This is a genomic window from Myxococcales bacterium (assembly GCA_016699535.1).
In the GTDB taxonomy this organism is placed as follows: domain Bacteria; phylum Myxococcota_A; class Polyangia; order Polyangiales.
Genome location: CP064980.1, coordinates 2,116,150 through 3,038,895 on the forward strand (window position 1 = coordinate 2,116,150; position 922,746 = coordinate 3,038,895).

Annotated in this window: 818 protein-coding genes, 6 tRNA genes, 1 other RNA gene and 46 pseudogenes (2 of these 871 cut by a window edge); 403 read left to right on the plus strand and 468 right to left on the minus strand. The window is 51.4% G+C overall.

From position 1 onward, the window contains the following. On the minus strand, nt 1–216 hold the 5' portion of the coding sequence (locus IPJ88_10055; GenBank protein ID QQR88597.1) for a hypothetical protein. Its footprint begins 717 nt before the window's first position; only the first 216 of its 933 coding nucleotides appear in the window; it begins with the start codon at nt 214–216; its stop codon lies beyond the left edge, outside the window. A 384-nt stretch (nt 217–600) separates the two neighbouring features. Between IPJ88_10055 and IPJ88_10060 the strand changes: the two genes are divergently transcribed. Next, nucleotides 601–1,926, plus strand: coding sequence for an ATP-dependent 6-phosphofructokinase (locus IPJ88_10060; protein ID QQR88598.1), 1,326 nt, complete (start codon nt 601–603; stop codon nt 1,924–1,926). Nucleotides 1,927–2,040: 114 nt separating this feature from the next. Here the strand turns inward: IPJ88_10060 and IPJ88_10065 are convergent, their stop codons facing one another. The 3 genes and pseudogenes from IPJ88_10065 to IPJ88_10075 all read right to left on the minus strand — a co-directional run bounded on the left by IPJ88_10065 (nt 2,041) and on the right by IPJ88_10075 (nt 6,719). Beyond that, entirely contained in the window at nt 2,041–3,048 is a 1,008-nt protein-coding gene (locus IPJ88_10065; GenBank protein ID QQR88599.1) for a glycosidase, read from the minus strand. A 54-nt stretch (nt 3,049–3,102) separates the two neighbouring features. Continuing rightward, a pseudogene (locus IPJ88_10070) lies at nt 3,103–5,460 on the minus strand (glycosyltransferase family 4 protein). Nucleotides 5,461–5,726: 266 nt separating this feature from the next. Beyond that, nucleotides 5,727–6,719 carry a hypothetical protein gene (locus tag IPJ88_10075; protein ID QQR88600.1) on the minus strand — a complete coding sequence of 331 codons (993 nt, stop codon included), beginning with the start codon at nt 6,717–6,719 and terminating at the stop codon, nt 5,727–5,729. Between the two features lie 392 nt (nt 6,720–7,111). Between IPJ88_10075 and IPJ88_10080 the strand changes: the two genes are divergently transcribed. From IPJ88_10080 to IPJ88_10100, 5 genes and pseudogenes are all read left to right on the plus strand, one after another. Continuing rightward, nucleotides 7,112–8,119 carry an HlyD family efflux transporter periplasmic adaptor subunit gene (locus tag IPJ88_10080; GenBank protein QQR88601.1) on the plus strand — a complete coding sequence of 336 codons (1,008 nt, stop codon included), beginning with the start codon at nt 7,112–7,114 and terminating at the stop codon, nt 8,117–8,119. Then, a pseudogene (locus tag IPJ88_10085) lies at nt 8,116–9,067 on the plus strand (ABC transporter ATP-binding protein). The gene IPJ88_10080 and the pseudogene IPJ88_10085 overlap by 4 nt, the downstream one beginning before the upstream one ends. Then, on the plus strand, nt 9,064–10,191 hold the full coding sequence (locus IPJ88_10090; GenBank protein QQR88602.1) for an ABC transporter permease: 1,128 nt from the start codon (nt 9,064–9,066) through the stop codon (nt 10,189–10,191). Before IPJ88_10085 ends, IPJ88_10090 begins: the two are co-directional and overlap by 4 nt. 201 nt (nt 10,192–10,392) lie before the next feature. Then, nucleotides 10,393–12,057, plus strand: a complete 1,665-nt coding sequence (locus tag IPJ88_10095) for a hypothetical protein (GenBank protein QQR92088.1) — start codon at nt 10,393–10,395, stop codon at nt 12,055–12,057. Between the two features lie 192 nt (nt 12,058–12,249). Next, nucleotides 12,250–13,908, plus strand: a complete 1,659-nt coding sequence (locus IPJ88_10100) for a hypothetical protein (GenBank protein QQR88603.1) — start codon at nt 12,250–12,252, stop codon at nt 13,906–13,908. Nucleotides 13,909–13,924: 16 nt separating this feature from the next. Here the strand turns inward: IPJ88_10100 and IPJ88_10105 are convergent, their stop codons facing one another. From IPJ88_10105 to IPJ88_10125, 5 genes are all read right to left on the minus strand, one after another. Next, a complete protein-coding gene (locus IPJ88_10105) occupies nt 13,925–14,251 on the minus strand; it encodes a 4a-hydroxytetrahydrobiopterin dehydratase (GenBank protein ID QQR88604.1) in 327 nt (108 codons plus the stop codon). 47 nt (nt 14,252–14,298) lie between these two features. Continuing rightward, nucleotides 14,299–14,775, minus strand: a complete 477-nt coding sequence (locus IPJ88_10110; protein ID QQR88605.1) for a GNAT family N-acetyltransferase — start codon at nt 14,773–14,775, stop codon at nt 14,299–14,301. Between the two features lie 380 nt (nt 14,776–15,155). Beyond that, the gene (locus IPJ88_10115; GenBank protein QQR88606.1) at nt 15,156–15,401 is read right to left on the minus strand and encodes a hypothetical protein; all 246 of its coding nucleotides are present in this window, start codon (nt 15,399–15,401) and stop codon (nt 15,156–15,158) included. A gap of 13 nt (nt 15,402–15,414) precedes the next feature. After that, nucleotides 15,415–15,837, minus strand: coding sequence for a CBS domain-containing protein (locus IPJ88_10120; GenBank protein ID QQR88607.1), 423 nt, complete (start codon nt 15,835–15,837; stop codon nt 15,415–15,417). 22 nt (nt 15,838–15,859) lie between these two features. Continuing rightward, nucleotides 15,860–16,273, minus strand: a complete 414-nt coding sequence (locus IPJ88_10125) for a CBS domain-containing protein (GenBank protein ID QQR88608.1) — start codon at nt 16,271–16,273, stop codon at nt 15,860–15,862. A gap of 407 nt (nt 16,274–16,680) precedes the next feature. On the opposite strand from IPJ88_10125, the gene IPJ88_10130 reads away from it, so the two are divergent. From IPJ88_10130 to ccoG, 11 genes are all read left to right on the plus strand, one after another. Then, nucleotides 16,681–17,142: an Hsp20/alpha crystallin family protein gene (locus IPJ88_10130; GenBank protein ID QQR88609.1), complete on the plus strand. Its 462-nt coding sequence runs from the start codon at nt 16,681–16,683 to the stop codon at nt 17,140–17,142. Nucleotides 17,143–17,272: 130 nt separating this feature from the next. Continuing rightward, nucleotides 17,273–17,995 (plus strand): sulfite exporter TauE/SafE family protein, encoded by a 723-nt coding sequence (locus IPJ88_10135; GenBank protein ID QQR88610.1) that lies wholly within the window; start codon nt 17,273–17,275, stop codon nt 17,993–17,995. A 24-nt stretch (nt 17,996–18,019) separates the two neighbouring features. Then, nucleotides 18,020–19,027, plus strand: coding sequence for a heavy metal translocating P-type ATPase metal-binding domain-containing protein (locus IPJ88_10140; GenBank protein ID QQR88611.1), 1,008 nt, complete (start codon nt 18,020–18,022; stop codon nt 19,025–19,027). Between the two features lie 22 nt (nt 19,028–19,049). Beyond that, nucleotides 19,050–19,283 carry a hypothetical protein gene (locus IPJ88_10145; protein ID QQR88612.1) on the plus strand — a complete coding sequence of 78 codons (234 nt, stop codon included), beginning with the start codon at nt 19,050–19,052 and terminating at the stop codon, nt 19,281–19,283. An 11-nt stretch (nt 19,284–19,294) separates the two neighbouring features. Next, nucleotides 19,295–19,930, plus strand: coding sequence for a cation-translocating P-type ATPase (locus IPJ88_10150; protein QQR88613.1), 636 nt, complete (start codon nt 19,295–19,297; stop codon nt 19,928–19,930). Next, nucleotides 19,930–20,445 carry an HAD family hydrolase gene (locus tag IPJ88_10155; protein QQR92089.1) on the plus strand — a complete coding sequence of 172 codons (516 nt, stop codon included), beginning with the start codon at nt 19,930–19,932 and terminating at the stop codon, nt 20,443–20,445. Before IPJ88_10150 ends, IPJ88_10155 begins: the two co-directional genes overlap by 1 nt. Further along, entirely contained in the window at nt 20,433–20,624 is a 192-nt protein-coding gene (locus tag IPJ88_10160; protein ID QQR88614.1) for a cytochrome oxidase, read from the plus strand. Before IPJ88_10155 ends, IPJ88_10160 begins: the two co-directional genes overlap by 13 nt. Nucleotides 20,625–20,629: 5 nt before the next feature. Beyond that, nucleotides 20,630–22,909, plus strand: a complete 2,280-nt coding sequence (gene ccoO / locus IPJ88_10165; GenBank protein QQR88615.1) for a cytochrome-c oxidase, cbb3-type subunit II — start codon at nt 20,630–20,632, stop codon at nt 22,907–22,909. Continuing rightward, the gene (locus tag IPJ88_10170) at nt 22,902–23,090 is read left to right on the plus strand and encodes a cbb3-type cytochrome c oxidase subunit 3 (GenBank protein QQR88616.1); all 189 of its coding nucleotides are present in this window, start codon (nt 22,902–22,904) and stop codon (nt 23,088–23,090) included. The genes ccoO and IPJ88_10170 overlap by 8 nt, the downstream gene beginning before the upstream one ends. Continuing rightward, the gene (locus IPJ88_10175) at nt 23,083–23,811 is read left to right on the plus strand and encodes a c-type cytochrome (GenBank protein ID QQR88617.1); all 729 of its coding nucleotides are present in this window, start codon (nt 23,083–23,085) and stop codon (nt 23,809–23,811) included. The genes IPJ88_10170 and IPJ88_10175 overlap by 8 nt, the downstream gene beginning before the upstream one ends. A 105-nt stretch (nt 23,812–23,916) precedes the next feature. After that, nucleotides 23,917–25,287 carry a cytochrome c oxidase accessory protein CcoG gene (gene ccoG / locus IPJ88_10180; GenBank protein QQR88618.1) on the plus strand — a complete coding sequence of 457 codons (1,371 nt, stop codon included), beginning with the start codon at nt 23,917–23,919 and terminating at the stop codon, nt 25,285–25,287. Here ccoG and IPJ88_10185 read toward each other — a convergent pair. Continuing rightward, nucleotides 25,271–26,101, minus strand: a complete 831-nt coding sequence (locus tag IPJ88_10185; protein QQR88619.1) for a CBS domain-containing protein — start codon at nt 26,099–26,101, stop codon at nt 25,271–25,273. The two genes, ccoG and IPJ88_10185, sit on opposite strands and share 17 nt — an antisense overlap. Before the next feature lie 408 nt (nt 26,102–26,509). On the opposite strand from IPJ88_10185, the gene IPJ88_10190 reads away from it, so the two are divergent. Further along, on the plus strand, nt 26,510–27,121 hold the full coding sequence (locus IPJ88_10190; GenBank protein ID QQR88620.1) for an arginine decarboxylase, pyruvoyl-dependent: 612 nt from the start codon (nt 26,510–26,512) through the stop codon (nt 27,119–27,121). Nucleotides 27,122–27,124: 3 nt separating this feature from the next. Here the strand turns inward: IPJ88_10190 and IPJ88_10195 are convergent, their stop codons facing one another. The 5 genes from IPJ88_10195 to IPJ88_10215 form a co-directional block, all read right to left on the minus strand. Next, on the minus strand, nt 27,125–28,087 hold the full coding sequence (locus IPJ88_10195; protein ID QQR88621.1) for a trypsin-like serine protease: 963 nt from the start codon (nt 28,085–28,087) through the stop codon (nt 27,125–27,127). A 186-nt stretch (nt 28,088–28,273) separates the two neighbouring features. Next, nucleotides 28,274–29,785, minus strand: coding sequence for a DUF4105 domain-containing protein (locus IPJ88_10200; protein ID QQR88622.1), 1,512 nt, complete (start codon nt 29,783–29,785; stop codon nt 28,274–28,276). Continuing rightward, entirely contained in the window at nt 29,767–30,300 is a 534-nt protein-coding gene (locus IPJ88_10205) for a hypothetical protein (protein ID QQR88623.1), read from the minus strand. Before IPJ88_10205 ends, IPJ88_10200 begins: the two co-directional genes overlap by 19 nt. A gap of 57 nt (nt 30,301–30,357) precedes the next feature. Continuing rightward, on the minus strand, nt 30,358–30,558 hold the full coding sequence (locus tag IPJ88_10210) for a DUF3015 family protein (GenBank protein ID QQR92017.1): 201 nt from the start codon (nt 30,556–30,558) through the stop codon (nt 30,358–30,360). Then, entirely contained in the window at nt 30,522–30,842 is a 321-nt protein-coding gene (locus IPJ88_10215) for a DUF3015 family protein (protein QQR88624.1), read from the minus strand. Before IPJ88_10215 ends, IPJ88_10210 begins: the two co-directional genes overlap by 37 nt. A gap of 119 nt (nt 30,843–30,961) precedes the next feature. Here IPJ88_10215 and IPJ88_10220 point away from each other — a divergent pair. From IPJ88_10220 to IPJ88_10235, 4 genes and pseudogenes are all read left to right on the plus strand, one after another. Continuing rightward, nucleotides 30,962–36,181: pseudogene (locus tag IPJ88_10220) on the plus strand (excinuclease ABC subunit UvrA). A 199-nt stretch (nt 36,182–36,380) separates the two neighbouring features. Beyond that, nucleotides 36,381–36,704, plus strand: a complete 324-nt coding sequence (locus IPJ88_10225; GenBank protein QQR88625.1) for a hypothetical protein — start codon at nt 36,381–36,383, stop codon at nt 36,702–36,704. 186 nt (nt 36,705–36,890) lie between these two features. Then, nucleotides 36,891–37,262 (plus strand): DUF393 domain-containing protein, encoded by a 372-nt coding sequence (locus IPJ88_10230; protein ID QQR88626.1) that lies wholly within the window; start codon nt 36,891–36,893, stop codon nt 37,260–37,262. After that, nucleotides 37,259–38,149, plus strand: a complete 891-nt coding sequence (locus IPJ88_10235; GenBank protein ID QQR88627.1) for a flap endonuclease — start codon at nt 37,259–37,261, stop codon at nt 38,147–38,149. Before IPJ88_10230 ends, IPJ88_10235 begins: the two co-directional genes overlap by 4 nt. A 106-nt stretch (nt 38,150–38,255) precedes the next feature. Here IPJ88_10235 and IPJ88_10240 read toward each other — a convergent pair whose 3' ends face one another. Beyond that, nucleotides 38,256–38,465 carry a hypothetical protein gene (locus IPJ88_10240; GenBank protein QQR88628.1) on the minus strand — a complete coding sequence of 70 codons (210 nt, stop codon included), beginning with the start codon at nt 38,463–38,465 and terminating at the stop codon, nt 38,256–38,258. A gap of 82 nt (nt 38,466–38,547) precedes the next feature. On the opposite strand from IPJ88_10240, the gene IPJ88_10245 reads away from it, so the two are divergent. The 3 genes from IPJ88_10245 to IPJ88_10255 all read left to right on the plus strand — a co-directional run bounded on the left by IPJ88_10245 (nt 38,548) and on the right by IPJ88_10255 (nt 41,430). Continuing rightward, complete coding sequence (locus IPJ88_10245; GenBank protein QQR88629.1) at nt 38,548–39,030, plus strand: DUF962 domain-containing protein; 483 nt, start codon at nt 38,548–38,550, stop codon at nt 39,028–39,030. Nucleotides 39,031–39,268: 238 nt separating this feature from the next. Beyond that, complete coding sequence (locus IPJ88_10250; GenBank protein ID QQR88630.1) at nt 39,269–40,498, plus strand: hypothetical protein; 1,230 nt, start codon at nt 39,269–39,271, stop codon at nt 40,496–40,498. After that, nucleotides 40,483–41,430 (plus strand): hypothetical protein, encoded by a 948-nt coding sequence (locus tag IPJ88_10255; protein ID QQR88631.1) that lies wholly within the window; start codon nt 40,483–40,485, stop codon nt 41,428–41,430. Before IPJ88_10250 ends, IPJ88_10255 begins: the two co-directional genes overlap by 16 nt. Before the next feature lie 86 nt (nt 41,431–41,516). Here IPJ88_10255 and carA read toward each other — a convergent pair. The 4 genes and pseudogenes from carA to pilB all read right to left on the minus strand — a co-directional run bounded on the left by carA (nt 41,517) and on the right by pilB (nt 46,237). Continuing rightward, nucleotides 41,517–42,658, minus strand: a pseudogene (gene carA / locus IPJ88_10260) (glutamine-hydrolyzing carbamoyl-phosphate synthase small subunit). Then, nucleotides 42,655–43,889: pseudogene (locus IPJ88_10265) on the minus strand (dihydroorotase). Before IPJ88_10265 ends, carA begins: the two co-directional pseudogenes overlap by 4 nt. 184 nt (nt 43,890–44,073) lie before the next feature. After that, complete coding sequence (locus IPJ88_10270; protein QQR88632.1) at nt 44,074–44,304, minus strand: hypothetical protein; 231 nt, start codon at nt 44,302–44,304, stop codon at nt 44,074–44,076. 214 nt (nt 44,305–44,518) lie between these two features. Further along, complete coding sequence (gene pilB / locus IPJ88_10275; protein QQR92018.1) at nt 44,519–46,237, minus strand: type IV-A pilus assembly ATPase PilB; 1,719 nt, start codon at nt 46,235–46,237, stop codon at nt 44,519–44,521. A 262-nt stretch (nt 46,238–46,499) separates the two neighbouring features. On the opposite strand from pilB, the gene IPJ88_10280 reads away from it, so the two are divergent. From IPJ88_10280 to IPJ88_10320, 9 genes and pseudogenes are all read left to right on the plus strand, one after another. Beyond that, nucleotides 46,500–47,321 carry a hypothetical protein gene (locus IPJ88_10280; GenBank protein ID QQR88633.1) on the plus strand — a complete coding sequence of 274 codons (822 nt, stop codon included), beginning with the start codon at nt 46,500–46,502 and terminating at the stop codon, nt 47,319–47,321. 86 nt (nt 47,322–47,407) lie between these two features. After that, nucleotides 47,408–47,878 (plus strand): DUF1624 domain-containing protein, encoded by a 471-nt coding sequence (locus IPJ88_10285; GenBank protein QQR88634.1) that lies wholly within the window; start codon nt 47,408–47,410, stop codon nt 47,876–47,878. 61 nt (nt 47,879–47,939) lie between these two features. After that, nucleotides 47,940–48,458 (plus strand): hypothetical protein, encoded by a 519-nt coding sequence (locus IPJ88_10290; GenBank protein QQR88635.1) that lies wholly within the window; start codon nt 47,940–47,942, stop codon nt 48,456–48,458. 7 nt (nt 48,459–48,465) lie between these two features. Continuing rightward, nucleotides 48,466–49,353, plus strand: coding sequence for a hypothetical protein (locus tag IPJ88_10295; GenBank protein ID QQR88636.1), 888 nt, complete (start codon nt 48,466–48,468; stop codon nt 49,351–49,353). Beyond that, nucleotides 49,353–50,030 (plus strand): peptide chain release factor N(5)-glutamine methyltransferase, encoded by a 678-nt coding sequence (prmC, locus tag IPJ88_10300; protein QQR88637.1) that lies wholly within the window; start codon nt 49,353–49,355, stop codon nt 50,028–50,030. The genes IPJ88_10295 and prmC overlap by 1 nt, the downstream gene beginning before the upstream one ends. Before the next feature lie 233 nt (nt 50,031–50,263). Next, nucleotides 50,264–50,337: transfer RNA gene (locus IPJ88_10305), tRNA-Gln, on the plus strand. Between the two features lie 413 nt (nt 50,338–50,750). After that, a tRNA-Glu gene (locus IPJ88_10310) sits at nt 50,751–50,825 on the plus strand. A 279-nt stretch (nt 50,826–51,104) separates the two neighbouring features. Beyond that, nucleotides 51,105–52,988, plus strand: coding sequence for an ATP-dependent DNA helicase RecQ (locus IPJ88_10315; GenBank protein ID QQR88638.1), 1,884 nt, complete (start codon nt 51,105–51,107; stop codon nt 52,986–52,988). Between the two features lie 16 nt (nt 52,989–53,004). After that, a pseudogene (locus IPJ88_10320) lies at nt 53,005–53,618 on the plus strand (DNA-3-methyladenine glycosylase). Here the strand turns inward: IPJ88_10320 and IPJ88_10325 are convergent. After that, a complete protein-coding gene (locus IPJ88_10325; GenBank protein QQR88639.1) occupies nt 53,587–54,087 on the minus strand; it encodes a hypothetical protein in 501 nt (166 codons plus the stop codon). The pseudogene IPJ88_10320 and the gene IPJ88_10325 sit on opposite strands and share 32 nt — an antisense overlap. 84 nt (nt 54,088–54,171) lie before the next feature. On the opposite strand from IPJ88_10325, the gene IPJ88_10330 reads away from it, so the two are divergent. Continuing rightward, entirely contained in the window at nt 54,172–54,786 is a 615-nt protein-coding gene (locus IPJ88_10330; protein QQR88640.1) for a threonylcarbamoyl-AMP synthase, read from the plus strand. Nucleotides 54,787–54,863: 77 nt separating this feature from the next. Beyond that, nucleotides 54,864–55,916, plus strand: a complete 1,053-nt coding sequence (locus IPJ88_10335) for an L-erythro-3,5-diaminohexanoate dehydrogenase (GenBank protein QQR88641.1) — start codon at nt 54,864–54,866, stop codon at nt 55,914–55,916. 396 nt (nt 55,917–56,312) lie between these two features. Here the strand turns inward: IPJ88_10335 and coaBC are convergent, their stop codons facing one another. Beyond that, the gene (coaBC, locus tag IPJ88_10340) at nt 56,313–57,500 is read right to left on the minus strand and encodes a bifunctional phosphopantothenoylcysteine decarboxylase/phosphopantothenate--cysteine ligase CoaBC (GenBank protein ID QQR88642.1); all 1,188 of its coding nucleotides are present in this window, start codon (nt 57,498–57,500) and stop codon (nt 56,313–56,315) included. Nucleotides 57,501–57,560: 60 nt separating this feature from the next. Between coaBC and IPJ88_10345 the strand changes: the two genes are divergently transcribed. From IPJ88_10345 to IPJ88_10355, 3 genes are all read left to right on the plus strand, one after another. Further along, on the plus strand, nt 57,561–59,072 hold the full coding sequence (locus tag IPJ88_10345; protein QQR88643.1) for an anthranilate synthase component I family protein: 1,512 nt from the start codon (nt 57,561–57,563) through the stop codon (nt 59,070–59,072). A 349-nt stretch (nt 59,073–59,421) separates the two neighbouring features. Next, nucleotides 59,422–59,495 (plus strand) — tRNA-Asp (locus IPJ88_10350). A 590-nt stretch (nt 59,496–60,085) separates the two neighbouring features. Then, nucleotides 60,086–60,772: a hypothetical protein gene (locus IPJ88_10355; GenBank protein ID QQR88644.1), complete on the plus strand. Its 687-nt coding sequence runs from the start codon at nt 60,086–60,088 to the stop codon at nt 60,770–60,772. Nucleotides 60,773–60,828: 56 nt separating this feature from the next. On the opposite strand, the gene IPJ88_10360 is transcribed toward IPJ88_10355, so the two are convergent. Then, nucleotides 60,829–61,362 carry a YceI family protein gene (locus tag IPJ88_10360; GenBank protein QQR88645.1) on the minus strand — a complete coding sequence of 178 codons (534 nt, stop codon included), beginning with the start codon at nt 61,360–61,362 and terminating at the stop codon, nt 60,829–60,831. Nucleotides 61,363–61,611: 249 nt separating this feature from the next. On the opposite strand from IPJ88_10360, the gene IPJ88_10365 reads away from it, so the two are divergent. Continuing rightward, complete coding sequence (locus IPJ88_10365) at nt 61,612–62,727, plus strand: hypothetical protein (protein ID QQR88646.1); 1,116 nt, start codon at nt 61,612–61,614, stop codon at nt 62,725–62,727. A 77-nt stretch (nt 62,728–62,804) separates the two neighbouring features. Here IPJ88_10365 and IPJ88_10370 read toward each other — a convergent pair whose 3' ends face one another. Continuing rightward, nucleotides 62,805–64,097: a hypothetical protein gene (locus tag IPJ88_10370; GenBank protein QQR88647.1), complete on the minus strand. Its 1,293-nt coding sequence runs from the start codon at nt 64,095–64,097 to the stop codon at nt 62,805–62,807. Between the two features lie 277 nt (nt 64,098–64,374). Between IPJ88_10370 and IPJ88_10375 the strand changes: the two genes are divergently transcribed. Next, nucleotides 64,375–65,067, plus strand: a complete 693-nt coding sequence (locus IPJ88_10375; GenBank protein ID QQR88648.1) for a GMP synthase — start codon at nt 64,375–64,377, stop codon at nt 65,065–65,067. A 164-nt stretch (nt 65,068–65,231) separates the two neighbouring features. Here IPJ88_10375 and IPJ88_10380 read toward each other — a convergent pair whose 3' ends face one another. Next, complete coding sequence (locus tag IPJ88_10380; protein ID QQR88649.1) at nt 65,232–66,236, minus strand: hypothetical protein; 1,005 nt, start codon at nt 66,234–66,236, stop codon at nt 65,232–65,234. 246 nt (nt 66,237–66,482) lie between these two features. Between IPJ88_10380 and IPJ88_10385 the strand changes: the two genes are divergently transcribed. The 3 genes from IPJ88_10385 (at nt 66,483) to IPJ88_10395 (ending at nt 69,666) form a co-directional block, all read left to right on the plus strand. Further along, nucleotides 66,483–67,253 (plus strand): zinc-dependent peptidase, encoded by a 771-nt coding sequence (locus IPJ88_10385; GenBank protein ID QQR88650.1) that lies wholly within the window; start codon nt 66,483–66,485, stop codon nt 67,251–67,253. Between the two features lie 263 nt (nt 67,254–67,516). Then, nucleotides 67,517–68,650 carry a hypothetical protein gene (locus tag IPJ88_10390; protein QQR88651.1) on the plus strand — a complete coding sequence of 378 codons (1,134 nt, stop codon included), beginning with the start codon at nt 67,517–67,519 and terminating at the stop codon, nt 68,648–68,650. Nucleotides 68,651–68,712: 62 nt separating this feature from the next. Continuing rightward, nucleotides 68,713–69,666, plus strand: coding sequence for a hydrogen peroxide-inducible genes activator (locus IPJ88_10395; protein ID QQR88652.1), 954 nt, complete (start codon nt 68,713–68,715; stop codon nt 69,664–69,666). A gap of 30 nt (nt 69,667–69,696) precedes the next feature. Here IPJ88_10395 and IPJ88_10400 read toward each other — a convergent pair whose 3' ends face one another. Both IPJ88_10400 and IPJ88_10405 read right to left on the minus strand, forming a co-directional pair. Continuing rightward, on the minus strand, nt 69,697–70,341 hold the full coding sequence (locus IPJ88_10400; GenBank protein ID QQR88653.1) for a hypothetical protein: 645 nt from the start codon (nt 70,339–70,341) through the stop codon (nt 69,697–69,699). Next, a complete protein-coding gene (locus IPJ88_10405) occupies nt 70,235–70,648 on the minus strand; it encodes a hypothetical protein (protein ID QQR88654.1) in 414 nt (137 codons plus the stop codon). Before IPJ88_10405 ends, IPJ88_10400 begins: the two co-directional genes overlap by 107 nt. A gap of 179 nt (nt 70,649–70,827) precedes the next feature. Here IPJ88_10405 and IPJ88_10410 point away from each other — a divergent pair, with 179 nt between their 5' ends. Further along, nucleotides 70,828–71,943, plus strand: coding sequence for a 3-deoxy-7-phosphoheptulonate synthase (locus tag IPJ88_10410; GenBank protein ID QQR88655.1), 1,116 nt, complete (start codon nt 70,828–70,830; stop codon nt 71,941–71,943). Nucleotides 71,944–72,341: 398 nt separating this feature from the next. Here IPJ88_10410 and IPJ88_10415 read toward each other — a convergent pair. The 3 genes and pseudogenes from IPJ88_10415 to IPJ88_10425 all read right to left on the minus strand — a co-directional run bounded on the left by IPJ88_10415 (nt 72,342) and on the right by IPJ88_10425 (nt 77,421). After that, a pseudogene (locus IPJ88_10415) lies at nt 72,342–73,339 on the minus strand (deoxyhypusine synthase family protein). A 21-nt stretch (nt 73,340–73,360) separates the two neighbouring features. Then, a complete protein-coding gene (locus tag IPJ88_10420) occupies nt 73,361–75,355 on the minus strand; it encodes a hypothetical protein (GenBank protein ID QQR88656.1) in 1,995 nt (664 codons plus the stop codon). A 23-nt stretch (nt 75,356–75,378) separates the two neighbouring features. Next, a complete protein-coding gene (locus tag IPJ88_10425; protein QQR88657.1) occupies nt 75,379–77,421 on the minus strand; it encodes an SBBP repeat-containing protein in 2,043 nt (680 codons plus the stop codon). A gap of 220 nt (nt 77,422–77,641) precedes the next feature. Here IPJ88_10425 and IPJ88_10430 point away from each other — a divergent pair, with 220 nt between their 5' ends. Further along, nucleotides 77,642–79,147, plus strand: coding sequence for a Do family serine endopeptidase (locus IPJ88_10430; GenBank protein ID QQR88658.1), 1,506 nt, complete (start codon nt 77,642–77,644; stop codon nt 79,145–79,147). Between the two features lie 9 nt (nt 79,148–79,156). Here IPJ88_10430 and IPJ88_10435 read toward each other — a convergent pair whose 3' ends face one another. Further along, nucleotides 79,157–79,372 carry a DUF4911 domain-containing protein gene (locus IPJ88_10435; GenBank protein QQR88659.1) on the minus strand — a complete coding sequence of 72 codons (216 nt, stop codon included), beginning with the start codon at nt 79,370–79,372 and terminating at the stop codon, nt 79,157–79,159. A gap of 104 nt (nt 79,373–79,476) precedes the next feature. On the opposite strand from IPJ88_10435, the gene ybgF reads away from it, so the two are divergent. Genes ybgF through IPJ88_10450 form a run of 3 tightly spaced genes read left to right on the plus strand, consistent with a single transcriptional unit; the run spans nt 79,477 to nt 81,391 of the window. Next, nucleotides 79,477–80,256, plus strand: coding sequence for a tol-pal system protein YbgF (ybgF, locus tag IPJ88_10440; GenBank protein ID QQR88660.1), 780 nt, complete (start codon nt 79,477–79,479; stop codon nt 80,254–80,256). Then, nucleotides 80,256–81,011, plus strand: a complete 756-nt coding sequence (locus tag IPJ88_10445) for a LysM peptidoglycan-binding domain-containing protein (GenBank protein ID QQR92019.1) — start codon at nt 80,256–80,258, stop codon at nt 81,009–81,011. Before ybgF ends, IPJ88_10445 begins: the two co-directional genes overlap by 1 nt. Further along, complete coding sequence (locus tag IPJ88_10450) at nt 81,008–81,391, plus strand: hypothetical protein (protein ID QQR88661.1); 384 nt, start codon at nt 81,008–81,010, stop codon at nt 81,389–81,391. The genes IPJ88_10445 and IPJ88_10450 overlap by 4 nt, the downstream gene beginning before the upstream one ends. Nucleotides 81,392–81,789: 398 nt before the next feature. Here the strand turns inward: IPJ88_10450 and IPJ88_10455 are convergent, their stop codons facing one another. The 5 genes from IPJ88_10455 to IPJ88_10475 form a co-directional block, all read right to left on the minus strand. Then, nucleotides 81,790–82,302 carry a hypothetical protein gene (locus IPJ88_10455; protein QQR88662.1) on the minus strand — a complete coding sequence of 171 codons (513 nt, stop codon included), beginning with the start codon at nt 82,300–82,302 and terminating at the stop codon, nt 81,790–81,792. A gap of 160 nt (nt 82,303–82,462) precedes the next feature. Beyond that, nucleotides 82,463–83,017 (minus strand): hypothetical protein, encoded by a 555-nt coding sequence (locus tag IPJ88_10460; GenBank protein ID QQR88663.1) that lies wholly within the window; start codon nt 83,015–83,017, stop codon nt 82,463–82,465. A gap of 51 nt (nt 83,018–83,068) precedes the next feature. After that, on the minus strand, nt 83,069–83,431 hold the full coding sequence (locus IPJ88_10465) for a TraR/DksA C4-type zinc finger protein (GenBank protein QQR88664.1): 363 nt from the start codon (nt 83,429–83,431) through the stop codon (nt 83,069–83,071). Nucleotides 83,432–83,528: 97 nt separating this feature from the next. Next, nucleotides 83,529–85,043 (minus strand): transglycosylase SLT domain-containing protein, encoded by a 1,515-nt coding sequence (locus tag IPJ88_10470; GenBank protein QQR88665.1) that lies wholly within the window; start codon nt 85,041–85,043, stop codon nt 83,529–83,531. Between the two features lie 19 nt (nt 85,044–85,062). Further along, on the minus strand, nt 85,063–85,920 hold the full coding sequence (locus IPJ88_10475; protein QQR88666.1) for a GGDEF domain-containing protein: 858 nt from the start codon (nt 85,918–85,920) through the stop codon (nt 85,063–85,065). A 228-nt stretch (nt 85,921–86,148) separates the two neighbouring features. On the opposite strand from IPJ88_10475, the pseudogene IPJ88_10480 reads away from it, so the two are divergent. After that, nucleotides 86,149–87,605, plus strand: a pseudogene (locus IPJ88_10480) (response regulator). Between the two features lie 2 nt (nt 87,606–87,607). Here the strand turns inward: IPJ88_10480 and IPJ88_10485 are convergent. Both IPJ88_10485 and IPJ88_10490 read right to left on the minus strand, forming a co-directional pair. After that, nucleotides 87,608–89,338: an acyl-CoA dehydrogenase family protein gene (locus tag IPJ88_10485; GenBank protein QQR88667.1), complete on the minus strand. Its 1,731-nt coding sequence runs from the start codon at nt 89,336–89,338 to the stop codon at nt 87,608–87,610. Beyond that, nucleotides 89,335–91,074 (minus strand): HDIG domain-containing protein, encoded by a 1,740-nt coding sequence (locus tag IPJ88_10490; GenBank protein QQR88668.1) that lies wholly within the window; start codon nt 91,072–91,074, stop codon nt 89,335–89,337. Before IPJ88_10490 ends, IPJ88_10485 begins: the two co-directional genes overlap by 4 nt. A gap of 93 nt (nt 91,075–91,167) precedes the next feature. Here IPJ88_10490 and IPJ88_10495 point away from each other — a divergent pair, with 93 nt between their 5' ends. The 3 genes from IPJ88_10495 to IPJ88_10505 all read left to right on the plus strand — a co-directional run bounded on the left by IPJ88_10495 (nt 91,168) and on the right by IPJ88_10505 (nt 92,796). Continuing rightward, on the plus strand, nt 91,168–91,737 hold the full coding sequence (locus tag IPJ88_10495; GenBank protein QQR88669.1) for a YqgE/AlgH family protein: 570 nt from the start codon (nt 91,168–91,170) through the stop codon (nt 91,735–91,737). A 106-nt stretch (nt 91,738–91,843) separates the two neighbouring features. Further along, the gene (locus IPJ88_10500) at nt 91,844–92,191 is read left to right on the plus strand and encodes a hypothetical protein (GenBank protein QQR88670.1); all 348 of its coding nucleotides are present in this window, start codon (nt 91,844–91,846) and stop codon (nt 92,189–92,191) included. Next, on the plus strand, nt 92,188–92,796 hold the full coding sequence (locus IPJ88_10505; protein ID QQR88671.1) for a hypothetical protein: 609 nt from the start codon (nt 92,188–92,190) through the stop codon (nt 92,794–92,796). The genes IPJ88_10500 and IPJ88_10505 overlap by 4 nt, the downstream gene beginning before the upstream one ends. 39 nt (nt 92,797–92,835) lie before the next feature. Here the strand turns inward: IPJ88_10505 and IPJ88_10510 are convergent, their stop codons facing one another. Beyond that, complete coding sequence (locus tag IPJ88_10510) at nt 92,836–93,600, minus strand: carbohydrate-binding family 9-like protein (GenBank protein QQR88672.1); 765 nt, start codon at nt 93,598–93,600, stop codon at nt 92,836–92,838. Then, nucleotides 93,597–95,176, minus strand: a pseudogene (ffh, locus tag IPJ88_10515) (signal recognition particle protein). The gene IPJ88_10510 and the pseudogene ffh overlap by 4 nt, the downstream one beginning before the upstream one ends. Before the next feature lie 102 nt (nt 95,177–95,278). On the opposite strand from ffh, the gene polA reads away from it, so the two are divergent. Then, a complete protein-coding gene (gene polA, locus IPJ88_10520; GenBank protein QQR88673.1) occupies nt 95,279–97,390 on the plus strand; it encodes a DNA polymerase I in 2,112 nt (703 codons plus the stop codon). A gap of 3 nt (nt 97,391–97,393) precedes the next feature. Further along, a pseudogene (locus IPJ88_10525) lies at nt 97,394–97,984 on the plus strand (DNA polymerase I). A gap of 26 nt (nt 97,985–98,010) precedes the next feature. Here IPJ88_10525 and lexA read toward each other — a convergent pair. Then, nucleotides 98,011–98,663, minus strand: a pseudogene (lexA, locus tag IPJ88_10530) (transcriptional repressor LexA). 67 nt (nt 98,664–98,730) lie between these two features. Further along, nucleotides 98,731–99,489 carry a hypothetical protein gene (locus IPJ88_10535; protein QQR88674.1) on the minus strand — a complete coding sequence of 253 codons (759 nt, stop codon included), beginning with the start codon at nt 99,487–99,489 and terminating at the stop codon, nt 98,731–98,733. 432 nt (nt 99,490–99,921) lie between these two features. Here IPJ88_10535 and IPJ88_10540 point away from each other — a divergent pair, with 432 nt between their 5' ends. The 3 genes from IPJ88_10540 (at nt 99,922) to IPJ88_10550 (ending at nt 103,514) form a co-directional block, all read left to right on the plus strand. Further along, a complete protein-coding gene (locus tag IPJ88_10540) occupies nt 99,922–100,986 on the plus strand; it encodes a ferritin-like domain-containing protein (GenBank protein ID QQR88675.1) in 1,065 nt (354 codons plus the stop codon). Nucleotides 100,987–101,128: 142 nt separating this feature from the next. Then, nucleotides 101,129–101,827, plus strand: coding sequence for a lantibiotic dehydratase (locus tag IPJ88_10545; GenBank protein QQR88676.1), 699 nt, complete (start codon nt 101,129–101,131; stop codon nt 101,825–101,827). 37 nt (nt 101,828–101,864) lie between these two features. Further along, entirely contained in the window at nt 101,865–103,514 is a 1,650-nt protein-coding gene (locus IPJ88_10550) for a lantibiotic dehydratase (protein ID QQR88677.1), read from the plus strand. Nucleotides 103,515–103,592: 78 nt separating this feature from the next. On the opposite strand, the gene IPJ88_10555 is transcribed toward IPJ88_10550, so the two are convergent. From IPJ88_10555 to IPJ88_10590, 8 genes are all read right to left on the minus strand, one after another. Beyond that, on the minus strand, nt 103,593–103,721 hold the full coding sequence (locus IPJ88_10555; GenBank protein QQR92020.1) for an EAL domain-containing protein: 129 nt from the start codon (nt 103,719–103,721) through the stop codon (nt 103,593–103,595). Further along, on the minus strand, nt 103,670–105,790 hold the full coding sequence (locus IPJ88_10560) for a diguanylate cyclase (protein QQR88678.1): 2,121 nt from the start codon (nt 105,788–105,790) through the stop codon (nt 103,670–103,672). Before IPJ88_10560 ends, IPJ88_10555 begins: the two co-directional genes overlap by 52 nt. A gap of 10 nt (nt 105,791–105,800) precedes the next feature. Next, entirely contained in the window at nt 105,801–106,307 is a 507-nt protein-coding gene (locus tag IPJ88_10565) for a hypothetical protein (GenBank protein QQR88679.1), read from the minus strand. After that, the gene (locus IPJ88_10570; GenBank protein ID QQR88680.1) at nt 106,300–107,133 is read right to left on the minus strand and encodes a hypothetical protein; all 834 of its coding nucleotides are present in this window, start codon (nt 107,131–107,133) and stop codon (nt 106,300–106,302) included. The genes IPJ88_10565 and IPJ88_10570 overlap by 8 nt, the downstream gene beginning before the upstream one ends. 377 nt (nt 107,134–107,510) lie before the next feature. Continuing rightward, entirely contained in the window at nt 107,511–107,906 is a 396-nt protein-coding gene (locus IPJ88_10575; GenBank protein QQR88681.1) for a hypothetical protein, read from the minus strand. 71 nt (nt 107,907–107,977) lie between these two features. After that, nucleotides 107,978–108,871 (minus strand): hypothetical protein, encoded by an 894-nt coding sequence (locus IPJ88_10580; protein ID QQR88682.1) that lies wholly within the window; start codon nt 108,869–108,871, stop codon nt 107,978–107,980. 139 nt (nt 108,872–109,010) lie between these two features. After that, nucleotides 109,011–109,859 carry a hypothetical protein gene (locus tag IPJ88_10585; GenBank protein QQR88683.1) on the minus strand — a complete coding sequence of 283 codons (849 nt, stop codon included), beginning with the start codon at nt 109,857–109,859 and terminating at the stop codon, nt 109,011–109,013. Between the two features lie 414 nt (nt 109,860–110,273). Further along, nucleotides 110,274–110,657, minus strand: a complete 384-nt coding sequence (locus tag IPJ88_10590; GenBank protein ID QQR88684.1) for a hypothetical protein — start codon at nt 110,655–110,657, stop codon at nt 110,274–110,276. 211 nt (nt 110,658–110,868) lie between these two features. On the opposite strand from IPJ88_10590, the gene IPJ88_10595 reads away from it, so the two are divergent. The 9 genes from IPJ88_10595 (at nt 110,869) to IPJ88_10635 (ending at nt 120,761) form a co-directional block, all read left to right on the plus strand. Further along, a complete protein-coding gene (locus IPJ88_10595; GenBank protein ID QQR88685.1) occupies nt 110,869–112,002 on the plus strand; it encodes a cupin-like domain-containing protein in 1,134 nt (377 codons plus the stop codon). Nucleotides 112,003–112,054: 52 nt separating this feature from the next. Continuing rightward, nucleotides 112,055–113,065: a hypothetical protein gene (locus IPJ88_10600; GenBank protein ID QQR88686.1), complete on the plus strand. Its 1,011-nt coding sequence runs from the start codon at nt 112,055–112,057 to the stop codon at nt 113,063–113,065. Further along, nucleotides 113,062–113,478, plus strand: coding sequence for a hypothetical protein (locus tag IPJ88_10605; GenBank protein ID QQR88687.1), 417 nt, complete (start codon nt 113,062–113,064; stop codon nt 113,476–113,478). Before IPJ88_10600 ends, IPJ88_10605 begins: the two co-directional genes overlap by 4 nt. A 7-nt stretch (nt 113,479–113,485) precedes the next feature. After that, nucleotides 113,486–115,285 (plus strand): SpoIIE family protein phosphatase, encoded by a 1,800-nt coding sequence (locus IPJ88_10610; GenBank protein QQR88688.1) that lies wholly within the window; start codon nt 113,486–113,488, stop codon nt 115,283–115,285. Between the two features lie 118 nt (nt 115,286–115,403). Beyond that, nucleotides 115,404–115,916: a hypothetical protein gene (locus IPJ88_10615; GenBank protein ID QQR88689.1), complete on the plus strand. Its 513-nt coding sequence runs from the start codon at nt 115,404–115,406 to the stop codon at nt 115,914–115,916. Between the two features lie 161 nt (nt 115,917–116,077). After that, the gene (locus IPJ88_10620) at nt 116,078–117,073 is read left to right on the plus strand and encodes a hypothetical protein (GenBank protein ID QQR88690.1); all 996 of its coding nucleotides are present in this window, start codon (nt 116,078–116,080) and stop codon (nt 117,071–117,073) included. A gap of 158 nt (nt 117,074–117,231) precedes the next feature. Continuing rightward, entirely contained in the window at nt 117,232–119,607 is a 2,376-nt protein-coding gene (locus IPJ88_10625; protein ID QQR88691.1) for a hypothetical protein, read from the plus strand. Between the two features lie 203 nt (nt 119,608–119,810). After that, complete coding sequence (locus IPJ88_10630) at nt 119,811–120,467, plus strand: matrixin family metalloprotease (protein QQR88692.1); 657 nt, start codon at nt 119,811–119,813, stop codon at nt 120,465–120,467. Between the two features lie 9 nt (nt 120,468–120,476). Beyond that, on the plus strand, nt 120,477–120,761 hold the full coding sequence (locus IPJ88_10635; GenBank protein QQR88693.1) for a hypothetical protein: 285 nt from the start codon (nt 120,477–120,479) through the stop codon (nt 120,759–120,761). A gap of 145 nt (nt 120,762–120,906) precedes the next feature. Here the strand turns inward: IPJ88_10635 and IPJ88_10640 are convergent, their stop codons facing one another. From IPJ88_10640 to IPJ88_10660, 5 genes are all read right to left on the minus strand, one after another. Continuing rightward, on the minus strand, nt 120,907–122,631 hold the full coding sequence (locus IPJ88_10640; GenBank protein QQR88694.1) for a bacteriohemerythrin: 1,725 nt from the start codon (nt 122,629–122,631) through the stop codon (nt 120,907–120,909). 214 nt (nt 122,632–122,845) lie between these two features. Then, nucleotides 122,846–123,337, minus strand: a complete 492-nt coding sequence (locus IPJ88_10645) for a hypothetical protein (GenBank protein ID QQR88695.1) — start codon at nt 123,335–123,337, stop codon at nt 122,846–122,848. Nucleotides 123,338–123,359: 22 nt separating this feature from the next. Further along, the gene (locus IPJ88_10650; protein QQR88696.1) at nt 123,360–124,274 is read right to left on the minus strand and encodes an SDR family oxidoreductase; all 915 of its coding nucleotides are present in this window, start codon (nt 124,272–124,274) and stop codon (nt 123,360–123,362) included. After that, nucleotides 124,267–125,136, minus strand: a complete 870-nt coding sequence (locus IPJ88_10655; protein ID QQR88697.1) for a hypothetical protein — start codon at nt 125,134–125,136, stop codon at nt 124,267–124,269. Before IPJ88_10655 ends, IPJ88_10650 begins: the two co-directional genes overlap by 8 nt. A gap of 104 nt (nt 125,137–125,240) precedes the next feature. Beyond that, the gene (locus IPJ88_10660) at nt 125,241–125,579 is read right to left on the minus strand and encodes a (2Fe-2S) ferredoxin domain-containing protein (GenBank protein QQR88698.1); all 339 of its coding nucleotides are present in this window, start codon (nt 125,577–125,579) and stop codon (nt 125,241–125,243) included. 132 nt (nt 125,580–125,711) lie between these two features. Between IPJ88_10660 and IPJ88_10665 the strand changes: the two genes are divergently transcribed. From IPJ88_10665 to IPJ88_10680, 4 genes are all read left to right on the plus strand, one after another. After that, entirely contained in the window at nt 125,712–126,050 is a 339-nt protein-coding gene (locus IPJ88_10665) for a P-II family nitrogen regulator (GenBank protein QQR88699.1), read from the plus strand. A gap of 58 nt (nt 126,051–126,108) precedes the next feature. Beyond that, nucleotides 126,109–127,536: a type I glutamate--ammonia ligase gene (gene glnA, locus IPJ88_10670; protein QQR88700.1), complete on the plus strand. Its 1,428-nt coding sequence runs from the start codon at nt 126,109–126,111 to the stop codon at nt 127,534–127,536. Nucleotides 127,537–127,634: 98 nt separating this feature from the next. Next, nucleotides 127,635–128,486, plus strand: coding sequence for a phosphatidylserine decarboxylase (gene psd / locus IPJ88_10675; GenBank protein QQR88701.1), 852 nt, complete (start codon nt 127,635–127,637; stop codon nt 128,484–128,486). After that, the gene (locus IPJ88_10680; GenBank protein QQR88702.1) at nt 128,479–129,864 is read left to right on the plus strand and encodes a class I SAM-dependent methyltransferase; all 1,386 of its coding nucleotides are present in this window, start codon (nt 128,479–128,481) and stop codon (nt 129,862–129,864) included. The genes psd and IPJ88_10680 overlap by 8 nt, the downstream gene beginning before the upstream one ends. A gap of 90 nt (nt 129,865–129,954) precedes the next feature. Here the strand turns inward: IPJ88_10680 and lon are convergent. The 7 genes and pseudogenes from lon to IPJ88_10715 all read right to left on the minus strand — a co-directional run bounded on the left by lon (nt 129,955) and on the right by IPJ88_10715 (nt 139,449). Then, nucleotides 129,955–132,446 (minus strand): annotated as a pseudogene (gene lon, locus IPJ88_10685) (endopeptidase La). A gap of 142 nt (nt 132,447–132,588) precedes the next feature. After that, the gene (gene clpX / locus IPJ88_10690) at nt 132,589–133,842 is read right to left on the minus strand and encodes an ATP-dependent Clp protease ATP-binding subunit ClpX (GenBank protein ID QQR88703.1); all 1,254 of its coding nucleotides are present in this window, start codon (nt 133,840–133,842) and stop codon (nt 132,589–132,591) included. A gap of 138 nt (nt 133,843–133,980) precedes the next feature. Then, nucleotides 133,981–134,619 (minus strand): ATP-dependent Clp endopeptidase proteolytic subunit ClpP, encoded by a 639-nt coding sequence (gene clpP / locus IPJ88_10695; protein QQR88704.1) that lies wholly within the window; start codon nt 134,617–134,619, stop codon nt 133,981–133,983. Then, nucleotides 134,612–135,913, minus strand: a complete 1,302-nt coding sequence (gene tig, locus IPJ88_10700) for a trigger factor (GenBank protein QQR88705.1) — start codon at nt 135,911–135,913, stop codon at nt 134,612–134,614. Before tig ends, clpP begins: the two co-directional genes overlap by 8 nt. After that, on the minus strand, nt 135,903–136,367 hold the full coding sequence (locus tag IPJ88_10705) for a dCMP deaminase family protein (GenBank protein ID QQR88706.1): 465 nt from the start codon (nt 136,365–136,367) through the stop codon (nt 135,903–135,905). Before IPJ88_10705 ends, tig begins: the two co-directional genes overlap by 11 nt. Nucleotides 136,368–136,411: 44 nt before the next feature. Beyond that, the gene (locus IPJ88_10710; protein QQR88707.1) at nt 136,412–137,782 is read right to left on the minus strand and encodes a hypothetical protein; all 1,371 of its coding nucleotides are present in this window, start codon (nt 137,780–137,782) and stop codon (nt 136,412–136,414) included. Nucleotides 137,783–137,799: 17 nt separating this feature from the next. Next, nucleotides 137,800–139,449 (minus strand): ribonuclease J, encoded by a 1,650-nt coding sequence (locus tag IPJ88_10715; protein QQR88708.1) that lies wholly within the window; start codon nt 139,447–139,449, stop codon nt 137,800–137,802. Between the two features lie 155 nt (nt 139,450–139,604). Here IPJ88_10715 and IPJ88_10720 point away from each other — a divergent pair, with 155 nt between their 5' ends. The 4 genes from IPJ88_10720 (at nt 139,605) to IPJ88_10735 (ending at nt 151,129) form a co-directional block, all read left to right on the plus strand. Then, the gene (locus IPJ88_10720) at nt 139,605–141,005 is read left to right on the plus strand and encodes an MBL fold metallo-hydrolase (protein ID QQR88709.1); all 1,401 of its coding nucleotides are present in this window, start codon (nt 139,605–139,607) and stop codon (nt 141,003–141,005) included. A 175-nt stretch (nt 141,006–141,180) separates the two neighbouring features. Beyond that, nucleotides 141,181–144,846, plus strand: a complete 3,666-nt coding sequence (locus IPJ88_10725) for a hypothetical protein (protein QQR88710.1) — start codon at nt 141,181–141,183, stop codon at nt 144,844–144,846. A 5-nt stretch (nt 144,847–144,851) separates the two neighbouring features. Then, nucleotides 144,852–150,773, plus strand: a complete 5,922-nt coding sequence (locus IPJ88_10730) for a VCBS repeat-containing protein (GenBank protein QQR88711.1) — start codon at nt 144,852–144,854, stop codon at nt 150,771–150,773. Nucleotides 150,774–150,784: 11 nt separating this feature from the next. Next, a complete protein-coding gene (locus IPJ88_10735) occupies nt 150,785–151,129 on the plus strand; it encodes a hypothetical protein (GenBank protein QQR88712.1) in 345 nt (114 codons plus the stop codon). A 269-nt stretch (nt 151,130–151,398) separates the two neighbouring features. Here IPJ88_10735 and IPJ88_10740 read toward each other — a convergent pair whose 3' ends face one another. The 3 genes from IPJ88_10740 to IPJ88_10750 form a co-directional block, all read right to left on the minus strand. Further along, the gene (locus tag IPJ88_10740) at nt 151,399–152,319 is read right to left on the minus strand and encodes a transposase (protein QQR88713.1); all 921 of its coding nucleotides are present in this window, start codon (nt 152,317–152,319) and stop codon (nt 151,399–151,401) included. Between the two features lie 283 nt (nt 152,320–152,602). Then, nucleotides 152,603–154,360 (minus strand): hypothetical protein, encoded by a 1,758-nt coding sequence (locus IPJ88_10745; protein QQR88714.1) that lies wholly within the window; start codon nt 154,358–154,360, stop codon nt 152,603–152,605. Between the two features lie 129 nt (nt 154,361–154,489). After that, nucleotides 154,490–156,289 carry an integrin gene (locus IPJ88_10750; GenBank protein ID QQR88715.1) on the minus strand — a complete coding sequence of 600 codons (1,800 nt, stop codon included), beginning with the start codon at nt 156,287–156,289 and terminating at the stop codon, nt 154,490–154,492. 625 nt (nt 156,290–156,914) lie between these two features. Here IPJ88_10750 and IPJ88_10755 point away from each other — a divergent pair. From IPJ88_10755 to IPJ88_10765, 3 genes are all read left to right on the plus strand, one after another. Next, nucleotides 156,915–157,145, plus strand: coding sequence for a DUF2132 domain-containing protein (locus tag IPJ88_10755; protein ID QQR88716.1), 231 nt, complete (start codon nt 156,915–156,917; stop codon nt 157,143–157,145). 131 nt (nt 157,146–157,276) lie between these two features. Further along, complete coding sequence (locus IPJ88_10760; GenBank protein ID QQR88717.1) at nt 157,277–157,789, plus strand: hypothetical protein; 513 nt, start codon at nt 157,277–157,279, stop codon at nt 157,787–157,789. Between the two features lie 319 nt (nt 157,790–158,108). Next, complete coding sequence (locus tag IPJ88_10765; protein ID QQR88718.1) at nt 158,109–159,371, plus strand: porin; 1,263 nt, start codon at nt 158,109–158,111, stop codon at nt 159,369–159,371. Nucleotides 159,372–159,487: 116 nt separating this feature from the next. Here IPJ88_10765 and IPJ88_10770 read toward each other — a convergent pair whose 3' ends face one another. Next, nucleotides 159,488–159,931, minus strand: coding sequence for a hypothetical protein (locus tag IPJ88_10770; GenBank protein ID QQR88719.1), 444 nt, complete (start codon nt 159,929–159,931; stop codon nt 159,488–159,490). Beyond that, complete coding sequence (locus IPJ88_10775; protein QQR88720.1) at nt 159,844–161,784, minus strand: hypothetical protein; 1,941 nt, start codon at nt 161,782–161,784, stop codon at nt 159,844–159,846. Before IPJ88_10775 ends, IPJ88_10770 begins: the two co-directional genes overlap by 88 nt. Nucleotides 161,785–162,152: 368 nt before the next feature. Between IPJ88_10775 and IPJ88_10780 the strand changes: the two genes are divergently transcribed. The 3 genes from IPJ88_10780 (at nt 162,153) to IPJ88_10790 (ending at nt 164,404) form a co-directional block, all read left to right on the plus strand. After that, nucleotides 162,153–162,977: a class I SAM-dependent methyltransferase gene (locus tag IPJ88_10780; GenBank protein QQR88721.1), complete on the plus strand. Its 825-nt coding sequence runs from the start codon at nt 162,153–162,155 to the stop codon at nt 162,975–162,977. Between the two features lie 110 nt (nt 162,978–163,087). Next, complete coding sequence (locus IPJ88_10785; protein QQR88722.1) at nt 163,088–163,489, plus strand: DUF393 domain-containing protein; 402 nt, start codon at nt 163,088–163,090, stop codon at nt 163,487–163,489. Nucleotides 163,490–163,501: 12 nt separating this feature from the next. Beyond that, the gene (locus tag IPJ88_10790; protein ID QQR88723.1) at nt 163,502–164,404 is read left to right on the plus strand and encodes a MerR family transcriptional regulator; all 903 of its coding nucleotides are present in this window, start codon (nt 163,502–163,504) and stop codon (nt 164,402–164,404) included. A gap of 2 nt (nt 164,405–164,406) precedes the next feature. Here the strand turns inward: IPJ88_10790 and IPJ88_10795 are convergent, their stop codons facing one another. From IPJ88_10795 to IPJ88_10805, 3 genes are all read right to left on the minus strand, one after another. Then, a complete protein-coding gene (locus IPJ88_10795) occupies nt 164,407–165,087 on the minus strand; it encodes an HAD hydrolase-like protein (GenBank protein ID QQR88724.1) in 681 nt (226 codons plus the stop codon). Between the two features lie 33 nt (nt 165,088–165,120). Next, complete coding sequence (locus tag IPJ88_10800) at nt 165,121–165,726, minus strand: universal stress protein (protein ID QQR88725.1); 606 nt, start codon at nt 165,724–165,726, stop codon at nt 165,121–165,123. An 86-nt stretch (nt 165,727–165,812) separates the two neighbouring features. Further along, nucleotides 165,813–167,516 (minus strand): hypothetical protein, encoded by a 1,704-nt coding sequence (locus IPJ88_10805; GenBank protein ID QQR88726.1) that lies wholly within the window; start codon nt 167,514–167,516, stop codon nt 165,813–165,815. Nucleotides 167,517–167,831: 315 nt separating this feature from the next. Between IPJ88_10805 and IPJ88_10810 the strand changes: the two genes are divergently transcribed. Further along, complete coding sequence (locus tag IPJ88_10810; protein QQR88727.1) at nt 167,832–169,835, plus strand: TIGR04551 family protein; 2,004 nt, start codon at nt 167,832–167,834, stop codon at nt 169,833–169,835. A gap of 4 nt (nt 169,836–169,839) precedes the next feature. Then, entirely contained in the window at nt 169,840–171,231 is a 1,392-nt protein-coding gene (gene radA / locus IPJ88_10815) for a DNA repair protein RadA (protein ID QQR88728.1), read from the plus strand. On the opposite strand, the gene IPJ88_10820 is transcribed toward radA, so the two are convergent. The 11 genes from IPJ88_10820 to bamA all read right to left on the minus strand — a co-directional run bounded on the left by IPJ88_10820 (nt 171,228) and on the right by bamA (nt 182,064). Further along, nucleotides 171,228–172,334, minus strand: coding sequence for a hypothetical protein (locus IPJ88_10820; GenBank protein QQR88729.1), 1,107 nt, complete (start codon nt 172,332–172,334; stop codon nt 171,228–171,230). The two genes, radA and IPJ88_10820, sit on opposite strands and share 4 nt — an antisense overlap. A gap of 194 nt (nt 172,335–172,528) precedes the next feature. Beyond that, the gene (gmk, locus tag IPJ88_10825) at nt 172,529–173,158 is read right to left on the minus strand and encodes a guanylate kinase (protein QQR88730.1); all 630 of its coding nucleotides are present in this window, start codon (nt 173,156–173,158) and stop codon (nt 172,529–172,531) included. Nucleotides 173,159–173,214: 56 nt separating this feature from the next. Continuing rightward, entirely contained in the window at nt 173,215–174,033 is an 819-nt protein-coding gene (locus IPJ88_10830) for a YicC family protein (protein QQR88731.1), read from the minus strand. 17 nt (nt 174,034–174,050) lie between these two features. Further along, nucleotides 174,051–174,563, minus strand: a complete 513-nt coding sequence (locus IPJ88_10835) for a DUF507 family protein (GenBank protein ID QQR88732.1) — start codon at nt 174,561–174,563, stop codon at nt 174,051–174,053. Nucleotides 174,564–174,575: 12 nt separating this feature from the next. After that, the gene (locus IPJ88_10840) at nt 174,576–175,007 is read right to left on the minus strand and encodes a hypothetical protein (GenBank protein QQR88733.1); all 432 of its coding nucleotides are present in this window, start codon (nt 175,005–175,007) and stop codon (nt 174,576–174,578) included. Beyond that, the gene (locus IPJ88_10845) at nt 174,953–175,426 is read right to left on the minus strand and encodes a hypothetical protein (GenBank protein QQR88734.1); all 474 of its coding nucleotides are present in this window, start codon (nt 175,424–175,426) and stop codon (nt 174,953–174,955) included. The genes IPJ88_10840 and IPJ88_10845 overlap by 55 nt, the downstream gene beginning before the upstream one ends. Next, the gene (locus IPJ88_10850; protein ID QQR88735.1) at nt 175,426–176,286 is read right to left on the minus strand and encodes a hypothetical protein; all 861 of its coding nucleotides are present in this window, start codon (nt 176,284–176,286) and stop codon (nt 175,426–175,428) included. The genes IPJ88_10845 and IPJ88_10850 overlap by 1 nt, the downstream gene beginning before the upstream one ends. Before the next feature lie 185 nt (nt 176,287–176,471). After that, entirely contained in the window at nt 176,472–177,083 is a 612-nt protein-coding gene (locus IPJ88_10855; GenBank protein QQR88736.1) for an ABC transporter substrate-binding protein, read from the minus strand. A 140-nt stretch (nt 177,084–177,223) separates the two neighbouring features. Further along, nucleotides 177,224–178,612 carry a TolC family protein gene (locus tag IPJ88_10860; protein QQR88737.1) on the minus strand — a complete coding sequence of 463 codons (1,389 nt, stop codon included), beginning with the start codon at nt 178,610–178,612 and terminating at the stop codon, nt 177,224–177,226. Between the two features lie 86 nt (nt 178,613–178,698). Continuing rightward, nucleotides 178,699–179,268 carry an OmpH family outer membrane protein gene (locus IPJ88_10865; GenBank protein ID QQR88738.1) on the minus strand — a complete coding sequence of 190 codons (570 nt, stop codon included), beginning with the start codon at nt 179,266–179,268 and terminating at the stop codon, nt 178,699–178,701. Between the two features lie 210 nt (nt 179,269–179,478). Continuing rightward, the gene (gene bamA / locus IPJ88_10870) at nt 179,479–182,064 is read right to left on the minus strand and encodes an outer membrane protein assembly factor BamA (protein ID QQR88739.1); all 2,586 of its coding nucleotides are present in this window, start codon (nt 182,062–182,064) and stop codon (nt 179,479–179,481) included. Between the two features lie 578 nt (nt 182,065–182,642). Between bamA and IPJ88_10875 the strand changes: the two genes are divergently transcribed. The 6 genes from IPJ88_10875 to IPJ88_10900 all read left to right on the plus strand — a co-directional run bounded on the left by IPJ88_10875 (nt 182,643) and on the right by IPJ88_10900 (nt 187,942). Next, nucleotides 182,643–184,076, plus strand: a complete 1,434-nt coding sequence (locus IPJ88_10875) for a glycosyltransferase family 4 protein (GenBank protein QQR88740.1) — start codon at nt 182,643–182,645, stop codon at nt 184,074–184,076. A gap of 6 nt (nt 184,077–184,082) precedes the next feature. Then, nucleotides 184,083–185,117, plus strand: coding sequence for an SDR family oxidoreductase (locus IPJ88_10880; GenBank protein QQR88741.1), 1,035 nt, complete (start codon nt 184,083–184,085; stop codon nt 185,115–185,117). A gap of 40 nt (nt 185,118–185,157) precedes the next feature. Then, nucleotides 185,158–185,949 (plus strand): glycosyltransferase family 2 protein, encoded by a 792-nt coding sequence (locus tag IPJ88_10885; protein QQR88742.1) that lies wholly within the window; start codon nt 185,158–185,160, stop codon nt 185,947–185,949. A gap of 226 nt (nt 185,950–186,175) precedes the next feature. Next, complete coding sequence (locus tag IPJ88_10890) at nt 186,176–186,433, plus strand: hypothetical protein (protein ID QQR88743.1); 258 nt, start codon at nt 186,176–186,178, stop codon at nt 186,431–186,433. Nucleotides 186,434–186,435: 2 nt separating this feature from the next. Continuing rightward, on the plus strand, nt 186,436–186,999 hold the full coding sequence (locus IPJ88_10895) for a hypothetical protein (GenBank protein QQR88744.1): 564 nt from the start codon (nt 186,436–186,438) through the stop codon (nt 186,997–186,999). Then, on the plus strand, nt 186,971–187,942 hold the full coding sequence (locus IPJ88_10900) for a radical SAM protein (GenBank protein QQR88745.1): 972 nt from the start codon (nt 186,971–186,973) through the stop codon (nt 187,940–187,942). Before IPJ88_10895 ends, IPJ88_10900 begins: the two co-directional genes overlap by 29 nt. Here the strand turns inward: IPJ88_10900 and IPJ88_10905 are convergent. Beyond that, nucleotides 187,939–189,288, minus strand: a complete 1,350-nt coding sequence (locus IPJ88_10905; protein QQR88746.1) for an MATE family efflux transporter — start codon at nt 189,286–189,288, stop codon at nt 187,939–187,941. The two genes, IPJ88_10900 and IPJ88_10905, sit on opposite strands and share 4 nt — an antisense overlap. A 200-nt stretch (nt 189,289–189,488) precedes the next feature. Between IPJ88_10905 and IPJ88_10910 the strand changes: the two genes are divergently transcribed. Beyond that, complete coding sequence (locus tag IPJ88_10910) at nt 189,489–190,685, plus strand: DUF1624 domain-containing protein (protein ID QQR88747.1); 1,197 nt, start codon at nt 189,489–189,491, stop codon at nt 190,683–190,685. 206 nt (nt 190,686–190,891) lie between these two features. Here the strand turns inward: IPJ88_10910 and IPJ88_10915 are convergent. The 5 genes and pseudogenes from IPJ88_10915 to IPJ88_10935 all read right to left on the minus strand — a co-directional run bounded on the left by IPJ88_10915 (nt 190,892) and on the right by IPJ88_10935 (nt 196,721). Then, nucleotides 190,892–191,598: pseudogene (locus tag IPJ88_10915) on the minus strand (ABC transporter ATP-binding protein). A gap of 13 nt (nt 191,599–191,611) precedes the next feature. After that, on the minus strand, nt 191,612–193,267 hold the full coding sequence (locus IPJ88_10920) for an FtsX-like permease family protein (GenBank protein QQR88748.1): 1,656 nt from the start codon (nt 193,265–193,267) through the stop codon (nt 191,612–191,614). After that, entirely contained in the window at nt 193,264–194,865 is a 1,602-nt protein-coding gene (lysS, locus tag IPJ88_10925; protein ID QQR88749.1) for a lysine--tRNA ligase, read from the minus strand. Before lysS ends, IPJ88_10920 begins: the two co-directional genes overlap by 4 nt. 2 nt (nt 194,866–194,867) lie before the next feature. Then, nucleotides 194,868–196,015 (minus strand): annotated as a pseudogene (gene prfB / locus IPJ88_10930) (peptide chain release factor 2). Between the two features lie 292 nt (nt 196,016–196,307). Continuing rightward, nucleotides 196,308–196,721, minus strand: a complete 414-nt coding sequence (locus IPJ88_10935) for a TIGR02266 family protein (GenBank protein ID QQR88750.1) — start codon at nt 196,719–196,721, stop codon at nt 196,308–196,310. Nucleotides 196,722–196,843: 122 nt separating this feature from the next. Here IPJ88_10935 and IPJ88_10940 point away from each other — a divergent pair, with 122 nt between their 5' ends. After that, nucleotides 196,844–198,976, plus strand: a complete 2,133-nt coding sequence (locus IPJ88_10940; protein ID QQR88751.1) for a S1 RNA-binding domain-containing protein — start codon at nt 196,844–196,846, stop codon at nt 198,974–198,976. A gap of 68 nt (nt 198,977–199,044) precedes the next feature. Then, a tRNA-Val gene (locus tag IPJ88_10945) sits at nt 199,045–199,116 on the plus strand. A 7-nt stretch (nt 199,117–199,123) separates the two neighbouring features. On the opposite strand, the gene IPJ88_10950 is transcribed toward IPJ88_10945, so the two are convergent. After that, nucleotides 199,124–199,915: a YihY/virulence factor BrkB family protein gene (locus tag IPJ88_10950; GenBank protein ID QQR88752.1), complete on the minus strand. Its 792-nt coding sequence runs from the start codon at nt 199,913–199,915 to the stop codon at nt 199,124–199,126. 126 nt (nt 199,916–200,041) lie between these two features. Between IPJ88_10950 and xth (IPJ88_10955) the strand changes: the two genes are divergently transcribed. Then, entirely contained in the window at nt 200,042–200,815 is a 774-nt protein-coding gene (gene xth, locus IPJ88_10955; GenBank protein QQR88753.1) for an exodeoxyribonuclease III, read from the plus strand. Between the two features lie 2 nt (nt 200,816–200,817). On the opposite strand, the gene IPJ88_10960 is transcribed toward xth (IPJ88_10955), so the two are convergent. Next, a complete protein-coding gene (locus IPJ88_10960) occupies nt 200,818–201,354 on the minus strand; it encodes a hypothetical protein (GenBank protein ID QQR88754.1) in 537 nt (178 codons plus the stop codon). A 79-nt stretch (nt 201,355–201,433) separates the two neighbouring features. Between IPJ88_10960 and meaB the strand changes: the two genes are divergently transcribed. The 7 genes and pseudogenes from meaB (at nt 201,434) to IPJ88_10995 (ending at nt 209,005) form a co-directional block, all read left to right on the plus strand. Next, a complete protein-coding gene (gene meaB / locus IPJ88_10965) occupies nt 201,434–202,453 on the plus strand; it encodes a methylmalonyl Co-A mutase-associated GTPase MeaB (GenBank protein ID QQR88755.1) in 1,020 nt (339 codons plus the stop codon). A gap of 3 nt (nt 202,454–202,456) precedes the next feature. After that, entirely contained in the window at nt 202,457–203,635 is a 1,179-nt protein-coding gene (locus IPJ88_10970) for a thiolase family protein (protein ID QQR88756.1), read from the plus strand. Between the two features lie 44 nt (nt 203,636–203,679). Next, nucleotides 203,680–204,537, plus strand: a complete 858-nt coding sequence (locus IPJ88_10975) for a 3-hydroxybutyryl-CoA dehydrogenase (GenBank protein QQR88757.1) — start codon at nt 203,680–203,682, stop codon at nt 204,535–204,537. A 125-nt stretch (nt 204,538–204,662) separates the two neighbouring features. Then, nucleotides 204,663–205,673: an endonuclease/exonuclease/phosphatase family protein gene (locus IPJ88_10980; protein QQR88758.1), complete on the plus strand. Its 1,011-nt coding sequence runs from the start codon at nt 204,663–204,665 to the stop codon at nt 205,671–205,673. Between the two features lie 175 nt (nt 205,674–205,848). Then, nucleotides 205,849–206,634 (plus strand): enoyl-CoA hydratase/isomerase family protein, encoded by a 786-nt coding sequence (locus IPJ88_10985; GenBank protein ID QQR88759.1) that lies wholly within the window; start codon nt 205,849–205,851, stop codon nt 206,632–206,634. 11 nt (nt 206,635–206,645) lie between these two features. After that, complete coding sequence (locus IPJ88_10990; protein ID QQR88760.1) at nt 206,646–207,458, plus strand: ABC transporter ATP-binding protein; 813 nt, start codon at nt 206,646–206,648, stop codon at nt 207,456–207,458. Between the two features lie 3 nt (nt 207,459–207,461). Continuing rightward, a pseudogene (locus tag IPJ88_10995) lies at nt 207,462–209,005 on the plus strand (ABC transporter permease/substrate-binding protein). Between the two features lie 8 nt (nt 209,006–209,013). Here the strand turns inward: IPJ88_10995 and xth (IPJ88_11000) are convergent. Next, on the minus strand, nt 209,014–209,784 hold the full coding sequence (gene xth, locus IPJ88_11000; GenBank protein ID QQR88761.1) for an exodeoxyribonuclease III: 771 nt from the start codon (nt 209,782–209,784) through the stop codon (nt 209,014–209,016). A 31-nt stretch (nt 209,785–209,815) separates the two neighbouring features. On the opposite strand from xth (IPJ88_11000), the gene IPJ88_11005 reads away from it, so the two are divergent. Beyond that, entirely contained in the window at nt 209,816–210,205 is a 390-nt protein-coding gene (locus IPJ88_11005; protein QQR88762.1) for a RidA family protein, read from the plus strand. Then, entirely contained in the window at nt 210,195–210,827 is a 633-nt protein-coding gene (locus tag IPJ88_11010; GenBank protein ID QQR88763.1) for an OmpA family protein, read from the plus strand. Before IPJ88_11005 ends, IPJ88_11010 begins: the two co-directional genes overlap by 11 nt. 18 nt (nt 210,828–210,845) lie before the next feature. Here IPJ88_11010 and IPJ88_11015 read toward each other — a convergent pair whose 3' ends face one another. After that, nucleotides 210,846–211,757, minus strand: a complete 912-nt coding sequence (locus IPJ88_11015) for an SDR family oxidoreductase (protein ID QQR88764.1) — start codon at nt 211,755–211,757, stop codon at nt 210,846–210,848. Between the two features lie 226 nt (nt 211,758–211,983). Between IPJ88_11015 and IPJ88_11020 the strand changes: the two genes are divergently transcribed. Continuing rightward, nucleotides 211,984–214,038: a PAS domain-containing protein gene (locus IPJ88_11020; GenBank protein QQR88765.1), complete on the plus strand. Its 2,055-nt coding sequence runs from the start codon at nt 211,984–211,986 to the stop codon at nt 214,036–214,038. Between the two features lie 4 nt (nt 214,039–214,042). Here IPJ88_11020 and IPJ88_11025 read toward each other — a convergent pair. The 3 genes and pseudogenes from IPJ88_11025 to IPJ88_11035 form a co-directional block, all read right to left on the minus strand. Further along, a pseudogene (locus IPJ88_11025) lies at nt 214,043–215,318 on the minus strand (adenylosuccinate synthase). 54 nt (nt 215,319–215,372) lie between these two features. Then, nucleotides 215,373–216,963: pseudogene (locus IPJ88_11030) on the minus strand (phosphoglycerate dehydrogenase). A gap of 235 nt (nt 216,964–217,198) precedes the next feature. Next, a complete protein-coding gene (locus IPJ88_11035; GenBank protein QQR88766.1) occupies nt 217,199–219,265 on the minus strand; it encodes a protein kinase in 2,067 nt (688 codons plus the stop codon). A 151-nt stretch (nt 219,266–219,416) separates the two neighbouring features. On the opposite strand from IPJ88_11035, the gene IPJ88_11040 reads away from it, so the two are divergent. The 13 genes and pseudogenes from IPJ88_11040 (at nt 219,417) to IPJ88_11100 (ending at nt 232,045) form a co-directional block, all read left to right on the plus strand. Next, nucleotides 219,417–220,046 carry a cytochrome c3 family protein gene (locus IPJ88_11040; GenBank protein ID QQR88767.1) on the plus strand — a complete coding sequence of 210 codons (630 nt, stop codon included), beginning with the start codon at nt 219,417–219,419 and terminating at the stop codon, nt 220,044–220,046. Continuing rightward, the gene (locus IPJ88_11045) at nt 220,043–222,409 is read left to right on the plus strand and encodes a molybdopterin oxidoreductase (protein QQR88768.1); all 2,367 of its coding nucleotides are present in this window, start codon (nt 220,043–220,045) and stop codon (nt 222,407–222,409) included. Before IPJ88_11040 ends, IPJ88_11045 begins: the two co-directional genes overlap by 4 nt. Beyond that, nucleotides 222,378–222,983 carry a 4Fe-4S dicluster domain-containing protein gene (locus IPJ88_11050; protein QQR88769.1) on the plus strand — a complete coding sequence of 202 codons (606 nt, stop codon included), beginning with the start codon at nt 222,378–222,380 and terminating at the stop codon, nt 222,981–222,983. The genes IPJ88_11045 and IPJ88_11050 overlap by 32 nt, the downstream gene beginning before the upstream one ends. A 14-nt stretch (nt 222,984–222,997) precedes the next feature. Beyond that, a complete protein-coding gene (nrfD, locus tag IPJ88_11055) occupies nt 222,998–224,401 on the plus strand; it encodes a polysulfide reductase NrfD (protein QQR92021.1) in 1,404 nt (467 codons plus the stop codon). Further along, entirely contained in the window at nt 224,398–224,952 is a 555-nt protein-coding gene (locus tag IPJ88_11060) for a DUF3341 domain-containing protein (protein QQR88770.1), read from the plus strand. Before nrfD ends, IPJ88_11060 begins: the two co-directional genes overlap by 4 nt. Further along, on the plus strand, nt 224,949–225,596 hold the full coding sequence (locus tag IPJ88_11065) for a cytochrome c (GenBank protein QQR88771.1): 648 nt from the start codon (nt 224,949–224,951) through the stop codon (nt 225,594–225,596). Before IPJ88_11060 ends, IPJ88_11065 begins: the two co-directional genes overlap by 4 nt. Beyond that, nucleotides 225,593–226,906, plus strand: a complete 1,314-nt coding sequence (locus IPJ88_11070) for a quinol:cytochrome C oxidoreductase (GenBank protein QQR88772.1) — start codon at nt 225,593–225,595, stop codon at nt 226,904–226,906. Before IPJ88_11065 ends, IPJ88_11070 begins: the two co-directional genes overlap by 4 nt. A gap of 6 nt (nt 226,907–226,912) precedes the next feature. Continuing rightward, the gene (locus tag IPJ88_11075) at nt 226,913–227,476 is read left to right on the plus strand and encodes a hypothetical protein (protein ID QQR88773.1); all 564 of its coding nucleotides are present in this window, start codon (nt 226,913–226,915) and stop codon (nt 227,474–227,476) included. After that, complete coding sequence (locus IPJ88_11080; GenBank protein QQR88774.1) at nt 227,473–228,324, plus strand: SCO family protein; 852 nt, start codon at nt 227,473–227,475, stop codon at nt 228,322–228,324. Before IPJ88_11075 ends, IPJ88_11080 begins: the two co-directional genes overlap by 4 nt. After that, entirely contained in the window at nt 228,321–229,292 is a 972-nt protein-coding gene (coxB, locus tag IPJ88_11085; GenBank protein ID QQR88775.1) for a cytochrome c oxidase subunit II, read from the plus strand. The genes IPJ88_11080 and coxB overlap by 4 nt, the downstream gene beginning before the upstream one ends. 7 nt (nt 229,293–229,299) lie before the next feature. Next, nucleotides 229,300–230,932: pseudogene (locus tag IPJ88_11090) on the plus strand (cbb3-type cytochrome c oxidase subunit I). 27 nt (nt 230,933–230,959) lie between these two features. Continuing rightward, entirely contained in the window at nt 230,960–231,649 is a 690-nt protein-coding gene (locus IPJ88_11095; protein ID QQR88776.1) for a cytochrome c oxidase subunit 3 family protein, read from the plus strand. A 12-nt stretch (nt 231,650–231,661) separates the two neighbouring features. Beyond that, entirely contained in the window at nt 231,662–232,045 is a 384-nt protein-coding gene (locus IPJ88_11100; GenBank protein QQR88777.1) for a cytochrome C oxidase subunit IV family protein, read from the plus strand. A gap of 231 nt (nt 232,046–232,276) precedes the next feature. Here the strand turns inward: IPJ88_11100 and IPJ88_11105 are convergent, their stop codons facing one another. Continuing rightward, nucleotides 232,277–232,915, minus strand: coding sequence for a hypothetical protein (locus IPJ88_11105; GenBank protein ID QQR88778.1), 639 nt, complete (start codon nt 232,913–232,915; stop codon nt 232,277–232,279). A gap of 220 nt (nt 232,916–233,135) precedes the next feature. Between IPJ88_11105 and IPJ88_11110 the strand changes: the two genes are divergently transcribed. Continuing rightward, complete coding sequence (locus tag IPJ88_11110) at nt 233,136–233,504, plus strand: hypothetical protein (protein ID QQR88779.1); 369 nt, start codon at nt 233,136–233,138, stop codon at nt 233,502–233,504. 132 nt (nt 233,505–233,636) lie between these two features. On the opposite strand, the gene IPJ88_11115 is transcribed toward IPJ88_11110, so the two are convergent. Together IPJ88_11115 and IPJ88_11120 are read right to left on the minus strand one after the other, a co-directional pair. After that, nucleotides 233,637–234,152: an AIM24 family protein gene (locus IPJ88_11115; protein QQR88780.1), complete on the minus strand. Its 516-nt coding sequence runs from the start codon at nt 234,150–234,152 to the stop codon at nt 233,637–233,639. Nucleotides 234,153–234,171: 19 nt separating this feature from the next. Continuing rightward, nucleotides 234,172–234,894, minus strand: a complete 723-nt coding sequence (locus IPJ88_11120; GenBank protein QQR88781.1) for a tetratricopeptide repeat protein — start codon at nt 234,892–234,894, stop codon at nt 234,172–234,174. Nucleotides 234,895–234,951: 57 nt separating this feature from the next. Here IPJ88_11120 and pgsA point away from each other — a divergent pair, with 57 nt between their 5' ends. Then, nucleotides 234,952–235,575, plus strand: coding sequence for a CDP-diacylglycerol--glycerol-3-phosphate 3-phosphatidyltransferase (gene pgsA / locus IPJ88_11125; protein ID QQR92022.1), 624 nt, complete (start codon nt 234,952–234,954; stop codon nt 235,573–235,575). Here pgsA and IPJ88_11130 read toward each other — a convergent pair. Beyond that, the gene (locus IPJ88_11130) at nt 235,572–237,785 is read right to left on the minus strand and encodes a PQQ-like beta-propeller repeat protein (protein QQR88782.1); all 2,214 of its coding nucleotides are present in this window, start codon (nt 237,783–237,785) and stop codon (nt 235,572–235,574) included. The two genes, pgsA and IPJ88_11130, sit on opposite strands and share 4 nt — an antisense overlap. A 129-nt stretch (nt 237,786–237,914) precedes the next feature. Between IPJ88_11130 and IPJ88_11135 the strand changes: the two genes are divergently transcribed. After that, nucleotides 237,915–238,781, plus strand: a complete 867-nt coding sequence (locus IPJ88_11135; GenBank protein ID QQR88783.1) for a DNA-binding protein — start codon at nt 237,915–237,917, stop codon at nt 238,779–238,781. 281 nt (nt 238,782–239,062) lie between these two features. On the opposite strand, the gene IPJ88_11140 is transcribed toward IPJ88_11135, so the two are convergent. The 3 genes from IPJ88_11140 to IPJ88_11150 are packed head-to-tail and all read right to left on the minus strand — an operon-like array spanning nt 239,063 to nt 242,548. Next, nucleotides 239,063–240,001 carry an ABC transporter permease gene (locus IPJ88_11140; protein ID QQR88784.1) on the minus strand — a complete coding sequence of 313 codons (939 nt, stop codon included), beginning with the start codon at nt 239,999–240,001 and terminating at the stop codon, nt 239,063–239,065. 5 nt (nt 240,002–240,006) lie between these two features. Beyond that, the gene (locus IPJ88_11145) at nt 240,007–241,722 is read right to left on the minus strand and encodes an ABC transporter substrate-binding protein (protein QQR88785.1); all 1,716 of its coding nucleotides are present in this window, start codon (nt 241,720–241,722) and stop codon (nt 240,007–240,009) included. Then, a complete protein-coding gene (locus tag IPJ88_11150) occupies nt 241,700–242,548 on the minus strand; it encodes an ABC transporter permease (protein QQR88786.1) in 849 nt (282 codons plus the stop codon). The genes IPJ88_11145 and IPJ88_11150 overlap by 23 nt, the downstream gene beginning before the upstream one ends. Before the next feature lie 235 nt (nt 242,549–242,783). On the opposite strand from IPJ88_11150, the gene IPJ88_11155 reads away from it, so the two are divergent. From IPJ88_11155 to rnpB, 5 genes are all read left to right on the plus strand, one after another. Further along, nucleotides 242,784–243,302, plus strand: a complete 519-nt coding sequence (locus IPJ88_11155; GenBank protein QQR88787.1) for a hypothetical protein — start codon at nt 242,784–242,786, stop codon at nt 243,300–243,302. Nucleotides 243,303–243,423: 121 nt separating this feature from the next. After that, complete coding sequence (locus IPJ88_11160) at nt 243,424–243,915, plus strand: DNA-binding protein (protein ID QQR92023.1); 492 nt, start codon at nt 243,424–243,426, stop codon at nt 243,913–243,915. A 123-nt stretch (nt 243,916–244,038) separates the two neighbouring features. After that, the gene (locus IPJ88_11165; protein ID QQR88788.1) at nt 244,039–244,503 is read left to right on the plus strand and encodes an aldehyde dehydrogenase family protein; all 465 of its coding nucleotides are present in this window, start codon (nt 244,039–244,041) and stop codon (nt 244,501–244,503) included. Further along, the gene (locus tag IPJ88_11170; protein ID QQR88789.1) at nt 244,500–245,552 is read left to right on the plus strand and encodes an aldehyde dehydrogenase family protein; all 1,053 of its coding nucleotides are present in this window, start codon (nt 244,500–244,502) and stop codon (nt 245,550–245,552) included. Before IPJ88_11165 ends, IPJ88_11170 begins: the two co-directional genes overlap by 4 nt. An 81-nt stretch (nt 245,553–245,633) precedes the next feature. After that, an RNA gene (gene rnpB, locus IPJ88_11175) (RNase P RNA component class A) lies at nt 245,634–246,014 on the plus strand. Between the two features lie 105 nt (nt 246,015–246,119). Here rnpB and IPJ88_11180 read toward each other — a convergent pair. After that, a complete protein-coding gene (locus IPJ88_11180) occupies nt 246,120–247,361 on the minus strand; it encodes a hypothetical protein (GenBank protein ID QQR88790.1) in 1,242 nt (413 codons plus the stop codon). 246 nt (nt 247,362–247,607) lie between these two features. Here IPJ88_11180 and IPJ88_11185 point away from each other — a divergent pair, with 246 nt between their 5' ends. Together IPJ88_11185 and IPJ88_11190 are read left to right on the plus strand one after the other, a co-directional pair. Further along, complete coding sequence (locus IPJ88_11185; protein ID QQR88791.1) at nt 247,608–249,095, plus strand: glycosyltransferase family 39 protein; 1,488 nt, start codon at nt 247,608–247,610, stop codon at nt 249,093–249,095. Nucleotides 249,096–249,240: 145 nt separating this feature from the next. Beyond that, the gene (locus tag IPJ88_11190) at nt 249,241–250,065 is read left to right on the plus strand and encodes a glycosyltransferase (GenBank protein ID QQR88792.1); all 825 of its coding nucleotides are present in this window, start codon (nt 249,241–249,243) and stop codon (nt 250,063–250,065) included. A 20-nt stretch (nt 250,066–250,085) separates the two neighbouring features. Here IPJ88_11190 and IPJ88_11195 read toward each other — a convergent pair whose 3' ends face one another. The 5 genes from IPJ88_11195 to IPJ88_11215 all read right to left on the minus strand — a co-directional run bounded on the left by IPJ88_11195 (nt 250,086) and on the right by IPJ88_11215 (nt 255,674). After that, nucleotides 250,086–251,051, minus strand: a complete 966-nt coding sequence (locus tag IPJ88_11195; protein ID QQR88793.1) for a hypothetical protein — start codon at nt 251,049–251,051, stop codon at nt 250,086–250,088. A gap of 86 nt (nt 251,052–251,137) precedes the next feature. After that, a complete protein-coding gene (locus IPJ88_11200; GenBank protein ID QQR88794.1) occupies nt 251,138–251,620 on the minus strand; it encodes a spore coat protein U domain-containing protein in 483 nt (160 codons plus the stop codon). A 20-nt stretch (nt 251,621–251,640) separates the two neighbouring features. Beyond that, nucleotides 251,641–254,184 carry a fimbrial biogenesis outer membrane usher protein gene (locus IPJ88_11205; protein QQR88795.1) on the minus strand — a complete coding sequence of 848 codons (2,544 nt, stop codon included), beginning with the start codon at nt 254,182–254,184 and terminating at the stop codon, nt 251,641–251,643. A 172-nt stretch (nt 254,185–254,356) separates the two neighbouring features. Then, the gene (locus tag IPJ88_11210; GenBank protein ID QQR88796.1) at nt 254,357–255,139 is read right to left on the minus strand and encodes a fimbria/pilus periplasmic chaperone; all 783 of its coding nucleotides are present in this window, start codon (nt 255,137–255,139) and stop codon (nt 254,357–254,359) included. Nucleotides 255,140–255,158: 19 nt separating this feature from the next. Beyond that, nucleotides 255,159–255,674 carry a spore coat protein U domain-containing protein gene (locus IPJ88_11215; protein QQR88797.1) on the minus strand — a complete coding sequence of 172 codons (516 nt, stop codon included), beginning with the start codon at nt 255,672–255,674 and terminating at the stop codon, nt 255,159–255,161. Between the two features lie 285 nt (nt 255,675–255,959). Between IPJ88_11215 and IPJ88_11220 the strand changes: the two genes are divergently transcribed. The 5 genes from IPJ88_11220 to IPJ88_11240 all read left to right on the plus strand — a co-directional run bounded on the left by IPJ88_11220 (nt 255,960) and on the right by IPJ88_11240 (nt 260,731). Continuing rightward, nucleotides 255,960–257,372, plus strand: coding sequence for a hypothetical protein (locus IPJ88_11220; protein ID QQR88798.1), 1,413 nt, complete (start codon nt 255,960–255,962; stop codon nt 257,370–257,372). Next, complete coding sequence (locus tag IPJ88_11225; protein QQR88799.1) at nt 257,369–258,550, plus strand: hypothetical protein; 1,182 nt, start codon at nt 257,369–257,371, stop codon at nt 258,548–258,550. The genes IPJ88_11220 and IPJ88_11225 overlap by 4 nt, the downstream gene beginning before the upstream one ends. Nucleotides 258,551–258,571: 21 nt before the next feature. Further along, complete coding sequence (locus IPJ88_11230) at nt 258,572–258,826, plus strand: hypothetical protein (GenBank protein QQR88800.1); 255 nt, start codon at nt 258,572–258,574, stop codon at nt 258,824–258,826. Continuing rightward, the gene (locus IPJ88_11235) at nt 258,816–259,637 is read left to right on the plus strand and encodes an Ig-like domain-containing protein (GenBank protein ID QQR88801.1); all 822 of its coding nucleotides are present in this window, start codon (nt 258,816–258,818) and stop codon (nt 259,635–259,637) included. Before IPJ88_11230 ends, IPJ88_11235 begins: the two co-directional genes overlap by 11 nt. 263 nt (nt 259,638–259,900) lie before the next feature. After that, the gene (locus IPJ88_11240) at nt 259,901–260,731 is read left to right on the plus strand and encodes a thioredoxin domain-containing protein (protein ID QQR88802.1); all 831 of its coding nucleotides are present in this window, start codon (nt 259,901–259,903) and stop codon (nt 260,729–260,731) included. On the opposite strand, the gene IPJ88_11245 is transcribed toward IPJ88_11240, so the two are convergent. Beyond that, nucleotides 260,718–261,188 carry a GAF domain-containing protein gene (locus IPJ88_11245; GenBank protein QQR88803.1) on the minus strand — a complete coding sequence of 157 codons (471 nt, stop codon included), beginning with the start codon at nt 261,186–261,188 and terminating at the stop codon, nt 260,718–260,720. The two genes, IPJ88_11240 and IPJ88_11245, sit on opposite strands and share 14 nt — an antisense overlap. Then, nucleotides 261,134–262,534: a hypothetical protein gene (locus IPJ88_11250; protein ID QQR88804.1), complete on the minus strand. Its 1,401-nt coding sequence runs from the start codon at nt 262,532–262,534 to the stop codon at nt 261,134–261,136. The genes IPJ88_11245 and IPJ88_11250 overlap by 55 nt, the downstream gene beginning before the upstream one ends. 152 nt (nt 262,535–262,686) lie before the next feature. Between IPJ88_11250 and IPJ88_11255 the strand changes: the two genes are divergently transcribed. Next, nucleotides 262,687–265,392 carry a pyruvate, phosphate dikinase gene (locus IPJ88_11255; GenBank protein QQR92024.1) on the plus strand — a complete coding sequence of 902 codons (2,706 nt, stop codon included), beginning with the start codon at nt 262,687–262,689 and terminating at the stop codon, nt 265,390–265,392. A gap of 461 nt (nt 265,393–265,853) precedes the next feature. On the opposite strand, the gene IPJ88_11260 is transcribed toward IPJ88_11255, so the two are convergent. Beyond that, complete coding sequence (locus IPJ88_11260; GenBank protein ID QQR88805.1) at nt 265,854–266,288, minus strand: hypothetical protein; 435 nt, start codon at nt 266,286–266,288, stop codon at nt 265,854–265,856. A 178-nt stretch (nt 266,289–266,466) separates the two neighbouring features. Here IPJ88_11260 and IPJ88_11265 point away from each other — a divergent pair, with 178 nt between their 5' ends. After that, nucleotides 266,467–267,183 carry a hypothetical protein gene (locus IPJ88_11265; GenBank protein QQR88806.1) on the plus strand — a complete coding sequence of 239 codons (717 nt, stop codon included), beginning with the start codon at nt 266,467–266,469 and terminating at the stop codon, nt 267,181–267,183. Nucleotides 267,184–267,195: 12 nt separating this feature from the next. Here IPJ88_11265 and IPJ88_11270 read toward each other — a convergent pair whose 3' ends face one another. The 9 genes from IPJ88_11270 to IPJ88_11310 all read right to left on the minus strand — a co-directional run bounded on the left by IPJ88_11270 (nt 267,196) and on the right by IPJ88_11310 (nt 277,815). Beyond that, nucleotides 267,196–268,575 (minus strand): hypothetical protein, encoded by a 1,380-nt coding sequence (locus IPJ88_11270; GenBank protein QQR88807.1) that lies wholly within the window; start codon nt 268,573–268,575, stop codon nt 267,196–267,198. A gap of 265 nt (nt 268,576–268,840) precedes the next feature. Beyond that, entirely contained in the window at nt 268,841–270,496 is a 1,656-nt protein-coding gene (locus IPJ88_11275; protein ID QQR88808.1) for a hypothetical protein, read from the minus strand. Nucleotides 270,497–270,671: 175 nt separating this feature from the next. Then, the gene (locus IPJ88_11280; protein ID QQR88809.1) at nt 270,672–271,091 is read right to left on the minus strand and encodes a YjbQ family protein; all 420 of its coding nucleotides are present in this window, start codon (nt 271,089–271,091) and stop codon (nt 270,672–270,674) included. A gap of 229 nt (nt 271,092–271,320) precedes the next feature. Then, nucleotides 271,321–272,373, minus strand: a complete 1,053-nt coding sequence (locus IPJ88_11285; protein ID QQR88810.1) for a radical SAM protein — start codon at nt 272,371–272,373, stop codon at nt 271,321–271,323. After that, nucleotides 272,370–272,678: a PqqD family protein gene (locus IPJ88_11290; protein ID QQR88811.1), complete on the minus strand. Its 309-nt coding sequence runs from the start codon at nt 272,676–272,678 to the stop codon at nt 272,370–272,372. The genes IPJ88_11285 and IPJ88_11290 overlap by 4 nt, the downstream gene beginning before the upstream one ends. Before the next feature lies 1 nt (nt 272,679). After that, nucleotides 272,680–273,591 carry a hypothetical protein gene (locus IPJ88_11295; GenBank protein ID QQR88812.1) on the minus strand — a complete coding sequence of 304 codons (912 nt, stop codon included), beginning with the start codon at nt 273,589–273,591 and terminating at the stop codon, nt 272,680–272,682. Nucleotides 273,592–273,722: 131 nt separating this feature from the next. Next, nucleotides 273,723–276,908, minus strand: a complete 3,186-nt coding sequence (locus IPJ88_11300) for a 4-hydroxythreonine-4-phosphate dehydrogenase PdxA (GenBank protein ID QQR88813.1) — start codon at nt 276,906–276,908, stop codon at nt 273,723–273,725. Continuing rightward, nucleotides 276,854–277,216, minus strand: a complete 363-nt coding sequence (locus IPJ88_11305) for a hypothetical protein (GenBank protein QQR88814.1) — start codon at nt 277,214–277,216, stop codon at nt 276,854–276,856. Before IPJ88_11305 ends, IPJ88_11300 begins: the two co-directional genes overlap by 55 nt. Nucleotides 277,217–277,218: 2 nt before the next feature. Next, nucleotides 277,219–277,815 carry a response regulator transcription factor gene (locus IPJ88_11310; protein ID QQR92025.1) on the minus strand — a complete coding sequence of 199 codons (597 nt, stop codon included), beginning with the start codon at nt 277,813–277,815 and terminating at the stop codon, nt 277,219–277,221. Nucleotides 277,816–278,100: 285 nt separating this feature from the next. On the opposite strand from IPJ88_11310, the gene IPJ88_11315 reads away from it, so the two are divergent. Then, entirely contained in the window at nt 278,101–278,247 is a 147-nt protein-coding gene (locus tag IPJ88_11315; GenBank protein QQR88815.1) for a hypothetical protein, read from the plus strand. Between the two features lie 34 nt (nt 278,248–278,281). On the opposite strand, the gene IPJ88_11320 is transcribed toward IPJ88_11315, so the two are convergent. Continuing rightward, entirely contained in the window at nt 278,282–279,628 is a 1,347-nt protein-coding gene (locus IPJ88_11320; GenBank protein QQR88816.1) for an acetate--CoA ligase family protein, read from the minus strand. 167 nt (nt 279,629–279,795) lie between these two features. Between IPJ88_11320 and IPJ88_11325 the strand changes: the two genes are divergently transcribed. The 3 genes from IPJ88_11325 to IPJ88_11335 are packed head-to-tail and all read left to right on the plus strand — an operon-like array spanning nt 279,796 to nt 282,048. Continuing rightward, entirely contained in the window at nt 279,796–281,295 is a 1,500-nt protein-coding gene (locus IPJ88_11325; GenBank protein QQR88817.1) for a hypothetical protein, read from the plus strand. Between the two features lie 39 nt (nt 281,296–281,334). After that, on the plus strand, nt 281,335–281,589 hold the full coding sequence (locus IPJ88_11330) for a hypothetical protein (protein QQR88818.1): 255 nt from the start codon (nt 281,335–281,337) through the stop codon (nt 281,587–281,589). Between the two features lie 45 nt (nt 281,590–281,634). Beyond that, nucleotides 281,635–282,048, plus strand: a complete 414-nt coding sequence (locus IPJ88_11335) for a hypothetical protein (GenBank protein QQR88819.1) — start codon at nt 281,635–281,637, stop codon at nt 282,046–282,048. 40 nt (nt 282,049–282,088) lie between these two features. Here the strand turns inward: IPJ88_11335 and IPJ88_11340 are convergent, their stop codons facing one another. From IPJ88_11340 to IPJ88_11355, 4 genes are all read right to left on the minus strand, one after another. Next, nucleotides 282,089–282,994 carry a hypothetical protein gene (locus IPJ88_11340; GenBank protein ID QQR88820.1) on the minus strand — a complete coding sequence of 302 codons (906 nt, stop codon included), beginning with the start codon at nt 282,992–282,994 and terminating at the stop codon, nt 282,089–282,091. Between the two features lie 3 nt (nt 282,995–282,997). Further along, entirely contained in the window at nt 282,998–283,867 is an 870-nt protein-coding gene (locus IPJ88_11345; protein QQR92026.1) for an outer membrane beta-barrel domain-containing protein, read from the minus strand. 149 nt (nt 283,868–284,016) lie between these two features. Next, complete coding sequence (gene ftsY / locus IPJ88_11350) at nt 284,017–284,934, minus strand: signal recognition particle-docking protein FtsY (protein ID QQR92027.1); 918 nt, start codon at nt 284,932–284,934, stop codon at nt 284,017–284,019. Beyond that, entirely contained in the window at nt 284,865–285,179 is a 315-nt protein-coding gene (locus IPJ88_11355) for a hypothetical protein (GenBank protein ID QQR88821.1), read from the minus strand. The genes ftsY and IPJ88_11355 overlap by 70 nt, the downstream gene beginning before the upstream one ends. A gap of 235 nt (nt 285,180–285,414) precedes the next feature. Between IPJ88_11355 and IPJ88_11360 the strand changes: the two genes are divergently transcribed. Together IPJ88_11360 and IPJ88_11365 are read left to right on the plus strand one after the other, a co-directional pair. After that, nucleotides 285,415–286,218 (plus strand): HEAT repeat domain-containing protein, encoded by an 804-nt coding sequence (locus tag IPJ88_11360; protein ID QQR88822.1) that lies wholly within the window; start codon nt 285,415–285,417, stop codon nt 286,216–286,218. A gap of 26 nt (nt 286,219–286,244) precedes the next feature. Next, nucleotides 286,245–286,841, plus strand: a complete 597-nt coding sequence (locus tag IPJ88_11365; GenBank protein QQR88823.1) for a hypothetical protein — start codon at nt 286,245–286,247, stop codon at nt 286,839–286,841. Here IPJ88_11365 and IPJ88_11370 read toward each other — a convergent pair. Beyond that, on the minus strand, nt 286,823–287,176 hold the full coding sequence (locus tag IPJ88_11370; protein QQR88824.1) for a YraN family protein: 354 nt from the start codon (nt 287,174–287,176) through the stop codon (nt 286,823–286,825). The two genes, IPJ88_11365 and IPJ88_11370, sit on opposite strands and share 19 nt — an antisense overlap. 4 nt (nt 287,177–287,180) lie before the next feature. Continuing rightward, nucleotides 287,181–287,597, minus strand: coding sequence for a hypothetical protein (locus IPJ88_11375; protein ID QQR88825.1), 417 nt, complete (start codon nt 287,595–287,597; stop codon nt 287,181–287,183). Between the two features lie 415 nt (nt 287,598–288,012). On the opposite strand from IPJ88_11375, the gene IPJ88_11380 reads away from it, so the two are divergent. The 12 genes from IPJ88_11380 (at nt 288,013) to IPJ88_11435 (ending at nt 308,266) form a co-directional block, all read left to right on the plus strand. Continuing rightward, nucleotides 288,013–289,608 (plus strand): hypothetical protein, encoded by a 1,596-nt coding sequence (locus IPJ88_11380; GenBank protein QQR88826.1) that lies wholly within the window; start codon nt 288,013–288,015, stop codon nt 289,606–289,608. Between the two features lie 168 nt (nt 289,609–289,776). After that, the gene (locus tag IPJ88_11385) at nt 289,777–291,915 is read left to right on the plus strand and encodes a tetratricopeptide repeat protein (GenBank protein QQR88827.1); all 2,139 of its coding nucleotides are present in this window, start codon (nt 289,777–289,779) and stop codon (nt 291,913–291,915) included. Then, nucleotides 291,908–293,173 (plus strand): hypothetical protein, encoded by a 1,266-nt coding sequence (locus IPJ88_11390; protein QQR88828.1) that lies wholly within the window; start codon nt 291,908–291,910, stop codon nt 293,171–293,173. The genes IPJ88_11385 and IPJ88_11390 overlap by 8 nt, the downstream gene beginning before the upstream one ends. Beyond that, nucleotides 293,170–294,552, plus strand: a complete 1,383-nt coding sequence (locus tag IPJ88_11395) for a tetratricopeptide repeat protein (protein ID QQR88829.1) — start codon at nt 293,170–293,172, stop codon at nt 294,550–294,552. The genes IPJ88_11390 and IPJ88_11395 overlap by 4 nt, the downstream gene beginning before the upstream one ends. A 94-nt stretch (nt 294,553–294,646) precedes the next feature. Continuing rightward, on the plus strand, nt 294,647–294,928 hold the full coding sequence (locus IPJ88_11400; protein ID QQR88830.1) for a hypothetical protein: 282 nt from the start codon (nt 294,647–294,649) through the stop codon (nt 294,926–294,928). Between the two features lie 158 nt (nt 294,929–295,086). After that, nucleotides 295,087–295,812: an FHA domain-containing protein gene (locus IPJ88_11405; protein QQR88831.1), complete on the plus strand. Its 726-nt coding sequence runs from the start codon at nt 295,087–295,089 to the stop codon at nt 295,810–295,812. Continuing rightward, nucleotides 295,778–296,995 carry an AgmX/PglI C-terminal domain-containing protein gene (locus IPJ88_11410; GenBank protein ID QQR88832.1) on the plus strand — a complete coding sequence of 406 codons (1,218 nt, stop codon included), beginning with the start codon at nt 295,778–295,780 and terminating at the stop codon, nt 296,993–296,995. Before IPJ88_11405 ends, IPJ88_11410 begins: the two co-directional genes overlap by 35 nt. Nucleotides 296,996–297,373: 378 nt before the next feature. Then, complete coding sequence (locus tag IPJ88_11415; protein ID QQR88833.1) at nt 297,374–298,243, plus strand: tetratricopeptide repeat protein; 870 nt, start codon at nt 297,374–297,376, stop codon at nt 298,241–298,243. A 10-nt stretch (nt 298,244–298,253) separates the two neighbouring features. Then, entirely contained in the window at nt 298,254–299,963 is a 1,710-nt protein-coding gene (locus tag IPJ88_11420; protein QQR88834.1) for a hypothetical protein, read from the plus strand. Continuing rightward, complete coding sequence (locus IPJ88_11425; protein ID QQR88835.1) at nt 299,956–303,048, plus strand: hypothetical protein; 3,093 nt, start codon at nt 299,956–299,958, stop codon at nt 303,046–303,048. Before IPJ88_11420 ends, IPJ88_11425 begins: the two co-directional genes overlap by 8 nt. After that, on the plus strand, nt 302,988–305,642 hold the full coding sequence (locus IPJ88_11430) for a tetratricopeptide repeat protein (protein QQR88836.1): 2,655 nt from the start codon (nt 302,988–302,990) through the stop codon (nt 305,640–305,642). Before IPJ88_11425 ends, IPJ88_11430 begins: the two co-directional genes overlap by 61 nt. Continuing rightward, nucleotides 305,567–308,266, plus strand: coding sequence for a tetratricopeptide repeat protein (locus IPJ88_11435; GenBank protein QQR88837.1), 2,700 nt, complete (start codon nt 305,567–305,569; stop codon nt 308,264–308,266). Before IPJ88_11430 ends, IPJ88_11435 begins: the two co-directional genes overlap by 76 nt. Before the next feature lie 24 nt (nt 308,267–308,290). Here IPJ88_11435 and IPJ88_11440 read toward each other — a convergent pair whose 3' ends face one another. The 4 genes from IPJ88_11440 to IPJ88_11455 are packed head-to-tail and all read right to left on the minus strand — an operon-like array spanning nt 308,291 to nt 310,789. Then, nucleotides 308,291–308,992: a hypothetical protein gene (locus IPJ88_11440; GenBank protein ID QQR88838.1), complete on the minus strand. Its 702-nt coding sequence runs from the start codon at nt 308,990–308,992 to the stop codon at nt 308,291–308,293. Continuing rightward, a complete protein-coding gene (locus tag IPJ88_11445; GenBank protein ID QQR88839.1) occupies nt 308,989–310,104 on the minus strand; it encodes a hypothetical protein in 1,116 nt (371 codons plus the stop codon). The genes IPJ88_11440 and IPJ88_11445 overlap by 4 nt, the downstream gene beginning before the upstream one ends. After that, the gene (locus IPJ88_11450) at nt 310,047–310,430 is read right to left on the minus strand and encodes a hypothetical protein (protein QQR88840.1); all 384 of its coding nucleotides are present in this window, start codon (nt 310,428–310,430) and stop codon (nt 310,047–310,049) included. Before IPJ88_11450 ends, IPJ88_11445 begins: the two co-directional genes overlap by 58 nt. Before the next feature lie 50 nt (nt 310,431–310,480). Continuing rightward, nucleotides 310,481–310,789, minus strand: coding sequence for a hypothetical protein (locus IPJ88_11455; protein ID QQR88841.1), 309 nt, complete (start codon nt 310,787–310,789; stop codon nt 310,481–310,483). On the opposite strand from IPJ88_11455, the gene tsaE reads away from it, so the two are divergent. The 10 genes and pseudogenes from tsaE (at nt 310,788) to IPJ88_11505 (ending at nt 322,772) form a co-directional block, all read left to right on the plus strand. Continuing rightward, nucleotides 310,788–311,285, plus strand: coding sequence for a tRNA (adenosine(37)-N6)-threonylcarbamoyltransferase complex ATPase subunit type 1 TsaE (gene tsaE, locus IPJ88_11460; GenBank protein ID QQR88842.1), 498 nt, complete (start codon nt 310,788–310,790; stop codon nt 311,283–311,285). The genes IPJ88_11455 and tsaE overlap by 2 nt on opposite strands. A 62-nt stretch (nt 311,286–311,347) precedes the next feature. Further along, nucleotides 311,348–314,667 (plus strand): annotated as a pseudogene (gene carB, locus IPJ88_11465) (carbamoyl-phosphate synthase large subunit). Between the two features lie 329 nt (nt 314,668–314,996). After that, nucleotides 314,997–315,281: a hypothetical protein gene (locus tag IPJ88_11470; GenBank protein QQR88843.1), complete on the plus strand. Its 285-nt coding sequence runs from the start codon at nt 314,997–314,999 to the stop codon at nt 315,279–315,281. A gap of 203 nt (nt 315,282–315,484) precedes the next feature. After that, nucleotides 315,485–317,086, plus strand: a complete 1,602-nt coding sequence (locus tag IPJ88_11475; GenBank protein QQR88844.1) for a PEGA domain-containing protein — start codon at nt 315,485–315,487, stop codon at nt 317,084–317,086. A gap of 52 nt (nt 317,087–317,138) precedes the next feature. Then, nucleotides 317,139–318,110 (plus strand): hypothetical protein, encoded by a 972-nt coding sequence (locus IPJ88_11480; protein ID QQR88845.1) that lies wholly within the window; start codon nt 317,139–317,141, stop codon nt 318,108–318,110. 65 nt (nt 318,111–318,175) lie between these two features. Then, nucleotides 318,176–318,919: a hypothetical protein gene (locus IPJ88_11485; GenBank protein QQR88846.1), complete on the plus strand. Its 744-nt coding sequence runs from the start codon at nt 318,176–318,178 to the stop codon at nt 318,917–318,919. Then, nucleotides 318,919–319,782, plus strand: a complete 864-nt coding sequence (locus IPJ88_11490; protein ID QQR88847.1) for a hypothetical protein — start codon at nt 318,919–318,921, stop codon at nt 319,780–319,782. Before IPJ88_11485 ends, IPJ88_11490 begins: the two co-directional genes overlap by 1 nt. Nucleotides 319,783–319,948: 166 nt before the next feature. Then, nucleotides 319,949–320,635, plus strand: coding sequence for a hypothetical protein (locus tag IPJ88_11495; protein QQR88848.1), 687 nt, complete (start codon nt 319,949–319,951; stop codon nt 320,633–320,635). Between the two features lie 107 nt (nt 320,636–320,742). Then, a complete protein-coding gene (locus tag IPJ88_11500; protein ID QQR88849.1) occupies nt 320,743–321,777 on the plus strand; it encodes a potassium channel protein in 1,035 nt (344 codons plus the stop codon). An 89-nt stretch (nt 321,778–321,866) separates the two neighbouring features. After that, entirely contained in the window at nt 321,867–322,772 is a 906-nt protein-coding gene (locus IPJ88_11505) for a hypothetical protein (GenBank protein ID QQR88850.1), read from the plus strand. Here the strand turns inward: IPJ88_11505 and IPJ88_11510 are convergent. The 4 genes from IPJ88_11510 to IPJ88_11525 all read right to left on the minus strand — a co-directional run bounded on the left by IPJ88_11510 (nt 322,767) and on the right by IPJ88_11525 (nt 327,487). Beyond that, on the minus strand, nt 322,767–323,636 hold the full coding sequence (locus IPJ88_11510) for a M23 family metallopeptidase (protein ID QQR88851.1): 870 nt from the start codon (nt 323,634–323,636) through the stop codon (nt 322,767–322,769). The genes IPJ88_11505 and IPJ88_11510 overlap by 6 nt on opposite strands. 506 nt (nt 323,637–324,142) lie before the next feature. Continuing rightward, the gene (gene msrB / locus IPJ88_11515; protein ID QQR88852.1) at nt 324,143–324,718 is read right to left on the minus strand and encodes a peptide-methionine (R)-S-oxide reductase MsrB; all 576 of its coding nucleotides are present in this window, start codon (nt 324,716–324,718) and stop codon (nt 324,143–324,145) included. Between the two features lie 81 nt (nt 324,719–324,799). Continuing rightward, complete coding sequence (locus tag IPJ88_11520) at nt 324,800–325,633, minus strand: hypothetical protein (protein QQR88853.1); 834 nt, start codon at nt 325,631–325,633, stop codon at nt 324,800–324,802. A gap of 162 nt (nt 325,634–325,795) precedes the next feature. Then, entirely contained in the window at nt 325,796–327,487 is a 1,692-nt protein-coding gene (locus IPJ88_11525) for a putative metal-binding motif-containing protein (protein QQR88854.1), read from the minus strand. Nucleotides 327,488–327,704: 217 nt separating this feature from the next. On the opposite strand from IPJ88_11525, the gene IPJ88_11530 reads away from it, so the two are divergent. Then, nucleotides 327,705–328,811, plus strand: a complete 1,107-nt coding sequence (locus IPJ88_11530) for a hypothetical protein (protein ID QQR88855.1) — start codon at nt 327,705–327,707, stop codon at nt 328,809–328,811. Between the two features lie 32 nt (nt 328,812–328,843). On the opposite strand, the gene IPJ88_11535 is transcribed toward IPJ88_11530, so the two are convergent. Further along, nucleotides 328,844–329,509, minus strand: a complete 666-nt coding sequence (locus tag IPJ88_11535; protein ID QQR88856.1) for a hypothetical protein — start codon at nt 329,507–329,509, stop codon at nt 328,844–328,846. Next, nucleotides 329,428–330,558, minus strand: a complete 1,131-nt coding sequence (locus tag IPJ88_11540) for a PEGA domain-containing protein (GenBank protein QQR88857.1) — start codon at nt 330,556–330,558, stop codon at nt 329,428–329,430. Before IPJ88_11540 ends, IPJ88_11535 begins: the two co-directional genes overlap by 82 nt. 162 nt (nt 330,559–330,720) lie before the next feature. Between IPJ88_11540 and IPJ88_11545 the strand changes: the two genes are divergently transcribed. The 5 genes from IPJ88_11545 (at nt 330,721) to IPJ88_11565 (ending at nt 336,857) form a co-directional block, all read left to right on the plus strand. Continuing rightward, on the plus strand, nt 330,721–331,677 hold the full coding sequence (locus IPJ88_11545) for a carbohydrate kinase family protein (GenBank protein ID QQR88858.1): 957 nt from the start codon (nt 330,721–330,723) through the stop codon (nt 331,675–331,677). A 63-nt stretch (nt 331,678–331,740) separates the two neighbouring features. Next, complete coding sequence (locus tag IPJ88_11550) at nt 331,741–333,039, plus strand: hypothetical protein (GenBank protein ID QQR88859.1); 1,299 nt, start codon at nt 331,741–331,743, stop codon at nt 333,037–333,039. After that, a complete protein-coding gene (locus IPJ88_11555; protein ID QQR88860.1) occupies nt 333,036–334,385 on the plus strand; it encodes an amino acid permease in 1,350 nt (449 codons plus the stop codon). The genes IPJ88_11550 and IPJ88_11555 overlap by 4 nt, the downstream gene beginning before the upstream one ends. Nucleotides 334,386–334,668: 283 nt before the next feature. Further along, nucleotides 334,669–335,622: a hypothetical protein gene (locus tag IPJ88_11560; protein ID QQR88861.1), complete on the plus strand. Its 954-nt coding sequence runs from the start codon at nt 334,669–334,671 to the stop codon at nt 335,620–335,622. A gap of 287 nt (nt 335,623–335,909) precedes the next feature. After that, nucleotides 335,910–336,857, plus strand: a complete 948-nt coding sequence (locus tag IPJ88_11565) for a hypothetical protein (protein QQR88862.1) — start codon at nt 335,910–335,912, stop codon at nt 336,855–336,857. 60 nt (nt 336,858–336,917) lie between these two features. On the opposite strand, the gene IPJ88_11570 is transcribed toward IPJ88_11565, so the two are convergent. The 4 genes from IPJ88_11570 to IPJ88_11585 all read right to left on the minus strand — a co-directional run bounded on the left by IPJ88_11570 (nt 336,918) and on the right by IPJ88_11585 (nt 340,312). Then, nucleotides 336,918–337,997, minus strand: a complete 1,080-nt coding sequence (locus IPJ88_11570) for a hypothetical protein (GenBank protein ID QQR88863.1) — start codon at nt 337,995–337,997, stop codon at nt 336,918–336,920. Between the two features lie 146 nt (nt 337,998–338,143). Beyond that, a complete protein-coding gene (locus IPJ88_11575) occupies nt 338,144–338,944 on the minus strand; it encodes a bifunctional hydroxymethylpyrimidine kinase/phosphomethylpyrimidine kinase (protein QQR88864.1) in 801 nt (266 codons plus the stop codon). A 16-nt stretch (nt 338,945–338,960) separates the two neighbouring features. Continuing rightward, entirely contained in the window at nt 338,961–339,377 is a 417-nt protein-coding gene (locus IPJ88_11580) for a septal ring lytic transglycosylase RlpA family protein (GenBank protein QQR92028.1), read from the minus strand. Between the two features lie 5 nt (nt 339,378–339,382). Further along, on the minus strand, nt 339,383–340,312 hold the full coding sequence (locus IPJ88_11585) for a mechanosensitive ion channel (GenBank protein QQR88865.1): 930 nt from the start codon (nt 340,310–340,312) through the stop codon (nt 339,383–339,385). On the opposite strand from IPJ88_11585, the gene IPJ88_11590 reads away from it, so the two are divergent. The 4 genes and pseudogenes from IPJ88_11590 to IPJ88_11605 all read left to right on the plus strand — a co-directional run bounded on the left by IPJ88_11590 (nt 340,311) and on the right by IPJ88_11605 (nt 346,158). Further along, nucleotides 340,311–343,844, plus strand: coding sequence for an AAA family ATPase (locus IPJ88_11590; GenBank protein ID QQR88866.1), 3,534 nt, complete (start codon nt 340,311–340,313; stop codon nt 343,842–343,844). The genes IPJ88_11585 and IPJ88_11590 overlap by 2 nt on opposite strands. Continuing rightward, nucleotides 343,841–344,760, plus strand: a pseudogene (locus tag IPJ88_11595) (mechanosensitive ion channel). The gene IPJ88_11590 and the pseudogene IPJ88_11595 overlap by 4 nt, the downstream one beginning before the upstream one ends. A 2-nt stretch (nt 344,761–344,762) precedes the next feature. Continuing rightward, a complete protein-coding gene (locus tag IPJ88_11600; GenBank protein QQR88867.1) occupies nt 344,763–345,557 on the plus strand; it encodes a transporter in 795 nt (264 codons plus the stop codon). A gap of 52 nt (nt 345,558–345,609) precedes the next feature. Then, nucleotides 345,610–346,158, plus strand: a complete 549-nt coding sequence (locus IPJ88_11605; GenBank protein ID QQR88868.1) for a hypothetical protein — start codon at nt 345,610–345,612, stop codon at nt 346,156–346,158. A 101-nt stretch (nt 346,159–346,259) separates the two neighbouring features. On the opposite strand, the gene IPJ88_11610 is transcribed toward IPJ88_11605, so the two are convergent. Next, the gene (locus tag IPJ88_11610; protein QQR88869.1) at nt 346,260–347,738 is read right to left on the minus strand and encodes a hypothetical protein; all 1,479 of its coding nucleotides are present in this window, start codon (nt 347,736–347,738) and stop codon (nt 346,260–346,262) included. Further along, complete coding sequence (gene msrA, locus IPJ88_11615) at nt 347,686–348,156, minus strand: peptide-methionine (S)-S-oxide reductase MsrA (protein QQR88870.1); 471 nt, start codon at nt 348,154–348,156, stop codon at nt 347,686–347,688. The genes IPJ88_11610 and msrA overlap by 53 nt, the downstream gene beginning before the upstream one ends. A 165-nt stretch (nt 348,157–348,321) precedes the next feature. On the opposite strand from msrA, the pseudogene rpsP reads away from it, so the two are divergent. From rpsP to IPJ88_11645, 6 genes and pseudogenes are all read left to right on the plus strand, one after another. Then, a pseudogene (gene rpsP, locus IPJ88_11620) lies at nt 348,322–348,578 on the plus strand (30S ribosomal protein S16). 22 nt (nt 348,579–348,600) lie between these two features. Then, the gene (locus IPJ88_11625; GenBank protein ID QQR92029.1) at nt 348,601–348,831 is read left to right on the plus strand and encodes a KH domain-containing protein; all 231 of its coding nucleotides are present in this window, start codon (nt 348,601–348,603) and stop codon (nt 348,829–348,831) included. Next, on the plus strand, nt 348,824–349,357 hold the full coding sequence (gene rimM / locus IPJ88_11630) for a 16S rRNA processing protein RimM (protein ID QQR88871.1): 534 nt from the start codon (nt 348,824–348,826) through the stop codon (nt 349,355–349,357). The genes IPJ88_11625 and rimM overlap by 8 nt, the downstream gene beginning before the upstream one ends. A gap of 16 nt (nt 349,358–349,373) precedes the next feature. Continuing rightward, nucleotides 349,374–350,081 carry a tRNA (guanosine(37)-N1)-methyltransferase TrmD gene (trmD, locus tag IPJ88_11635; protein QQR88872.1) on the plus strand — a complete coding sequence of 236 codons (708 nt, stop codon included), beginning with the start codon at nt 349,374–349,376 and terminating at the stop codon, nt 350,079–350,081. Then, nucleotides 350,078–350,443 carry a hypothetical protein gene (locus tag IPJ88_11640; protein QQR88873.1) on the plus strand — a complete coding sequence of 122 codons (366 nt, stop codon included), beginning with the start codon at nt 350,078–350,080 and terminating at the stop codon, nt 350,441–350,443. Before trmD ends, IPJ88_11640 begins: the two co-directional genes overlap by 4 nt. Next, on the plus strand, nt 350,404–350,649 hold the full coding sequence (locus tag IPJ88_11645) for a hypothetical protein (GenBank protein ID QQR88874.1): 246 nt from the start codon (nt 350,404–350,406) through the stop codon (nt 350,647–350,649). Before IPJ88_11640 ends, IPJ88_11645 begins: the two co-directional genes overlap by 40 nt. 241 nt (nt 350,650–350,890) lie before the next feature. Here IPJ88_11645 and IPJ88_11650 read toward each other — a convergent pair whose 3' ends face one another. Continuing rightward, complete coding sequence (locus tag IPJ88_11650) at nt 350,891–351,337, minus strand: peroxiredoxin (GenBank protein ID QQR88875.1); 447 nt, start codon at nt 351,335–351,337, stop codon at nt 350,891–350,893. A 304-nt stretch (nt 351,338–351,641) separates the two neighbouring features. Here IPJ88_11650 and rplS point away from each other — a divergent pair, with 304 nt between their 5' ends. From rplS to IPJ88_11670, 4 genes are all read left to right on the plus strand, one after another. After that, nucleotides 351,642–351,998: a 50S ribosomal protein L19 gene (gene rplS, locus IPJ88_11655; protein QQR88876.1), complete on the plus strand. Its 357-nt coding sequence runs from the start codon at nt 351,642–351,644 to the stop codon at nt 351,996–351,998. A 69-nt stretch (nt 351,999–352,067) separates the two neighbouring features. Next, entirely contained in the window at nt 352,068–352,832 is a 765-nt protein-coding gene (locus tag IPJ88_11660) for a prephenate dehydrogenase/arogenate dehydrogenase family protein (protein QQR88877.1), read from the plus strand. Beyond that, nucleotides 352,808–353,395, plus strand: a complete 588-nt coding sequence (locus IPJ88_11665; protein ID QQR88878.1) for a hypothetical protein — start codon at nt 352,808–352,810, stop codon at nt 353,393–353,395. Before IPJ88_11660 ends, IPJ88_11665 begins: the two co-directional genes overlap by 25 nt. Then, nucleotides 353,392–354,231: a hypothetical protein gene (locus tag IPJ88_11670; protein ID QQR88879.1), complete on the plus strand. Its 840-nt coding sequence runs from the start codon at nt 353,392–353,394 to the stop codon at nt 354,229–354,231. The genes IPJ88_11665 and IPJ88_11670 overlap by 4 nt, the downstream gene beginning before the upstream one ends. A gap of 27 nt (nt 354,232–354,258) precedes the next feature. Here the strand turns inward: IPJ88_11670 and IPJ88_11675 are convergent, their stop codons facing one another. Further along, nucleotides 354,259–354,768: a hypothetical protein gene (locus IPJ88_11675; GenBank protein ID QQR88880.1), complete on the minus strand. Its 510-nt coding sequence runs from the start codon at nt 354,766–354,768 to the stop codon at nt 354,259–354,261. A 98-nt stretch (nt 354,769–354,866) separates the two neighbouring features. Here IPJ88_11675 and IPJ88_11680 point away from each other — a divergent pair, with 98 nt between their 5' ends. Both IPJ88_11680 and IPJ88_11685 read left to right on the plus strand, forming a co-directional pair. Beyond that, nucleotides 354,867–356,660 carry a hypothetical protein gene (locus IPJ88_11680; protein QQR88881.1) on the plus strand — a complete coding sequence of 598 codons (1,794 nt, stop codon included), beginning with the start codon at nt 354,867–354,869 and terminating at the stop codon, nt 356,658–356,660. After that, on the plus strand, nt 356,653–357,417 hold the full coding sequence (locus IPJ88_11685; protein QQR88882.1) for a hypothetical protein: 765 nt from the start codon (nt 356,653–356,655) through the stop codon (nt 357,415–357,417). Before IPJ88_11680 ends, IPJ88_11685 begins: the two co-directional genes overlap by 8 nt. A 5-nt stretch (nt 357,418–357,422) precedes the next feature. Here the strand turns inward: IPJ88_11685 and IPJ88_11690 are convergent, their stop codons facing one another. Then, nucleotides 357,423–357,929 carry a DUF2007 domain-containing protein gene (locus IPJ88_11690; protein QQR88883.1) on the minus strand — a complete coding sequence of 169 codons (507 nt, stop codon included), beginning with the start codon at nt 357,927–357,929 and terminating at the stop codon, nt 357,423–357,425. A 286-nt stretch (nt 357,930–358,215) separates the two neighbouring features. Here IPJ88_11690 and IPJ88_11695 point away from each other — a divergent pair, with 286 nt between their 5' ends. From IPJ88_11695 to IPJ88_11705, 3 genes are all read left to right on the plus strand, one after another. Continuing rightward, nucleotides 358,216–359,196: a hypothetical protein gene (locus tag IPJ88_11695; GenBank protein QQR88884.1), complete on the plus strand. Its 981-nt coding sequence runs from the start codon at nt 358,216–358,218 to the stop codon at nt 359,194–359,196. A 104-nt stretch (nt 359,197–359,300) separates the two neighbouring features. After that, complete coding sequence (locus tag IPJ88_11700; GenBank protein ID QQR88885.1) at nt 359,301–359,732, plus strand: hypothetical protein; 432 nt, start codon at nt 359,301–359,303, stop codon at nt 359,730–359,732. Nucleotides 359,733–359,901: 169 nt separating this feature from the next. Next, the gene (locus IPJ88_11705; protein ID QQR88886.1) at nt 359,902–361,077 is read left to right on the plus strand and encodes a hypothetical protein; all 1,176 of its coding nucleotides are present in this window, start codon (nt 359,902–359,904) and stop codon (nt 361,075–361,077) included. 22 nt (nt 361,078–361,099) lie between these two features. Here IPJ88_11705 and IPJ88_11710 read toward each other — a convergent pair whose 3' ends face one another. The 7 genes from IPJ88_11710 to cobA form a co-directional block, all read right to left on the minus strand. Further along, nucleotides 361,100–361,825 (minus strand): leucyl/phenylalanyl-tRNA--protein transferase, encoded by a 726-nt coding sequence (locus tag IPJ88_11710; GenBank protein ID QQR88887.1) that lies wholly within the window; start codon nt 361,823–361,825, stop codon nt 361,100–361,102. A 64-nt stretch (nt 361,826–361,889) separates the two neighbouring features. Then, nucleotides 361,890–364,169, minus strand: coding sequence for an ATP-dependent Clp protease ATP-binding subunit ClpA (clpA, locus tag IPJ88_11715; protein ID QQR88888.1), 2,280 nt, complete (start codon nt 364,167–364,169; stop codon nt 361,890–361,892). Between the two features lie 3 nt (nt 364,170–364,172). After that, nucleotides 364,173–364,502: an ATP-dependent Clp protease adaptor ClpS gene (locus IPJ88_11720; GenBank protein QQR88889.1), complete on the minus strand. Its 330-nt coding sequence runs from the start codon at nt 364,500–364,502 to the stop codon at nt 364,173–364,175. Between the two features lie 134 nt (nt 364,503–364,636). Next, nucleotides 364,637–365,017, minus strand: a complete 381-nt coding sequence (locus IPJ88_11725) for a hypothetical protein (protein QQR88890.1) — start codon at nt 365,015–365,017, stop codon at nt 364,637–364,639. A gap of 78 nt (nt 365,018–365,095) precedes the next feature. Beyond that, nucleotides 365,096–366,124, minus strand: a complete 1,029-nt coding sequence (locus IPJ88_11730) for a 2-hydroxyacid dehydrogenase (GenBank protein QQR88891.1) — start codon at nt 366,122–366,124, stop codon at nt 365,096–365,098. A 20-nt stretch (nt 366,125–366,144) separates the two neighbouring features. Next, entirely contained in the window at nt 366,145–367,116 is a 972-nt protein-coding gene (gene hemB / locus IPJ88_11735; protein QQR88892.1) for a porphobilinogen synthase, read from the minus strand. Nucleotides 367,117–367,143: 27 nt separating this feature from the next. Beyond that, nucleotides 367,144–368,646, minus strand: a complete 1,503-nt coding sequence (cobA, locus tag IPJ88_11740; protein ID QQR88893.1) for a uroporphyrinogen-III C-methyltransferase — start codon at nt 368,644–368,646, stop codon at nt 367,144–367,146. A gap of 494 nt (nt 368,647–369,140) precedes the next feature. Between cobA and IPJ88_11745 the strand changes: the two genes are divergently transcribed. After that, nucleotides 369,141–369,899 (plus strand): peptidylprolyl isomerase, encoded by a 759-nt coding sequence (locus IPJ88_11745; protein ID QQR92030.1) that lies wholly within the window; start codon nt 369,141–369,143, stop codon nt 369,897–369,899. Nucleotides 369,900–369,906: 7 nt separating this feature from the next. Here the strand turns inward: IPJ88_11745 and IPJ88_11750 are convergent, their stop codons facing one another. Continuing rightward, nucleotides 369,907–370,380: a hypothetical protein gene (locus IPJ88_11750; protein ID QQR88894.1), complete on the minus strand. Its 474-nt coding sequence runs from the start codon at nt 370,378–370,380 to the stop codon at nt 369,907–369,909. Between the two features lie 209 nt (nt 370,381–370,589). Between IPJ88_11750 and IPJ88_11755 the strand changes: the two genes are divergently transcribed. The 8 genes and pseudogenes from IPJ88_11755 to IPJ88_11790 all read left to right on the plus strand — a co-directional run bounded on the left by IPJ88_11755 (nt 370,590) and on the right by IPJ88_11790 (nt 377,719). Continuing rightward, nucleotides 370,590–371,279, plus strand: coding sequence for a class I SAM-dependent methyltransferase (locus tag IPJ88_11755; protein QQR88895.1), 690 nt, complete (start codon nt 370,590–370,592; stop codon nt 371,277–371,279). A 51-nt stretch (nt 371,280–371,330) separates the two neighbouring features. Further along, nucleotides 371,331–372,386, plus strand: coding sequence for a tetratricopeptide repeat protein (locus IPJ88_11760; protein QQR88896.1), 1,056 nt, complete (start codon nt 371,331–371,333; stop codon nt 372,384–372,386). Between the two features lie 6 nt (nt 372,387–372,392). Next, complete coding sequence (locus tag IPJ88_11765; protein ID QQR88897.1) at nt 372,393–373,184, plus strand: hypothetical protein; 792 nt, start codon at nt 372,393–372,395, stop codon at nt 373,182–373,184. Further along, the gene (locus tag IPJ88_11770) at nt 373,174–373,656 is read left to right on the plus strand and encodes a hypothetical protein (GenBank protein QQR88898.1); all 483 of its coding nucleotides are present in this window, start codon (nt 373,174–373,176) and stop codon (nt 373,654–373,656) included. The genes IPJ88_11765 and IPJ88_11770 overlap by 11 nt, the downstream gene beginning before the upstream one ends. Then, on the plus strand, nt 373,635–375,044 hold the full coding sequence (locus IPJ88_11775; protein QQR88899.1) for a hypothetical protein: 1,410 nt from the start codon (nt 373,635–373,637) through the stop codon (nt 375,042–375,044). Before IPJ88_11770 ends, IPJ88_11775 begins: the two co-directional genes overlap by 22 nt. A gap of 99 nt (nt 375,045–375,143) precedes the next feature. Further along, nucleotides 375,144–376,177 (plus strand): annotated as a pseudogene (locus IPJ88_11780) (serine/threonine protein kinase). 768 nt (nt 376,178–376,945) lie between these two features. Continuing rightward, nucleotides 376,946–377,143 (plus strand): annotated as a pseudogene (locus IPJ88_11785) (PEGA domain-containing protein). A gap of 165 nt (nt 377,144–377,308) precedes the next feature. Further along, complete coding sequence (locus tag IPJ88_11790) at nt 377,309–377,719, plus strand: PEGA domain-containing protein (protein QQR92031.1); 411 nt, start codon at nt 377,309–377,311, stop codon at nt 377,717–377,719. Nucleotides 377,720–377,737: 18 nt separating this feature from the next. Here the strand turns inward: IPJ88_11790 and IPJ88_11795 are convergent, their stop codons facing one another. From IPJ88_11795 to IPJ88_11820, 6 genes are all read right to left on the minus strand, one after another. Then, complete coding sequence (locus IPJ88_11795; protein QQR88900.1) at nt 377,738–378,250, minus strand: hypothetical protein; 513 nt, start codon at nt 378,248–378,250, stop codon at nt 377,738–377,740. Nucleotides 378,251–378,326: 76 nt separating this feature from the next. Further along, nucleotides 378,327–379,193 (minus strand): hypothetical protein, encoded by an 867-nt coding sequence (locus tag IPJ88_11800; protein QQR88901.1) that lies wholly within the window; start codon nt 379,191–379,193, stop codon nt 378,327–378,329. A 135-nt stretch (nt 379,194–379,328) separates the two neighbouring features. Beyond that, entirely contained in the window at nt 379,329–379,877 is a 549-nt protein-coding gene (locus tag IPJ88_11805) for a prepilin-type N-terminal cleavage/methylation domain-containing protein (GenBank protein QQR88902.1), read from the minus strand. A 309-nt stretch (nt 379,878–380,186) separates the two neighbouring features. Next, nucleotides 380,187–380,669 carry a hypothetical protein gene (locus IPJ88_11810; protein ID QQR92032.1) on the minus strand — a complete coding sequence of 161 codons (483 nt, stop codon included), beginning with the start codon at nt 380,667–380,669 and terminating at the stop codon, nt 380,187–380,189. 107 nt (nt 380,670–380,776) lie between these two features. Continuing rightward, nucleotides 380,777–382,174, minus strand: coding sequence for a sigma-54-dependent Fis family transcriptional regulator (locus IPJ88_11815; GenBank protein ID QQR88903.1), 1,398 nt, complete (start codon nt 382,172–382,174; stop codon nt 380,777–380,779). A gap of 28 nt (nt 382,175–382,202) precedes the next feature. Beyond that, the gene (locus tag IPJ88_11820; protein QQR88904.1) at nt 382,203–382,487 is read right to left on the minus strand and encodes a hypothetical protein; all 285 of its coding nucleotides are present in this window, start codon (nt 382,485–382,487) and stop codon (nt 382,203–382,205) included. Nucleotides 382,488–382,579: 92 nt separating this feature from the next. Here IPJ88_11820 and IPJ88_11825 point away from each other — a divergent pair, with 92 nt between their 5' ends. Together IPJ88_11825 and IPJ88_11830 are read left to right on the plus strand one after the other, a co-directional pair. Continuing rightward, nucleotides 382,580–383,365, plus strand: a complete 786-nt coding sequence (locus IPJ88_11825; GenBank protein ID QQR88905.1) for an enoyl-CoA hydratase/isomerase family protein — start codon at nt 382,580–382,582, stop codon at nt 383,363–383,365. Nucleotides 383,366–383,497: 132 nt separating this feature from the next. Further along, on the plus strand, nt 383,498–384,154 hold the full coding sequence (locus IPJ88_11830) for a hypothetical protein (GenBank protein QQR88906.1): 657 nt from the start codon (nt 383,498–383,500) through the stop codon (nt 384,152–384,154). A 58-nt stretch (nt 384,155–384,212) separates the two neighbouring features. On the opposite strand, the gene IPJ88_11835 is transcribed toward IPJ88_11830, so the two are convergent. From IPJ88_11835 to IPJ88_11845, 3 genes are read right to left on the minus strand one after another with little or no spacing between them, the layout of a single operon-like run. Beyond that, entirely contained in the window at nt 384,213–384,380 is a 168-nt protein-coding gene (locus tag IPJ88_11835) for a hypothetical protein (GenBank protein ID QQR88907.1), read from the minus strand. Further along, nucleotides 384,371–385,384: a PQQ-like beta-propeller repeat protein gene (locus IPJ88_11840; GenBank protein ID QQR88908.1), complete on the minus strand. Its 1,014-nt coding sequence runs from the start codon at nt 385,382–385,384 to the stop codon at nt 384,371–384,373. The genes IPJ88_11835 and IPJ88_11840 overlap by 10 nt, the downstream gene beginning before the upstream one ends. Then, nucleotides 385,384–386,442 carry a hypothetical protein gene (locus IPJ88_11845; GenBank protein ID QQR88909.1) on the minus strand — a complete coding sequence of 353 codons (1,059 nt, stop codon included), beginning with the start codon at nt 386,440–386,442 and terminating at the stop codon, nt 385,384–385,386. Before IPJ88_11845 ends, IPJ88_11840 begins: the two co-directional genes overlap by 1 nt. A gap of 180 nt (nt 386,443–386,622) precedes the next feature. Between IPJ88_11845 and IPJ88_11850 the strand changes: the two genes are divergently transcribed. Beyond that, nucleotides 386,623–387,144, plus strand: a complete 522-nt coding sequence (locus IPJ88_11850) for a hypothetical protein (GenBank protein QQR88910.1) — start codon at nt 386,623–386,625, stop codon at nt 387,142–387,144. Here the strand turns inward: IPJ88_11850 and IPJ88_11855 are convergent. The 4 genes from IPJ88_11855 to IPJ88_11870 form a co-directional block, all read right to left on the minus strand. After that, on the minus strand, nt 387,141–387,371 hold the full coding sequence (locus IPJ88_11855; GenBank protein ID QQR88911.1) for a helix-hairpin-helix domain-containing protein: 231 nt from the start codon (nt 387,369–387,371) through the stop codon (nt 387,141–387,143). The two genes, IPJ88_11850 and IPJ88_11855, sit on opposite strands and share 4 nt — an antisense overlap. A 176-nt stretch (nt 387,372–387,547) precedes the next feature. Further along, nucleotides 387,548–388,780, minus strand: coding sequence for an aspartate kinase (locus tag IPJ88_11860; protein ID QQR88912.1), 1,233 nt, complete (start codon nt 388,778–388,780; stop codon nt 387,548–387,550). A gap of 278 nt (nt 388,781–389,058) precedes the next feature. Continuing rightward, nucleotides 389,059–390,081, minus strand: coding sequence for a hypothetical protein (locus IPJ88_11865; protein QQR88913.1), 1,023 nt, complete (start codon nt 390,079–390,081; stop codon nt 389,059–389,061). Between the two features lie 315 nt (nt 390,082–390,396). Then, nucleotides 390,397–390,564 carry a hypothetical protein gene (locus IPJ88_11870; GenBank protein QQR88914.1) on the minus strand — a complete coding sequence of 56 codons (168 nt, stop codon included), beginning with the start codon at nt 390,562–390,564 and terminating at the stop codon, nt 390,397–390,399. A gap of 115 nt (nt 390,565–390,679) precedes the next feature. Between IPJ88_11870 and IPJ88_11875 the strand changes: the two genes are divergently transcribed. Then, nucleotides 390,680–391,243, plus strand: coding sequence for a hypothetical protein (locus tag IPJ88_11875; GenBank protein QQR88915.1), 564 nt, complete (start codon nt 390,680–390,682; stop codon nt 391,241–391,243). On the opposite strand, the gene IPJ88_11880 is transcribed toward IPJ88_11875, so the two are convergent. The 28 genes and pseudogenes from IPJ88_11880 to IPJ88_12015 all read right to left on the minus strand — a co-directional run bounded on the left by IPJ88_11880 (nt 391,235) and on the right by IPJ88_12015 (nt 417,735). Beyond that, the gene (locus IPJ88_11880) at nt 391,235–391,762 is read right to left on the minus strand and encodes a hypothetical protein (GenBank protein QQR88916.1); all 528 of its coding nucleotides are present in this window, start codon (nt 391,760–391,762) and stop codon (nt 391,235–391,237) included. The genes IPJ88_11875 and IPJ88_11880 overlap by 9 nt on opposite strands. Next, nucleotides 391,759–392,238 carry a hypothetical protein gene (locus tag IPJ88_11885; protein QQR88917.1) on the minus strand — a complete coding sequence of 160 codons (480 nt, stop codon included), beginning with the start codon at nt 392,236–392,238 and terminating at the stop codon, nt 391,759–391,761. Before IPJ88_11885 ends, IPJ88_11880 begins: the two co-directional genes overlap by 4 nt. Nucleotides 392,239–392,488: 250 nt before the next feature. After that, nucleotides 392,489–392,878, minus strand: a complete 390-nt coding sequence (locus tag IPJ88_11890; GenBank protein ID QQR88918.1) for a hypothetical protein — start codon at nt 392,876–392,878, stop codon at nt 392,489–392,491. A 244-nt stretch (nt 392,879–393,122) separates the two neighbouring features. After that, a complete protein-coding gene (locus IPJ88_11895) occupies nt 393,123–394,388 on the minus strand; it encodes a hypothetical protein (GenBank protein ID QQR88919.1) in 1,266 nt (421 codons plus the stop codon). 48 nt (nt 394,389–394,436) lie between these two features. After that, a complete protein-coding gene (locus IPJ88_11900) occupies nt 394,437–394,859 on the minus strand; it encodes a hypothetical protein (GenBank protein QQR88920.1) in 423 nt (140 codons plus the stop codon). Between the two features lie 64 nt (nt 394,860–394,923). After that, nucleotides 394,924–395,805, minus strand: coding sequence for a hypothetical protein (locus IPJ88_11905; GenBank protein ID QQR88921.1), 882 nt, complete (start codon nt 395,803–395,805; stop codon nt 394,924–394,926). Between the two features lie 6 nt (nt 395,806–395,811). Further along, on the minus strand, nt 395,812–396,717 hold the full coding sequence (locus IPJ88_11910) for a hypothetical protein (protein ID QQR88922.1): 906 nt from the start codon (nt 396,715–396,717) through the stop codon (nt 395,812–395,814). Then, nucleotides 396,717–397,592, minus strand: coding sequence for a PEGA domain-containing protein (locus tag IPJ88_11915; protein QQR88923.1), 876 nt, complete (start codon nt 397,590–397,592; stop codon nt 396,717–396,719). Before IPJ88_11915 ends, IPJ88_11910 begins: the two co-directional genes overlap by 1 nt. Nucleotides 397,593–397,635: 43 nt before the next feature. Next, complete coding sequence (locus IPJ88_11920; GenBank protein ID QQR88924.1) at nt 397,636–398,262, minus strand: hypothetical protein; 627 nt, start codon at nt 398,260–398,262, stop codon at nt 397,636–397,638. Between the two features lie 309 nt (nt 398,263–398,571). Next, nucleotides 398,572–399,486 carry a hypothetical protein gene (locus IPJ88_11925; GenBank protein QQR88925.1) on the minus strand — a complete coding sequence of 305 codons (915 nt, stop codon included), beginning with the start codon at nt 399,484–399,486 and terminating at the stop codon, nt 398,572–398,574. Next, on the minus strand, nt 399,486–400,370 hold the full coding sequence (locus IPJ88_11930) for a PEGA domain-containing protein (protein ID QQR88926.1): 885 nt from the start codon (nt 400,368–400,370) through the stop codon (nt 399,486–399,488). Before IPJ88_11930 ends, IPJ88_11925 begins: the two co-directional genes overlap by 1 nt. 35 nt (nt 400,371–400,405) lie before the next feature. Further along, nucleotides 400,406–401,479 (minus strand): hypothetical protein, encoded by a 1,074-nt coding sequence (locus IPJ88_11935; protein ID QQR88927.1) that lies wholly within the window; start codon nt 401,477–401,479, stop codon nt 400,406–400,408. Between the two features lie 183 nt (nt 401,480–401,662). Further along, on the minus strand, nt 401,663–402,562 hold the full coding sequence (locus IPJ88_11940) for a hypothetical protein (protein ID QQR88928.1): 900 nt from the start codon (nt 402,560–402,562) through the stop codon (nt 401,663–401,665). 13 nt (nt 402,563–402,575) lie between these two features. Beyond that, complete coding sequence (locus IPJ88_11945; GenBank protein QQR88929.1) at nt 402,576–403,583, minus strand: PEGA domain-containing protein; 1,008 nt, start codon at nt 403,581–403,583, stop codon at nt 402,576–402,578. Between the two features lie 4 nt (nt 403,584–403,587). Next, nucleotides 403,588–405,279: a hypothetical protein gene (locus tag IPJ88_11950; protein ID QQR88930.1), complete on the minus strand. Its 1,692-nt coding sequence runs from the start codon at nt 405,277–405,279 to the stop codon at nt 403,588–403,590. Nucleotides 405,280–405,323: 44 nt separating this feature from the next. Next, nucleotides 405,324–405,803, minus strand: a complete 480-nt coding sequence (locus tag IPJ88_11955) for a hypothetical protein (GenBank protein ID QQR88931.1) — start codon at nt 405,801–405,803, stop codon at nt 405,324–405,326. Next, nucleotides 405,784–406,944, minus strand: a complete 1,161-nt coding sequence (locus IPJ88_11960) for a hypothetical protein (GenBank protein QQR88932.1) — start codon at nt 406,942–406,944, stop codon at nt 405,784–405,786. Before IPJ88_11960 ends, IPJ88_11955 begins: the two co-directional genes overlap by 20 nt. After that, complete coding sequence (locus IPJ88_11965; protein QQR88933.1) at nt 406,941–408,326, minus strand: hypothetical protein; 1,386 nt, start codon at nt 408,324–408,326, stop codon at nt 406,941–406,943. Before IPJ88_11965 ends, IPJ88_11960 begins: the two co-directional genes overlap by 4 nt. A 66-nt stretch (nt 408,327–408,392) precedes the next feature. Next, nucleotides 408,393–409,553, minus strand: a complete 1,161-nt coding sequence (locus IPJ88_11970; GenBank protein ID QQR88934.1) for an ATP-binding protein — start codon at nt 409,551–409,553, stop codon at nt 408,393–408,395. A gap of 63 nt (nt 409,554–409,616) precedes the next feature. Continuing rightward, nucleotides 409,617–410,063 (minus strand): hypothetical protein, encoded by a 447-nt coding sequence (locus tag IPJ88_11975; GenBank protein QQR88935.1) that lies wholly within the window; start codon nt 410,061–410,063, stop codon nt 409,617–409,619. Nucleotides 410,064–410,288: 225 nt separating this feature from the next. Next, a complete protein-coding gene (locus IPJ88_11980) occupies nt 410,289–411,263 on the minus strand; it encodes a flippase-like domain-containing protein (protein ID QQR88936.1) in 975 nt (324 codons plus the stop codon). Between the two features lie 85 nt (nt 411,264–411,348). Continuing rightward, nucleotides 411,349–411,906, minus strand: a pseudogene (locus IPJ88_11985) (riboflavin synthase). A gap of 2 nt (nt 411,907–411,908) precedes the next feature. Beyond that, entirely contained in the window at nt 411,909–412,994 is a 1,086-nt protein-coding gene (ribD, locus tag IPJ88_11990; protein QQR88937.1) for a bifunctional diaminohydroxyphosphoribosylaminopyrimidine deaminase/5-amino-6-(5-phosphoribosylamino)uracil reductase RibD, read from the minus strand. Further along, nucleotides 412,991–413,461 (minus strand): transcriptional repressor NrdR, encoded by a 471-nt coding sequence (gene nrdR / locus IPJ88_11995; protein QQR88938.1) that lies wholly within the window; start codon nt 413,459–413,461, stop codon nt 412,991–412,993. Before nrdR ends, ribD begins: the two co-directional genes overlap by 4 nt. A 7-nt stretch (nt 413,462–413,468) precedes the next feature. Further along, nucleotides 413,469–414,023, minus strand: coding sequence for a hypothetical protein (locus IPJ88_12000; protein QQR88939.1), 555 nt, complete (start codon nt 414,021–414,023; stop codon nt 413,469–413,471). Continuing rightward, the gene (mnmA, locus tag IPJ88_12005) at nt 414,016–415,080 is read right to left on the minus strand and encodes a tRNA 2-thiouridine(34) synthase MnmA (protein QQR88940.1); all 1,065 of its coding nucleotides are present in this window, start codon (nt 415,078–415,080) and stop codon (nt 414,016–414,018) included. The genes IPJ88_12000 and mnmA overlap by 8 nt, the downstream gene beginning before the upstream one ends. Before the next feature lie 252 nt (nt 415,081–415,332). Next, on the minus strand, nt 415,333–416,463 hold the full coding sequence (locus tag IPJ88_12010; GenBank protein QQR88941.1) for a cysteine desulfurase: 1,131 nt from the start codon (nt 416,461–416,463) through the stop codon (nt 415,333–415,335). 30 nt (nt 416,464–416,493) lie between these two features. After that, complete coding sequence (locus IPJ88_12015; GenBank protein QQR88942.1) at nt 416,494–417,735, minus strand: response regulator; 1,242 nt, start codon at nt 417,733–417,735, stop codon at nt 416,494–416,496. Nucleotides 417,736–417,941: 206 nt separating this feature from the next. Between IPJ88_12015 and IPJ88_12020 the strand changes: the two genes are divergently transcribed. The 8 genes from IPJ88_12020 (at nt 417,942) to IPJ88_12055 (ending at nt 427,006) form a co-directional block, all read left to right on the plus strand. Continuing rightward, a complete protein-coding gene (locus IPJ88_12020) occupies nt 417,942–419,432 on the plus strand; it encodes a hypothetical protein (GenBank protein ID QQR88943.1) in 1,491 nt (496 codons plus the stop codon). Nucleotides 419,433–419,537: 105 nt separating this feature from the next. Further along, nucleotides 419,538–420,194 (plus strand): hypothetical protein, encoded by a 657-nt coding sequence (locus IPJ88_12025; GenBank protein QQR88944.1) that lies wholly within the window; start codon nt 419,538–419,540, stop codon nt 420,192–420,194. A gap of 29 nt (nt 420,195–420,223) precedes the next feature. After that, nucleotides 420,224–421,141: a hypothetical protein gene (locus IPJ88_12030; GenBank protein QQR88945.1), complete on the plus strand. Its 918-nt coding sequence runs from the start codon at nt 420,224–420,226 to the stop codon at nt 421,139–421,141. A gap of 85 nt (nt 421,142–421,226) precedes the next feature. Next, nucleotides 421,227–422,276: a dTDP-glucose 4,6-dehydratase gene (gene rfbB / locus IPJ88_12035; GenBank protein QQR88946.1), complete on the plus strand. Its 1,050-nt coding sequence runs from the start codon at nt 421,227–421,229 to the stop codon at nt 422,274–422,276. Beyond that, nucleotides 422,255–423,211 (plus strand): flippase-like domain-containing protein, encoded by a 957-nt coding sequence (locus tag IPJ88_12040; protein ID QQR88947.1) that lies wholly within the window; start codon nt 422,255–422,257, stop codon nt 423,209–423,211. The genes rfbB and IPJ88_12040 overlap by 22 nt, the downstream gene beginning before the upstream one ends. A gap of 22 nt (nt 423,212–423,233) precedes the next feature. Next, a complete protein-coding gene (locus IPJ88_12045) occupies nt 423,234–424,055 on the plus strand; it encodes a hypothetical protein (protein QQR88948.1) in 822 nt (273 codons plus the stop codon). A 3-nt stretch (nt 424,056–424,058) separates the two neighbouring features. Further along, a complete protein-coding gene (locus IPJ88_12050; protein ID QQR88949.1) occupies nt 424,059–425,003 on the plus strand; it encodes a methyltransferase domain-containing protein in 945 nt (314 codons plus the stop codon). Continuing rightward, nucleotides 425,000–427,006, plus strand: coding sequence for a hypothetical protein (locus IPJ88_12055; GenBank protein ID QQR88950.1), 2,007 nt, complete (start codon nt 425,000–425,002; stop codon nt 427,004–427,006). The genes IPJ88_12050 and IPJ88_12055 overlap by 4 nt, the downstream gene beginning before the upstream one ends. Before the next feature lie 21 nt (nt 427,007–427,027). On the opposite strand, the gene IPJ88_12060 is transcribed toward IPJ88_12055, so the two are convergent. Next, the gene (locus tag IPJ88_12060; GenBank protein QQR88951.1) at nt 427,028–427,306 is read right to left on the minus strand and encodes a hypothetical protein; all 279 of its coding nucleotides are present in this window, start codon (nt 427,304–427,306) and stop codon (nt 427,028–427,030) included. Between the two features lie 353 nt (nt 427,307–427,659). Here IPJ88_12060 and IPJ88_12065 point away from each other — a divergent pair, with 353 nt between their 5' ends. Next, nucleotides 427,660–429,441 (plus strand): hypothetical protein, encoded by a 1,782-nt coding sequence (locus IPJ88_12065; protein QQR88952.1) that lies wholly within the window; start codon nt 427,660–427,662, stop codon nt 429,439–429,441. Continuing rightward, nucleotides 429,441–430,565: a dTDP-4-amino-4,6-dideoxygalactose transaminase gene (gene rffA / locus IPJ88_12070; protein QQR88953.1), complete on the plus strand. Its 1,125-nt coding sequence runs from the start codon at nt 429,441–429,443 to the stop codon at nt 430,563–430,565. The genes IPJ88_12065 and rffA overlap by 1 nt, the downstream gene beginning before the upstream one ends. 9 nt (nt 430,566–430,574) lie before the next feature. On the opposite strand, the pseudogene rfbA reads toward rffA, so the two are convergent. From rfbA to IPJ88_12100, 6 genes and pseudogenes are all read right to left on the minus strand, one after another. After that, a pseudogene (rfbA, locus tag IPJ88_12075) lies at nt 430,575–431,482 on the minus strand (glucose-1-phosphate thymidylyltransferase RfbA). Between the two features lie 33 nt (nt 431,483–431,515). Beyond that, the gene (locus tag IPJ88_12080) at nt 431,516–432,448 is read right to left on the minus strand and encodes a glycosyltransferase family 2 protein (GenBank protein ID QQR88954.1); all 933 of its coding nucleotides are present in this window, start codon (nt 432,446–432,448) and stop codon (nt 431,516–431,518) included. A gap of 33 nt (nt 432,449–432,481) precedes the next feature. Next, nucleotides 432,482–433,129 carry a hypothetical protein gene (locus tag IPJ88_12085; GenBank protein QQR88955.1) on the minus strand — a complete coding sequence of 216 codons (648 nt, stop codon included), beginning with the start codon at nt 433,127–433,129 and terminating at the stop codon, nt 432,482–432,484. A gap of 19 nt (nt 433,130–433,148) precedes the next feature. After that, nucleotides 433,149–433,763, minus strand: a complete 615-nt coding sequence (locus IPJ88_12090; protein ID QQR88956.1) for a hypothetical protein — start codon at nt 433,761–433,763, stop codon at nt 433,149–433,151. 3 nt (nt 433,764–433,766) lie between these two features. Beyond that, nucleotides 433,767–434,516 (minus strand): class I SAM-dependent methyltransferase, encoded by a 750-nt coding sequence (locus IPJ88_12095; protein QQR88957.1) that lies wholly within the window; start codon nt 434,514–434,516, stop codon nt 433,767–433,769. Then, entirely contained in the window at nt 434,516–435,277 is a 762-nt protein-coding gene (locus IPJ88_12100; protein QQR88958.1) for an iron-containing redox enzyme family protein, read from the minus strand. The genes IPJ88_12095 and IPJ88_12100 overlap by 1 nt, the downstream gene beginning before the upstream one ends. A 65-nt stretch (nt 435,278–435,342) precedes the next feature. Between IPJ88_12100 and IPJ88_12105 the strand changes: the two genes are divergently transcribed. Together IPJ88_12105 and IPJ88_12110 are read left to right on the plus strand one after the other, a co-directional pair. Then, nucleotides 435,343–436,371, plus strand: a complete 1,029-nt coding sequence (locus IPJ88_12105) for a Gfo/Idh/MocA family oxidoreductase (protein ID QQR88959.1) — start codon at nt 435,343–435,345, stop codon at nt 436,369–436,371. Nucleotides 436,372–436,717: 346 nt separating this feature from the next. Continuing rightward, the gene (locus tag IPJ88_12110; GenBank protein QQR88960.1) at nt 436,718–438,241 is read left to right on the plus strand and encodes an HAD-IIB family hydrolase; all 1,524 of its coding nucleotides are present in this window, start codon (nt 436,718–436,720) and stop codon (nt 438,239–438,241) included. Here IPJ88_12110 and IPJ88_12115 read toward each other — a convergent pair. Further along, nucleotides 438,238–439,950 carry a restriction endonuclease gene (locus IPJ88_12115; protein ID QQR88961.1) on the minus strand — a complete coding sequence of 571 codons (1,713 nt, stop codon included), beginning with the start codon at nt 439,948–439,950 and terminating at the stop codon, nt 438,238–438,240. The genes IPJ88_12110 and IPJ88_12115 overlap by 4 nt on opposite strands. Nucleotides 439,951–440,229: 279 nt before the next feature. Between IPJ88_12115 and IPJ88_12120 the strand changes: the two genes are divergently transcribed. From IPJ88_12120 to IPJ88_12140, 5 genes and pseudogenes are all read left to right on the plus strand, one after another. After that, nucleotides 440,230–440,505 (plus strand): polyhydroxyalkanoic acid system family protein, encoded by a 276-nt coding sequence (locus IPJ88_12120; protein ID QQR88962.1) that lies wholly within the window; start codon nt 440,230–440,232, stop codon nt 440,503–440,505. Nucleotides 440,506–440,537: 32 nt separating this feature from the next. Further along, nucleotides 440,538–441,521: a D-alanine--D-alanine ligase gene (locus IPJ88_12125; GenBank protein QQR88963.1), complete on the plus strand. Its 984-nt coding sequence runs from the start codon at nt 440,538–440,540 to the stop codon at nt 441,519–441,521. A gap of 70 nt (nt 441,522–441,591) precedes the next feature. After that, nucleotides 441,592–445,262, plus strand: a pseudogene (gene metH / locus IPJ88_12130) (methionine synthase). A gap of 7 nt (nt 445,263–445,269) precedes the next feature. After that, nucleotides 445,270–445,755 (plus strand): UPF0262 family protein, encoded by a 486-nt coding sequence (locus IPJ88_12135; GenBank protein ID QQR88964.1) that lies wholly within the window; start codon nt 445,270–445,272, stop codon nt 445,753–445,755. Nucleotides 445,756–445,788: 33 nt separating this feature from the next. Beyond that, nucleotides 445,789–446,453, plus strand: a pseudogene (locus IPJ88_12140) (DedA family protein). A gap of 149 nt (nt 446,454–446,602) precedes the next feature. Here the strand turns inward: IPJ88_12140 and IPJ88_12145 are convergent. Then, entirely contained in the window at nt 446,603–447,949 is a 1,347-nt protein-coding gene (locus IPJ88_12145; protein QQR88965.1) for a cellulase family glycosylhydrolase, read from the minus strand. 94 nt (nt 447,950–448,043) lie between these two features. Between IPJ88_12145 and IPJ88_12150 the strand changes: the two genes are divergently transcribed. The 11 genes and pseudogenes from IPJ88_12150 to IPJ88_12200 all read left to right on the plus strand — a co-directional run bounded on the left by IPJ88_12150 (nt 448,044) and on the right by IPJ88_12200 (nt 458,229). Then, nucleotides 448,044–448,676 (plus strand): hypothetical protein, encoded by a 633-nt coding sequence (locus tag IPJ88_12150; GenBank protein QQR88966.1) that lies wholly within the window; start codon nt 448,044–448,046, stop codon nt 448,674–448,676. Nucleotides 448,677–448,824: 148 nt separating this feature from the next. Then, nucleotides 448,825–449,274 carry an Rrf2 family transcriptional regulator gene (locus IPJ88_12155; protein QQR88967.1) on the plus strand — a complete coding sequence of 150 codons (450 nt, stop codon included), beginning with the start codon at nt 448,825–448,827 and terminating at the stop codon, nt 449,272–449,274. Beyond that, nucleotides 449,264–450,214 (plus strand): cysteine synthase A, encoded by a 951-nt coding sequence (gene cysK, locus IPJ88_12160; GenBank protein ID QQR88968.1) that lies wholly within the window; start codon nt 449,264–449,266, stop codon nt 450,212–450,214. Before IPJ88_12155 ends, cysK begins: the two co-directional genes overlap by 11 nt. Before the next feature lie 11 nt (nt 450,215–450,225). After that, nucleotides 450,226–450,504 carry a MoaD/ThiS family protein gene (locus IPJ88_12165; protein QQR88969.1) on the plus strand — a complete coding sequence of 93 codons (279 nt, stop codon included), beginning with the start codon at nt 450,226–450,228 and terminating at the stop codon, nt 450,502–450,504. A 31-nt stretch (nt 450,505–450,535) separates the two neighbouring features. Beyond that, nucleotides 450,536–451,479: pseudogene (locus IPJ88_12170) on the plus strand (PLP-dependent cysteine synthase family protein). Further along, the gene (locus IPJ88_12175) at nt 451,469–451,966 is read left to right on the plus strand and encodes a Mov34/MPN/PAD-1 family protein (protein ID QQR88970.1); all 498 of its coding nucleotides are present in this window, start codon (nt 451,469–451,471) and stop codon (nt 451,964–451,966) included. The pseudogene IPJ88_12170 and the gene IPJ88_12175 overlap by 11 nt, the downstream one beginning before the upstream one ends. Next, complete coding sequence (locus tag IPJ88_12180) at nt 451,963–453,714, plus strand: adenylyl-sulfate reductase subunit alpha (protein QQR88971.1); 1,752 nt, start codon at nt 451,963–451,965, stop codon at nt 453,712–453,714. Before IPJ88_12175 ends, IPJ88_12180 begins: the two co-directional genes overlap by 4 nt. Continuing rightward, complete coding sequence (locus IPJ88_12185; GenBank protein ID QQR88972.1) at nt 453,715–454,056, plus strand: 4Fe-4S binding protein; 342 nt, start codon at nt 453,715–453,717, stop codon at nt 454,054–454,056. 84 nt (nt 454,057–454,140) lie between these two features. Further along, complete coding sequence (locus IPJ88_12190) at nt 454,141–454,836, plus strand: metallophosphoesterase (protein ID QQR88973.1); 696 nt, start codon at nt 454,141–454,143, stop codon at nt 454,834–454,836. Nucleotides 454,837–454,850: 14 nt separating this feature from the next. Beyond that, the gene (locus tag IPJ88_12195) at nt 454,851–455,219 is read left to right on the plus strand and encodes a Rieske 2Fe-2S domain-containing protein (GenBank protein QQR88974.1); all 369 of its coding nucleotides are present in this window, start codon (nt 454,851–454,853) and stop codon (nt 455,217–455,219) included. Nucleotides 455,220–455,427: 208 nt separating this feature from the next. Continuing rightward, nucleotides 455,428–458,229, plus strand: coding sequence for a hypothetical protein (locus tag IPJ88_12200; GenBank protein ID QQR88975.1), 2,802 nt, complete (start codon nt 455,428–455,430; stop codon nt 458,227–458,229). A 36-nt stretch (nt 458,230–458,265) separates the two neighbouring features. Here IPJ88_12200 and map read toward each other — a convergent pair whose 3' ends face one another. Together map and IPJ88_12210 are read right to left on the minus strand one after the other, a co-directional pair. After that, nucleotides 458,266–459,096: a type I methionyl aminopeptidase gene (map, locus tag IPJ88_12205; GenBank protein ID QQR92033.1), complete on the minus strand. Its 831-nt coding sequence runs from the start codon at nt 459,094–459,096 to the stop codon at nt 458,266–458,268. A gap of 20 nt (nt 459,097–459,116) precedes the next feature. Next, the gene (locus tag IPJ88_12210; protein QQR88976.1) at nt 459,117–460,592 is read right to left on the minus strand and encodes an MATE family efflux transporter; all 1,476 of its coding nucleotides are present in this window, start codon (nt 460,590–460,592) and stop codon (nt 459,117–459,119) included. Between the two features lie 65 nt (nt 460,593–460,657). Between IPJ88_12210 and IPJ88_12215 the strand changes: the two genes are divergently transcribed. Genes IPJ88_12215 through IPJ88_12225 form a run of 3 tightly spaced genes read left to right on the plus strand, consistent with a single transcriptional unit; the run spans nt 460,658 to nt 461,720 of the window. Then, entirely contained in the window at nt 460,658–460,801 is a 144-nt protein-coding gene (locus tag IPJ88_12215; GenBank protein QQR88977.1) for a hypothetical protein, read from the plus strand. A 6-nt stretch (nt 460,802–460,807) separates the two neighbouring features. After that, complete coding sequence (locus tag IPJ88_12220) at nt 460,808–461,242, plus strand: ACT domain-containing protein (GenBank protein ID QQR88978.1); 435 nt, start codon at nt 460,808–460,810, stop codon at nt 461,240–461,242. Beyond that, nucleotides 461,232–461,720 (plus strand): class I SAM-dependent methyltransferase, encoded by a 489-nt coding sequence (locus IPJ88_12225; GenBank protein ID QQR88979.1) that lies wholly within the window; start codon nt 461,232–461,234, stop codon nt 461,718–461,720. Before IPJ88_12220 ends, IPJ88_12225 begins: the two co-directional genes overlap by 11 nt. 191 nt (nt 461,721–461,911) lie before the next feature. On the opposite strand, the gene IPJ88_12230 is transcribed toward IPJ88_12225, so the two are convergent. Together IPJ88_12230 and IPJ88_12235 are read right to left on the minus strand one after the other, a co-directional pair. Then, entirely contained in the window at nt 461,912–462,217 is a 306-nt protein-coding gene (locus IPJ88_12230) for a hypothetical protein (protein QQR88980.1), read from the minus strand. Between the two features lie 312 nt (nt 462,218–462,529). After that, nucleotides 462,530–462,697 carry a transcriptional regulator gene (locus IPJ88_12235; protein QQR88981.1) on the minus strand — a complete coding sequence of 56 codons (168 nt, stop codon included), beginning with the start codon at nt 462,695–462,697 and terminating at the stop codon, nt 462,530–462,532. Nucleotides 462,698–463,030: 333 nt separating this feature from the next. Here IPJ88_12235 and IPJ88_12240 point away from each other — a divergent pair, with 333 nt between their 5' ends. The 3 genes from IPJ88_12240 (at nt 463,031) to corA (ending at nt 465,799) form a co-directional block, all read left to right on the plus strand. Further along, the gene (locus IPJ88_12240; protein QQR88982.1) at nt 463,031–463,801 is read left to right on the plus strand and encodes a ParA family protein; all 771 of its coding nucleotides are present in this window, start codon (nt 463,031–463,033) and stop codon (nt 463,799–463,801) included. A gap of 9 nt (nt 463,802–463,810) precedes the next feature. Further along, entirely contained in the window at nt 463,811–464,677 is an 867-nt protein-coding gene (locus IPJ88_12245; GenBank protein QQR88983.1) for a ParB/RepB/Spo0J family partition protein, read from the plus strand. Nucleotides 464,678–464,833: 156 nt separating this feature from the next. Beyond that, on the plus strand, nt 464,834–465,799 hold the full coding sequence (gene corA / locus IPJ88_12250) for a magnesium/cobalt transporter CorA (protein QQR88984.1): 966 nt from the start codon (nt 464,834–464,836) through the stop codon (nt 465,797–465,799). 13 nt (nt 465,800–465,812) lie between these two features. Here corA and IPJ88_12255 read toward each other — a convergent pair whose 3' ends face one another. Then, nucleotides 465,813–468,338, minus strand: a complete 2,526-nt coding sequence (locus tag IPJ88_12255) for a hypothetical protein (protein QQR88985.1) — start codon at nt 468,336–468,338, stop codon at nt 465,813–465,815. A gap of 253 nt (nt 468,339–468,591) precedes the next feature. Continuing rightward, the gene (locus IPJ88_12260) at nt 468,592–469,377 is read right to left on the minus strand and encodes a hypothetical protein (protein ID QQR88986.1); all 786 of its coding nucleotides are present in this window, start codon (nt 469,375–469,377) and stop codon (nt 468,592–468,594) included. A 293-nt stretch (nt 469,378–469,670) separates the two neighbouring features. Here IPJ88_12260 and IPJ88_12265 point away from each other — a divergent pair, with 293 nt between their 5' ends. The 3 genes from IPJ88_12265 (at nt 469,671) to IPJ88_12275 (ending at nt 472,635) form a co-directional block, all read left to right on the plus strand. Beyond that, on the plus strand, nt 469,671–471,290 hold the full coding sequence (locus tag IPJ88_12265; GenBank protein QQR88987.1) for a hypothetical protein: 1,620 nt from the start codon (nt 469,671–469,673) through the stop codon (nt 471,288–471,290). Nucleotides 471,291–471,367: 77 nt separating this feature from the next. After that, nucleotides 471,368–472,456 (plus strand): amino acid permease, encoded by a 1,089-nt coding sequence (locus IPJ88_12270; protein ID QQR88988.1) that lies wholly within the window; start codon nt 471,368–471,370, stop codon nt 472,454–472,456. Between the two features lie 11 nt (nt 472,457–472,467). Beyond that, complete coding sequence (locus IPJ88_12275) at nt 472,468–472,635, plus strand: hypothetical protein (GenBank protein ID QQR88989.1); 168 nt, start codon at nt 472,468–472,470, stop codon at nt 472,633–472,635. A 27-nt stretch (nt 472,636–472,662) separates the two neighbouring features. Here IPJ88_12275 and IPJ88_12280 read toward each other — a convergent pair whose 3' ends face one another. The 4 genes from IPJ88_12280 to ileS all read right to left on the minus strand — a co-directional run bounded on the left by IPJ88_12280 (nt 472,663) and on the right by ileS (nt 478,773). Beyond that, nucleotides 472,663–474,297 (minus strand): hypothetical protein, encoded by a 1,635-nt coding sequence (locus tag IPJ88_12280; protein QQR88990.1) that lies wholly within the window; start codon nt 474,295–474,297, stop codon nt 472,663–472,665. A 133-nt stretch (nt 474,298–474,430) separates the two neighbouring features. Beyond that, on the minus strand, nt 474,431–475,291 hold the full coding sequence (gene folD, locus IPJ88_12285; protein ID QQR88991.1) for a bifunctional methylenetetrahydrofolate dehydrogenase/methenyltetrahydrofolate cyclohydrolase FolD: 861 nt from the start codon (nt 475,289–475,291) through the stop codon (nt 474,431–474,433). Between the two features lie 45 nt (nt 475,292–475,336). Beyond that, nucleotides 475,337–475,948 carry a signal peptidase II gene (gene lspA / locus IPJ88_12290; protein QQR88992.1) on the minus strand — a complete coding sequence of 204 codons (612 nt, stop codon included), beginning with the start codon at nt 475,946–475,948 and terminating at the stop codon, nt 475,337–475,339. Then, nucleotides 475,945–478,773: an isoleucine--tRNA ligase gene (ileS, locus tag IPJ88_12295; protein QQR88993.1), complete on the minus strand. Its 2,829-nt coding sequence runs from the start codon at nt 478,771–478,773 to the stop codon at nt 475,945–475,947. The genes lspA and ileS overlap by 4 nt, the downstream gene beginning before the upstream one ends. Here ileS and IPJ88_12300 point away from each other — a divergent pair. Further along, the gene (locus tag IPJ88_12300) at nt 478,727–478,864 is read left to right on the plus strand and encodes a hypothetical protein (GenBank protein ID QQR92090.1); all 138 of its coding nucleotides are present in this window, start codon (nt 478,727–478,729) and stop codon (nt 478,862–478,864) included. The two genes, ileS and IPJ88_12300, sit on opposite strands and share 47 nt — an antisense overlap. Nucleotides 478,865–478,869: 5 nt before the next feature. On the opposite strand, the gene IPJ88_12305 is transcribed toward IPJ88_12300, so the two are convergent. The 7 genes from IPJ88_12305 to IPJ88_12335 all read right to left on the minus strand — a co-directional run bounded on the left by IPJ88_12305 (nt 478,870) and on the right by IPJ88_12335 (nt 484,299). Continuing rightward, complete coding sequence (locus IPJ88_12305; GenBank protein QQR88994.1) at nt 478,870–479,406, minus strand: DUF2062 domain-containing protein; 537 nt, start codon at nt 479,404–479,406, stop codon at nt 478,870–478,872. After that, nucleotides 479,393–479,944, minus strand: coding sequence for a hypothetical protein (locus tag IPJ88_12310; GenBank protein QQR88995.1), 552 nt, complete (start codon nt 479,942–479,944; stop codon nt 479,393–479,395). The genes IPJ88_12305 and IPJ88_12310 overlap by 14 nt, the downstream gene beginning before the upstream one ends. Continuing rightward, on the minus strand, nt 479,941–480,357 hold the full coding sequence (gene nusB / locus IPJ88_12315; protein QQR88996.1) for a transcription antitermination factor NusB: 417 nt from the start codon (nt 480,355–480,357) through the stop codon (nt 479,941–479,943). Before nusB ends, IPJ88_12310 begins: the two co-directional genes overlap by 4 nt. 136 nt (nt 480,358–480,493) lie before the next feature. Continuing rightward, nucleotides 480,494–480,967 (minus strand): 6,7-dimethyl-8-ribityllumazine synthase, encoded by a 474-nt coding sequence (locus IPJ88_12320; GenBank protein ID QQR92034.1) that lies wholly within the window; start codon nt 480,965–480,967, stop codon nt 480,494–480,496. 22 nt (nt 480,968–480,989) lie between these two features. Next, nucleotides 480,990–482,135 (minus strand): 3,4-dihydroxy-2-butanone-4-phosphate synthase, encoded by a 1,146-nt coding sequence (gene ribB / locus IPJ88_12325; protein ID QQR88997.1) that lies wholly within the window; start codon nt 482,133–482,135, stop codon nt 480,990–480,992. A 12-nt stretch (nt 482,136–482,147) separates the two neighbouring features. Further along, nucleotides 482,148–482,873: a protein tyrosine phosphatase gene (locus tag IPJ88_12330; protein ID QQR88998.1), complete on the minus strand. Its 726-nt coding sequence runs from the start codon at nt 482,871–482,873 to the stop codon at nt 482,148–482,150. Continuing rightward, nucleotides 482,860–484,299, minus strand: coding sequence for an HD domain-containing protein (locus IPJ88_12335; protein ID QQR88999.1), 1,440 nt, complete (start codon nt 484,297–484,299; stop codon nt 482,860–482,862). Before IPJ88_12335 ends, IPJ88_12330 begins: the two co-directional genes overlap by 14 nt. Nucleotides 484,300–484,486: 187 nt before the next feature. On the opposite strand from IPJ88_12335, the gene IPJ88_12340 reads away from it, so the two are divergent. The 4 genes from IPJ88_12340 to IPJ88_12355 all read left to right on the plus strand — a co-directional run bounded on the left by IPJ88_12340 (nt 484,487) and on the right by IPJ88_12355 (nt 490,010). Beyond that, nucleotides 484,487–486,742 carry a PDZ domain-containing protein gene (locus IPJ88_12340; protein ID QQR89000.1) on the plus strand — a complete coding sequence of 752 codons (2,256 nt, stop codon included), beginning with the start codon at nt 484,487–484,489 and terminating at the stop codon, nt 486,740–486,742. After that, on the plus strand, nt 486,726–487,445 hold the full coding sequence (locus IPJ88_12345; protein ID QQR89001.1) for a hypothetical protein: 720 nt from the start codon (nt 486,726–486,728) through the stop codon (nt 487,443–487,445). Before IPJ88_12340 ends, IPJ88_12345 begins: the two co-directional genes overlap by 17 nt. Nucleotides 487,446–487,772: 327 nt before the next feature. After that, nucleotides 487,773–489,101 (plus strand): HlyC/CorC family transporter, encoded by a 1,329-nt coding sequence (locus IPJ88_12350; GenBank protein ID QQR89002.1) that lies wholly within the window; start codon nt 487,773–487,775, stop codon nt 489,099–489,101. Between the two features lie 99 nt (nt 489,102–489,200). After that, entirely contained in the window at nt 489,201–490,010 is an 810-nt protein-coding gene (locus tag IPJ88_12355; GenBank protein QQR89003.1) for a DUF1338 domain-containing protein, read from the plus strand. Here IPJ88_12355 and IPJ88_12360 read toward each other — a convergent pair. Next, on the minus strand, nt 489,993–490,811 hold the full coding sequence (locus tag IPJ88_12360) for an APC family permease (GenBank protein ID QQR89004.1): 819 nt from the start codon (nt 490,809–490,811) through the stop codon (nt 489,993–489,995). The two genes, IPJ88_12355 and IPJ88_12360, sit on opposite strands and share 18 nt — an antisense overlap. Then, nucleotides 490,744–491,319, minus strand: coding sequence for an amino acid permease (locus tag IPJ88_12365; GenBank protein QQR89005.1), 576 nt, complete (start codon nt 491,317–491,319; stop codon nt 490,744–490,746). The genes IPJ88_12360 and IPJ88_12365 overlap by 68 nt, the downstream gene beginning before the upstream one ends. A 64-nt stretch (nt 491,320–491,383) precedes the next feature. On the opposite strand from IPJ88_12365, the gene IPJ88_12370 reads away from it, so the two are divergent. Together IPJ88_12370 and IPJ88_12375 are read left to right on the plus strand one after the other, a co-directional pair. Further along, complete coding sequence (locus IPJ88_12370; GenBank protein QQR89006.1) at nt 491,384–491,977, plus strand: GNAT family N-acetyltransferase; 594 nt, start codon at nt 491,384–491,386, stop codon at nt 491,975–491,977. A gap of 40 nt (nt 491,978–492,017) precedes the next feature. Then, the gene (locus tag IPJ88_12375; protein QQR89007.1) at nt 492,018–492,296 is read left to right on the plus strand and encodes a hypothetical protein; all 279 of its coding nucleotides are present in this window, start codon (nt 492,018–492,020) and stop codon (nt 492,294–492,296) included. Between the two features lie 38 nt (nt 492,297–492,334). Here the strand turns inward: IPJ88_12375 and IPJ88_12380 are convergent, their stop codons facing one another. From IPJ88_12380 to IPJ88_12390, 3 genes are read right to left on the minus strand one after another with little or no spacing between them, the layout of a single operon-like run. Then, entirely contained in the window at nt 492,335–493,138 is an 804-nt protein-coding gene (locus IPJ88_12380) for a penicillin-insensitive murein endopeptidase (GenBank protein QQR89008.1), read from the minus strand. An 11-nt stretch (nt 493,139–493,149) separates the two neighbouring features. Next, nucleotides 493,150–493,368, minus strand: coding sequence for a hypothetical protein (locus IPJ88_12385; protein ID QQR89009.1), 219 nt, complete (start codon nt 493,366–493,368; stop codon nt 493,150–493,152). Beyond that, the gene (locus IPJ88_12390) at nt 493,368–493,964 is read right to left on the minus strand and encodes a hypothetical protein (GenBank protein QQR89010.1); all 597 of its coding nucleotides are present in this window, start codon (nt 493,962–493,964) and stop codon (nt 493,368–493,370) included. The genes IPJ88_12385 and IPJ88_12390 overlap by 1 nt, the downstream gene beginning before the upstream one ends. An 84-nt stretch (nt 493,965–494,048) precedes the next feature. Between IPJ88_12390 and IPJ88_12395 the strand changes: the two genes are divergently transcribed. The 7 genes from IPJ88_12395 (at nt 494,049) to secG (ending at nt 500,786) form a co-directional block, all read left to right on the plus strand. Beyond that, nucleotides 494,049–494,711 (plus strand): sigma-70 family RNA polymerase sigma factor, encoded by a 663-nt coding sequence (locus tag IPJ88_12395; protein ID QQR89011.1) that lies wholly within the window; start codon nt 494,049–494,051, stop codon nt 494,709–494,711. After that, nucleotides 494,711–496,387 (plus strand): AarF/ABC1/UbiB kinase family protein, encoded by a 1,677-nt coding sequence (locus IPJ88_12400; GenBank protein QQR89012.1) that lies wholly within the window; start codon nt 494,711–494,713, stop codon nt 496,385–496,387. The genes IPJ88_12395 and IPJ88_12400 overlap by 1 nt, the downstream gene beginning before the upstream one ends. Before the next feature lie 400 nt (nt 496,388–496,787). Beyond that, nucleotides 496,788–497,000: a hypothetical protein gene (locus IPJ88_12405; GenBank protein QQR89013.1), complete on the plus strand. Its 213-nt coding sequence runs from the start codon at nt 496,788–496,790 to the stop codon at nt 496,998–497,000. 262 nt (nt 497,001–497,262) lie between these two features. After that, nucleotides 497,263–498,273, plus strand: coding sequence for a type I glyceraldehyde-3-phosphate dehydrogenase (gap, locus tag IPJ88_12410; GenBank protein ID QQR89014.1), 1,011 nt, complete (start codon nt 497,263–497,265; stop codon nt 498,271–498,273). A 7-nt stretch (nt 498,274–498,280) separates the two neighbouring features. Next, a complete protein-coding gene (locus IPJ88_12415; protein ID QQR89015.1) occupies nt 498,281–499,456 on the plus strand; it encodes a phosphoglycerate kinase in 1,176 nt (391 codons plus the stop codon). Further along, the gene (locus IPJ88_12420; protein ID QQR89016.1) at nt 499,453–500,232 is read left to right on the plus strand and encodes a triose-phosphate isomerase; all 780 of its coding nucleotides are present in this window, start codon (nt 499,453–499,455) and stop codon (nt 500,230–500,232) included. Before IPJ88_12415 ends, IPJ88_12420 begins: the two co-directional genes overlap by 4 nt. Before the next feature lie 125 nt (nt 500,233–500,357). Next, nucleotides 500,358–500,786, plus strand: coding sequence for a preprotein translocase subunit SecG (gene secG, locus IPJ88_12425; protein ID QQR89017.1), 429 nt, complete (start codon nt 500,358–500,360; stop codon nt 500,784–500,786). 112 nt (nt 500,787–500,898) lie between these two features. Here the strand turns inward: secG and IPJ88_12430 are convergent, their stop codons facing one another. Together IPJ88_12430 and IPJ88_12435 are read right to left on the minus strand one after the other, a co-directional pair. Continuing rightward, on the minus strand, nt 500,899–502,686 hold the full coding sequence (locus IPJ88_12430) for an ABC transporter ATP-binding protein (protein QQR89018.1): 1,788 nt from the start codon (nt 502,684–502,686) through the stop codon (nt 500,899–500,901). Next, a complete protein-coding gene (locus tag IPJ88_12435) occupies nt 502,683–504,482 on the minus strand; it encodes an ABC transporter ATP-binding protein (protein ID QQR89019.1) in 1,800 nt (599 codons plus the stop codon). The genes IPJ88_12430 and IPJ88_12435 overlap by 4 nt, the downstream gene beginning before the upstream one ends. 162 nt (nt 504,483–504,644) lie before the next feature. On the opposite strand from IPJ88_12435, the gene IPJ88_12440 reads away from it, so the two are divergent. Continuing rightward, nucleotides 504,645–505,400 carry a serine/threonine-protein phosphatase gene (locus tag IPJ88_12440; protein QQR89020.1) on the plus strand — a complete coding sequence of 252 codons (756 nt, stop codon included), beginning with the start codon at nt 504,645–504,647 and terminating at the stop codon, nt 505,398–505,400. 88 nt (nt 505,401–505,488) lie between these two features. Here IPJ88_12440 and IPJ88_12445 read toward each other — a convergent pair whose 3' ends face one another. The 18 genes and pseudogenes from IPJ88_12445 to IPJ88_12530 form a co-directional block, all read right to left on the minus strand. Further along, entirely contained in the window at nt 505,489–507,231 is a 1,743-nt protein-coding gene (locus tag IPJ88_12445) for a 30S ribosomal protein S1 (protein ID QQR89021.1), read from the minus strand. Between the two features lie 212 nt (nt 507,232–507,443). Continuing rightward, nucleotides 507,444–508,121: a (d)CMP kinase gene (locus IPJ88_12450; protein QQR89022.1), complete on the minus strand. Its 678-nt coding sequence runs from the start codon at nt 508,119–508,121 to the stop codon at nt 507,444–507,446. Then, nucleotides 508,102–509,445, minus strand: coding sequence for a 3-phosphoshikimate 1-carboxyvinyltransferase (gene aroA, locus IPJ88_12455; GenBank protein ID QQR89023.1), 1,344 nt, complete (start codon nt 509,443–509,445; stop codon nt 508,102–508,104). The genes IPJ88_12450 and aroA overlap by 20 nt, the downstream gene beginning before the upstream one ends. 37 nt (nt 509,446–509,482) lie before the next feature. Next, complete coding sequence (locus tag IPJ88_12460) at nt 509,483–510,394, minus strand: hypothetical protein (GenBank protein QQR89024.1); 912 nt, start codon at nt 510,392–510,394, stop codon at nt 509,483–509,485. A 13-nt stretch (nt 510,395–510,407) separates the two neighbouring features. Continuing rightward, nucleotides 510,408–511,886 (minus strand): DNA mismatch repair protein MutS, encoded by a 1,479-nt coding sequence (mutS, locus tag IPJ88_12465; protein QQR92035.1) that lies wholly within the window; start codon nt 511,884–511,886, stop codon nt 510,408–510,410. Further along, nucleotides 511,808–512,980, minus strand: a complete 1,173-nt coding sequence (locus IPJ88_12470; protein QQR89025.1) for a hypothetical protein — start codon at nt 512,978–512,980, stop codon at nt 511,808–511,810. Before IPJ88_12470 ends, mutS begins: the two co-directional genes overlap by 79 nt. Nucleotides 512,981–513,021: 41 nt before the next feature. Further along, nucleotides 513,022–515,388 carry a hypothetical protein gene (locus IPJ88_12475; protein ID QQR89026.1) on the minus strand — a complete coding sequence of 789 codons (2,367 nt, stop codon included), beginning with the start codon at nt 515,386–515,388 and terminating at the stop codon, nt 513,022–513,024. Between the two features lie 86 nt (nt 515,389–515,474). Then, nucleotides 515,475–516,800, minus strand: coding sequence for a hypothetical protein (locus tag IPJ88_12480; GenBank protein QQR89027.1), 1,326 nt, complete (start codon nt 516,798–516,800; stop codon nt 515,475–515,477). A gap of 74 nt (nt 516,801–516,874) precedes the next feature. Then, nucleotides 516,875–517,747, minus strand: a complete 873-nt coding sequence (locus IPJ88_12485) for a protein kinase (GenBank protein ID QQR89028.1) — start codon at nt 517,745–517,747, stop codon at nt 516,875–516,877. Continuing rightward, nucleotides 517,681–518,481: a serine/threonine protein kinase gene (locus IPJ88_12490; protein QQR89029.1), complete on the minus strand. Its 801-nt coding sequence runs from the start codon at nt 518,479–518,481 to the stop codon at nt 517,681–517,683. Before IPJ88_12490 ends, IPJ88_12485 begins: the two co-directional genes overlap by 67 nt. A 67-nt stretch (nt 518,482–518,548) precedes the next feature. Continuing rightward, entirely contained in the window at nt 518,549–520,573 is a 2,025-nt protein-coding gene (locus tag IPJ88_12495) for a glycine--tRNA ligase subunit beta (GenBank protein QQR89030.1), read from the minus strand. Nucleotides 520,574–520,589: 16 nt separating this feature from the next. Then, nucleotides 520,590–522,203: a serine/threonine protein kinase gene (locus tag IPJ88_12500; protein QQR89031.1), complete on the minus strand. Its 1,614-nt coding sequence runs from the start codon at nt 522,201–522,203 to the stop codon at nt 520,590–520,592. Further along, complete coding sequence (locus IPJ88_12505) at nt 522,200–522,874, minus strand: hypothetical protein (GenBank protein QQR89032.1); 675 nt, start codon at nt 522,872–522,874, stop codon at nt 522,200–522,202. The genes IPJ88_12500 and IPJ88_12505 overlap by 4 nt, the downstream gene beginning before the upstream one ends. After that, nucleotides 522,861–523,967, minus strand: a pseudogene (locus tag IPJ88_12510) (glycine--tRNA ligase subunit alpha). The gene IPJ88_12505 and the pseudogene IPJ88_12510 overlap by 14 nt, the downstream one beginning before the upstream one ends. Nucleotides 523,968–524,012: 45 nt before the next feature. Beyond that, nucleotides 524,013–524,792, minus strand: a complete 780-nt coding sequence (gene scpB, locus IPJ88_12515; protein QQR89033.1) for an SMC-Scp complex subunit ScpB — start codon at nt 524,790–524,792, stop codon at nt 524,013–524,015. After that, nucleotides 524,789–525,568 (minus strand): segregation/condensation protein A, encoded by a 780-nt coding sequence (locus tag IPJ88_12520; GenBank protein QQR89034.1) that lies wholly within the window; start codon nt 525,566–525,568, stop codon nt 524,789–524,791. Before IPJ88_12520 ends, scpB begins: the two co-directional genes overlap by 4 nt. Before the next feature lie 33 nt (nt 525,569–525,601). Further along, on the minus strand, nt 525,602–526,222 hold the full coding sequence (locus tag IPJ88_12525) for a site-2 protease family protein (GenBank protein ID QQR89035.1): 621 nt from the start codon (nt 526,220–526,222) through the stop codon (nt 525,602–525,604). A 69-nt stretch (nt 526,223–526,291) separates the two neighbouring features. Further along, nucleotides 526,292–527,875 (minus strand): FMN-binding glutamate synthase family protein, encoded by a 1,584-nt coding sequence (locus IPJ88_12530; protein ID QQR89036.1) that lies wholly within the window; start codon nt 527,873–527,875, stop codon nt 526,292–526,294. Nucleotides 527,876–527,979: 104 nt separating this feature from the next. Between IPJ88_12530 and IPJ88_12535 the strand changes: the two genes are divergently transcribed. After that, nucleotides 527,980–530,004, plus strand: coding sequence for an exodeoxyribonuclease V subunit gamma (locus IPJ88_12535; GenBank protein ID QQR89037.1), 2,025 nt, complete (start codon nt 527,980–527,982; stop codon nt 530,002–530,004). Nucleotides 530,005–530,023: 19 nt separating this feature from the next. Here the strand turns inward: IPJ88_12535 and IPJ88_12540 are convergent, their stop codons facing one another. The 4 genes from IPJ88_12540 to IPJ88_12555 form a co-directional block, all read right to left on the minus strand. Beyond that, nucleotides 530,024–530,596, minus strand: coding sequence for an RNA polymerase sigma factor (locus IPJ88_12540; protein ID QQR89038.1), 573 nt, complete (start codon nt 530,594–530,596; stop codon nt 530,024–530,026). A gap of 170 nt (nt 530,597–530,766) precedes the next feature. After that, nucleotides 530,767–532,275 (minus strand): NAD(P)H-hydrate dehydratase, encoded by a 1,509-nt coding sequence (locus tag IPJ88_12545; protein ID QQR89039.1) that lies wholly within the window; start codon nt 532,273–532,275, stop codon nt 530,767–530,769. A 16-nt stretch (nt 532,276–532,291) separates the two neighbouring features. Next, entirely contained in the window at nt 532,292–533,071 is a 780-nt protein-coding gene (locus tag IPJ88_12550) for a pyridoxine 5'-phosphate synthase (GenBank protein QQR89040.1), read from the minus strand. A 21-nt stretch (nt 533,072–533,092) separates the two neighbouring features. Continuing rightward, complete coding sequence (locus IPJ88_12555; GenBank protein QQR89041.1) at nt 533,093–535,294, minus strand: serine protein kinase PrkA; 2,202 nt, start codon at nt 535,292–535,294, stop codon at nt 533,093–533,095. 183 nt (nt 535,295–535,477) lie between these two features. Here IPJ88_12555 and IPJ88_12560 point away from each other — a divergent pair, with 183 nt between their 5' ends. Both IPJ88_12560 and IPJ88_12565 read left to right on the plus strand, forming a co-directional pair. Then, a complete protein-coding gene (locus IPJ88_12560; protein QQR89042.1) occupies nt 535,478–535,903 on the plus strand; it encodes a protein kinase in 426 nt (141 codons plus the stop codon). Nucleotides 535,904–536,074: 171 nt separating this feature from the next. Next, complete coding sequence (locus tag IPJ88_12565) at nt 536,075–536,749, plus strand: hypothetical protein (GenBank protein QQR89043.1); 675 nt, start codon at nt 536,075–536,077, stop codon at nt 536,747–536,749. 23 nt (nt 536,750–536,772) lie between these two features. Here IPJ88_12565 and IPJ88_12570 read toward each other — a convergent pair whose 3' ends face one another. Together IPJ88_12570 and IPJ88_12575 are read right to left on the minus strand one after the other, a co-directional pair. Then, nucleotides 536,773–537,336 (minus strand): hypothetical protein, encoded by a 564-nt coding sequence (locus IPJ88_12570; protein QQR89044.1) that lies wholly within the window; start codon nt 537,334–537,336, stop codon nt 536,773–536,775. A 2-nt stretch (nt 537,337–537,338) separates the two neighbouring features. Beyond that, the gene (locus IPJ88_12575; protein QQR92036.1) at nt 537,339–537,902 is read right to left on the minus strand and encodes an RluA family pseudouridine synthase; all 564 of its coding nucleotides are present in this window, start codon (nt 537,900–537,902) and stop codon (nt 537,339–537,341) included. Between the two features lie 423 nt (nt 537,903–538,325). On the opposite strand from IPJ88_12575, the gene IPJ88_12580 reads away from it, so the two are divergent. From IPJ88_12580 to IPJ88_12590, 3 genes are all read left to right on the plus strand, one after another. Continuing rightward, nucleotides 538,326–539,165, plus strand: a complete 840-nt coding sequence (locus tag IPJ88_12580) for a carboxypeptidase regulatory-like domain-containing protein (GenBank protein QQR89045.1) — start codon at nt 538,326–538,328, stop codon at nt 539,163–539,165. 369 nt (nt 539,166–539,534) lie between these two features. Then, nucleotides 539,535–539,927: a carboxypeptidase regulatory-like domain-containing protein gene (locus IPJ88_12585; protein QQR89046.1), complete on the plus strand. Its 393-nt coding sequence runs from the start codon at nt 539,535–539,537 to the stop codon at nt 539,925–539,927. Between the two features lie 102 nt (nt 539,928–540,029). Then, complete coding sequence (locus IPJ88_12590) at nt 540,030–540,491, plus strand: carboxypeptidase regulatory-like domain-containing protein (GenBank protein QQR89047.1); 462 nt, start codon at nt 540,030–540,032, stop codon at nt 540,489–540,491. Here IPJ88_12590 and IPJ88_12595 read toward each other — a convergent pair. From IPJ88_12595 to IPJ88_12610, 4 genes are all read right to left on the minus strand, one after another. Then, a complete protein-coding gene (locus tag IPJ88_12595) occupies nt 540,469–541,011 on the minus strand; it encodes a hypothetical protein (GenBank protein QQR89048.1) in 543 nt (180 codons plus the stop codon). The two genes, IPJ88_12590 and IPJ88_12595, sit on opposite strands and share 23 nt — an antisense overlap. Before the next feature lie 215 nt (nt 541,012–541,226). Further along, entirely contained in the window at nt 541,227–541,904 is a 678-nt protein-coding gene (locus tag IPJ88_12600) for a class I SAM-dependent methyltransferase (protein ID QQR89049.1), read from the minus strand. A 5-nt stretch (nt 541,905–541,909) separates the two neighbouring features. Next, nucleotides 541,910–545,083, minus strand: a complete 3,174-nt coding sequence (locus tag IPJ88_12605) for an efflux RND transporter permease subunit (protein ID QQR89050.1) — start codon at nt 545,081–545,083, stop codon at nt 541,910–541,912. Beyond that, nucleotides 545,080–546,009, minus strand: a complete 930-nt coding sequence (locus tag IPJ88_12610; GenBank protein QQR89051.1) for an efflux RND transporter periplasmic adaptor subunit — start codon at nt 546,007–546,009, stop codon at nt 545,080–545,082. Before IPJ88_12610 ends, IPJ88_12605 begins: the two co-directional genes overlap by 4 nt. Nucleotides 546,010–546,264: 255 nt before the next feature. Here IPJ88_12610 and IPJ88_12615 point away from each other — a divergent pair, with 255 nt between their 5' ends. Then, entirely contained in the window at nt 546,265–546,561 is a 297-nt protein-coding gene (locus IPJ88_12615) for a hypothetical protein (protein QQR89052.1), read from the plus strand. Nucleotides 546,562–546,573: 12 nt separating this feature from the next. Here the strand turns inward: IPJ88_12615 and IPJ88_12620 are convergent, their stop codons facing one another. The 6 genes from IPJ88_12620 to IPJ88_12645 form a co-directional block, all read right to left on the minus strand. Continuing rightward, entirely contained in the window at nt 546,574–547,911 is a 1,338-nt protein-coding gene (locus IPJ88_12620; GenBank protein QQR89053.1) for a hypothetical protein, read from the minus strand. After that, nucleotides 547,904–548,206 (minus strand): hypothetical protein, encoded by a 303-nt coding sequence (locus IPJ88_12625; protein QQR89054.1) that lies wholly within the window; start codon nt 548,204–548,206, stop codon nt 547,904–547,906. Before IPJ88_12625 ends, IPJ88_12620 begins: the two co-directional genes overlap by 8 nt. A 76-nt stretch (nt 548,207–548,282) precedes the next feature. Beyond that, complete coding sequence (locus tag IPJ88_12630; protein QQR89055.1) at nt 548,283–549,953, minus strand: hypothetical protein; 1,671 nt, start codon at nt 549,951–549,953, stop codon at nt 548,283–548,285. Further along, complete coding sequence (locus IPJ88_12635; GenBank protein ID QQR89056.1) at nt 549,950–550,864, minus strand: hypothetical protein; 915 nt, start codon at nt 550,862–550,864, stop codon at nt 549,950–549,952. Before IPJ88_12635 ends, IPJ88_12630 begins: the two co-directional genes overlap by 4 nt. Continuing rightward, nucleotides 550,861–552,675 (minus strand): hypothetical protein, encoded by a 1,815-nt coding sequence (locus tag IPJ88_12640; GenBank protein ID QQR89057.1) that lies wholly within the window; start codon nt 552,673–552,675, stop codon nt 550,861–550,863. Before IPJ88_12640 ends, IPJ88_12635 begins: the two co-directional genes overlap by 4 nt. Continuing rightward, on the minus strand, nt 552,675–553,508 hold the full coding sequence (locus tag IPJ88_12645) for a hypothetical protein (GenBank protein QQR89058.1): 834 nt from the start codon (nt 553,506–553,508) through the stop codon (nt 552,675–552,677). Before IPJ88_12645 ends, IPJ88_12640 begins: the two co-directional genes overlap by 1 nt. 134 nt (nt 553,509–553,642) lie before the next feature. Here IPJ88_12645 and IPJ88_12650 point away from each other — a divergent pair, with 134 nt between their 5' ends. Together IPJ88_12650 and IPJ88_12655 are read left to right on the plus strand one after the other, a co-directional pair. After that, nucleotides 553,643–554,044 (plus strand): 4Fe-4S dicluster domain-containing protein, encoded by a 402-nt coding sequence (locus tag IPJ88_12650; GenBank protein QQR89059.1) that lies wholly within the window; start codon nt 553,643–553,645, stop codon nt 554,042–554,044. Then, complete coding sequence (locus IPJ88_12655; protein QQR89060.1) at nt 554,041–554,958, plus strand: NAD(P)-binding domain-containing protein; 918 nt, start codon at nt 554,041–554,043, stop codon at nt 554,956–554,958. The genes IPJ88_12650 and IPJ88_12655 overlap by 4 nt, the downstream gene beginning before the upstream one ends. 34 nt (nt 554,959–554,992) lie before the next feature. On the opposite strand, the gene recG is transcribed toward IPJ88_12655, so the two are convergent. Both recG and greA read right to left on the minus strand, forming a co-directional pair. Further along, a complete protein-coding gene (gene recG / locus IPJ88_12660) occupies nt 554,993–557,134 on the minus strand; it encodes an ATP-dependent DNA helicase RecG (protein QQR89061.1) in 2,142 nt (713 codons plus the stop codon). Beyond that, nucleotides 557,131–557,601 (minus strand): annotated as a pseudogene (greA, locus tag IPJ88_12665) (transcription elongation factor GreA). The gene recG and the pseudogene greA overlap by 4 nt, the downstream one beginning before the upstream one ends. Before the next feature lie 143 nt (nt 557,602–557,744). Here greA and IPJ88_12670 point away from each other — a divergent pair. Together IPJ88_12670 and IPJ88_12675 are read left to right on the plus strand one after the other, a co-directional pair. Next, on the plus strand, nt 557,745–558,050 hold the full coding sequence (locus IPJ88_12670; GenBank protein QQR89062.1) for a TraB/GumN family protein: 306 nt from the start codon (nt 557,745–557,747) through the stop codon (nt 558,048–558,050). Then, the gene (locus IPJ88_12675) at nt 558,038–558,913 is read left to right on the plus strand and encodes a TraB family protein (GenBank protein QQR89063.1); all 876 of its coding nucleotides are present in this window, start codon (nt 558,038–558,040) and stop codon (nt 558,911–558,913) included. Before IPJ88_12670 ends, IPJ88_12675 begins: the two co-directional genes overlap by 13 nt. Here the strand turns inward: IPJ88_12675 and IPJ88_12680 are convergent. Then, nucleotides 558,897–560,093 (minus strand): PD40 domain-containing protein, encoded by a 1,197-nt coding sequence (locus IPJ88_12680; protein ID QQR89064.1) that lies wholly within the window; start codon nt 560,091–560,093, stop codon nt 558,897–558,899. The two genes, IPJ88_12675 and IPJ88_12680, sit on opposite strands and share 17 nt — an antisense overlap. Nucleotides 560,094–560,285: 192 nt before the next feature. Between IPJ88_12680 and IPJ88_12685 the strand changes: the two genes are divergently transcribed. The 7 genes from IPJ88_12685 (at nt 560,286) to IPJ88_12715 (ending at nt 568,024) form a co-directional block, all read left to right on the plus strand. Further along, complete coding sequence (locus IPJ88_12685; GenBank protein ID QQR89065.1) at nt 560,286–561,860, plus strand: serine/threonine protein kinase; 1,575 nt, start codon at nt 560,286–560,288, stop codon at nt 561,858–561,860. After that, nucleotides 561,832–562,815 (plus strand): PEGA domain-containing protein, encoded by a 984-nt coding sequence (locus IPJ88_12690; protein ID QQR89066.1) that lies wholly within the window; start codon nt 561,832–561,834, stop codon nt 562,813–562,815. Before IPJ88_12685 ends, IPJ88_12690 begins: the two co-directional genes overlap by 29 nt. A 174-nt stretch (nt 562,816–562,989) precedes the next feature. Next, nucleotides 562,990–563,721: a tryptophan 7-halogenase gene (locus IPJ88_12695; GenBank protein ID QQR89067.1), complete on the plus strand. Its 732-nt coding sequence runs from the start codon at nt 562,990–562,992 to the stop codon at nt 563,719–563,721. Nucleotides 563,722–563,756: 35 nt separating this feature from the next. After that, on the plus strand, nt 563,757–564,752 hold the full coding sequence (locus IPJ88_12700) for a hypothetical protein (GenBank protein QQR89068.1): 996 nt from the start codon (nt 563,757–563,759) through the stop codon (nt 564,750–564,752). A 5-nt stretch (nt 564,753–564,757) separates the two neighbouring features. Next, nucleotides 564,758–565,426: a hypothetical protein gene (locus tag IPJ88_12705; protein ID QQR89069.1), complete on the plus strand. Its 669-nt coding sequence runs from the start codon at nt 564,758–564,760 to the stop codon at nt 565,424–565,426. Then, complete coding sequence (locus IPJ88_12710; GenBank protein ID QQR89070.1) at nt 565,423–566,241, plus strand: hypothetical protein; 819 nt, start codon at nt 565,423–565,425, stop codon at nt 566,239–566,241. The genes IPJ88_12705 and IPJ88_12710 overlap by 4 nt, the downstream gene beginning before the upstream one ends. 76 nt (nt 566,242–566,317) lie before the next feature. Further along, on the plus strand, nt 566,318–568,024 hold the full coding sequence (locus IPJ88_12715; protein QQR89071.1) for a HAMP domain-containing histidine kinase: 1,707 nt from the start codon (nt 566,318–566,320) through the stop codon (nt 568,022–568,024). A 9-nt stretch (nt 568,025–568,033) separates the two neighbouring features. Here the strand turns inward: IPJ88_12715 and IPJ88_12720 are convergent, their stop codons facing one another. The 7 genes from IPJ88_12720 to IPJ88_12750 form a co-directional block, all read right to left on the minus strand. Further along, entirely contained in the window at nt 568,034–568,348 is a 315-nt protein-coding gene (locus tag IPJ88_12720; GenBank protein QQR89072.1) for a YggU family protein, read from the minus strand. Nucleotides 568,349–568,364: 16 nt separating this feature from the next. Further along, entirely contained in the window at nt 568,365–569,510 is a 1,146-nt protein-coding gene (locus tag IPJ88_12725) for an acyl-CoA dehydrogenase family protein (GenBank protein ID QQR89073.1), read from the minus strand. A gap of 11 nt (nt 569,511–569,521) precedes the next feature. Beyond that, nucleotides 569,522–569,929 (minus strand): cobalamin B12-binding domain-containing protein, encoded by a 408-nt coding sequence (locus tag IPJ88_12730; protein QQR89074.1) that lies wholly within the window; start codon nt 569,927–569,929, stop codon nt 569,522–569,524. A gap of 95 nt (nt 569,930–570,024) precedes the next feature. Continuing rightward, nucleotides 570,025–571,554: an acyl-CoA carboxylase subunit beta gene (locus tag IPJ88_12735; GenBank protein QQR89075.1), complete on the minus strand. Its 1,530-nt coding sequence runs from the start codon at nt 571,552–571,554 to the stop codon at nt 570,025–570,027. A gap of 7 nt (nt 571,555–571,561) precedes the next feature. Further along, entirely contained in the window at nt 571,562–572,839 is a 1,278-nt protein-coding gene (locus IPJ88_12740; protein QQR89076.1) for a hypothetical protein, read from the minus strand. Further along, the gene (locus IPJ88_12745) at nt 572,836–574,596 is read right to left on the minus strand and encodes a HEAT repeat domain-containing protein (protein ID QQR89077.1); all 1,761 of its coding nucleotides are present in this window, start codon (nt 574,594–574,596) and stop codon (nt 572,836–572,838) included. Before IPJ88_12745 ends, IPJ88_12740 begins: the two co-directional genes overlap by 4 nt. A gap of 5 nt (nt 574,597–574,601) precedes the next feature. Then, nucleotides 574,602–575,309: a uracil-DNA glycosylase gene (locus IPJ88_12750; protein QQR89078.1), complete on the minus strand. Its 708-nt coding sequence runs from the start codon at nt 575,307–575,309 to the stop codon at nt 574,602–574,604. A gap of 117 nt (nt 575,310–575,426) precedes the next feature. Between IPJ88_12750 and IPJ88_12755 the strand changes: the two genes are divergently transcribed. Then, a complete protein-coding gene (locus IPJ88_12755) occupies nt 575,427–576,248 on the plus strand; it encodes a Stp1/IreP family PP2C-type Ser/Thr phosphatase (protein ID QQR89079.1) in 822 nt (273 codons plus the stop codon). A 29-nt stretch (nt 576,249–576,277) separates the two neighbouring features. Here IPJ88_12755 and IPJ88_12760 read toward each other — a convergent pair whose 3' ends face one another. Further along, nucleotides 576,278–577,216 carry an NTP transferase domain-containing protein gene (locus IPJ88_12760; protein QQR89080.1) on the minus strand — a complete coding sequence of 313 codons (939 nt, stop codon included), beginning with the start codon at nt 577,214–577,216 and terminating at the stop codon, nt 576,278–576,280. Nucleotides 577,217–577,327: 111 nt separating this feature from the next. Between IPJ88_12760 and IPJ88_12765 the strand changes: the two genes are divergently transcribed. Next, nucleotides 577,328–578,041, plus strand: a complete 714-nt coding sequence (locus tag IPJ88_12765) for a hypothetical protein (GenBank protein QQR89081.1) — start codon at nt 577,328–577,330, stop codon at nt 578,039–578,041. A 26-nt stretch (nt 578,042–578,067) separates the two neighbouring features. On the opposite strand, the gene IPJ88_12770 is transcribed toward IPJ88_12765, so the two are convergent. Together IPJ88_12770 and IPJ88_12775 are read right to left on the minus strand one after the other, a co-directional pair. After that, nucleotides 578,068–579,030 carry an acetyl-CoA carboxylase carboxyltransferase subunit alpha gene (locus IPJ88_12770; GenBank protein ID QQR92037.1) on the minus strand — a complete coding sequence of 321 codons (963 nt, stop codon included), beginning with the start codon at nt 579,028–579,030 and terminating at the stop codon, nt 578,068–578,070. Between the two features lie 88 nt (nt 579,031–579,118). Next, nucleotides 579,119–580,651, minus strand: coding sequence for an FHA domain-containing protein (locus tag IPJ88_12775; protein QQR89082.1), 1,533 nt, complete (start codon nt 580,649–580,651; stop codon nt 579,119–579,121). A 203-nt stretch (nt 580,652–580,854) separates the two neighbouring features. Here IPJ88_12775 and IPJ88_12780 point away from each other — a divergent pair, with 203 nt between their 5' ends. Continuing rightward, nucleotides 580,855–581,100 carry a DNA-directed RNA polymerase subunit omega gene (locus tag IPJ88_12780; protein ID QQR89083.1) on the plus strand — a complete coding sequence of 82 codons (246 nt, stop codon included), beginning with the start codon at nt 580,855–580,857 and terminating at the stop codon, nt 581,098–581,100. A gap of 7 nt (nt 581,101–581,107) precedes the next feature. Here the strand turns inward: IPJ88_12780 and IPJ88_12785 are convergent, their stop codons facing one another. Both IPJ88_12785 and IPJ88_12790 read right to left on the minus strand, forming a co-directional pair. Next, nucleotides 581,108–581,761, minus strand: coding sequence for a hypothetical protein (locus IPJ88_12785; GenBank protein QQR89084.1), 654 nt, complete (start codon nt 581,759–581,761; stop codon nt 581,108–581,110). Further along, a complete protein-coding gene (locus IPJ88_12790; GenBank protein QQR89085.1) occupies nt 581,758–582,354 on the minus strand; it encodes a hypothetical protein in 597 nt (198 codons plus the stop codon). Before IPJ88_12790 ends, IPJ88_12785 begins: the two co-directional genes overlap by 4 nt. 296 nt (nt 582,355–582,650) lie before the next feature. Here IPJ88_12790 and groES point away from each other — a divergent pair, with 296 nt between their 5' ends. Then, nucleotides 582,651–582,941: a co-chaperone GroES gene (gene groES / locus IPJ88_12795; protein ID QQR89086.1), complete on the plus strand. Its 291-nt coding sequence runs from the start codon at nt 582,651–582,653 to the stop codon at nt 582,939–582,941. 21 nt (nt 582,942–582,962) lie between these two features. Continuing rightward, nucleotides 582,963–584,609 (plus strand): chaperonin GroEL, encoded by a 1,647-nt coding sequence (gene groL / locus IPJ88_12800; protein ID QQR89087.1) that lies wholly within the window; start codon nt 582,963–582,965, stop codon nt 584,607–584,609. 108 nt (nt 584,610–584,717) lie between these two features. Here groL and IPJ88_12805 read toward each other — a convergent pair whose 3' ends face one another. From IPJ88_12805 to IPJ88_12815, 3 genes are all read right to left on the minus strand, one after another. After that, nucleotides 584,718–585,251 (minus strand): hypothetical protein, encoded by a 534-nt coding sequence (locus IPJ88_12805; GenBank protein ID QQR89088.1) that lies wholly within the window; start codon nt 585,249–585,251, stop codon nt 584,718–584,720. A 326-nt stretch (nt 585,252–585,577) separates the two neighbouring features. Next, nucleotides 585,578–586,156, minus strand: a complete 579-nt coding sequence (locus tag IPJ88_12810) for a hypothetical protein (GenBank protein ID QQR89089.1) — start codon at nt 586,154–586,156, stop codon at nt 585,578–585,580. Continuing rightward, the gene (locus IPJ88_12815) at nt 586,146–588,437 is read right to left on the minus strand and encodes a nitrite/sulfite reductase (protein QQR89090.1); all 2,292 of its coding nucleotides are present in this window, start codon (nt 588,435–588,437) and stop codon (nt 586,146–586,148) included. The genes IPJ88_12810 and IPJ88_12815 overlap by 11 nt, the downstream gene beginning before the upstream one ends. Nucleotides 588,438–588,643: 206 nt before the next feature. Here IPJ88_12815 and IPJ88_12820 point away from each other — a divergent pair, with 206 nt between their 5' ends. From IPJ88_12820 to IPJ88_12855, 8 genes are all read left to right on the plus strand, one after another. Then, complete coding sequence (locus IPJ88_12820) at nt 588,644–589,651, plus strand: aspartate-semialdehyde dehydrogenase (GenBank protein ID QQR89091.1); 1,008 nt, start codon at nt 588,644–588,646, stop codon at nt 589,649–589,651. 178 nt (nt 589,652–589,829) lie between these two features. Then, nucleotides 589,830–590,417, plus strand: coding sequence for a hypothetical protein (locus tag IPJ88_12825; protein QQR89092.1), 588 nt, complete (start codon nt 589,830–589,832; stop codon nt 590,415–590,417). After that, on the plus strand, nt 590,377–590,850 hold the full coding sequence (locus tag IPJ88_12830) for a hypothetical protein (GenBank protein QQR89093.1): 474 nt from the start codon (nt 590,377–590,379) through the stop codon (nt 590,848–590,850). Before IPJ88_12825 ends, IPJ88_12830 begins: the two co-directional genes overlap by 41 nt. Further along, complete coding sequence (locus IPJ88_12835; GenBank protein QQR89094.1) at nt 590,847–591,542, plus strand: hypothetical protein; 696 nt, start codon at nt 590,847–590,849, stop codon at nt 591,540–591,542. The genes IPJ88_12830 and IPJ88_12835 overlap by 4 nt, the downstream gene beginning before the upstream one ends. 15 nt (nt 591,543–591,557) lie before the next feature. Next, the gene (gene truA / locus IPJ88_12840; protein ID QQR89095.1) at nt 591,558–592,340 is read left to right on the plus strand and encodes a tRNA pseudouridine(38-40) synthase TruA; all 783 of its coding nucleotides are present in this window, start codon (nt 591,558–591,560) and stop codon (nt 592,338–592,340) included. Then, nucleotides 592,337–593,056, plus strand: a complete 720-nt coding sequence (locus tag IPJ88_12845; protein QQR89096.1) for a hypothetical protein — start codon at nt 592,337–592,339, stop codon at nt 593,054–593,056. Before truA ends, IPJ88_12845 begins: the two co-directional genes overlap by 4 nt. A gap of 202 nt (nt 593,057–593,258) precedes the next feature. Next, the gene (locus IPJ88_12850) at nt 593,259–594,191 is read left to right on the plus strand and encodes an alkaline phosphatase family protein (GenBank protein ID QQR89097.1); all 933 of its coding nucleotides are present in this window, start codon (nt 593,259–593,261) and stop codon (nt 594,189–594,191) included. 129 nt (nt 594,192–594,320) lie between these two features. Then, nucleotides 594,321–595,910, plus strand: a complete 1,590-nt coding sequence (locus tag IPJ88_12855; GenBank protein ID QQR89098.1) for a peptide chain release factor 3 — start codon at nt 594,321–594,323, stop codon at nt 595,908–595,910. A gap of 217 nt (nt 595,911–596,127) precedes the next feature. On the opposite strand, the gene IPJ88_12860 is transcribed toward IPJ88_12855, so the two are convergent. The 6 genes and pseudogenes from IPJ88_12860 to IPJ88_12885 form a co-directional block, all read right to left on the minus strand. Continuing rightward, nucleotides 596,128–597,039: an aminotransferase class IV gene (locus IPJ88_12860; GenBank protein QQR89099.1), complete on the minus strand. Its 912-nt coding sequence runs from the start codon at nt 597,037–597,039 to the stop codon at nt 596,128–596,130. Next, nucleotides 597,002–599,098 (minus strand): hypothetical protein, encoded by a 2,097-nt coding sequence (locus IPJ88_12865; protein QQR89100.1) that lies wholly within the window; start codon nt 599,096–599,098, stop codon nt 597,002–597,004. Before IPJ88_12865 ends, IPJ88_12860 begins: the two co-directional genes overlap by 38 nt. Continuing rightward, entirely contained in the window at nt 598,984–600,123 is a 1,140-nt protein-coding gene (locus IPJ88_12870) for a hypothetical protein (protein QQR89101.1), read from the minus strand. The genes IPJ88_12865 and IPJ88_12870 overlap by 115 nt, the downstream gene beginning before the upstream one ends. Beyond that, nucleotides 600,107–607,504, minus strand: a complete 7,398-nt coding sequence (locus IPJ88_12875) for a hypothetical protein (GenBank protein ID QQR89102.1) — start codon at nt 607,502–607,504, stop codon at nt 600,107–600,109. The genes IPJ88_12870 and IPJ88_12875 overlap by 17 nt, the downstream gene beginning before the upstream one ends. Before the next feature lie 62 nt (nt 607,505–607,566). Then, complete coding sequence (locus tag IPJ88_12880) at nt 607,567–608,280, minus strand: hypothetical protein (GenBank protein ID QQR89103.1); 714 nt, start codon at nt 608,278–608,280, stop codon at nt 607,567–607,569. Nucleotides 608,281–608,318: 38 nt separating this feature from the next. Next, nucleotides 608,319–609,231: pseudogene (locus tag IPJ88_12885) on the minus strand (hydroxymethylglutaryl-CoA lyase). A 103-nt stretch (nt 609,232–609,334) separates the two neighbouring features. Between IPJ88_12885 and IPJ88_12890 the strand changes: the two are divergent. The 3 genes and pseudogenes from IPJ88_12890 to IPJ88_12900 all read left to right on the plus strand — a co-directional run bounded on the left by IPJ88_12890 (nt 609,335) and on the right by IPJ88_12900 (nt 613,350). Further along, on the plus strand, nt 609,335–610,651 hold the full coding sequence (locus IPJ88_12890) for a M18 family aminopeptidase (protein QQR89104.1): 1,317 nt from the start codon (nt 609,335–609,337) through the stop codon (nt 610,649–610,651). A gap of 57 nt (nt 610,652–610,708) precedes the next feature. After that, nucleotides 610,709–612,029, plus strand: a pseudogene (locus tag IPJ88_12895) (UDP-glucose/GDP-mannose dehydrogenase family protein). A gap of 10 nt (nt 612,030–612,039) precedes the next feature. Beyond that, the gene (locus IPJ88_12900) at nt 612,040–613,350 is read left to right on the plus strand and encodes a nucleotide sugar dehydrogenase (GenBank protein QQR89105.1); all 1,311 of its coding nucleotides are present in this window, start codon (nt 612,040–612,042) and stop codon (nt 613,348–613,350) included. On the opposite strand, the gene IPJ88_12905 is transcribed toward IPJ88_12900, so the two are convergent. Genes IPJ88_12905 through IPJ88_12920 form a run of 4 tightly spaced genes read right to left on the minus strand, consistent with a single transcriptional unit; the run spans nt 613,347 to nt 617,920 of the window. Beyond that, nucleotides 613,347–614,699, minus strand: a complete 1,353-nt coding sequence (locus tag IPJ88_12905; protein QQR89106.1) for an undecaprenyl/decaprenyl-phosphate alpha-N-acetylglucosaminyl 1-phosphate transferase — start codon at nt 614,697–614,699, stop codon at nt 613,347–613,349. The two genes, IPJ88_12900 and IPJ88_12905, sit on opposite strands and share 4 nt — an antisense overlap. Next, nucleotides 614,692–615,912: a glycosyltransferase family 4 protein gene (locus IPJ88_12910; protein ID QQR89107.1), complete on the minus strand. Its 1,221-nt coding sequence runs from the start codon at nt 615,910–615,912 to the stop codon at nt 614,692–614,694. Before IPJ88_12910 ends, IPJ88_12905 begins: the two co-directional genes overlap by 8 nt. A gap of 39 nt (nt 615,913–615,951) precedes the next feature. Next, complete coding sequence (gmd, locus tag IPJ88_12915; protein ID QQR89108.1) at nt 615,952–616,968, minus strand: GDP-mannose 4,6-dehydratase; 1,017 nt, start codon at nt 616,966–616,968, stop codon at nt 615,952–615,954. A gap of 1 nt (nt 616,969) precedes the next feature. Beyond that, complete coding sequence (locus IPJ88_12920; protein QQR89109.1) at nt 616,970–617,920, minus strand: GDP-L-fucose synthase; 951 nt, start codon at nt 617,918–617,920, stop codon at nt 616,970–616,972. 79 nt (nt 617,921–617,999) lie between these two features. Between IPJ88_12920 and IPJ88_12925 the strand changes: the two genes are divergently transcribed. The 5 genes from IPJ88_12925 to IPJ88_12945 are packed head-to-tail and all read left to right on the plus strand — an operon-like array spanning nt 618,000 to nt 621,375. Next, the gene (locus tag IPJ88_12925) at nt 618,000–618,905 is read left to right on the plus strand and encodes an alpha-1,2-fucosyltransferase (GenBank protein ID QQR89110.1); all 906 of its coding nucleotides are present in this window, start codon (nt 618,000–618,002) and stop codon (nt 618,903–618,905) included. 46 nt (nt 618,906–618,951) lie between these two features. Next, complete coding sequence (locus IPJ88_12930; GenBank protein QQR89111.1) at nt 618,952–619,569, plus strand: hypothetical protein; 618 nt, start codon at nt 618,952–618,954, stop codon at nt 619,567–619,569. Then, on the plus strand, nt 619,553–620,503 hold the full coding sequence (locus tag IPJ88_12935; GenBank protein ID QQR89112.1) for an FkbM family methyltransferase: 951 nt from the start codon (nt 619,553–619,555) through the stop codon (nt 620,501–620,503). The genes IPJ88_12930 and IPJ88_12935 overlap by 17 nt, the downstream gene beginning before the upstream one ends. A gap of 3 nt (nt 620,504–620,506) precedes the next feature. Beyond that, the gene (locus tag IPJ88_12940) at nt 620,507–620,761 is read left to right on the plus strand and encodes a glycosyltransferase (GenBank protein QQR89113.1); all 255 of its coding nucleotides are present in this window, start codon (nt 620,507–620,509) and stop codon (nt 620,759–620,761) included. Next, on the plus strand, nt 620,758–621,375 hold the full coding sequence (locus IPJ88_12945) for a glycosyltransferase (protein ID QQR92038.1): 618 nt from the start codon (nt 620,758–620,760) through the stop codon (nt 621,373–621,375). The genes IPJ88_12940 and IPJ88_12945 overlap by 4 nt, the downstream gene beginning before the upstream one ends. 16 nt (nt 621,376–621,391) lie before the next feature. Here IPJ88_12945 and rfbG read toward each other — a convergent pair whose 3' ends face one another. Then, nucleotides 621,392–622,477, minus strand: coding sequence for a CDP-glucose 4,6-dehydratase (gene rfbG / locus IPJ88_12950; GenBank protein ID QQR89114.1), 1,086 nt, complete (start codon nt 622,475–622,477; stop codon nt 621,392–621,394). Between the two features lie 232 nt (nt 622,478–622,709). Between rfbG and IPJ88_12955 the strand changes: the two genes are divergently transcribed. The 6 genes from IPJ88_12955 (at nt 622,710) to IPJ88_12980 (ending at nt 629,131) form a co-directional block, all read left to right on the plus strand. Further along, nucleotides 622,710–623,423 (plus strand): NTP transferase domain-containing protein, encoded by a 714-nt coding sequence (locus tag IPJ88_12955; protein QQR89115.1) that lies wholly within the window; start codon nt 622,710–622,712, stop codon nt 623,421–623,423. Continuing rightward, the gene (locus IPJ88_12960) at nt 623,416–624,375 is read left to right on the plus strand and encodes an NAD(P)-dependent oxidoreductase (protein ID QQR89116.1); all 960 of its coding nucleotides are present in this window, start codon (nt 623,416–623,418) and stop codon (nt 624,373–624,375) included. The genes IPJ88_12955 and IPJ88_12960 overlap by 8 nt, the downstream gene beginning before the upstream one ends. A 14-nt stretch (nt 624,376–624,389) precedes the next feature. Continuing rightward, nucleotides 624,390–625,517 carry a glycosyltransferase family 4 protein gene (locus IPJ88_12965; protein QQR89117.1) on the plus strand — a complete coding sequence of 376 codons (1,128 nt, stop codon included), beginning with the start codon at nt 624,390–624,392 and terminating at the stop codon, nt 625,515–625,517. A 1,060-nt stretch (nt 625,518–626,577) separates the two neighbouring features. Continuing rightward, complete coding sequence (locus tag IPJ88_12970; protein ID QQR89118.1) at nt 626,578–626,763, plus strand: hypothetical protein; 186 nt, start codon at nt 626,578–626,580, stop codon at nt 626,761–626,763. A 334-nt stretch (nt 626,764–627,097) separates the two neighbouring features. After that, nucleotides 627,098–628,240 carry a glycosyltransferase gene (locus IPJ88_12975; GenBank protein ID QQR89119.1) on the plus strand — a complete coding sequence of 381 codons (1,143 nt, stop codon included), beginning with the start codon at nt 627,098–627,100 and terminating at the stop codon, nt 628,238–628,240. Between the two features lie 75 nt (nt 628,241–628,315). Beyond that, nucleotides 628,316–629,131: an FkbM family methyltransferase gene (locus tag IPJ88_12980; protein ID QQR89120.1), complete on the plus strand. Its 816-nt coding sequence runs from the start codon at nt 628,316–628,318 to the stop codon at nt 629,129–629,131. A 77-nt stretch (nt 629,132–629,208) separates the two neighbouring features. Here IPJ88_12980 and IPJ88_12985 read toward each other — a convergent pair whose 3' ends face one another. Next, entirely contained in the window at nt 629,209–629,850 is a 642-nt protein-coding gene (locus IPJ88_12985; GenBank protein QQR89121.1) for a hypothetical protein, read from the minus strand. Nucleotides 629,851–629,870: 20 nt separating this feature from the next. Continuing rightward, nucleotides 629,871–630,557 carry an oligosaccharide flippase family protein gene (locus IPJ88_12990; protein QQR89122.1) on the minus strand — a complete coding sequence of 229 codons (687 nt, stop codon included), beginning with the start codon at nt 630,555–630,557 and terminating at the stop codon, nt 629,871–629,873. A 141-nt stretch (nt 630,558–630,698) separates the two neighbouring features. On the opposite strand from IPJ88_12990, the gene IPJ88_12995 reads away from it, so the two are divergent. Beyond that, nucleotides 630,699–630,935, plus strand: coding sequence for a hypothetical protein (locus IPJ88_12995; protein ID QQR89123.1), 237 nt, complete (start codon nt 630,699–630,701; stop codon nt 630,933–630,935). 177 nt (nt 630,936–631,112) lie between these two features. Beyond that, nucleotides 631,113–631,463: an FkbM family methyltransferase gene (locus IPJ88_13000; GenBank protein ID QQR89124.1), complete on the plus strand. Its 351-nt coding sequence runs from the start codon at nt 631,113–631,115 to the stop codon at nt 631,461–631,463. 8 nt (nt 631,464–631,471) lie between these two features. Here the strand turns inward: IPJ88_13000 and IPJ88_13005 are convergent. The 3 genes and pseudogenes from IPJ88_13005 to IPJ88_13015 form a co-directional block, all read right to left on the minus strand. Beyond that, nucleotides 631,472–632,442: pseudogene (locus tag IPJ88_13005) on the minus strand (GDP-mannose 4,6-dehydratase). A gap of 4 nt (nt 632,443–632,446) precedes the next feature. Beyond that, the gene (locus IPJ88_13010) at nt 632,447–632,716 is read right to left on the minus strand and encodes a hypothetical protein (GenBank protein QQR89125.1); all 270 of its coding nucleotides are present in this window, start codon (nt 632,714–632,716) and stop codon (nt 632,447–632,449) included. Nucleotides 632,717–632,760: 44 nt separating this feature from the next. Further along, nucleotides 632,761–633,252: a hypothetical protein gene (locus IPJ88_13015; protein QQR89126.1), complete on the minus strand. Its 492-nt coding sequence runs from the start codon at nt 633,250–633,252 to the stop codon at nt 632,761–632,763. Nucleotides 633,253–634,264: 1,012 nt separating this feature from the next. Between IPJ88_13015 and IPJ88_13020 the strand changes: the two genes are divergently transcribed. From IPJ88_13020 to IPJ88_13055, 8 genes are all read left to right on the plus strand, one after another. Then, nucleotides 634,265–635,590: a hypothetical protein gene (locus tag IPJ88_13020; protein ID QQR89127.1), complete on the plus strand. Its 1,326-nt coding sequence runs from the start codon at nt 634,265–634,267 to the stop codon at nt 635,588–635,590. After that, nucleotides 635,571–635,798 (plus strand): hypothetical protein, encoded by a 228-nt coding sequence (locus IPJ88_13025; protein QQR89128.1) that lies wholly within the window; start codon nt 635,571–635,573, stop codon nt 635,796–635,798. Before IPJ88_13020 ends, IPJ88_13025 begins: the two co-directional genes overlap by 20 nt. Nucleotides 635,799–635,900: 102 nt before the next feature. Then, entirely contained in the window at nt 635,901–638,120 is a 2,220-nt protein-coding gene (locus IPJ88_13030; protein ID QQR89129.1) for a polysaccharide biosynthesis tyrosine autokinase, read from the plus strand. Between the two features lie 79 nt (nt 638,121–638,199). After that, the gene (locus tag IPJ88_13035) at nt 638,200–638,724 is read left to right on the plus strand and encodes a polysaccharide export protein (GenBank protein ID QQR89130.1); all 525 of its coding nucleotides are present in this window, start codon (nt 638,200–638,202) and stop codon (nt 638,722–638,724) included. Between the two features lie 17 nt (nt 638,725–638,741). Next, on the plus strand, nt 638,742–639,299 hold the full coding sequence (locus IPJ88_13040) for a putative colanic acid biosynthesis acetyltransferase (GenBank protein QQR89131.1): 558 nt from the start codon (nt 638,742–638,744) through the stop codon (nt 639,297–639,299). Between the two features lie 24 nt (nt 639,300–639,323). After that, the gene (locus IPJ88_13045; protein QQR89132.1) at nt 639,324–639,782 is read left to right on the plus strand and encodes a hypothetical protein; all 459 of its coding nucleotides are present in this window, start codon (nt 639,324–639,326) and stop codon (nt 639,780–639,782) included. A gap of 86 nt (nt 639,783–639,868) precedes the next feature. Then, complete coding sequence (locus tag IPJ88_13050; protein ID QQR92039.1) at nt 639,869–640,342, plus strand: hypothetical protein; 474 nt, start codon at nt 639,869–639,871, stop codon at nt 640,340–640,342. A 152-nt stretch (nt 640,343–640,494) separates the two neighbouring features. Next, a complete protein-coding gene (locus IPJ88_13055) occupies nt 640,495–641,244 on the plus strand; it encodes a hypothetical protein (GenBank protein ID QQR89133.1) in 750 nt (249 codons plus the stop codon). Nucleotides 641,245–641,302: 58 nt separating this feature from the next. On the opposite strand, the gene IPJ88_13060 is transcribed toward IPJ88_13055, so the two are convergent. From IPJ88_13060 to IPJ88_13090, 7 genes are read right to left on the minus strand one after another with little or no spacing between them, the layout of a single operon-like run. Further along, on the minus strand, nt 641,303–641,500 hold the full coding sequence (locus IPJ88_13060) for a hypothetical protein (protein ID QQR89134.1): 198 nt from the start codon (nt 641,498–641,500) through the stop codon (nt 641,303–641,305). A gap of 2 nt (nt 641,501–641,502) precedes the next feature. Continuing rightward, nucleotides 641,503–641,937, minus strand: a complete 435-nt coding sequence (rpiB, locus tag IPJ88_13065; GenBank protein QQR89135.1) for a ribose 5-phosphate isomerase B — start codon at nt 641,935–641,937, stop codon at nt 641,503–641,505. After that, complete coding sequence (fabF, locus tag IPJ88_13070) at nt 641,934–643,181, minus strand: beta-ketoacyl-ACP synthase II (GenBank protein ID QQR89136.1); 1,248 nt, start codon at nt 643,179–643,181, stop codon at nt 641,934–641,936. The genes rpiB and fabF overlap by 4 nt, the downstream gene beginning before the upstream one ends. Nucleotides 643,182–643,202: 21 nt before the next feature. Beyond that, nucleotides 643,203–643,442: an acyl carrier protein gene (locus IPJ88_13075; GenBank protein QQR89137.1), complete on the minus strand. Its 240-nt coding sequence runs from the start codon at nt 643,440–643,442 to the stop codon at nt 643,203–643,205. Nucleotides 643,443–643,502: 60 nt separating this feature from the next. After that, a complete protein-coding gene (locus IPJ88_13080) occupies nt 643,503–644,249 on the minus strand; it encodes a 3-oxoacyl-ACP reductase FabG (GenBank protein QQR89138.1) in 747 nt (248 codons plus the stop codon). A gap of 9 nt (nt 644,250–644,258) precedes the next feature. Further along, the gene (gene rpmF, locus IPJ88_13085; protein ID QQR89139.1) at nt 644,259–644,450 is read right to left on the minus strand and encodes a 50S ribosomal protein L32; all 192 of its coding nucleotides are present in this window, start codon (nt 644,448–644,450) and stop codon (nt 644,259–644,261) included. Between the two features lie 4 nt (nt 644,451–644,454). After that, the gene (locus IPJ88_13090; GenBank protein ID QQR89140.1) at nt 644,455–645,027 is read right to left on the minus strand and encodes a DUF177 domain-containing protein; all 573 of its coding nucleotides are present in this window, start codon (nt 645,025–645,027) and stop codon (nt 644,455–644,457) included. A 391-nt stretch (nt 645,028–645,418) separates the two neighbouring features. Between IPJ88_13090 and IPJ88_13095 the strand changes: the two genes are divergently transcribed. Together IPJ88_13095 and IPJ88_13100 are read left to right on the plus strand one after the other, a co-directional pair. Next, on the plus strand, nt 645,419–646,735 hold the full coding sequence (locus IPJ88_13095; GenBank protein QQR89141.1) for a histidine--tRNA ligase: 1,317 nt from the start codon (nt 645,419–645,421) through the stop codon (nt 646,733–646,735). An 8-nt stretch (nt 646,736–646,743) separates the two neighbouring features. Beyond that, complete coding sequence (locus IPJ88_13100; protein ID QQR89142.1) at nt 646,744–648,309, plus strand: hypothetical protein; 1,566 nt, start codon at nt 646,744–646,746, stop codon at nt 648,307–648,309. A gap of 10 nt (nt 648,310–648,319) precedes the next feature. Here the strand turns inward: IPJ88_13100 and IPJ88_13105 are convergent, their stop codons facing one another. From IPJ88_13105 to IPJ88_13115, 3 genes are all read right to left on the minus strand, one after another. Further along, entirely contained in the window at nt 648,320–650,164 is a 1,845-nt protein-coding gene (locus IPJ88_13105) for a CehA/McbA family metallohydrolase (protein ID QQR89143.1), read from the minus strand. 122 nt (nt 650,165–650,286) lie between these two features. Further along, nucleotides 650,287–652,623: a sulfatase gene (locus IPJ88_13110; GenBank protein QQR89144.1), complete on the minus strand. Its 2,337-nt coding sequence runs from the start codon at nt 652,621–652,623 to the stop codon at nt 650,287–650,289. Nucleotides 652,624–652,689: 66 nt separating this feature from the next. Further along, complete coding sequence (locus IPJ88_13115; GenBank protein ID QQR89145.1) at nt 652,690–656,019, minus strand: response regulator; 3,330 nt, start codon at nt 656,017–656,019, stop codon at nt 652,690–652,692. A 176-nt stretch (nt 656,020–656,195) separates the two neighbouring features. On the opposite strand from IPJ88_13115, the pseudogene obgE reads away from it, so the two are divergent. Further along, a pseudogene (obgE, locus tag IPJ88_13120) lies at nt 656,196–657,219 on the plus strand (GTPase ObgE). Nucleotides 657,220–657,482: 263 nt separating this feature from the next. Here the strand turns inward: obgE and IPJ88_13125 are convergent. From IPJ88_13125 to IPJ88_13140, 4 genes are all read right to left on the minus strand, one after another. Then, a complete protein-coding gene (locus IPJ88_13125; protein QQR89146.1) occupies nt 657,483–657,773 on the minus strand; it encodes an oxidative damage protection protein in 291 nt (96 codons plus the stop codon). Between the two features lie 5 nt (nt 657,774–657,778). Beyond that, complete coding sequence (locus IPJ88_13130) at nt 657,779–658,756, minus strand: fatty acid desaturase (GenBank protein ID QQR89147.1); 978 nt, start codon at nt 658,754–658,756, stop codon at nt 657,779–657,781. Between the two features lie 87 nt (nt 658,757–658,843). Then, nucleotides 658,844–659,926 (minus strand): tRNA epoxyqueuosine(34) reductase QueG, encoded by a 1,083-nt coding sequence (gene queG, locus IPJ88_13135; GenBank protein ID QQR89148.1) that lies wholly within the window; start codon nt 659,924–659,926, stop codon nt 658,844–658,846. Beyond that, complete coding sequence (locus IPJ88_13140) at nt 659,907–661,535, minus strand: TonB C-terminal domain-containing protein (protein ID QQR89149.1); 1,629 nt, start codon at nt 661,533–661,535, stop codon at nt 659,907–659,909. The genes queG and IPJ88_13140 overlap by 20 nt, the downstream gene beginning before the upstream one ends. A gap of 147 nt (nt 661,536–661,682) precedes the next feature. Here IPJ88_13140 and IPJ88_13145 point away from each other — a divergent pair, with 147 nt between their 5' ends. The 3 genes from IPJ88_13145 to IPJ88_13155 all read left to right on the plus strand — a co-directional run bounded on the left by IPJ88_13145 (nt 661,683) and on the right by IPJ88_13155 (nt 663,379). Continuing rightward, complete coding sequence (locus IPJ88_13145) at nt 661,683–662,798, plus strand: UTP--glucose-1-phosphate uridylyltransferase (protein ID QQR89150.1); 1,116 nt, start codon at nt 661,683–661,685, stop codon at nt 662,796–662,798. Nucleotides 662,799–662,827: 29 nt separating this feature from the next. Then, nucleotides 662,828–663,028 carry a hypothetical protein gene (locus tag IPJ88_13150; GenBank protein QQR89151.1) on the plus strand — a complete coding sequence of 67 codons (201 nt, stop codon included), beginning with the start codon at nt 662,828–662,830 and terminating at the stop codon, nt 663,026–663,028. 108 nt (nt 663,029–663,136) lie between these two features. Further along, nucleotides 663,137–663,379, plus strand: a complete 243-nt coding sequence (locus tag IPJ88_13155; GenBank protein ID QQR89152.1) for a hypothetical protein — start codon at nt 663,137–663,139, stop codon at nt 663,377–663,379. Nucleotides 663,380–663,757: 378 nt separating this feature from the next. Here IPJ88_13155 and rlmN read toward each other — a convergent pair whose 3' ends face one another. The 3 genes from rlmN to IPJ88_13170 form a co-directional block, all read right to left on the minus strand. After that, nucleotides 663,758–664,831 carry a 23S rRNA (adenine(2503)-C(2))-methyltransferase RlmN gene (rlmN, locus tag IPJ88_13160; protein QQR92040.1) on the minus strand — a complete coding sequence of 358 codons (1,074 nt, stop codon included), beginning with the start codon at nt 664,829–664,831 and terminating at the stop codon, nt 663,758–663,760. Nucleotides 664,832–664,978: 147 nt separating this feature from the next. Continuing rightward, the gene (locus tag IPJ88_13165; protein QQR89153.1) at nt 664,979–667,156 is read right to left on the minus strand and encodes a fused MFS/spermidine synthase; all 2,178 of its coding nucleotides are present in this window, start codon (nt 667,154–667,156) and stop codon (nt 664,979–664,981) included. A 210-nt stretch (nt 667,157–667,366) separates the two neighbouring features. Further along, nucleotides 667,367–668,569, minus strand: a complete 1,203-nt coding sequence (locus IPJ88_13170) for a hypothetical protein (protein QQR89154.1) — start codon at nt 668,567–668,569, stop codon at nt 667,367–667,369. A 529-nt stretch (nt 668,570–669,098) separates the two neighbouring features. Between IPJ88_13170 and IPJ88_13175 the strand changes: the two genes are divergently transcribed. The 3 genes from IPJ88_13175 to IPJ88_13185 all read left to right on the plus strand — a co-directional run bounded on the left by IPJ88_13175 (nt 669,099) and on the right by IPJ88_13185 (nt 670,508). Beyond that, nucleotides 669,099–669,407: a hypothetical protein gene (locus IPJ88_13175; protein QQR89155.1), complete on the plus strand. Its 309-nt coding sequence runs from the start codon at nt 669,099–669,101 to the stop codon at nt 669,405–669,407. Between the two features lie 78 nt (nt 669,408–669,485). Beyond that, entirely contained in the window at nt 669,486–669,890 is a 405-nt protein-coding gene (locus IPJ88_13180; protein QQR89156.1) for an FG-GAP repeat protein, read from the plus strand. Nucleotides 669,891–669,902: 12 nt separating this feature from the next. Next, nucleotides 669,903–670,508, plus strand: a complete 606-nt coding sequence (locus tag IPJ88_13185) for an FG-GAP repeat protein (GenBank protein ID QQR89157.1) — start codon at nt 669,903–669,905, stop codon at nt 670,506–670,508. 184 nt (nt 670,509–670,692) lie between these two features. Here the strand turns inward: IPJ88_13185 and IPJ88_13190 are convergent, their stop codons facing one another. Further along, nucleotides 670,693–673,350, minus strand: coding sequence for a hypothetical protein (locus tag IPJ88_13190; protein ID QQR89158.1), 2,658 nt, complete (start codon nt 673,348–673,350; stop codon nt 670,693–670,695). Nucleotides 673,351–673,856: 506 nt separating this feature from the next. On the opposite strand from IPJ88_13190, the gene IPJ88_13195 reads away from it, so the two are divergent. Next, a complete protein-coding gene (locus IPJ88_13195) occupies nt 673,857–674,087 on the plus strand; it encodes a type II toxin-antitoxin system Phd/YefM family antitoxin (protein ID QQR89159.1) in 231 nt (76 codons plus the stop codon). Beyond that, a complete protein-coding gene (locus IPJ88_13200) occupies nt 674,084–674,476 on the plus strand; it encodes a PIN domain-containing protein (protein QQR89160.1) in 393 nt (130 codons plus the stop codon). The genes IPJ88_13195 and IPJ88_13200 overlap by 4 nt, the downstream gene beginning before the upstream one ends. 53 nt (nt 674,477–674,529) lie before the next feature. Here the strand turns inward: IPJ88_13200 and dapE are convergent, their stop codons facing one another. Both dapE and IPJ88_13210 read right to left on the minus strand, forming a co-directional pair. Continuing rightward, entirely contained in the window at nt 674,530–675,630 is a 1,101-nt protein-coding gene (dapE, locus tag IPJ88_13205) for a succinyl-diaminopimelate desuccinylase (GenBank protein QQR89161.1), read from the minus strand. 2 nt (nt 675,631–675,632) lie between these two features. Further along, nucleotides 675,633–676,475, minus strand: coding sequence for a 2,3,4,5-tetrahydropyridine-2,6-dicarboxylate N-succinyltransferase (locus tag IPJ88_13210; protein QQR89162.1), 843 nt, complete (start codon nt 676,473–676,475; stop codon nt 675,633–675,635). A gap of 59 nt (nt 676,476–676,534) precedes the next feature. Here IPJ88_13210 and mutM point away from each other — a divergent pair, with 59 nt between their 5' ends. After that, nucleotides 676,535–677,407, plus strand: a complete 873-nt coding sequence (mutM, locus tag IPJ88_13215) for a bifunctional DNA-formamidopyrimidine glycosylase/DNA-(apurinic or apyrimidinic site) lyase (GenBank protein ID QQR89163.1) — start codon at nt 676,535–676,537, stop codon at nt 677,405–677,407. A 5-nt stretch (nt 677,408–677,412) separates the two neighbouring features. Here mutM and IPJ88_13220 read toward each other — a convergent pair whose 3' ends face one another. Then, nucleotides 677,413–677,628, minus strand: coding sequence for a hypothetical protein (locus IPJ88_13220; protein ID QQR89164.1), 216 nt, complete (start codon nt 677,626–677,628; stop codon nt 677,413–677,415). Between the two features lie 6 nt (nt 677,629–677,634). Next, nucleotides 677,635–678,384 carry a hypothetical protein gene (locus IPJ88_13225; GenBank protein QQR89165.1) on the minus strand — a complete coding sequence of 250 codons (750 nt, stop codon included), beginning with the start codon at nt 678,382–678,384 and terminating at the stop codon, nt 677,635–677,637. A gap of 136 nt (nt 678,385–678,520) precedes the next feature. Between IPJ88_13225 and IPJ88_13230 the strand changes: the two genes are divergently transcribed. Continuing rightward, nucleotides 678,521–679,285, plus strand: coding sequence for a hypothetical protein (locus IPJ88_13230; GenBank protein ID QQR89166.1), 765 nt, complete (start codon nt 678,521–678,523; stop codon nt 679,283–679,285). A 39-nt stretch (nt 679,286–679,324) separates the two neighbouring features. Here IPJ88_13230 and IPJ88_13235 read toward each other — a convergent pair whose 3' ends face one another. From IPJ88_13235 to icd, 7 genes are all read right to left on the minus strand, one after another. Next, the gene (locus IPJ88_13235) at nt 679,325–680,734 is read right to left on the minus strand and encodes a hypothetical protein (protein ID QQR89167.1); all 1,410 of its coding nucleotides are present in this window, start codon (nt 680,732–680,734) and stop codon (nt 679,325–679,327) included. A 114-nt stretch (nt 680,735–680,848) separates the two neighbouring features. Further along, nucleotides 680,849–681,832 carry a hypothetical protein gene (locus IPJ88_13240; protein QQR89168.1) on the minus strand — a complete coding sequence of 328 codons (984 nt, stop codon included), beginning with the start codon at nt 681,830–681,832 and terminating at the stop codon, nt 680,849–680,851. 78 nt (nt 681,833–681,910) lie between these two features. Then, nucleotides 681,911–682,327 carry a nucleoside-diphosphate kinase gene (gene ndk / locus IPJ88_13245; GenBank protein ID QQR89169.1) on the minus strand — a complete coding sequence of 139 codons (417 nt, stop codon included), beginning with the start codon at nt 682,325–682,327 and terminating at the stop codon, nt 681,911–681,913. 25 nt (nt 682,328–682,352) lie between these two features. Beyond that, on the minus strand, nt 682,353–683,228 hold the full coding sequence (gene sucD / locus IPJ88_13250) for a succinate--CoA ligase subunit alpha (protein QQR89170.1): 876 nt from the start codon (nt 683,226–683,228) through the stop codon (nt 682,353–682,355). 2 nt (nt 683,229–683,230) lie between these two features. After that, on the minus strand, nt 683,231–684,412 hold the full coding sequence (sucC, locus tag IPJ88_13255) for an ADP-forming succinate--CoA ligase subunit beta (protein ID QQR89171.1): 1,182 nt from the start codon (nt 684,410–684,412) through the stop codon (nt 683,231–683,233). Nucleotides 684,413–684,478: 66 nt separating this feature from the next. Further along, nucleotides 684,479–685,417, minus strand: coding sequence for a malate dehydrogenase (gene mdh / locus IPJ88_13260; protein QQR89172.1), 939 nt, complete (start codon nt 685,415–685,417; stop codon nt 684,479–684,481). Between the two features lie 3 nt (nt 685,418–685,420). Continuing rightward, nucleotides 685,421–686,728, minus strand: coding sequence for an NADP-dependent isocitrate dehydrogenase (gene icd / locus IPJ88_13265; protein QQR89173.1), 1,308 nt, complete (start codon nt 686,726–686,728; stop codon nt 685,421–685,423). A gap of 274 nt (nt 686,729–687,002) precedes the next feature. On the opposite strand from icd, the gene IPJ88_13270 reads away from it, so the two are divergent. The 5 genes from IPJ88_13270 to IPJ88_13290 all read left to right on the plus strand — a co-directional run bounded on the left by IPJ88_13270 (nt 687,003) and on the right by IPJ88_13290 (nt 691,568). Then, nucleotides 687,003–688,346 carry a hypothetical protein gene (locus IPJ88_13270; GenBank protein ID QQR89174.1) on the plus strand — a complete coding sequence of 448 codons (1,344 nt, stop codon included), beginning with the start codon at nt 687,003–687,005 and terminating at the stop codon, nt 688,344–688,346. Next, a complete protein-coding gene (locus IPJ88_13275; GenBank protein QQR89175.1) occupies nt 688,343–689,104 on the plus strand; it encodes a hypothetical protein in 762 nt (253 codons plus the stop codon). Before IPJ88_13270 ends, IPJ88_13275 begins: the two co-directional genes overlap by 4 nt. A 66-nt stretch (nt 689,105–689,170) precedes the next feature. After that, nucleotides 689,171–689,503 (plus strand): hypothetical protein, encoded by a 333-nt coding sequence (locus IPJ88_13280; GenBank protein QQR89176.1) that lies wholly within the window; start codon nt 689,171–689,173, stop codon nt 689,501–689,503. 46 nt (nt 689,504–689,549) lie between these two features. After that, nucleotides 689,550–689,873: a DUF962 domain-containing protein gene (locus tag IPJ88_13285; GenBank protein QQR89177.1), complete on the plus strand. Its 324-nt coding sequence runs from the start codon at nt 689,550–689,552 to the stop codon at nt 689,871–689,873. Between the two features lie 57 nt (nt 689,874–689,930). After that, a complete protein-coding gene (locus tag IPJ88_13290; GenBank protein QQR89178.1) occupies nt 689,931–691,568 on the plus strand; it encodes an FG-GAP repeat protein in 1,638 nt (545 codons plus the stop codon). Between the two features lie 9 nt (nt 691,569–691,577). Here the strand turns inward: IPJ88_13290 and IPJ88_13295 are convergent. The 4 genes and pseudogenes from IPJ88_13295 to IPJ88_13310 form a co-directional block, all read right to left on the minus strand. Next, nucleotides 691,578–692,239, minus strand: a pseudogene (locus IPJ88_13295) (SDR family oxidoreductase). A 74-nt stretch (nt 692,240–692,313) separates the two neighbouring features. Then, nucleotides 692,314–693,224: pseudogene (xerD, locus tag IPJ88_13300) on the minus strand (site-specific tyrosine recombinase XerD). Nucleotides 693,225–693,254: 30 nt separating this feature from the next. After that, complete coding sequence (locus IPJ88_13305; GenBank protein ID QQR89179.1) at nt 693,255–694,139, minus strand: hypothetical protein; 885 nt, start codon at nt 694,137–694,139, stop codon at nt 693,255–693,257. Further along, complete coding sequence (locus IPJ88_13310; protein QQR89180.1) at nt 694,129–695,979, minus strand: hypothetical protein; 1,851 nt, start codon at nt 695,977–695,979, stop codon at nt 694,129–694,131. Before IPJ88_13310 ends, IPJ88_13305 begins: the two co-directional genes overlap by 11 nt. Before the next feature lie 49 nt (nt 695,980–696,028). Here IPJ88_13310 and IPJ88_13315 point away from each other — a divergent pair, with 49 nt between their 5' ends. After that, nucleotides 696,029–696,802 (plus strand): class II glutamine amidotransferase, encoded by a 774-nt coding sequence (locus tag IPJ88_13315; protein ID QQR89181.1) that lies wholly within the window; start codon nt 696,029–696,031, stop codon nt 696,800–696,802. Nucleotides 696,803–696,812: 10 nt separating this feature from the next. Beyond that, nucleotides 696,813–701,198 (plus strand): hypothetical protein, encoded by a 4,386-nt coding sequence (locus IPJ88_13320; GenBank protein ID QQR89182.1) that lies wholly within the window; start codon nt 696,813–696,815, stop codon nt 701,196–701,198. A gap of 47 nt (nt 701,199–701,245) precedes the next feature. Here the strand turns inward: IPJ88_13320 and IPJ88_13325 are convergent, their stop codons facing one another. From IPJ88_13325 to IPJ88_13360, 8 genes and pseudogenes are all read right to left on the minus strand, one after another. Further along, entirely contained in the window at nt 701,246–701,983 is a 738-nt protein-coding gene (locus IPJ88_13325; protein QQR89183.1) for a hypothetical protein, read from the minus strand. A gap of 141 nt (nt 701,984–702,124) precedes the next feature. After that, nucleotides 702,125–703,657 carry a type IV pilus secretin PilQ gene (pilQ, locus tag IPJ88_13330; protein QQR92041.1) on the minus strand — a complete coding sequence of 511 codons (1,533 nt, stop codon included), beginning with the start codon at nt 703,655–703,657 and terminating at the stop codon, nt 702,125–702,127. A 164-nt stretch (nt 703,658–703,821) separates the two neighbouring features. After that, the gene (locus IPJ88_13335; GenBank protein QQR89184.1) at nt 703,822–704,328 is read right to left on the minus strand and encodes a hypothetical protein; all 507 of its coding nucleotides are present in this window, start codon (nt 704,326–704,328) and stop codon (nt 703,822–703,824) included. A 160-nt stretch (nt 704,329–704,488) separates the two neighbouring features. Beyond that, entirely contained in the window at nt 704,489–705,112 is a 624-nt protein-coding gene (locus IPJ88_13340; protein QQR89185.1) for a hypothetical protein, read from the minus strand. Next, nucleotides 705,109–705,726, minus strand: a complete 618-nt coding sequence (pilO, locus tag IPJ88_13345; protein QQR89186.1) for a type 4a pilus biogenesis protein PilO — start codon at nt 705,724–705,726, stop codon at nt 705,109–705,111. The genes IPJ88_13340 and pilO overlap by 4 nt, the downstream gene beginning before the upstream one ends. Continuing rightward, a complete protein-coding gene (locus IPJ88_13350; GenBank protein ID QQR89187.1) occupies nt 705,726–706,373 on the minus strand; it encodes a PilN domain-containing protein in 648 nt (215 codons plus the stop codon). The genes pilO and IPJ88_13350 overlap by 1 nt, the downstream gene beginning before the upstream one ends. Continuing rightward, nucleotides 706,370–707,420, minus strand: a pseudogene (pilM, locus tag IPJ88_13355) (type IV pilus assembly protein PilM). Before pilM ends, IPJ88_13350 begins: the two are co-directional and overlap by 4 nt. 10 nt (nt 707,421–707,430) lie before the next feature. Continuing rightward, the gene (locus IPJ88_13360; protein ID QQR92042.1) at nt 707,431–707,610 is read right to left on the minus strand and encodes a helix-turn-helix transcriptional regulator; all 180 of its coding nucleotides are present in this window, start codon (nt 707,608–707,610) and stop codon (nt 707,431–707,433) included. A gap of 548 nt (nt 707,611–708,158) precedes the next feature. On the opposite strand from IPJ88_13360, the gene IPJ88_13365 reads away from it, so the two are divergent. Then, entirely contained in the window at nt 708,159–709,217 is a 1,059-nt protein-coding gene (locus IPJ88_13365) for a LysM peptidoglycan-binding domain-containing protein (protein ID QQR89188.1), read from the plus strand. Here the strand turns inward: IPJ88_13365 and IPJ88_13370 are convergent. From IPJ88_13370 to IPJ88_13395, 6 genes are all read right to left on the minus strand, one after another. Further along, nucleotides 709,187–709,390 (minus strand): hypothetical protein, encoded by a 204-nt coding sequence (locus IPJ88_13370; protein ID QQR89189.1) that lies wholly within the window; start codon nt 709,388–709,390, stop codon nt 709,187–709,189. The genes IPJ88_13365 and IPJ88_13370 overlap by 31 nt on opposite strands. Before the next feature lie 135 nt (nt 709,391–709,525). Continuing rightward, nucleotides 709,526–710,032 (minus strand): sigma 54-interacting transcriptional regulator, encoded by a 507-nt coding sequence (locus IPJ88_13375; protein QQR89190.1) that lies wholly within the window; start codon nt 710,030–710,032, stop codon nt 709,526–709,528. 45 nt (nt 710,033–710,077) lie between these two features. After that, the gene (locus IPJ88_13380; protein ID QQR89191.1) at nt 710,078–710,377 is read right to left on the minus strand and encodes a sigma-54 factor interaction domain-containing protein; all 300 of its coding nucleotides are present in this window, start codon (nt 710,375–710,377) and stop codon (nt 710,078–710,080) included. Nucleotides 710,378–710,396: 19 nt separating this feature from the next. Further along, a complete protein-coding gene (locus IPJ88_13385; GenBank protein QQR89192.1) occupies nt 710,397–711,650 on the minus strand; it encodes a GAF domain-containing protein in 1,254 nt (417 codons plus the stop codon). Continuing rightward, nucleotides 711,620–714,550, minus strand: coding sequence for a protein kinase (locus IPJ88_13390; GenBank protein ID QQR89193.1), 2,931 nt, complete (start codon nt 714,548–714,550; stop codon nt 711,620–711,622). The genes IPJ88_13385 and IPJ88_13390 overlap by 31 nt, the downstream gene beginning before the upstream one ends. Nucleotides 714,551–714,724: 174 nt before the next feature. Beyond that, nucleotides 714,725–715,921 (minus strand): serine/threonine protein kinase, encoded by a 1,197-nt coding sequence (locus IPJ88_13395; protein ID QQR89194.1) that lies wholly within the window; start codon nt 715,919–715,921, stop codon nt 714,725–714,727. A 155-nt stretch (nt 715,922–716,076) separates the two neighbouring features. Between IPJ88_13395 and IPJ88_13400 the strand changes: the two genes are divergently transcribed. Both IPJ88_13400 and rsmA read left to right on the plus strand, forming a co-directional pair. Further along, a complete protein-coding gene (locus IPJ88_13400; protein QQR89195.1) occupies nt 716,077–716,928 on the plus strand; it encodes an SDR family oxidoreductase in 852 nt (283 codons plus the stop codon). A 337-nt stretch (nt 716,929–717,265) separates the two neighbouring features. Then, entirely contained in the window at nt 717,266–718,129 is an 864-nt protein-coding gene (gene rsmA / locus IPJ88_13405; protein ID QQR89196.1) for a ribosomal RNA small subunit methyltransferase A, read from the plus strand. 71 nt (nt 718,130–718,200) lie between these two features. Here rsmA and IPJ88_13410 read toward each other — a convergent pair whose 3' ends face one another. Next, nucleotides 718,201–718,830 (minus strand): FAD-dependent oxidoreductase, encoded by a 630-nt coding sequence (locus tag IPJ88_13410; GenBank protein QQR89197.1) that lies wholly within the window; start codon nt 718,828–718,830, stop codon nt 718,201–718,203. Between the two features lie 58 nt (nt 718,831–718,888). On the opposite strand from IPJ88_13410, the gene IPJ88_13415 reads away from it, so the two are divergent. Both IPJ88_13415 and IPJ88_13420 read left to right on the plus strand, forming a co-directional pair. Then, nucleotides 718,889–719,992 carry a (Fe-S)-binding protein gene (locus tag IPJ88_13415; protein QQR89198.1) on the plus strand — a complete coding sequence of 368 codons (1,104 nt, stop codon included), beginning with the start codon at nt 718,889–718,891 and terminating at the stop codon, nt 719,990–719,992. A gap of 110 nt (nt 719,993–720,102) precedes the next feature. Continuing rightward, the gene (locus tag IPJ88_13420; GenBank protein QQR89199.1) at nt 720,103–721,836 is read left to right on the plus strand and encodes a penicillin-binding protein activator; all 1,734 of its coding nucleotides are present in this window, start codon (nt 720,103–720,105) and stop codon (nt 721,834–721,836) included. Between the two features lie 168 nt (nt 721,837–722,004). On the opposite strand, the gene IPJ88_13425 is transcribed toward IPJ88_13420, so the two are convergent. From IPJ88_13425 to pyrE, 8 genes are all read right to left on the minus strand, one after another. Continuing rightward, nucleotides 722,005–723,219, minus strand: coding sequence for a serine/threonine protein kinase (locus IPJ88_13425; protein QQR89200.1), 1,215 nt, complete (start codon nt 723,217–723,219; stop codon nt 722,005–722,007). Between the two features lie 66 nt (nt 723,220–723,285). Further along, on the minus strand, nt 723,286–723,960 hold the full coding sequence (locus IPJ88_13430) for a roadblock/LC7 domain-containing protein (GenBank protein ID QQR89201.1): 675 nt from the start codon (nt 723,958–723,960) through the stop codon (nt 723,286–723,288). Nucleotides 723,961–723,964: 4 nt separating this feature from the next. Continuing rightward, nucleotides 723,965–724,183 (minus strand): hypothetical protein, encoded by a 219-nt coding sequence (locus IPJ88_13435; GenBank protein ID QQR89202.1) that lies wholly within the window; start codon nt 724,181–724,183, stop codon nt 723,965–723,967. A gap of 165 nt (nt 724,184–724,348) precedes the next feature. After that, nucleotides 724,349–724,918, minus strand: coding sequence for a hypothetical protein (locus tag IPJ88_13440; protein QQR89203.1), 570 nt, complete (start codon nt 724,916–724,918; stop codon nt 724,349–724,351). Between the two features lie 25 nt (nt 724,919–724,943). After that, a complete protein-coding gene (locus IPJ88_13445; GenBank protein QQR89204.1) occupies nt 724,944–726,113 on the minus strand; it encodes a hypothetical protein in 1,170 nt (389 codons plus the stop codon). A 25-nt stretch (nt 726,114–726,138) separates the two neighbouring features. Further along, nucleotides 726,139–726,654, minus strand: coding sequence for a hypothetical protein (locus tag IPJ88_13450; protein QQR89205.1), 516 nt, complete (start codon nt 726,652–726,654; stop codon nt 726,139–726,141). A 94-nt stretch (nt 726,655–726,748) separates the two neighbouring features. Beyond that, the gene (locus tag IPJ88_13455) at nt 726,749–727,393 is read right to left on the minus strand and encodes a hypothetical protein (GenBank protein QQR89206.1); all 645 of its coding nucleotides are present in this window, start codon (nt 727,391–727,393) and stop codon (nt 726,749–726,751) included. After that, nucleotides 727,390–727,941 (minus strand): orotate phosphoribosyltransferase, encoded by a 552-nt coding sequence (gene pyrE / locus IPJ88_13460; GenBank protein ID QQR92043.1) that lies wholly within the window; start codon nt 727,939–727,941, stop codon nt 727,390–727,392. Before pyrE ends, IPJ88_13455 begins: the two co-directional genes overlap by 4 nt. Nucleotides 727,942–727,983: 42 nt before the next feature. Here pyrE and IPJ88_13465 point away from each other — a divergent pair, with 42 nt between their 5' ends. Next, complete coding sequence (locus IPJ88_13465; protein ID QQR89207.1) at nt 727,984–729,249, plus strand: glutamate--cysteine ligase; 1,266 nt, start codon at nt 727,984–727,986, stop codon at nt 729,247–729,249. 117 nt (nt 729,250–729,366) lie between these two features. Here the strand turns inward: IPJ88_13465 and IPJ88_13470 are convergent, their stop codons facing one another. Both IPJ88_13470 and IPJ88_13475 read right to left on the minus strand, forming a co-directional pair. Next, complete coding sequence (locus IPJ88_13470) at nt 729,367–730,536, minus strand: tyrosine--tRNA ligase (GenBank protein ID QQR89208.1); 1,170 nt, start codon at nt 730,534–730,536, stop codon at nt 729,367–729,369. Between the two features lie 230 nt (nt 730,537–730,766). Continuing rightward, nucleotides 730,767–731,072: an integration host factor subunit beta gene (locus tag IPJ88_13475; GenBank protein ID QQR89209.1), complete on the minus strand. Its 306-nt coding sequence runs from the start codon at nt 731,070–731,072 to the stop codon at nt 730,767–730,769. 253 nt (nt 731,073–731,325) lie between these two features. On the opposite strand from IPJ88_13475, the gene IPJ88_13480 reads away from it, so the two are divergent. The 4 genes from IPJ88_13480 (at nt 731,326) to IPJ88_13495 (ending at nt 735,333) form a co-directional block, all read left to right on the plus strand. Next, a complete protein-coding gene (locus tag IPJ88_13480; protein ID QQR89210.1) occupies nt 731,326–731,646 on the plus strand; it encodes a hypothetical protein in 321 nt (106 codons plus the stop codon). 40 nt (nt 731,647–731,686) lie between these two features. Continuing rightward, on the plus strand, nt 731,687–732,583 hold the full coding sequence (locus IPJ88_13485) for a HEAT repeat domain-containing protein (protein QQR89211.1): 897 nt from the start codon (nt 731,687–731,689) through the stop codon (nt 732,581–732,583). Between the two features lie 39 nt (nt 732,584–732,622). After that, complete coding sequence (locus IPJ88_13490) at nt 732,623–733,696, plus strand: hypothetical protein (GenBank protein QQR89212.1); 1,074 nt, start codon at nt 732,623–732,625, stop codon at nt 733,694–733,696. Between the two features lie 638 nt (nt 733,697–734,334). Next, nucleotides 734,335–735,333 (plus strand): hypothetical protein, encoded by a 999-nt coding sequence (locus IPJ88_13495; protein QQR89213.1) that lies wholly within the window; start codon nt 734,335–734,337, stop codon nt 735,331–735,333. Nucleotides 735,334–735,737: 404 nt separating this feature from the next. Here the strand turns inward: IPJ88_13495 and IPJ88_13500 are convergent, their stop codons facing one another. The 11 genes and pseudogenes from IPJ88_13500 to IPJ88_13550 all read right to left on the minus strand — a co-directional run bounded on the left by IPJ88_13500 (nt 735,738) and on the right by IPJ88_13550 (nt 746,700). Beyond that, nucleotides 735,738–736,922, minus strand: a complete 1,185-nt coding sequence (locus IPJ88_13500) for an aminotransferase class I/II-fold pyridoxal phosphate-dependent enzyme (GenBank protein ID QQR89214.1) — start codon at nt 736,920–736,922, stop codon at nt 735,738–735,740. Nucleotides 736,923–737,012: 90 nt separating this feature from the next. Continuing rightward, nucleotides 737,013–737,762, minus strand: a complete 750-nt coding sequence (locus IPJ88_13505; protein QQR89215.1) for a PIG-L family deacetylase — start codon at nt 737,760–737,762, stop codon at nt 737,013–737,015. Between the two features lie 101 nt (nt 737,763–737,863). After that, entirely contained in the window at nt 737,864–738,445 is a 582-nt protein-coding gene (locus tag IPJ88_13510; GenBank protein QQR89216.1) for an NADH-quinone oxidoreductase subunit I, read from the minus strand. Between the two features lie 3 nt (nt 738,446–738,448). Continuing rightward, nucleotides 738,449–739,631, minus strand: a pseudogene (locus tag IPJ88_13515) (NADH-quinone oxidoreductase subunit H). Then, complete coding sequence (locus IPJ88_13520; protein QQR89217.1) at nt 739,628–741,226, minus strand: (2Fe-2S)-binding protein; 1,599 nt, start codon at nt 741,224–741,226, stop codon at nt 739,628–739,630. Before IPJ88_13520 ends, IPJ88_13515 begins: the two are co-directional and overlap by 4 nt. Before the next feature lie 15 nt (nt 741,227–741,241). Further along, nucleotides 741,242–742,456, minus strand: a complete 1,215-nt coding sequence (locus IPJ88_13525; protein QQR89218.1) for an NADH-quinone oxidoreductase subunit D — start codon at nt 742,454–742,456, stop codon at nt 741,242–741,244. A gap of 2 nt (nt 742,457–742,458) precedes the next feature. After that, entirely contained in the window at nt 742,459–743,136 is a 678-nt protein-coding gene (locus IPJ88_13530) for an NADH-quinone oxidoreductase subunit C (protein ID QQR89219.1), read from the minus strand. Further along, nucleotides 743,129–743,722, minus strand: a complete 594-nt coding sequence (gene nuoB, locus IPJ88_13535; protein ID QQR89220.1) for an NADH-quinone oxidoreductase subunit NuoB — start codon at nt 743,720–743,722, stop codon at nt 743,129–743,131. The genes IPJ88_13530 and nuoB overlap by 8 nt, the downstream gene beginning before the upstream one ends. Beyond that, nucleotides 743,710–744,067, minus strand: a pseudogene (ndhC, locus tag IPJ88_13540) (NADH-quinone oxidoreductase subunit A). Before ndhC ends, nuoB begins: the two are co-directional and overlap by 13 nt. A gap of 320 nt (nt 744,068–744,387) precedes the next feature. Further along, nucleotides 744,388–745,701 (minus strand): aminopeptidase P N-terminal domain-containing protein, encoded by a 1,314-nt coding sequence (locus IPJ88_13545; protein ID QQR89221.1) that lies wholly within the window; start codon nt 745,699–745,701, stop codon nt 744,388–744,390. Between the two features lie 9 nt (nt 745,702–745,710). Further along, nucleotides 745,711–746,700: a hypothetical protein gene (locus tag IPJ88_13550; GenBank protein QQR89222.1), complete on the minus strand. Its 990-nt coding sequence runs from the start codon at nt 746,698–746,700 to the stop codon at nt 745,711–745,713. 27 nt (nt 746,701–746,727) lie between these two features. On the opposite strand from IPJ88_13550, the gene IPJ88_13555 reads away from it, so the two are divergent. Next, complete coding sequence (locus tag IPJ88_13555) at nt 746,728–747,531, plus strand: pyrroline-5-carboxylate reductase (GenBank protein ID QQR89223.1); 804 nt, start codon at nt 746,728–746,730, stop codon at nt 747,529–747,531. A 17-nt stretch (nt 747,532–747,548) separates the two neighbouring features. Here the strand turns inward: IPJ88_13555 and IPJ88_13560 are convergent, their stop codons facing one another. From IPJ88_13560 to IPJ88_13570, 3 genes are read right to left on the minus strand one after another with little or no spacing between them, the layout of a single operon-like run. Next, nucleotides 747,549–748,229 (minus strand): YggS family pyridoxal phosphate-dependent enzyme, encoded by a 681-nt coding sequence (locus tag IPJ88_13560; protein QQR89224.1) that lies wholly within the window; start codon nt 748,227–748,229, stop codon nt 747,549–747,551. Next, a complete protein-coding gene (gene maf, locus IPJ88_13565; protein ID QQR89225.1) occupies nt 748,220–748,810 on the minus strand; it encodes a septum formation protein Maf in 591 nt (196 codons plus the stop codon). Before maf ends, IPJ88_13560 begins: the two co-directional genes overlap by 10 nt. Further along, the gene (locus IPJ88_13570; GenBank protein ID QQR89226.1) at nt 748,811–750,358 is read right to left on the minus strand and encodes a helix-turn-helix domain-containing protein; all 1,548 of its coding nucleotides are present in this window, start codon (nt 750,356–750,358) and stop codon (nt 748,811–748,813) included. Nucleotides 750,359–750,665: 307 nt separating this feature from the next. On the opposite strand from IPJ88_13570, the gene IPJ88_13575 reads away from it, so the two are divergent. Further along, complete coding sequence (locus tag IPJ88_13575; GenBank protein QQR89227.1) at nt 750,666–751,886, plus strand: lamin tail domain-containing protein; 1,221 nt, start codon at nt 750,666–750,668, stop codon at nt 751,884–751,886. A gap of 73 nt (nt 751,887–751,959) precedes the next feature. Further along, the gene (locus tag IPJ88_13580) at nt 751,960–754,134 is read left to right on the plus strand and encodes an ATP-dependent RecD-like DNA helicase (protein ID QQR89228.1); all 2,175 of its coding nucleotides are present in this window, start codon (nt 751,960–751,962) and stop codon (nt 754,132–754,134) included. Here the strand turns inward: IPJ88_13580 and IPJ88_13585 are convergent. Continuing rightward, complete coding sequence (locus IPJ88_13585; protein ID QQR89229.1) at nt 754,131–755,243, minus strand: beta-lactamase family protein; 1,113 nt, start codon at nt 755,241–755,243, stop codon at nt 754,131–754,133. The two genes, IPJ88_13580 and IPJ88_13585, sit on opposite strands and share 4 nt — an antisense overlap. 250 nt (nt 755,244–755,493) lie before the next feature. On the opposite strand from IPJ88_13585, the gene IPJ88_13590 reads away from it, so the two are divergent. From IPJ88_13590 to IPJ88_13600, 3 genes are all read left to right on the plus strand, one after another. Then, on the plus strand, nt 755,494–756,177 hold the full coding sequence (locus IPJ88_13590) for a MotA/TolQ/ExbB proton channel family protein (protein QQR89230.1): 684 nt from the start codon (nt 755,494–755,496) through the stop codon (nt 756,175–756,177). Continuing rightward, nucleotides 756,141–756,560 (plus strand): biopolymer transporter ExbD, encoded by a 420-nt coding sequence (locus IPJ88_13595; protein QQR89231.1) that lies wholly within the window; start codon nt 756,141–756,143, stop codon nt 756,558–756,560. Before IPJ88_13590 ends, IPJ88_13595 begins: the two co-directional genes overlap by 37 nt. Before the next feature lie 129 nt (nt 756,561–756,689). Next, complete coding sequence (locus IPJ88_13600) at nt 756,690–757,355, plus strand: energy transducer TonB (GenBank protein QQR89232.1); 666 nt, start codon at nt 756,690–756,692, stop codon at nt 757,353–757,355. Between the two features lie 9 nt (nt 757,356–757,364). On the opposite strand, the gene IPJ88_13605 is transcribed toward IPJ88_13600, so the two are convergent. After that, nucleotides 757,365–757,961 carry a hypothetical protein gene (locus IPJ88_13605; protein QQR89233.1) on the minus strand — a complete coding sequence of 199 codons (597 nt, stop codon included), beginning with the start codon at nt 757,959–757,961 and terminating at the stop codon, nt 757,365–757,367. 107 nt (nt 757,962–758,068) lie between these two features. On the opposite strand from IPJ88_13605, the gene IPJ88_13610 reads away from it, so the two are divergent. The 3 genes from IPJ88_13610 (at nt 758,069) to IPJ88_13620 (ending at nt 760,828) form a co-directional block, all read left to right on the plus strand. Then, nucleotides 758,069–760,138 (plus strand): acetoacetate--CoA ligase, encoded by a 2,070-nt coding sequence (locus IPJ88_13610; protein ID QQR89234.1) that lies wholly within the window; start codon nt 758,069–758,071, stop codon nt 760,136–760,138. After that, nucleotides 760,065–760,721, plus strand: coding sequence for a hypothetical protein (locus IPJ88_13615; protein ID QQR89235.1), 657 nt, complete (start codon nt 760,065–760,067; stop codon nt 760,719–760,721). Before IPJ88_13610 ends, IPJ88_13615 begins: the two co-directional genes overlap by 74 nt. Before the next feature lie 35 nt (nt 760,722–760,756). After that, nucleotides 760,757–760,828: transfer RNA gene (locus IPJ88_13620), tRNA-Val, on the plus strand. 323 nt (nt 760,829–761,151) lie between these two features. Here IPJ88_13620 and IPJ88_13625 read toward each other — a convergent pair. The 16 genes from IPJ88_13625 to IPJ88_13700 all read right to left on the minus strand — a co-directional run bounded on the left by IPJ88_13625 (nt 761,152) and on the right by IPJ88_13700 (nt 775,064). Continuing rightward, the gene (locus tag IPJ88_13625) at nt 761,152–762,444 is read right to left on the minus strand and encodes a hypothetical protein (protein QQR89236.1); all 1,293 of its coding nucleotides are present in this window, start codon (nt 762,442–762,444) and stop codon (nt 761,152–761,154) included. A gap of 238 nt (nt 762,445–762,682) precedes the next feature. After that, nucleotides 762,683–763,237, minus strand: a complete 555-nt coding sequence (locus IPJ88_13630; GenBank protein QQR89237.1) for a hypothetical protein — start codon at nt 763,235–763,237, stop codon at nt 762,683–762,685. Nucleotides 763,238–763,386: 149 nt separating this feature from the next. Next, the gene (locus IPJ88_13635) at nt 763,387–763,818 is read right to left on the minus strand and encodes an energy transducer TonB (protein QQR89238.1); all 432 of its coding nucleotides are present in this window, start codon (nt 763,816–763,818) and stop codon (nt 763,387–763,389) included. Beyond that, complete coding sequence (locus tag IPJ88_13640; GenBank protein ID QQR89239.1) at nt 763,806–764,858, minus strand: hypothetical protein; 1,053 nt, start codon at nt 764,856–764,858, stop codon at nt 763,806–763,808. The genes IPJ88_13635 and IPJ88_13640 overlap by 13 nt, the downstream gene beginning before the upstream one ends. An 80-nt stretch (nt 764,859–764,938) precedes the next feature. Continuing rightward, nucleotides 764,939–765,118 carry a hypothetical protein gene (locus IPJ88_13645; GenBank protein QQR89240.1) on the minus strand — a complete coding sequence of 60 codons (180 nt, stop codon included), beginning with the start codon at nt 765,116–765,118 and terminating at the stop codon, nt 764,939–764,941. 253 nt (nt 765,119–765,371) lie between these two features. Beyond that, on the minus strand, nt 765,372–765,629 hold the full coding sequence (locus tag IPJ88_13650) for a hypothetical protein (GenBank protein QQR89241.1): 258 nt from the start codon (nt 765,627–765,629) through the stop codon (nt 765,372–765,374). Then, nucleotides 765,619–766,185, minus strand: a complete 567-nt coding sequence (locus IPJ88_13655; GenBank protein QQR89242.1) for a tetratricopeptide repeat protein — start codon at nt 766,183–766,185, stop codon at nt 765,619–765,621. Before IPJ88_13655 ends, IPJ88_13650 begins: the two co-directional genes overlap by 11 nt. After that, nucleotides 766,182–766,973 carry a tetratricopeptide repeat protein gene (locus tag IPJ88_13660; GenBank protein QQR89243.1) on the minus strand — a complete coding sequence of 264 codons (792 nt, stop codon included), beginning with the start codon at nt 766,971–766,973 and terminating at the stop codon, nt 766,182–766,184. The genes IPJ88_13655 and IPJ88_13660 overlap by 4 nt, the downstream gene beginning before the upstream one ends. Next, the gene (locus IPJ88_13665; protein QQR89244.1) at nt 766,970–767,224 is read right to left on the minus strand and encodes a hypothetical protein; all 255 of its coding nucleotides are present in this window, start codon (nt 767,222–767,224) and stop codon (nt 766,970–766,972) included. Before IPJ88_13665 ends, IPJ88_13660 begins: the two co-directional genes overlap by 4 nt. Before the next feature lie 2 nt (nt 767,225–767,226). After that, on the minus strand, nt 767,227–768,051 hold the full coding sequence (locus IPJ88_13670) for a tetratricopeptide repeat protein (protein QQR89245.1): 825 nt from the start codon (nt 768,049–768,051) through the stop codon (nt 767,227–767,229). Between the two features lie 109 nt (nt 768,052–768,160). After that, the gene (locus IPJ88_13675) at nt 768,161–768,829 is read right to left on the minus strand and encodes a hypothetical protein (protein ID QQR89246.1); all 669 of its coding nucleotides are present in this window, start codon (nt 768,827–768,829) and stop codon (nt 768,161–768,163) included. After that, the gene (locus tag IPJ88_13680; protein QQR89247.1) at nt 768,823–770,943 is read right to left on the minus strand and encodes a tetratricopeptide repeat protein; all 2,121 of its coding nucleotides are present in this window, start codon (nt 770,941–770,943) and stop codon (nt 768,823–768,825) included. The genes IPJ88_13675 and IPJ88_13680 overlap by 7 nt, the downstream gene beginning before the upstream one ends. Continuing rightward, nucleotides 770,940–772,637, minus strand: coding sequence for a tetratricopeptide repeat protein (locus tag IPJ88_13685; protein QQR89248.1), 1,698 nt, complete (start codon nt 772,635–772,637; stop codon nt 770,940–770,942). The genes IPJ88_13680 and IPJ88_13685 overlap by 4 nt, the downstream gene beginning before the upstream one ends. Further along, a complete protein-coding gene (locus IPJ88_13690) occupies nt 772,579–773,325 on the minus strand; it encodes a hypothetical protein (GenBank protein QQR89249.1) in 747 nt (248 codons plus the stop codon). The genes IPJ88_13685 and IPJ88_13690 overlap by 59 nt, the downstream gene beginning before the upstream one ends. Further along, nucleotides 773,322–774,149, minus strand: a complete 828-nt coding sequence (locus IPJ88_13695) for a hypothetical protein (GenBank protein ID QQR89250.1) — start codon at nt 774,147–774,149, stop codon at nt 773,322–773,324. Before IPJ88_13695 ends, IPJ88_13690 begins: the two co-directional genes overlap by 4 nt. Before the next feature lie 192 nt (nt 774,150–774,341). Beyond that, complete coding sequence (locus IPJ88_13700; protein QQR89251.1) at nt 774,342–775,064, minus strand: hypothetical protein; 723 nt, start codon at nt 775,062–775,064, stop codon at nt 774,342–774,344. A gap of 43 nt (nt 775,065–775,107) precedes the next feature. Here IPJ88_13700 and IPJ88_13705 point away from each other — a divergent pair. Beyond that, nucleotides 775,108–776,536 (plus strand): annotated as a pseudogene (locus IPJ88_13705) (sigma-54-dependent Fis family transcriptional regulator). Between the two features lies 1 nt (nt 776,537). On the opposite strand, the gene IPJ88_13710 reads toward IPJ88_13705, so the two are convergent. Genes IPJ88_13710 through IPJ88_13720 form a run of 3 tightly spaced genes read right to left on the minus strand, consistent with a single transcriptional unit; the run spans nt 776,538 to nt 779,349 of the window. Beyond that, nucleotides 776,538–777,590: a hypothetical protein gene (locus IPJ88_13710; protein QQR89252.1), complete on the minus strand. Its 1,053-nt coding sequence runs from the start codon at nt 777,588–777,590 to the stop codon at nt 776,538–776,540. A 14-nt stretch (nt 777,591–777,604) separates the two neighbouring features. Continuing rightward, complete coding sequence (locus IPJ88_13715; GenBank protein QQR89253.1) at nt 777,605–778,915, minus strand: HD domain-containing protein; 1,311 nt, start codon at nt 778,913–778,915, stop codon at nt 777,605–777,607. Between the two features lie 47 nt (nt 778,916–778,962). Further along, a complete protein-coding gene (locus IPJ88_13720; GenBank protein QQR89254.1) occupies nt 778,963–779,349 on the minus strand; it encodes an HIT family protein in 387 nt (128 codons plus the stop codon). 211 nt (nt 779,350–779,560) lie between these two features. Between IPJ88_13720 and IPJ88_13725 the strand changes: the two genes are divergently transcribed. Further along, nucleotides 779,561–780,136, plus strand: a complete 576-nt coding sequence (locus IPJ88_13725) for a superoxide dismutase (GenBank protein QQR89255.1) — start codon at nt 779,561–779,563, stop codon at nt 780,134–780,136. Nucleotides 780,137–780,226: 90 nt separating this feature from the next. Here IPJ88_13725 and IPJ88_13730 read toward each other — a convergent pair whose 3' ends face one another. Together IPJ88_13730 and IPJ88_13735 are read right to left on the minus strand one after the other, a co-directional pair. Beyond that, nucleotides 780,227–781,210, minus strand: coding sequence for an ABC transporter substrate-binding protein (locus IPJ88_13730; protein ID QQR89256.1), 984 nt, complete (start codon nt 781,208–781,210; stop codon nt 780,227–780,229). A 24-nt stretch (nt 781,211–781,234) separates the two neighbouring features. Then, the gene (locus IPJ88_13735) at nt 781,235–781,708 is read right to left on the minus strand and encodes a hypothetical protein (protein QQR89257.1); all 474 of its coding nucleotides are present in this window, start codon (nt 781,706–781,708) and stop codon (nt 781,235–781,237) included. 24 nt (nt 781,709–781,732) lie between these two features. Here IPJ88_13735 and IPJ88_13740 point away from each other — a divergent pair, with 24 nt between their 5' ends. Beyond that, nucleotides 781,733–782,701 carry a D-alanyl-D-alanine carboxypeptidase gene (locus IPJ88_13740; protein QQR89258.1) on the plus strand — a complete coding sequence of 323 codons (969 nt, stop codon included), beginning with the start codon at nt 781,733–781,735 and terminating at the stop codon, nt 782,699–782,701. Next, the gene (locus IPJ88_13745) at nt 782,658–783,188 is read left to right on the plus strand and encodes a D-alanyl-D-alanine carboxypeptidase (GenBank protein QQR89259.1); all 531 of its coding nucleotides are present in this window, start codon (nt 782,658–782,660) and stop codon (nt 783,186–783,188) included. Before IPJ88_13740 ends, IPJ88_13745 begins: the two co-directional genes overlap by 44 nt. A gap of 55 nt (nt 783,189–783,243) precedes the next feature. Here IPJ88_13745 and IPJ88_13750 read toward each other — a convergent pair whose 3' ends face one another. Further along, nucleotides 783,244–784,581 (minus strand): sigma-70 family RNA polymerase sigma factor, encoded by a 1,338-nt coding sequence (locus tag IPJ88_13750; GenBank protein QQR89260.1) that lies wholly within the window; start codon nt 784,579–784,581, stop codon nt 783,244–783,246. Between the two features lie 425 nt (nt 784,582–785,006). On the opposite strand from IPJ88_13750, the gene IPJ88_13755 reads away from it, so the two are divergent. From IPJ88_13755 to IPJ88_13785, 7 genes are all read left to right on the plus strand, one after another. Next, entirely contained in the window at nt 785,007–785,684 is a 678-nt protein-coding gene (locus IPJ88_13755; protein ID QQR89261.1) for a hypothetical protein, read from the plus strand. Between the two features lie 64 nt (nt 785,685–785,748). Further along, entirely contained in the window at nt 785,749–786,156 is a 408-nt protein-coding gene (locus tag IPJ88_13760; protein ID QQR89262.1) for an ABC transporter ATP-binding protein, read from the plus strand. Further along, on the plus strand, nt 786,135–786,734 hold the full coding sequence (locus IPJ88_13765) for an ABC transporter ATP-binding protein (GenBank protein QQR89263.1): 600 nt from the start codon (nt 786,135–786,137) through the stop codon (nt 786,732–786,734). Before IPJ88_13760 ends, IPJ88_13765 begins: the two co-directional genes overlap by 22 nt. A gap of 44 nt (nt 786,735–786,778) precedes the next feature. Continuing rightward, the gene (locus IPJ88_13770; protein QQR89264.1) at nt 786,779–788,263 is read left to right on the plus strand and encodes a HEAT repeat domain-containing protein; all 1,485 of its coding nucleotides are present in this window, start codon (nt 786,779–786,781) and stop codon (nt 788,261–788,263) included. 105 nt (nt 788,264–788,368) lie between these two features. Continuing rightward, on the plus strand, nt 788,369–789,004 hold the full coding sequence (locus IPJ88_13775; protein QQR89265.1) for a HEAT repeat domain-containing protein: 636 nt from the start codon (nt 788,369–788,371) through the stop codon (nt 789,002–789,004). Between the two features lie 71 nt (nt 789,005–789,075). Beyond that, complete coding sequence (locus IPJ88_13780; GenBank protein QQR89266.1) at nt 789,076–789,663, plus strand: hypothetical protein; 588 nt, start codon at nt 789,076–789,078, stop codon at nt 789,661–789,663. A gap of 772 nt (nt 789,664–790,435) precedes the next feature. Then, nucleotides 790,436–790,699 (plus strand): hypothetical protein, encoded by a 264-nt coding sequence (locus IPJ88_13785; GenBank protein ID QQR89267.1) that lies wholly within the window; start codon nt 790,436–790,438, stop codon nt 790,697–790,699. Nucleotides 790,700–790,747: 48 nt separating this feature from the next. Here the strand turns inward: IPJ88_13785 and IPJ88_13790 are convergent, their stop codons facing one another. The 6 genes from IPJ88_13790 to IPJ88_13815 all read right to left on the minus strand — a co-directional run bounded on the left by IPJ88_13790 (nt 790,748) and on the right by IPJ88_13815 (nt 794,610). Next, the gene (locus IPJ88_13790) at nt 790,748–791,302 is read right to left on the minus strand and encodes a DUF4340 domain-containing protein (protein QQR89268.1); all 555 of its coding nucleotides are present in this window, start codon (nt 791,300–791,302) and stop codon (nt 790,748–790,750) included. Next, nucleotides 791,299–792,222 carry a Gldg family protein gene (locus IPJ88_13795; protein ID QQR89269.1) on the minus strand — a complete coding sequence of 308 codons (924 nt, stop codon included), beginning with the start codon at nt 792,220–792,222 and terminating at the stop codon, nt 791,299–791,301. The genes IPJ88_13790 and IPJ88_13795 overlap by 4 nt, the downstream gene beginning before the upstream one ends. A 416-nt stretch (nt 792,223–792,638) precedes the next feature. Continuing rightward, nucleotides 792,639–792,869, minus strand: coding sequence for a hypothetical protein (locus IPJ88_13800; protein QQR89270.1), 231 nt, complete (start codon nt 792,867–792,869; stop codon nt 792,639–792,641). Further along, the gene (locus IPJ88_13805; protein QQR89271.1) at nt 792,866–793,615 is read right to left on the minus strand and encodes an ABC transporter permease subunit; all 750 of its coding nucleotides are present in this window, start codon (nt 793,613–793,615) and stop codon (nt 792,866–792,868) included. The genes IPJ88_13800 and IPJ88_13805 overlap by 4 nt, the downstream gene beginning before the upstream one ends. Beyond that, the gene (locus IPJ88_13810) at nt 793,612–793,887 is read right to left on the minus strand and encodes a hypothetical protein (protein ID QQR89272.1); all 276 of its coding nucleotides are present in this window, start codon (nt 793,885–793,887) and stop codon (nt 793,612–793,614) included. The genes IPJ88_13805 and IPJ88_13810 overlap by 4 nt, the downstream gene beginning before the upstream one ends. Before the next feature lie 57 nt (nt 793,888–793,944). Then, nucleotides 793,945–794,610, minus strand: a complete 666-nt coding sequence (locus IPJ88_13815) for an ATP-binding cassette domain-containing protein (GenBank protein QQR89273.1) — start codon at nt 794,608–794,610, stop codon at nt 793,945–793,947. Between the two features lie 116 nt (nt 794,611–794,726). Here IPJ88_13815 and IPJ88_13820 point away from each other — a divergent pair, with 116 nt between their 5' ends. Beyond that, entirely contained in the window at nt 794,727–795,752 is a 1,026-nt protein-coding gene (locus IPJ88_13820; protein QQR89274.1) for a polysaccharide deacetylase family protein, read from the plus strand. A gap of 49 nt (nt 795,753–795,801) precedes the next feature. On the opposite strand, the gene trmB is transcribed toward IPJ88_13820, so the two are convergent. Continuing rightward, complete coding sequence (gene trmB, locus IPJ88_13825) at nt 795,802–796,476, minus strand: tRNA (guanosine(46)-N7)-methyltransferase TrmB (GenBank protein QQR89275.1); 675 nt, start codon at nt 796,474–796,476, stop codon at nt 795,802–795,804. Nucleotides 796,477–796,575: 99 nt separating this feature from the next. On the opposite strand from trmB, the gene IPJ88_13830 reads away from it, so the two are divergent. The 4 genes and pseudogenes from IPJ88_13830 (at nt 796,576) to IPJ88_13845 (ending at nt 801,773) form a co-directional block, all read left to right on the plus strand. Then, nucleotides 796,576–796,917 (plus strand): DUF1015 family protein, encoded by a 342-nt coding sequence (locus IPJ88_13830; protein ID QQR89276.1) that lies wholly within the window; start codon nt 796,576–796,578, stop codon nt 796,915–796,917. 82 nt (nt 796,918–796,999) lie between these two features. Beyond that, nucleotides 797,000–797,872: a DUF1015 domain-containing protein gene (locus IPJ88_13835; protein ID QQR89277.1), complete on the plus strand. Its 873-nt coding sequence runs from the start codon at nt 797,000–797,002 to the stop codon at nt 797,870–797,872. A 130-nt stretch (nt 797,873–798,002) separates the two neighbouring features. Then, nucleotides 798,003–798,872 carry a response regulator gene (locus IPJ88_13840; protein ID QQR89278.1) on the plus strand — a complete coding sequence of 290 codons (870 nt, stop codon included), beginning with the start codon at nt 798,003–798,005 and terminating at the stop codon, nt 798,870–798,872. Nucleotides 798,873–798,992: 120 nt separating this feature from the next. Then, nucleotides 798,993–801,773 (plus strand): annotated as a pseudogene (locus tag IPJ88_13845) (valine--tRNA ligase). On the opposite strand, the gene IPJ88_13850 reads toward IPJ88_13845, so the two are convergent. Then, nucleotides 801,762–802,328 carry a methylated-DNA--[protein]-cysteine S-methyltransferase gene (locus tag IPJ88_13850; GenBank protein ID QQR89279.1) on the minus strand — a complete coding sequence of 189 codons (567 nt, stop codon included), beginning with the start codon at nt 802,326–802,328 and terminating at the stop codon, nt 801,762–801,764. The pseudogene IPJ88_13845 and the gene IPJ88_13850 overlap by 12 nt on opposite strands. 617 nt (nt 802,329–802,945) lie before the next feature. On the opposite strand from IPJ88_13850, the gene IPJ88_13855 reads away from it, so the two are divergent. Next, complete coding sequence (locus tag IPJ88_13855; protein QQR89280.1) at nt 802,946–803,977, plus strand: glycosyltransferase; 1,032 nt, start codon at nt 802,946–802,948, stop codon at nt 803,975–803,977. A gap of 241 nt (nt 803,978–804,218) precedes the next feature. On the opposite strand, the gene IPJ88_13860 is transcribed toward IPJ88_13855, so the two are convergent. Then, the gene (locus IPJ88_13860) at nt 804,219–805,694 is read right to left on the minus strand and encodes a TolC family protein (GenBank protein ID QQR89281.1); all 1,476 of its coding nucleotides are present in this window, start codon (nt 805,692–805,694) and stop codon (nt 804,219–804,221) included. A 107-nt stretch (nt 805,695–805,801) separates the two neighbouring features. Between IPJ88_13860 and IPJ88_13865 the strand changes: the two genes are divergently transcribed. Then, nucleotides 805,802–806,320 carry a hypothetical protein gene (locus IPJ88_13865; protein QQR89282.1) on the plus strand — a complete coding sequence of 173 codons (519 nt, stop codon included), beginning with the start codon at nt 805,802–805,804 and terminating at the stop codon, nt 806,318–806,320. Between the two features lie 56 nt (nt 806,321–806,376). Here IPJ88_13865 and IPJ88_13870 read toward each other — a convergent pair whose 3' ends face one another. Then, a complete protein-coding gene (locus IPJ88_13870; GenBank protein ID QQR89283.1) occupies nt 806,377–807,510 on the minus strand; it encodes a hypothetical protein in 1,134 nt (377 codons plus the stop codon). After that, on the minus strand, nt 807,503–807,901 hold the full coding sequence (locus IPJ88_13875; protein QQR89284.1) for a DUF4234 domain-containing protein: 399 nt from the start codon (nt 807,899–807,901) through the stop codon (nt 807,503–807,505). The genes IPJ88_13870 and IPJ88_13875 overlap by 8 nt, the downstream gene beginning before the upstream one ends. Nucleotides 807,902–807,967: 66 nt before the next feature. Between IPJ88_13875 and IPJ88_13880 the strand changes: the two genes are divergently transcribed. Genes IPJ88_13880 through IPJ88_13900 form a run of 5 tightly spaced genes read left to right on the plus strand, consistent with a single transcriptional unit; the run spans nt 807,968 to nt 812,812 of the window. Beyond that, nucleotides 807,968–808,747 (plus strand): thymidylate synthase, encoded by a 780-nt coding sequence (locus tag IPJ88_13880; protein QQR89285.1) that lies wholly within the window; start codon nt 807,968–807,970, stop codon nt 808,745–808,747. Next, on the plus strand, nt 808,744–809,295 hold the full coding sequence (locus IPJ88_13885) for a dihydrofolate reductase (protein QQR89286.1): 552 nt from the start codon (nt 808,744–808,746) through the stop codon (nt 809,293–809,295). The genes IPJ88_13880 and IPJ88_13885 overlap by 4 nt, the downstream gene beginning before the upstream one ends. Before the next feature lie 59 nt (nt 809,296–809,354). Next, nucleotides 809,355–810,029 carry a TIGR00153 family protein gene (locus tag IPJ88_13890; protein QQR89287.1) on the plus strand — a complete coding sequence of 225 codons (675 nt, stop codon included), beginning with the start codon at nt 809,355–809,357 and terminating at the stop codon, nt 810,027–810,029. 17 nt (nt 810,030–810,046) lie between these two features. Then, complete coding sequence (locus tag IPJ88_13895) at nt 810,047–811,294, plus strand: inorganic phosphate transporter (protein ID QQR89288.1); 1,248 nt, start codon at nt 810,047–810,049, stop codon at nt 811,292–811,294. 18 nt (nt 811,295–811,312) lie between these two features. Continuing rightward, a complete protein-coding gene (locus tag IPJ88_13900) occupies nt 811,313–812,812 on the plus strand; it encodes an aldehyde dehydrogenase family protein (protein ID QQR89289.1) in 1,500 nt (499 codons plus the stop codon). A gap of 19 nt (nt 812,813–812,831) precedes the next feature. Here the strand turns inward: IPJ88_13900 and IPJ88_13905 are convergent, their stop codons facing one another. The 6 genes from IPJ88_13905 to tatA form a co-directional block, all read right to left on the minus strand. Then, nucleotides 812,832–814,655, minus strand: a complete 1,824-nt coding sequence (locus IPJ88_13905; protein ID QQR89290.1) for a response regulator — start codon at nt 814,653–814,655, stop codon at nt 812,832–812,834. Then, nucleotides 814,648–814,830: a hypothetical protein gene (locus IPJ88_13910; GenBank protein QQR89291.1), complete on the minus strand. Its 183-nt coding sequence runs from the start codon at nt 814,828–814,830 to the stop codon at nt 814,648–814,650. The genes IPJ88_13905 and IPJ88_13910 overlap by 8 nt, the downstream gene beginning before the upstream one ends. Before the next feature lie 64 nt (nt 814,831–814,894). Beyond that, nucleotides 814,895–815,665, minus strand: a complete 771-nt coding sequence (locus tag IPJ88_13915; protein ID QQR89292.1) for a zf-HC2 domain-containing protein — start codon at nt 815,663–815,665, stop codon at nt 814,895–814,897. Continuing rightward, nucleotides 815,662–816,309 carry a sigma-70 family RNA polymerase sigma factor gene (locus IPJ88_13920; protein ID QQR89293.1) on the minus strand — a complete coding sequence of 216 codons (648 nt, stop codon included), beginning with the start codon at nt 816,307–816,309 and terminating at the stop codon, nt 815,662–815,664. The genes IPJ88_13915 and IPJ88_13920 overlap by 4 nt, the downstream gene beginning before the upstream one ends. A gap of 95 nt (nt 816,310–816,404) precedes the next feature. Further along, nucleotides 816,405–817,022, minus strand: coding sequence for a polyhydroxyalkanoate synthesis regulator DNA-binding domain-containing protein (locus IPJ88_13925; protein QQR89294.1), 618 nt, complete (start codon nt 817,020–817,022; stop codon nt 816,405–816,407). A 58-nt stretch (nt 817,023–817,080) separates the two neighbouring features. Continuing rightward, nucleotides 817,081–817,374, minus strand: coding sequence for a twin-arginine translocase TatA/TatE family subunit (tatA, locus tag IPJ88_13930; GenBank protein ID QQR89295.1), 294 nt, complete (start codon nt 817,372–817,374; stop codon nt 817,081–817,083). An 82-nt stretch (nt 817,375–817,456) separates the two neighbouring features. Between tatA and IPJ88_13935 the strand changes: the two genes are divergently transcribed. Beyond that, nucleotides 817,457–818,650, plus strand: coding sequence for a class I SAM-dependent rRNA methyltransferase (locus IPJ88_13935; GenBank protein QQR89296.1), 1,194 nt, complete (start codon nt 817,457–817,459; stop codon nt 818,648–818,650). Then, nucleotides 818,647–819,438, plus strand: coding sequence for an HAD family phosphatase (locus IPJ88_13940; GenBank protein QQR89297.1), 792 nt, complete (start codon nt 818,647–818,649; stop codon nt 819,436–819,438). Before IPJ88_13935 ends, IPJ88_13940 begins: the two co-directional genes overlap by 4 nt. Here IPJ88_13940 and IPJ88_13945 read toward each other — a convergent pair. Beyond that, the gene (locus IPJ88_13945; protein QQR89298.1) at nt 819,435–820,838 is read right to left on the minus strand and encodes a KamA family radical SAM protein; all 1,404 of its coding nucleotides are present in this window, start codon (nt 820,836–820,838) and stop codon (nt 819,435–819,437) included. The two genes, IPJ88_13940 and IPJ88_13945, sit on opposite strands and share 4 nt — an antisense overlap. Nucleotides 820,839–820,942: 104 nt before the next feature. After that, a complete protein-coding gene (locus IPJ88_13950) occupies nt 820,943–821,143 on the minus strand; it encodes a hypothetical protein (GenBank protein QQR89299.1) in 201 nt (66 codons plus the stop codon). Between IPJ88_13950 and IPJ88_13955 the strand changes: the two genes are divergently transcribed. Beyond that, nucleotides 821,130–822,155, plus strand: a complete 1,026-nt coding sequence (locus IPJ88_13955) for a sulfotransferase (protein QQR89300.1) — start codon at nt 821,130–821,132, stop codon at nt 822,153–822,155. The two genes, IPJ88_13950 and IPJ88_13955, sit on opposite strands and share 14 nt — an antisense overlap. 143 nt (nt 822,156–822,298) lie before the next feature. On the opposite strand, the gene acnA is transcribed toward IPJ88_13955, so the two are convergent. Continuing rightward, a complete protein-coding gene (gene acnA, locus IPJ88_13960; GenBank protein QQR92044.1) occupies nt 822,299–824,833 on the minus strand; it encodes an aconitate hydratase AcnA in 2,535 nt (844 codons plus the stop codon). Between the two features lie 179 nt (nt 824,834–825,012). Next, entirely contained in the window at nt 825,013–825,867 is an 855-nt protein-coding gene (locus IPJ88_13965; GenBank protein QQR89301.1) for a class I SAM-dependent methyltransferase, read from the minus strand. 150 nt (nt 825,868–826,017) lie between these two features. Here IPJ88_13965 and IPJ88_13970 point away from each other — a divergent pair. Beyond that, nucleotides 826,018–826,092 (plus strand) — tRNA-Cys (locus IPJ88_13970). Between the two features lie 100 nt (nt 826,093–826,192). Continuing rightward, nucleotides 826,193–826,924: an EAL domain-containing protein gene (locus tag IPJ88_13975; protein QQR89302.1), complete on the plus strand. Its 732-nt coding sequence runs from the start codon at nt 826,193–826,195 to the stop codon at nt 826,922–826,924. A gap of 11 nt (nt 826,925–826,935) precedes the next feature. Here IPJ88_13975 and truB read toward each other — a convergent pair whose 3' ends face one another. The 8 genes and pseudogenes from truB to IPJ88_14015 form a co-directional block, all read right to left on the minus strand. Beyond that, nucleotides 826,936–827,820: a tRNA pseudouridine(55) synthase TruB gene (gene truB, locus IPJ88_13980; GenBank protein QQR89303.1), complete on the minus strand. Its 885-nt coding sequence runs from the start codon at nt 827,818–827,820 to the stop codon at nt 826,936–826,938. Nucleotides 827,821–827,857: 37 nt separating this feature from the next. Beyond that, nucleotides 827,858–828,238: a 30S ribosome-binding factor RbfA gene (gene rbfA, locus IPJ88_13985; protein ID QQR89304.1), complete on the minus strand. Its 381-nt coding sequence runs from the start codon at nt 828,236–828,238 to the stop codon at nt 827,858–827,860. Beyond that, nucleotides 828,235–830,738, minus strand: a pseudogene (infB, locus tag IPJ88_13990) (translation initiation factor IF-2). The gene rbfA and the pseudogene infB overlap by 4 nt, the downstream one beginning before the upstream one ends. A gap of 2 nt (nt 830,739–830,740) precedes the next feature. After that, a complete protein-coding gene (locus IPJ88_13995) occupies nt 830,741–831,334 on the minus strand; it encodes a DUF448 domain-containing protein (protein ID QQR89305.1) in 594 nt (197 codons plus the stop codon). After that, nucleotides 831,331–833,102 (minus strand): annotated as a pseudogene (nusA, locus tag IPJ88_14000) (transcription termination/antitermination protein NusA). Before nusA ends, IPJ88_13995 begins: the two are co-directional and overlap by 4 nt. A gap of 26 nt (nt 833,103–833,128) precedes the next feature. Further along, nucleotides 833,129–833,641 carry a ribosome maturation factor RimP gene (locus IPJ88_14005; GenBank protein QQR89306.1) on the minus strand — a complete coding sequence of 171 codons (513 nt, stop codon included), beginning with the start codon at nt 833,639–833,641 and terminating at the stop codon, nt 833,129–833,131. A 253-nt stretch (nt 833,642–833,894) separates the two neighbouring features. Continuing rightward, nucleotides 833,895–835,121 (minus strand): phosphodiester glycosidase family protein, encoded by a 1,227-nt coding sequence (locus tag IPJ88_14010; GenBank protein ID QQR89307.1) that lies wholly within the window; start codon nt 835,119–835,121, stop codon nt 833,895–833,897. 376 nt (nt 835,122–835,497) lie between these two features. Beyond that, nucleotides 835,498–836,274 (minus strand): NTP transferase domain-containing protein, encoded by a 777-nt coding sequence (locus IPJ88_14015; protein QQR89308.1) that lies wholly within the window; start codon nt 836,272–836,274, stop codon nt 835,498–835,500. A gap of 318 nt (nt 836,275–836,592) precedes the next feature. Here IPJ88_14015 and IPJ88_14020 point away from each other — a divergent pair, with 318 nt between their 5' ends. Together IPJ88_14020 and IPJ88_14025 are read left to right on the plus strand one after the other, a co-directional pair. Then, a complete protein-coding gene (locus IPJ88_14020; protein ID QQR89309.1) occupies nt 836,593–837,906 on the plus strand; it encodes an inositol-3-phosphate synthase in 1,314 nt (437 codons plus the stop codon). Nucleotides 837,907–838,102: 196 nt separating this feature from the next. After that, the gene (locus IPJ88_14025; GenBank protein ID QQR89310.1) at nt 838,103–839,449 is read left to right on the plus strand and encodes a cyclic nucleotide-binding domain-containing protein; all 1,347 of its coding nucleotides are present in this window, start codon (nt 838,103–838,105) and stop codon (nt 839,447–839,449) included. Between the two features lie 115 nt (nt 839,450–839,564). Here the strand turns inward: IPJ88_14025 and IPJ88_14030 are convergent, their stop codons facing one another. Further along, nucleotides 839,565–841,037: a L,D-transpeptidase gene (locus IPJ88_14030; protein ID QQR89311.1), complete on the minus strand. Its 1,473-nt coding sequence runs from the start codon at nt 841,035–841,037 to the stop codon at nt 839,565–839,567. 271 nt (nt 841,038–841,308) lie between these two features. Here IPJ88_14030 and IPJ88_14035 point away from each other — a divergent pair, with 271 nt between their 5' ends. Both IPJ88_14035 and IPJ88_14040 read left to right on the plus strand, forming a co-directional pair. Next, nucleotides 841,309–842,526, plus strand: a complete 1,218-nt coding sequence (locus IPJ88_14035; protein QQR89312.1) for a hypothetical protein — start codon at nt 841,309–841,311, stop codon at nt 842,524–842,526. A gap of 91 nt (nt 842,527–842,617) precedes the next feature. After that, entirely contained in the window at nt 842,618–842,791 is a 174-nt protein-coding gene (locus tag IPJ88_14040) for a hypothetical protein (protein ID QQR89313.1), read from the plus strand. Nucleotides 842,792–843,045: 254 nt separating this feature from the next. On the opposite strand, the gene IPJ88_14045 is transcribed toward IPJ88_14040, so the two are convergent. Beyond that, entirely contained in the window at nt 843,046–843,360 is a 315-nt protein-coding gene (locus tag IPJ88_14045; GenBank protein ID QQR89314.1) for an HU family DNA-binding protein, read from the minus strand. Nucleotides 843,361–843,736: 376 nt separating this feature from the next. Further along, the gene (gene ybeY, locus IPJ88_14050) at nt 843,737–844,204 is read right to left on the minus strand and encodes an rRNA maturation RNase YbeY (protein ID QQR89315.1); all 468 of its coding nucleotides are present in this window, start codon (nt 844,202–844,204) and stop codon (nt 843,737–843,739) included. Nucleotides 844,205–844,243: 39 nt separating this feature from the next. Here ybeY and IPJ88_14055 point away from each other — a divergent pair. Continuing rightward, nucleotides 844,244–845,607 (plus strand): annotated as a pseudogene (locus IPJ88_14055) (ATP-grasp domain-containing protein). Between the two features lie 62 nt (nt 845,608–845,669). Then, nucleotides 845,670–847,247 carry a phosphoenolpyruvate carboxykinase (ATP) gene (gene pckA / locus IPJ88_14060; protein ID QQR89316.1) on the plus strand — a complete coding sequence of 526 codons (1,578 nt, stop codon included), beginning with the start codon at nt 845,670–845,672 and terminating at the stop codon, nt 847,245–847,247. A 64-nt stretch (nt 847,248–847,311) separates the two neighbouring features. Here the strand turns inward: pckA and IPJ88_14065 are convergent, their stop codons facing one another. The 5 genes from IPJ88_14065 to IPJ88_14085 all read right to left on the minus strand — a co-directional run bounded on the left by IPJ88_14065 (nt 847,312) and on the right by IPJ88_14085 (nt 853,440). Further along, on the minus strand, nt 847,312–848,262 hold the full coding sequence (locus IPJ88_14065) for a hypothetical protein (protein QQR89317.1): 951 nt from the start codon (nt 848,260–848,262) through the stop codon (nt 847,312–847,314). A gap of 601 nt (nt 848,263–848,863) precedes the next feature. Then, the gene (gene eno, locus IPJ88_14070; protein QQR89318.1) at nt 848,864–850,147 is read right to left on the minus strand and encodes a phosphopyruvate hydratase; all 1,284 of its coding nucleotides are present in this window, start codon (nt 850,145–850,147) and stop codon (nt 848,864–848,866) included. A gap of 65 nt (nt 850,148–850,212) precedes the next feature. Continuing rightward, nucleotides 850,213–850,938, minus strand: coding sequence for an endonuclease III (nth, locus tag IPJ88_14075; GenBank protein QQR89319.1), 726 nt, complete (start codon nt 850,936–850,938; stop codon nt 850,213–850,215). Between the two features lie 55 nt (nt 850,939–850,993). Continuing rightward, the gene (locus IPJ88_14080; GenBank protein ID QQR89320.1) at nt 850,994–851,854 is read right to left on the minus strand and encodes a tetratricopeptide repeat protein; all 861 of its coding nucleotides are present in this window, start codon (nt 851,852–851,854) and stop codon (nt 850,994–850,996) included. 5 nt (nt 851,855–851,859) lie between these two features. Then, nucleotides 851,860–853,440: a metallophosphoesterase family protein gene (locus IPJ88_14085; protein QQR89321.1), complete on the minus strand. Its 1,581-nt coding sequence runs from the start codon at nt 853,438–853,440 to the stop codon at nt 851,860–851,862. Between the two features lie 232 nt (nt 853,441–853,672). On the opposite strand from IPJ88_14085, the gene IPJ88_14090 reads away from it, so the two are divergent. Further along, entirely contained in the window at nt 853,673–854,524 is an 852-nt protein-coding gene (locus tag IPJ88_14090; protein ID QQR89322.1) for a prolipoprotein diacylglyceryl transferase, read from the plus strand. A gap of 26 nt (nt 854,525–854,550) precedes the next feature. Here IPJ88_14090 and IPJ88_14095 read toward each other — a convergent pair whose 3' ends face one another. Further along, on the minus strand, nt 854,551–855,063 hold the full coding sequence (locus IPJ88_14095) for a hypothetical protein (GenBank protein QQR89323.1): 513 nt from the start codon (nt 855,061–855,063) through the stop codon (nt 854,551–854,553). Between the two features lie 114 nt (nt 855,064–855,177). Between IPJ88_14095 and IPJ88_14100 the strand changes: the two genes are divergently transcribed. Next, nucleotides 855,178–855,516: a hypothetical protein gene (locus IPJ88_14100; protein ID QQR89324.1), complete on the plus strand. Its 339-nt coding sequence runs from the start codon at nt 855,178–855,180 to the stop codon at nt 855,514–855,516. A 430-nt stretch (nt 855,517–855,946) separates the two neighbouring features. After that, a complete protein-coding gene (gene rpmB, locus IPJ88_14105; protein QQR89325.1) occupies nt 855,947–856,186 on the plus strand; it encodes a 50S ribosomal protein L28 in 240 nt (79 codons plus the stop codon). Between the two features lie 43 nt (nt 856,187–856,229). On the opposite strand, the gene IPJ88_14110 is transcribed toward rpmB, so the two are convergent. The 3 genes from IPJ88_14110 to IPJ88_14120 form a co-directional block, all read right to left on the minus strand. Then, on the minus strand, nt 856,230–856,805 hold the full coding sequence (locus tag IPJ88_14110) for a hypothetical protein (GenBank protein QQR89326.1): 576 nt from the start codon (nt 856,803–856,805) through the stop codon (nt 856,230–856,232). Nucleotides 856,806–856,826: 21 nt separating this feature from the next. Then, the gene (locus IPJ88_14115) at nt 856,827–857,858 is read right to left on the minus strand and encodes a hypothetical protein (GenBank protein ID QQR89327.1); all 1,032 of its coding nucleotides are present in this window, start codon (nt 857,856–857,858) and stop codon (nt 856,827–856,829) included. Nucleotides 857,859–857,932: 74 nt separating this feature from the next. Continuing rightward, nucleotides 857,933–858,850 carry a hypothetical protein gene (locus IPJ88_14120; protein ID QQR89328.1) on the minus strand — a complete coding sequence of 306 codons (918 nt, stop codon included), beginning with the start codon at nt 858,848–858,850 and terminating at the stop codon, nt 857,933–857,935. Between the two features lie 63 nt (nt 858,851–858,913). On the opposite strand from IPJ88_14120, the gene IPJ88_14125 reads away from it, so the two are divergent. Continuing rightward, the gene (locus IPJ88_14125; protein ID QQR89329.1) at nt 858,914–859,675 is read left to right on the plus strand and encodes a hypothetical protein; all 762 of its coding nucleotides are present in this window, start codon (nt 858,914–858,916) and stop codon (nt 859,673–859,675) included. A gap of 13 nt (nt 859,676–859,688) precedes the next feature. Here the strand turns inward: IPJ88_14125 and IPJ88_14130 are convergent, their stop codons facing one another. Then, the gene (locus IPJ88_14130; protein QQR89330.1) at nt 859,689–860,447 is read right to left on the minus strand and encodes a penicillin-insensitive murein endopeptidase; all 759 of its coding nucleotides are present in this window, start codon (nt 860,445–860,447) and stop codon (nt 859,689–859,691) included. Nucleotides 860,448–860,613: 166 nt separating this feature from the next. Between IPJ88_14130 and IPJ88_14135 the strand changes: the two genes are divergently transcribed. Next, nucleotides 860,614–861,555, plus strand: a complete 942-nt coding sequence (locus IPJ88_14135; GenBank protein QQR89331.1) for a tetratricopeptide repeat protein — start codon at nt 860,614–860,616, stop codon at nt 861,553–861,555. On the opposite strand, the gene IPJ88_14140 is transcribed toward IPJ88_14135, so the two are convergent. Continuing rightward, nucleotides 861,524–862,210 carry an RNA pseudouridine synthase gene (locus tag IPJ88_14140; GenBank protein QQR89332.1) on the minus strand — a complete coding sequence of 229 codons (687 nt, stop codon included), beginning with the start codon at nt 862,208–862,210 and terminating at the stop codon, nt 861,524–861,526. The genes IPJ88_14135 and IPJ88_14140 overlap by 32 nt on opposite strands. Before the next feature lie 248 nt (nt 862,211–862,458). Here IPJ88_14140 and IPJ88_14145 point away from each other — a divergent pair, with 248 nt between their 5' ends. Genes IPJ88_14145 through IPJ88_14155 form a run of 3 tightly spaced genes read left to right on the plus strand, consistent with a single transcriptional unit; the run spans nt 862,459 to nt 864,183 of the window. After that, entirely contained in the window at nt 862,459–862,773 is a 315-nt protein-coding gene (locus tag IPJ88_14145) for a tetratricopeptide repeat protein (GenBank protein ID QQR89333.1), read from the plus strand. Further along, nucleotides 862,766–863,140 (plus strand): hypothetical protein, encoded by a 375-nt coding sequence (locus IPJ88_14150; protein ID QQR89334.1) that lies wholly within the window; start codon nt 862,766–862,768, stop codon nt 863,138–863,140. The genes IPJ88_14145 and IPJ88_14150 overlap by 8 nt, the downstream gene beginning before the upstream one ends. A 2-nt stretch (nt 863,141–863,142) precedes the next feature. Then, on the plus strand, nt 863,143–864,183 hold the full coding sequence (locus IPJ88_14155; protein ID QQR89335.1) for a hypothetical protein: 1,041 nt from the start codon (nt 863,143–863,145) through the stop codon (nt 864,181–864,183). Nucleotides 864,184–864,295: 112 nt separating this feature from the next. Here IPJ88_14155 and IPJ88_14160 read toward each other — a convergent pair whose 3' ends face one another. From IPJ88_14160 to IPJ88_14170, 3 genes are all read right to left on the minus strand, one after another. Further along, nucleotides 864,296–866,080 (minus strand): OmpA family protein, encoded by a 1,785-nt coding sequence (locus IPJ88_14160; GenBank protein QQR89336.1) that lies wholly within the window; start codon nt 866,078–866,080, stop codon nt 864,296–864,298. 167 nt (nt 866,081–866,247) lie between these two features. Continuing rightward, nucleotides 866,248–867,051, minus strand: coding sequence for a PhnD/SsuA/transferrin family substrate-binding protein (locus IPJ88_14165; protein QQR89337.1), 804 nt, complete (start codon nt 867,049–867,051; stop codon nt 866,248–866,250). A 98-nt stretch (nt 867,052–867,149) separates the two neighbouring features. Continuing rightward, on the minus strand, nt 867,150–867,443 hold the full coding sequence (locus IPJ88_14170; GenBank protein ID QQR89338.1) for a 30S ribosomal protein S18: 294 nt from the start codon (nt 867,441–867,443) through the stop codon (nt 867,150–867,152). 90 nt (nt 867,444–867,533) lie between these two features. Here IPJ88_14170 and IPJ88_14175 point away from each other — a divergent pair, with 90 nt between their 5' ends. Together IPJ88_14175 and IPJ88_14180 are read left to right on the plus strand one after the other, a co-directional pair. After that, a complete protein-coding gene (locus tag IPJ88_14175; GenBank protein ID QQR89339.1) occupies nt 867,534–868,451 on the plus strand; it encodes a nucleotidyltransferase family protein in 918 nt (305 codons plus the stop codon). Nucleotides 868,452–868,493: 42 nt separating this feature from the next. Further along, on the plus strand, nt 868,494–869,363 hold the full coding sequence (locus tag IPJ88_14180) for an MBL fold metallo-hydrolase (GenBank protein ID QQR89340.1): 870 nt from the start codon (nt 868,494–868,496) through the stop codon (nt 869,361–869,363). Nucleotides 869,364–869,399: 36 nt separating this feature from the next. Here IPJ88_14180 and IPJ88_14185 read toward each other — a convergent pair whose 3' ends face one another. Continuing rightward, nucleotides 869,400–870,506, minus strand: a complete 1,107-nt coding sequence (locus IPJ88_14185; GenBank protein ID QQR89341.1) for a DUF481 domain-containing protein — start codon at nt 870,504–870,506, stop codon at nt 869,400–869,402. A 155-nt stretch (nt 870,507–870,661) separates the two neighbouring features. Between IPJ88_14185 and IPJ88_14190 the strand changes: the two genes are divergently transcribed. The 3 genes from IPJ88_14190 (at nt 870,662) to IPJ88_14200 (ending at nt 873,084) form a co-directional block, all read left to right on the plus strand. Further along, nucleotides 870,662–871,255: a hypothetical protein gene (locus IPJ88_14190; protein ID QQR89342.1), complete on the plus strand. Its 594-nt coding sequence runs from the start codon at nt 870,662–870,664 to the stop codon at nt 871,253–871,255. Next, on the plus strand, nt 871,255–871,506 hold the full coding sequence (locus IPJ88_14195; protein QQR89343.1) for a hypothetical protein: 252 nt from the start codon (nt 871,255–871,257) through the stop codon (nt 871,504–871,506). Before IPJ88_14190 ends, IPJ88_14195 begins: the two co-directional genes overlap by 1 nt. Nucleotides 871,507–872,268: 762 nt before the next feature. After that, nucleotides 872,269–873,084 (plus strand): hypothetical protein, encoded by an 816-nt coding sequence (locus IPJ88_14200; protein ID QQR92045.1) that lies wholly within the window; start codon nt 872,269–872,271, stop codon nt 873,082–873,084. Nucleotides 873,085–873,113: 29 nt separating this feature from the next. Here IPJ88_14200 and IPJ88_14205 read toward each other — a convergent pair whose 3' ends face one another. Further along, on the minus strand, nt 873,114–874,373 hold the full coding sequence (locus IPJ88_14205) for a VWA domain-containing protein (GenBank protein QQR89344.1): 1,260 nt from the start codon (nt 874,371–874,373) through the stop codon (nt 873,114–873,116). 188 nt (nt 874,374–874,561) lie between these two features. Here IPJ88_14205 and IPJ88_14210 point away from each other — a divergent pair, with 188 nt between their 5' ends. Next, nucleotides 874,562–875,971 carry an amidophosphoribosyltransferase gene (locus IPJ88_14210; GenBank protein QQR89345.1) on the plus strand — a complete coding sequence of 470 codons (1,410 nt, stop codon included), beginning with the start codon at nt 874,562–874,564 and terminating at the stop codon, nt 875,969–875,971. Between the two features lie 27 nt (nt 875,972–875,998). On the opposite strand, the gene IPJ88_14215 is transcribed toward IPJ88_14210, so the two are convergent. The 23 genes and pseudogenes from IPJ88_14215 to IPJ88_14325 all read right to left on the minus strand — a co-directional run bounded on the left by IPJ88_14215 (nt 875,999) and on the right by IPJ88_14325 (nt 903,266). Continuing rightward, entirely contained in the window at nt 875,999–877,663 is a 1,665-nt protein-coding gene (locus tag IPJ88_14215) for a methylmalonyl-CoA mutase family protein (GenBank protein ID QQR92046.1), read from the minus strand. A 71-nt stretch (nt 877,664–877,734) separates the two neighbouring features. Beyond that, entirely contained in the window at nt 877,735–878,247 is a 513-nt protein-coding gene (locus IPJ88_14220) for a tetratricopeptide repeat protein (GenBank protein QQR89346.1), read from the minus strand. Nucleotides 878,248–879,007: 760 nt separating this feature from the next. Beyond that, nucleotides 879,008–880,830, minus strand: a pseudogene (locus IPJ88_14225) (phosphoenolpyruvate carboxykinase (GTP)). 305 nt (nt 880,831–881,135) lie between these two features. Further along, nucleotides 881,136–882,311, minus strand: a complete 1,176-nt coding sequence (locus IPJ88_14230) for an acyl-CoA dehydrogenase family protein (GenBank protein QQR92047.1) — start codon at nt 882,309–882,311, stop codon at nt 881,136–881,138. 27 nt (nt 882,312–882,338) lie between these two features. Continuing rightward, nucleotides 882,339–883,481: an acyl-CoA dehydrogenase gene (locus IPJ88_14235; protein QQR89347.1), complete on the minus strand. Its 1,143-nt coding sequence runs from the start codon at nt 883,479–883,481 to the stop codon at nt 882,339–882,341. Nucleotides 883,482–883,541: 60 nt separating this feature from the next. Continuing rightward, the gene (locus tag IPJ88_14240; protein QQR89348.1) at nt 883,542–884,177 is read right to left on the minus strand and encodes a tetratricopeptide repeat protein; all 636 of its coding nucleotides are present in this window, start codon (nt 884,175–884,177) and stop codon (nt 883,542–883,544) included. 31 nt (nt 884,178–884,208) lie between these two features. Continuing rightward, complete coding sequence (locus IPJ88_14245; GenBank protein ID QQR89349.1) at nt 884,209–887,277, minus strand: hypothetical protein; 3,069 nt, start codon at nt 887,275–887,277, stop codon at nt 884,209–884,211. 226 nt (nt 887,278–887,503) lie between these two features. After that, nucleotides 887,504–888,799: a phosphoribosylamine--glycine ligase gene (purD, locus tag IPJ88_14250; protein QQR89350.1), complete on the minus strand. Its 1,296-nt coding sequence runs from the start codon at nt 888,797–888,799 to the stop codon at nt 887,504–887,506. 12 nt (nt 888,800–888,811) lie between these two features. Further along, a complete protein-coding gene (gene purH, locus IPJ88_14255; GenBank protein QQR89351.1) occupies nt 888,812–890,377 on the minus strand; it encodes a bifunctional phosphoribosylaminoimidazolecarboxamide formyltransferase/IMP cyclohydrolase in 1,566 nt (521 codons plus the stop codon). Between the two features lie 89 nt (nt 890,378–890,466). Continuing rightward, a pseudogene (gene tgt, locus IPJ88_14260) lies at nt 890,467–891,597 on the minus strand (tRNA guanosine(34) transglycosylase Tgt). After that, nucleotides 891,590–892,663: a tRNA preQ1(34) S-adenosylmethionine ribosyltransferase-isomerase QueA gene (queA, locus tag IPJ88_14265; protein QQR89352.1), complete on the minus strand. Its 1,074-nt coding sequence runs from the start codon at nt 892,661–892,663 to the stop codon at nt 891,590–891,592. Before queA ends, tgt begins: the two are co-directional and overlap by 8 nt. A 19-nt stretch (nt 892,664–892,682) precedes the next feature. Next, nucleotides 892,683–893,549 carry a hypothetical protein gene (locus tag IPJ88_14270; protein QQR89353.1) on the minus strand — a complete coding sequence of 289 codons (867 nt, stop codon included), beginning with the start codon at nt 893,547–893,549 and terminating at the stop codon, nt 892,683–892,685. Beyond that, nucleotides 893,521–894,384: a zinc ribbon domain-containing protein gene (locus IPJ88_14275; protein ID QQR89354.1), complete on the minus strand. Its 864-nt coding sequence runs from the start codon at nt 894,382–894,384 to the stop codon at nt 893,521–893,523. Before IPJ88_14275 ends, IPJ88_14270 begins: the two co-directional genes overlap by 29 nt. 14 nt (nt 894,385–894,398) lie before the next feature. Next, entirely contained in the window at nt 894,399–894,614 is a 216-nt protein-coding gene (locus IPJ88_14280; GenBank protein QQR89355.1) for a hypothetical protein, read from the minus strand. Then, nucleotides 894,566–895,225, minus strand: a complete 660-nt coding sequence (dapB, locus tag IPJ88_14285; protein ID QQR89356.1) for a 4-hydroxy-tetrahydrodipicolinate reductase — start codon at nt 895,223–895,225, stop codon at nt 894,566–894,568. Before dapB ends, IPJ88_14280 begins: the two co-directional genes overlap by 49 nt. Further along, nucleotides 895,218–896,099, minus strand: a complete 882-nt coding sequence (locus tag IPJ88_14290) for a 4-hydroxy-tetrahydrodipicolinate synthase (protein QQR92048.1) — start codon at nt 896,097–896,099, stop codon at nt 895,218–895,220. Before IPJ88_14290 ends, dapB begins: the two co-directional genes overlap by 8 nt. A 255-nt stretch (nt 896,100–896,354) precedes the next feature. Beyond that, the gene (locus IPJ88_14295) at nt 896,355–897,218 is read right to left on the minus strand and encodes a peptidyl-prolyl cis-trans isomerase (GenBank protein ID QQR89357.1); all 864 of its coding nucleotides are present in this window, start codon (nt 897,216–897,218) and stop codon (nt 896,355–896,357) included. Between the two features lie 27 nt (nt 897,219–897,245). Further along, nucleotides 897,246–899,306 (minus strand): M3 family metallopeptidase, encoded by a 2,061-nt coding sequence (locus tag IPJ88_14300; GenBank protein QQR89358.1) that lies wholly within the window; start codon nt 899,304–899,306, stop codon nt 897,246–897,248. Nucleotides 899,307–899,559: 253 nt separating this feature from the next. Further along, entirely contained in the window at nt 899,560–899,850 is a 291-nt protein-coding gene (locus IPJ88_14305; GenBank protein QQR89359.1) for a hypothetical protein, read from the minus strand. A gap of 133 nt (nt 899,851–899,983) precedes the next feature. Further along, nucleotides 899,984–900,799 carry a hypothetical protein gene (locus IPJ88_14310; GenBank protein ID QQR89360.1) on the minus strand — a complete coding sequence of 272 codons (816 nt, stop codon included), beginning with the start codon at nt 900,797–900,799 and terminating at the stop codon, nt 899,984–899,986. Between the two features lie 127 nt (nt 900,800–900,926). After that, nucleotides 900,927–901,628 carry a lipoyl(octanoyl) transferase LipB gene (gene lipB / locus IPJ88_14315; protein ID QQR89361.1) on the minus strand — a complete coding sequence of 234 codons (702 nt, stop codon included), beginning with the start codon at nt 901,626–901,628 and terminating at the stop codon, nt 900,927–900,929. After that, nucleotides 901,625–903,037, minus strand: a complete 1,413-nt coding sequence (gene lpdA / locus IPJ88_14320) for a dihydrolipoyl dehydrogenase (GenBank protein ID QQR89362.1) — start codon at nt 903,035–903,037, stop codon at nt 901,625–901,627. Before lpdA ends, lipB begins: the two co-directional genes overlap by 4 nt. Then, a complete protein-coding gene (locus IPJ88_14325) occupies nt 903,027–903,266 on the minus strand; it encodes a hypothetical protein (GenBank protein ID QQR89363.1) in 240 nt (79 codons plus the stop codon). Before IPJ88_14325 ends, lpdA begins: the two co-directional genes overlap by 11 nt. 385 nt (nt 903,267–903,651) lie before the next feature. On the opposite strand from IPJ88_14325, the gene IPJ88_14330 reads away from it, so the two are divergent. Next, on the plus strand, nt 903,652–904,407 hold the full coding sequence (locus IPJ88_14330; protein QQR89364.1) for an SH3 domain-containing protein: 756 nt from the start codon (nt 903,652–903,654) through the stop codon (nt 904,405–904,407). Nucleotides 904,408–904,533: 126 nt separating this feature from the next. On the opposite strand, the gene IPJ88_14335 is transcribed toward IPJ88_14330, so the two are convergent. Next, a complete protein-coding gene (locus IPJ88_14335) occupies nt 904,534–907,905 on the minus strand; it encodes a hypothetical protein (GenBank protein ID QQR89365.1) in 3,372 nt (1,123 codons plus the stop codon). Nucleotides 907,906–908,697: 792 nt separating this feature from the next. Between IPJ88_14335 and IPJ88_14340 the strand changes: the two genes are divergently transcribed. Together IPJ88_14340 and IPJ88_14345 are read left to right on the plus strand one after the other, a co-directional pair. Continuing rightward, nucleotides 908,698–909,153 (plus strand): hypothetical protein, encoded by a 456-nt coding sequence (locus IPJ88_14340; GenBank protein ID QQR89366.1) that lies wholly within the window; start codon nt 908,698–908,700, stop codon nt 909,151–909,153. Beyond that, nucleotides 909,129–910,016 carry a hypothetical protein gene (locus IPJ88_14345; protein QQR89367.1) on the plus strand — a complete coding sequence of 296 codons (888 nt, stop codon included), beginning with the start codon at nt 909,129–909,131 and terminating at the stop codon, nt 910,014–910,016. Before IPJ88_14340 ends, IPJ88_14345 begins: the two co-directional genes overlap by 25 nt. Before the next feature lie 64 nt (nt 910,017–910,080). Here IPJ88_14345 and IPJ88_14350 read toward each other — a convergent pair whose 3' ends face one another. Further along, complete coding sequence (locus tag IPJ88_14350) at nt 910,081–910,893, minus strand: histidinol phosphate phosphatase (GenBank protein QQR89368.1); 813 nt, start codon at nt 910,891–910,893, stop codon at nt 910,081–910,083. Between the two features lie 15 nt (nt 910,894–910,908). Beyond that, the gene (locus IPJ88_14355) at nt 910,909–911,256 is read right to left on the minus strand and encodes a hypothetical protein (GenBank protein QQR89369.1); all 348 of its coding nucleotides are present in this window, start codon (nt 911,254–911,256) and stop codon (nt 910,909–910,911) included. A gap of 222 nt (nt 911,257–911,478) precedes the next feature. Between IPJ88_14355 and rarD the strand changes: the two genes are divergently transcribed. Both rarD and IPJ88_14365 read left to right on the plus strand, forming a co-directional pair. Next, the gene (rarD, locus tag IPJ88_14360; protein QQR89370.1) at nt 911,479–912,162 is read left to right on the plus strand and encodes an EamA family transporter RarD; all 684 of its coding nucleotides are present in this window, start codon (nt 911,479–911,481) and stop codon (nt 912,160–912,162) included. A gap of 20 nt (nt 912,163–912,182) precedes the next feature. Then, the gene (locus tag IPJ88_14365; protein QQR89371.1) at nt 912,183–912,419 is read left to right on the plus strand and encodes a hypothetical protein; all 237 of its coding nucleotides are present in this window, start codon (nt 912,183–912,185) and stop codon (nt 912,417–912,419) included. A 22-nt stretch (nt 912,420–912,441) separates the two neighbouring features. Here the strand turns inward: IPJ88_14365 and IPJ88_14370 are convergent, their stop codons facing one another. Together IPJ88_14370 and IPJ88_14375 are read right to left on the minus strand one after the other, a co-directional pair. Further along, a complete protein-coding gene (locus IPJ88_14370; GenBank protein ID QQR89372.1) occupies nt 912,442–915,111 on the minus strand; it encodes a sulfatase-like hydrolase/transferase in 2,670 nt (889 codons plus the stop codon). 6 nt (nt 915,112–915,117) lie between these two features. Then, complete coding sequence (locus IPJ88_14375) at nt 915,118–915,375, minus strand: hypothetical protein (protein ID QQR89373.1); 258 nt, start codon at nt 915,373–915,375, stop codon at nt 915,118–915,120. A 255-nt stretch (nt 915,376–915,630) separates the two neighbouring features. On the opposite strand from IPJ88_14375, the gene IPJ88_14380 reads away from it, so the two are divergent. The 4 genes from IPJ88_14380 to IPJ88_14395 all read left to right on the plus strand — a co-directional run bounded on the left by IPJ88_14380 (nt 915,631) and on the right by IPJ88_14395 (nt 919,801). Further along, nucleotides 915,631–916,683, plus strand: a complete 1,053-nt coding sequence (locus IPJ88_14380; protein ID QQR89374.1) for a HAMP domain-containing protein — start codon at nt 915,631–915,633, stop codon at nt 916,681–916,683. A 93-nt stretch (nt 916,684–916,776) separates the two neighbouring features. Next, nucleotides 916,777–918,072, plus strand: a complete 1,296-nt coding sequence (locus IPJ88_14385; GenBank protein ID QQR89375.1) for a PrsW family intramembrane metalloprotease — start codon at nt 916,777–916,779, stop codon at nt 918,070–918,072. A gap of 50 nt (nt 918,073–918,122) precedes the next feature. Then, nucleotides 918,123–918,320 carry a hypothetical protein gene (locus tag IPJ88_14390; protein ID QQR89376.1) on the plus strand — a complete coding sequence of 66 codons (198 nt, stop codon included), beginning with the start codon at nt 918,123–918,125 and terminating at the stop codon, nt 918,318–918,320. Then, nucleotides 918,317–919,801 (plus strand): trypsin-like peptidase domain-containing protein, encoded by a 1,485-nt coding sequence (locus IPJ88_14395; protein ID QQR89377.1) that lies wholly within the window; start codon nt 918,317–918,319, stop codon nt 919,799–919,801. The genes IPJ88_14390 and IPJ88_14395 overlap by 4 nt, the downstream gene beginning before the upstream one ends. Nucleotides 919,802–919,816: 15 nt before the next feature. On the opposite strand, the gene IPJ88_14400 is transcribed toward IPJ88_14395, so the two are convergent. Further along, nucleotides 919,817–921,727: a hypothetical protein gene (locus tag IPJ88_14400; GenBank protein QQR89378.1), complete on the minus strand. Its 1,911-nt coding sequence runs from the start codon at nt 921,725–921,727 to the stop codon at nt 919,817–919,819. A gap of 90 nt (nt 921,728–921,817) precedes the next feature. On the opposite strand from IPJ88_14400, the gene IPJ88_14405 reads away from it, so the two are divergent. Then, on the plus strand, nt 921,818–922,746 hold the 5' portion of the coding sequence (locus IPJ88_14405; protein ID QQR89379.1) for a universal stress protein. 85 nt of this gene lie beyond the right edge of the window; only the first 929 of its 1,014 coding nucleotides appear in the window; the start codon lies at nt 921,818–921,820; its stop codon lies beyond the right edge, outside the window.

The following is a 922,746-nucleotide window of genomic DNA, read 5'->3' on the forward strand; positions in this document are numbered from 1 at the left end:
ATAGTCGACGTTGCTTTCACCGAACTCGGCAACCATTGGTCCGGTTCCCATCTCGCCAAGTGAATTCAAAAGGACAAGCTCATGAAAGCTAAAGGGATCGGTAATAAACTCAACCGTATCGGCGTATGCCAGTTGCGGGAGCGTTACCACGGACAAAACGCTGGCTGCGGCGATGGTGATAAGGATATCGCGAAAGTTACAGAGATGTGTTTTCATGATGCTGTTTCCGGAGGACTACCTTGATATTGACACGCGTGGGACAATACACCAATAAAACGTAGATTCTCCGTGGACATCTTTTCGTGCCCATAGGAGTAGGCCACTGGAGTCCAGCGTTATCACGTGGCTATAGCCAGCGCTCCTACATTCTGAAACTTAGATAGAACCGTCCGCGCAGCTTGAAAGCCGTGAGGGGCACGCGGATGGTATCGACGAGCATCGTATCGTTATAACGTGCGAATTAAATAAGCATCGCCTATCTCGCTTAGGTCGACAACAATGGGCCGGATGGCTGCATGTGGGCGACTTTCGGTTTTGCGCACACTTTGCCTACAAAAAGGGCTACGCTCTTGGCCTTTTTGCTAGTATGCTACCGGCACCATGAATGATGGATTCCATATCGAAACCCTTGGTGAGACACGTATCAAATCCCCCATCAAACTGGGGACCCAGCCCGGGGATCTCCTTGCTGATTTTACAGCCGAAGATGCAAGGGTTGTCACCGACACTAATATTAAAGCGATTCAGCGCCATATGGCTGCGGGAACCGAACCTCCTTCGCTGGAATTGGCCGGACCGCGAGAGCACATTTATTTTGAACCATCCAAGCTTCGCGTCGGCATCGTCACCTGTGGAGGTCTTTGCCCCGGCATCAATGATGTGATCCGTGCGCTTGTCATGACCCTTCACCATGGCTATGGCGTCGCATCGATTCACGGCTTCAAATATGGATACGCGGGACTCAATCCGGAATACGAATATCCTGTGGTCGATCTCAGCCCTGCCTCAGTGCGCGATGTCCACGGTACTGGCGGTACCATCTTGGGTACCTCGCGTGGAGGACAGCCCATTGAAGTCATGATTGATACCTTGGAGCAGCTTGATATACGTCTGCTATTTACCATTGGGGGTGACGGCACATTTCGCGCAGCGCATGCTATTCACGAGCAGCTTAAAGCGCGCGGCGTCAAAACCGGGGTGGTCGCGATTCCTAAAACCATCGACAACGACATTCCCATGGTTGAACGTACCTTTGGGTTTGACACAGCGGTTGCATTGGCTTCAAGTGCGATTCAATCCGCCCACTCCGAAGCCATATCGGCTGCAAGCGGTATTGGTCTGGTCAAACTCATGGGAAGGCATGCCGGTTTCATTGCGGCGAATGCAGCGCTCGCCAATCGCAATGTTAACCTGGTGCTTGTCCCGGAAGTCCCTTTTGATCTTGAGGGTGACTCCGGTCTTTATCGTTATTTAGAGAAGCGTTTTTCCAAAGCGAAATCCACGGTCATCGTGGTGGCTGAGGGCGCAGGGCAGCACCATCTTCCTTCGGAAAAAAGCACGGATGCTTCAGGGAACAAAAAACTTGGCGACATTGGAACTTTCTTGAAGCAGCAAATCGAGAAAACCTTTGCGTATCGAAAGAACTTGACGCTCAAATACATTGATCCGAGCTACATGATTCGCTCAGCGCCCCCGACACCTCACGATTCAATTTTCTGTGGCTACGTGGCTCAAGCCGCTGCGCATGCAGGGATGGCAGGAAAAACCGGTATGGCCGTAGGCCGCGCCCACGGTGCCTTTACCCACATTCCTCTGCAAACGTTGGTGCATAAGCAAAAGCGAGTGGATCCAGAAGGTCAGCTCTGGCTTTCGGTCTTGGAGTCCACCGGCCAGCCTTTCACGCTTACATCCTCGAACCGAGGTTAAGCGCAGAGTGCTGCAACGCCATCGTAGCCCGATCGCGTGGCGTGGATGGCTGGTAGTTGAGGTCTTTAGGATGCAGTCTGCGATGACCTAAAGCTACCTGCTGGTCGCTGAACATTATCGCCGTGTAAGAAAAAAAAACTGCACTAAATTAGGAGGCCAGTAGGAGGCATTCATTTTGGAGTCTTGTTCGTCGAGATGATTGAAAAGCTCGTGGATGTTTGCCGTGGCTAGTCCGATGCTCGTATCGGCAGCTCCGTAATAGATTCGGACTTCTTCGCCGTCGAGGACCCACCCACAAGGAAACACGACATCAGCTACATCACCTGTACGCTCGTAGTGTTCACGCGGCCCAAACACCCATTCTTTCGATCGTCGAAGCACATGCGTTGGATTTTCCAAGTCGAGCAGAGCAAGGCCTAGTCTATAAAGGCAGCCTGCTGCAGTGTTGCGCACGCCGTGGTAGAGCAAGAGCCAACCACGATCGGTTTTAAGAGGAGGTGGTGAGAGGCCGATCTTGTTTGCATCCCACCACGCGCCATCGCGTGCATGAAGCAAAATCTGATGATCGCCCCAATGCTTGAGATCCGGTGAAAAGGAAATCCAAATATGTGCGCCCATTCGTATGCCGGCGGTCATGGGTCGATGCAAGAGTGCCCAACGGCCACCAAATCGGACCGGAAACAAGGCTGCGTCTTTGTCATCAGGTGTTGTGACTGGGCCGAGGCGCTCAAAGGTGCAGAAATCTTCGGTTGTGGCCAATGCAACTAAAGGGCCACCGCGAGAAAAAGCAGTATAGGCAACAATCCAGCGTTTCTCTTCTTCGAGATAGGTAATGCGAGGGTCTTCGACTCCCCATATTTCTTCGGGATGGTTTTCCGGATCGGGGCAGAAGGTGGGTTGCTCGTCAATGCGCCAGCCTGTGATGCCATTCTTACTTCGGGCGACCGTGAGATGAGACAGTCCAGAGCGGTCTTCAACACGTAGCAACAAAAGAGTTTCCCCATCCACTATTGCGGCGGCAGGGTTGAAGACACTGTTCGCCGAGTAGGGCATTTGATCGCGCGTGAGAATTGGATTGCCGTCGTGCCTGAGGAACAGTTCTTTGTATTTTTCGTATTCCATAATTTCTCTAACTCCAATTAATTTATTGTGTAATATTTCTGTATGCAGAATAGGCTACAGTGTTTGTGCGCTGACTTGTGCTGACACGTGACCGGCTAAGTTCTGTCGATCACTGGCTTCGGTGTCCCGAGCCCAACCGAGTTCGCCTTCAGCTTGAAGGCGAAGCAACGCGACCAATGACGATAGCCACGATAAAGTCGACTCTGCTCCTTGATTTTCATTGACTTCGGAAGCTGAAAGACCGTCGCTGCATCCACCGGAGACTGAATCATACAAGGGCAAACCAAGGTCGTTGTCTCCCAAAAACCAGCGAAAGGCTCGAAGCGCTTCATCGAGCCAACGGTTTTCCTGAGTTGCGCGATAGGCTGCAATACATGCGGCAATTGTTAACTCAGCTTCAATAGGCTGCTGGTCAAAACGTGCTTTTTCATCCGCTCGGTTAAACCAACCTCGGTTTCCAACGGGAGCAAAGTGGCCGTTTTCAATCTGTTTATCGACGAGCCAGGCTAAAGAGTTGAGCCCGGATTGCAGCATGGATTGCTCATTCATATCGAGGCCGACCTGGATCAGTGCATGAGAAAGCATGGCATTGCCGTAGGTAAGTGCGGCTTCTGGCCAGGGCCATTGCGCATTGCTTTCAGCTTTTTGAAACCTTGATGTAGACGTTGAGCAAGAAGGGTTTGAGTTCTTCGCGCTGCGCTGTCGCCTGAAAAAGATTCCAAATAGTAGTGCAGTCCCAGTAGTGCCGGGCTTATGGCGCGAAGTGCGTGAACTTTCTCAAGTTGAGGAAGGACCGATTGAAGAAGCGAGGCAGCGATTCGTTTTGCGTGAACATCTTCGAGTTTTGCCGAGGCAACACCAAGAGCCCATGCTGCACGCCCTTGGCAGTCCTCGGAACCTGCTTCTTCGGTAAACTTTCGATCGTAGGTCATGAAGTTTCGGAACATGCCAGTTTCGGGACGATAGGCGTGTTGTAGAAATGCCAGATAGCGATCAATCAAAACGTCTAGTGTTGTTGTATCATCCAGTTGAAGGCGCGCACGAGCAGCAAAGATCAGTGCTCGTGCATTGTCATCGGTGCAGTATCCATGGTCGCGATGCGGAGTGATACCAACTGCATGTTGGAGCATGCCCGTATCATCGGTCATGCGTTTTTAAGTGACGAAGGTCGAGATCGGGCAAGCGCGCTTCATGCAAGTGCTCTTTCTGTCCAGAAAAGATAGGGCGAGGTGGGCGTGCACGTTCTTGGATGACGTCGTTGATAAGCTGCATGTATTTCTTAGCAATCTTGGGCCATGTACTCTGTCTTGCATAATCATAGGCTGCTTTGCGCATGGCATGCCTCGCGGTTTCATTACTGAACAATTCGGAAATGATTTGTGCAGTGGCTTCAGAATCTTGAAAGGGTACGAGTTTGCCTCTGCCCTCAGCGAGCGCCTCTTTGGCGTGAAGATAAGGGGTCGAGACCACTGCTTTTCCAGCGCCCATCGCATAGGCAAGCGTGCCCGATGTGATTTGTTCTTCGCTGGGATAGGTTGTGACGTAGATATCCGTCGCTCCTAAAAACTCATAAAGTTGATCGAGTTCGACAAAGCGATCGTAAAACATGACGCGGTCATCGACCTTGAGTTCGCGAGCCAAACGCTCCAGACTATGGCGGTAGGCTTCCCCCTGGAATTTTCGCACATGGGGATGGGTTGCTCCAAGTATAAGATAGACAATCTGCGGGTGTTTCGCTGCGATGTCAGCAAGCGCACGGATCACCTGCTCGATTCCCTTTCCTGGAGAAAGAAGACCAAAGGTGAGTAGAACTTTTTTTCCAGCTACGCCAAATTGGTCTTTGTAGTAGTTTGGATCGACAAAAGGAAGATCGGGGATTCCGTGTGGAATCACTGCAATGCGCTCTTTTGCAATGTTGTAGACGTCTCGGAGCAACTGATATCCCGCATGGGTCATGGTCACAAGTCGATCGGAAAGACGCGCAAGCTCGAGTACAACAGCTCTTTGCGAAGGTGAAGGCTCGCGCAAGATGGTGTGAAGAGTACTGATGACAGGCATGCGAAGCTGTCCAAGCAAGCGAAGGACGTGTCTTCCGTCTTCGCCACCGTAGATGCCGTATTCGTGTTGCAGGCAGACAGCATCAAGTCTCGCGATGTTGAGATAGTCGGCCGCTTGTCGATAGTCTTGAAGTGTTTTTTGGCCAATTTCAAAACGCACTTCGTTTGGGTAGTCGTATCCATGCGAGCTATCGTTCATTGCGACGACAGCGGGATGCGCATATTCATCGGAACTAGAGATGGCATGCGAAAGATCTTGTGTAAAGGTTGCGATACCGCAACGGCGAGGTGGATAGCTTCCGACAAGCGCAATTGACAGTTTACTGTCTTGTGGTTTGCTGAATGACTTAAGCATGATTGACAAAGGTTTGCTCATGACTTCCCTCATTCTTGGATGGTGGCATCTAGGCCGAGTGCTGGTACCGCCGTATTATTTTGCGTGCGCTTCTGCATTGCATGCAGCTAGCCAGCACTACGGTGTAAAGCGATTCTACAGCAAGGCAACATAACTAGCCATGGCTGAAGGGACTTTTAAAACATCAATTATTTCAATGATTTGCTGCCTGGAGTCGGCGTTTGTTTTCAGGTTATTGTAGGGCGTAATTGCGAAGTATCAAGCCCTTATCGAATATGTGCACGGTAACTAACGTTATCAAGCTCGGTGTGTGTTTCATTGTAGATGCGGATGGTGGTTTGGAAGTCCTGGTTGCTGACGCCTGAACCGGCCTCGACCCAATACCATGCGTAGAAATAGGCTTTGCCGCCACTGTAGCCCTTCTGAAACGCGATGGGCTTTGGTACTTCTGCCTGGCATTCGTAGTCGGGCGTAGTGTTTGCGGGTATGGCGCAAGCGTGGGCTTCGGCATATGCGACAGTTCCGATATGCCCGTCAAAACGTGCAAGGACCCAATAGCTCTTATCGTTTGCAGGTAGAGTATAGACAAAGTTGTCAGTCGTGCTGATGCTTTGCTCGTCGAAAGGTGTCCAGATTGGGTAGCCACCGTTCTCGGGGATGACGGCTTGATCGTGGTCGGCTGTCGGCAAACAGTGAAGGGGGCCGTCTGTATAGAAGCCGTCAAGCCATTGGCAGACACCGCTCTCGCTAAGGCTTAAAGTGGTTGGCGCGGCTACCACGCTAAAATCAACACTGGCGTTCGGGATTGGTTGGCCATTGAGCCACAGGGTTGCGGTCCATTCACCCGGAGCAATATACTGGAAGGTGCTGAAATCTCCAGCGCATTCGTCGTAGTTGTCCCAACATCCGCTGCTCGTCATGCCTTCAGCAAGATCAGTGAAGCCGTCAAAAATGTAAGCTGTGCTTGGGCTACCAGCTGGACTCACTTGCACAGACGGATAGAGCCCCGAACGGTTTCCTCCGACATAGTCTCCGAAATGTGATTGTCCGCGCGCTTCGCGTGCGCATCCGGAAAAAATAACAAAATCCGCCGTTGTGTATTGAGAAGGGGATCGATCAAGTGCCAGTCGCGCTTGGCCGACTGCACCACAGTCTTGCCAGGTCACCGCAGCTTGTCCGGATTCGGTGGTGGTATCTGTTGCGACGCTGCAACCGAAGGTTGTGAAACTTATGCACCATGCTAGCCAGTATTTTGCCATGCGAACTTCCTTTATTGCCGATGCCCTATTGATACGCCAGAATTTTGTAAAGCACGAAGGAATTGAGAGCATTGGTCTGCTGTCGAGCGCATGCGCTCGTCGATGCAAAAAATGAGCCAGACAACGGACAACGATAGTTTGGCTTTGTGCCTAGGTAATTGCTTGATTTTTACGACGAGATGCCAAGCGCAACAACGCGTGCTTGGTCTTGCCAGCTCAAAGTTGGGGTACTCATACCCCAGTAGCCGGCAACTCGTGTTGCACATGGTTAGGGTTGACTTACTCGAGGATTCCGCATGGCTTGTTGATGGCAGACATATGAGCCACAGCAATTCAAGGGCTTTGAGTTTCTGCTTTATCTTAGGCTGCATAACGGGTAGTACAGCGCTGGCATGTTACGTCGCTTTGCTCAAAACCTTGTTTTTTGTCGGAGCCTTAGACCTGGTTGGCTGTGTTTGGTATGGCTTGTTTTGGGCTGTAATCGAACGGGCCCTGCTCAAGAACAATTTCAAGGGATTGTGGAGCTAGAGCAGCGCTATCTTGCATTTGAAGTGGGCGGTCGGGTCACGTCGGTACAGGTACGCCGAGGAGACGATGTCGATGCAGGCGCGTTGGTGGCCACCCTTGATCCGGTGGCCGAGCAAGTAGCGCGTCTCGCGCGTTACGAAGAAGCCTCGGCTGCGCGCTCGCAACTTGAATTAATCGAAGCAGGTGCGCGGCCCGAGGAAATTAGCGCACTCGCTTCGCGTCTAAATGCAGCGACTGCTAGCGAAAAACTCTTGGAAAAGAACTTTGCGCGAGAACGATCGCTTCACGACAAAGGAGTGACGCCGCAAGAAAGAGTTGATGAACTCGAGACGCAATACGAGCGAGCTAAAGCGGAGCGGCAAGCTTTGGCAAAACAGCTTGCGATATTGCGCAAAGGTGCACGTAAGCAGGAAGTGCAAAGTGCTTCAGCTCGTGCAGAAGCGGCCAATGCCGCGGTCAAGCTTGAAGATGTTCGTCTTGGTTTGCATGAGTTGCGCGTGCCCAGCGATGGAGGACGAGTGCTTGAGCGGCACGTTGAGCCGGGTGAAGTTGTGATGCCTGGCACTCCGGTGATTACTTTGGGGGATGTTAAGCGCCCTTATGTCGAAGTCTTTGTGCCTCAAAACGATCTTGACGGCATCAAAACGGAAATAGACGCAACCGTGCAAAGCGATTCGCTTCGCCATCCTTTGCATGGCAAAGTAGAGTACATCGCGCAGCGTACGGAGTTCACCCCACGGTTTTTGTTCAGTGAACGTGAGCGACCGAATCTGGTGATTCGCGTAAGGGTGGTGATCGACGATCCGAAGCAAGAGCTGCACGCGGGTGTTCCGGCTTTTGTGCGTTTTGATCGCAGAAGAGGCAAACCGTGAGCACGGCTTCGGATGCTCTTGTTATTGAAACCGAACATTTGGCGCGACGCTTTGGTGAATTTGTCGCCGTCAAAGATGTCTCGCTTTCGGTAAAAACCGGAGAGATTTTTGGTGTGCTCGGTCCGAACGGTGCTGGCAAGTCGACCACCATTCGCATGCTCTGCGGTATTTTGGATCCAAGCGGGGGGCGCGGCACGGTGGTGGGTTACGATATTGCCAAGGATGCAGAACGCATTAAAGAGCGCATTGGCTACATGACTCAGCGTTTTAGTTTGTACGAAGATTTAACCGTGATTGAAAACCTGCGCTTTTATGCTGGCATTTACGGTGTGCCTCCGGAAAAAACGACGTGCTCGCGTTGATGAAGTGCTCGAGCACGCAGGCCTTACCAAGCGCCGCACGCAACTGGCAGGAACTCTTTCTGGAGGCTGGAAGCAGCGCGTGGCTTTGGCCAGTGCGACGATTCATGAGCCTCCACTTTTGTTTCTTGATGAGCCCACGGCAGGTGTCGATCCGGTTTCGCGCAGGGAATTTTGGGAGGAGATTCACCGTCTTTCTGCGTCTGGAACCACTGTGCTTTTAACCACTCATTACATGGATGAAGCGGAGCGTTGTCATCGCCTGGCTTTTATTTTTCGAGGTGAGCTGCTCGATACCGGCACACCGGAGCAAATTGTGGCTCGTCGTCATCTAAGGGCTATTGAAGTTGAAGTTGAGCGCGCTACCGAGGCCAGCGCGTTGCTTCGCGACCATCCCGAAGTGGATGAAGTGAGCCATTGGGGGCATGTGTTACGGGTGGCAACAGTGGGTGGTCGTGATCCCGAAAGTATAGTGCATGAGAGTTTGTCGAAAGCTGGCATTGACCTCGTTTCGGCTCGAGAGAGTCGGGTCAACGTTGAAGATGCTTTTGTGTCGATGGTGCGCCATGATCAGCAGAGGAGCTCATGAACCTTCGGCCCTTGGTTATTGCGCGTAAGGAGCTTTTGCAGCTTCGTCGGGATCGGTTGACCATGGCTATGATGCTGGCGCTTCCGGTGGTGCAGCTCCTGCTGTTTGGTTATGCGATCAATACGGATGTGCGGCACATCCCGATGGTGGTCTTTGATCAGGATGGCAGCGCTGAATCGCGAGATTTAGTTCGCAGCATGGAAGCAACGGAGTTTTACGACGTTGTCGGAGCCGTAAGAGACTACGATGAAGTTGAGCAGGCGCTTCGTTCGGCGACGGCTCGCGTGGCGTTGGTTTTTCCTCCAGCTTATGCATCGGATCTGGCACGAAGGCGCACTGCGCACGTGCAGCTTGTGGTTGATGGATCGGATCCTCAGATTGTAGCTAGCGCCACGAACACCGCCGCATCGCTGGTTGCAGCACGGTCCAATGAGTTGATGGTTGCGCACTTGATTCGCAGTGGCTCAGGCCCAGTGGTGCAGCCCATAAGCATTGAGCCCTCGACGTGGTACAATCCCGAACTTCGCACTGCTGTTTTTGTCGTGCCTGGTTTGGTTGGTGTAATTTTGACGATGACGATGGTCATGCTTACCGCGATGGCCATCGCTCGAGAGCGAGAGCGCGGTACGCTTGAGCAGCTCGTGGTCTCTCCGGTCAAACGTATTGAACTTATCGTGGGGAAAATTCTGCCGTACATTGTAATTGGCTATTTGCAGATGACCTTGGTTCTTGGCGCAGGTCGCATCGTGTTTGATGTCCCCATTCATGGCTCGATTGTTATGCTCTACATCCTGGCTTTCGTGTTTATTGCGGCCAACCTTGCACTTGGTCTTTTTTTCTCCACGCTGGCAACAACGCAGCAGCAAGCCATGCAAATGTCTTTTTTCTTTCTGCTCCCGAATATTTTACTAAGCGGCTTTATGTTTCCTTTTGAGGGCATGCCCGAGCCTGCTCAATGGTTTGCTCAGATTCTTCCGCTTACACATTTTTTACGCATTGTGCGTGGCATCACTCTAAAAGACAGCACGTTTATGGACGTTGCTCCGGAGCTTTTTTGGCTGAGCGTCATTCTGCTGGTGCTTGTGTTTTTAGCTTCAGTGCGTTTCAGTAAAAAGATTGCCTAGGGCTAGAAACTCTGGGAAAGCACGATAAATAGCCCACCACAGGCTTTGACCTTTCGTGTTTGGCTACCGAGGCGTTTCGAACATCTTTCGATGTCTTGAAGTGTATATACGTGTCGCTATTGTAGCTTTTGCAGCCTGTTCGTGGTGTGTTAAGCTGAGAGTTTGTTTGGGCATGAATAAATCTTGTTGGGGGTGGTTGTTATGCGCTTTTGTTCTTGTTTGCTTGGGACAGCTCTGTTTACTGTTTCATTTCTAACCGTTTCTTGTACTGAAAAAGCCTCAACAGGTGTTTCGCTTGATGCCGGGTCTGACCAAAATGATAGCTTGCTTGATAGTGGACAAGCCGATGTGCAGCTCGATGAAGATGTTGTTGTTACGGTTATAGACAATTTGGCCAACGGCTCGACATGTGCAAGTGACGAGCAATGTGTTTCTGGTTTCTGTCATCCCTCTTTTGATAGGTGTCAGACTCCTGACTGTTTTGACGGTTTTCAAAATGGTGATGAAACAGCTCTTGATTGTGGTGGCGGCTGTGTTCAATGCGGAGCAATTGGCGCCCCTTGTGTCCAACATGATGATTGTGATTCGGGTTATTGCTCCTTGACGAATCACTGCTTGGAGCCGAGTTGCTTTGACGGTTTTCAAAATGGCGATGAGACAGGGGTGGACTGTGGTGGTAGTTGTGGTGCTTGCAGTCCTTGTTCCAGTCTCGCTCAGCAAGATCCTGAATACGAGACAGTAGATACTTCGGCCTATGGCTTGGTAGCCGGAAATGCTCAACTCGTGCTCGATCCACATGACGGTAGTGGTCCCTTTCGGTTTAATTTGGTGACTGAGCTAGGTACAGCACTTAGCGTCAATGGAGTGGCTGCTGATAAAATCAGAGTAAGTGGCATGGCGGACGATGGTGGTGTCGTTGGCTGGTATGAAACCAGTTCTGGTAGTGGCATGGAATTTCGAGCTGTGTATTGGGCTGCAGGACAAAATGTGGGCACCGTGTTGTGGACGGACCGCGATGCTAAGGCTATCGCCGTTGACAACAATCCACACGTTGTGTTTTTGGAACGGGTCGGGGGTGCCGTTTCAGCGAAAATAGTTAAACTGAGTTCAAGTGCGGAACACGATTTGCCCATAGCGACATCCTGTGGATATCCGCGGGATCTCAGAGTTTCCCCCGATGAGTTGTCTGATGAGCGGGAGTTGCCGGCTTATGTGACGGGAACGCATGTTTGGGATGATGGTTTTACCGTTGTGTATACCGGTGGTTTTTGGGGCTCTGTGAGTGGTAGCGGATGGGGAACTGATCTTTATACTGGAAACGGCCAAAATTTTGCCACGGCCACGGATACCTACGCCCGTACATACGGACTTCGGCGCTATACCTACGCGACCAATGGTTTATATCTTGTTGCGTCTGTTGTAGGTGCTCTAGGGCCGGACGAAGCTTCGGTTCAAGCTGCAGAATGGACGCTGGATCCTCTCGGCCTTGCGGGCGCCCACTACACCAGGGCGTTCTATGAGTTTGAGGTTCCTGTCGATCGCAGTGTTGCGCTTTCCGTTAACGCTTCGTCGATGGTGGTCGGAGTCGCCACGGTGACGCAGACCGGAACGCAACGCGCGTGGATTGGTAACACAACAGAACACACAGTGCCGGCCAACTACGAGCAGTTTCTTGATACGCAAGTGCCGACTTTGTATGAAAAGATTCCTAAGGTGTACGGGATTGACAATGATGGGAACATTTTGGCTGAAGCTGAACGACAGGAAAATACTCAGGTAGTAACATTCTTTGTTGTACTGAAGCCCTTACCTTCACCCAGCTCAGGTGTGCTTTATGACGTTGTAGAGATTGCAGCAAAGAATTAGATTTGATCCTCTAGCGGGGCGCTCAGCGCTGGGCATTTTCCCTAGCGCTCGATGGACAACTACAGAAAAACAGCGTGTGGAAACTGTTTCGATTTTCTATTGCTGGGATGGTAGCATTCACTGTGCGAGCTTTGGGAAGGTGATACGATGCTTGCTGTGTGATAGCGCTATGAATCTTCAAATGAGGGGTTTATGATGATGCATAGGTTAGTTTTCGGGATTTTAGCCCTGTTGTCGGTAGCGTTGATTGATTGTGGCTCAAGCAAAACGAAAAATCATCTAAGCGATGCAAGTGTTCAGGACGCCTTGCCGGATAGCGCAACAGACGCTTCGGTGGACGGTGGCGATAGTGACGGCGACGGCATCAGTGACATCGACGAAGGGCAACAAAGTAATCGTGATACCGATGGCGATGGCACGCCTGATTACTTGGATCTTGATTCCGACGGAGACTGTCGCTCCGATGAAGATGAAGCACAAACGGCTTCTCCCGTAGATAGCGATAATGATGGCAAGGCGGACTATCTGGACCTTGATAGCGATAACGATGGCCTTAGCGATGGTGATGAAGACAAGGACTGTGATGGCGTTAAGGACGCGGGCGAAACCAGTGCCCGACTTGCCGACACAGATTCAGATGGTGCTAGCGATTTGATTGAAGTAACCGTGAGTACGGATCCTAACGATGCCAGCGACAATCCGAATGCGAATGGCGATTTGGTGTTTGTCATGCAGCCAAGTACAGCGCCGCAGCCTGAAGATGAGACATTGGCATTTGAGCCAAAGCTACAGGCTGTGGATATGTATGTGCTGCTGGATCGCTCAGGCTCGATGGCAACGGAAATCGCTTCGATTCGCGATAACTTGGCTACTGTCGTCAACAATCTAAGCTGTCCGCCTGTAGGTATTGGCGATCCAGCGGACTGTATTCCCGATCTTTGGGCTGGTGCTGGCAGTATTGGATATTCCGGTAGCGGCGGCCTACCTTACGAGAATCACGTAGACTTACAAGTTTCGCCAAGTTTTTCTAGTATCCCAACAACGGAACCAGGAGGCTGTTGTTCTGAGACATTGACCTTTGGGGTTTGGGCCGCTGTGACGGGTTCAGGTTCAGCGCAATCAGTGTGTACTTTGGATAGCGTCGCTGCGCGTGCAAGTTGTGCGGCATCGCCTGCCTCAACCAGTGGTTTCATTGGCTATGGCTATCCGTGTTTTCGTGAAGGTGCGCTTCCCGTTGTTTTGCTTGCGACCGATGAAGCTCCGCTCTCTAGCGCGGATACTTACGAGTGCCCCGCTTGGCCTGTTGTGAGCAATGAGTTGAATAATCGCGGGGCCAAACTGGTTGGCATTGTTGGTTCTGGCGCGTCTGCTGACGTGACGAGTGATCTGCAAACCATGGCTACCGCGACCGGAGCCGTTGATTCTACGCAAAACAATGCGCCTCTTGTTTTCGATGGGGCTTCGAGCAATGCCGCAAATGCTATCGAATCGGGCCTGCGTGCGCTGATAAGCGCCACTCCGTTGAGCCTGAATATTGAATTTTTGGATGATCAAAGTGATGCTGTCGATACGGAGTTTTCTTTTGTAGATCACATTGAAACACTCCAACTCGGAAGTGCAGAATGCTCCGATAATCTGACGGATGTCGATAGCAATGCCGATGGTTTTCAGGACCAATATGTCAACATAGTTCCAGAAACCCCGTTGTGTTGGAAGCTCGTCGTCAAAAACAACACAACTGTGCCCGCAACAAATACTGCACAACTTTTTACCGCGAAGCTTAGTGTCATTGCAGATAGTATTACCGAAGTAAGTACGCGTTCTCTTTATTTTATAGTGCCACCGAACTAAGCGCTAGGGTATGTGTTCAGATAGTGTCTATCTTTGCCGCTAGAATAAAATCGCTTTCGGTGAGTCCGTCGATTTTATGTGTCCAGATCTGAACCTTAACCAGAGCCCATGCTAGGTAGATATCTGGATGGTGTCCTTGCTCTTCTGCAATCTGTCCTACTTGATTTGTGAAGGCGAGGGCTTGTTTGAAGTCGTCAAAAGGAAAACTGCGTTCCAGATGATGGTTGTCGATGACTCTCCAATGTCGGTCAACTTGCGATAAAAGTTCTTGTGCTTTTTCACTTGCAAGAGGTGGAACGCCACCTTTGCAAGGTATGCATGTTTGTGCTGCTAGGTCAGCCATAGTGGGCGACGATAGCATAGCTATGGACTGCGAGCGATAGGGTGATTCTAGAGCCACAATTCCATTTGGATATTGCAGCGCATGTAGGGCGTTTCGGATTGAGGTAGTCGTTTGAAACCTAGCTTTTTGTAAAGTGCCATGGCCGGTGCAAGCGATGTGTTGCTCTCAAGATAAAGGCGCTCGGCACCTAGTTCTTTGGCGCGTTCCATGCATGCGTGTCCCAACAGCTCACCATAACCTCGCCGCTGAGCATGATCTGCCACGGCCATCTTTGCGAGTTCAAAACATGTGTTGTCTTTTTTGACAAGAGCGCTGCAGCCTAAAACGTCGTTTCCTTCAAGTAGAAATAAGATACACCCGCCAGGCTGTATAATTTTTTCTTCTGGATGCTCTAACGCAATCCTGTCGGTTTCTTCTAAGATAAAATAACGACGGATCCAGGCTTCGTTTAGGCTTTTAAAAGCATCTCTTAGCCCTGGACGAAAATCGACGATGGAGAGCTTGGGTGAGTGTGTCACGGGCATGCCTCGGGGTAGCTAAGGCCGAGGTCAATATCAAATTTTCCACTAAGCGTGACTTCATTGCCGCCAAGTTCTCCTGAACAATCCGCTAGCACGTTGTATAGGCTAAATTTGCGACCTTGATTCTCGATGCGGACACTGCATTGCTTTCAAAGACAAAACTTCCGTCATCGAAACTGCAAACACCGCTTAGGCTGCCAGTATTGCTGTACAGCGCGGTGTCTGTGATGGTTGCGCTATCGCTGTTTTCTGGAATAGCGGGAATACTAAGCAGAGGCGTTGTGTCTCGTTGAGGCTATCATCGCAATTGACGTTACTTTAGCTTAACGATTGCCGTCGGGGTACTTGATAGGCAATTCCACTGCGCTTCTATCTTGAATAGTTCAAAAGGTAATGAAAAGCCCTGAGGACGTTACTGAGATTTCATTGGCTGTGCTTTCTGCAGGCACATCGATACATACGGTGGCAGCTTGAGTCGAGGCATCCGATGTCGGAGTGCCGCCGTCCAGCACCGTAGCTGGGCCACCGCCGATGTTTCCGCCGCCGCCGCTACCGCCGACGCCTGGAGCTCTGGTTGCTGTAGAGCAACTTGCGGTAAAAATAACGAGCGTTAAGAAGAGAGTTTTCACAAACAACCCACGATCAGAGTTTGTGAGCTACGGCTTTGAGGATGTCGGATTCAGTCACAACCCCAACGAGTTTCTCGCTATCGTCAAGAACTGGCAGACAGCCGAAATGTCCAGAGACCAAAAGTTTTGCTGCATCACGGACGGAGCTGTTTTTATGCACGGTTTTAATGTCTCGGGTCATGACGGCGCCGACAAACGTTTCTGAGATGCGATGATCCAGTGAATTCGCCACGCTCGAAGGTTCAAGTGCGCTAACTGCCATGCGCAGAACATCGCGATGAGAAATCATCCCAACCACTTTTTCATCATCGACAACCGGCAGGTGGCGCATGCTGTATTTATCCATGTGTTTGCGAATCTTCTCGAGGTTGTCTTCTTCGTAAAGCACATGGACCGTGGTGGTCATGATGTCTGCGACTTTAAGATCTTCGACCATACTGTCCTCGTTTCATTGGAAATTACGGCAAATACTCGCGCACTGCTCGTAGCACATCAACATAACTCAAGATGCCTACCAAATTGTCGGAAATTGGATCAACGACGGGAAGTGCTCCGACACTTTGTTCTAATATAAGGTCAAGAGCTTCGCTGAGTTCGGCTTCGGGTTGAATGAGAACGACATCCGATGCCATGATTTTTGAGACAGGAGCTCTGAACTGTTTTGCTAGGCCCAATAGGGCATGTTCATCGACAGTCGATGAAGCATACACCGAGCGCAAGTCTCGATCGCTTATCATACCGATCAGCTTTTTCCCCTCTAAAACGGGTAGATGTCGGACGTTGCTTTCCTGCATGAGCGCCAATGCTTCAATGATGGGGAGGTCGTGTTGGATGACGATGGGCTCGGCGGTCATGATGTCTTGCACGTTCATGGTAGTACTCCTTCATGGGTTTGGAATGCCAGATGGTTTCCAAGGCGCCATCTTCCTATGTACAGCTCCATTGAACCTTCGCTGGCCAACTTCGTCAAGCTAACGGCTATTTGCTATGTCATAGCGTACCTGCTCTCACCCCGCGAGCAGAGCGAGCCCGCACAGGGGAGGGAGCCAAGGCGCGAAGCGAGCCCCGCAGGGGAGGGAGCCGACGCGCAAAGCGCGCTCGGGAGGGACTCGCGTGAGTCCCTCTTTGGGCGCTGCTGTGCAGCGGTCCAGCTCGGGAGGGGATTGTCGTGAATCCCCTCTTTGGAGCGCCGCTGCGCAGCGGTCCAAACAGTTAAAACCAGCCCCTTTACAGCTTGCAAAGCATGATTAAGCTAAAATTACGAGAAAGGAGGCCAATTATGAGCTTAATTCGAAGAACACAAAGGGCGCAATGGGATCCATTCAGTGAACTTGAGGAAATGAGTTCCCGGCTCTCCAGAGTGCTCGGTCAATGGCCTGGCACCGGAAACGAGGAACGTTTATCTCACACCGATTGGGTCCCCACAGTGAATGTTTCAGAATCTCCTGAACATTACTCTATTGAAGTTGAGTTGCCTGGGGTGACTAAGGAAAACGCTCATGTCGAAGTACACGATCGTGTCCTGACCGTGAGCGGAGAGCGCAAAGTCCAGGAAGAGAAGAAAAAAGCAAAGTATCACCGAATCGAGAGCTTTTATGGAAGCTTCATGAGGTCATTTTCTCTTCCGGAGGACGCGGATCAGGACAATATCAAGGCCAACTTCAAAGAGGGGCTTTTGCAAGTTGATGTTGCACGCAAGGCTCAAACAAGCCCGAAACTGAAGAAAATCGATATCAAATAAAGCATGAATAAGAAGGCGGCCTTACTCTTGTAGGGCCGCCTCTACTTTTGTAATTATATGTTTTGAGATATAGACTAGCTGCGCTTTAACCTGGAACTAAAACAGTTCTCCTCTTGATCAAAAGGTAGCTATGTCCTTTATTGCTTCGCTTGCGCTAGGAGGCGCTGCTGGTTTGGCTGCAGCCCCTCATTGTTTGGGAATGTGTGGTCCTTTGGCAGCCTATGCTTGCGCGCAGCGCCAAGGTCAGTCCTCGGCTTGGCTCTATCAACTTGGGCGCCTTGCAAGTTACGTGGTGCTGGGTGCATTGGCGGGGCACGCGGGGTCTTGGATCACCAACCGTTTTAGTCTTCCGTGGGTTTCGGCGCTGCTTTCCTGGTCGGTAGCGTTCGTGCTTTTGCTGGCGGCGTTCAAGTTTTTGTGGAAACCACGTGACCGGACTCTGGTGCAAACTCAGTCGTTGCAAAAGAAGAAACCCCGCTTTTCATTGTTAGAGTTTGTGCTTCGATTTATTCCGCGCCAGCCTTGGGCTGTGGGCTTAATGACGGGTTTTCTGCCTTGCGGAGCCTTAGCGGCTGCTCTTCTTTTAGCAGCAGGAGCCGAGAATGCTTTAGGCGGAGCACTGCGAATGGTGGGTTTCGCCGCAGCAAGTGCACCAGCTCTGCTTGGTGTCGGTTTACTTTCAGGTGTTTTGCGTCGATTTTCGCAGGGTGCAGGACGCTACGTTTTTGCGACAGCTTTTTTACTAGGTGCGGTGCTTTTTATATGGCGTCCGTTCAAAGCGATGTCTTCAAAAGCAGAGCATGATTGTTGCCATGACAACAGTCACGAAGCAATGAAAGCCAAGGATCAATAAGCATAGCAATGCGGCTACGTTGTCATGTGGCTGGCGGATGACGGACACAAAATAGTGCAATCTCAGCAACATGATATGAACCAATCGGTGGTTTTTAAAGCAGAGGCTTCCAACAAAGAGGCAACGGTATGCAAACATTGTGCATTGCCTCTTGGACCTGGATCCGTCGGCGAGTTTTGTTGCCGGGGCTGTCAGGTTGTCTTTAGTTTGCTTCACGAAGAGAAGCTAGGCCGGTACTATAGTTTGCGCCGAGGGCGCGGGATTCCGGTTGCCGATACAAATTCAAAAGCCGTTGATTTAAAGTGGTTAGAGCAACTGGAAAAGCAAAAGGTGTCCGAGGGAATCCAGCACGTGAGGCTAGATGTGCAAGGTCTGCACTGCACGGGCTGCGTTTGGCTATTTGAAACACTTTTTCGTCGTCAACAAGGTGCTTACCGCATTATTACCAATCCATCCTTGGGGTCGGTGGATCTGTCGGTTGATGAACATTTCCCTTTGAGGGAGTGGGTCTCTCAATTGCAAAGCTTTGGGTATCGTTTTGGGCCTCGCAGCAAAAAACGCGAGAAGCAAAGTGATTCCTTGTTGATACGCATGGGCATTTGTCTAGCGCTTGCTGGGAACGCAATGTTGTTTGCGATTGCGACCTATCTGGGTCTTCATGAAGGCGAACTGTATCGTTTTGTGAATACCGTAAATTTTTTCCTCTCGGTGATTGCCGTCATTGTAGGAGGTAGTGTCTTTTTTCGTTCGGCATGGACGGCGATTCAAAAGCGAGTACTGCATTTTGATGTCCCCATTGCTCTAGGCATTGGCCTTGCATTTTGCGGTTCACTCTTAGCTTTTGTGCGAGGCGTTCAACAAGTTGCTTACCATGACACCCTCACTATTTTTATAGCTTTGATGTTGTTGGGTCGCTTTTTGCAAGAACGAGCGCTTGAGCGCAATCGGCGCCATTTGTTGGCGATGGATGGCAGTGACGGTATTTTAGTTCGGCGTAGGGAAGGGAAGCAGGTTAATCTTTGTTCCCTGTGACACGATTCGTGACGGCGACATCTTGGTGCTGGCTATGGGTGACTTGTTGCCAGTGGATGCGGAGCTCCTTGATGAGCAAAGTCTCTTTTCTTTGGATTGGATCAACGGCGAAAGTGAAGCGAGACCTTACAAACAAGGCATGCGAGTCCCTGCTGGTTCGTTTCATATTGCTGAACATTCGGTCCAACTTAAAGCTGTGCAATCGTTTGACGATTCCGTTCTGGTAAGCTTGCTTCGAAATCCAGCGCTGGACTAAACGCCTTCGAAGTGGTGGCAAAAGTTGCCGGAATCTATGTTGTAGCAGTGCTTGGTATTGCTAGCCTTACTTTGCTGAGTTGGCTAGTACTGGGCGCGAACGTGTATCGCGCTTTGGAGATCACAACTTCGGTGTTGATTGTAAGTTGTCCCTGTGCTTTTGGCATTGCAACGCCATTGGCCTATCAACTGGTCTATGCGGGCTTGCGTCGTGCCGGTATTTTTGTGCGTCGTCTTGATTTCATTGAGCGAGTTCGCGCCGTAAAACACCTGGTATTCGATAAGACAGGAACGCTGACCACAGGACGAGCTAGTCTTCGTCATCCTGAGGCGCTTGGCTCCCTTGACGCTGAGGCCACAAGCGTTTTGTACAACCTAGCAATTGCAGCAACCATCCAAAAGCGATGGCCGTGCTGGATGCCATCGAGTCTAAGCCGGCTTTTATATCGGAGCTTAGTGTTCGCGAAATACCTGGAAAAGGTATGGAAACACGCTATCACGGAAAATTGTACCGTTTTGGTTCACATGCATGGGTCCAAAAAGGCGTTGAAAGTCATTTGCACGACCTTGTTTTTTGTGTTGACAACTTACTATACTTTCCGCTTCAAACAGACGAAACTCTGCGGCCAAACACGCGGAATGAATTGATGAGGCTCAGGGCAATGGGCTACGAGACTTGGATACTTAGCGGGGATGAACAACAAAGAACGCAAGTGTTAGGTCAGGAACTAGGACTATCGGAGTCCCACATTCTTGCTCAACGGCTTCCTGAAGAAAAAGCATCATGGCTCGAACAAGGAATTGGAAGGCATGCACTCATGATGGGCGATGGCGTCAATGATAGTCTTGCGGTAGAGCATGCGCTCTGCTCAGGAACGCCCGCTTTTGATCGACCTTTTATGCCGGCAAAAACTGATTTCTATCTGGTCACGCCAGGCTTAGCTCCACTACGTATTGCGCTTGTTGCGGCCAAGCGACTAGCAAAGGTGTTACTGTTTAACTTGAGTTTTGCTGTGCTCTACAACGTAGGCGCTGTTGCCGTGGCCGCGGCTGGCCTGATGACACCATGGCTTGCAGCCATTTTGATGCCGACGAGTTCCCTTCTACTCATTGTAGCGACAACGGCTGCACTCTCACAGAGGAGCGCTTTGTGGAAGTTTTAACACTGCTAATTTTTCTTAGTTTGACCTTGGTAGCGATGGCGGTCGCTTTTTACGTGTGGACTATCCTTCAGCACACGCACGAACATAGTGAACGCATGGCATTGTTGCCGCTTGAAGATGATGAAAGCCCTGAACGCTTTGCAAACGCAAACGTTAAGCAAGAATATTCAAAGGAGTAAAGTAGATGCAGACGAAGCGCATAACCTACAACGATCAGATATCCAGGCAGTTTGTCGCGGCATCGGTGATATGGGGAATCGTCGGGATGTTGGTGGGAGTGATCATCGCTGTTCAGCTTGCATTCTGGCAGGCCAACATCCCTCCGTTTTTGATTTTTAGCCGTCTACGTCCTTTGCACACCAATGCAGTTATTTTTGCGTTTGTGGGCAATATGATTTTTGCGGGCGTCTACTATTCAACGCAGCGCTTGGTCAAAGCTCGACTGGCTTCGGATTTGCTCGCGAAGATTCATTTTTGGGGCTGGCAGCTCATTATTGTTTCGGCAGCGCTTACCTTGCCTTTTGGTATTTCACAATCGAAAGAATATGCCGAGCTTGAATGGCCCATCGATATAGCCATCGCGCTTATTTGGGTGGTGTTTGCTGTCAACTTCTTTTGGACGCTTGCGAGGCGCAATGAAAAACATCTGTACGTTGCGCTCTGGTTTTATATTGCAACGCTTATTGCGATTGCTGTTTTGCATATCGTAAACAGTTTGGCGATTCCTGTTGGCTTCTTAGAGAGTTATCCCGTGTTTGCTGGGGTTCAAGATGCCCTGGTGCAGTGGTGGTACGGTCACAATGCTGTTGCTTTCTTTTTGACGACTCCCATCTTGGGCATCATGTATTACTTCCTGCCCAAAGCGGCGGATCGCCCCGTCTTCTCTTATCGCCTATCCATCGTTCATTTCTGGTCCTTGGTTTTCATTTATATTTTGCCAAGTTGGGGCGGCATGCTCAATGGTCTACTTACCTTGCGTGGTGCTTGGGATCGTCTACGGGAAGATCCCGTGCTCAAACTTTTTGCAGCGGGCGTGACCTTTTACGGGATGTCGACATTTGAAGGACCCTTGCTTTCGATCAAGAGCGTGAGTGGTTTGGCTCACTATACCGATTGGATTATTGCGCACGTGCACGCGGGCGGCCTTGGTTGGAACGGCTTTATGGCAGCTGGCATGTTCTATTGGATGGTACCCCGCCTATACGGCACAAAACTTCATTCTCGATCCGCAGCCAATGCGCATTTCTATCTCGGCACCTTTGGCATTGTGCTTTATGTCGCTTCGATGTGGATTGCCGGCATTACTCAAGGCTTGATGTGGCGTGCAGAGAACGACGGTGGCGGCCTGATGTATCCAAACTTCTTGGAGACCTTGATTGAGCTTAAACCGCTGTACTGGACGCGTGCCCTTGGCGGAACACTCTATCTTTTGGGCTTCATTTTGATGGCTTGGAACCTTGTGATGACTGCGAAGTCTGGCAAGGCTGTGGACGGAGAAACTGAAGCGGTGATTGAAGATTTTTCTTCTGAAGATGCCGTGCCTTGGCACAAACTAGCGTTTGCAAAACCCATCACGCTCATCTTGGCAGTTACAGTAATGGTAGTTGCCGTCGCATTCCTTAACGCGATAGCGGCCACTGTGATTATGGTGATAGCCATTAGTACAGCCATTGTTGGCGGGTTGGCGCTTGGTCTTGGTAAACAAGAACCCGGTCAAACAGCATGGCACCGCATTTTAGAGGGCAGGGCTGTGCTTTTCACGGTGTTTGTCACTATCTCTGTTATCGCAGGTGGTATTGCGGAGTTGGTACCCACCATCATGGCCGCTCCTGAAGCCATTGCATCGGCTAAGCAGACGCCATATTCAGCACTGGAACTTGAAGGGCGTGATATTTACGTCAATGAAGGTTGTTACGTATGCCATTCGCAAATGATACGGCCCTTCACCTGGGAGACGGCTCGCTACGGAGATGTGTCCACTGCGGACGATTCAGTATTTGATCATCCGTTTCAGTGGGGGTCGCGGCGTATCGGTCCTGACCTTGCGCGTGTTGGAGGCAAGTATTCGAACCTTTGGCACTACAGGCACATGATCGATCCGCGTGAGATTTCGCAACAGTCCAACATGCCGCCGTATCCATTCTTGGAAACGACCTCGGTGGATTTTTCAAAAACGGCAAGCAAATTTAGAGCTATGCGTGCGGTGGGTGTGCCCTATACGCCAGAGCAAATTGCCAATGCTGAAGAGTCAGCACGCATGCAGGCTGCGCAGATTGCTGCGGATTTGAAAAACGAAGGACAGAGTTCGGTTAAAGAAGATAGCAAGCTTGTTGCTTTGATCGCTTATTTGCAACGTTTGGGCTTCAAGGCAACACAAACTAAACAAGAACAACCCCAAGCCGTGCTGAGACCCACAGAGCAGTCTGCCGCGGGCACTACACAGAATGAGGTGGTTCATGATTAGCTGGATGGCCATGGAATTTTTTAGAAAAAGTCCTGTGCTCTATTTGCCCATGATTGCTTTGTTTCTTTTCATGCTGGTTTTTGTAGGAATAATCATTCGAACCTTTTGGAGGCGTGCTGCTGATCTGGATAAACTTGCACGCATGCCACTTGATGAAAAAGAGGGAGTGAGCCATGAGTGAAGTACGCCGCACCGATGAAATCCAAGGCGACATTATACACGAATACGACGGCATTGAAGAAGCCGACAATCGTTTGCCCAACTGGTGGCTCGCCACCTTCTACATCGCCGTTATCTTTGCCATCGGCTATTGGTTTTACTACCAGGTCTATGAATCGGGACTTCAGCCGCTTGCGGCTTACCAAGCCAAGATAGCTGAAAACAGCAACGCGCCCAAAGAAGAAGTGAGCGCCGAAATGCTAAACAGCATGTCAGCGGACGCCGCCGCTGTTGAAGCGGGCAAAGCAGTCTTTGTTGCCAATTGTGTGGCCTGCCATCTCGACAAAGGACAGGGCAATATTGGGCCCAACTTGACAGATGCATATTGGATCCATGGTGGGGCGGCTACCGACATCTATAAAATAGTGGACCAAGGTTTTGCTGCCAAAGGTATGCCTGCCTGGGGGCCAGTGCTTGGTGCAGAAAAGGCCAAGCAAGTGGTCGCTTTTGTGCTAACGTTACGTAATACGAACGTTCCAGGTAAAGCTCCGGAGGGAGAAGAGTGGAAAGAGGGTGGGGCTGAATCAGCTCCCGAAGAGCAAACTGTTGAGGAAACTGATAGCTCGGCTAATGAAGGTGCCAAAGCCCCCGCCGCATCGGATACGGCCAAGTTAGAAAACAAAGATGAAAAGCCTTCGAGCGCAGCGACACCGGATGCGGTGGAGGCGAAAGCAGTCAACTAGTGCTGCGCTTGGAAAGAAAGTGAAGCAAAGTCGCGACTCGAGGAATCCTCTTGCGCGACATGGGCCACTCCTTTCCCCTAAGGGCACTGGTCTCTGAGGTTAATCATGACAATCGCAACCGAGCAGACTACAAGCTCGATACGTCAAGACGGGCAGCGAAACTTTGTCCATCCGGCAGACGTAAAGGGACGCTTTACTTCGCTCCGAGCGCTGCTCTTCGTGGTGCTTATCGCCATATATGTCGCTTTGCCCTTTATTAAAATCGGTGGGCACCCTGCGATGTTTTTAGATTTGCAGCATCGAAGCTTTTACTTGTTTGGTTCGACCTTCAACGCTCAGGATTTCTGGTTGGTCTTTTTCCTAGTGACCGGACTTGCCTACGTCTTGTTCGTGTTGACCTCAATGTGGGGGCGCGTTTGGTGTGGCTACGCGTGTCCGCAGACTGTGTTTTTGGAGGGGGTTTATCGTCGCATTGAGCGCTGGGTTGAAGGTCCGCGGCAGACACGTCTTCGCCGTAACGCTGCTCCGGTGAACTTTGATAAAGTTTGGCGAAAGCTAATTAAGCATCTGCTGTTTATCGCAATCACTCTTGTTTTAGCCCATGTTTTTTTGAGTTATTTTGTGTCCTTGCCATCGATGATCAAGATGGTTCAAGGCTCTCCAGCTGAACATCCTACAGCCTTTGCTTGGGTGATGGCTTTTTCTGCTGTGTTTTATTTTAATTTCAGTTGGTTCCGTGAGCAGTTTTGCGTGATCATGTGTCCCTATGGCCGTATGCAGTCTGTACTTACCGATTCGGATACCATGGTCATCGGCTACGACGAAAAGCGCGGTGAGCCGCGGGGCAAAGTCTCTGATCCAAACAACGGTGATTGCATTAACTGTAACCGTTGCGTCGTGGTTTGCCCGACGGGTATTGATATACGAAACGGTCTTCAGATTGATTGCATTGGTTGCGCGGCATGTATTGATGCCTGCGATGAAATCATGCTCAAGATAGGGCGCCCTAAGGGTCTAGTGCGTTACGATTCATTAAATGGATTGCACGGCGAAGCAAAGAAATTCTTTAGGCCTAGACTTTGGTTCTATATTGCGATGGGCCTTATCGGGCTTACCGTGGCAACCATTGCTTTCCGTAGTCGCAGCGACTACGAAGCTAATTTATTGCGCATGCAAGGCGCTCCCTATCAGCTTCAAGATGGTAAGGTACGCAATTCGCTCGAACTTCATTTGGTAAACAAGCGGGAAAAGACCGCCGTGTTTAGCATTCAAGGTGTGGCCAAGCAGGGACAAGAGTTCATTATCCCTGCAACGACCGTCGAACTTGAATCACTGAAGTCTCGGCGCATACCTGTGTTTGTACTTGTCCCTCGCGGCAAAGCGAGTCAGATTCACAAAGTACAGTTGCGAATTAGAGCCGAAGGTAGTGAGACTGAGCAGATAGTTGAAGTCCCTTTCGTTAGCCCGAAAAACTAACTTGGATGAGGTCGTCTCGTAAAAGCTCAGGGCTAAGACGCGTACTTTCCTCCTTTTTGAGACGGTCGAGCATGTTGTCCACGAACTCAAGCACCGTTTGAGCGGCTTTTATGGAAGGCGCCATCGCAATGGCGCGGCAGTCTTCCAAGGTTTTCCGCTGGGTTGAGATTTCGTCCATAAGTCGGCTGGCACGCGCTTCGCCAAAACCGTCTGCATCACGTAGGGCGGGGGCCAAGAGCTTTTCCTGAAGGTTCAGGTGTTTGCTAAGGACCGAGAAAAGCTCCATGGCATCATCATGCATTTGCTCGAGCTTTGCTTTGGTGGCATTATTTTTGCTATTTTCAGCAGATAAACGAGTCTTATCGAGAAGGCGTCGGATGACGGCGTGCTCGGCAAGGACACGTGCACGCACTTCACCCGGAGTGAGCTCTCCGAGCCCTGTCAACGAACCGGAATCAAGTGTTTCGGCAAGCAATCGAACGGCATCGGTGGTGGTGAAAATCCCAACGGCCTTGGCGCCACTCATGACAACGGTGCAACCGTAGCGGTGAGTCGCCATGTGCCGTAGGACGCTGGCAATGGGTGTGGCAGGACTTACCGCAAAGGGCTCAGGCGTCATGGCCTCTTCTACTTTGGTGGCCTCTAAATCCAATGAACCCATGGCCTGAACCATCACGATATCCCGATCGGAAAGGATTCCAACAAGTTTGCCACCTTTGAGCACCGGTAGATGACGAATGCTGAACTCTCGCATTTTTTCCTGAGCAGCCAGAAGGGTTTGGTCCTGCCCGATGGAATGCGGCGATTTCGTCATAAAAACCTGAATAGGTTGCTGGGTGACAAACATTGGATACCCCCTTTTGAAAAAACCAAAAGCCGTGGGGAGCGCGCAATCAAACCATCCACAGAAGCATCGCGATTTTTGTGCGGCAGCGAAGGTTTCTTGTTCCCGTGGGCTATGAGCCTTTGGAGGAGAACAAAATATTCGTGTCGTGCAAAGCTCGTAAAGCCGCCAGAGATCCTACGTGCGAGAGCCCCTTACTTCACTATGAGCTTTTGTACCATTAACAAACAGGCTTTTTTTAAAAAAAAGACCCTTTTTTCGGATTTATTGGACTCTTGGCTTACCCTAGTCCAAAGAGGATTCTCTTCGTGTGCAAAACGCTTGACGTACGCTCGGTACTGGCCGATAAACTCCCGGAAAATGTAAAAGGGAGTTTCAATGGCCAAAGCTTCGAGTAAAGTTTCCCGTCCTTCTTATACAGACTTTCAGGCTTATCCGTCCGGCAGCTATGTGCCTCGTGGGATATTCTTCACCAAAGGCAAAGGAACTCATCGTAATCACCTGAGCTCATTTGAGCTCGCTCTTCGTGACGCTGGCGTTGAAAAAGCGAACTTGGTTACGGTCTCTTCGATTTTTCCTCCCGAGTGCACTATTCTTCCTCGCTCTCAAGGCGAGAAGCTAATTTTGCCTGGACAAATTGTGCACTGTGTGATGGCGCGACAAGCAACCGATGAGCCCCACCGCCTCATCTGTGCATCCATCGGCCTTGCTCGTCCGGCCGACCGCAGTCATTACGGTTATCTCTCTGAGCACCACTCTTATGGGGAAACAGCAAAAAAGGCGGGTGACTACGCTGAAGATCTCGCTGCAACCATGCTTGCGACCACACTTGGCGTCGAGTTTAATGCCGACACCGCTTACGATGAGCGTAAAGAAGTGTATCGAATGAGTGGAAAAATCGTTAACACGACCTCGATTACTCAAACAGCTCAAGGCCACAAAGACGGACAGTGGACCACCGTTGTGGCGCTTGCCGTATTTGTATTCTAGGGCTTAGTTCGTATTGTAGTGTTTTCGCTGCCTATAAATGAGCGTAGCGATGGCAAAGAGAAACCAAAAACTACCTGCGGGGTTTGATCGCCGCATTTGGATTGAGCAGCCGGTATCATTTGCTTGAGGAACGGATGCGTCCGTTTCGCCTGATCCCTCAGCGCTTGCGGCTACGTCGCTTACCGAGGTGGCTGGCGCCCCATCGGTGTTTAAAATTGTCCCATTGCTACTGATCGCCACTCCTCCGGAAGTGCTATTGGTGGTCTCAGTGCTATTGCCAGTGTTTGCCTTGCTCCCGCTTTGCACAAGTGCTGAGTTGATGAGTGAGACGAAGGCGTCGGTTCGGGTATAAAGGGAGATGCCGTTGCAGTTGGATACGCCTCGAGAAACCACTCCAAAGATACGGCCGTCATCTAGCAGGGCTGGTCCTCCTGAGTCACCAAAACATGTTGTCGGGCCATCAATCAAAAATTCTTTCTCGTTCAGTTGAATGATTTCGCTGGTTGCTTTTTGCTTTGTGCCTGCTTCACTGGTATTGCTGGGACCGACTTCTTGCTGCCCGTAGCCGACCGCGGTAATGGTATCGCCTTTTTTGGGAGGATTATCGGCCACCCAGTCAAAAACCGGAAGTGAGCCTGCTTCATCGAGAATAAGTAAGGCGATGTCTTTATTTTCTAGGTCATCACCCTCCGTTGTTACGACCTCTACTACATCGGCATAAGTGCCGCCGATAAACACACTGCTTCCGATACCAACTTCGATATCTCTGGTGCGCACATCAAGAATACAGTGCTTTGCTGTAAGCACAACCTTTGGTGCAATAAGAGCGCCAGTGCATAGTGCGCCATCAGCTATAATAAAGAGTACGCTTTCATGCCCAGCGTCATCGATGCCATCGATAATGGCATTCGGATGACCAGAAACATCAAGGTCTTCATCCATACCTTCCATGCAAGCGCTTAACATAACTAAGCCGACACCTGCACACATCAGAGCTGAATACCGTTGCCTCACACAGCTTAGCTATGCAAAAGCCATTCCTAGTTAAAATGCTAAAAAACTCGGTTTTTTGTTTACTGTGATGGACAATTTCTGTTCCTTCTGGAACATATTTGCGGAATAGGGAACTGTAGGTGCGCCTAAGTCAAGGCTCTAGAAGTAAAACAAGGTGCCAAGCTTGGCTTCGATTCCGTAGTTTTGAACACTGCCTTGTAGGTCAAGAGCGAACTGCCTAAAGGGTGCGTAGCGTAGGTTACTTACCAAAGAAAAAGCCAAAGGCGTTTGCTGGGTTGGAAACCAGCGGAACTTCCCAAGGGCTGTCCATAATAGATTTTGCGTAAAGCGTAGACGATAGCCAGCGCTTGGCCCGGCTCCGATGCGTACCCCATGTAGATCGCCAAGGCCCATAAGATTGGGTCCTGCAAGGATCTGCGTATCCATGGTTAGAAACAGCACTACCGCATCGCTGAAAAAAGCTTTAGCCGGTCCAGCTCCAACCTCTGCATTGGCAGCCAAGCAAGCCTGCCAGCCTTGTCGATAGACCGTCGTGGCGCCAGCATCCACATTCCATGAGAGTTGAAAATCATATTGCTCGATGGAATGAAGTGAAATAATTCGTACGAAGGATGCATGCTGAAGCTTTAGCTTGTGACCTTCCTGCCAATAGCGGAGTTTTGTCTTCAGAAATTCAATTTGGGCAAGATCCGGATAGCCAGGCGCTGGATCGGCAAGATCATGAAGTGCCAATCGAAAATCAAGCTGGCCGAAAAACTTGCCTTTGGAATGGTATCCGCCGGAGACATCAAAACGCTTTGAATCGTGGCCAAACTCGGGCCGTTTTAGCACGGGGGCTTTAGTCTCTAAGTCTTGGCTTGGTTTGGGGATGCTGGATCGGCGTGCCAATAGTTTCTGCTTTAACAGTGCTGCGCTTGAGTTGCGTTTGAAAATTAATGCCTTCATATAGCGCACGTCCACCAAATCGGCTGCGGCATCGAGTACGAGAATTTTGGTCTCGTCAGTCCAGTGTGATGGCAGCGGTCGGTCGGGGTCTTCCAAAAGCTTTCCGACCCAATCACTTTGTGATGCGTCAAGAGCAGAAAGGCGGGCAGCAAGTTGGTTGCGGGCAGAAGGTCGATGGCTGACCTGTTTGACGAGACTTGGATTGTAAAAAAGAGCTTTGATGGTATCTGCGGGAAGGACCGGAACGTTAACGTGCTTCAGAAGTTCTAGTTCGGGATAGGCGGCTTCAAGGAGCCCGAGGATATGGTAGGAGCAATTCTCGGTCATGTAGTAGTAGTCAAAATACGTACCGCCAAGCTCCCATAGATGCGCGACCAACATAATCAACGCTGGTTGGGGAAAATTGAGCTCGTAGGTCCAAAGGTCTCGGAACTCGTAGTCGTTGTATTTTCGAACTTTGTAATAAAAGGGCAGGCGCTTGAAGGTAGCAGGGAACATGCCGCTTAGGCCCTTGATGGCGTAGAGCACAGGGTTACTGGTATCCACGTCCGCAGAAAAATCAATCCCGTAATCCAAAAGCTCTTGCCGTTTTTCGGTAGTGAGTTCACGTCGTTTGTGGATACGAAGTAGGGTATGACCAAAAGCTGATGCGGGGTTGTTCAAGTAATAGGAGGAAAAGATAATGCTTACTGCGAAAGGATCCATCGCTTGCAAAAACTCCGTAAAGGCAGGGCATTGCTCGACTTTGAAAGCGACGGGTCCGGTTTGAGCTCTTTTAGAATAAAAGCAAAGCGTGCTGGAAAGCGGCAGACAGGATTTTGAAGCGCGGGGTGTTCTGGGGGCAATTCCGTGCTCGGCTCGGTGGTGCCAAACATGAATGCTGCAAGGGTTGCAATGAGCTCAGCTTCGGGATGCTGCTTGCCGTAAGGCGAAAGGAAAAAACCAGCTCCATCGACCTCGCTTTGATAACCTTTGCCTGTTTTGGCTGGGAGCCAATGTCCAAGCCTTAGCCACTGTTTCTTTTGAGCGAGGCCAGCTTGCAGTGCTTGTGCTTTAAGGGCTGCAAAGGCAGCTCCCCTGCTGTCGTTGGGTATGGGCTTGGGTGTGTTGATGGGGCTAAGGGTGACGCTGCCGCAGGCACAAGCAAACAAGCAGCTTAGTGCGATTGCGTAAGTCATTGGGCATCGAAAATTAAAATGGTGCAAAGACATCCTTTTCATAAAAAAGGCCTCGGCGCATAAGCGTCGAGGCCTTCCTTTGGTCATACAACCCTGTCCTTAGCTAAGGCTTTGGCAGGAAAGGCCCTTGTTTTGTTGCAAGGTGCGAACGACGGAGTCGCTGACTTTTTGATCCGAAACTTTCTCGTTAGGGAATATTTGCTTGAAGTTGCTCTGCAATGTGCTTCCAACAGCAGCATCGCTCTTGCAACCTGCAAGGGTGCTTAGGCTGGAGATGGTCTCACCGTGTCCGCGCGCGATGTCTTTGCAAGGGCTTCACGGTTGGTCTGAATGAAAGCTTTTGCACTGTTGATGTTTGGGCTGGTATCTCCGCAGTTACTCGTACCGGAGGTAATACCGAAGGTTTGGTTACCCGAGGTTCCGTTGAGCGTCGCAGCGAATACCTGCACGAAGCCATCACTGTCGATGAGCATCGATCCAAGACCACATCCTGCTGCGCCATAGGCATAAGCAGTCATTTGGAACATGCCCAAGCCTGCAGCAAATACACCGGCTGCCATGAGAACATTAAGTTTTCTTTGCATTCTTCCCCCTTTAAAAGGTTTGTTGTGCCCAGAGACTAAAGGTAAAAAGCAAGCAAAACAAGATATTTTCCTAAAGTGCGCCTTGACGGCGTTGAGGAAGCAGTTTGTAACGCTTGCTTATGCAGTCGACCAAGCTCCGTAAAGCAAAAACCCATAACCTCAAAGAGGTCAATCTCGAGCTTGAGCCAGGATCGCTCGTGGTGTTTGCAGGCCCTTCGGGTGCTGGAAAATCATCGCTTGCGTTTGCAACTCTCTACGCGGAAGGACAGCGTCGTTACGTCGAGAGTTTTAGTGCTTATGCGCGGCAATTCTTGGAGCGCCTGCCGCGGCCACCCGTCGAAAGTCTTGAACCGGTGGCGGCTGGTATCGCAGTCGATCGTCGAGGTTCCGTTAAAACCTCGCGCTCAACGGTGGCCACGATGACCGAGATCGTCGATTACGCCAAAAGCCTTTGGGCCCTCAGCTCGGAGTTGCATTGTGACAAATGTGGCAAGAAAATCGCCAAGGAACCGCCAGAAATGGCAGCAAAAAGGCTAATTCTTGCCAACTCTGGCAAGCGACTGCAAGTAAGCTATCGACTGAGTTTGCACCATATCGAGGACTTTGTGGGGGTGCGCGAACGTCTCTTGGCCGATGGCTACCGGCGAGTGATGGTAAGTGGCGAGACGCTTGATATTGAGACGCTGCGCCCGAGTGAGGGTTTGGGGCAAGAAGAAAAACAAGGCTGCGATCTTGGATGTGGTTACCGATCGTACGGTGGCCAAAGATACTCAAATTCGTCGTCTCACGGAGGCTTTGGAACACGCCTTCGAGCGCGGGCAGGGACACGCCTCGGTACACTTGGAAGATACACATCGCGAGGAACTTTCCGAGAAGCTGTATTGCTCCAATTGTTATCTGTCCTATGCGCCACCTAATGCGGGCTTGTTTTCTTTCAATAGTCCGATTGGGGCATGTGAACTGTGCCGAGGATTTGGCCGTACGATGGAAGTCGATTGGGAAAAAGTTATTCCCGATCCCAGCAAGAGTCTTGCAGAGGGTGTGATCAAAGCATGGACGGGCAAGTCGACAACCTGGGAACGAAAAAAACTCAAAGAGCACTGTGAGCGAGTCGGTCTGCCCTGGGATCGTCCCTACGATAAACTTAGCAAGGCGCAGCAAAGCTGGCTGCTTGATGGTGAGACGGGAGGCAAGCTCAAGTCGTGGAAACAGTGGTTTGGATTGCGCGCTTGGTTTTTGTGGCTTGAAAGCAAGGCTTACAAAGTTCATGTGCGCGTTTTTCTTGCAAGGTCCCGTAAATACGTGCCCTGCGAAGCCTGTGGCGGAAGTCGCTTGAAGCCTGAGGCCTTGCATTTTTATCTGGCTGGAAAAAACATAGCGCAATTTTACGCGATGCCCGTGAGTGAGGCGTTACGCTTTTTAGGCGAGCTTCCCAACAAAGATGCCGCGGTGGATTTGCTGCGTGATGAATGCAAAACCCGTCTGCAAACCTTGGCGGATGTCGGCCTCGAATACCTTGGTTTGGATCGTCCGCTGCGCAGTCTCTCGGGTGGTGAGTCGCAACGCGTGACCCTAAGCAGCGCGCTTTGCGCAGGTCTTAATGGTGCGATGTTCGTGCTCGATGAACCCACGGTGGGTTTGCACCCCTACAATGTGCACCAGTTGCTCAATACAGTTAAGGGACTTGGCAGTGGCGAGAACCTGGCGCTGGTGGTCGAGCATGATCCTCTTTTTGTGATGAGTGCAGACCGCGTGGTTGAACTTGGTCCGGGTGCAGGAGAGCAGGGCGGGCAAGTGTTTTTGACGGTGCGCCAAAGCTTTTGTTTAAAGCAGACACCGCTACCGCACAAAGTCTGCGAGGCCATTCAACCGAAACCCTTAGTAGGCGCAAACCCAAGGGCTGGATCACGTTGAGTGGTGCGAGCGGACACAACCTGCGTGATGTGACGGTTAAGATTCCGTTGGGCAATCTCTGTTGTGTTACCGGTTTGAGCGGGTCAGGAAAAAGCAGTTTGATTTTACAAACACTGGTGCCGGCCATCGAGCGAAGCTTGAAAGTTTCAGCGCCCAAAGCGCTGGCCTTTAAGACGTTGAAGGGGCATGAATCGTTGCTTGGCGTAGTAAGTGTCGATCAGCAGCCGCTTGGGCGCAGTTCGCGTGGCAATCCGGCTACCTATCTTGGCGCATGGGATGTGGTGCGCAAACGTTTTGCTTCGCAAGCTCTAGCCAAAGAGCGTGGCTACAAAGCAGGTTACTTTTCTTTCAACGTCACTGGAGGACGCTGTGAGAGCTGTAAAGGTGAAGGCGCCGAGACCGTCGAGATGCAGTTTTTGGCGGACGTGACTTTTCCCTGTCCAGAATGCAAAGGCAAGCGTTTCATCGGGCCGATTCTTGAAGTGCTCTATCAAGGCAAGAATATCGCGGACGTGCTTGAGATGACTGCCTCCTCCGCGCTGGATCATTTTAGCGATAGCGAGCTTGCGAAGAAACTCTCGTATGCCGTTGATGTCGAACCCCTTATGCGTTCACTGCAAACCTTGATCGACCGAGGCAATACGGTGATCGTTGTTGAGCACGACATGCGTGTGGCCGCGCGGAGTGACTACGTGATTGATCTTGGTCCGGGTGCTGGCGCGGCCGGCGGGCGCGTTGTGGCGGCGGGCGCTCCCAAAGACATTGCCAAAAGCGATTCCTTTACAGCTCCGTTTTTGAAACAAGCCTTGCAGAACCGTATCGTTTTACCGAGCCAGCTAAAGAAGGCTTCGCAGGCAGAACGACAGAGCGCAAGGGCTATGTCGGTTGCGCCACGTTCCGGCTACATCCAAGTGCTGGGTGCTCGCGAACACAACCTCAGAGATATCAGTATTGATTTGCCACGGGAGCAACTCGTGGTGATCACCGGTCCCAGCGGTAGCGGTAAGAGTACTCTGGCTTTTGATGTGGTGTTTGCTGAAGGACAACGACGCTTTTTAGAGACACTCTCGCCGTATGCACGGCAATATCTTCCGCAAATGCCGCGACCCGATGTTGATCGTGTTCGGGGTATACCCCCAAGCGTGGCACTTGAACAGCGCACTACGCGTGGCGGGGTCAATTCAACGGTAGCCACCGTCACGGAAGTGGCGCACTATCTGCGTTTGTTTTTTGCACGCGTTGGAGTTCTTCATTGCCTGGACTGCGATGAGCCTATAGCGCCGCGTCAAGCAGCAGCTATTGTGATGGATCTCAAAAAAGCGGCGGGGCGCGCTGGTAAGCTCAGTTTATATGCACCGGCGGTGCGTGGCCGCAAAGGCATCCATCGTGAACTGCTTGCGAAAGCACGGTCGTTGGGCATTAAGATGGCTCGTGTTGATGGCGAGCTAATAGAAATTACATCAGGCATGAAGCTCGATCGCTACAAGGAGCATGATATTGAGCTCTTGGTTGCAGAGTTAAAATCATCCGATCCCCTTTTTGAACAAGAAGTTCACCGAGCGCTTGCTTTGGGCGATGGTGTGCTCCACGCGCGTGGCGCAAAAAACAAACTGTGGCTGATGTCTTCGAAGTTCGCGTGCCCCAGTTGCGGTAAGGAGTACCCCGAGTTGGACCCACGCTTTTTCTCTTTCAACACACGGCAAGGTGCCTGCTCTGTGTGTGAGGGCAAAGGTGTGATCGAAACCGAAAGCAAACGAGGCAAGACTCGCTATCTTGACCAAAAGATTTGCACAGCGTGCGCAGGAACACGGCTTTCCAAGTTAGCGCGTGCCGTACGAATAGGCGATGCGCCGATTACTAGCTTTTTGGCGAAAAACGTCACGCAGTTGCGTAAGCACATGATGCAATTGGCCTTGAATGAACGTGATGCGCTGATTAGCAAAACCTTGCTCAAAGAACTTGATGCGCGGCTTGCGTTTTTGGAACAAGTTGGCGTGGGTTATCTTGGGCTGGATCGCGCAGCACAAACCCTAAGTGGTGGTGAGACGCAACGTGTTCGTTTGGCGGCACAACTTGGAAGCGGCCTTACGGGTGTGCTCTATGTGCTGGATGAACCCACGATTGGTTTGCATCCTCGTGACACCCATCTACTGATCGACGCACTTAAAGCGCTTGTGGCACGCGGTTGTTCCGTGCTGACAGTCGAGCACGACATGGATACAATTTTGGCGGCGGACTACGTGATTGATGTGGGTCCAAGTGGCGGAACCGGTGGCGGACAGATTGTTGCTCAAGGCACGCCCAAGCAACTCCTTAGAAACAAGGATTCCGTCACGGGCAAAGCGTTGAGCAAAGCCTCTGCACTCCCTCACCTCACAACGAAGACAAAAGCGCGTCATCACTTGAAGCTCACGGGCGCTGCTGAGCATAATTTGAAACAAGTGAATCTAGAGATTCCGCTTGGGCAATTGGTCGTGGTGACGGGGGTGAGTGGTAGCGGGAAAAGCACCCTGATACGTGGCGTGCTCCTTGCAGCGGTAAGAGAAGCATTGGGACTGCAGACTCCGGCACCTGGGACGTTTTCAAAACTTAGTGACCTTGGCCCCATAAAGCGGGCCGTTGAAATTGATCAAAGCCCCATTGGGCGCACGCCTCGTTCCGTGCCAGCGACTTACGTTGGGGTTTGGGATGAGATTCGCAAGCTTCTCGCTCAAGTGCCCGAAGCGCGTGCCCGTGGTTATAGCGCTAGCCGCTTTTCCTTTAATACCCAACCTGGTCGTTGTCCTGTTTGCGAAGGACAGGGTGCCAACGTCATGGAGATGGCCTTTTTGCCGGATGTCTTGGTGCCCTGTGAAGTATGCAAGGGGCAGCGTTTTAATCCTGACACGCTTGAGATTCGTTTGTTTGGGCTGAATGCTGGCGAGATTTTGAACTTGGATATCGCAGATGCGGTCGGTCGGTTCTCAAGTATTCCCAAGGTTCACAAAGCTCTCGCTTTGCTTGATGAATTGGGGCTTGGCTATTTGAAACTGGGTCAACCTTCGAACACTTTGAGCGGTGGCGAAGCACAACGCTTAAAACTCGTGGCAGAACTGAGCATCGGAAAAGGGGGAGATAGCCTTTACATCATGGATGAGCCCACCACGGGCTTGCATCGTAACGATGTAGAGCGACTGATTGCTCTGCTTAGACGTCTTATCGCACGCGGTGATTCCGTTGTGGTCATTGAGCATCAAACGGATGTCATGCTTCAAGCCGACTGGTTGGTTGATCTTGGCCCAGAAGGTGGTGAACACGGTGGTGAAATCGTAGCTCAGGGAACCATTAAACAGCTTTTGAAGAATAAACGTAGCCATACTGCTGCCATTCTCAATCATCTGCTGAAGGAAGAAACGTCGCTCGTCCTCGATGCGCAACGCATGTAGTTGCCAGGTATACCTTGGCGGCGGCAATTGTTGTTTCCACTGACATGGGGCATGCTGGCCTCGTTTGCATACTAAAGAGCCGATAAAACATACAGTGTAAGTCGCGAAACCATTCAGTGTTTTTGTTGGTCGAGTAAAGGATCGATCGCTGCGCTGCGAGCGGCGCTGTTGGCACACTATTCGCATTACCCCGATCGTAATGTCGCAAACTACGCGCAGTGTTAAGATAGGAAGTTTTCCAGGGATCACTCTTTTATTGGCTATTACCTGGTTTGCATTTGCTATCCTTTCCCCCACTGCTACAGCGAAAGACCTTGGTCCTTTTCCGGCCAACACGATTCGTGATGTTGCAAGCAAACACCAAGGTAAAATGACAGCTTGCTTTATGCTCGGATCGAACGGTTATAGAGATGGCATCTATCAAGTTAAAGTTGTTTTTTCGATTGATCAAAAAGGTCGTGTACGAGATGCGAAAGTAAAAAAACCAATGCAAGTCTTCCTGAGGTTGAACGGTGTATCTTGAAAAACATTCAAGCTTGGAGCTTTCCAAAGCCAAACAAAATGCCTTGGTAAAAGTCATCTATCCGATATCCTTTCAAAGCCTATGAACCTTGTGGCGTTTTTTGCTGTTTTTGTATTGAGTTGACAAGCGCCATGCATGATCCAATCTTGCACTAGAATGATGATTTTCTACGATGGAGAGTGTGCCATGTGCCATGGCTTTGTGCGTTTTGTGCTAGCCCGAACGAAAGGTGATCCTGTTTTTCGTTTTGCCCCAATAGGACATGGTGCATGGCAACGTATGTTAAGCGCTGAGCAACGTGATAGCGCCCCGGACAGCGTTGTCCTTTTGACCGACGACGATGAACTTCTTTTCCGCTCGGACGTTATGGTGTTTGTGATGCAACGACTGGGTGGTCTATGGCATGTCCCGGCGATGTTGCTAAAAGTCATTCCCCGTTTGATTCGAGATGTGGTGTATGATTGGGTGGCAAGAGTCCGAAAAACGGTTTTCGGTAGGACACCGCAGATGTGCCCCGTTGTTCCTGACCATCTCAAGAGGTGTTTTGATTTGTCATGAAACTTTTTTTGATCGACGGAACCTATGAACTGTTTCGAACGTACTACGGTGCGCCATCAGCGTTTTCGCCGTCCGGCGTTGAAGTGGGTGCAGTCCGTGGCCTTTTGCGTTCGCTGTTTGCACTCATGCGCGATGAGCGGCCTGATTTTATCGCTGCTGCCTTTGATCATGAAATCGAGTCTTTTCGTAATAAACTTTTTGATGGCTACAAAACAGGGGAGGGCATAGAGCATGCTTTGCTTGCCCAATTTTCTTTGGCGGAGGCAGCCGTAAGTTTGTTGGGTATCACTGTCTGGCCGATGCTGGAATTTGAAGCTGACGATGCTTTGGCAACCGCTGCAGCGCGATTTGCATCGCATCCCTCGATTGAGCAAGTCCTGCTTTGCTCACCCGATAAAGACCTTGCCCAGTGTGTCGAGGGCGACAAAGTTGTGATGTGGGATCGTAAACAAGCGAGGTTTTACAATGAAGCGGGCGTGGTCGAGAAGTTTGGTGTTTCGCCTGCTTCGATTCCCGATTACCTTGCCCTGGTGGGTGATAGCGCGGACGGCATTCCCGGCGTGCCACGTTGGGGTGCCAAATCAAGCGCTGCTGTGCTGGCCAAGTATCAAAGCATCGAGCGCATCCCACGAGAGCTTACGGACTGGCAGCTCAAGGTACGAGGCGCGGAGTCCTTAGTCAAATCGCTCTGTGAACACGAGTCTGAAGTCACGCTTTACAAGCAGCTTGCTACCTTACGCCGCGATGTTCCTTTGCAAGAAGAGCTCGACGATTTGCGGCCCAAGCCCATTGATCTGAAACAGGCAGAAGCTTTCCTTCAGGAAATCGGTGACACTCGCTTTTTATCGCAGCTTACTTCTTTTCTGAGCACTCGACCGTCGCAGTAAAAGTTCGCGCTGGAGAACCGACATGCAATATTTCTTCCTTTTTTTTCGCGCGGTCCAAGAGTGCTATCGGTTCCTTTTGGGTTTAGATGGTTGAAATATGGCATTGCTAGGTGTTGTTGCATTCGTTTTTGAGTTGAACAATGTGCATGTACCCATAGCCACGGTAGCGGACTTCTTTTTCCCAAGAGACGCATTGTTGTGAGGGCGCAGCAGGCTCGCCTTTCTTCTTATCGGCAGTGGCTGTGCTTTGGACAGAAGCGAGGCTAAGGATTGAAAATAGGAGTGATTTTCCAATAAAAGGTAGGGCGTGTTTCATTTTAACGCTCCTTCGTATTATTAAAGTCTAGCATAGATTTTGATGGGACTGTAGTGACACAAAAAGTGAGAAGAATTTCAACATGAAAACCGCAGAGCAATGGTTTGCGGAATACGATGAGAGTCATCGTCATCCGACGAACAAACGGGTGCATTGGGTGTGTGTGCCAGCTATCTTGTTTAGCACCATTGCTTTGTTTTGGTGTGTTCCTATTCCGTTTGTCACAAAGTTTATGCCGGAACCATTTCAGTTGTGGGCCAACATGGCGATTCCTTTGGTGCTGGGGGCATTGATCTTTTATTTTCGTATTTCAACGAGCATTTTCGTCGGTATGTTTTTTGTAGCTTCTTTGGCATTGTTTGCGAGTTTCTTGCTTTCGACTCTGCAAAATCCACCGCTTTGGGCGCTGGCTTTGGGGCTCTTCGTCGTGGCGTGGATAGGGCAGTTTTGGGGCCACAAAGTTGAAGGGAAAAAGCCATCTTTCCTAAAAGACCTGCAGTTTCTTTTTGTGGGTCCCGCGTGGGTCTTGGCGGTTTTGTATCGACGCTGGAATATCCCGATATAGCCGAGTTGTTGCTCGGTGCATGAGTGAGTATAGCGCGGCCGTAGTTTAGAGCTTGCTGTGTAAAATGCATCTGAGACCTTTGAGTCCAGCATATGCTCATGGGTTATAATTCCGCTTTTCATGTCTCGGGCGCCAAGATTTCAGCGACCAAGGGCACTTCCTACTAGATTCGTCTTTTGATTTAAGGGCTTTTTCTGCTTTTGTTGGATTTTTATGGTTTTACGGTTATATTTAAGGGATGTGCCTGACGAGGTTTCGTTCGCTCATTGGCGTAGTGTCTATTGTGGTTCTGTCCATGAGCTGTGGCCGTATTGGCTTTGATCCAATCGTGTTGCAGTCGCTTCAAGTCGATTCGGATAATGATTCGGTTCCAGACTCGGATGAGCTTAACGAAGACAGCGATCAGGACGGTCTATATAATTTCCTTGATGATGACGATGATGGCGACGGTATCCTTACCGAAACCGAAGTGCGCGAAGAGAACCGCCTTGGCGGTGACGTGGATGGCGATGGGATCCCCGCTTATCTTGACACCGAGTCCGATGGCGATGGGCTCGATGATTCACAAGAAGGGGAAGGCGATATCGATGGCGACGGTATTCCCAACTTCTTAGATCGCGATAGCGATGGGGACGGCATCAACGATGAGCTCGACCCCGATACCTTCTGTGGCGATGGACTACAGAACTTTGGCGAAAGCGATATCGATTGTGGCGGCAATTGTGGGTCGTGCTCCGATGGTCAAACTTGTTTTGTAAACGATGATTGCGCATCGGTGATTTGTGGATCAAGTAACATCTGTCTCGCTACGTGGTGCAGTGACGGAATAGTGAGCGGCGACGAGAGTGACGTCGACTGTGGTGGCAGTAGCTGTGATGCATGCGCCTTTGGTTCCGGTTGCACATTGTCGACTGACTGCCTCTCTGGGAATTGCAATGCTGGCACCTGCCAAGGGCTTACCTTTTACCGGGATTTTGATACCGATAGCTACGGTGATCCCGGCGATTCTGTTCTAGCGGATACTGCCCCTCCTGGTTATGTAAGCAATAGTAACGACTGTGATGATACGGATGGGACAATTCACCCTGGTTCATTAGAACTCTGTGATGGCCTTGACAACGACTGCAATGTCTCAAGCTTCGATGGTGCCGATGAATGCACCCCGAGTGAAAGTTGTGATGGCGTCAGTTGCAACCTCGCTGCAAGCGAATGGTTAGTCAGTATTGGAATCCCTGCGAACAACGACTTCGGTGGCGTGACCTCCAGAAGCGATGGAAGCATTGTGGTTGTAGGTACAGCAGGGTTTGGGCCTACGCGCGCTCTTGCTTTCGGTTTAGATGCTGGAGGTAATGAACAGTGGCATTTGAGTTTAATGGCGGAGGGACTAATACCGCTGGCGACGATGTCGCTGCAACTTCCGACGGTGGACTTGCGATTCTTGGGAGTTATAATTTGGATGTTTATCTAGCAAAACTCGATAGCACGCTGACGCCGGTATGGGCCAACTATTACGACTATGGATTTGATGGCGCGCTGGCACTTCTTGCGAGTGCTTCAGGGGCACTGTTTGTGGCCGCTCAAGCTGGAGGTCTGAATTATTTGCTTCGCATTGCTTCGGACGGGAGTCTGGTTTGGGCTCGTCAGTTCAGCGCTGGTGGTGGCACCATTGAGAAAATGGTTGAATTAAATAACGGAAACCTGCTTCTTGTGGGTAGCAATTGGGTGCTCGGTCAAGGGGGGCAAGATCTGTGGCTTGCTTCTATCGCGAGTGACGGTTCGCTTTCATGGGCAACTACCGTGGCGGGTTCAACAGGAGGCTGGGTCGATAAGGGGGCCGGGGCTTCGGCTAGCAATGATGGTGGCTTTTTTGCTGTAGGAGAATTCCGAATTGGAGGAATGTTTGGCGCGCCGGAGCAAGGCTTTTTGAAATTTAATGCTTCAGGCAACTTTCTTTGGGGCAAACGTATCAGTGTGGGAGGAGCTCACGACATCGCTGAGCTTCCCGACGGAACTCTTGCAACGAGTTTGTTTTTGCCGTCGGCGCCTGACAACCTCACTCAAGTTATCCATTATGATTCGACTGGAAACGTACTATGGGGCCGGCAGGCGCCTGTAGGGGGGACTATTTTTCATCCAGGGCGCGTATGGACGACTGCTTCAGGCGACATCGTCTCGTTAGGATTGGCGGGTGCCTATATGGGTGTATGGAAACAACCCTCCACCGGCTCAAGTATTAGTTGTGGCATCACTTCGTTTGCTCCAAGTGTTTCGGACTACACCCCAGCTTTCATTGACGATCAAACCGCGTTTACGACGCTAAGCAATATCACTGTAACAACCACAGCAGCCCCCTTGCCCGTTGGCAGTTCAACGGCATCGGCAACCTTGATCTGTAACTAGTACTCTGCCTGTACACAACTCCTGTTGCATCCGGGTGCGTTGAGAGCAGCAACAGCGCTGCACGAATTGTTCTGCTGTAAGTTGTATTAGAAACCGACGATGCGTTCTTTAAAGCGGTCAAAAAGGTAGCGGGCGTCGTGGGGACCAGCGGCGGCTTCGGGGTGGTACTGTACGCTGAAGGCCCCGGTTTCGAGGTGTTCGATGCCTTCGTTGGTCCCGTCATTGAGCTGGGTGTGAGTCGCTTTACAATTTTTGCTAAGGGATTCTGTGTTGACGCAAAAGCCATGATTTTGCGAGGTGACTTCGACGCGTCCCGTTTTCAAGTCTTTTACGGGTTGATTTAAACCGTGATGACCGAATTTTAGCTTATAGGTGCTTGCGCCAAGAGCCCTGCCTAAGATTTGATGGCCCAAGCAAATGCCAAAGAGTGCTTTTTTTCCAAGTAAGCTTTGAACTGTCTTGACTGCATAGTCGACTGGTTCGGGATCCCCTGGTCCATTGGATAGGAAAATGCCATCGGGATTTAGGGAAAGGATTTCGTCTGCCGTGGTACTGGCAGGAACCACAGTGACTTTGCATCCAACATCGACTAGACAGCGAAGGATGTTGAGTTTGATGCCAAAGTCCATCGCTACAACATGATGTTCTGTTTTGGCAGGTCGAGCGTGCGCTGGCGTGGCGCGAGCGTTATAAGGACGCATGGACCATTGCTTCGTCCCTTCCGTCCATTCGTAAGGGGTTTTGGTGGTGATTTGGCTTACCAGATCACGCCCTTCCATTGGAGCTTCTGCTTTGGCTTTATCGGCAAGCGATGATGCATCTTCGCAGCCAATAGCTGCCATCTGGGCCCCATGGTCGCGAATATGTCGGGTTAGCGCACGGGTATCGAGGTCTGCGATGCCGACGATGTTGAACTTTTGAGATAGTCATCAAGTGAGGAATCGCTGCGCCAGTTGCTGACGGTTTCAGAGTATTCGTGAATCACAAAACCGGCGAGGCGTGGATGGTTTGATTCGCGATCACTGTGATTGACGCCGGTATTCCCTATTTGTGGAGCGGTCATGCAGACGATTTGCGCGCAGTACGACGGATCGGAGATGACTTCTTGATAACCGGTCATGCCGGTGCAAAACACTGCTTCGCCAACCGTGCTTCCTTCGGCACCGAGTGTGCTGCCTTCAAAGCAGGTCCCATCTGCTAAAACCAATCGTGCTCTGCGCTTGCTCATCGTTTAAACACCAAACGTCCTTCTACCATGGTTGCGATGACCGCACCGGTGAGCTTTTTCCAAGAAACGGCGTGTTGCAAGACTTTGATGCAAGCGTCTGTGCGCTGGGCTCCCAAGTGTACTCCGGATCAATGATTGCGATGTCTGCACGCTGTTCTACTTTGAGCGTTCCGCCATCTACCCGAGCTAGTTTGGCAGGTGCGCTGCTCAGGCACTCGATAAGGCGCATGGCAGAAATTTTATCTTCGCGTAGCAAGGCAAATAGACCTGAAAGTGCGGTCTCAAGGCCGATCATGCCAGGTGCTGCCGCAGAAAACTCGCACTCTTTTTCAATGGAACTATGTGGCGCATGGTCGGTGGCAATGCAGTCAATGGTTCCGTCGGCAAGTGCTTCGCGCAGAATGTCTTGGTCCTCGCGGGGTCTTAGTGGAGGATTGACTTTGCATTCGGTTCGATATCCCAGCACATCAGAATCGGTAAACAGCAAATGATGGGGAGTCACTTCGGCTGAGACCGGCAGTCCTCTGGACTTTGCCTCGCGAATCATGGCGACTGCCGCGGCGCTCGAGATGTGAGCAACGTGGTAGCGGGCTTTGCAGTAGTCAACGAGTAAAAGATCTCGAGCAACGATAATGTCTTCGGCAACGCGTGGCCAGCCACGTAGGCCAAGGCGCGTGCTGATCGGTCCTTCGTGCATGTCTGCGCCAGCGGTGAGGTTATGGTCTTCGGCGTGTTGTGAGACGAGTAAGTCAAAGTCTTTGGCATACTCAAGCGCTTTGCGCATGACTTCAGAGTTCATCACGCACTTGCCATCGTCGCTTACGCCAATCGCGCCTGCTTCGCGCAAATCGCCCATCTCGCTTAGGATCTTACCTTCAAGACCTTTCGTGATAGCGGCAAAGGGAAAAAGTCGTGCTCCTGCAAGGCTTGTGGCTCGCGCCAACATGGTCTCGGTGATCGCGCGGGTATCGTTGACTGGGGTAGTGTTGGGCATCGCGCATACTGTGGTGAATCCTCCACGCGCTGCTGCCTTAAGCCCCGAAGCAATGTCTTCTTTGTATTCGTGTCCTGGTTCACGAAAATGGACGTGAAGGTCGATGAATCCAGGGCAGAGCCATTTGCCGCTTAAATCCCAATCATTTTAAGCTTGAGAAGGGATGTTCTTCGCAGCGTTTTTGCCAATTGCTGAGATTCGCCCTTTGTCCACAACAACGTCTCCTTGAAGGTCCATGTTAGCGGACGGATCAAGGATACGAGCGTTACGAAAGACAAACACGAGCTTCGCTTAGCCGAGGGGCCGTTTTGTGTCAACGCCTTACTTTGCATAAAGCAAAAGACCGAGGCAGATTTATTAGATAAAAAGTGCAACGGCCGAGGGCTTGCTCAGTCCTCGGCCGTGTGGTTGTTGGTAGTGGTTAGACCGCTTTGGCGAGCTCGTCTGCGCTGGGGGCGATCGTTCCCGTTTGCGTGGTGGCTGGCGCATTACGCTCCGCCACTTTTGCCTTCATTGCTTTGACCTTGCGGCAAAGAGACGGAAAGTCTTTGTGCCGAGGTGCGGTCGTAGGGCTGCCCCCACGAAGCAAGGATTGGATCACAAAATCCAGTAGCTGGATTTCACCTTCAGAAAAACTATTGCTGATTCGCATAACGGACGATCTAGCATCGCTTAGACATGGCGACAAGCTGTGAAATGCAATGTAAGGTCACATCACGTCACTCGATATTTAAGTTTATCTCGGAAGATCCTGTTTTTACGTAATTAATTTCACTTAACTAAAAACCAGATCTCTAGAAATGAAGGCGATCTCAAAGCGATCGTCCGCTGTCAAAAGGCGATCTGCTGTGGAGTCGTTTGAGTGGCTACCGATGATCGGAGGTGCTGACGCGGGTGACCTCGTCGAGGGTAGTGACCCCTTCGAGAGCTTTGAGAATGCCGGACATACGCAAGCTATTGATGCCTTCACGAATCATTTCTTGTTTGAGCTCGGCGGTCGAGCAACCTTGGAGGACCATTTCTTTGAGCCGTTCGGTAAAGGGCATGACTTCATAAAGTGCGACGCGGCCCTTGTAGCCTGTATTGCCACAAGCGCTGCAGCCAGCACCTTTAAAGATGCGGTCCTGCTGTATTTGCTCATCTGTAAGGCCGACTTCCCTTAGACTCTTTTCGTCCACCGTTACTTTTTCTTTGCATTCGCTGCAGATGCGGCGGGCCAAGCGCTGGGCAAGGATAAGATTCACGGACGAGGTGACCAAGAAGGGCTCGATACCCATGTTGAGCATACGAGAAACGGTGCTCGGTGCATCGTTGGTGTGCAGGGTTGAAAGGACCAAGTGACCGGTGAGCGCCGCTTTGACCGCGATTTCGCCCGTTTCAAAGTCGCGAATCTCACCGACCATGATGATATCGGGGTCCTGGCGCAAAAAGCTGCGCAAAGCCGCTGCGAAGTTTAGGCCGATGTCATCGTGCATTTGGCATTGGTTAATGCCCATCAAGTTGTACTCCACCGGATCTTCGGCGGTGCTAATGTTGGTGTCTATTTTGTTAAGTTCGCTGAGTGCTGAATAAAGAGTGGTCGTTTTTCCTGAACCCGTTGGGCCGGTAACCAAGACCATGCCAAAGGGCTGATTAATGGCGTACATAAAGTCGTCCAAGGCTTTTTGATCAAAACCAAGCTTGGTCATATCGAGCTGCAAGTTGCTCTTATCGAGCAGACGCATGACGATTTTCTCGCCCCACATCGTGGGAAGCACCGAGACACGGAAGTCCATTTCACGACCTTTGCCCATTTTGAGCTTGATGCGGCCGTCTTGCGGCAGACGACGCTCAGCAATATCGAGCGAGGACATGATCTTGAAACGCGATGAAATTGCGTTCTTGAGCTTAAGGGGAGGTTGCATTTCTTCATGCAACACACCGTCGATACGGTAACGAACACGCAGTTTCTTCTCGTAAGGCTCGATATGGATGTCCGATGCACGCTTCTTGATAGCGCTAAGCATGATGGCATTGCACAAGCGGATGACGGGTGCATCTTCGGAGGCTCGTGCTAGGTCGACTCCGCCGCCATCGTCGTCATCGGCGGTGACTTCGATTTCTTCTTCATCGAAGCCTTCCATGATTTCGTCGTACGAAATATCAGGTTCGTCGTGATAGTAACGCTCCAGAGCGGCCATGATCGCGGCTTCAGACGCGACAACAGGCTCGACGTTGTAGTTCGTTAAGAACTTAATATCGTCGATGGCGTGCAAGTTCGATGGATCGGACATTGCTACAATTAAGGACGAGCCAGATCGTGAGATGGGGACGATGCGATGCCTTTCAGCCACATCACGTGGAACAAGGCGTACGACTTCGGGATCGATGTCATATTCGGCTAAATTGACGGACTGAACATGGTATTTGTGACTAAGGAACTGGGTAATCTCGTCATCGGAGATAATGCCCATCTTAGCGAGTGAATAGCCAAGGGTGGTGTTGTTCTTTTGCTGATCGGTTTGAGCATCACGCAACTGCTGCAAACTAATACGCTTTTCACGAACAAGCAGCTCGCCCAGCCGAGTCGCCTGACCCCTTGAAATGCCCCGTTGACAACCGTCCCACCAAACATCAGATCCACTAGAAAACTTTAGCAGAGCCGTACCCGATTGGGCAACTCTGTGCCTCTTAAAAAAGCCTATGGACTATCTTGTTGTTTTAACTGGCAACTTGATGCTCTTGCCGCTACCGTTCCCCGGAGTGTGTGACTTACCATGACGTACATGGAGGACATCGGGAATGGGTCTCGGTGCTTAGCGTTGTGGGAAGTTATCTCATGTCCTTTTCGTTATAAAGGGGGATTCAATGCGATTGTACCGTTCGTTATTCGTTTCATTTCTAACTGTGGCTGCTTTGTTGATCACTAGTTCGGCTTTTGCCGAGCTTGGCAACTCGACACCACAATACACAGCTCGTTCAATGACCTTGGATGCGGGCACCTTGCGCGTTGACGTAGGACCTTCAGACTTTGGTCTTTTGAACTCGGGCGCTATCAACAACCGTCGTGGTCTCACGTTCAATAAAAGCGCTGGCGTTAGTGACTTGGGCGTTGGAGCAGGTATCGGTGCTGCCTATGGTGTGATGGATGGCCTTGAAATCGGCACACTCATTCTACCGTTGGCTATCAGTCCAGATTTCGATTACATGAACCCTGAATTTTATGGCCGTTACCGCTTGATGGATGGAGACACCCAGGTTGGCTTGCAAGTTGGTATGGTGCTGCCTGCACAGTCTGGAACCGACTTCGGTCTTTCAGCAGGCTTGCCTGTGTTGCTACGAATGGACAAAATGCGCATCGATACGGGTGCCGAGTTGGAGTTTATCTTTGCAACGGACCTACAGCTCAATATCGATATCCCATTTGCGCTGAACTACAGCGTGACCGATGCAGTCTTTATTGGTGGTCGCACAGGCTTGTTTTTTCAAGACTTCACCAATGTTGACTTTGATGGTTTGAGCATTCCGCTTGGTGCACAAGGTGGCTACACGCTTGATGGGGGAATTGCGGACCTTACTGCATGGTTTAACTTCCCGAACTTCATAAACACCTTCCCAGGTGGGGATGCGATTTTCTTGAAGAATTGGCAGCTTGGTCTTGGTGCCAACGTTTTTGCTAACTTCATGTAAAGCAGGGAGCTTTTGCTCTATCCATCGCCCGTTTCCTTGTGGAAGCGGGCGATTGTGTTTAAAGGAGAGTTTGAAGCGTATCGGCGATGAAAAAAATTCCGCGCATCATAAGTATCGATTTACTGCGCTTGGTGGCGACCTTCCAGATGGTGCAGGGCCATGCGGTGGATGCTGTTTTAGCTGAGCAGTACCGCTTTGGTGCGGTGCATGCCTTTTGGATTTATTTGCGTGGTTTCACGGCGCCAGCTTTTCTATTTGCGGCGGGCTTTGCTTACTATGTGACAACGCTGTGGGATTTCGAGGGTTACAAGAGCACGAAGAAGCGTCGAAACAAACGGCTTCGGCGCTCACTGCTGATTTTAGCTTTAGGCTATTTGATGCGTTTTCCTATTGGGTTGTTATCAAGTGATCCTGCAGTTCGGGCGCAGGCGCTCGATTCCTTTGCCTTGGTCGACATTTTGCAATGCATTGGTGTTTCGCTATTAATCTTGAAGCTGTTGTTTCCCTCGCAAAACGATCCTGGCAAGTCTGGGCGTTTTCAGCGTTTGCTGCGGTAGTTGCTTTTATGGGTGAAGGGTTTTTGCTGACTCGGATGCTCGTTTTCCCACGACCTTGATCGTGAATTACCTGAGCCATGCGCACGGTTCACTTTTCCCCTTGTTTCCTCACGCTGCGTATTTGTTTTCTGGTGTGTGTGTGGCTGCTTTTTGTGTTTCGCATGCCGAGCGTTCGAGTTTGCTCCGTTTGACGATATTGCTGGTCCTGGCTTTTGTGGTGCACCGCTTGCTCTTGCACTTTGAGCTGACGGCTTTCCGTTTTGAACGCTTGCTTGGTGTACTTGCCTTTACCTTATTGCTGACTTTGCTGTCCTCGCCCATCAAAAGGGTGACTGAACCGTGGCTGACTCTTTGCGCGCAAACCTTGGCGATTTACTACAGTCATGTTTGGTTCCTTTACGGCCATGGCTTTGGGGTGCGTGCTTGGGTCTACCCAGGCTGGGCGCCGCTGCCCTCAGCTGGCTTTGCTTTGGCATGCGTACTTGCTTTTGCTGCGTTTGGTTACTATTGGCCGAATTTAAAAGGGTATCTTGCAGCCTTGAATAGTAGGCCTAGCCGAGGTAAGGGACAGGGGCATTGAGGATAAAATGAGCGAAAAAAGCCAAAAATATAAGTTAAAAGCGCGAGATTCTGCAGATGCGATGGGCGAAGTCGAGCGGCCCACCTTTAAATGGAAAGTGGTGTTGCAGATTGCAGCAGCGTTTTTGATTTTGTGGGTGACTGCTTTTGGCACGGTTCAGTTCATCAGCTACTGGGGCGTAGGCGTAATGGCTGTGCTCACCTTAGTCGCCGTAGGCTTTGGCATCTACGTGTGGCGTCTCACAAAAAAATCTCAAGCGATTGCTGACATTCTCAGTACGGCGACTGATCCTGAAGGTCGGAAAAAAGCAATTGAAAAGCTTGAGGCTGAAAGTGGCAGCGATGCGCTAAAAGCACTGGCTCACGCTCAATTGGTAGCTCAAGAAAAACCGGCAGAGGCGGTGCGCATTCTTGAAGGCATTGATTTGAAAAAAGCTCCTGCGGTGGCTCAAGACGATGTGCGGGCCAATCTGGCGCTGATGTACCTGATGCAAAACCGCGCACGGGATGCAAGAACACTTGCGGATGAAATACGCTTAGACCGCCAACCCAATCCCAAATCCAAGGCACTTTATGCGGCGGTGGTTGCCGAATCCTTTTCACGCACGGGCAAGGCCGATGAAGCCAGCAAGCTTCTTGAGACTTACCGTCATGATGATCCTGCTTATGGTGAAGTCTCCGCGATGTTGTTGCGAGCCCAAGTCTATACGTTCAGCGCTATCAAAAAGCGTGGCCTTGCAAAGAAGGCCATGGAGTCGTTGGCGCAAACGGATCTGAATATGCTTGCGGGCTTTGTGCAAAAAGGCACACACCCCGAAATCATGCAAATGGCGAGGCAGATTTTAGGGGCTGCGGGTATGGCGCCTAAAATGAAAATGCGCGCGAAGATGCGTTAATGCCTTCTGAGACATGGACGATTCGCAAAGTTCTCTCATGGATGGGGGATGACTTTAGCAAACTTGGATTGCCCGACGCTCGGCTTGATGCAGAGCTTTTGGTGGCTCACGCGTTAAAGCTTGATCGCGTGCACCTTTATATGGATTTGGATCGGCCGCTTTTGCCCGCGGAACTTGTTCAGATCAAGCTTCTTTTAAAACGTCGGCGTGGTTTTGAGCCTGTGGCTTATATTCTCGGGCGCCGTGAGTTTTATGGACGTTCGTTTAACGTCAATTCCCATGTCCTTGTGCCGCGACCCGAAACGGAGCTTTTGGTTGAAAAGGCGCTTGCACTTGCGCCGAGCTCCGAGCCAGTCGAAGTCCTTGATTTATGTACCGGAAGCGGTGCGATTGCTGTAAGCATTGCGCTTGAGAAGCCTGACTGGCTTGTTTGCGCAAGCGATATTTCGCGCGATGCTCTAGAGATTGCCCGGAGCAATGTTGTTAAACATGAGGCGCAAGATCGAGTGGAGTTGATAGCCTCGGATCTATTTGCACAGCTTCAAGACCGACGCTTCGATGTGATCGTTTCCAACCCTCCCTATATTACAGAGGGTGAATGGCAGAGTCTTGCGCCGGATGTGACGGCGCATGAACCACGGCTTGCGTTGCTTGCCGGGGAAAAGGATTCGATGTAATTCAGAAGATTTTGAATCAGGCGAGAGCCCACCCTTAAAGACGAGGGACATCTCTTTTTAGAGATAGGTAAGGGGCAGGGAGAAGGGCTCAAAGCCTTACTGGCTCAGCATCCAGAGCTTCGCTTTGTTGCTTTTCATCTCGATTTGGCAGGAATTGAACGGGTCATGGAAGTGAAAGTTGCTTGACATGCGGGCTGCCACCCACTACTAACTGCCCGTTGTGGGACTGTTTTTCGGGGATCGTCTAACGGCAGGACACGAGTTTCTGGTACTCGTTATCTAGGTTCGAATCCTAGTCCCCGAACCAAGACGTCTATGGTTTAGGTCGAATCAGGCCAAAGTACAAAAGCCCCAGGCCGTCCGCTGTTGCGGCCGACCGTTTGACGGTGCTTTTGCGGTTCGAATCCTAGTCCCCGAACCAATTCTATACGAGATAGATCGAGCCCCAAGGGCTTTGGTTTTCTGGGGCTTTCAAGACTTGCAGCTCGGCGCATGAGCTAAGTCGTTCATTTCCAATTTTATCTTCGTGCTCTCTGGGAAGATGCCCCTGAAAACCAAAGCCCTTGGGGCTCTCAAGACTGCCAATCAGTGGTTCGGGGGCCGCGGTGGGGTTAATTATGGTCTGGATAGGTTGTTTTTGTGTTGATTTGCTCAGTAAGGGGTACCGGGCGGAGCAGTTTTGCTATATAAGCGCGGGGCTTGTAAGTGAGAATGAGGGTTGGCCCCATCGTCTAGCGGTTAGGACATCGGCCTCTCACGCCGGTAACACGGGTTCGAGTCCCGTTGGGGTCACCATTTATCTCGATCCAGGATCGCGTTCAAAAAGGGTAACGATTCGATAACGTTACAAACCACACCGCGATTTTTTGATAATGCCTGAAAAATGCCCGCAAATACAGCGAGTTGAGCTAGCGATGGTGCTCCGCGACCTAAACTGAATCTGTTTTGTGCGGTGGACGAGCATTTATCGCGCTGTGGGTTTTAAGTGTTTGAATTCCTTTTCATAATTAGGCGGGATCCTGGATCAGGATAGTGGCTCGCTAAATTGGGTGGCAGTCTTTATAAGGGCTCGGTATGAGTAGTAGGTGGACTTCGCAACTTAAGGCTAATTTTAACCTCGTGCGCTTTCGTCCTTGGCAGCTTGAAGCCATAACGGAGTTGCTCGAAGGAAGCGGCAAAGTGTTAGTGGTTGCTCCGACCGGAGGGGGCAAGTCGCTTTGCTATCAGTTTCCGGCCACGGTGTTTGACGGGACGAGTATTGTTATCTCGCCACTGATTGCGCTTATGGAAGATCAAGTGCGAGCTTTGGAGGCGCGGGGTATTGCTGCAACCTACCTTGCTTCAACATTGAATCCTGCCGAGCGACGTGCCCGAGAAGAGGCGATGAGCCAGGGTAGGTTCAAACTTGTCTATGTTGCTCCGGAGGCTTTGTTATCCGGGTTTCTGTTGAAACGACTAGTTGACCTTAGACCGCCTTTTGTTGCCGTCGATGAGGCACATTGCATTTCGCAATGGGGGCATGACTTTCGTCCTTCGTATCTTGAACTTGGCGCGGTGCTTCGGCAGCTGGGTGCGCCGCGTGTCCTTGCTTGCACTGCAACAGCTACGCCAATGGTGCGTGAAGAAATCCAAGAAAAGCTTGGGTTGCCAACGGCCGATAGTAATCTGGTGCTTCGTGGTTTTTCACGTCCAAATTTGCGCTTGAGTGCCATGGAAATCGATCAGAGCAAGGTTAGGCATTCGCTTTTGCTCGACGCGCTGAAGCAAGCTTTGGACAGTCCATCGAGTCCAAGTGGTGGCGCTATTATTTACACGGCCACTCGAAACAAAGCAGAGAGTCTTGCTTCATCGCTAAAGCGGGAAGGTTGGAATTGCGATGCTTATCATGCGGGTCTCTCAGCCAAGGTTCGTGAGAAAGTGAATAAGCGTTTCGCTCTACACAAGCTTAGCGTGGTCGTCGCCACCAATGCCTTTGGCATGGGTATTGATCGCGCAGATATTCGCTTGGTGGCGCACGTGCAAGCACCCGGTTCGGTTGAAGCCTATTATCAAGAAGTGGGCCGTGCAGGCCGCGACGGTCAACCCGCCGAAGGATTGCTTTTGAGTAGTTCGGGCGATTTTGGTTTGCGCCGCAAACTTATCGGCTACAGTAACGATCGTGAAAGCAATCCTGCTTATCTTGAGCGTCAATGGCAGCTTTTTTTAGACATGATGCGTTACATCGAAGCAGGCAGTTGTCGGCACGATTTTATTTTGCGCTATTTTGGTGACGAAAGAGAAACGCTTGGTGGCTGCGGACACTGCGATGTGTGTGAGAGGCTTGAAGAGAAACAGAGTGCCAAGCAAGACGAGGCTTTCACTACCGACGATGTGCAAATCGTGCGTAAGGCCTTGAGTGGTGTGGCGCGCAATCGTAGACGCGCAGGCCTTAGCGCAGTGGCCGATATGCTGGTTGGCGTAAAATCATCTCGACAGCGTGAGTTGGGGCTCGATCAACTTAGTACCTACGGTTTGCTAAAAGAGCATCCCAAGCCGTGGGTCATGGCTTTGTTGCGTCGTTTGATCACAGCCGGTTTGACCAATCTTAGCGCATCAGAGTTTCCGGTGCCTTACCTTACCGAACGTGGCGTTCGCGTGATGAAGGATCAAGAGCCCCCTAAGCTTTTGCTTCCGCCAGAGGATGCGGGGCAGCGGCGCAAGAATAAAAAAGCGTTGAGCAGTTCGAGCAGTACCGATCTTACCCTTAGCAATGCCGATCATATTTTGTTTGAAAAACTACGTGCGACACGCCTTGAGCTTGCCCGTGCTAAGGGCGTGCCTGCTTACATCATTTGCCACGACCGCACGCTAAAAGACATCGCGACGTTAAGACCAACAACGCTGCAAGAGCTAGCCGACGCTCACGGCATGGGTCCCGCTCGCATTGAAAACTACGGAAAACACCTGTGCAAACCGTAACCGGAGAAATATAACGGTGGACCGCCTTTTGCCTCAGTCTTTTTGTGCACGTGATGCGCTTTTGGTGGCTAGGGATCTCATTGGCATGCGTTTGCGACGAGGCGGCGTGGTGTTGCAGATCACCGAAACCGAGGCGTATCGTTTTCCGGATGACAGCGCGAACCATTGCCGGGCTGGTAAAACCAAACGCAATGCACCGATGTGGGGGCCAGCAGGTCATGCGTATGTCTATTTGTGCTACGGCATGCATCATATGTTGAACATCGTGACCGATGCGCAAGAGCAGGGTGCAGCCGTTCGATCCGTGCAGCAAAACCTATAAAGGGGCTGCCGACGATTCAGAAGCGGCGCGGTCATAAAAAAGGGACGGTGCTCCTTACCGGTCCTGGCAAGATTGGCGAAGCTCTCGGCATTGATACAGCTTTTAGTGGCCATCCTTTGTTCAAATCGGGCGAACTCGAGTTGCTCGAGGGCGATGCGCCGGAGTCTTTGCTCTGTGGTCCTCGGGTGGGTATCGGTTATGCCGACAAAAAGGACATCGAAGCGCCGTGGCGTTTCGCCGAAGCCAACTGTGCCTGGGTCACCGAGCGTAAAGCACTTAGCTGCTTGAACGATCCCAGTTTGCTTTGATGGTCTTGAAGGTGCCGGCTTCTTTTTCATCGAGGGCAAAGGCGCCATGTTTTTCAAGACGGCTTTTGATCTTATCTTTGTCTTGCTCCCAGCCGTGGGGAAGATCGAACTTGACTGAGACTGGCACGCCAGAAAGTAAGCCTTGGGCTTCAAGTGACCAGAGAATCTGTGCGGCAAGATATTGTCCTGCAATGGAACGAAGCGAACTTTTGCTCTTTGATGAGATGGCGAAGATATCGTAAAGCGCCACGGTGTCGTCGTCTAGACGCATGCTTTTGCGCATGGCTTCAAAAGCACTTGGCGCAATAGGCAGCTCTACAAGGTCGATGCCGCCAGTGTGTTGTCCGTCGAGAGCCATGGTGGCTCGCTCATAGGCTTTTGCATGCTGTTGAGTAAGCTCAGCAGCCTTGGCCGTGGCATGGTGAATGGCGGTAAGCAGAATAACGGGACTTGTCTCATGGTTGCTCATAGCTCGCCCCCTATACCCTAAAACCCAACGAGATGGGAGTCGCCTCTTGTCGGTATCTGTCAAAAGGATATACCTGCACGCGCGATGCGTATTCAAATCCACCCAGAGCATCCGGAACCCCATAAAATTCGCCAGGCTGTAGAGGCTTTGCGGCATGGAGGGGTGATTGCCTATCCGACGGATTCTACCTATGGGCTGGGCTGTGATGCCTTTCAAAAGAAAGCCATCGATCAACTCTACCGCATCAAGCAGTTAGCCAAAGATCATCCACTAACTTTGCTGTGCCCAGACCTAAGCCAGATTGCAAAATACGCTGTCGTGGATAACCAATCCTATCGTTTGATGCGAAGGCTGGTGCCGGGTCCTTATGTGTTTGTGCTTAGCGCTACCAAAGAAGTCCCGAAGTTACTTATGCGCAAACGTCGCACGGTTGGTATTCGTGTACCCGACCATCCTGTGGTTCATGCCTTGCTCGCGGAATACGGCGGACCGTTGGTGTCGACTTCAGCGTCCTATCAGGGTGACATTTTGCGTGATCCAGCAGAGATTGCGGCTCGTTTCCCGGCGGTGGCTGAGATCTTGGATGTCGAGCTTGGCGGTATGCATCCTTCCACGATTGTTGATTTAACCAGTGATGTTCCGGCCATTCTTCGCGAAGGGGCCGGCGACATCGAGGCTGTACTCGGCTCGATTCAATAATCCTGCTTGACAGAAGGCGCCGCCTGTAGGGAAGTGCACTCATCGGGCGTTTGTCTTGCCCACGAAGGAGTTTTTACGTGCCCCAACAACACCCTGCAGCGGATCCCTACGGCTCGCACCGCGTACTTTCTCCAACCGGCGCAGCCCCGGGTCAAGCGTGGAAGCTTAATCCCAACGTCGAGGAATTTTATAGCAACGAAATACTGCTCGATGTTGAGGCGCTCAGCATTGATGCGGGTAGTTTCCGTCAAATCGAAGGTAGTTCGGGCGTGGACGATGAAGGCATCATGCGTTTGATCACGCGCACCGTTAAAACCCGAGGCAAACAGCACAATCCAGTGACCGGATCGGGCGGTGTGCTCATGGGTAAAGTTGCAGCGATTGGCTCCGATTTGCAGGGTAAAATTGGGCTTGAGCCGGGCGAGCGCATCGTAAGCCTTGCATCGCTTACCGCCACGCCGTTGCAGCTTGAAAAAGTGCGTAAAGTCAATCGTGAATCCGGGCAAGTCGAGGTGCGCGGCCAAGCTGTGCTTTTTGAGGCTTATCCCTTTGCGAAACTACCTACCGACATGCCGGCCTCCGTTGCGCTCGCTGTGCTCAGTGTCTGCTCTGCGCCAGCGCTTTGCGCCAAACTTGCTGAAGGAAAAAGCAAAGTGCTCATTCTTGGTGCTGCTGGTAAAAGTGGATTGCTGTGTGCTGCAGCATGCCGCAAAGTGATGGGCGATCAAGCAAAGATTGTCGGCATCGACAGCGGTGATGATGCTATTGAACAAGCACGAGAGCTTGGCCTTTACACGGACCTTCTCTTGGGTAATGCAGCCGATCCACTTCTTATTCGTGAGCTATGCGCCGCTAAGGATCAAGCCGGCTTGTTCGACTTGGTGATCTCGTGTGTCAATGCCGGCGAAGTGGAAATGAGCGCGATGCTTGCCGTCAAAGAACTTGGCGCGCTGCTTTTCTTTTCCTCGTCTACCAATTTCAACCGCGCTGCTTACAGCGCACAGCTTTGCAGCAAAGAAGTCGAACTGCGTATTGGCGGCACCTATGTCAAAGGTCAAAGTGATGTTGCGCTTGGCCTAGTGCGTGAGCACGAAGGTCTCAAAGCGCTATTCAAAAAACGCTACGCCTAAAACCCAACCCATTCCAAAATTAGCCAGCAACCACCCCGCTCGCAAAGCGAGCCCGCAGGGGAGGGAGCCGACGCGCGAAGCGCGCTCGGGAGGGGATTGTCGTGAATCCCCTCTTTGGAGCGCTGCTGTGCAGCGGTACAAACAGTCAAAGCAAAAGAGCAAACCAATTTCAAAATTTGCTAGCCAGTCACCCCCGCGAGCAGCGCGAGCCCGCAGGGGAGGGAGCCGACGCGCGAAGCGCGCTCGGGAGGGGATTCGCGTGAATCCCCTCTTTGGAGCGCTGCTGTGCAGCGGTCCAAACAGTCAAGCGAGCCGACGCGCGAAGCGCGCTCGGGAGGGGATTGTCGTGAATCTCCTCTTTGGAGCGCTGCTGCGCAGCAGTACAAACAGTTAAGCCTATTTCACTTTAGCGATGAGCGCGTCCAGTACAGCATTAGCAGCTTGTGTTTTGGACATGGCTCCTAAGGCCTTCGCGTTTTGTTTGTCCACCAGCGTAAGCTCGGTGTGATCGCCCTCAAGGGCTTTGTTGGCCAAGTTGGCCACAATCAAATCGGCGCCCTTGCGCTCAAGTTTTTCTCGAGCTGAATTGACAAGATTGTCAGTTTCCAGACAAAAACCTGCCAAAATTGGCATGTTTTCTGTCTTTTTCTTGCTAATATTGGCAAGGATGTCTGGGTTGGGGGAGAGTTCCAAGCTGCGGGGCTCGCTGCTCTTTTTGATTTTCTGATCGACTTTTTTGGCCGGGCGATAATCTGCGACAGCCGCAGCCATGATCACGACATCGTTTTTCGGGCTGTGCTCGAGCACAACCCGATTCATCTCTTCTGCCGAGCGTACATCGATGCGGCGAATTGAGTTTGAGCAGTCGAGTTTGACCGGACCAGCTACAAGCGTAACTTCTGCGCCGCGTGCCAAGGCTTGCTCGGCCAAGGCAAAGCCCATTTTACCACTGGAGCGGTTTGTCAGGTAGCGCACCGGATCAATGTCTTCATAAGTTGGCCCAGCTGTAACGAGCACGCGTTTGTTTGCGTAGTCTTGCTTAGCAAAAAGTTTAGCCTGGAGCTTTTCGACAATGTGCTGCGGCTCGCTCATGCGACCTAAGCCTTGCTCACCGTTTGCAAGTGCGCCGTGCTCGGGGCCGATGAGCTGCACGCCGCGTTCTTTGAGTATGGCGATGTTGTGCTTGGTGGCTGGATGGCTCCACATGGAGGGATGCATTGCTGGAGCGATAAACACGGGACCTTTGAAGCAAAGTAAAGTCGCAGCGAGGATGTCATCGGCCATGCCATGGCTGATGCGCGCCAATAAATTGGCAGTTGCCGGCGCCACAACCATCGCATCAGCCCAACTTGCAAGTTCGACGTGCTTTTCTTCACCTTGTGGGGAAATCCAAAGATCACTCTCAACGGGGTGTCTGCTTAGAGCCGCAAAGCTCAGAGGGGTTACGAAATGCTTTGCCGATGGGGTCATGGCCACGCGCACGTCAAAACCAGCTCGTCCGAGTTCGCGCAAAAGGTAGACGCTCTTGAAGGCCGCGATACCGCCGCCAACGCCGAGCACGATGTGTTTGGATCGCACTTGCATACGCCATCTGTTTAGCATGAACTGGTCGCTTGCGCGAAAACAAAGTAGGATGCAGCACCCATGCGAATTGAGCCTAGTTTTGATGAGTTTGTTCGACTTTCGAAAGCCAGTACGGTGGTTCCGGTGTGCGCCGAGTGGGTGGCGGATACGCTAACGCCGGTGGCTGCCTTTGCCGCGCTTGGTCAGGGACCAGGCAGTTACTTGCTGGAAAGCGTGGTTGGCGGAGAACGCCTGGCTCGTTATTCTTTCGTGGGCTACGATTCAGATTTTATCATTCGCGCAGGTTGCGATTTTGTTGAGTTTGTCCGTGGCGATCAGATTGAGCGAAAAGAGCATCACGACCCGTGGGAGGCTTTGCGCGATTGCCTAAAGAAATACGAAGCACAGGCTGTGCCATGGTTGCCGCCGTTCTGGGGCGGGGCTGTGGGTTACGTTGCCTACGATGCGGTGCGAAGGTTTGAGCCAGCTGTTGGTGAAGGCAACGCCAAGGGTGGCGATCCCTATATTTACGCTTTTGCTGTGGGCGGCACGACCTTGGTGTTTGACAATGTGCTTCAAACGGTACGGCTTGTGCGCTCGGTGTTGGTTGGTGAGTCCCATGATTTGGTGGCAGCTTACGAGCGGGCCGTCGATAAGCTTCGCGCATGTGAAGAAAGCCTAAGCACTCCAAACCCTCCGTCGCATATTGTCCGGCCGGAGCCTGATGAACTCGCTCCTGAGCTTCCGCCTTCTTCTTTTGAGCGTTCGGCTTTTTGTACAGCTGTGGATCAAGCGCGTGAATACATTCGGGCTGGCGACATATTTCAGGTGGTGCTCTCGCAGTGTTTCAGACTGCCAAGCGATGATGTGGATCCCTTTGACGTGTATCGTGTGATGCGGGCCATCAACCCTTCGCCGTACAACTACTTTTTGCGTTTCCCTGAAGTGCGCATCGCGGGTGCAAGTCCTGAGACCATGGTCAAACTCGATGATCGGATCGCGCAATTACGGCCGATTGCTGGGACACGGCATCGCAGCTGGGACCTTGAAGAAGATTTACGCATCGAAGCCGAGCTGCTTGCGGATCCTAAAGAGTTGGCGGAGCACGTCATGCTTGTCGATCTTGGTCGCAACGATTTGGGCCGCATATGCACGACCGGAACAGTAGCGCTGACTGAGCAAATGGCCGTGGAGCGTTATTCGCACGTGATGCACATCGTTTCAAATGTCGCTGGCGAACTGCAAGGGGATAAAGATGCGATTGACGTCCTTGCCGCTACTTTTCCCGCTGGAACACTTTCAGGCGCCCCCAAGATTCGAGCGATGCAAATAATTGATGAGCTTGAACCGGAGCGTCGCGGCATCTACGGGGGGGCGGTCGGTTACATCAGTTTTGAAGGATCGATGGATATGGCGATCGCCATACGCACTGTGCTTGAAAGCCATGGCGAATTTCGCATCCAGGCAGGTGCTGGTATTGTAGCCGATAGCAAACCCGAATCTGAGTTCGAGGAAACCGTCAACAAAGCCCGCGCCTCCTTGCTAGCCGTAGAACACGCCCGCAGCAGCCACCGCCGAGCCGGCAACACCTAGATTCTGTTAGCTAGCAGTCACCCCGCGAGCAGAGCGAGCCCGCAGGGGAGGGAGCCGGCGCGCAAAGCGCGCTCGGGAGGGGAGACGCGTGTCTCCCCTCTTTGGAGCGCTGCTATGCAGCGGTACAAACAGTTAAAGCGAAAGAGCTCACCAATCCCAAAATTTGCCAGCAAGCACTCCCCGCGAGCAGAGCGAGCCCGCAGGGGAGGGAGCCGGCGCGCAAAGCGCGCTCGGGAGGGGAGACGCGTGTCTCCCCTCTTTGGAGCGCTGCTACGCAGCGCTGCAAACAGTAAAGCACTTAGCCTTTGACAGCGCTCCTAAGAGAGGCTAGAAAGCCGAAATCCCATTTGGGGTGGTAGTTAAGTTGGTTATAACGCCGGCCTGTCACGCCGGAGGCCGCGGGTTCGAGTCCCGTCCACCCCGCTACATCATATCCAGCAGAATTTTAGCATTGAGCACAACATCCCCCGCGGCCTGACGGCCTCACATCGGATAACTGCAGGGCGGCGTAAGGGTTGCAGGTAGTGGTGCTTGCTTCAAGTGGATGTCTCGCCGCTGATGAGGTGTCCGCTACGCGGCCACCGTTTAATGCGCGGCTCAGGTTCGAGTCCCGTCCACCCCGCTACATCATATCCAGCAGAATTTTAGCATTGAGCACAACATCCCCCGCGGCCTGACGGCCTCACATCGGATAACTGCAGGGCGGCGTAAGGGTTGCAGGTAGTGGTGCTTGCTTCAAGTGGATGTCTCGCCGCTGATGAGGTGTCCGCTACGCGGCCACCGTTTAATGCGCGGCTCAGGTTCGAGTCCCGTCCACCCCGCAAATTCCATCAGCTGGGCGTCGAGCTTTGACTGATCCAGCGTCCGATACTGCGTTGCCTGCTCATGCACCTTAAGTGCATTGCGCGGGCTACTCGTATCGTCCTTACCTAAGGCAAAGCTTAAAAGATGAAATGACGATGAAAATAGAACGTGCTACCTCTTTGCATGGTGGCCTTGGAACGGAGTAGCGCATGTCCTCAGACGAACAGCAGATCTTAACTCTCACATCTGAACTCAAGTTGCCTTTGATGACTTTGCCGATCAAGATGAGCTTGGTTCGTGTTGGTGAAAAGGTGGTGATGATTTCACCTTTGCCTGATCTGGAGCGCTTCAAGACTGAGATTGATGCGTTTGGTGTTCCCACGGATATCGTGGCACCGAATCTGTTTCACAGCAGTGGTGTTGAGGCTGCTGCCGAGCTTTATCCAACAGCACGGATCTGGGGTGTAAAGGGATTTGCTCGAAAGAGACCTCAGATAGCTTGGCAGGCTGTTCTTGGTGAGGGTGAATGGCCCTTCAGTCAAGAGCTGAGTATGTTTGAAATTGAAGGCATGCCTAAATTCAATGAAGTGGTGTTTCTTCATCGCCCATCTAAGACGCTTATCGCTACAGACCTTTGTTTTAATCACCTGAACGGCACGGGCTTTGGCTATTGGCTTGTTTTCAATCTTTTTGGAACTTACAGGAGATTTGCAGTGAGCCGTTTGTTCTTGAAGATGGTTAAAAACCGAGAAAGCTTTAATCGTTCTATCTCACAACTTCTCGAATCTGATTTTGAAAACATCATCATGGCGCACGGTTTGAACGTGACCGGTTCTGCTAAAGAAAAGTTGGTGTTGGCCTTGAAGGAAAAGCTTCCGGCTTTTTCCTATCCATAGAAATGCGCTCTAATTAGCTGGTGTGCACGCTCTCTGTTTTGCTCTGTCCTCGCTATTTAGGAAAGTTGCACCGCTTGAACTTCGAGTTCGATATCGATGCGCTCGCCTACCAGTAGGCCGCCTGCTTCGAGGGCCTGATTCCACTTGAGACCAAATTCCCGACGGTCCAAGGAGGTCGATGCGGTAAATGCCGCACGCTGATTGCCCCAGGGATCTTTGGCTTGACCGCCATAACTCATGTCGAGCACGACTTCTTTGCTAACTCCATGCAGGGTCAGTTTGCCATGGAGCTGATAGCGATCATCCTTTACTTTTTCGAGCTTTGTGCTTTTAAAGATGAGCTTGGGAAATTGCTCAACATCTAAAAAATCAGCGGATCGAAGGTGATTGTCGCGGTCCGCAACGCCAGTATCAATGCTCGACGCATCGATTTCAACTTCGACGCTACTCTTATTGAGATCCGTTTCATCCATGTGAATTGTTCCGCTCCAGGAAGCAAAGCGTCCTCGTACATTAGCAAACACCATGTGTTTCACGGAAAAGTTTATGCCTGAATGACTCACATCAATATTCCAGTTTGTATTTTGCATGCCTTGCTCCTTTTGTTTGAACCACACACAACATAGCGTCGTTCCGGTTATGCAACTAGTCATCAATAACTGGACTTATCGTTCCAAAAACGGAACGGAAGACCTTGTGTGGCTAGACAATGGCGGAAGGCCGAGAATTTCGTTTTTGCCTTGAAATGTGTCAGTTTTACAGGGCTTACCGTTTTCGGATACCGTCTTTGGCTCTTAGCTATCGTAGTGGCATGAAACGATTGAGTGCGGGGGTGCATTGTGGATGAGCAACAGAACCATGTGAAGATTGCGAAGCTTTGCTTCGTGGGGGCGCTTAGTGTTGGCGCGCTCAATGTTTTGGTTTGGTGGATGGCGGTCAATTCATCGGGGAGTGGTGGACCGTGGTTGGTTCTGTTTAGTGTCCTTGCTTTGCTGCAACTGATATTGGGTGTTGTGACGATTGTTCAGATGGTGCGTGCCAAAAAAGTTGTGCGCCGCAAAGCGCTATTCATTGCGGGAGGCGTGTTAACCCTTTTACTTGCATCAAGTGGCTGGCTTACGGGCATTTTCCTTGCGGCGCTGGGAGCCGGGGGTGGCTGGGGCAGGCCGCTTCGCGTGCGCGGAAGGCAGATCCATCCCGAGCTACGAGAAGGGAGCGAGTGGGCGATGGGGCCACGGCCGAGCGCCGATGGCTTGGATGCAGCAACGCGCCGTGCCCTTGAGGCCTTGTGGCTACATGATGCTCAAAAAGAACATGCTTCGGTTCCAGCCTTTGCGCGCATTAGTTGGCTGCTTGCTGCAGTGGGTGCGCCGCCGCGACTTCATCGTTGGGCGCAGCAATGTGCGCTGGAGGAGATCGAGCATACCGAGCGTTGCTTTGCGTTGGCCGCAGGTTACGCTGCTCGAAGTCATACGGTTGAGCCCATGCCAGACTTGCTGTTGGAGGGCATTGGGAAAATCGATGATCCCGTTCATTGTCTGGTCTACGAGAGCATTACGGATGGCTGCCAGCTTGAGGGTTTTAATGCAGACGTGGCAGCACGCTGCGCCGAAGTCTGTCAGGAGCCGGTGACTCGTCAGGTTTTAATACAAATCGCGAAAGACGAAGCTTGTCATGCCGAGTTTTCGTTGGCATTGCTGAATTGGGCTCTGGAAAAACATCCCACGCGGGCTCAGGCCGCAATGGAACAGGCCAGCAAAGATTTAGAAAAGTATCCAAGGCCAACAGCCTCGAGCTTCAAAGTGCGGCATCTTGTAAACGCTGCAAATCCGCGTGAGCTTAGACATCACGGCCGACTCGCCGATAGCGAGTGGGCAGAGATATGGCAACAGCGCCTCAACAAAACAACAGACCTGCTCAGCGCATCAAGTCCAGCATGCCGTCTAACAGCCTAAGCCGCAAACTTATTTTCACTTGCTCGAAACTTAGGGCGGCAAAGCGCATTCGTCTGTAGAGCTGCCCTTCGACTTAGCTACTCCTGTCCATTAGTTAATTTATAGGCAAAGTTTGGGCAGCTAAGGTCTTGTATCAACGCTAGAGTTTCTAGAGGCCCTTCTGGGAGCACGCCGATAAGATCAGTGATAAAAACATCGTAAACATCGGTGCCTGGGCTGCCGTTGACGTAATTGCGCAGAGAGTTCAGAAAACGGTCCACAGCCTGGCAGAGCTCGTAGCCTATGTCCGAAAGGGCTTCGGCAAACCAAGAGGGTAAGTTTCCATCGAGCAGTTCTAGAATGGCCCCTATGAAAACTTGAATCTTTGCCAGAAGTATCGAAATCGCTTCGCGCGCCGCTTCAAGGCAAGCCCGGTCGTCTTCGTCACACAATAGGAGCTGTGCGCGCAGGTCTTCAAGGGCTGCTTTGAGATCGACAAGCGTTTTTCCCATGTCTGTTTTCAGGCTTTCGTAGTCCGCATCACTTGGTTCTGGAATGCTTTGAACCGCCTGATAATGGATGTGCCATGCCTGAAACTGCTCTTCCAACGTAACTTCCTGTGCAAACAGCGTGTGACTAAGGTCTTGCAAAAAAGCGAGGAATACTGGTGCCAGTTGAGCGGTTTCGTAAAGCAGTAGTGCAGCGACCGCAATCAGAGCGATTGCTGCGGCCAGGATTAACAAGACGGCTTCTACTGTGAGTGATATCGGATCGACAATCAGGTTTTGCTTTGCAGAAAGTGTTTTCTTTTCCGGGTTACTGTCGGCAGAGGCGCAGTAACGCAGGCTGAAGGAAGGAGTAGTCGATAACAGCCTCCCGATCGCTGTATCCTGTCCCTGACTCAATCCTTGCTGCAGAGCAAACAACAACTGACAAGCACTAGGCGTGTTTGCGTCGATAAGCTCGTCGATGCTTAGCGTTCCATCAGCAAGTTGTTGCTGGTGTTGCTGAACAAAGATGGGTTGATAAACAGGTGAAGCATGCTCAACGACCCAGAGGACGAGATCTTTGCGACCCTCACGTGTAAGGATGTTCGCAATGGAAAAGTTGGGTAAAAAATCCTGTATGTTGTGATCGGCGACGCTTTGCTCATCAGGAAAGGCTTCTAGAGCATCAAACCAACCGGTGCGTCGAAGCGCAAGCGAAATCGCGTGTTTGACTTGCTCTTCACTTTTTTGCCGTGACTTCTGAGAGTTGACTGCGTCTGAAGACCTTTGCGTATCATTCGTGTAAGCACTGCACGCCATGGCGAGCGTACTTAGAACCAGGGCTAGACTTAGAAGTCTGCTTCTAAACATAAACAAGGTTTGTCGACGGTCTAAAAAAAACAATTTGGCCTCTCCCTTTGCCCCTTTGAGCTGGCTCTTATGTATGCAGGATGCGTGCCAGGGCTATGTTTGGACAGTCAGTCTATATTTATTTGGTTTTTTCCAACCACTCTTCTTTTTCTGGCATCGAGAGGGGGACTGTTGACCCTGGCAAAGTTGCTGCAAAAAGAGGCGCTTCGTTGCTAAGTCGTCGGTACGCCTCGTCTTGCTTTTATCATCGTGACTTCAGACTAAGTCTCTGCTTTATTCCAGAGTACCTGTAGTGATCTCGGAGGTGGCTGTGAAGCTTTGTTGTGTGACGCATGTGGATTTTGAAGGTCCGGGCTGTTTGGCGAGTTGGGCTGATGCGCATGGGCATGAGCTCGTGCGTGTGCAGCCTTCGAGTGGTGGGGTTTTGCCGGATACTTCGGGGGTTGATTTGCTCGTTGTGCTTGGAGGGCCGCAAAGTCCACTACGCTTGGATGTGTTTCCCTATTTGTCAGATGAGATTCGCTGGATTGAAACGATCATCGCTCAGAACAAGCCTGTCGTAGGCTTTTGTTTAGGCGCGCAGCTCATCGCGGAAGCTCTCGGGGCTAAGACGGAGCGGAGCCGGGAAAAAGAAGTTGGTGTATTTCCGGTGGATTTTACAAAAGAAGGGCGGATGGATCCTTTGCTTAAGTCTTTTCCTGATCGCTTTGATGTGCTGCACTGGCACTATGATATGCCCGGCCTTCCGAAAGACGCTGTGCTCTTGGCGCAGAGCAATGGCTGCGACAGGCAAGCTTTTCGTTTTGGAAGTAAAGTGTATGGTTTTCAGTTTCATATGGAATTTACGCATGAATCTATTCTTCCGCTGCTTGACCATGCCAAAGAAGACTTAGAGCCAAGCCGCTACACCCAGTCAAGAGAAAGCATCTTGAACGCAGATTTTGAGACCATGAACCAACGACTTGGTTTGTTTCTTGATGGACTTTCTGATGCGCATCGTTGAATGACAGTGTGATCAAGCAAGGTATGGGGCGCGGTGGAGCTTTATGTTCCGGGGCTTTCAAGACCACTGGGACAGCACGTGTGCAAACTTATATTTTCCCGTCATACCCTTCAAGCTCTGTGGGAACATGCCCCTACACACAAAACTCCACCGCGCCCATATGTTTAGCAATCACTCGGCGTAGTTTCTGCGTTCAGGAGTGGTTTAAACCACTGATAGAGGTCGTCAAAATTGAGATGGCGAGGGATGGGATTTTTCTGCACAACACGCGCCATGGCCACGGTATTCCAGATTGACTCGACGCTTCTTCGCGGGAAATGCGCCAGGATTGAATTGTAGAAGTCTGTCGAGGTTTCGTAGTGATGAGAACAAATTAGAGAATCCCAGGTTTTGCGTAACTCGGCTTTTCCCTTGATATCGATGATTTCAATTTCTTCGAATTGACGAGTCTCTGGATTTCCCCATGCCGATTGCATGAGCTTTTTGGCTTCAACGTCCGAGCTGGGGGCGCTGTATCCGAATATGGATAGTACAAACGCATGTTCTAAACTGTGTTTCAATTGATTCCATTGATCCTTGATGAAAGGGTCAGAGCTGTAGTCCTTTTTATTAATTGGATACAAGAGTCGTGAGGGGGCAAAAGGTTGTCCTTTCGACGATATGCGTCCAACGTGGCCGAAGATCTTGTTTTTGTGGTCGACACCTAGTGCTACACAACCATGCAGAAAAGCAGTCTGAGGTGGTTTTGTGAAAGCACAGTTGCGTTCTGTCGCTTGAAAAAGAAAAGGATCCCAATTGAAAGTAGCAATAAGATCTTTTTCTCGTAGTGATATGACGAGGTGATCATAGAGCGTGGGTTGTTCGGGTAATTGGAGTTTTGAAAAGTAACAGCGAATGAGGTCTTCAATTTCGCTAGTGGCCTCATGTTGTTGTTCCAGAAGCGTCGCGTATAGGCGTTCAAAATTCTGGTTTTTTCTGAACGGAATTTCATGCTTCTTAAGCACGGGCCCTAGTCCAACCGTCTCTACAAGATTGGACATGACAGGGAGTTTGCGGCCATTCTTATCTCCATTTGGAAATGCAGCTGCGCTTGCTCCAGCGCCGAGGATAACCACGTGTGGTTTACACTGTTTAGCCTCTCGTATTTGTTCCGCCACTGACCAGTTCATCGGTGTTCACTCCCAAGAAGTGAAGTTTATCGCGCTCAGATTGAAAAACAAAATATAGCTGAGTGTTGCAAGAGGGAGCGCTAAAGGGCTTTGTGTGGCAGGGGCATGTTCCCACAGAGCCCTAAGAACATGGTCGGAAACCATACGTTTGCATAGGTGCCGTCCTAGTAGTCTTGAAGGCCCCAGAATACAAAGGCCTTTAGCGCTCCCTTTGCGTTCTATGTAGGCTAGGCGTAATTGTTATGGATGGTATTTGCTTTTTTTCGAGAGTGGCGGCGTAGGAAGGTTCGGGCGCAGGCTTTTCCAAACGAATGGGAAAAATGGATGCGAGAGCGCGTGCCCTATGTGAATCAGTTGTCGGAGGAGTCGCTGACTGAACTTAGGAAGCACATTCTTGTGTTTGTTGACGAGAAGAACTTTGAAGGAGCGGCTGATTTGCAGATGACGGATGAGATCCGGGTAACCATTGCAGCGCAAGCTTGTATTCTGTTGTTGGGACGCAAGGCGGATTATTTCCCAGGCTTACAAAGCATTGTTGTCTATCCACGCACCTATATAGCAAAGACAATTCAATCGGCAGGCTCGCGCGTGTATACCGAGCAGATGGATGCGCGCTTGGGGGAGAGTTCAAGCCGAGGGGCAGTGGTTTTAGTTTGGGATGCCGTAAAGCGAGGTGCTGCGGATATACACGATGGGCACAATGTGGTGTTTCACGAATTTGCACATCAACTGGATCAACAAAGCGGTGATGCGAACGGTGCGCCGATTTTGGAACAACGTTCTCGCTACATCTCTTGGGCACGTGTGCTTTCGGAAGAGTTTGAGCGTTTGCAAAAAGCGCGGGATGCGGGTGGTGAAACCCTGCTTGATACCTATGGCGCCAAAAATCCTGCGGAGTTTTTTGCGGTCGCAACAGAGCATTTCTTCGAGCAAGGCCGTCAATTAAAGGAGCATCACCCGAAGCTCTACGAAGAGCTTAAGAACTTCTATCATCAGGACCCCGCCTGTCTCAAATAGATTGACGATAGAATTCTCGATGCTAGAGCGTGCCGTTCAAAAAATATTTGGAAAAAACAAGGTGTTAAAAGACCTTAAAAAAGCAGAAGGCATCCCGTCTATGGGGTTTGGTGACCCTGAGTGCGTGGTGGCTTGAGTCAAGTCGCGCATGTTTTTCTTTGGAATTTTAGGAGAATGCTGAGCTCGCAGATTGGAACGAAATTTGCTTGGCTATCGGGGCGACGTAAATGAAAGAAGGTACGAGTCGTTTAATGGAGTACATCATGCCCAAAATTCATCGTTGCGCAAAACGACTAACCGTGGTGACTTTGATCATCACGCTTGTGTTCTCTAGTGCTTCTGGATGTGCGGCACCCAGCAATACCGGTGAGCCGTCATTGGAGACTGATCGCGGCGCGATGGTGGAGCCCATCGAGTGGATTATCGCGGGGGTTCTCGCCGTTGGTGTAGCTGCTTACTACTATGTGATTTATCGTCCAACCTATCGACGGATTAATGGTGAGTATCCCGAGCAAACGCTTTCGGCTTTTGTTGTCGATTCGATTCAAAAACTAATCGCTCAGATAGCTCACGGTAGCGTCGATGCGCAGGAACAGGCCGCTGGTGCGCTAGCGGACATCCTGACGCCAATGCCCGTGACCCTAAACGCTATGGGGTGGCAGGAGCAATCCGAGTCATTGGCTACTATCTACGCCGGCATGGGTGAGATGAGTGTTACAGAGAAAACGTTTTTTACTTGGATTTCGCTCGTGTTGACCGCCTCTGCGCGGAACACCTTTGCAAGCGTTCAGCCGTTTTACGATCCAGGAAGCTGGGAGGATACTTGGCCGTTGTTTCCCGGCGCCCCGACGGTAAACGGTCCGAGTGATACCGGTGGTTTGGAAGACCTTGCAGGATATATTAGGCAAGATCTAACTGCTCGTCTTCTTGAGCGGTTAAACGATGGACGAGCGCGGCCGGATCTTCCTGAACTTGATCGTCTTATCAAAACGCTGAAGGAACGAGCAGAGTTGGATCAAAGTTTCATTGACGATCCCTCTTTGCAAGAAGATAAGACCGCTTATGAGCAGGACCTCGTTCAGTCCGAATTGCTCCGTGAGCTGTTGGAGCGTGTGAAGGAGTCTTACGATTGGGTTCGGATTGGATTAGAACTCCAAAATGCAGAGCACAATGGTCAAGTTGAACCAGGAACTGCTCAGCGATACTATCGTGAGATTTTTCGGAAGCTTACCGACGGCCTATCTGGAGCTGATGCACTGGAGACGATTGATGCCATTCATCGAAAAGCTATTGAGGGCGGAGTAGACGTGAGTTCCGAAGTGCTTCAGGACATGCTTGCCGCGCTGGCCGAGGTCAGTGAGGAAATTATTGCGGGTATGGACGAGTGGGAAGACTAGAATTTCCGGATGCAACTATGATGTGTTGTGATAGCTTTTCGTGTACATGCTAGTGTTTGAGCATGCCGAGTATCAGTCAGCTTGAGTATATGGTGGCCGTGTATCGGACGGGGCATTTTGGTAATGCTGCCGAGCTTTGTCGTGTGGCCCAGCCGACCTTGAGCGCGCAGATTCAACGAGCTGAGGAAGAGCTTGGTTTTGCGGTATTTGATCGGAGTCGCAAGCCGGTCACGCCCACGACGAGGGGCTATGCTATTTTAGAACAGGCTCAGGTGGTGGTTGGTGCACACGAGCGATTGATGAGTCAGGCGCGGCATCATGCAGAGAAATTTTCCGGTGATTTTTCTCTAGCACTTATTCCAACCTTGGCGCCGTATGTACTGCCGTGGTTTTTGAAAAACTTTGCTCAGCATTACCCCGAAGTTTTGTTGCATCTGTCGGAGAAAACAACGGAACAAATTGTCTCGGCGCTTCAAAAAGGTCTGCTTGATGCAGCGATTTTGGCGACTCCCTTGGGCGAGAGCGTTCTCGTTGAGGATGCGCTTTTTTATGATCCTTTCTATTTATATGCGCACAAAGCGGATCCTTTGCTAAAAAAGCGTGAAGTTAGCGTCAAAGATCTTAGAAACAATAAAATTTGGTTACTTGAAGACGGTCATTGTTTTCGCAACCAACTCTTAAACTATTGTCATATTAAAGAAGGTTGTGCGCAGTTTGCAAACGTTAACTTCTCAGCAGGAAGTTTTGAGACGCTTCGTAATCTCATTGATGCTGCGGGGGGCTACACGCTTTTCCCGGAGTCCTATGCGCAGACTTTGCCACGCACCGTGCAGCGTGAACAAATTCGGGCTTTTAGAGATCCGGTACCAACGCGTGAAGTAAGTCTTGTTTATCCTAAGCGATCCTGGAAGCTCGATCTTGTGCACGTACTTCGCAAAACGGTCCTTGCTGGTATTCCGCGAGTTCTTTCGCAATCCCCCCGAGCGAAAGCGCATTCTGAAGATCAGCTAGGTTGAAATCCTCGATCAGAGCAGCAGGAGGTGTCCCTAGTTGTATGGACACTCGCCTTCGCCTTGATAGTGCCCTTGGGTTTTGAGTTGTGATGTTAGATAGTCCCACATGTTACCTAGAGGCGATATTGGTGAACCTCCCAGCTGGAAGCGCTCGTCGATCTCGCTCAAGTCCGAAGGCGCGATGCTCTGGAGCTCGGCTTGGCTCACCCTACCGTCCACGTTGAGATCACAATCAGCAAGCCACTGCGCTAAACGTACAATGCCGCCTTCGCTGCCCTCTGGAAAGCCGTTAAAGAAAAGATGATCTCCGTGAATGGTTATCGCGACGGTCTGGTTGCTGCCAGGTGGTAAGTTGATTCCAGGGATGCCATCAATTTCGCACGGTCCAAAAAGCGTTGCGGCAGCCACCGCAAATTCAAAATGAATACGAGCGTTGCTAAAACAAGGAACACCTTTGGCGTTGCTGCCTTGTTCAGCAGCGTCAGCGACTTCAGCCAATGCGGGTGGTGGACAGGAGACTCCACTTTCCGAATTTAGCTCGCCTCGAATGAGATAGGTCAGTGCCTCTTGGTTAAAACGCTCTGCATCGGCTGCTTGAACGCTTGAGTGCGTTTCCGAACGCTTCGTTTCCGGTCGCGATTCGGTAGTGAAATTCCCATCTTCCGGGATCAAGGTCATTGATTTGCCAGAGTGCTAAGCCTGTGCTTGGGATACTTTTAAGATCAACGAGGTGCAGGTGTGGGTCGCTTTCCTGTTTGCTTTGATCGGTGGATAGCTTGACGGTGATATCTCCGATCAGGGTAAGGTAATTGTCGAATTGAACCTGCCAGCCATCTTGGATGTCTTCGAGATTGGTCCCTGCTTGCAGACCGCTAGTAATAGTGGTTTCCGCTTCAAGGCTAATGTCGAGGGTCCCTCCGCTGCTGCTGTTGCTGCAGTGGCTCACAAAGGAAATAAATAAAATGATTCCGGCTATTTTATGCATGGTACTCCTTAGATTCTCGAACGCTATTCTATTTGCAACACAGTTGCAATACGTGTTTTCGAGAAAATGCTTTTGCAAAAGGCGAAAAGCAAGTAGGTAGCTCGCTTCGAGCTGGATGTGATAAGGAGCGCTGGTAGACAATTTTGTCCGTGGTTAATTGGCAGGAAAAGAGACGGTAGATGATCATTGTCCTTGAAGCAAAAGTTAAAAATCGGCAGCGTATTGTAGATGAGGTCCTCAATTTGGCTTCTCACTATGAAGGTGTTAGCGCAAAGCCCTACGAGTTTTCTGGTACAGGTCATACCTTTACTGAGATTCACTTGATTGGCTCGACAGCGGCTGTGCCTACATCCCCTTTTGAGTCCCTGCCAGGAGTGTTGCGGGTCGTTCGCGTTTCTACCAAGTATCGACTTATTGGACGTCACGATGCGGACGAATTGCAAAACGTTGGCTTCGAATACAACGGGGTTAGGTTCGGGGATGATCATTTGAATATCTTCGCCGGATTATGTGCGGTGGATACCAAAGAGCACGTTGAGATGACGATGGCTGCGCTCAAAGAACAGGGCATTGTCACTACGCGCATGGGCGCTTACAAACCGCGAACCAGTCCTTATGATTTCCAAGGCCTGGGCAAGGCTTGTTTGCCTTATGTTTTTGAGCTCGCTGGCAAATACGGCGTTCGCGTTGTGAGCATGGAAGTTACCGATGCTCGCCACATCGATGAGATTCGCGAGGCGCTTGAGCAAAGCGGCAAGGCAACTGGAGTCATGCTGCAAATCGGAACACGTAATGCACAAAACTTTGAGCTCTTGCGTACGGTGGGTGAGCAAAAAGAATTTCCTGTGCTTTTCAAACGTGGCATGGGGATCACGCTCGAAGAATCACTTAATGCCTGCGAGTACATTGCGAGTGAAGGCAATCCCAACATTGTGTTTTGTTTGCGAGGCGTAAAGAGCTTGATGGCCGCTCCACATCGTAACCTAGTTGATTTTGGTCATGTTCCAGTTGTCCGCAGGCAAACGCGTTTGCCCGTGTGTGTCGATCCCTCACACAGCGTGGGCAAAGCTTCCGTTGCGCCCGATGGCATTATGGATATCTTTCACGTCACAGGGCAGGGCATCATCGCTGGCGCAACGATGGTCTTGGTTGATTTTCATCCACGTAAAGAAGTCGCCCTTTGCGACGGTCCCCAGGCCCTGGACCTAGAGCAACTCGCGCAATTCAACCACTACGCAAAAACCATCCGAAACTGCTACAAATCTCTAGTTCAAGACCTCACTCCCGCAGCTTAGTTATGACAAGACATCTCGGGACCTTAGGGGCAAGAGGGTCCCACTCCTGGGCTTTCAAGATCACTCGGTTGGCGTATTCAGCGGGGCTCTATCTTTCCGATTCTAACTTCGAGCGCTCTGGGCAGATGCCCATCCGTGGGACCCTCTTGCCCCTAAGGTCAACGCCATATGGAGTAACTCACGTAGTCAATTTTGTTTTGTCCCAAGCAAGCTATTTTTGATGGAGGCACGGAAAGCTAAGCAATGGGCTGCGCTAGAGGAGGTCTTGGGTGTAGGGGCATCTGCCCAGAGCGCCGGAAGAGCATAGCTTGATGTAGGGTGTGAGGGTGCATGCTGTCCAGATAGTCTTGAAAGCCCCGGAACCCAAGACCTCCTCTAGCGCGACACCCTTGGCAGTATTAACTTTTTGCGGCTAGCACGTAAGCGAAAATCAGCGGCGCTACGATGGTTGCGTCGGACTCGATCATGTACTTGGGCGTATCGGCTGCAAGTTTGCCCCAAGTGATTTTTTCATTGGGTACAGCGCCGCTGTAGGAGCCGTAGGAAGTCGTACTATCGCTGATCTGACAGAAATAGCCCCATAAAGGCACTTCCCAGAGCAGGTCTTGTCGCATTAAAGGGACTGCGCAGATGGGAAAGTCTCCAGCGATGCCACCACCGATTTGGAAAAAACCAATCGACGATTTGGGTGCTGTTTCTTTGTACCACTCAAGCAAAGCTTTCATGGCGTGCAAACCGGTTTTTACGGTGTTGAGGTTTTAACTTTGCCTTCAATGTGACGTGCTACAAAAATGTTGCCTAAGGTTGAGTCTTCCCAGCCCGGAACAAAGATCGGGAGATTCTTTTCGGCGGCAGCAAGCAGCCATGAATGTTTAGGATCGATTTGGTAGTCTTTTTCTAGAACCTTACTAAGCAGCAGTTCGTAGAAAAACTCATGAGGGAAGCGCGGCTTTTCCTCCTGATCGGCTTTCTGCCAGAGCTTTAATATGGGTTTTTCGATGTGTCTGAAGGCTTCTTCTTCGGGGATACAGGTATCGGTAACGCGATTCAGGCCCTTGGCAGCGAGGTCTGCTTCGTCTTGATCCGAGAGGGTGCGCCAGTTCGGCAAACGCTTGTAGTGCTCGTGAGCTACGAGATTGAAGACATCTTCTTCAAGGTTGGCTCCTGTACAGGTGATGGCGCCAACTTTGCCGGTCCGAATCATTTCCGCCAAGCTGATGCCAAGCTCAGCCGTGCTCATGGCCCCCGCTAAAGTTAGCATCATCTTGCCACCCTGATTCAGGTGCTCAATCCAGCCTTGTGCAGCATCTTTGAGCGAAGCTGCATTGAAGTGTCGGTAGTGTTGATCTATGAAGCGCGCAACGGCTTCGATGTCGTTCTTCGATGTGTCTTTCATGGCCGAAGAGGTATAACTTTCTTAGGGCACAAAATCGATACACGTTTTAATCAGCTCGAGATTTTTGATTTTTGGCAGCACATCGGGGTTATTGCTGCGCAGGGAGAGCTCAATTTGCATGTATTTGCCAGTCGGTTGGGGATCGGCAAAAGCGATCGCCTGGCCAACCTGGGGTACGTCAATTTCATCGCTCCATTCGGCGTCCAAAAGCGCAGCCTCGGTCGAAGCCGTGCGATAGCGAAGGGTTACCGGAGTCTCTGCGGTGATCGTTCCTTCGGATACCACGAAACCTTCCCACTGGGTGGTTTCACTACCACCGGTGCAGCCCATCGCGTTGAAGCGGTACGTGCCACCCTCAGCGATGAAGTTGAGGTTGAAGCCGGTAAAGTCGCTGTAGGTGTAGGGGAGGGTTCCCACCGGTTGGGTGTTCCAAGTGATGCCGTCAAAGTCTGCAAAAGCAGCCCGGCCATTGTTTTCATAACAAACGGTCCAAATTTTATCGTTCGCGGTCACGCCCACACCAACGGGTTGATTACAACCAACTGCGTTGAATTGGTCGGCGAGGGTCAAATCGTAGTTGAACTTCAGAACGCGCTGTGCGCTCCCCCCCCCAAAACCGTAATTTGCGTGACTCACTCCGATCCAAATGTAATCACGGCTAACAGCGATACCTCGACCGGTTCCATAGCTGCCGCTTGCGACCGTTGCAAACTCTTGTGTTTCTGGATTGTATCGAACAAGGATATCACTCCCGCTCTCTGAGGATGCGACGTAGATATTGCCATCACGATCAGCTGTTATTCCATAGCCGACGTCGCCATTGGGAAGGTCTGTCGCAAAAACAAACGCTGAACCATCGGCTTCAACGTAACCGATGCCGCGCTTACCAACACGACTGATCCACCAGATACGCCCTTGCACGTCTGTAACGCCGCCGTAAGGGGAAAACCCAGCCAAGTCTGTGTTCGTAAAGACAATTTCTGAATTGTTAGCACGTTTGGCCTTCTCGCCCGTGTAGGGGTCAAGGGCCACGATACCTCGTTTATTAGCGTCCCATTGGGAGTTGAGACCCACCCATACCCAGCCCGCAGCACCGTCGCGGTTTTTTCCGACCGCGAGTGCACGCGGAATCGAGTCATTCGCCGCTGCATCGGAGGTCCATAGAATACATTCATCCTCTGGGCCAACAAACTCATTTGGGTCATTGATATCAATGGTGCCGTCATCGTTCGCGTCATGACTGGTTTGAATACCGGCTTGCCCATTGCGTTCGTCACAGTGATTCGTTTTCTCTTCTTCGGTACTCCAATCTGCGAGTTTCGTTACGGTAGCGCCAGTATTAAACCCTCGATTCGAAACGTACGCATTGCCTTCTTGATCAATTGCCGTACGTGACGGACAGTTGCCAGTCGTTCCGTGGAAACCGTTGCAATCAACAGCCAGGTTCCAGGTAGAGGCACTGTGGGTGGTCACGCCACTGCCGGTTACTTTGGTTGTAATGCCTTTGGCAATCACAGACGGGTAGCGAGCCAATTCTTTTCCGGTTTCGGCGTCGAGTTTGGAAACAGTTCCTTCGCTCGAATTGGCAACCCAGACATGAAAATATTGCTTGTTGGTTTGGCTAATGGTGAGGGCTCCGTCCTCATCAATAACGATTCCTCCGCCGGAGTTGTTGTCATCGGGCGTATCCCAGCTGCCTGCTCCGCCACTGCCATCGGACGGAGGGTAGCTGTCCGAGCTGCAATTGAGTTTTGGAGCACTTGCGCAGTCGCCGCCACAAAGCATGTCGGCGTTTTCGTCGATGTCGCCATCGCAGTCGTTGTCCTGGCCGTCACAAAGTTCGGGGCTACCATTGTTGGCGTTGGTATCGTCACACACGACAGGCGTAATGCCGTCCATGGATCCATCTGCGCCAGCGTCGCCCTGGTCTGCTCCGTTTTTACTTCCACTGCAGCTCACGGTCATCCATAACGAGCACAAAAACAGGATTGAATAGAAACGAAAGCGAATTGACATAGAAAACTCCAGCGAAAATAAAATCAGAAAACTTGTTCGGTACAGGTCTTAATCAACTGTACATTTTTTACTTTGGGAAGAACATCGGGTTCTGAGGTGCTCATGCTGAGTTCGAGTTGAAGATAAGCGCCTTCGGGCTTGGGCTCGGCAAAGCTAACAACTTGTCCGATTTCTTCGGCATCATAATAGTCCGACCAAGTGGCATCGGAAAGTGCATTTTCGGTGTTTGCACTGCGCACTTTGAGCTTGACCGTTGTAGCGGCGGGAATGGAACCCTCGGAAATCACAAAGCCTTCCCAGCGCGTAGTTTGTCCGGATCCAGCGCAACCTTCGGCAATAAAACGATAACTACCATCTTCTGCAATGAAGTTAAGATTGTAACCGGTAAAGTCGCTGTAAGTGTAGGGTGTTGGTCCAACAGGATGGGTTTTCCAGTTGACTCCGTCGAAAAATGCGGCATCGCCGACTGAAATATTACCATAGTCTGGATGCACAACATCTTTTTGGCAAATCGCCCAAATTAGATTGTTGGCGGTAATACCCACGCCCACGGGTGCTTCGCACTGGATGCTATTGTGTTGTTCCACCAGGCTCAAGTCGCTTAGCTTGAATTGAAGTACGCGTTGCGCCAGCGAAGCGGCTACAGCATTTTGCCCTTCGTTATCCGGGGTGCGGCCGTTGTGGCTTACGCCAACCCAAATATGTTCGCGGTTCACCGTACTACCGCGCCCGTATCCGTAGTACAGGTCTGGATCCGATCCGATCTTGGCGCTCACACCAGTGTACTCTTGGGTGTTCGGGTTGTATCGCAAGAAAATGTCCTCACCGCCCGTCACCGCGACATAAATGTTGCCGTCTCGATCAGCGGTGATGCCATAGCCAAGGTCCTTGTTTGGTAGATTTCCGACGTAATGAAAGGCTTTGGTATCAGTATCGATGTAGGCAAGTCCTAGGTTTCCGCCACGAGACATAAACCAGATTCGGCCTTGCACGTCGGTTACCGCGCCATAGGTTGAAATTTCATTGATGGCCGCATGCCCAAATTTGATTTCACTATCATCTGAGCGCTTAGCGGGCAGCCCGGTGTACGGATCGAGTGCCCAAATGGCCCGAGCGTCAGGATGGTCTGCTCCAAACATGCCGACCCAAACGAAACCTGCCGCCCCGTCGCGGTTTTTACCTACAGCAAGCGCTCGCGGGGTAGCGCCGGTTCCCCCTACGTTTCGGGTCCACAAAATGCATTCGTCTGCGGGTCCAATGAATTCTTCCGGATCGTTGACGTCAATTCGACCGTCGCCGTTTTTGTCGTGGCTGGTTTGAATGCCATCGGTTCCGTTGCGGTCATCGCAGTTCTGTAGTTTTTCGGCGTCGTTTAGGTAGTCGGCGTATTTTGTGATAGTACCTTGCGCGAAAAAAGCGCGATTGGCGACGTAGGCGTTGCCGTCTTGGTCAAGAGACGTTCGTGAGGGGCAATTGCCGGTTACTTGGCTATAGCTGCCGCAAGCAACGTTCCATGCCAAAGCCCCATGGTTCATGGTGCCCACCTTCGTGGTGATGCCGTTAGCAATCACGCTCGGATAGCGCGCGACTTCCTTGCCGGTTTCAGCATCGAGTTTGGAAACGGTGCCTTCGCCGGTGTTGGCTACCCAAACGTGCATGTATTTTTGACTGCTTTGGCTCAGCGTTAGGGCGCCGTCTTCATCAAGGATAATTCCTCCGCCCGAGTTATCCGAATTGGGCTCTCCCCAGCTTCGAGTGCCGTTTGCATCGCTTTGCGGCGGGTAGGTTTGTGCGCTGCAGCTCGGAGCAGGATTGGTTGAACAATTATCGCTGCACAGCATATCGGCGTTTTCATCGATTTGTCCGTCGCAGTCATTGTCTTGGCCATCACAGTATTCGGGGGTGTCGTTGTTTGCGTTGCTCTCGTCGCACACGACCGAAGCATCGGGATTGCCTGTGCCCTTCGGGCTGCGGTCTTTTCCGCCACAGTTGAGTAATAAAACAAAACTAAATAGCCATGCAAAACGATAGTTGCGCGGGGGCAGTAGAATACTACTTCGAATCATGATTTTCCTTACTTTGGTGCACCAAGTCCTACAATGCAGCCAGGTTGCACTAGTATACGATTAACATAAACCTGACGCCAGGCGATACGATTCCTGAATGCTTGGCGCTATAATTTACAACGATTTTACCGCCATAGCAGTGAAAAAAAACATTAAAAGGGAATACTTTCTTCGGATCGTTGGTTATGGTTCAAAAATACTTAAATCCAATGGGGGCAGTATGCGTTTTTCGCTTGGTAAAGGTCGATCGTGGCAGAGCCGAAGTTTGGTAGCTGTGTGGGTTGCGAGCTTGGTTTTCAGTAGTTTTGCATGTTTGCATGGCTCTGAAGCTCAGGCGGTGGATCCTGGTGCAAAAGATAAAGGACCAAAAGCACAATCGGTGAGCGATACGATTTCGTTGCAAGCGAGCCGAGGCCCGGTGGCCGATGCCCAACGTTTAGGTGACGCTGTTTCTGTTGTTGCAGAGCAAGTCTCTCCGGCGGTTGTCAGCATGCGAGTTGAGACAAAGCAAAAAACCCCTGATAATCCATTTCAGTTTTTCTTTGGGCCTTTTGGACAACAGGGTCAGCAACCGGATGAGCGAGTCGTTCGCGGTAGTGGATCAGGCGTCGTTATACGCCCGGATGGCTATATCCTAACCAACAATCACGTGGTCGATAACGCTACGCGTATTGAAGTTATGTTTCATGACAAGCGGAGCTTTGTGGGCAAAGTTGTGGGGACCGATCCGGCAACAGACCTTGCTGTCGTCAAAATCGATGCGAAGGGGCTGCCTTATGCATCCTTTGCGGATACCAATAAAGCACGTGTTGGTCAGTGGGTCGTTGCAATAGGATCACCTTTTGGTTTGGACTATACCGTAACCGCAGGCGTGCTGAGCGCTGTTGGACGCGGCGGCATCGGCGCCAATGAGATAGAAGATTATCTGCAAACGGACGCAAGTATTAATCCTGGCAACTCCGGTGGTCCTCTTGTGAATCTTAAAGGTGAGGTGTTGGGAATCAACACGATGATTGTAGGACGAGGTACGGGTATCGGCTTTGCAGTTCCGGCGAGTCTTGCGCGCAACGTAAGCGATCAAATCATCTCGCACGGAACAGTAAAACGTGCATGGATCGGCGTGGGTTTTCAGGAACTAACGCCGGAGCTTGCAAGTCAGTTTGGTGTGAGCAAAGCCGATGGGGCTTTAGTAAGTAATGTCGAGCCGGGTGGTCCTGCTTCTAAATCAGGCGTCAAAACTGGCGATATTATCGTTTCGGTTGACGGGGCTCCGGTTACAGAAGGACGTGATTTGCTTCGCAATGTGCTTCGCAAAAAAGTAGGTAGTAAGATTGCTTTAGGAGTCGTGCGAAACAAAAAAACACTTAAGCTCTATCTCGTGACTGGAGAGCGACCGAACGAGCAAGGCGCTGCTGTGGGTGTGAAAGCTTCTCCTTCAGGTGCTGCTGCGCCAGGATTTGGTCTGCAGGTTCAGCCTCTTTCGCCACGTCTTGCCGAACAGTTGGGGGTAGCGGTAAAGAATGGCTTGGTTGTTACTGAGGTAGAGAGTGGGTCGCCTGCCGAACGCGCAGGGTTGCGTAAAGGTGATGTGATTAGTGAAGCTGACCACAAGTTAACCTCAACGCTTGCTCATCTGAATCAGGCGCTTAGTGATGGAAAAGCGTTGTTGCGAGTGCTTCGTAAAGACCGGAGCTTCTTTGCGGTATTGTTAAAAGATACAAACTAAAGTTGGTTCTTAGTCGCGGTCCATCAGGGTAATGGGGATATCCATGGCCAGGGCTTCGAGAAAGTCGTCGATTTCCCCACCGCGGCCCTCTGGGAAGGATAGGGAAATCAAGCCATCGTCATGGCTGTGCCAGGTGCTTAGCCCTTCGTAACCTTCCAAAATAAACCGAAAATAGGCGATTTGGCTTTTTTCCAGTCGAATGTATTGGGATTTCATCTGGGACATGGGGCAGCGAAAGCCTTTGGGCGCCTTTTTTGACGTCGATTGGCTTAGCTTCATACCATGTCCCGGAAGCGATGGGTACGAAGCATAGTCTACTAATGATCAGTATGTTGACGGCTTGTAGTGGAGGTCATGAAGATGCCTCGGATACAGCCAATTCCTCTGCAGAAACGACTCAGGGGAGCGAAGTCAGTGAACTACGTCTGGACAACCAAGAACAGCAGGAGCGCATTCGCGAGCTCGAGAGTCGTATTGCATTGATTGAATCCGAAGCTCGGGAACTTCGCACTGTCATGGCTTCTGATACGCCTGCTAAGGGGCAAACCGTGGTCATTTCACGACAGGACCCCCATGAGACGGACTCCGATGTTGCCGCTGAGGAGTGGAACAGTTCAGAAGAGGACGACAGTCTTGATGCGCAAGCGGACGGGCCTCGACCGATGCTGCGTCTTTATGGAGCTCCATCACTCGGCAGCTACGAGGAAGGCACTGCTGCTCCCCAGGCCAACTCGGCAAAGCACCCTAGTATTGAGCACTACCTTGCTGCACTGACGCTTGTTAGCAAACGTCACTATGCACAAGCTTATGAGGGCTTTGCTTCCTTTTTGAAAAAATACCCGAAGCATCCTTATGCAGACAACGCCCTCTATTGGATGGGTGAAGTGCGCTATGCCATGGGACAATACGAATTGGCGATTAAAGAGTTTGAACTTGCACTTCGCTATTTTCCAAAGGGTAATAAAATCTCAGACGTTATCTTGAAAATGGCCTATTCTTATTCGCGTATTGGCAATGCGAAAAAGGCGGGTTATTATTTTCGAAAGTTGACTGAAGAATACCCCGATAGCCGCGCTGCGATGATAGCAGCAGGGCAGGAGGCGTCGTGATACGACACACTAGAACGGAGCTCGTTGCTACTTGCGCGGTGCTGCTATCTTTTTTCTTTGCAGACGCCGCGCTGGCTCAATCGGACTCGGAGGAAATCACGGTTGCCGATCCATTTGGCTACCTTGAAGACAATCAAGGCTATGATGAAGAGGGGAATGCTTCAAAGCTAAGAGCAACACCTCGAGAGCTTCCGGATACCCATGTTGTAAAAACGGGTGATACTCTTTGGGACGTGACTGGTCACTATCTTGGGAATCCTTGGGAATGGCCAAAAATCTGGTCGTACAATCCCGACATTACAAATCCACATTGGATATATCCAGACTATGTCTTGCATCTTAAAGGTGACGGCGCGTCACCGCAGGTGTTGACGCTATCGACAGGACAGAAAGTTAGCATCAAACCTACTCGAAAAGCAGGTGTGGTCTATCTTAGAAACGAAGGATTCATAGAGAAAGACGTGCTCAAACAAGCTGGGACTCTCGTTGGAGCGGATGAAGAGCAGATGCTGCTAAGCGCTTACGATCGAGTTTACGTGACTTTTAAGGAACCGAAATACATCAAGCCTGGTGCAGAATATGTAATTTTTCATACCATGAACAAGCGGGATAGGGTCTCTGGCGAAGAAGGGGTTCTTGTAAGGATATATGGCATCGTGAAGCTTGAGGACTACGACGCAAGAAGCAAGGTCGCTACTGGAAGCATTACTGAGGCGCTTGATCCATTGAGCGTGGTTTCCTGGTTGCTCCGATGACACGTAGTTTTGTCGAAATTGATCCCGTTACGAATCAACAATCCCTTAGCGCCAAAGTCGTTGCGACTCTGAGACCGCGTGAGTTGCTTGGAGATGGTCGGGTTGTGTTTATTAACGTCGGTAAGAAGGATGGCGTTGTGCTGGGCAATCGCTTTTTAGTAATTCGTGAAGGTGATACCTGGCAAAAGGAGCTTTATGGTAAACCTGTAGAGCTGGGTGCTTCAACGCCACTTCCGGAGCAGCCGGAGCATTATCCGAAAGAGACGATAGCTGAGATGCGAGTCGTTGATGTGCAAAAAAATACGGCCGCTTGCATGATCACTTCATCACGGCGTCCTGTAGCTATCGGCGATACCGTAGAAATGCCCCGCGGCTACTGAGTTATATCGAGTGCACGCTGGCGCGGCGCGAGCACTATACTGACTACCGGGTGCATGGAGCAGAAGAGCTGCAACAGAGCCTTCAAGACTACCAACTGCGGGTGTCTTAAGTCTTGTCTATTCGACCGGTGCCTTAATGCGCCACATGCAGACGCTCTGTTGCAGCTCTTCTGCTCCATGCTTACAAGACTATATCCTCGGCCCTGCGTCTGTTTTCGTGATTGACGATGCCAAGCAGCGATAGGCTGCCAAGAAGGGTTCTGATCCGGAGCGTCTGCATGTGGCGTGAGAAAGAAAATATCGGGAGAAAAGAAGTTACAAGGCATCCGCAGTTTATGGTCTTGAGAGGCCCGAACAGAACCCGTCTTGGCGGCCGGCTCCACGCGGCTTGTTTCCAGCTAACTCAGGGCGTTTTGGTGTTCTCTTTTAAGGAGGATGCTGAGCCAGATCCAGAGGGCAAGGCCGGACAGGATCACGTAAGCGCGTTCTTTAGAGTTGGCATCGGCAAGCACAAACAATAAGACAAGAGATGCGCCTCCTTTTGCAAAGCGATAGCCAAACATGTCGATAAAGGCTTTTGCTCGAGTCTTGGCAGCATAGTTTAAGGGTAAATAAAGCAGTTCTTTGCTGGCACGAAACAAAGAATAATCGAGGGTCTTGCTCGTTACCTTTGCGGTCGCGTGTGTCAGAAAGTTGGCGATGAAAGTTGAGGCAGTTACTGGGATTGAAATGAGCAGGGGTATGGCGATCAGAAGGGAGCCCAGTCCGAGGGTTTTCACCACCAAGCCGGTACCGAGCTGGAGAAATAGGGACAAGGTATCAATGAGCGCGTAGATTTTTCCAGACATTCTTGTTCGTTGATCGACATCAACAAACGAGGTTTCAAGCGCGTGATTAAAGGAAAAAATCAATCCAGGTAATCTAATTTGAACGGTAAAATTAGCCCAAGCAGAAGAGCAAGGTAGACTATTGAGTCTTTTTGAAGCAGGTACTCCTCTGGATTTTTCTGTGCCGACGAAAAGGAAGCTTTGACTGGAAGGGATAGCCGGCTAAGCGCTAGGGCTGAGAGCGCTAGAAAAAAGGAACTGCTCCGAGCAAAGCATATTCAGAGCCTATGTACGAAGCAAGTGTTCCAGCAAAAAGATTTCCAAAGACACTGCCAGCCGAGCCACAGGCACAAAAAGCTCCGTAGGCCCACCGTGCTGCCGATAGTTTGAAGATGACACTTGCCCAACTCCATACGTTTTCAAGTAGAACGACGATATAGACGTCTTTCCACACATACAACACAAAGGTTGCTGCGTCAGAACCCTGTTTTTGCAGTAGCGCCAAAACAACTAGCAAGGCCGCGTTGATGAGCGCATTTGTCGCTAATACCGTTGCCAGCGAGTAGTGCTTTGCAAAACGACTGTAAATGGAAACAACAATCCCAGCACAACCGGCAACGCTTATCCACGCATAGGGCAGATAGTCACTTCCGAAACGCTCAAGAAAAATCGATTCTGAAGCTGGGCGTATTAGACCGTATCCAGCCAGAAGCAAAAAAGCGAAACCGCAAATCTGAAGAGTACTGTAGTAAATCTCCGAGCTGCGTGTTTCGCTTTTCTTTGCGTTGCTGTCGTTCAAAAGAGCATCCGGCCTGGCCTTCTGATAGACCGGTGTTGTCCAGAGGATGACTTAAGCGTAATCTTTCTCCATTCGCTCTTGATCTTCTTTGCAACGAATGCAGAGTGTTGTCTCGGGCCGCGCTTCTAGACGCTTAATCGAGATGGGCTCTTCACAGTTTTCACATATGCCAAACGTTTCATCTTCGATTTTCTTAAGCGCAGTATCGATTTTTTCGAGAAAAGTGCGCTCGCGGCCGCGAAGCCTGAAGGTGAACGACTGAATGTATTCACTTGAAGCAAGGTCCATTTCATCTGGAAGATCATTTGCATCGAGTGTCATATCCTCTGCAATCGTCTTTTGTGCGTTCGTGATAAGGTTCGTGCGCTTTTCCTCTAAAATAGTCTTTAGGCGCTTAAGATCGGTTTTTTTCATTTGACACGATTCCTTTCAAGGCAGCCTTTTGCCCTAGGGAGCCAGACAAAATAGGGCGCGTGATACCTGAAGTCAAGTCTTGGGACTTTTGTTTTCCCTAGTTGGGTGTTGATTTATTTCTTCTTTTTGCCGTGTAAACGACAATTTGCTCGCCTGGGTGCAGATCTCGGTAACGACTAAAGCGATTAATTCGGGTGAGTGATCCGACTGAAAGGTCAAAGCGCCGCGCGATCGATTTTAGCGTGTCTCCGTCTTTAACGGAATAAACGAGTCGAACGCGATCTTGCAGATGCTCGTGGTGATCAAAAAACGCAAGGCTACCGAGTATCAGAGCGTCGACATCTTGCCGATGCAGTAGATGTGGTTTTAGCCGTGCGTCTGGCTTATCGAGGTACAATCTAAGGTACATCCCTTGCAGTACAAGAGCGTTCGGGTCGATGTTATTCCAGCGCTGCACATCATCCAAGGAGATGCCAAAGTGCGTGCATAGAGCGTTGAGGCGCAGTGTGTCGGGTACGAGGAAATAGTATTCTTCACGTTCTTTGTCGGCTACACGGAACTCGGGAATGGTTACGACATGGGTCTGTTTGTGGTCTACAATAGGTAAGGAAACCGTAAGTCCTTCATGCTCAGCGTTGTTAAGACGCAAGGAGGTTTTTATGTGTTCTGCGTCGTTTTTTTCCGAACTTGAGGGTGGCGTGTAGGCTAAATCCATGGCACTTGCCTCGGATGATTTCGGAAGCAGCACATTGTATCCTCCGCTCTCGGGTGGCGTGCGGTTTTTTCGTAAGCAAGGATTGAGTTGTTTAAGCAGTTCTAGAGAGACATCGGTTTTCTTTGCGATATACGCAAGTGAGGTGCGAGGTGGCATGAGTATCGAGGTCAAAGCCAGCTCTTCACTCAAGTTGTTGTTGATGCCGAAGACCTTGCGGTTATAGCCCGCAATGCAACAAGCAATGATCCGTGCCACATAGTGGACGGTCTCAAAGGGTAGCCCTGCTTCAATATGGGAGAGTAGGTAGTAGTCGTTGGTATTGTACTTGCGGATGGCGCGACTCAAAGCGCCTGCCCCCATGTTGAAAGCCGCAAAAGCCAGAGGCCAGGTTCCAAAGCGTTCTTTCAGCTCCACAAGGTAGGTCCCGGCAGCCATGGTTGCTTTCTTTAAATCGTATCGCTCATCGATCCAACGGTTGCGTTGCAAGTCGTATTCCTCAGCGGTCACGCGCACGAATTGCCAGGGCCCTCCTGCGCCTGCAAATGATTTAGCCGCCAAATCAAAACCACTTTCGACCATTGCTACATAAAAAAGATCTTCTGGAAATCCATACTGTTGAAGGATCTCTCTGATGTAGTTCTCGAAAATCTCTCCTCGTGCAAACCACGTTTTGATGCGGTTCTGGCCACGCCGATCGTCGTGAAAAAAATGCAGGCACTCCAAGACACGTTCGTCTTGGTAGATGGGCAGGATAGGCATTTGAAGTTTTCCCAACCAGAGATCCGATTGGTTTTGAGACTGCCCTCGTTTGAATATGTTTTGGGTGCGTTGAGCAAAACAAGGCTGAGCAAGTCCGGAAGACAAGACCGCAACTACAGCGTAGATACAGAATCGCATGCTGTTGCTTGCTTGGGTATTAGCTCGCGACGCAGTTGCGGCCAGCAGCCTTGGCTTCGTAGAGCTTCGCATCGGAAGATTTAATAATTTCCTGTGCGCTCCAGTCGCTCTTGAGTTGGGTAGCGCCCACTGAGATAGCGACTCCAGACTGTGGACCGTTTTCGATGCGTTCTTCTTCAAAAATGAAATCATGAGCTTCTACCGCTTTGCGCATGCGCTCGCCGACCTCTTTGGCTCCTTCGATATCAGTCTCCGGGAGGACCACCATGAATTCCTCACCGCCATAGCGGCCGAGAACGTCGTCGGGGCGTAAAATTCCCCGAACGGTGGTGACAAGCTCTTTAAGTACATAATCTCCTGCAAGATGCCCGTAACTATCATTAATTTGTTTAAAATGATCAAGATCGCAGAGTAGCAGGGATAAGGGGCGTGCGTGACGTCGTGCGCGTGATATTTCTTTGTCTAATGTTTCAAGGATATAGCGCTTGTTGTAGGTCGTGGTGAGGGCATCGATGATGGTCATCCGATAGATGGCTTCGTGGTACTGACTTTCGATATCTGAGCCACTTAGGTACTTGAAAATTGTGTCACCAATTTTGATTTGGTCACCCCGCGTAAGATTGTAATCTTTCACTTGCTCATCGTTTACGTAAGTGCCGTTTGTTGAATCGAGATCGGTAATGCGCCACTGGACACCGTTTCTGCTTATACGGCAGTGTCGCCGTGACACGCTGTCGCTTTCAAGCACAAGGTCGTTTTCGCTTCCACGTCCGATGTTAATAGTGTCTTGTACAAAAAGACAACGCCGCCCCAGGTTCTCTGGCTTGGGAGAATAGATGACGACAACACAGTCCTCGCCCGTTCCCTTTCGCAACATTAAGTCGTCTAGAGGGGTAATCCGTGTTTTTATGTCTGATTGAACCACTATGGCCTTGCCTCGACCCTATCTAAAAAGCGCAGTTTATCTCCTGCGCTTTAAGGGTAGGGACCCTACGCGGGGAGGTCAAGCTAGAAAGAAAAAAGAGGGTAGGTAAATGTGTGTTTGTTTTGATGGCAGGGTATAGTTTAAACTGATGTTTGAGGTTCCTTGGCTAATGAGTTTTTAATGAGCGAACAAGCTCGAATTTTGGTTGTAGACGACGAGAAAGTAATTCGTGAGATCCTCGCAGATTTTCTGGAGCTCGAAGGCTTTAACGTCAGTACGGCAGATGATGGGCAAGCGGCGCTGACTGAGTTGTCGCGTTCGTCCTTTGATTTGGTCCTAACTGATCTCAAAATGCCAAACATGGGCGGCATCGAGCTACTTGCTGCTATTCGAGAGCACACGCCCCACGTCGTTACGATCATCATGACAGGTTTTGGAACGGTCGAGACTGCCATCGATGCGATGAAGCGAGGTGCGTACGACTACATTCTAAAACCATTCAAGGTTGAAGAGGTCGTTCACGCTATTCGTCGAGGTTTGGAGAAGAAAAAACTAGAAGCGGAGAACTTGCGACTAAAAGAAACGCTATCGCTTTACAAAGTGAGCGAAGCAATCGCTGCTAGTTTGTCTTTAGAGCAAGTTCTACAGACGATAAAAGATGCAGCGCTCGAGGAAGTTCAAGCCGACGTGGTGTTCGTCGTGTTAAGCGATGGCGAAGGTAACTATTTTGAACGGTTGCAGCAGACACGTGACGGTTTTTCAGAACATGTTGATCCTGGTTGTCTCGACAGTGCCGTTTTGAGCCGCCACTTTGCGGAGCAAAAAATCTTGTTGGCTCAGGATGAAGCAGGCTTGCAGTTTTTCAAAGATCCCCGAAGGGTGCTGGACTGAGTTCGATGATGGCCACAGCTCTTACGGTAAGAAACCACGCTGTTGGTTTTTTGGTTGTGGCGAGTTTAACGCATGGCAAACGTTTCGACGAAGGGCAGCGAAAGCTTCTAAGAATGGTAGCCAGTCGAGCGGCTGCCGCCATTGAAAACGCTAGGCTTTATGAAAATCTTCAATCGACATTCAAGCAGACCATTCGAGGGCTAGCCAGTGCAATCGATAAAATGGATCGCTATACGGCTGGACACTCTGAACGTGTGGCGGCTTACGCGCAGATCTTAGCGATTAAGCTCGGTCTGGGAGAAGCCGAAGTGGAGATTGTGAAGCAGTCGGCTTTGATGCATGACGTTGGGAAAATCGGCTGCGTGATGAATCTTAACAAGCCCGGTAAACTTTCTGAAGAGGAATACTCCGTTTTTCAGCGTCACCCTATTTACGGAAAAGATATACTCGAGCCCATAACGTTTCTGCATCCCTTGATTCCAGGTGTTCATTTGCATCATGAGCGCTGGGATGGCTATGGCTATCCTCTCGGATTAAAGGGTCAAGAAATCCCGCTCTATGCGCGTATTATTTCTGTAGCCGATACCTACGATGCGATGACGAGTGATCGTGCCTATCGTAAGGCTTTGCCACATAAAGTGGCGCTCGGTGAAATTAAACGTTGTTCTGGCAACCAATTCGATAAAAACGTTGCTGAAGAGTTTTTAGAGGCGATAGAGCTTCATCGGCAATCATCCGGCGAATAGCTCTAGATAATATCGTAAGGATAACCGTTATGCTCGTAGGTACTCTTAGCGACTTGTTTTAGGAGTTCGTCATTTTCTGTTTTGGCCTGGCGCAATCGCTCTGAAAGGCGAGCCTCAGCCATAGCGCAAAATGCCTTGCATAAATCAATCTGTCCTGCGCAAGCTTCTTCGCCTTTTTGTTCGATGGCTTGCGTGGTGCGACTCAGGACGGCAACGATACCAAAAAGATCGATGGCGACTTCAGCGATGCGTCGCTGGGCGAATTGTCGGTCGGTGATGTCTTTGCCGTGTTTGAACAAAATACGTTCTGTTTCTCGCGCCAGTGCTGCTGTGCATTCTTCAAACAACACAGCTTCTTTTTTAAGCGATGGGTGAACACGGTTAAGTCGCTCGCGGCCAAGCGCGCTACGTGCACGTTGAATGGCGAAATCGCTCAGTAGTCCAAAACCTTTGATAGGTTCTCGGATGGCTCTGGTCACTTCCTTGAGTTGCTTTCCTGGGCCTTGGATTCCTGAAAGCGCAATAAAGGCACGTAAGATTTCGTTGGTACCCTCGAAAATCATGTTGATTCGGGCGTCTCGAAGGTAGCGCTCGTAGGGATACTCACTCATGTAACCAATACCGGCAGCAATCTGCAGGGTCTCGTTTACGACTCGCCATAGGGTTTCCGACCCAAAGACTTTGCATATGGCGCTTTCAAGCGAATAGTCTTTGGCGCGCTTGCTGTCGATAAGCCCGGTCGTAAGGTAGGTCATCGACTCCAGGGCATAGGTTTCAGCCGCCATGTTAGCGATTTTCTCTTTGATCATGTCGAACTGACCAATAGGGCGACCAAAGGCATGGCGTTCGTTGACGCGTTCGGTTGCCAAGCCAAGCAGCATGCGGCAGCCTCCAACGCAGCCCGCTGCAAGTCCCAATCGCCCATTGTTTAAAACTTCCATGGCGACTTTGAATCCATGACCCGTTTCGCCTATGACGTTTGCTGCAGGCACTTTCACGTCTTCGAAAAATATTTCGGTGGTGGAAGAGCCACGTATGCCTAGCTTATCTTCATTTGGCCCGGAGCTTAGTCCTTCGCCGCGCTCAACGATGAGTGCGGTAATGCGAGGCTTGCTGCTTTCATCGTTTTGATTTGTTCTTGCGAACACCGTGAACACATCTGCGAATCCACCGTTGGTGATCCATATTTTAGAACCGTTTAGAATGTAGTGTTCTCCGTCGCTTGACAGCTCGGCTTTGGTGGTGATGCTTGCTGCATCGCTTCCTGCTCCAGGCTCGGTGAGAGCAAAGGCTGCGATGCATTCGCCGGTTGCCAAGCGAGGCAAATATTTCTTCTTTTGTGCTTCAGTGCCGAAAAGCACAATGGCTTTTAGTCCAATGGACTGATGCGCTCCAAGGGAGACCGCCAAGGATGAATCGATGGTAGCAACTTCTTGCATAACACGAGCGTAGGCCGTGTTGGAAAGACCAATGCCGTCGTATTCCTCAGGAATGCTCAAGCCAAACAAACCCATCTCTTTGAGTCCTTCAAGGACTTGCTTTGGAATGGCATGCTCACGATCAATCGCAGCTGCATCGATGTGAGATTCTGCAAATTTACGAACGTTAGCGAGAATGAGCTGAATGTTATCTTTTTCTTCGGTGTCTAGTTCCGGAAACGGGAAAACGAGGTCTTCGGCGATAACACCGTGAAAAACGCTTTTCATGAAACTGCTTTCGCGAGTTGAACTCATGGCTCCTCTGTTCCTTCAAGTTGTTCTTGTTCTGATTCTGCGGCGGCTTTCATTGCATGAAGATTGGCAGTGTGCTCTTCAATCATGTCTTTTTCGGTAGCCAATCCAGGTACCGGAAGCGGTTGCTCGCCTTTGTCTTTTGCGTCCTGCCAAGGATAGCGAATTCGAGTGTGGTACACATTGCATAGCGTTTCGGTAAGTTGGGTGGAGAGAATACGCAGGTCTTCTGCGGTGAGGCCTGATTCATCCAACTGCCCCTGTTTGAGTTTTACGAAAATAATACGCTGAACCATCTCAGCGAATTTTTCGCGTTCAGGTGGATCGATAGTTCGCGATGCGGCTTCAATGGAGTCGATAAGCATCAGAATCGCAGTCTCTTTGGTGCGAGGACGCATCCCGGGATAACGAAAATAGCTTTCGGGTAGCTCTTTGGGGTTTCCTCTCTCTAGACACTTGTGCCAAAAATATTCGGTAACGCTTGTGCCGTGGTGTGTGTAGGCAAACTCGATAACGGGTTCAGGGATTCCGCCACGGCGAAGAATATTTGTTCCTTCGATTACGTGGTGCATGATGGCATCAGCGCTGACGTCGGGCTCGAGTTTTTCGTGCGGGCTGACTTCACCAGGTTCGAGGTTTTCGATGAAATATTTGCATTGGCAGGTTTTTCCAAGGTCGTGATAGTAAGCCCCGATGCGAGTAAGCAGGGCATCTGCGCCCACAGCAGCGGATGCCTCTTCTGCAAGATTGGCCATCGCGCGTGAATGCTCCCAAGATCCCGGAGCTTCTTTCGCCATTTTTTGCAACAAGGGTTGATCAAGATCCGAGAGATCAAGCAATCGGCTACGCGATACGGCTCCTAGGAGGATAACAGCGGGGCCTTCGAGCACCAATGCGATGGGCCCAGATAAGAGTCCTCCAGCAGCGGCTGCAAGAAACACAGAATGAAAAGGGTCACTAATATCCACCATCAGGTCAAACGACGAGTAAAACAAAAAGCGAGCGGCAATAAGCATGGTTGCGGAGGCGATAGCCGCTCCAAACCCTGCGTTGATGAGGCCAGTCCAGCTTCGACGTTGTCCAAGGACCAAGTTGGCCGTCATGGTTCCTGCAAGGAAGACTGCCAATAGGTCCAAGCTAAAACCGCTAAAGGAAGAAGTCAGAAAACTTAAACCAATACTGACAATGAAGGCCGAGCGTCGATCAAGATAGCGTGCCACCCACAAGGTTGCCGCCGCGACAGGAACACAATACGAAGGTAGGGGGGTAAGTAAATAAAGCAGCTTGGTTGCTATAAGTAGCAAGGTAACCATCATGAGCAGACCGACCTGAGTTCGCAATAGCGCTCCTCGTCCCGGACTAAATCGCCGCAGGTAAGTCGTTAGCATCGTCAGAATCAAAAAATAAATGAGCCACAGGCCAATCAGACGTTCCGGTGTGGGTGGTCGTCTCGTGACTTCATAAGCACGGACCAGGGCTGCTAAAATAGGATCGTCAACTGTTTGTCCACGTTCCACTGTGGGCTGCATGATTTGAACGTGGTTCCTTCCTGTTTCCGGATCAAAGAAAGGAACTGCGGTGACAGGTAAGCGCAGCGTAACAGGTGCTGGTTTTGCTGGATCGACGCGGAGAGGTTCGAAAAAGCTCTCCGCAGTATTCGCCAAGGTAAGGACCGTTGCAGCAACAGAGCTGAGTACAAATCCGGCAGTAAGGCTTGCGATAAGTCGGGTGCGTAACATGGTTTTCCGGTCTACTATAAAACCAATTTCAAGGCTTCAACAAAGCTATTCACAATTACTGTAATCTGCTACCATGCCAAAAGGTGAATTGATATGCTCTCAAGTCTGTCTCCAGGGTTTTTAGTGGCCTCAACGGCAATGAAAGACCCTCACTTTCGTCGCGCCGTGGTGCTTTTGATCGAACATCAGCCGGAGGGCTCTTTCGGGTTTATTATCAATCGTCCGGCCAGTGTGGTGTTTGAGCACGTTATCGAGGAGCTGGGGCTGGATGCTGAGCTAGCAGATCAAAAGCACTTTGCGGTGCTCAATGGGGGGCCGGTTGCGCCACATACCGGCTGGATCGTTTTCGATCCTCAAGGTTCGGATATGCACGATGAGACGGCCGTGACCGTGAGCGAGCATCTTTGCGTTAGTGCGTCGCGTGATTTTTTGCAAACGATTGCGAAAGGTGAAGGCCCGCCTCGTAATGTGCTCGTTCTTGGCTATGCAGGATGGGATGCTGGCCAATTGGACGAAGAGTTAAAACAAGGGTCCTGGATTCCCATCGATCTAGACGAGCGTATTGTTTTTGACACACCGCATGAAGCGCGCTGGAAACACAGTCTTGATAGTCTCGGTATTGATCCCGCACGGCTTGTAAGCCACAGACTCGCCGAGGCTTGATTACGATCAATTTGATGCTTGTGGACCCGTAGCGATGCTCAACATGTTCGGTTGACGGGAATGCCGCCGTTGGATATGACGAGGAGGTTCATGCCAAGGAGCTGCTATGAATCAACTGTTTAAGCTTTTGAGTTTGGTCGTTTTAGTTTTGCCAGCTTGTCTTTATGCCAACGTAACTCAACCCTTGTCGTATCGGGCAAACACGACCGGCGATGCAGGGGAGGCGGCTAAAGCTACAGATAAAGTTGTTAAAGGCGAGTCTTGCAATCACATGATCCTGGGATTGGTTGCGTTTGGTGACGGTGGCTATGATGCGGCGGTAAAAGACGCTCTGAAATCTGCTCCCGGAGCCAAGTCGTTGTACGACGTGAAAACCGATGACAGTTTTTTGAATGCTGTGCTGGGTATATACATCGAGCGCTGCACCTTAGTGGAAGGCCGAGTCTTGCAATGACACGTTGCTTGTCGACCGTACTGCTCGTTGCTTTAAGTGGACTTGGTTGTGCAACGACCAGCAGTCCAAGCCAAAGGGCAGGTGGCAATTATGAACCACGAGCTCGCCATCTTGTTACTGGCATTCCAGTATTTAACATGACGACTGCTCCAGCGGCGTGGAACAGCAATACAGGTGGCGAGACCAGCAAGTATGCTCGCGTGCCTGGTTTGCATGGAGAAGCTTGCCAGTATGGGATTGGCGCTCCAGTACCCCTTGGTTTGCTCGATATTACCGATGGCCATGCCATAATCGTGCTGAGTGCTTCTGCTGGAAACGGCGGTTTTTCCGAAGCGTTGCAGGAGATTAAAAAGGCTCATCCAGAGGTTATTGCATTGGCCGATGTGCGCGCGGACATGAGCACCCTGGCGATACTCAGTGTCTTCTATAAAAGCTGCGTTCATGTGCATGGAACAGGTTTGAAAGTGGCCGTGATGTCCACTGGCGGTGGTGCTTCACCGCAAGCAATAAGTATACCGCAAGAAGCTCCATCCAGCGTGGCACCGGCCGAGGCGGGGATCGCCGATTCGGCTAGCCAAGCATTGCCCCCGTCAACAGCTCCATAGTTCGCAATGGATTGGCCCCAAAAGTGTTTTGGCGGCTGATTATTTGTCGACGAACTTTACAAAGCCATAGCGCGCGGGGGTGTGAAAATCACCAATGTGTAGTGCAGACCAGGCCACCGCGGTTTGCTGCTTGGGGTTTAGCCTGTTCATGACGTAGATATTGGCTCGCCAAGGCATGTTTTTGATATCGTCTTTTGTTATTGGCGCTTTTTCGAGGATACTTTGCCAGGGCAGAGCGAGTTCAACGGTATAGCCGGTGTCTTTGACGTCATCATTGGCTTTGCCGTGCATAACAGCACTGGCCACCACGTTACTGTCCCAGTTTCGAAGTCCAAAGGGCTGAGGATTTCTTGGACTTAAAAACTTCGTATCAAACACATGTCCGTTTGGAGCGACTTGGATTTCAAAATAGTTTTTCCCGGTGCCGCTCGGATCGATCTGAAGCTCAATGGCATCATGCTCCCAAAGGCGAGCATCATGTGTTGTGTGAGGACTTAGGATCTTTGAGTCGGTGACGACAAAAGCGAGATAAAGATAGCTTGTATCCCAAAACCAAAAAGCGCGTGCAGGAAAACTAGGAGGTCCGCCATCTAGGGGGGCGCGAAATGAAGTCTCTTTGGCTTGAAACCATTCCTTGGTATCGATTTTGCCGTCGATTACAGGGGGCGAGCTCGTGTAGGGGACGGAGATGCGAGGAATCAGACTGATCGTTTTAGGTTCTGGCGTCTTTTTGTTATCAGCTTTTTTAGAGCTACAAGCGAGTAATAGTGCAATCAGCTGCAACAAAAAAAAGAGTCTCTTCATTTGCGACTTTTCTTTCTCGATTTTTTTTGCATCTTGCGTTTGTTTTTGCGTTGGCTTTGTTTTTCTTTTGTTCTTTTTGGAACCGCTTGAGCAGGACTTCCTTGCTCCGCTACGGCGGCTTCAAGAAGGGATTCGGCAAGGTTTGCCATCATCGGGTTGTGCTCTAAGCCGCCGAGTCGCACTTTGCTCTTGAGTTGGTTGGCCATCGCAAGCTGAGACATGCCCGGGATTTTCCCGAGTAAACCCGCTTGCTTGCCGATGCCGCCAAACATTTGTTTCATGACCGCAAAGCGCTGAAGGAGTTCGGCGACCTCTTTGTCTTTGCTTCCCGATCCTTTTGCTACGCGTTTGATACGGTTAGGTTGCTTCTTAAAAAGCTCGATGCCTTGGCGTTCTTGCTGGGTCATGGAGCTAACAATGGCTTTGGTTTTGCCGAGCATCCGATCATCGATGTTCATGCCAGAAGGCATGCTCTCAGCGAAAAACGGGACTTTCTCCATAAGGTCCTGCAATGGACCCATTTGTTGAATCATCTGAAGCTGCTCGAGAAAATCGTTCAGCGTAAAGTTTCCCTTTAAGGAGACGTTTGGCGTCCTCTTCGGCTTTTTTCGACATCGCTAACCTTCTCAAAATCTTTCATCAGGCTAACGACGTCGCCAAACCCCAAAATGCGACTTGCCAGACCCTCGGCTCGGAAGACTTCGAGTTTATCGACCCCTTCGCCCATGCCGACAAAGCGAATAGGCACGCCAGTAGCTTCAGTAATAGACAGTGCTGCACCACCGCGGGCATCGCCATCGAGCTTGGTTAGGATGCTGCCGGACAAGCCAAGTCGTTCATGGAAAGTTTTTGCGGTTTGGACGGAGTTTTGACCAATCATGGCATCAATCACCAAGATTGCATGCTTTGGATTGAGATCCGTTTTGATGTGCTCGAGCTCGGCCATCAGCTCTTCATCAATGCTAAGACGGCCAGCGGTATCGTAGATCACCACATCGCGCTTTATCTTCCGCGCGTGATCGCGACCTCTTTTGCAGATTTCAAGTGGATTGCTTTCGGGCAGTGAAAATACGGGTACATCAATGCGCTCGCCCAGTGTCTGCAACTGCTCAATCGCGCCGGGACGTTGGGTGTCTGCTGCGACCAGAAGTACTTTTCTTCCCTGCTCTTGCTCAAGGAAACGAGCAAGTTTAGCTGCGGTGGTGGTTTTACCAGCACCTTGTAGACCGATAAGCATGATGCCGGTGATGGCCGGTGCGGTTTCAAATTCGAGCCCTTCACCATCAAAGCGCATCAAGGCTTCAAGTTCATCGTTGCAGATACGGATAAACTGCTCGGCAGGGCCGACTTTGGTTGCACCTTTTCCTGTTTTTAAAAGAGTGCTTACGGTTTGTCCCAGAGCTTTTTCCTGAACCCTTGCTAAAAAGGTCTCAGCTACGCCTAGCTCAACGTCGGCCTCGAGGAGCGATATGCGCACCTCTCTTAGCGCTTCTTTGAGGTTGGCCTCTGTCAGCTCGGTTTGTGCCGCCAGGCGATTTTTGGCGGCTCGAAATCCTTTACTTAGTGTCTCCAACATAACGTCAGGGGCACTGCTAGCATGGCTCTTTTAGGCAAGGCAAGGTTCCTTAGGGATGGTTGTGGAGCTGACCATGCAAATAGCGTAGCATGCCCGGAGTTTATGCCTGCGATCTCCTCAAAACAAAGCAGCTTGCCCAAAGCTGGTGATGATTCAACGCTCTACGTGCTCGATTTGAGTGGTTACGTCTTTCGGGCCTATCATGCCCTTCCGGAGCTTAGCAACGAGCAAGGTGAACCCACGCATGCGGTGTACGGTACAACCAATATGCTGCGCAAGCTTTTGCAAGACTGCAAGCCAAAGCTTTTCGCGGTGGCCATGGATTCGCGTGGGCCTTCGTTCAGACACGAAATGTTTGCAAAGTACAAGGCCAACCGTCCCCCTCCGCCCCCGGATCTTTCGCAACAAATGGAGCGCGTGCGGCAGATTGTTGAAGCGCACCGCTTTGTAACTATCTCCAAGCCGAGCGTTGAAGCGGACGACATCATCGCCACGCTTGTTCGCGATGCGCGCGGAGCCGGTCTAAAAGTAGTCATTGTCAGCGCCGACAAAGATCTTTTGCAACTTGTAGGTGACGACGTTGTGATGTTCGATAGCATGAGGAACAAAGTCTTCGATGCAAAAGCTACTCAGGATAAAATGGGTGTGCCGCCAGCGCAGGTGCGGGACTTGTTGGCGCTTACTGGTGACAGCTCCGATAACGTGCCGGGTGTGCCGTCTGTCGGACCCAAAACAGCTGCTAAGTTGCTTAGCGAGTTCGGGAGTCTTGAAGCAATTTATGATCACCTAGATAAGGTTTCCGGAAAATCTCTGAAAAGCAAACTTCAAGAGCACAAAGATCAAGCCTTTTTGTCGCAACGACTGGTGACGTTAAAGAATGATGTTTCTTTGGGAGTTGAAGTCGAGCAATGCCGCGTCACCGCGGTCGATGAACCTGCGCTACATGCCCTCTATCAGGAACTGGGCTTCTCAAAACTTGCTGGCGAAATAATAGCTCCACCCGCTGAAAAGCTTGATATCGAGCTTGTGTTGAGCTCAAACGACGCGATCGCTGCTTTTGATTTGCTTCAGTCAGCCAAGCAAATCGTGGCGATTCCATTTGTTGAACGCGCAGGTCGAAGCCCGTTGCTGGCGCTGGGTCTCGCGGCCATTGATTCACAACAGAACAAATTGAGCCGTGCATTTTGCTTTTTACCCAGCGCTGGGCCACTTTCGATCGTGCAGCTTGCGGAGCAGGTCAAAGAACTCATTGACAATGCGCAGCGTGAACTTTGCGTCACGGATGCAAAAATGCTTTGTCTTGCGACAGGCGTTTCACCCTTTGCTTCAGCAAAGCTAACCGATTTGATGTTAGCGAGTTATTTGCTTGAATCGGATCAACGCGGCCACGATCTTGCTGCTCTCGGGCAACGTTACCTAGGTGAGAACGTTCCTGCCGAAGGGGAGCTGCTCAAAGACTTGCATACCACACAGCAAAGTCTTGTCGGACAGAGCGACCATTCCGAACTTGGGAGTTTGGTCGCCAAGCGTTTAATGATGGTAGCGACGCTTGCTCCGATGCTTGAGGCAAAACTAAAAGAGCAGAAACTTTGGGAAGTGTATGCCGAACTGGAACTGCCCTTGGCGAAGGTTTTATCCAAGATGGAGTGGGTGGGAATTCGCCTCGATACCGAGGTTTTGAATCATTTATCCTCTGAGGCCTCGGTGAAAATGATTGAGCTTGAAAAAAAATGCCATGCTTTGGCTGGCAAAAGTTTCAACGTGAACTCTCCAAGACAGCTTGAGACTGTGCTTTTCGATGATTTGGGCCTTGCTGTGATCAAGCGAACTAAAACCGCTCGTTCAACCAATCAGGATGTGCTCGAGCAGCTGTCGCTTGAGCATGACTTGCCTTCGACTATCCTAGAGTACCGTTCGCTAGCAAAGTTGCAGAGCACCTACCTTGATGCGCTGCCAAGGCAGGTCAATCCAAAGACTGGTCGTGTGCACACCCAGTTCAATCAAGCGGTGGCCGCAACCGGCAGGCTTTCTTCCAGCGACCCCAACCTGCAGAATATACCCATCCGCACCGAACTAGGGCGGGCGGTCCGTAAAGCCTTTATTCCGGAAGATGGTTGGCTGATCTTTTCCGCCGACTACTCACAGATCGAGTTGCGAGTGCTTGCACACCTTAGCAAGGACAAAGAATTGTGCGCTGCCTTTATTAACGACTAGGATGTCCATTCTAAAACAGCCCAAGCGCTTTTTGGAGTAGGAGCTGAAGGGGTAACGCGGCAGATGCGTGGTCGGGCGAAGACCGTCAATTTTGCTGTGATCTACGGTCAAACAGAGTTTGCTCTGTCACGAAATCTCGGCATTTCACGTCAAGAAGCTAAGCGCTACATTGAAGCTTTTTTTGAAAAATACTCAGGAGTACGTGCTTTTATGGACGAAACTGTCGAGTCGGCGCGTAAGGAGGGTTTCGTTCGCACCATGCAGGGGCGTATTCGACGCATTGCAGACATCAACAGCAGCAACCGAAATATCCGTATGCATGCCGAACGTATGGCGTGCAATACGCCGATACAAGGCAGTGCCGCTGATTTGCTAAAACTAGCCATGATTCGCATCGATGATTTGCTAAGCGAACAAAACCTTCAGAGTCGTATGTTGCTTACGGTGCACGATGAACTTGTATTTGAAGTGCCTCCGCACGAAAAAGAAACAATGGAAAAACTTGTCCGTGAAGCCATGCAAAAGGTGACATCGTTGGATGTTCCTTTGCTGGTGGATGTCGGGTGGGGCGCCAATTGGGATGAAGCCCACTAAGAGCTATCGTGGATTCAATAGTTTAACTAGCTAAGCTTTCGGTAGACGCCGACGACCACGCCCAAAACGCGCGTTGAGCGCCATTCATTGCGATGGATGAGGATGGGCGCCATTTCACTATTGGCGGGCTCGAGTCGGATATGATCGCGCTCGGGGTAGAAATATTTACAGGTGGCTTCATCGCCTACCAAGGCCACAATGATTTGACCGCGCTGCGCTTCAATTTGCTTGCGGACAAAGACATAATCACCATCGTGGATACCTGCTTCAATCATCGAATCACCGCGGACCTTAAGCCCGAAGACTTCGCGTTCGCCATCGACGAGCATGCGATCGACGCGAACGGTGTCTTCAACATGTTCAATGGCTTCAAGAGGTTGACCGGCTGCGACACGTCCAATAATCGGAATTTCGATGATGTCGGCGTCGTGATGATGTTCCTGCGGCAGCGAGACCTTTGGAAAAGCCTGTGGGGTGAGTTTGAGCGTGCGGGACTTCATATCGGCTCGTGTGATGAAGCCTTTGCGTTCGAGCGCCCTTAAATGGTCGTTGACGCCGTTGGTACTGCGAATTCGAGTTCGTTGCCTATTTCGCGAAGGGTGGGTGGATAACCCTGCTCTTCAATCGAATCGCGAATAAACTCAAGTACTTTGTTTTGGCGTTCAGTCAGTTTTTCCATCAAGTCCCCCGGCTGTACAGATGAGTCGCACTGTGCAGATGGATAGTAATGAGCGTGAAGCCGGAAGTCAATTTCCTGGAGTATTCGCTGCCAGGTTCAAAACACTTGAGAAATGACCCTTGAGGTCGATTTGAACTTCAGTCTTTTCGGCCCGATTCCAGTAGCCGAATCCGCAGATCTGACGTGTATGAAGAGTGAAGGCACTCAACTCGATTTCAATTTTCTGAGCAGTTTCAAGTTGTTGTGTGGGATTGTCCTCGGCATCAAAAAAGCGGAGCAAAAACTGAAACTGGGAGATGGTTGCGGCCGATTGTTCTTCCGCCGAAACTCCACATAGGGAAAAATTTGAAGTTTCACCCTCTGATGTGGGGAAGTCGGAGAATAAATCATTTATGGCTGTGACGATCTCTTGGACATCGACAAAGCCGAGACCTTTGACTGCGTATGCTTCGTTCACGTCATCATACTCAATGTAATCAAAGATTCCCTTGATAGGGCCTTCTGAGATTTCAAGGCTTACTAAGCCCTGATCTTCGTTGGTTTGAACGCTGATTTTTGGCGTAGTCATGGATAGATGTAGGCGCTCGGCGGTTCCGTTACGATGAAGAAGAATACGATCTGGCCGATTGCTATCTCGAATGCTTACTTCAAATTCGCTGGGTTGCTCCTCGGCAGCAAGAAATGACACCTGCCCGGAGGAGATGTTCTCGTCAAATCCGTTGATGTTTTCCGTACATCCGGTGATGAGTAGCAAGCAAGCAGCCACGCTGATGCGAAGACTTTGTTTCGCGAAGTTGTGGTGCTCTGAGCTGGCTAAGGTGGGCATGTCAGCTGTTCAGTGCAATGCACGTGCCAACGCTTATCTTGCTGGAATTATTTACTTAATCCTTCATGTTTTCGCTAGCAAGTGGGGTCAGAGTCTTACCTGTCTCCACCGGCAAGGATTTTCAGTCCCCGAGTGGACTCTTTCAATACCGTTTGGTCTCGCATGTAAGGATGTGCCATCGCGATGTTCCCCCTGTGTAGTGTTGGCCTCGGCATGATTTGCACGTCTTCAAAAACGACCTCACTCCCTTTCGCAAGGGACCGCGTTCTGGGACTCAGGTCGAAACTATCGAACCCTTTTACCGCATCCTACCCGGAAGCATGAGGTAGGTGCTCTATCCAGATCATCTTATGTTTCTGTAATTTTTTACTCTTCATGTGTGTAGAATTACAATTTTATGATAAACTCTATGTATTGATAAAGAGGTGAATCATGGGGTTTAGCGGTATCTACGAGCTTCCCGTAGAACAAAGCAATTGGGTTTTCGACGGCCAGACAAATGTTTCAATGAATTGGCGCTATGGAGATGGACGCGCTGAGATACTCCAGCTTTACGAAAAAGGAAAAGCGAAACAATGGAATGCAACAGAACGCAGCGATTGGTCTATAGAAGTTGACCCCGACAATCCCATGGGTCTAGCAGACCAATCTATACCTATCTATGGAACCCGTGTTTGGGAACGGTTACCGGAGAGCAAACGCCGTGAGGTACGTAAACATGTACAAGCTTTCCAAATTTCCCAGTTTCTGCATGGCGAACAAGGAGCGCTTATTGCAACATCGAAACTAGTCCAGTCCGCTCCCAGCATCGATGAAAAATTCTTTGCTGCAACCCAAGCTATTGATGAAGCTCGGCATGTGGAGGTTTTTTCTCGACTACTACGTGACAAAATAAAAGTAGCTTATCCTATTAGTGAACAACTCAAGAAGCTTCTGGAGAATGGGCTCTCCGATCGTCGTTGGGATATGACCTATCTAACCATGCAGGTGCTCATCGAAGGTTTAGCGCTCGCAGCCTTCCAACGCTATCGCGATTACGGACTCAGCCAGTTACCCTCTAGTATTATGGCATACGTCATGCAAGATGAAGCGAGGCATGTCGCGTTCGGACGGATCGCGTTGCGACAGTATTATCCACAACTTTCCGAAAAGGAACGTGACGAACGCGAGGAATTCGCTGTCGAAGCTTGCCATCTCATGCTTGAACGCTATCAGCCGAAGGGTTTTTGGCAAGATTTGGATCTACCTGAGCAAGAATGTGCAGAAGCGATCACGTCTTCAGGGTTACAGCAGAATTTTCGTGAGAGAATCTTTTCGCGAGTCGTACCCACTATGAAGGATATAGGCCTTTGTGGTAAGCGGATCCGCGGTGCATACGAAGATATGGGGGTATTACACTTTTGCGATGTCGATGCTGGTGAGATTCTGGCCAACGATGAAAAGGTGGCTGAGCAGTTTGATGCGCTTCGCCTTGCCCAAGATTCCAAAGGAATTTAACAAAGAAACATTAAAGCACTTCCGCTGAACAGGTGAGCATTCGATGAATCAAGCGAAGGAAGACTGGAAGTACTGGCCTTGGGTCTGCTTACGCGGAGCTGGATTTCCCGTTAGCTGGGCCGGAAGTTTACGGATGGACTCATTGGTACAAGAGGCAAACTGTCTTTTAGTTCAAGAACAAGCTGTGCAAGAATTAAAGGAAAAAATTGTACTTCAAGCAGAGCGAATCATCGGAGAATATGATGGCGCACAACGACGGCCAATTGCCAAAGCGTTAAAATTGCTCCGGGTCGGAAAAGTTCCCGAGTCCTGTGGGCATCACGAACTAGACAAGGAGTTGCAAAAACTGGATCGAGCAGTACTTGGACTATCCGATCTATCAAAACGCTACGAAGAACACTATGACAATTCAGCTTTAACTCTGCGCAAAACCATACTTGGTATGACAGAGAACAATGCTTTTAGGGAAGCTCTAACTTGGCAAAACCTCGAAGCGTTGCATGGATCGATCGAAGCTTTACAAAAGATGCCTTTGCACAACAACAGCTCCGATTCCAGGCGCAGAGAGGCAGTCGTCGTTAGCTATATACAACGATACTCCACTAAAAACTCTTCAATAGGCTTTTTTGGACCAGTCGGATGGGGGTATTTGCGTGATAAAGAAATGCATCTAGATCTTCATTCTGGCGGTGCTCTCGTAAAAAATACTAGGGTTTACTTCGAGCACTGGGCTATCCAGCTCATAGCGGACAAACTTAGCGAGGATAGTAAGGTAAAAGAGTTTATCCCCCTAAAAAACCCATCCTCGAGTACATATAGTTTCCCACAAAGCTTATTTTGATTCTGAAAAACTTAACCTTACAGACAAGCAGCTCGATGTGTTGTCATGTTGTCTGAAAGGCTTGCCTGTACACAGTGTTTCAACAGAAACAGGCTTAGATAAAGAAGAAGTTTTTGAAATTTTGCGCATGCTTGTCGATAAGAACTTAGTTTCTTGGAAGATAGAAATTCCTTCTCAATCCACCGACCCGGACCAGGATTTAGTGCGCTTTATCCAAAAGCATTCATTAGACCAAAAACAAGTCTGTGATATTGCGAAGGTGCACGAGATACTTGCATGCAAGGATAAAGCAAAGTCATCCTTTGGTGAAATCCATGCGATCGAGAAAGTCTTGAAGGAAACAAACGATTTGTTTGAGAACTACACCGGTCAATCTTCTAAGCGGAAAGGGGGGCAAGCTTACGCCGGAAGAGATATCATGTACATGGATTGTTCGCGGGACGTAGACTTTTTTTTTGGAGAGGAGTTCTTGAAAAAAATTACCCCGCCAATGTCACTGCTATTGAAAAGCGTTCGTTGGTACACTTATGAAATCGCTAAGGTGTACAAAAAGATGGCAAGCGAAACAGTTGATAGCGCAAGCGCAAATAAGCGTGTCTGCTTAGCTGAGGTGCTGGATCGCATTATGCCTGAAATGCAAAGAAACTGGATTGAAAATAAACCAGCACCACAAATCGCGCCTATTGTGTCACTGTTTAGAGACAAATGGAGTAGGCTGTTGGGAGTCGATAGCAGCACGAGCTTGATACATCGGAGTTCACAGGAGCTTGAGTCCGCCGTGGACGAGGAATTCCATGCACCGTATCCTGGATGGCCCAGCGCACGGATCGCATCTCCTCGATTTTGCATCTCAGCCCCTTCATTGCGTGACGTTCAATCTGGGAACTACTTGATTGCTTGTACAGAACTCATGCCATCCATTAATTTTTTCTGTCATCCCGTAATGTATCTGTCCTACTCCAAGCCTTCCGGTTTTATAGAAGAGCTCCGAAAGGATGTCCCAATCGTTACGTGCACCATACCTTTTGAAGAAGGAAATAGAGTAGCTCGCCGTTTTTTTAAATCAGTGCGCAACACGTACAGTTTGTTAGTTGATTTTGCCTCTTCTGACTATCCACAAGAACGGAGACTAAGCGTCAAGGATCTCGTGGTTGAAAAAAACGGCACCGAATTGGTTGTTAGAAATATCAACAACAACGATTTGTATTCTCTCGAATCGGTCTTGGATGACCTTCTCTCAGCGGTAGCTTATCGAGACTGTCTATTAACCTGGGACCAAGACCATAGCCCACGTGTTCAAATAGATGACTTAGTTATTGCAAGAGAATCATGGACGATCCTTCCGAAAGACCTGGAACCCCTTTCAAAAGAACACACAAGCAATCGTTTCTTGGCAGCTCAGAGATGGCTAAAGAGAGCCGGACTTCCACAGCAGTTTTTTGCTTACCTTCCGCCGGAGTCCCCCTTGTATGTTGACTTTCAAAGTCCGATTTCCATCGATATCTTCTTAAAGCAAGTTAAACAAAAACATGGACCCTTTATGATCTCGGAGTTGTTCCCGACCCTTGAGAATACCTTTCTTCCAAACAGACAGGGCGAAACCTATACGAGTGAATTTCACCTCATTTCTGTTGATCCGTTATCTTGGACCTGCGGGTGGTCCGTTTTCGACTCCAGTTTGAAATAGAGAGTCTGACTAAGATAGATACATCATGTAGCCTGAAGCGGAATGGGACCGTGTTTCGTTTCAGTTGGATTCAGGGGACTATAACGTCCGTGTTTCTGTGCTGGGAACCTCACGCCCTATGAAATAGCCTTGTAATAGAACGCAACCGATTTCGGTTAGGATATGAGCTTCTTCTTCACATTCAACACCTTCAGCAATGGCGACAATTTTTCTTCTAGTGCATGCTGAACTATGCGCTCAAGTAATCGTCGACGGCGAGGTTGTTTGTGGATGTCTCGTACAAGGTCCATATCGAGTTTTACAAAATCGGGCTCCAGTATAGTCAGTGCATTGAGGCTTGCATGGCCGGATCCCAAATCATCTATTGCAATTTGGTAGCCGTTCTTTCTCAGCTCTGTGAGTCTTTTTTGAAAGCCAGGGATTTCTGTAATTGGTGTTTTTTCGGTAATCTCAAAAACGATTCGGTGAGCGTATGGAATTAAAGGGGAGTCTTTAGCGTAAAGCTCAGGGTCCTCAATTTCTGCGGGATGAAGATTGATGAACACTTTTACATCGGGAGGAAGATCTCCAATGCCTTCGACCACCCGGGAGCGCACTAAACGACTAAGACTCCAAATTTTGCCAGTCTGAACCGCAGCATGAAATAACTCGCCAACCCCCAGATGGCTTCCCAACTGCGAGCGGCTTAGTGCTTCAAAACCAAAGATTCGATTGTTCTGGATATCTTTTATAGGTTGATAAACTAGAGAAAGCTCTCTGCTTTGCAGCAAAGTATCAAGTTGTTCAGCACGATATGAAAATGCCTTCTTAGCTAGAGCTACTCCACTGGCTATTTGTTCCCTAAGTAAATGGCGTCGTGTTAGTCCATCATCGATGGTACTCTGCAAAGACTCCGCAACGTCTTCCAATAAGATAAACGAGTCAACACGAGCCAGGTTTGAGCCTTTCAGTGCAAAAACCAGATCACGAGATTCTATACATAGAACTCTCAGTGCCTGTGGACATGAGGCCATGGACCCGCCTAAAAGGTCTATGCCTAGAGTCGGTACTAAATTCTGGTCGGCTACAATGACGTCGAATGAAAAATCACGGCATGCCTCGGCAGCCTTTGCGGGCGTCGTAGCGAGTGTAATTTGATAGTCTCCGGTCGATAAACAGCGTTCTAGAAGAGTACGTTTTTCATCATCCGTACAAACGATAAGAACTCGCGGAAGTTTGGCCTTTTTTTGAGCCGTATCTTTTATGGTCAGTTCCGAGTCGTAGACCACGACACGATCACGGCCTGTCTCCTTTGCGATGTACAAGGCTTGATCGGCGTGCGAGATCAATTTATCAATAGAATGCCCATGCATCGGATAGATAGCAACTCCAACACTGATTGTTTGCTGCAGGCTTGCACCATTTATGATCTCTGAAACATTCAACTGTTTCACGGCAGTGGCGCAACGTGTTGCAACTTCACGGACATTTTCTCCGTGTGTTTCTGTTAGCAATACCGAAAACTCTTCTCCTCCCATGCGGGCGACATTATCACTTGTCCGTAATGTACCCGCTATGGCGTTGCTCGAAGCAATTAGTAAAGCGTCGCCTGCCGGATGACCAAAAGTATCATTTACAAGTTTGAATCGATCAAGATCACACATCATGATTGCAAGCGACCGATTGTGTCGGTGAGCAAGGTCAAGTGCTTTGTTCGCATATTTAACGAAAGCGCGACGATTCAACAAACCAGTCAATGGATCAGTTAAAGACAACCGAGTTACCTCTTCCAAAGCGGCTGAAAGTTCTCTAGTGCGCTGCTCGACCAGGCTCTCTAGGTCTGCGGCTCTGGCATGAGTAAGGCGTAGAAGGTCTTTGTAGTGCCCATGAAGCCGAGCGTCATCGCTTACGTCTCGAATAATCTGAACAAGTCCGATGATGTCTTTTTTCTCATTTTCAATGGGTATGAAAGAAAGATCAACAATATGGCTTTTTCCAGTTGCATCGCGTACTTCGACTTCAGCCAACCGCGTTGGGTCACGGCTCTCAATACATCGTTGCACCGTGTCTTTGTCTTGTCGTTCAGTTCGACCTAGAAGCGAATATGCTTGCTCCCCGTTTCTTAGAACTTTATTTAGTTCACGATGACGAAGACCTGTCATCGAAGCATAGAGGTTGTTGAAATGCAGTGGTTTTCCGCTGGGGTCTATAATAACCGCAGCATCTTGAATGCCGTTGACTACGGTACAGGCTAAACGCAATGCGATGTCTCTTTCGTTTACGTTTTTCCTGTCCATTCAAGTACTCCTAATCAATTTGTCGTTGGAAAAACGCGAAATAAGAATCTATCAAATCATCAAATTCAGAATTCTGACCACATGATTGACAAGTGGTGATTTCTACAACCTTCGTGATGGAGAAATCAGACATATCTTGGACGTTGTTTTGTTCGTTTCCGCATGAGCCGCAGTAATAGGGAACCAACACCGACGCTACAGATGCCTTGCCCTTCATGTTCGAAATCATGTTGAGCTGTCTTACGACTGGCGCTGAGCATTCTTCAAGAATTACTCGACGGTTTCCTTCACAGAGTTTGTCAATGAAGCGTATCCATTCGCGTACTCCAATCGAATTTATAGATTCAATACCGCTAAGGTTGAGCACTACAGGACCATCGATCTTTTCAAGCACGGAAGCGAAATCGCTCTGTTCCGTGATAGCACCCGAGAGTATAATCCGGGAATAATCATTTTTCGTGCCGCCATTTTTCCATTCTAAACTGCGATACATTTCGTCCTTCTCCTCATTAACCATAGCCATTGTTTCGGCGTTGGTTTTCCACAAAAATGTTAAAAGACTTGCCTCGCTTGATAAAATCTCGATACGAACCACGGACATCGACGATTCCAATAATTTCCGTCCGCTTATTACAACTTAGGTTGATTACGAAATGGGAAAGGGCATTGTAGGCCTGATAAAGGCCAAGTCCGGCTCCGCCAGTGTCCCAAGAAACTTGCTGCTCGCCGTTGCGAAAGCATTTTGCTAAATAATTTGTAACCTTATTTGCACGCAATGACCCAAATGAGTCTGCGACACTGATGCCTAAGCGATGCCCATCATAACATAGGACTGCTTCTATTTTTTCATCGACATCTAAAACGACCTCTTGGGATCTTGCCATGTCAGCATAACGCGGTTCGCTTTTCTTATCAGTGGGAGCATTATATACGGCATTCATCACGAGTTCGTCAGCCACGATGACATAGCTTTCAGCTAGTCGACTAGGTATGCCTACTTCTTTGGCGAACTGTTTGGCCTCCTCTATAAATTCTCGAGCATCGTGAGTAGAAAGGATTTCATAGTTTTTTTGCTTTGATGCCCATGAAAAATATTTTTTGATTCCAAAGATGTCATTCTGGATGATTTTCTGAATGGTGACCAGGAACTCGTCCGAGTCTTGATTGATGTTGTGAGCTAATAAGTTGGTTAGGCCATAGACCCCGAAGAGAACACCAAGATCTTCATGCGGGATATTTTGTGAATAAATCAGCAAGCGTCCATTCTTGCATTGCTCTGTTAGCGATTTCAGTAGAGTATCGCGGTCTTCAGGGAGAAAGGCGTCATAGTTAACGACGATCAATGCGTAGTCGTCTATTTTGTTAGCAGACGAGATTGTTTAATGGACTTCTATATTTCCAGCGGCAACCCGAACTATGTTGGAGATGCTCCTTTTTTGCTTTAAGCTAACTCCATCGAGCAGTAAGACTTTGCCAATTGGTTTTGCGGAAATCTGATCGTTTAAACAATGGTTAATCAAAGTCGCCTCTTGTTATCAAGTTTAGATGTAACCGTACTCGTTTTCAAGATAGTGCTTCTGTTAGGCCAGTGTTCACCATACATTATCCTACTCGGCAGTTTAGTTGAACGGCAGTGATGGTGTGCAGCTGCACTCGGGATATGGCAAAAGCTCTTGAACCAAAGCCAGCATTTTGATTCCTTGAAGCGCTTTGTTAAACACTAAATCTTGTTTTTAGAACGGAGTTGTAGTTCAAGTTCGTGAAGCGTTTTTTGAGTGCTTTCGGTTGTGTTAACCACCAAGACTTCTGAAAAATGTTTTTTTACTTCTGCAGCATTGTGAGCATCAGCTAGTACCACTGTTCTTCCATGTTCATTTTTTAGCTGTCTGATGTTCTCAACCACGACAACAGTGTGCCCTGCTTGTTCCAAAGCTCTGCTGAGGCTTTTGCTTTGACTGTTTCTGAAAATATGAACTTGCGTAGGTATGGCTGAACGTAATGGAACACGGTTAGCTTTCGCGTTGAGTTTTAATCCACACGCCTGTGCTATACCGACCGCAGGTCCGGTAACGCTCAGCATAACCAAACAACAAAATAACGCTAAAACCCGGATCATTGGACACCCCTTTTCACAAGCACATGCTTCTGTTCAGTATGACCTCAGCGAGTCAACATTCAAGTTTTTTTTCAGATACCTAACTGCCAGCTGATTCCGTTTCCGATGATTCGTGCTTCCCTTGTGTTATTGCCTTCTACTTGTAAGCGAAAGTACACATCATAATACAACGAATCAGAAAGCGCATAGGACATCCCACCTCCCAGTAATATTGAACGTTCATGGAGAATCGGGTCATGATAGTCCCGAATAATTTTGGGAAGGGTAGACCAGCGTTCCAGATTGCTACCGTAGTCACCGAAATTCAGACCACCATGCTGTAAGTAAAGGTCGGAAGCAATATAAGCTTGGAAATCGTAGGAGAAGAAATAACCAATTTGTAGACTGGCAGAACTCCTGTTTTGCGAGAATGATGCTGTTTCCGGAGCAATGTCAAAACGCTCGACCAATGAAAACTCGTATATGCCATGCAAATACAGTTCGGGTAGCCATGGTGCAAGCGTCATACCCAGGCTGATACCAAAGTGCATTTGTTTCAAACCTCGGCCTGCCGCGGCAAAGCCTTGAACTTCATAGTGACTCATTGGAAGTGACACTCCGAGCAAAGGAGTGATTGCGATCGGAGCATCAATAATCATGTAGCGAGCGTCGAGTCGGAAATCTTGGGGCACAAAATGAACGGAGCCGTCGTCATAGTCGCCATGTGGACCGAGAAATCCTCCGCTCCCGCCGTAGTACGGCAAGACAAACGGTATGGCCGCTCGGATTGCTAAGTTGTCAATCGGTACGTACTCCGCTTCAAGCGTTATTTGTTGGTTTATGACGGTTCCACCGGGGACTCGTATGCCATCCGCTACGATAGAGTCTGACCAATTCAGGCTGTGACTGAGTGAAGTGCTTAGGGTATGTGCTGGATTGACCCACGCTTGCGCTTGTGTTTTTAGCGGGAATACAAATATAGACAATACAATTGCTAAAACAGTGCTTGGAAAAAGGTGATTTTCAGTTTTAGCAAACAGCCTAGATTTACAAAGACCACAACGAATACAGTTATGTGATTTATAACCGTGTTCGTTGTGTATCCCTGCGTCCAGAAAGTGCCGTCTACTGTGTCGCACTCTTTTGATAGAAGCCGACTTTGCAGTTGGCAGCAATTAGATCAACGTTTCGTCCCTCGACGGTTTCAAAAGTATGTTGAAACAATCCGAAAAGGAAAGCGCCGGTATCCGGAATCAGATCGATGTATTCTTTCGGAACTGTCTTGCTGCCCTGATCGTATGGCATCGAACAGATTACGTGGTTACCTACGTTTTCTTCGAAAAACAGCAAGAAAGCGCCGACGCTTGGTTCATCAGTGGTGTCAAGCACCTCCCAAGTCATCGTGAAATCGCTTGCGGGATCTACCTCGAACAAACCTGGAATGACTGGGTCAGTGGTGAAGTCACCAGGCAAAAACAGGTCCCAGTCCTTGGCTGCAAATTCAGCACTGCCAGGGATCGTCACGTTGTAAGTCGTGTTAACGGGGTAGTCAGCAAAATTCTGCCAAAAGAAACCACGATCATGGTTGCTATACATACCGTCAACAATATCTGTACTGGAGTCAATCTGGTCTGTCTGACCACCACCCGTTAGGGTCATGGTGTCGCCAGGGTCGAGGTATTGTACGCCGTCTGGTAGAAATTGTGGCCACATTTGATCTCTTCGAATCGCATAACAGTCGCCTACACCGATTCGTTCAGGTTTCACCCCAGTATAGTCCCCAATAAAAAACGAGGTCATCTGCATGATTATGTTTCCGTACTCGTAGGTTCCATCCGGGAATACCATGCGCTCAAAACGAACTTCTCCTCCCTCAGGAAGATTATTTCCGTGAGATATTTGCTTGTCTTCAGCACAGGACATTAAGACGGTAATCCACAATGCCAAACCACTAAGCGACAACAGTCGTGTCATACTTGCCACCTTTCTTTTTTGAAGGATAACAGGCCTTGAACCTGGGATCGAGAAATCGTTTGATTTACAACTGCAGAGCACTGGCTCACAAAGGGAGTCGGTATGAAACGCAAAAGATACATGAAAGAGCTAAATTATAGGATTCCTGATGCAGGCGGAGGTCAGGGGAGCGGTGGTGAGCGAGCGATGGGTGCGTAAGCTGTATCGTGAACTGGGCCTATCCGTGATGATTCGCCGCAGGACAAAGCTAAACGAAAACTCCTGGGGCTCAAAGCAGCTATTTCGCTGTGCGCATACAACGTCGTTCGCTTGCTTGATAAGGCCACTCAAAAGCACGGTTTCCCCAAACCCATCCGTTGTGGCCACGGCCCAGAGTTTTGAAGCCGTATCTTCGATCAGTGAGCCACAGCGCACTTATCCTTTTTCTGGTATCGCTATTTCTGAAACGGCATAAACCTTCCATTTTTGTTCATATTTATGAAGTATGTAGATCACGTAGTACTGCTCAAATATCGTACCGTTTTTATGGTAACGACATCCATTGATACTGACGTGAGCCTTTGTTCCACAAATGCCTTCAACTGATACCCGTCTGGTGGTGGAATGAGTCCATGTTGTCGTTTTCGAAAAAAGTTCATTGCTTAGGGGGTAGCTGTCCAGCGATACGATTCCATCCATAGAAATAACGAGTAACGGATAATGAATATGCTCGTCTACGGCGTCCTTATCACCTCTTTCCCACGCGTCCCGAAGTGCACGAATGGTTGCTACAATATCATTTTCATTGCGTTCGTTCATACGAGAACCAAGTCCTTTATTGAAGCAACTGCTGTGAGTTTGATCAAATACTCTACTAGGCACGCTACACCTACACGCTACCCTGTACGCCTACAAAAAAACGACGTCTGTGTTTGTGGAAAAATTTTACGTGGACGTTTGTAAATTTTTATCTATAATAAATTATGGTGCGTCGATCTAGTAGATTACAACCGTAACTGGGAGGAAGAGTATGGTAAAACTCCAGGAAATTAGCGAATTGGAAGCAAAATTGAGGAGTTATAGCCCCCAGGAAGAGACCGAGCGGAAACTCAATATATCTTTCCTAGCTAACCATCTACTTCGCTATCCCGACTTTCTGACGAAGCGTCGCGATGAACTCGTGCGCGAAGGGCTGAAACGTCTGAAAGACACAGCGATAGCGCCGGAGGAAGAGGTTCCCCGCGTCCACTACAGTGAGATTGATCCAGAAGAATTCGAGCGATTAATGTGGGAGTCACCACATCCCATCATAGTTGAAGGGCTGCTGGAACGATTTGCTGCCATAAAAAAATGGTCACCAGATTTTTTTGATAAGCATTATGGAGACATTGCTGTTCCCGCAAACCCACCAGGAGGTGCGGCCTATCCGGGATATTCCATACCGATGAAACGCTTGGTTGAGGAAATGAAAACGGGAAGTCATAAAGAGACAAACTATCACTATGTGAGTAACTGGGCGGATGTATTCAATGATAACCCTGAGCTGAAATCGGATCTTCCGCTAGAGGAACTCAGCGAATTTGTTGGCGTAGAGAATCTAGGTGCGCAGCTTTTTATGGGAGCAGGGTCTCGCGGCACAAATTTTCATTGTGCCAACGTCATTAATTTTTTCTGTCAAATCTGGGGAGAAAAGACATGGTGGTTTGTTCATCCCAAGCACAGTAGCTACATGGAGCCTCTGAAATCGCATCCTGACATGCTCTACGTTTCGAGTATGATTGGTTTTCAGTCGACACCGCTTAGAACATTAGATACTGGTGAGATGGCATTGGCGAATTATGTCCCACGCCTCAAAGCTCATATTAAGCCGGGTGAAATATTGTTCATTCCAGCTTGGTGGTGGCATGCCGTGCAAAATACATCGGACAGCTCCTGCGGAGTAGCAACACGGTATGCCCCCTTCCGGTTGCGTTACACCCGGAAGACCAATCCACTATTTAATCTTCTGACATGGACCAGTTCCTATCAATATCGAAGCATTTATCAATGGAATGTCAAACGACAACTCAGAGACAGAGATGTCCATCAGCGTTTTCATTTGATTGGTAGGGCTTTTCGTGACGCCCATGCTCAGCTCGATCCCGGCGATAAGTCAGGCACTTAGTACGCAGAAATTGATTTGCTGAATGTTGAGGTCTACCCTGGACAACACAAACATGAGTGGTTGTCGCGATAGACAGTATCGAGGGGGAGGGCATTCAATAGGGTTAGTCATCCTTTATTTTATTGGATGGTTTCTTTATCAACCCATTGTCGTTTTTGCTGATGATTTGCCAACAGAGCTCTTTTGGCCAGACCGTTATGTTTTTCATCGAGCAGAGCGTGAGCAAGGTTTGCCTTCGCAAAATGTTACGTCTGTCACACAGGATCGTTTGGGGTTTATGTGGTTTGGAACCTACGATGGTCTTGCTAGGTATGATGGACAGCGTACGGTTGTTTATCGTAGTTCAAAAAATGATCTAAACACCGTTTCCGGAAACACAATTACCGATTTAACGATGACACCCGATGGGCTGCTTTGGATTGGGACTTTGGAAAATGGAGTAAGCAGTTTTGATTTCCGCAGCGCGAAGTTTACCCGTTATCTAGACTCCCGCTCTAAGAAGAGCGGTTACCAAAAAACGGGCGTGCTTTTTTTACACACGAGCCTCGATGGAACGCTTTGGGTTGGTACACGAGACGGCAAGCTTTTGCGTTTGCACATACCAGAAAATAAGTTCGAAGAGGAACATTTTTCAATGTTGGGTCAAAACTATGTAGTAAGTGCCGTGGCTGACGGTCCCAAAGGGAAAATTTGGATTGGTACTTTGTCAGGTGATCTGTTCTTATATGACCCGCATACAAAGCATGCAAAGAGCTACTATATAGGCGACTATATTTCTGCTCTGATGTACGAGCCACAAGCAAATGTGCTGTATATAGGCACTGACTGGAATGGCATGGTGGTTATGAATTTAACTACCATGGACCAAACACGGTACACCCATGAACACCATCAGTATGACAGTTTGCCCGGAAATGAAATAAGCGACTTTTTGTTTGATCCAGGTGGTCAGCTTTGGATAGCCACTTCGGGTGGGTTGGCCCGGTTTAACCAACATGCAAAAACGTTTTTGACTTATCATCCGGAGAGACAATTAGCTGGTCAATTAGTAGCTTCCTTGTGAATAAGCTTTTCATCGATCGTGATGATCAACTTTGGATAGCCATGGACGGTGGTGTTTCTCGAAAAGATCCCATTCGTGAGCTGTTTCAATGGCAACCTGATTTAGTCACTGCAATTTGCGAGAACGACGAGGGAGTGTGGTGGACGGCATCGTGGAAAGGAATGACTCGTTTTGATCCGAAAAACATGACTAAGAAGACGCTCAGTATAGATCAACTTGGCATCAGCTATAACAACAATGCTCCGATTACGTCATGCTACTACGACAAGAACCAGCTTTGGTTTTCGGTCCACAGTTTAGGTTTAGTTCGCTATGACGAAGATAGCGGAAAATTTGAAATCTTTACGAGCTCAAAGGGGCCCAGAGCTGTCGTTGCTAAGCACTGTAACTCAAATAGTCCCTTATTCAGATAACGGACTATTGCTTGGTACGCTAGGGTTTGGCTTAGCAACTTTTGATATGCAGACCAAGAAAGTTGAGCTTGTACTTGGTAGTGCCGGTTCGCAAGACTCAGACTACATATACAAAGTTTACAAAAGTCCTTTTACGAAAAACCGCTTCTGGATCGGGACTTTGAATGCTGGTCTGCTTGTGTGGAATACGGTTACCAACAATGTGTCTCATTTTCTCCATGATGAAGACGACGATTCTTCGCTTTCGAATAACACCGTGACTTCTGTTGTCGAGAGTGGTGGGAATGAAGTGTGGATCGGTACAGACGGCGGCGGTCTGAATAAGTTTGATCCTCAAACGGAAAAATTCGAACGTGTAGGTCTCGAAGCTGGACTTGAAGCACGAGTTATCAATGAAATCGCGATCGACGATACAAATACTCTTTGGCTAGCAACAAGTAGCCAGGGTTTGGTTAGATACAATCCCGAAAATCGAAGCCTCATGACTTTTGATTCCAAGGACGGGGCTCTTGATGAGTACAATCAAGGAGCAGGTTTCATGGGAAAATCAGGTCGGATCTTCTTTGGAGGTATCGATGGATTCATACGTTTTGACCCTCATGAAATTCATATCGACACTTCCGTCCCAACTCCGATCATAACCTCGTTCCTTATCAGGAATAAAATTGCCCAAACGGAGAAGCCGATTTGGGAGACTTCTCATATCGAAATGTCATATCGTGATGCCTATTTTGAGGCACACCTTGCAGCACTGTCTTTTGGGAACCCGCAACGCAATGTGTTTTCACATAGGCTTGTGGGGCTTCATGACGAGTGGGTTAAATCGAAGTCGAGCATCGTATCGTATTCCAGATTGGAACCGGGCCGCTACACACTCGAAATTAGAGCTTCAAATCGACATGGTGTCTGGAGCAAAAAGATGGCCAGATTATCCGTTGTCGTTGCCCCACCGCCATGGAAGAGTTGGTGGGCCTATCTCACATACGGGATTGTCATCTTGTTAATTTTATTTGAAATTACGCGCCGGCAGCGTGAAAAGTTTGAAGAAGCAAGGCGCTATGCTCGCCTTCAAGATGCCGAGCGCGAACTTGAGCTAACTGCTGTGGTTCAAAGCGGTTTGTTGCCCGAGAAAGATTTTATTGAGAACATCAATCTTTCTATTCAAGGTTTTTATCGACCCGCCGAAAAGTGCAGTGGCGACTGGTGGTGGTATGAACAACATGGCCGCAACATAACTAAGGTTGCAGTTGGTGATGTCTCAGGACATGGTGCAGGTCCAGCTATGGTGACAGCGGCTGTGGCCGCGGCGTTTCGCGTCACAGAGAATGAACCGAGTTTACCGATTAGGCTGAACAAAATCGACGAAGAAATCTACAAAGTGGGGCGACTCAAGTATCATATGACGCTAACGGTTCTGGATTTTTTGAACGAGAATAACAAAGTCTGCCTTTACAGTGCCGGAGGACTTCCTGCATTGCTCTTACCGTATGGACAGAGAAAAACCCGAGCGATCTCTGTGCCGAGTAATCCGTTGGGTTATTTGAAATGCGATATAGGTATCCATTCCTTTGAGTTTAATCCGGGAGACAGACTGCTCCTCTTCACGGATGGTATTGTAGAGACGAAAGGCGAAAAGGGGCGCGAGTATGGTATCCGTGGAATTTCGAAATTGCTCGAAGAATATTGCGAGTTGCCAATACAGCAGAGTGCGGCACAACTGGTAGCTCGATTGGATAGTTATCGAGCTGAGCGGCCACAGCAGGACGATTGGACCTTCGTTATTGCAGAAAGACCACTCGTGGGCTGAATACCATATCTTGTTCCGGGCACAGGCCTAAAACTGGTAAACAATCATGTTTTGGATATATCTTGCCTAGAGCAGTGTGATTTTTAAACAGACGAACGATTCTCTGGAGAAAAGCGCTATGACTGAGGAAAAACCGCAACCTAACCCTTATGATCGCTATAAAGTCAAAACAACGCTTAGCGGTAAACCTTTAGAAAAAATTATTTCGCCTTTCTGGGTTAGTGGTTTTAAGGAAGAGAATCCGGTTATTGATGAAATAACCGTCGATGGAAAGATAGCTATTTCGAAATGTCATGTCGAAACCCAGCATGTTTCACCTTTTGACGGTAAATATCATTTGAGTGTTTCGGGTGCCTTGGCATTGATCTTCCAGACGGCGATTGTTCATGGACACGTGCTATCTGCTCGTGATGAGAAGACAACCGAAATACTTTTGACTGATTTTAATATCACTCTCACTAAAATGATCATGCAGACTTCAGACATTACCGTTAAGCTTGAGCTTTATGCTCATTCAATTATTGAACCTACTGGGCGAAGGCAAAACCCCCGATCTTTTTTCTCGTCACGTTTCAGCATTTGTGATGACGCGTGGTGGGGCAAAATACAGGGCAGTGCTCCTTTTAGATGAGAGTGTGTTGATTGGGCACATTGGAGGAGAGACTCCGGATAAGAACAGCCATTGATATCACCGTAAAAATTTGCATTGGAAGAAATTGTCGTCGGTGTACTCAAGTAGCCTTCTTAGACACACAACTTAACGACCAGCTCGAATTCAATTAGCATCAGGATATGTCTAATGCTTTAGTGATCCAGATGCCTTGTTTGCAATCCTTTCATCAAAAACCAAACTCATTTAAACAGACTATCTACCGTTACTACGTTGTCGCTTTGCTAGTCATTGTGTCCGGTTGTGCGGCAGAAGTAGATGATCCGCTAGCTCAAGTCGATTCCGAGCAAGTCGCCAATGCATACGAGCTGGAAATGCAGATCGGGACGCAGAAGCTGACTTTCCCATTGAGTGCAAGTTTTATTGAGGAATGGAAGGGGCAAATTGCAAGGCTTGATGGCGATCCACAGCGACTTTCACAGTGGCTTAAGGACTCCGGTTCATTACCAGAGCTACAAGCTGCCCTTGCTAATAATCCAGATGCCACTTTAAAGCTTTCGTCCAAGACAACTAGTCCAGCTGCTTCGCCGCCGGCAGGACCCGAAACCCCATTTCCTCAACCCAATGTTAAGGTTGAGAATCCTGGTCAAATGCAGTCGTGTTCTGCAGCTGTGCATTTGAGCCCAACGTACGCGATTGGTTTTTTCGGCTACTATGAGATCCAGGGCATCGGAAAGTTTGTCGACTCACTTTATCGCGTTGCTCCAGATGAAGCGCTTGCGGGGATATGGATCGAAAAACGTTTGTGGGATCCTAAGCAGCGTTCTGGAATGAATTGGGTGTGTTTAGGGTTTTTTCCGTATGAAGGACTTAATCCCGGACTTGAGGATATTCTTCCTATGTTGCAAGACGACATCATTTTCGAGCCTGATTCTGTTGCAAAGCTTCAAACGGCTCTTAGTTCGATTCCGCAAGATCCCAGTTACCCTGATGATTTAACTCTTGAGCAAATGGAATGGGTGCGGGAAGACTTCGCTTCGTTTTTTCCAGAAAAAACCAATGGCGGGAGCTGGAGTTGGAACGGGCTTCCACAGCTCGATTTACCTAACCTTAATCCGGTTGTGGCTTTCGGCATAACGGTTGTTTTTTGGCTACTGGTGTTTGCGTTGGCCCTGTAGTGCGGCTCATCTAAAAGCATACATTGAGTGTAGGTAAAAAAATGGTTACTTGACTTTCACGCTGCTGGAATTTTGGAAAATACGACAGATTGTAGCACTTTGAGTACGTAGAGATTATACTTTTAGAGTGCGATTTCACAACGAAGAAGGGTGGTACCGTGGCCGCTAATTCTGGTTGCTTTGCAAGGACTACAGCTTGTCTGTGGTTTGTTGTCTGTATTGCCTGCAGTGATACTACTCAAACTCAAGGTGATCACGGTCCTGTCGCTGAGAACATTAGTGCTGCACTCGGTGAGATCATCCCTAGCGCCACCAACGAGGAACGAGAAGCTTTTGAGCGAGGAAAACAAGTGGCATTGCGTCGCTTTAAACGAAGCGATGGGCTCGGCCCAGCATTCAACGTAACATTCTGCGCATCATGCCATGAAAAACCAACCCTTGGAGGTGGTAGCGGGCTTTATCGTAATTTTATTTTGGCTGGCACATTTGATGAACAGAATGGGTTTAGTCCTGCGCAATCGGCTGGACCCGCTGGAGGAGTGATTCGAAAGTTTTACTATGGTAGCGACGAAAATGCTCAGCCAAGTGTGCCACAGGGACTAAATGTTCTGGCTGTGCGTAATGCAATTCCTTTTTTTGGGATTGGCTTGTTATCTGAAGTCGATGACACAGAAATACTTTCACGAGAAGATCCCAATGATCTTGATGGCGATGGAATCAGTGGAAAAGCGAATTACCAACTCGGCGTTGTCGGCCGTTTCGGTCGTAAGGCACAGACTAATTCCATCGAAGGATTCGTGAGAGGGCCACTTTTTAATCATCTTGGAATTACAACGGAGGCGCTTAGTTTTACGGATCGTGCACTCCTTCCGTTTGCAAATGCAGCTGACCTGGAAACCATGCGTTTTGTAGGAGACCTAGGTAAACTCCTAGAGCCTTTTGCTCAAGCTGCCATCAATACACCGTCTCTGGAAGACGACGACGGTGTAGACGATCCAGAACTTTCGAATTCGGAGCTTTTTGATCTTGTGTCATTTGCTCTGCTGCTGGCTGCTCCGCAAATCGAAGAGTTGGATGAAAGTGGAAGAAAAGGAAGAGAAATCTTCGATAGTCTTCAGTGCGGAAAATGCCATACGCCGCGATTGAAAAGCGCTCGGGGACCACTTCCTGTCTATTCAGATCTTCTCGTGCATGATATGGGATCGGCACTGGCTGATGGTTTTCCTATGCTTCGAGCCACGGGCAGTGAGTTTCGCACGCAGCCCCTTTGGGGCATTGCTGCGGTCGGGCCTTACCTCCACGATGGTCGTGCCGGAACCATTGAGGAGGCTATCGAGGCACACGGTGGTGAAGCACAGCGTGCGCGTGACGAGTACATGGATCTAACTGAAGATCAGAAAGCGGAGCTCAAGACCTTTCTGCTTTTACTTGGAGGTCGAGCTCAAAGTAGTCCTGGTCTTTTGCCTCAAGATGCGGCTGTTCCCGACGTTGGTGAGTATGGGGGACCCTATCGAGCTCTGGACGATTCTGAGCAAGCTTCGTTCCTTTCTGGTCGTCGAGTTTTCGACAAGGAGTTTTATTTTTCGGATGGAGTAGGAAACCCAGGTTTTAATGGAGATTCCTGTCGCGCTTGTCACTTTGATCCTGTTATCGGTGGAAGTGGTCCACGTGGAGTCAATGCAATGCGAACTGGATCAACCGATAGTGGTGGAAATTTCATTGCTCCTTCAGGAGGAACATTGCTACCGCGTCTTGGACGTTTGCTGGATCCTTTAGTGAAGCCTGAAGCACAAGTGAGTATTTTCGAGCATCGGCAAACGCCATCATTGTTTGGATTAGGGCTCATCGAAACGATCTCCGATGATGAGATTAAAGGGCACGCCGATCCAAACGATGATGATAGTGATGGGATTAGTGGCCGTGTCTCGATGCTTGCGGGGGATGTAATCGGTCGTTTTGGATGGAAAGCACAGATTCCAAGTTTGGAAGAGTTTACACGCGATGCAATTGGCGCTGAACTTGGTATGTCTATGGCCGAGAAAACGAATCTTTCTTTTGGAATAACTGAGGATAACGATGGCATCCCTGACCCGGAATTCTCAGACAGTGAAGCGGAAGCGTTGCTATTCTTTCTTAAGATGCTTGCTCCGCCCCCCCGGCAGGATTTCAGCAACGATGCCCAAGTCATGCATGGTGAAAGTGTATTTGAGACGATAGGTTGCGCGTCCTGCCACATACCCATTCTTCAGGGTGAAGATGGTCCGGTTGTGCTATATTCTGACTTGCTCCTTCACGAAGTACTGCCAATTACATCCGTGGGCATTGAGGATGGACCAGCAAGTATGGTCGAATTTCGTACAGCACCGTTATGGGGTATCAGTCAAACTGATCCCTATATGCATTCCGGTGAAGCCGATACACTGGCTGAAGCGATTGAACTTCATGACGGTGAAGCGGGGGCAGTTCGAGATGCATATTTGGCTTTGAGTGATGGGGATCGCCAAGCACTTATGGCGTTTTTAAATAGTTTGTAGAAAGCATCGACGTGCGTAAGGTCCTGCCTATTATTGTCCTGTCGTGCCTGGTTGTTTTATCTTGTTCAAAGAAGGGAGAGCATCAACTGAAGCCTTCCCCAGAATACGGTGAAGGCGCGCCACTTTGTAACAAACGGACTTCGGAGGGCCATACGATTCCAATCCAAGTGTTGCAAGACAATCGACTTGATGAAGTACAAACGATGTCTGCGATAGATATCGCTCGTGATTTTTTTTCATCCTACGGAATCGCTTTCTGTATGCTCGATCCACCCAGAGGCATCGGTAGACTGGACATTTTTCACGCAAAAACAACGCAAGGCGATGAATACAGAGAGAAACCCGTTGATAGGAAGAATGCGTCCGATAGATTTTTGATTCCGCTTCGAGAGTTTATCCGAACTTATGCAAGTCCGGCGCAAAGGGCTATAAACGTTGTTTTTGTGCCAACACTGCTTGACGAGCGCCACCCACTATCGAGTCATTTTGCTGAGCTTGAAGGGTTTGCAATCCTTCCGAGAAATCTTACGACAGTCCAAAATTTCCAAAAGCATCAACTTGTCGACCAAATTGGCATCGATCAGTTTACCCCTTCGGTTATTATCGATTTGCCAGCTGAGACATCAGATTTTTATCCCATTGGCATGACGCTCGCTCATGAGGTTGGCCATGTCTTAGGCTTGGCTCATGTCGATGACACGTCCAATCTCATGTCCGCATCAAAAGACAACAAAGCCCTACGCGGGCTTAATCCTGCACAAGTCAGGGCATTAAAGAATGCGTTGTTTTTTTCAGTTTTCCAGAAATCAAAAGCAAAAACTGGTTTGAATCGAAGCCGTGGCCCTTCTGAAATAGAGTGAGCTCAGCTAATGAATTTACCCCAAGACCTTCAAGAAATTTATGATGGCTTTGTTCTGGTTCCACCCGAGCTTGGAAGCCTTATTCAGAACTATGGTGCTGAAGGTGGTCCATCTTTTATGCAAGTTAAAAGAAAACTACCACCAAGACTTGGCAAACTTCTAAAGAAGAAAAAGGGTGTAAACTTCTTTAGGAGCGTTGCCGGGTTGTCTTGGTGGTGGTTTGTGGTGTGGGCATGTCTTTATGTATTTCTAAGAGAATGCAAATCGCATGCCAGAAGCATTCTAACGGAATGATTAGTTTTTTTCTGTATGCACTCGGCCGACCTTGGGGGCTTTTCTCACCCCTATGGGCTTTTGTCCCCACCTGAACGGAATAGATGTCCCCGGCACTCATCAACGAGATAAATTTCGTTGGCCTTTTATCCTTCTTTTTGCACGGTCACGGCAGCTTCTCGACCACGCCAAGCCGGTTTAGATAGTTACCCATATGTTTATCAATAGTAGTGGTGTGATTGATTAACCAGTCCACAAGGAACAGATTGATCTTGAAGAGGAGAAACTGCTTGTCGTGTTTCTTTGAGACAATTTCATCTCGAAGGATTTGATAGTATTCGATAAAGCGAATGTGCTCCTTGAGATGTTCCTTAAACAGAGGGTAGTGATGTTTATGCATCAGCAATTCCTCAGTGTGGAAATGCTCTTGAGTGTATCGAGCCAAGGAGTCCAGCACTTCATTGAGGTCGCCTTCTCCGTCTCCGTGCACCAACATTGAGACGCGATTTATGATGTCAAGCAAGTGTTTGTGCTGTTCATCTACCTCAGGAATGTTGATGCTATAGTCATCGCTCCAGCGAACCTGCAGCTCCATTTCGCCGGTGCCTTCGTGGACTCCCGTCTGCTTGAACGCGATGCATCTATTGAGATACAGGTCGGTGATGGTGTCGTTGGGAAGCTGTATTTGGCACTGCTTCAGCATGAGCTCTGCATTGTCGATGTCGCGCATGTGATAGCAGGCAAGGGCGTGTTCATGGTGTTCACGCAGTCGCTCTTTTGCGTGTCGAACTCGGTCTGGATCGTGGTTGAAGACCTCGAATATCGATTGGGGACGGGATTTGCCCCGCACTCGAATGCGATCAATGAAGCGAATCTGAAATTGCGAGGGATTCACCAGCGCGTTGTGGGTTGATTCAGAGATAATCAGAGGGCTTCGGTAGACCTTTGTAAGGGTTTCGATCCGAGAAGCGCTGTTGACGGTATCGCCAATCACTGTTCGCTGCATGCGTTCAGCGCTGCCCACCGTTCCCAACATCACGATGCCAGTATTGAGTCCGATACCGACGCGAAGTTCATCAGAGTCCCAAGCTGTTTTATCTGGATCCGATTTCAATGCTTTTAATATATCGAGGGATGCCGCTACAGCGTTGTCAGCGGGTCCATCAAAGAAGGCCAAGACTGCATCGCCCATGAACTTGTCTATGGCCCCCCCATGGCTAAGGATGATGGGCACAACCTGCTCAAGGAAGGCATTAATGAAGGTGAACACTTCTTGGGGCGTTTTTTGTTCGGACAGTGTCGTGAAATCCCGTATGTCAGCAAACAGAACAGTGAGTTTTTTTTCCATGCACTCGCCCAAATGCACCGAATCCATATCATCGCTTCCTAGTAAGATGCGGCATTTGTGTTGCAACTCGAGGTTTCTATTCCATCCCACGCAGGCGTTACGTGCCAGCTGAAAAAATTCGTCCCGATTAATTGGCTTTCGCACCAGCAACACGTCGTGTTTGATGCTTTCCTGGATTGTGTCGACGCTGTCATCACTGCCGTCGGTGGTAATAACGATGTAGATGCGATCATCGAGTGCGCGAATACGTCTTGCCGTTTCCAATCCATCGATGCCTGCACGGAGATGACTATCAACAAAAGCAACGGAGTAGGGCTGCGCACTGCCTAAAGCTTCGTGCACATACTTTAGCGCATGCTCTCCTTGGGAGACTGTCGTTAAATCATAAAAAATCGACTTCGAGCTGTCTGAGTCCTTTGCCTTATCGGTCGAAACGTCAGCAGAGATGGGATGTTTATCTGTTGGGGCAAAAACTTCATGGCAAAGCTCTAGAAGATGTTGATCTTCGTCCACAACCAAAATGCGGTTGTACATAGAGTCCATTTTTGCTCCTTCCTCAACATTACAGTACCTTCGTTTCAGGGAAAAAGTCTAAAGACTTGAGGTTCTGTACAAGCGAGAATCGAATCAATTGTATAGGAAAATTGTCCTAAGTTCTCGAAACATCGACAGGATGTTTTTTGCTAAACAAAAACGGCAATCGACCGACAGCGCAATGTACTCAAATTAGCGATAGCAGTTCGTCTCAACGCACCGGCTATTCACAGGGTGTAAACACTCGAATGGGTTCAGCTACCGTTCCCTTCGGTACGGTGAAAAAGGATTGCTTCGGACATTCGTTTAACTGAGCGCAAAAGATAAATTTTGATCCAGGCAAAAGCACCATGTCGTTAAAACGATTTTTATCGATCCATTTGTCAAAGGCGGTCTTGCCATCGGGACCGACGGCAACAACATGATAGCCAAAGGTACAATGGGATTCTAGGCGCACCATCTTCCCACCTTGCCTCCGGAGCTTTTTCATTAGCGATGCTTCTTGGTGTTGTTGGGCTTCTTGTCGCTTGGGTTGTTCTGCTGCGATGCTGGCGAGGCGTTCATTTTCCTGCACGCCGAACATTTCGCTGCCGTAGCTATGTTCCGGGGCAAGTTGTGTCGATTCCTCGGATGGGGAGCTTTTGCCGCATGCGAGCATTAATCCAAAAAAGCATAGGCTTAGGGTACGAATGTCTTTCTTCATTAAGATTTTCACGTTCTTCCGCTAGACGAGCTAGTCACGGAACTTTAACCAAAATTTTCCGGATTGCATCTGTGGCATGAGCAACAGGCTCCGCTTTGCTGATATCATTTATGTTTTCCCACTGTTCTTTCACGGATTCCAATGAAATGTCGCTGGGATCGAGTAATACGCCGGCGTTTTCGACGACTTCTGCTCGCGCAATACGATGAGCTCCGACTGTAAAGACACGACCAGTCTCGTCACATGCCTTGCTGCACAAAAAGCTTACCAGAGCACTCACAATGCTTGGGTCAAGTCGCTCCAACGCATCCGGTGGTAATATCGTTTCAGTCATTCTCGAGCGTGCTATGGGCGCAACGGCGTTGCAGCGGATGCTGTATTTCGCACCTTCGTGCGCGAGCGTCTTGCATAAACCAACGAGCGCCATTTTTGCTGCGCTGTAGTTGCTTTGTCCGAAGTTTCCATAAAGACCAGCTGCACTGCTTGTGAAAATGATCCGGCCGTAACTATGTTGCTTCATATGCGGCCACGCAGCGTGACTTAGCCACATGCTGCCGTTCAAATGAACATCAATCACACTCTGCCATTGTTCTTCTGTGATTTTTGAAAACGAGCTGTCGCGCAGGATACCAGCGTTGTTGATCACAATATCTATACGGCCGAAGGTATCGATGGCCTGCTGGACTATCCCAGCCGCTTGTCCAGCATCGCTTACGCTGTCGTAGTTTGCTGTAGCCTCGCCCCCTGCGGCTTGTATCTCGGCTACAACTGCATCGGCGTGCTTGTGGTTTTCTCCCCGTCCATCAAGACTTCTGCCTATGTCGTTGACAAGTACTTTGGCTCCGCGTGCCGCTAGCATCAGGGCATGGCTTCTGCCCAGACCACCGCCGGCGCCGCTGACGATAGCGACTTGACCTTCAAACGATAGCGTGGCGTCGTTTTCAGTCACAAGTCTTTTTTACGCTAATCGTGCGTGTAGTGTCGTTGAACATTCCTTCGACTTGCTTGTCGTCTTTGTCGAGCAACAGCAATTGAATTTGGTGCTCTCCTTCAGCGAGGTTTTCAATAAAATGAGGGACCCAACTGGTGATCATTCCGTTTGTAGTTCCATCAATCGTGTACTTAACTTTCATCCCATCGGCCGCCAGCGTTGCAACGTTAGTCAGGTAAAAGTCGAGCAAAATAGGCTCGCCGGCAGGGTAGCAACCCTTTGGCCTAGAATACGTGAGTAGAGGGGCTTTTTCATCAAACGCAAAAGCTTTGCTTTTGTTTTTGTAATGAAACACCGTCATCGCAAAAGGTGTGCCGACTTTAACTGATTCGTGGGTGGCGCGGCTTGGGAAGGTGCGAATCACATGACTGCCTTCAGACAAGGGATGGCCAAGATTATCGTGGACCACTGCGACCAGGTCGAGAGGCTTCGAGACGTCACGTAAAGCAATGTAAGGCTCGTTATCGACAATCAGATGCACGTGGTTGCCTTTTGCAGATAGTTCCCAATGATTTAACTTGTAGCTCACTGTAACAGGTCCTTTTTTTATAAGGCTGCCATTTTTCGGCGCGGTGAGCGCAATCTGGGGTGTTTGTCCCTCAATCGGCGTACGTTGCCCTCTGCTTACGGATACAAGCACCGGCTTCGGGCTTTTGGCGGGTGTCGCCTTTTTGTGATGTTTACTTTTACACGCGCTTGCATGCGCTTGATGCATCGGGGGGTATTCCGGAGGTGGAGCGCTCTTGTCGGCGCAATTTGCCGACAACACGATTGAGCACGCGATAAGTAAGGGGAAGTGTTTGGCGTATTGTATTGTCATGGCGTTTCCTTGGCTTGCTTTGTTTTTCGCGATCGCTTGCAGATAATAGTTTGCCTTCATTCGTCCTAAACAAAAGGGCGGCAGCTTGCAACCGGTGCAATCGGTTAATCCTCTTTTGCTTCATCAAAATCGCTGTCATTTAGCAAAAGACGCTGCAAAAGCTGGCCTTTTTCAAGCGCATTCAAAATATCCGGGACGTCGTTTTCGGTGACCCTTCCATAAAACGCGTGATCAGGCATGACCGCGATGACTGGCCCCACCCAGCACAAGTCCAAACAACTTGAGCCACAAATGCGAACTTGGCCATGAAGTCCGCGTGCTGCGATTCCTTTTTTTAGAAGGTCGCGTATTTTTTCGCTTTGACACGAAGAGCAACATCCTTTGGGATGTCCTTCGGGGCGTGTATTTTCGCAAACCCATAAATACTGTTTTCGTTTTGGCATCCTGTGTGAACCTTAGGTGAGTTGGTGAGAGCGCCTCTGGAACCTTAAAGTTAGCTTAGCGCTAGCGCCGAGTGAACATGTTTGGTACATCGAGTTCGACCGCACCAGTGCACGCAGTGGTATGGAGGAATCATGAAAAAAGTAGAAGCGATCATAAAACCTTTCAAGCTTGATGAGGTTAAAGAAGCTCTTTCTGAGGTGGGCGTCGAAGGCATGACAGTCACCGAAGTTAAGGGTTTCGGGCGGACAGGCGGTAAAAAAGAAGTCTACCGCGGCTCAGCCTATGTTGTAGATTTTGTCCCGAAAATAAAACTTGAAATCGTGGTAGCCGACTCCATGGTGCCGCAAGTCCTCGAAACCATTGAGCGTGCCGCCAAAACCGGCCGTGTTGGGGACGGTAAAGTATTTGTCTCGCCCGTTGAGGAGGCTGTTCGCATCCGTACTGGTGAGCGGGGCGAAGAAGCTATTTAAACAATATTGTTACTTTGGCGAAACATTCCTGAAACATTTCTGATCTATAAGTCGGCGCATGTCCAAAGAGATCCTAAGCCCTAAACAAGTTATCGAATTTGCCCGCAAACACGGGGCTGTCATGGCCGACCTGCGTTTCGTCGATTTGCCCGGTGTCTGGCAGCATACTTCAGTGCCCATCGAACGCATTGATGAAGATTGTTTTGAAGACGGTTTCGGTTTTGATGGCTCGTCCATCCGCGGATACCAGCCAATCAATGCCTCAGACATGCTCATCGTGCCAGATGCAGCAACCGCTCAAATGGATCCTTTTACAGCGCATCCCACCCTTGTGCTTACTTGCGACATTCATCATCCGGTGACCAAAGAGCCTTATGCACGAGACCCGCGCTTTATTGCCCGCAAAGCCGAGGCCTATCTCAAGCAAACTGGGATTGCAGACACTATCAACGTTGGTCCCGAAGCTGAGTTCTTTATTTTTGACGATGTGCGGTATGGTCAAACATCGAACGGCGCGTTCTACAGTGTGGATTCCGATGAAGCTGTTTGGAACACGGGTCGCGACGAAAAGCCTAACCTTGGTTATAAAATTAGACATAAAGGCGGTTACTTCCCGGTTGCCCCTACCGATAGTTTGATGGATTTGCGTACTGAGATTGTTCAGATTCTCAAATCAGTAGGCATGATCGTCGAAGTAAGTCATCACGAGGTAGCCACTGCCGGGCAGTGTGAAATCGACGTGCAGTATGAGCCACTTACAAAGATGGCCGACTCGCTCATGTGGTTTAAGTACATCGTCAAAAACACTGCTCGCCGTGCCGGCAAGACCGTAACCTTCATGCCAAAACCGTTGTTTGAGGACAATGGCAGCGGTATGCATTGCCATCAATCCTTGTGGAAGAATGGAAAACCGCTTTTTGCCGGCGAAGGTTATGCTGGGCTAAGTGAAACAGCACTACACTACATCGGTGGTATCCTTGCTCATGCACCTGCTCTTTGTGCACTGACCAATCCTACGACCAACAGCTACAAGCGCTTGGTGCCAGGTTTTGAAGCGCCTGTGAACTTGGCCTATAGCTCAGCCAATCGATCGGCGGCTATACGTATTCCAACCTATTCAACCTCGCCCAAGGCAAAGCGTATCGAAGCTCGCTTCCCGGATCCTTCAGGCAACCCCTATTTGAGTTTTGCAGCGATGATGCTTGCGGGCTTGGATGGTGTTCAGCGCAAGCTTGATCCAGGCGCCCCGCTCGACAAAGACATTTACTCGCTGAAGCCAGAGGAGCTCAAGGACGTTGCGCAGGTCCCTGGATCGCTTGATGGGGCCTTGGATGCCCTCGAAAAGGATCACGAGTTCTTGCTCAAGGGCGATGTCTTTACCTCGGAGGTTCTGACCGAGTGGGTGAGCTACAAGCGCCACAATGAGGTCGATCCAGTGCGTCTTAGGCCCACTCCTTACGAGTTTAGCTTGTACTACGATATCTGACACGGCCCCCTATCTGCGCTCGTGTGGCGCAGACAAGGGAAAATTGCTTGGACGTCTGTTTGACGTGCCGGTGTTGCGTCGGCTACCCTTAATACTAGATGAATTCGGGCAATATCACAGCGAGGCTCCTTAGACAGTTTCCCCAGGGAGCTTTTAGTCAGCTGATCGGACGCGCATCAGAACTTCGCGTGCCGTCACTACTGCTACGTCCTGTCATTGCAAGCTTTGCAAAGGTTTACGACGTTGATGTGCACGAAGCAGAAATTCCTGCTCAAGGCTTTGAATCATTTGATGATTTTTTTACGCGACGGCTCCGTTCCGATGCGCGCCCGCTTGCTTCTGGGGAAACAATCATGGCCGCGCCTTCGGATGGTAAAGTCATTGATGTCGGTCCGATAAGTGGCGGTGGCGAGCTTTTTATTAAGGGCCAACAGTACACTTTCGAGGAGCTACTTGGCGGCGAACAAGACAAGCGTCTGCAGGGCGGTAGTTTTGCAGTGCTTTACCTTTCTCCACGAGACTATCATCGCGTGCATTGTCCGCTTGATGCACGCGTATGCCGATGGTGGCGAATTACAGGGACGAGACATCCCGTTAACGCACTCGGCATGCGCTTCGTTCCCAAGCTTTTCGCAAGCAACGAGCGCGTTGTGGTACATTTGTACAGTGAGCATGTTGGAGATTTTTATCTCGTTATGGTTGCAGCTGCGGGTGTGGGCAATATCGAACTTTCCTTTGATCCCGAGTGTCGGAACGGCGAGGCATCTCGAAAGCAGTATTCCGAGACGGATTGGCCACACTTAGAAAAGGGTGAAGAGTTAGGCGTTTTTCATTTGGGCTCAACAGTGGTGTTGTTAACAACAAAAGAAAGTAACATCATAGCAAGTGTTGCATCAGGAGAGATGCTTCGCATGGGGCAAGCACTCGGACACAAGGCGTCTGATGAGTAGTGATGATCACAATGTCGACACGCTCGTCGATGGAGAAGCTTTGGACTCAGCTCAAGTCGATGGTGAAAACGGACAACAGGTACTTGCTGCGGCATCAAGTGACGCCTCTCTTATCGAAGCAAGGCCGACCGATCCTCCGGAAGCCAAGCTTGTTTTAGAGCTTGAGTCCGCGGAATTTCCGTCGCATGAGGAATTGGGGCTTGAACCTGATTTTGATGGCCTTTACCAGCCGTTTTCGAAGGAAGAAGTTACCGACGAAATTGACATGAGTTTGCGTGATGCCGAGCTTCGTGTTCTGGAAAATGAACCAACGCGGCGCAGGAAATCGCCAGCTGACGAGACCATCTCTCTTGAGGAGCCGGATGAAGTTCTCGACGATGGTGTTGCTGCAAAAGCTCTTCAGTCTAAAAAATCGTCGTCATCGAGGCCAGTTCCACCTCCACCGCCTGCGGGGTCCAACCAGCAGATCAAGCAAGTTTCGCTCGGACCGATGTCGAGCACCAAGCGATGGTGGGAGCAGTTTTTCAACGATGACTACCTTCGTTCCGTCAAGGCTCCGAGCCGCAAACAAGTTGCTCGCCAATGTGATTTTATTGAAGGTCGACTTGCGCTTGAATCCGGGGCAAGCATTCTTGATGTGGGTTGTGGTCTGGGGCTTCACGCCGTTGAGTTAGCTTCTCGTGGTTATGCCGTTGTGGGTCTTGATATTTCTTTGCCCATGCTTTCACGTGCATCGGAAGAAGCCCAGGAGCGTTCACAACGTTTGAATTTTTTGCACGCCGATATGCGTGAGCTTAGTTTTGAGCGCGCCTTCGATGCTGTTATTTGCTGGGGAACAACCTTTGGTTATTTCGACGATGAAAGCAATCGTCAGGTGATTGAACGGCTATACCGAACCTTGAAGCCAAAAGGTCGCATGCTGTTAGGTGTCTCGAATCGCGATTTTGTTGTTCGCACTCAACCCAATGTGGTTTGGTTTGAGGGAGATGCGTGTTTGTGCATGGAAGAGACCGCTTTCGATTACATCGCATCCCGTCTTGATGTGAAGCGTACCTTGTTGCTCGAGGGCGGCCGGCAGCGTGAGAGCAACTACTCCTTGCGTATGTACAACTTGCACGAAGTAGGTCACTTGCTTCACAATCAAGGTTTTCGTGTTGCCGAAGTGAGTGGAAGCACGGCAACACCGGGCGTTTTCTTCGGAGCAGATTCCCCGGAAATGCTTATCCTTGCTGAACGTCGGCCGTCGGCTCCTTTTTCGACGGTTGAAGTTCCGGATCCTGGATGGGACGATGAGACGGCCCGCCCGACACTTGTTGAAGAGCCTGGCTTTGACGAGGACACCCGTGTTCAAGACAGTGAGCCCGCCAAAGAAGAGTAGGTGTTCCCTTCCTTAACGAGGACATAAGCCGAAGCCAAACAAAGCTCGCGAAAAGCCCTGCCAACCAAGATGCCCTGAAAGAGTACGAGGCTATTGCCGGGCGCCGGGAGCTGGGGTGTTGGGCGGGATAATGGCTTCGGGGTCGAGCTCGACGTCGAGATCCTCGCCGAGAATTTTTCCGTTTTCCATGCGCAATGGGGTTGGGCGCTTTCCAAACATGGCGTCTGGATCGCTGATGCATAAAGCTTCTCGAAGCACTTCGTCCATATGTTCGACAAAGATAATCGTAATATTGTTGATCACCCGCTTAGGGATCTCTCGGAGGTCTTTTCTGTTGTCTCGTGGAACAATAATGCTTGAGATCCCAGCGCGATGTGCAGCAAGAATCTTTTCCTTGAGGCCTCCAATGGGCATGATTTTTCCACGCAGGGTGATTTCGCCAGTCATGGCAATGGCTCTGCGGACAGGAATCTTTGTGAAGGCACTCGCTATACTGGTTGCCATCGTAATGCCAGCACTGGGCCCATCCTTGGGCACAAACTCAGGAAAATGAATATGAATATCGACGTTCTGGTAAAAATCTTCTGCAAGCCCCAACATCTTATGACGTGAGCGAATGTAGCTGAGTGCCGCTTGAGCGGACTCTTGCATGCCTTTTTCCAGTAGTCCGGTGATCACAAGTTTGCCTTTGCCAGCGATCACTGCAACTTCACATTCCAAAATAGCTCCGCCATAGTTGGTGTAAGCAAGTCCGTTGGTCATGCCGATTTCATCGTGCTCACCGGCCTTGTCCGTGCGGTATTTTGGAGGTCCGAGGTATTTTGCAACGCTTTTTGCGCCGATGCGATAGGGCTTTGTCTCTTCAGTGGCGGTAACTACTTCACGTGCAATCTTGCGGAACAAGCTGCCGATTTCGCGTTCGAGGTTACGAACGCCGGCCTCTTTTGTGTACTGATGGACCAAAGAACGAAGTGCGTTTTCGGTTATCTCAATGGAGTGTCCGGCAAGGCCGGCCTCTTTTTGTTGTCTCGGCACCAAGTAGCGCTGAGCGATATTCATCTTTTCATACTCAGTGTAGCTAGTGAGCTGAATGATCTCCATGCGGTCCTGCAAAGGCAATGGAATCCCATGCAACGAGTTTGCAGTCGTGATGAACATGACATCTGAAAGGTCATAGTCGAGATCAAGGTAATGATCGGAAAAGTTTTTGTTTTGTTCGGGGTCTAAGACTTCGAGTAAAGCAGCTGCTGGATCCCCTCGGAAATCCGCAGACATCTTATCAACTTCATCAAGCAAAAATACCGGATTATCCGTGTCGGCTTTTCGCAGGGACTGAACAATGCGCCCTGGCATTGCACCGATGTAAGTGCGTCGATGCCCTCGTATTTCTGCTTCGTCGCGCACGCCGCCAAGCGAGAGTCTCACGAAGTTTCGTCCTGTGGCTCGTGCAATCGAGCGGGCAAGCGATGTCTTTCCGACACCTGGAGGACCAACAAGGCAAAGCACTGGGCCTCTTATCTGTTTGACAAGCGAGCGTACCGCCAGGTGCTCGAGGATGCGCTCTTTGACTTTCTGAAGCCCGTAATGATCCTCATCAAGAATCGCCTCGGCTTTGCTCAAATCGTAGTTTTCTTCGGCGCGTTCTCCCCACGGCAGGGCAATCACCCAGTCGACGTAGTTGCGGATCACGGTGGCTTCGGCACTCATGGGTTGCATGAGTTTGAGTTTGCGTAGCTCACGTTCGAGCTTTGATTCAGCTTCTTTGGACAGCGCTTTGTTCTGAATTTTCTCTTGCAGTTCTTCGAGTTCATTGCGGAATTCATCGCGCTCGCCGAGCTCTTTTTGAATCGCCTGCATCTGGTCGTTGAGGTAGTACTCTTTTTGAGTCCGTTCCATTTGACGTTTGACGCGGGAACGAATTTTTTTCTCAACCTGAAGAATCTCAATTTCGGAAGTCAAAAGCTCGTAGACGCGCTCTAGACGTTTGTCGACTTCTTCGGTTTGTAGCAAGTTCTGGCGATCATCCAGTTTGACATTGCTGAGATGGACAATAATGGAGTCAGCTAGCTTGTTGGCTTCTTCGATGGCCTCTAAAGTGCCCAGTGCCTCGGAGGGAATGCGTTTGTTGAGGCGCATGTACGACTCGAAGGTGGAGCGAACCGTACGCATGAGCGCTTGTGTCTCGACGGTGTCACTGCGCTTTTCTTCGATTTCGGAAGCTTCGCAAAGAAAGAAGCTTTCGTTTTGAACGAAACGTGAGATTTTAACTCGACACTTGCCTTCAACCAAGACTTTGACGGTGCCATCAGGCAGCCGAAGGAGTTGTACAATGTTTGCAAGCGTGCCTACGGTATAGATTTCATCGGCGGCGGGGTCGTTGATTTTGGCTTTTTCTGCGCAGCAAGGACGATTTTCTTGCTGTCGTTCATGGCGTGCTCGAGCGCATGAATTGATTTTTCGCGGCCGACAAATAGCGGCACCACCATGTGCGGAAACACAATGATGTCGCGTAAAGGCAATAAGGGAAGAGGCGAGGGCGCTTGTCCCTCTTCTGCGCCGTTCTCATTTCGGTTGAAAAACATCTCTAAATCCTTCGGCAAGTGTGTATCGTAACGCTTGCTTTGTCCATGGACAAAATGTCCGTCGGAACAATCACAAAACAAAGAAAAATCATACGCTTACGATTTTGCTTCCAGAGTGACCTCAGCAGGCTGCGCTTGGTCTTTACGCCATTTCAGCTTCTTTTTCGTAGACAATGAGTGGCTTATCGCCCTTGGTAATCACGTCGGAGTTGACGACTACTTCTTTGATTCCAGTTTCAGACGGCACATCAAACATAATCTCTAATAAGGCGCCTTCCAAAATTGCGCGCAGGCCGCGTGCTCCAGCATTTCGCTTGAGGGACTCACGGGCTACTGCACGCAAAGCGCCTTTGGCGAACTTGAGTTTGACCCCGTCCATCTCGAAGAGCTTGCCAAACTGTTTGACGAGTGCATTTTTCGGCGTGGTGAGGATATCAATCAACGCATCTTCATCGAGTTCATGGAGGGTGGCTACGACGGGTAGGCGACCAATAAACTCGGGGATAAGTCCAATGCGGAGCAAGTCCTCGGGTTGAACTTTTTCAAGAAGTTCGCCCACCGCGCGCTCTGTTTTGGAGGGTATATCGGCACCAAAGCCAAGTGTTTTTTCGCCCATACGTCGCTCGATAATTTTATCCAGGCCAACGAATGCTCCGCCGCAAATAAACAAAATGTTGCTGGTGTCGATCTGCAAAAACTCTTGCTGAGGGTGTTTGCGGCCACCTTTGGGGGGAACATTCGCAATAGTTCCTTCGATAATTTTCAAGAGGGCTTGCTGAACGCCTTCACCGCTTACATCGCGGGTGATGGAGGGATTATCGCCTTTGCGTGCGACTTTATCGATTTCATCGATGTAGACAATGCCTCGTTGGGCGCGTTCGACATCGTGATCCGCGTTTTGAAGCAACTGAACGATGATGTTTTCAACGTCTTCACCCACATAGCCAGCTTCAGTAAGAGTCGTAGCATCGGCTATAGCAAAGGGAACGTTGAGAACTTTAGCAAGCGTTTGAGCAAGGAGTGTTTTACCGGAACCGGTAGGTCCGAGCAGGAGAATATTGGATTTCTGTAGTTCAACGTCGTCGGTGCCTACTTTGCTTTCGATGCGTTTGTAGTGATTGTGAACGGCAACCGAGAGGATTTTCTTAGCTCGGTCCTGGCCTACGACATATTCATCAAGAACTGCTTTGATCTCAGCAGGCTTTGGAAGGGGGGCATTGGTACTGAGATTGTCTTCACGACCGACCTCTTCTGCAATGATGTCGTTGCACAGACCAATACATTCATCACAGATATATACAGTTGGACCAGCAATTAACTTTTTGACCTCTTTTTGGGATTTTCCACAAAAAGAGCATTGTAAATTACCATGACCATCTTCACGCCGTCGATCCACGAAAACTCCTTACTTCCTGTATCCTTGTAGTTTAACTCTCGAAATGCGCCACGGCAAGTAGTTGTCATGGCTTTGCACTTGGCAAAATCATGCCAACCCTGGCCCAGGAAGCCAAAGTGAGACATTCGCTGGAAACTACTACTTTTTATTGTCTTTTTTAATGACTTTTCGATGCTCAATCACATCGTCAATGATGCCATACACTTTGCCTTCTTCGGCGGAAAGGTAGCGATCGCGCTCGGTGTCTTCTTTGATTTTCTTTGCAGCCTGGCCGGTGTGTTGAGCCATGATGTCATTCATTTTGGCTCGAAGCGCCAAAATCTCGTTGGCGTGGATTTCGATATCCGAAGCTTGACCACGGAAGCCGCCGAGGGGCTGGTGGATCATGATACGGCTGTTGGGCAGGGCCTTGCGGCGGCCTCTATCTCCGGCTGCAAGAATCCATGCGGCCATCGATGCTGCTTGTCCTAAGCACACAGTGGCCACCGGGCAACGTACGTATTGCATGGTGTCGTAAATGGCCAATCCCGCCGTGATTACGCCACCGGGGCTGTTAATGTAGAGCAGAATCTCTTTGTCAGGATCTTCGCTTTCCAAAAAGAGCATCTGAGCAATGACAATGTTTGCGACATCGTCGTTGATTTCAGTGCCAAGAAAAATAATGCGGTCCTTTAACAGACGACTGTAAATGTCCCAGCTTCGTTCACCGCGGTGGGTGGTCTCAACGACTTGTGGGTAAGGAATAAAGGCACTGCTGGGACTAGAAAGGTCACTCATCGACGTTCTCCTGCGACTTAGTCGCTTTACTTTCGGTGATGGTAGCCTTCTCCTTCAAGAACTCAAGTAACTTGTCTTCAAAGAGCTGCGATCGCAGTGATTCAAGCTTCTCAGCGCCCAATTCTGCCTTGACTTTAGCGATATGCTTTGCAGATCGTTCTGCTATCTCGGCCAGCTTATTTTCGAGTTCCTTGTCGCTGACTTCGATTTTCTCCTGTTTGAGCAGAGCGCGGAACAATAAGGCTGTGCGAACTTTTCGTTCGGCTTTGGGCTGCATGTCTTTGACGATTTCTTCGCTCAGTGGAGCGTTTGCGCCGATGGATTGATAAAACCCGATAAAGTCTCGGAGCATGGCCTGATGTTGTTGGTTCACCAAGGATGGCGGTACATCGATTGGGTTTTTGGCGATGAGGGCGTCAATAAGGCTTTCTTGGAGCTCCGATTCAGCTTTGTGTTCTGCGCGATGTTCAAGTTGCTTCTTGATGTCGTCTTTAAGCGCTTTGAGTGTTTCAAACTCGCCGCAGTCTTTGGCAAATTCGTCATCGAGTTCAGGAAGCTGTTTTTGTTGGATTTGTTTAATGGTCACCGAGCAGGTGGCTTTTTTGCCTCGTAGCTCTTCATCCCCGTGATCGTCGGCAAAACTTAGTTCAATGTCCTTGCTTTCATTGATGCGCATGCCTTCAATGCCAGTTTCGATTTCGGGCAATAGGCCTGCTCCGCCGAGCTCAACTGCGCGGTTTTGAGTGCTCAGATCCTGACGAGGCACGCCTTCAAGCGCGACAGCGTAGTCCAAGGTCACGATGTCGCCCGATTTAGCTTTGTGCTTTTCATCTGTTGCAACCAAGTCGGCTTGACGCGCCCGAAGCTGCTCCAGCTCATCGTTGACCTGCTTTGCGCTGATCTTTACCGAAGGCTTGTTTGCTTTAAGCCCCGAGATGTCGACTTTTTCGATTTCTGGCTGCACTTCGAGCTTGGCGGTGAACTTCAATGCCTTGCCATGCTCTATGGTGGGTGGCTCAACCGAGGCCGGAGCTACAGGAGCCAAGTTGTGCTCGCTTACGGCACTTAGAATACCAGCTTCGACCATGTTGGCTGAGACCTGCTCCATGACTTTTTTGCCGTAGACCTGTTTTAAGACATGCTTGGGTGCCTTGCCGGGCCGAAAGCCCTTTATTTTTGAGGTACGGGCAAGTTCTTGATAGGTGCGGTCAAGATCTTTACTGATGTCGTCCCAGCTGACTTCCACATTGATTTCAACTTCGACTGAGCTTAGGTGATTGATTTTAGAGGGCATCTTTATCCTTAATCGTGGTTTGAACAGTCTCGCTTAGACTGATGAGTTCGATGTTTAGTTGTTGGGCCACGTCGAAAATGCGTTGATCCCGATAAAACTCGCCATAGACAATGCGGCGAATTCCAGCGTTGGCAATGCTCTTGAAGCAGGGCCAACAGGGCGATGCAGTGACATAGATATCGGAATTGTCAATAGAACTACCGTATCTGGCCGCTTGGATAATGGCGTTGATTTCTGCGTGGAGGGTGCGAACGCAGTGGCCATCTTCCATCATGTGACCGGCATCGTCGCAGTGATCCAAGCCTCGCACTGAGCCGTTGTAGCCGGTTGAAAGGATAGTTTTATCGCGTACGATGACCGCGCCGACGTGCTTGCGATCACAGGTGGAGCGGGTAGCAACCTCAAGCGCAATATTCATGAAATAGTGGTCCCAGGAAACACGAGCTTCTGCCATAGCCCGGCGAGGTAGCATGGCCGGCAGACTGAAACAACTGCCCGCTAAAGAACCTGCCTTGCAGGAGGGGGAAGAGCGCGGGTAATCAGTAGCCGCCGGCCTTTTAAAGAGGTGAAAAAACAGGCCCGGCAGCTTTTGGGGCGCGAGAGGCCATGCGCACTTTGGGCGGCTTCGTGGGCTTCTTTAGCGTCGGTTTCGCTAAGCCAATCGGAAAACCAGACCGCGGCGTAACGCCCTTTTGGATTTCGGTAGATCCCAAGTTTGTCTTGAAGCCAGCCTTCGGCTGCCTGGATAGCGGTTTGTCTTGGGTTGTTTTGAGCGAGATAACTCCGCCACACGAGTTCGCCTAGACTGTCTTCGATGATGAGTGTGTAGCCTAGAGGCAATTGTTTTGGCAGTGACATCGTTGGGAGTTTCGAGCGGAGCTTGCGAGTAAAATCAGCCGCTTCGGGGTGAAGCACTTCAGACATGGTCGTGGGTGGCGATGCATAGGCTTCGTTGACGGCTTTCCATCCGCCTTGGCTGTGAAGATGAGCGACAAAGCGCAAGCCATCGAGGTAGGGCGAGAGCAACATGGCTTGCAGAATGGGAGGTGCGTTGCGTAACTTTTCCGCAGGAAGCGCGCCAAAGCCATCGGTGGGCATGACTTGATCGAGCATATTTAGATTGCTGGTGAGCTTCGAGAGAGGAATCCCGAGCGCCGATGCAAAATCGGCAATCATCGCCAAGGTTGCGTCCCCTTCGACGAGCGCTTGAAAGGCAGCATCGGCGTCGGTCTTTCGTTTTTGACCATGAAGTTTGTGCAGGTTCAAATGCTGGCCTTGCAGAGCATGAACGAGTTCATGCACTAACACTGCGTGAGCTTCACCAAAGGTTTGCGTGTCTTTTTGAGCAAGGCCTGACACGACATCATTGCGCACCGCAAGGTATTCTTCTTTTGGATTGTAGTAACCAATCACTTGTTCCCCGAGCACATCGAGCAGCAAGGTGCCAAGGTCAGCGTCTGCATCGAGCAAGCCGAGCACGCCGAAGGTTATGTACGCTTCGTTGAGTTCCTCGGCGTCAATTTCGGATTCCAGGTATGCACGAATGAAATCATCGTCTTGAATGCGAATAGGCACGGGTGTCTTGAACTTAAGGTCCCTCACCTGTTCGGCGGTTTTGAGCAAGGGCCCCAGCGCTCGACTTTCCAGCGCGTTTGGAGCGCGGTCAATCGCTCCGTCCAGTTGTCCGTGAAATGCTTTGTTCGATGGTGTGGGTGAAAAACCGCACTGCTCGTAGAGCGCATCGCGATTGAGCCCGGGCGTTTGGATACGGACAGGGCTTGCTGGCCTTTCATGTTCCGGAGCCGAAGCACACCCGGTCCAAGCGTGGAGTGCAAAAGTAAGGAAAAGAGGAAAAAACGATTGTTTCATAGGGTGCTCGGGCTGGCCTAACCAGCTTCGAGTACCATGGCATAGCACAACGGGCGCTGTCCTGTTTTTTTGCGCAAAAAACTACGCAAAGCTTGCTTGGCAAGCTCACTGAGTCGTTCGGTGTCGGTATTTTTGTTTTTTGCCAACGCTGTTTCAACGGCTTTGCGAACATGGTCCTCTGCATCATCAATCAGCGATTCGTTATCGTCGGTATTGACGATGCCGCGCAAGAACACTTGCACCTCGCCCAACCAAGCTTCCTCGAAATCGACAACAAAAGAGACCACGGCAACGCCTAGGCGACCAAGCAATACACGGTCCTTCAGGGCCAAAGGGGAGAGCGGCCGGTTGGCTTGGATGTAGACTCGGCCCGTATGGTTTTGCTCCACAATCTCCATGCCCTCGGCGCTTAGCTCGACCACATCACCGTTTTCAATGACCAAGGTGTCACGAATTCCCAAATCGGTGGCCAAGGCAGCGTGGCGATTGAGATGATGAAAGGTGCCATGCACCGGGATGAAGCTCTGGGGGCGAGTAAACTGAATCATGCGTCGTTGTTCCTGCTGGCATGCATGACCACTGACATGGATTTCGGGATCATCTTTGCGACTCAGCACACGGACACCTCGACGCTCCAACGCATCAAGCATGCTGAACACTGATTTTTCACGCCCCGGAATGATTCGGGATGACATAAGCAACAAGTCGCCTGGGCCAAGAGTCGCTTGAGCGTGCTCGTCATATGCGATGCGATTGAGTGCTGAGCCTGTTTCGCCTTGGGTGCCTGTGGCGACCATGAGCAGTTGTTTGCGCGGGACATCTTGAGAGCTTTTTTCATCAACGAGCACGTCATCGAGATGCTGTATGAGTCCTAAGCTTCGCGCGATGGATAAGTGATTTTGTACGGAACGACCCAGTGGATACAGTTTTCGTCCGCTGCGTTTGGCGATGTCCACGAGCGAGCTAAGGCGGTAGGTGTTTGATGCGAAGATAGCCACGGCGACAGCGCCTTCGGCTTTGCGAATGTGACGCTCAAGCGCCTTGCGCACCGTTAGTTCGGAGCCTGCCACGCCGCTAGTATCGATGTTGGTTGAATCGCTGAGCAGCAGACGCACGCCTTCATCGCCTAGCTTTTTTAAACTCTCGGCATCAAAATGCACACCGTCGGTCGGCGTTGGATCGATCTTGAAATCACCGGAATGAATCACCGTGCCGACAGCTGTTTCAATCGCAAGTGCGGTCGCGCCGTTGATTGAGTGAGTCACGGGAAGGTGGGTGAAGCGAAAGGGTCCGAGCTCGTATTCGTCATGGGGTTTGATGCGACGAAGGTCGGGTGCTTTGGAAAAGCGATGTTCAGACAATCGCTTTTCAATAAGTTCAGCAGCGTAAGCAGGCGCCATGATCGGTACATGAAATTTTTTGAGCAGGTAAGGCAGGGCGCCAATGTGATCTTCGTGTCCGTGCGTAATCACCACGCCAACCAATGTGCTATCGGTTGATTCAAGATAAGAGAAGTCGGGATGAATGACGTCCACACCATTGTCGTCGTCATAAAAGGTGATGCCGCAATCGATGAGCACTATTTGCCCATCGTGCTCAATCATCAGGCAGTTCATGCCCACTTCACCCAGGCCGCCAAGCGGCATCAATCGAATTGCTTCATCCACAGCGCACAGCTAGTCCATAGCCTGCACAAAGGTCAAGGCTTAGTTGCTTGTTTCAAAAAGATCAGAGCACTAGTGAAGAAAATGGCTCACACGAAAGCAACGAAGATCGCATCAATACGTTGACGATGCTGCCCGGATGAGCGCACAACATGGGCATGGAACTTGAGTTTTATGGGGCTGCCGATGAAGTCACAGGATCATTGCACAGGCTTCGCTGCGCAGGGGCAGAAATATTACTGGATTGCGGACTATTCCAAGGACACCGTGAACAAAGCAATCGCCTGAACCGAGAGTTGCCATCTTGGGCCAGCAAGGCGAATGCGCTTGTGCTGAGTCATGCCCATCTTGATCACAGTGGCGGTATTCCAACCCTGGTTAAACGTGGTTTTGACGGCAACATCTATTGCACGCCACCGACACGTGACTTGTGCAGCGTGATGTTGCGTGATGCTGCGATGATTCAAGAGCAAGATGCGCGCTATCTCAATAAGCGCTATGCCAAAACAAAAGAGCACGAAGCTATTGAGCCTTTGTATCGTGTTGAAGATGCCCACCGAGCCATTGGACAGATGGTTTCGATTCCCTTTCATCGGCCACTTCCGATCGCGCCAGGCGTCACGCTTTGTTTTTATAATTCAGGACATGTGCTTGGCTCAGCCTTGGTGTGCTTAGACTTAGAAGAGGGCAATACGAAAAGACGCTTGCTTTTCACAGGCGACCTTGGTCGCGACGAACTTCCATTGCTCAAACCCCCAGAGATTGTGCCAGATGTCGACGTTCTCATTTGTGAAAGCACTTACGGTGATCGTCTTCATCCTGATATAGCGCGAATGGACGAGGAGCTTGCGAGCATTGTCACTAAGACCATTGGGCGTGGCGGCAGAGTATTGATTCCTACCTTTGCGCTTGAACGTGCTCAAGAAGTGTTGTTTGCGCTTGAGCGCCTGTCAGAAAAAGGCCGCGTGCCAGAGGTTCCTATCTATATTGACAGTCCGCTGGCGATTGCCATTACCGAGGTTTACAAGTTGCACGCCGAAAGCCTGGCTCCCGACGTTGCGCAGCGCATGCTTGAACGCAACGACCCTTTCTCCCCGCCTGGATTGCGTTATGTGTCTGAAATTGAAGATTCCAAAGTCCTTCAAAAAAGCAAAGAGCCGAGCATTGTGATCGCCGGCTCTGGCATGTGCGAAGCAGGGCGTATTTTGCACCATTTTCGCGATGGTCTTGGCCAGTCAAAAAATAGCGTCGTGATTGTAGGCTTCATGGCGCAGCACACTTTAGGCAGACGTCTCGTTGAAGGGCGTCATAAAGTTAAAGTCTTTGGCATCGAGCGGGATGTGTTAGCCGACGTGCACGTCCTAGGCGGACTTTCAGCCCACGCCGATCAAAACGACTTGAAAAACTTTGTCGCGCAAACCAACAACCATGGCCCACTCAAACAAATCGCACTAGCGCACGGGGAAGCCCCCGCCAAACGCGCCCTAAAAAACCTACTCGCATCCCAAATCAACGCCGATATCATCCTCGCCGAAAAGGGCAAAACGATGCCGTTATAGTTGAGCGTCCATCAGCAACCGAACCATCTTTCTAACTATTTGAAATTAGAGTTGCTCTTAGCGGCATGCCGCTATTAATCTATTTTTTTACGCAACATCGTTGCACGATGGCCGATAACCGGGGCATACCTAGGCAAATAGTTATCAAGGCGCGCAGATAGGTAGCGGGGGGTAGATGACCATTAGTAAGAAGCAATTGCTATTCGTGTTGGTTTTTCTTGGCATGATGATTGGGTGCGGTGGTGGCCCAGATCCAGTCAATTTTGGCCTCTCCGATGCTCCCGCTTGTGAGCTTTCAGCCGATTGCCCCGAGGGCTCGTATTGCGAGCTTGGCATTTGCTATCAGGAGTGCAGCACGAAAGATAGCTGTTCTGGTGGTGATTCGTGTTCCGAGCGCGGACGTTGTTCTGCCTCGGGAGATTCCGATGATCCTCCGGTTCAAACTCAGCGCTCTGCTACACTTTCCGTTGAGCAAGCGTTGCTTGATTTTGGCACCAATCGCGACACCGTCACGCTCACGCTGATCTCTAGCGATCCGGACATTCCTGTGCGCTACCGTCTTTCAGACGATGTCCCGTGGCTGCAGATTCCCGATGCGGACAGGCTTTCGGAGTTCACCGATCAAAAAGAAATTGAGCTGACTGTAGACCGCGCTCAAATCGGCGAGGGCGCAGCCCAGGGCTTTCTTTCCATCTATTCCTACGCAGGCGATGTGCTTGTGCCCGTGACCGTGCAAAACAGCATCGAAGGCATGTATCGGGGTGTGTACGCTTATGAAGATCCAGGTCTAGGTCAGCTGCCTATTCGCATGGCGGTTCGCAAACAAGAAGACGGCAGTTTTGATGTCTTGATCGATCCCGAATACTCGCTTGGTTTTTTGGAGCAGGAGGATGGCGCGTGGCCTGGCACCTCGATGCAAATGGACGATGACGGCGTGCTCAGTGGTAGCGTTGCGCAAGCCATCGACCCTGCTGAGCTAGTGACCGATCAGGACAAACTCTTTGTAGATGACAGGACCATGGCACGCAGTATGGCTTTTTCTTTGAGTACGGATTCGGCTGGCCTGCTTCAAGGACAGGTCACCGAACGCTGGTACGGGCTTTTGCCGCAACCGTTTAACACAAGTGCGCAGCTTTTGCTCGTGCGCGAATCAAGCACGGACCTTTCTGAGATTGTTGCTGCACCGGAAGTGCTGATCGATGAAGCCGAGTACAGTTATGACATTGAGACCATCAACATTAGACCGGAATGTCGAGATTATGCTGAAAGTCTCGTTTCAGCAGATTGCAGTACGGCAGGCACTTCCTCGGAAATGAACGTTTGCGGAACAGCTGTCATCAACAATACAGAGTCGCCAGAAAATCGATTCGTTGCAGCATTGCCCGCACAAAACAATGCAATTGAGCCAGTTTTTACTGATTTGGCCGAAAAATGCTTGACCGAAATACCGGAGAGTCTTCCGATGTCGACGGTTGCTAAGTGCATACACAACGCCAAGGCTTACTGCGCCCAGCAATTTGGAAGTCAAGCCTATGCAAAAGGGAACAAAACTGCAGGGGCTTATCTCATGGCAGCGGGAAGTGATGCCCGCGTTCAAGCGGCGATTGTTTTCCTTCAAGAACGCATCCTGCAAGCGTATCGCGCTGAATACCAGAGCACGGGGTCTGCCGCGCGGACTCAGGCAAACGCACTGTTGACGGAAGGTAGAAGCTTTCTTTCCAATGCGTTGATCCCATGGACACGTGAATGGAGACTTCCCCTTATCTATGAAGTCACAGCCACGACCGCTGAGGGCAATGACTACAAATTCATCCGAAACTTAGCTTTATTGCTTAGCAAAGATTGGAACGCAGCGGACTATCAACTCAACCTTGCTCTGCAAACCCGTTGGAACCAGGTGGACCCACAAGCCTATATCGATGGGCTTCGCAGTGGGTTAGATATAGAAGCGCTACACCGCCTTCCGATTGCTGTTGCCCTGGCGCATATGGCTAAGGCACAGGGCTCGGATGATTTGCCGCATCTCTTTGAGCTTGGCGAAGCTTTTAGCGCCATGGGCAGAAAATCGATCCAGATGTTGGAACACCCCGATAGCGTTTTTGGCAAAGACGCCAACTACGTTCCTTTCATTTACGACGCAAGACAGGTTGCCGATCGTGGAGCAACCAACCTAGCGCAACTCCTAAGCCGCGCCGCAGACCGCGTCGCGGATGCCATCGCCAAAGACCAAGAAGCACGTGATTTTGTATATCAAGTGGCAGGTCAGACCTACACTATGGATGAAAGACTTCTTGATGCTCAAGGGAGTTTTGAAGGCGAGCTGATTGACTTGTGTGGCGGCTCTGCATCCGCTCCGGATATTGAAAACTGCGGCAGTTCTGGCGGAGCGCTGGCAGGTGCAAATCTTGCTGCTAAGCAAAGTGCAACCGGAATCGTTTTGGCCGAGCAGCGTGTTAGAGCTCAAAGGCAGCGCATCTTGGCTCAAACTTCAAGGTTGCAACAAGTCAACGGCATCAGAAAAGATGCATTGCAGTTTGTGAGCGAGAGCAACAACGAGATAATTGATATTACCGAACGCCAAAATTCGACGAGTTTTTTTGGTAATTTGTTTGGGACAGGATTGGCCGTTGCCTCCGGGATTGCGCGTGCAGTGGCAGGCGATCCGTCGGGGCTCCCTGGTGCTCTAACTTCCGTTGCCGATACCTATGTTCAAAACGAAGTGCGCGACCTGGAAGCACAAAAAGAACAACTTCGTTCGGCAAAGGAACTCAAACTCATCGATGCGGATCGACAAGTCGAATACATCAACGGCATGACACAGATAAAAGAGCTCCGCATTGGTGCAGCGGAGCTTCGCATCGAGCAAACACAGGCTGCTATGGATCATTCAGCTCAGCTTTTAAATCAGCAGAATTTGTCCACGAAAGCACAGTTCACGGCGCAGCAATACAACCGCGTCATAGCTCATCGTAGCGGCGAGCGCTTTGGAGGCCTCAACGATCCTACTCTGCGAATGCTGCGTGATGAAGCGGTGATCCGGGCCATGGAATACCGTGAACGTGCGCGCGAAGCGGTGTTTGATGCAGCCAAGGCCTTTGAGTACGAAATCAACGCAACCTTGCCTGGCATCTACACCGACTTAATTCCGGCGTTTGATGTCAACTCAATCGAAGACTTTTTCAATTGTTTGAAAGACCAAGTGGATGAATCGCTTTTGGCCTATGGCGCGCCCCAAGCTAAAACCATGGAGCTTAGTCTAAAAGAAGACATTTTAAAGATCCGCGGCTCGATCATCGATCCTCAGACAGAGCACGAGATTTCGGCGCAAGAGCAATTTCAGCGTTTGCTTTTCAAACCAGGTCGGGCCGATGAACAAGGCGAGGTAAGCATGCCGTTCGAGACAAGTTTGTCACTGAACAACGGCGCCTTTAGCACAGGGCTTTGCAATGACTTTGTTACGGGCATCCGTGTGAAACTTATTGGCGATGGCCTCGGTGACGATCAGGCCACCGTGCGCCTTGTGCAACGGGGCGTGAGTTTTGTGCGAAGCTGTGAGTCGCCCGACAGTGTTGTTGAAGACATCGTTAACTCCTTTGAGCTTGCGCCGCGTGAGGCTGAAATCGATGCGGGCGTCAACACCTATCGCGACAACGTCGATACCCAGTTTTTCGGACGCTCGGTGGCTTCGTCAGCTTGGGAAATTGTCTTCCCCTCGGCCGACAAAGCCCCGGAAAATGAAGACCTAGACCTCTCGCGGCTTGAAGATATTGTTTTTGAACTTCAGCGCGAAGCTGTGACCCTATCGGAATACACCGGCTCCTTTGCTCCGAGCTGCAACTAAGGCGCATGATGCGTAATCTTTTTGCGAGCACCTTGGTTTTTGCTTGCACGCTCTGCCTGAGCGCAAGTGCGCAAGACCGCTCTGGCGTGCGCCCGGCTGTGATGAGCGTCCCATCGGGTCCGGGCTCCATCGAAGGCTTGGGGGAAGCCTTTGAGCCGCAACTGCAAGCAGGGTCAAGCACTTACGGGATCGATATTGATGTCCCGCCCGGTGTGGCAGGTTTCGAGCCTGAGGTGACCTTGCAATACAGCTCGGGCACGGGCTACGACGTGCTTGGCCTTGGCTGGTCGCTTTCTATGCCGGCGGTCGAGCGCAGCACCGATCGGCGCCTGCCGACGTACACCGTAGAGGACCGTTGGGTGCTTAGCGGCATGGGCGGCAAGGGCTCTGAAGAGCTAGTGCAGATGAGTGACGGCAGTTATCGTTTCGAAATCGAAGGCGCCTTTGCGCGCGGCCGGCGCTCGGGCGATGGTTTCATCTTTACCAACACTTCGGGCGTCATCTTTGAGTTCGATGGCTCAGCCAGCAGCGTGGTGCGGGATGGCAGCAAAGACTTTTCCTACGCTTTGACTGCACAAGAAGACACTTTTGGGCATCGCATCGAATACATCTACGATAAACCCGCAGGCGAGCGGCGTTATCTTACTTCGATTCGTTACAATCTTCACGCCGAAGGCAGCGTGAACGAAGTGCGCTTCTCTTACGAAGAGCGCCCCGATGCGCTCACTAGTTATCTGTCGGCTTTTGCTGTGCGCACCACAAAGCGCCTGAGCAAAATCGAAGTGCTCCATGCGGGTGAGCCCGTGCGCCAATATGACTTGAGCTACGAGCTTGGTACCGGCCTTTCACGCTTGGTCAAAGTTGAGCTCACCGGCAAAGATGGCGAGACCACGCTGCCAGCGCTTAGCTTGACGTATGCTGAGTTTGATGCCGCCATCGCGCCAAAGCAGATGCTCAATGGCCCCACGCGCGAACTTGGCGCAAGCGTCGAGATTGCCGATGTCAATGGCGATGCTTTGCCCGATGTGGTGCAGATGGACGCTTCGCTTGATGGCGGAGCATATCGTTTGCGGCCCAATCTTGATGGCACGCAGTTTGGTGAGTGGCAAAACATCGATTCGGCCTCCACTTGGCTCGATAATCCCGACACACAACTTGCCGATGTCAACGGCGATGGCGCCCCGGATGTGCTCGCGCGCCTCTCAAGCAGCAGCGATGGGCTGCGTTATTATCCGGGTGGGAGCACTGGTTTCGGCGCTGCGGTGGTGCTCAGTCCCAATCTCAGCCCCGCACCCAGCGATCCAAACGTAAAGTTCGTTGATCTCAATCATGACCGGCGCGTTGACTGGCTTCACATCGAAGCAAGCTCTGGCGATGTGCGCGTGGCCATCAATCAAGGCGACGGCACCTTTTCCGCCGTGCAAAACCTCGGGCAGCTTGCATCCGGTCAAGTGCTCACTTTCGATGGGGATGGTTTACGCCTGGCGGACATGAACGGCGATGGCTTGCAAGACATCGCGCAGCTGCGCTCGGGTTCTTTGCGGTATTTCCCGGCAAAAGGCTCAGGTCATTTCGGCAGCGTGGTGTCTATCTCAGGGGCGCCCACGCTCTCGAGCAGCGAACTTGAGCGCTCAAACCTGAGCGACATCGACGGCAACGGTCTTGCCGACTTAGTCGTTGTCAATGCCGCGCACGTACTGCTTTACTTGAACCTTGCAAGCTCAGCGCTCAGTGATGTGGTGCGCATCGAAAACACGCCTGGCTCGAGCAGTTCTATCCAAGTGCGTTTGTTCGACATCAACGCCAACGGCAGCACCGATGTGGTGTGGTTGGATCGGAGCCTGGGGGTCGATGAAGCATGGACCTATGTTGATGTGCTTGAGCAGGGCAAGCCGGGCTTACTAACGGCCATCGACAACTGCTTGGGCCAAGTTATTCGCATGGGCTACGCGGGCATCGGTGAGATGCGCGCCTGGGCCAATGAACACAGCCTCGATTGGAGCAAACGCTCGCCTCTTGGGCAAATGCTTCTCTCCCAGATGTGGATCGACGATAGTCTTGGCTCAGTTCAGCATTCGCGTTTTTACTATGCCGATGGCTATTTTGATCCTTACGAGCGTGAGTTTCGCGGTTTTGCCTACGCGCAGCGCATCGATGTCGGTGATGCAAGTCAGCCCACGCTTCATACTATCAGCACCTTTGATGTCGGCGAGACTGAAAAAGCCTTCAAAGGCTTGCCGCTTAGCACCATCAGACAAAATGCCGAGGGTGGCACCTTTGATCGCACGCAAAACAGCTATGAGCTGCGACTGTTTGATTCCGCGGATGCCGAGCGGCCTTTGCGTTTTGCCTATCTAAAGCAAAGCGACAGCGAAGTGTTTGAGCTTGGCGATACGCCTATCAAAACTCGAAAAACCTTCGAGTACGACGACTTTGGAAATGTCACCAAACAAGCAGAGTGGGGCATCATCGAAGGCGAGAACTTGCTTGCCGGGGGTGACGAGCGCATCACCACGCGCAGCTATGCGCAAAACACCGAGCGATGGATCTTGGGCGCGCTTGCTTCAGAGAAGATTAGCGATGCATCAGGTACGCGTATTACTGAAACACGCACCTATTATGACGGCTCCGCTTTTGAGGGATTGCCCTTGGGGCAAATCGAGCGCGGGGCTGTGAGCCGAAAAACAAGCTGGCGCTCGGGTGATGAGTTTGTCGATGCCGAGCGCAATGAACACGATGCGCACGGAAATATCTTGGCGCAAATCGATGGCCGCGATGGGCGCAGCGATTACGCTTACGATGAAAGCGGCACTTTTGTCACCGAAGAGATGCTCACGGTCGATGAATCACACGCGCTTACTTTCCGGGCGACCTACGATCCTGCTTTTGGCACCATGCTTTCATTTTTAGACCCCAATGAGCAAACGACGACTTTCGAGCACGATGCTCTCGGGCGCTTGATGACCATTATCGAGCCGGGCGATGGCAAAGAGCGACCCACCAAAAGCTATGAGTACACCCTTGGTACGCCCACCTCGGTGATTCGCGAGAGACTGATCAAAGACAGCGATTCGGACGACGTCGAAACCTCGATTACGCACGTCGATGGGCTTGGCCGTAAACGCGCTATCTTTGAAGATGCAGGAGACGGTTCATGGGCTGCAAGCGAGATTAAAAGCTACGGTCCTCGTGGTCTTGTAAGCTTTGCGCAGCGCCCGCTCTTTGCCAGCAACGCCGATTACCGCGAAGCGGACCGCGACCAAAGCGGCATTGAGCTCAGTTACGATGCCCTGGGCCGCCCGCTCAGCGAAGTCGAACCGGACGGCGCGATGCGAGCCTTTAGCTATGCGCCACTGCGCAGCTCGCGTTTTGATGAAAATAACAGGCGCCGAACAGACATCGTCGATGGCCTAGGGCGTCTTATCCAGCACGCTCAGCAAGGCGATGAAGACGATGCGGTTACAACGTACAGCTACAACGCGGCAGACAAATTAACAGAGCTTAGCGATGCACGCGGCAGCGTGCGGCGCTACACCTACAACGGCCTTTTGCAGCGCACCAAAGTCCAGGACCCCAATGCAGGCACATGGGAGTTTAGCTACGATGTGCCTGGTGGGCTCTTAAGCCGCACTGACCCAGAGGGGAATCAATTGCGCTATGTCTATGATGCTCGCGGCAGAGCGCTTGAAGAATGGCATCGGGCAAAAGATGGCGAAGAGCGCTTGTCCGTGCGCTATCATTACGATGAACGCTCAGAGCGTTTTTCGTGGATGCGCCACACCCAAGGTCAGCTTTCATGGGTCGAGGACGAAGTCGGCGAAGTGCACTTTGGTTACGATGCACGCGGTCGGGCCACGGATGAAGTGCGCCGCTGGAGCGACGGCACGGAGCATGCAAACTGGTCGGAATACGATTCGCAAGACCGCCTCAAACGCCGCGGCTACCCAAACAAGACCTATTTTGAAACTTCGTATGATGCGCGCGGACTCACCCAGAGCATCACTGGCTTGATCAGCAATGTGAGCTGGAGCGCATGGGGCAGCTTGCAAGAAGCCAGCTACGGCAACGGCGTAAAGAGCCAACGCGAGTATGATTCGCGGCAGCGCCTGCGGCACATGTTCTCTGGGGCCGGTAGCGCAACGCTACTTGATTTGCGGTTTGAGCTTGATCCGAGTTCACGTGTCATCGAGGAAACCGATGCCCGCGAGCTTAGCGCTGCGCTCAATCTCAGCGCTAGTTATAGCTACGATGCGCGTTATCGCTTGGCATCAGAGCAAAACCGGCTCGGAACCACCACCTTTAGCTACGATGTGATGTCCAATCTGCTTTCGGTGACTTCGGATCGCGCTGATCTTCCCGCACAAGTTGACTATGAATACACGGATTCAAACGGCCCTGATCGCGTCACTAAGTTTGCCGATGAGTCTTTGAAGTATGATGCCGCAGGCCGCTTGCTTGAAGATGGCGCGCGTGTTTTGGAATGGGACGCCAAAGGCCGCATTGCCAAAGTCGTCCGCGAAGATGAAAACGGCGCGCAAATCACCGAGAGCTACCAGTATGGCTACGATGATCGCCGAGTTATCAAACGCACCATAAGCAGTGATGGCGAAACAGAAGTGCGCTATCCCTCGCCGGATGTCGAAGTGCGCGAAGGAAAGATCATTCGCTACGTCGAGCTTGATAACAAACGCGCGATACGCCTTGATGCCGTGTCAGACTCGCATTCCGCGCAAGCATCGGCTGCAGCTGTATCAACTTTCGTTCAGTTTCCTAAACCGTCGTCACCGTGGCTGCTGTTGTTCGGACTTCTGGCTTTGCTTGCTTCGGTCATCTTCAGTTTTCTCAAACGCCGAAGCGTTGCGCTCGGTGCGCTTTCGCTCGCCAGTGTTCTGCTCAGCTGCGGTGGCGATGACTATGATCCGCATGCGGGCGTGCTCATCAGCGAGTGGCCTGCTGATGCCGAGCTGTACTTGCATGATTTGCACGGCAGCCCTGTGGTGCGCGCTGGCTCCGAAGGAGAAGTGCTCGCCCGCTACGCTTACAACGCGTATGGCAGTGTGCGGGGCCTGGAAGAGAGTAGCGCTGACCCATTTCGCTTTGCCGGCAACGAGTTCGACAAAGGCGCAGCCCTAGCTGATTTCAAAGCCAGACCCTACCGGCCCGAACTAAGCAGCTTCATCAAAGCATACCCTGTGGCCGTCTTCGATCCCGAAAGCATCATGCAGGAGCCCGAGCGGCTCAGCCCCTACAGTTATGCCCTCGGCGAACCCATCGGCATGACCGACCCGGATGGCATGCACCCTGGTCCTACGCCTGGTGGGTATAGACCACCCACGCTGTTTGACAAATTCAAAGACTTCGCAGGTGATTTCTACACGGACACAGTCGAAGGAATTATCAACAGTCCACCTGGTCCCGGTATGGTTTTCGGAGGCCTAAAGGGCGTCGGCAAAGCAAGCGCGTCCGGCATCGGCAAAGTCGCGAGCCGCTACGCTCCGAAAGCCACCAAGTTCATCGGCAAACAAGCCAGCCGCCTAAGCAAATGGGCCGGCCAAAAACTTTCTTCTGCCACGAAAGCTGTTGGTAATCGCATCTTGGGTGGCAGCGGTTCCCGAGCGGCCAAAAAGCTACACAGAGTGGGCTCGGAAAAGCGATATCCCAGGGGCATGCGTTCGGTAAACACGTCATCAAAGGTGGTGAATTTTTCGGAGCTTGGCATCAAGTCGCCCGAGGCGTTTGCGAAACATATCAACAAAGTAGTCGCGGGAGCGAAGGGCGCTAATGTACGACAGCTTGCGGGAGGACGAACTGCATATTGGGATGACCTGACTGGAACCGTCGTTATTCAGAACCCGAAAGCAGTCGATATGGGTACAGCATTTCGGCCGACCCTTGGTAAACAGTATTTCACAGATATCTTAAAATGAGGGAGAAAGCCGTGGCATTTGCATATTTGTCCGAGAAAGACATCGAAATCATAGGACAGTGCTTGGTCGCTTCGGTAAATGGTCCATTCTTTCCTGATTGGGAGTTCGCTACATTGTTTGGCTTAGAGCGAGAGGAAGTGGGAACTGTTATGCGCACTTGGCCGAATGTATTGGACGACGACAATAGTGCGTTGTTGGCAGTGAAAAATGCACTCGGGAACCTGGTGGGCTATCCGCATGGTGAGGAGTTGAGTCAGTTTGTTTCGGCGACCCCTGAGCAACTTCTCGAAATACTCAAAAGATATCTAATCGGAACATGTGAGCAAACAAGTTATCTGAAGGCAGTTCGCGATTGATAGTTTTGAGCACTAGGGCGTTCTAAAAAGGTGCTAAAAAGGTGCCAGCCTGAGGTATCCCTAAAAAGGTAAAAAGGTGCCAACGACTTTTAGTGGGAAGGCGCGGTAACATTCCTTTGGCTTTTGAGAGCTTGAAAACGGTGGTTGAATTTACTCGGCTCTGACCTTCGTTGCTTTGATGCGGGCCCTTGCGCAGGGTTGTTTTTCTTTTGAATTGGGTTTTGAGCGCAGCTATCCCTTGGACCAACCTTTTTGTCTAAGCGTGTTTGTTAGAAACAGAGTGTGGCGGTAATGCTTTCACAACCATCGAAACGCACAGGATAGCGTGTGGGCGGGAAACTTCCCGGAGGGAAAACGGCATCTAGCCAATTGCCTTGAGCGACGCACATCGCTCCTTCTCGGAAGGTTTGAACGAAGCGATGCCATACCTCATCAAACGCTGCTCTTAGCTTGGGCTCGGTGCTATGACAGCGCGGTTGCGGACTGCGCTTTGAGCTTTTTGGTCGGTCGGTGGTTTTGATGCGCTTGGCTTTTGCGCTTCTAAGCAAGGCTTTGCCTGATGCTTGGCGCTCCTGCTTCAAACGCAAGGCATCGCTTTTTAGTTCTTGCTCAAGCATCATGCGCCAAGGCTTTGCCAGAGGCGTAATGCGCAAAGGAACCCTTTTTTCAAAAGCCTTGCTCTTTTTAGGGCATCCCGCCTGCCACCACCGGCTTCGGTCCATCCAGCAAAAGCTTCTGCTTTTGTTCTGGAAGGTTTCAGGGAAACTGCTCAGTCCGGTATGCTGCCCTGCTTGGTTTACCAAACCCGCTTTGACAGGATTGTTTAGGGTGTAGACCATGCGTTCGATAAACGCGCCTTCATCAAGGATGGGGATGGCGCTGTAGCGACGCTGAAACATGGGGCCATTTCGGCCAAGGTGGCGGTTGATGTCCCGGGCTAGCATGCTTTGAAAACAGGCCATGAAATCGCTGAGGTTGCCAAGTGGCGCGCGAAGCACGAAGTGAAAATGGTTGGCCATAAAGACGAAGGCGAAGAGCTGTATTTCGTAAGTGGCGATGGCTTTGGCGAGACATCTGCCGATGATTTCGTTGACCTTATTGCTTGGTTTGAAAAAGAAACGCTGCTCAAAGGTGCGGTTGGTCACAAAATAGGCTTCTTCGGGCAAAAGACGACGTAGTGGGCGCGGCATGTTTACTTATCGACCGAGCCATCCTTCGGTTTCCTCATTTTCGTAAAAATGTGCTTGGCACCTTTGCGGCACCTTTGCGCCTTTGCGGCCTGGCCTCCTATGGCAACTGAAACAGAGCAGCCCGAGACCGCTTTGAATAACGATAGACCGGAGCGTGCTTGATCTTCGGGCGTGATCTGGAGTTCTGGGGACACCTTACTTATCTCTAAAAAGGTTCAGTAGGGTGCCCTTAGAACTAGAGTTTACGGTAAACGTAACAATGCATTTTCGGCCAAGTAGGGCTTTAGTATATGTACAAGCTGCCGCCTGAAGATGCGGTATCGCCTAGGGCAGCTGTGGCTCCGATAAACAGACTGTGACCACTGTCATCGAAGCAGAGGGAGCTTCCGAAATATTCTGCGAGTGTATTGTTTTTCGATTTGATGTAAGCGCTCTGCTCCCAGCTATCTTCGGTAGCACGAAAGACGTAAACGGCTCCTGCGTTATTGAGGTCGTCGTTGGACTGATCGCCGCCCACGCCAGTGGCGTTGCTTGCTTCAGAGTTGGCGCCTACGGCAAGCATGCTTCCATCCGAGCTCAAAGCGACACTGTGACCGAAATAGTCTCGTGGGTCTGTGTTGGAGGCCTTAACATAGGCAATTTGGCTAAAGCCAGCGGCACTTTGCCGTTTGTACAAGTAAACCGCTCCGGCGCTTTCCATGTGGTTGCTTGTTTGATCTCCATCGATTCCCTGAGCACTGCTGTCTTCTTGCGGCGCACCCACAGCAAGAAGGCTGCCATCGGCACTGAGCGAGACTGCTGAGGCAAAATTGTCATCCGATTCAATTTCAGTGTTGGAGGCTTTTAGATAGGCTTGTTCAGTCCAGGAGCTACCACCACTCATTTCAAAAACATAGGCGGCGCCAGCGCCACTTTCGTTAGGGGCTCCTACTACAAGGATGTTGCCCTCCGAACTTAGAGCAATAGCGCTGCCAAAGTTATCTTGCTTGTCGGTGTTTGAGGCCTTGATGTAAACTTGCTGAGCCCATGTGTCATCGCTCCGAGTAAAGAGATAGGCTGCTCCGGAATCGTTTTCTGCGTTGTCCTCCTGGTCACCATCGATTCCAGTGGCCGAGCTGTCTTCCCCTGTGGCTCCTACCGCCAGGGTGTTTCCATCGGCGCTTAGCGCAACAGCCATGCCAAAATTATCGAGCATTTCAGCGTTTGAAGCTTTGAGATAGGCTTGCTCAGACCACGAACCATCAGACGATTTCGTAAAAACATATACAGCTCCGGACTCCATCGGGTTATCTTTTCCGTTCATGCCCGGTTCCGCGCTGCCCTCGCTGGGGGCCCCCACCGCAAGCGTGCTTCCATCAGCGCTAAGCGCTAAGTCTGTCCCAAAGGTATCGTAGTCTTTGCCATTCGAGGCTTTGATGTAAGCTTGCTGAGACCATTCACCATGATCGTCAACGGTAAAAAGATAAACGGCGCCCGAGCCGGGGCTATCGTTATTGCTTCCATCGCCATCGATGCCCGTTGCTGAGCTCCCCTCGTAGCGAGCGCTGATAGCGACGGTGGTTCCATCAGCGCTTGAGGCGACAGCAAAGCCAAAGTAATCTCCTGGCTCAGCGTTGGTGGAATTAAGAACGCCGATGGTGTCGAGCATGTATTCGGCTGTGCTGATTGTTCTAGACTCCGCGCAGCCAAGGGCGTTGCATGCTTGCAACTTGTAGCGCGCGCTCTGCCATGGATAGTCATAGACGGCAATGCGATGTGCAAAGTCCGTGGTCTCAGGACTCAAATCTTCGCCAAGCGGTGTGTACGCTTCGCTGCCTTCGCTATCGAATAGGAGTTGGTAGCTTTCAATGCCTTCGATAGCTTCCCAATGAAAGGTTAAGGTTTTAACCGAAGGCTGAACTTCGAGTTTAGGTGTCGGGGTGCCTGTAACGGCCAAACATTGTCCATCAACTTCGTGCTGCTCCTCGGGACATTGTGTATCTGAGCATGCTCCGCTCAAGAAGAACAACAACAAGAGAGCCAAATTCGCAAAACATTTCATACAACAACAACCTCAATCTGCACGCTACAATAATCCCCATGAGATAGCCAGCGAGCATGCGCGTGAGCCCCGAGACAAACTACTTAACTGTGTAAGATTCCCGTCGGCAAAAAGCGCGAAACCGGACGATCAATAGAGGTAAACTGTCCCGGTGGAGATGTCTGCACCCTCGACGCCGGGAGCGCCTGCAAACAAACTGTCACCGTGCTCATCGAGGCTGAGGGAAATTCCAAAGAACTCCGCGAACTCAGTGGAGATTGGCGTGTTGTCCTTCAATTTGACGTAAGCGATTTGTGACCAGTTGGTTTTTGAATGGCGAAATACATAGATAGCGCCGGCATATTCAAAATCATTGTTGGATTGATCACCATTGATGCCTACGGCGTTGCTTGCCTCCCAGACGGCACCCACAGCTAAAGTGCTCCCGTCGGCACTCAAGGCCAAGCTAAAGCCAAAACCATCACCTGTATCGGTATTGGATGCTTTGATGTAGGTCGTTTGGCTCCAACTGCTGTTTTCTGCGCGCTCGAAAAGGTAAACAGCTCCTGCTTCTGGCATGTGGTTGCTTAGCTGATCGCCATCAATGCCTCGCGCGCTGCTAGCTTCGTTGAAGGTGCTAACACCCAATAGATTTCCATCTGCGCTCAGTGCCACTGCACTTCCAAAATTATCGTCTGCATCAGTGTTGGATGCTTTTAGGTAGGCCTGCTGAAACCAATCGTTGTCGCTACCGCGTACGAAAACGTAGGTGGCGCCGGCTTCGCTAGCGGAATCGTCGTTTGGATCGGTGTTTGCACTATCTTCGTAGATTGCTCCCACCGCAAGGGTGGTACCATCACCACTCAGTGCGACTGCGGCTCCAAAGTAATCGCCCGCACCAGTGTTGGATGCTTTTATATAGGCCTGCTGAGACCATGTTTCATTGCTTCGAGTAAACACGTACACAGCTCCTGAACTTTGCGCTTGGTTATCCGCTTGATCCCCGTTAATGCCGGTAGCTGAGCTTTTTTCGCCTCTTGCCCCCACAGCCAGGGTGTCGCCATCTGCACTGAGAGCAACAGTTGTTCCAAAAAAATCCCCGACCTCGGTATTTGAGGCTTTGATGTAAGCCTGCTGGGACCACACCCCCTCTGCTGATCGCGTAAACGCGTAGACGGCTCCAGAGGCTGGAGCATCATTATTATCTTCTCCATCGATACCAGTGCTGCTGCTACCTTCTCTCCAAGCCCCCACAACCAGAGTGCTTCCGTCGGCACTCAGAGCTAAACTGGAGCCAAAGTGATCGCCAGCGTCGGTATTCGATGCTTTGATGTACGCTTGCTGAAGCCATCCGGAGTCACCGTCGTTGACAAAAACATACACGGCTCCCGAGCCGCTGCTGCCGTTATCGCTTTCGTTACCATTGATACCGGTAGCCGAACTACTTTCTCCTGGAGCACTGATGGCAAGGGTGTTTCCATCCGCGCTTGTTGCAACAATACTACCAAACGAATCATTGAGATCCGCATTGCTAGCTTCAAGAACACCTATAGTGTCAAGCATGAGTTCGGTCGTGCCGATGGCGTCCGACTCAACGCAGCCAAGCGCGTTGCAGGCTTGCACTTTGTATTGCGCAGTGTCCCAGGGGTAAAGATAGACTGAGAGCTGATGTGCATAACTTAGAGTCTCAGCGCTCAAGTCCTCGCCAAGCTGTGTGTATTCTTCCGTGCCATCACTGTCCTGCAGTAGCTTGTAGTTGTCGGCCCCCTCGATAGCGTTCCAACTGAAGTTTAGCGTTTTGACCGAAGGCTGCACTGTGAGCTCGGGTGTTTGAGTGATCACAAACACACATTGCCCGTCGACTAGGTCATTGCCCTCAGGGCACTGTTCATCAGAGCAAGCGCACATCAGAACTACAAGAATCAACCCGATTTCCCTAAGATTTTTCATCTGCCATTAACCTCTTGTTGTCTAACTACATCGAAGCAGAGAGAGCTAACAAGGTTTTTTGCAGGATCCAGGATCCCATCAAAAAACAGCGCAAAATCAACTGCATAGAAACCACACCGCGATAGTTTAAATTTCAAATTATCGCGGCGTGGTTTCTAAGGCGTTGATATCATGAGCGGAAAAAGAAGGGATCCTGGATCTGTCGGGAGCCTTCAAGTATAGCGACTGCAGGCGATCGGATTTATTGGACGGAAGAGGATGCCATCCGATCGGCGACTCTGAATGGAGAAGACATCCAAATTGCAGCATCAGAGATTCCATCTCCCAACGAACTCTCTGTGATAGCAGTTCAGGATTAGTAAGAGGTGTCACGTGGCATAAGCTCCTCATAATGTGCCTGGCACTTTTGAGGGAACGCTACAGGAGTCGCTGCGCAGGGGTTAAATCGGGGGACACGAGATTTGTTTGGACACCTTGCCACAAAAAATGTGCCTGGCACGTTTTAGGCACGTTTTAGGGAAGACTGCGGGGGCCGTCGTTTAGTTTCTGAAATTTGAGAACAATTGCTGAGTTTATGGGTTGCTGAAAGTTGGGCGGTTTTGTGCTATTCTTGTAGGCGTAGACGATGGGCAAGGTTCAACCCAATAATCCGCTTCATGGCCTTACTTTAAAAAGTATTGTTGAAGATTTGGTGCAGAGGCGTGGCTTTGCGGATTTGGCGCGGGAGATTCCTATTCGCTGTTTTGAGTTTGATCCCAGCATAAAATCTGCTCTTACCTTTCTTCGCAAGACCGAATGGGCTCGGAAAAAAGTGGAAAAACTCTACTTAGCGGATCATTTTGAACGAGATTTCTAGGCCTGGGCCATTGGGGGCATCGCTAGATGCCGCACCATCTACGAACAAAAAAAACAGGGCAAAAACGCGAGCACTATGCTACGAAAAAGGCATCGTGTTCCTGGATTCTGAGAGTTTTATAAATGGCTGTTATGTTAAAGATTATGTTTTCGGTTTGGAGCGCTGCGCTAGTGCTTGGTGCGTGCATGGCTCATACCTCCGATGGAGCGCAGGATGCGGCTACAGAAGGCTTGCTCGCTCAGGGCCAGCATAGCCAAAGGCTTGATGGTTCAGAAACCGTTAGTACAAGGTTTCAGCTTTTTGCCGATGGACAGTTAGTGGCTCAAAGCTCGTTCCGCCGCCGCTTTGCCTCGACTAGGCAAAGTTGTGCTCAAAGTAGTTTCGTTCTTCTGAACGCAAAGCGAGAAATAATGTACGAACGAAGCTCAGCCAAGCTTTGTCTTTTTTTTAGTGGTTCTGAATCAAAACGAAAATACAGCAAAGTAAAAGAACAATCGCTGTCTGTAGCCATTCCTGTTGCACTTCTCGATGCTGCGAAGTACCTCGCTGTGCTTCATCATCGTCCGGAGCAAACGCCTAGCGCACTGCTCACTCGGCGCCTGACGGGCCAAGGAATATTCAAGATTCCGGCCAAAAATCCATAGTGGTGCGCAGGTTGTCCTGATCCAAGAATTTGCTTTGTTGAAATACGCCGGAAACATTTGTTCGTTATAGTTTCCCACTATCAAAGGGAGGCAACTATGGCGGGGATGAATCCGGCGAACCTGAGTTGGATGCTTATATCGACTTGCTTGCGAGCACTTTGCAGCCTGTGTGCTTTTGAAGCCCAGTGTTGATTAAGACGACGCTCTTGATACTTTTGGCGCAGCAAGGCCGTTCAGTACTTGTGCCCACTGCGGAGTGGGACTTGGTGAAAAAGTAGTGAAAAGGCGCTCGCTTTTCCCATGCCTTCACGTAGCCGGCATGGCAAGTCTGTTCATTGGTTCAACAGTTCTTGCTCAAGATACATCTTCATCTGCGCTGCTCGAAGAAGAAACACTACAAACCGAGACTCCAAGTCCCACTGAAGAAAAAGAAACAACGTCGATACCAACCCCGACAGCAACCTCCGAATCTGCGGGTGAGCCACCCATCGGACACAAGCCACAGTCCGTATCTGTTGTTCACGATAGTGAAGAAGCCTCCGATGAAACAAGTCATTGGTATGACGCAATCGACTTTCAAGCCTTTGTCGATGCCTATGCCAGACTGGATTGGAACTTTCCAAAGCCGCAAACAGAAACTGGCATGAACCGCGGTTATGATTTTTCAAATGGTTTTTCGTTTGCGTGGGTCGGGCTAGATTTGTCGTATGATAGTGGGCCTGTCGGGGGGAGCATTCAGTTGCGCTTTGGACCTTCGGTGCCACGTCTGCTTGGCGGCGATGCTGTGAGCTTTTCTTTCGATAACGTCAAACAAGCCTTTGTTTCATGGCGTCCTTTTGAAAGTCTACAGCTTGATTTTGGCCAGTTCGATACTGTGTATGGCATTGAAGTGGCCGATAGCCAATACAACATGAACTACACAAGAGGCACACTTTACTTTGTGGGCCAGCCCTTCTATCACAGCGGTTTGCGCGCACGCTTGAGTCTTTCGGAGATGTTTTCCCTCACCGGTCTTGTCGTCAATGGATGGAACAACACCATTGATAACAACATAGGAAAAACCTATGGCATCCAACTAAACTTTGATCTGCAAGACACTTTGCATGCAGCATTGGGATACCTCGGTGGCCCTGAGCAAGCGGATACCGACGATGCCGGAGCAAAGATACCTAACGCCAATGAACAATGGCGCCATTTTGTGGATGTGCTCGCAAGTATTCATGCAAGCGAAAAGCTTTCTTTGGACGTGAATGCAGATCTTGGCGCTGAAGACATTGGAAGCAGTTACGCTTTTTGGTGGGGCGTCATGGTCGGGGCCCGTTACTCGTTTGTAGACAGTTTTGCTTTGGCGCTCCGAGGTGAATATTTTTCGGACAAGGATGCCTTTCTGTTGGGTGTCGCCGATTTAGATTTGATCACCGGCACACTAACCTTGGATTATCAGCCTTCAAAACACCTGATCATTCGCCTCGATAACCGTGTGGATATGGCTTCCAACAACATTTATCCGCGCGGCACCAACCAACTCGAACAGCTTTCTGTCTCATCTGTCCTAGGGCTCGTCGCTATGGTGGGAAACTGAAAAAGGCGTTAGCCTCCGCCCTTGATTTAACTTCATTTGTATACGCCTTTTTGGAACTTGGATCGGTCGGGGTGGGGCAATAACGGGGCTCAGCACAGGTCGATAATGGCGTTAGGTCAATGTCCGATGCTCTGATTGTAGTCTTGTCCAGCTTGACCTAGTTGAACCAAATCTTCGGCAAGGCTTATGAGTTGTGAGCCTCTGCTGAAGCGACGTGCTTGTCCGAGTTTCAGAACCCACAACAGTTTTCCTAATGAGTTTAGCTTGCCGGCACGCAACTCGCCGAGGGTTTCAAAAACGGTTGCCGCTTTTTCGAGTCCTTTAGCCATCTTGACAAGGTCGCCGTCGGCTAAACTCTCAACGGCTTCGATTTGCTTACGCAACTCGTTAAGTGCTTCGGGTTTTACGCCGAGCTCTTCGAGGGCCTCCAGGGTGTCTCGCGCTGCGCCGGTGAACTTAAGAATGCCTTTTCTTACATCCTCGAGTGATTCGCCAATTTTAAGTGACTCTGTTGCTGCACGTGCGAAAACTTCACTAGCTCCAGCGAGTGAGCGTTCCATATGCGCAGTGAGTTCACCCAGAAAACTTGCGACGCTAGCGACGGTTTTGTTTCCGCGTACCAAGCTTCCATTGGGGCGCGTGCGCCTACTATGGAGGCGATCAGTAAGGCGTGGTTTATGCGATGCTGGCGGTAAGCCGCGTTAAGTTCGCCTTGTGAGGCAAGTGCGAGCGCTATGCCAATGTAGCGAAAGGCGTGTGTGAGCTCGACAAGGTGTCGGGACTGCTCCCATGCAGCGTACATCAACACGACATCGGTCACACATATACCAGCCCCGATCACTGCACCGACGCCCGTCCAGCCGAATTTTACAATAAGCCCGGCGCCGACCACGCAACCAACACCTGCAACGCCACCTGCGCCAGCAAAGGTAGCTTCATCAATTAGCTGTTCGCGGGCAATCTGCTGTTGCACACAGGCAAATTCAGGATGCTGATGCAAGAACTGATCAGTTAGGGTGCCGATTTGCACGATTTCCGGCAAGTCGCGTAAATTCCATTTTCGTTTGATAAGGTCGTCCTGCAATCCCATGGCATCCTCGGCGCCTTCACGTACTTCTTTGGCAAACCTACGGAATAGATCCGGAAGGTCATTGGGGTTGTTGGCGGAGGCTTGATTGATATCGATTACGGTTTGGGAGATCTGACGATCGGTGAAAATCCCGTTTTCATCGTGATCGAGAATGGGATAACCGGCTTCTTCGGCTTTAGCAGAAGTGTAAAGAAGAAATACGGTTTGAGCGATTGCTTTTGGAAGCTCTCGCATGCGAATATAGGGAGAGGGGCCCAGATTGTCCCCTAAATCGAGGTAAGGATCGCCTTCAACCTTAAGGGGGCCATCGTTTCCATCGGGCCACATGCCTTGCTTTAGAGATTCAAGGTCAGTACGTAGACCATCGATGTAAAACATATCGTTGCCTTCAGGAACGACTTCAGCAAGACCTTGAAGCAGAGCATCGTAAACAGCCATGCATTGCAGCACACTGAGGTCGTCTTGTGGATCGACATGGTAGTCGGCCGGGTTTTGTTGGTTCAGCGTGCCAACAGCAAAGGCCTGTTCCATCGTGGCGACGCAATTGCTGAGGACAGTTACGCCGCTGTCTTCAATCACTTTGATAATTGAACGAAGTTGTGATTCGTAAATAACACGCTCAAGGTATTCCGTGTAAAGCGCATGCAATTTAGCTACGTAGGCAGGGGAGGCTGCCGTCGTTTGAAAACCACTTAGGCCGCTTTGAACTTCTGGAAAATCGTAGTCTTCAGCTTCTGCTGGGACCAGATCCAATAGACTAATGGCTTCACGACGTTCAAACAAAAGAATTTGGTCGACCAGGCTGAGGTGTTGAAGCTGTTCTTCATCTTCGACAATTGCATCCAGCACGTCGAGGCCCACGCTTTGTCCTTGAATGAAAATGCCGTCTCCTGCGTAGAGCGCGGGTGTCTTGGCTGTGACATAATCCAAGTAGTCTTGCTTTTGTGCCTCGTACTCATCGCCGCTTAGTGTAGGACAAGCCTCGCTTTGATAGCCATCAAGGTCGGGCTCCTCTAACGCGCCGGTTTTTTCAGGCAGAGGAACCTCTACTCCCTCGGAGATTAAAGCAGGCTGGCAGCTGCCAAGCCAGGAACTGTTTTGCTGATCGAGCAGCCACGTGGCTGTTCCTGGAGAATGCACACACACTTCACCCGGGTTGGGGCATTGATGGCTCCAAACACATAAATTATCGAGATCGTTTTCTGTAAATGCAGATTGTGAGTTCGCCAGAGAGGTGTCGGTTGCCGGAGCGCAAGCCCAGAGCAGCGCCAAGCTAGTAAGCCCTACGTGTAAGGAGATTCGGGGCATAATAGGTGACTTCATGATGTTTTTCCTGGTCACCATGGAGCCTTGCAATAAGTGAGCCAGAGCTCACCAAAGGAGTTGGTCGTTTTTGGGCTGTTTTTGGCGTTCGTAAGTCGGTCTTTCGGGTCTTCTGTTCTTAATGGAGACAGAATTACCCATTGAAGGTTTGAAGGTAGGGGTCTTGCGTCCTGGTATGCCGCTGACTTCATAGGCTTAGAGAGCAAGTTGGGCTGAATCGAAGGTGATCGAGCCTAGAGTTTTTTCCAATACAATTGATTGGAAAATGCTCTAATGAGGGCTGTTTATCTTTTTATGAATTTGGTCCAACTTGCCTTGCAAGTGATTGGATGCACGGGCGCTTTGAGAGGCAGGAACGGTCTCCTAAAATGATTGCGTTTTTATTGAAGTGTTACTTGTGGTTGGACGGTTTGGTTGAGCGTTTTGCGAATCGTGTGCGCGATGCTGTGGGCGGGTTTTTGGAAGTGTGGCTTAGTGCGGAGCAGCAGAGCGAGTTGGTGCACATGTTTTACGATGGCCGGGTGCGTGATGGCGAGGAGCTTCACTCGTGGGAGGAGCCTTGGTTTTTGGCGGAGCTTCCGAAAGCTCCAGCGACGATTTTAGTGGGGGCTGCCGGACGTGGTCGAGAGGCGCAGTGGCTGGCGGCTAAAGGCTACGTGGTCGATGCTTTTGATCCACGACGTGATTCACAAGATGAGCTTCGCTTGTGCGCTCGTCGCAGTGCGCGCACGTCCTACGCCGAGTTTTGCGATGCTGTTTTGGATGGACGAAATAGTGCAGCAAGCATCTTTGCCAACGAGCACTACGATGCCGTGGTGTTAGGATGGTCGAGTTTTTCTCATATCATTGATCCAGAACACCATGCACGCCTGCTCGAAGCGTGCGTGCGCGTGACGGGCGATGGTCCGATTTTGTTTAGCTATAAGCAAAGCACGACGGTGCCTAAGATAGGACGAGCGCGTCGCGTCGGGCGCACCATGGCTCAGGCCTTAACCTACGGTAGCCCCACAGAGAAAAATCAGCGCTATTCCTACGCAGGTCGAGCGGGGTTTATGTACGCTTTTAGCGACGATGAGCTGATTGCTTTGGCAAAATCAATGACGCCACCCCGAACGGTGCATTGGGGAAGCCGATTGAGCTATCCGCATGCTGCGTTTGTCTTGGAAAAAGAAGCGCAAGCGATGCATTCATAACGACGTCTGAGTCAAGCTTTTGTGCTTGATCCGATCGCGGGCTGTCGCACAAGCCAGAAAGGGTGTGATTTGCAATTTTCATAAAGCAGCGCATGCTGTCTATATAATATATGGACAAACTAACGCAAAACGAGTCCTGGAAATTGCAATTGTTTTTCGACGGGGAGTGTCCGTTGTGCGCTCGGGAAGTGAATTGGGCGAAGCGGAGAAATACTCATGGGCAAGTGAAATTTACCGATATTGCAGCGCCGGATTTCAATGCTGAATCCTACGGTTTATCTCAGAGCGAATTGATGGACAAAATTCACGCTCGACTGCCCAGCGGTGAAATCCTGGTTGGCGTTGAGGTCTTTCGGCAGATGTACACGCTGCTTGGTTTTCCGCGTCTCGTGGCGCTAAGTCGTCTGGCTGGTGTAGAAACAGCACTGAATTGGTCCTATGGTAAATTTGCGAAAAATCGCCTTAAATGGACCGGACGCTGCACCAGGGAAAACTGTGCAGTGGGCAAATAGGAGCCGCTGAGCATGCTAGATGAAAATGAAGGTCTTTATCCAATGCGCGTGGTTGCTCGTCTGACCGGACTGAGTGCCGATACGGTTCGCGTGTGGGAGCGGCGCTATCAAGCGGTGACGCCTGAGCGAACGGATGGCGGCGCGCGGCGTTACTCTGCAAGCGAAGTTCGGCGACTGATACTTATGCGTGAAGCTACTGAGCAAGGGCATCCCATTCGTAAGATTGCTCGTTTAGGGGAGACTGAGCTGAAACAACTTCAGGAGCAGGCTCTTGGACCTGAGCCTGCGCATGAAGCCCAATACTCTGTCATTTATGATTATCTTAACGCTGTGCGACGTTTTGAAGGCGTTGAAGCAATGAAGCTTCTGGGACGGTCTGCGGCTTTTTTCTCGGCGCGCGATACGGTTTTTTCAGTGGTAATTCCCTTGCTTCACCGCGTAGGAAAAGAGTGGAGTGAGGGCCGCTTTTCGATTGCCCAAGAGCATCTTGTTTCCCAACAACTTGGCAGTGTACTTTGCACGATGCTTCGGCAGTTTTCTCCGCATCCAGGGGCGCCAAAGATTATTTTTGCAGGGCCGGAAAAACACTTTCATACTTTTGGGGCTTTGATTGGTGCCTTCATCGCTGCGTCACGCGGGATCGAGCCCGTGTTTTTGGGTGCAGATGTCCCGTTCTCGGAGCTTGAAGATGTGGTGAAAAAGAGTGGTGCTGAGGTGGTTGTGCTTAGCATGTTGCGAATGCTTCCGGATGAAGAACGCGACCGAACTCTTAATGCGCTCAATGCCTTAAGCAAACACTGCAAAGTATGGCTCGGCGTGCCAGAGGGTTATTGCCTCTCTAAGCTTTATACCGCAGGCACTGTGTTTCATCGTTTTGAGGACTTAGAAACGGCTCTTACCAACGAAATGATCTAAGTTTAGATTAATAGTTCGATGGCAAGTTCATCGAGCGTTTCAAACGCGTGTGTGGGCGCATAGCTAGCGAGTGTGCTCAAATCATAGCCTCCGCTTGCAACCGCAATGACCTCGGCTCCGAGCTCTTTGGCGGCAATCACATCCCGCGGTGTGTCGCCGATGACGATGGTTCGGCACTCAGCTGCGCTTCGTTGGAGTTTTTTTGCGCCGCGAGTTCTGCCAATGTCCAAGAGCAGCGTGCGGTCCTCTGCATCGGATCCAAAGCCGCCAAAGCTAAAAAAACCATCGAGCTTGGCCGGGGCGAGTTTAAGTTTTGCGCCTTTTTCCACGTTGCCGGTGCCAAGGCCGAGTGCAAGATGGCTATGCGTGCTGAGCGCATCCAGTAAGGGCCGAACGCCTTGAAGCACTTGATAGTCAGAGGCGTGCTGAAGCCGCTCTTCTAAAAAACCAAGGTAGACATCCAAGGTGCTTTGTATTCGCTCAGGACTTGGCTCTTGCTCGATGGCTTCAAGTGCTTGGCGCATGATGGCAAAATCAGTGCATCCTGCAAACTCGATGCTATCGCACGCGTCGTCTCGACCATAGCAATGCGCAAGGCTTTGTTTGAATGCTTTTCGGCCGACGCCACCTGTGTTTACAAGAGTGCCGTCGAGATCAAAGAGAAGAATCGTGGGTTGCATCAAGAATGGAAGATGTGCGGTTGCTCAAAAGAACAGTTAAACAAGACCGCTGATGTGTTGAGGACGGCTTCCAAGGCGTAGTTTTAAACGAACGCTGTTTGTGAGATGCAACTGGCTGCTGCTGCCAGGTCGTGCGGCCTGCACCGTGGGTGTGCGGTCAATGCCCTTGAGTTCCTTCGGATGCGCAATCAGCACTGGAAGATGGGCAATGCGTGCCAGTTCTTCGGCGACCGATCCGAGAATGAGTTTGCTTATTCCGGTGCGGCTGTGTGAGCCCACGACAAGATAATCGGCATCGATGTCCACGGCCACTTGATGAAGCTGTTTTGCGGCATCACCAATGCGCACGTGAATCACAGTGTCTTGCTCCCAATCGCTGGTTGGGAAAAACTCGTTGCTCTTATCAAGAACAAGGGCTTGAAGTTGTTTCGTGGCGGCTTCGATGTGGGCCAACATGGCATCGCTTTGTTTTGCCTCAGCGCTGCCTGTGGGCACGGCTAACACGTGGGTGACGTGCAGCTCGCCATGCTCGTAGCGTTTGGCCAGACGAATCGCTTCAACCAAAGCGTTCTCGCTCGTTTGGGTGAAATCGACACCAACCACAAAACGGGTCGGAAGTGCGGGCGGAGTAGACGTGGACATAGGGCCTCCCGTGAGTGCTCTACACGGTGAACCAATATTTGTGCCTTGTCCAGCGCGATTCGACGAGCGAAGGATGTCCTCGGGTCCTAAGGCGAGGTATGCGAAGAATTGTGCAGTAATTGCAGGTTTTTATGGTTGATGGGGTTTTGCGGATTGAGCCGCAGGGCAGTTTTGAAAGCTTGTTTGGCAACAGCAAAGTTTCTGTTTTCCAGCGCGACGATGCCAAGGCTTCGTTGATTGTGTTCAATGAGCGGGCGAGTACGTATGGCTTGCTTGGCCCAATGCCGCGCTTTTTCTTTTTCGCCAGCTCCGAGGAGCATAAGGGCATAGTTTGCTTGTGCCTTGTCGTTGTTTTTGTCCTGCGCTGCCTGATGCATGAGCTTTAGGGCCATGGCGAGGTCGCCTTTGCTGCGAGCGATGAGTGCTTTGTGAAGATAAGCGCGGCTTTTGCTTTGAGGTAATTGTTCTGCTTTATCGAGCCAGGTCCATGCTTGATCGATTGCGCCACGCTTTTCGAGTTCGTTGGCCACAGCGATCATGGCGGTGCCGTTTTTGGGATCGACAATGAGGGCTTGGCGGTAGAGTGCTTCGCTGCTCTTCCAGGCGGGGAGTTGCAGCAAGCTAAGCAGGCATTGGATCAGTACTAAGGCAACAGCGAGGAGCGAGCCGAGTCGCGTCCGCTGCAGAAAAGGAGCGATGCTGCACAGTGCAATAACCCAGGCCAGGCTTGGCAGAAGCATGTAGCGGTCCTGGGCAAGGTTTTGCAGAGGCGTGAGCAGATGGCTGACCGGGGCAAAGAAGATGCACCAAAGCCAAGCGGCGGCACGTAGCAATGGGGGGCAGCGTTTGCAAAGCATGACGGCGGCGAGGGCAGCCATAAAACAGAAACCAGCGATGAGCATGACGGCATCGGGATGGTTTGGATCAAGAGGATAACGGATACCGTAAGGTCCAAGGAGCGCCAGGCGTGAAAGGTAGTGTCCGTGCAAAAGAGCAAGGGTGCTTAGTTTTTGCAGCCAGCTTGGGTGCTCTTGCACCATGCCCACCATTTGACCCACCCACCACACAGGAACAAAGGCTGCCGTGCTACTTAGACAAAGGATGATCCAAGCAAAGGCATTTCGTTTTTTAAACAGCGCGGCGCTCGGAAGCTCGAGCCACACCAAAACCGCAAGCAAGGCTGGCGTGGTGATTCCTATGGCTTTGCTCCAAACCGACAAAATGCAACACAGGGCGGCGAGCGTAAGCGTCCACCAACGTGGGCTGCGCAAATGCTTTAAGAAAAGCAGTGCTGCGCAAAGCATGAACACGGCGCAAAGCAGGCCCTTGCGTTCCGAGAGCCAGGCAACGGCTTCGACATGCACGGGGTGGGTTAGGAAAACCAAACTGCCAAACCAGGCAAACTTTCGTTTTTCAAACAAACGCGCAAGCAGCAGAAACACCAGGGCACACAACACGCCGTAGAGCAGGGTGTTCGTAAAGTGAAAGCCTCCGTAGTGTTGGCCAAAGAGAGCAAAGTCGGCGGCAATGGACAGATCGCGAATCGGCAGATACTCGCTGCCCAACTGCAGGCGAAAGGGCACTGTAAGATCTGAAAAAAGCCGGAGGCTCAGGCCAAAGTCTAAGTTTTGAAGGCTGCGGTTGTTCTCAATAAGCCAAGGGTCATCGAGGGAAACCGTCGGGTAACTCCAGCTAAGGGCGTAGAGCACCATGCCGAGCCCCATGATAAAAAAGGCTCCCCAGCGCTCCAAGTGCCCCTCAAGAGCCTTTAGACGAGACGTGTCCATCACCAAGGCCATCCTATCGCAGCCATCCCATCCCCCCGAATTAACCGCCTCCCACGCCAAGGAACCAGGAAGTTCTGCCAACCCGCGTACCCCAAATAACGCCCGAATTCCCTCCCAAACATAGCTTTTCGCGAGCTTTTCCTAGGCGCGAGCGCGCCTGAAGGAAGGAGGAGGAGGGTACTTATGTACCGGACGACGAGTTCCGAAGCCGTAAGCCGCGGATGGGAAAAGCTCGCGAAAAGTCCCTGCTGCGAAGCGTAACGTGGCCTCTTTGCTGTTTGACCGTTTGTTTGCGGGCGTGTTACTCGACGGCCTACTATGGCAAAGTTACGGCTATTCTTTATTGGTTTCACGGCGTTGGTTCTTTTCCCTGCATTTGCAGAGGCACAACAGGCTAAGCAAAAAAAGCCTGTCGAGAAAAAAGAACAGGTGCGTGAAACGGACGATGCGCGGAGTTCTGAAGAGGACGCCGAGTCCGATACCGAAGCAACTGAAGGCAGTGACGAAGAAGCAGGTGATGCGGCAGCCGACGACGAGGACACGCCAACGCTTCGCGCACCTTCGATGGACATGCCGGATGTTAATTCGCTGAGCCCCATCGGAGAAGAAACCGAAGAGGAAGAAGACGACAGTTTCCTTTCTCCTGGAGAGGCTGCTGATCGTCTGGCTCGTGAAGGCGGCTTTGCTGCCGACAGCGATCCTGCGGCGCAAACCACGCCATGGACTTCGCCACAACCAGTGTTCGGCTTGCATGGTTATTTCCGCGTACGCGGTGAGCATCAAGATGGCTTTTGGTTGGGACGCACCCCGCCGCCGGGGCAAACAGCTGATCCCCCCTTTGATCGTTTCAGGCCCATTGAAAACCGCGATGGCGTTGATGTTAAAGGTGGATGCAGTGATGGCGCATTTGGAAACAGTCGCTGCGACACCGGCACGCTTTCCTATGCCAACATGCGTCTTCGTTTGATTCCAGAACTTAATCTCAGCGATGATGTTCGGGTAAAAGCTTGGATTGATGTGTTTGACAACATGGTCCTTGGCTCAACACCTTCGAACATCTCCGGTGATTTGCAGGCCATCAACTCGACGCAGGTTCCACTTAGCGCCGGTGTAAACTCGCTTGAAGACAGTATCATCGCCCGACGTGCGTGGGCAGAGGTCCGCAACCGGGCGCTTGGTGAATTGCGCTTTGGTCGCATGGGTTTCGATTGGGGCCTTGGCATGGTCTACAACGGTGGCGCCGGCATCGACGATGACTTTTCTACGGACGTGGACCGAATCATGGGCATCACGAATATCGCAGGCCTATACCTCATGGCAGTGTATGATTTTGCGGGTGAGGGGCTGATCAATCAAACCCAGCCGACTAACTTGCAGGGCCTTCCGTTTGATGCGGGACAAAAAGATGACGTCGACCAGTTTATGTTTGCTGTATCGCGGCGCGAGGATCCTGTGGAACAGAAAGAAAAGTTAGCGCGCGGCGAAGCTGTTTTGAATGCCGGTGCGCTTTTTGCTTACCGTAAACAGTTTATTTCCTCCGAAGCGAGCGGCAGTGGGCTTGGTGCAGTCGAGCCAGTGGACACAACCACGCTGAATCTGGTGCGACGAAACTACGAAAATTTCAATCCCGATGTCTGGGCCCAATTTCTCGTGGGCACGCTTCGCCTTGAAATCGAAGCATCACTCAACTTCGGAAGTGTCGAGAACACCGACCTGACTGCCTTTAACAAACAAGACTACAACATTTTGCAGTTTGGCTTCGCCTTTGAGAGCGAATACCGTTTGCTGGATGAAAAACTCGGTCTGTATTTTAACGCCGGTTTTGCCTCGGGTGACTCAGACGTTGAAGGCTTGGCGCTGGGCGATGATAGCTTTACGCAGCAACAAACCTTGGGATCGGTGGACAACACCATCTCGTCCATGAGTTTTCATCGTAACTATCGCATCGATTTGATTCTATGGCGCAACATCATGCAACGGATTTCCGGCGCGTATTATTTCAAGCCGGGCATCAGCTATGATTTTGTTCGCGGCGCTTTTGGGCAGCTGTTGGGCGCACGTCTTGATTTGATTTGGTCACGTGCTTCATCGCCCTTGCAAACATGGGGCAACGATCCAGACCTTGGCATTGAGATCAACGCTTCGCTTTATTATCGTAGCGAGGATGGTCCCGACCTTACTGACGGCTTTTTTGCGCTTGTGCAGTATGGTTTGCTCTTTCCTTTTTCTGGACTCGGCTATCTCGCGAACGAATTTCCTGCAGGAGAGCCTAGCCTTAATAACGCCTTTACACTTCGCACTGTCTTAGGCGTGCAGTTTTAGGCCTGTGGCAGCTAAGGCAAAGCAGCAAAAATCTGTTTTCGTATGCCGTGAGTGTGGCGCTTCTTCGCCGAAGTGGCTTGGTCGCTGCCCCTCATGCGGCGAATGGAGCTCTCTTGTTGAGGAGCGGATATCGCGCACGCAACTAAAATCGGGGCCATCTCGTGGTCTGGGAGCACCGAGGACCGGTCCACGAAAGCTTAGCGATATCGATGGGGACACTTCGCCGCGACTCGCGTCGGGACTTGGTGAACTGGATCGGGTTCTTGGTGGAGGATTGGTCCCAGGTGCGGTGATGCTGCTTGGTGGTGACCCCGGTATTGGTAAATCGACCTTGCTTATGCAGGTGGTGGCGTCTTTGGCGCAACGCAAAACAAAAGTGCTTTATCTCAGCGGAGAAGAGTCGGAGACGCAAATCGCATTGCGAGCAAAACGCATTTGCGGCGATGCTTCCGATCAAGTGTGGGTGTTTGCCAGCAATTCGCTCAACGAATTTGAAGCGCTTCCTGAGGAGCAAGTGCCGGAGGTGATGGTGGTCGATTCGGTGCAGACCTTGCGCGCCGAAGAGCTCGAATCCGCCGCTGGGAGCGTTAGCCAGCTTCGCGAGGTGACGGCGCGCTTGGTCGACTACGCAAAGAGCCGAAACGTCGCGCTTTTTCTAGTTGGGCATGTGACGAAAGATGGCATGCTGGCAGGGCCCAAGGTGCTTGAGCATCTGGTCGATACAGTGCTGTCGTTTGAGGGCGATAAAAACCACAACTATCGCATCTTACGCTCCGTGAAAAACCGTTTCGGTCCGGCCAATGAGCTTGCCATCTATAATATGAGCGCTGAGGGCCTTGCTGAAGTCCCCGATCCCAGTGCGCTGTTTTTAGCTGAACGAAACAGTGACAACGTGGGCTCGGTGGTGTTTGCCAGTGCGGAAGGCTCGCGGCCCTTGCTTGTGGAGATTCAAGCCTTGCTTGCCCCGGCGGTGTTTGGTGGGGCACGGAGGGTGGCCGATGGTCTCGATACCAATCGTCTTTCGATTTTGCTTGCTGTGCTGGAGCGCAAAGCTGGTTTGAGTGTGCTCGATCGCGATGTCTTTGTGAGCGTCGCTGGAGGCCTGAAGGTTGATGAGCCTGCCATGGATTTAGCGTTGTGTACGGCGATTGTTTCGAGTCTGCGGGATGTTCCGGTTCCGCGCGATACCGTGGTGCTTGGCGAGCTGGGCTTAACCGGTGAAGTGCGTTCGATTCCTCGTGCGCCATTGCGGCTTGCCGAAGCCGCAAAGCTGGGCTTTCGAAGGGCAATCGTCCCTGCCTCGACGTTGAAAAGTTTGAAGCAAACAAAAGAACTTAGCTCACTTCATATTCAAGCTGCGAGCACGCTTCAAGAGGCTTTGGAGCTCATCTTCTAGTTGTACAAGCACTGCGATCCAACGCAGCTTTGGCCTTTGAGGCTTTGGCCAAAGAGAGGAATCTTGTTGCAAGCGTTGCTGACACTATCAAAGCCGTGGTTCTGAATACGCATGGCATTCGGTCCTAGCGGATCGGTGAGTCGGTTCATCGCGTTTAGCATGGCAGTTTGTTTGCTCGGACCGTAGCCCACGCCGTACGGACCTCGCGTTCCTGTAAACGTTGCTAAGCTAAAATCCTGGCACTTGGCAACACCGACCCATAGATCTGGAATGCTTCTGTCAAAATGTTTTGTGAGCTCTTTGATTCGTGCTGCGAGCCAAGTGTTTTCCATATAGTCTTCAGCGAGATGATCGGTTCCGGTGCCATCGTGCTGACCGTTGTAACCTGGAGGTAAACCGAGCTCTCGGTTTTCTTTGTGCAGATCCAGGGCAGAGGATGCCATCCAATAGTTTTGGAACCACTCCTCGGCAAAGCTTGCATCGAGCAGCAAATCAGGGAAGTGTGCTTGAGCGATCAAGGAATATTCGCGATAGTAAGTTACGGCCTCTGTTAGCTCAGCAGCGACGCCACTTAGTTCATAGTGTGATAGCTCCTCAATGGCATTATCCACGTTTGCGACCAGTTCGGGCTGTGTAACCAGCTGAGCAAACGCGGAAGCTAAGGGAGCAACGTCGCTGCTGTTGGTTTCAGCTTGTTCAAGCTCGAGTCTCAGTTCTTGTAAGCTTGCCTGATACCAAGTCACAAAGGTCGTTTTGGCCAAGTCAGTCACTTGCCGCCAAGCGCCGACCATGTACCAGAGTTGCTTCACCGTTGTGAGGTTTTCTTCAAAAAGGCCGGAATTGACGTAGAGATAGGTCGGTATGAATAAGATGACTGCAACGAGGGCGAGTTCTACGGCCAAAGCTGCGCCGCCGGCTATTGCGGCAATCGCTTCCAGAATCGCACTGATTTCCACAAACTCGGGGCCAAGGCCAAGGGCAGAAGCTTCGTTGTCGTTGTCGATCCATTCCTGATCGTCGTGTTCGGCTAAAGGTGCACCACAGCCTGTGGTGGCAAAAAGCAAAGACGAAATCAGAATGCATGTTGTGAGTCTGTAAAGCATAGACTCCTCCCGTACCAATTAGGAATGCGAATTTCGTGCCAATTGTCTCCTGGAAAAAGATGTTAGATCTTCATGGGTTACAATAGGGGGGCATGTAGGTGTTTCGCCCTATGGATGGGGTCTTAATACGCCAAGTGGAGTTGATTCTTCCCACGGCAAGCCACGATGGTTTTGGCTGATGGCTATAAGTAGGCTCAGCTTTTGGGTTCAAGGCGCCCGTAGCGTAGCAAGTCTTCGGCGTGTGTTGCCATGCGCTTGCGCGTCGAAAGTTCGGAGTAAATCACACTACGTAGGCGTGCACCGGCTTGCTCTAAATCGTCGTTGACAACAAGGTAGTCGAACAATCCGTAGTGCTCAATTTCAAGGCGTGCTTTTTTAAAGCGCTTTTCGATGCTTTGCTCATCTTCGGAGGCCCGGCCACGCAAGCGACGCTCCAGTTCTTCCATGCTTGGCGGTAAGATGAAAACACCACAGGCTTGGGGCATTACGGCTTTGATTTGCCGTGCCCCTTGATAGTCGATGTCGAAAAAGATGCCACGTTTGCCCTGTTTGCGGGCTCGATCGAGTTCAGAACGTCCGGTGCCATAGAAGTTGCCGTGCACTTCAGCCCATTCTAAAAACGCATCTTGATCCACTTGTTTTTGGAAGTCATCGCGACTGACAAAGTGATAGTCCTTGCCGTCTACCTCGGTTTGTCTTGCTTTTCGAGTGGTATGCGAAACCGAGAAGGTGAAATCCGGGAAAGTGCGAAGCAACTCGCGAGTCAGGGTGGTCTTACCCGCACCCGAAGGCGAAGAGATGATCAGGAGCAGCAAGTCTTCCATGGGGACTAACTATACTACGTTCTGCGCTTGTTCGCGTAGTCTTTCCAAGGTGGTTTTTAATCCACCACTTTTTGGGCCATCAGGGCGTCTTGTGACTTGGAGCCGATGGTGTTGACCTCGCGGCCCATTTCTTGAAGCAGAAAATCGAGCTTTTTACCTTTGCTTGCTGTGCTGTCCTCAAGCAGAGCCCGACCTTGGACGACATGGGAGCTCAGCCGGGAAAGTTCTTCGGCAATGTCGCCGCGTTGAACGAGGATAGCAATTTCCTGCTCAAGCCGGCCTTCATCGAGCTTGTGCTTTGTTTCGGAAATAAGCTCGTTAATACGCGTTAAATATCGCTCGCGAAGTTGGGGTACTAAGCTGTTACGTCGGTCCGAGATGTCTTTAGCAAGTGTTTGAATAAGGTCGAAGTAAGAGAGTAATTCTTCTTGAAGTTTTGCTCCCTCTTTGTTTCGCATGGCTTCCAATTCAGCACAGGCGTCTTTGGTGGCTTGCTCAATCGATGCAACGATGGCTTTTTCTTCCCATTGCTCTTCGTGGTTGAATAAATCGGGTACCAATCGAAGCAGTTCAAAAGAAAGAGTTGCGTTTGGATCGAGCTCATCACGAAGCTCTCGCATCTGCTCCCAAAAATCACGGACAGCGTCTTTGTTGAGCGCAGGCGATGCACTGCCTGTACTGTCAATGCTTACGGTGGCCTCGATGTGACCACGGACGAGCCTTTGTTTTAGAAGATCTTCGATACTCGTCTGTGCCACACTCAAAGCGCGAGGTAAACGAACACGTAAATCTAAAAAGCGGTGATTGACCGCGCGCAGATTCACTTGGATACGGCTTTTTCCAAGCGGGGCCAACGCCTGGCCAAAACCGGTCATACTACGAAGCATTCCTTCTAAACCAGGCCGCGTTTGCGCTTAATTTCTTCCATGACCTTTTGATATTCGATTTCAAAGGTCGAGGTGCCTTCTTCAAGGTTTTTGATTTTGTCGCGCACTTCTCGCTCAACGTCGGCTTCCACATCCATGTGCTTGCGCATCACGGGAGTAATAGCCTTTCGTAAGACCGTATCGTCTACAAAGACTTCTGCAACGTTGTTGCTATGAAATAGCATTTCCAAAATCTGCTGGACCAAGTAGGGAAGAGCGTCGTCCGCTGAAGGTAGGCTCTTTTCTTTGGCCACTTGGCTCTTGATGCGGCCCAGGTTGCTGTAGCCCATGCCAGCTGCTTCCATGCGGTTCTTAGCTTCTTCGACAAGGCTGCGCTCCATGCGCAGGTATTCTTTCATGACCGATTCAAAGTCGAGCTGCACTTCTTCTTTGCTTTCGACCTCGATGTCGCCACTCTTGCAGAGCGTATCGACGAGCTCGGCGGCAATGGTTGGGATTTTTCCTGTATAAAGTCGCATTCCAATCGTTTCCTATGTTTGCAGGTTGACCCTGGGGTAGTGGGGGCGCCACATGGTGTGCTTGATTCGTTCTTTTAACGTCTTCTCATCGGTCTCGGCAGCGACACCTTCGCTCACCGCACATTTGCCAACTTCTAAAGCGATAGCTTCGCAGATGGTATTAAGTTCACTCAGGGGCGGGTATAGCAGTCCCTGTTCGAGATCGGAAGGTCGAACGCTGTGTGCAAGAGCTAGCGCGGCGGCCTTAAGCATGCCGTCCGTGATGCGTTTGGCTCCCGAAATGATGGCTCCAAGGCCGACTCCAGGGAAGACGTAGACGTTGTTGCCCTGCGATATTTTTATAAAACGCCCCCCATAGTTGACCGGTTCAAAGGGGCTTCCGGTTGCTATCAGAGCTTTGCCTTCGGTCCAGCGGATGATGTCCTCCGGGTTTCCTTCGGACATACTGGTGGGGTTGGAGAAAGGGAAATGGCGGGACGCTGCACAAAGCTCGCCATGGCTTTGACGACTTCTTCGTTAAAAATACACGACTGTCCCGATGTACCGATGAGGACCGTTGGCTTGATGGCTTTGATGCATGCAAGCAAGTCGTTTTTGTCCGTCGCGCTTAAGCCTTTTGCTTCTAGCAAGTCGATGGACCAGGCAAACTCCTTTTTGTAGCTATCATCGATTTCGCGGCCCTGGTGAATTAGTCCGCCGCTGTCGGTCACTGCGACTGAGGTCTCAAGAGCTTGTCCGTCAAGGCCCTCCATGGCCAAGCTTTCACGAAGCTGTCTTGCGATGCCGATTCCGGCAGCGCCACCGCCCACAATCAAGATGCGCTGGTCTTTGAGTGCAATCCCGCTGATGCGAGATGCGGCCATCACACCGGCAAGCGCGACCCCCGCGGTGCCTTGAATGTCGTCATTGAAGGAGCAAAGGCGATCGCGATAACGGTCAAGCAACCGAAAGGCGTTGGCTTTGCGAAAATCTTCCCACTGCAACACGGCGTTAGGAAAGCGTTTGGCAACGGCTTCAACGATCTTTCGACAAGCTCGTCGTATTCGTTGCCAGTAAGTCGTCGATGCCGCCAGCCCATGTAAAGCACATCGTTGAGCAACTCTTCGTTGTCGGTGCCAACGTCAAGACTAATGGGAAGGGTTTGTGTGGGATGGATGCCTGCGCCCACGGTGTAAAGGGCGAGCTTTCCGACCGAGATGCCCATGCCGCCCGCGCCCTGATCGCCAAGGCCAAGGATGCTTTGATTATCGGTGACCACGATGAGTCGGACATCGTCCCACGGGGCATTGCCTAATACATCGTAGATGTGACCTTTATCCGTGGGGGTGATCCAGATGCCGCGTCCGCGCCTGAAGATGTGGCTGAAGGTTTGGCAGGCCTGGCCCACCGTCGGTGTATAAACGACGGGCATGAACTCTTCGAGATGCTCCCAAAGGAGTCGATAAAACAAGACCGCGTTGCGTGCTTCGAGTTCTTGCAGTGCTACGAAACGCTCCAAGGCATCATGATGTCGGCAGATATAGCCATAAGCGCGCTGCAGTTGCTCTTCGATGCTGGTTTTGTGTTCAGGAAGCAAGCCCTGCAAGCCCAGGACCTTGCGCTCAGTGTTGGAAAAGGCGCTGCCGCGGTTGTACATGTTGTGCGAAAGCAAGGCGCGCCCACGAAGTGGGATTGTAATTTCGTCTTCGCCGTCGGCGCTGCGTTTTAGAGGGTAGTGTTCCATGAACCTGCTGTAGAGATAGGCTGGCTAAAATGGCATAAAAAGCCGCTCTCATGCAAGCGCCGAGTGGGGTAATTAGTGCATGGTTTCGGAATCTTTGCCGAAAAAGGTAAGTCTAATTCGAGATCTACGGACCTTGGTCCTATGGCTCCGTCAGCTCGGATCCCGATGCTATCGCGGCGATGTTCCTAGATTTCAGAACCGTCCTGGAGCCGTTTTTTCATACGACTAATGAGGTCATCCCAGCCTTCTTTCCGAATGATTCGGCCGAATTGGCTACGGTAATTGCGCACGAGACTCACTCCGTCCGTGGTGACATCGTAGACTTTCCAAGCGTCTCCTTCAGGGTGAAGCGAATACTCAATGGTAAGCTCAGGGGCGCGTTTTTTTACCTTCGACTTGGCTGTGGTGCGCACGATAACGCCGTCTTTCTCTTTGCGGCTTTCGTGGTACTTGATTTTGTATTCTTGAGTTGAGCTGAGATTTTGCTCGTAGTTGCGCTGAACAAGTTGGCGAAGTAAGTCGACGAACTGTTTGCGCTCCGACGCTGAGCGCTCGTTCCAATGCCGTGCCAAGGATCGCTTCGAGAGCTCTTCATAGTCGAGTAAGTTATTGAGGGCCTGCTTTAGCTTGTCAGAAAGCTCTGGGTTGTTCGCTTTGCTTTTCGGCAGAAGTTTTTCGACTTCGGCGTGTTTTTTCTTGAGAAAATCCACGGCGTCTTGTCCCTTAGCGAGAGCGCCGCTGGTAGGGAGCCATAGCAATAAGATGGCTAAAAGCAGTTGAATCGCGCGAATTTTCATAGTTATTCTCCAATAATCTAGCTGGCCTATCCTATAAAGACGTAAGAATTCTGGTTTCTATTCAACGCTTTTTCTGGGTGTCGCTGAGGCGCCAAACCGAAAAAGCGAAAATTCTAAGGCTGCAGCTGGCAAGCAGGTAGCTATTCGCAAGCTTTTTCCCAACGGTCAAGCGGAATGAGTTCGGTTCCGATGACGCGTTCGAGCTTGGAGGCGGCGGTGTTGAAGCTGCGAATGGATTCCGTGTGGCTAAAGCGTGCTGTGAAGTAGGCCTTGATGGCGTCGACCAGGTCTCGGGCTTCGGCAGTGCCGACCTGATAGCCCTGCGCAGCGGAGATAAACCATGCGCGGGTCGCAGAATGCCCCTTCTCCCATGAGCTTTCGCTTTTCCTTGCGTTTTCAAGTTCGTAGTACACCGAACTTACTTCGAGTTCGATGCCGCGTAAGGCTTCGTCTTTTTGAGCTAAGGTTTGCTCGAACAAGGCGTTGCTGCGCTTGGCGCGGTAGCTGTTTCCCCAAAGGTCCAATGACCATTTTGCCACGAGTCCCGCTGTAAGTGAGCGGGTATTGGCCCGGTCGATCACAAAGGCGTTGTCTTGGTCGTCGATGCCGGGTGCATAGCCATATAAGGCTGAGACCGCTAAGCCCAAGTCTGGAAAGTAGCCCGCTGTGGCAAGGTCGCTTTGTGCGCGCCGTGCAGCCAGGGCAGCCCCGAGCATTTGGACTTCCGGACGATGAATGTGCGCTGCACGTTGATACCAATCGAGTGGTTTTTCTTGAAAATCCGCAGGCTCCGATGGGCAATCGAGCTCATGGACCTCCTTGAGGCCCGTAAGTGTCCGCAACGCTGCGCGAGAAGTGTTTTCAAGTTGATTGGCTTCGGCACTTCGTGCCTGCACTTCGGCTAAGGTAGAGCTAAGCCGCCATCGGTCTGATTCTTTGATATCGGGATCGTCTTGCTCCAAGCGTTCTTCGACCGATTTAATAGCGGCATCGAGTTTGCCTTCGCCTTCGGAAATCATCTGCATGACGTCGAGCGAGAGTTGCAGGGCAAAATAAGCCCGCCTTACATCGAAGCGTAGGGTTGAAAGCATTTGGCGTTTCTCTTCCTTGGCCGCCTTGATGCCGGCTCGGGCAGCATCCTGGGCTGCGCCAATTTTCCCAAAAGTCCATAGCGGTATCGCGCCCTCAACACCTAGTTTTGCGATGGGTGCCCAGCTGCTGCCAAGGGGAAGCTCGGAGTTGGGACTGAAGATAGGTGTGCCGCGTGATTCAGGCGCAAGTCCGAAAGCGCCGATGACCTGAAACTGGAAGAAGGGCGATACCTTTGCTTCGGAAAGCTGTGCCTCAGCCGCAACGATCTTTTTGCGTGCAGCCAACAAACCAGGATAGTTACGTTCGGCCGCACGTATCATGTACGCAAGGCCAACATTCGAAGGCAGGCCGGTTAGCTTTGCCTGTGCCGCAAGACTAAACAAGGTCGTGCAAAGCACCAGCAAAAGCAAAACAAGGCGAATTCCTTTACCCATCATGCCCATCGTTCGCCGTTTTTACTCGACTATCCTTTAGGAAGCCATGCCCAAAAAGCGCTAAAAGCTTACTTTTTCGAGACAGCGTTCTATTTTTTCTTAGAAGTTGAAGCTTTTGAGCTGCTAGCTTCCCGGCCTTCGCCTTTGTTGTAGCGGCTGATCAACTCGTCCGTGAGGTCCAAATCGTTAGGCACCCATACCACGCCGCCTTCGCCGCGCTCGACAATCATGGTGTAGCCGCGTGTTTTGCCGACATTCTTTAAAATGCGTTCCATGCGCTCTACGATTTTTTTCGTAAGTTCGCCTTCTTGTGCGGCAAGCTCTTTTTGGTAGTCCACATACTTGGATTGCAGTGAAACGAAGCGCTTTTGGTAGTCTTCGAGTTTGACCTGCAACGCATCGCGCGAGAGCACGTCTTTTTTCTTCTCAAGCTCATCTTTCATGCTCTTGAGCTGCTTTTGGGATGAATCGAGGCTGTCTTGGCGCTTTTTGAATAGCTTTTTTAGGCGAGCTTTGGCCTGGCGACCATCTTCGGTCTCGTTGATGGCACGTTGCAAATCAACGACTGCAATCTTGTTGTTTTCAGCGGATGCTGTTGAAACAAAAAAAGCGGCGCCCAATAAAATGTTTAGCACTATTAGGGTTCTGCGAAAAATCATGGCCAATCCTCTTCCTTTTCCTAGGACGCCGGCTGTACACGCTCAAGCTAAGAGCGTCAAGGCGACCGAATTGTCTTACGCAATCAGGGCGTTTTGTACGCGCCCTCGAGTTGCCCAAAACGACAAATTCCTTATGCAAAGTTATGTGTATTTACTGATTCTCTGAATTTGAGACGTGCCTGACCCAGAACTATTCAAGGCGAGCGCGATTTAAAAGGAGTTGCCGAAGCTGAAGTTGAACACCACGCTGCGCTCGTAGCTGCGTCTGGAAAAGGGGATACCCCATTCAAAGCGCAAAGGAGGCAGGACCTGGGAGATCCAGCGGAAACCAAAGCCCCATGAGGTGCGCAATCGCCAAAAATCGTTACTGCAGGCATCGGTGCTCGGATCGCCGACCGAAGGTTGCGGCGCTTGGCACAAGGCGTCTTCAAGGTTCCAGGTATTGCCGCCATCGGTGAACACCACACCGCGAATACCGATTGGTTTAACAATCGGGAACTCAAGTTCCAGGTTGTAGAAGGCTTGCAGATTGCCACCGACAACGACGCCTTGGGCTGGTGCGATGCCGTTGGGATCGGTGGAGCGCGGCAGACCAATGCGCGGGCCGAGCGTTCGCAGGTAGTAGCCACGCACATCAAGCATGCCCCCGAGATAGAAGCGTTCAAAGATGGGCACTCCTCGTGGATTACGGGAGGTGATCAGCCCGAGTTCAGTGTTGAGCTTGAGTACAACGTTTTTGTTAAATAAGGGGTAGTAGTAGCGGCCAAAGAGACGATGGCGAATGAATGTATTGTTTGAGCCTAGAACTTCATCGGCTACTTCACTTGAGAGAGACGCGTACACACCTTCGGCGGGGAAGAGGCGGTTGTCGCGCGAATCCCAGGTCAGTGTGGCCGTCGCTGAGCTGGTTATGCCAGCTCGAAAGAGGTTGGCTAAAGGCAAGCGCTGGAAAATATTGAAGCCTTGAGCGGAGGATGTTCCAAAAAAGCCACTGGTTCGGGAACTGATGTCCACGTACTCCAGGGTGTACTGTCCAAACAGTTGAAGGTTTTCATGGAAAATGGGGTGACCAAAAGCAAGGCGTCCACCGGCACGGTCTTGGTTGAAGGCTGAAAACTGACGACTGGTTTTATAGGCATCGATAGCCATGGTCCATTCGGTATCGAGAAAATACGGTTCAACGAAGCGCAATTGCGCTAACTGGCGAATCCCTGATAGCTGAAGCTGCAAGGAAAGGGATTGGCCGCGACCGAAAATATTCTGCTGCTGCACTTGCGCGGTGAGGATAAAGCTTTCAATGGACGAGAAGCCTGCACCTATCTGAAAAGTTCCTGTGGAGCGCTCGGCGACTTCCACGTTGACCGTGAGACGGTCATCCGCGGTGCCAGCGCTTTCAGAAAAATCCACGCGCTCAAAATAACCGAGTTGCATGATGCGCTCTTTGGAGCGATCAAGTTTGCTTTGATTGTAGAGCTCTCCTTCTAAAAGTCGCATTTCACGGCGAATGACTTCATCGGCAGTGCGTGTGTTCCCTCGGATGTTGATGCGTTCGACGTAAACCTTTGGTCCTCGCGCAATGCTTACGTTGATATCAACGATACGCTTGCCATGGTCGAGTTTTGTTTCCGGTCGTACGACGGCCTTGGCATAGCCCTCGTCGCGGTACATGCGCGTGATTTCTAGCAGGTCTTTTTGAATCGTCGTGCTGCTAAACCAGTCGTCTCGCTCTAGATCGATCATGTTGCGCAGTTTGCGTTTGCCGCCAAGTGGCTGGATTTCTCGGCCGGCGCTGTCGAGTTCCGTCACAACAATCTCGCCGACTTTGAAACGAGGTCCTTCTTCAATATCGATACCGATATCGATGTGCTTGCGATCGGCGGTAATCTCAACACGTGGCTCACCGATTTGAGCGTTTAGGTAGCCCTGGTCATAGTAATAGGCTTGCAAGCGATTGACGTCTTCTTCGAAGACACTCTTTTGAAAGGTATCGCTTGAGGAAAGAAAGGAGAAAAAACCAGTTTCGCTGGTTTGCATGATGCCGCGAAGTTTCTCATCGTCAAGATGATAGTTTCCTGAAAAACGCATGCGTCGTACGGTCACTTCGTCGCCTTCGCGGATCATAAATACCACGGCGACTTCGTTGTTCGGCATCTTCGTAAGCTTGTAGTCGATGCGGGCCAGGTAGTGACCTTCTTCGGCGTACTTGTCACGCAACTTAACCACGTGTTTTCTAACTTCAGGTACCGAGAGAATTTCCCCCTCGGTCAGATCAACCACTTCTTCTAAGTCCTCGTCGTCAAGCTCGTCGTTGCCTTCGTAGCGGATGGCGCCAATGGCGGGTCGCTCGCGCACTTCGAGGCTAAGCACTACACCGGATCCGCGTTCTTTTGCATCGAAGATGATGTCATCGAAGTAACCCATTTTCCAGAGAGCATGCGCAGCGCGAGCAACATCCTCATCGCGGCAGACCGAACCGCGCTTAAGGCCCGTGGTCGCCTGGATGTCACGACTGCTTACCCGACGGTTGCCTCGAAGGACCAATCGCACAATGTCATTGCCGTCGCAGACGGTTTTCGGAACTTGGCTTGGGGTCTCGTTGGGCTCGTAGCTCTCTTCGCTGATTTCCTCATCGGCGGAGGAATCGTCGCCGCTGGCTGCGGATGTCGGGGGGGCCGTTGGGGTGGGTGCATCGGGGCTCAATAAAGGCGGATCGGCGCCTGGGTCCTGCGCCCAAGCCACGGGCGCGACCCCGAAGCTTAAAACAAGCCCAATCCAAGCCGCAGTCGAAAAACGCATAAGAAACAGTTTTGCGGGCTATACCTGCGTGAAGCGGCCTGGGTCAAGCAACACTTGCCTTATTATAGATTCGAGCCGGGGCTGCTCAGCGGGTTGTAAACTGAGCTGTTCCGATAAGCAGCCACTTCGTAGCGGGAAATGGATCTCAGTAATAACGGGATATGACTGTTGTGGCAGTTTTGTGCGCAAAAACATGACATTTTTGGCGTGTTTTCTTGGAAATTGTGACAATTTTCACGAAGGTCGTTCGCTCGCCGTAGCTTAGCTGCAAAAGCGAGGTCCATGATTGGCAAAACGATATGCAATGCGTCTTCCTGGTTGCAGAAGACAGAATTTGGATCATTTCAGACGGTTGGCGTGGCTCTGGAGGTTAGCGCTGAGTCGAAGTGATGGAGGATTCAGGGAGGTGACGGTGCGTCATTGACGCGTGCTTTCTTCAATAAACACGTAAAATCAACTTGATAGAAAACTTTTTTTATCGAATGGAAATCAGTTCTTGCAGCTTATGAAATAGGCGCTATCTATATCCGGTAACTTTTTGGAAATGTTTTCGAAACATTTTTCTAGGCGAAGCAGTTATGCCTGAAACAAAACAATCAGTACTTGGTATTTCCTTTGATGGGGTTGCGATGTCCGGACTCATCGCTGAGTTCCTGAAAGTCGCCCACTTCTTTCACGCGGAAGGTTACGAGACTTATCTCAATCTTGGTTACGATATCAAAGCTGACAAAGGTAACTTTTTTCGAAAAACGGCGAATGAGAAAAATCTGTTGCCCGCCTGGGTTGAACTCTGTGATTTTGAACTCGATGTGCTCAAAGGTCGATACAACGAGGAATTCGTTTCGTCCATTTTGGATGCCTATGTGACACGAGACTTGGATATTCCCATTGACGTAAATGCGCAGATCGAAGAGCTATCCGACGCTATTGCTGATGCGTTGGTCAACAAGTTTAACGAACTCAACGTAGCTTATCTGATCGTTGAAAATGGCACCTTGCCTGAAAATATTATTTTCACCAGTGCGTTGTACAAAGCGATTGAGCGATACGGTGTGGCATCGAAGCTAGGGAAGTACGTATTTTGGCGTGATCATGATCTCATGCAAACCAGTGAGCCGCTGGGTGCAAAATATGGTGCGTTTCCATATAAAAATGTGCCAAAACCAAAACGATCGAATTTTATTCAGTACATTGTTCAACATGACTTCAACAGGCGCCATCTCGTTAGCTGGGCAAATGTATCGAATATATCGGTGATCCCGAACTGTTTTTCGATGGAACGGAAAATGCCGACTTTGAAAAACTCGTCATCCCGGTCTGCTTTCGGAATTCCTGAGAATGCTTTTCTTATCGCTCATTGTACACGCATCATCCCCCAAAAGCGGATCGATAGAGAACTCTATCTATTGTCGGAGTTAATGAAACGCTTGCCTCAGAAGGACATCTATCTTTTTGTGACAGGTGACCCAGCCGAGAATCCCGCAGAAAGCGAGAAACTCATTGCGTATGCAAATCAACTCGGCATTTCGAAGCAAGTTGTGTTTGGCGGATGTTTTCCAACCTTTGACAGCGATTTCTTGAACGGCACAAAATCAGAGGGTTTTACGGTCTGGGATATTCTCGCGAACGCTGATCTAAGTTCGTTTTTGACCTCATATGACTATGAAAGTTACGGAAATCCAATTGGTGAAGCTATCGCAGCTGGTGTGCCATACCTTACTTCAACTTATTCGTTGTACGATGACGTGTACGGTAGGTCCGGCTTCCAGGGCATTTTAATGAAGACCTCCAAGGACCATGACGGGATGCCTGAGCCAGAGTTTGTTAATGAAGTCGCTGAGGCTATCGCAAACCCGCGTCAGCTAAAACAAATCGCGGAAAAAAACTTCGAGCTCGGCAAACAGCTTCTGTCGATGGAGTTTTTAAACGGAAAGATTAGAGCGTTTCTTAAAACGAGCAGGAGCAATCGTTCAAAGAAGACTGTCGTTCAACGTTACTCGGCAAGTGTGTAAGACGTTATGAAAACAAAAAAGATCACCATATCCGGTGCGAGTGGACTGTTGGGGGCTGAGCTAACCAAGGCTTTCTGCCAAGATCCTCACTATACCACCTGTGGTGTCTATCATGACCATCGTCCGCAAATCGCACATGCAAACTTGATCAAAGCGGATCTCACGCAAGAGCAGCAGGTTGAAAAAGTTGTTGAACTAGGTAATCCCGACGTCATTATCCACTGCGCAGGCATGGTTAGCCTTTTGGGATGCGAACAGCACAAGGAGCGAGCACGATCCATTAACGTAGAGATTACGAGGTATCTGGCACAATTTGCTCAAAAAAAGAACGCGAAGTTTATCTTTATTTCATCGGATTTTGTCTTTGATGGCAAAGTTGGGACTTATACGGAAAGCAGTGAGCCTCGCCCATTGAACTATTACGGAGAAACAAAGGTAGAGGGTGAAACGCTTGCCAGAGCAGTTGCTAATCACCTGGTTATTCGTACGACTTTTTTTGGAACAACTTACGTAAAAAAAGCAAAACAGAGTTACAACGAATGGATTGAAAGTTCGTTGAACGAGACCGGTAAAGCGTTTTGCTACATTAATCGGTATTTCTCGCCAGTGTCGACGATTACGCTTTCTTCGATAATCAAGAAGATGGTCGAAAAAGACGTCACAGGAGTCTATAATGTTAGTAGTGATAGACGCATATCTCGTTTCGAATTTGCGCAGTACTATGCTCAGGTTTGCGGACTTGATGTTGGCGATATTAAAGAAGCGGTTGATCCGGTAGCGATTCGTCCTTTTGATCTAAGCCTTGACAATACGAAGGTTAAAAAGCTGTTGGGTTTAGAAAGTATCAATGTACTTGATGAGATTGCTCTCCTAAGATCAAAGCAAAGGGATTCGCTTAACAAATCGCCGAAAACAAGGCCTGGCAGGGGGCCTTCTATCCTGCTTCCAGCGGAGTTGTCAGAGCCTCGTCGTGCTGGACGTGAGGAGCCACGAAAAAGAAGAAAGCCCAAATCCACAGTTCATCGTCATTCGGGAGCTTAGTGGGGGTTTCTTTATTTATTGTTGAGAAAACGCATACGATATGACGAAGAGCGAAGTCAAATATAGCATTACAATTCCAGTCTACAATGAAGCATCCAGGGTGGAAGATACGCTAAAATCTCTTTACGACCAGGTAGATAAGGATGGACTGCCGATTGCAAAAGAACACTATGAGGTTGTAATCGCCTATTCGCCATCGCAAGACGGAACGAAGGAAGTTGTGCTTTCCTTTAAGGAAAGGTATCCCGAGTTTAACCTAGATATTGTCGATGTGAAACCAAAAGGTTTAGTGCCAGCGCTTATCACCGGCATGAAGCATGCGATTGCTAAACATTTCGACCCTTTTGCAATGGGTAGGGGCTTGATTCTCTTGCTGACGCATGCCGATTGCGTTCACCAAAATGACTGGCTTTACTACCTTGTGACTACGCTCGAGTCTTCAGATGCAGCGATTTCGGTTTCGAGTTGTTACTACGATCGTCGTCAGTTTCTCTCTCGACCCAGGCTGTGGAGTCTGATTAGCCGCACCATGAATGCACGAGATAAGATCAATGAGATAACAGGCGGACTTCCGGAAGGCCGGGGCTATGCCGTGTATGCCAAAGACTATGTTGAAGCTGGAGGTATTAAAGAATTTTACCAGCTTAGCAATGGTAAGTTTATTGATCACTGCAGTGATGACATGGATTTTGGCGCTGAAATACGGGAAATGGGCAAGTCCATTGTATTTGCCAAGAACTCAAAAGTAAGAGCTGACTCGCGGCGAGTTGATCAAGATATCGCTTTGATGATCAAAGGGCTTACCTATGGTAAGGACGGGATCTTGAGCTAACGAATATTCGCAAAGAACACAAACGAGATAGCCTGAAAGATCTCGACGAAGCAGAACTCAAGTCTTTGCAAGACTATACGAATAAAGATTTCGTGCTTAAGTACATCATTCTGCCTTTGTTTCTTTCTCCTCAACTCTTTGAGAAAAGCGACGTTGAATCGTTTCTTGGGAAGATTTAGCGAATGCGCTTGAGAAGAGAATCCAGGAGATAAAGCTCCAAGAGGGCATGCCAAATTACAGGATGATGCATTCGTACCGCACCGCGTGTTATCGCTTGTACTTTGAGTTTGCTCCGGCGTTGTTTGAGCGGTGTCGACTTGAAATTGATGCTGATTTTGGAGACCTTCCTGAGTATCCTCAAGCAATTCGAAATGTTTCTGAGTTGATGAGCGAACTGGATATCCGGGATTTTTATTATTTTTATTCTGAAGATCGAGAGTCTGGAGAAGTCCACAACTATTTTGGCAACGGGGGAGTGTTTTAGAGATGACTGATTTGGAGACACGAGAATCGCTGACACGTTTCGATCCAGCGTATGCAAAACCCAGCGTTGTTGATTTGTTGCTGAACGATGACCTTCGGCGTTTGCGGGATTTCATTTCTGCTGATCCCTTCGGTTCACACGTTTTTCCTGGTGTTTTGGAAAACTATTCCGAGGAAAAGTACCTTGAAGATATGCATCGATCGTTGGCCAGTGCCCCTGAGTTTCATCTTTGGGGGACTATACCGCTTTGCAATTATCGCTGTAAGTTTTGCCAATTCGCGGTCATTGTTCGTCACCACAACGAAGAGAAAGGTTTGGCCCAATCATCCGATTGGGTTGAAATGAATAAGAAAGAAGCCAAACTTTTAATTGAAAAAGTCCCGCAAATTGCCAAAACTCCTGTTGGTGAATTTAACCTGTTCGGAGGTACTCCGACACAGCTACCCGACAGCGCTTTGTCTGATCTTATTGGGTTTTATTTAGACACTTTTAACTTCCTTCCAAGTTCATCGGTGCGCGTGGAAGGCTCCCGAGAGCATGACAACGAAGAAACTGCGACTGCTTAAGTCGATAGGCGTTAACAAGCTTTCCTATGGCATACAATCCTTTGACAATGAACAGCTAAGGATTTCAGGCAGGAATCACACTGGAGATGAAGCTGTTCGAGTGTATGAAGATGCCAGAAAACTGGGCTTTGACCGTATTTCAGGCGATTTGATTTATGGTCTTCCTGGTCAGTCGGTCGCTTCGTTCCTCAATGATGTTAAGCGATGTGTCGATCTTGGATTGGATACTATCGTTGTGACAAAACTTCATCTTCTTTCATTCAAGGAGACGAATACCGCGATAGCCGGGATTGCTCCGTCGGCATGGGAATCTGCTGCTCGTCGAAAGAAAGTGGAAGAAGATGGGCACCGATGGCCGAGCCTTGGTGAGGTTTACCAAATGCGCGAAGAGGCCGTTAAGATTCTCAATGATGCTGGCTACGATGAGCATCCGACGATGTACTTTCAGAAAAAGGAAACGGGGCCGGAACGCTGGAAGGCGATCATGGTTGATCAAGATAAGCAGTTTCCAGATATTGGTATTGGTCTTGGAGCAAGTCAGCAGAACGACCACTCAACGGCATCGGTTGAGACACACCCCAAGACCTACAGCGAGTTAATTGAACAGGGGCGAATCCCTTTTGGAAGTATTCGGGGCTTTGATGAAGAGGCGGAAAAAGGCAGATTCCTGCAAATGGCTCTTAGCGCCTGTGAGCCTGTATCAGCCGAGGCTTTCGAAGCGAAATTTTCTGAGCCGCTTTTTTCGCTTCCTATGGTGAACGATCTTAAAAAGCTTGAAAAGCATGGATTGTTGACGGTCGATACGAATAGAAAAATCATTACTCTCACGGAAACCGGAAAGACCTTGGTGGAAGCTATTATTCACATCGATTTATCGGATCTTAGTGGCAGCAAAGGGCGCGGAAAACGAAGTCTAGGCTTACTGCAAGCCAATGCAAGCTAAGTGTTTCCAGTAAGCGAAATTTGACGCCACGCTCCGCTATGAAAGCGCCACGCCAGTATCGCAGCAAGCGCGACGAGACAGCAAAGTAAACTTACCATTGCAGCGAGATATCCCCCATTGAATATAATGGCCGAGAAATAGGCAAGCGGTACAAAGAAAAGCCAAGAAAGTAAGATGCGCGCAAGCATGCACCAGAATGTATCGCCCGCTGCACGCAGTGTTTCCCCGTAGCTCATGCTGACCGCATCAAAAACCTGCCAAGTTGCACTTACTACTAGCATTGACGCTCCAATTCGGATCATTTCATTCGAGTCTTGGTCGAACGCAAACCAAAGCATGAGTTGTTCTGGTATGCACAAATAGAAAAAGCCTACAGTAACTTCCCACGCGATTGCTATTAATATAGTGGTTTTTAAAGTAGGCCACACTCGCGATGATTGTTTAGATCCTATGTGTTGTCCCGCAATAATAGCTCCTGCAGAGCTAACGCCAAACGCAGGCATATAGGAGGCGGTATTGATATTAAAGACGACCATTGCAGCGGCCAAAACGGTGGTTCCCAGTTGAGCAACGACGACGCTGATAAACACTGTAAACGCCGCAAATTCCAAGAATAAATTTGTTCCGTGGGGGAGCCCAAACCATAGTACACGCAAAAACTCCGAGCCTTTCATTGTGCGCAATGCCGCAAGATTATATTTACGCTGGTCGAATAGAAAAAAAACAAGCAAAGCGAGAAAGGCGATAATGCTTGCGATGGAACTCGCTATGCCAGCTCCTTTTGCGCCTAAGGCAGGTGCGCCCCAGTGACCTTCAATTAGAAGGAAGTTCAGAAAAACATTGCAAATCATACCGATGAGACCCGCGTTCATGTGCAATCGCGTTTTTCCTAGCCCTGCGTACCAATTACCAATAGCTTCTAGGCCTATCACTGCAAAAGCACCGATAAATCGGTAATACATATAATCTGCTATTTGGAGGCGAACAGACGTTTGATACGCAAAAAGATGCAAAAACCAAGGTAGGGCTGGCAGCAGTGCTATCACTATTAGTCCGGCCTGCGCGCTGAATATCAATCCGTACCAGGCATATCGTGTATTCGTTTGCTTATCATTCCGTCCCGCGAACTGAGCCGAAAAACTTTGCAGAATGAAAGCTGTGCCACAAGGCAGGGTTAGAATTGAAAAAGTATTTACCGATCCCGTGGTTACCGCCGCAAGACCTGCCTCGCCTAACGGGGCACTCATCAATGCATCGGAGAGACCCACTATAGCTTGAGTCGAACGTGCGATGATCATGGGCCAAGCAAGTTTGAGGATCGTGAATAGTAGTGGTGACCGAGTCATAGACGGGATAGGTTCTGTACCGTACAAGCAAAGCCGAGAAAAGGTAAATGGTTTTGCTTTGCAACATGTCTTAGTCGTTGCGTTTTTTAGGCAATTGGTCGCGAATGCCGTGACACGAAATAAAAAAAAGCTATATTGCTAGATATCTGTATTTCAATATTTGAACGCAAATTGCTTTTGCGTTGGTAGTCGTCCAAGCAATGTACGAAGCTTTCTCCTACACCAAATCTACACGTCTGGTTTTTATTGACGTTCTCCGAGGTCTAGCCATTGTATTAATGGCTCTCGACCATACTAGGGAATATTTCGGAGCATTTCCTTTTGATGCCCTTGATCTAACAAAAACCAATTCCGCACTATTTTTTACTCGTTTCATTAGTCATTTATGTGCACCGATTTTTGTTTTTTTATCAGGTGTTAGCGTTTGGCTTTATCGAAAAAAAAGGAAGTTGAATGCAAGGCAGCTTTCTGCGTTTCTATCCAAACGAGGTGCTTGGCTTATCGTTATTGAAGTTACAGTGGTCAATTTTTCCTGGTTCTTTGCGTATCCTCTCCTAGTGCTACAGGTGATATGGGTCATTGGTGTGTCGATGTTGATACTGTCTTTGCTTGTTTTTTGTCCCAGATGGGTTGTTGCAAGTTTTGCGGTACTCTCAATAGCGCTTCATAATTTAGCTGATGGAATCAGTCCTTCAAGTTTAGGTGCCTTCGATTGGCTCTGGATCATACTTCACGTACACGGATCAATTCCCACGCCAGGACTTCCTTTTGCACAAATCGATGTGATTTATCCATTGATTCCGTGGGTAGGTGTTATGGTTGCAGGTTATGTTTTAGCTCCGTTGTTGGTATTCGACGATGGTCGAAAAAATTGGAATTCGTGGTATATGGCAAGCTTCTGCTTAGTTGCTTTTATCCTCCTTCGTGGTTTTCACGGGTACGGTGAACCGGGTTTTTTTCCATCGCATAACGGGAAGTTTTTGGTGGCACGCGGTCCGCTTTACACAACCATGGCGTTTTTGAATACGACTAAATATCCACCTTCCCTTCAATTCCTATTGCTAACACTAGGATTGTTTTTTCTTGCTATCCCTTTGGCTAAGCGCGCACATGGTACTATCGCTGGTACGCTCAGCACGTTGGGTCGTGTGCCTTTCTTTTTCTATGTGCTTCACCTTCCTCTTATTCATTTTTGTTCGATGTTGTGGGTTTATACATCATTCGGACAATGGGACGGACCGCTCTTTACTCATTCCAATTGGCCTGCGGACATCCATGCCAGTCTGTTAAGGGTGTACATTGTGTGGATTGGTATCGTGGTATCGTTGCTCCCACTGTGTACGTGGTACGCACGATTTAAACGTTCCCATAGGTATTGGTGGCTTAGTTATTTGTAGCTGAGACTGGTCCCTTTTAGGTCTCGTTTCGAGTAGAGAGTATGGTTCGGTGGCTGGAAGGCCGTTGCGTTGGTGATGGCTAGACCAAGGAAGGACTACTCGTTCAGGTGAATCGACAATGTGTCTGCCGACATGTATAGGCCTTAGCATAACCAAGCCGAATAGGTCCGGAGAGTGAGTGCTCAGCGGCTCACTGGCCTTTGAGATCAAAGTGCTGAGGTTTTGCGTTCGTCTTTTTCGATGCGGCCGTCGCGCATGTGGACGACGCGAGGCATGCTTGCTGCGAGCTCGCGGTTGTGGGTGACGATGAGGAAGGTGGTGCCGTGCTTTTGTTAAGATCAAAAAAGAGCTTATGCACGGTGTCGCTTGTGGCGGTGTCCAGATTACCCGTGGGCTCATCGGCAAGCACGATATGGGGCTGCATGGTGAGGGCGCGGGCTAGGGCGACGCGCTGTTGCTCGCCACCTGAAAGCTCCGAAGGTCTGTGATTCAAGCGATGGGACATGCCCACGTCGTCTAGCAGGTCCGTTGCGCGCTTTTTTAGCGGGCCTCGAGGGCGTCCAGCAATCAAACCTGGCATCATGACATTTTCTAGGGCATTGAACTCGGGTAGCAGGTGATGAAACTGAAAGACAAAACCGATGCTCCTGTTACGAAACTCCGCTAGCTTTGCGCTCGAGTAGCGCGTGACATCCGTGCCTTGATAAAAGATCTGTCCGGAGCTTGGCAAATCAAGCGTGCCTAAAATATGGAGTAAGGTGCTTTTGCCGGCACCTGAAGGTCCGACCACGGACAGCATCTCGCCTGCATCAACGGAAAGATCCAGGTCTTTGAGAATTTCAAGCTTGAGACCGTCATGCATGAAATGCTTGCTGAGGTGTTCGATGTGTAGCTGTGGGGCGTTTTCGTTCATGGTGAGTTCAAAGTTAGTGTTCGCGAAGCGCATCGACAGGGCGGATGCGACTGGCTAAAATTGCAGGGTAGATGGTGACGAGGATGCATACCACAACCGATGCGATACCGACCAAGAGAAACTCAATGGGGTCGATGTTTACCGGAAGTTTATCGAGATAATACACCTCTGAAAGGTCAACTTGCATGAGTCCGAAGGCACTTAGGGCGGGCAATACAAAATGCTCTGCGAGGAAGCAGATCAAGTAGCCCAGGGACAAACCCATGGCAGCTCCGAATACGCCGATGAATGCACCGGCTAGGATGAATACGTAGACAATGCTTCTATCATCTCCACCCATGGCTTTAAGAATAGCCACCCCGCGTCTTTTTTCTTGCACCATCAAGCTGAGTAAACTGATGACGCAAAAGCTGGCTACCAAAATCGCAATGCCAAGGGTGACGAACATCGCTAGCTTTTCTAAAGCAAGCGCTCCAAAGAGATTGCTGTTTAGCTGTCGCCAATCCTTGATGGACAATGAACGATGCAGCGGAGCAAGCGCTGCTCTGATTTTAGTTGCAATGCTAGGTGCTTTCTCAATGGCGTTAACTTTGCTTTCAATTCCAGAGATGCTGTCGCCTACGCCTAAAAACTTTTGAGCAGAATCCAGCGTCATGTAGATGTGCTTCATGTCGTATTCGTACATGCCGCTATAAAAAATGCCTGCGATACGAAAAGGACGCGTTTTAGGCATCGGTCCGCTCGGTCCCAAATCGCCTCGTGGTGAGACAACGTTGACATCATCACCCACGAAAAGCCTTAGGGCGCGTGCAAGCTCTTGGCCGATAATAAGGCCAGGGAGCACTTCACGAGGGGCAAGCAGGGGCTCCGGAATCATCATGGTATCAAGAATGTCGTCGGTACTAGGAATGTCTGTTTGCTTAGCCAGGTGTTTTTCTTTTTTGAGTGCGCCTTCTTTTTTCTTTTTAGAAGATGAATTGCTGTTTTCGTCACGCTCTTCGTCTTCAAGGTTGAGCAGCTTTTCTGGATGATCGAGGTACTCTAGCTTTCCTGAACGCAATTGGCTGGGAAGGTTGGTGACTTTGCTAAGGGCATCGGTGGACATGCCGCGCAAAAGGGCGCCGCTAAGATTGGTGGCGCTTGAGACCATGACTTCGGCACTAAGGAAGGGTGCAGTTGTTTTGATTCCTTTAACCGAGTCAACACGGTCGATGATAGGCTGCCAGCCCTCAAGTTTTCCGCTCTGGGGGCTGATCACGATATGCGCGGTATTGCCAAGTATTTTTCGTTTTAGGTCGGTACGAAAACCGCCCATCACCGAAAGCGTTGTGGTGAGTGCGCAAGACGATACGGTGACTGCCAACAGAGCCAGGGCGGTGATGGCGCCTAAAAAACCGCTCTTTTTTGCGCGCAAAAAACGTGATGCTACAAAGACGCGAACGTTGATTCGTTCGGCTGCGTTCAGCATAAGCGGGATACTTCGGCGCGCTAGACGGAACAGGACAAGCAAGGTGATGACGAGTCTTGCTAGTGCGGTATAAACCGCCTCGGCTTTGTCGTTGGGTGGCTGAATTGGCCATGTAAGACTTGCGGCAACAAATGCAGCGAGGGCGATGGCATCAAAGGTCCACCAAAGGAAGTACCCTGCTTTTTTTGCGCTAGTGTTCATGCGCGCTCATCAGTCTCGGGCTTGAGCAGGGGAAACAACAAGACATCACGAATGGAGTGCTGTGAGCAAAGGGTCATGACCAGACGGTCAACGCCGAGTCCAAAACCTCCCGCGTTGGGCATGCCGTGCTGAAGTGCGCGAATGTAATCGGCATCGAAATCCATAGCTTCCTCGTCCCCAGCACTGCGGTTTTGCAATTGAGCTTTGAAACGTTCCGCTTGAATGTCTGGGTCGTTCAGTTCGCTAAAGGCGTTGGCAAGTTCTCGTCCTTCAACAAAAAGCTCGAAACGGTCCACCCAACGGGGATCGCTATCATTGGGCCTTGCAAGAGGAGAGACTTCAATCGGGTATTCTGTGATGAACACCGGAAGCGATTTATCCCCTGCTTGGTTACGATAGAGTTGCGTGAGTCGACCTTCGACAAGGTGCTCAAAGAGGAAAAAGACATTTTGACCGTAGCTCTTGCATTTACTAAGCTCGATTTGGGCGCGTTTTTCGAGTGATGCCGTGTTTTTCAAAAGCGCGTTGTTAACAGTGCTTTCATCGAACACGCCTTGCGCACCCAACGCTTCTCTCCAGGGGCCGAGTTCTTGTTCATCGAGTTTTGTTAGGCAGTCCGCGATGCTTTGACGGATGCTTACTTTAGCCCAGTTTTCTGAGAAATCGACGCTGCGCTCGGCGCTGAACTGAGGGAACTTGTCCAGCAGATGCGCATCGACATGCTTAATCATAGCCTCACACAAAGCGATCAAGTCATCGCAATCAGCATAAGCCATGTAGAACTCGAGCATAGTGAACTCGGGGTTGTGACGCGTGCTGATCCCTTCATTGCGAAAGGAGCGACCGATTTCATACACGCGTTCGAGGCCGCCTACGAGCAAACGCTTGAGGTAAAGCTCTGGTGCGATGCGCAGATAGAGCTTGGAGTCGAGGGCGTTGTGGTGTGTTTGAAAGGGTTTCGCTGTGGCTCCCCCACGCAAAGGATGCAAAAGCGGTGTTTCAACTTCAAGGAACTCGCGTTCATTTAGAAATTCACGGAGGGCAGAAACAATTAGGCTTCGTGCTCGAAATACTGTGGCGACGTCTGGGTTGGCAAAGAGGTCGACATAGCGTTCACGGTATCGCTTTTCAATGTCGGTCAGGCCATGCCACTTGGCCGGTGGTGGCAGCTGGGCTTTGCCGATGTGCTGGTAATGCTTCGCTTTGATGGCTGCATCGCCAGTGCGCGTTCGCATCAAGGGCCCCTTCACCAGGGCGTGGTCTGCCAGGTCGAGAGCGGCAAACTGCGAGGCCTCGTTTTCGCTAAGCTCGTCTTTGCGTACCAAGCTTTGCATGTCGCCAAGTGGCGTGCGGAAAACCACAAAAGGGCCGCGTTTGGCGATGATGCGACCGAAAAGCACGAACTGCTCAGCGTCGTCCTTTAGGTCGTGCTCGGTGGGAAGTTTGGCGCGTTCCGCTTCGCTTGTGATTAATGAAAACGCTTTTTTTCGGCTTTCGTTGTCTGCATGAAAGCCGTTGGGGTAAGGAAGGCTTCCTGCCTGCTTTAACGTTTCAGCCTTCTCTTTTCGCGTGGCAATGAGCTCGTCTTCGGTCGCCATGGTTAGTGTGTGCTTTCTTTTTTTCGTGCTTCGTCGCGGTCTGTAACCGCCATTAAATAGGCTTCAATAAAATCGTCTAAATCGCCGTCGAGTACGGCATCGACATTGCCAGATTTGTGTTCGGTGCGTTCATCTTTCACGAGGCGATAGGGAGCCATGGTGTAACTTCGAACCTGGGAGCCAAAGCCGATTTCCATCTTATTGCTGCCGTAGTTTTTTTCAAACGCCGCTTCGCGCTCTTGCCTGGCTTTTTTCGTAAAGGCGTCCTCGCAGCATTTTCATCGCAGTCGAGCGGTTTTTGTGTTGGGAGCGCTCAGCTTGGCATTGCACGACGATATTGGTGGGAAGGTGCGTAATGCGAATGGCTGACTCGGTACGGTTGACGTGCTGACCGCCCGCGCCGCTAGCGCGATAAGTATCAACGCGCAGGTCTTCCGGTTTGATTTCAATGTCGCCGACGTCTTCTTCAAGGTCAGGAACAACATAGACGGCTGCAAAGGATGTGTGCCGCCTGGCGCTGGCATCGTAAGGGCTGATACGAATCAAGCGGTGTACGCCGTTTTCAGCACGCAAATAGCCGTAGGCATAGGGTCCAGAGACTTGAAAAGAAACGCTCTTGATACCCGCTTCATCGCCGGGTTGATGATCGACAATCTCGGTTTTAAACCCGCGGCGCTCACACCACCGTAAATACATACGCATTAGCATTTCAGCCCAGTCTTGCGCTTCGGTGCCACCGGCTCCAGGATGAATGGTGACAATGGCATCAGAAGAATCTTCTGAGCCACTCAGCATGCGAGACAGTTCCATGCTGCGAAGCGATTTGCTCAGCTCGGGAAGGGTGGCTTGAAGTTCATTTAAAACTTCGGGATCCTCTTCGTCGCTGATCATGCTTAGCCACTCTGCAGCATCGGCAATGTTGCTCTGCAGTTTTTCGTAGTTGGCCAAGGTGGCTTCTAGGCCAGCGCGTTTGCGTAAAACGACTTGGGCGCCGTCTTGGTCATCCCAGAAACCTTCAACGCTTGTCTGGGCGTTGAGATGATCGATTTCCGAGCGTAGGCCCTCGAGGTCAAAGATACCTCCCCAGCGCATTCATTCGCTGTTTTAGGTCATCTAGAAGTTGCCGCATCTCACCCGGAGTGGTTGCCATGATAAGCAGGGACCTAGCGCGGGCTCTCCTCCGTGTCAACGCGTCGACACCTATCCAGTGAATGTTACCGAGTGTGCACCGAGACAGAGGGTCCTCATGCTCAAACAGTCCTCGCTTCGCTGCGGAACTGCGCGTGGGGCCCCTCTGTCTCGGTGCTTCACGACCTCTCACCAAAATATGCTTCGTACAGAGCGAACTGTTTTGCATTTCAAGTAGTGTTGCAAGCAGGCAGGAACGAATAGGCGAGGAGAAGGCTTTAGTCTCGCGAGCGCCGTGATAGCTAAATAGTGGTTTATTCCTCGGGAGGCCTGAGGTGGGAGGCGACGAGTTTGTCATACAGTAATGGGCCGAGACTATTCGTCATGAGCGTTTCGACGAGCGCGATGGTGCGTTGTCTTTGAACTTCGTCATCGTAGACAAAACCGATTCCCATGCCAGGCTCTTGTCCGTCTTTGCAGTCTTTTGGTTTTAGTCTCCAATGCACTCGACCCTTGAGGCGAAGTGGCTCCTCAACATTAGGAATAGTAAGTATAAAATGAAAGAGAGTCCCAATCGGCAAAGGACGTTCGGTGCGTATGAAGGTACCGCCACGACTGATGTTGTGCGTGTAGTCTGAAAAAAAAGTATTCAGACTTTGGTATTCCATCTTGAGTTCAATGGGACCGCGTTTGGACCGTCGTCGCTCGTTGGTTGAGTTTTTGGACAAGCTTAAGGGTAGTTTGACCCCACACGGAGGTCAAAGGTTTCAACAGCTCGACACCGAGAGCTTTACGCTGTGACGCTGTTTTTCTTCAATAGTCCTCGATGTTTTCATGAGTGTAAGGCCATGTGCTCTTGAAAACCCGGGCTGAACTGGTATACGCCCACAACCGGGTCAATGAGCGTGCGCATGAGGCATGTCTTCGTCCCGGGAATTTTAGCGATTGGATGGGCACCATGGATAACCCCGAAGTAGTGACAGATGATAACCCCGCCGAGTCAAAACAAGAGGCTCAAGATATAAGCGTTCCTGAGACTCCAGCTACCGAGCTTTCTGCAAATGAGCACTCTGAGCAGTCAAGCGATCAGCCATTGGATGCAAATGTAGCTGATGCGGGCGAATCTCACCTCGAGGCTCAGTCTTCAGACGTCGACTTAGCGATGGACACTGAAGTCAAGCCGCACGCAGAAGATGCTTCCGCGCAGCAGGCGGAAGGCACTACGCAGCAGGCCAAAGCACAAGGCAAGGCCACCAAAGCTAAAAAGAAGCGCAAGAAGAAGAAAGCTGGAGATGGACCCGCAAAAGTTGATGTTCAATCGACGGCTCCTTTTTGGCCGTTGATTCGATCGAAAAAAAGCCGTCATGCTTTTAGTGCAGGAGAAATCGTAGCTGGCAAGGTGACCGAGATTCGAGACGGCGCACTTGTTGTTGATTTGTTTGGCAAAGCGACCGCCTTTGCGTCTCAAGATGAAGCAAAAACCCCGGCCGAGTTGCCCCCGGCCGCGCAATCTGAGCCCCCCGCGATTGAAGCAACTGAACCGGCAACGCCCGAAACAGTTCCAAGCGAAGAGCCCCTAGAGGCGATAGCGCAGCAAGATCACACGAGCGTACCTGGCGCTGCTAGTGATGCTGCCAGCGACACTGTGCAAGAGCTAGAGACTGTGGTTGATCCTGTCCCTCCTGAAGGGTTGCCGCCACACGAGCAAGCGAAAGTTGGTGAGATTTTCAGAGGCCGAGTATCGGTTGTCTCCGAAAGCGGCCACGTTGCCCTTTACAATCGTGTGGTCGATCAAGCTGTTTCCAAAGCTCTTGTAACGCGTGCGCAAACTGGGCACACGACCGTTCCGGGTTTGGTGTTTGGTTATAACCGTGGTGGTTTCGATGTGCTTGTCTACGGCTTACGAGCCTTTTGCCCGGCAAGAGGCATGGCTCTGAAACCGATTGAAAAACCCGAAGAGTTTTTGGGTTTCGTTTTTGATTTTCGAGTTGCTGCAGCCAAAGAAAAGCACAACGACATCGTTGTCAGTCGCCGGCACATCCTGGAAAAAGAAGCCAAAGAGCGTGCCAAGCATGTGATTGAAACTCTGCATGTGGGACAAAGCGTCACCGGGAAAGTCGCGGAGATCCGTGATTTCGGCTTGTTCGTTGATCTAGGAGGCCTTGAAGGATTGCTGCATGCAAGTGAGCTTTCCTACGATCGAAGTGTCACTCCTAAGAACGTGGCAAAGATCGGTGACGATATCACCGTAAAAGTTCTCAAAGTGCTTGAGCCGCAACATAAGAAGGAACGCTACGAGCGAGTTTCACTTTCGCTAAAAGCTCTCGAGCCGGATCCTTGGGATGCTCACAAGGACATCCTAAAAGCAGGAAGTATTCAAAAAGGCAAAGCCACGAAGCTCATGGAGTTCGGTGCTTTTATTGAGCTTGCCGAGCATGTTGAGGGCTTGCTGCATATCACTGAGCTTGGAGATAAACTCGTCCATGCTGATCAAGCGTTAAAGGTTGGCGACGAAGTGGACGTGGTTGTCGAGCGGGTGGACCGCAAACAACGCCGCATTTCCTTATCAAAGCTTACACCCGACGAAGCAAAAGCGATGCTAGAGGCTCAGGCGCAAGGCGAAACCTTGCTTCCACTATCCAAACTTAAGGTTGGCGCACATGTTCCTGTACGCGTCACCAAAAGTGGCCGCCAAGGGCTCGATATTCATGTTGTCGGAGTCGCAGGCAAAAAAGGCCGCGGGTTCATTTCATCCAAAGATATGGGCGGCGCGAGCGCACAGGAGAAAAAAGATCTCTTTGCTGTCGGCGCCGAGCTCGAGGTGAAGATTATTCGCATCGAGCGAAACGGCTTGCTCAAGTGTTCACACCGTGGCTATTTGAACGACGAAGAAAAGCGTGCGGTCAAAGACTATCGTAAAGAATCCTCGAAGCAGAGCTTGGGTACGTTGGGTGATATTTTAAAGGCAAAGCTCTCGAGTTAAAGCTTTTTTTTGGAAATCTGCATCTTGCAGCTTTGCTGCGGCGCTGCTATCTAGTAGCCCATCTCATCGGGCGATTAACTCAGGGGTAGAGTGCCATCTTCACACGGTGGAAGTCGCTGGTTCAAATCCAGCATCGCCCACTAACTTTTACTCTTCCAGGCGCGCTTCGCCGCGTTCTTCGGCCCAGTGATAGGCGAAGGCTGCGCCAAACACAAAGACTTGGGCTGAATAATAAGCCCACAAAAACACCATCGCGATGGTACCCGCCCCACCGTAGGCCGAAAACAAAGCGAGTTTCTGCAGATACAGTCCAGCACCAAAAGAGCCGAGGACAAAAAGGGCAGAAGTCACAGTGGCACCCATGGCTACATTGCGCCATGAGAGACTCTTATCCGGCAGCCATTTGAAAACTAGCAAAAACATAAGGGCAAGCAAAACAAAAGCTGCAACAAGATCCACGCTGGTCTCGGAGTTGAACTGATTGAGCGGTGAGGGCAACCAACTTGAAAAATAGAGCACGAATGTTTTCCATAGCATAACCAGCATCATGACCAGGGCACAAAGACCAACGAGCACAAGGGCAATGACCCTTCGTTTGAGGGCTCGAGTTGTTAACTGATACCAGTGAAGTTCGGTGGAGCGCTTTACCTTCCAAATTTGGTTTAGGGCTACTCGTATTGAAGAAAACAAACGGCTACTCGCAAACAAAAGCACAAGCAGACCGAGTCCGGTGGCCAGGTTTCGACCTTCTGGATGTTGAGCTCGGCGCAGCAATTCCTGCAAATGCGTCGCTGCATCGGTACCAATGTAGAATCGTAGTTGTGAAAACATTTCGGCTTGTACGGCTTGTTCGCCTAAGAAAGTGCCGGCAAAAAGTACAACCGCGATGGCCAAAGGAGAAGCCGAGAGCAGCGCGTAAAAGGCAATCGCTGCGCTCACTAGCGACCCGTGCTGATCATGAAAGCTATGAAAGCTCTTTTTTATCACGCGACAAAAGACCATGTCACCGCAGCTATACCACGACCAATTGATTCTAGCGTAGCTCTGCTGCACAATGCCTCGGTTATGCTTATATATTCATGGAACGTTAATGGTATTCGAGCGGCCTGCAAAAAGGGTTTCCTCGATTGGTTTCAGCACTGCGGCGCAGATATTGTGGGTCTACAAGAGGTGCGCGCGAACGAAGAGCAGATCCCAGAAGAGTTGCGTGCTCCAGCGGGTTGGTATCGTCATTCGGTCAGTGCCGAACGCAAAGGTTATAGCGGCGTGACCTTGTATTCTCGTCAGGAACCCGACGAAGTTCATATCTCGCTTAGTGCGAAGGAATTTGACTGTGAGGGACGCTTGCAAGTGGCGCGGTTCGGTAAACTCTGGGTTGTAAACTGCTACTTTCCCAATGGAAATGGAAAGGACCGTGACAACAGTCGAGTGCTTTTCAAGCTGGCTTTCTATCAGCGCTTGTTTGACTATCTCGAGCCGGCCGTGAAAAAAAACGAGCGCTTGGTCGTTATGGGGGACTTCAATACGGCTCATACGGAAATTGATATTGCACGGCCCAAAGCGAACGAAAAGACAAGCGGCTTTTTGCCCGAAGAACGCGAGGAGTTTTCTCGTTGGCTCGGGCACGGCTACACCGACACCTTTCGGATGTTTACTTCTGATCCGCATCACTACAGTTGGTGGTCACAGCGTGCCGGAGCGCGTGCGCGTAACGTCGGCTGGAGGATTGACTACGTGCTTAGTTCAGATGCTCTGAAAAAGGAAATCACAGGAGCTCGTATTCATCCTGAAATCATGGGCTCCGATCATTGTCCGATTAGTGTCACTATCGCTTCTTAGTTTCAGGAGCAGGTTGAGTTTGAACAGAGTGCGCCGAGGCATCTAAGCGAAAGCATCCCGTCCAACTTCCTCGCGTGTTTGCAAAAGAGCTGCATGAAGCCATCTTCGTCGTGATTAAGTTCGTAGTAGATGGTGTAATATAGGGGCCGGCCTTCCTGCTCCTGCCAGAAAGCAAGCTCGGGGCTGAGCACGTCTTGCCACAGCATGCCTGGCGTCGCGCTGCTTCGAATCTGAATGCTGGGCAACAGGCCTTCGGTCTCGCTTTGAGCGTCATCGAACTCGAACCAGATTACAACAAGATCGTTGTCTTGATTTTGGTACGAGGTCGAGCGCACCCCTCGAAGTATAATTCCAAGACTGTCTCTAAGCTCAATGCTTTGCTGACAACTGAACCCTTCGGGAATAGGGGTATCCTGAGTTAAGGGCCCTATGGCTTGCGCAAGAAGTTGTCCATCAACGTTTTCATCCTCTTTTTCGGGTGAAACGGCTGTGCATGCGCTCAGTACAAGAAGCCCAAGAATGGAATGAAGCGATTTCATGGGCCACCAAGTTAGCACAGCGTTCTGATTCGTCGAGCGAATCCGGGCGGAGCTCTACTAGTCTGTGATAGAATAAGGCATGACGGATCGGATGGTGGCCTTAGCAGAGGAGGTTGTTTCGGGTTCGACACGCGCTGCGGCGCGGGCGATACGGCTGGTTGATGATCGAAGCGAGGGTTACGAGCGCCTGCTCGCTACGCTCTATCCTTACACGGGCAAGGCCATGGTGCTTGGCATTACGGGGACACCTGGCGCAGGTAAAAGTACTTTGGTTGCCGAGCTTGTGACATCGTTTCGCAAGGCCCAAAAAAAAGTTGGTGTGCTTGCGGTCGATCCCAGTAGTCCTTTTTCAGGCGGAGCAATTCTCGGTGACAGGATTCGCATGCAGGATCATTTTTTGGATCCGGGGGTATTCATCCGTTCCATTGCTACGCGAGGTGCGCTGGGTGGACTTTCCTTTTCCGCTTTGGACTTGTCCCGTGTGCTTGATGCTTTTGGTTGCGAGGTGGTGATCGTGGAGACCGTGGGCGTCGGACAAGACGAGCTGGATATTGCGCGCTTGGCTGATACAACGGTTGTGGTGAGTGCGCCTGGCCTTGGCGATGACATCCAAGCCGTTAAGGCTGGTATTTTGGAAATCGCCGACGTGTTTGTAGTGAACAAGAGTGACAAGCCTGGTGCAGATGCTGCAGTTGCCGATCTTGAACACATGGTAGCGCTTGGTTATGAAGTAGACGATGCTTTTAAAGCGCATCATCACGGCACAGCGCCCTTGGAGCCAAACAAAGCCAGATGCAACAACACGAACTGGGAACCTGTCATTATCAAGACCGTTGCAGCCACAGGGCAGGGCGTAGACGAACTAATGAATGCCGTTGGGGCTCATCAGCGGTTTTTGTTTGATACAGAGCCTGGAAAGCAAAAACGGCGGGAAAAACTAAAGGAACAGATGGGCTGGTTACTGGAACAGTCTGTTTTAACTCGAGTGCGTTCTTTATTGCAGACTGAACTTGACGAAGAAGTTGAACGAGTCTTGCAGATGAACGAGGATCCCTACACGGTAGTCCGTGAAATCACCGATAAGTTTTTGAGGAGGTGAAGCGTGAGTAAGCAGGTTTACATCGTTGGCAGTGCAAGAACACCGATAGCTTCTTTTTTGGGTAGCTTATCTTCTCTTACGGCGCCACAACTAGGAGCTACGGCGATAAGGGCAGCGCTTGAGCATGCAGGTCTCTCTGCAGATGCCATCGACGAATGTTATATGGGTAATGTGCTAAGTGCCGGAGTTGGCCAAGCCCCCGCACGTCAAGCTGCAAAAGGGGCGGGACTGCCGAACAACGTGCCTGCGACGACTATCAACAAGGTGTGCGGATCGGGGTTGCAATCAATCATCATGGGCCAAAAAGCGATTTTGCTGGATGATGCTGAGTTAGTGGTTGCTGGGGGCATGGAATCGATGAGCAACGCGCCTTATATTTTGCCCAAAGCACGCTCCGGCTATCGCATGGGTAACGGCGAGGTGATCGATACCATGGTGCACGATGGTCTTTGGGATCCCTACGGCAACATGCACATGGGTCATGCCGGTGAACTTTGTGCTAGAGAATGTAACTTTAGTCGGCAAGTGCAAGACGACTTTACAAAACAGTCTTACGAGCGTGCACTTCACGCGCAAACACAAGGCTGGTTTAAAGAAGAAATCGTGCCAGTCACCGTGACGGATCGCAAAGGCGATACGCTGGTATCCGAAGATGAAGAGCCAGGGCGAGCGCGACTGGATAAGCTTTCATCACTAAGGCCTGTGTTTGATAAAGATGGCACCATCACGGCAGCAAACGCTTCGTCTGTGAACGATGGCGCTGCCGCGGTTGTTTTGGCCAGCGAAGAGGCTGTCAAGCGGTACAAGTTACAGCCCCTCGCGCGTCTTGTTGCATATGCAGGTCATGCTCAGGCTCCAGAGTGGTTTACCACGGCACCGGTTGGCGCCACCGAGAAGGTATTGGCGCGCGCTCAGATGAAGGTTGACGATATTGATTTGTTTGAAATCAACGAAGCCTTTGCCGTCGTAGCGCTTGCTTGCATGCAGAAATCAGGCATTGATCCTGAAAAGACCAACGTGTTTGGCGGAGCTGTAGCGCTTGGTCATCCGATTGGAGCCACCGGGACGCGCTTGGTGGTGACCTTGCTTTCTGCGCTCGGGCAGCGGGGCAAAAAGCGAGGCCTTGCGACCTTGTGCATTGGCGGCGGTGAAGCCTTGGCGCTCATAGTCGAGCGTGTGTAACGAAAAAGAGATAACGCAACAACATAGCTAATCTGGAGGCGGAAGTGGATATCAAAGTGGTAGGCGTTTTAGGCGCAGGACAAATGGGTCGAGGCATTGCTCAAGTGACAGCGCAGGCTGGCTGCAACGTGTTGCTGCTTGATGTGGATCTTGCGCATGCCAAGCAAGGGCATGAACGAATTGGCAAAGACCTGTTGCGGCTTGTGGATAAAGGTAAAATGCAATCGGCTGAGCGTCAGACGATTTTGCAGCGCATAACGCCTAATCAGGATCTCAAGGTGCTTAGCGAGGCCGACCTTGTCATCGAAGCTGCTACGGAGCAGCAAGTCATCAAAGAAAAGCTTCTTAGCGATGCGGACAAAGTGATGAAGCCCGAGGCTCTTTTAGCCAGTAACACTTCTTCGATTTCGCTGACCAAACTGGCGGCTGTCACGTCGCGTCCGGACAAAGTCATTGGTATGCATTTTATGAATCCGGTGCCCGTGATGAAGCTTGTTGAAATCATCCCTGCGATTCAAAGTTCCGAAGAATGTGTTCAGACGATTAAGCAATTCGCGGCACGCTTGGGCAAAATGGTCGTAACCTCGAAAGATTCGCCCGGCTTTTTGGTCAATCGCATGTTGATGCCGTTTATTAACGAGGCGTGTTTTGCTCTGCAAGAAGGCCTGAGTAGTCCAGAGGAAATCGATGAGGGCGTGCGTTTGGGCCTCAATCATCCGATGGGACCTCTCGAGCTGGCTGACTTTGTGGGCCTCGACACGGTGCTCTACATTGCCGAGGTGCTTCATCGCGAGCTTGGTGACGATAAGTACAGACCCGCAACGATTCTGAGGAATTACGTGGCTGCAGGCTGGCTTGGCCGTAAAGCGGGACGTGGGTTTTACAACTACACTGAAAAGTAAAATAAATATCACCTTTCAATTGTGAATTAATATGCTAATTTCATATATTGGGGGATCTTTCTACGTTTGGCCTACTGAACAGGACTTCACTGCGCTTTGCGCTTAGCACCTGGCTTGGTGCATGGATGGCTACGTCCGGGCCTAATTTGCAACTCTTTGATTCGGGTGCTGCTGTCGCAGTGGCTCCCGGTGCTGACCTTTTGGCTACTCAAGAAGCTGGCGAGAGCTACGAGCTCAAGTTGCTCAGTTACAATATCTTCCTGCGGCCTGAAGTTGTCGATTGGATCCTCGGTTCGCGGGACCGGGCCGATTGTCGAGCGGCACCGCTCGCGGATGTTATCAAGCAAGGCGATTTCGATATTGTGGCGCTTCAGGAAACACAGCATCAGCCTGCTTGGGATAAGTTGGATCACCGTTTGGGATCCAGCTTACCGTTTCGCTTAACTGGGCAGCCTTCAGCTTTTGCCTGGGCGGATACACGTCCGGTTAATGGCGGAAATTCTCTGCTGAGTCGCTATCCAATTGAGCGCTTTTATACAGAATCGTATCGCAACTGCACCGCATCGGATTGCTTGGCGCGTAAGGGTTTTGTGCACGTCCTTATCAAAGTCGCACCCGACTTTAAGGTGAATGTGGTTGGCACGCACCTTAATAGCGGAAGTTCCATGCTTGCATGGCGCGCGCGTCGCAAGCAGCTCATTCAACTCGGTAGCTACTTGAACCACGAAGCACTTATCAAGGCATGGCCCACGGTGTTGCTTGGAGACCTTAACGTTGATGCGGGTCAGGGAGCAGATGTCGAACGGCACAAAGAAGCGATGGCTCAGCTGGTGATTGATGGTCTTGGTCCACCCCGTGACCCCTTTGGTGTGGCGTATGAAGATGACGCTGCACTCGAGCTTGCCAACAGTCGAAACTGCACGGGAAGTCGTGTTATTCCGTGTAAGAGCCCGAACGACCAACGCTTTTCGGATGAAAGGCGGCGTTTAGACTACGTACTCGTTTGGGATTCCGGCGATTACGAAGTTGAGGTCATGCAAAAGGATATCTTTAGCTACAAAGATACGGAGTGTGGAACACGCTATTTGAGTGACCACCAAGCGCCCTTTACGCAGCTTCGTTTCCAGAAGCGATAAAAATGGCATGTTTTCAGCGTTCTGTGCTCTACGAGCTCTTCAGCTTAGAACTACTCAAGGGCTGAAAATTTAGGTATTGTTCGCCCACGGGACTGCGTTAGACGAGTTTCACTAGCCAGTGTAGCGGCAGTTCTTGATGGCTACGCCTGTCCCAGAACAAGTAAAAGGATACCTTATGACTTCAGCGAAGTTTATTCAAAAAGAGCAACATAATGCGGTAACAGTTGTTACAATTTCTAGACCAGAAAAACTTAATGCGTTGAACCGTCAGGTTGTAACGGAACTGTATGAGATGGTTCAGGAAATATCCGGGAACAACGAAACGCGTTGCATGATTCTTACCGGAGCAGGGGATCGCGCTTTTATCTCCGGTGCTGACATCGCCGAGATGCAGGCGCTCAATCCCGGTCAGGCCACGGCCTTTGCCCAAATCGGACACAACTTGGTAGCCGCCCTTGAAAGGCTTTCTTTTCCAGTCATTGCTGCTGTCAATGGTTTTGCGCTTGGTGGGGGATGTGAGCTGGCTTTAGCCTGCGACTTTATTTACGCCTCGGATCGAGCGCAGTTGGGACAACCGGAAGTGAATCTCGGAGTGATTCCTGGCTTTGGAGGTATTCCGCGGCTTGCAAGGCGGGTGGGTATCGCAAGGGCGCGCGAACTGGTCTACACCGGCCGCTCCGTTGCTGCTGATGAAGCTCTACGCATTGGTCTCGTGAATGCCGTGTTCCCCTCTGCTGAGCTTATGGAAAAAACCATGAAAGTAGCGCAATCGATTGCGTCCATGGGGCCTTTGGCCATTCGCGCGGCTAAGCAGGTCTTGCGTGATGGTGAGGATAGGCTATTAGGAGATGCCGATGCGCTTGAAATACGGGCGTTTGCAGAGTGTTTTTCGACCGAGGATCAGCGTGAGGGCATGGCTGCCTTTATTGAAAAGCGCAAACCGAAGTACCGAGGAGAATAAGGCCACCATTCATGATTGTCTTGGAAAAGCTCAGTTGCCGCTTCACCGAGCGGAGACTGACCTCGCGCACGCCTGCTAATGAAGTTTTAGCGGTCGATAATGTCTCCCTAACGGTCGAAGAAGGTGAGATGTTGGTGCTCTTGGGAGGGTCGGGTTCTGGGAAAACCACGACGCTCAAAATGGTTAATCGCCTTATTGAACCAAGCTCCGGACGCGTGTTGCTTGATGGGCAAGATGTCTCGGAGTTTGAGCCGCACCTTTTGCGGCGCCGCATCGGTTACTGTTTTCAGCAGATCGGATTGTTTCCGCATATGACTGTAGCCGAAAACATCGGCATCACACCAAAGCTTCTGGGTTGGAGTCCTGAGCAAATCGGTTCGCGCATTAATGAAATGCTCGACATGGTTGAATTGGTACCTGATGAGTTTCGAGACCGGATGCCCGAACAACTCTCTGGCGGACAGAAGCAACGCGTGGGCGTAGCGCGTGCGATGGCTGCTAAACCACGTGTTATTTTATTTGACGAGCCTTTCGGCGCACTTGACCCACTTACCCGCGACAAATTGCAGCAATCGATACAACGGATCCGAAAAAAGCAAAACCTAACCTCATTTGTAACCCACGATATGGTCGAGGCTTTGATCCTTGCCGATCGTATTGCCGTTATGAATGAAGGCAAGCTTGTTCAAATAGGGACCCCACAAGAGCTTCTGAGCCGGCCGGCTGATGACTATGTGGCACAGCTTATGGCCACACCAACGCAGCAAGCCGACGCCATTGAGGATCTGCTCGAACAAGCGCGGCGCATGGAGTCTGGTTCATAAATCGTGGCTGATTTATTCCGAGACTTGCCCCGCAATCTAACTGGGCATTTACAGCTTTCGATATTGGCTTTGTGCCTGGGAACGGCTCTAAGCGTGCCTTTAGGGGTTTGGATAGCGCAACACAAAAAGTGGCAAAGTGTTTTTCTGGGCGGAGCCAGCGTGATCCAAACGATACCGACCTTGGCCTTGCTCGCCGTGATGGTCCCGACCTTAACCTTGCTTGGTACCTTTACGAGTCGCGTGTTTGGTTTTGCATTACCGAGTTTTGGTTTTGTTCCAGCGCTTATCGCGCTCACGCTTTACAGTATTTTGCCAATTCTCCAGAACACGGTGACCGGCCTTTCAGGCGTACTTGCCGCGTTGGTGCAAGCCGCTAAAGGCGTGGGCATGACTCCGGCGCAGCGACTCACGCAGGTTGAACTCCCGTTGGCGATGCCTGTGGTGGTTGCAGGCATTCGTACCGCTACCGTTTGGGTCGTCGGCATGGCAACGATTGCTACGCCGATTGGTGCTCCAAGTTTAGGAAATTACATTTTCAGTGGCCTTCAAACGCGAAACACACCAGCAATTTTGTTTGGCTGTGTTAGTGCTGCACTCTTGGCTCTGCTTTTGGACGGAATTATTAGTTCGCTTCAAAAGGGCATTCGACTCGGACAACGCCTTCGGGTGATCGTGGCCCTTGCGGTGTTGCTAGTGCTTGGCGCTTATGCGCTCGGTGCGGCTCTCTTTTCCGGTGCGAGTGCCCAAACAAGACCTATACGTGTTGGTGCAAAGACTTTTACAGAACAGTACATATTGAGTGAATTGTGAGCGAGCAAATTCGCAGAAGCACGGACAAGCCCGCGCGCGATTCGGTCATTGGGCTCAACAGTGGTGTTTGACGCACAAAGTCAGGAGACATCGATGTCTATGTCGAGTATTCAGGAACTTTGTGGACCACCGCGCTTGGGCACAGCGAAGCGCCCCCCAAAAGTGAATGGCTTCCCCGTATCGAAAAGGAACTAGCCAAAGATCACGGCATCGTCGTCTTGGGCGAGCTTGGTTTTGAAAACGCCTATGCCTTTGCCATGAACGAAAAGCGGGCGAATGAGGAGGGGATTCAGAGCCTTTCTGATTTGGCACGAATTGCTCCTCGCCTTCGTGTTGGTGGGGACTACGAGTTTTTTTCTCGCGAAGAGTGGAGAGCAGTGCGGCGAGAGTACGGCATGCAATTTCAAGACCTAAGAAGCATGGATCCTGCGCTGATGTATCAAGCCATCCAAAGCGATCATCTCGATGTGATCGCTGCTTACACCACCGATGGCCGAATCGCCGAGATGAAACTAAAGCTTCTTGAAGATGACAAGCATGCTATCCCACCTTACGAAGCGTTGCTCTTAGCCAATGCAGCTTTTGCGAGAAACAACCCTGATGCGGTGGATGCTTTAAAATTACTCATTGGAGCATTCAGTACCGAAATGATGCAACGCTTAAACTTCTTGGTGGATGGAAAAAAACAAAACATCGGACAAGTCGCTCGTTTATTTTGTGATAGCCTGAAGCAATAGATAAGGCTTCAATAGTCAAACTCAGCAATGACAGGCGCATGATCAGATGGCGATTTCCCTTTGCGTTCATTGCGGTCAATGCTGCTTGCGGTGCACACGTCCATCAGAATGGAGGTTGCAAAGACAAAATCGATGCGGACCCCATTGCCTTTGGGGAAAGCAAGTTCTCGATAGTCCCACCAGGAATAAAATCCGCCTTCCGGATGATGTTTGCGAAAAGTATCTTTTAGTCCCCAGTTCTGAATTTTTTCTAAAAGCATGCGCGCTTTTGGGTCGCACAAAACACTCTGCTCCCATTTTTCCGGGTGAGCGACATCGAGTGACGACGGCGCGATGTTAAAATCACCGCACACAAGCAAAGGCTTGCTGGGGTCGCAATGCTTTTGAAGATAGTTCGCGAAACGTTCCAACCACTGTAGCTTGTACGCGTGTTTATCCGATCCGACTTCGCTGCCATTCGGAACGTAGACACTGATGGCATCGAAGTTTGCAAAGCCTACGTGGATAAGGCGAGCCTGCGGATCGTCTGTGCCGTCATCCATCCCTCGCTTTTTGATGGTTCCTTGCTCACGGCTTAGGATGGCGACGCCATTGTAGGTAGGCTGCCCGTAGAGGGCAGCGTGGTAGCCCAGCTCGGCGACTTCTGAACTGGGAAAGACCTTCTCGATGCCCTTGAGTTCTTGCAGGCATAGAAGATCTGGGCCTTGGTTTTCAAGCCAGTTGAGCAGACGCTCTTTTCTGGCCCGCACTGAGTTCAGGTTCCACGAAGCTACTTTCATCTTTTGTGTTTTCCGAGTAAAACAACCGGCTATGCAACGCAAGGTTATTCAAACAGATAAGGCACCTGCTGCCATTGGCCCTTACTCGCAAGCTGTCCGCACGGGGAAGCTGCTTTTTGTTTCCGGACAAATCCCGCTTCGAGTGGGTGCTTCGGAGTTAGTCGATCCGACGGATGTCGGGCTTCAAACCCGTGTTGTTATGGAAAATATTGGAGAAATCTTGAAAGCTGCAGGCCTGACTTTCGAGCACGTCGTCAAGTCGACGATTTTTCTCACGGATCTTGCTAATTTTTCTGAAGTCAATGAGATTTATGGAAGCCATTTTAGTACCTACAAACCTGCTCGGGCGACTGTTCAGGTTGCTGCTCTTCCGAAGGGCGCAAAAGTAGAAATAGAGGTAGTTGCGAGTGATGATGACTAAAATGATTTTTTCTCTTTGCTTTGGCTTACTTTTCTTTTGCGTCGCTTGTGGAGGTGCCCCGAGTGCTCCTTCCGATATCGATAAAGATGGCATTCCTGACAAAATGGACAAATGCCCCAAAGACGCCGAAGACGATGACGGTTTTCAAGACGATGATGGTTGTCCCGACCCTGACAACGACCAAGATGGCATAGCGGATGCGAAGGATGAATGTCCTATTGCACCGGGTTCACCGGAAAATGACGGCTGCCCTGAATACATTCGCATCGAAGAGGGTGCCTTGGTTACTCTTCAAGGCATTCGTTTCAAAACAGGCGAGGCCGAGCTTCTTCCGGAAAGTGAAAAGGTACTAAGCGAAGTCGTTGCCGTTCTTAAAGTCAACCCGCAGTTAGGCCGACTTCGCATTGAAGGCCATGCCGATGATCGAGGCGAGGTGCCCTTTAATCTTGAGCTATCTGAAAAGCGTGCCAAGAGTGTACAAGATTGGTTAGTCGGGCGCGGCGTGGAAACCGAAAGGCTTGATGTGCGCGGATACGGTGAAAGCCAACCTATTCAAGACAACACAACACCTGAAGGCCGTTTTGCAAACCGTCGTGTTGAGTTTCGTATTCTATCGCGTTGAACTAACACTAGTTTTCGTTTAAGAAAGTCCTGAGCCATTCGGCTTGTTCTTTGCCCTGCTACCTGCGTTGCCATTCCTTGAATTATCAAGGGATAGTCCTGCGTCATGGCGCCTTGGCATTAGAGCAAAGCTCGGCGCCTCGGTGGCTCCAGACTTTCTTAAGCGAACACTAGTTTCAGGGGCTGCATTACGCATTAGGGTTGCTTGCATACGAAAGCTCAAAAAACGAGCCAAGGTCACGATGAGCTTGTTTTTGGCGCCAGTGACGACTACGGGCTTTTTTTGTTTGCCAAGGGCACTCAGCGCCTCTTTTACGACTTGTCCGGGACTTTGCGTAATGCTTTTGGGTGGAAGTTTGTTTGGGTCGCCGCCTGCACGATCAAAAAACTCGGTGGCGGTCGAGCCAGGGCACAGCGCCATAACATAAACCCCTCGTTTGCGTTGCTCCTCCCAGAGCGCTTGGCTAAGTGATACGACAAAGGATTTGCTTGCGCCGTAAAGAGCTCCCCCAAAAGGAAAGGGTAAAAATCCAAGCACAGATGCCAAGTTAATGAGCGCATCTCCCCGCTTGCTCTGCTTTAAAAAAGCATGTGAAAGTTTTAGCAAGGCATCACAGTTAACTCGATACATGAACTCAAGTTCGTCCCATGCCGTGTCACTAAAGGCGCCGTACACGCCAAGCCCTGCATTGTTTACGAGAAGATCATAAGACTGACCTGTAAGTTCTTGGCATACTTTTTCTATACCAGCTGCGTTAGAAAGGTCGGCTACCAGTATTCGATGACCTTTCCCTGGTAGAGTGTTTTTTAACTCGTTAAGTCTGTGTTGGTTTCGGGCCACCAAAGTTAGTTCGTAGCCTTGCGTAGCAAGCTGTTCGGAGAAGCTCTTACCAATACCGCTCGAAGCACCTGTAACTAATGCTCTTTTCATCAACACTGATTACCTGAAGCACCTTTTAAGTACAACGGGGTGGTTTCGGGCCGGAAAATCGCTTGGCTTGTGAAATCCGATGAAGTGGCGTCGAAAAAATAGCAAATAGAGTTAAAGTTTTTTGTTCCAATGTCGACACCTCCGCGCTCGCGAGTCATGCTTTAAATACCTTCGTGGAATGACCAAGAATTTTCGGCGAATCTTTCAAAGTGCGCTAAGATAGTAGTTGAAGAGGTGGAATAAGTTCGGTTTATTTAACGATAGCCACCGAGAAACAGACGGCGAAAAGCAATACGGAGATCCCATGTCTCAGGACGTGCACTACCTAAAAAAAGAGCTTTACGAACAGCTAGAACGTAGCCCTGAACTATTTGATTTTATTCAAGCGGGTTCCTTGGACGGTATTTGGTATTCGAACGTGGAAGATCCAAACGAGGAGTGGATGAGCGACGAGTTTAAGGCTTTGCTTGGCTACGAAGAGGATGAAATACCCAACGCGACATCATGGCGAACGCAGAACATTCATCCAGAAGACTTTAACGCTGAACTAAAGGCGTATCGATTGCATTGTGCCAATTCATCCTTTCCCTATGACCTTGTGCTTCGCTATAGGCATAAAACCGGTTCCACCGTGTGGGTGCGTAGCCGTGGGATGGCTATTCGTGATGAAGCAGGCAAAGCGATTCGTTTTTTGGGAGTCCATACCAATCTTACTGCGCTAAAAAATGCGGAAGAGCACGTGGTTTCTGTTCTGGAAGACTTAACGCTTGCCAGAGATGGCGCAAAAGAGCGCTATGCAAAACTGATCACGGTGATCGACAAGGCTCCTGTTGGAGTTCTTTTGACCACGGAGGATTTGCGTATTGAGCTCATGAGCGCGAGGGCTGCGCAAATTTACCAAATTGAGGATGCGCCGTCGGCTGCTGGCCAGAGTGTGTTCGAAGTATCCCCCTTCATAAAAGCCCAAAGAAGTTTTTATGAAAAAGCCCTTGAGGGTGAAGATGTTCAGCTGCTGAATGTAAAACAACAAATCAATTTCGAAGACAACTACGTTAACTTTCACTTTAGCCCTGTGCGAAGCCAGGACAAAACTGTGGGTGTACTGGTTGTGATGGAGAACGTTACCGAAGGTAAGCGGCATCAATCGCTTTTGGCACGCTCGGAACGGATGGTTTCCGTCGGTACGATGGCAGCGGGAGTATGTCATGAAATCAACAACTCGCTGGCGGTTGTTGTTGCCAATCTTGATTATTTAGCAAAGGAAGTTCGTGACCTTTCTGGAAAAATTTCGGTTGCACGTTCTCAGGAACTGAATGAAGCACTTGTAGAGGCGCAGGACTCTTCAGAGCGGATTCAATGTATCGTGCGAGACCTACGCACCTTTTCCAAAGCAGATGGATCAAAACCGGTTGTGGTTGATGTACACCACTCGATTGAAACTGCAATCAATATGAGCCTTGGAGAAATTCGCCGTACAGCAAAATTGGTGAAAGATTTTGGAACGCCACCGGAGGTCATGGCGGACGAGACCCATCTCGTGCAGATTTTAGTGAACCTTCTCGTCAATGCCGCACAATCAATTAAGAGTGGTGCGGACAACGCGATACGCATCGTGACAAAGAAAAGCAGCAGTGGCTCTGCGATCATCGAAATTCACGACACCGGTGTTGGTATTTCCAATGATGTTCGAAAACGTATTTTTGACCCGTTCTTTACCACCAAAAGCGATACCCAGGGGACGGGCTTGGGCTTGTCTGTTTCCCGTGGCTTGGTCGAAAACATGGGAGGAACCCTTCACTGCAAGAGTCAGCCGGGCAAGGGCAGCACTTTCTTTGTTGAATTACCCGCAGCGAATAAAAAGCTGGTTAGTGCACAGCCTACGCAACGTCCTGCTCCACAACAACAAGCTGACAGGGGCAGGGTCTTGGTCATTGATGATGATAAGACCGTGGCGTCTGCGATGTCACGTGTGCTTCGTGCGGAACATGATGTCGATGTTGTGAACGCGGCAAACGATGCCCTCATGAAGATACGATCCGGTGAGCAATACGATGTCGTGCTGTGTGACCTTGTCATGCCAAAAATGACCGGTATGGAATTTTTTGATATTCTTACCCATGAGTCCGAGGAATGTGCCAAAAAAGTCGTTTTCATTACCGGTGGCGCTTCTTCTCGTGAAGCACATGCTTTTCTCGATCGAGTAAGCAATCAGCGTTTCTACAAACCTTTTAATCCAAGGCAGCTTCGAGATTCGGTAAGAGCAATGGTTCCGCACACCTAAGGTGTCACGCGAAGGCTGACTGGAGCACGATGGACTGTCGTCGCGCAGGGCCAACACTAATTAAGCCATAGTCTCGTCCAACAAGCGCTGAGATGCGGTCAAGATATGCTCGTGCAGCGCTGGGCAGTTGCTCCAGTTTGGTGCATCCAGAGATGTCTTGTTGCCAGCCTTCAATCGTCTCGTAAATGGGTGTGACACTACCAAGAGACTCGCAGGGAAGGTGCTCGATACGCTCTCCGTCTAAATCATAGGCAACACAAAGTTGCAGTTCATCAAGTCCTGAGAGCACATCGAGTTTGGTTAGCGCAAGCTCGGTGATTCCGTTGACCTGCACAGCATAGCGTAGTGCTGGAATGTCGAGCCATCCACAGCGTCGTGCTCGACCGGTGGTGGCTCCAAACTCATCGCCTTTTTCTCGTAGGGCTTGGTTTTTTTCATCAGGGAGCTCCGTGGGGAAGGGGCCCTCTCCCACACGTGTGGTGTAGGCTTTTGTGATGCCAATAACTTTCTCGATGAAAGTTGGGCCAATGCCTGCTCCAGTGCAGGCTCCTCCGGCAGTGGTCGATGAACTGGTCACGTACGGGTAGGTGCCGTGATCGATATCAAGGAGTGTGCCTTGGGCGCCTTCAAATAGAATTTTTTTCTTTTCGGCGACGGCGTCAAATAGGACTTTTGAGGTATCGGTAATGAGCGGTGCGAGTGTTTTGCCATAGGCGCTAAGCTCGCTTAGCAGTTCGGTGAGATCTGGAAGCTTCGCGTTGTGTTTTTCAAGGAGCGGCTGCCAGTTGCTAAGGTTTTGCTCCAGAAGCTCTTTGAGCCGAGTGGGTTTAAGCAAGTCGCGCATACGCACCCCGCGTCGAGCTACTTTGTCCTCGTATGCTGGTCCAATGCCTCGCTTGGTGGTTCCAATTGCGCTTGGTCCGGAATCACGGAGGGCATCGATCGTTTTGTGATGCGGAAGCACGATGTGTGCACGATCCGAAATAAGAATACGAGCCCGGTTGAAGTTGGTTGATTCTTCGAGAAGCTCAATTTCGTGCAGTAAAACCTCAAGGTCGATGACCGTGCCCTGAGACAACATAATGTAGGGGCTGAGGATGAAGGGCTCCTGAGGGAACGAGATGAAAGACGTGCTTTGTGCTGCCTACGACAAGGGTATGTCCCGCGTTAGCGCCACCTGCGTAGCGCACCACCATGTCGGCGTCTTTGGATATAAAATCAACGATTTTCCCTTTTCCCTCGTCACCCCATTGAGCGCCAACGACGATTGTAACTGACATGGCAATCCTTTAGAGCTGGTGCTCCCGCCAAAATGTAAACTGTTTTTCGCGTGCTTATAGCCGAACCGCTAGCACGGAACGTACGTTGCTGAGCTTGCGCAACTCACTGAGTGTAGATTCTGTGACATCGCTGTCGACATTCCACACGGAAAGGGCAAGCCCTCCCTTTGACTCAAGACCAAGCTGCATCCGAGATATGTTTGTTTTTGCTTTTCCAAGCACGCTACCCACGGCACCAATTACGCCGGGCTGATCCTCGTTTAGCATGACAAGGGCTGAGCCTTCGAGCGCTGCATCGAGCTCGTAGCCATCTAAGGATACTAGGCGAGAATCACCTTTGACGCCCAGTACGCCGGTTGCGCGATGCTCTCCTTTGTTCCCGCTGACCAAGACTTCAACAGCATTAGCAAAGCTGCTGTGAGCTTGTTCTTCATAGACTTCCGAGACGCGAATGCCGCGCTCTTTGGCCTGGTAGGGTGCGCCCATTGAGTTGATAGGTTCATCCAAAAAGCCCTGCAAGTAACCTGCGATTGCCGTATGAGCAATGGGCCGAAGTCCAAGCTTTCCAGGCTCACCCCAACAGGTGATTTGTATTTTGTCGATTTCAATGGGTTCCAGTTGCCCAAGCAAAAGACCCATGCGCCTTGCTAAATTAATGTAAGGATTTAAGGTCTCAGCGATTTCTTTATTGATAGCAGGAACGTTGATTGAGTTGAGCACAGCGCCATTACGGAGATAGTCAATGGCCTGCTCGGCAACCTGAACGGCAACGCGCTCCTGAGCCTCCGAGGTCGAAGCCCCGAGATGCGGGGTGCAAACAACGTTGTCGAGCTTTAGCAAAGGATGGTCGGCCGAAGGAGGCTCCTGCTCAAACACATCGATGCCGGCGGAAGCAACTTTGCCCGATTCGATGGCGCGCCAAAGCGGCTTCGTCGATGATGCCGCCACGCGCAGCGTTTATGATAATAACGCCGTCTTTCATTTTCTTGAAGACATCGTCGTTGATAATGCCCTTGGTTTCAGGCGTTTTTGGCGTGTGAATCGTGATGAAGTCGGCGCGTTCATAGAGAGCCGGTAAATCCACGCGCTCAACACCAAGACTCGCAGCTTTTTCATTGCTGATCATTGGATCGTAAGCGATGACTTTCATGTGAAGGCCTTGTGCACGATCGGCTACGATGCGACCGATGTTGCCCAGGCCAATGACACCCAAGATCTTGCCCGCAACTTCGCGTCCTTGGAATTTATTTTTTTCCCATTTGCCTGCACGCATGGATGCGGTGGCTTGAGGAATCTTTCGGGCTGCTGAGAGCATCAAGCTAATGGCATGCTCAGCGGTGGTCACCGTGTTTCCCGTGGGCGTATTCATCACCACAACCCCGCGCATGCTGGCTGCAGGAACATCCACGTTGTCGACCCCGATACCGGCACGGCCTACTACTTTGAGACGGGTAGCCTTAGCCAGTACCTCTGCATTGACGTTGGTTGCAGAACGAATCAGCAAACCATCGTAATCAGCGATTTTGGCGCAGAGTTCATCGTGCGAAAGGCCTGGTAGGTAGTCGAACTCAACCCCTTCGGCTTGTTTGAGGACTTGGAGCCCAACTTCACTAAATTTGTCGGAAACTAGTATGCGTATGGTCATATTCACCCGGGCTCGAGCTACACCCAGCTGAGCCTAGCGTCAAGACTAAGAGGCCTGAAGTGCCTCATGCAGAATAACTCCCGTCGTCAGTTTGGGATATTGTTCCGTCAACAAACGCGCTCGCACGGTGTTGCCCACCCGCTCGACTACGTCTGTTTTTTCACAAGAGGTTACCGACTCTTGTTGCAAAAACTTCCTTGTCCTCGGAAAAATCTCGCTTCACTGACTCGGTCCGCTATCCTGCATCAGGCCCTTGAAGGCTGATACCGCCAAGGTGAATGAGCAAAATGAGTGGTGCGCGAGGATCGACTGGGCTCTCCCCACTGTACCGGCCGACGAGACGCGTTAGTTCGCTAAGCGGGCGAGATCGGTCCAAGGCGTGAAGTACCAGTTGCAATTGGTGCGGAAACTGACTTTGCGCGAGTTTCTGCAGTACCTCAGGATGCGGAACGACAAGTGCTGAGCCACGCGTATCTTCTAAAGTCGTATCAAGCTTTTGCTCGAGACGTCTTGCGATCCCTTCAAGCAAAACGCCCCAAGCATCGAGACCGAGAGGGAAACCACTCGGTGGCGCCTCAACATCACTATAATAGGAGCAGGTTCCAGACTCCCAGGAGAAAAGATCGATGAGCTTTTCTCTTACTTGTTCTGCGATATGTTGGAAGAGTTGCACCGGTTCCACCAAACCAAGCGCTGCAAGGGTTTCGCCTAAGCGACCTTCAAAACGCGGCATCACTGCCAGGGCCATATCAAGCTCTCCGCGGGAAATGACCTGTTTGCCAACGAGGTATTCCCCTAAGAGTTCTCCCGCTAAGTTTGAGCTGACGTATTCGGGAATACCATCGCGCAAATAAATTTCTTTGCGTACGCTCCCGAGCTCGCACAGTAAAAGTCCGCTCTGCTTGTCTAACGCAGCATGGCCTAAGATCGGAATGATTCCTCCGCCGGCCAAGGAATAATTGGCATCTGGCTTGGCCGTGGTGGTGAGGCGTTTCGTGATGGGTGTTTTACTGTCTTCACCGCCGGGTAAATGACGAGCGATATGCCTGGCAAGATCCGGCACCATTTCAATAGGGCGATAGGTCCCGCGGCCCACATCCACTTCATCGGATGCAGAAATCCGACCAGTTGCGATCGCTTCCACCATTTCGGCGTAAGTCCATGGGCCAAAATCGATGCCGTCCTCGGTCCGAACGCGATAGCGCAAGATAGGTACATCATGGGTCTGCACCCCTGATTCAAGCTCGAAGGTCATGGGGGTTGTGTCTGCATACGATGGTGCGTCGGCAGAATGAGGCGCAGGAGGCGTTGGCAAATCCAAGGTGACGCGCGACTCTCGTGAGGCACGTGCATCCCCTGTGATGTCCGACAAACGATCGCGAAGAAGGTCGGCAGGACTTTTGATCCCAGCCAGAAGTGCTTGTCGGAAATCTTTGGCATGCTGGTAGCGTGCTCTGGGATCTTTGTGCAGCCCTTGGATAATCGGTTGGGTGAGTTCTTCAGGTATTTTTGTCGCAAATTCCAAAAAAGGATGGATTTGCGCGTCGCGAATGGCGAGCAGTACACCAAGTTCAGTGCCTGCTGAAAAAAGAGAGCGTCCCATTAATAGTTCTGCTGCAATCGTAGCTGCTGCAAAAAGATCGCAACGACGATCGGCTATTTCACCGCGGACCTGCTCCGGGGCAAGATAACCCAGTTTGCCGCGTGCGCTCTCGTTGAGCGGCGCCTGAGGGAACTCTTTTCGTAGTTTGGTCCGAGCGATGCCGAAGTCACCGAGTTTCACGTCGCCGTGCACTGAAAGAAGGATATTCGACGGGCTTATGTCGTAATGGACGATATCAAGTGCTTTGCCGGTCTCATCGCTTGCGCTGTGAACAGCCTGCAGTCCCCGCAACAATTCGGAGACGATATAGATCGCGATCTCGGGTTCCAATTGAATGCTGTGGGTTTTTGTGTAGTGCTGAAGTTGTGAGAGGTTGACGCCGCGGACATACTCCATCACGAGGTAAGGGCGACCGTCTTCTTCGCCTTCAGAAAACATCTCCACGACGTTTTTATCGTGGATTCGCGATGCAAGGCGTGCTTCTTCCTTAAACATCGCGCGCGCCATTCCATCCTCGGCCAGAGTCGGAAGCATGCGTTTTACGACAACGATTCGCGCTTCACCTGCGGTACGAGGCTCTTCTGCCCTAAAGACTTCGGCCATACCGCCGACGGCAATGCGTTCCAGCAGTGTGTAGTGCCCAAAACGTGTCCGCTTTGGAGGTGGCGGGGGTGGCGATGGCGGTCGAGTTGTACGCACGTCTTAGAGTGTACATTGTCTTTATAGTGTTTGTCAGATGAAAGAAGCATCGGGGGCCTTGACGTGTGGGATGTTAAATCGGATATAAGCGCGCAGAAACTATCGAGAATCGTAGATTCCTTTGCAGCGCTAGAGGGTCACGGCACTTCTTATGCAAATTTTCCCACGAAAACTGAACCTTCTTCCCGTGATCGCTGGTATTGTCACTGTGGGGGCTTTGGTCGGTATCACCTTGGGTGTGTGGTACTACTTTTCGCCAAAAAACCTACAAGTCGGCTACGCACCTGAACAGCCGGTCCCCTATAGCCATCGGGTGCATGCCGGGCAACTCGGTATCGATTGCCGGTATTGTCACAGCAGCGTGGAAGTGTCCCAAGAGGCGGCGATCCCTCCGACTCAAACCTGCATGGGCTGTCATGCCATTGTTAAAGCCGATTCAGCTCGCCTCCGCAAGCTCGTGGCAAGTTGGAAAAGTGGCGATCCGATGGAATGGGTGCGCGTTCATAAACTGCCGGAACATAGTTACTTTGATCACAGCGTCCATTTGGCGGCAGGGGTGGGTTGCGCAAGTTGCCATGGCCGGATCGATAAAATGGAAGTCGTCGAGATCACGCAGCCTATAAGTATGAGCTGGTGCCTTGATTGTCACCGCAACCCAGGGCCGCATCTCCGTCCTTTGGATCAAATTACTAATATGGAGTGGGAGCCCAAGCCCGATCAAGCGAATGCTAACGTGGCTTCAGTGGCTCCACCAAAACACTGTTCGGGGTGTCATCGATGAGCGATCACAAGAAAACTTCAGGCAAGGGCAACGATGCGTTGATCGATCCTGCGAAACTGCTTGGGCGACGTGATTTTGTGGCCTTTGCAGGCCTAAGTGCTGCCATTGCAAGCCTTGAAGGCTGTATCCGCAGACCCGAAGAAAAGATTCTTCCTTACACGCATGCTCCTGAATACATGATTCCAGGGGTGCCTTTGCATTACGCCTCCGTGCTTGCGCATCGCGGTGATGCAGTGGGAGTGCTTGTCAAAAGTCATGAAGGTCGTCCCACTAAAATCGAGGGCAATCCTGAGCACCACTCAAGCCTGGGTTCAACCGATGCTGTGCTTCAAGCCGAGCTGCTCAACCTCTACGATGCGGAGCGTTCGCGATCCGTTATTAAAAGCGATGGCCAAGCGAAAAGTTCATGGCAGTCTTTTAGCGATGCTTTGAATGCCGAGCTTAAAACACGTGCAGAAGAACAAGGGCAGGGGCTGCGCTTTTTGTCCTTGCCGAGCGTCTCACCGACCGAGCAGCGCCTTAGAGAAGCCGTCTTGGCGCGCTTTCCCAAAGCAGCCTTCCATGTTTACAGCGCAATCGATCGCAGTGCGACGCACAAAGGAAGCAGCATTGCCTTTGGCAAACCGCTCCATGCCCAGGTTGATTTTGCCATTGCCCGTACCATTCTAGCGCTTGATTCGAACTTTCTGTCGACCGAAGTCGGCAGCATTCGTGCGGCCCGCGAATTTGCCCGGGCACGTCGTGTGTATTCCGAGCACGATGGCATGCTTCGTCTCTACGTTGTCGAAAGTGCACATTCGCTTACCGGCGCCAATGCCGATCACCGTTTAGCTTTGGCTTCAAGTCAAATAGCCAATTATCTCAAAGCCTTGTGTGCTGAACTTAGCACAAGCTATGGGCTTGATTTTGGTCCGCTGACGGCATCTGTTGCCGGTGCAAAAGCCAGCGATGTTCCAGAAAAATGGATCAAAGCTGTTGCCAAGGAACTCTACAATCATCGCGGTCTTGCTCCTGTGCTTGTGGGCCAGGGTCAGCCAGCGGCCGTTCATGCCCTTGCTCACGCGCTTAACAGTGCGCTTGGAAACGTGGGCATGAGCCTAAGCCTTTGTCCGGTAGTAGAGGACATTGTTGAAGAAAAGCAAAACGACCTTGCCACGCTTGTGGCCGACATGCAGTCGGGTCAGGTCAGTACGTTGATCGTGCTCGGCGGCAACCCTGTGTACAACGCGCCAGGGGATCTTGCATTTGCAGATGCTCTTTCCAAAGTGAAGTTTAGCGCACACCTTTCAACTCATTTCGACGAGAGCTCGGAGAAATGCACATGGCATCTGCCGCTTGCTCATGGCCTTGAGAGCTGGGGTGATTTGCGCGGGCTCGATGGTACGCTTGCGATTCAGCAACCTTTGATTGCTCCGCTCTTTGGTGGCCGCAGCGTGATCGAGTTGCTCGCCATGGTTGCAGGCGAAAAAGACTATCGGGGTTATGGCCAAGTCAGGCAGAGCTTTGCGACTTTGGTAGGCTCATCGGAAAGCAACTGGCGCAAAGCGTTGCATCAGGGTGTCGTTGAAGAGAGCGCCTTTGAAAAAGTGAGTGCGACTGCCGATTTTGCAGCAGTGAACGAGGCGCTTGCAGCACACAAAAATACAGCCGCGCCAAAGGCCGATGCGCTTGAGCTTGCGTTCGGGGTCGACCCCCGGATGGAAGATGGCCGCAACGCCAACAACGCGTGGTTGCTTGAGCTTCCGGACTCCATGACCAGCATTTGTTGGGACAATGCGGCGCTCTTTGCCCCTAAAACAGCCAAAGCTTTAGGCTTGGTGCGTGGCGATATGGTGCAACTAAGCGGCGGAGCCAAACATGACACTTCTGTCAGTTTTCCGGTGTTTTTATTGCCAGGAATGGCAGAAAACACGGCTTTTGTTGCCACAGGCTGGGGTCGTGCAAAGGGCGGTAAGCACGCCAAAGGTGCAGGGTTTAATGCTTCGGCGCTTCGTCAGAGCACGGCCATGTACTTGCGCTCGGGGATGCAAGTAAGTCGCACAGCGAAGCATTACACGCTTGTGCAGGTGCAAGAGCATGCTGAAATGGAAGGGCGGCCTTTGGCGCTGTCCGGAACACTTGACGAGTACCGTGCTCAACCTGACTTTGCACAGTACGAGTCGGTGGAGCCACCTGTGGGCCCGCTCTGGAAAGAGCAAGTGTACGACGGTCACAAATGGGGCATGAGCATTGATCTCAATGCCTGCACAGGTTGCAACGCGTACGATTGCGTGTCAGTCGGAAAACAACATTGCGACCGTCGGCAAAGAGCAAGTGCAAAAAGGTCGCGAGATGCACTGGATTCGCATCGATCGTTACTTTGAACAAAAGGGTGAAGAGGTCGAGACGGCATTTCAGCCGGTGGCGTGTCAGCAATGCGAAGAAGCGCCGTGCGAGAACGTATGTCCGGTCAACGCGACAACACACAGCCCGGAAGGCCTTAACGACATGGCCTACAATCGCTGCATTGGCACGCGCTACTGCATGAACAACTGCCCGTACAAAGTGCGTCGTTTCAACTTCCTAAACTATCACGGTGAGGAAGAGTTCATGGGCGAACCGGATGACGTAAAGCAGATGCAGTTCAACCCGAACGTCACAGTGCGCATGCGCGGTGTAATGGAGAAGTGCTCGTATTGTGTGCAGCGCATCCAGAGCGCAAAAATCACAAGCAAAGTTAATAAAACAGCTCTCAAAGATGGTGACATCCCGCCAGCTTGCGGCCAAGCTTGTCCGTCGCAAGCGATTGTCTTTGGTGATTTGAACGATAAAAACAGTATGGTCGCTAAACTTGCACAGCAACAACGTGGGTATCATCTGCTTGCGGATGTCGGCACTCAACCACGCACACGTTACCTTGCTAAACTTCGCAACCAAAACCCGGAGATGAAGGCATGAGCTATCATCGTCCCATGACAGAAATCGGCGAACGCGGCTTGCTTGACGAAGGCATGGACTTTCATCAGGTCACCGAAGCGGTAAGTCGTGTGACTGAACAAAAGGCCCCGCGCGGTTGGTGGATCTGCTTTTTGATTTCGCTAAGCGCAACTGGACTTTTGCTTGTCACCCTTACCTATGTGATTTGCATGGGTGTTGGTGTCTGGGGCAACAACAGCCCAGTTGCTTGGGGCTGGCCCATCACCAACTTTGTGTGGTGGATTGGTATCGGCCATGCAGGAACGCTGATTTCGGCGATTTTGTTTTTGTTCAGGCAGGGGTGGCGTACGTCGATCAACCGCTTTGCTGAAGCGATGACCATTTTTGCGGTGATGTGTGCCGGTATTTTCCCGGGCATCCACGTGGGCCGTATTTGGTTTGCGTATTACATGTTCCCGATTCCTAACCAGATGAGCATTTGGCCCAACTTTAAAAGCCCGCTGATTTGGGATGTGTTTGCGGTAAGTACCTATTTCACGATTTCCTTGCTCTTTTGGTACACTGGTTTGATTCCGGATCTGGCTACCTTGCGCGACCGCGCTAAAAGCAAAGTACGCAAGATGGTCTATGGCGCTTTCGCGCTCGGTTGGCGTGGCTCACATCGTCACTGGCAGCACTACGAGCGCGCTTATTTGATTCTGGCTGGCATCTCAACGCCGTTGGTGCTCTCGGTTCACTCTGTGGTTAGTTTTGACTTTGCAACCTCGGTGGTGCCCGGTTGGCACACCACGATTTTCCCGCCGTACTTTGTTGCGGGCGCGGTGTTTTCTGGTTTTGCGATGGTGCTCACCTTGCTTGTTATTGCTCGAGTTGTCTTTGGCATGACGGATTTGGTGCGCATGAAGCATCTGGAGCTCATGAACAAGTTCATGCTCGCGACCGGTAGCATGGTGGGTTACGCCTATGCGATGGAGTTTTTCATTGCCTGGTATTCGGGCAATGAGTACGAACGCTACGTCTTCATTAACCGTGCGTTAGGGCCTTATGCCTGGGCTTACTGGACGATGGTAAGCTGCAACGTGATTGTGCCTCAGTTTTTTTGGATAAAGCGCTTTCGTACCAGCATTCCTTTCATGTTTGCTGCTTCCATCTTGATTAATATTGGCATGTGGTTTGAACGCTTTGTGATTATTGCGACCTCGCTGCACCGGGACTATCTGCCTTCGGCGTGGGGTTACTTTAAGCCGACTTGGATTGATATTGCGCTCTACATTGGCTCGTTTGGTTTGTTCTTTACGCTCTTTTTGCTCTTCTTGCGTTGGTTGCCAATGATTGCCATGGCAGAAATCAAAGGCGTGCTTGCCAAAGCCGATCCGCATTTTGAGCATGAAGCAAGTCCGGCTCCAGCAGCGCTAAGCGCTCCGGAGGTTTCAGTATGACTCAAGGTAATACAAAAGCCCCTGCACTTGTTTTGGCTGAGTTTGAAACGCCCAAGGCCCTCATCCATGCGACCGAGGCCTTGCGCGATGCAGGTTACAAAAACTTCGATGCGCATACGCCGTATCCTGTACACGGCATGGACAAAGCCATGGGGCTTCGTGACACGCCGCTGGGCTGGCTTTCCTTGGGTGGAGGGATCACAGGCCTTCTGTCTGCTTTTGCCATGATGTATTGGATGAACGGGGTGGATTATCCGCTTGTGATTGGCGGAAAACCACCGGCTGCGATCCCATCCATGATTCCGGTGATGTTTGAGCTCACTATTTTGCTTACGGGCTTTGGCACCTTTTTTGGATTGCTTCATTTGATGAAGCTGCCGCGCCATCACCATCCAGTGTTTTACTCCGATCGTTTCGAGCGTTTTTCGGATGACCGTTTCTACCTTTCCGTAGCAGCCGAGGATCCCAAGTTCGATGCTTCAAAGACACAAGAGTTCCTGCAGACCTTAGCACCGAGTTATCTGGAGTTAGTGCACGAGGAAGAATCATGAAAACTTCATTTTTCATTTTAGTCTTGGCACTTGGGCTCGCCGCAGGTTGTCGTGGGCAGCGCTCCAAAGAAGCGCCGATTGTTCCTATTCGCAACATGTATCATCAGCCTCGTTACAACCCGCAGGCTGAGAGTCCATTCTTTCAGGACCGCCGCACCATGCGACCCGCTGTCGAAGGAACCGTCGCTCGAGAAATGGAAATTGAGCCGGAAGTGTCGCTCGGGCGTTTCTCAGATGATTCGGGTTATGTCCTTGAGATTCCGGATAGTGTTTCGGCAGGTTTTGCCGGTTGGTCCAACATGATGGACCGAGGACAGAAGCGCTACGCGATTTATTGCGCGCCTTGCCATGGCGCATCAGGCAACGGCGAAGGCATTGTTGTCAAACGCGGCATGCTTCCGCCACCGAGTTTTCATGACCCACGTTTGCGGCATATTCCTGATGGCCAACTCTATGCGACGATTCGCAATGGTCTGGGTAACATGCCGTCCTATCGTCATATGATTCCGGTGCAGGACCGTTGGGCCATCGTCGCGTATGTTCGTGCCTTGCAGCTTAGTCAAGCACCAAGCTCCGAGCTTGCTGTGGTTGAGCAGCCCAGCGATTCGGATTCAGAAGAAGTTAAAAAGGAGAGCTCGCCATGAGCGTAGCAAAGCAGAGCATTTCGTCTTCGGACTATCGAATTCCCAAAGGTGACGTCTTTGCGAGTCTTTGGAAGGCAGCTTTTGCTGTTTGTCTCGTGGGTGCTTTGGGTTGCTTTGTCGCTTACGGATCCAATCCCGAGCGTTTTGCTTTTTCCTATCTCTTTGCTTTTCTTTCCGTGCTTTTTCTCGCTCTTGGCTCGTTGTTCTTTATCTTGATTCAACATCTGACCAGTGCGAGCTGGGGAGTGACGACGCGACGAACGGCTGAGTTTTTTGCGGCTGGCATTCCTATTCTGGCGCTTTTGTTTCTGCCGGTTGCAGCTTCGATATCCACCCTGTACCCCTGGCACGCAAAAGATACGGAGCATCACGTCGCCCAGGCCCATTCGCAGGCTGCCGATCAGGGCGAGCACGGTCATGCAGAGGTGCATGGCAGTCGTCCTCATAATGAAAAAGCTTCACACCTTGCTCACGAAGGCATCGTGGCGAAAAAGACACCGTTTTTAAACGAGTCTTTTTTCCTATTGCGAGCGGGGCTTTATTTCTTAATCTGGATCTTCTTGGCACTTCGAGTGTTTCGTCTTTCAACGCAACAGGACGAGGACCGAGACCTGCGCAAAACCGTCAAGCTTCAAAACATGGCGGCGCCAAGTATTATCCTTTTTGGGCTTTCGCTGACCTTTGCTGCCTTTGACTGGATCATGTCCTTGGAGCCCGCTTGGTTTTCCACGATTTTTGGCGTTTATCTTTTTGCGACATCGGCGGTGGCTATTTTCGCTACGGTGATCGTTGTAACCTTGAGCTTCCGTTCACGCGGTTTTCTAAAAAATGCGGTCAATGTTGAGCACTACCACGACCTTGGTAAGCTGATGTTCGGCTTCGTTATCTTTTGGGCCTACATTGGTTTCTCTCAATTGCTCTTGATTTGTTATGCAGGAATCCCCGAAGAGGCGACCTTCTACCATTTGCGCTGGGATGGTGGAGCATGGCAGCAATTTAGTCTTTTCTTACTAGTCGGCCATTTTTTCTTTCCGTTTGCACTAATTCTTTCCCGCAATGTGAAGCGCACAACCGGTGTGCTCGGTTTTGCCGCAAGTTGGCTGTTGATCATGCACGTCATGGAGCTGTATTGGTTTGTGATGCCTAATGCTCCAACGGGGGGCTTCAGTCCGCATTGGATGGATGTCACATGCTTGTTATTTGTGGGCGGGTTGTATGGTAGCGTCGTGCTTTGGCAAATGACTCGGCACCCGCTTATTCCGATTGGCGATCCTCGCTTGGAACGTTCGCTTCATTTTGAAAACGCGTAGGTACTTATGGCAACGAATCAAAGCCCTCCCAAAACACAGTTGATTTTTTTGTATGTTGTACTTTCTGTGCTCGTGCTTGTGGCGCTTAAGCCTGTGCTTGACTCCTATTATTCATCCATGACAACTGCCGAGTTAACCGAGAAGGTGAGTAACCGGCCGGCTGTTGAACTTAAAGCGGTGAAAACGGCGCAGGCGCAGGTGATTGCAAAGGCCACTATGCCAGTTTCACGCGCGAAGCGTTTGCTGTTGCGGGATGGTCGAAACATCCCCGCGATTATGCCCAATGAGTCAAGTGATAGCCGTGCGATGGTGGGTTGGTTGCAATTCGGAGGCCATGTTCCTAACCCGGTGATGGAACCTGCCGCAAGCGAAGTGCTTGCCGAAAAAAATCCGCCTGTCATCGAAGAAGCCAGCTCTCAAGATCCGCTTCCTGTGCCTGAACAAAAGCAAAGCGTCACAAAGCCTCAGCCTGCTCTGCCGAAAGCGGCGCCGAAGGCGGTGCCGAAAGCCGATACTGCAGCGAATCCTGCTGCCGATACAGCCAGTCCTGCTCCGGAGAGTGTCCAATGATGTTGCATGCTCGACTGGCGTGTGTTTTAGCTTTTTTGTCGCTTCCAGTCGTGGTGCAAGCGCAGACAGATAACGTTAACGACAGGATGCCGGGCGTTGACGTCAAGGAAAAGCTGGGCGCCTCCGTGCCGCTTGAGCTTAGCTTCACCGACCATGAAGGCAAACAACGAAAACTTTCGGAGTTGTTCAATGGCCAAAAGCCCGTTCTGTTGAATCTGGCTTATCATTCATGTCCCGTGCTTTGTAGCATGGTGGTTCACGCTACGGTTGAAGGACTGCGCAACACGGACTGGAGCGTTGGAGAGCAGTTTGATGTACTTACGCTAAGCATCGATCCCAAAGACACTCCAGCCGATGCTGCTGAAAAGCGGGAAGAGATTCTAGAGCGCTACGGCCGTAAAAGCGCTGCTACTGGCTGGCATTTTTGGGTGGGTGACCAACAAAGCATTAGCAAGCTTACCAAAGCAGTCGGTTTCCAATACCGTTACGATGCAGAGCAAAAACAGTACGCACATCCTGCGGTAATTATACTGCTTAGTCCTGATGCACAGGTCATGCGTTATCTTTACGGGTTGAACTTTCCAGCGAATGATCTTCGTTTAGGGTTGCTCGAGGCATCCAAAGGTCATGCCATCACGACAACAGAAAAGATCATTCTCTTTTGTTATCATTACGAGCCAGGCGAGGGTTACGTTTTGTTTGCAACTCGGTTGATGCAAATTGGCGGCTTTTTAACTGTATTGCTACTGGGTGGTTTTTTGCTTTTGAGCTGGCGTCGTGAACGACGAAATAAGACGGGGGGCACTTCCATGCATCTGCCCGGTAAAACGATTAAGGGAACCTCATGAGACTAGCTAAGGTGGATACTTTTTCTCAATTGCCTGAAGCAGCTTCGACTTTGGCGAAGGGGCACGATGTCCTTTATTATTCTATCTACTGGCTAAGTGTTGTGCTTTTCGTCGCCATCATGGCTACGATGCTTTATTTCGTTGTACGGTTCCGACGCAAAAGTGACCGTGAACGAACTGGGCACACCATAGAGAACACCAAGCTTGAGATTGCTTGGACGATTCTTCCGCTCATTCCCATGTTCTTCATGTTTCATTACGGCTTTAAAGCATACATGGATGGTGCTGTAGCTCCTGTCGATGCGATGGAAGTTCGTGTGCTTGCGCGGCAATGGTCATGGGAGTTTGTCTATCCGGATGGCACAGCGTCACCGGGCGTGCTTGCGGTGCCGGTCAACAAGCCGGTCAAGTTGGTGCTTTCTTCTGAAGACGTGATTCATAGCTTTTACGTGCCTGAGTTTCGCGTGAAGCGCGATGTGGTGCCAGGCATGTATTCGACCCTTTGGTTTGAAGCGACCAAAGAGGGCGAGTACACCGCGTTTTGCACAGAATATTGTGGCGCTCCTCCCAATCAAAGCGAAAGTGGCCATTTTGGCATGCTTGCAACGGTTAAAGTCATGCCCGAAGCAGCTTTTACAAAGTGGCTTGAAGAAGCGGGTGGCCCGCCGGCAGGACAGAGTCCCGAGCAATGGGGTGAGTCGCTTTACACGCAGTACGCCTGTGTGACTTGCCACTCAAACAAGGCGGACGAAATGAAACAGGCACCCAATTTCTGGGGCGTCTGGGGGCGAAAAGAAAAGCTTGAGGATGGTTCGAGCATTGTGGTTGATGAAAACTACGTGCGGGAGTCTATCCTCGAGCCGAACGCAAAACGTGTTGCAGGATTTGGTGGCATTGTAATGCCGCCTTATGCGCTCAACGATGCCCAGATCGATGCGATTGTTGCATATTTGAAGAGTTTGAAGTGAGGAATCTATGACCAGCGCCGCTGCACCACCTGAACGAGAGAATTATATTAACTGTGCCCGAGGGTTAAAGTCTTGGCTCATTACCCTTGATCATAAGCGCATTGGCGTGCTGTATCTTATTTCGGTTCTGGTCGCATTTTTGGCAGGTGGCGTGTTCGCGTTGCTTATTCGAACCGAGTTGCTTACCCCCGGCAAAACCATTGTCGATGCGCACACCTACAATCAGATGTTTACGCTTCATGGCGCGATCATGGTGTTTGCCTTCATCATTCCGTCGATTCCTGCTGCTCTGGGTAACTTTGTCTTGCCTATTATGTTGGGCGCGAAGGATGTTGCTTTCCCGCGTTTGAACTTGGCGAGTTATTACATCTACGTCATCGGGACGGTGTTTTTGCTTGTGGCTTTGGTTAGTGGCTCACTTGATACCGGATGGACCTTCTACACTCCGTACAGCGTTCAAGAATCGGCGCCTGTCATACTCACCACAGCCGGTATATTTATTATGGGCTTTTCTTCGATTCTTACCGGCGTGAATTTTATCGCCACGGTACATAAAATGAGGGCACCAGGACTCACTTGGAAAAAGCTCAATCTATTTATTTGGGGCACCTACGCGACAAGCGTTATCCAGGTTCTTGCCACTCCGGTCTTGGCGATTACGTTGCTGCTTTTGCTCATGGAAAACGTCCTTCGTTTGGGCATCTTTGATCCGAAGCTTGGTGGCGATCCGATTTTGTTTCAGCACTTCTTCTGGTTCTATTCTCATCCTGCGGTCTACATCATGATTCTGCCTGGCATGGCGATTATCAGTGAACTGATCGCAACTTTTTCAAGGCATCAAATCTTTGGTTACTTTTTTGTCGCCATGAGTTCCGTTGCCTTGGCGATTTTGGGATTTTTGGTGTGGGGACACCATCTCTTTGTTTCTGGCATGTCGGAATATGCAACGATGGTGTTTTCAGCGCTTACCTTCCTGGTGGCTATTCCTTCGGCCGTCAAAGTATTTAACTGGACGGCTACCTTGTATAAAGGTTCCATTTCGCTTCAGTCTCCAATGCTATATGCGCTCTCGTTTATTGCGCTGTTTTCGATTGGCGGATTTACCGGTTTGTTTTTAGGCACCCTGGCTACCGATATCCATTTGCATGACACTTATTTCGTTGTTGCTCATTTCCATTATGTCATGGTGGGTGGAACCGTCTTTGCGTTTCTTGGGGGGGAAGGTGTGGCAAAAAGTAGCTTGGGCGCTCGTGTTTATTGGTTTCAATCTTACCTTTATGACCCAGTTTGTGCTTGGTTCACGCGGCATGCCTAGGCGCTACTACGATTACCTCGACCAGTATCAAGCCTTGCACGGCTTTTCTTCGGTTGGCGCTTATATTCTAGGTGTGGGTTTTGTGGTGATGTTGGGTATGTTTTTGAAATCACTTATCAGTGGTAAAACGTCATCGCGCAATCCATGGATGAGCGCCAGCTTCGAGTGGCAGACACCGACCCCACCTCCTTTTCATAACTTTGATGAAACACCCAACATGGTGGGTGGACCTTATGACTATGACTTAGCTGCCGATGAGGAGCTGTTTGATGAAGGAAAGAACCTTCCCGTCACCATCACAGCAAACCGCGTGCCAGCGGAATAGTAGAATAGGGGAGCAGGAAAAAAAAGTATGGCAAATACAACAACAGGCTCGCATTCCGACGAACATCACGAGCACCCTAGTTTTTTGCAGCATCATTTTGATACGCCTGCGCAGCAGTTTGATGCAGCCAAGCTCGGCATGTGGTTGTTTTTGGCTCAGGAAGTATTGTTTTTTAGTGGATTGTTTGTTGCCTACTTTGTTTTCCGCGCCTGGTATCCGGATGCTTTTGCCGCGGGTTCAAGGCAGCTTGACACTTTTTGGGGTACGGCAAATACTGGAGTGCTACTCTTTAGCAGCCTGACTGCTGCACTGGCGGTTCGCTCAGCGCAGCTTGGGCAGAAAAATCGCACCAGTGTCTTTTTGATCATAACGGTGCTTTGCGCATGCACCTTTATGGTGGTTAAGTATTTTGAGTATGCGCATAAGTTCCATCTTGGCTTATTGCCCGGCAAATACTTTAACCCGCAGCACTTGCATGATGGCGTAGTTCTTCCCGCGGAGACCGGTATTTTCTTTGGTTTGTACTTTATCATGACCGGTGTGCACGGTTTGCACGTGCTTATCGGTATTGGCGTCATCATTTGGATTTTGATCCGAAACATACGCGGCGAGTTTAGCGAGCGCTACTTCACGCCAGTGGATATTACGGCGCTCTATTGGCATCTTGTTGACCTTGTATGGATTTATTTGTTTCCGCTTTTGTATCTGATGGAGTAAACGGGAGAGGCTATGTCGGAATTTGACACGAACAGTCGCGAAGGCGAAGTCCACGCTCATATTGCCTCATGGCAGTTTTATGTGGGAATTCTTGGGGCGCTGCTCGTCCTTACGGCGCTTACCGTGGCAGTCTCCTTCGTTAAGCTCGGTCCACTGAATTTGGTTGTGGCGGTGGTTATTGCGACCATCAAGGCAAGCCTGGTGGTGACGTTTTTTATGCATCTCAAATATGACAACCGCTTCAACGCGCTGATCTTTTTGAGCTCACTTTTGTTTGTTGGTATCTTCTTGGCTTACACCTTCAACGATACTGCACATCGAGCGGAACTTGATTCGTACAATGGTGCTACCGTTTCCCCTGTGACAGGGGAAGTGGCGCCTGGCAGGCGCAAGTAGCTGTTATTTCCTACACGTGCAGGGCCTTTTGATTGCTAGGGCTTTTCGCGAGCTTTTCCTATCCGCGGCTTACCTCCTCGCTCCTCGTCGACAAGTACCGATGTACGTGTCTCCTCGTCGCTGTGGGGGCGCTCGCGCCTAGAAAAAGCTCGCGAAAAGTTGTGTTTGCACGCGGAGCTACCGCGCTTGATCTATTGGGTCACTTTGTCTCGCCCTGAAGGAGTAGGTTTTCTACTCTTCGTTTGGGTAGTAATTGAGTAGGGGTAAACGTTCAGCTCTGCCCTGACAGAACTGTCTCCAGTTTTTCATTTTGCCCTCTAGACCCCGTGCGTTTAGCATACAGGCGCGATAGGCACGCCGAGCGTGCTGCAAGTAAGGTCGCGCTTGGGCTTCAATAGTTTCTTTATAAATCTTTGCAATATCAGGTTCTGAATCAAGCTCGGCTGGCATCGGAATCGAAAGCAAAGTTTGCGCGATGTCTTCATGCATCAAAGCGACAATGCCACCAGCCATAATGCGCTGGCGGTGTTGTTCTTCTGCAGCTATCGATAGATCCTGCCTTGCAAGGTCAGCTGAGTGAGCTTTTTCTTTGAGCCAAGGCTGCAATGTTTCCTCAGACCACTGATTTAGTTCGTCGGCTGTTCGGCCGATGGGAAAGGGTGGCGGCGCAATGCTGAGACAGGCTTCGGCGAGTTCGACGCCTCGTTGCATGGTTTTGCTTAGTTTCGCGTTGGGGACGTCGGCCTCAGGAAGCGCTCTTATCGAAGGAGGGCCTTCTGGGTCTCCGGGGCGTGCTGAAGTTACAGCGTTAGGCTGGCTTCCCCCGCAGCCAAGCAAAAAACAGAGGATCCATAGTGGCGATCGTATCATCCAGCAATTGTAACACTAGTGCTGTGATGGGGAAAAGAATGGACCAAGCTCAGTGGGGAGCTGACGGTGGCCTGAGGAGAGAAAACGTAGGAATATCAGCGGTACTTTGAGCTTCTATGCGCAACACGAGGCGCGCTACTCCGAGCTCAGATGGCTTATTCTTTTCCCGATCGCTGCTCTGAATCTTGACGGATAGAAAAAGCGATGCATGTTGTAGGGCGTGAAGGAAAAGACAAAAATTGCGGTTCCAAAGGTGGGCAAAGGCATAAGCTTGAGCAAAGAGCGTGTGGATCAACTTCTAATTCACGGTAGGACTGAGGATGGCCAAGGGCTCAAAGTTCTACGGCGGCGGGATGACATCGTTGAAGCGGGTGTAGCTCATCCGCTTCGAGAGGGGCAATCCATCCAAGGTGAGGTGGTCCGATTGAAGCCTCACCCGGACTTTCCGTTGTTATGCGATGTTGAGGTTGAACTGGCGGATCCGAAATCCATGCGCAAAGGCCCATCGAAAGCGAGCACTCCTAGGTTCCGTGCCAACTGGAATACCATTTGGGGTAAAAGTAAAAAAACGCCTTCACCCTTAAACTAGGACGAGTTTTAAATTACTTGTTGAAAGTATTTGGTTTTTTTGGTTTTTTGGTTTTTCGAAGCAAGGTGAGGGCGGCTATGGCAGCAAGAATCGCTCCGCCTAACGCAAAAAACCAATCGGGAATTGTCTGTGTCACATTGCTGTGGTTAGCAGACTTCCTTCGCCTCGCAAGCACAACTTTAGGCCTGGATTATCCAGCTTTTCGGATTGAATCGTTGTATCAAGCACAGGAAGTAAGGTGCCGGTCCAGCCAATGACAGCGCGTGGGCTAAGATAAATTCCTTGGTCACTTGGGACGGGAAAGGCTTTAGGCTTTCCTGAGAGCGCTAGGATCACTTTTCCTTTTCCCTGCAGGTGAATCATCTGGTTGTCGTCCTCGGCAGGTAAACGACTGTTGCGGTAGTTTAAAGATGCACTAAAGGCGACAAGAGCGCTTTCTTTGATGCACAGTTTTTCCATTGCTAGATCGATACAGTAATAGCTTTGCGTTCTTGGCTTTTCCAATACGATAAAGGCTTTTTCGTGAATTTTAACAAGAGGCTTGCTTCCGCCCACAGCTTCGGGCGATGGATGACCGTGCATGATTCGCATCAGCGGTGTTGCGTCGAAATACCAATAGCCATACGGCTGCGATTTAATCGCAGGCACACGCCTTGCTTACAGGGAATCAAAGTTGTCCGTCGTCATCAATCGTGATGTCTTGAATCTGATCTGGATCAACTTTCCATTGTTCCAGTGAATGCTGAGGAGTCGCTTGAGCTACGATGCTTCGAATACCGGAGCGAGAAGGCATATCGCGATCATCGCTAAGGCTGGGAGGATAACTCTTTTCACGAATTGTTGGTGGTTCACTGCGTATATCAAGGCGTGCGAGCACCGTCTCGCTACCACCCGCTAAGGTTGCATGGGGCAGGCTTTGTGGTGGATGAGGGCTAAGTTGAGCCATCCATTCTTTGCGACCTGCTTGTTCAAATAGGTGGGTTGCTTCTTCCGGTCGACCCAGATTCCAATACGCAAGACCTAGCAAACAAAGCGCACGTTCGTGCTTGGGATGATGCGTTAGGAAATGGTGCAAATGAGGCAGGGCCAGAGCGGGCTGCTTACTGCGTAAAAAAGAAAGCGATAGATTCAAACGTAAGTTGAGCTCCTTGGGATAACGTTTGAGGAGGTTTTCAAAGATTTCGACCGCCAAAGGATACATTCCCATGCGGTAATAGGTGCGAGCTAGAAGGTCTTGGCTCCTGGCATCGGTTGGAGCATGCACCAAAGCCAGTTCGATTTCTTCCTTTGCTTCGATGGTTTGGTTTTGTTTGAGAAGGTCTATTGCCCGGTAAAGATGGAAGAGAAAGTCTTCCTGCTCCCTAACTGCGGGTGTGCGATATTGGGCCATTCAGCCATGCTAAAGGAGAGACTCCCTTTTAGGCCAATTTGTGATAAAGATTGAGCCATCAACTACCCAGGTGGTCCGGTGTCTGCACGTGGTCTGCGAAACAGCGTTCTGAATTTACCAAATCTTTTGACGATCTTACGCATCGTGGTGATTCCTTTTGTGCTGTGGCTGCTTTATAGCGGTACGCCTAAAATGTGCTTTTGGGCGGCCTTCGTTTATACCCTTGCCGTTATCACCGATGCGCTGGATGGCTGGTTAGCGCGTAAGTACGGCATAATTAGCATTCTCGGAAAGTTTCTGGATCCACTTGCCGGCAAGCTTATTGTGATGGCTATGTTGGTGGTGCTTGTGGATATGCAACGTGCCCCGGCTTGGCTTGTGGTGGTTATTGTGGCACGGGAACTAGCGATCAACGCCTTACGAAGCATCGCAGCAGGCGAGGGCATTGTCATGGCGGCTGGACGCGGGGGCAAAGACAAAACTGCTCTTCAAATGGTTGGTCTGCTCTTGCTTATCCTTCACTATCCCTATGATTTGTATTTTGGATTTACAACCGTAAGTGTTGATTTGCATCAAGTGGGTCTTGTCATTATGTACGTGAGCGTTGTGTTTGCTGTGATGAGCGCAGCAGAATACATGACAGCGTTCAGTCGAGCGGTGCGCACCCAAAGCGAGACCTAAGGGTGATCGACGATATCAAGTACCGTGGTCCAGGCGAAGGGATCGGTGCCAGTACTACCAATAGTTCCACTGCCGAAATCAATGCTACTCGCGCTACTCCCGCCGAGATAAGCTTTGCCACTATCGCTAACAAAGAGAGTTGCTCCGATATCATCCTGAGAGCTGCCGAGGTTTTCTGCCCATCCGATTGTTCCGTCTATGATATCAAAGCGTAGCAGTACGATGTCGGTGTCTGTTCCAGCTTGAAAGGTTTTTCCACTAAAAGTCAGATCTCCTGAGTAGCTTACCAGCGCATAGAGATAGCGGGATAAATCAGTATGCAGTTGAGCAAGAATGTCTGTATTTCCTGTGCTCTTTAGGTGATAAACCCATACGGGCGACCCTGAGGTGCTTGAAAGACAGCTTACGATGCCGCTGCCTAGGCTAGTGGTATCAAAGGAAGTCTGTCCAATCGTTACCTCGTCTCCAAACGTGGCATAGAAGCAAACGCGGTATGGGTCGGCTACGCGAATTGATAGGGGCGAATCTCCAGCTGTACTTCCCCAGTTTTTTGCCCAGCGCAACGTTCCGCTTGAAGTATAACTTGCCACGAAGACATCGGAGCTGCCTTCGTTTGCTAGAACACCATTTCCCAAATCGAAAGCATCGCTTGAAAACCATCCGGTAATATAAAAATTGTTGTTGCTGTCGATATCAATGGCAGTCACTTGGGTAGCCGATGAAGCTACGCCTATTGACATGGCGGAGGTCTCCGCGCCATTTGGATCGATTTTCAGGATTAGACCGTCGATTACGCCTTTTGCGACTACCGGATTTCCACTGAAAGTGAAGCTTCCTTCGAAAGAACCAGCGAGATAGGTGTTTCCGTTGATGTCGGTAACCATCCCATTTGCTTGATCGTTGCCTGTACCACCAAAGCGTTTTGCCCAACGCAGGGTTCCGTTGCTCAAAAAACTCGCTAGAAAAATATCGTAAGTGTTAGTATTTACACTTTGCAGGACTGTGCCGTCGAAATCGAGATTGATGGGGAAATGCCCTGCGATATAAAGGTTGTTGTTCGTAGAAACATTAGCTCCACTGACTTGCATCGTGTGAAAATCATTGCCGCCCGTAAACGGTGTGTGTTTTTTCCATGCCTGACTGCCAGAGCTTGATGATTTCTCGATAAACAGACGTGTGCTTGAACTTGCTGGCAGGCTCTCGAATTCGCCTTGCGTTCCAACGGAATACACGTTGCCGCTCGAATCAACGGCGATACCCTTTGTTAGTGCGAAGATAGTAGCTGGTAGACGGTCTCGTTCGGTATGCTGAACGGCCCACTCTGTTTGCCAGCAATCTGGACATCCACTGCCACCGCAGTCGATGCCAAGCTCTTGGGCGTTCCTTAGATTGTCCGAGCAACTTGCCTCGACACAGGTTTCAGAAGAGCAGATCTGCGATAGACAGTCGCTTGAGCGAAAACACGATAAGCCAGAACCGCATGCAGGGCATAGTGGGCCACCGCAATCGACATCGCTTTCATTTTCATTGTGAAGACCATCAGCGCAGAAATCCACACAACCTTGTTCAGGAATACACCACTGAATGTCTTGTACGCAGCTTTTTGCAAGGGATGTGTAAAGACACGCTCCATCGAGGCAGTTGGCTTCAGAGCAAGCATTTTGATCTGCGCAATCGGTGTTTTGCAAACATTGTAAATCAGGGCAATAACTTGGGTTGCCGGGATGGCATCGTGTATCGACGCAGTTTCCGGCCAAGCAGGCGGTTGCGTTTGGATCGCCATTCGTCTGCGGGCATTGCACGTTCAGGCAGCTGCGTGTGATGACAACAGTTAGGCCAAGTCTTCCCAATAGAATCACTTTGGTGGGTCTGGAAACAATAGTGTTTCCGTCGAAATCGAGCAACTCGACGGTAATAGTCATATCGCCAGTTTGCAGTTGTCTAAATTCGGCAATGCGTGCGGCAGCAATATAGTCATCTGTTTTGAGCGCTTCCGTTTCTGCGCCCAAAATGCCGGCATCGGTTTGTAGTGTTGTGCGAACGCCCACAAACTCAATGCCCGGGACGAGATCGGTGCGCAGCTCAACGATGAGCTCACGCTCAATGCTATCGGAACCGCAAGCAACGAGCGAAGCGCAAAACCATAGCCATGCTACTGCCTTAGCAAGTGAAATGGGGCGCCAACAGAAACAGAAGCGGCTCGAAAGCATTTCGTCGAGTATAGCAACCTTTGGCGGTTCATGGATGATTCTCGGCGCGATGGAGCGCAGAAAGTGTGTACAGTACGGAGAGGTAGGCGGTGTCGACTCCTCGCGAAGCTCATGGTATCTAACGGCTCTATGCTAGCGACCGAAGCAAGACAGGTGCGGCGCATTGTTGGCCGTATGGAGCGGGGCGAAGATGTTATAGAGGCATTTTTAAGCCTGGCGAAAGAACGACAAATTCGGTGCGGATGGATACGTGCTCTTGGGGCTTTCGAGTTTGTTGAACTGGCTGAATACGATCAGCAAGAGCAACGCTACCGTGCAGCGCGGGCCTTTGAGACTCAATCGGAAATTCTAGAGTTAAATGGCAACATCTCGCTCAAAGACGGCGAATGTTTTGTGCATTTGCATGCTACAATTTCGCGCGACACGGACAATGGTATCGAAGTTCTGGGCGGGCACTTGTTACGCGGTACGGCCTTTGCTTGCGAGTTTCTTGTGGAAAGTTTCGACGATGTGACCTTGCAACGGCGATACGATCCCGCAACTGGACTAGAGCTCTGGTCGCCTGACTTGGACTCCGTTTCAGTTTCTGGCAAACCAGCACCTGCCCCAGCGCCGGCGCGTAGCTCATCAGGCTTTCCGCGGCGTATGCCAAGCTCGTCTGGAACATTGAAAGCGGTGAGCGAGCGCCAAGGCGAGCGGCCCTCGTTCGTCGATATGCCGCGCATTACACAACCCACTCCGCCACCTGAACGCGCGCCTCGAGTGAGCGATGCTGGCCCATGGGAATCGCAATTTCCAGTGCAGGGCGATTGGGTGGAACATCCTCAGTATGGACTGTGCCAAATTCAAGCAATTATTGATAACAACGAACTCGTCGTTCGCCTAACAAGTGGTGCGCCTAAGACCATCCGCTTGGACTTTCTTGAACTGAGTGCGCCGATCATGCAGGGCAAACAACGCATCTATCGCATCCAACCGAAGCACACTCGATCATAGGGGTAAGTGGACAGGTAGTCCTACGCAGAGCGGACTTTTCCCGAGGTTTTGCAAACGAGCTCGCGCGGCCCAAGGGCTCGCTCAACATCTCCGGCTTACCGCGTCGCTCCTCGTCGGAAAGTACTGATGTACGTTCCTCCTCGTCGCTCCGGGGCGCTCGGATCTACGAAAACCTCGGAAAAAGAGTGTTCGATTGCCTTGGTTCTTGCTTGCAAAGTTCACCATTGCACCACGTGGTTTCGTGGTGACTGTTGACCCTAACTGTCCACTTACCAATAGGGTTAGGAATGCCCCAGCCTTACACGCGGATCCAGGCCGGCAACCGCAATGTCAGCAAGCGTATTACCAATTAGAACTGCGGCACATGAAATGGTCGTTACGCTGAGAATCATCATGTCATCCCAAGTGTTGAGTGATTCCCAGGCCAGTCGACCAATTCCAGGATAAGCAAAGATGGCTTCTGTGATGATGGCGCCTGAGACCAGCGTACGAAGCTGAAGACCCATGAGCGTCACGACAGGTAGCAGTGCATTGCGCACGCCGTGTGCTAAAATGACACGCACCGGGGAAAGGCCTTTGGCGCGAGCGGTGCGAACATAGTCACTAAACAGTTTCTCGATGAGCTCGCTGCGTATAAGGAGCGCATAGGTTGCGGCGCCAAAAATAGCCAAGGTAAATGCTGGCAAAATCGTGTGATAGATGCTGCTCCAAAGACCTAAGCCGTATCCACCCACCGGAAACCAGCCCAATCGAAAAGCCCACCAGTTTAAGAACAATAAACCCGTTAAAAAAGTAGGCGCGCTTATGCCAACAAAGCTAAGCGCCATAAGACTTGTGTCCAGATAACTGTTTCGAAAGCTGGCGGCGATGATGCCGACACTAAGACCGATAAGAAGTTCGAAAAACATGGCCATCGCACCCAAAAGCAAGGTTCGCGGCAATCGGGCTCCAATCACATCAACCACGGGTTGATCGTTTTGACGGGCACGGCCAAAATCGCCCTGCACGACGCCACCGATATAGCTAAGATACTGCTCAACAATCGGGCGATCCAAACCATGTTGTTTACGGTAGGCATCTAAAACACTTTGTTGCGCTTGCGGTCCGAAGCGAGCACGTGCTGGATCTCCGATGCCACGCACAGCGAAAAACACGCCGCTGATCACAACAAAGACGACGAATAAAGCCCAAAAAACGCGTTTGAGAATGAAGCGAAGCATGTCCATCAATTGTTACCTTTATGAAGAGGGCCAAGCAGAGCAAAGAAGCTTTCCTTGAAACGGCGTGCTGCTTGCGCGATGCGTCTGCGGGGCAAGTCAAGCCACACGTCGCGATACATTTCAGACCAAACTGGATGTGGGGTATAGCCTTTGACATAGGGCTGCCATGCTTCGGTTTTTAAATCGTTCCACATAAACGCCCATGGGGCATCCTGAGCAAGTATTTCCGATGCCCGAAGGTAAAGGACGCGACGTTTTTCCTTGTCCTGCTCGATACGCCCTTTGTCCAAAAGCGCATCAAGTTTGGGATTTCGATAAAAAGAACGGTTCTCTGAATCATGCTCATGAATCGCGCGACTGTGAAAAAGAATATCGAGAAAGTCAGCAGGATCAGGAAAGTCTTGCGACCAACCCGACATCATCATCGGTACTCGGTTGGGCTTGCCGGTTTCTTCCAGGTAGAGTGCAAAGGCAACAGGTTTTAGCCGTATTTTAATACCGATTTTTGCTAGGTCTTGTTGGGTAAGCTCACCGTAAAAGCGACCCGTGTTGCCATGTCCAATCCACATATCAACTTCTTCGGGTAGGCCTTCCGGATAGCCGGCTAGTCGCATTTCTTCCTTGGCCTTGGCGATATCGTACGTTTGTCGGCCCTTAAGTTCCGGATCGTAACCAAGCAGAGGTGGCGGGATAGGTTGATCGGTGACCCGTAAGCGATTATTGCGCGCTTTTTTCCACCCTTCGCGGTCAAGAGCGAACGATACTGCTCGGCGCAGGTGCACATTGTTAAAAGGCGGCATGCCGCAGTTCATCACCACGCCCCAAAGGTTAATATCCGCATACTCGGCGCGATAAGGAGCCCATTTGGATGAGTTTTTTAAAAAGAGGTAATCCGCTGGAGCAAAGCGATGAGCATGATCCAACTCGCCGTTGCGAAAACGCATCATGGCGGCATCTCGTGTTAAGTTTTCAAGGTAGACCATGGTGTCGGGATAAGGACGAGGTTTATCCCAGTAGTCTTTGTTGCGCCCAAAAACAAGTTTGACTCCCGATTCCCACTCTTGCAGTTTGAATGCACCCGTTCCGAAGATATGTTGCGAGACCGCCATTGGATATTTTTCATAGACCTCTTTTGGCACAGGATAAGCAAAGGTCATGGCCATGGCATTCAGGAAGGTTTGGTCAGGCTCGGTTAACTGAAACTCGATGGTGTAGTTATCTTTTACTGTAATGCCTGAAATGTGCTTGGTTTTCTTTTCTCGGTAGGCATCAACTCCTTGCAGCTGTGTGTAGAAAGTGAAGCCCGGAGAGCCTACATCGGGGTCTAGCATATGCTCCATCGACCAGCGTACATCGTGTGCGGTCAATGCTCTGCCGTTATGAAAGCGAATTCCTTTGCGCAGTTCAAAGATAAACGTTTTTCCGTCATCGGATATGCTTGGTAGGCTTTTTGCCAACATGGGAACCATGTTGGTCTCATTGTCATAGTCGAGCAGTCCATCAAACATCAGCTTAATCGCCATGTTTGATAACTCATCAAAGGCCATGTGCGGATCGAGGCTCTTTACGGTCGATTCGTGATGAAAAACAAAAGTTCCGCCGTGCTGTGCTTCGTTGTGTCCGGCACCCATAAATCGCGGACCGTCCGGAGGCTTTGGGCAGCCTAAAAGCAAAACAAGGGCTAGCGTTGAAGCCCACTTAGCTGTTTGGGTCCAATGCATCGCGGAGCCCCTCTCCCAGAAGATTAAAACCAAAGACCGTTGCTAAAATAAGCAGACCAGGTTGAACGGCGAGGCGCGGAAAGTGAGCCAGCATTTCCTGGGCATCGTGCAGCATTGAACCCCAGCTTGCTTGTGGTGGTTCAACACCTAGCCCAAGAAACGACATCGCGGACTCGACGATGATCATCTGGGCCACCATCGTGGTTGCAATCACAATGGTAGGGCCCAAAACGTTTGGCAGAACATGGCGCACTAAAATACGAGCGTGCGACATGCCGAGAGCGTGCGTGGCCAAGATGAATTCTTGTTCTCGAATCTGAATGGTTTTGGCTCTCACTATGCGAGCAAGGGTGGTCCATGAAAGAAAACCCAACAGCAAGTACAATGTCCATAAGTCCGGCCGAGCAATCACTCGCTTTATGGCAATGGCGATAATAAGGAAGGGCAGCGATAGGAGTAAGTCGACGCCGCGCATACTTAGACTGTCAATCATCCCTCCAAAATAGCCTGCTGTAATCCCTATGAAGAGGCCAATCGCTGTTGCAAGTAGCGTTGCAAAAAAGGCCACTTGTAGCGAGATGCGACCACCATGCAAGAGTCTTGAGAGTTGATCTCGACCGATGGGGTCGGCTCCCAATAAGAACATTCGATTGGGAGCGACAGGTGCTCCTTGCTCATCGAGTCCTTCATCCCTGAACTGTTGGTTGGGATCAAAGGGGGCGATATAGGGGCCGATAAACGCCAAGCCGGTGATGATGCCCACCAAGATGGCGCCAACAAGGGCTCCTTTGTTTTTTCGAAAACGTCGCCACGCTCGTTTATCCATAGTGCGGTTTTACACGGAGTCGAATGAGATCTGAAAAATCTCACCAAGATCTGTCTTTGTCGTTTTCTTGACACGATCTCTCTCGAGAAACTACATGTAGGATATATCCTTACTTTCTTCTTTTCGTCGCATAGATAAGCGTTTAATAAGTTGTTTAATAAATTAATAAAAAGTGATTGACATGTTTCTATTCATTAGAATACATTCATGTGCATTCAATAAATAGAATCTATTAATGGGAACATCCTGGACACAAAAAGACTTTGAGCGACTTGAGCGGATGCACCCGCGGGGCATGACGGTTCAGCAAATTGTCGAGGTTTTTACTGGACAGGGTGACAAGCTAACGGAAGCGACCTTTCGAAAGTACGTTCAGCTTGGTTTGCTGCCACGAAGCGTTCGCGTCGGGCGAAAAGGCAAACACAAAGGCTCTCAGGGCCTCTATCCGGCTACCGCAGTTCGGCAAATCGACTGGATCCGGCAGCTGATGGCGCAGGGTTTCACGATGGATGAAATCCAGCGCGAGTTTCTGTTCGTTCGCGGCGAGCTCGATGTACTGAGCCGACAGCTCGAGCGTGTGCTCATGCATATCAGCGAAGCCGCAGGTGTCAGCGTCGCTGAGGGTGCGGTTGATCCAATCAATGCACGGGCCATCAGCGAAGCCACCACCATTGCGCAAGATTTGATCAACAAACTGCGATCCATTGAACAGCGGCTTTCGATGCAAGCGCGCATGGCGAGGGCGGCGGTTTGAAAATTTTTAGCTGTATAGGGCGCGACTGTTACGCGGGCAAGCAACACTAAGGAGGGGAAGAATGGAAAAAGACAACGAGGCGATAAGCGAAAACAGCAGTCCCGAACCACAAACCGTTGAGATGCCAAGTAGCCATGGATCTCTTGCGTTAGCTGTTGAGCCTAACTCTAGTCCAGAAGAGCCAGAACGCCGCGGTCGTCGTAAACGTCGAGCAAGAACACGTGCGCGCACCATTTCCATTCGTCGCCTTAGTAAGACGGAGTTGAATCAAGGTCGTCTGCTCTATCCTGAAGCGGACTATTGGCGGCCCGTATCAAGAGAGCAATGTGCTGATATGGAGAGGCCATGTCCCTTTGTTTCGTGCAAATACCACCTTTATCTCGACATCCATCCGGTACGCGGTTCGATTAAAGTTAACTTTCCGGACCTTGAAGTGTGGGAGATGTCCGAGACCTGTGCTTTGGACATCGCTGACCGAGGCGGTATCACGCTTGAAGAGGTGGGAGAAATTATGAACCTAACACGTGAGCGTGTGCGTCAAGTTGAAACCCAAGGTCTATCCAGGCTTCAAGGGGACACCCATGTGGATCGACTCAAAGACTACGTGAGTTAAAAAATTTCATTTCAAGCTGCAGTAGCTTTTTTCTACGCGGGAGGATACGAGCCCCTCCCGCGTATTTTATATGGACCGTCGGGTTCGTTGGACTTTGGCGCCGATTAATCGCACACTGGGTGGATGGAAGCCACGCTGTCTTCATCGAGGTCGGCTAAGAGTGCGTCCTCTTCTAGCCTGACGATTATAGAACCTGCTACCGGAAAGAAACTTGGTGAAGTCCCCTTGATGGGAACCGCCGAGGTGCAAGTCGCGGTGAGTCGCGCCCGGGCGGCGCAAGCACGGTGGGCATCTCTTTCACCTCGTGAGCGTGCGCTTAGCATGCAGAGGTTTCGTGATGAAGTCGTTAAACGCGCCGATGAACTGGTTGATACACTGGTCAAAGAGTGCGGTAAGCCGAAAATGGAAGCCTTGGTGCAAGAAGTGATGGTCACCGCTGATTTGATGACCTTCTACATAAAACGCGGCCCAGCATGGCTTGCGCCCCGGAGACTTAAGTTACATCTCATGAAGCATCGTCGCAGCGAGCTTCACTACTTTCCGCGAGGGGTGGTTGGGATCATTTCCCTTGGAACTTTCCTCTCGTGATTCCGGCAGGGGATGTGGTGGCAGGGCTGCTGGCGGGTAACGCAGTCGTTCTAAAGCCAAGTGAAGTAACGCCCTTTATCGCACTAAAGTTAAAAGAGCTCTTTGATGCTTCGGGAATGGATCCTGAGCTCTTTCAGTTGATCACCGGGGATGGGCGTACAGGTGCGGCGCTGGTTGATGCTGGAATTGATAAGCTGGTATTTACTGGCGCAGTTCGCACAGGACGCAAGGTTGCAGCAGCTTGTGCTGAGCGTTTGATGCCTTGCACTGTTGAGTTGGGCGGAAAAGCCGCGGCGATTGTCTGCCAGGATGCAGATTTGGAACGTACTGCCCAAGCCTTGGTGTACGGTGGTTTTGTTAACAGTGGTCAAGTGTGCATCAGTGTTGAGAGGGTGTATGCGCATGAAAAGATTCACGACGCTTTGCTTGACCGTGTCGTTGCGCTTGTGAGTAAACTTCGGCAAGGGGATCCAGCAAGTTTAGATATCGATGTTGGGGCCATTATTTTTCCGCCTCAAGTTGATGTTGCCCAACGGCTCCTTGCCGATGCCAAGGAAAAGGGTGCATCCGTTCTGACGGGCGGAAAGCTTCGCGAGGGCGAAGGATTGTTTTTTGAGCCGACGGTTTTAAGTGCTTGCTCGCAGGACATGGCGGTGATGCGCGAGGAGATTTTTGGCCCGATTCTTCCTTTTATGAAAGTCAAAGATGAAAACGAGGCACTGGACCTTGCAAATGATTCCGAGCTTGGCTTGGCAGGCTACGTCTTTAGTCAAGATCCGATCAAAGCGCGTGATTTGGCCAAGCGGCTGCGTGCCGGCATGGTCATGGTCAATGACGTGCTAAGCGGCTATGGTATTGCCGAAGCGCCTTTTGGCGGATTGAAAAACAGTGGCATCGGACGGGTGCATGGCGAAGAAGGTCTGCTTGCGATGTGCGAGCAGCGGCATTTGTGTTTTGATCGCTTGACGATGAAACGTGACCCTTTCTGGTTTCCATATTCAGAAAAAACCTACCGGTGGCTGCGTAAAGCTTTGAATTGGCTATTCTGAGTGTTGCGGAGTTATCTGCCGTTAGACATCGAGCGTTTTGTATGATTGCATGCTAGCCAATTGAGAGTTAGCTTGGGGGAGTTGAAGCGGCCCAGAAGGTCGCCTGCTTCTTTGCGAAACAGGAGGAAAGTCCGAGCTCCATCGGGCGCGGTGCCAGTTAACGGCTGGCGGGAGTGATTCCGGGAAAGTGCCACAGAAAGTAAACCGCCACATCGCTTTTGGCCATGTGGTAAGGGTGAAAGGGTGAGGTAAGAGCTCACCGGAGTCTTGGTAACAAGGCTCGCATGGTAAACCCCACCAGGAGCAAGACGAAATAGGGAAGCGTTTGAGGATGGCCCATCCAAGTTTCCGGGTGACGTTGCTTGAGCCCTTTGGTGACAAAGGGCCTAGATGAATGACCTTCACTCAAGCCAAGGTAACAAGGCTTGAGGACAGGACTCGGCTTATCGGCCCTTCAACCGCAAAACGCCATGCTTCGGCATGGCGTTTTGCGTTTCTGCCGGTACAGATGCATGTCTGATGCTTAAAGTGCGATCAAGTGATCTTTGCTCGTCATAATTAAGCCGTTCAAGGCAACGTAAATTCGAAAGTCTCGCCGCAGTTCCATTGACCGTTGCCCGCGCCGGATCCCAGGCATGGATCACCGTTGCCACCGTATTGAACAATGACATTACGCAAAGCATCGTAAGCAATGCCGCCACTGTCTCTGGCGTCTGGAAAAAGTGCATTGCTAATGGAAAACCCGATTGGATATTCGTATTCCCAGGTTCCAGCTATTTCATAGCCGTCCCAACCGTTGCTCAGAACAATTCGACCTGTGGCAGGATCGTAAACAAAGTGGGCAAAGCCGCGCGGGGTTCCGGTGCAGTTGGTACATATCTGCATCCAGCTACTACCATTCCACGCCCACATGTCATCCAAGGCTTCGCCGGGGCCCGGCACGTAGCTTAAGGAGAAGGTGCCGCCGTAGACGACCATCTTGTTGCGTAAGTCGGGATTGGGCATGGCTATGGGCATAAAAACCATGGAGTTGCTATCATCCCAACGTGCACTCGGCCGCGTGGCGGGTGTGAAGGGCCCGTACCAAGCACTACCATCGTATTCAAAGACCTCGTCATAAAGTGTATCGAAGCCATTCCAGCCACCAAACACCACGGTACGTTGACGGATAGGATCATAGGCCATGTACACCGAGGCTCGAAAGCTCGGAGCGTTTCCATTGGGTGTAGCAAGTTGCCAGCTATTGCCATCCCATTCCCAAATACGTCCGGTGCCCCCATCGTTTATAAACACTTCAAGGACATCACGGGTCCTATCATAAGTCATGGTTGCATCGGTATAGGTGCCCACCCCACAGGGATCGCAAAGATTGGTCCAACTGTTTCCATCGTACTCCCACAACGCATCGCGAATGTTGTCGTTTTGATCAACTCCGCCATAGACCATGATCGTTTGACGTGTTTCGTGATAGACCGTTTTCGGGACTGCTAGGCGCAAAGGATGCGTTGCGCTTGAGGTCTGCCAGCTCCGGGTTAAGTTATTGTCAGGACAAGGCGCACAATCGCCATCGCAGTCTACTCCTCCTTCGTTGCCATTTTGCACTTGATCAAAGCAAGTAGCGGCCACACAAAGATTGTTTTCGCAGACAAGAGAGTCACACTCGCTGGGATCACCACATGGATCACCTACTTTACCGGGTCCAATACTGCCGCCGTCGTTTCCAGCATCGGAATCGGATGACCCGGTATCTGGCGTTGCTGCATCGTTTGTTCCAAGCGGATCAAGCGCAACCTTCCACAAGCTATGCACAGCACAAGCCCTATGATAAAGCCCTTAGCTCGAGGATTCATTTCTAGGCTACTTATAACACGGTGGGATAAAACTCTCAAAAAGCCTATCTATCCTCAAGAGTGTTATTGCTCTATTGCGAGCTTACCGTTCACCAAGCGCATCGGGCCATGGTCCATGGCGTTTTTGCGTTCTTATCGAGGGTGCTGAGCTAGGCCTGGCAAGGCTTGCCGATAGCTTGTGCTTTGTACTAGAAGTGTGGGTCTTGTGGCTGCTTTTCGATCCGAAACAGAACTTGAAAACAAGGTCTGGCTTTTCCGAGTTTTTTTTCTTGCGATAGCGTTGTTCTTCGCGTTGCTGTGTTTGTACGGTATTGGCAACTACTGGCAGTGGGGGCACGACGGCTACATGGGTGCGTCGATGAGTCAAGCGGCTCGCAACTCATTGCGTTTTGGCGTCGTCGGTCAAGCGTGGCAGTATTTTGGCTTTGAGCCGCCGAAGCCCGCTGATTTTTATACCAACCATCCTTTGTTGTTGAACTTTCATCTTATTGTGGCGCATACGCTTTTTGGTTTTTCCGAGTGGGCCGCACGGCTTGTGCCACTCAGTTATACCTTGGCGTTGTTCGTGCTCCTATGGTTTGTTGTCAGGCATTTTTATGGTCAGCTGACTGCTCTGTTTGCGGTGAGCATTTATGCACTCATTCCTCAGGATGTGATTTTTGCGCATCTGGTCTCGCACGAGCAAGGCGGCATGTTTTGGTGTTTGGCTGCGTTGGGCGTGCATCTGTATTGGCATGAACGGCAAAGGGCAACGCGCCGGGCCATGCTCAGTTTCGCCTGCCTTTGCATGGCCATGCAGTACGACTGGCCTGGTTACTACCTTGCGTTTTTCATTTGGCTCCATCAGCTCGGTCTAGGATTTGCGCTGTGGAAAAAGCATAGGCAGTGGCCGTTTGCTTGGAGTCTAGCTTTAGTTCTAGCGGTGCTCGTCTGGATTAACGCTTTTGTGTTTTTTGGTTGGATCTATCATCTTAAAGGTGGCCTCGGTGAAATGATTGCTTCGTTTCGTATGCGCAGCCAGCCCCTCGATTGGAAGCACTATCTTGAGAGCCAATGGCAGTGGAGCAAGGATTTGCGTGGATGGCTTCCCCATGTCCTGCTTACTTCATGGCTACTGTTCCGTTTGCTGCGTTTAGCCAAAGGTTTTGTCTCGCGAGACATGATCCCTTTTAGCTTTTTGCTAATTCAATTGGTTCAATCGACTTTGTTCAAACAGGCAGGTTCACTGCATGCGTACTGGACACTGTATCTCAATATCGCAATTGCGGTTGGCGGTGCTGAGCTTTTGTATGCATTGAGCCTCGCGGCTCAGCGCTGGTTTCGTTTTCCTGGTGAGCGGAGCGTTTTGTTGCTTGTCGTGGGCCTGTTTGTGTTTCAAGCTCCTTTTACGGTAAGGCAGCTTCGCTGGGCCGTTTCCACGGGGCATGCAAGTTATGTTGAGCCTTACCCGGAACAGTTTGATAAGGCCATGTGGTTTAAGGAGCTCGGCAAGCGCTACGGTCGACATACACACTATTTCATTGATCGTTCGCTCGGTGATGTGCGTATTGAGCTGCGTTACTATTTGGATGCTCCTAACGAAGATGTTCATCGTTTCATACTCCCTGTCGCGAAAAAGCAAAGCCCGGGGAAAAATGTACTGCTTATTGATAAACAAGCGGTGCGGAATAAAAAAGTGCTTGATAGCTTTTAAAACAACATCACCATGAGATTTGGCAGGACAGGTATATTGCGGTAACCCAAGGTCCAAACGAATTTGTAAAGCGATGGAGTCTTAAGTCCTTGGTTAAACCATGGTGGTGGGATTGGTTTGTGAATGAACGGCGAGCTCCGGTGGCATGGCAGCAGATTTAGTCGGTAAACAAGTGCAAGTAAACGATACCAAGGCAAGGGTTATGCTTTCAGTCATCGTCCCGATGTACAACGCGGAGTCCTTTGTTCAAGAGCGTATGACTGCGCTCGTGCAGTTTCTGAAAAGCGAGCCACTCGCTTTTGAAGTTATCGTGGTTGACGATGCGAGCACGGATAAAAGCGTCGCCTGCATTGAATCTTTACCGTTTGCCGAGATAGGGATCCGGAGAAATGAGCAGAACCAGGGTAAGTTTGCCAGCATTGCTAGGGGGATGGCTGCGGCGAGCGGCGAGCTTCGCATGTTTACGGATGCGGACTGCTCTTGTGATTTTTCCAATCTCAAGACCATGTTGGAACTGCTTAAGACAAGCGGTGCGGACATAGTCGTCGGGGATCGGCATTGGCCGTCTAGCAACTACATTACTCGAATGCCATTGTTCAGACGCCTCGTTTCAAAATGTTTCGCTAAAGTCGTTGATCTTGTACTAGGGATGGAGCTTGGTGATACGCAATGCGGACTAAAAGCAATGCGTGCAGAAACAAGCGATGCCATCTTTCCCTTGATGCACGAAAACCGTTTCGAAGGAGACGTTGAGCTTTTGCTCTTGGCTCGTTGTTTAGGTTTTCAGCTGCAGAGAATGCCGGTTGATTTGGCATTTCAAGGTCCAAGCACCGTTCGTTTGTTTCGTGATGGCTTGTCCATGTTCCGTGGGGTTTTTCGCATCCGCAGGCGATGGCTTAGGCATTTGCGGCCCTTGTTGAAAACCGAATGCCCGCCTGGTTTAGGTTTTGATCATCCTAGCATATCGTGAAAGGTTTTATGCTCGCGACATTAGGGATACGCGGGTATGCATGCGAGATTGTTGGGAGGGCCAAGCGAGGAGACTGGATCGGCAATGATCTCAAAGACAGCGATACCGCGTCCTTCGCAGTTTTCTCCTTCGGCGTGGAGTTCAATTTCAACGCGTTTGGTGCAGGCTCGTTCTGTCTCATCGCCATCTGGCCATTCACATCCGCAAGTCACTGTGCTCTGTCCAGACGATACGAGTTGGCATGTGTTCGCATTGGCGTCTGGATAGGGATAAAGACCGGTTTGCTGATCGAGGAGTGACGGATCCATGGTGTTGGGATCAATAAGTGAGTAGTCGGCTGGCACAATGTAATCTCCACCTCTAAAAACACGTAGAACGGGCACGGTCCATTGCGACGCATTGTCTAGAAGATAGGGTTGTCCGCCATATACCTCGCGACTTTGAACCCCCTCTAAGGATGCGTCGTTGGGTATAGCACAATGAGCTAAGGAGAGGTTTGTGGATGAGCCGGGACATTGGAAATCTTCGGAGCTGTGATGCATAGCGAGACTTTGTACATAGCTACGTTCGTATGCGCTGAGAGAATCGTCGGCTGCCGCTTTGACGACGAAAGGGTCTGGTCCCGGAGGACTTCCTTCAGGGGCTGGTGATCCAAAATACTCGATCCTTGGTGCTACGATTTCCACATCAATCGAGGTGGGCGCACCCAAAATATTTCCGAAAGTTTGGCATGACCAAGAGTCAAAACATGGGGGCTCATCAAACAACACGTGCAGCAGGCGCACTATGGCGTGGGAGTCGGGTTCGCATGCAAGCGCTTCTAAACAATTTCGTTTGTTTGCTGCGTCGGCGTAAGCTGCAAAGCCCTCTTGAGCGCTTTGATCCTTTCCCTCGATTCCTTGTCCATTGGGTTCACACCCGTTGACTAGGCATAGGCCAAGGGCACTCCATACGACTCGCAGGCGGAAGGTCATTGCCTTAACCATAAAGCAAGAAGCATTCCAGGCCAGCTTTTGTCGAAATCATTTGGTTTTTTTTCAACTATGACGGGATCAACGGCTGACTTTGGGGCCTAGTAAGTCATGGTAACGATGATGGTGTCCGTGTAAGTCCCCACATAGGCGTCTTGGCCCGCGGGGATGCGACCGTAGCTGTTAACCGTGGTTGCTGCTCCATCTGCTGGGATCAAGGGACCGTAAGTCGAGCTGCCTCCGCTACCATCACCCCAAACCACTGTACGGGAAGCATCCAGATAGATGTTGTAGTTTAAGCGATGGACGCCGCTTTGCATTTGGCGAGGAAAGTAGCTTGGCGCTCCGCCAATGCTTAGATCGATGCGAACGACATCGCCGGGCAGCACTCCGCTGCAACTGTAGCTAATGCTGCCTGCCGTATCGGCGTTGGGACCAAACACATCATAACTTCCAAAACTAAGTCCCGCGATGGCCGTAAAACCACAGCTAGCGGCTTGAGCTGGCAGACTCATCAACGAAAGTGCCATCACCACACAGGCTGCAAGACAAAGCTTTAGGCAGTTGCGCATCTTACTTGGCATTTTTACCTCGCGATACCTTATCATTTTTTTATTTCGGCTTTGGGCGTTGGCTGTTTGCTCTTTTTGCTTTTCTTAGACTTTGATTTCTTCTCGCTATCGTCTGTAGTCGAATCTTCGTTTTGCGTGTCTGGCGTCGCTTTGTCGTCTTTCGCACTTGGTTGTTTGAGAATACAACGGAGCGTACCCACTTTGCGAATCGATTCGTTTGTCGTAGCGCCACTTAGGTTAATGGCGAAATCACACGTTGCTGCTTCATGTTCGATGTGTGCCTTGTAGTGACCACCAGCAGGGAAATCTTCCAAATAGAATTCGCCGGCTGTGCCAAGCGGAGAGCTTAGGGCCTCTTCTACTGCCTGTACGCTCAGTTCACCGAAGGCTGGAACGATTGTTTTATCTCCGTCGATGATAACAACACGGCCATAAATGGCTTGTACTTTCTTGATATCAAAGCGAGCAACTACGCCACCGCGGTAGGGCGGCGCGATGAGTTTCGAGCTGCTATCCAGTTCCAGATCAAGGTCCAGGTCTTGATCATTGATACTTAGACGGTTGCCATAATAGTCAAGCATGTTGGGCACCAATAGATTGCCTGAGCTGTTGGTCGTGCCGACTTGTTGGTTGTTGAGATAACCGCGTACATCCTTTGCATCGGGCACTTGAATGAGTGCAAAACTGTTCATGACGGGGCGTGTCGGAAACAAACTTCCATCGATAAACACAAAGCCACCTGCGGCGGTCAGTACGGCGTTATTTTGGCCATTGACCCGCTCGAAGCTTGCTTCGTAACGCCCAAACGATGTTTGATACTGCCCGAGGACTGATGCCGCATCTGTCTCACCGACTGCTAAGTTTGCCCGGTAGCCGTAACCTTCACCCCAGCCAAGAGGCCGCTGCACCTGCAGGGATTCGGTAATTTTTTTATCAAACTGAGTGTGCGCTACGGATGCCGTGGTGTTGTCGCCGAAGAAGTGCGTAAGGGATACGAAACTCTCAAAATGATCTTGGCTGTTGATGTTTTGATAGGCGGTGGTTGCAACAAGGTTCGTTCGCGCCGTGATGCGCACACGACCAAGCAACGCCACCCGATCACGCTGCTGCTCGTCGCGATAACGGGCTGTGGTATATTGCAGGGTAACACTGGCTCTGGATCCAATCGGCAAAGCGCCATAGACATTGCCTTCGATGCGGGTGCGGTTGGTCTCAGGATGCAGGCTCACAATGGCATAGGCATTGCTTTGCGCCCGAAAAAGAGCTCCTGCGCTGAAGAGCTTTGAGAAATACGAATAGCTTAGCGAGCCAGCAACGCCGTTTTGGCCAGACTCGTGACTGCCTGCAACCCCTGCTTGGAACTGACCAAAGAGAAAACGAAAAGTAGCCGTCGGTCCACCGCTTACCATTGATTCGCCAGCTTCGGCGCGCAGCCCCGCACTGAGCCAATCGGTGAGACCTAAACGATGGTAGCCCTGAAACGCAGGGTCTCCATAGCTAAAGCTTTCTGTGCCGAAGTTTTCGCGCCGCACGCCAAGGGCGTAGCTGTAGTCGTGCAAGCCCGGTTTCAGAACACCCGTCGAATAGTAGTAAGGCGAAGAAAGTGTTTGCTGGCCACCAAAGGCATCACGAACCACTACGCGAGCGTTTCCTGCTCCAGTGACGAGCGGTACATTGTCCAGTTCGTAGGTGCCGGGATCGATTTGCTTACTCTGCACGAGTTGCCCATCGACATAGACATCCACGGTCGAAGGAGTTTGCACTGCGCCGCTCATACCAAAGGATGGAAAGCGCACAAAATAAGGATCGAGATCAAATTGCTTGGTAATTTTGACGCCGCCCATAAACAGACTGCCGCCCAATATTCCGTTGTTGCTAAAGCTGTCGCCAGCAATCAAACGGCGCATGTCTTTCGGGCTGTTAAGCGTGATGTTGCTTAGGCCGCGCACGAAACTTCCATCGTTTCGAACCGAAAAATTGTTGTACAGAAGATGCCCTTTGAAACTAAGCCCTGCTTCACTAAAAGCATCTGCTCGTTCAAAATCGAGCAAACGCAGTGAGTAGTTCATAAAGGCGCTCGTGTCGGTTCGGTATTCAATGTCATCGGGTTTGCGCTGTTTTGAAAAATCAAGCACGGTGTTGTTGGCTAGTACTTGATCCGTTGAAATGTCGAGGTGAAGCGTTTGTTCGTTCACCTTGTAGGTGACATGGGGTACGAGCGATGCCAAAGACAGGTGCTTGATGTCATCAATCGTTTTCTCTTCGCCATCGCTTGTGTCTATACCGCTTTGTGTGAGCTCCTCGGCGGGCATCCAAACATCGCCATCGTTAAGCAGCACCTGCACTTCGCCTTGCTCTGAATGATTGACGGACCAGGTCAAAATAGCCTTTTGTCCTACGTCCTCCTCTGCTTTGTCTTCGGGCTCCTCTTGCGCTTGAGTTGGCGGTTTGGCTGCTTCTTCGGTCTTTTTCTTTTTTCGTTTCTTTTGTGGCGCTTTGTTTTCGAGTGTCGCTTTATCGACAGCTTTATCCTGTGCCGAGGCGAGGGTGTTCGGTGAAGTGAGGTAAAACAGCACTACAAAACATAGGCTTCGTAGCAATAACTGAGATGTAAGCTTGCAGACGTTAAGGTGGGGAGTTTGCACACCTATGCTGAACCCTTGTATCTCTCTGGCTTTGCGCCTGTGCTGTTGTCCGCGTGGGTTCATCGTAATAAATGGGCGTCATGACCTGGGTTTGGGGCCTAAACTATTTTTGCGCATGGCATGCCTCAGGCGGAAGTGAATAGCTCAATGCGAGAGGCGATCGTTCTGCCGAACTGAGGACTTCGAGACTTTTAGTCTTTGAGCAAAGCGCTTTAGGCAACTCAACTTCGTAGCGACGCTTGTCTTTGGCAAGGACGTACCAGCCAGGTAATGTTTTTGAAAACAGTTCTTGCTTCGATGGGCCAAGACCCTTGACCAACACTTCACCCATCATGGTATGAACGTTTCCTTCGTTTTTAACGTCAAAAGAAAAACAACCTTCCTTTGCGGTCGCTTTGCCGAGGCTTACTTTTGTGATGGGGGTTTTCGGTGCAACGAAAATAGGAATGCTCATCCTTGTGAGTATTTGGATTTGCTGAGCATCTTGTTTCGTTTTTCGCGAAGGAAGTTCTTGAACGATGATGCGGTACGTTTTTTCACGACTTAACGCGCCATTGTCGGCTTGTTTGTTTTTTCGCGAAGCTTTGTTCAGCCCAACGCGAATGTTTCGTGCCTTGCCAGCATCGATACTGAGAATGCGGGGAAAGAAAATCACATCTTGAGTGGGTTTGAGTTCGACTTTGCCATCCAAGCTTTGCTTCCATTCAAAAGCCTCTATTTGGAAACGTAAATCGTCATTGGAGGTGTTGCGCAGCGCCAGCATGGCACTCGATTTGACGCTCTTGAGATCAAGGCGAGTCGGGTTGACGTTAAAGGTACTTGCGTGCGCAGCTCCACCGATCGATGCAGCAGCGCACGCAAGTAAAGTAAGCAAAGTTTGGCGCATGGCCACGGAAGACCTCGCCCTAGAACGAGACCGTTGCGGTCACAGTGTCGGTGTAGGTTCCGGTATCAGCATCTTGGCCGCCTGGGATGCGTCCGTAGATGTTGATGGTCGTTGGTGTGGTGGAAGTAGAGTTGTATGTGACCACCGATGGTGTGCCAACGTCTCCCCAAACCGTGGTGCGCGCTGCGTCTTGGTAGAGCGCATAGCTAAGTTGAGCTGTGCCGCTGTCCATTTGTCTGGCGGGTGCAGCTGCTGTGGATGTGCCTGTCGGGAAGCTACCTTGGTCCATACCAACAGTGGTGGAAGCTCCAGCGGTACATGCTACGGTTACTGTGCCGTTTGAATCCAATGGATTGGTTGCGTTAGCAACGACTGGATCGTAGCTGCCAAAGGTAATGCCTACCGTCGAGATCGTGCAATTCGATGAAACCGTGGCGGTCACCGTGAAACTCGAGGTTGCTGTTTGTGCCTGCGCTTGCACAGCAAAGAGCGCAAAGAACGCTGCCGCGATACTGATTTTTAGCCAAGACTTCATACTCATCTCCTCTTTCTCTTCGTGGTAGCCACAGAAATTGCGCGTACCGAAGTTCCAGTTTAGTCGTTTGGAGCATCAGGTAGCGAGTTTTTGGGGCTAAAAATCTGTCTTTTTGTAGGATAAACGCGTCCTTTGTCGCATGCATGCACCATGTTGATCGCGGCTTTGATGCCGAAGCGGTGGCCAATGCACCAAGCTTTAAGCGATAAGAAAGGCACTAAAACTGTGCTGATACGATCAAGACAGGGTTGTCATGAAAATCCTTTCATATATGCCAAATATGGCATGTTTGTTGTTTTTTATGCCAATCGGCATGCGGAGTTTGCCGAAGCCTCGGATGTGCAACTGGATTCCGATACCAGCTTTCATGCTTACGAGGTGCGTGGTCCGCGCGGCGGGGCCTATTTCACGCGCAGCAGGCTTACCCAAAACGTTGCCATGCGCTGGACTGGTTTTTTCGCCGATGAGCCCGATGGCGAGCGCGCGCTCGGGCGGCGCGAGCACTACGAGCAGCGCGTCAAGGTCTCTACGGTGTTGCAACTGCGCTTGGATCACGACTTTGGACAAAGTTGTTTGGTCGGCGATGTGTTTTGCGGTCTGGATGGTGACGGCAGCCAGCCGGGATTTTATCAGCCCTTCTATCGTCCGACGATGCTGGATGCACCGAACGCGTATCTTGAAGTATCGAACCTTCCTGGCGGGGTGTCCTTCCGAGCGGGCCGCATGCTTTGGTGGAATACGCTTGGTATTCGCAGGCTGGATGGCGCACGTTTTGGCTTTGCCCCGGCATCGTTTTTTGAAAGCTCTTTTTATTTGGGATCGGTCGTTCGCGCAAACAGCGTGCTTGGCAGCGAGACTTTTTCACCGCAAGGTCCAGCGCGTCTGGATGTGCAAGGTTTGGATGAGGCAAGGGCCCCTTACCTTGAGCCCAATCTCATCACTTGGATTGCGGGCAGCGATGTGCATTTGAATGCGGGGCAAGACCTGCGTTTGTCTGCTAGCGTAAGGCAGCTTTGGGAAGGCAGCGGCATTGCAGCCAAACGGGCCGGGCTTAGCGTGGATGCACATCCTGCGGCCTGGCTTAACTGTTCGGCTGCGGCTTCCTTTGACCTCGTTGATGGCGAGCTCTATCATGGCTTTGCACGAGCTGATGCTGATTTTGAAGACTGGGGGCTAAATGTCGCCTTTGATCGACGATTGCCGCGCTTTGATTGGGGGAGTATTTGGGCTTGGTTTCAGACGGCACCGATTTCGGAGTTGAGTGCAGGCGGACGCATTAAGCTTTCCGCGGATGCTGTGGTGAGTTCCAACATTATTGGACGCTACGCCGAGTTAGAAGACTCGAACGATATTGATGTGGGCACTGAAATCAAAGCAAGCTTTCGGACAGCGGCGCTTCGATGGCATGTATCTGGCTTTGCTTTTTCGGGCAATCTTGGGCCAGTCTCAGGCCTGCTTGCCTCGACGAGCTTTCCTTTTCATGCACGGATGCTGCTGCGTGCGCGCGCATCCCTTTGGCAATTTGATGATCCGTTTCAAGATGTTTTGGAAGGTGTTTCGGTTTCAGAAAGCTTGGGTATGGAATATCGCTTAAGCGCCCAAAGCACGGTTTTAGCTGAGCTCAATCACGCCGCTAACCGAGTGGTGTCACAACGTCTTAGAGCTTTGCTGGTCTTGAAAGTCGAGGCTTGGCGATGAAGCAAAAAGCAATAGCTCTGGTGGCATTGTGCGTTTCGCTGTTTGGCATCGCAGCCCTCGTGCTCGCGAAGGATACTGAGAAGGCATCCGTATCCGTTCTTATTTATCCGCCAAGCCATCGCGGCATCAAAGTCAATCACGATCATCGTGAACACAAAAAGCTTCGTTGCATGCGTTGTCATGAAGCGTCCAAGTCGAGAATACAAGCTTACGATGCACCTTTGGCCAAGGCGGAAAATTGCCTGCCTTGTCATAAAGAGCAGCTCACCTCCGCTCACGCGAAGCTTCGTGAAAAGCCATCGCCTATAGTGAGCGGCGAGCAGCAAGCGACGTGCGGCTATTGCCACAGGCTCCAAAGTGTTTCAGCTGGCAAATCGGTCGCGTCGGGAGCCCCTGCGCGTGCGCGTTTAAAGTTTTCACATAAGGTTCACGCGAAAAATAAAGCAAGTTGTCTTAGCTGCCATCGATCAATCGGCCCGAAGCAAAGCATGCCGTCGATGCGAAGCTGTTTTGCTTGCCATGGCAAGAGCAATTCAGCCGCCAAAGCGACTTGCACCACCTGTCACCTTTCACTTTCCGATGGTCGAATGAAAAGCCGCTTCAAGGAAGGTTGGCTCAATCCTCCACGCTGGCTTGGTGGTATGCATCATGACCTTGATTTTATGGTGTCACACCGCTGGATAGCTGCGGACAATGCGTCGCGTTGCGGCAACTGCCATAAAGAAAAAGATTGTGTGGACTGCCACGATGGCAAAGTAAGGCCTTGGCGTATTCATCCGAACGATTTTCTAAGCACCCATGGCCAACTTGCGCGCAGAAAAAGCGACCGGTGCACGAGCTGCCATGCGAGCCAAAGCTTTTGTATGGCCTGCCATGCACGTCTCGGGATTGCCAGTACTTCAGCTCCAAATACTAGAGCGCCAGGTCGGTTTCATCCTCCAGCTGCGGTCTGGGTTCGGGGACCTTCTCGTCATGCGATCGAGGCCCAGCGTTCATTAAGCAGTTGTATAAGCTGCCATTCGGAGCAGGATTGCGTGAGCTGCCATGGCGGCTTGGGCCTGGGTGCAGGGATTTCACCGCATCCGCCAGGGTTTTCGGCCAATTGCCAAAAATTCCTCGGGACGAATGATCGTGCTTGCAGACGTTGTCATATGGACCTTTCGGGCTTGTGTATGTAATAGTGCCGCCACGGAGGTACCGTGAACGAGTTAGTTCAATATTTGCTTCAGCATGCTTACATCGATTTTGAAGGCGACATCACCATGGACAAGGTGCGTCAATTTCTGCGCGAAGACGACAGCCGGGAGTCCCGGGCGTTGCTCTCAAAGCTTATCGAGGACAAAGGTCTGGATGAGTTTTTGGTGACCATTGCCGATTGTTTGAAAGAATACATCGGCAAAGGCGTGACCCCTGAGGTCGTCAAAGATCAGCTCAACATCTATAGTGAGTCGTAATCGTTGGTTTTTATTTGCTTTTTTCCTATGTGGCTGTGACCTCGCGGAGCGCTCTGTAAGTTCAGATCAGGGCGGTCCCGAGCTGCTTGTTTTTAGTCCGGAGGCCGGCGCTCAGAACGTTGTTCGCAATCCAATTTTGGTAGCCGACTTTAACCAGCGCTTGCATCCGAGCAGCATTCAATCTGCTAACTTGCGGCTCATCTCAGGTACGCGTCCGGTGCCGCTTGCGTTGCGCTGGGACATGGTCGAATCGCGGGTGATAGCGTCTCCGGAGAGTGCCGCCGGGCTTAAGGCTGGCGTCATTTATCGCTGGGTGCTTCAAAACCTGCAAAATTTACGAGGAGAGCCTCAGTCGGAGCAATTTGTTCTGCAGTTTCGTACCGGATCCGAATATGACGAAGAGCTAGCGGCATCAGAGCCTGTCGGTTTCGCTGCGGTTATGCCGATATTTGAGCAAAAGTGTGCCATAAAAGCCTGTCATGATTCCGCCGAGAGGTCTGTTTTGGGCCTTGATTTATCCTCCGCCGAAGGCATTCGCACTACAGCGATTGGTATGCCGTCGAAGCAATTCTTTCGCAGTACTGCGGGCTTAGGAGGCAGTGCGGGCGCTAGGACCCTAAGTGATCTTGCTATTTTGGATGTGCTTGCTGCTCAAGGGCGAGCTGCGCGTAGCTATCTCATGTACAAAGTATTAGCGGATCCGGTTATTTTGGGCGAACCCATGCCTCCGCCCGAGTTGGGCCTCGAGCTTGATCGCGAAGAGCTTCAGATGTTGCAGTCATGGATCACCCAAGGCGCCCCTACTGAATAACCGTGCTGCACTCCTTCAGGGCGGGACAAAGTGAGCTATCAGAACAAGCGCGGTAGCTCCGCTTGCAAACACAACTTTTCGCGAAAAGCCCTGGCAAACAAGATGCCCCGAACGGTTAAACTGTGCTTGCCAAGATATGAGGCATATGTTCTAGAACGCCTATGTTCAGATTGGCAGTTACCTTTGGTTGTTTCTTTTTGATTGCTTGCGGTGGCGCTTCTTCGCAGCTTCCTTCTAAGGAAACGAATACAAAAAAAAATGAAGTGGCGAAAACGGATGCTTCAAGTGATGCGCCAGCAGGCTTGTTGCAAGAAGAACAAGATCAATGGCGCAAGCTTGTGAGCTCGCTTCAAGCTCCTTGTGCTACAAAACAAAGCATTTTGCAGTGCAAAGGGCCAGCACCCAAAGATGCTTCGTGCTCGCCAACCTGTGAGTTAGCAAGCGAGTACATTGCGCGACTTGTTTCCAATAACTATCCAACTGACAGCATCGGAGATCTCTACCGCTTGCGTTTTGATTCGCGGGCTAAAGTTGCTTTCGATTACGATTCGATTGCGTTTCGCGGCAATCAGGACGCCGAAGTAACGATTCTTGCTTTTAGTGATTTTGAATGTCCCTTTTGTGCACTTACGGCTTCGCTGCTGGAACAGTTGCTTGAAGAATACGATGGTAAGATACGCATTGGGTTAAAACATTTTCCGTTACCTCAACATGAGATGGCCATCCCTGCAGCGAAGGCGGCCATTGCGGCGCAAGCTCAAGATAAGTTTTGGCCGATGCACGACGCGTTGTTTCAGAATCAGCGTGAGCTATCCGAGAAAAGCATTTTGGCTTCTGCAAAGAAAATAGGGCTAGATTTAAAGCGTTTTAAGAAAGATTGGAAATCCGAGCAAACCCAAGCTTTGCTCGATGCCGATTTGGAGCAGGCTCAAGGGTTGGGTCTTCGCGGCACACCCACATTGTTTATTAACGGAAGACTTTTCGCTGAGCCCTTTGAAGCATTGAAGCCTTATTTAGAAGAAGAGTTTTCCGTGGCTGCTTTAGAGACAACTGCTGCCAATGAGTCGGCCGCTAAAAATACTACGAAGCCATAATACGCAAACGTGCTTGGTGAACGAAATCGGCCAGCTGATTGCCGACGTAGTCTACGATATGAAAATCTTCTTCGTTGAAGGCCTCTTCGCCAATGCGATTGCAAAGCTGAAGTATGCCGAGCAATCGTCCTTCGTGATGCAAAGCGATGAGTAGCATGTTCTTAGGATCGGCAAGCAAGTGCCCATCAATGGCGGGATCAAAACGTGGATCGGACTTCGCATCAGGAACGTTAAAGGCTTCTTCAATGAGTTCGCTTGCGGCGTGAAGCAGGCCTCCGTTAGACGAGACAGCTTCACCTGTGTGCTGCTCTGATTGTTCACCTTCAGCGGAGACCAGGCGGAATTTATGGGCATTGATGTCGTAAAGATAAGCCCCAATAGCTTCGCACTTAATGTGTTGTTTTAGAAGCTGAGTCGTAAAATGCAGTCCTTCGGCAGGCGTGCTAAGTAGGTGCATGTCTTGAACTTCTTCAAACACGATCGCCAAACGGACTTCATGTTCACTCGTGAAGGTGCTGTGATGTCGCAATGGACTAATGGAGCGACCCGTCTGTACTGGTGCAATCGGTAAGAAATCCTCGTCTTGTGCGGCTGGCGCGGAGGATAGCGGCGCTTGGCTTTGAGCCTGTGGCGCAGCCGAAGCAGAAGATGCGGGCGCCTGGCTTTGTGCATGAGGAGCGGCGGAAGATGCGGGCGCCTGGCTTTGAGCAGCTGGCGCGGAAGATAGCGGCGCTTGGCTTTGAGCCTGTGGCGCAGCCGAAGCAGAAGATGCGGGCGCCTGGCTTTGTGCATGAGGAGCGGCGGAAGATGCGGGCGCCTGGCTTTGAGCAGTTGGCGCGGAAGATAGCGGCGCTTGGCTTTGAGCCTGTGGCGCAGCCGAAGCAGAAGATGCGGGCGCCTGGCTTTGTGCATGAGGTGCGGCGGAAGGTGCGGGCGTATGGCTTTGAGCAGTTGGCGCGGAAGATAGCGGCGCTTGGCTTTGTGCTTGTGGCGCAGCCGAAGTAAAAGGCGTGGGAGCCTCTCTTTGCGTTTGCGGGGCTGGTTCAGTGCTTTCGCTTGCAGTGGTGACGTATGGATCCCTCGCCAGTCTTTCCATTCTAAGGTGATGAGTGGTGCGGACAAAGGAGCTTCGCTCCAGGCGTGATCAAACACTGCCATGCTGATGTATTTGCCACGCGCTTTCATAGCGATGCCAGCGCGAAGCATTTCAAAAGCTCCTCGTAAGAGTCGCTCTGCAACATCGAGAGCTGTTCCTGGGTTTACGGTGTAGGCACGTTCTTTATAAAGGAGTGGTGCATCATCGGTCGGGTCGATATCGCGCTGGGTTAAAAGTGTCCAGCCACTTTCGCCGCTGTTTTTATGGGGAGCTTCACTTTGCTGCGCGGCTTGGGCAGCAGCGATTGCGTTGATGTCGATAGCTTGTCCGTAGGCCATGGTCTTTTTTACAGGGCGACTTTTCTTCAGAGGCGGGTTGCTTGCAGACGCAGCAGCGTTTGATGGTCGTGCTGAAAGGTTGGCGCCACTTAAGCCTTGTGGGTACTGCGAAGCAGAGGGAGGGGGGCTTGATGGCGGCTGATCTGGGGTGAGCACGTAGCTTCTTTGGCCCTTGGTATCAAGGATGGTGACTTTGCCGTCTTTTTGCACATCGCAGTTCGCGCCGCTTGGCAAGCCACCGTCTTCGCCGATTTCTTCTTTTCCGAGGCGTAATGCTGTGATCCAGTTGTCCGCGGCCACTTCCGTTTCTTGCAGAACCCGCGAACCTCCCAATGAGGTGACAACCAAACGCCAGCGCTTGTTACTCATAAGCAATATCCTAACATGTACATTGTAGAATTATGTAATTATTCCCGCAACCAATAAGCGGACGCAAGTTGATAAAATACAAACAAAAGGCTTTTTACTATTTGCTTGGCGTAGTATGTAAGCATCATCATGACCAAGACCTACGTGTTTGAATTGGAACATCCGAGAGCAAACCGGGGGATCCGAGCTTGCTCGGCGGAAAAGGAGCAGGCCTTAGTGAAATGGCATCGCTAGGCCTTCCCGTCCCTCCCGGTTTTACATTGAGTACCGCGCTTTGCACGGAATATTATGCCAATGATAAACGTTATCCCGAAAGTTTGCGTGAGCAAGTTGGAAAAGCGCTTTCGGCTGTAGAAAAGGTAGTTAAGCGACGCTTTGGTGACCCCGGAAATCCGATGCTGGTTTCGGTGCGTTCCGGTGCGCGTGTTTCGATGCCCGGTATGATGGATACCGTGCTCAACGTTGGCCTTAATGACGAGACCGTTGAAGGCTTGGGACGCAAACACGGTGACATGCGTTTTGCGCTCGATGCTTACCGGCGTCTACTGATGATGTACGGCGACGTTGTCCTTGGCGCCGAACGGCGAGCGTTTGAAAACGAGCTCGTCAATGTCAAAACCAAATTTGGCGATGCGCGCATGCCTGATCCTAAAGTTCCTGAGGAAGCTCTGCGTGAATTGATAGTGAGTTTCAAAAGCATTATTAGAGAGCAGTGTGGGGTTCCTTTTCCTCAAGATCCACAACAGCAGCTGTGGGGAGCTATTTCGGCGGTTTTTGATTCGTGGATGAATCCTCGCGCGAAGAGCTACCGGCGCATGTATAACTTCCCAGAGCATTGGGGTACTGCAGTCAACGTTCAGACTATGGTGTTTGGAAACCTCGGCAATGACAGTGGTTCCGGGGTGGTCTTTAGCCGCAATCCGTCCAATGGTGACAAGCATATTTTTGGTGAGTATTTGCAAAACGCGCAAGGCGAAGATGTCGTGGCCGGTACGCGCACGCCATCGACCATTCGCACACGCGATGGAAGCGGAGAATCCAACAAAAGCTCGATGGAAATGCTTGCTCCTCAAGGTTTCTCCGAGCTTTTGACTTTGATAGAGAAGCTTGAAAAACATCGCCGTGACATGCAGGACATTGAGTTTACGCTGGAGCAAGGCAAGCTGTGGATCTTGCAGACACGAAGCGGTAAGCGTACCGGCGAAGCTGCGGTGCGTATTGCAACGGACCTTGTCGCAGAAGGCTTGATATCCAAAGACGAGGCGGTGCTGCGTGTTGAGCCGGCTGCTTTGGATCAATTGATGCACCCTGTGCTTCCAGGTCCCAAGGAGCTTAGCAAAAAGGGCATTGAAGCTATGGCCAAAGGCCTTCCGGCAAGTCCGGGAGCGGCTTGCGGGCAAATTGTCCTGACTCCTGAAGAAGCTGAATCACGTGCCGCTAAAGGAATGTCTGTGGTGCTCGTGCGCAACGAGACAAGTCCGGATGATATTCGCGGTATGAAGGCTGCGGTTGGAATCCTGACGGCCACGGGCGGGATGACCTCGCATGCTGCGGTCGTGGCGCGCGGCATGGGCAAACCATGCGTTGTAGGAGCCAATGCGGTTAGCATCGATGAAGAAAAGCAAATCGTGCGTTTTAATCTTGCTGATGGTTCACGCAAGGAGCTTCAAGCAGGAGACATCATTAGTCTAGACGGTAGTCGTGGCTACATCTACGGCCAGGGCATTGAAGTGGCGCCTCTTTCTGGATCCAATGAGCGGCTTGATCTGTTGCTGAGTTGGGCAGACGAGTACCGCCGCATGGTGGTGCGTGCCAATGCTGATGCGCCAGCAGATGCCGCGTTGGCGCGGCGTTTTGGAGCGAAGGGCATTGGCTTGTGTCGTACCGAGCACATGTTCTTTGAAGAAGAGCGATTGCTTGCGGTGCGCTGTGTGCTGCTTGCCGACTCACCTTCCAAACGTGGTGATTGGTTAGCCAAGCTCAAAGAAGTGCAACGCAAAGACTTCTACGGCCTGTTCACCGAAATGGAGGGCCTGCCTGTGACCGTGCGACTTCTGGACTGGCCAATGCACGAGTTTATGCCACGTCTTGAAAAAGACATTAGTGCTGTGGCTAAGGCTTTGGGTGAACCATTGTCGGTGATTTCACGGCGCTCGTCATCCCTTCGGGAAAACAACCCGATGTTAGGACACCGTGGTGTGCGCTTAGGTTTAACGCATCCAGAAATCTATGCCATGCAAACGCATGCGATCATGGAAGCCGCTGCCGACTGTCATGAACAAGGTCATAGCTTGCATCCGGAAATCATGATCCCGCTTGTCTGTACGGCCAAAGAGATGAGTCTTGCTAAAGAGCTGGTTAAGAAATCAGCGCATGAGGTACTGGATCGTCGTAAAATCAGCATGGAGTTTTCCGTCGGGACTATGCTCGAGACCCCTCGTGCATGCCTTGTGGCGGATAAAATTGCTGAGCATGCCGAGTTCTGCTCCTTTGGAACCAATGACTTGACGCAAACAGTATACGGTATCAGTCGCGATGATGCGGGCAAGTTCTTCCCTCAGTACATGGGTGATGAGCTTTCGGTTCTTACGGTGGATCCCTTTTCATCGCTTGATCCAAAAGGCGTGGCTGAGTTGCTCAAAATAGCCGTTGAAAAAGCTCGTCGAACGCGCTCTGGGATTAAGATGGGCATTTGTGGTGAGCATGGCGGAGACCCTGAATCAATTGAAATCTGTGAAAGGGTAGGTTTGGACTATGTATCGTGCTCTCCCTTCCGTGTTCCGATTGCGCGCCTCGCTGCAGCCCAAGCTACGCTGAAGGAAAAAGAGTCAGCGTCAAATTCGACGATGGCTTTGTAAGAGCTGTATCGGGTTATACAGTACACGGAACTTAGAAGGATGACGGCTGCGTAGAGACGAAGCGCTGCTCCGGGGCTTTCAAGACCACGAACTGCGGAAGGCTTGTAACTTCCGTTTTCCCGATGTTTAATTGTGTGCGCCACATGCAGACGCCCCGGAGCAGCGCTTCGTCTCTACGCTCACAAGACCACTTGGGTTTCTGAAACAGGCTGAGCTATTCGCATGTGGCAGTTCTTAGCAGACATGGGCTAGCGCGGAGGGTGCTGATCCTGGCCCTTCAAGACTACTAACTGCGGATGGGTTGCAGCTACTTTTGTCCCAATATTTTCTTTTGTGCGCCACATGCAGCCGTCCAGGATCAGCACCCTTTGCGCTGGCCTGCCTTTGCTTTTCAATTGTAGCTTTCGCGGATCTGAAAGAGAATATACAGGCCAAGGATGGATAGGATCATGTTGGTGATGTTAAAGGCCAATAGCCATGCTTAGAACGTTGAAGAGTTCAGAGTAAAGAAGCCACGTCCATCCACTACGTGTTTTTTTGAACAATCCAGAAATAGCGCGAATGCTGCAATAGACTGCGCAAGCGCTTAGAGCCATGTGAGCGATGTACATGGCTGCTGAAGTAAAGCCAGAGAGGAAAGTTAGTGGTGCGAACAGGGTTCTTACAAGGGAGGCCACAAGGTAGATAGGGAAAAATATGGCAAGACCAATGGCGTTGATCCAGGCCATGTAAGTGGGTAATTTTTCTTTGAGCTCTGGAAAAGGAAAAGAAGGAGCTTTTTCTACGAGATAAGTGAAAAGCCAGCGTTCCAGATCAGCATATCGGCTATAGGGCTCGAAACTTGGCTGTTTTGGTTGCGGTGCTGCAAGTGGGCCTCGTTGATTGACATGTTCCATTGTGATTTTCCTCAAGTTGGGTGCCTAAGCACTTGTTTTTAGGTAGGTTGTGATTCAAAAGGACTGCAGCGAGACGGTGCATTCCTTTTGAATCACAACCTCGTATCGGCCAACCCTCCTTTGAGTTGCTTTTTAGGTTGGCGCCTGCTGAAAAATCGAGCTAAAGAGGCGCTATCTTATGCGTTATGCTTGTATTTCAGCACTGCTTTATGTCTACTTTTGGCTTGCTTTGGTTCCAGAAGCCGAAGCGCAGTTGGTGAATACCGAAGCACGGGCCTTTCGTTTGAATACAGGCGTCTTGGGCACTCCAAGCGATGAGGACGAAAATGGTAAGCGTCATACGGAGTATTACGCTCTTCTTTCAGGGACCTATCGTTTTGGTGATCATCTAGACCTTGGTCTTGGCTTGCCTGCGTTGTTGTTTGCGCCCGAAGTTGATTTAGCCAACCCCTACGTGTTTGGAACCTATGCTTTCATACACAAACCGGTTTGGTTGGCACTTGGTGTTCGTGCTGAGCCACCTCTGTTTTATGATACTGATTTTCGAACCTCGATTTGGTTTGGCGCAAATTTTTTTCTTGGGGACCTCTTTGAATTCGTGAGTTTTCCTTGGATACGGGTGCCCTTTTTGAATACCTCTGATCTACTGTATGGTTTAGATGTTGCTTTTGTATGGAACGTAGTTGACATTTTTGCCATGGGTCCGGTTGCCGGCATTCGCTACGACATTGATGGCTACGATACCTACAGCACCGGCTGGCGTGCTCGTTTCGTCTGGAACGAAGGCTCCAAAACGATAGCGTCTTTTTTCATCACCGCAGCTTTCAACGAGTTCCAGTTCACAAGCGACCAACTCTACCTCTTCGCCACCAGCACCTGGTTTGTGGAGTACTGAGAAACTCCTTTGCTAGCATCCTCCTAAACGGTCTACCAGGATGTTCAATATAGTATAGGTGCTGTTCAAGGTTGAAGGAACTGATCCGTAGACGTGTTGTATTTCGTTCTGTGTCTGCGGATCCGTCTCGTTTGCTAAGGCCGTAGCGAGGTCTGCTTTCAATTCGTTTTCGATCGATTTAAGTACAGGAAGTAAAAGGCATGCAACGTCCTTTGCTAATTCATTTCCACCCTTAACCAGGTCCCTTAGGCTTTTAAGGATTTGTGCAACCACGCCGTTGAGCTTTTGAATAAGCTCGTTCACTTCTCCTAGCTCGACGCCGCTAATTTCTCCACTTGCGACCTTGGCAGCCAGTTGTCTGATCTTCTCGTTGACAGCACGAATGATACCTTCGATGATTCCAGCAATAGTTTCGGCGTCGGCTCCTTCCGGAATCGTGATGGTTGTATCGCCTTCATTGCCGATTCCAGGAATGGTGATGGACTCCCCATCCATGATGGCATGGACGGTTTGATCAACCGTAAGAGCGCTGAACTCGGTGGTGATTTCAATGGCGTAGGTGTTACCCTCATAGGTTACCGTATTGGTTTCAATGGCATTCGCGTTGCTTTTGGTGGTGGCGCTGGTGGTACGGCCGAAGTTGAAGCTGGGAGCTGTGATGGAGGGCATGTGCTGGCTGGTATGCCATGCGGCATAAACGAGTAGAGCTAACACGAAAACTAAAACGATTGCATATTCGATAGTTCCTTGTGCATGAGCTGTGTTGACTCCGAGTAGTTCCGAGAATGCCTTGGCCAAAAGGGTTTGTCCTTCAAGCTGCTTAGGAGCGTTTGCACTGGCAAGTTTAAGTGATGGAAAGTAACTGGCAGCGCGCTGAGTTAGCAGTGTCGCAATCACGTTCTCTGCACCAGTAAGATGTCTGAAAACAGCAAAACTATCAGAAGCAGCCACTATCACAGGTTCAAGTGCTGATGTGGGGTCAGCTAAAAAGCTTTGGAGGTCTGAGGCGGGAACGCCAAAAACTTCGCTATAGTTATTGATGACTTTTTCAAGAGGACTGAGCTGAGCATCCGATAAAACAGTCGTGTCGAATAGTGTATCTGCCGCGTGTTGAATTAGCTCTTGTTCCGGTAAGCCATTTGGGTTGGGTAAGGTGACACCTGAGTACATAAGCTCGAGCATCAGAGAGGTCTTAAACGTTTCTTTATCCAAATTGTTAATCGTGGCGAAGAAGTCAAAAATAGCTGCGTCTTCGGAGACGGCGACATCCGTTGAATCCGAAGCAGGGGAGCAGCCGATTAGGCCGGGTCCGGTGAAGCTTAGGAGGGTGAAGAGTATGGCGGCGATGCTGCGTGTGAAGATGGGTGTTTTTTTCATGACAGAAGCTTTCATGTGGGCGGCTTTGTCTAATTAATTGAGCAAAAACTATGCCGATAGTGTTCAAGCCAGGCACAAAAAAGCGAGTATGAAATTGCTGAACATTTGTGTCGCTGGCGCGGGGTTGGTGCTGAGCTGAGGTTTGTGCACCTGGGGCTGGGGAGCACAATCACGTTTTAAGTTCCCAGTAGTGTCTGGACGATGACGTGGCGAGGATGTGTTTCTTGCGGCACCCGGGCACGGGAAACTTGTGTGGTATTCGACATTTCCCTTCAGCGGCCTACTCGCCGAATGAAACGCCCACATCAGCGCAATAGTAGCCAAGATTGGTTATCCAGTTTTCAACAGAGGTTACCCCTTCGTGGTCAACAACAAAGAGCTCTTCATAGATGCCCGTTTCTATCTCTGGATGATCTGCAAGTAAGCCCTGTAATATTTCTTGAAAATCAGCGATCGGCTCACCTCTGTCGAGTGCCTGCTTAAGGCGGAAGTAGGCTACTCCGTAGTCCTCAAGCCATGACGGCATCGTGCTTCGCCAAAGAGCAAACATCGCTTGGAGTGTTGCGATCATTTCCTGGACTATCGTACAGAAAGCTTCCATTGCAGCCGCATCAGGCGATATGACGCTAAGGACATGAACAATTATCTGGGCGATTGCTTTGCGAAGGAGAGCGAGGGATTCAGCAATCCTAGAGAGTTGTTCTGTATCTTGGGTAGCCATGGCCATTTCAAGAAGTCTTTGAAGGGCCTCGAGAATTTCCTTTAGTATTCTGGCCAGAACTTCTGGTGCCACGTCTCCGAGGTTTCCGATAAGCTCCTCGATGGCTTCACGTTCGTCGGGCGATATTTGGCCATCACTTCCAACCATTTCTAAAATAGTGCTTTCGGTTTCTGAAGTGATTAGCCGAAAATTCCCGAGGCTAACTTCAAGGTCCGCGATGTCGGTTTGAGAGATTTCGCCCTGAGCGTTGATATTCATCGGAGCAAACGATGCTTTGACGCCGGTTTCGGTTAGCGTGAGGTTTGTGTCGATGGCACGGTTAATGTCGCGCTGAGTTACTGTTGCTGCGCGACCAATCTGAAAGTTGGAAGCTAGGTTTCGAGCCGCAAGGTTTCCAGGCCCGTTGGGTCCGTACCAGTAAATGAGGAATACGATCGCAATAAGTGCAAGTATGACTAAAGGAATGGCAATCGCCTGCGCTTTGGCAGTGCTTGGTCCCAAAAGCTCATGGAAAGCCTTTGCGAAAAACTGCGTCGCTTTGTTTTTGTTGCTCGTCGTTCCTGCATCCAATGACGCGAGCTCTAGTTCCGGCAGGATATTTGCAATACGATTTTTGATCCATGGCGCCACAATGGTTGTGGCTATGGCTGCTTTATCGGTGTTGAAAACAGATTTTGATAGGTTCTGGGCAAGCTTAGTGATGGGTTCTGCAAAGAGCTCTTCGGCGCGTCCCGTTAATTCACCAACCACAGTCGAACGAATGATCTCTCCGCACGCTGTGTGAAAATCTCCGTTTGGAGAATACGATAAGAAATCCCTTGTGCACGCATCCGCCTCGGGCCACTGAGGTGTGTTAAAGTTGAGCACGAGTGTTTCGATGGTTTTCTGGAGGCGATTGTCTTGTCCTGAAAGAGCTTCAGCCTGAGCGCTCAGGCGCTCGACGGTTCTTTGGAATGCAAGGCGAGGCGTGTCATTGGAAGTCCTTCGTATTGTGGCTCCCGTGTACAAAAACTCCAACACCATGGCCTCGCCGAAAGTTCCGTTTTGAAGGTTTGCAAAGAAGCTGCCCAACCCTGCAAGAGCCTCATCCTGTGAAATTTGAACATCCGTTGAATCCGAAGCGGGCGAGCAGCCGAGTAGGCCGGGTCCGGTGAAGCTTAGGAGGGTGAAGAGTATGGCGGCGATGCTGCGCGTGAAGAGAGGTGTTTTTTTCATGACAGAAGCTTTCATGTGAGTGCCTTTGTTTATTTAACGAAGCAAAATCCATGCCGATAGCGTTCGCGTCTGGCACAAAAAGAAGCGTGTGAAATTACTGAACATTTGCGCGTAGGCTTGGTCCTGGCTCTGAGCTGAGGTTTACGCAGCTGGGGCTGAGGAGCACAAAAGCATTTTAAGTTCCCAGTAGGGTCACTACAGAGCTGCGGCGGTGGGGATAAGTCCGGTGCTCCCAGAGATAAAGGCCTTGCCAGGTGCCGAGGGCAAGGTTGTGATTTTGGATGGGGATGGAGAGCGAGTTTTGAGTGAGTACGCTGCGAATGTGGGCAGGCATGTCATCGGGGCCTTCGGCGCTGTGCACGTAGGATGGGTGGCCGTCTGGTACGAGTTTGCTCATGAACTGGTCTAAGTCATGACGGACATCGGGATCGGCATGTTCACAAAGAAGGAGCGATGCGCTGGTATGTTGCACAAACATATGCATCAAGCCTGTTTCGATGGTCGCGCCGGCTACGATGCCGCGGAGCTTGTCAGTGAGCTCGTAAAAGCCGCGGCCTTGTGTTTGGATGACTAACGATGTTTGAAAAGTCGCCATCGCGATGGCCGGTCATTTAGGAGTTAACTGGGCCTGATGGGCAAGCCAAAACGTTTTGTTTTCCGCCGCTTGAGATGCAATCAACGGCTACTGCTTCGAGTTGCTCGCGATAACTCACTTGTGGCTTTTGGTAAGGCCTGCGCTGATTTGCTGTTTTCGGATGGCTCGGTTCTATGTTGTTTTGCTTTTTCACGAAGTTCGCTCCCATGACTATGTAAGAAATCCTTTGCTACGTGACAAGAGCCAAGCGTCTTTTGCCCACCGGTAGCTCGCTCTGATCTTGTTTAAGTATATAATCGCCAAGAGGGTCTCCGGTGTACTGGGAGGCTAGTCCTGGACAGAAGGTTGGAGGTTTTCGATCACTAGGTAACGCGAGCATTTTCGCTCGAACCGCTTGGTTTTGTTCGCGGATCTTATCCAGTCTGGGTGAATGGTGCCAAAATTCAGAGACCAGTTGTTCGTGTAAGTTGGCGACTTTTTGACGCCATTGGACACAGGGAAAGACATCGCCAAAAGGATTGACAGTGAGGGTGGACGATCCGGTGCCGCAGTGTTTGCTTTTGTTTACGATGGGGACAGCCGAGTCGGTTTCGGGGGTGTTTGATATGCGCGATGAACGGCTCATATAGATAGTGTTGAGCTTTTCATTGGCTTTTGCGCTCGCCACGATGGCTAAAGGAGATCGATCGCCGTTGTCTCGGGGCTTAACTTCGCGATCGATTTGAAGTAGGACACCGAAGCGATCGCACAGTGCAAAAATCTCATCGAGCTCATGTTCGTTCCAGCGCGTAAGAACAGTGTTGACTTTGACTCGCAGACCTATCTCGAGCATGTCCGCGACATTGCGTTTCCAGCGATCGAAACTTCCTGCCACTTTGGTTTGTTTGTCGTGCGTTTCTGAGCTTGCGCCGTGCAAGCTCGTCTCGATAATGAAAGGAGATATCTCCCTTTGAATGCGCTTGGCGATGTTGTGAGTTAGTGCATGAGCATTGCTTTTGATGCGCACTACAAAGCCAAGGTGTTTGGCGGCTGCTCCAATGGTAAAGAAATCTTTGTGGGCAAGAGGCTCTCCTCCGCTAAGCACTACGGTGAGTACTTGCATTTCTGCAAGATCGTTAAGGATTTCGATGTACCGCTGTGTGCTAAGGGGCTGGCCCTCCAAGTCAAGGTCGTTGTAGCAAAATGCGCAATCAAGGTTACAGGCGTAGGTCAGCTCAAACAGTACCAATCGAAGCTGATTTTCTTCCCAAGCCTGCTGAGCTGAGCGTATGAAGTGCTTCATGTCCTTGTAGTGCTTGCGCCGCCCGAGCGCGCGCTCGACGTTTCGACAAGAACTCCAAGCTCGAGCATTTCTTGGGTAAAGGATGCTGCATCCTGCTGAGCTTCTTCAAGAGTCGTTTCAAACGCAGATACCATGCTTTGCGTCGTTTGCTCCAAGTCCAGTCCTTCTTGAAACTTGCCGAGCATCCATGCTCCGGTATCGTTCACGGAGATGACTTCTGCTGTGTCCTGGCGAATGATTAGGCCTTCGTTTCCAAGATGGCGAAAGCGGGCTTGGTCGTTCAAACGATACTTAGATAGGGTCATGTTAAAGAAGACGCTGCCAAAAACTTGGATTTAAAGCAAATCCAAGTCGCTTCACGGGCTTGTGGGTGGTTAAATCATTGAGATTCTCAATTAAGCGATCGAGAATCGTTTGGTCGTGATTGACGTAAGGTGATGCTGCAACAAGGGTGGCCAGGGCTTGCCCCCTTGGCATGGCCGACAGAAAGCCGTCGGGATCTTGAATAATTCGGTAGATTCCCTTGAGAGGCCGCGCACGATCTTCTGCGATGGTGCGCCCAAAGTCTCCTGCAAAAGGCAGCGGGCAGACGGTCCAACCATCGCGGCTTGGCAGTAGAGCGTTAAGTTCATCACTAAGAATGTTATATCCTTGCTTCTCGGAGATGCCGCACAAGGTGCTCTTGCCTGCGCCCGATGGGCCGAAGAAGATATATGCTTGGCCATCGTTTTCGACTCCGGCGCTATGCAGCACAACGCCTCCTTGCTTGCAGAACTGGTAGCAACAAAGAATGCGGAAGATGTTGTCGATGGGGTCTAGGAAAAATCGGTCGTGGCGTCTACTGGTCCACACGGTGGATCGCAGACCGTGGTTTTTTTCAATTTTGGCCATCCATTGCCAGCCCATGCACCACACGGTGTCTTGCGTCTGCTGAAGCTCGATTGCGTACTGCCAGCCGCTAGGCTCGATGGTGGTAAACAACGAAGCGTCCATTAACCGAAGCGTGATGTCTATCGGAGGAGTTGCCGTATCTTTATGTTTCGACAGGTCGCCGTAGCGCTGTTCAATCAACGCGGCTTCTTCATGGCCAAGTGCATTAAAACGATAGCGTGTTCTGGCCCAATCTACGGATACGGATGCCGTTCCCAAAGGAAGATAGTCTTGGGTCTGAGGAAACCCGCGTGGCAGCGTAGCGCCTATGCCTGTTTCGCCGAGCATGCGTGTAGTTTAGTCGTTTTTGATACAAAGAAAACTGCTTTATAAGCAATCAACGCATAGAGCCGGTTGATTGTCCAAAAGAGCCTGAGATCGCGCCAGCTCTGCATTCCATAAGCAGATCGATTGGAGCACTAGGCAAGCGCTTCGCGCAAGATAGCTGCGGTAGGAGAGTTCGGCTCTTGGATAAAACGATCACGCTCGCCTTGGGCAATAACCGTCCCACCTTCTGGGCCCGCGCCAGGTCCTAGCTCGATAATGTAGTCAGCCTCCGAGATGACTTGGGCTTGGTGATCAACGAGAACAACGGTATGCCCTTGTTCGACCAAGGATTGAAGCGCGCTTAGCACTATTTTGATGTCCGTGGGATGAAGGCCAGCGCTTGGTTCATCCAGCAAATAAAGGGTGTGGTTTTTCTGTGCGCGGCCAAGTTCTTTTGCGAGTTTCAGGCGCTGAGCTTCCCCTCCAGACAGAGTCGTTGCTGACTGGCCAAGTGGAACATAGCCCATGCCGACTTTACACATGGCTTCTAGAAGCCGAGCAGCTTTAGGAAAGGCGGAAAAAAGCTCGAGTGCTTCTTCTGCTGATAAGTCGAGTACGTCGCTTGCGCTATGGCCACGATAGCGAATGCTCAAGGTCTCTTCGTTGAAACGCGCGGCGGAGCACACGGGACAAGGATGTTGCGCGCTTAGGGCTACATCGAAATCAATTCCGACGATGCCTTGCCCTTGGCAATGCTCGCAGCGTCCACCTTTTGTGTTGAAACTAAATCGACTGGCTGAAAATCCTCGTGCCCTGGCTTCCGGAAGAGAGGCGAGAAGTTCACGAATCACGTCCCACAGGCCTGAGAAGGTCGCTGGAGTTGAACGAGCATTGCGTCCGATGGCTTTTTGATCCACCAGGATGCATTTATCAATGTGCTCGAGGCCTTTGATTCTTGGGGTTGCTGCTTTAAAGAAGGCTTGGGCTAAAGTTTGTGTGAGGAGTGCGCTTTTGCCAGAGCCGCTCGGACCCACTACGCAACTGAATCGCTTGAGGGGGATGGAGACGTCAATGTCTTTTAAATTAAAAGCCTTGGCGTGTTGGATCCTTAAGGTGGATTTGCTGTCTTGCTTTTGTCGTTGCGGCGGTGGTGTCAGGCGGCTAAACAAAAAAGGGCCCGTGACGGATTGTGCATCCTCTGCAAGTTCTTTTGGACTTCCCACGGCAACAATCTTTCCGCCGCGTTTCCCTGCGCCCGGACCAAAATCGATGATGAGATCGGATGCTTTCAGGGTTAGTGGATTGTGATCGATGACAATAACATTGTTGCCACGCTTCTGAAGAGCGTCGATGGCTTGCATGAGGTATCGATGGTCGAGTGGATGCAGTCCTTTTGAGGGCTCATCAAGAATATAGAGAATCCCGCTTGTCTCGCTACCGATATGTTTAAGAAAGTTTAAGCGTTGCGCCTCGCCGGCCGAAAGCTTCGGGGTAGGGCGTGCCAGTTCGAGATGGGTGAGTTTTAATGTTTCTGCCAAACTTAGTTGCTGCTCGATTACTCTGGGCAAGATGTTTAGAGCGGTTGGCAACTCGATAGAAAACGCCTGTTTGTGCAGCCATGCTCGAAGTGATCGAAGTGGCATCGTTCTAAGTTGAGTGTAACGGCGGCCCATGAGTTCGGTGAGCAATGCTTGCGGCCTAAGTCGTTCGCCTTTGCATTGTTTGCACGGCGCTGCGCCGGCGTTGCTTACACCTTTTACTTTACTTAGGCCGCTGCCAAAGCACTTTGGACAGGCGCCTTGTTGTGTCGAAAAGGAAAATAACGCGGCAGTGATGGGAGCCAACGTTAAATCACAGCTTTCACAATAGGGTCGTTGACTTAGGAAAAGCTCTTTCGAGTTTTCGGTTAGTACGCGCACTGTGTTACCGCTTTGGCGCACAGCCAGCGCAAGAGCTTCAGCAAGTCGTGCCTTTTTAGCCGTGTCGACTTTGAGGCGATCAATGTGAAGATCAAGGTTGTAGCTGACCGTGGGTTTTGCATCGAAGGACTCACTGAGTTCATGAACTTTTCCATCGACTGAAACACGAACAAAGCCGGCTGAACGCAAAGACTCGAGCTCGCTTTGAAGGCTACTTCCGGATTTTTTTCCCAAAGGCGCCAGTACGGCAATGCGAAGATTAGGCTCAAGCGCCAAAATTCGCGTCACCATGCTGCTTAAATCGTCACGGCTAAGAACTCTATCGCAGTTGGGGCAATGCGGTATGCCAAGATGGGAAGTTAGTGTCCCAAGGTGCTTTTCAATGTGGCTTTCACTCCCAACAGTGCAGTTGTTTGATTCGAGGTAGTCCGCGGCTCGAAGCGCGATAGTGACCGGAAGCCCTTGTACATAGTCAACTTTGGGTCCGTAGTTTCCGGAAAGCAGGGCAGATGCTTTGGGTCCCAGAGCTTGCAAATAACGGTGTTGCGCTTCTAGGAAAATGGTGTCGATAGCCAAGGAGCTTTTCCCTGAACCACTTGGTCCACTAAAAGCCACGAGTTTTCCCGTGGGAATCTCAATGGTTATGTTTTTTAGATTATGCTCGCGTGCGCCTTGAACAAGGATTGGCATCGGCTCAACCTTTGCTAAGCATGATGGCCATGGTTGCTGCGGCAAGCATGCCATCGGAATCGAACACTCCGTTTGCTGCAGCATCGTAAGCCACGCCGTGATCCACGCTGGTTCGGACAAAAGGCAGTCCCCAAGTGACATTGACCGAACTTGACCAGTCGAGGAGTTTGCAGGGGATAGTGGCTTGGTCGTGAAGCATGGTGACCACCCCGCTGTTGTAATCGTGTGCAGCCAAGCGCAATGCGGTTTCCGCTCCAAGGGGCCCGAGCAACTCGATGCTCTTGTTTTTGACAGCGGGAAGCTGTTTTGCTTCCTCGATGGCTGGATGAATGCGGTAATTTCTTCAGTGCCGAACATGCCGGCTTCACCCGCATGGGGATTGAGTCCGGTTACATAGAGCTTGCAAGGCGGTTTTAACTTTCCCGCATTGCAAAGGCTTGTGAGTGCTTCGCTGAGATGTTTGATAGTACGGTAAACTCGCCCAGTGGTGATTGCTTTTGGCGCATTGGCGATGGCTAAATGCGTACTTACGGTGCCGATGCGCAGGTTCGGGCCGAGAAAAAGCATACTTACTTCGTCACGCTCCAAGCCACAGGCTTGTGCGAGGTGCTCGGTATGGCCCGAAAAAGACGTGCCACTTAGTGCTACCGCTTCTTTACTCATCGGCGCGGTCACTAGTGCTCGGGCGTGTTGGTTGCGCAGGGCATCAATGGCTGCTTCGAGAAACAAAAGTTGTTTTCGCCGCCTTCAGCACTTGCCTTTCGTTGCTCAATGCATTCTTCAGAAACGCGAGCAAGGTCTACGATATGGATGCATGTCGAATCGCTTGTGCTTAAATCAGACAAGCTTGCCTTGGTGCGGTGAGGCACTTTCATGGCTTGTGCTAGCTTATGCAGTTGCTGCCCGTCCCCAAACAAAACACAAGACTGTTTTGTGAGCAGTTGTTTTGCCGCATGTAGTGAAATCATCGGGCCGATGCCTGCTGGATCGCCACAGCTTATGGCGAGGGGCTTTTTGTTCTGCGTGTTCTGCGGCACTGTTAATCCTGATCCGTTGGGCCTTTGATCTTGTAGCCCACCCCACGCACGGTTTCGAGCATCGCGGCACTCTCATCGAGTTTCATGCGCAAGCGTCGGATATGAATATCAACCGTACGACTTGTTCCATAATAGTCGACGCCCCAAACTCGCTCAAGGAGCTGATCACGGCGAAAAACCCTTCCGCGGTTTTCAATAAGAAATTTTAGCAAGGCAAACTCTTGTTGGGTCAGCTCGACGGGGCGGCCTTGAACCGTCACTTCATGGCCTGCGAGGTCGACGTTTAATGCGCCTAGCTTCAAGATTTCTTGGCTCGCAAAATCGCTGTGCTTCCATTCGCCACGACGAACGCGCATGTAGAGTTCTGCAGGAAGATAAGGGACCAAGACAAAATCATCAAAGCCATCGTGGGCTTGGAGACGTTGTATTGCGCCTACGGTGACTCCGATGAGGGCGGGCACGTTGCGTAAGGTTGGAATGGCCCTCAACCGGGAGAGGGCCGCTCGGCCAGCATCGACCTGATCGAGCGCTTCAATGAGAATGGCAGCAGGGGGGGGTTGTCCCTTGAGGACTAAATCGGCCTCGTCCCATAAATCCATGGTCCGGACACGACAGCCAAGCTGTTTTAGCACGGCAAGTCCACCTTCGGGCCGATTTATAGTGGCCGTATTTCCAACGACAAGTACCCACATTGCGGGAGTCGAGCTTCCTTTCTGGTCTTTTGGGCACTGTTGCACAATGACCTGTCATAGTCACCTGTCCTAGTCACCTCAGGACGGCCCGTGACCGTTACATGGGCTCTAACTGAAAGCTTTCGTTGACTCAAGACCGCAAAATGAGCGAATCTCGTGAACCTAGTGCACTAGCAGCCAGAAGGGGGAGCCATGTCATTTTGGTCCAATCTAAGTCCTGTCACCAAGACCTTGGTCGTATTTCTGGTTTTGGCGTTACTCTATTTCTTGCTGGCTTCCGTGGCCGGATTGCCGCCTTTTGTTGAAGTTGTCCAAGCTACGCAGCAAAGAGGAATTTGACCCCGGTATCAGGATGGCGGAGCGGCTTTTTGATCTAAATGTCGTCCATGGCTTTGATGAAGGAGTCATTGACTGTGATGCACAGCTCTCGTGCTTCGATGCTAGCGTCAAGCAATAACGCCACCGGATTGATTTCAACGGATTGCAAGTGCTCCCTCCAATCGTTAACAAAGCATGCGCTTTGCTCAAGCAGATTAAGGATGTTTTGCAGTCCGGGATCGGAAGGATCGGCAGGGTCGGATAGCAAACTGCGACCGCGTAAACGTTGCAATGCTTTGAGCGCTCGATCTTTTTTTGCCGGCAGGAAGGTGACCGTAAGGTCTTCGGAAGCCATGCCATGTGGATCGGCAAAGGAAATCTGAACGAATACAAATTTGTCTGCTAGCGGTGACATGCGTACGCGTAGCAGAGCACGTTCATGATGGCTTGCGCTTACCGTTACGCCAAGCAAACGCGCTTCGGGTGCGCGGTCTTGTGCTTGGGCCAGTATCTGTTGATACATTTCCTTTGCCCGAGAGGCGTTATCGACTGCGTTAGCTACGAGATCCGGATGATCCCAAGCCCGTAGGTCCGGTGAGGCCAGTGCGATGCGCACTGGAAAGCCGATGCGCGTCGCTTCTGAAGCCACACGAGATGCGCTTGTGTACATTTCTTCATCTCCGTAGGGAAGCCCGTAGGGGCGAAGCGCTGCCTTGCTTGCCGGATCCGAAAGCGCGCGAGGCGGTCCGAATAGAACATCCCGAATAGCTTGCTTATCGATGTCAGTAGCTTGGTAGGAAGCCGCAAAAATATCTTTTTCAAAGGGATCGGCCTGCTTAAAAGCATCCATCGCGACCGCGCACTCGTGACGCCTTCCTAAGATAACTTTATTGGTTTTCGAAGCGTTCTGCCATTCTACTAGAAAATCCTGCTCCGAATGCAGTTGCGGTCCCCCTCGTTTGGGTGAATGCATGATTGGTTTCAGGTGTTCGGCATCGAGAATATTTAAATGACGAATGTCTGCGCGCCACGGTGCAGGATCTTCCGTTCGAAATAATTGAATCGCGCATAGCAGCGCTCTCGTTGTTGGTACGGCTACCAAAGCAAGATCCAAAGCGAGCTCACGAATGGCCTTGCTCGAGCTGCCTTGGACGAGCAGGGCAAAAGCTGAAAAGGACTGTTTGTCGTGACTTTGTTTGGCGAGTGAGAGTAGCGCTTCAAGAGAAGGTAGGCTGTGGGTCGCAACCGATACTGGGCGATTGTTAGCAAGGAGATCGATGGCTTGCTTTAGCGGATCGCTTGTGAGTTCAACTTCAACTTTGATGCCTAGGCTGTCGGCATCGCTACGGATTTCCGCGGCTAGCTCCGGAGCATCACATAAGATTTTCCAAGATTTAGGCACTGGGTAGCAAGTGTAGATCCGAATTACCCAGGGGTAAAAAGACGGTCCTATCCCTGGAGGGACTCCCTAGCAAAAAGTCGATTTCCGAGGCTAGGAACCATGAGAAAAAATACTGGGATATCAAGAGCTTGACCGAACTTTGCTGCAAATGGTAAACAGGCTAAATCATGCGCGTAAAAATTATTCTGGGCAATCTTGTTGCGGTACTCCTTCTCGGACTTGGTTCATATGTGTTTGTCCGGCATGAGCTCGGCAAGAGAATATTAGGCGAGCTTGATGGCTCCATAACCAACAGCCAGGCGCTTTTTGAACGCTCTTGGCGGCTTTCTTCAACGGAATTTGTCAACTCCGTTCGCAGTCGCGCTGAGAGCCAACAAGTGCTGAGCGTATTTACTGCGCTTGATGAAACTGGACGGCGAACGCGTGCGTATGAAGCGTCTGAAGGGTTGATGCGTTGGTTCGAAGATCCTGCTCGGGGTATGGGAACCGCACCTGATATTGTGGTTATTACCGATGAGACCGGAAAGGTAATGGCTCGTAACGGTGATCGAAATCGCATGTATGGCGAATCGCTTGATCGCCAATTCAACGCGCTTCGTGACGTTTTGCAGGACGGTCAAGCTCGGGTGGATATATGGCCCATCGAAAAAGAAGGAAAACTACTGCGTACTGCGGTCGCTCCCGTTGTAGAGCGTGAGACCGGAGGCACCATTGGTACCGTGGTCGTAGGTTATGATCTTTCGGACGGTTTTGCCCAACGTGAAGCTTCCCTTCTTGGGCGCGAAGTCGCTTTCTTGGTTGATGGCCGAGGTGTGTATAGCTCTTCGCTACCAGGTAACGGCGTAGGCGACCTCAAGGCCTTTCTTTTTGGTCCCGCCAAGGACAAAACAGCTGCAGCATTAAGTGGTCAAGGCACATCGTTTGACCATTGGGTCGCATCGCTTGGGGGCGATGAGTTCATCGGTGTTACCGCTCCGCTACCCCTCGTGAAATCAGTTCCAATGGCTTTCGCTGTGATGGGCAACCGAAGTAAAGCATTGGGCAAGCTTGATGCAACAAATATCATTTTACTTCTAACCATCCTCTGTATCTTTGTGGTCTTTGGCTATGGTTTCGCGATTGGCACTCAGATTCTTAGACCCATCGAAGCCATCGAAGAGGGCGTTTTGGGCGTCATCAATGGCAATACCGATCTCAGGCTCGATATCGATAGTGCTGAACTGGGTGGCCTTGCCTTTCGCATCAATCAGCTATTGAACGTATTTACAGGTGTGTCCGAGGCAGACGATGGCCCTGGAGGCTCCGGGGCGCTTTCTCGCCCTCCAGAACCCATGGCCTGGAAAGGGGACGCTTTTGCGGCATCGGCGCAAGCTGCGGGCGCAGCTCCCCTTGGGAGCAGTTCCGATGGCTCAGTGGACGACGCGAATATAGCCCAAAAGCTCGCATCGGAGGACGAGGGGGCGTACTACGGACGTATCCATCAAGAATACGTAGCCGCAAAAAAAGCGGTAGGCGAAGATGTTTCGAATATTCCTAAGGAGCGATTTGTCGAACGGCTAAAAGCCAACGAAGCATCGCTTGCAAAGAAACATAGCTGTCGTATGGTGCGTTTCCAAGTACAAAACGCAAATGGCCAGGTCACGCTTCAACCCGTTCTAATCCGCTAGAACAAGCGCAGCCCGGCGGGCAGATGTGGGTAAACAGCCATGGCTTTTCTAGGTCTTTTTAAAGAAAACAAAGACAAAACGCTTCGAAAACACGCAGAGCGAATAGCAAATAAGCGTGCACAATCACCTGATCGGTGGGAATCCATTAAGGTTCTTTCGGCCATGAACACTCCCGAGGCTATTTCAGCCATGTTGGGTCGATTCACTTTCGTTTCCGATCCGAGTATTACCGATCAGGAAGAAAAAGATGCCGTCTTTGAGTCCGTTGTAAGTGCCAAAGAGATGGCTGTGTGACCGGTACGGAGCTTTTTAGCGCGTGCCGAGTCATTGGGCTGGCCCTTGAAGTTAATGGAGCATTTGCTCGATCAAGACGGCGTTGTTGCTGAGCTCCTAGCTTTGCTAGAAAACATGGATACGGAGTATGAACGTGATCCTCAAAGGAAAATACAAGTTTTAGCGGCCCTGGAGGAGCGCGAAGATTCCAGGATCAGTCAGACGATTGTGCGTTTTTTGGACGATGTTAATGAAACGGTTCGTTTCCATGCCGTTGGGGCTTTGTTCAACCAAGCCGAGGTTGAGGGCTGCAAGGACGCGCTTGAAAATCAGTTGATGGTTGATGAGAGCATGCGAGTGCGGGCTCGTATTCTGGATGGCTATGCAGCGCATGCCTGGCCGCTTCCTGCCGAAAAACGAAAGATCGACCTACCCACGGGTTACCGCCTGGACGCAAAGGGTATTCCTGTTCTTTCATGAGCGGCTGCTGGGATTTTCGATAAGCTAGCGTTGCTTTGGACTATTCGGAACGTGCGGCTTCAACTGGCAAGAAGAAGATCAAGCCGGCGGTGAACATGTGATTGAAATGGAAGATACGATCCTCCGAGTCAATTCGTCCGTCGGGAAAATCCCCACCGCCAAGATTACCATTTTCGTCTCGTCCGCCTTCGTCCGTTCCGGAGGTATTCCAGGAAAAGGGCAGAGCGCGCCAGCCGAGAGTGAGTCCCATAAACTCTGAAGCGTACATCGTAAGCTGAACACCAAAGGTGGGTGCAACGGCCGTTCGGCTCGCTCGTTGTCGTTGAGACTGCCTGCAAGGATCGTTTTCGTCTAATTCGACAGCTCCGCTAGCTAGACATACCGTTCCGCCGTTTTCATTGACGTTGGCTCGTTCGGTAATGCCGACAAGCGCAACACCAGCGAAGACCGAGAAATCAGTATCGAGAAAGAGCTTTTGAAACAGCGCCAGTTTGCCTCGAAGTGGAATGAAGTTTACTTCCAGTCCCGCTGCCCAGTTGATTTCACCAATTTGCTTTTTGAAGTCACCCGCATTGGGTAGAGAAAGCCTATTCCGGGAGGTGGACTGTCCACGTTTGCTTACCTGGTCCGTGAGCGCTGTGTCGATATGTACTGGCGCGAAAGCTCCCCAGAGGCCAAGGCCAATCCAGTCGGTGAACGCAAAGCCTAGCTTGCCTCCGAACATAATTGTGCGCGAGAACTCATCCTGAAGCGTAAAGCCAGCAAAAGGTTCAATCGATAAACGCGATTCCCTGAATATGCGGCAGCCCTTGCAAGCAGGCGCTCCAGCGAGTGGACCGGTAACCTGTACTTCCTGGGCAGAGGCGAAACTCGCACCTATCCCGCTAAGTAGGGTTATCAGTATAAAATTTTTAATCCAACGTGTTGTCACCCTCAACCTCTGCATGGCTTATTTGGGTAAGCGATAGTCAAAAGAAAATGGGAAAAATAAAGTAATACCTAAATGAACAGAGACATTGTTTGTCAATGTCGAGCCATCAGCCAACCACGTCCCAGGATCTCGGCGGGCCTCAGAGCTTAGCGGAACCTCTAAGTTCTCAAATTTTTCAAGATAAGCATAGTCACGTAGTTCACTAAATACTGCAAGATAGCGCGTCAAAAAGACTCGAAGGCCAATACCGACGTTGAAGGCTAGACGAAAGTTGAAATCAAAGTTTCGAAACTCCGGATCGACCACCGGAACGGGCCGCGTTCGCAAAAAGCCCAACCCGCCGACGACATAAGCGTCCCACTGGAAAATGTGATTATTGAACATCGCAAACTTTCCGTACAGCGGTACATAGGTAAAGTTGAGATGGGCTCCCAGCTGATATTCAGTGATTGGCACGCCCAAACGTGTTGAGCGTCTCACGTGGAAGTTTAGATCGGACTCGTTTTCAAGGCCTTGGTACCACATGAAGCTTGCACCTATCGCAAGCACGTTGGTCCACCAGTAGTTGAAGGCCAAAGCAAGGGCGGGATGGCTAACGTAGGGGTCATTGACGGTAAACGCTAGCGATGGAGAAAGCTCAAACCGGTTGAGACGCAAAGCATAGATCTGTTGAACGGCGTAAATTTCCTCGTCGGCTTCTTTCTTTTTTTTGCCTTTTTCACGCTCAGAATCGACGGATGAGTCTTCTGCTGCAAGCTCCCCGATGACGTCTAGTTCACCCTCGGCGCTTACGCTGGCTTCCTCGTCCGCGGAAACTTCCGTCTTAGCCTTGGCCTTAGTTTTCGCCTTAGGCGCTTCTTCTTCGACCTCATTAATGTCGAATGACATGTCTTGCCCCAATGCGGAGGCACTTGTGCCGAGCACTACAAAAAGAGCACCCAGTATGCAAAGTCTATTGGCAAGACGCCGATGTAAATCGCCCATGTAACCTAAACCGTCCGGATGTGACCCTTTTGACCGAGAGATAACCACGTATATCATGCTGACTCACTCAAATTCAACTTATTCAGCTCACTAGTGTTTGGAGTATCGTTGCTTTCAAACAAGGCGTCCACAAAAGTTGATGCTTCAAACGCTTGAAAGTCGTTGAGACCTTCGCCGATGCCTATGTAACGTATGGGAAGCTTCAGTTGATCGGCAATTGCTAAGGTAATCCCGCCTTTCGCGGTGCCATCAAGCTTGCTTAGTACAACCCCGGTTATGGGAAGTATGTCACTGAACAAACGCGCCTGTTGTAAAGCGTTTTGCCCGTTGGTGGCATCCACGACAAGCAAGATCTCCGCGAGGGGGTGCCCTGCGGCTTTTTCCGCGGACTTGGCGATCTTTCTTAGTTCTTCCATTAGATTTGCTTTGGTATGAAGCCGTCCAGCGGTATCAATGATGGCGATGTCGGTTGGCGTCGTTTTCGCGTGTTTCACTGTATCAAATGCAACTGAACCAGGGTCGGATTGCTCGCTTCCAGAGATCACCGTGCAGTTTGTGCGTTCTGCCCAGGCTTTTAATTGACCAACGGCTGCTGCGCGAAAGGTATCGGCCGCCCCGAGAACAACCGTTTTTCCCTTTTGCTTAAGATCATTTGCAATCTTAGCCACGGTAGTCGTTTTTCCGACGCCGTTTACCCCAACAATCAACCATACTTCGGGTTGCGAAGGTGATGTCCCCGGCCGCGGCGAGTGACGGGACGACTCAAAAAGCTCAATGGCAGCATGTTTCAAATACTCCAAAGGTTTTCTGGTCTTAGTGTCGTTTTCGCTGCTGTTCTCGAGCTTTTCCTTCAGTTTCGAAATGAGTTTTTCGGCGGTTGCGACGCCGACGTCTGCTCCAATTAGCGCCGTCTCCAACGAGGAGAAACTTTCTTCATCGAATCGGGATTTCTGATCAAAGAGCTTAGCGATTTTTGCAAAAAACCATCCCTACTTTTTGATAGGCCACCGCGTAGCGCAGATCGTTCTAGGTTTTCTTTTGCATGACCTAAGGTCGTCGGTTCAGAGGCTGGCGGATGTGGCGTTTTGTTCTCAGCAAGTTCTTCTTGCTTCTCGCTTTTTGGCTTGCTTGGAAGTTTAGACGTCCTAAGTTTCCAAAGCAGTGCTGCAAAGATGGTTGCAGCAAGAGCAGTGGCAGTAATGATTATCCACACCATAACGCCTGACACATACACCAACGCCGCAAGCTAGACTACCTTTGCATACGAGAGCTGGTTTAACGCATTGCCTTCCTGAGCGTTTTCTGGTCAACTTCAAAAGGAACTGTTGAAAAATGGCTCAGCGTGCCGTTCTACAGCCGTTCCTAAAACCAGGCTTTGAATGTTTTCCCTTTCCTTGCGTCTTATTAGATGTCCCGATTTCCTAAGTGGGCTATGGAAAGGAAGGTCGCTGGTGCGCGCTTGGTTATGCTTGTTACTTCTGCTTTCAGCCTGTTTTGTAGTCTGGCCAAGTGTGACGCAAGCTCAAAGTGCGCGTGCTAATTTTCTTATCAAGCGCCTAAAAACCTCGGACCATTTTCGCGTACGGGTTCAGGCTGCGCTCTCTTTGGGTGATATTCCAGCAAGCACACAGGTGCACCAAGCATTGGTCTCATCCCTTGACGATGACCATCCTGCTGTTCGGATGGCTGCCGTTGCTGCACTGGAAATGCAAAAGGATACCGATGCGCTTTCGGCTATCAGTAAACGGCTCCGTGATCGGGACCCAAAGGTTCGTAGTGCTGCAGCTCGTGCGATCTCGGTGATTGAAAAAGTACAAGAAGCGCGATCTGCGCAGAAATATTATGTCGGGGTAGGGCTGCCAGGCTCCAACGTTACCGGGCTTGCTCGCAAAGTTTTGGCAGAGATCCGAGAATTTCTCCGGGCCCGGGTGGCGGGCATGCCCGGCGTTCGTATGGTTCCTGATGATGAGAGTAAAAAGGAAGCTGCCCGAGTTTTGGCGGATGGGAGCTTAACCGGATTTTACGTCGATAGCTCCGTGGTAAAGCTCGAAGAAACCGCAGATGGACTGCGGGCCGAAGTATCGGTAATTATCAGTACGTATCCTGGCCATGATATTCGTGCCATGTTGAATGGAGCAGCTCGGGTCTCTGGTGGAGATCCAACATTAATGAGACGCAGAGCTATTGAAGGAGCCTTTTCAGGAGCGCTGAGACGATTACCCCAGGCAATGAAGACAGCAGGCGGAGGAAGGTAGATTTGTCCATGCAAAGTCGACCGACAATGAATACCAAACGGCAGTGGCGGAACTATCTGCTAGACAGCCGTTTTCAGTTTAAACACATCGGAATGGTGATGGCCGCAGTGCTTGTTGTTGCTGCAGTGCTAGGTTTTTTTGCATATGACTACTCTCAGGGGCAAACCGAAGCGCTTACCATACAGATGGCCATGCATCCGGATTTGAATCCGCAGGTCGCTTCCTCGCTTGAGCAGTGGGCAGCCGATCAAGATCGCCGTGTGCTTTTTGCCATCCTTCTCGGAGTGTTTTTGCTGGTGGTGGCCATGCTTGCTACCGGGCTTGTCGTGACACATCGTTTAGTGGGTCCGGCCTACAAACTTACTCGTCTGATTCGTGAAGTTGAGCTTGGCAATCTGAATATCAATGTTCGTTTTCGTAAAGGAGACGAACTGCAGGAGCTTGGCGATGCCTTTGCAGGGCTAGTCGCAAGTCTGCGTAGCAGGCAAGCCGACCAACGTGAGCTTGTTGAAAAAGTGTTGATTGAAGCCCGAGTAAAAGGTGTCTCACCGGATCTTGTTGCAGCGCTGGAAACGTGGGCCGAGGACCTGAGACGGAGCGTTTCTCAGAACGCTGAGTCGTAATAACACAGCTTGTATTGCTGCCCTTCCATACTAACCGCGGCCACGTCAAAACGAATGGAACGAAAGGGTGGTTTTTGCCTTTGCAACCACAACGAAGCGGCTTGTCGTAGGTTGGCTATCTTTTTTTCGGTGATCGATTCGGCGGGATCCATAAAACTAAGGGTGGATCGTGCTCGGACTTCGCAAAACACCAGAAGGGATGCTTTGCGAGCAACGATATCAAGCTCCAAGCGTCCCACACGTGCATTTCTCGCGAGGATTTCATAGCCCTCTGCCTCCAGATGCGCGGCAACAAAGTCTTCTGCTGCCTTGCCGAGTTTATGGGCGTGGTTCACGACACTATTTGCGTGGTATGCTGCTTTTTACGCAGTAGCTTCCTGCAATACCAGGGCTCGTCTCTTCACCAAAAATCTCTTCACAGCGAAAACCGTCTGGGCAATCGCAATTGGAGTTCTCGCCACCGCATTTACAGGTGCAATAGACACGATCAGCGACCTCATCGGTGGTGAGGCACCCATCTGTTCCTGAAAGAACGCCGTCTGCACAAACATTGGTTGGATCGCCCTGCAATTGATAAACAAGGCAGAACCGTGTGCGGCATTGTACGGAACTTGGTTCAATGTAGAACTCTTTTTCGTCAAAACCACCGCTTTGAATGGCCTCTGGAACACAGGGATCGCCAACACCCTCAACCTCGCATCCAAACGATGCCAAAGAAGCTAATATGAGCAGGGTAGTAACCAGTCTTGATATCACGGCTGCAGCCTTCCTTTTTTTGCTTACGAGGCATTTTCCCCGTCTAGACATGTGCTCGGATGGCGCCTTGCCCGCCTAGTCATATCTTCACGTGGCCTTCTGCCTGCTCGACAAAACACTAACCGACGGAAAGCTACGGCGCTCAGAACAAAGCTGTCAAGATGATGTGTGATAAAGGAACTATCGCCAAATCGCTTCCTTTGTCAGTTTGCGAGATTTTCGCTTGGCCTCCATCCGCTTTTTGCAAGGAGTTAGCCGCTCCTGCTGTAAAAACTTCCTTGTCCCCGGAAAAAACTCAATTCACCAATTCGCACCGCCATGTTCCAATAGTCGGGAGCGGTGGGCGTTTCTCTTGACTTAAAAGGCAAGCGCTTCCTATCATCAAATGCAAAATCCTAGGTAAAAAGAGGCCTTTATGTTTTCAAAACGCGCGCTGATGCGACTTTCGGTCGTAGTGTTGCTGAGTCTGGTTGTTTCTCCTGCATTGGCTAAGAAAATTTCTGCATCATCTTCTGCGATAGAACTCTTTGATGCTGGAAAGTTTGAAGATGCTGCCATTGCGCTTCGCGACGTGGTTGATGGGAAGGTGCGTGCTAATAAGAAGGATACCCAGAAGGCCGAATTCTATTTGGGGATGGCACTTTTCAATCTTAAGTTTTATCAATCTTCGTTGACGCTCTTCGATCAGATCGTTGCAACTGGCGATGGGCATCCCTATTTTGATGAAACCCTCGTGTGGCTCGCAAAGCTAGCCTCGGCACTGCCCGAATCGGCTGGCATTATCGAAAAAGTTGGCCAATACGATGTAGCGAAGCTCGATAAGCTTAAGGATGCCAAAGAAAAGGGCTTGTATGGACACGTGGTTTATCTCATGGGTCGCTTCAAGTATCAGCAAGAGGAGTTTGACGAAGCACTTTCTCTTTTTGGCAAGGTGCAGAAAAAGGACAAGTTTTACGCCCAGGCAAAACTTTTCGAAGGAATTACCCACGTTCGTCTAAGGCATGCACGTCCTGCGATTGCGAGCTTTCGAGCAGTTATTGACGCTGAGGATAGTGGTGATCTTGATGCTGGAAACGATGAGGAAAGGCTTGTCGATCTCGCATGGCTTTCTTTGGCCCGCGTCTACTACAAAGCATCCAATAAGGTTGACGAGGCTACCGGCGAATTTAGGGTAGACGGTCGTGTCTTAGGAAATGCCGTTGAAGCTTGGAATAAGATTGAACCCGGCAGTGAATATTGGCTTGATGCGATGTTCGAAGGTTCGTGGGCCTTTTTTCTAGCTGACGAATACTCGCGTGCGCTTGGAAACATCCATACCTTGCTGTCGCCGTATTTTGACAAAAATCATTACCCCGAGGCTTACGTCCTGAAAGCCGTGGTGTTTTTCTATAACTGCCAAATGGAAAACGCTTCAGCGATGGTCGAGAGGTTTCATGAGCTCTATGATCCGGTTCAAAATGAACTTGAAGGTGTTTTGGCTCAAAACACAGACAACTTGAAGTTCTATGATTTTCTTAAGGCAGTGCGCGCCGGGGAAGCAAACCTGTCTCCACGAATTCAAAGTATCGTGTACTCGGCCTTATCCGATCGACAGATCTTGAGGCATCTTGAGTACATTCGCTTGCTTGATGAAGAAGAAGGGCGCTTGAAGAGCAGTTCAAAGGTTTTTCAATCTTCTGCTGTTGGACAACAGATCTTACAGGACGTTGCGTTGGGCAAATCCTTCGCGGTGGATCAGGCTGGAGACCTAGCCCGTGCACGTTATGACCGCGTTCTTGCCGAACTCCAAGATTTAATGAATCAGGTCGATACGGTCGATGTCGAAGTTCTAAGTTACACCCGCGGTCAGTTATCGCAGGATATGCAGAATCAACAACTCGAAGCTTCACGATCGGGACGTGGTGACGTGGAAGTCGACGAAGAACATCAAGTGTGGCCCTTTGATGGCGAATACTGGCGTGACGAACTTGGGTTTTATAGGCAACAAGTGACATCACGTTGCGGAAGGTAAGAGAGAGAATGCTTAGACGACATTGGATTTCATTTGCGAGCATCGCATTGTTGGTTTTGCTGCCTCAGCGGTGCATGCTGCTCCGAAGAAGCCAAAAAAAGTAACTGCGGCACCCACGTCTGTTTCAAATATTTGTATTTCTCCAGATATCGCGCCGCAGCTTGATCAATGTCCTGCTTCTGGCCCGGATGTGAAGAAGATGTCAGGCCAGAGTGCTCCGCGTGCCGTTTTTCGGGCGCTTCGGTTCGAAAGAAGCAAAGCAAGGATCAAGATTATAAACCGGGTTTTGAAATCGATGCAGCCACGCGTCGTAACCGTGAACAAGTTGAGCGTAAACAGCGTGAACTGTTGCTAAGGGAAGCAAAGATCCTTGAACGTTTGATAGGAAATACGCCTGCAAGCAGTAAACGCCGACCGGAGATCCTTCTTCGTGCGGCTGAGACCTATTTCGAGCTTCAGCAAGACACAACTGGGCGTGTCCGTAGCTTCGATGAGCCGATTTTTAGCGCACGCCAGAAAAAACAGTCCGCTCAAGTTAAAAAACTTACAGCGCAGCAACGAAACTTGGAAAAAGAAGTGGATCGTTGGCGGCAGGAGGCTCTTCGTAAATATGCGATTCTAGTCAAAGAGCATCCCGATTTTCCGCGCATGGACGAAGTGCTTTTTTCTTTAGGCTTTGGTCTTGAGGAAATGAAACAGTTCGACCGCGCGCGTGAAGTTTACCACCGTTTGATCAAAAACTTTCCGAAGAGCCGGTTTATACCCAACGCCTATTTGTCTTTCGCTGAATATTACTTCGGTGAGAGCGACATGAGTGCAGCCTTAAAGTTTTATAAAAAGGTTAATGAAACGCCTCCAGAGCGCAATGCTGTTTATGGTTATGCTCTGTATAAGCAAGCTTGGGCCTACTACAATATCGAAGATTTCCGGAATGCGTTGAACAAATTCGTTGAGGTTGTGAAATTCGCAACTGGACATCCGGAGGCAAAGGACGGAAAGAACCTTGCTCGCCAGGCGCGTCGAGAGCTTGTTCTTCCTTACTCACAAGTGGGCAATCCTTCCAAGGCGTTGTCTTTTTTTCAAGAAGTGGCAACGGATCGCGACCAAGCGTTCGAGATGTTAGAAAATCTTGCTGAGCTCTACTTTGATACCGGTCAATGGGACAATACCATCGCAACTTATGAGACGCTTATCGAGCAGCGTCCTGGAAGCGATAAGAGTTGTTACTGGCAGGGTCGTATTACGGACGCGGTGATTTCGTCGCAACCCAAGCGTGAGCAGGTTGAAGAGCTAAAGAAAATGCTCTTCGTCTACAAAGCATTCGATAACAAGAAGCATCCGGCAAGCGCAAAAGAAGAGTGTAAGCAGGCCGCTGCAGGCTCGATGTTTCAGCTTGCGACGGCGTGGCATCGTGAAGCCGCTGGAACGGGAAAGACGCCAGGCACTAAAGATAAGAACACCATGCGTTTGGCCTCGCAGATCTATCAAAAGCTCGTTGAGGAATTTCCTGATATTCAGCAAATTAAATTCCCAAACATCGCACGTCGGGACTGGCCTACGCCGTATCGGATAGCGTATTTCCGCGCAGAGCTTTTGTGGAAAATGGAGAACTGGCAGGAATGTGGTCCGGCGTTTGACCAAGTGGTCGAAATGAACCCCAAGGGAGAATACACCTCGGATGCCGCTTATGCTGCTGTGCTTTGTTACAACAATTCCTATCAAAGCATCTACAAAACGCGAGAACGTGTGGTACGCGGGGGCGGCAAGGACAAGGAAGAAGACAAAGAGGTACTTGGGCCTAAACCTCTAGGTCCACTTGAAAAGGGTATGTTGGACGCTTTTCAACGTTACGTTTGTTACGTTCCAGATGGAGACAAGCTTCCTACGATTAAATACCGTCGTGCTCGTATTCTTTATGAAGCAAATCATTTTGAAGAAGCAGCAGTGCTTTTTAAAGAAATTGCTTGGAAGCATAAGGAAAGTGAGCTCGCCGAGTTTGCTGCAAACCTTTACCTCGATTCTCTCATCCTTATGGCAGAACAGGGACAGCCAAAGAGGCCTGCTTGTTACGCTACGATCGAGGAATCGTTGGATCCTTTGGAAAAATGGTTTTGTAGTTCCGAATCTGATCAGGAAGAGCATGAAGTGCTCTGCGATCGAACACGGGAGCTGCGCTGCAATACGCTCCGTAAAAAAGCCGAAACCTTGCAAGCTGCTAAGGACTACAAAAGGGGCGGCGGGTGCTTACGTTGGTATCTATCGTCGTTTCTACCAACATCCAGACCAATGCGGTGGTCGCATGGATGAGGTACTTTGGAATGCTGCACTCAACTTTGAGGCTGCACGGCTTTTGGGACGTGCAATTCGGGTACGCACAGCGTTGATTGAACGTTTCCCTGAAACCTCACTTGCTAAGCGAGCCATTTATCTTGTGGGAGCAAACTATCATGCACTCGCATTTTACGAGCGTGCTGCTGAGTATTATGAAACCTTTGCAAAGAAATATCCTGGTGAAGATGAGGGCTCTTGCGATGCCGACGATAAGAAAAACGGTACATGTGCCATAGCGCACGAAGCCCTCAAGAATGCCGTGTTTTTCCGTATTGGTCTCGGGCAAGATGATAAGGCCATTGACGACGCGAATATGTTTCAACGTAACTATGGTCCCAATGCCTCTCGAAAAGACCGACGCGTGCGGGACGCCGCACAGGTTATGTTCTCTTTAGGTCAAATCCACGAGAACAAGAAGGATTGGTCAAGTGTTGTGGAGCACTACCGTTCATGGCTACGACGCTATGCACAAACTGCAGATCCGCATCAGATCATTCAAGCTTACGTGTTTGTGGGTAATGCTTACCGCAATGCTCGGGATACCGTTAAAGCAGAGGCCTCTTATCGTTCTGCGATAAAAGCCTGGGACAAGGGGGGGCAGCGTAAGATTAGTCGACTGACCGAAGCGAGCGACGATGAAAAAGCTCGCTATATGATGATGGCCAAGGATGCTGTTTCTGAAGCGAAATTCTATGCGGCTGAAGGGCTGTTTCGAGTTTTTAGTCGCATTAAGTTTCCCGAGTATCAAGGTGGCAGACGCTTAGAGGAAGTTAACCGTTGGGCTCAGCGTGACTTTAAAAAGTGGCTTGAAAAGAAACGTGAAGCCATGGTCGATGCAGAAAAAGCATACAACGAAATTGCTGGGCTTGAAGTGCCTCGTTGGCAAATTGCTGCGGCTTCACGTGTAGGAGAGATGTACGCTAGTTTTATCGATGCGTTCCGTGAAGCTCCCGTACCTAAGGAGATTGAAAACGACGATGAACTCTACGGCGTCTATGTTGACGCTTTGGAAGCCCAGGCGACTAGCTTTGAGAAACCGGCAGTCGAGAAATTTGAGTTTTGCATTATCACCGCAACAAAAGTTCGGTGGTTCAATGAATTCTCAAAAACTTGCGAGTCAGAGTTGAATCGCCTTAATCCACGAGAATATCCATTGGCTTCTGAGTTGCGAGGCGGCGTTGATTTCGCCTACAACTCCGTGTCCGTTCCTGATCCCGTGGTGTTGAGTAAATGAAAACGGAGCAAAGTAAAATGAAGCAAGGTTTATTTCTCGCAGTGTTCGGATCTGAGAAAAGGTCGTTTGCTGCTTTGTTTGCAAGAACTGCGGTCGTGACGCTATGTTTGGTCACGGTAGCGTGCGGTGGTTCGGATAAAAAAGAGAGCGCAAAAAAAGACAGTATCTGGGGTTCGGGCGACGAGAGTACCGACACAGCCCTTAGTGATTTGAGTGCAGAGACTCAACGCAAGTGGAAGCATGCAAAGGAGCTTTTCATTCAATACGAAAAAGAGGGATGGAGCGACAGTGCCTGCAGCAGCACCAGCTCGGCCTTTGAGGATGCCTCAAGCAGTAGGAAAGGCGGTTTCGCCGAAGCTTTGTTTATGGCGGGCTTGTCGAAGGAGCGCTGCGGAGATAGTGATGACGCGAAAGATTTCTATGAAAAGACCCTTAGTCTGAACCCTAAATTTTGCAAAGCACGCGTTGGTATCGGTGTGATGCAGATGAGAGAAGGAAAGCGTTCGGATGCTCTGGTCACATTTAGCAATGCGATTAAGGATGATGCGCGCTGCACCGAGGGTTATGTTAACCTTGCTACGCTTCAGCGTGATTCGGCACGAACTTCAGAGCAGTACAAAGAGGCGTTAGATAATCTTCGTCGTGGACTTGCTATAGATGCCAACTACTTGCCAGCTTTTAATCAGATGGCGTTGCTGTATTTAGATTTGGCCAAAAAAGATAAAAAACTTTTGGATCTTGCCGAGGTTGTTTGCCGGCAGGCTCAGCAAATCAACGATAAATATGCGCCGATTTACAATACGTGGGGCCAGATAAATCTTGCTCAAGACAAGATCATTGAAGCCGCTGCTAAATTTCGTTATGCGACAGAACTCGACCCGAAGTTCTTCGAAGCTTATATGAACTTTGGCGAGATTACCTTGTCTTATCGAGGCTACGACGATGCAAAGGCAGCTTTCGAAAAAGCAGCATTGCTTCGTTCTAATAGCTACGATGCTCATCTAGGATTAGGCGCTGCATTACGCGGACTTAAGCAATTTGACGCTGCTGAAAAAAGTTACAAACAAGCTCAGGAACTGGATTCACGTAGGCCTGAATCCTACTTTAACCTAGGTGTGCTCTATCAGAACTACAAAGGTGGTTCGATCGATGACTTCTCCAAAGCCAAGGACTACTTTGAGGAGTTTTTGGATAAAGCGAAGTCTGGTGGTCAATTTGCCGAAAGCGTCGATGAAGTTCGCAGGCGTTGCCAGACCAGCAGCAGCCGACGCAAACGCAAGGGTGGAAAAAGTGAGTGCCAACCCGGACGGTTGCAAAATATCGAGCAAGCTTTGGCAGGATTGCGCGAAGCTGCCAAGATGCAGTCTGGCGGTAACTGAGATTCATGCCGACTAGGCAGGGCTCTGGCATGCGAGCCTTTGTAATTAAGTACAAGAATTGACCCCCAAATCGGCAGGGGCTACACTGAGGCCAATGAAGAAAAATTTGATATTGGTGGCCTTTGTTTGGTTGTCCTTAGGACTTTTCTCCGTAGCCTATGCGCAAGAAGAGGGTGGCGAGGTGCCGGCGGATAGCGGGAGTGAGGCGCCATCAGGACCAACGAATTATAATTTTGATGACGATTTGGTAACCGGTGATCTGGTTCGACCAGACGGCGAGCTGCTTAATGTCCGTCGTCGCGGGCGTCGTTCTTCGCTTATTCGAATTCGGGAAGACTTTACCCCAGAGATGTTGAAGTCAGTCGAAACCCTATAACCTTAGGAAGCTCACCCAGTGGCGAATACAAAAGCTTTGATTTTTGAAATTTACGAGGGCGACGAACTCGTCCGTACCGAAACTCTTCAGGGCGATGTCATCAAGCTCGGTAATTACCATCGAGCCATTTGCGCATTGAAGACGACTCTGTTTCTCGAATGCATGCCGTCATTGAGACAAACAGCGACGGCGAAGTTCATATTGTGGACCTTGGTTCGGCTGCCGGGACTGTCGTTAATGGCAAAAAGGTTAACAAAGCTCGGTTGGACGAGGGCGATGAGATCCGGTTGGGAAATACCCGCATCGTCGTACATTTTGCTCATGCTGGCGATGATGTGATCGACGCAGATGAGGCAACCATTGTTTCGGATGGTGGTACTTCAGGAATTCCGCCTTTGGCCTTTGCGGATGACGACAGAACAGCCGTAGGGCAAAGTCCTGCCAATTCGCCCATAGCGCGACCTTCAGGTCGACCGGCTGTCCCCTCCGCTCGTCCGCGAATTCCAACGCCTCAGGCGGCTTTTATGGCGCCGAGTCTTGGATCGGACCTTGAGGAAGAAGATCCTGAAAAGGTCCGATACGGTTTGCTTGCAAGTGGCCCACCGGTGGATCCTCATGATGTTGAAACGAGCGATCCTGCTGTCGAAGTTGTGGTGATGTGGGGAGACAACAGCGTTTTACACGTTGCGCATCTTTCGCCCCCGCGTGCATTTTACGTTGGAGAAGGATCGCTAAAGCCTAAAAAAGGCGAACTCGGCGTTGATTTCGTCATAGGTCGTGAAGCGATCGGCGTCGATCGTTTGCCCGTGGTGGTTGATGCCGGAGGAGGGGTTGCGGTCGTGATCCCGGATGGCGCTACTGGAGAAAATTTCTGTCGGAGATGATCACTGGGATCTGCAGGGGCTAGTTGTTGCAGGTAAAACCCAGCCATGCGCTGAGCTTGCTGGCGCTCAACAATATCGGTTACCTCCAGGAGCTGCTGCGACTGTTGCTTTCCGCGATTTCACTTTTGTGGTGCGTCCTGTGCAGGCTGGTAAGCCTATTATTGCGGGACCTGCTTTCGATTACCGTTCCCATCTTTGGACTGGTGTTTCAATTTTGGCGCATATCGCATTGCTATTGCTTATGTATTTCATGCCGCCATCACCGTCGTCACTTTCTTTAGAGCTGCTGAATCCTGATTCGCGGCTGGTGAAGTATTTGAGTGAGCCTCCCGAGACAATCGAGGAAGAGACTCCTGAATGGTTAAAAGGGCCGTCTGAATCCGAGGGCGGTAAAGGCAAACGTCATGATGGGGACGAAGGCCAAATGGGCAAGGAAGATTCCAAAAAGACTAAGAACCGGTACGGAATCGAAGGTCCTGAGGATAACCCCGATCCGCACATGGCGCGTGAGGAAGCTCTTCAAGAAGCTAAAACCGCAGGTATTCTTGGTGTGCTTGCTGCATCAACGGGTGCCTGGAATTCGCCGACCTCTCCTTACGGTAGGGACACCGCGTTGGGTAACGACCCGATGAGTGCACTGGGCGCGATGATGGGCGATCAAATCGGTGAAAACTTTGGTTTTCGAGGTTTAGGATTGCGAGGCACAGGTCGAGGGGGCGGCGGTACAGGCCAAGGCACCATCGGTTTGGGCAATCTTAACACGATTGGCCATGGTGGCGGCGGTGGCAGCGGCCAAGGTTATGGTCGAGGCGCAGGTGGTTTTGGTGGACGTACTGCACGGGTGCCCCAGATTTCGCAAGGTACAGCCGATGTTCGCGGTTCGCTTTCAAAGGAAGTCATCCGCCGTGTTATTCGACGCCACTTGAACGAAGTTCGTTTCTGTTACGAGCAGGAATTGCGGCAGCGACCCGACCTTGAGGGGCGTGTTTCCGTGAAATTTATTATTTCCCCGTCAGGCGCAGTGCAGTCCTCTGTCGTTGATGCCGGTAGTTCGACCTTGGGTGATAATTCTGTTCGAAGTTGCGTAGCCAATGCAGTGCGCCGATGGACTTTCCCTGCACCCGAAGGCGGCGGCGTTGTTATCGTCACCTATCCCTTTATGCTGACCTCCTCAGGCGGTTAAGCTTGTTTTTTGCCTAACTAGCAACGAAGCGTAGGGTTCCCATGCTCAAACAGTCCTCGCTGCGCTGCGGAACTGCGCGTGTAGGCTTGGCTCCTCCTTGCAAGCCCGGCTTGGATCTCTACCCTTTCGAGGATGAATTAAGGGCGACCGGGTCCAATTGGGTGAAAAGCTCGGGAAAAGTTTTGTTTGCTTATAAAGTTACCGCCTTGCAGGTATTGCTTGGCTTTGTTTGGACGCACATTGGAGGAGTGTTTGGGACAATGTGGTTGTTTTTATAGAATATTTTATACCTAAAGTCGTGCAATCATTTGAATCTAATACCTAAAGTCTCGTATTATTGCTGGAGTCGCATTTATAGCGACGGAATAAGGAGGCCTCATGCAGCATCGTAAGCTGCTCATTGGTGTTTTTCTACTCGTGCCCTTTGTTACGGGCGGCAATTGCTCACGCGCGCGTGTTGAGTCGATGAACAAAATGAACGAAGGCGTGATTAGCGCACAACAAAAACAATTGGCTTTGGCAGTTGAACAGCTAGAGCAAGCGACGGTGATTGATCCGACAAACGATCAAGCCTTTTGGAACCTAGGTATTGTGCACATCGAAATGCAAAAATACGAGCGTGCAAAAGATGATCTAAAACGTGCGCTTGCGGCCAAACCGGACTCCGCAAAATATCAAGAAAAACTTGGCAGTGTGTTAATCGAACTTAAGGATTGGGAATCTGCAAAAGAAGCTTTGGAAAAAGCTTTGGAGCTAGACCCATCATTGTTCAAGGCGCATTACAAATTGGCACAGGTTCAAGAAGAACTTGATGACCTACAGCATGCTTTGGAAAACTATACGGACGCTATCAAGAAAGCTCCGCGCTTCGTTGAAGCATATAGTGCGCTAGGCAGGCTTTATGCCGATCTGGGTTATCTCGATGAGTCACGTCAGGTGTTGGAAGAAGGGCTCAAAGTTGTGCAACCGAAGAGCGATGAAGAAGCGAATGTTAGGCAGCTCTTAGGAACAGTGTATCAACAGAAAAAAGAGTTTGAAAAAGCAGTGACTCAGTTTCAGGCTGCACTTGAAATCAAACCAGGACTTAGTGATGCATTGTTTTCGCTGGGTTGGACCTATTCGCTTTTGCAAAATCGCGAAGAAGCACGTCGTTATTTGAAAAAATTTGTAGAATCTGGAGCTGGTGCTCCCGATCATTATTTGAAAGCCGCTCGGGACAGACTAACCGAGATTGAAGAAGGCTACTAAGGAGGCTTCGTTGGCCGAAAAAGCTAAGTCAATTAAAGAACTCGACAAACAGATAGCCAAGTTTGAATCGCAAAAGCGCTGGTCGGATATGATTCGATCCATCGTGGCTAAGGCGGAGCTTGTAGAGGACGAAGCTGAAAAAGTTCAACTCTACAGTCGCGCGGCCTCGATGTATCTTGAGAAATCATCGAACCAGTCTGAAGCGATCAAATGTTATGAAGCCGTTTTAGAGTTCGATTCGAATAACGAAGAAGCCATCGTGCAGCTTAAGCAGATGTACGAGAAGCGTCGCGATTGGGAAAAGCTTATCGGCGTGATGCGGCGTGAGGCCGAAAGTCTCGATGACGATGCTCATTTTTCGGCCGTGCTCGAGATGGCGGAACTTGCAACGGAGCGTCTTCGTAAGCCGCAGATCTGTATTGAGCTTTGGCAGAGTGTTCTTGAGAAAGAACCAGAACACCCAGAGGCCTTGGCTAACCTAGCCAAACTCTACGAGCGGGGTAGAGATTGGGAGCCTTTAGCCAAGGTACTAGAAGTTCAAACGCAGCAGCTTACTGATCCAGCCGAGTTGATTAGTGCCCTTCAAACGCTGGGGGTTATCTATGCCGACAAGCTGAATGACAACCGTGGAGCTGTTCAAGTTTTTGAGCGAATCCTAGAAGTTGAGCCCACCGATAGGCGCGCGCAGGAGCAGCTCAAGAAACGCTACATTGAGTTAAAGGAATGGGACCAGCTCGAAATTTTTTTTGAAGAGACCGAGCGATGGGATGAGTTGATTCGTGTCCTTGAACGCGAGGCCGAGTCTCCTGACATATCTACCAAGGAGAAAGCCGACTTGCTGTTTCGCTCAGCTCGTCTGTGGGATACGCGAAAACAGAAGGCCGATCGCGCCGCACGCGCGTATGAAAAAATTCTAAGTATCGATCCAGGCAATCTTGATGCTGCCACCGCCCTTAGTCCGATTTATGAAAGTGCTGGTGATTCGAAAAAACTCGCCAAAGTTTATGAAGTCCGTCTAGAGCATGCAAAGGATGCTGACGAGAAAATATTTCTATTGCGCGAACTGGGTCTCATCTATGAGCAAAAGATTAAGGATCCGCAGACGGCTTTTGAGCGTTATCTCGCCGCGTTTAGTGTCGATCCGCAACGCGAATTGTTGCGTGAAGATGTCGAACGGCTCGTCTCGCAGGTCGACGGTTGGCAGGCGCTGTTGACGGCTTACGGCGACGCGATTGAAGCAGTAATTGATCCTGAAGCATCGGCAGAACTCCGTATTGGCTACGGTCGGGTACTTGGATCGGTGGGGCGTACAGATGACGCCATCGAGCAATATCGCCATGTGTACGAAGCTCAGCCTGAGAATACTTTGGCGATGGCTGCACTTGAACGCCTCTATAAAGAAAAGGGCGAGTACGATGCGCTTATTGAGATACAAGAACGCCGGGCCGAGCTTGAAACCGATCCCGATGCAAGAAAGAAACTCGACTACGACAGGGCTTCATTGCTTGCAAACGAGCTGAAGAAGACAAAGGCAGCCATAGCTGCTTACCAAAACATTATCGACACCTATGGTCCGGACGAAAAAGAAGCCTTCGATGCGCTTGGAGCGCTTTTTGCTGAGAAGGAACAATGGGAAGATCTTGCAGATTTGCTTGAGCAGCGCATCCAAACGGAGATTGATGAAGAAGGGCTTGCAAATCTAAAAAACACGCTTGGCTGATGTGTTTGATAAGCATTTACGGGATGGCAAACGAGCCGTCGATATTTACCGTGAAGTGCTGATCCTCATGCCGAGTCACGAAGCCGCTCGCGCAGCTCTCGAAGGTATGATGCGTCAGGAGCGTCATGCTGTTGATGCAGCGCGGGTGCTCGAGCCGGTGTACGAATCGCTGGGGGATTGGTCCTCGCTTGTTGATGCACTAAAAGCTCAGGTTCTTGATGTTGCGGATCCTTCGGAACGCTTGGATCTCCTTAACCGCATTGCGGAGATTTATTCCGTGCGTTTGAGCGATGCCCACAAGGCATTTGATGTCTATGCTGAAGCTTTCCGAGAAGTTCCCAATGAAGAAAGCATTTTGTCGCGCCTCGAGATGTTAGCTTCCGAGCAAGATCGCTATCAAGACCTCGTGAGGGTCCTGTCGTCTGTGGCTTCCAGTAGCAGTGATGCTGTCCAAGCGCGTAGCTGCTTGATGAAAGCCGCTGAAATAGAAGACATGCAGCGGGGAGACGTGGATGCGGCCATTGCTCTTTACTCCAGGGTGCTTGAGCAAAATCCAGGCGATCATGAGGCCTTGCAAGCTTTGGAAATTCTGCATCGAAGGGCTAGTCGCTGGGGTGATCTACTTCAGGTTCTTGAGAAACGAGTGGAGCTTAGCAACGATCTCGAGGAGAAAACTTCCTTTTTGATGGAGATGGCTCAAATTCAGGACGAACAACTTGGACAAGTTGATGAATCAATCCGTTGTTTTCAAGAGTTGTTGGGCCTCGATCCGACGAGTCTAAAAGCTTTGTCTGCCTTGGATGAACTTTTCGCACGTAAAGAAGATTGGCCGGAGTTGGCGGAGAATATTGAAAAACGTATTGCCCTTGAAGACGACATCGACCAGCAAAACAGCCTGATGTTACGGCTAGCTCAGCTTCGACTTCAGCATCTGGACTCTGTTGATAGTGCACTCGATGTCTATCGAGAAATACTTGAACGGGATCCGCAAAACCAAACAGCGCTTCAGGCTCTTGAAAACCTTGCGCAGATTAAGCCCAAGTACCAGGTCCAGGTCTCCGAGATTCTCGAGCCGGTATACCGTAGTTCGGGTGACGTAACGAAACTCATTGATGTTCATGAGATGCAAGTACAAAACAGCGACAGCGTTGGCCGAAGTGTTGAGCTTCTGCATCGCATCGCGCAGCTCAAGGAAGAGGCCTTGGGTGACTATCACGGAGCATTCAAGGACTATGCCCGAGCGCTGGCTGTTGACCCTTCGGATCCGCTTACGCAAGAAAATTTGGAGCGCTTGGCGAGCGCATCGGGCGCGTGGCAGGAGCTTGCGCAGGTGTATGAAAGTCAATTGGCCGAAGCAGAAGAGGACTCTCTTAGGGTTGCCCTACTAAATCAGTTGGCCGAAGTGCAGGAAAACTATCTTCAAGATTTTGATGGGGCAATCGCAAGCTACAAACAAGTGTTTGCGCTCGATGCGCGTCAGGTTGAGGCGGCCACGGCACTTCAGCGTCTTCATCAAAGTGTAGAAAACTACGAGGCCTTAGCCCAGGTTACTATCAAAAAGGCAGCTGCTCTTTCCTCCCCGGAAGAGCAAAAAGAGGAATTGCTTAAAGCCGCTTTGGTCTATGAGGAGATGCTTCATGCTCCGGAGCTTGCAGCCGACGTGTACAGTCAGGTGCTCGAGATTGATGAGTTTGAAGTTAGGGCACTCGATCGTCTTGTAAGCGTTTACCTGCAACTTGAAAAATGGACAGAGTTGCTTCGTGTATACAACCGGAAGATTGACGCAATTCTCGATCCAGAAGAAAAGAAGCGACTGCTTGTTGAAGTCGGAGCCGTGTATGAGCGCGAGCTTCAGCAACCCGAAAAGGCGATTGACACTTACCAGCGCATTCTCGAGATTGATCCCGAGGATCGTGTTGCAATTGCACGCTTGGACGTCTTGCATCAGGCTTCTGCAAATTGGACCGAATTGCTTTCGGTGCTTGAGCGCCAAGTTGATCTCGCCGAAGATCCAAGAGAAGCGTTAGCGCACCGTTTTCGTATTGCTGAGTTGTGGGATCAGAAGCTTGACGATGCGGCTCGAGCACTCGATGGCTATCGTGAGATTCTTCAATTTGAGCCGGAACATGCGGGTGTCCTTGAGGCACTCGAGCGGATGATTGCTGACGGGCGTTCGGCTTTGGTTGCGGCTGAGCTTCTCGAGCCGGTTTATCGTGTTCAGCCCAACCCCGCGAAGCTTGCTCAAGTGATCGAAGTTCAAGTCGCTCATTGTTCGGATGAGTTTAGGTCCGCAGAGCTATTGCAGCAGCTTGCGGAGCTTTATGAAGTTCAGTTGGGAGATGCCCGCCGCGCCTTTGACGCTTATGCGCGTGCGGTTGATGCGGATCCCGGAAGCGAGCAAATGCTTGCTTCCGTTGAGCGAATGGCGGATCAGCTTGGTGCTTGGGATGAACTGGCAAAGCTTTATGATGCGCAGATTGAGAAACTCGGCGAAGAGGCCCGCGTGGATTTGCTTGTCAGCATTGCTTTGCGCCATGCACAAATCCGGGAGATTCATGCTGCAGATGCTGAAGGCGCAATCACACGGTATAAGATCGCAATCTCGGCTGACCCTGGACAAATCGAAGCGCTTGCTGCCTTGGATCGATTGTATGCGTCGACCGGGCAATGGAATGAGCTTGCTGAGATCATTGCAAAGGAATTGCAGGTCGTTACCGACCCAAACGATATGCTGGCGCTGCAGATGCGGGAAGCTGAGCTTTATCGTGATGTTCTCTCTTCTCCGGATCGTGCGCTGGACCGTTATCGAGAGGTCCTTGCGGTGGAGCCTGAGTTTCCAGAAGCTGTTGCTGCGCTTGAAGAGATGTTGATTCGCGGTGTCCGTGTCGAGCCCGTTGGAGAGTTGCTTGGACCGATTTATCGAGATCGCCAGGATTGGGGACGGCTTATCGAGCTCAATCAGCATTTGTTGGCGATGCAGAGTGATGTTGCCGAACGCATTTCGCTTGAACATCAATTGCAGAAGTGTTTTCTGAACAAATCGGAGATGTGGAGCAAGCTTTTGACTGGTATCAGCGTGCGTTGATTGAGAATCCGACGCATGAATCCACTGTGCAAGAAACCGAGCGACTGGCTGCGGCTCTGGATGGATGGTCAACCTTGGCTAATACCTACGCACGTGCGCTAGAGCAGCAGAGTGATGGCGAGCGTTTGGCCATGGCGGGGTTTCGGCTCGCGCAACTCTATGAGCAAGAGTTGGGTGATATTGAACGAGCCGAGCAGACTTATCGTTTCGTCGTTGGCAAAAATAAAAAGGCAGTTGCATCGTTAGAGGCGCTTGATCGAATATACACGGAGCATGGTGCTTTTTCTGCGTTGCGTGACGTGCTTGAACTTCGGATTGCAGCGGTTAACGGCAGCCCTGAAGCATCGGATCTCAACTATCGGCTAGGTCAGTTGTTTCAACGTGAGTTGCATGCTCCTGCAGACGCGATTCGGGTCTATCAGCATATTATCAACGACTTGGATTCACAAAACATAGAAGCTCTTCATGCACTTCAACTTGCTTACTATGAAGGTGAGCAGTGGACTGCCTTGTTGGATGCTTACGAAAAAGAACTTGATATTGTCCTCGGCGATGATGCGCAAGCTGAAGTGCTAGGCAAGATGGCTCGTTTGGCTGCACAGCGATTGCAAGACACCGACAAAGGAATCAGCCTTTGGAAACGGGTCCTTGATATTCGGGGTGAAGACCGTGAAGCGCTTAGTGCTCTTGGTGAGATTTACGCGAAAACAGAAAACTGGCGAGACCTTGTCGATGTCCTGGAGCGTGAGGTTGCTGTAGCTGATGATGACAAAAACCGTGTGGCCATTTATACGGATCTTGCGCGTGTGTGGAATGACAAACTTCAGCGCGAAGGTAATGCTCTTGAAAACTGGGAACGCGTGCTTGATATTGATCCAGGCAATGCAGATGCCTTACTGGCGATGGCTCAGATTCATGAGAATGAAGGGGCTTACCAAGAGCTTGTTGAGACTTTGCACCGTATTGTTGATGCGGGCGCGGCAACTCTCGATGACGAGGCGCTCCAAAAGGTGCAGCTTAAAATGGGTTCAGTTTACAACGATAAGCTCGAGCAGCCCATGGAAGCCGTTGAAGCGTACCGGCAGGTATTGGAAATCAATCCGCGTAATTTCTCGGCGATTGAAGCTCTTGAAAAGATTCATGCTGAGCAGGGTCAATGGGATGCTTACATTGACGTGCTTGAAAGACGCATGGAAGCGACTGACGAGCCCGACGATAAGATCCAAGTGCTACTATCGATTGGGGAGGCTTGGGAGAGTAAAGCCGAAAATCCAGACGGAGGGGTTTCAGCTTTTGAGCGTGTGCTTGAACATGCGCCCATGCACGATGTCGCTTTTGAAAAACTTGAGGCCTTGCATCGAAGTGCCGAGCGTTGGGAGCCGCTTGTTGAGCTGTATTTGTCTCGTCTTGAATACACGGGGGAGCCCGATGCTCGTCGTGCACTGTTTTTCCGTGTGGCTTCTGTCTATGAAAAAGAGCTTCATGACAACGAACGAGCTTTTGATGCCTTACTGGTTGCGTGGACGGAGGATCTCAGTAACGAAGCAGTTTCTGCCGAACTAGAGCGACTTGCTGCGCTAACACAACGTTGGAACGAGCTTCTTAGTCAGGCAAACGAAGCGTTGCAGGAGGAAGAAGATCCCGAGTTGCGACTGACCCTTTGTTTGCGTTGTGCACGTTGGTACGGCACCGAGCTTGGGCATCTAGAGTATGCCATTCCTTACTATGAGGAAATCAGGCAACTTGATCCGGTCAACGTTCCAGCGATGCGCCAGCTTACTGAGCTTTATCGTAAAACAGAGCAGTGGCAGCTTCTTGCACAAGTTCTCGTGCAACTTGCTGACATGACCGACCAAGCTGGAGAGAAGATGCTTCGTTTGGTCGAGCTTGGTGAGCTTTGTGAAAACGAGCTGGGGGTTGCTGACCAGGCCATGCCTTACTACAAGCAAGCTCTGGACGTTGATAGCGCGAACGTTGAAGCCCTCGGGAAGCTGGAGCATGTTTATCGCAAAAGGGAGCTTTTCGATGAGCTTAAACGTACGTTGCAGCGAACGGTGGATACCCTCGGAGATGATCCTGCGAGCGTTGCCGCGCGTCTTGAGCTGGCGAAAGTTTACGAAGAGCACTTCAAGCAAGACCAGCAAGCCACTGATGTACTAAGTAAAGTGCTTGAAATTGAGCCGGGCAATCCAGGCGCGCTTAAAGCGTTGCAAGGCTTGTACACTCGACATGAAAACTGGCAGGAGCTCCGAAGCGTATTCGAATCTCAGCTTGATGCTGTGGAAACCGAGCGTCAGCGAATCGATGTGCACATGCAACTCGCAATGCTTTGGGAAGAGCAATTTGTTAAGCCGGAAAAAGCTGCTGAACATCTCGAGGAGGTGGTCGCGCTCGATCCAACGCATCATGACGCTTATCTTGGTCTTGCAAGAGTCTACCGACGTTTGCAGTCATGGGAATCTCTCATCGAGACTTACAATAGACATGCGACATCTGCTCCGGATCGCGATTTAAGATTATGCTCTTTAAGCGTATGGGTGAGGTCTATGCACATGAGCTTGAGCAACCAGAGCGTGCTATTGATGCCTATCTGAACGCACTTGATCTCGAGGACAACGATGTCGATGCACTTGATGCGCTTTCCGAACTGTATGCAAAAAAGGGCGATTACAGTGAGGCGATCCAGATCATGTCTAAACTCTCATCGTTGCTTGATGAGCCAGAGAAACAAGTTGCTTTGCGCTATCGAACGGGCCAAGTCACTTTGGAGCACATTGGTGATCTCAATGAAGCATTGACACATTTTGAAAGTGCTTTGGATATCGATGCGCATCATTTGCCTTCGCTTCGAGCGATGCGAAAGATTTACATTGATATGAGTGACTGGCATTCGGCCATTCGCATGTTAGAGCGCGAGATTGCGGCGCAGGATAACCCAAGGCAGATCTCAAAGGCTTATGTGGAACTGGGCAGGCTTTATGATGAGAAGCTTGAAGAGCATGAAAGAGCTGTTGAAGCCTACGGTAAAGCGCTTGAGCACGACAATTACAACGAAGATGCAGGTTTGCCGCTTGCCAAAGAGTTTCGCAAGCAAGGTGACTACAGCAAAGCAATGCCTTTGCTGCAGATGCTGATCAACACTGTAGATAAGCGGCCCAAAGAAGAGCAGTTTGAGCTTTGGGGCTTGCTTGGTGAGACTGCTGCTCGAGTCTCAGATAATACGCTTGCTGTTGAGGCCTATGAGCATGCGCACGCTCTTGATCCAAAGGAGCTCTCGTCATTGCTTGGTTTAGCGGAGGCTTACTATCGGAATCAAGCCTGGGATAAGGCGTTTAAGTCTTATCAGATGGCTTTGGTGCACCATCGCGATGCTCTCGAAAAAGAGGCAAGCACGGATATTTTCTTCCGTTTGGGCAATATCAAGCGTGAGCAAGGTGAAACGCGCAAGGCCTTGAATATGTTTGATAAGGCACTCGATGAAATCCCTACTCACCGTCCTTCGCTCGAAGCGATTATTTCGCTTCATGAAGAGCAAAAGGATTGGGAAAGGGTAGTGCATTTTAAAAAGCGCATGCTTGATGCTGTGGATGGGCAAGGTCAAATCCAGCTTTTGGACGAAATTGGTAGCATCTGGAGCGACCAACTTAAGAATCCGCAAAAAGCTATCGAGAGCTTTAACCGTGCAATTGAACTGAACCCAGATGACCATCGTATATTGCACAAAATGTTGGCCTTGTATCAAAAGACAAAGCAGTGGCCTAAAGCCGTTGAACTCATCGATCGTATCAGCGACTTGGATGAGCGGCCTTTAGCCAAAGCCAAGTATGCCTACACCTCAGGCGTTATTTATCGCGATGAGCTCAAGAATCCTGCGCTTGCGCTTGATAAATTTAGTGAGTGCTTGGATGCTGATCCAGACCAACTCAAAGCTTTCGAAGCGATTAATAAGTTGCTTACTCAAAAGAAGGATTGGAAGGGCTTGGAGCGTGCGTTTCGTAAGATGCTCCATCGCATTGTTGGTAAGGGGAACATCGAGCTCGAGTTTAATCTTTGGCACAACCTTGGCGTGATTTATCGCGATCGCATGCAGAATCATGAAAACGCTTCAGAGGCGTTTAAGATGGCAAGTGCTCTGAAACCTGAGGATATCACCGAGCATCAAATCCTTGCCGAGCTCTACCGAATTATGCCGGGTAAGAGCGCGGAGGCCATTAAGGAGCATCAATCGTTGCTTGACTGTGATGCATTTCGCGTTGACTCCTATAAAGAACTTTATAAGCTTTATTTTGAAGAGAGAGACTACGATAAGGCATGGTGTCTTTCATCGGCTCTAGTCTTTTTGCAAAAAGCACAAGAAGAGCACAAACAGTTCTACGCACAGTACAAGCCTAAGGGGCTCGTGAAGCCAAAACGTCGCTTAGATAACGATAACTGGGCGAGGGTAGTGCGACATCCTAATGAAGATCCTTTGCTTAGCGCGATGTTTCGCTCGATTTTGCCTGCCTTGTTAGGTATCAAAGCCGTTTCGGATAAGAACCTTGGTCTAAACAAAAAGCATTTGCATGACCCAGCAACGTCGACCGTTACTTTCGCAAAGACTTTTCATTTTGTGACGCAGATTCTCAATGTTGAGATAGTGCCACGCTTGTTCTTGCGGCCCGATGCTCCGGGCGGAGTTTTGCACGCAGTGACTCAACCACCGGCGATGGTAGCGGGCTCTTCAGTGTTGCAGGGCTTTAACCCACAGGACTTGACCTTCGTGGTGGCAAAGCATCTTTCCTATTACCGGCCGGAGTATTATATCCGCAAAGTTCTGCCTTCGCGCGATGAGCTTAAAGCAGCGCTTTTAGCTTCTGTACGAATCTGCGGTTTGGGCGTGCAAGATCCCAACATCGATCAGTGGGCTTCAGAGATCAGCGCGAATATGCAACCGGTTTACCTGGAACAGCTCAGGCGCGTATGTAAACAATTTGTCGAGGCAGGCGCTGTGACAAACGTTAAGCGATGGATTCGAGCCGTGGAGCTTACCGTGTGTCGCGTGGGCTTTTTGGTCAATGGTGAGCTGGAGACAGCTGCCCGGATGATTCAAGCTGAACCACAAGCTGGGCCCGATGATTTGCCTGCTAAAGACAAGATTTCCGAAATCGTACGTTACAGTGTTTCGGAAGACTATTTCGAAGCCCGCAAACTCCTTGGTGTACAAATCGACATCGGTTAATCCATGGAAAACTAGGGGCTCTCCCTAGCGGATGAACAAAGTTAGCTGACGGGCTCGGGAGATGCTTTTGCTAAGAGCGCTGAGTTGTTGGAGGCCGAATGCGGCGATGGGTAGCGGCAGGGCACTGTCGGCAATCATGCCGATGAGGACTAGGCATAGCATGAGCACAGAGATACCGGTGTATCTGAGAAACAATTGAGAGCAGCTGGCCGATGGGTTAGGGGTTAGTAGTCGTGTACGTTTCGTGTCGAGCCAGAAGCCAACAACGAACATCCATACGACAGCTAAGACCACAAGAGCGAGCACTGTCAAATCGTGGATACGCGGGTCGGGAAGAGTGAAAAGCTTTTTGTGAAGGCCATAGCCAAGCGCAGCTAAGCAGCCATGTCCTACAGCAACGGCACCAAGTGCGACAAAGCTTAACTGAAGTGCTTCTGGATAAAAGCTTAGTGAGCGTTCAAGCTGCCTTCGCAGTAGATGCTCGCCCTGGGCAGCACTTAGCATGGCCATGGAGAACAGCGGAGCGAGGAAAAATACGGCTAGTATTGGCGCAGCGCAATACGCCAGGGCGCCTAATGTAAACAGCGAAGCTGCGTGCTCAGCGATAAACAGTGCGTCTTTTTCCCGAAAGAGTAGGTCTAGGGGCGTGGCGAGAGTCCATGCGCACAAACACAAAGTGGCGTGCCACAGTAGAGTTACGGGAAGAATCGCCATGAGTGCTTTCATGGCCCCACCATGCCTAACAGCAATTGTCCTGCGTATAGCAGCTTTGAAAACCATTGTGTTTTTTCAACCGTTGATTTTGGCCACTGTTGATTACCTGGATTGGCATCCACAACGATGGATCGCTCCGAATCAAGCACTACGCGACGAATAGGACTTGTGCTTTGGTGGCTGAGGTGAATGGCTCCGGATTCAAAACGCAGCGCAAGACGGCTTGTTTTTCCGTTTTCATGAAGGATAGAAAGCCATAGGGGCAAAGGAATCGGGCTGTTGGTGCTGAGGTAAATTTCACTATGCCACTGCTGGCCGATTCGCGTGGAGTGAACATGACGCAGCCGGAAGTCGATGGCTGTTTGGCTTCTAAGGAGTGGGCGAAAAATTGTCTTGGAAAACCCCGGCCAATAGTGCTCATCAAACATGGCGTACAGGGCATCTGGCGTTGGATGCATAAAGCGAAAGTTACGGGCGTAGTGACCGAGGGTTTTAATCAGATGCTCAGAGCCCCAAATGCGCTTAATGGTTTCAAGCGTGGCTGCTGTTTTTGAGTAGACGGATGCCGCATAGTCGCTTTGGCAATATTCGCTTACAGGTAGAGTTGCATCAAGGGCGTGCGACAATAAGGAAGTCAGGTGGTCGAAAGGGTCGATGTGATGCAGGCTGCTTGGAAGCAAGGGCGAAGATGTTTTGCTGAGCATCTGCAAAAAATTCAGGCTACTCCACTCACTAAGACCCTCATCCAAAAAGGCATACTCAACTTCGTTGCTTGCAACGATGCCGTAAAACCATTGATGGGCAAGCTCATGCACTGTGACTAATGCTGGATAGGCGGCAAAGATCCCTTTCACAAACCACGGTCCAGAACTTACAAAGAGGGCGGGATATTCCATGGCCGCCACGCCATCGCCACTTCTCGGCGGAATAATTACTTTGAGCGTAGCGTAAGGATACGCACCATAGCTTTTTTCGAAAAAGGGCAGTGCTTTTTTTAGTAAGGCAAGTTGCAGTCTGACAGTGTCGCCATAACCAGGTGGTGCGCTGAGTATCACCTTGATTCGACCTATTTTTGTCTCGGTGCTGCGAAAAAATGGCGCAGCAGCCCAGACGATATCGTGCATACGGCGCGCGCTAAAGCGATAGTTGTTCCATCCTTTGCGCAAGCTTTTTCGCGCTGTTGCCCGTTGCAAACTACCTTGTATGCGGCCGGTACCTCGAGCTCTAAATCGTAGCTGCCAAAGTCGGAGTAAAATTCGCCGTAGCCGTGATACGGGAAAGTGCTGAAGCTGCCATCCGGATTATGCTTGGCTAACTTGGGAAACCATTGTGCTGCCATGAAAAAGTCATCTGCGTAGCCCATCCGTGCGACGATGTGAGGAAGTGTTGTTCGAAAATGAATCTGCAGGGTGATGGTATGACCCACGGGCAGTGCTTCTTTTAGAGTCACTCGAAGCTGGCTTTGATCGGCAAAGGCTAAGTTCGTTTCTGTGGATGCCCTTAGATTCTCGCCCTTGGCAGTCTGGATGGATAGGATTTGCAGATGCCCGGCGTGCTTCGGATCAAAATCGGCAAGGGATTCGGCCGATTCTCGAAAAACACTGTGCCTTTATGCGAAAAAGCATTGGGGTAGAGGTGAAAATCAAGGTGCTCGATAGGAAAGTCACTGCGGTTGGTAAACACAAGACGAAGCTTTGCTTCGATGCGGTGTGTTTCAGGAACGAGCTTTGCCGTAATAGTGTAGTGCGGCATCGTGCTTGGAAGGCGTTGCGCAAGAGCCGGACTGTCGGCTAAAAACAAAAGAGCCATGCCCACCATCCATAGCCATAGTTTTGTGCTTGAATCGCCTGAGCATTCGGCAGCGCTTGCTTGTTGGTTGGCCAAGCAGCTTAGCGGACAAGATCTTGTGTTGCTCGAAGGTGAACTCGGAGCTGGAAAAAGCTTTTTTGCTTCGGCGCTTGTGCATGCTTTAGGGGTTGCTGAATCAGTTCCGGTCACCAGTCCTACCTTTGCTCTCATGAACGAGTATCACGGCCGCATTCCGATCGTCCATGCCGACGTCTATCGTCTCGCTGACCCTGATGAGCTCTTTGAGCTAGGTTTGCTTGAAAAGCTCGAGGCTGGAGCTGTCGCCATTGTCGAGTGGGGCAACCTTATTCGTTCATCGTGCGAGCATTCCTATCTCAATGTTTTCCTGGAAATTCTCGGGCCTGATCGCCGCAGAGCGATCTTAGCTGCCGAAGGAAGCCGTCCGGAGGCTATTGTAGAGGCCGCGAAAGCCATGGATATCGTCGAGTTGCGCTAAAGCGGGCAGGCGAGCTTCAAAACGGGTTGCCGAGGGACGCGGGCTCTGGTAATCCCGCCCAAATGCCTCGGCGTGACGATGTCAAAAAGATTCTGTTGCTTGGTTCTGGGGCCCATTGTAATTGGCCAAGCATGTGAGTTTGACTATTCCGGCACCCAAGGCGCAAAAGCGCTGCGCCAAGAAGGCTATCAAGTTGTTCTGGTCAATTCCAATCCAGCGACGGTGATGACCGACCCCGAGTTTGCCGACCACACTTATGTGGAGCCTCTTGTGCCCGAAGTCGTCGAGGCGATTATCGAGCGTGAACGACCCGATGCCTTGCTTGCGACCTTAGGAGGGCAGACTGCCCTGAATCTAGCATTGGCGTTATCGGAACGTGGGGTGCTCGAGAAGTACGGGGTCAAGCTGCTTGGCGTGAGTCTCGATGCGATTCGTAAAGCCGAAGACCGTGAGTTGTTTAAGGCTGCTATGGAAAGCATCGGCCTGAAATGCGCCAAGGCAAAAGTCGCCAAAACGCTCGAGCAGGCTCAAGCAGCAGTCGATGAGATTGGTTTTCCCATTATTCTAAGACCTTCTTTCACGATGGGCGGTTCGGGTGGCGGCATTGCTCAGAATCAAGCCGAGTTTGATGAGGCGATTCGTTGGGCATTTTCACAGAGCCCAACCCATGAATGTTTAGTCGAACAAAGCGTGCTCGGGTGGAAAGAGTTTGAGCTCGAAGTAATTCGCGACAATGCGGATAACTTTGCGGTCATTTGCACGATTGAAAACTTCGATCCGATGGGCGTGCATACCGGTGATTCGATCACCATTGCTCCAGCGATGACGCTTACGGATCGTGAATACCAACGTATGCGCGATGCCGGCCGAGCGATCATCAGTGAAATCGGTGTTGAGACCGGCGGCTCAAACATTCAGTTCGCCATCAATCCTGCCGACGGCGAGCTTTTGGTAATCGAGATGAATCCCCGCGTTTCGCGCTCGAGTGCGCTGGCTTCCAAGGCCACAGGGTATCCCATTGCTAAAATCGCAGCCAAGCTTGCCGTGGGCTATCGCCTTGATGAGCTGCGCAACGACATCACGAACACCAATTCGGCCTTCGAGCCAAGCATTGATTACGTGGTTGCCAAGGTTCCGCGTTTCGCTTTTGAAAAGTTTCCCGGCGCCGACGTAAAGCTCAGTACGCAAATGAAATCAGTTGGCGAGGCCATGGCCATAGGACGCACCTTTAAAGAAGCTCTGCATAAAGCTGCGCGCTCGCTAGAAATCGGTCGCGAGGGACTGGTGTCGTTGATTGATCGTATCGATTACGTGGCCTTGGCCAAGCATATCGAAAGCCTAGAAGTCTCTCAAAGTTTGCGTTTGGCCGAATCGATACCGCCCGGCAAAGAAGCTGTAAAAGGGCAGGCGCTGGTTGATGCGCTAAAGAAAATCATCGCAGTGCCGATGTCCGATAGGCTTTGGTATCTTTGCGATGCATTGCGCGTGGGCATCAGTGAAGACGAAGTGCATGCGATTACAAAGATTGACCCTTGGTTCCTTCGGCAGTTAGGGCAGATCGTTCATCAGGAGAATATTCTTCGCAACGATTCGAGTCCACAGGCCCTATCAGAAGCTAAGCGTATGGGCTTTTCTGATGCGCAAATCGCCGGTTTACAAGGACAGAGTAGGGCAGCCGTACGAGAAAAGCGTCTTGAGCATGGCATCGTGCCCGGCTACTCGCGTGTCGATAGTTGCGCTGCGGAATTTCCGGCGCTTACGCCGTACATGTATTCAAGTTTTTCGGCGGACAATGAGGCTAAGCCCACCGACAAGAAGAAAATTATGATTCTTGGCGGAGGCCCTAACCGTATCGGTCAAGGTATCGAGTTTGACTACTGTTGTGTGCATGCTGCTTTTGCTCTGCGTGACATGGGTTTTGAGACCATCATGGTCAACTGCAATCCCGAGACGGTTTCAACGGACTACGACACTTCGGATCGCTTGTATTTCGAGCCGCTTACTTTTTGAGGATGTGATGTCTATCGTGGACATCGAAAAACCAGACGGCATCATTGTGCAGTTCGGTGGGCAAACGCCGCTCAAGCTGGCCGTGCCTTTAGAGCGCGCAGGCGCTACGATTCTTGGGACCTCTGCCGATGCGATTGATCGCGCTGAGGACCGCGAAAAATTTGAAGCTCTGCTCCAGAAGCTTGGTCTAGCCCGTCCTCGCGGTGGTATTGCGCGCGGTGTGAGCGAAGCGTTCCAGATTGCAGATGAGATTGGCTATCCAGTGCTTGTGCGACCGAGTTACGTGCTGGGTGGCCGCGCCATGGAGATAGTGCACAATCAAGAGCATCTCGCGCATTACATGACGCGTGCCGTCGAGGCGCTCGAAGATGGTGAGACCCGCACAATTTTGGTCGACAAGTTTCTTAAAGATGCGGTGGAAGTCGATGTCGACTGTATTTGCGATGGTCGCGATGTCGTGATTGGCGGCATCATGCAGCATGTGGAAGAAGCGGGCGTTCATTCGGGCGACTCGACAAGCGTCTTACCCGCGCATACGCTATCAAAGAAAGTTTTGGACGAAATCCGCGAAGCAACCAAAGACTTAGCGCTCGAGCTTGGTGTGCTTGGTTTGATGAACGTGCAATATGCTGTGCATCAACAAAAGGTTTATGTGATTGAGGTAAACCCGCGTGCATCACGCACCGTGCCCTTTGTGAGCAAAGTGATTGGCAGGCCTCTGGCTAAACTTGCCGCGCAGGTCCTTGCTGGCCGAAGTCTAAAAGAACTCGGGTTTACCGAAGAGATCGTGCCTAAGCATTATGGCGTTAAAGAATCGGTCTTTCCTTTTGCAAAGTTTGCCGGCGTTGACACTATTCTTGGCCCTGAAATGCGTTCAACGGGTGAGGTCATGGGCATTGCTGAGAGCTTCCCTGAAGCCTTTTCAAAAGCGGTCCTTGCAGGAGGAATGCGTTTGCCGGAAAAGGGCACGGTCTTCATCAGTGTACGCGATGCTGATAAAGCCTTAGCCGTCGAGCTCGCAGGAAGGCTTCACAAACTAGGCTTTAGGATTGCGGCCACGCGCGGCACAGCCAGCGCTATGCAAGATGCTGGAGTCCTCGCACAAAGCGTGCATAAAGTCATCGAAGGCGGACGACCCAACGTCGTCGACGTCATCGCCTCTGGCGATATCCACCTCGTGTTCAACACCACCGAGGGTGAAAAAGCCATCAAAGACAGCTACACCTTGCGCCGCCAAGCCCTGGTTTCGGGCGTACCCTATTTCACCACCATGCCGGCTGCCTGCGCCGTCACCGACGCCATCGAAGCTCCCCGCAAAGCCATCACCGTAAAATCCCTCCAAGAGTACAACCCGATCCAGGATCTCGCCTAAAAACACTAATGTTTACGGCGAGTTAAGGCCTGTGCCGCGATTTCTTGTCTGGTATCTAAAAATAGGAGCTTAGCGGCAGCGCTATGCTCTATCTTGATTGCAAAAAACAGCGCTTTTTTGGTTGGAATTCCAATTATCGCGCTGTGGCAGCTGTCTACTGGAATTTATTGTTGTAATCAAGCGGGATCCTGGATCCAAGTGGCGCAGGAGCTGTTCGTATACTGTTTGGCATAGTGGTTTTTGCCATAATTTTGGCGGTTTTTGGCTGGCATGAGCTTTGCATCTTCGTTTGATGTCTTGTTTTTATGTTTCTACAATGGAGGCCCAGCGTGATTGAAAAATGGTTAGCTTTTTTAAGTTCGGCAAATAAGGATCCGCAGGAGCGGGCCACTCGGCCGTCGTTCCCTCATTCCGATACATGGCATCGGTACAAAAACCAGGATCTCGAAGCAAAGCGCAGTGTGGGGCCCTCTGAGGCACCGGGCGATGAGGAAAGTCAGGAGCGGCATACGATCCCGGTTGAGCCGTTGATTGCAATTTGGCGTCGGCGTAAACTTGGCTTCAGTAACACACAATATCAGCTAGCTCCTGAGGAAAACGAAAGTAAGGGTTAACATCGGTTCGTCAAAGCTTCGGATTTTTGAAGGGCGAGCTGTCCGATACGATGAGATAGCGTGAGCAGGTTGTGTTGTCTTCGCTGTGATCCCAGCAATCAGGTTGATTCAGCCGCAATTTAGCTTGATTTCTTTAGCTTTTGCCATGGTTTAACCTTGCCTTTGGCAATTACTTAGGTGATGGTTAGCGGGACTTTTTCACCATGCGTTCCCGCTCCCACCTCAGCGCTTCTATTTTTTCATGCGGTAAGACTTCGCGTATTCCCGTGGCGGCTCTCGTTGTTTTAATCGGGTTTACCGCAGCCTCGTCGGTGGCAGCTGCGCAGGAACGTAGCTGGTTGGTTCTGCCCACGATGGATGCCTCGGCTGATCACGACATGGTCTTTCAAGCAGCTGTTCAGTTTTCAAAGGAGCTTAGCAGCCTTGGCATGCCTGTCTTTTATGAAGAAGAAGCCGCCATGCGTTATCAGCGCCTTGGCTCGGTGCCCTATGGCATGCTGGATGAAAAGGCTGTCAAAGCTCTTAACCACTGGGCCGAAAAAGCCCTCTATCATGCTTCCGGTGATGAGCATCGGCAGACGCACGAAGCTGTCACCCATTGCCTTGCGCCGGTCAAAAAACATCCGGAACTTTACAACCGCGATGCGGTGCTTGCTGAGTCAGTATTCAACGTGTGTCTGTACGAAGTGCGTTCGCTGATTGCGCAAAGCAAAAACGCGGAGGCCTATGCTCAGGCTCTCGATTGCCGCAGGCTTGTGTTGGACATCAAGCCATCCGTGCGCATGCATCCGCCTGAAGTGCGTGAACTGATGGCGCGTGTTGATAATGATCTTGCCTCTCATCCGGAACAAGCCTTGGACGTGCAAAGTGAGCCTTCGGGCTGTAATGTGTTCATCAATGGCCGTCGAATCGGCACCACTCCCTATCAACGCAAAGGCATTCCCAAGGGCGAGTATCATGTGCAAATTGACTGCCGTGGTGGGGATCTCAATCGCGTGCATCGCGTCAAAGTCGGCGGCGAGCCTACCGTAGTCAATATTGACAGCACCTTTGATGAAGCGCTTGTGACCGGTGATCAATTGGGATTGATGTACACATCCGTGTCCCAAGAAAATAGGCATCGTGTGCAAGATGCTTTGCGCGTTGCTCGAATCGTTCAGGCGCGCGAGGTGTTTTTGGTCACACCGACGCCTGAAGCTCAGGTCTTGCGTGTGGACCGGTTGCCACTGGCTCAGGGACAGGTGGTCGCTTCGCTGCTCGTGAAATGGACCGGTTCGCGTTTTGAAGGCGAGGCGCTTAGTGAAGGGGTGCCGGCCATGCTTGCGGGACAGTCGCTTGACTTGCGTGGTGTGGGCTCGAGGCCCACGGAAGCTTGGCAGCCAGCACCTGATGAGCATTCTGCTGGAGCGGCGCATGCAACTTGGCCGGGCTGGCTACTGGGAAGCCTGGGCTTGCTCAGCTACGGCATCGCGTGGGTAGGCGCAGCCGACTATGACAGTCAAGGGCCGCTCTTAGCCGACGTTGCCTTTTACGAATCCTTTGCTGCTGCTGGCGCGGTGCTCATGAGCTCTTCGTTGCTATGGCTTTTGCCTCCCGAAGATGGCGTGCCGTGGTGGTCCTGGCTTGCTGGCGCGGCGGGTGTCGGGCTTGGCGTTCTTGGCGCGGTGGATGTGCTGGGCACAGGCAATGTGCAGAGCCCCTACAGTGACATGCTGCTTTGGGGTAGTGTGCCCCTTGTCGGGATGCCTATAACTTATATCTTGAGGACGATTTTTGGTGTCGAGGATAATGCTTCTGAAGATTAAAGAGCGTATGCAAAACGCAACACAATAAAGGTATTTTAGGCAAGACATTGGCATGAAACGAGCAACAAAAACATTTGTTTTAGCGATTGCGACCTTGGCGCTGTGGTGCGTTGCGCTTTCGGCTTTGGCTCAAAGCGCGGTGATGCTTCCGATAGCGGGTCATCATGGCATCTCTCCAGCCGATCAACGCAACGCCATGCAGACGACGATCGAAGCGTTGAAGGAAAATGGTTATACGGTGATTACGCATCAAGAGGTGCTCGAGCGTCTCGATGAAGAGCACGCGTCACTGCAGAACTGTGTTGAGGGCAGTTGCATCCCTGCATTGCTTGATGCCTTCCACGCTGATGTCGCTGTTGGGCTTGCGCTCTGGGCTATGCGGAGCGGTTCGGGTCTAATGCGTGTTTACGATGTGGTGGTGAGTTTTCACGATGCTTTTGGGAATGTCGTTGAGGCACGTGCTGAAGTGATTAGGCAAGAGATTGCGGGCGCTTGCCGTAAGGCCTATGCCGAAGCTTCTGAGAAGGGCAAAACGCGGGGCATTGGGCATCCGAGCGATACTCGATCCGATGGCGCTATTGAGCAGCCGAAGGAGCGCGCTTCTGCTTGGAACTACGTGATTGCGGGCGGGTTTGGAGCGGCTGCCGTTGGGCTTTTGGTGCCGGCCATCTGGACTTTGGCCACGCTTGATGAATGCGCTAGTGGCGTGAATGCGACGGGTGGTTGCGATGAAGTGGTGACCTTCAATGCTTGGACGGCGCTTTTGCTTGCCGGTGGGGCGGCGGCCTTTGGTGGGGGGCTTTATATGCTGCTGGCGCAACCGATTACGGTGAGCGCGGATCCTGAACGACGTGCGGCGATGCTTTCTTGGCGGGGGAGTTTTAACATGGATGTTATAACACCTGTGGCGTTGAGGCGGCGAGGGGCCGCAGTGGATCAAGCTTGTCGCTCGCGCAGGCGCTCGCTTGGTACCTTCCCAAAAACCGCACTGTCGTTTGTTTTGGGCCCCTCCCAAATCGCTTGATCCACTGCGCCCCCTCGCCGCGGCATCAAAGCTTTTTGTTACACTTGGCTTTGTTTGCGCTGCTCATGTTGTCTGCGTGTCGTACGACTAAAAGTGACCCTGATTATTGTCCGGAGTGTGTTGAGGATGCCGGGCCTGATGTTTCTGGATGCGTTAGCAATGCGGTGTGCTTGGATGCGGGGGCGTCGTTTTGTGAGGTGGATGCGGGGATATGCACCGGTTGTATGAGGGATACAGATTGCACGCATATTAGCGGCAAGAATATGTGCAGCGCCGGGGCCTGCGTGCAGTGCACGCCTGAGGATGAAAGTGCGTGTGACGGCAAGAGTTGTGACCCTGAGAACAACAGCTGCACCGAAACCACGGTAGCAAGCATCGATACCTGCGAGCCTTGTGTAAGTGATACCGAGTGTGTGGCCGACCATAAGTGTGTGCCTTTAGATTACGACGGAAGCTTTCATGGAAACTATTGCATGAAGGTTTTGAGCGCGACGTGTGAGCGACCTTACCTGGTGGTGCTGAATAAAAAGAGCGTGCTGGCTGGTGAGGACGAAGCAGCAGAGCAGTTTTGCGGTATCAATGAAAGCCTAAGCAGCTGCGAAGCTGTGCTCGCGTTTATTAGCCCCTGCACCACCGACGGAAGCTGCCAAGTTGGAGGCAATGAAACGCCCATCTCCGGAGCTTTGTGCCGCACCGTCAACGGCTCCCCCTCCAAATGCACCTATAAGTGTAGTGCTCCTGCTCAGTGTCAAGATACTTTTGGCTGCACCAATTCCGGCAACGGCGTGGACTATTGCGGAGGGACTTGATGGCCATCTTGTCTGTGGTGCACGCGAAGAAAGGTCGCTTGGCAGAATTGGCGGAAATTCGTCCATTAACTGACAGAAACGGCGTGAAATTGGCATTAAATATGACAGTTTTGGCATGTCTTGTTTTTTCGCTGAGCTGCCGGGATAGGCATCCGCGGTTTTTGGATGAGTTTGATGTGGATTCAGGAGCAGACGCGCAAGTGGATAGTGGGCCTGAATGCGTAGGTAATGCCGGGTGCATGAACGCGGAGGCTTCGCGTTGTGAGTTGGATGGTGGGGTGTGCACTGAATGTATCAATGACTTGGACTGCGTGCACCTGAGCGCTTTGCCGTATTGCGAATCAGGTCAGTGTGTTGAATGCCGTATTGCGACAGAAGCTAGCGATTGCGGCGGAACTTTTTGCAGTGAAGAGGATTTTAGCTGCACGCAAGTGAGTACGGGGAGCAAAGACGTTTGCGAGAGCTGCACGGCCGATAATCAATGCAGTGCAGGCAGACGCTGCGTAAGTTTTACTTTTGACAGCACGCCCGTAGGAAGCTTTTGTTTTTTGCATGCTTCGTTGGGTTGCGGCGATACGGTGACCGCTCATCGGCCTTATCGGAGCAAAGTATCCGCGACAAGTGTCGATGGTGAAATCGGGGACTATTGTTTTCCGCCGACATCAACGACCTGCAAGGGCATTTCTGACACCCAAAGCCTTTCCTGCGCAAGCAACACTAGCTGCGGCGAGAGTCTTTTGGATGATGGTTACTGTCCCAGCGCCGGCAGCGGGGCGGGGTTTTGCTCGTATGAGTGCGGTGGTAATTTGGACTGCGCTCCAACGCTAAATTGCGCTGGAACCCCGTTGCACTGTCGACCGTAGGGAAAGAAGAGTGCATGCTTGGATTGAGGTGAATGGTGTACGCTAGATGTTTTGCTTATTGCCTGTGGTTGTGTCTATGGAGCTTGCTCGCTTTGAGCTGCTCGTCGGATTCTAAAAAGAATACGGATGCTGGCGCTTTAATATGCGATGATGCTTCGTTGTGTGATTGGCAGATGCTTCGCGTTGCGACTTCAACAGCGGCGGTTGCGTTGCGTGTGTCACGCAGAGTGATTGTGCGCATTTGGAAGCGACGCCAGCGTGCGATGATGGTCAATGCGTTGAGTGCAGCGCCGAAAACAATATGGCTTGTGCCGAAGGAGCCAATGCCTGTGACAACGTAAGCAAACAATGCACCGATACGCCGCTTCATTCAAAGAGTACTTGCCAAAGCTGCGTTTCAGATGCGGAGTGTGCAGAAGGGCATCTTTGTGTTCAAGAGCGTTACAAGGGGGATTCAAGTGGCCTTGGTTTTGTTTGTTTGAAGCTTCAATCGGAATATGGAGGGACTTGCAATACCGCAATAGGTCAGCCTTATGCGCAACTTTATCCAGGAGCCATCAGTATCGACGGGCAGACCGGTGATGTTTGTGAGTTGCGTGTCTCGACCTGCGCGGCGCATGCCGGTTTCGATACGACGCCTTGTGAGGGTGAAAGCGATACCGGGCATGATCAATGCGATGGCGATCATCCGCGCTCCGGCTATTGCTATCGTATCAGCGCAGGCGCCACTGAATACCGCTGTACGGTGCCTTGCATCACACCGCAAGATTGCCGGCTTAGCCCATCTGGCGTGACCGGCTGCACTGATGTATCGTTTATCACCAACATTCCTAACAACATTTGTGATTTCTAGCTGAGCTCTTTGCTTCACGGCGACTTTGTGGCTGTATATAGCGGCTTTGTGATACGATAGTGACTGGAACGCCTGTGTTATTCCGCCTAAGTTACCAGTCTGATCCCATGAGCGCGCGGCACGATAAGTTGCTTCGGCATTTGTACGTGGCAGCCGTGTTTTTGCTAGTCATGTTTGCCATCGGTAGCATGGGCTACTTTGTCTTGGGCGCGGGACGTTGGCGTTTTGATGAATGCCTTTACATGACGATTATCACAGTCTCGACGGTGGGCTACGCCGAGACCCTGCCCGGCCTTGGGCAAGTCGATTACGCGCGTCTTTGGACGAGCCTGTTGATCCTGCTTGGCAGCGGAACGCTGCTTTATTTTGCATCGACTTTTACGGCTTACATCGTTGAAGGCGACTTGCGTAACGTGTTTCGGAGAAAGCGAATGAACAAGCAAATCGAAGAACTCTCAAATCATATCGTCGTGTGCGGTGTCGGAACTACCGGCATGCACGTGGTGCATGAACTCATCGCAACCAAGCATCCCTTTGTGGTGATTGATAACAACGAGGGACGACTTACTGGTATTGCTGCCGCTGCCGAACGAGAATTTCCTTTCGTGCTTGGCGATGCAACCGACGATGCTTGCTTGCATGATGCTGGTATTGAACGCGCTTCGGGCATTGTGGTTGGGCTACATGATGATAAAGACAACTTGTTCGTGACGATTTCAGCCCGTGCGCTTAATCCAAAGCTGCGCATCATTGCCAAAGCCGTGGAACTCAGCGCAGGACCCAAATTGCTTCGCGCTGGTGCAGACACGGTGGTTTCTCCCAACTATATCGGCGGGGTTCGCATGGTCAGCGAAATGATTCGGCCCAAGGCTGTGCAGTTTTTGGATATCATGCTGCGCGACAAGGACCATACCTTACGTGTTGAAGAAGTGACGATTCCTGAAAACTCATCGCTTATTGGTTCGACCCTTCGACAATCGGAAATCCGGACCCAAGCGAATGTCCTTGTGATTGCAGTGCGCGAGCCGAACGGAAGCTACCGCTACAATCCTTCGGCTGAACTTGAGCTGCAGGCCGGTATGGTTCTTATCGTTTTGGTGCACACCGATGACATGCCCAAGCTCGAGCAAGCCGTGGCATAGAACCGGGCTCAAGCTGTTCATGGCGGAAAAGTAAATAATTTCGAGAACGTAGCTAGCGCTCCGATCCTTTGCTATGGTCACTACGTTTTATGAATGCTTTTTCTATCCCTTCGATGCGGCGCGCCAGCGTGGCTATCGTGCTGTGCTCAAGTCTTTTTTGTGCATGCGCTGTAAGTCCAGCGGCCGACCTCGAGGCCAATAGTGATCGGGTTGTGATTGCTGCTGCGGGGGTGGTGTTGATAGGCGCCGTAGGGGTGTTGGTGTTTGCTGCCGCCGTTTTGCTCGTGGTTGACTCTCTGCATCGCGCAGGTTTGCTTTCCTTTGATGTCCAGGCTTTCCTTACTGAGCTTGGCTGGCATATCCAGCAAGCGTTGCAGAGCTCCCCTGATCGAGAGCAAGGCCGGACCCAAGCGTACGCAAACGTGCTCCTGGATGAAACGAGACTGTTTTTTATGACAGCCGAAGCAAGTCAAGTTTCATCATTGCTTTTGGATGCATTCGCCTCGCTTGTTGCCCGCGATTCAACGGATCGAAATCTTGCTGAGCAGTGGCAGTTAGTTAGCGAAAGTTTTCGCGACGTTCATTCTTTACTGGAAGATCCCGAACAGGTTCAGCTTCGGGCTCAAAGTTTGGAGGCTGCTGGTTTTGGAGTGCTTTTCCTAGGACGCGACACTGAAGCCGTTTTGCGCGACACCGAGCTTTTTTTGAGGAGCATTTACTTCTTTGAGGCTGGATCTAACGGGGTTTCTGCTGATTCAAAGTTAGGCGATCCTTTGGAGACATTGCGAAGGCTAGTGCGGCTTAAAGATAGTCTCGAACGAGAGAAAAAAAAGATACTGGCAGAAGGTGAGTCTGCTGATCAAGCGTATGAGAGACATCGCCAAGAGACCTTGGCACTTATTGAATCCCAGCTTGCCGAGATCAACAATCTAATTGATGCGGTACGTGCGAAGATGGCGAATGATCTGCTCGCTCCGGAAGAGGACGAGTCATAAACACTCCTCATTAGCCTCAGCCTCTGCGGTAGAATCCTGATCGACGATGGGTGCAGGCTTCGGAGGCGCTGGCAGGCATAGACCCGCATCGGGGTTATCTGCACAGGGGTCGGGCGCGATGCAGTCTTCGCGTGCGCAGTCCACCGCTTCAGTCTGAGAAAATAGCGTATCCCAGCGCTCGAGGTCTTCGGCTTTATCGAGTGGCTCAGGAAGGACGGCCAGCCCGGCATAGGAGCTGCCGGTTCCGGTGCCGCCGATATTGCTGTCTTGGTGAATGGAGAAATGCAGATGCGGCCAATCAAAGGAGCTGCAGGCGTCTTGGTTTTGACAGCTTTGACCAAGTTCGCCCAATAACTGCCCTTTCTTGACGGTAGCGCCTACGGTGATTTTATCGTCGATGCTTTTTAGATGCGCGTAAAGGCTGTGGTAGTAATGGCCATCTTCAAGATTGTGACGCAACACAACACGTCTTCCAAAGTTGGACCAGCCGCCGGTGGCCCAACCGGATAGTGCAACGATACCATCGAGTGGTGCTATTACCGGTTTGCCAAGGCCGCCGTTGCTTTCGTTTGCATACTGCAAATCGAGTGCGTAGTAGTCATTGCCTTTGTAGGTCAAATCAATTCCGGTGTGCAGTTGAGATCCTGCATTGGGACCGTAGCCGGAACGAATCTGAATTTTGTATCCAGTCGGAAAGGGTAGTCCGAGGGGCTCAATGTTAGACGGAAACAAAACAGCGCCAGGTTCAAGTGCGGTAAGTTTTGCACGTGAGCCACAAACGCTCTGTTTGGAGACTTGCCCCTGACAAGCGAAACAAAGTCCCAACCAAGGCAACAGGGCAAGCCAAATGCCAACAACTTTCACTTGCCTATTTTAGCATACTGGGGCAGGTGGGAAGGTAATTTCGGAATTGGGTAAGTATTGAGCTTTAACAGTTTGTACCGCTGCGTAGCAGCGCTCCAAAGAGGGGATTCACGCGAATCCCCTCCCGAGCGCGCTATGCGCGTCGGCTCCCTCCCAGCGGGCTCGCTTTGCTCGCGGGGTGTTGGGTGAGGTAATTTTGTAGTTGGTTAAGTATTGAGCTTTAACAGTTTGTACCGCTGCGTAGCAGCGCTCCAAAGAGGGGATTCACGCGAATCCCCTCCCGAGCGCGCTATGCGCGTCGGCTCCCTCCCCAGCGGGCTCGCTTTGCTCGCGGGGTGTTGGGTGAGGTAATTTTGTAGTTGGTTAAGTGTTGAGCTTTAACAGTTTGTACCGCTGCGTGGCAGCGCTCCAAATAGGGGAGACACGCGTCTCCCCTCCCGAACGCGCTATGCGCGTCGGCTCCCTCCCCAGCGGGCTCGCTTTGCTCGCGGGGGCGGTGGGTGAGGTTATTTGGCTTTGTCTGTGGCTTTGGAAAAGCCTAGGGAGACGGAATTGATGCAGTAGCGCTGGCCTGTGGGTTTTGGACCATCGTCAAAGACGTGACCGAGGTGAGAGCCGCAATTGCCGCAGATGACTTCGGTGCGCACCATGCCGTGTGATGCGTCGCGCTCGAAGCGCACCGCATCTTCGCTTACCGGCTTAAAGAAACTTGGCCAGCCACTGCCCGAGTCGTATTTTGTATCGGAACTAAAAAGCGGTTCGCCACAGGCCGCGCAATGGTAGATGCCGCTTTCTTTGTGTTTGTAGTACTTGCCAGAAAAAGCGCGCTCGGTGCCTTTGTCGCGAAGTACGGCATATTCCTCTGGGCTGAGCTTTTCTTTCCACTCTTCATCGGTGAGGGCACAGCTTGGGGCTTTTGCTGGTGTTTTCACAGTCGCCTCTTCCTTTTGGGTTTCGTTTTGATCTTCGGCCGAGTTTGTTTTCTGTGACGTGGCTTTGGTTACCGATTCGCCGTGCTTTGCGGTGCTTGTGCTGCAACTTGAAGCACATAATACAAGTACGATCAAAATCCATCGGCCCATGAATCTAGCATGCGCACTCGGTCTTCTTTGTGCAAGCAGTTCATCCAAAAACAGAGTTTGTCCACGAAATTTGGCGTAATTTTAGATTTCAGCGCCGATGTTTAGGGAAAAGCCGCCGAAAGCGTTTTCATACAAACCGCCAAACTGAGGGTAGCCGAGCGGTACATAGTATTGAAGTTGGGCAAACCTTTCTGGAATGAAATGATAGTTCACACCGATAAAGGGCACGACGCCGTGTCGTGTAAAAGTCAGTGTAGAGCCGTCTTGGGGCGCGTTGCCAAAGCCAATGTTGCTGGCTGAGTTTTGCAGTGAAAGTCCACCAAACATCGCAAAGGCTTCGGAAAAATCATAGTTCATGCTGATCGATAGTCGATAGAGCAACAATCCATCGTGGCCACTGTCATTCAAGCTGTAGGTAGCTGGTGTTGTGGTGTCATCTTGAAGCTGCCAGACTGCCCAAGGCGCAATCACGATTGTTCCGGCAAGCGCAGTGCCAAAAGTCCAACCAGACTGCGCGATAGGAATCTGAAGCGCCGCGTTTAGACCCGCGCCCCAGACATTGTCATCTGGGACATCAAGCGTGCCTACTGTTGTTTTTTGAGAAAAAGCACGGTTCGACCAAAAAGCCTGAGCGCCGATGTTAAAGTATTTACTGATAGCGCGCCGTGCGATGCCATGAAACATAAGTTGGGCGGCGTGCATGGCGGGATCGCCGTCGGTGCCTACCTCGTCAGTGAGCGTGTCGGTGACGCTGATGCCGCCTGAAAATTGCCAATCCTTCTTCATCGGGGAAGCCAAGGGCTCCCCAATGGGTGTTGGCACCACCGCACTGCGCCGGTACGCTGTGTTTTGAGCACAGCCGCTGCCGAGGCTTAGTCCTAGGATAACAAGTAAATGGCTATAAACTTTTCGCATGATCTACCGGATCAGCAAAAATGATGCCAACAGTGCTTTCCCAGATAAACCACGTAATTTCACTTCCAACACAGCACGTTCAAGTGCGAGATGTGCCATTTTTGCCATAGTTGTGATTCAGGGGCACATATGAACGCCATATCACCCGTGTGTTGCAAGTCGTTAGGGAGCGACGCAAGACAAACGAGCCGAAACAAAATTTCCTTGGCCTGCGTCTTCGGCATAACTGAAAACGCCCCAACCATCTTCGAGAATCTTGATCATCATGCCTTGATTCATCGCTCCAATGTTGTAGGTGCTACGGTCGGCGTTACTGCCTTTGTAAAGTTCATAGCGGTTGCTGCCAACCATTTCGGCCGAAGTATTGACACGAATCGTGATGAGGTAGTTACTATCGCTGCTTTCAACTTCATCCCAGCCTAGAATCCAGCCCAGTGTTTCAGAGTGCCATGCCACGGCCGGTCTGCGTTGTGGTAGTGTGGCGTTGGGGCTGTTTTCGGCTTCGTAGAGGCCGGTTTGCACAAGACTGTCGCTTTGGGTATCAAGTTCTAACAACTCCATCACGACTATAGCGTTGGTATCATCGCCATAGCGATAGGCGAGGGCAAGCGTGTGCACGTTGCCCGAAACGGGTCCTTGCACCAACGCGACATCGCTAATCACTGCGTTTTGTTTGGCGGAACTAAACAGCCAAGTCGAAGAAGGCACAAGCTCTTGATTGCTCTCATCCCAAGTGACTTTGTAAATCACGATCCGTTGCTCATCTTTGTCAGCAAAGGCAAGCAACCAACCAAAGCCATCGACACCAAGCACAGCAGGGCCTCTGTCGTCGGTTGTTTTGCGCGGAGTGCCAGCGTCGCCCAGCAATACCGGCGTGACATCATGGGGAGTGAGGTATTCGGCGTTGTTGTTCTGCGACGCGGTATAAAGTCCTACAGCTTCGTGTTCCGGTGCAGTGCAATCGGCGGTGCAGTGTGCTTCAGATAATATTGTAGCGATAAGGAAGCGATTTGAAAGCGCACCCAGGCTAAGTTGAGCGACGGATAATGACGTGTCTAACGAAAAACCGTTAAGGAACAGATCATTGTCGAAAACGACAGTTTGACAAGGGGAGGCATAACATTCGGTACCACTTGAGATGGCGTTGGCCAGTCCTGCAATAGCGACATCGTGGACATTGCCCACGCTTGCTTTATTTGAGGCTAAGGCAAATTGGTTGCCGTATTCCGCTAACGCTAGTTCTGTTGCGTTTTCCAAAGTTGTTTCTGCATTGGTGTTGTTTGCCCGATCTGGATTGATAGGATTGAGCGTAAGTGGCGATTCGGCCCCAAAGTTTTCCAGGACCATGGCAAAGGCCACCGAAGGCGATGCGTTTGTCGATCCAAAAAAAAGCGATACAATATTTCCTGAATCGGCGATGTCAGCATAGCGTATCCCTGTGGCTTGTGTATCCGCGATAGCATAAGTATTCGCTGTGATGATGCGCTCGGCGTCTTCGTCGATGATCGTGTCGCAGTCGTTATCAATCGAATCACAGAGCTCTTCTGCGCCAGGGAAAATGCTATTGTCTTCGGGTCTACAATCGGCGACTTGACCATCACTTTCACAACCCGGATCCGGAGCCCCGTCGCTGTCGCTATCGACAGTAACAGGTTGACACGTTTTTTTACCTAGACTCGGATTGTCTTTGCACGCCCAAACGAGACAGGCATCACCCGTGGGCTCGGTGCTATTGAGTTCATCGCACACACTTTCTTGCCCTTCGCAGCTCTGTTGGGTGAAGTGAGCTCCATAGCCTGCGATGCCGCATGCGCCTGAAAAAAGAGCTAGCCATACAAATAAAATGCGCTTCATAAGCAAAGACAATGCCTTGCACTAGCTTAGCAAAAGCTCGGCCTAGCGCACATAAAGCTGCAAATCTATCTTGTTGAAATCATGTGTGTTATTTTATGTAGTCTGCGTAAAGGCATGATTTTGTAGGGAAAGTCCTTGAAATGTGCGAGCTGTGCTCTCATACTATGCAAGGCGGGAATCGCCTTCTAAGTTGTTGATATATCGGAGCATAATAGCCATGAAGAAGATACTAAGTTTGCTGGGCGCATTAAGTTGTGTGTGGAGCTGCGTAGCGGATGGAGCGAGCGAGCTTGGTGAACTAGGCAACGCTGAAAACGCAATGGGGACGCATAAAGCATTGCTCACCCCCAATCGCTTTTCCTTTAGACGAAACAGTGACCCATTGGGGTTTAGCATACGTGCCGCTTGGGAAGCAGCCAATCCTGATCCAATTGTGCGCATCGAGGGCAAAATCGTGGATGATGCCAATCCAAGCTATATTTTAGGTCAGACAACGATGGACGATCCCTATGATAAGTGTTCCAGTTTTGATCCCATTCCAAGTAACAATACCAAAGCCCATTTTAGTTGCGACTTTAATCCCAATACGATTGCAAAAGATGCGAACAACAAGCGAGAAATAATTTTCATTTTTGCCCTTGGCAATGTTGATGCTAGTGTCAAGGACGTTAGAGCTCAGTTCGACTATTATAACAGCGCGAATGAAATCGTTGACTCCGATAGCGTGATCTTGGGCGTTGATACTGCGATACGGGCTATGCGCTTTGATACTACTTACTATCCAACGATGGATGTTTATGTTCCGCTCGAATCGGTACACCAAGATCCAGCCAATCAACCGACTAGTTTTCTGATTTATGCGGATTGGGTGTCAATCTATGGGGAGTTTTTCAACTACATTCGCCTTACGCTGGACGGGATCGATCCAACCAGTATTGTCTTTGTTAGCAATGGCCCTACTGGCATCGGTCCGACTGCGATTACAAGTCCGATTTGCAGTGTCATAGGCACGACGCAATTGATAGAAACCGCCCCCGGCTCGGGCATTATGAAACCTCGCGTGACCTATGTTTGCACTACCTCGACTGGGTCGAGTTGGTTTGAGGCGCCCCTTCGTATTCAGGCGACCACCGCGAATCCTGCCAATTACAACGCAACGCCGACTATCTCACATTACAGCAACCTTCGATTACAAGGTCTGTTTGGGAAAATAGATTATGACCCCAATGGCCCAGGCTACGTGCCCATACTGGATGATTCGATCGAAAGCATCAGTGTCACCGTTCCCATGAGCTACATTTATCTTCCACTCGCCATCAAATAGACAGAGACAAGCAAGCATTCTAAGATCCTGGGTCATTGGTAATCGCAGCTATCGCCGAAGACGCAGCATACTTTTTCGCTGGAGGGTCGGTCTTTTTGATGGAAGCAATCACCTGAGCCACCGCACTCGCTGTTTTGGCTGCATCGGTAGGTGCAGAACTTAAAATCCAAATCGGCTGCATACATAGCAAGGCACAGCCCATCCGATAAACCTTCAGAAGCGCATTCGCTTTGGCTTTGATAGTTTTGGAATGCGGTGGATAGTGCATAACAGGTGGTGAGTTCTTCGTTGTGCATGCAAAAGGTGTGGGTTTGTCCGTCAATCGAAGTTTTCTCAACGCGCACGACATAAGGCGGTGTGCAATCTTCCGTGCTTTCGACTTTTTTCATGCACACATGGCCTTGGTCGCTACCATTGTAGTTGACGGGTACGCATAGAACCGGGCGGTTAGGGTCTCTTCCATTGCACTCCGTATCGGTCTCGCAGACGTCGCAAAAGCCGAGTCCATTCTCAGCCACCTTGTTTTCAGTGCAGCTTTTCGTTGAAAAGCGGCAGGAAAACTCCCCGCAGTCCTGCGCTTCAGTTTCAGGCGTGCATTCGATGCACACTTGATTGTTTAGGTCGCAACGCAGCTTGCCATCGTCTCGACCGGCGCAGTGTTCGTTGCGGCCATCACCCTCGGGTTTGGAGGCAAGCATGCCGTACAGTAGCCAGCCAACAGCAAGTCCTGCCACGCCGGCTCCAGACAACATCCAGCCTGCAAGTTCCGGCGGATCAAAGGGTCCTGAGCTTGAAAACGAATGCGCAGGGCGCCAGGCTTGATAGGGCTCGGGGCGCAAGGTGCGATAATCACGCGACTCGCCCCGCTGCATTTCAATGAGTGCGAGGTTGAGGGGATCGTGTTTGAGGCGCTTTTTGGATCGGCATACGACAAGAACAAACCATGTTCATCACTCCGAAGGGCCCCGTCAAACTGAGTGTCGATGAGATATTCGACATCGCGCGCACCAAGTTCGATACGGTGTTCACGGCCTTGGGCGTTGGTATCGCATACGGCTTGCACCCAATAGCTGCCCTGCGGCAGCCCACCTAAGGTTAATGGGGATGTGCCCATTTTTCGGCCATTGATCAGTACAAGACAGTTGTCAGGCGTACTGCGAATGCTTAGCGCGTGGCTGCTTTTTGCTAGTGCGCTGTCGACGGCGCGTACCTGCGTTACGACATCGGGCGGATGCTGAATGGTGTCAACTTTGATATTTGGGACAAGGGCTCGGCAGCGCCTTATTTGCACCTCGGCTTTGTTGGTCTGATTTGTTTCGACAAAGACGCGAGCCAGATACAAACACGCGTTGTACAGATGGAAGGCCCCCATGGGATCTGCGCTAATTGCGCTTGGTTTGTCAGTGGCGTTTTTTAGGCAGGGCTCAAGGATGGCCGTTGCGCGTTTGTACGAAGCGCCTGCGAGTTCATTGAGTGCTTCGTTGCCGGATGTTTCAATCTGTTTGATGGCCTTGGTGTCGACCGTGGGCGTAGGGTGCGAGGCTCGGTTTTCGAAAAGAGAAGCAAGTGAGCCGAGCTCCATGGCTGGATGACCGTTGGCGATCATCTCTTGGATAAGGGCTTGGGCAATCACTGGAACCGGGCTTTGGGCTTCGCTTTGATGCACTATCGGTATCAGCATCCATGCCCCATCATCTTGCGCGAAAGCCGAGGCGCTGCTGAGCACAGCGGCCAACAAACATAGCACAAGGGAGAAACTGAAAAATCGAGACTTGAAACAATGCACCACGGTCCCTAACTATAAGAGTATCGGCCGATTAACAACACGGTTGCGTAAAAACAAAAGTTTACAACGGTCCCGGATCTTGCCTGAAAACAATTGCAATAACAGATACTTAGAACCTATGCCGTGATTTTTGACGCGACACAGCTTTGGGGTGTGTTCTGTGTTATTGAAACGGCTAAGGAAAAAGCGGGGGATCCTGGATCGACTATGCTTGTGGCTGGTGAGGGTTTTGAGGACTGGATTTTTTTGGGGTTGCCTTCTTGGCCGGGACCGGGGCAGGAGTTTAAGACCGATGCGTTAGTGCGAGTGCCTGGCGGAGGCGCTGTCATTACTTCTGCTTGGCTTGCTCATTTAGGACGGCCGCCACGCCTTATTAGCGCACTTAGTCCAGATAGCGCATCCGTGATGAAGGAGCTTGGTGTGGAGCTTACAAATCTTCGTATGGCGGATGAAAAGAGCGCCGTAACGGTGGTGCTCTCAACCGCAGAAGACCGAAGTTTTCTAACCTACAATGGGGTGAACGCCCATTTGGAAGAACGACTTTTGTATGCCTTGCGCGAAGCAAGCGTTCAAGAGGTATTGGGCAGCTACCTGCATTTGGCGCTCGAGCCTCATGAGATCGGTAGCTGGATTGCTCTACTTAAGGAGTTGCGCGGCAAGGCATGCAGGGTGTCTTGGGATGCGGGCTACTCGGAAAGCTTGGCAAAGCATCCTGAGTTATTAGCACTAATGCGTGAAGTTGATGTGTTGTTCATAAACCACGATGAAGCGTTGCTTTATTCAAAACAGAATACGATCGAGCAAGCGCAAGCCTTTTGGCAAACACTCGGCTGCGAAGTTGTTATCAAACAAGGCAAAAACGGTGCGCTTTATCTTAGCGCTCAAGTGAGCGTGCATGCCCCTGCTCCCGCTATTGAGGCTAAGGATACGACCGGCGCTGGCGATGCTTTTAATGCTGGCTTTCTTTTTGCCCGACAGAACGGTAAATCGCCGCAAGAATGTCTTGCCCTTGGCAATGAGCTGGGCGCTCGGGCGGCGAGCCGAATCGGCGGTATGCCGCCTTTGCCTTCAGATTCCTGAGAAGCGCTGTTGTTTGCTGCGGGGGCCCTGTGCTAGACAGGTCTTTTTGTTTTTTGGTTGCTTATGAAAATTGCTGTAATCGGTGCAGCTGGGCTGCGATTTCCATTGCTTGCTTCAGGCTTTGCGCGTTCACACTTGCCCATTGAAGTAGTGCGCTGCTTTGATAGCGACCAGGAAAAACTACAGTATACTGTTGCCATCGCAAGTGCGCTTGCACCGAACTTGCGCTTCGAGGCGCATGGGGATCCTGCTGTCTGCGTTGAAGATGCTGATTTTATCTTTACCTCGATTCGAGTCGGAGGCATGGCTGGCCGAGCACGCGATGAGCAGATATGTTTTGAGCACGGTGTGCTTGGGCAAGAAACCATTGGCCCGGTCGGTTTTGCGATGGCGCTGCGAAGCATTGCGCCGATGCTAGAGTACGCGGAGCTAATCGCACGTTATGCGCCGAAGGCTTGGGTTATCAATTTCACCAATCCGGTTAGCATCATCACTCAGGCCTTGTTTAGCTCAAGGCATCAACGCATGGTGGGCATTTGCGATTCACCGACGGAGCTTTTCTGTGATGTGGCCAATGCGCTAGAGCTTGTGCCACGAGAGTGCCGCTTTGATTACATCGGTCTGAACCACCTTGGTTTCCTTCAAGAACTTTATTTCAACGGTGAGCCCCAGCTCCAGCGTTTATGGGAGAACAAGGGCGCTGCGGCAAAGGTTTATCGGCACGCTTTGTTTGAATCTGACGAGCTTGAGGCCCTTGCGATGCTACCAAGCGAGTATCTCTATTTTTACTTTCATGCCGAAAAGGCGCTGAAGAACATCGCCGCTTCAGGAAGCAGCCGTGGGCAGATGTTGCATGAGCAAAACGAAGCCTTTTGGGCCTCGATCACCTCCAAGCCAAATGACATGCTCGCGATTTACGAAAGCTATTTAAACAAACGCGATAGCTCCTATATGCAGATTGAAAGCGATGGTCAAAGCACAAAGCCGAAAGGCAAAGACTACGGGCTGACGGGCTACGATAAGATTGCGCTCAAAGTGGTTGAGGGAATTTACTTTAACAGCAAAGAAGTTTTGCCACTTAACGTTTTGAATCACGGTAACATCCCTGACTTGCTTGATGATGACGTTATCGAAGTACCTTGTTTGCTATCGAACCATGGTCCGCTTCCGCTTCATGCGGGTCCGCTTCCGGAGGCCTGCAAAGGCCTTGTGATGCAAGTCAAACACTACGAGCGCTTAACGACGCAGGCCGCGCTTGAGCAATCCGAGAGCAAGGCGGTTGAAGCTTTGGCGCACAACCCGCTTATCAAGGACCGCGCACAGGCCAAGACACTTTGCGATGCCTTGGGACCTTTTTGGTGAGCAGCACGCTCCTAAAACTTGATCGCGACATTGGTTTGTTTCAGGCCACGGGCACCAATATTCTAAGCATGGTTGGCGTGGGTCCCTTTTTGACCATCCCGGTCATGCTAAGCGCGATGGGAGGGCCACACATTTTATACGCATGGCTGCTTGGCGCGCTGATCGCGCTTTGCGATGGCCTTGTCTATGCTCAGCTTGGCGCTGCTTTACCTGGCAGTGGTGGCCCTTATGTGTATTTACGCGAAGCGTACAAGTCTTTTGGTTTTGGAAAGCTTCTTTCCTTTGTGTTTATTTTCCAGATTATCCTGACGGCGCCGCTTTCCATCGCCGGAGGAGCGGTGGGCTTTGCCGACTATCTCGGCTTTTACTGGCAGGACATGCCGCCGTGGCAGCACCATGGCATCGCAGCTTCGGTATGCATAGCGATGACGGCGCTGGTGTATCGCCCGATCAAGAGCATTGGCCGCATTTCGATGATCATGCTTGCGGTGGTTATGCTCACCTTGGGCTGGGTGATTGTGGCCGGTGGAATCAAAGCCGACTGGCATGCGGCCTTTGATTGGCCTGCTTCGGCGTTTCGCTTCGATGGTGACTTTTTTGCCAAGATAGGCACGGTCTCGCTCTTGGCCATGTACAACTACGGTGGTTACAACACCATTTGCAATATCGGCGAAGAGGTCAAAGAGCCCCATAAAACCATTCCGCGCGCCATTGTGCTTTCGATTGTCATTGTCGTGACGCTTTACGTGCTCATCAGTTCGTCCATGCTTGGCTTGGTGCCCTTTGATGAACTCGTTCATACAAAAACAGTGGCATCGGTATTCATCAGGCATGCTTTTTCAAATGCGCAAACAGGCGAGCTCGCTGCTCGGATCATGACTGCGCTCATCTTGTTTGTAACGGCCACCTCACTCTACGCGCTTATCCTTGGCTACTCGCGTATTCCCTTTGCAGCCGCGCGCGATGGCCAGTTTTTCAAAGTCTTCGGCAAGCTGCACGAAAAACACCACTTTCCGCATGTCTCGTTGCTCGTCATCGGCGCCGTGTCCTTGCCGTTTTGCTTTTTCTCACTTGGCAAACTCGTCGCCTGGCTCATGCAAATCCAAATCTTGGTGCAGTTCATCTGGCAATGCGCCGGTGTCATGCTCCTGCACCGCTACCGCAAAGACATCCCACAGCCTTTCACCATGTGGCTCTATCCCATTCCGGCACTTTTTGCCCTCAGCATGTGGAGCTACGTCTTTGTGACATCCCCACTCGAAGGCATCTTGTTTGCGGTTGGGTTTTTTGTAGTCGCTGTTTTTGCGTATGGCTTGTTTCGCAAGCTGCCACACGCGGAGCCCTGAACTAGGCTTTGAAGTGCTTTCGTATGAGTTCATGTACCACTGACACCGTTTGCAAGAAAAGGAGACGAATGTCTCCAGTGAGTGATTCTTCTCGGCTCTGTTCCCTTACAGAAACTTACCGTGTGTGACAACGAATCAGTTCGTTTGTTTTTTTTTATGATATCAAATCGTTAGATACGCATTCCTTCGGCTTTCTTTTCTTCACACTTTTTGGCCCAGTTTTTGCTTTATGTTCTGGAACAGGATTTTTAATCTCGTGTGCTGGAAGAAAGATGGTCGTACAATGAAAAGGTGTTTTGTTGTTTTTTTTGTTTCGATAGTTTCTTTGTTAGTGGGTTGTGGAGCAAGTGTTTCAAAAGAGGAAGGGGTACTTGCCGATTCAGAAGCCTCCATTGCTGAGGAACTGCGACAGCAGGAAGCGGCTGACTTTTTCCGAAATGATCCCGTTGTGCAAATTCTTCTAAATTCTTATACGCGCGACTTTGAATGCGATTTTAACCTAAAAGTCCCGGAATCTGTGTTGACGCAAATCGTAGAAGAAAATGGAGAGCGGTCCATTGCGGTTATGACTATAGGGTTGTGTAATCGCACCGACGGGCCAAAGCAAGTCGCTATGGTTCAAGCTCAAGTGTTGAATTCGTTCAAATCGTTCGGAACTCGTAAATTGCATTTCGGTAGTTTGCAAGGATACAGAGGCTCGTTCGATCTGAATACGATTTACTTTCGGGAATATTCTTTCACGGAAAATAGATTGTTTGCGGAACTACCGCTGTCCGGTGAAGAAGCAGACCTGTTTGGAGAGTTGGCCGCCCCGGTTGCAAACGCTAAAAATTCAGGAAGCTGTGTCCAAGATTTGCAGAGTTTTTTGTCAGAAGAAGGTGAGGGCTGGCAGAACGCAGAGAGGATTTCTCCTCCGTTGTCTTTGTCGTCCGAGTCTTGGGTTGCTGTGGCTTTGGGAAGCATGGCTGCTTGGCTTTCAACTAACTCTTTTCTCTATGTGGACTTGAACAAAGAACTCTGGATAGAGAGTTTGCCCATGCAAGTGAAAGACTTCATTTACCAGGCTGGAATGCTGAGTCTTTTGGCAGTAAAATACCCTCTTTTGGGTGGTGCGTTCATGCTCTATTTCGCGTCAGCGGCTCTAGTGATTGATATTTTGTGGACTTACGGAGGGGAAGCATTGGAAAATAAAACCGAGCAGATCCAGGAGTTCGCGCAGCTTTGGTGTCATTCGTAGAAGGAACAAAAAGACGACCTATAGCGGGGCCATTGGTGAATTCATCCGTCTAGCGCAACCCGGCTGTAAAGGTACTGCCGAAGCAGGTCTTTGGTATTTTCGTTGCTACCGAACGACACGTGGTCTGTGTGGGTCACAGAAGCATCTGTGGTTTGGCAAGCCAAAAATACCGTGTAATCTCGCTTCCTTGGTCCCACTTCAGTATGCGTCCGTAGGCCGAGGTAGCAGAAAACACACATAACGCAATTTTGTGAACATGCTACAATTGGCCAGTGTGCTCAAACTTCATGAAACTGAGCTTGTTTGCATGGTTGCTAACTGTCTCAGCGTGTTCAGGTGTGGTGGATTCAGCAAACGAGCGCGTAAGTCTTGATACCGACAGCTGTCAGAACCAAGACGATGGGCTTTATTGTTTGGCTCAGCACTTGATGGGGTGCCAGCAAGGTAAGGTTGTTTCCCACGATCACTGCGCTCGAGGTTGCGTGCTGAGCGAGGGGATGCCGCAATGCGTGCCTGAGCCGGTGGTGATGAATCCTGTGCAGTGTCCCGAGCTACCTACGATGCAAGGTGGTGTTCCGGAAGTCTCTGAGTGCAACCACATGGACTGGAAGCGCAGCGACGATGGCTTTTATATGGTGTCACGTTTTGGAAGTGATCACGATAGCTCGACCTATGGCCATGTGACGACCTGCGGCTATTTGCAAAGGCACTACGATTATCACGAATGCGTTTACGATAATGTGACCGGTGATTGCATTCAAGTCGAGTATACGATTCCCTGGGTTCAGGGACATGTGGACTATTCCCGAGACGATATGTTGGCCGCTGTCGAACAGAACCTTGACGACGATGTTCCTTTTCCCGAGTATTTCTATATTGCAGGGGCACAACGCTTTGGTTGTGGAACACGCTTACGTTTGAGTGACCTTTCTACGGGGCGATGTGTGGTGGTCTACAGCGAAGATGGTGGACCTGGCGCCGCGTATGAGATGCCGGATAAAGGCGCACGTCGTATTGTTGATGCTTCGCCTGCGGTGGTGGCTTATCTAAAGCTTGAGCATTGGGGTTGGGCGAACTCAACCTTGCTCTATGCCGAAGAAGCCTTGCCAGAAGATGTCCCGGGTCAGCGTTGCACTCCTTGTCAATCCACGGCCATGACGGAGCAAAACACTGCCGCCCCGAGCGTATTTCGAGTGAATCACATGATGCCAACGAGCAAGCAGTGCGAGCTGTAACTGGCATCGAGGGTATTTTGCGGTAAGCGTGAGGCTTGAGGTTGGTCTGGGATCGGAATGTCAGTTGACATTGAACTCAAGTCGATAGGATTCGACAAAGGGCGAGTCATTGGTGATGCATAGCTGACCGTTGCCGTTTTCTGCTCCTCCGCAAACGAAGTCGCCAACATCGATACGCGTCCTAAAAGGACTCAGGGAAATGTTGTCTTGCCCGCACACCACCGAGCCAGGTTCAGCTCCATCGGTGGAACTCTGAAGGTCGCCATAGTGACATTCTGGAAAACCGCTGAATACGCCAAGCGTATCGCACGCAAAACTTAACCTCGCCCGATAGACTCCTTGCTTGGTAACATTAATTATCGAAGCGGTCATGCTTGGGTTGTCTATCATGGACTGATTGACCGCTCGGTATGCAAAGCAAATCTCGGTTCCAGGGGGCAAGTCAAAGGTACGGCAAGCGTTGTGATTGTTTCCGGTGTCTTGGAGTATTCCCAGGTCGGTTGATGCAACAGCACTGCCATCCAAGGAGCAATCGGATGTTAGCGTGCTGTGTACGTGAAGCGGAATAGTGGTGCTCTGCTCGGAACAACCCATCCCTGAAGGAAGCTCTGCCGAGGGGTCTCCAGCGATTTGATACACAAAACTATCATGCGAAGCTGCGATAGCATCCCTAAAGCCATGAAGGTTTTGGAGCTCAACTTCGATAAAGGTATCGGAGGGAAGCGGCTGTGTTGTGCATTGACCCTCAACGAAAACACCCGGCAGTTTGAATGCAATCACTAGCCCTTGTCCATGCTCGTTTTGGAACTGAAAAGATTGCTGATACATGCAAGCAGGGTTTGCTCTATCGGTGGCGAGAGGAGTAAGTTCCATGTTCTGCAGGGAATTGAGATTAATCACCTCGCCTTCTGTCGAAGTATAGCTGAAGGCTGGAACGCTTAAGCTTGGCCGACTGCCTTGAGTCAGTCTGAAGGATTCGGCGCTAAGGCTCAATTCGCCCAGACCGCAACTTGCTCGAAGTTGAGCGCTTTCAAAGAACGAGCCTGATTCAGTGGAGTCCTCGAGTGGCGCCGCGCATGCCGCTGAGCCGATGATAATTGCAATGAGAAAAAAATAACGTGTTTGTTGCCAAGTAAGCATCGCTACCTCCTAACGCTTCGGTTTGGCCTGTGAATGGACTAGAGCAAGAAGTCGGTGAAGTCAAATGCAATCCAAGATAGATTTAAGGTGGGGACTGCTCGACGCGATTGAAAAAACCAACAATTTCGTTGCTGGGTATCGCAGAGCTAGTCCACTGCTTTACTTAATGCGCTGGCGCCTTTTTGGGTGACGCATCGCGCTGCAAGTTGACTGGCTTCGTTGGCGCTTTGCGTGGCTGTTTTGCCTTGGGCGAGGGCGCAGGCCAGCGCTGCGGCGTAGACATCGCCTGCGCCGGTTGGGTCGTGCTCGACTGCCGGATGCGCTGCGATGTGTTTGCTTCTGCCGTGCTCGTATAGGGTCGACCCTTTTGCGCCGTGCGTGAGTACCACGATGGGAACGTGCTCGCAGATGGGCTTAATCGCGGCTACAGGGTCCATGGGAAAATCGGTTTCGCTGACAACAACGGCGTTAAATTCGCCTAAACATGCCACTTCTGTCATGTTTTTTGGATAAATTTTGCCATCTCTGTCTGCTTGCCGCAGCCAGCCTTGCAGGCCTGCGACCGCTACTTTTCGGTCTTTGGGCAAGGACTGAGCGATGTGTTGCGGACTAAATTCGTTCATGACCGGACCCACAAAAACAATGTCGGCAGCAGGAAGATCTAGTTCGGGAGCCTCGGCGGTGGCGCGCACATACTGGTCGCGAAGGCCATCGAAATAATGATTCTCAAAGGTGGTGGTCGCGCTACTTGTTTTAAGCCTTGCATTGATACCTTGTCTTTTTAGCAGGGCGTGACTTAGGTAGTCGTTGCCCACCGAGGAGATCAAGGTGGTGCGTAAACCGAGATACGAAGCCGCCATGGATGCAAAAAAAGCAGGCCCTTCCGGCAGCAAACTTTTATCTCTTTGCACATCGTGCGTAAGCAATCCAACGGCCAAAAACTTCATCGTGGTGTCGTTCCTATCAAGGGACCTTCAAAAACTCCAGTCGAACATCAACCACACCGGCGCGAATCATGTCGAGCTCTTCGGCAGCGGCGCGAGAAAGATCAATGATGCGGCGCTCTGGGTCAGCAAAAGGGCCGCGGTCGTTGATGCGCACTACGACCGAGCGGCCGTTGTCTTTGCGTGTGACACGAACGAGGGTGCCAAAGGGCAGGGTGCGCGAAGCCGCGGTGAGTTTGTTCTTATCGTAGATGTCACCGTTGGCGGTGGTGTTACCATGAAGGGAGTCGTGATAGTAGCTGGCTCTGCCTTCGGTGCGCCAGGGATTGTCTTCATCGCTTGGCGTACGTGTTTGCGGATAGCAGCAGCTGCTAGCAAGGAGCACGAAGCTTAGTATTGAGCAGCGCGCAAGGCTTGTTTTTCTTGGATTCTTCATAGGCATCATGTTGGGGGATGATTTGCTGCCTTCATTTCGGTTTGTTGAACGCTGATGTTCATGGCTGAGGAAGCAACGCATGCTTTGCCCTTTGTTGCGTGGAGCTTCTCAAGGATGCGTGAAAAAAGTTTATGCTTAACAACGCGCCGCTGATCGAAACGAACGGTGTAACGAAGCGTGTAGGTGATCCAGTTGTGATCAAAACCCATGGTGATGAGCGGCTTTGTAGTCGCTGACTCAAGCGGATAGCGTTTTTGCATTGCCTTCCAAGTCATGGATGATTCGTTTTCGTAGTGACCGCAAACTTCATCGACTGTGTGCTCAAGAATTTGCTGAACGAGTGATCGATCGCTACCAAAGCGTATTGGTACCGTGATTTCATCCCAAAGAAATGGAAAATCCCCAGAGTAGTTCACCACCGGTGCTTTGAAGACAAAACTATTGGCCACTCGGACAAATCGTCCGTTGTACAAATCACCATCAACCCATTGGCCGATTTCTGAGAGCGTGGTGCGCAAAAGACCGATGTCGATGACATCCCCTTTAATGCCGCCAAGCTGAACTCGATCTCCTGTTTTGTAAAACCCTCCAAGGGAGACAGCGGTCCATCCAGCGATACTCATAATGACTTCTTGAAGCGCAAAGGCAATGCCGGCGCCAGCCACGCCCAGCATGACGGTCAGTTGGCTTAGTTTGTCACTAAAGATGGAGGCGATGCCCAAGGCGCCGAGCAAATAGCCAACGACAGCGACAAGTTTTCGTATACGATAGCGGTTGTCTTTATCCTCGATGTAGCGCGTGGCAAAGCGCTGGATGATGCGAACTGCAGCGAAAGTAGCTACCAGCAGGATAAGCGCGGTTAGCAGACGCCCGGTGTTCGGGTTCAGCACCCAATTCGATACGCTGTTTTTCCATGCATCAAATGAGGAGGTCATGGTGAGCTATCTAACATACAAAGTGCTAAGACGCTTTGCCGAGTCATTTCCTTTTCTCCTTGATACTTTAGCGATTTGCATGGATGGTAACCGAGAATCCATGACTTTTCGATGCTCCCAGACAAAGGCTCTTTATCGAGGCATCTTCCTAGCCCATGCTTTCGCCTTCGTTTGTGTTTTTTGTTCACCGGCCGTCGCTCAGGTTCCGGCGGCAAATGAAGCGAAGGCTCAAGCCAAGCAAGGAGACGAGAAGGGCCCTCGCATCGCCGAGCTGCAACAGCTTGCCGATCACCTTGAATCGTTGTTGGCAGGAAAGCTTGCCGCTGATGTGGATCCAAGGGCCTTGTTGGCTCTTGAGCCCGATCCGGAGCTTCAGGAACCCGCTGCGGTGTTTGCTTACGTGACGGGTGCCCGAAAAGAGCTGCCCGAAGAACTTCGTGATCCAAACAATCCCTTGCTGGCGGCTAAGGCCCGGGTATGGACCTTGAAGCGGCGTTTTGTGCAACTTGCAAAGCATCGCCAAGCGAAGCTGATTAGCGATCACGCGCGACGCAGAGAATTGGCTGCAGAGCAGGCCTCCAAACAAGCCGTTGATCAAAAAAAGCTCCTTTCATTGAAGAAGCGGATTAAGTCGATTCGAGAGTTTATGGCTGCTCAGATGGATCCATCGCTCGAGCCAATGGATGTGTTGCGCGTAGACCTGAGTGATTTGCGTAAGCTCGAAGGCGTTTCAAGCAAGACAAAGCGCCCCCTTCCACCGTTGTCCGATCAGACGCCAAAAACGGCAAGCGATACAGCTCTGCCTCAAGGCGCTGCATTGCCGTCAAGTTTGGCTGCAGCAGAGCAGCAGTTGGACCAGCTTCTTTTTACCTTTTTCCAACTTCCCGCGGAGGAGCAACGACGGTTGTTTGAGCTACACAAGCAGCAGCAACTCGCTCGTCAAAATGAGTTGGCGTCACATAAACAGCTCGACAAAGCTAAGCAAGAAGCTGAACGCGCCGCCCAAGAACGCCATAAAATCTTGCAAGCGCTCAAGCATGCAAGAAGTGAGCAAGCTAGGCGTGCGGCCGAGCTCGAAGCAAGTTTGCTTCACATCAAAGAACAGCAGGCCTTGTTTCGGAGTGGCTTGTTGAGGAAGCAGCAGGAGCTTGATAAGACAAAAGAACTGGCCCTGGGCTGGGAGCGGCAAGTTAAGGAGCTGATGCAAGGCGCTCTTTGGCAACGCAGTCATCAGGAAAAGGCCGATGTCCTTTACGATGAACTTGTATCCCAACTTGAAACAATTCGTAAAGAGTTTGCGGTTCAGTTGCGGGCGTTGTCCCGTTCGGATGTCACCGTTCCTGTGCCAAAACCTCTTGAAGAAAGTGAGCTTCTTCAAGAGACAGCAAAGTCTGTTCGAAAAACACACAAAGCCTTGATGGTTCAAGCGGCAAAACTACAAGATTACTACGACAAGACCTTGTGGAAAACGGCAACAACGCAACGCGACGCGCTTGTGAGCATGAACCAAGCTCGGCTTGATTTGTTGCAGTTGCTTACACCAAATAGGCGCCATCGGCTCCAAAGCTTTGGCCCGGAGGGATTGGCCCAGGCTCAACGTGAGCTTTTTCAGATGAGTCTTGAGTTGCGCTATCATGTACTGGCTGCGCCGATTCTTATAAAAAAAATCATGCTCAGCCTGCGCAACAACGCGCTGTCCTTTAGTTTTTCCGTTGCTAAACTTCTTTTGCTGATACTTGCATTCCGTTGGTGGCGGCGTCACGGAGGACGTTATCTCGTGAAGCTACGCGACCATTGGACTTCTGTGCGGCCAGTGACGAGCGTAAGCCAGGTAGGTGCCATCGTGGTGTGGTACATCGAACATGTTCGAAGGCCTCTGGAGTGGCTGTTGCTGTTTGGTCTGATCTTTAACTGGTCTGGCGTCTTTTCGGGTGTGCCCGAGTTTTACTATCTTTGGCTTGTTGCCAAGTGGGGGCTGATTGGCGCTTTGACCATACGCCTGCTTGATGCTTTGGTCGTGCGTCAGGGCGATGGCCGCAGCAAAAAGGACACATCAGGGTTACGTATTCGTTCGTTGCGATTGATAGGTGCCGTTGTCGTCTTGATAGGGCTGATACTTTCGTTCACAGCTCAAAGTGTTGGTAAGGGCGCTATCTATCACTGGGTGCTTTGGAGTTGTTGGTTTTCGATTGTTCCCTTCGGAGTGCTGCTGGTGCGGTGGTGGCGCTCGATCATTGTCACGAGGCTCGAAGCGTTGGGACCGTCTCATCGCTTGGCCGATTGGGCGATGCAACACCACAACAGTGTGGTTGGTTTTGTCGTTGTCACAATAGGAGGCTTTTACCTGCTTGTTCACGGTATTTACCGTTTTGTCTTAAGCCATCTAAGCCAACTGGAAGTTATTCAACGCGCGCTGGCTTATCTTTTTCGCAGACAAGTGGCAAAGCGCAATCAATCCATTGCTGCTCCATCGTACAAAGCGCCGCTGCCTGAAGAGCTTTATGCTGCGCTGGATCCTTTGGCACCCGCAAAGCATTTTTGCTCGGGTGTTATGGAAGATAGACTCGGTGTCGTGCGGAAATTGGCGCGCGATAAAAACAACACCATTGCGGCGGTGATTGGTGAGCGTGGCTTAGGCAAGAGTACGTTTTTGCGGCAGGTGGTCGAAGGGCTACCAGCTTCAGAGTTATGCTTTGTGCGTTGCACGCCCGGTGGATTCGACGTCTTTTGTGAGCAGGTGGCAAAAGAGCTTGGCTTTTCAAAACATCCAAACGAAGATGAGCTGGTTTTGGCGATGCGCGAAAAAGGGCCAAGACTTGTGTGCATTGATGATGCTCACCGCTTGGTGCGTCCAGTGATTGGTGGTTTGGCTGACTTGGATCGGTTGAATGAATTTGCACGGAAAGTTGGATCCAGCACGTCTTGGATTATCGCGCTGTCTTCGCCAGCTTGGCAATATGTTGAACGTGCACGCAGCGACCGTGCTCTTTTTGATGAAGTTGTTTATTTGCGTCCATGGAGTGAGAGTCAGATTGCCGAGCTTATCGCTACGCGAAGTGATGGGGTGATTCCTGAACTTGATTTTCGAGATTTGGTTGTCCCTCGGCATTTTGATCCGGCGAGTTATCAGAGTGAATCGGAACGCACAAAAACCGATTACATTCGTATGCTTTGGGACTATGCGGATGGAAATCCTGCCGTAGCGCTTTACTATTGGAGAGAGTCATTGCACCTCAGTTCCGCTGGGAAGACCCGTGTAAATCTATTTGATCCACCCGAGGTTCGTGGCGCTACAACACTGCCCATGTCCTTGTACTTTGTTCTTCGTGCGATTGTGCAGCTGGAACTGGCTCTTGAGTCGGACATTGTTGAGTGTACGGCTTTAAGGCCGGCGGATGTTGCCGATGCGCTCCGCTTTGCCCGGACCCGGTCTTACATCGAGACCGTGGGGCAACGCATTCAGATCGCATTACCCTGGTATCGGGCCATCACTGTGCTGCTGCAGCGCCAACATCTTTTGGTGACCCAATGACCGAAAAACTCGTTGGGCGAATAAGACAGATTACCGGCTTTGTTACGGTCAGCGCTCTGGGCTTGTGCAGTACTACGGCATGGGCAGTCGACTCGCAGGTCAACCCCGATTTGAGCCAGCTCACGCGATTGGTGCGCTGGAGTGGTGTGCTGAGTTCAATCGTCGTGATTTTTGGCGCATGGTTAGCCCTAAGGTTCAGTCATGATTTGACAGATCATCTAAGCAAACGTTTCACCAGTCATCGCATGGTGTTTCATAAACTTGCGACCTTTTTTCAGTTTTTTGTTTATATCAACACGGGTATCGTCGTTGTGCTGCTTAGCGTCCGAATCGACGACAAGGTGTTGGCCCTGTTAGGAGGAACGGCTGCTGTTTCCATTGGTTTTGCCATAAAAGATCTAGTCGCATCGTTTATCGCCGGAATCATGATCATGATCGACCGACCTTTTCAAGTTGGTGATCGCGTCACGTTTGGTGGTGAGTACGGCGACATCACCAAAATCGGTTTAAGGTCGGTGCGTTTGCAAACGCTAAACGACAATACGGTGACCATCCCCAATAACAAGTTTCTTAATGATATGACCTCCTGCGGAAATTATGGCGCACTCGACATGCAGGTTGTGATGGATTTTTTGTGGGGGTTGATCAAGACGTTGCTCTCGCGCGAGATGTCGTGGTTGAAGCTGCGCTGACAAGTCGCTACGTCTTTTTGCCCAAGAGTGTGGTCGTGTTGGTGAATCAAGTCATCCACGATAATTATGTAGCGGTTCGTTTGCGGCTTAAGGCTTACGTGCTCGACACGCGTCATGAAAAAGCTTTCGAAACGGATGTGAACTTGCGGGTGATGCAAGCGTTCCGCGAGCGATATATCGAGCCACCCGCGGTGCTGCACCGCCAAGTGGACCGAAAGTCTTGAGTGTGGCGCTGATTATGAATGCCTGTTCAAGGCGTGTTCTGACGCTGGCCGTGCTGTTCTGTTTTCTTTTGCAGACCCAAAATGCCCACGCTGATGCTTTGGTGACGGATCGGCCGGGAAATGGCAACGCAGCGCGTGTCGTGGACTCGAAGCGTGTTCAAGTTGAAACAAGCGCGCTTTATGCGTTGGAGCAGGGCGCCGCGACCGATGTTCATCGGATGAGTTTTCCAACTTGGCTGCGTTGGGGCGTTTTGGATGGAGCCGAGTTGCGATTGGCAAGCTCTCTTGTAGGCTGGCAAATGAAGCCAAGGAAAGATGTGCTTACTCCGGACCGTTGGCTCGGAAGCAAGTTGCAGCTACTGCGCGCATCTAGCAGTCCCTGCGATTTGGCATTTGTGTTTGATGTTGAACTGCCAACAGGGACTGGTTCGGTTGGGAACAATCTTGTGTTGCCGGAGTTCCGTTTACTTAGCAGTTGGTCTCTGCGATCGGGCTTTGCTTTGTTGCTCAATCTCGGTGCGGATTTGCCCGAACTTGGCTCCAGGCGCGTGCTTCGAATGATTCATGTGATTAATCTTAGCTATGCCTTACCGTGGTGGAATCAGGCAGTGAGTGTCTTTGTCGAGTATTACGGCAGACTGCCTCTTTCTTTTAATGATAGCGCCATCGCACAAATCGATGCGGGCTTGACCTGGCGCATCACAAGCGATGTGCAAGTTGATTTTTACACTCAGCATGCTCTGAGCAATGCTTCGCCTGATGTGCAACTAAGTCTTGGCTTCAGCGCACGAATGTAGCGCTCGTTTGCATTCTTTTCATAGATGACATCTTTGTCTAGTATGCGTGCCAATGAACGATGTTTCCGCAAGGCCCAAAGGGACTGAAGCTTTTTTTGTTTCGGTGTTTGCCTTCGTCGTGTTTTCTGGAAGGCTTGGGGGAGAACTTGCTTGTTTTGCGCAAGGCGTGGTTATTGAAAAGTCCCTAGGCGTAGATCCTTGGCTGGTGTTGACGGTGCTTTATACCTCTGTGCTTTCGCTTCTTATGGCTTTGATCGTACTTGCCGCATCGCTCTGGAACTTCAAGAAGCAAGGTCTTTTTCCCTACTCGGTGTTGTCCAGAAAAAACATTCGTGGCGTGAGCGTTAGCTTGATGGTTTACGGAATGTTGGGCAGTTTGCTGCCATGGGTGCTTGGCCGTTATTTTGAGGCCAAGGATATTGTTTTCGTCGTTTTGGGATTTTTGCTTTTTATTGTGCTGTGGGTGCCTTTGCGCTTAGCGGACCATGCGATGTCCGATTCATCGAATGTTGTGCAGGGGCCGGGCCGGATCAATTTTTATCTTGTTGTTGTGTTTGTTGTTTTTGGAGTACAGGGCTTCTTTGACGCTTATTTGCTTTGATGCGATGAAAAAGGGTCAGGCTCTAAACGAAATCGATGCAGGATGCGGGTTGCGCAGTATCCAAATTGGTTTGAAAGCGAAAGAGCAAGGTTGTCAACCCGCTAACGCTGTGGTTTTTGAAGGTAGACGAGATAGTGGTAGCCCTTGCGGTACCTTAGGTGTTTGGCGAAACGATAGTGATGTCTGAACCACGGATGTCTGGCGAGATTGCTTTCTATGGCGCTCAGAAAAACTGAAGGAGGTGGTTGTTGTGTTTGCCACGACTTGTGCCAGGCACGTGTGCGCAGCACGATAGCCTGAGGCGCTTTGCGATCCAAATGGGCGATGGGCAGCCTTTTTCCTAAATACGCCCCAGGTTGCATTGCGATGACGGGATCCGTAAGACCTGCAAGGTCAACAATGAACAAGTCATGTTGGTAGCCGACAAGACCGATGTCTACTAAGGCGGCGCTTTTTACGTTCTGCGATAGATAGCGCCCAAGCAAAGAAGCACGCTCGCTTTGAAGATGTGCCGCTGCGGCAATACGGGGAAGTTGAACCGTGCTGTCAACGATAGGAAGCAAAAACACCATCCCCAGGCAAGGGCAGCCAGCAAGCCCGTCTCTTCGCTGATAAAGCTCTATGACGGCAATACTAAGAAAAGCACAGAAAGCTGGAAGGATGGGTACAAATAAACGAAAGCCGGGCATCCAGTCGCCGCCGACCGCGAGTACAGCGATGCAATGTGTGGCAAGAAGAATGAGCCCAAGCAACAATATTTTGCGTTGTTTTGCGAGTATAGCGATGAGCATCATGCCCAGTCCAAGGCCGAGTACGCCAAGCGCAAGTGTGCTGTAGCGCAAACCATTTAACAACGAAAAGGGTTTGGCTTGAATACTGAGGGGCAGGGCCTGTCCAAACATGAAGACGCGAAACCCGGCAACGCTGAGTACTCCGATCCCGCTTAGGCCCAATGCGGCTATCCGGTGTTTGCGTGCTGAGCTTAGCAAGATAAGCAGGGCGACAAAACCACAAAGCAAGCATTCCGGACGTAGCCATGCCAGGCATAGATTAGCTAAGCCCAGACATAGTCCTGCGTAAGGTGTTGAGCGGAGAGCTGAGAAAATCACGACGCTCAGCGTAAGGGTAGCTAAGCCGGTTTCAAGACCCGATGAAGACCAAACCCAAAGGTTGATTTCGCAAGCGCATCCCAACACAACCAGTATGGCAGCGACTGTTTTGTGACTATCGGCTACGCTATAGGCTGCAAAATGAGCAGCCATGGCAACGGCCAGCGCGGATGAAGTAATTGAGGCGATCTTGGCGAAGTTGATAGGGTCCAATCCAAGCACTTCGGCAGTGATCATTGGAACAATCCAGAGGGGGCCAGTCACGCCGTCTGAGCGCAGATGGGGATTAAAGGCATAGCCTGCGCCGATGACGATGTTTTTCGCATAGCGCGCGACAATCCAAGCATCGTCAATCGTGAAGGCCCAGCAAACGCTTGCCAGCGTGATGCACAGCGCCGCGCATAGAGCCAAAAACCATTTAGAGCTGAGCGCTTCGTTTGGCCAAATACTTTTGATGGTATTCCTCTGCACGGTGAAAGGCTCCGGCTTTTGCGATTTCAGTGACGATGGGCTCGTTGAAGCGTGCTTGTTTCTCACACTGCGCTTTGCTTTGCTGAGCTAGCTCGCGCTGCTCTTCATTGTGGTAGAAAATGGCGGAGCGGTACTGACTGCCAATGTCCGGGCCCTGACGGTGGTATTGGGTGGGGTCGTGCATTGTCCAAAAGGCATCCAGTAGTCCTTCGTAGCTGATGCGATCGGGATCGAAACTCAGGGTGACGGCCTCGGCGTGCCCGGTTTGGCCGCTGCATACCTGCTCATAGCTTGCGGAGTCGGTATGCCCGCCGGTATAGCCCACTTCGCTTCTCAAAACGCCGTCCAAAGCAGCAAATTTAGCTTCGATCCCCCAAAAACAGCCTGCGGCAAAAGTGGCCTGCTCGAGCTTGCTCATCGTGTGTATTTCCTTTGAATAGATGACCTTTTTGACCCATTTGCCCGAAAGCAGCAAGGGCGGCCAGGGTGTTTATCCTGGCGGAAGAGAAGGCTTGCGCTTGACGCTGGGCATAAGTGCGGGTATTTTCCCTCGATTCTGATACCCCCCCAACAGGACTTAGACATGGTTACGATTCGACTTGCCCGCTTTGGGTGTAAAAACGACCTTTTTATCACATTGTTGTTCAAGACAAGCAGTTTAGCCGTGATGGCCGCTTTCTCGAGCAAGTGGGCACTTACAACCCAACTCAGCCGATGGAGCAAGCTCGCATCCAGCATGACCGCGTTGATTACTGGAAAGAAAACGGCGCGCAGGTAAGTGAGACCTTGCAAAAAGTGCTTCGTGTACACCGCAAAGCACTTAGTGCTGCGACAGCTTAAGTTTAAAAACACAATGGACCAAATGAAAGACCTTATAGAGTACATTGCTCGCTCTCTGGTGGACAATCCGGAAGGCGTCAATGTGCAAGCTGTTGAAGGCGAGCAGACGTTAATTCTCGAGCTCACCGTAGATGGCGATGATTTGGGCAAAGTCATTGGTAAAGATGGGCGAACAGCCCGCGCCATGCGCACATTGCTGGCTGCGACCTCTGCGCGCTCCGGCAAGCGTGCGGTTCTAGAAATCCTTGAGTAGCCGAGCCCAGGATCTTGAGTTAGTTGCTCTGGGACGGGTTGCACGCGCTCACGGGATTGTGGGTGAGTTGCGGATTCATTTGTACAATCCTGATTCAGCTGTTCTGCGCGAGCAAAAAGAGATTATCCTGCTTCACAATGGGCAGCGGAGCACGCTGCGCATTCACAAAGCACGTGAGGTCCCTAAAGCGCTTCTTCTTAGCATTGACGGGATCCGCACGCGCACACAAGCTGAAGCTTGGCAGGGGGCAGAGGTCTGTGTACCGAGCGATGCCTTACCTGCGCTTGACGATCAGGAATATTACATCAAAGACCTTGTGGGTATGCAGGTTTATGACGCCGACGAGCAAGCGCTCGGACAAGTCATCGACGTGCTTAGTTATCCATCGGTGGATTGTTTGGTGGTAAACAGCGCCGATGGGCGACGCGAGGTTCCTATGATTGACGACTTTGTGTTGCACGTGGATACTTCAAAAGGCCTCGTCATCGTTCAGCGCTGGGACGAGTTTGAAATCCAACCCGATTAGGGCGGTGAGTGCTGCGATGGACATTGCGATTGTTACCCTTTTTCCTGAGTTGTTTGACTCCTATTTGAGAGCCGCGCTGCTTGGTAAAGCGCTCGAGCAGCAGCGTTTTTCGCTGCAATGCATCAATCCACGCTCATTCACACAGGATAAACATCAAAGCGTGGACGATCTGCCCTACGGCGGCGGAAGCGGCATGGTAATGAAAGCGGAGCCTTTGGTGAAGGCCATGGAGTCTTTCGAAAGCGATGGCAAACGAAGCCATCGGATTATGCTCAGTGCGAGTGGCAAAGTCTTTAAACAAGGCGATGCACAACGACTAAGCGAAAAGGAAAGACTTACTTTTCTATGTGGTCGTTACGAAGGCATCGATGATCGTGTGAGTCATTTTGTCGATGAAGAACTTTCCTTGGGTGATTTCGTGTTAATGGGAGGTGAAGCAGCCGCCATGGCGATGATCGAAAGCACGGTACGCTTGTTGCCCGGTGTGATCGGCAATCCGGAATCGTTGCTTCACGAATCGCATGCGCAATCGCAACTTGAATACCCTCAATACACACGTCCCCCTGAGTTTCGAGGGTATCCAGTGCCCGAGGTCTTGCTAAGTGGCGATCATGGTGCCATTGAGCGTTACCGTCAGGAACAATCCCTTATTCGTACGCGCAGTAGACGGCCTGAGCTCATTGAACAGCAGGGACAATCGACCGTAGACAAGAAGAAGCCATGAACAGCAAAAACATTTTTATCGGTCTGGTTCACTATCCGATACGTGATCGAGCAGGCGGCACCGTGAGCACGGCGGTAACAAATCTCGACATTCACGACCTTGCCAGGCTGGCCCGCAGCTACGGTCTTGGGGGCTACTATTTAATCACGCCAATTAGTGCACAGCGTGAACTTTCTGCGAGGGTGCTGAAGCATTGGCTCGATGGTCCGGGAAAGAGCCGCGTGCCTGAGCGCAGTGAGGCGCTTAAAACCGTGCGCGTGGTTTCAAACGTCGAGCAAGCGTGCGAGTCCATCCGCGGGGAAACCACGAGTGATCCCTTCCTTTGGGTTACCGCGGCTCGAAAAACAAAAGCAAAGCTTTAGAGAGTTATGCGCAAGCCAGCGCACAACTTGAGCAAGACCAGGCGCCTGTTTTGCTTCTTTTCGGAACGGGGCATGGCCTTGCCGATGAGCTGATTGAGCAAGCCGATGCGCTTCTTCCTCCGATACGGGCTTATTCGGATTACAATCACCTGTCAGTGCGTACGGCGGCTGCGATTACCCTGGACCGATTGATTGGCGAGAAGTGATGATAACTGGTCAGCCCGTGGTGCCCGCAGGCACTTTTTCCGAGGTTTTCGTAGCTTCGGCTTACGTCCGCGGACCTCGTCGTCAGGTACCGATGTACCATCCTCCTCAGTCCTGTTGGCGCGCTCGAATCTACGAAAACCTCGAAAAAAGAATTGTCTTCTAGCTTTGTCCTCGTGTTCGTATACTTTTTTGTTAACTGGCCAGCGCGTTTGTCTAGAAAATATATGGACAAAATAAGTTTTATGGCAAATTTAGGGCTTTTTTGACCCTTTTTACGTGTTTTTCGGCGGAAAACTCGTTGTGTAGGGCTTCGCGAATGCGGCCGTCTTGGCCAATCACGTAGGTCACGCGTTTTGGCAACATACCAAAGTACATCGCCTTGTAATCATTCGCGATAGTTCGGTTTGGATCGCTTAAAAGCGGGTAGTTAAGCCGATTGGCTTGGGCAAAGCTTGTATGGGAGTCGGAGGAATCTGCGCTCACCCCAACGATTTGCCCCGAAAACCCAGCTAGCTCGCTTGAAAGATCGCGAAAAGCACACACCTCTTTGCTGCAGACCGGCGTGAAGTCTTTGGGATAGAAGAACAGTACAACCGGCCCCTTCTTTAGTGTGTCGCTGAGGGTGAAGTGCTCACCGGCATGGGTTTGTCCTTGAATTTCGGGAGCTTTTTCGCCTATCTTTAGCATGCGGCCTAGGCTTTCAAACCCTGAGGATTTTGGCAATGCTTCTGTGAACGAAGGCTCGCTTTTCGCCTGATAAATCAGTCGTAGTTGACTGACTTTAGGCGGCATGCTAGCAAACGCGCTCTGTAGGGACTGCCTCAAAATAGCTCCCGTCGCCAGCTCGCAAGATTGTTTCCGATGACGGCGTCAGTTTTTTCGCAAGAAGTAACCACTCTTGCTGCAAAAACGTTCTTGTCATCGAAAAAATCTTGCTTCGCTTGCTCGGTCCGCTCTTCTGAAACAGTCCCATGAAAGAGAGTGCTTTTCCATGAGCCAGCCTGTCCCACAAATCCAAGCCCTAGAAAATGCTCAACGCCGCGAGCTTCCAAAGTTCCGTGTTGGCGACACTGTTAACGTTCATTATCTGATTCGTGAAGGCGAAAAAGAGCGTGTTCAGGTCTTTAAAGGCACGGTGATTCGCAAATCAGGCGGAGGACTCGGAGCCACCTTCTGTGTGCGTAAAGTCTCCTACAACGTTGGTGTAGAGCGTATCTTCCCTCTGCATTCGCCACGTATTCAGCTGGTTGAAGTGCTAAGCCAAGGCAAAGTGCGCCAATCCAAGCTCTTTTATTTGCGCGAGCTTCGCGGCAAAAAGGCGCGCATCAAAGACCGAAACCAGAATTAGGGCTGGCGCTATTTTGGCCAGGCTACGGCAGGATGCCATAGTGACGTGCGGAGGTTAGCCTAAGGCACGATGGATATTGGCATCATAGGTTATGGTCGTTTTGCCCAGGTGCTTGCTTCGATTCTAAGTCCGGAGCATCGGCTCTTTATCTACGAGCCCAAGGGCAGCTCTGTATTGCCCCCGGCAGGCTCTTCGTTTGTCAGTGAAGAGCAAGCGCTGGCACAAGCCGTTATTTTCTACGCGGTGCCCATCAATGCCCTTGAGGGCGTTTTGGCCAAGCATGCTCCGGTGTTCCGCAAAGACGGAAAAAGCAGACTCGTGCTTGATGTGCTGTCGGTCAAGCTTCACGCCAAACAGGTCTTTGAGCGCCACTTACCGAGTAGTGTAAAGGCTATCTTATTGCATCCGATGTTTGGCCCTGACAGCGTGCGTGAGCAGGGCTTCAACGATTTGCCCATGGTCATGGACCGCTTTTGCGCAAGCGAGCAGCAAGTGAACTATTGGACCGGCTTTTTTCAAGGCAAGGGTTTGCATGTCATAGCAATGAGCGCCGAGGAGCACGATCGCAAAGCGGCCTGGTCTCAGGGTGTGACTCATTTTATTGGTCGCGTGCTCGATGAGATGAAGCTTGCAGCGACCGACATCGATACCTTGGGCGCAAAACGGCTTTTGGAGATTCGCGATCAAGTTTGCAATGACAGCTGGGAGCTGTTTACCGACTTGCAAACAAAGAATCCGTACACGATTGATATGCGTGTGGCCCTCGGTAAAGCGGTTGATCGCATTTACAACAGTCTTTGCCTAATCGCGTGTTTCAAGAACGCTGGGCGGTAGGCATTCAAGGCGGTCAGGGCAGTTTTAACGAAGAAGCAGCGCAGTACTACATCCAGCGCAATGACCTTAATCCTTTTGACATTCATTATTTGTACACTACGGAGCAGGTGCTGAAGGCTTTGCATGAAGGCCGCATTGATCGCGGTCAGTTTGCGGTGCACAACTCAACAGGTGGCATGGTTGGGGAAAGCGTCGATGCCATGGCGAACTACAAGTTTCGTATCGTTGAGCAGTTTTCGATTAAAATCTCACATGCATTGATGATCCGTCCTGATACACGGCTTGAGCAAGTGGATTCGGTGATGGCGCACCCTCAGGTCTTTAAGCAGTGCAAAGAAAATCTTGCTCAAAAATATGAAAGACTTAAACAAGTGAGCGGCACAGGAGAGCTGATTGACTCGGCCAACGCCGCCAAGCAATTGGCTGCAGGTGATTTAAGTTCAAATCATGCAGTGATGGGCAGTAAGATTCTGGCTGAGTTGTTTGATCTTAGACTGGTAGAAGACAATTTGCAGGATTTGAAAGATAACTACACGAGTTTTCTTTGGGTGGAGCGACCATGAAACAATGGCTTTGTATGGGGTTGTGTGCGCTGTTTTTACTTAGCGCATGCGAGAAAAAAGACAGCAAGCCTGAGCAACGGCTCATCCTGAGTAAACATCGCCCTGAAGCCCAGGCCTGGATCAAGCGCATTATTGAGCGGCACGAAAAGGGCACAAAGCTTGCGGCTGAACATCTTGCGCCGGGCTTTACTGTACAAGACGACGAGCGAGCTGAGCAAATGCGAGTTGCTTTGCGTCTTATGAGTCAGCCGCCTAAAGGAATCTCCGAGCTTATTGCCTCCCCGAAGAGCTTCGTGGCTGCGGTTGACCTTGAAGGCAAGGTGATTGCCCGTGATGTAAAAAAGCAAGACGACAAAATGCAGGGCCTGAGTTTTTCTGATTATGCTCCCATCAAAAGTGCGCTCGCAGGCAAAGCGGATCATGGTCTTGTGAAATTTAAAGATGACAAAGGCGGGCCCGCTGCGGTGAGTTTGCTCTTCGCTCATCCTGCCAGTAGCGATGATGGTGTGGTGGGTGTGGTTGCGGTGGGCATTCCTCTTTGGCGGCTTGCCCAGGCGGTGAGCCAACAACTAAGAATCGAGTACGCCAGCGAGGCGAATCTTATTCTTTGGGCCTACCTCTTTTACGATGGACAGTTTCATCATTTTTCAACGCCACCTGAAGTCGATGACGCCCTGCCGTCCGTTGCTCAAATGTCGGCGAGGCTTCGAAAATCCCCCAACGGCTTTAGCGATGAGATGCAGGTTATGGGCAGAGCCTTTGGCCTCGGTGTTTTTGAAGCACCACGCATCGCCGACAAAGTTTACGTTGTTATCGTGCGTTCCGATTCGAAGTGAGGGAGGGAATCGCTCAGCCCTAGCTTTTTATTTCGCTTCACCTTGAAGCAATGATTGAAGCTTTTGTTTGCTTGGATCGTCGAGATTGTCTTGTTCTTTGCGACACTCGGCTTGGTGACTCAAAGCGTAGGGTAGGACTAAACACTGCTGAGCTCCCGGCGGAAGACTTTCGCAGTGCTCCATGAAGACTTCGTATTTTGGCATGGACTTGGGAATGCCCTCGGGGCTGTTTGCACGGAGCTTTTCCATAGCCGCCGAAAGGCCACGGTAGGCTTGATCGCAATCGTTGGGGCCTTCTTTTTCTTTTTCAGCGGCTGCAACAGCTTCCTGAATTGGTTTAGGTAGTGTTTCGGTTTTTACTGGCGCTTGTTCCGGCAGCTTTGTCTCTTGTTGCTCAACACGCGCCTGCGTGGGTATTCGAGCGCTGCTCTCAGGCTGCACTTGAACCTGCGAAGACTGCGTCTGTTTGTGCTCGCTGCAGTGTGTACTCAGGACTGAACTAACACAGAGCGTGATGGCGACGATGGGCTTAGGCATGGAGCGGAATCTAGCACCGTATTGCACCGCGTGCGAGGATGGAGTCGATTTACGCACGTGTGGCGGAGGAGCTAAGTTAGTGCTATCTACTAGCGGTTATGCATCTAAAAAGTAGTTTGTTGATGAGTCTTTTGGTTGTACTTCACGCTTGCTCCAGTGGTTCTGGGCCTTCGATCCCGAATCTTGCACTTGGCGAGGGCCATCCTGACCCTCTTGCTGTTGGTGAGGGAGAGGCGCGAGCAGGGACTTTGGAAGCAAGCGAGATTCCAGTGGACCCTACAGGTCTATCCACCATGAAAGCTGGACATTTCGTTCTGGCCAATAGCCGTATTGCTGTGGTCATCGAAGCAAAGCGTGATTCCGATTACTACGACCCGTGGGGCGGAAAAATCGGTGGTTTCGCGGTGATGAAAGACGGCGCGATGGTGCAATCTGCTGATTACAGCGAAGCGCTTGTGCTTATCGGTCGCTATACTGTGGAGCCTGAGCAAGTCGGCGTGCTTAATGACGGCTCGAACGGTGAAGCCGCAGTGGTTCGCGCCATCGGCCCGATGAAAGCCGTCCCGGCTCTCAACGAAATTGGAAAAACCTTTCTTCCGGATGACTACGATCAATTGCGAGTGGCCTACGATTACATTCTTGAGCCAGATGCTGATTACGTTGACGTTCGGCTTACCGTTGAGGTGACTTCGGGCGGGAATGTTTCCATCAACCATATCTTGAGTGCCTTTTATCAGGCTGAGCGTATGCCTCCCTTTATCGAAACGGCAGGTTTTGATGTTGGCGAAGTTGGCAACGATGAGAAGTTTCCATACATTGCTTTTATTGAAGAGTCTGCAAGTAGCTATGCTGCAACAAGTAGTTTGGGATCGCTTCAGGTTTATATTCCTTTGGTTTCTGGCTTTTCGACCTATTCAATGCCGCTTGAGACCAACCCCTTACCGGCGAAGGAACTCAGCGTGATTAATGCTGCCAGGTTCGTGGTCGGCAGCAAAGGGCTGGATGGCCTCAAGCAAGCCTATGCGCGTATGCAAGGTGATGCGCTCCGTGAAGTCATCGGCAGCGTCAAACAGGCTGACGATGCGCCTGCTGTAGGCTCCCGTGTCTATGCGCTTGATGAAAGCGGTGCGTTGTTGAGTAGGACCTTGGTGGATGCCGATGGAAATTTTGCTCTACATGTGCCTTCCGTGCCCGTCACACTCAAAGCGTGGCGGCTCGGCAATAACTTCAGCAATGAGCAGAGCTTGGCAAGCGATGAGAATACCGCCGCTTTGTCTTTTAGCGGCCAAGGCACGTTAAACGTTACGGTTCATGACGCCGACAACAACGACCTTGCCTTGCCCTCGCGGGTTCAGGTGCTTCCGGCGGCTAGCACGGTGATGCAGCTTCCTCCAGCAAGCTACGGCGAAAAGCCTCCGCACGACGGTCGTTTGCATCTGGCCTTCCCTTCCAAAGGGCAGGTCAGCTTGCCTGTTGCTGCGGGCGAGTATGATGTGCGGGTTTCTCGGGGCTATGAATATGATTTGTGGCAAAATCCGAGCCCGATTGAGGTGCAAGCGAACGAGACCGTGGATGTTGAGGCGAGTTTGAATCGCGTCGTTGAAACGCCTGGAGTCATGTGCGCCGATTATCATATCCATACCTATCAATCGGTTGACTCTCCAGATGATCCTGAAGTCAAAGTTAAGGGCGCAGTGGCCGATGGTCTGGAAATCTTAGTGCGTTCGGATCATGAATGGGTCTCGGACTTTGCGCCGGTGATTGCTGCGCTTGATGAAAGCGAAGGGAGCCATTTAGCTGATTTTGCTTTTGGTGTGCCATCGGAAGAACTCACTACCTTTGAGTGGGGGCATTTTGGTGTGCTGCCCTTACAACCCAATCCTGATGGTTAACGCGGGGGCTATTCGTTGGGTGGGCAAAACACCAAAAGAAGTATTCGATGAATTTAATCCTGAAACTGCAACGCCTGGATTACCCGAGCTTTGGGATGAAGATTTTAATGTGGTCGAGGTATTCAACAACAGTAGCTTTGAGAGCAATCGCGATGGCAATGTCAAAGATTGGTTTTCTTTGCTCAACAGTGGACGGCGCATCGTAGCGGTGGGCTCTTCGGACAGTCACAAAGTGGCAAGCTCTCCGGTCGGCTATCCGCGAACGTGTTTATCCTTAGGCACCGATGATCCAGCTGCGCTCACTGCCAATCAAGTTCGCGATGTGACGCGTTCGGGGGCTGCGTTTATCAGTGGCGGCATCTACCTTAATGTTAAAGAAAAAAGCAGTGGCAAAGGCCCGGGTGAGCAAGTGGATGGGGTTGGCGAAACAGCTACGCTATCGGTGTGTGCGCAGGCGCCAGACTGGATCGATGTGTACAGCTTTGAAGTGATCGTTGATGGCCAGAGCGTGAGCAGCTTTGAAGATGACGATGCGCGTAGTTTTTTCAGCATTGGTGGTAGCGGCGCTGCTCTGCCAGGGAATTGCCCTGATGGAAGCAGTGCAATTCGTTGGGCGGATGACATTGGCGTGAATGTCGCATCGGGCCAAATGGGTAGCTGGGTGGTGGTTGTCGTCCACGGTCAAAACTCCATGTCCGAAGTGCACCCCGGAAAAATCCCCTTTGCGGTGAGCAACCCAATCTATCTGACGCGCTAAGTGTTTCAGGACAAAGCCAGCCACAGCAGGCGCACCACTAAAGCCAGCACAAAGAGGCTAATGCCGACGGCGAGCCAAAAATGAGTGCGTGAACTGAAGGGCTCGGCGCGTCGCACAATGCGTCCACATAAAAAGAGAGCATAAAGATGTGCAACGACCGGCAGAATGAGCAACCCAAACACTGCACTGCGAAAAGCACGCTGAGCATCGTCATCGGAAGCCGACCTTGTCGGAGTCTCCTCAGCGCTCGTCGTTTCTAACGAGCTTTCGCTTTGCGAAGAGGCTCCTGCTTGATAGCTTTGCATCAAAGCTTTGGCTTGATCCAAGTCTTCGGTGTGCACCATCACGCGGCAGCCACCTAGCGCCGTTGAGAACAACCACAGATTGCTTGTGGTGTACTGGTCTGGCAAATAGCTTTGCACATCGTGTGCGCGCAGAAAGCTTGCTAAGAGCTCAGCCTGCTCCAAATCCGATAACTTAGCGAGCAAAACCCATGTACTTGATATTGGCATCAGACACGCCCCTACCACACCTTGGCGGCTTGTCCTACATATGCGGCTTTTCACGTCAAAAAGGGGTCTTTTCCCCCTCGCTTTGGGGTGACTAGACCGTGGTGACTTCCTACCTATCACAGAAACTGCGTGTTTTCTCGATTAGAGGCAGTGGCATGCCGGTTGCATAACTGAGGAACAACGAGGAATAAAAATGAAGGGTTTATCGATTTGTAGTGTTCTGTTTTGTATGCTCGTGAGTTTTTGCTCGATGCAGCAGGATTCTTTGGGGTCAAACAATGGTGCAATGCTTGATCCTGGAATTGAGGGTTCAAGCTTTTCGCTTTGGTTAGCCACATGTCAAGTTGTGAGGGAACGCGTTTGTGAGGTATTTAGCGACGGCGTGCCAGATACTGAAATCGAAGCAAGCTGTATGGCATCGGCTGATTCCTCTTTGTATTGTGCATCACCCGAGTTAGGCGCAACTGCTTATCAGAAGCTCCAACAAGGAGACGTGAATGGACTTAGCCTTCCGGAGGAATTGCTCTTAACGACCTCTCTAGAAGTGTGGGGTCTTGATCCGTACTTGTTTGGTCTATCAGGCGTGCATTGGAATCTAAGCTCAGAAATCCTTTCTCTTCGTGCTCAGTTAGTTGCTGAGGTGTCAAAAGTGTATGACGAGGAAGAAGACGTTGACAATGACAAGCTTCAGATGTCCGGTATTTATACGCGCGGCAAGTCTGGTCGGGGCTACAATCATCAAGGCTGCTATGAGTGGTGTATAGACTATTGCCGGAAGAAACATCGGGTGGATTTCTCTTGTGTTACGTATTGTATGGAAAACCGTTGTACCTATCGTCCCAGTGAGCCGGCGGAAAACTGGTTAAGCGATAAGTATGGGTCCCAATGGAAGGAAAGGGTTGAAGGGGATTTGTCTAAGCTTGTGCAAGCGATTGCATTCGATGCTGAGACACAGGAATTTTATACTGTTCTGGTATCGCCAAGCGATGAAAGTCTCGATGCTGAGTTGATTATGATTGGTCAGGATTTTCATGGAAGCTATCAGAACCTGTTTTTTACGCCTGAAGCGATTGAAGCGATATCGGATGGGTTACGCAGTGGCGGGTTGCTAGCTCTCGTGTTTGGCGGAGCGCTGCTCTACGGGCTCGGTTCTTCAGCGGCTGTTGTGTATTTCTTCTTGCTTAGTCTCAAGGACTACTTCGAGCCCCCAGCAGACGAGCCCATGTTCGCAGAAGCCATGACAGAACAACTGAATGCGATCTTTTAGTTGAAAATTTGTTTTTCACATCCTTAGGAAGAAGATCGTATGAATTTATTGTGTTTTTTTTAAATAATTGCATCTCTTATGTAATAGTATGGTATTATTATAACGTGGGCTATAGAGGCTACCTTGTATTTGCTTTGCTGCTATTTGGCGGCTGTGGGCGTTTGGGCTTTGAGTCGCAAGAACAAGCTTTGGAGTCGCCGGATGGTGAAACGGTCTGCTCGCAGTGTGCTGCAGATGAAAGTTGCCTCGTTGTGGGTGACTGTGACCCAGGCATGTGTACCGCCAATGGATGCCAGGCGCCAAATTGTTCGGACGGAGTAATCAACCAGGATGAGACAGATACCGATTGCGGGGGAAGCCATTGCGGAAGTTGCAACGATGGAGCGGGATGTCTAAACGATGCAGATTGCAGTTCATCGGTGTGTGCGGGTAACCTTTGCCAAGTCCCGAGCTGTACGGACGGCATGCAGAACCAAGACGAAACGGATATCGACTGTGGTGGCGAGCTGCGGGGCTTGTCCTTGCGCTGGCTGTGACATTGATGGAATTTGCTACGCAAACAACGATATAAATCCAAGCAATGAATGCGCTGTCTGTAACACGTCCACTTCGACAAGCACATGGTCGAATCAATCGAACGGTACGGTCTGTGCAAGCAGCGGAAGCTGTTCGAGTGGTTTATGCAACTCGTCAGGCTCAAACACTTTGAATAATTTACTCTTAGACGACTATAATGAATTGGGCGTAAGTATAGATGTGGATGGCGATCGCATGGTGATTGGAGCAGCGCATCAACAATGGGTTGATGTGCCCGGTAAAGCTTTCATTTACGAACGGGTTGCAAACAGCTGGCAGATGGTGGATGCCGATCCCAATACCCCCGGGGTTCAATATTTGCAGGCCTCGGATGGTGTCGATTTTGATGCTTTTGGGGATGATGTTGCACTTTCCGGTGACTATTTGGCGGTAAGTGCCGTTGGAGCCGACACAAGTGTTGGCGTTAATCGCGGCGCTGTCTATGTGTATGAACGCCAAAGCGATGGGACCTGGCTGCAAGTTGTGAAACTTGATTCGCCGTTTAATGACGAGATTGCTGGTTCTCCTCCTGGTCAGTTTGATCTCTATGGCTGGGCTGTTGCGATAGAAGGGACGATGCTGGCGGTGAGCGAGACGTGGCCTGGCGGTGGATGGATCCATACCTACGAGCGGATAGGCAGTGTTTGGACCTATCAAGAATCTCTTCAACCAGCGATTGTTGGCAACAACGATTTGTTTGGCGGAGCGCTTGCAATCGATGGAACACGAATGGCGGCCACAGCGCTTGGTTATCCAAGTGGTGCAGATCACGGAGCTGTGTTTGTCTACAATTACAACGCCGGGAGCTGGGGAAGCGAAACCTTCGTGGACACTGGCGGTGGAAATGACCACTACTTCGGAACGAGCGTTGCGCTAGAGGGTGACCGATTGATCGTTGGTGCACCGCAAGTCGATGATGACGATACAAATGGCGTTGGAGCCGGCTATGCGCGCGTGTATGACTTTTCTGGGAGTTGGACCCTCACCGCAACACTCAGCGAAGCAGCCAATCCACAAAACAAAGATGGGTTCGGTCGTTCGGTGGTCATTGAAAACGGCGTTATCGCCGTAGGAGCGTTCTTGATCGTTCCGCTGGACCGACAACTCTGGAGCCATCTATGTATTTCAGTCAAATGGCCTAGGTGCTTTGTTCAGACGCATTTATTCACCGCAAGCGATGCTCAAACTGATGATAGTCTGGGCCGTGCCTGTGCCATGCATAGTTCGCAAGAAATTATGGCTGGAGCCTATCTTGCGAACGGCACAAGTACAGAACAAGGCGAAGTTTATTTGTTTACTTATTAAACCCTGTCCCATGGCAGCAGTGCTAAGTTGAGCAGGTTTCTATCCGATTGAGGCATTGCTCTGGACTAAGCTCGAGCGTCCAAGGGCCGATATGGCCCGGTTCGGATACGGCGTTGCGCAGATAAGCTAAGAAACGATCACGTGGCCAGGGCTTTGCGCCAAAGCGTTCGAGATGCTCGGTGTAGCTTTGACAATCCACCAAGGTGTAGTCCCAGTCGATCAAATGGCCGAGCAAAGTGATGAAAGCGATTTTTGAAGCGTCGTTCTCGATGGCGAACATGGTTTCACCAAAAAACATACTGCCAAGTGCAACGCCGTAAAGACCGCCAACGAGCCTATCGCCTTGCCAGGCCTCGATGCTGTGTGCAAAACCGCGTTCGTGCAAAGCTTCGTAGCCTTCACGCATCTCATCGGTGATCCAGGTGCCTTGCTGTCCGGGACGTGGCACAGCAGCGCAAGCACTGATCACTTGCGAAAATGCAGTATCGAATCGAATCTCAAAAGGTTGTTTTCGAATGCGTCGTTTTAACGAACGGGAAAGATGGACTTGGCCTGGCTCAAGCACGTAACGCGGATCGGGACTAAACCAGAGCAGGGGCAAACCATGATGGGGCCATGGAAAAATGCCTTGGCTGTAGGCGAGTATCAGTCGTTCGACCGATAAATCGCCGCCGATGGCAACCAAGCCTTCAGGCCCTGCGCTCTCCGGAGGCGGAAAGATCAGAGCGGAGCCTAAAAGAGGCACCATGACAGAAGTGGCTTGTTGTTTTGAAAATTATGCCAAAAATGGCATGTTTTTAGCTGAAAACATGTCATTTTTTGGAATGGCTGTTTTCGAGTTGAAGGTCAATGTCGTTGTTTTTAACCTTGATATGCAACTTGGATGCGTTGGTGGTGTTCTCAAAGAGCAGGGTTTCGGCAAGGGGGCGTTTGAGCTTTTCTTCCACCAGCCGCGCCATCGGACGTGCGCCCATGGCTTGATCGTAGCCGTGTTCGGCAAACCACTGTCGCGCTTCGTCGCTGATGCTCAAGGTTAAGCCTTTTTCTTTAAGCATGGCCGAAAGCAAGGCAACTTCTTTATCAACAATGCGAAGCACGGTGTCTTTGCCAAGGGCATCAAAACGTACCCACGCGTCCAAGCGATTGCGAAACTCGGGGCTAAAAGTGCGCTCGATGGCGTTTTTCGCGCGATCGACATTCACGCCATCGGCCGCGCTGCCAAAACCAATATCGCGTGTACTCATTTCAAACGCACCTGCGTTGGTGGTCATGATGAGCACGACGTTGCGAAAATCAGCTTGTCGGCCCGTGTTGTCGGTGAGGGTGGCGTGGTCCATGATTTGCAAAAGCACATTGTATAAATCGGGGTGCGCTTTTTCGATTTCATCCAAGACGACCACGCAGGATGGGTTTTGCCGGACACCATCGGTAAGCATGCCGCCTTGCTCAAAGCCGACGTAGCCGGGAGGTGCGCCAATCAAGCGTGAGACGGTGTGTTTTTCCGAGTACTCGCTCATGTCAAAACGTAAAAACTCAACGCCCATGGCCTTGGCCAGTTGTTTGGCTAGTTCGGTTTTGCCGACGCCGGTAGGGCCCGAGAACAAAAAGGAGCCCACTGGTTTGTCTGGATCGCGCAGGCCAGCGCGGGATAGTTTAATGGCCGAGACGATGCGCTCAACCGCTTCGTTCTGGCCGAAGATGACTTCGCGAAGCTTATCGCCAAGGTGCTTAAGATGATCACGGTCTGAAACAGAGACGCTTTGTGCTGGCACCCCCGCCATGCGCGAAACCACCGCTTCGATGTCTTTGACGGTCACCTTGGGTGTCGATTTACGTCCGACTTTAAGCTGGCCAATGACACCTGCTTCGTCCATCACGTCGATGGCTTTATCGGGCAGACGCAAATCGCGTAGGAATTTTTGTGAAAGTTTGGCGGCCGCTTCAAGGGCGCGGTTTTCATAGCGCACGTGGTGATGGCTCTCGTAGCGCGCTTTGAGGCCCTTGAGGATTTGCACGGTTTCATCCACGCTGGGTTCTTTGACATCGATGCGTTGGAAGCGGCGGGACAAAGCGCGATCGTGATCAAAGGAGGCCTTAAAATCGCTGTGGGTGGTTGAGCCAATGCAGCGAAGTTTGCCTGAAGCAAGGGCTGGTTTCTGGATGTTCGAGGCATCCATCGAGCCACAGCTGGTCATGCCGGCTCCAACAATGGTGTGGATTTCATCGATAAAGACAATGGCGTTTTGCTGCTCTTGCAGAGCCTTGATCACCCCTTTGAGGCGTTCTTCAAATTGGCCGCGAAACTTGGTGCCTGCAAGTAAAGCTCCCATGTCGAGCGAGTAAATGATTGCGGAGCGCAAATGTTGAGGCACTTTGCCTTCGTAGATGCGTAACGCCAGGCCTTCGGCCAGGGCGGTTTTGCCCACGCCAGGATCACCCACAAAAAGCGGATTGTTTTTGCGGCGCCGAGCCAAGATGTAGATAGCGCGTTCGACTTCTTTGTCGCGGCCAATCAACGGATCGATGCGGCCGGCGGCGGCTTCTTCGACAAGATTGGTTGTAAATTCTGCAAGCGGGTCGTGGTCTTGCGCCGGTTCGTCATCATCGAGGCCGGGCTCGTCTTGTTTGCTGTGCTTGGAGGAAAGGGCGTGTGAAGGTGCAAGGTGCGAGACGTATTCTTTCAACGATAGGGCAGTGATGCCAGCCTGCTTTAATACATACACCGCATAGGACTCGACTTCATCAAACACTTCAATAAGTACACGTGCGCCATCTATCATGGGCGATTCGGAGTTCAGGGCATGAATAGCAGCGCGATGCAGCACCCGTTCAACGGCCAAGGTCTGTTGGGGGTTGGCTTGCGTCTCGTCGTTGATTTGTTCGATTTGCTCACTAAGAAAGGTGAGCAGTGTGTCTTTGAGTTTGTCGGGCGAGGATTTAAAGGAATCAAGCGCACCACGCACGGTGGTATCATCCATCAAACTTGCCACAAGATGCTCGACCGTCACGTAGGGGTGATGCAGCTTGGCTGCGAGTTCAAAGGCGGCTTTAATGCTCTTTTGCAGCTCTTTTGCAATGATCGGTGAAGCCATAGGCTAAGTGCCCTCCGGTTCCAAGCTAAGTTTCAAGGGGAATTCGTTTTCTTTTGCTAGGGTATCAACTGTGTGGATTTTCGTTTCAGCGATTTCGTGGGTGTATATGCCGGCGACCCCGCTGCCAGAGGTATGGACCTGCAGCATGATCTGGATGGCGACTGTTTCCGCGTGTCCGAATACATGGCAGAGGATGTCCACGACAAAGTCACGCGTGGTGTAATCGTCGTTATGCAAGATAACCTTGTACATGCGCGGCGGTCGAAGCGAGCTTTTCGGCCGGCTTAGGGTCTGAACACCCAGTTCATCATCTGATTTCGAATTTTGTGCCATAAGTCGCTGTAATCACCATCTAAATGCCAAAATACCACACCTCTTAATAATTTAGCTTAAGCATTGCTTTGAGCCAAACAAGCGAAATTGCCAAAAAATCAGCGAATTGAGGGTTTTATCCTAAATGCTTCGCTTTAGTAGAGGACCACGCGTGCGTAAAAATCGCTGTTTGTTTGATTGCTTATTTCTACAAACTGTTCGTCCGCCGAAATAATATGGGCCATGTCGCCAGCCGAAAGTGCTGCGGAGCGCCCATCGGAAGAAAAGGAAAGATAGACAAGAATCGCGCTCGGAACCCGGCCCAGACGGTGCTCGAGGCGTAAGAGCACTCGGCCGTTGTATTGGATCCAAGGCTCAGCATCGCTACCTGTCCAGGCACCGCTCTGCCAAACGCCGCTGGCACTTAGGCTCTCGGTTGGCAAGTCACTCAGCATGACCGTTTTTGTTTCCGCGGCTTTGGCTGTGCAGCCTGCCAAAAAGCACAGCAAGGCGATTCGAAAAAAATACAAGCTCATGGGCGCGTTGTAGCCTCTGGCTAGCAGGGCAACAAGGGCCGCTGGGAGGCTGCCTATAGCTTTTGTAATTTCAATCCCTTAGCGGTTGAGCCGAGGTGCGGGTTGGACCTGATCGATGTGCACTTCGTTGAGCAGGGGCTTAGCGTTCTCAAAGTCGCTGATGTTTTGCAAGGTGGTTTGGGCGATGTTTTGCAGGGCTTCTTGGGTTAAAAAGGCTTGATGCGAGGTGACGATGACGTTTGGGAAGGTCAGCAGTCTGGCAAGAACGTCGTCTTGTAAGACACGGTTGGATAAGTCTTGGAAAAAGACGCCTTCTTCTTCTTCGTACACATCAAGGCCGGCTGCGCCGAGCTGACCCGTTTTTAGAACTTCTATCAGTGCCGGGCTGTCAATGAGCGCGCCACGACTGGTGTTGATCAAAATGGCTCCTTTTTTCATCGCAGAGAGAGCCTCCGCATTGATTAGATGATGTGTTTCCGGTGTGAGCGGGACGTAGAGGCAAAGGATGTCGGATGTGCTGTAGAGTGTTTGGAGCGGCAAATACTCGACGCCGAGCTCGAAGACGAGTTCTTGGTCAGGCTTAACGTCGTGCGCGATGATGTGGCAGCCAAAGCCGCGGAAAATGCGGGCTGCGACCTTGCCAATGCGTCCTGTTCCGATGATGCCAACGGTTTTGCCGTGCAGATCAAAGCCCACGAGGCCATCGAGCGAAAAATTCCAATCGCGCACACGATTGTAGGCACGGAAAATTTTTCGGTTGAGTGCCAGCAGCAAGGCCACTGAGTGCTCGGCTACTGCAAAAGGTGAATATTCAGGTACGCGAACAATTTTAATGCCCAGCTCGGCGGCTGCTTTTAGATCAACGTGATTGTAGCCGGCAGAGCGAAGCGCTACGAGCTTTACGCTGCACTCTTTGAGTATCTGAAGAGTCTCTTTATCCACGGTGTCGTTAACAAAGGAGCAGACGGCTGTGTGCCCCTTGGCAAGCATGGCGGTGTTGTGAGTCAGCCTTGGTTCCAGGAAGGTGATATCGTGCTGGATTGTTTGGTTTTGTGCTTCAAACGATTTGCGATCATAATGGTGAGCATCAAAAAACGCGATTTTCATAACCCTCGTTTGGCTTAGCGTTAAAAATAATTAGCGAAGTAAGTGATGATAAGGTCAGCGCCGGCACGTTTGATGGCGGTGAGTGATTCACGCATGGCGGCTTCTTCATCGAGGGCACCGGCAGCAGCTGCGTGTTTGATCATCGCGTACTCGCCGCTGACTTGATAGGCCACCACTGGCACATCCACCGCATCGCGCACGTCGCTTACAATATCAAGGTAGGGCAGAGCCGGCTTGACCATGACCATGTCGGCACCTTGTTCGATATCGAGCATAAGCTCACGCATGGCTTCACGGCGGTTGGCCGGATCCATTTGGTAGCCACGTCGGTCTCCTTCAGAAGGCGCACTTTGCGCTGCATCGCGAAAGGGTCCGTAAAAAGCGCTGGCGTATTTGATGGCGTAACTGAGGATAGCAACTTGATCAAACCCTTTGTTATCGAGGGTGGCACGAATGCTGCCGATGCGGCCGTCCATCATGTCGCTGGGTGCTACAATGTCGGCTCCTGCTTCGGCATGGCAAAGCGCCTCTTTTTGCAAAAGCGTGAGCGTTGCATCGTTGTTTACTTGAAGCTCTCCGTTGCGGTCTTTTTCAAGCACGCCGCAATGGCCGTGATTGGTGTACTCGCACATGCACACGTCGGTGATCACAACCAAGTGTGGAACTGCTTTTTTGATGGCGACGATACTTTGGGCGACTGGGCCTTTGGGATCCCAAGCGGAGCTGCCTTCGGCATCTTTGCGCTCGGGTATACCAAACAGGATAATCCCGCCGAGTCCCTTGTCCGCCGCTTGTTTCGCGGCATCAACTGCTCGGTCTGCGCTTAGGTGAAATACGCCAGGCAGCGAAGCAATTTCTTTTTTGATACCGGAGCCCGGCACCACAAAGAGCGGTAAAATAAGCTGGGAAGCTTTAACTTCGGTTTCTCGCACTAAAGCGCGGATGCTTTCATTGCGGCGCAAGCGCCTTGGCCTAAAGACGAGATCACTCATGACTGTAGTATGCCTCCAGGGCTTCGATCAGCCCAGTAGTCGTGTAACTTTTGCTTGCACGTCGACTTTAAGGCCCATGTTTTTAGCGGTCTGTGCCGTGATGGGGCCGATACAAGCGATGACTAATTGACTTAGCAGATCTTTAGCTTCGTTTCCAAGTAACTGTACAGCGTGCTCGACGGTGGATGATGATGTGAAGGTGACCGCATCCACTTGGCGGTTCACGATGGATTGCTTGAGTTCTTGAATCGCTTCTTCGGTGGGCTGTTTTGTGCGGTAGACCGCGAGCACATCGACTGTTGCTCCGGCTTCCTTCAGCGTCTTTGGCAGGACGTCGCGCGCGCTTTGTGCACGGGCTATCAATACCTTTGCGCCTTTTAGGCCTTTGCTATCGCTTGCTAAAAGTGCTTCGGTCAGGCTTTCGGCGACATATTCTTGCGGTGTGATGTCGGCCCGCAGACCATAGTGCTTCAAGGCCATGGCCGTGGCAGGGCCGATGGTGGCGATTTTCCCATGGCCAAAAGCGCGCGCATCGAGGCCTTCGTTTTGTAGCGCTTCGAAAAAGCAGTGTACGCCGTTGGCGCTGGTGAATAGGACCCAGCGGTAGTCTTCGAGTGTTTTAATTGCGGCGCGTACTTGAGCCGATTGCGCTAGCGACTCTAAGACGATGGTTGCGGCTTCAAGGGGCATGGCGCCAGCATCACGCAACAAGGCAGAAAAGTCGGAGGCTTGATGGCTCATGCGTGTTACCCAGATGCGTTTGCCAAACAAGGCTTTTCGATCGTACCAGCGCAAGCGATGACGCAGCGAAACCACGTCGCCGACTATGGTAAGTGCTGGCATGCCGATGTTCGCGTCTTGGGCCAGCTTGGCGATGGTGCTGACTTGGCCGATGATGGTGCGCTGTGAAGGAAGCGAAGCCGACTGCACGACTGCTGCGGGGGTGTCTGCTGCTCTGCCGTGTTCCATCAGTAGCTGCATCAATACATCAAGCTTGCGCATGCCCATAAACAAGACCAGCGTTTGAGTAGCGGTGGCGAGTTTTGCCCAATCGTGTGCGCTGCGATCTTTTTCAGGAGATTCAGTGGCGGTGACATAGGCGACGCTGCTTGAAAGCTCACGGTGGGTCAGGGAGATGCCGGCATAGGCGGTAGCGGCCATCGGGGAGGGCACGCCTGGGACGACTTCAAAAGGAATCCCTGCCGCACCGAGCGCTTCAGCTTCTTCAGAGCCTCGACCAAAGAGGAAGGGGTCGCCTCCTTTGAGCCGTACCACTGTATGGCCGGCTCGCGCTTCGTCAATGAGCGCTTCGTTGATGCTACTTTGGCGGTTTTTGGGGTCGCCGCCGCGTTTGCCAACAAAGCGTACTTGCGCACCTGTTTTGCAATGCCGGAGTAGCTCGGGATGAATCAAAGCATCGTGGAGCACCACGTCGGCTTCTTCAAGGAGACGCAGAGCTTTGCAGGTAATAAGGCCAGGATCGCCCGGCCCAGCCCCAAGTAAATAAACCTTTCCAACTTGCTTTGACATGGCCCTCAGCATCGCACGTTCCGTGCGGTTTTTGGAGTGCGAATCAACGAGGCTCCAAAGAGGCTGTGTTTTGATGCCGAAAGCTGTGCTACGTCCGGAGCATGGCGAACAAATTACTTCTTATCGTCCTTTTTGCGATGGCGTCGTGCAACAAGAACGCTCCGTCTGCCCAAAAGGAAAACAGCTCAACACAACAGCAAGCCGAGGACGATGCTCCCGCAAGCAAAGCGAGCCTGGCTTCGGTGACCTTGAGTCCGCCGGGTCAAGCAGCTGTAACGGTGCAAGTTGAGCTTGCGCAGACAGAGGCCGAGCGGAGCCGTGGCCTTATGTTTCGAAAAGAACTTCCAGAAACGCAAGGTATGCTGTTTTTGTTTGAACGACCCACGCGCTTGAGATTTTGGATGAAGAATACCTATTTGCCGCTCGATATGATCTTTATTACCGATGAGTACCGAGTTCTTGGCAGTGTGCAATACGCAGAGCCGCTCACCACAATACCTCGACGTGTCGAAGGGCTTTCGCAATATGTGCTCGAGGTGAACGCCGGTTTTGTTCAGAAGCAGGGCATCGTCGATGGAACGCAGGTTCGATTTAATAATGTTCCAGGTCAGCCTATCTCAAAAGCAGCGTCCAGCGATTTGTCTGATTCGTCCGCATTGCAATTGGAGCCAAGCTCACCCGATCCTCTGGATGGCAAATTTTCCTTGTCGCAAGCCACGGCGGGCCTTCGGAATAAGAAGAACGTTCAGGCAAAGATAGTGACTTCCTTGGGTACGCTTAGCTGTAAGCTTTTTGCTGGCAAGACACCAAACACAGTTGCCAACTTTGTTGGACTTGCCCGGGGCTTACGTCCGTTTTGGGATCCGAAGCTGGGCAGTTGGCAGAAAGGTCCTTATTTTGATGGCACGACTTTCCATCGAGTGATTCCAGGTTTCATGATTCAAGGAGGCGACATCGTGGGTGATGGTCGAGGCACGCCCGGCTATGCGATCAAAGATGAGATGGTGGAAGGTTTAAAGCACGACAAAGCTGGTCTGCTTTGTATGGCCAATCGGGGCCCTCACACAAACGGCGCCCAATTTTTTATTACGGATGGAGCAGCCCCTCATTTGGACCAAATGAACAGCTTCACCATTTTCGGCGAATGTGAACCGCTCTCGCTCGTGGCTAAGATTGCGCGTGTGCCTCAAAGCGGTCCGCCGAGTAACACACCGAAGCAGGCCGTGACTATCGAGCATCTTAGTATTGAATAAGAGTCCGCTATTCTTTTGTCTTTTGCGAGCTTGTGGAGGATGTGCTTTTAACCTGGGGCTCAAGGCGCTCGCCGTCTTTGCTCTTTTTGAAGCGTATTTCCGTGTGCAGGTCGACTGTGAGGTTTTGCAGGGCTTTTTCTAGTTCGCTTACAATGTCTGTGGCGTGCAGGACGTCGCGGACTTCGCGTGCTACGATTTTCAAAATAGCTTTCTTGGTGTCATCGACCTGCGCAAAGACATAGTTGGCCATTTCCTTGGGGAGTCTTGCGTCGCCTACCACTCCGCGCAAAGCACCATCGGTGCGGTTTAAGGTGTTTAATCCTGCTTCGATGCCTTTCTCGAAGCCTTTGCGTAGTAGTTCGGGCAAAATCCGCTCGAAGCTTGATGGCCGTCGTTCGTATTCGAATTCGTCGTCTGGATCGTCACTGAATGCGTGCGTTTCAGCGTGCTCTTTGTCTCGATCGGTATCTTGGCCGTTCATTTTGCATTATGGCAGAGAATCTCAGAAACGCCAAACTCCCAACCGGTCTTTGTGGTTTTTGAGAGCAACAAAAAAACCGATTTTTTTGCAGCGAACGCTTGCACCGTGAGCAATTGATTGTAGACCTATAGAAGGCATGGTTAAGAGGGGCCACCGTAGGCTGTCTCTTGTGCATCAAGTGTGGCATAGAGGGGTGGGGATTTTACTGAATGCGTACCCAATACAACGAGGTGGACTTTAAACGTGAAGGCGAGGCGTTGCCGTACTTTGCAATGACAGTCGATCGTTTGCGCTTTCAGAGTATCCAAGAGCTTGCGCGACACCGAAAGATCCTCGTCCTGGGCAGTGGGCGCGTTGACGTGCTCAATGCTTTGCAAGGCCTTAGTCGTGAAGTTGAAGTGGTGGTGGAGAAAAAGTCAGCCGATTTGAACGATTCATCGATTGCTCTGCATGAAGCTTCGGTAACAAAACTTCCTTTTGAAGATCATTCCTTCGATGTGGTCTGTTGTTTCGATGGCTTTGCAAGTCAGTTCGATACGCCAGTTGTGCTTCGCGAGATGGTGCGAGTGGCTCGGCCTGGTGGGTACGTCGTGGCGGAGTTTAATAACGTGTTGAGTTTGAACTTTGTTACTCGAAAATTAAGCTTGGCGGTTGGTCGAGGGGCAAACCTGCTAGCAGAGACCTGGATAAGCCCTTGGGTGGTGCGAAAGATTGTCCCTGCTGGAGCACGTTTGCTGGAGTGTCGTGGCCTTGGTCTTGCTGAGCAGCTCCCCACGCTCTCTTTTGTGCCTTTTGCGAGGCGCGTGCAGGAGCGGGCCAAGAAAGCTGCGCTCGCTTCCCCTTTACGCGTGTTGGCGGATTCCTTCATTGCCATCCTTCAAAAAGAGCAGCCAGAGTAAAATGAATCTCGCTCTTGCCACGCTTTGGACGCCACGCTATAGGTCGAAACGATGAAAGGCGAAGCACATCAACCGAATTTAATGGAGCTGCGCAAACGTGCCGAAGGCATGCTTGCAAAATCCTGTGAACGCTCGAAGGTTGAACCTGTCTTGCAACGCATCGCCGAGCACGCCAACGAAGGCAGCGACCTAAGTTTGTTTGCTTATCGTAATCTTGCCGAGTTGTGGCTCGAGGAAAATCCTTGGAAAGCTGCTCTTTATTTACGACGGGTTCTTAAGACAACTTCCAACGACGATGTTGCGCATGCGCTGCTTGGTTTGTGCCAAACGCTTTTGGGTAACTACGGTGCGGCTGTTGCAGCTTACCGTCGTGCGCTTCAAGTGGCCCCGAAGAATCCATGGTATCATCACAACTTGGGTCATCTGCTTGATGTGGCTTTGGGCGCTTCATTTGAAGCCGTCTCTCATTTGCGAAAGGCGCATGAACATGCGCCAACAGAACATGAAATCACTGCGTCGCTTGCGCACTGTCTCGCGGGCTTAGGCGAGCTTGATGAAGCACAGGCATTGGCGCAACTTGCCCTGGATGCAGCTCCAAGTAATAGAGGTCATCGAGAGCTTGCTCTTTGGATTGATGAAGGAGCCCCACAGCCGCAGGGTCCACACGAACTTTTTGACAGTGCGCCAGCGTTTAGTGCGAGTAGACGCGGAGCTGGTTTTTCAGAATTGCCATCGCCTATACGTGAAGACGATGGAGAGGAAAAAGCGACTTATGGCCAATCCAAATATACTCGGTCAAGTCAAGTGCTTGATGTCTTAGCGCAAGAGATGGAACAAGCTGGCCTGCCACAGGATATGTTTCATTCAGCGGTGGCGCTTTGGAACGACTACAAAGAGAGCAAGAGCGTTCGGGTTAACAAGCCCGAGGCTTATGCGGCTGCAGTAGAGTACGCCATTGTATTGGTTAACAAGATCGATGGAGTTACCCGCTCTTCGGTAGCAAAGCGTTACGGCGTTAACGCCAATACGGTAAGTACGCGTTACAACGATATTCGTGATCAGCTTGCATTGCAGCCTGGCGACCCACGATACGCACGCTGTGTGTAGTTTATCGTGCTTGCCATTGTTCAAGACTATTTCCTAAAACGACGCTGGCTCCTCGCTGCGTGTGTCGTGCTTGGGGTTGTTTGGGCTCTGCAAGGCAGTCAAGCTAGGAATGAGCATTTGGGCAAAGCGCTTTCGGAGCTGCTTGAGCCAGAGGGCATCGTTGTGAAGCAAGACTCGGTGTTGCGTATGGACCCCCCAAAGAAAGTTGTGCTTCAAAGTCCGATATTGTTTTTGGGTAAAACAAACAACGAGGCCTATGATCTGTACTATGCAACTGTTCGCGAGGGCGGCTCTGGGCAACTATGGGATCTTAGTCATCTTAGAAACCTGACGCGCACAAGTAGCGCGGATGAGAGCATGCTCAGGTTGTTTGGCCATTTTGCTGCGTATGCTTCACGCGTAGGTGACGGATTCGATGCGGTCACTGTTCTTGATTTGCGGGGAGAAGGCGCAAAAGAGACGGCTTGGCCGTGGTTTGCGCGTTTGCAAAATGCCATTTCAAATTATCAGGAGTTTGGACGCTTTGAGGGCTTTGGGAAAACCAGGTTTCAGTTGAGCCAAGCCAGTAAAACGCTGCGACTGTATGCACGTAAGAATCATTTGCTCGTTGCAAACAACGACCAGTTGCTTGAGCTAGGTGAAGGCGATTTGCAAAGGGATCTAAGCGTGCACGGACTTGTGCGCAGACCGACGGAAAAAGCGCAACCTGGATTGATTACCTGGTTGGTCGATACGGTTCGTAAAGTTTCCTGGATCGGGCCTGCCCCTATCGAGTGGTTGGAGCACCGTGTGTTTTAGCCTTGAAGATTTTGTTCACCGTGTATCGTTCCGGGTTTTTGGAAGCGATAGTGCGAGTGAAGCGGCCGAGGACCTGGGGCTGAAAGCCGGAAAGTATTTGCTTGAAGCAACGGATCCTGAGATGGGCTGGCCACCCCAGGCGCTTCGGCCTGCTCTAAGTCCTCCGATTGCCGGTGAGGGCAAATGGCTGGTGATCAAAAACGATCCTTATGTGAGAAGTTATCCTGGCAGTCCCGCGGCTTTCGTGCAGACCTTTATTCGTACGGACGAAGAACGTCGATTTACGCGTGTTTACATTACCATGTGGGATCCTCGTCAAGTGCAGCTTCATATTGCGATGGGAACCAAAGAGCCTGAAAGCGCGACCGGAGAGACAGGGACAGGAAGGATCCTCGCGATGACTTTTACGATGAGGCATCTCGTTGGCGCTTTAACGGTGGGTTTCAGGCCTTGCATGGTGAGTTTGGAATGATGGCCGATGGACGGGTGTACTTACCGCCCAAGCCTTGGGCTGCAACGGTTGCTGTTTACGATGATGGTCATGTCGGGATGGGATCATGGCCGCCGCCTCCGGGAGGTTCGGGTGGTTACGATGAAGCTGCTGCAACGCGGCAGATTCCAGAAGACATGGTTGCGATGCGACAAAATCTCACGAGCGTGGTTGAAGATGGCGTGTACAATCCCTGGAAACGATGGTGGTGGGGAGCCGCTCCACAACATGCTGGGGAGCAAACCTATATCGATCGTTCGGGGCTGTGTGTCACAGAAGAGGGCTTTTTGGCTTTTTTCTGGGGGAAATCCATGGGAGCTGATGCCTTGGGTGCGGCGATGCTTGCGGCGCGATGCTTGCGAGGTCTTCATCTTGATATGAACAGCAAGCACACTGGTTTTGAGTTTTATAACGTTTTGCCCAGGCCCGATGACTTTGTGAACACGGAGCCTGATGAAGACGATTTTCAAGCCACGATGGCTGTACCCGATACCAATCGTTACATCGCACGTTCCCGCAAGGCTGTGCGCACCATGGCGATGATGCGCTTTCCACGTTACATTCGCCGTGATCCCCGTGACTTTTTCTATTTGACGTTGCGACCTGTTCTTCCGGGCCCCAAACTTAATGTTGCAAATCAAAACATCGAGTTTTCAACCAAAGGACTGCCACACCGTGGTTGGCCGCATGCTTTTGCACGCGCTTGCCTGAAGAGCCATGATGGGAATTGCACGTGGCTGCTTCGTGTGGATCCGAACCGAGTCCTACCGCAGAACAGTGAGACTTCCGAAGGCAAGGATGTCCTTGCTTTTCTTACGGCGCCTAAGCGCGAGAAACATAGGCGCCTGGCGTTGTATGTCCAGAAAAGTAAATTAGGCTTCGGATTTCAGTTTGGCGTAGGGAAGCTGCCAGATCAGGCCGAGGCCTTAGCCTATGGCGATCGCTTGCAGTCAAAGGATAACTCTACGAGCGTCGCAGTCGGGGTGGACCAGGATGGCTTTCTTGTTTACGCAGAGCGTCATTCTCAAGACAAACGGCCCTTGGCGGCCTTGTTTGCAGCCATGGGTATCCGCGAAGCGATAAGCCTAAATGACGAGCAGCGCTTTGTTTTTTCGACGAAACTCGGCCTGGCTGGCCTTGATGGTCATGCAAGCGCGATTGACGAAAATACCGAGAAAAAAGCCTTCGTAGCGCTCGAAACAGGCTTGGCTGAAGTGATTTTTCCTGACAACACGCCGTTGCCCTATCATCGGTGGGCTTATGCGCAGGGCAAACGGGTACGTTACTTTCCCGAAGAACATAAACCTCGCTTTCGGGCGCCTGGAATGGAAGAGAAAGCAGAAGATGCACCCAAGCAAGCAGATCCCTGAGCTCGCGTTGCCTTGTACATGGTGCAAAGTCACAGTGAAAGCAGAAATAGTTGCATTCGAACGTTTTTGCTTCAATTTGAACACAGAAAGTCTTGACCCATGTACCTTTCATCCCGGAAACTGCCGGCCTCTCCGAAACTCGCCGCTATTGGAACAACTGACGATGCAAAGGCTTACGACGTGACAAAGCCTATACCCTTTGGCAACTACTTATTACTCGACAGAATCAACGTGGGCGGCATGGCTGAAGTTTACAAAGCCATGGCGCTTGGTGAAAAAGGCTTCGAGCGTTTTGTTGCCGTCAAACGGATTCTTCCGAGTATCGCGGCCGATGAATCCTTTATTACAATGTTTGTCGATGAAGCCGAATTGCTGCTCAGCTTCATCATCCCAACATCGCCCGCGTCTTTGATTTAGGCAAAGTTGAGGACAGCTATTACATTGCGCTTGAGTATATCCGAGGAAAAGACCTTCGCGTGCTTTTTGACCGGGCGCGCAAACAAGGCAGCCCTCTGTCCATACCCTTTGCCTGTTCTATCATGATGAAAGTGTGCGAAGGCTTGGATTTCGCTCACAACAAGCGCACTTCGGATGGTGAACCGTTGAATCTTGTGCACCGAGACGTATCACAGCAAAATATCCTTGTTTCCTATGACGGTGAAGTAAAAATCATTGATTTTGGCGTGGCTAAGGCAGCAGGCAAAGTAAGTAAGACAGAGGCCGGCATCCTCAAGGGCAAGTTTAGCTATATGTCGCCCGAGCAGGTGAGGGGACTGCCTTTGGATCAGCGCAGTGATGTTTTTGCTTTGGGGATTTGTCTGTACGAGCTTTTAACCAACGAACGCTTGTTCGTCGGTGAAAGTGATTTCTCTACACTTGAGAAAGTGCGCAATGTGGAGATCATGCCGCCGAGCACTTACAACCGTCGTATTCCTGAAGAACTTGAACATATCGTGCTTCGCTCACTTTCAAAGGATGCAGCTGATCGTCAATCAAGTGCACTTCAAATCCGAGATGACCTTGAAAGCTTTTTATACGCCAGTGGTCAGTCGTTTTCGCCAAAGGAACTTAAAGCGTATATGAAAGAGCAGTTTAAAGAAGAAATCGAAGCAGAGAATAAAAAGGAAGCGGAGCAAATTAAACTTTATGCTCACGAGTTTCAGTCCGTGGCTAAAACGATAGAGCAAGCCAAAGTAGCCGAACCGGCTCTGGAATCTTCGACCTCAAAAAAAGAAAAGGATTCTACGAGCAATGCGCCAGAAACACAATCCTTTGTTCCGAGTGCGCCTCCACCGCCTGGTTTCTTAAATCAAAACGCAAAACGTGTTTCTATACCGCCGCCTTTGCGGGAAGCTGCGACTGGTACGGCAGCGAAGAGCGCTGCGATGAATGTGTCCAGTTCTGAAGTCACTTGGGTAGATGATGAGCCCGACACACGTCTTTACGACGAGACGGACGACGAGCCTACTAAGGCTGCTGAAAAACCATTTTCGCGTGCTCCACGTTCCGCGGTTTCAGGCGGACGACCCTTTATTCCCTGGTCTTCTACGATTTCCAGAGCTCTTTCTCCTCAGGGCTTGGATCGAAGGAAGCTGATCCCGGGGCTTGGCGTCGTGGTAGTTGCGGTGGTGCTGGCGGTTTACTTTTGGCCGAGCAAGGGTGCGATCCTGCAGCTTTCGACCGAACCGACGGATCCCGTTGTGCTATTAGACAACCGTCCGGTCTCCTCACTTTCAAGCCCGTTTGTGGTGACTGATGTTGAGCCGGGCAAAGAGCATAATCTTGAAGTCCGTAAAACAGGATATGAGCCCTGGGCTACCACACTAAAGGTTAATCCTGGGCAAGTGTTGGAGCTTCCAACGGTTCGCTTGAGACCAATTGGTTCAAGTACATCGCCCGGAATGCAAGCTACGACGAACAGTGGCTTCCTTTTGGAGACTGTTCCTGCCGGGGCTCAGGTCTATATTGACGGTGAACTGTTTAGTGACCCAAGTCCTGTTCGCGTTGCGGACCTCGAGCCGGGCACTTATGAAATTCGAGTTACACACAATGGTGATTACTTACCCTGGACCAAGCAGATTCATTTAACTTCAGGTCATTTTATGACCTTGCCCACAATTAAGCTTCAAAGCAGCAAGGCCGCTTTGCACGTTAGTAGTGACCCGATTGGTGCGCAGGTGACTTTGTCGCGCGGCCAGGACAAAAATGCTCAAGGCAGCACTCCTGTTGAGACGAGCGTGGACTTTAAGGACGGGCCATGGGTCTTGAGGGTAGACAAAGAGGGCTATGAGCCTTTTGAGCAGACCCTTGTTGTTCCGAGCGGCAAGAGCTCGATTGATATCCAAGCAACTTTGCGGAAACAAAACGCGGCAATCGCTAGCAAAACAGTTTCTGTAACAGAAAAAGCAGAGCGAGCTCCTAGGCCGCGCGCTAAGGCTGAAAGTTCGACGAGTTCGAAGGCAGGTACCGGTACCTTGCAAATCAACTCACGGCCTTGGTCTCAGGTATACGTTGATGGCAAAGCTATGGGCGTGACCCCGCAGATGAGCCTTAAGCTTTCCGCTGGTTCGCATAAAATCCGATTGCATAATCCAGATTTTAATCTAGAAAAAACAATCAACGTTTCGATTAAAGCCGGACAAACGACAAAACAAATCATCTCGCTGCAGCCTTAAGGAGCGATGCGTGAGACCCTATTCTAAGGGGTCACGGACGATGAGTGGACCAAATGGAACGAGTTTTCCTTTGCGGTTCATTTGCGCCTTACGCTCGTAGAGCGAATAGTTCCCGTCGCCGTCTAAGTCACCCTCGGCGCGTACGATAAACACCGGTGTTCGTGGCGGAAAAGACAAGTTGCAGCCGCTTTTCGTTGGCAGAAAGGAATAGCGGTAGCGCAGCTTTTGGTCGTTTTTGATGCCGAGAATTTTCCAATTAGCGCGTGCTTTTTTCTTGAGTTTAGCGATGCGCAACCACTTGCGCTTTGCCGAGGGGCGCTTCGGGGTAGGGCCTGCTTTCTCAGGCAAACATTGCTGAAGTCGTCCGTGATTATGGACCTGTTCAAAATAGGAGGCGGCATGGTTGTGTATCTGTTCAAGGATTTGAACTGCTTCGTCCGTTTTGTCGCTTCGAAAGTTTTTAAAAAAAGTCGGGATGCCAATGGCTAGAACGCTGCCGACGACAGCAACGATAAGCGAAGTTTCAAGCAAGGAGAGTCCCTGCAGGGATCGGGGTCTAAATCGTGGCGATGGCAATCGTTACTCCAGTTCAGCGTGGTAAAGCCTTCTATAAACGGCTCTTTCGATACCACTCTAAATCAATTGTTTCAAAGTCGATGCGTTCACCGACGAGGAGGTAGAGGGTGGGGCTTAGGTAGGGGTATTGCTCCTGTCGCTCTCGGGAAAACTCCGCAAAAGCAGCTTGCAAGGCTTCTGCATAGGCCTGGTCGCTTAAGCTCGAGATTTGCGCCTTGATGTTTTCCTTTGTGTCGGGATCCTGGATCGTTGCGTAGATTTCAACCAAGTGACGCAGCGCTTGTTCGGTTTGTCCCAAACGCTTGAGTTCAGAAGCGTTGCTCAAAGCCAGCCACGAAGGTCCTGCTCCCAGACGTGCCGCCGTTTCAAGATAGGGGATCCCATCTGCTTTAGCGCGGTTTTTCTCCTCGTCGTTATCAAGTAGCGGAGGCAATTCATAGGTAAGTGTTGCGCCCAAATCCCAAGCAAGCTCGCCATCATCTGGGAAAAGAGCGACGCCCTTCTTGAGGTAGTCTGCGGCTTTGTAAGCATCTTTTGAGGTGATCTTACCCGTACGGTACAGCGCTACATTGCCGACCCAGAGATAGGCCTGCCTAAAATAAGGATCCAAGCGGAGCATGGCATCGACGTAGTTGAAGAGATACTTTACCTCGCCCTTGTGTTGTATTTCTTCACCAAAGTAGACTAGTGCTCGCAGCCAAAGCAAATCGCAGAGTGCCATTTTGTGTCCAAGCGAAAAGGTGGCAAGCCACTGTTTCGGGGGCACGTAGTAGACGTCCTCATAGCGTTGGTGCGCCATGTAATAGTTTAACGCGGGCAGGCGGAAACTTCGCATGCCGATGCCCAATGTGCAAAGCAGTCCTAGGACAAGGGCCGTCTTTTTGTAGTCACGCGACATGCCGGGATTGTACAATTTTTTTCGAGGGCCTGCTGCAAAATGGCTCCTGAGCTTTCCGCGTAAAATCGACAGAAAAACAAAACCCCCGCAAGTCAAAGACTTGCGGGGGTTTTTCTCCATCAATACTAGCTAGACTTATTCGGTCTCGTTCTGGATGAAGAAGCCACGAGAATGGTAGAGCTCGTTGTTTGCATCCGAGCCAATAGCAAGCTCGAAGGTGCTGTTTGTATCATCACCATCAAGGTCACCATGTGCAGCGAAGGTGTAGATCGTGGTATCCGATGCAGTGTTCGTGCAGCTAGCGCCTGCAGAAGTCACCTGATAACCAAAATATACAAAGTCAGCAACGGCGAAGCCAAGGGCTGCCCAACCTGCGTTTGACGTGATGAAGTTAGTCTGTTGCTTATCCGCACCTGGATCGGCAGGAGTTAAGGCGATACTAGCCACCGTGCAGTTACCAGCAGCGGTTGCAGTGAGCCCTTGCGTGCTACGCTCTTGGTTGTAGTAGCTCGCTGCGCCTTTGAAAAGAGCGTTGAGGTTACCTGTTGCCTCTGAAGTCTTGGAACGACGAACATAACCAACGAATGCTGGAATGGCGACCGCGGCCAAGATACCCAAAATTGCAACCACAATCATTAACTCGATGAGTGTGAAACCTTCTTTTTTCCGTAATAGTTTTGACATGCCTTAAATCCTCCTTGAGTGTTTTCTTCTCAGCCCCAGAATCTCACAGCTACCGAAGCCTGGTCGAGTTCTTTGCAAAGCGCGTACCAAGTTCTGGGCTCTGGGATTATGCCGGGTTTCTAAGTTCTTTACCAAATATTAGCTTTTCAAGCTGACGTAAAATGTCATTGTTGAGCGCTTGCGCTGACAAAATCCGTCAACCGCGGAGCTGTCGATGCAGGTACATCGACCTACAAGGTAATGAAGCAGCCTTGCGGCGCGATCTCATAGCTTCTGCTAGGTGCACATAGGCTTTGTTTTTGCGCCTGCTTAGTCCCAGCCCTTGTCTTGATCGATGTAAATGCTGCTACTTGCGGAATAGGATTCAAATAAGACGGTGGTTCCATCTTCATCGAGATCGGCCACTGCTTGAGAGACAAACCAAAAGTCGCCGCCATCGTAACCTAGGCTGCTTCCGAAACCGGAGCCCGATGGATCGGTCCCAGGAAATCCAGCAACGGTCGAATAACGGAATCGGACAGCCGAATCAGGAGATGCTCCGAGTTGCGACCAGTTGGTCGGCGGGCTTCCCCAATCCACACTGTCGTAGGCGAGGGCGGCAGTGGGCCAGCGTGTGGTAGGGGCACCAGATACATTGCAATACTGGCCGAATTCAGCGCGATAGGATTCTTGACGTTGTTTGATCTCGGCCAGAAACGTGACCGCCTCGGTGGTTTTTGATTTGTAGACGTAGGCGGTAAAGGTCGGAACTGCGATAGCTGATAAAATGCCGATGATGGCTACCGTGACCATGAGTTCGATGAGCGTATAGCCCTGCTTGGGAGGACGAATGTAGTCGTTTGTGTGCACGCATGAATCCCACGTTCTTAACTATAACACGGCTACAATGTGAAGCCACGTTAGTTTTCGTTTTGCTCATGCTCATCTCCTTCGTCCATGTCGTATTTTGCAAGTCGGTAACGAAATGAACGGAAGCTAAGGCCTAAGAGCTTAGCTGCCTGGGTACGTACGCCGCCTGCGCGCTCGAGTGATGTGCGCAACAGGGCACGTTCGATAGTCCCAAGATAGGCGTCCAAATCAAAACTTCCGTCGGTCGGCAAATCAGCAACAATCTCGGGTGAACCGCCAAGGGACTCCTCTGGCAAGTCTGTGGCGTGAATAAGGTCGCCACTGGCTAAGGTCACCGCGTGCTCGACAATGTTTTCCAGTTCTCGAACATTGCCGGGATAAGGCAGGCCAAGAAGGATTTTTAGTGCTTCTGGTGAAAACTTAATTTTTTTACCTTGAAGGGCCGTATGCTTAGCGAGCAAGTGTTCCGCTAGCAAAGGAATGTCTTCCCGGCGCTCGCGCAGAGCGGGAAGTCTCAAACGAATAACGTTCAGCCGATAGAATAAATCTTGCCTAAATAGATTCGCTGCAACATCGGCTTCAAGATCACGGTTGGTCGCAGCGACCACGCGGACATCAACACTCTGTTCCTCATCGGAGCCCACGGCGCGCACTTTGCGTTCTTGCAGTACGCGCAGAATTTTTACTTGCAGTGGCATGGGCAACTCACCGATTTCATCAAGAAACAATGTTCCACCATCGGCTGCGCGAATGAGGCCTTCTTTGCTCGATGTTGCGCCCGTGAACGAGCCTTTTTCGTGTCCAAAAAGCTCGCTTTCCATGAGGTTTTCTGGCAAAGCGCCGCAGTTAACCACGACGAAAGGCGCTGCGGCGCGATCGCCAATCTTGTGCAGCGAGCGGGCAACGATTTCTTTTCCGGTGCCGCTTTCGCCGGTAATAAGCACGCTGCTTGGTGCGGAGGCTACTTTTTCGACCATGGTCATCACGCGCAACATGACAGCGCTTTTGCCGATGATCTCTCCAGTACGCTGTCCTTCATGAACGCGTACACGCAAGGACTGGTTTTCTTTGACGATGGCTTGTTTTTCTAAAGCCTTTTCTACCGTTGCTAGCAGTTCGTGGTTTTTGAAAGGTTTTTGAACATAGTCGTAGGCGCCAAGACGCATCGCTTCAACGGCCTGTTCGGTCGTGGCGTATGCTGTAATCAAAATGATTTGACTGGATGGGTCGCGCTGTCGCGCAGCTTTAAGAACGTCCATGCCGGAGCCATCGGGCATGGATAGATCGGTTATGACAATATCAAAAGGAGCGCTTGTTTTGATTTTCTTGGCGGCTTCGAGCGCGCCACTGACGGTGCTCACTTTGTACTGTTCGCGCGATAGCAGAACGTCCAACATGTTGCGCATGCTGGGTTCATCATCACATACAAGTACCCGCTGTCCGTTCATGAGCTCTGTGTGACCTTCGTTACAAGCGTTACAGCGAAAAGCCGGTACGCGAAGCTTTTTTGAAATCGGTTGATTTCACCACAACGGCACAGACTTGACTGTCTTCCGCAAAAACACGGCCTGCGTCCGCGGATTCGATGTCCAAAGCCGTATCACTAAAGGCAATGCTTTTGACCCGCGCAACTTCGAGCCCTTGACCGAGCTCTCCAAGATGCACGACAATATCCATATTTTCGGAAAATTCATAGCGGCCCTTGGTCTCGCTGACGCCATCCAGGCTTAGAAGTAGCTTCTTTAGGGTTTCTTTATCCATAGCGCCTCATCCTTTCTCTGCTTGCTCTCTAGGTCAAGTGTTTGGTGCATCTGCTCTTGTCCCTTTGATCGGCTTTAAGCTAGAGCAGATGCATGGCTGAATCAGACATTCTTGTGGCAGAGGACGGCGAGTGCATGGTTTGGACCTTAAACAGGCCCGCACAAAGTAACGCTCTATCGCAAGCCATGCTGAATCAAATGCATGATCTTGCGCTCGAGCTAGGCAGCAAGCATGCGCCCCGCGCCCTTATTATCACAGGGGCGGGCGGTAGGGCGTTTTGCGCAGGGGCCGATCTCAAAGAGCGTTTGTCGATGTCTGAGAGCGATGTTTCTGATTTTTTGAGCCTGCTTCGTGAGACCTTCACGCTGATTGATCGCGCGCCAGTGCCTACGGTTGCCGCGATAAACGGCGCAGCGCTCGGCGGCGGTCTAGAGCTTGCACTAGCTTGCGATTTTCGCGTGGCCATCGATGGTATCAAGCTGGGCCTTCCAGAAACCCGTTTAGCGATTATTCCGGGTGCTGGCGGCACGCAGCGATTGAGTCGTGTGGTGGGTTTGCAAATGGCCAAACGGATGATTCTGAGCGCTGAGCCCGTCGAGAGCGCTGAGGCCAAGCGCCGAGGTCTCGTTGATGAATTGGCGCTTGCAGATCTTAACGTGGTGGATGCCGCTAGAGCCTGGCTTGCGCCGATATTGCAAAATGGGCCCATCGCCATCGCGGCGGCGCTTGAAGCTGTGGACTCCAGCTATGATGTGGATCTTGAGCAAGGCCTTGATATCGAAGCGGCTTGCTATAAACGCACCTTATCAAGCCAGGACCGCTTAGAGGCACTTCGTGCCTTTGCCGAAAAGCGCAAAGCGCAGTTCAAAGGGCAGTAGTAGCCAGACCTTTGCGATAACCCCCGCAAAATCAGTTTGTTCATTATTTAACATAATATATCTTCTGCGAACAGGTGTTGTGAAGCTGGGGGCTTGGGTTTGGCGTCTACTGGCGTTAGAACTGTGGCCGTTATGTACAAATCTCTGTGCTGCTTGTTTGTTGTTTCGTTGCTGGCTGGTTGCGATGAGAACGTGCTCAGCGAGTTTCCTGTTGGGCTTGAACCGCTTGAGGAAAATCTGGCGGGTGTGCCCGCGGAGCTTGATGGCGATCCTTTTCCAGAGACGCTCAATATGATTTCGGGTTCCAAGGATGGCTACGACTGGGTTCACGCGCGTGGCTTTGTTCATGCACCGGTTGCCGAGGTTTATGCGGCGCTCAGCACGCCACTAGCTTCGGTGGACCGGCGCGAAGTCGATCGATGGGAAATTGTGGAGGAACAGCCTGAATCCGAGCTCTACGACTTTGTTTATACGGTAAAAAACACCAAAAACGCCCTTATTACGGTTCATTACGACGTGCAATGGCGGCACGGTGTGGTTGAGCGAACGGACGACGGTGAACCGGACATAACCGCAACGCGGTATCAGAAGATCTGGGGAACGAGTTATATCGATTTACTTGAAGGCTCTGTGCTTGCCTACGGTCGCGATGAGACTTTAACCGAGCTGGAATTTGTGCATCATCTGGATGCAACCCGCGCTGGGGTCTCGCAAATTAAGTCCTTTATCGGCGATTACTATGCGGACGTGCTTGCTATCGTTCGCGATACACCCATGCCCGAATTTTAGTGTTGTTTAGGCCAAAATAGTTCAAATTTGATAACAAATTCCGCTGGAATTGACTAAATTACAGCTGCAGAGAAAACAAGCGTCCGCCGTTGGACATGACGTAGGCCCGGCCGCTTGCCACGGAAATCGATGCTGAAAAGCCGTATCCAGCCTCGATCCGAGACAGCTCGCTGCCATCGTGTGAGGCGATGGCCAAAAGCGCGCCGGAGCTTTCCCCTACCAGCACCCTGTCGCCCAAAATCGCAGCTCGGCTTGGCGCTCCGCGCTCGATTTCTTTTTCCATACCAGCCGTTTTGTGAGCAAGTCGACCATGATTAAACCGTGATCCGATGAGCTCACGAGCAGATGATCGCCGTGTTTGACGATTTCAGTGATGCCGGTCCATTCATTTTGATGCCACCGCACGCCACCGCCGGACAGTTCAATCGCAAAGACGCCACCTGAAAACGATGCGACGTATACGACATCGTCAACTTGCACAGGCGTGGTGTCGATATCGACGAAACGCTCGGGACTACCCATGGGTTGCTCGACTTCAACCGAGGTGTCCCGCTCCCAGAGCACGTTGCCAGAAACAGGATCAAGGGCTACGACCATTCCGTCGGTAAAGCCTGTGATAATTTTGCCGTCGGCCTCTAGTAAGCCAGCGCGACCTGCAATCGCAAAGCCGTCAGGTGCTTCGCGCCGGTAGCTCCAAATCTCTTTGCCGTCGTTGCGTGATAAGGCAATCACCTGATCGGAGTCGGTTACGACGAAAAGACGGTCAGCGGCCAAGACGGGGGTTTGATGCACGGGTCCTTTGACCTTGGCGCGCCAACGCAGCATGCCGCTGCTTGCGTTCAGCGCATGTATCACAGCATCTTCAGTGCCGAAGTACAGTTCATCGCGATCCGGATCAAAAGCGGGTTTGCTTTGAATCGCAGCGCTCGCGTTGTAGTGATAGACTTTGCTTCCGCCGCCGGAGAGTGCCCAAAAACGCCCTTCGGATGTGCCGATGTAGACGCGGTCGTGCTCTGGGTCGAGCGCTGCAGCGCTGAGCTCAACGGGCGCATACGGTCCTCCGCCGCTGAGCTTTGAGACCAGTGTTTTGGCCCATCGAAAAACAAAAGCGTTGGTTCCGGCTGCGGTGCGCTCAGAGCGCCGGTCGTTGGGCCAGCCGTAACTGTCTTTAACTCCGCCGCAGTAGGCCAACAACAAGCAAAAGGCCAAAGCCGCCCTATTCTTTTTCATCACTCGCCTGGCTCGCCGGGAGCTTGCTGATTTTTCAGTTGCTCAAGCAATTTTTGAATTTGTTCGGGTGACATGCCGCCAGCACCATCGCCGCCAGCTCCTCCACCGAGTCCACCCATGCCACCTAAGCCGCCAAGCGAACCAAAGGGATTCGCTGAGGCAGCCGATTGGCTCGCGCTTAGCTTGCCGTCCGGCAGTAAAGATGCATCGATCTCAAGCAGAAAAAGCTCTGCTTCTGAAAGCAAATACGCTGGAGCTTCGCTTTTCTCATCGCGAAGCCGCACGACAAGGTTGGCCAGGGTTTTGCCCGCTTTGTCTTTGTTGCCCGTTGCCACAAGCAATCGTGCTTCGTGATAGTCGGCGATATCGCCCAACACCGCTTGATGTTTTGTGCGCATGCTCTGTATTTCTTTCAGCGCTTCGTCGTAGTTCTTTTCGCTTTCAAAGCTGTAGAGATAACCCTCGAAGGCTTCAATCAGCTGCATGGTGTTGTCGGCGCCGGAGAGCGCTTCTTTATATAACGCTTTGGCTTCGGCGACCTTGCCAGCCTTTAGTACAATGGCGCCTTTGCCCAGGCGCGCCCATTTGGCCGCTTTGGTACTCGGATAAGCTGATATGACTTTCGAGAAGCGTTCCTCGGCTTTTTTCGATCGCGCTTCAGCGTTTTTGAAGCTTTCCACTACTTTAATTGAATCGTCTTGCTCAGCACTAACTTCGCTGCTCAGTGGTGCGCTTACCGTGGCAATGGCCTTGCTCAAGGAATCCGCTGCGGCGGCGGAGCGTCGTGAGGCATGCCATAAACCGGCGGTGAGGCCAACAACGATAAGCACGCTAAGAATCCCTGCAAAAGCCACTTTTTGGCGGTGAGCTGCGACCCAATCGCCAAGGTGTGAAGCTCGTCTTAAAACCTCTTCTTCCATGACCGGCCGCCCTTTTTTAGCGGCCTTCTTTGCGGCTTTCGCTGCTTTTTGAGCGGCAAGACGTTGTCCTGCGGTTTGACGCTCTTTGGAATCGTCGTGCTTTGGGGTTTTCGATTGCTCTGCGCTTGAGTCTGTCACTTTGATATTGCCTTTTTTTTAGGCCACCTTTTGATGGTCCAAGCTTGACTGCCGAGCTGATGTCTATAATACGCCAGTAGACCTAGTCAATGATCAGTCCTTTTTTGTGCCATACAAGAGCGCCTTCGGTGCAGCGGTTTTTCGCGAACTTTCCGGAGCTTCGGCTTTCTGGCTCGCTCTATGTGCGCAAACCCTGTAGCGCTTGCTGCCATGCTTTTCGTGCTTGTTGCGCTACCGAGGTCGGTTTGGGCTTATGATGGCAGTCTGGGGCTCGGCGTGCATCTTGGCTATGGCGCTTCCTTTGACTCAGAGCTCGAAAGTGCGCACGGCTTGGGTTTAGGGATCGATGCCAATTTGGGCTTGAATGACACCTGGTCGCTTTTAGGGCATGCGAGTTTCATGTTGCACCCGGCGAATCAGCAAGTCGGGCGAATGCTTGGTGGAGCCGAACTGGTCTACATGCTTGATGTGTTGAGCTGGGTGCCCTTTTTCGGAGCAGGTGCTTTTGCTCAACTGGATATGGCCAGCGGACAAAGCGATAGCAACGTAGGCGTCAATGGAATTGTCGGGCTCGATTACTTCGTGTCTCGCGAATTGCTTATGGGCCTCGATATCCGGCCGTTTTTAAATCTTTCCAATTTCAATACCGATCCTGCATACCTGACGGTTAATCTACGATTGACCTGGCTGCTTGAGCTTTAACGAGTTTTTGCGAACTCTGCGGGATTGATACATAGATAGGGCTCGAGGCGTTCGAGCGTTTTTTTTCCGATGCCACTTACTTCGTCAAGCTCGCGTATCGATGCAAAGGAGCCGTGTTGAGCGCGAAACGTGTAAATAGCTTGAGCGCGTTTTGGACCAAGGCCCGGTAGCAGCGCGAGCTGCTCGGCGCTTGCAGCGTTTGGATCCAAGCAGCCTTGGCTCGCCATTGTCTCAGTGTTTTGCTGCCCTTTGGCGCAAACATGCTTGCTTGCTCGTGTTGGGATGCTTGGGCATGGTTGATGCGCCAGGCGCTGCCCCAAGCCAAAAGCAATAAGACGCTCAGACAGAAAAACTCGGCGAGATGACCGATGTGTTGCTCTTTCATACGAGCGTTATCGGCCGGTTATGCGGGTGGTTGCGTCGAATTCTTTCCCAGGCCAAAGCCTTGATGAAGCGCGTGCACGGCAAGTTCGGCGTACTTGGAATGAATCAGCACCGAGACTTTGATTTCGCTTGTGCTAATCGCAATGATGTTGATGCTCTCGTCGGCCAAGATGCGAAAAGTTTTCGCTGCGACGCCTGCATGCGAGCGCATGCCCGCGCCTACGATGGAGACTTTAACGACTGCTTCATCCACAACGATTTCGCCGCCGCCGACTGCCCTGGAAACACTCTCGGCAATTTCCTTGGCGCGTTTCACATCGCTCTTGGTGCAGGTGAAAGTTAAGTCGGTGCTGCCTTGAGCCGAGACGTTTTGAATGATCATGTCGACTGAAATGTTTGCCTCGGAAAGAGGTTCAAACACCGAGGCCACAATGCCGGGATGATCGGGCACTGCACGGATGGTGAGTTTGGTTTCGTTTTTATCGTAGGTCACCCCAGCAACAACCACGGCTTCGAGATTGTCTTCGGGAACGACCCAGGTTCCTGGTCTATCGGAAAAGCTTGAGCGCACATGCACTGGTACCGCATATTTCATGGCAATTTCAACTGATCTAATTTGCAGAACTTTCGCACCCAGCGACGCCAGTTCCAGCATTTCTTCGTAGCTAATTTGTTCGATTTTCTGGGCGTTTTTGCAGATATTGGGGTCGGTGGTGTAAACGCCATCGACGTCTGTATAAATCTCACAACATTCAGCCCCGGTGGCTGCGGCAATGGCTACGGCCGTGGTATCGGAGCCTCCACGGCCAAGGGTGGTGATGTTGCCATCCTTGTCCATGCCCTGAAAACCGGGAATTACAGCGACCCTGCCCTGCTCTAAGGTCTCGTTGAGCTTGGCACTTTCGATGGTGCGAATGCGCGCTTTGGTAAAGGCATTGTCGGTTAAAATACGAACTTGATGACCGAGAAGCGATCGTGCGGGCACACCCATGTTGTTCAGCACGATCGAAAGCAAGGCTGCTGTGACCTGCTCGCCGGTGGATACCAGCGCATCGACTTCGCGTGCTTCAGGGCTCACTGCGAGCTGCTGACTCATCGCAAGCAAACGATTGGTTTCGCCTGACATGGCGCTAACCACCACAGCGACGTCTTTGCCCGAGGCGCGAGTCTTCGCCACACGCTCGGCTACTTTTTGAATGCGCTCGAGAGTGCCGACGCTCGTGCCGCCGTATTTTTGAACCACCAAGGCCATAGCGGCGCATACTAGATTGCTTCTGCCTGGAGTCAATGCAAAGATGAGACGATTCCTTCCGTCTTTGCTACGCGTCTGGCCTCAGAAACAACTTTGCTTAAAATATGAGACAGGGTCTGGGCTTGATTTTTATCTATTTGTATTTATTTGTAAATTTTACTTACACTGCCTTGGTTCGTGCCAAGGTTTGCGTGATGTTAGCTGCTTCGTTACACGTAGAGTGTTTGTCCCAAGTCTATCGTTCCATGGCCAGGGTAACTTCTGCTCACGCTATTCGCTCAGTTTGCCATCCAGAGCCTGTAGGCCGTGCTACCAGGGCCTCGACCGTCTTCGCATCGAAATGGACCAAGTGGGATGTCCACGTAACCACTTGCCGGATGTGAGAATTGTTTTGGATCCATGCTCGGACGATAATTTCGTATGAGCTTTTGGGGAATATATTCACTTGAAAAATTTCCAACGACACGTATGAATTGAAAGCCCATTTCAATTGCACACTGTGCAAGATAATACAAAACTCTACAAATCAATCCGCTTTCCATCGCATCGAATGCGTAAAATCTTTGAATGTCAATCGTCAGGTAGGAACTGTTGTCGAGCAATCCCAAGATCAATTCGTCGACAGCAATGAGACCGAGTGTCGATGGATCGTCTATGATTGATTGCCCCAAATTATCAAGTTCATCTTTTAGATTTTTGCACATGTTCGAATCGGGATCGCCGTTGGGATCATCGGGCGGTGGCCCAAACTGGCTTGGGGAAAGTTCTTGAAGCACTTTGGCCCATTGTCGCCAACTTTCTGCAGCCGCAGCCCAGCTTTCTTCGTCGTACTCGCGCTCAAGGTCTTCAGGAGGCGTCAGCACTTCGCCGTTTGCACCGAGCACGATGCCATATGTTTTGTAGCCTTGCTCCGCTTCGTAGAGCTGAGCTTCGAGTTGCTGTGCTGAGATACTGTGTTGTTCTATCGCGGCGTATGCTTTGCCAACTAGATCGGCAATGGCACGACCACCCTGAGCAGGGATGCTTTCATCGCCTCGAATGATAAGATCGAAGGTGCCAAGCACCGCCCCGATTGCCGCCGTGATCATGGCGGCCGTAGCCACGATGCCGTAAGTGGCCACAAGGTAGGCTACCGCACCCGTGATAACAAGAAGCAGTTCGTCCTCGCTCTGCTGGAGTTCCGTGTCGTCATGTGATTCAACGGCGCAGTTGACACTACCTAGGAACAGCGATGAGGCCAGTGCCAAACAAATTAGTCGTTGGTATCGGAAGCTTTTTGGTCGTGATGTGTAGGTTTCCATGCGCGGCCTCTCTCTTAAAACACTCTACCGACTCTGGCATGCAATTGGCGCGCCAACACGAATGACGTTTAGGTTAAAAAGGAGTGATCCCAAAATAACCCGCCGATTTAGCTGGTTCTCCAGAAACACTAGAGAAACTCTCAGCTTACGATCACGCACTCTGTCCTACCCAGTTTGATGGTAATCTTATCCCCAGCCTGGGACCTTTGCAGGCCGCTTATAAGGCTTGCCGCTGTGACGTTATCGCCGATACGATGATGGCTCGATTGAATTTCATTTGATCTTTTTGGCGCCCGAAATCGCAAAGTCAAACTCCTAATCTGCCAAGTACCGCCCTTCGGTATTGAGCGTTTTTTTAGGCAGGTCATAGGCAATGGTTTTTGCCTTGTTCCTATCGCTACCCGTCACCGCGCAGCCCAAAACAGTGCTCAAACATAGCGCGCCCACGCTCATCCATCGAAACGGCCAATTTTTGCAATCCATGTTCTCGCTCCTTGCCGAATCGGCCCGAGCAAACAGGAGTTGCGTATCAAGGAGAACTATTGCATGTCCTGCAATATCCCATTTCGTCATCGATCTTAGATATCGGAGGGAAAGTATGCAAATCAGATGCGATTGCGGAATATTTAGAGCTGAGCTAGCGGCTTTTCCGCGCAACCCGCCAGGACGCTTGGTGTGCTACTGCGATGATTGCCAAAGCTATCTTGAAAAACTTGGGCGGCAGGATTTGCTTGATCCTTACGACGGCACGGAAATCGTGCCGGTCTACCCTTCTGAATTTAACATTGTGTCAGGACAGCAAGCCTTGCGATGCAATCGTCTCAGTGAGCAGGGTCTTAACCGTTGGTCAACGACCTGTTGCAACTCACCCATCGCAAACACGCGTGCGCGATTCCCTTGGGTCGGGCTTATCCATTCAACCTTTACGGTAGATGATCCAACGTACTTAGAAAAAACATTCGGCGCGGTTCGTAGTCGCATTTACGGCCGCTACGCCAAAGAAGGTCATCCATTCCCTATCGCAGAGAAAATGGGCCTCAAGGACATGCTTGCTGTTCTACCCTTTCTATTAAAGGGATTTATGTTGAAAAAACATCGGCACTCACAGTTTTTCAAAGACGATGGCACCTCCCCCATCGCTGAGCCCAGCATCTTATCGTAGTTGGCTTAGTGCTAAACCGAGGGAATAGCGAAGCGTGTCGGTGTCGCTTTTGGCTCCAATGGCGCTCTTCAGTGCATGTAGTTTTTCTAAATCGCTTTGAGAGAAGCGAAAGCTTTTGAGTACGGATGGCATTTTGCCGCGATGCCCTACTCTTGTGATCCATTGCATGTAGTCTTCGGCAGCGACGCCACGAAAGCTAGGCGCTGTCTTCCCTGCCCGAATGGCTTTGCAAACCGCTTCAAGGTCCTTTGCAAGAGTGAGCGTGCCGTAAAAGATACCAGGCTTTTTCATTACAAGCGCAGGCAAGAGTTCCAAGATACGCATTTCGTATTGGCCAGCCCACAAAGCATCGTCCAGTTTGATTTTGCCTCGGTAAGTTCCTATGTGGAGCATGGTTGTGTCCAACAAACCAAGGTCGATCAATTTACCCACAACGCGCACAAAACGTCGATCACGATATATCGTATCGAGTTCTACTGCTTTTTTCGTTGCTCTGCACTGAAGCGTATGCCGTGTCATTTCACAAACCCTTCCAAATCGACATTGTATTTCTTCGCCAGCTCAACAAACATATCGCTTGCACCACGAGCGAGATAAGCCGCAATCAGTTGGTGATTTTTCTGAGGAGCTTTAATGGCTTTGGCTAACAACACGTAATCGGCCAGAGCGATTTGTCCTTGGATATGAGTTCCTTGGTAGACCGTTTGGTATTGTGTTTCTTTTGGCATCCACCCTTCATGACCCACCGGGTCCAATACTTTACCATGTTGCTTAAGTAGTTTCTCAAACTGCATCTGAACAGCATGCTCATAGTCGGCGTATACATCGACGTCATTGGTTGCAATGAGCGGCAAATCAATCTTGCTTTCAAGAAGCGCAGTTTGACCGAATACGCGAATCTTACAGGGACGATAGAGCGGTAGCCCGTCCCGTCGAAAGCTCTGATTCTCTCTTTCGACCCAATCGTTCAACGCTGCAAAGACCTCGACAAGCATAATGTTAGTATAGCGCTTTTATATGTACATACAAATTATAAATAAGCAAAACCATTCGCTTCTTCGCTTTCTCCATGGGTTTAGGATCGGCATAGTCAACTCATTGATATAAATGACGTTTTCAGGCAAAGCGCAGCGACTGCACTCAGCAAACACCCGCGCCTTGTCTAAAAAGCTAAGTCATATCATAGGTTTGTGTCTATCGATCCCGGACCCAATACCTGTAATCGGACGTTATCGCGAAGCAATCTCAGTCGATGGGTGGTCCGATGCAATCCGTTGGGCATTTGGTAGCTGAGCTGCAGTAACGTTTGCCTGGATTGCAGAAATCCACACAACATGTGGGTTGTGCAGACGGGCAATCGCAGCTGATCGGGCCGCCGTCAACTTGTTGAAAACCGCCATCCAAGGGGCAAATCGGCGTGATTTGATCGCAGACGTTACCCGAGTCACCTTGCTCGTAACAACCGCTACAGGTTGAATCGCCGCAACACACCTGCGTGCTGCTGCAAGTGGTGCCAAAACAATCGGTGCCTCCGTCACTGGACACATCCTCAACGCTACTGTCATTCGCATCGCTAACCGAAGCGTCGCCGTTATTGCCACTATCGTCGCAGCCCACGCTCAGCGATAGCATCAAAGCAAACAGCCAAATAGGGGTCAGGTCGTGAAATGACTACTAACGGCATGCTACGACGCAGAGAACGGTCTGGTATAATGGTTGGGTTTCAGGTCCTCTTACTTTGAAAGAAATTTCAGGGTGTTCTCCGTTCGTCCAAGCGGATTCGAAGCGTGTCTATCCATCGGTGTCTTTGTCCACCATGTAGCAAAAACACGACCTGACCCCTATTTTGACTTTGCTAGAGTTGTGCGTCACCGGGGTGTCAACCCTTCCATTTCGGAAAATACCGTTCTTTTATGCCGTCCATAAGTTCTTGTTGTTGCCGCTGACCAATAGGGCTTAGTTCTAAAGTTATGCCTTCAAGGAAATCGGGATATCCGAATCGAAGATTTCGAAATTGGATTCGTTCCCACCACTGGGTTATACGTTCAAAATACTCAAGGCAAGAGCTTTGGTGAGCAAAATGCTCGAGTTCCGCAACGCTGGCTAATCGTATGCCTTTCAATCCTGTGCCTTGAAGCCAATTGAAATGTTTTGCGATTTGTTCGAAGCCAAGGAAAGAAACAAATTCGTCCAGTGTTATAACAACACCTACCCATTCCTGCACGGCCTCAAGCTCAGGTATTTCCGGGAAAAGTTGTTTGCGCCAGGCGTTGTTGGGGGCCATTTGGCGCTTGGATGTTTCTTCGAGACACAACGAGCAATTCAAAAAAGTTGTAAAGTCGCTCATTTCAATGTCTGCTCCAACACCTATTCTTGATTTACACTCGATAACTATGCCTTTTTGGCCCTGTATCCACACAAAATCTGGAGCCGCGGGTCTTGGCTGCTTTTCCAGCAAAAAATCGTCGACGCGGTAGATGGCCTCGTTTTCTGAGTTGCAAGCGTTTGATAGACTTTCCCAGATCACCTGTTCGAAACAACGTCCGCGCACGCCGCCCAGAGTCTTCTTAGATTGCTGGCAAAATTCTCCGTGGTTTGCAAGGAAAGCTTCAAACCTTTGAATTAGTCGAACTGATGCAATCCACTGCAGCAGCTTTGGCGCAACCAGAAGGTACGCGTGGTCGTCTTCTTGCTTGCGTTTCAGAATCGGTTTGTCGAACAATTGATGTCCAATATTCTTGGCGAGAAGATCTGCGACATATTTGCCTATTTCTTTTTGTGACGTTTGTTGCTCAGGCAGCTCGACAGTTAGGCGATCCCAGACTGCTACCATCGATTTCCTTAGCTCATTGTTGTTGCTCTGGTTGAGTGGCAAATTTAGACAACCCGCAAGATTTTTAGCCCTCCCGTCTGTTTCAACAAAGTGTTCGAAACACAATACGAATACTACAAAATCTTCGGCGCTCGCGCCTAAGTATTGTTGACTGTTGTCTACACCATCACTAACTTCCTCGACAAACGCGTTGTGGATACGAAGAGAAGCCAGCAGATTACTCATCTGCCAATGTCGTCCAAAAACTTGGTAAGCCATTTTTCGAGCGACACCCCAACCTTTGACCACTTCTTGCACTTGAGATTGGTTCATTGTGGTCAACACCGAACTCCATTTCTTCTTTCTCTCCCAAAGTTCCTTTCATTTGCCCATAATCCAATCGTTCGCTTCTTTGGTAGCAATGGTTTTGGTATTCTCGTCCCAATTGCCTTCCGTGGCGGCGTAGATTTCTTGAACCAAATGGGTCAAAACGCGCTCGTTTGGATCATTGTCACCATCGACGGGACAAACATCTAAAGCGAACGAAATTATCCGCGGTAGGTAAACCTCGAAGAGAGCGGCAATAAGCGGACGACTTTGTACCGGTGCATCGCGCGGTTCGTTCTCGGGATCCGTATAAGTAAGCCAACGAATTCTCGCCGTAATCTCCGCCAAACCGATTAAGCCAAAACGCTGAAGCCTTTCTAGGACTTCGACTTCGCGTGGTGGCCAACGGCGAGGCTCTTCGAGCAAATCGCTTGCCAGATAAGGGATAAGTCTCCCCTCGAATTCCTGAACCTGCACAGCGGAAGACTAGCTTTTACGAAAGAATCCAACAACCATTGTTTTTGTCATTTATGCGCTTACGTTAGATATTACAGTACAGGTCGCTTCCCGCGTTGGGGTCTTCGCAGACACGTGTCGGGTTGCAATCTGCGCTGTCCCCGCACGGATAGGTGCAGCGATTGTCGGAGCCTCCTACTTTGCGGCAAATCGCGCCAAGAGTATCGGTTTCCACGTCGTCAATGGTGCATTTGCCATCTTCGGTGCAGGGTTTGTTCCAGGCCAGTATTGCTTCGCATGTGGCAAGCTCTTGGTTAATGCCGCAGAAAGTCCCTGGTGCTGAGCCGTCTGCCGATGAGACGCTTACTAAATCTAACACGGTCTGAAAAGGTTCCACACAATCACCGTTTGCAATCTTTAAACAGTAGTTCCCATGAAACTCGGGTGGGTCGCCATATTGCATAGGGACGCATTTGTGGTTTGCTTTGCACTGTGCATCGGCCACGCACGCTTGGCAGTTTTCTGCATCATCCGGGTCAAACTCACTGCAAGTGACTTGCGTGACATCGCAGACTTTGCCGCCGCAAGCGGCATCAAGGTCTTCGCTGCAGGCTGTTTTACATACTCCTGCGCTGACATCGCATGCTGTTTTCCCCGTGATGCCTGCGCAATCGCTTGATTCCTGGCAAGCCACGCAGCTTAGGGTTGCTGCATCACAGCGCGCCGTTGCTTCGTTCGTGCAATCGGCACTGCTTGTGCACTCACCGCACTGGCCGCTACTCTCGTCACACAGTGGTTTGCTTTCATCGCTGCAATCGTTTGCGTCACGGCATTGCACGCATTCTTTTTTGTCTAAATCGCATATCGGTGTCTCCGCTGGGCATTGCTGGCCGCAAGGACCTAAGTCGTCGCTGCTGCTGGTGCAGCTTAGGAGGATGAGGCTGGTGACAACTAAGAAGTAGCGCATAATGGGTTAGTCAATGTTGCAGTACAAATCAATCCCTGCTTCGGGGTCTTCACAAACACGCGTCAGATTGCACTCTACACTGTCGATGCACGGATAGGTGCAGCGGTTCCCGAGGCCCGTAAGTGGCCTGCAAATCGCAGCTGGTACATCCACTTCCACATCATCAATGGTGCATTTGCCATCGGATGTGCAGGGTTTGCTCCAGGCGAGTACTGCTTCACAGGTGGTTAAGCTTGGATTCACCCCACAAAAACCTTCCGGATCAGCATTATCTGCAGAAGAAACGCTTACCTCGGATATCACCGCAGTAAACGGCTCTACGCAATCATTGTTCTCAATCTTTAAACAGTAGTTCCCATGAAACTCGGGTGGGTCGCCGTATTGCATGGGGACGCATTTGTGATTCGCTTTGCATTGCGCATCGGCCACACATGCTTGACAGTTATCAGCGCTTGTGGGGTCAAACTCACTGCAAGTGCCTTGCGTGACATCGCAGACTTTGCCGCCGCAAGCGGCATCAAGGTCTTCGTTGCAGGCTGTTTTGCATACTCCTGCGCTGACATCGCATGCTGTTTTCCCCGTGATGCCTGCGCAATCGCTTGATTCTTGGCACGCGATGCAGCTGAGGGTTGCTGCATCACAGCGCGCAGCTGCTTCGTCTGTGCAATCAGCACTGCTTGCGCACTCACCGCAGCGACCAGTGGTCTCTTCACACAGCGGCTTAGCTTCATCACTGCAATCGTTTGCGTCACGGCATTGCACGCATTCTTTTTTGTCTAAATCGCATATGGGCGTCTCCGCGGGGCATTGCTGGCCGCAGGCGCTGTTTTTTGGATCGCCATTACTGGTGAATTCGCAAGCAGCAGCCAACAGTAAAAATGAGGCCGTCCAGAGTGTGTAAAATGCGCGCATTAGAAGTCTCCTCTTATTTGTATGCCGGTTTGGGTTTTACCGTCGGTTTGCAATTGCACACGGATGGGTTGAAAGATGGCGAAGAAGCCTGCGCCGAGTAGCGATGCAATGCCGACGCCAAGCGAGAGATATCCCCATGGGCTGAGTGTCACTTCGTCATCGCACACGTCCGAGAGGTTGCGGCTGCCTCTGCACTCGCCGTTGTTGATGGCGGTGCGAGCGAAGGTGGCTACTCCGAACACACCAACTGCGCCAAGGACTCCAGCGATGGGCCAGTTCCAGACGGAGGCTTTGTCGGTGGGCAGATTGGGGTCGACTTTGAGATCAACGCGAAGGCGTTGTTGAGGCTCTTCGGATGGGATGTGGATTTGTTTTTCGTAGGGCAGATGGCCGTCAAGGGTGATGCGGAGTTGGTAGGTGCCGGGTTTGAGGCTTCCGTGGTAAGGAAGGACGCCGACGTCGGTGCCATCGAGTTTGACAAGAGCGCCTTTGGGGCCGCCGTCGATGATGAGGGTGCGTTCTTGTCCCATCTTGAGATTGGCAAGAGCTTTGTAAAAGGCGCTTGCGGTGGCTTTTTCAAGGGCGCCCTGCTCTTCGTTGGTCTCGGCGCTGCTGGAGTGATGGCCTCTGCCAGGCTCTTCAAGACTTACGGCAACTTGCAGCATTTGTTTTTCTTTTTGTTGCCACAGCGCCACGCCGACGATGAGTTCGGCGCCAGTGGCTTTGGCTAAGGGCTCGATGCAGGCGGCGGTCTTGCATTGCTGAAGGGAGGCATCGGAGAGTGGTTTTTCTTGCAAGTCGCGGATGCGGTAGCCTTCTTGGCGAAGGAGGGTTTTGACTTTGGCGCGGACGGAATAGAACGCATTCAGAGCCATATATTTCACGTGGTTAAATTTCTCTCCTAAAACTAGCTTCAAGTTAACGGGCACGCACGACTCCGGATGAGGGCACCTCTAGAGATTTCTTGTAGGCAGAAACCTCGGCTATGATTTTAGGATCTATAGTTTTAGGGAGTTCTTTCAATGAGCGAAGCGCTCGTCTGGATCCGGCCAAATTCGTAATCTTTTCGCATTTCTTGTCTTTTGTTTTTCCTGAGACACACCGGTCTCGAGCCTTGGCAAGAGAAACCTCATCTTCACTCACCCTGGAGTAGATGGAAGTGTAGACTCGCATTGCTTCGGTAGTTTTGTTCGCAGGTTGATCTGTTAGGCGAGAAAAAGCATACGAAATGTATTCAGGAATGTTATCGACCGGGATATCCCTGAGAACCAATAAATCACGTAGTTCATCTCGGTTTTCTGGTTGGTTGTTAGCTACGTAGTTAATCCATGAAAAAGCCGCTAGGAGCTCTCTAACAATCCGGTCAGTACAAGTAGGTTTCTTAGCCGTTTCTATGGTCTGTTTTATGGTTTCGACGACCTTCATGACTAAATCTGGATCAATAATCACTTGCAAAACGGAGAGAATCTGCTTCCAAGGGAGATTGCAAAGGCCTGAAGCCACATAACAGCTGGGGTGTGATTCAAAAGCGCGTTCTTCCATCACTTTGCAACTTATTGATCTTGAGACTGCTTTTTGAAGACATAGTCTGGTTCTTTCTGACCATTTTTTTAGTGAAGAAGGCCACGCACTCTCTGCCTTGCTAAATTTTCCGCAATATTTATAGCCGTAGGAAAATAAGTAGTCAGAGGGTTCTGTTTTCTGCAGCCAGCATCTCGTTTGGTTCTCGAGTTCTGGATAAAATTCGCAGTTTTGGGAGGACTGCGCTGGGGTTGCAAAAGCAATTTGGGGACAAATGAAAAAAAATAAAACGACTAACTCTTTTCGATAAATACACATGCCATTTTGGGAATTTTAGGTCGCATCGCAATACTTGGGGCTACCATCGCCCGGGTCTTTACAAACACGTGTGGAATTGCACTCCACGTCATCTTCGCATGGATAGGCGCAGCTGTTGTCAGCGCCAGCCACTTTTCTGCAAAAACTTCCAAGGGCTTCTTCACCGTTAACCACGCAAATGCTCTCCATCGTACATGGATCCCCCCAAGCGAGTACGGCTTCACACGTAGTGAGAGATTCATTGACACCACAATAGCTATTTGGTTCAGAGTCTTCCGCAGACGAAACGCTAACTTTATCAACTACTGTTCGAAACGGATTCGAACAATCACCGTTTTCAATTTGCAGGCAATAGTTGCCGTATGCACTGCCGTCGTAATCCATAGGCACACATTTGTGGTTTGTTTTGCATTCGGAGTCGGCTTGGCAGGCCATGCAGTTTTCGACGGATTCTGTTTCAGTTTGAGTGCAGGTGTTGGTGGCGGGGTTGCAGGAGTAGACTTTGTCGCCGTCTGTGCAATGTTCGTCGTCTTGGCCAACGAAACATTGGACGCAGGTGCCGGAGCTTACTAAGCACAACGGGGATTGAGGGTCAGTGCAGTCGTCGTTGGAGTCGCAGGCGATGCAGGTGTTTGTGGTGGTATCGCAAACGCCTTTGTTTTCGATATGCGCGCAGTCGGTATCTTGCGTGCAACCAGTGCAGCTTCCTGCATCAGAGCAGAAGCTTGCTTCAGCGGCTAGGCAGTGTTCTGTGCTGCTGAGGCAGGAGACGCATTGTTTGAGGTCAGTGTTGCAGTAAGGTTGTGGGTCTTCGCAGAACTTTCCGCAGGGGCTATTTTCGGGGTCGCCCTTGCCTGTGATTTCGCAGGCAGTGAGGCTGCCGAGTAGTACGAGTAGCGTTACGGCTTTTCTTTGGTTCAAAAAACGCATTAGAACTCCCCTTGTAGTTGGATTGCGGCATGTGTTTGGCCATCGCTTTGCAGTTGTACTCGGATGGGCTGAAAGATGGCGAAGAAGCCGGCGCCAAGTAGCGAGGCGATCCCGACACCCAATGAGATATAGCCCCACGGGCTTAGTTTGACTTCGTCATCGCAAAAACCAGTAAGGTCACGACTGCTTCGGCATTCGCCGTTGTTGATGGCGGTGCGTGCGAAGGTGGCTACTCCGAACACACCAACTGCGCCAAGGACTCCAGCGATGGGCCAGTTCCAGATGGAGGCTTTGTCGGTGGGGACATCGGGGTCGGGTTGTAGCGTGACCTTGAGATGCTGCTCGGGGGCGTCGCTTGTGATGTGAATCTGGTTTGTGTAGGGCAAGTGGTCTTTAAGGGTGACTGTTAGGGTGTAGGTTCCGGGTTTGATTTGGCCTTGGTATGGGAGGACGCCGACGTCGGTGCCATCGAGTTTGACAAGAGCGCCTTTGGGGCCGCCGTCGATGATGAGGGTGCGCTCTTCGCCTAGGCTAAGGGTGGCGAGGGTTTTGCGGAAGGCTTTTTCGGTGGCGCTTTGAAGTGCGCCCTCTTCTTCTGTGGCATCGACGCTGGAGGAATGATGGGCTCCGCCAGGCTCTTCGAAGCTTACGGCGACTTGCAGCATTTGTTTTTCTTTTTGCAGCCACAGCGCCACACCGACGATGAGCTCGGCGCCAGTGGCTTTGGCTAAGGGCTCGATGCAGGCTGCGCTTTTGCACGCTTGAAGGGAGGCATCGGAGAGTGGTTTTTCTTGCAAGTCGCGGATGCGGTAGCCTTCAGAGCGCGCGGTGGTGGATGTGCTTTGATTATACCTTGTTTTTTGTATCGTCACTAAAGTATTCATATTTCGATCCCGAACTCCGTTAGTGACACCATCTATCAATAATCCATATTCGTATGGCGGTCGACCTCGTCTGCGACACGATCAATATATTTCGAAAATTCTTCTTTTGTTTTCATGGCTGCGCGGTACTCGTTCATTGCCTCTTGGTCAAAGCGAACATTCAACCCAGACGAAACCCATTCATGAGCGAACGCGAAATGTCCTTGGGTCAAAAAACGATCAAACTCATCAAAAATTGAAAACACTTCATGGATTTCAGGACCTTCAAAAAGAAATCCTCGAGCATGCGCCTTTGGGTAACGTGATAAACCAGCTGGGCATGCACCCAGCTCGGGAACATGAAAGGCGATTGCCCTCGACTCTATCCCTATTCCACCGTGTGTTATTGGGTTCCTCCACACATCCCGAATTCGGATGAGTTGGTCATATAGGCCCTTCGCGTGATCATCGTCCAAATCGAGCAACTGTTTTGCTTTGCCACCCCAATGTAACCGCAGGAATCCCTCGACGTCCTCCGGCAATTTCTCCGCAAACGCCACAGCAAGAACAAAAAAATGCTCTGTTTTACTAAAATACGCGTCAATTGCCGCTGCCGCGCAGGCACTTCCATGTTCGGTTTTTTTATCAAACGGAAACGGAAATCGTGCTTTATCGAGAAAGACCTTGGCTTGCTCCCGTAGGAAACAGTAACGTGCATCAAAACGACGGTATAAGTTTTGAACGGTAAAGTTCCGGTTTTTTAGCTGCTTCGGGAAAAGATCTTGGGAAAAATATTCTTCGACTATTGAACAAAGTCTATTGCAACGGCGCAAGAGGTCTTCTGCCAAGGGCTTTGAACAACCTATCCCAGTACGACAGTCTAACCCAAATTTCCGAAGCTCAAACGCAAACGGCATATTTCGGAAGCCGAACCAAACCACCCAACGGGTTTTTTCAAAGGGGCCATCCGCTACCAGAGGCAGAAGCTTTGTAAGACCAAACAAGAGTAATTCCGGTACGGCCAGAAACCTAAGCGTTGTGGCGCTCCCAAGTTGACCACCGTCAGGTTCAAGTATTTTCCTGATTGATGTCATCTCCGAGTCAGGCGCATCTTTTGTAGCATCACCCAAAACCCTTTTGGCTTTTTCTTTCGCTTCCTGAAATTTTGGAGAGTCGCAATAGCTCACTATTACAGGTTACCTCAGGAAGGTACGTCCGCACAGAGTGCAGGTCGTGCGTTGCCGCAGTTGCTGTCGGTGCAGCTCAAGAGCGTGAAACAAATGAGAACGGTAAGGAATGAACGCATGAAAATATCAGTTAGGTGGGGCTGCATCACAGTAGTCAGGGTTGCTGCCTCCGGCGTCGAAGCAAATGCGTGAGGGGTTGCATTCTAAGTAGTCATTGCACGGATAGGTACAACTATTGGCTGAGCTGGCAACGGTTCGACATAGGCTTCCCAAAGCCTCCTCTCCGTTAAAAAGGCATTTGCTGTCTACTGAGCAGGGTTGTCCCCAAGCGAGGACGGCCTCGCAGGTGGTAAGGTTTTCAACGATGCCGCAAAAAACTTCCGGCTCGGAATCCCCAGGGGAAGAGACGCTCACTTTGTTGAGCGATGATCGGAATGGTTCAACACAATCTGCGTTGTTTATTTTTAAACAATAGTTCCCATGAAAGCTTGTGTCGTAATCCATGGGGACACATTTGTGGTTGGCGATGCATTCAGAATCGGCGACGCAGCTTTGGCAGTTGGTTTTGGAAGCTTTTTCGACGGTGGTCGAGCACACGACGCCGTCTGGTTCGCAGATGTAATCACCGCAGGCTTCTTCTTTGCCGGCAGTGCAGACTTCGCACGTTCCGCTGACGCAGATGGAAAGGCCGCTGACTGAATCGCAATCGGCATCTTCGGTGCAGGCCACGCATGCCCCGGCTGTGGTGTCGCAGTGCGCTAAGGCGGAGCTGGTGCATTCACTGCTATCAAGGCATTCAGGGCCGCATTGCCCTTCTCTGCATGTGGGGCCATCGGCATGGCCTTCGCAGTGGGTGTTTTCTAGGCAGGTGACGCATTTGCCGGGCTCGGTGTCACAGTAAGGTGTGGGGGCGTTGCAACTGGTATCAAGGGCGCATTCGACGCCGAATTTTTCGCAGCTGTAAACAGTCACGGCGCTAAGAAGTAGTGCAAAAGAGACAAGGAATATTTTTAACGTGAAGTTCATGTTTCTTTTTCTCCTAAAACGCTTGGTTCCATTGCAGCCCGGCTTGGGTTGGGCCGAGGTTGAGGTTGAAGGCTTGAGTTTGTTTGCGGGTTTCGTTTGGTTTTGTATCGTCTGCGCCGAGCAGATACCAAAGCAGAGCTCCGATGATGGCGCCAGCGCCCACGGCAACAGCGCTGCCCATTAAGATACGATTGGGTCTTTCACCGCCGATGCAGGATCCAGAAGCATTTTTGGCTTGGCAGTCTTCGGCGAGTAGGCCGATGATGCCTCCAGTGAGTACAAGCGCGCCTGCTCCACCGACTATCAGTGGTCCCACAACGGGACGATCGGAACTCCATTCTTTTTCAAGTTTAACTTTGATGTGATGCTGGGGGGCGTCGCTTGTGATGTGAATCTGGTTTGTGTAGGGCAAGTGGTCTTTAAGGGTGACTGTTAGGGTGTAGGTTCCGGGTTTGATTTGGCCTTGGTATGGGAGGACGCCGACGTCGGTGCCATCGAGTTTGACAAGAGCGCCTTTGGGGCCGCCGCCGATGATGAGGGTGCGTTCTTGTCCGAGGCTAAGCGTGGCGAGGGTTTTGCGAAAGGCTTTTTCGGTGGCCGCTTCAAGGGCGCCCTGCTCTTCGTTGGCCTCGGTGCTGCTGGAGTGATGGCCTCTGCCAGGCTCTTCAAGACTTACGGCAACTTGCAGCATTTGTTTTTCTTTTTGTTGCCACAGCGCCACGCCGACGATGAGTTCGGCGCCAGTGGCTTTGGCTAAGGGCTCGATGCAGGCTGCGCTTTTGCACGCTTGAAGGGAGGCATCGGAGAGTGGTTTTTCTTGCAAGTCGCGGATGCGGTAGCCTTCAGAGCGCAATAGGCTTTTGATTTTGGCGCGCACGGTGGCTTGGACGCCTTGGGGGAGCTCTTCGGTGGGGCTTCCGCCGGGCAGTAAGAGCGTGGCGTTTTTGTGTTGGGCTTGGGCGCTTAGGGAGGCCAAGCTTATGAGTAAAAGGGATGCAGCGAAAGTAAGTTTATGATTCATCGGTTCACCAGTTGACGGTCCATTGGATGCGGGCTTGGGTGCTATCGGCGCTCAGCTTTAGGTCTTGGGTTTTATTGTCAGTCAGGCTGCGCAAAAGGTATATCACAGGAATGCTGAGCAGGGGCAGCGCGTGCATGGCGAGCGTGCTGCCAAGGGCGAGCATGTCGTTGCGGCCGGCGCAAACCTTTTGCTCGCAGCTGCCGGCGAAAAGCGCGATGGCGCTGCCAGCTCCTGCAAGGGCAACGCCGGCGCCACCGGCAAGCCAAGCGAGCGTGGGCACGCCCCGTGCATCTGGCAGCCAAAAAGGCAGCGCGGCGGTGATAAGGCTTGCGCCCACAGCGCTGCTGAGCATGGGAAAGAGCATGGCGTCGTTGGCAGCTTGTTGACGATCCAAGTAGTCGGGGTCAGTGGACTCGGCGGCGCGCACGAGTTTGGCCTTGGCAAAGACGTTGGGAAGGAGCGCGGCGCCGGTGATGCTTGCGGCGATGCCGGTGAGGCCCAGCGCGAAACCAACAATGCCGGGGCCTGAGCCCTGCGTTGATGTGTCTTCTGAGCCTGGTGGGCCGAGCGTTTCGGGTTTGAACTCGCCTGAGCTGTTCCAGGGCTCGATGGTGCTAGCCGTCGCGGTGCTGAGATCAAGCGATTGTTCCCGAATCAAGGTTTCGGCTATTTTGCTTGCTTGAGGAAGCAGTTCGTAGGCTTGGTTGCTTTGAGGAATAAAAACAACGGAGGCTAAGACTTCGGCATCGTCGCTGCGAATACGATCGGCGCGAAGGCGTTGCGAGTCAACCGGTGTGATCAGCCAAACTTCGTTTGCGCTGAGTACTTCGGCGACGAGGTGTGCATGGCTGAGTCGTTCGTTTTGCTCACGCTCTACGTTGTCATAGCTTAGGTGCAAGTCCGGATCGGTGCGCACGATTTCATCGAAGCGAGTGTCGATGTGGAGCTCTGTAGCTTGGGCTCCAACCACGATGCGGTGCACGCGGACGGTTTTGCGCATGGGGCATTCGACCTTGATGCGATATTCGCGCGGGATGAGCGGATAGTCTTTCAGAGGAGTTTGCCCTACCCGATTGCCGCTGATCCAGATGGGGCACTGGTTGGCATCGGCCGTGATGCTGAGGCTGCCTTTGGGAGCAGCAGCAATTTCAGCGTCGACCGAGGAGACCATGTCGATGACTTCGGGGGGATGATCGTAGCTATCGGGCGAGATATGGGGCACGAGTTGTCGACAACGTCTGGCAGCATCAAGGGCTTCGCGGTCATGGCCCTCTTCGATGTCGGAGCGCACCAGATAAAGGCAAGCATTGAGCAAAGCGCGCGCGCTACTCTCATCGGAGCTGACGGATTCAAGGACGCGCTGGGCTTGTTTAAGTAGATGCTCGACGGTTTGCCGGGCGCGGCCGTAGTTGCCATCAACAACCTGCGATAAGGCTTTTTCAGTATCACGCTTGAGCTCTTTAAGATCAGCTTCCTGAATGGGATTGGATTCACTCGATGCGCGCGCTTCGAACAAAGTACGGGCGCCATCAAGGCTCATCGCGGGCTGACGAAGCTCAAGCAGTGCTTGCGCTAAAGCTTCAGCGGCTGCATGCGAACGCCCTTCTGGACCGCCGGGCAATGAGCGCATTACGAGCCATTTGTTTTGATCCTGGGCAACGGTTGACGAAGTGCAGAACAAATAAAATAGCCCCATGGCGAGGAAATGCTTTGAAGTTTTGGTCAGTTTGTTCATTTCAATTATTGATGGATTTGAAAAGCAAAAGGGGTGAAGTCTATGTCATCCGTCGATCCAATTGTTAAGTCGCTACTAATGGTTACTTTGCCTTTGTGAAACCCCAGCGCATTTACGTTTTTTGAAGTAGGAACTGTTGCGACTCTGATCAAAATCGAGGTTTCGGTACTGGGTACGGTTTGAGTCCAACGAACTCTGCCGTCATTGACGCCCAGTCGAGATACAAAACCAACCCAGTCGTCGGTAGCAGGGCTATGCCATGTGGCTGGCTCAAAACCAAAACTTTGTTTGAAGGCTCCGGTCACATAAACATTGCCCTTGCCGTCGACTGAAATGTCTTGTCCGGAGGAAATCCCACCATGCGAGAAGCGTTCCCATATTTTTGCTCCAGTCCCAGTATCGATAGTAAATAGATATGCTCGGTCTGAGCGCGCGCCGGTAACCACGAGTTTTTCATTTGTGCTATCAAGTGCCGCTTTCCACATCGTCGGTATTTAAGGAGTCTGTGTATACCCATTCGCTATCTCCGGTCTGAGCATTTAGCGCGAGTACGGTGGCGCTTGGTTCTTTGACGGTCTCGCCGACACCAAAGTTTGCGTTGTTGTCAGAAAAACCGATGGCATAAACGCGGTTTTCATCACTCACGATGTCCTGTAGGTTATCGAATGGTAAGGCTCTGGCCCAAAGTGGTGTGGCATTATTGTCCAACCCCATTACAAAGATTGGTCCATTGCTCGAGTCGAGACCTATGTCGGTTGAGACATCCCAAGTTTCAGAAAATGATCCAGCAAGATAAATATTGCCTTGCCCATCCTCACTGATGGCTACTGCGCGCGTATAGACACTGTTGCCAATAGCCCAGGCTTGGTTTACTTCTGCTGTTGATACGTTGAATTGAACAAGGAATGCGTTTGTTGCAAAGTCGTTGGCTCCAGAAGCTGGGCTGCTGAGTGTTTGACCAGCAAAGTTGACGTCTTCACCCTTGAACCCTCCAGTTATCCACAGATTTCCGTCGCCATCTACAACCGTGTCGGATGGGGTGATTGAAAAAGTTGTATCGTAAATTTCCTTGATCCAATCCAACGAATGATCGGTTTTAAATTTGTATAACACAACGCCGTCTATTGAGTCGGTTTTTCCCATCCATTGGATCAACGTGTTGCCATCGGGATCTTCGTGAATTGTCCCCAACAACAAGGTTTGCGAAAGGGGTTGAGTAGTATTTTGTCCAGCTATATCGAGTTCTGAAAAACTGAGGTTAGCGCAACGTGATTCTTGTCCATTTACAGTGCAATATTGTTCTTCTCCACAGCTTGTATCGCAGCCTCCACAACTTTGTTGACTGAGCAAATCACTTTCGCATCCGTTTGAGAGCCCGTCCTGAAGGTCCCCATCGCAATCGTCGAAACCCTCAGCGCATGTATAACTGCAGATATAATTGGCATTGCATTCGACATCGCCATGCACACGAAGGGGACATTGTTCCGTGTTTTGACATTCTAGACTGTCCAGGGAGACGCAACGTGAATCGATTTGGGCTGTACCTTCGGCACAGTCCGGGTCGCTATTGCATTGGGGTAAACTCGACAAGGTCAATGCAAGTATTAAAAGACTTATTCTTTTCATGGCGCCACCTTTACAAAGGCTTTCTGAGCTGCATTGCCGCTACCCAAAGACCCGGTGCCAAAGTCGAACGGTCCGTTGAACTCAACAAGACTGTAAAGAGCTCCTGCCTCGGTTAAAATCATGTCAAAAAGCATTTCGTTGTCCTGTGCGCTCCAGAGCTTTGACCACGTGATTTGCTTTGCACTTGGACGGTAACGCAAGATGAAAATGTCTCGGTTTTGTGAATTGCCCGGAAGCGTATAGGGCTTCCAACTACCCTCGCTGCTACCGCCAATATACAAGTCCCCGAAAGCGTCGATCTCGATGGACGCTATCTCTCCCGCGATGACATCCCATGTTTTGTGGGAATTGAGACTGCCGTCCTCCAGAGAAAGGCTGGCTATCATAGGTCGTTGCGCTTCATGTCCGCCAACCCATACGGTTTGTTCGCCGATGCTTAGAGTATTGCAACCGTCATTACCCGGGCCTCCAAAGGTCTGCACCCAACGCAAAGCTCCATTGCTTGCATTGAATGCCATGATGAAGATGTCAGTTCCTCCAATGGTCTCCCGTGTCACTCCATCGCCGAAGTTGTCTGTTGCGTTATCTGTGCCACCAAAATTGCCACATAGAATGACATGGTCTGCTTTGGCTTCAAGTGTGCCAAGCGGTGGCATTCCTGGGATGAGCGTGTTTGGCATGCTAAACGACAGTCCGGTGATCCACTGAACGTCCATGTTTTGCGTATCGAGTTTGGTGATGAACATATTGTTTGGTGGTTGAACTAGACTTTCGCCAACAACCACGTTTATGTTGTCGTTCATTGTACCCGCTACGAAAACCGAATCAGACGCAATGTCGAATAGTGGTCCTTCGATTTGGTTGCCTGCGAAAACAAAGTCCTTTGCGCTAAGCATGGATCCATCGCTTGGATCGATGGCGAGGATACTCATGTGAGTGGCGCCGTCGGTGATGTCTTCAAACACTGGCGACGCATTGTACGACGGTGCTTTAGCGGAAGGTGACAGCATTCCAAGAAACAAACGATCGCCTCCCATCTCTAGACGTTCAGAGTCCGCTTCAAAGTCGACATCCCACAACGAACTGCCATTGCCGTCATAACTTGAAAGCGTTTCAGTATCGGCGGTATGGGTTATGAGAAAAAATTGATCACTACTGCCTACGGCCAAGTGCTGTGTTTCGTCAGGCACCACTTGCGCCCACTCGACATGCAGGGTGCTTGGATCAGATTGGTCTTGGGCTTGCGGGTCGATGCATTGGCCGTCTTGCTTTTGTTTAGTGCTTGGGCAGCGGACTTCGGCGCAGGCGTTTAGTGTGGCTAGGGAGATGGCCAGATAGAATAAGGTGCGATGGCTTGGTTTGAGGTGCGTTTGATGGGGCATGCGAAATAACGCACAACCTAGCACACCGCTGTGGTGTTCGGCTAGCTATGGTATACTAAAAAGCAGTTATAAGAGGCTGTTTGTTTGCCAGAGCCATGTTAAAAAATCTCGCCACGGCAGGATTTCAATGCCTTCACTGGTTTTACGTGGACGGGTGTCGAGCGAGACTAGCATGAGCCTTGCTTTGGGATATTCCTCGGCAAAGGCTTTGAGCCCTTTTAGATGGTTGGCATTGACGTGTTGGGTTGACTTGATTTCGATAGCGATATCCGCGTCGCCTAAAATGAAATCGACTTCAAATCCTGAGGCGGTACGCCAATAACACAGAGGATAGCGCTGCTGTCCATAGGCTAAGCGAGCTACAAGTTCCATGTAGATGAAGTGCTCAAAGGCTTGACCAAACAGTTCGGAGCCTGCTTCAACTTTGCCGCGTCGCGTGAGCTCAGCAACTACTCCGAGATCAAAAAAATAAAATTTCGGTGTTTCAATAGTTCGACGTTTGACGCGTTTGCGGAATGCGGGGAGGAAATTCCCAACCAGTGTGTCCGCTAGAATTTGATAGTATGATTTGACAGTTTGTGGACTGACGCCGCAGTCTCGTCCTACGGTAGTGTAACTTAGTATCTCGGCGTTGCTTAACGCGGCGACTTGTAGAAATCGCGAAAAGATATCAAGGCGTCGTACCAGAGCCTCTGCTTGAATTTCTTCTTTTAGATACTCCCCAACGTAGGCATCGCGGAGCGCATCGTAATGCTTGCTGTCGTAGTGCCTGGGCAACAGTCCACGATTTAATGCTTTGCTCAATGAGAAGTCTTCGATTTCTGTGGATACCAATGGTTTAAGTTCATAGCGAAGCGCACGTCCCCCAAGGAGATTGGCATGGGAACTTTTGAGTTTGCGTGCACTGGAGCCACACAGCACAAAGCGAAGCCCGCGATTCTCAATGAGCCAGTGCACCTCGTCGAGAAGTTCAGGAAGCTTTTGGACTTCGTCTATAATTATCGGTTCATGCTGGTTTTTGCCATTGAGCCCTTTTGCTTCGCAGTCTTCACGAAGTAGCCCAGGATCGGAGAGCAAGCGACGATAGTCTCGGCTTAGGAGCAAATCGTAGCGAATGGCTTGTGGGAACAGCGAGCTCAGCAAAGTGCTTTTCCCGGTCTGTCGGGGACCCCATAAAAAACAGCTTTCTTTTGATGATAGTGCGAGGGTTTGCCTGCGTTTATACATGATAATGATAACCCTTACTTAGGATTATCATGGCTTCTGGGCGCTGGCAAGGGAGACCTAACTTTAGCTGGTCTGCTTTTTCTTGGCTGGCTTTTCTTTTTTTTCTTCGGGAGCTTTGGGCTCTTTTTTCTTTTCGGGTTCGGGGGCTTTGCTGGGCGGGCCGTAGTCGGCGAGCAGCTTTTTGCGTAGCTGGCTTAGCAGCATGCTTTCAACGTAGCTGGGCATGCCGGGGATTTGCACAACGGTTTTGATGATGCCCTTTTTATCTTTGTCTTTGATGAGCTCGATGCTGGCAGGGAACTCTTTGTTGTTTTCTTGGTAGCGAAAGAGCAAAAATCCCATTTTCTCGTCGCGTTCATCGACCGGATAGCGCATGTCCACAAGCACGAGGCGCACCGCTGTGCTCCAAAGCTGGGTGTAGCTGTACTCAAAGTCTTCTTCGCTTCTAGCGTGAGCCGGCTTGGGTGAAGCCAGAGCGAAAACCGACAGGAATAGAAACCATCGCAGCATGCCTACATGCTAAGCAAAGCAGCACACGAAGCGCCATTTTTCTGCAATGAAGCGATTTAACGATGCAGGATGTGCCAAGCCACGGCGGACCAAGCCCCAAAGGTGGCGAGATAAACGGTGGTATCGAGGATCATGACGGTCATACGCTCTACTTTTTGTCGCATCGCAACAAAGTGAAGGCATGATCATGCAGGCAGATGCCTCTTTGTGGCAAGTTTTGCGGAATTACCCAGGACTGCTTGGTCGCGTTAGCAAATCTTTCATGTGAAGTTTCATGGTGTAGACGGGAATCAGGCCTACGAGCGCTACGAAGCTGGCTTGGATGGTGTAGAGCAAAAAGATAAAGACGGAGCCGGGGCCGGCCACGATACTTTCGGCCAAGTAGAGTTTGAGGCCAACGGAGACTGCCAGTTGGAAGTTGCCAAACAAGCCTGGGCCTGCGGGCAAAAGGACGCCTAAGGCTAAGATACCAACCAAGCCGACTGCGTGATCAAGTCCGATGGGCAGGCCACAGCCGCGTGCCAAAAACCACATGCCAAGCGCGTTGATGCCCCAGTAAAGCAAGGTTTCAACCACGAAGGGCACGAACAGTGCGGGACGGCTGAGTACGCCTAGGCCATTGGCCAGGCTGTCGAGTTTTTCGCTGACCAGATGCGAGAGTCGGTCTGAAAACAAACCAATGGTTTTGCGCACAAGCTTCAGGGCGAACTTACGCTGGTATAAAAACAAACCGAGCATGATGAAGGCTGCGGCGAAAACAATCAGCATGGTGTAGCCGTAGTACGGCAAGGACTTGACCAAAGTATCGTCGCTTGGAACTCGGTCGATAAAGAACAAGGCCCAGACGACAAAGAGCGTGGTGACCAGGCCGTCGAGCACGCGCTCAATGGCGACGGTGCCGATGCCGGCTGACATAGGAATGCCGAGGCGCAATTTGCCAAGCACAGGCCTGACGAACTCGCCTAAACGCAAAGGCAAAGCGAAGATGGCAAAGAAGCTGATCCAGCAGATGCGGACGCATTCGGGGATGCGAATCGGATAGATTTGGGCGATGAGGTAGCGCCAGCGTGTGGCGCGAAACCAATGGTTGGCGACCAAAAGCACGATGTAGCCGGGGATGGCCCACCATTTGACCACGGAAAAGGCTGAAGGCGATGGCAATAAAGGCACGCCGCATTTGGAGACTAACCATGCAAACAACGCGCCGAGCGCGATGGAGGTGATAAGCTTTGGTAAGAGGTGTTTGAGCATTCGATAACTTTGTGGCTTCGATGAAGCGCGCTGCATACCTTGCGAGGATATCGACTTCGACATTGACGACCCCGCCCTGGGCGAGCTTTTTAAAGCATGTGTGCTCCAGCGTATAGGGCACTAGCATCACTTCGAAACGATTTTGCCTCACTTCGTTGACGGTGAGGCTTACGCCATCAAGTGCGATGGAGCCCTTTTTCGCGACAAAGGGGGCAAGCTCGTTCGGGATTTCAAACTCGAGCTGAGCATTTTGACCCACCGGGGTTGCGCTTATCAAATGTGCTTTTCCATCGATGTGGCCGGTGACAATGTGGCCGCCTAGGCGGTCGCTGGCGCGAAGGGCTCGTTCAAGATGAAGCTGCGTGCCGACTTGAACGCTTTCTAGGGTCGTCAAACGAAGCGTTTCGTTGGATGCTTCGGCGCTGAAGTGCATGCCATCGATGGCGGATACGGTAAGGCAGGTGCCATTGACCGCGATGGATTCACCCAGCACAAGCGCATCGAAGCTGCTTTTGATCGTGATTTGCAAGCCCTCCGGGATAGTTTTGCACGAATGCAGCTCGCCAAGGCTTTCGATGATGCCGGTGAACATGGCTACAAGGCTCCTTCGAGCAAGATATCCTCGCCGATTTGCGTGACGCGGCTGTGTTTGAGGCGCAAGACATCGTCCATGGTGCGGGTGTCTTGCACATCAAGCAAGGGCATGGCGTTTTTGTCGGCAAACAAGATGGGGGCGATAAAAAGCATCACGCGGTCGATTAGCTTTTGCTTCATAAAGGCGCTGTGCACACGGCTGCCACCTTCGATAAGAACATGCATGTAATCGCGACGACCCAGTTCTTCGAGCACCTCAGCAAGTTTTAATCCGCCCTCCTCGTCTTCTGCGATTTGAAATAGCTCGGCGCCGGCTTCAAGCAAAGCGCGCTCATTCTCGATGCTTGCTTTTGGGCCATGAAAAATCAGGCAAGGCTTGGGCGAAGAGCTAAGAATTTTGGCTTGTGGTGGCGTTTTTAGAGTGGGATCGAGCACTGCGCGCAAAGGCTGCGGCGCATCGCTGTCTCGTACGTTGAGTTCGGGATCATCGGCAAGCACAGTCTGCACGCCGACGATGACGCATCCTGTCTCTGCGCGTTTGTCTCGTGCAAGTTTTCGCGCTGCTTCGCCCGTGATCCATTTCGATTGGCCGTTTGCGGTAGCGATGCGACCATCCAGACTGAGCGCGGCTTTGAGGGTGACCAGCGGGATGCCGGTGGTGTAGTGCTTCTTAAAGTCAGCCACGAGCTCTTCGGCTTCGGATTGGCATACACCGAGCTCGACTTCGAGGCCGGCTTGTTTCAAACGTTCATAACCGGAGGGCAGTCGATTGGCTGGATCAAGGCAGCCGATGACGATGCGCGCGATGCTTGCTTCGATGATAGCATCGGTGCAGGGTTGCGTACGGCCGTGGTGGTTGCAGGGCTCGAGCGTCACGTAAAGCGTAGCGCCTTTTGCGGCCTCCAACGAGCCTTCGAGCGCAGCGACTTCGGCATGGGCAAGGCCCACTTGTTTATGAAAGCCTGTGCTCAGCACCTTCCCGTCTTTGACCAGCACGGCTCCCACATGAGGGTTGGGACTGGTAAATCCACGCTTGGCTTCGCGAAGGGCAAGCTGCATCATCTCTTCATCAAAGGAAGCGCTCACTGTGAACCCTCCGGTGGATCGTCGAGCAAATGCGATAATGCGCCCATGAACTCGTGGATGTCTTTGAAACTGCGGTACACGCTTGCAAAGCGAACGTAGGCGACTTGATCAATGTCGCGGAGTTTTTCCATGAGTTTTTCACCGATGAGCGATGAGTGCACTTCTTTTTCGCCGAGTTCAACAAGCTCGCGCTCAACTTGGCTTACCAATTGATCCAACGCTTCGCTTGAAACGGGGCGTTTCTCGCAAGCACGCCGCAGTCCTGATAAGACTTTCAAACGATCAAAGGGCTCACGACGGTCATCTTTTTTGATCACCAGAGGCAGGACTTGCTCGACGCGCTCGTAGGTGGTGTAGCGTCTTGTGCAGCCTTCGCATTCACGCCGGCGCCGCGTGACTTCGCCGCCTTGCGATAGTCGCGAGTCCATGACTCTGTTTTCAAGCACACCGCAAAAAGGACATTTCATAAATACCTTAAGGAAAACGTTGGGCGGGTTTGCCGCGGTTGTAGATGAAACGGAAGTAGCCGGAAAGATCCGCGTAGTTGTCGTCTGGAGTTTCGGAATTCTCAAAATGCAGGGCATCCAGCACGGCATCAATGCTGACTGCGTCTTTGTCTTCTTCAGGAGCGTAGATAGCGTTGAAGGTGATGGTACCCGAGGTGGCATAGAGTGAGACGGGTGTTTTCCTGCGTTCGACGGGGCAAGTTTCGTTGAGAAAAAGAACCGCTTCCCAAAGCCCGTCGTCTACGGTCAGGGGTTGTTCGAGCATGTCGTTTTGAAGAGCGCTCGCATCGTCAATGTAAATAAACATGCCATCGCTGCGGATTTGCAAATCGCTGCCGTGCTGAAGCAGGATATCCAGCCGCTCCTCGCGGGGCTCGGCCGAGAAAAAATTGGGATCGAGATGGTATGTTCCCTGTTTGTTGCAATCTTTGAGCGCGATTTGCCCGTCGATTTCGCCTTCGCCCTCGCCCACTGCGCATCCTAAACCAACGAAAAGCAAAACCAAAAGGCAGCTTTTAGGCAATGTAGCCTCCTGCAAGTACCGCATCGTCTTTATAAATCACCGCGGCTTGCCCTGGCGTAATCGCAAATTGTTGCTCGTCAAACTCGGCGATAAAGCCATCGCTGGTGGGCTGCACGCGTGCATCACTTGGCTCGTGCCGATAGCGAATGCGAACTTTGGCGCGAAAGGCGTGTTCGGGTTTAGGAACAAGCCAACTGACTCCTTCGGCGCGAACTTCTTTTGCGCCCAAGCTGGAGCGCTCGCCGACAACCACTTTGTCTTCTTCGGGCAAGATACGTAGCACGTAGCGCGGCTTACCGCCTCCGAGACCCAGGCCTTTGCGTTGTCCGACGGTGAAGCGATGAACGCCGTCGTGCTCTGCAAGGGCTTGGTTGTTTTCATCGACAATGGTGCCGCTCTTTGAAAGAGAACGCTGGCGGTCGACAAAGCCGCCGATGTCGCCGTCGGGCACAAAGCATAGCGATTGGGACTCAGGTTTCGTTGCGTTGGGTAAGTTGTACTTTAGGGCAAGCTTTCGCACTTCGTCTTTGGTGAGCTCTCCAAGCGGAAAAAGCATGCGCTCAAACACAAAGCTTGGCACCCCGAACAAAAAGTAGCTTTGGTCTTTGTTGTAGTCGCGGCCACGCAGGATGGTGTTAACTTTGTCGCCGTCATGTTGCAGTCTGACGTAGTGTCCGGTAGCGACATGACTTGCGCCAAAGGCATCGGCCACTTCAAGTAAACGGGTCAGTTTGACGTGTTGATTGCACGAGACGCAGGGAATGGGCGTGCGGCCTTTGATGTAAGTATCCAAGAAAGGATCAACCACGGTGTTTCGGAAAGCTTTGCGTTCATCGAGCACGTAATGTGGAATGCCCAAATGATCACAACTGCGCCGAGCATCGTCGCGGTCTTCCGGTGCGCAGCATTTGCCAACTTGCTCGCCTTTACCAGCATCCCACAAGTGCAAGGTGACACCGACCAAGTCGTAACCCTGCTCTTTAAGCACGGCAGCGGCCAGCGAAGAATCCACTCCGCCGCTCATTGCGACCAAGACGCGTTTGATTGCTGTGCCCATCTACACGCTAACTGCGATGTTTAGTAGCGAAGATCAAGCCTTTTTCGTTCGAGGCGCGCTTGAGTTTGTTGTTTTCGCGTGGCATCGGCTCGGGAAAACCGGAACTGCCCAAAATTACAGTATACCACAAACTCGAATTCTTTTGAATAGAAAGCCGGAATCTCAAAGGATCACGGCGAAATCTGCATAGTTTTCCATGGCTTATTGGGCAAAGTTGCGTCTGCTGGCACGCTTGCCGCTTAAAGCTGAAATTTATTTGAGTTTCTTCTGCTGCATGCGCTCGATCACTTGGCTGAGTAAAGCTTTGGCGCTTTGGACTTCGTCTCTGCTGGTTATGGGCGCAAGGCTCATGCGCAGCGCGTTCTCCGAGCGCCAGGCTTCCTCGGGGTACATGGCACGCAAGATGGCCGAGCCAGTGGAAAGGCCCGATGTGCAAGCCGATCCGCCAGAAACGCACAATCCTTCGATGTCGAGCGCAGCAACCAAGAGCTCGCCTTTAAGGTCCGGGAAGCTTGCATTGCAAACGGTGGGGACGCGTTTGCTTTGCTCGGCGTTGATGTGTGCGCCAAGGGATTTGACATGGGCTTCAAGATCATCGCGCAGCACCCTAACCTCTTGCATGGCAGCGAGGCGGTTTTCAATATCGTTCATGGCTGCTCCAAATCCCACGGCGGCAATGACATCGTGACTGCCTGGGCGGCGGCCGCGTTCTTGTGAGCCGCCCTCGAGGAGCGATGTGAATGGTGCATCCCGTCTGATGTAAAGCGCACCGGCGCCACAGGGGCCGCCGATTTTATGCGAAGCGCAAGCAAGCGCGCTTATTGGAAGCTTTTCGATCGAGACAGGGATTTTGCCGACGGCCTGAGTGGCATCAACAAAAAACGGAAGCTTTTTTTCTTTGCATACCTCAGCGTAGTCGGCGATGGGAAAGATGCTGCCGCATTCATGGTTGACCCATTGGATAGCAACAAGTTCGGTTTCTGCTGTGATGAGTGCGGCTAGCTGCTCGGCCGAAGGGGGGATGCCTTGAGGGACAGGCAAACGTGTTACCTTGCTGCCTTGTTCGTGCCAGCGTGTGGCGGTGGCGCTGACAGCGGGATGCTCGATGGCGCTTACGATCACGTGTTTGGGACTAAAACCTGCTAGACCGATAAGTCCCAAGTTGCATGCTTCGGTGCCGCCTGCGGTGAGGACGATGTCGGCGGATGCAGCGCCAAGCGCTGTTGCGATTTGAGAGCGAGCTTTTTCAAGAAGAGCTCGCGCACGCTGGCCGGCTTGATGCACGCTCGACGGATTCGCCCAACCAAGTTTCTCTGCCTCGTGCATGGCTTGTAGAGCAAGATGGCTTGGAGGCGTGGCTGCATGGTGGTCAAAATAAATCACGGCACATGCTTATAGTAAAAAAAGCTAGCCTTAGACAGGTGCCGAGGCGGGGTTTTTTCGCGTATCCATGGGTGGGGCCTCCGGTGAGACCCATAAACGCACGCAAGTCCCCTTTAAGCGCAGTCCAGCGACGGCTTTGTCAGGAGGACTTTGGATGTCGATGTTCCCTCCAAGGCCTTGGGTGACACGTTGGGCAAAGGCCAGGCCGAGTCCGACACCGCCGTGACTGCGTGTTGGAGAGCCATCGGCTTGGTAGAAAGGCTCGAGGATTTTTTTGATGCGTTCCGGATCGACGCCTGGGCCAGCATCGGCTACTTCAAGGACATACTGTCGGCCTTGTTTGCTGTGATCTTCGAAGACTTGCAGCGCTATTTTCCCTCCAGGAGGCGTGAATTTTACGGCGTTGTCGAGCACGTGGATGATGGCGCGAAAGAGTTTGTCGGAATCGCCTCTGGCGGGCAAATCGACCGATGGCAGTTCGCTGATGATACGCACGTCGCCGTCTTCTGCGCGGGAAAGCGTCTCTTCGATGGCGCGTTTGACGAGCTCGCTAAAGTTGTATTTGCGGTCGTAAAAATGCATGCGTCCCGTTTCAAGGTGACTCATGTCGAGCAAGGTATCGATCAGAAAACGCAGCCTCTCAGTGGAAGCGCTCATGGCGTTTAGGCTCTTGAGTTGCAAGGGGGTGAGTTTACCGAGTTGCCCTTCGATGAACAAACGAAGGTAGCCCATGATGGGCGTAAGCGGAGTGGCTAGCTCGTGGGTGATGTTGCGCAAAAACTCGCGCCTAAGGCGTGCAAGTTCTTCGAGGCGTCGGTTGGCTTCCGAAAGCTCAATGACTTTTTCTTCCAAGTGTCGAACGATTTTTTGAGAGCGCAAGCGCAATGTTTCGGTGCCGCGATGCTCTTTGTAGACCGAGATGTTGAGCATGGCTTCGATGGTGCTCGCTAAGGTCTTGGCATCAAGCGGTTTCTTTAGATTGCCATCGGCGCCGACGGCCAGGCTGGCACGTTCGTCGATTTCGGTGGCCGCGGCAATGACGGGCACGCCATCAAGCTCGGCGATTCCCCGTAAGCGCAAAGTGACCTCGTAGCCGTCGAGATCAGGCAGGTCCATGTCGAGCAGCACTAAATCCGGGCGCTTTTCTTGAGCGAGGGAGATGCCTTCGAGCCCCGTTTTCGCAGCTTTGACTTCGTGACCGGCTGTTTGCAGGCTTTTGGCAACGAGGTCTCGATCCTCAGAAGCGGCATCTATATGTAAAATTAAGGCCATTGCAGGAAGATTACATTCCTTTGTTAAAAATGTCGCAAAAGTAGAAGAACAAAGCTTGGGGCCATGTTTTTGCCGGCTTGTATGGTAGTTTTTTTGCGGGATTCGCGAGCGGGGGGGGCCATCCCATCCCTCCCGGTCTTTGCTGGATCGGCCAAGTGCGATTGAAATGCTTGAAGCTCTGCTCAAGGGACTGTAATCCTTCTGCCATGCGCCAGGATTTGGGCAATCGACTGCTACGGGCAGGTCTCATTACGCGGGAGCAGCTCTCCTCGGCGCTGGCACAAGCTCAGCTTGAAGGCGGAGGCCTTGCTATAAAACTGGTGCAAGGCGGGTTGAACGAGGAGACCTTGGCTGGGGTGTTTTTGGCCGATGGCTACGGCCCGCTGGTTGGAATCGAGGAGCTCGCGACTGCAGACGGTAACGCGGTAAAGCGTATTCCCATCGACATGGCCCAGGAGTTTTTGGTGCTGCCGTTTGCGGTTGTTGCTGGTCGTTTGAAAGTTGCGATGGCCGATCCATCCAATTTCCATATGGTTTCCGAAATTGCGTTGGCTGCCAGCATGGAGGTGATCGCTCAGGTTGCCTATGTTTCGGATTTGCGTGTGGCGATTGAACACGTGCACCAAAATGCCGACACCTTTCAAAGCAGTTCTCCAGGAGCTTCAACGTCGCCGCCGGTGCAAAATCCATCGTGGCTGCAAGGACACGTTAACGCCCCTTCTTTTCCGTGGGTTGCGCCTCAGTCTGCAAGTGCGCATGCCGAGCGCGGTATCGATTCTATGGTAGGCGCGGCGCACCGGCCTGCTCAGCGGCCGCATGCATCCCCATCCGTACGACCGAGTGGTTTTAGCGATGAGCATCTGTTTATTCCACTCGCGGCAAGTCAGCATGGCAGTTATGCGCCCCCATCCAGGGAAAGTGTTTCGCGTTTTCCTGGGCCGCCACCGAGCGTTTTTGGTCCTGAAGAGACCGTTTCATACAATCCTCCGCCGGCCCCGGTGATGCCTAAAAAAGTAGTGGCCAAAGCTCCGCCCCCGCCTGCTGGTTCGTCTTGGTCCGACGTGGTGCCGCAGCAAAATCAGGCGCCTCAGCCCTCAAGCGAATCTGTTGCGCCAGCGATCGAGCATGCGGAAGATGACAGAGCGGTTGTGCCTCGGCGACGAAGGCATAGCAGTCTAATCGGTCAGCGCTTAAAGTCGCTACGGCCGACTCCGACACCTGTGCCCCCTGATGCAGGGCCAACCTTGGCTAGCATTCGCGCGAGTCGTGACAGCGATCAGGTCCTAAGGTTTGCCTGTTATGGCGCAGCAGCGGTAGCAAATGCAGCAGTTGCGATGGTGCTCCGCAAGGGAATGCTTGAAGGGCGCGAAGCAGCAGGCCTCGGTGTGCCTAAAGAAGCGATTCGTAAGATTTGGATTCCCACAGAAAGCCCGTCGGTGTTTCACGAAGTGCTTAGCAGTGGAGAGAGCTACCATGGACCTCATGGCCAGAGCGCTGCGGATATTTTGTTTCGCACTGCGACAGGCAGCACTGGACAGGAGCTTCTGGTTGAGCCGATGTTCTTGCACGGACGCATCGTTGCGCTTTTGTGCGTGGATGGCGTGCGTTTCGAAGGTCTCGGTAAAGAACGCGTGCGTACCTTGAGCTACGCTGTGTCTGAGGCGCTTGCTCGGATACTCATGACTCAGAAGCCATGACTCAGTCAAAAACAATTTTGAGGCTGCCCTACCTTTATCTTGGTTTAGGCGTGCTGCTCCTTGCGGCTTTTTTTTCATTGTCGCAAACCGCCAATGGGATCGAGATTGGTTTTTTTTCCAAGTTGGACACGTAGCACTGCCGGTGAAGTCCAGGCCTGGTTGGGCTATGTGTTTTTCCTGCTTCCCGCTGGAGCGTGTTTTGCCTTAGGGATCAGCCCCTTTATTGAAAAGACGGTGCTTCGCGCTTTGAAGGGTCTCGATGGCTTTTGTTCTCGAAGGGCCCTTGTCCTTGCACTTGGCATGAGTGTGATGCTTGCCGTGGTAGCAAGACTAATAAACATCTACGTCTTTCGAGAGTTTCCTTTTACCGACGATGAATGGGGGATTCGCTTTGGTGGACAGGTTTTGGCTAGCGGACGATTCATGGTGCCGATTCCGCATAGCATTGAAGCGCTGCCCTCCCGCTTTTTGTTTGGCAAAGATGGTTTTTATACTTCCTTTGATTGGCCCGGTGCGCTTGGTGTACCTGCGCTGGGAATTGTCTCAGGGCTGGGCAATGCTGTTTATGCGCTTGTTGCCGGCCTTGTTTGTTTTTTGATGCTGCTTTGCGCAGCCCAGCTATTGAACCGACGTTATGCGGCGCTTGCTGCGTTTTTTTTGCTGAGCTCGCCGATGATGATCTTGATTTCCGGCAGTACGCACGCTCAGAACGCATCGCGTCTGTGGATAGCTTTGTGTCTTTGTAGCTATGCGTTTTTCTAAAACACCCCGCTCGCTTGTGGCCGGTAGCAGTGCTTGGACTGTCGTATGGATGTGCGCTTGGCTTTCGTCCTGTCGAAAGCACGGCCTTGCTTTGGCCCCTGTTGGCGCATGTTATCTATTCAAGATTTCGTGATTACAAGCAGCTTGGTGTTTTTGCATGCAGTGTATTTGTCCCTGTTTTTGTTTGGGCGTGTTATTACAACCAAGTCACCGGGGCGTGGTGGTTGCCGAGCCGTTACGGCGCGAATCAACTTCCAAACATCCCTTCTCCGCATAGCCGCGGAGTGACTGCTGCGCTCGAGAGCACAGGCATTTTTTGGCACCGTTTTGGCGCTAATCTCTCCTACAACCTTCTGATGATTGCCATCTACCTACTCACTCCTCTTGGCATGGTGCTCGTGGGCTTGGGTGCGTTGTGTAATCGCACGACGAAGTTGTTGAGTTTGGGTGTGCTTACAGCTTTTGGTAGCACGATGCTGCATGATGATTCGGGCATTCATGCGGTTGGACCCATCCATTTTTCTGAAGCGGCACTGTTGCTGTTGTTGATCGCATTGTTTGGTCTTCGTTCCTTTGTGGGTTTTGTTTCGCAGCGACGTTGGCCCGTCTTTGCTGTGCTAAGTGCAACGATAGGGAGCATTGTAATCGCTGGCGCCGTGTTTGGGGCTTGGCAAGGACGCGCTCTACGTAAGCAAGCGGGCGTTCATGCTCAGGTTTATGGGTATTTTAGCCAGCCTATGTTTGCGAATGCTGTGGTGATGGTTCCGCCTTACTATGAGGTGAAGGATAAGACTGCCTTGGGCAAACACTACGGTGGCTTCGTGTTTGAATGGCGAAAGCTAAGTCCTGCTCGAAACGAGCGCACAGTTTTTGTTCACGATGAGCCTGATATTCTTCCCTTGCTAAAAAGGATTTTCCGGAACGAAAAATTATTCGCTGTGCTTTAGATCGACGCTTTCTGTCCTGCAAGCGCAGCCAAACGCTATCGAAGTGGACAGAATGAAGCGCTAGTGCTCTGATCGGAACCAAGGTATGACTTTTTTAGTAACAGGTGCGGCTGGCTTTATTGGATCGAATCTCGTGCATGCCTTGCGCACGCAGTATCCAGGCAGCAAAATCGTGAGTCTCGATAAGCTTAGCTATTGCGGCAATCTTGAAAACCTTGCCGATTTAAAAGCAGACCCGCATCACGCTTTTGAGCATGTGGACATTGCGGATCGGGCAGCGCTTGATCAGGTGTTCAAACGACATCAGCCGACGGTCGTGTTTCACTTGGCAGCCGAAACACATGTGGACCGCTCGATCCTTGGGCCGGAAGCCTTTATCGAAAACAATGTGCAAGGAACACTCGTGCTGTTGCAGGCCGCGCATGCACTTTGGGCTGGTGATAGCAGCGCGCGTTTTGTTCATGTCTCAACAGACGAGGTGTTTGGCTCACTTGGCAGTACGGGCTACTTCAACGAAAGCACGCCCTACGATCCTCAGAGCCCCTACTCGGCTTCAAAAGCGGCCAGTGATCATTTGGCGCGTGCTTGGCGCAACACTTATGGCTTGCCTACGATCATTACCAACTGCTCCAACAACTACGGACCCTATCAATTCCCGGAAAAACTTATTCCCGTTGTGATTAGCCGCGCCATCGAAAAGAAGCCGGTCCCGGTGTATGGCCAAGGCCAGAACATAAGAGATTGGCTTTTCGTGGGAGATCATTGCGATGCGCTCATCCTTGCTGCTCAAAAAGGCCAAGTGGGCGAGACTTATTGTATCGGCGGAGATAACGAACAGAAAAACATCGATCTAGTTGGCTTGCTTTTAGACACGGTTGATGAACTCCAAGGCCATGCAGCAGGCAGCAGTCGAGGGCTAATAACGTTCGTGCAGGATCGACCTGGCCATGACCTGCGTTACGCTATTGATGCTTCCAAGATTCAAAAGGAACTTGGCTGGGCGCCACGTACTGAGTTTAAGGTAGGGCTCAAAAAAACCGTTCAATGGTATTTAGATCATCAAGCGTGGTGGATGCGAGCAAAGAGCAAAGAGCACCGAGCTTTTGAAAACGAATGGTACAAAAACCGAGCATAAAAAAAGCGCTAACTTTAGTGTTTCGCTTTGCGATCACGCTGGTGTTTTTGTACTTTGTTTTGAGGTATCTTGACCTCGATTCCCTTCAGAAGACCTTTGGACGAACTCGTTTTTGGATTTTGTCGCTAAGCGTTCTGTGTTTGGGCCTCTCGGTGCTTTTGATGGCCATGCGATGGAAGCGGCTGTTGCAAATCGATGCGATATCGCCAGGCCTTGGCGAGCTCGTTCGCTATTATTTCGAATCGGGTTTTGTGGGGCTTTTTATTCCCACCATCGTCGGGGGCGATGTTTACCGCATCGTTCGGATTACACGCCGCTTTCCGAATGCGGTGCATTCATCGGTCAATGTGAGCATTGAGCGGATTATCGGCTTGTTTTGTTTGCTTGGACTCGGCGTTGCAGGGTTTGCTGCTTTTTCGGTATATGACCTTAGGCCCACGCTTCGCTATGGAATCGTTGCGGGAGGGGCTGGGCTGATTCTGTTAGTGACTTTTCTTCCTTCCCCGATATTGTCTCGGCTCGCAAAACACATCAGCCGTGAAAATAGATTTTACGCGGTTATTTTGCAGCTGAAAAATTATGCATCCAATCCGCGGCTTGTTGTTGCCCTCGTCCTTTTGTCGGTGCTTAGCCATCTTGCAAGCATGGCTTCAACCTACTTTGCTGCAGTTTCCTTGGGCATCGCGCTGAATCCTTTATTTTACATGACGGTGCTGCCGGCGGTTTGGTTGCTCGGCATGGTCCCCTCCTTTGGAGGAGTCGGTCCTCGCGAAGGAGGCCTGGTTTTTGTGTTAGCTCATGCTGGGGTTTCTGCACAAACTGCTGCCGCTGTTGCAGTGCTTACACTCTTTGTGCGCGTGCTTTGGGCTGGTGTGGGTGCGGTGCTACTGGTGACAGGAAACTATTCCTTCCGACCGAAAATGGACAAGGTATAGGGCCTGGGATACGGTTTCGGCCATGGGCCTATCACTACAAGAGCTGTTGAAGGCTACGACCTTTGAAGCCAAGGATCCAAGCGAGCTTGATAGTAAAGCCATGCTCCAGACCATGGAGCGTTATGCGTTTTTGCGCGTGCGTGGCGTGGTTGCCCCTGAAGCTGTGATCAAAGCAAAAGAGGCTTTCAAGAAACGGTTTTCAGCAAAAGATGATCATCCAAGTGTGGGCGAAGATCCGTCTGCTCTTCACGATAACTATCAGAAACTCTCGATTGGTGGTGCGCAGGGTTACGGTGTTTACCGGCCGCGGTGTTTGCGGACTATTTACAACCCCATTTGGGCAGAGGACATCTACGGCATGCGCGAGAACTTTCGCAAGCTTGCCCAAGTTCGCAACGTGCTCTATGGCCTTCCTCTCAACTTTGCGGTTGATAAGATCGATGATGGGATGTGGACGGCTGCGCGCATTCATCACTATCCGGCGGGTGGCGGATTCCTTATTTCCCATAAGGACAATGTCGTGCCGCGTATGCAGGAAGAAAAAGGATATCCTTCTTTTTATCAACTGATAATGGTGATGACTAAAAAGGGGGTTGATTTCCAAGAAGGTGGCGGTTTTGCCGTGATTGATGGCGAGCGCTATTTCTATGAAAGCGAAGTCGAATATGGCGATATCGTTGTTTACGATGGGCGAACAGAACATGGCGTTGGTGATATCGACCCATCAGAAACCTTTGATCAGAATTCCCCCGCAGGCCGCTTGGTTGCCTTTGCGACTTTGTACAAAACCATGTCCAAAGGCGAGAAGGTTTGGCAAGGTGGTTTACTGAATCCTCGAGAATAGAAGATGGATTCGCTGCATGTGGATGAATCTGAGCTTGGCCCGCTTCTAGGGGCGTGCCCGGTTTGTGGTTTTTCTGCAGAGCGAAAGCCCTACGTGCAGTTGCAGAGCCGTCCGGAGGTTACCCTGCTGCGGTGCGATTCGTGTGGAGGAAAAAGTGCATCTCGTTTTCCAAACGAAAGTTTTTTGGCAAGTTTGTACGATCCACAACACTATCATTCGGATTTGATTGAAAGCCCTAGAGCGCTTGCGCGTCTAGCCAGTCATATCGTCAAACACCTTCCAGTTCATCTTCGCAAAAAAGAACTTCGAATCGTTGATTTTGGCGGCTCAGATGGCTCGTTATCCAAGATGGTGTTGGAAAAACTTGCTGCTCAAGGCGGCAGTGGTAAAAGTACGGCTACAGTCGTTGACCTTTATACCAAAGAGAGTTCGGCACAGCTTCGTTTTATTGATGTTGAACGTTTTTGGCAAAGCACGGATCGTTATGATGTGGTGCTTGCTAGCGCGGTGATTGAACACCTGAGCAATCTACCTCAAGTGCTTTCTCAGCTGTTTGAGGTCTGCAGCCCAGGCGGATTGTTCTTTGCGCGCAGTCCGTGTGATGCTCCGCTGCAACGGTTTTTTCCGAACTATCGAGTGAAGTGGCCACGGCACCTTCACGATTTAGGCCCTGAGTTTTGGTCCAAATTTCCAAAGACCTTTGGGATCTCGGGCAAAGTGTTGCGTTCGGCTCCATCGATAGTCGAATCGGACTTTTCCATGCAACCTGTTCGCACCCTCCTTGCAACCGCGTTGAAATTTCCGGCGCATGTTGAGAATGCATTCATCAAGCCACTATTGCGTTATCAAATCAACCAGTGGGATTTAGTGGGCGGCTGGGAGTACTTTTTCCAAGTCGAACGTACGCTGGCTCGGCGCGAGCACCACAAAGACGAGCAATCTTCATGAGGGCGCGCAGCATTTACTTTGCTACAGCGCTCGGTGGCATGGCGATGTTCTTGGCAGCGTTGTTTCCGCTTTCCAACTCGGATGCTTACGGTCATTTAGCGCAAGGTAGACAAATTTGGGAATTGGGCTACGTGCCGTTGCTTGATTTTTTCTCCTATTGGAAGGCTGAACCGCAGGCTTGGCACAATTATGAATGGGGCAGCGATATCGTGCTTTGGAGCCTCTACCATTGGGGTGGCGCCAATGCGGTGGTAGTCGCTAAGCTTTTTCTGTTGTTGGGCTTTGTTTGGCTGCTCTTTCGTTTAGCGAGCTACCGATCTGAGAATCCCGCGGCTACGGCGTGGCTCACTGCTATCCTTCTCATTATTGCGTTGCCTGCTGCGCGAGTACGCCTAAGCGAGCGTCCTCACCTATTTGGTTATTTCTTTGCTGCTGCCCTGCTTTGCTTGTTAAGCATGCTGCTAAACGATAAAGCGAGCAAAAAGCAAGTAGGTCTTGGCTATGCTGCTATCACCGTGTTGCATCTTGTGTGGGTAAACCTCCATGGCTCGCACTTGCTTGGTCCTCTATTGGCTGGCGCTCACTTGTTAGCCGGCGTGAATAGAGCGTGGGTGTGGAAACGGATCTTGCCCGTGTTGGGCCTGCAAGTGCTTGCCTCTTGTGTTTCGCCGTATGGGCCTAAGATATTGCTTGATGCAATCGAGCACGTGCTTAGGCCAGAATACCGCGAGCTCGTCAGTGAGTGGGCGAAAGACTCGGTGGGCTATTCGCGTTGGCATCAGAACAGCGTCTACGGTTTTATGGCCCTAGCTGCTGTGCTGAGCCCTGCCATGTGGCGTGGCTCGCTTCTGTCGCGTGCACGTCTGATATCGGTGAGTATCCTTGCGGTGATGGCATTTCGTTCGCTCCGCTTTCATGCGCCCTTTGTCTTGCTCAGCGCTGGCTTGCTTGCTCCTACGCTTGCATCATGGATAAAGAAAACCTTTCCCTCCTACCACCGACCGGTCTACCTGTCTGCCGCACTCGCGAGCGCTGTGTTTGCAACGCTCGTGATTGTAAACGTCCCGCCTAATTTGGGTTTTGGTTTGGGTCGTCGTGAAAACCTATTACCAGCTGCTACCGGCCGCTATCTTTCGAGGAGGCTAAAGCACGCTCAAGTCTTAGCAGGTATCGACGATGCTTGGTACCTGATGTTCGCCATGCCAACGGCGAAGTTTTTGGTGGATGGGCGAGTGCCTTTTTACGGAGCGGCTTTTGTCTCGGAAGTCGCTGCCTCTTTTGCAACCCCCGCTGCTTTGGAGCAGCTGCTGTATCGCTACCCGAGCACCAATACCATTGTCACGGAGTTCGCCGCAGATGCGCAGGTTGCAGCAACTCAGGCATTGCTTCAGCATCCGGACTGGCAGTTGGTTAATATCGAAAACCACCACGCGGCTTTTGTTCGCAAAAGTCTGAGCACTGGTTTGAGGGATTTGACCAGGCTTCAGCCTCTCTATGATGCGGCGTGGGTGCTGGATTCTCAAACAAGCACCGGCGCTATCCGCCGCGAACTCGATGCGCTCGGTCATGACCCCAATAATCGTTTGTACAAATCCTGGGTTTCGGCGTTGTTGTTGCTGAGACCGCTTGCTCGTGAGGGTGCCCGAGCGGGATTTCGAGCTCCAGTGAACCAAACAGAGCGAGATGCCGCACACAAAGCGATGGCCTTACTCGGTAAAGTCTCCGATGCCATGTATTATTTTCCGATTGTTCATCTTCATCGTGCGATGGCATCGCTTGCTGCATGCGAACTCGAGCAAGTGCCTGCTGCATTGAAGCGGGCACGTCTTGAAGGTGACAACCGAGAAGCTCTGCTTACCGAAATGGAATGGATGTTGCGCGCTGGACAAACAGAAGAGGTCCGAGCTCGTATTAAGCAGGCGATGAACATGCCAGGTTTAAAAAGCGATCCATGGCTTTTGGCACTGTCGAGTCAGATTGATCTGCCTTCCCCTTGTAAGTAAGCTAAAAACTAAGCGTGCTTATTACTCGTAAGTGCAGGTGCGCGTCACCGGATCGCAGGATATGCGCTTTGCAGGAGTTGTATCGTCAATGTCATTTTGGACACTAGGCGGAAAGTCCTCTTCGATTTCAACGATGAAAACCATGCTGCATTGTCCACAGCTTGCGGTTGCAAGACATTCACCAAACTGTAAATCGCAACGGAAACAAAAATTTAGCCCATCGTGTCCACACTCAGGACATGTTGTGGCCATCAAATCGGCTTCCACATCCTGTACCCATTCGCTTTTGTCCTTACTCATAACCCCTCTTTTTTTAAGCCATCTGCTGGCGTCGAAAGAGAAGTTTGCAAAGGTCATGCCGTTTCTTGTTGATTGAATTGATTGAGGAAACCTCCTTGCTGGAACTTGGTTGGCTCTTGAAAGGAGCGCGTTAGAGTCCAGCGCCGCCGCAATGGCTCCATCAGGGCGTTCGTTCAGGGACTCTTGGATGCAAGGACTTTCCGCGAGCTTTTGCGATGCACGCGCACGCGTAGTGCGATCCACCTATCGAAAAACCGATCTCTGCTTTCTTGGGCGCGAATGGTTAACGGAAAAATGCCTGCTTTTTCGTAAAACGCACTGTTTCGCTGTAGTGTCGTGTCGGAGAGCAGCTGGTGGCAGATACATCGCACAAACGAAGTCGCGGCCGTGTCGCGGGTGAAAAATATTTTATTCTCGTATTGGGTTTCGTTTTAATCTTGGCGTTTTTTGCTCTTCGAAAAACCGCGGTGGGCTACAAAATTGTTTTTCTGACGCCTTTTACCGCTGCAAGCGCGGGTGAACTCTATTTTCTATTGTCGTATGCAGTGGTCCTTTGGCCTGGTGTTTTTCTGTTTGGGTTGGGTTTCGTAAGTCTGTTTTCGAACTGGACTGAACAGCTAACAAAACGGTGCGCCTTGCTGCTCAACAAACATGCGCGGGTTTATCTGCTTATCCTGTTCGTTTCGTCGTTGGCCTTTTATGCCGCGTTGCAACACTATGCTTCCCTGGGGTTTGACCTGTTGGATGACATTGCTCCTGCGCGATTTGGCGGAGAGATTTTGGCTTCCGGCCGCTGGCATCTGCCCTTTGTTGCTTGTTCTAAAGCGTTGCCGACTTTGTATTTGCAGGCTCACGATGGTTTTATATCGAGTTTTGACTATCTTGGTGGCCAACTGCTTTGGGCGCTATCTGTGCTGAGTCGGACTGGGTCGCTCATCTTTTTGCTTTTGTCTGCGCTAACCCCGTGCGTTGTAGCGATAGTACTTTATCGCGAAGCGGGAGTGCGCTGGGCTGTGGTTGGTGGAATGCTGCTCGTGCTATCACCGATGGGTAGTTTTGTGTCGGTAAGCAATCATCCGCACATTGGATCCCGTTTTCTCTTTGCGGTCAGTCTGCTTTTCTTCCAAAAAGCTATCAGGCAAGCGCAAACGAGGCAAAGTTTTTACTTCTTCTTTGTGCTGGGTTCTGCCATGCTGTTTCGCCCCTTTGAAATTGCCTTTCTTGCTTTACCTCTCGCCTTGTCGCTGCTTAGTGCGCTGCCAACGCACAAGCATCGTGTGCTCGCTCTATCGGGACTGCTTTTGCCGTGTCTGGTTTTTGCAGTTCATAATCGCATCCTCAGCGGTTCATTTTTCGTTCCAGGTCGTTTTGCTGTAAACGAGCTAACGGGATCTTTGAATCGACGCTCACTTTTGCCCCATGAGTTAGCTGAGAATTTCTCACTCCTTTGGACGCGGTTTGGAGCCAATCTAAATTATAATCTCATCAATCTGATCCTTTGGGGGCTTGGCCCGCTGCTTCTGCCATTTTTCTTTTTCGGCGCTATGCGCAATCGATTCGCACGACTTCTTTCGTATGGACTGGCTCTGGAGTTGTTTTTGGCATTGCTCCACGACGATCATGGATTGCACCATCTTGGCCCGATCCACTACGCGGATGCTTTGGTTCCTATGGTTATCGCGACAGCCTTGGGTCTGCGAGAAGCCGCGGAGCTGGCTATTCGCCACCGGATCCCCCGTCACTATGCCGCAATACTGCCCAGCGCAGCTCTGTTTTGCTTTGCGTGTTTTATCGGGCTTTATTCTGGTGTGCTACGTGAGCAAGCTTTGATGCAGCGTTCGGTTGCTATGTTTCTCGATGATCCGCGATTGGATCACAGTGTATTGCTTACGCCGGACTACGAGGAGGTATGGTCTCACTTGCTGCCGCCGCCCGAGTTTTCTGGCTCTCAAGTCAGGCACTGGCCGCCTTCTCATCCGGAACTAGCGGGACGTATCGTATTTGCCGACGATCGGGACGATATGCTCGCTGAGTTGCGTCATTGCTTTTCCGACCGTGACTTCTATCGTCTTCACCTTAATGCAAGCGGACAAAAATTGTCCATTGTGGCAATTTCAGAAGATAATACGAAGTGATGATTCCCTACAATGACCATTTTCTGGCTCCGAAGGAGCTTCAGTATGCAAGTGAATCGCTACGAAGCGGTCACATTGGCGCTGATGGACCTTTTACGACACGGGCCACAAATCAGCTCAAGAAAATCCTTGGTGCAGAATCGGTGATGTTGACGACATCCTGCACGCATGCCCTTGAGCTTAGTGCATTGCTACATGAACTGGGCCCTGACGATGAAGTCGTCATGCCATCTTTTACCTTTGCTTCGACCGCCAATGCGGTGACCCTGCGTGGCGCAACGATTCGCTTTGCAGATGTCTCTAAAGAAACTTTTTCGATGGAACTGCCCGAGCTGCAAGGTGCACTGACCGAAAAAACCACGGCCGTGATCGCTGTGCATTACGGAGGTGTATCCCGTGATATTGCAGAAACAGCTGCGTTTTGTAAGAAAAGCGGTTATAAATTTATCGAAGACAATGCACACGGCTTATTTGCTACGCACCGTGATAAAGCCTTGGGCTGCTTTGCTCCCTTGGCTGCGCTGAGCTTTCATGTGACCAAAAATATCAGTGTCGGCGTTGCCGGCGCGCTCGTGATCAATGATGCTTCATACCTTGCTCGGGCTGAAGTTCTTCGTGACAAAGGCACAAATCGTGCGGCCTTTATGCGCGGGGAAGTCGATCACTACACCTGGCAAGGTATGGGTTCTGCCTATGCGCCAGCGGATTATGTGGCTGCGGTTTTGTTGGCCCAATTGGAGCATGCTGATTTTATCCAAGCGCGCCGCAACAGCATCGTCGATATCTACCGTGAGCATTTGAGTCCCTATGCCCAGGAATTAGGCTTTGCTCTGCAAACGGTTCCAGAGCACACAAAATCTTCAGCGCATCTTTTTCCGGTGTACCTCCAAACGACGAGCATGCGTGATCCTGTTTTAAAACAGATGAAGCTGGCTGGTGTTCATTGCACATCGCACTATGAACCTTTGCACCTTGCTTATAAAGGCAAAGCTCAGCAGAGCCTTCCATTTACAGAGACGCTTAGTGCGGGCCTTATTCGCTTGCCTCTTCATCCTGCTCTTAGCGATGAGCAAGCCAACGAGGTTGCTCTTGCTTTTATAAGCACGTTGAAAAGCATCCGCTGACTTTGGTTTTTACTGCTCGAGTAAAGCGGAGGGATACTCGCTTGGGAAACGATGTAAATCATCGACGATTCCTTGCAGGTAGTCCCGATAAGGTGAGACCGGAAGCTGTCCAATACCTTGTTTGAACTGATCAAGTGAGCAAAAACCCGATCGTAGGGCTGCTTCTTCTGGAGAGCCGACGACCAGCCCTTGCCTGGTTTCAATGGCTTGAACAAAATTTCCAGCCGCGATCAAGCTGTCGGGTGTTCCTGTATCAAACCAAGCGAGTCCTCGCCCCATTTTAACTGCACGTAATCGCTTCTCACTTAGGTACATCTTGTTGAGGTCCGTGATTTCCAATTCCCCACGGTGCGATGCTTCCAAAAAACGCACGCGTTCGGAAACACCAGGCCCGTAAATATACATACCCGGGACTGCCCAATGCGATTTGGGCTGCTGAGGCTTTTCTTCAAGGCTTAGTGCTTTGCCATCGATGTCAAACTCAACCACACCGTAATCGGATGGGTTGCGCACTGGATAAGCAAATACCGTGGCGTCTTTTCCATTGCTCTTGATGGCTTTGCGTAGAAAATCCAAGCGCCCGTAAATTAGATTGTCTCCTAGCATGAGCATGACTGAGTCGTTGCCAATGAAATCTTGGCCAATGACGAGTGCCTCGGCAATACCGCGTGGCTGGTCCTGTTCAGCATAGCTCAGCCGAATCCCCCACTTTTTCCGTCCCCAAAAAGCTTCCCAAAGTTTGGCAAATCTTCGGGGGTTGAAATGATGAGTATCTCTTGGATCCCAGCTACTAACAGCGTGGTGAGCGAGTAGTAAACCATCGGCTTGTTGTACACTGGTTGTAGCTGTTTGCTTAAAACGGAGGTCATCGGGTAGAGGCGAGTCCCTCGTCCGCCAGCCAATAAGATCCCTTTGATGTGTTTCATCCTACACGTTCCCTTTTGGGCGATTTATCGCTCGCGCCTCACAATATACATTTCCATTTGATTTGATGCCCGCAGTATACGAATAAGATAGCTTCCGATAATGCCCAAAGTCATCAAGATGACGCCGGAAAAAAACAGCAAAAGAAGTACTTGGGTCATGAAACCTGAGACCCCGATACGGTTTAGTAGATACAACCGGAGATAGTTTAGTGCCAACCCTATGCTTGAAATCCACGACAGGAATCCCACCCAACCCACAAAGCGCAAGGGTAAGTCGGAGTAGTCGATGACCATGCATAGAAAGTAGTCGATGAGCCCCTTTAAACTGTAGGAGGACTTTCCATTCCGACGGGGGTCGTGGCTTACCGTGATATTGCTTATGCGGTGCGTGATGTGAAACAACAAAAAGCCCACTATCGGGTTAGTGCTCCGTAGTTTTACGACTTCATCGACTATTTGCCGGCGGATGATGCGAAAACTCGTTAGTTCAAGTTCTTTGGGAATACCAATGGTAAGTTGAGCGACCCTTTTAACGAGCCAGGTTCCCAGCGCTCGGATTGGACCATGCTTCTTTTTCTCATAGCGACCTACCACGACATCCGCATCGCTGTGCTTGATGGCTTCGTAGAGCAAAGCTATCTCACTTGGACGTTGTTGCAGGTCATCATCCAAGGTGACAACGAAACGGCCACGGGAGTAGCGAAGTCCGCAGAGAACCGCTCGCTGTTGCCCGAAGTTTTTTGTAAGTTGCACGAGCCGTATGTGCGAGTCTTTATCGGCGAGAGCGACAAGCTCTTCCCAGCTCCCGTCCGATGAGTTGTCGTCGACAAAGACGATTTCGTAAGACAGTCCAAGCTTTTCAAGCGCAAGGCTAAGTCGCTCATGCAGCTCTGCGAGCATCGTTTTGGAGCGATAGACTGGGATGACCACAGAAATCTCAAGATCTTGAGACGTCATGGCTCGATCCTAACATGTTGGCCGACAAAAGCCTTAATAACTAGCACAGTGCTCAAGAACAAGTTCTCCGATGGCTTCGGGTTTCAGTCCCCAGCGTTTGCCAAGCTCTTCCCACTCGAGCTGAGCGGGTCCTTCGTCTTGGCCTTCGTAAAAATTTTTACTCAGTGAGCCTGTGATGGTTTGCAGCCATGTACGCAAGGTTTCGATATCGGCAGGATTCCCGTCAAATGCTCTTTTCATCGCGTAGCCCAAATCCACATGCACGTATCCTGGCTCAAGCGAGAAACTGCGCGGGGTTTGAATCGCGTCCGGTTCTGGAAGGCCTCCGTTTAGGTCCTTGACGAGCAGATGTGCAAAGTCCAGGCCTGCTCTTCTGAAAAAATCAAAGAAGAGCCATGGCCGGCCATTGATCTCGATCACTTTCCACTGCCCGTCTTTTTGATCTCGAATGAACTCAATCATGAGAATGCCATGCCAGTTTAGCGCTGAAGCAACGGCCTGAGCCTGTTGAATAAGAATCCGCGGACTATGCAATCGAAGCACGGTCGCCGTGCCAAAAGGCGGCGGGTCAATCTCTTCTTTGATAGCTGCTGCGGCCATGCGAAGTTTGGCGTTTTCGTCTGCATAGACGTACATTGGGATTTCTTCCGCTGCGCTTTCAAAGACAACCGCTTCTTGCACAACGAGTTCAAAGCCGGCATCAATTTCGGTCTGAAGCTTCTTTTTCTAACTCGTCTTTGTTCTCGCAGCGAATGGCTTTTCGTCCCTGGTGCGCGCGATAAAAACTTTGTCCGTAGTCTTTGCGAGTGGGCTTGTAGACACAGGGATAAGGAACATTCTCTGCGGCTATCGTGATGTCGTGTTTGTTTTTGCAAGCGAAGGTTTTAGGCGCTGCAATACCTTTTGATTCAAGTAGCGCAGCACAACGATCTTTTTCGAGCACATCAAGCCGAGCTTGGTCAAAATGACGATTTCCCATCATGTAAAAATAGGGGCTGAAACGATCATAGTGATCCAGCATGAACATTAAGTTGGTATCACTGCTGGGCAATACCATAAGCGGCTGTCCGTATTTTGCGCGAAGCTTTTCTCCAAGCGCGATCATGTCTTCGACGGCTTGCTCGGCGTTCGTAAAAGGATTGGCGATTTGAATTGCGTTTCTGAAATGACAGGATGCTTCTGAATACCATGGTCCAGCCCCTGGCCAGGTGAAGATTACGGGGATTGGTATCGCTCCTGCTGCGGCCACCGAGCGCAGCAGTCCGGTAAACAAAATATCGTTACTGCGTAGAACAACGATGGGCGGTGCTGACACGGTCTATTTCTCTAAACGAAATGCCATGTGAAGAGGAATGTCTTTGACTGGCGAAAAAAATGCCGGATCGAGTTCGAGGTGTTTATCAAGCACGCGTAGCTCCTTAACTACTGGCATAGACCTAAATCCCACAGCTTCAAAAGCATCAAAGTAGTCTTGCAAGGTTTTATGCACGGCTTGGACACGAAGTTCTGTGCCATCCCGGCAAAAAATCTTGCCCTGGTTTTGACAGTCCACGCCTGAAAAATAGCCGCGCCCTTCCATGTCAAAGTAAAAAGGAGCGCTTTTTTCTTGGCGCATGAAGGCGAAACATGGATGGGGGACTGAAAACACAAACTGCCCTCCACCTTTGAGCACACGATGCATTTCTTTCATCGCGACTTGCATGTCGCGTGTGCTAATGTAGTTAAAAACAAAGACAGCAAGTACGAGATCAAAGCTTTCCGATGGAAGATCAAGCTTGCGTACATCCCCTTGCTGATACTCGATACCTAAAGACTGTTCTTGCTCTTGGGCCTTGGCGAGGTCCACCATCTTTTCGGAAAGCTCGATACCGAGCACGCGCGAAGCGCCCCGTATCCTCATTTCTCGTGAGCAGTAACCTTCGCCGCAACCGGCATCCAAAACTGAACGCCCTGTGACATCTCCGCATAAATCGAAAACGGCTGGCCTTCCAGTAAAATCGGATAAACTATTCGGCTCTTTTCGCTTCCAACGGCTTGCATCTGTATTGTAGAGTTTGCGTGTTTCCACTACAAAGCCTGCTCATCTTTTGCGGTGATGGCCCGCGCCAACATCACATCCCAGACAGCGGCTCGCAGGTTCAGAGCCGAGATAGCTCCGAAGCGAATGGCTTCGCGTTTGTTGCTCCGATCCGCTGCAAGGTCTTTGGCGATTTGAATCAAATGATCGGCGTGCTCTTCGTCGCATTTAGCGTGCAGCTCAAAAAAGAAACGATCATCGTCGCTAAGCGAGCTGTGCAGCTTTAGCCCTTCGTTGATATAACCGTAGATGGTTGGCACGACGAACTCGGTACCAATCCCCATGCCGCCAAGTGCTACGCCGGGTTGCCTTGACTGACATTTTTGCAAAAACAAATCCCGCCAGACCAAGACCGTGGGCGCCGGGCGGTGCTCTTTGTCGAAAGCCTCATTCACACCCGCTGCTTCTCGAAACATTTGGAACAAGCGCGTGTGTGGGATTTTAGCGAGCTCATTGCTGTTAGGATCGCCTTTTTCTTCTTCAAGATTATGATAAATGAGTTCTCGATGCGCGTCTTTTTCCAAACTACCAATGACGCCTTCAAGATAACTTATAAACTCTCGCCCATAAAAACCATATTGATAGGCGTAGTCGCGAACGGCCCAGGCCATGTCGGGTAAATCACCGGAAGCCAGTCGTTGCAAATAGGGATGATGAACTGCTCTGTGTTCAAGCGCTTCTCGGCATAGCGCATCGATAAACTCATCGGCTGATCCGCTGTATAGAAGTTGCCATGATGCGTGGCGTGACATGCTCCGCATTTTAGCTCAGAAGATTGAAAATGGACACAAAGCGTCAATGGTAGGAACATGCCCACATGGACTCGATACAGGGAAGTAAAAAGACTCGACGGGAGTTCTTAGAGCTCAGTGGCCAAGCTGCCTTTGTGGCAGCAGCTGGCAGCGTCATGCTTAGCGGCGTGGCTTGTGGGGATTCAAGCAAAAAACTTCGCATTGGGGTGGTCGGCGGTAACTTTGGTCTTGAATTTCCTTTTCATTTACATCCCAACGCTCAAGTCACGGCGGTAAGTGATTTGCGCGAGGAGCGGTTAAAGAGACTGCAAGGTCTTCATACGAAAGCTACGCCCTACCCATCGCTTGAGGAACTGCTTAAAAAGGAAAAGAACATCGATGCAGTAGCCTTGTTCACGGAAGGCCCACAACACGCGAAGCATGTGCTTGCCTGCTTTGATCGTGGTCTTCACGTATTGTGCGCTGTGCCAGCGTGTTTTTCGTTGGACGAAGCCCAAGCGTTGACTGACAAGCAAAAGAAAACAGGTCTCACCTACATGATGGCGGAGACGAGTTACTATCGTGCGGGCTGCATTTTTGCGCGTGAAATGTATCAGCGTAAAACGTTTGGCGAGCTTTTCTACACCGAGGCCGAATACTATCATGACCGCGGAAGCCTTACCGAGCTCGTTACGAACAAACAAACGCGCTTTTGGGATCCGGATGGCAAGCCCAGCTGGCGACAAGGTATTCCGCCCATGTTCTATCCAACACACGCGATTGGCTTTTTGGTTGGCGTCACCAAAGAGCGCATCAGTAAAGTCTCAGCGCTTGGTTGGGGAAACAAACATCCCTTTTTAGAAGGGAACCGTTACAACAATCACTATTGGAACGAAACAGCGCTCATGCAAACCGACAAAGGCCATGCGTTGCGTTGCAATATCTTCTGGCTTTGCGGAGCGGGCGGTGAACGAGCGCAATGGTTTGGTGAAAACGGCACACTGCTTATGGCCAACGAGGGGTGTCATGGCCCCATCAATCATCCACGGGGCGGACGTGCGCAACGCATCACCATGCCGGATTATTGGAATTCCGATATGTTGCCCAAGCCATGACGCGTCCATTCGGCTCATGGCAACGCTCACCCTTTCATCATCCACGAGTTCGTAAGCGCCACCCTAAGCCACCGAACGGCAGCGATTCCCCTAGCGGATGCACTCGCGATGACGGTACCAGGGCTCATCGCCCATCAAAGCGCCCTCAAAGGCGGCGAGCAACTCGATGTGCCTAGTTTTGGATAGGTCTTATGGCCACAACAGTAGCCATCGGGGGGTGTGCATCTGGGGTAATTTGTCCTTAGTAATAAATTACATAAGTGATTTCAGTTGTTCGAGACCTGGCGCAGAACTTGCATGTGTTGCACCTGTTAACCTTTGGAGTCCGGCGCCTATGAGACCTGTATTGTCCCTCCTGTTAATCTTACTGCTACTGCTCAGTGTGAGCTGTGCGCCTTCCAAAAGCAGTGACATTGGAAGTGGTGGCTGGGCCCAAAGCGCCGATACGGCGGGATGTTTCTTCTCATTTAATAGTGAAAAATCGTATTTGCTAAGCGGCATTTTTCGTCGTCCTCTTAGGGAAACCGTAGACATGACGGTAAACTGGTTCAAGGGACTGTTCCAGCCGCAAGATTCTTTCCAGATCAGTTTTAGTTTTCACCACACTGACGATGGTGCTGCTCAAGGAACGGAAACAACCCTGAACGTAAACAACGGCGAACAATGCATTCTTGATCTGCGTCGCGTTGTGCAAAGGTATATTGAATCTAAGATGAATCCGTGTGAGCTTGCTGACTTAGGAGCAAGTGGCGTTGTCTCATCACGCGACTTTACGCAAACCGTGCTCAATCTGTTGCTTCGCATGCTCATTGAAGAGCAAGTTGGCGATGGGGCGCTGGCAGAAGACATTGCAGCCGACATTGAAACAGCGCAGGCAGTTTTGGCAGAACAAAGTTGTTCCGGTGCGCCACTGGATCGTCCAGGTCTTCAAACCTTAGCTTCCAACATGCAGAGCTATGCCGGCGATAGCGGTAAGCAAATCATTTTCTTGCTTGATTACGATGGAACGCTTGCTCCGATCGTAGCTTTGCCGCAACTCGCAGCGCCTGACGAAGAGTTGCTTGCCTTGTTGCCGCAGGTGGCCGATCGTTCAAGCGAAACACATGTTGTTAGTGGTCGTGGTCAAGCTGACCTTCAGGACTGGCTCGGATCACTTCCCATTGGTCTTCATGCTGAACACGGCTTGCTTTCAAGTAACATCCCGACGAGTGGTCAAGCACGTCAGTGGGTGGTTGACCCTCGTTTGCCCGAAGAACGCATCGAGGAAATTAAACAAGAGCGTGATCGCGTGATCCGTCCTATCCTCGAAAGCGCCATCAATGATCCTGCTCTTTACGTCGATGGAGCATCTCCGTTATGGACCGATCCAGCCACGGGCAAGCAATACCCAGCCTTGCTTATCGAGGAAAAATACATTTCTCTCGTCTTGCATTTCCGAGCAGCCGAGGAGGTTCTTGGTCGTGATCTTGAAGCATGGGCCGATGGCTGGCGAGAACAACTCGAAACAGCTATTGCTGCCAACAATCTTCCGCTTGTAGTCACGGGTCAGCCCGCCGACAAAAACCGCGAAGTTCAAATCGATAAGGACGCGATTGGAATTGCCGATGTGCAAATTCACAAAGGTAAAATTGCGAATGGGGTAACGGAGCATTTTGATTTGAGCAAACCCACCTTGATTATCGCAGCGGGCGACTCCGGAACCGATGAAGACCTTTTCGAAGCGATTCACTCAATCGAGGAAGCAAACGAAGCTGTTGAATCGTACACCATCCACGTTGGTGCACTTAAGGAAGGCGTAAGCACGGCCGCTCGATTCATCGTCGATAGTCCGGCCGAGATTCGCTACCTTCTTCAACAGTTTGTGAACTAAGCTACCGTTTGGGCTTCCGCTTCGCTATTGTTTTCGCTCTCGGTTGCCTTCTCGGACTTGGATTCGATATCTTTTGCGCTGCCGTTATCGTCTGCAGAAGCGCTTTGCTTAGCAGACTCTGAGCTATCCGAAGACTCATCGTTATCTTGTGAAGCGTCTGTTTCGTTTTCACTTGATGTTGACGCGTTGCCATCACGGTTTCGGTCACGACCTCTTCTGCGACGACGACTTCGTCCCATGCGGTTTCGATTGTCGCCTCCGCCTTGTTCTCGGTCTTTTGGACCGCCGTCTTGGATGTCCAGCGTATCGCTGCCAGCGAGAGCTGCGAGCAAATCAAACTGCGGCAAGCTCAAGATAACGCTGCTCTTTTCAAGGCCGATAGAGACAGCCTCTAGCGCATCTGTCCAGTCATAACCATCAAACATGAGACATGGCGCTGTACCAGCAATGTTCGATTCAGCGCGAGCGTCTTGGCTCACTCGACCCAAGGTCACGAACCAAGCAGCGCTGGCATTGCCGTAGTGGTGGAGTCCGCCGCGGGTTTGCTCAACAAGACCCTTATCGATGTCTGAGCCGTCTCGGCGCACAACGATGGCAAGATGGGTTTCGTTGCGTCCAATGCGCTGAACACCGGCAAAATGCAATTCCCTGGCTGAACTGCCAGGTCTGCGTACAGCGCGAACTGCGTGCACGCCTTCGGCGTTGAGCCAAGAAGCAACGAGTTCAGCAAAGCCAGCCACGGGAAGTGCCGCGACCTGTTTGAGAAAGAGCTTATGAATCTCTTGTCGCTGTTCTCGCGCGAGGCGTCGTATGTTTTCCTCAACCCGCACGGCCTCTGCGCTGATTAGCCAATCGGTGAGCCACAAACGCTCACCGGCTAAGCGAAAGCGCGCTCGTTTGCCTTCGGCGCGGCGTCCAGCATTATCGGCACGCAACGCAGCAGCCACGGTCGGCACCAAGGCTCGGGCTTGACCTTGCAGGCGTCCTTTGCGCACTAAGCGATCGGCAACCCATTCAAGATCGCGCATGCCTCGTTCTTCGGCATCGAGCACGGCTAGTACAGCATCGGCGAGGCCTTTTGCGGTGAGTTCGTCATCTTCGGGCTCGCGATCCCAATTGCCAGCGAGTTTGAAGCTTGGTTCAGAGCGCTGGCTTCGAGCTTGATGCGGTTGTTGGGGGCGTCGTTGCTCATCGGATCGCGACTCGTTTGCGCCCTCGGGGCCACGATTTCGGCGTCGTTTCCGACGTTTTGAGCTGCGATCGGAGGAGCCCTTGCTTTCATCGAGTCCGGCTAAAATTGGCTCATCGTCGTCGTCTTCCTCGGGAAAGAGCCCTGCACCTGAAGAGGCTTCTTCATGATTCTCGTCTTCATCCTCTTCTCCCTGCGAAACGGAAACGCTGTTGAGCACTTCTTCTGGGATCTCAATATCCTCAGCACGAATGTCGTCGTCGCCATCGCTATCGGCTGCGGCCAGGACTTCTTCGCTAAATTCCTTGAGTCCAAAAACACCGGGTTTTACTTTCACGATGGATTGATCTCCTTCAAGTTTTTTCGCGATCATGGCCAATCGAGCGCTCATGGTCACTTCGGGCGATTTGCCAACGTGCGAGAGTAAATGTTTATCGATAGCCAGTTCGGTGATTTTTTTGTAATGCAATGGTCGGCCTACCTGGCGTAGGACCACAATTGCGGCTTCCGTAAAAGTCATTTGAAATTCCTATAGTTGGGGGAAAATCTAGAAAAGATTCGATGTTATGCGTACTCAGCCATTCCCAAGTTCCCCTGCTGATTGAGTCGGCTTTGTCGAGGACAGAAACCTCGCACGCGATGAGTGACGCCATGAGCCGAGTTCATATCACTGCTCGGCGTTCTGTGCAACGAAAGTTGAAATTGCATGTTTTTTTGGAAATTTCTGCCATAAATGGCATGTTTTTGGTTAAAAACATGCCAACATTGACATCTTTTGCGCTTTGGCTATGGTCCTGCCATGTCTGCAATCGATATTCGTAAAACTCATACTCTTGGTAAAGACAAAGCGCGAGAAGCCGCCGAGTCCCTCAGTGGCATGCTTAAGGACAAGTTCCAGGTTCAGACCCAATGGGACGGCGATGTTCTCAAGTTCGAGCGCAGTGGCGCCAAAGGCAGCATCGCCATCAGCGACACTGACGTGCATGTCAAAGTCGAACTCGGCCTCATGCTCAAAGCCTTTAAGGGCCAAGTCGAGGGTCAAGTTACAAAATACCTCGAAAAGTATCTAAAATAGATTTTTAGCATCCGGCTTGCTAAAGCTAGCTCATGAGTAGTCTAAAAGATAAACATATTGGCGTTTTGATGGGTGGTATAAGCGAGGAGCGCGAGATTTCCTTGCGCACCGGTGAAGCTATTTACGCGGCGCTCAAGAAGCAAGGATATCTTGTCTCCAAGATCATTGTGGACCGAGACGTGGACGTCACTCTGCGTAAAACCACCATCGACATGGCCTTTATCGCTTTGCATGGCACCTACGGCGAAGATGGCTGCATTCAAGGCCTGCTTGAGTTGCGCGGTATTCCTTATACGGGCTCCGGCGTCCTTGCGAGCGCCCTTTGCATGAACAAAGCCAAGAGCAAAGAGCTTTTCAGGCTGCACAATATTCCTACGGCGCCCTACTATCTTGTGCGTCGCGATCAGCTTGCTTCGTATAAGAAACTACACGAAGACTTTGCTTTTCCTGTCTTTGTAAAACCCAATAATCAAGGTTCGAGCGTAGGCGGCTCTCGTGCCCAAACGCTTGAAGAGCTTAAAGAAAGCCTCGAGCTTGCTGCCAAGTTCGATCACGAAATCCTTGTTGAACGCTTTGTTCCTGGTCGTGAAGTCACCATTGGCGTTTTGCATGGCAAAGCTCTTGGGGCGATTGAAATCGAGCCTAAACGCGAGTTTTACGATTACAAAGCGAAGTACGAAGCGGGTCAAAGCGAGTATCATTTCCCAGCGCGGCTATCCCAAGAGCACTACGATAGTGTGCTTGCGCTTGCTGAAAAGGCCAACGCTTGTTTGGGCGTAACCGGCGTAAGCCGTGTGGATACCTTGGTCACCGAAGGCGGCAACACCTACGTGCTTGAAGTCAATACGATGCCGGGCATGACCTCCGAGTCAAGTTTGGTTCCCAAAATTGCAGCCGGGCTTGGCTTCAGTTTCGAAGAGCTATGCGTTGCCATCCTTGAAGGCATTCCGCTTGCCAAAGCCCAGCAAAGCAAGGCGCAAACCAAGGTTTCGCCGGCTGCTGTGGCCACGTTGTGAGCTAAACCGGCTTGTTTTCTCTGGTTATCGGGTGGCTTTTCGGTTCAATGCACCGTAAAGTGCCGCCGCAATGCAGACAGAGAAACACTTAAAATCAATATTGGCGCAGCGCATCATGGTTCTCGATGGTGCGATGGGCACGATGATCCAAAAACACAAACTAAGCGAAGCCGACTACCGCGGCGCCTTGTTTGAAGAGCACGCTCATCCTCTTCAGGGCAACAACGACCTTTTGTGTCTCACACAGCCCAAGATTGTGCGCGGGGTGCATGAGGCCTTCCTCAAAGCAGGCTCCGACATCATTGAGACCAACACCTTCAATGCGACATCGATCGTGCAAACGGACTATCAGTTGCAAACGAAGGCTATCGAGATCAACCTGGCGGCGGCCAAAATAGCTCGCGAAGCCGCTGATAGCTTCAGCAAGCAGACGCCCGATAAACCACGTTTTGTGGCTGGCGCGATGGGTCCTTTGAACAAAACGCTAAGTTTGTCGCCGGATGTTAACGATCCTGGTTTTCGGGCTGTGACTTTTGATGAAGTGCGCCTGGCCTATCTTGAGCAGGTGCGTGCTTTGATGGATGGCGGCGTTGATTTGCTTTTGGTTGAGACGATTTTTGATACGCTAAATGCCAAAGCTGCGCTTTTTGCCATTCAAGAATGTTTTGAAGAAAAAGGCCGAAGGCTGCCGATTATGATCTCGGTCACTATCACAGACCGAAGCGGCCGAACCCTTTCCGGACAAACCATTGAAGCCTTCTGGGCCTCGATTGAACATGCCAAGCCCTTCTCTGTGGGTGTGAACTGCGCACTGGGCGCCAAAGATATGCGCCCCTACATTGCCGAGCTTAGCGAACTGGCCCATTGCTACATCAGCTGTTATCCAAACGCTGGACTTCCCAATGCCTTTGGCGAATACGATGAGCACCCAGAACAAACGGCTGCTCAACTTCAAGAATTTGCAAAGGACGGTTTGATCAACATCGTGGGTGGCTGCTGTGGCACCACGCCAGAGCACATCGCTGCCGTTGCCAAGACGCTGAGCGGCATCAGCCCGCGTTCGCTGCCTGAGACCAAGCCGCAATTTTGTCGTCTGAGTGGTCTTGAGCCCTACCGTTTGTCGGCCGACTCGAACTTTTCGATGATTGGTGAGCGCACCAACGTAACAGGCTCCAAGCGTTTTGAGCGCCTTATCAAAGAAGAAAAGCATCAGGAAGCGCTTGATGTGGCGCTGGAGCAAGTGCGCGGCGGGGCGAACATCCTTGATGTGAACATGGATGAGGGCATGCTTGATTCAGAAGGCGAAATGACGCGCTTTTTGAATCTCATCGCCTCGGAGCCAGAAATTTCGCGCATTCCTATTATGGTGGACAGCTCGAAATGGAGCGTGATTGAGGCTGGCCTCAAATGCTTGCAAGGCAAAGGCGTCGTTAACTCAATCTCGCTCAAGGAAGGACAAGAGGACTTCCTTAAAAAAGCAGCATTGATACAGCGCTACGGAGCTGCTGTGGTGGTTATGGCCTTTGATGAGCAAGGTCAGGCTGAAACGGCCGAACGAAAGCTTTCAATTTGCAAACGCGCCTATCAGCTTTTACGTGAGGAGCTTGATTTTAACGCGGAGGATATCTTCTTTGACCCCAACATCCTTGCGGTTGCTACGGGCATTGAGGAGCACAATGCTTTTGCTAAAAACTTTATTGAGGCCGTTCCGAAAATCAAAGAAGCTTGTCCGGGAGCTAAGATAAGCGGCGGAGTGAGCAATCTGTCCTTTTCCTTTCGGGGCAATGACATCGTGCGTGAAGCGATGCATGCGAGCTTTTTGTATCACGCGATTGCTGCGGGCATGGACATGGGCATTGTCAATGCCGGTCAGCTTGTGGTGTATGAAGATATTCCCAAAGACTTGCTTGAGCATATTGAAGATGTGCTTTTTTGCCGGCGTGAGGATGCGACCGAGCGACTTGTCGAATTTGCCGATACGGTTAAAGGAAGCGGTAAGAAGCGTGAGCGAGACTTAAGTTGGCGACAAGGCGATGTTCGAGAGCGCCTAAGCCATGCGTTGGTTCACGGTATCGTTGATTACATCGAAGCGGACACCGAGGAAGCCAGAAAAGAAGCTTCCAAACCACTTCATGTCATTGAAGGTCCGCTCATGGACGGGATGAAAGTGGTGGGTCAGCTTTTTGGTGCGGGTAAGATGTTTTTGCCTCAGGTCGTGAAAAGCGCGCGCGTGATGAAAAAAGCGGTAGCTTATTTGCAGCCCTACATGGAAAAGGAAAAGCAGACTGGAAACGCGCAAGGCAAAATCGTCATGGCCACCGTCAAGGGTGATGTGCATGATATTGGCAAAAACATTGTTGGCGTTGTTTTGGGTTGCAACAACTACGAGGTCATTGACCTTGGCGTGATGGTTCCAGCCGAGCGGATTTTGCAAACCGCTAAGGAACAAAATGCAGATGCCATTGGGCTAAGTGGTTTGATTACCCCGTCACTCGATGAAATGGTTCATGTTGCTAAAGAAATGCAGCGGCAAGGTTTTCACGTTCCACTGCTCATTGGCGGCGCGACGACAAGCAGGCAGCACACTGCTGTTAAGATTGCTCCGCAATACAAGGAAACGACTGCTCACGTCCTGGATGCATCGCTTGTGACGAGCGTGCTTTCTGATCTTCTGTCCGAGGAGCGCAAAGCTGCTTTTGACGAAAAAAACAAAATCGAGCAAGCACGCATGCAGCGTTTGTATGAGCAAAAACGCAGCAAGCCTGTTCTGCCTTTTATAACCACTGTCGAGAATGCGGCGAGACTCGAGTTTAATGCGAAGAGCGTTAGAAAGCCGGCTTTTTTGGGCACCCGAAGCTTTGATGATGTCAGTGTGGAGACGTTAATCCCGTACATCGACTGGTCGTTTTTCTTTACGGCGTGGCAGCTCAAAGGGAAATATCCCAAAATCCTTACTCATCCTGAGTACGGACAAGCTGCTCGGGAACTGTTCGATCACGGACGGCAAATGCTCGATACGATTGTCAAAGATCAAAGTTTGCATCTGGGCGGTGTGTACGGCTTTTTTCCGGCGAACCGCGATGGGCAGGACATCGTGCTCTATGAGGACGAAACGCGTGTTAAAGAGCGGTTGCGTTTTTGCATGCTTAGGCAGCAGCAAAGCAAGCCTGGCGATGATGTTTATTTTTCTTTGGCGGATTTTGTGGCGCCCAAGCAAGACGGCATACCCGATTACATAGGCGCGTTCGCTGTGACAGCCGGCCTCGGAGCCGATGAGCTTGCGGCCCGCTATCAAAAGGATCACGATGACTACAAAGCTATCATGGTCAAGTCGTTGGCCGATCGTTTGGCCGAGGCCTTTGCGGAGTACGCACACGAGCGCGCTCGTAAAGATTGGTATAGCCCCGAAGAGAACTTCGAGCCGCAAGCATTGCTTGATGAGAAGTTCTACGGCATTCGACCAGCCTTTGGCTATCCGGCCTGTCCCGACCACAGCGAAAAGCAAAAACTCTTTTCACTGCTCGAAGCAGAGAAATACAATATTGAGCTCACCGAACATTTTGCCATGCTGCCTGCAGCTAGCGTTAGCGGTGTCTATTTTGGCCATCCGAAGGCGCATTATTTTGCGGTTGGAAGCATTGACCGCGATCAAGTAGCGGATTATGCAACGCGCAAAGGATGCCTGTCAAAGAGGTAGAGCGTTGGCTCTTGCCCAACCTTGCTTACGATCCAGAGGCTTGATTTAGTCATGCACTTAGTGAAAATCGACGATGAGCTTCTTGCTGATGCTTCTGAAATAAGACGCGCAGAATGGCAAACGTTGATGAGCCTGTTTCTTGAAAGTCAGAACGAGCAAGCTCCAGTTCAAGACGCGCATTGTCTGCACTTGCGATTGTGTGATGAGACCATCTGTCTAAGTCTTCAAACGGAATCAGGGCAAAGCCTGAGCGATCATGCTATTTCTCGCGCAAGCATCTCTGAGCTTACTTATGAATACATTAACATCGTCTCACAACTCATGCAGGTTGAAGAGCAATGGAATTCGCATCGTTTGCAAGCGCTGGATATGGCCAAAAAATCGGTGCATGACGCTGCGGCACGAGAGCTGCAGGAACGGTGTCCCCAATTGGGGCTAAGCCAGAAAAGCGCGCGTTATTTGTTTTCGCTTATGGTTTCGCTTCTCATCGACACCACCAAGCTCTTGGGCGTGCACTCCCACCCGAGCTTTCGTTGACCGCTTCAAAAAGCAGTGCTACAGCCGGCGGCCATGAACCATGCAGCTGCCATACCCTGGTACCGTCAACCTTTTGCTTGGCTAAAACGCCTCTATGCTTGGACCCTAAGCTGGGCCGATAGCAAGTACGGTACCCCCGCTTTGGGTGTGTTGGCTTTTTTCTGAAGCGAGCTTTTTCCGATTCCGCCCGATGTGCTTTTGATGGCGCTCTCTCTTTCAAGGCCAAAAAAGCGTTGTGGTACGCCTTAGTCTGCACCGTGGGCTCTGTTCTTGGCGCGATGATGGGTTGGGTAATCGGTACGATGCTCTGGGCAGCGCTTGGGACCTTTTCAGCCTGCCCTGATTACGCTGGTGGTGCTTTTTTGTTTGAACACATTCCATCATTCAGTTGCGCGAACTTTGGCAAAGTACGTGACTTCTACGATGCGCACAGCTGGACGGCGCTTATCCTTGCTGCCTTTACCCCATTGCCTTTTAAAGTGTTCACCGTGGCCGCAGGTGTGTTCCATGTGAACTTTGCGGTTTTAGTCGCAGCCAGTGCTGTGGGCCGTGCCGGCCGTTTCTTTTTAGTCGGCGGCTTGATTCGCTTCTTTGGTCCACCAATTCGTGATTTCATCGATAAGTATTTCGAGCTGATGGTCGTACTGTTTTCAGCGCTTCTGATCGGTGGCTTTGCTGTCCTAAAATATATCCATTGAAGTCGTGTTGGACTTGCAACGACGGCTGTTTGTCTGAACGGTAATCGTTGTAAGCTTGTTCGTAGGATCAATACGACAGTGGCTCGATTAAGCGTCGAAAGGCGTGGGTTTGTGTAGACAAACTCATGCCTTTCGAGCGCCACAGCACTCTAATAGGATTTCAATCGCGTCATGCGCTCGGCATAGTTTTTTAGCACATCAAGGGTTTGCTTTTCGTGACTGAATACACTGTACCAGCCCTGGGGTTCATGAGGTGGATCGGCGCTCAAGTTTTGTTCTGGCTGCCATGGCTCACCGTAGTTGTTTTCGAGGGAGATTTGGCCGCCCCAAGCCCAAAAATTTGAGCCGCCCACATGAGGATGACGAAACGCTGCTTTGTAAATCGCATCAAGCACGGTACTGTAATAAGCACTGCGCAAGAGCGCTGGCGATTGCGGATCAAAGCTGCCAAAGTCTCGAGCGATGCCAAACTCTTCGAGCACGATAGGTTTGCCAAGTTTTTTCGCTCCGTCGATGTGTTGCGTGATGTAGCGAAGAGCCTGCTTTTTGGCAGAGTTGAAACTCTTTTGCTGCTTTTTTGGATCGAACCAGCCCCAGTTCTCGACCCATAGATGCATGGTGGCGTAGTCGATGCAGCTGCTCTTATGGTCGTTTATAAAATCAAGGCCGTGTGCTTTAGGTGCGGCTGAGTCTCCTTCGGAGCCCGTCGTGACCAAATGCCTTGGGTCGAGCGATTTAATGAAGCACGCGCTTTGATCGACCCAGCGTTGCATCGCCATGGCTTGGTTCATGCCACGCGCTTCGTTGCATAGTTCCCACGCCATGATTGCTGGATCATCTCGGTAGTAAAGATGACTGAGGGTATTACGACGATTAATGATGAAGGCGATATGGTCGCGTAAGCTTTGCTGTGCTTGTGCATGCTCGAAAAAGCGCGAAGTGTAATTTGAGAAACTTTGCCAATCCTGGCCTTCGTTAAAAGGATAAGGAATGCTCGAGCCTTCGTGCCAGGCGAGGTATTGAGCAAGCCCACCCGACCAAAACCAGTAGTTGGTGAGAAATAAAACAGCGTGCATGCCGCGCTTGGCAAGTGCCTGAAGGACAAAATCAAGGCCTTCGAGCAGCGCTTGGTTGTACTGACCCGGTGATTCCTGCATGGCTGGCGCAATGCGCCACGGGGCATCCGATGGCCCTTCACTTCCTGCCAAGATACGCAAATTGCGAATGCCAAGTGATTGTAGTTGATCAAGGTCCTGCTCCACACGCTTGCGACCCTCAACGCCCTGCGCGGCAAGATGAGGTCCATACCAATAGTTTGCCCCGACAAAGGCGTAGCGCTCTTGCCCTAAAACAAAGTGCTCATTGCGAACAGTGACAAAATCCTGTTCAGCTGGGGTATGGTCAGGTTGCATGGAGGATGACGGAATGCATGCCACCATGACATGGCTTAATCCTAAATAAAACAGCAAACTTTTCTTTGCAGACATGGCAGTCATGATAAAGCCTTGGCAGGCTAAGAGACGTCGAACAATGAGACAACACTGTTTTTTAATTGCGCTGACATTTTTCCTTTGGCTATGTTTTTCGAGTATGGTGTTGGCTGAACACCTTACGGTTGTGCCAGTCGCTGTGGCCGTCGCTCAAGAGGGGGGCAAAGCGGTTGCGGATAAGCCATGGCTTGAGCAGCGCATTGCCGTGGCCAATGCCTTGTTTAGCGCTCATGGTCTAAAGTTTAAACTCATTTCTATCAAAACCTTGCCTGCTCGGCATAGTCGTTTGCTATCGCGCGATGACCGTGATGCGCTTGGCGTATATGTAAAAAAAGGCGTACTCAATCTGTTTGTTGTGGCCTATTCAAAAGATGTGGATGACCCTTCTCAAAAGCGCCGCGGAGTGCATTGGCATCAACGTTCAGCAACGAATAAGCACTTTGTGATCCTGGCCAACTACAGTAGCCCGACGGTTCTGGCCCACGAACTTGGCCACTTTTTCGGCAACCCAAAACATAGCGACGTGCCCGATAACCTCATGAGCTACACCCGCCGCGGCGGAAAATTGTTCCTCGATCAAGAACAGAGTAGACGCATTAGGGAAAGCCTGAAGCGTTATCTTAGCACCGCAGAGCTTGTTCTTTCAGAGCAAAGCAGCCAGGAGTACCGCTGCATCAATCCTGTGCCCAAAACGTCCCAGTCCAACTGCTCTGTGCCCGAACAAATCCCATAATGCCAGAAATGGCATCAAAGATACGTTAAACATGCCAACTATGGCGTTAAAGCGTGTAGTTTTATGACAGTTTTTTTAGTCGTGTATTCTCGAGTTAATCGATAGAGATACTTGACAATTGGCGGTTTTGGCTTCAGTCTGCCGAGGTATGAAGCTTTCGAATAAGGGACGCTATGGGATTGAGGCAGTGCTCGACATGGCTTTTCATGGCGAAGGCAGTGCTTTGCAAATCAAGGATATTGCCGAGCGGCAGGCGATACCTCCCCGATTTTTGGAACAGATTTTTCAGGATCTAAAGCGTGTGGGCTTGGTTTCATCCAAACGTGGCCCCAAAGGCGGCTACCGCCTTGCGCAAAACCCCGCTCAGATCAAGTTGGGCGATATTATCCGCGCGGTCGAAGGCCCGATTAATCTGGGTTGTGAAGGACAGAAAGTTGGCTCGAGTCCGTTACGTCCGGTGATTGAAGAGGCGCTTGTTGATCTATCCAAACGCATCGATACCTGTCTTGATGGCATTAGCATTGCTCAACTTTGTGAGCGCGGTAAGCAACTTGGTTTGCATCGCACTTCGCCAAAGAGGCTGACCTATGTCATCTGATGCGCTTCATGTGAAAGCTCCGGTGGTTCAAAGCGTGCTTGAGCTTATTGGCAACTCACCGCTTATGCATATTAGGCATGTGCAGAGCCCTGAAGCAGGAGCGGTTTGGGCAAAGACGGAGTATTTCAATCCTGGAGGTTCGGTTAAAGACCGGATATGCCTTGCGATGCTCGAGCAAGCAGAGCGTGATGGTATCATCAAAAAAGGCTCCACGATAGTTGAGCCAACAAGTGGCAACACGGGTATTGGCCTCGCCGTGGTTTGTGCGGTCAAAGGCTACAAGCTTGTGCTGACCATGCCTGAGAGCATGTCGCTTGAGCGTCGCGCGCTGCTTGAAGCCTACGGTGCGGAGATTGTGCTCACCCAAGCTGAACGGGTGATGCAGGGCGCAATTGAAGCTGCGCACGATATTGTCAAAACACGCGGCGCTTTTATGCCGATGCAGTTTGACAACGAAGCGAATCCTGAGAGCCATGCAAAGAGTACGGCGCAGGAGATTATCAGTGCCATGGAAGACCAGAGCATCGATGCCTTTGTTTCCGCGGTGGGGACTGGCGGCACAATCAGCGGCGTTGGGCGCGTGTTCAAGAAACTCTACCCTTCATGCAAGATTATCGCGGTTGAACCTGAAAGCAGCCCCGTCTTGTCGGGCGGTGAGGCTGGTCCGACTAAGATTCAAGGCATTGGCGCCGGATTTATTCCGGAGAACTTTGATAGCGATGTCGTGGACGACGTGCGTTTGGTTTCCGACCGCCTTGCTTACGAGACCAAGAAAAAGCTTGCGCTCGAAGAGGGCTTGCTTGTGGGCATCAGTGCGGGCGCTAATGTGGCGATTGCTGCCGAAGTAGCGCGCGAGCTTGGCCCTGGCAAAAACGTGATCACAGTGCTTTGCGATACCGGTGAGCGGTATTTTAGTTTGGATAACTACTTTGCATCCTAAAGGAGAATGATATGGCTAACGTTACTGTAAGAATCCCAACCCCTTTGCGAAATCTGACCCAAGAAAAAGACGAAGTCAGTGCGTCGGGTAGTACCGTTCAAGATGTGATTGAGAACCTTGAGCAAAATTACCCTGGTATCAAAGACCGACTTTGCGATGAAAAAGGTGTGCGTCGTTTCGTGAACATTTACGCGAACGAAGAAGATATTCGTTTCCTCGATAACCTTGGTACTGAACTTAAAGACGGCGATTCACTGAGTATTGTTCCGGCGATTGCGGGAGGTCAGTAGTCCGCACCGTCAGTGCGGCTATGCCACCACGATGTCTGCGTCCATTAATCCATTTCGTTCCCGTCGCATGAACGACATCACCGAAGCCGTCGGCCGTACGCCTTTGGTGCGCCTTGGGCATATCGATGCCGAAGTGCCGGGTGTTGAGATTTATCTCAAGCTTGAATACCGCAATCCCGGTGGTTCGGTTAAAGACCGCCCTGCTCTGCGGATGATGCGTGATGCGATTGCGGACGGGCGGCTTAGCAAAGACAGAACACTCATCGATGCAACGAGCGGAAATACCGGAGTGGCCTATTCGATTTTTGGCGCTGCCCTTGGTTATAAAGTTGCGCTCGTGATGCCAGAAAATGTCTCGCAGGCTCGCAAGGATATCGCCAAGGCTTTTGGGACCGAGCTTATCTTTTCCGATCCCATGGAAGGCTCCGATGGCGCGATTGTGCATTGCAAACGACTGGTCGAGCAAAACCCCGAGGCCTATTTCTACCCCGATCAATATTCCAACCCCTCCAATCCCAAAGCGCACTATCTTGGTACCGGCCTGGAGCTCACTGAGCAGCTCGGAGCCAAGCTCACGCACTTCATTACTGGCCTTGGCACGACTGGCACCTTTATGGGGGTGAGCAAACGACTGCGTGAATACAACAAGGCGATTCGCTGCATTGCCATACAACCTTCAGAAGCTTTGCATGGTCTTGAAGGTCTAAAGCACATGGAATCATCCATGGTGCCGGCGATTTATGATGACAGCGCGCCAGATGAAACGATGCGAGTGAGTACCGAAGACGGCTGGGATATGGCGGACCGCATTGCTGCCGAAGAAGGCCTGCATGTGGGCCATTCCGCGGAGCCAATGTGTTTGGTGCTTTAGAGCTCGCTAAAGAGATTAAGCAAGGATGCATTGTAACAATCGCCTGTGATCGTGGTGACCGTTACTTTGCGCCGATGCGTTGGGAGAAGCATTATGAGTGGTGAAGCAGCCTGGATTAAGGGCAATCTTCGTATTGACAAAAAAGTACTCGATGAAATCGAAGCGCATGCGCTCGAGTGTTATCCAAGCGAGAGTTGCGGTTTTCTAGTGGGGCCAGTCGATGAGCCTCTACTTATCGACGCGTCGGTGCGTGAAGAAAACGAAGCAGACAAATATCACAAGCTTGATCCGGTAACTTTTCCGCGAACTTCGAAGATGTATTTTAAAATTAATGAGCTCAGAGCCACGCGTGCTTTTGAGCAAGGGGAAAAGAGCGGCCGGCCGATCAAAGCGATTTATCATTCGCATTGCGACGCCGGTGCTTACTTTTCAGAGGAAGACGCCGCCACCTTTGCTTCTGATAATCAGCTAATGTGGCCGTGTGCTTTCGTTGTGGTGAGTGTGCAAGCTGGAAAAATCGCTGATCGAAAGCTTTGGGTTCATCAAGAAGGTAGTAACGACTTTGTGGAGTCTTCGCTGAAGGTTCAATGACTCAAAGCGAGCACATAGACTGCGACTTGTTGATCCTTGGAGGCGGGGCCGCCGGTTGCGTGGCTGCCGTGGAGGCTGCGGAGCGTGCTCCGGATCTAAAAGTTGTGGTGCTTGAAAAGGCACACATCTACCGCAGTGGCTGCCTCGCTGCGGGCATTAGCGCGCTCAATGCTTATTTGAACCCGGGGGAGACCCCCGAGTCGTTCTTGCGCTACACGCAGCGCGATACGCATGGCGTGGTACGTGATGATTTGGTGCTCAGCATGGCCAAGGAGCTCAACGAACAGGTGCATCGCGTAGAGCAATGGGGACTTCCGATTGTGCGCGATGAGCTTGGTCGGCCCTTAAGGCGAGGCCGTGCTTCAATTAAGATTTTCGGTGAGCGCATCAAACCCATTATTGCCAAGCGCGCGGAAGCGTCGGGTGCGCGGATTATCAATCGCGTGAACGTTACGGGTTTAGCCGTGCATGAAGGCCGCGTGACGGGGGCCTATGGTTTTCATGTGCGTACGGGGCAGTTTTTTTCCGTCGCAGCAAAAGCCGTCCTGCTTTGCACGGGTGGCGCCGCTGGCCTCTACCGCCCTGCTAATCCGGGAAAGGCGGCGCATCGCATGTGGTATTCGCCCTACAATACTGGCGCGGGGCTCGCGATGGGCATTCGCAGTGGCGCGGAGATGACTTCTTTTGAGTTTCGCTTTATTCCCTTGCGGATCAAAGACGCGATTGCGCCGACCGGCGAGATTGCACAGTGGCTTGGCGCAAAGCAAATCAACGCACGCGGTGAAGCTTATCTTGATAAGTACTATCAAGAACTCGGCGGCTCGAAGATGCCGACTCAGGACCGTCTTTATGCAACGATAAAAGAACGTCAAGCTGGGCGCGGCCCTTGTTATCTTGATTTACGCGGAGTGGAGCCGAAGCGTCTGGAGTGGACAATCGCTTCCTATCTTTCGATGGCGCCTGCCGCGGCCATGATCATGTCGGATGAAGCTTATTACGCCAAACAGGGCGGCGAGATGGCGCCGGTGGAGATCACCGGAGGCGAGCCTCACGTTGTCGGAGGTCATGGGCTAAGCGGTTTTTGGGTGGACGATCAGCGCAAAACAACGTTGAAAGGTCTTTGGGCTGCGGGTGATGTAACCGGTGGATGCCCTAAAAAATACGCTCCTGGGGCTTGGGCCGAAGCCGTTATCGCAGTGCGAGATATGATTGAGCATGCACGCCATACACCAGCTGCTGCTTTGAATGCAAGCGAAGCAAAGAGCGAGCAGGCGCGCGTGATGGAGCCTCGCAACAACGCTGGCGGCATTGAGCCTTTTGAGCTTGAAGAACGGCTTCAGAAAATCATGGACGAGTATGCAGGGGGCATCAGTCGGGATTACGGTTATTCGGAAGGTGAGTTAAAGCTTGCGCGCTTGCACCTTAGGCGTTTGGAGGATGAGCTTGCCGTGCTCTATGCCAAGGATACGCACGAGCTTCTTCACGCGCACGAAGTGATCGATCGCGTCACCGTTGCGCAAAACTTGGTTGAACACATGCTTTATCGCACAGAGACTCGCTGGCATTGCTATCAAGAGCGTCTTGACTATCCAGAACGTGACGATGCGCGCTGGATGATCTTCGTTAACAGCCTGCGGGATGCGCAGGGGCAGACCACAATTGTGGAACGCCCCGTCGTTCGAGCTCCGATTACGATTCATTTGCCGGCTCTAGACGATGGCGCAGTCATTCGAAAGCACGGAAACTAGATGGGTATCTTTATCGACGAGACGATTTGCAATGGTTGCGGCACGGCCGAAGAAGCGATGTGCGTACGCGATTGCCCAGGTGATCTCATGATCATGAAAGACAATCATAAAGCCATGATTCGCGACAACCGTGAGTGTTGGGATTGTGCAGCGTGTGTTAAAGTATGCCCTACCCAAGCCATTCACATGCAGCTTCCTACGGCAGTCGTGGTACGAGGCGTTACGTTGCGAGGTCGAGCTATCAAGCCCAAAACGATTTGGCGCATTCGACAGCGCGATGGTTCCGAGCAGAGCTACGAGACACCAGCCAAAGGCAGTCCGCCCTTCAACCCCAATTTGTAAATGACAAAAGCGCATTCCATGCCTATGTTTTTTCCTATTGTTTGGTGATCTTTTCGCAACATTGTATATCTATTGGAGAAATAGATGTCCGGGCGAACTATCATTGTTGGAGATGTACACGGCTGCAGTGCTGAACTAGAAGCATTGTTGAAGCAGTGCGCTTTTGAGCAAGGGAGCGATGAAGTTATTTTTGTCGGGGACCTTGTTGGGAAAGGCCCGGATCCAGTGGGTGTCGTGGCACTAGCCCGAGATATCAAGGCAAAGATGGTCTTGGGGAATCACGATTGGCACGTGTTGCGTGTGCGGGATGCGCTCGATCACGGCAAACCTTCCTTGCATGCAAGTCATTCGCAACACCTTGCAGCAAGGAATCTAAGTGTCGAGGCGATTGCTTGGCTTAAAACACAACCGTTGTTTTTAAAGCTCCCCGAACATAACGCGATTGTCGTACATGCAGGATTAAGACAAGGCTTGCCGCTTGAAAAACAAGATCGGATTGAAATGATTACCATGCGAAGCGTGTTAAGCGAGGGACGTATCAGTAAGAAGATCACCAACGATTGTGAACCGTGGGCTAAGCTGTGGTCGGGGCCTGAGCACGTGGTCTTTGGGCACGACGCAATTCGCGGACTTCAGCAATATCCCTTTGCTACTGGTCTTGATACGGGATGTGTCTATGGCGGCAAACTAACTGCGCTGCTCTTTCCTGAACGAAAACTTATTTCCGTTGATGCGCAGGAAATCTATTTGCAGCGGGGCAAAAGAGAAGCGAAGTATTAGGGTTACAGTAGTCGATGAGCATTGAAGAAGATAAGGTGTTTGTATGCTTACTGCATGAAATCAAAGCAGGCGAAGCCCGTTCTGTACCGCTGCCTCGAAAACCCACCCATCTTGTTCCGTACACGGCCATCGTGTTGCGCACAAAAAGCGGAGAGCTGCGAGCTTATTTGAACGAATGCAAACACTTGCCCATCCCGCTTGATGCCGGCTCCGGTCAGTTCTGGGATTCCACGGGCAATCGGCTATTGTGCTCAACCCATGGCGCCCAATTTCAAGCCGAAGATGGCCGGTGCGTTCTAGGCCCCTGCCACGGCGCCAGCCTTGAGTGTTTGCCCTTGTGTGTTGAAGGCGACAAGGTTTTTGTTGGCAATTTTGCAACATAAAGCTGTCAAATCTGGTTTCGAGGCCTCTTTATCGCTGCCGCTTGAAGATGGGGTCTGATCCCCTCACGTGATGGTCGTGGCGTCTAATTTGGTTAATGTTTTCTACGAAATAGAGGCGGTACGTTTTTTGCAGTGATGCCTATGGCGTATGATCGTGTTGCTACATAGTCCTATCTGGAGATATCTGACACTGTGTTTGTGTGTCGGTGTGATTCCGGGATGTATTCCCGTGTTTGGAGCTGCTTTAGGGGGCGATGGCTCGGGACAAGGCTATGGAGCATGCCCTCTTGGGCTACAAGCCGAGTGTGATGGCGTTCAGTCTGCAACGACGGAGGGTGTGTTGATATGCGACCAACGTACGCATCAGTGCGTTAGCGCTGATACGGAAAACATCCAATATGCGGCCAACACTCAATACCACATTGGTTTAGCAGAGGCGTTGCATCCGGTGGCCGATGAGCAGTTGTCCGTTGCGCCACAACACAATTTCTTAGCGGACATCGAAACCATCAATGCGGGCCGCGCGACGGGTGAAAATCAATGGAAGACAAGAGCGGCGCTTAGTTACAAGCGTTTGCTTTCTGAGCGTTTTGCGATGCCCCTTCTTAAAAAGGAACAAGAGGCGATCACTAAGCTTGAGCAAGATATCGGCTATGCTGGCCTAACGAACAGTCGAGGATATTTTCAAAACCTGGCTCACTCGATGGCAGAGCAATATCAACGGTTGATGGAACACGATGCTTTTATCGAGCCCCTTGCGCGCACGATCGAAAAAGAAGCTCAAACGGCAGCAAAGCTTGATGAATGCCCTGCTGTCTTTCAATCAGAGTCCGGCAAGATTGATTTGAGCAACGCTTTGCTTCAACGCTGCACTGAGCTTTACACCGCGTTAATCCCGAAGTTAAGAGACATCAACGCCAAGCGCCAAAAGATAGACATGGCGATACTGGACAATTTGTATGAAACAGCATGGTGGCTCAGAGAGCTTTCTTCAAGCTTGTCCGATGAGATTCAAATTGATCAAACGATCGGGGGCGAATACGCCCATGCAAGAGAGCTCGCTGCATCGATGCTCTCGGTCTATCACACCTTGGTGGATGATGAGCTTGAGGCTCAAGCCATGTACAGTCATTTGCGTATACAGCTTGGTCTCGAAGTTCCTGTGGCAAGTTTTGGCGGTATGGAAACGCAAGAGGTGGTACTTCCCTTGGGACGTTGGGCCCAGATTGCGACAGGACAAGGGGAATACCTAGACCAATCTGTGGATGCCCGACTTGGATGGTTTACGAGTGCTCTAGTGCAAGCGCTTGACGTGCTCAAAATAAACAATGCACAGGCGCAAAGCATCGTGGCTCCCGGCAGCATCGTGATGTCGGAGGCCTGGGAGTACGCCTTGGTGATGGAGCAAAGTGGTCTGATGAGCCTATATGGAGGCTATAACGAGGTAGGGGCTCCTAAGGGCTATCAAGCCATCCACGACATCTTGCTTACCGAAGCCAAGGCGCAAGAGTTTGCGAAACCCGGCCTTGCAATCGCTTCAGCCGTGGCTTGCGTTGGAGTGACCTTAGCTTTGGGGCCCACAAGTTTGCCAGCGGTCGGAGTATGCCTCATCGCTACAGGTATCGGTATCTATCAATATTTCAAACTCGCACACTTGTCCGAGGTAGCCCAGACCTTTGCTTATGTAGGGTTAGAATACAGTTTGGTGCCGCCGAAAGAAGCGGTTCGTTTGCAGAAGAGTAGTCGAATCACAGGACTTGCTACCGTTGTGGATGTTATCTTTGCCACGGCAGATGTCGCTCACTCAATTCCCGGGCTCCTGCGCTTTGCACAACGTATCGGCGTTGTGGATGAAAGCATCACCCTAGAGCGTATCCAAGAAGCGATTCAAGCACGTTTTCAGAGCTTCTTTGATTTCTATCGTGCCGAGACTGTTTATGCGATGGGCTTTGAAGGCGTTAGGGAGCGCTTTATCTCTCTTGGAGCAGATGCTTCGGACATCGACAAGTTGGTTGAACGGCTGCTGTCTTTGCGCGAGCATGGCCTTTCTCAACTAGAACTTTCCGGCATTGATCTCGAAGATGCGCAAAGAATACTTTCAGGGCTTCATGATTATTCCAACAATGATCCTGCTGAAGTTAAGGCAGTGCTAGAGATTCTCGCGTCTCACATGAGGTTCGTTGACGTGGATGAGTATGTCTTTCATTTATCAGAGGCCATGTCTGCGTTTGCGTCAAGTGTACGAGAAGACGACGTGATCGTGTTTTTGAAAGAAATCAAAACCAACACGCAAGGTTCCGTCGTTACACGTGGGGAAGCGAAGAGCTCGGACTTCGTGGTTGATCTGTTTCGTGATTGGTTTGGGGACGGTAATCGGAATTTAAGTTATGCATTTGATACCAGTCGGCCCAATGTTTACTTTACTGGGCAGCTTGGCTCAGATGCTACCTTAGGTCCAGAAGCAATACTGGACTTGCTCGATGAGCTTCAACCAGAGCAGCGACTGCGTTTTGTTTACATGGACGACTGGTCGCTTGGTGGCCAACAAGCCGCTAAAAATTTTGAAGCAGCGTTGTACTCAATTTTTGATGGTACGCTTCATGATTCGCGAGTGGAATTCGACCTTGTTTTTGGTCTACGGCAAGACGACTCCCTCAAATTCGCCGAAACGTCGACCGAGATCCTTTCAAGACTTAATGTTTATGAAGGGCAGAGTCCTTTGCACATCGTTGATAGTTTGGAAAATCTACTTAGCCCACCGGAGCTGGAGCTTGTCTCAAAGGTGCTGCAAATACCTATCTACGATGACGCGATGGGTATAGGCCAGATGATGTTAACGCGTATCCCTTATCACATGGGTGACATAATTAACCATCCAAGTGTTTGGCGGAATATCGAAAATCCAACGGCTGTGTATTTTGGAGTCTTCCCCCCATCTCCTATGAATCAATGGGAGAAAACATTAATTATGAAACTGTTTAATGTTCCTATTCTGGATAAACCGTACTGAAAAAGGTATCGAAATACCTGCGGCTACAATGGTTAGCTAGCTGATTCTAGCGTTTTTGGATGCTGGAACCGATCTAGGTCCCAAGTCTGCCCAGGGCTTATCTTCGCTGTTTGGAATTAGTGCATCGCGTGCTGTTAGCACTTCGCAGCCGTCTTTGGTGATGGCGAGGGTATGTTCAAATTGAGCGGAAAGTGATCCGTCTGTGGTTACGGCGGTCCAGCCGTCGGAGAGAATCTCGCATTCATAGCCACCCAAGTTAATCATTGGCTCGATGGTAAAGACCATCCCAGCCTTGAGACGTTTGCCGGTGCCTGCTTTTCCGTGGTGAGGGATTTGCGGGGGCATGTGAAACTGACGACCGATGCCATGTCCGACAAAGTCACGCACAACCGAGCAGCCTTGTGCTTCGGCATAGTTTTGAATAGCCGCCCCGATATCACCAATGCGGGCAGAGGGTTTGGCTTGCTCGATGCCGAGTTCCAAGCAGCGGCGCGCAACTTCAACCACTTTTTTTGCACCATCGCTTGGCTCGCCGACGTAGTACATCGCGCTGGTATCCCCGTGAAAGCCGTGCTCCGTCGGAAAATACGAAGTGACATCGACGTTGATGATGTCGCCGTCTTTAAGTTTGTAGCCGCTGGGAATGCCATGGCAGACGACTTCGTTGACGCTGGTGCAAACGCTTTTTGGATAGCCTTTGTAGTTCAAGGGCGAAGGCCGAGCACCGTGCTCGATGGTAAAGTCATGACCCAAGGTGTTAATGTCGCCGGTGCTTATGCCAGGACGGATGTGCTCACCCACCATCACAAGTGTGCGTGCAGCCAGTTTGCACGCTTCTCTCAGTTGCTGGAGCATGGATTCGCTCATGATTTCAACTGCGCCCACGATTAAACCTTCTTTTCTAAGAATGCGCCTCGGGCATACCACAAAGTATAGGCCACGGCAGCTGCCAGGTTACCCATCGCAATCGTTGTCCACAACGCAACAGGTGGTAATCTTAAATATTCCGTGACGATAATCGATGCGGGTACGACCAAAAACAGCAAAAAAGCGCCGTCTATGACAAGGCTTGAGAGCGTCGCCCCGGCGCCTGTCATGGCTTGTGAAAGCACGAGAGCTACGCCGAGCACGCAGTAGCTCAAACCCACAATACGTAAATACTCTCGCCCTGCCTGAATGACTTTGGGCGAATGATCGAAAAAGCCGATAATCGGTTCGGCAAAATGCATGTAGGTTGCAACCAAGCCGATCATCAGGAAGAAATTAAAGGATGCGGCAATCCAGCCTGCTTGTTGTGCGCGTTTGCGCTGACCAGCGCCTAAGTTGGCTCCAACAAAAGTAGATGCGGCCGCGCCCCAGCCCATGCCGATAAAGAGCGCCATCGTTTCAAGTCGCAGACAAATGCTAAACGCTGTCAGCGAGCTTTGATCTCCGACGGTGGTGTAGTTGGAGCTGACGAGTGAAATGAAAGCAAGGACAGCTCCGACGCGTACAATGAGCTGGGCGCTCGACGGCCAGCCGATTCGCCACAGTGTTGCAAGCTCGCTTTTGATGGGCCTAAGATAGATGCGGTGGAAGCGCGGGCCGCCCTTGCGATGAACAAGCAGGAAAATCCCAAACAGGACTGGGACTGTGCGACCGAGAAGCGTGGCCCAGGCTGCTCCAACGACGCCCATGCGTGGGATAGCAAGTGCCTGTGCAAGCGGATCTGCCCACGCAAAAACCTCAGGACGCGGACCCGTTCCGTAGATAAACAGGATGTTGAGTAAAATATTCAAAAGGTTGCCGCCGACAAGCAGCGCTGCTGCCGATTTAGCGCTACCGAGTGCACGGAGAACGGCGGTGATTTGCAGCAAGAAGAAAATCGAAAAACAACCGCCTAAAATAATGCGCAAGTAAGGCACAGCTAAGTCAGCAGCAAGTCCTTTGACTTGCATAATGTCGCGAATCAAAACGTCGCTTCCGAAAAGTCCGAGCAGGCCAAAGGCGACGGAAAAAGCGCCGACCATCCACAGAGACAGCCAGGTCGCGCGACGAATCCCGCGCGTATCTTTTTCACCAAGCCGTCTTGAGATGACCGCAACGGCTGCCGTGGATGCGCCGTTAGAGACGATAGTAGCGAGGGCTGCGATCATGTCGCACACACCGAGTGCTGCGAGGCCTTCTGTTCCCTCTTGCAATCGGCCAATCATGAACATGTCGATGAGGTTGAACAGCGTGTGCAGGCCCATGCCGATGACCAAAGGCAGCCCGAAGCGCAATACCCCAAGGCTAAGATGGCCTTCGGTTAGGCGCTTAAAATTGCGTTCCTGTTTCTTTTCTTTGTTGGCGAAGAAGCCCGTTTTTACAGCACGACTCGACATAGCTTCGGATTGGTAGCACGCCTGCATTGACGGGGCCAAGCAAACATGGCACCAAGCTCGCTACTATGGACAAATACGAACAGCGATTTTCTCGTCAGAGCCAATTTTGGACCGGCCCTAAGTTGATTGCGCTTGCGGTGCTCGTGCTGGGTGCCGCACTTTCGGTCATTGTATATGCAGCCACCGTGATCCCGCAGATAGCTGGCTGAGTCCCGATGACTGACACCACAAACGACGATAAGCCAGTCCTAGAGTTGAGCATTTTGCCGATGCGTCTTGCGATTGCAAAGCGTAAACCCGATGCCACCATCCCAGCGTGGGCTCTAGGCTCTCCTTTTTTTTCCATTACCCGGACCGATGAAGAATTGTCGGTAGTGTGCGAAGAAGAGAAGATTCCGAAAGATCAAAACCCCGACAAGGGCTGGCGTTGCCTAAAAGTTCATGGGCCGATGCCGCTTGATGCTGTGGGCATTTTGGCCAGCCTTTCCACGGTGCTTGCCGCAGCAGAAATCAGTGTGTTTGCCATCGCTTCCTATGATACCGATTACATTCTCGTCAAAGCAGAGAAGCTCGAGCAAGCCATTCAAGCGCTCGACGGAAGTGGTTTTGTGATTCACACCCACGACGACGAGGCTCCGGATGAAGCGTGAAACTAGCCTGCGCAATTTTCTCTGCACACTCTTTTGTTTTTCTTTTGTTTCCAGCCCCTGTTTTGCGGATGGCCACAAACATCGTTCCAAACGTGGCATGGTGGAACGTTTTACCGATCCGGAAAATTGGGCGAAAAAGTTCGACGATCCTGAGCGCTATAACTGGCAGAAACCCGATGAAGTGATCAGCGCGCTTGGCCTTAGAGATGGACAGTCCATCGTCGATTTGGGGGCTGGCACAGGCTATTTTGCCGTGCGTTTAGCGAAGAAGTACCCCAAGAGTACGGTGCTTGGCATCGATCGGGAGCCTGAAATGGTTGACTATCTCAACCGTCGTGCGCTGCAAGAAAAACTGCTCAATCTAAGGGCTTTGCTTGCGAGTTCAAAGGATGCACGCATTCCGGGCAAAGTCGATTTGGTTTTTATTTGCAACACCTACCATCATTTCCAAGACCGTAAGACATACCTGAAGACTTGAAGAAGAGCTTAAGCCAACACGGGGCGATTGCAATTGTTGATTTCAAAATGGGTGAGATGCCCGTTGACCAAGCGAGAGCCATCGTCTCTGCCAGTTACAGCCTGATGAGGAAATGAAAAGCGCAGGACTGAAGCGTCGTTCGCTAAACGAGAGCCTCTTATCTTACCAGTACATTGCCATCTACGAGAACGCTACGAGCAACTAAGCACTATCTCGTGGGTGTGCCCGTTACCAACCGTATCTTGTTCGGTGGACATCAAAGTCACGGTTTGTCCCGTCAGCAAGGCTTCGAACTCGGCACTGCTTACAGTGACTTCGTGCCCATGACCGGTGTTGCCACCTTGGATATCGTAAGTTTTCTCGACTCCATCGATTGCGTCTTGATAACTTATAACGAGTTCATGCTGGCCGCTCGGGTGATTGTCTTTGATAACAACATCGACTCCCGTGAGGCAGTATGCACCTGAATCGGCATCGAGCGTTGCATCCGAAACCAAAGCATCGGATCCCGCATCGATCCGTTGACTTTCATCGTCACAGCAACAAGTACGGTCGCTACCATAAACACAACAGCATACCAGCGTATCATGACAGCCTCCTTTCTTTATCAGTGCGATCAGAATTGCATCGCGTTAGAAGCTGTTATCGGGTTTGCAATCGTTTAGCTACGCCCGTTGATCGTGTTAATCAAATAAAAAAAAGGCTCGACGGGGAGTGTCGAGCCTTTTACCATTCGCACAGGGCGAAGCGGCGAATGGCACATCCCGGGAGGGGGATGTAATCTAAGACTGTTTGGGCTTGCTTTCCGATCAGGAATCGAAATCCAATTCCTTGGGATCCTCTTTTGAAAATTCCTGCTCGGTGTTGAAAGTGGCCTCTTGGTACAGATCGTCCAAGGTGAACCCGATCTTTTGCGTGGGACGGATTTCCTCACGTTCAAATTCTTCGATACTTCGATAATGTTTGGGTCCCCGCATGATGGTTGGCCTCCTAAGCCGTTTTCGAGCAGAACAAATAGTTTGTTTGTAACTACTTTATCCTACATCTGACGACACAGTACCACCCACCTCTCAGAAGGCAAAAAAATGGAGAACATATTGGGGTAAGTATTGAAAGTGAAAAGCATATTTGACTATTTCAGCTGCTTCGTTGCCTAGTTAGCGCAGCACGCAGATGGAGCAGTCTCACACGGCTTCCCTCCCACCCCGGTGGGCCTTCCCTGCCTTGTAGGGCGAGGAAAAATTGGCGGAAAATAGGTGTTGAGTTGAGATGACATTGAAAGCTTTGAGGCGGACTGGTAATAGCTGTCTATGACTCAAGTTGTTGCTGTGGCGAACCAAAAAGGCGGGGTCGGAAAGACCACGACGGCGGTGAATTTAGCGGCCAGTTTCGCTGTCGCCGAGCAGCGGGTGCTGCTTGTTGATATCGATCCGCAGGGCAATGCTTCAAGCGGCGTAGGGCTTGATACCGCACAGCTCGAGGTGGGCACCTATCACGTTCTGCACCGTGATGCAGCAGCTATTTCTGCTATCAATGAGACCGACCTGCCAAATCTGAAGCTTATGCCTGCTTCGCCTGATTTGGCTGCGGTAGAGCTTGAGTTTGTCTCCTTCGAGGACCGAGCCTTGCGTCTCAAAGAAGCGCTTGAGCCGCTCAAGAGTGAATACGACTACATCGTGATTGATTGTCCGCCCTCACTTGGCATCTTGACCATTAACGCTTTGGCGGCGGCTGATTCGATTTTGGTGCCGATGCAGTGTGAGTACTATGCGCTTGAAGGACTTAGCCAGCTCATGAACACAGTAGAGCGTATCCGTAGCGGACTTAATCCGGAGCTCAAAATGGACGGCGTGCTGCTTTGTATGTTCGATGCACGAAGCAATCTCTCATCGCAAGTTGCAAGCGAGCTAAGAAAACATTTTCCCGTGTTCAACACTGTGATTCCGCGCAACATTCGTTTAGCTGAGGCTCCCTCGCACGGTAAACCCATTATCCTTTACGATTCTGCATCACGCGGTTCGGCCGGTTATCTCAATCTTGCGCGTGAGATTCTTAGCGGCCCCACTCCGCAAGCTGCCTAGTGGTTCATTATGGATTCTTCACGAACACCCAAACGCCGACCGTTAGGACGTGGTCTTGATGCGCTGCTTCCTTCCTCGGCACCTCAAAGCACGCAGTACAAAACCTTGCACGTAGCCGTCGAGGATTTAAGGCCCAACAGCGAGCAGCCTCGCAAGCGTTTTGATGAAGAGGCCCTTGAGGAACTGGCAAGTTCAATCAAAGAGCTTGGTGTGCTCGAGCCCTTGCTCGTGCGTAAACGTAACGACGGCACCTACGACATTGTTGCAGGTGAGCGTCGCTGGCGCGCAGCACAACGCGCCGGTGTGCTCAAAGTGCCAGTGTTTGTGCGCGAGCTCACCGAAAAGCAATCGTTTGAAGCCGCGCTCGTTGAAAACTTGCAACGTGAAGACCTCAACGCTGTTGAAACAGCTCGCGCATTTCAAAAGCTCATTGCCGATCACGGTCATACCCAAGAAAGCGTTGCGAAACGTCTAGGCAAAAGTCGTTCGGCTGTAGCCAACTCCGTTCGTTTGCTTTCATTGCCCGATGGTGTACTTGCGCGCATCGAAGCCGATGAACTCAGTGAAGGACACGGCCGTGCTCTGCTCGGCTTAGCTTCAGCGCAAGAGATGTCGTCGCTCGCCAAAGAAATTGTCGCACACAACCTTAGCGTGCGCGACACTGAAAAACGCGTCAAAGAGGCCTTAAAGCCCACAACGGCCAAGCCTGCAAGCAAGACCACCGATTCGGCCAACGTGCGTGATCTTGAAAAACGCCTCAGTAACGCTCTAGGCGCTACGGTCAAAGTCACCGACAAAAAGGGCAAAGGGCAGATTAGCATCCGTTACCACAGTTACGATGAACTCGATGGCCTTTTAGAGCGTCTGGTTCGCTAAACCATGCCTAGAAAGATTCGACATAAGCCGCGCTTTTGGGGTCGATTGCCAAGCCATAAGCGCCGCCATGTTCCGGGTCGTCCACCTGGATCGATCCCGCTCTCCAGCCGAAGCGCATAGGACCCATTTACATGCACTGTTTATGGGCCGGAAGCTTTGGAAGAGAAAGAGCATTGCGAGCTTGAGGATCTGAAAAAACTGCAGGCAACGTATCAAGTGGTTTGGCTCAATATTGTTGGCCTGCAAAACGTTGAGCTTATCCAACATTTGGGCAAGCTATTTAATCTTCATCCATTAGCGTTGGAAGATGTTGTATCGCTCGGTCAACGTCCCAAGCTCGATCAATACGAAGGTTCAGCCTTTATGGTGATGCATGCGCCCGAGCCGAGCGGCGAGCTCGAGTTTGAGCAGTACAGTATGTTTGTGGGCGAGAACTTTGTCATCACCATCCAAGAGCGGCCTGGCGATTGTCTCGAGCCTGTGCGTGACCGGCTGAGGCGAAGCGGTGGCCACATTCGCAAACGTCCGTCGGACTATCTGGCCTATGCCATTTTTGATACCATCGTGGATCACTATTTCCCGATGGTCGAAGGTTATCTCGAGAAAGTCGACAAGCTTGAAAACGATGTAATTGCCAACGATGCAGTCATCAACATCGAAGAGCTGCATCGCATCAGACACCTTCTGTTAAACCTACGCTTGATCCTCTGGCCAACCCGTGATGTAGCTGGCAGCGTGGCCGGCAAAGAGCAGCCCATTTTTTCTGCCGAAACCCGATTGTTCTTCCGCGATACGCATGATCACACCTTGCAACTTGGTGACATGGTCGATGCTTGTCGTAGTTCGGCCTCCGAGCTTATGGATTTGTACTTATCCAAGGTTAATGCGCGCATGGGCGAAGTGATGAAGGTGCTCACCCTAATCGCCACCATCTTCATGCCGCTTAGCTTTATCGCTGGCCTTTACGGCATGAACTTTGACAGACAATACCCTGGCAATATGCCGGAACTTGGTTTCCGCTACGGCTATTTTGCCGTGCTCACGCTCATGGGCACCATCGCCTTTGCCTTCGTCTTCTACTTCTGGAAAAAAGGCTGGATTGGTCGGAATACGTTAAAATAATTCCCGTGCGGTTTTAGTCGGTCGAAAAGGTCTGATCGACGGATCGCGCATAGAGTCCGCCGCCGGATTGGAGCACGGGGACAACGCATTCAATGAAGTCGTCGATGTCGTTGGTATTTAAATCTGTGTTGTTGGTGTAGTCGGCAAAGTCACATTCAAGAACGACCATGCCCCATGTCCAGTCGGTAGCGCTGCTCAGATCGCTAGGGTTGGACGCTGCTGCTGGAGATGCGCCAGTACAGCTCGCATCGCCTGGACCTGTGCCACTATCGTACACGCCGCCTCCTTCAATGCAGCTTGCAACAAATTGCAAATCAACTGCTGCTGTCGCCGCAGGTGGACTTGCGAAATCAAACGAAGTTGCTGTGCTCGGCAAGGCCCATAGAATATCAGGTATGCCATCCGAGCCATTCGCAGCATCGACAAAGAAACCATAGGCCCAGGCGCCGGTGGGTGCACTTGAGCTGTTAGCATAACTCTGCCAACTGAAAGCAGGCGTATCCCCTACGGCAGTGGCTCCCTCTGCCGGGGCTGTTAGAAGCACCGGTTCGTTGAATACCAAGTTTTGCGTGATATTTGCGCTTCCGTCGAGTCCGTCGAAATCAATACGGTAGGGCGAGTTGGCCAAAGTATCTGGATCGCCGGTCCCATCGGCGTCCAAAAAGGCAGACACCTGAGTGGAATCCGAAGACAAACTGGTCAAATTGACGAGACTGTAAGCTGTGCTTGCAGCATCAAGATACACGCTGCTCTCCGAGTCTTCATCGCGCACGCGAATGGCGATGGGAGCCGTCACCGAGGTGTTGTTGGTGATCGATCCGCTGATGGTGATGCTGCTGTCACTGCCGGAGTCCGTAACAAAATAGCTCTCCATGCCTTGTACACGCGCATCGTAGTCATCTCCTGCAATCGTATCCATATCGACAGCTTGGATGGTAACTCTGTACGAGGTATCATCGATAAGAGTGGTTGCTGTGCCGCTGGTACTGAGCGTTGGTCCGATGTCGGAAGAATAGCTGTTGCCCCAGATGGATGCATAATAAGTTACTGCGCCCGCTACTGTGTTCCAAGTATAGCTAGGGTCGAGTCCCGAGGCGCTTGCTCCGGTCGGTGAAGTTAGAGCAACCGTTCGGTCCAGCTTGGTGACGGTCTCGATGTTGTCAACTTCAACATGGATAAAATCAAGCAATGTATCGCGAAACGAAAACACGTAGTCTCCCGCGTCGTCTTGGGTCGGGTCAGCCCATCCGTAGCTATAACGCTGGTCGTCTAAGTGCTCATCGTAACTTGATCCGGTGTTGTCTGCGACTTGGTAATCGCAAGCCCCATCGTCCTTTAGAACGACCAGGTCTCCACTGGGATGCTTTACGGTGGGCGCGCTTAACTGGGCTTCATCGGCTGAGTTACTAATGAGCGCTGTTGCAAACATGTAAAACCCGCGGCATTGGCCAGAGCCGGGTACAAAGTTTCCGCTGTTCGCGGGGCTTTCAAGTTCCGGCGTGCGTGCTTCACCACTCTCGTGATAAGCGTAAACATTGAATGAGTAGTAGTATTTCGCGCTGCTTGCATCAACGATGCTGAGATTTGTGCCGGACATATCAGTGTCAGCGATGATCACCGCGCTGCTGGCGACCGATTGCGGATCCCCTGGAAGCGTGGGTTGTTCATCGGGTCCGACGATGTCACGAAAAGCGCGAACGAAGTACGTTCCGCGGCCTACATCAAAACTGTAGGGTGTGGAAGGAAGCAAAATACCGCTGGTTGCATCGATGGTGACGCTTTGCAATGCTTCGGTGCTTTGAGCACTTGGATAAAGGCGAACGTATACTTTGTCGCCAAGATTACTTCCGCTTGTTTGCTCAACTGTGCCGGACAAAGTTCGGGAAAATTGAGTAACGCTTACACTTGTTGGAGCCGAATCGCCCAAAGCATTGCTTTGATAGGCCCGGATGCTCAGTTCTGTTCCCGGAGCAACATCGGTATAACTAAGATCCACGCTAAAGTTTCCATCCGTGCCCACGGTGGCTTCTGCCATTGCAAGTGAGGTGGATTGCTCGAGCAATTCAACCGTAAGGCTAAGACCAGCTTCACCACTGCCAGTGACCGTGACAGGCGAATCGATTTCGTCGTTGGCTTCAGGCGAACTAATGCTCGGAGCATCTGGCACTAGACCTTGAGTTACGCTGACCGTCACGGCCTCGGATCTGCCATCGCTTGTGCTTTGCGTTACACTAATCACCAATTCGGTACCGTTGTCTTGCTCCGTAAAGTCGACCGTGACACTAAAGTTTCCGTTGCCGTCCACTGCAGATGTCCCTGTGCCAATTTGAGAATCCGCTGCCGAAACCGTTACGTCAATCGTAGCGCCTGCGAGGCCTGTTCCGGTGACTAGTACGGGACTTCCCACCACTGCGTCTTCAATTGGAGCTGTAATCGTCGGGGCCGCAACCGGAGTTGGCGTATCGTTGCTATCGCTACCGCAGGCAGAAAACACAACAAGTGCAAGCAAAATTGAAAAAAGAATCATTGAACGCTGCATAGTTTCTCCTAAGGTAGCGCCCAACAACTTGACGCAAGTTCGCTAGTCACAGATGCATGGCAGTGTTCCGCACCGCTTCTAAACTGTCAATTTACAAGTCTTTGCTCATTGAACACCCGAAGCAATGGGCGCTAAACAGCTGTGGCCACTTCTCATGCATTGGCCGGAATCGCGTCCGGACGTTTGGATTCCTACTTATACAAACACCCTGCTCGCTTGTTTATTCCGAGCTTAAGATTGCTTGTTTGAAAAGTTACTTGATGTAGGCTGCAAGTCCCACGGGATAGCTTTCTTGTGGGCATTCATTGTACAGCAGAACAAAGTAGCTATCGACAAAAGCGTTTTGAGGAAAGCTTAAATTCTTTGCTGCGGTGATTGCACTTTCACAAGGCGAAGGATGGTCACAGCCCCGTGCAGCAATCCATGGCGTGCCCGATGGTCCGATGCCTTGTGCCGCAGCATAGCAATGCGGTGTGCTTTTTCGAATGCTGTACCACGTCAATAAGGCATCCTGAAGGCTAGCAATCATCTTGCCGTAGCCCGGCAGTTGCCGAGCGAGTTCTTCAAAGTCACCCGCGCTAAGTTCACTTGAAGCCGTGGTAGCCAAGTTTAAGGCTTCCTTGCTTTCATACCAAGTCCTTGCCTCTTCAATTAAATCCACAAGGCGAATGTCCTCAGTTTTTCCCCACGCCAAAACCGCTGCTTGGACAGCAAGGCTAATGATGTCCGAGAACATGGCGGTGTTTTGTTGTGCTGCATAAAGCAAATCTTGAGCTATCTCGCCAAGCGCTTCGCCAGCAGGTTCATTAATCTCTCGAAGCAACGCCGCCAGCCACACAATCGCAATGGCGCAAATCAAAGCCGCTTCCCACGCCGCCAAGGTGATGGTCATCGCCCCAATCGTAATGCTTATCGGATCAGCAATCGCATCGTTGCTTTGATCAATTGATTCATCATCCATGGATGCAGAACAAGACGAACTTAGCAGTAGCGAAGCTATCAATATCAATCCTAAACGCTTCCGAGCAAATGCCGCCATGGGGAACTCCTACCCACTTAGTATGCAAAATCCATACCGCCCCAAACGCGCTACTCACTTGAACACACCCCAGAAAATCATTCAAGATTAATTCAACACACAACCCCACTGCACCCAAACCGAAGCCTCCAGACCCCGCCCGCGAGGCTCCTCCTCTCACGCGCTAAGCAGACGCAGTTCAGTTGCATTATTACAGATACGTGGTAATGTTGATCTAATCAAGGACAAGCCTAGTTGTGAGACTCTGGGGGAATAGCAAGTCGAAGATCCGCGGTCGCGGCGTACTCCGAGCGATGATTATTGCGACGATGATCATGGCGTGCGGACGCATTGGTTTTGATCACTTGCCTAATCCAAGCGATCCTGGAAACTCGTTGAACGATTCTGCCAGTAGCAGTTCGAACGGAAATGGGACGGGCGCTCCTGCCCGCGTGTGTACAAGTTCAGATTGCTGGTGGGATGATGACTATCCCGACCGTGTCGAACTTTTCGTGAGCGGTGGTGACACCTCCAGCGCAGACGGGCAACCTGTTTGGATCACCTCGGACGATCTTCCATCCGATGCGGCAGTGGACGAAGATTCTTTACGTGTCCTTTGTTGGGACACCAACGCCGGAGCCTACGTCGAAGTTGCTCATGCTGTCTACGACTGGGTAAATGACGACTACGATTCCTTAGGAGATACCAATGAAGTCTTCGATGGAAACGACGAATTAATTTTTCTAATGGTACCTAACAGCGACGGCACGACCGAATGCCATATCTACTACGGTTCCAATGACACCCCTGCCGCTTACCCCGTTGTCGAGCTGCAAACCGAAGGCTCGGGCTTTGACGATGTGATCGTCGATGGAATGCCTGGGTCCGCTTCGTCGATTTCCCGTATCGACAATGGCACCACGGTCTACCAGATCATGCTTAGCGACTCGCTTCCCTTTTGGAACGATGCGGCCAACTACACCTACCCCAGTAGTTCTGTGGGTCCGCGAATCAACAATCTAACTCTGCCCGACGGAACAGAGGTATACCCAACCGTAGTGGATGCGGCCGCGGGACCCGATCCTCTGATTCATACCATTCGCCTGGGCCCCAACCGTCATGACGGCACTTTCAATGTCGGTCCGGGCGCAAGCAACCGCTTTTTCCAACCCCATCTTGTTAACGGAGATGCCCATAGCCAGGTGCGCATCTTTAGCAGTCCCGTTGCAAGCGTCGTTGTCATTGACTCGGAGTTTTATTGCGCACAAGGAACGGGATGCGATCCTGTTGACCGCGGCGATGTGCGATTGATAGGCTACTTGTTTGATCGTGGCGATAGCAACGAGGTGCTTATGCGCTGGCGAATACGCGCATCAACCTCCACAACGATTGATCCTCACGACCAACTCGACGGCTACGCTTCGTTTTCCTACCTCGCCTACCTCATCGAGGACTACACCGAAAACATTCACGCCGTCGATATTGACACGGTGCGCTTCGGAGACTCGGGCGGTCCAGTCAACAGCCGCACGATGATTGGCCAAGCAGGATCAGACAGCCGTGTTTGCACTTCGGATGCTCGTTGGGGTCTCATGACAGACACCGACGGAGGCCCTTTTTCCGGAACGCTTTCCGTATTGCTCGAGGACTCACCCCAGCTTGTTCAAGGCGGGATGAGTCAATCACCCAGCTGGAACGGCTGTTGGTTCGACGATGGGACATTTATCTTCGAGCCCAACGGCTATCAGAGTGAATGGCATTTTACCTCCGATGAGTTCCGAACCTGGGGCGCAGCCGGTGATACCGTTGCGTACAACTACTGGATCTACGCGTACCCACACCCAGGCGCTGGAAACGATTACGACCCTGCTAACACAGCAGCCCTTTGGGTCGCTTCCTTCACCACAACCAGTCAACATCAATCAAAACCTTAGGATTAATTCAAGTGATGTACAGGGTATGGTGGCTCGGGACTCGCAAAATTTGTTTTGACTGTTAGAGTGCGTGGCGCGTGAGTGATTCGAAGCAACATAAGCTTGGTTTTAATCAAACTTGGTCGATGGCCGTGGGGGGCATGATTGGTGGCGGCATCTTTTCGACCTTGGGGGTTGTGGTCAGTATCGCTGGCGCTTGGGCATGGCTCAGTTTTGTGGCTGCGGGGCTGGTTGCTTTGGCGGCGGGTTATAGCTACGTCAAACTGGCGGCGAAGTACGGCGAAGGTGGCGGCGCGTTTACTTTTCTTCGAAAGATTAATGCCTTCGAGTTTGCCGGCAGTCTCTCGTGGGTGTTGATCGTCGGCTATGTGCTGACCAATGCCGTCTACGCCTTTACGTTTGGGGAGTACCTGGGTCACGTGGTCGGCTTGGGTCCATGGTTTGTGCGCGTGACCGGCGTTGCGATTATGGCGCTGTTCATCGGTGTGAACCTACGTGGTGTTGGCGATGCGGGGAATGTCGAAGTTATCCTCGTGTGGATTAAGCTTGTGGTACTTGTGGCGCTGGCCGGCTTTGGTCTTGCGCAATGGAATCCGCCGATGCTTTCCAAGGGCGTGCCGGATTCCGGAATTGGCGCGGCCTTGTTTGGTGCGGCTTCCATCTTTATGGCCTACGAAGGTTTTCAGCTGCTCACTTACGATTACGATGACATTGCCGATCCGAAAAAGACCCTGCCGCGTGCGGTCCTATCAGCCATCGCGCTGGTCGCAATCGTTTACGTAATCGTTGCTTTAGGCACAGCCATGCTCATCGGTGCCGATCAGGTCGTCGAGCACAAAGAAGTGGCCTTAGCAATTGCCGGACGAAAAGTCCTTGGCACGGCGGGGCTTATCGGTGTTACTGTGGCTGCTGCTTTTTCCACGGGCTCGGCTATTAATGCGACGCTTTTTGCGACAGCGCGACTGGCTTACACTGTTGCCGAAGACGGCGAGTTGCCAGCGTTTGTGGATCACAAAAACAAAAACGGCATCCCCGACCGCGCGGTGATAGCGTTTGGCGGTTTGGCGGCGCTCTTGGTGACCTTCGGTACCTTGACCACTCTCGTTGAAGCAGCAAGTTTGGCTTTTTTGTTCACCTTCACCGTTGTCGCGGCTCTGGCTTTTTAGAGCGAGCAGGCATGCGCTGGGTGACAGCCTTTGGAGCGTTAGCCGGAGCTTTGGCCAGTGCAGCGCTCATTGTTCGCCTGATACGCACCGATCCAATCGCCCTTGTGTTTCTCGTTGTCCTTGTACTAATCGCGGTGTTTGGCCGCCCTGTGTTGCTGCGCTACCTGAACAAGCGCTAGGTGGGGCGGCAAGAGTAAAAGGTGAACTCAATTTTTTTTCTGTTTTTTAGACGGCATGCTCACGGGGATTTCCAACATGCCGCTACCGTTGTGGCTTGATATTAAAAGTACATTCGTAGCGGGCGTATCGTCTGTATGCTCAATCGCAAGAGTGCACTCGGTGTTGGGCGGAAGCGTGAATGGTTGTTGCAGTGCGCAGGGATTGTTTCCTTGCTGTTTGAGCCCAAGCGAGACTTGAGGGAGATTCCACGCGAAGCCATCAACAAGCACTTCTTCATTGGAGATGTTTTTTAGAACCAACCGGTTCCGTTTTGGTTCAAGGGTGCTTTGAAACGCGTCGAGCACCGGGGCATACGGTCTTTGTGCTTCATCGATGGTGTGACGAAATCCTGGAAGCAGTCGTTCAAAAAGAGCTTGCAGTTCATCCGCTGGTTCAAAAAATGATGTGCCAATTTCCATGGCAATCGATGGAGTGCCCGTCATTCCATACAACCAATCATTCGCATCTCCGAATGCCGGGTAAGGGAGCGAGACAAGATCATACCCCACTAACCCTGCAACACTCTCAGCAATCCTTACTTGGTTGGGTTCGTTGGGTGCAGGGTCAGTTTCTCCTATCCAGGGCGCCATCACCCACTCGGAAAAGGCGTGAAGGTTCATGAATATTCCCGACAATCCAGGGTTGGCGGAAGAACTCATATCCTGAGGCCTGTTGGATGGAAACAACGAACTCAACAGCTTCTGCAGGGCGTCCACTTCGGGTTCCGAAGCCGGAGATTTTCCGGAATAATCCGAAGCGCAAACTGAGTCGGAGTCGTTTCTCCATCTCCAAGCAAAATTTCGGTTTAGATCGACTCCGTCTGTTTTACCAGTTTCATCTAAAGCGCAAGGTTGATCCTGGCTATGCGTGTTCTTTTTCCAAAGGGGGAAACCATTTTCCACTTTCATGCGTCCATCCGGGTTGTGCACTGGAATGAGCCAAATCTCCCGATGCTGCAAAACCCACTGCGACCAAGCGTCTTGTTGCCCGAGCAGATAGTTCGCCAGACGTACTACCATTTCCGGTGTGCTAATTTCCCGAGCGTGAGACGAGGCCAAAAACACAGCTTTGGGTTTAGCCTCGTTCAAATCGGCGGTGATTCTGTATGCCAGGAGCGGCCGCCCTTCCCAGCTCTCTCCGTATTTGTGAGCTTCAACACGATTCGGGTATCTCGTTTGAAGTTGGTCGAAAAATGTTTCAATCGCAGCAAGTGATAAATAAACACCATTCCCTAGTTCCTCGGGTGACGTGCCAAAGGGTATGCCATCTTCAAGCACCGAAAGCAGATCGGTTGTTCGGTCTTGATTGTAAGTAAGTCCAGCGCCTTGTGGAAAGGTAAATGTCCCATCGCGCAACGCTTCCATTTGAGAGCGAGTCAATATGACTTGCTGACGAGATGGTCCTGATCCCACGACATCAAAATACTGTTCGACCTTGGCAAAATCATCCGGTGAAGCAAGGTTAAGATCGAATACCGCCATAGCTTTGCCCGAGGCCACCACGGCAGAAAGCTCCGAGGATAGCGATGATTCGGAGGTCATTGGCGCACAGCCGCCGTTGGCCAGCAGCATAAAACCACCGGCAAGAACAAAAGCCAATCCTTGTGGGAAACATCGAATCATTGCAAAGATACATTCTTTAGGAGCAAGTAGTGTGCCACCCAAAAACAGGAAAAAAGCAATGGTTTCTACATGAAGAGCTGGAGACTATCGTCTCCTGTAACGGAAAAGATGGCTCGGATTGGCACAGATCGGCTTAGCGTGCCTGCATGCGGCGTTCGGCGGCTAGCAGGGTGTTTTCGAGGAGCATGGCGATGGTCATGGGGCCTACGCCGCCGGGAACTGGTGTGATGAATGCGGCGCGCTCGGCTGCGCTTTCAAACTCGACGTCACCAACGAGGCTGCCGTCTTCGAGGCGGTTGATGCCGACATCAAGGACGGTAGCGCCTTGTTTTACCAAGGAGCCTTTGACGAACTCAGGCTGTCCTACGGCGGCAACCAAGATGTCGGCTTCTTGAATGAGCTTATCAAGGTTGCTGGTGCGTGAGTGCGCGATGGTTACTGTGGCGTGTTTTTCAAGCAGCATCATGGCGATGGGTTTGCCCACCAAGTTGCTGCGGCCGATGACTAGAGCGCGTTTGCCTTTGGGATCGACTTTGTATTCTTCGAGCAGACGCATGCAGCCTGATGGGGTGCAGGGTCTTAAACCTGGCTCGCCCAAGGCAAGCAGGCCGGCATTGTAAGGATGAAGTCCGTCGACATCTTTGCGCGGATCGATGGCCAATAAGGCAGGTGTGGCAAGGAGGGTTTTGGGTAAAGGCAGCTGCAGCAAGATACCGTCGACTTCTTTATCGCTATTGAGCGTGCGAATCATTGCGAGCAGTTCGTCTTGATTGCTGTCTTTGCTCAAACGGTGCACGTTGCCGTGAATCCCGGCTTTGGCGGACGCGCGTTCTTTGTTGCGGACATAAATTTTTGATGCAGGATCTTCGCCAACAAGAATCACGTCGAGGCGTGCTTGGCGATCATACCGTTCTAAAAAAATCTTCGCTCGTTTGGCGACTTCGTCGCGAACCTTTTGGCCAATGGCTTTGCCGTCAATAAACTGTGCTGTCATGTTTTTGGCCCTTTTAATGCCAATTTTGGCATGTGTTTGCTGTTTTTATGCCGGTTCTGTCTGCTTGGCTGTTTCGCTTTTAGGATGGGGTTTGCGAAAACCATCGATGAGAAGGAGCACGACGCCCACGGTGATGGTGGCATCGGCGACGTTGAAAGTCGGCCACTCCCAGCCGTTTTGCAAGTGAAATCGGAAAAAATCGACGACGTAGCCACGCAACAGTCTATCGATAAGGTTGCCCAATGCGCCTGATGCGATGAAAGGCACGGCTGCTGCAAAGTAAGGTCCGCCATGACCTTTGTAGAGCATCCAAAACAGCATGATCACAGCGATGATGGCCGCGGAAGAAAAGAGCACCCGTCTAAAAAGCAAAGGCGTATTGTGCAGCATACTAAAAGCAGCGGCGCAGTTTTCGGCGTAGCGCAACTCAAAGTAGTCCTCGACCCAAACCACGGCGGGTTTGCGCAAACGTTGCATGAGTACCCTGCCCTGTGCGTCTTCTTCGCATGCGGGCGGTGCTTCAACCGTGCGCTCGGCTGATAAGTTTTCAAGGGCCCATTCTTTGCTGCCAAGATCAATGGCCGTCCAGAGGATGGTGGCTGCTAAGCAGCCCAGCATAACCTTCATGCTACGTGGTGTGAGAACTTGCTCGCTCATGCTTTAATAACCTCCTTGCAACGCGTGCAAAGTTCGGGGTGGACTTTTCCTACTTCGGGTCGGTGCCGCCAGCAACGCTCGCAGCGCTTGTCGTCTGTTTTGCTCACGCTGGCTTGCATCTGCTCGCCCACAGATAGTTCGACCGAGGCCACGGCAAGGGTTTCGGCGAGCTCGGCGCTGACCATCTTGATGGCTTTTGCTTCGGCTTCAGATACGCTTGCTTTGACAGCGGCTTCGCGACGATGCGCAAGGCTTTTGTCCTTGATGAGTGGTTCCATGGCGGCGTTAACAGCTAGCCGCAGCTTGTTCAGTACTTTGGCTGCATCAAGCAAGGCAGCATCGCCCGCTTGAGCTTCAATAGTTTCGAGCTTGCCTTCCAAAAAGACCGAGCTGTTTTGATCTTTGCCTGGCAAATAACGAAAAGCTTCATCGGCGGTGAAACACAGAATCGGCGCCAGCACGGCTAAGGTGCCCTCTGTAATGAAGGCCAAGGTGGCAAGCGTGGATTTGCGCCTGGGTGAGTCTTCGGCATCGCAGTAGAGGCGGTCTTTGATTACGTCGAGATAGTACGCGGACCAATCGCCGGCACAAAGCTCAACGGTGCTTTGAAAGACTTTGCGAAAATCATATTCGGCGTAGGCTTTGGTCATTTCAATCAAGTACTGACGCATGCGCGCCCTAGCCCAGGCATCGAGCGGATCAAGTTCGATACTTTGGGTGCTTGGCAGATAGCCGTCCAAGTTGCCGAGCAAAAAGCGCAAGGTGTTACGGATGCGGAAGTAGCTCTCGGAGACTTGCTCCAGGTGCTCTTCGGAGTAGCGCGGATCGGAGCGATAGTCTTGCGAAGAGGCCCAAGCGCGCAACATTTCAGCGCCGCGTTGTTTGATGATTTTTTCAGGTTCGATGTACTCGATTTTCTCACCGGCCTCGGCGCGGCGGCGAATCTCGCTTTTGGAATAAGGTCGGCCTTTGTCGTCACAGACAAAGCCATGGGTGAGCACGGTTTTGTAAGGCGCTTTGCCGTTCATGATAGCGCCGAGCAAAAGCGCGCTGTGAAACCAACCGCGGTGCTGATCGGAGCCTTCAAGGTACATGTCGGCGGGGACAGATAGCCCTTCGCCATAGTTGCCTGAGGCGAGCACGGCATGAAAAGAGGAGCCTGATTCAAACCAGACGTCCAGGATGCTTTGATCTTTTTGCCAATCGCTTGCGCCGCATGACGGACACTTTAGTCCCGGAGGCAAAAGCTCTTCGACTTCTTTTTCATACCAAATGTCGACGCCGTGTTTTTCGACGATGCCAATCATGTGTTTCATGACGGTATCGCTTAGCTCAGCGTGCTCGCAGGCCTTGCAATGAAAGGCGGGGATCGGTACGCCCCAACTGCGTTGCCGGGAAATGCACCAGTCCGGCCGATCTGCGAGCATGCCGTGGATGCGGTCGTAGCCCCACTTGGGCACCCAGTTCACTTCTTTGATGCTGCTTAGCGCAAGTTCACGCAGGCTTTTTTTGCTGCTCTTTAGTGGCTTGTCCATCAAGATGAACCATTGGGTTGTGGCGCGGAAAATCACCGGCTTTTTACAACGCCAGCAATGCGGGTAGCTGTGGGCGAGCGTTTGTCCGTTGGGATTGAGCAAATGGCCCTGCTCGCTTAGAAAATCAACAATGAGCGGATTGGCTTCGTGCACCTGCATGCCGCGCCACGCTTCAGGCGCTTCGTCAGTAAAGCGCGCTTCTTGGTTGACGGGTGCATAGGGCTCAAGGCCGTGTTTGCTGCCAAGGATGTAGTCGTCGGCGCCATGGCCAGGAGCAGTGTGCACAAGGCCAGTGCCGGCTTCGAGCGTGACGTAATCCGCCAGCAGAAAGGGTGATCCGCGATCGATAAAGGGGTGTCGCGGGATCAATCCTTCAAGTTCGCGGCCCTTGAGGGTGTTTGCAATGCCCTGGCCTTCTTTTTTGCTGGCTTTGAGCACCGCATGGCTCAGTTCTGAAGCCAAAAGCACGAGCTCATCACCAAGATCATAAAGTTGGTATTGAAAGTCGGGATGAAGCGCGATGGCCAAGTTTGCCGGCAAGGTCCAAGGCGTGGTGGTCCAGATCACCGCCGAGATGCGTTTGTGTGCTGGGGTGTCGTTTAGTTTAAATTTCTTAAGCAGCACGTTGCGCTCGCTGCCTTCAAAGGGGAAACGCACGTAGATGCTTGGCGATTCGTGATCGTCGTATTCGACTTCAGCTTCCGCAAGCGCGGTTTGGCAGGAGCCACACCAGTACACTGGCTTTTTTCCGCGTTCGATGGCGCCTTCGTTTACGCAAGCGCGGAGCACTTGCATGATGCCTTTTTCATAACGTGGCTGCATGGTGAGATAGGGCTCATCCCACTGGGCAAACACGCCGAGGCGCTCAAACTCGTTGCGCTGCACTTTAATCCATTTTTCCGCTTCCTTGCGGCAGGCTTTGCGCAAGCTGGCCTTGGGCACTTCGCGGGCTTTGTCCTTGCCCATGGCCCGCTCGACGTTGAGTTCAATCGGCAAGCCGTGGCAGTCCCATCCAGGTACAAAGTTAACGAAGTTGCCTGAAATAAGCTGTTGCTTGATCACGATGTCTTTTAGGATTTTATTGAAAACGGTGCCGTAGTGCAGATGGCCGTTGGCATAGGGCGGGCCGTCATGAAAGCAAAAGGCCGCTTTGCTTCCGCGTGCTTTTAGTATTTCGGAATAGAGCGAACGCTTCTGCCATGCTTTAAGTAGCTCCGGCTCTTTTTGCGCCAAGTTGGCACGCATGGGGAATGCTGTTTTTGGGAGTTTGATGGTTTTTTTGTATTCCATGGAGGGCTCGGGTCGCGCTAGCGCGCTCGATGATGGCAAAATCGTTGCGCTGCTTGCCTATCACGCTGGCCGCAAGCAAACAACGCTCTAGGAAGCTTAGGTATCGTGCTCGGTTTCGTGCGGATGGTGGTGATGTCGGCGGGCACGGTAAGCCAGGACCATTTTGTAGGAAAAGACATAGGCAATGGCGCCAGTGACTACGCCGATCAGCAAAGAGCCTACCCAGATTTCAGCGCCAACGTCCATGGCTTTGTCCCATAGGTTGATCCAAAAACCAGAGTCAAAGAGCTGATCGAGCCAGTGGCTCAAGCTTGGGCTATGACGGGCTACCTCCGATGCGACTTTTTTCTGGGGCCATCTGCCGTGCATGGTGAAGCTGCCGAGCTTCCAGGACAAGTAATAAAGAGGCACGGCCGTCAGAGGGTTGGTGACAAGGACGATGGGAATACCCGAAAGCTTGTTGGCTCGAAGGGCGGTGGCCATGGTCAGGTAGATGGCAATCTGAAGGCCCATGGTGGGTGTGCAGCCCACCAAGCAGCCGAGAAACACGCCGAATGCAATGCGATGGGGGGTGTCATTGACGCCCAGGACATGTTTTTTTAAAAGCGCCTTGACGCTATCACGCCATCCCATGTTGCAATTCCTTAAGACGACGTTTTTCGCGACGGCGTTTGTCGTAATGTTTTTTTAGTGTGGCTACTGATTGTGGCAGATCGATGATGATAAGGCGATCGAAGTCCCAATCGTTTGATAGGTTGCTGAGCACGCTTTCAATCGCTTGGGTTTCATCCAGAACTTCGATGCTTCTTCCGGGAATCAACATCGCAAAATTGCGAAGCTGCGCTTGTTTCATCATGGCAAACAATTGCTTTACACTGCTATCTGCAAGATTGGGATTGAAATCGGCTCGGAGGCCAAGTCCAAGCACGAAAATGCTCGGGAAGCGAAAGCGTTTTTGCGTTGGAAGCAAACATTGCTCGCCCGCTTTTCCGCTAAAATGGCCCTCTTTGATCAGTTGAGAGATTTGTGTGCAAAGGCGCCAATCGATGACGGCATTGACGCTGCGTAGCGGGCGCTCGTCTTCAAAAAGGGTAAGGCACAAGGCATCGACTTCCAAGGTGTCGATGTGTTCGAGGTCCGTGGCTTCGAAAAAAAGGCTTGTTTGCGTCATGATCGTTCAAGCTCGCGTGCGATTTTGTCCAACACTCCATTAACGAACGACGGGCTGTTCTCGGCACCAAAAAGTTTTGCAAGTTCGACTGCCTCGTTTAGTACAACGCGCACCGGAACATCCTTTTTTTCCCAAAGCTCGTAGACCGCTAACCTTAGCAAGTTGCGATCCACCAAAGGCATGCGTTCCAGACGCCAATGCTCACTTGCGCCTTGTAAAAACGCGTCGAGCTTCTCTATGGAGGCGCTGACACCTCGGCTCATTTCGTTTGCAAACTCCGGATCCGAACCATAGCTTTCAAAACACGCCCAATAGCGATTTATTCCCGTTTCGATATCCAGTTTCGCCAAATCGACAAAACAAAGAATTTGTAGCGCTGTGGCGCGGCTTAGTCTGCGTTTGCTTCGAGGCATGGGGGTTAGGTATCCATGGGGTGAATTGGCTGGATATTAAGTAAATAAACAAAACCTGGAAAGTTAGAGCCTGTCTTGTTTTTGGTCTGTAAATTGTTGTTTTTGGTTGAAAAAAACACTTCGCCAAGGCCTTTGTTCATGGCTCGGTGACTCCACGAAGCACGGAGCTCATTTCTAGCAGGCTCATGGCTGCATCGTAGCCTTTATTGCCGTGTTCTCCGCCGGCGCGGGCCATGGCTTCTTCGGTGGTGTTGGTGGTGAGTACTCCGGAACTGATTGGAACCTGCGTTTCGAGCATCACCTGCATAAGGCCAGCACAAAGACCGTCGAGCACGAACTCAAAATGAGGGGTGCCGCCGCGAATGATTGCGCCTAAAGTGACAATGCCAGCTGTCGTGTTCGTTTTTGCCAACTGTTGCGCCGCTAAGGGGATTTCCCATGCGCCGGGGACACGAATGATGCGAAGCGCTTCTTGCTTGATGCCTTGCTCCGCGAAGGCTTGAAGTGAGCCTGCGATTAAGTGCGCAACCACTGATTCATTGAATCGCGAGGCGATAACAGCAAAACGTTGATCGCTCTGCAGCGCGAGTTCGGTTGATTTCCACGTGATGTGTTTTCCAGTCGGCACGGGCTTAGACCTTGGAGGGGGCGTTAATGGACACTTGCTCAACGACTTTTAGCCCAAAAGCTTCCAGTCCTGCCATCTTTCGTGGACGATTGCTGAGCAGTCGAATCTGTTGCAGACCAAGTTTGGCCAGGATTTGTGCGCCAAGGCCGTATTCATGAAGCACCGCTGCGCTTTGCGTGGGCAATGATTCTTGTGTGCGTTCGCTTTGGTAGAGTCGGAGGTCTTCGGCCAGTTTCATGCGGGTTGGCAGAAACAAAAAGACACCGCAACCCTCTTGCTCGATGCGCCCCACGGCATCTTGGGCAGGCAGCCTGCCTTGGCACAGCGCGCCAAAAATATCGGTCAGTGCACTGCCCGTGTGCACGCGAACAAGCGTTGGCTCTGCGCTTAGCTTGCCCAAGGTCAGCGCCAAAAATTGCCTGCTCTCCGAGGGGCTTTGAAAGACGTGAGCTTGCCATTGCTGACCGCTCTTGGTTTTGATGTCGGCCGTTTCGATTTTTTCGACCAAGGATTCATGGGCCAGTCGATAGCGTACAAGATCCGCTACTGAGAGCATGCGCAATCCGTGAGTCTCTGAAAAACGAAGCAAATCTTGATGCCGAGCCATCGTCCCATCTTCGTTCATGATCTCGCAAATCACGGCAGAAGGTGCCCGTCCTGCAAGTTTGGCTAAGTCAACCGAGCCTTCCGTTTGTCCGGTTCGTTGCAGTACGCCTCCAGGCCTTGCACAGAGAGGAAAAATATGTCCGGGACTTATAAGGTCGTCTGCCTTCGCTTGCGGATTGACCGCGGTTTTAATGGTGAGGGCGCGGTCTGCTGCGCTGATCCCGGTGCTGACGCCGCGTGCCGCTTCGATGGATACGGTAAAGGCCGTTCCCATGGGCGAACGGTTGTTCAGTACCATCATGGGAAGTTGCAATCGTCTCACTTGGCTTTCTTCAAGGGCTAGGCAGATAAGGCCGCGTCCATGTAGCGCCATGAAGTTGACGGATTCAGGGTTGATTTGATCGGCAGCCATGCATAAATCGCCTTCGTTTTCGCGGTCCTCATCGTCGACAAGAATCACCATCTTACCGTCGCGGATGTCGGCGAGGGCTTGTTTTACGCGCTCGATGGCCTCGAGCTGGTCCGCGTGAATGGCTTTGTCCATGCGAAAGACCCTCTAACCCGCTTCGCCAGCATCGTCCAGCACTCTTTTGGGCCCTTCGCTGAGCAATTTAAAAGCTGGTTTTTCGCCAACTTGGCTGATCAAATGCTCGATGGCCTCTTTGACGAACGGCACGTGTTCAGGTCGGTGGCAGTCGCTGCAAGCAATCGTGTATAGCCCTCCATCAAGGAGCTTTTTTGCAGCGTGTTTGGCGTGTCGGCCGTATTTGCCAACCAAGGACATCAAATCAAGCTGCAGCAGCACTCCGAGTTCAGTATAGCGCTCAAGCCAGCCAAGATCGTGTTGGCTTTGCTCATAGCGTTCAGGATGCGCAAGCACCGGACTAAGCCCGTGCACTTTCATTTTGAAGAACTGGTTTTCGACGTTTAACGGCGGGCGGGCCGGATTGAATTCAACAAGTGCTGCTTTATCGCCGGGATAGCGTAAAAGCTTATCTTCGAGAAACATCTCCCAAAACACATCGTCGTAGTAATGCTCGGCCGCTAAACCAAGCTCGGGCAAACCGTCAACCAGCTCCGTTTCGGCGACAAAACGCTCAAAGGCAGCGCGCAAGGTGGTGGGGTTGTTATCAAACATGCCGGTGCGTATGTGAGGCGTGCAGACGACTTTTTTATAGCCGATGCTCTTAAGTGCCTTGAGTAGCTTGATGCTTTCTTCAAGCGAGCGCACGCCATCATCGACTGCGGGTAAATAGTGGCAATGCAGGTCAATGAAATCCATGTTCAAGCAGCTCTTTAGCACGCTTGATTAGATGATCATAATCATTGCGGGCTGGGTCCTCGAGCACCTCTTCGAGCAAAGCTTCGATCAGCAGACCGAGTTGTTTACTGGGCGCCAGATTGAGCTCTTTCATAAGGTCGCTTCCGTTGACGCGAAGGTCTTTGGCTGAGATGGCGTGGTTTTGTTCTTGAATGGATGCAATTCGTGCTTGCAATTCGTCAAGCAAGGCAAGCTCTTCATCCACGGCTCGACCCTTTGCCAAAGCATCGGCGCGGGCAAGCGCGACTAAGTCATCGAGCAAGTCTGTCCCGACGCGCTTGATAAATCGGCGCACGGCTGCATCGGTCCAATCGGCGCTGTAGCACACGAGGTGATGCTCAATGAGCCGAACGATAAAGCTGGTCTGTGCATTGGAAAAGCGGTGCTCTTTAAGCCATTTTTCGGCCATCCGAGCGCCAATCTTTTCGTGGTTGTAGAAGGTGAAGTCATTGGTTTTTAAAGAGTGTTCACGCGTGGCGGGTTTTCCGATGTCGTGCAACAGGGCCGCCATGCGCAACCCAATATCCTTGGAGTGATCGCGCCCCACTAGCGCGTGCTCGGCGTAATGCTCGGGTCGCGTTAGCGCGCGCTCGACCGGACATGCATCAAGACAAGCCATGGTGTGATGCCAAACATCAAACGCATGCCATTTGTTTTGCTCACACCCAAACTGATCCGACAATTTTGGGCAAACATAATCAAGCATTCCCGTGCGCCTCATCACCTCAAAGGCAAGCGAGGGCTGCTTTGCTTTCATGGTTTTGATGATTTCATCGCGAATGCGTTCTTTTGATACCTTTGAAAAGATTTCGAGCGCGCCAGGGATGGCTGCTTCAGTGGCGGGATCCAAATCAAACTCAAGAGTCGCTACAAAGCGCGCTGCTCTTAAGACCCTTAGACCATCTTCGCCAAAACGAGCTTCGGCTTGACCCACTGTGCGAATGGTTTTTCGTTTCAGATCATCCAGGCCACCGTAAGGATCGACCAATTGCTGCTCCCCTGGATCAAAAGCCATGGCGTTGATGGTGAAGTCGCGCCTGGCCAGGTCTTCTTCGATGGTGTCGACGAAGTGAACTTCGTCCGGGCGCCTACCATCGCTGTAACCCCGTTCAGTTCTTAAGGTGGTGAGCTCGTAGCTTTGCCCGCGGAAACGTACAGTGACGGTGCCGTGGGCAAGGCCTGTTGGGATCACTCGGGCAAACGCCTTGATGACCTGCTCTGGACGAGCGTTGGTGGCCAGATCCCAGTCGCTTACCTCTCGGCCGAGGAGCCGATCGCGCAATGAGCCGCCGACAACCCAGGCTTTAAAGCCCCTTTTTTCGAGCTGGATGAGCAGATCCCGTAGGTCCTTGGGCACTTCAATCATGGTGGTTAGTCTATCAGGCATTGTTCGTTCAGGCTGTCCCTAAGCGGCGATAGCCGTGGTGTCTGCTCTAAAGCAATTCAGCTAAAAACACGACCGTGGCTTGGCAATTCATGATAACGTCGCCAAAATAGCTTTTTTTCGCACATGGGCTAGTTTTGCTCCTGTCATAAAATGCTAAACGCTCGTTAATATCGAGTTTGGATAGACTGTGGATCACAACAAAATACGACCTAAACGACCCCTTTTCTTCTTCTTGCGAAGCCTTCTTGTCATTGCGGTGATTGGTTTGGCTTGCGGCGTTACCTTTGTCTGGCCAAAACGCAATGGCCTGGGTATTGCTATTGATACCTCACCGCGCGCTCAGGCGGCTCAAAAACGACTGCCCTACGATTTATCGCGACTGCAAGTGCTAAACCGTGTGATTCATCACGTGAACAAGCACTATGTGGCTCCAGAACGTGTGAGCCACAAGGACATGCTGCTGGCGGGTCTAAACGCCATTCAACGCAGCGTCCCGCCGGTGCTTATCCGCCACGAAAAATCGAGCAAGACCTTTACGGTGCTGGTCGATAACGAAGAGCGGACCTTTTCCGTTGAAGGCGTCAACAGTCCGTGGTCCCTTGCAAAACGTTTTCGTGACATTTTTAATTTTTTGCAAAAGTACATTGATGATGAAGACATCCAACTGCGTGACGTTGAATACGCCGCCGTCAATGGAGCGCTTCACACCCTTGATCCGCACTCGATATTGTTAACGCCGGAGTTTTATACTGAAATGCGCATGAGTACGCGCGGTGAGTTCGGCGGACTTGGCATCGTTATATCCATCCGTGATGGACTGCTTACCGTGATTAAGCCCATGCCTGATACACCCGCCACCAAGGGCGGACTGAAGCCTTATGATCGCATCGTCAAGATCAACGATGAGTCGACCCTTAACATGCCTTTGCAAGAAGCTGTCAATCGGCTGCGCGGTGCTCCAGGGTCCAGCGTTGATGTGTGGATTGTACGGCAGGCCAACAAAGGTTGGATCAAGCCTAAAAAAGTTAGACTTGAGCGCGCCGTGATTCATATTGAGTCGGTCGAAAGTAAGATGCTTGGCGATGGCGTCGGATACGTTCGGCTCAAGAGCTTTCAGGGCAACAGTACGGCCGATTTGAGTGCAGCGCTTGAGAAGCTACACAAAAAGGGACTGAAGTCTCTGGTTTTGGACCTTCGTGACAACCCCGGAGGCTTGCTTGAGCAAGCGGTTCGCGTCACAGACCTTTTCCTTGAGAGAGGCAGCATCGTTAGCACCCGTTCGAATGATGAGTCTCAGCGCGATGAAAAGTTTGCTACGCGTGAAGGAACGGAACCGAACTATCCAATGGTCGTGTTGGTCAACGGTGGCAGCGCATCCGCAAGCGAAATCGTGGCCGGCGCGCTCAAGAACCACAATCGCGCGCTTATCGTAGGTCAACGCACCTTTGGTAAGGGCTCGGTGCAGGTGTTGTACGACTACAACGACGGCTCAGCGCTTAAGCTTACGATCGCGCAGTACCTTACCCCGGGTGATGTATCCATTCAAGGCGTTGGCATCGTGCCTGATATCGCGATTGATCCGATTACGGTCGATAAAGAAGACATGGATCTAAGCGTTAATCACAAACGCATCCGTGAGGAAGACCTATCGCGTCACTTGACCAGCCAAAGCACGCGCAATGCAACAAAGCCTGCTGTTGTGATGGAATATTATCTTCCTAAAGAGGCGCGTAAAAAACTTCGCGAAAACGAAGAGGAAAACAATGACGAAAACGAACGCGAAGCGGAGTTTTTGATCGATTTTTCACATCAGATTTTGAAACACGCAAGCAATTCGGATCGTCGACGTTTGCTGAGTGGCTCAAGCGCTATCATTGCGCAGAGTCGACAGAACGAACTCAAACGCGCAGAAAAGGATTTACGTGCGATTGGTATCGATTGGTCTGTGGGACCTGACAAGGGCCCAAGTGACCTTGCTGTTGAAGTGAGCACCAATTCCAAGGATAACCATGCGACCGCAGGGCAGCCCTTTGAACTTAAGATCAAAGTGACGAACAACGGTAAAGTGCCTGTGTATCAGCTGCGCGGCATCACCAAGAGCGACTATCCGCTTTTTGATGATCGCGAACTTGTCTTTGGCAAGATTGCTCCCGGCAAAAGCAAACAGTGGTCCACGACCTTGGGCGTTTGTGAATCGCGACCGCTTGAGCTTCAAACGGCAAAACCAAAGGCAAACCAAGATCCTTGGGATGCCTTGCTAAAGCGCATCGGTAGAGACCAAGGTTCGCAAGTCTGTGTCGTGCCTTATTCGGCATTGGATCGTGCTGATGCTATCAAGATAGACTTCCAAGAGGCTCACGGTCACGCTCCAGGGCGAGAGCAAATCGCACGACCATTAGCGCGTTGCCCCGACCGCATTTGCTTACTTGCTTCAGCTTGCTGACGATGTGCAGGGCAATGGCGACGGAGAGGTTCAGCGCGGTGAGACTGCGACCTTGTATTTGCATGTCAAAAACGTTGGGCAGGGCAAGACCTATACAACACAGGCCAATCTGCAGAATCAAAGCGGCCGCGGCGTCCTTCTTAGAGGTGGTCGTTTTCGGGTGGACAGTATCGAGCCTGGCGAAGAACGCATCATCCCTTTTACCTTTAAGGTGCTTGAAGATTTTGAACAGCCCAAAGCTAAATTTGAAGTTTCATTAATCGACACTGACCTTCGCGTGTCATTCAATGAAAAGTTTGATGTTGTCGTAAACAAAGACGCTCAAATGCCGCAGGCCGATATAAGAACAGTGACAGTCATCAAGGGGGCGATTATTCACGAAAAGCCCAATGCGCGTTCTAGAAAGCTTGGAAACATTGAAAAAGACGGCAAGCAGTTTTCTGCTGAAGCTGCTCTCAATGGCTTTCTTCGAATCGATCTTGGTGAAGGACGACCCGGTTGGGTTGCTGCCAATAAAGTGTCTCCGAGCGCGCAACCTGGCGCAACAGGCGTGTTGCATGAGTATCTCTACCACCAACTTCCTGTGATCGCTTTGGATGTTGGAAACGATTTGGTCACGCGTCAGTCCAAGCTTCATGTCGAAGGCAGTGCTGCGGACAACAGCCGGGTGCGCGATGTCTATATTTTTGTGGGTTCAAAATAGGTGTTTTATCAATCAAACCGCAGAGCTTCGAATCCGAAAAAAGCTGATTTTTAAAACGGATTTGCCTCTTAATCCTGGCATAAACTACATCACAGTCTTTGCGCGAAAGAGCAACGACATGATAGCAAGAAAGACTTTGGTAGTACGGCGCGATGGTAAAGATGGCCAGTTGTTGGCGACACCCAAGAACATAGATGATTTGCTAGACGATGATTTGCTTGAAGCTGAATAAGAAACTGACTTGCAAATAAACAACATGTTCGAGACTCAGCGATTGCATGATAGTAGGAAGCGTTCCCTGCATACGTTTGCCGAGGTGTTGCGGTCATGATTGCGTTAGCTTTGGCACTGGTCTGCGTTGTCGCAAACGCTTTTTTTGTCGCAGCCGAGTTTGCGCTGGCCAAAGCGCGCCCTACTGCCTTAGAAGCTTTAGCTAAAGAAGGCGATAAACAAGCCGAGCGCGCTTGGCAGATGATGCTGCGGCTTGATGCTTACCTTACGGCAACTCAGCTCGGCATTACTTTTGCGTCTCTTGGTTTGGGCTGGTTGGGTGAGCCGGCGGTTGCAGATTTCATTCAACCTGCGCTTCGAAGCTTCGAGCTGCCGGAAGGGCTCGTTCATGGCATTGCTTTCAGTCTATCCTTCGCGGTTATAACTTTTCTTCACATTGTCCTTGGAGAGCTTGTTCCTAAATCGCTTGCGATTCAGCGGCCCGAAACTATCAGTCGGATGACTGCCGCTCCCATGCAGTTCTTTTATTATCTTACCTATCCTTTACAGATTATTTTCAATTCGATTACCAACGGCTTGCTAAAGCTGCTCGGCCTTGCCACTGCGGGTTCGGTAAGCTCGGTGCTCTCTGCCTCTGAAATTAAACTGATCATAAAGTCTTCCTTTGGCGACGATGGCGCGGAATCTACGAAGCGCGATTTGCTTGATCGTGTTCTTACTGGCATCGATCGTCCAGTCCGAACAGTGATGGTTCCTCGTGTTGATATGGTAACGCTCAATCTTAACGTGTCGTTTTCGGAATGCATTCGCGAGGTGCGTCGTCACGGTTACAGCCGCTACCCATTAATCGACGATGGCGATCCGGACAACGTTCGTGGTTACATATACGTCAAAGATTTGTTGATCGCTGAGCAAAGAGCGCGACAGGATATCCGCGAACTTCGCCGCGACATTCTGTTTATCCCAGAAACCCGCACAGTGGGCGATGCGCTTGGAGACTTTCAACGTCAGAAAATCCCTATTGCGATTGTGGTTGATGAGTACGGTGGAACGAGCGGTCTTGTTACCGCAGAGGATATCGTTGAAGAAATCGTAGGCGATATTCAAGACGAGACCGATGCTGAAGCTCCTAAAATCAGAGAACGGGGTCAAGACACCTGGGTCGTGAGCGGTTCGATCCCCATTCAGGATTTGGAACTCGAAGAGCTTAATATGGATATTTCGGAAGAGGGCGATACTCTAGGCGGTTATATTGTCGCGCACCTTGAGCGCTTGGCTTATCCAGGGGATGCAATCTATTCGGGAAAATACAAGCTGACCGTGGAAGATGTGAGGCGAAGACGCATTGAGCGTGTCGCCATTCGCCGTCTTAGCGATGAGGAGTTTGCGTCCAGTCGAGACAGCAAAGAAGAGCTTGAACGCTAAACACAACGCCCCTTTTGATTCGTAGTAATTGATGTGTTCCGGTTTTCTTGAGTTCGCGATTGCTTCTGTGTTCAGCTCTGTTAAGTTTAGCATAAAACTATGGAACCGAACGCAGCTCAATCGTTTTTTTCTCGTCTTTGGGATGACTATTCGCGAATCACGCCACAGGCAAACGCGATAAAACAGCTCTTGCATGAGTGCGGAGAGCGTTTTCGCAATGATCACGTAGCTATTCGTACTTTTGGGATGCCGGGGATTGATATCGAGCATCTTGAATCGTTTTTTACCGAGCTGGGCTATGTTGGTACCGGTGAATATCAGTTTGAGACAAAGAAACTTTTTGCCAAGAGCTACAGCCATCCTTCTAATGAGCTTCCTCGTGTATTTATCTCAGAGCTTATAATGAACAAGTGCTCAACTAAGCTGAATGCTTGCGTGAGAACTTTGATTGAAAGACTACCCTTGCCTCTTGATGCTCAGTCCTTACTGACCCAACAGGCGCTTTGGCCGACTGTAGAGTACGACGTATATCAAACGCTTCTGAAAGAATCCGAATATGCTGCTTGGGTAGCGGCCTTTGGAATTCGCGCCAATCATTTCACTGTTAACGCTGATGATTTGCAAGGATTCAAAGATTTGACCGAGTTGAATAATTTTCTTGTTGAACATGGATTTGCACTCAATCATCCGGAGTCGCCAGTTCATGGAAGTCCTGAGGAGCTTTTGGAGCAGTCTTCAACGCGTGCCGATGAGATTTTGTGGTCATTTGAAAATGGAGAGAAGCGCCGTATCCGTAGTTGCTACTATGAGTTCTGTAAACGGTACACCGATCCGAAAAGCGGAAAGCTGTACGATGGCTTTATCCCCGAAAGTGCGGATAAGATTTTTGAGTCAACGAATGTCAGATAATGTAGCTTTCGCCCGTTTATGCCTGCGCATCGTTAGGAAAAACGGTATTCCCAGCCCAGCGGCCAAGGCTACCTTGCCCCATTCTGACCATTCTGCTTGAGCGACCAAGCAAAGCGAGCAAAGCAAAGCGAGGCTTGGCAGGACAAATTGCGCGATTGCCTTAGCTTTCGAGTCATCGTTTTGTAGTCGTTGTTTTCGCATGAGGATGACGGAGATAGCGGTGGTTAGATATTGGGTCAGACGAGCAAGAACGCTTAGCACAGCGAGTCCTTCAAAACTTCCGGTGAAAGCAAAGAGCAAAGTGATGAGCCCGCTCAAAACGATTGCGATGGCCGGCGTGCGGTAGATAGGATGGACATATCCAACGATGCGGGGCATTTCATCGTGTTGAGCCATTGCATAAAGACAGCGAGGGATCACCAATGCATGCGCGGAGGCCATGCCAAATATGGATATAAGAATGCCGATCGAAATAAGCTGAGCTCCAGCTTCTCCAAAAACAACTCGGCTGGCATCAAGCACAGGGTTTTGCCGGCCCGCTACGTGATCGAGGTTGCCAAATACCATGGTGGTTACCCACAGATAGATTACTGTGGTTCCGATGATAATTGTGCCGAGCGCAGGTGCCATACGCTTTTTGGGTTGTTTCATTTCGCCTGCGGGGACGACTACCGATTCGAAACCCAAAAAGGCCCAAAACACCACTAAAACGGCCTTCCCTAAGTGCGACGTTTCAAAGTGCCCCATGCCCGAGAATCGCTGAGGAGAAAAAGTAAAAAGAGCTGCTGTGGCGAAAACCACGATGGGTAGAAGCTTTGCAAGGCTGAACACATTCGATACGCGCACCGAAGACGACGCCTCGGTAATTAAGGATGCTAAGACCCGTAACTAATGCGAGCAGTGTTGCTGCGTACGCAAATGTCGAAGGATGGTTGTCGTTTAGTGTCATCGCAAATCCGTGCGCGATTGCAGCCCAGGACAGCATGCGTGAGCACCAGTTGAGCCACCCTATTTCAAAGCCAACGAAGGCTCCTAAGTAATCACGTGCATACAAATAGGGGCCGCCGGTATCGGCGTAGTGCTTGGCAATGTCGGCAAAGCACCAGGCATTCAGTAAGGCAATAAGTCCGGCGATCAATACGGCAAACACGGCGCTTGGGCCGAGATCAACTGCGATCACCCCTGGTAAAAGAAATATACCCGCACCGATCATGCCGTTGACGCCAAGCGCGACTACGTCCCAAAAGCCCAACGAACGTTTAAGTCCATCCGATGTCGTATGGTTTGCAGATGAGTCGGCGCAAGACATGAACCCTGAGACTATGTCTCGTTGATCGTATGAAAATCAAGCGTGTTCATGGCAAAGAGCGCTTATGATTAAGGGGATTGGGCTCATCGATTCGCTAGCCTGTACCCTCTTTTGCTGTTTTTTGATACTGACAGGGTTGATTGCTATGTCGATTCTCGTCCGTTCCTTTTTGCCTGATGACTATGAAGCGTTTCGCGAGCTGAGGCTCCACGCGCTTCGCCATCAGTCGGGTGCTTTTGCTTCCAGTCTCAAGGAAGAGGAAATTCTATCCCGTAAGCAATGGATTGAAAAACTAAGTGGTGCTGAGGCTACTTCTTTTCTAGCGTGGGATGAATCCGTGTTGGTGGGGATGTGTGGCGTGTATTCACTTGCGCGCATGCGCATTAGGCACAAAGCTTATGTGTGGGGCATGTATATCGACCCTAAGCAGAGGGGCAAAGGTGTCGGTGAAAAGTTACTTGAGCAGTGTAAGCAATGGGCCATCGAGAACAATAAACGCACCTTGCTGCTTGCCGTGATGCAGAACAACACGAGCGCGATTCGCCTCTACGAACGCTTTGGTTTTGTGCGCTACGGCCTTGAGCCAGCTTCGATTGCTATCGATGGCGTCTATTATGACGATATCCTATTTGCCTTATCGCTTGAATCCAAAGAATAGTGATTTTCCTCCCACTAGCTGCTAGTGTTATCCAACCAGTATGGGTGAGAAACTTAGCGATGAAAAATTAGCGAGACGTGCTTTGCTAAGGAGCAGTGCCTATTGTGCGCCGGTGATTTTAGCTTCGCTCGTGTTTTCCGATCAAGCTGCTGCGCAGACGCAGTCCTGCACTCCAACCACCTGTGGCCCAGCCGGATGCCCTCCCAACGTTTGTGGTCCCGATAGCTGCACGCCCAACCCGTGCAATCCCAACACCTGTGGTCCGACCCGTTGTGTTCCTGATGGATGCAATCCAGATAATTGCAGGCCTCGCGCTTAGCCCTTGGCTCTAAAATTTTAGTCGAATGAACCTTGACCTTAGCGACACCAGCGTCTGCCGGGGTGAGGATTGCTCGACCAGCTAAGCTGTTGCTCCAAAAACGCTTCAACTTTTGCGTGCATGGGTCCCGCTTTTGCGTGCGCTTCTTTTGCACTAATGGTTTTGCTTTTTTTGCGATGCCTGGTTGCGATAACAGGTTTTGTTTTAAAAGAGCGAAGATGAGCCAAATGCCATGGGTAAATCGGAAAACCATCCCGACAGCCTTGCTTGATGTCGTTGGCATCACAAAACACTCGGATGTGCAGATGGTCGTCATGTGCCACGGAGGGCTGACACATGGCCGCTTCGGCAATGTCGACGATGTGTTTCGGTGCAGCGACACGTTTTGCTTCTTCAAGCAGCAAGCTTCGCAAATGCTCCACGATGAACAAGCGTTGCACATAGCTGCCAGCGCTTTCGATGAAAGCTTGGATAAAGGCCCAGGTTCGCTCGGTATCAAACTTCACGAAGACGTCATCCTTCGGGTCCAATAGATCTTGGAAATCCCAGCCTTCGCCTTTGGGATCGAGTGGAATGCCTTTGGGTTCACGGGGATTGCCGTCTTTGTCGAGCAAGAAAAAAAGCACATCCACATCGCGGCCCGCTTGGTGAGAGCCATGATGCACGATGGGACCGCCGTGCTCTAGCCCGATGTCGTTGATGTATAAGGGCTGGCCTGCTTTGGCGTGCTGCATGCGTTGAGCAGCCTCGGAGAGATAAGATAAAAGCTCGTAAGTTCCAAAGCGCGCTTCAGGATTGGGCCGTTTCGAATTGTGAATGAAGCCAATGCCTGAAGCGGGCATGCGTGCTGCGTTTACGATGGAGCCGTTCGATGGGCTGCCAGTGAGACCGAATCGATTTTGACAAGCTTCTCTATCGAAGGAGGGGTGTCTTCGCTGACAACGGTTTTGGGCGTTGTTGGTTCTTTTTCTTGAGCCAAAGCCTTGTTCGTGTGGCTCGCTCCATCATGCTGAGAGCAACTGCATGCTAGGATCGTGTAAACACTTGCAAACAAGGTGGGTACGTAACGCATCAGCAAATTAATCGCTCCGCGAGACCTTCAAGTCCTTCAGGCATGGTGCCCGTTTCACGTTTGTGGGCCCAAAGGACATCGCATACTTGATCGAGGCCCCATTGCAGTCCTACCGCGGAAGGTTTTTGTTCGATCGCAGCGGCGCAAAGCTGAGTTATGATATGTTCAAACTCATTGGCAACACCCAGAGCCTTTTGGTAGGTCCAGTTGACCTGTTTATTTCGCCAGCTTAATGCAAACCATTCAACGAAAGGTTCGGCCAAGCGAAAGGCGACGACAGCAGCTCCTGACTTTTTATCACCACAGAGCCACACCCGGTCATCGTCAAAAAGCTGCTCGCAGGAAGGCTGGTCTTTCAGTGCAATAAGTAGAGTCTGAGCGACCGCAGGATCCGTCTCCAAGGCTAAAAACCGTGCTAGAAGCGGCCAGCATACTATTTCTCCGGCCAAGGCATCATTGACGATGGCCCGAATCAGATTGATGCGGTCGGTAGGATTTAGCTCGCTATAAGCGGCGGCTAGGCCCTCTGCGACCTCCGGTTGTTGCTGCGCTTTGTCCAAAAGAAGCGCAAAAGGATGATGGACGCTCCGATTCACAAGGTACACCTTTGACTTATCATGGTATCACAGTTCTTGACGGCTGGTTAGATCGGTATGCTAAGCAAGTAAGAACGGAAGGCCATGGACGCAGACGATCAGTTTATCCAAGAGCATGAAGCTCTTGTCAAAGGCATTGCTCATAAAATTAAGGCCCAACTTGATCTGAGTTGCGAACTTGATGATTTAATTGCCTATGGTTTTCACGGCCTGCTTGAAGCGAAAAACCGTTTCGATGCAGAGCGCGGCATCCAATTCAATACCTTTGCCTACTATCGTGTGCGCGGAGCGATTATAGACGGCGTCCGTAAAATGGCATTTCTCCCGCGGCGGGCGCATGCGCGTCTCAAAGCAGCCGAATCCGCTGATTTGATCGCCGAAGAAGCGGCCGATGATCGAGCGCAGAATCCCGAGGCCCGCAAAGACGCACAAAAAACTGCCGAGGCCTTGCACGGTGTTTTAGGTCGCATGACCGCTGCTTATGTGGCTGGCGCACTCGGGCAGCACGAACAAGAAGAAAAAAGCGCGCCGGATTTTCGTCTTCAATCCGAAGAGCAGGCTGCTCAAGTTCGCGGAGCCCTGGAACACCTACCGGAGCGCGAAAAGGCGCTAATTGAGGGGTTTTATTTTCAAAACCGCAATTTTGACGAGGTGGCTCGTGAACTCGGTATTTCCAAGTCCTGGGCATCGCGTTTGCACAACAAAGCCCTTGATTTGCTGCGCCAGGCGCTCAGGGACCTTGCGTGATGCCTCGTTCGAGTTACCCGACTAGTCTGCGTTTTGTTAAGGCGTACTGGGTCACCTTTCAGGTTATTTTAAGCTACGTGCGGCTTCGGTTTCGTACTTACTTTGCCGGGCCGGACTACTATCAAAGCAATGTTGGCGCCATCCATCGGCGCAACGCGGAGCGTATAGAACAGACAATTTTGCAGCTCAAAGGCTTGTTTATCAAAGTCGGTCAATTGATTTCGATCATGACCAACTTTCTCCCTGAAGAGTTTCGAAAGCCTCTGCAGCGATTGCAAGACCAAGTCCCCGCCAGGCCGATTGAGGAGATTCGCAAACGCATTGAAGAGGAGTTGCACGGTAGCCCCGATACACTCTTTGCTTATTTTTGCGAGCAGCCCCTTGCAAGCGCATCCCTTGGACAGGTCCACCGCGCCAGGCTCAAAGACGGCACCGAAGTAGTTGTCAAAGTTCAACACCACGATATCGACCGAATCGTCCAGGCCGACTTGAAAACCATTTGGCGTATTTTGAGAGTCGTGCGCTGGTTTGTTCCGGTGCAGGGCATGGAGCTGATGTACCGACAAATCAAGGAGATGGTGTTTGCCGAGCTTGATTTTGAGCTTGAAGTGCTCTTTATGAGGCAAATAGCGGCAAACCTGGCGGACCTGCCCGACGTGGGCGTTCCGGCGCCGCTAGCCGAGTTTTGCACAAAAAAAGTCATGACCACCACCTTCGTGGATGGAAGCAAACTCACGGATCACGAAAAGCTCGAAATCTGGAAACTCAACCGCAAAGTTCTTGCTGAGCGCTTGGTACGGGCCTATTGCAAAATGATTTTTGTGGATGGCCTGTATCACGCGGATCCACATCCCGGAAATCTGATGATTACGCCCCATGGCGAGATTGTTTTGATTGATTTTGGAGCGGTGGCCGAGCTCTCGCCGTCCATGAAGCGCGGTATTCCTGATTTTCTTGAGGCTGTCATCAAGCGTGATACCCCTGGTATTTTCCGAGCCTTGCGTACGATGGGCTTCATCGCGCACGGCAATGAAGCAGAGCGCGCTTCAGAGCGCATTATCGAGTATTTTCATCGCAAATTTCAGGACGAGGTCAAGCTCGATAGCTTCAATCTAAAAGATATCAAAGTGGATCCGCAGCGCAGCCTCGAAAACTTGGTCGACCTAAAACGCCAGGAAATAGGCCTTCGAGAGCTGACGGGAGCCTTCCAGGTGCCCAAAGACTGGGTATTGCTGGAACGGACGATTTTGCTTTTAGCAGGCGTGTGCACGGACCTTGATCCCGACATGAATCCAATGGTCGTGATACGTCCCTATCTTGAAGAGTTCGTTTTAGGTGAGCATCGGGATTTCACCACACTTATATTAAACGCGACCAAAGAGACTGCTCTGAGCGCTCTAAGCGTTCCGGATGATCTGAGGCGCTATTTATCGAAAGCAAGTCGCGGCGAACTTGAGATTCGCGTTCGAAATTTTCCTGAGGCAGGGCAACTCATCTACACGGCAGCCCATCAATTGATTTATGCGCTCTTTTCGATGTTCTTTGGAACGGCTGCCATTTTTTTTCACCTTCAAGCCTGGTTCACCCTTAGCCGCTGGGCGAGCGGTTTCGCTGCAGCCTTTTTTGTCACGATGTTTTTCTCGTTCATGCGTACCCGTCGCCTATCCCGTCGCTAGACGACGTTGCCGGTGGCTAAGCTGCATCTGGCCGTTGATGTTAGGTGCTTTGTAAGTGGACAGGTAGTCCTGCGCAGAGCGGACTTTTCCCGGGCTTTCCGTATCTCCGGCTTACCGCGTCGCTCCTCGTGGGAAAGTACCAATGTACGTTCGTCCGCTGACCCTAACTGTCCACTTACGGTACTTTGGGTCTTGAGCATGTGGGTCTATGTGCGAAAAACATTGCGCACTGATACGAAGTTTTCGCAGTGAATGCTTCGCAGCCGCGGTTTTTTTGGCCAATTGACCGGTTTTTCATGCAATTTATTCCAGTAATTTCAGTTACTTACTGCGCTTTCGGCGATCGCCTTTGTTTGGCACGTTTTCTGCATATATCGACCCGTGAATAGGGAGGCATGCCATGGATGTAGCTACACAAACCGTTAAAGAGAGCGCCCAACGGGTCCTTTGTAACGGTTCAGAGCAAAAGACTTTGCGTATTTTAGCCAAGTCGACCTTAAAAGAGCTCAAAGAGGGTGGCCTTTCCTCGAAAGAGTTGGTTTGTTTCACCACAGAGCTCCTGGACTTGGTAGGCGACGACTTCGCCGAAGCCGCCGACGGAAAACTTTCGTAATAAACGGAAAAAAGGGTTGAAAATAAGCGTTAAAGCAAGCGTTTTCTCTTGATTGTTGGCGAGAACGCCGCTAATATTCGCTTCGAATAGACATTGGGACTGCTGCATTATGATATCCGGCGTCACCTGGTGCTCTTTGTTCGACTGAGTTGTTTTTACGAGAAATCGCCCTTGCTTGCTCGAGAGATTTCCCAGTGGTCGGAAAAGTCACTTCGTTGATCCGCTTCGCAAAACTGCATGGCCCCGCATTTGGAGAAGCAACATGGCAACACGAATTGGTATTAATGGTTTTGGACGAATCGGCCGCTGTGTCGTTCGCAGTCTTATTAGCTCTGGGAAAAAAGACATTGAAATCGCGGTCATCAACGACTTAGTCGATGCCCCTACTCTCGCCCATCTTTTGAAGTTTGATTCAGTACACCGTCAGTTTGAGCTGCCCGTGCGGGCTGAGGGCTCACAGCTTATCGTGGGTGATCACCGCATCGAAGTGGTTGCAGAGCGCGACCCTGCAAAACTGCCTTGGGCCAAGAACAAGGTCGACATCGTCATGGAGTGCACCGGTTTGTTCCGCAGCCAAGAAACAGCGGGCAAACATCTTAGCGCGGGTGCTAAGTACGTTATCGTCAGTGCGCCTGGCCAGGATTTGGCTGCTACCTTTTGCGTAGGCATTAACAGCGATTCCTTCGATGCGTCCAAACACAAGATTGTTTCCAACGCATCGTGCACCACCAACTGCTTGGCGCCGATTGCAAAGGTTTTGCAAGACAGTTTTGGCATCATTGCTGGCCATATGGTAACCGTGCATTCGTACACCAATGACCAACGCATTTTGGATTTGCCGCACAGTGATTTGCGTCGATCACGCGCAGCGGCTTTGTCGATGATTCCGACCAGCACGGGTGCTGCGAAAGCCATTGGCTTGGTGCTTCCTGAGCTCAAGGGCAAGTTGGACGGAACCGATATCCGTGTTCCGACCGCCGATGTATCTATTACCTGCCTTACTGCGCATGTCAGCAAAAAGACCACCGCTGAGGAGGTCAACAAGGCTTTGAAAGCCGCTTCAGAAGGTCCGCTTAAGGGCATTCTTGGTTTTGAAGAGCGTCCGCTTGTATCAAGTGACTTTATTGGTGATGCTCGGTCTTCTATCGTAGATGCTGCGCAAACTCAGGTGGTTGGCGGTGACATCGTTGAAGTACAGAGCTGGTATGACAACGAATGGGGCTTTTCAAATCGCATGATCGATTTGGCTCGTCACATTGCAAGTGCAAGCTAAGGCTATTATGATCAACAGTCTAAGTGATCTTGCCTTTGATGGCCGACGTGTTTTTTTGCGCTCGGATCTTAACGTGCCGCTCAAAGACGGAAAAGTCGCAGACGACTCTCGTATTCAAGCAAGCCTTCCAACATTGAAGGCTTTGCTTGATGGCGGAGCTCACGTGGTGCTCGCATCGCATTTGGGCAGGCCCAAGGGTGAAGTGAACCCCAAGTATTCGTTGGAACCTGTCGGCGCCTATCTTGCTGAGATGCTCGATATTGAGGTTAAGCTAACCGACAAGCCTGTTGGTGATGCTGCTCGCCAGGTGGTTTCTGAGCTTAAAAGCGGCGAGATAGCGCTACTTGAAAACTTGCGTTTTAATCGCGGTGAGGAAGCTAACGATGAAGGCTTTGCTAAAGATCTCGCTAAGCTGTGTGACGTGTATGTGAATGATGCCTTTGGCGCTGCCCATCGCAAGCACGCGTCGGTGTACGCGCTTGCGCAACTCATTCCTGAGCGTGCAGCTGGGCTGTTGCTTGAAAAAGAGCTTGAGGCATTGAGTAAACTGCGCAGCAATCCAGAAAAACCCTACGTCGCCGTACTCGGTGGTGCGAAAGTTTCGGATAAGATTAAAGTCATTGAGGCTTTGTTAGACAAAGTGGATGCTTTGATTATTGGCGGAGCCATGGCCAACACCTTCTTGGCAGCCCAAGGCAAACCGATGGGCAAGAGCCTGATGGAAACCGAAAAGCTTGCTATGGCGCGCAGCGTGCTATCGCGAGCCGAGGAAAAAGGCGTGAAGCTCATGTTGCCGGTCGATTTGGTTATCGCCGACAGCATCGAAGCAAGCGACGCTCGAGTGGTGCCGGTTGATGCGGTACCAAACGATGCCATGGCACTTGATGTGGGTCCTCAAAGCATGAGGAATTTTAGTCCTGTATTGCTTGCGGCAAAAACAGTGTTTTGGAACGGACCCATGGGTCTTTTTGAAAAGCCAGCCTTTTCTCAAGGCACCATGTCGATGGCCAAAGCGATTGCTGATTGCAAAGGACTTACCGTGGTCGGTGGTGGCGACAGTCTTGCTGCGGCTAAGCAATCTGGGCTATCGGAGCATTTCTCTCACTTATCAACCGGTGGAGGCGCATCCCTTGAGTTTCTTGAAGGATGCACTCTTCCTGGCGTGCAGGCGCTTGAACTATGACAGAGATACAACGCAGGCCGTTTATCGCGGGCAACTGGAAACTCAATAAAACGCAAGCTGAGGCATTTGCATTTTGTGAAGCTCTAAAACACAAAGCCGGTGAGTTCGACTACTGTGATTTGCTTGTTGCACCGACCTTTACTTCCCTTGCGATTGCTCGGGAAGCTCTGAAGAAAAGTGCTGTCGCTCTTGCTGCGCAAAACTGTTACGCCAAAGACGACGGCGCTTATACTGGTGAAGTCAGTGCGGCGTTGCTGCTCGATGCAGGATGCAGCCATGTGATTGTTGGCCATTCCGAGCGAAGGCAGCTTTTCTTTGAACGTGACGAAGATGTGCGGACGAAGTTCTGGGCAGCGCGACGACATCGACTGGTGCCTATCCTCTGTGTGGGAGAAACGCTTCAGGAACGCGAGGCAGGCGATGCCAGCAAAGTTGTGCTGCGCCAGCTGGCTGCAGTGCTTTCGGAATGTCCAGAGTCGCTGGAAGTCAATGATGTCGTGATTGCGTATGAGCCCGTTTGGGCCATTGGCACCGGTAAAACAGCGAGCCCTGAAGATGCCGAGCAGATGCACGCGGAAATACGTACAGCTCTTGAGAAGCACTTAGGCAAAACGCTTTGTTTTGGGATTCGCGTGCTTTACGGCGGAAGTGTCAAGCCTGATAACGCCACTCAACTGCTTTCAAAACCCAATATTGACGGTGCACTGATCGGTGGAGCGTCGCTTGACTTGGATAGTTTCTTGGCCATTGCGCGCGCTAGCGCTCCTTGTTCGTAGGCTAAATTTGCGGATCGGGCTATTTCGTGGGATGTCTGCCTGTCCTTGGCTGGTCCAATGTGCCCGATGCGCGTTGACATGCTCCGCGAGTATGCGAAAGTCGCCCGCTAGAGAAGGAAGATAAGATGTTTACGACCCTTGCTGTGATCTACGTGTTTATCTGCTTGTTTTTGATACTTGTGGTGCTTCTACAAGCCGGTAGAGGTGGCGGCATGGGAGCGGCTTTTGGTGGCAGTACTCAAACCGTGTTTGGTGGAGCTGGTGCTGGAAACTTTCTTACCAAGCTGACCGTTGCTTGCGCAGCCTTGTTCATGGTCTTATCGGCTACCCTCTCCTATCTTTCCTCCGGTCACGGCAAAAACGCTTTGGAAGAAGCCGCTCAGAAAACACAAGCCACCATCGACGCCAAAAAGAAGGCTGAAGAAAAGAAAAAAGCAGCGGCTGTAAAGCAAGCTGCAGAAGAAGCTGCCGGCCCCATGAGCAGTCCAGAGACCGCCGCGGATGAAGCTGCCCCTCTCGATGAGCCGGCCCCTGAAGCCCCAAAAACAGAATAGCCGCTTCCCCGATCCAGGATCCCGCTCAATTACCGCAAGGAATTCAAAAACTTGAGACCTACAGCGCGAAAGTTTGGGCATCCGGAAAAATCGCGGTGTGGGTCGTAAGTGTTTATAACTGTTCTGTTTTTTTGATGGGATCCTGGATCCGGTAGAGGTGGCTGTAGAGGCCGCCGGTGGCTAGGAGCTCCGTGTGGCTGCCTTGTTCGATGAGTTTTCCGTTGTTGAGGACGAGGATGTTGTCGGCTTCTCGGATGGTGGATAGGCGGTGCGCGACGACAATGGCCGTGCGGTGTTTCATGGTTTCTTTGATGGCGCGCTGCAAGATGACTTCGCTTTGGCTGTCGATGCTGGCCGTGGCTTCGTCAAGTACCAAGATGGACGAGTCGCGATAAAGCGCTCGTGCAAGTGCGATTAGCTGGCGTTGGCCCAAGCTGAGGTTGGCGCCACGTTCATCGATGATAAAATCCAAGGGTGGAATTTCTCCCGTGCTGTAGCTTTGTCCGAAGCCCACTCGTTCAAGTGCGGTGATGGCTTTGCTCTCGTCCGGCTTTGAGTCACCGACCGCGACGTTCTGCAAGAGACTTCCTGAAAAGAGCACGACGTCTTGAAGTACGCAGGAAAAACTTCTGCGCAGCTCACGAATGTCCCAGTCTTCAAGGAGCTTGCCATGTAGCAAAATGTGGCCTTTGTTGGCTTGGTATAGGCCTAGCAGCAGCGAGAGAATGGTGGTTTTTCCTGATCCGGTGGCACCCACAATAGCAAAGCTTTGTCCCTTTTTGATGTGAAATGATAGATCCTGAAGGACTGGGTTGTCATCACGGTAGCTAAAGCTTACGTGCTCAAAAAGTACCGCGATATTCGGATCAGTGGACAAGGAGGGCGCGTCCTGCTCTGACCTTTTGTTGAAGACACCGTCGCGTTCGTGAACTTGAAGCAATCCAAAAACGCGTTCGGCTGCTGCCATGGATTGTTGAATTACTGTGTATTTCGTTGACAAATCCCGTACTGGAACAAAAAAACGCTGCAGGTATTCGTAAAAAGCAGCGACCGTGCCGATGTACGCCGCTGCTTTGCTTTGCTCATCAAATAAGCCTGCCTGCACGCTAGCAAACCAAAGCACGACAGCAACGCAGACAAAAGCAGCCGACTCCACCATTGAATAAAGCAAGGCATCGTAGCGAATGCTTTGATAAGTCGCGTCACGATAGTCGCTATTGATGCTTCGGTATTCGGCTTGGCATTTTTTTTCTTGTCCGTAGGCTTGCACAGTCGCTACGCCGTTAACCTGTTCGGCCAAAAACGTATTCAATTCCGAAACTTTCTCCCTAACTATTCGAAAAAACTTACGCAATCGCCTTCGGCACCACTCGACAACAAGGGCCATGGGAGGAAGGGCAGCAAAAGCAAACAAGGACAATTTCCAGTCCAGTGCAAGCATGGCCACGACGATGCCAAGTAGCATTAAGATGTCTGCAAAAGCGGTCACGGCGCCAGATGCAAAGAACTCGCTGAGTGCGTCAATGTCGTTGGTTACGCGTGTGACGAGTTTTCCGATGGGTGTTTGATCGAAAACGCGTTGGTGAAGTCCCTGGATGTGTCTAAAGGTTTTGCTGCGCAAACTGGCCATGGCGCGCTGTCCTGAGAGCTGAACCCAGTAGATTTGGAAAAATCGTGCAAAAGCTTCGATTCCGATGGCTGCAAGGTAGCTGAGTGCAACTAGCCCAAGAGCGTGGACTCCTTTTCGAAATACGAAAACGTCGATGGCTTGTTTGATGAGATAGGGCTGCCACAACGCGGCGACGGCACTGATGGGCATCATGACGAGCGCAAGTGCCATCACTTTGGAATAGGGTTTGACTTCATGCCACAACGCTTTGAGTAATTGGCTGTCTTTCATGACAAGTCTTCCGTTGGCTGCGTTTGTTGCAAGGCATGAAGCTCGGCATACAGGCCACCCTGGCTGATTAAGTCATGATGGTTGCCTGATTCAATGATTTTTCCTTTGTCCATGACGTAAATCGTGTCGGCAATGCTTGCTGCAGCGATGCGGTTGGTAATCAGGAGCAGGCTTCGGTCGCTCACTGCGCCACGAAGGTTTTCAAGAATGTGAGCTTCGGTTTGTGCATCGACGGCGCTCAACGGATCATCGAGTACCATGACGGGGGTTTTGAGAAGCAGTGCACGCGCAAGTGCTACGCGCTGTTTTTGTCCACCGGAAAGCTGTACGCCCCGCTCTCCGACGACGGTCTCCAGGCCGTCGGCAAAGCTCTCGATGTCTTTGCTGAGACCGGCTGCAGAAGCGGCCTGCGCAATGGCCTGTTTTGATTCGGTGCTTTCGACATCGTCCAAAGCAAAGCCGATGTTTTTTGCGATGGTAGAAGAAAACAGAAAAGCTTCCTGTTGAGTGTAGCCGATGCACTGCCGTACTTGTCTCAGAGGAAGGTCGGTTACGTCGTGTCCATCGATAAACACCTGCCTTGCTTCGAGCGGGAGCAAACGCGCAAGCAGGGCTGCTACAGTGCTTTTCCCGCTACCTGTTCGCCCTACAATCGCTATCATTTGTCCACGATGCAGGTCGAAATCGATACCGCAGACAGCCTGGAGTTTATCGTAGGCGTGCCGCAGACCGCGTACTTTTAGCTCTCCGGTGATGGGCTTAACCTGTTGTGTTTGGCCGCCGTAGACCTCCGGTTTACTTGCCAGTACTTGCTGGACGCGCTCATACGACGCTTGGCCGCGCTGCCAGACACTAAGTACATAACCAAACGCCAAGGTGGGCCATACCAGCTGTCCAAGGTAAGCGTTGAAGGCTACAAACTCACCGATGCTGAGTTCTTTCGCAATAACCATTTGCCCACCGACCCAAAGCGAAATCAGCACGCCAAGCGAGCTGACGGCCATCAGCACTGGCCACATCAGCGCTCGCAACGTGACCAGAGCCATGTTGGCCTCAAGCGCTTGTTGATTGATGCGCTCAAAGCGCTTTAGCTCAGCTTCTTCGTTCGCAAAGGCCCGAACGACACGAATGGCTGAAAAACTTTCCTGTGCAATGTCGGAGAGCTGCCCTAGCCGTTGTTGATAGACTGTGCTGCGCAGGTAAATGTGTTTTGAAAAACTTCGCGCAAAGAATACGAAGAAAGGGTAAGGGATAAGCGACAGCAGACTCAGTTTGGGCGAAATGGTCAACATCAAGCCCATTGCTCCACCATAGGCAAACAAGGCATTTATGACGTGAAGCAGACCAAACCCACTCATGAAACGAACTTGCCCAATGTCGCTTGTGGCACGGCTCATGATTTGCCCTGTGCCCAAGCCACGAAAAAAAGTTGATCCGAGTTGATGCAAATGTATCAAAAAGCGATTACGCAAATCCCATTCGATATCGCGCCCCACGTTGAATAACCGCACTCGCGATAAAACACGCACTACCCCCATCAAGATGGCGCATATGACGACCCCAAGTGCGTAGCTTTTAACTTTCGCAAACGAGCCAACGCGAAAAGCGTCAATGGCGTAGCGAAGTAGCCACGGCACAGATTTTTCAAGCGCGTTGGTTGCAAGCAGCAAAACGGCACCACCTGCCAGGGTTGCTCTGTAGGGCCTTAGCTCCGGCAGAAAATGTTGGATGCCTCTGGGCAGAAGGCGGCTCAGGCTAGCTCCCAATGGGCCTCCTTGGGACAAGAGCTGCTGCATCGATGAAGCACGTAGTCATGGCCCTGCTTTTCGCCTAGTATAAGCCGTGCTGCAAGCTGTTTTCTAAAAAGGGCCATTACCTTGCCTGATTCAGGCGGGCGGCCTAAACTAGGCTGTCGAGCGCGCGCTAGCGCGGCGCGAGCATTGCATCGAGTGTAATTCATGAGGCGTTACGGATACGGTTTAACAGATGTTGGTCGAAAAAGGGTCTCCAATGAAGATTCTTTTTTGCTAGACGACGAGCTTGGCCTTTATGTTGTCGCAGACGGCATGGGTGGCCACAACGCTGGCGAGGTCGCCAGTCAAGAAGCCGTTGATGCGGTGCTGGGCATGGTCAGGCGGGAGAAGCACTTGCTCGAGAAGCTCGACGAGCCCGACGTCGATCACGAAAGCCTTCGCAAAGCGCTCCGCGTGATGGAGAGCGCGGTGCAAGGCGCAACCTACATGGTGTTCGGCATTGCTCAAGGGGATCCGGAGCAGGAAGGCATGGGCACAACGGTCTCGGCGCTGCTTTTGCGTGGTGAGTACGGCATCATGGCTCAGGTCGGTGATAGCCGCATTTATCTTGTGCGCGGCGGCAAAGCTTATCAGCTTACCGAGGACCACACGCTAATTGCATGGCAGCTGAAACAAGGCGTGATTACAAAAGAGGAGGCGGAACGCTCCCCGCATAAGAACATTATCACCCGCGCTGTCGGAAGCCGCGAGTACGTGCAGGTCGATACGCACGCATTTCTCGTTGAAAAACGTGATGGCTTTCTGCTTTGCTCGGACGGCTTACATGGCTACCTTAGCGACGAAGAGATCGGTCCCGTGATGCAACTCGGCCCAAAGCGTGCGACCAAGCATTTTATCGAAATTGCCAATGAGCGAGGCGGTAAAGACAATATCACTGCTGTGGCCGTCGAGCTTGAATAAGCAGTTATTAACGACAAAGGGATTCCCAGCCTGATGCTGACAATCCCTTTTTCGACCTAGAGCACCTTGCAGTGCAATGGCAGTGTCGTTACTTGCTTAGGTCCCCAAGTTTGCCTTTGAGAACATCGCCAAGTGTGGCGCCCTTTGAGCCACTGCTGCTAAGAGCAGTTGCGGTCTGAGTGCGTGCTTGGTTGTCTTCATACTTCAGAGCCTTGTCCACATCGACATCCCGCAAGGAAAGCTCAACACGGCGGTGCTCGGATTCAACTTCAGTGATGCGGGCTTTGATGATCTGCCCTTCTTTGACCACAGTGCTGGCATCAGTAACAGGTTCGTTGCTTAGCTCTGCGAGGCTGATGAAACCCTCAACTCCGCGCTGAAGCTCGACATAGGCGCCGGTATCAACGGTGGAAAGCACGCGCACTTCCAGTGAAGTACCGCTTGGATAGTCGTCCGCGACGCTGTGCCAAGGATCCTCGTAAAGTTGCTTGATACCCAAGGAAACTTTGCGCTCGTCGTGGTTGACCGCCAAGATGATGGCTTCAACTTCATCGCCCTTGTGATATATTTCAGCCGGATTTTCGATGCGCTGTGTCCAGCTCAGGTCACTCTTGTGAACCATGCCATCAACACCATCTTCGATGCCCACAAACACGCCGTACTCGGTGATCGAAACGATCTGCCCACGCACGATGTCGCCGGGATTATAACGTTTGGTGAAATCTTCCCAGGGGTCCGGAGCAAGCTGCTTGAGTCCAAGACTGATGCGCTTGTTGTCGGCGTCGACTTCAAGGACTTGGCATTCGACATCCTGGCCAACTTCAAGAAGCTTGGATGGGTGTTTGGCCTTACCCCAGCTCATTTCGCTGACGTGAATCAAACCTTCGATGCCGCTTTCGATCTGAACGAAAGCGCCGTAATCGGTGATTGATACAACCTTGCCAGCAATTTTCTTGCCCAGTGGGTAAGACTCCATGACATGAAGCCACGGATCTTCGGTCTTTTGCTTGAGACCAAGGGAGACGCGCTCGTTTTCTGGGTTGTACTTGAGCACGATGACTTCGATTTCATCGCCCACGTTGAATACTTCAGAAGGATGATTGATGCGCCCCCAGCTCATGTCGGTGATGTGCAGCAACCCATCGATGCCGCCCAGGTCCACAAAGGCGCCGTACTCGGTGATGTTCTTGATGATACCAGTGACCACCATGCCTTCTTCGAGTTGCTCAAGGGTCTGTGTTTTAAGCGCATCGCGTTCACGCTCAAGCAGTGCACGACGTGAAAGCACGATGTTGCCGCGCTTTTTATTGAACTTAATGACTTTAAAGCTGAAGGTTTCCCCAATGAGCTTGTCGAGATTGCGAATGGGTCGTAGATCGACCTGAGAGCCGGGCAAAAAGGCTTTGACTCCGCCACGAATGGTTACCGAAAGACCGCCCTTGACGCGTGCGGTGATGGTGCCATCAATGAGCTCTTCGGCTTCGCAAGCCGCGCTGATTTCGTCCCAAACTTTGAGCTTGTCAGCCCGCTCCTTGGAAAGAAGCACGAGACCATCGTCGCCTTCGGTGGCTTCAACAAACACATCAACTTTGTCGCCAGGCTGGACTTTGATACTGCCGGAAGGCTCGGTGAATTCACCTATTGGAATTACGCCTTCGGACTTGTAGCCGATATCAACAACAACGTTGTCCTTGCTGATTTGGACAACCCGGCCTTCAACGATTTCCCCATCCTTGAGAGCTTCTGATGCTGCGTTGGTTTGCTCGAATAACTCTGCAAAACCTCCGCCGCTCTGGGCGCTATTCTGCAGCTGTTCTGTGGTTGGTGTCATCGTCTCGGTAGGTCCTTTCGGCATTGTATTTTGAGGGCGAAAGCTAGCAGTGACAGGCAATGCTGTCAATCAGAGCAGCCATTCAAAAACACAGGGTAAATTTTGATGGCCGTTAAAAGCCCCGGGTTTTGCAAGATGTCCATTAACTGCCGGTTTTATTGCCAGGTTTGGCGAGAAAGCGCCTCTTTTAATGACAGTTTTGTCATCTCCCGTTATGCGCCCTTTTGGACGAGTTCAGCCAAGTGCTCAATGACTTGCTCCAGACTCATCTGGGTGCTGTCGATAATAATGGCGTCTTCTGCCGCTTTGAGCGGAGCTACCGCACGTCCAGAATCTTGAGCATCGCGCTCTTGGATTTGTGCTCTAACCTCTTCGAGCTTGCCTTCAATGCCGCGTCTTTTTAATTCAAGGAGACGTCGTTTAGCCCGCGCATCGACATCGGCGGTGAGAAAAAATTTGAACTCGGCATCCGGAAAAACGACGGTTGCGATGTCTCGACCTTCAAGCACCACGTTATCTTGTGAGCCAAGTTGCCGCTGAATATCCAAAAGGGCTTGCCGCACTTCGGGATGGCGAGACACATCGCTTGCTCCGCGCGAGATGTCGGGGCGCCGAATATCGTCCGATACGTCGACTTGATTCATCCACAGCCGAGGCTCTCCCTGGGCGTTGGAGCGAAATTCGAAATGAAGCTTTGCGCTGAGCGCGCCAAGTGCTTGGGCGTCGTTTACATCAATACCAGCTTGCTTTGCGGCAAGAGCAACGCCACGATAGAGGGCACCCGTGTCGACCAAGACAAAGCCAAGTCGTTTGGCCAAACCATGCGCAGCTGTGCTTTTTCCAGCACCGGCTGGACCATCGATGGCGACTTTAACTTTGGGTTTCGACAATGTCTGCTCCTAGTTCTTGCATCAATGAAACAAAGCCGGGAAAGCTTGTCTCGATGCATTCGGTATCCTCGATGATGCTTTGTCCATCAAGGGTCATGGCTAAAATAGCCGCGCTCATCGCAATACGGTGATCGCCCTCGGAGCAAACCTTGGCTGGATGAAGTTTAGCTCCACCGCTGATGCGCATGCCATCCTCAAACTCTTCGCAGGGTACGCCGAATGCTTTGAGTGTTTTTGCCATCACGCTAATGCGATCACTTTCTTTGACGCGAAGCTCGGCTGCATCGTTCAAAGACGATTCCCCGCGTGCAAGTGCTGCGAGGACACAAAAAATGGGCGCTTCATCGATCATGCGTGTGAGTAGTTCGCCGCCCAATGCCAGAGGGGCAATGTTGCCAGAGCTCATGTGAAGTTCTGCGACGGGCTCACCTCCGGCCGCTTCGCCTTTGGGCAGAATCTGTGGGGATGCACCCATCAAGCGCAAGGCATCCAAAAAGCCCGTGCGCGTTGGGTTGATCCCTACATCGCTTAGGCGAACGTCGCTGCCCGGGATGAGCCGCGCTGCGGCAAGCACAAAAGCTGCGCTTGATAAATCGGAAGGCACTTGCCAATGGAAAGCGTCCCAGCGAGCCGTCCATCCTCGCGGATCAAGATTCACCATAGACGCCATGCTCTGGATGGGTACCCCTAAGGAAAGCAGCATGCGTTCGGTGTGATCGCGCGACAAAACCGGCTCGCGCAATACTGTTGGGCCCTTGGCATACAAGCCACTTAGCAACAATGCACTTTTGACTTGAGCGCTTGAGACCGGCATGTCGTATTCGATGCCCAAGAGTGTTTCGCCCTCAATGAGTGGCGCAATCGACAAGGGTGGATAGACATTGTCGGCTTTTGCGCCCGATACACCTGCGATATGCGCTCCGCGTGCGCGCAGCGGCTCAACAATACGTTTCATGGGGCGTTTGCTAAGCGAGCTGTCGCCGATCAAACGAGCGCCGAACTTTTGAGCAGAAAGTAAGCCTGCAAGGAGGCGCATGCTGGTGCCGGAGTTGCCACAATCAAGCTCGGCTTTCGGCATACTAAGACCGTGAAGGCCCACTCCCCCTACCTTAGCTTTGTCGGCCTCTTGGTGAATGTCGACGCCCATTGCACCCAGAATGGTCGCTGTGGCGACATTGTCAGCACCGCCAGACAGTCCCTCGATAAGGCATTCGCCGCTGGAAAGCGCTGCGAAAAGCAGTGAGCGATGGCCGATTGATTTGTCCCCGGGTACACGAAGACTTCCGCGCAGCGCTTTGCCGCCGTGGATCGTGTAAGAACGCATGATTCAGCCGGTCCCGCCTTGCATTGGCACTAAGTTTTCAAAGCGTCCTAGAATATTCCAACAATGTGCCTTCGTTGAACTTGGCACGGACCAGCATCCGACCTGTTTCGGTGCTGACATTGAGACCGGACAAGATTGCATCGAGGCCCAATGCTCGTGCTAGCAGGTTGTTTTGGTAACGTCCGATCAAAGACTGCAAATACGATGCAGCGGACTCGAGTTTGGCTTGCTCCTTGGCATGGACGCCAAGCTCGGCCAGCGTTTCAGCGCCGAGCTGCACCGATAGGCCCATGTACTCGAAATCATCCACCAGACCCGTGATTGCACCAGAAGAAAGCACGCGTCCGCCCTGTGCGTTCAGTCGCTTGGAGGCCATGGATGTGGTTTGTGGACTGCTGCGCACCAAGATCGCAGCGCTACTCTGCTCAAAGCGATAATGCGTTGAGGGCTTCTCCCACCACGGCGATACTTTGCTCGGCGATGAGAGCTGTGCAAGCATGCGCTTCATTTCAGCTTGCGGTGCAATAAGCCATAGATCTTTTTGAAGTCGTTTTGTTTCGGCCCTGTCATCAATCTCTTTGGCAAGAGCCGAGACTTCCTCCTGGCTAAGAGAGGCTCGTACAACGGCCACGCCTGTATTTCCTTGCTCCGAGAGGAGTTTGCCCATGACAAGCTCTTGGCCTTTTTCAAGCAACACGTCTGCGGATTCTCGATCGGGTTCAATCGAGTTCATCATCTTGTTTTTGAGCTTGGGCGGGCTTTCTGAAAAAAGTTTTGATGCACGAAGTTGTGCAAAATCGATTCGCACTACGATGTCGGCTTCAGATGGCAGCATGGCACTTAGTTTGGTAGGAAGAATGAAGGCTTTGGCCTGAGCACTGGGTTTTGCCGAGCTGCCGCAAGCAGCCAAGAAAAGGAAAAGAGCGCTAACTATAAAAAGTCGTTTCATAGAAGCCTACTTACTATGTTCCTTTGAGATTGTCTTGTAGCTCTTGGAGCCTTAAAAGGGCGTCTATCGGCCTAAGAGTGTTTAGATCCATGGCTAAAATCGTCTCTTCGCAATCGCTCATTTTTGCATCGCTTTGTGTTTCAAAAAGCTCGCGTTGGGTTGGGATTGCTGAATCGTCCTGATGAAAACGCGGCTCTTCTGGAAGCTCTTGCAACAAGACTGCAGCGCGATCCAAAAGCTCTGGTGGTAAGCCTGCAAGTTTCGCCACAGCCACGCCATAGCTTTTACTTGCGACGCCTTCACTGAGTCGGTGAAAAAATACAACCTCGCCTTGCTGTTCCTTAGCAGTCACGTTGCAATTGAAGACGTGCTCACGGCGGTCGGCCAGTGCGCATAGGCCATGATAGTGAGTTGCGAATAGACATCGACACTTAACCGTGTCGGCAAAGTGCTCTGCAACGGCCCAAGCGATGGCCATGCCATCGAGACTGCTTGTCCCACGGCCCACTTCATCGAGCAGTACCAAGGAACGCTGCGTTGCGCCGCGGAGCATGGCGGCGGTCTCCTGCATCTCGACCATGAAGGTGCTTTGCCCTGCTGCAAGATTGTCGCTCGCGCCGATACGCGTGTAGATACGATCGACCATTCCGATACGTGCCTGCTCCGCTGGAACGAAACCACCTGATTGGGCCATGATCACAATAAGCGCGCATTGACGCATGACTGTCGATTTACCGGCCATGTTCGGCCCGGTAATAATCATCAGGCGTTTGGATCGTGCATCAAGTTTAATGGTGTTCGGCACAAAGCTGCCACGTTCAGCAAGCTGCTCAACAACGGGATGCCGGCTTTCTTTTAGCTCAAGGACGCAGCTTTCATCGACGATGGGCTTTGTATAATCAAAACAGGCAGCATTGTGTGCCCACGCTAGACTTACGTCCAGCCGTGCAAGTGCCACTGCAAGTTGCCTTACCTTAAGTGAGTCTTTGGCGATTTCTTCGCGCAACGCTTCAAAGCGTTTGCTTTGTATCGCTAACAGTTGTTGCTCGGCACTAAGAATCTTGCCTTGCAGCGCGTTCAGCTCCTCCGTCACAAAGCGCTCGGCATTGGTAAGCGTTTGCTTGCGGTGGTAGTGCGTGGGGACTTGCGAGAGGCGCGCCTTGGAGACCTCGATGTAATATCCAAAGGCGCGCGTGTAACGTATTTTTAGATTGCTTATGCCAGTTGTTTGGCGCTCTTGTGCTTCAAGCTCGAGCACATAGTCTTTGCTTGATTCGGCTAGTTTACGCAGCTCGTCCATGTCCTTGTCGATACCGGGACGAAACACTCTTCCGGCGGACAATGATAATGGAAGTTCATCGTGGAGCTCCTCCTGCAAGCGTTGTTTAATGCCTGAGCAGAGCTCTTTGGGGATCAGGCGCACGATTGCTCCCTTTGGATCAGGCGATGTTGTCTCGCTGAGCTGCGTAAACAGCCTCTCTGCGGCGATGATACCGTCGCGAAGAGCTCCGAGTTCGCGCGGTCCCCTACCCCTGTTTCGATCCGTGTCATTACGCGTTCAAGATCACTGATGGCCTTGAGTTCACGACGCAAGCGCTCGCGCAATGGAGCCAGGTCAATAAAAACTTCGACTTCATTGTGGCGCTTTTCGATTTCTGAAAGCTCACTCAAGGGATTGACAAGCCGGCGGCGAAAAAGGCGCGCGCCCATGGCAGTTTGCGTTTGGTCTAACAGGTGCAGCAGTGAACCTCTTCGTTCGCCTTCAAGGGTGCACACAAGCTCAAGGTTGCGCACCGCTGTTGGATCAAGCTGCATGTAGCGGCCGTTATCGCGCCTTTCAAAGGTGTAGCGAGTGAGTTGCTGTTTTGGCTGGTGTTTCCTTGCGTGATTGAGCGCGGCGTATACGGCCAGCTGAACGGTGCTGTCGAGTTCGGCGATTTGACGCTTGGTGTCTTGCTCGGCAAAACAAGATAAGTCTTCTGTTAGCTCGCCGCTAAGGGAAGTCATTGCATCGAGCGTTCGAAGCACGGCGTTCGGAAAGCTTCTCTTGATGGTGTTTGCGAAGTTTGCCGTTGCTTCAAAGAGCAAAATTTCGCTTGGGCTTAGACGTGCAAGCTCAACGAGCGCTTGAGCGCTATCAAGTAGCTGTGTTGCAACCAGGCGAGCTGTTGAGGCTTCAAGCGCACACAGGCCCCAATGCTCCGAGCCTTCGATTAAGGCAACGAGGAAGTTTTCAGCTTTGGCATCGAGGGCATCTTCTTCCAGGATGAGGCCCGGCGTAATCACTCGCACGACTTCCCTAGGAACCACACCCTTTATCGAGGTGGGGTCGGCCATTTGCTCGCAAAGCGCTACCGATTCGCCCATCTGTAAAAGCTTTGCAATGTACGATGATGCTGCATGGTGGGGCACGCCCGCCATGGGAATGGTTTGCCCTTGTTTGTCCTTGCCGCGTGAAGTTAGCGTGATGTCCAAAAGCTTTGAAACGCGTTCAGCATCATCACAAAACATTTCGTAGAAATCGCCGAGCCGGAAAAACAAAACAGCGTCAGGGTATTCGGCCTTGCAACGGAAATACTGCTGCATGACTGGAGTGTGGCGGCTGTGTTCGTTGTTTGAAACAGCCATCAATCAAAAAAGCTTTCAGCAAGCAAGGGGCTAAGGTCGTATTGAACGACGCCCGCGCTTGCTGAATCGACGGTGTACAATTTTCTATTTAAGGAATTATAGCGCATGGAGCTTGGTAAGGTGCCGTCGCCAACAAAGCTTCGTTGGGTGTTTGAAAGGCCAAAGTCTCCTGCAACTCTGCTGTAGAGCCGTTGCATTCTAAAGAAAATGCTGACTTGCTCGTTTTCCTGGAAGCCTTGAGCGCCTTGCGCGATTTGAAAGTTTAGCGCGGAACTCAGGTAAGGTCTTCCTACTAAGGCGCGTGTTTGCAAGGTGGGGCTTTGGTTTTTGTCGACGGTGCATAGTCCGTCGGATCTCGCAATGACGCGATGAAACACGCCGCTTTCGGTGCCGCTAACGAGGTAGGCGTCACGGGTGTGCACTTCGTAGTTAACCAGTTCGCCAAAGCATTCAGCGACTCGCGAAAAATTTGTTTGAATGCTACCGATGCTCTGATCGCTTAGGATTAAATGCTCATCAAAAGCGCGTTCGATTGCGAAGACGATGGGCAAATCGTCGCCAACGAGGTCCGTTTGAACCAGCTCTTCGCAGCCCTCTGGTGCCGAGGGAGGGAGCTCTGAGATAATCCAAAGCGAATCGCCTCCGTAGCCTGCTTCTGGATCACTTTGTGTATCAAGAGCGGAGTCCGCGACATTGCCGAAGCCAAGTACGCCCGCTGAGCAAAAGCCGCTGCTTGAGAGCATGCTGTGTGTTGCTGAATCGAGACTGCCTCCTCCGCCGCTTGCTAAAGCGATATTGCCGTTCCAGGTGGCTGTCCACGTTTCAAGAATTCGATCCCAGGGGTCCGCTTGAGCGCAGACAACAAGGGTCTCGCTTTGACTTGTGAGCGGATAGGCCCGCGCCTGTCCGGTAGAACAGCTTTCCAAAGGCGTCAGGTCGGGCAGCAGTTCAGCTTCGGTAAAGCCCTCTGCGTTTACGGTAGCGCTGCTTGAACGGGTGCTGATTTGAGGTGCCTCGATAAGTGAAATCTCGGAGGTGCTTAGTGCAACCAGTCGTGGCCTGTGGCGTTTGATGTAGACTTTGCTGTCCAAGTCATCGCTTGCTTTGGTGCAGCTCTGCCCTCCGCGACAGGGGGCATCTAAATCCCAAACGTCGATAAAGTTTAATACTCCGCTCGAGAGCGCTACAGCGACAAATACGCCGCGGAATTCACGTGCCGAAGCATCTTCTGCAAAAGCATTATCATCTGCACATAGCAAGGGAGTGTCGTAACTCGGCAGAACGACACTGAGAGCCCGAGCAGAAGCGTCCAAAGCAATGCGATCTACTCGTTGTTTTGCAGCGGTCGTGCTCACAAGCAGGTTGCCGGAATCGTAGTCGAGCACGGCCACGCTTCCGTCGACGGCGTCCAGGGCGTAGAGATAACGTACGCATTGTTGTGCATCAGGATTGTTGATGTCGCAGTCGCTCGAAAAATCACGCGGCACCACAGGGGTTAGTGCCATTGCGCGAACAGGGGAGCCCACGACAATTGGGTCCAGTTCAGCAGGGCTGCTTTGCGACAGCAGAGCATCGAGATCAATGACATGAACCACTGGTAATGCGGTATCTGAGACGAGCAAGTGATTGGAGTCTTTATCGAGCTCAAAAGTCCAAGGCTGAGGCGCTGCATCGTCGCAGTTCGGGTTGCAGCGTGTTGGCTCGGCATCCCTTAGGCTGAACTCGCCAACCGGGGCATCGGCTGGACACACTTTTTGATAGGAAGTCTCTTCAAGGGCAAGCGTTGGTTCGAGATTCGTTGGGAGACTCAGTGCAACGATTGTGGGCTCTGATAAACTGCCATCCTCAGCGATTGCAACCAAAGCGAGTGAGCCGAGTTCGGGTAAGGCAAGAATCAAGGTCTGCTCATCAGGCGAGAGAATCATATCCGTAGGTGAAGCTGGCAGCGGCAATGGCGGCAGCGTCTCGCTGTTTAACGGTAGGGTCGTGCGGCGGAAGATCTCGGTGGGCAGTACGGAAATGTCGCGTGAACCGAAGTTGGCGATGTAACTGTACTGCGGTCGTGTGGGGGGAACGACAACCGCTGAAGGGCCCTCGCCTACTGCCGGATAGGTATAACCGGGAACTCGGACGTCGTTATCAACGCGTTTGCTTTTTGTTGGTGCATCGTCACGTATTTCAATGGCAGCAATCTCACCGCGTGATTGCTGCGTCACCAGCACGTGAAGACGCAAATTGGTTGGCAGATAGGTGTCTGCTTCGGAAGGTGAGCGGCATTCTTCCAAAGGGCGTACCGTGTTGGTGTCAATGTCAAAGCAAACCCATTCGATGCGTCCGGACTGACCAAAGCTTGGTGGATCAATCACGATTGGGTTGGAACCGCAAAAGCAAAGCGTCGCGCACAAGCAGGCAAATGCCCAAGAAGACCATGTAAAAGAGCGCAGAATATGCATCACAACAACTCCTTGACCGTACGTGCTTCGCCAAGAACACCCAGCAGCTTAGGACTCTGCCCGTCGGCCAAGGGTGAAAGATCGACCACGCGGATTACCGAACTTGTGAAGTCCGTGACGTACAGAAGTTCGCGGGCTTCATCGACAGCAATGTCAAAAGGTCCGCTTAGGCCTGAGACAATCGTGCGTAGGCGCTCAAGTTCTGCATCGATCACGTATAACGCCGAAGCGTCAAAGCAGCTCACGAAAACATAAGCTGCGCTTTCGGGTCCAACATGAGCGATTCGAACCCGCGAAGGTCCGTTACCCACACCGATGACGTTGCTTAGCGCAAGTTTTCCGGCGGACACGGTGCTTCGCTCAAGGTCTGCGATTAGCAGTGCTTTGGGACGGCGCGCGACGATGTATGCCTTTTTACTTGGTGCATCGATCCAGATGTCACGGTTGTCGGCCCCGTCATCAAGATCTTCGATGGACAAGGAGCCTGAGCCATAGGCAAAGGAGCGCTCTGCGCTATTGGCGTCCCATGCGATGCCTATTTTTTGAACCTGAGCTAGGAGTCGATTCGTGGCCAGAACGGTGCGGTTGTAGGCGTCGTATCGCAATGAGCTAAGACCGTTGCCAAAGCCGCTGACGACATCGACCAGCGTTGGGACAAGCAGTCCGTCTTGTTGCGTTTGATCCAAAAACAAACTGACTTCGCCATTTCCGTGTCCAACCAGCACGTAGCTGCCGGCCGCGGGAGGCGCATCGAAGGCTTCCGTAAGGTCACCGGAAAGCACGGCCACGGGATTGCGAGGCATCACTTCGCCTCGAGGGTTATCGGAACTCGAGCGGCCTCGAGAAAATTCGGAGCTGCAATAATGTGGAAGCCCTCGTCCGCCACAGTCAAGGCTGCCGTCGGATGCTACCCGAATGTAGTTCAGGGACGAGTCGCTACTGAGCGGAACGAAAAGACGCTCTCCCTCTGGGCTTTGTGCGATTCCTGCCGCAAAGGAGCCTAAAAAAACCTCATGGCCATCGGGAAGAAAATTTTCATAGTCTTCATAGACGCAAGGTGGTGCATCACAGCTTTGCAAGCGCTCGGCCAAAAGGGTTAAGTCGATGCTTTGGACGCTGCCGTGATTATAACGGAGATCAAAGTTGGAGTTGGCTACAAATAGCCAACATGGTCCCTCGCCGCACTGCTGAGAGGATAAGGCAACAGCCGTGGGAAAGTTCAGTTTCTTTTGGGGCGGGTTGATGCCGTTATTGCTTAGATCACAGGCAAGCCCTGAGCATATAAGTAGGCAAAACCCGGCAAGATTAAGATATGTTTGCCTCATTTTCATTCGTTTTGGGGTTGTAAGCGTCTTTGTCCGCCTGAGCAAGCACTGTGTGCATGGGCTGGCAGGCTTTCTTACTCTTCCCAAGGATTGCGTATTTTGTCGGGTATTCCAGTATTTGAGGGGCTTGCAGGGCTCTTGCTTTTTTCTTTGATTCGGGTGCCTCCCCGAGGTTCGCGCTCAAGGCGTATGCGCAGCGAGCGTGGGGATTCGGCGTTGACGATGACTCGTTTGGGCAAGTAGCCGGGCTTTCGGAGCTCGATTTCGCGATCGCTTGCTGCTTCGGGGCGCGGAATCTCAAGCGGGGTAACCCCCAAAAGCAGCCCAGACTCCAGGACTTGCGCCGATATAGGTTCACTACTCAGTCGTACGGTTTCCGAGCTCGCCTCTTTTGAACCATCCTTTGCGGATGAAAGCGCGGTGTCTGGCTGGGAGCTTTCTTTTGCTGAGCCTGGAGTAGAACCCTCGTTTTGTTTGCTCCCCATCACACCGAGGCCGACACCGATGGCGACGAGGCCAAGTGCTAGAATCGCACCAGCCAGGATCGGTCGATAGTATTGCCAGAAACTGCTGCTTTTGCCTGAGGGCTTCCCCTTTTTAGCATTGCGCAATTGTTTCAGATTCAAGCCAAGATCTTTTGAACGTGTTGCGCCACTTTGAACCTGCACAAGGTCAGACAGCAAATCGCCCATGCTTTGGTAGCGATGGTCGGGGCTTTTGGCCATGCATTTTAGGATCAATGCTTCAAGAGCTTCGGGAACATTCTCAGCAAGCGGCTGCTCGGAAAGGCGTTGAGGCTGTTCGTACAGGTGCTTCGATAGGATGCCCATCCAGTTGTCGGCATCAAAAGGCACACTGCCACAAAGCATCTCGTAGATAATCACACCAATGGCGTAAATGTCGGTGCGTGAGTCAACCGGAGCGCCTGCGCATTGCTCGGGCGACATGTAATGAGGTGTTCCAAACACCTGCCCTGCACGAGTAAGCGTGCTTGCGCCTCCACTAACTTTGGCATCCTAAAATCTAAAATCTTTACAAAATCTTCGTCTTCCGCACGTGTGACGAGGTAGATGTTGTCTGGCTTAAGATCGCGATGCACAACGTCATTGCGGTGGGCTTGTTGAAGAGCTACGCACAGTTGCTTTGCGATGTGGATGGCGCGTTGCACCGAAAAGGGCTCACGGCTCAAGTTCATTGCTGCTTTGAGAGTGACCCCGTCAAGATATTCCATGACAAAGTAAGTGGCGCCGTCGGGCAAGTTCCCGAAGTCCATCACGTTGACGATGTTTTCATGGCCGATTGCACTAGCCGATTGTGCTTCTTGTTTAAAGCGCCGCGTCGAAAGGGCATCAAGGTTTTCACCACGCAGTACTTTGACAGCAAGTATTTTGCCCAAGGTGGTATGGCGAGCTTGGTAGACGATACCCATGCCCCCTTCGCCAATCATCCGCTGAATTTCATAACGACCATCGAGCACTTTGCCGACGAGAGGAGCCGGCGGCAAGGTCGTTACCGAATCTTGTTTGTCTTTGAGCATACGCGAGGACAAACGGGATTCGCGTGTATCGGGCCAGGTGTCTTGAGCTGCTCCGTGGGAGGTTTTATGGGCGTCATCGGGCCAGGTATCGACCGAGCCTGCATCGAAAGTTGGTCGTGAATTCTGATCGGAGTCGCCCGCCATGGTTAAGTACTTATCACCTTAAAGTCAGCGAGTCTGTTCATTTTTTCAACGATAGAAGCCAATAGTTTCAGTCGGTTTTCCTTGATGGCCACATCATCGACCATGACAAAACCTCTTCAAAGAAGCGATCGATGGGTTTGCGAAGCTCGCTTGCTGCCATGCTGAGAGCCTCGGCGTAGTTGCGTTTCTCTAGTGCGCTCTGCATCCGCGGCAAGAACTTATTGAGTACTTCATACAGCTCGCGCTCAGCACCGTCTTGAAGTAACTCGACATTGACCTTGCCTGCTTTGATGTCTTTGGTGATGTTGGCTGCTCTTTTAAAGGCCACGGCCAACGATTCAAACTCGGGCATGGTGCGAAACTCGGCAAGTGCCTGCATGCGTGCTTTGACATCGCGCAGCGAACCACCGTCCCAGGCCGATAGGCAGGCCTCGATTAGGTCACCGGGATATTTTTCTGCAAAGAGTGAACGTAAGCGTGAACAGAAAAAGTTGTGCACCGAGTTCAGGCAAATACCGCTGTCTTTCAGCGCTCCATCGGCGTACAGCTCATAGCTTGTCCGCAGGGCATCTGCCAAATGCAAATCCATAGGGCCGTCGAAGGCCATGCGAATCACGCCAAGGGCTGCGCGCCGCAGGGCAAAAGGATCCGCTGAGCCACTTGGTGTAATCCCGATACCAAAACAGCCGACTAAGGTGTCCAGGCGGTCTGCATACGCGATGGCGGCGCTCAACACATCATCAGGGACGCTGTCTTTTGCACCCTTCGGCAAATAGTGATCTTGGATCGCTTTGGCGACTTTGGGATCGTAGCCTTCTTTTAGAGCGTAGTGTCTGCCCATGATGCCTTGAAGCTCAGGGAACTCTCCGACCATCAAAGAGAGTAAGTCAGCTTTGCATAAGCTGGCGGCAGAGGCGCATAGCTCGCTCATCTCCCGTTCGTTAGTAAGGTCTTTACTGTTCTGCTTTAACAGCTCGACGCTTAAGGCGCGCAGACGCCGTGCTTTTTCGCCAAGGGATCCGAGTTTGGATTGAAACACAACGCCGTCGAGCTGTGCGCTGCGTTCCTTAAGATTGTGTTTCTGATCTTCGTTCACAAAGAAAAACGCATCTTGCAATCGAGCGCGAATGACGCGTCCGTTGCCCTTGCTAACGCTTTCTTTATCCTCTGCCGTGTTGGCGACCGTTAGAAAGTGCTGGCTGAGCTTTTTTGTCTTTGGGTTGCGTAGAGCGAAGTAGCGCTGATGGCCACGCATCACGGCAATGATGACTTCTTCGGGCAACCCCAAGAAGACTTCTTCAAAGGAGCCCACTACAACCTGAGGTTGTTCGACTAAATCCGCGCATTCGCCGATCAACGTTGGATCATAGAGGAGCTCTTCGCCGAGCGTCTTGGCCGCTTCTTTTAGTTGCTGCTCAATCAGCGCGCGGCGCTCTTCGGTATCGGCAATCACTTTGGCCGTACGCAAGGTTTCAAGATAGGCGGCGGCTTCCTTTACTTCGATTTCTTTCGGATAGAGAAAGCGATGTCCACGGCTTTTACGACCGGTACTGGTCTTCGCAAAATTAAAATCCAAGACCTGCTCATCAAGCAATGCGACGAGCCAATGGATGGGCCGGCCGAAGGCAATATCGCCTTGGCCCCAACGCATGGTTTTGGGAAAAGGGATTCGACTTGCTAGGCGAGGTAAAAGCTCGCTCAGAACGACTTTGGCGTCTTTGCCCCGCTCTTTGCGCTTTGCAACGACGTAGCTGCCTTTTTCGGTATCAATCGTGCCCAGTTGCTCAGCGGATACGCCGAGTTTTTCGGCAAATTTCTGGCCGGCTTTGCTTAGCTTGCCGTTGTCATCAAAGGCGATACGACTCGGTGGCCCTTGCACTTCTTCGTCAAGGTCGCGCTGCTTTTGGGCCACATCATCGATGAGCAGAGCCAGTAGCCGCGGGGTTCCGTAAGCCTTGATGTCTTTGTGCTCAAGACGGGCCTCGTTTAACATGTCCGTAGCTAGCCCTGGAAGTGCTGCAAGGGCTCCTTCAAGAAAAGATGCGGGGAGCTCTTCGACTCCAATTTCAAATAACAAGGAATGACTACTCATGCCGGCACTAACTTTCTTATCCTTTGGATGCGTCGTGTAGACTCACCACTACCCGAGTAACACGGTCTGCTCCGACCGTCACCGGGCGCATGATTTTGGGAGTTTTTCCAAAAGCCCGCAACTCAAGCACATGCGTTCCGGTACCCAAGCAAATTTGCTTTGTGGTGCGTCCTAAGAAGCGTTTTCCTTCGTAAATGTCGGCCCAGCCTCCGGGGGTAACGATGTTGACATAACCCATGATGATTTTGCTTTCGGAACGTCGCGGCACATTGCTCTTTTCATCATTCTTTAGGGTGCTCTGTTTTGGGAGATCCAGGCCGAAGGCCTCAACGGAATCAAGGGGAACCGGCGCAACCGCCCGAAGTCCAATGTCGAGCTCGGTCGTGCGTTGGTGTGTTTGCGCCGCGAAGGTGCGGCCAAGCGCTAAACCAAGCAGCACCAAGCCCAGGCCCGTGGCAAGGACTAAGCCGCTCAGTCCGCGGTTCTTCTTAGAAAACAGCCCACGAAAGCCTGCTCCGGAACTCGGCGGTGACGATTGCTCGAGTTTAGTTTCGCGCTCGTGGACGGTGGGGCCAGGCGAGCGGGCATGCGCCTCCATGACGGTTTCGACCCTGTGAAGTTTTTCGGCACGTTGTTCGCGGAACAGCTGCCGAAGCCAATCCGAAAGCTCGGCAGGTCCAGCGCTCTGGCCGATTTCGTTCACCACTTCAAGCAGGTCGCGTCCGAAATCGCGTGCGGTATCGTATCGTGATTCAGGATCGCGTTTGAGCGCGGAAAGCACTACGCGATCAAGACGTTTGGGAATGTTGGGTCGATGCGCGGATGGCGCTTCAACATCCAGGCTACCCACGGCCAGTATGGTGTCGACTTCCGAGTCTCGGCGAAAAAGCCGATGGGCGGTGAGCATCTCCCACAAGCATACGCCTAAGGCCCAGATGTCCGCGCGACGGTCAAAATCACGGGTCTTGATTTGCTCGGGCGCCATGTATGCATACTTGCCTTTGACGGTGCCCGTGGTGCTTTGGTGAAGCCGTTCTGTTGCAAAAGCCACCCCAAAATCGAGCACCCGAACGCTGCCATCGTAGTTCACAAAGAGATTGTGCGGCGAGACGTCGCGATGGACGACTCCAAGTGCTTTGCCGTTTTCATCCACAAGCTCATGCGCTGCATGCAGGCCCTCTGCTGCATCTGCAATCATTCGGCAAGCGAGCGCGTGCCATTTGGGTTCATCGAAACGCTCTGGCTCTTTAACCATGGCGTTCATGACCCCGGCAAGCGATTCGCCTACCAAGTATTCCATTGCCATGTAATAGGTTCCGGACACTTTGCCAAAATCGAAAATGCGGCAGACATTGGGGTGAGAAACGCGCGAAATAATACGCGCTTCGTCTAAAAACATGTCGACAAACTTACGGCGTTTGGCCAAATGAGGATGGATGCGCTTGAGCGCCACGGGCCGAACAAAACCCGCGGGTCCGAAGTCTCGGGCCAGATAGACTGTGCCCATACCGCCAGAGGCGATTTGGTAGCGAAGCTGATACTCGCCGAAGTTGCGCTCGGAGCCGGAAACGACCTCGGGCGCTTGTTCTTCGTTTTCTAAATCAAAAGAGAGTTCGTTGCTTTTGCTCACGGCGTCCCAAGCGCTGGAATCGAGGGTTGAGTGTTATCGCTCGAACGGCTTAGGTAGAGGATAAGCGCAATACTGCCGGCAATCAATGCGGCGGCTCCGGCGCCCAAGCCAAACCACAACAACTCGGAGTCTTGTTCTTTGTTTTGGGTGGGTTGCAACGAAGCTGATGTGACTTCGCCAATTTTAAAACGTTTCGGAAACTCGGGCGTTCCGAGACTGACTAAATCAACTCCGCCGGGGCCCTTGGCGATCGCGTAAAATTCTACATCTTCGCCACGCGGCGCAAGCACGCGCATGGTTTCGTTGCCTTCCTGCCAGTTGCTGCGGCCCCTTTTTCGGATATAGAGCTTTAGGTTGCGCACGAGTTGTCCGACGTCGTTTTTGACGACGCCTCGCAACAGCTCGCCGCCAAAAATAGTCTCGCGCTGGACCTGGACGCTAAGACGGCCCGGGCTGTGGGACAGGACCTCGTCAAAGGCTGCATTGACTTCAGGCGGCACACTTTTCTCAAAGGCATGATTGCGATGAACGGAAGCAAGCTGCACCAACATTCGCTTGAAGTTTTCTTCATCGTCCGTGGCAAAATACACAAGAGCTTTGCCTTCGAGCAAAGCTATCAAATCGGTGCGATTTAGATTCTCTGATTCTTCAGCTTTTTCAAACGAGGCCAAGGCTTGCGCAAACTGGGCTTGCTCGTAATAGTGCCGGCCCCGCGCAACGGCCCGTTGCCTGCCTTGTGCCTGACCGCCCCAGCCCGCAATTGTGGCATAAAAAAAGCGAAAACATGCCAATCTTGACGTATTTTCGGATTTTTATTAATCCCTGCATTGTGTTTAGCCGTCCTGACAAAGGGGGGAAATTGAGCGCCTGCCTTTGTGCAAAGTACGACTCGGCGCACGCTCGGGCTGCGTGCCTGACGCGGGTGATGTAGCGTTGACGTTCCGTGACACTGATGGCGCCACGTGCATCGAGCACGTTGAAATGATGGCTGCACTTAATCACGCAGTCATAAGCCGGCAAAACAAGGCGGCTTAGCGGATCTTCTTTATCAAAGATCAGTATCCCGCCCTTGCCTTTTTGCTCGCTCAGACCGAGTAGCATACGGCTCTGCGTCTCGTATTGATCAAAAAGTTCGCGATGCAAATCCACGCTCGCCGCCTCAAAATTATAGGTGCTCCACTCCCATTCGGCGCGTTTGCAAATCTGCCCGTAGCTAACACCCTTGGTCCATTGGAGATCATAGACGTTGTCGATGCCCTGCAGATACATCGCAATGCGTTCAAGTCCGTAGGTCAGCTCGCCTGCGATGGGCGTGCATTCGAGGCCGCCTACTTGTTGGAAATAGGTGAACTGAGTGATTTCCAGGCCGTCGAGCCAGACTTCCCATCCCAGGCCCCATGCGCCTAGCGTGGGTGATTCCCAATCGTCTTCAACAAAACGAATGTCGTGTTTGAGCGGATCGGTGCCAATGGCGCGCAACGAATCGAGGTAGAGTTCCTGAATCTCCAGGGGCGAAGGTTAAGGGATGACTTGGAACTGGTAGTACTGTTGCAAGCGGTTGGGATTGTCGCCGTAGCGGCCATCGGTAGGACGACGGGAAGGCTCAACATAGGCGACTTTCCAAGGCTCAGGCCCAATCGCTCGCAAGAAGGTTTGGGGGTTGAAGGTTCCTGCGCCGACTTCAGAGTTGTAGGGCTGAGCCAGCAAGCATCCTTGAGCTGCCCAAAAGTTTTGCAGGGTTACTATGAGGTCCTGAAAATACATGGCTATTTAGTGCTCGCGCTGCGCCAGCGCGTGCTCGACGCCATCTCAGTCGTCATCATCGTCATCCTCGTCGTCATCCTCGTCGTCATCCTCGTCGTCATCCTCGTTGTCATCCTCGTTGTCATCGTGGTCGTCGGTTACTTCTTCGTGCTCTTCTGCATCGGCGGCGGCCTCTGCAGCCAAGGCGATGCTTTCGGCGGCTTCTGCAACTTCGCGGTCGAGCTCTTCTTTGACTTCTTCAAAGGATGAGCCTGCTTTCTTTTCAAAAAGAATGCGGCTTTCCTCGCTCAGCTCGCTGAACTCACGCAAGGTTGGCAAGTCTTTGAGGGCTGCGAGTCCAAAGAACTCAAGGAAATACGAGGAGGTTCCGTACATCAACGGTCTGCCGGGCTCTTCTTTGCGTCCGATGATGCGAATGAGACCGCGATCAAGAGCGACTTTGAGGGCTGAGCCAGAATCAACGCCGCGAATCTCTTCGACCTCCGGACGGGTAATGGGCTGCCGATAAGCGACAATGGCGAGCACTTCAAGTTGTGCTTTGCTAAGGCGTATGGGCCTTTGGGCCAGAAATTGTTGCACTGCAGGTGCGCTTTGAGGTGAGGAGCGAAATTGGTAGCCGCCTGAGACTTCCACGAGTTCTACCCCGCGGTTTTGGTAATCGCCCATGAGTTCAGCGAGGGCTTCGCCAACCGCATCGCCGCCAGCCCCGGCGATTTTGGCGAGTTGCTGCTTGGTCACTGGTTTTTCAGCGACAAACACCAAGCTTTCGATGACTGTTTTTAGTTCGGTTTTTACGACCTTGTTCATTACTTCCTGCGTTGTCATTGGGGCGTTTCTGCCTCAGGCTCCTGCACAAAGGCAAGCTCCAGCTGAATGGGTGAGACCGGTTCGGCCTGCGCCAGACGCAAAAGCCTCATTTTTGCCATCTCCAGGACGGCCAAGAAGGTGACCACGAGATCGTATACCGGGACGTTGTCTCGGAAAAGCTCCGCGAAGTTGCAGATGCCTCGTTCGCGCAGCATATCGGTGAGCTCAGCGATGCGGTGCTGGACGCTGATGCGTTCAGGCTCGATTTCCCGAGTTAAATCGGCTTTGGCGCGTTGCAGCACCCCAGCGAAAGCATCGAGCAGCTTGAATAAGCCGATTTCGGCCAGTGGTGCGGGTCCGTCGGGCCTCGGAGCTTCGCTGCCCCGTGGAAAGACATCGCGGCCAGCGACTGGTTTTTCACCAAGCCGCTCGGAGACTTCCTTGTACTTTTGATATTCGAGCAAACGTTGGATGAGCTCGGTGCGCGGATCGCCCTGCTCGCCATCTTCGCTTTCCTCCTCGAGATCCTCGTGTGTGGGCACCAGGGTGCGCGATTTGAGGTGTGCTAAGGTGGCAGCCATTACGAGGTACTCGCTCGCCAAGTCCAAGTTCAGTTGCTTCATCAACTCAAGATAGGCAAGGTACTTCTCGGTGATAAAGGCAATCGGTAATTCTGAAATCTCGAGCTCGTGTTTGCGAATCAAATGCAGAAGTAAATCGAGTGGTCCTTCAAATTGCGGCAGCTGGATTTGAAATGCGCCTGCTTTTATTTCACTTCCAATGACTTCGTTCATAAGAACACGCTCACAAGCTGCAGCAGGCCTGTTTCAAGCCACATGCGGACGGGTTAATGATGCGAAAACCGATGAATTGCCAAGCGGTACGAAGAAGACCAAAATAAAAAGCATCATGGAGTAGCGATTAAGAAAGACTTTGAGTTTGGTGTAGCGATCCGGAATAAGATAGCCTCCGTCGAGCGGCGGAAGCGGAAAAAGATTGAACACGAACAATAGCACGTTAAGTGTAAACATCACGCCGCAAAATTGAAAAAGGATGTGTTCCGGAGGCAAGCCAAGGACAAGCGCTGCGCGCAAGCCGATGGCGGCTAGGAATGCCAGAAGCAGATTTGAGAAAGGTCCTGCAAGTGCGGTAAGTGCGGAGCCCTGCCACATGCTCACTCTGCGCGTAAAGTTAACCGGTTTAAATTGCACAGGCTTTGCGTAGCCAAAGAACCATCCCGTGCCACTGAGCATCAACATGGCGGGAAAAATCAAAGAGCCAAACAAATCCATGTGAGGAAGGGGCGAGAGCGTGAGACGGCCTTGGCGTTGGGGCGTATCGTCACCTAGACGCGTGGCGCTCCAGGCATGGGCAAACTCGTGTACCGAAAGCGAGAGAATCAGGGCTGGCATGCCAATGACCAGTGTTTCGAGGACCTTGGGGTTCATCCAGGCTCTCTTAGCTTAAATTGCCATCATCTGTACCTGAATTCGCGCTGGGGCCCGGAAATATTGGGATTACCAGTGAGCGACTTCAAAATCACGCAGCCAATCGCTTGGGGCTGAGCCGTTTAGCAGGGATCCTTCGCTCAGATAGGGGTACAGATCCTCAAAAGTGCTGGTTTCGTTATGGGCGGTGCGGCGGCAGATGTGCGAGGGCCTGATTCGCGCTGGATGATCCAGGCCGGCTGAAGCAACGAGATCCAAAAAGGCTTCGATGGTGTCATGATGATAACGCGCAACACGGCGTGCTTTGTCTTGGACGTTCAAGCCATAACCAAGGCTTGGATCGGTGGTGGCAACGCCCACGGGGCAGTCGTTGTTGTTGCAGCGCCGGGCCTGGATACAGCCGAGTGCGAACATCATGCTTCGAGCGCCGTTACACAAATCAGCACCGAGCGCCATGGCGCGCAAGATATGAAAACCAGTCACGACTTTACCGCTTGCAATGAGCCGGATTTTGTCACGTAGTCCGCAGCCCACCAAGGCGTTATGGACGGTTAGAAGTCCTTCGCGCAGAGGCGTGCCCACCGAGTTGGCAAACTCAAGGGGCGCTGCACCTGTACCGCCCTCTGCCCCGTCGATGACGATAAAATCAGGTAGTACCTCGGTTGCAGTCATGGCTTTGCAAATAGCTAAGAACTGCGAGCGATAGCCCATGCAGAGTTTGAAGCCAACAGGTTTGCCGCCGGATAGTTCACGAAGGTCCGCGACAAAATCCAAAAGGCCGGCCGGGGATGAAAAGGTAGAATGCGCAGGTGGTGAAATCACGTCGCGTCCCTCCGGCACGCCGCGAATCGTAGCAATCTCGTGGCTGACTTTTTTACCAGGCAGGATGCCGCCATGTGCGGGCTTTGCGCCCTGCGAGAGTTTGATCTCGATCATTTTGACGGATGGGTTTTGGCTTGTGTCTCTAAAACGCTCGGCTGAAAAACGACCCTGTTCATCACGGCAGCCGAAATAGCCCGTGCCGATTTGCCAACAAAGGTCACCGCCATCTTCCAAGTGATAGGGGCTTAGACCGCCTTCGCCAGTGTTGTGATAAAATCCACCAAGCTTAGCGCCAAGATTGAGCGCTCGAATCGCGTTGACTCCGAGGGAGCCGTAGCTCATGGCAGAGATGTTCAAATGAGAGGCTTCGTAAGGCTGTTTGCATTCGTCGCCACCGATTCGAACACGCGGTTCGACCTTAAGTGGCGTGAGTGGAGCGAGCGAATGATTCATCCACTCATGACCCACCCAGTAGACATCGCGTTGGGTGCCGAAAGGATGCGTTTGCAGCTCCCCTTTGGCGCGTTGATAGACGATGGAACGTAGTTCTCGATTGTAAGGTCGCCCTTGCCAGTTGGTTTCAACAAAGTATTGCTGAATTTCTGGGCGAAACGATTCGAGCCAATAACGAAAATGGCCAACAACAGGATAGTTGCGCAAAAGCGATCGTTTTTTTTGGACAACGTCGTAGATCCCTACCAGTGCAATGGGAAGTAAAAAGACCAGCATCCATCGTGCACCCTCAAACAGTGTTGCCAGTAACAGCAAAGGGAGCAGCAGAAATCCTACCAGTACCCAAAACAATCGTCGGGCTACAAAAGGTTTGCTCATGGCAATGAAGCTCTCATATTTATTTTTGGCAAAGCAAGATAAAAGTTCTGAAGCCAAACGCTGAAGCTGTGGTATGCACCCGCCTTACAAAAATGGCAGAGCGGTTGAACGAAGCACAGAGCGAAGCTGTACACCATCGGGGAGGTCCGTTGTTGGTGTTGGCGGGTGCTGGCAGTGGAAAGACGCGAGTGATTACCGAACGAATCGCCAGTCTTGTGCAGAGTGGCATTCCGCCCAAAGCGATTTTGGCGGTGAGTTTTACCAACAAAGCTGCCGGTGAAATGGCAGAGCGTCTTTGCGCTCTTATGCCGCCAAAACGTGCATCCGAGGTGTGGCTTTCGACCTTTCACAGTTTTGGCGTGCGTTTTATTCGCGAAGAAGCCGCCGAGTTTGGTTTTGCCGGCCGCTTTGTGATTTTGGATCAAGGCGACGCTCAGGGTCTTTTGCGAGAAATTGCCCATGGCATTCATCATCGTAAACTCGATATTTCGGCCATTATGGCGCGAATCTCGACGTGGAAGAATCACTTTTATGCGCCAGACGATGTGGTCGAGGGAAACACCGAATACGATACGGTGGCTAAAGAAGTGTATGGCGAATATGCCAGGACATTAAGGCGCATGCATGCGGTTGATTTCGATGATTTAGTGGTTGGTCCTGCGATGCTGTTGCGAAATAAGCCTGAGGTGCGAAAGCGTTGGGCGAAACGCTTTGCGCATATCTTGGTGGACGAGTTTCAGGACACAAACCGTGCGCAGCTCGAACTCGCAAAGCTTTTGTGTTCAACGCCCGCTAATATTTGTGCAGTGGGTGATGACGATCAGTCCATTTACGCGTGGCGAGGCGCGGATATCGAAAATATTTTGGATTTTGAGCAGCATTTTCCAGGAACAACCGTTGTAAAGCTAGAAAACAACTACCGAAGCACCGCTCCTATTTTGGATGTCGCCAATGCGGTGATTGCTGCTGCAAAACGTAAACGACACCCAAAGCAACTGAAGGCAACGAAGCGCGCTGGCAGGCCTGTTCGCTCAACCGTGCTTGAAGACAATGCCAAAGAAGCGGCGTTTGTTCGTATGGAGATAAGGCGGCTGAGGAAAAACGGAACTCAGCCTCGCGACATTGCCGTGCTCTACCGATCCAACCTTCAAGCACGTTTGATTGAAGAAGAGCTTCGCAGTGACGGGCAACCGTATCGCATGTTGGGTGGAACTCAGTTTTTTGAGCGCAAGGAGGTTAAAGACGCCATAGCGTATTTGCGCGCGGCATTGAATCCTTTTGATGAATTAGCCTTTCGTCGGATTTTAAACTACCCGCCACGCGGCATCGGGGACAGTTCCCTTGGCAAACTTGAGTATCTGGCACAGCAAGCTTCTGTTCCTTTGCGCAAAGCGCTTGGGCCTTTTTCGGAGCTCAAGGACTTGCCGCACGCGGCCAGGCAAGGTGCGGCTCATTTGCACCAGCAATTAACTCACGCCGCCAAATACTTGCGTGCAAATCAAAATCTAGCAGAGCAAACCCGTTCTTTTCTCGAGCAAGTGGGCTTAAGTCGTAAGTTCTTGGATGGTCAGGACGCGGCACAAGACAAGCGTGGACGCTACGCCAATATCGATTCTTTTTTGGAGTCGCTTGCCCGTCACGAGAAACGTGGCGAACAGAGCAAAAGCTCGCTTGATGATTTGCTTCAACGCCTTACTTTGCGCGATACCGACACCGAAGAAGATAAAGGAAACAAGGTGACGCTCTCGACGCTTCATGCGGCCAAAGGGCTTGAGTTCCCTTGCGTTTTTCTGATTGGTTGCAATGAAGGCACCTTGCCGCATAGCCGGACCTTGGATCCGAAGGTTACGGACATGGCTGGAGCGGATATCGAAGAGGAGCGCAGGCTTTTTTATGTGGGCATTACACGAGCTGAACGGGATCTGTATTTAACACGCATCAAGCAACGCAGCATGCGCGGGCGCACGCAGCTTTTGGCGCCTTCTCGTTTTATGCATGATATTCCTGAAAAGCTTCTCGAGAACTATGAGGCTCCGGAAACACAAGTGCCCGACTACGACGAAGTGCAAGACATGATTGCGGATATTCTCAAGCAGGTCTCGGGCGCAACACCAAGTGAACTAAGCTGAAAGCTCGTTTTCAGATCGACTATGCCGCAACCTGCAAGTAGCCTTCTTGAATGGCGTAGCTTTTAAGCTCATCGCGCAATTGATGTTTGGCCCGGTGCAAACGAGACATGACGGTACCAATCGGAACCTTAAGATCCTGGGAAGTTTCTTGGTAGCTGCTCTCATTAACGAGGATTTTAAGTACAATCGTTGAGCTCTCGGGCGATAGCTTATCAAGAGCGGATTCGACTTTATCAGACCACGTTGTGGCAAGCTCCGAGCTCAGGGATAGTTCCTCGGATTCGATGTCTGCTTGCTGGCTCAGTCGCTGGATGCCCTGCGCTTCTCGCTTTGTTTTGCGGCATTGGTCGATGAAAACGTTCTTCAAGATGCGGTGCATCCAAGCTCGGCTGTTTCCCTGTTGATGATCAAACTGAGGCCAGCTTTGCATGGCGCGCAATGCGGTTTCCTGAACAAGGTCGTCGGCATCGGCGTCGCTCCCAGACAGACGCCGTCCAGCACGTAAGAGCTCCTCTTGGTAGAGCGTAAAGACCGATTCAAAGCAGACGGTATGCTGCTTTGATGTAGGTGCGGTGTTTACGACAGGCGTCATTGCTTAATATCAATGCAAGAAGTGCTCCAGCCCGGCTTCTGTTAGAAGATCAATAATTCCAACATCTACAGGGAAAGGGATGGAGCGCAAAGTGACAAAAATGTCACTCAATGCAATTAAAGCTTGCACTTGTTGCGGAGTCATGTCTAGGGAAAGGTGTTTTGTTGAGACTACACGGTGGTTGAAAGTGAGCGTTCGATGACCCTGGGAACGGCTTCAGCAATCTGGCTGGCTAGCAGTCCCCTATCGCCCGTGCCGGCGAGTTTGGCCCCAAGCAAATGCAATAAAACACCGGCGCTGGCTGCATCAAACGGGTCGGTGTTATCGTTGAGTTGTGCAGCGATAATGCCGCTTAGCACATCGCCGCTTCCCGCGGTGGCCATGGCTGGGAAGCTGCCATCCACGATGCGAACGCGGCCATCGGTGGCTGCAATTACCGTGCATGCTCCTTTAAGTACTACGGTGCTGCCGCAACGTTCGCTCAGTGTTTTCGCTGCCGCGATGCGATTGCTTTGCACGCGTTCGGTATGCGTTCTTAGCAAGCGTGCAGCTTCTGCAGGATGCGGCGTAAGAATTCGCACAGCTTTGGCTTCGCTTAGTCGTTCGGCGCCACTTTGCCAGAAATTGAGAGCGTCAGCATCGAGCACAGTGGGCAAGGGAATGCTAAGATAGATGTCTTGGCCTAAGGCTTTTGCCTGCTCAAGACCCATGCCAGGCCCAATCACCAAAGCGTCCTTGTTTTGGCATAGTGTTGTCAATTGATCGGTCAGTGAATGTTCCGAAAAGACGAGCGCTTCAGACATGAACTCAGGGTAGCGGCCGTCAATGACCGTCTGTGTGTGAGCGTCGGTGGCAATGGTGACGAGCCCTGCTCCGCTATGCATTGCACCTTTTGCAGCCAATAGTGCGGCGCCACTTTTGCCTTTGCTTCCTCCGATAATCAAGAGATGGCCGGCCGTGCCTTTATGCGAGTTCAGCGCTCTTGGATGAAGCCAGCGTGGTAGATCCGTGGCCTCGATAAGCTTGTTGTCTGATGCGACTGGCGCTGGCACACCAATCGACTCGCAGCGGATATCGCCAGCATAGCCGCGCCCCGGAAACTGGTACAGACCCAACTTGCGTACACCAAAAGTCACCGTCAGCGCAGCTTGGATGGCAGCGCCAAGGATTTGTCCCGTGTTGGAATCGATGCCGCTCGGAACATCCATGGAAACGACCGGCAGCCCACGTTGATTGATAAGTTCTACGGCTTTACGGAAATCGCCAGCGAGCTCACGGCTAAGGCCAGTGCCAAATAACGCATCAACGACAAGTGTTGAAGTCGGAAGGCTGTCACGTAGTTCATCAAGACCGAGTGAAAGGGATCCAGCGCTGCGTTCCCAAGCTTCGGCATTGAGCTTTGCATCGCCGGTAAGTGAGCTTTTTTCGCCAATCAGTATTGCGTTTACGGAGATACCGAGCGCGTCGAGCTGCCTTGCGACGACAAAACCGTCTCCACCGTTTTGACCCGGGCCACACACGACCAGAACCGAAGAAAGTTTGTCGGCAAAGCTCTCCAAAATGCAGTTCGCTGCTCTTACGCCAGCGTTTTCCATCAAAAGTATACCGGGGATACCCAGCCCATGCACAGCGTGACGGTCAATAGCGCGGGCTTGTTCAGCAGTGAAAAGAGGAATCATGCGTCGTGCTCCAGGGTCAACCTCGTGTTCTGCGGATGTCTGCTGCGACTTTCGAACGCGCCTTAACTCCCGCCTGAATAACTCGGCGATAGGCGCCCACACATTGTTCAAGGCCGCAAAAAAGTGATTCGCTGATCAATGCGTGACCGATATTGAGCTCCGATAATTCAGGAACTTCACGGACGAGATCCTGAACGTTATCCAGTGTGAGGCCGTGTCCGGCTGCAACACTAAGCTTTTCATTCTGGTTGCTTGCGTGTGCTGCAGCAATTTGAAGCCGCATCATCTGCTGTTTTAGGCTTACCGCTTCGCGGGCGTGAGCAAGCTCACCGGTATGTAGCTCGATTGCAGAAGCGCCGACTTCAATCGAAGCTTCGACCTGCTCGATGTCCGGGCCGATAAATAGACTGACAGCTATGTTTGATTCCTGAAGTGTTGTGCAAAAACGGCGTATCAGCTCTGGATTTGCCACAACATCAAGTCCGCCTTCGGTGGTGCGTTCTTGTCGCTTTTCGGGCACCAAGGTAACGCAATCGGGCTTGTTTTGTAGAGCGATGCTCAGCATTTCGTCGGTGGCGGCCATTTCTAGATTCAAGCGGGTTTGTATGCCCTTTCGAATGTGCCTAAGATCATGGTCCTGAATGTGTCGCCGGTCTTCCCGCAAATGGATGGTGATTCCGTCGGCCCCAGCACGTTCGCAAAGGATAGCGGCACGTAAGGGGTCTGGATAAAGTTCGCCTCGGGCCTGACGGAGAGTGGCCACGTGATCGACGTTTACTTGCAGTCGGACAGTCACGGCCCCAATATATACTGACGGCTACTGGGATACCAGTTCAGCGAGAGCCACTCGCAAAGAGCTGTCCGTATAGAGAAAGCGGGTCTTTAGAGCCTCAATGGCATTTTGAGCGAGAAGGCGTCGATCCTGATCGATGGCGGAGTCCTGTGAGGATAGCAGAGCCAATATGTCCTGGGCGATCTCACGCATTTGCACTTGGCGTTGCGTGAAAAACGCTTGTCGGAGTTTTTTGATGTGCTCTGGGAAAAGACGTGCGTAGTCGACTTGCGCTCCAGGGTTATCGAGTGCATGGGCGCCTACCGAGCTAATGAGTGCTTTGCGAAACTTAGTTTTATCGTCGCTCACATCGAGTGTCTTTTCGACCTCGTTCATAAGTGCTTCGTCGGGCTCTTCATAACTGCCGGTACGCTTGTTAAATACGCGCTCGTTTTTTAGCGAATAGGATACATGTGTGATGTAGCGATCAAACATCTCCGCGTATTGTTTCTCTTCAACCAAGCCCGAACAGCTTCGCATCTCATCTTCAACGTATTCGAGCCATCGCTTTTTCACCTGGCTGATAAAGCCTCGGTGGTCTTGATAGCCGTTTTCCGCCGTTTCTTTCAAAAAGACATGGTCACCACGGATGCAGAGACGCTCGATTTGATCGAGTACAGCAAGGGGCGATAGATGATCGTAGCGAGCATCCTGCGCCGCATCGAGCAAAAGTGTGCGCAGTTCTCTTGGCGAGGCGCCTGACAAGCCTTCGTAAGGCACCAACGAGCTCGATTCTGCTCGTATATCCGCCAGGCCAGATTTCAGCGTGCCGCTTTCAGCTTGAGATAAACGCTCAGGGATGTGTCCCTTTGCATAAAGATCAGCTTTTTCCATGGGACTAAGTGTTGCAGCCACCTTGCCGAGCTTTGGATCAGCGTAGCGGGATTCTTGCGCTCGGCGCAGGCGGGTAAGCACGGACCAAATGGCTGCGAGCCGCACGGCGTGCGGCGCAACGTTGCAACTAAGATGCGGCAATATTTGCGATTCATAAATACGTTCTTCCAGCGTGTAGTCGAGCAGATATGGCATACGAATCGGTTCAAGACGGACGCGGAAGGAATTGTATTCGGGATGCTCGCGGAAAGCTGCCAGGTGAAGTTCGTTTGAGCTCGCGACAAACACACTGTTAATTGTAAGATTGGACATCGACAGAGGCACTTCGCCTTCCTCGATGGCGAGCAGCAGATACTTCCATGCTTCGAGTGGTCGTTTTAGTAAGTCGCTGTATTCGAGTAATCCGCCTGAAGCATCGACAAGGTCGCCGAAAGTCTCAAAAAGATTTGTAGCGCTAAGGGAAGCTGGGAGCGATGCAACGCTTTGGTCCGCAGTGATTTGTCGCTCGCGTGCATCGACAGACATTTGTGGCCCGATGGTTACCGCCCCAATCCGATAACGCCGTGATATTTGATAACGCTCGACACGAACGTGTGCAAGAACGCGTCCTAAATCACCCTGGTAGCTCGTCAACAAGGCCTGATAGACTTGTTGGTTTTTGTGACTTAACTCGCCATCGCGGATCCATTGAGGTGCATTGTCTTCGATGTCGTGCTCTTTATAAACTTGATTGATGAGCTTTTGACGTTCGTTTTTAGGCAACAACAAAAGCGGGCTTTCTCGGAGCTCGCTGCGCAGCTTAACTGCTATCGCGTCATCCTCAAGGTGGGCAAAGGTCTGCGCGTTTTGTGCAAGCGCGTCTTTGGATCCAAAACCAATGGTCTTGCCGTCTTGTCCACGTGGGAAGATCCAAGAAAAAGTATACAGAGCTCCAGCGTCCTCCCGTGAATACTTTTCCAGTCCTTGCATTACGCAATCGGCAAATGTGCTTTTGGCACTGCCGTTGGGACCGTGAAACAGGAGTAAACGATTTGCGCATCCTTCTCGAGAGAAGTTGCAAAGGACACGGTAAAAAGCGTTCTGCGCGTCTTCGTTGCCCACAAGGCGAGCCCGACGATCCGGTTTTTCAGCAGGATCGTTCAAGTCGTCAAAAAGAGCGAAACGTTGCACGGTGCCCCAGGGTTGCTTTACAGGATACTGGCCAAAGTACTCGAAACAGTCCTTAAGGTAGCGCGATGCATCACGGCTGTACGCCCAGGGGTCGCTTTGAAACAAGCCCAAAAAGTCGTCGAAGGACAGGACCCGTCGTTCAGCCGAATACTGCTCGCGAATTCTATCCGCTATCTGGGACATGCGGTCTCGCATTCCTAGAGTCTAGCACTTAGAAAAATAGGCAGGCAAACTAGCGCGATGCACTCGCGCTGCGGGGGCGATAAGGCCCTACATCGTGACCCCCTCGAAGAAGCTCCGTGAATGCTTCTGAAAAGCTAGATTTTGCTATACCTTCGCAAGCTTTCCAGCTAAACTTAAGGAGCTATGCAGCGCACGCAACAGCTTGGCCGTTACCAAGTGATGAATCGCATCGCGTTCGGGGGAATGGCCGAGATTTTTCGTGCCTTTACCTACGATGACGAGGGCTTTCGTCGTGACGTCGCTATTAAAAAGGTGCTGCCCCATTACCTCGAAGACCCTCAGTTTCTTGACATGCTTACCGACGAATTTAAGCTGGTAAGCTTTTTGAGACATCCCAACATTGCCGAGGTCTTCGAGTTGGCTGACGTTGAAGGAAGTTTGCTGATTGCCATGGAGTATGTGGACGGCAAAGACCTACGCTCGACCATTGACCGTCTGCACGATCAGCAAGCGATTCTTGATTTTGATAATGCGGTTTACATCATTGCTCGGTCGTTGGACGGTTTGCATCACGCGCACACTGCTCGTGACCTCACGGCGAGCCCCTAGCCATAGTGCATCGCGATTTCAGTCCCTCGAACATTTTGATTTCCTATGATGGTCGAGATACATTTGACTTCGGTATCGCAAAGGCGCGCAACAGTCGCATTCGCACCAAGACAGGCGTGATTAAGGGCAAAGTTCGTTACATGTCACCGGAGCAAACCTTTTGGGCAAGCTTTGGATGCGCGGAGCGATATTTTTAGCGCGGGCAGCGTGCTTTATGAACTTGTGTGTGGAAAGCCAGCTTTTCAGGCAGACAATGAAATGGATTTGATTTACGCAGTTCGAGAAGCGGCTCCTGTGCTTTGCCAGGCGATCAATCCGAAGATTCCGTTAAAATTAGCAAGGATCGTAGAGAAATCCATGTTTCGCTCACGTTCCGGACGTTATCAAACGGCGATTGAATTTCGTGATGCACTTTTGGATTTTCTTCGGAACTATAATCCGCACTACACGCGAACTAAGTTGGCCGATGCGCAGCGTAAGCTTTGGGCGAAAGAGATAAATCTCGAACTGCGCGCCATGGAAGAGTTTGCGGTAGGTGAGTCGGATGATGGTGGTTTCGGCACAAACCTCATTGCCGATGCGCTAGGCCCCAACGCTCCTTTTTCTAGCTTTAATCCTTCGCCTACGCATTCTTCATCCCGTGCTGACAAAACCAATCCGAATGTGGGACTGCATCAAGTTAATACCGCAATCGTAAGTTCGGATCATCCGGACAGACCAAGTGCTGTGCCGACTGCGCGAGAGCTTGCCGCGCCAAAACGGGATGAGATCGATGAGACGGCCGAGCACGATTTGCCTGGAGAACCAACCGAGGTTTCCGAGCAACGTGACGAAGATACCCAGTAGCAGCTGCTGAATCGTCTCTTCGTTTAAAATAAACGCGTGGGTTGGTTTCGCTCGTCGTTTGTTTTGCTGGTTATTTCTTCGACGGTAGCGAGCAGTTTTGCACTGCTTTGAGAAAGATGAAATCGGGCCACGGTCCGGTTGTCTGAGTTTTGCCATTTAACAAAAGCAATGAATTCCTTTTTTAGGACATTGTCTTTTCCGGAACGAATCGAGTTGTAGCCGCGCAGTGTTGGATCCGATGAAAAATAAAGGTCCCCATTCGACCATTGGCCTTTGTAGGTTGTTGATGGGCTTGCGTAGAGGTGAAAGGGTTGGTTGCCGTCAAGATCAGTGTCGGAGCGAATGACGCGAATGGTAACCTTTACAATGAGATCGGCAGCGCTTACGCGCTCTTTGAGTTCTTTGTACCACTGCTCATACCATTCTCCTTCGAGCAGTGTTGGGTCTGCAACCCAATCCACTCCGCCGTCAAAGGACAGAGCGTCTTGCTCTGAAAACACAGAGCTTGCTCTTATCTCGGGACCGCTTGCGCAGAATCCGAGCAAGACAGCGTACAATAATAATGCCGAGACGTTGCGGACAAACACAGTTACCTTTCCCACAAGGATAACAGATCTTGGGGCATTGGAGCGACAAACTCGACATTTTGTCCAGTGCCGGGATGCTCGATCCACAAACGGTGAGCGTGCAATGCATGGCGTTCGTGTCCTAGCCTCTCTCTAAGCGTATCCGTCATGCCCTCGTCAATGTAGTCGAAAAAAGGGCTGATGCCCTCCGGTCCATAGAGCTTGTCGCCGATAATCGGATGTCCTTTAGCGGAAAGATGAACGCGCAGTTGATGTTGTCTGCCTGTGTGAGGACGCAGACGAAGTAAACTTTTGTCTTTTTTTCGTTCGAGGACATCAAAGTGAGTTTCGGCCTGTGCCCCCTGCCCTTCGTTGCAAGTTTCCATAAGCAAGTGAAGACCTTGCTCGGCATGTCGCATGGGCAGTGAGATAGTTCCTTGATCTTCAAAGACACATCCGCGGACGATGGCGAGGTACTCTTTTTGCACACGCCGTCCCTCGAACTGAGCTTTGAGCGCTCTTTCTGTTGGCAAGTCGCGTGCACACACCAGCACGCCACTTGTTTCACGATCAAGACGGTGGGAGATACGCGGAACCCCATGTTCATAGTCTCGTTTTGAAGAAAGCTCAGGGTATTGCGATGGTACGTTGCCGTGGGGTGGACCGGTAAGCCGGCTGGTTTATTAACGACGCTCAACACATCGTCTTCATAGATGATCTGGTAATTGGTTGGGGTTTCAGGTTCTCGGAAACGCGTGCGTACAAGAAGGACCGTTTCTCCCCCAACGACCAAGTCGCCGGGCCGGCGCTTGCGGCCATCGGAACGGTAAGCGCAGGCGCGAACAATCGCGTTGGCGCGTGTTCGGGACAAGCGCGGGATCCTAAGTTGAATGAAACGATCTAAGCGTAAGCCAGCAAATTCATGTGCGACAGGGAATTGAAGTACGATTGAGTCCTCCGGACAGCCGGGTGGGGGTTTCAACAAGGGCAAAGCTCGCTACCATCCCTTCATGGCGCCTTTTTCAAAACGCCTTTTGGTTATCGCGTTCCTAGCATTATTGCTGGGTCCTGCAAATTCACTGCCGCCGCGGGTTGCTGATAGCAATGAAAACGAAGCATCGCACGATATGGACGATGGCGCAGAGGAAGAACTTCCACCGCTGAAGGGTGATTCGGTGATTGAAGGAAGCACGCTGTTTGATGATGGTCGAGCGTTTGAGGGCGTGTCTGTGAGCATCGCAGGCAGTGGCGTGTGGCCACCGAGAAGCGTAACTAGCAATGTTGAGGGGCGCTTTTCTTTTTCCGGTGTTCCGGCTGGCGTGTATGAACTCAACGCGACGGTGGGCCATTGGGTTTCAGAGCCCATTCAGGGCATCGTCGTTGAAGCAAAGGATAGAAAGACGGTGTCTTTCAAAATGGAGCAAGGGTTGCAGCTTGCAGGTGTTGTGATTGATGCACAAACAAGATGCCCGATTGAAGGCGCAGAACTGCTGCTCAGTGAGTATGGCGTCAGCCTCTTGCCGAAAGTATCGCAAAGTGATGGTAAGGGAGCTTTCTTGTTTCTTGCTTTGCGTCCTGTTGATCAACGCGTTTCCGTAAGAGCACAGGGTTACATTCCTGCGCTGGGTATTTCCCATCATCCAGGCAAAGGGCAAATCACCATTGAGCTAACGCGGGCGGCGACTCTTTCAGGAAAGGTAGTGGACGAAGAAGGTCGTCCCATCGATGGCGTGCAATTGGAAGTTCATGGCGACGGGCAAGACGAGGTGCCCATTTTCATGTCCGAAGAAACAGAACAGTTCCGTCTTTCTTTGTTTAATCAGCAGCAACAGGCCCCGCCCCGGTGCTAGCTGCAGGAGACCTTGGCGTGACTTATGGCAGTGTGCCTCGTATTCCGAAGCTTCCAATCCTTAACTCAAACAGTGCTCCAAAGCACAACACAGTTGCCAAAAGCACTTCTTTTTCAAGCGATAAGAACGGGGCGTTTTCGCTGATTGGTGTCCCGCCGGGCCATGTGACGATTGTTGGCCGTCATGCTGACTACGCTCTCGGCATTAGCGAGAGTCTGGAGGTAGTTGCAGGCGTCGATAAAAAAAACATTCTGCTTCACATGCCCAAGGGCGGTGAGCTTGCGGGCAAAGTACTGGATGCTGCATCGCAGGGCGTTTTTAGGCTGCGCATCCGTGATTGCGGAACGGGAGCTTTTCTCCAGGCACATCATGACAAATCGGAACGAGAGTTTAAGGCCGTTGCGTTTGTTAGGCAATGTGCTGGTCAAGGTGTTTTCTGGGACCGATTTGCTCGCCGAACAAGATGTTGTTGTGCAGTCCGGGCAGGTCCAGGAGCTGTTGTTTACGCTGGCAGATTCTTCAAACAGTTTGCGAGGACGTGTCATGGAGCGGGGCCTGTATGGCGTATCCGGTGCGCAAGTTACCGTTAAGGGTCGCAGCGGATCAGAACGAAAAACGGTGAGCGAGACCGATGGTCGTTTTGAATTGCGAGGTCTGGGTGATCCACCCTTTTTTGTTAGGGTTGATCATTCGGAGTTTGCACAAGTCGCCCTGTCTGGCGTCAGGCCAGGTGATGGAGAGTTGGTCATTGACCTTCGTTAAGGGGGAACGGCCTACGGAAAGCTGAGCAACTACTATACCGGGCAAGCAATAAATAACGCGACGGTGGTTGCTAAAGCTATCGCCAGCGCCAATGAGAGTCGTGTGCGTAGTCAAAAAAATGGAAGTTTCGCCTTGCCGCGTCTCGCTGAAGGGGAATACGACATTCGTATATCTGCGCCTGGCTATGTTACTGAACATCGCATGCTTGACATGAAAGTTCGCAGGCATGCTCCGAGCGAAATCGATTTAGGTGATATTACTCTTAAGTCTGCTGGCAGCGTGAGCGGGCAAGTCAGCGACCGTTATGGTCGGCCAGTTCCCGGGGCCCTTATTGCCTATCTCGATGGTGCCGTCGCCAAGACGACGGATGTACACAGTGATTCGAGCGGAGTTTTCAGTGTCCAAGGGCTACGTCCGGGGCGATATCTTTTCTATGCAACGCATCCGGTTTTGGGTGATGGACAGAGTAGGCGCCCTCACCGGATTTTCGAAGGAGAAAATACCCCAGACATCTTGATTCGTTTTGATAAAGCGATGCCGGTTACAGAAAATAATAGCCGATAAACACACTCAATACTGGCAGTTTGAAATAGCGTGAATAAAAATCACCAAGATAACTATCCAAGGCGGTGCTGGCTGCATCAATCACGGCCTGATCTCGTGCATCAGGCGCTGAAAGATCAATGCTTGATGTCGAAGCGAAGGACTGCAAATAGGCCAAGGCGATTTGCAAAGAAAAGTCGCCGATGCGCTGACGATATCCTAAGCCCACATGGAAGCTGTGCAAATCCGAGCGAAGCGCGACGTCTTGGTTTTGGTATTGCGCAGGAAGGTTCTGGCCGGTGGCTTCGCTAATCAAGGAGCCCGCAACGGCGTTTCCGCCAAATGCAGTAAGTGTATAGCCGCCGAAAAACTCCAACCCGATAGGATCGAAGGGGCGCCACCCAAAAGTAGCTCGCCAGGTAAAAGCATCGGTGAGCGCTGCTGAAATCAGCGTTGCAGTGGCTTGCCCATAAGCGTTCAGTTGTTGCGCGATGTCGTTTGCAAGCACGGCATATGTCTTAGGAAGCCATCCCGCTTCCATCTCCGCAAAAAGAAACCAATGGGCAGATGCAACGTACCCTTGACGCCAACTAGAAAAGGCGCGCTAGTGCCGATTGCGCCTTCAACGGCGATAGGACTTCCTTCTATGAATTGCGCATCTGCTAGCGCGGAGGTTGAGCATACGGCTATTAGCAAAACGAGCTGCCAGACGCGACGAAGACCCATGACATAAGGATATCATAGCCGGAACTGTTTCTAAACTTTGTCCGTATCAGCTCGCTTGTAGATACATAGGTTGTGGTACATCCAGCTCCAAGGCAGTTGCTTTCGATGGCCCAGAAAATAGCGCTCCAACTGGCCAGTGCTTTTTCGATCGTATTGCCAACCCATACCTTTCATACGATCCACCCAGTAGCGCCGAGGCTGTTCGTTGACGTGAAAATGACCGCCCTGCCCTGGTGGAGCACAGGATAAGATGCAGGTTTTAGCTCCGCGTGTGATGGTATTAAGTGCAACCTGCGCGTGCTCTTCTTCGATGTGCTCAAGAACGTCCACACACAAGGCGAGATCGAATTCCGTGAAGGGGCTGGTCAGGGAAAAGGGCAATCGTAGGTCGGCTAAAAGAAAGGGAAGATTGCCCGGCTGATGACTGATGCAAGCCGGCGCGACATCGATCCCTAAGACTTCGACTTTGCTTTCCATGAATGGTTCAAGGTGTAAGCCTGCTCCGCAACCAAAGTCCACGACCTTGCGAGGCTTTAAAAGGTCTAGAAGAGTCTTTGCGATAACGAGACAAGCCTGACGATACTCCGGGTTGCTTTTTCCGTATTGTGAGAAAAATGCATCGTCGTAAACCTCGTTTGCTTTGTAACCCACGACCGGTTGCGGCGCACTCAATGCTGAGGCATGGTCATTGTCGGAATCGTCGGGCATCTAGACTACGTGGTCTTGCCTTGTAAACTACGGTTTTTAAAAAGCTTTGCCGCCCATTTGATTCGAAAAGCCCTAAAATCCTCGAAGAGGCAGTACAAAGTGGGCACCATGACCAAGGTGAGTATGGTGGCAAAAGCTAAGCCAAAGATGACGGCAACGGCCATGGGTCCCCACCACTGTGAGGTGCTCGAGCCCACAATCAAACGAAAAGCCCGGAAATCGAACGAAATGCCTAGCGCCATCGGAACCAGACCGAGGATGGTCGTTGCTGCAGTTAGCATGACGGGTCGAAAACGAATCAAGCCAGCTTCGAGCAACGACTCTTTGACCTCCATGCCTTCATCTTGAAGCTGCTGAACGTATTCCAGTAATACGATTGCGTTGTTTACGACAACACCGGCTAAGGAAATAACGCCCAGCCCGGTCATGATTACGCCAAAAGGTGTTCCGGTAAGAAGCAGGCCCCAAAGCACGCCGATGAGCGAGAGGACCACTGTAAAGAGAATAATCAACGGTAAGTCAAAACGATTAAACTGACTCACCAATACGAGTAAGATTAAAAATAGGGCTACCAAAAAGGCCGTTGCAAGGAACTCCTGAGACTCGCGTTGCTCGTCGTCAGCGCCGCCAAGACGTAGACTGAGCTTCGATGGTGTCTTGGCTTTGTTCATGGCGTTTTGGACCGCCGCGCGAACTGCGTTTTCGTTGTAACCTTCAGCAACATCGGCCGAGATGGTAACGACACGTTTTTGGTCAACGTGCCGTATTGCGCCGCTTCCTCCTGCTAAGGTGTAGGATGCGACGGCCGAGAGCGGTACGGGGAAGGTTTCAGGGCTCTTGTCTTCACGCCCGGGGATGCGTAGTCCCAAAACGCTCTGTAAATCTCGTCGGTGCTCTGGTGTTACTTCAACCATGATGTCGTATTCATCTTCGCCGTCTCGAAAGACGCTGGCTTTTGTTCCGGCAACGGCTGTGCGGACGGTCGAAGCGATGGCGTTGGTGCTTGCGCCAACTTCTTTGGCAGCACCACGATCAATGCGGAGCCGCATTTCGGGTCGGCCCACTCGATAGTCGTCGGTAATGTCAGTGACTCCCGGAATGTTTTGCATGGTCCGGCGGAATTTTGCGGCAAACTCTCCGAGCTCGTGAAAATCCTCACCACTTACTTCTACAACGACAGGTTTACCAACCGGCGGCCCTTCCCGCTCTTTTTCAATTTTAATTTCAGCGCCTGTGATCATCGAAATCTTATTTCGAAGTCGTTCGATGGTTAGCCCTGTGTTTTCGACTCGGATATGTTGACCTTTGCGAGCCGTGGTGGCGTCAGGTAAGAAATCCAGCGTGATTTTCGCCTCGTATGGCACAGCCTGAGCTCCTGCCAGCGGGTCACCGCCGCCGCTCACTCCTGTTTCGGCGACAAAGATCTCAACGTTCTCTTCTTCAGCCAGTATTTCTTCGACTTGCCGCACGAGCCGGTCGGTTGCCTCGACGTCGGTACCGTCTGGAGCACGGATGGATATGGTTGCGCGGTTTGGTTCGGTTTCGGGAAAAAACTCGGTCCCGTGATTGAATATGCCGTAAATAACAAAGGTCACTATCAGAAGAGCAGTGCCGCACAGCGTAGAGAGCCATCGATGCTCGATCGACCAGAGCAACGCGTTTTTGTATAGCTGCAATGTACGGCTGGGTTTCTTGTTTTCAACGCTTTTCTCACTGCTTGTTCGACGCATGTACCGAGCAGCCACTACCGGCAGAACACCAATTGCAACGGCAAGCGAGCTGATTAGGACGATGATGACCGTTTTGGGTAAAAAGCCCATAAACTGTCCCATGATTCCCTGCCAAAACACGAGTGGGAAAAAGGCCGCTACGGTGGTTGCCGTAGAGGCAGCGACCGCAACAGCGACTTCTTGCGTGCCAATAACAGCTGCATCAAAGCGACTTTTGCCAAGCTCAAGATGACGGTAAATGTTTTCAACTAAAACAATGGCGTTATCAACCAACATGCCAAGCACTAGAATGAGCGAAAACAGAACGACCATGTTTAAGGTCATGCCAAAAGCCCAAATCAAAAGAATGCCCATTAGCATGGATAGCGGAATCGCTAGCGCCACGAGAAAACTGTTGCGCACTCCCATGAAGAAGAACAACACGAGTACGACGAGAAGCAATGCGGTGATGATGCCGTTTTCTAAGTCGGCGACCATGTCTTCAATGTTACGTGACTGATCTGCCAGTGCACGGTAAGAGACTCCTTTGGGCCAGCGTTTTGAATGCTTCTTGGCGAGCACTTTAATTTTATTAACAAGCTCCAAAATGTTGGCACCAGAACGCTTTGTGATTCCAATCGAAACGGCGGTTTGGCCGTTCATGCGTGCGTAGCTCTCGCGATCCTCGAAATCATCAAGAACGCGACCAACGTCGCGCACAAAGACAGCGCGGTCTCCGACTCGTTTAATGGCAACGTCTTCGAGTTCGGATGGGTCTTCAACATCACCCGGCACGCGCAGAAGAACACTCGAGTCGCCCGCGGTAACGTTTCCTCCCGGAATATTGACGTTTTCATCCGAGATCGCTCCGATGACATCGTTTAGTGAAAGTCCGTAGTGAGCCAAGCGAACGGGGTCAATCTGGACGCGTATCTCGCGTTCGCGTCCTCCACTCAGCGTTGCATCAAGTACGCCAGAGATGCGTTTCGCATCGTCTTGAAAATCTTCGGCGATGTTTTTGAGTTGAACTTCATCGACATCGCCAGCAATGGTGATAATCACGATGGGCCAGTCGCTAAAAGAGACTTCGCGAATCTCCGGATCTTCGATATCTTCGGGGAGTTTTGGCTTGGCGCGATCAACACGATCACGGACCCGTTGCAGGGCATCTTCAATGATGACTTCAGGCTCGAATTCGAGACTGATAATGCTTGCCCCTTCGGCCGATGTGGATGAAAGCTTTTTAAGGTCTTTTAGGCCCGCAATTTCATTTTCAATAGGTTGAGTAACTAGTGTTTCGATGTCTTCAGGTGAAACGCCGATGTAGGCTGTTGTTACCATCACGAACGGGATTTCGACATCCGGAGCAGCTTCGCGAGGCAGTGAGACGTAAGCCTTCCATCCAAAAACGGCCACGCATATGACGACAAGAAGAACTGTGGCCCTGCGCTTGATCAGTCCTGCTATCACTTGCTTTCCTCAAAGAAAATTCGTCCAGCTTGGCAACACTTCCCTTTGCGTGCGATGACAATTCGTCGCCCTCTTACCAAATTGCGCTGTCCGGTGGTTGCGATGACCTCGCCTTCTTTTAAGCCCTCGTCTACGACGATTTGATCCCCGATCACGCGGCCTAGCTTAAGAGTGCGCCAATGTGCTTTTCGCCCTTCGATAACAAAAACGCCGTTTTCTTTGAGCCGGGTAACGACAATCCCTTGAGGCAATACAATGCCTTGCTGCGTAACAGAGTCTTTGACAAGAACGTTGGCAATCATACCTGGCAGCAAGTGACGTTCCTTGTTCGCTACGCTTACATCGACTTCAAAGGCGCGGGTTTTGGGGTCCGCTGCCGGACTAATGTGTGCGATTTGTCCTTGAAATACTTGTCCGCTTGCACCGCTTGTGACTTCCACGGCAAGGCCTTGCTTAAGCGCAACCACGTCACGGTCAGGCACAGAAAGCGTCACCTTAACTGGGTCAAGCTGAACAAGACGTACAAGCGGCGCGCCAGGAGAAGCCACCTCGCCTCGTTCAACGTCGATATCGGCGATTGTCCCGGAAAACGGAGCGCGAAGTACCGATCGAGTCGCACGAATTTGTGCGCTCTTGAGACTTGCTTCGACGGCGAGATAACGCGTCTCGGCAGCTTCAAGCTCGGCTCTCGGAATCGTGTCCTTTAGTTGCTTTGAGCGTGTTAAATCGGCTTCGGCTTGATTGTGTTCAGCTTGCACGCGGGCAAGGTCAGCGTAGTAGGTTGAGCTATCGACGCGAACTAAAGGCGTCCCCTGCTTTACTTTGTCCCCTTTGTGGCAGTTGACGGCTTCAATAAACCCTCCAAGGGGTGCCGCTAAAAGTGCTTCGCGGGCCCCCTCCACTTCGCCAGGTAAACGCAGTTCCAAAGAGGTTGCTGAGCTACGTATCTCATTTTTTTGTTTTGTCTTTTTCGTTGGCTGAGTTGCATGCACAGAGCGCAAGGCACAGGCAAATGAGACGCAGGAGGGTGTTCATGCTCGGCTGGATACTCCTAGGAAAAGCAAAAAGCTAGTTTTGCCAAAAGGGTCATGTTTATATACATGAAACATGATACAATTAAGATTTAAGTGTTTTTTAATACTTTTTTTCTTTAACCAAGGCAAGCTCGGAGCCGGAAGATCATGCGCCCTATTTTCGACGCTTTTTACATACGCATCATCCTAGCGATTGGCTTGGCCCAGGATGTCGCGGCTTGTGCTTCGAGCGTTAATAAAAACGATAGCTTTAGACAGATTCAAGAACAAGAAGCGATTGTAGCTGAAGCTCGCAATCGATGTGATAGCGAAAAGGCGTGTCGAGCTGCCAATGCGCTATGTGACATTGCTTCTTCCGTTGATGACGACGATGCTACCACGCGTTGCTCGCAAGCTAAACGAAGCTGTGTTGTGCTGAGACAGCGTAAGACGCATTGTCGTTAAGGTTGAGGCTACTCAGGGCTGTTCGATGGCTTTTCGGACAAAAGCTAAAGGTGCGTTGTCATCAAATTCCATTGCTTTGCCCTTGCGATTGATGCCCATCAACCGAAACCACGAGTTTACCTCTGGAAAATCAACGGAATCAAGGTAGCGAGCGGTCATCCTTCCCCAAAAGGACTGGCCGAAAACATGATCCATACGGGATGCCATTTGCTCCGCAGACCATGCACGTTTGCTTGTGCCGCAACACTTGTAGAGTTCCTGAAGCGCAGAATCGAGGCTTTTGTGATTGTCGCTCGACATCCGTGACATGATGTCAACAGTCATTGCCATTGCTGCTCCTGCCCAATAGACCCGTCGGTATGCGCGTGTGCGGCGTGTCTCTTTGGATTCTTCTCGCAACGTTCTGCCTGTTCCCCCATTTTGACCCGCACGCATGCCGAGATACAGGTTTGACCACGCTTGCTCAGGGCTTTGTAAGCCAGCGCGTAGCCGTAGAACTTCTTGATAATATGTCGCGATGCCTTCGCTGATCCACATGTCGGAGCGCTTAACATAGGGTGTTACAAAGTGACTGAGTTCGTGTGTTGCAACCCAGTCTTTCCTAAGCGCGTCCGGTGTCGCATTTTTCGCAAGGAAAAAGAGCACGGAAGCATTTCCTCCGCGCCCTGCTAGGCCCAACTGAACCGTGTCTCTTGACCAGCCCGAAGACACCAAAAGGACTTGGACGTGTTTTCGGGGAAACTCACCGAACAACGATGCCACGGCGCGTGCACTTGACGTCAACCATGCTTCAATGTTTTGCCAGTCGATTTTCTCCAAGCCGTGTAAGCGTGCAATGCTAAAAGTTGCATCGTTGCTGCTGAAGGTTTTTTTCTCGAATTCACCAAACAGCGCGTAGCTTTCAAAGAGAAAGGCATCCTTCTGCACCATGTAGCCCCGTGAGCCTTTAGGCCAGGGCACTGAAATCTGAGTATTTTTTGGAAGGACAAAGTGAAGCTCAGCGAGGTCGATGTTTTTGCTTGCCGGTGCTTTTAGCCAAAGCGAGGTGGGCAGTAAAAGACTTCGCTTCTGGAAATTCTCAAAAAAAGGGAAATCAAAGCCATGTGAATTAAGCGCCACTTGGTAAGACAGTCGAGCAGTAGGTATCGCGACGTTGTGGGCGTTGACCTCTATGGTTTTAAAGTCGTCGGTGAGTGTGATTTGGTAAATCCAGTGCCGTGGGCTTGCTTTTTTTTGTTGAAACTGCGGGCTTGACGCGCAACTGAGCAACGCGAATAAGCCAAGGCAGCATAGGACGCGCTTGGTCCTATGCGCATCAAGCGGTCGCCATGGAAAGCGAATGCTAATCATTGCTTTTGGATTTACGGGAGCGCGACAAGCTACTGTGGCCGCTTCCGATAAAACCAAGATCCAAAAGCAAAGCGATAGCAACTAGCAGCCAACCAAAGGATTGACCGAGCCTGCAGCGCCGACCGAATTGTTTGCATAGGCAAAAGTGATCGTTGTAAGCGGAAGGAATAAAAAGCCCAGCACAATCCATAGGCCGCTTTGAAGGGCTCGGATTAGGTAGTTGCCCCAAAAACCAAAGAATAAACAAGGCCACTCGAGGAGCCGCCAGGGCGATGCACCCAATAAAACATGGCATGGTTTAAAACATAAGGCATAAAGCCTAGCTAAAGGCAAGGCATTTTAACGAGGCGGTGATGCTTCTAAAGCTTGGTTTAGAGCTGAGGCCGCCAGACCGCTGCGCTTTGGACGTACAACACGTCGACGTAACGGCCGAAAATAGCGTCAGCCCCGAGCTGCACTCGAAGCGTCGGCTCAATATCCCAGCTTAGCGCTCCACCGAAGCCCTGTTCTATCCACGAATCAAAATCGGCGTGGTATTGCGAAAGCGCAGGTCGGTAGTACGCCGATATATCCATGTCGCCTTGCAATGCAGTGCTTCCCAGGCCAACGCGCAGTGCATAGCTATCGAAAACATCGCTTGTGTTTGCGGTCAATGAGAGATCCGCGCGTCCTGTCTGAAAAAGCGAGAGTGCACGCAAGGCGAAAAATCCGCCCAAGTAGCCACTGTCTGTGTATTGCGTGGGGGCGATGTAACTGCCTCCTGCGTCAATGGCCCATTTATCAAAAAGAAGACCTGTGTCTGCGCCTACGGTGTAGCGCGCATCGGAGTTGCTGAGGCAGTCGATGGTGGTGGTTGTGTTTTGTGGATTGTCGGTGCAAAGCCAATTGTCCGGCAGAAAAGAAGCGAGCCAGCGTGATCGTTCTGGGCGGCGCATGTCAAAGCGAGCACCGCCATGCCATGGGCCGATGCGCGTTGCAATGTCCATCCCTCCAGCGGAGATTTGAAACTGAGAGGCATTCCAAGGATTGTCTTTGTCAAAGACGGACAGCTCCAGATTGCTACTGATTCGAGTTGATCCGGGATAAATAGCCGCAAAGGTACTAAGCCTTCGTTCATCCATGGAGCCATCGTAGATGGAGCCGTGGCCAACAATGTCCAGCGTGGGTCGCAAGTCGCTTTCATCGTCGCGATAAGAGCCCTGGACGCCAAAACGAGAGGCTGCAAAAGCAGGCGTTCCGTCGATGGGATCGGGAACAAATCCGCCAAAGGCTCCCACGTTGAAGCCTTTTGTCGCAGCGGCTTGCACGCGTACACCATCGAGCATGCCCAGCGTAGAGGCTGCATAACGCAAGCGTCCTAGTGAGGCGTAGGTTGCGGATGGGTTGCCATAAGCCATCTCGAGTTGCCGTACCCGAAGCAAGGGTCGTGATCCGGATGTGTTGCCGAGATTTCTGCCGTACCAAATTTGCAGGGCCGCATCGGTGTCAATGCTCATTGGGCTGGAGGATAGCGGCTCAGCGTGCAGTTTTCCTCGGATTTCACTCCTGCCGTAAGCACCTGTGCCGCCCGACAGCGGAACGATTCCACCTGTGGACGTCGATAGCTGTAGTTTCATTCGGCTGTTTTCTTCAAGACCTTGATCAATCGGAACGTAGCGTGGGCTTTGAGTTGTTGCGGGACGGACAGGCGCTGGCCACTGACCGCGATAGTTTGCGAGTTTTTGCGTGGCGCGCAAAGGACCTTCCGTTTTTTCGTTCACTGTTCGGACACGAACGCGTCCCTTAGCGCCTAAAGAGAGAGAATCTTTTTCAAGGGCCAATGTAGCGCTTGATGACGTTACTGCTGTGACGCGATAGGTTGCGTTGCGAAATCGTACCCGGTTTCCTACGCGTAGACCCGCTTCTCTGCCTGGCGTTATATAAGCGGTTTGCCCCGAGATATCGATCACCTCCACCCGAACCCATGCTCTGCGGGCATGCGCCAAGGATGGTGACGCTAGGGCAAGCGTTAAGGCCAAAGCACTGAGGCTAAGTGGCTTCACCTGGCAATACCTCCGGGATGGCAGTGCAGGCAGTTGGCCGCCTGAGGCGAGGGCAGCTTGCCTTGATGTTGTTGCTTCAAACGCAGAGTGTTGTGTGCATGACAACTGGTGCAACTTACAAGTCTCCGGTTATTTTCTGAGAGGTGGCAGCTTTCACAAGGACTCCCTTGGTGAGCTCCGTACGAGATGGCAAAGCGTATGTCATGACCCTGGGTAGATAATAACATGGCTGCGTTACCAGAAAAGATTGTGGGATCGACCGTGGCCGGGCTCCAGGCGATGGAGCGGTGACAAAGGGAGCAGTTGCGCGGGAACGCTTGTTGCGTGCTTGTTCCAGAGTGCAGCGGGTGGGTGTCAGGGCTGCGATATTCTGTCGCATGGCAAGAAAAACAATCGCTTGGGACAGTGCTAAACTCACGCCCGGTTGTCCGGGTATGGCATTGTGTGCAATCGAGCAGTGCGTGCATGCCGGTTAGCGGCAGCCTTGTGCGTCGATGTACCTCGATAGCGCGAACCTGACTGAAACTAACGGCTGAATGGCAGGAATCGCAGAAGCGGCCCAGTCGGCCTTCATGGTTATCGTGATGACAGCTGTTGCAATCACGTTTGATGTGCTTTCCTGGTTGATGACAGCCTAAGCATGGAACGACTTTATGACGCCCGGTTAAAGGAAAGCCGGTTTTTGCGTGATCGAAGCCGCTTTGCCCGGACGCAACGCCCTTCATGCGCCAACCTGAGGTGCTATGGCATGTGTCGCAGGCAACGGATTCAGTAAAACTTGCTGAACTCTTTTTGTCTTTCTTTTTTGAGGGTGTTGGCTCAGCGCTACCCTTCCCTTGAATCACTCCCAAACCAAGCACCAAGCCCAGCGCGAATACCGTCATGCTGTATGTCATCTTAGAGAGGGTCATTCGTGGGCCTTGTGGGGGTTGGCGTGACAGTCGCCGCATTTGGCATAGCCAAGGCGATACCAAATGACTTCTTCACCGTTGCGTAGCTTGTTTTCGGTATGACAAGCGTCGCATTTGAGAGCCTTGTGTTTGCCGGTAATAGCGTACCTTGTCTTTTTGTTGTGATCGAAATTCTTCATCACGAAATCCTGAGTATCGTGACAGAAAGCACACTCTCTTAGCGGCTCGGAGAGTCTAAACTGGCCTGCATGAATATCCTCGTGGCATCCAGTGCAATCGCGCGGAACACCTCGGTAGCTTGCTCCTTTTCCAGATTTTTGATCCGCTTTGGTGGGGGAATGGCATAGGACGCAAGCTGTCTGAGCATGGGCCCCCGTAAGCGGCCAAATGCTGTGGTCAATTTTTGGCTGATGCCAGCCTTGTGTTGAGTGGCAGTGAGCGCAGCCGCCGTCCGCCATCTCTTTTTCGAATTGGTCCCCATGGGGGTTTTCGTGGCACTCCATGCATTGCTGTTTGGCCAGAACAAAACTGTACCTTGGCCGTTTGCTTTCATGGCAATTGCTGCATGGCACCGCCACGTGCATGCCATCAAGCGCGAAATCTGCCTTTTTGTGTAGTCCAGCATCAAAGTTGCTTGGAGCAAAACCGTTTTCGGTGTGACAGCTTTCGCACAGGCCTTTGTCCCATCGGTAGAAAGCCTTTTTGTGGGGGTCGTCGTGACAATTGTTGCAGTGCTTGTAGCTTAATTTACGGTAACGTTTTTCTGTCGGCAACCGAGGGTTGTGACAGTTCTTGCACGACACAGAACGGTGCTCACCAACCAGCGGGAATACTGTAAGGCCGTGAGCGTCGAGGCCAGTTTTCTCAGGCAGCCCAAGCCATTCAATGGAGGCATGGCACTTTTTGCAATTTCGTCCAAACTTGGCTTCGTGCACCGGCGAATGGCATGACACGCAAGCGCTGCCTTTGCTTGGTTCACGGTCACTTCCTCGGTCGTGGCACTCGGCGCATTTTACGGAAGCGTGTCCGTTTCTGATACTAACACCGGGATGGTTTGCTCGCACCCGATGCAAGTCAGACCAAGCTTGTTCGGTGTGGCATGAAGTGCAACTTTGCCGAAAACGTCCTTTGTGGGGGTCGCTGTGGCAGTCGTTGCAGGCTGAAAACTTAAGCCCTTGATATTTTGCCGGCTGTCCGTGGCATTCCTTGCATTCGACGTCTTGATGTTTTCCGCGTAACGAAAAGCGAGTACGACTGTGATCGAAGTTTTCGACTTTGACGGATGACCACTTTTGTTCATTATGGCAACTTGTGCAGTCCGAGCCAAAGCGGCTCTTGTGAGGATCCTCATGGCAGCTCGTGCAGGTTGTATTCAAACCAAGATAAGTTGTGCTGCCTGCTTTCGTCTTTTTCTTATGGCACTTGCTGCAGTCGAGATCCGCATGGGCTCCGCGAAGTTTCCATCCGGCGTCGTTGTGCTGAAAACGCTTTCTGTTGCCGCCAGGCCACTGAATAAGTTTGGTGGAGCGTCCTAAGTGCTCGACGTGACAACTGCCACAGTCTTTTCCGCGGTATTTTCGACCATGGAGACCCGCGCTCTTGGCGATGCGTTGCCCAAGCTGCACGTGGCAGTCAAGACAAGCGCGCGATGATATACGTTTGCCCGAAGCGTGGCATTGATTGCATTGAGAGTCGCCGTCGAGTTCGTTGTGGTACTTTGAAAGTTTTCCGGGATTGAAAAACTGAGCCTGGGCCACGCTCGGAAGAGCAATAAGCGCAACGAGGGCGACTCGAAAAAAGAGATGAGCCATTAGGACAGAATCCACCTGTAGCCATAGTACCAAGCTACTGCGATATGAATAGCGACGGACAGAATCATCAAGATGGCAAAGAAGCGATGCAGCCCGCGCCAGCCACGCAATACAGCGGTGCCTGCTTCAGAGCGAAGGTCTCCGTTGATCGTATAGGCAAAGCGGCGACATAGTTTTCGCAGATTCTTTCTTTCGGGTTTTGATACCAAATGAGCGGTTCGACCTGGTATTTTTTTTACAATACGTTTTCGGCGTGCTCCCTCCGTAATTAATGCGGGCATATGCAGTAGTGCGCGAACCAAACCGGCGTTTGCGGGTAAGGGGTTTGTGCGTCTGTCGCCAATCGCGCGTTGCACTTCTTCGCTGAGCCCTGGAACATAGCTATCAAGCGTTGCCCAATAGACCGAAATGCGTCGATGGTCGGGTTTGGGAGCGATAGAATAAAGATACCGTCCGATGATGCCTGTTAACACGAGCAGGACAAGGCTTACTGAGGTAATGGTCGCTATGGGGTTGCGTGATTGAAAAGCCGAATGAAAGAGGACAAGTAAGGCTCCCGTAAGACCCGTGACCACGTGAATATTAAGCCACGTCTTAAGTGGCCCTAGCTGCAATCCCGCAAATTTTCGACGTACTAAGTAGAGCAAATTGGTTAGCATGAGGGCGAAGCCGGCGATGCCGTAGCCATGACCAACTAAGCCACCTGGGGAAAGCGAACGGAAATTTGGATGAGATGCACGTTCTTGAACAGGAAGCGAGTAGAAACTCCAGCCGTAATAGTAGAGAGCCGCGGCCAAACAGCCTAGTGCAATCGCGAAGAGTCCTGCGGTCATAGAGCGTCGCCTGGTAATGACGCGGGAGTAGCTGGCGGGCATGTCGTGCTGCATGTGCCCGAAACTATAGCCTTCTAAGTGTTCTTACAAAACGTTTTTCGCCATTTTTTTTCGCTGCGACTACAATGCGTTTTATGGAATCGATACAGATCTATGCGGGCTTGATCCTGGTTGCGGGACTTCTCTATGTGGTGTGGCGTGTTTTCGAGGGTCTTCATGAGCAGAAATCCAGCAAGGCTCTTGCTGCTGCCCATGAGCTGGGAGAGGTCCTTCCACCGAGTATTCATCCGAAAATCAACCCCGATCTGTGTATTGGTTCGGGTGCGTGTATCAAGGCTTGCCCGGAAAAAGGCGTGATTGGCATGGTGGGTGGTCGGGCTAATTTGGTCGGACCTTTGGCCTGCATTGGACATGGCGCTTGCGCTGCGGCCTGCCCTGTTCACGCGATCGAGCTAGTTTTTGGTACTGAAAAAGAGGCCTTGAGCTGCCCAAGGTCGATCCGCACTTCCAAACCAGTCAAGCAGGTGTTTACGTGATTGGTGAACTCGGCGGTATGGGGCTAATTCGAAACGCCATCAGTCAGGGTTCTCAAGCGGCGGATCATATTTTGAAAGGAAATCGCAGAGCATCAAAGCCCGGCGTATACGACGCGATAGTTGTGGGTGCCGGACCAGCAGGAATAAGCGCCACACTCAAGCTTATTGAAGGCGGCGCGAATGTTGTTTTGCTTGAAAAAGAAGCCTATGGCGGGACCATTGCACATTACCCACGCGCCAAAGTTGTTATGGCCGGGGTCTTGGATATTCCTATGTTCGGGAAAGTAAAGCGACGCAAGATGTCCAAAGAGCAGCTTCTTTCGCTTTGGGACGACATCCGGCAGCGTACGAATCTACCGGTTCAGACCGGTGAGCTTGTCGAGGGCCTGGAGCGGCGCTCGGATGGAACGTGGCTTGTAAAAAGCTCGACGCAGGCCTGGCCAGCAGCAAATGTGCTGCTGGCTTTGGGTAGACGCGGTTCACCGCGAAAGCTAGGCGTTGCAGGCGAAGAGCAGCACAAGGTTCACTACCGGTTGCTTGAGCCCAAAGAGTTTAAGCAAAAACATGTGCTGATCGTGGGTGGGGGAAACAGTGCCGTTGAGTCGGCTATTTCGTTAGCCGATGAAGGCAAATGCAAGTCCGTTACCATTAGCTACCGTCGGAGTACCTTTGGACGATGCCGTGCTGAAAATAAAAAGTTGATTACCGAAGCCATCGCCAAAGGCAAAGTTGTGGCCCTGATGCCTAGTAACGTAACGAAGATTGATGAAACAACGGTTACGCTTGATTGTGGTGACAAAGGCAACATTCGCATTGAGAATGACGCCATGATTATCCAGATCGGAGGAACCGCTCCGGCCAGCCTGCTTTCCACTTTCGGCATCGATTTGATTACCAAATATGGTGAGGCATGAAAGCTATCCAAAGCTGTTGTTGTGCTTTGTGTTTTTAACCGGCTTCTTCTTTTACCAGCAGTCCGGATGCACGCTTAAGTCGTTTCAGGGCAAGCAAGGTTGCGCGATGGGCTTGTTGCTCGAGCGTGGGGTCTGATTCGAGTATTTTCCTAGCCGCTGCGCGCGCTCGCTCGAGGAGTTCGGCATCGCGTTTCAGGTTGCCAAAGCGGAAGCCCACGACGCCAGACTGGCGTTGTCCAAAGAGCTCTCCTGGCCCGCGCAGTTGCAAGTCCTTTTCAGCAATCTCGAATCCATCTGAGCTTTCACACATAACCTCTAGTCTTGATTCAGCTTCTTCGCTTTGAGCCTCGTGGAGCAAGAGGCAGGCACTTGGCTGCCCTCCACGTCCGATGCGGCCTCTCAACTGATGAAGCTGCGCTAGCCCAAAGCGTTCAGCGTGCTCGATCACCATCAGGTTTGCGCGCGGGATATCCACGCCAACTTCGATCACGGTTGTGCTGACCAGGATTTGCGTTTTCCCTTCGACAAAATCAGCCATCACCTGTTGCCGAGAGGCATAGTCCAGTCGGCCATGCATAAGGCCCACGCCTTCTTTATGAAAAAGACGACTGAGTTCAGCGTAGCTCTCTTCTGCTGCACGGAGTGGCATGGCTTCGGAAACCTCGATGGATGGACAGACCACAAAAACCTGACCGCCTTTATTGAGTGCACGCTTAATAATATCGATGGCACGGTGGCGCTCGGCTACGGGGATCATCTTTGTAACAGGCGCTAGCCGTCCGGGCGGCATTTCGTCGACAACGCTTGTTTGAAGGTCCCCATAAAGAGCCAGTGCGAGCGAGCGCGGTATGGGCGTGGCCGTCATAACCAACAGGTGCGGAGCGAGTCTGCCTTCGGGGCTTGCTTTTTTAACGAGGCTAAGACGCTGCGATACGCCAAAACGATGTTGTTCATCCACTACCACGAAGCGCAGTCGCTTAAAGACGAAATCTTCGTTCATTAGCGCGTGTGTTCCCACGGCGACATGGATTTGGCCGGATGCGAGCGACTGTTTTAGCTCTTCTTTATGCTTGGATCGCATGCCGCCTAACACCAGCTCGACCCTTACATCCAAAGGCTCTAGCAGCTCTTTTAGCGAGCGGTAGTGTTGTTCAGCCAAGACCTCGGTAGGCGCCATGATAGCGACTTGGGTTTTGGCGGAAACCGCGTAAACCGAAGCGAGCGCTGCGACTGCTGTTTTTCCGCAACCGACATCGCCTTGGAGCAGGCGTCTCATGGGCGCATCTCTTTGCAGGTCTGTGATGATTTCCTTTAGCACTCTGCTTTGCGCTGATGTGAGTTTGAAAGGCAGGCTGCTTTTCAGACGCTTCACTTTTGCAGGCTCACCTTTGAGAGCTTCCGCTTCGTAGTCCCCTTGAGCTGCTCTTCGTTCATGAAGCGCAAGTTCCAGCAAGAAAAACTCTTCGTAGGCCAAGCGTTGATGATAGATGCTGGAAAAAGAATTGAGCGCATCGACTTCATCCAAACTTAGTTCATTCGAGGGAAAATGCAGCGCTACGAGCGCATCGTAAAGAGGCATGAGACCCTCTTCGTCTCGCATGGACTGTGGTATTGCATCTAAGATGTCATCCTTGCAGCGGTTGACGGAAGCTTGAATGGCTTTGTGCAAAGCCTTGCTCGGCACCCCTTGCATATCTGGATAACGGGTAATGACGGCGGCGTCCGCTTGCTCACTGTCGGTGAGCACTGCGGTGTCGGGGTGAGCTGCTGAGAGCACTCCCCGGTAGCGTTCAATACGGCCACTGACTCGAACAACAGCGCCATGCCGGTACTTTTTCAGATGATTGGGGAAAGCCGAAAACCATACAAGTCTTAAGACGGCATGGGGGCCATGCGGATCACTGGGCAATGGCGCTAGGCTTACCTCTGCCATGCGCCGGCCACGTGCATAGATCATTCGAGAGCCCAAAACAACGCCCATACTAACCTGTCGCTTTCCTTCTTCAAGCTGACTTAAGGGGGTGATCTGTCGCTCATCGACATAGTTCCGCGGTAGGATGAGAGGCAAATCACCGACCTGACATAGGCCCCGTTCGCGCAGTACGGCTCCCACGACCTTACCGATGCCAGGTAGTGTTTCGATTGCTGCTTCTGAGGGGATTGTTTTTCGATTCACTTCCAACGCACGGAGACAATTTCGTAGTTGCGAGTGCCGCCTGGTGCTTTGACTTGGGCTTCGTCGCCCTCATGTTTGCCAATGAGTGCTCGCGCCATGGGGGAAGTGACCGAAATCGTGCCGTTGGCAATATCCGATTCATCCGCGCCGACAATGCGGTATTCCACTACTTTGCCCGAATCGATATCTTCGAGTTTAACATAGGCTCCGAAACGGATTTTATCGCCGCCCAGGGTTGATGTGTCGATCACTTCGGCGCGCGCGAGTCTGTCTTCGATCTCCACGACGCGCTTCAACCATGCCTTGTTTTTCTTTAGCAGCATGGTACTCGGCATTCTCTTTAAATCGCCGTGTTCGCGCGCAATACCAATCTCTTGTGAGATTTTGGGCCGTTCGATTTCCGTAAGCAACTTAAGTTCTTTTTTCAGAGCAGCATGCCCCTCAAGTGTCATCGGTACCTTGTCCATAGCGTCCCGTACCTACCTTAGTCTCCTTTGTCAACGCTCAAAACACCTGTTTGCTAGCGCAAGAACAGCAAGAAATAGGGCTCGAAAGGCTGCCGTTTGCTCTTGGGTTCGGGGGCGAGCAAGGCTATAGTCCAGCGGCTATTATGACCGAGCAGCAGTTTTCTCAAAATGTGCGCCATCTGGAATATCAGGGCAAACATATTTATCTTGTAGGCACCGCCCACATTTCTCAAAAAAGTGTCGAAGAGGTGAACTACGTTATCGACACCCTTAAGCCCGATACGGTTTGTGTGGAGTTGGATCAGCTTCGTTACGAAACCCTCGTTGATGATCAACGATTTCGAAAGCTTGATTTGTTTCAAATCATTCGAGAAAAGAAAGTGCTGTTTGTGATGGCCAATTGGTGCTCTCGGCCTATCAGCGGAGGCTCGGTGCTTTGCTTGGTGTAAAGCCTGGCGCGGAGTTACTCGCCGCTACCGAAAAAGCAAAAGAGCATGGCGCAAAGCTCGTGTTAGCGGATCGGGACATTCAGGCTACGCTCAAGCGTACCTGGCGTAACCTTTCTTTTCTAAACAAGTTCCGACTGGTTTCGGTGATGTTTGGTGCGTTTTTCACAGCCAACGAAATTACCGAAGACACCATTGAAGAGCTCAAGGACCGAGACAGCTTGAGCGATGCGATGAAAGAGTTCGCTAAGGCCATGCCTCAAGTGCAAATTCCCCTTATTGACGAGCGTGATCGTTACTTGATGAGTTCGGTTCAAGAAGCCGAGGGGCAGACCATCGTCGCTGTGGTGGGCGCAGGTCACGTCGAAGGCATGGTTAGCTACCTGGGCCACACCATTAATAGACGGGAACTAACCGTTATTCCTCCACCTTCGCGATGGACGGCTTTGCTCAAGTGGATCATCCCCGCCATCGTACTTGCGGCGTTTGTCGTAGGTTACCAAAAACATGCGGGTGAGACACTAAGCGCCATGATCTACGCTTGGGTGTTGCCCAATGCCGTCGCTGCGGCGGCACTTAGCCTTTTGGCAGGCGCTAAACTATGGACAGTGCTTACTGCGTTTATTTCATCGCCCATTACCTCGCTTAATCCCACGATTGGCACGGGCATGGTTGCCGGTTTTGTTGAAGCCAAGCTTCGGCGTCCCACCGTGGAAGATGCGGAAGGTATTCAAGATGCCATGATGAGTGTTCGCGGCATTTATGCAAATCGCTTTACGCGCGTTCTGCTTGTTGCCGTGATGTCTTCCCTAGGCTCATCGCTTGGGGCATGGATAGGCGCAACCTGGGTCATATCGTTGCTCTAGTGCTCTGTCTAAAAGCGATTGACCGCTCCACCTTAGTTCGAAGTGGCCTGCAGGCACTCTCGAGTCGCGCGCCAAATATCGGCTCCCCCCGTCCTCCTGCGCGATTGCTTGCAAAATAGAGGTTGAGGCCATCTGCGCTTAGCGATGGTGTTGCCTCATTTCCACTGCTGTTGATATTGGCAACAAGTGAAGGCGTGCCGAAAGCGCTACTAAGCGTGCTGCGTGTTGCGGTCCAGATGTCGTTTTGCCCAACACCACCAGCGCGATCACTGGTGAAGAAAATCACTAGACCGTCACGCGAAAGTGAGCTGAAGCCGTCATCTGAACTGCTTGCCAATTCCGCTACCCGTGTTGGCGCAGAGAAAGGCACGGCGTCTGATGTTCGTGTGGATTGCCATATGTCAAAGCCGCCGGAACCTTGTGGCTGGTTTGAACTAAACATTAGCAACAGACCATTGTCGATCAACGATGGATCCAGCTGTGCCGAGTCTCCGCGATTAATATTAACAAAAATATCGTTTGTTGCGACAGTGAAACTGCTCTGCAGGCTTGTGCGAGTGGCATACAAAAGATTTCCATCGACCCCGAAGTCTATCCAAGAGTCGTAGGCTAGGTTGAGGTCTCCGTTCCACAGCGAAGGGCTATCGTTTGCTTTGCTGTCGTTTACGGCCGAAAGGCTAATGGGTGAGGAAAAAGCATCGTTTGTGCTAGCGCGACTGGCAACGTAGATATCCGCATCGCCCTGCCCTCCGCTTTTCCAGGATGCAAAATACAAGCTAAGATGATCTGCGCTTGGCGCTGGGTCCCATTCATCCGATGAAGAGTTGACGCCGCTCCCGAGGTTCGTCGGCGTTGAAAAAGGCCCATAGTAACACGTGCAACTACCGTTCTGACAGACATTGCTTTGGCAATCGGTTGTTGCGTTGCACTGCTTTCCCAGGTCGCATGGTGGACAGCTTCCGCCGCAGTCCACATCGCTTTCATCCGTGTTTCGGATTGCATCGTTGCAGCTTCCGATACTGATACCGCTGTCGTTCAATGTGCTCCCTGCATCAACATCGATGTCTGAGTCAGCAACTTGCGCATCGTTTCCAGCGTCGTGTTCCTGCAATGGTGCATCAAAAGCGTTGCACGCTCCGATTAGGCTCGCTGAAGCCCAAAAAATGAAAACCTTAAGCACTAACTTAGTATAGCCCCTAAATGTCTTTCAGCTAACAAACACGCATCCGATACCGAGGTGTGTGTGAAACGCGTGAACACCATACATGTGATCCCAAGACGCTGATCAACGCAGTAAAATGAGCTGGCTTTTGTGCATGAAGGGAGTAAACTCTGCTAAACTTAGGGCACGGTGCAAATACCACCCACCAGAATGCAGCTGGATTCTGTGCCGGAACCGATTCCGGACCGCACAGGTCTAGTGCTTCAAGACCGATACAAAATCGTTCGCAAACTCGGCGAAGGCGGTATGGGTGAGGTGTATGAGGCGGAGCATCTTCTGATAGGTAAACGCGTCGCAATTAAGTGTCTGCATCCACAGTTCGCGCGTGACCCTCGTGCGTTGGAACGTTTTAAACGTGAAGCGCGCACTGCTTCGATGGCAGGCAATGAGCATATCGTTGATGTTAATGATCTTGGCGTGCTACCAGACGGTTGTCCGTACATGGTGATGGAGTTTCTCGCAGGCCGTGAGCTTGCTGAGTTGATCGAAGATGAAGGACCCTTTTCCGTCGGTAGGTTGGTACGGATTGTTGAACAGGTGTGTGAGGCGCTTAGCGTCGTGCATGCGCAAGGCATCGTGCACCGTGACCTAAAGCCGCAGAATATCTTGATTGTTAAACGCAAGGGCAATCGCGACTTCGTGAAGATACTTGACTTTGGTGTCTCGAAAGTTCGCGAAGGCACCGATTCGATTCACAGCAGCTTAACGCGTACGGGCGCGCTGATTGGAACGCCACACTACATGGCGCCGGAACAGAGCAAGGGCTCAAAAAACACAGATCATCGTGCTGACATCTACGCTTTGGGCGTAATTATGTACCTGGGGCTAATCGGTAAGGTGCCTTTCGACGGCGAGACTCTTCCTGATCTCATTATGAACATAATGACAGAGGAAGCTGTGCCGCCGTCTCACATCCGTTCGGATCTTCCCACAGAGTTTAGCGAAATAGTCATGCGTGCTTTCGCAAAAAATCCGGATGACCGCTTTGCGACAGCGGCTGAGCTTGCAGAAGCTCTCGCGCCGTTTCGGGATATCGACTACATCCCAACCGTGAGTGACTTCGGCCGTGCCGATACAGACCCTCCAGTTCGCGCCATCGTACCGCGTACATCCGAACGTCCCGGCCCCATGCCCGGCGCTCGGATACAAACAATTTCCCATGTACGGCCAACACCTAGTCGCACTCCAATCCCAGCGCTAGGCGATAGCGCAAAAGCTTTCGTTGCGGGGTTCTTGCTGCTTGGAAGTATCGCTGGAGGCCTGATGTATTGGCGAGCGTCTACGGACGGCAACGCTTCGGAGAGCGAGCAGGCTTTGATTATGCAGCCAGGTGCACCTGCTGAGATAAAAAGCCCTGAGCCACCTCCGCCGCAAGACCGCGTGGCCATGCCCAGTGAAAAAGTTCGTATTCAGATTTCTGCCTCGCCGAGTGATGCCAGAATATATATCAACGGTGACTGGTTTCCGAATCCGCTTGATACCGAGCGGCCTCGTAGCCCTGATCCGGTGACAATTGAAGTGAAAAAGGAAGGCTATCAAAGCATGCGGCAAGCGGCCTTGTTTGATAACGATTTGGAGCTAAAGGTTGATTTAAAGCCCATTGCTAAGACTCATGTGCGACCTAAACCTACCCCCAATATCCCTAATGTAGCAGAAAGCTCGACGCGAACACCTCAAATACGGCAAACTGAGAGTCGTGAACGTAAAGTCCGCAAGAGTTTTTAAGCTTAGTTTAGCGTGTTTTCTTTGGATTAGCCTTGGCGCTTCTTTGGGAGTGGTGCATGCAAAGGATCACCCTAAGCAAAGGAAAGGTCGAAACCCGGCGGCGGCAAACCTTATCGAAGCGAAGCAACGGTTTAGCGAAGGCGTGCAGCTTGTAGAAGACGGCAATCACGAAGCCGCGATTGTTGAGTTTGAAGCATCCAACCGTTTGGTTCCGCGTCCCAATACCTTATACAATTTAGGCTTGAGTTACGAAGCTATTTTTCGTTACGAAAAAGCGCTTGAATACTATAAAGCGTATCTTCGTCAAGCTGAACGCGATGATCCGGACCGCCCTTCAGTCGTGAAAATTATCAAGCGTCTAAAAAACCGTTTGGGCGCACTTAATATTGAAACGACCCCAGCCGCCGAGGTTTGGCTTGGCGATCGGAAACTCGGCCTGGCACCTGGTAAGTTTTTGGTTCCGTCTGGGCGGCACGTGCTTGAAATTCGAAGCGAAGACTTTATTCCGGTAAGAAAACAAATCGACGTACTTGCCCGAAGCACGCAAAATATAGCGTTCAAACTCAAACCTGCCCAAATCACAGTGAAAGAGACTACCGGAATCTCGCCGGTGTGGTTTTGGACGGGCGTCGGGCTTACCGTCGTTAGCGCTGCGATTGGCAGCTACTTTGTCTTGCGTACGGTGAGTCTCAACGACGATGTTAAAAACGCAAACCCTCTGCTTCCTCTTGGCGAACAAATCGAAGAAGACCGCGATGAAGCAGCCCTCTATGCTGATATCTTTTTAATTTCTGCCGGTGCTCTTGCCATAGGCACATTGTTTACTGCTTTCTTTACACGCTGGACTGACGACGATAGCAAGCCTGGCAAAGACCGCGAACATGCTCGCCGTCCCACAATCACTCCATGGATGAGTTTTCAAAGCGCCGGCCTGGAACTAAAAGGTGAGCTCTAATTTTTTCTAAAGTTAATGACGTTTCAACCGTCGCTTGAATCTTTGTTTTCCGCTGGCCTGGAAACGAAAAAAATTGTTAACGTCCCAGCGGGCGTCGCTGTCTAGCGTCCATCCTTTGTGCAACGAAGCTTTCGGTGCCTTAACGAATAACGCAGTTCCATTGGAGGGTCGCTCATGGTTAACTCAGGTAAAAACCCGTTTTACGATGTTGTCATTATGGGCGGCGGTCCTGCGGGCGCAACATTAGCTGCGCTCTTGCGAAATCAAACAAAACTGAGCGTTTTGCTTTGCGAAAAAGAAAAATTCCCAAGAGAACATATCGGAGAGTCCTTCGCTAATCGCGTCATCCCGGGACTTGCGCTTAGCGGCGCGCTTGAAAAGGTTTTGGCCAGTGACTGCTATGTAAAGAAATATGGCGGCTACTATCTTTGGGAAAAAGATAAGCCAAGTACAACATTTTTTGAGCATACCGCTTGGAAAAAGGACGGTGTTCGGCGGTGGACTATTCACTGCAACCGGGCCGAGTTTGACGCGATTTTGCTCGAGCATGCCGAAAGCTGTGGGGTTGAAATATGGCAAGGTGCCGAAGTCACCCGCTACGAGAAACAAGGAGAGCTTAATAAAATTTCGGTTGCAAACCGGGGTGATGTTTATTGTCGTGTCTTTGTTGAAGCGGCAGGTAGCGACGCAGAAGCCATCTCTCTGAGTATCAAAACATTGCTATTTGGAACCATGTCCTTGGCGGCAAGCCAGCTCAAAGCCTTGACTACGATTGGAACATTTTTCGCAAAGACAATCTCTCGTCCATTGCCAATTTTGCCTTTGAGGATGGATGGTTCTGGTACATACCGGTTCCAAAAGTCATCAACGGAAAGCGGCAGCTTACACACTCGTTGGGACTTGTAACTGACCCGGCTGTGCTCAAGCGAGGTAAGCCCTATATGGATTTCAATGAAATCATTAAAGCAGCGCAGAGCGTGCCAGTGTTTAATGAACTGATTTCCGACGTTGTTCCGGTAGGCGACAAAGTAAGTACAGCTACAAACTACTCGATGATTAGCGAAAGACTTTGCGACTATGAAAATGGATGGATGTTGGTTGGAGATTCCGCCTATTTTGTGGATCCGCTGTTCTCATCTGGCGTCACTTTTGCGATTGGACATGCTCTAAGTGCCACGCTTGCGATTCGTTGCTTCTTCGATGAAAATTACTCGCGGGATGAGAAACGAGATATTTGGACTAGCTACAGTCGAGGTTGGAAACATATTGGCTCGAGTTTTGCGACGGTGATCGATCAATGGTATCATGCGATAGCCAACAATAGCCCAGGCAGCATGTTTTGGCGCGATCGAGCTTCGAAACTAAGTCCTCAGCTGCGAGACCAAACCTTTCAGGCCATCGTCGATACCGCGGTGAGCCCTGATTTGTTACATGTTCTTACCCGTGGTTCTGGCAATCTCGAAGACCTTGGTACCGAAACGTCAGCTTCTCAGCAGACCCTGATTGGTGAACATGCCCACTCGACTGATGTGTTGACGCTTGAAAGCGGAACCCAGGTTAAGAAAACTTATTCGGCGGGAGTAAATTACAACGTCGGAAATACGGATGGATCAGCGAGCCCCCACGTACGGGAGAGAATCGCTAGCTTCTGGAGAGACCCTGTTAAAAACGTATCCAGTCTCCCTCCTCTTTTTGGCAAGCCCGTTCCCTGTGCTACCATCTTTTCTCCCGACCACGAGTCGATGGCGGTTGAGTATATGGAGGACGTGGAAGAGGGGTTCGAAGTATGCCGTCTTTTGCAGGAAGAGCGTTATTCCTATGCCCAGCTTAGCAGTCGGCTTAGTTCGGCTCAAATGGGATTGGTGGGTCAACTGATCGTTGCGGGACTTGCGAAAAGCAAACAATCCGATGGGATTAGCCCCACGCGAACGGTCTAAGGGCGATGAGCAATCAGCAAAGACCTAGACCGGGAAAGCTATCGGAACGTGTCGTAGAACAAGGGTTTCCTCAGCATGTTTTTGGTTATGCTTTGGAAGATGATCTCGTGTTGTACTACGGCTTTACGGAAATAGTTTTTTTGTATCTCACCGGTGAGTTGCCAACATCCGAAAAAGCTAAGGCTTTCGATACTGCGATGATGTTGCAGTCGCCGATTTCAGTTCGCGAGGCACCTGCTCATGCTGCCATGCTGGCTCGACTCATGGGATCCCATTTGGCCAATGTGACAGGCATAGGAAGCGTAGCTTTGACGGAATGGGCTCGCTCTGTGACCGAGCAGCATCAGGAATTTTTAGAATGGTTGAATAAGCCGAACAAGGTATTGCCGGCGTGTGCTTATAGCGATTCAAGTGATAGTCGACAGTATAGAGAGATGTTAGTCGCACGTCTGGCTAAGGAAAATATTTCTATTGCCACTTTGGAACGCTCACTAAGTGCTGAGGCTGCACGCTTGGCTGTGTTTCACTGGGCTGGCTTGGTTCTTCCAGATCAAATGCTAGCGGCACTAGTGGTCGCGCGATTGCCGTGCGCTATAGCACAAGCGCTATCCCATTTGCCGAGTGAACTCATGAACTATCCGGCGAACATGCCAGAATTTCAGTATGAACGATGACTAAGCCTGTCACGATAAAAACCAAAGTCGGATTCTCTGATCTAGAAAAAGGTGAGAACTGGTATTTCGGATATCCGGTTTTGGCGGAACTGGCGGGGAGAACGAGCCTTACGGGGTTGAGCGTTCTTGCGTCACATGGGAAACAACTTTCGCTAAGCGAGCTTCGTGTGATTGACGATATCGCCACCGTAAACACAACTCCCGACCCACGCATTTGGCCTCTGAAGCTAGTGCGCCTTGTTGCGTCGTATGGTCACACCTTACCAGCCTTTGCCTGCATAAGCCTTGGGCTTGAGTCCGTCGCGATAGGTCCTTGGGAATATGGCACTGCAGCTGAGTTTTTGCTTGTCGTGGACAGAGCATTGGGCGATAGCGAGCCGTCCGATAGTGCAATAAAGCAAATTGCGCAAGCACATATGCTAAAACACGGACGATTGCCTGGGTTTGGGGTTCCTATGCGCCCTGTGGATGAACGCGTTCCAGTACTGCGCAAATGTCTCCTGGACAATTCGATGCGACATGAAAAGCGATACTGGAAACTATTTGAACGTCTGTCTCTTGTCGTACGCGAGTCTTTTCGTATTCAGGCACATATTTCAGGGGCTAGTGCTGCGGCCATGTTGGACATCGGATTGAGTCCCCGGACGATTTCCCTAGCTTCCGTCCTTAGCTATCAACACGTATTTATGGCGCATGCAGATGAGGGCGCGCAACAGTCTCTTTCTTCGCTATGTGTGATAGAATTGGATAAACTAGAGTTTAATTGTCCTGAACACCGAGTAAGTGATCGAAAAAAGAAATGGCTCGGTGCCTAGGCAAAATTAGATACACTTTTGCTGTTCATTGATTGGTGTGGCAATCTAGCCGCCGTGGGAAGAGGGTCGATAGAGCATGCAAGCGAAGGTTGAACAAGCAGCTCCTTCCAATACCGCGGATGAAAATGATCCGGCGGAAATTACCATCAAGGTTTTGTGGTGCCCTGCTCAGTACGTGGCCGATATGCATGGCGATGAAGCTTTGGATGAACTTGCTGCTCGAGCTAAGCTGTCCCGAAGTGATTTAGAAGGACAATCTTCTTGGATAAGCTTTCGGCAGGTAGGGGAATTCCTAAAAGGCGTTAGAGAGCTTACCGGCAGCGATGAATCCTATATGAATGCGTGTATTTATCGAATTCGCGATTCCTATGGTCCTTTGCGCTTTATCATATGGGCCGCTAGTCCTGACACGATACTGCGACTTGCTGCAAGAACGCTTCGTCTGTTTTCTTCCGTGAGCAAATACGAAGTGTTGTCTGAAGGCCGTAACTCGATACGATTAAAATATACCACGAGTGTGAAGGAGCATCGTTTGGTGTGCTTGTCTCGCCAGGCACAAACTGCGGCTCTGCCTACTTTGTGGGGGCTGCCTTCTGCTCAAATCAATGAGACGAAGTGTGTTGCTTGGGGCGATCCCTGCTGTGACTTTGAGTTGCGATGGTTTCGTAGAACTCGCCGCTTTACCGTGGCACTCGGTGGTTTGCTGGGTTTAGGATTATCCGCGCTAGCAGTGGCATGGCAGCCCTCTTTGTTGCCGGTGGTTGCCACGGTAGCTCTTAGTGCTTTTGGAATTGCTGCGGCTCTAGCTTGGGAGTTTCGCTCAACCTATCAAGCAAACCTTGGCGTAGGCAACGAAACACAGACCGCTTTGGAGCAGGTGGCGCAAGATGAAGCCGAAGCTCGCCAAGAAGTGATGGAGTTCAACCGTCGCCAACGGCAATGGACGCAAATGCTCGAAGAGCAAATACAGGAGCGCACCCAAGCGATGCAGGATGTTGTTGGGAAAATCCAGCGTATGCGCGAGGAGCGCGTAACAAGCTTGAGGGGATTTTCCCATGATCTTAGAAACCCGCTATCGGTAATGCGATCCAATATTGAGTATTTACGAGACTATGCAGAGAAGGTTCCCGACGGAAACGACGTACTTGATGATATTGATAACGCTACTCAAAAAATGGAGTTGATGCTCAATGAGTTGATGAATGTTGCTTCCGCAGAAACAGGTATGGTCAACTTCGTTCCTGAACGAATTGATATCGCGCCATTGACCGATCGATTGCGCCGACGTATGCGGGCTTTAGTTCATGGACGCGATATCCGTGTCAGCGTGCTTGCAAGCCGAGAAGCTCCGGCGTTTATCACGAGCGATCCACTTATCATCGATCGGGTGCTGGACAATCTAATGACAAACGCGGCCAAGTACACGGAGAGCGGAAGCGTCGTTATCGAGGTCGGTGGTTCCCCAGAAGTGTTTACGGTAAAAATTTCTGACACGGGCCGTGGAATTCCTAATGATAAAATTAGTAAGATTTTTCAGCCTGGCGGATCCGATAAGAGCTCCAGAGCGCGCAATAGTTTTGGTGTCGGGATGTCTGTTGTGGTGAAACTTTTGTCTCAGATTGGTGGGCGGCTTGAAGTGATGTCTCGCGCGGGTCAGGGTACAACCTTTTGGGCTCATTTCCCGCATGAATTGCGTGAGCGAAGCATTAGCAGTGCACCGGAAGGCAAAGATTATGATGAGTTGCTCCCAGTAGTGGTAAAAATTCACCCACCCTCCCCTTAGCGCTCTTCATTATTTGCTTGCTAGCTGCCATGAATCGATAACCTTGTGGATGTGTTCTGTTGATACCTCAGCAATGCGCAGTACTTTGTTCCGATGTCGTTGTCCCGAAATTAGTGCAATGGTTTTTTTGCTAACCCCGAGCTGCTTCGATAGAAAAGCAATTAACTCCTTGTTTGCCGCGCCATCAACTGGTGGTGCATTGAGCGCAACTTTCAGATAGTCGCCTTCAACACTCAACGCCCTTGTATTGGAAGCTCGTGGATTAACTCGAATACGCAAATGTATTGCATTCTCTTTCTGGTAAACAAAGGGCAGTTCGTCCATGGCTAATCCGACGGCATTATTTACGCAGTATGTTCTTGGCAATCACCATGCGCTGAACTTCGCTGGTGCCCTCACCTATTTCGCAAAGCTTTGCATCTCTTAGATGACGTTCCACAACGTATTCGCGCGTGTAGCCGTATCCGCCGTGAATCTGTATGGCGTGATTGCATGCTTCAGTAGCGGCTTCGGAGGCGTAAAGCTTTGCCATTGCTGCTTCGTTTGTATAAGGCTTGCCTTGATCTGCTAAGGATGCAGCTTTCCAGGTCAAAAGCCGAGCGGCATCAAGTTTTGTTCGACTGTTTGCGATCATCCATTGGATGGCTTGGAAGTTCGCAATGGTTTTGCCGAACTGTTCGCGTTCTTTTGCGTAGCTGATTGCTCGCTGCAACGCTCCTTCGCCGAGGCCCAATGCAAGCGAGGCGATGCTGATGCGTCCTGTGTCGAGTATTTTTAGCGTGTCGATAAAACCAGAATTGAGTTCACCAACACGTTGCGAGTCATCAAGCGCGACATTTTCAAGACTTAATTCAACGGTCTCACATGCACGCATGCCAAGTTTTTTTAGATGCTGGCTCACGGTAAATCCGGGCGTGCCTTTTTCCACCGCGAAGGCTGTGATTCCTTTTTGTTTTTTCGACGGGTCGGTTACAGCCATCACCACGCAAACTCCCGCACTTGCGCCGTGTGTGATAAACTGTTTGCTGCCATTTAGGAGCCATTGTTTATCTTGCTTTATCGCGCGTGTTTGCATGCTGCCGGCAGCATCGGAGCCTGAGCTGGGTTCGGTAAGCGCCCACGCACCGAGATATTCACCTGATGCAAGTTTGGGTAAGTACTTCTTTTTTAATTCCTCGCTGCCAAAGGTTGCAATGTGTGAAGAGCCAAGGCCATTGTGTGCAGCTACGCTCAATCCAAGCGAGCCATCTTCGCGACCAATTTCTTCGACAACAATTGAGTACGCAAGCGTATCAAGTCCAGCACCTCCGTATTCTTCCGGTAAGCGAATGCCCCAAAAGCCCATGTCGCCAACTTTTTTAACAATCTGAGTAGACATTTCTTCAGCCTGATCCCAGCACACCGCTTGCGGTCTCACTTCTTTTTGAGCGAATTCCCGTGCGTTCTGTTGAATCGAAGCGTGTAGATCATCAAGTTCAAAGCGCATGAGACACTGTATTAAGCTGCTTTAGGAATTACGTGGCTTCGCACCCACTGGATGATTTCCTCCAGGGGTGTGCCGGGAGTAAATAGTTCGTGAACGCCCTGGTTCTTGAGTACTTGGATGTCGTCTTCAGGAATGATTCCTCCGCCAAACACAAGGATGTCATCGGCGCCTTGTGCTTTGAGCGCTTGAATGACTGCTGGAAACGAGGTGGTGTGTGCTGCGGACATAATAGAAAGGCCGACGGCATCCACGTCTTCCTGCAGCGCTGCAGACGCAATCATTTCTGGCGTTTGATGAAGACCCGTATAGATCACCTCAAAGCCAGCATCACGCAGCGCGCGTGCAACAATTTTCGCACCGCGGTCGTGCCCGTCCAGCCCTGGCTTGGCCACTAAGATTCGAATGCGTCCAACGTTCATGCCTTATGGAATTATTGCAATCGCACCGAACATTAGCAAGTGAAAGAAAACTTAAAGTAATCAGATGTGGTTAGTTGCCCACCTTGCGGCTTCTCTTACATGGGATAGACAGCATGTTTTTTACGTTTTGAGCCGTGTATCTTTTGTCGGTACAAGTCGAAACGTGCGATGAGTTCAGAACGAAGTGTGTCACTTGGAATGACAGCGTCCACGACAAGCTCGCTTGCCAACTTTAAGAGATCGACATCTTGCCTGTACCGGTCCTGCTCCGTGTTTACGAAGCTTTCACGCTCTTTGCCATCCGGTAACTCCTGTATTTTTTTGTAGAAAACCGCGTTGACTGCTGCGCGAGGTCCCATGACGGCGATAGAGGCTGAAGTAAGAGCAAGGCAGCAGTCCGGCTCAAAAGCTGGCCCGCACATCGCATAAAGACCAGCTCCGTAGGCCTTGCGAACAATTACGCTAATGCAAGGAACCGTAGCTTCGCTTACCGCGCAGACCATTTTAGCTCCGGCGCGGATGATGCCTTGCTGCTCCACAGCCGAGCCAATCATAAAACCAGGCACATCGGCGAGATAGAGCAAGGGGACGTTAAAGGCATCGCATAGCTGAATGAAACGTGCGGCCTTGTTTGCGCTGTTTGGGAAAAGAACTCCGCCAAGATGTTTGGGCTGGTTGGCAACTACACCGATTGCATGACCATCAAGTCGCGCAAAACCGGTGACAATTTCTTGAGCATAAAGTTCTTTTATTTCAAAAAAACTATGCTCGTCGATGATAGCTTCGATCACTTGCATCATGTCGAAAGCTTTGTTTTCATCTTTCGGAATAACGGACTCGAGGGAGCCGACGCGTGTCGCTTTTTTGCTAGAGACCCTCGGCGGAAGTGTTTCGCAGTTTTGAGGCATATACCCAAGGTAGCGTTTGGCCATTTTGAGAGCCTGCTCTTCGTCTTGCACCAAAATGTCACCGCAGCCTGAGGTGCTGCAATGCATGCGCGCCCCGCCCATTTGCTCGAGGCTTACTTTTTCCCCGATAACCATCTCAGCCATGCGTGGGGAGCCTAGATACATCGAGGCGTTGCCTTCAACCATGAACACCACATCGCAAAATGCAGGAATGTAGGCCCCCCCTGCAGCGCTCGGTCCAAACAATAGGCAGATTTGAGGCATCACGCCGCTGAACTGAACTTGGTTGTAAAAGATGTGTCCGGCTCCGCGTCGTCCGGGAAACATGTGCAGCTGATCGGTGATTCGAGCGCCTGCAGAATCGACAAGATAGAATACGGGGCATCGAAGCGTCGCTGCGCCTTGTTGAAGTCTTAATTTTTTTTCAACTGTGCGCTTCCCCCACGATCCAGCTTTGACCGTGGAGTCGTTGGCAACGATGGCAACTGTGCGTGCATCGATTTTCGCAAAGCCTGTCACAACGCCGTCTGCGGGCAAGTCTTTCTCAACATGGTTTGCAAGTGTAGCGTCTTCGATGAACGAATTTTCGTCGACCAGCATCTCGATACGTTTGCGGGCAAAGAGTTTTCCCTTTTGCTTGTTTTGCTCGTGGTATTTATCTTTACCGCCCACCTGAACGGTCTTGATAAGTTGCTTTAGCTTTGAGTCGGTAGTCATGGCTTTATTATATGCGTGTGTGTTTGAGTTCCTTGCCATCCAGGCGCATGATGCTTCGCACCCGTAGCATCAGAGTGCCATGCGAGTCTATCAAGCGACCTGCCAGCCACTGCAAGTTGCCGGATTGCATTTCTTTGAATAGTAAGTCTATTTCGGATGGCGCATCGGCACTAGCGAGCGGAAGAGGCATGCCTGCTTCATCAAGCGCGTAGGCGCCCGCGGCAGTCTGTTCAAGCCGGACAGGCTTGATCCAGACAAACGGCTCCGCAAGTCCTGCAAAACTATTGATCGCGTTTCGGTAAAACGGCAAAAGTTCTTCAAATTGCGTATTGGCCATCGATTCGATGCGCGACCAGTCTGCAAACGGTACTTTGCCCGACACGACATATTGCAACAAGCGAATGCGCCGTGGGACACCGGGATAAACTTGGGCAAGCCCGACGTGAACGATTCGCGGACACGGGCCCGATGAGGCCCCATCGCCTCCCTGCAAACGCTCTTCACGAAACACCTCGCCCGATAGAGTGTCTACAAAGTATCTACGTTCTAGGGATGCTCGTCTTGTGCCAGAAAGCCATTCTCGCGCAATCTCGATCAAGACTCGGTCTTGCATGCGTTCGCTGATGGACGAGTCAAATCCTCGTGTTCCAAACCATGCAGCCAGTCGCGCCCGCCCTTCTTGTTTATGATCGTTCAAGTCTCGTGAAATCTGTGCGCCGGCAAAGAGTTGCGATGCCAGTTGATCTGCGTCGTGTTGCGAGATGGCGCGTTTGACTCGACCAAGCCAGCGTTCAAACCCAAGTGGATGGGGTTTGGGTGCAACGTGGACCAGTCCCGTGAAGTTGTCTTCTACCGATGGAGAATCCACCGCATCGACTCCGGCACGCACGGCGGAAGTCGCAAGCTCGTTGAGTCGCGCTGCAAAGGAGGTCGTGTCTTCTATGGGTGGTCGATCAAGGCTCGGTATGGTCCGATACACGCCAGTAAGGCCGGATTTTTCCCGCGTAATTTCGCCTTCCAGAGAAGCGGTTTTTGCTTGCGCTTGTTCTTCCTGTCCTAAAACCCACTGCATCGTTAAGAGCACGTGCTCACACTCCGCTCTACCGCAGGTGCAACTGTGAGCAACGCTCTCGGAGCGGTATTGGAGCGCGACAATTTCCGTCTGGCCCTTGTATCGCATGCTCAGGGTAATGCCATCAACAAAGGCCGAAGGCAGAGAGGTCGGATGCAACTGTTTGTAATGACCGAGCGATTTTTCGAGCAGAGCTTTCAGCGACTGACTCATGACGCATCTCCAAGCTGGAAGCTGTCACGTCGTCGCCGTAGTTCAAAGAGAATCGATGGCGGCGCAAAACGGAGGTCCAGAGCCAGCACTTCATCGATGATGCTTCTAGCGACATCGCTTCGGCCTTCTTGCTCGATTTGTTCTGCGCGGCGCAAAAAGCATAGCGCTAAGGTTCGTGCAACGAGTGGATTACGCTCAACATGGAACTTGTCTGCTTCGATGGACCGGCGAAAGGCAGAAAGTGCTTGCGCATAGCGTTCCTTGCGAGAGTGAATCATAGCAATCGATAAAAGAGGATGAACCCAGCCCGGCCGTCGGGAGGCTGCCCCTTCAAAGCGTGCGATAGCACGACGGGAAAAACCCAAAAGCATCCAAAACCAGCCACGGATATAGTCCCAGTAGCTTCGGATCCGAACGCTGGCAGGATCACGTTTGGCGGAAAGCTGTGCCTTTGAGACCGCCTGAAGTGCAAAGACAACGGTTTCGCTTTCCGGAATTTCTTCGCCACGTAAAAATAAGCGCTCGCGTACATCGTATAGAGCATCTTCGACTTCTGCACGAATGCTCGAAGCGCGCGGTGTTTGCAACATGTCTCTGAGCGGAATCAACGCGCGCAAATCGCCGATGCGTCCGAGGGTTCGCGTGGCTGCTAAGTTTAGCGGAAGGTCGTCTTCCTCCAAAAGTAAGGCAACGGTTTCAACATCTTCGCTGCTCCCAAGGGTCTCGAGTCCTTCGAGTACAAGCAAGAGCTGTGTTTTGTCGCGGTCGGTGAGATGTCCTTTCAGAAACTCCCTGCCCCGGACATCGCCTTGTAGGCCCAATGCCGCCGCTAAAATCAAGCGTTCGCGCACTGAAACGCTTCGTTCGAATGCGGAGGCTAACGCGGGATGAACCCTTGGATCGTCAATGCGGGCAAGACAGCGAGCGGCCTCGGAACTGGTGTGAAAATCATTGCTTTCCAGAAGCACACATAACGAAGGGACGATGCGTGAATCGCCGCAGTAGCGGAGTGAGACAAGCAACGCAAGTTGGTCTTCTGCATCTGCGATACCATCGCTGCCCTCTAAAACGGATGATAGATAGCAGAGTGTGGCATTGGAAAGATCTTTTGTGCGCAGTCCAAGCTGGGCACGTTGATCCACTGGCATCATGGCAAGGGGATTGGTGTGCACGCTGCCCTGCCAAAAGCCTTCCACATCTTTTTCCGTCTCCTCGGCAATGCGTTTCCATCGTGCTTGTTCGGCGCGCGCTTTGCGACCCACGGCGCCTGGGAGCATGCGCGAGACAAGGCCCAGTTCATAAGCGATATCGAGGTCTCGATTGTTTTGAATTGCATCAGCCAGTAACTTGAGCGCCTCATTGGGAACATCGTGCCGGATAATAGTCTCGATGCGTTGTGCCGCTGCACGTCGCAAGCGAAGCGATCCGGCATGCAGGATCGCAACGAGCGTGCGAATGTCGGAGATGTCCTCAAGTGCGCTCGTGCCTTGGTTGATGCTGTTGGTCAGCCGATCCAGCAGCGACTTGCCTTCGGCACTGTGCATCACCTTGCTTTCATCGACGGGCGGTCTGGGGTCCTGTTTTTTCTCGGGGCTGATGGAAAGCTGTTTTAGATTTTCGGCGGTGATGCCTCGCAACAGTTCATAAGCGACATGATTGTCTTCGGCGCTCTCATCTAGCCCTAGAAGATCTCGGGCTAGACCTGGGCTCTTGCCCACTCCCTTCTGAAAAGTTTTTTTTAGTTCCAACAAGTCCATGCGCGTTATTTTCCAAGTCGAGTCATGACTTGTTGAAGGTCTTGCCAGACAATGCGTTTGTGTTCGGGGTTGCGAAGCAAATAGGCTGGATGATACGTGGCTATCATATCAATACCCTGCCACTGACTCCAGCGTCCACGCCAACCGCTGCCTGACTCAGGTACCGCACCAAGAGCTTGTGCCGCACACCTGCCAAGTGCCACGATGGCTTTGGGTTGAACCGCTCTAATCTGTGCTTCGAGGAAGTGTAAACAGGCGGCGCTTTCGTCAGGAAGCGGTGTTCGGTTTTCAGGGGGCCTGCATTTTACCACGTTGCATATGTAGACTTGTTTGGGTTCATAGCGCATTGCGTTAATCATGCGATCAAGGAGCTGCCCTGCTTTTCCTACAAAAGGAAGGCCCTGCTGGTCCTCATAGTAGCCGGGGCCTTCGCCCACGAACAAAAGATCGGCTTTATCGTCACCGCGGGCGAATACGCTTTTCGTGCGACCTTTATGCAGAGGACAAGCCCTGCACTCTGCGGCCAGTTTAGCGAGCTCTTCAAGACTCTGGCTCATGCCTTGCTGCTCTTGGGTTTTGGCGGGTTGCGTAGGTAAAAGCTCGACAAAAGAGAGCATGGGCAGTCGGTGCTTGCTCATTTCCCACTGTAGGTGTGCGTGCGCTTGTTCAGCAAGGCTGCCTGCCGCTGGCTTTGTCTTGATGGATTGTGTCATTGCATCCCAGCTGAGGAATTAGCGAAAAACAAAGGCCGTGTGAACCGGGAAAGGCGCGAATTAATTCCGGCAAAAGCAATAAAGATAAGGAAAATCCAGCTTTTGATTTGGATCAGCATGAATAATCCGTATATAATCAGTAAAAGGGAGGCTTCCTACGTGAAATCGCATGCCAGGGTGCTTGTGACGGGTGATACCAACGTTGGCATCAAACGAAACCACAACGAAGACAATTACGCGATTCTCGAAGAGGACAACCTCTACATCGTTGCAGATGGTATGGGAGGTCATGCCTGTGGCGAGGTCGCGAGCAAACTTGCTATCGCAACATTGCGGGATTTTTTTAAGGCAACCAGTGCCGATCCAGAAGCGACTTGGCCTTACAAGATGGATCGCAGTCGCGGCTACGAGGAAAACCGACTCATCACTGGCATCAAGTTAGCGAATTTGCGAATTTTTGAATCCCAGCAAAAGGATTCCAAGCTTCGCGGTATGGGCACGACGCTTGTGGCCATTTCGGTAGGAGAATCCGGCGTGTATGTGGGTCACGTTGGTGATTCGCGTGTTTATCGCTTGCGTGATGGATACCTTGAGCAGCTCACCGAAGATCATTCGCTTTTGAACGATTACATAAAAATGCGTAAACTTTCAGAAGAAGAGATAAAGAATTTTCCGCACAAAAACGTCATCGTACGCGCGCTTGGCATGAAAGAGAACGTGCGCGTTGATACCATTCTGGATCAGCCACGCGCAGGTGATTTGTACATCCTGTGTAGCGATGGCTTGAGTGGGCCGGTCACGGACGAAGAAATTAAAGATATCGCAATCAACAACCCGGACCTAAAGAAACTTACCCAAGCATTGATCGACCGCGCCAACGAACACGGAGGCCCGGACAACGTTACCGTTGTAGCTGCACGTTGGTTGGGATCCGGCTAGCATTGCTCGTTCCGCGATCGGGCGGGACTCTATTCTCGGTCCATAGTGAGCCTGTGTTTTGGCGTGATAATGCTGTTGGTTACGCTTTGCCTGATCTGGCTTCGTGGCCAAACAATGCAGCGCGATAGTTTAATGCCTTCTGTGAGGCTTACATTCTTTCCGATGATGCAGCGGTCGAGTTCAATGTCTCGCGAAAGTGGCATGGTTTGTTTGTCGATGATGTTGCTGCCGGATAGCTGAATACTTGGCCATGCTGCGGAATCTTCGAGCAGCGACATGTTCGCTTCAAAATAGCTCGTCGGGGTGCTCACTTCATGCCATGGGTTGCTATCGAGCATGCCAACAATCGTTTCTCCGCGCTCGAGCCATGGCACATAGCCCTGGCGAATCACGCATCCGGCGTCGGGCAGCTGCTCTATCGCTTGCTTTGAGAGAATGTGAACGCCGGTAAACATGCAACGTTTTAGCGCTGGATCGACTGGCTCTTCGTTTCTAAGAATGCCGCATACCTTGCCATCGCTTCGCAGGTCGATAGCGCCGTAGTGGCTACCCTCGGCGCGAGCCTGAAGCAGCATCGTAGCGATAGCGCCGCTTTGTTTATGCAGCGCGATGGCTGAGCTCAAATCCGGCTGATAGACGAGTTTTCCATTGAATACGACGATTGCATCGTCTGGGTCTGTGCTGTCCAGCAAAAAAGCCCTGGCATTCTTCAGTCCGCCGGCAGTGCCAAGGATCTTCTGTTCGTGAAAAAAGGCCAGATTCACATCGGGCGGGACAAAGCCTTGCATGTGCTCGCGTAGCTCATCCGAGAGATAATGGCTGTTGACCGCAATGTCGCGTATGCCGTGCATGCTTAGGGTTTCTAAGGCAAAAGATATGACCGGTCGCCCCGCCACCGGGACGACGGGTTTGGGCAATAGTTCGCTAAGAGGCCTAAGACGCGTTCCAAATCCTGCAGCTAAAACCATGGCTCGCATTCGCTGAAGCTACCTAGCTTAAGCGTCTGTTGCAAAAAATCCCGCCGGAATGCCGGTGTTGGGGCTATTTTGCGCTTGCCGCGTTTTATGAGACAACAGTGCATGATTAAGCAAACTCAAAACTGGGCCGGTCTTACGACGCACGTCTTATGCGACTCTGCTGATGAGCCGGCAAAAAGAGTCTACGTGCTGTTTCATGGCTTTGGCGCGCCTGGCACGGATTTAGTCGATTTGCATCAGGTGCTCTACGCTCCTGCTGGCACAGCCTTTGCCTTTCCAGAGGCGCCGCATAGCCTCGGGCGCATTTTCGGACCGGTGGAATCCAGAGCGTGGTGGCACATTGATCTTGAACGTTTTGCTAACGCTACAAGCCCAAAAGCAATTGAAGCATTGTGCAACGAGTTGCCTGAAGGGGTGAAAGAGCTACGCGAACAGATGGTTGCGTTTTTCCAAACGATGCAAGCTCGTTTTAAAGTCAGCATGGAGCAAACTATTTTGGGTGGTTTTTCCCAAGGTTCAATGGTGGCACTCGATTCGGCCTTAGCGCTCGATTCGCGCGTGGGCGGCTTAGCCTTGCTATCTTCCAGTATTATTGATGGCAAAGGATGGGATGCGCACGTTGCCAAGTTGGACGGTGTGCCTGTGTATCAAAGTCATGGCACTCGGGATCCGATTCTTCCAATCGGGGTGGCTGAGACCTTAAGGGACAGGCTCAGCAAAGCCGGAGCGAAGCTAAGTTGGCATGCCTTCGAAGGCGAGCACGGCATTCCGCTCGAAGTCATCCAGGATCTGAATCGTTTTCTGGCCACTGTTTGAGGCGCAAAGCCGAGCGTACGCTTTGTTTACGCTTTGTTTTCGAACTGACCCATGGCGCGGAATTTTTGGTAGCGCTGCTCGCGTAGAGCGTTGGCGTCGAGCTTCTTTAGCTCGGATAGGTGTTGAGCAAGCGAGTGTTTGAGACTTGTTGCGGTTGCACGTAAGTCTCGGTGAGCTCCTCCAGCGGGCTCCGTGATCACTTCATCAACCAAACCAAGACCTTGTACTTCCGGTGCTCGCAGTTTGAGCTGCTCGGCGGCATCTGGTGCGCGTGCCCCATCGCGCCACAAAATCGACGCACATCCTTCTGGAGTAATCACGCTATAGGTTGCGAATTCGAGCATCAGAATGCGGTTAGCAACACCAAGTGCTAAAGCGCCGCCAGAGCCCCCTTCTCCAATTACAGTCGCAATAATCGGAACCTCAAGGCTGGCCATGACTATAAGCGAGTGACCGATGGCTTCGCTTTGGCCGCGCTCTTCGGCTCCGATGCCTGGATAGGCTCCGGGTGTATCAATAAAAGTAAAAATAGGTCGACTGAAACGATTTGCCAGCTCCATAATACGGCAGGCCTTACGGTAGCCTTCCGGGTGGGCCATTCCGAAGTTACGGTAGACTTTTTGTTTCGTGCTGCGACCTTTTTGTTGCCCGATAATGGCAACATGCTGATCATTGAAACGTCCGAATCCTGCGATGATCGCGGGATCATCGCTAAAACGTCGATCGCCGTGCAATTCTTGAAAGTCGGTGAATATGCGGTCGAGATAGTCACGGAAATAGGGTCGGTCCGGATGTCGACTCAACTGCACTTTTTGCCAAACATTAAGGTCGGCATAAATGCGCTTCTGCAGTTTTTGCGCTTTTTGCTCTAGCTTCTCAAGGTCAGCACCAACGTCAGCATGCGACGCTGCCACTTTCTTGAGCTTATGGATGCGCTCTTCAAGTTCGTATAAAGGTTTTTCAAAATCTAAAAAAGCCACAGCTAAAATTCCACTTTAGCCGTTCGCTCGACCTCAAACGGTTCGTTGTTGGTTTCGCAAACGACTTGATAGATTTTCAAGGCCTGCGACTTACCTTTTACCTGAGTGGGTGGCAAGGGCTTTGTTTTAACGTGGTCTTTACGGCCTTGTAGACCGATTCGCTGATAATAATCTCACCCTCTTTAGCCACGGAGCAAAGCCTTGCGCCTACATTAACCACGTCGCCGATCACGGTGTATTCCAGGGCCTGGCTACTTCCAAGATACCCGGCCACCACCTCGCCCGTGTTAATGCCAATGCCCATGCGCACCGTGCGCTGTCCTTTGATGATGCGTTGTGCATTGTATTTATCAAGCACGCCCTGCATTTCAATTGCGGTGCGCACTGCACGTACCGGATCGTCATCGTGCATTACCGGCGCACCGAAGAGCGCCATAATGGCATCACCCACAAATTTATCCAGAGTTCCTTCGTGCTTAAAGATGACTTCCACCATGAGCTCAAAATATTCATTGAGCATGGTGACCGTTTCTTGAGCGCTTTGGTTTTCAGCAATATTGGTAAAGCCACGAATGTCTGTAAAGAGTACCGTCGTCTCACGGAGTTGGCCGCCCTTCTCGAGCTTGACCGCGCCGCTCATAACTTCTTCAACGATGGCAGGCGACAGTAGCCTCTCGAATTGACCACGCATGACCGCGTCTTTTTCGATTTTATTTGCGTAGAAACTGTTTTGGATGGCAATAGCTGCTTGATTGGCCACGTTCTGAAAGAGCTGCAAATCTTTCTCTCGAAACGAATTCGTTGCAACTTTCGAGTCGAGCAAAATCACACCAAAGGTATGATCGGCATGCACCAAAGGAACGGCCATCGACGAGCGTATCCCCTGCATAATAACAGAACGCGCGCCGTGAAACCGTGCATCCATCGTCGCATCGCTTGAGAGCACGGCCGTTGAGTCACGAAGCACTTCGTTTGTGATCGTGCTTGATATGGTAAGCTGCTCATCCTCTGCTTTTTCATCGCGCATGTGAACGCAACGTGGCAGAAGATCGCCACTTTCATCGTCTACGAGCAGCACCACGCCTCGGTCGGCTGGAAACATTTCCATGAGTCGCGCCAATACTTTTTCAAGTAATTTATCGACATCCAATTCAAGGCCGATGGCTTTGGTTAGCTCGTAACCCAAACGAAGTTTTTCGTAGTCGCGACGTAAATCTTTTTCGTTCGCAATAAGTTTTTCCGATACAAAGCGTTGCTCACTGATCGGAGCCAGTCGCGTATGGATATGACTGTCAATGGATCCTGGTGTGATGGTGACTTGCGGAACGCGTTTCTTAGCTTTGAACTGGACCTTGTGAGAAAACACGATACGGGTTGTGCCCACCATGATTTCATCACCATCTTTGAGCTCCACGGAAGATGCCCGTTTACCATTGACCAATGTACCGTTGAGCGAATCAAGGTCTTTGAGATGATAACCTTCCTTGACCTTCCATATGCGGCAGTGGTTCTTTGAAGCGATGCGATCGAGGACCTGGATGTCGTTGTCCGGGTGTCGCCCAAGGGTGATGTTTTCCCCCAAGTTGTGCCGTTGTGGACCTTCAGGTCCGTAAATAGTCAGGTCCGCCATCGCAGGCCCCATGGTATGCGACCAAGCACTCCCCCGTAAAGTATGTCGAGCGGGCGCTTGCGCCGCGCGAGCTCGTTTGGGGTTGCCGGGCGCTTGCGCCGCGCGAGCTCGTTTGGGATGCCTTGCTCTTCAAGCGTTGAATTGCTTGCATCGCTTGTTAAAGCTTGCTAGTTTCCGTCTCCCGCTAAGTTTTAGGATGGCATATGGCACGTGTAACCGTTGAAGATTGTTTGAAACATGATGAAAATCGCTTTGCTTTGGTGGTTCTGGCCGCCCGGCGAGCTCGCCAGCTCATCAAAGGTGCACCTGCCCTTGTGCAAAGTAAAAACCGAGCGGCGGTTACAGCACTTCGCGAAATTGCGGGCAAGCGTGTCTATTTTACCCGTTCGGTTAAAGAAGTGACCAAAGAGTATATCGCGGAACAAAAAGCCGCCGATCCAATGCTCTAGGACGCTCTTACTCAACTGAGTTTTTACGACAGCTCTCGAGTTTGCCTTGGGTGTTTTTGCGATAAAAACGTCTAAGAAAGGTCGCCAGTTCGCCAAGGGCGCCCCGATGCACGAAGTGCTCTTCAATGTACTTTGCAAGCCTTGCAGCATGCCTTGATGCGGTGCGATAGCGCTCCCCGGCTTCGGAATGCTCGTGGTCAATAAAGCTTGTTTTTTCGAATAGATGGCGACGCAAGTGCCTGCTTCGCTCCATGATCACGCCTGCGCCTTGTCCCTGCAGAAGCGCCAAAGCGTACTTATCGATTTCAGCCTGAAGTTCCAGCTCGAGCAGCGAGACTTTATGTCCCCGACTTCCTCGATGATGAAGGTAAGCCACGTGGCTGACGCCCTCTGCAGCAAGGCAGAAGGCCTGGAAATGCGACTGATTGGCGAGTTGCCACGTCTCCGTGGTGGCGAGCAGGTCCAGCGCTTCCTTTTCAACATAAAGCCCAATGGCAATCTCATCGTCGTGTTCCCGAAACCAAACGACTTCACCGCGTTCGATATCATCACCTACGGCGGCTCGAGCGGTGTGTTCATCACAGGAAAAAGCTTCGATAGGCAAGCTTCGATCGAGGTCGTAGAGCTTGGCTAAGTTCTGATGGATATGCTTGAGTATCAATGCAGCTGCTTCTTTTTTGAGGCCTGAGGAAAGAGTCCGTGCTCACGGAGTCGTTCGGCCGCTATCGGCGAGCGCGTTAATCGCCAGCGCTCGTAGAGCTTTACGATGTCCTGCGGACTGCGCAGCGCGGTGCTTTCGCGAATGTCGTCGAGCACCCGCACAAAGGCTCCAAAACGTTTGGCCAGCTCGCCGTAAGTCTCCGCAAATTCAGCTTCGCGAGGCGTTTTGACGCGATGCGCAATTTGCCTTGCGGCTGAATAAGCTCTCTCTCCCATGGTCATGACGTAATCGCGGGTAATGCCCCGTCCGGTCAGGTTCTCCGCGAAAAATCCCGTACGGTACAAGGCGCGATCCCCCATGGACTTAAAGCGACGAAGGCGCTCTGGGCCCTCGGCTTCCATGGCCTTAGCGAATAGTTCAACCAAAGTATGGCGATGCTCTTCGATATCATCGTGGACCGCGAACTCCGCTAAAAGATTAACGAGGTAAAATTCCGTGCGTTCGTGTGTTTTTATGCCTTGGCGCCTCAAAGCAGCTAGCACACGGTCGCGAAAATATGCACGCATGTTCACGTGGCCTTCGATTGAACTCAAACTTGGACCTCCTTGAAAAGCGTCACCTCTATCAAGTATAGCTCAATTTTATGTTGCGAGCGAAATCGCCACGTGAAAAAAATGCCTACATGTAGGTCACGCGATCGTATCTTCGGTGATAACCTCATCCCGTGTTTTTTAATTCAAATAAAAACAACAGTTTATTAGTAAAGGGTGCCCTTCTCTTGACTCCCTCCCTCAGGTGGTTATGTTGCCCACGCTCTAGCAGTCTGGCAGACAGACTGCTAAAAAAATGCCGTCCATTGGCGACGGAAAGACCTTAGGAGGTTTGCGTTATGAAAATCAGGCCCCTTCAAGACCGTGTAATCATAAAACGGCTAGAAGAAGAAACTAAAACCAAAGGCGGAATCATTATTCCTGATTCTGCAAAAGAGAAACCCATTGAAGGCAAAGTGGTTGCAGTAGGCAACGGCAAAGTGCTCGAGGATGGCTCTGTTCGTAAGCTTGACCTCAAAAATGGTGATCGTGTGCTTTTTGGTAAGTACAGCGGCACCGAGGTGAAGATTGCTGGAGAAGAGCATCTCATTCTTCGTGAGGATGACATTTTAGGCGTAATCGAGAAATAATTTTAGGAGGAGAACTATATCATGGCAGCTAAAGAAATTTTATACGACACCGCAGCACGCGATCGTATTTTGGCAGGATTAAACACCCTTGCAAACGCCGTCAAAGTAACTTTGGGACCGAAGGGTCGCAACGTGGTCATCGAAAAGAGCTTTGGAGCTCCAACGGTCACCAAAGATGGCGTTACTGTTGCAAAGGAAATTGAAATCGAAAACCGTTTCGAGAACATGGGCGCACAAATGGTACGCGAAGTGGCCTCGAAAACTTCCGACGTGGCTGGTGACGGAACCACCACAGCGACTGTGCTTGCACAGGCTCTTTATCGCGAAGGCTCAAAGCTTGTGGCCGCTGGACACAATCCCATGGAGCTTAAGCGCGGCATTGATGCAGCCGTTCAGACTGTGATTGAGAAGCTGCAAAAACTCTCGAAGCCAACCAAAGATCCAAAAGAGATTGCTCAAGTTGGTTCGATCTCAGCCAACGGCGACGCAACCATCGGCAAGATTATTGCTGAGGCTATGGAGCGTGTTGGTAAAGAAGGCGTGATCACCGTTGAAGAAGCTAAAGGACTTGAGACCACGCTCGATGTGGTTGAAGGCATGCAGTTCGATCGCGGTTATCTTTCCCCTTACTTCATCTCGGATCCCGAGCGCATGGAAGTTGTTCTTGAAGACGCTTATGTGCTTATTTCTGAGAAGAAGATCTCAAACATGAAGGACCTTCTTCCTGTGCTTGAGGCCATTGCCCGTCAGCAGAAGCCCTTGCTTGTGCTTGCTGAAGATGTCGAAGGTGAAGCCCTTGCAACGCTTGTTGTGAACAAGCTTCGAGGAACTTTCCATGCTGCCGCTGTCAAAGCTCCTGGCTTTGGTGATCGTCGCAAGGAAATGCTCAAGGACATTGCTATCCTTACCGGTGGTCAGGTAGTGAGCGAAGAGCTTGGCATCAAGCTTGAAAGCGTCACCATCAACGACCTTGGTAAAGCAAAGCGCATTACTATCGACAAAGAGAACACCACGATTGTGGATGGCGCTGGTAAAAAGGCGGAGATCAAAGGCCGTATCGAAGCCATTCGTCGTCAAGTTGAAGAGACCAGTAGCGACTACGATCGCGAGAAACTCCAAGAACGCCTTGCGAAGTTGGTTGGTGGTGTAGCCGTTGTCAAAGTTGGCGCTGCAACTGAATTTGAGATGAAAGAAAAGAAGGCTCGTGTTGAAGATGCTTTGAACGCAACCCGTGCTGCTGTTGAAGAAGGTATCGTGCCTGGCGGTGGTACAGCGCTTTTGCGTTGCCAAGCATCGCTCGACAAGATTGACCTTAGTGAAGAGCAACGTTTTGGTGCCATGATTGTACGTCGTGCCATCGAAGAGCCTCTTCGTCAGATTGCTACAAACGCTGGCCTTGAAGGCTCGATTGTGGTTGACCGTGTGCGTAATGCTAAAGAAGCAACACATGGTTTCAACGCTGCCATCGAGAAGTACGAAGACCTTCTTAAAGCAGGCGTGATCGATCCAACCAAGGTTGTTCGCACGGCGCTTCAAAACGCTGCTTCAGTGGCAGGGCTTATGCTCACCACGGAGGCATTGATAGCGGAACGCCCAAAAGATGAAAAGGCTGCAGCTCCTCATGCACACGGTGGCGCACCAGGTGGCATGGGCGGCATGGATTTCTAATCCAGCAGCTCTGTTCTGCTCAAAAACGCCAAACTTTCTTCGGAAAGTTTGGCGTTTTTTCTTTAAAGCAAACGCTGGCTTTTAGTAAGGCTGCGGTCTGCTCAACGGTTAGTTTTCGTATGCTTGACGAATCGCTTCGAGCTCTTCGGATAGCTCGACGACCTGCTCCTGCAAAGTAAGCAATGATTCTTCAAGGGTACGTATCTCAATCGAATCGCGAAGAGCTTCGGGACTGGCGACGCTTGCTTCAAGGGCACGTATGCGTTGGTCGCGAATTTCCAGCTGAGCTGCCATGGATTTCATGATGATTTCGCGGTTGTTCGCTTGCCGTTGTTCTGCATCGACTTGCTCTTTAAGGGCGTCAAGTTCGGCTTTGAGATCATGTTCGGTATGCTTGGATTCATCCAGCGCCAAACGCAAGGCTTTGATGCCAATTTCACTTAAGTCAGCACCTTCCTGGATGGGTGGTTCTGAAAGTGGATTGCGCAGTCTAAGCGATTCGGGCAAAGGTTGCTTTGCAAGTTCATCGAGCTCTGTGAATGCGCTTTTAGCAATATGGATGCACTCTTGAAGCAGCGCTTGTTGTTTGGAAGATGAGACGGCTTGGCTGATTTCGGCAAGTCTTGATCGCAGGCCGGCCACTTCCCCGTGCAAGAAGCTTATTTCGCGTTTCCAGCTTGTTTTTGCCGCGCCAAGATCAAAAAAGGCCTGAGCGTTGAGTGTCGAGTTTGGTCGGGCACGCAGCTGTAAGAATCTTTGAGCAACTTTTGATAACGTTTAAGTTCCTCGTGCAACCATCGGTTTTCCTTTGATTGTTCGTAAAAGCGTGCTTCCAGTGCTGAAAGAGATTGACCGCTGGCTCGCTTTTGCCGAGGGCTAGGTGCTTTTGCCGAGGGTTTCGTGGACATTACACCAGAGATGTACCCATTCCTAACGCGGGAATCAACTTCATCCTGGATATGGGGTTTTTATGGGCTCAGGTGTTCTAGGAGCTTTTTGACGCTATCGGTGGATGGCGCGTTTGAAGCGGTAAAAGCAAGGGGGCCTTTTTCCTGCCTGGTCCGATCAAGTGTCCAGTCCAGCGCGGGAAAAACATCCTTAAGCGCTTCGTTAAGCTGGTCCTGGGCTTTTTCGGTTTCTGTCCCGATTTGCAGGCGATTGTGCACGCGCAGCAAAAACGAATCGCTTTGAAATTTTAGCTGTCCGTTGAAGCACGATTCGGTCTCAAGTTGCTCAGCGGCTTTGAGGGTGTAAGCGAAGGCTCTGTGTAACTGCTCGGACAGGCTCCCCGCAACGTCACGCTTGGCATGATAAAGGAGTCCCGTTTTGCCATCCTGCTGGTCGAGGCCGAGGTTGGCATAGTGGGCAATGAGCATCACGCCTGGGCCATGATGCACGTGACGGTAATCGGCTACGTCGATGAGCACGTCATCAAGGCTTCCTTGCTTGATCCATTCGTGAAAGACGCGAATGAAGTTCTCATGGTCCAGTGAGTCGTCGTTCTCGATAAAGAACTTGAGGTTAATCATGTAAGAGTCAGTTGCCACGGTATTGTCCTGCTTGGTTTTGGCTGATGCGGTCGTAGCAAGCATGAGCTGCTTCAATGAAGAGCTGCGCTTCTTCGACGGACTGATGTGCGAGTTCTTGATTGGCGGAAGTCTTGTGTCGCTTTTCGGCGGCAAAAAGGTAGTTTGCGAACTTAGCGCCCGCGTAAGGATCGTTAAAGAGCCCGGTGTCATGAAAGCGCGTGCGGAATTCGCTCAGAATATGTTCTGGCTCGTCCGTAATGTCGATGTTTTCGATTTGAACTAATGCTTTAGCGGCATCGAGCATCGCTCGAAAGGATTTTTCAAGCGAAAGTTGATGGTTGCCTTTGTCGAGTTCGACTTGAGCTTCAAATACCTGACGTTCACTTGCTGCAAGACCAAACATGGCCAAGGGGACGATTTCACCAGCGCACTCCCCTACTCCAATGTCACCAATTGTATATTCCCTCGGGTCACCCCAGTCGGTATAGTAGCTTCGGTCGTGGTCGTACTCGGGAACAATCATAAGCTCTTTTAAGAGCCCGCGTATTTCGGTTTTGCCTTTTCGACTGATCCAGGCTTGAAAGTTTTCATCGCCCTCTCGCTCGGCAAGATAAGTGTCGGTAAGTAGGTCCACTGTTTTGGGAATGCTTTTGGCCGGGACGGCGCCAATAGCAAGACCATAAGATCCACCGTTATTGGCCCATTGTCCGCCGAGCACAACTTGAAAATGCGGGACGCGGCGACCCTTAACATTGCGGGATACTCCCAAAAAGCCCAAATCGGCGATGTGGTGCTGTCCGCAAGAGTTAAAACAGCCACTACATTTAATACGCAGATCTTTGACCGGGTCTTTGAGCTCGGCGCGAGCGATTCTGTCGTTGATGTGTTTGCTCAGAGCTGCGGCAAGGCCACGCGATGCTGAAATACCAAGCTTGCAGGTATCGGTGCCAGGGCACGAGGTGACGTCTTCGATGCTGCTTGCTCCTGCGGCATCAAGGCCAACTTTCTGCAGCGCTTCAAAAAACTCTGGCAAATCAGCTTCTGGCAGCCAACGCAACGCTAAGTTCTGCTCAACGGTGGTGCACCAGGTATCGCCTGTATGGCGGCGTGCCAAATCAGCAAGTACGCGTGCTTGATCCGAGGTGAAATCGCCAAGCGGCAGACGAACGGTAGCTACGACATAACCGTCTTGCGCCTGTTTTCGAATGTTTGTTGCGCGCCAGCGTTTGAAAGCGTCAGAGAAGTTGCCGTCTACAAGAACCTTGCCTGGACGCAAAGGCTTTTCCTCGTACAGGCCAACACCATCAAGAGTGTGTTTGTCCTCCAGCAACGCATGCCAGCGGGGATCGGCCGGAATTGTTTTTCGCTCCTCGAGGACCAGCTTGCGAAACTCGTCGATGCCGAGCTTTGATATGAGAAACTTAATTCGTGCGCGCGCACGGTTGTTTTTCTCACCAAGCCGAGCAAATACACGACACACCGCCTGCGTCATCGGCAGTAGCTCTTTTTCAGGCAAAAACTCATCAAAGAGTTTGGCGTGCTGAGGCACAGACCCTAGGCCTCCGCCAACGTAAAACTCAAAGCCGCGCTCTTCGTTGCCATTGACGATGCGTTTTTTCGCCACCACACCAAGGTCGTGAATGTTGACCAAGCCACAAGCGTGATCTTTGCAACCGGAAAAAGCGATTTTAAACTTGCGTCCGAAATCTTGGACATCAGGATGTCCGAGCAAAAAGCGGGTGAGCGCGTTGGCATAGCTGCGTACGTCAAAGCTTTCGGTATTGCATACGCCCGCGTAAGGACAAGCGGTGATATTGCGCACACTGTTGCCGCAAGCTTCGCGCGTGGTGATGCCCACAACGGCAAGGCGCCGCATCATGTCGGGTGTATCTTCAATGTGCACGAAATGAAGCTGAATGTCTTGTCTTGTCGTGACGTGCAAAATAGCGTCGGAATACTCTTCGGCCACTTCAGCAAGCACATCAAGTTGATCGTTGGTAAGTCTGCCGTAAGGAATCTTAATGCGTTCCATCCCGGGAGCGTCCCAGACGGTGTCAGGGCCCTTCGTTAGCTCGCCGCATGGAAAATTAATTGCCTGAGAACTTTCACCATTGTGCCGCTTGCCATTATCGTAGCGCTGTCCGTAGACACCTCGGCGCAAACGCGCTTCGGCAAAAAGCTTTTCTTCGATTTTTCCTTGCTTACGAAGCTCAATCTGCGTTTCAAAAACGTCGATTTCCTCTGCCATGTCTTTGGGAATGCTTGCGGCAAGCCTGCTTTTCCAACTAAGTTCCGTCATAAAACCTTGCTTAATATTGATGGTGTGGTTCCCAGGGTTATGAAGGACTATTCCCGGGTTGTCAACTCAGGTATAGGCGAAGTCCTGTAAAACGTGGCAATAACAACGGGTTATGGTTTTCCTGTTCTTGACTGAAATAGTGAGAATTTGTTGCGCCGCGTTGCTTGTTTGACTTTGGAGAGCTTGGAAATTAAGGAGCTGTGAATATGGATAAGAGTTTTACAGTCGCTGTGGTGGGAGCAACCGGCCTAGTCGGCCAGACCATGCTCTCGATTTTGCATGAACGTAAGTTTCCGATTAAGCGCCTCGTTGCCGTCGCATCGAAGCGCAGTGCCGGCAAACGTGTGCAATTTGGCGATGGTGAAGTTGAGGTTAAGGCGATTGCTCCGCAAGTTTTTGAAGGCGTTGATATCGCAATTTTTTCAGCAGGCGGTGCGGTCTCGCGTGAGTGGGCGCCGATTGCTGCAAGCAAGGGTGCTGTGGTGATTGATAACTCCTCGGCTTGGCGCATGGATCCAGAAGTGCCTTTATGTGTCGCAGAGGTGAATATCGAGGCGGCAAAGCACCATCCAAAGGGCATCATTGCCAATCCGAACTGCTCAACCATGCAAATGCTTGTGGCGTTAAAACCGATTCACGATGTCTTTGGTATCGAGCGTATTGTAGTAGCGACCTACCAAGCTGCCAGTGGTGCAGGCGTTAATGCCGTTCAGGATCTTTACAAACAAACAGCAGCTTGGTCACAAGGCAAGACGCCCGAGCCGGGCAGCATTGGTGATATTCTGGCGGGCAACTTGCTGATGAAATGGAAATACGATCTTGAAACGGGCTATCACGAAGAAGAAACCAAGCTTGTTAATGAGACTAAAAAGATTCTCGGGGACCAGAGCATTCAAGTCTCTCCGACCGCAGTGCGGGTGCCGGTGGAAACGGGACATAGCGAAGCTGTCACGTTGATGACCCGCAGTCCTACAAGCGCCAAAGAGGTTCGGGCTTTGCTCGAAGCTGCACCTGGAGTCGAAGTGATCGATGATATAGCCAAGGGGCTCTACCCTGCTCCGCGGGATGTGGCCGGAAAAGATCCCGTTCTTGTGGGCAGAATTCGAGATGATATCGGGAATCCTGGCGGGGTGCAGCTGTGGATCGTAGGCGATAACATCCGAAAAGGAGCCGCGCTCAATGCTGTTCAGATTGCTGAAGGATTGTTTCTTTAGCAGCTAGGATTGTCAAACGTGCCTGACCGGCTACATGGGCTTTGGTTGACGCTTTGTCTTGCTTTTGTGGGGAAAGCGCCTGAGTTTTGACAAATTGTCGAATGTGGATGGGTTGGATCGTTGATTACAGGCTTTTTTTGACGGTGAATTTTGGCCCAATCTTTGCTACTAGCGACGCATGACTTTTATTTCTCGAATGGGCCGAGCATCGTTCCTCGGGTTACTCGCCGTTGTGGCCTTTCCTGCGCTTGGCATGGCGCAGATGACAGTGAAGGTGACCGCTATTGAAGGGCGCACGGGCGGCACGACCACGCTTGACCCCCTGAATAATCCGATAAGCCTTGCTGAGTGCACAAGCGGTACGAATCTGACGTTTGTGGTTCGAAACATACCCACTGACAAAAACAGTTTATCGGTATGGACAGGTAGCTCAGGCATTCCGTGTAACGATGTAGAAAATCGAAATTCCAACACGACGCAACCCAAATGCCACCTCGTTGAAGGGCTGTCGGACTTGAGCATCAACGGTTCGTCCACGAAAGAGGACTTTATTATTCCGGCTGATGCTTTGCGCGGCGCGTGTGACAACACGGAAGGTGTCCTCTATATCCTAGCCATTGACACCAATGAGTACGATGCAGTGGATGCCAATTCGTATGCTACCTTAAACTTTAGAATCGACGTTGATCCTCCTGGTAACCCAAGTAGTTTACAGGACGCAAGCGGTGATACCGCGGTGGGTCTCAATTGGGAGCAACTCGGATAAAAGTGATCTTCGTGGACATTTCATTTACGTCGATTACGCCGATGGACAAAGTTGCACGAGCGAGCGCTTGATTGAGGGTGAAGCTCCTCCAAGCGCGGAAGCTACCGGCTTGTATATTCGCGATCAAACGAGCAATACAGCGACAAGCTATTCTTTAGATGTTTCCGAGATGATTCCTGAATTTGGACAGAAAGCAGCCATCGCAGTGGCAGCGTACGATTTTGCGGGCAACGTAAGTACGCTATCAAACGTGGCCTGTGTGACGCGGCAGGAGTCGGTTGGTATTTATGAAAGCTTGTGCGAAGGACAAGGGCAAGACCCGGCCGACTGTAAGCTTGAAAGCTGTTCATTTCAGCGGGGACTGTCGTCATCGTCGGTAGCGCTTCTGTCGGTGCTTGGAGCCCTTCTTTTTTTCCGTAGGAGGCGTTCATGAAAAGCATCTGCTTGGGGGCGTTGATCTTCTTTGTGGCAGCCGGTGCTCATGCACAAAGCTGGGAGCCTGAGCTAAATCCAAACAAAAAGTTCGAAAGCGCGGAGCGCTTTGGGCTTGAGCTAAAGGGAGGTTCGTACAATCCGGCTGTTGGCGGGTCGGTTTGGGACAACAACATCAGTGATAGCGGACCACTCTTAGGTCTGGAGTTCGATGTCTATCCTATGCGAATTCCCTACTTTGGTTTGTTGGGTCTTGGATTTGGCCTTGGCTATGCGAACTTTGCAGGCTCAAGCCTCAATCCAGCGGGAGTGGCCATCAGCGAAAAGACGTCTCTGAACGTGGTTCCGCTTAGCGTCATGGCAGTGCTTCGCGTGGATGTGCTTTGGCGCGAACTTAATGTGCCCTTTGTGTTTGTCGGCAAGCTTGGTGGAGAACTGGCGTTTTGGGACATGAACACTGGCAACAACAATGTCGCCAATGGTTATTCCGGAGGCTTTCGCTGGGCTTTGCAAGCGGATCTTTATCTCGATTTTTTGGAGCCGAGTTCTGCACGCTCTTTGGATGAAGAATGGGGCATCAATCACACCTTTCTGTTTTTTGAACTCTTCGGCACAACGACTGGAAAAAAACCGAATTCCAACGTGGACCTTTCCGATACGTCCTGGGCTATTGGCCTTGGCGCTACTTTCTAGGGCGGAGATTCTGCTTTGATGAGGGAACGTGGTTGGCTGCTTACCCTGGCTTACGACGGCCTTAAGTACAGCGGCTGGCAGAAGCAACAGGGCTTAGCCACGGTCCAAGGCGTGCTCGAAGAGGCTATCGTTAAGATGGCAGGACATGAGGTCGCAACTTTTGCCGCTTCACGTACCGATGCCGGCGTACACGCTTTAGGACAACGCGTAAGCTTTGCAACAAGGAAAGAAATCTCCGAAGACGGTTGGTTTCGCGGCCTAAACACCTCACTGCCTCGCGATATATCAGTAAGGCATATCCAGCCGTGCGCGCCAGACTACAACCCGCGTTTTGATAGCGTCGAGAAGCGTTATCGTTACGTGATTGATACCGATCCGGGGCGTAACCCGCTTTTTCGCTTGCTGGCTTGGCACCGGCCATGGACCGAGGGACTGGATCTTGATGCCATGCAAAGAGCCGCGGAGTCGTTTTTAGGCGAACACGATTTTAAAGCATTTCGCTCTTCGGCCGATCCCCGAGAAAAAACGGTGCGAATCATTCGGGATATTACGGTGCAAACCGGTTTCGGGGCTGATTCAGGGCTGATTTGCGTCGAGATTTGCGGCAATGCTTTTTTGCACAACATGGTGCGCATCATGGTCGGCACTCTCGTCGAAATCGGCACGGGGCGTTACAATGAACACATCGTGCCCACCCTTCTCAGTAACTCGGCCGAACGAGCGCTTGCAGGACAAACAGCTCCTGCTCATGGGCTTTGCCTGATTGACGTTAAGCTTGGCAGGCAAAGAAAGGGATGAAAGCTTTTTTCGACAGTCTACCGTCTCTACTCGTTGTGTTTGCTACTCTAGTGGGCATCAATCACTCAAGAGCTCAAGCGCAGGCCGTTGCGCGAACAGCGATTGTGGTGTCCGGAGACTCCGATCAATGGTTGGTCGAGCAAGCAGAACGAATCGAAGAGCTTTTGAGGAACCAACCTGAACTTGTTTTGCCTGCTGATTCCGGGCTTAACTCGGTGCTGGCAGGCGTCTTTCCGGCAAACGTCACCTCTGCAAGTCAACGCGCGAGCAAGCTTCGCCGCAAACTTGGAGCAGGCGAAACTCGAGATGTTGCAGTCCTAAGGCGCCTGGGACAACAAATCGAATGCACATCGCTTGTGGTTGTCCGGCGGCAGAGCCACCGCATGTTTCTGTTTATGTTTGATGTAAAGCAAGCAGCATTTTTTACGAGGTCCTTGGATCTGGCTTCGATTTCGGATGTCTCGCTTCGTCGATACGTCACAATACGTGCTTTGGCAGCACAAAACGGCATGCCGCCACCTCCTAAGCCCCTACCCGTCGTGAATCACGGCGCGGTTCAGGCCGTACAACCCGTGGATCAGAAAGAAAACTGGTTTGAGGCCAATTGGCATATTTTGGTCTCGGTGGCTGTGGTTGGTGTGCTTGCAGGCGCGTACTTCGTTGCCCGAAATGCCGGTGACAGTCCCCAAAGCGTGATAGAATTTTCACTGGAATAGCTGCTGTATGAATTCGTCATCCCATACGCTAACTCAGAGGCTCAAATACTGCTTTGTCATCACGTGTATATTGGCGTGGCCCTGGCTTACGCCTTTCGGGTGCGCTGCGCCACAACCGCAACTGTATTCGAGCTCTGCTATTAGTCATCAAGCTAAGCCATCGCTATCGGAGCTTTGCCTTCCCAACCCGACGCCTGGAAGCTTGACTTCTGAGGCGGAGGTTTGTGGTCTTGGTGAAGAGATCAACGAAGAGCTCTTGCATTCTCTCTCACAGCCCCCTCCCCTTGAGGGCATCGACATTGAGACACCGGCGGCATCCCCCTTTGATTTTGTCGTTCTGCTTTCAATTGATGGCCTACGTAAAGATGCCGTGGGCACGGCAACGCCTGTGATGAAGAGCTTGATGAACCGGGGTGTATGGGCTGAGGATGCACGGACCATTGGGCATTCGCATACGCTTCCCTCTCATGCGTCCATGGTCAGTGGCGTCGATATCGGGGTGCATGGCATCAACTTTAATGCTTTCCGTCGTGGCTTTGGACGCATTCGTTTTCCAACTATTTTTAAAATAGCGAGCCTTGCGAATTTAGAGGTGGGGATGTTTGTCGCTAAACGCAAACTTGAGCTTTTGGACGATACTGGCGGAGCACTTGATTTTCAGGTGGGTGGGATGTTTTGCTCAAAGGTTGTGCGATCGGCTTCGAATTTTATTCGCAGCAAGAAAAGAGGGATCGCGTTTGTTCATTTCTCCGAACCCGATGCGGCAGGTCATTTGTACGGATGGATGTCGTGGCGTTACCGAAAAGCGGTCACGACGGCCGATCAGTGCGTTGGCGATTTGCTGTCTTTGATCGAACAGCGTGTCGATCAAAAGCGCACCCTGTTTATTGTGACTTCGGATCACGGAGGCTTCGGCAAAACACATGGGGCCCATCGCGATGAGAATAAAAGGATACCGTGGATCGCCTATAGCCCCGCCCTTGGTGCCAGCGTTATCGCAAGGCCTATATCCACGATGGACACCGCTGCAACGGTACTACAGGCCCTGGGGTTGCCCCAAGCGCGCCGGAGCGAGGGGCATGCTGTCATGGAGCTTATGGGGCCCAAGCCTAGCGCCCTAAGTGTGGCGAATTAGAAGCTCCAATTAGTGTTTTGGGTGTTTTCAGGAGTTTTAGGTGCTTTTCCGCTAACTTCGCTCCTTTTGCCAACGATCCTGATGGCAGGACCTTGCCTTGCTGAACATTAGCGTTGTAAAGGCCCGGTCGTGAGTTTAAAAAAGCAAATCGAGCGACGACGTACTTTCGCGATTATCTCCCATCCTGACGCTGGAAAAACGACCCTTACAGAGAAGCTACTTCTTTATGGTGGCGCGATTCATACTGCAGGAGCTGTCAAAGCCAGACGCTCCGCCCTGGCTTCGCGTAGTGACTGGATGGAGCTTGAACGCAAACGCGGCATTTCGGTCAGCAGTAGCGTTATGCAGTTTGATTTCGAAGACATCCGTTACAACCTACTTGATACCCCAGGCCACCAGGACTTTAGTGAAGATACCTATCGCACTTTAATGGCCGCCGATTGCGCGATCATGCTGATTGATGCGGCTAAGGGCGTTGAAGATCAAACACGTCGTTTGTTCAAGGTGTGTCGGATGCGAGGCATTCCAGTGGTCACCGTGGTTAATAAACTGGATTTGCCTGCGCGAGACCCTTTCGAGTTAATGGCTGAAGTGGAAGAGGTTTTGGAGCTGCCGACGGTTCCCTTTACCTGGCCCATAGGCAGTGGCCAACTCTTTCAAGGTGTATACAACTTGCGGCAAAAGAACGTGCTCAAGTTTATGCGAACTGCCGGAAACGCAAAACCGGTACCGGTGAAAACTGCTGGCATTGACGATCCGAAACTTTCGGAACTTCTCGGCGAAGATGCGGCAGAAGAGCTCAAGGGCAGCGTTGAGCTCCTCGAAGGCGCAGGAGAAGACTACGATAACGAGGCTTTCCTTCGTGGCGAAATTAGCCCTGTGTTTTTTCTAAGCGCGTTAAGTAATTTTGGTGTTGAGCCTTTCTTAGAGGCTTTTGCTAAGCTCTGCCCGGCTCCCGGGCGCACAAAAGCAGCCGACGGTAGCGATGTGCAGGCTGAAGACGAAGCCTTTTCCGCCTTTATCTTTAAGGTTCAAGCCAATATGGATCCGGCACATCGCGATCGCATTGCTTTTGCCCGCATATGTTCTGGGAAGTTTTCGGGTGGCTTACGTGTCCATCACGCTCGATTAAAGAAGGAAGTAAGGCTTGCGCACGCCCAGCAATTCATGGCGCAAGACCGGCAGATTGTCGAAGAGGCTTACGCCGGAGATATCGTTGGGTTGTTTGATCCCGGTTTGTTCAAAATTGGCGATACGCTAAGCAGCAATCCCGCATTGCTCTTTGATTCCGTGCCTCGTTTCTCGCCGGAACACTTTGCGCGTATTGAGCTTGATGATCCAATGAAGCGAAAACAGTTTCAAAAAGGGACTTCCCAGTTGTCCGAAGAAGGCACTGTGCAGTTGTTTTTTCAAGAAGGCCGCGAAAAAGACCCGATTGTTGGCGTTGTGGGCCAATTGCAGTTTGACGTGTTGGTTTATCGACTGGAGCACGAATACGGCGCGAAAGTCCGCATTAACAGCCTGCCATACCGCTATGCGCGTTGGGTCACCGGACCAAAAGACATCAAAGACATGCAACTTGCACGCGTTGCCATGCCGGTTTTGGATCAAGACAAGTACTTTGTAGCGTTGCTTCGCGACGATTGGGAGCTACGAAGTATTCAGGAAAACAACAAAAGCTGGCAATTCCACGAAACCGCTCCTCTGCACTTAGGCTAAGCGTTGCGAGGATACTTGGCGACTATTCTTTGGAAGCTTCTTTTTCCGGATGAATGGCGAACTTCGGGGAGTTTTCTGCGAGACGTTGCTTTTTGTTGGCTTTGCCTAAGCGAGCTCGTTTACGCCTGCGGATGCATTTCGTTTTCTTCGATAAGGACGACATAGTGGGGCGTTTTTAGCCTAGCTTGGCTTTTTGGTCAAATGCTTTGTTTTTCGGCTATTTACGAAGCTTTTGTCGGTAGCGAGCGTGGAGTCTCCTTGTAAACGGTCCGGGTTTGCCTTGGGCTATGCCAAGACCGTCGACAGCAACAACTGGAAAAACTTCACGGACAGAGCTTGTGATAAAGGCTTCATCTGCGGTGTAGATGTCTTGGGGATACAACGGCTGCTCGGATACGGGAACACCAAGGTCTCTTGCCGCCTCGATCAGCATGGTGCGCGTAATGCCGGGAAGAATCCCTGTGCTCAACGGTGGGGTACGGAGCACTCCATTTTTAATAATAAAAACGTTACTGCTTGAGCCTTCAAGCAACATACCTTCTTCAGAGAGAAAAACAGCCTCGTGATGTCCGTTCTCCTTAACTTCAGTGGCCGCAAGAAGATTACCGAGGTAGTTCGAGCTCTTTACTCCGGCGATGGAAGTGGCGGCGCCGTAGCGCCTGGCCGACACCAAAGCGACTGAAATACCTTTTTCATACGCGGCCTCATCTGGAACCTTAACCGGCGCTCGCAGGATAATTCGGCTGTAGGCGAAATCGGTGTCTAGGGAAAGCGATAGCGGTCCCGGGCCTCGCGTAATGACGACTCGCAGGTAGACGTCGCCGTCTTCCCGATTTGCTTGGATGAGCGCAAGAACCTCCGTTCGCAAAACCTGGATGTTAAAGGGCAAATTCATATGCACCCGCGATGCGGAACGAAATAACCGCTCGAGGTGCTGCTCGAGGAAGTGAGGCGCTCCATCGTAGGTGCGCAACACTTCAAACACGCTGTCTCCGTAAAGAAAACCACGATCCAACGCCGAGACTTGCGCGTGATCCGCGGGCATGATCTGCCCATCAATCGAAACTAAACCCTCGGGGATAAGTTTTGGCTTAGGTGAATTCGGTAAGTTTTTCTTTAGCGCGTTCATGGCCTGGAGACTCCGCTAAGGCGCGTTTTAGCATGTTTTTCGCCTGAAGGGAGTCGCCTTGCTTTGAGGCGATATCGCCTAAGTAAAAGTAAACATCGGCTTTAGTGATGCCGCTCTTTTCATCGAGCCGTTGCAGTAGAAGAGCACGGAACTTTTTCTGAGCTAAATCCCATTGCTCAAGCTTGTAACAAAGCATGCCATATTCGCGCAGCACATCGATGTTGCTTAGATCCATTTTGAATGCAAGATCGAAGTGCTCCAACGCTCTTTCGTTGTCGTTTACAGAAAGATAGGCGCTCGCGAGTTGTTGATGGATTACGGCAGCTTCTTTGTTGCGTGTCCTGCCATAACTCGTGACCAGCTGCTCTAGGATCTTAATCCGTTTTTCGGCATCTCCGTTTGCTTCGTACGCTTTGGCCAACAAAAGCAGGACTTCCTTGTCTTCTGTAAGGAAGCTAGCGGCTTGTTCGAACTGCGAGAGGGCCAAAGAGGGCTGCGTCAGCTGATCCTGGTACAAATGCCCCGCCTCTAAGTAAAGCGCCCCTTTGCGTTTTGTTTCAGCAACTTGCGACGCTTCAAACACCACGTGTTCTGCAAAAGTGCTGTAGCTTTCGGTTTGATTTGCTTGCTTGCGAATGAGTTCCCATAGCTCTTGGTTTGAAGGATCGGCGCTTCTGCATTCTAGCAATATCGACAACGCCTGCTCATGTTGTTCAAGCTTGTCAAACAAAAGTGTCGAAAGCTCGACACCGAAGCTTAGCTTGTTTGCGCCCGAAGACAGCTCGTAGAGCTCTTGCATCGTGTGTGCTGCATGCTCCCAGTTTTGCTCTTCAAGATACAACTTCTGCATTGCTTGCAGAATGTCTTCATGTTTTGAAAAAAGTGAATTGGCTTGTTCCAACGCCGTGAGGCTTAGCGCTGTATCCTTCATTTCGTGTAGAGCAAGATCCGCGGCTTTTTTGAAGTTAACTAGTGCTTGCTCTTCATTGCCTTTTTCGGCAAAGAACAAGGCTATTTGCCGATGGTATTCGTACAGATCAGAAGCCTCACTCAGCTCGCTTATCAAGGCAACTATTGCCGCGGCCTCTTCCGGGAGTTTTGAACGTTCCAACGACCAGTTCAGTGCACGGCGTCCAAGCTTGAGCTTCGTTTTGTCTTTTATACCCTTGTCCCTTAGGACGGGTTCAGCCAACGTGATCAAGCTGGACCAGCTTCCAGTCGCCTCGGCATATCGTTCTATTGCTGCAATGTATGCCGGATGGGTCGGGTCGAGCTGAAACAAAGCTTTATTCCATTGGAATGCTTGTTCTGGCTTCTCGAGTTGATCCTCCAAGAGCGTTGCGAGGCGCTGCATCAATTTCTCTGGAGGCGTTTCGTGGCAGGGTTCGCTAAGATGATGCTCAATTAAGGTTGCGAGTCTTTCATGCTCTTCGTTTGCAGAAAAAAGTTCCTCGAGCAAACGGTAGCGCTCTGCCTGCCAATCGCTACTTATCGCCGCTCTTTCAAGTGCTTCGACGGCATGAGTGGTATCTGTGCTCGAAGCGAAGATTTTAGAGAAGAGTGCTAACGCTTCTTCTTCGTTATGTAGCTTTTGAAGCTGAAGCATGGCCTGAGCAAGTTGCAGCTTGGTCTGTTTTTGAGGATCGACGATGCTCTCTAAGAGCTGCTTGATGGTCTCTATCGCTTCGGCCCAAAGTTCCTGCTCTTGTTGCAAAACAAGAAGTTCTTCAAGCACTTTTTCCGGTTCGTTGCTGCAGGTGGCGAGTTCAGTCAATGCCCAAATGGCTAGTTCTGGGTGCTGAATCTTGTGTAAAGCGTACTCGCTAAGTCGAGTGAGCAAATCGCTTTTGTCTACAAGAGGTAACTCTTGTTCAAGTTTTTTCTGGAGCGTTTTAGCTAGTTGAGCCCAAAGGCCTTCTTGTTCGGCAAGTCTCTCGAGCTCGCTTAGTTGATCAATGGCATGATTGGCATCCAATAAGAATGCGACCGATCGGGTATGAAATGCTGTCTCAGCCTTTTGGAGCTCCTGCTCTTGTATAGTGGCCAGCCTTTCAAGCAAAGACAGCTCTTCTTCGGGATCCGTATGGCGTTCGATCTGGCTTTCGAGGACCGAACATAGCCCTTCCCAGTCCCTTTGCTTACAAAAACCGGCTCGATGATTTCTCGAACTTGTTTTTCAAGCCCAGGCGTATGTATCAGTGATAGTAAACCCTCAGCAGCGCTGTCGTTTTCAGCGTGCTGCTGCAACACCAGCTTGTAGTGCTCGAATGCCTCGAGTTTTTTATCGAGCCGGTCTTTGGCAAGGTTTCCCGCTTGAACCAGTAAGGTGACGCGGTGCTCCGGGTCTTCTTCAAGTTCGACGATTTCTAGTACTTGCTCGTAGAGCTCAGGCCAAAGTTTTAGCTCGGCTAAAATGTCGTTTAGCTTGTAATTAAGAGACAAGCTTTGTGGGAGCTGATCAATGGCAAGTATCAGATGTTGCCGCGCTTCATCAAGCTCGCCGAGTTGTTGCCACTCTATCTGAGCCATGCGTTCATACAGCGTGGCGCGCTCGTTCGCGTCCATGGAGAGCTCTGCACGCTTTTGCAAAATAGAGAGAAGTGTTCGACCTTCTTGAGGCCGCGTTTGTACACAAAGCCGATCGAGTTTTTCCCAAGACTCTGCGTCCGCAGGGTCGTTTCTCGCGGCTTCGCTTAACATAGAATAGGCGCTAACTGCATCGTTTAAGCGGTTTTCGTAGAGTTCCGCGAGACGTTTGTACAGAACGGCTGCTTCGCCGCCTTCGCTCTTAGCTGCCAGCTTTTTGAGTGTTCTGGCAAGGGGTGAGTGCGCTTGCTGTTTTTCATAAAGTGCCGCTAGCCGCTCTAGAACTTGGATGTGTGCGCTTCCCGTTTTTATCTCAGCCAAGAGCTCAAGCGTGTGGGTTGCCATGTTGGTGTTCTCGAGGTGTGTCTCGTGAATCTCCGCGAGCTCATCTAAAAGTTCACTTCGGAGTTCTGCATTATTCGTTGTCTCTTTGGCGACCTGCTCAAGTACCGTCGCATAAGGTTGCCAAAGGTTGAATCCTTCAGCTAAGCGACGCATTTCGTCTCTGAATCTGTTTTTGGTCGGGCTCAAGCATGAAGGCTCGGCTCCACGCGTCCAGAGCCCAAGCGTGGTGTTTATTGCGGTCTTCCTGTAGGGCAGCAATTTCTCGTAACAACGCGAGCTTTTGTTCAGTCGTGTTGATAATGTCCAAGCGCGCTTCGTTGACAGCAATAAGCTTTTTCCACTGATCGAAGCTACGATACAACTCTTGCAAAATTAGAGTAACAGGATCATGCAGCGCTGGCTTTTGCACGAGTTCCTCGAGCTTGTTCAAGTACTCGCCGCGTTGCGGAAAAGAGTGTGCCGCTTGCTCGAGAATGCGAAGCGCCGAGTTTGCGTCGGATAAGTGTTCAATGAGCACTCGGACATGCTCCATGCGCACGGAATGCTCCTCGTTTTTTCCTGCCAAGCGGTCACTTTGGCTTTCAAGGAGTTTCGAATAAGCTTGCCAGTCGTTTTCGCTTTGAAAAAGCTCGCAAAGAGCAGAAAAGGCGTCTTGCTGTTCCGGTTCGTCTTCAAGTACCAACAAATAGCTTTCAATTGCGCGTGCGTTGTCGGCTAAGGTTTCCCTAAGGAGATTGGCGCGTTTCAAGAGAAACTCAACACGCTCTATTGGATCGGCGGCGTGAAGGGCAAGGTTTTCGTACAAACTCGCTAGTTTTTCATAGGAAGCGCTTCGCCACAAACTCGACTGCAATAGCGCTAGGGCTTTTTCATTGGTAGGGTCCCAGTCGATTACACGCTCTAGCACCGAAGCAGTAGGGCCCGCATCAAGCATGCGTTCTTCGCGAATTGAAGCCGAAGTCATCCCAATTTCAATCGCTAAGGTTGTGTCGGTGATATCTTCAAAAACGTCTTCAAAGACCGAAGCGCATTCTTCCCATTTCTCAAGCACCCGCGCTAAACGCAGGCTCGAGTCACGAGCTTCCTTTTCGAAAGGATCCAAACGGAACACGCGGACATAGGTGCTGAACGCTCCGTCAAGGTCTTCGAGGTGGTCTTCGAAGATTTCGGCCAAACGATAAAGTAACTCTTTTTTGTCGCTCGGATTCGTTACGAGTTCGATGTGATTCTGCATGACTGCAACGAGCCGCTTCCAGTCCATGGTTTGCAAGAGCACAGGCTCGAGCAACTGGGCAGCAACGATGGCTTTATCGATTGCGTCTTCATCAAAAACAAGCTTCTCTAGATATTCTCTTGCAGGGGCGAACTCGGGCTGCAGTTCCAAGGCTTGTTCAAAATGCCTCGAGCCTTCATCGCTGTCGTCTCGATGCTCAAAAAGCACGATTCCCAGGCGTGTGTGAATCTGTGCAGTATCCCCCTGCTCTTCTTCCAAGGCTTTCTCGTACAAAAATACCAAATCAACCCAGCGTTCGGTTTTTTCATAGAGACGTTCAAGCGCATCAAAAGCCTCTCCGCGCCTACTTTCTTGCATGACCTGTTCATAGGCTTCGATAGCGGCCGAAGAATCGCTCAGGTCGTGCTCGGCAATGTCCCCTTGCCTGAGCAATAAATGAACCCGGGCGACAGGATTGTCGAGCAGCGCTGTCTTTCTCTGAAGCACTTCCAATAAGCCCTGATGATTTCCTTGCGCAGCGTTGATTTCTTCAAGCGCATCGAGTGCGGCAGCATCATCTGCGCGTCGCTCAAGGACGAGTTCGTAGTACTTTTCAGCAAGTTTATGATCCTGCAGCTTTAGACGAGCGATGTCAGCGACAGAACCTAAGGTAGTAACGTGAAGATCCTCATCAAGAATGTTAGGCCCAATCTCTTTATAGATCTCAACGAGCTGTGGCCATTTACCGGCTTTTGCGGCTATCTCGTTGAGCTCAGGCAGTAACTGGGCGAGATCCGTTTCGCTTGGACAGCAAAGCGCTGCCTTGGCCATGAGCGCGAAGGCGCGCTCACTGTCTTCCAATTTCTCAAGAGCAAGCCGTGCGGCTCGCACGAAGCTACTGTATGCTTCGGAATGGTTATCGGATTCGGCAACAATCTCCAAAGCGTCGACAAGCTGATCGTGTTGTTCGTTTTGCGTTGAAACTGTACTAAGGACCCGCGCAGCAGCAACCCGTGTGGCTAAGGTGTCGTCCGACAAATACCCTTGAAGCATAAGCACGGCATCGCCGTGCAGAGAGTCTACCGCCAAAATTGATGCCAATGACTCAATGGCACGTTCCGTTTCATGCATATGCCGTGAAAAAACCTCGGCAACATGAAAGTTGAGTGCATTTCGCTCTTCAACATCTGGACTTCGATCACGAAGTTTCCAAAGAGTCTCGACCAAGTTCTCCCAGCGCGCAGCTTTCTCGTACAGACGAGCCAACATCTGGAGCGTGTCGTTGTCGGCACCAAACTCTGCTTCGGCATCTTCCAGTACCGAAATAGCCTCCTCGTTTTGTTGCAGTGCGTTTTCTAAAACCTCTGCAACTCTCTTTAGAGCAGCCTTTTTCTCGGTTTCTGCTTCCGCGATCTCGTAGTGGGCGCGAAGGACCTGCACAAGCTCTTCGCCATGCGATTCGGGTTGCAAAAGTTCTTCAAGGCCTAAAATTGCATCGCGATCGCGCGAGTCGAGATCAAGCCTTTTCTGATAGGCCGCAATCGCTGCTGGGAAGTTTTCCAGTTTGTAATGCAATAGCTGGCTCTGTTCGATAAGAGCATGGTGTTGCCTTTCGGCATCGTACTCATACTCGGCAAGATAGCCGAGCGTTTGAACCAACCCCGTAGTGTCGTTGAGTTGCCGTTGAATCTCCGCGAGCTTGCGCGATGCATCGACTGTCGAATCGAGGTCATCGACATCGATTTCGACAAGTCGCTGATAACTTTCCTTGGCTTTTTCTAGATTGTGTTCTTTGTCACCCCACAGCATGCCGAGGTCTCGGAGCAAGTCTTTCGCTAACGGCACATCGTCAGTTAAGCTCTTTGTTTTTTCTTCGAGCAGTTGCGCGAAAGACGGCAAACAGTCGGTGGCCTCAGCCAAACGCAGCAGCTCTTCCCTCACGAGCATGTCCGAGGGATCTTCGGAAAAGGCAACAGAAAGGGTGTCGAATGCTGCGCGTGGGTCCCTCAATCGCTGTTCTTGAAGCTCAGCGATACGATGATAAGTTGCTGTTCGCGTGCTCTGATCTTCGATGTCTTCAAGTTGCACGCGGAGCACGCGGGCTAACTCGGCATAGGCACCTTGGCTTTCAAACAGAGGCTCCAAGATTGCCGCTACGCGTGAACGGTGGTCTTTGTTTTCAAGGAGCCCTTCTAGTCCTTCTTGTGCACGGAGATGGGTGGGCTGTTCAACAAGGATGTACGAGTATTGATCAATGGCTCCGGTCAGGTCGTTGAGATATTTTTCGTAGACCTCGCCGAGTTGAAAGGCCGCGTCGATTTGCTCCTGCCCGGTGGTTTGATCAATGGCCTCGCGAAGCAATACGGCAAGGTTTTCCCAGTCTTTTGTGCGAACAAACAACCGTTCCAAGGCGCGACGTGACCGTAGGTGCTCAGGGTTAATGTCGAGCACTTGCCGGTACGCTTTTGCGGCGGAAACGGGATTGTCGGTTATTTCTTCATACAAAAAACAGAGCAGGAGCAAGGTTTTTGTCTTTTCTTCATAGTCGATGGAGGCGTCGATGTGGTCTTGGTAAAGCGTTTCCAGGGCTTCCCATTTTTCGTCGTTCAGATAACTGCTCCGAAGCGTTTCATAGGCATCGCTATCAAGGGGCTCGATGCTCAAAATACGCTTAAGACTCCATTCAAGTCCTGATGCGTTGCGCAGACTCGTTTCGTAGAGTTGCGCGAGCTTACGGGAAAGATCAACGTCGTCGCTCTCGGAAAGCTGGCCTTTTTCAAGTGTCTTACGAAACAGTTTGCATAGTTTCTTTTCGACCGAGGCTTTTTTCCCGGCTTCGATGATTTTCTCCCACAACTCCCGCTGCCAGGGTTCTGCTTTGAAAGCCGCCTCTAGGGCACTGTATTGCCCCTGGGCATCATCCTGCTCACCGCGCAGACTAGCAATTCGTAAACGTATTGCTTGTTTGTCCTCGGAGTATGCGAGGCTTCGTTCCAGCACCTCTAAGACGTGGGCTACATCACCGGCGCTTTCATAGCTATCAAGCAGATAAGGATCAATTTGAGCAGCGAGGGCATGGCTCTTTTGAGCAGTCAGATTCAGCTCATGGAGTAGCTCCGGATGACTGCCCTTGTCGCGGGCCGCTTGAAAAAACATCTCAATGGCTCGTTCGTCCTGCTCAAGCTTGTCACGCAACAACTTTCCGCATTCTAGATGCAGCAAAAAACGTTCTTCGTCGGTGCTCGTCCAGTCAAGCTTTCTTTCCAGCAAAAGCTCACGTTCGTCCCACTGACTGTGCTCAAGTGCGATACGAAGCAATTGGTCAAGCGTCTCGACATCCGATGGCTCGATATCCAACGCTTGCGTGTAGTGGTGCTTCGCGATGTCCAAATCGTGCAGCCCTTCTTCTGCGATACGTGCCAAGCTTAGATGAAGTTGACGTGCCGCCATCGGTGCCGTTTCTTGTTCGATGCGGCGCAGGTAGAGTTTCTTTAACTCCTTCCAGGCTTTGGTGTTTAGATAGGCTTTTTCCAGTTCATGAAAAGCCACTGTGTCTCCGGGTGACTGATCAAACACCGCCTTAAAATACGGCAGCGCACGCTCTTCATCTTCTAAGTCGTTCGCATAGCTTACTGCGAGCTGAAACTGGATACGTGCGCGATGCTCCGTGTTGGAGATTTGCTGAAGACTAAGTTCAAGTGCCTCGACAAAGTCAGCGTGCCGAGCAGTTTGTTTTGCAGCGTTTTGCAAGATTTCAAAAGCCTCTTGATCATCCGGATCGATTGCTAACGCCGCTTTGCTGTGCTCAAAAGCCAGCTCAGGATCCCTTAGCTTCTCGATAGAAAGCCGAGCTAAACGCTTAAGCAGGTGCAGCGTTGTTTCGCCGTCGTCGCTTGCTTGCCTAAGAAGTATTTGCAAAACACCTACCAGGCGATTCCATTTTTCCTCGCGCTCGTAGATAGGAACCAGCGCGTTTGCTGCGCGCACATGACCGGGGTCGACGGATAAAATACGCTCATAACTTCGAAACGCTCGAGCGGGCGCATCCAGTTTTTCTTCAAAGACGCGGGCAACGCGCAAGCTCAGTTCTATCTTTTGTGCAGGATCGCTGATCCGGTCCGCTGCACTGCTTAAAACATCGATAAGGGCTTCCCACTCTCCGGTTTTCTCGTAGATTGCCTCGATTCCGTCCCAGTCGTGATTCGAAAGGAGCGAAGTGCGCAATGAACGTATCGCTTTGACGTTTTGCGGTTCGTATTTGAGAAGCAGGCGCCAGAACTTGTTAGCCGTTTTAGCTTGCTTAAGTTGATCGGTGTAGATGCCGGCAATGCGTTCAATGGTGCGATTCCGCTGTTCAGCAGAAAGTGTCTCGAGCTGAGATTCAAGGTTTTTGACCAAGGTTTCCCATTGGCCGGTTTTGGACGCCAACCTGGTTATCGAATCATCGCTCTCGGGATCCTTTTCGTCGAGTTCGCTAATTTTCCTCCACAGCTCAAGCGCCTTGTCGTCGTTGCCGAGCTGATTCTCTGCAAGAGTTGCCAGCTCCTTAAGCGTCGAGATTTTTTGAGAAGCGGTGCTTTGGGCAGAAAGCTCTGATTCAAGCAAAGCGTAGAGCTCGGCCCATGCCCTTCGTTTGGTATAGATGTCTTTAAGCTCTTGCAGCGGGCTTTGGTCTTCGGGAAAGAGCCGGCGTATCTCTTGCAGACATCGAGCAGCTTCTGCGTGGTTTCCAAGTCTATCGAGCCAAATCTTCGCTATCGTTCGGTAGCTTTCTGCTCTTTCAGAGGAATCCTCGGCAAGCGCGGCTCGCTGCTCAATGTAAGTGATCGCATCGTTCCAACGTTCCATTTTTTGATAACGTTGAATCAGACCATCCAAGGCTTTTCGATCCTCCGAGTCAATCTCAAGTATCGATAGGTAGGTGTTGGCCACCATGACATCGGAATGGAGTTCGCTGTCGTAGACCGCAAGAAGTTCATAAAGCAGGTCAGTTTTCGCGACCGTGGCCGTCGCTGGAAGCTTTTCGACCTCATCCTTTAATAACTCGGCTAGAGCGTTCCATTTTTCGAAATTTCGATAAAGCGTTTTTAGGGCAGCAAAGGTGTCTGGATGATCGGGGTCAATCTTTTGCACTTGACGCCACGCATCGATCGCGCGTTCCGCTGTGACACTGTTTTCAGAAGCAACTTTTGCGATTTTAACAGCGAGGTCAAGCCGCGTATTGTCGTCGTTTGCAGCACGTTGAGCTTCCGTAAGAATGGCTAGTAGTCTCGGCTGATCTGCGACTTGCCGAAGTGTGTTTTGAAAAAAATCAAGAACGACTGGATGAGCTGGAGAGTGTTTTCGCAAACGAGCAAAATAGGGCTCAGCATCCGTGGGGGATTGCCGTTTTTTCCAATGAATCATTGCGACTTGCAGCAAAGCGCCTTCTTCGTCTTGGATATGCCTGTCGCTCCTTAAGGCACCTTCATACAACGCGACTAAATCATCCCAACGCTCCTGCGACGTGAACCACTCAGCGAGATAGGCCAAGGCTTCTTTGTGCGCCGGATGAAAAGAAACTATGCGTTCATAACAAGCAACTGCGCGTTCGGGCTGCTTTAAACGGTCACGTAAAACGCGCGCCGCTTGTTCAAAAAATAAAATTTTATCGTCGCTACCTCGCGCGGACTCAGCGGACTGCAAAAGAACTTCGACGAGTTCATTCCACTGGCCTTGTGCACCCAGAAGCCCGGCGTAAAGAAGCACGGTTTGTCGATCTCGAGGATTAAGTTGAAAGGATTCTCCAAAACTTCGCGCGGCTTCGTCAAAATCGCCTGCAAAGCTTTGGCGAATACTGGCAATTTCTCGCAATAGCCTGGCTTTTTCGGTTGGGTCAGCAATCTTTTCCAACTGTTTACTCTTCTTGCCAACGAGTACTTTCCAGTCGCTACCCAAACGCGAAAGTTTGTCTTGCTCCTCTACAATACGCGGGTCAGAAGGATCGAGCTGCCGGGCCTTTTCGAAAGCCTCCAGAGCCCCTTTGGGGTCAAAAAGACGTTCGGCTCGAAGCTCTCCAAGCAAGGCCCACAGCTCTGCTTTTTCTTCGTCTCTTTTTTTTGTCGAAAACTCCAAGAGCAGTTCAAGCAACGCCGCCGCAGCCGCCCACTCACCGCGTTGTACATGAAGTTCGCTAGCTGTCTTTAATAGTTCGAGTTCACTGCGTTCGGGTTGATGTTGTTTGAATATCGTTCGCAACGAATCGGCGGCGCTGATGTTATACGGATCGCCTTGCAGCGTTCCCAGGCAATTGGAAACCGAGGATGTGTGTGATTCAGTCAACCATTGAATTGTACAGACCGAAACGCCGTGCTGGCAAGCGATCTACATGGATTTGTTCGAGTTTAGAGCATAAGCAGCGCGGCCCATGACAGCGCACCCAGTGTAATTAAACCAGTGGTCAGATGTACGGTACTAATCGCTTGAAGCGTTCCGTAGTCATTTGCGCGATCCAAACCGAGAAGTTCGCCATTTGCTGAGACAATGCCCAAAACGGCTTGGACCGCCATGCCCCCAAAATGGATCCAACGTAGCCATTTGTGGGTGCGGATGTTCTTTGCGAACTCGCTTTGCCCTGCGGAAGCATCGTCCGGGTCGGGCATGAGCAGCGACAAGGTAAAGGTAGTGTAGTACAGCCCCGCGGTGAGCCCTGCGCTTACGGCGTGTAAAGCAGGGGTGCCCGAACATTGGGATTGGCCAAAAACAGCGTTGCCTTCAACGCAAGGATTGGACCCCTGCCCTGCGAAAACACCATAAAGATTGTAGTACTGAATCGCTCCGAACACGGTCGTAAGCGCCATCGAACCCCAGGTGGCGATCCCTAAAATGCGATGCCACTTGGCGAGTTCAGCTCGGTTATCTAGCGCTTTGAAATAGGCTTCTTCCTCTTCATTCTTCACATCCTCGCCGCTTTGATCCCCTTCGCCATCAGCACTAGCCTGCACTGCAAAGAGCGACGAAGGCGTAGCTGCTCCGAGTTCGGGCAAGCCCGGGTTCACAAAGGAAAGAGAAAAACCGAACACGGAGGTCACTAGACCGGTGTAAGCCGCAGCAAACATGTATTTTTCCTAACGGGACTGACTACTAGGCACTCCCTTTATTGACTTAGCGAGCGAAGACCGGCGCGGTGTACTTTGCCAGGAAGCTCCCGCCCAACAATCGCTTCGGCAACTTGCCCTGCTTGCCACAGTTTTTCAAGGTCCACGCCACTGTTGATGCCCATCCCATCGCACATGAACACAAAATCTTCGGTGGCCAGGTTTCCTGCAGCGCCCGGTGCGTATGGACACCCACCAAGCCCTGCTACCGAAGTGTCGTAGTCCGACACACCGTATTGCAGTCCCATGAGAGCGTTTGCCAGGGCAGTGCCTCGCGTATCGTGCAGGTGCAGCGCCACCTGTTTTTGCTCGATTTCTTTCGGACAAAGCTTGAGCGCTTGCTCGATATCGGCGGGCGTTGCAACGCCAATCGTATCGCCAAGAGAAACCTGGTAGCAGCCCATGGCCAACAAAGCTCGCATGACGGAAAGACTGTGCTCGGGCGCTATTTTTCCTTCATAAGGACAGCCCCAAAAGGTCGATACGTAACCACGAACACGTATGCCCTCGGCAAACGCCCTTGGGATGAGCTCACGGTACGCGCTAAGTGTCTCCTCGGTACTGCGATTGATGTTCTTCAGGTTGTGGGTTTCTGATGCGCTAACGACAACCGCCAGCTCTTTGATGCCGGCAGCCAAAGCCCGGTCAAGCCCCTTAAGATTAGGCATAGCGCTGAAAAACAACGTTCTCGGTCGGAGCTAGCGATCGTGTGACCTGCTCGGCGTCGGCAAGCTGCGGCACCCACTTGGGCGAAACAAAGCTCGTTACTTCGATGCGCCGCAACCCGGCTTCGACGAGCGCTTCAATAAGACGCACTTTGCGAGTCGTCGGCACCGTCACGGCCTCGTTTTGTAAGCCGTCACGAGGTGACACTTCATAAATAGAAACCTGCGAGGGCCAAGAAAGGCTCATCTTGGAAGTGTACCACGAATAGGCGAGAAAAAACTGCTTAGAAGCAAAGCGGAGCGCTTGCGAGTTACTCGCTTTTTTGCCGCTTTCACGCAATCTTCGCCTTATGTCATCTGAGGATTTACTTAATTTTATCGATCACAGCCCAACGCCCTTTCATGCGGTCGCTTCGCTCGAACAACGCCTGAGCTTGAAAGGCTTCCGTGAACTTAAACCAGATAGCGATTGGCGCATTGCATCTGGCGATAAAGTGTATGTCATCCAAGGTGGTAGCAGCATTATCGTGGCTGATTTTGGCAAAGGCGCTCTCTCGGAGCACGGGTTTCGGATCGTCACCTCCCATACGGACTCGCCAAACCTTCGACTCCGACCGAACCCGGATCTAAGCAGCAACGGCTACTACCAGCTGCGAACCGAAGTGTATGGTGGGGTGTTGCTGAGCACTTGGCTGGATCGGGATTTATCCATCGCTGGACGTGTTTTCTTCACGCACGAAGGATTAACGCAGAGCGTGTTGGTGCAATTCCCCAAGCCTTTGTTTCGGATACCGAATCTCGCCATTCATCTAAACCGAGCCGTGAACACCGACGGACTTAAGATCAACCCGCAGCTTCATTTGATGCCCATTGGAAAAACAACTGCTCAAGGAGCGAATGGTGGTCTACGGGAACTCTTATGTGAACATCTCAAAACAAAATTTCCTGCGCTGACTAGAGAAGATATCCTGAGTTGGGATTTGTCCTTGTACGATACGCAAAGCTCAGCCGTTGGGGGACTCGATTGTGAGTTCGTGTTCGCTCCGAGGATGGATAACCTTTGGTCGTGTTTTTCAGCCACGCAGGCCCTTGAGAAGTCGTCTGGCCAGCATGCCAGTACGGCCGTGTTGGCTTTTTTCGATCACGAAGAGTGCGGTTCACAAAGTGCTCAGGGGCTCATTCTGTGTTTTTTAAGGCATACGTTGAAACGCTTTATCTCTGCCTTGGGCGAAACAAACCAAGCCTGGGAAAAAACCCTTTCACGAAGTATTGCTATCTCGGCGGACATGGCTCACGCAGTGCACCCCAACTACAGCGATCGGCACGAGCCGGGACATCTGCCTCTTTTGGGAGGAGGCCCCGTGCTCAAAACCCATCACAACCAGTCCTACGCGACTGATGGCAGAGGCGCTGCATTGTTTGCTGAGCTTTGCAAAGCGGCAGGATGCTCAGCGCAACATTTTGTGAGTCGGGGCGACATGCCTTGTGGAAGCACGGTGGGGCCAATTACGGCCGCTCAGCTTGGCGTGATGACCCTTGACGTTGGCAGTCCTTTGCTCGCGATGCATTCCATCCGAGAAATGGCTTGTATCCATGATTTAGCGAGCTCCACGGCTTTGTTTCAGGCGTTTTTTAGCTATGAGTTGCTTGCGCAAGCTGCAGGATAAAGGTAATCCAGCGCGCATAGACTACTCGGGCCCACGGGTCCCTTTGGGAGAATAATTGTGCGTATCACAGTCGTTGGAACAGGTTATGTCGGATTGGTGACCGGCGCGGGTTTCTCGGAAATGGGCAACCACGTGTGCTGCGTCGATATCGATGAAAACAAAATTGCTGGCTTGCGAAAAGGCATCATGCCGATCTCTGAGCCAGGACTGCCGGAACTTGTGGCTCGAAACACGGAGCAGGGACGCCTGAGTTTTTCCTCAGACCTCGAAGCGGGTTTAGCGGGATCCGAAGCCGTGTTTGTTGCGGTAGGCACCCCGCCCCGCACCGACGGCGCAGCCAATCTCTCAGCGGTCGACAACGTGGTGGAATCCATCGCCAAGCTTGCAAAACACGAATTGGTGATTGTCTTAAAGAGCACCGTGCCGGTGGGCAGCAACGCTCGGGTGAAACGAATTGCGGAAAAAGTCAGCAAGCTACCAGTCCATATTGCTTCCAATCCAGAGTTCCTCAAAGAGGGGGATGCAGTTCGCGACTTTTTAAGGCCCGATCGCATTATCGTCGGTCTCGACGAGAGCGATTCCTTTGCCAAGAAGGTGATGGAGCGACTCTATCGTCCTTTGAGCCGGCAAAAAGAGCGGCTCTTGTGGATGGAACCTGCAAGTGCGGAGTTGAGCAAGTATGTCTCAAATACCATGTTAGCGTTGCGCATCTCGCTTATGAATGAGCTGTCCCATCTATGCGAGAAGGTGGGCGCCGACATCCATCAGGTTCGGGTGGGCATTGGCAGCGACAAGCGTATTGGAAATGAGTTTCTCTATGCAGGACCTGGCTATGGCGGCTCCTGCTTTCCGAAGGATGTTTCGGCCCTTGTGCACATGGGGCAAGAGCATGGGGTGGAAATGGAAATCACTTCCGCTATCAATCGGGTTAATCAGCGTCAAAAAGGCGTGCTTTTGCGTAAACTAAAGGCGGCTTACTATGGCGATTTGCGCGGCAAAAGCATCGCTCTATGGGGCATCGCTTTTTAAGCCCAAGACAGACGACATTCGAGAGTCTCCGGCACTTACGTTAATAGAAGGCTTGCTGTACGAGGGCGCGCGAGTGGTTGCGCACGACCCACAAGCGCTCGATGCGGCACGCGCGCATTTCAAAGACGCCCCCATGTCTATCGATTTTTGTTCGGATGCCTACGAGGCGATTCAAGGAGCCGATGCGCTTGTCCTTGTGACCGAGTGGCGCGAATATCAGAGCCCAGATTTTGAGCGCATACGAAAGTCACTCAAGCGACCGGTTCTCGTCGATGGCAGAAACATATGGTCAGCTTATGGGCTGAATAAACAGGGGTTTGAATACGCCGGTATTGGAACCAAGGCATAAAAGAGGGCAAATGAGCATTCAAGAATTGATTAAAAAACGCGAAGCTACTGTTGGTATCGTTGGCTTAGGCTACGTGGGATTGCCGCTTGCAAGAACGTTTTTTCGAGCAGGCCTCAAGGTGATGGGCTTCGATGTGGACGAACAAAAAATTGTTCAACTCGCCGAAGGCAAGAACTACCTTAAGCATTTGGGTGCCGATTTCACAAAAGAGATGGCCGCATCGGAGCGTTTTTCTGCGACCGGTGATTTTTCCAAACTCAAGCAGTGCGACGCTATTATTTTGTGTGTTCCAACCCCGCTGAACCGAACACTTAATCCGGATTTAAGTTTTGTTGAAGACACCACCGAGATCATTTCCAAGCATCTTCGGGCGGGACAGTTGGTGGTGCTTGAATCGACTACCTACCCTGGCACCACACGGGAGGTGATGCTGCCTATTTTGGAGAAAAGCGGCCTCAAGGTAAACAAGGATTTTTACCTGGCCTATTCTCCGGAACGCGAAGATCCGGGACGCGTGGATGCCAACACAAAAACGATTCCCAAGCTCGTGGGAGGACTTGATTCAACAAGTGGCGAGCTGGCGCGTGCGCTTTATGCAACGGCTATTGATACGGTGGTGCTCACCTCCTCCGCTGAAATCGCCGAATCCGCAAAACTGCTTGAAAACATCTACCGTTCAGTAAACATTGCGTTGGTCAACGAGATGAAAGTGATTCTCGGGGCTTTGGGCATCGATGTCTGGGAAGTCATTGATGCGGCCGCAACGAAGCCTTTTGGCTTTCAAGCCTTCTATCCTGGCCCCGGCCTCGGTGGTCACTGCATCCCCATTGATCCTTTTTATCTCTCGTACAAGGCTCGTGAGGCAGGCCAAATCACGCGTTTTATTGAGCTGGCTGGGGAAATAAACCGCGCGATGCCGAAGTATGTTGTGGACAAGCTCGTCCTTGCTCTGAACGACAAAGGCAAAGCCGTATCGCGCTCACGCGTGCTTGTTCTCGGGCTTGCTTACAAGCCCAATGTCGATGATGCACGTGAAAGTCCTAGTTTTGAGCTTGTTGAGCATATTGAAGAGCTTGGGGCAGAAGTTGACTACCACGATCCTCATATCCCTGTGCCTCCCAAAACTCGCGAGCATACTTTTAGCAAGCCGAGTATTGAATTGAGCGAGGCGACCTTGGGCAGCTACGATGCTGTGGTGATTGCGACGCATCATGACGCATACGATTGGAATTGGATTGCCAAGCACGCGCAATTGATTGTGGATACCCGAGGCGTGATGCGGTCTATCAAATCAACCGGAGCGGACTTGGTTTCTGCTTAATGGGTTGTTCCCAGCGTTTTGCGCTGTTTGGTGCCTGAAACATCAAGCGCCTGCAGTCGTTTCGCGCTTAGCGCATCAAGAAGAGCCAAGGCGAAGGTGCGTTCTGGCGATTGAACCGGGATGACGCTCGTGCGCGCTGCTGTCTTGCGCAGATTATCCAAGCTAAGCTGTTCTTTTGCATGGTGTAGGACTCTGTGAATCTCCTCAGAGCTCGAGGCGTGCATGAGTTCTTCCACATAGTCTAGTACAGCTTGGGGCAAGGAATGACCGCTTTGCTCGTTAAACTTCGGGACACCCAACAAGCGAGAAAAGTCGAGGTTTCCCGCAAGCCGAATTAGGCCCACAAAGACAATGCTGAGCACAATGATGGCGCCGCCAACTTGCCAGTTGCGACCCAGCGCAAGCGTAATAGCTCCAACGGTAAAGACGACCGAAAAGCCGTAGAGAATCAAAACAGCCCTGCGATGTGTAAGACCAAGCTCTAGCAATCGATGGTGAATGTGCCCACGGTCCGGAGAGAAGATGGGGCGTCGTTCCAAAAAACGCCTGGCCATGGCGAGGAGCGTATCCATGATCGGTACGCCGAGAGCAACCAGCGGCACGAGAATCGCGACCGTGGTGGAACTTTTGATGGCGCTGCCAAGCAAGGACATGGTGGCAAGCACGTAGCCCAAAAACATGCTGCCCGAATCACCCATGAAAATACTGGCCGGATTAAAATTGTAGACCAAAAAACCAAGCACTGCTCCGCCGAGGCTTGCAGCGAGCAGCATCACAAGATCGTTGTGGCCAATCACTGCCACAACGAAATTGGTTACGCATGCGAAAAAAGCAATCCCCGCAGCAAGTCCATCGAGCCCGTCGATCAAGTTCAAGGCGTTGATAATCGCGACAATCCAAAGGACGGTCACTGGTGCGGCAAAGATACCCATCTGCAGGATGCCCATGCCCGGTAAGTTCACCGCGTCGATGCGATAACCACAATAAAAGGCCACCAGAGCAGCAGCGATTTGTACGGCCAGTTTATGCCATGCGCGCACGCCTCGAAGGTCATCGAGGGCCCCTAAGCCGCAAACCAATAGGCCTCCAAAAACCAGACCGGCTGCATGGGATGGTTCTGCGAAAAACACGCGTGCTACGCCGGTGTCGAGCAAAAAAAGCGCAATAAAGGGTACGAAAAACGCTGCGGCTACGGCAAGCCCGCCCATGCGCGGGATGGCTCGTTCGTTGACTCGCCGTCCGCCTGGCGTATCGACCGCGCCAACACGGTGAGCGAAGATGCGCACCAAAGGGGTAAATAACGCGGCGCAAAGGACAGAAATAAGAAAGGCTGTGAGCGAACTAAGCATGTTTGTTGGCGACCTGGCCGATGAGCCGTTCGTACTGTTTGGTGCATACCGAGCGACTAAAATACTCTACGGCGGCCTGCCGCGCATTATGCCCTAAAAGACGCTGTTTGTCTTGGTCCTGCCATGTTTGTCGAATAATTTTAGCCAATTTTATGGGGTTTTCAGGCTCTGTTACGAGGCCGCACGCGTGGTTCTCGATGACTTTAGCAACCTCACTGTGCGTTTCGACACAAGCAAGGACGGGTCTGCCCGCTGCCATGATCCCATAGAGCTTGGAAGGAACGAGATCGCTGCTCACGCCGTTGCGCATTGGGACAAGGCCTATGTCACCAATTGCCAAGAGTTCAGCGAGCCGGTCCCGTGGCTGAGGGGGAACAAAGCGAAGATTTGTTAGCTGCAGCCCTTCGGCTTTAGCGATAAGACCTTCGGTAGCATTGCCCGCGCCAGCCAGGATAAATTGTACTGGAAGGTCTGCAAGCAAGGCTGCAGCTTCGAGCACAAGGTCTAAGCCTTGTGAAAGGCCAAGGTTGCCAGCGTAGAGCAAACAAAAGCGATCATCGATTTGCAGTTCTCTTCGAAGCGGCGTGTTTCGTTCGAGTGGAACAACTTGATCGGTATCGGCCCAGTTGGCAATGACTTTAATTCGGTCGCGCTCAATTCCTTTGGTCTCAAGCCGCTTCGCCATTCCCTCGGACAAAGTAACCAAACAATCTGCTTGTTTATAAAGCGCGGTGGAAACCGTATTGATGGCTCGGTAGGCAAAGCCGTCGGACAGCACTCCGAGATCCTTCGCAATGTCTGGATAGATGTCCTGAACCGAGTAAACAAAAGGCACGCCTTTGAGCGCTTTGAGCAGGGTTCCAGATACCCCAAGCAAGAGTGGGGGCGTTGAGAGCACGAGCACGACATCAGGTTGTCTGTCGAGCAAAGCATCAAGCAGCGAGCTCCCGAAGAAAGTTCCGTAGTTCAACAAACGCTGCGGAATGCTGCGGCGATTTGGCGTGTAAGACCATGTTCGATGAATGTGAACGCCATTACGACACTCGTAATTTTCAAGTGCGGGTTGCTTTTGCCCGGTATGATAGGAAGGTTGCGCGCTCAGGACGTCGACTTCGATGCCAGAACGAAATAAGTCTTCACACAGATCGGTGAGCAACTGCGCTGTTGCAGCCGTTTCTGGCCAATAATGCTGATGTAACACGAGTAAGCGCATGCTTTGAAAGAAAACCCGCTTTGTGTTATACTGTTAATTTTAACCCAAAGCTCGTTTTTCTCGGCGAGCAAGCTCGATGTCAGACTCAATCATCATGCGCACGAGCTCTTCGAAGCCTACTTTAGGTTGCCATCCGAGCTTTTGCCGTGCTTTTGAAGCGTCCCCAAGAAGCAAATCAACTTCCGCCGGCCTAAAATATTTCGGATCGATTTCCACTTTCTCTTTCAGATCAACTTCCGCGATCGATGCCGCAAGTTCCAAGAACTCTTTGACGCTGTGGGTCTCGCCCGTAGCGACTACGTAGTCGTCGGGCTCATCGACTTGAAGCATTCGCCACATGGCCTCAACATAGTCTCCAGCGAAACCCCAGTCGCGCTTAGCATCGAGGTTGCCTAGGAAAAGCTTTTTTTGCAAACCCACTTTGATGCGTCCCAATGCCCGGGTGATTTTACGTGTGACAAAGGTCTCGCCGCGTCGCGGGCTTTCGTGGTTGAACAGGATGCCGTTGACGGCAAACAAGTCGTAGGACTCTCGGTAGTTTTGAGTGATATAAAACGAATAGGCTTTGGCCGCGGCATAAGGGCTGCGCGGATGAAAAGGCGTAGTCTCTTTTTGAGGTGTCTCAACAACCTTGCCGTAGAGCTCAGACGATGAAGCTTGATAAAACTTGGGGCGAAGGCCGAGTTCACGGATGGTTTCAAGCAAGCGCACCGTGCCGAGGCCTGTGACCTCCCCTGTGTATTCTGGGACATCAAAACTGACCCGAACATGGCTTTGAGCGCCCAGGTTATAGACCTCATGCGGGTCCACTTCGCGAAGCACGCGGCTTAGCGCCGAGCCGTCGGCTAAGTCGCCATAGTGCAAAAACAGACGCGCTTCTGGGCTGTGGGGATCACGATAGAGATGGTCGATGCGTTCAGTGTTAAAGCTTGAAGATCGCCGTATAATACCGTGAACTTCATAGCCTTTTTCCAGCAAGAGTTCGGCAAGATAGCTGCCGTCTTGGCCCGTGATACCCGTTACAAGTGCGCGTTTTTTTGATGATGGATCCGTCATGTCACAGTGCTTTCTTGTTGTCTTGATACCACGTGATCGTTTTTCGCAAACCCTCTTTTAGAGAGGTTTGGGCCTTAAAATCAAAAAGTTCATGAGCCTTCGTGGTGTCCAACATGCGCCTAGGCTGTCCATTTGGCCGAGAACTATCCCAGTGGAGCTTGCCTTTAAAACCCGTGAGATCGGCGATGAGTTCAACAAGATCTTTCATTTTGATTTCAAATCCAGCCCCAAGATTTACCGGATCCGGCGAATCGTACAAGGCAGCGGCTCGCAACAGCCCCTCCACACAATCCTCGACGTAAAGGAACTCTCGGGTCGGGCTACCGTCACCCCACAACACTACTTCGTCCGCTCCGGAACCAACAGCGTCGATGCATTTGCGAATCATGGCGGGAATGACGTGGCTCGATTCCAGATCAAAGTTGTCGCGTGGCCCATACAAGTTAACCGGCATTAGTGAAATGATGGTGGTTCCGTATTGCTGCTTGTATGCAGAGGCCATCGTCATCAAAGCCTTTTTAGCAACACCGTACGGAGCATTGGTTTCCTCCGGATAACCGTTCCACAAGTCGGCTTCCTTGAAGGGTATCGGTGCAAACTTAGGGTAAGAGCAAATCGTTCCAACGAACACCGTTTTTTGAACGCCATACTTACGCGCTGCTTCAAACACGTTCATGCCCATCTGCATGTTCTCATAAAAATACTTGCCCGGGTTCTTTTGATTTGCCCCAATGCCGCCTACCCGCGCCGCAAGGTGGAAAATGAGGTCGGGTTTCTCTCTGTTCAGGAAAGCCTCCGTGGCGTTTGAATCCACCAAATCCACGTCCTGGCTGCTCGGTGCGCTAATTTGTGAGGCCCCTGCCCTTTTTAGCGCGTCGCAAACAAAGGAGCCCAAAAAGCCCTTGCCGCCTGTTACTGTGATTCGCTTGTTTTTGAAAAAGTTTTCCTGCATGGATCGATTCGACGAAAGGTTAGTCTGCTGTTTTACGCTTCTAACATGGCTTGTAACCGGATACGCTGAAAAGCAAAAGATGAAAAAAAGAACTTACGCTTACGCTCAATTTAGCCCTTTGGATTTCGCTTTCTTCAGGATCCAGGGTTCAGGGTTAGGCAATCTGCTGCTCCCTTGGGCCAGGTATGTTTTATACACTAAACAGCCAGGAATTCAGGGCATCGCACCAACGTGGGCTCAGTTTAAGCCGGGCCCCTACCTGCGGAACGAAAAAGATAAGCGTGGCTATGTTGGGCTATTTCGAGCTCGCAAGAACGAGCTCACTGGACTTCGAAAAGCGTTGGTGCTGCTAAGTAAAAAGCGACGCAACGAAAATTATTTATCAGAGCTCACGGTTCGTTCTGATGAGCTCGTCGTCTTTTCGGGACTCGGAAGGTACTTTCAGCCTTTGCATGAGCACCATGCTTTTATTCGGTCAAGTCTTTTAGAGATAGTCAAAGCGAAACCTCAGCACCCCGATTGGTTGACTCAAGCCATCGCTGTTCATGTACGACTCGGCGATTTTCAACAAGCCGGAACTTCGGCGTTCAATACGCGTTTGCCCCTGGCCTGGTACATTGAGAATGTACGGAAGCTTCGCGAGCTTTTAGGACAAGATACTCCTCTTGCAATTTTTTCTGACGGATCGGACGCGGAGCTAAAAGACCTGCTGTCGCTTCGGCATGCTGAACGTATGGATTTTGGATCCGCGATGGCTGATTTGCTTGCGCTCAGTCAAGCACGCGTATTAGTTGCATCAAACTCGACATTTAGCGCGTGGGCTTCTTTTCTGGGTCGAATGCCCTCACTGTGGCATGGAACGGGTTATATCAAAGACGTTTATCCGCAAGGAACCGGTAGCGAGCTATGCATCGAAGCGGGCTCGGCAATTGAGCTCGATTCCCTTGAGCGCCTTGTGCTCGGCGCAGATTCCTGCGGCTCTTGAAGATCAGTTTACCTGCTCTGGAATTTCGGCTAGTTTCCATCCATTCATGAACACCCCTGGTATACTTCCAAAAGGCTTTGTTGGGCACCTAGTCGATTTGTATCGCATTGGTTCTTTCAACTTTAACAATCCGCATAGTTATTCCAAGTTTCGCAACATCAACGCTGTGCGTCGACGAAGTGGCGCAAAAGTTCTAGTTGAAACGGGGACCTTTCGTGGTGTCACAACCAAACGTTGCGCTCCTCACTTTGAGAAAATCTTTACCATTGAACTCGATCCGACATTGGCAGCCGAATCGCGGCGCTACCTTTCTGTTTTTGATCATGTGAAGGTGATTGAGGGTGATGCGAACGAAGAAGTCACCAAGCTATTGCATGAAAGACAAATTGAATCGCCTGCGGTATTTTTTCTCGACGGACATTTTTCGGGAGGACAGACTGCGCACGGCGATTTGGCAGAGCCGGCTTTGGTGGTGCTTGAAGAGTTAGCAAAACATTTGGATTGTGTCGCGGGAATCATTATCGACGATTTCCGTGAGTTCGGTGTTGCTCCGGGTTGGCCAGAAAAATGGAAACTAATCCGTCTATGTGAAGAAAAGTTTGCGTCCGAGGGCTTTAAGCTAAGCGTGCACCTGGATCAGGTTATTGTTGAGCGACAGTCATGACCTAAACGACCTTGCCATGTATAGCTTCGCACATACCATTCTTGAAAAGCTCAGCAAGAGCAAACAAACTAGCATTGGTGTTTTCCGGTACATTTGGGAAAACCCGTCAAACAAGGGACAACGGCTATATCGGCTTTTTTTGGCCATGGGCTGGCAGATGTACAAGCGCACTATTGCTCGCCCTTTTGTTGTTCGGTTGGATAACGGGCAAAAATTCGTGGTCGATCCACAGTCCGCAAATTCGACAGGGGTGATTTACACACGCATTTATGAACCTCAGTACATCATGTTCTTGCGTGAACAACTTAATCAGCTCTCCGCGGGTACCATCATCGACGTTGGCGCTCATGTCGGTCTGTTTTCCTTGTTGCTTGCCCACCTATGTAGAGACGGTATTGCTTTTGAACCGGCGAGCGATAACTTCCGTTTCCTGGAAAGAAACTTGGAACTCAACCGCCTGAGTTCATTTCATGCGGTTGAGGCTGCCGTTTCGGATGAAGGGGGAGAAAAGGTATTTGAGATTACAGGCAGCTTTAGCGGCACCAATAGAATGAAGGACCAGGCTTTTTCACGTGATCATGCCGTTCACAACACAGTTACCGTAAAATCACTTACCCTGGATGACTATGTTTCGACTACGCCGCTTAGCTCACCTCTTCGTTTTGTCAAAATCGACACCGAGGGGCACGAAATCCAGGTGCTAAAAGGCGCAGTTGAGCTGCTTCGTTCGAGCCCCGAGGCCATTGCGCTGGTAGAAAACTCGGACTTTGCTGGGATTAACAGCTTTTTTACGGAATTGGATTGGCGGATTTGCACTGTGGATAAGCAAGGGAATCTAGTAACGGCAAAAGAAGGTGTGAGCCAAGCATACAATCTGATTGCTTGCGGACCAAAGCATCCGTTGTGGACACGTTTGAATAGTTATACCAACTGAGACATGCCTCGCTATACCAGACCCATACAACGTCCATTGATTCGCAAGACATCGGTTCATGCTGAGCCGCACAGCGCGGAGGAGCCTAGGATTTCTATCGTTGTCCCTAGCTATCAGCAAGGAAAGTTTCTTGAGCGAACGCTGCTTAGTGTTATTCAACAGGACTACCCAAACAAAGAGCTCATCGTAATGGATGGTGGCTCTACGGATGAGAGTGTTGATATTATCAAGCGCTATGAGAGAGAGATTTTTTACTGAAAAGCGAAAAAGACAGCGGTCAATCGAACGCTATCAATACAGGGTTCACACACGCCACCGGTGAGGTGTTCGCTTATCTAAACAGCGATGATCTACTTATAGCTCCAGATACCCTGACGCGAGTAGCTAGTTTTTTTCGATCGTACCCCGATGTTGGCGTCTTGCAGGGACACACTTTTGTGATCGACGCACAAGACCGCATTACCGGCATGGCCGCAGCAATCCCTTTTAGTATGAGAGACCGAGTGATCGGTATTTTCGGCATTCCGCAACAAGCTACCTTTTGGCGGCGTGATGTCTATGAGGCGGTGGGCGGCTTTAACGAGGCTAACCCGACGTGCATGGATGGCGAGTTCTATGTGCGTGCTGCATTAGCGAAAAAAAGTTTTGCTTGTGTCGATGAGGTTTTGGCGGCGTTCCGAGTGCATTCAGAGTCGATTTCAGGTTCGCAGCGACTTGGGAAAGTATACCGGGAGCATCTGGGACGCGTTGCCAATATGACGGGCGAGAAAAACATCGGGCGATTTGAACGTATGGCAAGAAATATTCGGGCAAAACTAATTCGCGCGTACGCAATGGCGCGCCACCACCCAGCCTTCGTTTTGCGCCGCTAGAGCCACAGTGTTTCAATCACCTCTCTGCCTCAGCGATTTGAGTGCAGGTTAGATCCCATAGCTCTTTTGATGACGGCTGTTTATCTGCCGCTTTGTACCAATCGGCGGTCATAAGGACGCACTGCGCAAGCTGAACAGCAGGGAACCAATTGAGACGGGAGGAAGCCTTGCTGTGGTCGAGTTTCAAGAAGTTCGCCTCAGGCATCGTTACGCCAGAGATGCTAGCTTCATCGTCAATGGTTGCCGCATCGCCCCATGCCTGAGCAAACAAGCCTGCGAGTGTTTTAACGGAGACTGCATCAGCAGCTTCGGGACCAAAGTTCCACGCTTCGGAATAGTCGGTTGCACAGTGATAGAGTTTTTCTGCCAGCCGTAGATAGCCACGCAGAGGATCAATAACGTGCTGCCAAGGACGGGTCGATGCCGGGTTGCGAATGACGACGGCCTCGTTTTTTAGAAAGGCGCGAACCATGTCTGGTACAATGCGATCAGCGCTCCAGTCACCGCCCCCAAGAACGTTGCCAGCTCGGGCGGACGCTAAGCCTAGCTTGTAGCCATCTACTTTCGCATACGACTCGCGGTACGCGTGGGTGATGAGTTCAGCGCAAGCTTTGCTGGAACTGTAGGGATCTTTACCTCCCAGGCGATCGTTTTCGCGATAACCCCAAAGCCATTCTTCGTTTGTGTAAACCTTGTCGGTGGTGACGATAAGCGCTGCTTTCACGGACTTGGTCTTTACGATCGCATCAAGTACATGGGCTGTCCCCATCACGTTTGTAGCGTAGGTCCCTAGTGGATCACGGTAAGATTGCCGAACGATGGGCTGTGCAGCCAGATGGAAAACGACTTCTGGCTCGAAGTTAGCTAGGCTGATGCGAACCACGTGGGCATCACGGATGTCACCTATTTCATGAAGGTCTAAGGAGGCCGGAAGATCGACTAGGTTAAACATGTCTTGTTTTTGTTGCGGAGCAAGTGCGAGACCCGCAACTTGAGCGCCCATGCTCTTTAGCCAGACACTCAACCACGTTCCTTTAAACCCGGTATGCCCGGTAACGAGCACCCGTCGGTTGTTCCAAAAGCCTTTGTCGATCAATCCCATTTCCGATGAATGCTACAGCCTTTTAATGGCGAAAGCCAAGCTTTGATTGATTCTGGTATGGTGTCTTGATAGTAGAAGCCATCTCATAAATACTGACCAAGGAATTCGTAGAGCAAGTGATTTGGCTGAAGCGCCCAGGAAGCGAGCAAATGCAGGGGCGTTTAAGAGCGCGAAGCGATCGCTTCTGGTGCATTGAACAAAAACGTAGGAATTTGCGGAGGGACAACCATACATGGATTCGGATGTCATGTTGCTTGCTGGAGGGCGGGGCCTGCGGCTCTCCGAGCTTACTGCTTCACAGCCTAAGTGCCTAGCACGCATCGGAGAGCGACCCATTCTTGAGCTCATCATGCAGCATTTTGCCAATCATGGCATGAAGCGCTTTGTGCTCTGTCTCGGTTATCGAGCAGATATGGTCGTTGACTATTTCCGAGTTCGGGCGCCGCAACTCGGATGGGAAGTCGTGTTTTCTGATGCGGGAGAAGATGCCTCAAAAGCGGAGCGTATTGCGGAAGCCCTAAGCTCTGTGCAGACGCCGCGCTTTATGCTTAGCTACGGCGATGACCTAAGTGATGTTGATCTATCGCAAGTTGTCAGCATGGCGCTAAAAGCGAACTCCATCGTTACGCTTACGGCGATACAGCCCTTCTCTCCCTTTGGCACGCTCCAAACGAACGCGGAGGGAATTGTTTCATGCTTCGAAGAAAAAAGCCGGATGGACTCGGGGATAAATGGGGGCTACATGAGCGTGTCGACCGAAATTGCTCCGCTGTTGACGCTGGGCGAACTGGAAGAAGAAGTATTTGCGGAGCTTGTCAAGCAAAAGAAAATTAGCGCTTACAAACATACTGGTTTTTGGAAATCCATGAACACTCACAAGGAGTTTTGCGAGATGAACACGATGCAACAAACGGGGCAGCTACGCTGGCTCAGCAAGCGTGGCTAGAGAGATTTTGGAGGATTCGCTGAACAACCCGACACAAAGAGTACTCGTTACTGGGGCAACTGGTTTTTTAGGGCGTCATCTATGTGTTTCTTTAAAAAAGCTAGGTTTTGTGGTTTTAGCTACCGCACGCAAACGAGACCTTGAGCTGGTTCATGTTGATGAATGGGTTGAATGCGACCTTTTAGAGCCTGTCGCCTTGGAGCAATTTTTATCGTCAAAGCCCATAGCGTACTGCTTTCACCTAGCCGCTTTATCCGATGGCCAAGACGTGGCGAACAGAGCCTCCTCGATACTGCGCCAAAACACCTTGGCTACCCTGAACTTGCTGAGCATTTTAGAAGCCCAAACGTCCAAGCCAAGTGTGCTTTTGCTTTCTTCTGCTCTCGCTGAGTCCGGTTGCCCGAAGAAGCTCAAAGCCGATCGAAGAAAAAGCAGTTGGTATGCGTATAGCAAACGCGTCTCGGAACTTGTTTTCGCTGCCTACAATAACAACGCAAGCTTATCGTCGGTGGCGGTTCGGGTGCCCAATGTCTACGGACCAGGCGATCAGAGCACGAGCCGGATTATCCCGAGCTTGTTTCGATCCTTGCTTGAGCAGAGCCGCTTTAATCTGCGAAGCTCTTCCGATACGCAAATCGAACTCGTCTACGTAGGTGATGTCGTTGCCGGACTATGCAAAATCCAGCGAGAACATGCTGCCATCGCAGGACATTACGGAGCAATGGCTCGCATCTATGGACGTCAAGGGCTGAGTCTTGAGCAAATCGTTCGGAAAGCACAGAGCCTTTTCCACTCGGACAGTAATGATGCTCAACTTGCAGGAAACGTTTCCCTGGATAAGCGAAGCTCTGAGGGCGAACTTTACGCTCTGCACGGAAGCACCCCGCTCGACGAAGGATTCCGTGCAACTCTTAACTGGTATCGCAATCAGAAAGATTCGCTAGCGCAATGAGAGGTAGCGCTAATATGGCATCAAAAAAAATCCGCATATTGAATTTGTCTTCGATGTTTGCTCCTTTTCAAATCGAACTTGCAAAAGCGCTACGGGCCAAAGGGGCCGACTACCACATTGCATTTTCTTCCTTTAGCGGAGAAGGACGAGGTAAGCATTGGACTCAAGAGTCTGCCCAAGGGCTAGACTACGTGCACTGTTACTCCGGTTGGTCCACGCGAAGAGAGCTCGGAGGGCATTTTGAGCAACTTGCGACAGAACTTAATCCTGATGTAATTATTGTTGGTGGCCTCGGTCGCACAGCGGTCTATCGTGCTAGCAAGAATCTATTGCGCAGCTTCAAAGGAATAGTAACGTTTTGGGCCGAAGCGCCTAACCGTACACGCTCATTTGCCGTCCGGATCGGCACGGCTGTTTTGCATCACCACCAATTGCAAAGAGCTCATTTCGTGATGGCCATCGGAAAAAGTGCACAGGCCTATTATTCACGACGGGCTCCTCAAAAAACGGTGCACCTGGTGCCCTATGGGCAGGATCTGTCTCATCATTTTGCGGTAAAACGGATCAGTCAGCCATCAAGGCCAGTGACCTTTCTGTTTTCTGGACAGCTTGTGGAGAGGAACAATATCAGAAATCTATGCGGAGCCATCGAGAAACTCAGCGTGACACACTCCAAGCAATGGAAATTTGTTTTTGGAGCTAAGGGGCCTCTACGGAGCGAAATCGATGCCCTGCTGAAAAGCAAAACAGAGATTTCGGAGTCCATCAGTTTTGACACTGAATACGCAACTTGGCTTGACCGTATTCGTCCGTTTGCGGATTCCGACCTTCTTGTATGCCCTTCAACCCATGCCGGATGGGGTCTTGTTGTGCCCGAAGCCATGGCAGCCGGAATGCCCGTAATCGCCACGAAATATGTTAATGCGGCTGATTTTCTCATAGAAAATGAGAAAAACGGGTTGTTGATCATGCCCGATGCGGAATCCATTCATACCGCGATGGCTTTTTTTATTGATAACCCTGGATGCGTTTCGATATTTGGTGAAGCGGCTAAAATAGCTGCAAAGTCGTGCGATGCCGATCAAGTAGCAGCGTTGATGCTTAGTTTGTTTAAAAGATATTGGCTGAAGTTGCGATCCTAACTTTCCTGGCTTGGCGCTGGGTTGCTCCGACGCTTGCTGCTCTTTGACCAATCGAAAAACAGTATCCATAGCGAACGCAAGAACTCCAAACACAAGCATCATTTGCTGCGTCACGTAACCGCGTGCCAAATAACAAGGAAGAACAACGCAGGTGGCCAGGAATGCGCAGCCCATCCAAAAACGTAAATGATCACGAAGCTGTTGATCAAAAAGATCTTTGCTTTGACGAATTGCATAACGGGCCCGTCTGAATAAGGAATACATAGCAAAAAAGAAAAACAAGACGCCAACAATCCCGGTTTCTGACAATATTTTCAGCAACGTTGTTTTGGCAACCAAAACACGGCCCGCCATAAAATAGGCGTATCGTTCAGGAATGTATCGCGCTGTGTAAAAATGCACCGCGCCTAAGCCAATTCCGGCAAATAGGTATTCAGGTTCGGCGGATAGGAAATTGAGTACAACCTGATCGTAGTCCTCGACGACATCACGATCAACGGTTCGCGCGGCCAATAGATCGGTTGCCTGTTCGCTGTCCTTAAATACCCCTGAAACCGCAAACGCGGAGAGCACCACGAAGGCGGCTAGTAGAGTTCGGATGCCGGCGAATGCTTGCTGCCTGCTTGTTTCCGTAGGGTTTGAAAATACCATCACGGACAAATGGGAGACTGTACCGAGCATCCATATATAGAATGCCGAGGTCGACATGGTAAGCACCATCATGCCAAACAAAAACCACCAGGTACGTGAAGCGGAGCGACTTTTTCTTTGTCGCAAGCTTTGGTAAATTTGTATAATCAGCAAGGCGACCACGATGGCCTGGCCAAGCCCCTTTGGCTCGCCTCCAAAGGAGGCTGGACGCAAAACGAAAGTTCCTCCAACACGTACCATACCGCTGCGAGGATCAAACTTGATGCCCTCTTGCTGAACGCTAAAAAACTGATCCAAAAAACCAATCGGTATGGGATCGGTACCCGTACCCAGAAAGTATGCGAACTGGAAATAGCCAATCACTGACAAGACGACACAGGAAAGAACATAGATCTTCGCGAGCCCTGCGATGTCTTTTGAGCTTCGTGCAAAACGTGGCACGATGAACACCGGCGCAATGGTCATAACAAACATAACGCACTGCGATATCAAACGACCTGTGCCGCCGCGCAAAGAACCGCCGGCGTACACAGTGTTTGGCACAAAAGGGATTTGGATGATTGTCCAGACGATACTAAATGCAGCGAAAACATAAAATCCACGAAGAGCAGAACGCGTCATCGGCTGTAGCTTTTTGCCTGGGTATACAACCCAAACGAAAAGCAGCATGACAACTACCGCACGATACGCTGTCAGCCTTAAGCCAACATCGAAACCAAGACCCTCCCAAGGGGCAAGAAAAAAAGCCAAATAGACTGCTTTCCTCGGCCTAAGAAAAACATATACGAAACAGATAGCAACTGCGATGAGTAAGAGAAGTTTCATGGAACTTTAGACGGTCAAGCGTTCGGCAATTTTCTCACATTGATCAAGCTTTGTATGCTTTATGGCTGGGTCTATTTGTGGCAACATAAGCGCCCGCGTCGAACATGCCTCAAATCCTTCATATTATTCCCTCGTTTTACCCTTCAGAATATTATGGTGGTCCGGCCGAATCCGCATATCATCTCTGCACGGCCTTAGCAAAACAGGGCTATAAAATTCACGTACTAACCACAAACGCGGATGGCCCAGAACGAATTGTTTCGGCTAGCGACGCTTCTGCCGACAGAGGGCTAGATGCAATTTCAGTGCACTATTGCAAACGAATTGGTCGGGGCGATTTTTCCATTGAGCAGTTGATACGTCTGCCCGCTGCCATACTACACGCCGATTTGGTCCATGTGCATGCTGTTTTCACGCCCGTTGTTCTCGTCGCGTTATTTTTTTCGCGATGTTTTGGCAAGCCGGTTGTCTGGACCCCTAGAGGGGCCCTTATGGCATGGGGGCGTAAAAAAAAGCGCATTCTAAAACAGCTGTGGATCGCCGTCGTGTTTGCGCTGGTTCAAGCCAAACGCAGCGTAGTCCATGCGACTTCGGACGATGAAGGATCGATGCTTTTGCAGGAACACAAGGGTGTGCAAGTGAGTGTTGTTCCCAACGGTGTCGACTTGCCGTCTTTACGGATGCGTTGGGATTCAAGGTCCAAAAAACGAATAGCTTTTTTAGGTCGGTTGGATCCCATCAAAGGTCTTGAGAATTTGCTCGAAGCGTGCCATTTGCTGCTGGAAAGCTCGTCCGCAAAGACTTGGCAGCTTGATATTTATGGAGGCGGTCCCGAGGCCTACCAGCTCAAGCTAGCAAGCCAATTGGGACAGCTTGGATTGAGCAATGCCGTGACTCTTAGAGGCCCAGTTGCGCGATCCGAGAAGAGTGCGGTGTTTTCTGAAATGGACTTATTTGTACTTCCTTCGGTCAGCGAGAATGTCGGATTGGTTGTGGTTGAGGCGTTGGCGCATGGTGTGCCTGTCATTGCCAGCAAGGGTAGCCCTTGGAAAATCTTGGAAGAAAAACGCTGCGGTTGGTGGACCGACAACACCCCTGCGTCCTTAGCGAATGCCATCGCGGCTGCACTCAATGAAGACTTGCCGGAATGGGGCGATCGAGGCCGAACGCTCGTCGAGCAGGACTTTAGCTGGGACAGCGTAGCTACCAAGTTAGCAGAGATTTACCAGCGTTTGCTTGCTAACTAGCCATTTCTTTGTCGGATTTTGGGCTTTCCTGAGCGGAATGGTTGCGATACGGTGCAGCACCCATAGACGACTTCCGTGACTCCTATGAATGAAACCTACCTTCAGAATCTCGAAGAACGAGAAAACTTTTTTGCACGTACTCCCTTTCGCAAGCTGATTGGCTCTCCTGGTAAAATGGCCAAAAGCCTGCTTATTGAACGCGTGCTTCAAGCAACGAGCCGAACGCATCCTTTTACAGCCGAAACCTTTTGGGGTGACCAAATGACGGTACTGCTTCCGGAAGCCGTTTCCGTCTCGATTCATCGCTATGGTTTTTTCGAATCAGATCTATCGAGGATGGTTGTTGGCTACCTCAAACCTGGCATGGTGTTCTTTGATGTGGGTGCCCATTTTGGTTATTACACCCTCTTAGCATCGCGTTTGGTTGGACCGCAGGGTCAAGTACATGCTTTTGAGCCTACTCCAAGCACTCGGTCCGTCTTGAAGAGAAATGCGGACGACAAAGCGAATGTTAGCTTATGTGCAGAGGCCGCCTGGGACAAAGAGGGAGTTCTTCAGTTACAAGACTATGGCACGCGCTATTTGGCGTTTAACACGCTTGGAGCCTCACGCTTACCCAATAACATACGAAGGAAAATTGACGTTAAAGAGATAAGCGTAAGCACGGTAACCCTTGACAATTATGCGAAGACATCCGGAGTTGTGCCCGACCTTGTTAAAATAGACGCCGAAAACTCAGAGCTTCAGGTGCTTGCGGGAATGAAAGCGTTGTTGGAAACGCGAAAGACAGCTATCGCTGTTGAAATGGGTGATTTCAACGATTCAGCCGATGCTTCAAGCCGTAAATTGTCAATCTTCTTACGGAAGCCGGCTATCAGCCATACGAGATGAAAAGCCATAACCTATCACCTCACGAAGCAAAAGAACGTTATCCCTTTTTGAATCTTCTTTTCTTGCCAAAATAAGCGCTAACGCAGAAGAGCCCTTGGGTGACGCAGAATTCTTAGCGCAATGCGCGGACTAAAGGATGCGCTAATACCGTATGCTTTGAGAACAAAAAAGGCCAAGAGATACCGTTGTACAGCACGCGAAAGCGTCACAGCTATCGCAATACCAACACCTTGCCAAAGGCTAGAAAACAATAAACCAAGCGCGACGAGAATAGCGGTCGCGAGCAGCGAGGTATTAAGTAAAAGCCGTTGTTTGTTGGTAAGCAATAGGAGCTGATCCGCGGCTCCTGTCCAAATACTCGCCGCATGGCCAATCGCCAAAATGATAAGAATCGAAGCCCCGGCACTGTAATACTCTCCCGCTAGAAGGGTTAGAAACCACGGAGCGCCTATACAGAGCAGGCCCAAAATTGCAAACGAGGGCAAACCAGCAATTGTTGCGCCTTTACGAAGCATGGCCTCACATTCTTTTGGTTTTTCATCAGGATGATAGTCGGCAAAAAATGGCCCTACGATAATTCCAAAAACCATGAGGGGCATCGTTGCCAAGGACGCTACCCTCGATGCAGCCCCGTAAAGGGCAACCTCTGATTCGCTTGCCATAAAACCAAGCACCCATAGGTCAATTTGGCTAATCGCCGTCACGGTAAAACTATTCATCAAGACCGGCCACGAATCGACTACGCCGCGTTTACACAACGCATAGAAAGGCAGATCGAGTGCACTCCTCCAGGAAGGCGCACCTGCATATCAACAAAGGAAAAAACAACTCCCAGCGCGGTGCTCCACAACAGCGTATCTGTCACAAACTTCAACTCATACTTCACTCCCATCGCGGCAGCGACCGCAAGTACGCCAACAAACAAGACACGCGAGAGCTGCGTGTAGAGCGCCATCCGTCCAAACTCTTTGTACCCTCGAAAGATACCCGGAGTAAGCATCTCTAACGCCATCGCAAGCATTAAAGCGATGATAGTCGGCGCTTGATCGTGGAGAAACTCAACGCCTGTCTTATCTGCCAAAAAACCGTTGACCGTGAGGAACACCATGCCTACAAGAAAACACATGGCAACCACTGTTACCGTGGTGCTGCGAATAACACGCTTGGCGTCTCCGTGTTCGCCACGGGCCACGTGTTCCGAAATATACCGCACAATCATCTGATTGATGCCAAAGGAGCCGAAAGCTGCTCCAAGCGAAGCAGTACTTCGAACGATGAAGAAAGCACCCAGTTCAGCAGGCGGAAGCAAGCGACCGAGAAGCGCAATCTGAGCGAAGCCAAACGCGACGCCTGAAACCGTGTTCAGCGAAACGAAAGCGCCGCCTCGGAAGAAGCGTGAGTTCAAAATTTTCCCAAACAGTTTCATGGTCAAAAACTACTTCAAAACGTCTAGGCAGTAGCATTTTGCGGACAAAGGTTTAACTAATTAGTGTATTTCTTTAGCCTATATGATGTACCCCCCTATCTCGACCACCACACTTTTAGGCTAAAAAGGAAGCTCTTAGACATGAACTTTTCGACGCCAATTTTACGTTTGGGCAAAAACACCGTAAGGAAGCTCGTTGAAAAGACGGGCTATCGATTGTCCCCTCTGCGCACGGATCCTGAGCGATATTTTCTTGGCTTTAGCAAACTTGATATCGCTCACGTTATCGATGTTGGAGCGAATAGAGGACAGTTTGTTCAGCTTGCAAAGCGTTGGTTTCCGCAAGCACACTTTATGTGTTTCGGAGCCTTTGCCTGAACTTTACAAGCAGCTAAAAACGTTTTGCGACCTAAATTATCCTGGCAGCGTCGAGTGCCATAACCTTGCTGTTGGACAAAACAACGAAGAGCTACAGATGCAACAACATACTGTTTTTTCCCGTCCTCGTCGCTTTTAAAAACCACTTCGCTCACCCATGAATTATGGCCCCAAACCATGAAGCAAAAGACCATCACCGTCTCATGCGTAACTTTGGATAGTTTCTTTGAAGGCAAGCAACTCGCGAAGCCATATATGGTTAAATTTGATGTCCAAGGATATGAACTCATGGCCATCAAGGGTGGCTCGGAGCTTTTGTCTGGGGCTGAACTCTGTCTTGTTGAAGTTAGTGTTGCCCCACTCTACGAGGGCCAAGCCACCTTCAGCGAAATCGTCATCGAACTTGAACGCGTTGGACTTCTCTATTCCGGCAATGTTTCTCAGCAGTTTACTCCAGATGGACGAATCGCCTACTTTGATGCTCTCTTTGCACGGAACTACCCCACGCGTTCACAAAGCATTGATTAAGCAACTGACTAATTTTGGTTCTGCTTTTCGTAAGCCACAACGTCGTCTACGATCTGCCGAATTGAACGAGTTGACTTCCAGTTGACCGCCGCATTGATCTTGGCGATGTCTGGGACACGCCGCCGCATGTCTTCAAAGCCTGGTGCGTAAGCCTGATCGTAGGGAACACGAACAATGCCCGCTTTGCTACCTGTGGCTTCTAAAACAACCGCAGCAAGCTGATTGATCGTAATTTCGTGGTTGCTACCAACGTTAAAAATTTCTCCTGATGTTTTTTCCGGAGCCTCGAGAATACGCATCAACGCGTCTACCGTATCGTAAACATGGCAAAAACAACGGCTTTGCTCGCCATCCCCATAAACTGTTATGTCCGAGCCCTGCAGGGCCTGCCTAACGAAACGCGGAACAACCATGCCGTAGGTCCCAATTTGTCCGGGGCCCACGGTGTTGAAAAGACGCAACACCGTGACAGGTAGTTGATGCTCGTTGTACGCAGCTAGTCCCAAAATTCGTCTAGAAGCTTACTCGCCGCATACGACCATCGACTACGCGACGAAGAACCAAGTAAAAGGTCGTCGTCCTCACTAAAAGGAACTTTGACGCCCTTTCCATACACTTCACTTGTGCTTGCGATCAGCGTGCGAGCTCGATAACGTCTTGCTGCATCGAGAACCAAATGCGTTCCAAGCACGTTGGTCTCAATGGTCTCGGTGGGCTTTTCCACGACAAGCTTCACGCCAACAGCCGCGGCAAGATGAACGATGGCGTCACTTTCGGCGGCTAGACGATCGAGCACCAAGGTGTTGGTCAAATCGTCAATAGCGAAACGAAAATTTGGCTTTCCAACGAACTCTTCTATGTTTTTAAACGCACCGGTGCTCATGTTGTCGAGCACACTTACTTGGTGTCCTTTATCGAGAAGCGCCCGAGTAAGGTGCCTGCCAATGAATCCAGCTCCACCAGTCACTAATACACGCATGCTTCTATATCCTTCTTTTTTTCCATTCGTCTATAAATTCCCAGTCAGCTATCAGTCCTTTTCGAATAAGCAACGTGAGCAACGTACCAAACATGCGCTCCCATTTTGCATCCTCAAGTACCGCACTGACATCGGCCCCTTGCGCCTGCGCAAGTAACGCATCGACCAAATCGGTTGCTGTAAGTGAGTGTTTGCTAACCGTGCCCTCGTTCTGCGTACCTTTTGCAGCCGGTAGTTTGAGCGTGGTTCCGTCCAGCAATGTTAAGGTTACCATGTTTGGAACTGATGCTCCGGTTTTACTGGTTTTTTGAGCCGGTTTTACCGCAGATAGCTCTGGTTTCGATTGGCGGGGAGGAATGGTCCAACCGCGCGAGAGCACGACCTCAGTCTTTGCTGGTGGCGGCACGCTCTCGGTGACCACGGCACGCTCCGGCTCAGGGCTTCGGCCAAAATAGTACACGGAAATGCGCGTCGAATTTCGGAGCGTGGTGCTACCATCAACCGAAATTCGCCGCTGTGCTCTGATCGTAAGGCCGACAGCGCTTCCTCGTCGGTTGGATCTTGCATGGCCACATACAAAACCTGCCTGCCATCACGCGCCGTGCGATCGTATACCGGAATAAGCGTGTATCTCTCGGCGGTTTCAGCTTTGACGTGATTGAGCAGCTCGCGTGTGAATTCGACGTGGTACAAAGAAACCCACGGAACGCTGAAAAGCTTGGATATCGTCTGGGCAAACTGCAACTCCGTAATAAGACCTTTATCGACGCAAATCCGCGAGACTAAGGTTGCGTGCTTCCGCTTCCTCAAGAATCGCTTTCAGGTCGCGTTTGTTAATAAGGCCTGCCTTTTGAAGTGCATCCCCTATGCTTTTTTGATCAATCACGTTACCCAGCCAAGTGAGGCTCTAACCTATGAAGCTCTCGGCAAAGCGTCAAGGACTTGGATGGTTCTTCAACCGAATGGATAATTACTGGGGTTTCCAAAACGCCTCAGAGCACGCACTTGCGTTTTGTATAGCCTTGGGCCCCCTGCTTTTCGCCGGAGCATTTCTCAAAAGCAGCATGGCCATCGCTGCAATAGTGGTTCTCGGGCTCTCACTTTTTCATATCCACAACAAACTGCCGGCCCGGTACTCGGTGTCGGCCAAGATACTTGCGCTCTCAATGGGGCTTGCTGTTTTGGCGACCGGACTGCAGATTCTTCCGCTACCATGCAATTGGTGGCTACCTTGGGGTGAGGCAAGCGTTCACGCTCAACGGTTCGCTTCCGAGATCAGCACGAAGAGCTCACCGCGCTTTTGCGTCTGGAATCTGAGTCCAGGCAACGGCAAAATTGAATTTATAAAGATAGTTATACTTTTTTGTGTATTCGTAAGTTACGCTTTTTTTTCAACAAGGGAGCAGCAACGCAAGCTTTACACGATCGTCGCTCTAAGTGTAACGGCGATGAGCATCATTGCGCTAGGGCACGCTCTGTTCGGTATCACGAGAGTCTTCGGGCTCTACCAGCCCCAGTTTGCACTACCGCGCCTGCCTGCTCCACTGCTTAACGACAACCATCTCGGGGGTACATGGCACTCGGCGCCCCTTTCATGCTCGCGCTCGCGGGCAAATCAAAAGGCAGCGGAATGCGGCGGGCATTCTGGTTCGGATGTTATGCGCTGTGTGCAATAACGGCGTTGTTAACCTTGTCGAGGGGAGGCGTTACCGCTTTCGTTTTTGGATCACTAATCTTTTTGCTGCTCCGACTACTCAACAATTCAAAACAAAGTAATCGAACGCGCGCTATCCGGCTTTTTTCCGGACTATCATTGAGCTTAGTGTTGGTTTGGCTTGGGGTATTTCAGTGGCTACCTGCGCGTTTTGTTGGTGATACCACAGCAAAACTCAAACTCTCATGGCAGGGCATGGCCGTTACTTGGGAGCACCCTTTTTTCGGGGCGGGACGCGGAGCTTTTTCCGACGCCTTCGTTAGACATTTCGGTGTATATAAGCGCTTTTCCTATCCAGAGTCCCTACCGATTCAGTGGGCAAGTGAGTGGGGGCTGCCGCTTGCAACCCTATTGCTGGTGTCTGTTTCTTTCGTACTTCTCTCGGTTCTAATTCAAAGCCGGTCATCCACACGGCAAGCAGCAACCGCGGGCCTGCTAAGTCTCGGCATTCACAACATTGTGGACTTCAGTTTCGAGTTACTTGGAATTTCGTTGGTCGTCGTGGCGCTGCTAGGCAACCTCGCGACCAACCCTCACCATCAAAGAGTGCAGAATTTTTCCATAAACACCACCAAGCGCCTTGGTTTTTTACTAAGCACCGTTGGGCTAGTTGCTGCTCTCGCCTTACTTGTTTATGGGAAACGCTGGGATCGACAGAATCTTCAGGACCAGTTGCTCAATGCATATGACGCGCCGCTGACTGATTTTGAGGACAAACTAGGACCCGTACTTTTGCAGTACCCTGCAGAGCCTGCCTTCTACGTAATCGCGGGAGCCAAAGACCTTCGCGACAACGGCCCAGATGCTTTTCGCCTCCTGAATCGCGCGATGGTACTGGCGCCAGGTTGGCCCATCCCGCATTTGCTAGTGGCCCAGTGGCTTTACGAGCATCACTTTGTCCATCAAGCGTTATTGGAGATCCGAGAAACGGCCAGTCGTCATCCGTCCATGACCTATTCTTTGATTTGTCGGATCGCGAAGGAAACTGCCGATGTGAACGCCATCTTGAAAGCAAGCCCTCAGACAGCGTTTCGGGTTGATTTTTTGGACCAGGCAGCGGGCTGTTTGCCGCCAACTGAACAAGCGCTGCTCGATGAAAAGATTCTTGAGCGCTACCCGGAACATCCGGCTGCCCTTCTTCGAAAGGCGCACCGGCTCGTTTACGCTGTGAACCAGGATGTACCCGCTGCAGTTCGCATTTTAGACAAGCTCAACCAAACGAACCCCAGTTATGAACCCGCTTGGATCGCGCATGTTGAGCTACTTAATCATGTGAAACAGCCGAAACAGGCCTTGGCGGTTGCCGAGAAGGCGAAATACCGCATCATCGATCGAGCTAGACTGCTGCGGGCTAAGGCGAACTCGTATGGCGAATTAGGTGATTTTGAAGCGATGCGCTCTGTTTTTTTCGATCTTGCGAGGTATCTCGCTTGATGCAACGGAAAAACTTGCGGATAATTGGTATTTTGAGGGCCAACTCGAGGAAAAGCTTGGCAATTTCGGGCATGCGCTGGCTGCTTTTGAGAAAGCGCAACGAATTTCGCCTCAAAGGCACTACTTAGAGAGCATCGCGCGGATTTCAAAGACCCTCGGGGATCACCGTCGAGCCTACCGAGCAGAACACGATTTGCAGCATCCATAGCTCGTCTAAATATGCCTTCTGATTTGCCTTAATCGCTACAATGGCGTAGGCACCTAGCCTCCCAACCGAGTGGAGCTTTGGGTTGTTTGTGTAGGTATAAAAATGGATTCTTTTGAGTCAACCATGCGGTTTAAGGATGATGAAGCGATCGATGCTTGGAAACTATTTCAACGTCTGTTCGCTCAGAAGTGGACCATTATCGGAGTCGCGCTCGCTGTAAGCACCGCTGTAACGCTATGGACGCTAAAACAGCCAAAAATATACCAAGGCACATGCGTCATCGAGTACGATCCGAACCCGCCGCGCCCCTTGGGTAGCGAAATCGAGGATGTGGCAAATCCCGCCGTGAGTTTTTGGCAAACCCAGGAATGGTACTCCACCCAGAACAAAATTATCGAGAGCCGTGCCATCTCCGAGAACGTTGTTAAAGAGCTGGGGCTCGATAAAAACGCAAAGTTTAACAATGTGCCTCAACCTAAACGCTCAAGCTTTAAGGGCGTTAGCGTAGATGAGGCCGCACAGAAACTACAAACTCGACTTGAAGTCGAACAGGTAGCCGAAACCAGGCTTGTTGAGGTGAGAGTTGAGGACCAGGATCCCAAGCGCGCAGCATTGCTCGCTAACACGGTAGCGAATGCCTACATTGATAAAACAATGCAGGACCGCATGGGTTCGACCATCAGTGCGCTTGAGTGGTTGAGTAAACAGCTTGATAAGCAAAAGCAGGAACTTGAAGAGGCCGAAAACGCTCTGCACGATTTTAAGCGCACAAACGACGTGCTTTCTCTATCGCTTGAAGACCGGCAAAACATCGTCGCGAATGACATCGAAAAATTCAGCGAAGCCCTCGCCGAAACACGCACCAAACGGATCGAACTTGCGGCACACCTTTCTCAACTCAAGGCTGCTTATAACGAAGACCCTCTAGAGGTAGATATCGCAAGCTTCACCGAGCACCCGGTCATTTCTGAGCTTCGCAACTCGTATCGTGAGAAACAAAGCGAGAAAGACTCGCTTGCTGTACGCTACGGTATATCTCACCCTAAAATGAAAAGCCTTGATGAGGAATTGTTGAGCATACGCAAGCAAATGCAGCATGAAATCAAGGGGCTTATTCGTAGCGTTGAGTCTCAGCTGCGCGAGGTCCAACAAACGGAAACAGGGCTGAGGGTTGCTGCAAAAGAGACTCACGAGGCCGGCCTTCAACTCAACAAACAGGGCATCCAGTACAACGCGCTAAAAAGGCAAGAGGAAAACCAAAGCAAGCTTTACAGCATCTTACTGGAACGAACGACGCAGACCGATTTAACGCGCATGCTGCATGTTACGCATGTACGGGTGGTGGACCGAGCGCTGCCGCCCAAATCGGCAGTCAAGCCACGGCTACTTCTCAACATCGCCATAGGGGTGTTGCTTGGTCTTTTGCTCGGGTTTGGTGCGGCCTTGCTATTGGTACGCTTGGACAGCACTCTACGTAGCCCAGAGGATGTTGAAAACCTCGGAGCAACCTTGCTTGGTGTTTTGCCGAAAATAAACGAAGGCAAAGACAAGGCGCCCAATGTATCGGACGGGAAACTCAGAGAAGCAGGCCCCGATTCGCCAAATCGGGATATCATTGTGCATGCTGACCCGATGAGTGCTGCTGCCGAATGCGTGCGCACTATTCGCACAAACCTAACTTTTATGGCCACCGATAACCCTTTCCATACCCTGGCTGTAACCAGCTCCGGACCATTGGAAGGTAAAACCACCGTCGCGACAAACCTTGCTATTGCCCTGGCGCAAACCGGTAAAAAGGTGCTGCTTGTTGACACCGACCTGAGGCGTCCTCGCATTCACAAGTCTTTCAAAGTGACCGCCGAGCTCGGCGTGACATCCGTGCTTGTGCGTGAAGTTCCATTGAAAGCGGCCATCCAATCAACCCAAATTCCAAATCTTGAGCTACTGCCGTGTGGGCCCATCCCCCCCAACCCTTCGGAGTTGTTGGGAGCAGGCGAGTTTGCGCATCTGCTTGCTGAATTGCGCAGCGAATACGACCGCGTTATTTTTGATAGTCCGCCTTTGGGAGCAGTCACTGACGCTGCGGTGATCGCGCCGCAGGTTGATGGAACCATCGTTGTTGTCCGCTCCAACAAAACCGGTCGAGAAGGGGCACGCGCTGCATTGCGTCGCCTGCGAGATGTTGAAGCCAAGGTGATAGGTGTTGTACTTAACGCCGTGGATTTGAATAACAAGAGCCATGGTTATGGCGGCTACTACTACTACAACTATGAATACCGAACCTCTCATGCGCCAGCGTCAAAAAATAGCAATGCGGCTTAATCGACCGCTTATCTTATGTGTTCTCTCGGTTCTCGCGAGCGTAGGATGCGAAGACTCCTCAAAGCGCTCAGGGACTACCGTGGCAGACAGGTCTGTGGGTGTCGGCTCACAGGATGCATTGTTAAGTTCTGGTGATATTTTTGAAGTACGCGTTTACGGCGAAAAAGAACTATCGGGCGAGTACCGCGTTGGACCGGATGGAACAATTGATTTCCCTTTTGTCGGTCATATTCAGGTTGCTGGATTTGCGCCATCGCAAATATCTGAAAGCATTGCCGCTAAACTGCGCGAAGGCGACTACTTGAAATCTCCTCAAGTTTCGGTCTTCGTTAAAGAATACACATCCAAACGTATAAGCGTCATGGGCGCGGTGAATAAAGATGGGACATTCCCCATCACCTCGGGCACAACCGTTGTTCAAGCCATCAGCTTAGCGGGCGGGTTTACTCCTTTGGCAAGCCGAAACGACGTCGTAGTAACGCGGCAAAGTGGCGGTGTACTTAAACGCTATAAAGTCGAAGTCGAATCCATCACCGAAGGCACTGAAGAAGATTTTCCGCTGCAAGCAGGTGATATCATTTACGTGCCCGAACGTGTTTTCTAAGAACAAGGAGCCATGCGTTGTCTTTTGAAGTGCGCAGCGACCAACCTAGCCCTCACTCCTTGGCGCACCGCCTTGCGCGCTTGTGCTGGTCCATTATTAACCAAACGGCATTTCGTCTTATTCCTAAGCCGTTTCATGGCTTGCGTCGAGCATTGCTTTGTTTATTCGGAGCAAAAATTGCCAAAGGAGCGTACGTTCACAGTAGCGTGATCGTGTGGGCTCCATGGAATCTGCACATGGCCAAAGGCAGCTGTTTGGGGCCTCGGGTCAATTGCTACAACGTTGACACGATCATACTCGATGAGTACGTGACCGTCTCACAAGGCGCTCATCTTTGCGCGGCTAGTCACGATTTCACGATACCCGAGTTTCCTCTCATCACGGCGCCTATTCATTTATGCAAGGGGGTTTGGATTGCAACAGAAGCCTTCATTGCCATGGGGATCACTGTTGGCGAAAATGCGGTAATAGGTGCACGTTCGGTGGTGATTCACGACATGCCACCAGGCATGGTCTGCGCTGGGCATCCATGCAAGCCTATTAAAGAACGACTGGCAAAGCTGAAGGCACGGTAGCACTATGCTATTGTTGAGCAACGCATGACTCATGGTTTTCGCAAAGCAAAAGTCGCCATCGTCTCTTCGGTTGGAGGGCATCTCACCGACGTGTTAAGTGTACTTCCCGCCTTTTCGGACGTGGAGCGCCTATGGATACTTCAAGACGAGTCACCCCTGCTTCCAGATAGCGAACGTGCTTTTGTCGTGGCCCATGCAGAACGAGATTTACGTGTTTTGTATAATTTTTTTGAATTCTTAGTCCTCTTTTCTCGGGAAAAACCGGACGTGGTTGTTTCACCAGGAGCGGGAATTGCGGTTCCAGCCGCTGTCATTGCAAGGCTGTTCGGAATTCCAGTTATCTATTTGGAGTGTTCGTGCTCGGTAGTGCAACTCAGCCTCACCGGAAGAATTATGCGATTTTTGACCTCGCGTTTTTTTGTGCAATGGCGCGGATTGGCTAGCAAGACCAAAGGGGCGCGGTACATTGGGGGCGTGTTTTGATTGTCGTCGTAACCGGTACGGGGCCTGCTTTTGATCGTCTTGCCGATGAGATAGCGCGGCTTAGCGCTTCGGATGAAAGCTTTTGGATGCAATTTGGGCAGGCAGAGCCTCGAGTGGGCGTAAACGGCGCAAAGTTTTTAGCCCGCGAGGAGCTCTTGATAAAAATGAAGCAAGCAGACGCGGTCATCAGTCATGGTGGCTGCGGATCCCTGCTTGATGCGATTTCGGCAGGGCACTGCCCTATTGTCGTGCCTCGCTTGGCTCGTTTTGGAGAAATCGTCAACGACCATCAGCTCGAGCTTGCTGAGCAACTCGTCGCAGAAGAAAAAGCATTGCTTGCCCGTGATATCGCTGAAGTCGAAAAACTCATCCCCATCGCGAAGAATAGAAAACTTAGCGACGAGCATATCTCCGAAGAAAAAGCGCTTGTGGCGGCACTGCGTAGCGAGATTCGCGAGGCCGCCAACCGCAGCTTTGCCAAGAAAAACCCTTTATTGTATCTTATGGGGTTTTTGCTTGCTTGGCTGCCGGTGCGTAGACACAAGGGATTGGGCAAATAGCCACACCGCTCTGGGGCCAGCCTAGCAACATAGCCCCAAAAACTGCCGACCTTCGCGTCAAAGAGAAAATGCTTGCGCAAAATTTGGCCAACACTGGCTTTAACTCTCTATACTTCACGTCCTTTTACCAACCCTGAAAGAAGGATACCCCTATGATTCGATCGTTTTTGCTGTCCATGTCGTGCTCGGCCTTCGCTCTACCTACTTTTTCATGCAGTAGCGACGATAGCAGCTCGAGCGGCGGCGAACTAATCGACAATCCTGCTGCCGCACAATCCGCGACTCAAGCAGTTGAGGATCTCAACGCCTTTCAAGCACTCAGCACCAACGAGCAAGATTCGGCGGCAATCGGTCAGGTTTACGGCTTGTTCGGGAACTATCAAAGTATGCTCAACGCAAAACTTGCGACGCAGAACAGTGCAGCGGCTCTTAGCACATCCGCCATTGACCTTTCAGAAATCGAAGCATTTTTTGCCAAAGGCGATTTTCCAGATTGCGTCACCAATGCATCTGGAACGGTAACCTACAATGACTGTTCCGTGAACGGCATCTACACCATCGATGGCACCCTCGAAGTCAGTGCGACAGGCTTTACAAGTAACCTTACCATCAGCTCAGACCTTGGCGGCTCAAGCACCTCAATCACAATGACCGGGTCGCTGACGTTGTCTGATACGGAAATCAGTGGTTCGGTAAATCAGACCGTAGCTATTAACGCGGGCGGCAATACCCTTGATTACACCATAAACGCTGATTACGACATCACGCTAAGCGATGGATGTGCAACGGCTGGTACCCTAAAGGTTGATGGAAATTGGTCTACGGGCACCTCCGGAGGTGACTATGACCTCAACATTACAGCAACCTTTGGTCCAACCTGCGGCGACGTAGTACTAAGCTAGGTCTTATTTACGAATCACCTAAACCTGAAGAGGCCTCCGCTTCGGCGGGGGCTTTTTTTTAGCGCAGCTCAAAATCTTTGCAGAACACAATCTTCACTTCACTGCTCTGGTAGTATTCAGCAAGGTGTTCTTGCACCGGATAGTCGTGAGCGCATCGCCCCTTGCCCTCATCAAAATGAAGGCAATCTTCGCAAGTGAAGCGTAGACTAAATTGGCGTCTTTCGGGCTGAAAACTGCCATTTTGGTCAATTTTCACTGCTATTCAATGCCAAACTTGTCAATTCGGCGTTGGTGCCGACCACCCTCAAAAGGCTGCTCGATAAAGCGATCAAAGATAGCTTCGGCAAGACCTTGGCCGATGACACGTTCTCCCAAACAAAGCACGTTTGCGTTGTTGTGGGCACGCGCCATCTGTGCGGCATAGCTGTTATAGCAAAGGGCAGCACGGATCTTTGAATGTCGATTTGCAACCATCGACATGCCAATACCCGTGCCGCAAACAAGGACGCCGAGGGCACCTTCCTGCGTCGCTACTTGCTCGCAAAGCAGGTGGGCAAAGTCGGGGTAATCGACCGAAGCAGTGCTTTGGGGACCGAGATCTATTAACTCGAGTGCGCTGTTTTCCTTTGCATACTCAAGCAAGCTTTGCTTAAGCGCAAAGCCAGCGTGATCGGATGCAATGAAAACCTTCATGATTGGTATTGTTTGAGTACCAGGGTTGCGTTCGTTCCACCAAAACCAAAGGAGTTGGTCAGGGCAATCTTGACCTCTCGTTTACGGGCTTCATGCGGAACAAAATCAACACCGGCGCATTCTGGCTCAATCGCATCGAGATTAATGGTTGGCGGAACTGCACCGTCGCGAATACTTAGTGCACTGATGACTGTTTCAAGGCCACCAGCCGCTCCCAACAGATGCCCTGTCATGGACTTGGTGCTTGAGACCCACAGGCCATTGCTTACGTGATCGCCAAAGACAGCTTTGATCGCTTTGGTCTCGTTCACATCGCCTACGCCGGTCGATGTTCCGTGCGCGTTGATATAGTCAACGTCCGTGGGGTTGAGCTTGGCATCGGCAATCGCTTCACGCATGGAACGTTGAGCGCCCTCGCCTTCTGGGGCGGGTTGAGTCAGATGATAGGCGTCTGCAGTCGCGCCGTAGCCAATGACTTCGGCAATGATGTTGGCGCCACGTTTTTTTGCGTACTCGAGTTCTTCTAAAATCACGATGCCGGCCCCTTCGGCAATGACAAAGCCGTCGCGATCCTTGTCAAAGGGACGACTGGCTTTTTCCGGGGCATCGTTTCGTGTCGAGAGTGCTTTCATCGCCGTAAAGCCAGCAACGCCCAGCGCAGTGGCGCTTGCTTCGGCCCCGCCAGCTACAGCGGCTAGCATGTGTCCACGCTGAATCCAGCGAAGCGCTTCGCCGATGGCGTGGGCACCCGAGGAGCAGGCGCTCGTGGTGGTGTAACTCGGGCCTTTGAAACCAAAGCGCATCGAGACCTGCCCGGGGGCCAGGTTTGTAATGCTTGAAGGAATAAAGTAAGGGGAAACCTTCTTGGGTCCTCGATCAAAGAGCGTCTTGCAAGACGCTTCGATCAACTCTAGGCCACACATTCCAACACCGATAAGGGTGCCGACATGTTCTTTTTCTGCATCGCTCGGATCAAAGCCTGCGGCCTTAACAGCCATGTCGCTTGCAGCGACGGCCATGTGAATAAAGCGAGCCATCTCCCGCAGGCGGCGTTTTTCAATCCAGTTTTCCGGATTAAAATCGCTGCATTCGCCTGCTATTTTCGACGGATGTTCGCTGGCATCAAAAAGGGTAATCGGGCCGATACCACTTTTGCCAGCAAGCAAAGCTTGCCAGGTGGCTTCTGCATCGCTAGCGCATGGGCTAACGGCACCTACTCCAGTGATAACGACCCTTTTAGTCACAATAACTTACCCTTGATAGATCTAGTTTTTTACGTGTCCGGTGATGTAACTGACAGCATCGCCAACGGTGCGAATTTTCTCGGTGTCTTCATCGGGGATATCAATTTCAAATTGCTCTTCAAACGCGAGCACGAGCTCGACGATGGCAAGCGAATCTGCGCCCAAATCATCGATGAACGATGCTTCATCCTTAATTTGCGCACCATCGACATCCAATTGCTGAGAAATAATCTCTTTTACCTTTTCTGCAACTTCACTCATTTGGCTTCCTCCATGCTGTTGCCCTATCTACAGACTCACGCGACGTAATCGCCGGCAGGCCTACACGTACATCCCTCCATTGACACGAAGCACTTGCCCCGTCACATAGCCAGCTTCTTCGCTCGCTAAATACACCACCGCTGCTGCAACTTCTTGCGCACTGCCTACGCGCCCGACGGGCGTTTGAGCAATGGCCGCTGTAAGCGCAGCTTCTGGGAGTGTGGAAGTCATGTCGGTGTCAATGAACCCTGGAGCAACAGCATTGACCGTTACCCCGCGCGATGCGTACTCCCTGGCCAGTGTTTTCGTCAAGCCAATAAGCGCAGCTTTTGATGCACTGTAGACGGCCTGTCCTGGATTTCCCGACTCGCCGACCACGCTTGAGATATTAATGATGCGGCCGTATTTCTTGCGCATCATCACGCGCATGGCGGATTTTGAACACAGAATGGCACCTGCAACGTTGGTTTCAAAGGTGCGCGCGATTTCTTCGGCTTTGACGCGCAGCAGCAAATTATCAAGCGCGATACCTGCGTTGTTAACCAAGATATCCAGACGGCCGTGCTTTTTAACGAGCTCGGAAATTGCGGCATCGCTTGCATCCGCGTCTGCAACATCAAAGCGAACGATCGTGGCACTCCCACCAACAGCTTCGATGGCCTCAGCGCTTTTACGAGCAGCCTCCTCGTTGCTTTGATAATTGATGACAACCGTGGCTCCGGACTGGGCAAGCGCAACACAAACGGCGCGACCAATCCCACGGGAGCCCCCCGTGACGAGCGCAACGCGTTCTTTGAGATCAAACATCAGGGCGACCTATGCTTGTTCACTGGGTACGGCTACAATTTCGCGACCCTTGTAGTGCCCACATGAGCCACATGCACGATGTGGTAACGTGACGTCACCGCAATTGGGGCATGGAATCAAGTTGGGAGCACTGACACGATCATGATTTGCGCGCCGTGAATCTCGTTTTGCACGTGTTGTACGTCTCTTTGGAACTGCCACCGTCTTACTCCTTCGAAGGCTCTGCCTTCGCGCTGAACTCTAATAAGGGCGCTAGCCGTGGGTCAATGCCCTGCTTTTGCCTGTTTTCGTCGTTAAAATCGGCTGGGGGCCGAATATGTTCGGGAATCGCTATGCCCTGGCAATCTTCCTTACAGAGGGGTTGTAGTGGGGCTTCTAACAGAATTTGGTCCCGAATGTAATCATCTAACTCAATCTCATCGCCAGAAAAGAACTCCCGCTCCAGTTCTTCAGGGGTAAGGTCCTTTTCGCCCGAATCTGGCCGAAATTCAGGGCCTTTTGCCGTGTAGAGCGCACTAAACTCGGTATCGAGCAAGATATGCGCATCCTCTAGACAGCGAAAACACTCCGCCACCAACGGAACTTGGATATTTCCGCGAAGATACACGTCTTTTCCGGTAAGTTGCGCTGAACAGCGCACCTCGCCCTCGGCAGTCTCTGGATCCGGACGCAGAATCTCATCATCGAGATTGGCACTAAGCCAGGCCCGAGAGAGCGGAAAAACGTAATCTTTCCCGTGCTCTTCGAGATGCTTCACATTGATGCGCATAGCAGCCATAACGGGCAGCGGTTTGACCGCAAAAGCGCCTAAAGTCAAGTGGGGGTGGCTGGGCAGGTAATGTGGCTGGCTAATTTTGGGATTGGTTAAGTCTTTAGCTTTAACTGTTTGGACCGCTGCGTAGCAGCGCTCCAAAGAGGGGATTCACGCGAATCCCCTCCCGAGCGCGCTATGCGCGTCGGCTCCCTCCCCAGCGGGCTCGCGCTGCTCGCGGGGTGACTGGGGAGGTAATTTTGGAATTGCTTAAGTTTTTGGCTTTGACTGTTTGGACCGCTGCGTAGCAGCGCTCCAAAGAGGGGATTCACGCGAATCCCCTCCCGAGCGCGCTATGCGCCTTGGCTCCCTCCCCAGCGGGGCTCGCTTTGCTCGCGGGGTGGTGGGTGAGGTTGTTTTGAAATTGGTGGCTTGCGAAGCGGTAGCGCAGCGGTTAGAAGGCGGCAGGATGAGCACGCTTCAGGCTGTAAAGGGAATGAATGACATTCTTCCCAGCGAAATCGCTAAATGGCAGCGTTTCGAGACGACGTTTCGAGACATTGCAGCGCGCTATGCGTTTTCCGAGATTCGGACGCCCATCGTTGAACCGACCGAGCTTTTTGCTCGGTCCATCGGCCAGGGCACCGATATTGTGCAAAAAGAAATGTACACCTTCGTGGACAAGGGCGAAAAATCCCTGACTTTGAGGCCTGAAGGTACAGCATCCACGGCTCGAGCCTTCATGCAACATCGTCTGGGGGCGCAAAGTCCTGTTAACAAACTTTTTTATCTCGGGCCAATGTATCGCCGCGAGCGGCCAGCCAAAGGTCGTTATCGGCAGTTCTTTCAAGCCGGCGCAGAATGGATTGGCGATGATTCGGCTTATGCCGACGCCGAAACCGTCGCCTTTGCACACAGCCTGCTTGATGCGCTCGGAATCAAAGAACATCGCATTTTAATTAACTCGATTGGCAGCAATGAAACCCGAGCCAACTATCGCAAAGCGCTTTATGACTTTCTCGAGCCAAAGACCGCTCAACTTTCCGTCGACAGTCAGAGGCGTTTGGAACTCAACCCGCTGCGCATTCTTGATTCCAAGGATCCAAAAGACAAAGCGTTGATAGGCGATGCTCCATCAATCCTTGATTTTCTCGGCGCCGATGACCGCGAGCATTTCCAGCAAGTGCAAGAAGCATTAACGCAACTTGGCATTGCTTTTGAAATCGAGACGCGGCTGGTGCGTGGTCTTGATTACTACAACCGCAGCCTGTTTGAGATACATGCCACCGCTGCGGACTTGGGTTCGCAAAGCGCTGTTTTGGGCGGCGGACGCTACGATGGCCTGCTTGAGACCTTGGGCGGCAAGGCTGCTCCAGCCACTGGCTTTGCAACCGGTATCGAACGCATGCTTTTAGCCATGCCCAACGCTGAGACCGCGCCGCAAATTGATGTAGCAGTGCTCGTTGCCGAAGCCTCATTGCGCGGGGATGCGCTTTTACTTACGGAACGACTCAGGCGCGCGGGCATGCGTGTTGATGCGGACTGGCGTGGGCTATCGCTCAAAAGCCAGTTGCGGCGAAGCGACAAACTCGGCGCTCCTTTTGCGGTCATTTTGGGTCAACGCGAGAAAGAAAACGGCGTTGTGCAGCTAAAGAGTCTCAAGAAGCATGAGCAAAAAGATGTAGGCATCGAGGGGCTCATTCCCTATCTGCAAAGCGAGCTGGAGTCACTATGAAATTAGCCATGACTCCTTTGTTTGTCCTTGCGCTCGCCGCGTTTCCTTCACAACTTTTCGCCCAAGACAGCGAGCCAAGCCAAGGCACCCAGGAGGAAAACTCCGATGAGCAGTTGCTGCCAGCATCCAAAGCGGTTTCCTGGCGGCCTTCTGAAGAAAAGAAGACCGAACAGGATTCCAGCTTCACGCTTCCCCCCGTTGAGTTAGCCAAGCGCAACAAAACCCGAACGCTGAGCGTGTTCCCTTTTTACTTTTCCAAACGCGGCCCCGGCTACTCCGAGTTGCTTGCCGGACCCTATTATAATCGTCGCAGCAAAGATCTAAACGCTGACGTTGCCTTTCCGTTCTACTGGTCCTTTCGCGGCAAAAAGAACAGCACGCTTGTCATTCCGCCCTTTCATTACCGCGGAGGCACTGGCTTTGATGTTGGGCTAAGCCCCCTGTTTTACCATGGCCAAGAAAAAGACAGGCACTACACCGTAATTCCGCCTTTGCTTAGTTTTGCATGGCGTGATCAAGACGACGCGTATACCTTTTCGACTCTTTTTTGGCGCGTTCGCCATCGCGACGACATCGACTGGGGCATCTTTCCTCTGCTTTGGATTAACAGTAACCCGCTATCGGAACGGATTTTACTGCCGCCGCTTTTCTTCCGCTTCGTCGACCGCGAGGAGCGCGATGCGCTCACAGTCGTCCCACCTTTTTATCATCATGTTTCACTCACAGGTGCCAAGTGGGGGCTTGCACCCCTTTTGTTTCATAGCCACGACAACAAGCACCAGAGCCTAACCCTTGCGCCGCTATTCCATTATTACCGCGGGAAGCAAAACTTTCGTCTGCTGACTCCCGTGGCCGGATACCTGGAGGATAAGGACAGCAGCTCGCTCTATGCCCTGCTCTATTTCAGGCATCGCGGGCGCACCGAATTGGATGCCTTTGCCCCATTCGTTTGGTCTTGGCGTAACCCTAGGCTCTACGAATCAGCCTTCGTCTTAGCACCGTTTTTGTGGCAGTTTAGCGACCCGTCTTCCTCAAGCTTTGTTCTAGCGCCCTTCTTTGGACGCTGGAAAACTCGCAACGTTTCAAGCACTTGGGTTACGCCGCTTGCTGCACACTGGGGCTCGGAGCGAAAAGACGCCGCCTTTACTTGGATTGCTCCTACTCTTCAATTTTCGCACGATCCCAACAGCAGAACCTTCAACCTTCATCCGATTATCTACTCCACCGAAGCTCGAACGCATCGACATCTGGTGGTCGCACCGCTGTATTGGGATTTCGAAGATTACGAAGAAGATTATCGAACATCGATTCTCTTTCCCCTCTTTTGGCGCTTTCGTAATCGCTCGACGGTGCACCAAGTGGCAGGACTCACTTACTACAACGAAGGACGCAAACACGGGAAGCGTTACTACCAGTTTCATCTGATCCCCTTTTTCGCCTATGGCTCACCTCGTCCAGGCGATCATTGGTGGACCGTGCTCTACGGTCTGGCAGGCTACGAGCGACAGGGCCGCTACGCACGCGCCCAAGCGCTATGGCTCATGAATTTTCAAACCGACTCGCCTGAAAATTAAAAGAGATTGCTTAGCGCTCGAAGAAAACGGGCGAAAGCCACGCCATTTCACCGTCGTTTTGCTCAATCCGTGCATACAAAAAGCGGCTGTGTTGATCGTTAAATTCCCACTCGACATGAAGCTCCGATTCTGCGGGCTCCTCGTACGGAATGCGATGAATCTCGCCTTGATCCGCCATAAACACAATGTTCTGGACAGGGGCTGTGGCTCGAATATCGAGCGTGACCATCATGGCTTTGTTGTGCTTGATGACACTTCCCATGGGCGCGCCGTCAACGCGAAAGTCCACAATGATTTTATCGCCGCTCGTGGCATAGCAACGACGTTCTTTGATGGCTGAAAGGATAGCTTCTCTGCTTTTCTCCCTGGCTTGCACAACTGTAAGCCCTGTTCGGAAAGGATCACGTTTTCGCGCCATACCGTGATGCCATAAAAGACCATGACTGTCTGAGCACGCAATGAAACCAAAACGAAGCCCTTGCTGCAAAGCGTTCAGTACCATTTGTTCTTTGTGCTCGCCGCGTTGACCAAGGGGATGATCCGCATACTCGTAGCAGCCGTGGCAGGAGCAAATCTCCCATACGGGCTGCTTGCGTTCGTCGTGCGCCTCCAAGTCTGCGCCCGTCCAGCCCACGTGATGCGGCACCGCAAAACCACCTGCGCTATAAACAGCATCAAGCAACTCTTTCCCGGTAGAAATCACGTCGCGGGATACAATCTCGCCGCCTTCCGACGAAAGATAAACGACTTTGTGTCCGGGACCAGGATAGGCTTTTGCTGTCCACTCGTAAGCATACAGCGTCACAAACTCACCGTCTTGATGATGACTCTCGGTGGTCTTGCACAGATAACGCCATTCGCCTGGCCCAATTCGCTTACCAAGGAAGGACTCGTGATCAGTGAGTGCACAGAAATCATCGCCATACTGGTAGCGCGCTCGCAAATAAGGCTCATCGGCGCCGCCAACGCCATCGGAATGAGCGCTGTGCTGATGAATGTCGCCAAACAGCGTCATCCGTTTTTCCTTGCTCAGACGCTCGGAGATGCTCTTTGCATGACGATGAATGGGCGATGGTGCCGTCAGCTCTTTTTCAGCAACGCAAGGCATAAGGAACTTTTGAGCATTGCCCAAAACCGGAAAGTCGTGTTTCGCAATTTCAATTCCCGCTCGCTCACGTCGTGCACTCAGAATGTGCGTTCCGGAGGCAACGGCAGCCACGCGACGACCGCGGCAGCCCCAGGTTGATTCAGCCCCCATCGGCACGCGGCGCGTCCAGCCTTGTTCACCAAGGCTCTGCCACCAAAAACAGTGCGAGCCGCGCCCAAACAGAGCCAAGCTGCCTTGCTCGCCGAGCACGAGACTTGGAAACTCAAAGCCCTGCTCTTCACCCTCGGCATCGCGATTAAGATCAGGCATGGGCGCTTTGGGCTCAAAGACCTGCCCTTGAAGGTTTACGAAGCGAAGCTCGATCCACTTGCTCACATCGACGCATTGCCGATCGCTTCGCCAGTTGTGATGAAAAGCAATCCAAGCGCCATCTTCGACCGCATACACCGCCGGAGCCAGCGCGATTGCTGGCTTTGACCAAAGCACGGCCTTTCCCTCCCCGCCGTATTGAGCCCATACGGTTGAAATCCCATCGCGGTGCTCCGTATGAACAGACCAGTTTTTATGCCGGGCAAGGCGTTCTTCTAAAGGGCTTTGTGCGATTTTGATAGCTGAAGCCGATGCATCCCAGCCCAAAATCGCATCCTGCTCTAGCACCAACTCTTCGTTACCTAAAAGCTCGCCTTGCTCGTTTGCTTCAAAGCGAAGCAGCGACTCATGCTTAGGTGTCCAAGCTATCGCGTACAACCAAAGCCGCCCCTCCGACCGATGCCATCTAGGATTGCGCAAATACCGGTCCGATTGTTGGGCAAGCAAAGTCATAAGCTGTGCTCAGAGCTTTTTCCTTTTAAGTTCATTAAGCAAACGCTCTATTCATCGTCACAATTGCCGTAGCCAAGCGCGCAAAGCTGTTTTCGGGTTTCATCGTCGATTTGAGTCGATTCTTGTTTAAGCTCTTTGCTGCCGCCTTGCTTAGCCGAAATCCAAGCTTGTCTGTCCCGGGCTCCCAGGAACTGTCCTAAAAGCGTACGACAATAGCGCCAGGCAATCGGTCGTTGTTTGCTTGAGAGCTCATGCTGCTCTGCCGGGTCAGTTTTCAAATCAAAGAGAGAGGCATCGCCGCGACCGCCTCGCTGAATAAGTTTCCAGCGTCCGGCAGTGATCACACGGCGATTATCAAGGAAGTCACTAAAGGCAACCGAAGGCCTCGCTGGCTCGAGCTGATTCATATAAGGCCACAAACTATGCCCTTCCATGGTGGGCGGTTCCTTGATGCCGCTTAGCTCAAGGAGCGTCGGTCCGATATCCAAGGTGCTTACAGTATGAGGAACCGCTATTTTCTTAGGCACAACACCAGGAAAGCGGAAACTAAGCGGCACATGAAGGAGCTCTTCATAAACCGAATGACCATGCCCGTATTTGCCATGATCGCCGAACTCTTCACCGTGATCCGCGGTAATTACAAACACCGTATCGTCGTACACGCCCCAAGCTTTGAGTTTTTCGATAAACTCTCCCAAATGATGGTCGTGATAACTTATTTCAGCATCATAGAGTGCTGCGAGTCTCGCTTTGTCACGTGACGAAAGCTCTATCTTTCCGCGTGAAGCGTCAACTTGGTTTTGTGAGGTATTCCTTGGGCTAATCGGGCCAGAGTAATCCTGTTTGTCGTAGAGCTGTAGAAACTCTCCGGGCGGATCATATGGCACGTGAGGATCAATGGTTTGAATGAAGGCGAAAAACTGATTGTCTTTGTTCTTTTCAATCCATTTTGATGCTTCAGTAAAAACATGCTCCGCATCCGAAATCTTCTTTTCACGAATATAGTTGGTGTAGTAGTCCCAACCCTGCTTGAAACCAAAACGGTCGGAGACATGGCCGTTTGCAATAAAGCTTCCGGTTCGATATCCGGCTTTGCGGTAAATCTCGCTAATGAGCAAGGCGCTCTCTGAAAGCTTGGACTCCATCTGCTTGGTGCGATGGCTCTCCGGATAAAGGGAGGTTAAAATCGATGCCACAGAAGGCTTGGTCCAGTTTTCAGGCGAATGGGCCTGCGTAAAAACAGCGCCTTGATCGCTCACCGTGTCAAGCACAGGAGTTTGGACGCGGCTGTTTTTATTGTAGGGCTTGAGCTTGTCGGCTCTCAAGGTATCAATAATCAACAACACGACGTTCTTCGCCGGCTTGATTTCCGGAAGGGCATCCTTTTGACTGACGAAAACAGCAGGGCTTGCCACGGCAATCTGACCGGCGCCCTTGTTCTTCATGTCGATACGCACGGTTTGACCCACGTATTCGTCCAAGGAAATCAAATGCTCGGTCCAATAGTCTTTCGTCTCGCCCGAAAACAGTGTTTTACTATTAAGGCCGTCGGCTTTTATAGTGACGCTCATTTGCGGCTTCTTTGATTCACTAAGCGCGCTCAATGCAAAACCAAGCTTGCCCTGCTCCGGAACCGTCACGTACCAAGTAAACTGGCTTGGTCCATCCAAGACCAAAGCATCTCGACGCTCTTTTTTGCGTTCAATTTTTTCAAAGAACGAGGTGAAACTTGGCACCTTCTGGGGCGTGGTCTCACTCTTTGGAAAGATCGCGAGGTAATCTACTGCAATCGAAACTTCTTCCCCGCCAACGTTCTTTGTGCCCCCAAGCCGCCACAACAAACTGTTTTCTCCAGGCTGAACATAAGCAGCATCAACGTCTATCGTGTATTCCGAAAACGCGTTGGCCTCTTTTAGTTGCAACGTCGAAAGGGCATGGCCGTTGATGTAGAGAGTAAGGTTGCGAGACCCTATGGCTTTGACGCGAAGCTTAAGAGACAGCGGTCCAACATGGTCCACCTGGAAAAAGCTGCGAGCCGTTGTCGATATAAGGTTTGTGTAGGTCGTCTGATTTTGGCTGAGGTCACGGCCCCAGCCGCTTCGCCAGTTGCCACCGGTGTATTTGGGGCGATTGGGCGTACCAAAATCAATGATCAACCCATCGCGATAGTGGATGTCAGCCAGATGAGCGTGCCCAAGCAAATCGTTTTGTTTCCGAAGGTCGCTAAATCGTGGGGTATCGCCAAGCTCTCCGAGAGCGGAAGCGGATCCCTCCGCTAGCTTGCTCCCTTTATTGCAGCCATAGGCAATTCCAAGGGCCATGACAAATACGATTGTGGCGATGCGGCGCCACTGGAATAAGTTAAAGAACAACTCTTTTTTCATAAATCCCGCCTTACCACGCGTCAGATCCAACGGTCAACGAAAGGTTCTTACACAAAAACCGAATGATTAGTCCCCCATTAAAGGAACTCTTATAAACTGAGTATAGCCAGGCTGGATTGCTACAAAACGGTAACTGGTTTCGTGATCCTTTCGGAAAGCCAGTTCATGCTGTCCAGCCGGAAGCGGCAACTCCGCGCGACTGTCCTTAGGCCGAAGGGATACTCGACGCCCGTTGATCCAGATCGCTGAGTTTTCGTCGCTACCAAGATCTTCAAGCACAAGCAAACCTTGGCCTTCTTTGACCACCGTTCCCAAAGCGTTGACGATTCCTTCTTGAACACGGCCGTAAAACTTTTCAGTTGCACTCTGATCTTCAACCCCTTGGTTTTCGGGCAGTGCGGAAGTTTCGGGAGTTTTCTTCGCGTTGCTTCCCTGTAGCGACGTGTTTTGTCTGGCAGCAGTGGCGGCTAGCACGGTCTCGTCATGCTGAACCATTTGCCAAACACGAAAACCGATAAAGCCCAAAGACACAAGAAACACCAAGCTCATGCCCCAAAGCCAATGATTGCTTCGGTTTTCTTTGGTGTCATCGTCGCTCAGCTTGGTGATATCAATAGCATCATCCTGGGCGTGACTACGCGGGGCGTGTGGCGACACGACCGGAGCCGTTGCTCTTGACGGGGAGTCTGGCCGCAAAGCCGCATCAAAATCGATGTGCAGCGAAGAGTCATACGAGGACGCAAATCCATCGGGAAGCTGGGGCAAATCGCCTTCTTCTGTGGTGGGCTGGGGGTGAAATTCATTCACCGGCGCAGCCACCCTTGGTTTTTCATTAACTGTTTTAGCCGGAAGGACATCCCGACGGCTTCGCTCATCTTCAAAAACAACATGCCCGGGCACTGACGAGCTATGGGCGGGAGGATAAGAAGAAATGCTTCTTTGGGTCTCTTCGACTAAAGACTGAAGGTCATCTTTGGTGCCTTGATCAGGCAATTGTTGAGCAGGCACGCCTTGTTCGATGAGCCAGTTTTGTTCCGAGGGACTTCGCGAATAGGATTGAGAGCTTGCTTCCATGTAGCTTGCGCCTGAAAGGCTATCGCTTATGATGCCACTCAAACTTCCGCCTATGGCTTCCGGCAACGATTCCCGTTGCTTGAGCGCCATCGCTACACGGTCTTCGCCCTCGGTACCGTAGGCACCTCGCAAGGCACCACGTCTGGCCATATCAACCAAAACAGCCTCTAGGGTCTGCGGCGCAACAGCTCCATTCAAGATGAGCTCGCGAGGTCCGCGGCCGGCGTAAAGTTCATTGACCACCCAACGCACGCGTTCTGGCGAAGTTCGTATAAAAGCGGACACGACTTCTTCGTTGAAACCAAGACTTGCAACGTGCATAAGCCCCGTTCCAGAAACGGCATCAATCAAAGCACCCAGAAAACGGGTTCCTCGGCGAAGTGAGTCCTCAAGGGCTTCGTCGAACACATGCCGAACAGGATCATCGGCTTCGGTAATAGTGAACCTGCCAGAAGTTGCACCGAGCAACTGTGGGAGCGCAGCTTCGCCTCGTGAAAACGAACCGTCTGTTGCCGTGCGAGTGAGGCTTGCAAAGCTTCCTTGGCGAATATCAACTTCAAATAAGTTCCAAGCATCGCGAAGAATAAGCCGTGCATTCGGGCGCACTGCGGCAATCGTTCTAAGCACTGGTACGATACCAATCCCTTCGAGTCTTCCCCGAACTTCGCCCCCGGCGTTAAGGCGCTCTTCAAGCCGTGCTCGTGGTTTGAGGACCTCGCGTACTTTTGCCAGAATCTGAGATGTTTTTGCTTCTTTTCGCAGATAAGCACTTGCGCCAGAGTTGAGTTCGCGCATGCGCTGCAAAAAATCATCTTTCCACGACAGCAGTATCACCGGAACGTCGGCCAAGCCAGGGTCGCGTTTGAGCTCACGACACAGCGCAAAGCCATCCATGACTGGCATTAAAATATCGCTTATCACCACATCCGGACGTTGCTCGCGGGCCAAGCGCAAAGCATCGAAACCATCACTTGCTTCCACAACTTTTGCGTTCTCTTCACGCAACAATCCTGCAAAAAACCAACGCACCGAAGGGTCGTCATCAACAATCAAGATACGACGGTTAGCAAGCGCAACATGGGAAGCCGCTTGCTCATCGGATGGATGCTGATCTTCCATGACGGCCACCATGGCTGGACCACCGCGCTCTGGCGCATCGCGAAAACGAATCTTGCCCTCGCTAGCCTTTACGACAGCTTCGCGCACCCGCGAAATGGCCGACCACGTTGCAGCGAGCACCTCGGAGCCATCGCCCAAATCGACCGCGCCATGTTTACCGTCTTGTTGCGAGTCCAATAAGCCTTTGCGAATCTCGCGAATCATGCGCTCGGCGATTTCGTCGGTGGTTACCGTTCCAAGCACATCAGTGCTTGCATGACCTTCGTCTGTGTCAGTAAGTTTTCGCAGCGCAGAAATTAAGTCTTTGGCCGGCACTGATTTAGCGAGTACAAGGTCAGCGCCCATTCGCGTAAAATACTCTTGTACCTCGCTATTTAACTGCTCTACGAAGACAAGCACTGGCACAAAGTCCGTCAGTGGATCACTGCGCAGCCTGCTGATAAGTGATTTGTCGTAGCCTTCCAGCATCTGAGCGCCGACGACCACAATATCTGGCGCAGTAGAACGGGCAAGGCGCAACGCTTCCTCATTATCTTGCGCGTGCAAAAGCTCGAAAGACTCCGCGGGCAGATTATCTTGAAGCTGATCTGCTGAGTTGTGGTTATCGACAAGCAGCACACTCAACACACCAAGAGATAGACGGGGATGCGATGATTTTTGTGCTGCACGCGGGCTCGATTTAGGCACGGGTACTGCTGTAAAGCTACCGCTCGCACGTTTCGGAGGCGACGTTGTTAGCAAACCACGAGAACGCTCAGTGTTTTTTTTATGCGTTGGCTCTTCTCTGCTTCCGCTATCATTTGCAAAACCAACCACAGTGGCAGGCGCTTGCTCTTGAGGTTGGGAAACCGATACGGAGTCGGGCGCCTGACTTTGCGAGCCCAAAGTTGGCAATGCAATAGCCAAGGTTTTCAAGACCTCAAGATCATCGCCGTTTACAGTTCGTTCGCTGCGAAGTACGCCCTCCACACGGTCCATCCCGACTTTCAACGCATCGACAAGGGTATCGTGTTGAAAGACTTGAGCGGATGCGTGCAACGCATGCAAGCGTCTTTTAAACTGCTCAAGTTCGTCGTGGCTGGCGCTCTGACTGCCCAGCTTAGCGATGCTTTGCCGCAACTCTTGCGACTTTCGAGGCAACGATGAGATGAAGCGACGTCGCGCAGCAGCTATCGGGCTATTTTGTCCAGACCAACTTGTCATGAGAATACACGGCACAAGTTATATCTTTTTTACAACCCACACCGATATCGGTTGTTTTTCGATACAACTTAGCTTGCTTATCTGCCATGAATGAGCCAAGAGTGCCAGCATATCTGCTATTTTGATATCGTTTTAGAGCGAAAAACTCTGAATGAACAACAGTTGGAAGCTCTGGCATGCGATTTATTGATGAAGTGGAAATTGAGGTACTCGGTGGGCACGGCGGAAATGGCTCAGCAGCCATGCGCCGGGAGAAGTACGTACCATTGGGGGGACCTGCGGGCGGCGACGGAGGAGCCGGCGGCGACGTTATTCTGCGCGCAGAAAGTCGCTTAAAAACCCTCTTAGACTTGCGTTTTCGGCGAATTTTCAAAGCAAAATCCGGTGGGCACGGCAAGGGCAAGGACATGCATGGTCGCGGCGGCGGAGATCTCTTTGTTGCTGTGCCTATCGGAACCCAAGTTTTCGACAAAGATTCTGGAAGGTTATTAATCGATCTTGATGAAGAAAATCAGACTTTTGTTGCTGCACACGGTGGCCGGGGTGGTCGCGGTAACCGGCACTTTGTCACTCCGACCGACCGAGCACCGCAAAGGTCCGAAGATGGCGAAGCTGGTGAGCACCGCTTTTTACGTCTCGAGCTCAAGCTTCTTGCGGATGTAGGCGTTGTTGGCTTTCCAAACGTAGGAAAAAGCACCTTTATTTCGGTTGTCTCTAGAGCCAAGGTCAAGATTGCGGACTACCCCTTTACGACTCTCGTGCCGAACCTCGGCGTGGTGAGCCTCGGGGAAGATCGCGAGTTCGTGCTTGCGGATATTCCCGGAATCATAGAGGGCGCCTCTGAGGGTGCCGGACTAGGGTTTCGCTTCTTGCGCCACGTCGAGCGTACGCGTGTCCTTATTCATATGTTATCGGTGGATCCCGGCGAAAACCGAGATCCTATCCGAGACTTTTCAATCTTGCTTAATGAGCTTGAAAAATTTTCAAAAAGAACTCGCACAGCGTCCGACCGTCGTAGTGCTCAATAAAATCGAGCTACCTGAAGTCGCTGCTAAACTCGAGGAAGTAAGGCAAGCTATCGAAAAAATGAACTATCCATTTTTCGCGATCTCGGCAGCTACCGGACAAGGGGTTGATGCGCTTCTCGACTACACCGAGAAATTGCAACGGGAAGAGCGAATGGACGCTCTTTCTGAATAGGCCTGCAGGCAGACCTATTCAGAAAGACGTTTAAATAAACTGCCATCGAATTGCAACGACGCAAAACATGCCAGAAGTGGCATGCTTTGCTATACTTAAGCGCCAAACCTGGCATGTTTTTGGTAAATTTACGCCAAAAAGACAGGTGGCGATATCAGCCTTGTCTGGAGACCCAATACGACTGCAGCTAAGTTAAGCGTCGATCGGAGTCGCTCTGTTTAAGCAGAGCGACTCCGATCGAGCGCCCCAGCAAATGGATTATGTTATTGCTTCTCCGGCGTCCAAGCTGTCTCAGCCAGATCACCTTCTTCAAAGCCGAACCAGATCTTCATTTGTTTGAGCAAAAACGCTGTGCCCTCTTTGGTGGCTAAATCAATGCGATAGGTGTTGATGTAGCGCACACTTTCTTGCAGCCACAGGTCCCACGCTTCTTTGGAAATTTTTTCGTAGAGTAACTGTCCAAACTCGGTTGGGAATGGCGGCTCTTTCAAAGCCGGCAGTTCTTTGCCAAGTTTGAGACACATTACGGTGCGATTTGGGTCAGCGTCTGGCATAAATCTTAGGCCTCACCGTAACCGACCATGCGCTGTTTTTCAGGGTCCCAGAGTTTGAGCGAAAAACACTTTGCCATGTCTTTAATGGCAAACGATGTGGTCTTTGGATGTTGAAGCTCTGGCATTGCAGCCATCACCTCAGGCAAACGGTAAAAGGGAATCGTCGGATTTAGATGATGAACGTGGTGATATCCAATGTTAGCTGTAAACCAGCGCATAATCGGGCCCGACTTTAGATAACTGGAGGAATGAAGCGCAGCATCCGTATAGTTCCATTCATGACGGGGCTGCACATGAACACCTTCGAAGTTGTGCTGTGCATAGAACAGATACCCGCCGGCAGCGAATGCAACCACAAGCGGCAAAAGGAGCGTAAAAAACCAAAGCGCCCAGCCACCGTAATAGATGATGGCTGCAGAAAGCATGCCGTGAAGCACGAGCGCCAGCAAAGAATCCCAGTTTTTACGAGGGTTACGCACGAAGGACGAAACACACATCCCGAACAGAAAAATAGTGATGTAGCCAAAGGCAATGTTTAGAGGATGCCTTGCAATACGGTACATAACACGCTGTCCGAGGGTCATTTGTTTCCACATCTCAGTTGTAACCATCGGATAAGAACCGACGTGCGAACCAACAATTTTAGCCGTATGCGCGTGATGGTAATTGTGCGTTTGCTTCCAGACGTTGGGAGGGGTGAGCACGTAGAGCCCGAAAGGATACATAACAAGCCACTTGGCGATCGCGGAGCGTTTCAAAATCGCATTGTGCAAGAAGTCATGATACAAGCAAAACATTCGCACGACCGTCAGTCCAAAGAGAACTGAAAACAGCGCGCGCACCGGCCACCAAAGAGGGACTGCGGTAACGGCCACGCACATCGCAAGCACAAGCAAAGTTATCCCAACATGCAACCAGCTTTGAAGGCGGTTTTCTTGCGCAAAGGACTTACTAGCTTGAATTAATTCGTTTCCTGTTCGCATAGGCACACCTGTTTCTATCTCCGGCGGCTTTATAGCACACCTCGTGCGAATTGGCAGGGCCTTCAGCAGCTTCTCGGACGCGAGGCTTCAGGCGGATTTAGAGCCGAATCGAGAGACAAGCTGCTTCAAAGCCCATTTTGCATGGTTTCGTAGAATTTCGGAGGGATGAGTACGAAGGATGTGTTTTAGCAATTTTATGTGCTTTTGCTCGCCGCGGTTTCCAAGCACGACCAAAACATTGCGTGCCATGCCGATCTGGGTCGGGCGTTTGAAGGGCGTGCCTGCCGTAAGGGCCTCAAACTGGGATGAGTCCATACTAAGCCAGTCCTCGAGCGCTACTTCGCGCATTCGATTTTTGATCTGACGATCTTGAGGCGTACTGTAGTCCACGGTTTTGTGTTTACCTCGATTATAGGGACAGATATCTTGGCACGCATCACATCCGAAGAGCCAACTGCCCACGCCTTTTCGCAATGGCTCTGGGATCGTTCCTCGGTTTTCGATGGTAAGATAGGCAATGCAGCGCCTGGCATCCAGCTTCCCCGGAGCTTCAAATGCTCGCGTCGGACAATGCTCCAAGCACAAACGGCATTCACCGCATCCTTGAGCGCAGGGCGCATCGGGGGGCAAAGGCGCTTCGCTAACAAGAGCTGCTAGAAAAACGTGTGAGCCAACGCCAGGTACGATCAAACAACAATTCTTACCCACAAAGCCAACCCCAGCACGTTCGGCCCATGCTCGTTCAAAGACCGGCATCGTGTCGAGGGCGATTCGTGTCTTGTATCCGGCTTGCTCGAGACAACTCGCCAACTGACGCAAAGGGGCACGCAGCGCGTTGTGATAGTCCCTGCCTTGGGCATATTGAGCCACCTTCGCCGGCCCGAAAGCAAAACTTGCATCGGCGTTTTTCCGATACGGCCTAGCTAAAACGACAATGCTTTTTGCCGTAGGCAGCATCCCCTGATGCAAAGGGTTTTCGCGCACGTCCGAGGTGCGTTTCATATAGTCCATGTCCGCCGCATAGCCGTCGGCCAACCATTGCCGCAGGCGCTCGGCCTCTACGCCAAGCGCTTGCGCCCGAGCGACGCCCATTGCAACAAAACCAAGCGCAAGGGCTTGTTCGCTGAGTTGCTCTTTTAGAGCGTTCAGTTCATCCGTATGCGGAGCCATCGTGATTTCTGTACTGCTTAGGCTCTTGTTGTCCCTTTGACGGCAGCGCTTTAGGACTCTTTTCCTTTACAGGTTCTTCGTGTCCATTTTTTTCTTCACGTTTCAAAGGAGCAGTGCCCGAAGGCACAACACCACCCCACTCCGGAGCGTCACGAAGCTTCATCGGCGCATGAGGCGCCATTCCCGGTGGGTTTGGCAAAATATAAGGCTCCGCATTAAATGTGCCGCATTGTCTTTCGTTTCGATAAAAAGCCCAATGCAAATACACTCGTCCATCGCCCGATAAAATTGACTGAGGTGCAGATGGATAAGGCTGCCCACGCATGACCGCGTTAAATGCGCCGTAATCAAAAGGCAAAAACCCACTTGTCTCAACCACGCCCACCCTATCGATCGTGCCATCTTGGGTAATAATAATCTCGAGTTTCGTTCGCAGGTTCGGATCGTTGAACAAGGGCTCTGAAGTGGGCAGTGACGCTAAAAAGCGGTCCGCAAACTCCCGATGCAATCTCCGATGCACCGCCGCTAAATAGCTTGCAAAGGGCGAGGCCGCAGCATTGAGCGCTGTCTGATTACCCGGTGTCACGTTGGGCACAAAGTTTTCAATGGCGGAACGAAACTCTTTCCAACGCTTTTGCCGCTGCCCGCTGCCTTTGTGTTTTGAGCGGTGCTGGCGAATATACTGCTCGCTATCAGCGCGCAGTTGATCTTGTCCCATTGTTTGCTCGAAGCTTTGCCAGCTAAGTTTGAGCCCATCAACGCCTCTAGCTGTCGGCGCAGAACGAAAAGCACTCGCATTGGCAGCTTTAGCGTTTTTCGAAATCACAATGCTCGATTCAGGATCCGTTAACTCGGCATCCTGCGAACTCGCACCTTTGGACGTAGCCACGGTCTGCGCCCTATTAACGCTCACGGGTTGCTTCGTGCTCTTTTCGGCCTCGGCCTCAGCTTGGGTTGCCGCACGCGACTCATCACCCTTTTGCTCCTTCAAATCGGCAACATCTTGCTCGTCGGAGTTGCCGTCTTCTTCGCTATCAATTGCCTTATCTTCGGGAAGCTCGGTGACTTGATCGTCACGCTGATAATTGGTCACCTTCGCAACCGTTTCCTTTTCGACGCGGCGATTTTGCTCAGCGACAAACTGACTGTCTTCGGGAGGAGCCACATCAGGGTTGTCACTACGCTGCTCAATCGACTGTTTATTCAGCACCTCGACCTTGGGCTCCTGCTGCTTTTGCTCCGCCGGCACGGGTTGTGCCACTTTCAGATTAAGTTGTTTTCTCTCTTGCTCAGGCTGAGCTTCGGCCGGCTTGGGTAATGGCTTATCCGCCTCGGGCTCCTGCCCGTCAGCTTGCTCAACAAAATCCACCTCGACCACTTCCGAGCGATCCGAGCGTTCATGGTTTGCCAATGACAAACGCTCATTGAGATAGCCAAGTACTGTGTACACAGGAAGGTGGATACCCACGGAAACAAGCAACGCAAGAGCGAAGGCAAAAGCTGCTGGTTTTCGATGCCGCGCAAGCATTGGCGCCGCGCGAGCTTGCTTGTGTCGAGCGGGCGTTGGCGCCGCGCGAGCTTTTCTGTGTGGCTTACGCTCACGGTTCATCTGCACAGTGTAGCCCTTCTATCGTAAAACGAAACCAAAGCGCTATCGCAAAGCGTTTTCAACTAGCCCTTGCTTGGCCCTTTTTATTGCAATTTCAGGAAAATTATCGCAAATTTCGCCAGTCCTCAGCAGAAAGGTACGTTTCTCATGCAATGGACAAATTCAGTGCAAAAGCTACTCGAACAGTATTGTTTTGATGAGGCCTCGTTTGCGTCTTTACGAGAGAAATTTCGTGCAGGTACGCTAAGCCCTTCAAGCGCTTATATCGAGGCGATTCCGAAACCACCCTTGCCCGATGATCTTAGCACTCTGCCGGATGCAGGCACCATGGAGTATTTGCGTCTCATAAAGATTGGCATGCAAAGCATCGCTCGAGGCGAAGTAGCGTCGTTAATTTTGGCAGGTGGTATGGCTACCCGTTTTGGGGGCAAAGTAAAAGCGTTGGTTCCGGTGCGCGGCGGTAAGACTTTTGCTGAGGTCAAAATGCAGGCCTTGTCGAAAATTGCTCATGATCTTGACCGACCGTTACCCGTCTGGTGGATGAGTAGCTTTGCCACCCATGAAACCCTGCAAACCTGGCTGGATAAACACCCCTTCGCTGGACTTAATGTCTCTCTTTTCTCCCAAGGGATAGCGCCGCGAATTTTCGAGAACGGGAGTTACTTCGACAACGGAACTAACGCTAGACAAAGCTGTTATGCGCCCGGGCATGGGGATACCCTGCGCTCGTTGAAGCGAAGTAAACTTTTGAAAAGCTTCCTTGCGCAGGGCGGCCGTTACCTGTTTATTTCGAATGTCGATAATTTATGCGCAACGCTCGATCCGTTGATTGTTGGGAAACACATCGATTCGGGCCACGCTCTTAGTTGCGAGGTTGCACAAAAGCATCCTGGCGACCAAGGTGGGGCTCCCGCATGGGTCAGGAATCGTTTGCAAGTCGTCGAGGGCTTTCGTTTTCCCCCGAGCTTCAATCAAGATAGCATTCCTGTATTCAGCACCAACACCTTCATCGCCAATGCTGAAGCGCTAAATATGGAGTACCCATTAAATTGGTATGCCGTGCGCAAAAACGTCGACGATCATGCCGTCATCCAGTTTGAGCAGTTGTTGGGGGATCTCACTTCTTTTATCGACACGCAGTTTTTATTGGTTAGCCGCGAAGGAACAGACAGTCGTTTTGAGCCCATGAAAACGCCCGCAGAGCTCGAACAACGTGCTCCCATTGTCTTTGATGCACTAAAGCATCGCGGCATCGAGCTTTGATCGTCGGAAACCACCGCTATTTTTTCGCCTTGCGCCTGCCCTTAAATTCGCCCACTTTTCAGCATTGGCTAGCAACTGTTTTTTATCGTCTTATTCTTGTCCAATCGACAGCGCTTCTTACAATGGTTTTTGCGTGCGGCGGCGACATCGGGTCGGGCGCGGCACACAACGACGCTGGCATTGACGGCGCGTTAGATATCCCCATTCCCGACTACGATTATTTCGTGTGAGCCGATCTCAAGCCGAAACAGTGGAGCTTGTACCGATTTACGGCGAGCACATCACGCTCTATAGACTTAGCAATGAGCCATGGGTCAAATTGCTGGGATGCTTTGCGGATGCCTGTTGGACTACGGAGCAATACAAGTCGGTTGCCTTGGCTTACGCAACGGCTACCAAAAGAGCAACCCCGACGCTCGCATCTTCCTGATTTCATTTCCCCTAACACACTTACCAGCAGTCCACTTGGCAAGGACTGGGCCGCCATGCTGCGTTCCTTGTTCACAGACAATCCAACCTTCTTACCGCTGCAAGATTCCATCAACGTTCAGCACGCCGAATATCGACATCCCCGGAATTGAACAATCCGAAGGCCTTTTTCACTCGCGCATTCCCGTTGCAAACGATGTCCCTATCCTCAGCGCATTGGTCACAAAAAAACTCGTTCGGCGATTCGGTTACCATATATCTCATCAATCGTTCTGAGCAAGACAAGCTTGATGTGGACATTGTGCTCGATAACTTTGTCCCTACCAGAACGGCACAACTCTGGCATCTAGAAGGTGAGGCGTTGAACTCAAAAAAAACTAAACACCAATGTGCATTTCACAGAAACCAGCCTCGAGAATCTCGAACGCTACTTTTCAGTAGAGCTGCCTGCCCATTCGGATACTGTTTTAGTCCTTCAAGAAGAACAACAGGCTGCCTTGAGCGACGAGGCCGCTCAAGGCAGCCCTGAATTACTCAACGCTCTGTCGCCAGGGCTCGAGTGCTTTTCGGACCTTGCCTTCGAAAGCGAGTTGCCCGCAGGCAGCGCCAATGTCATCGCCACGTTGTTTGCGCATGAAGACCGACAGGTGTCGCTCTCGTAGCCTTTCCTGAAACGCTTCGACGGTGTCCCAATCCGGGGCCTTGAGTATCGAGCCCTGAATGGGATTCATGGGGATGAGATTAATTTTCACGGGAAGCCCGCGCAGGGTACGCACGAGCGCATCGGCGTCTTTGAGGCTGTCGTTGTAACCCGCCATCAAGGTGTACTCGATGGTGTAACGCGCTCGCTTTGCAAGCGGATACTCACGCAGGCTTTTAAGCAGCTGCTCAATACGATGCTTTCGGTTGATGGGCATAAGCTTCGAGCGCACAGCGTTGTCTGTACTGTGCAAGGAAATCGCCAGTTGAATCTGCCCACCAAAATCCTTGCCGAGCTGATCAATTTGCGGCGCAAGCCCGCTTGTGGAAACGGTAATCCGCCGCGCTGAAAAATTCATGCCCTCGGGGTGCATAAGCACCACCAAAGCCCGGCAAAGCGCATCGTAGTTGTGCAAAGGCTCGCCCATGCCCATAAACACAAGGCGTTTTAATTTTTGTCCAGGCTTAAGCACGCTTCGGCCGATCAGTACCTGATCGATGATTTCAGAAGCGCTAAGTTGTCGTTTCAGCCCTGCTACTCCAGAGGCGCAAAAAACACAGCCCATAGCGCACCCGGCTTGGCTCGAAATACACTGGGTCACAATCTCTTCGACGGCATCCGCTGGCTTGTTGTGCGACGGGATGAGCACCGACTCAATCTTTTGCTTATCGTGCAGCTCGAGCACGAGCTTCTCGGTGTTATCCGAAGACTCATGATGTCGCTCGACGCTGAGCGCTTGCATGAGCTCGGTTTCATGAAGCTTGGAGCGCAACGACTTGGGAAGATTCGTCATGCCCTCGGGATCACGCACGCCGTGTTTGTGAATCCATTCAAATACCTGTTTGGCGCGATATTTGGGCTCGCCCCAACGCAGCAACACAGCCTCCACCTCTTCAGGCAGCATCTCTAAAAGCCCCTGTGGCGGAGCGAGCGTAGGACGTACAGTCATCGCGGGAGCTTAGCACAAAAAAACAAGACAGCTGCCTCGAAGCTGCGTTCCATGCTCAGGCGCTAAAAATCACTAAAATACAACCACTTAGCCTATGGAGGCTTACTTGTACCGACGAAGCAAGGCGTGGTTCTTTTGCACCAGCGTCATGAACCAGCGTTTTTGATTGCCTTTATTTCTAGCAAGACGATCAAACCCAAAAGACAGTAGTTGGTTATCGTCAGTAATCAACTGGGCTCTTTTGGAAACCCGCATCAAGCCTTGACGGTTAAGCTCAAATCGCTTTGCGATAGCGGCGGAGTCCAAAGGAAGGTCCGCTTGACTCTCTTTGAGCTGCCACGGTTTCAGTCCGCCGACAAGGATACCCGTGCCTTCCGGATCAATCCAAAGACGCGAATAGGGAAAGACTTTGACAAAGGTCGCGATGATGGAACGCATGTGCGCCGAACTAATCAGGTGAAAAGGAACCCACTGCGCAGCCATACCTCCTTCGCTTAGATTTGCGCGAACGAGCTGATAGAACTCAAGGGAATAAAGATGATTGCTTCCGGCAAAATTAGGCGGCATAGGCTCAAGGGTCACCACATCGTACGAAGCCTTGCTTCGTCTAAGAAACGCCCGACCATCCATAACGATGTAATTTACACCAGGTTTGTGCAGCACTCCTTCATTGCTTTGAAAAAACGGCGCCGCACGAAACACAGCCGGGTTCACGTCCGCAATATCAAGGATAGTCGGTCGGTGTTTCTTCAGCGCGTTGGCGGTCTGCCCCGTCCCAAAGCAAATCACAAGCGCACGCTCGAGACGACGGGCAGCAAGCGCGGGCAGATGACTCATCCAGGCCATATAGCGAGTGCCAGCGCCTTCTCCTGATGCCGTAAAACCGTCAATCACAAGGGCTTTATTTCCGCGGCGCTCTTTGCTCACCCACACCGTGCTATCAGGTCCCTCAGAAAGAAAGAGCACTTGCCCGTAGTCCTCGGAGCGAAAGCCTTGCACATGTGCGCTAGCTGAATGCTTGGATCCTGCGCTCCACGCAAAGATAAGCGCAGCCGCTGCCGCGCACACACTCAAGACACGATAGCGCCAGTTCTGCGCCACATACAGAGCCACGGGCAAAAGCAAAAGCGAGGCAAGCCAACTTGTCCGGGTTGCCCCAATGTTTGGCAACAACACGAAGCCGGCACACAACGAACCGGCAATCGCCCCCAGGGTATTGATCGCGTAAAGACGTCCCGAGCCGCTCGTGCTGTCGTGGATCTCAAGTAGCCATGGAAAAATAATGCCAAGCAACGCGATTGGAAGAACAACGACGAGCAATACCCGCACAAAGCGCAGAGCTGTAATCTGCAAGGATGCCGCATCGGTGGTGGTATAGCGGTCCATTTGATCAACAAAAGGCGTAGCCACCAGAATGCCAAGAATACATAAAGGAAGAACAAAAACTAAAAACTCTGGCCAGCGCTTTTTAATCCAACTGGCAAGCACTCCACCAAAAGAAAGCGCAAGCAAAAAGGCAGCAAGAATCGCGGCAAAGGCTTCCGTCGTTGACTGCATGGCAGCTCGTAACGACCGAAACCACGACACTTCCAAACAGAAAGTCGTAAAGCCGCTTACGAAGGCAAGCAGCAGATGCTCTGCTGGAATAGGGCTTGAAATAACAGCAACGCTTGAAGCATCAACCCTTTCGTTACCCTTAGAGAAGGCCCAAGTGGCAATGCTAAAGTTCATTCCTGCAGCAACATAGGCCGTCGCCCTAACCCCAAACAAAGGCAAGACAAGAAAAGTTGCCAGCAACACACCAAGTACAGCGCCCAAAACGTTCAGTGCATAGATCCCGCCAATGTTTAGTTCGCGTTTCTTTGCAAGCGGAATGAGCAAAGGCAAGGTAAGGCCCATCGCCGAGGCCGGAACGATCAAAAGCACGGCAGTCGCAATCACCTGAGTTAGCATCGCCAAAAGGGGCGACTGAGCATAGAGCCAGCTGTCCACCGCAGTAAGACCACGCAAACCAACTGGAACGAACAAACCACCTACGCCAATCGCTGCCTCAGCAAAACCGTAGAACAAAAACGAATTCGTAATCCGCCCGGATACTTCCCAGCGGTGTGCCAAGTAGCCACCCAGACCAAGCCCCGCCATCAGACACGCGAGAGTGACCGCCGTGCCGTAAGCCGAAACCCCAAACGCCAAAGCCGTATGATGTTGCCAAAGCACTTCCCAACCGAGCGCGCTCGCGCCCGATAAAAACACCACAACCCGAAAAATCAGCCGATGCATAGGATTCCTATGCTACAGGCAAACAAGCCAACAAGCCTGTTTTTCAGCAAAGCCTGTGTATGCATACGCGCGATGAGCGGTTGATAACCAGTGCCAACAGGACAATATCCTGGCCGTGGTGCCACGAAGAGAGCGTCCGTCTAAAAGCAAGCACGGCGGGGGATAACTAGACCGATTCGCTGTTCGATGCGAATGAAAATACGAGGCGAACTAATTTCCACTTTCGTAGTCATTCAGTTCTTGGTCAAAACAAAAAGCGATGCTTGCATCCACATCAAAATCAATTTTCAGATCATTGATGACACAAATAATGTAGGTCAGAACGGCCGCTAGACTGTCTTGGCCTGCAAGTAACAAAGCGGCATTTAGTTCCTGCAGCACCACTATAAGCTTTGCGGCGTACTCCAACAACAACTCCTGACCACCAGTGATTCGCGACAAGGCTATAAAGAAGTCCTCGAATAGCGCTCGAATAGCGCTGATGGCTTCTCGCAACTGCTCGAAGCAAGCCGTTTGTTCCTCGCCTTGGAGTTCACTGCATATCTGAACTTGCGCAACAGCAGCGCGCAGAAGAGCTTCAAGAGAATCCACCTGTTCTGGCTCGTCATCCCATTCCGTACTGATACGAACAATCCCCAGTTGGTTCACTGTTACTTCCCATTGAACTAGATACGCTTGCCATTCTGCGCTTTGGTACAAAGTGGCATAGTCAATCTGTGGCGATTGGGGCGGAAACAGCTGCGAACTCAAAGTCTGCCAAAATCGAGCTATGGCCGGACCAACGGTCGAGACAAGAAACTCAACTGCAAGACGAATAATAAGGTAGGCAACGATAACAATCGCTACCAACAATAAAACCATCACAGCGATACTCCCTGAAGCCGGCTCGAATACCATGTTTGGATTCGCCAGGCTTGGATCTTTGTCTGGAATAGCTGTTGCAGAGGAACAAAACGGAAGATTCAATTCAAAATCGCTTAAAAAAGTTCCAACAGCTGTTCCTTGTGCAGCTTCGAGTGTTTTTTCGATGCCCATCACGACCTCACAGCCACCCATCGGGTTTTGCGCGATCAGATCATCGATGTTCACTTGACCCTCAAAGAATTCCCCGTACTTTTCTTGAACGAAGGGCGGCTGGTAACTAACGTCAGCATGGCTTATGTACCAACGATCCAAATCACTTCGAGCGTTACTGCTAAAAATCAATTTTTTTAAATCGATATCTGGCAGAAAATCTTGATAGTTGTTTTCAACGGCTGCTTGCTCATCCGCATAAGCATTAAGATCGCGAAACCAGCCCGCTTGGGTAAACGCTAAAGTAATCGCGCGCTTCATTTGCTCTTCGCTGATCTTTTTAAAATCGTTCAAAGTAATAGCATCTGCAGAGCTTTGCTGCAGATCCTCAGTATGCATATCGCAAGCCATCAAAAGAGTACTGACCATAAGCACAAGACTGAGCGTTTTGCTGGTGAAAGAAGATAAGGATAATTTAAGATTAACACTTTGAAACGACATAAAACTCGAAACATGCACGAATCGTGCCAACTGCCAACAGCTCGCAAGAACACCAAAAACAGATAAATAAAAACAAACAAATAGACTCCAAATCTAATACTTCGATGATTGAACGTGCCCACCTGAACACACAGACAAAGAACGAATCGATCGGGGTCAACAACCTGATAGTCATCCCTAAAACGTGCCAGACACATTTTCCGTTGCAATAGCGTAAGTCCCGACCGATCCAGGATCCTCTCTTTGTCCGCCAAGCCTATCAACACGTTAAACCACACGCCGCGATAATTTAAATTTTGAACTATCGCGGTGTGGTCTTTATGCAATTGATTTTACGATGCTTTTTTCGCGGGATCCTGGATCCAACAAAAAACCTTGTTAGCTCTCTCTGCTTCGATGTAGTTAGACAACAAGAGGTTAATGGCCGATGAAATTTATCAGGGAAATAGGGTTGATTCTTGTAGTTCTGATGGGCGCTTGCTCCGATGAACGGTGCCCTGAGGGCAACGAGCTTGTGGACGGGCAATGCGTGTTTGTGATGACTCAGACACCCGAGCTCACCGTGCAGCCTTCGGTCAAAACGCTGAATTTCAGTTGGAACGCTATCGAGGGAGCCGACAACTACAAGCTACTGCAGGACAGTGATGGCACGGAAGAATACACGCAGCTTGGCGAGGATCTGAATGCCGATACCCTGAGCTATGCGCATCGTATCGCAGTATACCTTCATTCGTAGGATACTGCGCAATACAAAGTGCAGGCCTGCAACACGCTTGGCTGCGTGGAGTCGAACGCCATCGGCACGGCTGAACTCATGCTTGACACCATAGGTGCTCTTGAAGCTAGCAATGCGGATCTCAATGATTCGTTTGGTAGTATTGTTGCAACAAGCGCGGATGGAAGCACCCTAGCTATCAGCGCTCCTAGCGAAAGCAGTGCAGCTACCGGTATCAATGGTGACGAAGACGACAACAGCAGCAGCGACTCGGGGGCTGTGTATGTTTTTGTCAGGGATAGTGACTCCGGATGGCTTCAGCAAGCGTACATCAAAGCATCGAATACCGACGCTGGCGATCACTTTGGCTCCAGTTTAGCTCTGAGTGCCGATGGAGACACTTTGGTTGTAGGAGCTCGGGGAGAAAACAGCAGTAGCACGGGTATCGATGGAGAAGAAAACGATGCTGCTCCAGCCTCTGGAGCGGTCTACGCGTTTACGTGATCAGCAGAGGGGGTGTGGTCCCAACAGGCTTACATCAAAGCTTCAAATACCGGGCCCGGGGACTTTTTTGGAACAGCTGTTGCCCTCAGTGCAGATAGCAACACCCTGGCTGTGGGGGCAAGAAGCGAAGGCAGCTCAGCGACCGGCATCAACGGCGATCAAGAGGACAACCAAGCGCAAGGTTCTGGAGCCGTGTACGTGTTTACTCGCAGCGATGAAACCTGGTCTCAGCAAGCCTATCTCAAAGCGTCCAACGCTAGTGCATACGATAACTTTGGAACCACGGTGGCACTGAGCACTGATGGGAGCACCCTTGCGGTGGGAGCAACCACCGAAGATAGTGCAAACACCGATCCAAACGACGATTCCGCTAGCGGAGCCGGCGCTACCTACCTTTTCGTACGCGATAGCAGCAACAATTGGTTTCAGCAAGCCTACCTAAAAGCGTCCAACGCTGATGACGACGATAATTTTGGCTTCGCGGTAACACTGAGCAGTGATAGTGATCTATTGGCCGTAAGTGCATGGCAAGAAAGTAGCAGTGCTCAAGACATTGATGGCGATCAGGTAAGCAACCACAAGCCGGGAGCAGGAGCTGTTTACCTTCGAAAGTGTTAATGGTTGCATCCCTCAAGACCCAAATGGGTCCACGCTACGCCTTTTTATATTGCTGGGATTATTGTGAGTCTCAGACAAAACACGCAAGTTGCAAAAACATAAAGTGCGCGGTTACCTGCAGAACATTAATCAAATCAATATACTAGAGCACCCTAGCCTGGACCCTTCCCACACACATTTCACATTAGGGCAACTGATAAAACGCTCGTGCGCCCAGGTCCTGCCACAATGCGGGTGGTAATAGCTTATACAGCGCATCGGGATCGGAAAGCAACGTACGTAGCACATCAAGATGATCCATCTCGAAGCTTGCGTCTAGCCACAGGTCATTCGCTTCATGCCAGTTAAGGTGTTCTATAAGCCAGTCGTCGGCCACCACCAACATATCTTCGTCGATTCCTGTGTACCCGAAGTACTCCTGCCAGCGATCGGCGCGAACCTCAGTGGTAAAGTGAATGGCATCGGCATACAGTTCATCGAAGGGCACATTGTGTGCGACCGCTAATTCTTGCAAGACCGCTATTTGATCAGGGCTACTCACAATCGGTAGTTTCCGGGCAGTTTGACTCCCCTGCAGCAACAAATCGCCATGGCCACCGCTCACCAAAAAATCTAGGTAATGAAGCTGTTCCTCACTGAATACCATGCTAGAAACGTTGAGCCATTTCTCCGGGGTCATTGCACCGTCTGCTAACAGAGCTTGCGGGAAGTCACCAATAAATACAGCACCATTATTGGTTCGAGCAGCCGTAGGGATGCCCCCGACGAGATCATAAGCTGACGCGCTGTCGGGGAAATAATAAGCACCCTCAAATTTCCATGCTTCGCCCGCGGCCCCTTCAATCCTCTTGAAGCCCCAATGTGGCATTCCGTGCCGTTCCATAGCTTCGATAAAAAGTTTACCGGGTTCTCCTGCCTCATCGATGTGTGCAAGCACATCCCCGCGTGTGAACCCGAACACCGAATCAGGATGAAGCTGGAGTACTTCATCTCCGAAGCTACGGGAAAAAATCTGGGCATCGTATCGGCGAACCAAGTCAATAATATCGTGATAGACGTCGACCAGGTCGGCTCCCATACCCTGTCCGAGACGAAGCGTAGTCTCTGCTACATCGTCTTGTACTGCGGTGAGATCGACACCTTCATCAACGTAGCCTGCCGCTTTAGCGGCACCCAAAATATCCGAAGCCGCGGCTACGTCCAAACCGAAAAACAACACATCGAGTGCTACCAAGGCATTGGCCCAGTTAGAAGCCGTGCGCACCCTTTGCGACTCCGCAGATGGCACCAGACTATGCTCCAGTCCCACATAACTCAAGGTCTCAGCCGTGTTGGCCAAGGTATACAAAGGATACGCTTGATAGCCTCCCACGACGGTAGCTGCAGCGCACAAGCCAAGCGAGAGCGGGTTAGGCCCCGTTGCCACACCCAACCCTAAGCAAGCCAAACTACTCCCAATGACCAACCCCGGCGCCCAGTTTTCTTGGGCCTTGATTTCCGCCATGAGCTCGTCGTGAAAAGCCTGAAAGCCTAGCGGTTGACCACTTTCATCGTATCCGCCGTACAGCTGCATCAAGCCGCTGTATTCCATCGCCAAGCCCAGCGCATGCTCCTCGGTAATAGTTGCATCCGTGAGCATCGTCACATTATCTTGGTTGTTTTCTTTGAGCACGGTTACCGCTTGAATTAGAGCCAAACGAAACCATTCAATGCGTTCGGTCTCGGACCTGTCTTCGTACTCTAGCCCTTGCACCGCTATCTGCGCCCACTCGCCTAGAGGCTTTTCTTTATTGACAAGATTGTTCCAGAACTCACCCTCTATCTCCACATGCAAAGGCATGCGCAAATGCGCATAAGTGCTTTGCGCCGCCAGCTCAGGATCTACAATCCGGCGATATACGCCAAGCATCGCGATCGGCAAGTCGCGCAAATACACAAAGCGGTAGGGATCCTTAGCTCGCTCCACCACAATTTGTGCGTCAAAGCCTCCTTCGGCACGTTGACGAATCCATTGCGCTGCATGTTCGATGTGCTGAAACACTGTATCATGGACAAATTCACGATCATTGAGCAGACGTAATTTGTCGATCAGACCTTGATACAAAACCGCACAGCCATCGACCTTCGAGTTAATGACCAAAAAGTCTTCGCTCACACGAAACTCATCCACGCAACTTTCCAGTTCACGAACGTGGTAGTCGTTGTCTTTGAACCAACTAAACAGCGGCTCAAGCCGGGCGTCTTGCGCTAGCAAACGCTCGTATTTGTCGACCATTTGTTGTGCTACCGATTGAAAGTAACTCTGCGAGTTGTAGTACGAGGCTTGCCCTATTTTCCCCTCTAACGCATCGAGCGCTTGCATCTCTTGCGTGAGTAAGGGCAAGGCGTGCTCTTCACGCAACAACAACCGGTAGTACGCCAGCATATTGGAGTGCCACTGGCTGCTACCTGGATCCATTGTTTCATTTATTTCCGCAGCTCTATCGAGGTAGCCACTTTTAGCGTGCAACGCTTCTACAGGCGTCATCTCATCTTGTCCGTCGAGCAAATGGCGCTGCTTCGCCACCGTATGCAATGCGTAACCCATCATTCCTGGCCGTTTAGGCGCTACTACGATGGACAGCGCATCTTCCGCACTAACAAGCTGGCATTCATGCGCGGTGTTGCAGATCAATCCACTATCCCAATCACCACACTCGATGTGTTGACCAGTGGGACAAAGTCCATAACCTTGGCCTGCGCTATCTTGTCCCACGTCTGAACCAGACAAGGGCGCACACGCGCTCAATACGCCACAACACATCGTAAGATAAAGTAAGGATTTGTACGAAAACTGCTTCATAACACCTAAAGATAGAGCAAGAAGCATGCCGCCGATAAAACTGGCCTAGTGCTTTGAAATCCATGTACTAAAGAATTTCAGTGTTTTGATGTGTCACGCCTTGGTAGCGTTCACTGAGGACATCAAACCCCTCTAGCGCACGCCACACGGGTCAAATTTCGTAAAGTCACGTTGGTAAGTGTGTGGGAGGTTTGGGTCGTTTTGGTATTCTTCGCGTGAATCCATTGGGGGTGCTTGCATCGGGCCATCTGCCAGGTGAGATTGCCAAAACTGGCCAAAATTTCCGTCAACGCATTATTGTGGATGGCCCGCGATAAGAATGATCCGTTGAAATTGTTATCAAAAATGAAATCTCGCGGGTCTCTTTAAAAACGCGTTGGTCGCCTTGGTGGGTGGATGGAATTTATTGAATAATTTAGAGTTGTCAGCAACTGTGACATCCGAAATTATACACGTACGTACTAATTGTCATATCGCACGTACGCTTGGTGTGCTATCATTAAAGCATGAAGACCTCGGAACTTAGAGCCAACATCTATCGCGTCTTTGACGAAATTCTGCGTACGGGCAAGGCCGTTGTAATCGAACGCAATGGACGACGTCTGCGCATCGTGCCTGACGAGAGTGCTTCGATCATTGAACGGTTGCAAGACCGACCGGAGATATGGGCTTGTGATCCAGACAGTGTGGTTGAGCTCGATTGGGAATCAGAGTGGAGCGAATCGGATAAGGCATGAGCGAACAAGCTGCACTGCATCTCGATACACACATCGCCTTGTGGCTTTACGCCGGGGAGCGAGAACGTTTGCGCGTTTACGAAGCGCAGCTAAATAGCCACAAGTTATTTTGCTCCTCGCTTGTTAAACTCGAACTACAATATCTTTATGAGACAAGCCGTATCAAAGTTAAGGGTAAACAAATCGCAGATACTCTTTTCGGTGAACTTGGAATCTTGTTTACACAAAGCTCTCTTGGACAACTCACTGAAAAAGCGCTGCAACTTTCCTGGACTCGCGACCCTTTCGATCGTCTCATTTGTGCCGATGCCCTGGTTCACGACGCCAAACTACTGACGCGCGATCGAAGAATCATCCAAAACTTCGAAGCAGCATTGGCAGCACCTTAACCTATAGGGGCTTAAGTATCGACTGCGTCGCGCGCGATGTTATCCGCGTATACCTAACGGCGCGCGTCGTCGGGGCGCACCGAGAGCAAGAAGCGTTCGATAATACGATATCCCTCGGCTAACAATGGCAACTCGGTGTACTCGTTGCGCTGATGGGCTTGGGCTTGGGTGCCGGGGCCGAAGTTGACGGCTTTGACGCCAACGGCATCGAAACGTGCAACGTCAGTCCAAGCTTGTTTGGGCTCGACCGCTCGCACACCGCTGTCGGCTAGCTTTTTCACCAACGGGTCTGTGCCGTGTGGATGACCTGCAGGCGATAGATCCACCGGGACGACTTTCGCCCTACCCGCCACGATGCTCTCGAGTTCTTTGACCACATCCGTTGGGGTACGTCCGGGCGCAAAACGGAAGTTTACATTGACCTCAAAGATGTCGGGAACGATGTTGCGACTGCGACCGCCTTTGGCCATCGTCGGGCTGAGCACATCACGGTAGAGCAATCCGTCGATGATTTTTTCGACCGGCTCTCGCGCGCCCAACTCAGCCAAAACAGGCGCCGCTTTTACAATCGCATTGTCACCTTGCCAGGGCCGCGCGCTGTGTGCCGTGCGGCCTTCAAAAACAAGCGTAGCGTGCACCGAGCCTGTGCAGCCCAGCTGAAGCTTGTTGTCGCTCGGCTCAAGACAAATCGCTAAATCAAGCGAGCGCAGCACTTCAAACTCATCAATCATCGGCCCCAGGATATTCTCGTCAAACGGACCTTCTTCACGCTCGTAAAACACCAAATAAAGTTCAGCTGGTAAGTTTGAAAGATCCAAACGCTCAGCAAGTTCAATCATCACAGCCAAGCCCGACTTCATGTCGGCAGAGCCAGCTCCGTAAAGGCGTTCGCCTTCAATGCGCGCCGGACCATCATGCTGCGTGCGCACCGTATCGAGATGACCCACCAAGGCAATCTTCGGTAGTGACGGTCGATCATTTAGTTTAACCAGCAAGCTGTCGTGAAAACGAAAAACCGTGGCCTTCGGGACCGAGCGCCGCAAGCGTGCTTCGACATGATCACAAAGTGCTTTTTCCTCGCCGATGGGGCTATCAATCGCGGTGATTTCTAGCAAGGTTTTGGTGAGCGCATCGCTTAGAGCTGCATCATTCATGGCTAGACCGAAACCTGAAACTCACGAAGAGCGTCGTTGAGCGAGACTTTCTTATCGGTCGACTCGCTGCGTCTGCCGATAATCAGGGCGCAGGGAATTTGATACTCTCCTGCTGGAAACTCTTTTGCGCGGGTGCCGGGAATCACCACCGAACGCGGCGGAATATGCCCCTTCATGTGCACCGGCTCTTTAGCCGTGACGTCAATGATTTGCGTTGAAGACGTCAGTACCACGTTGGCTCCAAGCACAGCTTCAGCGCCCACATGCACGCCCTCGACTAAAATCGCACGAGAACCAATGAACGCACCATCCTCGATAATCACGGGCTTAGCCCCGGGCGGTTCAAGCACACCGCCGATACCGACGCCACCGGATAGATGCACATTCTTGCCAACTTGGGCGCAAGATCCCACGGTGGCCCACGTATCGACCATCGTGCCGCTTCCGACATAAGCGCCAATGTTGACGTAACCTGGCATCACCACACAGCCTGGTTCAAGAAAGGATCCGTAACGCACTGTGCCCGGGGGCACCACGCGCACCCTGGCTTGCTCCAAATTCTTCTTCAAGGGAATCTTGTCGTAAAACTCAAAAGGCGCACACTCCCAACGCTCCATGTTTTGCACGCCAAAATAAAGAAGGATGGCTTCTTTGAGCCAAGTGTTAACTTCCCACTCGCCGCTTTTTGGATTTTTTTCAGCGACGCGCACTTGGCCCTTATCCAAAAGCTCAATGGTCTCGAGGACCGCCTGCTGATAATGGTCGTCTTTGAGCTTATCGCGGTCTTGGTAAGCTTCTTCAATGGATTGTTTGAGTTTTTCAATAGACATTGTGGCGCGGACCATACGAAAAAAGCCAAAGCTTGATAAGCCCCCAGAAAAGACGCTAACTAAAGGCTGAATTTATGCCCGAATTGCCTGAAGTCGAAATCACCAAGCGCCAACTTGGCCCGCACCTCGTCGGTCATCGCATCGAAAAATCGCGATTTACCAAAGCAAGTTATTTCTTCTTAACTCCTCCAAGCACCCTACAACGCAAACTTCAAGACAGGGTTGTGACCAGGCTTGAGCGTCTGGGCAAATACCTGCTGCTCAGCTTCGAGACGGACGAACAGCTTCTACTTCACCTGGGCATGAGCGGGCAGCTCTTTTTCCCGGGACAATCAAGCGCGCTGCTGGATTCCTCCAAAAAAGGTCGCACGCTCAACTCAGAGGAGCAATGTCGCTTCAGCGCGGATGAGCACACGCACGCGCAGTTTATCCTCTCGAATAACAAACACTTGGTGTTTCGCGACGTGCGCAAGTTTGGAAAGATTCAGTGGCTTGCTCCAGGACAAAGCTCCGATCGGCTTAAAAAGCTCGGTCCCGATGCACTGAGTATCAGCGCAAAGCAACTGTGGACGGCTGCACAGCATCGCCGCATCGCTCTAAAAAGTTTTCTTTTGGATCAAAACGTCGTGGCTGGCATCGGCAATATCTACGCCGACGAGGCTTTGTTTTTGGCGAAACTGCATCCCGCCATGCCCGCCCACTCGCTCAGCAAAGAGCAAGCGAAGCTTCTGTGTACCAAGATAAAGCGTATTCTTAACGAAGCCATCGAAGCTGGCGGCTCCAGCTTAAAGGATTTCATTCAACCGGATGGCAAGCGGGGAAACTATCAAACTCAGCGCCTTGTCTATGGCCGCAAGGCAGAGCCCTGCCCTCGTTGCAATGCGCCCATCTCACACATCGTGCTGGGCGCACGCAGCAGCCATTTTTGCCCACGCTGCCAAGCTTAGAGCCTTCACGTCTTGCTCCGATTCAGCGAAGAAAGTGGAATAACGTTGTTTTGCAGGACGGCCACGGTTTGAGGAGCCGCAGACTGCGCCACAATGGCTCGTATCTGCTCGAAGTGTTCACGTTGCAGCGCACAAATACGTTCATAGTCCGCGTTCGAGCAGGCAAAGACATTGTAGTTCACCACGCCCGTGCGATTCTTTTGGACAGACGAATGCACCACCGACTGCTAATGCGCTAGCAACGTCCAAAACACGGCCGAGTTGTGATGCGTATCGACCGCTAACGCCTGACTAAGCACATGATGGCGACCATCCCATGCGATGACCTGCGCTTGCTCGAGCAACTTGAGCGTTTCTGCCACTACTTGCAACTCGAGACCGAGATAGTTTGCAATGAAGACATCGGAAGGCTCTGAGCGCTTTTGATAGGCTTGCGTCTCCAGTACGCGTGCGATGGCTTCAGCCCAAGGCACCGTCCAGGCAAGTTCTTGCAAAATGCGGCGCGCACGTTGCTCCTCACGCAATGAGGGAATCTGCTCAATACCCACAAGTTCATCCAGAAAGTCACCGACACGATGCGTGCATGCTTGGATCAAAGCCAAAAACTCCGGCAGCCTTGGCTCGCTTTTCGCTGAGAACCAACGACCCACCGAGTAGCGCGAATGACCCATGGCCTGTGCAACCGAGACCACGCTTTGCTTGCCTTTAAGCGCCGAGAGCCATAACGCAAGACCGAACTTGTCCAATGAAGCACAAAGCGCCACCGCATCCGCGCTCGACATAAACCGATTCATCGCAAGAGGCACATCCAAGCCCATCCGAAGGCAGGCCTTAAGCATGAGCAATCCGGTTGGAAACCGTCGCCCCGCCTCCCAATCGGCCGCGGTGTTGCTGCGATAATCAAGACGGCGCGAAAAGGCCATCTGTGAGCGATTGCCGCGAATGGTTCGCATAAGCTCTCGTGCTGCTAGTTTCACTACCCCAGAAAAGCACATTGCGTAGCGTATGCGGAGCCAACAAAGTGCAGAAATGCGAACGTTTCCTTGTTTTGGCTGTGCTCGCAATCATATTAGAATGATGGACCACGCATCATTCAAAGGGACGAGAGAACTTATGGCGATTTATCACTTACTTCAGGCTAGGGCCGCCCTAGCCATCGCATGCCTGGCGCTTTGCCTTGGGCTAGCGGCCTGCGCAAACTCCGAGGGGGGCCAATCCGGAGGAGGCACCAACACTGAAAATCCCCTATGCACCGAACTTTCACGACAAAGCATCGAGCGCGATACCATCGCTGAAGGATTTAGCGTCTCACTTGCCGACGAACTTGCTTTGTATACACAGGAGTTTTCTGGCGAACTTCTAGATGACAACGATGAGCTCGTCGGCCCCTTCTTCTTACAACTTACTGAAGCCGAAAACACGAAGCTCGAAGTCGTAAGACAAGAAGTTAATTCGGAATATGGTTCGATAGAGCCAGCGATTTTTCCCGTCAATGCGGGCGACAGCTGTGATGCCTTTTATGAGGCCAAGCTCGATTATCTCTTCCGAGTCGGCCCGGAAGATGCGCCCCTTGTGCAAATTGCCGGAACATATAATTTTCAATGGAGTAGCGCTCGGAAGCTAAACGCCTTTATCCAAAGCCCCATCGAGCAGGTGACGGGCTCCTATAAACCAAGCTTGGTCGCTGAGGCCTATCAAAACATTAACATGCATCTTTCCGTGTACAGCACACCATCGGAAACGATGCCACCAGAACCCAACGCCCTTGGCGGACAACTCGGTTGGCAGGGCGAGAAAATCAACGGGGATCCCGCCGAGCCCGACTCTACCGCCGAAGCTAAAAACGAAATCACAGGCACGTTCAGCCGCGAACTCTAAGTTTGTTCGGAGCTTTGAATGAAACTGCAGATGGTTTCTCTACTTTTTTGTAAAATGCACTTTAGCGTGCAAGTATTTATAATCCGAAAGATAGCCATCCGGGTTCAACACCGTGCTGTCAAACGGAACCAGCGACTCAAATGCGCAAGCACTGTCTTTGAGGACAGCGGTTTGGGCGCTTAGTGGCGTCGCCTTCCAGGCACCTGTTCCTGATTCCGCGGCAGGAAGCATGACCCAAACATGATCGATGCGGCGTCCGGGTTCCGGCGGAGCTTTGCACTCTGTAAGCGTACTGTCATGACAAGCTGAGCTTCCGTGTTCAGGATCGTTTTTCTGCCAGTCGCCGTGCACTTCGTTGTACACGTCGATGACACTGTCAACACAGCTTACTTGCGCGAACAACGCTCGAGTGCTCCAATATTCCTGGTTAAAATCTTCCGCTTCGATTGCGTTTTGGCATTCGCTGTCTTCTTCAGCGCACTGTGTCCCTTGGTAGACCACGTTGAGGTCGCCAAGCAACACCGTGGGCCAGTTTTTCCGTTCTGGATGCTGACATATTCGTTTTTCGATGAAGGAGACCATGGTTTGCAGTTGGCGCTCTCGCACCTGTACTTTATCCGATCCGCTGGCCTGCAGATGCGTGGTTAACACGTTAAGATCAATCCCATCGTCCAATGCACTGTTTTGTGAAGCGGGGACATGAATGGGCGCATACACCAAACCCTTGTCGGATAGACAATCCTCGCCTGCGCAGTCGCAATAGGCCCAGGCGGTGCTACCTAGCTCAAGGCTCCGTGCATCACTCGAATCAAAGAGGCCATCGTAGTCTTTATCCACGGCCTTGCCGACAAATCCGTGCTCGCTTAGCAAACTAAGACCACCGTTCGTGACTGAACGCGGATAGGAACCCAACTTGCCAGAAAACTCGACGCCATCATCGATGTAGCCGTTCTGCCCGTGGATATTGAAACACAAGCGCTCTAACCATGACGGCTGTTCAAAGGGGTTCCAATCTAGTTGAGTCCCCGCAGGAAGCGAAGTGAGCTCAGTGCTGTACAGTTGCACATCTTGACTGGAGCCATCCATGGCGAAATTGCTTTGTTGGACCAGGTTGTGTGTGTCGCCTACACGAAAGCTCTCTTGTAGGGCAACAACGTCAAAATGAAAGTCGCTGTCTTGTCCTTCCGGAGCTCGCAGCCAGTCTCCGATTTTCTCTGCTCTGCAGCTAGGATTGCTTCGAGGAAGCGGTCCAAGTCCAAGCTCTGGCGTACGCAAAAACACATTGAAAGTTAAGAAATCAACTTCAATGCCGCCACGCTGCTGACTACCAGACGAACCTTCAACAGCAGGCGCAGCACTGCATCCACTTATTACAGTCGTCACGCCCACTAATAGCAAACCACGGTATAGCAAAGGTACCTTCATGGTGCGATAAGTCGTTTTACTCATAGCACGCTATAGCCATGCAAATGTCAGGCCAGACAAAAGCCAAAAAAACATCAGTATTTTTCAGGAGTGAAAGTCCAAGCCTTCTAGGTATGGACCGTTGTGCCCAGTTAGGGATTATTTTGTCCCCAGCCGCACAAAGGGAATGGGGGGACCCTGGGCGACACCAAAGAAGCTTAGGTGATTGTAAACATCCCCTTCGATTACAGCGGACCAGGAGACGGTGTCCAAGCCTTCGACCAGCATTTCAGCTCCTGAAGACTCGCCAAACTGACCATCCCTCAGTTTAGAGCCTATTATCATTCTTGGAATGTTCTTCAGTATTCCGAACAACGATGGTGAGCCGACAATTATCGAAAGTTTTTGCGGCGAATCCGGATAAAAGAACAAACGAAAAAGCTTGAGGTTGATGGGAATAGACGCCACGCCAATCAGGTTAAACGAGCTTTGCGGCAAGGTTCGGCCATCGACGCTCACGGTCAACGACAAAGGTTCGATAACGCTTTTTCCTGCGCTGCCTGAAAAAGGCATCGTCACCAACAAACGCGCAATTAACAAACACGCCGTACTCACACCGGGCCTGGACGAGGCATAATAGTGTTTAAAAAACCGCGGCCCTACACCCGCCGGTGAACATGCAAAGGCAAGCAACCGTCTTTCGTCGCCGTCTTGATCGCGAACAGTGATATCCAGACTCGGTACCATTTCGATGGGAAGCTCGAAGCCTGAAACCAATCGTCCATTGAGTTGGCGCAAAAGTTCGACGCAATCGACACGATGCCCAAGATGGCTTGCTACAAAGTTAATCGTGCCAGAAGGCGTAATCAGCACGGCCGGCATCGCATGCGATTCCCACACCCTCGGAAAGGTATTCACAAACTCCCGCAGATAACAATGCAAGGTGCCATCCCCGCCATCAATCACCACGTACCGCGGCATCGCCGATGCCCAACTTGCAAGCAAAGCACGCAACTGCTCCATGCTCTGTGGTGCATGCACCTCAGCCAAATCGCCGGCCACAGCCTGCAACTGTCGCACGCGATTGGGACGATTGCGATTCTTACGGCTCTTTGGATTCGTTAGGACAACTACCGGCTTCATGCAATGAGCATGCTAACGAGATTAAGCGCAATGGGGAAGGCTTCCCTTCCCCATCAATGAGCAAATCGAGAAGCGTCCTCAGCTACCCAAACCCGGGAAGAAAAAGTTAACTTCGGCTTTGGCTGTCTCCGGACTATCGGAGCCATGACAGGCATTTTCCCCCACATCGGTACCGTAAGCTTTACGAATGGTGCCTGTATCTGCCTTGGCAGGATCAGTTGCACCCATCAGGTCGCGGTAGCGCGCAATAGCATTGTCCGCCTCAAGCGCACTAACCACCACTGGACCGCGAGTCATGAACTCGACAAGCTCGCCATAAAAAGGGCGCTCCTTGTGAACCGCGTAAAACTCCTCGGCTTGAGGTCGACTAAGATGAATCATGCGCAAGCCCTTGATGTTTAGGCCCGCTTTTTCAATCATCGCTAAGATGTTGCCGATGTTCTGTTTTTCAACTGCATCCGGTTTAATGATGCTTAAGGTTTTTTCTACTGCCATTGTTTTCTCCGTCTAAGTAAGCACGCTAGTTCAAAAGCGTCTTTAGTGTGGAACCCATATCTGATGGCGTTGCTGCCATTTTGACGCCTGCCGCTTGCAGAGCGTTAATCTTGTCTTTTGCAGTACCTTTGCCGCCCGAAATGATGGCGCCAGCATGTCCCATGCGTTTTCCAGGAGGCGCTGTGGTGCCTGCTATAAAGCCCACAACAGGCTTTTTGAAATTCGCTTTGATGTACTCGGCGGCTTTTTCCTCGGCGCTACCGCCAATCTCGCCAATCATGATCACCGCATCGGTATCCGGATCCGCCTGAAACGCGCTAAGCACATCAACAAAGTCGGTACCATTGATGGGATCTCCACCGATGCCGACACAACTGCTTTGACCAATACCCAATGCACTAAGCTGGCCAACCGCCTCGTAGGTCAGGGTCCCGCTGCGCGAAACCACACCAACCCGACCTTCTTGGTGAATGTGTCCTGGCATGATGCCGATTTTGCATGCACCTGGAGTGATAACTCCCGGGCAGTTCGGACCGATCAAGCGAGTCTTGCTTTGGCCATCGAGCACACGACGAACCTTGAGCATGTCCATCGCTGGAATGCCCTCGGTGATCGCCACAACAAGTTCGATGCCCGCATCGATTGCCTCTAAAATCGCATCGGCAGCAAATGGTGGTGGCACAAAAATGCACGCAGCATTTGCGCCGCTTTGCTCAACTGCCTTTGCCACGGTGTTGTACACCGGCACTTTTCCTTCAAAAGTCTCGCCTTCTTTGCCTGGCGTTACGCCTGCGACAAGCTGCGTGCCGTACTCAAGCATCTGTTGCGAATGAAAGGCGCCAGCGCTACCAGTAATCCCCTGAACCAAGAGACGGGTTTCTTTGTTTACAAATATAGCCATCGTTATTTGCTCTCGTTCACTAGTTTGACGATTTTCTCAGCGCCATCGGCCATGGTTGTGGCTGGCGTAATCGCCAAACCGGAATGCTCAAGCAGCTCGCGTCCTTTTTCAACGTTGGTGCCTTCGAGACGAACCACGAGAGGAACGCTAAGGCCAATCTCTTTGCTTGCGGCAATCACGCCTTCGGCAATAATGTCGCACTTCATGATGCCGCCAAAGATGTTGACGAAAATACCTTTGACATCTTCCGAACTCAAAATCATCTTAAACGCTTTTGTAACAGCTTCTTGCGTTGCGCCACCGCCCACGTCCAAGAAGTTTGCAGGCTCACCGCCAAAGTTCTTGATAATATCCATGGTAGCCATCGCGAGACCTGCACCATTAACCAAGCAACCAATGTTACCACTAAGCTGCACATAGCTCAGGCCAGCCGCTTTAGCTTCGAGTTCAACTGGATTCTCTTCGGTCAAATCACGTAGCTCATCCCACTGTTTGTGCCGAAAGGCAGCGCTGTCATCAAGATTGAGCTTGGCATCGAGTGCCAAAACATCGCCATCATTGGTTACGACCAAAGGATTGATTTCGGCAAGCGAGCAGTCCTCTTTAACAAACAGTTCGCTCAAACCCGAAAGGATCTTTGAAAACTGCTTCATGGCCGAATTGTCGAAGCACAGGGCATAGGCAAGCTGACGCATTTGATAAGGCATCAGACCCACGGCAGGATCCACAAAGACTTTGATAATTTTCTCCGGCGTCTTCTCGGCCACCTCTTCGATGTCCATGCCGCCTTCAGTTGATACCATGATCGCAACACGTTGTGTTTCGCGATCAAGTACCAAAGCAAGATAGAGCTCACGTGCAACAGCTAGCCCTTGCTCAACCAAAAGACGGCCTACCTTCTTGCCCTCCGGGCCGGTCTGATGAGTGACAAGTACTTTACCAAGTAGCTCGGAGGCAGCAGCGCATGCTGCAGCTGCCCCTTTTACTACTTTGACTCCACCGGCTTTGCCGCGCCCGCCAGCATGGATTTGAGCTTTGATGACCACCGTCTCGTTACCGGTTTGCTGGATCAAAGTCTTGGCGTGCGCTTCGGCTTCCTTCGCGTCAAACGCTGCCATGCCTTTGGGCACTGCAATGCCGTATTGCCTGAAGAGTTCTTTACCTTGGTACTCGTGTAAGTTCATCCATCCATCCGTGTCATGCTCGCGCCGCGCCAGCGTGCGCTCGACTAAAACTAAGAGCGTGGCGCTTTATAGCTTTTTTGCCGCGTCTAGCAACTCTGTAACCGCTTCCGCGCTCTTTTTTAGCATGCCTTTTTCATCGGCACTGAGCTCGACTTCAACGATTTTCTCGATACCGCCAGCGCCAATGACCACTGGAACGCCCAAATACAGGTCTTTTAGACCGTATTCACCGCTCAAATAGGCTGCACACGGCAGCATACGCTTTTGATCCTTCAGATAGCTTTCGGCCATCGCGATCGCGCCCGCAGCCGGTGCAAAATAAGCACTTGTGCCCATGAGCTTCACGATTTCGCCGCCACCAAAGCGTGTACGCTCAACGATGGCGTTAATGACGTCTTCTTTAATGAGCTGTCGAGCTGGCACACCGTTGATCGTGCAATAACTCAGACAAGGCACCATGGTATCGCCATGACCGCCGAGCACCATCGTCTTAACTTCCTTGACGCTCACACCAGCCGCCTCAGCCAAAAAGCATTGAAAGCGTGCGCCATCAAGTGCGCCGGCCATACCCACCACGCGCTTGGCATCAAAGCCGGTGACATTCTTCATCTCGTTAACCATCGCATCAAGTGGATTTGAGATCACGATCACAAAAGCCTTCGGAGCGTTCTTCTTGATGCCTTCGGCTACGGCGCGAATGATCTTCAGGTTAATCGAGAGCAAATCATCACGGCTCATGCCAGGTTTGCGAGGCACACCCGCGGTGACTATCACCACATCCGCACCCGCTATATCGGCATAGTTTGACGTGCCGATGATATTTGCATCGAAGCCATCAAGTGCACCGGCCTGCATCAGATCAAGCGCTTTGCCTTTGGCCACACCCTCTTTGTCCGGAATGTCGACTAACACGACATCGCCAAGCTCGCGCCGCGCTGCCAGCGCTGCAAGTTCCCCACCAATATTACCCGCGCCAATCAGCGCAATCTTTTTTCGTCCAGTCATGGTTCAATCTCCCATATGGCGAATCACTGCATCGCCAAATTCTGAGCATTTTATTTTTGTGGCTCCATCCATGAGCCGCGCAAAATCGTAAGTTACCGTCTTGGCGCCAATCGCACCGTTCATGCCTTTAACCACAAGCTCGGCAGCTTCCTTCCAGCCTAGATGCCTAAGCATCATCTCGCCGCTTAGAATCACCGAACCTGGATTCACCACGTCTTTATCGGCGTATTTCGGAGCCGTTCCGTGCGTGGCTTCAAAAATCGCATGCCCGCTCTCGTAGTTAATATTGCCGCCCGGCGCAATGCCGATGCCGCCCACTTGCGCAGCCAAAGCATCACTCAAATAATCGCCGTTGAGATTCAAGGTTGCAATCACCTCAAACTCGCCCGGCCGGGTAAGCACTTGTTGAAGCGCAATATCGGCTATCGCATCTTTGACAATAATCTTTCCGGCCTTTTGTGCAGCCGCTTGCTCTTTATTTGCGGCCTCTTCGCCTTGCTCAGCTTTGGTACGTTCCCACTCCGTCCAGGTGTAGCACTGATCTTTGAACTCACTTTCAGCAAGCTCATAACCCCATTTACGGAAAGCTCCCTCGGTGTACTTCATGATGTTGCCTTTGTGCACTAAGGCCACACTCGTACGTTTGTTCTCAATGGCATAGTTAATCGCCGCTCGGACTAAACGCTCCGTGCCCTCTTTCGAGACCGGTTTGATACCGATGCCAGAGCTTTGCGGGAAACGAATCTTACCATAACGCGCAGGGAAGCTTTCTTTGATAAAAGCCAGCACCTTTTGCACATCGGCACTACCCGCTTCAAACTCGATTCCAGCGTAGATATCCTCGGTATTCTCCCGAAATATCACCATATCGACAAGACCAGGCTGCTTGACGGGCGAAGGAGCACCTTCATACCAGCGCACCGGCCGCAAACAGGTATACAAGTCCAACAATTGCCGAAGCGCCACGTTCAGCGAGCTAAACCCACCGCCAATCGGTGTGGTCAAAGGCCCTTTGATCCCAACAAGATACTCGCGAAAACCTGCAACCGTTTGATCGGGAAGCCAGTTATTGAAGAGCTTAAAGGCTTTTTCGCCGGCATAAACTTCCCACCAGGCGATTTTCTTCTTGCCTCGATAGGCTTTTTCGACCGCCGCATCGAGCACGCGTTTTGAAGCCCGCCAAATATCAGGCCCGGTCCCATCTCCCTCAATAAAGGGCACAATGGGGTTGTCTGGCACATGGAGCTCACCAACCTTCGCTAAAGTAATGGGTTTTCCGCTCGCTGGCGGCGCAAAGCTCTGTTCTGCCATCGCACACCTCCATAATAGGGCGGCGCTTTGATACCACAATTAAGCTGCTTTGGGGCAGAAAGTGCGCATGGTAACCTACAAAGAGTTAATCGTTGTCGTATCCGATTGCTGGCGATGCGCCAACTGGAATCTTTGCAGTCGATAGTGAGCATTTTTTGCCCTACCTGAGGTCAACGAACCCCCTCCTAACCGATATTACCGTAGCAAATTCCGGTGATATTTCAGAGAAAATCTATGGCATCCTTTTTGCTTATACAGAAAGAGGGAGCTTGCGATGAGACATCTACGATTTTGGAAATACCACGTTATCCGTATTATCAGTGTAGCAAGCCTCCCGACCGTTCTGCTCAGCTGCACTCCACATGGTGGAGAATCTTTAAGTTCTGGCGGCAGTGCTCAATACCAAGAGAGCTGCAATCCCAATCAGTATTTGCGCTGGTTTCAAAAATCCAACGGGGATTTTTTGTCTCTAAGAGAAGGTCTCGGTTTGCGTGAATCCCCGATTCAATTTACCTACGGTGACGATATGGTCGACTCTTCTTCTGGAAGAATCATCCGGTATCCGAGCTGTCCGGTTGCAGCACCCGCTACACAACCCCTTCTTTTTCCAGTTTTCCTTGTCGACTTTGACGACTTTGAACCCACCACACGAAATGCAAACTATAGAAAAACCACCCCTGAAGATTTTGAGTCGTACCTAAACGACACCGTTTCCGAATACTATCGAGAAGCGTCCGGTCAACAACTTAACATCGAGTTCGAAGTGATTGGTTGGATAAAATCCAACGCCACCACAAATTCGGCGTTACGCTCGCGCGAAAGTTACCTCCAGTTGCGGTCTGACGGCAACGAAGATCGCTGTCTGAGTCGTAGCATCGTCAAAGATGCGCTCATCGATGCCGTGCGAGTACATGGAATTGATTTGCAACGATTTGATTCTGACAAAAACTTCGTCCTGGATGGCTTTGCCGTGGTCAATGAAGGGACGGTGAGTGTATGCAACTCTCCTCCCAACGAAATCGGATCAGGCGGGACACGCTCCTATTCATTCATGGTTTCAACCTGGGATGATTATGCCTACGACGATGAGAAAGCAGAAGAGCGTGTTCATTATCAAAACCTCCGAGATCTGTTGCCAGAGCTAAGCGAAGACTTGCTCATCTCCTACGGTTTTCATACGGCCGAGTACACTTCGAATGAGATTTCCCTAGCAGGGAGCACATCGACATGGATACATGAACTTGGCCACGTATTGCTAGGATATCAAGATTTCTATGGCTACTTTGAAGACAACCACAAACCTTACGAATTTGGCTCCTGGATGATGAGTAGCACTGGCGCAGAACGCCATCCCGCGGCGCTTGAAAAATGGCTCTTCGCGAAATGGCTCGAGCCCACAACGATATTTTCAAACGACCAGCCTCAAACCTTCACGGTTAAAACCAATGAGATTCCTGCAGGCAGCATTTACGAAGATTCCGCGTATCTCTACATTCTTCCGTTTCCAAACCACCCCGAACGATTTATCGCATTGAGAACCGTTGGTTTGCCGAGGACGGCAACGCTCAATCAAAATGGGCAAGCAAAGGAAACTACCATATGGAGAGCGGCCTCATGATCACCGAAGTCGATCTCGGTCGCAGCCATGGCAGCCACAAAGGTCCTCAACTGCATCGCGTGGTGCCTACGCGCGGTGATGTTACTACCGACACCGGACTGTTAGCTCTTGGCAGGGCATTCCTTAAGGATGAGGAGTTCAAGCATTGCTACGAAATCGAAGGGCAAATCGAACCTTTTTGTGTTTCGATCAGGAACTTGAGTTCACCGGAACCAAGTGCACAGTTTCAGGTGGGATTTTCGATTGGCGACTGTGGCTCCTACGGCGGGACGGTTTGTTACAATAATTTAACAGATGCTAATGAAGATGGCTGCGATGATAACTGGCCAATTCAGGACTCGGATCGCGCAGAAGTATGTCGCACTTACCGTGCTGCCAATCGAACTTCTCCCAGCATCGAATGGCAACTCCTTGGCGACCGCAACGGGCGCACTGACGACTGCCAACTTTGTATGGCGTATCGGCCCGGAAGGTCCGTCGGTAGCTGCGGAGAGCTTGGAGGCACCCATTGTTTCAATGTCCTCGACGACATAGATCCAGTGGATGGTTGCGATGACAACTGGTCAGCCGCTAACCAGTGCGATACCAATTCGTCCCAAAGCTGTGACTTGCAGGGACGTTATTTCCAAAATTTGGTATGCAGTGCTTACAACGATCTTTTCCGCAGGAGCAGAAATAATCAATGGCGCATCGCTGATGGCAGCGTATTAGGACAGACTGACGACTGCCAGATGTGTTTACGTTACCCAGCATACTAGTGCGCGACGTAGGCACTCTTTGATGCGCCAACGCTTCCAACAGGAACAAGCTCGCCTTGTCTTAGTTTGTTTAAGCCGGTTGAATTTCAGAGCAGCTTTCTCAACAGTGCTAATTTTCGTGCCACCGAAAAAGCAAATCAAAGCTTGTGGTGGAAGCATGAACGTTATCATCGACGGATGCTCGCCAATTGCTACGAGCAGACCGCCGCTCAGCTCAAAGATCAGAAACACCTTCAACATGAATTCTTTAAAAAGCGTGCTTCTGAAAAGCCAGCAGATACTTGGCAAGCTCATTTCGAGCATCTGGGTGCTTGGACTCGCAATCTTAGCAGCAGAGACACCTGCCCAAGCCTTTTTTCGCTGTATTGGGCATGGCAGCAACGTTATGCGCGGCTCTAAAACAAAGAGGCTTGCATCCAGCCACCGCTCGCCCTACCTTTAGCCAGTGAAGCCATCACCCAAAAGCTACGAAGAGTTTTGGCCCTACTATTTAGCTCAGCACCGGCATCCGGTCTCACGCACGTTGCATGTTTTAGGAACAACACTTGCTCTGTTTTGTCTCGCGCTATCTGTTTTCATCGATCTGCGTTGGATAATTGTTGCCCCCATAGTTGGCTACGGTCTTGCATGGACAGGCCATGTCGTTTTTGAGAAGAACAAACCCGCGACCTTTGGCCACCCTTTGTGGTCTTTGCGAGCTGACTTTCGCATGTGGCGATTAATACTCACAGGTCGGAAAATGCAAGCAAGCGAGCAAAACCGCCCGTAGCCAGCGGCCATGTTTGAGGTAAGTTGATATAGCACTGCGCTACTGTATCATTAGCCTGTGAACTTTCGCCAAACAAGCTTGCTTTGTATTCTTGTATTCGGGTTGGCCTGCGGGCGTATTGGTTTTGATTCACTCACCAACGCCGATACCGTTGACAGCAATGGCAATTGCACTGACGGCATTTTAAATGGAAACGAAAGCGCCATCGACTGCGGTGGCGCTTGCGCTGCATGTCCGCAAGATCAGACTTGCAACAATGGTAGCGATTGCGTTTCAGGCGTTTGTGCCAACAACCAATGCGCAGCAGTTGCTCATTGCTTGGATGCCGTCCTCAACAACGACGAAAGCGATATCGACTGTGGAGGAACAGACTGTTTACCCTGCGGTGACGGGCAAAACTGCCTAAACACATCGGATTGTGAATCAATGGTATGCGCAGTGGGGGTATGCCAAGTTCCATCTTGCAGTGACGGTGTGCAAAATGGCAATGAAGGCGGTGTGGATTGTGGCGGCTCGGCTTGCGACTTCTGTAGTGGCAGCACGGTGCTTACACCAACGTGGTCTCAGTCGAGTCGTGACTACTTTGGCTGGGACATCGACACCGATGGCAACTATTCCATCATTGGCTCTCCGGAAGATGACGAGCAAGGTTCTGCTGCTGGCGCGGTATATCTTGCTGAACGAAGCGGCCAGAGCTGGAGTATTGTTGAACGTATTACAGCTTCGGATCCAAACGCAGGCTACGAGTTTGGGATTTCGGTGGCGATTCATGGAAACTATGCCTTGGCGGGCGTTTACTTTGATCACACGATCGAAAACGATTCAGGAGCATTTTACGTCCTTGAACGCGCCAGTGATGGCAGCTGGAGTGAGTGCGCCAAAGTCAAAGCAGCCATACCTGTTGTATGGGAAAAAATGGGGTGGTCAGGACTAGTTTACGATGGACGCTATGCTTTTGTACCAGCTCCTTTTTATGGAGACAGCGAATCAGCGCAGGGCCAAGTTCATGTCTTTGAACGCAGCAGTGGTTGCAACTTCGTCGAACTGCAAGGCGCTGGCTTTCCTATACAAAACCCAAGCCCCACGCCTGATGCAAACTTTGGCATCGGCGTCGAGTTGGATGGCAGCTATCTAGCGATTAGCGCACCAGGTGACAGCAACGCCGGCAGTAATGTTGGTGCTGTTTATCTATTCACATTGCAAGGTTCTGAATGGTTTTTTTCACAAAGCATCGTTCCTCAAACACCGGTGAGCGGCGGTAGTTTTGGCGACGCAATAAGCCTAGTAGGTACACAATTGCTCATTGGTGCTTCGGGCTCTAACTCGACAAATGGAAACGCTTACATTTCAGAGCTTGTCAACGGAAGCTGGTCAAGCCCTCAGCTGACTTTGTCTGCTTCTCAGACTGTCGGGGAATACTACGGCGCAGGTGTTGGCATCGCAGGACAGACACTGTTGGTCGGCGCACCTCAAGGCAACAATATTTACTCGAATTTTGCAGGACGTATTGCGTCCTTCAGCAAAGATCAAAACGGCGACTGGAGCGAAGGCCCCGAAATCGCAGCCAACATCAATGGAAGCGAAGATGCGTTTTTCGGTGGTTTTTTTGGCAGCCCCATCGTTACCAAAAACGGCTGGACCTTGGTTAGCAGCATGCTCGATCCAAACGGACGCGTTTATTTCTATCCGTACTGAGGGTGGGTGCTACCAAGGCAAGACTTCGCCATTGGAATGCCAGAAACCGCCACTGTTTTTAGGTTAAGCTCTTCAAAACGCGCCATCATGCCTTTGACCGATTCAGGTGGATCGATATGGCCCGTGTTGGAGGTCATGTCGGTGCGTACATAACCCGGATGCACGATTCCCACGGCGATGCCGCGATCTTTGAGGTCATGCGCAAGCGAGACGCCTGCCATGTTTAATGCTGCTTTTGACATACGATAGCCGTAGCTGCCGCCAGAGGTGTTGTCCGCAATCGAACCCATACGAGATGTGACGATCAAGATTTTTGCGCCTTTGTTTAGATTCTCGAGCGTCGCGCGCACAACGCGCAGCGGACCTAAAGCATTGACTTCGAACTGCTCCCGGATGCTTTTAAAATCAAGTCGATCAAGACCTGTGCTTTGTAAGATACCCGCGTTTAAGACCAGAGCATCGAGTTTCGTGTCACCCAAGCGTTGCGGTACATCCAGCATGAGCTCGTCGGTACTCAAATCCATGCCCTGCTCGATTTGCACACCGAGCGCAGCCAGTGGCTCGCTGCTATGTCGACAAAACGCAAGCACCTCCCAGCCCTCTGATTTGAACTGCTTACAAAACTCCAAGCCAAGACCGCGATTGGCTCCTGTCACAATAACCTTTGGCATAGCACTCCCCTTTTTCGTTGCTCAAACGCTCGATAAACGGTTCAGCAAACCGAACGCCAAGGGCGGAGTATAGCTCAAGATGCCTTTTTTGTGGACCCCTCTGCGCGTGGATGGAAACGCGCGTGCACTTTTTGCAAGGTTTTTCCGCTCACATGCGTGTATATCTGTGTGGTTGAAATATCGGCATGACCAAGCATGGTTTGAAGCGCGCGTAAATCCGCCCCGCCTTCAAGCATATGCGTTGCGAATGAGTGCCTCAGTTTATGTGGCGAGATGTTTTTTGAGATACCAGCTTCGCGTGCGTAGTGCTTAATCCGATACCACAAGGCTTCTCGACTGAGCGCTTTGCCGCGAGCGCTCACAAACAACTCGCTGCACTGAGGCTTGGCCCATTTCGGGCGCAGCTTTTCGAGATAACGTTCGATGGCCTCTCTTGCCGGTTTGCCCAGAGGGACAAGCCGCTGCTTGCTGCCTTTTCCTGTAGCTCTAAGAAAACCAGATTCCAGTTGAATGTCCGCTAGCCGCAGCGAGCAAAGCTCAGAGACTCGCAAGCCTGCGGCATACATCGTGTGAAGCATCGCACGGTCACGCAAACCAAGGTCGGTGCCAGAATCCGGCGCATCAAGTAAGCGGACAATCTCGTCTTGACTTAGAACGACCGGCAGCCGTTGACCAAGTTTAGGTCCATCGATTAAATCGGTGGGGTCGGTTTTGATGATGCGCTCTTGCAACAAAAACCGCATCCAACCTTTTAGCGCAGAGAGATAACGCGCTTGGGAACGTGCGCTGATATTGCGTTTAGAAAGCTCGAGCAAAAACGCCGCCACGTCTTGAACGCCCAAAGCGTCAATTTGTCCAGATTTTTCTCGACAAAACCGCAAAAACGATTCAAATCCTTCGCATAAGCCTGCAAAGTGGCGCGTGAAAGCCCCCTTTCAACTTTCAAATGGTCCAAATAGGCATCAAGCCAGACATCGGCAGGCATGAAGATCCTGTAACACAAAGACCGGTAAAGCTAGAAAAACTGGTCAAATGATAGATAAAAACCAACCGGCTGCCGCTGCCGTACGATATCGCCGTTGTTGTAGACATACGGATGTTGACGGTAAAGTGGAAAGGCGAGGTCTAAACTCAGAACGCCAGGCTGCAGACCGCCGTATTCGAACTGAAAGCGTACGCCAAGCCCAGCCTCAGCTGCGCTACTTAGGCTTCCCGTGCGCACGTCGTTAAAGACCAAGCCTCCTCCAGCAAACGCTGCGACCTGAAGCTCGCGAATCCAAGCAAGGTGCAATGCATTCCACGCTTGGTCCGTCAGTAAGGTATAGCGGTGTTCAGCAACGGCGTAAGCTCGACCATCACCGAGCAGCTCATCGGGCTCAAACGCACGCAGCAAAAAGCGACCACCCAGAGCTTGCCGGTCAGCATCGAGCACCGGATGCACCGACACACCCACGCCGCCCACCAGCACAAGCACGTTGCGTAGACCCATTGGAATGGTCAAATTGCCTCTGCTCCCAGCGCTAAAGGTCGCTCCGAAACCGCCCGAATCTTTTTCCACCCCCGAAAGAGACAAACCAAGACCCAGGGAATGCCCCGTTCGCGGATCAACAAGATAACGGATGGAATTGAGGTTTGCGCCGACATTAAGTGAGCCGCTCCAACCGCCTTGGCCGCCATCGCCAAAACCACTGTGCAAACGTGAAAAACCCATCCCCACGTAGGCAGAGCCGATGCGGCGGTTGGTATGGACTTTGGGTCCGAAGCCTTGCACATAGCGTACTGAACCTCCGCTCGATGCGAAGGAAGTGCTCAAGCCAAAGGCCACTGCTTCATCAATGTTGTAGCGCTTGCGAATCGCAAAATCGACAAAACCTGTCACGCGAAATTGGTTAAAAAACATTGAGACCGAAGGCTTGCAAGAGCGGCGGTCTGAACGCATGGTTCGATGCATCGTCGGCTCGCGGGTGCCCGTCTGCTACCGCAGCGCTTTGCACCAGACGCATGTCTGGATCAATTTCAACTTCATCAAGTGGCGCATCGCTATGCAATATCACCACACCACGCTTTTTTCGCTCGTCCCAAGTGCCGCGCAGAACTTTTCCGTCTTCATCGACGGCTTGCACCGTAACGACTTCGCGAAACAGAGCTCCGTCTCGAAACACTTCAATCTCATGGACATATCCTTTTCCCTTGCCAAGCGACCGTGAACGCCATTTGCCAAGACGGTAGTTGACGGGCCTGTTTGGACCATCAAACCAATCTGGAAGATAGCCTAAAGCAACCGGTTTTATCTCGCGAAGCGCTTGCCGAATGCTGTGATGGCCGTCAAGCATCGCCCTATTAAACCGCTCTTGTTCTTGCACGGATAACACATCCCGAAGATGCTCAAGAATACGCCGTCCTTGGGCGATGTTGCGATAGGCGCGTGTCGGTTTATCACGAAAATGATCCGTGGTGTTTTGCCAAAAAAAGACGTCGTCGAAGGCAACTTGCGGCGCGTAGAGCAATTGATCGACGGCGGGATGAAAGGCCGCAAAGCCAACCAAATCCCGAGGACTACGTTTTTTTTGATGCTCACGTGCTTCGTTGAGATCACTAAGAATGCCTGCAAGCAACTCCTGATTGACCGCCAAATCGCAAGCCGGCACAAATTCCTTGAGCCAGAGATTCGCAGCATATTCAAACATCGCGCCGCGCAAGGCTCGCTCGTGAAACGCACGCATCGCTTGAATCGGAAAAATCTGAAACAAGCGATCCGAAATAATCACACCACCAGGCACCGTTGCCGCAAGTTCGGTCCGCGAATGACCCACGGTCATTGGAAAGGTTTCGGGCACAGGCAAGCCAAAAGCCGCGAGCGTAAGGCGCACTTGTCTTAGGTTCTTTTGGAGCAATTCCAGGCTTTTAACCGCGACAAGATCGTCTAAACCGAACTCGTTACGGCGATCCGCGGAGGGGGACTCATACACGCAGTCCCTCGAGTGAAGTGCAATCTGCGTTGCTCCGCTCCGTGTGTGCTGCAAGCACTGCTCATCGCTTAGTTGCAAAGGAATGTAGGGGCCACCGGTTTCGAGCGAAAGCCGCTGTGCACTACTCTTTTTCGGGCTCCATATCCAACCCTGCTCTTTTAACTGCACATCGACACGGTGAATCGATGCGCTATCGAAGGGCGAGCCTTGCTGAACAAGCAAGGGATACCAAGGCCCAAGCAAACTTAGTGAATCGCGCGCCATACCCAGACGACCAAAACGCTCTGGCAGCCTGAGCTTATACTTTATATCAATCCGATGTGTGCCTGTGCGAAGGCCTTCTGGAAAACGAACAAGCGCCTCAGAGCCGTGCACATCGAGAGCTTGGGCTGACTTTGGATTCGTCCTTTCAATGCTTACGCGGCGCTTTTGCCCGTCAATACGGACTTCGGTGATCTGAATTCCGCCTAAAGACTCCTCACCTGGGTAGATCCAGCGTGCGCTTATTTCGTCCATCGCCTGAGGCGATTTTTTCAAGCGATCCGCATAAAGCCAAAAACGAAGCTCGCTTTGTGTTTCATTGAGTTGCGCGATGATGCTCGTCGTCGCAAAAAGCGTACGCTCGCCTAAGGAAACATTTGCAACAGTATGATATTGCGTGTTTTTTTCGGCAAAAACCGTTTGCGGCACCACTCCCCAGCATAGGATGGCGAAAAGCACTGCACAACACGAGGCAGTCCAGCGTTTTATGAAGTTTATTGCCTTTGTCATGCACCAACTTCTCGTAACATTGCACGCTTAGTATTATATTTCTTAGACGATGGGTCGAATACTTGGTTTTATGGGTAAAGGTGCGCAAACGTGGGCACAAGTGCTTAGCGCGGAGTGCGACACTATTACGCGCATTGAGATGAACTCCCAAAAGGCAGCATGGGGCATTGCCTTTTATCAAGGCGATGAAATCCTCCATAAAAAGCGCCCTGAAGCAAGCACCGAAGACCTTGATTGGCGTGATCTTGCCGCAGACGTTAAAAGCGAATGCTTGCTTGCACAAGTTCGCGTGCCCTACTCCGAAAACTTTCGAATTGAAAACACCCAGCCTTTTCGTTTTAGGCGTTGGTCCTTTGCACACGTTGGCAATGTTAGGCGTCTTGATGCGGTGCACGATCAGCTGCAAGAAACCTTACCGGATTTTATTAAGCGAAACCTGCGGGGAGATACCGACAGCGAGCTTTTCTTTCACCTGCTCTTGGCTTCGATGCACGGACACAATCTATTGGATCGCTTTGATGTGGATGCTTTTGATGTTCTCACATCCATCCGGCAAACTTTGGAAGGAATGACCGAGGTATTAAATCAGGACACCCAAAGTCTTAGTTTCGTTTTGACGAATGGCAGACAGATGTTTGCTCTTAGCCATGGTGATATGCTTGCTTATCGGGCGTTGGTCCAACCAGACAATGACCGCAAGCCATCCGGTCATGTGCTAATCAGTGGACCACTTACGCAAATCCCGCCAGGATATACCAAGCTCCTTGAGAACACCGTGCTTTCAGTCAAACGCGACTTGTCCACCGAAATCCACCCGCTCTGAGAGTTATTCCTTGACGCAAACGATAGACACTACTGTTGGTACTCTCCTTGACCTTGCCGCGCGCAAGGCAACAGGAAGTATTGTCGTAGGCGGACGCCGCATTGTGCTTAGGCAAGGCGAAGTCTCCAATGTCGAGGGCAGCTCAAACGACATCGATTTTGAGCGTTTTCTCTTTGAGACCTCCCGTTTATCACCGCAGCGCATTGAACGCATTCGTGAGCAAGCCAAACAATATGCGCTCTCCTTTGCAGAAGCGATCAGCCAACACCATGACCTCGAATCGACCATCAAAGACACCTGGCGAGCGTTGTGGCTGCATCGCCTACGCCTGGGTCTTTCAGAAGCTGATGACGAAAGTTCCTTTACGCCCTATGCCCCGCCTTCGCCCACAGAGTGCAAAACGAAGCTTATCTATCTGCTACTTGATGCACTGAAGAACGACGCACAAGATGAACTTGCCGACGAGATAGGACGTAGCGCAAACAGTCTTTGGAAATGGACCGACAACCCTCTTACTGAGCAAGCTCGAAAATGGGCAACCTTAGAGGAACCCGATCCCGCTTCGACCGTCATGGATGCGTTGCAACGAAACCCAGCGGCAACACCACGCTTTGCAGCGTTACTTAAAGCGAAGCTCATCGAAATCAGTTACACCAAGCGTTCCAATCCCTCGAACGCGAGCAAAAAGAGCGACCCACGAGCCCGAACTCGAACACATACCTACCAGCCAGCCAGCAAGCTATCCGAAGGTATCACTCAGGAAATCGATCTCCTTACCTTTGATCCCCGAATCACTCCCAAGGAAGACGCTCCGGAGCAAACGAAAGCAACGAGCTCTGAGAAGGGCGAAGAAACGCAACCCTTTTCATTGGGCGAACAACGCGTTCCTCCTCCTTTGCCTAAAGAGCCAAACCTCGCAAGCTCTCGAGCGGAAGAGCCGCGCAAAGATACCTTGCGTCCTTTTGGCGCCGCACCCCGCAAAGGGCCTGTTCGCCAAGCCCCGCCTTCGCCGGGTGAAGGCGCTCAAACGTCGATCTATCTTCGTGAATTCCCGGAACCTAGCATTCGACTGGACGACCCCCTCGAAGAGATTGAAAGCAAACTTAGCGGTAAATCCACATCTCGGCTGCAAGCTCACGAAATCTCAGAGTTGTGGCAACGCATCGGACACATCTGGATACACACCCTTAAAAGCCCTACCGAAGCTCTTCGAGCTTACCGCGAAGCCGTCGCCGCTGATCCTTCAAACATCGAGGCAAGTGAGTCTGCTATCAACATTGCCCAGTCGCTGGCAGAGCGCGAGCTCTCGTTGGCCTATGCAAAGGCAGCTGTCGGGCACGCCAAAGCGGAACAACGTGTCGCCGCGCTTCACTTGCTAAGTTTTGCAGCATTACGCGTTTCCAATTCCGAATTGGCTTTGGAAGCCTTGCGCGAACTGGCACAGAGCTGCCCTTCCGATCCGGAAATATACGAACTGCAAGCACGAGCCTTGGCTCTTAGCGGCACGGTTGACGATGTCGAATCCTTCTCACTCGCTACATGCAAAGCGGCTGTTTTATGGGCCTCTTCGCACAGTGAACGAGCCTTAGCCTTGCTTTGTTGGGGTCTGCAAGTCTGCCCTACGAGTGAACGGATTCTTCAAAGCTATGTTGCGCTACTCAACAGCCTAGACAAAAAAGACGCCGCTGAGATCATCTCGCAGTGGTTTTGGCTACAACACACACCAGACGACAAAAACAGCTCAGTCTCTCGTCTTTCTATCGTTATTGCCGAAATTTTTTCGGGCAAAGACATTCGCAGCAGTGACGATCACAAACAGCTTGAGCGATTTTTGGAAGTAAGACATGTCTTTGGTGACGCCCCGCCTATTTTGGCCGCCATCGCTGAAGTCGCAAACCGAGTATCGGATCATGCGGTCATGCGTGAAGTGGCAGACACCTGGTTTCACATCACACCGCTTGATCCGGGTGCAGCGCTCGTTCGTTTGCTTGCACGATGTGAAACTCGAAACACCGGACCGATTTGCCAAGCAGCATTTGATGTACTCGACTCCGTATTCCTCCATCCAGCAACGCTCGACGCTCTCCGCCTCACCTTACAGCGCCTTTTGCGCATCGGGTCGGTCGGCGCAGCTTTGCGTGTGGCCGAACAAGCCTTCCATGTCGTAGGACACCTGTTTAATACCGACGATAAAGGCTTGGGCAACACGCTCGAAGACCTTCGTCGCGCGCCTGGAGCGGATGACTTTAGTCTGACCACGCTCGAGCATGGCCTCAATGACATGCAAGGAGAAGACCGTGCCGAAGCCCTGCTTCGAATCGCAGATTTTCACCGTCAGAAGAAACGCTTTGTTGGCGAGATGCGAGCGCTCTTAAGAGTTTTAGCGCTCGAGCCAACCAACAAAATCGCTTTTAACCGTCTTGAAGAGTTGCTAGTCAATTCCGGCCGCTACTCAAGACTAAAAGCCTTGTATGCGCTCCGCATGAATCACGCTTCCCGTCCGGAAGAAAAGTGGGAATGCTTGCTTGATTTAATCGCTATCGCATACCGGGTAGAACACGACACTCAAGAGGCCGAACAGTTCCTTTCTGAAATCATAGCCGATCGAGAACGTTTTCCTGCAGCGCTATTCATAGCAGCGGGCACGCTTGTCACGATGAAGCGCGCCAATGATGCCATCAAGCTTCTTCTTGATGCAGGCAAAGATGATCGCGATCTCTTTATTCGCTGTTCTTTACAGGCTGCTAAAATAGCCGAAGAGGACTTGCAAGATGGGGCTCAAGCTCTACGCTTTGTTGCAGACGCCTTGCTCGACAGTGGACAAAGCGTGCTTTTGCCTACTTTTGAGCGATTGGCCTTAAAAACGGACGCTGTCGCGCAAGCCCAAAAAGTGTTCGATGCTTTTGCTCGTCAAGCTTTAGGGCGCCACGGTCGACGCGCTATCTACTACCGCGCGGGACGTTGGTTTGAGCTTGCTGGTGCGTTAGCCCTTGCGCTCAACGCCTACCGGACCGCTTTCGAGGAAAAGCCGGCCCCCGGCATCATCTTCTTTTCACTATGTCGCACCGCCGAAAGCACAGGAAACTTCGAGCTGTCGGTGAAGAGCAACATAACTCTGGCCGAGTCGCCTTTACCGGATGCCGAACGGGCCCAGTGCTATCGTCATGCGGCTCAGCTTTCGTTTGATCACCTCAATTCCCCTCAAACGGCCACTGAATTTGCGGCAAAAGCATGGGAGCTTGAACGCTCTGACACATGCAAAGCCACAATGATGCGCTACGCCAAAGCATGCTTGAGTCCCGACGGACGCCCCCCTGAATGGCTCGAAGCCTTAATGAATAGTCTGCAACTGGATCTACCGTTGCCAAAAAAGGATCGTCCCGATACAAAGGCGAGCAGCCAGCCCGCTTCTGAAAACCTAAGCTCTGATGCCTTGGAGTTGTTACAAACGTCTCCTTGGCAAACTAGCGCGCTGCCCGCCTTGCTACAGCAGACTAACCGCCCTCATTTCCGCTTTTATGCGAGCATGGCGGAGCACATGCGCTCTTTTTACTCCAATGAGACGCAAGCGCCCAGCGCCATCTCGTCGGAGTGGCTAAGCAAAGATTTTGATTCGTTTGAACTACTGACCTCCGCAGAGTTCCAGCGCCATGCCCCGATTTTCGAGCGTTTGTGGCTTGCTGCAAATCCAGTATTTCGTAAACCCTTGGCGCTCTATCAATTAAAAGAAAGCGACCGCCTTTCTCCTCTGGATGCACCCATCACCCTGGGTCGAGCATACATGACGGGCAATCGCGTACTTCGAACGGAGCAACCAGCGCTGTACCGAAAACACCCAGGGGCCGATGAACTTAAGGTCATTGCTACCGCTAAACCCGCGATCATGTTTGGACCGCATTTGGACCTCTCCGAGCAGAGGCTTGTTTTTCGCATGGCATACAACCTGCAGCTCACGTCACCAGCATTGGTTTTGTTTGCTACACTCGATAGCCATGAGGGCGATGCGCTTATTGAAGCTCTGCATGCAGCCTTCGGTGATACCCGCACACGAGCCCCATCTAAAAATGCGGCCAAACTTGGAGCAGAGCTGTGGGAAACCATGCCGAAAAAAGACCAAGATTGGATGCGCAAAACCATGGCTCAAACTCCAGAGCTCCCCAACTTTTCTAGCTTTAGGCAAGCCGCGTTTGATTCCGCGCTACGTGCAGGCCTACTCGTAAGCGGCTCATTGCGCGTCGCTATCGAAGCTCTCGCCAGTTTTGATTCAAGCTTCAGCCCATTAAGCCTCGCAACCGAGGAAGGCTTTCAATCGATTTGCAAACAAAACAGTTCCATGCAAACCCTCATCCGCTTTGCGTTTTCACCCGAGCTTGCAGAACTGTTCACTATACCGTGAACAAACCAGACCCTTGATGTAGCCATCATTGAACTGCTTTGATGATTTCAGTCGCCACAGCTGCCGTCACGGCAGCAAGAGCGCACCGCAGCATTCGGCGAATCGCGGCAGTACCGACAGTCTGCAACATCGTCCATGCCCAAGGGCTTACAAAGCAAGAACTCGGGAGAGTCCGTGCTATCGCAGGGACCAGGAAACTCGGTATCATCCGCTCCAAGAAAAGAGACACTTGCCCCGCTTAAACGGACGACTGAAATCGGCCAATTCCACGCGTTCATATCAATGTCTTTGCCACCCGTTGTCTCGCCGAAAGCCTTTACAATTGCGGTGAGTGTGAAGGAACCAATTTGCTGCACCAGCGTATCCAAATCTTCAACGTAGGAAGCCGGAATAATCTCCATCGATCCAGACTGCTGAACGCCTGCGCCATCAGAACTTGACGGAATAAAGGTGGGCTCTGTCGTGGTAATTGTATAAGGGTTTGGCGCACCGGATGGCATCAATAACGGGCTACCATCGGGTGCCAGCAGTTCAATTTCCGCTCCTTGCACAATAAAGCCATTCGGATCTGGCTTTAACGGGGTCTGTGATGCCCGTGCGAGCAACTGGCTTTGGAATACCGGGTAAATGCTGTAAGCGCTTGTTTCGCCTGGATAGGCCTGGGCTAGCCCCGTATCGATTCGTCCGCTGTACAGCCGCAACCCACCAATCGCCACGGTGCAATCATCAGCGGGTTTGATATTTGAAGTAATAAAGACCGCTGGAGTTTGGTCGGCGCAACTCACTACCAAACTGGCTAGGCACAACGCACACAAGACTCCCACATTTTTGTCATGTTATCCACCTATACGAAGTTTAACGGCTGTTTTGGAGTTACGCCAGTTCTAAACCGTCTGGACAATTGTCCCTTCCCGAAAACTAGCAGTTTATAGGCGCAAAGCTTCACTACGGTTCACAATTCTTGGGGTAAGGAAAATTAGCAATTCGTTTCGTTCATCACGCACCCGACGCCGCTGAAAGAGCAAGCCAAGTATGGGAATGTCCCCAAAAAAAGGCACCTGATCCACGTTACGACCGGTGTTTCGCGTGAAAATACCACCGATTACCGCTGTGTGACCATCGTCGAGTAAAAGATCCGTTTCGGCCTCACGCTTCAAAATAGAGGGATCACCACGAGCACCAGTCCGGGTGAAATCCGGCTCATCACGGGTCAATTTAACATGCATGGCCACCGAGCCATCACTTGTTACATGCGGGCGCACTTCAAGCTGCAACTTGGCTTCTTGGAAAGCCGTCTGCACGCCCTGAGCACTGGTCTGTGAATAGGGAATGAGCGTTCCTTGTGCGATGTGCGCCAGATGATTGTCCAAAGTAAGTATCTTCGGGGAGCTAACGATCCGAACAACACCGCTTGCTTCAGCAGCGCTCAGGCGAATATTAATATTGAAGTTTCCATCAAGGCTGCCAAAGGCCAGACCAAGCGCACCACCTTGGCCGTCACCGACCGCATCAGGTAAATTGACCGCATAGTTTGGGGTAGCAACCCGTGAAGAAAAAGGTGAAAGACCTTGTGTCTGCGACTGCCCTGGCGAGTAGTTACCGCCTGCAGCGGTAAGATCCGACGGAAAAACCAAACCGGTTGGGTTTCCTGTCGCCGATGACATGGAAACGTCACCACCCCATTGAATACCTACGTCTTTTGAGTACTGACTGGTTGCCTCGACAATGCGCGCCTCAACTAAAACCTGCGGTGTCTGAGTATCGAGACTTCGCACAAGCGCTTCGACCTCTTGCAGGTTTTCAACGAGGTCGCGCACCACGAGTACGTTTGTTCGCTCGTCCACAGACGCGCTACCGCGCTCACTCAAAAGCTCTTTGACTCGCGCCTGCAAATCGCTAGCCGTGGCATAGCTTACCGGAACCAAACGTGTCTCCAAGGGAGCAAGTTGCTCGCGCTGTTTGCTGCGTGCCAGCGCAAGCTCAGCTTCTTTCTCAAGCGTCGACAGCGGAGCTACACGAATGATGTTGCCACGGCGCACCATGCCCAAACTTTTGGATTGCAAAATCAATTCAAGCGCTTGATCCCACGGAACGTTTCTCATTCGAATGGTGACTGTTCCCGTCACATCGTCACTTGTAATCACGTTGACGCTGCCAACCTCCGCGAGCAAACGAAGGATATTGTGAATGTCAGCGTCCTTAAAATCGAGATCGATTTTGCGACCCGCGTACTGTTTGCGCTTGTTTGCGCTGATCTGCATCGGGACCGGCGTCGAAAAACCAGCAGCTTGGTCGCTATCGACACTTTCCGCTTTACGATCCTCGCTTGTTTTGCCGATAACGCGTGATCGTCGTTGCGGGGCTTCGTTCGCGTAAGGAGGAGCGAAAAGCCAGACGATTCGATTGCCTTCACGAATAGCGGTCGTACTTGCCAAGCCATTACGCTGCACTTCCACCATCGTTATCCCCGGCTTACTACGCACTTCAACTGTTTGAATGACAAAATCGCGCGGCCCTTCCACTTTCTTGGGAGCATGCGCATAAAGCAAAACGCCAGGCAGTTCCAAACGAGCTTTTCCATTTACGTCAGGCGCTACCCGAAACTCGGCTTCCCCCGAGAGTTCTAAGACCAACCGTTCGCGGCCATCTCGTCGCTCGATTTGCACTGATTCAAGTTTGAGCGGACCATTGCGCTTCGTTGCTTTGGAGAGTGGCTGTTTATTGGCCAGTCCTTTTCCCTAAGTACGACTTCGATTTTTCCGCGATGACTTGTCGCATGGTAGGTTACGGGAACCGCAGTATCGATCGAGACTTGCACACCGTTCGCAGCAGTACTGCTTGTCGTACTAACAATAAGACTGTGATCACCTGTAACAGCGAGACCGTTTTCAGAGAGCTGCGCGCCAATGACTTCAACCACAACATGTTTTGCACCATTGGACGCTCGAATGTTGTAGTTCGGCACATTGAACTGGCCACGGATGCTCAACGTTGCTTGCGTTTGCTCTCCAGCAGCTTCAACATCGACAGAAGCTTTTCTTTTTAAAGATGACTTGCTTGCTTCGGTGTATGCAATCGAAGACAAAGTTAAAACAAAGAACACAAGGTAGGTAACGCGCCGTAGCCGCATGAAGCCCCTTTCAACTGGTTAGTTGCATGTTCCGATCCTAAAGCAAATGAAGCAAAAAACCGGCGACTCAACAACCATTCGATACACTGGAGCTGCTTATTTTCAATACAGTTAGATCCGTGCCAAGAAGAACTATCTCGCTATTCAAGCAAAACATGACTTAATCATTTTCATCGGAAGCAAGCGCTAAAATCCGAGAAAGCGGCGGCTGATTCGGTGCCATAGGATTTTCACGTGTAAGCACCACCTGTCCAACTTGACCTGTTTTGGGATCGGCGCCGCGAACGCGACTCACACGCCAATTGAGTACAAGTGGGGGACTATCTGAATCAACTTGCAATACTTCGGGTCGGCCCAAAAAGTCTCCACGCTGCACAATGTATCCAACGCCTGTCGGTGCAACAATCAGAGCACGAGGACTTGGTACACCACTGATGATCGCTGTCAAACGCATCTGATCAAGGCTTACGTTTGACATCATGACCTCTCGTTGAGGCTGATCCATCACCTTGGTCTGAAAGATATCGAAAAAGGTCCGGAACGGATCGCGGTTCTCTTCAGTTTCGACGAACATATCATCGGAAAACTCAATCACCGCCTTTTGCTTTCCGGCGTTCTCTCCGTCTAAATCGCTACTTTTGCCTTCGTCGGCACCCCCGCCAAGACCTTGCCGATCCACGGTATCTTCGCCACCACAGGACAACCCAAAGGAAATGGACAATGCGATAAAAGCCACTCGATAGCTATGAATACCGGCGTTCCGTGTGCTCCAACCCAAAGTCATTTACCCCCCTGCGCAGCGGCAGCTTCAGCTGGCGCCGCCGCCTCCGGAGGAGGAAGCCTACGGAAGGTCGTAGCAAGAGCATCTGCGCGCAAAATCATTTCGTCGTTTTTCGCGGAAGGCTCCTTGAGACTAATGTTCTCCATGTTGATGGCTCGCTCCAAACGGCCAATATGATAGAAAAACTTGGCCAACTGGTGGTAGCGCCCCTGAAGCTGAATGCCTATGGGAACTCGAATATAATGCTCAGAGTCCTCTTCTGGGCGTGGTTCAACCAAAAGGATTTTCAGCCCGCTTAACTCAGCCACTCGGTTCAGATCCTGCAAGAACGCCGGGATTTCTGATTTTTCCGGCAGAATGCGTAAGTTTCGCCGATCGACGGCCTCACGCTCCGTCACCTTCTCACGGAGCGCGATGTATTCTTTTCGCTGCTCTTCAGCCACGCGCAGGTCTTTTTGAAGCGATTGATACTTCTGCTCTGCGTCACCAATGTCACTGGAGACGCTCATGTAAAGCGAAAAGTAAAACGCCAAACTAAGCAAAGCGATGATAATGCCGAGCACGCCGACTTTTCCGGCGAAGGGCAACTTCGCAAAACTTTTTGCATCAATCGCCATCAGTATTTCACCCTACACGTTACAGTAAAGCCTATCATGTCCACGTCATTCTTTGAATTTGACGAACGATCCATTTGACTCTTTTGCAAAGTGACTTCTTCAAAAAACTCGGAAATTGCTAAACGACGCAAGAACTCCGCGATGTCTTCATTTGTCTTGCCTAAACCACGAAGCGTACATTCTCGATCCTCTTCAGAAAAACCAGTAAGCCAAAGACGTCGCCCGTCCCATTTGGGAGAATACCCAGCTAGAGGATTTTCCTCGCGCATTTTCTCGAGCACTTCTTTGTCGACTGTAGGGCCTCCGCCATGGCTCAAAATGCGGGATAACTCCAACATTATATTTGTTGGTCCCAGCCGAGCACGTTGCAAGCCATCGACGACTTCCTCAAGCTCTTGGCTCTTTGCAAGCTTTTCTTTGAGCGTCTCAAGGTCAGCGCTTTGTTGCTTGAGCGTATCGATTTTTTGAGACAAATCGTTGTTGCGTGTCTCAAGCTCTTCGAGTTCGTTATTGCCAATAAGGTAGACGACCAGCAGAACGATGCACCAAACAGCCGCAACTGCACCATAGACCACCGCCCACGCTTGGCCACTTGCTCCCGCAGAAGTTGCTCGTACTGCTTGCGGCAGCAGATTGATGCGGATCATGACGACTTCTCCTTGTCCTTACGCAAGGAAAGCCCCACCGCAACAGGTATTTGGCTTACACGGACTTGCAGCTCTTGCAGATCGACAGACTTCGGATCCGGACTTGCCACGCGAAGAGGATCCAGAAGTTCGACAGGAACACGACTCCCTGCTGCAATAGCTTCAAGCAAAGGCCGCACGCGAGAGGTGCCACCCGAAGCATAGATTTTATCGATATGCCGCTCTCCGCTGGTTGCCAGAAAGAAATCGATCGAACGCTGAACTTCGCCAGCGAGCCCCTGAGCGCTAGCCCGCACAATATCCGCCACTTGCGGAGGGATACCGCCCTCGACATTCCCACATTTAAAATCCTCAGCTTCTTCGAAACCACATCCAAGCTGACGTTGGATCTCAGAAGTAATCGTATTCCCCCCTGAGGTGATATCACGCGTAAAGGTTGTGATGCCGTTTGAAACCACGTTGAGTGTGGCTATCGATGCTCCAATGTGCAAGAGCACAATCGTCTGACCAGCGGGCAATTCTCCAAAGGAGGCCTCAAAACAATTTTGAACGGTGAACGCATCAAGGTCGACAACTTTCGGCTTCAAGCGCGCCTCATAAGCCAGTTGGTTAAATCGCCAATCTCCTCGCGCTTCGCCGCAACCAAAAGCACGTCCATCTGACCGCTTTCCTGTTGCTCTTGAAGAACCTGATAGTCTATCTGTACGTCCGCTAAATCAAAAGGAATGTACTGCTCCGCTTCCCATTGATTTGTTCAGAAAGCTCATCAGCTGTCATGTAGGGCATGCTGATCTTTTTGATAATTACACTGTGCCCACTGATGCGTAGGGCGATATCGCGTCGCCGAGATTTGTAAAAAAGCTTTTCAAGGCCTTCGACAATTGCGCCAGCGTTCATGACGTGGCCATCAACGATAGTCTGCGGAGGCAACGGATGATAACCAAAGCGGACAAGACTTAGGCTTCCGCCACGACCCTCCTTCAGTTCGCACACTTTGATTGAACTCGATCCGATGTCGACACCAACTAGGTTTTTTCCCTCAGACATCGGTGCGTTATTACTCCTCTTCGCCAAACACGTGCTTGGCGTCTGCAAGGGATAGGCCCAAAGCTTCCAGAATTTTCCGTTTAGTGTCCATCCTACATCCGTAACCCTTTTCTACACGGTCGATGGTCAGGACGGAAAGATTTGCGCGACGAGCAAGCTCCGCTTTTGAAACCATTCGCTCAATACGCATCTTTCTCACGTTGTTCTTCTTCTTGGGGGCACCACGCTTTTGGAGATTAATTTAGCGGCTTCCGTAGGCTCTGATGCAGGCTCAGATGTATCGGACGCACCGTGGCCGACAGTGTTATCATCCGTATCGTTTTCGCTACCCACCATGCGATGCCCCAACCTTATCCACCAGACTACTCGTTTGAATCGGACTTAGGCCCGACAGGCCCTGAGGTCAAGAATTAATTGGATTATCGTTTAATCGAAACATAACTATACCATAACGTACATAATATTAGCGAGAATTTACATGCCTGCTGTTATTTTCTCTCGAAAACACAACTTTGGCCTTTTTTGCGTGAGATGTTGACGAATTCCCGTTGCAATCCATACTAGCGCTCTGATCGGAAAGGATTGATCCGTCTCGCCACAGTGAAGGGGCGAGCTGCTGCGTCAGAAAGCCTTGAAATATTCGCGATATTACTGCAGTTTTCTTCCTTACATCTCACACCTTCACTTTACGATCTCGGCTCAATACTTTCCAACCCGAGCACTAGCGGCAGAATTTCCATGAAAACCTTTCGACCCACAAGAATTTGTTGCTTGATCGCTGTTTTGCTTTTTGGGGCGACTTCGCTGATTGGCGGAAATGCACACGCTGAACGTGAGCATCTTGTTCGTTCGGGGCAAACCTTAAGCAGCATAGCAAGAAAATATCGCATCAGCGTCGGTGCACTTGCTGGCGCCAACAACATCGATCAAGACCACGCCCTGCGTCAAGGCGCAGTCCTTCGCGTTCCGCAACCGGGCATCATTTACGTGCAGCCTGGGCAAAGCCTGAGCGTGATTGCAAAAAACCACGATGTATCGGTTGAAAAGCTCGCAAAAGCAAACCGTATCAAAGCCAACTCAACGATCAAGGTCGGACAGCGTCTTGTTTTACCGGGTCACAAAGCGATTGCACGCGCTGTCTCAAAGTGGGGGCTCCCCAAAAATGCTGGACGCATCACCTTGTATCGCGTGGCCACAAAAAAGCGATTGCGCTTACGCCCCCTGAACCAAGGAGGAAGTGTCCGTCCCGTAGCCCGACGATTGCTGGCCAACCTGCTTCAAGAGCGTGGCTCGAAAAAGAAACACCTCCCCCACCCCCGTCTCGTGCGACTTCTCACTCAAGTTTCCGACCACTTTGGCGGTCGCACCATCATCGTCGTCAGTGGTTATCGAAGGCCGGGCGGCTACACATCGGATGAAAGCCGTCACACTAAAGGTCGGGCGATTGATTTCAAGGTCCAGGGCGTGTCCAACCAAGCCGTGCGTGACTACCTCCGTAGCTTGTCTTCGGTAGGTGTCGGTTACTATCCCCGTAGTTCATTCGTGCACTTGGATGTTCGAAAAAAGAACGCCTATTGGGTGGATTGGTCGGGCCCAGGTCAGGCGCCCAAGATCCAGCGTTCAGGCTACCCACCACCGGTGCTTGCTGGTAGCAACAGCGAGCACGACGGGCACTCCGAGCCACAAAGCAACGAGTCGGCAGAAGTAAACGACGATGACGCTAGTGACGATGAAAAGGTAGCGCCAACACAACCCAACAGCAGCGCTCAAGAAGCGTCAGCGCCGGCATCAACATAGCCGCCATCTAGCCCTGGGGTTTGGGTTCCACTATCCGAACTCGAATCAGTCACCGAAGCATCAGAGCCCGGAGCCCCAGGTGGCTGTGGTTGAGGCACGCCGGTGCACCCAAAGACGGGAAGGAGAACGATTAGGCACGCGAGCTTAAAAGCGATTAGGATTCGACGCTTCATGGTGTCATACAGTAGTGCATAAAACATGCCACCTAGCAATGGACGGAAACGTTTGTACTTTTCAGTAGCCCCGATTGGGCTTGGCACAGCTTGACACACCGCTGAGGTCAGTGGATGTCGTATTCTTTTAGGCGTCTATAGAACGTGCGTCGCGGCATGCCCAGATCGCGCGCGGCAGCGGCCCGATTCCAACCGCAATCTTTTAGAGCTGCTAGAATTTTTGTCTTTCTCGCTCTGTCTAAACTCATTTTCAGAGGCTTCCGGCGATAGCATTTGTGCTTTGCCCGAATCGTGACCTTCGCTCGGTTGCCCGGGTCCGCGCAGATCAAAATCGTCAGCTTTTAAAACGCTGCTATCGCCCAGAACAAGCGCGGTAAGCACGGCGTTTTGCAACTGCCGAACGTTACCTGGCGAATCGTAGTTCAAAAGTTTATCCATGGCCTTGCTTTCGACCTGAATCCCATCGATTCCTTTGTCGTTACGGTGCTCGCTAATAAAGCGATCGACGATAAGAGGAATGTCGCTCTTGCGCTCACGTAAGGCAGGGATCTCTAGCGTCACGACATTCAAACGATAAAAAAGATCCTCGCGAAACGCTCCCTCTCGCACTAGATTAGCCAACGAACGATTGGACGCCGCCACGATTCGGGTATTGCAACGACGAAGCTCTTCCGAGCCAATGGCAAACTAAGTACCCTCCTGCAGAACACGCAACAACGCAGCCTGCATTCTGGGAGGCATGTCGCCAACTTCGTCCAAAAACAAGGTTCCTTCGCTTGCGATGCTCAGAAGGCCCACGCGATCATGGCTGGCTCCCGTAAAGGCCCCGTTCGCGTGACCAAAGAGTTCGGCCTCTAGGAGCTGCTCGGGGAGCGCCGCACAATTGATGGCTACAAAAGGCTGATGACTGCGCGGACTCATCGCATGAATCGCTCGTGCAACGAGCTCCTTGCCGGTACCGCTCTCGCCGTGAATCACCACAGACACGTTTGTTTTCGCTACCCGTTCAATCTGCTCGAAAAAGCATACGCATCGGTGCGGTCTGACCGACAATCCCACAAAATTCGTTCTCATCATGCAGACGTTTTGATGCTGCCTTAAGCTCCTTGCGAATGAGCCCGAGCTCCTCCTCGCGCGCGTGCAAAAGTTTCTCCTTCTCTTCCGCCGCCCTGCTCAGCGCATCATTCAGCCGCTGCAATTCTTTGCCACGCTCTCGCATCGCCTGCGCCCACTGCGCTTTTTCGATAGCCAGCGCAGCTTGATCTGCAAAAGCAAGGAGAAGCGCGAGGTCGGTTTCAGCAAAGCGTCCTTGCGCAGAACGATGCTCGAGATACAGCACGCCAATCGTCTCCTTCTGTCCGCGAATGGGAAGACAGGCTACCGATTTCAACATAAGGCGATGGACCGAACGATAGGACGTCAAACGCGTATCATTTCGAGCATCCAAGGTCACAATGGCTTCGTTGTCAATCAGGACGGCTTCGGCGATAGAGCGGCTAAATTCGGTATCCGACGGAGCTGAAACCTGGGAAACGATTTTGGGCTCCAGCTCGCCTGCCTGGTTCAACAACAGAATCATACCGCGTTCGGCCTCAAAGAAATTCAAAGCTCCTTCGACCACTCTTTCAAGCAAGCGCGCGAGGTCATCTTCCGCGATGATTCGTCGCACGATTTCAAACAAAAAACTGACACGACGTTTTTCAATCATATCTTCAACCCCTTCCGATTTGTCTAAGTTGGAGTGCTCGCGCATGGTGGACTGCGCAGCTTTCTGTCCGCCCACCCTGAGCCAGAGTTGATGCCTGAATTTTTCTTGCAAAAAACCGTCTTGCATCTCGTGCGGGAGGTTTTCACGCATTTGAGCCAAGACACGATACGCTGCGGAAAAAGCAGCTTCGGCGGCTTGTGGGTTGCCGCCTTTGTCTAAAAACTCGCCTCGCAGCCATTCCAAACGCCACACGTATTCCAAATCACCCTTCGCGCGCGCTGCTACCACCGCGACCTCCATCGCCGTCAAAAGCTTTTGCTCTGGCGCCATGTCCCGCGTTCGGTAAGTTTTCAGCCAGAGCAAGCGCGGAAGCAGGTCGTCCAAGGTATCGGTCTGCGCAATAGCCTCAGCCTCATCGAGCAGAGCTTGTTGGTCCCATGTACCGAACACGCTTTGCATGCGCAGCTCGCACTCCACGATATCGAGTAAGGTTTCGACGTACTCTCGGCGATGTTCTAGTTTCAGATACAAAGCAAGCGCCTCAGAAAACACTCTGCTGCCTGCTCTTTTTGATCTTGTCTGGCAAACACTTCAGCAAGCAAAGCAAGGGCCTGTCCTCGAACGCGCCACAACTCGTAGCGCTCTGAGCGCTTTGCTTGCTCTAACAAAAGCTGTTTGGCCTGCTCAAGCATTCCTGCGAACAACAAAAAGTGCCCAAGATTCACGCTAGCCATGATGTCGGTTGAGATTTTTCCCGCGCGCCGGGCATTTAGGATGGCATCTCGATAACTTAGATCAGCAGCCTGATAACGCGTCGTCAGAAACTCCACGACACCGACATTTAGCAGAAACACCGCTCTCAGTCCGAAATCATTGCTAGCCTTGATCGCCGAAAGACTTCGATGAAACAAGTTTCGCGCCGCATCAAAATCTCCCTGTCGTTGCTTGGTGATCGCAATATAGTTTAGGAGTTTCGCTTTAAGGGAATCATCGCTCAGCTTTTCGGCAGCATCGAGAGCGCTTTGGTAACAGCGAAGCGCTGAAGACTTGTCACCCGTGTAATCGTAAGCCATTCCTTGCAAAGCGAGAATTTCGGAAAACAACTTCCCAGCGGGGGGATTGCTCTCAATCGTTTCTTCTGCAAAGCGAATCAGTCGACGGTACTCGCCGGTGTTGAGATAGATCTGAGATCGCAACACGGCAAGCTCGGCTGCCGCAGTGTCAGAAAGTTTGGGGATGGAATCGATGAGCTTCAATGCATCGTCAAACTTGCCTTGGTTGACGTACACCTTACAAAGCAACAACTCGCCTTCGTCCTTCCGCTCTGCCGATGTATTGAGATAGTTTTCAAGACACTTTTCGGCTTTTCCGTACTCTCCCAACTCGATGAGCAGAGCACTGTAGACCATCGCTCGCTCAGTACCTTCGTCGGCGAGCACAGCAAGAGCTTTTCCCATGAGTTCGGCGGCAATCAGTTTTGCGTTGTCTTCTTGTGCTTTGAGGAAGCCTTTGTCCAAATAAATCTCGATCTGTCGAAGGTCGCAGCTATGCACAGCTAAACTAGCTTTTTGAAACTCGTGTCCGCTTTGTTGGGCAAAGATTTCAAGGAGCGCTAAGGCAGCCTTTTTCGTTTCGTCTAAAGGCGCGTACCTTAAGACAAGCCTTGCCCAGTGCGCATCGTTTAGCTGAAGCGCACCGCCTTGGATTTTCAAAATGCCGTGATGGCCAAGCTCGCTTTCAAGCCGGCTCCGAAGAGTCTCCTCGCTTGCTACCCTAAGATACGCGCACATGACTGCCGTTGGGATTTTCGATCCCGTTAGCGCTAGAGCCAAAACAGCTTTCCTTCCGAGCTCACTAACCTGCAAAAACTTCTTCTGGATGCGCTCTTTATCCTGCTCACCCAACTCAAGACCATAAACATCGCGTGCGGCGATATCTGGGTTTTTGTAAATCTGCTCTAGAACACCAACCACCATGCCGGGCACACCGTTGGTGCGAGCAGCTACGGCTTCTGACAACGCTTCATCCTCGCGATCGAAGCATCGATTCAGTAGCGCCTGAATCTGCACGACGCTAAGAGACTCAAGTTCTATTTCACGATCAAAAACAAAAGAGTTTTGAAGGCGCTCAGTGCGAGCCGAAGTCGCAACCAAAAAGCCCTTCGACAGAGCTGGCCCGTAGAAAAAAGACCGCAACATTTCCAGAACAAAAGGTTCCAGAGCCAGCACATCATCGATCAGAACGACCACGCTTTGTTGCGCTACCAAGCGCTCCAAAACATCAACAAGTTCGGCTCCCAATGCAGGGCTTGCCCCACCGCTCCCCGGGGCTCCGCTGTTTCTTTCAGCTTCATTTAGAAAACCTCGAGCCTGAAGCAGCAGCGATTCAAGCGAACTAAGGCCACGTTCTTTACCGGCAGAGATCATAAGAACGGTATGAGCGCTCAATTGCAAACGCCACTTCAGTTCAGAAAGGAAAGCCGTCTTGCCGCCACCCTTCTCGGCCACGTAAAGGAAACGACGCTGCGCATTGTGACGTGTGCCGCTTTCGTTCGCGAGACAGTCGAGAAGCTCCTGCACGTCATTATCACGGCCGACATTTTTGGGCGGCAAAAAATCCGTCTTAGCCGATTGGCTCAATCCATGGACCGCCATGCTGTTTTCAAGCCCTTTTCCGAGTTCTTTGGGGCTGGGGAAACGCCCATCCGAATCGCTTTGAACGCCTCGGAATGCACACTTCAAAAGTTTTCGTTGAGTCTCGGTGTTGCACAGCGAAAGCAGCTTCTGCTGCGTTAGCTGCCTTTTTTGATCCAGAATATCTCTCAGCGTCTCAGCCCGAAACAATTGTTTACCAATGACCAGCTCAACAAGCATGAGACTTAAGGCATAGACATCGGAGTTTTTGTTTAGCCCCGCCTGCCCCTCAATGACTTCGGGAGGTAGATAGGGAATCGTGCCACTGATGCCTTCAGTTGGAGTTGTGTGCTCAAAGCGCGAGAGGCCAAAGTCGATCAACCAAGGATGACCTGCATCGTCGATGATAATATTCTCGGGCTTTAGATCGCCGTGAATGATTCCTGCTTGATGAAGCTCTTGCAGTGGCTTGCAAAGCGCGTGAATCCACGTGCAGGCATCTTCCATGGACACCCTCCTCTCGGCCAAGGTACTCAGAGGCGTGCCTTTCACGAACTCCCGCGTAAAAAACACCTTTGCGTTTTTCTGACGCTCATCGCGCAGGAAGCCAAAATCAAAGACCCTGCCTACCCCAGAAATAGACAGATGAGAGAGCAATGAAAACTCCGAGGCGATTGCCGCTACCTGCTCATGATTCAGCTGTGGACAGGTTTTCAGCGCAACATTGTGTCCGAGCACTTTGTCATAGGCCACGCAGACCAGGCCGCCGGAACCTTCTCCGAGTTCATTGCGAAAACTGTAGCGTGGCGGCAAATCCATTACTTGGATCCTAGCACAACAACGGCACAGCGTGGCACGACACGGCGACTAAGTGGCACATGATGGCAAAACATGTGCCATGTTGCCCAAAATTTGGAAAGAAACACTGCCAAAACGCGCCATATTTCATGGCTCACTTAATTTTGTCCATGTAATTTCCGGACAATGTTCTTCCTAGCTCTCTGGATCACGGTCTTTATCGCCCCTCGCTTCGCCGAGATCCACCGATAAGGCGTCGTAAGGGAATCGATTGGACCGCTCGGTACGCTCTTTAACTGCGAGCGGACGCGACGAGGCCGAACCTAAGGGAGACGATAGCAACTTGATGTCTTCCAAAAGCGACTCATCATCAAAACTCTGTATCGATTCGCTCCCACTACCAGATCCCGTGCCATCGCCAAAACCATCAAGGATCTGTCCAGGAGCAAGCTTCTCGAAGCGAGTATCGTCGTCAGGAAGCCATTCAGAGACGCTTTTTAAAAAGCGCGACACTCTCACCGGCGTTACAACGTAACCCTTCTTAGCCGCGAATTCCTCGAGCTGGTCTGCGAGCAGGCGTGCGTGCTGCGTGCGCTTCATCCGCTCGCGCTCTAAGGAAGCCATCAAAATCGCCTCAAGGTCAGGGTCGAAATTAGCCACACGTTCACTGGGCCGCGGAGCATCCTGTTCGACTACGGCGGTCATGACTTCCAAATCAGTACCAGGAAACAAACGCGTATGCGTCGCAAGCTCAAATAAAACGACGCCTAAAGCAAACACATCGGCTCGCCTGTCAAGGCGCCGGCCTTGAATTTGCTCAGGAGGCATATAGGCATAGGTACCCGTTACGACGCCAGACTGAGTACCGGTGCCCTCGCTTGTTTGGGCCACTCCAAAATCAAGAACCTTGAGATGACCATGTCGCCCCAACATTAAATTTTGAGGCGTGACGTCGCGATGAACGATGCCACTTGCCCCTCCCAAAACACTGCCATTTTCGTGAGCAAAATGCAGCGCATCCGCTGCCTGAATCACGACAGAAAGCGCCGATTCCAAAGGCAGAGCCTTTTGTTGCTGATGTAAGACATCTACAAGCTCGGCCACGCTAAAACCCCGGACACGTTCCATCACCATGTACCACTGGCCATCTGCGATTCCGAAATCGTAGACCTGAGGGATGCCTGGGTGGTCCAACGAAGCTAGAAGTTGTGCTTCGTTTTTGAAAAGTTGGAGCACACGTTTGTCGTCGGCAAGGTGGCGAAAAAGTCGCTTTACGATGACCTCTTTCTTAAAGCCCGAACGACCGCGCTGCAGGGCAATGAAAATTTCGGCCATCCCCCCCATGGCAACTTTGCGTAGCAACTCGTAACGGCCAAAATGCTTCACTTGCATAACTACAGGGTACTTGCCCCCGCACTGTTTTGACAAGCTCTACGCAGTATCACCACCACACTACAGCGCACATGATCCAGGCCGCCAACCCAGCCATCACCACGCTTGTCCCTTCAGCACTTTGCAATCACAACGCGAGCGCGTAGCATTGCGAGGTGTCTGGTTTTTTGAACAAAAGCTTTATCATTACGGGCGCTGCCGGCGGAATCGGCTCGCAACTAAGCCTGGAGCTTGCAAAACAAGGCGCTTGCTTGACGCTCATCGACTTAGGGACAGATCGTTATGGTGATCGCCCCAACCCCAGTGCAGTGCAGGCGCTTGCTCGCCAAATCAACAAAACAGGTGGCAGAGCCGTTGCTCATGCTTACGATGTTTGCGATGAGCGTTTGCGCCACGAGGCGTTTTCACAGAATCAAGCGCATTTCGGAACAACAGACGGCGTCATCTTTTGTGCGGGGATCGCACAGGAGCGTAACGTAGCCCATCTTCAAAGCAGCCATCTAGACGCGATGCTTCGAGTAAACCTTAGAGCGCCAATCGATTGGACCTTGGCGTATTTGGAGCATTGCAAAAGCCATGAACAGCAAGGTAAAGTCGTGCTTCTTACGTCTAGCGTTTTTTGGCGAGGGCCAACGAATGAAAGTCACGGTTGCGCAGCTGCCGCTGGCTTGAACGCTTTTGTCCGGAGCGCAGCGCCTGGACTCGCTCGTCACGGTGTTCTGTTGAACGCAATTGCGCCAACAGCGTACACACCGGCTATGGCTGAGCACCCAAACCCTGCCTTGCGCCCGAGCCAAAATCTAAGCACAGCTTCCGTAGCGCGTGCTATTTTGTTTTTTCTCAGCGACGCTGCTGCTGAAATAAACGGTGAGATTCTTGGCGTCACGGGCAACCGATTGTACGGCTTCCGCATGCTTCAAAACAAAGGAGTGCTTTGCCGCGAAGAAGGACTCGCTGACGAGCAATATTCAGCAAAGGTGTTTGATGCGCTCAACTCAAGCGCCTAGATCAATAATGACAACTCCTCGGTCACTATCGTCTTTAGGCTTTTCGCGCTCACGAGGCATAGGCAACGGCAACTCCAAAACCCTTTCCAGGGGTTTTGACCGTTCTTTTTCTTCGCGTTGTCTGATTTGGTCGATAATAAATGGGGGAAGCATTTTCTAGCCTCGTATTTCTAAGTATATCGTCTGGGCCTATTCTTCGCCAAAATCTTTCTCACCTATTATTAAGTATAATGCAGCTTTCGCAGTTGCCAAGGCGTAGGATGCTCTCCTACAAGCAGTCTATCGGAATTATTGATCTTAAGCATACTATGTTCAGTGAGACTGGAAAGGCTTTTACATGTTGCGCTGGAGAGATCCACGAAAAGTCCTTCGCGAATTCAATTTAGAACCCAGCAAGCGTTTGTCGCAAAATTTCTTAGTCTCTCCGCATATCGTCGAAGGGATCGCGGCGCTCGTCGCCAAAGAGCCCAACATGAACGTGGTCGAATTTGGCCCTGGCTTAGGAACACTGACGCGAGCCTTGCTTAATCGCAAATGTTGCGTGCTCGCGATTGAAGCTGACCCCAACATGCTCAATGTACTGAGTAAAGAGTTCGAGGGAGAAGAGCAACTTGAAGTTCAAAGAGGCGACGCAACCGCTGTCGATTATCCAGCCCTTCAGGCACGCTTTGGCGCAGCGCTTCATCTTGCTGGCAACTTGCCATACGCAGTGACGGGACAGATTTTTCGTCATTTATGCGAGCACTATACAACGATCTCGCATGCCGTCTTTATGGTGCAAAAAGAAGTGGCCATGCGCCTCAATGCACCAGTCGGAACCAAAAGCTATGGAGCACTCACGGTCTTCGTCAATAACCTCTTTCACGTTGAATACGCGTTCACAGTTAAGCCAGGCTCCTTTCATCCGCCTCCCAAAGTAACGAGTGCGGTAATCGAGCTGTGGCCAAGAGACAATGAAGTGGCCAAGGAACACACGATGTTTCGGGCGGTGGTACGCGCCTCGTTCGATGCGCGGCGCAAGACCCTTCGAACAGCGCTTCGAGGCAAGTTTCCTCAGTCGGTATCCGCTATCGATGCGGCTCTGGAAGCGTGTCAAATCGACCCTCGCCGACGGGGGGAAACGCTGAGCGTCGATGAGTTTGCAAAGCTCAGCAGAGCGTTGCAAACCTTTCAAGACAAACCCATTGCAGAATCGTCATAAACCACCCTGAGTCCAGCCCTCAAAGCGAAGCGACTTCGCATCAAGACCGTGCTCTAAAACCAAAAGCGATCTCAGCTCATCAACCATATCAAGTGCCCGCATATATAGATTTTAGACCAGCGGCGTGCTTCAAGCATCTTCGGTAGATGTTTTTGAATACGCCCTTCTAATCCGTTCCAGCTCTTCGCTTCAGAGCTCAGTGTCGGACAGTATTGAAACCCTCCATGCTTCGACTCGAGCGCTAAAAAATCACTGGCCCAGAGCATGTCGTCCTGGCGTCGGTGTCCGACGAGCAATACGGACTGTCCACCGCAACCGGTGTCGGAATAGCGATACATGATCATCGAACGCAATGCTGCGACGCCAGTTCCAGTACCCACGAACAAGACCGGGCCGATTTCATCTTCATAAATGAAATCGCCTTCAGGGCCCAAAACCTCAAGCGTGCTGGCCCTTGGCATCTGCCGTAGTAGATCCTGCGCTGGCCCTTTTTTTACCGCGATATCAAAGGCGCCACGATCTTTTTCGCCAGGCGCTGTAGCAAGAGAAAACGCGCTGGCCTTGTCAGCAAGGACCGGAGCGATCCACTGACCGGCGCGGTACTCAAAGCTTTCGGGCTGCGAATCCAAAAAACTGAATAAATCAACGGTTGCGCTAAGGGCTTGCGTAGAGGACAAGGATACTTTTCGGAGCTTTTTCATCAGTCTTTCTTGGTCTATGCTGCGCAAACCACGCACAGTGTTATGTGCGGAGTATACCATGCTCGCTAAATTTGCCCGCGATTTCACATACTGCAACTACTGTCCAAAGCTTTGTTCGTATAGTTGCCCAGTCTCTACCGTCGAGGGAAACGAAAGTTTGAGCCCCTGGGCCTTGATGCGTAGTGCTGGCCGCGCACTCGAATCGGAAACGCTTCCTTCAGAAGAGACCCAAGCAGCCTGGTATGCATGCACAGGATGCATGCGTTGCACAGAGCATTGCCGACACGGCAACGCTGTTCCAGCAGCTCTGTACACCGCACGAGAACAATCATTGAAAAGCAAAGGAGCTCCCAAGCGCATCCTTGCCCTCGTTGATTCCTTCGAAGAGCGGCAACAACAACTCAAAGCACAAGAACAGAAAAACTTCGGACCTTATACCACAGAGAAAAGTTCCGTGGCCTTTGTCCCTGGGTGTGCATCCGTTCGAAGCAATGTTCAAAATGCTCGCGACAATGCTGAACTCGTAGCTTCGCTTTGTGAGCAGCCGCCGCAGATCCTATCCGCTCGATGTTGTGGCTTGCCATTGCTTGAAAGTGGCGACATTGACGGGTTCCGCAAACAGGCCACTCTTTTCCTCGAGCCTCTCAACAACTTTGGGGTGAGTTATTTCCAAGACCCAAGCTGTCTGCACGCGCTGCTCAAATTGGCGCCCCAGTTCGGTATCACGCACCAAAGCAGCTTGCATCACGTAAGCGAACTGTGTTTTGCCAAACTCAACCTCTTCACTTCGCTTGGCACTTCGGCATCGGTGCACTACCATGATGCATGCCGACTTAGCCGAGGGCTCGGGATTTTCAACGAGCCGCGTGCGGTCTTATCTAAAATACTGGACCGTCCCGTCAATGAATCGAAACCTATCGGAGACTCTCACCTTTGCGCTGGGAGTTGTGGCCAATTTCCCGCGAGCCATCCTGATATCCACCAAAAACTAAACAAAGAGCTAATATCCGAACTTGGATTGCAATCCGGTGAGCAACTCGTTCACTGCTGCCCGAGCACGGTCGCCTCGCTCAACCAGCAAGCTGGCACTACAGTCGCAAGTGACTTTGGCAGCTTTGTGGCCAAGTCCCTTCGTTACCGAAAAGAACTTGATTTTAGCTAAGAAGACAACAATGTTTGATCCCCTGCGCTCGAGCGAGGGATACCAGTGCAGAAAACACGACGCAGCTTGCTTTTTTAGCTATTTTTGCGTCATAAACCATGCCGACATCAATGATTAGCCTTTCCTCGAACCATGAATCTTTCCTGTTTTTTTCGAAGCTGTGCTGGCTCTGCTGTGGACTGGTTCTCTGCCTTGGCCTGATTGCCGGCTGCCCACCCTCTCGAAGCACCATTCGGAACGTACCCGCAGCGAGCAGCGAAAACCCTGACGCCCAACGTCTCTATGATCTCGCATTACGCAAGGAAAACGAAAACGCTTTCCAAGACGCGTTGCTGCACTATGAGCGCTTCAGCCGCGACTACCCAGCCGATCCACTGACTGATCTCGTGGCCCTCGGCACCGGGCGCAGTCTTCTTGCGCTGGGAAACTACGAAAGTGCAAATCAGAAATTTCAATCAATCAGCGAGGGCACGGCGCCTTCCATGCAAGAAGTCGCCAATGTTTATTTAGTGATTTCTTCGCTCTATATCTCTTACGATTCTGCTGTTTTGGAGAAATTGCGCAGCTATCTTGGCCGCATTGCCGATGCGCGTTTAGCCAACACCCTTGAAAAAGCATTGATTGACGGCTCTGAGCGCGAAAAAGATCTTTCGCTGCGCATGAAAGTACTTTCAGAGCTCGCCGAGCAGGGCCGCAGCATGCAGCGCTCGGTTGCACGAAGCCTCATTACGGAAACGGCGAGCAGCCTTAGCGAGGCTCAACTCGCAGAACTTGAAAACGAACTTGAAGTTGGTAGCCTCGCGTGGGTCGCAGTTTCAGCTCAAAAGTTAAAGCATGAACAAGACTCCGGCGAGCATGATGCGGCAAAGCAAACCGCCAAAGCGCTCGAGCCTTACCAGGCCTTGCTTTCTGAAAGCGAAACCGCGCTAGTCCGTAGCCTAATCATCCCTCAGCCTGTCGAAGCTTTTCGTATTGGGGCATTGCTACCACTCAGCGGACGCATGAAGCTTGTTGGACAAAGCGCTTTGCGTGGACTGAACATTGCCCTAGAAGGACACCACACTGAGCTAATCGTACGGGACACGGAAGCAAACCCTACGAAAACCGTGGATTTGCTCGAGAAGCTTGTCTATGATGACAAAGTCATTGCCGTGATTGGGCCCATGACGACACAAAGCGCGCTAGCCGCTGCGAAAAAGGCTGAGCAACTAGGCGTTCCCTTAATGAGCCTGGTTCCAACGACTGACATCGCAGAAAAGAATCGAACAACCTTGCGTATTATGCCCAGCCCAGAGGGCGAAATTGCTTCTTTGTTAGCCTATGCGCGCTACCAGGGAGATGCGCGCTTTGCAATCTTGTACCCTGATACTCGCTATGGACAGGCGATGCACCACCAATTTGCTCAGAGCCTGGATGTCCATGGCGGCACACTGGTCGCTGCGATTCCGTATCCTGACTCGGAAACCAACTTCCGCGACTATGTCGAGGCTATCAAGAAGAAACGAGTTGACGCTCTTTTTATCCCCGACGCATCGAAACGCATCGCTCTCATCGCGCCTACACTCGCCGCAGCCGGGCTGTGGACCTCAACGGACAACGCAACTTCTGCCATTACTTTGCTCATCCCACATATTGGCTATGCGCCATCTTTATCCCAGCTCGTCGGGCGGTACTTACAAGGCGCAATTTTTTCGATTCCCTTTGCAGTTGCAGACCAACATCCATCTGCCTTGCAATATGATTTTGTCCAAAACTTCTCGGAGCGCTACGGAAGTGTTCCTGATTTGTTTTCAGCTTATGCTTTTGATGCGCTACGGCTTATTCACACAGCAGTATCGCGATGAGCAACCAGCCACCAAGCCCTTTTGGAAAGCTTAGAAGGCAAACTTGAGATACCAACAATTTGCGCCTCGCCTGGCTTCGACACCCATCGAAACCCTTTGCGCGAAACACGGTTGTTTACACTAAAAGACAGCGAACTTAATGCGATTACCTCGTTTAACGAGCCAGCACTACAGCAACAACGATCGCAGCAACAAGTGCAATAGCCCCACACTCAAGGCAAGCATCGGGAAGCGATTCTTGGGCAGGTAGTCTGCCATAAAAGTATCGTCCAGCTCAGGATGCGTCGAAAGCTTTGGCAATGGCTCATGTTGAAGCAAGGGTTGCGATGCAGGCTGAGCCAATTGCATTCTGTCCCTTTCTCCATTTTGTTGCGTAGCTTGAAGCAGGGCGTGTGTAAGCTCTGCTTGGCTCACGCTGTACCAATGCTCCACATCGGACCCTAAACCAAAACTCGAACAAAGCGCGGCGGCGGTCTGAAGCGCCCCTGGATAACGCGCGGTTTTGTCTTTAGCCAACGCCGTTGCGATCACCCCGTCCACCGCAGCAGGCAAATCGAGTCTGCTGCGGCTCACAGGAGCTGGTTGTTGTTGTAAGATTTTCATCAGCACTTCACCGACGGTACTAGCGCCAAACGCTACTTCGCCAGTAAACATTTCATGCAAGATTGCGCCAAGCGCAAACACATCCGAGCGCTGATCCACGTCTTGTTTGCCCATAGCCTGTTCTGGAGACATGTAAAAAGGAGAACCCAGTGTGGTTCCAATCGCGGTTAGCTTGGGGCCCATCTGGACTTGCATTTTGACAGAACCAAAATCCAGAAGTTTAACGACATCCCCCTGCTCGGAGCTGCAAAGAAAGATATTATCGGGCTTCAAGTCTCGATGGACATAGCCGTATGAATGCGCGTAATCGAGAGCAATCGCGATTTGACAAACGATGCGTATCACTCGCTCAACGCTCAGACGCTCCGAGCGCCTAAAGACTTCGCCGAGTTCTTCACCGTCCAAAAACTCCATTGTCATAAAATGGGAGCCATCTGCAGTTTGCCCCGAGTCGATGACCTTAACAATATTGCTATGGCTCATCGACATGCCAGCCTCTGCTTCACGCCTGAATCGCTCTACAGCGACATGATCTTTTGAAACGTCATCATGAAGCACTTTGACCGCAACTTTTTCTCGCGTATTGGCGTTGCGTCCTTCATAAACACGCCCCGTGGCACCGTCCGCGATAGGCGCTGCAAGCACATAATCACCAAGCCTCTGACCTAAACGAGAGTCGTGCTGCTCAGCGGGCATCACGGCAACTAGCACGCTGCCATCGTTGCCACAAAAGGCCATCGAACCGGCAAATTCAGTTCCGCATTTTAAACATCGACGCATGACACCCTGATCCTAAAGTAGCTAAGCACAAGTCGCAATGGTATACACAGCCTTTTGATTTTCCGGCTACAATAATCGGCGCTCATAACGGATCCACTGCTTCGTGCTTCGCCAAAACTCGAGGGTCAGTTCCCGGCCATCGTCGCTTCGCACTCGAAACAAATCACGAGCTTCGCTCTCCTCCGGCCCCTGTTCCTGCCAATACCCCAATACCGCCAAAACCCGACGTTGAATACCGCCCTCCTCAAAAAGCTCCGGAGCAAAAGGCCAGCCCTTAGCTGCGCGTGTTTGTACCTGCACAGAGCATTCGATACTCGGCGTCTCCCAAAGAGGAACCTCAATTCTCGCCTCGTGTCGAATCGCGACGACGGTGTTTTCAATCACGCGCTTTAGCGTATGCTCTTGTATATCCGGACCCACGACGAGCACAAGCAGATACTCAACACTTACCCGCCTTGCAATAAACTGCCTGCGGTCCGTGCGCACGGTCAACGCTTTGACTGTTCCCAGCCCGGCACTCGTGCTCGCCGCCGCAAAATCAAACACCAGCGGTAAAAACAAAGCACCAAGAACTTTCGTTTCGTATGGATCGAGTTCGCTGGAATAGTCCACACACTCGCCCTCGGCATCGACAAAGACGGCGGCTATAACTTGCGGATGACTCAATCGCATCGACTCTAAGATACCGGTAAACGCCGTGGGCAGAAAATCGCGTTTACCTTCACCTCTGTTCGCTTCCAACGATTTACCCTTCTTCGTCCTCAGCAAAACTTTGGCTAAGGAAAACACTTCGAATCTTATCAGGGAAACGTTGTACTTTTTTGGAACTCTCCAGTTGGTCTAGAAGTTTTTGCACAGCGTCCTGGCGCTGCGTTTCTGCCTTTTCTTTTCGCAAGGCTTCCTCGACTTCCGCAAACGGAACTTTTTCGGAGGCGTTATCTCTTTTACAAAAATAGCGTGCCATCCAAAACGCGTTTTCACTGGCCTAGGGTACACGCCTGGATATTTCATCGAAAGAACGGCATTAAGAAAGGGCTTAACCAAAGGCGATTCGTTATGCACAGGGGGGAGAAATTCCGCGACACAATGATCCATTCCGGGATTTTGCTGTTCATCAAGGACAACTTGCTCAGGCGCCTGACTTGCCTTTAAGTCGAGCAATTATTCGCACGATGTATTCCTTGGCTGAACGATCAAAAGCAGGCGAAGCATTCGACTCTGTTTTGACCAAAACGTGAGCAACCGTATAGAGCTTGGGCCGGTCGTATTGATCTGCACGTTCACGGTATAGCGCTTCAACCAATTCCAGCGGGACTCTCTCAGCCCTAAACTTCTCTTCAACTTGCTTACTTAAAAGATGTTGTACGAGTGCTTGCTTTTGAGCATGCAACACCGATTTATTTTTCACGGCTTTTGTATTTGAAGCATGTTGTCCGAGCAACAGTTCATCTTCCAACAAACGAAGACTCTGCCGTGGATCTCCTTCAGTTTGGGATAGGATGTCTTTGAGTTCTTTCAGATAGATTGGCGTACCGTTAACCTCGGACACCACTTTGTCTTCCTTCGAATAGCTTTTCGAGCTCGAAGTTGCGCGGATCGTGCTGCCGAGACTCTCCGAATTGCAATCGGCACAACCACAGGCAAAAAGTAGCACACAGTACGCTATGCTCTTAAGAGTTTCCGACCATTGCCTCGACATGCCAAACACCCTCAGCTCTTCGATCCTATTTTCGCGAGGCTAGGCGTACCTGAGTAAGCTCAGCCAAAGAACGTATTTGGTTCCAGCTCGCACGCCCCTGCTCGGCTTCTTTGAGCTGCATAATTGCATTCACGGCTTCGGGGCTCCCGTTTACGGCAACGGTGTCAACCATATAAAGAATATCGGCCCGCACTTCCGTGTTTGGATGCTTGATTTTTGCAACAAGTGCTTTTAGCGCTTTGGTATGCCCCTTGGCGTAGCGACCCAACATGTATGCAGCTTTACTTATAACGTGTGGCTCCTTTGCCTCGAGCTTCGAAATCCAGCACTGAAGCTTGTCGTCACACTCCGAAGCTGCGGCAAGCGCTTCGCTGTTCTGCTGCTCGAAACTCTTCTGAAAGCCGCCGTCTTTGGAGCCCGGCTCACTGGCAATGAGCTGCTTTGCTGCTTGGGCCTCCAATTTGTTGGCTAGCAAACTGTATGCACCCAAAGCGACAGAGCGTATTTGAGGCATTTCATTTTCATCGGCCTGAGCTTGATTAAGCAAAAAGGGCAAAAGCCCAGGAAACACCATGTGCTGCATGGCGGCGAGCAACTGAAGTCGCGTGGGCTTGTCGGCGCGCTCATACGCTTCCTGAAGCGCCTTGGCCACAGCAACATTGTCTGTTTCATTGCGGTTGAGTCGAACCATCGCAGTCACCGCTGCAATACGCCGTCCTTCTTCTGAACTGGAGGCTTCTTTCATCAACGCTGAAATAGCTTTCCGATCACCTAGCTCGCCCAATGCGTAAGAAGCCTCTGCAGCCATAATTCCCATCGCAGTCAATTCGTCTGCGATTCCCGGATCCCGAGCTTTGATTGCTGCAATGTACTCTTGCACGATCTTTTTTGCCTCTTTGTGCTCACCCGACAGCACACTTAGCAAGGGCTTATAGGCCGCATCTCCTGCAGCAACTAGCGCCTCCGCTGCGACATCGTTCATGCGCATGCGTGGGTTGTTCTTGTCAAAAAAGAACAGGGCCTTAATCAGGGAAGGCACGGCAGCATCGTCCACCGTTTTCGAAAGTTGCTGGGTTGCTAAACGATTGAAGAGAAAATTCTGAGCGTCGTCCTCAGCCAGAGCAACACTAAGCAAGGTTGGATTTGCTCTGGGATCTTCTAGGCTTCCTAGTGCTTCTATAAAAGCCTTACGCATGCGGTTGTCCACGGGCCTAAGCTGATTAATCGCAAGAGCGCTTTTGCTGATCGCATCGATGAGCTTGCCCTTTTTCGCTGTCCGGAATATCAAGAGCATAGATGGTCCGAGCCGCACGAATCGCATGCTCTTCGTTCACTTCCGGGCGCCAATCAAGAGCTTTTTCCAACGCCGGTACAGACCGCAAATCTCTCATCTCAAAAAGCAAATCCAGTATTAGCCGACCGTTGCGGTTGTCTTCGGGGTGCTCGACATAGGTCTGCACCAGTGGACCAACAATAACGTCCGCCACCGCTTTGACCTTGCTTGCTTCTCGATTGCCTTTTGCGTCGCTGAGGCTTTTCGAGTAGATGCGCGTAAGATTTGCAATGGCATTCTCCCGACGCACTGGGTCTGCCAACTCCTTGGCCTGTCCTGCTGGATCATCAGCATCGGCATGGCAGCCAGCAAGTATCGATAACACGACCACGCCAACAAGCCATATAGTGCTCACGCCGCGCCAGCGCGCGCTCGACACATTCCGCATGCTCTTACCCTTCATGACACCCTCCCTTTTCGACTTCTTGCTGAACATCGAGTCGGCTGCGAGTCTAACTCACTCAAGCGATATTTTCCTTAATTTACCCAAAACGTACTCAACCCTGCAATTCCCAGGTTAAATCGACCTTGCCAACGGCCCCAGTAAACCTCAACACGACGTATTTGCTGTGCCTTGAGATCACCATTTCCCCATTGTCAAAGCGTACAGGAAACACCACGCGAAATGCCTGACGGTGAGGCGACATGCTTGGAAAATAGACACGTTCCGGAACCCTAGGTCGGCCAATTTTTTCAATTCCGACAGGAGCCAGAGCCTGACCTTTTTCGTTGATGAGCAACACACGCCAGGCGCTGTCTTTATCGGAAATATCGCTTTCTCGGAAACGCCCACCCGCTAAAGTTACAAAAAAACTGTGGTGTCGAACCGAATCTTTGAGGTTTGTATCCAAGATATTTTGACGCTCGGCGGGCGGCAGAGAATAGTCTTTGGCATAGCGAACAGTGTAGGCCCAACGAAAGTCCCAAGACTCAAAGGTTGCCGTAACAGCCAAGACATCCCGCAACTCACCAAATTCAAAAGCATCGTGGGCGCGCGTCCATTTCTTGTAGACCTGTTCATAATCGCCAGCGGTGTAAGCACGCGAGCCCTGCCGGAGTGAGACCGATCCGCTGCCACAGCTTCCCAAAACAAGCAGCGAAAGGACGCCCAGCACCGAGCATGCCATCTTCCGCACTTTCATTTCGATGGTCCCATAAAGTCTTCTTGAGTATAGATTGCTGAAAACTTGAGACCCGAATCACGAATTGCTTCGGCGCCACCTTCCTGTCGGTCAACCAATGCGATAACCTGCTCAACTTTGAGTCCAGCTTCTTTCAATATGCCAATTGCCGCCATCGTTGATCCGCCCGTTGTGACCACATCCTCCAATACCACAACTTTTGCGCCACTGGGCAAACGATCATGCCCTTCGATCAAGCGCTGGCTTCCGTGGTCTTTGGCTGCCTTGCGCACATACAACGCATCCACAGGACGCTCCTGCATAGCCGAATACGTGGCTACGGCCGAAGCAAGCGAGCAGCCCCCAAGCGCCACCCCGGCAATCGCATCCGGAAAGCTTTCTTGTTCTGAAAGTTTGCCCCAAAAGGCTTTGGCCACGAGCAAGTGCCCTTCAGCGCTTAGAACACTTTGCTTACAATCGATAAAAAAGTTACTCCGAAGGCCGGAGGCTAAGATCACTTCACGGCGAGAAAAACTTCGTTCTTTAAGTAGACGCAGTAGACTGTCCATAACAGCAAGCAAGGCTGCGCCGAGTTCTTGCAAAAGGCAAGCATGACTTTAAATCCAATCAAAAGCACCGACGATTTACTCTCTCTTTTCTACGACGCATGTAAAGCAAAAACACAATTTCGCCTTGGCATGGAGTCCGAGAAATTTGGCGTCCACTCGGAGACCGGAGCCTCACTTCCCTATGAAGGGCCCGCTGGGATCGAAGCCCTGTTTAACGAACTCGTTCTGGAGCACGGCTGGGAGGCCGAGCGTGACAGCCAAAGCAAAAAAATGATCGCCCTGCGCCAACACGGCGCTTCAATCACCCTTGAGCCAGGCGGCCAGCTTGAGCTATCCGGCTCGCCGCAGCCTTGTGTACACAGCGTTGATCACGAACTACGGCAGCACCTTGAAGAGATTCGCCCGATCTCCGAGCGCTTCAAAATCACCTGGCTTGGCCTTGGTTTTACACCCTTTGCGCGTCGTGAAGACATCCATTGGGTACCCAAAAGCCGCTACGGGATCATGCGTGGCTATCTGCCTACGCGTGGCAGCAAAGCTTTAGACATGATGCTCCGCACCTGCACCGTCCAGGTAAACCTTGACTTCCTCGATGAAGCCGACGCCATGCGAAAATTACGCATCGCTCTAAAAGCACAGCCCATCACCACGGCCATGTTTGCAAACAGTCCTTTTTATGAAGGACGAATCTCCTCAAACAAAAGCGAACGCGCTCGGGTCTGGCTTGACGTGGATCCGGATCGTTGTGGTTTGCTGCCCTTTGCCTGGACCGAGAAGGCCCGTTTCGCCGACTACATGAATTGGGCTCTCACGGTTCCCATGTTCTTTTTTTCAAGGAACGGACAAGTCATCGCGAACACTGGCCAGACCTTTGCGGATTTTCTTAGCCAGGGATACGAAGGTCACCACGCAACCTACCCCGATTGGGAACTTCACCTCTCAACGCTCTTTCCTGAAGTTCGGCTAAAGAACACACTTGAGATGAGGGGAGCCGACGCGCAAAATGTTGATTTAGCGCGCGGCGTCACTGCGCTATGGAAGGGGTTGCTCTATTCAGACAAAGCCATGGATCGCGCCGAAGCACTTCTTGAAAGCCTTGAATGCGAACAGGTGCAAGCTGCTCGTCCGCAAATCGCCGCCAAAGCTTTGCAAGCCACGTTGGCCGGTAAAAAGCTCGCAACCTGGGCAGCGGAACTTCTTGATATTGCCCAAATTGGTCTTCATGAATTTGGCGTTTGTGATGAGCGCGGCATCGACGAGAGTAAATACCTACAGAACGTTGAGACACTCACGGCGCAAGGTCTGTAGCCAGCGGACATTTTGCTTCGCAACATAAGCCCCGACAGAGCGCGCTGCTCCCGCAGATTCTCAGACATGGTGGAGCGTCTGTCCCTCCAGAAACGATCTAAGCCCGAATTGCACGCTCTACTTGATAGTCACTGCTGCCCAACTACGTTTGCCGGCCTTGATGATATAGCGTTGGCCCTTGACTAACACGGCTTTGGGGTCTGTCACACGTGCACCATCAACCTCGACACCACCCTGCTCCAAACGCCTGCGTCCATCGCTTGAACTCTTAGCGAGCCCCGCTAAAACCAAAACCTTCGGAACCCAAAGCGGTTCACCCTCGGAATCGACCTGAACTTCCGGCATATCGGTCGGTAACTGTTTTTGGGAAAACTGCGCCATCCAATTCGCCACTGCCACTTCAGCCTCGCTTGCGCTGTGAAAGCAAGTCACAATCTCTTTGCCCAGTTCGATTTTGCAATCTCTGGGATTACGCTCGCCCGATTCGGCTTCCTTTTTGAGCTTGGCAAGCTCGGGACTTGGCCGCTCGGAGAGCAACTCGTAGTAACGCCACATCAAGGCATCAGAAAGACTCATGACTTTCCCAAACTGCTCGAATGGCGCCTCGGTCAGACCGATATAGTTATCGAGCGATTTACTCATTTTTTGGCCCACAATCTTGCCATCAACCACCTGGGCATTGATGCCCTCAAGAATAGGCGTGGTCATGACAATTTGCGGCTTGAGATTAAACTCACGCATCAAATCGCGCCCGACAAGCAAGTTAAACAGCTGATCGGTACCACCAAGCTCAACGTCGCATTCCAGATGGACGGAATCGTAAGCCTGGGCCAAAGGATAGAGAAGCTCGTGGATGGAGATACTGGTATGTTCAGCCCAGCGATTTTTAAAATCATCTCGCTCCATCATGCGCGCCAGAGTGTATTTGCCGGCAAGCCGAATCACATCCGCAAAGTTCATCTTCCCAAGCCAATTGTTGTTATAAACAAGTTTTGTTTTACTTGGATCTAAAATCTTACTGGCTTGCGCGGCGTAGGATTCGGCACCCGCTTTAATCTCTTCGGGGCTCACGACTGGACGTGTTGCACTGCGACCCGAAGGATCGCCTATTTGCGCCGTAAAGTCGCCGACAACGAAAATAACTTCATGCCCAAACTCCTGAAACTGCCTCATCTTTCGCAACAAAACAGCATGGCCCAAATGCAAATCGGGACGGGTCGGATCAAAACCTGCTTTTATCTTTAACGCTTTGGAGGATCGAAGACGGGCTTCAAGATCACTTTGCATTACAAATCCACCACGCCGCGTTTCAGCTGCGTTAGCTGCTCATTGATAGAAATGACTTGTTCTCCTTGTGGTTTGCCTCAGAATGACGGACTGAGCCGGCAAAGCACGATTTTTCTAATGACAAGGAAGTTTTTGCAACAAGCGTTGGGAACTTCTTGCGAAAAAACTAACACGGTCAGCAGGAAAATATTGCAAGCCAGCGAGGAGCGTCATATTGCGACAACTCGATGTTACTTTTTCTGCTCGTTTCGACGCTGAGAGCCTCGGTTTACAAGTTCTTTGAGTTCTTTTCCAACTTTAAAAAAAGGCAAGCGTTTTTCCGGAACGGAAACCGTCTGCCCGCTTCGTGGATTACGACCAGCATACGACTTATATTCACGTACCGTAAAACTGCCAAAGCCACGAATCTCTATACCTTCACCGCGATCAAGCGCAGCACTCATCGAGTCAAAAACACAATTGACAACTTGCTCAGCTCGGTTTTTGGTGATGTTCGCCTTACGAGCGATCGTCTCTATTAACTCAGACTTGGTCATTGGCAGCCGTCCTTTACATTAACCACTATACCGAGTGAAAAGCCAAAGTCAATATAGATTTCAAACACTTGTGATACATCGCCCCACGCCACCTACGCCACTGTACGTTTTTGCTCCTAGGCCTACACTCGCTGCTTTAGCGCTGGGATTGCGCTGCACAATCGTTTACTATCCAGCACAAATGTTGGCCTTTTGCCCAGCTTAGTCTCAATTCGGCGACGCTGCCAATTTGAGCTTATCAAGGGAGAAAAACATGACTGAACCTGGCGCGAGCTTCGATAGCCCACCTGAAACCCCACACCGGTCTGGCCCGCCGCCATTGAAGCATACGCCAAGACCGCCTGCTTTTTCCTTTGGAGTAGGCGATGAAGAAGCCTTGAAAAAGATTCGTAAGCACACCACGCCCGCTGGCCGCATTGTAGCGGTCTCGGTGGTGCTTGGCGCGATTGCGCTTGGCTTCATGTACTATCAGCAGCACAAAGCGCTCGAGCAAGCCAAAGCTGCTTACTACAAGGCTCACGAAGCGCCCACTACCGAAGCGTTCTTAAGCGAAATTCGCCGTATTTTTACCTGAGACCTCTTACGATGAACTGCAAGTCGAGATCATCGATAAGATGGGTCAGTACCGTGACGCCAAAGCCGTCCCCTTACTTATTGAACAGCTTAATGAAGGAGGTGTAGTGCGCCGCGCCGCTGCATTGGCGCTATCGGCCATTGGTTCACCGGGAGCCGACTCTGCAAAAGCCAAACTTTTAGATGTGTTGCCTAAATGCGATGAGCGCGATCAGTCGCAAGTTGTCTGGGCGCTTGCAGTGCTTGGCGAAAGGGCTGCTGCCGACGCCATCGTCGAAGCATTCAGCGAAGGACGTTTGCAATCGCAGCCAGGCTTTGACCCTAAAGTGATCGTTGATGCGGTCGGTGTAACAAAACTCGCCAACGACAAGCTGCTCAAACACGACCAAGAGGCCGTGCGGCTTTTGGTGGCTCAAGCCCTTGCTGAAGAAGCCAGCCCTGCCGTGGTCGGCCCGCTAAAAACCCTGCTGGATCAAGAGCTTGCACGAGAACCCGCGGATCAGTCTCAAGAAGTTTTGCGCGCAGCCGTAGCGGGTCTTGGCCGCACTGGCGATCCGAGTGCCGCGGCACGTTTATTTGCGTTGTTCGAACAAAAGCCAGGTATGAAAGCCAGCGTCATGGAGTCCTTGCGCAAATCGACCGCAGCCCCCGGCCTCATCACGTTGTTCAAACTCGCCAAGGATCTCGACAGCAAACAACAGCTTGTTCGTTTTATCCGACTTAGTCATGACCCTCGAGCCAAGGAGTTTCTCGTAGGCTTGCTTAAGGACGAAGACGATAGCATTCAAAAGCACGCAGCTTTTGGCCTAGCAGAGATGGGTGACAGCAGCGCGAACGCGTTGCTGCTTGGCTACGCTGCAGGCGACGATGACCCTCTTGCTATCGAGGCTTTACAAGCCTTGCGCAACGTCGCTCAAGAGCCGGATGTAAGCGCTTAGCGCTTTGTTCAGGACCGGCCTGGGCGCAAAGCAGCGGCGATGCGTGCACTTGCCGCCACGGGATCAGCGCGAGCTGGCAGCATTTTGCTCTCTGAACTCAAGGGAGATGACATCGAGTCTGCCGCTATCGCACTCGGCGAACTGCGCTATGAGCCAGCCTATGGCAAGTTGTTGAGCATGCTCAAACGTCCGAGCAACATCGATTTCTCTCAGCCTTCTCGAAAGAGCGAAGAAGCTTATCGAAACCGATTGTTGGCCGTTCAAGCGCTGGCTTATTTTGACAAACCGGAAACCGCAAAGAGCTTTGCTGCTATCGTAGAAGATACCGCAGATGACGCGCGTTTGCGCGCAAATGCAGGCTCCGCCCTCGGCATGGTGGCCAATGATGAAACCATGAGCGAAGTAACCCGCAAAGTTGGCGACAGTAGTATCGAAGAGCGCACTCGCGTCTTTTATGCGCAAGCCCTTTGGCAGAAACCACAACCTACACTTGCACAGGCCTTTATGGACCTGGTGAGCTCAGCAAATGCTTGGGAAGTTCAGCGCGCAGCAGCCGTAGCTTTAGGCTATTCGGCTGACACCTCATTGGCCGCAAAATTTCCAGCACTCCTGGAAAGCGAAAAAACCCGTCGCGCAGCAGCGCTGTCACTTACCCTGGGCGCTGATGAAAACGGGGCACGTAAACTTCTTGATGCCCTTTTGCAATACAGTGACGTGCGTGACATCTTGGAAGAAACCGTGCTGCGAGAAGACACGGATTGGTTCAACGTGCTCAATGAAGCCATGTTCAAGTCTGGGCAAATCTTTAGACGCATAAAGGTTGCAAAGGTTCTGCAAGAAGGCAAAGCCGAGCAAAGTTTTAGTTTTGCTTGGGCCCATCTCATGGGTCGCATGAAAGCTGGCTGGGATAGGCCCACAGGGATCACAGCGATTAAGCTCCGCAACTTGCTCTACGCGACACTCACTGGCGAAGACGAGACCTACCGCGAACTTGCTGCCGATGCACTCGATACCATTGGTGAGCGAGGTCTTTTGCTTGCAGTAAGAGACAGCAAAGGCCCAGGCACCGAAGCGGCTCGACGCGCGCTGTATCGTCCTGTTGTGGGGGAGTAGCAACACATGTTTTTTTCATCACCTGGAGAGAGCCACAAGCGGGGTAGGCTTGCTGGAGCTTTCAAGACCACACGGTCGGCGCATAAACTAAGTCGTTTAGACCAGCGATAACTTCAGGCTCTCTAGGAAGATGCTCCTGCAAGCCCACCCCGCTTGCGGCTCTAAGCGCCTAGGTTGAAGCATTGATCTACCAAAGAACTAGTCAGTCTTCTAGCCAGTGAAGCTGATGACTTGAGACACCGGTTTCAATGAACCAAGGCTCTTCCGGGAATTTAGTGGGTAAGTTGAGTGGAGGGAAAGCATAGAGTTTTGTGCACACTAATGGCCATGCGGGTCCACTTGCCAGTGACCAACAAGCCATTGCGGGAGGCGCAAATGTTACCCATAATTCTTGATTTTACATGGGGCCAACATCGCCAACTGGGGCCCCATGTGACCAGCGTTGGAGGGAAGTCCGCGATTCTGGCATCATTCTGCTCGCGCAGTTATCCCGGTTTTCTATTCCAAGCCCTTGAAAGTAAAAAAAAATTCAATGTACGACTATTAGCTACAAGTAAGGTGTTCTCCTTGGCACCTAAATTGCAAAGGTTACCTTGGAGTAGATTGAACAAAAAATGAGATACTAATAGGGAGTTGTCATGAGTTTTAAAATTAGTAACGTTTGTAGTCTAATTGGTGCAATCCAGATTTGCTGTGTAATTTCCAGTGCATGTAGTGTTTCCAGCGGCAATTCGATTGCTTCCTCAGATGACGCTCAAGAAAACCAACCGGAAACGTTTTGCATCTTGGGCACGGATGAAGGTTTAAAAGCAGCGGTTCTGACCGAGGTCGACAATTGGAACGAGAATAACCTTCCTAGTAACCATGGCCCGAATAGTTATGAGGACCTAGCGAATGCTCTCAGAGACTATATTAAAGTCGCACCAATGGGAGATAGTTATGCCGTTGGAAGGACCGCTGACTTTCTCAATACTGAGAATCCTTTCTTACAAGTGTCATCGATTTCCGGGATTGAATTTTCCTTTGTTTTTGACAAAACCCGTGAGATAGTATCGTACACCGCTTCTGGTATTGAGATTGAAAACGAACCTTTAGAAGCAGCGGTTCTGGCCGAGGTCAACACTTGGGACGAGAATAACCTTCCTAGTAACCATGGCCCGAATAGTTATGAGGACCTAGCGAATGCTCTCAGTGAGTATGGCATTGAAGTCGCACCACAGGGAGATGGTTATGCCATTGGAAGGAACGCCAATTTTCTCACATCGCCTTATTCATCACTGAGAGTGACCACAACAACCGAAGAGAACGAAGTGGCCTATGTGCTAGGTTTTGTTAAAGAAGGCAACGAATTTAGTGATGTTCAAATCTCTAAATCCACAATCGATCCACGTTTCATTGATGACACTGGTATTTGCCGAGACGAAGCTTTGAATGCTTTGAGTACGACTTGCGGAGAGTTATCAAAACAATATTATCAAAACCATGGCGACCCACAAGGGCGAGCTGACGATAGTGCTGATGAACAAAAAGAGTATCTGCATTGCGTAATGGGTACCGATAGTATTGAGACGACGGGAAACTCGATCAGTCTTGGAAAAACCCAGGAGTGTGAAGCCTGTATTCTTGTTTTTCCCTAGACATAGGATGCAGAGTTGCACAACGGTTTGCAGTAAACCTACATCGGTCTGATGGACTGGCCGAAATTAAACGATACACCCAAACACTCGTTTGGGTGTATCGTTTTTTCGACTGTGAACAAGCATGTAGGGCCTGTCGCAAAAGGAATCGAAAAAGAGGGGTAAGTTTAATAGAGTAGCTGGATGAGCGTAAATGAGGGCACAACACGAGACACATGGACTCCGGCTTTGCCAAAGTTTGAGCTCCTCGATGACTTGCCCGGTCACCTCGCTGACGAGCTCTTTGCTGACCCCCACACCATTGACCTCTTCAAGTTGCGTGCGAATATTTTCTTGACTTGTCCTTTTGATCCGCCGCCTAGAAGGTGGACCGTTTTTCGGGGAGCAGGTCAACGCAAAGGCAGTTATTTCAAAGCTTGTTCTAAGTCGGCGATGAGGTCTTCTGTATCTTCGAGTCCGACAGAGAAGCGAACGAGGTTGTCGGGAATCCCGAGAATGTTGCGTTGCTCTTCGCTTTGATCGAAGTAGCTCATAAGGGCCGGTTGCTCGATGAGCGACTCAACGCCCCCTAAGCTTGGAGCGATTTTAGGGATGCGCATCGCATCAATGAAGTGCGAGCAGTTTGCACCATCGCCTTTCACGGTAAAGGTTACCACGCCACCACCACCGCTCATGTACCTCTGATACAATGCATGGTCGGGATGAGAAGGCAAAGCAGGATACCAAACACGGTCAATCTTAGGATGCTTTTCGAGAAACTCTGCGACGGCAAGAGCGCTAGTGTTTTGCCACTGCACGCGAAGCGGTAAGGTTTTGATGCCACGATGCACGAGATAGGCTGCATGTGGATCGCAAACGCTACCAAGCACGTCACGCACATCCCGGTTGAGTGAAATCAAACCGCTTTGGCCACAGACAACGCCCGCAAGCACATCGTTGTGACCCGCAAGGTATTTGCTTGCACTATGGATCACTAAATCCACGCCGGATTCAAGGGGTCGCAAATTGACCGGCGTAGCAAAGGTTGCGTCAATGGCCGTTTTTACTTTCACTGATTTGCAAACCGCAACCATCTCTTCAAGATCGATCAACGCAAGATACGGGTTGGTGGGCATCTCACTCAGCACAAGTTTGGTCTCGGGTCGCAGCGCAGCTTTTAGGGCGGCGATATCACCGGGCGGCACAAGCGTATGCTCGACACCAAAGCGCTGCAGAAACTCGCGCATGAACTGCTTGGTACGTCTGTAACAATCTGCAAAGAGGACCACGTGGGACCCTGATTTGCACAACGCAAAAAGTACCGAGGTCACAGCCGCCATGCCGCTTGAAAACAACAACGCACTTTGTGCGCCTTCAAGATTGGCGAGTTTTTCTTCAACCCAGGCCACTGACGGATTACCGTAGCGGCCATACTCCTGACGCTCTTTCTCGCCGCGCATGTAAGCCACAAGCTCGGCGGTGTTTTCAAAAGCATAGGTTGCCGTTTGTACAATCGGAGGGGTTACAGCGTCGTGCGCGAAGATTTTCGCTTCACCAGCATGCACCGCACGTGTGTTTAGACCCAAAGTGTTTTTGCCATCGTTTGCCATGGTAGGGGCACCTTATACACTACAACCGCGCATGTCAGAAATGGCGTAAAATTTAGCAAAAGATGACATCTTTGGCTGTTTTAAAGCGTTTTAATTGCCACAATTGTCTTGTTTAGCTTTTTCTAGCACTGCCACAAACAGGCTCTTTTGGGCTTGGTAACTGCCTGGATAGAGCCACACGAAGGCTTCGGTAGGACGGTGGCCAGGCCCATCCAAGGCCTGGTCTGAAAACTGGGAATGGTGCGCTTTGAGCAACCGCAGCCTCTGCTCAACGCAGACCTCTAGCTCGAAATCGCCGTGCGCTCGGCTTGGCGCAAAGGCCCAATACTCCCCCACGCCCAAGCCCTGCTCTTTTTGCGCAAGGCTCTTTACCAAGGCCCCTACAGCTCGATGATGGCCATGTCGTGTGCCGGTCGGATCATCTTTAACGTGCATCGTTACCACTACCTGCGGCGCAAGCTTCCGTATCATCTGCCTGAGACGCGAGCGCATCTCTTTTACCCCACCTGGCACTTGCTTATTCCAACACTGCAAACTTTGTTCAGGATCTTGGTTGAACTCTGCATCAACATTCGCTGAACTTGGATAAAGATAAAAAAGCTTGGCGCCCGCAATCGTTGCAGCATTTCTCATTTCGCCATCACGAAGCTGCGCGACATAGCTGCGCGGATAGTCGCGTCGCTCGTGCATGATGCCATCGGAGGTTTTTTCAAGCACACGTCCGCCTTCGCCGTGGCTAAATACCAGCAAACAGGTTGAGACGCCAGCATCTCGAAGTTTAGCTAAGGTGCCACCGACGTACATGGCCTCATCGTCTGGATGAGCCGTAATGAACAACACCTGGCATGCACTTTTAGCTCGTCGCTTAGGCGCCGGGCCCGAAGCACATGACGCAAGCAATGTGCAGGCTATAAGTACGTCCAGGGCCCGCACAATGAAGATCAGTGTTTTTCACGGTCGATGCCGGGATGGTCTGCTTCGCCGGGTTCATGCCGTGGGTTTTTGGTTTCGAAACTTCCGTCCTGAGAGGGGATCGAAAGCAAGGTTTCTTTGTTGAACATAAAATGCTTGCGGTCGGCCGAAGCGGGAACATGCATACCCGTATCCATGCGAATAGCATCACAAGGGCACGCCTCCACACAATAACCACAGAAGATGCAACGCAGCTCATCAATCACGAAGACTTTAGGGAAGCGTTCATAACCATGGCGAGGGTCACCTTCTTCGTACTCACCAGCCTCGATATGAATGCATTGCGCAGGGCATGCCGTGCTGCAACAAAGACACGCCACACAACGTGGGGATCCATCAAGACGCTGAGTGAGGCGATGCACACCACGAAAGCGTTCGGGATAAACACGTGTTTCTTCTGGATAGTGAATGGTGTCGATGTCGCCCTTTTCTCGACTTGAAAAGGTGTTCTTAAAGAAGCGTTTCATCGTGAAAGCAAGGCCTTTGGCTATTTCAGGCACGTAGCTCTGTTCCGATATGCTTCGCTTCGGCTTGTAAATCAGCTTGGCCATCGCCTAGGCCCCTCCCAGCAGCAAAATAAAAAGTGCGGTGGCAAAGATATTCACTAGCGCCAAAGGGAGTAAACCCTTCCAGCATAGCTTCATGATTTGATCATAACGAAAACGCGGCAAGGTCCAGCGCACCATCAGCTGAACCCATATCAGCACGACCACTTTAACCAAAAACACCCCGACACCCAACAAGACCACCGCAAGATGTGGTAACGCGAACTGAAAGCCAAAAGCATCAATGCCGCCCACGCCGAGTCCTGGCAGATGATGGCCACCGAGAAAGATGGCTACCAATAGCGCTGATAGAAGCACCACCTCGATGGAATTCGCTCATGAAGAACATCCCGAACTTCATGCCCGAATACTCGGTCAGATAACCGCCAACGATTTCACTCTCGCCTTCTGGCACATCGAAAGGTACGCGCTTGGTTTCGGCAATCGAGGCCGCAAAAAACAAAATAAAGGCAAAGGGCTGCACGACAATGCCCCATAGGGGAAGCGCGCCCCAATGGTGGCTCATTTGCCATTGCACCATATCTTCAAGACGAAGACTGCCGTAAACCATGAAACAGCCGACAAGGGTAAGTCCCAAAACGACCTCATAGCTCACGAGCTGTCCGGCAGCGCGAAGTCCACCCAGCAACGAATATTTGTTGTTGCTTGAATAACCAGCAACGGCCGCGCCAACAATTCCGGTGCCCGCGATCGCGAAAATAAACAAAACACCAACATTGATTGAGGCTACTTGCATAGGAATGGCCGGGCCGTCCGGAAGCAGCGAGTTCGGAGCAAAGCCAAACGAATCCATCAAATGCTCTGGGTAGAGTGTGCCACCAAAGGGAACCACCGCAAAAGCAAAGATCGCCGGAACCAGAGCAATCATCGGGGCGATAGCGTGAAGCAGTTTGTCACCATCGGGCGGAACAAAATCTTCTTTAAAAATCATCTTCATGGCATCGGCCAAAGGATGCAAAAGGCCAGCCAATGTGATGTTGAAACTGACTTGCTTACCGAAAAAGTTAAAGCGCACTGGGATACCCGCGCGCACGGGCCCGATGTGGTCTTGGATCATTGTGCTTTAACGTCACTCAGCCCAAACAAGCATCGAAGCAAAAGCCCCAACGACTACGCCAAGAATAAAAATCATTTTAGCCAAGGTCCAAACGACCAGTGCCGTAATACTCATACGTTACTCTCCTGGCTTAGTTGTTGTGGACTGCGCGCTTCAATGAAGGCCTCGTTCAAGTCTTGAAACTTTGCATAGTCAAGTGAGATGCCCATCTTCTGGGCAAGGCTGACAAGCGCGAGCCAAGCGGGCTCAACATCCTGAGGCGGTTTCACCGCAGGGGCAAAATGCTGCAACATGCCCTTGGCGTTGACAAAGCTTCCGTGCATTTCGGTATGCGTTGCGACCGGAATCATGACCGTGGAATAAGCCGCAAAGGCACCAGGATGCGTGCTGAGATTGATCAACGTCTTGAGTTTAGCAAGGGGTGCAAGCTCGTCCCCTTGCTGCTCAATGCTGGAGCCGAGCACGATTAACGTTTCGATACGACCGGCCTCGATATCGCTTAGCAACGCGCTGCTGCTCTTAAGTTCACCGGAAACACATTGCGCAGCTCCTGCGCGGTTTGGGTTGTGGTCGGTGTGACGCAAAATCGAATCGCCCTTCCAGTCCGGATTTGCAGCCAGATAAAGCGAGGCTGCCGCAAAGTTTTTGCTCGCCAAGGTGGCTAACACAAAGTTGTCTTCGGTCGGATGAGTCGCGCTCAGTACCACGCCAAGCTTTTCAGGCATCGCTTCTTTGAGCACTTGCGCAGCATGCTCAAGAGCTTGCTCCATGCTCAACTGCTCAAAGGTCTCGCCCTTGCGAATCTGAGCCTTGAGCAATCGTGCCTGTTGCATGTCTTTGTAACTCAACATGCCATCGTCGCACATCCAATATTGATTAACCTCAGCATTGTCCCTCGGTCGAAGCCGTTTGATGGTGTTGTCTCGAGGATCAAAATCGACATGCATATTGCAGCCTGTCGCACAACCCGAACACACGCTCGATGCGGTACGCAAAAACCACACCCGCGCCTTGAAACGAAAGTCTTTACTGGTCAACGCGCCCACAGGACAAACGTGCTCGGTCATCAGGGTGTAGTCGTTGTCGAGCTCACGGCCAGGAGATACAACAATCTCGTTTTGATTGCCTCGCTCACGCATATCAAGCACGTGATCTTTGGCGACCTCGTCACAAAAACGAATGCAGCGCGTGCACATCACGCAGCGCTCTGCATCATAGACGATGGTTGGGCCAAAAGGCACAGCCTTGGGTTTGTGCACAGGTTCAGTAAGCTTGCGCTTAAGTTCGCCCTGATGCTCGAACCAGTAGTCTTGCAACTTGCATTCGCCAGCTTGATCGCAAATCGGGCAGTCCACCGGATGGTTGAGCAACAAAAACTCGTGTGTTGATTTTTGAGCTTTTTGCGCAACCTCACTGCTCTCGCAGAGCACTTCCATGCCTTCAGCAGCAGCTTGCTGACAGGCCGGCGCGAGTTTGGGTTTGGTGTCTGGCACAAAAGCTTTTTTGTCGCCATCCCATTTAAGGATGGGCATGTTCATCGGTCGTTCGGCTTTAATTTCGACCAAGCACATACGGCAGTTGGCAGCGACCGAAAGACCTGGATGCCAACAATAATGCGGGATGTCGATGCCTTGGCGTGCAGCGGCCCGAATAATGGTATCCCCTTGTTCAAAAGGGATGTCTTTTCCGTCGAGTTTAAAGGTGGGCATAATCAAAACCTAAGCTTAGCGGTCACACTCTCCGCCAATCATGTTGATGGAGCCAAAAGACGGGACGATGTCTGCTAACATCCCTCCGCGAAGCATATCGGCACAGGCCGCGAGATTGAAAAAGCATGGTGGCCTGCAACGCACACGGTACGGCGTGCCACTGCCATCAGAGACAAGATAAAAGCCAAGCTCACCGTTGCCAGCTTCGGTGTAGCCGTAGGCCTCTCCTTTCGGGATTTTTAAGCCTTCCATGACGATTTTAAAGTGAGCAATGGTCGCTTCGATGGTGCTATACACTTTGTCTTTTGGCGGAAGCACGAGCTTGGGGCTGTCGATGCTTACTGGACCATCATCCGGCATTTGCTCAATCGCTTGAAGCAGGATGCGACAAGACTGACGAACTTCCTCAAAGCGCACCATGAAGCGGTCGTAGTTATCGCCATCGTGCCCCACAGGAATCTCAAAATCAAAACGGTCATAGACCATGTATGGATGCGCTTTTCGTACATCGTAGTCGATGCCAGTGGAGCGAAGCACTGGACCAGTCACGCCATAAGAAAGGGCATCTTCTTTGCTCAGCACACCGACGCCTTGCGTGCGATCCAGGAAAATACGGTTTTTGAGTAGCAAATATTCGGTTTCTTTTAGCACCCGCTCAATCTCGGGCAGAAGCTCACGCACGTCCTGCTTAAGCGTTTCGGTGGGCTCTTTGGCCATGCCACCGACGCGGCCAAAGCTATGGGTCATGCGTGCACCGGTCTCGCGCTCAAGGATGTCCCAAATCCATTCGCGCACTTTAAGGCACCACAGAAAAGGCGTAAAAGCGCCAAGCTCCATTGCTGAAGCGCCGTTGCAGGTGAGGTGGTCAGTGATACGCGCAAGCTCACCTAAGATAACGCGATAGTATTGGCCTCGCTCCGGCACTTCGATGCCAGCCAGCTTTTCTGCAGCCAAGGCAAAACCCACGTTGTTGAGCATGGGTGAGACATAATTAAGCCTATCGGTGTATGGAAAAACCTGGTTCCAGTTTCCGCGCTCGCAGGATTTTTCAAAACCGCGATGCAGGTAGCCCGGCTGGACGTCGAGGTCCAAAATAATCTCACCATCAAGCTGAAGCTCCATGCGAATGGTACCGTGCATCGCAGGATGCGATGGTCCCATGCTGAGCTGCATGGGCTCGCTTGGAAGCTCAAGCGCTACATCGGTATCAAGTTCGACTACTGGTTCCATCGTTAAGCTTCGCCTCGTGTTGCGTCTTTAGGTTTACTGATCGCCGTGCTGCTTAGCGAGCTGCGTTGCCCTTGCTGCACTCCAATGGCGGGAGAAACTTGCTTATCACCACCCTTGAGACGATTGAGCCAGTCGATGCGGTTCCAAGGCTGCCCCTCTTCTTTGCCGAAAGGTGCAAGCTTTTCGATACCATCGACTTCACGATAAGGAATCAAAGGCTGGGCGGCTTCGATGGGATAATCCTTGCGCAACGGAAAGCCTTCAAACTCGTCGTAGAGCAGGATACGGCGCATATCGGGATGTCCTTCAAAGACAATGCCAAACATGTCGTAGATTTCACGCTCTCCCCAGTTACAGCCCTTCCATATCGAACTAAGCGTGCTCAGCTGATCGCCGTCAGAGATCCGTGTCTTAATACGAATGCGGAATCCACTTTTGAGGGAACGAAGCAGCAGTAGCACGTCAAAACGAGGCAGTTGCGGCTCGCGCTCCGGGTAGTCCACGGCAGTGATATCGATAAAATGCTGCATGGCGCATTGAGGATCGTCGCGCAAATAAGTGGCTACGGTAACCCAATCGGCAGGTGCGACAACGACTTCATCGTCACCGTGCTCATCGTGACTTGATAAAATCTTTTCGGCAAACTCTGCCTTGAGTCGATCAACAACGCTTTTACTCATGCTTCGCCTTTTCTTTGCTTTGGTCTTGTTGAGGTGCGGCGCCGCCTTCTTTGCTCAGACGTAACTTGTTGAGGTGCTCAGGGATGCGTGCCGGAGGAACCACGAGTTTGTCTGTGCGCCCGCCTTGGCTGATCTTCTCTTGAAGCAGCATAAGGGCATCAAGCACAGCTTCGGGCCGTGGAGGACAGCCAGGAATATAAACATCGACGGGAATGATCTTATCGATGCCGGGTACCGTGGTGTAGTTGTCGTAAAAACCGCCGCATGAAGCGCAGGTTCCAAAGGCAATCACCCATTTAGGCTCGGCCATTTGATCGTAGATGCGTTTCAAAATAGGCGCTTGTCGCTGACTAATGGTGCCTACCACCCACAGCAGGTCAGCCTGTCTGGGGCTGAAACGCGGGGCTTCTGCTCCAAAGCGCGCGATGTCATAGCGCGGTCCAGCCGCAGCCATAAACTCCATCCCGCAACATGCCGTTGCAAAAGGATATTGAAACAAGGAGTACTTGCGCGCCCAGGCGAGCAAGGCATCAAAACGTGTCAGTGCGTAGCCCGTCTCACCACCTTGAAGACTTAAGCTTCCCATTCAAGCGCCCCTTTCTTCCAGGCATAGACCAAAGTCAGCGCTAAGATCCCAAGGAAAACCACCATCTCCATAAAACCAAACCAGCCAAGCTGTCTGAAAAGCACAGCCCACGGGTAGAGAAAAACGGCTTCGATATCAAAAACAACGAATAAAATCGCTGTGAGGAAGAACTTAACCGAGAGCTTTACATGCTTGGCGCCGCTCGAAACCCAGCCGCTTTCATAGGGCATGGCTTTTCGGGCGTCATGTTCTTGGCCCTAAAAGCGAAGTCGCCACGAACACGCCGCCTGCAACAAGCAGCGAGAGTCCCAACATCATAAAAATGGGCAAATAGATAAGAAACATCAAGCGGCTTTGTAGTGCTGTGGCCCCAAACTGTCAATGAAGACAAGCTTTCATGCACGTTTAGGGCCTCATGTTCGCTAGGACTTTCCGCGAGCTTTTCCTATCCGCGGCTTACGGCTTCGGGCTTCGTCGTCAGGTATCAAGATACCATCCTCCTCAGCCCTGTAGGCGCGCTCGCACCTAGAAAAAGCTCGCAAAAAGTTATGTTTGCAAGCGGAGCTACCGCGCTAAATCTACTGGCTCATTTTATCCTGCCCTGACGGAGTACCAGTTTGCTCTTTCGCTGCGGCGAGACGGTTCACTCTTTTTAGATCGCGGATCTAGCGACGGCTTTTTAGGATTTGTTCTAGAGCATTGGGCTCTTTTGGAGCATCTTCGCTGAGGACTTCGCAAGCTTCGGGCGTAACGAGCACGTCATCTTCGATCCGAATGCCGATGCCACGCCATTTTTCCGCTACCTTTGCGTCTGCTGAGACGTAAAGACCCGGCTCGACGGTTAAAACAAAACCCGGCTCTAAGGGGATCGGTCCTTTTTCCGTCTCATAGACGCCAACGTCATGGACATCAAGGCCGAGCCAGTGGGAAGTGCGATGCATGTAAAAAGTTTTATATGCGCCACTTTCGATGACTTCGGCAGGATCGCCTTGGCACAAGCCGAGCCTACACAGGCCTTCAGAAATCACCTGAACCGCGGCATTGTGGACATCAAGCGAATTGCCCGGTCGCACTTTTTCGATGGCAGCTTTTTGCGCAGCAAGCACGATGTCGTAAAGTTCGCGTTGCTCGACGGTAAACTCCCCATTAACGGGAAAGGTTCGCGTGATGTCGGAGGCGTAAAAGTCCCATTCACACCCCGCGTCAACCAAGAGTAAATCACCGGATTGAAGGCGGCTGTTATTGCCGCGGTAGTGCAAGATGGTTGCGTTTACGCCCGCTCCAACGATGCTGCCGTAGGCCGTGCGCTCGGCGCCATTGGCCCGAAAACTTCGCAAAAGCTCAGCTTCGACTTCGTATTCAAAGCTGCCCGGTCGCGCTACCCGCATGGCGTTTTGATGGGCCTCGGCGCTAATGGTAGCCGCTTTTTTCATACGCGCGATTTCGGCAGGGCTTTTTTTCATACGCATCGGATGCAAGGTCTTTGCGCTATCAACAATCGCCACAGGGAAGCTGGTTCCTCGCCAAGATTTCGCGCGCAAATCGCTGAAAATAGACGTTATTTTGGAATCGTATTCAGCGTGAACACCTAGCCTTGTGTGAATGCTTTCTGCGCCTTTCAGGTATTCGGGAAGCTTGTTTGAAAGCTCTGAAATTGGAAAAGCCGCATCAACCTCAAAGTGTTCGACCGCTGCATCAGGTCCAAGCCGTGGGCCATCCCAACGCTCCTTTTCAGGATCGTTCTGTCGTAAAAACAGGACCGATCGGTGCTGATCGTGAACGTTGCTAAGCAATAAAAGCGACTCCGGCTCGGTAAAACCCGTCAAATAAACAAAATCGCTGTCTTGGCGGTACTCATGCGGCACGTCATTGTTGCGCATGTACACTGGCGCCGCTGGGAATAGGCCAACGCCTTTATCGATCGATGAAAGAAACGCTTCGCGTCGTGCCTTAAATTCTGCCTGATCCGGCTTATCCATAGTTCTTCTCTAACGTGAGAGCTCCGTTAACCACAAGATCCCAGTATCCGCTTTAACGTCCTGCTCTTGCATGAATTGCTCAATGCTCAAACAGCCTCCTCGCAAGGCGCTCGAAGCAAACCACTCCCCTAGCCTTGGATTATTAAACCAATCCTCATCAAAGCTTTCACGGAGCTTCTGAGCAAAGCAGAGTGCGGCGTGCTGTGCGCGAAACACCGCCCCCCGCCCAGCGGCGTAGCTTTGCATCGTTTTCACTTCCTCGACGCTGACGTCCATTCTCAGCAAACGATTGACTCGCTCTTGCAAGTAGGCCTCGGGCCTATCGTCCATATCCTCGGTCAGCATGGCGCACTGCCTTAGCACGTAAAGACCGTAGGCAAGCTGCAAAAAAGCGAGATTTTCGCTGTCTTGTTTTGATAGAGCAAAGGCCTTCTTAAGGAAGAGTCGATTCCACCACAACCCCTGCCAAAGCGCTCCTACAAAACGCGGCATGCTTTGAGCGGCAGAAACACGCTGATCTTTAGGTACCGCGGGGCTGACTAGCGCACAACACAACGCACGCCCCGCAGCTTCGTAGGCATAGGCGTCTGACAACGCAAATTTTTCTTGGGAGCCTGGCGCCATCTCGACGGCATCGTCTCGCTCCCTTAAACGAACGATTGCATCCAAAAAAGGTTCCTCGTGCGCCGCATTGCGATGAACCTGCTGTCTTAGAACTTCGCCTAGCCTCCAATGACTCGCCTGCTGATAGACGCGCTGCCAACGAGAGTTGGGATGCAACAGTTCCGATTCCTTGCCTTGCGCGCAGCGCTCTTCAAAGGCCGCGAGCTTAGGAATGGTTTTGCCACGCAGCACGCGCTGGAGACACTCTTGATACAGATCATCCGTCGCGCTTAGAAAAGCAGAACCGCTGTCCGCTAAATCGGCAGGCGCTTCGTCGAGCGAGCTAGCATCGACTGGAGCAAGGTCTTCATGGTAGTTAGGGAAAATCACAGACATTGATGATACTCAATTATGCCATCACCCATGCTTAAATCCATCGCTTTTATTGGCGCCGGCAACATGGCCGAAGCCCTGATTACAGGACTTTTACAAGCAAAGCTCGTTGATGCCGACCGAATTACCGCCATCGACCTTCGAGAAGAACGTCTAAACGAGCTAAGCGCACAGTACGGCCTTAAGACCAGCCCGTCTCTTGATAGGCTAAGCACGAACGATGTTGTCGTGTTGTCCGTGAAACCACAGAGCTTCGAGGGCCTGTTGGAAGCGCTTAGCGGTAAGATAAACCGAGAGTCCGTGATTATTTCCATTGCAGCCGGGATCACGCTCAGCACCATCGAAGCGAAGCTTCCTCAAAACAAAGTTATTCGCGCCATGCCAAACACGCCGGCTCTAGTCGGCATGGGCGCAACGGCTATTGCTCAAGGCAAGCTCGCCGATGACAGAGACATGGAAAGTGCCAAAGCTATCTTTTCGAGCGTCGGCCTTTGCCTGAGCGTCAACGAAAAAGACATGGATGCAGTGACCGCACTTAGCGGCTCTGGCCCCGCCTATGCCTTTCGCTTCATCGAACTGTTGGCAGAGCACGGTAAAGACTTGGGACTTGCCGAAGATATCGCAAATGCCCTTGCCGTACAAACCGTGCTTGGAGCGGCAACCTTAGTCGATGAGACGAAACAACCCCCTCAAGCGTTGCGACAAAAAGTAAGTAGTCCGGGAGGAACCACCGTCGCTGGCCTTGCTGCCCTCGAACAAGCTGGATTTTCAAAAGCCATCGAAAGCTGCCTAAACGCTGCCCATGCCCGCAGCAAGGAACTCTCCAAGGGATAAGCTGAGAGCTGCGCGTGTTATTTGTGTTGCCTTGGGCCAAACAAAGCGGTTCCAATGCGCACTAAGGTCGCGCCTTCTTCGATGGCGACTTCGAAATCATCACTCATACCCATCGAACAATCTTCAAGTCCATAGTGATCGGCTAAACGACGCAGCTGACGAAAGAGCAAGCGGTTTTTCTCGGCCTCACCGAAAGGCGGTACCATCATCAAACCAAGAAGTCTTATGCTCTTATGCTTTTTTGCCTCGTCAACCAAAGCTTCAAGTTCGTTTGGGTCACACCCAGACTTTTGACTTTCGCCAGCTAGGTTTACTTGAATAAAGATATCCAGCGGCGTGGCAGCTTCGTGTTGTCCAGCAAGCCGCTGCAATAAGCCGAGCGAATCAACGCTCTGCACCACTGAACTGCAAGCAAGAGCTTGCTTCGTCTTATTCCGTTGCAAATGGCCGATGAGATGAAAACGGAGCTCGGGCAAATCAGCAAACTCTTCTGCTTTACCTTGCAACTCCTGAACGTAGTTTTCTCCGAATTCGCGAAGGCCCAAAGCGTAGGCTTCTCGTATGGCCGCGCTCGACTGTTTTTTGCTAACGGCCAACAGTTTCGGCTTAGGCCAGCTTGCCTTGCGTCTTAAACAGGCTTCATCCATTCGCCCTTGTATCGTTTGCAACCGCTGCTCAATCCTGGTGCCTATGGCCATTGCTCCAACACTCCCGCGGCTAACAATAGCGCAATGCTCTGAGCGGCGGGAAGGCCCACGACATTCGAATACGAACCCTGAATTCCTTTGATTAATCCCGCGCCGAGGCCTTGAGCAGCGTAGCTGCCAGCTTTATCGCGCCCTTCCCCGCTTGCTACGTAGTTCCTGATCGTCTGTGAACTCATCGAGACCATGCGAACTTTGGTCTGAACGCAGTCTTCATACCACTTGCCCTGGTGCAGTAAAACGACGCCAGTAAAAACATCATGCCAGCGACCTTGCAGTGACTCCAGCATGGCTTCTGCGTTGCTGTCATCGCTGGGCTTACCGAGAATCACACCGTCTAAAACCACGACCGTGTCAGCACCAAGCACACTCGCGCCCGACTGCGCTACGCGTGTTGAAACATCCTGTACTTTTGCCTTCGCAGCACGCAGCACATAGTGATTGGGTTTTTCACTAGCAAGTGGAGGAGGTTCATCGTCTGAGCCCACCACACGGTACTCAATACCAAGAAGACTTAGCAACTCTGAGCGCCTCGGCGAGCGCGAAGCAAGGATAAGCGGTGTGTTCAACAGCATTTATGAACTACTTGGCCTTGCTTGCTCAAACGCTCTCAAATAGGTACGCGAAACTTGTTTTGGGTCCAGATGGAATATCTTAGCAAGCTCCGCCAGATAGCCACGCACGTAAACACGTTCCGGTAGCGACTCAAAAGCATCCTCTTCGATGGCAGAAAGGTAGTTTTGTCCAATCTTTGTGCGATTGCTCAGATACTTGAGATCCACACCATGCGCTTCGCGAATTGCTTTTAGCAAGGCACCGTTGAATTGCGTTTCTGGACCAAGTTCAGGAAATGCCGCCAAGGCCTCGGCTTTGGGAACGACCTGCGTCGCGACCTTTTCTTCTTCCAGCGACACTTCAGGAAAAAGCGTGCGATCATAAACACGTCGACGGTTGGGGTCCAACAGCACTTCGTGCGCTTCATCAAGCCGCGCAAGGAGTGCTTCGCGTTGCTCCGGCAAGAACAGACCATAAGACGCGAGGCCTTCAGGGCCGTAAACCAGTTTCATGCGTTTGTAAGCTCTGCGAATTTCTTCTTCCGCCGCGCCGCGCCCGAGCTCCAAAATGCCATAGTGGCTGTCAAAAGAAACAGGCAAAGCCGGCTCTTCCAAGCGAGAAAGTCTATCTGGCATGAGCAGCACCCGCCTTACAACACGTTCGATGCCCCGCGAAGCCTTGCTTCCAGGACTGTCGATCATAAGAGGGCGACGTTTACGCAAACACATACTGATTGCTTCATCTTGACCGAGGTATCCAAGGTATTTGAGGTTCACCCCAAGGCGCCGGCGTGTCGCAATCACAATTTCTTCGCCAAGCTCGGTGTCCTGCCGTACACGTGCTTGGTTCAGCATTAGATAGAAGCTAAAATTCCGAAGAACTTCCCTCACGACCGCCACCATGGGATCGCCTTCAGCTTCCAGCCGCTGTAACAAGTCCACTGGCGAAGGAATCGAGTACATTGTCCTAAGTCGTGCACGCCAAGCATCTCTGGAGCCACGCACCGGCTCAAGTTCGGATAGCTTTCGAAAGAAACTCGCCCGCACAAAGCGCTGAATGTTTTCAATGGCCGCTGGATCGGGCGTCACCAAAAACAAAGGAAAATCCGACTGAAAAAACAGATCAATCAGCTGGCCATCATGACCATCGCCCAAGTCCACAACCACATGAACCGCATCAAGGTCTTCGATTTGCTGCTTCAGGCGACTGAAGCGGCGAAGCGACCGTAGTCCCATGCAAGCTTCGTCCACCCCAGAATAAGCTAGCCAAAGATTTGGATATGGCGTTTGAAGGATTTGCAAATCGTTATCGACAGACGAACCTGCACGAAGTGCTCCCGGAGTGCTTTCACGACTAAAGGGCCTTTGCATGCCAAGCGCGGTATGCGCGTTGGCACCCAAACGGTCGGCGTCAACGAGCACCACTTTGCGACCTAGGTTGGCCAAACAAAGCGCAACGTTGGCCGCGAAGGTCGTTTTTCCGACGCCACCTTTAGCACCACTGACAGCAATATAGCGCGGACCACGTCTGCCCCGCTCACCGTTCGATTCATTGGCCTTATCAGTCATCTCAGCCCCGCTGCATAGCACGCCTTTTTTGGACTTGCATACCTAGGAGAGGGTTGAGCCGAGATCGAATAGTGAAAGTGTGCGTTGCACAGAAGAAAAGCGCAGAAATATCGTGAATATCTTAAAGTTTTCTGACGCCGCAGCTCGTACCTTCACTGCAGCGAGACGGACCAATCCTTTGCAATCAGAGCACTAAGCAACGGTGAGAAGCGTAAAGGTCTAAATTCGCTTCAATTTTCATTTTCCAAGCAACTCAAAGCCGCAGGGGCCGATATTGACAGACAAGGAGCCTTGTCTTTTGCGAGCCATGAAACAGTTGTGTCCAATACTATGCCTATGTGCCGCCACGAATGGCTGCGTCTCGACGGATGGTTTTGGAGATACAGATTCCGGAAAATCCGAGACAGCACAACCCACGATACAAAGCTGGCCAGCGGCAGCCGCTACCAACGTCGCTCCGAACTTATCCCTTCTCGCTGTCCAAGCCGTCGACTATGCCGAACTCGAAAGCAGTTTTGCTCTTGCCCTTATCGACCGTGAGACAAAGGAGCAATGGCCACTGCTAGCACGCAAAACTTCCTGCCAAGCCATAGGCTGGCAAACGGGCTATTGCATCGCGGCAAAACCAGCTGAGCCACTAAAAAAAGAACACGCTTACGAAATCCAGCTCATACCAAAGACACTTGCTAAGGTAAGTGGATCAAGTCTGTGGACCAGCGCCTTCACCACCGGATCACAAAACGACGCCACCGCACCCACGCTACAGCAGCCGGATTGCATGTTGGATGAAGCAGCTCTTTTGGGAGCATGTCTTCTAAGACAGGATACTCGACTGAGCCTAAGAACAAAAAGCAGTGAAGCTACGCGTTTGTGGCTCAAAACCGGAGAAGTGACGCAAACGGCTATTGCTAACAACGACGCAGCCACACTTGTTCTTGAAAAACTGGAGCCGAACACGGCGATCATGGCCACCCTGTTTGCCGCGGACGCTGCGGACAACCTCAGCTTCCAAAGGTTGGAACTACGCACCTCAGAGCGCCTTGCTTCCGTCACGATCAGTCGTGTCATGGCCAACCCAAGCACCGCTGAACCGACGCAGGAATTCGTGGAGCTTTACAACTTTGGCAATGAAAGCATCGATATCGCAGGCTTTTCGCTCACCGACGACCCCTATGAGGCCGGGGATACTCTTTCTGAAGGCCCAATGCTCAGCCCAGGCGCACGCGTGCTTATCACACCCCGAAGCTTTCAGAGCTCCGCCGCTGCAATACCGATACCAACCGGCATACCGCTTTTTCGAGTCGATGAAAGCGTCGCTCGGGGCGGCCTAAAAAACAGTGGCGAGACGCTCTACTTACGCGATAGGCAAGGCCAGCGTTTGTCCGCCACACCTGCCGTCGAGCATCCCAAGCAAGACGGCTGCTTGGTAAGAAGTACCGCGGATACGCGCAGCGAAGCTACTCAGTATTTTTATCCGAGGCCTGAATTTCCATGTCGGCCAGGCAAGGCGCCCGACAACTCTCAATAGTTAGGCGTGTCTGCGCTCTTGGCTAATATTTCCCCGCAAAAAACGCTAGAGTCCTCGTACTGTGTCCGACGCCTTGCCATTTGAAAAAGATAACACTGCGCGTGATCATTTGCGCGGAGTGGTCGAACAACAGCTCTTCCAAAGCAAGGACTCAAATTTTGTCGTGTTAAAAATACGTACCGAAGCAAAAGGCGAACTTGTGTCCGTAACCGGTCCCTTGGAAGCCTTGTCGGTTGGCGAAACGGTTGAACTCCACGGCTCATGGCACGAGCATCCACGTTTCGGGCGAGGTTTTACCGCCAAGCACTATCGCCCCATTCCTCCTACGACCGAAGAAGGGATCATTCGATTTCTTGGCTCAGGTCTTATTCCGGGGCTGGGACCTTCGCTGGCAGCCCGTATTGTTAAAAAGTTTGGCAAAGAAACACTCCATATCATTGCCACACAATCACCTCGTTTGCGCGACGTCTCGGGCATCGGCAAAAAACGAGCACAGCAAATTGCGGAGGCCGTACGAGACAGACAACAGCAAGCCGAGACTTTGTCATTTTTGCACAGCGTGGGGATTGGGCCTTTGACAGCTCGAAAAATCCTTAAACGCTACGGCGAAGAAACAAGCGAACAGCTGCAGAAGAATCCCTACGAGCTCGCGCGCACCGTCGCAGGCATAGGGTTTCGAACCGCAGATAGGATTGGCCTTAGTGTCGGCATCGAAAAAGATGACCTACGTCGCATTGAAGCGGCCGTAGTACACCTTTTGAGAGAAGCTACATCGGATGGCCACGTCTTTCTTGAAAAAGATGTGTTGGGCCGGATGATAGTCAGCTTAGACATCGATGCTGGCTTACTGGAGGAAGGTCTGAAGCGAGGCACCCAAAGCGGCAGCTTGTGGGTTGAGCAAACACGAGTCTACCTTCAAACGCTTTATCGCGCTGAAGAGCGACTCGCCAAAAACCTTGCAGCGTTCAACGTTGACCGAGTTCTTTCCGAAGAAGAACGCGTTGCACTGAAAAGGATAGAAAGCGACTATCCCGAACTCACTGAAGAGCAGAAACAAGCAAGCCGAGACAGTTTCACGCGCCAACTTATCATTCTTACAGGAGGCCCCGGTACCGGAAAGACCACGGCCGTGCGCGCCCTAGTCGAAGTGCATCAAAAGGCGAAGCATCGCGTGCTTTTATGTGCTCCCACTGGGCGAGCAGCCAAGCGACTCACGCAAAGCACTGCCTTTGAGGCGAGCACCGTTCATCGATTGCTCGAGTGGAACCCCTCTGCAGCAAGTTTTACTCGCACCGAAAACAACCCGGTTGAGTGTGACCTGTTGCTGGTTGATGAGACATCCATGCTTGATTTGTTGCTTGCCGATCAGCTTCTTGCCGCAGTACCGAAGCACGCAACGGTTGTATTTGTTGGTGACATCAATCAGCTTCCTCCTGTAGGAGCCGGCGACGTTCTGGCTTCGATCATGGCTACGGAAACCGTAAAAACTATTTGTTTGCAGCGAATTTTTAGGCAAGCTGAAAAAAGCGCGATTGTGCGAGCTGCACACGCCATTCTTTCAAACAGGCTTCCTCAAAACACACCAGAAAACACGAAAGGTCCGGCGGATTTTTTCCATATCGATACCGAAGGTGCCGATAGCAGCAAAGCCTTATTGCCCAAGGTGCTGCAACGCATGGAGGAGAGTTACGGGCTGGACCTAAAAACCGACGTGCAGGTGCTTACCGCTGTGCACAAAGGAAAACTGGGAACAGAGCAACTCAACGCGATGCTGCAGCCCTTAATCAACCCTTCTGCGAAACCTTACAAACCTGCGCGCATTCAAACTCACGACAAGATCTTGCAGCTTCGTAATGACTACGAGCACAATATATTCAACGGAGACATCGGCAAAGTTCTAAGTGTTAAACCGGATAGCTATGAGCTACGCTTCGATCAAGGCGACCTTTCATTGCCACGTCGCAATAGTGACGACCTCGCGCTTGCTTACGCCTGCACAATTCACAAAGCCCAAGGAAGCGAATTTCCTGGGGTATTAATCATGATCGATCCCAGTTTTCACATCATGTTGAACCGAGCTCTAATTTACACGGCCATTACCCGCGCAACTCGGCTATGTGTGATTGTCGGACCGCAGATAGCCCTCAAGCGCGCCATCGCGAATCACAAACATCAGCAACGTAACTCATGGCTAGCAGAACGCTTTGTTTGCGCCCGGCAACAGGATAGCGACAAAACGAAGCGCTAGCTCTTGTTCAGAACGGCCAGCATGCCATCGTGAAAAGCGGGCCTAAAGCCTTTTATCTTTTCGTTGGCGCGAGACGGATGCACTCGGTTGCTCAATAAAGCAACAACCACGTCGTTATTCGGGTCGCACCACAAGGAGGTTCCCGTGAAACCAAGATGCCCAAAGCTTTGAGCAGACATACGTTTGCCTGCGGAGCTGCCTTGCGCGGACTTCATTTCCCAACCAAAACGGTAGGTGTTACCATCACCACGATCGGCTAGGGAGCCCTCAATGGATTCTTTCGACAAGAAATCGCCACGACCGGCTAGCGATTCAAGGATAGCTCGACCAAAACGCGCAACCCCACGAGCTGTGCCAAATAAACCAGCATGACCGGCTACGCCACCAAAAGCAGCGCTGTTTTCATCATGCACTTCACCGCGAATCATGCGGCCTCGCCACTCACACCATTCGGTGGGCGCTGAATTGCTTACGATTTGGGCACGTTTATCCGGTGTAAGTGCTGCTGGAAAAAACACATCTGAGCTAATGCCGATCGGATCGGTAATCTCTTCTTTGACCACGATATCCAAGCTTTTCCCAACATGTCGGGCAACGGCTTCACCACCGATGAGATAGCCAAGGTCGCTGTACACAACAGTTTCCGGCCCTTCATGGCGTCTTCGTGACGCTTCGCTCAATATCCAGCGTCGCGCTGCAGGGCTTCCAACATCGTGAGGAACGTCTAAGAAAAGCCCGCCCCAACTGGACAACTTGGCTCGATGACTAAGTAGTTGCTCCAGCGTCGCCTCGCCACCTACCCCGCCACGTACATCTGGAAGCATGCGATCGGCGCGCGTTTCGAGCGAAATCTTGTTGGCCTCAACCAGCCGAAGCACGGCCATGGCCACAAAAGGTTTGGTCAGAGATGCAAGGTCGTAAAAAGCCGAAGTCGACACTGCCCCCAGCTCAGAAGAGAGCTTTCCCGCCGATGCCTCGGCAAAAACCAGCTCGTCACCCTCGCGCCACCCAATGCTGGCAACCGCTCCTGGGAACGCATTTCCGGTGACGCCAGCCTGCAACAGCCGGCTTGCTTCGGATTTTATGCGATCTTGAAAACTTGACGCCATCCCCCCGTCTGTACCCAACCCACGAGCCAAGGTCCAGAAAAACCTTCACTTTCGATACGACTTCTCTTGATTCTCCGGGGAAGGTCGGGCTGAATACGCCCGCCAAGGGATAAAAAAGCTGAAAATAACGGATTAAATCAAATCTTTTGAAAAAAGACGGGTTCCGCCTTTTTTGTAGCTTGCACTAAAGACGAAGCTGAGCCAAACAGCTCGGGGCGATGGCGCCACGATCGGGAGCGGAGAGGAAAACATGAATATTCAAGAACGAATGACTGCTTTTGCCATGCTCGGCGCAGGTTGGGTGATGTGGTTTTTGGTCGGACTTTCCGTCATCTGCGTCGCCATTGTGATCGAACGAGCGTTCTTTTTTTGGGGCAGTCGAGAGAATCTTTCTTCTCTCAAGCAAGACCTGTTCCGTTTTCTTAAGGAACGCGACCTGCAAGGAGCGCGAGCACGGCTGGAGGCATCACGCTCTTTTGAAGCGCGCATTGTAACGGCAGGACTGAACTCTTCAGAGGATGGCGCAGATTCCGCCGAAGAACGCATGGCCGGCGAATCATCCTTTGCCAAACTACAGATGGAACGCTACTTGGCCTTTTTGGGTACAGTAGGTAACAACGCTCCATTTGTTGGGCTTTTGGGAACTGTGATTGGTGTTATTCGAGCGTTCCAGTCGCTTGAGCAAACCGCAGGACAAGTCTCTGAAGGCCTTATGTCCGAGATTGGTGAAGCACTTGTTGCAACAGCTATTGGTATCTTAGTGGCCCTGCCTGCGGTCGCATTTTTCAACCTTTTCCAACGTGTTGTTAAAAGCCGCCTTGCTCAGGCCGACTCCCTGGGACGCGAAGTCCTTGCCTACTTGCGGTCAAAAACCCGCCTCATCCCGCGGAGTAAGATATGGGCGCAGCAAACAACAACAATGATGATGAGCTAATCACAGCAATCAACGTCACGCCTTTGGTCGACATTGTGCTTGTCTTGCTCATCATCCTTATGGTCACCGCCAGTTATATCGTTTCACAAACAATTCCCATGGAATTGCCCGCGGCCAAAACCGGCGAAGCCGTCATGGACAACCAGCTTGCTCTTTCGATCGACGCTGGCGGAAAATACTATGTGGATGGCAAAGAAGTCGATGAAGCAGGCTTACGTGCAGCAGCTCGCACTCTTGTGGCAAGCACGAAACAACCACGCGCAATCATCGCAGCAGCTGGGAGCACGACGCACGCACGAGTGGTTTCAGCCATCGACATTCTTAGGCAAGAAAAAGTCTCTAAATTTGCCATCAATGTTCGCCCGGAAGATCTCTCGGACTGATGCATGATTTCTGCGTTAAAAAGTACGGTTAAAAGTACTTACTTTGCCTCTTTAGCGTTTAGCTTATTGTTCCATGCTGTGGTCATGCTGTCCCTTGGCCTGATTTCCTCACGTATAAATGCAAAGGCGATGGAGGAACACCATTCTGTGGTGCCCATTGAATTCGAGGCCATGCCTCTGGGCGACAGTGATATTGACGATCCCGGCGGACCGGAAGAAGAAAAAGACGAGATAGAACCGGAGCCACAGCCTTCACCTGCAGCGCGCAGCGTCCCTGAGACACTTGCGGCCGCTGAAACACAGACGCTTACTGCAGCTGAGGGCAGCGATTCAACAGAGATCATCGACCTTGAATCCGTCGTGCTGAGCAATGCCGAAAGCAGTGATCCGAAGGCCATACCCAGCGTCGGGTCGGGCAAGCCCAAAACCCGCACTGGCAGCGGCGAAGGCTCAGGCAGCGGACAAACTTTCGGTAGCCCCGACGGTATCGTTTCGGTTTCCAACTTGGCACGAAAACCTGCTCCGCCAAGTGATATACAAAACACACTTGAGCGAAACTATCCGAAACAGGCTCAGCGCCTTGGTATTGAGGGCACGGCACGTCTAAAACTTCGCATCAACCCTGATGGCCGACCTTCTAACTTCAAAGTTCTTTCGCAAACCGGCAGCCATGGTTTTGCAGAGGCATGCAGCAAGACATTGTCCGAAGGACGATGGCAGCCTCCGCTCGATAAAAACGGCAAAGCCGTTGCCACCGAAATAAGCTTCACCTGCGTCTTTGAAATACGTTATTGAGTAGAAACTCTACTTTTTTGTAGTAGCCGAAGGGGCATCGTTCGATTTCGATTCAAACTTTGGAAAATCAAGATAAAGATAGTAGTAGCCTTCTTTGTTAAGTTCCGTACTTAACTTTGGCATTACCTTTTCACGTTCAATCACTTTGAGATAAAGGTCGTTCTTCTTTTTCACCAACCGGGCTTCGACCATAGGGGTGTCAAAAAAACGCGTATCCAGCTTGCGTCGGGTGTTCTTCCCTTGAATCTTGGCGGATTTTATATGCACATCAAACCCTGCGTTTGTTTGAAGCAAGTTGGTGTCGGTCGGTCCAGTAAGTTGCAAAAACAAGCGTGAGCTTCCATCTTTGCGCATTTGAAAACCCGGCCACGTTGCCTTAACCGGCCTGCCCGGCTTTGCAACGTGCGCCGGCACTTCCGATACACCCGGAACTACCCCTTTGTATTGTCCCTGTGGGACGGAGCCTTCCTTTTTTTCTTTGCTGTTTTCTGCACTCACACCGCTAACAACAGTGACACTCAACAAGCCCACGAAAAAACAACGCTTCATCTGACCGAGCAAGACCATGCAGGCATTGTAAAACACTCTTTGGAAGTGACCAAACATTTCGCTTTTACTAGTATTTTCGAGAAAATGTGCCTCGTTAGCCGTAGCCCAAGCCATCTTTTTAGGGAAACGCTTTTTCATCAAAGCCAAAAAAGATACACTCCACTATGCCTTTATGGTCACCGACAGAGGCGCAAATAGCACAGGCAAAGATTACTCAGTTTGCATCGTTTGCGGGAAAACGTTTTTCGCGCCATTTCGATGACTACGAATCCTTGCATCGCTGGTCTACGGAATATCCGGAAGAGTTTTGGGCCGCGGTCTATGACTATTGCGGAATCATCGATCATAAACGAGGCTCGAGTACTGTATCGAACGCAAACGCAATGCCAGGAGCACGCTGGTTTGAAGGAACTCAGCTCAACTTCGCCGAAAACCTACTACGTCGCAAAGACGATGATACCGCAATTATCTTCGTAAGCGAACAGGACTGGGAAGAGCTCTGGTCGTATCGAAAATTGTATGACGAGGTTTCCCGTATTGAACAGGCCATGGCTCACATGGGTCTCGCTGCAGGAGACGTAGTGGTGGGTTGGCTTCCTAACTTACCCCAAACGCTTGCCCTTGCGCTTGCAGCAAGTGCAAGAGGTATCGTATGGGCTTCGTGTTCTACTGATTTTGGTGTCAATGCCGTACTTGATCGCTTCTCTCAGCTGGAGCCTAAACTGTTGTTCGTCGCCGACCACTACAGTTATCAAGGGAAGCGCTTTTCTTGCGAGCAACAAAGCGTGGCCATCAGCGAAGCAATTCCGAGTTTGCTGAAAACAATCATCGTTCCCTATCCGTCGAACAACCAGCCGTCGCCAACCAGGATTCCAGAGGCGCTGGACTACGACCAATGGACGCAAGCCTTTGCACCAAGAACAATTGATTTCCAAACCCTGCCCTTTGACCATCCACTCTATGTGCTTTTCTCTTCCGGCACGACCGGCAAACCCAAAGGGATCATCCATGGAGCCGGAGGAACGCTTATACAGCACCTAAAAGAACATCAGTTTCATACGAACATTACGCGAGATACACGTGTTTTTTATTTCACGACATGCGGTTGGATGATGTGGAATTGGCTGATTTCGGCCTTAGCCAGTGAGGCTTGCATCATCCTTTATGATGGCTCTCCAGTATACCCTCGCACTTCAAGACTCTTTGATCTCATCGACCGACACCGCATTAATGTCTTTGGTGTATCCGCCAAGTATCTAGACATGTTGAAGAAACAGGACCTATCACCAAGACAAAGCCATACGCTAAGCAGTCTTGAAACCGTGCTTTCGACTGGGTCTCCCTTAAGTGCGGAAGGGTTTGACTTCGTTTATTCTCAGGTAAAAGAATCCGTGCAACTCTCTTCCATCTCTGGCGGAACAGACATCGTATCGTGCTTCGTCCTTGGAAACCCTGCGCTGCCAGTCTATCGAGGCGAAATACAATGCAAAGGTCTTGGTATGGATGTTGCTGTGTTTTCCGAGAGTGGTGAGGCTGTTGTTGCAGAGACAGGCGAGCTGGTATGCCGAAAAGCGTTTCCATCGATGCCTTTGGGCTTCTGGAACGATCCAGAGCAAACGCGTTATAAAGAAGCTTATTTTTCGAAGTTCGAAGGGATCTGGCATCACGGCGATTTTGCAGAAATCAGTGAACATCAAGGAATCATCATTCATGGCCGCTCCGATACGACTTTAAATCCAGGCGGCGTACGCATCGGAACGGCTGAAATCTACCGACAAGTCGAGCAGTTGGATGAAATCTCCGAAGCAGTTGTGATCGGGCACAAACACGCTGGAGACGAGCGTATCGTATTGTTCGTTCGGCTTCGTCCGGGACTTCAGCTCGACAGAGCCCTTTGTGAGAATATCAAATCCATCGTCCGCAACGGTGCTAGCCCTCGACACGTTCCGCAATTCATCCTGCAAGTCACCGATATTCCCAGAACAAAGAGCGGCAAAATCAGCGAAATGGCCGTTCGGGCTGCTGCGCATGGACAAAGCTTGAAAAACCTCCATGCCCTAGCCAATCCCGAAGCACTTGAGCATCCAAGAACCGGGCTGAACTTAAATCCTAGAGCCCGAGAAAGCTTGAACTTTGGGCGATTGACCGCATTCGTCGTCCTTGAATATACTTGCTCCTGTCCTGCACCCACCGCACTTCGCTCGAGTCGTTGCGCAGCGCCTCTATGCAATTAAAAGGAAACCGCTCTATGCTCCGAAGCTTTTTTTTTTCGCCCTAACCGTCTTTGCGGTCTCATGCACAAAAAGCGATGGCCCAGGCGAGAGCTTAGGCGACTATAAAGTCTCGGCCACACTCAACGAAAACACCTGCGGAAGCACCGCTTTTGCCTTTCAAGAGGCTTTCTCTTTTGCATTGGAGCTGCGAGTCGAAAAACCAACCCTCTACTGGGTGCAATCGAATTTCCCGGCGGTAGCTGGGAGTATCGATAACGATGGAAACTTTCGCGTTCAGCTCGTGAGTAGCTGGGCCCTTTCACCAGATGACCCGGAAGCTGAGGTTGCAGGATGTACCTTGGAGCAGAAAGATACGGTTACTGGCATATTCGAACTTTCTGCAAGCCCAGATGCCGGTCTTAGCGAAAATACTGAACCACTTATACAGGGCCCTGATCAATGGGAAGCTGAACAAAGCATCCTCTATTCCCCGGTGTCGGGTTCCGATTGCAGCCTACTACTGACCCAAAACGGAGGCAGTTTCGCCGAAATTCCTTGCCGGCTTGACTACGATTTGTTAGGCACTCGTCTTACGAGCGATTGACTTGGTGCTCTGATCTAAAAATAAATAGCCCTTAGGGGCGGGTAGCTCAGTGGTAGAGCGTCGGCCTTACAAGCCGAATGTCGTGGGTTCAATCCCCACCCCGCCCACCGATAGTAAACAGTCAGTCGGTGATAAAAGCCTGCAGTTAGCAAAAAAGTCTACGAACACGCGGGCGAAGCTAGAAGACAGTTCTTTTTTCGAGGTTTTCGTAGATTCTCCGCAGGTCTAGGGCCCCCGGAGTTCGCTTCGCTGGAACTCCGCCCCAGACACTCTCACAGGACTGAGGAGGATGGTACATCGATACCTGACGAGCGGGCGCTAGCGCCGCGTGAGCCCGTTTGTTAGACGAAGTCCGAGGACGTAAGCCGAATATACGAAAACCTCGGGAAAAGTGCTCGAAGGCATTAGGGACTGGCCAGATACATCGATGCTAGAAAAAGACGCGCGTACCTAGCCAAGCCTCAAACTTACTAAACCTGGCTGGGTCGAGAAAGGTCCCTGTGGTGCCTTGATCGACGACGTAACGGAAATCAGTGAAGGTCCCGAGGTAAGCAAGCGACCCGCTAAAAGCCCACCAGTCTTTGACGCGATACTCGGCAAAGAGCTTACCCGATGCACGGACATCCTTACGGTCAGGAGAGTCACCCACGAAGGAGCCATCAGGAGCCAGGGCCTGGCCATAGTCCAAGTAGGCCAGATCGGCCTGAAGGCCAAGCATCAGACGACCTGCAACAATCGTATTGACGTTGAAATAGCCGCGATCGCTTCGATAGAAGTTGCCCAGGAACGAACTGTAATACTCGCGGTCGTAACCGAGAGTCAGTTTAACGTTTTCAAAAAGCTTGTAGCGCAACTCAGCTTGAGCAATCAGCGAATTGAACTCCTCAGCAACTTCATAAAAACCTACAGAATAACCGCCAAAAATTGAAAATGACAGGCGTTGCGTGAGCGCGCCATTCAAGCCCAACCGCGTTCTAAAGCGCTGGTTATCGCTTAGCAGAGTCGTGGCCGCCCCCGAATTTGCGTCCGTGTAGTCCTGAATGTCCAACGAAGCCTCGTACACGATAGAAGTGTGCGGCAAAAAGCTCCAACTCATACTTCCATGGATATCGTGACGAAGATTGGTGCCGAAACGAAAGAGTTGCTCTTCAAAATAATCAAAACCGAAATCGTAACCCAAACGCCCCGTGAGCACGCCACCTCTGCTACTTAGGATTGCATCAACACCAACGTTGTTGCGATCTCGAGCAAAGTTGTATGGGCTGGCGCTGTTAATGGCTTGGGTGAATGGACGAATACTGCGCAAAAAGCGCTCATGGAAATCGACCGAGAAAATTCGCCCGGGATTGAGGGTAAGATCCATGGTCGCGCCGGCCGACATATTGTCGCGCGTGTTATTTTCGAAATAATGATAAAATGCGCCGTTGACCCCGCCCTTGAATATAATCGAGGGCAACTCTTTGTTTCCTGATTCCTCTAGTCGGTCCGCGCCGATTGTCGAGACCAGTAGATGTGGCGAGACACGCAAAAGCGCACTGTCTACCGGAGAGCTCTCTGAGAAATAAATGTTGGAGTCCCAACCGCCTTCCACACCGAGCCCAGGATGAAGCTCTAAATCACCTGCCCGAAAACCACGACCCTCACTGCGTTCACGATCATCGAGCCAGCCGGGAGTTTCATTCCACGAACCTAACCAGTCCTGCGCCACTGCCTCGAGTGGCATGGTAACAAAACCCAGTAACAAGCTAGCTAAGAAAAAAAGTCGATGTGTTCCGTTAAACATAACCCTCGGCGTCCTCCACTACGAGGCCGAACTACCCATTTTCCCTTTATTATCAAATCTCAGGTTAGAAATCGATATTAATGTAGAATTTTCCGTCACTTCGCCAAACTTGTCGCCATTTTGCCACTGCGTTTCGAGCGCTTCGAGGGACAAATGTAGCTTCCCATCACCGTAAAACCTAGTTTGTAGGGCTGCTTGGAGGTGGAACGGCCGGAACAACGGGCATTGAAGGAGGAGGTGCAATAGACGAATTTTCCTGAGGTGTATTCGGATCGATTGTCGTTACAACCTTCGTTTCGCCAGTCTCAAACAAGTCTTGGCCAAGACACTGGGCAGCTTCTTGGTCTAACACGCCCAATTTGCTTGAAAGCACACTCAATACGGTGAGTTCGTGTTTTTGACGTTCATTATCCTGGGTACTTACGGCCTCCTGAAGGGCCGAGAGCCGTTGTTCAGCATTGCGCGTGTTGACATTCGCCTGCGTCAACTTGTCATCTAGACAAGTCGCGCGAATCACATCGCCCTCTCGCCGAGCTTCGTCCAACATGTTAGCTATCCGGCGCGCTAAGCTCTGGCCCTGAGATACAACCTGGTTTCCTTGGTTAATCGCAGAGTTGTCCGTTGCAGCTGGTGCTGGCGCCGGGGTCTGCTGCGTCGTATCTTCCTGTGCTTGGGCAAAACCCAAAAACGCAATCACGCTGATAACTACTAACGATCCCGAAAGCTTAATCATAATAACCCTATACTGTTCGCTACGGCGGCCCGTTGTCAAACTTACTTAATTAATATAGCTCAAATTCCTACAGGACGAAAGCTTTCCAACTATACTAAGCTATTTTACAGCCCTACCAAAACCCAACTCAGATTTAGGGACGGGAGCACTCAGTTCTGTGGCTCGAAAACGAAAGGATAACGGAAGGTTACACTTCCACCTTCGGGCCCTGGGTTAAAGCGAAACCGTTGTACGGCACTGACCACACAACCGGCTACAGCTGCATCTCCGGTCGAGTTTTCCACGGATTTCGCTCCGGAAACACTACCGCTCTGCTGAATCGTAAATTCAACAGTCACTTTTCCACTTAAGGACGGATTGCGTTTCAGCTCACGCTCGTAGCAGGCTTTAATGGCTCCAAGTCGCTGTCGAATCATTTTCACGACCAGGGAAGAATCGAAATCTCCGCTACCGCCAACATCGCCACCGCCGCCGACATTTGCGCTGCCTTTAATTTTTCGCTCGACGATCGCACCGCCCTCGCCCTGCTGCTTAGTCGCATCAGCGCCGCCGGCCTTGGCAAGCGATCCTAAGCCGCCCACGCCACTGCCTTTGCCGCCGCCAGCGCGCGTTCGCAGTGTTCCGCCGGCCCCGCCTTGTGCAACGTCAACACCCGCTGCTTGAGCCATGATGTCTTCAGCGTTGCCCACCGGCCACCACCTCGCAACACATCCGCAAGCGCACCGCCACCGTCGGCTGAACTAAGCGCTCCGAGCAAAAGTTGCTCCGCAGCCTGTGCAGTCTCTTCAACGATTCTGGCTTGAGCTTCAGCGGCAGCTTCCGCTGATTCTGACTTACCGCCACCGCCTTCATCAGCAGCTTTAGGACCCTGCTTAGGCCTTTGCTCAGCTTGCTGCTCTTCGGCCTCGCCCGTATCACCTGTCTCTTCAGGCTTTTCTTCTTCGGGCTCAGGAGGGGTTTCGAAAATCATTCGAGCCGCCAACGAATTTGGATCGTATTCCATACCCGTATCGATCGGCCAGTCCGCACTTTCGAGGTAAACGACAAAACCAAAATGACTCATGAAGGAAAACAAGACAAAGGCGGTAAAGACCCAGTCGATCCCTTTAACCATACCGCCACGAGCTGCTGCCGGAAGTTGTGGCCGCGGCTGTACCGGAGGCGGACTAACGAACTGAAACAGCAAGGTGGTATCACCAATTACTACTTTGCCGCGCGAGCTATCCGTTAGCTTAACTTGCCAATAGTCGCCTGCACTTCGTGCCGCACCCGTGCTGCGCAGTTCTGCAAGCTCTTTGACTCCGGCAGGTAACCCCACACGACCACGCATGTCCGCTGTAAAATTCAAGATATAATCGTTACCCACGAGTTGGAAGAGATCAAACTTCGGAGGCAGTGAAGGTGACTGAAGCACGAAAGTCGCACGCTCTGAACTGCCGACTGAAACAGTCTCCCTTTTTCGAAGCACACGTTCTTCAATGATCTTGCCACCCTGAATCACACCAATACGAAGAACCTTGGGTCCACTTGGTTTGATTTGAGCGGCAGCCATGGCCATGGTCATGGCACCGGGCATGTTTCGTTCACGGCCTAAACGCTGTTGATTTTCAGGTGTGTTCATACGTTAATTTCGTCCCCAGATTTTCGCACCAACACTATCACAGGTCGGGCAGGGTCTGCTAACTCTTCTTCAATTTGTAGCTAAATGTGGGCCTCTGTACGCTTCACTTCGATCTGCAAGCGACGACGCATCCACGACGCAAAAAAAGCCGTGCTAAGGGCAAGTCCGATATGCCAGCCAAGCACGACCAACATCTTACGTTGAAACAGACCAGCTTGCAGGCGGACAAGCCCGCCGCCTTCCGGGTTTAGCGTATGCACGATACCCAGGACGACAGCCAAAAACCGATAGACAATGCCATGCTGCCGAGCACCCTAAGACTGTAAAGCAACTCTTTGCTCTGAAACTGAAAGTCATGCAGCGGCGCCCCAACACTGCTGCTCTCTGTCGCTCTATGTGTATACCTTACGATCTGTTTGGCCCGGCGGGACACCCAGGTTACGTAAACTAGCAACGCTATTTGCACGACAAACACCAGCACAACCAGCGGGGAATCAAACGACGGGGTCACTGCTAAAAGGGCTGCTTGTCAACGCTACGAACCACTTCACGAACGAAACTGGTTTTTAGGTCGAGCACTTCGTATCCGATGTTGGAACGGTTCAAAATGTAAAAGGCGTTTGGTTTCTGAACGCGGCCTTCAATCTTGATCTCCTCCAGCTGGATCACACGTGGCTTTGAACGGCCCTTTTGCGCAAAGGCCAAAGGAGCTCCCACAAAACAAAACAGGAGCAGCCAAACCGTGAACATCTTCTTTGCACTATTGCGCATCGCTACCCTCTTTTGCAGGCTCTGCAGCTGGCTGAGCTTTGTTTCGCGCTTCACGCTCTATGCGTCGCTTGGCTCTTTCGATTTGACGATTTAGATCTTCGAGATAGGCAGTCGACGGATCATCGCGGCGTAGTTGCCCGCCCTTCATTGACCGATAACTACCAAATTCTTTAACGGCTTTTTCCAAGACTTGAAGTTCGTTCATGTTCGGAAGCTCCGTGCCAACACTCATGTAAAGCAATCCTAAATTATAATGCGCTTCTTCAAGCTCGCTGTCGAGCTGAAGCGCTCGGCCAAGGAAATCAATAGCCTTTTGCCACTGTTTGTTCGCTCGATAGGCATCGCCCAGATTGAGGTAAATCTCAGCACGAGGTGGACTTAAAGCGTTCGCTTGCTCCAAATGCGTCAAAGCTTCAGCGTAGTTTCCACCCGCCAGAAGCCGAACCCCTAGTTCGATGTGTGCTTGAATATAATCAGGTCGCTGCTCAATAGCCTTGCGATAGTGCTGCATTGCATCGGCGAGACGTTCCTGCGAGCTGTAAAGTTCGGCTCTCAAAATAGCGCTTCGGCATTGTTCGGCGCGATCGACAAGGCTTGATCGAGAATCGATTCGGCAAGCTCAGTGCGTCCCCGGTTGATGCTTGAGCGAACGAGCACAAGCATCGCCGGAACGTAGCGCTCATCTTTACGTAACGCTTCCCGCGCAACCACTTCGGCTTCATCGAGGCGATTTGCATACACGAGACCATTGCCGTAGACCGCTTGCAGACGCAGGTTGCGCTTGTATTTCGTAGCCAGGGGCTGGGCAAAAGCAATGGCTGCCGAATTATCGCCCCGACGCAGATAAATAGCCATGACGCCCTGAGCCGCAAGTTCATAGTCCGGTTGAATGCGTAAGGCTTGCATGTAATAGCTCATGGCCCGATTGCTATCGCCGTTCCGGTCCGAACGCACACCAAGCAAATAGGCTGCTTGGTAGGCCCCTGAATCTTTTTCGAGCGCACTCGAAAAAGATGCCGCAGCAGCGCTATCGTTGCCGTTTTGCATCTCACCAAGGCCACGAGTAAAAGCCGAGGCAGCTCCTGAGTTCATGGCCTTGCGTTCAGGAAGGGCCTCACCCATTTCCGATACGCTTTCGGTACCGTCCACGGTACCTGAACGCCAAGGAGCACCGCTCTCGTCGTTAGTAATGAGACCGCTGCCTCCGCCGTCTGGGTTTTCACCACCTGACGTTGAGGTATCGCCATTGGTATTTGCAGAAGCCGAAGCGTTTGCAGCAGAACCGCCGCATGCCGAATAAAGCAAACTCAAAGCGAGCAATAACAGAGAACTAAGTTTCATCATGGAGTCACCTCCGTCATGACAGGGGGTGGTGAGACACCTTTCTTAAGTGAAAGGTTTTGCCCTCTTGGTGAACGAGTAAACTCCCCTGGCTGGTAAGCTCCAAAGGTAGAATCCTGAGCAGCAGCTTGCGCTACGCACTCCGATATTCGTTCATCACCGTAAGCTTGCAGACGATCGATTGCAGATTGCGTGTATTCAGAATCCATGCTTCCGGCACGAGCCGCACGAGCCGCAAGCGCATAACGTGCCACCGCTAAACATTCGATAGGTCTGACTTGCTGGTCAAGCACCTGCCGAATGCGGTCTTCAACTTGAATGCGAATTTCCTCTCGCTGGTATTCATCGACTTTTTGAGTTGCTTTTTCAAATCCGCGGGCATCGCAAAAGGCGTATTGAGCACCGCTCGTGCCAGTACCTCATAGACACGACCCTGTCGGACAAAGGCTGCGATAGACCATTTCGGCCTTCCGTAAGCGGGGATGGGATTGTAGCCCTCTGCAGCCGCCTTTGCTTCGACCGAACCCTTGTTGATTTGGTCCATTACCGTTTTGACATAAGCGTCGAGGGTCTTGGGGATACCAGGTTTGATGGCAAAGTCCTCAAACTGACCGCTTTCGGCATCAACCAAAATAAACTTACTCTCAGCTGCGTATTCGGCTGCCAAAGATCCTTTGCTCTGACCAGAGCGAGCATAAGCCGCAACCACGTCTTGCAGCGCAGCATGGTAATCGCGCTGCGGCACCTTGAGCTTCGCGCGTGCCTGAGCGATTCGCCAATAGGCCTGCACAATCACCTCGCCCGCCGCAGGATCGCTTTGATAGCGTTTGATAAAGCTCTTCATTTCGGCAATGGCTTTAGGCCACAACTCACGCTTAAAGGCCATTTCTGCAACGCGATAGTAAGCGGCGCGTCTATCCTCTTCGTTGCTCGTTGTTTCTGCTGCGCGCGCGTAATACTGCGCTGCTTTTGCGTAGTCTTGCTGATATTCCAAGATATGCGCAGCGTTGATCAAGGCGTTTTCACGCCGCTCCGGCATTCCCGGATCACTGGATTCCGCAAAGCGTTTCGAGTCTGCCAACGCTCGGTAACTTTCAACAGCTCGGTCGTAATCGAAGAAGCGGTTGGCATTGAAAGCCAATCGGAAATAAGCGTTGGCAAGAATCGCGTCAAGCCGCTCTTGCTCTTCGTCATCTTTGCTTCGCGAGGTCCGACCTCATCGATAATGCGAGCATACAAGCGCGCAGCTGACTCAAAACGGCTGGTTCGCTCAAGTGCGACGGCTTTTCCAAAGCAAGTGGGGCTTGCGGATGTTCCGGCTCGTCATTGACCGCTTCGACCAACAAGGCTGCAGCTTTTTCAAACAGCTTACGTTGTTCATCACCGGAACTCTTTTCGGCGTCATCAAAGATTTGCACAGCTTTTTGGTAGCGAATATTGCTAAGCTGAACGGTCGCAACACACTGCGGCTCGTCTTTGTTCTCTTCTTTGCTACAGTCGATGGGCGCTCCTGCCACCGCTCCACTTGCAAAGGTGCATTGGCGTTCCTGAAGATTGCGAGACAAACGCTCAACTTCTTCTGTTTCGTTCATTGCAACAGCCATGTTGTTCAAGTTAAACCAAGCCACACGCCCGGTTTCATTTGCTTCGACGCCGGCGCAATGCTGCTCAAATATCCGCGCAAAGCGACTCTTTGCTTGAGGCCAATAGCCGTAGAGATAAAGAAGCAACGCGTTGTTGTAATCGTAGGATTCACGCACATTTTCAGTGTCATGGCTTTCATCCACGCGGCTTAGATAGACTTCGCGGGCCTGAGCCAACCGCTCCAAAGCAGTCGGCATACGAATCGGCTTTACCACAGGAGGCACACCTTCCGGTGCAGGAGCCTCGCTCCGAACTTCAAGGCACCATCTTCTTGCTGCAGGTCCGCAATGCGTTTGAACGACTCGACGACGCGCCTTGCCGATTCGGACAAATGCTTGTCATCCAGGTTTGAGTCGCGCACGGCCGCGTAAGCCACAGCAGCTTCTTCATATTGCTCAGACCAGTACAGTGCTTCTGCGAGATTGTACTGCAACTCATATGCCTGTGGACTGTTTGGATTCTTTTCGATGTAAAGTTTGTAGGCACTCGCTGCGTTGCTATATTCCAGCTGCGCTTCACGGCAGAGTTCTGGCATGCGATCTTGGACACAACGACGCCTTAGGCTCTGTGCTTGCTGGTGGTGCTGCACCGCAGCTCCAATGAGCGCATCTTGGGCAAGCTCCTCGGCTAGCCTTTGCTCTCGAGGATACTCCATGTTTGCATTCCACCAATCGGAACCCTCTTGGTATTTCTCTCCAATCACCGCCTTGGCATCGAGCGCCTTGCCCATCTCATTGTGCTGGCTGTATGCAAGTGAGATTTGGTTTTGAATCTCAGGTGCACGATGATGATTTGGAAAGCGCTCTAGCGCGATCTGCCATGCTTCAATTGCTTGTGGATACTTCGCTTCATCGAAATAGACAAAACCTAGCTGAAAATAGACCTCCGGCGTCCATTCTCTGTCCTGGGGAAGTAGCGATGGGTCCTGTATCCTCTGCAATCCAGTGCTTTGGCCTTCGCTTGGATCCGGAATTTGGTTTTCGTTCCAATCGTCGTACGCAAAAGCGATACCAAGGTATTGAATGGCTTCAGACCGAAGTTCGGTACCTGCTCGTCCGGTACGCTTTTTCTCGTCATCGGACCACTGAACTAGCATTGCAAAATGCCTAATCGACTCTGGATAACGGCTCGCTCGGTAATACGACCATGCGAGCTTGTAGAGTGCCAAGTTGTAAACACGGTCTTGAGGGAAAGCGAGGATTTTCCGATACGCGCTAATAGCTCGGCTTAGAGCATGCTCTTTATAATCATAGTCGAAATGGTATTCGCCAATACGCAGCCATGTTTCTGTGTAAAACTCTGATTCCTCAACGACAGGCACACAGCTACCGTAGGGATCCTCAAAAACGGTGGCTAAGGGATCAGGCTCGTCCAGCGCAAGAGCTGGGTGCTTTTCTTCTTCTGTCTTTTTCGTGTCATCAACGCTTAGGTCAGGAACCGGTAGATCGCGATGGTAGTCATAGTGGTTGTGACAAACGAGACTAAGCCAAGCAAGTCGGGCTTCGTCCACTTTGCCCTCTTCGTTTAGGCAATAGCCAACGAGGTAATAGACACCGGCGATTCGTTTGTACTCCGGAAAACGTTGAATGAGTTTCTGATAGAGGCGAATCGTGTCCGTGAAATCTTTTTCCGGATCAAGGATGTCATCAGTAGGCTGATTTTCAGCGAGACGCTTTTCACGTTCCTCGGTAGCGGCATCAAGCGCAGCTTGAAAACGAATAGCGCTTCGTTCGTAGTACAATTCGCCCAAACGAAACATGGCATCCGCCGTGTAACGTGAGTCGTTAGGAAATTTGGCAATGAACTTTTCGAACAACACAATCGCGTTGTCGCGCGCCTTGTCCTCCCGAAGCTCTTCTTCCTTTATTCTATGGGCATAAGCTTCATCGCGATCCCGACGCTGACGTAAATAGTCCCGCCGAAGCACTTCACCTACGCTCTGCTGGTACCCAGTTCCTGTTTTGGAAAAGCGCTCAACTTCAGCTTCCATTTCGAGCAACGCTTTGACCTGAGCTGCTGTGGGCTCAGGGCGCTCGTCTTTGATTCTGACATCTTGTATCTTTAAAAACGAAGGCGCTTCACTATCCGTTCTTAAGAAATCCGGAATGTCGCCGGCGTCCTCTGTGGGTGTCGATGCAGCAGGCTCTTTGCCTGAGTCATTTTCGGACTCAGCATTGGCAGTGTCTTTTGCCCCTGCTCCCTCAGCACCGTCTGTTGCAGTTTGCTCTTCTGCATCCGTACCTTGCGTGGGTTGCGCAAAGCTCTGATCGCTCAGCAACGAAAAGAACATCCAGAAAATGATGGATTTTGCAAGCCAAGAGCGTGTCACTGATCCCCCTCGGCTTCTGCAAAGCTCTTTTCGTCCATAACTTCCTGAAACTCATCATCAAGCGCCTGCAGCTCGCGTGCGCGGTCCTTTGAAAGCGCTTCGATACGGGTGCGGTGCTCTTCACGTCTTGCCCAAGCCACATCGACGCGACCGACCTCAGCTTTGACGGCCAGCTGGTAGTAACGCGTACGCAAGCGTTCAAAGTCCGCGATTGCTACATCGGCAATCACATCTTCGCTTTCAAGCGCAAGGACATCGACCTGCTGTTTATATCCCGCAAGTTTCGTAAGCTCTTCATCCAACTCGCGAAGCATCGTTACGGCACGCTCAGAAGCCGAGTCTTCAAGAAGCTGCTGGCTATCTTTGAGTGTTTTTTCAACATTTTCCGCTTGGGACAGCATATTAATTACACGTGGATCGTAGTTTCTAGCAATGGATGCCAGTAGCTGACTTTCGCGTCGCACAAGCTCCGAGTAACGTTCTCGCAACTCCTGGTCGCGACGGTAGAGTTCATCACCCACACCGATACGCAGTTTGGCTTGTTCGGTAACTAATCGCAGCTGCTCAATTTCTTGTCGATAGCGCTGCGCAGCATCTTTTTGCCGATTGACTTCTGCAATAAGCGCATTTTGCTGTCCAGAATCCGAACTCGCACTAAGCTCGGGATGGTCTTTTGAAAACTTCTCAAGAGCAACAATGCGAGCATCCACGCCAAGCAATTCAACTTCCAACGTTTTCATTTCCCGGAACAGCGCATTGTAGCGTTCCTGCACACGAGAATCTCGAGCAGCAATCTCTTCACTTGATTTAGGTAAATCACGAAGGAGCGCATCAAGTTTTTTGCGTTCTGACCGTATTTGCAGGAGTTCGGCATTTCCCGACCCCTTCCCCTCTTGAGACGAGATCAGACGGTCTCGCGCTACGGCCAAACGATTTTGCAGCAACGTTGCTTGTTCACTCCTCAAACGTAAATCAGTAAAAAGGTTAACTCGATTTTGAGCCTGCAATGCTTGTTGCACGCGTGCCGCAAGTTGATCCAGTTCGCGTAACGCTTTTCGCGTCTCGCCCATGTCCTCGGTAAGAGCCATCGCGTGGGTCATGTTTTCCGCTGGCTCCGCCCATTGTAATGCCTCTTGGGGGACAAAGGCATAGAGGTCGAACAGCTCATCACTGTTTTGCACTAATCCTTTAAAGTAAGTGTGCATGTCCTCATGGTTTTTGACGACCTCCGCTAAACGCGTGTTGATAGGAGCCATCAAATTAGCCACGTTTTCAAAACCTTCGGTAGCCTGATCGAATTGACCGTTGCGCAACAGAAGGTTGGCTCTCAACACTTTCGCATCCGGTATAAACCGACTTTCAGGCGATGCCATGGCCAGCACTTCCAATGAACGTTCCGCACGAATTGAGTCGCCAAGACTAATGTGCACCCATGCAATTTCATACAAAGCGGAATCAAAATGCAACGAATTGCGATCCACACTTTGATAAGCCTTTATGGCTTGCTGGTAAGATTGCTTCTCATAGTAAAGACGGCCGAGTCCCAAAAACGCTAAAGCGCGAATTTCTTCCTGTTTTGAATCCCGTGCTTTGCTTTTGACAACTTTAGCAAAAGCCGCAATCGCTTTATCGAATTCACCGCGCAGGGGTATGGATGACCCCCAAAAAATACGATGCGGCAAGCCAGTATTCACTGTCGGATTTCACGGCAGAAAACGCTTGCTCTGCAATCGCTAGTTCGTCTTTGTTTTCGAGCAGAACTTCTCTGTCAAAATCTTCTGCAGAAGAGGAAAGATCACGGTTGATGGCCCGATGATAAAAATACTTTGCTTTTGCGTATGCTGTTGCGGCCTGAAGAGAAGCGGATGGAATTTGCTGCAAGCGCTCAAGGTAAGGCTCTACACCTGAGAAATCGCGTGTTCGCAAAGCAACTTCGATAAGCCTTGAAAGTGCGCGCTGAGTATACGAGCGAAAAGCTGGCTCCTGGCCGCGATCAAGCAAGGCTCGAAATTGTGCTCGGGCACCGTATAAATCGCCAGACATGTAGAGCGACTCACCCAAAAGCATCAAGGCATCTGGATACGCAGCATGGTTGGGATAGTGATCTACAATATCGGCAAAAATTATGCTCGAGCGACTGTAGTCTTTTAGACGGTAGAACAGTTCTCCGTCGGCTAAGCGCTCTTCGACATAGGTGGGTCCTTGCGGAGGTTTGGCACGATTCACCCCTTGGGAAATAGTACGTGCTCGCCCCTCAATATCAATGAGCTCCCGTTGAACGGCATCGAGATCCTCGGCTTTGACTTCAGTCGTCTTGGCAGCCAAGAGCAAACCGAGCAAAGCAACGAGCAGCCAACGATGGGGCTGCCGGATTGGCATCATTCGCCTCCTTTGGCTCCGGTCGTGCCGTCGGTTCCTAATCGCGCCGAAGCGATGCGTTCTACAAAGCGTATGGCTGGCCTATCCTCAAGTGGTGCTGTGGGGCCCCCTTTCTCGTAAGCCACGATACGAACCGTCACCGCTTTGCCCTCAGGCGCTGTGAACGTATGAGTGGATCGCACTTTAAAGCGATAACCTTTTAGGTACGAAAAGATACCAAAACCATGCCCGCGGTACTCGAGATTTACGGTAAGCGTATGCTCCCCAGGAACAATGCTTCCGTGATAGATTTCGAACTTTTCTTTATCGCCAAGGCCGCCTTCTTCGTCGGCTTTGTTGAAAATAGGGGCGCCATCCAGCGAATACACTGCTTTAACAAGCTGATAAGACGATGACATGCGATTTTCGTGCACGATGACGGACTGCGAGCCCGCAACAACACCCTGAAGCACTGTTTCGGCAAGTAGCGAAAGTCGAGCTTTTGAACGAAAGATTTGCTCCTTAAGCTCATTGATGCGCTGTTCGAGGTCGCGAAGCCTTACAGCATAGGTGCCAGCGCTCATTTTATTGGGTTCTTCAGGAGCATCTGCGCTTTGCACGGCAGGCTCACTTGGGACGCCTCCCTGCGTCGATGCTGGGGTGGATTCACTTGAAGCATCTGACTTTCCGCTATCTTCGGCACCCTGCTCTTCAGCGGCGCTTTTTTCTGGGAGATCGTTTTGCCCAGTTTTAGCTGGATTCGCTTCATCTTGCGTTTGTGCTAGCGCCACGGTGTGGACGCCAGCTATCAGTGCAAAGCCTAAAAAGAAGGCCGCTTTTTTACACATAGTTTTTCCCCTAGGCCTGCGATTTTCCATATCTACTCATTCCCCGCATCGGCAGGGGGAGCTTATACCAATGCGATCCAAGGGGTCAACGCGTTCGTCACCGGACAATGGTGGCTAAGCGCTTCAAAAGCCTGGAAAATATTGTGCCCCCTCCGTGCCTAGAGGCAGCTTGCGCAGCATACGCCAAAGCGTCTAAAACGCCATAGCGTACTTCGATAAATCCATTAGTCCGGCCTCTTGTGCGGCGCTCTTCCAACCCTGGGACACGCCACAAAATACACAAGGGATCCCCAAAACCCGAGCGGTTGCATCCACACTGAACGCTTCAGCAGCACGGTAGCGGTTTGGATCCTCGAGCTGCTTCAGGTCAACTACGATTTTACGGGTATCGTTGCGCAGCAGCCGGTGCCCTAGATCTTCGACAACATCACTAATTGCCTCAGGCTCAAGGTGTCCGGACAAAAACAACACGACGACACCGTCGGCTAGTTCTCGAATTATCTGGGCACGTTTCCAAACATCGCTTTGCTGCTCTTGCCAACGTTCCTCGTGCCCCCGGGAAAATCCCTCCCAAAACAAAGCGCGTATTAACGAACACGCTTTGCTGCTCATCTGGGATAGGGGCAAAAGCTCGACAAAAACGTCAAGGAGTGTCCCAGCCTTGGTTTCGGAAAGCCCAGACCGAGCAAGGCTCCGCCCTACACCGTGCACCGCACTCCTAAAATCACCCGACTGCAATTCCATTGCGGTGATCTGTCGGCCATCGCGACTCCACTCATGCAAAAGGCCAACCGCTCCACGGAAGTGGTACGCTTCATCGACCAAAGCAGGAAGCTCCAGCCATTGCCCAGCCAAGTGGGCAATTTTTGAAAGATCTTCGTTCACCTCGATTGTAGCGGCGTTTTCCGGCAACATAGAGATCTCATGGTATAGTCAACTCCACGAACAAGATAGCTCAATGCCCTCCCATATCTTAATCATCGACGACGAAAAAAACATCCGGCGGACACTTTCCATGGTGCTCGAAGGGGAAGGCTTCGAGACGACCGAAGCAGCTTCAGCTGAAGATGGTCTCGGCCTTTTAAAAAAAGAAGCAATCGATGTCGTAATTCTCGATATTCGGCTTCCTGGCATGAACGGGTTACAAATGCTCGAGCAGATTCGAGCGCAACCTGCCTACAAGAAGCTACCGGTATTGATGATCTCCGGGCATGCGGGTCTTGAGGAAGCGGTTGAAGCCGTCAAGCTCGGGGCCACTGATTTCTTTGAAAAACCACTTGATCGCGATCGCGTTATTATCAGTGTACGCAATGCGTTAAAGACACTGGAACTCGAACGCGAAGTTGAGCGTTTGAAGCAGAGCCGCATTAAACGCGAAGAAATGGTGGGGCAAAGCAGCGTCGTACAAACGCTTTTCTCTCATATTGAAAAAGTAGCGCCTACCAATGGACGCGTCCTCATCACGGGCGAAAGCGGAACGGGCAAAGAACTCATCGCACGAGCCATCCATCGTTTGAGTCAACGAAGCTCCGCTCCGTTTATTAAGGTTAACTGCGCTGCCATTCCTTCGGAACTCATTGAAAGTGAGTTGTTTGGTTATGCCAAAGGCGCCTTCACCGGAGCGCAACAAAGCCGTCGAGGTCTTTTTGAATCGGCACATAAAGGAACTATTTTCCTAGATGAAATAGGCGATATGAGCCTCGATGCGCAAGCCAAGGTACTACGTGTATTGCAGAGTGGCGAAATCACGCGGGTTGGAACGGATAAACCAATCATCGTTGATGTGAGAGTGATTGCTGCAACGCACCGCGACCTTCAACACGCCGTTGCAACAGGAAAGTTTCGAGAGGACCTCTACTTTCGGCTAAATGTTGTGCCCTTGCACAGTCCACCCTTGCGAGAACGACCGGAGGATATCCCTCTGCTTGTTGCCAGTTTTCTCTCCGAGTTTGCAACGGAAAGCGGGCTAAAGGAAAACCTATTGCCCCCGAGGTTCTCTTGCGTTTGCAGCAAGGGGTTGGCCGGGAAACGTTCGCGAACTCAAAAACGTCGTAGAGCGCATGGCGATTATGAGTGGCGAAACCATAACCTTAGATGATTTGCCGCCGCTTGAGATGTCCAAGCACACAGCAAACGCCGTCAATCCTTCCACAAGCCCAAACACCATCATGCCGCATATGGGAACCGGCATCGTCCAGCCAAGTTTGAGGGAGTTTCGTCAAAGCGCTGAGCGACGCTATATCTTTGCCACTCTTGAAGCGTACGATTGGAATATTTCCAAAGCAGCTTCTGCGCTTGGTGTAGAGCGGACAAATTTACATAAAAAGATGCGAAGCTACGACATTCAGCGACAGGGCATCGCCGCCCCGAGCGACAACGAAAATTAGATCACTCCGAATCTTCTTTAGAAGCTTCGTTTTGAGAGTCAGCTTCGTTCAATAGTTGCTCAACATATTCACCGTCGCCTCGACGAATGCGAAACACCGCGGCAGGTCCTTGAAAACTCCCATTAAATGTTTTCAGTCCAAAGGACTCGCCTTCGTACGGTAAATCCAGCATCGGACTAACTTCGTAGATTCCTGCTTGATTAAAAAGTTCAGGGCACATTTGCGAGACATCCAAAGACTTTGCAATCCGCCTGCGGCCTCCGAGTTTCTGAAAAAAGTCTCGGATCGGATTTGCGATGGTCTGATAGAGACCGCAAAGCGTTGTTTGCTCTCCACGCTTAACCGAGAATCGATACAAATCCGGTCGCAAATACACGTAAGCGCTGCTTTCGGGAGAAAAAACCGCTACCTGGAAAGAGAGCCCCCTTTTGTCCCGCCGATCACTGCTACGCAAACTCAGCTTTACCGCGCCTGAACTCTCTTGCTCAGGCTCTTTCCCAAGCGTTACGCTTTCAGATTCCAGCGCGATAATTTTGATCTCGGGATCCACCGTCGAGCGGGCAATCCACTTTGATTTGTTTTTTTTCTTCCACCCATACACTGCTTGAACCGTTGCGCCGCCCTGCAATGCTTTTAGAGCGCGACCATTGCAATACATTCGCAAATCAACCCATTCACGCCATGCTGGAGCATGGCCTTCTGCTGATGCAGTTTTGATGCGTTCAGCATCCGGCATACCGCGAGGAGCTTCGGGGTGAACGCAACGAAGCGAACGTTTCTTAGCTTCAGGGGTAATTAGCAAAGACAGCAAGCGTCGATCAGCAACCACTTCAGCAGCAGGCCATCCCGAGAGCTCAACTTGAGCGACAAAACGATAATGCTGCTCCGTTTTACTCAGCGTTTCGTCTTTGGGCGCCGGCACAAAAGAAAACCGAACACCAAGCACCTCATCATCGGTTGTTGGGCTCACTGTTTCACTCTCTGCAAAAGCTAAAGATTCACCGACAAACGATGTGATGAGCAACAACAACAACGTGTTCAACAGGCATTTCATAACGACTGAGTTCCTTATAAAAAGTCTTTTATGGCGGCAAGCACTTGGGGGCGCAAGTTTTCAGGAAAAATTAGTCGAGGACAATAGATTACTTTGTTTCGAAGTTGCCCAAGCAAAAACGAGATGTCGCCTAAACGTTTCATCTCGCCACCACGTAGCGAAACCCACACGCCATCGGGGCTATCACCCACAGGCTCGGCGTAGGGAGCGTTTTGCGCAACATCAAGCCAGACATGCAAATCCGCACGAAAACCTGCTTTGTCGACCACCGCTTTGGCGCGCTGATAAGCCTGCTCCCAAAGCGCCTCGTTCAAACCATCCCCCACTAACTCAGCTGTTTTTGGAAGCTTTCTCGAAAGGAAATTGGCACACAACTCTGCAAGAGTTTTATCCGGACCGTGCTGCCATCGAGCAAAGCACGCCAAGAGCACCGAATCGTCCAACTCGAGATAGTCACCCAACGCGATGGTCTTCCCACCGGCCCCTGTTCTTAGCGCAGCTGGCAGAGCGGGAAGCTTTTCCGGCTCCACAAGCAACTCACCAACTCGCACAAAGATTGCGCGAATGAGCGCTTCGGCAGCACGCGTCGCTTTGTGATGATAGACCTGCTGGTACATGAAGTGCCTGGCAACAAAAAAACCTTCAATTGATGGCAAGCCCTTGCGCCCTTCAATCGCCAGCACCCATGGTTTTTCTCCAAACTCGACTTGTGCAAAGCACAGCGCCTGGAATAGCCAATCAAGATCATACAATCCATAACGTACACCTGTTGTATGATTGTCTCGGAGTAGATAGTCGCACCGGTCAACATCCAAGGTGCCGCTAATGGCATGGGATAAATACGGCAACCGATGCTGACCCTTTAATAGGGCAACAACGCGTTCGGGCATACCGCTATCCCAGTTTCTTAGCACGCCACAAACGTCCGTTTGATCGTCTAGAATGATGCGGCTCGTCCATGTCTCATGGCAACCCACCTGCGGCAGCACCTCTTCAAACAAATGGGAAAAAGGGCCATGTCCTAGGTCATGAAGAAAACTCGCTGCAAGCGCATCCAGCTTGTCTTCTCGCGTCATCCGCATGGAGGACTCGAGTTGGGGCTCTAGTTTAACCAAGCGCTTTTGAAGCTTAAGCATCACGTGCGCTGCGCCGAGGGCATGCGAAAACCGCGAATGCTCCGCTCCGGGAAAAACGAGCGAAGCTAATCCAAGCTGCCTTACGCGACGCAATCGCTGAACCTCGCGAGTTCTGAGCAACTTCTCAATCAACGCCTCAGCTTCGCCTTCAAGCGCCACCAGACCATGCACGGCATCACGCAGAATCACTATCTAGCTCGCTTCATTTTCGCTCAGATCGTCAACAAGAGCTTGTTTCAATTTCTCAGCATCCGCTGAATCAGTCTTTGAGCAGGCCAACGAATACCCAACCCCTTCTCGTCGCTGGGTTTCGGTATCAAATGAAAATGCACATGCATCACCGCTTGATGTGCCAAGCTACCGTTGTTTTGAAGCACGTTGTAATTTGAGATACCCGTCACCCGTTCTAGCGCACGGCATAAACGAGGAAGGACCCGGCCGATCGCAGCGCCGGCCGCGTCTGAGAGCGCTCCCAAGCTGGCAACCTCTTCCTTTGGAATCACAAGCGTGTGTCCATAACTCACGGGTGAAACATCAAGAAAAGCTAGAACGTGTTCATCCTCGTAAACTTTGTGACAGGGCAGTTCGCCGCGAATAATTTTTCCAAACACCGTATCGGCCATGCTTGGACTATAAACCAAGCATAACCCAAGGCACAGAGGGGCAACGCATGCAAAACACAAGTGTTTTTGGACTTCCAAAGAAAAACAGAATCTGTTAGGCCATAAACTCGGGCGTATATGGCTGCGACCTAAAAGCATAAAAAAGATCGCGGTTCATCATGCTTTGACCTTAGCGATAACACGCGATATGCCCAGACCAAAGGAGAATGCAATGAGTTTTGAACTTCCCCAACTTCCCTACGAGAAAAACGCGCTAGAGCCCTACATGAGCGCTGAGACTTTTGAGTTTCACTACGGCAAACATCATGCCGCTTACGTTTCAAAATTAAACGACGGCATCAAAGGCACTTCTTTTGCCGATCAGTCACTGGAAGACATTATCAAAAAAGCCGAAGGCGGCGTCTTCAATAACGCAGCTCAACACTGGAACCATAGCTTCTTTTGGAAGTGTCTCAGCCCCAACGGCGGAGGGAGTCCTTCTGGCGCCTTGCTCGATGCCATCAATCGAGACTTTGGCTCTTTTGATGCCTTCAAGAAAAAGTTCAGTGAGTTGCAGCGGCTGTTGGTTCCGGGTTGGGCTTGGCTTGTTTCCGACAAAGGTGCACTAAAAATCACCAGTACCGCCAACGCCGACCTTCCAATGAAACATGGCCAGACGGCATTGTTTACTGTCGATGTATGGGAGCACGCCTACTACATTGACTACCGCAATGCTCGACCTAAATTTGTCGAGACTATCCTTGATAAACTCGCCAACTGGGATTTCGCGTCTAAAAACCTGAAGTAGTTTTTACGGCGCTTGCTAAGAGCTAAACCGAAGATAGGAAAAGCTCAAAAAAAGTCCTCGCTGCGATGAACTAGCCAAACAAGTACGTGTTTACCAGGGATAAAACAGTGATGAAAAACGGCCGTCGCGAGGTACCTTGTACTTCACGCCGGCTTTTTTTCGGATCACGGCTACGTTATCTTCATGCCACAACGGCACAACAGGTAAATCCTGAGCCAATAACTTCTGAATGTGGACATATATCGCTCGACGCTCCTCAAGGTCTGGGGTTTCTACGCCTTGCCTAAACAGAGAATCCACCATCGAGTTTCGGTATCGCCAACGGTTTGCGCCACTGTTACCCGTCTCGGGAATACGCGACGAATCGAAGAACCAGCTTAGCACGTGCGGTTCAAACACTTCGGGAATACTTAAGATGCAAAGATCAAAACGTCCTTTGCCAAGATCGTCAAACAAGGTTGGGGCTTCGCTGGGCCAGACCTCAACGGAAAAACCCACACGCTCCAACATCGCTGCAACAGCGCGCGCGATGGACAAGCGAAAGCGATCGGTACTGGTACGCAACCGTAAAAAGCGTTGCTCTTTTTGATCCGGCAGCGCCTCCGCGAGCAAATGCCTAGCTAAACCAGGGTCGAAATCGTAGTCGGGCAAGCTATCGCTGTGGGCCCAGTGTCCCGCCGGAATTAAACTTTTTGCCAGAGATGCGCGCCCCCCAAATTTTGTCTCGATGAGGAGTGCACGATCGATTCCGTATGCGATTGCTTGCCGAACGCGATGATCATTGAAGATTTTTCTTTGCAGATTCAGGCCTAAATAGGTCGTGCTCACACTGCTATTACTCTTGACCTCAAAGCGCTTATCCTTCGAAAACAAGGGCACGAGAAGCGGAGGTATCGTATTGAGCGCTAAATCCGCAACGCCGGCCTGCAATCGCAAGGCGCGCGTATTGTCATCACGCACTACAACAAACTCAAGGCTCTGCGGAAGGCTTTGCGACAGATTCCAAAATTCCTTTCGGCATAGGTAGATTCGCTGTCGTTGATTGTGACAAATTCGATAGGGCCCCGAAGCCACGATTGTACGAAAAATCAGCCAGGTTCATTTTCTTTCACGGTAGCGGCTTGAAAGAACCGGTAGCTCAAGATCCGTCAGAAAAGGCGCATGAGCCTCTTTAAGTTCAAAAATCACCGCATGCGAATCGACAACTGCGATTCTTTGTATATTCTGATAACTTTGCGCGTACCTGCTTTGCAACCGAGGGTCGGCAATGCTTTCAAAGGTAGCCACGACATCATGCGCATCTAACGCTGAGCCATCACTAAAACGCAGTCCTTTTTTCAAACGGACTAAATAGCGAACAGGGCTTAGCACTTGCACGCTTTGCGCAAGTTGATTTGTGACTTCAAGAGAAAAAGGATCGATGCTTACAAGCGAGGCAAAAACGAGGCGAGAGATTTTCAAGCTATAGGCATCCGCCACAAAACGCGGATCGATTTCCTGCAGCTCTGTGGGAATAAGCATGCGAAAAGCTGGCGCATCTTGTGTTCGATGCGATGAATCTTTACAACTCATGCAACACAAGAAAAGCGCAAAAAGATGAATCAAACGCATCGACGACACCAATTTCACTTCCACCTTATCATTAGCCTGTGGCTGTGCGTTGCCATGCACAGCGAAGCCGCGGCAAACGACGCCGACCTCGCAGCAACGCTACGAAACACTATCCGAGAATCTCGCCTCGCAGCAAGCACAGGAGTCAGTCTCGTGGAAGCCGCCAGCGGACGTAGCTTGTTTGCCTATCGTGACCAAGAACTCTTCAGTCCTGCCTCGAACGTCAAAATCCTTACCGCGCATGCGCTTTTGAAGGCATTGGGCCCTGGTTTTAGAATACGAAGCTCTGCCCATGGCCATGTGCACAAGCAGCGCATCGAGGGCGGATTGTTTTTCGCAAGCGAGGGAGACCCAAGCCTAGATACTGAGGATTTTCTTAGTTTAGGCTCTACACTAAGACAATTAGGGATCACGGACATCGATCGTCTTATCCTTGATCAGTCGTACTTTGACTCGGAGACCTTGCCTCCGGCCTTTGATCAACAACCTAACGAGGATGCTGCTTTTCGCGCACCGGTTGGCGCTGTTTCGGTCAATGCCAATGCTTATGGCATCCGAATCACTCCTTCGTCGACCTTGGAGCAACAACCAAAAGTTCAAGTTTCGATTCCCGGCTACCTTCGCATCAGCAACCAACTTGTCTCAAGCCCTGGCAAAAGCGCTAACATTACAAGCAAGCAACACGCGTGCGGCAACTATCTTTGCCTCCAGCTCACTGGAAAAGTTGGCACGCATGCATCGGAGCAGATTCTTCGACGCCGCATCAACCATCCCGGTCTCGCTGCAGGCTGGACACTCATCGAAAGCCTCCGGCAGCTTGGCATTTGCGTAAAGCATCCCATACCCTTGTTTGGAACACGCCCCTCAGACCCCCACTCTTTGGGAGAAAAGCTCGGCGCCGCTCTCGATTTTGCTTTATCCGCTTGGCAAAGACAGCAGCAATTTCACTGCTGAAATGTTGCTCAAAGTACTCGGCGCGCAAGTTGGTGGATTGCCAGGAACAAGCGAAAAAGGTCTAGCCGTGGTGCGCTCCTTACTGGGTTCGCCAGAAAAAGAAACACTCATCAATGGCTCAGGGCTTTTTAGCGGCAATCTTCTCAGCCCGCGTACACTTAGCCAGACACTTGAACGGACGCTAGCTCAACCGAACTTCTCGCCAGAATTCATCTCGCAACTTTCCCGAGCTGGCGAAGATGGCACGCTCTATCGAAGACTGAAAAACCTACCGACGAAAGTTAGTCTTCGCGCAAAAACAGGCACCTTGTTTGATGCGGTCGCACTAAGCGGAGTGATCTTTCTTGAGGACAACCATTCATCCTGGGTATTTAGTATTCTGATCAACGACGTGAAGGGACGTTATGCAGCAGCTCGCTCGCTTAGCGATCGACTCGTTAGGCACATGGCGGCCTTCGCAGCAAAACAGCAGCTCGGCGCTCCCTAGAGCGGGCTGTTCAGTTTCACTCCGAAATCTTCGGCCTGGGTTTACGAGCTAGTTTCTAGTCTCGAATCTGTTTTCGTATTTTGCCAAGCGCTTGCTCTTGGAGCTGCCTGATGCGTTCCCGAGACAAATTATATTTATCGCCGATTTCTTTTAGGGTAAGCTCTTCGCCTTCATCCAAACCAAAGCGCCATCGTAAAATGCGTGCTTCCATTGGAGTGAGTGTTTCGAGCAAACGACGCACTTCTTCGCTCCAACTCTGGTTCACCACACTATCGTAGGGAGATACAGCATCTTCATCTTCAAGAAAATCGATAAACTTTCGGCCATCTTCATCGTTGACGGAGCGGTCAAGGGAATAAGGAGCTTCACTCCAATAGCTTTTGATCTTATCAAGCTTGTCCGTGGTAAGACCTGTTTCCTCTGCCAGTTCTATTCTGGATGGTTCACGACCGGTGCGCGAGGAAATCTGCTGCTTCGCTCGAGCAACGCGATTGTAGGTATCGAGCATGTGAACAGGAATGCGCACAGCACGGCCTTTGTCAGCAAGGGCCCGGCTAATAGCATGCCGAATCCACCAAGAAGCATAGGTACTGAAACGATAGCCCCGTGTATGGTCGAAGCGCTCGACGGCCTTCATCAAACCAATATTACCTTCTTGGATCAAGTCGATAAGCGGAAGACGCCCCTTGTTGTAGCGTCGTGCAATCGAAACCACTAAGCGCAGATTCGCTGCCACAAAGTTGTTTTTGGAGACTTTTTGCGCCCGGCGCGCTGTGGCCACACCTGCAAGGTAGTGACGGAAGGCTTGGGTAATGCGAACCTCATCGCCCACCAAATCAAGCTCCATTGCGTTGTATCCAGCCAAGCGATGCACTGCAAAATCAGCTTCGACGATAACATTACGATCGGAATCAAGGATACGTAATTTGCGCGCAAGCTCCAAGACTAAGGTATTCCAACGCTTTTGAGATTTGGTAGCGACCCTACCAGTTTTGCTAGACTTTAGGATTTTGCGAAGGCCCTCAATTTCACTTGGAAACGCCTCGCATTCGGCAAGCGCTTTTTCAAGCACAAGCGCAACCGTTTCATAAGCGGCTGGATAAGCGAGCAGTGCTTGCCAATATTCAATCTCGAGACGCTCGACTTCTTTTGCGGCTGTGACCTCTTCCTCTGGCGTAAGCACCCGGTGCAGGGACATGTCTCGAAAATAGCGCGAGAGCATCGTGCTGCGACCGCCGTAGCGCTCCATGTCGCGCATGGCAGTGCGCGCTTCTGCTCCAGCGTCATTGAGCTCGGCTTCACTGGGACCATCAGGGGAATAACTGAGCGTCTTCTTATTTTTAGGAAGATCACTTTCCTTTCTTTGTCTAGCAGCTTGGGCACGTCGGGGCATTTTGACCTCGGATAGTTCTGCGATACAGTTCGCGTTATTGGTACAACGATCCAGCTCGCTCTATTTATTCCCCTCGATGGAAACTTTTTTCTGGAACGTTGCGAACTTCAAAACCATGTGCAATTTCCATACCGTACATGCATTGACAAAACCTTCTCCTGCGTAAAGCGTGTAAGTTCAACACCTTACACTTCATACCGGGACCTGCATCCAAGACAGGATCCCCGCGCAGTGATACACTTTGTCCCCACACCTGGGGACAACTAGCCCCAATTGCAGTAGATGTAGGGGACTCTGGTACCTAACCATCAACCCATCACGCTCATTGTTGCGCTACAATGCAAGTTTACCCTAGGCATAGCTCTACTCAGCCCTTGAATTCATGGCGACTTATCGCAAGCCTGCTGAGACCCCACCTCCGGCTGATGCTCTACAGTACTGCTGCTATGTTGGTTGCTGCGGGGTGCACAACCGCTTATGCCTGGCTTGCTGGACCTGCACTGGCGTGGTTCGCAGGGAAACAAGGCCTAACAGCTTTGCCCGATATTTTCTCCCTCCTTAACAACTGGATCGAGCCGGTGGTGGCGCTTGCGCTATTGCTCACTTTGCTCGCCCTTTTGCGCTCTTTTGCGCAATACTGCCAACAGATCAGCACAGCACAACTCGCGGAACGCGCCACCTGTGACCTGCGACATCGTCTCTTTGATCACTTGCTTCGTCTTCATCCCGCCGCCCTGCGAAGCGAGCGTGCAGGAAGTTTAGCAAGCCGGCTCGGGATCGACGTTGTACAAACACAAAGCCTCATTGGCGTGAGCCTGGTCAATCTGCTGCGCGATTTTATCACCGCGCTTAGTCTTTCTGGCTTGCTTTTTTATCTGCAGCCTTTTTTGGCACTGGCCCTCCTTATTGTCGTTCCGGCAGTTGCAGCTCTGGTGGCGCGCATCGCCCTTAGTTTGCGAAAACGCCATGTCAAAGCGGGGCAAAGCCGTTCTGACTTCCTCGCGCTGAGCAGCGAGTTAGCTCGGAACGTCTTATTGCTTCGTAGCTTTCAGTCGGAGACTTTTTCAAGGAACGTTTCTCTAAACGTGCGTATCGACTCCTGAAGATGAACTGAAAATCGCTCGACTCGGCTCCCTTACGGGGCCGCTAATCGAAACCCTTAGCGCCATGTGCGTTGCAACCGCTTTGCTGCTTTCGAGCAGTGGCCTTCAAAGCTTGGCCATTGCCGAATCCGATTTCATCTCTTTTTTCGCTGCAGCCTTTTTTCTCTATCGCCCACTGACGCGTTTCAGCCTTATGGTCCAAGCGAGTGCCGCTGGCTTTGCTGCCCTGGATCGCATTCAAGAGTTGCTGTCTAAGCCAAGCCACGCAGAAGGACACGAAGCGAAAGAAGCTCGAGAACTTTCTGAAAAGGCCGCCCTCCGTGTTGAGAATCTCAATGCCGGATATCACGACAAAGCTGTCTTAAAAAACATAAGCTTCAAGGTCGAGCAAGGACAGACTCTTGCTATAGTCGGCAGCAGTGGCGCAGGGAAAGTTCACTATTTGCAGCGTTGCTTGGCCATCTCACGCTGACCATGGAACCATTGGCTACGCAAACCATGAACTCGACGCGGAACAAGATCAACAATGGCGTGGTTACTTTTCCGGCTTCCTCAAACCCGCAAGTCATTAGTGGCACGGTCCATGAAAATATCACCATGGGAGCCGTTGAACAAAGCGAAAAGCGCGCCCAAGAGATTCTTATGCGTTGTGGGGGCAGGAGTCTTATGGGCAGTCTTGGAGCGGGCCTTGATACCCGTATTGGCGAAGAAGGGCATGTGCTTTCCTACGGGGAAAGCCAGCGCATCTGTATCGCCCGCACGCTGTTTCGCGAAGCTTGCATTTACCTCTTTGATGAGCCTACAGCTCCTCTCGATGGACCGACGGAACACGAATTCGCCATAGCGCTGAGCGAGCTCAAACAAGAACGCCCTCAGGCCATCGCGCTACTCGCTTCACACCGTCTTAGCACTGTTCTCCTTGCCGACTGGGTGCTCGTTCTAGAACAAGGCCAGTTGGCCGAGCAAGGCAGCCCAAAGGAGCTTTGGGCAAAAGGCGCTGCGTTTTATGATCTCTTTGCTGAACAAATCCCTAAAGGCTTTACATCGTGAACAACCCATATTTTAGTCGAATTTTATTCCCTATCATCGTTGCCATGTCAGCTGTGATCGCCACACCGGTGTTTGCACAAGCGAGCTTTGAAAAACGGGTCTCGCTTGCCCGCGACATAACACACAGCCTTCGCTTCGTTGAAACAAAAAGTGGTATTCAAATCGTGTCGGGTTCTGTATCGCGCGACGTACCGGTTCCAATCGAAACGCCTGTCACCCTCCAAAGCAGGCCTGTTGATGCTCGCTCCTTTGCCATCACGCTCGATTTTCACTCAACCGCATCCTCCTATGGTGTAATCCTTTTACTAATAAACAACACATCGAAGTGGTTGTGGTCCGGTTCGCTGGATTATACTGGGCCGGAACACGCGAGGTGGCGATGGCGGATGGACTGGCTCGACACCAAGCCTTTCCCGACACTTCGCGTCGCAAAACAGTACAGCAACGCTGCATCCTGCGGCGCTATTGCCGCGCTCAGCGAAGCGCGTTTGCTAAGCAAAAACAGCCACACACTGGAAAAAGCCAAGCCATCCGCGCAAGGTCTACCTTTGCTGGACGAAGTTCAAACTCTGAGAAGCATACCGAATCCAGGCTTTGCAAAGGTCGCCGAAGGACCAGCGCTATGGTCAATGGCATCGGATGAGCACAGCGATTCAAATCTGTTGATTTTCGATTGGCGGTCCGAGCATTGGCCTATACCGGCCTTTTTACTGGAAGCCAAGGTCCAGCATCCCGCAGGACACCTGTTGTTCGTAGACCAAAGTGGCCGGGGCTACCAATATGACATGGATACTTCGAGCCCCTTTCCGCTTTGGCTAGAAGCGCAGACGGCCCTATCAACCCGATGCATCGCTTTGTTTTGGCAAGGCGCAGGCAGCTTTCCTTATTCCCTTCGCGCCCTGTCACAGCTTCATGCAAGCGGTGGACTGCAGCTGCTTATCGAGGCGCTTGATGCACCCGGTAGCCGAGGAAGTGAAGCCGCTCGTATCTTAGACAGCTGGGATGACGCATTGATACCGAGTCTCAAGAAACACTGGCCACAACTCTCAACGAGAGCACGACGACGCCTTATTCCGGTGCTTGCGCGTCGCGCAACACAGCAAGCTGAAGCATTGGATCTGTTGGCTGAACTTGCCGAAGCATCGGACTTATCGCTTGCGCATCGCGCCTTTGCAGCCATTGAAGCTCTTCCACCCGAAAACACGCTCGAAGCTCTACTGTTGCTGATCAAACACGATGCACCAACCCAAGAGCAAGCCCTCCGCAGCATCGCGAGGCATCCTTCAAAAAAGGCTTTGCCTTTCTTAGTGAAGTATTTATTTTCTGCTGACAACTATGCGAAACCAACGGTGCGTAAGGCCATCCGATCAAGCTGTGCACAAGACATAAGTTTTTGCGCCCAAAGCATTGAAGAGTCCGTGGCCCGAGACAAAGCAAGCCCTCCTGCAAGGGCAGTTTCTAACCTTGGCACTCGCGCCTTTGGTCACGATGCACGATACACTCCCTGCCGTTGTTTGGCCTCGAGCTAAGCTCGGCTGATTTCGCAAGCTATTACTACAGAATTAAGGCTGCATTTTAAAGGCAGTCCGGCACTGAAAACTGGCTGGCCAAACAGCAAGTTCCGATAAACACGGATGCTGCGTAACGAAGCGCTGCAAAGCCTCGCCCAGCTCAACTTCCAGCGCTTGAAACACGAAGCGCTTCATGCGCTAAACGATTCCTATCCACGCACGCGCGTGCTTGCGATTCAGTTGCTGCGAAATGAAAAAGACGCTGTGCTTCCCATTGCAAAGCTTGCGCGTCACGATCCATGGCCCATGGTCCGTGCCTCGGCGATGAACGCCCTTGCTGAACACAAGGCTGCTTTACCATTGCTGCAAAAAGGGCTTAGCGATCCCTATACAGAAGTCCGCCTCGAAGCAGTCCACGCATTACGCAAAAGCAAAGCGATGGTTGCATGGCCCAAGATACGCGAACGCTTACTATCGGACGATGAAGATCTCTCGGTACGTTTGGCCTGCGTGGATTTTGTTTTCGGCCTTTGCATCACGCAAGCATCCGATCTGCTCATTGACTTAACGAAGCAAGGCATGCGCCCATCGGCGAGCGAACACGCCAAAACACTGTCATGGGCTGCGCTTCAAGCTGCCTGGCATCTGGGAAGCATCAGCCCCGAAACCGCCGCGAAGCTGGATCTCACAAAGCATGCCCTGCAGTTGCTACGCGCCAGCACCCCCACTGGCTGCTCGCAAGCCAAAGGCGAAAATTAGCTATTTTTTAGAGAAAGCAAAGTCTTTACCTGCAAACTTTTAAGCCGCAGCAGGGGTATGAGAATTGCCCTATGAAAACACTTTCTATCGGACTTGTCGGTCTTCTATTAACCTTGCTCGCTGCTTGCGATAAGGGCAGCGGCGCTGAAGTTGAAAAACTGGCAGACATCCAACCTAACCTGCCTCAAGTACCCACGCTCCCGCCCCCGCCTTTCCCAGTTCAGTATTCGGATCAAAGCTACAGCGTTTACGGCTTACGTAAAAAGCTTCGCAACGTCATTGATACCGACGTCGAAGTCACTGGCTACATTGTTAATATTTATGAGCCAGACCCCTGTCCCAAAGGAGAGACCTGCCCTCCACCACGTGCACCTCACATTTGGCTAGCAGACAAAGCTGATGAGCAGGACAAAGAACAATGGATCCGTGTTGGCGGTTACGCTGAAAACCACGAGGAGATAGAAAAAGCGATTCGTGGGCCGAAGCAAAAAATCGATCCTGAATCCGGTATGATTCCCATCCCCACCGATTTTGCGGTCGGGGCTAAAATCAAAGTCAAAGCTAACTTCACGCACGTTTCAGGAACGGGTTTCAATGATGCTGCAGGATTGCTCGACTACCGCGGCCATGAAACCTTATCGGGAGGCCGTACGGGCTGAAAGGTACGCAGCGCAACACGTTGCTTTTTGGACCCCCTAAGCACACAACGTTGAAGCCTACTTGGCGCATTGCGATATAATCTGCAGTATTGTTATGTTTTTTGAATGCGTTTTGCATATACATCGAGGATGCAACGAAAACATTCCTTTGTCGGACTTTGCTTTTTCTCAGTACAAGCTGCGCTCTTCAAAGCGATAACGAACTCGATACGTCGCAATCGAGTGGTTTTCCCTTTCAGAGAACGAACACAACAAGGAGACCCTCTACGCTACGATTTATGCCGAACATGGCAAGTTCGCCCCAGAGAACATAGAGGCTTCGCCAACACTGCGGGAAGAAGACGCTGAACACATCGGTGCTCACGTTTTGTTCCTTCCCCTTACGAACGAACTAAGAGCTGTACTGCAGCTACCAACTAAGCACGAATGCTGACAGTAGCGAAACACAACTTTGGCTGAACTATGCATACATCGCGGGACAAAGCGGACCGTACTACAGCTGTGACCTTTCAAGCCTTGAAAGTGAACGTGAACCAAACGACGCCATCGATCACGCTATCGTACTGAGCCCCGATGCTCTTTACGATGACACAAACAAATATTTTGAAATCTACGGCTATTTTTCTGACACCGACGAGACCGACGTCTATCGCATTGATGTTTCCGACTACGCAGACAGCATCAACTCGACAGGCAATCCAACCCTTTTCGCTCGAGCCGTTTGGGGCGAAGATTTCACAACAACCGTTGCCAACACAACCGTCACCGCCGCTTGCGAAGACAGCGATGCAACAAAACACTTCGCTGCTCTACGACAGGTAAGCTGTACACGCCTTTGCGCCAAGAACAATGTGATCTGGTGGGTGATGCAAAGGTCTATGCCATGCTTGATTGCGCATGGCGCGCTTTTGATAACGGAAGTTTTTTCATCACGGCTCCCAAACCCGAAGGCATCGATACAAGCACCCCTTACCGCCTTAGTGTGACCGTCGATGATTCATTTTTCATCGATAATCCAAACAGTGACAAACCATAGAGAACTGCTGGACGTTGAGAACAGAATGCAAACCCACGGGTAAAGTGATCACGGGATGGCTTGGTCTTCAAAATATGCGCTGCCTGGCTTTTTCAGCGTTGAGAGGAAATCGCTAGGCGCAACAAAAACAGTCTCGCTATCGTCGACGTTAACATAAACACCCTGAGCACGCACATCGTCGTTACCGATGCGTACCGTTCGCCAGCTTTTACCAACGCGGTAGCGCACGGTGAGTCTTGGGGCATCAAAACCCAACGCATGGCGATCGGCGGCATCGACATCTTCTAATCGCCGAAGAGCTTCCGTCCACTCCAATGTCGCCAACAGCGAATCTATCGCATCGCGATTTGGTTTTTTTATCTTCGGCCGCTTTAGTGACCAAGTAGGTTGCGCTGTATTGCTTTGATGCTGCTCGAACAAAAGTCGCTCGCCATCGTACGTGAGATCAATCTCGCTCACGTGCTTGAGAACAAAGTCAGGAAGCAGAGTTGTTTCTCGACCCTCGAGCTCACTGTCGCTAAGCGTATGACGTTCGAACATGACAATGTAGGCAATAATTGCGGCAAAAAATGCCAACAGTGGCAAGTTTAGCCGCCAATTCATGCCCTGCGTCTCCACCACACCAAAAGGCCAAGCAGCAAGGAAAACGAAGGCAATAGCACGACTACACGCCACCAAAGCACGTCCAAATCCGCCACACTCAAATCAAGCTGTGCACGGTTTATTTTTTTCGGCGGAATCGAAATCAAACTCTCGCGTTGCGACAACCATCCGGTAAGTGCACTTGCAATATAGAAGTTCGTTAGCTCTGGCGCATCAAGATAGCTTGAGGAAAGGAAATCGCTGTCGCCCACAACTGCCACTCGGCCCTTAGCCACGCCCTTGGTCCCATTATTCTCACCATGGGCAGCATTAACGTAAACGGTAGTAGCTGCAGCCAAGGAAACGCTTCGTGCTGCTTTTGTGGTCGCTTTCCCCTCGAGAAGCGTGTTGAGCGCCTGAAGGTCAGATAGTGTTGAAGCTTTAGTGCTCGTCTGGAGGATAGATATCGCACCACTGCCCTCTTCAGCGTTGATTTCGCGTGCTTGATGCATGACAAGCGGCGCATTCGATCCAATGAGTTCCTGAGTCGCGGGATGCGTTCCGTAGTGTGTGACAAAGAAGCGCTCCAAAGGACTCTTTTGAGGCAATAGACTTTCATCATGCTCAACGACGATATTGTCCGCGACATCAATACCAAAGCCTTTGAGCATTTCTTCAAGCCCGGTTGGCATCACACGTTGCCTTAAGATAACAGGATCGAGGGCGAAAAGGAGATTTCCGCCGTCGCGCAGATACTCTGCAAAAGCCTCGGCTTCGCTTTTGGAAAAAGCACGGGTGGGTCCAATGACAAATACCGCATCGCATTGCTCAAGGAGGTTTTGGCTCAGCCCAAAGGGAACGCTTTCCATGTGTACGTTGTCCCGTTCGAGATCATCGCGTAAGGCTAGCAAGGAGCGGCTCTGTCGCGATCCAAATCCCACTCGCCGTGACCACTGCTAAGGCATACTTCGGTGGCCTGACCATTGCTAACTTGGCACGATGGCGCTGGTAAGAGCACGTTCGGCGCGAACTTCAATCACATCACTTTCAGCTTCGTCATCACTTTCGATATCACCAAACCAATGAGGTCTCTCTGCAATGGCCCACTTGTTCGTAGCGTTCGATACATCATTGCTGCCGTATCCGCCCTAAGTTCATCACTACCCATCAACTGGCCCGCCATCACGCCAAAGCGCTGGCAAGTAGTTCAAACTCAGCGGGGCGTTTGGTCCGGGTCGACCAGATGCACGGCGACCTCATCAGAAACCTCAGTATACTGGGTTTTCCAAGCAATGTTTTGATTTCCGGGAAAACTAGGGCTCGCCTCTCGGAAAGAAAAACATAGATATTTATTGGGCTATTCAGCCCTTAAGCACTTTTTTTCGCTTCGTGAAGACAAGCTGTAGAGTTGCTCTTTTGTCCAATCCCAACGTGTGTAGTGCCTAAAGGACAGATAGTTCAGCGCTACTACGATAGCGAGAACAAGCAGACTGCTTAACGCAAAACTGAGTTCCTGGGTGATGCGCACTTTTCGAGCTTGGCTCACGGCGCTATGCGTTTGCGACTGTTGCGAATCAGAAACACTCATGAGATGTACTTCCTCAGCTCAAGTCGTCTTACCGCTAAGAACAAGGCCAACACGGCTGCGGATAGATCAAAAACAAGATAGCGACTGTCCACAATGCCCTTGGAAAATGTTTCCATATGGCCCCAAGCGCTTACATAAGCGCAAAGCTCACGGTGCAGTTCATCATCAAAGAGAAACTCACCAAGACCAAGCACGAACAGTAGCCCAAGCACCATGAAGGTCAGGAGCGCTGCAGCAATTTGATGACGCGCACCAGCACTCATCATCAAACCAATGGCCATGTAGTACATGCCGATACCTAGGATTCCCAGATAACTTGCTGCGATTTCTCCCACATCGACATGACCAAAGCCTGTGGCGAGCACGACATACACAAAGGTCGGCAGCCACAGCACTATCCAAACAGTCATCACGGCAAAGTATTTACCTAAGATCAGCGCCCACTCCGTCACGGGTGCGGTGAGCACCGTCTCAAGCGTACCGGTCTGACGCTCTTCAGCCACCAGCCGCATGGTAAGCACCGGAACAAACACTAAAAGCGGCATAAAAAACAACGTGGTTCCACCAAAAAAGGTGGTTAGTGGATTGGCGCTGGGAGTCTCAAAAGCAAACTGCGAAAAATGCACGGAAAGCACATAAAAATGAATGCCGCACCAGAGCAGCCACACCGTGAACACCACATAAGCCATGGGCGATACGAAGAAAGCTCGCAGCTCTCGCCACGCAATGACGACAGCACTACTCATGATTTCTCCTTTTGCTCGCGCACAGTCTTGAGTGCCTGAGCCTCGGCTTCACTCATGACTTCGGTAGTGGTCAACTCCGCAAAAACGTCTTCTAAGCTTGCCGACTCGGCACGCAGCTCACGTAACACGACGCCAGCTTCAGAGGCTGCTTCAAAAATACGTTCGGCAACTTGCGGATCAGAATCTACCTCAACGCGCGCACGAACCAAGTTGTTGTAACTTAGGTCGACGATTTCAGATACACGCTGCACGCCTTGTACCGACCAAAGCATCGGCTCAATCTGCGCTCGCTTAGCACGCGCTTCAATGACAAGGCTCTTTGCGTCGTTTCACTTTTTACGCAACACATCAGGGCGACCTTCAGCAACCAGTTGCCCCCGACGCAAAATAAACACACGCTCGCAAATGGCTTCGACCTCGGGCAAAATATGGGTCGAAAGTAAAATGGTCTTTTTCCCTCCGAGCCGGCGAATTAGCGCTCGAACATGGCGAATTTGATTGGGATCAAGCCCTGCGGTGGGCTCGTCCAAAATGAGCAGCGGAGGATCGGCCACAAGCGCATCGGCCAAGCCTACGCGTTGCTTATAGCCACGCGAGAGTTGTCCAATGATTTGCCGTGAGACTTCCTCAATATCCGCAAGGCGCATGGCTTCGAGCACATGCTCTTTTCGTTCGAGACGCCTAACGCCTTTTAGAGCAGCGCGAAACCATAGGTACTCGCCAACCCGCATGTCCTTGTACAAAGGAACGCCCTCGGGCATGTAACCAATGCGTTTGCGAGCTTGAACCGAATCGCGCAACACATCAATGCCATCAATCTCGATGCTGCCCTCATCCGGCGCCACAAACCCTGTCAGCATGCGCAAGGTTGTGGTTTTACCTGCGCCGTTGGGCCCGAGAAAACCAACAACTTCGCCCGTAGCCACCTCGAAGCTTAAACCATCGACAGCGCGGCGCTTCTTGAAACGCTTGCTGAGTTTATCGACCCTTAACACAGCCGGGGGTATAAAAGCGACCGTAGCTAGAAGGCAAGCGAATCCTGCGATTATATAAACGCTTAATAAATTGAGCTTTTTAGACCTACACTTTCGTTCAGTGTAGTCTTAGCTCTATGCAATTTATAAAACGGGCAGCAAGTACGCTCTTAGCGGTGAGTTTAGGCGCACTTCTCGCTCATCTGAGCCAAGATTTGCCTTGGGTGGGCACCCACAGCTTCGCCTCACTGTCCTCAGCGCGTGCGGCATCGCGAATCGAACAGCGCCCAGAGCTCAATGACACACAGCGCTCCGTTTCAAAAACAAAAGCAGTCAGCCTCAATCCCATCGATCTATCGATTGCCCTTGGAAAGCCTTTTGCCAGGGGAAAAATCATGACAGGTGCAACACCGCATCGGCTGATTCTCTTTACCTTTGATGATGGCCCGGATTTACGGCATACGCCCGCACTACTTGATGCGCTCGATGCCCGAGGAATCAAAGCAGTGTTCTTTCTGTCTGCATGGCGGATTCGCGGACAGAGCGAGGCGCAACGTGCGCAAGCTGAAATTGCAATTGAGACCGTACGCCGAGGACATATGGTAGCCAGCCATGGTCTTGATCATTTACAGCTTCCACTTCTAAACAATGAAGAAGCTCTTGAGCAAATCGTAGGCGCACAGGCGATTTTTGAAAAAGTGTTCGGACAACGCCCCTGGCTGTTTAGACCACCCGGTGGCGCTTATTCCGACCGTACGACTGCCCTTCTTGCGGATCATGGCTACACCACGGTGATGTGGAATCTTGGCACCGGTGACGTGCAAGTGGATACCCCTGAAAATGTATTGCAAACTTGGCAACGCGTACTCGACCGCCGCGAACGAGAGGGAAACCAAAACGGCGGGATTATTCTTTTGCATGACACCCACACCTGGAGCGTGATCGGTTTTGAAATGATCCACGATGAGCTAATGCGTCGTAACTGCAAAATCCTCAAGCGGGGTGAAGAACTCTACGACATCGTTGATGATCCCCGTTTCTTTTTCAGCCCTCTCGGCAAGGCTGCGCCTACGAGCAAAGCAGCACCAGCTATGCCTGAGCTCGCTCTCCTTGAAGCAAGGCAGGAGCGCCTTCGCAAACTGACGGAAAAGCGCTGCGAATAGGCCCGCTAGGACGCTTTCCCAGACAATTGATCGATGTTTGGAAAATGCTCTAAAGCGCTTTCGCAATAAAGCGATACACCGGCAGACCGTCTAGCTCCGCGCGCCGCTCTCGGTTCGATGGCGCCGCAAAAGGATTGCTAGTCAACCACTCACTGCCGTCGACTTCTAGCAGCGCATAGTTTGGATGAGCCCGGAAGGTTGCCGCATAAAGCTCTGCGCGTTCTTGGACATCGGTCTGAACAAAAAAATCACCGCCCTTTTTCAGAACACGGTGCGCATCGTTCAATAGCTCTGCATCGATAACACGACGCTTTGAGTGACGTTTTTTCCACCAAGGATCAGGAAAATGAACAAAGACCCTGCTCAGGCATGCATCCGGGCCTGCGAGCTTGAGAAACTTTCGAGCATCGCCACAAAATACACTGATATTGTGCAACTTTTCGCTGCAAGCTCGCTCGTGAACTTTGTATACCCACTTGCTTTTGACTTCGACTCCAAACAAGGCAATTGATCGATTGTTTCGCGCACGCTCAAGCAAGGACGCGCCGCGGCCAAAGCCGATTTCCAGTTCAAACTCGTTGCAATCGGGGACTAATTCGCGCAGATCAAATGCTTTTTCACTGAATCGAGGGGCAAGCTTTTGATAGCGCCTCGGATCGAGCTGCTCAGCCGGGCCGCACGGGCTCGGTTTAGCGTTTTTAACAGCAGGCAACTGGATGGACATAATGTCCGGGCTAGTAGGTGCTCTTTGAAGGACAGTCAAGCTGCCGCTAGCAAAAGAAGGGCCTGTTGGTGCGCCTCCCAGTATGCTAACGATACGGGCATGGCAAAACTTGAAGCATTGAATGCTGTTGTTTTTGCAAATGCGCAAAACGGAACCGAAATTAGCGGCCAAATCTGCCCTCCTTACGATGTACTCGACGAAGGGCCTAAAGCTAAACTGCTTGCCGCCGATCCGCACAACATTGTCGCCGTCGACTTACCAGTCACGCCACCTAAGACCTTAGGGCCAGACTCCGCCTATGACAACGCAGCGCAACTTTACCGTCAATGGATTGAGGAAAAGTCCTTGTCCACGATAACGACACCGCTCTTTTTATCTATGAACAACGATTTACGGTCGCAGGCCGAAGTTATGAGCGCCGCGGACTTATCTGCGCATTAAAGACTGAAGAGTTCAATAAGCCTCACGGCATTTTCCGCCATGAAAAACCATTCAGGGCGGCACCGACGACCGACTGAAACTTATGCAAGCTACCCATGCCCAACTCTCTCCCGTCTTTGCAGAAGTTGATGATGCCGAGCAACGTATCTCAACGTTGCTAAAGACACAGTGCGAGGGACAAGAACCTGATTTTGTAGGAAGCACGGCAAATGACGATGTGCTGCATCGCTGCTGGCGCGTGCAGGACCAGTGTGTTTTTGAAACGGTAGAGCACGCACTACAAAACAAAGAAGTTTTCATCGCCGATGGGCATCATCGTTATACAACAGCGCTAAACTACTCCAAAGAACACACCGATAACGCGCTAGCCCAACGCTGCATGTTTGTGCTTGTGCCGATGCAGGATCAGGGTCTGCTGGTGCTGCCAACCCATCGCGTTTTGAAGAATTTGTCTGGTTTTAGTCTCGATGCACTACGCGCGGCGCTAAAAGATGTGCCTGAGCTCGATCTGTCCGAAACCGGGTCAGCGGCTTCACTCGAAGAAATAGCCCTCAGCCTACCAACGCATGGAGCGCATGCCATGGCCCTTTATGATGGGCGTTCAAGGCAAAGTTATATCCTTCGCGCAAACACGGAGGACCCGCTCCTTCGATTTTGTCCCGATCGTCCCAAGGTGTGGCGGACTCTCGACGTCGCAGTGTTGCACGAGCTCTTCGTGGACCGTGTCGTGCGCTGTCATTTTGGTGGGCAAAATGTTCAATACAATTACCCGCACGACTTGCAGACGCTTAAAGAGCAGTGCGAAGGAGAAAATGACCGTATTGGGGTGATTTTACAGGCAACTTCCCTGCAGCAAGTCTGCGATGTCGCTCGCGCTGGCGACGTCATGCCTCCCAAAAGCACATTCTTTTTTCCCAAGCTCGCTACCGGCCTGGTTATCAATGCTCTGAAATAGCTGCCAGGGCACTCTCGGTATCTGGCGCGAAACTTTTCGAACTTATGGGATAAACTACCAGTATTTCTTGACCAATTGGTCTACGGTAGCGTACAGATGATATAAATTATCGCGTGGTGGAGCCAAAACGATGACCCTTACCATCCTCGCTGTCGATGACAGTGCAACGATGCGCAGTATTTTGGAAATGACCTTTGCAGGAGAGGATGCAAATGTGGTGTCGGTGCAAAGCGCAGATGCTGCACGAGGGCAAGTCGACTCGCTGCAACCTGATGTTGCCATTGTTGATAACTCTCTACCTTCGACAAGCAGCTATGACCTTTGCCGCACGCTAAAGCAGTCTCAACCCAGCCTCAGGGTGTTGGTCCTGGCAAGCGAGCAGCATCCCTACGATGAGGGTAAAGGCCGTAGCGCAGGCGTCGATGGGCATGCTACAAAGCCTTTTGAGACCCAAGTTCTCATCGAAAAAGTTCAAAACATGCTGGGCAGAGCAAGCAATCGGCCCTCCGCTCCACAGGGAGGGATTTCGCCCGCACAAAATATTCCGCAAGGAACTGTCCCCATGGCGCCACCGATAAGTGCTGGCGGGCAGCCCGGAGCACCACGGTTTAGACAAAAGACCGTGATGGGCACCGGAGCAGCGCTGCCACCGCTTCCTGGCATGGGTGCGCCGCTCGCGGGATCGGCTCCGCAGGCCCCTTCACCCAATCGCATGAGCATTGGAACCGCAGCGACGCAGGAGCGCCCAGCATCGACGCCGCCAGCTCGTGCGGCCACCCCAAGTCCAGTCGCAGCCCCACCGGTCGTAGCAGCTGCTCCTCTAAGTGCTGCTTCGATTAGCTTAGAGCAAAAGCTATCGGGTCTTGGTCTCGACAAGACTCAAATGGAGGCTGTTTTGACCCTGTCTCGGGAAGTTATTGAGCAAGTGGTTTGGGAAGTCGTGCCCGATCTTGCTGAAACACTTATTCGAGAAGAGATCCGGCGCCTTACCGAGGACTAACTCCGCAAAGGCGGCTTGCTTGAGTCTTGTTGACGCTACGAGGAATATCGGCCAGATATCTCCTCCGAGCAGAGCCGTAGCCAAAACGCTTTAGACGAGAGGGCGAGTAGAGTGACAGACATGCTAAAGGACGAAGTTTTTCCAAAAACTTACGACCCTGAACAAACTGAAACCCGTTGGTACCGTTTTTGGGAAGACAGCAAGCTGTTTTCGGCAACAAACGATCCCTGCGACACCCGCCCAACCTATACCATCGCCATTCCGCCCCCGAATGTCACAGGCTACCTGCATATGGGGCATGCTTGCCGCGCGACCTTTGAAGACGTGTTGATTCGCTACCATCGCATGCGGGGCTTTAACACCCTTTGGATTCCAGGAACGGACCACGCAGGCATCGCAACGCAAGTCGTCGTAGAGCGCCAGTTAAAAACGAAGGCATATCGCGCCATGATCTTGGGCGAGATAAATTTATTGAGCGCGTTTGGCAGTGGCGCTCGCAATCCGGAGACCGGATTTTCGAGCAACAGCGCGTGCTTGGCGCTTCCTGCGATTGGTCACGAGCTCGTTTCACTATGGATCCGGCGTTGTCCCGCGCAGTCACCGAAGCCTTTGTCAGGCTCTTTGAAGAAGGACTCATTTATCGCGGCACGCGTTTGGTGAACTGGGATGTTGAAACGCAAACCGTTTTATCTGACTTGGAAGTCGACACCCAAGAAAACGTCGAAGGCGAACTTTATGATTTTGCTTACCCTGTCGCAAAAGAGGATGGCGGCGGCGAAGTTATCGTCTCAACCACCCGACCCGAGACGATGCTCGGAGACACAGCTCTTGCCGTACACCCTGACGATGAACGCTACAAGCATCTGCATGGGAAGTTTGCACTTCATCCTTTTGTGGATCGGAAAATCCCCATCATCGCCGATGCCGAACTTGTCGATCCAGAGTTTGGTAGTGGTGTCGTAAAGGTCACCCCGGCACACGATCCAAACGATTTTGCCACGGGCAAGCGACATGGCCTTGAAGCGATCAATATTCTTGAAAAGAACGGCACCATCAATGAAAACGGCGGTACGTTTAAAGGTCTTGAGCGCTTTGCGGCGCGAAAAGCTGTTAAGCAAGCGCTCAAAGACAAAGGCCTAGAGCGCGGCAGCAAAAAACACATCATGACATTGCCGCGTTCACAACGCTCAGGCACCGTGGTTGAGCCGATGGTTTCCACCCAATGGTTTGTTAAAATGGATGGCTTAGCAAAACCCGCTATCGCCGCTGTCAAAGAAGGTCGCACCCAAATCATCCCGGAAGATTGGACAAAAACCTATTTTCATTGGCTTGATAACATTCAAGACTGGTGCATTTCGCGGCAACTGTGGTGGGGCCATCAGATTCCCGCTTACTACTGCGAAGCATGCGAGCAACTTCAGGTAAGCCGCACTGCACCCGAAAAGTGCAATGCTTGTTCGCACCCTTCCCTTCGTCAGGATCCCGACGTGCTGGACACCTGGTTCAGTTCCGCGCTCTGGCCTTTTTCAACATTGGGGTGGCCCGAACAGAGCGCTGACCTTGCAAAATCTATCCAACCGACGATTTAGAAACCGGCTACGATATTCTTTCTTTTGGGTCGCACGCATGATGATGATGGGCATTCATTTCATGGGTGAAGTTCCTTTCCGACGCATCTTGCTGGCAGGCATGGTTACCGACGAGCAAGGCAACAAGATGTCGAAAGTCAAAGGTAATGTCATCGATCCTTTGCATGTCATTCATGGTATCAGTTTTGAGGATCTCGCCGCGCAGGCCAAAGAGCTCGGTTCAACCGAACAAGGCATCCGCTATCTACAAAAACACTATCCGGATGGCTTCAAGCCCTGCGGCACCGATGCGCTTCGCTACACCCTGCTTAGTTACTCGCCGCAAACGCGCAAAATCCCCCTTTCGCTCAAACGCATTGAGGGTTACCGAAACTTCTGCAACAAGCTTTGGAATGCCGCCCGCTACACCTTGATGAGTCTGTCCGAATCCGAGACACTCTGCCCAGATTCGGCCCCCCAGCCAACCACCTTAGCGAACCGCTGGATCCTATCTCGTTTGCATCGAACCATCGAGCAGGCTGGGAACGGACTCGACAGCTACCGGCTCGATGAAGCAAGCAGCAGCTTGTATCATTTCGCTTGGGACGAGTTTTGCGATTGGTACCTCGAGCTGTCCAAACCGTTGCTTAGTCAAGGCGAAGCTGCAGTCAAATTGGAAACCGAAACTACCTTGCTCTACGTCTTAGAAGTACTACTTCGACTTTTACACCCCATGATGCCTTTTATCACGGAGGACATCTGGCAGCGTATCCCTAAAAAAGACTCGGCGACCCTAAGCATTATGGTCGCACCCTATCCTAAAGCAAGACACTGTGAACGAGAGGACAAAGACGCCGAAGAGAAGATGGCTATTTTGCAGCCTGTCATCTCCGCCGCACGCACCATTCGAGCTGAGCATGAACTGCCATGGTCAAAAAAGCTCCCACTTACTTTGCTTAGCGACGACAAAGACATCGTTACGCTGCTCAAGGCCGAGCAAAACGCCATCGCGACGCTTTGCAATGCAGAGCTCACCATCAAGAACGCAAGTGCTCCCAATGCCACAGACAACGCAGCCGTCTCTATTGTTGAAAGAGTCACCGTGCTCGTACCACTTGAAGGGCTGGTCGATCCTCAAAAAGAAAAAGACCGTTTAGAACGCGAAATCAAAAAGACCCGAAAAGACATCGACCAATTGGAAAAGAAACTAGCTAACGCGAATTTCTTGCAACGTGCGCCAACTGACCTTGTTGAACGGGAACAACAACGTTTTGCTGAACTCAAACAGGTCGAGCAAAAGCTTGATGCAACTCTGAAAAAATTAGTTGTATGATTCTTGAAGGCTGAGTTGTCCCGGAAAAACATGCTCATCCTGCACAGCAATGCCTTCGAGGCTCAGTAGCTTTCGCTTCAACTCTAGACCGGCAGAAAAGCCACCTAGCCCCAAGTCTTCTCTCACCACACGGTGGCAAGGCACCGCAACAAGAATGGGATTGGCGCCAACGGCCCGACCAACCGCCCGCATAGCGCGAGGACTGCCCAGATCCCGTGCAATGCCCGCATAAGAACGCACGCCACCGCGGCGAATTGCACCAAGGGCCTGCCATACTCTAACTTGAAAAGGGGTCCCTTCTAAATCGACTGCCAAGAGTGCCGGGTCAATCGGCTCTCCGTTAAAATAGTCAGTCAACGGCCTGGCATAGTAGTCAGGTACCGTGACTATCGTTGAGGCTGAACTTTCGTTTTCGCTATTATTGAAACGCATTTCACGCAGACCCTTTTTGGACCAACGAAGAAATAAAGTTCCAAAGTTTGGCACATTCAACAAGCCAGACGATACTTCTGTGTTTGGGCTATGCTCCACAATAGTGTTAGCCTGCGTCAACATGATTCCCTCGATGAGAGTTTGCGTGTTTCTACTGCTGATTGCAAGCTGCGGCCCAAGTCCACGACTCGTTCACCAAAACGATCTGGCTTTTGAACGTTGTTATTCTCGAGAAAACAGCCTAGCGTATCAAAAAAGCAAAAAAGAACACTGCTGGAAACACTGGCTTCGGCGCCACACCCTGGGCCAGAACTCAAACAAAATCGCTTATGCGGAAGACTGTCTTCAAGATGGCCCTAGCTGCAGAGCACACAGTTTATACAACAGCCCTCAGCTAACGGTTGAAGAAAGCAAGCTTCGCCGCAATTCACGAACCTTGCCAGTCACTTATTGTGCAATGCGCTGCAGCAAAAAGCGCGACACCTGCAGGGCGCGCTGCTCCGAGATGACCAAAGCCTGTCAAAACGCTTGCCAAAATGAGTTTCGTGTCTGTCAAATAGGCTGTCATTAGAGCACTTTTCTATTCACTATTTCGAGATACCGCGCAGGAGGAAAGGCGCACCCGCTTTATCCTGGCCATTGAGAACGAAATACAGGAATCAGTATAAAGTCATTTTTTACAAAACTTTACACCTTTGTCCTTTGCTGAGGGGGGGGGATCGATGCCATAAACACTGAGCATGGTGCTTTACCAAATTTTGGGCGCCCTCAGTCTGTGTGCACTCGCAGTTTACGGCTTCGGGGTCTTTACAACTTGGCGGTTTTTCAAACATCCGCCTCCACCGCCACTTGAAATCGCTCCGGCGGTCTCCGTCCTAAAGCCAATCAAAGGGCTTGAAGAGGAACTTAAGGAAAACCTTCAGAGCTTCTTCGATCAAGTTTACCCTGGTCCCTGGGAGATCGTTTTTTCCTCGAATGATCCCGATGACCCTGGAATCATCGTAGCGAAACAAGTCGCCCGGGACTATCCCGAAATACCATGCAGGTTTATTCAATCCGATACCAGTTTTGGACGCAACCCTAAAGTATGTGACTTAGCTGGCGCATATTTTGCTGCCCACCATGATCTCGTCTTGCAGACCGACGCAAACGTACGTGTCCCCAAGACCTTCTTATCCAAAGTCGTCAGCGAATTCGAATCCCAAGGAATATCCTTACTTAGTTGTCCCGTGGTGGGTGCAGAAGAGCAAGCATGGGGAGCTGCCGTTGAAAACACGCATCTTTGTACATTTATCACCCCCAGTGTTTGTTTTACCAAGCTCATGACGGGAATCACCTGCGTCATCGGCAAGGCCATGCTGTTGCGGCGAAGTGAACTGGAAGAGTTAGGTGGTCTTGCAATGTTTAAGGACAAGCTTTGTGAAGACTATTTGCTTGGCGACTGTTACCGAAAAAACGGCCGAGTCGTTGAACTGTCGCGCCAACCCATCACAAACATCAACATTCAACTGCCTTTGAAGCATTTTTTTTCACGCCATTCACGTTGGCTAAAGATGCAAGCCGTTATTCATCCACCTAGCTTTGTTCTTGCTCTCCTGTGGGGCAATCCAGGAGCACTGGCTTTCGCGGCATGGATCCTGTCCTGCGCAAGCGTCTCGATGACAGTGCTGCTTTTAGGCGTCATCGCAGCAAAAGCTGCCGGAGACATCCTTCTGTTTTCATTGCTCGCCACAAACCGCCTCGCTTGGCTTATCTTTGGGTCTTACCCATGACCGATCTGTTTTTCGCTATGATGTGGCCTTATGCAGCCGTCTCGCGCAAAGTAAAATGGCGAGGAGTGGAACTGCGCATGGGGCGCAACAGTGAGATTGACGCTAACCCGCGCGGAACCCTATCGCGATGGCTCCGCCGGATTTTTCACTCTTCGAGTGTGTTCTTGTAGGCAAGAGCTCTAATCGGAAATGCGACGCGGGGTTTTGCTAACATTTAGGGTAGATGCGCTCCGATGAGGATCTATAACTTCATTGTCCCAGTGGCATATTGCAATCGGAACCATGCAATACGTAGGTCGATATGGGCATTCAACAAATCCAAATAGGCCTGGCTAAGTTCAGTGTCCGCATCCAAAACGTCCGATAAGACGGCCACCCCAACTTCGAACTGGAGCACGCGCGCACGATAGCTTTCTTTTGCGGCCTCCAAACCCTCTTGAGCAACGGCTAAGGAGGTGCGCGCCGTTTCATGAGCTGTCACAGCTTGGGTTATTTCAAGACTCACCGCGTCGTTCACTGCTCTAAAAGCGCCACCGGCTCTCATGAGATCTGCCTCCGCCTGCGAAGTGGTGGCCGAGGCGGAAAACGTGTCATTGGGAGACCAGCTCAGCACCGCGTTTACGTCCCAAGTCGCTCTAAACTTTTGTTGCTGGGGAAAAATACGCGTGTTTGGATTGGCGTAATCCATATTGGCAGAGAGATCGAGTTTCGGGTACTGAAGGCCTCGCTGTGCCGAAACGATGTGTTTTTGTGTTTTGATTGTCGCCTTGATCGCTTTAATCTCAGGGCGATTGTGATATGCGAGTTTAAGAAACTTCTCTTTGTCGCCCTCCAAGGGACTGGGATTTGCTTCAAAGCGTTCCGCTATCATGATCTGAGAGCAGGGTTGATAGTGTAGCAGTATGCACAGGCCTTCAGCTCCCAGCACTTCAGAGGCCCGGGCGCGGGTTTCAGCAAGCTGGGCCCTTGCCAGCTGTGCCTGTGCTCGCTTCAGGTCCAATTTGGCCATGCGTCCGCCATTGACGAAGGCTTCAATTTGGTTGCGGCGATCCTCCGCTGATTTGCGGGCTCGCATGGCCACAGCATGCGCCCCTCTAGCGCGAGCAAAGTTAAAATAACTTTCCGCCACATTTAGTGCGATTTGGGCACTTTGAGATTTCAGACGGTGTTGCTCAGCTTCTTCGGCCGAAATGGAAGCTCTGTACGCAGGCAGCGCTGAGAGCAAAATCTCACTTACCGGAAATTTAACCGTGGCACGCAATGCATATTGATCGAAGAATATAGGGAATGAAAAGTTTGCTGTAGCTTCTTGTGAATCAATGCTGTTTTGCCACAAAGTGCGTGCAGCAGGATCGGTGACTTGAGCAGCCAGAGCGCGAGCTTGAGTAAATACTTGCGGATCATCGTTGTAAAAGCTCCCGTTCTTAACCGCGCTAAGTCGGGTGTAACGACCGCTAAACTCAAGCCTTGGCATAGCCGCAACAAGCGACTGCGAGGCAGCAGCCTCAACTAGAACGATAGCAGCTCGGGACTTCTCGATGTCGGGAGACCAGGCCAAGGCCATTTTCTGGGCCTCCGTGACCGTGAGCTCCTTGCCGCTTCCTCGCACCGTTTTAAGCAAGTCGAATGGGTCCTTCTTGGTCAATCGATTGGACTCCCCATAACCGAGAGCAGTCGCAATGAAGCAAAAAAACACCGTAAAAGTAACAATTTTCACATTCTTGGATACCGGCATCATTGAGGCGATGTATAGCGGCTTGGCGCGGGAATGGGAACCATGATAATTTAGCTTTGTGCACGCGGCGAAAAAGTATAGAAAAGACTATGTCCTCTAAAAAAGGTTACGTCCTAGGCGCTCATTTGCGCTCAGTGATTCGTCACCTTCCCACCCAAGCTCTAGAATTGGGCGAATACCAGACCCTTGCTGAATCAATCGATCCAGAAGCGTGGTACGACTGGGATATCTACGTCACAATGTCTCGCACCATTGCTGCGCGCATGCCGAGTCGTTCAATCGTTCAAATCGGGACACAACTTGTAACCCATTCCCGGGATCTTTTTGTTTCCCAGGGCTTTGATAGCATCGACAAGGTCTTTAGCGACGCCTCCGCAGTATTCCGGGCCAATTCGAAAGATGTCGATGAATCGGATGACATGAAGACGGTTTTCTTCGAACCAGGGCATGCGATCATTGAAGTGGGCGGCTCTCACGTGCCGGAGCTCATTGAAGGCTTCATTTATGGCTTTATCGAAGCTTTTGAAGGGAAGCTGCTTTCCTTGCACGGGAAGCTGAAAAAGCGCGCACCGGATCTTTACGAATACGACATACGCTACGAATCGTGAGTCAAAGTTTGTGGTCAGCTTAGCGGTGTAAACGGCATATCCTGACTGCAAAAGACTCAGCCTCTAGACTTGCCGCTGAAATAAGCAGCATCGACCTCCACGCGATCGGGGATGCGATTGGCGTGGGCCTGCGCCTGTATCTTCACGTTGCTGTATCGCAAAGGGGAATCTTTAGGCAAAGGAAAATCCGTAGGCAAGTACAGCGTTGCGCAACCTGGACCGCCTCCTGCTTTCGCGAATAACTCCTGTAGCTCGATCTCAAAGACCTTAAGACCCAGAGCTTTCAGATCGTTTTCATAAGCCATACTTACCCCTGTGGGCACAAGTACGCCGCCATTAACCTGACGGGAATTTCCGGCGTAAGCATCCACAGCATCCTGCTTTGATAGCTTCAGGCAAGGTCGGCCATCTAGAATTCGCCAGATCACTTCCCCGCCATCAGCGTAAAACCCTTTTTCATACACAGCCACGGTGCTCCGATCCTCCGCACGTAGAGCAAAATACGCAGTATCACCGTGAAAATGAGGATATATCAGCTCGAGGAACACCGTTTTAGCAGGGTCAAGATCAAAAAACTCGGCAACGTACTGAACGCCCTCCAAGCTGGATCGCAAGGTCTTTTCAGCGATGCCGGCATCGTAATGCCCTCGAACAGTGTGAGTGAAAAAGACGGTATCATCGACGACGACAACATCAGCGAGCCCTTCCCATGGGTGCGGGTTCTGTTCGCAAAGTAAAGAAAATCCACTTTCCGCGGCGATGGCTTCAAGCAAGCTCTGATAGTAAGGAATTTCGCGTTGCCGGTGCTCCAACATACGGGGATAAAGAACTCGCAACGTTTTGTCTTGGACTTGCACCCAAGGGCCGTTTGCGGTGAAAACGCGCCCGGTTAGAATCTCATCAACCGAAGCAAGCTCTTCCTTCGTATCCGAATCGATCACAGTACCATTGCTAAGCACCCGAAGCACTTCACGGTCCCAAAACCGCTGGTCTGCCTCTTCAAACATGAAAATCGAATCCCCGCCGCATTCAACAATGGCATCACAAATCGTTAACCATTCGCGATAAGCCTGCCTTGGCGAGTAGCTCGTATGCATTACTTCGCTTTTGTAGTTCGCCCCTGCTTTGTTCATGGTCACAGGCGCCGGAGGACGCATTAGCAAATCGGATCCGTAAAAACGCTCAAGCATGTTTTTCAATCACCGAAGCTAACTTGTTGAGTTGATCTTGGTGCAGTGCACTCGACACGAAATTCGCAAAAAACACCGACACATAACCCGCTACGTCCAAAACGACTGTGATAATTGTGGTGTCTTGAGCGTGCTTCATGCCCCAACGCTCTTGCTGCTCGAGGAGAACTTGAGCGATCTTATAATCGACCCAAATGCCGTAGATTCCGCACGTTAAAATAGAAAACGCCAAATCGAGCACAAAAGCCTGTCCAGTCGGAGTTTGTCCTGTCAGAGACTCAAACTCCCGGTAGACACAGTGATACCAGTACAAAAGATAGAGACCACAGGTCACAATGCTAAGCAAAAGTACGAGCCCGGGTTCTCTTTTTTCCAGCGAATGAGAGGCCATGGCTTGGGACCTTATCACAATCATGACGTATTGACCCAGCGCCCCTCTGGAGATTATCACCTCTTCATGAAGGCCTACCTGGAGTTAATCGAACACGTCTTAGAGCATGGAGAGCGCCGAGAAGATCGAACTGGCACCGGAACGCTCGGCATATTTGGGACTCAGACACGTTACGATTTGCGTGAGGGCTTTCCCTTACTCACCACCAAAAAGGTGCTTTTTGATGCAGTAGTTCGAGAACTATTATGGTTTTTGAAGGGCTCCACGAACATCAACGATGGCCTTAGTGAATACACCCCAATATGGGATGCGTGGGCGGATGAAAACGGCGAGCTCGGCCCGATTTATGGAAAACAATGGAGGAATTGGGGCGGCCAAGGCATCGACCAGATAGGACGAGCCATAGAGCTCATCAAAAATGATCCAACGTCACGTCGCATTATTGTAAGCGCCTGGAACGTGGGTGACCTAGACAAAATGGCCCTGCCCCCCTGCCATGCTTTTTTTCAGTTTTCTGTCACCGGGAATTTTTTGGACTGCCAGTTGTATCAACGCTCTGCCGATTTAGCCCTAGGCGTACCTTTTAATATTGCAATCTATGCTTTGCTCAGCACCATGATTGCTCAAGAATGCAAGCTGGAGGCACGCTATTTTATTCATACCCTTGGGGACGCTCATATTTACCTGAACCATGTTGAAGGCCTCAAAAAACAACTTGCGCGTAAACCTTATCCGCTGCCTACCCTTCGCATCGCCCACAAAACCTTCGACGACATCTCATTCGAAGACATTAGCCTTGAAAACTATCAGCATCACCCTTTTATCCGTTTTGAAGTGGCCGTATGAGTGAGCTAGCACCAGAGCTGTCCTTTGCTTGCATCGCCGCACTCGATCAACAACGGGGCATCGGCGCAGGTGGCAATCTGCCCTGGCATCTACCCGAAGACATGGCTTATTTTCGTAAAATCACTACCACATCAAAACAAGGACTCACGAACGCGGTTATCATGGGACGAAAAACCTGGGAATCCATTCCCGAACCTTACCGACCACTTGCCGGTCGGACCAATATCGTTTTAAGCCGCAACAAACGAAACGGTTTGCCTGGCTCGGTACACGCCGCCCTATCGTTCGAGGACGCCTTAACTAATTGTAAAACGCTTCAGCAACTGCAGCGTGTGGATCAACTGTTTGTTATCGGAGGCGCTCAACTCTATGCACACGCCATAGCACTTACCCAGTGTAAACGTTTGTTTCTCACACGTATTGAGGCGGCTTTTGAATGCGATGCTTTTTTCCCGCCGTTTGAATCAGACTTCGCTCTGATCGCTTCTTCAGCGGCCAAAAAGCATAAGGATTTAGTTTATCGCTTCGAGGAATACCATCGAAATTAGCTAAATTTAGGCGTAGCTACCAAAGAAGCATACTGCTATAAGGGCCGAGGAGATATACCATGAGAATTCCTTTAGCTGGCTTATTAGTGCGCAGTCCACTGCAACAGGTCGGCGAATTAATGGACCGCGTCGTTGAATGCTGCGAGCGCATTCCTGAAACATTCGAAAAGCTCATCGCGGGGGATCAGCCCTCAGTAAAAGCTTTGGCCAAGGAGATTAGTCGACTTGAAGCCAAAGCCGATGAAGCTAAAAACAAAGTACGCTCGAACATGCCTATTCGTTTGTTCTTGCCCGTCGACCGACGCGACATTCTAAAGCTTATCAGCCAAATCGATTCAGTGGCCGACTCGGCTGAAGATGCAGCTGTCCTGCTTACTTTGCGCGAGCTTACCGTTCCCAAACAAATGCAAGACTCACTGCGCTCACTCATTGAACATGTTATGGATTGCGTATTTTGTGCTCAACGCATCACGCGCACTCTTGATAACCTTTTAGCTGCAGGTTTTGGTGGACGAGCAGCCGAAAAAACGCGCGCCATGATAGACGAGCTACATCGTCTCGAACACGAAGCAGACAAGGTACAAAGCGAAAATGCTCGCATCCTTTTTCGATTGGAGAACGAACTCCCACCCATGGAAATTTTCATGTGGACAAAAGTCCTTAACAAACTCGGTGACATGGCAAACCATGCAGAGAACGTTGGCGACTTGTTCCGCCTCATTATTGCTCGCTAAGTCAGGATTCACGTCGCATGGACATGGTTAGCGTCCTTACAACGACAGCCGCCGTTATTGGCCTTTACATGGCATGGAACATTGGCGCAAACGATGTGGCCAACGCCATGGGTACTTCCGTGGGTTCCGGAGCACTTACCCTGCGCCGCGCCATTGTCGTGGCTGCAGTATTCGAGTTTTGTGGAGCCCTGCTCGTCGGTGGCAGTGTGACCGAAACCATCAGCAAAGGCATCGTGGATGCCTCAAGCCTCGGTGGCGACAACCTCAGTTTTGCCCTTGGCATGACCTGCAGTCTGCTTGCTGCAGCCATTTGGCTAAACATTGCGACTTTTCTCGGCTGGCCCGTCTCAACAACCCATAGCATTGTCGGTGCCGTTATCGGTTTTGGCATTGTTGCTGGGGGCTTCTCCAGCGTGGACTGGTCTAAAGTATCCTTGATTGTCGCTTCGTGGATTATCTCGCCAATCTGCGGTGGCTTTGTGGGCTATTTCTTCTTCATTCACATCCGCAAACGAATTTTGGCGGAGCGCAATCCTTTGCAAGCCATGCAAAGGTATGGACCGCTGATGCTCTTTCCTATCGGCACCATGCTTACCCTAAGTCTGATTTACAAAGGGCTAAAACCGCTAAAACTCGACTTACCTCTTTCTTCGGCCGGACTCATTTCCGTTGGAGTGGGTATTGCCCTTGTGCTTATCGCTACGCCTATACTTCGCAAAGTCGCAAGCGAGAGCCACGGCATTCGATATTCTGAAAACCTGAAACGCACCGAACGCGTTTTTCTTTACTTGCAAGTAGCCACCGCTTCGTTTGTTGCCTTTGCTCATGGAAGCAATGACGTCGCCAACGCCGTGGGACCTTTGGCAGCAGTGTTTGGAGCACTGCAAAATGGTTTCACCGAAGAAGTTCAGGTTCCAATGAAAGTACTTCTCCTGGGCGCCTGCGGCATCGTGATTGGCCTGGCAACGTACGGCTACAAAGTGATTGCTACTGTGGGCGAGAAAATCACAGAACTCACACCGTCCCGTGGATTTACAGCCGAATTTGCCGCAGCCACAACCATTTTGGTCTGTAGCAAACTGGGCCTTCCCGTCAGCACCACACATACCTTGATTGGATCCGTCATTGGAGTAGGCTTTGCTCGTAGTGTCGGAGCGATCAATACACAAGTACTGCGAGGCATCATTGCAAGTTGGTTTATCACAGTGCCCTTTACTGCCATTCTCGCAGCCGCGCTATTTGCCCTCAGCTCATTACTTTTTTAGTTCACAAAGGATTGATTGATGCCCTCCTTGGTAGCAGACCATTGTGTTGGTGACTTTATTGCCGGAAAATTCGTGAAAACCAGCAAAGCCAACAGCAGAATCACGAACCAGAGCCCCGCTGATCTTAGCGACGAGCTGGGCATTTTTCCGATTTCACTTTCCCATGTGGACACCGCCGTTCAAGCAGCGCGGGATGCTTTTCCGCAGTGGCGCAAACTCGAGCAAAGCAAACGTGACGCTCTTCTGCGAAACTATCAGCAGCAACTCCAGACCCACAAGGACGCCATCGCTTTATGCATCTGTCGGGAAGTAGGCAAGCCTCTTTGGGAAGCGCATGGCGAAGTTGGCGCTATGATTGCAAAAGTAGACTTGTGCTTAGGCGAAGCACGCAAGTATTCGCCAAATCTCGATATTGACGACTTACCTGGGCAGATCAGAAATCGCCCACTTGGAGTGCTCGCTGTCATCGGGCCCTACAACTTCCCGGGGCATCTACCGAACGGGCAAATAGTGCCTGCCTTGGCAACCGGCAATACCGTTATCTTTAAGCCGAGCGAAAAAGCACCAGCGACAGCGGCATGGATGGCCCTATGTTTATCTGAAGCCGGGTTGCCAGACGGCGTATTTAACGTTGTCCAAGGCGAAGCACAAAGCGCCAAAGTACTTGTTGCACACGACGGCATCGACGGTATTCTCTTCACCGGATCCGCTGCGGTAGGCCGCGATATTTTAACCGCCAACGCTGCCCACCTTGGAAAGCTCGTTGCGCTTGAGCTCGGCGGAAAGAACGCTTCTATCGTTCTCGAGGACGCCGACATCGACCTTGCTGTACGCCAAGTCGCCTTTGCTGCCTTTGCCACCTCGGGACAACGTTGCACTTCAACATCCAGGCTCATCATCCACCGCAGCATTGCTCCTGCTTTTTTAAACAAACTCAAAGCAACCATTTCAAACATTCACGTTGGCTATCCACAAGAGCCGAATGTTTTTATGGGACCAGTTATTTCCGAAAACAGCCAAAATAAAATACTGGCTGCTCAAACAACCGCTGTGGCGGAAGGTTTCGAGCCATTCGTTCCAGGAGGAGCATTAGCTCTTTCCGATAAACGCGGTTGGTACCTGAAGCCTGCCGTGCATATTGCACCGAATGCAACAGCTGCCGTTAAAGGATACACGGATAGCGAACTGTTTGGTCCCGATCTCTGCGTTTTTGTAACAGATACCGTTGATGAAGCGATTGCCCTTGCCAACGCCACAAACTACGGATTGGTAGCCGCAGTGTTTACAAAAAACGCACAAACATTCGACCATTGTGCCGAGAACTTGCGGATGGGCGCCGTACACTGGAACCGCTCTACTGCGGGAGCCAGCGGTCGCTTACCTTTCGGCGGCATCAAAGACAGCGGAAACTATCGACCTGCAGGAATTTTAGTCAATCAGCTATGTACTTTTCCCCAGGCTATCCTGCTCAATCCAAAGGCGAGCAGCCCAGTACAGTGGCCTGGCTTTCCAGAGTAAAAAGACTCGTTTTGATGCTCTAGGATTCAACTTGGTTATTGTGCTGCTCATCGAGCAAACCGGCTGTTATCGCTATAGCTTTCCGAGCGCGAAGCAAAAACTCTTCGTCTTTTCGTATTTTTTCATTTGCGGCGTTTAAGCCTCTCTCAGTAGTAGCAAGTTTTGCTTCAAGATCGGAAATGCGCGCGACATGGCCTTCCACGCTTTTCTTCAGCTCGTCGATATCTCCACGCGCTCCTTTAAGGTCCTCAAGAAGCGCATCTCGCTCCTGTACCGCTTCGCCAAGCATACTTTGTAGCGCGTTAATCTTAGCGTTGAGTTCGCTTGCAAGCTGCTCACTTTCGGCTTGGTTTTTACTGAGACTATCTTGAGAGTCTTCAAGCGCTGATTCAATGTCAGCAAGTTTTCTTCCTAAAAGAGCGAGCTCTTCCGCGTGGCGCCCCTGCACTTGCTTTAGGGTTTCTTCGTGTTTTGACTGAAGTTTCTCGCGAGACGCAATCATGGCTTGCTCATGATCAACACGAGCTCGCTCCAAAGCATTGTTGGTCTTCGCTTCCAGCTCGCGCATCTGCTCGGCATGCTCTGAATCGAGCTCTTTACGAAGCGCCTGCAGTCTTGCCTCGGTATCAGCTCGAAGTTCCACCATGGCTTGCTCGTGTGTATTTTGAGCCGCAGACATTGCTTCTTCCGTATGTGCCACCTTCTTTTCCGCGGCCTCCGCACGCGCTTTTTCCTCTTCAACGCGTTGAGCAAGTTTCGCTTTGTCCGAAAGAAGCGAGAGGTTCTGCTCTTTCGCGCGCTCGATTTCTTGCTCGTACTGAAGCACTTTATCAGTGGCCTCGGCATGTTCGCGTTCTAGTTTTAGACTTTTCTCGTTTTGTTCGACCAGTTGGCGATCACGTCCGGTCACTTGATCCTTAAGATCCAAGACCTCTTTCTCTTTACGGTTGATGGATTCCCTTAAATCGAGCAACTCTCGACTCGATACCGCCGCGACATCTTTCTCTTGTGAAGCCTTTTTTCTTAGGGACTCCACCTCTTTTTGAAGTTCATCCGCCTCAGCCGCGCGACGTTTAGCGGTCTGCATAAGCTCCGCCAACTCTTCTTTGGCAGCAGCCAGTTCCGCAGAAATTCGATTCTTTTCGACATCCGAAGCATCCGCAACACGAGTCTTCGGAGACTCAACGGGCTCTGAGCCACTTGCAAAAGCTACCGCTTCATTCATATCAGTTGCATCGGAGAAACTAAGGTCCATGTTCTCTTCGATCTGTATTTCCGGCTCAGAAACTTCGAGCTCAACAGGGCTGTCTTCCGATTCAAGCATCAAAGAATCAAAAGCAGACTCAGCAAATTGTTCGATTTCATCGTCGACTTTGCTGCTGCGTCCACCCTTTTGTCCAGCATCATCCATTAGCAACTCCTCATCTTCTAGGTTCAACGCATCGTCGGTGCTTGCCCTACCACTATTTCCAACCCGAATTAGTGTTGTAACGTGGCCGAGCAGCTCATCAAAACTCACCGGCTTGCTGATATAGTCATCGGCTCGTCCACTCAAACGCTTGTGCTGCTCAAAGATGGCCTCGGTGGCCTCTTTGGACACAATGATGAGAGGAATATCTTTGAGTTTTGCCGAGTTACGGAGTTTTGTGCATACGACCCCACCAGTGGTGTGACCCAACTCAATACTCAAAATGATGAGATCTGGATGGAGTTCTGTTGCTTTTTCTACAGCATCACTACCGTCTGCAACAATATCCACCTTGGTGCCAAGACGCTCAAATCCATCGCGCACCTGTTGTGCGAATTCGGAGTCGCTATCCAGCAACAAAATGTTCTCACCCATCAGGCCATACCCCGCGAGCTTCAAGGACGGTGCATCTTTGCATATATACTACCGTTGCTTGGCGGTAGGTGTCAAAAAGCGTCTGTGCTTTCGACTCGAAGAATAGACGGTTCTTGCCGAACAGGAAGCCAGCTTTAACTTGGAAGAAATGCTCAAACACGACTTCAAAGCGCATCGCCTCCTACTTGCTTGCTCGAGCCGGACCGTTAATCAGTCGATTTTCATGCTAGCTGTAAGCCTTAACATGGCGCGAGGGCTAAGATCTCCAGCAAAGGTGTACACCACACCATTGTGCTCCAATACCGACACTGTGCGCCCTCCCTGCCGAAAATAGTAGATTTCCCTACCATGCAAGCGCACCCGCCGCGCTGTTTCAGTCGGCTTGGATAGTTCTCCGAAACTAAGATCGTAACGCGCTGGCCACCTCGGTCGTAGTACAAAGTCGCCGCAGGCCTCTGAGCCACCGTCGCAAAACGTGCGCCAGAGAAGATAAGGCCACCCTCCTTGAATACAATCGGATGCACTGGCACAGGAACCTTATCGCGAAAATAACTCGTAAGCCCTTCAGCTCGATCGACGTCCATAGGCAAACGGTGGCTGTGCAAGCGTTGCACATCTTGTGCAGCCGGAAAACCAAGCATCGAAGCTTGTTGCACCATCGGATCCACTGAATGTTTTGCAAAAAACAAAAACATCATGCCAACGGCAGCTAAAGAAGGCAGCATCCATCGCCTAAACCATGGCCCTTCAAATGCCAACGCCCAGGAAAACATGCCATCGTCGTGTGATATTTCATCCAGCTGCTTCTTTAGTTTGCTCCGCAGGTGTTGAGGCATCGTAACTCTTCCAAGAGCCACCATGGTATAGTGCTGTTGCTGCTTGAACGCATGAACCAGATGCTCGCACCGAGAGCATTCCCGCACATGCTCTTCCATGGAAAGTTGCTCAGTTGGACCGAGTTCGCCATCAACGTACGCGTTTACGAAGCGATGAACCATGTCGCAATTCATGACGCCTCCTCTTTTCGTTTTCGATAAGCAGCCATTGGGAAACAGTTCTCAGCACTCGAATCGGTAGCAGTCTTTGCTTGCTTAACGAGACCCATTTCCTCGGCCTGCACAACCAAGTGCTGCTGAATCGAAGCGCGAGCCCGATGCAGCCGTGACATGATGGTTCCTAAGGGCGCATCAACGGCATCGGCAATCTGCCGGTAGGAAAGACCTTCCATATCCGCAAGCAGCAAAACAAGTCGCTGTTCCTCAGGAAGTTGATCCACCGCGAAGCGAATTTCTTGATTGATGATCGGCCGACTTGCGGCATCAAAAGGCGAAGACAGCCATTCCAAGGTTGCGCCGCTTATCAAACCAGCGCCCATGATTGAACTACCATCCTCGCTTAGCATCCGTTCACGCTTCTTTCGGCGGTATTGATTGATGTAAGTGTTAGTCAGGATGCGAAAAAGCCAGGCCTTAACGTGCCGTTCACCATCAAATCGGTCATAGGCTCGATAGGCCTTGAGCATCACGTCTTGGAGCAAATCCTCGGCATCAGCAGCATTTTTCGTGAAACGCAGCGCCATTCCGTACAAGGGCTCAAGATACGGGTCTATCTCGGCCTCAAACTTATTCCTGTTATTATTGATGTTTTTCGACATAGCTCTGTTGTTATGGGCTAGCGGCCCTAGTCCTCGTATTGCCTATCGCGGCGCCAGCGGCCGCTCAATATAAGAAAAACAAAGCTTGGTGCCTTTTATTCCCCTTTTTCAGGCAACTCAGGAGCTTTTTCCGAGCTGCCTTTGACGCGACCTTCGGCCACGGATTTGAGGTGCCCCTCTAGCTCTTCGATGCGACTGGCAAGTCGTTTTACTTCCGCTTGGAGCTGATGGACTGGAGAAATTGCACTTGCGACCAACTGCCGCATCCGCTCATCAACGAGTTTATGCACGTCTTCGAAGATCTCTTTTGGATAGGCGATCACCGAGCGTTTTGCGCGCTGATCTTCTGTGCTGTCGCTTGCCGCTTCAGGTCGCACTCCGGAAAACTTGCTTGCTGCCTTGTCACGAATGCTCGCAACCAAGCGCTGGCCTTCGGATTGGATCAGTGAGCGCAGGGAGCCGATGGCTTGATCCCTTCGTACGTCACCACCCTTTTTCTCTTCTTCGTAATAGATAACCTGAGCAAGTGTCATGCTCGTCAGATCTTCTTTGCTTTTGTTATCAACGATACGAATGTCTTCGCCCTTGCGAACGTACTCGGCCACCTGCGCAAGGGTGATGTAACGACTTTCTCGAGTATCGTACAACTTGCGATTGGCGTAGCGCTTTATGATGCGCTTAGCGCTTGGCCCATTTTCGGCCCCGTCCTGCATCGTGCTCTCCTCGTTCACTCGCCTCTAGCCTCCAAAACAAAGAGACCTACAACACAGGCTAGCTTTGATTTCGCGGACCGTCCACCAGCTCGGCTTCGTCCGCTTTTTCTTGCTCAGGGACAGTGCGCGCACTCGATTGCGACGAAATCTGCTTGTCCGAAGACGACACTTTAATATCATCCTCACTGCTGAGTCCACGTTTGAAGTTTTTTATAGCTTTGCCAAAGCCTTCGCCGATTTGAGGCAATCTCGATGCGCCAAACACCAAGACGAGAATTAGCAAGATCAGTAATATTTCACCGGTTCCAAAATGAGGCACGTTGCGCTTCTCCTTAAGAGTAGACCACCACATGATCTACCACTTATGATAAGCTTACGCTGCAAGCCCTTCTACGGCAAGCTTAGGACACTTTCTTCGAGGCATACCTAGCCCCATGGCAACCATCATTTTACGAAAAAAACACGTCAAACCTATATGGGCCGGTCATCCATGGGTTTTTTCACAAGCCATCGCTAAAACCGAAGGCGCACCTTCGGACGGCGAGGTGGTCATCGCCAAAGATGAAGAAGGGAACTTTTTAGGCCAAGGTTTCTGGTCATCGCGCTCCGCTTTACCTCTGCGGATCTTAAGCCGCCTGCCCAACGAGACCCTTGATGAGGCCTTCTTTGTCAAGCGCCTGACAGCCGCACGTGCTCTTCGCAAGGAGCAGCTGGGGTTGCCCAACTCGCAAACCACAGGATACCGCGCTGTGCACTCTGAAGGCGATGGGCTAGGAGGTCTAATCGTCGATATCTACGATACGGTTGCCGTGGTTCAGTTGCTCACGATTGGTATGAAACAACGCGAAGATGAACTGTTCGCGCTCATCCAAAAAATCTTCCAAGTCGAAAGTGTGGTTGAACGAGCTCGCACTAAAACTGAACACACCGAAGGCTTTACGGCCACCAACCGCATAGTGCGAGGCCACGCGCCAAGCGAACTTCGCTTCAAGGAACATGGCATCGCCTATCATGTCGATTTAGAAAGCTCACAGAAGACGGGTTATTATTTTGACCAGCGCGACACGCGAAAACTCCTTGCAGGCTTTACAGAAGGCAAACGTGTCCTTGATGCCTTTTGCTACCTTGGATCCTTTGGTTTGTGCGCGGCCGCTGCAGGAGCCAAGGAAGTCCTGGGCATCGATAGCTCGAGTGTGATTCTGGGGCAGGCTTCCCAAATCGCCATAGAAAACTCCCTTTCAGACAGACTCAGTTACAATCGTGGTGACGTTCGTAAAACGCTTTTGGAGTTCCGAAAAAGCAAAGAGCGCTTTGATGTAGTCGTGCTCGATCCACCCAAACTCATCCCCTCCCCCCGACATCTGAATCAAGGCCGCACCGCCTATCGCAGACTTAACTCGGCCGCTTTTTCGGTTGTTCAAGAAGGCGGATTGCTTCTGAGTTGTTCGTGTTCGGCAAGTTTACGCATGTCAGAATTTCTCAAGATGCTCGGACTTGCTGCTGCTGATGCACACAAAGAAGCAACTGTCCTTCAACTAGGTTACCAGTCCGCCGATCATCCTGCTCCGGCGGCCTTCCCAGACGGTCGCTATTTAACCTGGGCGTTGATGCGTGTGAGCAAACGATGAAAGCATTGACTGAGCTTCCAGCACAAGTGTGTAAACAGGTCCATACCGTGGCTTTTGACGTGGATGATACCGTCACGCAACACGGACAGCTCCTTGCGCAAAGCTACGCCGCTATTTGGTCATTGCGGGACGCCGGATTGCGCCTCGTTGCCGTGACAGGAAGGCCTCTTGGCTGGGCTCAGGTCTTTGCCTCCCTGTGGCCTGTGGACCTTGCGATTGGGGAGAACGGTGCTGGCTGGTTTTTCCGCAAAGCAGACACCCTAAGCAATGGCTTTTTTCTATCTGAATCGGAAAGAAAAAAGGAACGCGATTTGCTCGAGCAGGTTAAACAAGCAGTCGCAAAACAACTTCCGGACACGCAGCTCAGCGAAGATCAACCACTGCGCGGCTGCGATCTTGCTTTTTACATCGGGGAGAAGGTGAAACTTAGCCATGCTCAAATCGAGGAGCTTGCGCAAACCATACGCTCCGTGGGCGCCAAAGCAGTCCACTCGACAGTGCACATGCATGCTTTTTGGGGCGAGTACAATAAAGCCACAGGCATCGTCGCAGCAGCTAAGAAAGTTTGGAATGAAAAGCTGGAGCAAACGCGCAATGCATGGTGCTTTATTGGTGACAGCCCAAACGATCAAGCCGCCTTCGCCTATTTTCCGCACAGCATCGGAGTCGCTAATGTAAAGCGCTTTGCAGCAGAGCTAAAAAGCAAGCCAAGCTATGTCACAGAGCAAAGTCATGGCGAAGGTTTTGCTGAGTTCGCACAACTGTTTTTGAAAAAAAGAAAGAGCTAACGCACCTGACCATTGGCGCGCGCTTTATCGAGCGCTTCTTGCACCATCTTGGAATGCTCCGCAGGGTCTCGCCAGCGCAGCTGACCGGCTTCCGGTAACAAATGGAGCGGATCAAAATACAGAAAATACTGACCGGGCTTAACGGATGGCGCCGTGTAGACCGAAATGCCGGTCACTTTGTCGTAATGCTCAAAGGAATGAATGTTTCGTTTACCGCCACCGCCTGGCGCATCCACCACGAAAGCAGGCGTATTGAAGCCCGCCGTTACGCCTCGAATGTTTTTCTCAAGCAAGATGGCCGTCTCAACCGTGGTTCGCAAATCTTCAACGCCTTTGACTAAATCGTGCTGATAGACGTAGTAGGGGTGAACGTTAACGTAGCTAAGCCGTTTGACAAGAAGCTTCATTACGTTGACGGCATCGTTTACACCACGTTGCAATACCGCTTGATTTCTTACGGTCACACCGTGATCGAATAAGCGATCCAAGGCCTTTTTTGTAATCGCCGTGATCTCGTTTGGATTATTGAAGTGCGTGTGAAGAGCAACCTCCTTGCGTCGCTTTCGGCCGAATTCGACCGTGTCCGCCAGCGCACTAAACCAAGCATCGTCACTTAGAATTTTTTGCGGCATGACAGCGGGGCCCTTTGTCGCAAAACGAATTCGAAGAACATGATCAATGCTAAGCAAGGCTTCACCAATGCCTCTTAACTGATCTGCTTTGAGATTATACATGTCGCCACCACTGACGACGATATCTTCAAGCTCCGGATGCGCCGAGACGTAATCAAATACGCCTTGCCAGCGCGTTTGATTGACCTTCAAGCTCATTTTTTCAACTTGCTCGCTGTCTGGTCCGATTGTATACGAACGCGTGCAAAACCGGCAATACACCGGACAGGTATCGAGCACCAAAAACAAAGCCTTGTCCGGATAGCGGTGCGTAAGCCCCGGCACCGGTGAGTCGGCTTGCTCGGCCAAGGTATCAAGTCCAAGTTTTGGATGATCGGCCAATCGCTCCGAACGAAGCGGAATGAACTGGCGGCGCAAAGGATCGGTGTACGGATCCTGCCAGTCCACCAAACTTAAAAGATAAGGCGAAACACGTACGGCCATGGGCGCAAGCGCAAAACCTTCACGCACGTCATCGAGAAATTCCGTACTCACGATGCCTTGAAGCGCCTCAAGCAGTGCCTTGGGTTTAGTGATGGTGTGGCGCGCCTGCCACAGATGATTCATAAAATCACTCTCGGACAGATCGCGATAGGCGGGGATTTTTCGCCAAAAGTCGCCGTCAACCAGCTCTTTATGCATCAGAGCTTCCGGCGGAAGCGACGCAGCAGAAGCTTGTTTTCGCTCAGTTGAGCTACGCAGTTCAATAAGATTACCTTTTTTGCCCATACTATAATTTTATCACAAAAGCACACGTCTGGACAAATAGTACCCCATCAGTTGGAAACAAACGTTACCCTTCAAAAAAAAGGGTTACGAACAAGAAGGCAAAGCTAGAAGAAAAGACTTTTTTCGAGGTTTTCTTGGCTTCGAGCGCGCCCACAGGAGCGACGACGATGATACATCGGTGTTTGAGGAGGAGCCCCGAGGACGTAAGCCGAAGCTAAGGAAACCTCGAAAAAGCGCTCGCAGATGCCAGAGACTGACCCACCACGCTCGACGCGCGCAAAAAGCAGTGCAATGATGCGCCTCATTGTGCAAGAAAAGCTTATTTTTGTGATTTCGCCGCCCCGGAGCGGCTCCACCCTACTTCAGCGGATGTTGGGCTCACACACCGAGATAGCCACCTCACCTGAGCCTCACCTGATCACGCCCATGGCCTATCTCGGCTACTACAACATCGTCGATAAAGCGCCTTACGATCACATCAACTCAGCTGAAGCCATTCGCTTGTTTGTCAAAGACCTGCCGCGCGGCGAAGAAGACTATCTTGATGCACTCCGCTCTTATGCTGAAACGCTTTATGGACGCAAACTCGCGACCACAGGCAAAAGCCGGTTCATGGACAAAACGCCAGCCTACGGGCTTGTGCTTCCCTTTCTTCAAAAGCTTTTTCCAAAAGCCAAGTACGTTGTGCTCACCCGGCATCCCTTGGCCATTATGAGCTCTTACGCCAATAGTTTTTTTGAGGGAGACTGGAAGCGCGCCCAGCAGTTTAATCCCATCATCAACCGCTACCTGCCGGCCATGGCCAAGTTTATTCGCGAGAGCGAAACGCCGCTTATTCATGTGCGCTATGAAGACATGGTTTCCGCCCCTGAAGCAGAACTTGGGAAAATCTTCAGCTTCCTTGGACTTGAAAACCAAAAGCAAGCCGCCAACTACGGCGAGCACTTTCAAGCCACCTCGGGTCCCGGTGATCCGATTACCGTTGGAAGGCACACTCGGCCCATCACAACATCTATCGACAAATGGGCTAGCGAGCTTAGCCAAGATGCTGCAAAACTCGAATTGGCTCACACCATCATCGATGCGCTTGATCCCAAGGATTTGCAGACCTGGGGCAACCCCAAAGACAGCATCTTCGCCGCACTCGATAGCGCGCATGCGCAGAAAAGCAGCCTGTCCATTCGCCCCAAGTTCTTCAACAAACACACCATGCAGCGCCGCATCTTCCTCAAACTCCGCCAGCAGATTCAGCGTAAACCCCTAAACAAAACCGTCCGCAAAATCCGCTACTACTGCGACGTCCTCTTGCGCGAATAACGCGATCCAGGATCCCACCGAAAAAGCGCTTTCAAATCAACCTCTTAGACAACACACCGCGATAACTTGGATTTCAAACTATCGCGGTGTGTTGTCTAAGAGGTTGAAATGATTGGCTGAAAAAGCGGGGATCCTGGATCGGGTTAGAGTTGGCGCAGGACGTGGCGGAGGATGCCGCCGCTTTTGTAGTATTCGGCTTCTTGTGGGGTGTCGATGCGGACACGGACGTCGAACTTTTTGTCGCCTGCTTGGACCGTGAGGCGTTGGGCAGGTTTGATTTCGGCGGCAATGCCCTCGATGCTGTATTCCTCTTCGCCCGTGAGGCCCAAGGATGCAGCGTTTTGCTTTTCGACGAACTCGAGCGGCAAGACACCCATGCCGATGAGGTTCGAGCGATGAATACGTTCATAGCTTTCGGCGATTACAGCTTTGACGCCAAGGAGCATGGTGCCTTTGGCAGCCCAGTCGCGCGAGGAGCCTGTGCCGTATTCTTTACCAGCAATGATAAGCAAGGGAATGTTTTTTGCTTGGTATTGCATGGCCGCATCGAAAATACTCATTTGCTCGCCGCTTGGCACAAAGCGAGTGACGCCGCCTTCGGTGCCAGGAGCAAGTTGATTGCGCAAGCGTATGTTGGCGAAGGTGCCGCGCATCATGACTTCGTGATTGCCACGCCGTGAGCCATAGGAGTTGAAGTCTTTGCGCGCAACACCATGTTCTTCCAAATAACGCGCCGCCGGACTGTCCGCTGCAATGCTGCCAGCAGGTGATATGTGGTCGGTGGTGACTGAGTCGCCAAGCAGAGCCAAAAGGCGTGCGCCTTTAATGGGCCCTGGCGCAGTAAACGCTTGTCCTTTTTCCATGTCCTCAAAGAAAGGTGGTTTGCGTATGTAAGTGGAATCACTTTGCCACTCAAACATCGCGCCTGTACTCGACTGAATGGCTTGCCAGGCTGTATCGCCCTTTAAAACGTGAGCATAGCGTCTCTCAAACATCTCGCCCTTGAGCGTCCGTCCAACGGTATCGGCCACTTCTTTGTTGCTCGGCCAAATGTCTTTCAAAAACACATCGTTTCCTGAAGAGTCTTTACCCAGCGCATCCTTTTGAAAATCAAAGTCCATGTTGCCAGCAATCGCATAAGCCACGACCAAGGGCGGTGAAGCTAAGTAGTTAGCGCGCACTGATGGATTGATACGCCCCTCAAAGTTACGATTGCCTGAAAGGACCGAGCAGAGCACAACATCATTGGCCACCGCGGCAATTGCATCATCCACTGGACCCGAGTTGCCAATGCAGGTCGTGCAGCCATAACCAACAAGGTTAAAACCAAGCTGCTCAAGTGGCTTCATGAGCCCCGAGGCATTAAGGTAGTCGGTAACCACTTGCGAGCCAGGCGCTAAGCTGGTTTTGACATAAGCTTTGCTCTTTAAGCCTCGCTCGATTGCCTTTTTGGCGAGTAGACCTGCAGCAACCAACACGGCTGGATTGGAGGTGTTTGTACAACTTGTGATCGCCGCAATGGCTACGCTGCCATCGTGTAGCGTGGTCTTTTGACCATCAAGGCTGATTTCAGCGCTACTGACCTCAGCTTTTCCCGAAAGGTTTGCGCGAGCGTTTTGCCAAGCTGTTTTTGCCTGACTGAGAGCAATGCGATCTTGGGGACGTTTCGGACCAGAGATGCATGCTTCAACCGTCGATAAATCAAGTTCAAGCGTATCTGTAAACTCGGGCTCCGGTGCCGAGGAGTCACGAAATAAATGTTGCGCCTTGGTGTAGGCTTCAACAAAGGCCACGTCTTCTTCCTTGCGTCCGGTCAATCGCAGGTAGGTTAAGGTTTCTTGATCGACTGGGAAAAAACCCATAGTCGCACCGTACTCTGGAGCCATGTTGGCGATGGTCGCGCGATCCGGCAGCGGCATTCCATCGAGGCCGGGTCCAAAAAACTCGACGAATTTGCCAACCACGCCTTTAGATCGAAGCATTTGCGTTACCGTCAACACCACATCGGTAGCGGTTACGCCTTCTTTGGCCTTGCCCTTCAAACGAAAGCCAACGACTTGCGGAACCAGCATCGAGACAGGCTGCCCCAACATTGCAGCTTCAGCTTCAATGCCTCCAACGCCCCAACCCAGCACACCAAGTCCGTTGATCATCGTGGTATGCGAATCGGTGCCCACAAGAGAGTCTGGATAAGCTTCCGCTTGTCCATCTTTTTTCTGGACAAAAACCACCGGTGCCAAGTACTCAAGGTTCACCTGATGCACAATTCCGGTCCCAGGAGGCACGACCCGTAAACTTTCAAAAGCTTGCTGGCCCCACTTCAAAAACTGATAACGCTCAATGTTACGCTCGACCTCTTTTTGCACGTTTTTTTCAAAAGCAGCGGGCGTGCCAAAAAAGTCAACCTGAACACTGTGATCGATCACGAGATCCGCGGGCTGCAAAGGCGTGATCTTTTCAGCCTTGCCCCCCAACGCCACATACGCCTCGCGCATCGCCGCTAAATCCACGACGGCCGGAACCCCGGTAAAATCTTGAAGCAACACACGCGACGGCCGGTAAGCGATTTCTTGATCCGGTTCCGCTTTTGGATCCCATTTAGCCACGGCCTCGATGTCCTCTTTGCTCACCGTAACGCCATCTTCAAAGCGCAGTAGGTTTTCCAAAAGAACCCGGATTGAAAAGGCAGGCGCTCAATCTCTGAGACTCCCGCCTTTTTTAGCGTATCTAGACTGCAAAAGTGGACTGTTTTGCCGCCAAAGTTCTGCTGTTGCCGGCACCCAAAGCTATCGTGTGATTCAGACATGCCGCCTTTTTATCACAACTAAGCTCGGAGGTACTACTCCTTGCTAGCGAGCTAGCTTTGGATATGGCGCAGCTTCATTTGCACGTCGCTTGACCAGTGATTGTCAAAGGCACGCACACAGGTGTCCAGGTAACGCTCGTAGTCATCAAAGAGCTGATCGCCCCATTTCTCACGGATCAGTTTTTCGTGTGACTTCATGCGCGCCAGCCACTCACCAGTGGTTTTGCCATAACTTTCGCGTTGTGTGCGTAGCTCAACAATCTCCCAATAAGGATTCACGGCACAGATCAACTCTTCAAGTCGAGGATTTAGACCCCCTGGGAAAATCACATCATCCGTAAAAGCCAAGTCTTCAAGATCTTTGCGTGAGCGAGGGACACGATTACGCAAAATCGCTTGAAAACCAAAATACGATCCGGGCTTGACCCATTGCGCGCATTTACGGAAGTACTCGCGGTAAAGGTCCACAGCCATGCCCTTGTTGGCTTGAGCAGGCGAGCATAAGTGATCGATCATTTCAATCGACTGCAGAGCATCGTACTTTTCTTTGGGAGCATAGTCTTTGTAATCACAAAGATACGCTTCAACACCGGGCATTTTACGGCTTTTGAGTTCATTGAGCTGCTCGGTTGAAAGGGTAATACCGTGGGCACGTTTCGTGCCGCGCATCACGTGATACTCAAGATTCGCGCCCCAGCCACAACCAATATCAAGAACCAGTTTCTCTGGATTCATCTCGGCATAGTCGTAGAGGATTTTACACTTTTGGATCTGAGCTTGCTCAAGCGTCTCATTACCAGTGAGGTAACTGCCCGAGGTATAGTGCATTTGCTCATCAAGCCAAAGCTTGAAAAAGTCATTGGAAATATCGTAACCGACTTCGATTTCTTGCTGTGTGGACGTCATAGTGGCGGAATATGCCAGCTTTTGAGGGATTGTGCCACCCAAACCCTACGTCTTTTTTTTTCAAAAAGAGCAGTCTTTTCATCGCAAAAAAAGCTGGTTTTCCGTAGACTGTTGGGCTAGAACGCTGTGCTGCACAAAGACAGTTGCTAGGGCGCCGTAGCCAAGTGGTAAGGCAGAGGTTTGCAAAACCTCCATTCACCGGTTCGAATCCGGTCGGCGCCTCCATGTGCTACGATGTGGCACAAAGTCGATCGTCAAGATTTAGACACGACATTGCACCTTTAATGCCCTTGCAGTGCGGGCCTGCTAAACTCTAGCATCGACTATGGACGACATTGCCGCCTTTGATGAAGCCATACGCACGCATCAACTTTACAGCGTTTTCCAGCCTCTGGTTGAATTGCCCAGCGGGAAAATCTTTGCCTACGAAGCCTTGGTCCGTTCCAAGGAAGAGCGCTTCAAGAGTCCACCCTTTTTATTTGAAACGGCGATAAAGGCTAAGCGCTGTGGAGAACTCGGTCGACGACTTAGGGCAATAGCTATCGAGGCTGCCGCCGGTTGGCCCCTGTTCTTGAACATCCACCCGAATGAGTTCGATGAAGGCTGGTTGGTCAGACCGGACGATCCGATTTTTCAACATCAAGAACCTGTCTATATTGAAATTACGGAGACTGTACCGATTACACACTTTGCATTTTGCCACGGCCTGCTCAAAGAAATCCGCGGAAAGGGCATTTTCCTCGCCGTCGATGATCTTGGCGCGGGCTATTCCAACCTCCGTTACATTGCCGACTTATCGCCCGAAATCGTCAAGCTTGATCGCGCGCTCATCACCGGTCTCTCACGAGACAAGCGGCTTTTTAGTCTGGTTAAATCCATCGTTAGCCTGTGCATTACGATGGGCGCTAAAGTCGTTGCAGAAGGTATTGAGACTTACGATGAGCTAAGCGCCGTTTTAGATACCGGTGCGCACTATGGCCAGGGTTTCTTTTTGGCTCGACCCGGCTATCCTTTACCGCGCGTAAACTCGTCGCTTATCCCAAAAAAAATCAAATAGCTTTCGGTGTCTTAACCCTGATCTTCATTGAATCCGCGCCGGATGATCACAACGTCGTTTACTTGCTCGGCAACGGCCACAAGCGCACGGCTTGAACTCACTAAGGCGCAAAAGCCCACGTATTTATCATCCCATTGCCCGCTACAAAAATCAGCTTCCGTCAGCCGCTTGCCTTGCCGGGCATGGAGCACGCCTTGCTCGCAAAGCAAGCGGTGCGGAAACGCTCGACAGGCATCGACCAAAGCAAGCATCGCGCTGCGCAGTTGCATCAACGCATCTTCGTCGCCTTTTTTCGCACGCAAAACGGTATCGAAGGATACCGCATCGTCAAGACTGTAGCTGCCGCTCTGAACGCGGCGCAAAGCACTTAAATGCCCTACGGTACCCAGAGCAAGCGAAAGGTCTCGTGCAAAGGAGCGTACGTAAAAACCTTTACTAGAGTGAAGCACAAGGTCAATCTCGCGAGCACGCAAAGACCGCAACGCAGCCTCATGCAGCACAACCGAACGCACCGGAGCCACAACATCTTCCCCTCGCCTCGCGCGTTCATAGAGACTTTGCCCGTCCCGCTTTATGGCACTAAAAATAGGCGCACGCTGCTCGATGGGGCCTATCATGCCTTCAACAACCTGCCTGAGCTGCGTGTCATTGAGCTGCGGTACAGACCGTTCTTCTTCGACTGCGCCCTCTGCATCAAGCGTGTCCGTCGATTGACCAAGGCTTACCGTGGCCTCGTAGGTTTTGTCCTCCGCACTCAGGTAGTGAAGAAGTTTTGTTCCTTCGCCGATGCCTAAGACCAACAAGCCTGTGGCCATGGGGTCCAATGTACCAGCATGGCCTATCGCCCGAATGCCAAGAGCCCGGCGCAAGTCACGCACGACATCATGCGAACTCATGCCCTTGGCTTTATCAACACAAAGGATTCCTGAAAGCTTAGCCATCTTCAGTGGTCGAATGAACGTCGTTCAAAAGGTGTTCCACACGATTGATGCGTTCTGCTTCACTATCCCACACGAAACGCAGTTCGGGGACGTAACGCAAGCCAAGCCTTCCAGCGAGACGTTTTCTTAACCACGAACCTTTGCGCTTTAACTCGTCAAGCAATCGTTGCTCTTCTTCTTGTGAGTTGCCCTGCAAACCTGGCCCAACATAGATGTGAGCGACGCGCAAATCCGGTGTCATACGCACTGTGGCCACAGTGACTTCACTTAGCGAAGTTCCGTGCAATGCCCCGCTCAACAAAATGGCCATTAGCTCTTCACGAACCCGCTCTGCAACACGTTCGGCGCGGTGCGACTTCGCGCGCTCCTTCACAGAACCCCGGCCACTTCTTCCATCTCGAAACACTCGAGCACGTCGCGTTCTTTGATATCGTTGAATCCTTCAAGGCCGATACCACACTCGTAACCCGAAGCCACCTCACGCGCATCGTCCTTGAAGCGTTTGAGCGAACGCATGGAACCTTCCCAAACCGAAACAGAATCCCGAATAACGCGTATCTTTGCGTTTCGAACAATCTTACCGTCAAGCACGAAACAGCCTGCAATGGTGCCCACTTTGGGAATGCCAAAGGTTTCTCGCACCTCGGCTCGGCCCAACGCTTTTTCAACCAATGTGGGTTTGAGCATGCCCTGCATCGCAGCTCTGACCTCATCGACAGCTTCGTAGATGACGCTATAAAGCCGAATATCCACGCTCTCCGCTTTTGCTGTGTTTGAAGCATTACCTGCTGGCCGAACGTTAAATCCAAGCACAATAGCATTGGACGCGCTTGCCAACATTACGTCGTTTTCGGTGATACCACCTACGCCGGTATGGATGACGTTGACTTTAATCTTGTCGGTTGACAGCTCAACCAACGCTTTTTCAAGAGCCTCGATTGAACCCTGCACGTCCGCCTTGAACACCAGCTTAAGCTCAAGCACTTCGCCGCTTTGCATAAGTTCATGCAAACGATCCAAGCCCATCTTAGCTGTCGTGATTTTAGAGCCACCTTGGTCACGACGCGCTTCAGCAATTTCCTGAGCTTTCTTTGCGTCCTCAACTTGATACAACATATCGCCAGCAGAGGGCATTTCTGAAAGGCCTAACACCTCGACAGGTGTAGCAGGTGGGGCTTCTGCGCATTGCTTACCACGATCATCGGTCATGGCACGCACTTTGCCCCAGGCTGATCCAACAACAACAATGTCACCGGTACGCAAGGTACCATTACGTATCAAAACGTTTGCAACAGGCCCACGGCCACGATCAAGGTAGGCTTCAAGAACCGTTCCCTCTGCCGGAACCTTAGGATTGGCTTTGAGCTCGAGGAGCTCTGCTCGCAGCAAAACGTTTTCAAGCAGTGAATCAACGCCAGCACCGGTTTTGGCTGAGACATCCACAAATTGGACGTCACCGCCCCATTCTTCAGGCTGAAGCCCTTCGGCAGCAAGTTCATTTCGAACATTCTCAGGCCTTGCATCGGGGCGATCAATCTTGTTGACCGCAACAACAATCGGCACGCCTGCTTCTTTGGCATGGTGCGCCGCTTCTTTTGTTTGAGGCATCACTCCATCGTCGGCAGCACAAACGAGAATAACGATATCCGTTGCCTGTGCACCACGAGCGCGCATCGCCGTAAAGGCCTCATGGCCAGGCGTATCCAAAAACACCACAGTGCCTCTGCTCGTCTCAACTCGATAAGCACCGATGTGTTGTGTAATACCGCCGGCTTCCCTAGCTGCCACATCGGAAGAGCGAATTTTATCAAGCAACGATGTTTTACCATGATCGACGTGTCCCATGACCGTCACGATTGGAGGCCTTGATGCTTGGTCCTCGGAGTTATCGACAAACTGGCCGCGTGCTTCGGTCACCAAATCGTCATCGCTTTTGGCTACGTTTTCAACTTCATACCCAAACTCACTCGCAATGATCTTTGCTGTATCGGAGTCCAAGGTGCTGTTGATGTTGACGTTGGTCATGCCAAGCTGAACCAACTTCATGAGCAAGTCAGTCGCTTTGAGACTCATGCGTTGAGCAAGTGTCTGAAGTCCAACCTCGCCTTCGATACGAATGACGCGCTTTTGTGCACTGGGCGTAGTAATCTCTGTTTTTTGACCCTTTTTCGCCATCGTTTGTTTACGACGCATGGGCCGACCTTGCATCTGCCGACCACTTGGCCCTAGAGCTGCACGACCAAGCTCTCGACGCCTCGGGCCATCCCCGGGTCGCGACACAATTGGGGCATGCCGAGAAACGATACGCGAAATCGTGTTAGCTGACGGAGGTATCGCACTCGGCGCAACCCGATCACCTCGAGCAACCACGCCCGGAGGCAAGTTTGCATGTCCAAGCCGGACGGAAGCCGGAGTGCTTGCTTTCTGTGGAGCTGTCGGGGGCAACGGCGCAGGCCGGCTCCTTTCAGGGCGTTCTGCTACTTTAGAAGGAGCTGCTGCGACAGCTTCTTTTGAACTTCCGGAGCCTTTTGTTTGACCTGAGGTATCTCGGGCTTTAAATCCTTAGCAACTTCTGCCTCTTTGACTGGCGCTACGGCGGCTTCTTCTACGTTTTTACTCTCTTGTTTTTCAGCAGGAGGCTGTGTCTTGGCCACGGCCCGGCGACGCACGACGGTGGGCCGGATACGCTCTTCAACAAGCTTTTTGCCGTTGCCTTTTTCATAGGAACGCTTAACTCGCTCGGCCTCTGCCGGATCCAATGCACTCATGTGGTTTCGAACCTGAATACCTAATGATGCAATCCGACTCACCAAATCACGGTTTTCTATCCCAAGCTCTTTTGCAATTTCATAGACTCGAATTTTCGAAGCCATGTCTACTCTCCCTCAGCAAGAGCCTTCACACAGGCCAATGCGTTTAAAATTTCCTTAGCGACCCCTTCACTGAGGATGCCAATGAGCGCGAGTTCCTCGCGTCCGAAAAGTTTACCCAAAAATTCCCTGCTCCCAAACTCGCAGACGTTCGGCGTGGAAACTCCGAGTTTTCTACTTCGTTCAGCCGCATCTTGCGCTACCAGCACAAGGGCGACTTTGCCGGAGCGAAGCATATCACTAAGCGCGTCATGTCCCAATACAGCCAGACGATTTCGATGGGCCGCAATCAGCAACGATACGACGCGTTGCTCATAGCCTTTTTGTGCTAAAGCACTGAGCTCTGACGGATCAACACTAATTGAGCGCCGCAGACTGCGCGAAAAGCCGCCACGACGCGAAGCTAAGCTCAAGCAACGCGAATGCGGATGAACAGAGACCCCGCGTCCAGAAAGCTTGCCCCTTATATCCGGAGCAAGGCGATGCGAAAGCGCGTCGTAAGCAAAGCGCAACAATGCCTTGGGTTGATCTTGCTCACCACAGCCCACACAGCGACGCATGCTGGCATGCGCTATTTCCTGTACAGTTCCTTGTTTCACTCCGCTCCTGAACGATTCTCATCTTGGGCTTCGCCACTCACTTGTTGGCTCGCCAGATCACCCGCATCTGCTTCTGGCCCCGCGGCTTCTTCAGCCGCTTTAGCCTGTTGCTCCGCCGCTTCTTGTACACGTCGTTCTGCCGCTTGTTCTTGAGCCACTCGTTCTGCCGCTGTTTTTTGCCCCTGAACGATGGTTGGCCATTCATTCTCTAAAAAGGATTGGACGGAGTGCTTAATGTTTTGAGCACGCTTGTTATCAAGGCCGGTTTTTTAGAGCAAAAACGATCGACATCGTTTTCCCTGGCAATATCTTCAACCGAGCGGTAGCCGCCTTTTGCGATCCAGTCGGCGATGCGTTGTGTCACACCGCGAACCAAAGTAAGTCGTGAAAGCTCATCAAGCGCATCTGCAGAAGCCGCTGCTTGATCAAGCCGCTCTTGGCGATAACGCTCATTTGCAGTCGCCGTGCGTCGCCTGAAGTCAGAGAACGCTTCTTCGTCTTTCAAACCAACAATTGCACCAATTTCTTCATCACTGGCTTCGAGGATTTCATCGAGCCCACGGAAGCCATGTCGGTAAAGAGCTTTAGGCGTCTCGGCATCAAGCCCCTCGATCATCGAGAAGGCTGAGAGCGCGTTTTCTTCCAAGCGTCTAAACTTCTCTTCGCTGATGATGTCGAGCTTCCAGCCCGTAAGCTGTGATGCGAGTCGTACATTTTGACCGCGACGACCAATCGCTAAAGAAAGCTTATCGTCGGGAACCACCAGCTCCATGCCCCGATTGCCCTCGTCTATCACGACGCGCGCGACATCAGCTGGAGCAATAGCATTGCAAACAAAACGCGCTGGATCCCTATCCCAAGGAACAATGTCAATCTTTTCGCCGCGCAGCTCCTGCACGACAGATTGGACACGCGAGCCTTTCATGCCAACGCAAGCGCCCACTGGATCGACATCCGAATCCCTGCTGCTCACCGCAATCTTTGAGCGCGCACCGGGTTCGCGCGCCGCGGCCACGATGCGCACGATGCCTTCGTAAATCTCTGGAACTTCCATTTCAAACAGTTTGACGAGCAATCCCACGTCGGTACGTGAAAGCACGAGTTGAGGTCCTCGCGCTTCACGATCAATGTTTTTAAGCAAAGCGACGATCCGGTCACCGGGGCGGTAGGTTTCTCGCGGCGTTTGTTCTTTTTTTGGCAGCACCGCTTCAGTGCTTCCCAAGTCCACGATGATGTTCGAGCCGCGCTCAAAGCGACGAACGATACCGGTAAGAATCTCACCTTTGCGTTCATTGAACTCATTAAAGATGATGTCACGTTCTGCATCACGCACACGTTGAATAATAACTTGCTTGGCCGTCTGGGCAGCGATGCGACCAAAACCTTGTCGATGCTGTTTGAGATGCAACAGATCGCCAAACTCTTTATCTTGCTGCTTTGCTTTTTTTGCATCTTCTTGAAGATAAAAAACCTGAAAGCCCAACTCTTCACCGACTTCGGCTTCGAGGCCTGCTTGTTTGGCATCGGCGGTAGAAATTTCGCGTTCAGGATTTTCGACGTCTTCAACAATCGTCATGTACTGAAACAGGTCAACAACACCGGTTTCTTTGTTGAAGCGAGCTTCCAGCTCACGCCCCACACCAAAGGTGCGTTTCGCCGCAGTAAGGATCGCTTGTTCCATCGTTTCAACACGGATTTTAGGGTCAATACCCTTATCCTTACTTACTTGCTCAATAATGCCATCTAATGCCATCGGACTCTGTTGCATGCTATTCTCTCTTAGAAATAGTGTTCTCAATGCTTCTTATCGAAGCGATAAACTAAATTTGCTTTACTAATGTTTTCTAACTCAACACCCAGCGATTGATCCTCGAGCTCAAGTTGCACTGTTTGTTCAGACAACCCTTTTAAAATACCCTGAAAACGCTTACGACGTTCAACCGGACGCAAGGTCTGAAGCTTTATTTCATATCCTTTAAAGCGCTCAAAGTCAGCCGCTTTGACCAGAGGACGTTCTAGCCCAGGCGAACTTACTTCCAAACGATAATTGGTGCTTATCGTATCCTGAGCATCAAGCGCCGCTGAAAGGTCACGACTGACCGCCACGCAATCATCAATGCTTACACCAGCGTTTGAAGCTGCCCCTGAGCTTTGTTCCCGGTCTGCTGCGCGTTCAATAATAACCTTGAGCAAAGCACCACCCGGCGCACGTCCAAAACGCACTATCAAACATTCCAGCCCATGCACTCGACAAATAGGCTCGGCCAGTAGCTGTATTTTTTTTTCAAGATCGGTTGGGGCTTGCATTGATATTGTTTAGGAGTTTGCCTGGTTTAGACAGAAAAAAAGGCAGACCCGCGAGTGGCCCGCCTTTTGGCAAACCTGAATGTAGCGCTGTAGATAGCACAGCTTGCGGGCGAGTCAAAGAGGTGTTTGCCGACCCTGGCCATCCGGCCGGGTGTCGCGCTCAATCGAGGCTCGAAGGCGAAGCCACCACCATAAACCAAGGCAGGCCAAAAGAGCAAAACCCACCACGACAGCACGAAGTTCCCACGAAATTTCAGCATATTGTGCGACAAATTCCGGTCCAACCTGAGGCGTCTTTTTTTTCCCGCATCGATGCGCCACGGGCCGCATTTCGAGCCGCCAGGGCTTTTTGTTCTGGCTCATCCATCACCTGAAGCTGCCAGGACGCAGCTACACCCTCAACGGCCTCAATGCCCGCCATCTTAGGCAGCAACTGCAGGTCAAAGTCACCGTCCGCCGCAGGCGCACCAATCTCAAACTCGAAAGTTACCGAGTCTCCAGGTCTCACTTCATGGCTCAAACCGACCGGAATCGTACTGGAGACCCAACTTGGCAGATAAAAGGGAGACGGCCTGCTAAGCGAGGAAACCAGCTCGACCTGATTCGGCCCGGTAGACCTCCAGGTAAAGCGCCCTGTATTTCGATAACGCACCCACATCGTTGCACTATCACCTGCTTGAAGCGTCGGTGCAGAACTCATCGACTCAAGAGCCGCGCCATACCATACGGCACCCTTGTTCACTCGAATGCCCAGATGATTGCCCACTGTTCTTAGGCTACCTGACGGATGATTTTGAATGCCCCCTTCAGCTTCAATGTACAAAACCGAAGAGCCTCCGCCGTCGAGATTAACTGCGTCGTAGGCCCCAAGATCGGCCATGATCTTTGCCAGTTGATGACCGTAAAGCCCGGGGAAACCTGGCTTGCGACCATCGGCAACCACAATCAGCAAAGTGTTGCGATCCTCACTTAACCCGAGGGCTGTGCGTGGATGAGGACTCCGCATGTGTGGCGGGTCATGCCAGCCCGCTTGCACAATACCTTGGCGCACAAGCCAAGGCTTGCCGCTAACAATCTCCCGCATCCATTCCTCGGACACGGGCCCTTTTAATGTCTCAGACGAGTCAAAAGCCTTGGCCTGGTTCAGCGCGCCAAAGGCAAAGCTCATCGAACATGCTTCTTCATAAGCATCGGTCCATACGGTGCCAGCGCCGGCGGCCATGCCGCATGGACGAATGCCAACATCGTAGTAATTCGCATTAATCGCAATTTGCGCATCGTAGCGTTTGGCGAAATCGCGCACAGTAAGGCCTCGATCGGCAGGCCGCGTCGCGATGACCGATAATTCTGCTGAGTTGAGATCGACAAAGGTAGCGTGGTAGTCTTTTCCGTTTTCTCGGCGATGCAGATGCTTGATACCGGAATAAGGATGGCTCCACTCGTCTTTCGCCGCTGCGGAGCCTGAAAGCGAAAAAACCATGCCACTAAAAATGAGCGAAACAACAAGGCCACAGCAATGCGAAGCGATGACGGGTCGCAAACAAACCGATCTGCCCCTTCGATAAGTCTTACTCGAGGGGCGATGGAAGCTCGCAGCCCATAGTCCCTTCAACAGTCGCATGGAGCAAGTCTAACACGAATCGCTTTGTCCCTTCCAAAACGCCTGGAAAGGTTCCTTCGTTGATCGATTAAGCAGCCATGCGGTTCAACCAAGGCAGATTTCGAGCGCACCCGCGTGACAAAAGCGCAGAATGCTTTGTATATTTGAGATTTTTTTTCGAGGAGGAAAGCCGCTCCAGGACCCGTGTGGGAAACCGGCCTAATAATAGGCAATAATTTGACCGATCCTAAGAGCTCTAGGCGCTGAGTCGTGATGGCACGCTCGGCACAGGCTGCTGCAAGGGAAGATCCGCTTCCACACTCTCGTAACAAGCCAAGTTAGCCTCGGCAAAATCACGTGCTTCGGGGGTATCGACATCAACCCATGGCGCTCTACCGATATCCACAGCTCGCATCTTGCCTTTCGCCGCCAACGCCGCGATGCCTTCCGAAAGCGAACAGCCTTTGGGGCCGTTTACATTATCAAGCGCGTCCATCAACGCTGGAGTGATCTTGAATACACCGGTGTCCAGCGCTTCGTAGGACGGAAGCTCTTTACCTATTTCAACGATCTTTCCACCACGCAGAGCAACCTTCGTTGCGTCAGGCAAATCAAAGCAACGAGGGATATCAAAATCGACGCCCAGCACAGCTTCGTCCGTGCCCACGGGAAAAACATCCACCCGCTGCAACAAGGACAAGGAACACAAATGATCGCTCATCAACACAAAACTAGGACCATCTACAAAATCTTTGGCCTTGAGCAGCGATGTGCCATTTGGCTTTTCCCATTCATCGTTAAAAATGATGTGAAGTTTAAAGTCGAAGCGATAAAATTGCAGAACTTCACCGAGCAACTCCCCTCGGTACCCTACAATCACAGCCACATCTTCTAGGCCAAGGGCCTCAAGCTTGCGCAGAGTCCGCACAATAAGCGGCACACCACCAACAGGCTGAAGGGGTTTTGGAAGGTCTTTCCGGCTCACAAGACGAGAACCCAACCCTGCGGCAAGTATCACTGCTTTTTTTGTCATGCTTGTATTCGCCCTTTGCTTCGCTGTGGCAATTCTGTGTGAACTTTCTACAACATGTGTGAAAATTTGACACATGTCGTATCCGCAAATTTCGCGGAATATAGCTAATTCACCAAGTACTGCCAGCTCTTTCCTTCTCATATCCAGCAAAAGTCATGCCAACTGTGCTTAGCGGAACAGATCTTTTGCCCATAGCAGCCTTTCGTAAGGCCTTTTCACAAAACCGGCTCGGCAAATCTTGTTGGCGTAGCGTCCTAGCATGCTTTTTGCTAGAACGCGCTGCACTGCAGAAACACTCAGACGAAACGGTAAGCCATTATGACTACTCCTCGCACCATCAAACCCGCTCAAGGCAAACTTGGCGTCCTTCTTCCTGGCATGGGCGCTGTTGGAACCACCTTTATTGCTGGTTGCTTGCTCGCACGCAAAGGCCTTGCAGAACCCGTAGGCGCTCTTAGCCAAATGGGCACCATTCGACTTGGCCGACGCACCGAGAACCGTTGTCCTAAAATAAAAGACTTTGTCCCTTTGGCCTCGCTCGATGATCTTGTGTTTGGTGGATGGGATCTTTTCCCCGTGAATGCCTACACCGCCGCCAAAGAAGCGGGTGTGCTCAGCAGCGAGCATATCGAAGCAGTCAAAGACGAACTCGAAAGTATCAAAGCCATGCCGGCTGTCTTTTTTCCGGAGTATGTCAAACGATTGCGCGGCGAAAACGTCAAAAGCGAAACCAACAAATGGAAACTCGCACAGGCCGTTCGCGAGGACATCCAGCAGTTCAAAAGCAAAAACAAACTCGAGCGCTGCGTCGCGGTCTGGTGCGGATCCACCGAAGTGCATACCGAAGTAAGCGCGGTCCATCAATCCTTACGCGCGTTCGAAGAAGGCCTTAAAAACAGCGATCCGGCGATAAGCCCATCGATGATTTACGCCTATGCGTGTCTTCAAGAACGCGTATCGTACTCAAACGGTGCGCCCAACCTCACGGTTGACATTCCTGCCTTGCTTGAACTGGCGAAAGAAAAACAGGTTCCTGTTTCTGGCAAAGATTTCAAAACCGGACAAACCTTGATGAAGACCATCGTTGCGCCGGGCCTTCGCGCTCGCATGCTAGGCATCCATGGCTGGTTTTCCACGAACATCCTTGGAAACCGCGACGGCGAAGTGCTTGACGATCCCGATAGCTTCAAGACAAAAGAAGTCTCTAAGCTTGGTGTACTTGAAACCATCTTGCAGCCAGATCTTCATCCCTCTCTTTACGGCGATCTGCACCACAAAGTGCGCATTGAATATTACAAACCACGCGGCGATCAAAAAGAAGGCTGGGATAACTTGGACATCTTTGGGTGGCTCGGCTACCCGATGCAAATCAAACTCAATTTTTTATGTCGAGACTCCATCTTAGCGGCACCCATCGTGCTTGATCTCGCACTGTTTAGCGACCTTGCGCAGCGCGCCAACATGTCTGGAATCCAAGAGTGGCTATCGTTCTTTTACAAGAGCCCCATGATTGCTCCGGGTCTTTATCCAGAAAACGACTTGTTTGTACAAAGCATGAAATTCAAAAACACTTTACGTTGGCTCAAGGGAGAGGACCTCATCACTCATCTTGGAAACGAGTATTACGATTGAGAGATTAATCAGGGTGAGAAATTCTCGCTTCGTTGACAGCAGCGTACTCACTCTCCAAAAAAACCAGTGTTTTTCGATTCTTTTTGCACGCGGCATATTTCGCTAAAGAATTCCGTGCGACCACCGTCTTACACGCTCCGACACAAAAGATCCCGAATCTTAGCCAAACCCCATCCGACTGCGTTATCCTTGAGGCGTGCTAATCGCAGATAAATCTACCCGCCTTCAGAAGCGTCTCGAAAAGTCGTTGCAAAAGGGCAAATACGACGATGCCCTATTGGCGCTATTTGATCTGCAGCGCATGGATCGACGCAACCCGCGTTGGGCAAGACGCATCGGTGACATCCATCGCCGTATTGGGAATCAAAAAAAATGCGCGGATGCTTACGAGCATGCGGTAGACCTCTACGCCAAGAAGGGCTTCATTACGCACGCAGTCGCGATGGCCAAAACAGTTCTTTCCATTGACCCCACGCGCAAGGCTGTCTTAGAGCGAGTGGATCCAACAGCTGCTCAAGAGCTATTGAAGAAAAGTCGGCCACCGATGGCAAAGGGAATCAATGCCGGAGAAAGCATCGAGCAGTCCGCGCAACCTCTTGAACGCGCAAACGATGAAAAGAGTGACGAGCTTCGATTTAACGATGCAGGCAAACGCGCTAGTGGCGTGTTTGAACTAAGCCGCCAAGAAGTAAGCGGAAACCGAAGCGAGCAACCAAACCCCGAAGCTGACCCGGATGCAGAGCGCATGGCAAACCTGCCCTTTTTCCCATTGTTTGCGGATATCCCACGCGAAGCGCTCAACGACCTTGTTTTACAATCCGAACTTGTTGAACTTGAAAAAGGACAAACCGTCATCAAGGCAGGCGACAAGGCCGATTCGCTTTATGCCATCGTTGAAGGACAAGTCATTGTGGATGTTCCCGAGATACCCGGAGAGCGTGACTTTATTCTCGCTGAGGGCGAAGTGTTTGGCGAAGCTTGCTTACTCAATCAAGAAAAACGCAGCGCCACAATCACAACCGAAACCCCAATCACAGCACTTCGTATCAGCAAGCCCACACTGGACGCTCTCGTTAAGAAGCATCCGCACGTTGGAGCAGTACTTCTCAACCTGCTCACACGACGCCTTATTAGCAACTTAGTACAAACATCGGAGTTGTTTGTTCCCTTTGATGTCGAAACGCGACAACAGCTTGCCTTGCTTTTCGAAGTGCGTCACGCCAAGATTGGCACTCGCATTATTGAACAAGGAAAACGTTCCGATGCCATGTACATTCCCCTGACGGGTTACCTGAACGTAGCCATGCCTGCTCTACACAAGCAACTTCGCTTGAATCCTGGATCGATTGTTGGCGCCATGTCTCTTATTTCGCAGGCTCCGGCTGAGATTCAAGTTGATGCGGGCGCGCCCATGATTCTTCTTCGACTGCCGGCATCGCGCTTCAACGCTGTTGCGATGCAGTACCCACCAGCACTGGAGCACCTAGGCAACTTGGTGAGCCGGCTGACCAACTCGATAGCCTCAGACCGCTTAGTGGTCTGAGGTAGGTGGACAGCTAGTCCTGCGCGGAACGGACTTTCCTCTTGCTTGCAAAAATCACTATAGCACTGCGCAACTTTGTGGTCTAAGGCATTAGCTCTACAGAATTAGCGTATGCTCAACCTTCTTCGGTCTCGCCTCGGATGTACACACGCGTACCCGGCAAGTCATCCTTCGGGAAAACACCATGCCATCCCGCTGGCAACTTTGGCTCTGCCCAATTGAACAGAAAACGCGCATCCCATGGAGCGAGATTGATGCAGCCATGACTTTTGCTTTTACCGAATCGGTTGTGCCAGAAGGCTGAATGAAAAGCGTAAGCAAGTTGAAAATACATCACGTAGGGAACGTCTTCGATCGAATAAGGCCCGTCGACGGCGTGATCTCCGTCCATCGTAGCGCTTAGGTGTTTTGAGGTAATCCGAAAACTTCCCGTGGGTGTCTCATGATTACGCAGAGGGTCTTCGCGTTTCATCACACGACCCGTCGAAACCAAAGTCGCAAACACAGGGGTCTCGCCAACATAGGCCACCAAACTCTGCGTGTTTAGGTCCACATCAATCCATTTTTCATTGTCGGCCACCTCTTCGGGTTTGTCACGTATAGAGATTAAACGCAGGTCCCTATCCCGCAACAAAACACCATCGCCACTCTCGTAATACACGCGTCCACCGTGCTCACTTTTTCCAAGCACCGGAAAAAAAGTGTGGTAGCCAGGTTTAGCGCCTCGCCGAAGGCGCTGCTTATCATCCAGTCGATAGCTTAAATAATTGTCGGACATCATCACCGCTAAAGGAAGCGCCAAACCTGTCTCGGCATTGAGTTCCTTGCCGCGAAAGTCGCTTCCATGCATTTCGTACATGCGCTTATATGGAATAAACCCATTGGATAAGGTTCGCCAATACTTGCGAGCACCCTTTTCCATCTCGCGGTCCAAACTCACAATAAACCCTCTGACCAAATGACGCTGCAGCACACTTTCGCGTTCCGCCTTGAGCGAGTCCAAGGTTGGTGGGGCCGTCTCTTCTTTTGCACTTTCTCCCGTCGACAATTCAATGGCTTGTGATGTCTCGCTAGAGACCGGAGGAGGCGCGCTGGGCGGGACATAACCTTCATACATCATGGCTTCTTCTTCATCGGGAAGTCGCTTGTACATCGGGGTGCCATCTTTGCGATTGTAACCGTAGACGTAAGGAAGCTTTTCATCGAGCTTCGGTTGAGCAGCTTGACGCTCGGGTAAGCGGCTGCCCTCAAAAGCAATCACATCTCTTCTGTTGCAAACAAAGCCGCCAGTCTCCAAGGGATACCATCCACCAAGACAGCTCTCGTTGCCAACCGCACGATCACTGCTGGACATTAATACGGCACCCGCCCTCAAGTAGCCCAGCCTAAAACTTTGTTTATCTGCCGCTTCACGGACCTTAACAACGTGCTTTCGTGCAAAAATACGTTTAGGCGGACCTTGCTGCTCAACAACAGCCCCAACTTCTTTTTCCGTTGAAGGCACTGCAGACTCGGCAGAGTCTTTGCCGCAGCCAGCCAACGCGATTAAGCTCATCCACCAAACGAAAGATACTTTTCCCCTTTTCATCGGGCCCTCATACGTTCAAGTTCTAGACAAATGCAAGAGAAACGATCAGTCGGCGCCCTCCGTCCGCTTGAATCAACGGGACTGAACGGAATGCTAGACAACGCAAGCAAGGTCTGTGAACATAACTTTTTATAAACTTTTTGGCGGTTTGAGCACCCTCAAAGCAACGAGGAGACATGTGCCGTAAGTACCTATGGGCAAGGAGCGAACAGCAAAGCCCCGAAAAACACTGAAAAACTTCCCATACACTATCAAAACCTGAACCATTACCATGCAAGCAGCTCGCACATCACGAATGACCTTAGCACTGATTCTATCGCTTGGGGCCCACGGCCTCGGCGCAGGACTGCTGTTTTCCGGAGCACTGCTGCCAAGCATTGATATCGACCTTCAATTTCCCAGTGAAGTCGAATTCGGTCTAATCGAGGGAAGCGAAGTGCAGATTCCCGCCGAGCAATCCGAGCAAGCCACGGACACGAAACCCGCCGAAGCGCCTACGGAAGCTGCAGAGGTAGGAAAAGCGGAAGCGGCCGAAGGAAAAGACAATGCTGCGCCCGAATCTCATCCCGAAGATAAAGCAAAGTCTGCGCTCGACGGCGATGCACAACAGCTATCCATGCCATCCGGTGCCCAAATCGCACTGCGTGTCGATATGGAGACGGTCTCCAAAACCCCGCTAAGCGAAGACGTCACCCTGCTGCTCAATGCGATTCCAGACTGGAAGGCCCTTCTTTCCGGCTCCGGAGTTCATCCGGTGAGTGACCTGAAATCGCTTTTAATCGCATCACCCAATCTACAAAGGGAAAAGCTACTAATTGCCGGCTCGCATCGCGGAGGCAAAAAGGCTGTCGAGGAGGCAGCGACCTTGCTTGCCGAAAGCCAGGGAGCCACGCTGCAGTGGACCGAGCGCTTCGGCTTCCCGTCGGCGAATTGGGCCAACATCGACAAAACCCAGCGCATTGTAACTGTCTTCGATGAAGAGCATTTTGCACTGTGCCGGGAAGAGGATCTTGCTAAACTGATTGCAGCCGCGCAGCTTCGCGATCAAGAGCACAGCGATCCTAGAAAAGAGCCAAGCACTTCGAGCATGGAAGGCCTACTCTCCTTGGACGAGGGCGTTATTTTATCTCTTGAAATTGAAAACGCGCGCCTTTTTGTCGCGAACCGTTATCCCCAAGCGCCAGCTCGCTTGCATGCACTGATCAAAACACCCAAAGATGGTATTGTATCGGTGCGTATTCGAGGGCAATTCCCTACGGTCTTGGAACGCCAGAATGCCTTGGTATTTTGGAAGCAAGCGCGAGACAACTATGCAGCCCGCATCGATGCTTTGGGTGTATTTGGGATGGGCATGGCCGCTCCGATACGTGCCCTGCAATTTAGCGAACAGGGTCGCTGGATTGATCTCACCGGAAGCCTGACGCTGGATCAATGTCGCTTGCTCTTGAGCCTTATTCAAGAACGCCTTCGAGGCACCAGGCATCCCTAACAGAAACCGATTCACGTGGTGGGTTCTCTGTGCACGGTACCTAAAGACAAGAAATGTGATAAATTCGTTATCAAAGAGGAGCACGATCGCCATGATATGCAAGCTATGCGCAGAAGAGGTCGAGGAACTTTATTCCGTTACCATCAACGGTAAACGTAAACGCGCCTGCGAAGAATGTGTCGATCGTCTACGGGAAGAAGGCGAGATCACAGATGCCGCTCTTGAAGCGATGCAAGGGATGATGGACTACAAAGGTAAATGGTAGTGATCTTGCTAGCGCTATGTTGCTTGCATGCACTTTTCACGACATTGGGCTGGTTTCGGTTTACCTCCTCGCCCCTCCGGGGCACTCGGACCTACGAAAACCTCGGAAAAAGAGTGTTCGATTGACTTTCTTCTTGCTTGCAAAAGCCAGCATAGTCCTGTCTTTTACGCTCTCAACTCTGCGCTTAATGCAAAAAAGGTAGTTGGTTGTGCAAACCAACTACCTTTTTCATTCACTCATTGTTGCTGTAAAACTTATGCAACCAAGTCTTTGAGCTTTTTCAATGCAGTCGCGCGGACTTTCTTGCTTGCGGGTTTTGCAGGAAAAACACGCTCTTGTTTGGTGAAAGGATCAATTCCCTTGCGCTCTTTGCGCGCTGGGATGCTTTTTACTTTGAGTTTCAACATATCAGGGATCACAAACTCACCTGGTCCACGCTTACCGAGCTCACGCTTTACTAGATCTTGAAGACCAGCAAAAATATTTGTGACCTCTTTTTTGGTAAGCCCCGACTTTTCTGAGAGCTCTCCGATGATTTGCGCTTTGGTCATACGCTTTCCGGTTGCCATGGGCTGTCCTCCTTTTTACGACAAAACGTCCGCGCGTAGGCCATTCCCACGCGTCAACTAGGCCATCTATGCATGCTGCTTTTCAGCCTGACAAGTCAATTTCACACGTTTGTTAAAAAAAAAGCCCTTCTTTCAGGGATGTTTCCGGCTCAGCGCAGCCCAATCGCCAGGTTTTTGGCCCTCGACCTGCGAAGCAAACCGTGATTTGTCCACAGTTCATCCACATCACGGCAAGGACACTCACATTTCCTCGAAAAAGAACGGTTTTTTCATCGTAACATGCTGTTTTGTATAGATTTTCTCGAAACAAGCCGATCTAAGCAAAGGAGCCTAAGATCCTACCAATTAGCTATTTTGAGGCCTTTTCCACAGGTTTTTAGGCCTTACTCACTGCCTGGCAAAGCATGTCGGTCCGGGCTTTCATGCGCCGATCCTCGGCTGCCGTCCGATGGTCCATGCCAAGGAGATGAAGCAGGCCATGGGCCAGCAAAAAAGTGATCTCATCGAGCTCTGAGTGGCCTTTTTCGCGGGCTTGCCGAGCAGCCGTCGTCCTCGATATCACAACGTCTCCAAGCATCGAACAATCCATTTTACGTGGATCATCGATCTGCGGAAACGACAGCACATCCGTCGCCTTGTCCTTGTTTCGATACCGGCGATTCAATATTTGAATTTGCCGATCACCACAAAGCAGTAATGAAAGCTCGCAATTCTTCAAGCCTAACACTTGCATCATTCGCTTTGCGCGCTGAACGATGGCTCTTTTGAGCTGTGGTGAAGGACGAACGCCGCGCAGCTCAAGTCCTACAGACAACTTATCAGTCGTGGATTTATTCTTCGGCACCCGCTACTCTCCCCTTTCGACAATGTGGAGAAAAGTACGATGTTTAGCAAGTTACTAATTGCCAACCGAGGAGAAATCGCAGTGCGTATCGCGCGGACAGCCGAACGCATGGGGATTAGCACCGTCGCTATATACAGCGAAGCAGAAGAAAAAGCGCCTCACGCAACGGCCTGTGATGAAGCGCGCTTGGTTGGACCTGCACCAGTAGCGCAATCCTATCTTAATGCAGAGGCCATCATTGCAGCGGCCAAAGAGACCGGCGCCGCAGCCATCCATCCCGGATACGGTCTTTTGAGCGAAAATGCCGACTTCGCTCAGGCGGTCACCGAGGCTGGGCTGACTTTCGTGGGTCCAAGTGCGGAAACATTGCGTGCCTTTGGCGATAAAACCCAAGCCAAGCACATCGCAATACAAGCAGGCGTACGCACTCTACCGAGCAGTCCAGCGCTAAAAGACCTTTCAGAAGCCCACAAGTATCTGGACGAGATAGGTTTTCCTTTGATGGTCAAAGCCGCTCACGGCGGCGGAGGCATCGGCATGCAGCTTGTTCGCTCGAAAGAGAGCTCAGCGAAGCCTTTGGCAAATGTCAAAGTCGCGCACAAAGTGCCTTCGGAAAAAACGAAGTGTACTTGGAAAAAGCCATCGACCGGCCGAGGCACGTTGAAATCCAATTAGCGGCGGATCATCACGGCAAAGTGATTGCACTTGGTGAGCGAGAATGCAGCATTCAAAGACGTCATCAGAAAATCATCGAAGAGAGCCCCGCTCCTGCGCTCGCTGGCCTTCCTGACGAAGACTTGTGTCGCGATCAGCTGTCCGGCGCAGCCGTCAGCATGTTCGAAGAAGCGAACTACCGCAACCTGGGAACCTGCGAGTTTATTATGGATGAAATAGGCCATTTCTATTTTCTTGAAGTCAATGCACGACTGCAAGTTGAGCATACCGTCACCGAGATGTGCACCGGAATCGATTTAGTCGAACAACAACTCAATATCGCCGCCGGGGAGAAACTCCCGGACGCACTGGAAAAAACGCTGCCAACCGGACACGCCATAGAAGCAAGAATTTGCGCTGAAAACCCGGCGATGGATTTTTTGCCTAGCCCTGGCTACATTGAAGAGTTGCGCTGGCCACCCATGGGCGCGGGCAGGCTTCGTGTTGATTCGGGGGTGCAGATCGATTTTGAAGTGACTCCGTACTATGACTCTTTAATTGCAAAGGTGATTGCGCACGCGCCAACTCGCCATCAAGCCCTATTGATCCTTGATCGAGCGCTAGGCGGCGCAGTGATCTCCCCACTGACCACAAACATCGATTTCGTGCGTAGTGTATTAGGAAACCAGGCCTTTAAGGCAGGCCAATACGATACAGAATTCGTGACTCGTCTTGGAATGTCCGAGTGACGAGAGTAAGATTCTGCCAACAAAACTAATTTGCTCACTTAGCTCACCAAGAGGAGCCAGCGATGGACCTTAAACAATACCGCATCGACGTTAGCAACGTCACCCGCAACCCCTCTGTTGCAGAACTTTACGAACTTGCCTTGGCCTACGAAAAAGGCACAGCTGTCTCTTCAACCGGCGCTCTCATTGCTTATTCCGGCGAAAAAACTGGCCGCAGCCCCAACGACAAGCGTGTTGTCAATGATCCCCAAAGCACGAACGACGTTTGGTGGGGCAACGTAAACATCAAACTTGACGAGCAAGCCTTTCAAATCAACCGCGAACGTGCACGGGACTACCTGAACACCCGCGGCCATCTCTACGTGATCGATGGATTTGCCGGTTGGGAAAAAGAAAACCGCATCAAAGTCCGCATCATCTGCGAGCGCGCTTATCACGCCTTGTTCATGAAAAACATGCTGATTCGCCCCACCGAAGATGAACTCAAATCCTTTGGGGATCCTGACTACGTGGTGTTCAACGCAGGACGCTTTCCTGCCAACCGCTACACCACCGGCATGACTTCCAAAACAAGCGTGGATTTGAGCTTCAAGGATCGCGAAATCGTGATTCTCGGTACCGAATACGCCGGTGAGATGAAAAAGGGCGTCTTCACCATCATGAACTATTTGATGCCGAAACGAAACATTCTGTCGATGCACTGCTCGGCTAACGAAGGAGACGATCCCAAAGACGTTTCCATCTTCTTCGGACTCTCTGGCACGGGTAAAACCACGCTATCCGCTGACCCCAATCGCAAACTGATTGGCGATGATGAACATTGCTGGAGCGATCAAGGCGTCTCCAACATCGAAGGCGGCTGCTATGCCAAGGTGATCGATCTTTCAAAAGAGGCTGAGCCTGAAATTTACGATGCGATTCGTTTCGGATCGGTGCTTGAAAATGTCGTTTACTCACAACAGACGCATGAAGTCGACTATGCCGACACCAGCATCACGCAAAACACGCGCTGCTCCTACCCCATCGAGTTTATCGACAACGCCAAGATCCCTTGCGTTGCCGGTCATGCCAAAAATGTGGTGTTCCTTACCTGCGATGCCTTCAGCGTCTTGCCTCCGGTCAGCGAGCTTAGCCCCGAGCAAGCCATGTACCACTTCATCAGTGGCTACACAGCCAAAGTAGCGGGCACTGAAGTCGGCGTCACCGAACCCGAAGCAACTTTCTCCGCGTGCTTTGGTGCACCCTTCATGGTTTGGCATCCGGCGAAATACGCCGAGCTTTTGGCCGAACGCATTCGCAAACACAACGCCAAAGTCTGGCTAGTGAACACCGGTTGGTCCGGCGGCCCTTACGGCATCGGCAAACGGATGAGCATTGCACACACCCGCGCCATCATCGATGGCATTCACAGCGGCGCTTTGGAAAAGTCGGAAAAAGTAAAAGACCCCATCTTTGGTTTTATGATTCCCAAAGCATGTCCCGGCGTTCCCCCAGAAGTCTTGCAACCCGCCAACACCTGGAAAGACAAAAAGGCCTTTGAAGAGACAGCTAAGAAACTCGCCAAACGTTTCCAAGAAAACTTCAAACGCTTCGAAGAAGGCGCCTCCGAAGCCATCATCAATGCAGGGCCCAAGCTCTAAACAGAAATGAAAACGGAGACCTTCCTAACCATTGTATTGGAAGGTCCCCGTTGACAAAAACCGTTTATGGTTTTGGTAGGCTTTCTCTAAAACAGCCCATCAGTATGCTGGTAAAGGACTGTTCGACAAGCGACTGATCTTCGACGGCTCCTCGCGCTACTGCCTCCGTGACCATGCAAATCGCAACCCGGAAGTCTGCAAACACTCGGAAGGCCAAAGGTCCAAGCGCTCGACCGTAGTCATCAAGAATTACGAGCGCTTCTCTCAGTGCCGCTACTACTTTCTGCAAAAGCTCTGGATCAACTTGTTTGCCCATCAAAATCGCCCTAATGAGCGTATGCAACAACCCGACGAGCCCACGGTAAAGTTCTAGGGCGGCGCCACAAGCAGCTTCATCACCGTCTAAACAAGCAAGCATTTTTTCATGAGCTTCTGCAAGCTTGTCGGTCACAGCCTTGACTTCTTCATTGGCGTCACCAGCATTCGATTGTGAAGCGACAATCCATGCGTTGGAGGCATAGGTCTCAAGTTGGCTTTCGATAGCGAGTAGCTCTTCGGCCAGTTGCGTCGGATCCAGAGGGCTTTTCGGATGACCGTTAATGTCAACGATTGTCTTGAGAGCGTCGTTGCTTGCCGAGGAGGCCTCAGCCGCTTGGCGGACACTGATCGGACGACTACCCACTTGAATACCACCTGAATTCCAAACATTCAGGATTAGGAGGTAAATTGCGTAAATAACAATCAACCCAAGAGCCAAGAGCAGCAACGCGCCAGCAACAGGGAGTTCAAAGCCAGTTTGCGCATGAGCTTTGCCCGGAAGCACAAGTTCCGAAAGAGCTTTGTCGATAAATGCCAATGCGTTTTGGGTTGCTGAGGCATCGTCCGCAGCGGAGACGGCTGCTCCCACCGTTGGGAAGCGCTCATAGAATTTCGCGCGAAGAAATCGCTCAATAATAATCGCCACGCCCGGATGATCGCTAACGGCTATGAGAACGGACAAAGTCTTGATCGCCATATCAAATTTCTCGCCATTGTTTGCAAAAAGAGCCGCGATGATTTCCCTATTAATCGTATCGCCGCAAACGGTGAGCGCGGTATCAAAAGCTGGATTGGTGATGAAATTATCCAGGCAAGTGTTTACATCGTCCCAAGGCGTATTGAAACTCAGGGCAAAATCCGTGGCCAGGGAAAGCAGTGGTTTTTCGTTGGAAAAATGTGCCAGGGCCAGCGAAGGACATCACAGAGAGTAAGATGGTGGTCACCAGACGTAAGGCAAAGGTAGGTTTATTCATTATGTTAAGCTGCATTTCACTTCCTCCGACAGCTTGAACATGCAGGAAGTGTGCCCAGAGGCAAGGCAAAAACCGCCCTACATGTGCGCGCAGAAAAACAGCAATAAAAACGACTCCCCATGTGTGCTCAAGGGGATAGCGGCACACTCTCGTTCACGACACGCCGCGTCATAAGCACGCGCTTTGCCGAACAATAGCCCCCAGCAGGGCAGACACTCAATGCAAACCTTGCCTACATGTCCGTGTCGTTCGAGAACAACGCGGGCAGTGTAATTTCAACGACGCCGGGGCACCGTCAAGGCAATAGTAGATCGAGCAAAAAACTTACCGCTGCCCGGCTATCGTGCTGCGGCCTGCGTAGCGGGCTTTGCTTCCTAGGCTTTCTTCGATGCGCAAAAGCTGGTTGTACTTGGCGATGCGCTCGGAGCGTGAGGCTGAACCCGTCTTGATTTGGCCAGCGGCAGTTGCCACCGCCAAATGAGCGATAAAGGTATCTTCAGTCTCGCCGCTACGATGTGAAACGATGTTGCTGTAGCCGTGCTCTGCACCAAGGGCCATGGTGGCCAAGGTTTCGCTGACCGAGCCGATTTGGTTGACTTTGACAAGCACCGCGTTGGCCACTTTCTTTTCAATGCCCATCTTGAGGCGCTTGACGTTGGTCACGAACAAATCATCACCCACAAGTTGGGTGCGCTTGCCAAGCTTGTCGGTCAAGGCTTTCCAGCCCTCCCAATCGTCTTCAGAGCATCCATCTTCAATGGACGCAATCGGATAATCGCCACAAAGTTTTTCGTAGATGCCAATCAACTCTTCTGCACTGCGCGCTTTGCCATCAAAGGTGTATGTCTTGCTCTTGGCATCGTAGAATTCACTGGCGGCACAATCGAGGGCCAAGACCACGTCATCACCGAGCTTGTAGCCAGCTTTTTCAACCGCTTGAGCAATGTAAGCCAGCGCTTCGGCATTGCTTGCAAGCTGAGGCGCAAAACCGCCTTCATCGCCCACGTTGGTTGCAAGGCCTTTGGACTTGAGCAGCGCTTTGAGGTGATGAAAAATCTCAGCACCGCAACGCAAGGCTTCGGAAAAGCTGGGTCTACCCACCGGCATGACCATGAACTCTTGGATTTCCATGCCATTGTCAGCATGCTCACCGCCATTGATGATATTCATCATTGGAGCAGGCAGCAAAGGCTCTTTACCCTGCGCAAGATACTGCCAAAGGGCTTTATCCTCTGAAGCGGCTGCTGCTCGCGCTACGGCAAGGGAGACGCCCAAAATCGCATTGGCGCCTAATTTGGACTTGGTGTCGGTGCCATCAAGCTTAATCATGATGTCATCGATGCCTTTTTGATCTATGGCATCTTTGCCCATCAAAGCTTCGGCAATCACGCCGCCCACATGTTTCACCGCCTGCTGCACGCCCTTACCGAGATAGCGATGCTTATCGCCATCGCGCAGCTCGTGCGCCTCGTGCTCACCGGTCGATGCACCAGAGGGCACCGCGGCTCGGCCAAAACTGCCATCTTGGAGGGTTATTTCCACCTCGACCGTGGGATTGCCCCGTGAATCGAGGATTTCGCGTGCGTGAATTTGCTTGATCGTGCTCATGCGCTCCATCTACTGCTAACGCGCAAGCTTTTCAATCCTAAAAAGCGAAGGTCAACAAAATGCCTCTATCGGTGATGCTGCTCAACCATCAAAGAATAAGCCTTCTTTTGCCTCTCTTTGACGCTGCCGTGGGCTTTTTCTGCGGCCGAGGGGCAGAGCTCGTTCAGCGGACACAACGCACATTGAGGCTTTCGGGCCAGACACACGTAGCGACCGTGCAGGACCAATCGATGGCCCAAATCAACCCAAGAGTGTTTAGCAAAGATGGCGCAAAGATCGGCTTCGACTTTCACCGGATTGTCGTGATGGGTTAAGCCGAGACGTCGCGCCACACGACCGGCATGCGTGTCAATCGTCATGCCTGAAGCGATGCCAAAAGCTGTACCCAGCACCACATTGGCTGTCTTGCGCGCCACGCCTGGAAGGTTAAGCAGATCTTCCATTGTGCGAGGCACCTCGCTGTCAAACTCGCAAGCGATGATCTGTGAAGCACCGCATATGGACTTCGTTTTGTTTTTGTAAAATCCCGTAGGACGAATCACTTGCTCAACTTCACTGCGATCGGCCTCCGCTAATGCTTTGGGCTTAGGCCACCGACGAAAAAGCTCAGGCGTGACGCGATTCACACCCTTGTCCGTACTTTGCGCACTTAGAATCACTGCCACCAGAAGCTGCCAGGGCGAAGAAAAATCAAGTTCGCATTTGGGATGCTCGATGGTCTTTTTCAAACGACTTGCAATTGCTCGGCGCCGAGCTTGCTCTTTTTTATTCGGATCCACAGTGAGCGACATGCGGGGAGTTTGGCAAAAGCCTGCACTTTTGCAATGCACAACAGTTTAGCTTTAGTTAGGGGCTTTTCTTAGCGCTTTTGAGTTTGCGCAGAAGCTCGGCGCGAAGCTCGGCCATGGCAGGCGCCCGTTTTCGTGCTGCTGGCAACGCCTCTAAAGCCGCCAGAGCGCTTTGATACGCCATGATAGCATCCTGTCTTTTTTGACTCTCAAGCAATAGATCACCCTTTAACACCAGGCCATGCGGCGATGTCCTCATCTTTTGCGGCAAGCTCTGCACACGCTCCAAAGCCTTTTTGTAATTGCCCCGTTTTCGCTCCAAATCGATGGCAAAACGCATAAGAGATACGACCGGACCAAGAGCTTTGAGCCCATCATCAATTCCGGCAAGCGCTCTATCAAAGGATTGAGGACCAAGGCTAGCCACCCACTCAGCACGCTGCACATAAAGCTTCGGCGAAGCCACGCCAAGCACGATAGCGGAACTTAAGTCATCAACAGCTTGCGGTGTTTTATTTAACTTGAAGTACACAGCAGCTCGCTCGATTCGAGCTTTTGCGTGCTTCGGCTGCTTTTTAATAAAACGACTCAAGTTCGTCTCGGCGCGTTGCCACTCTTCTTTTTTGGCAAACAACATTCCGACATAAAGGTCAACCTCGCTCAGCTTAGGCGCCAACGTTTTGGCAAGCTGGTAGTCAGCATAGGCGGACTGAAAATCACCGTGGCTAGCGTGCAGCTCCCCTCGATCGAGATAAAGCTTTGCATTACCTGGATCGTTGGCAATTTTTCTATTAACAGCGTCGATGCGCTCATGCACACCGCCGTGTGCGAAAACTGTAGCCACAGTTAGGCACCGCACCACGGTCCACAGAACGGCCCAGCTCAACCAACGCTTTGTTTCTCTAAACACTAGCAACATCGGCCTTATGGTTTCACAAGCTGATAATGGTCTGAGATGACATAATCCGGATTCCCCGACGATCCTGCATCCAAGAACACCACGTCTGCTGTGTTGCCACTAATGTCAATCACGACTGAGCCCATCGTTTTCTGATAAGTGATCATCATGGGCATCAACACACCGCCATTGTAACGCGTCGGGAAATCAGAATCGCTTATTTTGCTTGAACTTCCCACCACCGAATAAACGCTGCCGCAGGTCCCAGGAGCGCTCTGCTGCCCTGAAAGCTGGATGCAATCGGTGCTTTTCAGATAAGCACCATCGGAGTCTGGATCACCATCAGCCCAGTCGGTATCGCTATTTCGAGCGAGCACCATTTCCTTATCGAGCGTATCCGATGTGTCGTAGTGCCCGTAAAGAAGTGCAGAACGCTCGTAGGAATGGCTGTGACCCGTGAAGACTAAATCCACACCGTAAGACTCGAGCAAGGGCACAAAGTTTTCACGCATGCTTGTCATGGCGCCTTCGTCATCGGTCTTGTGCGCGCCATTGCTGTAGGGAGGATGATGCCAGTACGCAATAAGCCAGGTCTTGTCGTTGGCTTGCAAGTCTATTTCAAGCAAACTCAAGGCATCCGAATCGTTGCTCTCGGTATCCGAGTCCAGCACCACAAAATGAATGTCACCGTAGTCAAAAGCGTAGTGCCGCTCGGTGCCAGAAGGCACACCCCCGGCTTCACCTTGGGTTGGAAGCGTAAAGATATCGAAATACGGCGCATTGGAATTACCAGTGTGTTCGTGGTTGCCAATCGTAGGCCATACAACCTGTTGGCGTAAGAGCTCCGCATAGCCATCGGTTCCGGACGGATCAAAAACCGCATCTTGAAAATCTTGATCTGTTCCATTGCTGTAGGCGTTGTCCCCTAACATGATCCAGACATCGGTACCTTGCTCCCCAGTGTATTGTAGATAGTGATCACGCACCGCTCGCTGTCCGCTACCCGCTTGTCCTGAATCGCCAATCATCCAAATGCGTGTATGGTCGATTTGACCAGGCTCAGGTGAGGTACGGAACACATGGTCGGCATCGCCACCAACCAAGGTGGCTGTGGATGAACCAATAGCGTAGTAGTAATCCGCGTAAGGACACAAATCACTCAGTGTCACTTCATGTTCCGTGGTATTCGTATCCGATCGCGTCACCCAACTTAATGTATCGGGGCTCAACCCGTAGGCCACCACCGAATCAGTTGCATTCAGTGTGCGCCACTTTACGATCACACTGCTTGTCGTACCAACTTGCAAGTAAGGCCCGCGCAGAACGCTAGGTGCACTATCGGCGCAAGCACCACAATCGTGCGCGCAGTTGCCACAAAGCTCGTTCTCATCGCAGCTACCATCACCGCAGCTATCCGGCACCGATAAATCCTCGATACAGCTGCTGGTAATCGGATTTGTGGATCCGTCGCCCAGTCCGGCGCCATCGGAACCAGCATCTTGCCCGGCGTCATTTAAATTTTCCTGTGATTTGCTGTCCGAGCAGCCCGACGCGACTACACAGCAGCCCAACAGCACACCAAAGCTAATTGCGGTTCTTGCCCTCATCCCATGCTCCCCACACAACAAACCCATGCTTTGCAAAGATCATTCCAAGGATTTTCTTGTGAATTAACAGATGAACGCAAGTCTTTTGAAACGGAAACCGCCATTTTTGCGACTAAATAAGAGCACCAGCGGTACCAACCGTCTCAAAGAAGCAATCGCACCATCCTCCTCGATTTCACATCGTTCACGTTAAGTGTGGAAAAATCAACCAAGCTGCTCTAGGCTCCCTTTCGTGCTTACGCTGTTTATACCTTGGATACAAATCGGCCCTTGGGAGATTCCTCTGCCTGGGGACAGAAGTTTACCCATTCACGCTTTTGGCTTGCTCGTAGCCACGGGCGTGCTTGTCGGTGCGAAAATCGCCGACTGGCGTGCGGCCAAGTCTGGCGTCTCACCCGTCGTCACCGCCGACGCGGTATCATGGGTGGTGATTGTCGGATTTATTTTGGCTCATATGCTTGATGTAATTTTCTATCATCCGGAGCGCTTGGCCGAAGATCCTTTGCTTCTCTTTAAGTTTTGGCAGGGGCTTTCATCATTCGGCGGTTTCATTGGCGGCGTGCTTGGACTTTGGATTTGGTCTAGGCGAAAGAAGTTTTCCATGCTCATGATGGCCGACTTTATCGGCTACGGTTTTTTGTTCGGATGGATTTTCGGACGCCTTGGCTGCTTCACCGCGCACGACCATCCCGGTAAAGTCAGCGACTTTTTCCTTGCTGTCGATAACTACCAAGTCGGTATGCCACCATGGCAGCCACGTCATGACCTCGGGTTGTACGAGGCGCTATGGGCAATAGCTGTTGCTATTTTATTCACGCTTTTGGACCGCAAAAAACGCAAGACCGGTTTTTTCTTGGCCCTGCTTCCGATTCTGTACGCTCCGGCACGCTTCTTCTTGGATTTTCTGCGTCTTTCCCCAGGCGATGCGCCCGGTCTCGGTGACGTTCGTTATCTATCACTTACCCCAGGGCAATGGGCCTCGATCCTGTTATTCTTAGTAGGCATCGCACTCTTGCGCTACGTGATGAGCAAGCCCGAACCTAGTGTTCCGCACTGGGCGAAGCTTGACTCGGAAAACGAGTGAAAACCTCAGCTCTTAGATCGGCTTGGCTAACGGCGCTCAGCTCCCATGAGCTGTGGAGCCAAGGCTTTAAGTGCTTTGGCCCGTGCCTTGCGGCGAAGTGGGCCTTCATAAAGAGAAATTAGTTCATTGAACGCACGCACATACGCAGCACCCTGCGTTTGTGGGCCAGCCGCTAAACGTCTCCACAAAAAACGCTCGAGCGCTGCAAGCCGCGAAGCACTACGCAACGCCCGAACCAATATCCCAATGGCTGCTTCATCGCTTGGGTCGGCACGCTCTGCCCGGCGTGCATAACTTCCTGCGAGCGAAGGCTGCCCTAGCTCGTCAAGCGCAATGGTTGCAGCTTTGCGCCACGCTGAAGCTTTTTGTTCAGCATTTTCGGCTTCTCTTGCTTCTCGCTTGGCAGCCGCCAGACGCTGTTTTAGATCTTTACGCTGGTGGCGATCCAAACGAGCGGGCGCCCTAAGTTTGACTAACAAAAAAGTCACAAACAAGAGGCCGGCGGCAAGCAGCGAAAAACGCAAAAAGGGGTCTGGCATCCCTTAAAAGTACGCATACAGGCTCAGCCGGTCAATCACCAAAGCAGCTATCGTTGCAAGAACTTGGCCTAAAGCCTAACGCCAGCTACCGTAGCAGCACAAAAGGAGAAAGCCATGGCGAAACACAATGGATCCCATTCCCATGCTCGGCACGCTGACCCAATGACATTTTTGGTGTTGCTCGCAGTGCTAGCAACCCTACTTGGCGGCATGTGGATGCTTGGCAAAAGTCTCCATACCGAGACGGAAAGCTTACGTTCCAGCATAGAAGCACTCTCTCGGCAAGTCAGTTTTGAGCACGATAAAGTTCAAAAACTAATGAGTGACTTGGCACAAAAAGACAAAGCACTGCCCCTGCAAAGCATTGTTGCGCCTGCTCAAGAATCCGTCACCGAACAAGACACGCCCTCGGAGTCGAAAAAAGAAAAGAAAAAACACCGGTCTCGAGACTGACCTTGCGCGTTCAGAGTTGCATCTGTTGCGGAGCGTGATCGTTGTATTGAAGACAGAGTTTTGAAATTCCCTCCGAGAAATCATCGCTCGTACGAGCGATGAGGGCTACTCCCATCCGGTGCATCTGGGACTATCATCGCGCAGCCCGACAAGCTTAGCGCACGCCGTGTACGCAAGGTCTGTGCCATCGTCTTGGCGCTATTTTTCCGTAAAAACGCCTAGGGTCACCGGCCCCTTCGATCCAGGTGGGGACTGTGGACTCCCGCTCCTGAGCACCAAGCTCACCCTGCAGCCCCGGCTCGATTCCGGATAAATCGGCTAAGTTTTATTCAGAAAAGCCCAAATTCTTTCGCGTGTATGCTCTGTTTGTGCCCTTGCCTTGATATGAAAACTGAGGCATAGTCCGCCCTCAAATCGCTAGGAGTTAGTCGTGTCTAAAATATGTGAAGTCACCGGTAAAAAACCTGTCCGCGGCAATCGCGTATCGCACTCGAACATTAAAACACCGAGACGGCTCCATCCAAACCTTCAGTCGAAGCGTTTTTGGAATCCAAGCGAGAAAAAATGGGTAACGTTGCGCGTGAGCACAGCAGGGATTCGCGAGATTGAAAAACGCGGCATCGAAACAGTGCTTCGTGAAATCCAACGTCGCAAAGTCGCTCAGGCCTAAGGGACTGTCGCAAGAAGGTTCTCGCCGTACTTGCAGCAATCCTTTAAGATACTGCTGATGTTTCGTTGCGCAATGCAGTGAGCCACTGGCTAAGTTCAGCTTCATCTAAACCTGCAATGCGTTGATCGGGTCCGCCCTGCAGATAGATATCGAGGCAATGGTGTTTCTTTAGTCCTGGAACAAGCAGGTTTAAGAGCAAGTCAAACGAAATACCTGCGAGCAAAAAGAAAAGGCCCACGCTGATTGCCCAAACATCGGCAGAACCTAGGCCTTGGCTAAACCAGCGGATACCGAGCACGGCACCAAGTACCAGCGCAAAAGCCCCCGCAATGAGATAGACGTAGGGGTAGCGGCTATGACTCACCACAGCGCGAACAGAAGAAACGGGAAACTCGGCGTGAGTCTCGCGTACGGGTTTACCAAGAATGGTGAGCTGACGGTGGACGGAAATACGGCGCTCTGAGAGCTCCACTCTGACTTTGCGCGTAGTCCTAAGCAAAAAAGCCAGCGCCTCAAAGCTCGCACTGAGCAGCGCTAGGCCGCTTAGCCAACGAAGCACTTGTAGAAACTGGTTTTTAGGGAGGTATCCAGCGTAACCTTGCAATGAACGTTCAGCCATTGCAGGCCTTTACCCCAAAGCTTACAAGGTCTCCAGTCCCTTCGGCAGTCCACGTGGCCAAACCGATGCAGACTCGCTGCCTGCAGCCCAACATTTACGCAGCTGGAGGGCCAAACGACGTGCCCCAGAAGGCAAATCAAGCTTCTTGATGGCCTGCTTTGCCGCCGCCCTAGCCTCATTCGCCAACGCAGCGTCCAAAGCTTCACTAAGCTCGCGCGTCGAGGATACAACCGTCGCCACGCCTGCCTTCTTTAAAATATCCGCTGCGCGGGTATCACTTCGCCCCGGTGCTGGGAGAAGCAAGCTTGCCCCCACCGAGAGGGCCTGCATGGCATCACAGCCTCGAGCCCGAGACACCACGATATCGGCCAGTTGCCAATATTCATGGCTCGCTCCGCGATCTGCAAACATCATGGCATGCTGAACGCGACCCGGCACCTCACGGCGCAAAGCATCCGCAGCTTCGGCATCGTCGCCCACGTCAAAAAGAAAAAAACAGCGATCGCTCATTTTGGCGAACTGGGTGAGTGCCATACCAAAATCCATCGCGTCCAGACCCGCCGTCGGGACAAGAACCACCGGTAAGTCTGGCAAGGAAAAACGCGCTTTAGCCTTCTTTAGATCCACGCAAGGATCAAAGAGCTTGGGCTGAACCGGGCCTGTCACGTAAACCGTTTCGGAACGTGCGCCGCGCGCGACTAAGTCTGACACCAAGGCTTCATGAGACACCATCACATGATCGGCATCCGCAAGCTCGCCAGCCCAGGCGGTATCAAAGGTGGGTAAGACCGCTACGCACAAAGGCACGCCGGCTTCAATCGCTTGGCGCAAGGATGTCGCGTCCAAAGCAACTGCTGCATCGGCATCCGCAAGCAAACCTTCAGCCAGCGATTCAGGCGCTGCAGCTACGCCCCGCTTGGGTAAACCCGGATCACGCCGAGTGCCCTCTGCAATGGCGTCGGCAATGGACTGGGTAATTGCACGCTGACCTCCACTCGACTGAGTCCCTAACACAACGACTCTCATGGTGTTGGCTTCGTTCTGATCTATCACAGCGTTTCACCCATCTCTTTCAGTTTAGAAGAAGGTTTGCGCATTGTCTAATGAGTGATGTTAAGTTCAAAACACTAACGCTCAAAACATGTCGATGACACGCCACGTTTTTTTCGAAACAACGCCGTTTGTTGCACAAAAGCCCGCGTCCGCGAGTCATGATAGCCACTTACTTCAGGCAAATCAGGAAGATAATGTGCGTAAAAGGTATACAGTTGCTTCATGGCTAGCTCTCGCAGGTATTTGCCGATCATCGAAGCGATAGCCACAGGCAAATGTTCGGCATCCGCATCTACCGAAAAACAAAGCTCGCCTAAGTTCTTCACGGCATAGCGACTTATGCCATTTTCTTCTTTTGCCTCGGTTACATGATCTGGATTGATGATTCGCAGTCGTGGGACATACGAACGTATTCCACCGACCATGCCACAAAGCGTGAGCAAGTTAGATTCGAGACTCGCACGCGCATCAAGGGCGAGACGTTCAAACAGCCAAAGATCGATCGCCAAACGATTAACGCCCTGAGCCGCTTGTTGATTTAAAACGCCAGCACAAGCCAGCGCTGAGCGTGCTCGCACGATTTGAAGTCCGGCCTGCTCTAACTTTGAGAGCAACGCTCGGCCTTGATCGATCGACGCTCCCCATGCCGGCAACGCTGTATTTCCTTGCCAACATTGCGCTTCGCTCTGTACTGGACAAGGCGCTTTGAGGATCTTGATATCATCCAAACTGAGTGCCGCAAGGAGCTCATAGTAGCTACGCGGCTGTCGTCCGAGCAGAGATTCCATCACTGCAAGCACAAAACCCTCGGCGAAACGCATCTGACCAAAACCAGAACTTTTTTTGCTATCGGTAACGCCTATCGAGATGCCAATTTTTCGCCAGTACTCTGCCTCGTAAGACGGCACTTTTACCGTCACTGCGGTCGCCACCAAAGGACCCAAGCGCGGCCCCAAACCATTTTCATCGATTCCTGTGATATAGGATGTCATCAACGCTGCTTGCTGTGAGTCTGTACCTTACGATACCCTTAGCAGACCATCCCCGGGAGATGAATGCCAGACAATACAAGCTTAATGCTCGCCTATGCCTTGCACGAGGCCCTAGACAGTGTCGTCGCTCCGGATGTGAGGGACGAGGTTATTGCCGTTGCACTTAACTTCGCAGGTCTCAGCGAACTTCCAAAAAGCACTTCCGCTTTTTTGAGTTTTGTACGTGGACCACTGGTGCAGACTTTAGAACAAATTGTCGGCGAACGCACCGCACGGCTGGGCCTTGAAGAGTTTCATCGTCTTACCCTGGGTAGCGATCAAGAGAGCACGAGCGAAATACGACCCATTGCCGAAGTCGCGGCGGCTATCAAAGATAGTGAACGATCGTCGGGTCCTGTAACAAGGAACACATCATCAGAGCCTGCGAGCAGCGCTGACGAAGAAGCTGATGAAGGAACACATACCAACGTTGTATTGATGGCCAGCATGGATGATCCCTGCATCTTACAACTCTCCGATCTTCTTAGCGACAAAGCTCGGGTCGAAGCAGTCGACGACGTACTTGCTTTGATTGAAGCTGTAAAAAACGATCCGAGGCACTATCTTGTGATCATCGATGGCAGTATGCCAACCGTGAGCGTCGCCACCTTGGTCGCACTCGGTCCGGACATGCCCGATCATGCCCGCGTGCTGCTGTGGAAGCTCGATAAAATGGACCGAGAACAAATCGCTGAAAGCTATGAGCAAAACCCTAACTGGATTGATATGGCCTCAGCAAAATCGGTCGAGCAGTTGGCAGACACCTGCAAAGAGTTGTTGGACTAAAGATTGCCGTTCACTATGGCGCTTCGCTTTTCATAAGCTCCGCTATCAAAAAAGCATCATCGAGTTCGGGTTGAGCGGCAACCGCTCCAACTCTGAAAGTGTCCCGCAGCCATGGCCAAATGGGCGGACCATCCACACAACCCAGCGTTCGTTCCTCAGCAGAACACATAAGACGAAGGTGAAAATGATCGTCGTGTGGACGTGCTTTTGTTGGGCGGTGCAATATCCAGTTTGCGCGAAATAAAATATCGGGATCTGTTTCAAAACGAGAAGCATATTGCAAAAGCTGTTCTTTAACGCCCCATGAACAAAATATCCATTGCACATCGATGCTTGGATCGCTAAGCAAACTCCGCACGAAAAACCAGTTGCGCGCCAGATCAAGCCAATAGAGTTTGCCGGAGGCGGCCATGCCTTCGGGCGCGTGATTTTCAACACCAAAACCTTGCCGGTTGTACGCGATCCAACCGCGTCCGCGCGTTGGCTGGCCTTCATCATCCAACGCATAAAAAACGACATCCGCATCCCGGCCGCTGCGGTGTGAGCCGTGCCGCGGATGCTCGCCGCCATCGCGCCAAGACAGATCGCCTATTCGTAAGGGTTCTCCCCCAGGATAACGGTCAGCTACCGCCTTAGCGGCACGCTGCAGCGCCTGAACCAGCCTCGGGGTAGCCCAGCCAGTGGCCTCTCTTGGCCGAGCCCTCACGTAACCCTCCCCCTGGTCGGGAAGCTCGATACCATGCAAAAGCAGGCCGTCATTGGGCTTTCCCATGGAAAGCGCCGCGCCCTTTGGACGAATTGCCCCAAGACAGCCCGTAGACAATAAGAGCGAAAAACAGAGAAAAATACCTATTTTTTTATATTTCTCGATATCATCCTCAGATGGCTTCGGCTTGACTGACACCCTTTTATCGTGGATCAAAGCAAGGAAAATAGCCATGGATCAACTAAGCGCACATTTAGACCGAGGATGGGATCTCATTAGTAAAGGTGATTTAGGCGGAGCTTTGCTTTCGGCCAAAGAACTGCTCGATCTCGACACGAACCTTCCCGAGGCACACAACATGCTCGGCTTCATTCGCGCTGCGCAGGGCGATGCCGAGGATGCCCTTGAACATTATCGCCAAGCTATCGACCTCGATGACTCGTACATTGAAGCAAAACTCAATGCAGCCGAAGTCCTTATCCATCCGCTTCATGATTTTGATGAAGCACTTGATCTTGTTGACGATGTGCTCGACGTTGCACAAGAGTCCGACGAAGTCGCCGATGCAGTTCTACTCCGGGTAGAGGCTTTTATTCATCAAGGGCAAGCTGATGAAGCAAAACGCGCCGTGGCTTTGCTCCCAAACGGGCCCTTTCAAAACCCAAAGCTTTATTTCTTGGTTGGGCGCGCAAAATTTGAAACAGGATACCTTGAACAAGCAAAGCGTCTGCTTGAGCAAGCCCTTGCAGAGCAGCCTGAGTGCCCGGACTCCCTGTATTATCTTGGACTGTTTCATAAAAAACAGGACCAAGCAGATGAAGCCCTAGTCTACTTTCTGAAATCGCGAGAGCTCGAACAAGGCAGCGAAAAACCGCCATGGTCCATACCTGCTGAATTGTTCGAGCAGCGTGTTCGTCGCGCACTGCTAAACACGGACGAAGAGACAAAACCATTTGTAAAAAACAAGCTCATCGTGGTGAGTGAGTTGCCAGGCCCTGAAAGCGTAGCCACGGGCATGGACCCCCGCATTAGCCTGCATATCGACGAGCACGCGGTTTACGTCTATCAACGTAATCTCGAGCGAAATTTCCAAGAGCTCAGCCTGCTCGAAGATGAAGTTCTAAGCTTACTTCACGAGGCCGTTAACAATCTATCTCCCACCAGTCAGGAGTAAATCGCAGGGCCTGGGAGTCATGGCCGAGTTCCGACCATAACTGCACCATATCTGGTGCGGTATCCATGCTTAGCTCCAGGGTGCGTGAAGCAAGCTCAATTTGAATAGCGGCGCACTGCAGCATGGGCCTGGCCGCAAAAAGAACGCTTCCGTCGTCGAGCGTGATTTGCTTTTTGCCGCCATACATCGAATCTCCCAAAAGAGGATATGTGGCATGTGAAGCGTGAACCCGTAATTGATGGGTACGTCCGGTATGCGGCTTGAGCAGGACAGCGCTTGCACTCGGACTGCCATCGAGACACCTAAACACGGTCCGTGCATTTCGAAAGCCAGCTGCGCCGTTTGGCGCAACGATTCGCCTGCTTGGATTGTGAGGATCAATCGCTATCGGGAAGGTCCACTCTCCACAATCAGCCGATAGCCGCCCATGAACGAGCGCTAGATAGCAGCGCCTATAACGGCCCTTTTTCCTCGCCTCAAGTAAGACCTTGTTGGCTTCAGTATGCCTTGAAAAAACAACCAGACCGCACACCATGCGATCCAGCCGTGAACTAGGATGCAATCTTGGAGCTGTAACATCCCGTGCTTTTGCCCATGCCACTAAACTTGGCTCATCACCACGGCTTGTACTCAATAAGCCCGCTGGCTTACTCACAACTAAAAAATCGTTGTCTCGAAAAATGATGCTTGGTTCTGTCACACTTTGGGAGCAATGGTGGTGCACATGCGCACACTAGCACCGGATTTGTATCCCTTGTTACTAATGGGCGATTTATTTATGGGGTACCCTTCCTGTGCTATACTATAAAGGTGGTGGGTTCCGTTAAAAGGCTCTGTTGCTGCTGCTTCATATGGGCTTGTCTGTGTTCTATCGTTTGCGCACAGCAAAGTTCGAGCACCACCATGGCAGCGGATAGTTCGAAAGTTGCTACAGCCAAGCAAGTCTTCATAAAAGGGCAAAAAGCCTACGACGAGGGACACTTCGAAGAAGCTCTTGGCTTATTCAGGCAAGCTTATAAGCTCACCGGCCTTTCTGACATTCTCTATAATATCGCAACCGTAGCAGACCGATTGCGCCACGATGAAGAAGCGCTGTCTGCTTATGAGCGTTATCTGGAAGAGGTCCCCGAGGCGAAAGACAAAGAACATGTCGAGGGCCGCATTCGAATCCTCGAGTCGTCTATCCAACGCGAAAAAAAATCAACAAGCTGTGGTTAAAGAACTCTCGATCAAACGCCAGCACCGCGATGGACCAGGTGCTTGGCCGTGGATCGTAGCGGGATCAGGCGCGGCGGCCATGATTGGCGGCGGCGTACTTTTGCTGCTTGCACAACAGGACATTTCTTCCGTCGAGAACGCAGATAGGGGCAGTAGCTGGTCGGATGTGAGCGCTGCAGCGGATCGTGCACCCATTTTATCCGCTACCGGTGGCGTATTGGTCGGCGTTGGTGTTGCCGCAGGTCTTACCGGTATAGGATGGGCTATTCTAAGCTCTACCAGCCAAAACTCGGACGACGAGCGCACTGAACTTCGGGTTAGTGTTCATGGGGCGGGAGTCATGGCTAAAGTCACAAGTAGGTTCTGACGATGCAGCGCTGCTTACCTTACTCTTTATTGTTGATCGCATTGACAGGATGCCAATCGGAAATCCCCGAAGGACGCTTCGCTTGTGAGACCTTAAACGACTGCCCAAGCAATTGGTTCTGTGTGGATTCATTTTGCTACTCTGTTCCCAGTGGGGCTTGCATACCTACGACGTGCGAAACGCTCGAAGCCCAGTGCGGGATGCACCCAGATGGTTGCGGATCGGTGACCACGCAATGCGGTCAATGTTCTGGAGCAACCCCATATTGTTCTGCTGGAGGGAAATGCAGCTCCGAGGCCTGCGTCCCTCTGAGCGCCTGTCCAAGCAACGCCTGTGGGCTACTTTCTGACGGCTGCGGCGGCATCCTGCAATGCGCAGGTTGCGAGTTACCGCTTAGCTGCGGAGGCGGCGGTATCGACAATGAATGCGGTTGCACTCCGGTAACTTGTGAGAGCCAAGGCATCTCATGCGGTTTCATCGATGATGGATGCGGCGCTCAACTTGACTGCGATGCAGAAACCGGCGGCTGCGGCGGTGTTAATTCAACGTGCGTCGAGAACAGCTGTATCTGCACACCCGACGAAGGCGAAGCCAATGACAGTATGACATCAGCAGAGGCTCTCACCCTCACCGTGGATAAACAAGGCACAAATGCTGATTCCAAAGCTTACAACCTGCACTCGAGCGATGATGTCGACTGGTTTTCAGCGACGCTGAGCAGCGGTTCACTAAGCTTTAGCGGTACCATTCATGTATGGCTTGAGGAAATTCCTTCGCCCAGCAACTACGATCTGTCGGTTTCCTCGAACTGCTCGAAAATATTACCCCCAGGAAACAATAATCTTTGCACAATCGGAACCCCCGGTGCCGACAACTCTTGCGAAAGCACAAACAGCGACAACGCAAAGGAAGAGGTGCTCTTCAACTTGTCGTGCTCCAACAATCCTGTGACCGTTTACATTCGTGTAACGTCCGCCGTCTGGCGCGAGACCTGTGCCCCTTATCGAATTCGCCTACAATACACCCAAGCCACCGACGGATAGCAAGCCCATCCCACTAAGTCGAAATCGAAGTCGAAGTCGAAGTCGGCTCGTTGCGTTAAACAAAAAAGCCGACTCTTACGAGCCGGCTTTTTTGCTTGTGGTAGCTAAGAACCTAGTCCGTGACTAGTTCGCAGCCCTCTGTCGAGCGCGCTCCTGCCGCCGGTGCGGGTTCCACAATGTGGAACTCAACACGACGGTTGGTTTGCCGTCCAGCTGCTGTCTTGTTGCTATCGATCGGACGCGCTTCACCGCAGCCGTAGGCTTCGATGCGTCCCGGTTCAATGCCAGCGTTCACAAGCCAAGTCATGACGCTTTCAGCACGCTTCTGTGAAAGCTTCATGTTGTACTTGTCACGACCACGATCATCCGTATGCCCTTCAACACGCAACTTCTTGAGTTGTGGGTTGACCTTCAAGGTGTTGTACACCTCTTGAAGCAACGGATAGCTTTGCTTCAGAATGCGATCTTTATTGGTCGCAAACTCAACGCGCTCAAGGATGATAATTTGTCCTTTTTCGGTGTCGATACGAACGGCTTTTGGACACCCTTCGTCTTCTGGTGCACCAGGTGCGGTCGGACATTTATCATCGGCATCAAGCACGCTGTCTTGATCGTTGTCAGGATCAGGACAGCCGTCTTCGTCCTCAAAGCCATCTTGATCTTCTGCTTCGGTAGGACAGGAGTCATCACCGTCTAAGATACCATCTTGATCGTTATCGGGATCAGGACAGCCATCTTCATCTTCAAAGCCATCCATGTCCTCAGCTTGAAGTGGACATCCGTCTCCTACATCGAGTACGCCGTCTTGATCGTTGTCAGGATCCGGGCAGCCATCTTGGTCTTCGTAGCTATCTTGGTCTTCTGGATCATCCGGACATTGGTCCTGATCGTCCAGCAGTCCGTCTCCGTCACGATCTCCCATGGGCTCTGGTTCTGGAGCCTTGTCTTCTTTAAGAGCATCGCCATAACCAACCATGGCCATCACACGAAAGTCCGGCGAGCCGTAACCCCGCAAGATACCTGCACCACCGGATGCACCGAGGGTGAAGCCGTCTTGGGAATAGTATTTTACGCCACCGAGAGCTTCAAGCGGCGAGTTCTCGCGCTTTGAAAAATCTTGCAAACCCGTGGAGCCCCACGCTTCCGCCATCACATCGAAACGGTCGCGCACAATCGGCACAGTAAGGCCCACGCCGTAAGTAAGTTCATCGTTCACTTGGAGGTTGGTTAACTGACGTGCTTCGCGAAAACGTGCACCAACGTTACCGGTGAAACGCACGCCTCCACCACGTAGCTCCATCAACAGTTCTGGATGGATAAGAGGAGAGTGGTCGCCTGAATAGAGTTGACTGCTATTTGCAAGCTCCGCGGTGGGGAAGGTCCCTGTCACCTGAAGAGCAAGAGCGCCAACATCTTCACGTTCGCCAAGAAGACGCAAACGTGCACCGAAATAGGCATCACCGATGCCAGCACCATCGGCTTTGACTTGGCCCACACCGGCAAAGTTACCGTCCTCTTCCTTCATCATGATATTAACTGGAAGGCCAGCAAACAATACCAATCGGTCCCACAAGCCCAAGGAGAGTGTGAGATGAGCAGCCATCTGATGCTCGATCAGCGAAAAAACTTCGGTGTTTGAATCGCCTTGCCTTGCTTCATAAACCAATGGATCGTTGTTGTACTCAAAATGCAACTGACCACCAAAGCGCAGGTGTCCTTGATCGTCAGGCCGGCTGATAACAAAACCATCCCTTGCGAGCTCCGCAGGGCGAAATTGGTTAATGGTTTGTGCGGCAGCCATGCTGCTGGTACCGATAACAAGCAACCCTACGATTCCTAAGGATAGTTTCACGGCAACTGTGCTGGCATTACGTTGCCATTTGTAAAGCTTAGTCATGGCTCTCCTTCCAAGTTAGCAGAAGCTACACATATAGCTCCCAGTCGCAGGCAAACATCTCTTGTCCACACCCTCGCCTAAGCGAGTCGCCCGCTGACCAAATATGGGCGAATCATGTTACTTTTGTCGCGCACTTGTCAATGGTCGAGGCCCCTTATCGATAGTGGCTAGAGCCCCGTTACGCCCGTATTTGTTGCATTCTGCGCCATGACTCGATGGCTCTGGAAATCCGAATTGCGTTTTGAGAAAAAACCGACCAATCCAAGCTCCGCCCTGAGCTCTCTATGCTCCGGAGTGCTAAAGGCATATTCAAGAATCTCCAACAACAACCGTCGAAACGACGCATAGCGCTCCGAGGTGACGTAAGGCAAGGCCAAGGAAGAATCACTCCAAGCAAGCACACGCAAACCCTCGACACTGTCAGGACAGTGTCGTTTTAACAACCCATAACTAACGCAGTCAACGCAGCTCAGATCGGCATCTTTTTTTTGCACCGCCGCGATACTGGCAGCGTGGCTACCGGTGGCAAATGCTTTGGAGAAAAAGGATGGCGATGTCGCTTGAATTTTAGCGAGTTCATGCCGGAGTACGGTATAACCGGAATGCGAGTTTTTCTGGTTGTAAGCGAACTTTGTGCCGCGAAACTCAGACAAACTCTCACCTTTTTCATCCTCACGAACCAGCAGCACGCTTCGATAGTTCGGCCCTTCGCAACCGGGAAAATCGTATGCGGGCACAGCCAGAACATCCAAGCCAGCAGGCTCATCGAAGGCAATCGCATAGCCGCAACACTGGCTCAGAAGCAGATCCGGGTCCCGCCAAGCGGATTCCAAATCCGTCGGCCAATAGACCTCTCTGGCTCCAGCGCCAAGACCACGTTGGGCTAGTCCGCCAGCAAGCAACTCTGCCCAGCGCTGAGTCAGGCCGCGGATGGCCAGAACATCATACATAGGGAAAAAAACGCTACCCACAGCAGGCTCTCTTGATAGTGCTCGCGCCGCGCCAAAGCGCGCTCGACTTATGCCGCGCAGGGCCGCATCGCGATATTAAGGGAATAAGCTAAAGCGTCCTATTCGCTGTTGCCAACGTAAGGCAAAAGCGCAAGCTGCCGAGAACGCTTAATCGCACGGGTCAGAGCGCGCTGCTGTTTGGCGTCAAGACCAGTCAAACGACGTGGTAAAATACGGCCGCGTTCCGTCAAAAAGCTCTTTAAAAACTGAGGGTTTTTATAGTCAAACGCTTGCTCTTTACTGATTCCAAGCTTTCCGGCTATTTTCTTGCCACCTGAAGACCTCCCATTACGAAAACCATTGAGGTCCTCGACATCGGAGTTGTTACGGCGTGAATCGTATTGTGTCTGCATGGCTTCCTTGTTTAGAGGGCGGAAGGTTGAAACGAAATCCCTCCCCTGTCAAGTGCGTTAGGCGCCGTGAGATGTTATTGTAGGCCTAATATGACGGATATTACGCAGGAGTCTACGGCAGGGCCTATAGGACAAACGGACAAAAACCGTCAAATTCTAGTACAAAACTTGCTAAGACTCACTGCTTTAGACGAAATCACAAGCCAATTCAAGGCGGCAGGCATCCCCTTGTTATACCTGAAAGGCTCAGCCTATCTCGATACCCTCTACCCCGATCTGGGGAGCCGGAAGATGTGCGATGTAGACGTTCTAGTGCAGCCCAAGCATCGCTACCAGGCGGGACAGACACTCGAGTCCCTTGGCTTTGCGCGCATCGGCCCAGAGAACCGGCCGGTCACCCGGCAAGAGCATTACGAGTGGGTGTACATCAAAAACGAGCCCTTCCCCTTTGTGTTTGAGTTGCATGAGAGCTTTTGCCAAACGCAGCGCTATCCCATCGACTATGAACAGATCTGGCAGCGTGCACTTTGTTATGAAGTTCGGGGACGAAGCATTCCAACGCTTTGTCCGGTCGATAGTCTCCTCTACACCGCCTTGCATGAAGCGTTGCACTCTTTCATCATTGACCATCGCTCCTCGGAAGACATGCGGCGCATCGTCGAAGTCTGGCGCCCAGACTGGCATCAGGTCGTCGAGCAAGCCAAAGCATGGAAAATGACCCTGGCGCTCTACGTGAGCCTCCGAGCCAGCGAGCTACAAAAAGGACTTTCTGTTCCTAGCTGGGTTGTAAAAGCCCTTCAACCCTCTGCGCTACGATTGGCAGCGCTAAGGAAAATCATCGACCTTGACCATACGGGCCGCTCCCGGGCTCAACATTGGAATCGATGGCAACAAGCCCTCGCCCTAAGCCTGAGTATCGATGAAACGAAACAGCTTGCACGTTTTGTCGGCTACTACGGCATGTTGCGCGGTCGCGACGCTTTGCGACATCTGCTTAGTAAACTCTAGAGACCTGGGTTATTCTGTATTCACCTTAACAAGGAATCAGCAATGCCCTTAAAACTCTGGTCCATTCTTGGCAACTCACAAAAACTCGACGGTGGGGCTATGTTTGGCAACGCTCCAAAAGCGCTTTGGAGTCGCTGGATCGCTGCCGACGATATGAACCGAATCGATCTGGCCACCCGCGCACTGTTGGTACAAGAAGCAAGCGGCCGCACTATTCTGCTTGAAACGGGCATCGGTGCATTTTTTTCACCGGAACTCAAACGACGCTACGGTGTCGTGCAAAGTGAACACCTTTTGCTTGATAATCTGAAGAGTGCAGGATTTCGCCCCGAAGATATCGACGTAATTGTGCTTTCACACCTTCATTTTGATCACGCTGGCGGCTTACTTCGCGCTTGGCGTCAAAATGAGGAAGCCGAACTTTGTTTTCCCAACGCGCGAATTATGGTCAGCAAAGCTGCCTGGGAGCGCTCAAAAGCGCCTCATCCGCGAGACCGAGCATCGTTCATTGCCGAACTTGGCAAACTACTCGAGCAATCTGGCCGACTTGAGCTTTTTGATACGGAGAAAACACCCCTTCTAGGCGAAAACTTTTCCTTCTTGTTTTCCGAAGGACATACTCCAGGGCTTGCCTTGTGCAAGGTCCGGACAAAGCGCGGCCCCCTCGTCTTTGCCAGCGATTTGATTCCAGGCGCGCCGTGGATGCATGTACCTATCACCATGGGTTATGATCGTTTCGCCGAAAAGCTCATCAACGAAAAAGAGCAAATTCTCGAGGATCTTTTCGCTCAAGAAGGCTATCTGTTTTTCACCCACGACCCAGCAATTGCCGTCGCAAAAATCGGCAAGGATCAAAAAGGCCGTTTCGTTCCAACGGAACCATGCACAGAGCTTAATGGCTTAGCGTTTTAAGACACGACGCACTTCACCCTCAGATGACCGCCGTTCTTAGGGTTGCGTCGGTTCCTGAGCAGGGCTCGTTTCTTCTGGTGTCGCACTTTGTTCTTGTGCTGCTTTTTCGGCAGCTGCAGCTGCCGCTGCAGCAGCGGCGGCTACCTCTTTTGCAGCTTGTACCTTTGCTGCTTCAAGAGCTTGGTTTACCGCTTCTGCTTTTTGCGGTTCACAATCACAGACAGCTGCGGGCTCTTCCACAACTTTGCTGCTGGCCTCAAAGTCCATGGCATAAAGTAAGTTGATCGTGGTGGTCGTATCGAGAGATTTGGCACCTGGCACCGGTTGATGGTCGTAAGCCAAGCTGAAACGGACTCCGGTTTGAAAAGCATCCGAAAGCTTCGAAGTGAGCTCGGAGTTCCAGTTGATACGCCAGTCAGTACTGCGCTCGAGGTTATAAAGGCCTTCCACACCTGTAATGAAGGTTACCATTTCGTTAATATGGTTATCGTAGCCTAAAAACCCACGTGCCGAGTGGTTGACTTGATCCCCGCCACCGGCAGCCGTAGTCCAATTATCGTAAGTTACGTCGTAACCAAGCTCGCCCCAAAAACGATGATTGCCATCATCTCGGAAAAAGTTGCGCATGTAACCCACTTGGTTTTGCAAACGAAGGTCCAATCCGGCGAAAGTATCCCAACGCGGCACAAAGGATGCAAACACCGCATCATCGTCGGTTAAGAAAAAATCGTAGCGGACTCGGCCAGTCACATTTCGAGCATTCAGTTGGTATTTGTTGAACTCACTCACATTACCATCGCCATCTAGATCGGCGGTGTCCCGTAGGCTTGCTAAACCGTAAACGATACCAGCCTCAGCTGTGAGCTGATGACGCTCGCGTTTGAGGTTGAAACGGGCTCCGCCGTTCGCCGAAAAGGCCCTTGTGTTACCAGTGCTCAAGGATGCACCACCGGCAAGATTCAACAGCGTCTCGCGGCTGAACTCTTCCGGCACTGGCTGCACGGCTTCGCTGTGATGCACGGCTTCGCTCACCACGGGCGCTGCTTGGGCTGCTGCAGATTGCGCGAAACCACAAGAGGAGAGCGCTCCTACCAGCAAAGCGAGTTGTTTGCCTTTGTAACCAGTCCTTGGCGCGTGTTTCATACGATATCCTCATTTGGCCGCGGGAGGGGATCCTAATTACCCGGCGGGAATTTGGACCGACTTCTAGCGCTAAACCCTCGACTGTTCAAGCCCTTAATGACTAGAACTTTCCACTAGCCCGAGCTAAGCTAGCGGCTCACAAATAGGGGGCAATCATGAAGCTTTTAACCACCTCGGCGCTCGCGGGGCCGCTTATCTTTGGTCTGTTCGTCGCGCAGGCCTCTGCCCAGCAGACACAACAGGCGCCGAATGCTCGGCGCGCTGAAATGCAACAGAAGCGTGAAGCTATGAAAAAGCAGCACGAAGAACGGCGCGCTCAACGGCAGCAAACGCTCGAGGAGCAGAGAAAATATCGCGAAGAGCGGCGCGAACACGTTGAGACTATGAAGAAGGCGTTTGAACAAAGCAACCTCAAACCTGGCTCGACTGAGACACGGCACGCGCGTCGCCGCATTTCAGCAAACCAAGCGTTGAGAAAGCTGCGCAGTCTTCGTGCTATTGAAAATCCAAACGACCCAAACGCAACGATTGATGAAGGTTTGGTCAAAGAGCTTGAAAAACACGCACGACGCGTAGCGATGCTAAGGCGAATCCAAGTCCTCGCGAATGAAGCTCACGATAAAGAAGCAGCCGATCGCGCCACCAAGCTCTTGGCTTTGGAAGAAAGCAAGCACAATGCCCGGCTATCAAAACTGGCAGTCAAGCAACAAGAGCGTGCCGAGGCGGACAACAAAAAGGAAGGTGAATAATGAAAACCTTATATTTCTGTGTTTTTGGCATCGGATTGCTCATCAGTGCATGCTCGAAGCAACAGACAGCAAGCGAGCAAACAGAACAACTGGAAATCAGCAAAGAGCAAAGCGAGAAGGTTAAAGAACAACTTGCTGAACCAAGTGTAGAAATTGCCGAAACATCGATTTCGGTCGCCGAGGATTTTGAAGAAGAAACTCAGAAAACGATCACTGAAGAAAACTACAAAAAGACGTTATCGGCGCTTTAAAAAGATATCCAGGGCGAAAACTAAAGCTGACAGGTCTGGCAAGAAAAACACAAAAAAAAACCGAACAAACTGGCATGAAATCCAAAGATTCATGCCAGTTTTGTCAATTCAACAACAACGACTTCATCGCTCGCAAATGGTGCTAAGTTAGTGAAAGCTTCGCAACCCCAAACAGCCCACTAATAGTATTGGTAGCCCCTTCCAATCTATACTGCGAACACTTTGATTAGGCGATACCAGAAGCTAGCACTGTTGTTTCTACTGCTCGTGCACTGTGGGCGGATAGGCTACGATGCGCTCGGCGCAGGCATCCAGACAGACGCGGGGCATGATGGCAGTGATCCTGATGGCAATGCCCCTGATGGAGCAACTCTCGATCCAAGCTGTACCGACGAAGTACAAAACTTTGATGAAACAGACATCGACTGCGGAGGAACGCTATGCCCGCCGTGCGCCGCTACAAAGGCTTGCGTGTTGGGCAGTGATTGTAACTCCGGGGTTTGTGGCGGTGGCGGTGACAATGTCTGTCAACCAGCAAGCTGTAATGACACCGTGCTAAATCAGGATGAAACGGGTGTGGACTGCGGCGGCACAACCTGCCCTGCCTGCGTCGATACGGGCCTGATTCGCACTTGGCAATTGCAAATCACGGGCGGGGTGAACCCGGGTCGCTTGAACGGTGCGAAAATGGTCTATCACGCCGCAAGGGGTACGCTAATCATGTACGGCGGCGTTGATGAGTACGGTGACGACCAGGCCGACATGTATGAATACGATGGTTCTAGTTGGTCAACCCTTTGCAACGGATGCGCGCCCGGTACACGTTATGGACACGGCTTTGCTTATGATAGCGTAAGAGACGTGGTCGTACTGTTTGGCGGTGTAACAGGCGCCAATTCCGAGTCCAATGAATTGTGGGAATGGGATGGCAGCAGTTGGACGCAAGTTTCTCCGCTGGGCTCAGTGCCTGCTGTGCGACAGGGTGTGTCCATGACCTATGATAGCAGCCGGTCGCGAGTGGTCATTTTTGGTGGATACGACTCACCCGCCACATACTACAATGACACTTACGAATACGACGGGCTGAGCTGGTACGGCCCCTTTACGCCTGCGACCCGTCCCCCTGTTAGGTATGACGATTCCGCCCAATTGGCTTTCGTAAATAATGATGCTCAAGATCCAGCACTTCGCAACCGTGTCATTCTCTATGGTGGCCTAAACTCGAGCAGCTTTTATGATGATATGTGGAGCTGGGATGGTAGCAGTTGGCTGGAGTTTGGCTCAAATGACGGCACGGGCACGAAACGTTACGCAAGTGCCGTTGTCTACGACGGAGGCTCAGGACGCCTGCTTGTGATCGGAGGCTACGATGGCAGCGAACTCTCTGGTACCTATCAATATGACACCGTATGGTCGTTGGCCTCGCTTCTGCCTGACCAAGAAGACACCCAAGCCGCTGCTTACCATCCAGTGTGGAATGTCATTGTTAAATACGGTGGCAACAGTCCAAACTGCTTAGGCTTTGGATCGCCCCCTTACTACAAGAATTGCGACACTACCTACCACTATGCTCCGTAGGATAAGACCTTCAAAAAGGCAAAGACCCCTTAGAAAACATCGCTTGCCACGTCGCATGGGAATACCCCCTGCACTGTGGCCTCATCACTGTTTTTGTAGTTCTCGCAAGCGCTACCCTTGAGTTTGATATGGCGATCATCGCTGGCTTCCCAGCCATTCGCACCCCCGCACTCAAGCGCGCTCGGATTCCCGTTATCCAAAGTCAGACTCACCGTGCCTGTGCAAACTCGTGCCATGTCGGCAATGCGGCCTTGCAACTCAAAAGTGCAATCACGCTCGCCGCGAACGATTTGTTCAATCGAGCTGCGAAGAGTAGCTGCATCAGCCGGACGATAGAAGGGTACGTTGCTTCCTCCATTATTAACATCCACGCCGGCGCCCGCGTTGGCAATGTCCTGCATGTGAGCATCGCCAACCTCATTGCCAATGGCTACCGCATAAGTTTTGATACCGGCATTAAATGAAGCGGTGACTTGTTCGATGCTAAACGTTTTAGCTGCTTCTGTTTGTGGGTTGAGTTGCGCACAATAGTCTGGCTCACCGTCCGTTGCCAGGATAAAGAAAGTCGGTCCATCGTTGGCCGGTGGATTGGCTTGCAGGTATTCACGAAGGTATTTAATCGCATCGCCGGTTGGGGTATCGGATGCCGCGTTTGCCGTAGCGTAAAGATTATAGATGGTATTGTAAGCCTGCAACGTAGGAGCAATGGGTGCTTTGAGGCTCTCATCGTCCAGCTGGGCATTGTGTGGGTTGTTGATGGTCGGGCAAGGATCCGAGCTAAAACCAGTATACATCGCAAAACCAAAACTAACTTTGTCTTGCAAATCGAACAACAGGCCACTGTTTTGCGTGGCGCCGATCAGCATCTGTCGCAATGCATCCCAACGGGTGACGCCGGGCGAAAACTCGTTGTTTGCCATGCTGGAGGATTGATCCACGATGACCATGATATTGGGGATTATCGGATCGACACTAAGAGTCACATCCGCGCAGATGTTGCCATCGCCCAGGCCGCCATCACCCGTATCCGCATCCGTGCTTGGAACGCAGCGACCGTCAGTCGTGCACATATTGCCCGTTTTACATCCAATATTGCGCGTAACGCTACACTGTATCGAACACACACCGCTCACGGTGTCACAAAAATAGCCTTCAGCACACGCGTTGGGATCCAAGGAGCAAGGTGCGCCGCAACCGCCTTCTTTCGCACTTTTATCACACAGCTTGCTGCCAGAACCGCAAGCCAAACCAAGCAAAGCTAAAACTAAGCTAAATCCAAAAGACTTCATGGCATTATTGTACCACGTTTGATGCGTGATGCACGGCGTAGCATGGAAACGCAAACGTTATAATACCAAGAAATTCCACTGCCTTGGCGCTTAGTAAACGTTTTTCACACCGCCCCTAAAACCGACCCAAAACGGAGGAGCAACAAAAGCAGGTGACGTGTCTTCGCAAAGAGGCTATGACAGGGCCCATGCAGGATTGGGACGATCATTTTCACGACGAGTGCGGTGTCTTTGGGGTGTTTTCCTCAAAAGAGGCGTCTAATCTCGCTTACTTGGGTCTTCACGCACTTCAACATCGCGGCCAAGAAAGCTCGGGGATTTGTTCCAGTGACGGCGAGCAACTCTTTTTGCATCGCGCACTCGGTCTCGTTCAGGACGGCTTTTCAGAAAGCACCCTTGAACGGCTGCCAGGGGATCGCGCCATCGGGCACGTGCGTTATTCCACCGCAGGCGGCAATCACATCAAGAACGCTCAACCCATTGCCGTGGACTATGCACATGGCTCGATCGCACTCGCGCACAACGGAAACCTCACCAATGCCGAAGTCCTTCGAGAGCAACTTGAAAACGACGGCTCGATTTTTCGCTCGAACAGCGACACCGAAGTTATCGTTCATTTGATCGCGCGCTCCAAAGCCAAGAGCACTGTTGACCGCGTAGTGGACGCGCTATCGCAAGTGCAAGGTGCTTATTCAATGGTCGTGCTAACACCGGATGAACTGATTGCCGCACGCGATCCGCGTGGCTTTCGTCCCTTGTGTCTTGGAAAACTCGATAGCGCCTATGTTCTGGCTTCAGAACCACCCGCCTTTCACTTGATTGCTGCTCACTACATCCGCGATGTTGAGGCTGGGGAGGTCTTCGTTCTCGATCAAACCGGTCTCAACAGCATCAAACCCTTCCCTAAGCAAAGCTCGCATATGTGTATCTTCGAGCATATATACTTCGCGCGTCCCGATTCCACACTGAGCGGCCTGAGCGTCTATGAAACGCGGCAAAAGCTCGGAGCCGCTTTGGCAAAAGATTGCCCCGTAGATGCCGATGTGGTGATCCCTGTACCCGACAGTGGCGTTGCTGCAGCCCTTGGCTTTGCCAAGGAGGCCAAGCTACCCTTCGACCTTGGCCTTTTACGCAGTCACTATGTAGGAAGAACCTTCATTGAGCCGCAGCAGTCCATTCGGCATTTCGGAGTGCGTCTAAAACTGAGTCCTGTGCGTGCATCACTGCAAGGCAAACATGTAGTCGTCGTGGACGATTCTATTGTGCGCGGCACAACCAGCAGAAAAATTGTTAAAATGATTCGGGAGGCCGGCGCAAAGTCGGTGCATTTACGCATCAGCTCGCCACCTACACGCTGGCCTTGTTACTACGGCATTGACACGCCTTCGCGTGATGAGCTCATCGCTTCGCAACTGACCGCCACAGAGATTGCAACTTACGTCACCGCAGATTCTTTGGGCTACTTGAGCATCAATGCACTTCATAAAGCCGTTGGCAAAGATGGTTTTTGTGACGCTTGTTTTAGCGGCGAGTACCCCGTCAAACTTGATAAACCTGAACTCTACCACAAACGCCAGCTAAAACTGGTCGGCGTCTAGGCGAGATCAGCGCTCTAAGGGATGTCCCTAAAACTCAGGCTTATCGCTGTGTGTACCGAACACTTCACGTAGCACATCGCAAAGCTCTTGTTCACTGCAGTAAACTTTAGCCGCGGCAACCAACGACGGCATGAGATTTTGATCGTGCTTCGCAGCTTGCCTTACAGCCTGAAGAGCCGTTTCAACACTTTTCGCATCGCGCTGCGCTTTGATTCTTGCTAAGGAATCATGTTGTTCTTTCACAGCATCCTCATCTATTTTCAGCGTAGGAATCTTGTCGCGTTCCTGGCTTCTAAAAGCATTCACTCCGACGATCACTTTACCTTTGCTCTCAATTTCCTTTTGACGCTTGTAGGCGCTGCGTGAGATTTCTTTTTGTGGATAGCCATCTTCCACGGCGCTAACCATGCCGCCCATGGCATCGATCTTATCGATGTACTCCCATGCCTGTTTTTCAAGCTCGTTTGTAAGCCATTCAAGATAGTAACTTCCTGCGAGTGGATCGATGGTGTTGGCTACACCACTCTCGTAAGCCACAATTTGCTGGGTGCGCAACGCAACGGTAACCGACTCGCGAGTTGGCAAGGCGTAGGTTTCATCAAAAGCATTGGTATGAAGTGATTGCACGCCGCCTAAGGCGCCAGCGAGAGCCTGAATGGCAACGCGCGCAACATTGTTAAAAGGCTGCTGTGCAGTCAAGGAAACGCCAGCTGTTTGCGCATGAGTACGCAACATCATCGATCGGTCTTTTTTCGCGCCAAAGCGCTCCTTCATAATCGTGGCCCACATGCGCCGCGCGGCACGAAACTTTGCAATCTCTTCCAGAAAATCGTTGTGCACATCAAAGAAAAAACTAAGCCGTGGGGCAAAAGCATCCACATCAAGTCCTCGCTCAAGGGCCCATGTCACATAGGCAATCCCGTCGGCTAAAGTAAAAGCAAGCTCTTGGACTGCAGTCGAGCCCGCCTCGCGAATGTGATAACCACTGATGCTAACGGGATGAAAGCGGGGCAACTCGCTTGTGCAAAACTCGATGGTGTCCGTCACGATACGCATCGCGGGTTTAGGCGGAACCACCCACGCGTGCTGCGCCATAAACTCTTTGAGGCAGTCATTTTGAATGGTGCCGCCAATTTTCTCTCTCGGAATGCCGCGTTTATCCGAAAGCGCCACGTAAAAAGCTAAGAGGACTGCCGCAGGACCGTTGATGGTCATCGATGTCGTTACTTGATCAAGAGGAATCTGATCAAAAAGCATGTCCATATCGGCAAGCGTGTCCACTGCCACGCCGCAACGGCCGACCTCACCGAGAGAGCGCGGTGAATCACTGTCGTAACCCATCAAGGTTGGGAAATCGAAAGCCGTGCTGAGTCCTGTTTGGCCTTGCTCTAGCAAGTACTTAAAACGCTCATTGGTCTGTTTCGCCGTACCGAAACCGGCAAACATACGCATGGTCCAGAGTTTTCCGCGGTGCATGGTGGGATACACACCACGCGTAAAGGGATACTCTCCTGGAAATCCAAGCGACTGCAGGTAATCAAACTCAGCATTGTCGAGCGGAGTGGCTAAGTCCGGAACAGCAATGCCGCTTTGCGTATCAAAACTTTCTTGACGAAGCGCTGAATGCTTTATGGCTGAGCTGACTTGATCCTGAGCCCAACGCTTGCGTTCTTTTCGAAGCGCCTCAAGCATAGCGGTACTAAAACCATGTTCGCCACCTTCCGAAGTGTAATCATCGTCGCCCACCTGCACCTCGCTCTAGTTCAATTGTGATCGTCTTGTTCGTGCAATGGAATGACCTCGCCACGTAGCATTTGCAGAATACCTTGTGCTTCCGTGGCAACTTCGGCCTCAGGTCCTGTGCTTAAAAAACGCTCAAGGTAGTCAAGCGCTTGATTGCGGTCGCCCCGAGCAAAATAAATCATACCCATTAAATGCAGCGCATCGGCATCGTCTTTTTGCAAATGCAAAATCTGCTTACCCACCTTGATAGCCTCATCGTGCCTTCCCAGCATCCGCAAACAATGCCCAAGGCCCAACATAGCGCCAAGGTAATTAGCTTTAAGCTCAATGGCACGCAAATAATGCTTCATCGCCGGCATAAACTCGCCTTGCTCAAAATACACCGCACCAAGATAGTTCTGCGCATATTCATTTTCAGGGTCGTCGTCAGCAACTCGCTGCAATTCAGCAAGTGCTGCTTCCAGCTCCCCTTCTCGTAAAAGCTCAGCCCCTTCTTGCACCGCATCCCAGCGCTCTTCGTACTCATCGCTCATAGTCTGCAGTATATCAGTTCTGTTTGAGCTGGGGTTCAAAGTCGAGTGAGCAAAGACCTCTGGGGCAGAGTAACAAAATTGTTCAATAATATCAACAGAAAACACTTAGATCTCCATTGACCTGCTTCGCCAACAAGAACATGCATCGCTAGGGTTACAGAGGCGTATCGTTTTGGAAACACACTCGACATCATCCAGCAGCCAAGCCTTCGTTCATAAGCGAGAAGGAATGTGTTGACGCGTCCATGACGACGACTATCAGGGCTACTACATTGATTGTTATCCCGACGGCAAAGTCGCAGGGATTCAGCCACGTAAAGATGGCAAAATCGACGGTGTCGGGATTCGTTGGAAAAGCGATGGTTCTTTTAACTACGCTACCAAGTATGAAAACGATAAACGTATTGATCGCTTGACCGAGACCGCCGAGTACGAAAAAGCACCCGAAGGCTTGTGCGCTCCGAAGGTGTGCGACCCAACAGCAACCGGCCTATAATTCTTGTACGACTTGGCGCTGCAGCCCGATAGCTCTGCGCGCGCAAGCGTGCTCAAGCTATCGGGCTGCACGCTTAATAAGACTGCAAGCGTATTGGACCGACATTGTGGCCTAAGAAGCCGCTCGCCAAAGATTCAACAAACTTCATCGCGGGTCCAATTCGACAACAGTTCGGTTAAGTGGCTAAAAGCAAAGTCCGAGCACGCTTTCCGCGCGCAGGGCTTTGCTTTTAGCGCACCCTATCGTTCACTGTGTTTATTAATTCTAGTGCCGCTCTGCAGCAAGTTCCCATTTTTCGGGAGAACGCCACAGCCCAGAGGTGATTAGCTGACGGATCCAAATGAATTCCTTCGGCAGCTTATCATAACACTTCATAAAGAGATCTTCGTGCGAGCTAATTTCCTGTTTCCAAGCCTCGCGATCAATGGTCATGATTTGGCTTCTGCTGCGAGAAATCCAAACCGTTCCAATCGATGGCTTTGTACTCGGGGACCCAACCAATGGGGGATTCAACCGCGTAGGATTCACCATGAACGCGCTCGATAACCCACTTTAGCACCCGCATGTTGTCTCCAAAGCCAGGCCAAAGGAATTTGCCATTCTCATCTTTGGCAAACCAGTTGACGCCGAAAATACGAGGCGGATTGGGAAGCTTGCGCCCAAAGTTGAGCCAGTGGTTGAAGTAGTCACCCACGTGATAGCCCATGAATGGAAGCATGGCGAACGGATCACGTCGGACAACGCCTTGCTGACCAAAGGCTGCAGCCGTGGTCTCCGAGCCCATGGTTGCTGCCATGTACACACCAAAGTTCCAGTTAAAGGACTGGTAAACAAGTGGTACTGTACTGGCACGACGTCCACCAAAGATAAGCGCACTGATGGGCACGCCTTCTGGGTTTTCCCATTCTGGATCAATCGATGGGCATTGCGCGGCCGGAGCTGTAAAGCGAGCATTCGGATGCGCCGCTGGCTTTCCAGAAGACTTATCGTAAGGCTTGCCTGTCCAGTCGGTAAGGCCTTCGGGCATCTCACCGTCCATGCCTTCCCACCACACATCGCCATCTGGAGTAAGCGCACAGTTCGTGAAGATACTGTTTCTCGGATGGTTTCATGGCGTTGGGATTGGAGGTAGTTGGTGCCTGGAGCTACGCCAAAGTATCCGGCCTCTGGATTGATGGCACGCAGCTGCCCTTCGGCATCCGGCCTGGGCCACGCAATGTCATCACCAACCGTGGTCACTTTGAAGTCACCCATTTCTTTGGGCGGAATCAACATCGCAAAATTGGTTTTACCGCAAGCCGATGGGAAAGCAGCAGCAACATAAGTCTTACGGCCACTGGGCTCTTGTGCGCCGAGGATCAACATAAAGCCTGCAAGCCAACCTTGTTCACGCGCCATCGTCGAGGCACGCGCAACGCAAAACACTTTACCAGCAAAGCGTTACCGCCGTAACCCGAACCATAGGAAATGATGCTTTTCTCTTCTGGGAAATGGCAAATGTATTTGGTGTTTGGGTTACAAGGCCATTTGGCGTCTTTTTGTCCAGGTTCAAGTGGAGATCCTACCGAATGCAGCGCTCTTACAAACTCGCCATCACCAAGTGAATCAACCACGGCTTTACCCATACGGGTCATGATGCGCATGTTGACCACGACGTATGCAGAGTCCGTAATTTCAACACCGATGTGTGAAATGGGTGAACCAATGGGTCCCATGCTGAAAGGAATCACATACATGGTTCGGCCGCGCATACAGCCCTCGAGCAAACCATTCAGTGTTTTTTTCATTTGCTTTGGCTCGACCCAGTTGTTGGTCGGTCCAGCGTCTTCTTTGCGAATGCTGTTGATATAGGTGCGGTCTTCAACACGCGCGACATCCGAAGGATCGGAAAAAGCAAGGTAGCTATTGGGTCGTTTTTTATCGCTAAGGCGAATAAAGGTTCCGGCTTCGACCAGTTCGGCACACAATCTGTCGTACTCTTCTTGAGAGCCGTCGGCCCAATACACTTTATCCGGTTTAGTCAGATCCGCTGTCTCTTTTACCCAACGGATCAACTCTTTATTCTTGACATAAGATGGTGTCTCCATCGCTATCCCCTCTCTCTCTCTTTAGCAGGTCAAGTTCCTTGACCTTGATACGTCCAACTTCCATTCTGAAATATCTTGAATTGTTCTGACGGCGACGGAGTAAATGTCTTGCACGAAATCGTTTAATCGAAGGCAAGTGCCTCAGTCGCTACGCTTGACATACCCCACAACGAGATAAGGTTCAAAGTTAAATGAGTAGCTTTTTGTAAAAAAAGAAAGGCAAAGTGGACCAAGCAAGTCCTGAACAAAAACGCTCATTAATACAATCGTTTTTACAAAGACCAAAGCGCTAAAAGACACGAGCTTTAGCTGAGTAAACTTCGCCCTATGACAATACGTTGGATCTCGCTGCTGCCTTCGTAGATTTGCGTCGCCCGAACGTCACGCAAATGACGCTCAACCGGGTATTCACGCGTGTAACCGTAACCACCGTGTATTTGCAGTGCACGGTTGCAGATGCGCCACGCGGCTTCCGAAGCATAGAGCTTAGCCATGGAAGCCGCTTGGCTATAATCGATGCCTTGTTCTTTGCGCGCCGCTGCATGGTTAACAAGCAATTCCATGGCATCGAGTTCTGTTTGACAATCCGCAAGCATCCATTGAACAGCCTGAAAATTCGCAATGGCTTGACTAAATTGCTCGCGCTCCTTTGCGTAGGCCTTGGCTTCATCGAAAGCCGCTCGCGCTATGCCTAAACACTGTGAAGCGATGCTAATGCGTCCTCCGTTGAGTGCATGCATGGCAATTTTAAAACCCTGTCCCTCTTGTCCGAGCAAAGCATCCAAAGGAAGCTCGCATCCGTCCAACTCGAGTGGCAAGGTATCGGATGCCCGCAAACCCATTTTATCTTCCGGCTTACCCAAGCTAAGCCCAGGTGTGCCGGCTGGCAGCAAAAAACAACTAAGGCCTTTGTTCCCCTGCTCGGAAGTGCGCGCCCACAGCACAAAGACCCCGGCTGAAGCTGCATTGCTGATCCATTGCTTGCTACCTGAAATGAGCCATCTGTCATGATGTTTTTGGGCCGTGCTAAGCATGGCAGCAGGATCACTTCCCGCGCTGGCTTCGCTCAGGGCAAAAGCTGCAGTGCGATAGTGACCACTACCAAACGATGGCAAGTGTTGCTCTCTTTGCACTTCGCTACCAAAATATTGAATGACCTCGGCCACCATGTTGGTAACCGCCATCATGACTGCTGTTGATGCACATCCGTAGGCTATCTCACGCAACGCCAGGCTAAAGGCCAGCGCTCCAGCATCAGTGCCTCCGTAGGTCTCTTTTACGCCCATGCTCATCAAGCCCAGTTCAGCCATCTGAGCCAGGATCTCTTTTGGCACCTGCTTTTGTGCTTCAAATCGAGCAGCGTTTGGAGCAAGCTGGTTCTTTGAAAATTGGCGAGCGCTTCCTTGAATCAAACGCTGAGTATCGGTGAGAGAATTCCATTTTGGCCATTTTTTTGCTAAAACATGCCAAACTTGGCATATTTAGCCATTTTTCTGCCATACTTGGCGCTATACCTTTAACGCGTGCATCGCGATGACAAGTCGCATGATTTCACTTGTCCCTTCATAGATCTCGGTAATGCGTGCATCACGGTAGTGTCGCTCCACATCGTATTCGGTGGAATAACCGTAGCCACCATGTATTTGAATCGCTTTGTGCGTCACCCAGGTCGCCATCTCCGAAGCGAAGAGTTTGGCAACGGCGGACTCGGAACTGTGTCGAGCCCCTCGATCCTCAAGCCAAGCTGCTTTGAGAATCAGTAGTCTTGCGGCTTCGATTTGAGTTGCCATATCCGCAAGCATAAATTGAATCGCTTGCTTCTTTGCGATCACTTCGCCAAAGGCCTTGCGTTCTTTGGCATAGGCCAGCGCTTTTTCAAAAGCAGCACGCGCAATACCCAAGGCCTGAGCGGCAATGCCAATGCGTCCACCATCAAGGGTCTTCATGGCTATCTTAAAGCCCTGCCCTTCGGCTCCCAACTGACAGCTCATCGGTACTTTGCAGTTTTCAAAAAACACCGTGCAGGAATGAGCCGCGTGAATGCCGAGTTTATGATCGGGTTTTTCCCGGCGAAAGCCCGGCGTATCTTTAGGAACAATGAAAGCGGTCGTGCCTTTCGCCCCAAGGCTCCTGTCGGTTGCGGCAAACAGAACAATCAAATCTGCATGGGGTCCATTGGTGATCCAATTTTTAGAACCATTGATAATCCAATGCTCTGCGGATTTTTCGGCCACGGTTTCCATGTGGCTTGCATCCGAGCCGCTCGCAGGCTCGGTCAATCCAAAACAGCCGAGAATCTTGCCTGCCGCCATCGGCGTAAGAAACTCTTTTTTCTGCTCTTCGCTACCGAAATGCAGTATGGGCGCACACGCGAGTGAATTGTTTACCGACATGATCACTCCAACCGATGCGCATGCCGCGCTGATTTCCTCGATGGCTAGCGCATAGGCGACATGGTCAAAGCCTGCTCCACCGTAGTTTTCCGGTACAGCAACGCCCATCAAGCCAAGCTCTGCCATGGACTTGAGGATGTCGGCCGGCCAACGAGACTGTGCGTCAAGCTCACGAGCTTGTGGAGCAACTTCACGTTGCGCAAAATCACGAGCCGTTTTTTGGACCAACAGCTGCTCTTCACTAAGCGAGGTATCCATTGCACCTAAGATACCGGCTTAGCCCCTAGTTGAGCAACCATTAAGGTCTAGGCGATCAACCTATTCCCCGATGGCGCGGCGGGCGCGAGCAGCGTACTCGCCGTCGGGGTCTGCTTTCAAATAGTTTTCATAGGCTTCTTTGGCTTGGGCGGCCGAACCCTTGGAAAGTGCTTCTCCGAGCCAAAAATAACTTTCAGGGGGCGCTTGATCGAATGAGACAGCTTTCTTGAGCGCAAAAACCGCGTCCTCCTGCTTGCCTGCGCCCATGCTCAAATACACCTCGCCTCGGAGCAACCATAGTTCAGCAACAACCGTTTCCGGTTGAGCTCGCTTTTTCAAAGCCTCGCCTGCTTGTTCGGCAACGCGCAGAGCGTTGTCCTTACGACCTGCCCGGAACTCGACTTTTGCTCGACCCAACAACGCGGTGGGACTATCGGGGTCTTTTTTCAGCGCCGCTTCATAGGCCGAACCGGCTCGCCCCAGCCATCCCGCAAGGTAGAGCAAGTCGCCGTAGACAACCAAAAGCTCCGCACTTGCCTCAGGCAGCTCCGCAATCGAACTGATTTCTTTTAGTCCTTCGCGAGCCTGCCCTTTGGCCAGAAAGAGCTGTGCCAGAGCAATGCGAGCCTCTGTGGTATTTCGCTTTTCAGGAGCCAAGGCATCGACAATTTGTTGCGCCTCATCGAATCGCTTCAAACCGATGCACACTTTGATGTAGTCCAGCTGCTCACCGAAACCAAGGTCTTCTACCGACGCGTTGCCGGAGCGTTTCAGATGGAACTTGAAAAAAAATACCAGCGTCCTTCCAACGACCTTGGCTGGTCAGCAAATCAGCAAGTTCGGTGCGCGCAGGCTTGTAGTCTGGCAGAAGCCCCAAAGCATGTCTGAGCGCAGAATCGGCATCGTTGATCTTGCCCTCCATCCGCAAATAACGTGCGCGCAAATAGTGTGTCTCGACTTCGTCGCGTGCGACTTGCATCAATGTGGAGATACCTTTTCTGGCTGCACCTGGGCTTTTAGCAGCCAGCGCAATTTCAACAAGTGCTACAGCAACTTCACGGCTTTCCGGATGATGGATGATTAAGCGTCCAGCTTCGTTAATAAGCTCATCTGGCGCTTGGCCAAGTGCTAAGGCCACGCGCAGCTTCATAGCATCAAGCTCGGCTTGCTCGTCCTGGTCCTGGCTTTTGTGCTCGGCCAAAGCCAGTTGCACCGAGCTAAGTTCATTTTGTAGTTTAGCAAGCAATGCGGCATGTGCCCGCAAACGCAAACCTTCTAGGTCTTGTAGATTGAGCTGTTTAATCCGGGCTAAGGCGCCAGTTGTTTCACCAAGCTGCACTTGCACTTCGATCATGCGTCGCTCTAAGGAGAGGTTTTTGGGGGCGAGTTTCAGCGCACTTTGCATTGCTCGTTTGGCTTGATCAAGCACACCCATGCGCTGTGCCCACTTGGCGAGCAAGGAAAGCAAAAGCGGATCGTTCAGCTCAATGTTTGATGCACTATCAATTGCGGAGAGTGCTTTTTCTCGCTCATTTGCCATGGAAAAAGCGCGTACTCGGATAAGATCCGCTAAAAAACGATCCGTTGCAGCCGCACGAGCAAGTTCTTCTTTTTGTTTCTTCAACAGGGCAAGCAGCGCGGAGGGCTCAGCGCCTTTGGTTTTTAGTAAGGTCGCCCACAACTGCGCTCGCAAATGATCTGGATAAAGAGCGAGCACACTATTAGCAATCTTTTCCGCAGCCACCACGGTATTGCGACTTAGTAAAATATGAACGCGAGCAAGTCGTGCCGCAGCAAGGTTGGAAGCGCCAGCCAAGGCTAACTTCAAGTGCTGATCCGCATCCTCTTGTCCAAACCGCTGCTCCAGTCGAGCAACAATATACATCAAAGCAGGATCATTCTCGACGTAGGGTCTGACACGCTTAAGTGCGCTTAGCGAACGCTCACTTTGAGATGACAGGGCCTGGATAACCGCAAGCGCGGCATAACGATAAGGCTTTACGGCTTCTTTTTTGGGTACACGATTTAGCGTCTTGGCAATCGTGTCGCTTGAGTATTGCCCTTCTTCGAGCGCACGTTGCATTTGCACAAAAAGCAGTAGATTTGCTGCTGCCGCGGATTGGTGGTCGTTTCGTGTCGCAGAAAGCAGCTGCGCCTCGGCCTTAACCAATGATTGCGTATCTCCAGCGAGCGCTAAATGCCTTGCCGAGCCAACAAGTGCTTTAGCTTTTTCTCTATTCTCCTGCATGAGGTAGTGCCAAGCAAACACACCCGCCATGACAAGCAAGACAGTTAAAAGCATCCACGTGAAGGATGTTACTCTGCGATTTTTCCGCTCATCTGAAACACTGCTCCCCAATGAGCCGAGCGATGAGGGCATGTTAGGAGCTTTTGGCGCAAACAGCGCATCGGAGGAAATGTCGTGACTGCGTCCCGGAGATATTGCAGGGGACTTTTTCCCCCTTTCGATCGCTTGCACTAGCGGTATGGCGCTACGCTCCATGGCTTGGCCATCCGACCAGTTTGAAAATTGTTGTCTGTGCTCTGATGCGGCTTGCGGCTCACCCTCTTGCCAAGTCGCCCACGGATCTGCAGGAGGCTGAGATTCTGACAGGACCTGCGTTTGCTGCTGCTCACCGTCATTGCTGTCTGGAGCAAAAGAGGACGGTGGCGGCTTCAGATTGAGCGATCCGGAAACAGCACTCTCAATACCTTCGAAAAGCGCAGTTTCCTGTACGTCATCGAACTCAGAATCCGATAAATGACTGTCCCCGACACTCATTCCTTGCTCGTTAAAGAGGTCCTTTTCGGGTGCATCCGAAGCGGGCGGCGCAACAACCCTCTCGGATGCCACACGTGTCAAGGCATCAGCAAAACTCTCTTCGTGGGAGCCTTTTTCCAATTTCACCCGAGGTCGCGTGCTCGGTCGTTTGTGCATCGGCTCCGGACGTTGGCTGTCTAACACCTCGCCAACAAGGCGCCCCAACATAAAGGATGTTTCCGTTGGCTCTTCGGCATCGAAATCATCGTCCCGGTTCATTTTTCCGCCAGGCGTTATGCCGGGTAAACTTTTAATAGTGCCAAAGCCGGAATCAGCCCTGCGTCGACTCTGCGAAAGCTTATCCTTTAAAGCAAAGGTGGGTTCATCTTCATCCCACTTATCCTTTGCAACATCTGGATCCCAAGCACGGGTCGGCTCATCGATCTCGAAGCCCTGTGTACTATCCCGCGGCGCCTCAATCGCCGGCTTTGTTTTCTCTTGTGCGATTTTTTTGATGCGAGGTGGCGGTGGCGGTGGAGGTGCTGCCGTGCTCTTCGTTATGGGTTTGATGGCCTTAACGTCGTTATCTGCAAGTGCGACCACCGAAGCATCATCCGAACGGCTCGGCAACGATGTTGCAACAAGCGGCTGCTCTGCTAACGCTTCAGATTCGGGATCAGGCGGTGCGTTAATGCTGTCAGCGATTTTCGAAAGCCGACTAGCACGATCATGCAAGCGTTTTATCTCGACGTCACGGTCATCGATCATCAGCGCCCGATCGAGTACACGAATAGCGCGCTCTGGATCGCCACGCTTGAGCAAAAGCGCGCCAAGCCAACGAAACATATCTTTGTTCTTCGGATAGCGACGTGCAGCAGCCACTAGCCAAGCCATAGTTTCTTCTTGATCGCCACAAGACGCGTAGGACTCAGCAAGCAGTCCCAACAATTGAGTTTGACCATGGCCTTCGACTAGTTCTCGCAGCACTGTAACAGCATCACGATAGCGCTGAGCTTTAAAAAGATCGCGCGCCAACGATTCGCCTCCCTCCAATCGACCTCCACGAAAACGTAGAAGACGGGAATCAAGAAGCTGCGAATTCTGTCTTGATTTGCTCTGAGCACTGTCGGGCATCGTTGCGAGAAAGGTAGCCCAGTTTTTGAAGGAAAAGCTAGCGGAAACGGGCAATTCCTCAGCGCGTTTTCCTTTTGCCTTGATTGAGAAGCGTGGCCGCGATTCAGACTATCCCGTGACGGGACGATCAACTCACAGCGTGAGTGCGAGCCCGGTAAGCGATGTCACGCCGAAACTGCTTTCCCTCAAAATCTATTTTAGCAATTGCGTCGTAAGCGCGCTTTGCAGCTTCGTCAATCGACTCGCCGGAAGCGCTCACAGCAAGCACGCGTCCTGCGGCCGTCACAAATTCAGCGTTGTTTTTGCCCGTGCCTGCATGAAACACCTTGATTTGCGGACTATCCTCTGCGGCTTGAAGACCCGAAATCGTTCGACCTTTGGTGTAGACGCGCGGATAACCCTCCGAAGCTAAAACCACGGATAATGCCGCCGGCGCTCCCCAGACGAGCTTCTGTTCACTTAAGCCCTGCTCGGGCACGGCTCGAAGCAGGTGATAGAGATCGCTTTTTAGGCGCATCATAAGAACTTCTGTTTCCGGATCGCCAAAACGCACATTGTATTCCAACACTTGAGGCTGGCCTTCCACGATCATAAGACCTACAAACAGCACCCCCACAAATGGGGCGCCCTCTTTGCGCATGCCTTCTAAGGTTGGAGCAATGACTTGCTTTAGTATTTGTTCTTCAAGCGCAGCGTCCACGATTGGGGGGGGCGAGTAAGCTCCCATGCCCCCGGTGTTTGGCCCATTGTCCCCATCGAGCAGAGTCTTGTGATCTTGAGCCGCTGCCAACGGCACAAAGCTCTTTCCATCGCTTAAAACGTGAAAACTGACTTCTTGCCCGTCGAGCTTCTCTTCAATTACGATTCGGTCACCAGCCTGCTCAAAACGTCGAGCCAGCATAATCTCTTGGACGGCTTCTTTGGCAGCGCTGAGCGTCGAGGCGACATACACGCCTTTGCCAGCCGCCAAGCCATCGGCCTTGACCACGACGGGGCCTTCATTGCGCGAATCCAAATACGCTATAGCAGCTTGAGGATCATCAAACGACTGAAAGGCGGCCGTTGGAATGCCATGACGTCTCATAAATTCCTTTGAATAAACTTTAGACCCCTCAAGTTGCGCTGCTGCCCGACTTGGGCCTACCACAGCGATGTGATGCGCACTAAAGACATCGGCGATGCCTTGCACCAAAGGCGCTTCAGGACCCACAACGACCAAGTTGACTTTCTCTTCTTTGGCAAAGTTCACTAGCGACGCATGATCGTCGATATTCATCTCGACGGTACGCGCAAGCTCAGCAATACCAGCGTTACCCGGCACACAGATGACCTCAGCGACATGAGATGATTGAGACAAGCGCCAAACCAAAGCGTGTTCACGAGCACCTGATCCCAATACCAATACTTTTGCTTTGCTTGTCATATGGCCTGTTGCTTAGTGACGAAAATGCCTGACGCCCGTCATAAGCATGGCGATGCCTGCTGCATCGGCAGCCGCGATCACGTCATTGTCTTTCTTTGAGCCACCGGGCTGAACGATAGCGGATATGCCTGCTGCGGCAGCCTTTTCGACACCGTCTGGGAAGGGGAAAAAGGCATCTGAGGCGAGCACACTGCCCTTGGCTTCATGGCCAGCTTTATCTGCTGCAAGTTCAACGCTGATAACACGCGACATTTGCCCTGCTCCAACGCCTACGGTGCGCAAGATCGGCTCGGCTTTGGCAAGCACGATGGCGTTGGACTTGACGTGTTTGCAAACACGCCATGCAAAATCAAGCGCTTGCTTTTCGCTGTCCGTGGCTTGACGCTTCGTTGCACACTTCCCTTGCAACGCTTCGGCTATACCGCTTCGGTCGCGCTCCTGAACCACCAATCCGCCCCCGATGCGTTTGTATTGCAGGGCTTCATGATCCGAGCCGAGCCAGCTGCCGGTGGCTAACAAACGCAAGTTGGCTTTTTTATGCAAAAGCTCAAGAGCCGCCTCATCGAAGTCAGGTGCAACGACACATTCTAAGAAGGTCTCTGTGAGCATAGCAGCGGTTTTTGCATCCACGCGACGGTTGAGCGCCACGATGCCGCCAAACGCGCTCAGAGCGTCCGCTTCACGTGAAGCGCGGTACGCCTGCTCTAAGGTTTCGGCCTCAGCCACGCCACAAGGATTGGTATGCTTAACCACCACCGCTGCCGGCCGTTCGAACTCACGAACCGCATCTAGCGCAGCTTCAACATCGACAAAGTTATTAAAGGAAAGCTCTTTACCACCAGCGCCCACGGATTTAGCACGAGCAAGGGAGCCTGCAGGCGCGGAACTCTCGGCATAGAATGCCGCTTTTTGATGTGGGTTTTCACCGTAGCGCAAATCGTAACCCTTCTGGAAGCTGAGCTCGAGCCGCTCCGGGAAACCTTGAGCCGAATCGCTTTGCCTGCTCGCAAAATAACTTGCGATATGTCCATCGTAGGCCGCGGTGTGAGCAAAAGCTTTGGCGGCAAGCGCCTCTCTCTTTTCATCGGAGAGCTGACCTTTTTGCTTAATTTCCGCGGAAATACTGCTGTAGTCTGCTGGATCGACCACGACAACAACTCTTGCGTAGTTTTTGGCTGCGCTGCGAAGCATTGAAGGTCCGCCGATATCAATATTCTCGACAATTTCAGCGTGCGCCGCGCCGCGCTGTACCGTGTTTTGGAAGGGATAGAGATTGACCACCACTAAATCGATAGCCTTGCCGCCAAGTGATGCAAGCTCTTTGCGATCGGCATCCGTGTCGCGCATAAGAATCGCACCGTGCACACGTGGATGCAGGGTTTTAACGCGGCCGTCCATGACCTCAGGCGATTCGGTGTATTGGGAGACCTCGATCACCGAGACACCGGCCTCTTTGAGTGCTTTGGCTGTGCCTCCCGTGGACAGGATTTCAACACCCAACTTGCTTAGATCCTGCGCAAATTCCACAATACCCGTCTTATCGGATACCGAAACCAATGCTCTTTTCACGTCTGCCATCTTGCCCACCACCTTGCCGAGAAACCGGAGCTCCCCGTCTCTTCGCCAAGGCACATACCGCGCCATGCTGGGAGGGTCAAACCCTACGATCAAGGAGCCGCGATTTCGTCTTCTTGCTGCATTTGCGCGAGCGTTGAGGCCATGAAAGCCGCGTAGCGTTTTTCCATGATGGCAGCTCGCGCATGGCGCATCAAATCACCGTAGAAAAACAAATTGTGGTAGCTCAACAAGCGCGGACCAAGCATCTCTTTGGCATTGAACAAATGCCGCAGGTAGGCTCGAGAGTAGCGTTTGCATACCATGCACGGACATCGCTTATCGAGGGCACTCTCATCATCGCTGTGTATGGCTTGATTCATATTCACCCGACCGCCCCAGCTGAGAGCTTGACCGTTTCGTGCATTACGTGTCGGAAGCACGCAATCAAACATGTCGATACCAGCGCCGATGGCAATTCACAAATCTTTGGGAGTGCCGACGCCCATGAGGTAACGCGGTCGTTCTCTGGGCATTTGCGGCGCAATCTCTGGGAGCAAGCGATGCATCACCGAAGGGGGCTCTCCCACACTAAATCCGCCTAACGCGATACCATCAAAAGGCAGTTCAGCTATTTCTTGAAGATGGCGCAATCGCAAATCAAGATGCCCTGCACCTTGAACAATCCCAAACAAGGCCTGCCCTTCTTTGCGCTCGTAAGCCAAACTGCGTTTCGCCCAAGAAGTTGTTCGTTTCATCGCGTTTTGAACGACAGAAGCTTCAGAATCACCAGGAGGACATTCATCAAGCACCATCGCGATATCTGAGCCCAGTAAACCTTGCACCCGAAGAGACTCTTCCGGGGTCATTCGCTTTAGATCCCCGTTTAGGTGCGAACGAAAAGTCACACCGTCATCATCGAGTTTTCGAAGTTTCGCTAAAGAAAACACTTGGTAGCCGCCACTGTCGGTCAAGATGGCCTGCGGCCAAGTCATGAAACGGTGCAAGCCTCCAAGACCCGCAATACGCTCCGCACCTGGCCTAAGCCATAGATGATAGGTGTTCGCCAAAATCAATTGGGCACCGGTGCTTTGGATTTCATCCACGGTTTGAGATTTGACCGTGGCCTGCGTGCCCACTGGCATAAACACAGGAGTCTGCAGCGTGGCACGCGGCGTTTTTAGTTCACCCACACGCGCAGCTGCATCGGTATGGAATTCTTTGAACGAAAAACCATCAGTCATTGATTATATCCAAGTCCTTGGCTGCGGCTAACACCATGGCGTCTCCGTAGCTGTAAAAACGGTACTGCTCTTTGATCGCTTCAGCATAGGCCTTTCGGATGAGATCTTTACCCGCTTTAGCCATCACTAGCGCAAGCAAGGTCGAGCGGGGTAGATGAAAATTAGTAAGCAAAACATCGACCACTTTAAAGTCATAGGGAGGATAGATAAAAAGCTCACTTCGTCCGGAGCCGCTTTTTATGCTCCCATCAGCTCGTCCTGCGCTTTCAAGACTTCGTGCCACCGTCGTGCCGACAGCCACGACCGGTCGTCCATCCGCCTTGGCTTGCTCAATGGCCATAACCGTCTTTTCAGGCACAACATAGGATTCGCTATGCATCGTATGAACCCGAAGGTCCTCAACACGCAGCGGCATAAAGGTGCCTGGACCCACATGCAGCGTCACATACGAAGTTTGATGCCCTTCTTTTTCCAGCAACGTCAGCAATCGCTGCGAAAAATGCAGACCTGCGGTAGGCGCTGCCACAGCGCCCGCTTCTTTAGCAAATACGGTTTGATACCGCGCGGCATCGTCATCATCCGCTACGCGTCCTAAATACGGAGGCAGCGGAAGTTCGCCGATGTCTTGCAGAACCCGAGCAGGCGCTTCTCCATTCTCCAAGTAAAACGACAAGATTACAAAACCACCATCGAGCAGCTCCACTACACGCGCGCGCAAAGTGTTTTTGAAGGTCAATTGCTGATCATGACGAAACGGTTTGGATGAAGCCGCCATACAACGCCATATTTCAGAGTGACCGTCCTTTGAAAGCAGTTCGCAGAGCAGCACTTCGACTTTTCCGCCGCTACCCTCTTTGCTGCCATGCAAACGTGCAGGAATCACCTTGGTGTTATTGAAAACAAACAAAGCTTTTTTGATCAATTTGGGCAACTCGATCATTTTGCGATGAACAACTCGATTAGTTGTCTCATCAACCACAAGCAAACGCGCTCCATCGCGTTCCGGCGATGGATAGCGAGCAATCAGCTGCTCCGGAAGAACATAGTCGAGTTCACTTGCCAGCATAAAGTCCGTGTGACTTTGCCTATTTTCCTTCGGCAGGCAACACAAAAGCTGCATCGATGCGCGGAACCGAAGTAATTTCGCCCGATTGAGAACGAAATTGTTGCTCGCCACGGAACACACCGAGCACTTGCACCCAGTCGCCTACCTTTGCTTCGGCCGAAGTCGGAAGCGCAACCCAAAACGGACAACGCTCATGTCGGTCGCACTCACGCGCCAACATCTGAAGCACACCATGCCCCTCGTGCACGCCGACATTGTAAACCTTTCCAACGATCCGTATATTCTGTTCTTCAAACAATTCCGGATGCTTGGCTATCGCATGATAAGTCACACGCGGATCGGCAGAAAAATGAGCGGCTTCGTCCTCATAGTCTTTAACACGACGCACATGCCTCACGATATGGTGTGGTAGCTGCTCTCGCGCATGCGCAAGGATTTCAATGTCGTGATCGCCAATGGTTTCAAGCGGTACATTAACGCCAAAGTAGCCATCGACGCTGCTTACGTCCTGCTCGTTAATGCGCAGAGTCGCGTTGGGGTGCACCGCACCAACTACTTCGACGTGGTCTTCGTCGGTGATGGCCTCATCGCGAGGAAGCTCGATGTGCAGAGCCGTGCGAGGAATGCGAGCGCGCAGCATTCCATCGATTGCTTTGCCGTTGGGTGGAGCGACTCTGTAATCAAACTTCTTTTCAAAAAAAGCGTTGGAACCCTCTACGACATCAGCAAGTGAATAAACACGAAAGCCTTTGCCTCTTGCATCAAGATCAACAACGCTTCGATCGACCTGTGCACGGCTTCCAGGAAGAGCTTCGACAACAAACTTAACCGAGGGCACGGTATTGTTGAGCCCTGCGTTATCCAAACGCACTCGGAAAGGCACCACGACGGAAGCCTGAAACTCTCTTTTTGTGCCGCGTGGGCCAATGACGGTCAACAACACCTTGTTTACGCCCACATTCAGCGAGTCTGCGTCGACGGAAAAACGCACCCTGTGCAGAAAGCATGCGTTCAACGTTGCCAAAACGCACACGACTACCGCGCACGAAGCGTAGCGGCTTGACGCGCAAGGCCTGCCCGACGTCGGACTGCTCAATCACCACTTCAAGACCAAGCCGGTGCCGTTGCCACCATTGCCACGATGCAAATAACGCAAGACAAACGAGTGCAAGCGCAAAGACGAGTTTCAAGCCTTTGATAAAAGCAAACGCTTTGGCTTGCGAATGGTGAGGCGGCTGCCCCTCGGTGAGCTCCGGAAAATCACCGTCCGCAGGCTTTGCTCCCCATGACACTTCGGGCTCAAAGGGCGCGTGGGTCAACGGACTTGCATGGTTTGGCAGATCGGAAATAGGACCTTGCGTGCTCGCTGTGGCATCGCCGGTTACTGGTAATGCCGGAATTGGAAATCCGGCAAGTGTATGGTCACCCTTTGTCTCTTGCTCAGCATTGCGATCGGAAGACGGCGTTGACTTTCCGTCGGTCGCTCCCTTTTCTGATTTCGGCTTGGAAGGTTCTGCGGGTGCTGTTTTGGGGGGGGGTGGAACTTGCGGAGCTGCGGGCATACCCAACACGGTCCGAGCACCAAAAGCGAGGCTGCGGCCCGAGGCTTTGGTTTGGGTGGCAAGCCGCCCGGTGAGATGACTTCCACACGAGCCGCAAAACTTGGAGTCTGCATCCACGCTAGCGCCACAACCTGGGCAAATCTGAATCGCACCGGACATGATATCGGACTATATCACTTGTGCTGCGTTTTCGTCTTTTCAGCGACACCTAAAACGTCAAACATGTCGTACAAGCCTGCCGGCTGCCCTACAGCCCAGCGCGCCGCACGCAGCGCACCACGCGCGAAAATGCTTCGATCACCAGCCCGATGACTGAGCTCGAGCCGCTCCGCATCTCCCGCTAGGCACAGCGTGTGATCCCCCACGACACCACCGCCACGTAAGGCCATAACGCCAATTTCCTCTTTGCGGCGAGCACCAATTGCCCTTTTCGCTCGCTAACGAAAGAATCGGGACCAAGTTCTCGCGCCCGCGCCACAGCCTTTGCCAAACCCAATGCCGTGCCGCTTGGGGCATCGATTTTGTGACGATGGTGCATTTCCACGATCTCGGCATCGAATTCGCCGAGCAAGCGAGATGCTATCTCAGCCAAATAAAACAGCACGGTGACACCCTCGCTATAGTTTGGAGCGACGATAACGGCACACTGCTTAGCTGCTTGATTTGCCAAGCTCATACTTTGCTCGCTCAGTCCGGTTGTGCCAACGACTACCGGAATTTTGCGTTCGATACACGCCGCTAAAATCGCTTCGGTCGAATCGGGTGTGCTGAAATCAACAACCACATCTGCACCATCAAGAAAATTCGGTATCTCGGAACTTACGAGCACACCACAAGCGCTAAGACCTGATAGCTCACCAGCATCGCGACCGATCCAATCGCCATGTTTTGAATCAAGCGCTCCAACAAGAGAAAAAAGCTCTGATTCGAGCACAAGAGAGATCACCGCACGGCCCATGCGCCCGGCTGCACCTACCACGGCAACGGAAACCTTAGACATCTTTGCCTTCCTCGACTTGCTTCAGCGCTCGTTTGACCGCAGCCAAAGTAGCCTCGGATGGCATCACCAAAGGCAGGCGTATTTCTGCGGCTACCCGACCTTGATCCGCAAGCATGGCCTTAACTGGTCCGGGACTGCTTTCAAGAAAGAGAGCGTGATGTAAAGCTAGCAATTGCTGATGGCGCCGAAGCGCTTTTTCGTGCTGGCCAGCCGCATGGAACTCTACGACCTCTTTAACAGCCTTTGGCGCTACGTTTGAACTCACGCTCACGACGCCCCGTGCGCCTATCGAAAGAAACGGCAAGCACAGCGCATCATCGCCACATAGCACGGCGATTCGATCGCCAAAACGCATCACCATCTGCTGCGCTTGGCTCACATCTCCGCTGGCTTCTTTAACGGCAACAACGTCTTTGAATTTCAAAAGCTGCTCAATCACCTCAAGACTCATATTCGTGCCCGTTCGCTTCGGCACGTTATAAAGCACGGTTGGCAAGGACACTTCGCGAAGCACCGCACTGTAGTGCGCCACCAAGCCTTCGGGAGAGGGGCGATTGTAATAAGGCGTCACCAACAACAGACCATCCGCACCCGCTTCTTTTGCAGATCGGCTAAGCTCAATTGTGTGATGTGTCGAAACAGTGCCTGCACCTGCAAGGATTGGAATCCTGCCTTTAGCTTGCTCGACCACCGTTTTAATGACTTTGGCATGTTCAGCATCAGTGAGTGTTGCGCCCTCGCCCGTGGTTCCGACAGGGGCAAGCGCATCAATGCCCTCGGCAATTTGCCAGTCCACCAGCTCGCGCAGCGCACCTTCGTCCACCCCTGAATCTTTCATAGGGGTAATCAGGGCTGTAATTGCTCCTTTAAACATCATGTCCTACCGCTCCTCTACGGATTTGAGAGATACTTGGCGACTTTGTCATGCCTAGAGCGCATCGCCAAGGCCAACTCCCCGAAAAACGACTGCTACTTAGACGGGGTCACTTTCCTCCTCATTTCATGCCTCTTTAAATAGATTTAAACTCACGCAGTTTGGAAACTTCTCATAGCCAGAAGTTTCCAAACTGCGTGATTATAGGCCTTTTTTTTCGGGGTTAAATAAGTAGGAAAGTGACCCCATATTAGTCTAGTCGGCGAGTTTTTTTAGGAATTGGCGGCGTGTTTTTTGCAGGGTTTCGTGCCTTATGCGGCTTCGAATCGCATCGGCTACTTCATCAAGCTCCATCTCCTCCGCTTCGCCGATACCCACGAGGCGAACCACGGCAAAACGCTCGTCGCTAAGTTGCACTGGCTTAGGCCAGATCTGACCTTCTTTTTCTAAAGCAAAGGCCGCGGCCACGATGGCTGGATCGATCCAGTTGTTGTCCGGATACATCCAGGGGCCTTTACCTTTGGTATTTCGGTTTCGTCGATCGTCGGACATGCGCCTGGCAAGTTGCGCAAAGCCCCGGTCGCTGGCCCGCAAGGCAAGCCCAAGCACACGACGTGCCTTGATAGGACTATCCAAAATAATGAAACGCGCACGACGCTTGGGCGGACGAATGAATTCCTCTTGGTGCGCTTCATAGTACGCGTTTACTTCAGCATCGCTAATCTCGCTGTCGGCCAGAACGGAAAACTCCTGCTCCGAAAGTGTGCGTGCAAGCAACTGCTGATACCCCCGCTTGACCTTAGCATTCCGATCCAAATGACGACGCTTGGCTTCTGTGCTCAGCAAACGCTCCACTGCCATCTCGCAGCGCAACTGAGCTTTTTGGAGCGGACTTTGGTAGTGCATGCGCTCTTCTTCGCTTAGCGCTGCCAGGTATTGAAGCAGCACTTGCTCTGGCAAAAGCGTGCGAAGTTTCTGAGGGCTCAAGGCACACTGAGACTCCGTCTGGCTAGATTGAAGCAAAGTATGCGTTTGCGCTGCGCACGCTGCAACCCACAACCACGCAACCGTTCCAACCACTAAACGCATCGTGTTTGGTTGATCGCACAAAGCAGACATGGACGCAACGCATTGGCTGCAGGAAATCTACGCGCTGAGACCCTCGCGCTTCAAAAGCGCATCAAGACTGGGCGCGCGGCCCATAAAGTCAGCGAAAAGATCGGCTGGATCTTTACTATTCCCTTTCTCTAACACAGCCCGTCGAAAAGCCATTCCGGTGTCACGGTTGAATATGCCTTCATTTTGAAAGCGGGAAAATGCGTCCGCATCAAGCACTTCGGCCCACTTGTAGCTGTAGTAGCCCGCGGCATAACCCACCGGGCTTGAAAAAAGGTGACCAAAACCTGCAAGCATCGCGTAGTCCGTAGGCAAAGCCGCTGGCGTAAATTCTTGCATAACACTTCGTGCATAGACGAGCACGTCATGTGTGGGATTAAGGGCATAACGCTGGTGCAGATCAAGATCGAGCGTTGCAAAACAAAGCTGTCTAAGGGCGGCATTGGCTGCACGATAGTTTCGCGCCTGGATCATCTTTTCATACAAAGCAGCGTCTATCGTTTCATCGCTTTGGTAGTGCCGAGCAAAGGTATCGAGAGCCTGGCGCTGCCAGCACCAGTTTTCCATAATTTGCGATGGAAGCTCGACAAAGTCCCACGCTACATTGGTCCCGGCAAGCTCACGTACGGGCACGCGACTCAAGCAATGATGCAGCAAGTGACCAAACTCATGAAACATGGTTTGCACTTCGCGATGGGTCAGTAGCGCCGGCGCATCGCCTACTGGACGTGACAAATTCGCACACATCAAAGCAAGATGAGGACGAAACCTCTCTTCGCTGTGCTGCTCGCTCCGCGCCGACCCGCGCCCGAGTGGCCCGCCAGTGACAAAGGAGTTCATCCAGGCTCCGTCGCGCTTTTCAGGCCGCGGAAACAAATCGGCATAAAACGAAGCAAGCTTGCTCCCCTGCTCATCGAGTATGTCAAACGAACGAACTTCGCTATGCCACACCGGCAAGGTGTCGTTTGCGCGAACCGTAATACCATACAAACGATGCGCCACTTCAAACATGCCCGAAAAGACCTTATCCAAAGCAAAAAACGAACGCAGTTGATCGCCATCAAAATCGTAGTGCGACCGTCGCCAACGTTCGGCCAAGTATTCAAGATCCCAAGGCTCGATGGGCTGCTCAAAGTCCGCCAGGCTTTTGGCAAAGTCCTCAAGCTCTTGGTTTTCTTTTTCGAAGAATGGCCAGATGCGAGCGCGAAGGTCCTCTACAAAGTGACGTGCTTGCGTTCCTGTTTTGGCCATACGGTCTTCGCTCACGAAATCCGAAAAATCAGCATAGCCAAGTAGCTTCGCCTGCGCCTGACGTAGCAAAAGCATCTTTTCAATGAGAGGGGCATTGCTTTGTGCTGCTCGAGTGCTAAAGGTGCGATAAATCGTCTCACGAAGAGCCGCTGAATCGGCATAACGGAGCACCGCCGTTACCACCGGACTCTGCAAACTAAGCACATAGCCGCTAAGCTTACGATTTGCAGCTTCCTGCGCGAGCATGCCGAGCACCGAAGCAGGCAGCCCCTTCAGCTCGTCCTTTGTCTCAAGATGAAGCGAAAACTCTGCCGTTGCGGCAACGACGTTCTGCGAAAACTCGGCAGAAAGCTTTGCCAATTCGGATACCAGCTTGCGCAGCTCTTGCTTGTGCGATTCATCTAAATCTGCACCATGCCTTCTGAAATCATCGAGCGTTTTGTGAAGGTAGCGCTGCTCAATCGGATCAATGCTCTTGGCATCGTCTGTTTCTGAATAAGCACGAATTACTTTCCACAGACCATCACGCAAGGGAATCGCTGCAAAAAACTCGGCCACTTTGGGTTGAATTGCGTTGTACGCCTGACGAAGCTCGGGACTGCTATTGACCGACTCAAGATGCCCGACGATGGTCATGGCTTGCTCAAGCTCCAAGGTCGCGTCCTGAAGCGCCATCATCACCGATGAAAAAGTAAGTGGCGAAGTGAGCCCTTCAATCGCAAGCAGCCGCTCTTCTGCTCGCTCCAGCAACTCATCGAAGGCGGGCTCAAGCTCAGTCGCCATGATACGCTCAAAAGGAATTTCAAAAGCAAGTGCTATAAAAGGATTGTTTGCGTTCATGGCAAGCAAGCTAGCATGGAGCTCTCGTTATGGGGACTGCCTGCTTCTTATGATTGATTAAATTATTGCCTGTGATTAGGGCGGTTTCCCACACGGCTTCTGGAGCGGCTTTCCTCCTCGAAAAAGCTCCTCAAATACCAAGGTATATTCGTCGCTTTTTCTGTGGGGGCGCTCGTTCCAGAAGCCGTATGAAAAACCGTCTGCTAGAAAACCGGATCTAAGCCCTTATTCTGCCGTCGTTTTTTGTAGGATCCTAAGGCCTGCTTGCACAATTGTCCCCTACACTGTCTTCCGCTTTGAAGGACTCGAAATGCAGATGGCCGCTATCGCTTAAATTGAGTTTCCATAGGCCGCTTGAAATACGATGAGGCGCACGCGATGCGGCATCGTTCGCGCGCGCTAACACGGCGCTGCATAGCGAAGGACTTGACGCTGGTGCAATGAGCAAGGTGTCTCGATGCGGTATCGAAAACACACAATCGCCACCAAGTTCATTTTGGGCTTTTTGCGCGATGCTCGGAAGCAGCACCCTTTGCTGCATCAAGACCATCACCATTGTGCGACATCAACATCGCACCTTCATCGATCATGACTCTGGATAACTTGGCATGCTTAGAGCGTGCAGCGAGGTTTTTTAAGGCCAACGTGTAAAGCTGCGCTTCACGCAAACCCCACTGTTAAAGCTCGTTTTGTCTAACAAAACGGGAGCGGCCAGTAAACGCAAGAATAAAACTTAGGTGCAAGCCCACACCAAGGATACGAGTGCAAAGACCACGCCGCGGCACGCCATGTTGCTCAAAAAAATTAGCCGGCACAATGCGCGGCAAAACGCGCTGCATGGCGTCTTCGACGCTGAGCTCACTCTGCATCTGCGCGCCGGGCAGCATGCGTACCAGACGAGTCACCGCGCTTTTGAGTTGCGCATCACTCTCTCCTTCACTGGCGCGCAACAAGCGTGCAAGATCCACTGTGCTGCCATCACTAAGCCTAAGCTCTGCTTCAAAACAAAACTCAACAGCTAGCTCGGGACGTTCTTCTTCAAGCACACGCAAAAACGCGTGCTTAAGGCGGCACAAAGTACTTTGTCCCTTTACCTCGTCTTCTGCTCGCAACAAAAGTTCGGCAAATGCTTTTTGTGGCTCGTCGGCATCCAGCACGCCTTCAACCATGGAGTACGGATCGCAGAAAGCAAAATCACCAAAGCGCAAACGGTACTTTCCCTCATGTTTGATAAAGTGCGCACCGCCGTAGTGCTCCGCAAGCAAAAGGCCAAGCACACTTCCTGCACCTTGAATGAAGAGTTCCTCCGATTGGCTTGCGGCCGCTCCTTCGCCATGCATCCAAGCATCCATTAGTTTATAAAGACGCCGTACGGCGGCATGACCGGTTTGCCACTGCTCAAGCGCCAAAGCATCGTGCAGGTTTACGAACTGCTCCGCAGGCGCAATCAACTCCGCGCATTGTGTTTTTAGCGACCCAACCCAACTTGCCACCCCGCTACTGTCGAGAAGCTCGCGCTGTATTTCAAGACAAAAGCAGCAAAGCTAAGAAGAAGCTTCATTTCCAAGAATGACAAAAGTGTCCTAAATTAGGACAAAAACATGCCAAAACTGTCATGTTTTACGCAATTTTTATGCCACTTTTGTCAGGTTGAGCTATTGGCTCATCGTCCCACTGAAGGCTTGCGCCAAGGATGCTTGCCAAATTGCGCGCAAGCTTTTCTTGCACTTCAGCGAGCACGACCTCGCGCCTGAGCTCTTGACTGAGCGAAGTCACACTCTTATCGGCAATGCCGAAGGGCACGATCATTTCAAAGTCTTTTAGGTTCGTATGCACGTTAAAAGCCAGGCCATGCATGGTCACCCAACGGCTAATGCGCACACCGACAGCACCGATTTTTCGCTCTGCTACCCAGGTGCCGTTCAATCCCTTAATGCGGCCTGCGCTAATGCCGTACTCAGCGCACACTCGAATCATGCACTCTTCAAGATCAGAAACATAGCGCCGCACATCACAGCGCTCGGGCTTGAGATTCACAATTGGATAAGCCACCACTTGACCGGGACCATGGTAGGTCACATCGCCACCGCGGCCCGTTTCAAACAGTTCAACGCCTCGTTCTTTCAAGCGTTCGGGACTAAGCAAAACATTTGCGGCTTTTGCCGCACGGCCTAAAGTGATTACCGGATCATGCTCAACGAGCAGCAAGGTATCTTGGCCCCGTCCAGCAATCCGCTCTTCGTGCAAACGCTGCTGCAGCATAAGAGCCTTGCCATAAGCGAGGCGTCCAAGTTGCCGCACCCGTAAAACTCGCTCGCTCATTTGTTCATGACATGAACAGCTTCGCCTACAGCATGCTTAAAGGCTTCCATCATGCCCTCACCCAGGGTCGGATGTGGATGCACAGTAAGCGCTACGTCTTCTGCATAGGCGCACATCTCGAGCGCAAGCGCCCCTTCGCTGATCAAATCGCTAGCTTCAGGGCCAACAATACCAACGCCAAGGACTTCGCCACTTGCGGCATCGGAAATGACTTTGATAAAGCCCTCCGTCTCACGCACAGCCATCGCGCGGCCTGAAACCGAGAAGGGAAACTTACCGATTTTGACTTTTTTACTTTGCGCTTTGGCTTGCTCTTCGCTGATCCCGACCGTTGCGATTTCTGGATCCGTAAAGACCGCAGCAGGCATGGCCCGCCAATCGCGCACGGATTTGTGTCCCGCAATGACCTCGGCCACAATCTCGCCTTCTTTTGAAGCCTTGTGAGCAAGATACGGTGGCCCGCTCACATCACCAATGGCAAAAACGCCAGGCACATTGGTCTCAATCCGATTGTTAACCTTGATATGGCCTCGCTCATCGGTTTTGACTCCGGCTTTATCGAGACCAAGGTTTGATGAATTGGGTTTGAAACCCACGGCAACTAAAACTTTATCGGCAGCATCAAGTTTCTTATCTTTGCCATCAATCTCCACGGTCACGGTGGCCTTGTCGCCTTTAACTTCGCAAGCTTTGGCTTTGGCTCCGTAGAGCACTTCGCCGCCGGCTTTTGTGAAGCGACGCTCGACCACCTTAACAAGGTCCGGATCGATGCCAGGCAAAAGCTGCTTGGTCATTTCGACCACAATCACTTTGGCGCCAAGCTTCTGGTAGACCATGCCAAGCTCAAGGCCAATGACGCCGCCACCAATGAGCACCATGGTCTTGGGGCATTCTTGAAGCGAGACGGCTTCTTCGGCGGTGATGACTGTTTTACCATCGATGTTAAAACCCGGGATTTGGATCGGCGTTGCGCCCGTAGCAATCACAATGCCCTTGCTTGCTTCGTAGCTTTCTTTTTTGCCGTCCTTGTCAACGACTTCAATGGTGTTTTTGCTTGTAAGCGTTGCAGTGCCCATTACGATATCGGCGCCATTGCCCTTGACCAAACTTCGGACGCCACCGGTGAGCTTGGTCACGATGCCGTCTTTCCAGCTTTGCAGTTTCTTCACATCCACCGACACGTCCTTGGCGGCAATGCCAATCGCATCGGCGTGTTTGATCTGCTCGACAAGATGCGATGCGGCAATCAGGGCTTTGGAAGGAATGCAGCCCCAGTTCAAACACACGCCGCCCATGGTTTGCTTTTCCACAACGAGGGTCTTTTGTTTGAGTTGAGCAAGGCGAATTGCCGCCACGTAACCACCTGGGCCGCCACCAATTACAATTGCATCGTACTTCTTAGTTGCCATGAGTCCCGTTTCCTATGTTTATCGTTGTCGTAGCGCTTGCATAGCGCAAGCGCGCGCTCGAAGAGCTTTGATGTGTCTCTTTCACCGCCGATTTGGATGACGCCGCTGCTAGCGCAGCAAGCGCAATGAACAAAAGGGCTATGCCGAGCCAAGGAATCCAGCGCGGTGTATCGCCGGCTTGGTCATGGATTTCGGGTAGCTTATTCGGATCGTAAGGATGTTCAGACACGGCGCAAAGCTACCCGGATGCGACCAACTCTTCAAGACACAGTTTTCCTGGGGATTTCTACTAAAAAACCGCTTCTCGAGCTTGGCTAAAACAATTCCTGCCCGAAGTGGCGGCAAGACCTCGGGACGTTTTAGAAGCAGTTCGACAATAGTCCCTTGCCGTTTCAGTTAGCAAAGCAGCGATGCCGGTTGCCCCTTCAGTCATACCATGAGCAGACACCGCGAAGCACCCGACTTGAGCCGATTGCTGGGGCCTTAGCCGCCCAGCAGGTGGGGGTCTTAGTGCGGCATGTGGCTACTCGTGTTGCCATTCGACCGGCGCAGTGGCCTGATTGGATGCTGAAAACATTGATGTTCTTCTGGAGCTTGGACGGCATGGGGCTGGTATGGCATTTGCATACATTCTGCGCACGACAACGAAAAGCATGGGGGATCCGGTGAGACATTTATTTCGCTTCTATTTTGTAACAAGTGTTTTGATTTTGACGAGCAGCGCGTGCGGTGTGCAAGTTGAAAGCAAAATTGGGACAGGTACGAACGCCCAGGAAGTGGATGAATGTGATAACGGCACGATGCTGGTCCTTCCTAAAGAAGGAGTGAACTTGCGTCAGCGTCCTATCATCGACAGTCCATCGCTAGGTGTACTCGAACAGGGTACCGCTGTCACTGTGCAAGCCATTGACTCCGTCGAGCGAGACTGGTGGCTTTGGTGGCCTGTCGTTGTTTCGAGTTCAGGTGATGCATCAACGTCAATACAGGGCTGGATTGCCGAAAAGACAGTTGAAGGAGCAAGTTATGTCATTGGTTCTTGGAATTCGTCCGAATTTTTGGTGAGCGCTGAGCAAGCGAACGTTCGCGTGTGGCCCGGGACCGACCAAGAGATCATCGCACAAGTGAACGCTGGCGATCGATTGCAGCTTGACTATAGCCCTCTATGGGTTTTGCAACACGGTCATGTCTGGCGATATGTCGCATCAAATGACGACGCGGGTTGGATCTTGCAGGACTCTGGTGATCTTGATCCAGAGCAAAACAATCTTGGCTGTTCACTACTATCAGACACATTGTCGGACGCGAGCATTGCCCCTGACGCTGCCACAGACGCTGGCGTTGCCACAGACGCGAGCGCTGCTCCACTATAGTGATGAGGCTAAAGCGCCAATGACCTTCGGCAGCACTATTGAAAACGCGTTGGCAGCCTTCTCGGGTCCCTCTGGACCAAGCCGGCGCAAACAAAGGCATCCGTTGGGCTGAGCAATGAAGCCCAACTAGTTTCCACCCACACCAGCTAGCGCCTGAGCTTCGCGTATCTTGTTCCAACGTAAGGCGTAGCGCCCCTCCCCACTTGGGCCATAGGCGATGTGCTCGGCAAGGCCTGGGTAGAGCGAATCGGCGTGTGCTTTAAGCGCCTTAACAAACTCTTCGACGGGCATATCTAAAGTCTTCGTTCGAAACAGATATCGATTGCGGCCCTTTTGCAATGCGGCAAAAAACTTTTCCCAGGTGGAATCGATGGTAACAAGACGGGGGTCAACACCATCGAGACGAGCTACATAGAGCGCTAAGCGTTGTCTTTCACCATCCATATAAATCTGATGCGAAAGCCTGAATCTCTGAGCCATCGGATGTTCACTGAATGCCTGATACGCTCGATTAATCCACTCCTGTAACCATTCAGGACTAAGAAAAGTACCGGTGTCGCGCCGAACCGAATATTTAAGCTGACTTAATTCTGTGTTGCTTACACCGTTTCCAAGCGCCGTTACCTTTTCAGCCAATTGGTCAAGCGCCAGCTGTACATCCAGATTTGCGAAGTGAACTCTATTGAGCGTCGGAGCCATCGCGTAAGTAAAGGTATCGCCTGGGCGCATTTGTCGGACTAAGGACTGATCAAGCCGTACATGCCGAATGACATAGCGCACGGTATCCTCCGCCGAGATTCGGTGAATCCAAAACAAATAGGCTGGTGCATTTTCATTGCCAGCCCTCACGGCGTTAGCCGCTTGTTGAAGGCGGTCCACCGCACCTTGAAGCAAGCTTTCAAAGGCCTCGTAGTCCTGCAACTGCAGCCCCGATTTACTTGTCATGCTGCTTTGACCTAGATCCGAGAGCAAAGGCAAATCATGCAAGGCATCGAGGGCCGGATCTGCTTGCACCGCTTCTCGAAAAGCCGGGCCAAGGAGTGCCCGCAACTCAGCATCATCAATAGTTTCGAGAGCAAGCCGAACAAACTCGTGGGGTAAGTGGCCTGCATTGGCCAATTCAAGAGAACGCGAAGCGCCATGCCACACGACAGATGGCCCCGGGGTAGCGCCTGGCGCCTCAGGCGAAAGACGGGTATCAAGCATCGCCTCAGCTTGTGTCGCTCGATTCGCCCATGCAGCGCCTAGTTCTGGCTCTACGGGTTGAGCGCATTGGTTGTGAACCCACGCAGCCAGCACACCGACGAAATAGCTGTGATCTTCTTCGACCTCAAAGTTGTAAACCGTTTGCTTTTTATGGGTCGGACTAACAGACACAACTTGCAAGTTATCAGCGCCCGCGCTTCTTAGCTCATCTGCGACTTGCAGCCTGGCCAAGGGAGTCCAGCCTTTGTCTTTTACAAAGAAAGGGTGCTCGGCTGTCGCTAACAAGCTCTCGCGCTTGCCAGATGGATTGCTCAGCACGAGCTGCCACAAAACTTGATTCGGGGTTTCAAAAACACGCGTTACTTTTGCCAAGCGTGGCTCAGCACTCTGCTCAGCACGACTCCACACTTTCATGCCAGGTTGCACTGTTTCGATGGCTATCATGCCATGTTCGGCCTGAACGGGAGTTCCCGCAGCAAAACAAAGACCACCCTGCAACGCTGGCATCTCCTCAGCAAAAAAACCACCTGCTCCTCGAGCAAGCACGCCTCGACCATTGCTAACAACTTCCACTGGCACAGGAGATTGCCCGGTTTCAACGGCAACACCGGTCAGTTCGCCTCTGGCACTGGCTACCGTATGAGCCGCATCGGCGGCAGCCTCAGCTTGATCAGCCCCACGAGCAAGTCGAAGACTCGCTTGCGCCGCCGACCATTTTTGCACACTGTATAAAAGCGGGACGATATCTGCGAGCAAAAAAGTGCCAACCTGAAAGGCCAATAAGTACGCTTGCGACTTAAGAGCAGCTTCTTCGGCACGCCACACGTCCCATCCAGTCAAACCTTCATCAACCCCCGCTTGATAGAAATCGGTCACACGCTCGAAGCGCTCGTGCGCTAGCCAATAATCACTCACGCTGATTCCAACACCGATCGCACCACCGGCCGCGGCAATGCTAAGCGGTACGAGGCTAGCCGGGCCCAACCCCGCCAAGCCGAGGGCAATTGCGGCTCCAGCCAAATACTGCTTGCCTTTTGAAGCACGTGCTAACTCCATGCGAATAAAGGCCAGAGTATGATCAATCGGTAAGCCCTGACCTCGTCCAACGGCACCGCCGTGATAGTCTTGACGCAGCCTGACGCTAAGCTCGGGCAGCAATGCGAGTTCCATTAACTCTGCCTCGGTGTACTCGCTTTGCACTTTGCGCTCAACCTCTGCGATATGAGCCAAAACCTGAGGGACTACTTCGTGCATCCACGACCAAAACACGTCGACTGGAACTTCCGGAAGCAACACCTTGTAGAGTTTGTCGCTGCCGCCCCCAGGAAGTGTAACGGTCGCATCAAGCACCGGCGCGACGGTGGATTCCAAATCTTTTTGCATCATGCGGTAGAAGGCGGCCACCGAACGAATACCGTCACCTAAACGCAACAATCGGTTTTGTTCAACACAGAGATCAAAGCCTGTGACCTGCTGGCAGAACTCGCTATCGGGAAACCATTGGCACATCCAGGCCTCGGCCACGTCATAGAGCTGTTCAGGAGGCAGCAGTAGCGTAAAAGGGTCTTGCTCTTCGAGCTCCAAGTACCCCAACCCGCTTTCATCGCTTGGGGTTTCATTGTCACCGATAAGTTCAACGCTGTAAGTGCCCTCTGGGGCTTGCTCGGCTGCTTGGCTGACACACAACTCGAGTGCATCGCGTAAGTTTTCTTTTTCCTCGAGCTGGTAACTTGGTCCGTACAAGGTCTGCCCCAAGCCACGTAAATCAAAAAGGCACTTTTCATAGTTGTTGGCTGCTATTTCGATACTGCTCGCAATCTCACTAAAACCATTGCTTCCTTCGAAATAGCGGCGCGTCTCTGCCTGGTTAACCAACGCTAACCACTGGAGCGAAGCAGCATCCAACAGCTGCCTGGCTTCGTTGCTTTGAGCGTCTTGGCCAGTCTGTTTACTAAACACCGAAAGCTGTTCGATCAAATCGTCTACGGGTGTCGAATATCTATACTGAACGGCAAGCACCTGGTCTCGACGTTCTTGCAACATGACAAGGGCAGTTTGCTTTAGTTCTTGAAGCACTTCCGGAACATGAGCGCTGTAGTCCCGCTCTTGTTCTGCTGAAAGGCCATTGCCATCTTGCTGATCGATACATTCTGCGTCCCCTCGCGGCACACAGCTGCGAGCAACACATGAATAACCCTGCCACAAAGGACATTGAAAACTACTGTCGCATCCGCCTAGAGGGGTGGCAAGCGCGGAACCATCCGCCGACGTCCCGTCACTACTGAAAGGCACGCAACTCACAGAGGTAAGCAAGAGTCCGACTGCTGCGAAAGTGTAAGAAATAAATCTAAGCATCTAACACAAGGCACTGCACTAAACGTGCCACCGTTTGAGACGAAAAAACTCAACCAACACGTCGCTCTCTGAGGTCTAGTGTTTCAACAGCCTGACGCGCATGTCAGCCTAGCAGGGCAAGCCTTTCGAGGTGGGCGTTTGGTATACACAAAAAAACACAGCAAGCGATCAACAGAGCTAAACGGACGCAAGGTACGAAACCATTCTTAAGCATCGGTTTCGATCCACCGCTTTGACCCAACGCTTGCCGAGTTCTCAGCTGCCCAACAAGTGGGGTTTTGTGTGACATATGGCTACTCTTGTTGCCATCTAACCGGCACAACAGCCCGGAAATTTGTGTCAACGCGCTTTCGTACGCTACTCGTAAACTGGCTGACCGATAATGCTTAGGGGTATTTTGTATAAGAGATACAAGCATTGCCTATATGCCAAACAAAGTGGAGATTTTTCGAAGATTTTAGGCTTTTTAATAACGCGTTGGCACAAGTTCCTCGCCGTGAACTTTTCTTCTTCGCGGCTAGGGTCAGCTGGACTTCCTCTAGGATTCTGGATTTCTCAGCGCGACTGTTTCTCACGTACCTTGGTCTAACCACCCGTAGATATGCTTGTTTCTCTGTCCTTCCCAGCGGCTGCTTCTCCTTGAGGCAATTCGCTGCAGCGATTGATTAAGGCGCTTGGCATGCGGATTGCATGGATGTCCAGTCTTATGGCTACGGGAGATAAATAGATATGCTTAAGTCGATATGTTCGGCCTTGCTTGTTATCGTTATTGTCATCAACAGCGGTTGTTTGGTGGATGGCGGATCTAGCTTTGAAGAAAACCAGTCAGCAAACACCGCTTCGTTAAGTATTCAACTCGAGGAAGCCGGCCACTCGTTTTTCCACCGTGGAGACTTCGCTGTTGGGGTGCTGCTTTTAATAGCTGCATCTGCTGTTGTCTGGTGCGCTGGTAGTCCGCCGTGCACTACAGCGGCTGAAGGGCTATTGGCAGAGTTTAATGCCGGCACGCTCACAAAAGAGCGGGCAATCGAACTGCTTGCACAGCTTGAGAGCGCGCCTGTAGGGGTGAGCTATGTTCCCTGGCAGATTCGCGATAATATTATCGATAGCACGGTGACGTACTATGGCGCTGTTGAGGAGCTTGCGCTTGCGCCAAGTCTATGTTTGTTGAGTTTGATCGTCTAACGAAGCTTTCAGCAGATGAAATCACAGGCCAGCTTTGGGGTCTAAGCTCTACTAAGGCGTACATTGAACAGCTGCATGAACAGATCACAACACAAGAGTTCGTACTTCGTGGACTTCATATTGTACAATCGCAAGATAATCAAACAAAGGATCCCATCCATTTTATTGCGCATAGCGGTGAGTTGTTTGATTTTGGAGAGCTTGGAGAAGTTACCGCAGCTGTCTCATCGCAATTGGGAGTGGCATTGGGTGGGCGATCTAACAATCTCGAAGCAATTCTTTCTCCCTCTACAGATGCTGGGCAAAGAAAAGTATTTATTGCATTTGCAGCTGCCTCGGCGACTGAACTGGCACAGATAGGTCAAACTGCGATTGCGATACCTACTTTGGCCACGAGTGCTATAGTTCTTACTCCTACCATCCTAAACTTCGAGAGAAGTGGTTTCATAAAAACCGACAACCTTACTCTTGCACACGTAAAACAATATGTTCGAACGCCGCATGTTTGCTTATCGTATTGCGTCAATGAAAGCGGGGAGCTTCGTGGCTATACTGGTGGACAACCATGGGTCCCAACTCCAACCGCTGCCTATGGGGTTGGCGTCGGACTAACTAAACCGCAAGCAGATGCTTTATCAAAAATTAATCTGGCGTGGGCTTTAGCCAGGACTCCCGGAGTGTTCGCTGCCGCTGCAAACGCATTGAAAACAACAACAGAAGAGATGATAAAACGCGTACTTTTTGAGGGGTTAGTTGATACGAATGTTTCATGGCCTACGATTTCCCAAAACATCGCATCGCAAATCAATGGACCATACGCCACATCATGCCCAGTGGTTAAAACGATGTGCGGCACAAACTAGTCACTTGGTCCATAGCCGATGTACTCGGCTTACCTAAAGGCAAGCACCAGTCATCAAAGCATTGTTACGCGCTGAGCGCTTTTATCAGTGCGTTGTGGAGGTGGCCGTTGGAAGCGATGACACCACCCTCGTAGATAGAAGATTGTCCATGAAGGCCCGTGATAGAGCCGCCTGCTTCACGGATGAGCACGGCTGGAGCACAAACGTCCCACGGCATGACGCCGGGATCAACCATCGCATCGGCGCTACCAAGCAACATGTTTCGGTAGCCTTCAAAATCGTGCATGCCGCGCTGAGAGTAACTGCATTCGGCAAGGCGCTTCATCCAATCGGTGAAGCCGCTTTCGGTAAACTGAGCCAGGGCGCCATGCGCGATCAGGGCATCCTCAAGCGATGCATTGTTCGAGACATGCATCGGTCTGCCGTTGCCGTAAGCACCATCGCCGGTCACTGCAGTGAAAAGATCACCGGTCGCTGGCTGATAGGCAACGCCTAGCACCGCATCGCCCTGATATTCAAGCCCTAGCAAAATCGACCAGGTGGGTATCCCGCGAATGAAGGCGCGCGTGCCATCAATAGGATCGAGCACGAAACGCAGTTCCTGCCCACTACCCTTTGCGCTACCACTCTCTTCTCCCAGAAAACCTGCCTGAGGAAACTTGCGCGACAGAAAGGCACGACGCCGCTCTTCAATAGCTTTGTCAGCTTCCGTGACTGGGCTGCGATCTGGTTTTTTCTGGGTGCGTTTTGCTGCGCCTGCGCGGTAAAGGCCTAAGGCATCTTCGCCGCACGCTAGCACTTCATCGATTAGCTCAGCGAAGGCTTTGCGTCCGCCAATGCGATCGAGATCAAAGGCCTGTGTTGGATGTGAGGCCATATGCTCGATTCCAGACTACTGACGACGACGTCGAATTAACCACGCCGCTGCCGCAAGGGTAAAGCACATCGAGGAAAACTGAGCTTGGCTTTGCGCTGCGCTTACTGCGCAATTGCAAGCGCCACCGCTTGATCCACCAACGCCAGGAGGAATGAGTGTGCCGCTGTCGGCTCCGGCATCTCCTGAGCCGGTTCCGCCATCATCCACCGCAGCATCCGGATTGCCTGTGATGCCGCCGTCATCGATGACATCTGCGTCCGTGCCGGCATCCTGAGCAAATGCTAAAGCAGCAGGAGCGATCAGCATCAAAGTCACACCCAAAATCTTAGCCAAGCTAGTTCGTTTTGAAAGCCACATCGTCATCGTTCTCTCCTCCATGCCAAGGACCAAGCCCACATTAGCTGCCGCACGGTGTATACCATCTTTTCACTGGTCCTTTAAGTACTGTCTCGCAGAAAAAACACTGTGGTAAAGCACCGTGTTATCACTAGGACAGCCATCATGGACGAATCCCAACAAGCTCTATGGCCATGATTTGACACGGCGCGATCTACCGAAAAAGACAGCTTATGCTAAAAGCGCCCAATGTCTTTGGCAGCGATCAAGCAGAGCCTATCACCTCGCTCCCCACACGACGAGCGCGCCATCGGAGTTGCGCTCGCTCTTCTTGCGTACTTGTCTTGGGGGCTCTTGCCTCTTTACTGGAAGCAATTGCAGGGCGTGCCTTCCTCGCAAGCTGTCGCTCACCGAATCGTGTGGTCTGCTGCTTTTTGCCTTATTTGGCTCACTCTTCAGCGTCGCCTACCGGAGTTGGTCAAAGTCTTCTTTCAATGGCGCACAGCATGCATCCTTTGCGCCACCGGAACACTACTTGGCGTCAACTGGCTGGTTTATATCTGGGCAGTCAATCAAAACCGTGTACTTGAAAGCAGTCTTGGTTATTTTATGACGCCGCTGATGAATGTGCTCTTGGGCACTGTGGTGCTGCGCGAAACTCTTCGGCCCAAACAATGGATCGCTGTGGCACTTGCAACAGCAGGCGTGCTCAACTTTGCGTTGCGCCTCAATGCGCTACCGTGGATTGCTCTATGCTTGGCACTGACCTTCAGCACCTATGGTTTGGTGCGCAAGCAAACCGCGATTAAACCCATCGTTGGATTGGCAGTCGAAATGATAGCGCTAAGTCCTCTGGCGACAATCTTTCTTTTCCGAGTGCATCAACAAGGGGTTGGCGCTTTTGGATACAGCTCGCATAATAATCTCTTTTAGCGCTTACTGGCATCATCACGGTGCTGCCACTGTGGTGGTTTAACATTGGCGCGAAACGACTGCGCTATTCCACCATCGGTATTTTTCAATACCTCGCCCCAACTTGCCAGTTTCTTTTGGCAGCGCTCGTTTTCAAAGAGGCGCTGAGTCCGGCCAAACTCCTTACCTTCATCTTTATTTGGCTAGCTCTTTTTCTCTACGCCTACGATACACGCAGCGCCTATCTCTTGGAACAACAGAATCAAAAGACACACTAGAGAGTGCCCCTTTTGTCCCGATCTACTCAGCGACGTAGCCGAGGGCGCGTAGGCGCTGCGCAGCTTGGGCGTTGTGTTCGACATCAACAGGTTGTTTACGAACAGCAGCATGTTTGGCTTTCTCGGAGTTTTCTTTGATCGCTGTTTTAAACTCAGCCACAAGCTCGGGCTCTTGCTCAGCCAAGTTGCGTTGCTCGTTTGGATCTTCTTCAAGACGAAAAAACTCAAACTCGGGCAATCCTCTTGGGTTGTTCTTGTTGGCTTCGATGAGCTTGAGTTCTTGGAAATCTTTGCGCTCACGCAAGGCTTGAAGAACGTTACCCTCATGGGATTCTTCGGCGTATATTAGATCGGTGCCTTCAAAAAGATTGCCGCCCTGCACACCTTTGGGCAACGCGATGTCAAACTGGCTAAGCAGCGTTGGCATCAAGTCGATGCTTTGCACCCAATGCTCGATGCTCTGCCCTGCTTTTTCATTGTTCGGAAGCTTGACCAGCAGCGGCACATGAAGCTGTTCATCATAGAGTGTTGTGCCATGCCAGAAGCCCCCGTGCTCGGCAAACTCTTCACCGTGATCAGCGGTAAGCACAATTGTTAATTTGTCGTAAAGACCTTGTTGTTTGAGCTCAGCAATAAGTTTGCCAAATTGTGCATCCCAGTACTCGATTTCACCATTATAAAGCTGGCTTAGAGCATCAGCTTCGTCGCTTTGCGGCTTGGGATGAGCCGCACGGGCATAGCCTTTTCCATTGTAAGGGTGCTCGAAATACGGGTCATGAGGATCCATATAAGCAAGGAATAAGAACCACGGAGCCGCTGGCTTTTGTTTCAGCCACTGCAGTGCGTGTTTGTTCACAACACCTGCGTCTTGATACGCCGTTCCGGTTTCAACCGTGCCGCGCATGGCTCGAAAACGTTCAATCTTTTGTTTTAGAAACTGCACCAGCAATAGTTTTGCCGCTGCATCATCCGCTCCGAGCACGAAATCCGGTTCGAGATACTGGTAGTTGTCAAAGCCTTGGTGGAAGTTGAAATAGGGGGCCACGTTGTAGTTGGTCACAAAACCCGCAGTGCTCCAGCCAGCCGACTGAAAACCCTCTGGCAAGGTAGTAAGCGCGTCGGGCAGTGCATCGCTTTTAGCCATCACACCGTGGCTTGAGGGCAAACGACCACTTAGAATCGAAGCAAAGCTTGGTCTGGTCCATGAGGCGTTAACAAAAGCATGTTTGAAGAGCACCGCATCTTTGGCCAGAGCGTCGAGATGGGGGGTTTTTACTTTGCCGTAGCCATAGAGGGGCAAACGATCGGCACGCAAGGTGTCGACGACAATGAAAAGCACGTTCTTTTGGCTGGCATCTTCAACAGTCTGCTGATTTTCTTTATGGGAAACATAGCGCTGCATCGAAGGCTCAAGCGCCGCAATGAGGAGCGCAAAGATGAACACCATGGCCGGAACTGCCCACAGGCTTTGCACGGCTTTGCCAAGAACGCGCTGCAGCGCTGCCCAAACGAAGCGAAGCAAATAAAACAGCACGACGGCTGCCAGGGCGCAAAGCATCGCCGCGAGCAAGCCCTTTGGGCTTTTCCAAACAAGTTGCTCCTCGAACACATCCCGGCGCACACGAAACGCGCCAAGTGCAAACACCAGAAATGAGACAACCGATGCATAGAAAAAGGCGTGTCTCTTTTCCAGGGCAACCGCGGCGCGTTTTTGAAAACGATCCACGTAAGCCATACACACACCGACGCCAGCACCCATTGCGCTGCCAAACACGCCATAGACAAGAGCCCCATAAGCGAAAAGACGTGGCGAAAAGGCCGCGCCACTGAGAGTGACAACCAGTGCCTCAAGCAAACCCACGGTAATTCCAGCCCAAAAACCAGCACTTAAACCAAGCCAAAGCTCTTTAAAAGGTTCAGGCGGCGGCAACTGCTCGTCTACTGCCTCTGGCGGAAGAAGCGCTTCTTCTCGGTCTTGGTCATCCACTTGAATGCTTGCCTTGAAGGAAGGCTTACGCATCGCAAACAAGATACCGCCCACCGAAGAGACCAACATCTCTGCTGCAAAACCAACAATCGGGATCAGCACCGCTTGCGAAGCAGCAATGCCCATACGTGTGTACAGCGCTACCGCAGCAGCTTCGCGTAAACCAATACCATTGATCGAAGCGGGCAGCAGCGTCGCAAAGATTTGTAGAGACGAAGCGAAAAAGACAACTCCCACGCTAAGCTCGACACCAAGTGCATGGGCGGCGCTTACGTATACCAAGTTGTTAAAAGCGTGCGTGCCAATCCCCCACAAAAAAGCATTCATCAAAAGCTTGAACTTGCCGTGATAAGCACAGACCGCATCAACCAAGGTCGCAATGCGCGCTCGCAAAGCAGCTGGTAGCAGCTTGGCAAAAAAACGAAAAAGTTGAGGTTTTGCCAGCAGCGTAAGGCCTGCAGCCATTAAACATACAAAAAAGGCGTTAATGAGGAGAACGCCCTTGAAGCCAAGAAAAGAGATACCATAAATCGAAGCAGCCATCACCACTGCGCCAAAGGCAAGCTGACCCAAGATCATCTCAATGCCGATGGTGGCGGTGGCGCGCGCCGCTTTGCCGGTTTGCTTGGTGATGTCATAGATGCGCCAGCCACCAAGCCCTGTGAAACCTCCCGGAGTGAATGCTCCCCAGAAGCGCGCAATCAAAAAGGATCAGAACAAAAAACGCCATGGCGCATGAATGCCCTGCCCTCGCAACAAGGTGCCCCAACGCGCCACGCTGCAAGCTACCGCGCACAGCATCATCAGCACCGAAACGATAAACCAAGGCATGCTTAGGCTAGCAAGCTGCTCCCAAAGCACATCGGCACCGTCTCGCAGCACAACTTTGCGAAAGATCACCGTTAGCATCGTCAGAGAGAAGAAAACCTTAACCCCAAGAAGAATTGTTTTTCGTGACAAGAAGTTCATGGCGGCGGTTTAACCCGAGCCGCTCAGCGGGTAAAGAGACCGTCCAAGAATGAACGGCGGTATAAAAACCCCGCCGACGAGGATTTCTAGTCCTGACGATACCCCCGGGCAATTGTCGCCCCGGTGCGATGAAAGCTGTTTTTCCGCAATCTATTTCGGAAAAAGCCCATGTTTTTTTGGTTAAACAGGCGCTGGCTCGCATTCGTGCCCAGGCTCTGTTACTTTCCGGAAACATTTCGTTCCGGGGGGGCATCGATGATCGGAGTGCGGGGCAAGCTGTTTTTGGGCTCAGTGGTGTTGGTCCTAACAGTCACGGTGGTAAGCAATTTCTATTTGCAAAGCGAGCTCGAGGCATCGCTGGTCGAACGCATCCAGACCGAACTTAAGAGGCAAGCACGTGCACTAAGTGCGCGTGCCTCTTCCGAGGCGCTTCTGTATGACGCAGAAAAGCTCTCGCAAGTCAGTCAGGAAGTAGCTCACGCTGCCCAAGCACGGGTTTCAATTATTGGCCTTAACGGAACGCTGCTCGCTGACTCTGAACTGAGCCAAGCGGACTTGCGGCAGGCAGAAAACCACAGTACCCGAAGTGAATTTCGAGCAGCCCTTCGTCGTGGGTTTGGTGTCGCGCGCCGCCGGAGCGCGACAATTGACTCGTCCATGCTTTATGTCGCTGTCCCCATCGACCAAGGAGCGCAACACCTAGGTGTTGCGCGAATTGCTGCGCCGCTATCACAAATCAAACTTGCGTTAGCTCAGTTGCGTTCTAAATTAATTCTTGCGAACATCTTATCTATTGTAGCTGCGTTATTCCTTGCTTTTGTCGTGAGCCATTTTGTTTCCCGTTCGATTCGACACTTTGCCGATTCAGCGCGTAATATTGCCAATCTGGGGCAAGGTCGCGTGCCTATCTATTCCAAAGATGAAATCGGACACATTGCCAGAACGGTTAATCGCATTATTGACCGTACCGAAAAATCGATACAAGACCTGGCAGAGGAAAACCGCCAACTTACAGCAACGCTTGAGCGTATCGAACATGGGGTTGTCACGTTAAACTCGAAGCAAAAGATTATCTTTGCAAACAACCGAGCTATCAATTTGCTGCAACTGTCAAGGCCTGTACGGGGACAATCTCTGCCGCAAGAGCTATTTACCAAAGACCCTTCGCAAAACAGTCATCTCAAGGGCATAACCCTCGGTCCTGAAGTCATTATGGCAGGAAACGGCGCAGGCCAAGGGAAATGGTTGGCCGAGCACGCTAAGCTTGAAACATCCGATGCGCAGGTCTTGCTGTTACGGCAGATCTGAACTAAAAATCGGGTCAAAGACAAGGGATTGTCCCATGGTCGCGAAGCGATAAGCAGAGCCTGTTCAATGCAATCCTGAAAGACGAAAGGTCCCGTGGAAAAAATTTGCTGCGTTTGCAATAAGCCACTCGAAGACGCCGACGCACGAGAACTCGGCGGCCGGTTTTTTTGTGAAAAACATCATCAACGAGCCTTCAATAGCCTGGCTTCACGCTGGGGCCGCATGGGTTTGTTTGAAATCGCTTTTTTGGCCATCTTGGTTGCTGCCGTTGCCTGGTTTTGGGGTACGGAACCGAAGGCCTTAAACTGGCCAGCTACATTGAGCATGGCCCTCGTTCCGGCTTTGATTTGGATGAACTACATCTACCGCCTTGATCGCGTGGAGCCAGAGCCACTGTCTCTCGTTATGGGTGTGTTTTTGTTAGGCGGGCTACTTTCCCACGGTGTCGGCCATGTACTCATTCACAACGCCTTTGGGGTTGAATCCTGGCGCTACATCCCTCCTTTTGGTCCTTGGATAAGCGCCGTGGCGGTCATCGGAGTGGTGCAGCAACTGTGCGTCTACATTGCAGTCCGATACACAGTCTATTTCACGCGCGAATTTGACGAACCTCTGGACGGGGTTGTTTACGCCACAGCGGCCGGTCTTGGGATCGCCACCATTTCAAACATCGAATTTGCCGTTCGTGCACACGGCATGGTGCCCTACAGCGCAGCAGTCGCCATGGCATCGCACTCGTTGATCCACGTCGCTGCATCAACCATTTTGGGTTACGGCATGGCTCGAGCGCGTTTTTGGCAGCAACACAAACAGTTGTGGGTTGGCGGCACTTTTTTGATTTCGGCTCTAGTCAACGGCGGATTCAAACACTTGTCCATGATCGCTGGCATCCAGGGCGGCGACTACAAACCATGGATGACATTGGCAGTCTCGGCCTCTGTGGCTGCTTTAGTGCTCATTGCTATCGATATCATAACAGCACGCCTAAGCGTGGAAAGTTTTTCAGGCATTCGCCACGACGAGGGTCCGCATCCAAAACGCAGCTACGACTCTTTTCGGGCGCCTCGCTTTGTCGATCCCTTACTTTGGGTTGCCGTGCTCGTTCCTCTTATTGCCGCGGCGAGCTTCCGTGATTATGTCGCTATTCCTTCAAAGGATATTAGTTTTCTGGGAGGGAAAGTGCATTTTGAACTGCCTGCACGGTGGACGGTTCGTCAGATCCCCGGTGGTTTTCATGCAGAGCAGAGTTCACTCGATCAGTTTGGACCCAGTCTAACTGTGACTAAGATTCCTCTTCGGGAACAGGCTGCCTCAATCAACTTTCTACGCGATGAACTTGCTCTAGTTGTCCGAAAACAATTGAATCGAATCCCAGTTTCCGCGTCATAAGAGAAGAAAGCAAAAAAGCCTTCGGAGGGGCGGATAGTTTATGGGCTTTTGTGGCACAAATCGAAGAACCCGACCCAGAGGAGATGAGCGGAAGCGATTTACCAGTCGTATTTGCCGGCTACGATATTGTCGTGCTCAACAGCAAATCGGACGCTTACTATTTACATGTGATGTCGCCAGTTTCGCAGAGCGAGGACGACATCGCGTTGGTCCATGAGGTGCTCTCCGGGGTCAAACTCGAACCATGAAAACGCTACAAAAAAGTATCCTTTGTTTTCTTCTGCTCGGCAGCTTCCTTCAAAACGGGACGGCTCAGGACTCGAGTGCTCGCCTCACATCAAGAGCCTTTCCTTCGGCCGCCTACATTCGAGCCACCCGTGGCGTACCAGAAGGCGCCTCGGCTGCCATGATTGATCAACGCGGCTATCTCATCACCGCTTTTCATTCGATTGGGCCTATTAATGGCGCCACAGGGGTGCCGGGATCCTTCTACAGCAAATCCAACCGCTACGAGATTGAAATTTATCCACCTAACGGCGATGTACCGAGCAGGTGGATAGCTCGCGTGGTCGCCGGAGACATTCGCACCGACCTTGCTCTACTGCGCATTATGGCACCGCTCGATGGTCGCTCGATCCAAGACTGGATGGTGTTTCCAGCCCTAAACTTTGGTCAAACGCGTGCGATTGGCCGAGGCTCTCGCGTCTGGGTTGCTGGATTTAGCAATGAGAATCGTCCACCCGCCATCATGGAGATTTCAATCACCAATGTCGATCGAAGCCAGTTGGGACGTCTTGCTTGGCTCAGTTTTGATCGAAAGCTACCGACGACGATGGCGGGTAGTATGGTTCTCAATTCATTTGGAGAAATCGTTGGCATTGCCACGGGAACACTCGTCAATGGCGGGGACAAAACCAATCTCGACCGTGCCCGCCCTGTTGAGCGCATTCCATCAGCTTGGCTAGAAGCCTTGCGTCGCGGCCATATCACAGAAACAACCGTCGAAGGGATTCCTCGCCTACCGGACGCTGGCGAGATCAATGAGCTAGCGGAGGGCGATGGGCCGGAGCAAGCCCAAAAGCACTTTTTCATTGCGCCGCAACGCCGGCCAAGTGTCGTCTACACCAATCCAAAACTGGCCATGCAACTGATCAGTCCAAAAGGACAAGTCTTCCGCAAAGGCCAGGGCTCGGTTAAAATTGAAGAAAACGATCCGGCTAATTCGGTTGTTCAAGTCGATGTATCCAAAAGCAAACAAAACGCTTTGGCTTATAGCATTCGAACGGACAGCAGCTCTGCAAGGAAAAACGCACGTGTTGACGGTAACTTACCGTGGTATTCTGAAACCTTCTCGAAAGTTCCTGGCAAGCCAGTCGGCAACGGAGCTACCCTCACCGGTCGGCTCGTTCACGCAATCACCGGCGAGCCGCTGCGTGGAGCCATGGTCAACGTGGGCAAACCAGGCACCAATATGGAACGGCTGTTGGGAGAATTCCTGCGTGGCGAAATTGGGCGCACTCAGTTTGAAGTACACTTGCTTGGGCAAGCACGAACGAATCGCTCCGGTGACTTTGTGGTTCACAACTTGCCTCAAGGTAAGAGTCTGCCCGTCGCGGGATATAAGCCAACCTTTCGACCCGTCTATTTAAAGGCACATATCGCAGCAAGTGCGAAAAAGGTTAATCTCGGCAAAGTCAAAGTGACCTACTGGGAGCCAATTGCGTACTAAATAAACATTGATCTTTTAATTGGAAAACGATTGAGAGGGATTCTGCGCAGCTTCAAGCGCCGAGTTCCAGTACTTGCCTCGGGTCCATACTTCAAAAAGTGCCTCAAGACATTCGATACGCGTGCGCAAGACTTCGCTTTGGAAGGGATCAATTTGCCCCATCGTCAGCGTCTTTAGGTGTTGCTCTCGTTCATACCATGAGTCTTCCATGGTTTCGCGAAGCTGAGAGCGAACTTTATCAAACGCTGCACGGTGTTTCATAAACTGCGTTGTATGGTCTGAGAAACCAAGTTCACCAAGACGCCAATGAAGCTGGAATACGAAGAAAAAATCGTTTCTTGCTATATTGCTATCAATGATAGCCGGAGCAGTAATGGAAACTACTTTATTTCGATCCCAGTCGAATTGGCGATACTCCGCTTGAATATCTATTTTAGGCAAATAGGTGCCGCGCCATGAGTCACGAAACATTTTTGCCATTTGGTTCGCGGAGACACCAAAATTTTCATAAACGGTATCTATCAATACCGAAAGTGGCGGGGTAAATCGTTGTCTCAGCTTGGCCCAACGCATGAAGTCGCTTCGAGAAGGGTTGCGACGGGCGTTCATCTTAACGTTTGTCCATAGCTCGCTGCCAGTAAGAACCCACCACTTGCCCTTTTGACCTTCCGCTGAGGGAATGGTGGCCACACGATGAATGTTCCTAAGGGAAAAACCTTCGTGGAAAGGAAGGTGTCCCGTCCCTTCATTATCCACGGCATACCCGCGGCGGTCGGTTACGATGGCGATCATTTCTTTGCCACTGTCATCTCGACCATGAACCAGTTGTTTAATAGACTCACGTTCGTACATCGAATTGCCACCAATGTCCCAATTATCTCCCCCGTCGCGCGATATACGCACGCCCTCACTGGTGCCAATCCAAATCACCCCATCGTCGGTAGCCGTTGCCCAATTAACGTTCGCCCAAGGGGTGTAATAAACTTTGTAATAAGTCGGGTATTTCCAACTCTGCCTATCCCACTCATCGAGCGCACCCTTGTACAAACGACCGCCCGTTGCGACGTAGATGGTTTCCCGACCATCAAGTCCTGCGGCATAAGTTACAGAAAGCGCTTCGCGACCTGGCCAAAAAAGCACATCTTCATCCCAACTCACGCCGCCATCTCGCGAGCGAAAAAGCCCCATATCGGTGGTGGCGGCCATTTCGTTTGGTTCAGAAGATGAGCAATTAATCCAAGTGATGTTATTTTTCAGAGGAACGCCAAACACCCTTATAAAGGTCTCTCCGTCATCAAAAGAGCCAAAAATATGTTTTTTTGTGGCAACGATTAACGGCAGGGTAGCTCCTGGACATACCGCCATCGCGATAACCGGCATCTTTGGATCCCTGGATTTAGCAAATTCATCTTTCAGTAGCGTTTCATCGCCGTTTCCAGAGCGCACAGTGGAAGGTAAATTACGATGGACTACGTCCGGACGCACGCTAAGCCAAAGCGAGGTGCCCACATCGTAAGGAGTTCGACGCACGATTTCGCGATCCACACCAAGCACCATGAACGGAGCACGTTTAAGGTTGAACCCATAACCCGTCATATAGGTGGGCTCTGCCAACGGAATCGCTGGATAGTTACCGTTGCTGTATGGAAAAATCTCTCGTTCCGACCAGACAACCCCACCATCCTCGGTTTTGAAGACCGTTCCTAACTCTGTTCCCACGTAAATCCTTCTTGGATCGGTAGGGTCAGCCGCCACGGCAGTAAGACGTGCGTTAAAGCGACTTAGGGCAAGAACTTGGCGCCATTCAGGAAGGTCCTTGCCTTGCGCCAACGCAATCGATTTGCAAAGAGGATGAAAAAACAAACACAAGCACAGCCAAAAACATGCCCGTCTGATGCTTTGTGTATGCTTGAAAATTACGCTCATCCGCCGAGAATTCTACCTTGAAAAATTTAACCCGCTAAATTGCGACTTTTTAGCACTTTGTCAGATTTCCAGCAAACCGCCAGTCAATCGGTGAACAAGGAAAAAAGCTATGATATAAATACGGCCACGCCTATGCCAAACGAACGCCCTATGCTCATCGCCTGTACCGACCTATCTTCAAACTCGGTTGAAGCACTCCGACAAGCCGCCCGTATGGCAGGCTTGCTGGATTACCAAATTCGCCTTGTCTTTGTGGTAAATCCTAGTGCAGTCCTGCAAAATAACAGCAAAGACACAGAAGCAAGACACGAGGAACTCCGCGCCTGGGCGAATGATCAGTTACGCAAGCTCCACGCAACCGTGTTTGATGGACTTAACGTAGAGGCTGCGGTTGTCGAACTTCACGCCTCCGCAGAACCGGGATCCTTAGCGCGACCGGCTGAACGGCATGCAGTTGCCGAAGCCATATGCAAAGTGGCTAAGGATACGAAAGCGGAAATGATCGTTCTGGGAACCCATGGCGAGTCGGGCCTAAGCGACCTTGTGGTCGGAACGGTCCTAAAGCGCGTGGTCCGCTTGGCACCTTGCGATGTCTATACGGCGCGCCCCAATCCCAAGTACGCTACCGACGGAGCTATCGATTTTTCGATGCTGGAAAAGCGTTCTCCCAAATCTGGGATTAAATCGGTGCTATGCGCCATCGATTTCTCCCCTGGCTCAAAAATCGCCCTTGAACATGCCGTCCACATCGCAAAGGAGTCCAAAGCAACTTTGCATGTTATGCATACCTATCGTGTTCCTTTTTGGATGGGTCCTGGTTCCGATGAAATTCAAAAACAGCTCGAGAGCCAAGTAAAACACTCGATCGAAGAGTCCGTACTTCCCTATCAAAACGAAGGGATCAACATTGAATGCGAAGTAAGCGCGGGCCGTCCATCGCTTCAAATTCATGCTCAAGCCCAAAAGGTTAAAGCAGACTTGATTGTGATGGGTGTTCTCGGCCAAACCGATCTTGCCGA

Coding starts and splice junctions, on each gene's coding strand:
- IPJ88_10060 (QQR88598.1), top strand. CDS start 601: ATGAATGATGGATTCCATATCGAAACCCTTGGTGAGACACGTATCAAA.
- IPJ88_10065 (QQR88599.1), bottom strand. CDS start 3,048: ATGGAATACGAAAAATACAAAGAACTGTTCCTCAGGCACGACGGCAAT.
- IPJ88_10075 (QQR88600.1), bottom strand. CDS start 6,719: ATGGCAAAATACTGGCTAGCATGGTGCATAAGTTTCACAACCTTCGGT.
- IPJ88_10080 (QQR88601.1), top strand. CDS start 7,112: ATGTTACGTCGCTTTGCTCAAAACCTTGTTTTTTGTCGGAGCCTTAGA.
- IPJ88_10090 (QQR88602.1), top strand. CDS start 9,064: ATGAACCTTCGGCCCTTGGTTATTGCGCGTAAGGAGCTTTTGCAGCTT.
- IPJ88_10095 (QQR92088.1), top strand. CDS start 10,393: ATGCGCTTTTGTTCTTGTTTGCTTGGGACAGCTCTGTTTACTGTTTCA.
- IPJ88_10100 (QQR88603.1), top strand. CDS start 12,250: ATGATGATGCATAGGTTAGTTTTCGGGATTTTAGCCCTGTTGTCGGTA.
- IPJ88_10105 (QQR88604.1), bottom strand. CDS start 14,251: ATGGCTGACCTAGCAGCACAAACATGCATACCTTGCAAAGGTGGCGTT.
- IPJ88_10110 (QQR88605.1), bottom strand. CDS start 14,775: ATGCCCGTGACACACTCACCCAAGCTCTCCATCGTCGATTTTCGTCCA.
- IPJ88_10120 (QQR88607.1), bottom strand. CDS start 15,837: ATGGTCGAAGATCTTAAAGTCGCAGACATCATGACCACCACGGTCCAT.
- IPJ88_10125 (QQR88608.1), bottom strand. CDS start 16,273: ATGAACGTGCAAGACATCATGACCGCCGAGCCCATCGTCATCCAACAC.
- IPJ88_10130 (QQR88609.1), top strand. CDS start 16,681: ATGAGCTTAATTCGAAGAACACAAAGGGCGCAATGGGATCCATTCAGT.
- IPJ88_10135 (QQR88610.1), top strand. CDS start 17,273: ATGTCCTTTATTGCTTCGCTTGCGCTAGGAGGCGCTGCTGGTTTGGCT.
- IPJ88_10140 (QQR88611.1), top strand. CDS start 18,020: ATGTGGCTGGCGGATGACGGACACAAAATAGTGCAATCTCAGCAACAT.
- IPJ88_10155 (QQR92089.1), top strand. CDS start 19,930: ATGAGGCTCAGGGCAATGGGCTACGAGACTTGGATACTTAGCGGGGAT.
- ccoO (QQR88615.1), top strand. CDS start 20,630: ATGCAGACGAAGCGCATAACCTACAACGATCAGATATCCAGGCAGTTT.
- IPJ88_10170 (QQR88616.1), top strand. CDS start 22,902: ATGATTAGCTGGATGGCCATGGAATTTTTTAGAAAAAGTCCTGTGCTC.
- IPJ88_10175 (QQR88617.1), top strand. CDS start 23,083: ATGAGTGAAGTACGCCGCACCGATGAAATCCAAGGCGACATTATACAC.
- ccoG (QQR88618.1), top strand. CDS start 23,917: ATGACAATCGCAACCGAGCAGACTACAAGCTCGATACGTCAAGACGGG.
- IPJ88_10185 (QQR88619.1), bottom strand. CDS start 26,101: ATGACGAAATCGCCGCATTCCATCGGGCAGGACCAAACCCTTCTGGCT.
- IPJ88_10190 (QQR88620.1), top strand. CDS start 26,510: ATGGCCAAAGCTTCGAGTAAAGTTTCCCGTCCTTCTTATACAGACTTT.
- IPJ88_10195 (QQR88621.1), bottom strand. CDS start 28,087: ATGTTAAGCGCTTGCATGGAAGGTATGGATGAAGACCTTGATGTTTCT.
- IPJ88_10200 (QQR88622.1), bottom strand. CDS start 29,785: ATGGATCCTTTCGCAGTAAGCATTATCTTTTCCTCCTATTACTTGAAC.
- IPJ88_10205 (QQR88623.1), bottom strand. CDS start 30,300: ATGAAAAGGATGTCTTTGCACCATTTTAATTTTCGATGCCCAATGACT.
- IPJ88_10215 (QQR88624.1), bottom strand. CDS start 30,842: ATGCAAAGAAAACTTAATGTTCTCATGGCAGCCGGTGTATTTGCTGCA.
- IPJ88_10225 (QQR88625.1), top strand. CDS start 36,381: ATGTCGCAAACTACGCGCAGTGTTAAGATAGGAAGTTTTCCAGGGATC.
- IPJ88_10230 (QQR88626.1), top strand. CDS start 36,891: ATGTGCCATGGCTTTGTGCGTTTTGTGCTAGCCCGAACGAAAGGTGAT.
- IPJ88_10235 (QQR88627.1), top strand. CDS start 37,259: ATGAAACTTTTTTTGATCGACGGAACCTATGAACTGTTTCGAACGTAC.
- IPJ88_10240 (QQR88628.1), bottom strand. CDS start 38,465: ATGAAACACGCCCTACCTTTTATTGGAAAATCACTCCTATTTTCAATC.
- IPJ88_10245 (QQR88629.1), top strand. CDS start 38,548: ATGAAAACCGCAGAGCAATGGTTTGCGGAATACGATGAGAGTCATCGT.
- IPJ88_10250 (QQR88630.1), top strand. CDS start 39,269: ATGTGCCTGACGAGGTTTCGTTCGCTCATTGGCGTAGTGTCTATTGTG.
- IPJ88_10270 (QQR88632.1), bottom strand. CDS start 44,304: ATGCGAATCAGCAATAGTTTTTCTGAAGGTGAAATCCAGCTACTGGAT.
- IPJ88_10280 (QQR88633.1), top strand. CDS start 46,500: ATGCGATTGTACCGTTCGTTATTCGTTTCATTTCTAACTGTGGCTGCT.
- IPJ88_10285 (QQR88634.1), top strand. CDS start 47,408: ATGAAAAAAATTCCGCGCATCATAAGTATCGATTTACTGCGCTTGGTG.
- IPJ88_10295 (QQR88636.1), top strand. CDS start 48,466: ATGAGCGAAAAAAGCCAAAAATATAAGTTAAAAGCGCGAGATTCTGCA.
- prmC (QQR88637.1), top strand. CDS start 49,353: ATGCCTTCTGAGACATGGACGATTCGCAAAGTTCTCTCATGGATGGGG.
- IPJ88_10315 (QQR88638.1), top strand. CDS start 51,105: ATGAGTAGTAGGTGGACTTCGCAACTTAAGGCTAATTTTAACCTCGTG.
- IPJ88_10325 (QQR88639.1), bottom strand. CDS start 54,087: ATGAGCAACCATGAGACAAGTCCCGTTATTCTGCTTACCGCCATTCAC.
- IPJ88_10330 (QQR88640.1), top strand. CDS start 54,172: ATGCGTATTCAAATCCACCCAGAGCATCCGGAACCCCATAAAATTCGC.
- coaBC (QQR88642.1), bottom strand. CDS start 57,500: ATGCAAGTGCGATCCAAACACATCGTGCTCGGCGTTGGCGGCGGTATC.
- IPJ88_10345 (QQR88643.1), top strand. CDS start 57,561: ATGCGAATTGAGCCTAGTTTTGATGAGTTTGTTCGACTTTCGAAAGCC.
- IPJ88_10355 (QQR88644.1), top strand. CDS start 60,086: ATGTCCTCAGACGAACAGCAGATCTTAACTCTCACATCTGAACTCAAG.
- IPJ88_10360 (QQR88645.1), bottom strand. CDS start 61,362: ATGCAAAATACAAACTGGAATATTGATGTGAGTCATTCAGGCATAAAC.
- IPJ88_10380 (QQR88649.1), bottom strand. CDS start 66,236: ATGAACTGGTCAGTGGCGGAACAAATACGAGAGGCTAAACAGTGTAAA.
- IPJ88_10385 (QQR88650.1), top strand. CDS start 66,483: ATGGTATTTGCTTTTTTTCGAGAGTGGCGGCGTAGGAAGGTTCGGGCG.
- IPJ88_10390 (QQR88651.1), top strand. CDS start 67,517: ATGCCCAAAATTCATCGTTGCGCAAAACGACTAACCGTGGTGACTTTG.
- IPJ88_10395 (QQR88652.1), top strand. CDS start 68,713: ATGCCGAGTATCAGTCAGCTTGAGTATATGGTGGCCGTGTATCGGACG.
- IPJ88_10400 (QQR88653.1), bottom strand. CDS start 70,341: ATGACCTTGATCCCGGAAGATGGGAATTTCACTACCGAATCGCGACCG.
- IPJ88_10405 (QQR88654.1), bottom strand. CDS start 70,648: ATGCATAAAATAGCCGGAATCATTTTATTTATTTCCTTTGTGAGCCAC.
- IPJ88_10410 (QQR88655.1), top strand. CDS start 70,828: ATGATCATTGTCCTTGAAGCAAAAGTTAAAAATCGGCAGCGTATTGTA.
- IPJ88_10420 (QQR88656.1), bottom strand. CDS start 75,355: ATGTCAATTCGCTTTCGTTTCTATTCAATCCTGTTTTTGTGCTCGTTA.
- IPJ88_10425 (QQR88657.1), bottom strand. CDS start 77,421: ATGATTCGAAGTAGTATTCTACTGCCCCCGCGCAACTATCGTTTTGCA.
- IPJ88_10430 (QQR88658.1), top strand. CDS start 77,642: ATGCGTTTTTCGCTTGGTAAAGGTCGATCGTGGCAGAGCCGAAGTTTG.
- IPJ88_10435 (QQR88659.1), bottom strand. CDS start 79,372: ATGTCCCAGATGAAATCCCAATACATTCGACTGGAAAAAAGCCAAATC.
- ybgF (QQR88660.1), top strand. CDS start 79,477: ATGTTGACGGCTTGTAGTGGAGGTCATGAAGATGCCTCGGATACAGCC.
- IPJ88_10450 (QQR88661.1), top strand. CDS start 81,008: ATGACACGTAGTTTTGTCGAAATTGATCCCGTTACGAATCAACAATCC.
- IPJ88_10465 (QQR88664.1), bottom strand. CDS start 83,431: ATGAAAAAAACCGATCTTAAGCGCCTAAAGACTATTTTAGAGGAAAAG.
- IPJ88_10470 (QQR88665.1), bottom strand. CDS start 85,043: ATGCGATTCTGTATCTACGCTGTAGTTGCGGTCTTGTCTTCCGGACTT.
- IPJ88_10475 (QQR88666.1), bottom strand. CDS start 85,920: ATGTTGCGAAAGGGAACGGGCGAGGACTGTGTTGTCGTCATCTATTCT.
- IPJ88_10485 (QQR88667.1), bottom strand. CDS start 89,338: ATGAGTTCAACTCGCGAAAGCAGTTTCATGAAAAGCGTTTTTCACGGT.
- IPJ88_10490 (QQR88668.1), bottom strand. CDS start 91,074: ATGTTACGCACCCGACTTATCGCAAGCCTTACTGCCGGATTTGTACTC.
- IPJ88_10495 (QQR88669.1), top strand. CDS start 91,168: ATGCTCTCAAGTCTGTCTCCAGGGTTTTTAGTGGCCTCAACGGCAATG.
- IPJ88_10500 (QQR88670.1), top strand. CDS start 91,844: ATGAATCAACTGTTTAAGCTTTTGAGTTTGGTCGTTTTAGTTTTGCCA.
- IPJ88_10505 (QQR88671.1), top strand. CDS start 92,188: ATGACACGTTGCTTGTCGACCGTACTGCTCGTTGCTTTAAGTGGACTT.
- IPJ88_10510 (QQR88672.1), bottom strand. CDS start 93,600: ATGAAGAGACTCTTTTTTTTGTTGCAGCTGATTGCACTATTACTCGCT.
- polA (QQR88673.1), top strand. CDS start 95,279: ATGCCTGCGATCTCCTCAAAACAAAGCAGCTTGCCCAAAGCTGGTGAT.
- IPJ88_10535 (QQR88674.1), bottom strand. CDS start 99,489: ATGCCCACCTTAGCCAGCTCAGAGCACCACAACTTCGCGAAACAAAGT.
- IPJ88_10540 (QQR88675.1), top strand. CDS start 99,922: ATGGGGTTTAGCGGTATCTACGAGCTTCCCGTAGAACAAAGCAATTGG.
- IPJ88_10560 (QQR88678.1), bottom strand. CDS start 105,790: ATGGACAGGAAAAACGTAAACGAAAGAGACATCGCATTGCGTTTAGCC.
- IPJ88_10565 (QQR88679.1), bottom strand. CDS start 106,307: ATGGTTAATGAGGAGAAGGACGAAATGTATCGCAGTTTAGAATGGAAA.
- IPJ88_10575 (QQR88681.1), bottom strand. CDS start 107,906: ATGATCCGGGTTTTAGCGTTATTTTGTTGTTTGGTTATGCTGAGCGTT.
- IPJ88_10585 (QQR88683.1), bottom strand. CDS start 109,859: ATGACACGACTGTTGTCGCTTAGTGGTTTGGCATTGTGGATTACCGTC.
- IPJ88_10590 (QQR88684.1), bottom strand. CDS start 110,657: ATGAACGAACGCAATGAAAATGATATTGTAGCAACCATTCGTGCACTT.
- IPJ88_10595 (QQR88685.1), top strand. CDS start 110,869: ATGGTAAAACTCCAGGAAATTAGCGAATTGGAAGCAAAATTGAGGAGT.
- IPJ88_10600 (QQR88686.1), top strand. CDS start 112,055: ATGAGTGGTTGTCGCGATAGACAGTATCGAGGGGGAGGGCATTCAATA.
- IPJ88_10615 (QQR88689.1), top strand. CDS start 115,404: ATGACTGAGGAAAAACCGCAACCTAACCCTTATGATCGCTATAAAGTC.
- IPJ88_10620 (QQR88690.1), top strand. CDS start 116,078: ATGTCTAATGCTTTAGTGATCCAGATGCCTTGTTTGCAATCCTTTCAT.
- IPJ88_10630 (QQR88692.1), top strand. CDS start 119,811: ATGTCTGCGATAGATATCGCTCGTGATTTTTTTTCATCCTACGGAATC.
- IPJ88_10635 (QQR88693.1), top strand. CDS start 120,477: ATGAATTTACCCCAAGACCTTCAAGAAATTTATGATGGCTTTGTTCTG.
- IPJ88_10640 (QQR88694.1), bottom strand. CDS start 122,631: ATGGACTCTATGTACAACCGCATTTTGGTTGTGGACGAAGATCAACAT.
- IPJ88_10655 (QQR88697.1), bottom strand. CDS start 125,136: ATGACAATACAATACGCCAAACACTTCCCCTTACTTATCGCGTGCTCA.
- IPJ88_10660 (QQR88698.1), bottom strand. CDS start 125,579: ATGCCAAAACGAAAACAGTATTTATGGGTTTGCGAAAATACACGCCCC.
- IPJ88_10665 (QQR88699.1), top strand. CDS start 125,712: ATGAAAAAAGTAGAAGCGATCATAAAACCTTTCAAGCTTGATGAGGTT.
- glnA (QQR88700.1), top strand. CDS start 126,109: ATGTCCAAAGAGATCCTAAGCCCTAAACAAGTTATCGAATTTGCCCGC.
- psd (QQR88701.1), top strand. CDS start 127,635: ATGAATTCGGGCAATATCACAGCGAGGCTCCTTAGACAGTTTCCCCAG.
- IPJ88_10680 (QQR88702.1), top strand. CDS start 128,479: ATGAGTAGTGATGATCACAATGTCGACACGCTCGTCGATGGAGAAGCT.
- clpP (QQR88704.1), bottom strand. CDS start 134,619: ATGAGTGACCTTTCTAGTCCCAGCAGTGCCTTTATTCCTTACCCACAA.
- tig (QQR88705.1), bottom strand. CDS start 135,913: ATGCCCTCTAAAATCAATCACCTAAGCTCAGTCGAAGTTGAAATCAAT.
- IPJ88_10705 (QQR88706.1), bottom strand. CDS start 136,367: ATGGCAGAAGCTCGTGTTTCCTGGGACCACTATTTCATGAATATTGCG.
- IPJ88_10710 (QQR88707.1), bottom strand. CDS start 137,782: ATGAAACAATCGTTTTTTCCTCTTTTCCTTACTTTTGCACTCCACGCT.
- IPJ88_10720 (QQR88709.1), top strand. CDS start 139,605: ATGGAACTTGAGTTTTATGGGGCTGCCGATGAAGTCACAGGATCATTG.
- IPJ88_10725 (QQR88710.1), top strand. CDS start 141,181: ATGACCATTAGTAAGAAGCAATTGCTATTCGTGTTGGTTTTTCTTGGC.
- IPJ88_10730 (QQR88711.1), top strand. CDS start 144,852: ATGATGCGTAATCTTTTTGCGAGCACCTTGGTTTTTGCTTGCACGCTC.
- IPJ88_10740 (QQR88713.1), bottom strand. CDS start 152,319: ATGCCGCGCCCACTACGTCGTCTTTTGCCCGAAGAAGCCTATTTTGTG.
- IPJ88_10745 (QQR88714.1), bottom strand. CDS start 154,360: ATGAAATGTTTTGCGAATTTGGCTCTCTTGTTGTTGTTCTTCTTGAGC.
- IPJ88_10750 (QQR88715.1), bottom strand. CDS start 156,289: ATGAAAAATCTTAGGGAAATCGGGTTGATTCTTGTAGTTCTGATGTGC.
- IPJ88_10755 (QQR88716.1), top strand. CDS start 156,915: ATGGGCAAGGTTCAACCCAATAATCCGCTTCATGGCCTTACTTTAAAA.
- IPJ88_10760 (QQR88717.1), top strand. CDS start 157,277: ATGTTAAAGATTATGTTTTCGGTTTGGAGCGCTGCGCTAGTGCTTGGT.
- IPJ88_10765 (QQR88718.1), top strand. CDS start 158,109: ATGGCAAGTCTGTTCATTGGTTCAACAGTTCTTGCTCAAGATACATCT.
- IPJ88_10770 (QQR88719.1), bottom strand. CDS start 159,931: ATGGAACGCTCACTCGCTGGAGCTAGTGAAGTTTTCGCACGTGCAGCA.
- IPJ88_10775 (QQR88720.1), bottom strand. CDS start 161,784: ATGAAGTCACCTATTATGCCCCGAATCTCCTTACACGTAGGGCTTACT.
- IPJ88_10780 (QQR88721.1), top strand. CDS start 162,153: ATGATTGCGTTTTTATTGAAGTGTTACTTGTGGTTGGACGGTTTGGTT.
- IPJ88_10785 (QQR88722.1), top strand. CDS start 163,088: ATGGACAAACTAACGCAAAACGAGTCCTGGAAATTGCAATTGTTTTTC.
- IPJ88_10790 (QQR88723.1), top strand. CDS start 163,502: ATGCTAGATGAAAATGAAGGTCTTTATCCAATGCGCGTGGTTGCTCGT.
- IPJ88_10800 (QQR88725.1), bottom strand. CDS start 165,726: ATGTCCACGTCTACTCCGCCCGCACTTCCGACCCGTTTTGTGGTTGGT.
- IPJ88_10810 (QQR88727.1), top strand. CDS start 167,832: ATGGCAAAGTTACGGCTATTCTTTATTGGTTTCACGGCGTTGGTTCTT.
- IPJ88_10820 (QQR88729.1), bottom strand. CDS start 172,334: ATGCTTTACAGACTCACAACATGCATTCTGATTTCGTCTTTGCTTTTT.
- gmk (QQR88730.1), bottom strand. CDS start 173,158: ATGGAAGACTTGCTGCTCCTGATCATCTCTTCGCCTTCGGGTGCGGGT.
- IPJ88_10830 (QQR88731.1), bottom strand. CDS start 174,033: ATGACCGGTTTTGGCCAGGCGTTGGCCCCGCTTGGAAAAAGCCGTATC.
- IPJ88_10835 (QQR88732.1), bottom strand. CDS start 174,563: ATGCGACTTTATACAGGAAAAATCCCAACCATTGCCGCCGAGCTCGTC.
- IPJ88_10840 (QQR88733.1), bottom strand. CDS start 175,007: ATGTCCGAAGGAAACCCGGAGGACATCATCCGCTGGACCGAAGGCAAA.
- IPJ88_10845 (QQR88734.1), bottom strand. CDS start 175,426: ATGGCCGCATCTCGCATCAGCGGGATTGCACTCAAAGACCAGCGCATC.
- IPJ88_10850 (QQR88735.1), bottom strand. CDS start 176,286: ATGGAACACTACCCTCTAAAACGCAGCGCCGACGGCGAAGACGAAATT.
- IPJ88_10855 (QQR88736.1), bottom strand. CDS start 177,083: ATGAAAATTCGCGCGATTCAACTGCTTTTAGCCATCTTATTGCTATGG.
- IPJ88_10860 (QQR88737.1), bottom strand. CDS start 178,612: ATGATGGGTAAAGGAATTCGCCTTGTTTTGCTTTTGCTGGTGCTTTGC.
- IPJ88_10865 (QQR88738.1), bottom strand. CDS start 179,268: ATGATTTTTCGCAGAACCCTAATAGTGCTAAACATTTTATTGGGCGCC.
- bamA (QQR88739.1), bottom strand. CDS start 182,064: ATGCGTTTTTCGACTGCGGCTTGGATTGGGCTTGTTTTAAGCTTCGGG.
- IPJ88_10875 (QQR88740.1), top strand. CDS start 182,643: ATGCCTGAAACAAAACAATCAGTACTTGGTATTTCCTTTGATGGGGTT.
- IPJ88_10880 (QQR88741.1), top strand. CDS start 184,083: ATGAAAACAAAAAAGATCACCATATCCGGTGCGAGTGGACTGTTGGGG.
- IPJ88_10885 (QQR88742.1), top strand. CDS start 185,158: ATGACGAAGAGCGAAGTCAAATATAGCATTACAATTCCAGTCTACAAT.
- IPJ88_10890 (QQR88743.1), top strand. CDS start 186,176: ATGCCAAATTACAGGATGATGCATTCGTACCGCACCGCGTGTTATCGC.
- IPJ88_10895 (QQR88744.1), top strand. CDS start 186,436: ATGACTGATTTGGAGACACGAGAATCGCTGACACGTTTCGATCCAGCG.
- IPJ88_10900 (QQR88745.1), top strand. CDS start 186,971: ATGACAACGAAGAAACTGCGACTGCTTAAGTCGATAGGCGTTAACAAG.
- IPJ88_10905 (QQR88746.1), bottom strand. CDS start 189,288: ATGACTCGGTCACCACTACTATTCACGATCCTCAAACTTGCTTGGCCC.
- IPJ88_10910 (QQR88747.1), top strand. CDS start 189,489: ATGTACGAAGCTTTCTCCTACACCAAATCTACACGTCTGGTTTTTATT.
- IPJ88_10920 (QQR88748.1), bottom strand. CDS start 193,267: ATGAACACTAGCGCAAAAAAAGCAGGGTACTTCCTTTGGTGGACCTTT.
- lysS (QQR88749.1), bottom strand. CDS start 194,865: ATGGCGACCGAAGACGAGCTCATTGCCACGCGAAAAGAGAAGGCTGAA.
- xth (QQR88753.1), top strand. CDS start 200,042: ATGCTTATATATTCATGGAACGTTAATGGTATTCGAGCGGCCTGCAAA.
- IPJ88_10960 (QQR88754.1), bottom strand. CDS start 201,354: ATGAAATCGCTTCATTCCATTCTTGGGCTTCTTGTACTGAGCGCATGC.
- meaB (QQR88755.1), top strand. CDS start 201,434: ATGACGGATCGGATGGTGGCCTTAGCAGAGGAGGTTGTTTCGGGTTCG.
- IPJ88_10980 (QQR88758.1), top strand. CDS start 204,663: ATGGCTACGTCCGGGCCTAATTTGCAACTCTTTGATTCGGGTGCTGCT.
- IPJ88_10985 (QQR88759.1), top strand. CDS start 205,849: ATGACTTCAGCGAAGTTTATTCAAAAAGAGCAACATAATGCGGTAACA.
- IPJ88_10990 (QQR88760.1), top strand. CDS start 206,646: ATGATTGTCTTGGAAAAGCTCAGTTGCCGCTTCACCGAGCGGAGACTG.
- xth (QQR88761.1), bottom strand. CDS start 209,784: ATGAAAGTAGCTTCGTGGAACCTGAACTCAGTGCGGGCCAGAAAAGAG.
- IPJ88_11005 (QQR88762.1), top strand. CDS start 209,816: ATGCAACGCAAGGTTATTCAAACAGATAAGGCACCTGCTGCCATTGGC.
- IPJ88_11010 (QQR88763.1), top strand. CDS start 210,195: ATGATGACTAAAATGATTTTTTCTCTTTGCTTTGGCTTACTTTTCTTT.
- IPJ88_11015 (QQR88764.1), bottom strand. CDS start 211,757: ATGAAAAGAGCATTAGTTACAGGTGCTTCGAGCGGTATTGGTAAGAGC.
- IPJ88_11040 (QQR88767.1), top strand. CDS start 219,417: ATGCAAATTTTCCCACGAAAACTGAACCTTCTTCCCGTGATCGCTGGT.
- IPJ88_11045 (QQR88768.1), top strand. CDS start 220,043: ATGAGCGATCACAAGAAAACTTCAGGCAAGGGCAACGATGCGTTGATC.
- IPJ88_11050 (QQR88769.1), top strand. CDS start 222,378: ATGCACTGGATTCGCATCGATCGTTACTTTGAACAAAAGGGTGAAGAG.
- nrfD (QQR92021.1), top strand. CDS start 222,998: ATGACAGAAATCGGCGAACGCGGCTTGCTTGACGAAGGCATGGACTTT.
- IPJ88_11060 (QQR88770.1), top strand. CDS start 224,398: ATGACTCAAGGTAATACAAAAGCCCCTGCACTTGTTTTGGCTGAGTTT.
- IPJ88_11065 (QQR88771.1), top strand. CDS start 224,949: ATGAAAACTTCATTTTTCATTTTAGTCTTGGCACTTGGGCTCGCCGCA.
- IPJ88_11070 (QQR88772.1), top strand. CDS start 225,593: ATGAGCGTAGCAAAGCAGAGCATTTCGTCTTCGGACTATCGAATTCCC.
- IPJ88_11075 (QQR88773.1), top strand. CDS start 226,913: ATGGCAACGAATCAAAGCCCTCCCAAAACACAGTTGATTTTTTTGTAT.
- IPJ88_11080 (QQR88774.1), top strand. CDS start 227,473: ATGATGTTGCATGCTCGACTGGCGTGTGTTTTAGCTTTTTTGTCGCTT.
- coxB (QQR88775.1), top strand. CDS start 228,321: ATGAGACTAGCTAAGGTGGATACTTTTTCTCAATTGCCTGAAGCAGCT.
- IPJ88_11095 (QQR88776.1), top strand. CDS start 230,960: ATGGCAAATACAACAACAGGCTCGCATTCCGACGAACATCACGAGCAC.
- IPJ88_11100 (QQR88777.1), top strand. CDS start 231,662: ATGTCGGAATTTGACACGAACAGTCGCGAAGGCGAAGTCCACGCTCAT.
- IPJ88_11105 (QQR88778.1), bottom strand. CDS start 232,915: ATGATACGATCGCCACTATGGATCCTCTGTTTTTTGCTTGGCTGCGGG.
- IPJ88_11120 (QQR88781.1), bottom strand. CDS start 234,894: ATGGCCCAATATCGCACACCCGCAGTTAGGGAGCAGGAAGACTTTCTC.
- IPJ88_11130 (QQR88782.1), bottom strand. CDS start 237,785: ATGCTTTCGAGCCGCTTCTGTTTCTGTTGGCGCCCCATTTCACTTGCT.
- IPJ88_11135 (QQR88783.1), top strand. CDS start 237,915: ATGCTAGCGACCGAAGCAAGACAGGTGCGGCGCATTGTTGGCCGTATG.
- IPJ88_11140 (QQR88784.1), bottom strand. CDS start 240,001: ATGCTTCGCTTCATTCTCAAACGCGTTTTTTGGGCTTTATTCGTCGTC.
- IPJ88_11145 (QQR88785.1), bottom strand. CDS start 241,722: ATGCATTGGACCCAAACAGCTAAGTGGGCTTCAACGCTAGCCCTTGTT.
- IPJ88_11150 (QQR88786.1), bottom strand. CDS start 242,548: ATGGATAAACGAGCGTGGCGACGTTTTCGAAAAAACAAAGGAGCCCTT.
- IPJ88_11155 (QQR88787.1), top strand. CDS start 242,784: ATGGGAACATCCTGGACACAAAAAGACTTTGAGCGACTTGAGCGGATG.
- IPJ88_11160 (QQR92023.1), top strand. CDS start 243,424: ATGCCAAGTAGCCATGGATCTCTTGCGTTAGCTGTTGAGCCTAACTCT.
- IPJ88_11165 (QQR88788.1), top strand. CDS start 244,039: ATGGAAGCCACGCTGTCTTCATCGAGGTCGGCTAAGAGTGCGTCCTCT.
- IPJ88_11190 (QQR88792.1), top strand. CDS start 249,241: ATGGCAGCAGATTTAGTCGGTAAACAAGTGCAAGTAAACGATACCAAG.
- IPJ88_11195 (QQR88793.1), bottom strand. CDS start 251,051: ATGGTTAAGGCAATGACCTTCCGCCTGCGAGTCGTATGGAGTGCCCTT.
- IPJ88_11200 (QQR88794.1), bottom strand. CDS start 251,620: ATGCCAAGTAAGATGCGCAACTGCCTAAAGCTTTGTCTTGCAGCCTGT.
- IPJ88_11210 (QQR88796.1), bottom strand. CDS start 255,139: ATGCGCCAAACTTTGCTTACTTTACTTGCGTGCGCTGCTGCATCGATC.
- IPJ88_11215 (QQR88797.1), bottom strand. CDS start 255,674: ATGAAGTCTTGGCTAAAAATCAGTATCGCGGCAGCGTTCTTTGCGCTC.
- IPJ88_11220 (QQR88798.1), top strand. CDS start 255,960: ATGTTTGTTGTTTTTTATGCCAATCGGCATGCGGAGTTTGCCGAAGCC.
- IPJ88_11225 (QQR88799.1), top strand. CDS start 257,369: ATGAAGCAAAAAGCAATAGCTCTGGTGGCATTGTGCGTTTCGCTGTTT.
- IPJ88_11245 (QQR88803.1), bottom strand. CDS start 261,188: ATGCACCTACTTAGCACGCCTGCCGAAGGACTGCATTTTACGACTCAG.
- IPJ88_11250 (QQR88804.1), bottom strand. CDS start 262,534: ATGAGTAACAAGCGCTGGCGTTTGGTTGTCACCTCATTGGGAGGTTCG.
- IPJ88_11260 (QQR88805.1), bottom strand. CDS start 266,288: ATGGAACATGTCAATCAACGAGGCCCACTTGCAGCACCGCAACCAAAA.
- IPJ88_11265 (QQR88806.1), top strand. CDS start 266,467: ATGCGTTATGCTTGTATTTCAGCACTGCTTTATGTCTACTTTTGGCTT.
- IPJ88_11270 (QQR88807.1), bottom strand. CDS start 268,575: ATGAAAGCTTCTGTCATGAAAAAAACACCCATCTTCACACGCAGCATC.
- IPJ88_11275 (QQR88808.1), bottom strand. CDS start 270,496: ATGAAAAAAACACCTCTCTTCACGCGCAGCATCGCCGCCATACTCTTC.
- IPJ88_11280 (QQR88809.1), bottom strand. CDS start 271,091: ATGGCGACTTTTCAAACATCGTTAGTCATCCAAACACAAGGCCGCGGC.
- IPJ88_11285 (QQR88810.1), bottom strand. CDS start 272,373: ATGAAGCACTTCATACGCTCAGCTCAGCAGGCTTGGGAAGAAAATCAG.
- IPJ88_11290 (QQR88811.1), bottom strand. CDS start 272,678: ATGACCCTATCTAAGTATCGTTTGAACGACCAAGCCCGCTTTCGCCAT.
- IPJ88_11295 (QQR88812.1), bottom strand. CDS start 273,591: ATGCTCGGCGAAACAGGCATAGGCGCTACGCTGCCACGCGGGTTTCCT.
- IPJ88_11310 (QQR92025.1), bottom strand. CDS start 277,815: ATGGATTTATGGGACGAGGCCGATTTAGTCCTCAAGGGACAACCCCCC.
- IPJ88_11315 (QQR88815.1), top strand. CDS start 278,101: ATGTCATTTTGGTCCAATCTAAGTCCTGTCACCAAGACCTTGGTCGTA.
- IPJ88_11325 (QQR88817.1), top strand. CDS start 279,796: ATGCGCGTAAAAATTATTCTGGGCAATCTTGTTGCGGTACTCCTTCTC.
- IPJ88_11330 (QQR88818.1), top strand. CDS start 281,335: ATGGCTTTTCTAGGTCTTTTTAAAGAAAACAAAGACAAAACGCTTCGA.
- IPJ88_11340 (QQR88820.1), bottom strand. CDS start 282,994: ATGCAGAGGTTGAGGGTGACAACACGTTGGATTAAAAATTTTATACTG.
- IPJ88_11345 (QQR92026.1), bottom strand. CDS start 283,867: ATGTCATTCGACATTAATGAGGTCGAAGAAGAAGCGCCTAAGGCGAAA.
- IPJ88_11355 (QQR88821.1), bottom strand. CDS start 285,179: ATGGTGTGGATAATCATTACTGCCACTGCTCTTGCTGCAACCATCTTT.
- IPJ88_11365 (QQR88823.1), top strand. CDS start 286,245: ATGAATACCAAACGGCAGTGGCGGAACTATCTGCTAGACAGCCGTTTT.
- IPJ88_11380 (QQR88826.1), top strand. CDS start 288,013: ATGTTTTCAAAACGCGCGCTGATGCGACTTTCGGTCGTAGTGTTGCTG.
- IPJ88_11385 (QQR88827.1), top strand. CDS start 289,777: ATGTCCTGCTTCTGGCCCGGATGTGAAGAAGATGTCAGGCCAGAGTGC.
- IPJ88_11390 (QQR88828.1), top strand. CDS start 291,908: ATGGATGAGGTACTTTGGAATGCTGCACTCAACTTTGAGGCTGCACGG.
- IPJ88_11395 (QQR88829.1), top strand. CDS start 293,170: ATGAAAACGGAGCAAAGTAAAATGAAGCAAGGTTTATTTCTCGCAGTG.
- IPJ88_11400 (QQR88830.1), top strand. CDS start 294,647: ATGAAGAAAAATTTGATATTGGTGGCCTTTGTTTGGTTGTCCTTAGGA.
- IPJ88_11405 (QQR88831.1), top strand. CDS start 295,087: ATGCATGCCGTCATTGAGACAAACAGCGACGGCGAAGTTCATATTGTG.
- IPJ88_11410 (QQR88832.1), top strand. CDS start 295,778: ATGGCGCTACTGGAGAAAATTTCTGTCGGAGATGATCACTGGGATCTG.
- IPJ88_11415 (QQR88833.1), top strand. CDS start 297,374: ATGCAGCATCGTAAGCTGCTCATTGGTGTTTTTCTACTCGTGCCCTTT.
- IPJ88_11435 (QQR88837.1), top strand. CDS start 305,567: ATGCTCTTTAAGCGTATGGGTGAGGTCTATGCACATGAGCTTGAGCAA.
- IPJ88_11440 (QQR88838.1), bottom strand. CDS start 308,992: ATGAAAGCACTCATGGCGATTCTTCCCGTAACTCTACTGTGGCACGCC.
- IPJ88_11445 (QQR88839.1), bottom strand. CDS start 310,104: ATGCACGATATCGTCTGGGCTGCTGCGCCATTTTTTCGCAGCACCGAG.
- tsaE (QQR88842.1), top strand. CDS start 310,788: ATGCCCACCATCCATAGCCATAGTTTTGTGCTTGAATCGCCTGAGCAT.
- IPJ88_11455 (QQR88841.1), bottom strand. CDS start 310,789: ATGGCTCTTTTGTTTTTAGCCGACAGTCCGGCTCTTGCGCAACGCCTT.
- IPJ88_11475 (QQR88844.1), top strand. CDS start 315,485: ATGCGTTCCCGCTCCCACCTCAGCGCTTCTATTTTTTCATGCGGTAAG.
- IPJ88_11480 (QQR88845.1), top strand. CDS start 317,139: ATGAAACGAGCAACAAAAACATTTGTTTTAGCGATTGCGACCTTGGCG.
- IPJ88_11485 (QQR88846.1), top strand. CDS start 318,176: ATGTTGTCTGCGTGTCGTACGACTAAAAGTGACCCTGATTATTGTCCG.
- IPJ88_11490 (QQR88847.1), top strand. CDS start 318,919: ATGGCCATCTTGTCTGTGGTGCACGCGAAGAAAGGTCGCTTGGCAGAA.
- IPJ88_11500 (QQR88849.1), top strand. CDS start 320,743: ATGAGCGCGCGGCACGATAAGTTGCTTCGGCATTTGTACGTGGCAGCC.
- IPJ88_11505 (QQR88850.1), top strand. CDS start 321,867: ATGAATGCTTTTTCTATCCCTTCGATGCGGCGCGCCAGCGTGGCTATC.
- msrB (QQR88852.1), bottom strand. CDS start 324,718: ATGGGCCGATGGATTTTGATCGTACTTGTATTATGTGCTTCAAGTTGC.
- IPJ88_11520 (QQR88853.1), bottom strand. CDS start 325,633: ATGCGAAAAGTTTATAGCCATTTACTTGTTATCCTAGGACTAAGCCTC.
- IPJ88_11525 (QQR88854.1), bottom strand. CDS start 327,487: ATGAAGCGCATTTTATTTGTATGGCTAGCTCTTTTTTCAGGCGCATGC.
- IPJ88_11530 (QQR88855.1), top strand. CDS start 327,705: ATGAAGAAGATACTAAGTTTGCTGGGCGCATTAAGTTGTGTGTGGAGC.
- IPJ88_11535 (QQR88856.1), bottom strand. CDS start 329,509: ATGCTTGCCTCCAAACCCGAGGGTGATGGCCGCAACGAACACTGCGCC.
- IPJ88_11550 (QQR88859.1), top strand. CDS start 331,741: ATGAAAATTGCTGTAATCGGTGCAGCTGGGCTGCGATTTCCATTGCTT.
- IPJ88_11560 (QQR88861.1), top strand. CDS start 334,669: ATGAAAAGGTGTTTTGTTGTTTTTTTTGTTTCGATAGTTTCTTTGTTA.
- IPJ88_11565 (QQR88862.1), top strand. CDS start 335,910: ATGAAACTGAGCTTGTTTGCATGGTTGCTAACTGTCTCAGCGTGTTCA.
- IPJ88_11570 (QQR88863.1), bottom strand. CDS start 337,997: ATGCTTACTTGGCAACAAACACGTTATTTTTTTCTCATTGCAATTATC.
- IPJ88_11575 (QQR88864.1), bottom strand. CDS start 338,944: ATGAAGTTTTTGGCCGTTGGATTGCTTACGCACGATGTGCAAAGAGAT.
- IPJ88_11580 (QQR92028.1), bottom strand. CDS start 339,377: ATGAAGAATCCAAGAAAAACAAGCCTTGCGCGCTGCTCAATACTAAGC.
- IPJ88_11590 (QQR88866.1), top strand. CDS start 340,311: ATGGTGAGCTATCTAACATACAAAGTGCTAAGACGCTTTGCCGAGTCA.
- IPJ88_11585 (QQR88865.1), bottom strand. CDS start 340,312: ATGACCTCCTCATTTGATGCATGGAAAAACAGCGTATCGAATTGGGTG.
- IPJ88_11605 (QQR88868.1), top strand. CDS start 345,610: ATGAACGATGTTTCCGCAAGGCCCAAAGGGACTGAAGCTTTTTTTGTT.
- msrA (QQR88870.1), bottom strand. CDS start 348,156: ATGAGCAAGCTCGAGCAGGCCACTTTTGCCGCAGGCTGTTTTTGGGGG.
- IPJ88_11625 (QQR92029.1), top strand. CDS start 348,601: ATGAAAGACCTTATAGAGTACATTGCTCGCTCTCTGGTGGACAATCCG.
- trmD (QQR88872.1), top strand. CDS start 349,374: ATGGACATTGCGATTGTTACCCTTTTTCCTGAGTTGTTTGACTCCTAT.
- IPJ88_11640 (QQR88873.1), top strand. CDS start 350,078: ATGAACAGCAAAAACATTTTTATCGGTCTGGTTCACTATCCGATACGT.
- IPJ88_11650 (QQR88875.1), bottom strand. CDS start 351,337: ATGCTAAAGATAGGCGAAAAAGCTCCCGAAATTCAAGGACAAACCCAT.
- rplS (QQR88876.1), top strand. CDS start 351,642: ATGAGCCAGCCTGTCCCACAAATCCAAGCCCTAGAAAATGCTCAACGC.
- IPJ88_11660 (QQR88877.1), top strand. CDS start 352,068: ATGGATATTGGCATCATAGGTTATGGTCGTTTTGCCCAGGTGCTTGCT.
- IPJ88_11670 (QQR88879.1), top strand. CDS start 353,392: ATGAAACAATGGCTTTGTATGGGGTTGTGTGCGCTGTTTTTACTTAGC.
- IPJ88_11675 (QQR88880.1), bottom strand. CDS start 354,768: ATGCCTAAGCCCATCGTCGCCATCACGCTCTGTGTTAGTTCAGTCCTG.
- IPJ88_11680 (QQR88881.1), top strand. CDS start 354,867: ATGCATCTAAAAAGTAGTTTGTTGATGAGTCTTTTGGTTGTACTTCAC.
- IPJ88_11685 (QQR88882.1), top strand. CDS start 356,653: ATGGTTAACGCGGGGGCTATTCGTTGGGTGGGCAAAACACCAAAAGAA.
- IPJ88_11690 (QQR88883.1), bottom strand. CDS start 357,929: ATGCCAATATCAAGTACATGGGTTTTGCTCGCTAAGTTATCGGATTTG.
- IPJ88_11695 (QQR88884.1), top strand. CDS start 358,216: ATGCTTGATCCTGGAATTGAGGGTTCAAGCTTTTCGCTTTGGTTAGCC.
- IPJ88_11710 (QQR88887.1), bottom strand. CDS start 361,825: ATGGTGCCTCTTTTAGGCTCCGCTCTGATCTTTCCGCCTCCGGAGAGC.
- clpA (QQR88888.1), bottom strand. CDS start 364,169: ATGGCTTCACCGATCATTGCAAAAGAGCTGCAAAAGAGCATTAAAGCC.
- IPJ88_11720 (QQR88889.1), bottom strand. CDS start 364,502: ATGGCACAAAATTCGAAATCAGATGATGAACTGGGTGTTCAGACCCTA.
- IPJ88_11725 (QQR88890.1), bottom strand. CDS start 365,017: ATGAGCTTGTATTTTTTTCGAATCGCCTTGCTGTGCTTTTTGGCAGGC.
- IPJ88_11730 (QQR88891.1), bottom strand. CDS start 366,124: ATGAAAATCGCGTTTTTTGATGCTCACCATTATGATCGCAAATCGTTT.
- hemB (QQR88892.1), bottom strand. CDS start 367,116: ATGAGTGATCTCGTCTTTAGGCCAAGGCGCTTGCGCCGCAATGAAAGC.
- cobA (QQR88893.1), bottom strand. CDS start 368,646: ATGTCAAAGCAAGTTGGAAAGGTTTATTTACTTGGGGCTGGGCCGGGC.
- IPJ88_11750 (QQR88894.1), bottom strand. CDS start 370,380: ATGAACGGCCAAGATACCGATCGAGACAAAGAGCACGCTGAAACGCAC.
- IPJ88_11755 (QQR88895.1), top strand. CDS start 370,590: ATGCGTACCCAATACAACGAGGTGGACTTTAAACGTGAAGGCGAGGCG.
- IPJ88_11760 (QQR88896.1), top strand. CDS start 371,331: ATGAAAGGCGAAGCACATCAACCGAATTTAATGGAGCTGCGCAAACGT.
- IPJ88_11800 (QQR88901.1), bottom strand. CDS start 379,193: ATGTCGCGTGACTACAAAAAGACGGCCCTTGTCCTAGGACTGCTTTGC.
- IPJ88_11805 (QQR88902.1), bottom strand. CDS start 379,877: ATGTCAAAACTATTACGGAAAAAAGAAGGTTTCACACTCATCGAGTTA.
- IPJ88_11810 (QQR92032.1), bottom strand. CDS start 380,669: ATGGTCACGGTAGCCATCATCGGCATTTTATCAGCTATCGCAGTTCCG.
- IPJ88_11815 (QQR88903.1), bottom strand. CDS start 382,174: ATGAACGGACAGCGGGTACTTGTATGTGATGATGAACCCAGCATGCGC.
- IPJ88_11820 (QQR88904.1), bottom strand. CDS start 382,487: ATGGATAAAGAAACCCTAAAGAAGCTACTTCTAAGCCTGGATGGCGTC.
- IPJ88_11825 (QQR88905.1), top strand. CDS start 382,580: ATGGCTGAATCAGACATTCTTGTGGCAGAGGACGGCGAGTGCATGGTT.
- IPJ88_11830 (QQR88906.1), top strand. CDS start 383,498: ATGTACAAATCTCTGTGCTGCTTGTTTGTTGTTTCGTTGCTGGCTGGT.
- IPJ88_11840 (QQR88908.1), bottom strand. CDS start 385,384: ATGAAAAAGAATAGGGCGGCTTTGGCCTTTTGCTTGTTGTTGGCCTAC.
- IPJ88_11850 (QQR88910.1), top strand. CDS start 386,623: ATGTGCGCAAACCCTGTAGCGCTTGCTGCCATGCTTTTCGTGCTTGTT.
- IPJ88_11855 (QQR88911.1), bottom strand. CDS start 387,371: ATGGCGAGCCAAGGCTGCTTGGATCCAAACGCTGCAAGCGCCGAGCAG.
- IPJ88_11860 (QQR88912.1), bottom strand. CDS start 388,780: ATGGCCTTGGTGGTTCAAAAATACGGCGGCACGAGCGTCGGCACTCTC.
- IPJ88_11865 (QQR88913.1), bottom strand. CDS start 390,081: ATGGAAACCTACACATCACGACCAAAAAGCTTCCGATACCAACGACTA.
- IPJ88_11870 (QQR88914.1), bottom strand. CDS start 390,564: ATGGATTGCAAAAATTGGCCGTTTCGATGGATGAGCGTGGGCGCGCTA.
- IPJ88_11875 (QQR88915.1), top strand. CDS start 390,680: ATGCAAATCAGATGCGATTGCGGAATATTTAGAGCTGAGCTAGCGGCT.
- IPJ88_11880 (QQR88916.1), bottom strand. CDS start 391,762: ATGACACGGCATACGCTTCAGTGCAGAGCAACGAAAAAAGCAGTAGAA.
- IPJ88_11885 (QQR88917.1), bottom strand. CDS start 392,238: ATGCTTGTCGAGGTCTTTGCAGCGTTGAACGATTGGGTCGAAAGAGAG.
- IPJ88_11895 (QQR88919.1), bottom strand. CDS start 394,388: ATGAACCAATCTCAAGTGCAAGAAGTGGTCAAAGGTTGGGGTGTCGCT.
- IPJ88_11905 (QQR88921.1), bottom strand. CDS start 395,805: ATGCGCTACTTCTTAGTTGTCACCAGCCTCATCCTCCTAAGCTGCACC.
- IPJ88_11910 (QQR88922.1), bottom strand. CDS start 396,717: ATGCGCGCATTTTACACACTCTGGACGGCCTCATTTTTACTGTTGGCT.
- IPJ88_11915 (QQR88923.1), bottom strand. CDS start 397,592: ATGGCTCTGAATGCGTTCTATTCCGTCCGCGCCAAAGTCAAAACCCTC.
- IPJ88_11925 (QQR88925.1), bottom strand. CDS start 399,486: ATGCGTTTTTTGAACCAAAGAAAAGCCGTAACGCTACTCGTACTACTC.
- IPJ88_11930 (QQR88926.1), bottom strand. CDS start 400,370: ATGAATACTTTAGTGACGATACAAAAAACAAGGTATAATCAAAGCACA.
- IPJ88_11940 (QQR88928.1), bottom strand. CDS start 402,562: ATGAACTTCACGTTAAAAATATTCCTTGTCTCTTTTGCACTACTTCTT.
- IPJ88_11945 (QQR88929.1), bottom strand. CDS start 403,583: ATGAATCATAAACTTACTTTCGCTGCATCCCTTTTACTCATAAGCTTG.
- IPJ88_11950 (QQR88930.1), bottom strand. CDS start 405,279: ATGGGGCTATTTTATTTGTTCTGCACTTCGTCAACCGTTGCCCAGGAT.
- IPJ88_11955 (QQR88931.1), bottom strand. CDS start 405,803: ATGTGGAAAGCGGCACTTGATAGCACAAATGAAAAACTCGTGGTTACC.
- IPJ88_11960 (QQR88932.1), bottom strand. CDS start 406,944: ATGAAAAGAATAAGTCTTTTAATACTTGCATTGACCTTGTCGAGTTTA.
- IPJ88_11965 (QQR88933.1), bottom strand. CDS start 408,326: ATGCCCCATCAAACGCACCTCAAACCAAGCCATCGCACCTTATTCTAT.
- IPJ88_11970 (QQR88934.1), bottom strand. CDS start 409,553: ATGTATAAACGCAGGCAAACCCTCGCACTATCATCAAAAGAAAGCTGT.
- IPJ88_11975 (QQR88935.1), bottom strand. CDS start 410,063: ATGCTGCGATGGTTTCTATTCCTGTCGGTTTTCGCTCTGGCTTCACCC.
- nrdR (QQR88938.1), bottom strand. CDS start 413,461: ATGAAATGTCCTTTTTGCGGTGTGCTTGAAAACAGAGTCATGGACTCG.
- mnmA (QQR88940.1), bottom strand. CDS start 415,080: ATGGGCACAGCAATCAAACGCGTCTTGGTCGCAATGAGCGGCGGAGTG.
- IPJ88_12015 (QQR88942.1), bottom strand. CDS start 417,735: ATGGCCTTAATTTTACATATAGATGCCGCTTCTGAGGATCGAGACCTC.
- IPJ88_12020 (QQR88943.1), top strand. CDS start 417,942: ATGCGCCAGGATTTGGGCAATCGACTGCTACGGGCAGGTCTCATTACG.
- rfbB (QQR88946.1), top strand. CDS start 421,227: ATGACTTTTTTAGTAACAGGTGCGGCTGGCTTTATTGGATCGAATCTC.
- IPJ88_12040 (QQR88947.1), top strand. CDS start 422,255: ATGGTACAAAAACCGAGCATAAAAAAAGCGCTAACTTTAGTGTTTCGC.
- IPJ88_12045 (QQR88948.1), top strand. CDS start 423,234: ATGGGCCTATCACTACAAGAGCTGTTGAAGGCTACGACCTTTGAAGCC.
- IPJ88_12050 (QQR88949.1), top strand. CDS start 424,059: ATGGATTCGCTGCATGTGGATGAATCTGAGCTTGGCCCGCTTCTAGGG.
- IPJ88_12055 (QQR88950.1), top strand. CDS start 425,000: ATGAGGGCGCGCAGCATTTACTTTGCTACAGCGCTCGGTGGCATGGCG.
- IPJ88_12060 (QQR88951.1), bottom strand. CDS start 427,306: ATGAGTAAGGACAAAAGCGAATGGGTACAGGATGTGGAAGCCGATTTG.
- rffA (QQR88953.1), top strand. CDS start 429,441: ATGATTCCCTACAATGACCATTTTCTGGCTCCGAAGGAGCTTCAGTAT.
- IPJ88_12080 (QQR88954.1), bottom strand. CDS start 432,448: ATGACGTCTCAAGATCTTGAGATTTCTGTGGTCATCCCAGTCTATCGC.
- IPJ88_12100 (QQR88958.1), bottom strand. CDS start 435,277: ATGTCACGCCACGCATCATGGCAACTTCTATACAGCGGATCAGCCGAT.
- IPJ88_12105 (QQR88959.1), top strand. CDS start 435,343: ATGGACTCGATACAGGGAAGTAAAAAGACTCGACGGGAGTTCTTAGAG.
- IPJ88_12115 (QQR88961.1), bottom strand. CDS start 439,950: ATGACTTTTACGGAAGCCGCAATTGTGGTCCTACGCCAGGTAGGCCGA.
- IPJ88_12120 (QQR88962.1), top strand. CDS start 440,230: ATGTCTGCAATCGATATTCGTAAAACTCATACTCTTGGTAAAGACAAA.
- IPJ88_12125 (QQR88963.1), top strand. CDS start 440,538: ATGAGTAGTCTAAAAGATAAACATATTGGCGTTTTGATGGGTGGTATA.
- IPJ88_12135 (QQR88964.1), top strand. CDS start 445,270: ATGCACTTAGTGAAAATCGACGATGAGCTTCTTGCTGATGCTTCTGAA.
- IPJ88_12145 (QQR88965.1), bottom strand. CDS start 447,949: ATGACTGCCATGTCTGCAAAGAAAAGTTTGCTGTTTTATTTAGGATTA.
- IPJ88_12150 (QQR88966.1), top strand. CDS start 448,044: ATGGTGTTGGCTGAACACCTTACGGTTGTGCCAGTCGCTGTGGCCGTC.
- IPJ88_12155 (QQR88967.1), top strand. CDS start 448,825: ATGAAGCTTTCGAATAAGGGACGCTATGGGATTGAGGCAGTGCTCGAC.
- cysK (QQR88968.1), top strand. CDS start 449,264: ATGTCATCTGATGCGCTTCATGTGAAAGCTCCGGTGGTTCAAAGCGTG.
- IPJ88_12165 (QQR88969.1), top strand. CDS start 450,226: ATGGCTAACGTTACTGTAAGAATCCCAACCCCTTTGCGAAATCTGACC.
- IPJ88_12175 (QQR88970.1), top strand. CDS start 451,469: ATGAGTGGTGAAGCAGCCTGGATTAAGGGCAATCTTCGTATTGACAAA.
- IPJ88_12180 (QQR88971.1), top strand. CDS start 451,963: ATGACTCAAAGCGAGCACATAGACTGCGACTTGTTGATCCTTGGAGGC.
- IPJ88_12185 (QQR88972.1), top strand. CDS start 453,715: ATGGGTATCTTTATCGACGAGACGATTTGCAATGGTTGCGGCACGGCC.
- IPJ88_12190 (QQR88973.1), top strand. CDS start 454,141: ATGTCCGGGCGAACTATCATTGTTGGAGATGTACACGGCTGCAGTGCT.
- IPJ88_12195 (QQR88974.1), top strand. CDS start 454,851: ATGAGCATTGAAGAAGATAAGGTGTTTGTATGCTTACTGCATGAAATC.
- map (QQR92033.1), bottom strand. CDS start 459,096: ATGAGCGAATCCATGCTCCAGCAACTGAGAGAAGCGTGCAAACTGGCT.
- IPJ88_12210 (QQR88976.1), bottom strand. CDS start 460,592: ATGTCGAGTCGTGCTGTAAAAACGGGCTTCTTCGCCAACAAAGAAAAG.
- IPJ88_12215 (QQR88977.1), top strand. CDS start 460,658: ATGGACAAATACGAACAGCGATTTTCTCGTCAGAGCCAATTTTGGACC.
- IPJ88_12220 (QQR88978.1), top strand. CDS start 460,808: ATGACTGACACCACAAACGACGATAAGCCAGTCCTAGAGTTGAGCATT.
- IPJ88_12225 (QQR88979.1), top strand. CDS start 461,232: ATGAAGCGTGAAACTAGCCTGCGCAATTTTCTCTGCACACTCTTTTGT.
- IPJ88_12235 (QQR88981.1), bottom strand. CDS start 462,697: ATGCGGGGACCCAAACATTATCGAAGTATCGAAGAATTTGAACGTGAG.
- IPJ88_12240 (QQR88982.1), top strand. CDS start 463,031: ATGACTCAAGTTGTTGCTGTGGCGAACCAAAAAGGCGGGGTCGGAAAG.
- IPJ88_12245 (QQR88983.1), top strand. CDS start 463,811: ATGGATTCTTCACGAACACCCAAACGCCGACCGTTAGGACGTGGTCTT.
- IPJ88_12255 (QQR88985.1), bottom strand. CDS start 468,338: ATGCAGCGTTCAATGATTCTTTTTTCAATTTTGCTTGCACTTGTTGTG.
- IPJ88_12260 (QQR88986.1), bottom strand. CDS start 469,377: ATGGCGGCATTTGCTCGGAAGCGTTTAGGATTGATATTGATAGCTTCG.
- IPJ88_12265 (QQR88987.1), top strand. CDS start 469,671: ATGATTATTGCGACGATGATCATGGCGTGCGGACGCATTGGTTTTGAT.
- IPJ88_12275 (QQR88989.1), top strand. CDS start 472,468: ATGCGCTGGGTGACAGCCTTTGGAGCGTTAGCCGGAGCTTTGGCCAGT.
- IPJ88_12280 (QQR88990.1), bottom strand. CDS start 474,297: ATGATTCGATGTTTCCCACAAGGATTGGCTTTTGTTCTTGCCGGTGGT.
- folD (QQR88991.1), bottom strand. CDS start 475,291: ATGACAGCACAGTTTATTGACGGCAAAGCCATTGGCCAAAAGGTTCGC.
- lspA (QQR88992.1), bottom strand. CDS start 475,948: ATGAGCGAGCAAGTTCTCACACCACGTAGCATGAAGGTTATGCTGGGC.
- IPJ88_12300 (QQR92090.1), top strand. CDS start 478,727: ATGGGGAATGCTGTTTTTGGGAGTTTGATGGTTTTTTTGTATTCCATG.
- ileS (QQR88993.1), bottom strand. CDS start 478,773: ATGGAATACAAAAAAACCATCAAACTCCCAAAAACAGCATTCCCCATG.
- IPJ88_12305 (QQR88994.1), bottom strand. CDS start 479,406: ATGGGATGGCGTGATAGCGTCAAGGCGCTTTTAAAAAAACATGTCCTG.
- IPJ88_12310 (QQR88995.1), bottom strand. CDS start 479,944: ATGACGCAAACAAGCCTTTTTTTCGAAGCCACGGACCTCGAACACATC.
- nusB (QQR88996.1), bottom strand. CDS start 480,357: ATGCCTCGAAGCAAACGCAGACTAAGCCGCGCCACAGCGCTACAAATT.
- ribB (QQR88997.1), bottom strand. CDS start 482,135: ATGGACAAAGCCATTCACGCGGACCAGCTCGAGGCCATCGAGCGCGTA.
- IPJ88_12330 (QQR88998.1), bottom strand. CDS start 482,873: ATGGATTTCATTGACCTGCATTGCCACTATTTACCCGCAGTCGATGAT.
- IPJ88_12335 (QQR88999.1), bottom strand. CDS start 484,299: ATGCCTGATAGACTAACCACCATGATTGAAGTGCCCAAGGACCTACGG.
- IPJ88_12350 (QQR89002.1), top strand. CDS start 487,773: ATGATTGCGTTAGCTTTGGCACTGGTCTGCGTTGTCGCAAACGCTTTT.
- IPJ88_12355 (QQR89003.1), top strand. CDS start 489,201: ATGGAACCGAACGCAGCTCAATCGTTTTTTTCTCGTCTTTGGGATGAC.
- IPJ88_12365 (QQR89005.1), bottom strand. CDS start 491,319: ATGTCTTGCGCCGACTCATCTGCAAACCATACGACATCGGATGGACTT.
- IPJ88_12370 (QQR89006.1), top strand. CDS start 491,384: ATGATTAAGGGGATTGGGCTCATCGATTCGCTAGCCTGTACCCTCTTT.
- IPJ88_12375 (QQR89007.1), top strand. CDS start 492,018: ATGGGTGAGAAACTTAGCGATGAAAAATTAGCGAGACGTGCTTTGCTA.
- IPJ88_12380 (QQR89008.1), bottom strand. CDS start 493,138: ATGCCCGCTTCAGGCATTGGCTTCATTCACAATTCGAAACGGCCCAAT.
- IPJ88_12385 (QQR89009.1), bottom strand. CDS start 493,368: ATGCGTTACGTACCCACCTTGTTTGCAAGTGTTTACACGATCCTAGCA.
- IPJ88_12395 (QQR89011.1), top strand. CDS start 494,049: ATGGACGCAGACGATCAGTTTATCCAAGAGCATGAAGCTCTTGTCAAA.
- IPJ88_12400 (QQR89012.1), top strand. CDS start 494,711: ATGCCTCGTTCGAGTTACCCGACTAGTCTGCGTTTTGTTAAGGCGTAC.
- IPJ88_12405 (QQR89013.1), top strand. CDS start 496,788: ATGGATGTAGCTACACAAACCGTTAAAGAGAGCGCCCAACGGGTCCTT.
- gap (QQR89014.1), top strand. CDS start 497,263: ATGGCAACACGAATTGGTATTAATGGTTTTGGACGAATCGGCCGCTGT.
- IPJ88_12415 (QQR89015.1), top strand. CDS start 498,281: ATGATCAACAGTCTAAGTGATCTTGCCTTTGATGGCCGACGTGTTTTT.
- IPJ88_12420 (QQR89016.1), top strand. CDS start 499,453: ATGACAGAGATACAACGCAGGCCGTTTATCGCGGGCAACTGGAAACTC.
- secG (QQR89017.1), top strand. CDS start 500,358: ATGTTTACGACCCTTGCTGTGATCTACGTGTTTATCTGCTTGTTTTTG.
- IPJ88_12430 (QQR89018.1), bottom strand. CDS start 502,686: ATGAAAGACAGCCAATTACTCAAAGCGTTGTGGCATGAAGTCAAACCC.
- IPJ88_12435 (QQR89019.1), bottom strand. CDS start 504,482: ATGCAGCAGCTCTTGTCCCAAGGAGGCCCATTGGGAGCTAGCCTGAGC.
- IPJ88_12440 (QQR89020.1), top strand. CDS start 504,645: ATGAGGCGTTACGGATACGGTTTAACAGATGTTGGTCGAAAAAGGGTC.
- IPJ88_12445 (QQR89021.1), bottom strand. CDS start 507,231: ATGACACCAACCACAGAACAGCTGCAGAATAGCGCCCAGAGCGGCGGA.
- aroA (QQR89023.1), bottom strand. CDS start 509,445: ATGCGTTCTTACACGATCCACGGCGGCAAAGCGCTGCGCGGAAGTCTT.
- IPJ88_12460 (QQR89024.1), bottom strand. CDS start 510,394: ATGAAACGACTTTTTATAGTTAGCGCTCTTTTCCTTTTCTTGGCTGCT.
- IPJ88_12470 (QQR89025.1), bottom strand. CDS start 512,980: ATGCAGCAGTATTTCCGTTGCAAGGCCGAATACCCTGACGCTGTTTTG.
- IPJ88_12480 (QQR89027.1), bottom strand. CDS start 516,800: ATGAGGCAAACATATCTTAATCTTGCCGGGTTTTGCCTACTTATATGC.
- IPJ88_12485 (QQR89028.1), bottom strand. CDS start 517,747: ATGTCGCCCGAGCAATGCGCAGGCGCTCCGGTTGACTCACGCACCGAC.
- IPJ88_12490 (QQR89029.1), bottom strand. CDS start 518,481: ATGGCGGGCGACTCCGATCAGAATTCACGACCAACTTTCGATGCAGGC.
- IPJ88_12495 (QQR89030.1), bottom strand. CDS start 520,573: ATGAGTAGTCATTCCTTGTTATTTGAAATTGGAGTCGAAGAGCTCCCC.
- scpB (QQR89033.1), bottom strand. CDS start 524,792: ATGACAACGCAGGAAGTAATGAACAAGGTCGTAAAAACCGAACTAAAA.
- IPJ88_12520 (QQR89034.1), bottom strand. CDS start 525,568: ATGAACGAAGTCATTGGAAGTGAAATAAAAGCAGGCGCATTTCAAATC.
- IPJ88_12525 (QQR89035.1), bottom strand. CDS start 526,222: ATGAACCCCAAGGTCCTCGAAACACTGGTCATTGGCATGCCAGCCCTG.
- IPJ88_12530 (QQR89036.1), bottom strand. CDS start 527,875: ATGAGCAAACCTTTTGTAGCCCGACGATTGTTTTGGGTACTGGTAGGA.
- IPJ88_12540 (QQR89038.1), bottom strand. CDS start 530,596: ATGACGCCTGTCGTAAACACCGCACCTACATCAAAGCAGCATACCGTC.
- IPJ88_12545 (QQR89039.1), bottom strand. CDS start 532,275: ATGATTCCTCTTTTCACTGCTGAACAAGCCCGCGCTATTGACCGTCAC.
- IPJ88_12555 (QQR89041.1), bottom strand. CDS start 535,294: ATGTCCCAGATAGCGGATAGAATTCGCGAGCAGTATTCGGCTGAACGA.
- IPJ88_12560 (QQR89042.1), top strand. CDS start 535,478: ATGCAGCGCACGCAACAGCTTGGCCGTTACCAAGTGATGAATCGCATC.
- IPJ88_12580 (QQR89045.1), top strand. CDS start 538,326: ATGGCGCCTTTTTCAAAACGCCTTTTGGTTATCGCGTTCCTAGCATTA.
- IPJ88_12585 (QQR89046.1), top strand. CDS start 539,535: ATGACAAATCGGAACGAGAGTTTAAGGCCGTTGCGTTTGTTAGGCAAT.
- IPJ88_12595 (QQR89048.1), bottom strand. CDS start 541,011: ATGGAAGCGGGATGGCTTCCTAAGACATATGCCGTGCTTGCAAACGAC.
- IPJ88_12600 (QQR89049.1), bottom strand. CDS start 541,904: ATGCCCGACGATTCCGACAATGACCATGCCTCAGCATTGAGTGCGCCG.
- IPJ88_12615 (QQR89052.1), top strand. CDS start 546,265: ATGCGCCCTATTTTCGACGCTTTTTACATACGCATCATCCTAGCGATT.
- IPJ88_12620 (QQR89053.1), bottom strand. CDS start 547,911: ATGATTAGCATTCGCTTTCCATGGCGACCGCTTGATGCGCATAGGACC.
- IPJ88_12625 (QQR89054.1), bottom strand. CDS start 548,206: ATGCCATGTTTTATTGGGTGCATCGCCCTGGCGGCTCCTCGAGTGGCC.
- IPJ88_12635 (QQR89056.1), bottom strand. CDS start 550,864: ATGACCCTCTCTAAGATGACATACAGCATGACGGTATTCGCGCTGGGC.
- IPJ88_12640 (QQR89057.1), bottom strand. CDS start 552,675: ATGGCTCATCTCTTTTTTCGAGTCGCCCTCGTTGCGCTTATTGCTCTT.
- IPJ88_12645 (QQR89058.1), bottom strand. CDS start 553,508: ATGACCGCAGGACTCTTCGCGATTGCACTAGGCTGTTTGGCCGCGGCT.
- IPJ88_12650 (QQR89059.1), top strand. CDS start 553,643: ATGGAATCGATACAGATCTATGCGGGCTTGATCCTGGTTGCGGGACTT.
- IPJ88_12670 (QQR89062.1), top strand. CDS start 557,745: ATGACCGAGCAGCAGTTTTCTCAAAATGTGCGCCATCTGGAATATCAG.
- IPJ88_12685 (QQR89065.1), top strand. CDS start 560,286: ATGCAGCTGGATTCTGTGCCGGAACCGATTCCGGACCGCACAGGTCTA.
- IPJ88_12695 (QQR89067.1), top strand. CDS start 562,990: ATGGTTAACTCAGGTAAAAACCCGTTTTACGATGTTGTCATTATGGGC.
- IPJ88_12700 (QQR89068.1), top strand. CDS start 563,757: ATGGATTTCAATGAAATCATTAAAGCAGCGCAGAGCGTGCCAGTGTTT.
- IPJ88_12705 (QQR89069.1), top strand. CDS start 564,758: ATGAGCAATCAGCAAAGACCTAGACCGGGAAAGCTATCGGAACGTGTC.
- IPJ88_12710 (QQR89070.1), top strand. CDS start 565,423: ATGACTAAGCCTGTCACGATAAAAACCAAAGTCGGATTCTCTGATCTA.
- IPJ88_12715 (QQR89071.1), top strand. CDS start 566,318: ATGCAAGCGAAGGTTGAACAAGCAGCTCCTTCCAATACCGCGGATGAA.
- IPJ88_12720 (QQR89072.1), bottom strand. CDS start 568,348: ATGGACGAACTGCCCTTTGTTTACCAGAAAGAGAATGCAATACATTTG.
- IPJ88_12725 (QQR89073.1), bottom strand. CDS start 569,510: ATGCGCTTTGAACTTGATGATCTACACGCTTCGATTCAACAGAACGCA.
- IPJ88_12730 (QQR89074.1), bottom strand. CDS start 569,929: ATGAACGTTGGACGCATTCGAATCTTAGTGGCCAAGCCAGGGCTGGAC.
- IPJ88_12735 (QQR89075.1), bottom strand. CDS start 571,554: ATGACTACCGACTCAAAGCTAAAGCAACTTATCAAGACCGTTCAGGTG.
- IPJ88_12740 (QQR89076.1), bottom strand. CDS start 572,839: ATGAGTCAGTCGCTGAAAGCTCTGCTCGAAAAATCGCTCGGTCATTAC.
- IPJ88_12745 (QQR89077.1), bottom strand. CDS start 574,596: ATGGACTTGTTGGAACTAAAAAAAACTTTTCAGAAGGGAGTGGGCAAG.
- IPJ88_12750 (QQR89078.1), bottom strand. CDS start 575,309: ATGACACAATCCATCAAGACAAAGCCAGCGGCAGGCAGCCTTGCTGAA.
- IPJ88_12755 (QQR89079.1), top strand. CDS start 575,427: ATGAATAATCCGTATATAATCAGTAAAAGGGAGGCTTCCTACGTGAAA.
- IPJ88_12760 (QQR89080.1), bottom strand. CDS start 577,216: ATGGTTTTAGCTGCAGGATTTGGAACGCGTCTTAGGCCTCTTAGCGAA.
- IPJ88_12765 (QQR89081.1), top strand. CDS start 577,328: ATGATTAAGCAAACTCAAAACTGGGCCGGTCTTACGACGCACGTCTTA.
- IPJ88_12775 (QQR89082.1), bottom strand. CDS start 580,651: ATGGCGGACCTGACTATTTACGGACCTGAAGGTCCACAACGGCACAAC.
- IPJ88_12780 (QQR89083.1), top strand. CDS start 580,855: ATGGCACGTGTAACCGTTGAAGATTGTTTGAAACATGATGAAAATCGC.
- groES (QQR89086.1), top strand. CDS start 582,651: ATGAAAATCAGGCCCCTTCAAGACCGTGTAATCATAAAACGGCTAGAA.
- groL (QQR89087.1), top strand. CDS start 582,963: ATGGCAGCTAAAGAAATTTTATACGACACCGCAGCACGCGATCGTATT.
- IPJ88_12815 (QQR89090.1), bottom strand. CDS start 588,437: ATGACGGAACTTAGTTGGAAAAGCAGGCTTGCCGCAAGCATTCCCAAA.
- IPJ88_12820 (QQR89091.1), top strand. CDS start 588,644: ATGGATAAGAGTTTTACAGTCGCTGTGGTGGGAGCAACCGGCCTAGTC.
- IPJ88_12825 (QQR89092.1), top strand. CDS start 589,830: ATGACTTTTATTTCTCGAATGGGCCGAGCATCGTTCCTCGGGTTACTC.
- IPJ88_12835 (QQR89094.1), top strand. CDS start 590,847: ATGAAAAGCATCTGCTTGGGGGCGTTGATCTTCTTTGTGGCAGCCGGT.
- IPJ88_12845 (QQR89096.1), top strand. CDS start 592,337: ATGAAAGCTTTTTTCGACAGTCTACCGTCTCTACTCGTTGTGTTTGCT.
- IPJ88_12860 (QQR89099.1), bottom strand. CDS start 597,039: ATGAACGCGCTAAAGAAAAACTTACCGAATTCACCTAAGCCAAAACTT.
- IPJ88_12870 (QQR89101.1), bottom strand. CDS start 600,123: ATGCGTCGCTTAGCTGAAGGATTCAACCTTTGGCAACCTTATGCGACG.
- IPJ88_12880 (QQR89103.1), bottom strand. CDS start 608,280: ATGTTTGCTGCGGCTTACACCGGTCTAGTGACCTCCGTGTTCGGTTTT.
- IPJ88_12890 (QQR89104.1), top strand. CDS start 609,335: ATGTCATCTGAGGATTTACTTAATTTTATCGATCACAGCCCAACGCCC.
- IPJ88_12900 (QQR89105.1), top strand. CDS start 612,040: ATGAGCATTCAAGAATTGATTAAAAAACGCGAAGCTACTGTTGGTATC.
- IPJ88_12905 (QQR89106.1), bottom strand. CDS start 614,699: ATGCTTAGTTCGCTCACAGCCTTTCTTATTTCTGTCCTTTGCGCCGCG.
- IPJ88_12910 (QQR89107.1), bottom strand. CDS start 615,912: ATGCGCTTACTCGTGTTACATCAGCATTATTGGCCAGAAACGGCTGCA.
- gmd (QQR89108.1), bottom strand. CDS start 616,968: ATGACGGATCCATCATCAAAAAAACGCGCACTTGTAACGGGTATCACG.
- IPJ88_12920 (QQR89109.1), bottom strand. CDS start 617,920: ATGCAGGAAAACTTTTTCAAAAACAAGCGAATCACAGTAACAGGCGGC.
- IPJ88_12925 (QQR89110.1), top strand. CDS start 618,000: ATGAAAAAAAGAACTTACGCTTACGCTCAATTTAGCCCTTTGGATTTC.
- IPJ88_12930 (QQR89111.1), top strand. CDS start 618,952: ATGAACACCCCTGGTATACTTCCAAAAGGCTTTGTTGGGCACCTAGTC.
- IPJ88_12940 (QQR89113.1), top strand. CDS start 620,507: ATGCCTCGCTATACCAGACCCATACAACGTCCATTGATTCGCAAGACA.
- rfbG (QQR89114.1), bottom strand. CDS start 622,477: ATGGGATTGATCGACAAAGGCTTTTGGAACAACCGACGGGTGCTCGTT.
- IPJ88_12955 (QQR89115.1), top strand. CDS start 622,710: ATGGATTCGGATGTCATGTTGCTTGCTGGAGGGCGGGGCCTGCGGCTC.
- IPJ88_12965 (QQR89117.1), top strand. CDS start 624,390: ATGGCATCAAAAAAAATCCGCATATTGAATTTGTCTTCGATGTTTGCT.
- IPJ88_12970 (QQR89118.1), top strand. CDS start 626,578: ATGTCTTTTGAGCTTCGTGCAAAACGTGGCACGATGAACACCGGCGCA.
- IPJ88_12975 (QQR89119.1), top strand. CDS start 627,098: ATGCCTCAAATCCTTCATATTATTCCCTCGTTTTACCCTTCAGAATAT.
- IPJ88_12985 (QQR89121.1), bottom strand. CDS start 629,850: ATGAATAGTTTTACCGTGACGGCGATTAGCCAAATTGACCTATGGGTG.
- IPJ88_12990 (QQR89122.1), bottom strand. CDS start 630,557: ATGAAACTGTTTGGGAAAATTTTGAACTCACGCTTCTTCCGAGGCGGC.
- IPJ88_12995 (QQR89123.1), top strand. CDS start 630,699: ATGAACTTTTCGACGCCAATTTTACGTTTGGGCAAAAACACCGTAAGG.
- IPJ88_13000 (QQR89124.1), top strand. CDS start 631,113: ATGAAGCAAAAGACCATCACCGTCTCATGCGTAACTTTGGATAGTTTC.
- IPJ88_13010 (QQR89125.1), bottom strand. CDS start 632,716: ATGGTAACCTTAACATTGCTGGACGGAACCACGCTCAAACTACCGGCT.
- IPJ88_13030 (QQR89129.1), top strand. CDS start 635,901: ATGGATTCTTTTGAGTCAACCATGCGGTTTAAGGATGATGAAGCGATC.
- IPJ88_13045 (QQR89132.1), top strand. CDS start 639,324: ATGACTCATGGTTTTCGCAAAGCAAAAGTCGCCATCGTCTCTTCGGTT.
- IPJ88_13050 (QQR92039.1), top strand. CDS start 639,869: ATGCAATTTGGGCAGGCAGAGCCTCGAGTGGGCGTAAACGGCGCAAAG.
- IPJ88_13055 (QQR89133.1), top strand. CDS start 640,495: ATGATTCGATCGTTTTTGCTGTCCATGTCGTGCTCGGCCTTCGCTCTA.
- rpiB (QQR89135.1), bottom strand. CDS start 641,937: ATGAAGGTTTTCATTGCATCCGATCACGCTGGCTTTGCGCTTAAGCAA.
- IPJ88_13075 (QQR89137.1), bottom strand. CDS start 643,442: ATGAGTGAAGTTGCAGAAAAGGTAAAAGAGATTATTTCTCAGCAATTG.
- IPJ88_13080 (QQR89138.1), bottom strand. CDS start 644,249: ATGTTTGATCTCAAAGAACGCGTTGCGCTCGTCACGGGGGGCTCCCGT.
- IPJ88_13090 (QQR89140.1), bottom strand. CDS start 645,027: ATGGCTGCTATGCGCATCAATGTGAAGCATCTCGAAGAGCACGGGAAA.
- IPJ88_13100 (QQR89142.1), top strand. CDS start 646,744: ATGACTCCTTTGTTTGTCCTTGCGCTCGCCGCGTTTCCTTCACAACTT.
- IPJ88_13110 (QQR89144.1), bottom strand. CDS start 652,623: ATGAAAAAAGAGTTGTTCTTTAACTTATTCCAGTGGCGCCGCATCGCC.
- IPJ88_13115 (QQR89145.1), bottom strand. CDS start 656,019: ATGACAAGTTGGTCTGGACAAAATAGCCCGATAGCTGCTGCGCGACGT.
- IPJ88_13125 (QQR89146.1), bottom strand. CDS start 657,773: ATGCCAGACGCTGACCCAAATCGCACCGTAATGTGTCTCAAACTTGGC.
- IPJ88_13130 (QQR89147.1), bottom strand. CDS start 658,756: ATGCGAACAGGAAACGAATTAATTCAAGCTAGTAAGTCCTTTGCGCAA.
- queG (QQR89148.1), bottom strand. CDS start 659,926: ATGGCTCCGCATACGGATGAACTGAACGCTCTAAAAGAGCAACTCAGC.
- IPJ88_13140 (QQR89149.1), bottom strand. CDS start 661,535: ATGAACCGTGAGCGTAAGCCACACAGAAAAGCTCGCGCGGCGCCAACG.
- IPJ88_13145 (QQR89150.1), top strand. CDS start 661,683: ATGCAATGGACAAATTCAGTGCAAAAGCTACTCGAACAGTATTGTTTT.
- IPJ88_13155 (QQR89152.1), top strand. CDS start 663,137: ATGCCTGTTGGACTACGGAGCAATACAAGTCGGTTGCCTTGGCTTACG.
- rlmN (QQR92040.1), bottom strand. CDS start 664,831: ATGCTGCCTGAAGAGGTGGAGGCTGTGTTGCTGCGTTGGGGCGAGCCC.
- IPJ88_13165 (QQR89153.1), bottom strand. CDS start 667,156: ATGCATCGGCTGATTTTTCGGGTTGTGGTGTTTTTATCGGGCGCGAGC.
- IPJ88_13170 (QQR89154.1), bottom strand. CDS start 668,569: ATGCATACTGAGGATCTGCAGCAAAGCTCTGCAGATGCTATTACTTTG.
- IPJ88_13175 (QQR89155.1), top strand. CDS start 669,099: ATGAAATTTATCAGGGAAATAGGGTTGATTCTTGTAGTTCTGATGGGC.
- IPJ88_13180 (QQR89156.1), top strand. CDS start 669,486: ATGCTTGACACCATAGGTGCTCTTGAAGCTAGCAATGCGGATCTCAAT.
- IPJ88_13190 (QQR89158.1), bottom strand. CDS start 673,350: ATGAAGCAGTTTTCGTACAAATCCTTACTTTATCTTACGATGTGTTGT.
- IPJ88_13195 (QQR89159.1), top strand. CDS start 673,857: ATGAAGACCTCGGAACTTAGAGCCAACATCTATCGCGTCTTTGACGAA.
- IPJ88_13200 (QQR89160.1), top strand. CDS start 674,084: ATGAGCGAACAAGCTGCACTGCATCTCGATACACACATCGCCTTGTGG.
- dapE (QQR89161.1), bottom strand. CDS start 675,630: ATGAATGATGCAGCTCTAAGCGATGCGCTCACCAAAACCTTGCTAGAA.
- IPJ88_13210 (QQR89162.1), bottom strand. CDS start 676,475: ATGGTCCGCGCCACAATGTCTATTGAAAAACTCAAACAATCCATTGAA.
- mutM (QQR89163.1), top strand. CDS start 676,535: ATGCCCGAATTGCCTGAAGTCGAAATCACCAAGCGCCAACTTGGCCCG.
- IPJ88_13230 (QQR89166.1), top strand. CDS start 678,521: ATGGCGATTTATCACTTACTTCAGGCTAGGGCCGCCCTAGCCATCGCA.
- IPJ88_13235 (QQR89167.1), bottom strand. CDS start 680,734: ATGAGTAAAACGACTTATCGCACCATGAAGGTACCTTTGCTATACCGT.
- IPJ88_13240 (QQR89168.1), bottom strand. CDS start 681,832: ATGAAGCCGGTAGTTGTCCTAACGAATCCAAAGAGCCGTAAGAATCGC.
- ndk (QQR89169.1), bottom strand. CDS start 682,327: ATGGCAGTAGAAAAAACCTTAAGCATCATTAAACCGGATGCAGTTGAA.
- sucD (QQR89170.1), bottom strand. CDS start 683,228: ATGGCTATATTTGTAAACAAAGAAACCCGTCTCTTGGTTCAGGGGATT.
- sucC (QQR89171.1), bottom strand. CDS start 684,412: ATGAACTTACACGAGTACCAAGGTAAAGAACTCTTCAGGCAATACGGC.
- mdh (QQR89172.1), bottom strand. CDS start 685,417: ATGACTGGACGAAAAAAGATTGCGCTGATTGGCGCGGGTAATATTGGT.
- icd (QQR89173.1), bottom strand. CDS start 686,728: ATGGCAGAACAGAGCTTTGCGCCGCCAGCGAGCGGAAAACCCATTACT.
- IPJ88_13270 (QQR89174.1), top strand. CDS start 687,003: ATGAGACATCTACGATTTTGGAAATACCACGTTATCCGTATTATCAGT.
- IPJ88_13275 (QQR89175.1), top strand. CDS start 688,343: ATGATCACCGAAGTCGATCTCGGTCGCAGCCATGGCAGCCACAAAGGT.
- IPJ88_13305 (QQR89179.1), bottom strand. CDS start 694,139: ATGTTTTTTAACCAATTTCGCGTGACAGGTTTTGTCGATTTTGCGATT.
- IPJ88_13310 (QQR89180.1), bottom strand. CDS start 695,979: ATGACAAAGGCAATAAACTTCATAAAACGCTGGACTGCCTCGTGTTGT.
- IPJ88_13315 (QQR89181.1), top strand. CDS start 696,029: ATGGGTCGAATACTTGGTTTTATGGGTAAAGGTGCGCAAACGTGGGCA.
- pilQ (QQR92041.1), bottom strand. CDS start 703,657: ATGGTGGAAGTGCAGCGTAATGGCTTGGCAAGTACGACCGCTATTCGT.
- IPJ88_13335 (QQR89184.1), bottom strand. CDS start 704,328: ATGCGGCTACGGCGCGTTACCTACCTTGTGTTCTTTGTTTTAACTTTG.
- IPJ88_13340 (QQR89185.1), bottom strand. CDS start 705,112: ATGACTTTGGGTTGGAGCACACGGAACGCCGGTATTCATAGCTATCGA.
- pilO (QQR89186.1), bottom strand. CDS start 705,726: ATGGCGATTGATGCAAAAAGTTTTGCGAAGTTGCCCTTCGCCGGAAAA.
- IPJ88_13350 (QQR89187.1), bottom strand. CDS start 706,373: ATGATCCGCATCAATCTGCTGCCGCAAGCAGTACGAGCAACTTCTGCG.
- IPJ88_13360 (QQR92042.1), bottom strand. CDS start 707,610: ATGCGTATTGAGCGAATGGTTTCAAAAGCGGAGCTTGCTCGTCGCGCA.
- IPJ88_13365 (QQR89188.1), top strand. CDS start 708,159: ATGAAAACCTTTCGACCCACAAGAATTTGTTGCTTGATCGCTGTTTTG.
- IPJ88_13370 (QQR89189.1), bottom strand. CDS start 709,390: ATGAAGCGTCGAATCCTAATCGCTTTTAAGCTCGCGTGCCTAATCGTT.
- IPJ88_13390 (QQR89193.1), bottom strand. CDS start 714,550: ATGGATTTGCCGCCACGCTACAGTTTTCGCAATGAACTCGGAGAAGGT.
- IPJ88_13395 (QQR89194.1), bottom strand. CDS start 715,921: ATGCAAGTGAAGCATTTTGGCCGTTACGAGTTGCTACGCAAAGTTGCC.
- rsmA (QQR89196.1), top strand. CDS start 717,266: ATGTTGCGCTGGAGAGATCCACGAAAAGTCCTTCGCGAATTCAATTTA.
- IPJ88_13410 (QQR89197.1), bottom strand. CDS start 718,830: ATGAAAAAGCTCCGAAAAGTATCCTTGTCCTCTACGCAAGCCCTTAGC.
- IPJ88_13415 (QQR89198.1), top strand. CDS start 718,889: ATGCTCGCTAAATTTGCCCGCGATTTCACATACTGCAACTACTGTCCA.
- IPJ88_13420 (QQR89199.1), top strand. CDS start 720,103: ATGATTAGCCTTTCCTCGAACCATGAATCTTTCCTGTTTTTTTCGAAG.
- IPJ88_13425 (QQR89200.1), bottom strand. CDS start 723,219: ATGCGTCGATGTTTAAAATGCGGAACTGAATTTGCCGGTTCGATGGCC.
- IPJ88_13435 (QQR89202.1), bottom strand. CDS start 724,183: ATGGCACGCTATTTTTGTAAAAGAGATAACGCCTCCGAAAAAGTTCCG.
- IPJ88_13440 (QQR89203.1), bottom strand. CDS start 724,918: ATGTCGAGGCAATGGTCGGAAACTCTTAAGAGCATAGCGTACTGTGTG.
- IPJ88_13445 (QQR89204.1), bottom strand. CDS start 726,113: ATGCGTAAGGCTTTTATAGAAGCACTAGGAAGCCTAGAAGATCCCAGA.
- IPJ88_13450 (QQR89205.1), bottom strand. CDS start 726,654: ATGAAGGGTAAGAGCATGCGGAATGTGTCGAGCGCGCGCTGGCGCGGC.
- IPJ88_13455 (QQR89206.1), bottom strand. CDS start 727,393: ATGAAAGTGCGGAAGATGGCATGCTCGGTGCTGGGCGTCCTTTCGCTG.
- pyrE (QQR92043.1), bottom strand. CDS start 727,941: ATGGACAGTCTACTGCGTCTACTTAAAGAACGAAGTTTTTCTCGCCGT.
- IPJ88_13465 (QQR89207.1), top strand. CDS start 727,984: ATGACTTTAAATCCAATCAAAAGCACCGACGATTTACTCTCTCTTTTC.
- IPJ88_13470 (QQR89208.1), bottom strand. CDS start 730,536: ATGCAAAGTGATCTTGAAGCCCGTCTTCGATCCTCCAAAGCGTTAAAG.
- IPJ88_13475 (QQR89209.1), bottom strand. CDS start 731,072: ATGACCAAGTCTGAGTTAATAGAGACGATCGCTCGTAAGGCGAACATC.
- IPJ88_13480 (QQR89210.1), top strand. CDS start 731,326: ATGACTGAACCTGGCGCGAGCTTCGATAGCCCACCTGAAACCCCACAC.
- IPJ88_13485 (QQR89211.1), top strand. CDS start 731,687: ATGGGTCAGTACCGTGACGCCAAAGCCGTCCCCTTACTTATTGAACAG.
- IPJ88_13490 (QQR89212.1), top strand. CDS start 732,623: ATGCGTGCACTTGCCGCCACGGGATCAGCGCGAGCTGGCAGCATTTTG.
- IPJ88_13495 (QQR89213.1), top strand. CDS start 734,335: ATGAGTTTTAAAATTAGTAACGTTTGTAGTCTAATTGGTGCAATCCAG.
- IPJ88_13500 (QQR89214.1), bottom strand. CDS start 736,922: ATGGCAAACGATGGCAAAAACACTTTGGGTCTAAACACACGTGCGGTG.
- IPJ88_13510 (QQR89216.1), bottom strand. CDS start 738,445: ATGGCCAAGCTGATTTACAAGCCGAAGCGAAGCATATCGGAACAGAGC.
- IPJ88_13520 (QQR89217.1), bottom strand. CDS start 741,226: ATGCCCACCTTTAAACTCGACGGAAAAGACATCCCTTTTGAACAAGGG.
- IPJ88_13525 (QQR89218.1), bottom strand. CDS start 742,456: ATGGAACCAGTAGTCGAACTTGATACCGATGTAGCGCTTGAGCTTCCA.
- IPJ88_13530 (QQR89219.1), bottom strand. CDS start 743,136: ATGAGTAAAAGCGTTGTTGATCGACTCAAGGCAGAGTTTGCCGAAAAG.
- nuoB (QQR89220.1), bottom strand. CDS start 743,722: ATGGGAAGCTTAAGTCTTCAAGGTGGTGAGACGGGCTACGCACTGACA.
- IPJ88_13545 (QQR89221.1), bottom strand. CDS start 745,701: ATGGATAAGCCGGATCAGGCAGAATTTAAGGCACGACGCGAAGCGTTT.
- IPJ88_13550 (QQR89222.1), bottom strand. CDS start 746,700: ATGTCTGTGATTTTCCCTAACTACCATGAAGACCTTGCTCCAGTCGAT.
- IPJ88_13555 (QQR89223.1), top strand. CDS start 746,728: ATGCTTAAATCCATCGCTTTTATTGGCGCCGGCAACATGGCCGAAGCC.
- IPJ88_13560 (QQR89224.1), bottom strand. CDS start 748,229: ATGGCCATAGGCACCAGGATTGAGCAGCGGTTGCAAACGATACAAGGG.
- maf (QQR89225.1), bottom strand. CDS start 748,810: ATGCTGTTGAACACACCGCTTATCCTTGCTTCGCGCTCGCCGAGGCGC.
- IPJ88_13570 (QQR89226.1), bottom strand. CDS start 750,358: ATGACTGATAAGGCCAATGAATCGAACGGTGAGCGGGGCAGACGTGGT.
- IPJ88_13575 (QQR89227.1), top strand. CDS start 750,666: ATGAAACAGTTGTGTCCAATACTATGCCTATGTGCCGCCACGAATGGC.
- IPJ88_13585 (QQR89229.1), bottom strand. CDS start 755,243: ATGGCGTCAAGTTTTCAAGATCGCATAAAATCCGAAGCAAGCCGGCTG.
- IPJ88_13590 (QQR89230.1), top strand. CDS start 755,494: ATGAATATTCAAGAACGAATGACTGCTTTTGCCATGCTCGGCGCAGGT.
- IPJ88_13595 (QQR89231.1), top strand. CDS start 756,141: ATGGGCGCAGCAAACAACAACAATGATGATGAGCTAATCACAGCAATC.
- IPJ88_13600 (QQR89232.1), top strand. CDS start 756,690: ATGGAGGAACACCATTCTGTGGTGCCCATTGAATTCGAGGCCATGCCT.
- IPJ88_13605 (QQR89233.1), bottom strand. CDS start 757,961: ATGTTTGGTCACTTCCAAAGAGTGTTTTACAATGCCTGCATGGTCTTG.
- IPJ88_13610 (QQR89234.1), top strand. CDS start 758,069: ATGCCTTTATGGTCACCGACAGAGGCGCAAATAGCACAGGCAAAGATT.
- IPJ88_13625 (QQR89236.1), bottom strand. CDS start 762,444: ATGCCACTCGAGGCAGTGGCGCAGGACTGGTTAGGTTCGTGGAATGAA.
- IPJ88_13630 (QQR89237.1), bottom strand. CDS start 763,237: ATGATTAAGCTTTCGGGATCGTTAGTAGTTATCAGCGTGATTGCGTTT.
- IPJ88_13640 (QQR89239.1), bottom strand. CDS start 764,858: ATGAACACACCTGAAAATCAACAGCGTTTAGGCCGTGAACGAAACATG.
- IPJ88_13650 (QQR89241.1), bottom strand. CDS start 765,629: ATGCGCAATAGTGCAAAGAAGATGTTCACGGTTTGGCTGCTCCTGTTT.
- IPJ88_13660 (QQR89243.1), bottom strand. CDS start 766,973: ATGATGAAACTTAGTTCTCTGTTATTGCTCGCTTTGAGTTTGCTTTAT.
- IPJ88_13690 (QQR89249.1), bottom strand. CDS start 773,325: ATGATGCCAATCCGGCAGCCCCATCGTTGGCTGCTCGTTGCTTTGCTC.
- IPJ88_13695 (QQR89250.1), bottom strand. CDS start 774,149: ATGTGTAAAAAAGCGGCCTTCTTTTTAGGCTTTGCACTGATAGCTGGC.
- IPJ88_13700 (QQR89251.1), bottom strand. CDS start 775,064: ATGTTGCCGGAAAACGCCGCTACAATCGAGGTGAACGAAGATCTTTCA.
- IPJ88_13710 (QQR89252.1), bottom strand. CDS start 777,590: ATGAAATGCCTGTTGAACACGTTGTTGTTGTTGCTCATCACATCGTTT.
- IPJ88_13720 (QQR89254.1), bottom strand. CDS start 779,349: ATGGCCGATACGGTGTTTGGAAAAATTATTCGCGGCGAACTGCCCTGT.
- IPJ88_13725 (QQR89255.1), top strand. CDS start 779,561: ATGAGTTTTGAACTTCCCCAACTTCCCTACGAGAAAAACGCGCTAGAG.
- IPJ88_13735 (QQR89257.1), bottom strand. CDS start 781,708: ATGAGTTGTAAAGATTCATCGCATCGAACACAAGATGCGCCAGCTTTT.
- IPJ88_13740 (QQR89258.1), top strand. CDS start 781,733: ATGAATCAAACGCATCGACGACACCAATTTCACTTCCACCTTATCATT.
- IPJ88_13750 (QQR89260.1), bottom strand. CDS start 784,581: ATGCCCCGACGTGCCCAAGCTGCTAGACAAAGAAAGGAAAGTGATCTT.
- IPJ88_13755 (QQR89261.1), top strand. CDS start 785,007: ATGCTCTACAGTACTGCTGCTATGTTGGTTGCTGCGGGGTGCACAACC.
- IPJ88_13760 (QQR89262.1), top strand. CDS start 785,749: ATGTGCGTTGCAACCGCTTTGCTGCTTTCGAGCAGTGGCCTTCAAAGC.
- IPJ88_13770 (QQR89264.1), top strand. CDS start 786,779: ATGTCAGCTGTGATCGCCACACCGGTGTTTGCACAAGCGAGCTTTGAA.
- IPJ88_13775 (QQR89265.1), top strand. CDS start 788,369: ATGCTGCGTAACGAAGCGCTGCAAAGCCTCGCCCAGCTCAACTTCCAG.
- IPJ88_13780 (QQR89266.1), top strand. CDS start 789,076: ATGAAAACACTTTCTATCGGACTTGTCGGTCTTCTATTAACCTTGCTC.
- IPJ88_13790 (QQR89268.1), bottom strand. CDS start 791,302: ATGAATTGGCGGCTAAACTTGCCACTGTTGGCATTTTTTGCCGCAATT.
- IPJ88_13800 (QQR89270.1), bottom strand. CDS start 792,869: ATGAGTGTTTCTGATTCGCAACAGTCGCAAACGCATAGCGCCGTGAGC.
- IPJ88_13805 (QQR89271.1), bottom strand. CDS start 793,615: ATGAGTAGTGCTGTCGTCATTGCGTGGCGAGAGCTGCGAGCTTTCTTC.
- IPJ88_13810 (QQR89272.1), bottom strand. CDS start 793,887: ATGCTTTGGTCGGTACAAGGCGTGCAGCGTGTATCTGAAATCGTCGAC.
- IPJ88_13820 (QQR89274.1), top strand. CDS start 794,727: ATGCAATTTATAAAACGGGCAGCAAGTACGCTCTTAGCGGTGAGTTTA.
- trmB (QQR89275.1), bottom strand. CDS start 796,476: ATGTCCATCCAGTTGCCTGCTGTTAAAAACGCTAAACCGAGCCCGTGC.
- IPJ88_13830 (QQR89276.1), top strand. CDS start 796,576: ATGGCAAAACTTGAAGCATTGAATGCTGTTGTTTTTGCAAATGCGCAA.
- IPJ88_13835 (QQR89277.1), top strand. CDS start 797,000: ATGCAAGCTACCCATGCCCAACTCTCTCCCGTCTTTGCAGAAGTTGAT.
- IPJ88_13840 (QQR89278.1), top strand. CDS start 798,003: ATGACCCTTACCATCCTCGCTGTCGATGACAGTGCAACGATGCGCAGT.
- IPJ88_13850 (QQR89279.1), bottom strand. CDS start 802,328: ATGTTGACGCAGGCTAACACTATTGTGGAGCATAGCCCAAACACAGAA.
- IPJ88_13855 (QQR89280.1), top strand. CDS start 802,946: ATGGTGCTTTACCAAATTTTGGGCGCCCTCAGTCTGTGTGCACTCGCA.
- IPJ88_13865 (QQR89282.1), top strand. CDS start 805,802: ATGTCCTCTAAAAAAGGTTACGTCCTAGGCGCTCATTTGCGCTCAGTG.
- IPJ88_13870 (QQR89283.1), bottom strand. CDS start 807,510: ATGCTTGAGCGTTTTTACGGATCCGATTTGCTAATGCGTCCTCCGGCG.
- IPJ88_13875 (QQR89284.1), bottom strand. CDS start 807,901: ATGGCCTCTCATTCGCTGGAAAAAAGAGAACCCGGGCTCGTACTTTTG.
- IPJ88_13880 (QQR89285.1), top strand. CDS start 807,968: ATGAAGGCCTACCTGGAGTTAATCGAACACGTCTTAGAGCATGGAGAG.
- IPJ88_13885 (QQR89286.1), top strand. CDS start 808,744: ATGAGTGAGCTAGCACCAGAGCTGTCCTTTGCTTGCATCGCCGCACTC.
- IPJ88_13890 (QQR89287.1), top strand. CDS start 809,355: ATGAGAATTCCTTTAGCTGGCTTATTAGTGCGCAGTCCACTGCAACAG.
- IPJ88_13895 (QQR89288.1), top strand. CDS start 810,047: ATGGACATGGTTAGCGTCCTTACAACGACAGCCGCCGTTATTGGCCTT.
- IPJ88_13900 (QQR89289.1), top strand. CDS start 811,313: ATGCCCTCCTTGGTAGCAGACCATTGTGTTGGTGACTTTATTGCCGGA.
- IPJ88_13905 (QQR89290.1), bottom strand. CDS start 814,655: ATGGGTGAGAACATTTTGTTGCTGGATAGCGACTCCGAATTCGCACAA.
- IPJ88_13910 (QQR89291.1), bottom strand. CDS start 814,830: ATGCGCTTTGAAGTCGTGTTTGAGCATTTCTTCCAAGTTAAAGCTGGC.
- IPJ88_13915 (QQR89292.1), bottom strand. CDS start 815,665: ATGAATTGCGACATGGTTCATCGCTTCGTAAACGCGTACGTTGATGGC.
- IPJ88_13920 (QQR89293.1), bottom strand. CDS start 816,309: ATGTCGAAAAACATCAATAATAACAGGAATAAGTTTGAGGCCGAGATA.
- IPJ88_13925 (QQR89294.1), bottom strand. CDS start 817,022: ATGCAGGACGGGGCCGAAAATGGGCCAAGCGCTAAGCGCATCATAAAG.
- tatA (QQR89295.1), bottom strand. CDS start 817,374: ATGTGGTGGTCTACTCTTAAGGAGAAGCGCAACGTGCCTCATTTTGGA.
- IPJ88_13935 (QQR89296.1), top strand. CDS start 817,457: ATGGCAACCATCATTTTACGAAAAAAACACGTCAAACCTATATGGGCC.
- IPJ88_13940 (QQR89297.1), top strand. CDS start 818,647: ATGAAAGCATTGACTGAGCTTCCAGCACAAGTGTGTAAACAGGTCCAT.
- IPJ88_13945 (QQR89298.1), bottom strand. CDS start 820,838: ATGGGCAAAAAAGGTAATCTTATTGAACTGCGTAGCTCAACTGAGCGA.
- IPJ88_13955 (QQR89300.1), top strand. CDS start 821,130: ATGATGCGCCTCATTGTGCAAGAAAAGCTTATTTTTGTGATTTCGCCG.
- IPJ88_13950 (QQR89299.1), bottom strand. CDS start 821,143: ATGAGGCGCATCATTGCACTGCTTTTTGCGCGCGTCGAGCGTGGTGGG.
- IPJ88_13965 (QQR89301.1), bottom strand. CDS start 825,867: ATGACGTCCACACAGCAAGAAATCGAAGTCGGTTACGATATTTCCAAT.
- IPJ88_13975 (QQR89302.1), top strand. CDS start 826,193: ATGGACGACATTGCCGCCTTTGATGAAGCCATACGCACGCATCAACTT.
- truB (QQR89303.1), bottom strand. CDS start 827,820: ATGAGTTCGCATGATGTCGTGCGTGACTTGCGCCGGGCTCTTGGCATT.
- IPJ88_14005 (QQR89306.1), bottom strand. CDS start 833,641: ATGCAAGCCCCAACCGATCTTGAAAAAAAAATACAGCTACTGGCCGAG.
- IPJ88_14010 (QQR89307.1), bottom strand. CDS start 835,121: ATGGTTTTTTCGCTTTCAGGCTCCGCAGCGGCGAAAGACGAGTGGAGC.
- IPJ88_14015 (QQR89308.1), bottom strand. CDS start 836,274: ATGACAAAAAAAGCAGTGATACTTGCCGCAGGGTTGGGTTCTCGTCTT.
- IPJ88_14020 (QQR89309.1), top strand. CDS start 836,593: ATGACTACTCCTCGCACCATCAAACCCGCTCAAGGCAAACTTGGCGTC.
- IPJ88_14030 (QQR89311.1), bottom strand. CDS start 841,037: ATGAAAAGGGGAAAAGTATCTTTCGTTTGGTGGATGAGCTTAATCGCG.
- IPJ88_14035 (QQR89312.1), top strand. CDS start 841,309: ATGCAAGCAGCTCGCACATCACGAATGACCTTAGCACTGATTCTATCG.
- IPJ88_14040 (QQR89313.1), top strand. CDS start 842,618: ATGATATGCAAGCTATGCGCAGAAGAGGTCGAGGAACTTTATTCCGTT.
- IPJ88_14045 (QQR89314.1), bottom strand. CDS start 843,360: ATGGCAACCGGAAAGCGTATGACCAAAGCGCAAATCATCGGAGAGCTC.
- pckA (QQR89316.1), top strand. CDS start 845,670: ATGGACCTTAAACAATACCGCATCGACGTTAGCAACGTCACCCGCAAC.
- IPJ88_14065 (QQR89317.1), bottom strand. CDS start 848,262: ATGGCGATCAAGACTTTGTCCGTTCTCATAGCCGTTAGCGATCATCCG.
- eno (QQR89318.1), bottom strand. CDS start 850,147: ATGAGCACGATCAAGCAAATTCACGCACGCGAAATCCTCGATTCACGG.
- nth (QQR89319.1), bottom strand. CDS start 850,938: ATGTCGCTCACTGTGGATCCGAATAAAAAAGAGCAAGCTCGGCGCCGA.
- IPJ88_14080 (QQR89320.1), bottom strand. CDS start 851,854: ATGTTGCTAGTGTTTAGAGAAACAAAGCGTTGGTTGAGCTGGGCCGTT.
- IPJ88_14085 (QQR89321.1), bottom strand. CDS start 853,440: ATGAGGGCAAGAACCGCAATTAGCTTTGGTGTGCTGTTGGGCTGCTGT.
- IPJ88_14095 (QQR89323.1), bottom strand. CDS start 855,063: ATGCCAGACCCCTTTTTGCGTTTTTCGCTGCTTGCCGCCGGCCTCTTG.
- IPJ88_14100 (QQR89324.1), top strand. CDS start 855,178: ATGGCGAAACACAATGGATCCCATTCCCATGCTCGGCACGCTGACCCA.
- IPJ88_14110 (QQR89326.1), bottom strand. CDS start 856,805: ATGGCTGAACGTTCATTGCAAGGTTACGCTGGATACCTCCCTAAAAAC.
- IPJ88_14120 (QQR89328.1), bottom strand. CDS start 858,850: ATGACATCCTATATCACAGGAATCGATGAAAATGGTTTGGGGCCGCGC.
- IPJ88_14125 (QQR89329.1), top strand. CDS start 858,914: ATGCCAGACAATACAAGCTTAATGCTCGCCTATGCCTTGCACGAGGCC.
- IPJ88_14130 (QQR89330.1), bottom strand. CDS start 860,447: ATGGGAAAGCCCAATGACGGCCTGCTTTTGCATGGTATCGAGCTTCCC.
- IPJ88_14135 (QQR89331.1), top strand. CDS start 860,614: ATGGATCAACTAAGCGCACATTTAGACCGAGGATGGGATCTCATTAGT.
- IPJ88_14145 (QQR89333.1), top strand. CDS start 862,459: ATGGCAGCGGATAGTTCGAAAGTTGCTACAGCCAAGCAAGTCTTCATA.
- IPJ88_14155 (QQR89335.1), top strand. CDS start 863,143: ATGCAGCGCTGCTTACCTTACTCTTTATTGTTGATCGCATTGACAGGA.
- IPJ88_14160 (QQR89336.1), bottom strand. CDS start 866,080: ATGACTAAGCTTTACAAATGGCAACGTAATGCCAGCACAGTTGCCGTG.
- IPJ88_14170 (QQR89338.1), bottom strand. CDS start 867,443: ATGCAGACACAATACGATTCACGCCGTAACAACTCCGATGTCGAGGAC.
- IPJ88_14175 (QQR89339.1), top strand. CDS start 867,534: ATGACGGATATTACGCAGGAGTCTACGGCAGGGCCTATAGGACAAACG.
- IPJ88_14180 (QQR89340.1), top strand. CDS start 868,494: ATGCCCTTAAAACTCTGGTCCATTCTTGGCAACTCACAAAAACTCGAC.
- IPJ88_14185 (QQR89341.1), bottom strand. CDS start 870,506: ATGAAACACGCGCCAAGGACTGGTTACAAAGGCAAACAACTCGCTTTG.
- IPJ88_14190 (QQR89342.1), top strand. CDS start 870,662: ATGAAGCTTTTAACCACCTCGGCGCTCGCGGGGCCGCTTATCTTTGGT.
- IPJ88_14195 (QQR89343.1), top strand. CDS start 871,255: ATGAAAACCTTATATTTCTGTGTTTTTGGCATCGGATTGCTCATCAGT.
- IPJ88_14200 (QQR92045.1), top strand. CDS start 872,269: ATGTATGAATACGATGGTTCTAGTTGGTCAACCCTTTGCAACGGATGC.
- IPJ88_14205 (QQR89344.1), bottom strand. CDS start 874,373: ATGAAGTCTTTTGGATTTAGCTTAGTTTTAGCTTTGCTTGGTTTGGCT.
- IPJ88_14210 (QQR89345.1), top strand. CDS start 874,562: ATGCAGGATTGGGACGATCATTTTCACGACGAGTGCGGTGTCTTTGGG.
- IPJ88_14215 (QQR92046.1), bottom strand. CDS start 877,663: ATGCTTGAGGCGCTTCGAAAAGAACGCAAGCGTTGGGCTCAGGATCAA.
- IPJ88_14220 (QQR89346.1), bottom strand. CDS start 878,247: ATGAGCGATGAGTACGAAGAGCGCTGGGATGCGGTGCAAGAAGGGGCT.
- IPJ88_14235 (QQR89347.1), bottom strand. CDS start 883,481: ATGGATACCTCGCTTAGTGAAGAGCAGCTGTTGGTCCAAAAAACGGCT.
- purD (QQR89350.1), bottom strand. CDS start 888,799: ATGACAAGCAAAGCAAAAGTATTGGTATTGGGATCAGGTGCTCGTGAA.
- purH (QQR89351.1), bottom strand. CDS start 890,377: ATGGCAGACGTGAAAAGAGCATTGGTTTCGGTATCCGATAAGACGGGT.
- queA (QQR89352.1), bottom strand. CDS start 892,663: ATGCTGGCAAGTGAACTCGACTATGTTCTTCCGGAGCAGCTGATTGCT.
- IPJ88_14275 (QQR89354.1), bottom strand. CDS start 894,384: ATGTCCGGTGCGATTCAGATTTGCCCAGGTTGTGGCGCTAGCGTGGAT.
- IPJ88_14280 (QQR89355.1), bottom strand. CDS start 894,614: ATGGCCTTACGTGGCGGTGGTGTCGTGGGGGATCACACGCTGTGCCTA.
- dapB (QQR89356.1), bottom strand. CDS start 895,225: ATGTCTAAGGTTTCCGTTGCCGTGGTAGGTGCAGCCGGGCGCATGGGC.
- IPJ88_14290 (QQR92048.1), bottom strand. CDS start 896,099: ATGTTTAAAGGAGCAATTACAGCCCTGATTACCCCTATGAAAGATTCA.
- IPJ88_14295 (QQR89357.1), bottom strand. CDS start 897,218: ATGTCTGCTTTGTGCGATCAACCAAACACGATGCGTTTAGTGGTTGGA.
- IPJ88_14300 (QQR89358.1), bottom strand. CDS start 899,306: ATGAACGCAAACAATCCTTTTATAGCACTTGCTTTTGAAATTCCTTTT.
- lipB (QQR89361.1), bottom strand. CDS start 901,628: ATGAGCGAGCGAGTTTTACGGGTGCGGCAACTTGGACGCCTCGCTTAT.
- lpdA (QQR89362.1), bottom strand. CDS start 903,037: ATGGCAACTAAGAAGTACGATGCAATTGTAATTGGTGGCGGCCCAGGT.
- IPJ88_14330 (QQR89364.1), top strand. CDS start 903,652: ATGGCATTTGCATACATTCTGCGCACGACAACGAAAAGCATGGGGGAT.
- IPJ88_14340 (QQR89366.1), top strand. CDS start 908,698: ATGCTTAAGTCGATATGTTCGGCCTTGCTTGTTATCGTTATTGTCATC.
- IPJ88_14345 (QQR89367.1), top strand. CDS start 909,129: ATGTTTGTTGAGTTTGATCGTCTAACGAAGCTTTCAGCAGATGAAATC.
- IPJ88_14350 (QQR89368.1), bottom strand. CDS start 910,893: ATGGCCTCACATCCAACACAGGCCTTTGATCTCGATCGCATTGGCGGA.
- IPJ88_14355 (QQR89369.1), bottom strand. CDS start 911,256: ATGACGATGTGGCTTTCAAAACGAACTAGCTTGGCTAAGATTTTGGGT.
- rarD (QQR89370.1), top strand. CDS start 911,479: ATGTCTTTGGCAGCGATCAAGCAGAGCCTATCACCTCGCTCCCCACAC.
- IPJ88_14375 (QQR89373.1), bottom strand. CDS start 915,375: ATGAACTTCTTGTCACGAAAAACAATTCTTCTTGGGGTTAAGGTTTTC.
- IPJ88_14380 (QQR89374.1), top strand. CDS start 915,631: ATGATCGGAGTGCGGGGCAAGCTGTTTTTGGGCTCAGTGGTGTTGGTC.
- IPJ88_14395 (QQR89377.1), top strand. CDS start 918,317: ATGAAAACGCTACAAAAAAGTATCCTTTGTTTTCTTCTGCTCGGCAGC.
- IPJ88_14400 (QQR89378.1), bottom strand. CDS start 921,727: ATGAGCGTAATTTTCAAGCATACACAAAGCATCAGACGGGCATGTTTT.